The organism is Cellulosimicrobium sp. Marseille-Q8652 (genome assembly GCF_965112045.1).
Genome location: NZ_CBCOPS010000001.1, coordinates 690136 through 1606416 on the forward strand (window position 1 = coordinate 690136; position 916281 = coordinate 1606416).

A 916281-nucleotide genomic window follows, 5' to 3' on the forward strand; every position below is an offset into this window, starting at 1 on the left:
TACATCGCCGGCTTGAGGTACATGCCGGTGCGCTCGCCGTCGGACTCGCCGGGCACGCGCAGCAGCTCCAGGTCGCGTCCCGCGGCGGTGCTCACCGCGCCGAGCTGGTTGGACCACCAGAAGCCCATCGCGCCGGTGTTCGTGCCGAGCAGCGAGCCCTCCGGTCCGGCGGCCTCGATCTCGACGGAGCGCGCGGCGTCCGGCTCGCCGCCGCCTGCCTGCAGGTCGAGGGACGTCTGGAAGAAGTCGGCGACCGTCTCCTCCGAGACGCCCAGCTCGCCGTCCGCGGTGTACAGCGACTCGCCGAGCTGGCGCGCGCGGATCGAGATGCCGGCCTCGTTGAAGCCGTAGTCCTGGGTGCCGTAGACGCCCTCGGACCCGGCCGCGACGGCGTTCGCCGTCTCGACGTAGTCCTCCCACGTCCACGTGGTGTCGTCCGGGATCTCCACGCCCGCGGCCTCGAACGCCTGGGGGTCCGCGAGGACCGTGTAGGCGTTCACGCCCGTCGGGATGCCGTACAGGCCCCCGTCGGTCTCGCCCGTCTTCACGATCGACTCGTCGATCGCCGACGTGTCGATGTCCAGCTCGGCGAGGTCGGCGAGGACCCCGCGGCTCGCGTAGTCGGCGAGGTAGCGCTCCTCCTGGGTCATGACGTCGGGGGCGTCGCCCGCCGCGACGGAGGTCGCCAGCTTGTCCCAGTACCCGCTCCAGTCGGTGAAGTCGGGGACGACCGTGATGTCGGGGTTCTTCTCCTCGAAGAGGTCGATGATCTCCTGCGTGGTCTGGTGGCGCGTGTCCGAGCCCCACCACGCGAAGCGGATCTCGACGGGACCCTCCTCGGCCGTCGACGAGGACTCCTCGTCCTCGGGGAGGGCGCCGCTGTCGCCCGAGCACGCGGTCAGCGTGAGGGCTCCGGCGACGAGGGCGGCCGCGACGGCCGCGCTGCGGCGTGCAGCGGGGCGCCCCGCGCGGGTGGTGAACGTGTTCATGACTCTCCTTCGGTGCGTGACGAGACGTCGTCGTGTCGGTCGCGGTCCGGCCTGGAGCCGGGGCGGAGTCGTGCGGTTCTGCGGGTGAGCTACTTGATGCCCGTCGTGGCGATGCCCTTGACGAGGTACTTCTGGCCGAACAGGAAGACGAGGAACACCGGGACCAGCGACACGATCGACATCGCGAACATCGGTCCCCACGAGCTCTGCCCCGTCGAGTCGACGAAGGTGCGGAGCGCGATCGGGACCGTGTACATGTCCGGCTTGGTGAGGAAGATGAGCTGGCTGAAGAAGTCGTTCCACGTCCAGATGAAGGTGAAGATCGCCGTCGTGGCGAGGGCCGGGAGCGCGAGCGGCATCATGATCCGCGCGTAGATGCGCCCGTGGCCGCACCCGTCCAGACGCGCCGCCTCGTCGAGCTCGCGCGGGATGCCGCGGAAGAACTGGACCATGAGGAAGATGAAGAACGCGTCGGTGGCCAGGAGCTTCGGCACGATGAGCGGCAGGAACGTGTTGATCCAGCTCAACGACGAGAAGAGGATGTACTGCGGCACGATGATCACGTGGATCGGCAGCATGATCGTCATGAGCATGATGGCGAACCAGACCTTGCGGCCACGGAACTCGAGGCGCGCGAACGCGTAGGCCGCGAGCGAGCACGCCACGAGGTTGCCGAGCACGGACCCCAGCACCACGATCGCCGAGTTCATCAGGTAGTGGCTGAACGGGTGGAGCAGCGCGCCCCAGCCCTCGGTGTAGTTGGAGAGGTCGATCTCCGACGGGATGAGCCCGGGCTCGCGGAAGATGAGCGCCGTCGGCTTGAACGAGCTCGCGAGCATCCACAGCAGCGGGTAGAGCATGACGAACCCGAAGGCCACCAGCAGCACGTGCTTGACGCCGGACGCCACGCGGGAGCGCACGCGTCCCTGGCGGCGCACGGGACGCTGGGAGGCCTCGGCCGCGAGCTCGGTGAGGGTGGTGCGGGCGTCGGCGGTGCCCCCGGCGGTCGTGCCGCCGTGCTGCTCGTCGCCGGCCGCGGAGGTGGTGCGCCGCACGGCGCCGGTCGTCGTCTCAGTCATCGTAGAAGACCCAATACTTGGAGGCGAGGAAGTTGACGAGCGTCATGCCGCCGACGATGAGGAGCAGGAACCAGGCCATCGCCGACGCGTAGCCCATCTCGTAGGAGCCGAAGCCCTTCAGGTAGAGATAGAGCGTGTAGAACATCGTCGAGTCCGCCGGGCCGCCGGTCCCGCCGCTGACGACGAAGGCCTGCGTGAAGGACTGGAAGGCGTTGATGAGCTGCAGGACGAGGTTGAAGAAGATGATCGGCGTGAGCATCGGGACGGTGATCGCGAAGAACCGCCGCATTCGCCCGGCGCCGTCGATCGAGGCCGCCTCGTAGTACATCGCCGGGATCTGGCGCAGTCCCGCGAGGAAGATGACCATCGGCGCCCCGAACGTCCAGACGTTGAGGACGACGAGCGTCCCGAGCGCGTAGTCCGGGTGCGACACCCAGCCCTGGCCCTGGATCCCGAAGAAGGCGAGCACCTGGTTGAGGAGCCCGTCGGCGCCGAAGACCTGGCGCCACAGGATCGCGATGGCGACGCTGCCGCCGAGGAGCGACGGCAGGTAGTACACCGATCGGTAGATCGCGAGACCCCGCATGCCCTTGTCCAGCAGGAGCGCGAGACCGAGCGCCGCCGCGAGCTGGAGCGGCACCGACACGAACACGTACGTGAACGTCACGCGCAACGAGTTGTGCAGGCGCGGGTCCTCGAGCATGCGCTCGTAGTTCTCGAGGCCCACCCACGACGGCGCCTGGAGGAGGTCGTAGTCGGTGAACGACAGGTACAGTGACGCGGCCATCGGGATGGCCGTGATCAGCAGGAGGCCGGCGAACCACGGCGCGAGGAACAGCGCCGCCGCCCGGCCGTCACCACGCCTCCTGCGGGCCACGGGCCGGCGTGCCGGCGCGTCGCCGCCCACCTTCGCGGGTTCGGTCACGGTCGCCACGGCACGCCTCCTCCAGGGGGCGCGACGCCTACAGCGTTGCGGGTCATGCCATACCTCCGGTCGACACTGATCGGAACACGGTGCGCATCCGGCGCCTCAGCGGGAAACCGGTTGCACGTGGAGGAACGTACCACACCAGGAACCGGTTTCCCATGGTGTACCGTCATCGCATCGCGACCACCCGGGGGCCGGGCGGTCGACGCCCCTGCGACGGCGCGGGGTGCTCCGGACGCGCGTCCGACGACCCGAGGGAGAACGATGGCCAGCGTGAGCACACGCCGAGACCAGACCACCATCGCCGACGTGGCGACGGCGGCGGGCGTCTCGCGCGCGACGGTGTCGAGGGTCATGAACGGCCGGTCGACCGTCGACCCCGCGATCACCGAGCGCGTGCGGCGCGTCGCCACGGAGCTGAGCTACCGCCCGAGCAACGTCGCCCGGAGCCTGTCCATCGGGCGCACCCACACGATCGCGCTCGTCGTGCCCGACCTCGGCAACCCCGTGTTCCAGCAGATCCTGCGCGGCGTGACGACGGCCGCCGCACCGTCCGGGTACCGCGTGCTCGTCGCGGACAGCGCGGAGGACCCGAGCGAGGAGGCGGCGATCGCGCTCGAGGCACGGCTGCGCTGCGACGCCCTCGTGCTCGTCTCGCCCCGCATGCCCGACGCGCTGCTCGCCGAGCTCGTGCCGCAGGTCGCGCCCGTGGTCCTCGTCAACCGCTCGCTGACGGGCGGGGGCGTGCCGGCGCTCGTCGTCGACTACGCCCACGCCGCCGAGCAGGTGCTCGAGCACCTCGTGAGCCTCGACCACCGCCGCGTCGTCTACCTCGCCGGGCCCCCGGGCAGCACGTCCGACGCGCAGCGCCGTGAAGGGCTGCGCCGGGTGCTCGACCGCCGGCCCGACGTCGAGGTCGTCGAGCTCCTCGGCGGCTCCGACATCGCCGCCGGCCATGCCGCCGTGGACGAGGTGCTCGCCGCCCGCCCGACGGCGGTCGTCGCGTTCAACGACCTCGTCGCCTTCGGTCTCCTCGCGGGCCTCAACGAGGCCGGGGTCGCGGTCCCGGCCGACCTCTCCGTCGCGGGCTTCGACGACATCGACCTCGCGCGGTACGCCACCCCGTCGCTGACCACCGTCGCGGTACCCCAGGCCGAGCTCGGCCGGCACGCATGGAAGGAGCTGTCGGCCTTGATCGACGCGAACCAGGGCGCCTCGCACGCGACGCGCTTCGACCCCTCCCTCGAGGTCCGGGCCAGCACCGGACCCGCGCCCCGCGGCGTGGTGCGGTCGCCCGCAGCCGTGACCGAGGCGCCGGCACCCGAGGCGAGCGGACCGCCCGTGCCCGCTCCCGGGGACGTCGTGCGCTGGGAGACGGACGGCGACGCCGTCGGTCTGCGCTACGGCGACCTGCGCCTCGCGCGCTACCAGCAGGGCGACCGCCTGCCCCAGGTGCACGCCCCCCGCAGCTTCCTGCACCCGGTCCACACGCTGGCCGGCGTGCCGCTCACCGACTCGGGGCCCGTCGACCACCGTCACCACTACGGCGTCTCCGTCGCCGTCCCCGACGTCAACGGCACCTCCTACTGGGGCGGCCGGACGTTCGTCACCGACGTGGGCCCGACGCTCCTGCCGAACCACGGCCGCCAGCTGAGCCGCGCCCTGATCGTCGACCCCGTCGAGCCGCACCTCCTGCACGACCGCGTGCGCTGGCACGACGAGCACGGCGTGCCCCAGCTCGAGGAGGACCGCCGGCTCGACGCCTGGGTGCTCGAGTCGGACGCCTGGGTGCTCGACTGGAGCTCGACGCTGCGTGCCGAGCGCGGCGCCCTCGTCATCGGGTCGCCCGCGACCAACGGGCGGCCCGGGGCCGGCTACGGCGGGCTGTTCTGGCGCCTGCCGATCGCCGGGCGCACCGAGGTCCTCAGCGCCGCCGGGCACGGGGAGGAGCCGGCCCACGGGAGCACGTCCCCGTGGGTGGCGTACGTCCAGGAGCACGGCGACCGCTGGACGACGCTCGTCCTCGTCCAGCCCGGCGAGCCGCTCCCCTGGTTCGTCCGGGCGGCGGAGTACCCGGGCACCGGCCCGGCGCTCGCGTGGGACACGCCACGGACCGTCCCGGCGGGCGGGACGTTCGAGACCGGGCTGCGCGCCGTCCTCGTGGACCGGGCGCTCGACCTCGACGAGGCGGCCTCGTTCGCCGCACGGGTCCGATGAGCGGCGCCACACCGGTCGCGGTCGTCGGCATCCACGGTCACGGCACCTCGCACCTGCGCGCCGTCGCGGACCTGGCCGAGCGCGGTCTCGTGCGGCTCAGCGCGGTCGTCGACCCGCGCCGGCCCGACGACGCCCCCGCGCCCTGGTTCCCGACGCTCGGCGACCTGCTCTCCGCGGCCGATCCCGACGTCCGGCCCGAGGTCGTGGTCCTGTGCACGCCGATCCACACGCACCTCCCGCTCGCGCGCGTCGCGATGGAGGCCGGGCTCGACGTCCTGCTCGAGAAGCCCACGGCGGCGTCCTTGGCGGAGCACGCGGCGATCGTCGAGACGGCCGAGCGCACCGGGCGCCTGTGCCAGGTCGGCTTCCAGTCCTTCGGGTCGCACGCGATCGACGCCGTGACGGAGCTCGTCGCCGACGGCGAGATCGGCGAGGTCGTCGGGTACGGCGCGGTCGGCACGTGGGTGCGGACGGCGGGCTACTGGGGACGCGCCGCCTGGGCCGGCCGGCGCCGCCTCGACGGACGGGACGTCGTCGACGGCGTCGTGACGAACCCGCTCGCGCACGCCGTCGCGACGATGCTGCGCGTCGGCGGGGCGAGGACGTCCGCGGACGTGGCGCACGTCGTCGTGGACCTGTACCGCGCCAACCCGATCGAGTCCGACGACACGTCGTCGCTGCGGGTCGTGACGACGGACGGGACGCGGTGCGGGGCCGGTCTCACGCTGTGCGCGCCGGGGCGGACGCCGGCGCGGGTCCTCGTGCTCGGCACGGACGGCGAGGTCACGCTCGAGTACGAGCACGACCGTGTCACGCTCCGCACGCCCCGCCTCCAGGTCGAGAAGACGTACGGCCGCACGAACCTCCTCGAGGACCTGCTCGCGACGCGCGAGGACCCGCAGCGGCGCCTCGCGTGCGACGTCCGCGACACCGGAGCGTTCATGCGCGTGCTCGAGGCCGTGCGCACCGCACCCGCACCGCGCGCGATCGCCGACGACGGCGTGACCTGGCTCGGTGAGGGCGACGACCGCCACCCCGTGGTCGCCGACGTCGCACGCTGGTGCGAGGAGGCCGCCCGGAGCGCGCGGACGTTCACCGAGCTCGGCGTCCCCTGGGCGCGCTGAGCGGTCCGGGCGGCTGAGCGCGGCTCAGCGGTCCACGAGCCAGTCCACCTCGCGCCGCAGGAGCTCGCGCCGCGACGGCGAGGCGTACGACTCCACGCCGTGACCGAGTCCGTCGTACACGGCCCGGGCCCCGGCGCTCACCCACGCGACCGGGTGGTCGGTGCCCTCGTGCCGTGCCGTGAGCAGCACGCGGGACGACGGCTCGACGACCAGGTCGCAGTAGCGCTCGTCGTCGGCCACGACCGGTCCGAGGCCGGCGACGACGGGGTGGTCGCCCACCGGGGCGAACGTCGCGACGTCCTGGGGCGGGTGCCACGACCGGCCCGGGACCCAGCGACCGCCGAGGAGGGTCGCCCAGTCCGGGGCGTCGGCGAACGCGTTCGCCGCCTGGTGCAGCCCGAGCAGCGCGCCGCCCGCCGCCGCGTACGCCCCGACCGCCTCGTGCGCGGGGGCCCACGCGGCGTCGTCCCCGTCGAACCCCGGGTCGGTCCGGCCCCGGCCCGCGTTGACGACGACGAGGTCGAACGACCCGAGGTCCCCGAACGCGTCCGGGAACGTCGACCGCACGTGGGCGTCGACGCCCTGCTCGCCGAGCAGCCCGGCGACGACGTGCGACGTGGCGGCGTGGTCGTGCCACGGGTCCTCGTGCCGGCCCCGTCCGGCGAGGACGAGGGCGCGCGGCGTCGTGGTCATGCGCGCAACCTACCCGGTCGTGAGGAGCCGTTCGTGACGTTCCGGCTCACAGGTCCGGTCCCCGTGGCAGTCCTCGATGCGAGCGCGCCGCGTCGTCGCCGTCGGACCCCATGGCCCGCGACGGCTTCCGTGTAGCCCAGGCAACGAACCGCGTGATAGTCGGATGCGTCGGGACAGAAGGTCGTCTCCCCGGCGCTCCGGATCGGGCGAGAAGGAGGTGGTTCAGCGCGGAAGCACGCCCGCCGGCTCGAACCGGCGCACAGCGACGGATCGGCGCACGACGCCGCGCAGCGCGGCGAGGTCGCCGTCGAGAAGCCCGACGGCGCGCGCCTGGACGAGCAGGTTGCCCAGCGCCGCGCCCTCGACCGGTCCCGCGACGACCGGCAGCCCGGTCGCCTCGGCGGTCAGCCGGCACAGCAGCGCGTTCTGCGAGCCGCCGCCCACGACGTGCACGACGTCGACCGCACGACCGGACAGCGCCGTCACGCGCTCGACCGCGCGCCGGTAGGCGTCGGCGAGCGAGTCGAGGACGCACCGCACGACCTCGCCGACCGTCGTCGGGACGGGCTGCCCGGAGGCGCGCGCGGCCGCGGCGAGGCGCGCCGGCATGTCGCCGGGCGGGAGGAACGCGTCGTCGTCGAGGTCGACGACCGTGCGAGCCGGCTCGGCCGCCTCGGCCGCGGAGAGGGCGTCGTCGAGGGTCACCGGGTCGCCCGCCTCGCGCCACGTCCGCAGCGTCTCGGACAGCACCCACAGCCCCATGACGTTCTTGAGGTAGCGCACGGTGCCGTCGACACCGAGCTCGTTCGTGACGTTCGCCGCGCGGCTCTCCTCGCCGAGCACCGGGGCGTCCAGCTCAACGCCCACGAGCGACCACGTGCCCGACGAGACGTAGGCAAAGCGCTCGTCCGTCGCGGGCACGCCGACGACCGCCGACGCCGTGTCGTGCGACCCGACCGCGACGACCTGGACCGGCCCGAGCCCCGTCGACTCCTGGACCGCCGCGGTGAGCGGTCCGAGCACCGTCCCCGGCTCGACGACCTCGGCCAGGCGCCCGCGCAGCCCGGCGAGCTCGGGATAGGCGTCCTCGAGCGCGGCGATCGTCGGCGCGGACCAGTCCCGCGTCGTCGCGTCGAGCAGGCCGGTCGTCGACGCGTTGGTCACCTCGCTCACGACCACGCCGGTCAGCCACGACGCGAGGAGGTCCGGCACGAGCCGGACGGAGGCGGCGAGCGGCCACGCGGCGTCGTGCCGGCCGGCCACGAGCTGGAACGACGTGGTGAACGGCAGGACCTGCAGCCCGTCGACCCGGTACTGCTCGGACGCGCCGAGCCGTCCGAGCACGTCGTCGGCCACTCCCGCGAGGCGCGGGTCGCGGTGGTGGCGGGGGTTGCCGAGGAGCGTCCCGTCCGCCGCGACGAGCCCGACGTCGACCGCCCACGAGTCGATGCCGATGCCGGAGAGCCCCAGCGCGAGCGACCGGGCGTGGGCGCCCGCGGCCCGCAGCCCGTCGAGGGTTCCGCGCCACAGGTGCAGGAGGTCCCAGTACAGGCCGGACCCCGCGGCGTCGGGCACCTCGACGGGTCCGTTGGCGAAGCGCGCGACCTCGGTGAGGTCGACGCGCTCCTCCCCCGGCGCACCCCGCACGACCCCCACCACGACGCGGCCGCTCGACGCGCCGAGGTCCACCGCGGCGAAGGCCGCGCGGGCCGCGTCGTCCGGGGGCACCCCGTGCGCACCGTCGTGCGGGGCGGCGCTCACCGCAGGAACGCCGCGGCGACGCCCGAGTCGACGGGCACGTGCAGGCCGGTCGTCTGCGCGAGGTCCGGGCCGGTGAGCGCGAGGACCGCGGCGGCGACGTGCTCGGGGAGCACCTCGCGCTTGAGCAGCGTGCGCTGCGCGTAGAACGCGCCGAGGTCCTTCTCGTCCACGCCGTAGACGGCGGCGCGCTGCGCGCCCCAGCCCGCGGCGAAGATGCCCGAGCCGCGCACGACCCCGTCGGGGTTGATGCCGTTGACGCGGATCTGGTGCTCGCCGAGCTCCGCCGCGAGCAGGCGCACCTGGTGGGCCTGGTCGGCCTTGGTCGCGGAGTAGGCGACGTTGTTCGGCCCGGCGAACACCGCGTTCTTCGACGCGATGTAGACGATGTCACCGCCCATGCCCTGCGCGACCATCGCGCGCGCCGCGTCGCGGGACACGAGGAACGAGCCCTTCGCCATGACGTCGTGCTGGAGGTCCCAGTCCGCCTCGGTGGTCTCGAGCAGCGGCTTGGAGATCGACAGCCCGGCGTTGTTGACGACGAGGTCCACGCCACCGAACGCGAGGGCCGCGGCGTCGACCATCGCGGCGACGTCGCGGGCGGAGGTGACGTCTCCGCCGACGGCGACCGCGACGTCCGGACCGCCGAGCGCGTCCGCGACCTCACGGGCACCGTCGAGGTTGCGGTCCGCGACGACGACGCAGGCTCCCTCGGCCGCGAGCCGCTCGGCGATGGCCTTGCCGATGCCCGACCCGCCGCCGGTGACGAGCGCGACCCGCGTGGCGAGCGTCTTCGGCTTCGGCATCCGCTGGAGCTTGGCCTCCTCGAGCGCCCAGTACTCGATGCGGAACTTCTCCGACTCCTCGATCGGTGCGTACGTGCTGATCGCCTCGGCGCCGCGCATGACGTTGATCGCGTTGACGTAGAACTCCCCCGCGACGCGCGCGGTCTGCTTGTTCCTGCCGAACGAGAACATGCCGACGCCGGGCACGAGCACGATCGCCGGGTCGGCGCCGCGGATCGCCGGGCTGTCCGGTGTCGCGTGCCGGTCGTAGTACGCGCGGTAGGCCTCGCGGTATGCGGCGTGCGCCGCGCGCAGCGCCTCCACGGTCTCCTCGACGGACGCGTCGGTGGGCACGTCGACGACGAGCGGGCTGACCTTCGTGCGCAGGAAGTGGTCCGGGCACGACGTGCCGAGTGCGGCCAGCGGGGCCAGCTTCTCCCGGGCGAGGAAGTCGAGCACGACGTCGGAGTCGGTGAAGTGCCCGACCTGCGGCGCGTCGGTCGACGCGAGGCCGCGGATCGTCGGCGCCAGCGCGGCCGCCTTGGCGCGCCGCTCGTCCTCGGCGAGGGCCTCGCGGCCCGCGCGCACCGCGCCGAACGGGTGCTCGCCGCCGTCGGCGAGCTGCGCCGTCCGGCCGGCGATGAAGTCCTCCGCGCGGCGGACGATCTCGAGCGAGCGCCGCTCGGCCTCCTCCGACGTCTCGCCCCACGCCGTGATGCCGTGTCCCCCGAGCACGCACCCGATCGCCTGCGGGTTCGCGTCCTTGATGGCCGCGATGTCCAGGCCGAGCTGGAAGCCGGGGCGCCGCCACGGCACCCAGACGACCTCGTCGCCGAACACCTCGCGCGTCAGGGCCTCGCCGTCGGCAGCCGTCGCGAGCGCGATGCCCGCGTCGGGGTGCAGGTGGTCCACGTGCGCGGCGTCGACGAGACCGTGCATGGCCGTGTCGATCGACGGCGCGGCGCCGCCCTTGCCGTGCAGGCAGTAGTCGAACGCGGCGACCATCTCGTCCTCGCGCTCCACGCCGGGGTACACGCCGACGAGCGCGCGCAGCCGGTCGAGGCGCAGGACGGCGAGGTTCTTCGCGGTGAGCGTGCCGAGGTCGCCGCCCGAGCCCTTGACCCACAGCAGCTCGACGGGCTCGCCCGTGACCGGGTCGGTCTCGGTGCCCTTGGCGGACGTGTTGCCGCCCGCGTAGTTCGTCACGCGCGGGTCGGACCCCAGGCGGTTGGACCGGGCGACGAGGTCGGCGACGACCGCCGTGGTCGGCTGGTCGACGGGCCGGGTCGCGGCCGGGGTCGTGGTCGTGGTCGTGCCGGTCATCTCAGGCTCCCCATCCGGCCTGGGCGCCACCCACGCGCTCGGCCACGATCGTCTCGGTGTACCCCGACGCCGCGAACGCGGCCATCGGGTCGGGCGCGAGGCCCTGCTCGGTGCGCAGGCCCGCGAGCAGCGGGCGCACGTCCGTGCTGTAGGCGTCCATGAGGGCGCCGTTCGCGGCGAGCACGTCGCCCGCGACCTGGGCCGACTCGAGCGCCTCGGCGTCGACGAGCAGCGCCTTGGCCGTCGCCTCCTGGACGTTCATCACGGACCGGATCTGGCCCGGGATCTTCGCCTCGACGTTGTGGCACTGGTCGAGCATGAAGTTCACGCCGCTGCTCGGGTCGAGCGCCCCCGCCTGGACGATCTCGTGCATGATCCGGAAGAGCTGGAACGGGTCGGCCGCGCCGGCCATGAGGTCGTCGTCCGCGTAGAAGCGCGAGTTGAAGTCGAAGGCGCCGAGCCGTCCCTGACGCAGGAGCTGCATGACGATGACCTCGATGTTCGTCCCCGGGGCGTGGTGGCCCGTGTCGAGCACGACCCTCGCGCGGTCGCCGAGCGCGAGGCAGTGCAGCAGCGACGTGCCCCAGTCCGGGATGTCCGTCGCGTAGAACGCGGGCTCGAAGAACTTGTACTCGAGCACGAGCCGGTTCTCGGGGTGTGCGGCGGTCAGCGCCGCGTAGACCTCGGCCAGCGAGTCCGCGAGCCGGTCCTGCCGGGCGCGGAGCGAGTCCTGACCGGGGTAGTTGATGCCGTCCGGCAGCCACAGCTTGAGCTCGCGCGAGCCCGTCGCCGCCATGACCTCGAGGCACTGGAGGTGGTGGTCGACGGCCTTCTTGCGCACGACGGGGTCGGGGTGCGTGAGCGAGCCGAGCTTGTAGTCGTCGTCCTGGAAGAGGTTCGAGTTGATCATGCCGATCGACACGCCCTGCTCGGCGGCGTGCCGGGCCAGGTCCTCGTAGTCGTCCACGAGGTCCCACGGGATGTGCAGCGACACGCGCGGCGCGACGCCGGTGTACCGGTGCACCTGCGCGGCGTCCGCGATCTTCTCGTAGGGGTCGCGCGGCACGCCCGGCTGGGCGAAGACCTTGAAGCGCGTCCCCGAGTTGCCGAACGCCCACGAGGGGAGCTCGATCGTCTGCTGCCGCAGCGCGGCACGCGCCGCCTCGGTGCGGTCCGTCATGGTCCTTCTCCTCCTCCGCGCAGCCTCGCGCGCCGTCGCGGGCCGCCGTCGGCCCGAGTGTCCGATCCAGGAATGAATCGATTCATCGCGAGCGTACGGGAGCCTCTCTCTCGCGGTCAAGACGCCGACGGCGCGTCCGGCAGGCTCTTGACCGTCTCCCGCCCGGGCTCGGCACGTTGCTCCCACGCCATGCGCGCCTCTGATGATTACCGAGACGATCGCCGCCGCCTCCATGTACCACCAGAGGCTCGACTGGAGGAAGAGCACTGCTCCGCCTGCGTTCCTGGGCTGCGCGGCCGCGGGTTCTGCGGGCCTTGGCGCTGCGGCCCGCAGTCGTGAACCGCTGAGCACTTACCCACCGTCGGTGATCCTCGGCTCTTCGTCGCGAACGAGGGGTGACCGCCGTTTGGGCCACGTCGCGGTACGCCAGCGGCGGGTGTGATGTCTCGGGATTGTGAAGGCCGCTGCTACACCCACATCTGCAATGAGCCCGCAATGATCAACCCTTTGAGACGCTCTCAATCGTGCCGGACGCGAGAGCGAACATCCTGGCAAGCACCGAACGCACTTCAGGATCGCGATCGACTCGCTCGAGGGCCGCATAGGTCTTGGGGTCGACATCGAGCGTTGCCAGCCCTCCGGCAGGGGACCCGACTACTGTCGAGAACAAGACCAGGCAGCGGTATGCGCGAACCTCGCCCGCACGCTCCTCACGCAGGATCGGCTGCAGGATGGACTTGTCCTCCTTGACCTGCAAGCTTAGGGCCTCGACCGAGGACCAACGCGTCGCCCAGCCACGCTCTTCGGCGTACCGTTGCATAGCGACCAATGTCTCGAAGCTGATCTGGGCGACCCGGAAGTCCGGGTCTGTCGAACGGACGAAAGGCATGCTCAATCTCCCTCGAAGACATCGATACGAATCGGCGTGCCAGGTCAATCCTGCCATCGTCCACCCCTATGAGCAGTTCATCCCAGCGGTGGTAATCACCGATAATAGTTCCGCCACGCAATACGACAAACTCCGTCACCATCTGCCGCGTTGTTGATCGAGTCAAGCAACTCGTCATTGCTCAGGTATTCGTGATACCACTGCGAACTCGGGTCACGCGTCATCTGACCTGGAGCAAAACTGCCCTCCAGTTCACCCGCCCTCTCGGAGGCGTTCGCATAGTTCGCGTTGTGCACCAGGACGGGTGTCCCGCCCGCTAGTCACGCTCGTGTCCGCTGGCTCCTACTTCGGGACGGCCACCATGGGCCATGCTTCAGGCTGTGACAGTCATCGATCGTTCGTTTCCGGTCTTACCGCGCTCGACCCGCAGTCTGCGAGTCGGTGACCTCATCGGAGTGCCGTTGGAAGACGGTGCGTGGGCTTGCTTGCAAGTGACGGACTTGCTGCGCTCAGGGCCCGGTTCCGCGTCCTCATTGATTGTCAGTCCGCTGCTGTGGCGGGGATCCAGCCCACCGTCTGGAGCGGACGTCGCAGGGTTGGTACCGACTGAGCACGGGATGACCCACGTCGACTTGTTCACTAAGGCCGGTCTGGTCGTGACGGGTTGGGCGCCGGTCGCCGAGGACTCAGCACCGCCGCGTGGGCCGGGCGCACCGATCGGGACCCACTACCTGGTGTGGGGCTACCGCGCAGCGATTCGGCGGGCCGCCGAGGCGGCCGAGCGGGTCAGGACTGGAACTTGCTCGGTTGAGTGGACTGAGCCCTAGAGCTGTGCGTTTGTGGGAGGGTGACTGCAGGCATTAGTCACGCTCGTCAAAGCGGGGACCGGACCAGTTCACTCCGTGGACGCCGTGCCCTCACTCCAGACGACGGCTGATCTCATGCTTCTCAGTGGCGAGCTGACGGCGAGCGAGCCCAGCCGTACTTTCCATGCGCTTACCGTGGCCCGGCATTGGGAGACACGTCCAGGGCGTAGTAGTTGTGGAGGACCACGGCGGCAGCGTCCTCGAGCTCGCGTTCCCGGGCGCTGAACGCGGCAGTGCGCCGGGCGACCGCACGGCGTGCCTTCTCGACGTCCTCGGCCGCGGCGACTCGCTGCCAGGTGGCCTTGGTCTCGTCGTCCTCGTAGTCGGTGACCTTGGACTCGGCGATACGCAGGACGCCCTCGGCGTCCACGAGGGCGTCGCGTGCGTCGTCGAGCTGGGTCGTCGCGCGCGTGTGCGCCGCCAGCGCGTTCTAGGGCCGGGGCCGACACCGTGGCAAGGTGGCCGGAGCCCTGGCGGTCAGCCGGTCGGCAGGCCGGCGCGCTCGAGCTGGGCCTCGAGGTGGAAGACCTCGTCGAGCACGACGAAGCCCTCGTCGGGGCTGCCGTCGGCGACGAAGAAGTCACCCATCGCCGCCTGCCAGCGCGCGTTGACCGCCGTGCGGGACATCGCGGCCTGGGCCGCGGCGTAGTCGTCGGTCTCGAGGAACCCGACGAGGAGCCCGTCGGGACGCAGGAACAGGTGGTAGTCGCGCCACCCGGAGTCACGCAGGGCCTCGAGCATCTCCGGCCACACGGCCCCGTGGACGGACCGGTACTCGTCGAGCCGTTCCGGGCGGACCTGGGAGGTGAAGCAGACGCGCGTCGCGCGAGATGCGGTCATCGGTACCCTTTCGTGTGCGTGAATCGCTTCATCATGGTGCCTGACCGACGAGAGAAGATCTCATGACCACCGAGCCCCAGCGCCGTCGCGCGTCGGTGAGCGACGTCGCGCGGCGGGCCCAGGTCTCGGTCGGCACCGTGTCGAACGTGCTCAACCGGCCCGACCGCGTCTCCCCCGCGACGCGCGAGCGCGTCCTCGCCGCGATCGACGACCTCTCGTTCGTGCCCAACGGGTCGGCACGCCAGCTCCGTGCGGGGACGATCACCACGGTCGGCGCGATCGTCCTCGACATCGCCAACCCGTTCTTCACCGACGTCGCGCGCGGCATCGAGGACCGCCTCGCGCGCGACGACTACACGCTCATGGTCGCGAGCTCCGAGGAGGACCCGGAGCGCGAGTCGCGCTACCTGCGCCTCTTCGAGGAGCACGGCGTCCGCGGCGTCATGGTCGTCCCGGCGACGGACCGGGTCGACCACCTGCTGGCTCTGCGCGAGCGCGGCGTCGGGGTCGTGCTCCTGGACCGCCCGGCACCGACGCCCGACCTGTCCTCGGTCGCCGTCGACGACGTGCGCGGCGGCGAGCTCGCCGCGCAGCACCTCCTCGACGAGGGTCACACCCGGGTCGCGTTCCTCAACGGGCCCCACTCGATCCGCCAGTGCGCGGACCGCCTGCGCGGCGTCGAGCACGCGCTCGCGGCCGCGGGCCTCGACCCGGCGGAGCACCTCACGGAGATCACCCTCCCGTCGCTCAACGCCGACGGCGGCGAGGCCGCGACGCGCGCCCTGCTCGCGCGCGACGACCGTCCCACCGCCCTGTTCTGCGTCAACGACCTCGCCGCGCTCGGCGCGCTGCGCACGCTGCGCCGCGAGGGGGTCGACGTGCCGGGCGAGGTCGCCGTCGTCGGGTACGACGACGTCGCGTTCGCCGCGGAGCTCGCGACCCCGCTCACGTCGGTGCGCCAACCGACCCACCTGCTCGGCGAGCGCGCCGCCGACCTGCTCCTGCGCGGGCGGGAAGCCCCCGCCGAGCAGGTGGTCTTCCAGCCGGAGCTCGTGGTCCGCGCGTCGAGCGCGGGCGACCGCGCCTGAGGCCCGGTCCGGGGCCCGCCGCCCGTCAGTCGCTCGCGGCGTCGCCGCGGGCGGCGCCCCAGCCGTACCAGCGCTCGACCTCGATCCACGCGGAGACGCGCGGGTTCTCGCGGTTCGCGTACTCGTGACCGGTGTAGTGCGTCGAGATCCGGTCGATGTCGGCGAGGCCCTCGTCGTCGCGCAGCTCGACGACCCGGCCGAGGAGCGTCACGTGGGTGTACCAGTTCTCGTCGAGCACCGTGATCGACACGCGCGGGTCACGACGCAGGTGCTGGAGCCGCACGCGGCTCTCGTCGAGGTTGACGAGCACCCGGCCGTCGTCCTCGAGGACGTACCAGGTCGCGGCGGTGACCGGTGCGCCGTCGGACCGCGTGGTCGCCATCACGGCGGCGTTCGGTCGGCGCAGCAGGTCGACGAGCGAGGACGGCAGCGGGGGTCGGGGCACGACGGCTCCTCAGGTCGGCGGCTTCAGGAGTCTCGACCGTACGGCACGCCGCCCGCGCAGTCACGGGACGGCGCCCGCTCCGGCCGCAGGACGACGCCCGGCCTCACGGCGTGCGGTAGCGGAAGGCGTCCCACGCGCCGAGGAGGTACTGGATCCCCAGCGCGCGGTCGTAGAGGCCGTACCCGGGCCGCGGCTTGTTGGTCGTGTTCTCGTCCCACAGGTGGCGCCCGTGGTCGGGGCGCACGTAACCCTGGTAGTCCGCCTCCGCGTAGGCCCTCATGATGCCCGTCGTGTCGACGCTCCCCTCGCACGCCCGGTGCGCCACCTCGGTGAAGTCGCCGTTCCCCAGGTGCTTGATGTTGCGCACGTGGGTGAAGTGGATGCGGTCCATGAACGTGCGCACGGCGTCGACGGCGTCCGCGTCCGGGTCCGCCGAGAAGCTGCCCAGGCACAAGGTCAGGCCGTGATAGGGGCTGGGGTGGAGGCCGAGCACGGTGGCGAGGTCGTCCTTCGACGAGACCACGCGCGGCCAGCCGAACACGTCGAACGGCGGGTCGTCGGGGTGCACGCCGAGCTTGACGTCCACCTCCTCGCACACGGGGACGACCGCGTCGAGGAAGTACCGGTAGTGCGCATACATGTCCTCGTGCGTCACGCCCTCGTACGCGGCGTTCAGCTCGCCGAAGCTCGCGAGCCGTTCCGGCTCCCAGCCCGGCAGCGTGAGCCCGTGGGTGTTCGCCTCCATGTCCGCGATCAGCCGCTCCGGGGACATCGCGTCCACGACGGCGCGCTCGAAGAACAGCGCGGTCGAGCCGTCGGGCAGCGGATGCCACAGGTCCGTGCGCAGCCAGTCGAAGACCGGCATGAAGTTGTAGCAGACGACCTTCACCCCGGCCCGGCCCAGGCGACGGATCGTCGTGCGGTAGTTCTCGATCGCCTCGTCGCGGCCCATGCCCAGCACGGTCCGACCGAGCTTGATCGACTCGTGGACGTTGACGGACTCGACCACCTCGGCGTCGAACGTCCGCGTGATCCCCCGGGCGCGGGCCTCGCCCGATAGCCCGACGATCTTCGCGACCTCGGCGTCGATCTCCGCCTGCTCCCAGACCTCGCCGGCCTGCTTGTCGTGCAAGCTCCACACGATGGTCTCCACGCCCGGGATCTGCCGGACGTGGTCGAGGGTGACCGTGTCGTTGCCCTCGCCGTACCAGCGGAACCCCATCTTCACGACGCGACCCCACCGGCGGCCGACGCGTCGACGACCGCGTCGACGACCGCGTCGACGAGACGGTCCAGCAGGCCCGTGTCCGCGGCGTCCGGCAGCAGGCCGGGCAGGCGCACCAGCGCACGGGCCGCCGAGGCCTCGCCGTCGGCGGCCTCGACGACCGACCGCAGCTCCTCGGCGCGCGGGTCGTCGACCGCACGTCCGGCCCGCACCTCGGCGACGACGAACGCCGCCCACGCGGCGAGCGCGGCCACGACGCCCTGCGGGAGCTCGCCGGCGGCGAGGCGGTCGGCGAGCGTCCCGCCCCAGCGGAACGGGATCTTCTGCGTGCCGTCCATGGCGACCTGGCGGGTCGTGTGCCCGGTCGCGGGGTTCGCGAAGCGCTCGAGCAGCTCCTCGGAGTACGCGGAGAGGTCGACGCCGTCGGGCGCGTCGAGGGTCGCGATCGCGTCGGCCTGCAGCGCGCGCGCCTGCGCCGCGAGCGCCGGGTCCGCGACGGCCTCGGCGATCGTGGTGTACCCGGCGAGGGAGCCCGCGTACGCGAGGAGCGAGTGGGCGCCGTTGAGCAGGCGCAGCTTGGCGCGCTCGTACGGCGCGACGTCGTCGGTGAAGGTCGCGCCGCCCTGCTCCCACGCGGGCCGCGGACCGGCGAAGCGGTCCTCGATCACCCACTGGAGGAAGGGCTCGGCGACCACGAGGCCCTCGTCGCGGGCGCCGAGCAGCGTCTCGACCGCGTCGCGCTGGGAGTCCGTCGTCGCGGGCACGATCCGGTCGACCATGCTGCACGGGAACGTGACCGAGGCGGCGAGCCACGCCCGCAGGTCGTCGCCCTGGTCGCCGGGCAGGGCCGCGTCCACGGCCTCGACCACGAGCGCGCCCAGCACGCGGCCGTTGTCGGCGAGGTTGTCGCAGCTCAGCACCGTGAGCGGCGCGCCCCCGGCCCGACGGCGCGCGGCGAGCCCGCGCACGAGCAGCCCGACGGCGCTCGTGGCCGTCGCGACCTCGTCGCGGTACCCCGCGGGCTGCTCCTCGCGAGCGAGCGCGTCGAGGTCGCGGCGCACGGCCTCGACGTCGAGGCGGCCGTCGGCCCCGCGGCAGTAGCCCTTCTCCGTGACGGTGAGCGTCACGACGTGGGTCGTCGGTGTGGCGAGAGCGGCGAGGACGCGCGGTGTCTCCTCGGCCGGCCACGCGACGTCGGTCACGGACCCGACCACGCGCGGCGACGCACCGTCGGGACCGACGGTGAGCACCGTGTAGGCCCCGCCCTGCGGGCGCAGCTGGTCGCGGACCGAGGCCGAGCGCTGCGTGACGCCGAGGATCCCCCAGCGCGTGTCGCCCGTGGCGCGCGCCGCGTCCTCCGTGACGACGGCCTGGTGGGCGCGGTGGAACGCCCCGATGCCGAGGTGCACGATCCCGACCTGCGTCGGCCGGACCGGCGCCGGCAGGTCCGAGGGGACCGCGTCGCGGTGCAGGCGCGTGTCGTCGCGGTCGTCCGGCGCTGCGCCCGCGAGGGCGTCGGGGGCCGGCGGCGTCGGGGTGGCGGTCGGGGCGGTCACACGGCCTCCTGCGGTTCGGTGGGGCTCGGGCGCGCCCCGGGGGGCACGGTGGTCGGTGGGACGGTCGTGGAGTCACGCACGACGAGCTCGACGGGGAGCTCGTCCTCGGGCCCGGTCGGTGGCGCGACGGTCGTGCCGGTCGCCGGGACGCGTGCGGCGCGCCGCGCGTCGAGCAGGGCGACGAGCCGGTCGACGGCCCGGGCGCCGAGCAGCGAGAGGTCGGTCCGCACGGTCGTGAGGGGAGGCGTGGTGAGCGTCGCGACGAACGTGTCGTCGAACCCGATCACGCTGAGGTCGTCGGGGACGGACAGGCCGCGCTCCCGGAGCCGGGCCACGAGGCCGAGCGCGACGAGGTCGTTGTAGGCGAGCACCGCCGACGCGCCGGAGGCGACGACGAGGTCGGCCGCGGCCCGCCCGCCCTCGACACGCGGACGGAACGAGCCCACCGCGACCGTCTCGACGTCGGGGAAGCGCGCCTGCGCGAGCTCCAGCCCTGCCCGGCGGCGGCCGTCCGACCAGGACCGCTCGGGGCCGCCGACGTAGGCCACGCGCCGGTGCCCGAGCGCACGCAGGTGCTCGACGGCGAGCACGACCCCGTGCGCGTCGTCGGACGACACGGCGGGGATCCCGTCGATGCGGAGGTTCACCAGGACGACGGGTGTGTCCCGGGCGACCTCGAGGTCTGCCTCGACGGCCCGCGGGGAGCACAGGACCAGGCCGTCGGTCTGCGGGCGCAGGCCTTCGACGAGCTCGGTCTCGAGCCCCGGGTCCTCGCCGGCGTCGACCACGAACACCGCGTGCCCCGTCCGCCGGGCCCGCGCCTGCACCCCTTTGGTGACGGACGCGAAGTACGGGTTCTCGAGGTCCGGCACGACGAGGCCGAGCGCGCCGGTGCGACCGGCCCGCAGGCCGCTCGCGGCCCGGTTCGGCCGGTAGCCGAGCCGGGTGGCGACGGCGACGACCCGGTCCCGCGTCTCGGGAGCGACGCGCTCGGGCTCCGCGAGAGCGCGGGAGACCGTGGAGATCGACACGCCGCTCTCCCGGGCGACGTCGCGGACCGTGACCATGGTTCCCTCCTGACGTCCTCGACTCAACCGGCTGGTGCAAACGATTGTAGCGCCCGCTGGGCGCATGCGGGCGAGTCGCGACACGTTAGCGCTGCGAACGTTTTCACCGCGGCGAGATGCCTCGGAGAGACCGCCTCGCGTCAGGCCGCCGGTGCGCGCGGTGCCGCCAGGTCCGACGGCCTGACCGTCGACCCGGTCGCGGCCGCCTCGTCGATCGCGCACAGCAGCCGGACCGTCTCGACCGCCTCGTCGATCCCGACCGGGACGGGGGTCGAGGTCTCGAGCGCGGTGACGATGCGTGTCCACTGGGCCAGGTGGCCCGCGTGCCCGATCGCGAGCGGGTCCGCCGCCCCGCTCGCCGGGGCGCCCGTCGTCGGTGCCGGGACCCCCGGCACGTCCCACCGGCGCACCTCGCCCTGACCCAGCTCGACGGACCCGCGGGACCCGAACAGCGAGATCGTCGCCGGGAACCCCGGTGGTGCCGCCGTGGTCGTCGTGACGACGCCGAGCGCGCCGGAGGTGAACCGGACCGTCGCGACCGTCGTGTCCTCGGCCTCGATCGCGTGCGCGAGCGTGCCGGACTGGGCCGTCACCGACTCGACCGGCCCGCACAGCCAGCGCAGGAGGTCGACGTTGTGCACGCCCTGGTTCATCAACGACCCCCCGCCCTGTCCGGTCGTGGACCGCCACGACGCCGCACGGTAGTAGTCGTCGTCGCGGAACCAGTGGACATGGGTCGTCGCGAGCCGGAGCTCGCCCAGCGCCCCGTCGTCGACGGCCCTCTTGAGCGCCGCGTGCTCGGTCTCGAACCGACGCTGGGAGATCGTGGACACCGTCAGGCCGCGCTCGCGGGCGGTCGCGGCGACGCGCAGCGCGTCGTCGACGTCCAGCGCGAGCGGCTTCTCGACGACCACGTGCCGACCCGCACCGAGCGCCGCCCGTGCGAGGTCGGCGTGCGTCCCGCTCGGGGAGCAGATCGCCACCACGTCGACGTCGGGGTGCGTGATCACGGCCTCCGGCCCGAGGTGCTCCGCGGGCCAGAGGGCGAGCTCGTCGGCCGTGGCGGCGCGCGCGCCGCTGTACGCGACGAGCCGCACCTGGTCGTCCAGCGCGCGCAGGGCCCGGGCGTGCATCGTGCCGATGCCCCCCATCCCAACGATGCCGACGCCGATGCGCTTCGTGGTCATGGTGGGTCCTCCTGGGTTCTCGTGGTCTGCGTCGAGGGCCGCGGTCCCGGCCGTGCGGGCGAGCCGGCGGCGTCGGTCACTCGGCGACGTGGCTCGCGCCGAGCAGGTCCCGCAGACGCTCGGCAGCCGCCGTGAACCGCGGGTCGGCGAGCGTCGTCGCGTACTCGCGGTGGTCCGGCAGACCGGGTTCGAGCGTCTCGACGATGCGCCCCGGGCGCGGGCTCATCACGACGATCCTGCTGCCGAGGAACACCGCCTCCGGCACCGAGTGGGTGACGAGCACGACGGTCGTGCCGGTCTCGCGCCAGATCCGGTTCATCTCGATGTTCATCTGCTCGCGCGTCAGCGCGTCGAGCGCGCCGAACGGCTCGTCCATGAGCAGGACGCGCGGCTCGTGCAGGAGCGCCCGGCACAGGGCGACCCGTTGCTGCATGCCGCCCGACAGCTCGTGCGGGAGCGCCTTCTCGAAGCCCGAGAGCCCCGTGAGCTCGATGAGGTGGTCGGCGCGCGCCTCCGCACGACGACGGTCCATCCCCCGCATCTCGGCCTGGAGCAGGATGTTCTTCCGCACCCCGCGCCACTCGAGCAGCGCCGACCGCTGGAACGCGAACCCGATCTCGCGCTGGGGCCGGGTGACCCGCTCCCCGTAGAGGCGCACGTCGCCCTCCGAGACGAGGGTCAGCCCCGCGACGATCTTCAGCAGCGTCGACTTGCCGCAGCCCGACGGGCCCGCGATCGTCACGAACTCGCCGGGCATGACGGTCAGCGACACGTCGTCGAGGGCCACGGTCTCGGACCGCTTCGAGCGGAAGCGCATCGTGAGGTGCGAGACCTCGATGATCGGCTCCGCGTCGACCGACCGGGTCGTCGCGACGAGCCCGGCCGTCGCCGTCACAGGTCCTCCCCGAAGGTCTCGTCCCAGTAGTCGGCCGGCACGACCGTGCCCTCGAACTCCGTGTTCTCCGACAGGAACGTCAGCGTGTCCGTCCACTGCTGCTCGGTGTTGACACCGGGAGCAGGTGCGTCCTCGAGGTTCAGGAGGCCGATCGTCGCCTCGAGCTGGGCAGCGAGGACGCCCTCGTCCGGCGCCTGCTCCGCGCCCGCCGCCATCGCGGCGACCGCGGCCTCCGGGTCCTCCGACGCCGCGAGGAAGGACTTCGACGTCGCCCGCAGCATCGCCTGGACGAGCTCGGGGTCGCTCTCGACGGTCGCCTCGTTCACCACGAGCCCCGTGCCGAGCAGGTTCATGCCGAAGTCCGAGAAGGGCAGCGCGGAGACCTCGCGTCCCGTCTGGTTCTCGATCGTCGGAGCCTGGTCGTGGTAGAAGCCCTGGATGGCGTCGACCCGGCCCTCGATCAGCGCGGCGACCTTGCCCGCCGCGTCGACGTTGACCACGGTCACGTCGTCCGGGTCGACGCCGTTGATCTCCAGCCACGCCGGGAACGTGCCGTACATGGCGTCGCCCGGGGTCCCGCCGACCGTCTTCCCGACGAGGTCGGCCGGTTCGGTGATGCCCTGGTCGTCGAAGAACTCCACGGAGCTCGGACCGGTCTGGAGGAAGACGCCGACGCTGCGCACCGGCATGCCGGAGCTGATCCCGTTCGCGAGCGGCGGGGTGTCCGCCCACCCGAAGTCGGTGTTGCGCTGCGCGACCTGCTGGACCGTGTTCCCCGAGCCGTTGCCCGGCTGGATCGTCAGGTCGATGCCCTCCTCCTCGAAGATCCCCTGCTCGACCCCCAGGTAGAACGGCGCGTGCTCCCCGTAGGGCACCCAGTTGAGGGTGACCGTGACCTCCGTCAGCCCGCCGTCCCCCTCCCCGCCACCCGGTCCGGAGGGGTCGGACGACTGCCCGCAGGCCGACGTCCCTGCCACCACGACGCCGGCCACCGCCAGCGAAACTCCCAGCCTGCCACCACGCATGGAATGAGCCCTTCTTCTCGTGCCGTCCTCGCGGACGACGGAAACCGTGGGATCGTGCCTGTCAGGTCGGGGAGCGGTCACGCCGACGCGAGGGCGAGGTTGCCCCGTCGAGAGGCGTGCCAGGGGATGAGGATCCGCTCGAGCAGCTCGACCAGCAGGAACAGGACGACGCCGATCAAGGACATGAGGATGAGGTCGGCGAAGAGCAGCGGGGCGTCGAGGTTGCCGCTCGCGAGCAGGAGCACGTACCCGAGCCCGCGGTCCGCACCGACGAACTCACCGACCACCGCGCCCACGACCGCCAGCGTCACGGCCACCTTCAGGCCGGACATGAGCTGCGGGAGAGACCCCGGGAAGCGGATCTTGCGGAAGGTCTTCCACCGCGAGGCGCCCATGGTCGCCGACAGCTCCAGCAGCTCGGGGTCGACCGAGCGCAGGCCGGCGACGGCGGACACCACGACGGGGAAGAACGCGATGAGGACCGCGAGGACGATCTTCGGCGTCAGCCCGAACCCGAACCAGACCACGAGGATGGGTGCGATGGCGATCTTGGGGATGACCTGCGCGAAGAGGATCAGCGGGTACAGCGCCTTCTCCGCGGTCTTCGAGTAGACGAGGAGGACGGCCGTCGCGACGCCGATCACGGCCGCGAGCACGAAGCCGACGACGGTCTCCACGGTCGTCACCCAGGTGTGCTCGAGCAGCATCGCCCAGTCCGCGACCATGGTGTCCCACACCGCGCCGGGGGCCGGCACGAGGTACGCCGGGACGAGCTCGCGCCACGCGACGAACCACCACACGGCGAACAGGGCCAGGAGGACCAGCGCGGGCCGCCACGCCGCGGAGGCCACCGCGAGCACCCGGCCGCCGAACGACGTCGTGCCGCGGTCCTCGGTACGGGCGCGGCCCGTGGTCGACGGTGCCGCGGGTCGGGCGGGTCGTACGTCCTGGGCAGTCGTCATCGCGCTGTCCTCCATCGTGGTCGTCCTGGTGCTCGGGGGTCCGGCCGGGGTCGGCGCGTCCGTCATCGGAACGGCACCCCCTCGGCGGCGAGGATGCCGCTGAAGGCCTCCCAGGCCTCGGTGAACAGCTCCGGGCCGGAGAAGCCGCCGAGGCGGTGGGCGGTGCCCAGGTGCGGCTCGAGCGAGAAGAACCCGTCGAACCCGTCGTCGCGCAGCGCCCGGACGGTCTCGACGAGCTCGCCGTCGCCGTGACCCGCGGGCACCACCTCCCCCGTCCCGCTCCGCGCGTCCTTCACCTGCACGTACTCCAGGTGCGGGCGCAGCATCGCGTAGCCGTCGGTGTACGGGCGGACGCCGACCTGCACGAAGTTCGCCGAGTCCCACGCGAGCGCGAGGTGCGGCGACCCGACGGACTCCACGAGGTCCAGGCAGCGCTCCGGGACGTCCCCGTAGATGCCCTTCTCGTTCTCGTGGAGCAGCACGACGCCGGCTTCGCGCGCCACGTCCGCGAGCGCCGACATCCGCCGCAGCACGACGTCTCGCCACGCCCCGGGATCCGTCCCGGGCTGCACGAAGAAGGAGAAGACCCGGATGTACGGGGCCCGCAGCCGCTGCGCGACGCGCGCGGCGTGCCGCATCCGCACGAGGTGCGCGTCGAAGTCCTCGTCCACCGCGATCTTGCCGATCGGCGAGCCGATGCTCGACACCCGCAGGTCGTACCGGTCCAGCAGCCGCTCGGCCCGGTCCAGCTGCGCGTCGTCGAGGTCGAGGACGTTCGTGTCCCAGGCGCTGCGGAGCTCGACGAACCGCAGGCCGAGCTCGGTCGCCACCACGCACTGCGTCTGCAGGTCGGGCGAGATCTCGTCCGCGAAGCCCGAGAGCGTCCACACGGTCGTGCCCTCCCTTGGTCGTCGTCCGCCCCGAGGCCGACCCGTGCCGTCGTCGGCAGCCCCGGGAAGGGGTTCGGGTCGGGGTGTCGAGAGCTGCGCGCCGAGCTCGTTCTCGGTGCGTCTGCATGGACAGTAGGGGGCCGTTCCCGACCGGAACAACGAGTTGCCACTTGTTGCACCTGTCCGGGTCCGGCGGGCCCACGAGGTGCTGGCGCGCGCCCGGGGCAGGACCGCACCGGTTGCCACGGGTTGCCACCGGTCAGCCAGGTCCTGCGCCCCCCGGGACGCTCGGTCAGGCCTCGGGAGCGTCCGCGAGCGCGCCGAGGTCGAGCGCGACACGGCGGAACCCCGCCGAGCGGACGGCCCGCAGGACCTCGCCGCGCAGGGGCTCGGCAGCGACGGCGGCCACGTCGGCGTACGGCGCCTCGATCCGGGCGAGCTCGCCGTGGTGGCGGACACGGAGCTCTTCCAGACCCAGCCGGCGCAGCTCGCTCTCGGCGGCCTCGACCTGGACGGCGTCCTCGTCCGCTCGCGACCGGTCCGGCGGCGGCCCGGAGATGCCCGCCGCCACGAGGTCCAGCCCGGCGAGCGCGAGCGGCACGACGACGGGCGGCTCGCCGCCCCCGCGCGCGCCCTCGGGGACGACCGCGGCGGAGAGGCCGAGCGCGCCGACCACCTCGCCGGCCGCTCGCCCGCCCAGGTCGAAGGCCGGCGCACCCAGCCCGTTCGCGGCCTGCACGACGGCGCAGCGCCGGACGGGCGACGCGGCGGCCGGGGGGTCCACGAGGGCGACGACGCGGGAGCGGCCGAGAGCACGGACCGTCAGGCCGAGCAGGACCTGCGAGCTCTCGTCGCCGGAGAAGACGACACCCAGGGAGCCCCCGTCGCCCACCGCGACGATCCGGGCGGTGACCGCACGGACGAGCTCGTCGGCCGTCGTCGTACCGGGGGGCCCCGAGGCCCGTGGCCGACTCGCCGTCGGGACGGGCAGGGGCGCGTCTGCGCGCCTCGTCACGGGTGCCATTGGAGAGCGGCCGTCGGGGCGCGTCAAGCAGTTGCCATCACTTGCCTTGGGCCGCCCGGCCGGGCCGACGCGGCGCAACCGGTTGTTGTCCAGCGCTGTCAGCACCGTTACAGTCCGAGCGCATGACCCCAGCCGGCAATGGTGCCAGCCCGACGATCTACGACGTGGCCAAGGCGGCCGGCGTCGCGCCCTCGACCGTGTCGCGCGCGTTCTCGCGCCCCGGCCGTGTCAACGCGGAGACCGCGGAGCGCATCCGCCAGGTCGCGAGCGAGCTCGGCTACCGGACGAACCCGCTCGCTCGCGGCCTGCCGACGGGCCGGTCCTCGCTCCTCGGGATCGTCGTGGCGGACGTGACCAACCCGTTCTTCTTCGAGATCATCCGCGGAGCGGAGGCGACCGCACGCGACGCCGGGTACACGCTCCTCATGGTCGACGCCCACGAGTCCGACGAGGCCGAGCGCCAGGCGCTCGAGCGCACCCTGCCCCTCGTGGAGGGCATGATCCTGGCGACGTCACGACTGTCGGACTCCTCCATCCGGGTCGCCGCCAAGCAGCGGCCCACCGTCGTCATGAACCGCCTGATGACGGACGTCCCGAGCGTCCTGACGGACAACGCCCAGGGGATGCGCAGCGCCGTCGAGCACCTGGCGGGGCTCGGCCACACGAGCCTCGCCTACCTCGCCGGCCCGGAGGCGTCGTGGGCCGACGGCATGCGCTGGCGAGCCTTCCGCGAGGCGACGCGCGAGAGCGACCTGCAGGCACGCCGGCTCGGCCCCTACGCACCGACCCTCGCCGGCGGCCTCTCGGCAGCCAAGACGCTGGTCAGGCACTCGGCGACCGCCGCCGTCGCGTACAACGACCTCATCGCGATCGGCGCGATGCGCGGCATGGGGCGCCTCGGCGTCGTGGTCCCGCGCGACATGAGCATCGTCGGGTTCGACAACATCTTCGGCTCGGACTTCTGCTCCCCGCCGCTCACGACGGTCGCCGCGCCGTTGCGCCACTTCGGGTCGTACGCGGTCCAGCGGCTCCTGGCCCAGCTGCGCACGGTCCCGGCGCCCGCCGCCGGGCCGACCCTGCTGCCGGCCAAGCTCGTGGAACGTGGTTCGACCGGCCGTCGCACCTGAGGACCGTGGCGGGGCGGCTCCACCGCCCGACAGGTGCAACAAGTGGCAACTCGTTGCCCACGCCCGTCGTGCCCCCGGATAGTGACGAGGCAGCGCACCGATGCGCGCACCCCGTGCACCACCCCGGACACGCAAGGCCCTCGACGGAGAGGCAGGCTGATGGATCTCACCGCGTTCGACGAACGACCCCCAGGCACCCCCCAGCACCGGCGGAGACGACGGACGGTCGTGGCCGCGCTCGTCGCGCTGGCCGTGCCGTTCGGCGTCCTGTCGGCCCAGGCGGCGGTACCGACCGCTGCGCCGACGGCCGCCCAGGCGGACATCCGGCCGCAGGAGCCCGGCGTCACGCTGCGCGTCTTCGACGTCCAGTTCCCGCTCGTGGAGTACTGCACGCTCAAGCCGGGCCAGACCCCCAACGTCGACAAGATCATGCCGACGATCGACTGGACCACGGCCGCGGACTTCGGGCTCGGGGACCAGTTCGTCACCGAGGTCACCGGCTACCTGAACGTCGCGACGGCAGGGACGTACGACTTCCGCATCACGAGCGACGACGGCGCCCGGCTCCTCCTCGACGACGAGCTCGTGGTCGACCACCCGGGCCGGCACGGCGCCACGTCCAAGGACGGGTCGATCGTCCTCGAGCCGGGCTACCACGCGCTGCACATCGACCACTTCGACGGCGCCTTCGACCAGCGGCTCAAGCTGGAGTGGCGGCCGCCGGGCGCGCAGGGCTTCGTCCTCGTGCCGAACGGCGTCCTGAGCACCGACGCCGACGTCACGCGCGTCACGTCGCCCGGCCGCAAGTCCTGCGAGGGCATCACCGAGACCCCGGGCGACGGCCTGCCCCTGACCGAGGTGCACCCGGACTACACGCTGACGAACCTGCGCCCAGAGGGCTTCGAGCCCCAGGTGACGGGCATGGACTGGCTGCCCGACGGCCGCCTGGCCATCTCCTCGTGGGGCGGCGACCGGCTCACGCAGCTCGGCGAGGTCTACCTGGTCGACCACGTGACCGGCGACGGCGGCGCGGACGAGGTGACCTACACGAAGGTCGCCGAGGGCCTCACGGAGCCGATGGGCCTCAAGTACGTCGACGGCACGATCTACGTGTCGGAGAAGGACGGCCTCACGGCGCTGGTCGACGAGGACGGCGACGAGGTCGCCGACGAGCACCGCACGATCGCGACCTGGCCGTTCGGCGGCAACTACCACGAGTTCGCCTTCGGCCTGCTCTACGAGGACGGGTACTTCTACGTCACCACGGGCATCGCGATGGTGCCCGGCGGCAACTCCCTGGACCCGCAGCTCGCCGAGAACCGCGGCTCGGTCATGAAGATCGACAAGGACACCGGCGAGGTGGAGTACGTCGCGGGCGGCCTGCGCACGCCGAACGGGCTCGGCTGGGGCGCCGACGGGGGCATGTACGTCACCGACAACCAAGGGGTCCGCATCCCGACGTCGAAGCTCGTGCGCGTCGAGGAGGGGGCGTTCTACAACCACTTCACCAACCCCGACGGCCCCTACGACGACCAGCCCGTCACCGAGCCGGTCCTGTGGATGCCCCACAGCGAGATCTCCAACTCGCCGAGCAACCCGGTCGTGCTGACCGAGGGCGTGTTCGCGGGCCAGATGGCGATCGGCGACGTGACGTACGGCGGCCTCCAGCGCGCCTACCTCGAGGACGTCGCGGGCCAGGAGCAGGGGGCGGTCTTCCGCATGACGCAGGGCCTCGAGTCGGGGGTCAGCCGGACGAGCGTCGGCCCGGACGGCGCGATCTACGTCGGCGGCATCGGCTGGTCGGGCAACTGGGGCCAGGCGGGCAAGCTCTCGTACGGTCTCCAGAAGCTCACGTACGACGGGAACCACGCGTTCGACATGCTCGAGATGCGTGCCGTCGAGGGCGGCTTCGAGATCGAGTACACGCAGCCCGTGTCCGAGGAGACGGCGCAGGACCTCGCGTCGAGGTACACGGCCGCGCAGTGGCGCTACGTGGCGACCCCGCAGTACGGCGGCCCGAAGGTCGACGAGGAGGACCTCGACGTCACGTCCGCGACGCTGTCGGACGACCGGAAGACGGTGTCGCTCCAGATCGACGGGCTCGAGCCCGGTCGGGTCGTCAAGGTGCACTCCCCGCGCCCGTTCGCGTCGGAGAGCGGCGCCGAGCTGTGGAGCACCGAGGCCTGGTACACGCTCACGCGCCTGCCGGACGGCTCGGTCGCACCGCCGGTGTACGAGGCCGAGGCCGCCGACATCGGCGGCGGAGCCGGCTGGAACAGCAACCACGCCGGCTACTCGGGCTCCGGGTTCGTCGACCGCAACTGGGAGCCGGGCGCGCGCACCACCTTCGCGGTCCGCGCCGAGGAGGCCGGCCTGCACGACCTCGCGATCCGCTACGCCAACGGGCAGAACAGCGACCCGCGGCCGATGCCGAGGAACCTCAGCCTGTACGTCAACGGCGAGAAGCTCAAGCAGGTGTGGTTCGACAGCACGGTGAGCTGGGCGACCTGGGCGACGCAGGTCGAGACCGTGCCCCTGCGCGAGGGAGCGAACACCGTCACCATCCAGCACGACGACGACGACATCGGCCACGTCAACCTCGACAGCCTCACCGTCACGCCGAACGAGCGCATCACGCTGTTCGACGGCACGGACCTCGACGCGTGGGCAGCGGTCAACGGTGGCGGCCCGGCGACGTGGCCCGTCGCGGACGGCTCGTTCGAGTCCCTCGGCGGCGACATCCGGACGAAGGAGAAGTTCGACGACTTCCGGATGCACGTCGAGTGGTACCAGCCCGAGCACGCCCCCACCCAGACCGGCCAGGCCCGCGGGAACAGCGGCGTGTACATCCAGGAGCGCTACGAGGTCCAGGTGCTCGAGTCGTTCGGGATCGACCCGCCGAAGGACAACGACGCCGGGGCCATCTACCTGAAGAAGGCACCGGACGTGAACGCCGCGACACCGATGGGCACGTGGCAGACGTACGACCTCACGTTCCGGGGCGCGCGCTTCGCACCCGACGGCACGAAGACCGAGGACGCACGCATCACGCTCGTGTGGAACGGGCAGCTCGTCCACGACGACGTCGCGGTGGACGGCAAGACCGGCAACGGCAAGGAGGAGGGCCCGACGTCCGGGTACATCAAGCTCCAGGACCACGGCGACCCCGGTCTCAACCCCCGGTTCCGCAACGTCTGGATCGAGCGGCTCCCGAGCCAGGAGGTGCCCGCGCAGGAGGAGGTCGCCATCACCGCGACCGCCGAGGTCCGGTGCCTCGCGGGTACGCCCTACGTCGCGGTCCGTGCCGTCAACGACGACACCGTCGCCCTGGACGTCGCGGTCGACACGCCGTTCGGGTCGAAGACCTTCGCCGACGTCGCTCCCGGCCGGAGCGCCTACCAGGCATTCCCGGTCCGCGGCGCCGAACCGGCGGCAGGCTCCGTGACCGTCACCGCCCGTCCGTCCGACACCTCTGACGAGCGGGAGACCGTCACGGAACCGGAGCACGACCGGCCCGACTGCGGCTGACGCTCCGTGACCGGGCCCGGGTCCGTCCTCGCCCCTGCCGGGGCGGGGGCGGACCCGGGTCCTTCGCCGTGCGAGGGCCCCTGTCTCGCTCCCACACTGCAAACGATTGTCAACCCGTCCTTCTGTCTCCACACCGTCCCGGTGACATAGGATGCAAACGTTCGCATCGACGCTCCAGGAGGATCCCGTGACGAGCACGGCCCACGCTGTCCCGACCACCGCGACGGCGCCGTGGTCCCTGCACCCCGACCGCGCGCTGCCCGCGGACCCCGTCCTGCGCCCCGTCGCCCGCGAGGTCTACGCGGCGACGCGCGACCTGCCGATCGTGTCGATGCACGGCCACGTGGACGTCGCGCTGTTCGCGGACGACACGCCGTTCGGCAACCCGGCGGAGCTGTTCGTCACGCCCGACCACTACCTCGTGCGCATGCTCGTCGCCCAGAGCACGTCGGCGCACGGCGCGCCCGGCGTCCGGGGGATCCAGGACCTCGGCGTCGCCCCGGTCGCGGGCGCGCCCGCCGGGACCGCACCGGCGGAGACCGACCCGCGCGAGATCTGGCGCCGGTTCTGCGCCGGGTGGCACCTGTTCCGGGGCACGCCGACGCGCTACTGGACGGAGCACGCGCTCGTCGAGGTGTTCGACGCGCCCGTGCGTCCGTCGGCCGAGACCGCCGACGCGCTCTACGACCACCTCGTCGACCGTCTCTCCCGCCCGGAGTTCCGACCGCGCGCGCTGTTCGAGCGGTTCGGCCTGGAGCTGCTCGCGACGACCGACCCCGCGCAGTCGCCGCTGGCCGACCACGCGCGTCTCGCCGCGGACGGCTGGGGCGAACGCGTCGTGCCGACGTTCCGCCCCGACCCGCTCCTGCACGTCGACCGCGCGGACTGGCTAGCGCAGGTCGGCGGGCTCGGCGCCGCGGCCGGGACCGACGTCGTCGACTACCGCACGTACCTCGACGCGCTGCGCTCCCGGCGCGCCGCGTTCGTCGCCGCGGGAGCCCGGGCGACCGACCACGGCCACCTCCGCGCCGACACCACGCCCCTCGACGACGCCGACGCCGCACGCATCCTCGACGCCGCGCTGCGCGGCGAGGTCACGGCGGCCGAGGCGGACGCGTTCTCGGCGCACATGCTCTTCCAGATGGCCGCGATGTCCGCCGAGGACGGCCTCGTCATGCAGCTGCACCCGGGCGTGCTGCGCGACCACTGCGAGGGCGTCGCGCGCGCCTACGGCCCGGACAAGGGGTACGACATCCCCGAGCAGACGGAGTACGTGCGCGCGCTGCGCCCCGTGCTCGAGGCCTTCGGCCACCACCCGGGTTTCCGGATGATCGCCTTCACGGTCGACGAGACGTCGTTCTCGCGCGAGCTCGCGCCGCTCGCGGGCGTCTACCCCGCGCTCCGCCTGGGTGCGCCGTGGTGGTTCCTCGACACGCCCGAGGGGATGCGCCGCTTCCGCGAGGCCGCGACGGACACGGCGGGCTTCTACAACACGAGCGGGTTCGTCGACGACACGCGTGCGTTCTGCTCGATCCCGGCCCGCCACGACCTCGCGCGGCGCATCGACGCCGGCCACCTCGCCCGCCTCGTCGCGGAGCACCGGCTCGACCTCGACGAGGCGGTCGAGACGGCCGTCGACCTGGCCTACCACCTGCCGAAGGCGTCCTACCCCGCGCTGCGGGCCTGACCGACCCCTGCGGCGCGACCGTCCTGCGCGTGGCGTCGGACGGTCGCGTCAGGCGGACGGCTCCACGGCGGTCGCCGCGACCTCGACGGGGTCCGCGACGAGGTCGAGCGCCACGACGCGCCCGTCGCGGACCGTGACCGTGAGGACCGACCGCACCGCGCCGCCCGGCGCGTAGACCGCGCCCCACGAGCCGTCGACGAGCGCGACCTGCGTCTGCCGGGCCCGGCCGACGAACGCCTGCGCGACGGCGTGCGCGCCGACGAGCTCGGGCTCGATCGCCGGGGCGCCCTGGGCGAGCGCGGCCCGCGCGGACTCGACGGCGGCGGGGTCGGCCCGCAGGACGACGTCCGGGTCGAGCAGCGTCAGCAGGCGCTCGAACCGGCCCTCGCGCGACGCGGCGAGGAACGCCTCGACCACCTCGCGCTCCCGGGCCGCGTCGGGCTCGGGCTCGCCGCCGCCCTGCACCCGACGACGGGCGCGCGACGCGAGCTGGCGCGTCGCGGGGACCGACCTCCCCACGACGGTCGCGACCTCCTCGAACGGGACCGCGAAGAGGTCGTGCAGGACGAGCGCGAGCCGCTCCGCGGGCGAGAGCGTGTCGAGCACGAGGAGGAGCGCCGCCCCGACGGCGTCCGCCTCCTCGGCCAGCGCCTCGGGTCCCGGACCGGGCGCGGCCCGGTCGGACGCGGGTCGGCCGTCGGACCCCGGCACGTCCCAGGACGTCTCGCGGCGGGTGCCGCGCGAGCGCAGGAGGTCGAGGCAGATGCGCGACACGACGGTCGTGAGCCAGCCCCGCAGGTTCACGACGTCGCTCGTGTCGGAGCGCTGCAGCCGGAGCCACGCCTCCTGGACGGCGTCGTCGGCCTCCGCGGAGCTGCCCAGCACGCGGTACGCGACCGCCCGCAGGTGCGGGCGGGCTTCCTCGAACGCCTCGGTCAGGCGGTCCTCGTCCATGCGTCCATCCTCTCGTCGTCGCTTCTCGTCGGCCCTGCCGACATGACGCGCGGGACGCCGGGACCGTGACACGGGAACGCGCCTCAGCGCGCCGCGCCGCTCGCGCGGTCCACCACCCGCACGGGACCGAACCCGACGCGCGCGCCGTCGGGGACCGGCCCCGTCGAGGCCGCGCCGCCGGCGAACAGCGCGACCTCCGCGCCGATCCAGTGCCCGGCGACCGCCTCGAACGACGAGTCCGCCTCGTGCCAGGCTCCGCCGGGGTCGGCGCGCCACGCGAACGTGACCACCCCCGACTCGTCGGTCTCCAGCCGGAGGTCCACCGGTCCGTGCCCGGCGGGCAGCTCGACCGGCTCCATGAGGTCCGGCTCGGGCGCACGCAGCGAGTCGTCCCCGCGGTGGCGCGCCACGACGCGCGAGCGCCCGCCCGACCTCTCGATCCCCACCCACGCATAGCCACGGCCCAGCACGAGCAGCCCGGCCCGCAGGTCCGCGCCCCCGCCCGCGACGCCCACGTCGAGGCTCGTGACCACGCGGCACGGGTAGCCGGGCAGCTGCTGGCCCAGCACTCCCGCGACGTCGCGCAGGTTGCCGAGGTCGTCGACGGCGACGGCGAGGCGCAGCGTCCCGGCGCCGGTGACCGCGGTCGAGGGGGGCACGTTGCCCTGGAAGTACCACTGCGGTCCGGGCGCGGCGCCGTCGAACTCGTCGGATCGGCGCGGCTCGCCCTCACCCCGGGCGACGTCCGGTCCCGCGGCCCCCGCGGCGTCGGGCACCGCGGCGTCGGGCACCGTGTGCCGCAGGACGGGCTGCCCGCACCGGGGGTCGTCGGGCATCGGCTCGCCGATCACCGGCCAGCCGTCCTCGCCCCAGCTCATCGGCTGCAGGTGGACCACGCGGCCGAACGCGCCGCGGTCCTGGAAGTGCAGGAACCAGTCCTCGCCGCCCGGCGTCGTGACCCAGGCGCCCTGGTGGGGACCGTTCACGGGTGTCGCGCCCTGGCGCAGGACGACCCGGTCCTCGTACGGCCCGAACGGCGAGCCGGCGCGGAACACGGACTGCCATCCCGTCGCGACGCCGCCCGCGGGCGCGAAGATCCAGTACGCGCCGTCGCGCTTGTACATCTTCGGGCCCTCGAGCGTGCGGTACCCCGGCAGCAGGTCGCCGTCGACGACCGTCGCGCGGCGCCCGACGACCCTCGTGAGGCCCTCGTCCACCTCGACGAGCGTGAGCAGGTTCTTCTGTCCGCTGCGGCTCGCCGCCCAGCCGTGCACGAGGTAGGTGCGGCCGTCGTCGTCCCACAGCGGGCACGGGTCGATGAGGCCCCGGCCCTCGAGCAGCACGTGCGGCGCGGACCACGTGCCGAACGGGTCGCGCGTGCGGGTGACGAGGACGCCGTGGTCGGGGTCGGGGAAGACGACGACGTACTCGCCGTCGTGGTGGCGGATGCTCGGTGCCCACACGCCCGAGCCGTGCCGCGGGCGGCGGTATTGGTCGGCGGGCTCGACGCGGGGCGCCGCGTGGCTCGCGATCGTCCACGTGACGAGGTCGGTCGAGTGGAGGACCGGCAGGCCGGGACTGCGGTTGAACGACGACGCGACGAGGAAGTAGTCCGGTCCGACCCGGATCACGTCGGGGTCGGGCCAGTCGGCGTCGAGCACGGGGTTCGTGTAGGTGCGCATGCGTCGGTGAGAGTCCTCGTCGTCGGATCCGTCGGCCGCCTGGTCCACCCGTGGGCGCCTGCCTCCTGGCGGGAAACCGGTTACCCTCACCCTACCCGCCTGCTCCTGCGCGCCGCCGCGCCGTCCCTCCGAGAGGCCCACCGTGCTCGACCTGACGTCCCTCGCCCGCGAGTCCGCCGCGCTCGGCGCGACCCTCCACGCCGTGGAGGTCACCGTCGCCGGCGACCCCGTCCTCGTCGGCGCGACCCCGTTCACCGGACCCGACGTCGCGCACCGCCAGTACTCGGCGAGCAAGACCGTGACCGGCCTCGCCGTCGGCCTGCTGGCCGCCGAGGGACGGCTGCACCTCGACGACCGCGTGAGCACGTACTTCCCCGAGCAGGGAGCCTGCCACCCCTGGGTCGCCCGGACCACGGTCCGCGACCTCCTGACGATGCGCGGGCCGCACGCCGCCACGACCTACGCGCTCTCCGAGGGCTCGTGGCTCTCGTCGTGGTTCACCGTGCCGCCCACGCACCCGCCGGGCACGCTGTTCACCTACGACACGAGCGGTTCGTACGTGCTCGCCGCGCTCGTGGAGCGGCTCGCCGGCGCGACGCTCGCCGAGCACCTGCGCCCACGGCTGCTCGACCCCCTCGGCGTCTCCCCCGGCCTGCGGTTCCTCGCCGGGCCCGACGGCGTGAGCCACGGCGGGTCCGGGCTCGTGTGCCGCCCGCACGACCTCACGCTGCTCGCGCGCCTCCTCCTCGACGACGGCGTGCACGACGGCGCGAGCCTCCTCCCGCGCGACTTCGTCCGCGAGGCGACGACCGCCCGCACCGACACGTCCGGGGTGACGTGGGGAGCGCCGTTCCGCGGTGGCTACGGGTACCAGCTGTGGGTGCCCGAGCGTGGCGGGTTCCTCGCGTTCGGCCTCGGGGGCCAGGTCGTCTACGGGCTGCCGGAGCGCGACCTCACGGTCGTCGTCGCGGCCGACGCGCAGGCGTGCCAGAGCGGTGACCAGCGCGTCCTCGACCTCGTCCTGCGCCACCTCGTCGACCCGTTCCTCGAGCCGCGCACCGACCCCGCGCAGGGCCTCGTCGACGCCGCGTCGGCGCGCCGCCCGACGCCCGACGCGCTCGGCTGGCCGGCACCGCGGCACGACGACGCGCACGCCACCCCCGTGCGCGGCCGGCACGCCGCCGTCGTGCCGGGCACGTGGCCCCACGACCTCGAGCTCGACCTCGGCGCGCGGACGGGCACGATCGGGTCGCCGACGGGTGGCTGGCGCCTGGAGCTCGACGTCGACGCCCCCCGGCAGCAGCGGCTCGGCTCCCTGGGGCGGTCGGTCGTGACGGCGGGCTGGTCGGCGCCGCGCACGCTCGACGTCGAGTGCCGGGTCCTCGACGACGAGCTCGCCGTCGTGCGCCTGCGGCTGGTCGTGGACGACGACGGCACGGTCGCCGTCCGGGGGCAGGGGTTCGGGGAGACCCTCGACCCCCGCTGGTCGTTCGTCGGGGCGTTCAGCCCTTCACCGAACCGATGAGCGCGCCCTTGACGAAGTACTTCTGCAGCACCGGGTAGAGGATCAGCATGGGCAGCGTCGCCACGACGATGACGGCCATCTTGATCGACTGCGCCGGAGGGACCACCTCGACCGCACCGGCGTCGGCGTTCATGCCGCTCGAGACGAGCACGATCTGGCGCAGGAGCACCTGGATCGGCCACAGGTCCGACGAGTTGATGTAGAGGATCGCGCTCTGGTACGTGTTCCAGTAGGACACGGCGTAGAAGAGGCCGATCGTCGCGATCGACGCGAGCGACAGCGGCAGGACGATCCGCAGGAAGACCCCGAGGTCGGAGCACCCGTCGATGCGCGCGGCCTCCTCGAGGCTGTCGGGGATCGCCTGGAAGAAGCTGCGCATGATGACGAAGTTGAACGCGTTGATCGCGACCGGGAGGATCAGCGACCACAGCGAGTCGATGAGCCCGAGCTCCTTGACGACGATGAACGTCGGGATCATGCCGCCGCTGAACAGCATCGTGAACACGACGAGGAAGTTGAGGACGCGCCGGCCGCGCAGGTAGCGCTTGGACAGCCCGTAGGCCATGAGCGACGTCAGGAGCAGGCTGACGAACGTCCCGACGACGGTCACGAGCACCGAGACGCCCATGGCCCGGAAGATCGTCGGCGTCGACAGGATGTACCGGTACGCGTCGAGCGTGAACGCCTCCGGCAGGATGATGAACGGCCGGCGGGTGAGCTCGCCGGGCGTCGCGAACGAGCTGCCGATGATGTTGAGGAACGGCAGCAGGCAGATCGCGGCGAACCCGCCGAGCACCAGCAGGTTGACGACCTGGAACGCCCGCCGTCCGGCGGTCGGTCGGCGGCGCCGTCCCGACCGGCTCGTGACGGTCCGCGTCGGTGTCGTGGTCGTCGTCGTGGTCATCGTCGTGCTCCCCTGCTCTGCGCGGCGCCGCTGCTGGTCTGGACGCTGCTGGTCTGGATGCTCCTGGTCCGGTGGGCGCCGGTGCGACGGTTCCCGCCACCGGCCTCGCCCTTCTCCCGTGGCTCCTCGGGCGGGACCTGCCGCACGACGAACAGCGCGGCGGCGGCGAAGAAGCAGAACGCGACGGGGTAGAGGATCAGCTGGCTCCCGACCAGGCACACGAGGCCCGCGGCGAGGAGCAGCAGGCCCGCCGCGGCCCGGCGGCGCGGTCGGGACCGGGCGACGAGGATGCCCGGCACGGCCGTCGCGAGGACGGCGACGAGCGTGAGGCCGAACCACGCCGCGAGCGTCCGGGCGGCGTCGTAGGCGTCCGCCTCGGCCACGGCGATGCCCGCGGAGGTCAGGGCGGGGTGCACGTCCCGCAGGAACGCCTGCTCGTCCACGCCGTTCACCACCCCGGCGAACCCGCCGAGGAACAGCACGCTCAGCGCGAGACCCAGCGCGGCGAGGACCACCTCGCCCGTCCGGCGCACCGTGGCCCGCTCAGTCGACGTACGCACCGTTGATCCTCACGTCGCGGTAGCGCACGTCGTCGCCGGGCTCGGTGACGACCCCGGGTCCCTCGCACCCGTCCACGCGGACCCCCGAGAGCACGAGGCCCGCGGCGAACGCGACGACGAGGCCGGCCCGCGCGACGTCGTCCACGTCCGCCGCCATCGCCGGTGCGCCCGGTACGGCGCCCGGGGCGAACGAGATCGCGACGTCCTCGAGCGTGACGTCGGCGACGGGCTGCTCGGGCAGGCCGCGCACGTACGCGGCCGCCGCGTGCACGTTGCGGGCCGTGACGTGCGCGAGATGGATGCGGCGGAAGAGCGGCGTCGTGGCGTCGACGGGCTGCGGCGACCGGTCCGCGACGACGGGGTCCGTGCCGCCCGGGCCGCAGAAGTACGCGGTGTTGAGCACGAACGGGCACAGGACGCCGTCCATGACGACGTTCGACACCCGGACGTCCTCGACGACTCCTCCGCGACCGCGCCGCGACTTGACGCGGATGCCGCGGTCGGTGCCCTGGAAGACGCAGCCGGTGATGACGACGTTGCGCACGCCGCCGCTCATCTCGGAGCCGATGACGACGCCGCCGTGACCGTGGACCATCGTGCAGCCGGTGATCGTGATGTTCTCGCAGGGGACGCGCTCGGCCGTGGCCTCGGTCCCGGCCTTGATCGCGATGCAGTCGTCACCGACGTCGATGTGGCAGTCGCTGATCCGCACGTTGCGGCACGACTCCGGGTCGATGCCGTCGGTGTTCGGCGAGTCCGCGGGGTTGAGGATCCGGACGTTCGTGATCGTCACGTCCTCGCACAGGAGCGGGTGCACGGTCCAGCTCGGGGAGTCGCGCAGCGTCACGTCGCGGATCGTCACGCGCCGGCACTCGTGCAGACCCACGAGCGTGGGACGCGGGTGGGCGAGGGAGGCACGGTCGCGGCGGAAGGCGTCCCACCACGGCCGCCCCCCGCCGTCGACCGTGCCGAACCCGGTGATCGCGACGTCCGTCTCGCCGTGCGCGTAGAGGCACGGCGAGTGGATGCGCGCGGGCGCACCCTCCCACCGGGCGTCGACGACCGGGTAGAGGTCCCGGTCGTCGACGAACGCGAGCACCGACCCCGGCTCGAGGTGGAGCTCGACGTGCGAGCGCAACCGCAGCGCGCCCGTCCGCCAGCGACCGGCGGGGACGACCACTCTCCCGCCCCCGGCCGACGCCGCGGCGTCGATCGCGGACTGGACCGCGTCGGTCACGAGGGCCTCCGGCTCGGCGCCGAGGTCTCGGATGTCGTACGTGGACAACGTGGTCTCCTGTCGGTGCTGGTGCTGTCACCGGGAGGGCGCCGTGCGAGGCGCCCTCCCGGCGAGGTCGTGCGGGACCGGTCGGCCGCGGGTCAGCCCTGGGTCTCGGCGTACGCCGCCGTGAGCTCCTCGATCACCGCGTCGACGCCCTGGCCGCGCAGGCCCTCGACGACGGCCTCGAAGCCGGCCATGTCGATCTGCCCGGTGATGTACTGGTTGTAGGCGTCCATGACCTGCTGGTCGATGAGCGACCACTGGGCGTCGTAGGTCTCGGACGTCAGCGACTGCGCCGGGTTCGCGACCATGAACTCGTCGTTCTCCTTCATGAGCTCGTTGGCGAGGTTCGTGTACTCGTTCGAGGACCTGAACGCCTTGACGACCTCGGACGGGCGCGACGAGCCGAACGGCTGCACCTCCTGCTCCCACACGGCCTCGTCGAGGATGTTCACGACGCCGTCGGCGTCGAGCTCGTAGTGGGTGCCCTCGACGCCGTTGGTCATGAGGTCGAACGCCTCCTCGTCCATGAGGTCGTTGATGAAGCCGAGGACGACCCTGAGGTCCGCCTCCGTCTCGACGCTCGACCTCGGGATGGCGAGCCACCCGCCCATGCCGCCGTTGGTGTCGGTGAGGATGCGGCGCGGCACGTCCCCGAACGTCATGTCGTTGACCAGCGCCCACTCCTGCGGGCTGCTGGGGTCGGCGGCGAGAGCGGCCTCCTGGAAGTTCTTCGCCTCGAACAGGCCGCTGACGACGATGCCGCCCTTGCCCTGAGCGATGCCGTCCTTCTGGACCTGCTTCTGGACGGTGACGAACTCCTGGTTCACCCACCCGTTCTCGTAGACGCCGCGGTACCACTCCATGGCGTCCTTGAACTCGTCCGTGGTGAAGCTCGGGACGACCTCGTCGTCCTCGGTGACCGTGAAGTACTGCCCGGCGCCGAAGTAGCCCGCGAGCGAGCGGAACCCGACCGCGTAGGACTCCTCGCGGTCGTAGAAGCCGACCGTGTCGGCGACGCCGTTGCCGTCGGGGTCGTCCTCGGTGAACGCTTTCGCGACGTCGGTGAGGTCCTCGATCGTGTGCGGCACCTCGAGGCCGAGGTTGTCGAGCCAGTCCTGGCGCACGAGGACGCCGTACCGGGCCTGCGGCTTCTGGTACGGCACGCCGTACAGACCGCCGTCGACCCGGGCGACGTCGATCGTCGACCCGGGGATCTCCGCGAGGTTCGGGAAGTCGGCGAGGTACTCCTCGACGTCCCAGAACTGGCCCTGCGACATCGCCTGGCGGACCGTCGTGTTGTTGATGTTCGTGAGCGAGACGATGTCGGCGAGCGAGTCGGACGCGAGGGCCGCGTTGATCTTCTCGTCGCGCGAGGCGTCCGGCACCCACTGGAACTCGACGGAGAGCCCGGTGTGCTCCTCGAGGGCGGTCTCGACGACGCCGTCGCTCTCCGGGGTGCTCGCCGTGTGCAGCATCGTCATCCACGTGACGCTGTCCTTGGTGCTCGCCTCCGCGTCCTGATCCGCCCCGCCGTCGCCGCACGCCGTGAGCGCGAGCGCGATCACCGCGATCGCCGCCGTGGTGGCTCCGAACCTGGTCTTCCTCATGCTGGGTCTTCCTCTCGTGACGGTAGGCGACGTACCACGCGCGCCCTTGCTGCAGTGGTGATGAGGTCGCCGGAGGCCGTCGGGCCTGCCGGCACAGCACCTGGCTCCGGCGCCAGGTGCGTGGTGCGTGCGACGGAGGGCTCCCCGTCGAGGTCCCGGTAGACGGCCCGGGTGACGAACCCGACGACGGCGGCCGGGAGCGCCGCCCCGAGCAGCCCGAGGACGGGGAGGGCGTGCTGGGACAGGACGTAGCCGGTCCCGAGCACCGCGGTGCCGCCGAGGACGGTCCGGTGCAGGGAGCCGAAGCCGAGCATGAGCGACGCCGCGACGGTCTCGCGCACCGTGCGCAGGTCGAGCGCCGCCATGACCGAGAACACGTAGAAGAGCGAGACCGCGTAGACGACGAGCGCGACGACGTTGAGCATCTGGACGTACCAGCTCGTGGCCCCGAAGACGTTCGTGAGGATCACGGTGCCTGCGGCGAGGTAGATCCAGCTCACGACCAGCGACCGCCCGTAGCCCTCGCGCACCGCCGCGAAGAACGCGCGCGTGACGGGCGGCTCCTCGCCGAGACGGAACCACCGGTCCACGTACCGGGCGAGGGCGTAGGACGCGGGACCGACGCCGAGCACCCCGAGGCCGAGCACCGTGGTGACGAGCCAGAGGAGGTTCAGGTAGACGAGCCGGTAGGCGCCCGTCAGGACCGCGTTGACGCGGACGAAGCCCTCGAAGGAGAACACGGCGCTGCCGTTCCACCGACGGCCGGGGCCGTCAGTAGACCCCTTCTTCGCCGAGGCGCTTCGCGAGCTTGTTGGCGGCCACCACGAGCAGGAGCCCGACGAGCCCCTTGAACAGGCCGACGGCGGTCGCGTAGCTGAACTGCCCGTTGACGATGCCCGTCGTGTACACGTAGGTGTCGAAGATGTCGGCGACCTCGCGGTTGAGCGAGTTCATCACGAGGAACATGTGCTCGAAGCCGAGCTCCATGATGTCGCCGATGCTGAGGATGAGCATGACGATGATCGTGGGCCGGATCGCGGGGAGCGTGATGTGCCACGTCTGGCGCAGCCGGCCGGCGCCGTCGAGCTCGGAGGCCTCGTAGAGCTGCTCGTCCACGGCGGTGATGGCCGCGAGGTACACAATGGTGCCCCAGCCCGCCCCGCGCCAGATCTCCTGGAACACGTAGAGCGGGCGGAGCCAGTCCGGGTCGGTGAGGAACGGGACCGGCTCGAGGCCCATCGAGACGATGACGTTGTTGATGCTGCCGCCGTCGATCGTGAGCATCACGTAGAAGATCGACACGATGATGACCCACGACATGAAGTGCGGGAGGTAGACGATCGTCTGCACGCTCTTCTTGAGGAACGTGGTCCGCACCTCGTTGAGGAGCAGGGCCAGCACGATCGGCACGGGGAACGCGAAGAGCAGCAGGAGACCGGAGATGACGAGCGTGTTCCGCAGCAGGACGAGGAACGTGTCCTCGGTGAAGAGGCGGACGAAGTGCTCGAACCCGACCCACTCGCTCCCCGTGAAGCCGAGGAACGGCTGGTAGTTCTGGAAGGCGATGACGAGCCCGCCCATGGGGACGTACTTGAACACGAGGAAGTACAGGACCCCGGGCAGGATCATGAGGTACAGGGCGCGGTGCTTCCAGAACCCGCCGCCCGGGTGCTTGCGCTGCGTCGTCGCGGGCGGGACGGTGCCCGTCCGCTCGGACCGCCCGCGCGGACGCACCGGGGCCACGACGCTCACGCGAGCTCCCCCTCTCGCGGGTGGCGGGCGGTCGTCGGCGAGCGGTGAGCACGGGGCTCACCGGCCGTCGTCACCCTCGTCGTGACCGGCATCGGCATCCTCATCTCTTCCTCGAGCGCGGTGCCCGGCAACCGCGCCGTCGTTGGCGGGTAACCGGTTTCCCGCACGCAAGTTAGCAGCACCGGGCGCCAGGTCCAAACGGCGCCCGGGTCGCCCCGGCGCTCAGGCGTCGGGGTCGACGTCCGCCCAGCCGAGCCACCCGGCGGGCGGGTCCTCGTCGAGGTGCGCGGCGGCGGCGGACCCGATCGCGCCCACCTCGACGAGCCCCGACACGACGAGGCGCGCGACGGCGGCAGCCCCCACCGGGCTCAGGTGCGTGTCGTCGCGGCGGCCGTCGGGCGTGTGGAGGAAGTACCGACGCGTCTCGTCGGGGCCGAGCTCGTGCCACAGCGCGAGGGTGGCCTCCTGCACGTCGACCAGCGGGACGCCCTCACGGCGCGCGAGCTCGCGCATCGCCCCGGGGTACTCGCCGTGGGTCGCGACCGCACGACCCGCTGCGTCGAACGAGCGCCGCTCGACGGACGTGGCGAGCACGGGCCGCGCTCCGCGTCGGCGCGCCACCTCCAGGTGCACCAGCAGCGACTCCTGGTACGTCGACCAGGGCTCGGTGTACCGCACCGGGTCCTCGACCTTCGCGTCGTTGTGGCCGAACTGGACGACGAGAAGGTCCCCCTCGCGCAGCGCCGCCTCGACCCGGTCGAGATGGCCGAGGCTGATGAAGGACGAGCTGCTGCGCCCGTTGCGCGCGTGGTTCACGACGTCGATCCCGGGGACGTAGAACGGCAGGGCCATCCCCCAGCCCGTCTCCGGCGCGGCGGCCACACCCTTCGGCGCGGCCGTCGAGTCGCCCGCGATGTGGAGGGCACGGGCCCGGTCGTCCTTGGTGGTGGTGCTCATGGGCTGCGATGTCCTCTCCCGGCGGGTAAGCGATTTCCGGGAGACTAGACCATCGTCGGCGCCGAGCGCCGCGAGCTCCCCGACGCGGTCCGACGCCGGTGCGGACGCGGTCAGAGCCCTGTCTCGCGGTGGAAGCCCTCGATGTGCTCCCGCACCGCCCGTGCCGCGCCCTCGCCGTCGCCGGCCTCGACGGCCGACAGGACGTCGCGGTGCTCCGCGCGGAGCCGGCGGGCCGTGCGCTCCCACGACGGCAGAGCGGCGCTGCCCTGCGCCACGTACGACTCGATCGCCCCGCGCAGGCCGGTCATGACCGCCTCGACGAGCGCGTTGCCCGCGAGCCGTACGAGCAGCACGTGGAACGACGCGTCGAGCTCGCGGAACGCGGCGGGCGTGAGCGCGTGGTCGTCCATGCGGTCGAGCAGCCCTCGCGCCTCCGCCAGGACCCCCGCGCGGTCGGCGTCGCTCGCGCGGCCCGGCACGGAACCACGGTCGGCCGCCGCGCGCACGGCCCAGGTCTCGAGCAGCACGCGCGTCTCGACGACGTCGCGCACCGCGAGCGTGCCGGACGCGACGTGGAGCCGCACCGCCGCCCCCAGCCCGGCGGCCGGCCGGTCGACGACGGTCGCCCCGGCGTCGGGCCCGGAGCCCACCGCGGTGCGGACGATGCCCATGGCCTCGAGGACGCGGATCGCCTCGCGGACCGACGAGCGCGAGACGCCGAGCTCGTCGGCGAGCGCCCGCTCGGCGGGGAGCCGTTCGCCGAGGCCCCAGCGGCCGGCGGCGAGGTCCGCCTCGATGCTCGCGAGGACGCGTTCGTGGGTGCGCACGAGGTCAGCGTAGGCGAGCGGCGGTCGCCCGGCGGGGCCTGGGCTGGCTGTGGTCGGACCACATGGTCTACGGTGGCGCCCGTGTGGTCCGACCACACGCCTCGTCCCGACCCTCGTCGAGTCCGCGCCGGCTCCCTCGTCGCGCGCCCCGGGTGCCGGGAGACGAGACTGGACCGAACCGCCTCTCCCCCGGGAGCACCGATGCGCATCGCCCTCGCCTCCACCTGCATCGGGGACGTCATGTTCCCGCAGGCGCCCCGCGCCACCGCCCTGCTGCTCGAACGCCTGGGGCACGAGGTCCACGTGCCCGACGGCCAGGCGTGCTGCGGGCAGATGCACGTCAACACCGGCTACATGGCCGAGGCGGTGCCGGTCGTGCGCAACCACGTCGAGGCGTTCTCGCCCGTGCTCGACGGCGAGTGGGACGCGGTCGTCGTGCCGTCCGGGTCGTGCACGGGCTCGATCCGCCACCAGCAGGGCATGGTGTGCCGCCGCGCGGGACTGGACGCGCTCGGGAGGACGGCCGACGCCGTCGCGGCGAAGACCTACGAGCTGTCCGAGCTGCTCGTCGACGTGCTCGGCGTGACCGACGTCGGCGCCTACTTCCCGCACCGCGTCACCTACCACCCCACGTGCCACTCGCTCCGGATGCTGCACGTCGGCGACAAGCCGCTGCGGCTCCTGCGGGCCGTCGAGGGGATCGACCTCGTCGAGCTCCCCGGCGCCGAGTCGTGCTGCGGCTTCGGCGGGACGTTCGCGCTGAAGAACGCCGAGACGTCGACCGCGATGCTCGCCGACAAGATGACGTCGGTGAAGTCCACCGGCGCCGAGGTGCTCACCGCCGGGGACTCGTCGTGCCTCATGCACATCGGCGGAGGGCTCTCGCGCATCCGGGCCGGTGTCCGGACACTGCACCTGGCGGAGATCCTGGCGTCGACGCGTGCCTCCGGGCCACCGGCCACCGGGGCGAGCTCCCGCGCGGGCACGACGGGGGTCGCGCGATGAGCCGCAGCACCTTCCTGGGCCTGCCGGTGCCGCGCCGCGCGGCCGCCGGTGCACGCACCCTGCCCGACGACGCCGCCGGCCCCCGCGGGCACGGCACGTCCGCGGGCGCGGGGGCGGCGTCGGACACGTTCGGCGACGTGCCGCACCCCGACGAACCGCTGCGCTGGGGCGACGACTTCCCCACCGCGGCACGCCAGGCGCTGCAGAACACGCAGCTGCGCCGCAACCTCGCGCACGCGACGTCGACGATCCGCGCCAAGCGCGCCGCCGTCGTCGACGAGGTGCCCGACTGGGAGGCGCTGCGCGACGCCGGGTCGGCGATCAAGACCGACGTCATGGCGCGCCTGCCCGAGCTCCTGGAGGAGCTGGAGCGCAACGTGGTGGCGCGTGGCGGCGTCGTGCACTGGGCCCGCGACGCGGACGAGGCCAACCGGATCGTCGCGGACCTCGTGAAGGCCAAGGGCGTCGACGAGGTCGTCAAGGTGAAGTCGATGGCGACGCAGGAGATCGGGCTCAACGAGGCGCTCGCCGCCGAGGGGATCGCGGCCTACGAGACGGACCTCGCGGAGCTCATCGTGCAGCTCGCCGACGACATGCCGTCGCACATCCTCGTGCCCGCGATCCACCGCAACCGCGCCGAGATCCGCGAGATCTTCCTCGAGCGCATGGGCGACGCCCCGTCGGACCTGTCGGACGTGCCGCGTGAGCTCGCGATGGCCGCGCGCGCCCACCTGCGGCGCAAGTTCCTCTCCGCGAAGGTCGCGATCAGCGGCGCGAACTTCGGCGTCGCGGACACGGGCACGCTGACGGTCGTGGAGTCCGAGGGCAACGGGCGCATGTGCCTCACGCTGCCCGAGACGCTCGTCACGGTCATGGGCATCGAGAAGGTCGTCCCCACGTACACCGACCTCGAGGTGTTCCTCCAGCTCCTCCCGCGCTCCTCGACGGGGGAGCGCATGAACCCGTACACGTCCCTGTGGACGGGCGTGACGCCGGGCGACGGGCCGCAGGAGTTCCACCTCGTGCTGCTCGACAACGGCCGCACCGACGTCCTCGCCGACGAGGTGGGCCGGGCCGCGCTGCACTGCATCCGCTGCTCCGCGTGCCTCAACGTGTGCCCGGTGTACGAGCGCGTGGGCGGGCACGCGTACGGGTCCGTGTACCCCGGGCCGATCGGGGCGATCCTCACGCCGCAGCTCACGAAGTCCACCGGTGGGCTCTCCGGCCATCACGACCCGAACGCCTCGCTCCCCTACGCGTCGACTCTGTGCGGCGCGTGCTACGAGGTGTGCCCGGTGAAGATCGACATCCCCTCGATCCTCGTCGAGCTGCGCGCCCGCGAGGTCGACGCGGACCGCGGCGGCCTGCCCACCGGGTGGGGCGCCGCGATGAAGGCCGCGTCGTTCGTCATGTCCGACGCGCGGCGGTTCGAGCTCGCGGAGAAGGCGGCGGCCGTCGGGCGCGTGGTCGCCGGCCCCAAGGGCCGCATCTCGACGCTCCCGCCGCCCGCGAGCGCCTGGACCCGCTCGCGCGACCTGCCCGCGCCCGCGAGGCAGACGTTCCGCGACTGGTGGCGCACCGAGCACGTCGCCCCGCCGACCGCCGGCTCAGGGTCCACGCCCGTCGAGGAGGGTGAGGGCCGATGAGCGCGCGCGACGACGTCCTCGCCCGCGTGCGCGCCGCCCTGGCGGACCCGACGGCGGGTGGCGGCACCGCGATGAAGACCGCGTCGTCGGGCACCGAGGCCCCGCGGGCGTACCGGGCGCACGGTGAGCACGCCCCGGGCTCGGACGCCGCGGTCGAGGTCCTGGTCGACCGGCTCGTCGACTACCGTGCGCACGTGCACCGCGCGTCCTCCCCGGAGGAGGTCGCCACGGTCGTCGGCGAGCTGCTCGCGCAGGTGCGGTCCGTCGTCGTGCCGCCCGGGCTCGACGACGCGTGGCTCGGTGCGCTGCCGGGCGGGACGAGGCGTGTCGTGGACTCGCGCGAGGACCCGCGCACCGCCGACGAGCTCGACGCCGTGGACGCCGTCGTGACCGCCGCGCGCGTCGCGATCGCCGACACCGGGACGATCGTGCTGGACGGCGAGCCCGACCAGGGTCGTCGGGCGATCACGCTCGTGCCCGACCTGCACGTGTGCGTCGTGCGCACGGACCAGGTGGTGCACACCGTGCCCGAGGGCGTGCGGCTGCTCGCCGCGCACCCCGAGCGTCCGCAGACGTGGATCAGCGGCCCGAGCGCGACGAGCGACATCGAGCTGTCCCGCGTCGAGGGCGTGCACGGCCCCCGCACGCTCCACGTGGTCCTCGCCCCGCCGGGGTCGTACCCCGGAGCGCCGAGGTAGTACCCCGGTCCGCGAGGTAGTGCCCCGGTCCCCGACCGCGGTGCCGCCTCGCAGGCCGGGGTGCTACCCCGCGGCCCGACGGCGGTGGCGCACCTCCGCGAGGACGGTCGCCAGGCGCACGGGGAAGTCGGGCGGCGTGCCCGCCGGCAGGTCGTCGACGGCGAACCAGGCGACGTCCTCGCTCTCGTCGCTCACGACGGTCCCCGCGCTCGGGTCCGCGAACGCGACGAACCCCACGTCCCAGTGCGTGCGGCACGAGCCGAAGGCGGCGGCGAGGTCGTGCCGGTGCACGTCCAGCGGCGCGGCGGGCCCGCCGTCGTCCGGCTCGAACGGTCGCAGGTCCGCGAGGCCGCTCTCCTCGCGCGCCTCCCGGTACGCCGCGCCCGCGAGCGTCAGGTCGGCCGGCTCGGTGTGCCCGCCCACCTGCACCCAGAACTGCCCCTTGCGGTGGAAGCACAGCAGCACGCGGGTCAGGTCCGGGCTGAGCACGAAGCAGCTCGCCGTGAGGTGCTGCGGCCCGCCGTCCCGGCGCACGGCGTCGGGCCGGGCGGCGCCGTCGTCGTCCCGGACGAACGCGACGTACTCCGCCGCGAGCACGGACTGCGCCGGGTCGAGGGGCTGGAAGCGGCCGAGCCGACGGAGCGCGTCGAGCGCGAGGGCGGCGGCGGGGTCGGGTGAGGTCACCCGCGCAGGCTACGTCGCGATCGTCGCGACGCGACCTTCCGGTCCGGCTCCCGGCAGGTCCGGGGTCGAAGGTCACGCCCCGGCGGTGCCCGGCAGCGGGCCCGGCCTGAGAGGATGGATCCCCGTGAGCGACCCTGCCCTGTTCGACCTGCCGCCCGGTTCGCGCGAGGTGCCCACGCGCGTCGTGCTCCTCACGGGAGCGTCCGGCTCCGGCAAGACGTCGCTCACCCGGCGGCTCGGGCTCCCCGTCGTGGCGCTCGACGACTTCTACCTCGACCACGACCATCCCGGCCTCCCGCGGGCGTTCGGGATCGTCGACTGGGACGACCCGCGCAGCTGGGACGCCGACGGCGCGGTCGCCGCGCTCGTCGAGCTCGCGCGCACCGGGCACGCCGACGTGCCGGTCTACGACATCCCGACGTCGCGCCGCACCGGCACGACGCACGTCGACGTCACGGGCTCGCGGGTCGTGCTCGCCGAGGGCATCTTCGCCGCGGAGATCGTCGCGCGGTGCCGCGAGGAGGACGTGCTCGCGGACGCGATCTGCCTGCGCCGCCCGCGCCTCGTGTCGTTCTGGTTCCGGCTGCTGCGCGACCTCGCGGAGATGCGCAAGCCGCCGCTGACCCTCGTGCGGCGCGGCTGGGCGCTGCTGCGCGCGGAGCCCGGGCTCGTGCGGCACTGGGTGTCCCTCGGCTGCCGGGCGCTCACGCCGGCGCAGGCCGAGAAGGAGATCCGGTCGCTGCTCTGACGCACCGGGACCTCAGCGGTCGACGAGGCTGACGACCGCCTCGCGCGGACCGCCGCACTGCTCCCCGTACGGATGCTCCACGACGCGGAACCTCGGCTCGGCGGTCCGCATCTGGACCACCGCACCCGTCCCCGCCTCCGTCACGCGCACCTCGATCTCGTCCACCTCCCCCACGCTCCCGCGCCACACCGGCCCCTCCGGTTCCTCGTCCTCACCGACGGAGCAGTCCTCCACGGCCGGCGGGCAGGACACCTCCACCGCGTACAGGTCGCGCTCGGGCCACCCGTCGAACAACCGCACCTCGAGGACGGACCCGTACCCGACCCCCGGGCAGTCGACCGGTGAGGAGCACGCCGCACCGACGAGCGCCACGGGGAGCAGCACGGCGAGCGCGCGCGCCGGCCTCACGAGAACGTCCTGCCCGACGGGCCCGGTGCGGAGAGCGGACGCGTCCCCACGACGGCCGTCGCGCCGATCTCGTCGTCGCGCACCACGCGGACGGACAGCCCGGCGCTCTCGAGGACCTCGACGGCGCCCGCCGCCTGCGCCTCGCCCGACTCGGTGAGCAGGTGCCCGCCCGGGGCGAGCCACTCCCCCGCGACGGCCGCGACGCGGCGCAGGACGTCGAGCCCGTCCGCCCCGCCGTCGAGCGCGACGCGGTGCTCGTGGTCGCGGGCCTCGGGCGGGAGGTGCGCGATCTCGTCCGTCGGGACGTAGGGCACGTTCGCGAGGAGCACGTCCACCCGGCCGCGCAGCACGGTCGGGACGGGATAGAACAGGTCTCCCCCGTAGGTGACGCCGCCGACGGGCGCGACGTTGCGCGCCGCGCACGCGACGGCGTCCGGGTCGACGTCGGCTGCGTGGAGCTCCACGGGCGTCCCCGCGGCGGCGAGCTCGGTCGCGAGCGCGAGGCCGACCGCGCCGCTGCCGCAGCAGAGGTCGACGACGAGCGGCCTGCCCGGGTCCTGCCCGCCCGGGGCGGCCGACGAGGCCGGGCCGGGCGGCCGCCGTCGGGCCAGGAGCGCGAGCGCCTCCTCCACGAGGAGGCCCGTGCGGCGCCGGGGCACGAAGACGCCGGGCGAGACCTGCACGCGCAGGCCGCGGAACTCGGCCCAGCCGAGCACCTGCTCGAGAGGCTCGCCCGCGACCCGCCGCGAGACCAGGGCGTCGAGCGCGGCGTCCGACGCCGCGGCGTCGAGCAGGAGCGCCGCCTCGTCCTCGGCGAAGACGCAGCCGGCAGCGCGCAGCAGCGCGACGACGTCAGGCCGGTCGGCCGCGTGCGCACCCATGGCCGAGGACCCTACCGGCCTGGCGGGGGCATTGCTCACCCCACGGTGACCCACTCCGACCGCCAGGGCTGCGGCTCGAACGGCTCGGCCCACTGTGCGGTCTCGTGCGCGATCCTCCCGTCGCGCAGCTCGAAGACGAACACCGTCTCGAAGACGGGCCCGTCGTAGTCGAGCCGTGCCATCAGGACGGCCAGGTCGCCCGAGACGAGCACGCGCCACGGCGAGATGGTCGGCAGCTGCGGGAACGCCCCGTAGACGCCCCTTCGGTTCTCGGCGCCGACGACCTTCTCGCCGGACTGCGGCCAGTCCATCACGGCGTCGTCGTGGAACAACTCGTCCATGACGTTCACGTCGCGCGCGTTGATGCACTCGACCAGGCGCCGCACGACGGTGGCGTTCTCTTCCTCGTGGCGGTCCAGCGGTGTCCCGCCCGGACCTGTCGCGTCGACCATGGCCGTCCTCCGTCCCGCGTCTGCCGCGGACGTCGTCCGGACGGCGGCGAGCTGAGCAGGCGCACCTCTCCTCACGGCCATCGTCCTCCCCGGGGCGGGCACCGTCCACAGCACACGGGACGGCACCCGCCACCGGGCCGCACGGTGCGTCGACCGTTGCACGTGCGGTTCCCCGTCAGGCGCGCAGCAGCGGCAGGAGCTGTTCTCCCTGGCGCTCGATCTCGCGCAGGTACGGCGTGTCCGAGAGCACGAAGTGCGTGACGCCCAGGTCCTGGTACCGGCGCAGCGACTTCGCGACGTCCTGCGCCGAGCCGACGAGCCACGTCGTGCCGGCTCCCCCGCCGCCGAACCGCCCGGGCGTCGTCCACAGGTTCTCGTCGAGCACCTCGCCCCGCGCGGCGAGGTCGAGCAGCCGCTGCTGCCCGACGGCGGCCCGCCCGCCGCGGTCGCGCGCGGACCACGCGTCCCCCTGCGCGGCGCGGTCCGCGAGCTGCGCGACCTTGGCCTCGGCGTCGGCCCAGGCCTCCTCGGTCGTGTCGCGCACGAACGTCGTGACGCGCAGCCCGAACTCGAGCGGCGGGTGCTCGCGGCCCAGCTCCGCGCCGACCCTCCTCAGCCGGTCGATCCGCTCGGCGACCCCGTCCAGGGGCTCGCCCCAGAACAGCTGCACGTCCGCCTCGGTCGCGGCGACCCGTTCGGCGGCCTCCGACGCGCCGCCGAAGTAGAGCCGCGGGTGCTTGCGCTCGCCCCGGACCACGGGTCGCGGCCCGAGCCGCGACCCGGTGACGGAGAAGTGCTCCCCCTCGAAGGTGACCTCCTCCTGCGTCCACAGGCGCCGGACGACCTGGAGGAACTCCCGCGTCCGCGCGTACCGGTGCACGGGGTCGGCCTCGTCGTCCCCGTACGCCGCCTGGCCGTCCGACCCGGAGACGATGTTCACGAGGAGCCGGCCGCCGCTCAGGTGGTCGAGCGTCGCCGCGGCGGACGCGAAGTGCGCCGGTCGCCAGTACCCCGGTCGGATCGCGACGAGCGGGCGGAACGTCGTCGTGCGGGCCGCGAGCGCCGTGGCCACGGTGAACGTGTCGGGCCGCCCCCAGCTCGTCCCGAGCAGCGCCCCTCCCCAGCCGTGCCGCTCCAGGGCGTGCGCGTGGTGCGTGAGCGTGTCGAGGCTGTTGTGGTCCTCCACCGCGTCGTCGCCGCGGTGCCCGGGCCGGACCTGGTTGGGGACGTACCAGAGGTGCTCCGACGCGCCGCTCATGCCAGGGATCCAGCGAGATCCGGGATCACGGGCGCGGACACGTCCGTCGTCGGTGCCGACGCCGCCGCGTACCGGTTGGCGGGACGGTCGAGACCGTAGTGCTCGCGCAGCGTCGTGCCCTCGTACTCCTCGCGGAACAGGCCGCGCGCACGCAGCACGGGCAGCACGTGGTCGACGAACTGCTCGAGACCCGAGGGGAGCACGGCGGGCATGATGTTGAACCCGTCGGCGGCCTCGGCGTCGTACCAGTCCTGGATCGCGTCGGCGACCTGCTCGGGCGTGCCCGCGACCGTGCGGTGGCCGCGCCCGCCGCCGAGCCGCCCGATGAGCTCGCGCACGGTGAGCCGCTCGCGGCGCGCGAGCTCGACGACGAGCGTGTACCGGCTCTTCGCGCCCTCGATCTCGTCCTCGCTCGGCAGGTCGGCGGGCAGCTCGCGGTCGAGCGGGAGGTCCTCGGGTGCGAGGCGCAGCGTCCTCGCGAGCTGGGCGCGCGCGTACTCGGGGACGATGAGCTCGTCGAGCTCGCGCTCCGCCGCGAGCGCCTCGGCCTCGGTCGACCCGATGACGGGGACGATCCCCGGCAGGATCTTCACCGTCCCGGGGTCCCGGCCCACCGCCGCCGCCCGCGCCGTGAGGTCGGCGTAGAAGTCCCGGGCGTCGCCGAGCGTCTGGTGCGCCGTGAACACCGCCTCCGCGTACCGCGCCGCGAGGTCCTTGCCGTCCTCGGACGACCCGGCCTGCACGACGAGCGGCCGCGCCTGCGGCGAGCGCGGCGTCGTGAGGGCGCCGTGCACCGAGAAGTGCTCGCCGACGTGCCCCGGCGCGTGGATCTTCGCCGCGTCCGCCCACACGCCCGCCGCCTTGTCGGCGAGCACCGCGTCGTCCTCCCACGAGTCCCAGAGCTTGAACGCGACCTCGAGGAACTCCGCGGCACGCTCGTAGCGCACCGCGTGGGCGGGCTGGTCGTCGAGACCGAAGTTGCGCGCGATGTCCGGACCGGCCGTCGTCACGACGTTCCAGCCCGCGCGCCCGCCCGAGACGTGGTCGATCGACGCGAACCGCCGTGCGAGGTTGTACGGCGAGTTGTACGTCGTCGACGCGGTCGCGATGAGCCCGATGCGCTCGGTCACGGTCGCGATCGCGGTGAGCACGATCAACGGGTCGAGCGAGCCAGACGGGCGGCGGCCCACGTCCGACCGCAGCCCCGGCCCGTCGGCGAAGAAGATCGAGTCGAGCTTGCCCGCCTCGGCGGTCTGCGCGAGCCGCTGGAGGTGCGCGATGTTGGTGGACGTCCAGGCCGGGTCGCTCTCGGGGAGCCGCCACGACGCCTCGTGGTGCCCGGTGCTCATGAGGAACGCGTTGAGGTGCAGGCGTCCGGGGCGGTGTCCGTCGCGGCCGGCGGCGCGCGGGTCGCGGACGTGGCCGGCGATGTCGGTGGTCATGCGGCGTGCTCCTTCGTGTCGGCTCCGCGGTCGACGCCCAGGGCGTCGAGGAGCTCGGTGCGGATGCGGGCGAAGCGCGGGTCGGCGGCGTCGCGTCGCTCCCCGGTGCGGTAGCTCTGGTCGACGCGGCGTTCCCGGGCGATGCGGCCCTCGTCGAGCACGACGACGCGGTCCGCGAGGACGATCGCCTCGTCGACGTCGTGGGTCACGAGCAGTACGGCGGGCCGGTGCCGCGCGCACAGGTCGCGCAGCAGCGCGTGCATGCGGATGCGCGTGAGCGCGTCGAGCGCGCCGAACGGCTCGTCGGCGAGCAGGAGCCGCGGGGAGCGGACGAGCGACCGGGCGAGCGACACGCGCTGCTGCTCGCCGCCCGAGAGCTGGTTCGGCCACGCCCGCTCGCGGCCCGCGAGGCCGACCTCGGCGAGGCTCGCGCGTCCTGCCTCGCGCGCTGCGCTCCGTGACCGGGCCCGCGACGCGCCGTCGAGACCGAGGACGACGTTGTCGAGCACGCGTGCCCACGGCAGGAGCCGGGAGTCCTGGAAGACGACCGACACCTGCTCGGGCACCACGACCTCGCCCGACCCCGCGACGTCGTGGTCGAGCGCCGCGAGCGCGCGCAGGAGCGTGCTCTTGCCCGAGCCGGACCTGCCGAGGATCGCGACGAACTCGCCGTCGTCGACCGTGAGGTCCAGGTCGTCGAGGATGCGCTTCTCGCCGTACGACCGCACGAGCGAGCGGACCTGCACGGCAGGGCCACCCGCCGTCGGGCCGGGTGCCGCGCCCGGGCCGGGTGCCGCGCCGCGCGCCCCGGTCAGTCCTCCAGCGTGCGTCGCCATGACAGCACCTTCCTCTGCAGGAGGCGGACGCCGAGGTCCGCCGAGTAACCCAGGACCCCGTACACGACGAGACCGACGAGGATGATCTCGGTCTGCCCGTACGTGCGCGCGAGCTCCATCATGTAGCCGATCCCGGCGGTCGCGTTGACCTGCTCCACCACGACGAGCGCGAGCATCGACCCGGTGACCGCGAAGCGCAGCCCGAGGAAGAAGCCCGGCAGCGCGCCGGGCAGGATGACGCGGCGCACGAACTGCCGCCGCGAGAGCTGGACCGTCTCCGCGAGCTCGACGTACCGGCTGTCGATCGCCCGCAGGCCGTTGTGCGTGTGCAGGTAGATGGGGATGAAGACGCCGAGCGCGATGGTGATGACCTTCATCTCCTCGCCGATCCCGAACCACAGGATCAGCAGCGGCAGGAGGGCGAGGTTGGGGATCGCGCGCTTGACCTGGATCGGACCGTCGAGGACGGCGTCGCCCACCCGGCTGAGCCCGGCGGCGAGCGCGAGCGCCACGCCCGCGACGACGCCGAACGCGAGGCCGAGCGCGGCGCGCGTGAGCGAGACCGCGAGGTGCCCGCCGAGCCTGCCGTCCACGACCAGCTCGCCGCCCGTCGTCACGACGGTCCACGGCGCGCTGAGCACGCGCGGGTCGATGAGCCCGGTCGCGGACCCGACCGACCAGACCCCGACGATCAGCGCGACCCCGACGAGGGCGGCGAGCGGGATCGGGCGCCCGAGGCCGAGGCGCGTGCCGCGCGGGCGCACGTCCGTCGCGACGGGTGGTGCGTCGGCCCTCGGGACCAGCAGGTCCGCCCGGTCGACGACGGCGGCGCTCACCGGTCGCCCCCGCCGTCCGCCGCGGCGGCCGCGGCCCGGCCGGCGACGGGCCCGAAGCGCTCGTCGAACAGGTCCGCCGCCGGGAAGGGCTCGCGGTCGAGCTCGGCCGCGAGCAGGTCGATCGTCGCCTGTGTCCGCTCGATGCCCTCGGTGAGGTCCTCGGGGACGTCCGGCACCGGCGCGTGGTCGATGAGGTACTGCGCGTCCTCCTCGCTCAGGCCCTGGTCCTCGACGTAGTACCCCTGCTTCCACTCCTCGGGGTGCTCGAAGACCCAGACCCTCGCCGCCGCCCACGTCTCGACGTACTCGCGCAGCGCCGCGGCCTTCGCCGGGTCCTGGACCACCTCCGTCGGCCCGTACAGGTGGGACGCGTCGTCGCGCAGGTGGTGCTTGACGGACGTCGCGCCGTCGGCCTCGTACGTCCCCAGGTACCGGTAGAGCTGCGTGCCGCCCAGCGGGGCGATGTCCACCTCGCCCGCGGCGAGCGCCGTCGAGTACACGTCGCCCGTGCTCGGGAGCTCGACGAGCTCGACGTCGTCCTGCGTGAGACCTGCCTCCTGCAGCGCCTTGAGGACGATGGCGCCCTGCGCCTGGCCCGGGCTGAAGGCGATGCGGTGGCCGCGGAAGTCCTCGAGCGAGTCGAGCTCGACGCCGGGCGCGCCCGCGAACTCGTAGATCGGCACGTCCTCCCAGTTGTCGCGGTAGACCGACGCGTAGATCTGCACGTCCAGGCCGGTCCACGTCGCGTGGATCGGCGGGATCTCGGCGACGGCGCCGATGTCGAGCGAGTCGGCGCGGAACGCCTCCGTCGTCGCGGGGCCGCCGGAGATGTTGGCCCACTCGACCTCGAACGAGAAGTCGCCGTCGAGCTCGTCACCCGCGAGCTCGATCGCCTTCTGGGTCGTCGGGTCGCCGATGCGCAGGACCGTCCCCTCCGGCACCTCGGTCGGCAGCTCGGCGTCCGGGGCGAGCGCGCCGGCCGGGGCGTCGTCGGACGCCTGGGCCGCGCCGCACGCCCCGGTCGCGAGCACCGCGGCGAGGGCGAGGGCGGCGAGCGCGACGGGGCGCGGGCCGCGGGCCGGGGTACGCAGCGGCTCCCTGTTCAGCGGCTCGGGGCCCGGCGGGCTCTGGTGCGGCGGGTCCTGGTCCAGCGGTGCGGAGCGGTGGCGCTCGGTCATGTCAGGTCCTCTCGGTGCGGGTCGGCGGGGGCACGGTGCGCCCGTGGTGGGCGCGCTCGAGAGGGCGACAGCGGGTGGGTGCGACGGTCGGCGTGGTGGTCGTCATGGGCACGACGCTAGGTAAAGACGACTAGATCGGTCCAGATTGTTCTGAGGGATGAGCCGTTGTAACGCTGCGTGAACGGGCCCGGCACGGGAGCGGGTACGACGACGGCCCCGGCCCTCCCGCAGGAGGTCCGGGGCCGTCGTGGTCAGGCCGGGAGGACGAGAGGCGGACCGGCGTGACCGGTCCGCCGTCGCGTCAGGCGAGGCGGGAGCGTGTCACTCCGCGCCGGCCTGCAGCTCGCCGGTCGGCGGGAGGTCGCGCACCGAGACGCCGGTCGGCGCGTCGAGCGCGGCGGCCGCACCCACGCTCACCGGACCGCGGTCGTGCTCGCCCTTGGAGACACCCCGGAAGGTGAACTCCCCGAGCAGGCCCTCGCCCTCCGCGTCGACCAGGACGATCTCGCCGGCCTTGAGCTCGCCGAACAGGATCTTCTCGGACAGGACGTCCTCGATGTCGCGCTGGATCGCGCGGCGCAGCGGACGAGCGCCCAGGACCGGGTCGTAGCCCTTCTCGGCGAGCAGGCGCTTCGCCGCCGGGGTGAGCTCGATGCCCATGTCCTTGTCCCGCAGACGCGAGTCGAGACGCGCGATCATCAGGTCGACGATCTGGATGATCTCGTCCTGCGAGAGCTGCGGGAACACCACCACGTCGTCGACGCGGTTGAGGAACTCGGGCCGGAAGTGCTGCTTGAGCTCGTCGTTGACCTTCGCCTTCATGCGCTCGTACGACGTCACCAGGTCGCCGCCGGCGTTGAAGCCGGTCTGGACGCCCTTGGCGATGTCCCGCGTGCCGAGGTTGGTCGTCATGATGATGACGGTGTTCTTGAAGTCCACGACGCGGCCCTGCGAGTCGGTCAGGCGACCGTCCTCGAGGATCTGCAGGAGCGAGTTGAAGATGTCCGCGTGGGCCTTCTCCACCTCGTCGAACAGGACGACCGAGAACGGCTTGCGCCGCACCTTCTCGGTGAGCTGGCCGCCCTCGTCGTACCCGACGTAGCCGGGGGGTGAGCCGAACAGCCGCGAGACCGTGTGCTTCTCGGAGAACTCCGACATGTCGAGCTGGATGAGCGCGTCCTCGTCCCCGAAGAGGAACTCGGCCAGCGCCTTGGCCAGCTCGGTCTTCCCGACGCCCGTGGGGCCGGCGAAGATGAACGACCCACCGGGGCGCTTCGGGTCCTTGAGGCCGGCACGCGTACGGCGGATGGCCTGCGACAGCGCCTTGATCGCGGCCTCCTGGCCGACGACGCGCTTGTGCAGCTCGTCCTCCATGTGGAGCAGGCGGCTGGACTCCTCCTCGGTGAGCTTGAAGACCGGGATGCCCGTGGCCATGGCCAGGACCTCGGCGATCAGCTCCTCGTCCACCTCCGCGACCGTGTCGAGGTCGCCCGACTTCCAGGCCTTCTCCTTGTCGGCGCGCTTCGCGGTGAGCTGCTTCTCCGTGTCGCGCAGGCCCGCGGCCTTCTCGAAGTCCTGGGCGTCGATCGCGGACTCCTTCTCGCGCCGCGCCTCGGCGATCTCCTCGTCGAGCTCCTTGAGCTCCGGCGGGGCCGTCATGCGGCGGATGCGCAGGCGCGCGCCCGCCTCGTCGATGAGGTCGATCGCCTTGTCGGGCAGGAAGCGGTCGTTGATGTAGCGGTCGGCGAGCGTGGCCGCGGAGACGAGCGCGGAGTCCGTGATGGACACGCGGTGGTGCGCCTCGTAGCGGTCGCGCAGACCCTTGAGGATCTCGATCGCGTGCGTGAGCGACGGCTCGGCGACCTGGATCGGCTGGAAGCGGCGCTCCAGGGCCGGGTCCTTCTCGACGTGCTTGCGGTACTCGTCGAGCGTCGTGGCGCCGATGGTCTGCAGCTCTCCGCGCGCGAGCATCGGCTTGAGGATGCTCGCGGCGTCGATCGCGCCCTCGGCGGCACCGGCACCGACGAGCGTGTGGATCTCGTCGATGAACAGGATGATGTCGCCGCGCGTGCGGATCTCCTTGAGCACCTTCTTGAGGCGCTCCTCGAAGTCGCCGCGGTAGCGCGAGCCGGCCACGAGGGCGCCCAGGTCCAGCGTGTAGAGCTGCTTGTCCTTGAGCGTCTCCGGGACGTCGCCGCGGACGATGTCCTGCGCGAGGCCCTCGACGACGGCGGTCTTGCCGACGCCGGGCTCGCCGATGAGGACGGGGTTGTTCTTGGTGCGGCGGCTCAGCACCTGCATGACGCGCTCGATCTCGAGCGCGCGGCCGATGACCGGGTCGAGCTTGCCCTCGCGCGCGGCCTGGGTCAGGTTGCGCCCGAACTGGTCGAGCACCGCGGACCCCGACGGCTGGCCCTCGGTGGGACCGCCGGCGGCGACGGGCTCCTTGCCCTGGTAGCCCGACAGCAGCTGGATGACCTGCTGGCGCACCTTGTTGAGGTCGGCGCCCATCTTGGTGAGCACCTGGGCGGCGACGCCCTCGCCCTCGCGGATCAGCCCGAGCAGGATGTGCTCGGTCCCGATGTAGTTGTGGCCGAGCTGCAGCGCCTCGCGCAGCGACAGCTCCAGCACCTTCTTGGCACGCGGCGTGAACGGGATGTGCCCGCTCGGGGCCTGCTGGCCCTCGCCGATGATCTCGGTCACCTGGGTGCGGACGCCGTCCAGGGAGATCCCGAGGGACTCCAAGGCCTTGGCCGCGACGCCCTCGCCCTCGTGGATGAGGCCGAGGAGGATGTGCTCGGTGCCGATGTAGTTGTGGTTGAGCATCCGCGCCTCTTCCTGGGCGAGGACGACGACCCGACGGGCTCGGTCTGTGAATCTCTCGAACATGTGCTGCTCCTCACGAGCGGCCTACACCTGCGCACCGACGTCCCTGGCCTCCAGGAATCGCCGAGTACAGCCTGACCGCATTGACTCTATGCGGTCCGAACGAGGCACACCCCCTCCGTATGCCGATGTTCGCCAGGGGCGTGATTGAGGGGTCACGCCGTGACCTGCGGTGCTCCCGGGCACGCACGGCAGGACCCGTCGGACGCCCCGGCGCGCACGACACGCGCGCCGGGCGTTGACCGCGCCCGTCGGCGACGGCAGGCTCGGGGTGCGGCCCCCGCACCGGCAGAAGGGTGGGCGATCATGACGCACGGACCTGACCAGCAGCCCGAGGAGCCGGCCGCGCGCCGCGAGCACGGCGCCGTCGGGCGCCCCGACGGGACCCCGGCGACGTGGGAGCAGGTGGTCGACCGGTTCCACGGCGTCGTCGCCGAGGTCGCCGACCCGCTCACCTGGGGCCTCGACCTCGACGAGGAGACCATCACCGGCGTCGGCGACGGGACCCACGACCCCACGGACGAGCGGTTCCTGCGCTCCTACGTGTCCTTCACCGGGGAGACGCTCGACGTCGAGACGCTGCGCCTCGGCGCCGCCGACGACGAGCAGGCCACCGAGATCCTGCGGACCGCCCTGAGCGGAGCGCTCGCCGCGCCGCTGCACGCGGACTCCGCCGACGACGACTTCCTCGACTCCTACCAGGAGTACCGGGCGGCCATGCGCGCGATCGTCGAGGAGGTCGAGACCGCCCCGCTCACACGCGGGCCCTTCGTGGTCGACGGCGCCGCGCTGCCCGGCCTGCACGCCCGCGTGCGGGACAGCGCCGCGGTGTACGTGGTGGTCGAGGACCGGGCGGTCGTGATCGCCGGGCCGGGGGACCTGCTGGAGCGGGTCGACGTGGTGACCGCTCCCCTGCGCGCGATCCTCCACGGCGAGGACCACGGAGAGCTCTGAACGGTTGCTGGGACACGGAGGTGGCGCGGTGCGCGGTGTGATCGTCGGTGTGGACGGGTCCGAGGGGTCGGACGAGGCGCTCGACTGGGCCCTGCGCGAGGCCGCGACCCGCATCGCGCGCCTCACCGCGGTGCTCGCGTGGGACCCGGGACGCCACGCCGGCCGCGACGACACGGGCGACGACGACGAGCGGGGCGCCCGGCGGCGGGACGCGGTCGCCGGCTGGGTCGAGGCGGCGCGCGAGCGCACGGGGCTCGGAGCGCAGGACGTCGAGGTCGTCGCCACGGAGGTCCGCGGCAACGCCGCGACGTCCCTGCTCGCGCTCGCGGAGGGCGAGAGCGGGCCGGAGGGCGACGTCGACGGTGACGGCGGTGCCGAGGACGGCCCCGCCGACCTGCTCGTGGTCGGTCGCTGCGGACGCGGCCGCGTCAGCCGCATGGTGCTCGGCTCCGTGCCGTCGGCCGTCCTGCAGCACGCGACGGTGCCCGTCGCGGTCGTCCGCGGCACCGCGAACCGGTCAGGACCGGTCGTCGTCGGGGTCGACGGCTCGTCCACGTCCGTGCACGCGCTGCGGCACGGGGCCGACGTCGCGCGCCGGACCGGTGCGACGCTCGAGGCGCTGTTCTGCTGGCAGATCGTCACGCTCGCCCCGCTGCCCGACTCGTGGGGCTGGGCGCCGCCGATCGACGACTACGAGTCCTTCGCCGCCGCGACGCTCGACACCGCGCTCGAGACGGCAGGCATCGACCTGCCCGACGACCGCGTCGTCCGCACGGTCCGGCACGTGCAGGCCGCGAAGGGCGTCATCGAGGCGTCGTCGCACGCGTCCCGTCTCGTGCTCGGCAACCGCGGCGTGGGCGGGTTCGACCGCCTCCTCCTCGGCTCGGTGAGCCGGCACGCCACGGAGTACGCGCACTGCCCCGTCACCGTCGTGCGACCACCCGACGCGACGCACCCGTCGGGCACCACGGAACTCTGAACCCGGCCGGAGCGCTCGTGGCTCTGCCGCCTTGCCGGGCCCTTGACGACGAACCGCGAGAGGACCAGTTCCCGAATTCCTCGACCCGGTCGCTCGCGTCGCCGGGCGCGGTGAGGCGCACCTGACGCCCGACGAACGCCATGCCCCGCCCGAGCTCGAGCATCGTGTCCTGCGGCCGGTCCATCAGCGCGTGCTCGACGTCACGCTCCGCGATGCGCTCGACCAGGCCCAGATGCCCGAGCACGTACGGGTCCTTCACCAGCTGCTGCGCCAGCTCGGGGTCCGGAGCCTCGAGCTCACGCACGCGACCACCCGTGCTCGGCGGCACTCGCGGCGTACCAGTCCCGCTCCTCGCGAGTCCTCAGCCGGCCGAGCAGCACTGTCACGTGGCGCCACGGCAATCGTCCACCAACCTGGTGGAGGAACTCGTCGACCGCGGACGCAGTCTCCGGAGCACCGGCCCCATCCGGCGGCGCCTCGGCCGCACCTCGACAGGACGAGCAGCTCGCACCTGGCGGTGAGTCCGGCGTCAGCGCTGGTCCGCACTGCGCGTGCCGACCGGGCGCCACGGATCGACCGGTGCGTCGAGCCGCCGCCCGTCGAGCACGATGTCGACGTCCTCGTTGAAGAACGCGACGAGCCCGGCGACGCGCTCTCCCTCCGGCAGAGGCTCGGGGAGCGTCCAGGCAAGGTCGCGGACGAGCCGCCCGCCGACCCGGGCGGAGAGGTATGCCGCCCGTCCTTTGTAGGCGCAGGCGGTGCGGGTGTCGCTCGGCTCGAGCTGGACGACGACGTCCTCACGCGGCAGGTAGTAGCGCGTGGGCAGCAGCGTCTCGAAGAGCATCATCACCCGCGACGACTCCGCGAGGAGGTGACCGTCCAGCTCGAGTCGGACGTGACGCGAGCTCGCGCGCACGTCGATCCGGTGGAACGGGTCGTGCGGGTGGGCCGAGATCGCCTCGTCCTCTTCGTACCAGGCGTCGAACGACGTGAAGTCGAGGAGGACGTAGCCGGCCAGGTCCGGGTCGTCGAGCCGCAGCCCAGACCCGTTGCGGCCCTCGCCGATCACGAGAACCGGTTCGCCGTCGGCGGTGTGGGCCGCCCGCCCGTCGCGGTCCTGGGGAGGTGCGGGAGACAGGCCGGTGCGGATGTCCGCTTCGGGCACGGCGTAGGCAGGTACGACCTGGCCGGGCTCCCACACCAGCACGGCCTGGACGCTGTCGACGACGATCGCGCCGGCGAGCGCGGCGCGCACCCGCACGGCGGTCGGCTCGTGCCGTAGCTCGCCGACGACCGCGGTCAGCCGGCCACGGAGAAGGGTGCTCATCGTCCCTCCCGCGCGGCGCCGCGGTCCTGGCGACGCCCCAGCTCGGCCTCGTCCACCAGGGCGAACATCGGCTCGCCCGGGGGGCACAGGCAGGTGACCAGGAACCGCAGCGGGACGTCGTCACGGTTGTTGCCGTCCTGGTAGTGGATGAGGTCGCCGCCCGGCTCCCAGAACGCCTCGCCTGCTCGGACGACCCGCTCGGGCTCACCCTCGAGCTCCATCAGCATCTCGCCCTCGAGCACGACGCCGAAGGCGGGCCCGGGGTGGCGGTGCGGCGGCGCGCCCCCGTCCCCGGGCGGGTACTCGACGACCAGCGTCATCGCGTGCGCACCGTCGGGGATGAACGGTGGCGCGGCGTCCTGCAGCATCGTCTGTGCGGTCTTCCACGCTTCTGACCTGGGCTTTCCCACGATGCTCTCCTCTGCTTCGTCGCGGACCGGCCGAACCGGTCGTCGCGGGTGATCGTGCCGTCGTGAGGCACGGACGGAGGCCACGCCGGCCCGTCATCCGGTTCGACAAGGCGGCCGCCCGGGGTGTGACGTCGCGCGGCGTCGGTCACCCGACGGGGCACGGGCGGGACGCCCATCGGGCCTCAGCGGGCGGTCAGACCACCAGTCCCGACGCAGGGAGCGATCAGTCCCGCTCGCCATCCCCCGCCAGCCGACCAGACTCGCCTGGTCCTCGGCCGTCTGGTCGCAGCCCTTCCGTCAGGAGGGAGAGGAAGAACGGCCAGCGGGCCGGGTCACCCGTCGCCGTCGCGCCCTGGAAGGCGGCCGTCATCAGCCCGACGACGTCGCGACCCGTGAGGTCCGCACGTGCGACGCCCGCCTCCCGGGCGCGGCGCGCCAGGAGCTCGGAGATCTCCTCCAGGCGCTCTCGGCGCTCGCTCAGCTCAGGCATCGTGATCTCCGCCGACGCCGCGACCTGGCAGAACGCACGATCGCTGGCCTGCAGCTCGATCCCGGCGACGACGAACTGGCGCAGCGCGTCGAGCGGGTCAGGCGCGTCGAGCAGTCCCTCGGCTCGCCGAGCGAGGTCGTCCACCAGGCCTGCCACGACCGTCGAGACGAGCTCCTCCTTGGAGGCGAAGTGACGGAAGACCGTGCCCTTGGCGACGCCGGCCTCCTGGGCGATCGCCGCCACGGGCACCTCGAGCCCCGACTCGGCCAGGACCCGCCCAGCCGCCGCGACGAGGGCGTGCCGGTTCCGTACCGCGTCGGACCGCATGGCACCACCTCCAGTGCACGAGACCCTACCAGTGAAAGTGACTTGGCGGTCATCTTCGGTGCTACCCTCGACGCAAGATGACCAGCCGGTCATCTTGTCGCGGATGACGAGGAGCGGGACATGGGCACGGACATGACGGAACGCCGCGCGCTGGTGGTCGGGGCGTCGTCGGGCATCGGGGCGGCGATCGCGGTGGCGTTCGCCGGAGCGGGGGCGCGGGTCGTCGCGGCGGGGCGCCGGTTCGGCCGGCTCCAGGAGGTGGCTGCTCGGGCGGGCGAGCTGTCCGGCACCATCACGCCGGTGGAGCTCGACGTCGCCGAGGAGGCCTCGGCGCGTGCGGGCGTCGCGGCGGCCGTGCAGGAGCTGGGTGGGCTCGACGTCGTCGTGAACAACGCCGGCGTGATGCTCAGCGGCCCGGTACGGACCGCCGACCCGGCCGAGTGGGAGCGCATGACACGCACCAACCTGCTCGGGACGCTGCACGTCTCGCACGCGGCGCTGCCGCACCTGGTGGCGAGCCGGGGCACGCTCGTGCAGACGTCCTCGACGTCGGGGCGGACGGCGTCGGCCGGCTCGGGCGTGTACGCGGCCACCAAGCACGGCGTCAACGCCTTCTCCGAGGCCCTTCGCCAGGAGGTCGCGTCGCAGGGTGTGCGGGTGGTCGTCGTCGAACCGGGGATGGTCGCCACCGAGCTCGCGGACCACATCACCGACCCGGCCATGCGCGAGATGGCCGCCCAGATCTACGGGGGGATCCGGGTGCTGGACCCCGAGGACGTCGCTGACGCCGTGCTGTTCGCGGTGACGCGACCGGCGCACGTGTCGGTCAACGAGATCCTGCTGCGGCCGACGGCTCAGGTGCCATGAGACGTCGGAGCGGCTGTGCCGTCGAGGACCCGAACACGCCGAGATGGCCCCGCTCGGGCCGGCGTCATCCCTCGGCGCCGCGCCGGGCCAGGTCGAGGACGGCGCGCGCGAACGCGTCGGGCGCCTCCGCGGGCAGGTCGTGGCCGGCGTGGGGCACCTGCCGGTGCTCACGCGGGCCGCCGAAGAACCGGGCCGTCGCCGACCCGTCGGTCGCGGGGAAGTTGCCGTCGGCGAGTCCGTCGAGGGTGATGGTCGGGACGTCGATCCGGGGCAGCGCGGCGAGGCGTCGCTCGACGTCCTCGTACGCCGGGTCGCCCGGCGCGAGGCCGAGCCGGTGGCGGTAGGAGTGGATGACGACGTCGACGTGGTCGGGGTTGTCGAAGGCCTCTGCGGCCCGCGCGATCTCGGCGTCGGTGAAGGAGCGCTCGGGCGAGTTGCGCGCCCACAGGACGCGGGCGATCTCGCTGCGGTTCTGGGTGAGCCCGCGCTTCCCGCGCTCGGTCGTGTAGTACCAGAAGTACCAGAACCCGGCTTCCAGGTCGGGACGGATCGGCGTCTGGGCGGCGGCGACGTCCTGCACGAGGTAGCCGTTCACGGAGACGAGGCCGTGGACGCGCCCCGGCCAGAGGGCCGCGACGACGCATGCGGCGCGGCCGCCCCAGTCGTACCCGGCGAGCACGGCCGAGCCGATGCCGAGCGCGTCGAGGAGCGCGACGAGGTCGGAGCCCAGTGCGCCCTGCTGGCCCGAGCGCATCGTGCCGGGGTCGCGGAACGTCGTCGGGCCGTGGCCGCGCAGGTAGGGCACGACGACACGCAGCCCTTCGGCGGCCAGGACGGGCACGACGTCCACGTAGCTGTGCACGTCGTACGGGTAGCCGTGCAGGAGCACCACGGGGGGTCCGGCGGGGTCGCCCGCCTCCACGTACCCGACGGTGAGCGGTCCGGCGTCGACCGTCGAGACCGGTCCGAGCGCGGTGGTGGTGATCATCGTCGCCTCCTCTCGTCCGCGCGCCGTCAGGCTGCGACGGCGCGCGTCGCGGCGAGGGCGTCCAGCACGGTGCGGGCCACCCGTTCCGGGGCGGAGACCGCGACGGCGTGCGACGCGCCCGCCACCTCGTCCACCCCGCGCGCGGCGGAACGCTCGGCCATCCACCGGTGCGCTGCGACCGGGATGTTGCGGTCCTCGGAGCCGAAGACGAACCACGACGGCACGCTCTTCCAGGCCGGCGTGCCGGCGAGCAGCGCCTGGTTGAGCGCGACGTCCGTGACCGGGCGCTGCGTCCGGGCGGCGACGTATGCGGCCTCCTCCGGCACGTCCGCGGCGAACTGCGCGTGATAGGCGTCCGGGCGGATCCAGAGGTCGTCGACGTCGTCGACGAGGGACGTGCTCTCGAGCGCGTCGGCGAGCGTGCTGCCGGGGAACCGCCCGGCGAGGTCGGCTGCGCTCTCGCCGGTGTCCGGGGCGAACGCGGCGACGTAGACGAGGCCCGCGACGTCGCCCAGCCCTTCGGCCGCCGCCTCCGTGACGACCATGCCGGCGTAGGAGTGCCCGACGAGCACGAGCGGACGCCCGGCGTCGCCGACCGCGTCGCGCACGTACTGCGCGTCCGTCACGACGCTGCGCAGGGGGTTCGCGAGGGCGAGGGTGTCGACGTCGTGCGCACGGAGCCGGGCGATCACGCCCGACCAGCTCGCGGACTCGGCGAACGCGCCGTGCAGCAGCACGACGAGCGGGTTCTCGGGCATGGCGCTCTCCTCCGTCGGTCGGCGGACGGGTTCGGGCGGACCGCCCGACGTCCTGACGACCGTTCGACCGAGGAGGGCGCCCGGGCGTGACACCGGCGCGGCCCGGTCCCTGCGCGGCCCACGCTTCCGTGACCCGGTGGGAGCGCACCGCCACGCCCACGAGGGCGCGATCTCGGACGCGGCAGCGGCCGACCGGCGGGAGGGTCCGGTGGCGGGTGGGACCAGCCGCGATCTGCTTGGCGCATGCCCCCCAAGGGCCGCCTGAAACCCGGTGCTCCCGCTCTTACCTCACGACTCGACCGGACCCGTCCGACACGCGTCGTCCTGCTGCACCCGCTCGACCGGGCGCGCGTCCGGCCTGTGACACGACGTGGGCGACGACCGACCGCCGCGCTCACCCCGCTGGCCGAGCAGCGGGGCGACGTGACGATCGCCACGCTGTACCGCGGCGTGACGGACGGGTCGCAGGACAGGGCGAGCTACCGCGAGCTCGAGGACGGCCCGCCCTCACGGCGCGCGCCATGGCGTGGTTCCGGGACCGCCACCTGCCCCGACGTGGAGCGCCGGCCCGAGATCACCGCGTCGCCGTCGCGCGCCTCGCTCTCGCCGGGACGGCCCGCGCTGCGCCCGCGCGTCGTGGTGCGCCACGCGGCAGGATGGGAGTCCCCGACCGGTCGGAGCCCCCATGACGAACGTCGACCTGCTCACCGACGCGCACCTCACGGGCGCGCGGTCCGCCGCGAACGGACGCAGCGCGGAGGTCGTGCTGCACGACGGCCCGCTGCGCCAGACGATCATCGCCCTGCTCGCGGGCGTCGAGCTGGGCGAGCACAACTCGCCGCCCGCCGCGTCGATCCAGGTGCTGCGCGGGAAGGTCCGCGTCACCGCGCTGGGCGAGGGCGACACGGAGCTGGGCGCGGGCGAGCTGCGCGTCCTCACGCACGAGCGTCACGCGGTGTCGGCGCTCGAGGACAGCGCGTTCCTCCTCACGACCGTGACGGGCGTCCCGACGCCCTGACGTCCCGTCACCGGCCCGCCGCACGTCGTCAGCGACGCACGGCCCACGTGGCGAGGGCGACGGCCACGACGTCCTCCGCGACGGCGCCCGGCCAGTCCGGGCGCTTCCCGACGGCGAGCCCGCGCCACGCGGCGCCGCCCCACGTCCCGGCGGCCGCGCCGAGGGCGCCCGCGACGGCGCAGACGACCACGGCCGCTCCCCCGGCGCCCCGGCCGCGCGCGAGGCGCGTGCCGCCGAGCGCTCCGCTCAGCATCCGGAACGCCGGCCCCGGCGGGACGAGGCGGCTGGGCGCACTCGGCTGCTTGTCGCCGACGACCTCGCCCACCACGGCGAGCAAGGCCGCACCCCGGGCGACGGGGCCGTGCCCCGCCGACCCGCCGTCGGGCCGCGCGGCGAGCAGCGGCGCCGCGACGCCGAGCGTCGAGCGGGAGCCCGCCGCGACCCCCAGCGCGAGGGACCTCACGGCGAGCGACCGTCCGGCCGGTGCCGACGGTCGTGGCTGTCCGGGGTGCGTGCGTGCCATGGTCGTCCTCCTCGCTCGGTGCCGTCCGCCCGACCGTAGCGGGGAGGAACCTCACCCGCGCCCTGACCGCGGGCCGCGTCACGCCCCCGGTAGCCTGTGCCCGTGGCCGGACCGACCCTCAGCGAGGTAGCGCGCGCCGCGGGCGTCTCGCTCGCGACCGCCTCGCGCGCCATCAACGGGAGCGCGAACCGCACGGTGGGGGCGGAGCTGCGCGAGCGGGTGCTCGCGACGGCGGCACGCATGGGCTACTCCCCCGACCCGAGCGCCCAGGCGATGGCGCGCGGGCGCACGACGACCGTGGGGCTCGTGGTCCACGACATCGCCGACCCGTACTTCTCCTCCCTGGCCGCGGGCGTGACCGACGCCGCCGACCGCGAGGGTCTCCTCGTCACGCTGACGAGCACGCAGCACAGCTCCGCGCGCGAGCTCGCCTTCGTCGAGCTCATGGACCGGCAGCGCGCACGCGCCCTGGTCCTGGGCGGCGGGCGCCTGTCGGCCGCCGACGACGCCGCCCCCTCCGCGGACGCGCTGCACGACGCGCTCGTGCGGTACCGCGACGGGGGCGGCCTGGTCGCGCTCGTCGGGCAGGCGCTGGGCGACCTGCCGGCGGTCGAGATCGCCAACCGCCAGGGCGCGGCCGAGCTCGCGACGGCGCTGCACGGCCTGGGCTACCGGTCCTTCGGCGTGCTCGCCGGCCCCGTGGGCCACCGCACGGCGCTCGACCGCGCGGCGGGGTTCACCGAGGCGCTCGCCGCGCTCGGCACGGCCGTCGACGCCGGGGCGGTGGTGCCGTGCGAGTTCACGCGCGACGGCGGCTACGCGGGCATGCAGGAGCTCCTCGCGCGCACCGCCCCCGCGGGCGCGCCGCCCCGCGCGGTGCTCGCGGTGAACGACGTGATGGCGGTGGGCGCGATGGCCGCGGTGCGCGACGCCGGGCTGCACGTCCCCCGCGACGTCGCGGTCGCGGGCTTCGACGACATCGTCACGCTGCGCGACGTCGTCCCCGGGCTGACGACCGTGCGCATCCCGCTCGTCGAGGTCGGGCAGGTCGCGCTGCGCCTCGCCCTCGGGCTCCCCGTCGGGCCGGACCTGCCGGGCGTCGTGCACGAGGTGGCCGAGGGCCGGGTCGAGGTGCGTGGCGACGTCGTGCTGCGCGAGTCCACGCCCCCGCTCTGAGCCCCGGACCGGTTCGTTCTCCCACCGTCGGAGAGAGTCCGTGGTTGACGCTGGAAAGCGCATTCCCTATGCTGGGGAGCACCACGCTTCTCTCGCCGACCTCGCCGTCGCGCGACTGACAGGACGGAGTCGTCCCGATGACCACCACCCGCACCCTGCGCATCGCCATGAACGGCGTGACCGGCCGCATGGGCTACCGCCAGCACCTCGTGCGCTCGATCCTGCCGATCCGCGAGCAGGGCGGCGTCGAGCTCCCCGACGGCACGCGCCTGCAGGTGGAGCCGATCCTCGTCGGCCGCAACGAGTCGAAGATCCGCGAGCTCGCCGCCCAGCACGACGTCGAGCACTGGACCACCGACCTCGACGGCGCGATCGCCGACCCGACGGTCGACGTGGTGTTCGACGCCTCGATGACCGCGCTGCGGGCCAAGACCCTCACCAAGGCGATGCAGGCGGGCAAGCACGTCTACACCGAGAAGCCGACGGCCGAGACGCTCGCCGAGGCGGTCGAGCTCGCGCGCCTGCGCGAGGAGACCGGCGTGACCGCGGGCGTCGTGCACGACAAGCTCTACCTGCCGGGCCTCGTCAAGCTGCGCCGCCTCGTCGACGAGGGCTTCTTCGGGCGCATCCTGTCGCTGCGCGGCGAGTTCGGCTACTGGGTGTTCGAGGGCGACCACCAGGCCGCCCAGCGCCCGTCGTGGAACTACCGCAAGGAGGACGGCGGTGGCATGACCACCGACATGTTCTGCCACTGGAACTACGTGCTCGAGGGCATCCTCGGCTCGGTGCGCACGGTCACCGCCCAGACCACGACGCACATCCCGACCCGGTGGGACGAGCAGGGCAAGGAGTACACGGCGACGGCCGACGACGCCGCCTACGGCATCTTCGAGATCGAGACCCCGGGCGGGGACCCGGTCGTCGCGCAGATCAACTCGTCGTGGGCGGTGCGCGTGTACCGCGACGAGCTCGTCGAGTTCCAGGTCGACGGCACGCACGGCTCGGCGGTCGCGGGCCTGCGCCGGTGCGTCGCGCAGCAGCGGGCACACACGCCCAAGCCCGTGTGGAACCCGGACCTGCCGGTCACCGAGCCCTTCCGCGACCAGTGGCTCGAGGTGCCCGCGAACGCCGACCTCGACAACGGCTTCAAGCTGCAGTGGGAGGAGTTCCTCCTCGACGTCCACGCCGGCCGCCCGCACCGCTTCGACCTCCTCTCCGCGGCGCGGGGCGTGCAGCTCGCCGAGCTCGGCCTGCGCTCGTCCGCCGAGGGCCGCCGCCTCGACGTCCCCGAGATCACCCTGTGAGCGCCGCGACCCTCGCGGTCCCCGGTTCGCGCGAGCTGCGCGACCGGGACGGGTCGGGAGCCGTCGTGCACCTGCCCCGCTTCGCCGACGACGGCCGCGTCGCCGGCACCGAGGTGCGCGAGCTGCTCGTCCCGGGGCCGTGGACCCGGCCGACCGCGCCGATCACGTCGCGCGTCGCGTTCGCCGCGGCGCACGTGGTGCCGCAGGTCGGCGCAGAGAACGTGCCGGGCGCGCCCGCCGCCGTCGACTGGGACGCGACGCTCGCCTTCCGGCACCGCATCTGGGAGCACGGGCTCGGTGTCGCGGACGCCATGGACACCGCGCAGCGCGGCACGGGGCTCGACTGGGCCGCGACGCAGGAGCTCGTGCGCCGCTCCGCGGCCGAGGCGCGCTCCGTGGGCGCCCGGATCGCGTGCGGCGCGGGCACCGACCAGCTCGACCCCGCGGTGCTCGCGGGCCGCGCGCCCGGCGACCCGGCGGCGCTCGACGCCGTCGTGACCGCCTACCGCGAGCAGGTCCACATGGTGCAGGACGCCGGCGCGCAGGTCGTCGTCATGGCGTCGCGCGAGCTCGCGCGCGTCGCGCGCTCGCCCGAGGACTACGCGCGCGTCTACGACGCCGTGCTCTCCGAGGCGGACAGGCCCGTGATCCTCCACTGGCTCGGCCCGATGTTCGACCCGGAGCTCGAGGGCTACTGGGGCACGGCGTCGGTCGACGAGGCGACCGACGTCCTGTTCAACCTCGTTCGCGCCCACCAGGGACGGGTCGACGGCGTCAAGGTGTCCCTGCTCGACGCGGACCACGAGAAGGGCCTGCGCTCGCGCCTGGCGCGCCTCGACCCGGGCACCGGGGCCGACGCGCCCGGCCCCGTGCGCCTGTACACGGGCGACGACTTCAACTACCCCGACCTCGTCGTCGGAGACGGGAAGCGGCACTCGGACGCGCTGCTCGGCATCTTCGCCGCGATCTACCCCGCCGCGTCGACCGCGCTCCAGGCGCTCGACGCCGGTCACCCGGACCGCGCGCACGCCGTCCTCGCGGCGACGGAGGCGCTCGGGCGGCACGTGTTCACCGCCCCGACGTCCTCCTACAAGGCCGGGATCGCGTTCCTCGCCTGGCTCAACGGCGCGCAGCCGGGCTTCCAGCTCGTGGACGGCCTCCAGTCGGGCCGGTCCGTCGCGCACCTCGTCGGCCTCGTCCGCCTCGCGGACCGCGCCGGGCTGCTGCTCGACCCGGACCTCGCCGCGCGGCGCACGCGCGCCTTCCTCGAGGTCAACGGGGTGACCCGATGACCGGCCCCGCACCGACGGGCGCTCCGGGCCGGGCGGCGTCGGGCAGCGGTGGCGCAGACCTCTCGCGCTGCTCGCTCAACACCGCGACGATCAAGCACGCGACGCTCGAGGAGGCCGTGACGCTCGCCGCGGAGGCCGGGTACGGCGCCGTCGGCCTGTGGCGCGACCGCGTCCAGGAGATCGGCGCGGACCGTGCCGCCCGCGTCGTCGCGGACGCCGGGCTGCGCGTGTCGTCGCTGTGCCGGGGCGGCTTCCTCACCGCGACAGACGACGCCGGGATCGCCGCCGCGCTCGACGACAACCGGCGCGCCATCGAGGAGGCGGCCACGGTCGGGACGAGCGAGCTCGTGTTCGTCGTCGGCGGCCTGCCCGCCAGCGGCACGCCGGGCCAGGGACCGCGTCCCGACGCCGGGCCCGGGGACCGCGACGTCGTCGCCGCCCGCGCCCGGGTCGCGGACCGGATCGCCGACCTCGTCCCGTTCGCGACGGAGCACGGCGTGCGGATCGTCCTCGAGGCGCTGCACCCGATCTTCGCCGCCGACCGTGCCGTGCTCTCCACGCTCGGCCAGGCGCTCGACCTCGCGGCACCGTTCGACGCCGCGGCCGTGGGCGTCGTCGTCGACACGTATCACGTGTGGTGGGACCCGGCCCTGCGCGAGAGCGTCGCGCGCGCCGGTGCCGAGGGACGCGTCGCGGGCTACCAGGTGTGCGACTGGATCCTGCCGCTCGCGAGCGACCCCCTGCTGTCGCGCGGGTACGTCGGCGACGGGTACGTCGACTTCCCGACGATCACGCGGTGGGTCGCCGAGACGGGGTACTCCGGCGACGTCGAGACCGAGATCTTCCACCAGGAGATCTGGGACGCCGACCCGCGCGAGGTCGTCGCGACCGTCGCGGAGCGTTACGCGCACCACGTGCTGCCCCACCTGTAGGCCTCTCGGCCACACCCTCCGCCGCAGTGCGGCACCTCGAGACCGGCAGTCCGGCCCGAGATCGGCACCCCTCCCTGCCGATCTCGGACCGGGCTGCCGGTCTCGTGGCGTCCCGCCCGTCGCGGCCTGCTCTTGACGAACGCCGTGCGGAGGAGCATCATCGGAGACATATACCCCCCAGGGGTATGAACGGACGCTCAGGAGGAACGATGGGACAGCAGATCGATCCCGGTCACCGGCACGAGGGCCACAGCGGCACGACCGTCGACTCCGCGCCCGGTCGTGCGGCCGGTGCGCACGAAGCGGCCGGGCACGGGACGTCGGAGCACGACACGACGGGGCACGGCGGGCACGACATGACCGGGCACGCCATGACCGGGCACGCCATGACCGGGCACGCCATGACCGGGCACGGCGGCGGACATGGCGGCGGGCACGGCGGGCACGGCGACCACGTGGCGCAGTTCCGCCGCCTGTTCTGGGTCATGCTGGCCCTGGCCGTCCCGACCGTCGCGCTGAGCCCCATGTTCGCGATGCTGCTGGGGTACGAGCTGCCCGACGCCGCCTGGGTGCCGTGGGTCTCCCCCGTGCTCGGCTCGGTGATCTTCCTGTGGGGCGGGCGCCCGTTCCTCTCCGGCGCCGTGAGCGAGCTGCGCGACCGCGCACCCGGGATGATGACGCTCATCTCGCTCGCGATCACCGTCGCGTTCGTCTCGTCCCTCGGGGCCTCCCTCGGGCTGCTCGCGCACGACCTGGACGTGTGGTGGGAGCTCGCGCTGCTGGTCGTCATCATGCTGCTGGGGCACTGGATCGAGATGCGCTCGCTCGCCCAGACGGCGTCCGCGCTCGACTCCCTCGCGGCGCTCCTTCCCGACGAGGCCGAGCGCGTCGCCGACGACGGGACCGTCACGACCGTCGCGCCGACCGACCTCGGCGTGGGCGACGTCGTGATCGTGCGTCCCGGGGGACGGGTCCCTGCCGACGGCGCGGTGACGGACGGCAGCGCCGACGTCGACGAGTCGATGATCACGGGCGAGTCGCGCCCGGTGCGCCGGGCGGTCGGGGACCCGGTCGTCGCGGGCACCGTCGCGACCGACGACGCGCTGCGCGTGCGGATCACCGCGGTCGGTGACGACACGGCGCTCGCCGGCATCCAGCGGCTCGTGGCCGACGCGCAGTCCTCGTCCACGAGGACCCAGCGTCTCGCCGACCGCGCCGCCGGGTGGCTGTTCTGGTACGCGCTCGGCGCCGCGGCGCTCACCGTGGCCCTGTGGCTCGTCCTCGGCACCCCGGAGCAGGCGCTGATCCGCGCGATCACGGTGCTCGTCATCGCGTGCCCCCACGCGCTCGGCCTCGCGATCCCGCTCGTGGTGTCGATCTCGACCGAGCGGGCGGCGAAGGCCGGCGTCCTCGTCAAGGACCGTCTCGCGCTCGAGCGCATGCGCACGGTGGACACCGTGCTCTTCGACAAGACCGGCACGCTCACGGCGGGCGAGCCCGTCGTCACGCACCTCGCCACGACCGGCGACCGGACCGAGGGCGAGCTGCTCGCCCTCGCGGCGGCGGCCGAGGCCGACAGCCAGCACCCCCTCGCGCGGGCCGTCGTCGCCGCGGCGCACGACCGTGGGGCCGAGGCGCCCCGCGCGACCGGCTTCCGGTCGCTCACGGCGGTCGGGGTCGAGGCGACCGTCCCGTGGCGGGGCGGCTCGCGCCGGGTCGCCGTGGGCGGTCCTGCGCTGCTGCGCGAGCGCGGCCTCGAGCCGCTGCCCGACGCCGCGGCGTGGGAGCGCGACGGCGCGACCGTCCTGCACGTGGTCGCCGACGGCGAGGGCCCTGGCGACGACGCGTCGTCGGCCGCCGAGGTGGTCGGGGCGCTCGCGCTCGCGGACGCGGTCCGTCCGGAGTCGCGCGAGGCCGTCGAGGCTCTGCACCGGCGCGGTGTGCGGGTCGTCATGATCACGGGCGACGCCGAGCCCGTCGCGCGGGCGGTGGCCCGCGAGCTCGGCATCGACCAGGTGTTCGCGGGGGTGCGGCCCGAGGACAAGGACGCGAAGGTCGCCGCGCTGCAGCACGAGGGGCGCGTCGTCGCGATGGTCGGCGACGGCGTGAACGACGCTCCCGCGCTCGCGCAGGCGGACGTCGGCATCGCGATCGGTGCGGGGACGGACGTCGCGATCGCGTCCGCGGGGGTGATCCTCGCGAGCTCCGACCCGCGCGCGGTGCTCTCCATCATCGAGCTGTCGCACGCGTCGTACCGCAAGATGCAGCAGAACCTGTGGTGGGCCGCGGGGTACAACATCGCGGCGGTCCCCCTCGCGGCCGGGGTGCTCGCACCGGTCGGGTTCGTCCTGCCCATGGCTGTCGGCGCGATCCTCATGTCCGTCTCGACCGTCGTCGTGGCCGCCAACGCCCAGCTGCTGCGCCGCGTCGACCTCGACCCGGCCCGCCTCGCCGGCCGCTGACCCGCGCCACGCCGCGCCGCGCCGCGCCACGACGCGCCGAACACGATCGCGAGGTCGTTCCGGGCCGTATCGCGACCTCCATGTCGTGCTCGACCGCGAGCGACCTCGTGCTCGGCGTCCGGGCGGCGCGCGGGACCCACCGGACGACCGCTGCGAGACTGGTGCCGTGACCTCGCCCCACGACACGACCGACGCACCCCTGTCCGTGGCGGGCGTGCTGCTCACGCCGGGCGCCGGGGCGAGCCGCGACCACCACGCGCTCGTCGCGATCGAGCACGCCCTCGCCGCGCTGCCCACGCCGGTCCCCGTGCGTCGCGTGGACTTCCCGTACCGCCTCGCCGGCCGCCGGATGCCCGACCGGCCGCCCGTCGCCGTCACGCACCTGCGCGCCGAGGCCGAGGCGTTCGCGGACGAGCTGGGCGCCACGACGGACCGGATCGTGCTCGGCGGCCGGTCCTACGGCGGTCGGATGTGCTCGATGGCCGTGGCCGAGGGGCTGCCCGCGGCGGGCCTCGCCCTCGTCAGCTATCCGCTGCACCCGCCCGGCAAGCCCGAGCGTCTGCGCACCGAGCACTTCCCGGACCTGCGCGTCCCCACGCTCGTCGTGTCGGGACGGACCGACCCGTTCGCGTCCCCCGACGAGCTCACCGAGCACCTCGCCGCGATCCCCGGACCCGTGACGCGCGTCGAGCTGCCGGGTGCGCACGACCTGCGGAACCAGGACGGCGCGGTGTGCGACGCGGTCGTCGCGTGGCTCGGCGGCCTGGACCGCTGACACGGCCGTCCCGGGGAGGCCTCCCGGCTGCGTACGATGTGGCGCGACCGTCCTGCCCGACCCGGAGGTGCCCATGCGCGCCGCAGCAAGAGCTGCCGCGACCGTCCCGCTGACGGCCCTCGTGCTCGCCGGCGTCGCCGGGGTCGCGGCACCGGCCCTCGCGGCGGACCGCGACAGCGGCGGCGAGCTCAGCGTCACGACCGACGGCGTCTCGTTCGACGCCTCGCGGCTCGCCGACGAGCAGGGCTGGCTCAGCTACGCGGTGAGCGCACCGGACGGGTCCCGGACGAGGCTGCTGGGCGACGGGTACTCCGCGGAGGACGCCGCGGACGGCCACCTCGAGCTCGACGTCCCCGGACGCGCGTACCGCGACGGGTGGTGCGTGACCTGGGTGCACGTCACCGGCATCCGCGACCAGTTCGCCGGCTGGGCGGGCGACTCCCCCGTGTGCACGACGGAGCCGGCCGCCACCCCGTCGCCGACGGCCGCTCCCACGGCGCAGCCGTCTGCCGCGCCCGCACCGCCACCCGTCGCGGAGGCCGCCCCGTCCGCGCCCGAGCCCCCGCCCGCGGCACCGGTCGAGCCGGTCACGGCCGAGCCGGAGCCGGAGCCCGCCCCGACGGAGACGCCGACCGAGACCCCCACCGCGTCGCCGACGCCGACCCCCTCCTCGAGCGCAGGGACCGCGACGACGGACCGGCCCGAGCCCGCCCGCACGCCGTTGGTCACCGCGGGCGAGCGCAGCGCGCCGCCGGCACCTGGCAGCGCGTTCCCGACCCTCGTGGTCGCCGGTGTGGGCGGCCTCGTCGCGGCTGCAGCAGGCGGGGCGATCCTCCTGCTGCGACGCGCCGGCTGAGGCGTCAGCGCCCGGGGCGGCACGTGGGCGAGGGGCCGACGCCTCCCCTCGCGCGGCGGGACGTCGTCGTGGCAGGGTGGCGCCATGACATGGACTGCGCGCTTCGTGGGCGGTGACCTCGACGGCCGGGTGGCGACGCTCGACGACGACGTGCTCGACTGGTCCGGCCACTTCGTCCACGACCCGGCCGAGGGCACGACGACGCACATGCTCACCCAGTCCGACCCGCCGCAGCACGTCCAGCGGTACGAGCGCCGGCCGGCGCCGGACGGGGACACCGACTACGTGCTCGCGCTCGTCCCCTGACCACGACGAAGGCCCGGAACCGTGAGGTTCCGGGCCTTCTGCCTGAGCCGCCTATCAGAATCGAACTGATGACCTATTCATTACGAGTGAATCGCTCTACCGACTGAGCTAAGGCGGCGTGCTGCAGTGAGGCTCGCTCGCGCGAACCGCCGCAACGATCGCCTACTGTACCCGGCGATCGGCCCAGACTCCAAAGCGGCTCCGGGCGTCGCACGTCACGGCTGCGGCGAGGCCGCTCCCGACGGGCGGAGGTCAGCAGGTGAGCCCGTCCTCGGGGACCGTCCCGTCGACGAGATAGGCGTCCACGGCGTCGCCGACGCACGCGTTGGAGCGGCCGTAGGCGGTGTGGCCCTCGCCCTCCCACGTGACGAGCACGGCCGAGTCGAGCGCCTTGGCGAGCCCCTCGGCCCAGACGTACGGCGTCGCGGGGTCGTTCGTGGTGCCGATGACGACGATCGGCGCGGCGCCGGTCGCGTGGACGTCGAAGTCCTGCTCGACGACGGGGTGCGGCCAGTCGGCGCACGTGAGCGCACCGTAGGCGAAGAACGACCCCATCGTCGGCGCCTCGACCTCGAGGCGCTCGCGCTGCGCCTCCATGGTCGCGGGGTCGGGGTCCTGCCGGCCGTCGAGGCAGCCGACGGCGCGGAACGCCTCCGTGGAGTTGGTCGCGAACGTCCCGTCGGGGTTGCGGTCGTTGTAGAAGTCGGCGAGGTACAGCAGCTGCGTGCCGGTCCCCTCGTCGATCGCCTCGGTGAGCGCCTGGGTGAGCACGGGCCAGCTGAGGTCGTTGTAGAGCGTCACGGCGATGCCGTAGAAGGCGAGGGTCGACGTGAGCCTGCGGTCGGAGCTCGTCGGCAGCGGGTTCGCCCGGGCGGCGTCGAGCACGGCACGGATCTGCTGCATCCCGTCGTCGACGTCGCCGCCGAGCGGGCACGACGCCCCGGCCTGGCAGTCCGCGACGTAGGCGCGCAGCGCGCTCTCGAACCCGACCGCCTGCTGCTCGCTCGTCTCCTCGGCGGGCAGGGTGACGTCGATCGCTCCGTCGAGCACGAGCCGGCCGACCTTGTCCGGGAACAGGCCCGCGTACGTCGCGCCGAGCTGTGTCCCGTACGAGTAGCCCAGGTACGCGAGCGTCTCGTCGCCCAGCACGGCGCGCAGCATGTCCATGTCGCGCGCCGCGCTCTGCGTGTCGACCTGGCCCAGCAGGTCACCGGTGTTCTCGGCGCACGCCTCGGCCCACTCGCGGTAGGCGGCCCGGCGCTCCTCGAGCCCGGCCTCGCCGTCGGGCACGTCGTACTCGGTGGACAGCGCCTCGTCCTTCGCGGCGTCGTCCAGGCACACGACGGGGTCCGACTGCCCGACACCGCGAGGGTCGAACCCGACGAGGTCGTACGCGGCCTTGACCGGGTCGCCGATGATCTGTGCCGCGTCGCCCACGAAGTCCACGCCGGACGCACCCGGGCCGCCCGGGTTGGTGAGCAGCGACCCGATCCGCTCGCCGCTCGCCGGGAGCCGCTTGAGCGCCAGCTCGATCTCGCCGGCCCCCGCATCCTGCCACGACAGGGGTGCACGCGCCGTGGTGCACTCCCAGCCGCCGTCGCAGTCCTCCCAGGCCAGGCTTTGGCCGTAGAAGTCCTCGAAGCCCTCGGGGCCGCTCTCCCCGGTGCCCTCCGACGCGCCGGAGGTCGCGATCTCGTCGACCGGTGTCTGCACCTTGGGCGGCACGGAGCAGGCCCCGACGACGAGGGCGAGCGCGAGCGACGAGGCGGCCAGAGCGGCGCGGCGGGACTTCACCCCGACACGGTAGCCGCTCCGGTCGGGCCTCCGGGCGGGGGTTCACCCGGACGGCCGTCCTTCCACATGCTCTTCACGGCACCCGCTGGGGGCAGGGCTACGGCGCCTCCACCCATGCCGCCTCGCCGGTCGACCCGTCGACGGCGGGCGGCACGACGACGCTCCCCTGGTCACCGAGGACGGCGGTCACCTCGGCGGAGGCGTCGACGTCGTCGGGGACGGCGACGACCGACGTCGCCGGGACGAGGTCCATCGTGCACACGGCGTCCTGCGGGATCTCGACGAAGGTCACGACGACCTCCGACCCCTGGACGGCGGCGTCCGGCTCCGCGAGGAGGGGGCAGGTGCTCGAGCCGTAGGTGACCACGTACAGCAGCCCCGGCTCGGCGCTCCACGCCGCACCGGCACCGCCGTCCGTCGGGCCGTCGACGCCCGACGGCAGGCCCTTGCCGGTGGCGCCCGCCTCGACGGTCATGGTGGCGGCGTCGGGCGCCATCGACGGCGTGCCCTCCGTGGGCTCGGACGTCGTCTCGCCGCCCGTGCCGTCCGTCGGGGACTCCGACGCCGTCTCGTCCCCGCCGCCGTCCGTGGACGACGCGCACGCGGCGAGCGTCGACGCGGCGAGGGCCAGCCCGACGACCGTCGAGAGGTGGACCGCGCGGCGCGGTGCACGGCGGGTGGTGGTGACCATGATGTCTCCTTCGTCGGGACGGTCCGGCTGACGCGCCCATCCTGGCGCAGGCCGCCCGGTACGGCACGCGCGAGCCGGCCCGCGGGCCGAGCCTGGCCGGGCGTGGCCTCCGGTGGCACGATCGCTCGCATGACCCTCCGACCTGCGGGCGCCCCCCGCTGGGGCCTGCGCACCGACCTCCTCCGTCGCGGGGAAGGAGGTGACTCCAGCCGGGTCGGCTACGTCGAGCTCTTCTTCGACCTCGTCTTCGTCTTCGCCGTCACCCAGCTCTCGCACCTCCTCATCGCGCACCCCGGACCCGAGGCCCTGGTGCACACGCTGGTCCTGGGCCTCGCGGTCTGGTGGGTCTGGGTCGACACGATGTGGGTGACGAACTGGCTGGACCCGGAACGCGTCCCCGTGCGCGCGATGCTCGTCGTGCTCATGCTCCTCGGCCTCGTGATGGCGAGCGCGATCCCGGAGGCGTTCGAGGACAAGGCGCTGCTGTTCGCGGTCTGCCTCGTGACGATGCAGGTGGGCCGCAGCGTGTTCACGGCGCTGGCGATGGCGCGCCACTGGCCCGAGAACGCGGTGAACTTCGTGCGGATCACGACGTGGCTCGCCGTCTCCGGCGGCGTGTGGGTCGCGGGCGCCCTCGTCGAGGAGCACCGGCTCGCCCTCTGGGTCGTCGCCGCGGCCATCGACGTCGTGGGGCCTCGCGCGATGTACTGGGTGCCCGGGCTCGGTGCCTCCGAGGCACGGTCGTGGGTCGTGCGCGGCCAGCACATGGCCGAGCGGGTCAGCCTCTTCGTCATCATCAGCCTCGGCGAGTCGATCATCGTCACGGGCACGGCCTTCGCGGAGCTGCCCCTGGACGCGACGACGTTCTCCGCGTTCGCGTCGGCGTTCGCCAGCACCGTGCTCATGTGGTTGCTGTTCTTCGACCGCTCCGAGCGCCGGGCGACCGAGTTCTTCACCTCCCGCGACGAGACCGGGATGGTCGCGCAGACGGCGTACACGTACGTCCCGTTCGTCATCGTCGCGGGGATCGTCCTCACGGCCGTGGCGGACGAGCTCGTCCTGCTCCACCCGCTGGGCCACGACGGCCACGCCGACGCGTGGACGGCGGGCCTGGTCTGCGGGGCGGCCGCCACCTACCTCGTGGGCAACGCGCTCTTCCGTCGTGCGACGGGCGGCGCGTGGTCGCTCCCGCACCTGGCCGGCGCGGCCCTGCTCGGGCTGCTCTTCCTCGCCCACCGCGAGCTCACGCCCCTGGCCCTGAACTGGCTGTCGGACGCGGTGCTGCTCGCCGTGATCGTCGGCGACGTCGTGCGCGCGCGACGCGGCGGTGAGCCGCTGCGGTCTCACCCGCGCGGACACGGCGGGTCGCCGCGCGCACCGGGGCGCTGATCGCTAGGTTCGGCGCAGCAAGGCCCTGGCGCGGCGACCGTTCGCGCAGGTGACGGCAGGCGTCGAGAAAGGGCGTGACCGTGGACTTCTGGGACTTCTTCTGGTTGCTCGTCTGGAGCTTCTTCTTCATCGCATACCTGATCGTGCTCTTCCAGATCATCGGAGACCTGTTCCGCGACAAGGAGCTCTCCGGCTGGTGGAAGGCGATCTGGATCGTCTTCCTCATCTTCCTGCCCGTCCTCACCTCGCTCGTGTACCTCATCGCGCGGGGCCGGGGGATGGCCGAGAGGCAGATCGCGGCCGTGTCGCAGGCCAAGCAGGACACCGACCAGTACATCCGGCAGGTCGCGGGCACCTCGCCCACCGACCAGATCGCGAGCGCCAAGGCGCTCCTCGACTCGGGCGCCATCACTCCCGAGGAGTTCGCGCACCTCAAGGCCAAGGCTCTCGCCTGAGCCCGCGCTGACCGACGGTCGGCCGACCACCGTCCGACGACTCGGACGACGGCCCGGGTGCCCCGCGTGCGGGTGCGCCCGGGCCGTCCCACGATCGAGGTATGACCCGCTTCGGATACACCCTCATGACCGAGCAGTCCGGCCCCAAGGAGCTCGTGGGCTACGCGGTCGACGCCGAACGCCTCGGCTTCGACTTCGAGGTCTCGAGCGACCACTACTTCCCGTGGCTCGACACGCAGGGCCACTCCGGCTACGCCTGGTCGATGCTCGGAGCGGTCGCGCACGCGACCGAGCGCGTCGACCTCATGACGTACGTGACGTGCCCCACCGTGCGGTACCACCCCGCCCTGGTCGCCCAGAAGGCGGCGACGCTCGGCATCCTGTCCGACGGCCGGTTCACGCTCGGCCTCGGCGCGGGGGAGAACCTCAACGAGCACGTGGTCGGCAAGCGCTGGCCCGCCGTCGACGAACGGCACGAGATGCTCGCCGAGGCGGTCGACATCATCACCGAGCTCTCGACCGGCGACTTCCTCACGTACGTCGGGCACCACTTCCGCGTCGACTCGGCGCGCGTCTGGGACGTCCCCGACGAGCCCGTGAAGATCGGCGTCGCGGTCTCGGGCGAGCAGTCCGTCGGCCAGTTCGCGACGGTGGCCGACCACCTCATCGCGACCGAGCCGAAGGCGGACCTCGTGCAGCAGTGGGACGCGCTGCGCGCCGACGCGTCGCTCGAGCCGTCGCGCAAGATCGGCCAGATCCCCATCTCGTGGGACCCCGACACCGACGCCGCCGTGCAGCGTGCCCACGAGCAGTTCCGCTGGTTCGGCCTCGGCTGGCCCGTGAACGCGAACCTGCCCACCACCGAGGCGTTCACCCGGGCCTCCTCGTTCGTCCGCCCGGAGGACGTCGCGGGGTCGATCCCGTGCGGCCCCGACCTCGACGCCGTCGTGGAGGCCGTGTCCGCCTACTGGGAGGCGGGCTTCACCGACATCGCGATCGTCCAGATCGGCGACGAGAAGCAGCAGCAGTTCCTCGACGAGGCGGCCGGGCCGCTGCTGGAGAAGCTGCGCGCCGCCGCACCCTCGTCCTGACCCGACAGGGAAGAATCGGCCCGTGAGCAGACGAGCCTCGCGGGTCACGGGCAGCTCCCGGCCCTCTCGACCCGGTCGACGGCCTCCCCGTGGACGGCCACCCGGTCGGCGAGCGTCCGGTCGGCGGCGCCCCGACGGTGCCCCGCCGCTGACACCCTGGGGCGGCGTCCTGCTCGCCGCTCTACCAGCGGCGCTCGGCGGGCTCGTCGTGTGGCGGGGCGGGGAGGACCTGGCCTCGGGCGACGCCTCGGCGGTCTTCCCGCTCGCCCTCCTCCTCGGCCTCAGCCTGAGCGGGACCGTCGGCGCCGTCTCCCTGACGCTGCGCGAACCCCACGCGGAGCGCTGGTTCCGCGTCGCGACGTTCCTCGGGCAGGCGACGGTCGTGGCGTTCTTCGGCGGGATGATCGTGCTCGGGCTCGTCGCCCCGGCACTGCTCGCCTCGCCGGGCTCGGGCCGGGCCCCGGACACGCCCGGCGAGGCCCGGGTGGCCGGGCTCCTCGCGCTGGTGGTCGTGCTCGCCGTGGGCGTCCCCGCGGTCCTCGGCCGTCGACGGGCCCGTGCTCAGCGTGCGCGTGGACGGGGCCGCCGGTGACGCCTCACCCGTCGCCGGTCAGCCCTGGGGGCGCAGCGCGACCGTCATGGCCTCGACCGCGAGCAGCGGCGCGACGTTGCCCTCCAGCCGCTCGCGCGCGACGCCGATGGCGTCCATGCGGCGCACCGTCTGCTCCGGCGTCGAGTCCTCGGCGAGCGCGCGGACCGTCTCCGCGAGCCCGGTGTTGACGAGCTCGACCTCGGCGCCGAGCTGGACCACGAGCACGTCGCGGTAGAGGGAGAGCAGGTCGACCATCGCGCGGTCGAGCACGTCGCGCTGGTGCCGGGTGGCGCGACGCTTCTGGTCCGCCTCGAGGTCGCGCAGCTGCGAGCGCAGCCGCGGCGGCAGCGTCTCGCCGTCGGCGACGCCGAGCGCCCGCAGGAGCTCGGCCTTCTCGCCCGCGTCGCGCTCCTCGGTGGCCGCCTTCGCCTCGGCCTGCGCGAGCTCCACGAGCTCCCCGGCGGCGAGCACCGCGTCGCCCACGCCGCGGATCCGGCGGGCGAGGGACAGCACCGAGCTCCGGCGCTCGCGCGCACCGGCGTCACGCGCGAGCCGGCGCGCGAGGCCGATGTGGCTCTGCGCCGCGCGCGCCGACGCCTCGGCGACGGCCGGGTCGACGCCGTCGCGCGCGACGAGGAGCCGCGCCACCGCCTCGACGGGGGGGACCCGCAGCACGACGCCGCGGCAGCGCGACCGGATGGTGACGAGCACGTCCTGCGGGCTCGGGGCGCACAGGACCCAGACGGTGTGCGGCGCGGGCTCCTCGATCGCCTTGAGCAGCACGTTCGTGGTGCGCTCCGCCATGCGGTCCGCGTCCTCGATCACGATGACCCGCCGTCGGCCCTGCGAGGGGCTGCGGCTCGCCACGGTGACGAGGTCGCGCACCTCGTCGATCTTGATCGTCACCAGCTCGGTCGCGACGAGCGTGACGTCGGGGTGGGTGCCGGCGAGCACCGTGCGGCACGCCTGGCACCGGCCGCACCCGCCCTGCTCGCACTGGAGCGCGGCGGCGAACGCCCGCGCGGCGTTGGAGCGGCCCGACCCGGGCGGTCCCGTGAGCAGCCACGCGTGGGTCATCGCCGCAGGGTCGGCCACCGCGGCGCTCAGCGTCGCGACGGCCTGCTCCTGCCCGACGACGTCGTCCCAGACGCTCATCCGTCCACGCCCCGCCGCAGCGCACCGGGCCTCGCACCCGGCTGGTAGCCGAGCGCGCTGTCCGAGTCGTCGAACCCGTCGTCCGGGCGCGCCTCGACCGTGTCCTCGGCCTCCTCGACGACGGGCGTCAGCTCGAGCCGCGCGGCGACGTCGACGCGGATCTGCGCCTGGAGGTCGTCCACGGGGGCCGCGGCGTCGAGCACGACCCAGCGCTCCGGTGCGGCGGCGGCACGCGCGAGGAACGCCTCCCGCGTCCGGCGGTGGAACTCCGCGCCGGCGCGCTCGAGACGGTCGTGCGTGCGGCGGATCCGCGCCGACGCCACGGAGGGGTCGAGGTCGAGCAGGATCGTCACGTCGGGCATGAGGTCCTGCACCGCCCACCGCGAGATGAGCTCGACCTCGTCCGCGCCGAGCTCGCGCCCGCCCGCCTGGTACGCGACCGACGAGTCGAGGTACCGGTCCGTGACGACGATCGCGCCGCGCGCGAGCGCCGGACGCACGAGGCTCGCGACGTGGTGCGCCCGGTCGGCCGCGTAGATGAGGGCCTCGGTGCGCGGGTCCATGTCCTCGCCGTGCAGGACGGCGGCGCGCAGCTCCTTGCCGAGCGCCGTGCCGCCCGGCTCGCGCGTCAGCACGACCTCGCGGCCCGTGAGCTCGCCGAGCCACTGCCCGAGCAGGCGCGACTGCGTGGACTTGCCGACGCCGTCGCCGCCCTCGAACGAGATGAAGTACCCGGGTGCGCTCACGGCGTCCACCCTAGTCGCGGCGTCGGACAGCCACACCGCCCCCCGGAGGGCCGCGCGGCCGCCCCGGCACGTGGGCGTGGTGGCGGGTTAGCCTCGGGACCATGCCCCGTCCTGCCACGACCCCCGCTCCCGGTGCCGCGTTCGCGGACCGCACGTTCGACGCCGTCCTGTTCGACATGGACGGCACGCTCATCGACTCCGTGCCGGCGGTGGACCGCAGCTGGAAGCGCTGGGCGGCCGAGCAGGGTCTCCCGGACCCGGAGGACTTCCAGATCCAGCACGGGACGCCGGCGCGGACGCTCATCGGGACCCTCCTGCCGGCCGACCGCGTGGAGGCTGCCTACGAGCGGATCCACGAGCTCGAGCTCGTCGACAACGAGGGCGTGACGGTCCTCGCGGGCACGCGCGAGGCGCTCACGACGCTCCCTGCGGAGCGGCAGGCGATCGTCACGTCGTGCACGACGCCGCTCGCGGCCGCCCGCATGGCGGCGTCCGGCCTCGTGGCGCCGTCCGTCGTCGTCACCGCCGACGACGTCGAGCGGGGCAAGCCCGACCCGGACCCGTTCCTGCTCGGCGCCGAGCGGCTCGGCGTGGACCCGGCGCGGTGCCTCGTGGTCGAGGACGCCCCCGCGGGCATCGCCGCGGCGCGCGCGGCCGGGTGCGCGGTCCTCGCCGTGACGGGGACGCACTCGGCCGAGGAGCTCGCGGCGTCCGACCCCGCGCCCGACGCCGTGGCGGCGGGCCTGGCGGCCGTCCGCTTCGTCGTCGGGCCGGACGGCGTCCGGGTGACCGACGCCTGACCGCACGGCGGACCGGGGGCGCGACCGGTCAGTACACCCCGGCACGGAGCGCTGCGGCGACGACCTTCGACGCCGCGGCGTGCACCTCGGCGAGCTCGTCCAGGTCCAGGCCCGTCGCGGCGACGATCGCGGGCGGGATCCGCTCCGCGTCCCGACGGCGCGCGCGCCCCGCGGGGGTGAGCGTCACGCGGACCTGGCGGCCGTCGTCGGGCGAGCGCTCGCGCCGGACGTAGCCGAGCGTCTCGAGCCGCTTGAGCAGCGGCGAGAGCGTCCCGGCGTCGAGATGGAGGCGGGTCGCGAGGTCGCCGACCGTCGAGGCCGTGCCGGCGGCGTCGTCCTGCCACAGCGCGAGGAGCACGAGGTACTGCGGGTGGGTGATCCCGAGGGGCTCGAGGAGCGGCCGGTAGAGCGCGACCATGCCCCGTGCCCCGGCCGAGAGCGCGAAGCACACCTGGGCCTCGAGCGCGAGAGGGTCGGCGAAGAGGTCTCCGGCAGCGGGCGGGGCGTCGGTCACGTCGCCAGGGTAGCCCGGTTCGCGCTATCGTGTGGTGCACCAATGATTGGGGCACCACGGAATGGGCGGACGGGCGATGACGAGACGCACCAGGGGCAAGGACGAGCGCACGTTCGGCATGCGGCTCACCGAGCGGTTCCTGCCGATCTTCGGCCCGGCACAGCTGGGCCGCCAGGACGCCGACGGGCGGGGCGTGTCCGACGCCGAGCGCGAGCGCGACCAGGAGCTGCGGACCCGCTTCGAACGGGTCACGGGCCCGGACGGCCGCACCTACGTCGTCGAGCACACCGACTGACGCGTCACTCCCCCGGGTAGACGACCCCCACCTGGCGGCGCACCTCGTCGAGCGTCCGCATGACCTCGAGCGTGCCGTCCCACGACATGCGCGGGCTCTGCGTCTCCCCCGCCACGACGCGCCGTGCGACCTCGGCCGCCTGGTACTGCTTGCCCTCGCCCGAGAAGCCGTCGTAGGACCACGACGTGCCGTCGTTGCGGACCACCCGGAACGACGTCGGCGCGTAGAACGCCCCGTCGACCTCGATGCGCCCCGCCGTCCCCGAGATCACGGCGCCCGTCGCGGTGCGCGACCACAGCGTCGTCGAGAGCGTCGCCTGGGCCCCGCCCTCGTACCCGAGCACGATGCTCACCTGGCCGTCGACGCCCGTCTCGGTGAGCGCGCCCACGGCCGTGACGCTCGACGGCGCGCCGAGCAGGTCGTGCGCGAACGACACCGGGTACACGCCGAGGTCGAGCAGGGCGCCGCCCGCGAGGTCCGGCGCGTAGAGCCGGTGGGACGGGTCGAACGCGAAGAGCTGGCCGTGGTCGGCGCTGACGTTGACGACGTCGCCGATCTCCCCGCGTGCGATGACGCCCCGCAGCGCGGCGACGTGCGGGAGGAAGCGGGTCCACATCGCCTCCATGACGAACACGCCGGCCTCGCGCGCGGCGTCGAGCACGTCGCGCGCCTCCGCCTCGTTCCGCGTGAACGCCTTCTCCACGAGGACGTGCTTGCCCGCACGGATCGCGAGCAGGGCGTGCTCGTGGTGGTGCGAGTGCGGGGTCGCGACGTACACGACGTCCACCTGCGGGTCCTCGACGAGCGCCTCGTAGCCCTCGTGGGTCGTGGGGATGGCGTGCGACGTCGCGAAGCGCTCGGCGCGCACGCGGTCGCGCGAGCCGACCGCGGCCACGCGGCCCTGCGTGTGCTGGCGCACCGCCTCGGCGAACGACGACGCGATCCCGCCCGCGCCGAGGATGCCCCACCGCACGGTCGGCGCCGACCGCGGGTCGGGCACCAGGCCGGACAGCTCGGCCCGCACGTCGGCGGGCAGGTCGTGGGCGGAGGTGAGGGCACGGGGGACGGCGACGTCGCTCATGGCCACACGGTAACCCGGTGGGAGCGGTGCCAGGACGTCGTGACCGCGGTCCGGTCGAGGACGGCCGGCCCGGGGGTCGCGGGCCCCGGGACACGCCCGTCGCATGCGCGATGCCGACCGGCGGGCCACGATGAGGCCATGCCGACAGCCGCGGGCCAGCCCGCCTCGTCCCCCGACCGGCCGCGCTCGCCGGAGCACCCGCCTCCCGGCGCTCCCGAGCCCCGCGCGAGCGCGCGCGGGCTCGTCAAGGTCTACGGCACGGGCGACACCGCGGTCCGGGCGCTCGACGAGGTCGACGTCGACTTCGCGCGCGCCCGGCTCACGGCGATCATGGGGCCGTCCGGGTCCGGGAAGTCGACGCTCATGCACTGCCTCGCCGGCCTCGACTCACCGACGTCGGGCAGCGTGGTCGTCGACGGGCAGGAGATCAGCCGGATGTCCCAGCGCCGGCTCACCGCGCTGCGCCGCACGCGCGTGGGGTTCGTCTTCCAGTCCTACAACCTCGTGCCCACGCTCACGGCGGCCGAGAACATCACGCTCCCGCTCGACATCGCCCGCTCTCCGGTGGACCGCGCGTGGTTCGACGAGGTGGTCGACGCCGTCGGCCTGCGCGACCGGCTGCACCACCGGCCGTCGGAGCTCTCGGGCGGGCAGCAGCAGCGCGTGGCGTGCGCCCGCGCGCTCGTGTCGCGGCCGTCGGTCGTGTTCGCGGACGAGCCCACCGGCAACCTCGACTCGCGCTCCGCCGGGGAGGTGCTCGCGTTCCTGCGCCGCTCCGTCGACGAGCTGGACCAGACGGTCGTCATGGTCACGCACGACCCGCGCGCGGCGTCGTACGCCCACCGGGTGGTCTTCCTCGCGGACGGCAAGATCTCCGGCGAGCTGCACGACCCGACGCAGCAGGACATCCTCGACGCCCTCGCCGGGTCCGTGGACGGGACCGCCGCCGGTGCGCCCGGCCGCCACCTCGCGCCGTCGGACGGGCAGTGATGCTCCGCGTCGCGCTGCGCGGCGTCCGCGCCCACCTCGTGCGGTTCGTGCTGTCGGTGCTCGCCGTGACGCTCGGCGTCGCGTTCGTCGTCGGCACCTTCGCGTTCCGCGGCATGCTCTCGTCGACGTTCGACGACATCATCGCGACGACGCTCGTCGCCGACGTGTACGTGCGGGGCGCGCAGGAGGTCACGGGCGCCCCGCCGCAGGAGGGCGGCGGGGGCGGGGGCGCGCCGGGCACCGGCTTCGGCGCGGAGCGCACGCTCGTCCCCGACGACCTGACGGCGACGATCGAGGACGTCGAGGGCGTCGACCGCGCCGCCGCCGACATCTCCGGGCCCGCGGTGCTCGTCGCCGCCGACGGCACCGCGGTCGTGACGAACGGGCCGCCGAGCGTCGCCCTCGCCGTCGACGGGCAGGACCCGAGCCTCGCCCTCCTCGACGGCGCCTGGCCCGGCGCGGGCGAGATCGTGCTCGAGGAGAGCGCGGCCGAGGCCTCGGACCTCGCCACCGGGGACGAGACGACGATCGTGCTGGGCGACGAGCCACGGCCGGTCACCGTGTCCGGCGTGTTCGGGATCGAGGCCGCGGCCGCCGGAGCCGTGCTCGTCGGCCTCGACGAGGCGACCGCGCGCGAGGCCTTCGCCCCCGACGGCCAGGTCGCCCAGATCGCCGTCTGGGCGTCCGGCGGGGAGTCCGGTGGCGCGTCCGACGACGGGGGCACGACCTCCGCCGACGAGGAGGCGCTCGCCGAGCGCGTCGGCGCGGTGCTGCCCGACGGCGTCGAGGCCGTGTCCGGCACGCAGGCGCGCGAGGAGGCCAGCGAGGCCGTCGAGGAGATCCTCGGGTTCGTCGAGACGTTCCTCCTCGTCTTCGCCGCGATCGCCCTCTTCGTCGGCGCGTTCATCATCGCCAACACCTTCCAGATGTCCGTGCGCGAGCGGCTGCGCGAGCTCGCGCTCCTGCGCGCCCTGGGCGCCTCCCCCGGCCAGGTGTTCTCCTCGGTGCTGACCCAGGCGCTCGCCGTCGGCCTGGTCGGCGGGGCGCTCGGCGTGGCGGGCGGCGCGGCGCTGGTCCGCGTCATCCGCTGGGGCCTCGCGGCGGCGGGGATGGAGTTCTCGGGCCGCGTCCCCCTCGGCGGGACGCAGCTCGCGGCCGCGGTCGGCCTGGGCGCGGTGGTGAGCGTCCTCGCGGCGGTCCTGCCCGCGCGCCGCGCCGCAGCCATCCCGCCGGTCCAGGCCATGCGCGACGACGTCGCCCCCGAGCGTGGCACGCTCGCCCGCGCCGTGGGCGGGATCGTGCTCGTCGTGGCCGGCGCGGGCGTCCTGTGGCTCGCCGCGTCCCTGGGGTCGTCGGTCGCCGAGGACCCCACCGGGTGGGCGTGGGTCGACGACCTGAGCCCGCGCGTGCTGCTCGGTGTGGGCGCGGGGCTCGTGCTCGTCGGCGTCCTCGTCGGTTCGCCCGCGGTGGCCCGCGGCGTCCTCACCGTGCTCGCGTGGCCGCTCGTCGTCGCGCTCCGGCCGCTCGGGCGGCTCGCGCGCGGCAACGTCACGCGCAACCCGCGGCGGACCGCGAGCACGGCGGGCGCCCTGCTCATCGGCATGGCGCTCGTGTCGGTCACGGGCGTCATCGCGGCGTCCACGCAGGCGTCGGTGCGCAGCATCGTGGAGACCGAGGTGCGCGCCGACCTCGTCGTCGACTCCGCGACCCAGACCGTGCCCGGTGGCGCGGTGGACGCGGTGCGCGCGGTGCCGGGTGCCGAGACCGTCGACACCGTGCGGCTCGGCCTGGCGCCCGTCGCGACCGTCGGGTCCTCGGGGGAAGCGGGCGCCGGGACCGACGAGGCGCGCGGGACCGACGTCGCGGGCGTGCCGGCCAGCTTCTTCGAGACCGCGCTCGACCCCGTGGCGATCCAGGGAGACCCGACGTCGACGCTCGAGGACGGGGACGTCGTCGTGCACCGGCGGACCGCGCGCGAGCGCGGCTGGGAGGTCGGCGACACGCTGCGGCTCGGCGGCGAGGCCGGGGGTGGTGCGGCGGGTGACGCGAGCACCGCGGTGGTCGAGGCGCAGGTCGGCGCGATCATCGACAGCCAGCTCGTCGGCACCGGGATCCTCGTGCGGGACGACGTGTTCGACGACGTCGTGCCGCCCGCGCAGGCGAGCGTCCGGATCGTCTACGTGAGCGCCGCCCAGGGGGCGAGCCCTGCGGACGTCGAGTCGCTCCGGGACGGCCTCACGGAGGCCGTCGCGCCGTACCTCGTCCTCACGGTCCTGGACCGCGAGGAGACGGCGTCGGCGTTCGCCGAACAGGTGGACCAGGTCCTCGTGATCCTCTACGCCCTGCTCGCGCTGTCGATCGTCATCGCGCTGCTGGGCATCGTCAACACGCTCGCGCTCTCGGTCATCGAGCGGACGCGCGAGATCGGGCTCCTGCGCGCCGTCGGGCTCGGACGCCTCCAGCTCGCCGGGATCATCGCGATCGAGTCCGTGCTCACGGCGGTGTACGGCACGGTGCTGGGCGTCGCGACGGGCATCGGCATCGGCGCGGCCCTGCCCGGCGTGCTCGCCGACGAGGGCCTGAGCACGCTCGCGATCCCCTGGGGGCAGGTGCTCGCGATCCTCGGGGCGGCGGTGGTCATCGGGCTGGTCGCGAGCGTCTGGCCGGCGATCCGCGCCGCCCGCCTGCCGGTCCTCGACGCGGTGACCGTCGACTGACCACCACCTCGCCGGGCTACTTCGCCGACCTGGCGGCGGGCTTCTTCGCGGCCGGCTTCTTGGCCGCGGGCTTCTTGGCGGGCGTGCGCTTCTTGGCCGGGCCCTGCGCGCGCTTCTCCGCGAGGAGCTCGATCGCGCGCTCGGGCGTGATCGACTCCGGCGTGACGTCGCGCGGCAGCGTGCGGTTGGTCTCGCCGTCCGTCACGTAGGCCCCGAAGCGGCCGTCCTTGACGACGATCGGCTTGCCCGTCGTCGGGTCGTCGCCGAGCTCGCGCAGCGGCGGGGTCGCCGCGCCGCGGCCGCGCCCGCGCTTCGGCTGCTTGTACAGCTCGAGCGCCTCGTCGAGCGTGACGGTGAACATCGCCTCCTCGCTCGGGAGCGTGCGCGAGTCCGTGCCCTTCTTGAGGTACGGGCCGTAGCGGCCGTTCTGCGCCGTGATCTCCTCGCCCGACTCGGGGTCCGTGCCGACGACGCGCGGCAGCGACAGGAGCTGCAGTGCGTCCTCGAGCGTGACGGACTCGAGCGTCTGCGTCTTGAGCAGCGAGCCCGTCCGGGGCTTGGGCTGCGCGGCCTTGGCGCGCTTCTGCGCCGCGGCGGACAGGCTCGTGTCGATCGGCGGCAGGTCGAGCACCTCGGTCACGTACGGGCCGTAGCGCCCGGCCTTCGCGATGATCTGGTTCCCGGACACCGGGTCGGTCCCGAGCACCTTGCCGTCGTCCGCACCGGCGGCGAGCAGCTCGCGCGCCTTGGCGACCGTCAGCTCGTCGGGGGCGACGTCGTCGGGCACCGAGGCGCGCGGCGGGTTCTCGCCCTCCTTGACCTCGGCCGCGAGGTCCTCGACGTAGGGCCCGTAGCGACCGACGCGCAGCTGGAGGCCCTCGCCGATCGGCACGGAGTTGATCCCGCGCGCGTCGATGTCGCCGAGGTTCTCGACGAGCTCGCGCAGGCCCTCGCCCGCCTCTCCCTTCGCGGCGTCGCCGAAGTAGAACTGCGTGAGCCACTCCACGCGGTCCCGGCGCCCGGCGGCGATCTCGTCGAGGTCCGCCTCCATCGCGGCGGTGAAGCGGTAGTCGACGAGCCGGTCGAAGTGCTCCTCGAGGAGGCGCACGACGGCGAACGCGAGCCAGCTCGGCACCATCGCCTGGCCGCGCGTCAGGACGTAGCCGCGGTCCTGGATCGTCGAGATCGTCGACGCGTACGTGGACGGACGGCCGATGCCGAGCTCCTCGAGCGCCTTGACGAGGCTCGCCTCGGTGTAGCGCGGCGGGGCCGACGTCGAGTGCCCCGCGGCCTCGAGGTCCTCGCCGCGCAGGGCGTCGCCCTCCGCCATCCGGGGCAGCCGCGCCTCACCCTCGGTGTCGCCGCCCGCCGTGGCGCCCGCGCCGAGGGCGTCCTCGGCGTACCGGTCGACGTCCGAGCTCTCCTCGTACGCCGCGAGGAACCCGCGGAACGTGATGACCGTGCCCGACGCGGCGAACACCGCGTCGCGCCCGGCGAGCTCGCCCGCCGGCCCGGCCAGCGGTGCGCCGAGCCGCACGGACGCCGTCGAGCCCTTGGCGTCGGCCATCTGCGACGCGACCGTGCGCTTCCACACGAGCTCGTAGAGCTTGAACTGGTCGCCGCTGAGCTCCTTGGCGACCTGCGCCGGCGTGCGGAACGAGTCCCCCGCCGGCCGGATCGCCTCGTGCGCCTCCTGGGCGCCCGCGTTCTTCGACGCGTAGACGCGCGGCTTCTCGGGCACGAAGTCCGCGCCGTAGAGCTCGGCGGCCTGACGCCTCGCGGCACCTGTCGCCTCGCTCGACAGCGACGGCGAGTCGGTGCGCATGTAGGTGATGTACCCGTTCTCGTACAGCGACTGCGCGGTGCGCATCGTCTGCCGCGAGGACATCCGCAGCTTGCGGCTCGCCTCCTGCTGGAGCGTCGAGGTCGTGAACGGCGCGGCCGGACGGCGCGTGTACGGCTTGGTCTCGAGCGAGCGCACGACGAAGTCCGCGTCCGCCAGGCCGGCGACGACCGCCCCGGCCGTCGCCTCGTCGAGCTGCCGCACGCCGTCACGCTGCGCCGCCGGCTTGAGCTGACCACGGTCGTCGAAGTCGCGACCGGACGCGACGCGCGCGTCGCCGACCTGGACGAGCCGCGCGCCGAACGCCTTGCCGGCGTCGTCGGGCGCCGCGGCCGCGGCTTCCCCCGCGAGGCCGAACGTGCCGGTGACGTCCCAGTACTCGGCCGCGACGAACGCCATGCGCTCGCGCTCGCGCTCGACGACGAGGCGCGTCGCGACGGACTGCACGCGTCCCGCGGACAGGCCCTGGCGGACCTTGCGCCACAGCACCGGCGAGACCTCGTAGCCGTAGAGCCGGTCGAGGATGCGGCGCGTCTCCTGCGCGTCGACCAGGCTCGTGTCGAGGTCGCGCGTGTTCTGCAGCGCCCGCTGGATCGCCTCGCGCGTGATCTCGTGGAACACCATGCGCTTCACGGGGACCTTGGGCTTGAGCGCCTCGAGCAGGTGCCAGGCGATGGCCTCGCCCTCGCGGTCCTCGTCCGTCGCGAGGTAGAGCTCGTCGGCGTCCTTGAGCGCGCGCTTGAGCTCGGCGACCTTCTTCTTCTTGTCGGCGTAGACCTCGTAGTAGGGGTCGAACCCGTTGTCGACGTCGACCGCGAACTTCCCGTACGGGCCCTTCTTCATGTCCGCGGGCAGCTCCGACGGCTGGGGCAGGTCCCGGATGTGCCCGACGCTCGCCTCGACCTCGTAGTCGTCGCCGAGGTAGCCCTGGATCTTGCGAGCCTTGGCGGGCGACTCGACGATCACGAGCTTGCGTGGCATCCCATCCTGCTTTCGTCGGTACGAACGTCTGTCCCGGGGGCCGGTCCCTCGCGGCGCCCGGTCGGCGCTCCGTCGGTGCACGTCCCCGGGCCGCGGTGCGGGCAGCCTACGACGTTACGCCATCCGCGCCAGCGGCACCCTATCCGTCGACCGTGGCGGCGTGCGGACGAGCCGTGGCCTGGCGGACGAGGAGGAGCAGCGCGAAGGAGCCGGCCGTCACCGCGGCCACGCCGGCGACGCCGCCGAGGTAGGCGGTCGCCTCCTGGGCCGTGGTCGTGTCCCACGTCGCGGGTGTGACGCGCATGGTCCACAGCGCGACGACGCCCGCCACGGCGGCCCCGACGAGCAGGAGCGCCGCCGTGACCGTCGAGCCCGGCGAGGACCCCGCGCGCGGGTCGAGCGACGAGCGCGGCGTGAAGGCGCACACGAGCGCACCCCACGCGAGCACCACGAGCACCGCCGCGACGACGTCGCTCGGCCGGTGCCACTGGCCGACGAGCGTCGAGACGCCGATCGCCGCCGTGTACGCACCGCCCAGGACGGCCACGAGCGGACGCGCGCGCCGGGGCACGACGAGGACGAGCGCCGCGGCGACGGACGCCGCGACCGTCGTGTGGCCGCTCGGCAGCGAGTTCTCCGCCGTCCACCCGCCGATGAGGTTCTCCCGTCCCAGGAGCACGTGCTTGACCGCCTGCGTCGTCACGTTCGCGCCCACCACGAGGAACCCCACCTGCACCGCGAGCCCCCAGCGCCGCCGCACGACGGCGATCGCCACCGCCGCCGCGAGCCCGCCGACGACGAAGGTCAGGGAGATCGTGTCCAGCACGGGCTCGCCGAGCGTCCACAGCGGGCCCTGGCCGTTCACGGCCCCGTCGAACGCCGCGCGCTCGAGCATCTGGCCCGCGTACGTGTCGACGAAGAACCGCCACACGGCCCAGGCGAGACCCGCCGCGACGACGGCGACCAGACCTGCCGCGACCCGCGGGGCGACCCGCGCCGTCGGGCCGGGAGCTGCCGTCGGGCCGGGACGCGCCGTCGGGCCCGGGCCCGCCGTCGGGCCGGGACGTGCCTGGCCGGACGCGCCGACCGGGCGCCACGGTCCGTCGGGCGGACGGGGCGACGACGCGGCGGGAGACCCGGCGGCGGGTCCCGCGGACGCTGCGGCGGGCAGCGGGCGCGTCCCGGTACCGCCACCGGTCGGCAGCGGTCGGGTCGGCGCGTGGTCGGACGGCATCCTCCCACCGTAGGCGACGTCTGTGGGAGTTCGGGAAAGACGCCGAGCAGGAAGTGGTCCGTGCGCGCCGCAGTATGGTTGCGGGCATGACCGACGTCTCCTCGCGGCCGCTCCCCGCGGACGACGGGGCGCGCGTGCGCCGAGCGCGGCGCTCCCGCCCCGAGACGCTCGCGCGGCGCGAGGAGATCCTGCGCGCCGCCATGAAGGTGTTCGGCTCGCGCGGGTACCACCAGGGGTCGCTGGCCGAGGTGGCGGAGCAGGTCGGCATCACGCACGCGGGCGTGCTGCACCACTTCGGGTCGAAGGACCGGCTGCTCACGGCCGTCCTCGAGTTCCGCGACCGCGAGGACGTCGAGCACCTCGAGGGCCGGCACATCCCCGGCGGTCTCGACCTGTTCCGGCACCTCGTGCTGACCGCCGCGATGAACGCCGAGCGCCCGGGCATCGTCCAGGCCTACACGGTCATCGCGGGCGAGGCCGTGACCGACGGCCACCCCGCGAGCGCGTGGGTCACCGCGCGGTTCGCCGGGCTCCGCGCCGACATCGCGGGCGCGCTGCGCGAGGTCGTCGACGAGCGGCGGGCCGCAGGGACCGACGTGGACCTCGACCTCGACGACGCGGCGCTCGACCGCGCGGCCTCGTCCGTCATCGGCGTCATGGACGGCCTGCAGACGCAGTGGCTCCTCGACCCGGACGCGGTCGACCTCGCCGAAGCGACGGCCTTCGCGATCGAGGCGATCCTCGCGGCCACCCTCGCGGGCGCGCAGCGACCGCGGCCCCTGGACTGACCGCCGAGGCCGCACCGCGGTCCGGCGAGGTACGACCTCACCGGCCCCCCGCACTGCCTGGCGCTACCGGGGTACCACCTCGGCCAGGGCGGAGTCCTGCGCGGCACCGGCGTCGGTGCCGTCGCGGCCGTCCCTGCCGTCACGCCGGTCCCGGTCGTCGCGGCCGTCGCGGTAGGCGTCGATCGAGAGCGTCCGCAGCCGAGACGAGCGCCCCGTGGGGTTGTCCACGAACCCGACCGCGGAGATGTACGGCTCGATGACGTGGATCTTCTGCAGCGGCGTGACGATGAGGAGCTGCAGGCCGAGCCGCCGGAACAGCTCGAGCGCGAACCGTGTCGACTCGTCCGACCCGCGGCCGAACGCCTCGTCGATGACGACGAACCGGAACGCCGTCGAGCGCACCGCGCCCCAGTCGAGCTTGAACTGGTAGGCGAGCGACGCCGCGAGGATCGTGTACGCGAGCTTCTCCTTCTGCCCGCCGGACTTCCCGCCGGAGTCGGAGTAGTGCTCGTGCTCGGAGTCGTCGGCGCGCGACCGCTCCGAGGCCGACAGCACGAACCAGTTGCGCACGTCCGTCACGCGTCGGCGCCACGCGTCGTCGAGGTCCGACACGCCCTCGCGCCCGCGGAACCGCTCGACGAGCGCCTTGACGCGCAGGAAGCGGTCCTCCGAGTACGACAGCGCGCCGTCGGCCGCCGACCCGTCGCCCTCGGCCAGCGCGCGGTCGTCCTCGGCGAGGATCCCGTCGCCGTCCGTGCACGCGCGCAGGTCCTGCTGGAACTCGCGCACCTCGACGTTGGGCGTGCGCGACACCTCGAGCCGGATGTAGCGGCCCGGGTTGTAGTCGATCGCCCGCAGCGAGTCGTTGATCGTGTCGATGCGGTCCCGGATGAGGTCGGCCTGCTTGGCCAGCTCCGCGGCGAACCCGGCGATGTCGCGGATCGCGTTGGTGTTGAGGTACGCCTTGAAGTCGGCCTCGAAGCGCGGCAGGTCGTCCCGCACGAGCCGGTCGTGGATCTCGCGGTAGCCGCCGGCCGAGCGCACGTCGGCGTCGAGCTCCGCGGTCTCCACCGGGTACGCCGAACGGAACGCCGCCATCTGGCCCGCGACGCGCGTGCCGAGGTCCGCGCGCTCGCGCTGGGCCTGCTCGGCCTCGGCCGTGAGGCGTGAGCGGACCGCGTTCTCGACGGCGTCGAGGTCGGCCGTCCGGGCGGGCCCCGACCCCCCGAGCTCGCGGTCGAACTCCTCGGCGAGGGCCGCCGTCGTCTCCTCGTCGAGCGCCTCGCCGGCGCCGTCGAGCACCGCGCGGGCCCGGTCGCGCGCGGAGCGCGCCTCGTCGAGCGCGTGCCGGTCGGCGCCGAGCGTCGCCACGATGCCGTCGCGCTCCGCCTCGAGCGCGCTCCGGCGGCGCGCGGTGGCGGCGAGCGCGCCCGCGATGCGCCCGAGCTCGTCGCTCGCCTGCTCGAGGCGGCGCCTCTCGTCGTCGAGCTCCGCGATGCGCGAGACCTCCGCGTGCCGGTCCAGCTCGTCCCAGTCCCGGTAGACGTCCACGCGGCCCAGGGCTGCCGACCGCTCCTGGAGCTCCGCGCGTCGTGCGGCCGCGGCGTCCCGACGGCGGGCCAGGGCGTCCCGGCGCGCCGTCACCTCGGCCGCCTGCTCGAGCAGCGCGTCGACCTTCGCCTGCGTCGACCAGCCGAGCACGTAGGCGCGGCGGTCGTCCACGGCCCGCACGTCGTTCTTCTCGTGGTGGTCGGGCGAGTGCTTGACCTGGCCGGACCGCGTGACGGCGCGCGGCAGGCGGCGGAACACGTCCAGGTCGTCGGCGCACGCGTGGTCGGCACGCCGCTCGAGCTCGGCCTCGACCCAGGCGGTGAGCGCCGGGGCGTCGTCGAGCGTGCGCACGTCGAGCAGGTCGGCCAGGAGCAGCGCGCCGTCGGGCCGGTCGGCGCGTCGGGGCGCACCGACCCGCTCGGGCACCCGGTGGTAGACGAGCCGCAGCCCGAGGTGCTCGCGGTCGACCCAGGCGGCGACGGCGTCGTAGTGCGCCGCGGGGACGAGCAGCGACAGGGCGAACCCGCGCAGCACGCGCTCGGCCGCGCCCTCCCACGCCTCGTGCTCGGGCCGCACGGCGAGCAGCTCGCCCACGAACGGCAGGTCGCCGGGCGTCACCCCGACGCCGGCGCACAGCCGGTCGCGCACGTCGAGGTGGGTGCGCGGCAGGTTGGAGCGGCGGTCGGCCAGGCTCGCGAGCTCGGCCTTGACCTCCGCGGTCTCCTGCTCGACCGCGCGCAGCAGTCCCCCGACGTCCGCGACCTCCTCCTCGGCCCGGGCGAGGTCGTCGCGCACGCGCGACGCCGCGGCGTCGGCCGCGCGCCGCAGCGCGGCGAACGCCTCGGCGTCGACGAGCGCGTCCGCGAGGGCCCGCACGGCGTCGCCCTCGCCGCCGAGCCCGGGCTCGGCGGCGGCCGCACCCTCGGCCGCGGCAGCGGGGAGCGTGAGCCCGGCCCGGACCGCGTAGCCCGCGAGCTGCGTCGCGCGCCGCTCGCGCGCCGCCCGCTCGACCTCGCGCCGGGCGATCTCGCCCTCGATCGTGGCGAGCCGGTCCCCGCCGTGCCCCGCGCGCTCGAGCTCGAGCCGCGCCCGCTCGGTCCGCGTCTCCTCCAGGGCCGACGACGCGCGGGCACGCCGCGACTCACCGTCCGCCACGCGCTCGTCGAGCGCCGTGATGAGCCCGTCGAGGTCGGCCACCCGTCGCGACGCGGTGAACGCGCGCAGCGCGTCGCGGCGCGCCGTCACCGCCTCCGCGCGCCGCCCGAGCGCGTCGTGGGCGTCGACGTCAGCGAGCAGCGGCGCGAGGCGGTCGATCTGCGCGGTCGCGCGGACCACGGCGTCGTGCGCGGAGGTGAGGTCGTCGAAGTGGGCGACGAGACGGTCGGTCCAGCGGTCGGCGTCGAACGGCTCGAGCATGTGCTCGCGCACGAACTCGCCGAGGTCACCGACCGACTTCATCGACACCGTCTGGTGGAACAGGTCCATCGCCTGCTCGGACGGGATGCCCAGGAGCCGGCGGAAGTCGCGCCCGTACTCGGGGAAGTGGTCGCGCACCTGCGCGCCCGACTCGCGCAGCCGGCGGCGCAGCACCACCACGTCTCCCCCGAACCCGGCGAAGTCCTCGGTGACCGTCAGCGGCCGGTCGGCCGTGACGAAGAAGCGGTCCGGCTGGCCCGACTGCCCCGGCGCGAGCCAGAACACCTGCGCGAGCGTCACCTGCTGGTCGAAGCCGCGGTTCGCGAAGCGCCCGAGCACGACCGAGTACGTGCCCCGCTCGCGCAGGCCCACGTGCCGCGTCGTCCCGGTCGCCTCGTCGCGCTCGGCCTTGTAGTGGCCCGCGACGTACGAGCGCAGCGACCGCTCGCGCGCCCCGGCTCCGGCCGCCTTGTTGTAGGAGATGCGGTGCGACGGCACGAGGAGCGTCGTCACGGCGTCGACGATGGTCGACTTGCCCGACCCGATGTCGCCCGTGAGCAGCGCGTTGCGCCCGTCGAGGTCGAACGCCCACACGCGCTGGTCGAACGTGCCCCAGTTGAGGACCTCGAGGCGCTCGAGGCGGAACCCCGCGCGCGCGTCGAGGTCGGTCGCCGGGTCGTGCAGCTCGACCGGGCTGAACAGGCCCTCCATCACTCCACCGTCACCTTCGTCGGACCGGTCGGGTCCTGGCGGTCGGTGTCGCCCCGGCCGGCGGCCACCTCCAGGTACTGCGCGAGCCGCGCGTCGAGGTCCGCGAGCCACTGCGCGTCGACGAACGCCTTGAGGACGCGGCGGACCTCGTACCGCCGGGCGTCTCCGTCGCCCTCCGCGGGGGGACCGGCCGGGTCGGCGCTCCCCGGTCCCGGCCCCGCGTCGTCGGTCGGCGCCTGACGGCCCGCGGGGCGCAGGAACCCCAGCTCGACGACGCGGCGCACGAGCGCGTCGACGCGGTCCACGAGGCGCGCCTCGTTCGCCGCCGCGCCGGCGTCCTGGGCGAGGAAGACCCGCAGGAGCTCGACGATCTCGGAGCGCGTCAGGACGAGTCGCGTGTCCCCGCCCTCGGAGTCGGACTGCGCGAGCCGCTTGCGCAGCAGCGCGAGGAGCAGGCTCACGTCGAACGGCAGCTCGCGGCGCGGGATGAGCCGCGGCACGCGCTCGTCGCGCTCGTGCTCGGGCTGGGACCGCAGGTACGCGTAGCCGTCGCCCTCGTCGACGACCACCTGGAGGCCGAGCATCGCGACGGCGTCGCGCACCTGCGCCTCGTGCGCGAGCAGGTCGCGCCAGGTCTCCTCGCCCGCCTCGCGGTACACGACGCCCTTGAGCAGCGACGTGACGACGACGGACAGCTCCTGGCCCCGCGCGGGACGGGTCGTGCTCGTCGGTGTGCTCACTGCTCCTCCTCGGGGCGGCGGGTCGTGGCGGGGGCCGCCGGGGCGGCGGGGGCGGCGGGCCGTCCGCCGCGCGAACGTCACGCGCGGCAGGCGCGCGACGCGCAGCACGGGCGCCGGCTCGGGCTCGTCGTCCGGGACGGCGTCCGCGTGCCCGACGGCGGGCGGCGGCTCCCCGTGCCAGCTCACCTCGTCCGTCACCTCGTCGTCGTGCACGACGGCGAAGCGCGGGTCGTCGAGCGACAGGTAGGACACGAGCTCCGCGAGCCCGTGCTCGAGCGGGGCGTCGTGGACCAGCTCGCCGAGGGAGATCTCGGTACGTCCGCCGCGCTCGCCCGTGCCCGACAGCGCGTCGCGCACGGTGCGGGCGAGCCGCTCCGGGTCGACGTGCACCTGCTCGTAGAGCGCCGCGACCTCGAAGTCCTCGTCGCCCTCCTCGACGTGGTCGGAGTCGAGCCGGGCGCTCGGCCGCGGCGTGAACAGCGGGCGCTCGGTCGGGAGCACGACCTCCGGCGCGAGCGCGTCGAGCGCCATCCCCGGCGGGCCGTCGGCGCCGCCGCGCGGGGTGTCCCGCGCGACGTCGCGCGCCGCGAGCGCCTTCGCCTCGACCCCGCGCAGGATGTCCATGACGCGGCGGTTCTCGAGCCAGACCTGGTCGTCGAGGAAGCGCCGCAGCTGCTCCGACAGCGTGCGGACCGTGGCCTGCGTGCGCTCGCCGGCGTCGAGCCAGTCGTAGTGGATGCGCCGCAGGCGGCGGTGCTCGGCGTCGTGCGCGGCGTCGTGCCGGGCACCGCGCGCGCCGTCCCGCCCGGCTCCCGGCGCCGCGTCCAGGGCGATCGCGTCGAGCGCCTGCACCTGGTCGACGAGCGCGGCGAACTCCTCCTGGCGCCGGCGGTCGAGCAGGAAGTCGTAGAACGCGTGGAACGAGCGTCCCTGGTCCGACTCGGCGATCGCCGTGCGCGAGCGCACGACCTCCTCGAGCAGCTCGCCCTTCGCGCCGTCCCACCCCGTGATGCGCTCGCGCAGCGCGCGGTCGAGGGACCGGAAGTTCGCCTCGACCTCGCGGAAGTCGGACAGCAGGTCGGCCGCGGTCTGCGTGAGCTGCTGGTAGCGGTCGCGCTGCGCCGCGGCGTCGAGCACCGCGACGCGGCCCGCGCGGACCTGGGCGATCTCGTCGTCGATCCGGGCGCGCCGCTCCTCGAGCTCCCGCAGCCGCTCGGCCGGGTCGGACTGGGCGCCGACGGTGAGCTGGCGCAGCAGCTCGAACACGGTGTTGAGCCGCGACTCCGTGCCGACGAAGGCACGTCCCCGCAGGGACGCGACCCAGCGCACGGCCTGCTCGACGGCCGGCGTCGCGTCGTAGTGCGGCTGCGTCGACCCCGGCGGGTACCACGCGCGCAACCATCCCTGGTCGGGATGCGCCCAGTGGTCGACGTAGGCCTGAGGGGTGCGCGGGTAGCGCGGCTCCGGGGCGACGCCGGTCTCCGCGCGACGCAACGCCCACAGGTGGTCGTCGAGGCGCGCGACGAGCTCCGTCTCGGGGATGGCCCGCACGTTCTCCTCGACGAAGACCGTGCCGAGGAAGGACAGCACGAGCGGCGCCGTGTCGGCGCGCACGAGCCGCCACGCGGCGTTCGACCGTCGCAGGGCGTCGACGTCGTCGTGCAGCACGCAGGTCCTCTCGGGTCGATCGGTCGGTTCTTCGCGGGCTCCGCGGGCCCGTGCCGCCGGGCTCGCGGGCCAGCCGCACGCCGGGGCGCCCCGTGATCCTAGGCGGCCGGGCCGACCCCGCGCGGCAGCGCCACGGGGCGTCCGCCGGACGAGCGCTGCCCGTCGAGGACGGGACCATGGTCCCTGTCGCCCCGCGACGCCCGCTGCCTACGCTGGAGCCCGGCGCCTGGCCGGCAGCGCGCCCACCCTGCCGGCCGGACGCCGCTCTGCGCTCCGGAGGACCGGCGCGCCACGTCTGCCCGCGGCGCCCCGTCGCGACCGGAGGACCGCCGATGAGCGACCCGACCACCGTCCTCGCCGGCTCGCCCGCGCGCGGCGCACGACCGCCGTCGGCCCGCGGGGCCACGGACGACGCCCCGTTCGACCCGTTCGAGCGTCCCACCGGCTGGTCGCACTCCCGCCCGGTGCTGTTCGGCGAGATGCTCGTCTTCGGTCTCCTCAGCCTCGTCGCGGCGTTCGTGCTCTCCTACGACGCCGTGCTGCTCGCCGCGAACCCGACCGCCACGCTGTCCTGCGACGTCAACACGGTCCTGTCGTGCGGGACGGTCGCGCAGTCGTGGCAGGCGCAGGTGTTCGGCTTCCCCAACGCGTTCCTCGGGATGATCGCCGAGCCTGTCGTCATCACGACGGCGGTCGCGGCCCTCGGCGGGACGCGGTTCCCCCGCTGGTTCCTCTTCTCGGCGCAGTGCGTGTACCTGCTCGGTGTCGTGTTCGCCTACTGGCTCTTCTACCAGTCGATGGTCGTCATCGGGGCGCTGTGCCCGTGGTGCCTGCTCATCACCGTCTCGACGACGCTCGTCTTCGCGTCGCTGCTGCACTGGAACGTCCTGGAGGACAACCTCTACCTCCCGCGACGTGCGCAGGCGCGGCTGCTCGGCTTCGTCCGGTCGGGCGCGTACGGGTACCTCGTCGCCGCGTGGCTCGTGGGCCTCGCGGTCCTCGTGGTCCTGAAGTACGGTCCCGCGCTGTTCGCCTAGGGCGCCCCGGGCAGGAGGAAGCCGTCGCGGACGAGGCCGCGCACCCCCGGCAGGAGCTCGCCGGCCAGGTCGCCGGCCGGGACCTCGAACAGCGCCGCGATCGCGCCCACGAGCTGCCCGAGGCTCAGCTCGCCGTCGCTCGCGCCGACGAGCGCGGCGAGGCCCGTCGAGGCGTGGACCGCGCGGCCGAGACCGCCGCCCTGGCGCAGGAGCAGCACGCTCGGGTCCGCGGCGCCCGGGGTGTGGAACCGCTCCTCGGTGACGTCCGGCGCCACGGTGAGCCGCTCGTCCGCGAGGGCCGCGTCGTCGCGCGCGGCGAGCCAGTCGTGCGCCGCGAGCGACGCCGCGAGGTGGCCGCCGAGCGGCTGGTGGACGGACCCCGTGTGCTCCTCGAGGCGGCGCAGGGTCGGGGCCCCGGACTCCGGGCGCCGCAGGGTGACGATCCCGAACCCGACCGCCTCGACGTCGCGCGCGGCGAAGTCGTCGAGCCACGCGTCGTAGGCGGAGGCCCACGCGCGCGGCTCGCGGTCCGCGGTGGTCCCGCCGTCGCGGATCCACGTCTCGGCGTACTCGGCGGGGTCGAGCACCTCGCGCTGGACCACCCAGCCGTCGAGCCCCGCGGCGTCGAGCCACGCGCCCACGCGCTCGGTCCAGGTTTCGCCCCGACGGTGCTCCCAGTTGCCGAGGAGCTGCGCGACCCCGCCGGGCGCGAGGACCGCTCCGACGCCGGTGACGAGGTCGCGCACGACGTCGTCCCCGGCGCGACCGCCGTCCCGGTACTCGTACTCGGTGACGCCCGCGCCACCGCCCGTCGCCCGCGGCGTGATGACGAACGGCGGGTTGGACACGACGAGGTCGAAGGTCTCCCCCGCGACGGGCTCGAGCATCGACCCCGACCGCAGGTGGATCGCGCCCGCGCCGGTCCCGGGCTCGCCGGGCGTCAGGTCGAGCGCGGCGTTGAAGGCGGTGAACCCGAGCGCGCGTGCGGAGATGTCGGTCGCGACGACGTGGCGCGCGTGCCGGGCCGCGTGCAGCGCCTGGATGCCGCACCCCGTGCCGAGGTCGAGCACCCGGCCGACGGGCGTGCGCATCGTCACCTGGGCGAGCGTCAGCGACGCGCCCCCGGCGCCGAGGACGTGGTCGGCCGCGAGCCGGCGGTCGGTCGCGAGCTCGCCGAGGTCCGACGAGAGCCACCACGAGACGGGGCCCGCGGCGTCCGTCGACGCGTAGGGGCGCAGGTCGACCAGCGCGCGGACCGCGTCGTCGGGCGCTCCCCCGGCCGCCTCGGCGAGGCCGAGGCGCACCGCCCCGTCGGTCCCGGTCCGCTCGAGCGCCGCGTCGAGCTCGCCGCGGGGGACCTCGTCGCCGAGGAGGAACAGCGTCGTGAGCGTGCCCACGGCGTCGTGCGGGCCCGACGCCGCGGTGCGCTCCCGCTCGTCCCGCCCCTCCGGCCCGTGGTCGGCACCCCGCAGAACGCGCCGCGCGGGGACCGCCTGCTCGCGGTGCAGCGCCGCGGCCGCGACCGGACCGAGCCGGTCCTCGACCCCGTCGACCGTGAAGCCGGCGGCACCGAGGTCGGCGCGCAGGTCGTGGACCGCGCCCTTCAGGACGTCCGGGGCCAGGCCCGTCCCGGGCGGGGGCGGGCTGGACGGGGAGTGAGGTGCGGACATGGGTCCATCCTGCGGGATCCGGTCGCGCGCGGCCCGCAGGCGACCGGCCGGGCACGACGGACCCCGGGCCGCGCGGGACGACGGAGGTCGTGCCCGGCGACCCGGGGTCGGGTCGGTCAGGTCAGCAGTTCTGCGTCGCGTAGGTCGCGACGTTCTGCGTCGACGTCTGGAACGACTCGTCGCCCAGGATGCTCGTCATCGCCGACATGTCGGCGCTGGCAGGGTCCTCGACCGCGGCCGTGAGCGTGTCGGTGATCGTGCGGAAGGCGCCGGCGACGTTGTCCCAGTCGTCACTGATCTCCGCGGGCGCGTCGGCGGCCTCGAGCGTCGAGGTGAGGTCCTCGAACGCCGTCACGGCCGCGCTGGGGTCGCTCGGGTCGACGGAGGAGAGCTCGCTCTGGGCGGACATCAGCGTGTCGTACGCGCCGCAGAAGTCGCCGGAGGCGGCGTCGGTGTCCTCGGCGGGCTCCTCCTCCGTCGTCTCCTCGGTGGTCTCCTCCTCCGCGGGGGTCGACTCCTCGGCGGTCGTGGTCTCCTCGGTCGTCGTCTGCTCGTCGCCGCCGGAGCTGCCGCACGCGGCGAGGCCGAGAACGAGGAGGGCGCTCGTCGCGAGCGCGGTCGTGGTCTGGGTGGTCGTCAGTCGGGTGCGCATAGGGACCATGCTGTCGTACGGAGGCCGGGAGGGCGTGCCGGAACGGCGGTTCCGGGGAGTCCTCCCCATGTGGCGGACACCATGGGATGAAATCGTCCGGCAGGGCTTGTCAGGCGGCGCACCCGGACTGCAGGAACTCGGTGACCCGCTGCGACGACCTCGTGAGGGCGCCCGTGTCGATCCGGCGCCCGACGCGGTCGAGCGAGCGCGCGAGCTCGTCCGGGTCGTCGGCCCCCGCGGCCTCGACCGCGTCGGCGATCATCGTGAGGTACGTCGTCACGACGGCCCAGTCCTGCGCGATCGCGGCCGGCGGATCGGCCGCCACGAGGGTGTCGCGCGCGGTGGTGAAACCGGCGACCAGGGTGTCGGGGTGGTCGACGCTGAGGTTCACCTGAGCCTTGGCGGCGTCGCCCCACGCGATCTCGGCGGCGTGGCACGCCGGGTCCGCCGTGGCCACGTCGGGGGTGGCGGCCGGGTCGGTCGTGCCCGCCGGGTCGTCCTCGTCGGCCCCTGCGGTCGGCGCGACGTCGGACCCGGTGCCACCGTCTGCCCCGAGGCCACCGTCGGTGCCGGGAGCGTCGGTCCCGGGTCCGGGGTCCGCGTCGTCGGCGGCACCCCCCGTGGTGGGCGGTGCCGCGGCCGGCGCGGCACCCGGGAGCGAGACGACGTCGAACGAGCCGCTCGCGACCGTCGCGAAGCACAGCACCGCGACGGCGACGAGCACGGCGCCGTGGGCCACGGTGCGCACGGGGGATCGCATGGCCACCATGATGACGCCTCGCGCGCCCGGGACGAACCGCCTGGACCAGGCATTCGTGGCATCTACCCCGTCGGCGCCTCCATACGCCCGTATCGGTCAGCCCTAGGATGTGCTCGTGGAGACCCCGGACACGCCTGCCGAGCCCCCGGCGCGGGCGCTCGTCGGTGCACGCACGACCGTCCAGGACCGCAGCACCCAGCGGCAGCGCGCGATGGTGGACGCCGCCGCCCGCCTGCTCGTCGAGCAGGGGTTCGGCGCGGTGACGCACCGGCAGGTGGCCCGCGCGGCGGGGGTGCCCCAGGGTTCGGCGTCGTACTACTTCCCGACCACGGCGTCGCTCGTCGCCGCGGCCGTCGAGGCCGCCGAGGACTGGCGCGCCACCGCGGCGGAGCAGCGTGCCGGCGGTCTGGCCCGGCGCGCACGCTCGTCCACCGCGACGGCGCGCGAGCTCATCGAGACGCTCTACGCGCCGCACGTGGACGACGCCGTGGTGGACGTGCGCATCGACCCCATGCTCACCGCGATGCGCGACCCTGCGCTGCGCCCGATCATGCGCGCGTCGCGGCCCCGCCTCCTCGCCGCGCTGCGGACGGTCCTCGACGCGTCCGGCTACGCCGACGCCGAGGACGTCGACCTGCTCGCGCACGTCGTCGACGCCGCGCTCGTCGCCGCCGCTGCGGAGGAGGACGGGAAGGTCCTGGACCGCGCCACCGCGACCGTCGCCCGCCTGCTCGACCGCTGGCGCTGACGCCGCGAGGGGTCCGACTCGGAGAAGTCGCCGCGCCACCGGTCCGGCGCGCCGCGTCGAAGCGGTTTACTTACTGACCTGTCAGTCGTCGTCTACGATGGGCCCGTGAGCACGCCGGCGTACCTCGACCCGTCCCTGCCCGTCCCCGAGCGCGTCGAGGACCTCCTCGGTCGCATGACGCTCCCCGAGAAGGTGGGGCAGATGCTCCAGCTCGACGCCCGCGACGGCGTCGGACCGCTGATCGAGGACAAGCACGTCGGCTCGATCCTGCACGCGTCCCCCGAGAACGTGCGCGAGGCGCACACGCTCACCGAGAGCACCCGCCTGCGCATCCCGCTGCTCGTCGCCGAGGACGCGATCCACGGCCACTCCTTCTGGGTCGGCGCGACGATCTTCCCGACCCAGCTCGGCATGGCGGCCACGTGGGACCCGGAGCTCGTCGAGCGCGTCGCGCGCGCGACCGCGGTCGAGGTCGCCGCCACGGGCATCCACTGGACCTTCTCGCCCGTCCTGTGCATCGCGCGCGACCTGCGGTGGGGCCGCGTCGACGAGACGTTCGGCGAGGACCCCTTCCTCATCGGCGAGCTCGCGTCGGCGATGGTCCGCGGCTACCAGGGCGACGGCGAGTCCGACCCGACGGGCGTGCTGGCCACCGCCAAGCACTTCGCGGGCTACTCGGAGACGCAGGGCGGCCGCGACGCGAGCGAGGCCGACATCTCGCGACGCAAGCTGCGCTCGTGGTTCCTCCCACCGTTCGAGCGCGTCGCGCGCGAGGGCGTCGCGACGTTCATGCTCGGCTACCAGTCGATGGACGGCGTCCCGGTGACGGTCAACGGCTGGCTCCTCGACGAGGTGCTGCGCGGCGAGTGGGGCTACACGGGCACGCTCGTCACCGACTGGGACAACGTCGGCCGCATGGTCTGGGAGCAGAAGATCCAGCCCGACCACGTGCACGCGGCCGCCGCGGCGGTCCGGGCCGGCAACGACATGGTCATGACGACGCCGCAGTTCTTCGAGGGTGCGCTGGAGGCGGTCGCGCAGGGTCTCGTCGCCGAGTCCGCGATCGACGACGCGGTGCGCCGCATCCTCACGCTCAAGGTGCGGCTCGGGCTGTTCGAGGACCCCCGCCGGCCCGACGTCGCGCGCCAGCAGGCCGTCATCGCGTCCGGCGAGCACACGGCCGTGAACCTCGACGTCGCCCGACGCTCGCTCGTGCTCCTCACCAACGACGGCACGCTGCCGCTCGGTGGGCGGCTCACGGCCGGTCACGACGGCCGCGCGGTCGCGTCCCCGGGCTCGCCGGCCCGCACGGTCGCCGTCGTGGGGCCGAACGCGGACGACGACCACACGCAGCTCGGCGACTGGGCCGGCGCGTCCGGCCAGGCGGACTGGCTGCCGACGGGGCACCCGCGCGAGATGACGACGACCGTCCTCGACGGCTTCCGGGACCACGCGCCCGCGGGCTGGACCGTGACGCACGCGCGGGGCGCCGACATCCTCACGCTCCGACCCGACCCCGAGGGAGCGTTCTTCCCCGACGGCCAGCCCCGCCCCCAGGTCGTGGTGCCCGCGGAGCCCGACGACGCGCTGATCGCCGAGGCCGTCGCCGCGGCCCGGGACGCCGACCACGTCGTCGCCGTCGTCGGCGACCGGATCGAGCTCGTCGGCGAGGGCCGGTCCACGGCGACGCTCGAGCTCGTCGGCGGCCAGGTCGCGCTCCTCGACGCGCTCGCCGCGACCGGCACGCCGCTGGTCGTCGTCGTGATCGCCTCCAAACCGCTCGTCCTGCCGCCGTCGGCGCGCGACGCCGCCGCGATCGTCTGGGCCGCGAACCCGGGGATGCGCGGCGGGCAGGCCGTCGCCGAGCTCGTGCTGGGGCTGGTCGAGCCGGAGGGCCGCCTCCCGATCTCGTTCGCCGAGCACGCCGGGCAGCAGCCCACCTACTACAACCAGGTGCGCGGCCAGCACGGCGACCGGTACGCCGACCTCACGCAGCGGACCGCGTTCGCGTTCGGCGAGGGCCTGAGCTACACGACCGTCGAGTACGCCGACCTGCGCGTGCTGGAGACGGTCGTCGGCGCCGACGACGCGGTGCGCGCCGAGGTCACGCTCCGCAACACCGGGGAGCGGCCCGTCCGGGAGACGGTCCAGGTGTACGTGAGCGACACCGTGACGTCGGTGACGTGGACCGACACGGAGCTCAAGGCCTACCGCAAGGTGGAGCTCGCCCCGGGCGAGACGGCGGTCGTCGAGCTCGAGGTGCCCGTCGCGGACTGCACGCTCGTCGACGCCGCCGGTCGCCGGGTCGTCGAACCCGGCGACTTCGAGCTGCTGGTCGGGCCGTCGTCGCGCGACGAGTCGCTCCTGCGCGCCGGGTTCGCCGTCAAGGGGTGACGGACCGCCCTCGTCGCCGAGGGAGAGCGTGGGTACGCCTCTCCCTCGGCGACGGGGTGGAGCGTGCCGTCAGGCGCCGCTCGTCACCTGCTCGCGCACGTCGGCGACCTCCTGGCGGTCGACCCGGGCCGCGCGCAGCCGGGACGCGATGACGGCGCCGAACGCGATGCCGGCCGCGACGACGGCGATGCCGATGCGCAGCACCTGGTTCGCGTCCTCCGGCACGCTGAGCAGCACCACCGCCGGGGCGATGAGCACCGACACGAGGTTCATGACCTTGATGAGCGGGTTGATCGCCGGGCCGGCGGTGTCCTTGAAGGGGTCGCCCACGGTGTCGCCGATGACCGTCGCGGCGTGCGCCTCGGAGCCCTTGCCCCCGTACGCGCCGTCCTCGACGATCTTCTTCGCGTTGTCCCACGCGCCGCCCGAGTTCGCGAGGAACACCGCCATGAGCACGCCGGCGCTGATCGCCCCGGCGAGGAAGCCGGCGAGCGGCCCGACACCGAGGCCGAAGCCGACGGCGATCGGGGCGAACGCCGCGAGGAGCCCGGGCGTCGCGAGCTCGCGCAACGAGTCGCGCGTGCAGATGTCGACGACCTTGCCGTACTCCGGGCGCTCGTCGTACGTCATGATCCCGGGGTGCTCCCGGAACTGGCGGCGCACCTCGAAGACGATCGCGCCGGCCGCGCGCGTCACGGCGTCGATCGCGAGGCCCGAGAAGAGGAAGACGGTCGCCGCGCCGAGGATCAGACCGACGAGCGTGACGGGCGAGATGATCTCGTAGTCGAGCATCGACGTGACGAGACCCGTGCCGACGCCCTCGATGTCGCGCAGCGCCTGGTCGACGGCGTCCGCGTAGGAGCCGAAGAGCGCCGTCGCCGCGAGCACGGCCGTCGTGATGGCGATGCCCTTCGTGATCGCCTTCGTCGTGTTCCCGACGGCGTCGAGGTCGGTGAGGATCTGCGCGGCGTCCGACTCGTCCGCCTCCGAGGCCTCGCCGAGCGACATCTCGTAGATGCCCTGCGCGTTGTCGGAGACCGGCCCGAACGTGTCCATCGCGACGATGACGCCGACCGTCGTGAGCAGGCCGCACCCGGCGAGCGCGACGAGGAACAGCGCGAGCCACACCGAGCCGCCTGCGAGCAGGAAGAGCCCGCAGATCGCGGCCGCGATGACGCCCGCCGTGTAGACCGCGGACTCGAACCCCACGCCGATGCCCGACAGGACGACCGTCGCGGCACCGGTGCGCGAGGTGGCGGCCACGTGGAGGGTGGGCTTCGACGTCGTGCCCGTGAAGTAGCCCGTGATCCACAGGATGATCCCCGCGAGGACCACGCCGATGACGACCGCGAGGCTCGCGACGACGCGCGGGTCCGCGGCGATCCCGGAGAGGTCGCCGAGGTCCGCGGTCCCGTCCAGCTCGCCGAACGAGGACGGCAGGTAGACGAACGCGGCGACGGCGGCGAGCACCGCGCCGACGAGGGCCGAGAGGTAGAAGCCGCGGTAGATCGCCTTGAGGCCGCTCTCCTCGCCCCGCACGCGCGTGATGAACACGCCGAGCACGGCGACGAGCGCGCCCATCGCGGTGACGATCAGCGGGAAGACGAGGCCTTCCTCACCCATCGCGGCCTTGCCGAGGATGAGCGCCGCGACGAGCGTCACCGCGTAGGACTCGAACAGGTCGGCGGCCATCCCCGCGCAGTCGCCGACGTTGTCGCCGACGTTGTCCGCGATCGTCGCGGCGTTGCGCGGGTCATCCTCGGGGATGCCCTGCTCGACCTTGCCGACGAGGTCGGCACCCACGTCCGCCGCCTTCGTGAAGATGCCGCCGCCCACGCGCATGAACATCGCCAGCAGCGCCGCCCCGAAGCCGAAGCCCTCCAGCACAGCGGGCGCGTCCCCTCGGTACAGCAGGACGACCCCCGCCGCACCGAGCAGGCCTAAACCCACGACCGACATCCCCACCACGCCGCCGGTGCGGAACGCGATGCGCGCCCCCTCCGACCGGCCGCCCGGGCGGGTCGCGGCGGCGGCGACGCGCACGTTCGCCCGCACGGCGAGCCACATGCCGAGGTAGCCGATCGCGGCCGAGAAGCCCGCGCCGACGAGGAACGCGACGGAGCGTCCGACACGCACCCCTCCCTCGCCGGGCAGGAGGAACAGCAGGCCGAAGACGATCACGGCGAACAGGGCGAGCGTGCGGAACTGCCGGTTGAGGTAGGCGGCCGCACCCTCCTGCACCGCCTGGGCGACGTCGCGCATCGCGTCGTTGCCCTCCCGCGCGGCGAGGACCTGCCTGCGCAGGACGACGGCGAAACCGAGGGCGACGAGCGCGACGAGCGCGATCACCCCGACGATGGTGAGACTTTCGGTACCGAGGGTGGGCATCCGTCCTCCTTGACGACTGCGGCCGGGCCGGTCCCCTACCGGCACGATGGGGAGGAGTCTACGCACGTGTGTCGTACGTCACGACCACTCGTGCGGACCGTCACAAGCACGCCCGTCGCGGCGGCGCCCTCCCCCGGTACCGGTGCGGTGTCAGTCCGCGAGACGGAACGCCAGCTCGTGGTCCCACTGCGCCATGTCGGGCTCCTCGGCCGGGTCGGTGAGGTACGACTCGACCCGCGCGCCCCAGGACCGCTGCTCGTCGTCCGCGTCCCAGACGAGCCCCTGGGCGGCGGCCCAGGAGAGGAGATCGCCCGTGGCACGCTCCAGGTCCCGGGGGTGCCCGTGGTGCCGCACGACCACGTAGCGGCCGGCCGGCAGGACGCCGCCGTGGGGACCCGCCGACGACACGCCCTTCACGTCCTCGGCGCCCAGGTCGGGGAAGGGGTCGAGGGAGTCGACCGGGACGCCCGCCTCCACGACGAGCTCGTGCTCCATGTCGATCTCCCGGTAGCGGAAGAACGGGGCGCCGGCGGGTGCGACGCCGCGCTCGGCGAGCCACGCGAAGAGGTCGGGGAGGCGGTCCGCGACGTCGGGGAAGGTCGTCATGGTCACCGTCCGGGTCAGGCCCACGTAGGGCTGGGCGGCGCGGTCCTGGATCTGGGGGGTCTGCTGCTGCGACATGCGAGGTCGACCGGGCTCGCGCCGCGGACTCATCGCTCAGGGTGAGCGGACCAGCCGCGCGACCTCGTCCGGTCGCGTCAGCGGGAACAGGTGCCCCTGCCTCGCGACCCCGACGCGCGGCAGGTCCAGCCGCTCGGAGAGCTCGCGCTGCTCGCGCAGGAACCGGGCGCTCGCGCGCGTCCCGGTGACGAGCAGGGGACGGGCGGACGCGGGGAGGTGCCGGCCGTCGTCGAGCAGCCCGCGCACGCGGGGCGCCTGCGCCCAGCTCGCCGCCCACTGGTCCGCGATCTCGAGCCACCCGGGACGACCGCCGTAGCGTTCGGTCGCGACGTCGCGGGCGAGGAGGTCGGGCCGGCGCGCGACGGCGCGGACGGCCACCCGGCGCAGCGCCGGTCCGGTCGGCGCGAGGACCTCGGCGACGGCACCGACGACCGCGCGCCCGGCGCGCGTCACCCGGGTCCCCGGGTGCAGCGCGGGGCGGTGCCGCTCGAACGGGCTCGACGGGTCGAGCAGCACGAGGCGGCGCACCTCGCCCGGGTGCAGCAGCGCCCACTCGAGCGCGGCGAGGCCGCCGGCGGAGTGCCCGACGAGCGCGACGTCCTGCGACCCGTCGACACCGAGCGCCGAGCGGAGCGCGTCCGCGGGGTCGGTGACCGGCGTGCGCCACGCGTCGAGGACGCGCACGTCCCCGTCCGGCTCGATCGCCCGGGCGAGGGGCGCGTAGTCCTCCGCCGGGAGCGCGAGACCCGGCAGCACGACCCAGATCATCGCGCTCTCCTCCCGACGCCCGCCACGGTCACGACCGTACGCGGCCGACCTGGGCGCTTCCCGGACGCCGGCCGGGCAACGGCCGGGCGGGCCGGTGCGAGACTGGCACCATGGCCGCACCGACCACCGCCGCGCACGAGCACGCCCTCGACCTCCAGTCCTTCGTCCAGGCCTCCCCGTCGTCGTACCACGCGGCGCACGAGGTGGCACGGCGTCTCGTCGCCGCAGGCTTCACGCGGCTGGCGGAGACGGACGCGTGGCCGTCGCACGCGCCCGCGACCGGGCCCGACCGCGAACCGGTGCGCGTGCCCGACGCGGGCGGGCGGTACGTCGTCGTGCGCGACGGCGCGGTCATCGCCTGGGTGGTCCCGCCGGGCGCCACGGCGACGACGCCGTTCGCGATCCTCGGCGCGCACACGGACTCCCCCGGCTTCAAGCTCAAGCCCCGGCCGAGCGTCGTGCGCGAGGGCTGGTGGCAGGCGGGCGTCGAGGTCTACGGCGGGCCGCTGCTCAACTCGTGGCTCGACCGCGAGCTCGAGCTCGCCGGTCGGGTCGTGACGGGCACCGGGTCGGGTCCCGACGACGTGCACCTCGTGCGCACCGGCCCGCTGCTGCGCATCCCGCAGCTCGCGATCCACCTGGACCGCCAGGTGAACGAGGGCCTCGCGCTCGACAAGCAGCAGCACACCCAGCCGGTCTGGGGGCTGTCGTCCGCGGCGGGCGCCGCCGGGTCCGACCGGGTCGGCCGGAGCCACGACGGTCCCGCGGAGGCGGACGTCCTCGCCGAGCTCGCGCACCACGCGGGCGTGCGCGCGAGCGAGATCACGGGCTACGACGTCGTCGTCGCGGACACGCAGGCACCGCGGGTCTTCGGGGCGCGCGACGCGTTCCTCGCGTCGGGGCGGCTCGACAACCTGATCTCGGTGCACGCCGGGCTGACCGCGCTGCTCGCGGTCGCGGGCGCACCGGGCGAGGGCGCACCGGCCGAGGAGGCCGACGGGCTCACGGCGATCCCCGTGCTCGCCGCGTTCGACCACGAGGAGATCGGGTCGGAGTCGCGCTCCGGGGCGTCCGGGCCGTTCCTCGCCGACGTCCTCGCGCGGGTCGACGCGATGCAGGGCGCAACCGCGGAGGAGCGGCACCGCCGGCTCGCGGCGTCGCTGTGCGTGTCGAGCGACGTCGGGCACTCGGTGCACCCGAACTACCCCGAGCGGCACGACCCGGCGAACCGCCCGCTCGCCGGCGGCGGGCCGATCCTCAAGATCAACGCCAACCAGCGGTACACGACCGACGCGCTCGGCGCCGCGGCGTGGGCGCGGGCCTGCGCGACGGCCGGGGTGCCCAGCCAGGAGTTCGTCTCGCGCAACACCGTGCCGTGCGGCTCGACGATCGGGCCGCTCACCGCGACGCGCCTCGGGATCCGCACCGTCGACGTCGGGGTGCCGATCCTGTCGATGCACTCCGCGCGCGAGCTCACGGCCGTCGTGGACCCGTGGTACCTGACCCGCGCCGTCGTCCAGGTGTTCCGCGGCTGACGGTGGGCGCCGGGTGGGAGACTCGGAGCGTGCCCGACGCCCTCTCCACACCCGTCCTCGCGACGACGAACCCGTTGCTCGACGTGCTCGTCGCGCACGGCCGTCGCGCGGACCGGCTCACGCACGTGCGCGAGCTGCCGGCGCGCGAGGGCACGCACGGCGACTGGCCCGCGTGGTCGGACGCGGCGCTCGTCGCCGGGTACCGCGCGCTGGGCGTCGAGCGGCCGTGGGTGCACCAGACCGTCGCCGCCGACGCCGCGTGGTCGGGCCGGCACGTCGCGCTCGCCACGTCCACCGGGTCCGGCAAGTCGCTCGCGTTCTGGCTCCCGGCGCTGACGTCGGTCCGGGCCGACGTCGCGGCCCGCACGCTCGACCCCGGGCGCATCGAGTCCGTCGCGCGCCGCGGGTCGGTGCTGTACCTCTCCCCGACGAAGGCGCTCGCAGCCGACCAGCTCGCCGGGCTGCAGCGTCTCCTCGACGCCGCCGGGACGCGCGACGTGCGGGTCTCGACGTGCGACGGCGACACCTCGCCCGACGAGCGCCGGTGGGTGCGCGAGCACGCCGACGTCGTGCTGACCAACCCCGACTTCCTGCACTTCGCGCTGCTGCCGAACCACCGGCGCTGGTCGCGGCTCCTGCGCGACCTGCGGTACGTCGTCGTGGACGAGGGGCACGCGTACCGCGGCGTCTTCGGCGCGCACGTCTCGCTCGTCCTGCGGCGGCTGCGGCGCCTCGCAGCGCACTACGCGCGCGAGGGCTCACCCGCGCCGACGTTCGTCGTGGCCTCCGCGACGACGGCTGACCCGGCCGTGAGCGCGGCGCGGCTCGTCGGCGTGGACCCGGCGGACGTCGTGACGGTCGCGGGCGACACGTCGCCGTCGGGGCACCGGACCTTCGTGCTGTGGGAGCCGCCCGTCGTGGCGGGCTTCGACGCCTCGTCCGGACCGTCGGAGCCGCACGACCCGCAGCCCGACCCCCCGCAGCACCCGGACGAGCCCGCCGTCCCGACGACGGAGGCGCCCGAGCACCCGCGACGCAGCGCGACCGCCGAGGCCGCGGACCTGCTCGCCGACCTCGTCCTCGCGGGGGCACGGACCCTCGCGTTCACGCGGTCCCGCCGGGGCGCCGAGTCCGTCGCGACGCAGACGCAGGACTACCTGCGCCCCGTCGACGCCGACCTCGCCCGGCGCGTCGCCGCGTACCGCGGCGGGTACCTGCCCGAGGAGCGCCGCGAGCTCGAGGAGGCCGTCCGCTCCGGCGCGGTCCGGGCGCTCGCGACGACCAACGCGCTCGAGCTCGGGGTCGACATCTCCGGTCTCGACGCCGTGCTCGTCGCGGGCTGGCCGGGCACGCGCATGTCGGTCTGGCAGCAGGCCGGTCGTGCCGGCCGCGCGGGCGCGGACGGGCTCGTGGCCTTCGTCGCGCGCGAGGACCCGCTCGACACGTACCTCGTGCACCACCCGGAGGCGATCTTCGACGCCCCGCTCGAGGCGACGGTCTTCGACCCCGCCAACCCGTACGTCCTCGCACCGCACCTGTGCGCGGCGGCCGCGGAGGTCCCCCTGCGCTCGGAGGACCTCGCCGCGTTCGGCGACCCGGCGGCCGTGACCGACCTGCTCGGCGTGCTCGTCGCGCGCGGCGCCCTGCGCCGGCGGGCGTCGGGCTGGTACTGGACGCACGCGCAGCCCGCCGCGGGGATGACCGACCTGCGCGGGTCCGGCGGCTCCCCGGTCCGCGTCGCCGAGGCGCGCACCGGCCGCCTGCTCGGGACGGTCGACGCGGCGTCGGCCGACGGGACCGTGCACGACGGCGCGGTGTACGTCCACCAGGGCGCCACCTACGTCGTCGAGCACCTCGACCTGACCGAGGGCGTCGCGCTCGTGCGCCGCACCGACGTCGACTTCGGCACGTGGTCGCGCTCGGTCACGTCGATCACGATCGCCGACGAGCCGGGGCCCGGGGACGCGGCCGCCGGGCGCGAGGTCGTCGAGCGGCGCTGGGGCCCGGTCGGCTGGGGGTACGGGCCGGTCGACGTGAGCTCGCAGGTCGTGAGCTTCCAGCGTCGCCGTCTGCCGGACCTCCAGATCCTCGGCACCGAGCCCCTCGACCTGCCGGAGCACACCCTGCCCACCATGGCCGTGTGGTGGACCGTGCCCGAGTCCGTGCTGGAGGAGGCCGGGGTCGACGCCGACACCGCGCCCGGAGCGCTCCACGCCGCCGAGCACGCGTCGATCGGGCTGCTCCCCCTCCTCGCCACGTGCGACCGGTGGGACCTCGGCGGCGTGTCGACGGCGCTGCACGTCGACACCGAGCAGGCGACGGTGTTCGTCTACGACGCCTACCCCGGCGGGGCGGGCTTCGCCGAGCGCGGGTACGAGCTGGGCGCCACGTGGCTGCGCGCGACGCGCGACGCGATCGTGCGCTGCCCGTGCCAGGACGGGTGTCCCGCGTGCGTCCAGTCGCCCAAGTGCGGGTCGTACAACGCGCCGCTCGACAAGGACGCCGCGGTGCGTCTGCTCGACGCCGTGCTCGCGCACGCTCCGGCCTGACCGGGCCGTCGCGCGGCCGGCGCCGACTCCGACGGAACCCCGCGCCGCCGGGTACGCCGGCCGGTCCGAGAGCAGGCCATGCTCCCGCCGTCGTTCGAGGCCGGTGGTCGCACGAGGAGGCGCAGGAGGGACGGCACCTACCGACCGGTGTCCGACCGTTCGGGCGCGACGACGCTCCACGGCACCCGGTGTCCTTCGAGCGCGCCCGAGAGGGCCGCTCGCGCGCACGCACGGCCTTGCTCGCGCAGGGAGGCCGACACGGACCACACCCCCGCGGTGGTGCCTTCTCGCGAGGCGTCCCACCCGGTGATCGTCACCTTCCGCTGCGCGCGGGCCAGCGCCGAGCGGGCCCCGAGCGCCAGCTCGTCGCTCATCGCCAGCACCACCACGGGGCCGGAGCCCTCCAGCGTCTCGAGCAGCGTTGCGGCAGCGTCCTCACCCTGTTCGCGCTGGTTGCGCTCGACGACGGCGATCCGCACGTCGCCCCAGTCGTGACCGGCCCCGGTCAGCGCGTCGCGGTAGCCGGCCAGACGTGCACCGGTCACGGGGAAGGGGACCGCCTGCAGGTCCGTCAGGTCGGGGGGCAGGTCGTCGCCGCGCAGGACGCCGCCGGTGCGGCGCCGGTCCAGGGGAAAGCTGATGACGACGGGGGTGGCCTCGGCCAGCGGCGTGGCCGCCGAGACCGCTGCGGCGGCTGCGCGGTCGTCGGGCCCGATGCAGGCGAGACCGGGGTGGGCGGGTCCGCCTTGGATAGCAGCGGGTCGTCCGCTGGCCGCGACGGCAGCGAGGACCGGGTCGCCGGCCACCGTGGTCCACAGCACGTAGCAGTCCACCGCCGCTGACAGCACCCGGTCGACGTCGGTGGCATCGCCGCGCGTGGGGATCAGCACCATGCCCAGGTCCTCGCTGACGCAGACCTCCGCGATCCCGGCGAGGAACTGCGCAGCCTGCGGATCGTCGAAGAGGTAGGACAGGTGCTCCCCGACCACCACCCCGAGCTGCCGGGCACGGCCCGAGCGCAGGGCACGGGCGGTGCTGTCGGGGTGATAGCCCAGCTGGGCCGCAGCCGCCAGCACTCGGGCGCGGGTGGCCTCGGCCACCCGCGCGGGGTGGTTGAACGTGTACGAGACCGTCATGGGCGCGACCCCCGCCTGCTGGGCGACGTCCTTGACGGTGGGTCGCCGTCGTGCAGGTGCGTTCACACCGACAGCATACGTGTGTAACGTTACGATCATGGCTCGACACATCATCGCCTCCGCGACGCGTCCACCCCTCGACGGTGCTCGCGCGGCGTACGCGCCCTACGCCGCGTTCGCCGCGTTCGGGATCTTCTGGGGCGCGTGGGGCGCCGCGCTGCCCGCGTTGCGCACCCAGGCGGGGGTCAGCGACGGCCAGCTGGGCACCGCCCTGCTCTTCGTCGGTCTGGGAGCGCTGCCGACGATGGCCGTCACCGGACGCGCGGTGGACCGCTTCGGGCTGCGCGTAGCGGCCTGGCTGCTGGCGGCGCTCGCCGGCGCCGGCCTGCTGATCACCGCAGGAGCGGACGGGATGGTTCTGCTGGTGACCGGGATGCTCGTGGTCGGCGCCGCCTCGGGTGCCGCGGACGTCGCCATCAACACGCTGGCCGGGCGCGCGGAGCACGCCACCGCACAGCCTCTGCTCACCCGTTCACACGGGCTGTTCTCCGTGGGCGTGGTCATCGCCAGCCTGTCCACCGGAGCGCTGCTGGGTGGGGGGCTGTCACTGCTGGCGACCTTCGGCGCGGTCGCGGCGGTGATGAGCGTCCTCGCAGCGACTGCCTGGCTGACCAGCGCGTCGCTGCAGATGCCGGATCACCAGGCCCCTGCTGCTGCCCGGCAGGAGTACGAGGCACCGACACGCTCCGGCACGACAGCGCCCCGCGGCGCACCACGCTTCACGGGTCTGTTGCGCCGGGTCGGCCCGACCTCACCGCTGCTGGTCGTGGGACTGGTCGCTGCCTCGGCATACGCCGTCGAGAACGCCCACCAGAGCTGGGGAGCGGTGATGCTCACCGACGTCTTCACCGCCTCGCCCCAGATGGCGGCCGCAGCCCCGGCGACCTTCGCCGCCACCGCCGCGCTGGCGCGCCTGAGCCTGGCCCCGCTCTCTCGCAGCCACCCCACCGCGATGCTCGTCGGTGGCGGCACCCTCGCCACCGCAGGCACCACGGTGCTGGCCACCGCTCCTTCGGTCGCCGTGGCCCTGGTCGGGCTCGTGCTGGCCGCCCTGGGCACCGCGACGCTGTTCCCCACGCTGCTGAGCCGCAGCCTGCGTGGCACGGACCCCGCGCAGCACGGCCGGGCCACCTCCACGGTCGCCGCCACCGCCTATCTGGGCTTTCTGCTCGGTCCGGCCTGCGTGGGCCTGCTGGCCGACCGCAGCGACCTTCGCGGCGCGATGCTCGGCGTGGCCGCGCTCGCCCTGATCTTCACCGTGACCGCAGCGCCGATCAGCGCCTGGGCGGCGAGAAGGAGGTGATGCACCTCGACGTCGCAGGACCCCTGTCCGACGACGGATCGGGTTCGTCCGGACGCGGCTGACGCCGAGGTCCGGGCGGCGCAGGACCCGTGAGCTGACGCGTCGCGGTGGTCCCGCCAGCACGGGGACCTGCTCGAAGGGCTCACCACCCGCGGTCGTCGTGGACACAGCTTCGTGCTGCGGCGCGCCCGACCTCAGCTGCGCGCCCGACCTCAGCTGCGCGCCCGGCCTCAGCTGCGCGCCCGGCCTCAGCTGCGCGCCCGGCCTCAGCCGGGAGCCGGGGCGGGCGCGAGGCGGTCCTCGCGCGTGAGTGCCCGCAGGTCCTGACGTCGACGACAGCCCGCGGCCGCGCGGGGTGGGCCTCGACGACGGCCGCCGGCTGCGGCCGCCGTCGCGCAGGATCGACGTCGACGTCACTCCCGGCGGCGCTGCTCAGTCGTCGAGCGACTGCTGCGCCGTCCACTCCCAGAGGCTGAGGCCCTCCGGCGTGGTCGGGGCGTTGCGTGCCTGGTAGATCCACGACCAGTGCCCGGGGTAGGTCACCCCGTCCCACGTCACGTCGTCGTACAGCGACAGGATCGAGCCGGGCAGCTGCTCGTGCGCCCACACGCTGGTCTCGGCGTACGGGACGGTGGGGTCGTTGCGCGCGTGGACGAACCACGTCGGCGTGCCCGCCAGCGCGGCGATCTCGGCCGCGTCGATGCGGTAGGTGCCGCCCGTGTAGTACGCCGGCGCCGAGACGGCGAGGGACGCGAAGTCGTCCGGGTAGGCGGCCACCAGGCGGGTCGCCATGTACCCGCCGGCCGAGGCGCCGGCGACGTGGATGCGGTCCGCGTCGACCTTGTACCGGTCGGCGATCTCGTCGATCAGGGCGCGCAGCCGCTCCTGGTAGCCCGCGGAGTCCGCGTTGTACCAGGTGTCCGGCACCTGCGGCACCAGCACGTACGCGCCGCCGAGGACCTGCTGCGCCTCCGGCGTCGTGAACCCGAGCGCACCGCGGTTGGCGCGCAGGGGCGGCTCGTTGTCGTAGTAGCCGCCCAGCCCGCCCTCGCCGTTGCCGTGCAGCCAGACGACGAGCGCACGGTCACCGCCGCCGCGCCGGTCCGGTGCGAACAGTCGGTAGTTGAGACCGGTGCCCGACACCCCCGCCCGGAACGCGTCGACCTCCGGGTCGACGAGGTCGCCCTGGACGAAGACGCGGATCGTCACGTCGCGGCCGTTGCGCAGCTCGAGCGGAGCGTTCTGCACGACCGTGTAGGTCAGGTCGAGCAGCACGTTGCGCCCGCCCACCGGCTGGTAGGTGAGCGTGTCCGCGCCGGGCGTGCGGAAGCCGGACGCCAGCTCCAGGTGGATGTCGCCCGAGCGGGTCAGCTCCACGCCGGTCACCGTCCGCTCGACGTCGAAGACCTGCTGCGGCCGACCGCCACGGTCGACGCCGTCCGGGTACGCACCGACGGCCCGCACGGTGAACGTGCCGGTGTCCAGCGACGCCGGGTCGATCTTCCGCAGCCGGTGCGCGTCGATCGTGATGCCCGTGACCTGCTCGCCCGAGTCGAGCACCTCGGCGTCGAGCGTGAAGGTGGTCTCGGCGGCGCGACCCGGTGGGTCGTCGCGGGGCGCGGCCACGCCCGGTGCGGCGATGGCAGCGAGGGCGAGCGTGGCGACGGCGGCCGTCGCGATCCGCCAGCGGTGCGGCAGCATGTGCATGGGGTGCCTCCAGATCATCGTTGACCACGCCCGACAGCGGGCGCGAGGACCCGTCGAACGCTACCGACATCTCCCCGGCTCGCCAGGAGACGGGCCATCCGGGCACGGCACGGGCCGCCGCCCGGGCCGGCCACGGACATCCGGGGCCGGGTACGGCCATCCGGGGCCGGCCACGGGCCGCACCCCACCCGGTCCGCCGCGACCGACCGGCCCTCACGGGCGGGGCGTCCTGGTGATCACCCGGCCACCGAGGTCGCCGGGCCGGCACGCGCCGCCGCCGTGGCCTCGCCGAGCGCGACGCCGAGGACCGAGACCGTCGGCCCCGACACGACGTCGACCCGGACGGAGCCTGCGCCCGTCTCGGCGCACGCGACGACGCGCACGCCGTTGCGTCCCGCCGTCTCCCGGGCGCGGCCGCACGGCTCCCAGCCGTCGCGCAACGCCGTCGCGGCGGCGAGCGCCGCCAGGTCCGCACCGGTCTGCGCCCGACCCCGAGCAGCCTGCGCCTGCGCGAGCCCGCCCAGCGCGACGAGCACGACGACCAGGCCCGCGACGATCCCGAGCACGAGCACGGTGCCCGCGCCGCGCTCACCGGCCGTCCCATGCGCCCCGTGGGACCTGGTGGACCCGCTGAACCTGCTGGACCCGAGCGACCCGTCGGACCCGAGCGACCCGTCGGACCCGAGCGACCCGTCGGACCCGCCGGACCCGTGCGGCCCGTCCGGTCGGTGCGGACGGTGCGGCCGGCCCCACCCGGTCACGGTTCGACGTGGGCGACGGCATGCCCGGACGCGCGCAGCGGCGCCGCGGAGAGCCAGCCGCCGACGACCGGGCTGCTCACCGTCACCTCCACCCAGGGTTCACCGCGCACGACGGTCACCTGCGCGCCGTCGCCCGCGATGTGCTGCGCCGTGGAGCGCACGGCCGCGTCGTCCTCGCCGATCGCCGCCGCCCGGGCCCCCGCCCTCGCCGCGTCCGCGGAGCGCATCTGGGCGCCCGCGGCCGCGGCGAGGGTCAGCACGGCGACGAGGACGAGCACGACCGCCGGCAGCGCGACCGCCAGCTCGGCGGTGACGGCTCCGTGCTCACGGGCCACCGGGCCGCGAGCCCGCCCCCCGCCACGGGTCGTGACCGACCGCCGCGACCGCTCTCGTCGCACGATCAGCCGATCGAGAGCGCGCTGCGGACGATCCCGAGCAGCAGCTCCCGCACCTCGCCGCTCTTGAGCACGACGATCAGCAGCCCGGCGAACCCGGCCGCCGCGACGGTCGCGATCGCGTACTCCGCGGTCGCGAGACCCGCCTCCCGGTCGCGCGCGCCGCCGGTGAGCCGCGCGAGCACGCGACCACCCGGCACCATCACCTCGCGGCCACCCGCCGCCACCACCTCGCGTCCACCCGGCGCCGCCACCTTCCGAGCACCCGGGACCGCCGCCTTCCGGGCCCGCCCCCGTCCCCGCGTGCCCTCACGCACCAGGACACCTCCTGGCGTCATCGTCCGCTCCGACGTCACAGTCCTCGTCATGGCTCTCTCCTCCTCGTGGCCCGCGGTCGCGGGCGGTCCGGCCACTCTGGCGAGAGCGATCGCGACCGTGCCGCCGGCACCGGTCGCCCGGTGGACGGGACACCCGACGGCAGGGCCTGTGGACGGTCAGGACGGGCTCACCTGCGCGCACGGTCACGCCGACGAGAGCGACCGGGTTCCGCCGGGGCGTGTCCGGGATCGGGCGGGGTCCGGCGGGGGTACGGAAGGGTCCGTCAGGGTGAGGCAAGGTCCGTCAGGGTGAGGCAGCGTCGGCAGGGGGAGGCAAGGTCCGTCAGGGTGAGGAAGGACCGCAGGGTTCGCCGGGAGCACCGACGAGCTCTCTGCCACAGTGGTGTCGATCTGCGCCCCGCTCGCGCGTCATGACCACGAGACCTCGACCGAGGTCCCTCGTCCGGGGCCGACCGGGCGGCGGCACGAGCCAGGAGACGACCATGAGCACCGAGTACGTCATCCTCATCCACGACGACGAGAGCGCCTGGGTGGACCCTTCCCCCGAGCTCCGCGCAGCGACGTACGCCCGACACGACGAGTTCGCCCGCCTCGCCGCCGACGCGGGTCACGAGGTCACGGGCGGCGGCGAGCTGCGCAAGACGTCCACCGCGCGCGTCGTCCGGCCCGGGGCGACCCCGGACCAGGCGCTCGTCACCGACGGTCCCTTCGCCGAGCTCGCCGAGCAGGTCGGGGGCTACTACGTCGTCGAGACCGCGGACCTCGACGGCCTGGAGCGCGTCCTCGCCACCGCGTTCGCCGGCAGCCCCGAGTCGTTCGAGATCCGCCGGGTCGTCTCGGAGGAGGAGCACGCGTCCGGTCGGGCCGCGAGCGCCGACGTGGCGAAGGTCGGCACATGAGGTTCGTGCTCCTGCTCCACGAGGACGAGCAGGTGTGGGCGCGTGCGACGCCGGCGGAGCGGGACGACCACGCCCGCCGCCACGACGCCTTCACGGGCTTCGTCCGCGAGCGCGGGGCGGTCGTCGCGGGCGAGGCGCTGAGCACCGTTGCCGCGGCGACGACCGTCCGCCGCGACGGGGACGCGGTCGTCGTGACCGACGGCCCGTACGCCGAGGTCGTCGAGCAGGTCTGCGGCTTCTACGTCGTCGACCTGCCCGATCTCGACGCCGTCGTGGACGCCGTCGCGCTCCTGCCGCGGTCCACCGTCGAGGTCCGGCCCGTCGTCGCCGTCGACGCCCCGTGAACGCGGAGGGGTCGCCGTCCACGGCGGACGAGGCGCTCGCGGCGGCCTGGCGCGAGCACTGGGCGCGGCTCCTCGGCGCCCTCGTGGCCCGCTACCGCCGCCCCGACCTGGCCGAGGACGCGCTCGCCGACGCCTTCGCGGCGGCAGCACGGACGTGGCCGGCGGACGGTGTCCCCTCCAACCCCGCCGGCTGGCTGCGGACCGTGGCCGGCCGGAAGGTCCTCGACCGGCTCCGCGCGGAGGCGGTCGCCCTCCGGAAGGAACCGCTCATGGTCGTGGAGGAACGCGATCGCCCCGGCCCGCCCGACCCGGGCGCCGGTCCCGACGACGGCGCCCACGTCCCCGACGAGCGGCTGCGGCTGGTCTTCGCGTGCTGCCACCCGGCGCTCGCCCCCGAGGCGCGCGCGGCGCTCACGCTCCGGTTCGTCGCCGGGCTCGGCGTGCCCGACCTCGCGCGGCTCTTCCTCGTCCCCGAGGCGACGATGGCGGCGCGCCTCACCCGCGCGAAGAAGCGGCTCGCGGCGTCCGGCATACCGTTCGCGGTGCCCGCACCCGAGCACCTCGCCGAGCGGCTCGACGTCGTCGCGACGGTCCTGTACCTCGCGTTCACCGCGGGCTACGCGCCGGGGACCGGACCCGACCTGCACCGGGCCGAGCTCGCGGGAGAGGCGATCCGCCTCGTCCGCCTCCTCGACGAGCTGCTCCCGGGCCGGCCCGTCGTCCGGGCGCTCCTCGCGCTGCTCGTGCTGCAGCACGCCCGGCGGGACGCGCGGACCGGTCCCGACGGGACCCTCGTCCTGCTCGCGGACCAGGACCGCTCCCGCTGGCACGCCGACGAGACCGCCGTCGGCCTCGCGGTGCTCGCGACCGTGCCCGACGACGCCGCCGGGCTCGCGCGGGACTACCTCTTCCAGGCCCGGGTCGCGGCCGCGCACGCGACGGCGCGGTCCGCGGCGGACACCGACTGGGCGGTGATCGCGGCGACCTACGCCGCGCTGGAGGAGCACACGGGCTCACCCGTCGTCCGGCTCGCGCGTGCCGTCGCCGTCGCCGAGTCGTCCGGACCCGAGGCGGGCCTCTCCCTCCTGGACGGGCTCGACGCCGCGCTGCCTCGTCACCACCGGCTCCCCGCCGTGCGCGGTGAGCTCCTCGCGCGCGCCGGCCGTCGCGACGCGGCGGTCGCCGCGCTCGAGCTCGCGATCGAACGGTGCGCCAACGACGCCGAGCGCGCGCACCTCGAACGTCGTCGCCGGGACGTCGCCGGCGGATGAGGTCGTGGTTCAGCCACCGAGGATCCCCGAGCCCAGCGAGAGCAGCACGGGCAGCACGCCCACGAGGACGAACGCGGGCAGGAAGCACGCACCGAGCGGCAGGACGAGGTGGACGCCGAGCCGGGCGGCAGCGCTCCGCGCGGCCGCCGCGCGGTCCTGTCGCAGCGCGTCCCCCGCCGCCCGCAACGAGCCGACCGGCCCCGCACCGTGCACCCAGGCCGGTCGCAGGGCACGACGCACCACGTCGAGGCGTCGGGGGACGTCGTGCCATGCGCCGTCCCAGTCCGATCCGAGCACGAGAGCGGCGCCCGCCCGCCGCAGGTACTCGCCGTCGGACCCTCCGACCGCGACGCCCACCGCGTCGAGGGCCCGAGGCACCGACGCCCCGGCCCGCACGGCCGCCGCGAGGAGCTCGAGGACCACGCCGGTCTCGACCACCGGCTCGACCCCGAGCCGTCGCCCCGCACCCCGCAGGCCCCCACGGGAGGCCTTGCCGCCCCGTGCCTGCCTGCGCGATCCCTCCGCCAGCCCGGCGACCCGGCGCTCCCTCGCGGACCGGGCGAGCCACCACGGCGACGCCGCGAGGAGGACGCAGGCGGCGACGACCAGCGCGAGCCCTCTCACGGCGCCTCCCCCGCGGCGCGCGCCCGGGCCACGAGCCGAGCGGACCACGCGCGACCGACCACGAGCAGCAGGACGCCGAGGAGCAGGCCGACCGTCCCGATGCCCCCGTCGAGCGCGGTGGCGACCGCGTCCGCACCGAGCACGTAGCCGAGCAGGACACCGACGGCGGGCAGCCAGAGCAGCACGCGCGTCGTCGCGCGGGGCCCCGCGAGCGCCGCGTCCCGGGCGGCGCGCGCCTCGGCCTCGGCGGCGATCGACGTGGCCACCTCGTCGAGCACGGTCGCGAGGGGTGCCCCCACGTCGCCGGCAAGCCGGCACGCCGCCACGACGGCCCGCGCCGTCGACGCGCCACCGACGTGCGCGGCGAGGTCCGCCGCGCGCGGCGTCCCGGCCGCGTCGACCCGAACCCCGGTCGCACGCTCCCACGTCGCGCCCGGCGGCTGACCGGCGCGCAGGAGGGCGCCGACCTGCGTCACGACGAGGCGGACGGCCTCCACCTCGGTGCGGCCGTCCCGACCCCGGCCACGTCCTCTCCCGCGGCGCGCCCGCCCGGGCTCCGCGCCCGCGGAGCCGTCGCCCGCGCCGCTCCCGCGGACGGCGACGGAGGCTCGGCGTCCTCCGGGGTCGAGGACGCACCACGCGGCGAGCGCGACGAGCACGCCGACGACGGACGTCACGGCACGCCGCCCGGGCTCACGGGGACCACCGGCGCACGAGCTCGTCCCAGGCCGGACCCGGTCGGGGATCGTCGCGGCCGCCCCAGGACGCGGCGAGGTCGACGACCAGACCTGCCCTCTCGTCACGTCGGACGAGGCCCACCTGGGCGAGGACCCGCCGGCGCGCGACCTCACCACCACCGCGCCGCAGGTGCAGCACGACGTCGAGGCCGCTCGCCGCTTGCGCGGCCACCGCGACCCGGTCCATCCCCGCGAGCGCCGCGAGGGCCTCCAGCCGCGCGGGGATCACACCGACGTCGTTGGCGTGGATCGTCGCGAGCCCGCCCTCGTGGCCCGTGTTCAGCGCCATGAGGACCTCGCGGACCTCGGCCCCCCGGCACTCGCCCAGCACGATCCGGTCGGGCCGCATGCGCAGCGCCGCCCGCACCAGGTCGGCGAGGTCCACGCCGCCCGCGCCCTCGACGTTCGGGCGGCGCGCGGTGAGCGGCACGACGTGCGGGTGGTCGGGCACGAGCTCGCGGGCCTCCTCGACGCACACCACGCGCTCGTCGTGCGGGACGAGCGCGAGCAGGGCGGCGAGCAGCGTCGTCTTCCCGGTGCCCGTGCCGCCGGAGACGAGGACGGACGCCCGCCGCGCGACGAGCACGCGCAGGAGGGCCTCCCACGCGGGAGGGACGGTCCCCTGTGCGACGAGCTCGCGGAGTCCGAACGCGCTGGGCCGCAGCACGCGCAGCGAGATGACCGCCCCCGCGGCGCACACCGGCGCGACGACGGCGTGCAGGCGCGTGCCGTCCGGCAGCCGCGCGTCGACGACCGGGCTCGCGTCGTCGAGGCGTCCACCCCCCGCCGCGGCCAGCCGGGCCGCGAGGGCGCGCACGTCCTCGGCCCGCCCGAGCGAGACCGGCACCCGCTCGAGGCCGGCGCCGCGGTCGACCCACACGTCGTCGGGGCCGTTGACGAGGACGTCGGTGACACCGGGCTGTTCGAGCAGGTGCTGCAGCGGCCCGGCCCCGTAGAGCTCGGCTCGGGCCGTCCGGGTGAGCTCGCGCAGCGCCGTGGAGCCGATCACGCGGCCGGACGCGCGGAGCGCGTCGACGAGCCGGGCGTCGCCGGGTCGGGCGTCGCCGAGCGCGGTGCCGTCGGCGCCGGGCTCGCGGCCCGCGCGCGCGAGGCGGTCCCGCACGCCGTCGAGCAGCTCGGTCGTCGAGGACGTCATGCGCGCCTCGCCGGCCCGAGGTACCGACCGGCGAGCGCGCGCCCGGCCCGGTCGACGGGCCCGCCCGGAGGGCACGGGCCGTGGCCGCGCTCGATCGCGCCCGCGACCCGGCGGTCCCACCGGACCGTGAGCGCGACCTCGAGGCCCACGGCGTGCGCGACCTCGGCCGGCGACAGCCGTCCGGGCGCGGGATGCCGCAGGACGAGCGCGGCCGGACGACCCACGAGGTGCCGGACGAGGGCCGCCGCACCACCCACGGCGGGGACGTCGAGCGGAGTCACGACGAGCACCTCGTCGCACGCGGCGAGCAGCTCGCCGACGGACGGCCCGAGGGTCTCCCGCCCGACGTCGAGCACGACGAGCCCGCCCCGCGGGACGGCGGACTCGGCGAGGGCGGCGACGACGTCCACGACGCACTCGGGAGCGGCGCCGCCCGCGCTCGTCGCGCTGACCACGGCGACGTCGGCCCAGCGCGGCAGGCGCTCGACGAGGTCGGCGCCGTCGAGCCGGCCGCGCGCGTCGTCGAGGTCGGGCCACCGCACGCCGGGCGCGTCCTCGACCCCGAGCAGGACGTCGAGCCCCGCGCCCGCACCGGCGAGGTCGACGAGGCACGCGGGCGCGCGGCGTCGGGACGCGGCCCTCGCGAGGGCCGCCGCGACGACGCTGGCCCCCGCGCCGCCGCGCGCCGCGACGACCCCGACCACCCCACCCGTGCTGCTCACGTGCCCTCCGTCCGCGCGTCCCACCCGCACACCCTGGGACGCCGCGGACCGGCGCGCGACCCTCCCGGGGCCGCCCTGTGGAGGACTCCCGGCACGCCGGGCCTGTGGACGGCCACGCCGCGCCGCTAGGCTCACCGCGTGACCTCGCCGACGGACCACTCGCCACCGCGCACCGACGGTCGCGTCGCCGCGTTCTTCGACCTGGACAAGACGATCATCGCGACGTCGTCCGCCGCCGCCTTCTCCCGCCCCTTCTTCGCGGGCGGTCTGATCAACCGGGCCGACGTGCTGCGCAGCGCGTACGCGCACTTCCTCTTCATGGTGGGCGGCGCGGACGCCGACCAGACCGAGCGGATGCGTGCCCACCTGTCGAGCCTCGTCACGGGCTGGGACGTCGCGACCGTCTCCCGCATCGTCGAGGAGACCCTGCACGAGCACATCGACCCCGTCGTCTACGCCGAGGCGGTCGAGCTCATCGACTCCCACCACGCGCACGGGCACGACGTCGTCGTGGTGTCCGCGTCCGGGAGCGAGGTGGTCGAGCCGATCGCCGCGGTGCTCGGTGCCGACCACGCCATCTCGTCGCGCATGGCCGTCGAGGACGGCCGCTACACGGGCGGGATCGACTTCTACGCGTACGGCGAGAACAAGGCCGCCGCCATCCGCGAGCTCGCCGAGCGGGAGGGTTACGACCTCGGTGCGAGCTACGCGTACTCCGACTCCGTGACCGACGCACCGATGCTCGCCGAGGTGGGCCACGCGTCCGTCGTGAACCCCGACCGGGCGCTGCGCCGCCTCGCCGCCGAGCAGGGCTGGGGCGTCCTGGCGTTCACCAAGCCCGTCGCGCTGCGCTCGCACCTCGCGCCGACGACGCCGGCGCTCGCCGCGGCGGGCCTCCTCACCGTCGCCGTCGTCGGCCTGCTCGTCTGGCGCGCGGTGCGCCGGCACCGTCGCGCCGGGCGCACGACGGACGGCTGACGCGGGACGTCCCGGACCAACCTCGCGAGGCGGGCTCGAACACGGGTAGAACACGCTGTGAGGGTCTGCCCGCGGGCTTGCGGTCCGCTCCGGCCGGGGCTCTCATGGAGGGACAACAGCATCGCGGAGGTACCCACGCGCAGGTAGTCCACGCGGAGGACTCGCTGACCGGGCGGGACGGCCATGACGGCCCCCCGAAGCCGTTGCAGCGGCTACGAACCGAGCACGCCTTGATAGCCACCGAGATGCTGGCGGGACGGCGCCCGAGAGGGCGCCGTCGTCGTGTCCGGACTCGTCGCCGGCACGATACTGGTGCCCATGACCTCTGCGCCGAGCGTGTCCTCCTCCATCACCGTCCGCCTGCAGGTCGAGGCGCGACCCACCGCCGTGAGCGAGCTGACGACCGCGATCGAGCACACGGGCGGCATCGTCTCAGCGCTCGACGTCACAGCGTCCGGCCACGAGCGCATCACCGTGGACGTGACCGTCGCGACGCGCGGCGAGGAGCACGCGGGCGAGATCGTCGCCGCGCTGCGGGGGCTGCCGGGGGTCGTCGTGGACCGGGTCTCCGACCGCACGTTCCTGCTCCACCTCGGCGGCAAGCTGCAGATCGAGTCGAAGGTGCCGATCCGCAACCGCGACGACCTGTCGATGATCTACACGCCCGGCGTCGCGCGGGTGTGCGAGGCCATCGCCGCCAAGCCCGAGGACGCCCGCCGCCTCACGATCAAGCGCAACACCGTCGCGGTGGTCACCGACGGGTCGGCGGTGCTCGGCCTCGGCGACATCGGCCCGCTCGCGTCGCTGCCCGTCATGGAGGGCAAGGCCGCGCTGTTCAAGCGGTTCGCGGGCATCGACGCGTTCCCCATCGCGCTCGACACGACCGACGTCGACGAGATCGTGCGCACCGTCAAGGCCATCGCGCCCGTGTTCGCGGGCATCAACCTCGAGGACATCTCGGCGCCGCGCTGCTTCGAGATCGAGGCGCGGCTGCGGGCCGAGCTCGACATCCCCGTGTTCCACGACGACCAGCACGGCACCGCGATCGTCGCGCTCGCGGCCCTGACGAACGCGCTCGAGGTCGTGGGCAAGTCGCTGCCCGACGTGCGGATCGTCCTCTCCGGCGCGGGGGCGGCCGGGACCGCGGTGCTCAAGCTCCTCCTCGCCGCCGGGGCCCGCGACGTCGTGGTCGCCGACATCGAGGGCGTCGTCCACCCGGGCCGCCCCGGGCTCTCGCCGTCGCTCGCCTGGACCGCGGTGAACACCAACCCGCGCGGCGTCACGGGCACCCTCAAGGACGCCGTCGTCGACGCCGACGTGTTCGTCGGCGTCTCCGCGCCCGACGTCATCACGGGCGACGACGTCGCGCGCATGGCCCCGGACGCGATCGTCTTCGCGATGGCGAACCCGCGCCCCGAGGTGGACCCCGTCGAGGCGGCGAAGCACGCCGCGATCGTCGGCACCGGGCGGTCGGACTTCGCGAACCAGATCAACAACGTCCTCGCGTTCCCCGGCGTCTTCCGCGGGCTGCTCGACGCGCAGTCGCACGTCATCACCGACCGCATGCTCCTCGCCGCGGCCCGCGCGCTCGCGTCGACGATCCACGAGGACCAGCTCAACCCGACGTACATCGTCCCGAGCGTCTTCAACCCCGAGGTGACCACCCTCGTCGCCGCCGCCGTCGAGCGCGCCGCGCGCGAGGGGGACGGCACCGAGCCGGCGGCCCTGACGGGCGGGGTGCCACGCGTCTCCGCGGCGCCCGCCCCGGGCACGGTCCCCACCACGGCCACGGAGGCCTGACGATGCAGCGCGTCACGACCCGCAACGCCGCCTTCCAGCAGTGGGAGGCGCTGCTCACCAACCGGACCAAGCGGCACCGCGCGGGCGAGCTGGTCGTCCAGGGCGTACGCCCGATCACCGTCGCCGTCGAGTCGGGGTGGACGGTCCGCACGTGGCTCGTCGACGCCGACCGGTCGCTGTCGACCTGGGCGCACACGATGCTCGACCGGGTCCGCGCGCACACCTTCGCGGTGTCGACCCCGCTGATGCGCGAGCTCGGTGGCAAGGACGACGACGCGCCCGAGCTGCTCGCCGTCGTCGAGATGCCGCCGGACGACCTCGCGCGGATCCCGGTCGGCGCGGCCGGCACGGACGGCACGGCCTTCCTCGGCGTCGTGCTCGACCGGCCGACCAGTCCCGGCAACGTCGGGACCGTGGCACGCTCGCTCGACGCGTTCGGCGGGAGGGGCCTCGTCGTCGCGGGCCACGCCGCGGACCCCTACGACCCGCGCGCGCTGCGGGCGAGCACCGGGTCGCTCTTCTCCGTGCCCACGGTCCGCGTCCCCTCCGGCCGCGAGGTGCTCGAGTGGGTCGCGTCGCAGCGCGCCGCGGGGCACCCGCTCACGCTCGTGGGCACCGACGAGGACGGCGACGTCGAGCTCGCCGACCACGACCTCACCGGCCCGACCCTGCTGCTCACGGGGAACGAGACGACCGGCCTCAGCGCCGGCTGGCGCGAGGCGTGCGACGTCATGGTGAGCATCCCCATGGCCGGCTCAGCCAGCTCGCTGAACGCCGCGAGCGCCACGACGGTCGTGCTGTACGAGGCGGTCCGCCAGCGTCGCGCGCACGGTCTGTCCCGTCGACCCGGTCCCGACGCCGCTGCCTAGGCGCTGACGGACGCATTTGTCAGCACCACGGCCGAATATGCCCTGAGGGTGACGGCGGTCACCCGGCCGGGGCTAGACTCGCGGCGGCGGGGCTCGCCCCGCGCACCCTCGGCGCGCTGCTGCGCTCGCGCCGTCGGGCACCGCACCAGAGTCGATGCGCACCGGAGGTCAGCGTGCCAGAGAACGAAACCGACGCCGCGGCAGCGGCTGCCACACCCGGGCTGGAGAACCTCCTCCACGAGACCCGGAGCTTCCCGCCGAGCCCCGAGCTCGCCGCGCAGGCGAACGCGCAGCCGGGGATCTACGAGGAGGCGGCCGCCGACCGGCTCGCGTTCTGGGCGAAGCAGGCGCAGGACCTCGTCACGTGGCGCACCCCGTTCACCGAGACGCTGGACTGGTCGCAGGCGCCCGTCGCGCACTGGTTCGCCGACGGCACGCTCAACGCCGCGTACAACGCGGTCGACCGCCACGTCGAGGCCGGCCTCGGCGACCGCGTCGCGCTCCACTTCGAGGGCGAGCCCGGCGACACGCGCACGGTCACGTACGCGGAGCTGCAGCGCGAGGTGTCGCGTGCCGCGAACGCCCTCGCGGCGCTCGGCGTGACCACGGGTGACCGCGTGGTCCTCTACCTGCCGATGGTCGTCGAGGCCGTCGTCGCGATGCTCGCGTGCGCGCGCCTCGGCGCCCCGCACTCCGTGGTGTTCGGCGGCTTCTCCGCGGACGCGCTGCGCAGCCGCATCGCCGACGCCGAGGCGACGCTCGTCATCACCGCCGACGGCGGCTACCGCCGCGGGTCCGCCTCGGCGCTCAAGCCGGCGGTGGACGAGGCCCTCGCCCCGAAGGAGGGCGCGCCCGCCACGACCGTGCAGCACGTGCTCGTCGTGCGCCGCACCGGGCAGGACACCGCGTGGACCGAGGGCCGCGACGTCTGGTGGCACGACGCTCTCGAGTCCGCCGACACGACGCACGAGCCCGTGTGGGTCGAGGCCGAGCACCCGCTGTTCATCCTCTACACGTCGGGCACCACCGGGAAGCCCAAGGGGATCCTCCACACGACCGGCGGCTACCTCGCGCAGACGGCGTTCACCCACAGGAACGTCTTCGACCTCAAGCCCGAGACCGACGTCTACTGGTGCACCGCCGACATCGGCTGGGTCACCGGGCACTCGTACGTCGTGTACGGGCCGCTGCTCAACGGCGCGACCCAGGTGATCTACGAGGGCACCCCCGACACCCCGCACCAGGGCCGCTGGTGGGAGCTCGTGGAGAAGTACAAGGTGTCCATCCTCTACACCGCGCCCACGGCGATCCGCGCGTGCATGAAGTGGGGCGCGGAGATCCCCGCGCAGTTCGACCTGTCGTCGCTGCGCGTGCTCGGGTCGGTGGGCGAGCCCATCAACCCGGAGGCGTGGATGTGGTACCGCCGGGTCATCGGCGGCGACCGCACCCCCATCGTCGACACGTGGTGGCAGACCGAGACCGGCGCGATCATGATCTCGCCGCTCCCCGGCGTCACGGCCGCGAAGCCGGGCTCCGCGCAGGTGCCGCTGCCCGGGATCTCCGCGACCGTCGTCGACGACGAGGCGCACGAGGTCCCGAACGGTGGCGGCGGCTACCTCGTCCTCTCCGAGCCGTGGCCGTCGATGCTGCGCGGCATCTGGGGCGACCTCGAGCGCTTCAAGGACACGTACTGGTCGCGGTTCCCCGGCATCTACTTCGCCGGTGACGGCGCGAAGAAGGACGAGGACGGCGACATCTGGCTCCTCGGCCGGGTCGACGACGTCATGAACGTCTCCGGCCACCGTCTGTCGACCACGGAGATCGAGTCGGCGCTCGTGTCGAACCCCATGGTCGCGGAGGCCGCCGTCGTGGGCGCGGCCGACGACCTGACCGGCCAGGCCGTCGTCGCGTTCGTCATCCTGCGGGGCGAGCACGCGGCGCGGGCCTCGGACGCGGAGGGCGCCGCGGCCGTGCAGAGCGAGCTGCGCAACCACGTGGCGAAGGAGATCGGCCCGATCGCCAAGCCGAAGAAGATCCTCGTCGTCGCCGAGCTGCCCAAGACCCGGTCGGGCAAGATCATGCGGCGCCTCCTGCGCGACGTCGCGGAGAACCGGGCCGTCGGCGACGCGACGACGCTCGCGGACTCCTCCGTCATGGACCTCATCGCGACGGGCCTGCGGACGCCGCAGTCGTCCGACGACTGACCCGCCCCACCCCGAGCACGACCTGAGGGTCGCCATCCGCCGGATGGCGACCCTCAGGTCGTGCTCGGCAGGGGTGGTGTCGTGCTCACCGCGTGGTTCCACCGGTCCCGGTCCCGCCTAAACGGTTCGGTCCGTGCCCGACGCCGGTCGGTCGGCCCACGATGTCGGGGCACGCCGACCCGGGCGTGCGCCGCCGACAGAGACGAGGACGTCCGATGAGCCGCTCCGCTCCCCTGCCCGCCGCCGACGCCGCCCGCCCGCCGGGGTCGGGGCGGCTCGGGCCCGTCGTCGCGGCCCTCACCACCGCCGCGCTCCTCGCGGCGACCGCCGCCGCGGCGACCGCGACCGCGTGGTCCGCCGCAGCCGCGGAGGCCGACGAGCCGCCCGGCATCCACGTGGTCGACGGGCGGATCGCCGAGGCCGACGGCACCGACCTCGTGCTGCGCGGGGTCAACCACGCGCACACCTGGTACACGCACACCACCGACTCGTTCGCGGACATCAAGGCGGCGGGCGCCAACTCGGTGCGCGTCGTGCTGTCGAGCGGGGACCAGTGGACGCGCAACAGCCCCGAGGACGTCGCGAACGTCGTCGACCTGTGCGAGGAGAACCGCCTCGTGTGCATCCTCGAGGTGCACGACACGACGGGCTACGGCGACCAGTACGCGCCCGCCGCCGGGACGCTCGACCAGGCCGTCGACTACTGGGAGGACCTCTACCCGACGCTCGCCGGCACCGAGGACTTCGTCATGGTCAACATCGGCAACGAGCCGTTCGGCAACGACGCGACGGTCAACCAGCGCTGGGCGTCGGAGACGTCCGACGCGATCCAGCGCCTGCGCACCATCGGCTACGAGCACGCGCTGGTGGTCGACGCCCCGAACTGGGGCCAGGACTGGACCAACGTCATGCGCGCCGAGGCCGCCGGGGTGTTCGCGGCCGACCCCGACGCCAACACGGTCTTCTCCATCCACATGTACGGGGTCTACGCCGACCCGGCGACGGTCACGAGCTACCTCGAGCACTTCGTGGACGCCGGGCTGCCGATCATCGTCGGCGAGTTCGGCTGGCGGCAGACGTCGTCCGACGTGGACGAGGACGTCGTCCTCGCCGAGGCCGCCCGGCTCGACCTGGGCTGGCTCGCGTGGTCGTGGAGCGGCAACACCGACCCGTACCTCGACATGGTCCTGGGCTTCGACCCGGCGAACCCGAGCGCGTGGGGCACGCGCATCATCGACGGGCCGCAGGGCCTGCGGGAGACGGCGGTCGAGGCGTCCTGGTTCGACGGCGACGGCCCGACGGACCCGCCGACCGACCCGACGGACCCGCCGACCGACCCGGGCGAGGACGTGTGCACCGCGACGCTGCGGGTCACGGGCTCGTGGCCCGGCGGCTGGCAGGGCGAGCTCGTCGTGGCGGCCGGCGACGAGGCGATCGGCGACTGGACCGCGGCGTTCACGCTCCCGGCCGGTGTCGGCGTGGCCCAGCTCTGGGGCGGGGTGCACACCACCACCGCCGCCGGCGTCCAGGTGAGGAACGCCGCGTGGAACGGCTCGCTCGCCGCGGGCGGTTCGGCCACGGCCGGGTTCATCGGCTCGGGCACGGCGCCGAGCACGGCACCCGAGGTCGCCTGCACCTCGAGCTGACGCCGCTCGACCCTGCCGAACCCCGGGTTCTGCGCCGATCGGCGTCGTCCGTGACGCACGACCCGGGGTTCGGCGCGTCCGTCGGTGGAGCGACCCGCCGCGTTCGCGCCCACCGACCGGCGAGACCGTCGAGGTCGTCGGGGTCGGACTGGGTCGACGGGGTCGCGGGCTACCCTCACGAGGTGGCCACCTCCGACCGCGCCCTCCTGCTCGAGCAGCTCGACCTGCGCACCGACTGCTCGCGCTGCACGGGGCTGTGCTGCGTCGCGCTGACGCTCACGCGCTCGGCGGACTTCGCGATCGACAAGCCCGCCGGCGAGCCCTGCCCCCACCTGCGACAGGACTTCGGGTGCGCCATCCACGCCCGGCTCCGGTCGTCCGGGTTCCCCGGCTGCACGGCGTACGACTGCCTCGGTGCGGGGCAGCGCGTCACCGCGGCGGTGCGTGCGGAGCACGACGGCGGCACGTGGCGCGACGACCCCGCCGCCGCGCACGACGCGTTCGCCGCGCTCCCGGTCGCGACGCAGGTCCACGAGCTCCTCTGGTACCTCACCGAGGTCCTCACCCGACCCGACGCGGCGCCCGTGCACGACGACGCCCGCGCCGCGCTCGACACGACCTCGGCCCTCGCGACGCTCGCTCCGGCGGGCCTGCTCGCGCTCGACGTCGGTGCGGTGCGCCGCGCGGTGGGCCCGCTGATCGACCGGGCCAGCGCACTGGTGCGCGATGCTGCCGTCGGTCGTCGTGCCGGCGCCCAGCGTGACCGTCCATCGGCCACGCGCGACCGTCCGTCCGACACCGGCGGCGGCACCGGCACGGCCCCTCCGGCGGCGACCCTGCGCCGTCGGCTGCGACCCGGAGCAGACCTCGTCGGCGCGCAGCTCCGGGGCCTCGACCTCGCCGGTACCGACCTGCGGGGCGCCCTGCTGCTCGGCGCCGACCTGCGCGGGGCCACCCTCACCGCCGTCGACCTCCTGGGGGCCGACCTGCGCGGAGCGGACGTCCGCGGTGCCGACCTGTCCGGCGCGCTCTTCCTGCTCCCTGCCCAGGTCGGCGCGGCGCAGGGTGACGCCGCGACCCGGCTCCCGAACGAGCTCGGCCGGCCGTCGCACTGGACGTGAGCGCGACGGATCGGCAGCCGCCGCAGGGATCGGCGGCACGAGCCGCCGACCCGGGCACCGGGCGCCGGGCGTGGCTGGTCCCGCTGAACCGTCGCCGCCTCAGCGCCCGACGTCGCCGGTGCGCGGCAGCCGACCGACCCGTCCCGCGGCGGGCACGGCGACGACGAGGAAGGCCACGAGGAGCGCCGCCGCTCCCCACGCGAGCGCCGCGTACGACCACAGGGCGATCACGCCGCCCGCGAGGAGGCCGCCGACGGCGCCCCCGGCGTTCATCGAGAGGTCCGAGACGCCCTGCACCGCGGTCCGGGACGACGTGGGCGTCGCGTCCACGAGCAGTGCGGAGCCGGCGACGAGACCGCACGACCACCCGATGCCCAGCAGGACGAGCCCGACGGTCAGCCGCGCGGAGTCGTCGCTCGGCGCGCCCGCCACGACGACGGCGGCCGCGAGCAGGACGACGCCCCCGGCCACGAGGACGCGCGCGTGGCCGACCCGGTCGGCGAGCCACCCGATCACCGGGCTGAGCGCGTACATCCCGGCGATGTGCGCGCTGATGACGAGCCCGACGACCTGCAGCGTCGCCCCGCCGTGGTTCATGTGCACGGGCGTCATCGACATGAGCCCGACCATCACGAGGTGGCTCACGACGACCGCCCCGAGCGCGAGCCGCGCCGCGCCCGACGACCGCACCACCGCCCACCCGGCCCGGACGCCGCCCGCGGTGGGCCCGGGGGGCGGCACGGTGCCCGCGGGCGTGCGCGCCTCGGCGGCGACGTGCAGCGGGTCCGGGCGCAGCCACACCCACACGACGAGCGCGGCGGCGACGAACGCGACGGCCGCGAGGACGTAGGGCGCCGCCGTCGGCCCGGCGGCGCCCGTCGTGTCGTGGGCGGCGTGGCCGGTCGGCACGTCGCCGCCCTGTCCCACGCGGTCGGCGAGGCCGCCGAGCGTCGGCCCGAGGACCGAGCCGATCGTCGTGGCCCACACCACGACCGACAGGTCCGTCGCGCGGCGCTCCGGCGTGGCGAGGTCGGTCGCGGCGAACCGTGACGCGAGGCCGGCCGCGGAGCCCGCGCCGAAGAGGACCATCGCGACGACGAGCGCCGGCCACGACCCGACCGTCGTCGCGACCGCGGCCCCGACCGCCCCCACCGCGGCGAGCCCGAAGCCCGTGGTGAGCGAGCGCCGTCGCCCGTGGCGCGAGGCGAGGCGGGCGAGCGGCAGCGCCACGGCCGCCGCGCCCACGACGGCCGCGGTCTGCGTGAGGCCGGCCACGGCGTCGGAGCCGGACAGCTCGGACGCGATGAGCGAGCTCACCGCGATGCCCGTCGCGACCCCGACGCCTGCGAGCACCTGGCTCGCGGCGAGGGTCGCGACGGTCCGGCGCTGCGTGCGGGCGAGGTCGGGGCTGGTCGTCACGTGGCGACACTAGGGGCCGAGCGCCGCGCGTGCGAGCACCGGCCCGGGCCGCCGGCCGGCCCGCTCGTCAGCCCGCCGTCACGTCGTGGTCCGTGAACCGGTCCGTGAAGAGGTCACGGCCCGCGACGTCCCCGAGGTCGGTCCCCTCGGCGGCGAGCACCTCGACGAGGTCCGCGACGAAGCCGTCGACCCGTGCCATGTCGTACGTGCTCACCGACCCGTCGTCCTCCGGGGCGAGCAGACCCTCCTCGACGAGCGTCTCCGCGCTGTACGCGGCCTCGCCGGCCGAGTAGGGCGAGTAGGACCCGTCCTGCTCGACGACGTCCACGATGATCTCGTTCACCGCGTCCGGCGTCGCCGCATAGTCCGCGTTGGCCCGCTGGACCATGGGCACGAGCAGCTCGAGGCACGGTGCGAGCTCGTCGAGGCGGTCGGCGCGGACGGACACGTTGGACGCGTACACGTCGTAGCCGGCGTCCTTGACGTAGGCGAACCCGACCGGCTTCCCCCATGCCGGGGTCTCGTTCTGGTAGGTGTACGGCTCCGAGTTCCCGAAGCCCTGCTGCACGACGGTCGGGTCGCCGACGAACCGCGCGGGGTTGCCGTCGTAGCTCGTGTCGACCTGGTCGGCGTCGAGCAGGCCGTGCGCGACCATCCACGCGGGGTAGATCTGGTCCGCGGACACGACCACCGGAGCCCCGGACGCACGGACGTCCTCGATGTCGGTGAGCCCGGGATGGGACGCGGGGTCCCACATGAGGATCGCCGGGCTGTGCTTGAGCAGCGGCGCGACCCCGACGACGGGCGCCTCGGCCGCGGCCGCGACGAGCTGGTCGCCGTGCACGAGACCCAGGGTGATCGCGTCGTCGACGTACATCTGGGACGGCACCGACTGGAACCCGATCGCCGGACCGCCGGCGCGCAGCGTGAGCGCCACACCGGTGTCCTCGCCGCCGGAGACGAGCGGGCCGGTCACCGCGTGCTGCTCGGCGTCGACCGTCCACCCGTCGCCGAGCAGTCCGAACACGCCGCCCTGGTCGGACTGCGGCTGCCACTGGAGCTGGACGACGACCTCGCTGGGGCACGTCCCGGCGAGGACGCCGTCGCCCGACGCGGCGGCGGACTCGGACGCGTCGGCCGGGGAGCCCGGCTCGGTGGTGTCGCCGCACGCGGACAGGACGAGGAGGCCGGCGACCGCCGCCGGCAGCATGCCGACGCGCGTGCGGGAACGACCTGCGGGAAGGGTGCGGGCGGTGCGGGGCGTGACCATGGTGGCGCTCGCTCTCTGAGGGGGGCGTGACGACGCTCACTCTCCCGCTCGAACGATTACATGCAATGACGGGCAGATTTCGCCCTCGTTAAACCTCCGTCGCATCACGCACCACGGCTTGACGACACCGGGTGGGGCCCGATTACATGACATCACCGTCCAGCGACATCGCCAGGGACCGGACCTCCAGAGGGAGCACCATGACCGACACCTACGCACTCGCCGAGCTGCAGAAGGAGTCGAGGATGGGCGGCGTCGGCACCGAGAACGCCGATCGCACCATCCCGCGCATCGACCTGTCCGACTTCGAGGCGCGGCGCGCCGAGATCACCGAGGAGCTGTGGACCGCCGCGACGGAGATCGGCTTCTTCCAGCTCGTCAACCACGGCATCCCCCAGGACCAGGTGGACCGCGTCTTCGCCGAGGCGGCGCGGTTCTTCTCGCTGCCCGACGACGTCAAGTCTCGTTACCCGCTCCTGCCCGGGACGAACGCCGGGTGGGAGAAGCTCTCGCAGACGCGCCCTTCGGTGGGCACGCCGGACCAGAAGGAGTCCTTCCAGGTCACGCGTCCCTGCATGGAGGGCCTGTGGCCGGACGGCACCGAGCTCGCGGGCTTCCAGGAGTTCGTGCTCGGCTTCGAGGCGCAGTGCTGGGACCTCGCCATGCGCGTCCTGTCCTGCTTCGCCGAGAAGCTCGGGTTCGACCGGGACTTCTTCGCCCGCGCGCACGACCCGGAGTCCGCCGAGTACCAGTCGACCCTGCGGCTCATCCACTACCTGCCCGTCCCCGAGGAGCAGAAGGGCCGCCCCGGCGTCTGGCGCGCGGGCGCGCACACGGACTTCGACTGCCTCACGCTGCTGTTCCAGCGCGACGGCCAGGGCGGGCTGCAGGTGTGCCCGGGCCGTGACGCCGACGCGCAGGAGTGGACGCCCGTGACGCCGTCGGACGACGCGATCACGTGCAACATCGGCGACATGCTCATGCGCTGGAGCGACGACCGTCTCCTCTCCAACTTCCACCGCGTGAAGCTCCCGGGGGAGGGTGACTACACGGGGTCGCGCTTCTCCATCCCGTTCTTCGCACAGGCGAACCGCGACGTCCTCATCGAGCCGCCGCTCGGCACGTACCCGCCCATCACCGCGCACGACTACCTGCAGGAGCGGGTGCGCGCGAACTACCGCAAGGGCTGAGATGCAGGGCGCCGGCCTCGGTTACAGTGCCGCATGACCACCGCCGAGACCGGCGCCCTCCTCGCCGAGTCCGTGTACCGCGCGCTCGTCGACAAGATCTTCGACGGCGAGCTGCCACCCGGCGCACCGCTGAGCGTGCCGGCCCTCGCCGCGAGCCTCGACGTCAGCCGCAGCCCCGTCCGCGAGTCGGTCCAGCGCCTCATCCACGAGGGCCTCGCCGTGCACGTCCCGCACGCCGGGGCGCGCGTCCTGCGGCTCGACGAGGACGCGGTGCGCGACGTCCTCGCGGTCCGCGAGGTGCTCGACGGCCTCGCGGCCCAGGAGGCGGCGCGCCGCGCGTCGGCCGCCGAGGTGAGCGGCCTCGGCGGCCTCGTCGACCGTCAGGCGACGCTCCTCGACGAGCCGGCCGACCCCCTGCGAGACGCCCGTCTCGACGTCGAGCTCCACTCCCGCGTCCGCGAGCTCTCGGGCAACCGCCCGCTCGTCGACGCCCTGCGCCGCCTCGACGCCCAGGCGCACCTGTACACGTCGGGCATGTGGGCCGAGCGGACCAACCGCGCGCACGCCGTCGTCGAGCACCGCCGCATCGTCGAGGCCGTCGCAGCAGGCGACGCCGAGGGCGCCCGCGTCGCCGCGAGCGCCCACGTCGCCGCGATCGGCGTCCGCATGCGCCGCTGGCGCACCGCCCCCGACCCGGCGTCCTGACGCGCTGGCGGACGTCGGCCCCTGCGGAGGACGCCCGGGGCTACGCCGACCGACGCCGCGCCCGGGACGAGACGAGCTCGTCCGCAGAGACCGCGAGCCGGCGCCCGTCGGCGTGGGCCGCGCGCTCGATCCGCTCGGCGAGCTCGGCGTCGGCGCTCCGGGCGAGCGGCGTGGTCGCGCGTCCGTCGCGCGCGACGCACCGGCCGCCCACGTACGTCGCCCGCAGGTTGCGCAGGCCGCACGCGAGCACGTAGGTCGCGACGACGTCCCACACGGGCCCCGTGCTGGGTGAGCGGTGGTCCACGACCACGAAGTCCGCGAGCTTGCCGACCTCGAGGCTGCCGACGCGGTCGGCGACGCCCAGGACCTCGGCGGAGCCGAGCGTGTGCAGGCGCAGGACGTCGCGCGCGGACAGCACTCCCGCGTCCTGGTGCAGCGCGCGCTGCGTGTACAGACCCTGGCGCATGTTGGCCCACGGGTCGGAGATGTCGGTGCAGGACTGGTCGTCGAGGCCGACGCCGACCTGGATGCCGGCGCGGCGGTACCGCACGACGTCGGCGAAGCCCGACCCGAGCCGGCCGTTCGAGGTCGGCTGCCACACGACCGAGCTGCCGGCTGCGGCGACGCGCTCGATCATCGCGTCGGTGGGGTGGACGAAGTGACCGAGGAGGAGGTCCGGCCCGAGCGCACCGGCCTGCTCGTACCAGGCGAACTTCGCACGCTGCACGTCGAGGCCCTCGGCCGTCTCGACGAAGTGCGCCTGGTCCGTGAGGCCGTGCTCACGCATGACGTGCACCTCGAGCTCGGCCGTGCGGGGCGCGCTCGCCCACTGCACGGCGCCCATGACGGACACGCCGAGACGCTGGTCGCGACCCGCGCGCTCGGGGGCGCGCGCGGCGTCGACCATGCGGGCGAACCGCGTGAGCACCTGCTCCTCGGGACCGGCCTCGTCGTCGAGCCGGATGGCGTGGACGGCGCGCAGCCCGGCGTCGACGCTGCCGTCCATCTGGCGTGTCGTGTACTCGTCGGGGTGGACACGGCCGAGGACGTTGCGCGCGGTCGCGGGGTCGTAGAGCCACGTGACGCCGGACTGCATGAAGTTGTACGCGCTCGTCACGCCGTTCGCGAGGAAGTCCATCGACCCGTGGAGCGTCGCCCAGTACATGTCCTCGGCGTCGGTGTGGCGGAAGAGCTCCATCATGGAGCGCACCCAGGGATACAGCGTGGCGTCGGGCGCGATGCCGCGCAGCCCGGACGTGAAGAGGTGCGAGTGCGCGGACACGAAGCCGGGCGCGACGATCGCGCCCTGCGCGTCGAGCACGGGCGACGTCTCCCACCCGGGCGGGGGCTCGCCAGGTCCGGTGCCGGTGATGCGGCCGTCGTCGCCGACCTGGAGCCAGCCGAAGTACCACTCGGGGCCGTCGTCGGAGCCGGGCAGGACCAGCGCGTCGACGACGGTCAGCGCGGGTGCGGGCATGGGGGTCATGGGTGGCGGGCTCCGTCCGTCGCGAGGGTTGCGGTGGTGGGACCGGTCGCAGGGCCGGTCGAGCGCCCGAGGCCGGGAGGCACGACGAAGAGCCCGTGCGGGTCGAGGCGTGCGTGGAGCGCGCGGACGCGCTCCGCCCCGCCCTCGGTCCAGCAACGGACGAGTCGTTCCGGGGTGCGGCGCACGTCGGTCTCGCCCACGTAGTGGCCGGTCGTGAGGTCGGCGAGCGGCGCGAGGGCGCGGGTCGGCCACGCGAGGTTCGCCTCGTCCTCGACGCCCGGCTCCCACGTCGCGTAGGCCGCGACGGTGAGCGTGCCGAGCGGTCGGTGCAAGGGCTGCGACGGCGCGGGCCGGTCGGGCGGGACGGACCGCCGGTACGACGCCGAGCTGACGATCACGCTCGACGTGACCGACGGCGCGTGGCGGAGCCCCGAGGCCAGGCGCGGCAGGACGTCGGCGTACCCGGCGGTCGTCCACGCCTGCTGGGCCACGCAGCCTGGTCGGACCGGCCCGGCCGGCCCGTCCGGCCCCATCGGCACCGTGTCGGCACGCAGGAGACCGGGGATGCTCGTCGCGCTGCGCACGACGGCGGTCGCCGCCGCGGGCAGCGGGCCGTCGAGGGGACCGAGCAGGGCGTCGGCGTGCGCGGCGTCGTGCCCGAACGCGGTGAGGTTCGCGACGACGGCCGGGGTCCCGCCCGCCCCCGGGACGAGCACGAGCGTGAGCTCGGCCTGCGGTGCGACGACGCGCGCGAGCGCGTCCGCCCAGGCGCCGACGTCCGTGAGCCCGGCCCGGCCGTCGTCGCCGGCGCCGCGGGGCCTCAGGTGGACCGTGCGGCGTCGGACCACGGGCTCGGGCCACAGACGCAGCCGGAAGCGCGTCACGACGCCGGGGAAAGCAGGGCCCGCGCCGCGCAGCACCGCGAAGGCCTCGGGGTCGTGCTGCGCGTCGACCTCCACGACGCGCCCGTCGGCGAGCACGACCTGCGCGCCGACGACCGACTCGCACGCGCTCCCCCACTCCCCCTGGTTCCAGCCGTTGCCGCCCGCGAGCAGGAAGCCGCCGAGACCGACGCTCGCCCTGTGGCCGACGGGGAACGCGAACCCGGTCCCGTCGAGCGCGGCGGCGAGCGCGAGGGACGTGGTCCCGGGCCCGACGTCCGCCGTGCCCGACGCCGTGTCGACCGCCACGTGGTCCAGCCGCGAGACGTCGAGGGCGAGGGCCCCGTCGCGCAGCGCGGTGAAGGCCGTGCCGTGGCCGCCCGACCGGACGGTGACGCCGATCCCGCGGCCGCGCGCACGGGCGATCGCGGCCACGACGTCGTCGACGCCGCGCGCCTGCACCACGAGCGACGGCCGGTCCGCGGGGACGACGCCGGAGACCGCCAGCCCACGACGGACCCGTTCGTAGCCGGCGTCGGCCGGCACGACCGTCGGAGGGCCCGGGACGGGAGATACGACAGGCAGGGCAGGTACGGCAGGCACGGTCACGCGGACGCCCCGGGCGGGAGGAGGCGGTGGTACGCGCGGTCGAAGTGGACGAGCGCGCTCACGGCGCCGGCGGCGCCGGACCCGTCCGTCCCGCCGGCCGTGCCGCGGTGGACCTCGGTGACCCGCCCGAGCAGGAGGACGTGGTCGCCCGCGTCGACCTCCTGCCACGTGTCGCACTCGAGCGCGTAACGGGCGTCGGCCGCCAGCACGGGGATGCCGTGCCGCCCGGGCCGCACGTCGAGCCCGGCGAACTTGTCCGCCGCCTTGGAGGCGAACACGGAGGCCGTGCGCTCGCGGTCGTGGTGCAGCACGTGCAGCACGAACGCGCGCGCGTCCCGCAGGGTCCGGAGGGTGCGGCTCGTCCGGCCGACGCCGACCGCGACGAGCGGCGGGTCGAGGCTCACGCTCATCACGGCGGTGGTCGTCAGTCCGGCGGGTTCGCCACCGGCCGTCGTCGTCACCACGCACACCCCGCTCGCCAGCCCGGCCATCGCGTCGCGGAAGCCGTCGGCGACGGCCTCGGGAGGCGATGTTGATGTCATCAACATGCGTCCATCGTCTGCCTCCGATGTTTCGCTCGCGTCACACCGGCGCACGGAGTCTGTTACGGCTCGCACGACCCCGCGCCGGACGCCCTCGACGGGGTCGCGCGCTCCCCTACCATCGAGCCATGGCCGCCACCAGCGACGACGCCCCCGCTGCGCCCGACGGTGCCGGAAGGTCGCCGGACCCCCTCGACCGCTCCGTCGAGCGCCTGGGGCAGAGGATCCGCACGCTGCGCCACGCCCACGGGCTCACGCTCGTCCAGCTCGCGGAGGCGACGGACCTGTCGCACTCGTTCCTCAGCCAGGTGGAGCGCGGCCGCGCGCGGCTGAGCATGTCGTCGCTGTTCCGGGTCGCGACGACGCTCGGCACGACGCAGCAGGTGCTGCTCGCCGAGGCGACGACGCCTGCGGCGGGCGCGTCGCCCGTCCTGCGCCGCACGGACGAGGCGTCGGCGACCGCCGGGGGCGGCACCGTGCGCGCGCTCGCTCCCGCGGGCGACCGGCCGTTCGACCCGCTCGAGTACACGGGGACGTCGCAGGACCCCGGCGAGTACTGGGTGCACGACGAGGACGAGTTCGCCTACGTCGTCGAGGGGCGCGTGCTGCTCGACCTCGACGGCGTCGTCGACCTGCTCGAGCCGGGCGACTCCGTGTTCTACCTCCGTGGGACCGGGCACCGCTGGGCGAGCGCCGACGGCGGCCCGTACCGGCTGCTCGTGGTCAAGCAGCGACTCGCTCGACGCGACGCGTGAGCACGCGAGCGACCTCGCGCTCGTCGGCCGTGACGAGGCGCCCGTCGCGCACGACCACCCGTCCACCGACCACGACGTGCCGCGGTCGGCGACCCGGCGACGCCCACAGCAGCCCGGCGACGGGGTCGGCCACGCCCGCGTCCGCGACGCCGGAGACGTCCCACACGCACAGGTCTGCGGCGGAACCGGGGCGCAGCCGCCCCAGCTCGGGACGACCGAGCCCGTCGGCCGATCCCGCGGTCGCGGCGTCGAGCACCTCGCGCGCCGCGAGCTGACGGCCCGCGAGCGCCGACACCTGCATCGCGAGCCGCGCGTCGGCGAGCAGGTGCCCCGCGTCGTTGGACCCGCCGCCGCTCGTCCCGAGACCGACGCGCACGCCCGCCGCGAGGAGACGCGCGACCGGCGCGACGCCCCAGCCCATCGGCACGTCGCACCCGGGCGCATGGGTCGCGCTCGCGCCGGACGCCGCGACGCGCGCGATCTCGTCCCCGGTCACGTCGCAGAGGTGCGCGACCGTGACGTCGGGCGCGAGCCACCCCCAGTCGGCGAGCAGGTCGAGAGGCCGCCGGCCGTAGCGCTCCAGCGCGACCGCGACGTCCACCTGCTCGTTGGCCTGCGTGCGCCGGCGCAGCCCGCGGCGTGCCGCGACCTCGCCGAGCAGGCGGAAGGTCGTCTCACCGTCGCTGTGCACGCCCGCCGGCCCGACGGCGACCTGGACGCGGCCGTCCGGGCGCACGCCCCCGGGGCTCGCGCCGACGAGCGCGGCGGCGATGGCGTCGGCGCTCAGGGCGGCCCGCTCGGCGTCGTCACCGGCCGTCCCGCGGACGAGCACGAGCCGGGCCCCGACCTCGTCCGCGGCAGCCGCCGCGGCGCGCGCGAGGTCGACGGACCCCTCGACGTCGACGTGCGCGGGCCACGTCAGGTGGTGGTCCGCGACGGTCGTGACGCCGCACAGGAGCGCCTCGGCGAGCCCGGCTCGCGCCGCCGCGCCGACGAGCTCGGCGTCGACGTGCGCGCGCTCGTACGCCGCGGCCATCGCGGGCAGCCAGTCGCGCATCGGCACCCCGCGCGTGCCGGGAAGGGTCCGGAACGCCGTCTGCAGCAGGTGGTGGTGGGCGTTGACGAGCCCGGGCGTGACCACGCACCCCGTCGCGTCGAGCCGCTCCACCGCCGGCCCGGCCGCACCGCCCCGGCCGACGTCGGGCCCGACGTCTCGCGCGGCGTCGGCTCCGACCGCGACCACCCGCCCGGCGGCGTCGACCACGACGTCCCCGCCCGGCTCGGGTCCCGCCCTGCCCGGACCGCCCGGGCCGGTCCGTACGGCGAGCGCGCCGGTGACGACGAGGCTCATGCCCGGTCGCGCGCGACGAGCCCGGCCGCGCCGTCGGCGGGGGTCGTGAAGCGGGACGCCTCGACGAGCGTGCGCGCGAGCTGACCCACGGCGTGCTCGAACATCTCCTTGCCGGCCTCCGCGCTCGCGCCCGTCGGGTCGCCCACGTGGCCGTCGGGGCCGAAGTCGCTGGACAGCCACCCGAACGAGACGGCCTTGCCGAACCCGATCTGCTCGTAGGCGAGCATCTCCTCGGGCACGCGGCGTACGGCGAGCTCCAGGTGCACGAGCTCGGGGCGCAGGTGCAGCATGAGCGACGTCTCGCCGTGGCCGCCGTGCACGCCCAGACCGTGCTCGTCGCCGTGGGCAGGCGCGCCGCCCTGGTCGCGCGGCGTCGCGACGTGCGCGAGGAACGTCCGCAGCCCGAACCGGCGTCGCAGCTCGCGGTTCGCCACCTGGGCCAGTGCCGAGTTCCCGCCGTGGCCGTTCACGAGCACGAGGCGCTCGATGCCCGACGCCGCAAGCGAGCGCCCGACGTCGACCAGCACCCGCATGAGCGTGTCCCAGGACAGCCAGACGGTCCCGGGGAACCCGGCGTGCTCGTCCGACTTCGTGTACGCGAGCCCGTCGAGGAGGACGACCGACGCCTCGCCCGACGCCGTCACCGTCTCGACCGCCGCGGCCGCGGTCTCGCTCGCGGTGACGTAGTCGGTCGAGACGGGCAGGTGCGGCCCGTGCTGCTCGACCGCGCCCAGCGGCAGGACGGCGACCGTGCCCGCCGGGAGGGCCGCGACCTCGGGCCAGGTCATGTCGAGGAACCGGGGTACGCGGGGCGCCATCAGCGAACCCCGATGTTCAGGCGCGTGTCCGCGGGCGGGTCGTCGACGAGCTTGCCCGGGTTGAGCAGGCCCTTCGGGTCGGTCGTGCGCGCGGTCTCGCGCGCGAGCTCCACGTTGCGGTCGACGTACCACTGGTGCGGCGAGTGCACCCCGAGCCCGAGCGCCTCGAGGCGCGGGATCCCGGCGAGCACCTCCTCCTCCGACACGTAGTCCGCCACGACCATCGCGAGGGGCGCGTGCCCCATGAGCTCGACGTGGAGGTGGACGTCGCCGTCGTAGACCGCGCGGACGTCGTCCGGGGCGTCCCAGTGCGCGAGCCCGCCGGTCTCCATGTGGAACCACGAGCGGTCCGGGTGCGCCTTCTGCAGGAAGTAGACCGGGTGGTTGTAGGACATCGACGAGAGCTTGTCGGTCTCCGCGTAGTCCGCGAGGCTCGCGACGACGGCGCCCCCTGCCGCCACGACGGCGGCCTCGACGTCGGTCACGGTCGACGCCTCCGCGATCACGCGCAGGCTGAACCGGTCGGGGTCGAGCGGGACCGACGCCGGGAGGCTGGGCACCAGCGCGGGCGGGTCGGCCGACGCGAGACGTGGCAGGACCGGCAGGTCGAGGAGCGCACGGTGCACGCTCGTCATCGACGCCCAGCCGTCGAACGCCGCGTAGATCGCGACCCAGTCGCGCGCCGGGTCCGTGGCGATCTCGACCTCGACGACGACGCCGGTCACGCCGTACACGTGGACGTAGGGCGCGACGTCGGGACCGCTGACCGTGAAGGTCGTCCCGCTGCCGTCCATGGGGGCGACGGTCAGCGACAGCACGAAGCCGTCCGTCGTCGACCCGTGCTCGATGGTCCCCGTCCCGGCGGAGCCGCCGCCGACGAACCCGCCGATCGTCGACCCCTTGGTCGACGGGTAGATCCAGATGTCGCGGCCCGCGGCCCGTGCGGCCACGTCGATCGCGGTGATCTTCGCGCCCGCGCCAGCAGTGACCGACCCCGAGTCGTTCACCCGGACCGTGTCCAGGCCGCGCAGGTCGAGGACGAGCCCGCCGTCGAACGGCGTCGCCTGCCCGTAGTTGCCGGTGCCCGCCCCGCGCGGGGTCACCGGTACGTCGTGCTCGTACGCGACCCGCAGGACCTGGGCGACCTCGTCGGCGGTCCGGGGCCGCACCACCGCGTCCGGCAGGTAGCGCCCCGCGGGCACCTTCTCCTGGAGGACCGGGGACATGCGCGACCAGTCGGAGGAGGCCTTGAGGAGCAGCTCGGCGTCGGTGGAGACGACGTCCGGGCCGAGCAGCTCCGCGACCTGTGCCGCCGCGAGCGCGGAACGGGCCGCGACGGTGTCCTGGGGAGTGCCGGCGGGGCCGCCGGCGGCGGTGCTCGTCGTGCTCGTCATGTGTGCGCTCCTCAGCTGCCCATCGAGACGGAGTCGTCGATGAACTCGTTCGTGTACAGGGTCTCGGGGTCGATGTCCGCGGACGCGATCTGGCCCGCGTCGACGAGGATCGGGCCGAACGTGTCGACGATCTCGCTCATGCGCTCCGGGTCGATCTGGCCGAACACGCCCGACGCCGGGTCGTCGGTCACGAGCCCGAGGTCCTTCTGCGCCTGGACCGAGAAGTCCGCGACCCCGAGCGAGTACGTCCACCCGGTCTGGTACTGGTCGACGAGGTCCACGATCAGCTCGTTCGCCGCGGCAGGGTCCTCGAGGTAGTCGATCTGCGACTGCTGCATGATCGGGACGAGCTTCGCGAGGCAGTCGGCGTTCTCCTCCAGCGTGTCGGCGCGCACCGTGAGCGCCTCGGGGTAGACCGAGTAGCCCACGTCGGCGAGGAGCTGGTAGCCCACCGGCTTCGCCCACTGCGGGATCTCGTTCTCGTAGATGTACGGCTCGGCCGTCGCGAAGCCCTGCTGCAGGATGCTCGGGTCGGAGACGAACCGCTGCGGCGTCCCCTCGTAGCTCAGGTCGATCTGGGACTCGGTGATGATGCCCTGCGACTCGAGCAGGCGCGGGAACACGTCGCCGGACGACACGAGCGGGTCGCCGCCGGCGGCCGCCTCCTCGATCGTGGTGGCGCCGTCGTGGCTCTCGGGGTCCCACATGACGATCTGCGGGCTGGTCGTGAGCTGCGACGCGACGGCGACCACAGGGTTGTCGGCGAGAGCCGTGATCTGCGCGTCGGTCGTGACCGCGCCCAGCATGATCGAGTCGTCGAGGTACATCAGGGACGGCACGGGCTGGAAGTTGACGTTCGGCCCGCCCGGCCGCACCTCGACGTCCACGCCCGTGTCGACGCCCTGCGCGACGAGCGACCCGGTGACCGACTTGGTGTCCGTGTCCACGGTGTAGTCCGCCCCGACGAGCGCGTACATCGCGCCGTGCTCGGACTCGGGCTGCCAGTCCTGCTGCATGACGACGGTCGCGGGGCACACGTCCGACAGGTCGAGCGGTCCGCCGGCCTCGGCGGCTTCGACGTCGAGCTCGTTCCCGGCGGCGGGGTCGCCGCCGGCGTCGCCGCTGCTGCACGCGGCGAGGGCGACCAGCGGGAGGAGGGACAGCGCGGTGAACGCGGCGCGACGGGGACGCGAGAGGGTCATCGAGTGCTCCAGTGCTGGGAGGGACCGGTGGGAGACGCGGCGGGTGGTGGGGGTGGTGCGGGCGAGACGCGAGGGCGAGGGGGCCGGTCAGCGTCCGGCCGTGCCGTACCAGCGGCCGATGACGGCCCGGTCCAGCGCGGCGAAGACGGAGAACACGACGACGCCGAACAGCGCGGTGAGGATGATCGCCATGAACAGGGCGTCCATGTTCAGCCGCAGCGTGTAGGTGCGCAGGAGACCGCCGATCCCCGGCGACCCCTGCTGGAAGAAGAAGTCGCCGACGATCGCGCCGATGACGCTCAGACCGGCGGCGTTGCGCAGGCCCGTGAAGATCGAGGGCAGGGCGGCGGGGAACTGGAGCTTGAAGAGCCGCTGCGCGCGCGTCGCCTTGTTGAGCGTGAACAGGTCGTGCGCGGCGGCGCCGGCCGACTGCAGCCCGAACAGCGTGTTCGAGATCATCGGGAACAGCGCGATGATCACGCAGACGACGATGCGCGCGCTGAACCCGTACCCCATCCAGATCCCGATGAGCGGGGTGAGCGCGAGGATCGGGATGGTCTGGAGGATGACGGCGTACGGGTAGAGGATCTTCTCCGCCCACCCCGACTGCACCATGACGACCGCGTAGCCGATCCCGAGGACCACGGCGATCGCCAGGCCGCACAGCGCGACACCGACGGTCTGCCACAGCGCGTCGAGCATGGGGCCCATGACGTTCGGGTTCCCGAGCGTGCTCGTGAGCACCTCGTGCACCGGGGGCAGGAGGAACTGGCGTTCCGCGCTCAGCACGACGTAGCTGACGAGGTACCAGACGGCGACGATCCCGCCCAGCGCCGCGAGCACCGGCCCGACCTTTCCGAGCACGGCCGACGTGCGGGACCGTCCGCGCCCCTCGCTCCGAGCAGCCGTCCGTGTCGCCGGAGCCGGGATCCGCGCGCCGGCGGGCCCGTCGGCGGGCGTGGTCGCGGCGGTGGCGGACGGTGGTGCGGACGGCTGCGCGCCGTCGGGCGCCGGGGACGGCGCGGTGCGGCGGGTCGTGCGGACGTGCTCCGACGTGGGCTGTGACGTGGGCATGGTGGCCTCCTGCGGTCCGGTCGCGCGGACCGGCGGGTCAGTGGGCGGGTTCACGGTGGGAGCGCTCACGAGTGCTCCCCGAGGGCGGCGGACACCTCGCCGGTCAGCGCGGCGAACTCCGCCTCGAAGCGCAGCTCGGGCGGGCGGGGGTAGGACCACGGGACGGGGATGTCCGCGACGACACGGCCCGGGCGACCGCTCATCACGAGGACCCGGGTGGAGAGGTAGACGGCCTCGGACACCGAGTGCGTGATGAAGAGCCCGGCGAACTCCTTGAGGGCGAACAGTCGCTGGAGCTCGGTCTGCAGGTGCAGCCGGGTGATCTCGTCGAGCGCGCCGAACGGCTCGTCGAAGAGCGCGAGGTCGGGCTCGGCGACGAGCGCCCGGGCGATCGAGACGCGCATGCGCATGCCGCCCGACAGCTGGCGCGGGTGCTGCTTCTCGAAACCCGTGAGCCCGACGAGGTCGAGCGCCTCCTGCGCGGCGCGTCGCCTGTCCGCCTTCCCGACCCCGCGCAGCTCGCCGACGAGCTCGACGTTGCGCAGCGCGCTGCGCCACTCGAGGAGCGTCGCCTCCTGGAAGACGTAGGAGGTCGAGTGCGCGTTGACCTCGATGCTGCCGCCGGTCACGTCGTCGAGCCCGGACGCGAGCCGCAGCAGCGTGGACTTGCCGCAGCCGGACGGCCCGACGACGGAGACGAACTCCCCCGCCGAGACGCTCAGGCTCACGTCCTCGAGCGCGACGGTGCCGGTGGCGAACTCCTTGGTCACGTCGTCGAGCACGAGCGTGCGCGTCATGGAACGGGGTCGCGTGGTCGTGGTGCTCACTGGTGTCACCTCACGAGCTGGTCGGGGCGGTGGGCCGCGGGCGCGGCGGACCGGGCGTAGGGGTCGAAGGGCCGGGTCCCGGGGTCGTGGAGCGCGACGGTGCGCGTGACGCGCGTGTCCGCGACCACGCGCCCGCCGCTCAGGACGACGCGTGCGTGCTCGCCACCGGCGAGGACCTCCCCGAGCGTGGCGTCGGGGACGAGGACGAGGTCGGCGCGATCCCCCACCGCCACGCCGGCCGACGGCAGGCCGAGCACGGTGCGGGCGCCCGCGGTGACGGCGTCGAGCGCCTCGCGGGCCGTGAGGTGCGCGGTCGTCATGAGGAGGGACGTCGTCTCGAAGGGGTCGCAGGTGCCCACGGGGTTGAAGGGGTCGCGGACGTTGTCGGCCCCGGCGGCCACGGGGACGCCGGCGTCGATCAGCGCACGCACGGCGGTGAGCCCGCGCGGGGCCAGGTGCGTGGCGTCGCGACCCTGGAGGTACAGGTTCGTGATCGGGAGCGTGACGACCCCGAGCCCGGCCCTGGCCACCAGGTCGACGAGCGGGCCGAGCCGTCCGGGCGGCAGCGCACCGAGCCGGACGGCGTGGCTCGCCGTGACGCGCTGCTCGAGGCCGCGGGCGATGACCTGGAGCGCGACGTCCTCGACGTCGAGGAGCCCGCCCTCCGGGAGGGTGGTCTGCTCGTCGGCGTGCAGGTCGACCGGGAGCCCGGTGCGTTCCGCGAGGTCCAGGACACGCCGGATCTCGACCGCCGGGTCGGGCGCGAGGTGGGGGCAGCCGCCCAGGACGTCGACACCGCGAGCCACGGCCTCCGCGTAGACCGCGTCGCTCGTGTGGGAGCCGCCCAGCAGGCAGACCTGGAGCGTGACGGAGCCCGCGAGCTCGTCCCGCAGACCGAGCAGGGCGTCCAGCATGCGCAGCGGGTCCCCGACCGCGGGCGCGTCGACGTGGGTGCGGATCGTCGTGATGCCCCGCGCGACGTAGCGCTCGACGGCGCGCCGCGCCCGGTCGGCCACGTCGGCACCGTCGATGCCGGGTGCGAGCTCGCGCCAGCGCGCGACGGCGCCGACGAGGTCCTCGCCCGCACCGGCGTCGAGCCGAGAGGCGGTGAGGGTCTTGTCGAGGTGCGCGTGCGGCTCGCACGCGGCGGGCAGCGCGAGCCAGCCGCCGGCGTCGAGGCACAGCCCAGGTACAGCGCCCGTGTCCCGGCTCGCGGTGTCCGAGACCGCGACGACGCGGCCGTCGGCGATCCGGACGTCGACCGTGCGGCCGTCCACCGTCCGGACCCCGAGCACGCCGGTGACGTCCGCGCCCGCGAGCGTCGCGGCGCCGTCGGGCGCGCCGACCGGAAGGACTGCTGCCTCGTCGTGGTGCACACCGCCTCCTCTCCGTCCCGTGGACGATCTGGCCGAAAATGTTGATCAGAGGAACATCGAGAACGCTAGGCGCCACCTGTTTCGGACGCGTAACCGTCGCGGCGCGGGTGTGTGAACGCGTCGGGGACGGGCAGGATGGGCAGGTGGAGACCTCGATCCTCTGGCACCCCGGACCCCTGATCGACGACGTCGAGATCACGCAGGTCCACGAGCTCGCCGCCGCGGCCGAGCGCGCGGACGGCGTCGCGCCGCTGTCGGAGCAGCCGCTCCTCAACCTGCGGGAGGCCGACGACGACGTGGTCCACCTGCTCTCCTGGTGGCGCGGGAGCCTCGCGGGCTACGCCCAGGTGGACCGGCGCGGCCCCGTCCCCAGCGCCGAGCTCGTCGTCCGGCCCGAGCACCGGCGCCGTGGGCTCGGGTTCCACCTGCTCGCGAGCGCGACGGCCCGCGCGCAGGAGCGTCGCGACGGCGACGCGGCGGACCAGCAGCACGACGCCCCGCACGACGACCGGGCCGGCGCGCTGCACGTGTGGGCCCACGGCGACCTGCCCGCGGCCCGGGCGCTCGCGGAACGCTCGCGGTTCGTGCCCGTCCGCGAGCTCCTCGTGCTCGCCCGCCCCCTGGACGGACCCGACGAGCACCCGTTCCCCGACGTGCCGCCCGACCTGCGCCTGCGCACGTTCGTCCCCGGGGCCGACGACGAGGCATGGGTCCGCGCGAACGCCCGCGCGTTCGCGCACCACCCCGAGCAGGGACGCCTCACGGTCGCCGACCTGCGGGCGCGCGTGCGCGAGGACTGGTTCGACGCGGCCGGGCTGTACCTGCTCGAGGCCACCGGGTCCGCCGGCGTGGAGAGCGACGGGGCCGTCGTCGGCTTCGTCTGGACGAAGATCCCGACGGACGCCGCTCCCGACCCGGCCGGGCCCGGCGCGCCGACCGCGCCGCCTCCGGAGGGCGAGATCTACGTCGTCGGCGTCGACCCCGACGCCCAGGGGCGCGGCCTCGGGACGCTCCTGACCGCCGTCGGGCTGGCTCACCTGGCCCGCGCGCGCGTGCGGGAGGCGGTCCTCTACGTCGACGGCGACAACGCTCCCGCAGTCCGGACCTACGAGCGCGCGGGCTTCGTGCGGCGCACCGCGGACGTCCAGTACGCCGCGCCACCGAGGACGGGCCGACCGGCCGGCCGGTGACCCGTGTCACGCACCGTTCACCAACTGGTGCCACCATGAACCCATGACCGAGACGTCCACCCAGCGCACGCTCGACCCGGATCTCGCGGCGCACATCGCCGAGCACATCGCCGAGGAGCCGGAGCTCGAGATCGCGCCGGTCGACGACGCGCCGCTGCCCGACGACCGCTTCGCGGACCGGGAGCTGAGCTGGCTCGCGTTCAACCAGCGCGTGCTCGAGCTCGCGGAGGACCCGCGGCAGCCGCTCCTGGAGCGTGTGCGGTTCCTCGCGATCTTCGCGTCGAACCTGGACGAGTTCTTCATGGTGCGCGTCGCCGGCCTGAAGCGCCGCATGGCGACGGGCATCGCGGTCACGGCCGCGTCCGGTCTGTCCCCGCGCCAGGTGCTCGACGCGATCAGCGAGCGCGCGCACGAGCTCATGGCGCGGCACGCGAGCGTCTTCGCCGACGACGTGCAGCCCGCGCTCGCCGCCGAGGGCATCACGCTCGTCCACTGGGACGAGCTGGAGACGCGCGAGCAGGAGCGCCTGCACAAGTACTTCCGCAAGCAGATCTTCCCGGTCCTCACGCCGCTCGCCGTGGACCCGGCGCACCCGTTCCCGTACATCTCGGGCCTGTCCCTCAACCTCGCGGTGGTGGTCGCGAACCCGACGACGGGCAAGGAGCACTTCGCCCGCGTCAAGGTGCCGCCCCTGCTGCCGCGGTTCATCGCGGTCGACGCGCGGGGACGCCCCTCGGCGCCGACGTCGCAGACGGGCGCGTCCGACCGCGGGCCCACGTCGTTCGTGCCGATCGAGGAGGTCATCGCCCAGCACCTCGACCACCTCTTCCCGGGCATGGAGGTGCGCGAGCACCACACGTTCCGCGTGACGCGCAACGAGGACGTCGAGGTCGAGGAGGACGACGCCGAGAACCTCCTGCAGGCCATGGAGAAGGAGCTGCTGCGCCGCCGCTTCGGCCCGCCCGTGCGCCTCGAGCTCACGCACGGCATCAGCCCGCGCATCCGCGCGCTGCTCGTGCGCGAGCTCGGCGTCGTCGAGGAGGAGGTGTACGAGCTCCCCGAGCCGCTGGACCTCACGGGCCTCAACCTCCTCGCCGACCTCGACCGCGCCGACCTGCACTTCCCGCCGTTCGTGCCGACCACGCACCGCGTGCTCGCCGAGGTGGAGAGCGCCTCGCCGACCGACGTGTTCGCCGCGATCCGTGAGCGCGACGTGCTGCTGCACCACCCGTACGACTCGTTCTCGACGTCCGTGCAGACGTTCCTCGAGCAGGCCGCGAACGACCCGAAGGTCCTCGCGATCAAGCAGACGCTGTACCGCACGTCGGGCGACTCCCCCATCGTCGACGCGCTCATCGACGCCGCCGACGCGGGCAAGCAGGTGCTCGCCCTCGTCGAGATCAAGGCGCGCTTCGACGAGGAGGCGAACATCTCGTGGGCGCGCAAGCTCGAGCAGGCGGGCGTGCACGTCGTCTACGGGATCGTCGGGCTCAAGACCCACTGCAAGCTCTCGCTCGTCGTCCGGCAGGAGTCCGACGGCCTGCGCCGGTACTGCCACGTCGGCACGGGCAACTACCACCCGAAGACGGCCCGCCTGTACACCGACCACGGCCTGCTGACGTGCGACCCCGACGTCGGGCAGGACCTCACACGCCTGTTCAACCAGCTCTCGGGGTACGCGCCGCAGTCCCGGTTCCACCGGCTCCTCGTCGCGCCCCGCACCGTGCGCACCGGTCTCGTGGAGCGCATCGAGCGCGAGTCGGCGGCGGCGCGCGCCGGCCGCGACGCCTGGGTGAAGATGAAGGTCAACTCGGTCGTCGACGAGGCGACGATCGACGCCCTGTACCGTGCGTCGCAGGCAGGCGTGAAGGTCGACCTCGTCGTGCGGGGCATCTGCGCCGTCCGGCCCGGCGTGCCGGGCCTCTCGGAGAACATCCGCGTCCGGTCGATCCTCGGGCGGTTCCTCGAGCACTCGCGCATCTTCGCGTTCGCGAACTCGTCGGGGCCCGCCCTCGGGGACGGCCCCGAGAGCGGCCCGGAGGTGTTCATCGGGTCCGCGGACCTCATGCACCGCAACCTCGACCGGCGGGTCGAGGCGCTCGTACGCATCACCGACCCCGACCAGGTCCGCGAGCTGCTCGACCTCCTCGACACCTCGACGGCCGACACGACGGCCTCGTGGCACCTCGACGCGGACGGGACGTGGCACCGGCCGGAGGCCGATCCCGACGGCCGGCCGCTCGTCGACCTGCAGGCGAGCCTCGTGAGCCGCCAGCGCCGTCGTCTCGCCGGGAGGCGGTGAGCCGCGGATGGGAGTCCCGCCCTCCGCGCTGCAACCGGGCGTGCCGTTCCGCCCTGCGCTCGGCCCCACGCACGTCGAGCACGCCCCCGTCATCGAGTCCGCCGGTGCGCTCGTGTGGCGCGTGCAGGGGGGAGACCTGCAGGTCCGCCTCGTGCACCGCCCGCGCTACGACGACTGGTCCTGGCCCAAGGGCAAGCTCGACCCGGGCGAGACGTTCCAGGCCGCGGCGACGCGCGAGGTGGCCGAGGAGACCGGCAAGCCCGTGGTCCTGGGCGTGCCCCTCCCCGGCCTGCAGTACCTGACGCCCGAGGGACGCGTGAAGCGCGTCCACTACTGGGCGGCCCGCCGCGCGTCGCGCACGCGCGACGCCGGCGCGATCGCGGCCCGTGCGCCGGTGCCCCCGGTCTCGCCGCAGGAGATCGACGCGGCCGCGTGGCTCCCCGTGCAGGACGCGGCGCGCCGGCTGACGCGGTACGCCGACCGCACCCCGCTCGAGGCGCTCGTGCGCGAGCGCGACGAGGGCCGCCTCACGACCCACGTCGTCGTCATCGCCCGCCACGGCAAGGCCGTGACGCGCGGCGCGTGGCACGGCGAGGAGCGGGACCGTCCGCTCACGCCCACCGGGCACGCGCAGGCGATGGCGCTCGTCCCCGTGCTCGCGGCGTACGGCGTCGAGGCGGTCGTCACGAGCCGGTGGGACCGGTGCGCGCAGACCATCGCGCCCTACGCCGACGCGGCCCGCCTCGAGACGGTGAGCAGCGAGCACCTCGGCGAGGCGCAGCACGAGCGCTCGCCCGGGAGGGTCGCCCGGACCGTGCGCGAGCTGCTCGAGACGGAGCGGTCGACGGTCCTGTGCACGCACCGGCCGGTCCTGCCGACCGTCCTCGACGTGCTCGGCCAGCACTCGCGCCGCGCCGTCGCGAACGCCCTGCCGACGCAGGACCCGTACCTGGAGCCGGGCGAGGTGATCGTCGCGCACGTGGCGCACACGTCGAAGGGACCGCGCGTCGTCGCGGCGGAGAAGGTCGCGCCGCCCCTGCACTGACCGGGCGGGACGGGCCGCGCCGCGTCAGAGGAGGATCGGGCTGAGGATCCAGTACATGACCGCGGCCACGAGGGCGGCCATGGGGATGGTGAGGACCCACGCCACGCCGATGTTCTTCGCGACGCCCCACCGGACCGCCGAGAGCCGCTTCGTCGCCCCGACGCCCATGATCGCCGACGTGATCGTGTGCGTCGTCGAGACGGGGGCGTGGAAGATGAAGGCGTTGGCGTAGAGCACCAGGGACGCCACGGACTCGGCGACGAAGCCGCGTGCCGGGTCGAGCTCGATGATCTTGCGGCCCAGCGTCCGCATGATGCGCCAGCCACCCGCGTAGGTGCCGAGCGAGATCGCCGTCGCAGCCGAGAGCTTGACCCACAGCGGGATGGTGTTGTCGTCCTGGAACCCTCCGGCGACGAGCGCGAGCACGATGACGCCCATCGTCTTCTGCGCGTCCTGCAGGCCGTGGCCGAGGGCCATCGCCGCGGCCGACGCGGTCTGCGCGATGCGGAAGCGGCGGAACGCCTTCGCGGGCGCCGCGTTCCGGAAGAGCCACAGCACGCCCACCATGAGCGCGAACGCCAGGCCGAACCCGATGAGCGGCGAGAAGATCATGGGCAGCACGACCTTGTCCAGGATCGCGTCCCAGTGGACCGTGATGCCCGACGCGAGCCCGACGCCCGCGAGCCCCCCGATGATGGCGTGCGTCGACGACGACGGCAGGCCGAGCCACCACGTGATGAGGTTCCACGTGATCGCGCCGACGAGGCCGCACAGCACGATGACGAGGCCCTGGTGGGGCGGGACGTCGTTCACCGCCACGATGTCCTCGGCGATGGTCTGCGCCACGGCCGTGCCGAGCAGCGCCCCGATGAGGTTGAAGACCGCCGCCATGATGAGCGCGGCGCGCGGGGTCAGGGCCCGCGTGGACACCGACGTCGCGATCGCGTTCGCCGCGTCGTGGAACCCGTTGGTGTAGTCGAAGGCCAGCGCGAACGCGACGACCACGACGACGAGGACGACCTCGCTCCCCACCGTTCTCAGGACTCCTTGAGCGCGATGGTCTCGACCGTGTTCGCGACCTTCTCGAACGCGTCCGCGGCCTCCTCGAGGATCTCGACGATCTCCTTGAGCTTCATGAGGAGGATCGGGTCCGCGACGTCGTCGAACAGCTCGGCGAGCAGCTTGCGGTGCAGCTTGTCGGCCTGGTTCTCCAGGCGGTTGACCTCGACCCAGTACTCGGCGAGGTCGCTCATGGACCGCAGCCGCGGCATGGCCTCCGCCGTGAGCTCGGACGCCCGCTGCAGCACCTGCACCTGCTCGGAGACCCGCGCCGGCAGCGCCTCGACCTTGTACAGGACGATGAGGTCGGCGGCCTCCTCCATGAAGTCCATGCAGTCGTCGAGCGCGGACGCCAGCGCGTAGATGTCGTCCCGGTCGAACGGTGTGACGAACGTCTGGTTGAGGCGCCGCATGATCGAGTGCGTGGCGTCGTCCGCGAGGTGCTCGGTCTCGCTCAGCTGCTTCGCCAGCACCTTGCGGGTGGGCCGGTCGGCGCCGAGCAGCTCGGCGAGGAGCGTGGAGCCGGTGACGAGGTGCTGCGCCAGGGCGGCGAGGAGATCGAAGAACGAGGTGTCGCGCGGGGTCAGGCGCAGGCGCACGGGGGGCTCCGGAGGTGGGGCGGGGTCGGGTTCGGCGCGGTGTCTCCAGCGCTCTCGTGTCCGTGTCGACGAGGCGCTGTCGGTACTGCGGCGATGAGTCTCGAAGGGTGCTACGGGTGAGGTGCGGGTGAACACGGGTCGAACTCTCGTCAAATGTAGCCGACCGACGGCCGTGGTCCGGCACCCGTGCCCGTGCGTGCGTCACGACGTGCCGCACGGCCCGCGCACGCCGGCCGGAGGTCCCGCCGGGCGGGCGGTGCGGAGCGCTGGGACGCGCAGGGGCGGCACAGGAACGGGTCGGGCTGGTGAGGTGCCGACGCCGCCCGCCTCGTCGCGGGCCGCCCGGCCACGGAGCGACGCCGGACCGGGAGCGCCTCTCGGCGCGTGGCCGCTCGAAGCGGCTGAGTGTGGAGCCCGGGGCTACCGCGGTCCGGCGTCGTCGTCCATGGTACGTGCCGCTGCGCGGCACGGGAACCCGGAGGGCGCCGTGTTCGCGCAGCGCGAGACTCCCCCGGGCCGGGGTGCGAGCGGGCCTCCGGCGTGGGACAGGCTGCCCGGGCCGGCCCGTCGGTCGGGCCGGTCAGCCTGTCGGTCCGGCCGGTCAGTCGAGCCGGTCGGCCCGCCACAGCGTCGCCGCGTGCTCGAGCTCCTCGGCCGTGCGCTGCAGCGACGACGCGCCCCGGGTCGTGCGCAGCGCGCCGTCCGGGTCGGCGACCTCGCGCGCGTCGGCGTCGAACGCCGCCCCGGTCGCGAGGATGCGGCAGAACGACGCCGCGCGCTCCAGCGCGACGGCGAGGTCGCCCGCGAAGACGCCGGACAGGACGGCGTCGGCGAGCTCGCGCAGGTCCTGCGGCTCGGGCGGGCGCGGGACCCCGGCGATCGCCTCGTGGACCGGGGCGACGTCGACCCCCAGCCGGTAGCGCAGCGTCACGGTCTGCGGGTCGCGGCGCACCCACTCGCGCAGCACGTAGAGCCGCCACAGCGCGCCGGGCAGCGAGTTGGGCGGTGCGTCCGCCCACAGCGACGCGACGACGTCGAGCCCCTCCGTCTCGACGAGCCGGACGAGCCGGCCGACGACCTCGGGGTCCTCCGCGTCGCGGGCCTGGTGGACGATCGCGTGCGCGGTCGTGTGCGCGACCTCCTCGCGGAGGGCGGGGTCGAGCTCGCCCGGGAGCTCGTCGGCGTCGCGCGGGTCGAGCATCGCGGGCCGTCGCGGACGCACCGTGCGGTCGGCACGGTCCGAGCCGGCGGCTCCGTCGGCGCGGTCGGCGCGGTCCGGACCGGGACGGCTCCCCGCAGCCGACGGCGACGCGTCGCGGGGCTGTTCGGGCGGGAGGTCTGCGTCGTCGGGCACCGACCCAGTCTGCACCGGGACGTCGACCGGGTGCGCGACGGTCCGGCGGCACGGCCGCACCGGTGTCGCGCAGGCCACGTCCGAGCGCGCTCCTTCGGCGCGCCGGGCCGGAGGGACCGACCTACAGTGACGAAAGGGGTCCCGGCAGGACCCGTGAGCGACCGGAGGGATCCCATGTCCAGCAGCGACACCGCAGGTCACCCGACCGTCACCGCGAAGAGCGCGCACCGCAAGGCCATCGGCCTCGCGTTCGCCGCCGCCGTCGGTGGCTTCCTCTTCGGGTTCGACAGCTCGGTGATCAACGGCGCGGTGGCAGCGATCGAGGGGCAGTTCGACCTCGACGCCGCGGTCACCGGTCTGGTGGTCGCGATCGCGCTCCTCGGGTGCGCGCTCGGCGCGTGGTCCGGCGGCAAGCTGGCCGACCGATGGGGACGCACGCGCGTCATGGTGGTCGGCGCGATCCTGTTCTTCGCGTCGTCGATCCTCTCGGCGATCGCGTGGTCGGCGCTCGACCTGGCGCTCTGGCGGTTCATGGCGGGCGTCGGCATCGGCATCGCGTCGGTGATCGCTCCCGCGTACATCGCCGAGATCGCCCCGGCCCGCCTGCGGGGGCGCCTCGGGTCGCTCCAGCAGCTCGCGATCACGGTCGGCATCTTCGCGGCGCTGCTCTCGGACCAGCTCCTCGCGGAGACCGCCGGCGGTGCCGCCAACGAGCTGTGGCTGGGCTGGGAGGCCTGGCGGTGGATGTTCCTCGTGTGCGTGGTCCCCGCGGCGGTGTACGGCATCCTCGCGCTGCGCATCCCGGAGTCGCCCCGCTACCTCGTGGCGAAGGGTCGCGACGCGGAGGCGAGGGACGTGCTCGAGTCGGTGCTCGGCCCCGACGAGGACGTCGACGACCGCATCGCGCAGATCCACCGCTCGATCGCCGTGGACGAGAAGAACGCCCAGGAGGGCTCGCTCAAGGGCTCGGCCTTCGGGCTCAAGCCGATCGTGTGGGTCGGCATCCTGCTCTCGGTCTTCCAGCAGTTCGTCGGGATCAACGTGATCTTCTACTACTCGACGACGCTGTGGCAGGCCGTCGGGTTCGACGAGAGCCAGTCGTTCCTCGTCTCGACGATCACGTCGATCACGAACGTCGCCGTGACGTTCATCGCGATCGCCCTCGTGGACAAGGTCGGGCGCCGTCCCATCCTGCTCATCGGCTCGGCCGGCATGACCGTCTCGCTCGGCATCATGGCGCTCGCCTTCACGCAGGCGAGCGGGAGCGGCGACAACATCTCGCTGCCGGACCCGTGGGGCCCCATCGCGCTCGTCGCCGCGAACGCCTTCGTCGTCTTCTTCGGCGCGTCGTGGGGGCCGCTCGTCTGGGTCCTGCTCGGCGAGATGTTCCCCAACCGGATCCGCGCCGCGGCGCTGGGCGTCGCCGCGATGGCCCAGTGGCTCGCGAACTTCGCGATCACGCTCTCGTTCCCCCCGATGCTCGACGCGTTCGGCGCGACCATCCCGTACCTCATGTACGCGATCTTCGCGGCGCTGTCGTTCGTCTTCGTGCTCTCGAAGGTCCCGGAGACGAGGGGCATGGAGCTCGAGGACATGGGCAACGAGGCGGCCACCCGCCGCGGCTGACCCTCCTCCACCCCGACGAGCCCGGGGTCGCACGGCATCCGGTCACCACGGAGCCCTGCGGCCCCGGGCTCGTCGCGTCCGGGAATGCGCCGACCCGACCGATGGTTGCTACAAGCAACTGCATGGCGTATGCTTGCCTGCAGCAACCAAGGAGTCATCGTGCCCGTCACCACCCTCGCCCCCGACGACGCAGCCACCGCCAATCCCGACCGCACCCCGACCTCGGGGCTCGTCCGCGCGCTCGACGACCTCGCGCGCGTGCAGCGGGAGAGCGCCGTGCGCATCGCCCGGGACCTCGACATCCCCCGCGCGTCGCTCGGCGTGCTGCGCATGCTCGACCGCTGCGGCCCCGTCCAGCTCGGCGACGTCGCGGCACGCCTGCGCGTCGACCTGTCCGTCGCGAGCCGGCAGGTGAGCCACCTCGTCGACGGCGGCCTCGTCCGGCGCTCGGTCGACGACGAGGACCGCCGGGCCCGGACCGTGGCGCTCACCGACGCCGGGCACGAGGTCGTCCGACGCTCGTTCGCGCTGATCGACGTGATGAGCGCCGAGACCTTCTCCGACTGGTCGCCCGACGAGATCGTCGCCGCGACCGACCAGATCGAACGCGTGACCGAGGCCGTCGCGGCGGCTCATGCCGCCTCCGGCCACGCCACGCCCGCCCCGAACTCCCCCGCATCGCCCGCATCCCCGAGGAGCACCACCGCATGACCAGCCCCGCCACCGACCAGGAGACGCCACCCGCGTCCGCCGGCCAGACCACGATGACCCGCCGCGAGGTCATGGAGTCCCTCTCCGGGATCCTCCTCGGCATGTTCGTCGCGATCCTCGCGAGCTCCATCGTGTCGAGCTCGCTGCCCAAGATCGTCAGCGACCTCGACGGGTCGCAGTCCTCCTACACCTGGGTCGTCACGTCGACCCTCCTCGCGATGTGCATCTCGACGCCCATCTGGGGCAAGCTCGCCGACCTGACGAACCGCAAGGTCCTCATCCAGGTCGCCCTCGTGGTCGCCGTCGTGTCCTCGGCGCTGGCCGGGCTGTCGCAGAACGTCGAGACCCTCATCGCCCTGCGCGCGTTCCAGGGCATCGGCGCCGGCGGCCTCATGGCGCTCGCGACCGTGCTCATCACCGACATCATCTCCCCGCGCGAGCGCGGCAAGTTCATGGGCCTCATGGGCGGCATCATGGCGGTCAGCCAGATCGGCGGCCCGCTGCTGGGCGGCGTGCTCACCGACACCGTGAGCTGGCGCCTGAACTTCTTCGTCGGCCTGCCGTTCGCGATCGCCGCGATCGTCGTGCTGCAGCGCACGCTGCACCTGCCGGCCATGGCGCGCAGGGTCGTCCGCATCGACTACTGGGGCGCGATCCTCGTCAGCGTCGGCGTCGCGACGCTCCTGCTCTGGGTCACGTTCGCGGGCCAGAACTTCGAGTGGCTCTCGTGGCAGACCCTGGTCATGGTCGGTGGCGCGCTCGCCGCGCTCGTCGGCGCCGTGCTCGTCGAGCGCGTCACCCCCGAGCCGATCATCCCGCTGCACCTGTTCAAGAACCGCACCTTCGTCCTCGCGGTCGTGGCGTCGGTCGCCGTCGGTGTCGCGATGTTCGGCACGGCCGTCTTCCTGAGCCAGTACATGCAGGTCGCCCGCGGCAAGACGCCGACCGAGTCCGGTCTGCTGACGATCCCCATGATCATCGGCACGTTCGTCGCGTCGACGCTGTTCGGTCAGCTCATCACCAGGACCGGCCGGTACAAGACGATCATGGTGTCCGGCGCGGCACTCCTCGCCGTGTCCCTGCTCGCGCTCTCGACGATCGACTACCACACGAGCTTCGTGCTGGTGAGCCTCTACCTGTTCCTGCTCGGCACCTCGATGGGCATGCTCATGCAGAACCTGGTCCTCGCGGTCCAGAACACGCTCGCCGTCGAGGAGATGGGCGCCGGGTCGTCCACCGTGGCGTTCTTCCGCACGCTCGGCGGCGCGATCGGCGTGTCCGTGCTCGGTGCCGTCCTCGCGAACACGGTGACGTCGTCGATCCGGTCCGGCCTCACGTCGATGGGCGTCCCGGCCGACTCGATGGGCGGCAGCAGCGCGGTGCCCGACGTCGCGACCCTGCCCGCCCCGATCCGCGACCTCGTCGAGAAGTCGTACGGCGACGGGATCGCCGAGATCTTCCTCGTCGCGGTGCCGCTCGCGCTCGTCGCGCTGATCGCGGTCGCCTTCCTCAAGGAGGTGCCGCTCGGCACCAAGACCGGCCTGCAGGAGCGGCTCGAGCGCGAGGCGGCGGCGTCCGCCGGAGCCGACGACGCGCCCGTGGACGCGACGCCCGGACGGGTCACCCTCGTCGAGGAGGCCGAGTCGACGCTCGTCGACGCCTGGGCACCCGGCGGCCTCCCCGAGGACGACGTGACGGCCCGACCGTCCCGCTGACACCTACCGCGCCGAAGGCGTGAGACATGCGGTCCCGAGACGATCCGGGGCCGCATGTCTCGTGCTCCCGACGTGCTGGCCGGAGTCCGGGCGGGGTGAGGTTTCCCGAACGATCGTGACCTTTCCTCCCCGTTGCCCCCATGATGGGCCTGTGTCCGCCGAGAAGCCCGCCCCCAGCGCCGACCCGACCACCGAGCCCGACGCCGCGTACGTCGACCTCGAGCGCGAGCTGCGCATCCTGCTGCGGCGCGCCGGTGCGGCCGCCGCCGCGATGGCCCGCCGGATCCATCCCGGGCTCGAGGCGAGCGCCTACCCGATCCTCGCGCACATCGCGGACCGGCCCGGCGTCCGCGGCTCCGAGCTCGCCGCGCACTTCGGCGTCGGGCGCGCGACCATCTCGCGACAGCTCAGCAGGATGCACGACCTGGGCCTCGTCGCGCGCGAGGTCGACCCCGACGACTCGCGCGGACAGCTCATCACGCTCACCCCGGACGGCGCCGCCCGGCTCCAGGCCGCCCACCGTGGCCGGGTGCAGTCCATCACGGAGGCTCTCGTCGGGTGGGAGCGGGACGACGTCGCGACCCTCGCCGGGCTCCTGCACCGCTACTCCGAGGACGTCGTCCGCTGGAACGCCACCCGGTGACGCCCGCGCGGCGTCGCGTCGGCCTCGGGGTCGCGCTCGCCGCCGTGGTGCTCGCGGGCCTCGTCGTGGCGACCCGTGCGCCGGACCCGTGGGGCGACGTCGGCGGCGACGTGCTCTACGCGGTGGCGACCTACCTGCTCGTGGCGCTCGTGCTCGCGCGGTCCCGGCCGTCCGTGGTCGGCGGGGTCGCCCTGGCCTGGTGCTGGGCGGTCGAGGCGCTGCAGGCGACCGGTGTCGCCGCGGCCGTGAACGACGAGGTCCCGCCCGCGGCGTGGCTGCTGGGCAGCACGTTCGCGGTGCGGGACCTGGTCTGCTACGCGGTGGGCGTCGTCCTCGCGGCGGGGGGCGACGTCCTCGCGCGGTCGCTCGTCGCGCGCCGCGCGAGGCGGCACGCGACGGCGGACGTCACGCCGTCGGCTCGAACGTCAGGCTGACCGAGTTCATGCAGAAGCGGTCGCCCGTCGGGGTCTGCGGCGCGTCGTCGAACACGTGCCCCAGGTGCGAGCCGCACCGGGCGCAGCGCACCTCGGTGCGCACCATCCCGAGGCTGCTGTCCGTCAGCAGCTCGACACGGTCGCCGGCGAGCGGGCTGAAGAAGCTCGGCCACCCGCAGTGCGAGTCGAACTTCGTGTCCGAGCGGAACAGCTCGTTGCCGCACGCGCGACAGCTGTAGACGCCGACGCGCTTCTCGTCGAGCAGCTCGCCGGTCCACGCGCGCTCGGTGCCCGCGTGGCGCAGGACGGCGTACTCCTGCGGCGTGAGCTCCTCGCGCCACTGCGCGTCGGACTTCGTCACCTCGTAGGTGCCGGTGTCGTGGGTGTTCTCGTGGGTCTTGTCGGTCATGCTCCACCTCCGACCATCCCAACCGTCGGGAGGCGCTCGGTGTTCCTGGCCCGTGGCGCTCGAGCGCCCCACCGGGGAGGATGAACCCCATGGCCGACATGCCGAAGAGCCTGCGTCGCCACGTCCACGCCCGGGCGGCACCCGACCTGCTCTACGGCGCGGTCGTCACGGGGTCCGTGCTCGCGGTGAACAGCGTCCACACCGTCGACGGCGACCGGGTCGCGATCGCCGCCTCGGTGGTCGCGGTCATCTACTGGCTCACCCACGTCTACGTGGACGCGATCGGCGGCCGGTTCTCGGACCCGGACCACTCGTCGGGCCATCGGCTCAACGAGGCGCTGCGGACCAACACCGGCGTCCTCGTCGGCAGCATCCCCCCGATCGTCGTCTTCGTGGTCGGGCGGTTCGCGGGCCTCGACGCCGAGACCGCGTCCTTCGTCGCCCTGTGGTTCACCGTGGTGCTGCTCGCCGCGGCCGGCTGGTACGCCGCGTCCAGAGCGGGCGTCCGCGGCTGGCCGCTCGTCGGGGAGACGTGCGTCGCGGCGGGCTTCGGCGTCGTCGTCATCCTGCTCAAGTACCTGCTGCACTGACAGGAGAGGTTCCGGTGCGCTGGGCGCCGTACGGGACGGGACGGACGGAGGAGACCGTGCACGACGGACCTGCCTGCTGCGCCCCGCGCGCCGGTACGCCCCCCGGTGAGGCCACCGAGGCGGTCCGCGGGCTCCCGCTCGCCGCACCCTCGGCCGGGCCCGCGCGGTCGCCCGGCGCCGAGCGGCCGCACGACCTGGTGCCCCTCGACGGCGGCGAGTTCGTCATGGGGCACGACGGCCCGGACGGCTACCCCGAGGACGGCGAGGGTCCCGCGCACCGTGTGCGCCTGCGCCCGTTCCGGATCGACCGCTGTGCCGTCTCGAACGCGCGCTTCGGTCGCTTCGTCGACGCGACCGGCTACCGCACGGCTGCGGAGGTCTCCGGCTGGTCCTTCGTGTTCGGCGGCCTGCTCCCCGACGACTTCCCGCCGACGCGCGGTGTGTCGTCCGCACCGTGGTGGCGCGTCGTCGAGGGTGCGAGCTGGCGGGCTCCCGAAGGTCCCGGGTCGCACGTGCGCGAGCGGGCGCGCCACCCGGTGGTCCACGTGAGCTGGCACGACGCCGCGGCGTACGCCGACTGGTCCGGCCTGCGCCTCCCCACGGAGGCCGAGTGGGAGCACGCGGCGCGCGCCGGCCTCGCAGGCGTCCACTACCCGTGGGGGGCGGAGCGCGAACCGGGCGGGGTGCACCGCATGAACGTGTGGCAGGGCACCTTTCCCTCCCGCAACACCCGCGACGACGGCTGGTACGGGACCGCGCCGGTCGACGAGTACCCACCGAACGCCTTCGGGCTCCACAACATGACCGGGAACGTCTGGGAGTGGTGCTCCGACCGGTTCGCCGTCGACACCTATCGCCGGTCCCCCGCGCACGACCCGGCCGGACCGGAGACCGGCGACGCGCGGGTGCTCCGCGGCGGGTCCTACCTGTGCCACGCCTCCTACTGCTTCCGGTACCGCGTGGACGCGCGGAGCTCGAGCACGCCCGGCTCGCCCGCGGGCAACGTCGGCTTCCGGTGTGCGGCCGACGGCTGAGCGGTCAGCACGACGGGTCCGCCGACCGTCCGGTCGCCCTGGCACCGCCCGTGTGATAGAGGTCACACTGCGAGCGCCACCGCGGCGCTCGCCGCGTGGCTCCACCGTACGCCGCGCCCGAGGAGGAACCATGCGTCCCGATCAGCACTCCCGGTCGATGCTCCCCATCCCGGACCGCGCGCCTCCCGGTCTCACGACGTACGACGCGCGAGATCCCGACACCGCGTTCCCTCCGATCGAACCGCTCCTGCCGCCCGAGGGGGCGCCGAACGTCGTCGTGATCCTGCTCGACGACGTCGGGTTCGGCGCGTCGAGCGCGTTCGGCGGCCCGTGCCGTACCCCGACGGCCGAGCGGCTCGCCGCGGGCGGTCTGCGCTTCAACCGGTTCCACACCACGGCGCTGTGCGCCCCGACCCGTCAGGCGCTCCTCACGGGCCGCAACCACCACTCGGTCGGCATGGGCAGCATCACGGAGACCGCGACGTCGGCGCCCGGGAACAGCTCCCTGCGCCCCAACACCAAGGCGCCGCTCGCGCTCACGCTCCGGCTCAACGGCTACTCGACGGCGCAGTTCGGCAAGTGCCACGAGGTCCCCGTGTGGCAGACGTCCCCGATGGGCCCGTTCGACGCCTGGCCGTCCGGGGGCGGCGGCTTCGAGACCTTCTACGGCTTCATCGGCGGCGAGAACAACCAGTGGGACCCGGCCCTGTACGACGGCACGACCCCCGTCGAGCCGCCCGCCACGGCGGAGGAGGGCTACCACCTCACCGAGGACCTCGTGGACCACGCCTCGGCGTGGGTGCGCCAGCAGAAGGCGCTCATGCCGGACAAGCCCTTCTTCGTCTACCTCGCACCGGGTGCGACGCACGCGCCGCACCACGTCCCGGCCGAGTGGATCGAACGGTACCGCGGCGCGTTCGACGACGGCTGGGACGTGCAGCGCGAGCGGATCTTCGCGCGGCAGCAGGAGCTCGGGGTCGTGCCCGAGGGCACCGAGCTCACGGCACGGCACGAGGAGATCCCGGCGTGGGACGACATGCCCGACGACCTCAAGCCCGTCCTGTCCCGCCAGATGGAGGTCTACGCGGCGTTCCTCGAGCACACCGACCACCACGTCGGCCGGTTCGTGGACACGCTCGAGGAGCTGGGCGTGCTCGAGGACACGCTCGTGTACTACGTCATCGGGGACAACGGCGCGTCGGCCGAGGGCACGGTGAACGGCGCGTTCAACGAGATGGCGAACTTCAACGGCATGGCGGCGCTCGAGACCCCGGAGTTCATGCGCTCGAAGATGGACGACTTCGGGTCGCCCGCCTCGTACAACCACTACGCCGTCGGGTGGGCGTGGGCCATGAACTCGCCGCTGCAGTGGACCAAGCAGGTCGCGTCGCACTGGGGCGGCACGCGCAACGGGACGATCGTGCACTGGCCCCGGCGCATCGCGGAGCGGGGTGGGCTCCGCTCGCAGTTCACGCACGTGGTCGACGTCGCGCCGACCGTCCTCGAGGCGGCCGGGATCCCGGAGCCCACGATGGTCAACGGCGTGCTGCAGTCACCGATGGAGGGCACGTCGATGCTGTACGCGTTCGAGGACGCCGACGGCCCGGAGCGCCACGACCTCCAGTACTTCGAGATGTTCGGGAACCGCGGGATCTACCACAAGGGCTGGAGCGCGGTCACGAAGCACCGCACCCCGTGGGTCATGGTCGGCGGGGTGGTCCCCGCGTTCGACGACGACACGTGGGAGCTGTACGACGGGTCGACGGACTTCAGCCAGGCCCACGACCTCGCCGCGGAGCACCCGGACAAGCTCGCGAGCCTCCAGCGGCTGTGGCTCATCGAGGCGACGAAGTACAACGTGCTCCCGCTGGACGACCGCACCGCCGAGCGCCTGGAGGCGTCGATGGCCGGTCGGCCGACGCTCCTGCGGGGGACGCGGCAGGTCTTCTACCCCGGCATGGGGCGCCTGTCGGAGAACAGCGTGCTGAGCGTCAAGAACAGGTCGTTCTCCGTCACCGCGCAGGTCGACGTCCGCGACGCCCCCGCGCAGGGCGTGCTCGTCGCGCAGGGCGGCCGGTTCGGCGGATGGAGCCTGTACGTCCACGAGGGCCGGCTCACGTTCCTCTACAACGTGCTCGGCATCCACCACTACGCCGTCCGGGCGGACGTCCCGCTGCCCACCGGCAGCCACCAGGTGCGTGCGGAGCTCGCCTACGACGGCGGAGGGCTCGGCAAGGGCGGCGACGTCACCCTGTTCCACGACGGCGAGCCCGTCGGCACCGGTCGCGTCGACGCGACGCAGCCGATGGTCTTCTCCGCGGACGAGACCACGGACGTCGGCTACGAGTCGGGCACGTGCGTCTCGCCCGACTACACCGCGCGGACGAGCCGGTTCACCGGGCGGCTGCACTGGGTCCAGCTCGACGTGGGCGGCGACACCCACGACCACCTCGTCGACCCCGAGACGGTGCTGCGGATCGCGATGGCACGGCAGTAGCGACGACCGTCCGGCGGGAGCGCTGCCGGACGCGGGTACGACAGCGGGCCGAGGACGGTTCTCCCGTCCTCGGCCCGCTGCCGGTGCTGCGAAGGGCTGAGCCGTGCTGCGCTCAGCGCGCCGACGACGTCGAGTAGACGGTCCCGCCGGCGGGGCGCTGCGCGCGGCCTCGGCCGCCGCGCCGGGCGGAGCCGCCCTGGCCTGCCGACTGCTGACCGCCCTGCTGGCCGCCGCGGGACTGCCCGCCGCGCGACGCGCCCCCGGCCGAGGAGCCACCGGTGCGGCCGGAGCCGCCCCCGGAACGCTGCGCCGTCTGGCGCTGGCCGCCCTGGCCACCGGCGGACTGGCCGCGCGACGAGGCGCCCTGGCCCGAGCCCTGCCCACGGCGCGAGGAGCGCGAGCCGCCGTTGGTCGACGCGGTGCCACGACGCGCCTGCGTCTGCGGCGGCGTGATGTCCGACGGACGCACGTACTCCGCGACGTCGCCGACGAGCGCCTTGAGCGTCGCGTCGCCCGGGTCGACGGGCTTCGGCTGGGCCGTGATCTTCGCCTTGCGGGTCAGGTCGCGCACGTCGCCGCGCTGCTCGGGGAGCATGACGGTGACGACGACGCCCTCCGAGCCCGCGCGCGCCGTGCGGCCGGAGCGGTGCAGGTACGCCTTGTGCTCGGCCGGCGGGTCGACGTGCACGACGAGCTCGACCTCGTCGACGTGGATGCCGCGCGCCGCGATGTCCGTCGCGACGAGCACCTTCACGCTGCCCGACGAGAACGCCTCGAGGTTGCGCTCGCGCGCTCCCTGGCCGAGGTTGCCGTGCAGGTCGACGGCGGGGACGCCCGCGGCGGTGAGCTGCTTCGCGAGCTTCTTCGCCTGGTGCTTCGTCTTCATGAACAGGACGCGGCGACCGGTGCCCGACGCGAGCTCGTGCACGACCTGCTTCTTCGCCTCCGCGTCGCGCACCGCGAGGATGTGGTGCGTCATCTGCGGGGGCGCGGCCGCGGCGTCGTCCACGGAGTGGCGCACCGGGTTGCTGAGGTAGCGCTTGACGAGCTGGTCCACGCCGTTGTCGAGCGTCGCGGAGAACAGCATGCGCTGACCCTTCTTCGGGGTCTTGTCCATGATGCGCTTCACGCCGGGCAGGAACCCGAGGTCGGCCATGTGGTCGGCCTCGTCGAGCACGGTGATCTCGATGCCGTCGAGCGTGAGCAGGCGCTGGTTGAGGAGGTCCTCGAGGCGCCCGGGGCACGCGATGACGATGTCCACGCCCTTGTCGAGCGCGGCGACCTGGCGCGACTGCGCGACGCCGCCGAAGATCGTCGTCGTCGTCAGGCCCAGGACCTTCGCGACGGGCTCCATGGTCGCGTTGATCTGGTTGGCCAGCTCACGCGTGGGGCACAGCACGAGCGCGCGGGGCCGGCGCGGGTGCCGCGAGGTCCTCGCGTGGGCGAGCCGCGAGACGGTCGGGAGCGAGAACGCCAGCGTCTTGCCGGAGCCCGTCCGGCCGCGGCCGAGGACGTCGCGGCCCTTCATCGAGTCGGGCAGCGTGGCGGTCTGGATGGGGAAGGGGGAGTCGATGCCCTGGCGCGAGAGCTCGCGCACGACGGTGGTGGGCAGGCCGAAGTCGGCGAAGGAAGTCACAGGAAGAAAGGCCTCTCGAGGCTGGGGGTCGGGGTCCGCCGCACGCAATCCGGGGGGATCTCCACGACGCTGGGCGCGCGGTTCGCGCTGCCCTCGTCCGACCAGTGTCTCATGCCCGACGCCGTGCGGGCGGGAAGCGTGTGCGGCGTCACGTCGGGCGAGGCGCACCGGCTCGGCGCCGAACACGACCTGACGGTCGATATCGGACGCAGGACGACCGTGAGGTCGTGCTCGACGGCGCACCACGTCGTGCTCGGCGCACCGGGAGTCGCGACGCCCGGGGACGGCCGTCGGCCCGGCGTGGTGGAATGGCGCGCGTGGACGCGCTGACGATGGCTGTGACGACGCTGACCGCCCCGTCCGACGGCGGTGCCACCTCGGGCGGCGACGTCGCGTCGTCCGTGGGAGACGTCGTCGGGCAGATCTGGGACGCCGCGGTCACGGCCGTCGCTCCCCCGGCCCCTGCGGTGGTGATGGCGATGGGCGCCCTCGCGCTCGCCGTCGTGCTCGTCACCCCGGTGTGGCGCGTCGCGCGGCACGTCATCACGATCGCGCACGAGGGCGCGCACGCGCTCGCCGCCGTCCTGACGGGCCGACGGCTGTCGGGCATCCGGCTGCACTCCGACACCTCGGGGCTGACGGTCTCGTCCGGCCGGCCGCGCGGGTTCGGCATGGTGCTCACCGCGTTCATGGGCTACGTCGGGCCTGGCCTGATCGGGCTCGGGGCGGCCGCCCTGCTGCGCCAGGGCTACGCCGTCGGCCTGCTGTGGCTCCTCGTGCTGCTCCTCGCGCTCCTGCTGCTGGAGATCCGGAACTGGTTCGGGCTGTGGTCGGTGCTGGTGAGCGGCGCCGTGCTCGTCGGCGTGTCGTGGTGGGCGACGCCGCCGGTCCAGAGCGCGGTCGCGTACGCCGTCACGTGGTTCCTGCTCCTCGGGTCGGTCCGACCGGTGCTCGAGCTCCAGGCCGAGCGGTCGCGCGGTCGGGCGGCCGCCTCCGACGCCGACATCCTCGCCCACCTCACCCGGGTGCCGGGGCTGCTCTGGGTCGGCGTGTTCCTCGTCGTCACGGTCGGCGCCGCGGTGCTCGGCGGCTGGTGGATCGTCGGGCCGGCGGCCTGACACGCGGCCGGGGAGGCCGCGGACGCAACCGACGCCTCGCTGGTGACGTCGGAGCCGCCGGAAAGCCCTGGCCCGGCGCGCCGCACCCGGCCTAGCCTCACCGCCATGACCCTTCCCCCGCCGGACGTGGCACCCCCCGAGATCCGGCCGGAGGAGCCCGGCGACGCGGCGCTGGTCCGCGACGTCGTCCTGCGGGCGTTCGGGCCCGGCGAGGAGGTCGTCGCCGAGCTCGTCGACGCCCTCCGCGCGTCGAGCGCCCGGCTCGACGCGATGTCCTTCCTCGCGTGGTCCGACGACGGGACCGGCGCCGAGCCCGTCGGTCACGTCCTCCTCACCCGCGGATGGGTCGACGCCCCTGAGCGCCTCGTCGAGGTGCTCGTCCTGTCACCGCTGGGCGTCGTGCCGGAGCGGCAGGGCCGGGGCGTCGGCACCGCGCTCGTGCGGCACGCGCTCGCGGCGGCCGACGCCGCGGGCTGGCCGCTCCTCTTCCTCGAGGGCGATCCCGGCTACTACGTGCGCCACGGGTTCGAGCCCGCGGGCGCGCGCGGGTTCGCCGCGCCGTCGGACCGGATCCCGGCCGCCGCCTTCCAGGTCGTCCGGCTCCGCGCGGACGAGCCGTGGATGCGCGGCCGCCTGGTCTACCCCGACCCGTTCTGGGCGCTCGACTGCGTGGGACTTCGGCCCTGACGTCGTCGTGCCGTCCCGGGCACGACGACGGGCCGCCCGCGATGCGGACGGCCCGTCGGGGTTCGAGGACGCGCCTGGAGGAGGATGGCGCGCCGCCGAAGACTGCGCGGCGTCAGCCCTGAGGGGTCAGGACGAACGACGGACCCTGCGCGTTCGGGTCGGTGTCGAGCGTGAGGTTCGAGAGGGTCTGCACGGTGGTGTTCTCCACGAACACCTTCGCCTCGCCGTTCTCGACGACCGTGTCGTCGGGCTGCGGGGCGGGCACAAGCGCGAGCTCGAAGCTGCCGGCCTGGTCCGCGGACTCGGCGATCCGCAGACCGCCTCCCTCGGGGACACCGGCCTGCGTGGTGAGGTCCTGGACAGCGGTACGGGCGTTGTCGGTCAGGGTAAGCACGAGAGCTCCTCTCGTCGCCGGGCGGGGGCCACGGGACACGTCCGTGCGGCTCACACCTGGGGAGTGTGACCTGCCGTCGGTGCACCCTCCCGCGGGCCCCTCGGTCTCCTCCAACCAAGCAAGTTCCGGCGGTGGCCGCAAGCGCCACGCCCCGATCTCACCGAATTTCTCACGCAGCAAGACCGCGCAGGACAGTCCGGGACGTGCCGCGTACGGTACGCGCCCGCGCGGGCCCGACGCCTCGCGGCCCACCGCTGGACGTGCCGCTGCGCAGACGGTAGGCAGGGGCCATGCCGACGGACCGGGTGCTCGGGGTCGACGCGTGCCGGGCCGGCTGGGTCGGCGTCGTGCTCCACGGGGACGACGTCACCGCGCACGTCGCGGCGTCGATCGACGTGCTCGTCGAGAGCGCGTCCGGGCACGGGCAGCTCGACGCCGTCGCCGTCGACATGCCGATCGGGCTGCCCGACGCCGGACGACGGCGCGCCGACGTCCTCGCGCGGGAGGAGATCGGCCGTCTGCGCTCGTCGGTGTTCATGACGCCGGTCCGCGCGGCGCTCGAGGCGCCGGACCACGCGGCGGCCGTGCGGGTCAACCGCGAGCGCGCCGGCGAGGGCGTCTCGATCCAGGCCTACGGGCTGCGGGCCAAGCTGCTCCCCGTCGACGCCTGGGTCCGCGGCACGGGGGTCCTGGTCGTCGAGGCGCACCCCGAGGTGTGCTTCGCCCGCATGCACGGCTCCCCGCTCGTCTCCCGCAAGGCGACGTGGGCGGGCAGCGAGGTGCGGCGCCGGCTGCTCGCCGAGCAGGGCGTCGTGCTCTCCGGCGAGCTCGGCCTGGGCGGCCTGGACGTCGCCGTGGACGACGTCCTCGACGCGGCGGCGGTCGCGTGGACCGCACGACGCGTCGCCCGTGGCGGCGCGGTGTCGCTGCCGGACCCGCCGGAGGCGTTCGACGACGGGTGGCCGGCAGCGATCTGGGTGTGACGTCCTGGCAGGTACGGCGAGGGCGGCGCGCGGTGGAGCGCGGCTCAGTGGCCGTGCGCGTGCCCGTGGCCGTGCCCGAGGCGCACGGTCCACACCTCCCCGTCGAGCGTGACGACGTAGGCGGTGCGACCGACGATCTCGACCGACGTCGGCCGGTCGAGCCCGACCGCGACGGCCCGCAGGTCGCCGTGCCGACCGACCTCCAGGAGCTGTCCGGTGTCCGGGGCGGCCGGCGATCCCTCGGGGCTCCCCGGCGTGAACGCGCCCTGGGCGAGCGCGAACAGGTCACCGCCCCCACGCTCGACGTCGACGAGCAGCCGACCGCCGGAGGCGACCTCCCGCACGTCCTGCGACCCGGGCCGGAACGCGACGACACGCCCGTCCTCCGGCAGGTGCGGGACCGGGCCGGCCTGCGCGACCAGGACCGTCCGGCCGACGGTCTCGAGACCCGTGGGCACGACGTTGCCGAACGTGAGGACCTCGGTGACCTCGCCTCGCGTCGTCACGCGCAGCACGCGGTTGTGGTGCCCGTCCGTGACGAGGAAGCCGCCCCGGTAGCTCTCGAGCGCGTACTGCACGCCCGACGGCACGAAGAAGTCCGTGTCGGGCGGGTTCGCGATCGACCAGGCCCCGATGTCGGCGACCGAGGTCGCACCGCCGGACCGGTCCACGCGGTAGAGGCCGACGACGGCCGGCTCGACGATGGTCACGAGGACGTAGGCGGTGCGACCGAGGAACGCGACGTCGATCGCGCCGCCCGGTGTCCCGGGCAGCTGCGTCGGCAGGCCGGTCGCGAAGGTCGAGATCTCCCCGGTCCGGCGGTCCACGCGGGAGACCTCGCCCGACCGCGGTTCGGTCACGTAGAGGGAGCCGTCGGGACCGACGGTGCTGCCCGCCCCTCCGGACAGCCCGGTCGCCAGGAGGGTCGGCGCGGAGTGCGAGGGACCCGGTCGTGGCGGTGTCGCCACGGCGGCCGAGGCCGAGGTGGCGAGGAGGAACGCGGAGAGGACGAGAACGGTCAGACGGCGCGGGGTGTGCACGACAGACCCCTTCCATGGTGCGACGGTGCACAGGTACGGGTCGGGCCCGGCACGGCCGGAGGACCGCCGCGTGCCGGGTCGGGACAAAGCGCTGCCCCCTCGCGGTCGACGCTACTCCCGTGCCGCTCGGGCGTCACGGGCCGTCGCACCTGCAGTCCCGGTGCAGGCTCACGGGGAGACCCGTCGGACGTCGCGCACGCCCGCGTAGGCTGTCCTCCGACGAGCGCAGCGCGCCCGTCCCGGGCCTCTAGCTCAACTGGCAGAGCTGCGGACTTTTAATCCGTAGGTTGTGGGTTCGAACCCCACGGGGCCCACACCTGCATCCGGACGTCGCACGACGAAGGGCGGCGCCGGAGGCGACCTCGGAACCTCCGCCGGCATGCACCGACGCGACTGCTCCGCCGAGCGACCCCAGCCGCTCGCCGCATCGCCGGCTCCCGCTCGTGCGGCCGCCTGCCGACGGATCACCGCGGCCACGTCCGTCGACCTCGTGCGCCAGCTTCGCGACGTCGCCACGTTCGACTGCTGGACGGCCCAGGCGGTCACCGTCCTGCCGTCCCTCGTGGTCAGCTCCAGACCCGCGCATCCGGGCCTCACCGACACGATGTCCGTCCACGCCCCGGCGTCGTCCGCGTTCGTGCTGGAGAGGCTCCGGCTCACGAGGGCAGCAGCGAGCCCCGACCGCGGCGGGCGCGGTCGGGGCTCAGCGGCACCGCCGTGACGGCCGGTGCCCCCACCTGCGGGGGGATGGTGAGGGCACCGGCACTGCGTCCACCGTAGGAGGCGAACTGGACAGGCGTCCAGTATCACGAGCGGGTGAACTCTGAGGGAGGGGACGAAGGTCCTGCTTCATTTTTCACGAATCGCTGCAACACTTCGGGTATGGGGCTGAGCTGGGGGGCCACGGCAGACGGCGGGTACGAGGCGCACGCGCCCGAGGGGGTGTACCGCGTCGTGGCGCGCGGTGACGAGTGGTGCTTGGAGAAACCACACCCGCGCCCGGGACGGATCGGCGGGTTCCCCTCGCCCACCGAGGCGATGGCGTGGGGTGGTGACCTCCACCTCGCTGCCGGTCAGCCCCGCGTCCCTCCACCGCCACCGGAGTGGCCGACCGTCGACGAGTTCGCGCGCGTCGTGGACGTCTCACCCAGCGTGCTGCGGTCGTGGCTCGCCGTGCACGCGGGCGGGTCCACGAGCCCGCGCCGTCGCATCGACCCGAGCAACCAACGGCGCATCCAGAGGTTCTACGCCGACGGCGGCCGCTCTCGCACGGACGACGCCGTCTAGGTCGGTCCGCAGGCCTCGACCAGGTCAGCCGTCCGGCGTGGCGCAACCGAGGCCCGGAACCCGCGGAGGCAGGCCGCGTCAGGCGCGCCCGCCCGTCGGGTCGCCCTCCGCCGTCCCGGCGTCCTGGCGGGACGCCCGCTGCACCGCTTCCGCGAACCACCGGTCGAACTCGGCGCCGATGTCGTCGGGGCGCATGCGCAACGTCTCGGCAGGGCTCGTGGCCTCGCGCCCGGCGACGTAGAGCCGGCGCACCATGTCCGTGGTCGGCGTCCAGGGCCTCACGCGCCCCGCCCTCCGCCGCTGGTCGGTGCCTGCCCCACGGCGGTCCCGCCCGGGGTGCTCACACCGTCGTCGTGCGGGCCGTCGACGAGCTCGACCAGCCCTCGTGCGCTGCTCATGTCCAGCAGGTCGAGCACCGGCTGCGGGGCGTCGACGAGCCGCGGACGGCTCGCGGCCGTCACCTTCATGAGGAGCAGGTGCAGCCCCGACGAGTCCATGAAGGTCACGCGCCGGAGGTCGATGGTCTTGGGGAAGCCGTCGATGGTGGAGGCCAGGGCCCGCTTGACCCGGTGGGTCACCGAGAAGTCGATCTCGCCCCACATCACCCACCGCGACCCGCCGTCCTCGATCGCGACGTCGCCCACAACTTCCGCACTCACCGTGATCCGCGCTCCTCTTCGTCAGCGGGTCGACGGTACGCGTTGTCCCGCCCGCTCGCTCAGCGAGCGGGTCAGGGCTCACGCGAGCGACGACAGCTCCTCGAAGGACGCCACGCGCACGAGCCCCTCCGCCGCCCGCGCGAGGTCGGCGTCCTCCGTGACGAATACGTCGGCCTGGAGCCTCGCGACGGCGACGTACTCCGCCGGTGCCGTGTCCGCCCAGCCGAGACGGTCCGCGACCTGCCACGCGGTCGCGCGCGAGACGCGGTCCCCGAGGAGGCGCATCCTCGTGGTCGTGACGCGGTCGAGCAGCTCGCGGCCCTCGTGCTCGCCCAGCTCACCCGAGCGGACCGCGCGGTAGAGGCGCGACAGCACCTCCGACCGCAGGAGGTTGGGCGCCACGAGCTGGTGCTCGGCCGGCACGACCACCTTCTCGCGCGCCAGCCGGATCGCCACGGGCGCGTCGATCGCGTAACGGGTCATGCCGTCATCGTGGCACCGCCCCGACCCGGCGTCGACGGCCCGGACCGCCCGGTCCGGGCTCCCGTCGACGGACTCAGGCCTCGGGCGGCACGATCGGCGTCGGCTCGAGCGACGCCCGCAAGGTGTCCATGACCGCGTTCTCCACGAGCACGGGCACGAAGTCGCGCACGTGCGCGTCCTCGAAGACCTCGAGCTCGGCGTGCACCTGCGCGCGCACGTCGTCCGGGTCCACACCCGGGAAACGGTCCGCGATGCGCTGGACCACGACGTCGATCTCGCGCGTCTCGTCAGCTGTCATGGGGGCACGGTCGCACGCCGCGGTGACCGGGCAGGGAACGGGCGGTGAACACCTGCCCCGTGAACCGGCCCCTCCGACCGGCCCGACGACGGTGGGTCCCGCCCGTAGACTCGAGAGAGTGCAGTGCCACCACTACGACGCCTGGCGGTGCCGGTCGTGCACGCTCCTCGAGCAGCCGTACCCGGCCCAGCTCGTGGACAAGCAGCGGCACTGCACGGACCTCCTGGCTCCCCTCGCTCCCGGTGTGCGGTGGCTCGAGCCCGTGCGCTCGCCCGAGGCCGGGTTCCGGAACAAGGCGAAGATGGTCGTCACGGGGACAGTCGAGGACCCGGTGCTCGGGATCCTCGCGGAGGGCGGCGGCGTCGACCTCACCGACTGCCCGCTCTACCCCCCGGGTCTGCAGGACGCGTTCGCCCCGCTCTCCGAGCTCGTCACGCGCGCACGCCTCGTCCCCTACGACGTGCGCGCCCGCCGCGGGGAGCTGAAGTACGTGCTCGTGACCCTCTCGCCCGACGGCGACCTCATGGCCCGCCTCGTCCTGCGCTCGACCGAGTCGGTCCCGCGGATCCGCAAGCACCTGCCCGCCCTGCTCGACGCGCTCCCCCGGCTGCGCGTCGTCTCCGCGAACATCCACCCCGAGCACAAGGCCGTCGTCGAGGGCGAGACGGAGATCCTGCTCACCGGCACCGAGACGCTGCGCATGACGGTCAACGGCATCGACCTGCACCTGCGCCCGCAGAGCTTCTTCCAGACGAACACCGACGTCGCGGCGGCCCTGTACCGCCAGGGCCGCACGTGGGTGGACGACGCCGCGCCCTCCTCGGTCTGGGACCTCTACTGCGGCGTGGGCGGGTTCGCGCTGCACGTCGCGGGCGGGGACCGCGACGTCGTCGGCGTCGAGACGAGCGTCGAGGCGATCGCCAGCGCACGCCTCACGGCGCAGGACGCCGGGCTGGACCGCGCGACGTTCCTCGCCGACGACGCGACCGCGTTCGCCCTGGCGCAGCCGGCCGCGGCACAACCCGACCTCGTCGTCGTGAACCCGCCGCGCCGCGGCATCGGCGACACGCTGAGCACGTGGCTCGAGGACTCGGACGTCCGCCACGTCGTGTACTCGAGCTGCAACGCGACGTCGCTCGCGCGCGACCTCGCGCTCATGCCGTCGCTGCGCGCCCGCGAGGCGCGCGTGCTCGACATGTTCCCCCACACCGCGCACTACGAGGTCGCGGTCCTCCTCGAGCGCGCCTGACGCCCCGCTACACGGCCTCGCCCGCCCGGCGCGCGGCCTCGACCGCGGCGTCCTCGACACGTCGACGGTAAGCCGCCCACTCCGCGTCGGACTGCTCGGGCACGTCTCCCCGGCCGTTGCCGGCGGCGCCGTCGACGAGCTCGCGCACGATGTCGGCGTGGCCCGCGTGGTGCGCCATCTCGTCGAGCACGTGGACGAGGATCTGGTGCAGCGTCACGACGCGCCGCTCCGGCGGCCACCACGGCACCTCGCCGCGCGCGTCGAGGTCGAGACCGGCGACCCACTCGTCGGAGATCTCGCAGGAGCGGCGGAAGAGCTCGAGGATCTCCTCGCGCGACTCGTCGGCCGTCGCCCACATGTCGGCGTTGACCTCCGCGCCGTCGTCGAACCACGGCATCGCGAGGTCGTGCGTCCCCCCGAAGGTCTCGCACAGGTAGCCGACCTGGACGCTCGCCACGTGCTTGAGCAGGCCGAGCAGGTTGGTGCCCGTGCGGGTGAGGGGCCGGCGCACGTCGTGCTCGCCCAGGCCGTCGGCCTTGGCGAGCAGCACGGCGCGCTCGCGTGCCAGGTAGCGCAGCAGCGTGGCCTTGGGGTCTTCCGGCGACCAGCCGGCGGGCGGGGTCGTGCTCGGTGCGCTCATCCCCCGGACGCTACTCCCCGGCCGCCGGCGACGGTGCCACACTCGGGTCATGGCGACCGTGCACACGGAGATCACCGACCGGATCGCGGCCTTCGCGCTCTCCCAGCCCGTGTTCTTCGTGGGGACCGCGCCCCTCGCCGCGGACGGGCACGTCAACGTCGCCCCGAAGGGCATGGCCGGGACGTTCGCCGTCCTCGGGCCGCACCGCGTCGCGTACCTCGACTACACGGGCTCGGGGGCGGAGACGCCGGCGCACCTGCGCGAGAACGGCCGCGTCGTGATCATGTTCTGCGCGTTCGAGGGGCCGCCGAACATCGTGCGGTTCCACGGCCGCGGCCGGTACGTCGAGGCCGGCACGGAGGAGTTCGACACCCTCCGCCCGCTGTTCGGCAAGCAGGAGACGGCCGGGCAGCGCGGCGCGGTCGTCGTCGACGTCACCCGCGTCTCCGACTCGTGCGGCTTCTCCGTGCCGCGCATGCAGCTCGTCGAGGACCGCGACCTGCTCGACCGCTGGGCCGCGCGCAAGACGCCCGAGCAGCTCGACGACTACCGGCAGCTCAAGAACACGTCGAGCATCGACGGCCTCCCCGCGATCGACGGCGCCGTCAGCCCCCGGCACTGACGCGGGGCGTCACGCCGGGTCGGCGCGCGTGGCCGCGAGGTACGCGGCGCCGCGCGGCGAGATCCGGTAGCCGACGTCGAGGCTCTCGGTGAGGCCGAGCTCCTTGAGCCGCCGCACGCGCACCTTGAACGGGTCCCGCTCCATCCCGATCCCGGCGGCGAGCTCGCGCGCCACGACGCCCGGGTTCGCGGCGACCAGCTCGAGGTAGGCACGCGTCCACGGCTCGTCGGCGGCGCGGTCCGTGCGCGCGAGCCGCGACCGGATCGCCTCGACGGCGGCCTCGTCGAGGTGGTCGTCCGCCCGCAGGGCGACGCGCGGGTCGGCGCCCGCGAACCGCAGCCCCACCTTGTAGAGGTCGCCCTCCCGTCCGGCGCCCCGGGCGAGCACGTGCGCGGGCGAGGCCGTGCCGGCGCGGCGAGCGTCGTCCTCGGACACCAGCGGCGTGCCGTCCGGGCCGAGGGGGACCCGATCGACGGACGTCACCTCCACCACGCCGATGCGCGTGCGCTGCCGGGTCCCGACGCGCACGCGCGGCACGGTCCAGCGCCGGAACGCCAGCGTCACCGTCCCGTCCTGGATGCCCCGCAAGCTCCGCGCGTCGAGCAGCACGGGTCCACCATGCCAGGCGATCGCCCCCGTCGACAGGCCGACGCCGTCGCGCGCGACCGGCGTCGGCGCGGCACGTCGCTCAGGCGAGCTCCGGACGGCGCGCGACGGTCAGCACGTGGGTGTCCGGCCAGTCGACGTGCTCCCCCGTCGTGGCGTCGTGCAGCGTGGCGACGGGCGCGAACGCGTGCTCGACGAGCCACTCGTTGCGCCACGCCCCGCTCCCGGGCTCGAGCGTGAAGCCCGCCTCCTCGAGGAGCGTCGCCCATCCCGGACCCGTGAGGTCGCAGAACCGCTCGTGCGCCTCCGACAGCCAGTTGTCGACGTAGTCCTTGCGCGTGAGGAACTCCATCGCCTCGCGCAGCGTGAGGCGCCAGCGTCCGGCACCGAGCGGCTCGGGTGCGAAGGACGCGCCCGACGAGCGCGGGAAGTCGTGCGCGAACTGCGCGAGCCGCGCGTCGGTCGACAGCCCGCCCACCCACGCCGCGACGTCCTCGCGCGCGAGCCCGTCGAGGTCCGTGCGCGCGCCGAGCGGCCCGTCCCCGGTGGCGGGGGCGCCGTCGTCGGACCGCAGCGCGAGCACGACGACGCGCTCCGGCTCGGCGGGGCCGCACACGTCCGCGTTGACCCAGACGCCGCCCGGCCGGGTGTGGCCGTGCACGCGCCGCGCGAACGTCGCGACGTCGCGCACGCCGTCGCCGTACGACGACACCTCGTGCGTGAGCGCGACGGTCAGCGTGGTGTCGACCGACGCGTCCGGCATGACGGAGCGCGCGAGGATGTTCGCCTGCACGAACCACACGTTGGGGTTCGCGAACACGCCCTGGGCCTTCTTGTGCTCGGCCTCGGCGACGAGGTGCCGCGCGACGTCGACCCCGAACAGGTCGGACTCGTGCAGGCGCGGCTCGCGCGCCGCGTGCTCGAGCAGGCCGCCCGTCGCGCAGCCGATGTCGACGACCCGCCCGGGACGCACGTGCGGCGCGACCTGCGCCCACTTGCGCGCCGACGCCTCCTCGAAGGCGGCCGCATAGGTGCGGTAGTCGCGCGTGGTCGTGAGGTCGCCGTCCCCCGAGACGACGGGGTCGGCGAAGATCTCGCGCACCTGGTCGACGAGACCGTAGCGGGCGTAGAAGTCCGGCACCGCCGGGTGCGCGAGCTCGCGCCAGCGGTCGTCGCCCGCGGCGAGGCGCTCGACGACGTCCCACGGACGCGCCGCGCCGGCGTCCTGCGCGAGGGGCGCGCCGTCGTGGCCGCCCACGTCCTCTGCCGCGTCGAGCTCGACCCCCGCGACGCGGAAGCCGAGCTCGCGGTACGCGGCGATCACGGACGGCGTCGAGCAGGCCACGACCGTGTCGGCGGGCGTGGGCCCGCGGCCCGTGCCCGTCTCGACGCTCGTCACGACGAGGGTCGCGAAGCGCGGGCTCGGCGCGACGTCCGGCACGGGGACGACGACGCTCGGCAGGCCCTCGCGGGCCGCGACGTTCTCGATGAGCGCCTCGCGCCGGTGCCCGGGCAGCGGGTTGCGGCGCGTCCCGGCGTGGTTCGCGGAGGTCACGACCCACACGACCTCGACGTCGGGCGCGCACCGGACGCGCCGCCCGTCCAGGTCCCGGACGAGCCCGGCGCGCAGGGCCCGCAGGTAGTCGACCTGGAACCGCGTGACGAGATGGTGGCGGCCGGGGAAGAGGATGCGGCGGACAGGGCCGTCGGTTCGGTGGGGCACGGGGACAACGGTGCTGGTGGCGACCCGCGCGGCGCAAGCCCGCCGCCCGTCGCGATGCGGTGGGCACCCGACCTGTGGCACGGTGAACGCGATGTTCTGGATCATCGCGGGGGCTGTGCTTGTCGTGTCCGGCCTCGCGATCTCCGCGGCGGCCGTCCGTGCCACGCCCCGGGGCCGGTCGACGGGCGCGAACGGGCTCGCGATCGGCTGCGGTGCGGGGCTCGTCCTCTGGGGCGTGGTCGCGATCGTCCTCACCCTCGCGCTGCGGTCCTGAGACGACGTCGTCCGCGCCGGACCGCGGGATCCGTGCGACGGTGGACGCAGGCTCATCGAGGAGGACGACGATGGACGTGCTCTCCGCCCACGGCGACGCGATCGGAGCATTCGACGCGCGCGTGCGGCCGCTGACCGACGGCGACTGGCCGCGGCGCACCCCCGACGACGACTGGACGGTGCGGGACCTCGTCAACCACCTCACGGCCGAGCAGCTCTGGGCGCCGGAGCTCCTCGCCGGCCGGACCCTCGCCGAGGTGGGCGACGTCCTCGACGGCGACGTCCTCGGCGACGACCCGGTCGACCGGTGGGTCGACGCGTCCGTGCAGGCGCGCGAGGCGTTCCTCGCGCCCGACGCGCTCGACCGGGTCGTGCACCTGTCGTACGGCGACACGTCCGCCGCGGAGTACTGCGCGCAGATGACGTTCGACCTCGTGGTCCACGCGTGGGACCTCGCGCGCGCGACGGGAGGCGACGAGGAGGCCGACCCGGCGCTCGTCGCCTGGGCCCTGCACTACGCGGAGGCCCGCTCCACGCTGCTCGGCCCCGGCCCGCTGTTCCGCGCGCCGCTCGACGTCGGCGACGACGCCGACGACCTCACGCGGCTGCTCGCCCTCACGGGCCGCCGCCGCTGACCGACGGGCCGACGGGCTCAGCTGCTCGCCGTCTCCCCGGCGGCGTCGCACAGCTCCCGGTACTCCGTGAGCCCCTCGCGCGCCGAGGCGACGTCGAGCTCGACCGACTCCTCGGTCCCGGTGTCGAGGTTCTCCTGGAGCTGGAGGAACGGCACGCGCACCTTCTCGACGGCGCCCTCGAGCTCGGAGGGCACCGTCACCGAGAGGCTGCCGAGCTCGATCCCGACCGCGGTCATCGTGCCCACGGTCTCGGTGCCCGCCCCGTCCTCGCTGATGGCGACGAGCGCGTCGACGACGCGGCGCTCGAGCGGCTCGCCCCCGTCGACGTACATCGCCGCGCAGGCCTGCTGCAGCGTGAGGGTCTCGTCCGGGCTCGCGGTGCCGTCCGTCTCGTCGGCGCCCGCGGTGCTCGACGACGAGGCCGACGGCGTGGCCGACGGCGTCGGGTCGGCGGTCTCGTCGGACCCGCCCGAGCAGGCGGTGAGCAGGGCGGCGCACAGCACGCCCGTGACGAGGACGGCAGGTCGGGACGCGGCAGGTCGGGACAGGGCGGGTCGGAGGGCCATGGACAGCATGGAACCACCCGCCCCCGCGAGCGCCCAACCCGGGCCGGCCGGGTGAACGGCGGGGGAAGCGTCGGCGACGGGTGGCCCTGCACCCTGGCGCGTCGGCGGCCGCGTCGCGAGACTGGCGCCATGTCCCTCGACGACGACCTGCCCCGCGTCCTGCTCCCGGCCACGGCCCGCGGGGGGCGACCGGCGGTCGTCGCCCACCGCGGGAGCTCGTCCGTGGCACCGCAGAACACGCTCGCCGCGTTCGAGTCGGCGTGGCGCGCGGGCGCCGACGCGATCGAGCTCGACGTGCGCCTCACGGCGGACCGGCGCGTCGTCGTCCTCCATGACGACACCGTCGACGAGACCACCGACGGCACCGGTCGCGTCGCGGACCTGACCCTCGACGCGGTGCGCGGCCTCGACGCCGGGGCGTCCTTCTCGCGGGCCTACGCCGGGCAGCGCGTCCCGACGTTCGAGGACGTCGCGCGCCTCGTCGCGCAGCGCCCCGGCATCGACCTGCTCGTCGAGCTCAAGGGGATCTGGTCGCCCGACGACGTCCGACTCGTGGCGAAGGAGGTCGACGCCGCCGGGCTCGCGGGCCGCGTCGTGGTGCAGTCGTTCTGGCCGCCGACCGTCGCGGCGCTGCGCGACGCCGCACCGCACCTCGCGCGAGGTCTTCTCCTCGCGCTGCGCCCGGACAGCACGGACGAGCTCGTGCAGGTGTGCGCCGAGCTGGGCGTCGTGGCGTGCAACCCGGAGGTCGCGCTGCTCGAGCGTGAACCGGGGCTCGTGGGCGTCCTCCACGACGCCGGGCTGCGCGTCCTCGTCTGGACGGCGGACGAGCCCGGGGACTGGCTCGGGCTGCTCCGCCGCGGCGTCGACGGCGTCGTCACCGACCGGCCCGACCGGCTCGCGGGCTGGCTCGACGGCCGGCTCGGCACGCCGGACGCGCCGCTCGCCGGGTGAGGCGGCGCCGCGCGCCCTAGCCTCGACGGATGAGCGCGACGTCCCCGGCCCCGACGCCCCCGCCCGAGCCGTCGGTCGCCACCACGGCCTCCGCTCCCCTGGCCGCTCCCCTGGGCGCGCAGGCCACGGCCGCGCCGGTCGAGGCGCGCACGCCCACCGTGTGCGTCCTCGCCCTCACGCCGCTGCTCACGATCGAGATCGAGCCCGCGGGGCCGCACGAGTCGTCGCCCGAGGTGCACGTGCACCCCGGCGGGCAAGGGCTGTGGCTCGGGCGGATGGCGTACTCGCTCGGCGCGCGCGTCGTCGTGTGCGGGCCGTTCGGCGGGGAGACCGGCACGGTCGCCGCGCACCTCGCGCGCGCCGAGAACCTCGAGCTGCGCACGGTCGGCACGGGGGGCAACGGCGCGTTCGTCCACGACCGCCGCAGCGGCGAGCGCACCGAGGTCGTGACGATGGACCCGTACCCGCTCAACCGGCACGAGGTCGACGACCTGTACAGCACGGTCCTCGTGAGCGCGCTCGACGCCGCCGTCACGATCCTCACCGGCTCGGAGACGGCCGTCGGCGTGCCCGCCTCGTTCTTCGGCCGGCTCGCGCGCGACCTGCACGCGTCCGACCGCCAGGTCGTCGCCGACCTGTCCCGCGACCAGGCGCGCGCGGTCTGCGACGCGCCCGGTGTCGTGCTGAAGATGAGCCACGAGGAGCTCGTCGAGGGCGGCTTCAGCGACGACGACACCGAGGGCGCCCTGCTCGCCTCCGCCCGGGACATGGTCGACGCCGGCGTGCGGGCCGTCGTCGTCTCGCGCGCGCACGACCCCACGCTCCTCGTGACGCGCGAGCACACGTACCGGGTCACGACGCCGCGCGTCACGACCGTGGACCACCGCGGTGCCGGCGACTCGATGACGGCCGGGATCGCCGTCGGGCTGGGGCGCGGTCTCGAGCTGCCCGACGCGGTCCGCATCGGGGCCGCCGCAGGCGCGCTCAACGTCACGCGGCGCGGGCTCGGCACCGGCCGCCGCGACCAGATCGAACGCTTCGCGCGACGCGTCACCGTGCGCGAGGCTCCCTGACCGACCGACGACCCACCCGGAGGACGACGTGCACGCACTCGTGACCAACGACGACGGGATCGACTCCCCCGGCCTGGCCGTGCTCGCGGGCGCGGCGCTGGACGCCGGCTACGACGTGACCGTCGCCGCCCCGGCCCGCGAGTCCTCCGGGGCGAGCGCGTCCCTGCTCGGCGCCGAGCACGACGGGCGCCTCGTCGTCGAGCCGCGGGACGCGCCCGGGGTGCCCGACGGCGTGACGGCGTCCTTCGCGGTCCGGGCCGCGCCCGCGCTCATCGCGTTCGTGGCCGCGTACGGCGGCTTCGGCCCGAAGCCCGACCTCGTGCTCTCGGGCGTGAACAAGGGCGCCAACACGGGCAACGCGATCCTGCACTCCGGCACCGTCGGCGCGGCGCTCTCCGCGACGACGCACGGGATCGCGTCGATCGCGGTCTCGGTCGACGCCGCCGAGCCACGGCACTGGGAGACGGCGCGGCGCGTCACGGACCACGTGGTCGGCTGGGTCGGCCGGACCTCCCTGGAGGGGCGCACGCTCAACGTCAACGTCCCCGACTGCCCCCCGGACCAGCTCCGCGGCCTGCGGTCGGCGCCGCTCGCGACGTTCGGCCTCGTGCAGGCGCGCGTGCACGAGGACGGCGACCGCCACCTCATGCTCCAGTACTCGGGGACGGAGCGGCACTCGGAACCCGAGTCGGACACGGGCCTGCTGACACGCGGCTGGGCCACGGCGACCCTCCTGCGCGCACCGTTCGCCGACACGAGCGTGGAGATCCCCGGGCTCGGCTGAGCCGCGGCGCCGTCCGGGCACGGGTCCGCGCCCCCGGACCCGCGCCGGTTCGGTGGTCAGTCCCGCGCCCGGCGGTCGTCGTCCCCGGGGTCGCCGTCCCCGGGGTGGCCGTCCCCGGGGTCGCCGTCCCCGGTGCGGCCCCCCTCGTCGGTGCGGCCCTCGGCGTCGTCCCGCCGTGCGTCCGCCGCGCCGTCGAAGAGCTCCTCCTCCACCCGCGCGTGCTCGGCCGTGCGCTCGCGCTCCTCGATGACGTCCTGCCCCGGGCCTGCGAACGCCTTCGAGCGCTGCTCGCCCTCGGCGCTCCCGCTGAAGAACGCGGACTCGGCCGCCGCGGGCACCTCGTCGTCCCCGTGCCCGACGACGGGCAGCACCCGCGTCTCGCCCGGCGCGCCGCTCCCCGGACCGGGCACGACCCCGACGAGCCGGGTCGGGTCCTCGCTCGGCGCGGCTCCCGCCCTTCCCGCACGACGGATCGTGCCGAGCACGACGGGCGCGTCGGCGCGTCGCGAGCCGCGGTCCGGAGGGAGCCGCGGCGGGCGCGAGGGCGCGACGGGCGGCTCGTCGTCCGCCCGGTCGCCCTCGTCGTCCGGGTGCCCGTCCGTGGGCCCGGGTCCTGGGCCGCCGGCCCGGGCGTCGTCCGGGTGCGCGACGAGCGCGGGCCTCCCAGCGTCGTCGGGCTCGATCGTGGCGGCACCCTCCCAGCGCGTGCGCGGCAGGCCCTGCGGCGCCGCCCGCTGCAGCCAGTCCACGAGGCCCTCGCGGACGAAGCAGCGCAGGTCGAACAGCGTCGGGGCGTCGTGCGCGCTGACGAGCGCCCGCACGCGCACGAGGCCGCCGACCGCGTCCGTCACCTGGAGGATCCCGACGCGCTCGTCCCACAGGTCGGTCAGGGCCAGCAGCCGCTTCAGCTCGGCGCGCATCGCTCCCACGGGCACCTCGAAGTCGAGGTCGAGCTCCACGGTGCCGAGCAGGTCGGCGGCGCGCCGCGTCCAGTTCTGGAACGGCGTCGTCGTGAAGTAGGTCGACGGCAGGATGAGCCGACGGTCGTCCCACAGGTGCACCACGACGTAGGTCATGGTGATCTCCTCGATCCGGCCCCACTCCGCCTCGAGCACGACGACGTCGTCCACGCGGATCGCGTCGGTGAACGCGATCTGCATGCCCGCGAACACGTTCGCGAGCGACGTCTGCGCGGCGAGGCCGGCGACGATCGAGATGAGGCCGGCCGACGCGAGGAGGCTCGCCCCCGCCGCCCGCGCCTCGGGGAACGTGAGCAGCACCCCGGCGATCGCGCACACGACGATGACGGCCACGGTGAGCCGACGCAGCACGGTGATCTGCGTCCGCACGCGGCGCGCGTGCCGGTTGTCCACGGTGTCGATGCGGTAGCGCTGCAGCGCCGAGTCCTCCAGCACGAACGCGAACGCGCCGACCCACCACGCCCCCACGCCGATGAGCGTGATGAGGAGCAGGTGCTCGACGACGGGCAGCCAGGTCGTGGACGCGTCGGTCGTCAGGCGCACCGCGATCCACACCGCGAGGACCATGAGCACGGCGCGGTCCGGTCGGCGCAGGCGCCGCGAGAGGTCGCGCATCAGCTCGCTGCGGCGGCCGAGACGCCGGACGACGGCGGACAGGATCGTGCCGAGCAGGAACGCGACCACGATCCCGGCGGCCGCGGCACCCAGGGTCACGAGGATGTCGGTGGCGTTCTCGATCTCCGGTTCCATCCCCCCAACGTAGGCAGGACCCGCCCCGGGCGCGCGAGCCGGGCGGTGGAGACGATCGTCACGGGCCCGTGGTCGCGACGGGCGCCGCCGTCGTGCCGGGCCTACCGTGGGCGCATGATCTCGTGGGACCTCGCCCTCTCCCTGCGCGACGCCGGGGTGCGATGGTCCCCCGTCTCCGGGGACCGGTTCCGGCTGCTCGCGACCGGTCCCGACGGCGACGTCTTCACGGTGAGCGACATGACGATCGAGCCGCACGAGTTCGACACCGGCGTGGTCCTCGGCTTCAACGGGACCACGGAGTGGGCCCTCGACTCGGTCGCGCTGGAGGACGCGCTCTGGCACCCCCTCGAGAGCCAGCTGCGCGTGCTGCTCGGCGGCACGTTCCGACGCCTGGACCGGACCGGTGAGGAGTACGTCGTGAGCACCGTCCTGCGCGACGACGCCGCGACCTTCTCGGCGGGCGACCCCGCCGACGCGTACGCCCGGGCGCTGCTCGCCCTCGTCACGGCGAGCACCGGGGACGGTCCCTGACGGGGCACGGGAGCACACACCCGGGGACGGGCTGCGCTCGCCGACGCGGCGGTCGCGGTGTCCGGGTCCGCGCTCGCGACGCTCGTCGGCAGCGCATCGCACGGGACGCGAGTCGCGTGACACGTACCCTCTTCACATCCTCAGCACGGGTTCCGCACGCCATTCGCGACGCATCCCCGCGGAAACGGGCACGACTGGACGCCTGCCTAGTTGACGATTGAACGGTCGGTAGGGATCGCCACGCGAGCCCGGGAGCCGACCTCGTGGTGCGAGGGCCGGAGCGTCCCGCCACGACACGCACGCCGTCGTGGTCATCGCGCCCGCCATCCGTCCGGCTGCCCCTGCCCGGGGGCCGCCCGCCGGGCTCCGCCGACCACGACCCGACGATCGGACCCTGGTTTGACTCTGCTCCACCACGACGCCCGCGGTGCCCGCCGGCCGACCCCCGGCGAGGACCGCTAGATGGGCCGCCACTCCGCCCCGCGCACCTCGCTGCGCTCGTCGCTCGGCACCACGGCCCGCCTCGAGGCTCTCGTGCCGCTCCCGGTGACCGGCCCGCGCGCCCGCCGCACCGCCGCCGGGACCGGCGCCGCCCTCGCGGCCGTCGCGCTCACGGCCACCACGGCCGCCGCGGCCTTCGCCCCGGCGGGGACCTCGACGCAGCGCACGGCGACGCCTGCCCCGCAGACGACCTCTCCTCTCACGACGGCTCCCCTCACGACGGCCGGCGCGCCGGTCGTCGTCGCGGACCCCGCGGTGATCGACGCCGCGAGCGACGCGCTCGTGCGCGCGGAGTACGTCACGAGCGAGCAGGCGGGGTCGCTCCCCGCCGCCCAGGCCGCGAAGATCGAGGAGACGCGCACGCGCCTCTCCGAGGCGATCTCCGCGACCGGTGGCCCGGCCGACGCGCTGGACGACGCCACGGCACCGAAGGCCGCAGCCACCGAGGACGCCGCCGTCGAGGACGCGGCGACCGCTGAGCCCGCAGCGGCGGACGACGCGGGCGCCGAGGCGGCCGTGACCGACGAGGCTGCCCAGGCCGGCAAGGCTGACGACGCTGTCGCGACGACCGAGGCCGCGGGTGCCGACGCCGACCGGGACGCCGACCGCGCGAGCCGGAGCAGCGCGCGCACGCGCCTCGACGAGCTCGCCGCACCGCTCACGGGTGGGCTCGTGCCCCCCGCACCGCTCGAGCCCGCCGCGGACGGCGCGGCGGTCGCCGAGCCGTCGGGCGACGCGACGCCGGCCGCGGACGACGCTCCGGACGAGGACGCCCCGGCCGAGCCGGCGACCGACGCCGCGGCCGCGGAGAAGAAGGCGTCCGCCGAGCCGGCCGAGGACGACGCCGCGACGGTCGCGCCCGCGAGCGCCGACGACATCACCGCACTGACGGCCGAGCTGCGCACGCTGCTCGACGCGACCGAGGCGGGGGTCGCCGTCGAGGTCATCCCGGGACCGCCGTCGGCGGCCGAGGTGGCCGCCCAGCTCGACCAGTGGGCGACGTCCACGGCCGGGTACGGCAACGGCCAGATCCCCGCCGAGGCCCTCTGCGAGCTGTCCTTCGCCCCCGGCGAGCTGCTGCGCTGCGACGCGGACCACCAGATCGAGGCGCTCAACATCAAGTACCGCGAGGCGTTCGGCACGGACATGTCCGTCACGGACTCCTACCGCTCGTACGGCTCCCAGGTCTCGGTCAAGGCGTCGCGCGGCTACTACGCCGCGATCCCGGGGACGTCGAACCACGGCTGGGGCCTCGCCCTCGACCTCGGGGGCGGTCTCCAGAGCTACGGCACCGCGCAGTACGAGTGGATGCGCGCCAACGCCCCCGCGCTCGGCTGGGACAACCCGGAGTGGGCGCGCGCCGGCGGCGCCAAGAACGAGCCGTGGCACTGGGAGTACGGCGACCTCTCCTGAGGCGTCCGCGCCTGCTGCTCGTCCCGACGCCCCGCGACCGGTCCCGGTCGCGGGGCGTCGTCGTCGCGGGCCGCGGGCCTGCGGTGCTCCTATCCGGCGAGCGCGGCCGCGATGAGGAGCATCGTCACGAGGAAGCCCGTCACGAGGTTCAGCCCCAGGAACGTGCGCCACCCCGCGTTGGCGCGCTCGCAGTCGGCGTCGCGCACGTCCCGGAAGCGCAGCACGTTCACCACGTACGGGATCGGCAGGAGCGCGGCGAGGACACCGGGCCACGGCAGGAGGGCGAGGACCACCGTCGCGGCGGCGTACGCGCCGGCCGCCCCGAGCACGGTGGCGTGCGCGCCGACGACCGTCGCCACGGAGCCGATGCCCGCCTCCCGGTCGGCACGCACGTCCTGCACGGCCCCGAAGGCGTGCGACGCGACGCCCCACAGGAAGAAGCCGACGAGCACGGGCCAGACGGCGCGCGACCCGAGGTCGGCGCCGACGAGCACGAGCGCGTAGAGCAGCGGCCCGACGAAGTGCATCGACGACGTCGCCGAGTCGAGGAACGGCCGCTCCTTGAACCGCAGGACGGGCGCCGAGTAGGCCACCACGAGGAACACCACGAGCGCGAGCACGAGGCCCGCGGCCACGTCGCCGAGCGCGAGGAGCCAGACGACCAGCGGGAGGTTGGTCAGCGCGCAGGCCCGGAGGATCCGCCGGTGGGTCGAGCGCGCGGTCGCCGGGTCGGCGAGGGCACCCTCGATCCCGCCCTTGCGCGGGTTGCGCAGGTCGCTCTCGTAGTCGAAGACGTCGTTCACGCCGTACATGAGCAGGTTGTACGGGCCGAGGAAGTACAGCGTCCCGACGACGAGCGCGACGTCGACGCGCCCGCCCGTCGCGACGAGGTACCCGGCGGCGAAGGGGTAGGCGGTGTTGATCCACGAGAACGGTCGCGACGCCGCGAGCACCTCCTTCACGACGCCTCCCCTCCGGCGACGTGGTCCGGCCCGGCGGTGTCGCCCGGTACGGCGGTGTCGCCCGGTCCGGCGGTGTCGTCCCGTCCGGCGCCACGACGACGACGGCCCAGGACCGTCCACAGCACCGGCATGCCGATCGCCGCGGCGACGGCGTAGGCGAAGTCCTCGAGCGGGGCGCCCCACAGGTAGACGCCCAGGATCTTCTCCGGGTCATAGACGTACAGGTCGGCGGCGATCATGAGGGTGTCGAACACGAGCGTGAGGACGCACAGCGCGAGGACCGTGAGCGCGAGGGGCCAGGCGCGCAGACGGCGCAGCACGCGCCACGACACCGCGACGAGCACGGCGACGACGAGGGTGTTGAGCACGATGTTCGTCATGCGTCATCGCCCCGGCGGCCGACCCGGGCCCCGTCGCCCGGCGCGCGGCGGCGCATCGCGTGCTCGAGCAGGCGCCACAGGACGAGGGCGACGTAGCAGAGCAGCGTGAGGAAGAAGACCTCCTCGACCGGCAGGTCGGGCGCCAGGAGGATGCCCGTCATCCACGGGCTCTCGCCGCGGGCGAAGATGCCGAGCAGGAGCCCGGCGACGTCCCACAGGAGGAACCCGACGACCCCGACCCCGACGGTGAGCGCCGCGCGACGTGCGTCGTCCCAGAACGCGAGGCGGAACCTGCGGTCGATCAGGGCCATGCCGCCGATCGACACGGCGAGCGCGCCGAGGTAGGCCAGTCCGGTCACCCCCGCGTCACCGCCGGACCGCGACGGGCGCACCCAGGCGCTCGGGCCGCCGGCTCGCGTCGAGGAAGCCGGGCCGCAGCGGCGCGGGCAGCGGGCGCGACGAGGTCTCGCCCAGCAGACGCTTGGCGACGAGCTCGGCGCTGATCAGGCACATCGGGAGTCCCACGCCGGGGATCGTGCCACCTCCCGCGTGGTAGAGCGCGTCGACGCGCGGTGACACCACCCCGGGACGCCACAGAGCGGACTGGCGCAGCGTGTGCTCCATGCCGAGCGCCCCGCCACGCCACGCCGACAGCTCGGTCGCGAAGTGCGCGGGCCCCAGCACGCGTCGCGTCACGACGCGGCCGGGCAGGTCGTCGATCCCCGCCCACGAGCCGACCTGGGCGAGGTAGCGGTCGGCGAGCCCCTCGAGCGCACGCTGCGACGGGGCGTCGGCGCCGAGCGCCGGGTCCGCGGGGAACGGGACGAGGACGAAGAGGTTCTCGTGGCCGGGCGGCGCGGCAGGGTTGCCGGACGACGGCCCGTCCGTCGCGGTCGTGCGCGACACGTACAGGGAGGCCGGCTCGGGCACGCGCAGCCCGGTGACGGTGCTCCCCGCGTCCGTGCCCAGGATCGCCTCGAAGTTCCGGGGCCAGTCCCGCGTGAAGAAGAGCGAGTGGTGCGCGAGCTCGGGCAGCTCGCCACGCACCCCCGCGAGGACCAGCAGCGCCGAGACGCCCGGGCCGTGCGCGTCCCACCACGCCTCGGGCCGCGTCGACCAGCGCCGGTCCAGCAGGCGGGTCTCGGTGTGGTGCAGGTCGGCCGCGCTCACGACGACGTCGGCGGCGACCACCTCGCCCGAGGCGAGGCGCACGCCGGTGGCGCGCCCGCGGCGCCGGGCACCGGGCTCGACCTCGATCGCCTCGACCTCCACGCCCGTGCGGATCTCGACGCCCTCGGCGCGCGCGAGCCCCTCGATCGCCTCGATGACCGTGTACATCCCGCCGCGCGGGTACAGCACGCCGTCCACGAGGTCGAGGTGGCTCATGAGCGAGTAGAGCGCCGGGGCCCGGTACGGCGAGGACCCGAGGAAGACGGCGTGGTACCCGAGCACCTGGCGCAGCCGCGCGTCGTCGACCGTCCCCGCGGCGTGGTCCGCGAGGGTCCGCCCGAGCAGGCGCGCGAGCCGCGGCAGCCGCCGCAGGACGTCGGGCGACAGGGCGCGGTCCGGTCGCTCGAAGGTCGTGTAGAGGAAGTGGTCGAGGGCGAGCCGGTAGGCCTCCGTGGCGTCGTCCGCGTACGCACCCATGCGCGCGCCCGCGCCGGGCTCGAGGGCGTCGAACGCGGCGAGCGTCGCGGCGCGGTCGCGCGTGACCTCGAGCGTGACGCCGTCGGCACCGCCGCCGGACGCCGGGCCCACCGTGCCGTCGCTGCCGTCGCTGCCGTCGCTGCCGTCGGGCTCGAAGAAGACGCGGTAGGCCGGGTCGAGGCGGACGAGGTCGACGTGGTCCTCGACCCGCTCGCCGAGCAGCGCGAAGAAGTGCTCGAACACCTCGGGCATGAAGTACCACGACGGTCCGGTGTCGAAGCGGAACCCGTCCAGCTCGAGCGTCCCGGCGCGGCCTCCGACCGTGTCGTGCCGTTCGAGGAGCGTCACGTGCGCGCCGCCCCGCGCCAGCAGCGCGGCGGTCGCGAGCCCGGCGATGCCGCCCCCGACGACCGCGACGCGCGGGGTCCTCACACGACCGCCCGGTTGCGTGCCACGACGGACCGGCCGCGCGGCACGGCGACCTGGCCGAGGAGCTGCGTGCTCGCCGCCCGCGCCGCGAGCGCGAGCTTCACCGGATCGGCGACCCGCACGCGCACCCGGAGGATCTCCTCCGGCGGGGTCGCGCACAGCCGCGCGAGGAGCCGGTCGTAGACGGCGAGCGTCGCGGCGACCGCGACGCGCGCACGCACGGGGAGCCCCGGGAGCGACGCGCGCGCCGCAGCGAGGTCGGCCTCGACCTCGGCGCAGAACGCCTCCACGTCCCGCCGGCGCAGGCGGTCGGGCACGACGCCGGGCAGGTAGCGGCGGCCGAGGTCCGCGTAGTCGGTGCGCAGGTCGCGCAGGAAGTTGATCTTCTGGAACGCGGCCCCGAGCGCGCGAGCCCCGTGGACGAGGGTCTCGTCGGGACTGGTCAGCGGGTCCCGCGGCCCGCGGTGGGCGTTGAGGAAGACGGCCAGGCACATGAGCCCGACGACCTCCGCCGAGCCGTACACGTACCGCTCATAGCTCTCGCGGTCGTGCACGTGCACGGTCAGGTCGGTGCGCATCGAGGCGAAGAAGGGATCGATCTCGTGGTGCCCGATCCCGCACCGTCGCGCGGTCCGCGCGAACGAGTGCACGACGAGGTTCGTGGACCAGCCACGCTCCAGTGCGCGCGCCGTCTCCGCCTCGAGCTCGTCGAGGACCTCGCCCGCGCCGTCACCGCGCCGCGTGTCCACGACCTCGTCCGCGATGCGCACCAGGCCGTACACCGCGTCGATCCCGTCGCGGGTCGCCCGGTCGAGCAGTCGCGCCCCGAGCCCGAACGAGGTCGAGTAGGACGCGAGCACGACCCTGCTCGTGCGCGCCGCCGTGCGGTCGTACAGGTCGTGCTCGGCGCCCACGCCACCACTCCGTCCAGGGTCGTCGAGGAACCGGGGAGCGCGCGCCCCACCCATTCCTCAGCATGCTGAGGAATGCAATGGTCTCACGGCACGACCGCGTTCACACGTCGGCGGGCACCTCGATCCGGCGGGGACCGGTCTGCCACGCCTCCCACGCCGACGAGATGATCTCGGGCAGACCCTGCGACGCGCGCCAGCCGAGGACCTCGTTGATGCGGCGCGGGTCGCCCACGAGCTGCGGCGGGTCGCCCGCGCGGCGCGGCTCGATCTCGGGCGTCACGTCCAGCCCGCTCACGCGGCCGATCTCGTCGATCACCTCGCGGACGGAGGACCCCTCGCCCGTGCCGACGTTGAACACGTCGAACGGACGCTCGTCGGCGTCGAGGTAGTCGAGGGACGCGAGGTGGGCGCGCGCGAGGTCGAGCACGTGGATGTAGTCGCGCAGGCACGTGCCGTCCGGCGTGGGGTAGTCGTCGCCGAAGATCTTCGGCCGCTCGCCCCGCTCGAGGCGGTCGAGGACCATCGGGACGAGGTTGAGGACCGCCGGGTCGCCGAGCTCCGGCCAGCCCGCGCCCGCGACGTTGAAGTAGCGCAGCGCGACGAACCGCAGGCCCCAGGCGCGACCGGCCGCGCGGCCGAGCCACTCGCCGACGAGCTTGGTCTCGCCGTAGGGGTTGATGGGCTCGGCGTGCAGCTTCTCCTCCACGAGCGACACCGAGGGCATGCCGTAGGTCGCCGCGGACGACGAGAACACGAGCCGGTCGACCCCGGCCGCCTGCATGGCGGTCACCAGGTTCGTGAATCCCCCGACGTTCTGCTGGTAGTACCACGCGGGCCTCTCGACCGACTCGCCGACCTGCTTGCGCGCCGCGAAGTGGATGACGGCGCGCACGTCGTGCTCGGTGAGGGCGCGGGTCAGCACGTCGACCGCCTCCGGCGCCGCGACGTCGACCTGGACGAGCTCCGCGTCGCCGACCCGGTCGGCCCGGCCCGTGCTCAGGTCGTCGACCACGACGACCTTCTCGCCCTTCTCCTGCAGCAGCCGCACCACGTGCGCGCCGATGTACCCCGCTCCGCCGGTCACCAGGATCGTCATGCGGTCAGCCTAACCGCGGGCGCCGTGACTCCTCGGCCCGCCGGGGGCGCGAGCGCGATCCTCAGCGGTGCGCCGACGAGCTCGTGCACCGCATGTCCGGCGGCTCGATCTGGAACGTGCAGTGGTCGACGTCGAAGTGGCCGCTGAGGCACGTCGAGAGCCGGCGCAGGACGTCCGTCCCCTCGCCCCGGTCGAGGCGTTCCGTCTCCACCGCGACGTGCGCGGACAGGACCGGCACGCCGGAGGTGATGGTCCAGGCGTGCAGGTCGTGCACGCCGACGACGCCGGGGACGCCCTCCATGTGCTCGCGGACCACGGCGAGGTCGACGCCCGGCGGCGTCGCCTCGAGGAGGACGTGCGCGACGTCGCGCAGCAGCAGGACGGCGCGCGGCAGGATCATGAGGCCGATCGCTACCGACGCGATCCCGTCGGCGCGCGGGAAGCCCGCCGCGACCGCGACGCCCGCCGCGACGACCGCGACGGAGCCGAGCAGGTCCCCCAGCACCTCGAGGTACGCCCCGCGGACGTTGAGGCTCTCGGCCTGGCCGGCGTGGAGCAGCCGCAGCCCGACGGCGTTGGCGGCGAGGCCCACGAGCGCGACGACGATCATGACGCCCGCCTGGATGTCCGGCTCGGGCGCACGCACGCGCCCGACCCCCTCGACGATCACCGTGACGGCCACGAACCCGAGGATCAGGGCGTTCGCGAGCGCGGCCAGGATCTCGGCGCGCTGCCAGCCGAACGTGCGCCGCGACGTCGCCGGGCGGGCGGCGAGCCAGCTCGCCACGAGGGCGATCGCGATCCCCGAGGCGTCCGTGAGCATGTGCCCCGCGTCCGCGAGCAGGGCGAGCGAGCCGGAGACGAGCGCGCCGACGACCTCGCCCAGCATCACCGTCAGGGTGATGGCCAGCACGACGACGAGACGCCGACGGTGCGCGCCGGTCGCCGTGCCGTGCGCGTGCGCGTGACCGCTCATGATGCCTCCTCGGCCCGCTCACGCGGCGCGAGGGCGACGTGCTCGGCGTCGGCGAGCAGGTGCGCCACCTCGGGACGCAGCAGGCGGTACCACGACGAGCGGCCCTCGCGGCGGACGGCGACGACCCCGGCGTCGCGCAGCATCGTGAGGTGGGCGGACACCGTGGACTGCGCGAGCCCCAGCTCGCGCGTGAGGTCGACGACACGACGCTCGGCACCCGTGAGCAGGTGGACGAGCGCGAGGCGGCTCGGCTCGGCGAGCGCGTGCAGGAGCCGAGCGACGGCCTCGTGGTCGTGCGTCGAACCTTCCATCGTCATACGACGATGTTATCGGTGAACGTCGATGAATACCAGGGTGCGCCGCCTCGTGCGGCACCTACCCCCAGCCGAGCTCGTGCAGGCGCTCGTCGTCGATCCCGAAGTGGTGGGCGATCTCGTGGACCACGGTGATCGCGACCTCCTCGACCACCTCGTCCCGCGTCTCGCACATCGCGAGGGTCGGGTTGCGGTAGACGGTGATGCGGTCGGGCAGCGAGCCCGCGGCCCACATCTCGCCACGCTCGGTGAGCGGCACGCCCTCGTAAAGCCCGAGCAGCTCCGGGTCGTCCGCCGGCGCGTCGTCCTCCACGAGGACGACCACGTTGTCCATCCGGTCCGCCAGGTCGGGGGGCACCAGGTCCAGCCCGTCGCGCACCGCGTCCTCGAACTCCTCGAGCGTCATCTCCACCACGGCACCATCCTCCCCCGCTGTACACTGGCCGACGTCCTCGAGCCCCCATCGTCTAGCGGCCTAGGACCCCGCCCTTTCACGGCGGTAGCACGGGTTCGAATCCCGTTGGGGGTACGCGGGATCGCGCAGGACCGGTGATCACCAGCCGATTTACGGATCGGCTCCTCGGTACGGTACGATCCTCACGGTTCGAAAGCAGCCCGCCGGACGGCGAGACGCAGGAGAACCGCAGCATCACAGCAAGGCCCTGTAGCGCAGTTGGTTAGCGCGCCGCCCTGTCACGGCGGAGGTCGCGGGTTCAAGTCCCGTCAGGGTCGCGCGAGGCGAGAGCCCGGGCCGGTCGACATCGGCCGCCCGGGCTCTCGTGTCAAGGCTCTGTAGCTCAGTTGGTAGAGCGTTCGACTGAAAATCGAAAGGTCACCGGATCGACGCCGGTCGGAGCCACTCACGAAGCCCCCGCCGGGGAGACATCGGCGGGGGCTTTCTCGTCGCCCGGCACGTCCCGGCACGTCTCGTCCCCGTGCTGGCGCGTCGTGGCACGTCACAGGGCACGCGCCCGGCTCCCCCGCTGACGGCCCGGGAGTTGCGGACCGACGTGGCTGCCGGTTGAGTGGGGCGAGGATCATCGGCGAAAGGCGGAGACATGAGCGACTGGGTCGACGGGCGCATCCCGCCCGAGGAGCAGAAGCCGACGGTCGGGCAGCTCGTCGAGCGCCTCTCCGAGCAGGCGACCAGGCTCGTGCGCTCCGAGATCGCGCTCGCCAAGGCGGAGCTCAAGGAAAAGGCGACGCACGCCGGCGTGGGCATCGGGATGCTCGTCGTCGGAGCGGTGCTCGTGCTCTACGGGCTCGGGTTCCTCTTCGCCTCGGGCATGGAGGGCCTCGCCACGGTCATGCCGACGTGGCTGGCCGCGCTGATCGTCGGGCTCGTCCTCGTGCTCGTGGCCGGAGGCCTCGCGTTCGTCGGGGTGAAGCAGCTCCAGCGCGGCGTGCCGCCCACGCCGACCGCGGCGGTCGACAGCATCAAGGAAGACGTCGAGACCATCAAGAAGGGGGTTCGCCCGTGAGCGCCGACAAGGCACCCGCGCCGTCCCAGTCGCAGATCGAGGACGAGATCGCGCGCACGCGCGCCGAGCTGGCCGGGACCATCGACGAGCTCACGACGCGGCTGGACCCCCGGGTCCAGGCCTCTCACGTCGCGCAGCAGGCGAAGCAGGCGGCGTCCGACACCGGTGCCTTCCTGACGGGGGGCGGCCTCCCCGAGGAGGACGCCGACCGGTCCCGCAACGTCAAGGTGCTCCTGGGCGCGGCCGTCGCGGGAGCTGCGCTCGTGGTCGCCGCCATCCTCCGCCGGCGCTCGTAGCCGACCACCGGCCGTCGTGCCGGCGCCAGCCTGATCGCGGTGCTGCGGCACCGGGGCCGCGGTGCCGGCCGATCGTGCGGCGCGTGCCTTGACGGTGCGCGCCGTGCCTGTGGTGACGGGCCGGCGCACCTGCTGCGAGGAGCCGGCACGCCGTCGACTGCCGGGAAGGGCGTCCCCTCCGCCGAGCCAGGCCGGGCGTCCGCTGCCGGTGTCAGCTCTTGTCGGCGCCGTCGGCCGGCTCGCTGGCGGCGCCGAGCAGCGCGCGCACCTCGGACTCGCGGTAGCGCCGGTGACCACCGAGGGTGCGGATCGACGAGAGCTTGCCCGCCTTCGCCCAGCGGGTCACGGTCTTGGGGTCGACCCGGAAGAGACTGGCGACCTCGGCGGGCGTGAGCAGAACCTCGGACTCTCCATGCATGGACATCACGGCACCTCCTCCTGGAACGCGCTGGTCCGGCTGATGCCCCGGATCACGACGACAGCACGACGCCAGTTCCCTTCCATTGTCGCAGCATGCGGATTTCGGGCGACTTGACGGACGGGTGAATTAGGGGCCCTATGGTCGGAAGGGCCGGACAGTCGCTCGTGCGGCTTACGGGCACGATGCGGCCCCGGCCTGCGGACCGGCCGGGACGGCGTCCCGGGCCCCGTTCGTGGAGAGCGTGTGACGGTCCGCACGTCGGCGTAACCGGCGCCTGTCCTGAGTGGATGGAATAGGCCCCGAGCATGTACCGTTGGACTCTGAACAGACGAAACTACACCCCGGGGCCGCACGTCTGAGCACGTTGCCGCTCCGCTTCTACGTTGAGGGGGTCGGAGCCATGGGCCGCGGCCGTCAGAAGGCAAAGCAGACCAAGGTCGCTCGGGCGCTGAAGTACTACAGCCCTGAGACGAACTACAGTGCGCTCGAGCAGGAGCTCACGGGTCACAGCCGTACGGATGTCGTGACGGACTCCCGCTTCGGCGCCGAGCCGTCGGAAGACCTCGAGCGCTACGACCAGCGCTACAACGGCTGGTCCGACGACCGCTGACGGTCGGCGCTCCGCCACCCTCCCTGGCGACGGGGCCCCGCCCGCAGGCGCGATCTCCACGCACGACGGCGCCGCCATCCCTCGGATGACGGCGCCGTCGTCGTGCGCGGACCCGCCGGCGCGCCGACGTCCGGATGCGCCGACGGCCCCGCACGCCGACGGTGCGGCGCACCGAGTGCGCAACACTGCGGCGTCGGCGCCTGGGCGCGCGGGCCCTCAGGCGCGGTAGTCGTTCACGAGCCGGACCGCGCCCGCCTGCACGCCCTTCGTGCCTGCGACGAGGTCGCCGTCGACGCCGTCGGTCACGGACGGGTCGAACGCCTCGACCGAGCCGAGCACCCAGGCGGGAAGCCCGAGCGCCTCGCAGCGCGCGAGGGCGGCGTCCGCACCGTCGGCGCCCACGATCGCGACCATGCCGACACCCAGGTTGAGCGTGCTCTCGAGGTCCGTGCGCGGGACGCCGCCGAGCTCGCGCACCAGCCGGAAGACCGGCGGCACGTCCCAGCTCGCGCGGTCCACGACCCCCACGAGGCCGGCCGGCAGGACCCGGGCGAGGTTCGCCGCGAGCCCCCCGCCGGTGACGTGCGTGAACGCGTGGACCTGCGCGGCGTCGTCCGCCGCGAGGGCGAGGCAGTCGCTCGCGTACACGCGCGTGGGCTCGAGGAGCTCCTCCCCGACCGTCCGGCCCAGCTCGTCCGCGTGACGCTCGAGGCCCCAGCCCGCGTGCCGCAGCACGGCGCGCACGAGCGAGTAGCCGTTCGAGTGCAGGCCCGACGACGCGAGCCCGACGAGCACGTCGCCCTCGCGCACGCGGTCCGGGCCGAGGAGCGCATCGGCCTCCACGACCCCGGTCGCCGCACCCGCGACGTCGTACTCGTCCACCCCGAGCAGCCCCGGGTGCTCCGCGGTCTCGCCGCCGACGAGCGCGGTGCCCGCGACCTCGCACGCCGCCGCGATGCCGCGGACGATGCCGGCGATGCGCTCGGGCACGACCTTGCCGCACGCGATGTAGTCGGTCATGAACAGCGGCTTCGCGCCCACGACGACGATGTCGTCGACGACCATGCCCACGAGGTCGAACCCGATGGTGTCGTGGACGTCCATCGCCTGCGCGATCGCGACCTTCGTGCCGACGCCGTCGGTGGACGTCGCGAGGAGCGGGCGGCGGTAGCGGGTCAGCTCGGCGCCGTCGTAGAGCCCGGCGAAGCCGCCCACGCCCCCGAGGACCTGCGGGCCCTGGGTGCGACGCACGGCGTCCTTCATGAGCTCGACGGCCTTGTCACCCGCCTCGGTGTCGACGCCGGCGGCGGCGTAGGTCAGGCCGGCGGGGGTCTTCGGCACGTCGGCAGTCACGGTCGTCGCTCCAGGTGTCACGGGATGGGAGAGGTGCGGTCGGGTCAGGGGTGCTGGAGCGCCCCGGCGCCGCCGGCGGTCACGGAGAGCGACCGGAGGCCGTCCTCGGGCGCGCCGAGCGGCAGCTCGGCCTGCTCGAGGAGGTGCTTGCCGAGCTGGTCGTCCGGCGGCAGCTCGATCGGGTACTTCCCGGTGAAGCACGCGGTGCACAGCTGGGACGCGGGCTGCTCGGTCGCGGCGATCATGCCCTCGGTGGAGATGTAGCCGAGCGAGTCCGCACCGAGCGACTGCCCGATCTCGTGGGGGGAGAGACCGTTGGCGATGAGCTCGGCGCGCGAGGCGAAGTCGATGCCGTAGAAGCACGGCCACTTCACGGGCGGCGAGCTGATCCGCACGTGCACCTCGGCCGCGCCCGCCTCGCGGAGCATCCGGATGAGGGCGCGCTGGGTGTTGCCGCGCACGATCGAGTCGTCGACGACCACGAGCCGCTTGCCGCGGATGACGTCGCGCAGCGGGTTGAGCTTGAGCCGGATGCCGAGCTGGCGGAGCGTGTCCGACGGCTGGATGAACGTGCGGCCGACGTAGGCGTTCTTCGTGAGCCCCTGCCCGAACGGGATGCCCGACTCCGCGGCGTACCCGACCGCGGCGGGGGTCCCGGACTCGGGGACGGGGATGACGAGGTCGGCGTCGACGGCGTGCTCGCGCGCGAGCTGCCGGCCCATCTCGACGCGCGCGGCGTGCACCGACCGCCCGTTGATCGCCGTGTCGGGGCGCGCGAGGTAGACGTACTCGAAGACGCAGCCCGCGCGCTCGATGGGCGCGAAGCGCTGCGAGCGCAGGCCGTCGGCGTCGATCGCGATGAGCTCGCCCGGCTCGACCTCGCGCACGAACGACGCGCCGACGATGTCGAGGGCCGGGGTCTCGCTCGCGACGACCCAGCCGCGCTCGAGGCGGCCGAGGACGAGCGGACGCACGCCCTGCGGGTCGCGCGCGGCGTACAGCGTGCGCTCGTCCATGAAGACGAGCGAGAACGCCCCGCGGAGACGCGGCAGGACCTCGAGGGCGGTGGCCTCGAGCGTGTGGTCGGCGTCGCCCGCGAAGAGCGCCGTCACCAGCGCGGTGTCCGTCGTGTTGCCGCGCGCGAGCTCGCCGCGGCGCTGGCTGCCGTACCGCTCGGCGACGAGGTTGACGAGCTCGGCGGAGTTCGTGAGGTTGCCGTTGTGGCCGAGCGCGACGGTCCCGGACGCGGTCGCGCCGAGCGTCGGCTGGGCGTTCTCCCACGTGACGCCGCCCGTGGTGGAGTAGCGGCAGTGCCCGACGGCGATGTGCCCCGTCAGGGCGTTGAGCGCCGTCTCGTCGAACACCTGGGAGACGAGTCCCATGTCCTTGTAGACGAGGATCTGCTCGCCGTTGCTGGTCGCGATGCCGGCCGACTCCTGCCCGCGGTGCTGCAGGGCGTAGAGGCCGAAGTAGGCGAGCTTGGCGACCTCCTCGCCGGGCGCCCAGACCCCGAAGACGCCGCAGGCATCCTGGGGGCCCTTCTCGCCGGGCATGAGGTCGTGGTTGAGAAGTCCATCTCCGCGGGGGGCCACGTACCTCAGTGTCTCACGGGGACGCCGCGGGCCGGGGACCGCACCGGTCGCGGCCGGGCGGGGAGGGCGGGCGGCGTGGACGGACGGGGCGCGGTCGTTCACGAAGGCGTTACGTCGTCTCACCAGGCAGTCGCGGGTTCCGCTGCGTGGTCACGACGGGCTTCAATCTGGACTTACCCGACCGCGGCAGTCCAGTTTGCCGCACGACCCGGCCCCCACGGCCCCCATCGAAGGACGAGACCATGCGACGCCACCGGACCACGCTCCCCCTCGCCGCCGCGACCGCGGCCACCCTGCTGGTCCTCACGGCGTGCGCCCCGACCGCGGTCGACGGCTCCGGTGGCGGCGACGGCGACTCGTCGGTCGAGCCGACCACGCTCTCGCTCGTGGGCTTCGCCGTGCCGAAGGCCGCCAACGACGCGGCCCAGGAGCTGTGGGGCGAGACCGAGGACGGCCAGGGCGTCAGCTGGGAGACGTCGTACGGTGCCTCGGGGGACCAGAGCCGCGCCGTCGCCGACGGCCTCGACGCCGACTACGTGCACTTCTCGCTCGAGGGCGACGTGACGCGGCTCGTCGACGCCGGCCTCGTCTCCGAGGACTGGAACGCCGGGGAGAACGAGGGCATCGTGAGCCAGTCCGTCGTGGTGCTCATCGTGCGCGAGGGCAACCCCAAGAACATCCAGGGCTGGGAGGACATCGTCGAGCCGGGCGTCGAGATCGTCACGCCCAACCCCGGCTCGTCCGGCTCCGCCCGGTGGAACATCCTCGCCGGCTGGGGCAGCGTCATCGCGAACGGCGGGACCGAGGAGGACGCGACCGAGTACCTGCGCCAGTTCTTCACCAACGCGGTGGCGCTGCCGGGCAGCGGGCGCGACGCCACGACGACCTTCACGGCCGGGACGGGCGACGTCCTCCTCTCCTACGAGAACGAGGCGATCCTCGCGCGCCAGAACGGCGAGACGTTCGACTACGTCGTCCCCGACGAGACGCTGCTCATCGAGAACCCGGCGGCCGTCACGGTGGACGCCGACCCGAAGGCGCAGAGCTACCTCGACTTCGTCCTCACGCCCGAGGGCCAGGAGGCGTTCGCGGCCAAGGGGTTCCGGCCGCTGGGCGACGAGGTCGACGTCGAGGTCGAGGTCGAGGGCGCGAACGACCCTGCCGACCCGTTCCCCGCCGTGCCCCGGCTCCTCACCATCGCCGACGACTTCGGCGGCTGGTCCGCGACGAACGACAAGTTCTTCGGCGACGAGGGGCTCGTGACGGCGATCCAGACCGAGACCGGGAAGCAGTGACCCGTGTCCTCCACCCTCGCTGAACGACCGGGCCGGGCGGCGCGCGAGCGCCCCCCGGCCCCGGCCGCGCCCGGTAGGTCGCGCCGCCCGACGCTCCGCCGGGCACGCAACGGCCCGTACCGGCTCACGGCCGCCTCCGGCCTCGGGCTCGGGGTCTCCCTCCTCTGGTTCTCCGCGCTCGCGCTCGTCCCGCTCGTGGCGGTGCTCGTCGAGACCTCGGCGGGCGGCTGGCCCGCGTTCGTCGCCGCGATCACGCAGCCCCAGACGGCGGCCGCGCTCACGCTCACCGTGTCCCAGGCGCTCGCCGTCACGGCCGTGAACGTCGTCATGGGCACGCTCATCGCCTGGGTCCTCGTGCGCGACGCCTTCCCGGGCAAGCGCGTCCTCGAGGTGCTCATCGACATCCCGTTCGCCCTCCCGACGATCGTCGCCGGGCTCGTGCTGCTCGCGCTCTACGGACCCTCCGGGTCGCTCGGGGTCGACGTCGCCAACACCCGGGCCGCGGTGTTCCTCGCGTTCCTCTTCGTCACCCTGCCGTTCGTCGTGCGCAGCGTGCAGCCCGTGCTCGCCGAGCTCGACCGGGACGTCGAGGAGGCCGCCGCGTCGCTGGGGGCGACCCGCGCCACGACGTTCCGGCGCGTGATCCTGCCGGCGCTCGCCCCCGCGATCACCGCGGGCGCGGCGCTGTCCTTCGCCCGGGCGATCAGCGAGTACGGCGCGCTCGTCCTGCTCTCGGGCAACCTCCCGATGCGCACCGAGGTCGGTTCCGTCCGCATCCTCAGCTACCTCGAGAACGGCCAGCCCGAGCAGGCCGCGGCCGTCGCGTCCGTCCTGCTGCTCGTCTCGCTGCTGGTCATCGCCACGATCCAGCTCGTCCAGCGAAGGGTGGCCCGCCGTGGCTAGGCCCCGACCCGTGACCGACGGCTCCCCCGGCGTCCGGTACGCGGTGCGCACGGTCGTCGTCGTCTACCTGGTGCTCCTCGTGGGCTGGCCGCTGTCCCTCGTGGTGCGCGGCGCGTTCGCCGACGGCCTCGAGACGCTGCGCACCGCGCTGTCCGACCCGAGCGTCGTCTTCGCGCTCCAGCTCACGGCGTCCGTCGCGGCGCAGGTTGTCGTCATCAACACGATCTTCGGCGTCGGGATCTCGATGCTGCTCGTGCGCTACGACTTCCCCGGCAAGGCGCTGCTCAACGCGCTGCTCGACCTCCCGCTGTCCGTCTCGCCGATCGTCGTCGGCCTGTCGCTCATCCTCGTGTACGGACAGGACGGCTGGTTCGGGCCGACGCTCGAGGACGCGGGGTTCCAGGTGGTCTTCGCGCCGCCCGGCATCGTCATGGCGACGGCGTTCGTGTGCCTCCCGCTCGTCATCCGCGAGGTCGTGCCGGTGCTCACCGAGGTGGGCACCGACGAAGAGCTCGCCGCGACGAGCCTCGGGGCCACGTGGCTCCAGACCTTCCGCCGCATCACGCTGCCCGCGATCCGGTGGGCCGTCGTCTACGGCGTGGTCCTCACGCTCGCCCGTGCGCTCGGCGAGTTCGGCGCGGTCAAGGTCGTCTCCGGCAACTTCGAGGGCCGCACCCAGACGTCGACGCTCCTCGTCGAGCAGCGATACCAGGACTTCGAGCAGGGAACCGCGTACGCCGTCGCCTTCCTCCTCGCATCCGTCTCGGTCGCCTGCATCGTCGCCGTCACCTTCCTGCGCTCCGACACCCACTCCTCCCCGAAGGCCCGCTCATGAGCATCGAGATCCGGAACGTCCGCAAGACCTTCGGCGACTTCGTCGCGCTCGACGACGTCTCCGTCTCCGTCCCGACCGGTCGCCTCACCGCGCTCCTCGGCCCGAGCGGCGGCGGGAAGTCGACCCTGCTGCGCGTCGTCGCGGGCCTCGAGCGGCCCGACTCGGGCACGGTGGAGATCGAGGGCCGGGACGCGACCGACCTGCCCGCCCGACGGCGCAACGTGGGCTTCGTCTTCCAGCACTACGCGGCCTTCAAGCACCTGAGCGTGGCGCGCAACGTCGCCTTCGGGCTGGAGATCCGCCGCACCCCCAAGGCGGAGACCGCCGAGCGCGTCGACGAGCTCCTGCGCCTCGTCCACCTCGAGAGCTTCGCGCACCGGCTGCCGTCCCAGCTCTCCGGCGGGCAGCGCCAGCGCATGGCGCTCGCCCGGGCGCTCGCGATCCGCCCGAGCGTCCTGCTGCTCGACGAGCCGTTCGGCGCGCTGGACGCGAAGGTCCGCAAGGAGCTGCGCGACTGGCTGCGCCGGCTGCACGACGAGATCCCCGTGACGACCGTGTTCGTCACGCACGACCAGGAGGAGGCCCTGGAGGTCGCCGACGAGATCGTCGTCGTCAACGAGGGACGGATCGAGCAGGTCGGCACGCCCGACGACCTGTACGACCGGCCCGCGAACGACTTCGTCCTGGGCTTCCTCGGCCCCGTGACCCGGCTCGGCGGCCGGCTCGTGCGCCCGCACGACATCCACGTCGAGGTCCTGCCCGACGGCGCCCCTCCCGCGGGCGTCGCGGCTCACCCCGTCGACGGCCCGGGCGCCACCGTGACCGGCGTCGTCTCGCGCACCACGCGCGTCGGCTTCGAGGTGCGGGCCGAGGTGACGACCGAGGACGAGGTGGTGAGCGTCGTCGTCACGCGGGCCGAGGCCCGGACGCTCGGCCTGGCGCCCGGGGTCGCGGTGCGCCTCGCTCCGGCCGAGGGGGCGCCGACGTCCCCTGCTCCCGCCGACGTCGTCGGCGTCGCCTGAGCACGGGGGGCCAGGGCATCACGGAGGGCTGACGGGACAAGCCCGGCCGGGGCCGGCCGGAGTCGGCCGGAGTCGGCTCAGCGGCGGCCGCGCAGGCTCCTGCGGTCGGCGACGACGGCCCACACCCCGGCCACCGCGGCGCCGAGCGCCGTGCAGGTCAGCAGGATCACCGAGAAGTACACGCCGGGCTTGAAGACGCCGCGGACGGCGTCGGACTGCAGCCACGCGCCGCCCACGCCGAGACCGACGACGACGCCGAGCACGATCCCCACCGTGAAGAACGCGCGGTAGCGCGGCGCGCGACGCACGGTCGTCGGGTCGACGACGTCCTCGATCTCGACCTCGTCGGCGGGCACGGCCGCTGCGTCGCCGGCGGGCGGCCGCGTGCCGGACGCCGCGTCGGCGGGCCGGTCGGCGGGCAGGCCGTCGGGCCCGTCGTCGGGCCGGTCGTGGGGAGCGGAGGACTGCTGAGGGCTCACGAGGACGACCCTACCCGCGCTGTCTGGGAGCCCCGTGCGCGGGGTGGACGCACCGCGACCCGGGTCCGTCGGACGGAACCCGGGTCGCGGTCTGGACCAGCGCGTCAGGGGTGTGTCACCCGCAGGTGATGCCCTCGAACGTGACCTTGTGCTGCTCGTAGCGCGGCGCGGCGCCCGGGACGTACCCGGCGACCGTCACCGAGCCGTCCTCGAGGGAGGACTGGCGGGTGTTGTACGACTGGTACGCCGCCTTGCCCGGCTGGACCGCGGCGAACCGCTTCTCGCCGAACGGCGTGTAGTGCCGCACGTCGATCGCCACGTCCTCGCCGTTGGTCGCCCGCACCGCGAGGTAGGCCGTGCCCGCGAGGCAGCGCGCCTGGGCCGTCACCTCGAGGTCGACGCCCGTGGGCTGCTCCGCCGCCTCGACCATCACGGGGATCCGCGCGGTGGTGCCGCTCGGCTCCGAGACGACCCACAGGTCGTACGCGCCCTCCGCGGCGTCGGCCGGCACGGTGGCCGTGAGCGTCACCGCGCCGTCGGTCACCGTCGCCGTCCCGACAGGATCGCCCGGGTTCTCCGGGTCGAACGTGCCGTCGGCGGGGACGAGGTAGCCCGTGACCGCCGTGTTCTGCGGCGACCCGAGCGACGTCAGGTCGAGGCGCGACAGCGCGACGCTGACGTCCTCGCCCGCCGTGACCGGACCGGGCAGCGCGTCGACGACCACCCGCGACCGCGCGAACGACGGCGATAGCGGGGAGTTGCCGCTGAGGTAGGCGATCCACGCGTCGCGGTCGACGAGACCGGAGTCGCGCGGGTCGGTGCCCTCGGTGAACACCCGGAAGTTGTCACCGCCGGTCGCGAGGAACGAGAACGTCGCGACTCGGTACTCGCCGTCGGGGTCGATCGGCTCGCCGTCGATGGTCACGGTGAGCACGTTGTCCCCCGGGGCCGCGTTCGGGTCGGCGGTGCTCGCCGTCCAGGAGACGTTGTCCGACAGACCGAGTGCCAGGTACGGGCGCGAGGGGCGGTTGCCGTTCGCGTCCGTCTGCCACTGCTGCTCGAGCATCTCGACGACCTGCTCGCCCGTGAGGGTCACGGTCCACAGGTTGTTGACGAACGGGAGCACCGCGTTGGCCTCGGCGTAGGTGATGACGCCGTCCGCGCCGACGAGCAGGTCGCTGCGCAGGCCGCCCGGGTTGACGACGCCGATGTCGGCGCCGCCACGGGCGGGGTCGGCGAGCGTGTCGCGGAGCGAGTTCGCGACGAGGTTGCCCAGCGTCGACTCCGAGGCACGGTCGTCACGAGCACCGGTCGGTGGGTTCGTGACGGGCGGCGCGACGTACACGCCGTCGACGTACGAGCCTCCGGTCCACGCCGTCGTGATGTCGGCCGTGACCTCGCCGACCGGCTGGGAGCCGATGACCTCGGCCTCCGCCAGCGCCGGGTCGAGCACGTCCTTGACCGCCTGCACGCGCGGGTAGGTCTGGACGAGCTGCTCCCACGGCGTCGACGTCCGCGGCACGTTGACCGCGGCGTGGTCGACGACCTCGCCCGTCTCGGTGTCCACCGTGAGCGTGATGCGCCCGACGAACTCGCCGTAGCTGCCCGTCTGCAGGATGGGGCGGGTCGCGCCCTCCACGCCGGGGACCGGCGCCTCCCACGCGTACTGCTTGTGGGTGTGGCCCGTGAAGAACGCGGCGACCCGCGGGTCCGTGCCCGTGACGATGTCGGCGAAGACGCCGCCCGCGGCGACCTCCTCCTCGAGCGTCGAGCCGTCGGGGGTGCCGGCTCCGGCACCCTCGTGCACGAGGGCCACGACGACGTCGGCCTCGCCGTTCGCGTCGTCGCCGTCCTGGAGCTGGGCGGTGACGCGGTTCAGCGCCTCGACCGGGTCGCCGAAGTCGAGGTCCGCGATGCCCGACGGGGTGACGAGCGACGGCGTCTCCTCGGTGACCACACCGACGAACCCGACCTGCACGCCGTCGATCTCGACGACGTCGTACTCGGGCAGGGCGGGGTTCTGCGTTCCCTTGTCGTAGACGTTCGCCCCGAGGTAGGACCACTCCGCCGCGTCGGCCACGCGACCCGTGAGGTCGTCGAAGCCGCGGTCGAACTCGTGGTTGCCCACCGCGGAGGTGGCGAGGTCGAGCGCGTTGAGCACGTCGATCGTGGGCTGGTCGTCCTGCGAGGACGACGCGAACAGCGAGGCACCGATGTTGTCGCCCGCCGAGACGAAGGCCGTCCCGTCGGGGTTCTCGGCACGCAGCTGCTCGACCGTGCCCGCGAAGGACAGCGTGTTGTTGGTGACGACGCCCGTGGTCCGGTTCGTCACGTACGGCTCGATGCGCCCGTGGAAGTCGTTGATCGCGAGCAGGTCGATCGTCGTCGTGCCCGGCTCGGTGTCGCCACCGAGATCCATCCCGACGAGGACCGGGTCGTGGTCGGACGACCGGAACGGCGTCGTGTCGTAGAGGATCGACGCGTTGTAGTTGTACCGGCTGTACTCGTTCGCGATGGGCTCGACCGAGTTGATGTTCCAGATGTCGGTACCCGTCACGACGTCGGCCGCGGCCGGCGAGGCGAACACGTGGTCGAGCGACCCGACGTAGCCGTCGAAGAGGTAGCTCTGCTCGCCGGTCGTCTCGCCGAGGTCGACGTAGCCCGCGTCCTTGAGGACCTCGAGCGGGTCCTCCATCGAGTAGGAGTTGAAGTCGCCCGCGAGGAGGACCTTGTCCGTCCCCGCGCTCGCCGCGACGTCCTCGGCGAACCCGACGAGCGCCGTGGCCTGCGCGACGCGCGACGCGTTGAACGCGCCCTGCCCGTCGCCCGAGTCCTCGTCGCCCGGGAGGACCGGGTCGCCCGAACCCTTCGACTTGAGGTGGTTCGCGACGACGAGGACGTCGTCCTCGGCCGACTCGGCACCGTCGGCCGGCTGGAACACCTGCGCGAGCGGCTCGCGGGCGTTGACGAAGGCCGGGTCGTCGAGCAGGATCTGCGACGCGCCGACCGGCTCGGCCGCGTCCACCTGGTAGATGTACGCGAGGCGGATGACGTCCTCGTCCGCGGGCAGCGCCGCCGGCGACGGGACGAACGCCCACTCGTCGGCACCCGCGTCCTCGTTGAGGGCGTCGACCAGGTCGGACAGCGCCTGGTCGCGGTCCTTGCCGAACGGCTCCGAGTTCTCGATCTCCATGAGCGCGACCACGTCGGCGTCGAGCGCGTCGATCGCCGCGACGATCTTGGCCTCCTGCCGCTCGAGGTTCTCGTCGTTCGCCGCGCCGCGGGCGTCGCAGCCCCGGTTGACCGTGATCGGGTTGCCCGCGCGGTCCGTGTAGTACGTGCAGCCCGTGAGCTCGTCGCCCGTGGTCGTGAAGTAGTTGAGGACGTTGAACGTCGCGACGCTCAGGGTGCCGCCTACCTCGGCGGGCGCGTCCTCGCGCGTGTTCTCGAACGTCGCCGGCTGGACCTCGGCGGCGTTGCCGCCGTCGCCCGCGCGCAGGTGCGTGAGCGGCTGGAAGGTCCACGCCTCGAAGCGGTAGTCGAGGATCACGGGCGTCGTGAACGTGACGCCCGCGCCGACGCGCGCAGGCGCGCCGCCCGTGAGGTACGGGAGCGGGATCGCCTTGTTGGCGGTGGTGTTGAAGTTCGTCGTCGCGCCGTCGTCGAGCACGACTCCGCGGGCCGCGCGGTCCGCGACCGCGGCGGCCGCCTCGGCGCTGCCCGGGCGTCCGGCCGACGTCGGCTGGAGGAACGGGTCCGTCCCGGCCGCGAGGAGGAACGAGCCGTAGTAGTTCGTGTCGTAGTTGTCGGCGACCGTGTAGTCGCCGGCCGGCTGCACGAGCATGCCCTCGAGCGCCTCGCGCTCGGCGTCCGTCGCGGGGAACGCGACGTCCGCGGCCTTGACCGCCTCGGCGGCCTCGTCGAGGACGGACCAGCCGCCTGCGGCGGGCGTGATCTGCGTGAGCGTGAAGTACTCGGAGACCGTGCCCGTCACCTCGACGTGGTCGCCGACCTCGAGCTGCTCGGCCGCCGCCCTGGAGTAGACGAAGATCGCGTCGGACGCGTCGTGGTCGTCGCCCAGGTCCCCGCCGGTGCCCTCGGTCTGGAGGTACAGGCCGTCGTAGCCACCGGTCGGGTAGGTCGCGGTGACGACGCCGCGCGTCGTGACGGTCTGCCCGACGAGCGGGCTCGTGGCCCCCGTGCCCTGGATGTCGGCGATCGGCACGACCTCGCCCGGCTCCGGGTCGGGGCCGCCGTCGTCGCCGCCGTTCTGCGGCGTGACGGTGCTCGAGAGCGTGAAGTCCTTGCTGTTGTCGTCGGTGTCGACGAACCCCGTGCGGTTGACGGACGCGGGGACGTTGTTCGCCGACGGCGCCGGCCCGACCGCGGTCTCGAACGAGTTCGACGTGCCGTACCCGACCAGGTCGACGACGTTCGCGGCGTCCTTGAGGTCGCCCGTGCCGGGGTTGATGGCGCTCGTGCCGTCCGCGAGGACGAGCGTGCCCGTCGTGCCGGACGGGTTGATCCCGCCGGTCGCGTCGGGGGTGGGCAGCGCGGCACCGTTCGAGCCGTTCGAGCCGCCCTGGACGAGGTAGTAGCCGCCGGGCTCGACGCTGCCGGACAGCGGGGTCACGCCCGTGAAGGCGCCCGTGCCCGTCGCGGAGCGGTACTGGAGCGACATGCCCGACACGTCGATCGCCGCGTCGGTGGGGTTGTACAGCTCGACGAACTTGTTCGTGTACGGCGCGTTGGCGCTGCCGCCGCTCAGGTACGCCTCGTTGATGACGAGGCCGGACCCGTCGACGGCGGTCGGCAGGGAACCCGCCGCGGTGGCGGCGGTCGCCGACAGGGGGACGGCGAGCGCCGCGCTCAGCGTCGCTGCCACCACCTTTCCCCGTCGGATCCCGCGCTGCGGCGGGAGGTGGTGGTGGGACACGCTGACTCCTTCATCTCGTGCGGACGGCCCCGGAGCGCCCGTCCGTGCTGGGCGCGGACGCGACGCCCCTGACGCCAGGGTCATCGCAGCGCACGCGGATGAACGGACGGTTGCTGCCGGATCACCACCGTGAGAACGACACCGCACGTCGTCGTGCCGCGTCGGCCCCGCGAGCGGCGGCCGATCATCCACCGGACGCTAGCCCCACCGGTCCCCGGTCGCCAGATCAACGCCCGGAACGTTACGCACCGGTAACACGCAGGGGCGCGTCAGCGGGGACGTGTCGCCTGGAGCGGGAGCAACCAGGACAGGTCGGCCCGCTCGCCCGACGCCCGGACCCGGCCGTCGGCGACGGCGTCCGCCCACGCGAGCTCGCCCGTCGCGAGGCCGAGCCACGTCTGCGGGTCCGTCTCGACGACGTTGGGCGGCGTACCGCGCGTGTGGCGCGGGCCCTCGACCGCCTGGACGGCACCCGCCGGCGGGACCCTCACCTCGACGGCGTGGCCCGGCGCGACGTCGGCGAGCTCCTCGAGCGTGAACCGCACCGCCGTCGTCACGTCCCGGCGCTCGGCGCGCCCTTCGCGCCACGCGGCCAGGGCGACGCGGCCGGCAGCAGGTTCGGTGCGACGTCGGGCGGGCATGGCACCAGCCTAGGCACCGCTCGGCGCCGCGCGTGCGCGGCGGGCCGACGGGTCAGGCCGACGCGAAGAGCACGCGGCGGTCGGCGACGGACGCCTCGCGCAGCGTGACGCGCACGGGGTCCCCGAGCGGGAGGTCCGCACCATCCACGGGGGCGCGCACCGCCGGGTCGGCGAGCACGACCTGACCGCGGCGCCCCGTACCGGTGTCGGCCCCGCGCTCCCGGCGACGGTCGCGCTCGCGGTCGTCCTCGACGTCGACGACGACGCCGTCGAACACCTCGCCGACGCGTCCGGCGAGCAGCGCGGCCTCGACGACGTCGACGATCGCGCGGTCGTACGCGCTCGCGCGCTGCCCGGTCCGCGCCATCGTGCGCGGCAGCGCGGGCAGCGCGTCGAGCACCCAGCGCGGGACCGGCTCGCCGGCGCACAGCGCGAGGCACACCTCCGTGCCGTACCGGTCGACGAGGCGGCGCAGCGGCGCGGTGACGTGCGCGTACTCGGCGGCGATGGCCGCGTGCGCGGCGTCGTCGGGCACGCCCGGCTCCTGGCCCGTGCCGCCGAACGCCTCGTACGACGCCCCCCGGAACAGGCTCGTCGCCTCGGTGAGGAACGCCGCGTGCCGGGGCTGCGCGGAGTCGAGCGTCGGCACGAGTTCGCCGTACGCGACGTCGGGCGGCCACTCGATGCCGAGGGCCCGGGCCGTGCGGCGCAGGCGCGCGACGTCGCGCGGGTCGGCCTGCGGCAGCGCGCGGAAGATCCCGACGCCGCCGTCGCGCATGATGCGCGCCGCCGCGATGCCCGTGAGGAGCGAGACCTGCGCGTTCCACCCCTCGGCCGGGAGGGTCGCGCGGAACACGAGGCCGAACGAGCCGTCGTGCTGCACGACGATCTCCTGCTCGGGGACCTCGAGCGAGACACCGCCGCGGTCGCGCTCCCGCGCGCGGCGCAGCTCGCCGACGACGCGCAGCAGCGCGAGCGTCCCCGCGGTCTCGTCCGACCCGGCCGGCATGCCGGCCGTCCCCGCGCCCGGTGGGAGCGCGTCGATCCGCGCCTGCGCCTCCTCGTACGTGAGCCGGGCGCGCGACCGGACGACCGCGCGGCGCACGGTCGCGTCGAGGATCTCGCCTGCGGCGTCGAGCACGATCCGCCACGCCGCCGCGCGCCGGTCCTCCCCCGGGAGCAGGCTCGCCGCGCCCTCCGAGAGCGCGGCCGGGTGCAGCGGCGTTCGCACGTCGGGGGCGTAGAACGTGCTGCCGCGCTCGTGCGCCTCGGCGTCGATCGCGCCGCCGGGCTCCACGAACGAGCCGACGTCCGCGATGGCGTAGTGCACGACGTAGGCCGCGCCGCTCGCCCCACCCGGACCGGCCGGCTCGAGGAAGAGCGCCTGGTCGAGGTCCATCGACCCGGGCGGGTCGATCGTCAGGAAGGGCAGGTCGCGCAGGTCGGCCCGGGCCTCGGTGCCGCCCGTGTCGTCGGTGCCCGCACCGGCCGCACGAGCCCCGGCCGCCTCCGCCTCGGCGACGACCTCCGGCGCGAAGGCGTCGGGGACCTCCATCTCGCGGCGCAGCGCGTCGAGCGCCGCCCGGACGTCCCGGGTGGCGTCGGGGACAAGAGCGAGGCGGACCTGGGGACTGGGCACGGACCGACCCTACCGAGCCCCGCGGGGGCGCGCCGGACCGCGCGGGCCGGCCCGTCCCACGGCCCGGCCCGCGCGCCCGCTCAGAGGTCCCGCGTGCCGAACCGGTCGCCGGACCCTCGCGGGGCCACCCCTGCCCCGGCGGCGAGCTCGGCGCGCACCTCCGCGCGCAGGCGTCCCTGGTTCTCGGGGTTGGGCGCCGCCCCGAGCAGGAGCTTCGTGTACTCGTGCTGCGGGTCGAGGATGACCTGGTCGGACGGTCCCCGCTCCACGACGTTCCCGCGGAGCATCACGATGATCTCGTCGGAGAAGTGCCGGGCCGTCGCGAGGTCGTGCGTGATGTAGAGGACGCCGAGGTTCTCCTCCCGCTGCAGCCGCGCGAGGAGGTTGAGCACCCCGAGACGGATCGAGACGTCGAGCATCGACACCGGCTCGTCCGCGACGAGGAACCGCGCGCCGGGAGCGAGCGCGCGGGCGATCGCGACGCGCTGGCGCTGCCCGCCGGACATCTCGTGCGGCTGCTTCGCCGCGTAGACGTCGGCGGGGGTGAGGTTGACGCGCTCGAGCAGGTCGTGGACGCGGCGCTCGACGTCGGCCCTCGACCGCGCGACCCGGTGGATCCGCAGCGGCCGCTCCAGGTGGTGGCCCACCGTGTGGAACGGGTTGAGCGACGCGAACGGGTCCTGGAAGACCATCTGCACGTGGTGCCGGTACGCGTCGAGCGCGCGACCACGGGTCGCTGACGGCTTCCCGTCGAGCAGGACCTCGCCCGAGCTCGGGGTCTCCAGCTTCGCGATCATGCGCGCGACGGTCGACTTGCCCGACCCGGACTCGCCGACGACCGCGATCGTCTTGCCCGGCTCGAGCGTGAACGACACGTCGTTCACCGCGCGCAGGGTCGACCGCCGCAACCCGCTGCGGACGCGGAAGTCCTTGACGAGGTTGCGGACCTCGAGCGTGCTCATGCGTGCCGCCCTTCCTGGTGCTCGCCCGTGCGCACGAACGCGCCGCGGTCGCCCGTGAGGCTCGGGAAGGACCCGAGCAGCTTGCGCGTGTACTCGTGCTGCGGCCGTGCGTAGAGGTTCTCCGCGGTGTCGAGCTCGACGATCTCGCCCCGCAGCATGACCGCGATCCGGTCGCTGATCTCGAGGAGGAGGGGCAGGTCGTGCGTGATGAACACGACGGCGAACCCGAGCTGCTCGCGCAGCCGCATGATCTCGCGCAGGATGCCGCGCTGGACGACGACGTCGAGCGCCGTCGTGGGCTCGTCCATGATCATGACCTGGGGGCTCAGCGCGAGCGCCATCGCGATCATGACGCGCTGGCGCATGCCGCCCGAGAGCTCGTGCGCGTAGGAGTCGAGACGCCCGGGGTCCACGCCCACGAGGTCCAGCAGCTCCGCGGCCCGCGCGGCCTTCTCGCGCTTGCGCATGCCCGGGCGGTGCGTCGTGAGCACGTCGTAGAGCTGGGCCCGCACGCTGATGACCGGGTTGAGCGAGTTCATCGCGCCCTGGAACACCATCGAGACCTTGTCCCAGCGGTAGGACCGCAGGGCGTCTCCCTCGAGCGCGACGACGTCGATGTCGCTGCCGCCCTGGTCGTGGAACGTCACCTCGCCCGACGTGAGCAGGGCCGGCGCCTTGAGCAGCCGGTTGAGCCCGTACGCGAGGGTCGTCTTGCCGCAGCCCGACTCGCCGGCGAGCCCCAGGATCTCGCCCCGGTGCAGCGTGAGGGAGACGCCCTTCACGGCGTGGACGACCGGCGTCACCTCGTAGTCGATCGAGACGTCGTGCGCGGTGAGCACCGGGTCCAGCCCGGCGACGTGGTCGTCGTGCCCGCGCGACGTGAGCGGCCCGGCCGAGGTCGTGGCGGTCATGCTCGCACCCTCTCCTTCTCGTCGTCGGCTCGCTCGGTGCTGCGGGACGGACCGTCGCCGCCCGCCGGACCGTGCCCGGTCGTCGCGACGTCGTCGGCGGCGTCGCCGTCCGTGGCGTCGCCCTGCGCGGCGTCGTCGTGGCCGGTCGCGCCGAGGCCCGCCCTGCGGGCCTTGCGCACGCTCTTCACGGCGGCCGGGGCGTTGCGCAGCTTGGGGTTGATGATCTCGTCGATGGCGAAGTTCACGAGGGAGAGACCGGCGCCGAAGACCGCGATCATGAGGCCCGGCGGGACGAACCACCACCACGCCCCCGCGCTCAGCGCGTTGCCGCCGTAGGCGTCCATGATCATGGTCCCCCACGTGATCGACCCGTTGGGCCCGAGCCCGATGAACGACAGACCCGCCTCGCCGAGGATCGCGAGGATCACCGCGCCGAGGAACTGCGCGGCGAGGAGCGGGAGCAGGTTCGGCATGATCTCCACGAGGACGATCCGGGCCGTTCTCTCCCCCGCGACGCGCGACGCCGCCACGTAGTCGCGCGTGCGCAGCGAGCGGGCCTGGGAGCGCAGGATCACGGCGGAACCGGCCCAGCCCGTGATGCCGAGGATCATCGCGACGAGCCACAGGCTGCGGCTCTCGGCGTAGATGGCGATGACCATCATGAGGGGCAGGCCCGGGATCACCAGCATGACGTTCGTGCCGAGCGACAGGAACTCGTCCGTCCAGCCGCCCACGTACCCGGCGACGATCCCGAAGACGAGCGAGAGCGTGATGGCGATCCCGGCGGCGACGAGCCCGACGAGCAGCGAGCCCTTGGCGCCGTAGGCGAGCTGGGCGAGGACGTCGTAGCCGAGCTTCGTCGTCCCCAGGAGGTGCTCCGCGCTGGGCGGCTGCAGGGCCTCGTTGCCCGAGAAGCGCGGGTCCTGCACGACGTACGGGGCCACGAACGCGAAGAGCGTGATGCCGATCGTGATGACGAGACCGATGGCGAGCTTGACCGAGAACGACGGCAGGAGCTGGCGGAAGCCGCGGCGCGCCGTCTGCTCGGTCGGTGCCGCGGTGCCGACGGCGCTCGCCTCGACGACGGTGCTCTCGACCGGCTGGGCGACGTCCGGCTCGGCGGGCAGGCCGTCGACCGCTGCCTCGTCGAGGGGTACCGCCGGGCCGGCCTTCTTGGCGAGCTCCTGCTCGCGGATGTCGTCAGCCATTGTGCCGCGTCCTCGGGTCGATGAAGCCGTAGACCAGGTCCATGAAGAAGGTCGCCACCAGCACGGTGAGGGTGATGACGAGGAACAGGCCCTGCATGAGCGCGTAGTCGTTGCCCTGGACGGCCGTGATCATGAGCTTGCCGAGCCCCGGGTACGTGAACACCTGCTCCATGACGATCGCGCCCGTGACGACGAACGCGAGCGAGATGCCGAAGCCGGCGATCGAGGGCAGCGCGGCGTTGCGCGTCGCGTACGTGAGGAGGATCCGCGACCTCCGCAGGCCCTTGGCCTCGGCGGTCGTGATGTAGTCCTCCGACAGTGTCGAGACCATCATGTTGCGCATCCCGAGCAGCCACGCCCCGAACGACGAGAGCACGACCGTCAGGGCGGGCAGGAAGCCGTGGTAGATCACCGAGCCGACGAACTCCCAGCTCAGCTCGGGACCGTCGAACGTGAAGACGTCGTACCCGCCGATGCGCGGGAAGACCGGGTTCTGCACGGCGAAGAGGTAGGCCAGCAGGAGCGCGACCCAGAAGTACGGGAGCGACTGGAGCAGCGTCGACGCCGGGATGAGGTTGTCGACCCACGTGCCGCGACGCCAGCCGATCCACGCGCCGCCCGCGATGCCGATGACGAACGAGATGACCGTCGCGAGGCCGAGCAGGCCGATCGACCACGGCAGCGCGGACCCGATGAGCTCGGTGACGGGTGTGGGGAACTTCGTGACGGAGACGCCGAGGTCCCCGCGGAGGATGTTGCCCCAGTACGCGACGTACTGGTCCCACATCGACTGGTCGGTGTCCGCTCCGAGGAGGAGCCGGATGGTCTTCTCGACCCCGGGTGCGACCTCGCCGCTGCGGGCCATCTTGGCCAGCATGATGTCGGCGGGGTCGCCCGGCATCAGCCGGGGGATCAGGAAGTTCAGGGAGATGGCAGCCCACAGGGTGAACGCGTAGAACGCGATCCGCCGGGCGTAGTACTTCATCGGGTGCGTCCCTCGGTCATCACGGCTCCTCCTCGGTGCGGTTCAGCGGTGCGTCACTCGGCGGGCTTCAGGTTGCCGAGGACGTAGCCCGCGGAGACCGAGCCCCACGACGGCGGGAAGGCGTAGAGGTCGTCCTCCGTCGGCCAGCCCGTGTAGTCCGTGTCGTTGAAGAAGGTCTGCGTCGCGTTGATGACGAGGGGGATGTACGGCAGGTCGCGCGTGATCTCCGCCTGGATCGTGGCGTAGGCCTCCTTCTTCGCGGCCTCGTCGTTCGTCGCGGCGGCCGCCTGCACGGCCTCGTCGACGACGGGGTTGGCGTAGCGCGAGAAGTTCCACTCGCCCGGCTCGAGCTGGGTGCCGACGGCCTGCGTGTAGTCGCCGGAGAACCAGTCGCGGTAGATCTGGAACGGGTCGGCGACCGAGGTGCCGATGACGCCGCCCATGATGAGCTGGTAGCTGCCGGACTGGCGCGAGTCGGAGAACTCCTGCCAGCTCACGGTGCTCGCCGTGACGGCGATGCCCGCGGCCCTGGCCTGCTCCTCGATGAGCTTGGCGGCGTCGTTGTAGTCGGTCCAGCCGTCGACGGAGGTCAGCGTCAGCTCGACCTTCTGGCCGTCCTTGGCGTAGATCCCGTCGTCGCCCTTGGCGTAGCCGGCCTCCTCGAGGACCTTGCCGGCGGCCGCGACGTCGGCCGACTGCGGGCTCTCCTTCTCCACGTCCGGCGAGATCCACTGGTCGTCACGGCCGAGGAGCGCGAACGTCGGGGAGATCGTCCCGGCCAGGCCCACGAACGCCTTGTCCGTGATCGTGCCGCGGTCGATGGCGAGGTCGAGCGCCTGGCGCACGGCGACGTCGGTCTGCGGGCCGGTGCAGCCGAGGTCCGCGTTGGCGCACGTGTAGAGCACCGTCGGGTCCTGCGGCGTGTTCACGTAGCCCGTGGGGCCTCCCGAGGAGGCGACGCCCTCGGGGTCCGGGACGAACATGCCCGCCCAGTCGAGGTCGCCCGCCTTGAGCAGGTCCTCGGCGGACTGGTTGGCGTCGATGCCGAGGTAGCGGACCTCCTTGACGGCGGGCTTGCCGTCCTGCCAGTAGTCCTCGTTCGCGACGAGGGAGTAGGCCGCGTCCGAGGTGGTCTTGACGGTGTAGGGGCCGGTGCCGACGGGCTCCTCGTTGGTGAAGGTCGTCATCTCCTCGGCCGACTTCTCCGACCAGACGTGCTCGGGGATCATCCAGGAGGCGCCGAGGAGCGCGAACTCGTTGGTGTACTGGGGGCCGTCGAACGTCAGGACGACGGTCGTCTCGTCGGTCGCCTCGGCGGACGTGAGGTACGCGGGCTTGGACGCCTCGTTGGTGAACGAGAACACCACGTCGTCGACCGTGAAGTCCTCGCCGTCGTTCCACGTCACGCCCTGGCGGATCGTGATCGTGAGCTCGGTGCCGTCCTCGTTCCACTCGAACGACTCGCCGAGCATCGGCGTCGGCTCGCTCGCCTGAGCCTTGTTGTAGACGAAGAGCGTCTCGTACACCGGGCCGAGCGCGCCGTGCAGCACCGTCGGCGCGAAGGGGTTGAAGTTGGCGACGATCGGGGTCTGGGAGCCGGCCCACACGTTGAGCACGCGGCCGGCCGTCGCGCCTTCCTCGCCCTCCCCCTCGCCGCCGCCCGAGCAACCCGTCGCCAGGAGGGTCACGCCGGTCACGAGCGCAACCGCCGTGAGCAGACGCCTGCGCGTCGTGCTTCGAATCATCATCGGTCCTTTCGCATGGACGACGCGTCGTCGCGTCGTTCGTCGTGCGCCCGGAGGCGTGTGCAGGAACACTAACTAATTCCCACCACGCGTCACGCAATACGACAGGAAAGTTACCTAACTGATACACGGCCGCAACGGACGGGGGCTTTCACGCCCTTGGGGCGGCCCGCGTGCCGGTCAGCGCGCGGCGTCGAGCGCCGCCCGGGCCGCGGCAGCGACGGCCGGGTCCGTGACCTCGTAGCCCGCGTCGCCGCCCCCGCCCGGACCCGCGTCGTCGCGCACGACGCCCTTCGCCGACAGGTGGACGGCGTCCACGCCGACGGCGACGAGCGCCGCGACGTCCTCGACCCGCACTCCCCCGCCGGCCATCACCTGGACGGCTCCGCCGAGCGGCCCGTGCGCTCGGGCCGCGAGCTCGCCGAGCCGGTCCGCGCCGTCGACGCTCCGGGCCGCGCCGCCCGAGGTCAGCACGCGGTCGATGCCCAGGGCCGCCAGGACGTCGAGCGCGGCGAGCTGGTCGGCGACGACGTCGAAGGCCCGGTGGAACGTCACCTCGGCGCCGCCGGCCGCCGCGACGAGCGCCCGCACCGCGTCGGCGTCCACGGCGCCCTGCGGGGTGAGCGCCCCGACGACGACGCCGCTCGCGCCCGCCTCCACGGCCGCCCGCACGTCGCGGACCTGCACGTCCACGTCGTCGGCCGAGCACACGAACCCGCCCGGCCGGGGCCGCACGAGGACGTGGACCTGGGGCCCGGGCACGCCGTCGCGGCCGGCGCCGCGGGCGACGTCCAGGGCGGCGGCGAGCAGGCCCGCGCTCGGCGTGAGCCCGCCCGTGGCGCCGAGCCCGACGCAGAGCTCCACCCGGCGCGCGCCCACGGCGGCCGCGACGCGCACGCCCTGGGGGTCCTGGACCGCGAGCTCGAGCGCCACGTCGCGCCCGGCCGCTCGTGCGCCGCCCTCGTTCCCGTTCGTCGTCACCGTGCGCTCCCGTCGTCCCGTCGGCGTGCGGCCGGTCGGGCGCGCGTGCACGCACGCCCCGGCCGCCCGCCAGGGTAGACGACGGTCAGATGACCCCGAGCGCGATCATCGCGTCGGCCACCTTGGTGAACCCGGCGATGTTCGCCCCGAGCACGTAGTTGCCCGGTGCGCCGTACTCGTCGGCCGTCTCGACGCAGCGGTCGTGGATGCCCGCCATGATCTGCGCCAGACGCTCCTCGGTGTGCTCGAACGTCCAGGCGTCGCGCGACGCGTTCTGCTGCATCTCGAGCGCCGACGTCGCGACCCCGCCGGCGTTCGCCGCCTTGCCGGGCGCGAACAGCACGCCGGCGTCCTGCAGGAGCGCGACGGCCTGGGGCGTCGTCGGCATGTTCGCCCCCTCGGCGACGGCGACGACGCCGTGCGCGACGAGCTGCTTCGCGGCCCGCTCGTCGAGCTCGTTCTGCGTCGCGCACGGCAGCGCGACGTCGGTCGGGACGTCCCAGATCGAGCCGTCCGTGACCAGGCGGGCACCCGGCCGGCGGGCCACGTAGTCCGCGACGCGGCCGCGCTCCACCTCCTTCACGTGCCGGAGCAGCGCGAGGTCGACGCCGAGGTCGTCCACGACGTAGCCGGAGGAGTCCGAGAACGCGACGACGTGCCCGCCGAGCTGCTGCGCCTTCTCGATCGCATAGGTCGCGACGTTGCCCGAGCCGGACACCGTGACACGGCGACCGTCCAGGTCGCGCCCGGTCGTGGCGAGCATGCGCTCGGCGAACAGGACCGTGCCGTACCCGGTCGCCTCCGTCCGCACGAGCGACCCGCCCCAGCTGATCCCCTTGCCCGTGAGCACGCCGGACTCGTACCGGTTGGTGATGCGCTTGTACTGGCCGAAGAGGTAGCCGATCTCCCGCCCGCCGACGCCGGTGTCCCCCGCGGGGACGTCGGTGTTCTCGCCGATGTGCCGGTAGAGCTCCGTCATGAAGGACTGGCAGAACCGCATGACCTCCCCCTCGGAGCGGCCGCGCGGGTCGAAGTCGGACCCGCCCTTCCCGCCGCCGATGGGCATCCCGGTGAGCGAGTTCTTGAAGACCTGCTCGAACCCGAGGAACTTCACGATGCCGAGGTACACCGAGGGGTGGAAGCGCAGCCCGCCCTTGTACGGGCCGAGCGCGGAGTTGAACTCGACCCGGAAGCCGCGGTTGATCTGCACGCGCCCCGCGTCGTCGACCCACGGCACGCGGAAGATGATCTGCCGCTCCGGCTCGCAGACCCGCTCGAGCACCGCGGCCTCGACGTAGCGCGGGTGCTTGTGCAGCACGGGGCCCAGCGAGTCGAAGACCTCGCGCACGGCCTGGTGGAACTCGGCCTCGCCGGGGTTGCGGCGCAGGACGTCGTCGAAGACGGACTGCAGGCGGCTGTCCATGGGTGCTCCTCGTCGGACGGGTGGCGGAACCCCCGACGGTACGCCCGTACCGGATTTTCGTGCACGTGCGTCTCACCCCCGGGCCGCCCGTCGCGTCACCGGCGCGACACAACCGTCCACCTCCTGAGAAAACTGGACTGGTCGAGTCGTCTTTCTCGGTTCCGTTGCTATACCCGTTCCCAGGGCAGCCCTGACGGCCCGTGCGGACGACGAGAACTGCGAGGAACGACCCATGACACACCACCTCCCCCCGACCGGCCCGACCACGGTCGTGGCCCTCTCCGGCAACCCGCGACCGGGTTCACGCACGCTCCGCGCGGCAGAGGCGCTCGCCCGACGCGTCGCGGCGCACCTGGACGCACCGGTCTCCGCGACGGCGGCGGACGAGCCCGCCGGCCCCGACGACGCCGTCGAGACGATCGACCTCGCGGCGCTCGCGGGCGAGCTCCTGGCGCCGGAGCACCCCGCCGCCGACGTCGCGCTCGCCCGGCTCGCCGGCGCGCGCGTCGCGGTGGTGGCGACGCCGGTCTACAAGGCGTCGTACACCGGGCTCCTCAAGGCGTTCCTCGACCTGTACGGCCCGGGCGGGCTCGCGGGCGTGGTCGTCGTCCCGCTCGTCGTCTCCGGCAACCCCGCGCACGCGCTCGCCGGAGAGGTCCACCTGCGGCCCGTGCTCGTCGAGCTCGGCGCCGTCGTCCCGACGCGCACGCTCGCACTCACCGAGGACCAGCTCGCCGACCTCGACCCGGTGATCGACGTCTGGCTGGCCGGCGCGGGCGACGCGCTGCGCCACGCCGCAGGCGGCGGTGCGGACGACCGTGCGACAGCAGCCGGCACGGCCCTCGCGGGGGTGGCCCGATGACCGCCGAGCCGACGACCGACCTGTCCCACCTCGAGGTGCTGCTCGCCGAGCAGGACGAGCCGCAGCTCAGCCCGGACGAGTACAAGGCGGTGTTCCGCCAGCACCCTGCCGGCGTCGCCGTCGTCGCGCTCGAGCACGAGGGTCGCCCGGTCGGCTTCACGGCGACCTCCGTCATCTCGGTCTCCGCCGCCCCGCCGCTGCTCGCGTTCTCCCTCGCGTCCACGTCGTCGTCGTGGCCCGCGATCTCCACCGCGCGCACCCTGACGGTCAGCTTCCTCGCCGACCACCAGGACGACGTGTCGGCCCGCTTCGCGACGAGCGGCATCGACCGGTTCGCCGACGGCGGGTGGTCGCGGCTCGGGACCGGGGAGCCCGTGATCGACGGCGCGCTGTCCTGGGTGCGGGGCAGGGTGGTGCAGCGCACCCCGGTCGGCGACAGCTACCTCGTCTCGCTGCGCGCGCTCGCGTCGCGCACCGGTGACGCGGCGCGGCCCGACGCCGCGGAGCCGGCCCGGGCCGCGTCGCCGCTGGTCTACCATGACCGGGCATACCACCGGATCGGTGACCACTCCGCCCTGTGAGCCCCGGACCGGACGAGCGTCAGGGCGTCACCAGCTCCAGCCGCGAGCGCTGAGCTCGAGCTCCTCGCGGAACCGCTCCTCGTCCCCGGCCCGGAACCCGGCCTGCAGGGGCATGTCCTCGACAGGAAGACCGGTGAGCCGGCACGCCTCGCGCAGGAGCGCGTCGTACGCGCCCTGGACCGCGAGGTAGTGGTGCGCGCGCGCGTAGACCTCGGGGTCCGCCTCGATGCGGCGCAGCTCCGCGGCCAGCTCGCTGAGCCGGACCTGGAGGCCCAGGGTCACGAGGGGGTCGGGCGCGGCGGCCCGACGCCGACCGTGGTGCCGGGGCGGTCGGGGCGCGGCCGGGAGCGGCCGCGGGTGCAGCGCGCGGAGCAGCACCCACCACACGGCGGCGAGGGTGCACGCCGCCGAGCACCAGAGCATGAGCTGCCACGTCATCGGAGCCGACCTCGGAGCCCGCCCCGCGGGGGGCCGCGAGGCGTCGTAGGGACGTCCTCAGTCTACGGCGAGGCTCCCTCCGAGAGCCATGCGTGGGTGACCTGCTCCCGCCGACGACAGACCCCTGCCCCCGCTCGTGACCATCGCCCTCCGGGTCGCCGTCCTCCCGGTCGGCCCCCTCCTGGCCGCGTCCCGGCCGGACCTCGGGGGACCGGTCCCGCCACCGCCCGTCGGCCGCCGTCAGCCGCCGAGCAGGTCGGGATGCGGGTGCCGGACGCCCTGCACGGCTCCGCGCGGGATGCTCGCGCCGATCGCCGCGACGTCGTCGGCCGTGAGCTCGACGGACGCCGCCGCGACGTTCTGCTCCAGGTAGGCGAGCCGCTTCGTCCCCGGGATCGGGACGACGTCGTCGTCCTGCGCGAGGAGCCAGGCCAGGGCGAGCTGCGCCGTCGTCACGCCGCGCTCGGCCGCGAGGCCCTCGAGCGTGCGCACGAGACCGCGGTTGTGCTCGAACGCCTCGCCCGCGTACCGCGCGTGCGCGCGGCGCACGTCGTCCTCGGCGAAGGCGTCCGGCGCGTCGACCGTGCCCGTGAGGATGCCGCGCCCGAGCGGGGAGAACGGCACGAACCCGATGCCGAGCTCGCGCAGGGTCGGGAGCACCTCGTCCTCCGGATCCCGCGTCCACAGGGAGTACTCGCTCTGGACCGCCGTCACGGGGTGCACGGCGTGCGCTCGGCGCACGGTGGCCGCGGACGGTTCCGAGAGGCCGATCGCGCGGACCTTGCCGGCCTCGACGAGCCCCGCGAGCGCCCCGACCGTCTCCTCGACCGGGACCTGCGGGTCGACGCGGTGCAGGTAGTACAGGTCGAGCCGGTCGGTCCCGAGCCGCGACAGGCTGCGGTCGACCGCGGCGCGCACGTACTCGGGCCTGCCGTCGACGCGGCGGCCCTCCGGGTGCCCGCCGGCCGGCGGGAGGCCGAACTTCGACGCGAGGACGATCTCGTCGCGGTGCGCGCCGAGCACCCGGCCGATCAGCTCCTCGTTGCGACCGTGCCCGTAGACGTCCGCCGTGTCGACCAGCGTCACCCCGAGCTCGATCGCGCGGCGCAGGACGACCTCCGCCTCCGGCGCGTCGGCCGGGCCGTACGCGTCGGTCACGGACATGCCGCCGAAGCCGAGCGCGGAGACGGTGAGCGCGGCCGGGCCGGTGCCGAGGACGCGGGACGGGAGAGCGGAGGACGCTGCTGCGTGGTCGGTCATGGCGACAGCGGACCACTCGCCGGTTCCCGGTGCAAGCGTCCGCCCGGTCCTCTCACCTGCCGAGAGGACGTGAACGCGGTGCGGTCACCGGGCGAGGTACCGCGTGACGACCTCGTGCAGGGCGGTCGTGGTCAGGCCGAGCGACTCGACGTCCACGCGCTCGTCGTTGCCGTGGAACAGGCTGCGGAACACGCCCGGGTCCCAGCGGTCGCTGAGCAGCCCGAACCCGTAGGCCGGGACGCCGCGGCGGCGGTAGAACCGCCCGTCCGTCCCGCCGGTCCCGAGCGTCGGGAGCGCGCTCGCGCCCGGGACGACGTCGCCCACCGTCTCGTCGATGATCGCGAAGAGCTCGGTGTGCAACGGGGACAAGGACGGCTCGCCGAAGTGGTCGCCCTCGACGTGCACGTGCTCGGCGAGATCGCCGAGCGCGTCGCGTAGCAGGTCGTCGACGTCCTGCGGTCGCGTCCCCGGGAGCACGCGGATGTCGAGCGTGACCTCGGCCTCGCCCGGGATGACGTTGGGCTTGGCGCCGGCGTGCAGGACGGTCGGCGCGACGGTCGTGTGCGTCGTCGCGTGCGCCACGGAGCCCAGGACACCGAGCGCGGGGAGCGCGTCGTCGAGCCGCTCCGGGTCGAGGAGCGCCTCCCGCACCTCCTGCGGGACGTCGAGGGCGGCGGCGTACCGCCGCCACAGGTCGCCCACGACGAGCGGCGCCCGGTGCTCGGCGATCCGGCGCACGGCCTCTGCCGCGAGGACGATCGCGTTGAGCGAGCCGTACGGTCCCGAGCCGTGCCCGGGCCGCCCGACGACGCGGAGCCGTCGCCCCGCGCCGCCCTTCTCGCCCACGGCGACGGTGCGCCGCCCGCCCGTGCCGACCGGGACGCCGCCCGACTCCGTGAGCACCGCGTCGACCCCGACGAGGTCCCAGCGGTGCGTCGTCAGCCAGTCGGCGCCCCACACGCTGCCGTGCTCCTCGTCGGCCACGGCCACGAGCACGAGGTCGCCGCGCAGGCGCCGTCCCGAGGCGGCGAGCGCGCGCGTCACGACGGCGAACGCCGAGGTCAGGCCGAGCATGTCGATCGCCCCGCGACCCCACACCCACCCGTCGACGAGCTCGCCGCCGAACGGGTCGCGGCTCCAGCCCGCGGGCTCGACCGGCACGACGTCCGTGTGCCCGACCAGGCCGAGCGACGGCGCGTCCGGGTCCGTGCCGCGCAGGCGCGCGACGAGCGAGGCCCGGCCGGGCTGCGGCTCGACGACCTCGATCTCGAGGCCGTCCACCCCGTCGAGGAAGTCCAGGAGCGTGCGGACGGTCCGGATCTCCTGGCCCGATCCGACCGAGCCGTCGTTGACGCACGCGTTCCGGACGAGCGCCTGGAGCAGCTCGGTCGTCTGCCCGGCGCGTCGGCGGTGGTCGTCCGGGCTCGCGCCCGGCCACGACGCGGGGGTGGTGGTCGTGGTCATCGGCTCTCCTCCAGACCCGCGAGCGCCCGGCGACCGGGGATGGCGGCGACCAGCTCGCGCGTGTAGGCCTCCTGCGGGTCGAGCAGGATGGCGTCCGCCGGGCCCTGCTCGACGACCCGCCCGGACTGCATGACGCCGACGTGGTCGGACACCTGGCGGACCACGGCGAGGTCGTGCGAGATGAACAGGTACGTCAGCCCGTGCTCGGCCTGGAGCCGCACGAGCAGCTCGAGGATCTGCGCCTGGACCGACACGTCGAGCGCCGACACCGGCTCGTCGAGCACGACGAGGGCGGGGTGCAGCGCGAGCGCCCGCGCGATCGCGACGCGCTGGCGCTGCCCGCCCGACAGCTCGCGCGGGCCGCGGCGCAGGACGTCGGCCGGCAGCGCGACGTCCTCGACGAGCGCACGCGCCCGGTCGGCGCGCTCGGACGCCGACCCGACGCGGTACGCCCGGAGCGGCTCGGTGATGATCTGCTCGACCGTGAACCGCGGGTCGAGGGACGCGTACGGGGACTGGTAGACGACCTGGAACCCGCGTCGCAGCGCGCGCAGCCGCTCCCCGCGCGCCGAGGTGATGTCCTCGCCCTCGAACAGCACCGTCCCGGCCGTCGGACGCTCGAGCCGCAGCGCGAGCCGCGCCGTCGTGCTCTTCCCGGAGCCGGACTCGCCCACGAGCGCGTACGTCCGGCCCCGCTCGACGGCGAGGCTCACGCCGTCGACCGCGACGAGCGTGCGGTGCGCGGAGCCGCGCGGCAGCGTGAACTCCTTGCGCAGGTCCCGGACCTCGAGCACGGGTGCGCAGTCGGCGCGGCCGGTGTCGTCGGGACCCGAGGCGCCCGGTCCGACGACGGACCCCGCCACCGCGGCCCGGTGCGCCCCCGCGCGGTCCCCGGCCACGGCACGCGACGGCTCGGCCGCCGCCACGAGGCGCGCGCTCGCGAGGCTCGGTGCCGCCGCGACGAGCTGCTTCGTGTACGGGTGCTGCGGGTCGTCCAGCACCTGGTCCGCGGTGCCCTCCTCGACGACGGCACCGCGCTCGAGCACGACGATCCGGTCCGCCCGGTCCGCCGCGACGCCGAGGTCGTGCGTGATGAGGAGGACGGCCGTCCCGAGCTCGCGCACGAGCCCGTCGAGGTGGTCGAGGATGCGGCGCTGCACGGTGACGTCGAGCGCGCTCGTGGGCTCGTCCGCGACGAGGAGTCGCGGCCCGGCCGCGACGGCGATCGCGATGAGCACGCGCTGGCGCATGCCGCCCGACAGCTGGGACGGGTACTGGCGCGCACGGGCCTCCGGGTCGTCGATCCCGGCCTGCCGCAGGAGCTCCACCGCGCGCCGGCGGGCTTCCTGGCGCCGTGCGAGGCCGTGGATGACGAGGACCTCGGCGACCTGGTCGCCCACGCGGGTCACGGGGTTGAGCGAGACCGTCGGGTCCTGCGGGACGAGCCCGAGCTCGCGGCCGCGCACCTCCTGCCACTCCTTCTCCGTGAGCGCGCCGAGGTCGCGCCCACCGAGCCGGATCGACCCCGCGGTGACGCTGCCGCCGCGCGGGAGCAGGTGCAGCGCCGCGTGCGCGGTCGTGCTCTTGCCCGAGCCGGACTCGCCGACGAGAGCGACGACCTCGCCGCGACCGACGGTGAGGTCGACGCCGCGCACCGCGCGGTACGTGCCGCCGTCGCGCATGCGGTACGCGACCTCGAGCCCGGCGATCTCCAGCAGCGGTCCGGGGGGCGCGGCGTCCTCGGTGGTGCCGGTGGTGGTGGTCATGACTCGTCTCCCGTCCTCTCCAGGGCCCGCGCTATCCGGTTCGCCGACAGCACGACGGCGACGATCACCAGGCCGGGCAGCGTCGTCAGCCACCACGCCGTGGCGAGGTAGTCACGGCCGCCCGACACGAGCGACCCCCACTCCGGCGCCGGTGGCGGCGTGCCGTAGCCGAGGAAGCTCAGCGCGGAGATCGCGAGCACCGCCGTCCCGAGCTCGAGCGCGACGAGGGCGACGACCGGGCCCGTCGAGTTGGGCAGCACGTGCCGCCACAGCACGCCGTACCAGCGCACGCCCGCACCACGCGCCGCCTCGACGTACACCGACGTCGACGTGCGCAGGACCTCGGCGCGCATGACGCGCGCGAACGTGGCGACGCTCGCGATGCCGACGGCGATCGCGACCTTGATCGTGCCGAACCCGAGCGCCGTGATGATCGCGAGCGAGAGCAGGATGCTGGGGATCGCGAGCAGGACGTCGACGAGGCGGCCGACCACGTCGTCCACCCAGCCGCGCACGAAGCCGGCGAGCAGACCGAGCGCCGACCCCACGACGAGCCCCACCGCGACCGCGACGACCGTCGCGAGCAGCGACACGGACGCACCGTGCACGACGCGCGCGTGCACGTCGCGCCCGAGGTGGTCGGTCCCGAAGAGGTGGGTCGTCGACGGCGGCTGCAGGCGGTCGGCCGGGACGCCCACGAGCGGGTCGTACGCCGTGAAGAGCTGGGGCACCACGGCCCAGGCCGTGACGAGGAGCACGACGACGCCGGCCAGGACGAGCCCCGGACGCCGCACGAGGTAGCGCGCGACGCGGCGTGCGCGGCCCGGCACCGGCGCGCCGCGCACCAGCCCGCGCCGGATGACGGACCGCGCGTCGGCACGGTCCGCGATCTCGATCTCGATCTCCTCCGGACTCCGAGCGGCGGGAGCGCCGGGCGCCACGGGCCGCCCGGTCACCTCGGGCGCGTCCGGCACCTCGGGCGCCTGGACGTCCGGCACCGCCGGGTGCGCGACGCGTGCCGCCGCGGTCGTGTCCGGTGCGGGGTCGCGCAGCACGACCCGCACCCCTGGCCTGCTGCTCATGCCGCCACCACCTTCTGTCGAGCGTCGATCCGCGGATCGAGCAGGGGGTACACGAGGTCGACGAGGAGCGTCACGACCACGAAGACGAGCGCCGAGAACACGACGACCGCCTGCACCACCGGGATGTCCTGGGAGTCCACCGCGGTCACCGTGAGCCGCCCGAGGCCGGTCCGCGAGAACACGGTCTCGGTCACGACGGTGCCGCCCAGGAGGCTGCCCACGAGCACGCCCAGCACCGTGAGCGCCGGGATCGCGGCATTCCGCAGCGCGTGCGCGAAGTGCACGCGCGCGCGGCTCGCGCCCTTGGCCCGCGCCGTCTCGACGTAGGGCTCGGTGAGCGTGCCGCGCAGGCTGCGCGCGAGGATCTGCGCGATCGAGGCGCTCGCGGGGATCGCGAGCGTGACGGTGGGCAGCACGAGGCCGATCGGTCCGTCGTCGCCGATCGCGGGGAACAGGGGCAGCTGGAACGAGAACCACTGCAGGAGCAGCAGGCCCACCCAGAAGGTCGGGAGCGCGACGCCCAGCGGGGGCAGCGAGGAGAGCGCGTGCCGCAGCCACCGCGCCCGGGGGAAGGTGCTGGCGACGGCGAGGCCGCCACCGAGGACGACCGCCAGCACGAGCGCCGACGCCGTGAGCGTGAGCGTCGCCGGGAGCGCCTCGAGCACGAGCCGGCTCGCCGGCGCCCCCGACGTGTACGACGCCCCGAAGTCGAGGCGCAGGGCGTGCCACAGCGCGTCGAGGTACTGCACGACCACGGGGCGGTCGAGCCCGTACTGCGCGCGGAGGTCGTCGAGGAGGGCGGGGTCGACCTGGTCCGCCTCCCCGCCGCCGCTCGCCATGAGCGCCGCAGGGTCGCTCGGCAGCAGGTACAGGACGAAGAACGAGATCGTGAACGCCGCCCAGAGGACGAACAGGCCTTGACCGGCGCGGCGCAGGACGTACCGGCCCATGGGTCGGCCTCCTTCCGTGGTGGTCCGGTCCGCCTGCCCGACGACGCTGCGTCGGGCAGGCGGACCCGGTCGGGTCAGTCCTGGACGACCCAGGCGTCGTAGAAGTCGAGGCGCGAGGACGCCTCGAACGTCAGGCCGTGGACCCTGTCGGACGCCGCGATGGTCGTCGAGAGCTCGTAGACCGGGATCGCGTGCCCGTGCTGGACGAGCAGGCGCGACGCCTCGGTGACGAGCTCCTGTCGTTCCGTCGCGTCGGTCGACGCGGCGGAGCGGTCGAGCAGGTCGTCGACCTCCGCGGCGTCGCGCTGGTTGATGTTGCGCGCGTTCGCCGAGAAGATCGTGCGCAGCACGTCCGGGTCGGAGCGCGTGAGGTTGTAGTAGTCGAAGTCGAAGTCGCCGCTCTCCTTGATGGCCTGCGACTCGGCGACGGTGACGTGCTGGAGCCGGAGGTCGACGCCGATCTGCGCGAGCTGCTGCTGCACGAGCTCGAGCGGCTCGGGAACCTGCCAGAAGGTCACCGTCGTCGAGAGCTTCTGACCGTCCTTCTCGCGCACGCCGTCGGCGCCCTCGACCCAGCCCGCGTCGTCGAGGATCTTCCTCGCACCCTCGGGGTCGTACGCGAGCTCCTCGGCGATGCTCTCGTAGAGCGGCGTCGAGTGGGAGAGCACGCCCGTCGCCGGCTCGTCCTGCTCGCTGAGGACCGTGTCCGCGATCTGCTCGCGGTCGATGCCCTTCGAGATCGCCGTCCGCACGGCCTCGTCGCCCGCGAGCGCGCTCGACTCGTTGGGGAACAGGTTGAAGACGACGCCCGGGTTCGCGCGGTACGACAGCCAGAAGCCGTTGCCGTCGAACTGCGGCAGGTCGACGGTCGAGATCGCCGCGGTCGCGTCGATCTGCCCGGACTGCAAGCTGCCGCTGCGCACGCTCGCCTCGGGGACGACCTTGAACGTCACGGTGTCCAGGTACGCCTCGCCCGTGTGGTCGTTCGCCGCGGAGCCCCACGCGTAGCCCGCGACCTTCTCGAGCACGATCTCCTGGTCCTGCGTGTACGACTGCACGGCGAACGGCCCGGAGCCCACGAACTCGCCGGCGCAGCGGTCCTCGACGCTCAGGTCCGCCGACGACGGCGCGAGCAGGCCGAGCGAGAACGTCGACGTGGCCTGGAGGAACTGCGCGCTCGGCTCGGCGAAGTCGACCGTGACGGTGCTCTCGTCGACGACCGTCGTCCCCTCGTAGCCGACGAGGTACTGCGAGCCGAGCGACGCCGCCGCGCCGAGCGCCACGATCGCGTCGAAGTTGGTCTTCACGGACGCCGCGTCGATCGGTGTGCCGTCGGCGTAGGTCGCGTCGTCGCGCAGGTGGAACGTGTAGCTCGACGCGTTCTCGTCGACCTCCCAGCTCTCCGCGAGCCACGGCAGGATCTCACCGGTCTCCGGGTCCTGGGCCGTGAGCGAGGCGACGGTCTGGCGAGCGGCGGCGATGGCGTCGTTGTTGCCGACCTGCTGCGGGTCGATGCAGTGGGAGTCGACGGTGATCGCGAAGGTCAGGTCGCCGCCCGCGACGGGCTCGGCCGGGGCCGACGCGGCGTCCGCGGTGTCGCCCGTCCCCGTGCCGGCGCCCCCGCAGCCGGCGAGCAGGAGTCCGGCCGCCGCGGCGGCCGCGGTGGCAGCCGTGGTGGCGGTCAGGGGCCGACGGCGGTGGGGTGCGCTGTTCATGGTCGTGCTGTCTCCTCGGGGTGCCGGTGGCCGGCGGTCTGTCGGCACCGGTGGACGTCGCTCCCCGCCCTGGGACGGAGGCGCGGCGGGTCCACGCGGGGGCCGTGCTTACCCCGCAGCGGGAGCTGCGCGGTCAGGTCGTTCCCGGAGCACCCCGTCACGTCGAAGGGTTGCTGGTCAGCGAGCCGGGCCTTCGTGCTGACGCTCGTCACCTGCGGCCTACGGAACCAATCTCGACCGTTCCGGTCAAGTATCGAGACGGACGTCCCGCATGCCGGACGGATGTTTCGCGCGGGACGCTCCCGACGGGGCTCTGGGCGACGGGTCCGTCGTCAGACGGCCGTGAAGCCTGCCGCGCGACGGGCGTCGGCGGGACCCCAGAGATCCGTCGTGACCTCGGCGCGGACCACGGGGACCACCTCCTCGGCGAACCGGCGCAGGACGTCCTCCTGCTGGGTCGCCGGGACGAGGTGGTTGACCGACACGGACTGCAGGTCGTGCCCGTACGACGCGTGGTAGTCGAGGATCTTCTCCGCGACCCGCTCGGGCGAGCCCACGAGCGCCGGCCCGCGCTCCACGGCGTCCTCGACCGTGCGGAAGCTCGGGGCCTTCCCGACGGCGTCGGGCCCGTACCCGCGCCGCGCCGCGGCGGCGACCTGCCCCTCGTAGACGGGCCGGTACTGCTCGACGGCCTCCTCGGTCGTGTCGGCGAGGAAGAGCCCGCCCGAGCCCGACCCGACGAACCCGTACGCCGGGTCGTGCCCGTGCTCCGCGTACCGCTCGCGGTACCGGTCGATGAGCACCTGGTAGTTCTCGCGCGGCTGGAGCGCGTTGGCGCTGACGATCGGGTCGCCGTACCGCGCCGCGAGGTCGACGGCGAACTGCGACGTCGCGGAGCCGTGCCAGACCCGGAACGGCCCCGCGAACGGGCGCGGGAGCGTCGTCGCGTTCTCCAGGGCGTGCCGGTGCCGGCCCGTCCACGACACGTCCTCCTCCGTCAGCAGGAGGCGCAGCAGCTCGTAGTTCTCCTCGAGGTACTCGTACTGCTTCCCGATGTCGAGCCCGAGCAGCGGGTATTGGAGCACCTCGTTGCCCTTGCCGATGACGATCTCGAGCCGCCCTCGCGAGAGCTGGTCGACCGTCGCGAGGTCCTCCGCGACGCGGATCGGGTCGAGCAGGGACAGCACCGTGACACCCGTCGACAGGAGGATGCGCGACGTGCGGCTCGCGATCGCGCCGAGGAGCACCGTCGGTGCCGACGACAGCACCTGGCCCGCGTGCCGCTCCCCCACGGCGAACGAGTCGAAGCCGAGGTTCTCGGCCAGCACGGCCGTGTCGACGACCCGGTTCAGCCGGTCGGCGGGCGCCACCGCCTCCCCGGTCACGGGGTGGGGCGGGTTGAACACGATGTCGAGCACCTGGAAGCGCACGGGAGACGGCTCCTCGCTGAAGGGTCGCCGCGCAGGCAGGGCTCGGGGTCCCCGGCCCCTGCCTGCGCGGTTCGGTGTGGGTGGTCGGGGGGTCAGGCGGCGTCGGCGCGCTGCGCCTCGGCGTCGCGCTTCGCGACCTCCTCGCGCACGAGCGGGATGACGTACCGCCCGAAGTCGACCGCGTCGTCGAGCAGGTCGTAGCCGCGAGCCGAGATCACCCGCACGCCGAGGTCGTAGTACGCGAGGAGCGCCTCGGCGACCTGCTCGGGCGTGCCGACGAGCGCGTTGGAGTTGCCCGCGCCGCCCGTCGCCTTCGCGGTGGCCGTCCACAGGGCCGTGTCGTACCGCTCGCCCTGAGCGGCGATCTCGAGCAGACGCTGCGACCCGGCGTTCTCGGGCCTGTCGATCGGGTGCCGGCGGCTCAGCTGCCCGCCGGCGGCGGCCTTGCGCGCCTCGATGCGGTCGAGCACGCGGCGCGCCTTCTCCCACGCGAGCTCCTCCGTGGGGGCGACGATCGGCCGGAACGCGGCGTGGATGCGCGGGGGCGTCGCACGGCCGGCAGCCTGCGCCTCGGCGTGCACGCGCGCGATCTGCTCGGCCGTGCGGTCGAGCGGCTCGCCCCACACCGCGTAGATGTCCGCCTCGGCGGCGCCGACGCGGAACGCCGCGTCCGACGACCCGCCGAACGAGATCGTCGGCGTGCGTCCCTCGAACGGCTTGGTGTCGAGCACGAAGTCGTCGACGTCGTAGAACGGGCCGTGGTGGTCGAACGGCTCGGCGCTCGACCACGCCTGCTTGACGACCTGGATGTACTCGTGGGTGCGCGCGTACCGCTCGTCCTTCGTGAGCGTGTCGCCCTCGCGCGCCTGCTCGTGGTCGTTGCCGCCCGTGATGAAGTGCACGGAGAGGCGCCCGCCGGAGAGCTGGTCGAGGGTCGCGAACGTCTTGGCCGCGTACGTCGGGTAGGAGACGTTGGGCCGGTGCGCGAGCAGCAGCTCGATCGTCTGCAGGCGCGACGCCGTGTAGGCGGCGAGCGCCGCGGGCTCCGGGCCCGAGGACCCGTAGGCGAACAGGACGCGCGTCCACCCGTTGTCCTCGTGCGCGCGGACGATGCGCTCGAGGTACGCCGGGTCGAACGCGGCGGTGGTGCGCTCGGTGGTCTCCGAGGCGTCGTTGGTCGTGGCGATGCCGAGGAACTCGACGGGCACGGGGGTCTCCTTCGGTCGGGGTGGGTGGTCGTCGGACGGCGCGCGCCGCCCGGGAGGCGGACGTGTCCGCGGGTCGTGGCGGTCCGCTCAGGCCGGTCCGGCGGGCTGCTCCGCCGCGACCGGCGCGGTCGACGGGAGCCCGGCGACGCGCCACGCGGGGAAGCCCCCGGCGACGTGCGACACGTTCGTGTACCCGCGCGCGGCGAGCGCCTCGGCGACGGGGCCGGAGCCGTTCTCGGACCCGCACACGACGACGACGGGCGTGTCGAGGGACACGGCCGGGGCCGACGCCGGACCGAAGAGCGCGTCGAGGTCGGCGCGGTCGGCGAGCGTCGCGCCGGGGATGTCGCCGTGCGACGCGCGCCCGGCGGCCGAGCGGACGTCGACCAGCAGGGCGCCGGCGGCGACCTTCGCGCCGGCGTCGGTGGCGGACTGCAGGGGTGGGACGGTGGTCATGCTTCCTCCTCGAAGGACGGGTGGGGAGTCGGGACGATCTCGGGGTCAGCGGGCGGCGGCGAGCTCCTGGACGCGCGCCGGCGCGAACCAGTGCTCCGCGAGCAGCTCGAAGGACCGGCGGGCGTCGGCCGGGTCGTGGGTCGCGGTCGTCACGAGCAGCTCGTCGGCGCCGGTCGCCCGACGCAGCGTCTCGAGCCGGGAGACGACCGTCTCCGGGTCGCCGACGACGCGCGTGTCGACGCGGTCCGCGACGGTCGCGCGCTCGGCCTCCGGACGGTCCTCCCACGCGGGCGCGACACCCGGGCGGGGATAGGGGATCGCACCGGCGGCGCCGCGGCGGATCGACAGGACCCAGTCGGCGAACGGCGTCGCGAGCGCGCGGGCCCGCTCGATCGTGTCCGCGACGAGCACGTCGGCGGAGACGACGACGTACGGCGCGTCGAGCACCCCCGGCCGGAACGCCGCACGGTAGGCCGCGACCGTCTCGAGGGTGTTCGACGGGCTCACGTGGTAGTTCGCCGCGATCGGCAGGCCGAGCGCCCCGGCGACGCGCGCGCTCTCGCCCGGGCTCGACGCGAGGACCCACAGGTTCCAGTCCGCGCCCTCGACCGGCGGGCTGACGTACGGGTGGCCGTCCGCGTCGCGGTAGGAGCCCGCGCGCAGGCCCAGGACGAGCTCGAGCTCGTCCTGGAAGCTCGCGGGCGTGCGCGCGGCCCCGACGACGCGCTTCTGCGCGAGGAGCCGCTCGCGCAGCACCGAGTCGGTGTGGTCGACCGGCGGCGCGCCCGGGACGTAGAGGCCGTCGACGACGCGCGCCCCGGCGACCGGTCCGGCCACCGGCGCGGGCGGCGCGGCCGGCCCGCTCGCCGCGCGGCCCGTCGGCGGCGTGAACGCGCGGCCGAGCCCGAGGTCGACGCGGCCGGGGTGCAGGGCGGCGATCGTGCCGAACTGCTCGGCCGCGACGAGCGGGCTCGTCGTGCTGAGCAGCACCGCGCCGCTGCCCACCCGGATCCGCTCGGTGCGCGCCGCGACGGCGGCCGCGAGCACCGCCGGAGCCGCCGAGCCGACACCCGGCGACAGGTGGTGCTCCGCGTACCAGACCCGGTGGTAGCCGAACGCGTCGAGGTCGCGCGCCAGCTCGACGGCGCGGCGCACGGCGTCCTGCCCGGTCGACCCCTCCGGGACGATCGCGAGGTCGAGCACGGACAGGGGCACGCGCCCGGCGGTGGCGGTGGTCTCGGTCATCGGTGGTTCCTCTGTGTCGGTGCCGCCTCGCGGGCGGTCGTGCGGTCGTGCGGTCGTGCGGCCCGTGGGTCGCGGGTGCTGCTCAGCGGGACGGGAACCCGAGCGCGGCGAGCGCGCTGCGCAGGTGCGCGCGGCCGCGCAGCGCCCCGGGCACCCGCAGGCGGTCGACGACCCGGTGCCGCCACCCGCCGTCGAGCCCTTCGGCGCGGTAGAACGGCTCGATGCGTTCCTCGTAGGCGGTGACGTGCTCGTGCTGGGCCGCGAGGTCGTACCGCTCGGCGTGGAGCACGGCGCCCTGCGGCAGCCGGGGCTTGACGCGCTCGCCACCGGCCGGGTCGGGGTGCCCGACGACGAGCCCGACGACGGCGACGACCCCCTCGGGGAGCCCGAGCTCCGCCGCGACCTGCGCCGGGTAGTTGCGCAGCGCGCCGATGTAGACGGTGCCGAGCCCGAGGGACTCGGCCGCGACGACGGCGTTCTGGGCGGCGAGGGCCGCGTCGACGAACGCCACGACGGTCGTCTCGAGGTAGTCGGTCGCGTCGAGCCGCACCCCGGCGCGGTCCGCGAGGGCGCGGGCGCGGGCGACGTCGGCGAGCCAGACGAGGAGGAGGGGCGCGGTCCGGACGTGCTCCTGGTCTCCCGCGAGGTCCGCGAGCCGCGCGCGGCGCTCGGGGTCGGTGACTGCGACGACGCTCCAGAGCTGGAGGTTCGACGACGTCGGGGCGGACTGCGCCGCGGCGACGAGGGTCGGCACGACGTCGGCGTCGAGCGGGTCCGTGAGGTAGCGGCGGACGGTCCGGTGCGCGAGCTGTGTCCCGAGCACGGCCGCCGCGCCGTCGGGCAGGTCGGCGAGACCGGTGCGCGCGCCGGGCGCGGCGCCGTCCACCGCGTCGGGGTCGACGCCGTAGCGCGCGGCGAGCGTGGACGGCCCGGGGCCGCGGGACGGTCCGGGCGGCACGGCGGCCGCGCCGACGGGGGCTGCGGGCCCTGGGGTGGCGTCGGCGGAGACGGCGAGCGTCATGAGGCGGTCCTCTCGGGACGGGCGGCGAAGCGGTGGAGGGCGAACCGGGACGCGGCGTCCGAGCGCCCGGTCGCGAGGTCGGCGAGGACGCGCCCGATCGCGGGCGCGAACTTGAACCCGTGACCGGAGGAGCCCGCGCCGACGACGAGGTCACCGCGGCGGTCGAGCACGAAGTCGTGGTCGGGCGTCGTCGTGTAGGTGCAGCTCACGGGGACGAAGGCGTCCGCGTCGAGACCGGGCAGCCACGTGCGCACGTACTCGCGCAGCGCGGCGAGCTGCGCGGGCTCCGGGCGGTAGGTCCGGCGGTCGGGGTCGGTCACGGGCCCGACCCCGTGGAACCCGACCTTGACGCCCTCGCCCGGCGTCGCGAGGCCGTAGACGCCGCTCGGGTACGCCGTGCCGGGGCCGACGTCGTGCGTGAAGGCCGGCCAGTCACCCGACGCCGGGCCGGGACGCACCGCGAAGTGCGCGGGCTGCTCCTGCGTCACGACGAGCGGCAGAGCACCCACGGGCGTGCCGTCGAGCAGGCCTGCGCTCCACGCGCCGACGGCGAGCACGACGACCCCCGCGACCACGTCCCCCGTGTCCGTGACGACCCGGGTCCCGCCGGGGACGCGTTCCAGGTGACGCACGGGCGACTCGTGCCGCACGTGCGCCCCGTGCGCCGTCGCCGCCCCCTGGAGGGCGGCGACCGCGCGATCGGCGTGCAGGCGGCCCGCGGAGGTCTCGTGCAGCACGCGCCCCTCGAACCGCAGGCCCGGCCAGCGCTCCTCGGCCCCGGCGGGGTCGAGCCACTCGTGCCCGATCCCCCGCGCGGAGAACGCCGACGCGATCGCGTCGACCCGACGCTCGGCGGTGGCGTCGCGTCGCCCGTGGCTCACCCCGCCCGTGACGGCGAGGATCTCGAGGCCGCTCTCCGCCTCGAGCTCGCGCCACAGCCCGAGGGCCTCCTGGGCGAGGTCGAGGTACTCGGGCTCGGCGTACGTCGTGCGGTAGATGCGCGACGCGCCGTGCGACGCGCCGTGGACGTGCCCGGGCTCGAAGCGCTCGAGCAGCACCACGTCGCGGCCCTGCCGGGCGAGGTGCCACGCCGTGGCGGAGCCCATGACGCCGCCGCCGACGACGAGGTGGTCGACGTGCTCGGTGCGCTGGGACATCGGACTCACTCGGTCTTGGGCAGGCCGGGCGGGTTGGTCTCGGACCTCTCGATCGCCTCGGACTCCAGCCCCCAGCGCTCGAGGACCTCGAGGTAGGTGCCGTCCTCGATCGCGTGGTTGAGGGCCGCCGTGATCGCCGGCGCGACCTCGCCGCCCTTCTTCGTCGCGACGGCGATCTGCGCGGTGTCCGGCCAGCCGCCGTTGAGCGTCCCGACGACCTTGAAGTCCTGGGGCGAGACGGCCGCCTGGTAGGCGAGCGAGGCGTTCGGGCCGACGTACGTCTCGAGGCGGCCCGACTGGACGGCGAGCAGCACGTCGGAGAACTGCTCGTAGTACTCGGGACCCTGGATCGGCTCGAGGCCGTCCTCCTGGTTGAGGCGGTCCCACTCGAGGACGATCTTCTCCTGGTTGGTCCCCGAGCTGACCCCGACGACCTTGCCCGCGATGTCCTCGCGCTGCGTGATCGACTCGATGTCGGAGTCCGCGGCGACGAGCCAGCCGAGCTCGTCGGTGCGGTACGTGGAGAAGTCGATCGTCTCCTTGCGCTCCTCGGTCACGGTGACGTTGGAGATGACGGCGTCGACGGCGCCCGAGCCCAGCGCGAGCGGCCAGTCGGCCCACGCCTTGACCTCGAGGCGCAGCTCCTTGCCGAGGGCGTCGGCGACGAGCTGGGCGATGTCCGTCTCGTTCCCGATCGGCGTCTCGTCGTCGTCCGCGAGGAAGCCGAGCGGCGGGGCGGCGCCCGCCGAGATCGCGACGACGATCTCGTCCTTGTCCTTCCAGGCGTCCGGCAGCAGCGCGACGGCCTCCGCGGACTCGGTCGTCCGGATGCGGTCCTGCTCGGGGCTCGTGCTCACGTCGAGGGCTTCCGAGACCGACGCCTCGGTGCTGCCCGACCCCCCGCCCGCCTCGTCGGCGGCGGCGGGCGCCTCGGTGCTCACGCCGGCGCACGCCGTGAGCGCGAGCAGGGGCACGGCGGCGAGGGCGGCGAGCGCGCGGGCGGCGCGGGCGCGGGTGGTCGTTGCGGTCACGGGTTGTCCTGCCTTTCGGTGGCGCGTCGGGTGACGCGGGGAGTGCGGTGCGACGGCGGCCGGTCGGCCGGTCGTAGGTCTGACGGTCGTGGTCGTGCGGGTCGTGGTCGTGCGGGTCGTGGTGGCGGTCCGGGTCGGCCGGGTCAGAGGACCTTCTCGAGGAACGCGCGCGTGCGTTCGTGGCGCGGGTGGTCGAGGACCTCGGCAGGCGTGCCCTGCTCGACGACGGCACCGGCGTCCATGAAGACGACGGCGTCGGCGACCTCGCGCGCGAAGCCGATCTCGTGGGTGACGACCACGAGCGTCGTGCCCGTGCTCGCGACGTCCTTGATCACGTCGAGCACCTCGCCGACGAGCTCGGGGTCGAGCGCGGACGTCGGCTCGTCGAAGAGCAGGACCTGGGGCCGGAGCGCGAGGGCCCGCGCGATCGCGACCCGCTGCTGCTGGCCGCCCGACAGCTGGCGCGGCCGCGCGTGGGCCTTGTCCGCGAGACCGACGCGCGCGAGGAGGTCGCGCGCCTCCGCCTCGACCTCGGCCCGGGGGCGGCGCTGCGCGGAGACCGGGGCCTCGACGACGTTCTCGAGCGCGGTGAGGTGCGGGAAGAGGTTGAAGCCCTGGAACACGAACCCGATCCGGGTCCGCTGGGCGAGGATGTCCCGCTCCTTGAGCTCGCGCAGGGTGTCGCCCCGGCGGACGTAGCCGATGAGGTCGCCGTCGAGCGAGATGAACCCCTTGTCGACCTTCTCGAGGTGGTTGATCGCCCGCAGGAGGGTCGACTTCCCCGAGCCGGACGGGCCGAGGATCACCGTGATCGACCCGGGTGCGAGGGTGAGGTCGACGCCGCGCAGCACCTCGAGCGTGCCGTAGCTCTTGTGGACCCCGTGGACCTCGACGAGGCCCGCGGTCCTGTCCTTCACGGTCGTGGTCATGCGATCCCCCCGGATCCGGCGGGCCGGCGCGCCGTGCGGGTGAGGACGCCCACCCGCGCACGTGCCGCGTACCCGGGCGGGACGGAGGGGGGAACGGGCCGGCCCGTGAGGCGGGACGCCCCCACGAGCACCGTCCAGCGCGCCTTCTGCAGCGGGGTCGGCGGGAGGGTGCGCACCGCACCCTTCGCGTAGTGCCGCTCGACGTAGTACTGCACGACCGTGATGAGGGTGGTCAGCACGAGGTACCAGATCGACGCGACGATGAGCAGCGGCACGACGCGGCCGTTGCGCCCGTAGATCACGCTGACGATGTAGAACAGCTCGCCGTAGGCGAGCACGTAGACGATCGACGTGCCCTTGAGCAGGCCGATGACCTCGTTGACCGCCGTCGGGACGATCGAGCGCATCGCCTGCGGGAGGATGATGCGGGTCACCTGACGCCGCTTGGGGATGCCGAGCGACGCGGCCGCCTCCTGCTGGCCCTGGTCGACGGAGAGGATCCCGGCCCGGACGATCTCGGCCGAGTACGCGGCCTGCGAGAGGCCGAGCCCCAGGATCGCGGCCCAGAACTTGTCGATCACCGAGAGCGTGTCGAAGTAGACGAGCTCGGGGCCGAACGGGACGCCGAGGCTCAGGTAGGGGTACAGGTAGGCGAGGTTGTACCAGAGCAGGAGCTGGAGCAGCAGCGGGACCGACCGGAAGACCCACGTGTAGGTCCACGACACCGACTGCAGGAGCGGCGAGCGCGAGAGCCGCATGAGCGCGAGCACCGTCCCGAGCGCGAACCCGACGACCGACGCGACGAGCGTGAGCCGGATGGTCGCCCACGCGCCCTCGAGGACCGACGGCCACGTGAGGTACGTCGCGACGACGCCCCACTCCCAGCGGTCGTTCGTGACGAGCGAGCTGACGACCATCGCGAGCAGCACGGCGACGACGGCCGTCGCGACCCAGCGCCCGGGGTGGCGTGCCCCGACGATGCGCAGCTCCTCGAGACGCAGCCCCGGGCGCACCGGCTCGTCCGGGTGCCGGCCGGGCGGCGGCACGAGCTGGCGCGACTCGTCCTGCGGGAGCGAGACCGTGCTCATGGCGAGACCTCCAGCCACTTCTCGAACGCGAGCGGACCGATCTCCTCCGGCTCGGCCGTGGTGTCGAACAGCGGCGCGTACCCCGTGGCGAGGTAGAGGCCGGCGGCCTCGGGCTGGCGGGGTCCCGTCGTCAGGTAGACGCGCCGGTACCCGCGCTCGCGCGCGCGGCGCTCGAGCTCGTGGAGCACGACGCGCGCGAGGCCGCGACGACGGTGCGCGGAGTGCGTCCAGATGCGCTTGAGCTCGGCGGTGCGCACGGCGGGCGTCCCGTCGGCCCGGCGCGCGCCGGGCCGGGCGAGCCGTGCGGCGTCGCCCAGCTCAGGCTCCGTCCGGCGCCGGAACGCGCCGCCCGCGACCGGCTCGCCGTCCTCGAGGACGAGGACGAGCTCGCCGTGCGGCGCCGCGAAGTCCTGCGCGGGGTAGTGCTCCATCTCCTCGCGGAGCTGTTCCGCCGTGAGGACGCGCTGGTAGCGGGTCCAGTACTCGTGCGCGAGCTCGTCGATGAGCGGCCGCACGAGGGGGTCGGTCATCGCGACCGACCGCACCTCGCGGCGCGCGGTCGAGCCGGTCAGGGTCGTCATCGTGGGGCCCGCTCCCCCGCCGTGACGGCGAACGGCACGTGGTTGCCCGGGACCGGCGCGGGGCACGTGCCGAAGTCCGAGAACGCGTACGGCAGGTTCGTCGTGCGGTTGAGGTCGAGCCGCAGCGTCGCGGGCGCGGACGCCGTCGCGTCGTCGGGCACGTCGACGCTCAGCACGCGCCACGGTGCGACGTCGTCCGCCTCGTCGCTGAACAGGAGCGTCACCGCTCCGCCGGGTCCGGCGGTGAGGACGAGCGTCGCCGTCCGGCCGTCGTGCTCGACGTCGGCCTCGCCGACGGCGCGCACGGTGTGCACGAGACCGGGGCGGGCAGCGCCGACGACGACGGGCCTCGGCTCGTCGTACCAGCGCACCGGCGCGTCGACGACCCAGGCGGGGTCGTGCGCGAACCGCGGGACGCCGGCGAAGCCGGTCCGGGCCGGGGCGAGCGGGTCGCGCAGACGGATCGCGGAGCGCCCGGTCCGCCGCACGACCTCGACGGCGACGCGGACGGTCCCGACGCCACGGTCGTCGCCCCCGTCGGTCGCCCCGCGGCCCGCCGGGAGGTACGTCCCGGCGACGCGCGAACCTCCCTCGTCGACGACGACCGTGCCCACCGGGCTCCCGTCCGGCGCGACGACGGCGGCGTCGTCGGGGAGGTGGTGTGCGCCGTCGCCGTCGGCCCACCAGAGGCCGGGCACCCCGGGGAGCGTCCCGGGCGTGCTCGCGAGCCAGTGGTAGCCCACGAGGCTGAGCCACCCGTGCGGCGTGCTCAGCTCCTCCTCGCGCTGTGCGTGCCAGGCCGCGAGCTCCGCCACGGCGGTCGAGGCGGTCGTGGTGCTGTCGAGCGTGGTCGTCATGAGGTCCTCCGGGGGAGACGGCGATGCGGGGTGGTGGCGGTCAGCCGACGGGCGCGGTGACACCGGTCCGGGCGGTGCTGTGCTCGGCGGGCGACGCTCCCGCCGCCCGTCGGGACGGGTGCACGAGCGCGAGGTGGTCGCGCAGCGTCGAGCCCTCGTACTCGGTCCGGAACGAGCCGCGCTCCTGGAGCAGCGGCACGACCCGGTCGAGGACGTCGTCGAGACCCGTCGGGGTGAGGTGCGGCACGAGGATGAAGCCGTCGGACGCGTCCTCCTGGACGTGGCGGTCGATGTCGTCGGCGACCTGCTGCGCCGTCCCGACGAACCCGCCGCGCGACGTCACCTGGATCACGAGCTCGCGGATCGACCACCCGTTCGCCGCGGCCTGCTCGCGCCACGCGGCCGCGACCGTGCGCGGGTCCTTGACGTGGCGCACGCGCCCGCGCGTGATGGAGACGTTCTCGACGTCGGGCTCGACGTCGGGCAACGGCCCCTCCGGGTCGTACGCCTCGAGGTCGCGCCCCCACACCTGCTCGAGGAACGCGATCGCCGTCGGGCCCGACACCTGCTGGAGCCGGATCTCCCGCGCGCGCTCCTCGGCGTCGGCCGGCGTGTCCCCGACCACGACGACCGTCGCCGGCAGGATCTTCAGCTCGTCCCGGTCCCGCCCGTGCGCGGCGAGGCGGCCCTTGACGTCCTCGTAGAACGCGCGGCCCGCGTCGAACGTCGAGTGCGCGGAGAACACGACGTCGGCGGTCGCGGCGGCGAATTCGCGCCCGTCGCCCGAGTCGCCGGCCTGGAACAGCACGGGGTGGCCCTGGGGACCTCGCGGCGTCGGGAAGAGGCCGACGACGTCCGCGTACGAGCCGTGGTGCGCGACCGGCCGCACGGCACCGGGGCGCAGGAAGTCGCCCGAGAGGCGGTCGGCGAGGACGGCGTCGTCGTCCCACGAGTCCCACAGCGCGCGGGCCACCTCGACGACCTCGGCGGCGCGCGCGTACCGCTCGGGGTACGGCAGGTAGCCGCCGCGGCGGAAGTTCGCACCCGTGAACGCGTCGGGGCTCGTCACGAGGTTCCACGCCGCTCGACCCTCGGACAGGACGTCGAGCGTCGCGAACTGGCGCGCGAGCTCCCACGGCTCGTTGAAGGTCGTGTTGATCGTCCCGGCGAGGCCGAGGCGGTCCGTCACCGCGGCGAGCGCGGCGAGGACGGGCAGGGTGTCGGGCCGCCCGACCACGTCGAGGTCGTGGATCCGGCCCTTGTGCTCGCGCAGGCGCAGACCCTCGGCGAGGAAGAAGAAGTCGAGCCTCGCCTCCTCGGCACGGCGCGCGAGGTGCTCGAACGACGCGAAGTCGATCTGACTGCCGGACCGCGGGTCGCTCCAGACGGTGGTGTTGTTGACGCCCGGGAAGTGGGCGCCGAGGTGGATCTGCTTGCGGGGTCGGGTGCTCATGCCGTGCTCCTGTCTCGTCCGGGCCGCTGTCAGGCGATGGCCGCGTAGCGGTTCGCGGGACGCGCGAGCCCGAGCGTGTCCCGGAGCGTCGTGCCGGGGTACTCGGTGCGGAACAGGCCGGCGCCCTGCAGGAGCGGCACGACGCGGTCCACGACCGCGTCGAGGTCGGTGCTGAGCGACGACGGACGCAGGAGGAAGCCGTCGGCGGCGCCCGCGACGGACCAGCCCTCGACCGTCGCGGCGAGGTCGCGCGCGGTGCCGACGTGGGTGAGGGAGTCGGTGTCCCAGCTCACGCCCTCGAGGTCCTCGAGCAGGTCGAGGCGCGCCTGCGCGCTGGCGCGGTCGGCGCCGATGACCACGTAGGCGTCGACGAGGACGCGCAGGTCGTCGGGGTGGCGGCCGGCGTCGGACGCGGCGCTGCGCAGCTGCTCGCGCACCGCGACGGCCTCGTCGCGGGTGGTCGCCCGCACCCGGGCGACGTCGGCCCGGCGGGCCGCGAGGTCCGCGGACGCGGGCGAGGTCACGCGCACGACGACGGGCGGCTGGCCCTGCGGCGGGCGCGGCGTGATCGACGGGCCCTTGACGGCGAAGCGGATGCCCTCGTGGTCGACATGATGGAGCTTCTCCCGGTCGACGAAGCGTCCCGTCGAGACGTCCCGGATCTCGGCGTCGTCCTCCCAGGAGTCCCAGAGCCGCGTGACGGCCTCGACGACCTCGTCCGCCTCGGCGACGGCGTCCGGCTCGTCCTGCGGGTCCTTGCGCCCGAACGCGGCGGCCTCGGCGGGCGTCGTCGACCAGCCCACCTGCCACCCGGCCCGGCCGTTGCTCACGTGGTCGATCGTCGCGAGGGCCTTGGAGACGTGGAACGGCTCGGTGTGCGTCGTCGTGACGGTCGGGACGAGGCCGATGCCCGCGCTGCGCGGGGCGAGGCGCGACGCGACGAGCGCGGCGTCGAGGCGCCCACGGACGCCACCGCGGCCGGGCTGGAGGGAGAACGCGTCGTCGAGCGTGACGAGGTCGAGCAGCCCGCGCTCGGCGGTGGCGACGAGCTCGACGAGGCGCTTGGCGTCGAAGGGCCGCTGCGCCTGGGAGCCGGTCGTGCGCCACGCGGCAGGGTGGGCGCCCGCGTCGGTGAGGTCGACGCCGAGGTGGACGGGACGGGGACGGGAGGTCGTGCCGGGCATGGGTCATCCGTTCTCGAGGCGCGCGGGGGTGCGCGGCGTTCCGGGAGAGGGCAGGGGTCAGCGCGCCGTGAGTCGTCACGGGGGCGGGGAGAGGTCCGGGACGGACCGGGGACGGGCCGGTCCCGTCGGTGGCGTCGTCGGCGTGGCGACGCCGTCAGCCGGTTAGCGACAACAGCGGAGCAGGAGGGTTCCTCGTGACCGCTCGCCGAGGTGGCCGGCGACGGGTCGACGGGTCGAGGCGCGGTGCGCCGCGCCGCTCGACGGTGCGAGGTCCATCGTCCTTCTCCTTCGTGCCCGTCGCCGGGCGCCGCGTCGTTGTCGCGGACCGCGCCGGCGGGCGGGGTCGCGCGACCTGGTCCTCACCCGGGGCACCCCACCGCGCGGAGGGTTGCCGTCCGACGAGCCGGGGCTTGACGTCGGAGCTCTTGACCATGTCGTCACCGGGACCGTCGTGGCCTCGGTGAGCGGGAACTTACGAGGGGCCCCGAGGGGAGTCAACGCGGGACGCCCGACTTCCCACATACTGGACCATTGTTGTCGACTTTAGCGCTGCACGGCCGTATTTTGCACCGAGTGCAACGATGCATCTAGTGTAGGGAGGTGCTCGCCGACCCTCCCACGCACGACCGCCGCGCCGCGCTGCGACGACGCCACCGGGGCGCCATCGTCGACGCCGCCGCCGCGCTCCTCGAGGAACGGGACGGCTCCCGGTTCACGGTCGACGAGCTCGCCGCGCGGGCCGACGTCGCCCGCCGGACGGTCTTCAACCACTTCTCCTCGGTGGACGACGTCGTGGCCGAGGTCGGCGCGCGCGTGCTCGGCACGGTCGCCGACGACTTCGGCGCCAGCGCCACGGCACCCCGGGACGACGACCGCGACGGCTCGCTCTTCGACGAGCTCGCCGCGGTCCTGCGGGCGACCGACCTCGTCGCACCGATGGCCTACCTGACGCGCGTGCTCGGCAGCGAGGGCTGCGCCGAGCCGTCGCCGCGCGTCACGACGATGGTCGCGCGCACGTTCACCGACCTCAGCGAGAGGCTCGTCGAGGGCCTCTCGCGACGGCATCCCGAGGCCGACCTGCTCGACGTGCAGCTCCTCGTCGCGTCCTTCATGAGCGGCATCATGGTCATCCACCGCCACTGGTGGCAGGCCACGGGCGCCACGGACGACGCCGCGTCCCGCGAGGTCTGGACCGGGCTGCTGGACCACCTCGTCGAACGCGCCCGGCACGGGCACGCCGCGCCGTCGGGCCGCTCCGCCTGACGCACCCGCACGACCTCACGACCTCACGACCTCACGACCGACCTCGGCGAACGCCTCCGCACCGTCCTGACCGCTCCCTCACGAAGGACCCTCATGGCTGAAATCCTCTACCGGCTCGGACGCGCGTGCGCGCGCCGGGCGCGGACCGTCCTCGCGGCCTGGCTCGCGGTGCTCGTCCTCGCGGGGGCGGCGTTCGCCGCGTTCGGGGGCACGCTCGCGAGCAGCTTCTCGATCCCCGGCACCCCGACCTCCGAGGTCACGGAGCGCCTGCAGTCCGAGCTCCCCGAGGCCTCGGGAGGCAGCGGCACGATCGTCTTCCAGACCGAGGACGGCTCGGCGTTCACCGCCGAGCAGGAGGCGGAGATCGGCGACCGCATCGCGACGGCGGGCGAGGTCGACGGCGTCGAGACCGTGATCGACCCGTTCGCGACGCAGTCCGAGCTCGCCGACCAGGCCGCGCAGGTCGAGGACGGCCGCACGCAGATCGCCGACGGGCGGGAGCAGATCGAGGCCGGGCGCACCCAGCTCGCCGACGGCCAGGAGCAGCTCGACGCCGCGCGCGCGCAGCTCGACGCCGGGCAGGCGCAGCTCGACGAGGCCCGCGCACAGGCCGAGGCCGCGGGCATCGCCGACCAGGCGGCGCCCCAGCTGGACGCCCAGCAGGCCGAGCTCGACGCCGGGCGTGCCGAGCTCGACGCGCAGGCCGCGACGATCGAGGAGCAGCAGGCCGCGCTCGAGGAGCAGAGCACGCAGCTCGAGGAGCAGGCCGCCGAGCTCGAGCTCTCGGCCCCGCTGCTCGAGATGGCGTCGGACATCCGCATGGTCTCCGAGGACGGCAGCGCCGCGGTCGCGAGCGTCTCCTTCACCGAGGCCCAGATGAGCATCGAGCAGTCGACCAAGGACGACCTCGTGGCCGTCTTCGCCGACGACCCGGTCGACGGCGTGCAGACCGACTTCTCGTCCGACATCGCCGCCGGCGTCCCGGAGGTCTTCGGCGTGGGCGAGGCGATCGGTCTCGTCGTCGCGGCGGTCGTGCTCGTGATCATGCTCGGCACGCTCGTGGGCGCCGGGCTGCCGCTCGTCACGGCCCTGATCGGCGTCGGCATCGGCGCGCTCACCGCGATGTCGCTGTCCGGCGTCGTCGAGATGTCGTCCGTGACCCCCGTGCTCGGCCTCATGCTCGGTCTCGCCGTCGGGATCGACTACTCGCTGTTCATCATCAACAGGCACCGGCGCCAGCTCAAGCAGGGCGACGAGGTGCTCGAGTCGATCGCCCTCGCCAACGGCACCTCCGGCAACGCAGTCGTGTTCGCGGGGGCCACGGTCCTCATCGCGCTGCTCGCGCTCAACGTCACGGGCATCCCGTTCCTCGGGCTCATGGGCACGGTCGGCGCGCTGTGCGTCGCGATCGCGGTCCTCATCGCGGTGACCCTCACGCCCGCGCTGCTGTCCATGATCGGTACGCGCATCCTCAGCAAGCGCGAGCGGGCGCGGCTCGCCGGGGCGAGCACGGCGACCGGCGAGGCCGCGCCCGCCGCACCGACGAAGCCCGTGCGGCCCATGTCGACGCCGCGCGCCCTCGCGACGGTGGTGCTCAGCATCGCCGCCGTCGCCGTGATCGCGCTCCCGGCGCTCGACCTGCGCACCAACCTGCCCGACGGCTCGTCCGAGGCCCACGACTCCACGCAGTACCGGGCCTACTCGACCGTCGCCGAGAAGTTCGGCGAGGGCACGAACGGACCGCTCCTCGTGGTCGCCGACCTCCCGGGCACGCCCACGGAGGAGGAGGCGCTCGAGTACCAGGTGCGGGTCGCCGAGGAGCTCTTCGCGCAGGACGACGTCGTCGCCGTCGCCCCGATCGGCACGTCGGAGGACCGCACGGTCGCCGCGTTCCAGGTCGTCCCCGCCGAGGGCCCGACGAGCGAGTCGACGGAGGAGCTCGTGCACAGCCTGCGCGACGTCGAGCTGCTCGAGGGCGACGTCACGATCGGCGTCGCAGGGTCCGCGAGCGGGAACATCGACATCTCCGACAAGCTCGCGCAGGCGCTGCCGATCTACCTCGCGGTCGTCGTGGGGCTGTCGCTGATCATCCTCGTGCTCGTGTTCCGGTCGATCTTCGTCCCGGTGGTCGCGACGCTCGGGTTCATCCTGTCGTACTTCGCCGCGCTCGGCGGGGTCGTCGCGATCTACCAGTGGGGCTGGCTGGCCGGGGTCTTCGGGGTCGAGACGCCGGGTCCGGTGCTCAACTTCCTGCCCACGCTGCTCGTCGGCATCCTCTTCGGCCTCGCGATGGACTACCAGCTGTTCCTCGGCTCGGGGATGCGCGAGGCGTACGCCCACGGGGCGCCGGCGCGGATCGCCGTCGTGCAGGGCGTGCGCGCCGGGCGATCCGTCGTGACCGCCGCCGCGATCATCATGATCTCGGTCTTCGGCGGGTTCGTGTTCTCGCACAGCGCGATGATCCGGCCCATCGGCTTCGCGCTCGCGTTCGGCGTGCTCGTCGACGCGTTCCTGGTCCGCATGCTGCTGGTCCCGGCGCTCATGCACCTCGCCGGCGACAAGGCGTGGTGGCTGCCGCGCTGGCTCGACAGGATCCTGCCGGACGTCGACGTCGAGGGCGCCGCGCTCGAGCGCCGGCACCCGCACGAGCACGGTGCCGCCGTGGCGGCCGGGCCGGAGGCGCAGGCCTCGGGCGACGCCACCGAGCCGGAGCCCGCGAAGGGCTGACGCAGCCGGGGTCCGGCACGTCACGGGACGGCAAGGCTCGCGGGACGGTCACGGCTGAGGGACGTGGACCGTCGCGAGGATCGCGCGGTGGTCGCTGTCGGTGATCTGCACCGAGCGGACGTCGGTCACGACGTTCTCCCGGTCCGTCACCACGTGGTCGAGGTCGAGCAGCGCGGGCGTGCCGAGCCGCGCCGACCACGACAGGTTGAGACCCCGGCCCGCGCTGCGCGTCGCGTCGTGGAAGCGGTCGCCGAGCAGGCTCCGGAACGACGCGTGGTCGTAGGTGGCGTTGAAGTCGCCGACGAGCACCTGCGGCAGCGGGTCGTCCTCGACGCGCGCGGTGAGCCGCAGCAGCTCGGCCTTCCACTGGTGCGTGATCTCGGGCAGGGGCGGCACGGGGTGGACGGCCGTGACCCGTACCGGGCGCCCGTCGACCTCGACCGTCGCCGCGGGCATCGCGAACGTCGAGAAGTCCGTCGTGTCGACGTCGTCCAGCGGCAGCGCGCTCCACAGCCCGCTGCCCGGCGAGCCGGTCCCGACCTTCGCGTCCACGTGGTGCGGCAGCACGTCGTCGATGCCCGCGGCGACGAGCCGGTCGCGGAAGTCCGTCGTCAGCTCGACGACGGCGAGGACCTGCACGTCCTCGGCACGGACCAGCTCGACGACCTGCTCCGCGTCGGCCTGCCCGAACCACGCGTTGACGCCCAGCACGCGCAGCGGGGCCGCCCCGGCGGCAGGTGCCGGCTGGTCGGGGACGAAGAACGGCACGAGCCAGATCGCGTGCCCGACGACGCACGCCGCGACGAGCACGGTGAGCAGTCGTCGCCGCGCGACCACCACGACGACGAGGAGCAGCACGGCGAGCGCCGCGACCCACGGCGTCATGCCCACGAGCTGGGCGAACGGCGTCGCGGCGTCGAACGGGACCAGCCGCACGAGCGTCATGGCGGCCACGACGACCGTCAGGGACACGAGGACCGCCCCGAGCACCGGGCCGCCGGGGCGACGGGGCGTCGTGACGCGCGGCCGGTTCGTCGCCGAGGTCCGCCGCCGAGGCCGCGAGGCACTTCCGGCCGTCCTGCCGCGCGGGGTGCGCGCCGGGCTCGCGGCCCGCGGGACGCGGGCCGTGCCCGCCGCCCGCGGGGTGCTCGACGTCCGGGACGCTCCCGTCGCCCGCGGCCTGCGCTGCCCTGTCATGGCACGGGACTCTGGCACCCGGGGCGTCGGGACGCGACGGACGGCACGACGTCGGACCCCGACCTCCACGAAACCCGCGCAGTCGACGCGACGACCGCCGAACCGTGCGGGGCGCACGACGACGCCCCGGCCGCCGACATGCGTGCGGCGACCGGGGCTGTGCCCCGACGGCGGGGCGTCGTCAGCCGAAGATGCGCGGCAGCGTCTCGCGGAACGCGGCGTCCGCCTCGGCCAGCGCGATCGTGAACAGGCCGTCGACCTCGAGCGCCTCGCCCGAGTCGGACGCGACCGACGGCTCGGTGCCCGTCTCGCCGATCTTCACGACGGGCACGCCGCGCGCGACGCACGCGTCGATCAGCTGAGCCTCTTCGCTGCCCCCGTTCGTCTGAGGAACGGCCACGAGCGCGCGCGCCGTCGACTCCGAGAACAGCGCCTCGAACGGCGTCACGCCGTCTCGCTCGGTGATCCCCGCGAGCGACACGGTCGCCCCGACGCCGAACCGCAGCGACGCCTCGAGCAGGGCCTGGGCGAGCCCGCCCTCGGACAGGTCGTGCGCGGCGGAGACGAGGTCGTCGCGGCTCGCGTTGACGAGGACGCCGGCGAGCGCCTTCTCGGCCGCGAGGTCGACGCGCGGGGGGACGCCGCCGAGGTGGCCGTGCTCGACGTCGGCCCAGGCCGACCCGTCGAGCTCTCCGCGCGTGGTGCCCAGCAGGTAGATGCTCTCGCCGGCCTCGCGCCAGCCCGACGGCGTGGCGTGCGCGACGTCGTCCAGCACGCCGAGGACGCCGACGACCGGGGTGGGGTGGATCGAGGAGTCGATCTGGCCGGGCTCGCCCGTGCCGTTGTAGAGCGAGACGTTGCCGCCGGTCACCGGGACGCCGAGCTCGCGGCACGCGTCCGCGAGGCCCTCGATCGCCTCGACGAGCTGCCACATCGAGTCCGGGTCCTCGGGCGAGCCGAAGTTGAGGCAGTCCGTCACCGCGAGCGGGCGGGCGCCCGTCGTCGCGACGTTGCGGTACGCCTCCGCGAGGGCGAGCTGCGCGCCCGTGCGCGGGTCGAGCTTGCCGTAGCGGCCGTTCGCGTCGGTCGCGAGCGCGACACCGAGACCCGTGGACTCGTCGACCCGGACCACGCCGGAGTCGTCGGGCTGCGCGAGCGCGGTGTTGCCCTGGACGAACCGGTCGTACTGGTCCGTCACCCACTCCTTCGACGCGAGGTTCGGCGAGGTCAGCAGGCGCAGCGCGGTGGCGCGCAGCTCGTCGCCGCTCTCCGGGCGCGCGAGCGCGTCGGCCTCGACGGTGCGGGCGTTGAGCCCGTCCTGCCACGACGGGCGCGCGTACGGGCGGTGGTACACCGGGCCCTCGTGCGCGACCGTCCTCGGGTCCACGTCCACGATCCGCTGCCCGTGGTGGTCGATCGTCAGGCGGCCGGAGCCGTTGACCTCGCCGATGACGGCGGTCTCGACGTCCCACTTGCCCGTGATCGCGAGGAACGCGTCGAGCTTGTCGGGCGCGACGACCGCCATCATGCGCTCCTGCGACTCCGACATGAGGATCTCGCCCGCGTTGAGCGTCGGGTCGCGCAGCAGGACGTCGTCGAGCCACACGTGCATGCCGCCGTCGCCGTTGGAGGCGAGCTCCGACGTCGCGCACGAGATGCCCGCGGCGCCGAGGTCCTGGATGCCCTCGACGACCTTCGCCGCGTACAGCTCGAGGCAGCACTCGATGAGGACCTTCTCCATGAACGGGTCGCCCACCTGGACGCTCGGGCGCTTCGCGGGGACGCCGTCCTCGAACGTCTCGGACGCGAGGATCGACGCGCCGCCGATGCCGTCGCCACCGGTGCGCGCACCGAACAGGATGACCTTGTTGCCCGTGCCGGACGCGTTGGCGAGGTGGATGTCCTCGTGGCGCAGCACGCCGAGGCACAGCGCGTTGACGAGCGGGTTGCCCTGGTAGGAGCCGTCGAACACGAGCTCGCCGCCGATGTTCGGCAGGCCGAGCGAGTTGCCGTAGCCGCCGACGCCGCTCACGACGCCGTGCACGACGCGCGCCGTGTCCGGGTGGTCGACGGCGCCGAAGCGGAGCTGGTCCATGACGGCGACGGGGCGCGCACCCATCGAGATGATGTCGCGCACGATGCCGCCGACGCCCGTCGCGGCGCCCTGGTAGGGCTCGACGAACGACGGGTGGTTGTGCGACTCGACCTTGAACGTCACTGCCCAGCCGTCGCCGATGTCGACGACACCCGCGTTCTCGCCGATGCCGACGAGCAGGTGCTTCTTCATCTCGTCCGTCGTGGCCGTGCCGAACTTCGACAGGTGCACCTTGGAGGACTTGTAGGAGCAGTGCTCGGACCACATGACGGAGTACATCGCGAGCTCCGCGGCCGTGGGGCGGCGCCCCAGGATGTCGCGGATGCGCTGGTACTCGTCGGGCTTGAGGCCGAGCTCGGCGTACGGCTGGACCTCGTCGGGGGTCTCGGCGGCGCGCTCGACGGTGTCCAACGTCTGTGCGGCGTCGGGACGCGAGGCGGGGCGTGCAGAAGCCTGGGATGCGGGGGCGGTCATCGGTTCCCTCGGGTGGGCGCTGGCGGGGAGCGCACGACGGCGCGCGCCCAGTCTACCGGCGGGCCACCACGCCGTCGGCGCGGCCGGTCCGCGAGACCCGCCGCGAGCACGGGCCGGGGGAACCGTCGCTCGACGGGCGCCGCTCGTCGTGTAGTCTCACGACATACCGCGCGGTCGGTACGTACCCGGGACGACGACGTCAGGAGGTCGAGCGATGGAGATCGTCGGCGCCGTGCTGGAACGGACGGGTGCCCCGGTGCCCTTCGCCACGTCGCGCCCGCTGCGCGTGACCGCGCTCGAGCTGGACCCGCCCGGCCCGGGCGAGCTCCTCGTGCGCATCGAGGCCGCGGGGCTCTGCCACTCCGACCTGTCCGTCGTGGACGGCAACCGCCCGCGGCCCGTGCCGATGCTGCTCGGCCACGAGGCGGCGGGCGTCGTCGAGGAGACCGGGCCCGAGGTCGTCGACGTCCGGCCCGGCGACCGCGTCGTCATGACGTTCCTCCCGCGCTGCGGCGCGTGCCCCGAGTGCGCGACCGACGGGCGCCTGCCGTGCCGCGCCGGGAGCGCCGCGAACGCCGCCGGCACGCTCGTCGGCGGCGCGCGGCGCCTGCACCGCGACGGCGCGGACGTCCACCACCACCTCGGGGTCTCCGCCTTCGCGACGCACGCCGTCGTGAGCCGCACGTCCGTCGTCCCGTTGGACGACGACGTGCCGCCCGACGTCGCGGCCCTCCTGGGCTGCGCGGTGCTCACCGGGGGTGGGGCGGTCCTCAACGCGGGACGACCGCGACCGGGTGAGCCGGTGCTCGTCGTCGGGCTGGGCGGCGTCGGCATGGCCGCGCTGCTCGTGGCGCGCGCGCTGGGCCACGACGTGATCGGCGTCGACGCGGTCGAGGACAAGCTCGCGACGGCGCGCGCGCTCGGTGCGGCGGCCGTGCACACGCCCGCGTCCCTGGCCGAGGCCGAGGTTCGGGCGCCCGTCGTCGTCGAGGCCGCGGGCAGCGCCCGCGCGTTCGAGACCGCGTTCGCCGCGACCGCGCCCGGAGGCACGACCGTGACCGTGGGCCTGCCCGGCCCGGACGCCCGGTCGTCGGTCTCCGCGCTGACGCTCACCGCCGAGGCGCGCACCGTCGTCGGGAGCTACCTCGGCTCGGCCGTGCCCGCGCGCGACATCCCCCGCTACGTGCAGCTCTGGCGCGACGGCGTGCTCCCGCTGGAGCGCCTCGTGTCCGCGCACGTGGCCCTCGACGACCTCTGCTCCGCGATGGACCGCCTGGCGACCGGCGCGGAGCTGCGCCAGCTCGTCCGACCGAACGAAAGGACACCGTGATGACCGAGACCACCACCGACCGGAGCGCCGGCCGGCCGGCCCGCACCGCGATCGTCACCGGCGGCGCGCGCGGCATCGGCGCCGCGATCGCCCGGCGCCTCGCCGCCGACGGCCTGCACGTCGCCGTCGTGGACCTGCGCGAGGAGCAGGCCGCCGAGACCGCGAAGCGCGTCGAGGACGACGGCGGACGGGCCGTCGCGGTCGGCGCCGACGTCGCGGACGCCACGGCCGTCGAGGCCGCGGTCGCTCGCGTCGTGGACGAGCTGGGCGCGCCCACCGTCCTGGTGAACAACGCCGGCATCCTGCGCGACAACCTGCTGTTCAAGATGTCCGACGACGACTGGGACGCGGTCCTCGGCGTCCACCTGCGCGGCGCGTTCCTCATGAGCCGGGCCGTGCAGCGGCACCAGGTCGAGGCGCGCTGGGGCCGCGTGGTGAACCTGTCCAGCACGTCCGCGCTCGGCAACCGGGGGCAGGCGAACTACGCCGCCGCGAAGGCCGGGATGCAGGGGTTCACCAAGACGCTCGCGATCGAGCTCGGCCCGTTCGGGGTGACGGCGAACGCGATCGCCCCCGGGTTCGTCGCCACGGACATGGTCCGCGAGACGGCCGCGCGCGTCGGGATGGGGTTCGAGGAGTTCTGCGAGCTCGCCGCCCAGGAGATCCCGGTGCGGCGCGTCGGGCAGCCCGAGGACATCGCGGCGCTCGCGTCGTTCCTGTGCTCGGAGGAGGCCGGGTTCGTCTCGGGCCAGGTCGTCTACGCGGCGGGAGGTCCGCGCGCATGAGCACCGCGTCCACCGGCCCGACGCCGGTCCCACTGACCCCGCAGACCACGCAGACCCCGCAGGCCGGCACCGTGATCCGGGTCGCCTCGGTCGCGGACCTACCGTCCGCCGTCGGCCGCTCGGCCACGTCCGAGCGGTGGGTCGTGGTCGACCAGGCGCGCATCGACGCGTTCGCGGACGTCACGGAGGACCACCAGTGGATCCACGTCGACCCGGAGCGCGCGGCGGCCGGCCCGTTCGGCGCGCCCGTGGCGCACGGGTACCTCACGCTCTCGCTCCTGCCGGTCCTCACCGCGGGCCTGCTCGACATGGGCGGCGTCGCGATGCACGTGAACTACGGTCTCGACTCCGTCCGCTTCCTCACCCCGGTCCGCGCCGGGTCGCGCGTGCGCGCGACGTCGACCGTCACGGGGGTGGACGACTCCCCGCGCGGGGCCCGCGTCCGCATCCGCGTGAGCGTCGAGGTCGAGGGTGCGGACAAGCCCGCGCTCGTCGCGGACACGGTCGTCCTCGTCGTCCCGGCCTGACCGGCCCAACGCACGCGCCGAAATACGCTGCGGACAGCCCGCCGGGAGATTCTCGGTGTCCGCAGCCTTGGGTACGGTCGCCCCCATGAGCAAGGGGAAGGCGTCGAACAGGCCGAACGTCGCCGCGAGTCAGCAGCACTTGCCGTTCGACGTCGTCATCGTTCAGGCGCCAGACGGCACCGTGCCGATGGAGGTGTACCTGGAGTCGATCCCCCCGCAGGTCGCCGCACGTATCGTCACTACGGCTGAAGCCGTGGCACGCGCCCCCATACCGGTTCGCCGGAGGCGGGCGGTGGGAGGTCATGCACGGCGACATGACCGGGTGGTACGAGATCCGGGTGCGGTTCGGCTCGATGCACTACCGCGTGTTCTGCCTGCTCGACCAGCAGGCGAAGGGCCGGGGTCCGTTGCTTGTCATGGTCGACGGGCGCACCAAGCCAAACGCGACACTGTTGCCCGACCGTGAGTACACCCGGGTGCGTGAGCTCGGCGAGTTCTACCTCGACACTCAGCCCCGTCCGATCGCGTGACCGGACAGGGCTGAGCGAGCGTGCTCGGCGCAACTAGGCGACGGCGTGCTCGATGTTCTCGCGCAGCTCGGCGAGCTCACGCTGCTCGTCCTCGCTCATCGGGACCAGGGAGATCTTCAAGCCCAGGGCCGCGGCGATCTCCGCAACGGTGCCCAACGAGGGGTTGCGCTGGGAGGACGTCAGAAGCCGCCGTACGACCGAGGGGTCGGCGCCGATGGTGCGCGCGATCTCGGCTTTGGACATTCCTGCTTCCTCGCGCGCCTCGTCAAGGGAGTTGATGAGGTCGTCGATCGCACGCACACGCACGGTCTCGATCGCGTACTCGCGCGCGTACGCGGGATCCTGCATGGAACGGCTGTGGAAGTCTGCGAGACGGCCGGTCAGAGCCATGGGTGGTCACCTCCTGGGGTGACGACGAAGAGACGGTTCGACGTGTAGCGATGTTGACGTTGATGTTGACGGCTGTGTCTACGCGAGCGTTGCATGTGTGCCACGCTCAGGTCAACCTGAACGCGTTGGAGCCGCACTGTGTTCCTCGACGCTGCGCCACCCGTCCGAGGAGACGTGCGTCAGATGCACGAAACCTGGTGTGATCAGCGCAGCAGCGACACGACTCCGCCTGGCGCACGGGCCACCAAGGCGACCCGACAGCATCGTGGCTTGCGGAAACGTGAACTTCGCCTAGAGGTGCGAGCGCCCACCTCGGACGCGACGCACTCTTCGTGGAATCGATAACGACCGTTGCGTCTGGTTCGCTGAGGCCCCGCCACGGGGTGCTACGGGGCGCGCCTCCACCGCCCCCTCGGCGGGCCGGGCTCAGACGCGCTCGAGCACCATCGCCATGCCCTGCCCGCCGCCGACGCACATCGTCTCCAGCCCGTAGCGACCGCCGGCCTCGGCGAGACCGTGGACCAGCGTGGAGGTGATGCGCGCCCCCGTCATGCCGAACGGGTGCCCGACGGCGATCGCGCCGCCGTGGACGTTGAGGCGCTCGACGTCGACGCCCAGCTCCTTCGCGCTCGGCAGCACCTGCGCCGCGAACGCCTCGTTGATCTCCACCAGGTCGACGTCGTCGATCGTCAGCCGGGCGCGCTCGAGCGCCTGGCGGCTCGCCTCGACGGGGCCGAGGCCCATGATCTCGGGCGACAGCCCGCTCACCCCGGTCGAGGCGATGCGGGCGAGCGGCTGGAGCCCGAGCTCGTCGACCACGCGGCTGCTCACCACGACGACCGCCGCGGCCCCGTCGTTGAGCGGGCAGCAGTTGCCCGCCGTCACGGTCCCGTCGGGGCGGAACACCGGGTCCAGCCCCGCGAGCGACTCGACGGTCACGCCCGGGCGAGGGCCGTCGTCGGCCGTCACGCGCGTGCCGTCCGGGAGGGTGACGGGGGTGATGTCGCGCGACCAGAACCCGCTCGCGATGGCCGCCTGCGCGCGCTGCTGGCTCAGCGCGGCGTACTCGTCCTGCTCGCGGCGCGACGTGCCGGTGAGCTGGGCGACGTTCTCCGCCGTCTGGCCCATCGCGACGTACACGTCGGGGAGGTCGCCGGCGAGGCGCGGGTCGGCCCACGGCTCGGCGCCCGCCTCGGCACGGCGTGCGGTGCGCGCGACGGCGGTCGCGAACCGGGGGTTGGTGAGGTCCTCCCCCGGGATGTGGTCGGCCGTGCCCCGCGCGGTGCTGCTCACGGACTCCACGCCCGCCGAGACGAACACGTCGCCCTCGCCCGCGCGGATCGCGTGGAACGCCATGCGCGTGGTCTGCAGGCTCGACGAGCAGTACCGGTTGACGGTGGTCCCGGGGACGCCGTCGAGGCCGAGGAGCACGGCGACGACCCGGGCCATGTTCATGCCCTGCTCCCCGCCCGGCTGCCCGCACCCGAGCAGCAGGTCCTCGACCCGGCCGGGGTCGAGCGTGGGCACCTGCGCGAGGGCGGCCCGGACCATCTCGGCGGCGAGGTCGTCCGGGCGCACCCCCCGCAGCGACCCCTTGAACGCGCGCCCGATGGGCGAGCGGGCGACGGCGACGACGTAGGCCTCCTGCACGGTGGCCTCCTCTCGGTGGCGGATCGGTGGTGGTGGTCGGTCTAGACGAAGGCCTGGACGCCCGTGATCGCGCGGCCGACGATGAGCGTGTTCATGTCCCGCGTGCCCTCGTAGGTGTAGACGGCCTCGGCGTCGGCGAAGTAGCGCGCGACGCCGTGGTCGAGCTGGATCCCGTTGCCGCCGAGGACCTCGCGGCAGCGCGCGACGGTGGCCCGCATGCGCGTGGTCGCGAACGACTTGGCGAGCGCGGCGTGCTCGTCGCGCTGGCGGCCCTGCTCGGCGAGCACCGAGAGCTGGCGGCACAGCGCGATGCTCGCCGTGATGTCGGCGAGCGACTCCGCGAGCTTGTCCTGCACGAGCTGGAACGACCCGAGCGGGCGCCCGAACTGCTCGCGCGCCGCGACGTAGGCGACGGCCGCCTCGTACGCGCCGACGGCGAGCCCGACCGCCTGCCACGCGACCTCCGCGCGCGTGGGCCGCAGGACCGCCGCCACGTCCCGGAACGACGAGACGCGCTGCAGTCGGTCCTCCTCGGCGACCTCGACGCCGTCGAGCTCGATGTCGGCGTTCTGCACGGTGCGCAGCGCCTGCTTGCGCTCGATCTTCGTCACGGTCAGGCCGGGCGTGCCCGTGCGGACGAGGAAGCCCTTGACCTGGTCGTCGGCGACGTCCTTCGCCCACACGACGATCACGTCGGCGAACGTCGCGTTGCCGATCCAGCGCTTGGCCCCGCGCAGGGTCCACGTGTCGCCGTGGCGCTCGGCCGTCGTGCGCAGGCCGCGCGCGGTGTCCGACCCGGAGTACGGCTCCGTGAGCCCGAACGCGCCCATCAGCTCGCCGCGGCCCATCGGCGGGAGCCACCGCTCGCGCTGCTCGGGCGACCCGCCGCCGGCGATCGCGGTCATCGTGAGGCCGGTCTGGACGCCCACGAACGTCGCGATCGACGGGTCGACCCGCGCGAGCTCGAGCGCGACCCAGCCGCGGTAGAGCATCCCGTTCTCGAACCGCGCCGTCTCGGGCAGGTGCGCGCCGAACAGACCGAGGTCGGCGAGCCCGGGGACCAGGTGGTGGGGGAACTCGGCGCGGTCCCAGCAGTCGTCCGCGATCGGGCGCACCTCGCGCTCGAGGAACTCGCGGATGCGCAGGACCCGGTCCTGCTCGTCGGGCGCGAGCTCGGTCTGCACCCCGTAGAAGTCGCTCGCGAGCGTCGTGGGCGGGACCACGGTGGTCGTGGACATGCGTGCCTCCGGTGGATCGTCGGTGATCTCCTCGCGGCCAGTGTGCATCAAAATCCAAAATGTTGCACGCATCGGTCGACGCGGCGGTAGAGTGCCCGGCATGGCAGGTGACGACGACGCGCCCGGCACGACGGCAGGTGGGACCGCGGCAACGACAGCCCCGGCCCCCGGCGTGCCCCGCGCCGACGGCCGGCTCGGGCACGTCGGGACGGCCGCCGCGCCGTCGTGGCTGTCGGAGCGGCTCGTCTCGGGGACGCACGCCGACACGGTCACGGCGTTCCGGCGCGCGCGCGAGACGTTCATCGCGGGCGAGCGGATCGACATGGGTCGGCTCGCGACGTCGCTCGGCGTGGACCGCACGAGCCTGTTCCGGTGGGTCGGCAACCGCGACGCGCTGCTCTCCGAGGTGCTGTGGTCCCTCGCCGTCCCCACGCTCGAGCAGGCCGACGACGCGGCCGCCGGGCTGCGCGGGGCCGAGCGCGTCGCGTCCGTGCTCACGACGTTCGTCCGCGACCTCATCACGGCCGGGTACTTCCGCACGTTCCTGCAGCGCGAGCCCGCCCGCGCCCTGCGCCTGCTGACCACCAAGGAGAGCCAGATCCAGCGGCGCTACGTCGCCGAGGTCGAGGCGCTCGTCGACGCCGAGCTCGCGCCGCGGCCCCTCGGTCGCGACGTCGCCCCGCGCGAGCTGGCCTACCTGCTCGTCCGCATCAGCGAGTCGTTCACGTACGCCGACCTCATCGCGGGCGACGTGCCCAGCGCGGCGCGCGCGCAGACCGCCTTCGAGCTCGTGCTGCACCTCGACCGACCCGACCCCGCCACGTCGTGACGCCCGCCCCGCCGATCTACGGCCACCGCTCGCCGTTCCCCACGCGATGGAACGACGACGACGTGTACGGCCACGTGAACAACACCGTCTACTACGAGGCGATGGACACCGCGATCAACACGTGGCTCGTGCGCGTCGCGGGCCTGGACCGCCTGGCCGGCCCCGTGATCGGGCTGTGCGTGAGCAGCTCGTGCGAGTACCGCGCGTCGGCGTCGTTCCCCGATCCGCTCGAGGTGGGCCTGCGGGCCGGGCGGCTCGGGACGTCGAGCGTCACCTGGGAGCTGGGCATCCTGCACGCGGGCGAGGACGTGCCGATCGCCGCGGGCCGGTTCGTGCACGTCTTCGTGGACCGCGAGACGCGTCGCCCGACCCCCGTCCCGGCGGGCATCCGGGCCGCGATCGAGCGCGACCTCCTCGTCGACACGGCGTGAGTTGAGTCCTGGGTATCTGTCGTGACTGCGCGACCACGACACATGCCCAGCACTCAGCAGTCAACCGGAACGCCGCCATACCGACCGCGCGGTATGATCGTCCGGTGCCGGTCGATCCGGCATCCCGACGACGCGCGACGCAGCGCGGAGAGGTGGTCGACGATGACCCGTCCGACGGCGAGCCCGCCCGGGCTCGACGTGCACCGGCTCGACCAGTGGTTGCGCCGGACGCACCCCGAGCTCGCCACGCAGGACCCGCTGTCCGCGAGCGTGATCGCCGGGGGCCGCAGCAACCTCACGTACCGCGTCGAGGGCGCAGCCGTCCCGCTCGTGCTGCGCCGGCCGCCGCTGGGCCACGTCCTCTCCACGGCGCACGACATGGCGCGCGAGCACCGCGTGATCGCGGCGCTCGCGGGCACGCCCGTGCCGGTACCGCGCGTCGTCGACCTCGTCGACGACCACGACGGCGCCGCCGGGACCGGGACGCCGTTCTTCCTCATGGAGCACGTCGCCGGCGAGGTGCTCGCCGACCCCGCCCAGAACGCCGCGTACACCGCCGCCGAGCTGCGGGCCCTCTCGCTCGAGCTCGCCGAGACCCTGGCCGAGCTGCACCGCGTGGACCCGGCCGCCGTCGGGCTCGCCGACTTCGGCCGACCGGACGGCTACCTGGAGCGCCAGCTGCGCCGGTGGGCCACGCAGCTCGACGCATCGCGCTCGCGCGACGTCCCCGCCCTCGACGCGCTCGGCGCGCTCCTGCGCGAGCACGTCCCGGCGCAGCAGTCCGCGGGGATCGTCCACGGCGACTTCCGGCTCGACAACGCCATCGTGAGCCGCGGCGTCGGGGCGCGGGTCGGCGGGGCCACCGTCGGGGTGCCGGACGGGGTGGCCGACGGGGTCCCGCACGTGGCGGCGATCCTCGACTGGGAGATGGCGACCCTCGGGGACCCGACCGTCGACCTCGGGATGCTCGGGCTCTACTGGGACATCGGCGCGCTCGGCGAGGCCGCCGCGGGCGTCGCCACGAGCGCCGTCGACCCTGGTGCCGGGTACCCCGCGTTCGACGAGCTCGTCGACGCGTACGAGGCCCGCCGCGGGCGGCGCGTCCCCGAGCTCTCCTGGTACCGCGCGTTCGGCGCCTACAAGCTCGGCGTCATCCTCGAGGGCGTCCACTACCGCTTCCGGGCGGGCGACACGGTGGGAGACGGCTTCGACGTGATCGGCGACCTCGTCGAGCCGCTCGCCGACGAAGGGCTCGCGCGCCTCGCGGGCGCACGGAGGGGATGAGCATGGACTTCGAGCACGACGCCACGACGCGCGACGTCGTCGACCGCGCCCAGGCGTTCCTCGACGAGCGGGTGCTCCCGGCCGAGCCCGTCCTCACCCGCCAGGTCGAGGCGACGCCCGACGACTGGTCGTTCCGGCCGGTCGTGCGCGAGCTGCAGGCCGAGGCGCGCGAGCGCGGCCTGTGGAACCTCTTCCTGCCAGGACCGGACGGCGGCGGCCTCACGACGCTCCAGTACGCCCCGGTCGCCGAACTCTCCGGCCGCAGCCCGCGGCTCGCGCCCGTCGCGATGAACTGCGCCGCGCCGGACACCGGCAACATGGAGCTCCTGCACGACTTCGGCACTTCCGAGCAGAAGGAGCGGTGGCTCGCCCCGCTCCTGCGCGGCGAGATCCGCTCGGCCTTCTGCATGACCGAGCCCGACGTCGCGTCCTCGGACGCGAGCCAGATCGCCACGCGGATCCGGCGAGACAGCGACCACTACGTGATCACCGGACGCAAGTGGTGGTCCACCGGGGCGATGAACCCCGACGCGACGATCCTCGTGGTCATGGGCGCGACCGACCCGGAGGCGGATCGGCACAGGCGGCAGAGCATGATCCTCGTGCCGCGCGACACCCCGGGCGTGCGGGTCGTGCGCCCGCTGACCGTGTTCGGCTACGACGACCGGGAGCACGGCGGGCACGCCGAGATCGTGCTCGACGACGTCCGCGTCCCCGCGACGCATCTCGTCGCCGGGGAGGGCGACGGCTTCCGGATCGCCCAGGCGCGCCTGGGCCCTGGGCGCGTGCACCACTGCATGCGCGCACTCGGCATGGCGGGACGGGCGCTCGACCTCGTGCGCGAGCGCGCGACGTCGCGCACCGCGTTCGGACGGACCCTCGCCCAGCAGGGTGTGATCCGGGAGTGGGTCGCGGAGTCGCGCGTCCAGCTCGAGGCGCTGCGCCTGCTCGTGCTCAAGACGGCGTGGCTCATGGACACGGTCGGCAACCGCGCGGCGATGCGCGAGATCCAGGCCATCAAGATCGCCGTGCCGCGCGCCGTGCAGCAGATCCTCGACCGCGCGATCCAGGTGTTCGGCGCGGCCGGTCTCTCCGGCGACCAGCCGCTCGCCGAGATGTTCGCCGCCGCGCGCGCGATGCGGCTCGCCGACGGGCCCGACGAGGTCCACCTCGCCGCGCTCGGCCGGGCCGAGCTCGCCACCCCCGCACCGCCGACGCCGCCCGGGCGCCGGTGACCGTCGCACAACCCGACCCTCCACCCAGCACCGAAGGGACCTCGACCGATGACCGCTCCTGGTGACCTCGACCTCTCCCCCGCCACCGCTCCGGGTGCCGTGCCCGTCTCGGCGGACGACCCGTCGTCGGGCACCGCACCCGACCCCGTGCTCACGGGCCCCGGCTTCGGCACGCTGTCCATCGCCGCGATCCTCGCGGAGACGGCGCACCGCAGGCCCGACGCCACCGCGTTCCTCGTCGGCGACGCGTCCGTGACCTACGGAGACCTGTGGGCGCAGACCCGCGCGTACGCGGGCGCGCTGCTCGCGCGCGGCGTCCGGCCGGGCGACCGCGTCGCGATGCTCGTGCCGAACGTGCCCGACTTCGCGCGCGTCTACTACGCCGCGCTGTCGATCGGCGCCGTCGTGGTGCCGATCCACCTGCTGTTCAAGGCGGCGGAGATCGAGTTCGTGCTGCGCGACGCCGGGGCGAGCCTCCTCGTCGCCGGCGCGCCGTTCCTCGGGGAGGCGGGACCGGCCGCCGCCGCGGCGGGGATCCCCACCGTGACCGTGCTCGTGCCCGACGCGCTGCGCGACCAGGTCCCGTTCCCCCGCCTCGAGGACGAGGCGGCGCAGGCCGAGCCCGTCCGCACGTACGCGTCGGTCAACCCGCTCGCCGCCGCGACGATCCTCTACACCAGCGGGACGACGGGGCGCCCCAAGGGCGCGGTCGGCCCGCACCTCGCGATGATCGAGCAGGTGCACGTCGCGCTGATCGACACGTTCGACCTGCGGTCCGACGACGTCGTGTTCGGCGGCCTGCCGTTCTTCCACACGTTCGGTCAGATGGCGGTGCTCAACATCGCGTTCCGCAAGGGCGCGGCGATCGTGCTGCTGCCCAAGTTCGACCCGGACGAGGCGCTCGCCCTGCTGGTGCGGCACCGCGCGACCGTGTTCACGGCCGTCCCGACGATGTTCGTCGGCATGGTCCAGGCCGCCGAGCGCACGAGCGACCGGCCGCCGCTGCGCTACGCCGTGTCGGGCGGCGCGGCGCTCCCCGTGCCCCTGCTCGAGGCGTTCTCACGCACGTTCGGCGCCGAGGTCCACGAGGGCTACGGGCTCACCGAGACGTCCCCCACCGCCGCGTTCAACCCCGTCGGCGAGCCGATCCGGCCCGGGACGGTCGGGCGCCCGCTCTGGGGCGTCGACGTCGAGATCGCCGACGCGGACGTCGACGACCGGGTCGAGCTGCTCGCGGCGGGCGAGCTCGGCGAGATCGTCGTCCGCGGCCACAACCTGTTCAAGGGCTACCTGGGCAACCCCGAGGCCAACGCGCAGACCGTCGTCGACGGCTGGTTCCGCACGGGCGACCTCGGCACCAAGGACGCCGACGACATCGTGACCATCGTCGACCGCAAGAAGGACATGATCGTCCGCAACGGGTACAACGTGTACCCGAGCGAGGTCGAGGACGTCATGACCGGCCACCCCGCCGTCGCCCAGGCCGCCGTGTTCGGGCTCGCGGACGACACCCACGGCCAGGAGGTCCACGCCGCCGTCGTGCTCATGCCGGGCCGCAGCGCCGACGCCGCGGAGATCGTCGCGTTCACCAAGGAGCGCGTCGCCGCGTACAAGTACCCGCGTCACGTGCACCTCGTCGAGACGCTGCCGCTCGGCGGTTCGGGCAAGGTGCTCAAGCGCGAGCTCGTGGCCTCGTTCGAGGCGGCCCGCTCCCCCGAGGGGGCGTGACCGGGATGCCGCGATCGGCCGGTTGAATGTCGTCGGCCACGAGAACGTCCTCGCCCGAAGACGCGAGAGCGCGACCCAGCGCCTTCCGACGTACGCGCGCCAGAAGATCTCCGCCGGTGGCTGCGGTGACCCTGGCACACGTACGTTCACTGCGACGACTGTCGCAAAAACCCTGGTGGCTGTTCCGCGCCAGCGAGGGTTGTCGGACATGAGTTCTGCGACAACTTTTCGTCGGCGTGTCGCGATGGTCAGCCCGGTGTACGACAAACAGTCGGTTCTGCATCGCAGCAGAACCTCGTCGAGAGAATCATGGTGTTCGCAAAGTTTGGGTGATTGGTCGGAGGCAAGTGCTCCCAGGATGGGCGGGTCGCTGCAAGACTCACACGCATGGAGCGCGAGGCCGACTGGTCGGTCGCAGCGGACGCCTTGTCTGAGCGGCAGGTTGACGGCCACATGCCAGCGCTGAACAGGGACTTGATGAGGTACCGAATGCCTCCAAGAGCCGAGTTCCGCGCGCGCAACGCACGCAGGACCACCGGAACTTTGGTGGCGGTCATCGGCCTTCTCCTCGTCGCGGCACCCGCGCTGCTCGCTTTACTCCTCGGACTCGATTCCAGCAGCGACACGTGCGAGGACGCCTTCGGAGGCCCGTGCGACGGAGCACCACAGTATTTCGCCGCGACGGTGGGCCTGCTTGCAGCTCCCGTGCTTCTGGGGCTCGCGGTTGCACGCCCTCGGCGCGTACGTGCGTGGGTCGTCGCGACCGTCGGCGTCGCGCTCATGCTCTTCGTCGCCCTGCTGCTCGCGACCTGACGCACCTCGCTCCCCACGCTGTCCGGACAGCCAAGCCTGGGCCCTCATGCCGGCCAACGTCCTGGCTGGCGCCTCCTGGGTCACAACCCTCCGTTAGTCGGGCGTCGCAGAACCGTCCTTCGCGACGCCCGATTAACGGTGGCGGTCTCAACCCACCAACGCACCACTGGTTCGTAGGTCGAGCCCATTTCGCCCGTTTAGCTTCGACTTATGTCCGGAGCCCGTGACGCGAGGAGCGCGAGTATCCCGACGACTGAGCTGACGAGGACGACGACTCTGGCGCTGGTCCACCGGGGTGCTAGGACTCCGTCGAGGGTTCCTCGGGAGTGGACGGCCAGCGCGATGAGCATGGTCGTGAGCGTGGCGAGAAAGAGGAACGACCAGGCGCGGGAGACAGCGGGGTCGTCGAACGCCCCGTGTGTCATCAAGAGGAGCCCGAATTCGTTCGAGCTCGTCGTTGGTCGTCGCAGCGAGGCACCCGGGCGTGTCCGGGGAGACTCAAGAGCGCCTCGGTCGGGTGCGTCGGAACTTGCCTCGCTGGCGGACGTCGGCGGTGGAAGGCTGTCGCTATGGATCAGGTGTACGTGTACGCGGTGGAGGATGAGCGTGCGAGTTCCTGGACGGCCGAGCTCGCGGTCCTGGCGGAGAGCCCTGCCAGCGCCTTCCGGATTCTTCGCGACGCTGGTCTGAGGAAGGCGCAATTCCAAGGTTCCACGCGGCCGTCTCGTGCGATGTCTCCGGCCGAGTTCGGAGATGTGGCGTTCGGGTCGCGTGGGATCGCGCGCCGGGCACTCGAAGACGGTGGTTGGGAGCCCTGGGTTCCCGTCGCCGCCGGGTTCACCCTCAACTGGCGCGATACCGGATAAGCCCACCGTCGCGATCCGATCGGTGGCAGCTTGCGGCGAACGACTTGCGATCGAACGACTGGCGGCCCGACCATGTGCGCCAGGTTCCCCTGGGAGCGCGCGGCATGATCGGTAGAGACGGGACGTGTCCGCCCCGCGGAGGGCTGCGTCCGAGACACGCTTCGCGGACTGAGCAACCAGGAGCGACACGGCCTCGGAAGAGGCAGCTGTCTGAGAATCGGCGTTAGTCAGACGTCGCAGAACCTTCTTTCGCGACGCCTGACAAACGGTCGGTTTAGCGGTGTCCGACAACCTTGGTGAGAGCATCGAAAGTGCTTATCTGCGTAGGTGCGCATCTATACGACAATGGATGGATGCTGCGAGCTCTCTCCCATCCGGGCTACCGTCGTCTCCTCGCCGCCCAGGTCGTCGCCCTGGTGGGGACCGGGCTCGCGACGGTCGCGCTCGGGCTGCTCGCCTACGACCTCGCAGGATCGCGAGCGGGCGCGGTGCTGGGTACTGCGTTCGCGATCAAGATGGTGGCCTACGTGTTCGTAGCCCCGGTGGCTGCCGCGCTCGTCGCGCGGCTGCCGCGTCGCACGGTGCTGATCGGTTCCGACGTCGTGCGCCTGGTGGTCGCGGCGTCGTTGCCGTTCGTGGGCGAGGTCTGGCAGGTGTACGTGCTGATCTTCGTCCTGCAGGCCGCGTCCGCGACGTTCACCCCGTCCTTCCAGTCCGTGATCCCGGACGTGCTGGTCGACGAGGACGACTACACGGCCGGGCTGTCGCTATCGCGCCTGGCCTACGACCTCGAGGCGGTGGCGTCCCCGATGCTCGCCGCCGCGCTGCTGCTCTTCATCCCGTCCTCGGCGCTGTTCGCCGGGACCGCGCTCGGGTTCGCCGGCTCCGCGCTACTCGTCGCCGCCACCGCGCTCCCGCACCGCACCCGGACCATCGACGACGACGGCGAGGACGTGCCCGAGCTGCCGTTCGGGCAGCGCGCGCGCCACGGCGCGGTCCTGTTCTGGCGCACGCCGGCACTGCGCCCGGTGCTCGCACTCAACCTCTCCGTCGCAGCCGCAGGAGCGTTCGTCCTCGTCCAGACGGTCGTGATCGCGCGCGGCCTCCTCGAGCGCGGGGACGACACCGTCGCACTCCTCCTCGCCGCCAACGGCGCCGGGTCGATCGCCGCCGCGTTCACCCTGCCCGCGCTCCTGCGACGCTTCCCCGAACGGCGCGTCATGCTCACCGGCGCGACCATGCTCACCGCCGCGACAGCCCTGGTCCCCCTCGCGCTCAGCGCGACGACGTCGGCGGGCGCGCTCGTCGCGATCGCGGCCCTGTGGGTGCTCGTGGGGGTCGGCTGGTCCGCCGTCGAGACACCGGTCGGACGCCTCATCCGCCGCAGCGTCGCCCGGGCCGACCTGCCGGCCGCGTTCGCCGCGCAGCTCTCCCTCTCGCACGCCTGCTGGCTCCTGACCTACCCCCTGGCGGGGTGGCTCGGCCTCTCCGGGCTCAGCGGCGCGGCCCTGTGGCTCGCCGCCATCGCCGCGGCCGCCACCCTCACTGCGGCCCGCGCCTGGCCACGCACCAGCTCCGTCGCGTCATCCGAGGCCGCGCAGCAGAGGGTGGGATCATGACGTTCGTGGCCACCGAGCAGCGCACCACCCCGCCCGACGTCGACCTCGACCACGCCGTCGACGTACTGCGCCTGCTCGCCGACCGCACCCGCCTCGCGATCCTCGCCATGCTCGACGGCACAGAGATGTCCGTCAGCGCGATCGCCGAGGCCCTCGACCGGCCCGGCCCCGCCGTCTCCCAACACCTCGCCAAGCTCCGCACCGGCCACCTCGTCACCGCCCGACGCGACGGCACCACGATCTACTACAGCCAGCCCGACGAACACGTGGCCGCCCTCGTCGCCAACGTCCTGCAGCACACCGAGCACGCGCTCTACGAGACGCCGCCGCACCACCGCTGACCGGGCCTCTGTCCTCCAACAAACGTCACTTGTCAGGCGTCGCAGAACCCTCTTCTGCGACGCCTGACAAACGGTCGGTTGTGGGGTGTCCACCAACCTCGAGCGCCGCACGGGGCCATCAGATGTTTGATTGCTGCATTCCGTCGGGTGGACGTGACCCCGTGTCGGGAAAGAGGTGGGAACGGAGCTCGGCGGGGCCAGCGACGGCGAAGACCCGAGAGGTGAGCCCCGTGCTCTTCTGACGAGAGCCTGATGCTTGCGTCCTATGAGTTGCGGTACCTGCAGTTAGGCGCGACTGTCAGCGAGGGCAGCAGGTCCGATGCGCTTCCCACCGTCGATGCCCGCTTGCGAGGGAGTCACCGTGCCGTACACCCCGAAGGACGCCACCACCACGACCGCCGACGTGAACCGTGACGCCCGGGCGCTCTACGCGCTCGACGACGTCGAGGACTTCGACACCGCCCGGCGGGGGAAGATCGCCGACGTCCCGGACGGCAAGGTCCTGCTCGCGGACGGCCGCGTCGCGTACGACGAGGCGACCTTGTCGTTCCTCGACGACGACTCGGCGCCGCACCCCGACACGGTGAACCCGAGCCTGTGGCGGCAGTCGCAGGTCATCCACGAACCGGGTCTGTACAAGGTCGTCGACCGGCTCTACCAGGTGCGCAACAACGACATCGGCAACCTCACCATCGTCGAGGGCGACGACGGTCTGGTCGTCATCGACTGCACGACCGGCGTCGAGGTCGCGCAGCAGGGGCTCGCGCTGTTCCGCGAGCACGTCGCGGACAAGCCGGTCGTCGCGGTGATCTACACGCACACGCACATCGACCACTACGGCGGCGTGAAGGGCGTCGTCGACGAGGCCGACGTCGCGTCGGGGAAGGTGCCGATCATCGCGCCGGGCACGATCGCGTCGTTCGACAAGTTCGCGATCGGGGAGAACGTCGTCGCGGGCAACGCGATGAGCCGTCGTGCGTCGTATGCGTTCGGGAACCTCCTGGACAACGACCCGCGCCAGATGATCACCAACGGGATCGCGTCCGTCGGTGGTCACGGGATCACCGTGTCGTACATCTCGCCGACCGACTCGATCACCGAGACCGGGACGACCCGGCAGCTCGCCGGGCTGACGTTCGAGTTCCTCTACGCGCCCGACACCGAGGCGCCGGAGGAGATGCACGTCTGGATCCCCGAGCTGAAGGCCCTGACGTGCGCCGAGAACGCGAACCACTCGCTGCACAACATCCAGACGCTGCGCGGCGCGCGCACGCGCGACGCGCGCAACTTCGCCCGCTACCTCGACGAGACCCTGGTCCGGTGGGGCGACGAGGTCGAGGTGCACTTCGGCCCGCACACGTGGCCCGTGTGGGGCAACGCGGAGGTCGTCGCGTTCCTCGAGTCGCAGCGCGACACGTACAAGTACATCCACGACCAGGCGTTGCGTCTGGCGAACAAGGGGTACACGCCGCTCGAGGCCGCCGAGGTCGTCGAGCTCCCCGAGGTGCTGCGGACGAAGTGGTTCAACCGCGGCTACCACGGAACGCTCCACCACAACGTGCGCGCCGTGTTCACCAAGGAGCTCGGCATGTGGGACGGCGACCCCGTGTCGCTGCACCCCCACACCCCGACCGACACCGCGAGCCGCTACGTGACCGCCTTCGGGCGCGACGCGATCCTCGCCGAGGGCCGCCGGGCGTTCGACGCGGGCGACTACCGGTGGGCGGCACAGGTCCTGCACCACATCGTGTTCGCCGACCCGCAGGACCGCGAGGCCACGGACCTCCAGGCGGACGCCTACGAGCAGCTCGGGTACCAGGCCGAGGGACCCCAGTGGCGCGGCATCTACCTCACCGCGGCTCGTGAGCTGCGCGAGGGCGTGATCCCCGCGCGGTTCGCGAGCGGGAGCCCGGACACCATCGCGGGCATGCCGGTCGACATCCTCTTCGACTACGCCGCGGTGCACGTGGACGGCCAGAAGGCGGCCAAGGCCGACGTGCGCTTCGACGTCGAGTTCACCGATCGCGACGAGACCTGGACGGTGTGGGTCGCGAACGGGGTCCTCAACGCCCGACCCGGCGCCTCGGCGGACGCCCCGCTCACGGTCCGCGCACCCAAGGCGCTCGTCGCCGCCGTGCTCCTCCAGCCCGCTGCCGTGGGCCGTCTGGCGGACGCGGGGAAGGTCACCCTCGACGGCGACGCCGCGGTGCTCGACGCGTACGCCTCCGTCCTCGACGAGTTCGACCCGAACTTCGCCATCGTCACGCCGTAGCGCTGGCGAGCCGTCGTCAAGACCCAGCAGTCGCCGGGCACGCAGTGCCGAGGCTGCCTTGCGGTGGCCACCGTGGTCAGGTCGGGTCTTTGTCGCTGACGTGCAGGTCGGCGTCGTGCGCGATGATCGCGGCCTGGATGCGGTTGGACGCCCCGATCTTCTCCAGGGCGTGCCGGAGGTGGACCTTGACCGTCGGCTCCGCGATGTAAAGCCGCCGGGCGATGTCGGCGTTCGCCATGCCCTCCCCCACGCACGCCAGCACGTCCCTCTCCTTGCGGCTGAGCGAGGCAACCTGCGCCTGGGCACGCGCTGTCTGGTCGAGCAGCGAGGGGCCCATCGCGTCGAGCAGGCGGCGGGTCACCGACGGGGACAGCATCGCTTCGCCGTGCGCGGCGGCGCGGATGCCGGCCTGCAGCTCCTCGACGCTGCTGGACTTGAGGAGGTAGCCGGAGGCGCCCATGCGCAGCGCGGGCAGGACGTACCGGTCTGACTGGAAGGCTGTGAGGACGACGACCGCGGTCGTGGGTGCGGACCGCAGGATCTCCTGGGTGGCGCTCAGGCCGTCCATCACGGGCATCTGCATGTCCATCAGCACGACGTCGGGGCGGTGGGCCATGACCTGGGCGACGCCCTGGTGGCCGTCAGCGGCCTCGCCCACGACGGACATGTCCGACGCGGAGTCCACGAGCCGGGTGATGCCCTCCCGGAACAGCTGTTCGTCGTCGACCACGACCACCCGGATCATCGCGTCCCCCTCGGTAGGTGCGCCTCGAGCCGGAAGCCACCGTGCGGCGTCATGCCCGCCTCAAGCGTCCCGCCGACCATGTCGACGCGTTCACGCAGCCCTCGCAGCCCGTTGCCTCCTGCCGGTAGCTCGGGCGTCTCCGGAGAGGATGACGGGTCGTTGGCGATCACGACGTGCAGCGAGCCGTCCGCGTCCTCGATCAAGACTGATGTCGGCGCGCCCGGCGCGTGGCGCACGGCGTTCGTCAAGCCTTCGCGCACGATCCGGACCGCGGTCCTCTCCGCCGCGTCGGGTGGCTCGACGTGCGCTGCGGTGACCACAGCCATGACCGGTTGCCCGACGTCGCGCGCTTCGTTCACCAGCTGGTCGACCTCTCCCAGGGCGTGTTGAGCCAACCCGTCCGCATCGGGGTCTCGCAGCAGTCTCAGGACGTCGTGCAGCTCCTCGATCGCGGCCTGGCCGTCGGCGCGGATGCTTTCGGCGGCCTCTCGGGCCGAAGCGTCCTCGGTCTCGGTCTCGAGCAGGTTCGCACGCAGGACGATCAGGCTGATCCGGTGAGCGACGACGTCGTGCATCTCGCGGGCGAGTCGAGACCGTTCGGTCTGCCGCACGGCGTCGGCCGTCGCGGCGGCGAGCAGCCGTTCCTTCTCGGCGAGGGCAACAGCCGCTTGGTCCGAAGCCCTCAGGCCACGTCCGACGAGCCACGGCAGGACGATCAGCAGGACGAACGCCAAGGGTGAGACGAAACCATCGGAGTACGACGTCGCCCACCTCACCGGGAAGGCCATCGCCACGGCGAAGGCCACGGCGCCCCAGGCCAGCGGTTCCGAGACGACGAACCGCCCCACCGCGTACAGGGCCACGGTGGTCGCCACGACCGGAGAGATCAACGACAGGAGCATGCACACGACGAGCACCAGGACCGGCCGCCCGCGCACCAGCAACGCCGCCGCGCCCAGGAGCTGGGCAGTCAGCTCCCACCACAGCGGGTCGACCGCAATGCCCTGACGGGCTCTCACCGCGACCACCAGGAAGCCGCCGGCGGCGGCGAGCACTACGACCCCCGGCCGGCCGCTCACCAGTTCTACGGCGCGCACGACCCCACGCTAGCGTTCCCCGTGTCCTGGGTACCGATCGACTCGACCGCGTTCGAATGCGGCCCGGGCGCAGTCCTCCCTCGTGAGCGCGACGCATGGCCCCGCGGTCAAGGACCACGAGGCCATGCAGGGCAGGCCGCCGACGCGCGGTCAGGCGCGGGCGCTCCGTCGGCGCAGGGCAAGCACCGCACCGCCGGCACCCACCAGGAAGATGGAGAAGGCGATCAGCGACTCGGTGTCCAGGCCGGTCGTCGCGAGCTGGTCGCTCATCTCCTCGGCCACGACCGGCTCGACCGCCGCGGGGTCGACGACGACGGCCTCGAGTGCGGTGTCGTCGTGCGTCGCCGGCTCGAGCGTCCCTTCGTGAAACGCCATGACCGCGGGGATCGTCCGGTAGACGGGCGCATGGTCGATAGTCTCGGCCGGGTGCTCGATCGTCAGGTAGGTCGCCGGGACGGTCTCCTCGCGGTACGTCGCCGGAACCGTCTCCTCGCGGTAGGTCGCCGGGACGGTCTCCTCGCGGTAGGTCGCCGGAACCGTCTCCTCGCGGTAGGTCGCCGGAACGGTCTCCTCGCGGTAGGTGGCGGGGATGGTGATCGTCTCGGTCCGGGCGTCCTCGATCACGACCGTCTCCGACCAGGACTCCCGGTCGATGACCTCGACCTCTCCGACGCGGTACCAAGCGACCGAGTTCGGGTTGCTCTCGGCGTTCCAGTTCGGGTCGGTCTCCTGGCGCGTCTTGCCGGTGGTCGCGTGCTGGAAGGTCCACTCGGTGTGGGTGGTGGCGGGGTGGACGACCTCCTGCGTCACCGCGGGGTGCTCGACGGTCTCGGTGTGCTCGGGCACGTCGACGACCCGGACCGTGTGCTCGGGCACGTCGACCACCTGGACGGTGTGCTCGGGCACGTCGACCACCTGGACGATGTGCTCGGGCACGTCCACGACCCGGACCGTGTGCTCGGGCACGTCCACCACCCGGACCGTGTGCGCAGGCACATCCACGACCGTCTCGGTCCAGGCCGCCTTCGCGACCTCGACCCAGGCCGCGGTCACGAGCTCGGTCCGGGACGGCACGACGATCTCCGTCCATCCCGATGCCACCTGCGCTGCGGAAGCGACGGCAGCGACCCGATCCGTCGCCTCGGGCGCGGCGGAGACCGCTGCCCCAGCCGGAGCCGCGAGAAGCGTGCCGCCGATCGCGAGCGCGGCCGTGCTCGCTACCGCGGTGCAGACGATCGGGCGGCGGCTGGTGCTCGTCGTGGTCATGATGGGTCTTCTCCTCGGTACGTCGGAATGTGGTAGGACCACACTCCCGCGCGGCGCAGCGGCCCGGCATAGTCCGACGGGATCGCACCCGTATCCCGAGGGATCGGTGCGCCCAGCGCGGCGTCGTCGACCTCGTCGTGGCCGACGCCCGAGGACTTCTCGACCGAGGAGTGAGAAGACCGGTGCACCTGGAGGTCGAGCGCGGCAGCGAGGGGCCCCTTCATCACTCGCGCGAGACCGAGACGCCCGGACGATCAAGCGGCACCGTCCCGGTCGCGGCCCACGACAGACGGACTCGCGGCCGCGACGCCACCAAGTCCCGGCGCAGACGCAGACCCACGGCGCCGTCCCACGCCTGACAACCGACGTCTTCCGGACGTCGCAGAATCTTCTTTCGCGACGCCTGAGAAACGGTCGGTTCTGCGGTGTCCGACAACGTTGGAGGATCTCGACAAGGAGGGCGGCCTACAACTCGGCTGGAGGTTGGCGCGCTCGACGCAGGGAGGCGCGACGACCGTGACCGCCGTCGCACCGTGGTCACACGAGCATCGAGCGACGGGCGGCGTGCCTGGAGCGGCTCGTCGAGGACATCGCGGCGGCGGGCCGCGCTCGGTCGATGCTTGAGAGCGAGCAGGGCGAGGAAGAGCGTGACCGGCGGTTGCGCTATCGGGAGACGGGCCGTCGCGGGTGCCGTGATGCGCTGGCGCACGACCACGCGACCGCGGCGGCTGAGCCGCTGCTCGCGATCCCGGACGCGATCGCCTGGGCCTGGGCCCGCGGCGGTGACGCGCGCCGTCGCGCCGAGCCGCTGGTCGCCGGCGTCGTCCGGCTGTAGAAAGCGCGAAACCCGAGCACCACAACCGTCCGGAACGGTCTCGGGTTCACTTCTCGCCGCTACTGCGGTGAGCTGCCCTCACCTTAGGGACCGCTTGTGCGCGCGTGTGATCGTGACCGACGACCTCGACGGGACCGAGGGCGCCAAGACGTACCAGTTCGCGTGGCAGGACGCCACGTACGAGATCGACCTGACCGACGCCCATCGCGATGAGCTGCGGCGGGCGCATCCCCACCGAGGTGCTCGAGGCATATCGCAGCCCTTGAGCGATGCGGGATCTCACACGTCAAGCTCATGGTGCTCCTTCGCTCGGACGTCCCGACGTCGTGACGCTATCGGGACGGGGCGTCCGCGCGTGGTGCGGTGAGCGCGTCCAGCCGGCGGCGCAGGAGCCGCCGGTCGCCCTCGCGGTCGACGAGGTCGAGCGCGGCGCGCAGGTGCTCGGCCGCCTGGACGGGCCGTCCGGCACGTACGTGGAGCTCCGCACGGACGGCGGGCAGGAGGTGGTAGCCGGCGAGCGCCGGGTCGTCGGCCACCTCCTCGATCGCGGCGAGACCGGCCTCGGCGCCGTGCACCTCCGCGACGGCGACGGCGCGGTTGAGCGCCACGACCGGCGACCCGGTCATGCTCAGGAGCACGTCGTACAGGCCGAGGATCTCCGACCAGTCGACCTCCGCGTCGCTGCCTGCGCTGTCGTGCAGGGCCGCGATCGCGGCCTGCACCTGGTACGGGCCGGGCCGCCCCGCGGCGAGCGCGACGTCGAGCTCGCGCAGCCCTTCGGCGATCTCGTCGTGCCGCCAGCGTGATCGGTCCTGCTCCGCGAGGGTGCGCGCGACGCCGTCGGGCCCGGTCCGCTCGTCGCGCCGGGCGTGCTGGAGCAGCAGCAGCGCGAGCAGGCCCCGGGCTTCCGGCTCGTCGTCGAGCAGGCGCGCGGCCAGCCGCGCGAGGCGGACCGCGTCGTCCGCCAGGGCGCGCCGGTCCGAGGAGCCTGCCGTCTCGTCCGCCGGCTCCGCCCAGGCGTCGTACCCCTCGGTGAAGAGCAGGTACAGGACGGCGAGCACACCGGTGACGCGCTCGGCGCGCAGCTCTGGTGGCGGGACCCGGAACGTGATGCCCGTGGCGCGGATGCGCCGCTTCGCGCGGACCAGGCGCTGCGCCATCGTCGCCTCGGGGACGAGGAACGCGCGCCCCACCTGCGCCGTCGTCATGCCGACGAGCGACCGCAGCGTCAGCGCCACCCGCGACTCGGCGGGCAGCGCGGGGTGGCAGCAGGTGAACAGCAGGCGGAGCAGGTCACCGTCCGGGTCGTCGATCGCCCACGGGTCGTCGTCCAGGGAGAGCGCCACCTCGTCCGGGACCGGGTCCGCGGTGGCCCCGACGGCGCGCGGCCCGGCGTCGACGCGTTCCCCGAGCCGCGCCGCCGCCGCGGTCCGGTCCGTGTCGACACGGCGGCGTCGGAGCACGTCGATGGCGTGGCGCCGCGCGGTGGTCGTCAGCCAGGCGCCGGGGCGCTCGGGGACGCCGTCGCGCCCCCAGGTCCGGAGCGCCGTCGCGAACGCCTCCTGGGCGGACTCCTCGGCGAGGTCGAGGTCGCCCGTGCTGCGCGCGACGGCCCCGAGGACGCGCCCCCACTCGGTGCGGAACGCGTCCTCGACGGCCGAACCGGGACTCATCGCCGGGGACCGCGGCTCAGGCGTCGTCGAGGTTCAGCGGCCAGACCGGCCGCAGCTCGATCGCCCCGCCGCGCGCCATCGGGTGCTCGGACGCGATGGCGATCGCCGTGTCCAGGTCGGGGGCCTCGAGCACGTCGAACCCGCCGATGGCCTCCTTCGTCTCCGAGAACGGACCGTCGGTGACCAGGACCTTGCCGTCGCGGACGCGGACTCCCACCGCGTCCGCGGGCGGCCGCAGCCGGTCGCCCAGGACCGCGGCGCCGCTGCCGTAGTGCCGCTCGACCCACTGCTCGATGGTGGGTCCGCTCTCGGCGTCCTCGGACCGCAGCTCGGGGTCGTCCGGCGTGCTCAGGACCAGCATCAGGTAGCGCATCAGGACTCCTCCGCCCAGGTCGTGGCGGGCCGGCGGAGCACCATCGGCCCGAAGAACGCCACGTCGGCGGCCTCGATGCCGTCGCCGACGCTGCGACGCCCGTCACCGTACAGCGTGGAGCCGTCCCGACCCGGACGGTCGGCCCGCAGGATCGTGTCCAGGAAACTCATCGTGCCTCCTTCTCGTGCACGGCCCGTGCGGCCGTACACCAGGACGACGAAGCCCGGACGCCGGGATCGACACCTCGCGCCGAGGAGTTTTCCGAGCCGGTCCCTCGCGGCGACGGACCGAGCCCCGGTCGACCCGACCGGGGCTCGGTCGCACGCGTCGGGGAGCCGTCAGGGCTGCGGGATGCCCTCGTCCTCGAACGGGACCGCCTCGCCGGTGAAGTCCTCGACCGGGCCGTCGGCGGAGTCGGTCGAGTAGACCGGGCCGACGTAGTCCTGCACGCCGCTCGCGACGACCGTGATCCCGACGCCGTCGTACGCGGAGTGGTCGTCCGCCGAGAACGCGAGCGGCATGATGCCCGCTCCCACGACGTCGCCGGACTCGAGCGCCTCGACGAGGCTCTCGCGCGTCGGGTCCTTCCCGGCACGGGCCAGCGCCTCGGCGAACGTGTACGCGACGGACATGCCGTAGACGGTGTTGCCGTCGAACGGGGCGCCGTCGTTGTACTCGTCGTTGACCTCCCGGAAGTGCGTGGCCCACGGGTCGTCCGGGCTGAACGAGAGGTAGTTCGTCGAGACGAACCCCTCGAGCAGCAGGGGCGCGACGTCCTCGCCGAGGAACCCTGCGAGCGTCGGGTAGTCGCCGCCGGACGACGACGACAGCCACCGCGCCTGGTAGCCGAGCTGCGCCGCGGTGCCGAGCGCGAGCGCCGTGAACCCGTTGACGGTCGCGAGGAAGTTGGTGTCGCACCCCGCGGCCTGCATCGCGCCGATCTGCGCGGTGACGTCCTGGTTCGAGACGGAGTACGTCTGGACGGACGCCAGTCCGTCGGCGCCGAGCACGGCCTCGAGACCCTGCTGGAACTCCTCGCCGAAGTCGTCGTCCTGGCCCAGCACGCAGTACGTGCTGCCGTCGAGCTCCTCCTGCGCGTAGTGGGCCAGCGCCTTGCCCTCGACCACGTAGTCCGCGTTGAACGCGAACGTCCAGGGGTGCTCCTCGGGCTGGTCCCAGCTCGTGCTGCCCGACGCGACGAAGAGGTCGGGCACCCCGTTCTGGTCGAGGTAGTCGAGGACCGCGGAGTGGGTCGGCGTGCCGAGACCGTTGAGGACCGCGAAGACCTCGTCCTCCTGGACGAGCTCGCGCACGACGGTCTGGGTGTTCGCCGGGTTGTAGCCGTCGTCCTTGACGACGTACTCGATGGTGCGGCCGTTGATGCCGCCCTGCTCGTTGAGGTAGTCGAAGTACGCGGTGGCCGCGGCGGAGATCGACGAGTAGCCGGCCGCTGCCGGGCCGGTGAGCGGGGTGTGCGTGCCGACGGTGACGGTGGAGTCGGTGACGCCCGTGGCGTCACCCTCCTCGTCGCCGGACGCGGTGGATCCCGGGACGCTGCAGGCCGTGAGGCCCAGGGCGAGGGCTGGGACGGCGAGGACTGCGGCCGCGCGCAGGCGGCGGGTGGTGAGTGACATCGGCGTCACCTCTCTGTGTCGGCGTGGAGCGGTTCATCGGACGGAGCGCCGGACGGTTCGACCGCCCGGCCCGCGGACGGTTCGGCGGCACGGGCGCCGGCGGCGGCCGACGGCGCACGACGGCGCCGCGACCTCGACCGTGACTGCAGGGCGCCGGTCAGGCCGCCGGGGGCGGCGACCATGACGACGACGAGCAGGACGCCGAACAGCAGGACGGCGAGGTTGCCGTCCAGCCGCTGGGCCAGGTCCCCGGGGACGGGCAGGGCGTCGGCCAGGAGGCCGGCGAGCCACGGCACGAGGACGAGCAGGACGGCGCCGACCACGGCGCCGCGCAGGCTACCGAGACCGCCCAGGACGACCGCGACGAGCAGCAGGAGGGACAGCGCGAGGCCGTAGCCACCGGGGGCGACGGACTGCGTGACGAAGCACAGCACCGCGCCGCCGAGGCCGGCACCGACGGCGCTCGCCGTGAACGTCGCGACCATGACCCGGCCGGCGGGGATGCCGGCGAGGCGCGCGGCGACGGCGTCGTCCCGCACGGCCCGGATGCGCAGACCGAGGCGGCCGTCGCGCAGCAGTGCGAGACCCGTGACGACGACGGCGGCCACGACGACCGCGACCCACGCCTGCCACTGCTCGATCGCGAGCAGGCCCTGCAGCGGCTCGGGCACGCCGTCGAACGCGACCTGGACTCCCTGGTCACCGCCGAGCACCGTGCTCCACGTCGTCGCGAGCGCGGGCAGCGCGAGGACGAGCGCGAGCGTGAGCCCGGCGAGGTACGGGCCGTGCAGGCGGGCGCCCGCGAGACCGAGCAGCAGCCCGAGCGCCCCGGCGACGACTGCGCCCGCGAGCAGCGACGGCACCACCCGGGCCACGCCCTCGACCCCCGCCTCGGTCAGCGCGTTCGCGGTGAGCGCGTACCCGTAGCCGCCCGCCGCCATGAGGGCGGCGTGCCCGAGGGACACCTGCCCGGCGAGCCCGACGACGAGGGTGAGCCCCGCCGTCGCGCACAGGTACACGGCGACGAGCGCGACCTGGTAGCTGCGGAACGGGTCGAGGAAGAGGACGGCGACGAGGACCGCCGGGGTGGCGACCGCGGCGAGCACCAGCGTGCGGCGAGCACCGGTGAGGCGGCTCATGCGCGCCTCGCCTCCCCCACCGCGAGCAGGCCCTGGGGCCGCACGAGCAGCACGACGACGAGGAGCACGAGGACGGCGAGGGGCGCCACGCTCGCGCCGAGGTACCCGGTGACGAGACTGATGAGTACGCCCACCCCGATCCCGCCGACGAGCGCGCCCACCGGTGAGTCGAGCCCGCCGACCACCGCGACGGTGAAGCCGAGGACGAAGAGCATGTCGGTCGCGTGCGGCGTCAGGCCCAGCTCCGTGGGCACGAGCAGGATCGCCGCGAGCGCGGCCACGGCCGACGACAGCGCCCACCCGAGCGTGAGCAGCCGCGACACCCTGATGCCGAGCATGCGCGACACCTCGGGCGCGAACGCCGCCGCCCGCATCTGCAGGCCGAGCCGCGTGCGGGTGAACAGCAGGCCGAGCCCGGCCATGACGACGAGCGCGACCACGAGGACGAACAGGTCGTACGGCGAGAGCAGCGGGACGCCACCGACGCTGATCGGCCGCTCGTCGAACGGCGCCTCGACGGGCAGCGTCCGGCCGCCCACGATGATCCCGAGCGCCGACTGGAGGATCATCACGAGCCCGATCGCCACGATCACCCCCGCGAGCGGCGAGCTGCCCGCGACGCGGCGCATCAGGCCGCGCTCGACCGCCCAGCCGAGCGCCGCGCCGGCGACGAGCGCGGCGACGAGCCCGACGACGAAGCTCCCCGTCGTGCGGGTCACCACGTACGCGACGTAGGTCGCGGTCACGGCCATGGCGCCCTGCGCGAAGTTCACGACGCGGGCGGCGCGCCAGACGAGCACGAGCGAGAGCGCGAAGAGCGCGAGCACGGCGCCCCGGGCGAGCCCGGTGCCGAGGAGAAACACGAGTCGGTCCATCAGAACCCCAGGTAGGCGTGGCGGAGGGTGGTGTCGTGCAGGAGCTCGGTCGCCGGACGGCTCGCGACGACCTCGCCGAGCCCCAGCACGACGCCGTGGTCGGCGACGGACAGGGCGCTCGCGACGTTCTGCTCGGCGAGCAGCACGGTGAGGCCCGTCGCGTCGCACAGGCGCCGCAGGACGGCCATGATCTGGGCGACGACGCGGGGAGCGAGGCCGAGCGACGGCTCGTCGAGCAGCAGGACGCGCGGGGCGGCGGCGAGCGCGCGGGCGAGCGCGAGCATCTGGCGCTCGCCGCCGGAGAGCTGGTGCCCGGCGCTGGTGCGGCGGCGCGCGAGCGGCTCGAAGAGCTCGTAGGCCTCGGCGACCGCCGCGCGCCGGTCCGCCGGGGTGCGCCACAGCGCCCCCAGGCGCAGGTTCTCCTCGACCGTCAGCTCGACGACGACGCCGCGCCCCTCGGGCACGTGCGCGAGCCCCCGGCGCGAACGGTCCTCGACGGACAGGTCGGCGAGGTCGACGCCGTCGAGTCGGACGGTCCCGGTCGTGGCCGGGACGAGCCCGGAGGCCGTGCGCAGGAGCGTCGTCTTCCCGGCGCCGTTCGCGCCGACGAGCGCCACGATGCGCGCGGTCGGGACCTCGAGGTGCACGTCGCGCAGCACGGGAGCACCGCCGTAGCCGACGGTGAGGCCGTCGACCTCCAGCGCGGCGGTCACCGGTCCACCTCCGTGCCCAGGTAGGCCTCCTCGACGGCGGGGTCGTCGCGCACCTCGGCGGGCGTCCCGCACGCGATGACGCGGCCGAAGTCGAGGACGACGACGCGGTCGCACACCTCCATGACGAAGTCCACGTGGTGCTCGACGAGCAGGACGGCGCACCCGCTGCGCGCCACGCGGCGCACGAGCCCGGCGAGGTCGTCGATGTCGGCGGCGCCGAGACCGCCGGCGGGCTCGTCGAGCAGCAGGAGGCCGGGGCGCGACACGAGCGCGCGCGCGAGCGCGACCTTCTTCTGGTCGGGATAGGGCAGGGCCGTGGGGCGGGCGGCGGCGAGGTGGCCGATCCCCAGCCCGTCGAGCTGGGCGAGGGCGCGGTCGACGCCACCGCGCCGGTCGGGGCAGGCCGCCACGACGTTCTCGAGGACCGTCAGGCCGGCGAACAGGCCGAGGCCCTGGAGCGTCCGGGCCACGCCGTGGTGGACGTGGCGGTCCGGTCGGGGCGCTCGGTCTGCTCGCCCGCCCGCGACGGCCACCGTGCCCTCGGTCGGCGGGACCAGCCCGCACACGGCGTTGAACAGCGTCGTCTTGCCGGCCCCGTTCGGGCCGATGAGCCCGACGACCTCGCCGTCGTCGACGTGCAGGGAGACGTCGGCGAGCGCGGTGAGCCCGCCGAACCGCACGGTCAGCCCGTGCACGGCGAGCCGTGGGACCCGCGTCGCGGAGGGAGCAGCGGTGATGGACATCGGCACCTCTTCGTGTCGGTTCCTCTGAACGATACAACAGAGACCGACCGGCCGGTATGTCGGTTCGGCAACGATTCTCGCCGCTCGCGGGCCGACACCGCCGGGACGGTCAGGAGTGCGGGATGCCCGCGATCATGCCGCCGTCGACGACGAGCTCGGTGCCCGTCGTGTACGAGGACTCGTCGCTCGCCAGGTACACGACGGCGCCGGCGACGTCCTCGGGCAGCGCCGGGCGCCCGAGCGGGATGTGGGGCGACTCCGGGTCGAGGCGCTCGGTCATGGGCGTGAGCACGAACCCGGGGTGCACGGAGTTCACGCGGATGTTCTCGGGCCCGAGCTCGACGGCGAGCGACTTGGTGAGACCGCGCACGCCGAACTTCGACGCGACGTAGCCGTGCAGACCCGGGCTGCCGCGCATGCCCTCGACCGAGGACACGTTGACGATCGACCCGCCACCGGCGGCGCGGAGCGCGGGCAGGACCGCCCGGACGCCCAGGTACGTCCCGGTGAGGTTCACCGCGATGACGGCGTCCCACTTCTCCCGCCCGTACCGCTCGATCCGGCCGGCGTTCGCGATGCCCGCGTTGTTGACGAGCACGTCCAGGGCGCCGAACGCCCCGACGGTCGCGTCGACCGCCGCGGCCCAGCTCTCCTCGTCCGTCACGTCGAGCCGGAGCGCGAGGACCCGCTCGCCGAGCTCGTCGGCGAGCGCCCGCGACTCCTCCTCGAGGAGGTCGGCGACGACGACGCGCGCGCCCTCGGCGTGCAGCGCACGCACGTACGCCGCGCCGAGCCCGCGGGCTCCTCCGCTGACGAGCGCGACCTTGCCGTCGAGCCGGGCCATGGCTGCTCCTTCGATCGATGACGTGCGGACAGGGCTGCGGGGGCGGCCGGCGTCAGCCGACGCGGACGACGAGCCGACCCGTCGTCGCGCCGTCCGCGAGGCGCTGCACGGCGTCGGCGGCGCCCTCGAACGGGACGACGTCGCCGACGACGGGACGCACGGACCCCTCGGCGATGAGCCGCGAGATCTCGTCGTGGACCTGGGCCACGAGGTCGGGCCGCTCGCGGGCGTACAGGCCCCAGTGCAGGCCGAGGACGCCGTAGTTCTTCACGAGCGCGTGCTCGGGGCGAACCCTCTGGATGCGTCCGCCGGCGAACCCGACGACCACGATCCGGCCCTCGAACGCGACGCAGCGGACCGAGGCGTCGAACGCGTCCCCGCCGACCGGGTCGACCACGACGTCGGCCCCGCGGCCGCCCGTGGCCTCCTTGACGGCGGAGACGAGGTCGTCGCGCGTGCGGTCGAGCACGACGTGCGCGCCGGCGTCGCGGGCGACCTGCGCCTTCGCCTCGCCGCCGACCACCCCGACCACGCGGGCGCCCGCGGCGACCGCGAGCTGCACGGTCGCCGTCCCGACGCCCCCGGCGGCCGCGTGCACGAGCACGGTCTCGCCCGTCTGCACGGCGGCACGGCGGTGCAGCGCGAACCAGGCGGTCTGGTAGGCGATCGTCAGGGCGGCGGCCTCGGCGTCGTCGAGCGCCTCGGGCGCCGGGAACACCTCGTCCTCCGCGAGGACCGCGACCTGCGCCAGGACGCCGATGCGCGAGCCGACGACACGCTCCCCCACCCGCACGCGCGACACGCCCGATCCGACCGCGACGACGTCCCCGCACAGCTCGATGCCGGGCGTGAACGGGACCTCGGGCCGCACCTGGTACTCGCCGCGCGCGAGCAGCACGTCCGGGAAGTTCACGGCGACCGCGCGGACGCGGACCGCGACCTCCCCGGGACCGGGCTCGGGCTCCGGGACCTGGACGACCCGCAGCGCGTCGCGGGGCTCCCCCAGGCTCGTGACCTGCCACGCCTGCACGCTCATCCGCCGACCCCTGTCGTCGTCGTGGTCCCGGGCAGGACGCTCCGGCCCGCGCTCTCGGCGGAGAGCGCGACGAGGAACATGTCCGTCAGCTGCTCCGCGACCTGCACCTGGGACTCCGGCCCGGTCGGCGAGTACCAGTGGGACAGGTAGTGCACGTCCGAGAAGAAGTGCGCGACGAGCACGCCGACCGGGACGTCGGTCCGGTAGAGGCCCTCGCGCTGCCCGCGCTCGATCAGCCCCGAGAAGGTGTCGTGGTACGCGCGACGGCGCTGGGTCACCTCCTGCTGCCGCGGCGCGGACAGCATGTGCGCGCTACGGAAGAAGACCGTGCCCTCGGCCAGGAAGTCGATCGACGTCTCGATGACGTCGACGCACACGGCGCGCAGCGTCTGCGCCGTGGGCTCGCCGCGCCCGATGATCTCCTCGAGGTGCGACGTCTGGAGCGACAGGATCCGCTCGTAGATCGCGAAGAGGAGGTCGTCCTTGGACTCGAAGTAGTGGTACATCGCGCCCTTGGTCACGCCGGCGGCCTCCACGACCTGGCGGACCGAGGTGTTGGCGAAGCCCTGCGTGGCGAACAGCTCCAGCGCTGCCCGCATGATGTCGTCGACGACGGGTGTCTGCCTCATGCGCCCATCCTCACCCGATCGGGCGGACGCTGCTGCCGCCGTCGATCGTCAGGGTCTGGCCGGTGACCCACGCGGCGTCGTCGGACAGGAGGAACGCCACGGGCCCGGCGACGTCCGCCGGCTCGCCCAGGCGACCGAGCGGGTACCGCGCGACGACCTCCTCCTCGCGCCCCTCGTAGAGGGCGCGCGCGAGCCGCGTCCGCACGATGGCCGGGGCGACCGCGTTGACCCGCACGCCCGGCGCGAGCTCGACCGCGAGCTGCTGCACGAGGTTGACGAGCGCCGCCTTGGAGACGCCGTAGAACGCGATGCCGGGGCTCGCGGCGAGGCCCGACACCGAGGACGTGCACACGACCGACCCGCCCGCACCCAGTCCGGCCGCGACGGCGTCGCGCGTCCACTCGAGCGCCGCGACGACGTTGACCTCGAGGATCTTGCGGATCGCGTCGGGCTCGATCTCGAGCGCCGGCCCGTAGACGGGGTTGACGCCCGCGTTGTTGACGAGGTGGTCGATGCGCCCGAAGCGGTCGAGCGTGGCGGCGAGCGCCTCCGCGCGGTGCGCCGGGTCGTCCGCCTTGCCGGCCACCGTGAGGACGTTGCCGTCGCCGAGCTGCTCGACGAGCTCGGCGAGCGCCTCGGGCTTGCGCGCCGTCGCGACGACGCGAGCGCCCTCGGCGACGAGCCGCTCGACGATCGCGCGGCCGATCCCGCGGCTCGCCCCGGTCACGACCGCGACCCTGCCCTCGAACCTGCGCACGGGTCCCGCCCTCCCGGCCCTCACGGCCTCCTCGCCGACGAACGGACAGACCGACCGTTCGGTATGTTGCGAGACCCTAGCACCCCGTAGCGCCCGGGTCGACCACGTCGTCCGCGGCGGTCAGTCCGTCGACGAGGGCGGACGGAGGAAGGGCTCCGCCACCGCGAGCGCGACCGCGACGGCGCCCATCGCGAGGCCCACGCGGGTGTGCGGCAACCGGACGCCGCGGGCGCGCAGCGCCTCCCCGCGGCGGTACACCCACCTCTCCGCGGCCACGACGAGCGCCACGCTCGCCGCCACCCCGCCGACCGCGCCCAGCGCGAGGACCCCCGGCGGCACGGCAGACCGTGAGCTGCCGACGTCCGCGACGTACGCGTTGTCCTCGCGCCCGGCGTCACCCGCAGGCGAGGCGCCCGGGGCCCCGGGGCCGGCCGTGTCCGAGGTCTCGTCGAGGCCCTTGACCGTGCTGCGGAGCGTCCGCACCGCCTCCCGGGCCTCGCGACCGTCCGCCGTGGACGCCACCGTGAGCACGGCACCCGCGACGCCGACCGCCGTCTTGAGCAGCGCCCTCGTCCACCGCGGCCGCACGAGGTCGGGGACGGCGTACCAGGCGAGGGTCATGGACCCCGCGATCGCCACGGCCGTCGGGTCCACGACTCCTCGGGTGGTCGGCTCGTCGTGCGTCATCGGTCCCCTCCTCGTCGGCGTGCTCACGCCTGGGCAACGGCCCACGGCACCGAGGGGTTCCTCGCCGCCCGCCCGGCGACGGCGTCGAGAGCACGACGGCGTCAGGGTACGACGGCGCGCAGCCGTTCCCGCAGGTACCGCACCGCGGGCGCGTCCGTCATCGTCGCGCGCCAGACGACGCTCACCGGGCGCGTCGGGACGGGCTCGCGCACGGTGACCGCGACGACCTCGGACGGCAGCGGCCCGCGACCGAGCCGCGGCACGAGCGCGACGGCGAGCCCGTGGGCGACGAGCTCGACCTGCGACGCGAACTCCAGGCACCGGTAGTCGATCCGCGGCACGCGCGGCTCGCGGGCGAACATGTGGCAGAACCACTCGTAGCAGATCGTCCCGTCGGGGGTGCAGACCCACGTCTGGTCGAGGAGGTCGGGCGGGGTCAGGGCGTCGCGCTCCGCGAGCGGGCTCGTGCGGTGCACGAGGACGTCCGCCTCGTCGCGGAACAGCTCCTCGCTGCGCAGGCTCGGCGGGAGCGAGATCCCGACGCCCTCCCAGTGGTGCACCAGCGCGAGGTCGAGCGTCCCGGCCGCGACCGCGGCGACCGCGTCCCACGGCTCGGCCTCCTGCACGACGAGCCGCAGGTCGGGCTCGTCCGCGCGCACGGCCGCGGCGAGCGGCGCGACGACCCCGCGCACCGCCGTCGAGAAGGTCCCGAGCCGCACGGTCCCGGTGGGCCGCGCCCCGGCGTCGTGCAGGCGCGACCGCAGCGCCTCGACCTGCTCGCGCAGGACGCGCCCCTCGTCGACGACGCGGCGGCCGGCGGACGTGAGCACGACCCCGCGGCCCTCGCGGTCGAGCAGCCGCACCCCGAGCTCCCGCTCGAGCCGCTTGACCTGCTGCGACACCGCCGACGGCGTGTACCCGAGATCCCGGGCCGCGGCGTGCACGGTGCCCGTGCGCTCGACGGCGACGAGCGCGTCCACGGCAGCGAGGTCGATCATGGCCCCACGCTACCGTGCAGCCCTGCTACCGGGAATGCGTCATGTCTGTGCGCTGGACGTGCACGGACGGAGCGGCCAGGCTGGCTCCATGCCCCTGCGCCCCTCCCTCCTCGCGGTCCTCGTCGCCGTCATCTGGGGAGCGAACTTCGTCGTCATCGACCTCGGTCTCGGCGACCTGCCGCCCACGCTCTTCGTCGCCCTGCGGTTCGTGGCCGTGCTCGTGCCGGCGATCTTCCTCGTCCCGCGGCCCGCCGCCCGCTGGCAGGACGTCCTCCTCGTCGGGTTCTTCATGAGCCTGTGCCAGTTCGGCCTGCTCTACACGGCCCTCGCGCTGGGCATGCCGCCCGGGCTCGCGTCGCTCGTCCTGCAGGCGCAGGTCGGGCTCACCGTGCTGTTCGCGGCGCTCGCGCTCCGCGAGGTGCCGACGCGCTGGCAGCTCGTCGGCGTGGTGGTCGGTGCGGCGGGGCTGGTCGTCGTCGGGCTGGGGCGCAGCGCGTCCACGCCGGCGCTCGCGTTCGTCGTGACGCTCGCAGCGGCGGCGTCGTGGGCGGTCGGCAACGTCGTCCAGCGGCGGTCGGGGAGCCGCGCTGCGGCCGGGCTGGACCGGGGTACGGCCTCGGCGGACCGGGGCACGACCTCGCGGCGACGCCCCGCTCCGGCCTGGGCCGACGGGCTGTCGATGACGGTGTGGTCGGCGCTCGTCGTCCCGGTCCCCCTGCTCGGGCTCGCGCTGTGGACGGACGGGCCGGACGCCGTCGGGCACGCGCTCACGCACCTGACGCTCGCCCCGCTGCTGTCCACCGCGTACACCGCGTGGCTCGCGAGCCTCGTCGGGTACGGGATCTGGAACGGGCTCCTCGCGCGCTACCCCGCGTCGGCGGTCGTGCCGTTCACGATGCTCGTCCCCGTGGTGGGGATGCTCGCCGCGTGGCTCGTCCTCGACGAGGTCCCGAACGTCGCCGAGGCGACGGGCGGCGCCGTGCTGCTGCTCGGCGTCGCGATCACGACGGGCGTCCTGCGCCGGCGACGTCGGGGCGCCGCGCTGCCGGCCCCGCCGGCCGGACCCCCGCCGGCCGGACCCCCGCCTGCGGGTCACCAGCGGCCCGACGTGCCCACGGACCCGGGGCTCGGCGAGGAGAGCGCCGCGACACGCACGCCCGCGCACTGACAAACTCCCCCCGGCGCGGTCGAATGGAGGTCAGGGTCGCCGGGACGCGAGGGAGCCTCTCATGAGCCAGACCGCAGGGCAGACGGAGGCACGGCGCGAGCAGCCGGAGCTGCGACGGGTCATGGGCCCCAAGCTGCTGCTCCTGTTCATCGTCGGCGACATCCTCGGCACGGGCGTGTACGCCCTGACGGGCCAGGTCGCGGGAGAGGTCGGCGGCGCCGCGTGGCTCCCGTTCCTCCTCGCGTTCGTCGTCGCGACGATCACCGCGTTCTCCTACCTGGAGCTCGTCACGAAGTACCCGAGCGCCGCCGGTGCCGCGCTCTACACCCACAAGGCGTTCGGCATCCACCTGCTCACCTTCGTCGTGGCGTTCATGGTGATGAGCTCGGGCATCACGTCGGCGTCGACGGCGTCCAACGCGTTCGCCGGGTTCGTCTCCGACGGCTTCGGGCTGGGCCTGGAGACGGGCGGGGCGGGTCGCCTCTGGATCGCGCTCGGCTTCATGGCGCTCGTCGCGCTGGTCAACTTCCGGGGCGTCGCGGAGAGCGTGCGGACGAACGTCGTGCTGTCGCTCGTCGAGCTCTCGGGGCTGCTGCTCGTCATCTTCGTCGGGCTGTGGGCGACGACGCAGGGCCGCGCCGACTTCTCGCGCGTCGTCGTGTTCGAGAGCGCCGACGACAAGAGCGTCTTCCTCGCGGTGACCGCCGCGACGACGCTCGCGTTCTTCGCGATGGTCGGGTTCGAGGACTCGGTCAACATGGCCGAGGAGTGCAAGAACCCCGTGCGCGACTTCCCCCGCATGATGCTCACCGGCCTGTCGATCACGGGCGTCATCTACGTGCTCGTCGCGATCACCGCGGTCGCGCTCGTCCCGGTGGGGGACCTCGTCGACGAGGCGAAGGGGTCGGCGCTGACCCAGGTCGTCGCGGCCGGCGCGCCGAACCTGCCGTTCGACACGATCTTCCCGTTCATCGGCATGTTCGCCGTGGCCAACTCGGCGCTGATCAACATGCTCATGGCGTCGCGCCTGCTCTACGGGATGTCGAACCAGGGCGTCCTGCCGCGCGCGTTCGGGCGGGTCCTGCCCTTCCGTCGTACCCCGTGGGTGTCGATCCTCGTGACGACGGCCATCGCGTTCGCGCTGATCACGTACGTCGTGCGCGAGTCCGGCACGGAGGACGGGGCGAACGCGATCGCGCTGCTCGGCGGCACGACGTCGCTCCTGCTCCTCGTGGTGTTCACGATCGTCAACGTCGCGCTGCTCGTGCTGCGCCGCAGGCCCGTCGACCACGAGCACTTCCGCACGCGGACGCCGCTCGCGGTCCTGGGCGCCCTGACGTGCGGCTACCTCGCCGGCCCGTGGGCGCGCAGCGCCGAGCAGCAGGAGCAGTACGTCATCGCCGGTGCGCTCGTGGCGCTCGGGGTCGTGCTGTCGTTCGTGACGTGGCTCTACAACCGTGCGGTGCGGCACCGGCAGATCCAGTTCTCCGACGTCTCGCGCCTGGAGGACGACGTCGAGGAGAAGTGAGCCGCCACGGCGGGCGGAGGGCCTATCGTTCGCGCATGGCCCGACGCACGGACGACCCGGCAGCGGGTGCCCCCCGCGCGCGGCACGTCGGCCCCACCGACGTCCTCGCGCTCCTCAGCGAGCTCGCGCTGGTCGTCCTGCTCGCCGTCGCCGGCTGGCGGCTCGGGACCACGACCGGCCTGACCGCACCGCTGCCCGTGCTGCTCGGCGTGCTCCTCGCCCTCGCCCTCCCCGGCGTCGCGATCGTGACCTGGGGCCGCTGGCTCGCTCCGCGCGCCCCGCGCCGGATGTCGCAGCCGTGGCGCCTCGACGCCCAGGTCACGCTGTTCGTCGCAGCCGGCCTCGTCGTCGCCGCCGTCGGGCTCGTGTGGTGGGGCGTGGGGCTCGCCCTGGTCGGCACGACGGCGTTCGCCCTCGCCAGGGACCGCTGAGCCCGCCCACTCCTCGTCGTCGTGCGCTCCCGCGCGCCACCCGGGCAGGATGGGGCCATGAGGACCCGCGTCGCCGCCTACGCCGTGATCGTCCGCGACGACGGCAGGATGCTCCTGCCCCGCTGGAGCGAGGGCGGTCGCAGCGGTTGGACCCTTCCCGGGGGAGGGATCGACCCGGGCGAGCGCCCCGAGGACGCGGCGGTGCGCGAGGTCAGGGAGGAGACGGGGTACGCGGTCGAGCTCGACGGGCTGCTCGGGGTGGACAGCATCGTCGTCGATGCCGCCGACCGGCTGCGGCCCGAGGACCGGGACCACGCGATGCACGGGATCCGGATCGTGTACCGCGCGCACGTCGTCGGTGGCGAGCTGGCCGTCGAGCAGGACGGGAGCACCGACGACGTGGGCTGGTTCGCGCCCGACGAGGTCGACGGGCTCGACCGCGCCGGGCTCGTCGACGTCGCGCGACGGTGGGCGGGCCTCCTCCCCGCCGCGCCGGCAGCCGGTCCCTCGTGACGACACCTGCCGCATGAGCCGGTCGCCCGGCCGTGCCCGACGCGCGGTGCTCGCCCTCGCCGCCGCGCTCGCCCTGGGCGCGACGGGTGCGTGCACGGCGGACGACCCGGCGGCGCCCGCACGCACGACGCAGGCCGGCACCGCCGCGCCCGGCGCCGAGGAGCCCTCCCCGCAGGAGCCGCCGACGTCGACCGTCGACACGGCGCGCGTGACCTCGGACGACGTGGCCGTGGACTTCGAGGTGCCCCGCTCCGCCGAGGCCGCCCCCGACGACGGCGGTCCCGGGCCCGTCGAGGTGGGCGCCGACGCCGACGGCGCGACGACGCTGACCGTCGAGGTCGGCACCGAGCCCGTCGTGCTGGTGCTCGCGACGCCCGGGACGTTCGCCGCGAACGCCGACGGGACGGTGACCGTCCTGGCCGCGGACGGCACGCCCGTCGGCGGGCTGACCCGGCCCGACGGGCCGGGGACCGCGGCGCGCGCCCGGTTCGCCGTGGTCGGGCCGACCCGGGTCGAGCTGACGGTCGACGCGGCGGAGGCTGCGGCGTCGGGCACCCCGGGCGGCACCGTGACGACGACGCTCGGTACCGCCGCCCTGCGCACCGCGGTCTGGGGCGAGCGCGAGGGCGGGCGGTCGCTCGCGGTCGACCCGACCGGCTGGGGACGCACCGGCGGGACGGCGGCGCAGGACGTCCTGTGGACGGCGCTCGTCGCCGCCGAGCCCGAGGCGGACACGCCCGGCATGCACGACCAGCTCGTCTGCCACGCCCTGGGCGCGCCGGACAAGGCGACGTGGAACCTCGAGCCGTGGCGGCCCGACGTCGGGCTCGTCGCCGTGCTCGCGGCCCGCTGCAACCCGACCTGACGCCCTGACGCCCTGACGCCCACGTGACTCCCTCGAGAAGACCCTCACGCGCCGTCGAGCACGACCTGGAGGCCGCCAGAGGCGTCAGGACGACCGTGAGGTCGTGCTCGGCACAGCAGGAGGCCCGGGCGTCGCGACGGCTGGTGGTCGTCACGACGCCCGGGCCGGGCCCCGACCGGCGGTACCGCTCCGCCGTGCGCGTCGGGGCAGGTGGGCGCGCCGGGCACTCGCGTCCGGGTCGACGCGGTGGCCCGGTGGCGCGGCGTCAGTGGCGCGTGGCCACCGACGAACCCTTCGCGGCCTTCTCGGCCTTGCGGAGCGACTTCTCGCTGAGCGGCTGGTCGCCGCTCGCGCGCAGGCGCCGGTAGTAGTCGCGCGCCTCGTCCTGGCGCTCCTTCTCCGCCCCCGACGCGATCTTCGCGCGCAGGTGCTCGGGGCCGTAGCCCCACGCGTCGACGAGGTCCTGCGCGTGGGGGCGCAGGCGGTCGATCAGGCGGTCGAGGTAGCTCGTCACGGTGCGCGCCCGCTGCGACGAGAGGCGGCCGTTGAGGAGGTACCACGCGAGGTGGCGCTCGACGAGGCTGAGCCCGTACAGGTCCCGGACCGTCGTGAGCACGTCGCGCGTGCCCTCGTCCTCGACCGTCGGCAGTGCCTGGGTGAACGCCTCCCAGCGCAGCAGCTCGGCGTGCGCGCGGGCGGCCTCCACGAGCTCCACCTGGTGCGCGTTGAACAGGTTGGCCGCCGTCTCGGGGTCCGCCTTCTGGGCGGGGCGCAGCGCCTGGGCCACCTCGGCGACCATCGTCTCGACGCGGTCGGTGAGGAGCGCGCGCTGCGTCTCCGCGTCGCGCAGGTGCCCGGCCGCGCGACGGGGGTCGCCGACGTCCGCGAGCGCCTGCGCCGCACGCTTGAGCGGCGTGCGGTGCAGCGCCATGTCGCCGGCGCGCTCGACGACGACGCGCGCCATCTGCCCGGGGGTGATGCCCTTGAACTGCCTGCCGTAGTCGGCGAGGAGCCGCTTCGCGACGAGCTGCAGGAGGACGGTGTTGTCGCCCTCGAACGTCGCGTAGACGTCGAGGTCGGCGTGCAGGCTCGTGATGCGGTTCTCGGTGAGGAAGCCGGCACCGCCGCACGCCTCGCGCGTCTCCTGCAGCACGTCGAGCGCGAACCGGGTGCTCGTCGCCTTGAGCGCGGCGGCCGTCGTCTCGAGGTCCTCGCGCTGCTCGGGCGTGTCCTCCTCGCCGGAGAACACCGAGTGGAAGAGGTCGAGGAGCCGGTCGTGCGCGAAGTGCGCGGCGTACGCCTCCGCGATCGGGACGATCAGGCGGCGCTTGTGCGTGCCGTAGTCGAGCAGCACGACCTCGTCGGTCGCGGACGCCCCGGTGAACTGACGCCGCTCGTTCGCGTACCGCACGGCGATCGCGAGGCCGAGCTTGGCCGCGGAGACGGCGGCGCCGTCGAGCGACACGCGCCCCTGCACGAGCGAGCCGAGCATCGTGAAGAAGCGGCGACCGGGGCTGTCGATGGGGCTCGAGTACGTGCCGTCCGCGGCGACGGACCCGTACCGCGCGAGCAGGTCGGCGCGCGGGACGCGGACGTGGTCGAAGTGCAGGCGGCCGTTGTCGATGCCGTTGAGCCCGCCCTTCTGGCCGTCGTCCTCGCCCCCGACGCCGGGCAGGAACGGCAGGCGGCCGAGCTCGTCGCGCTCCCCCTGCGGGTCGCGGATCGGCACGTAGAACGCGTGCACGCCGTGGTCGACGTTCTTCGTGACGAGCTGCGCGAACACGACGGCGGCCGTCGCGTGGACGGCGGCGTTGCCGAGGTAGTCCTTCCACGCCCCGCGGAACGGCGTGTGGATCACGAACTCCTCCGTCGCGGGGTCGTAGGTCGCCGTCGTGCCGATGCTCGCGACGTCGGAGCCGTGGCCAGTCTCCGTCATCGCGAACGCGCCGGGCACCGACAGGTCCATCGCGCCCGGGAGGAGCCGGTCCTGCTGCTCGGGCGTGCCGAGGTGCAGGATCGCGGACCCGAACAGGCCCCACTGGACGCCCGCCTTGATCTGCAGCGACGGGTCCGCCGCCACGAGCTCCTCGAACCCCGCGAGGTTGCCGCCCGGGTCGTCGGCGCCACCGAGGCGCTCCGGGTACCCGCGCCACACCTGCTGCTTGCCGGCGAGGAGGTGCATCTGCTCGAGCACGTGCTCGCGGTGCACCTCCTTGCTCTGGCCCTCGACGCGCCAGAAGGCGGGCTCCCCGGCGGTCGCGCGCGCCGCGGCGCGCAGCTCGGCCCAGCGGCCGAGGAGGAGCCGCTCGAGGCCCGGGACGTCGACGCGCGCGTCCGAGCCGGGGGTGAGGGAGCCGTCCACGGGGCTGAGGGCGGGACGGTCGGACGTGGCGGTCATCGGGACTCCTTGGGTGCTGAGGACGACGTCGCGGGGCGGTGCGTGCCGGGGTTCTGGGAGAGGACGCCGACCGGACCGGCCCACAGCCAGGCGGCGACGCGCTCGGTGAGCTGCTCGCGGTCGGGGGTGCCGGGGCGGTCGCGGTGACCGAGCCACCACTCGCCCGCGCCCCGGACGAAGCCGACGGCGCCGGCCGCCCACGCCGCGGCGTCGGCGGCGGGGACGTCGGTGACCCGGGCGAACGGCTCGGCGACGAGCTCGATGACCGAGTCGAGGAAGGCGGCGAGCGGCGCCTGCGACCCGGTGCCGCCCTGGCCGGCCGCGAGCGCGGCGCCGGCCGTCTCCTCGGTCCCGGCCACGGCGCTCGTCCGCGTGACGAAGTAGTAGACGTTGGGCGAGCTCTCGATCATCTCCAGGTAGACGCCGACCATGGCCCGCAGCGCGCGCCGCGGCGTCTCGGCCGCCTCGGCCGCCTGGGTGAGCGCGTCGTGCATCTGCCCGACGACCGCCGCGCCGAGCGCGACCTGGAGGCCGGTCTTGTCGTCGAAGTAGCGGTAGATGATCGACTTCGACGTGCCGGACGCGGCGGCGATCTCGTCCATCGAGACGCCCGGACCGCCCCGGTGCACGGCCTTGCTGGCGGCCCGGATGAGCTCGGCGCGGCGCGCGGCCCGGTGCTCGTCCCAGCGGGTCGAGCGCCCGTCGGTCGACGGACCGGGCTGGCCCCGTCCGCGGATGCCGGCGGCTGCCCCGGCACCGCCCACGCTTGTGTTCACGCTGTCCTCCGTCGCGACATCGGTGTCGTCTTGGGTCGTCGCGAGCCCTTGTCGGCCGTCACCACCCGTCGCCCGGTCGCGGGCAGGGCGGATCGTGTGACCCGACTCACGATACTGACAGTATCAGGTACTGTAGGTCTTGGACACCCGGCAACGCAGCGCAGCGAGTGCGGACGAGGAAGTGAGACGCAGTGGCCATCAGGAAGACACCGGCGACCAGGTCGACGACGCAGGCGAGCGCGGAGCAGGGCGCGGGCGGCGGGGGTGCACGCGAGACCCCCGGCGTGCGCGACGCCTACGTGCTCGGCGGCAACCGGATCCCGTTCGCCCGGGCGGGCGGCAAGTACTCCCGCGCGAGCAACCAGGAGATGTTCACGGCGGCCCTCGAAGGGCTCGTCGCGCGCTTCGGGCTGCAGGGCGAGCGGATCGGCGAGGTCGTCGGCGGGGCCGTGCTCAAGCACTCGCGCGACTTCAACCTCGTGCGCGAGTCGGTGCTGGGCTCGTCGCTCTCGCCGCAGACCCCCGCCTACGACCTCCAGCAGGCGTGCGCGACCGGGCTCGAGGCGACGATCGCCGTCGCGAACAAGATCCGCCTCGGCCAGGTCGAGTCCGCGATCGCGGGCGGCAGCGACACCGTGTCCGACGCGCCCGTCGCGGTGAGCGAGGGCCTGCGTCGTGCACTCCTCGACGCCTCGCACGCCAAGACCTTCCAGGCGCGGGTCAAGGCGTTCGCGAAGGTCCGTCCGTCCGACCTCGCGCCGCTCACGCCCGCGACCGACGAGCCCCGCACGGGCCTGTCGATGGGCGAGCACCAGGCGATCACGACGGCGCGGTGGGGCATCACGCGCGAGGCGCAGGACGAGCTCGCGCTCGCGAGCCACGAGCACCTCGCCGCGGCGTGGGACGCCGGGTTCTTCGACGACCTCGTCACGCCGTTCCGCGGGCTGGTGCGCGACCAGAACCTGCGCGCCGACTCGTCGCTCGAGAAGCTGGCCGCGCTCAAGCCGGTCTACGGCAAGCGGCTCGAGGGCACCGAGCCCACGATGACGGCGGGGAACTCCACACCGCTCACCGACGGCGCGTCGACCGTCCTCCTCGGCTCGCGGGAGTGGGCCGCCGCGCGCGACCTGCCCCTGCTCGCGCGCGTCGTGGACGCCGAGACCGCGGCCGTCGACTTCGTGCACGGCCACGAGGGCCTGCTCATGGCGCCCGCGCACGCCGTCCCGCGCCTGCTCGCGCGCAACGGCCTCTCGCTCGGCGACTTCGACCTCTACGAGATCCACGAGGCGTTCGCGTCGACCGTCCTCACGACGCTCAAGGCCTGGGAGGACGACGACTACTGCAGCACCGAGCTCGGCCTCGACGGCGCGCTCGGCTCGATCGGCCGCGCCCGGCTCAACGTCAACGGCTCGTCGCTCGCCGCGGGTCACCCGTTCGCCGCGACCGGCGGCCGCATCGTCGCGACGGCGGCCAAGCTGCTCGCGGCGAGGTCCGCCGAGACGGGCCGTCCCGCCCGAGCGCTGATCTCCGTGTGCGCGGCCGGCGGTCTCGGTGTCGCCGCGATCCTCGAGTCCGTCCCCGCCACCGCCTGACCGCCCCGACGACCGAGAGGACCACCCCGTGACCGACTCCTACGTCAAGGCCGTCAACTCCGGCTTCACCAAGACGCTCGCGAAGAAGCTGGGACTGCCCCGCCCCGCGGTCCTGCGCCGCTACCGGGCGGGCGACCCGCTGACCGTCGGGCCCGTCCTCGTCCTCGGCGGGACGCCCGGCGTCCACGACGACGCCGACCGCGTCGCCACCGCGCTGCTCGACGCGTTCGGGCTCGACGTGCGCCAGAACGCCGACGACCAGGTCCGCTGGGGCGCGATCGTCGTCGTGCTCACGCAGGCCGAGCGGCCGCAGGACGTCTCCGGCACCGTCATGGCGCTGTCCGCGAACCTGCGCCGCCTCGCGCCGAACGGCCGGGTCGTGACGATCTCGCGCGCCCCCGCCGACGGTGACTCCCCCGAGCTGGCCGCGACGCGCGAGGGCGTCGAGGGCTTCCTGCGCTCCGTCGCCAAGGAGCTGCGCTACGGCGCGACGGGCAACGGTGTCCAGCTCACCGACGACGTCCCCGTCGACAGCGCGAGCGCCCTCGCGACGCTGCGGTTCTTCCTCTCCGCGAGGTCGGCGTTCGTCGACGGCCAGGTCCTGCGCGTCGGCGCCGCGACCACGGCGGACGAGGGCACGGCCTCGGCCACGGGCGAGTCCGCCTCCGTCGCCGCCTCCCCCGCCGGAGCCCGGACGACCGACCGACCGCTGCAGGGCAAGGTCGCCGTCGTCACGGGCGCGGCGCGGGGCATCGGCGCCGAGGTGGCGCGCACGCTCGCGCGCGACGGCGCGAAGGTCGTGGTCGTGGACGTCCCGGCCGCGGGCGAGTCGCTCGCGAAGGTCGCCAACGAGATCGGGGGCACCGCGCTCCAGCTCGACGTGACCTCCGACGACGCGGGCGCCCGCATCCTCGAGCACGCCCGGGCACGCCACGGTGGTCTCGACGTCCTCGTGCACAACGCCGGCATCCTGCGCGACAAGCTGCTCGCCAACATGTCCGCCGACAAGTGGGACGCCGTGGTCTCCGTGAACCTGGCCGCGCAGGTGCGCATCACGGAGTACCTGCTCGGCGCCAACGGGTTCTCGGGCGAGCCGCGCATCGTGTCGCTCGCGTCGACGAGCGGCATCGCGGGCAACCGCGGTCAGGCGAACTACGCGTTCTCGAAGGCGGGCGTCATCGGGCACACGCGCGCCTTCGCGCGTCTCCTCGAGGGTCCGGCCGGTCCTGGCGGCACCGCGAACGCCGTCGCGCCGGGGTTCATCGAGACGGAGATGACCGCGTCGATCCCGTTCGTCACGCGCGAGGTGGCGCGCCGCGTCTCGTCGCTCCAGCAGGGCGGGCAGCCCGTGGACGTCGCCGAGGCGATCGCGTTCCTCGCCTCCCCCGACGCGGCGGGCGTGAACGGTCAGGTGCTGCGCGTGTGCGGGCAGAGCATGGTGGGCCGGTGACGGCCGCCCCGCAGGAGCGGGTCGAGACGCTGCCCGCGGTCCCCGGTCTCGGCGGTCTCTACGCTCGCGGGGTCGCGGCGTCGGCCCGCCTGGCGGCCGCGCGCCGCCTGCCCCGCCGGGGCCACGACGTCCTCGCCCTGCCCGACGTCGTGCACCGCGTCGCGGGAGTCCCGACGGGCGACGAGGCCGTCCCCGGCGCCGTCGGCAGCGCCGAGCACCTCGCGCGGTACGCCGAGGTCGTGGGCGAGGCGCCGTCCGACGTGCTGCCGGCCGGCTACCTCCACGTGCTGGGCTTCCCGCTCGCGACGGCGCTCATGGTGCGGGGGGACTTCCCGCTGCCGCTGCTCGGCATGGTGCACCTCGCGAACTCGGTGTCCGTCGTGCGCCCGGTACGCCTCGGCGACTCGCTCGAGGTCCGCGCGTGGGCCCGCGACCTGCGCCCGCACCGGCGGGGCGCCCAGGTGGACCTCGTCACCGAGATCTCGGTCGAGCGCACGGACGCGGAACGGGCGGCCGGCTCCGGGCTGCCCGCGACGACGCTCGCGTACCGCGGCGTCTCGACCTACCTGGCGAAGGGCGTGCGTCTCCCCGAGGAGCCGGGCCACGAGGACGCTCCGGCGGCCTCCGGCACCGACACGTTCGTGCCGCCGCTCCCGACGGCGTGCTGGTCGCTCGGGCCAGGGACCGGTCGCGCGTACGCCGCCGTGTCGGGCGACCGCAACCCCATCCACACGTCCGCGCTCGGCGCGAAGGCGTTCGGGTTTCCCCGGGCGATCGCCCACGGCATGTACACGGCAGCGCGCGCGCTCGCCGCTGCGGGCCCGGCGCGGGGCGAGACGTACGACTGGACCGTCACGTTCGCCAGGCCGGTCCTCCTGCCGAGCACGGTCGACGTCGCCGTCCGCCCGACCGCGAGCGTGAGCCCCGAGGTGCGCGACGCCGTCGCGCAGGTCGCGCCGGCCGAGCCCCAGGGCGCGGGCAACCGGGACGCAGGCCTCACCTTCCTGGCCTGGGACCGCACGGGCCGGCTGCACCTGTCGGGCACGGTCGTCCCACGCTGACCACGGCGGACCTCGTCACCGTCGCGACGTCGCACCGGCCACCGCGGTCGTCCACAGGCGTACCCACGACGCGGATCACGCCGCCCACGAGAGGGTCGAGCCGCCGGTCAGGACGCGCGCAGGCGGGCGAGCAGCCCGTCGCGGACCGGCGGCCACTCGTCGAGCAGGATCGAGAAGTACGCCGTGTCCTGGCGCGACCCGTCCGGTGCCACGCGGTGGCTGCGCAGCACGCCCTCCGGCTGCGCGCCGAGCCGGGTGATCGCGCCGATCGACCGGGCGTTGCGGGCGTCGGCGCGCAGCGCGACCCGGGTCACCCCGAGCTCGTCGAACGCGTGCCGCAGCAGCAGGTACTTGCACGCCGGGTTCGTCGCGCCACCCCACCACCGCCGGGCGTAGAACGTCGAGCCGAGCTCGACCCTGCCCTGCGCCGGGACCCACTCGTAGAGCGACGTGCTCCCCCGGACCTGCCACGCGTCGTCGGGTACGCCCGTCCGGGCGTCGGCGTCCGGCGCGGGCCCGAGGACCGCGAACGCGAGCCGGCCCGGCGCCGCGACGGCGTCGCGCACGTACGCGGTCATGGCCTCGTCACCCCGCGGCGTCGGGCTCGACATGCCCGCCCAGATCCCGTCGTCGACGAGGGCGCCGAGCGCGGGCGCGTGGTGCTCGGCGAGCGGGACGAGCCGGACGCCGAAGCCGTCGAGCCGGGTGTCGTGCTGCACGGGGGACATCCCACCACGGACGGTCTCCGTGCGGCACGACGTCTCAGCGCGTGCGGGCACGCGAGAACGTGCCTACGGTCGGGACAACCGACGAGAGGAGATCCCCATGGGACTCGGTGACAAGATCGAGCACGCTGCCGAAGAGGCCAAGGGCAAGATCAAGGAGACCACCGGCAAGGCGAAGGACGACGAGCGCCTCGAGGCGGAGGGCAAGGGCGAGCAGTCCAAGGCCAACGTCAAGCAGGCCGGCGACGACGTCCGCGACGCCTTCAAGTAGTCGGACCCGTGGTCCTCGGACCACAGCTGCGCATCACGAGGGTCCCGCCACGAGGCGGGGCCCTCGTCGCGTCCGGGCCGACGCGTGAGGTCGCCGGGGTCAGGAGCCGGTGAGCGGTCCAGCGCGCTCCGGGGCCAGCGGTTCCCGGCGGAAGCCATCCCCGTGAGGACGACGTCGTGCAGCACGGCGCACATCAGAGCACACGCCGGCCGCCGCGCACAGAGGGTTCGGCGACGTCGTGGACAACGCTCGTCGACGGTCCGGTGAACACGCTCGCGCGAGGACGGCCGGCGCGCCGTCCTCCCGACCCTCAGTCCGCCGGGCCGCACGCCGCGGCGTCGGCGAGGAGGCCGGCCGCGGCGGTCGCGAACAGCCCGTCCAGGCCGGACCCCGACGGCACCGGGCGCGGGTCGTCGACGACGGTCCAGCACCCGTCGACCACCGCGTACGCCACCGTCGGGCCGTCCTCGACGTAGGCGCGGACGGCGGCGACGAGGCGCGCGACCTCCTCCCCGCGCGTCCCCACGCCCACCGACGCGCGGATCGCGCCGCCGTCGTGGCCGAGCCGCGCCAGCAGCGGGTGCGCGCAGAACCGGCCGTCGCGCACGCCGATGCCGTGCTCCGCGGACAGGTAGGCGGCGACGAGCCCCGGGTCGTGGCCCGTCACGGAGAACGTCACGACACCGACCGGGTCGACCGCGTCGGGCCACACGCTCACCACGCGCACGCCGTCGATCCGCGACAGCCCGTCGACGAGCGCGCTCCGCAGCGCGGCCTCGTGCTCGTGCAGGGCGGCCGGGTCGAGGCCCGCGAGCGCGTCGCACGCCGCCGCGAGCGCGACGGCGCCCACGACGTTGGGCGAGCCGGCCTCGTGGCGCGCGGGCGCCGTCTGCCACGCCGTGCCGTCGACGCGCACCTGGCGCACCGCGCCCCCGCCCGCGAGGTACGGCGTGCCCGCGTCGAGCCAGTCCCGGCGCCCGACGAGCGCGCCCGCGCCGAACGGCGCGTAGGTCTTGTGGCCGGAGAAGGCGACGTAGTCGACGCCGGTCCCGGCGAGCGAGAACCCGCGGTGCGGGACGAGCTGGGCGCCGTCGAGCACCACCCGGGCACCGGCGTCGTGCGCGAGCCGGACGACCTGCTCGACCGGCAGGGACTCACCCGTGACGTTCGACGCGCCGGTCACCGCGAGCAGCGCGTAGTCGAAGCGCGCGAGCTCGGCGCGCAGGCCCGACAGCGTCTCGGCGACGCTCACGCCGCCCGCGAGCACGGTCGCGCCGCCCGTGCGCTGCCAGGGCAGGAGGTTCGCGTGGTGCTCGACGTCGAGGACGAGCACGCGACCGGGCGTGCCGTCCGCGTTCGCGGGGACGCAGCCCGCGAGGAGGTTGAGCGAGTCGGTGGTGTTGCGCGTGACGACCGTGACGTCGTCCGTCCGCGCGCCCACGAACGCCCCGATCGTGCGGCGCGCGGCCTCGTAGAGCGCGGTGGAGACCTGCGACAGGTACCCGGCGCCCCGGTGGACGCTCGCGTAGAGCGGCAGCACCTCGGTGACGCGGTCGGCCACGGACCGGAGCGCGGGTGCCGACGCCGCGACGTCGAGGTTCGCGTACGGGACGCTGCGGCCGTCGACGAGCGGGACGAGCGTGTCGGCGCCCACGACGGGGAGCACGGGCGGCAGCGCGGCGACGTCCTGCGCGCGGAGGACCGGGGCGGCCGGCGGACAGGAGAGTTCGGCGAGAGCAGGCATGGCACGGTCCTCCGAGGTCGTGTCGGGGAGGTGCTCCCCGCGCTTGCCGCACGCCGGTCGGCGTGCGGCCCGGTCGTCACCCGGGGCACCCCGCCGCGAGAGGAGGGTTGCCGGCCAGCAAACCGGGGTTTCACGCTGGCACTCATGACCTGTCACCCAGGATGTGGGAGGCGTCGCGACCGTGTCAACCGGTGGGCAGGGGGTCTCGCATCGCGGGACGCCGGTCGTGCACGAGGTGGCTTCCACGGGGCGAGACGGGCGTTCCGGGCGCCGGGCAGGGTGACGTACGATCCGATCAACCATCCGGAGCGGCCGAGTGACGTGGCACGTCGACGCCGCAGCAACCCCCCGGGTCCGCGCCGGCCGGAGCACCACCGGCGGCGCAGGCACGGGCGAGGGTGCTACTGCCACGACCGATGGAGGAGATCCCATGAGCGACCTGACCCCCCGTCCCGCCGCCGGCTACGCCGGCGACATCACGCCCCGGGAGGCGTGGGACCTGCTCGCCGCCGACGAGCGCGCCGTCCTCGTGGACGTCCGCACCGAGGGCGAGTGGCGCACCGTCGGCGTGCCCGACGTCGCGCAGCTCGGCCGCGAGGTCGTCTTCGACGAGTGGGTGACGCCGTCCGGGCCCAACCCCGCGTTCGTGGACCGGCTCGCCGAGGCGGGCCTCGCCCCGGGCGACGAGCGACCCGTCGTGTTCCTGTGCCGCTCCGGCCAGCGCTCGATCGGCGCCGCGCGCGCGGCGACCGCGGCCGGTCTCGGGCCGTCCTACAACGTGCTCGAGGGGTTCGAGGGCGCGCCCGGGTTCAGCGGCGCGCGCGACGCCGAGGGCTGGAAGGTGCGCGGCCTGCCCGTCACCTCGTACTCCGCCGCCGAGGGCGGCACCGCGCGATGAGCGCGGGAGACGGCACCGGGCACGTCGCGGGCGGCTCGGGCCGCAAGCCGCTGCCCGCGAGCGCCCGTCCCGCGACGCTCGCCGTGCGGGGCGGCAACGCGCGCACGGAGTTCCAGGAGACGTCCGAGGCGCTGTTCCTCACGCAGGGCTACACGTACGACCGCGCGTCCGACGCCGAGGCCGCCTTCAAGGGCGAGCTCGACCGGTTCGTGTACTCCCGGTACGGCAACCCGACCGTGCACACGTTCGAGGAGCGGCTGCGCCTCATCGAGGGCGCACAGGCGTGCTACGCGACGGCGTCGGGCATGTCGGCCGTGTTCACCTCGCTCGCGGCGCTCGTGCGGTCCGGGTCGCGGATCGTCGCGGCGCGCGCGCTGTTCGGGTCGAGCGTCGTGATCTTCGACGAGATCTTCGCCAAGTGGGGCGTGCGGACCGACTACGTCGACGGCCACGTGCTGTCGCAGTGGGAGGAGGCGCTCTCGACGCCGGCGGACGTCGTGTTCTTCGAGACGCCGTCCAACCCCATGCAGGACATCGTCGACGCGCGGCGCGTGAGCGAGCTCGCGCACGCCGCGGGCGCGGTCGTGGTGCTCGACAACGTGTTCGCGACGCCCCTCATGCAGAAGCCGCTCGAGCTCGGCGCGGACGTCGTCGTGTACTCCGCGACGAAGCACATCGACGGGCAGGGGCGCGTGCTCGGCGGGGCGATCCTCGGGTCCGAGGAGTACATCGGCGGGCCGGTGCAGACGTTCATCCGCAACACGGGCCCGACCCTCTCGGCCTTCAACGCGTGGGTCCTGCTCAAGGGGCTGGAGACGATGCCGGTACGCGTCGCCGCGCAGAACGCGAGCGCCGAGCGCGTGGCCGAGGCGCTGGAGCAGCTCCCCGGGATCGGCCGCGTGCGCTACCCGTTCCTCGCGTCGCACCCGCAGCGCGAGCTGGCGCGCTCGCAGCAGACGGGTGGCGGGACGGTCGTCACGTTCGACCTCGCCGTGCCCGAGGGGACCGACCCGGAGACCGCCAAGAAGCGTGCGTTCACGTTCCTCGACGCGCTGCAGGTCGTCGACATCTCGAACAACCTGGGCGACGCCAAGTCGTTGATCACCCACCCGGCGACGACGACGCACCGCAAGCTCGGGCCCGAGGGCCGCGCGGCGGTCGGGATCGCGGAGACGACGGTCCGGCTGTCGGTCGGGCTCGAGGACCCGCTCGACGTGATCGAGGACGTCGAGCAGGCGCTCCACGCCTGACCGGCGCCTCCCACCCGGACGTGGCCGACGCGCACATTGCCGTGGACGACGGCAAGCCGTGCGCCTAGCGTCGCGGTCGTGCCCGACGCGATCTTCGACGACCCGACCCTGGCCGCGCTGTACGACCCGCTCGACCCGGACCGCTCCGACCTCGATGCGTACGTGGCGATCGTCGACGAGCTGGGCGCACGGTCGGTCCTGGACGTCGGCTGCGGCACCGGGACGTTCGCGTGCCTGCTCGCGCTGCGCGGGATCGACGTGGTCGGCGTGGACCCGGCGGGCGCGTCGCTCGACGTCGCGCGGGCCAAGCCCGGGGCCGCCGGCGTGCGCTGGCTCCACGGCGACGCAGCCACGCTGCCGACGGTCCCGCCGCTGCAGGTCGACCTCGCGACGATGACGGCGAACGTCGCGCAGGTGTTCCTGACCGACGACGCGTGGACCGCGACGCTGCGCGGCGTGCGCGCGGCCCTCGTCCCGGGCGGTCACGTGGTCCTCGAGACGCGCGTTCCCGCGCGTCGGGCGTGGGAGGGGTGGGTGCGCGACGAGACGTTCGTCCGGGTCGACGTCCCCGGGGTCGGGGTCGTCGAGAGCTGGACCGAGCTGACGGACGTCGCGTTCCCGCTCGTGTCGTTCCACGACACGACCGTCCTGCCCGACGGGCGCGTGCTCCGCTCGGACTCGACGCTGCGGTTCCGTTCCCGCGAGGAGGTCGAGGCGTCGCTCGCCGCGTGCGGGTTCGTCGTCGAGGACGTGCGCGACGCCCCGGACCGCCCCGGCCGGGAGTGGGTCTTCGTCGCGCGCGCGGTCGGCGCGGTGGACGGGAGCGGCACCCGTCCGACGTGAGCGGTGCCTGCTCCTACCATCGTCACCGTGACGTACTCCGGCGACGAGATCCCCGCGCTCTGGGTGCTCGTGCCCTTCCTCATCGTCTCCGTCGTGGCCGTGGTGCGGCTTCTGCGGCGTCGAGGGGCAGCCACACCCGCTCGGTTGGCGACCGGGCTGCTGACGTGCGCGTACGCCGCCGCCGTGCTCGACACCGTGCTGCTGCCGTACCCGGTCGGGCCGAAGCACCCGGACACGGACGTGCCGTGGCACGTGTGGGTCAACCTCGTCCCGTTCGCCTCCGACGACCTGTACGGCATGTGGCTCAACCTGCTGCTGTTCGTGCCGCTCGGGTTCCTCCTGCCGCTGCTGTCCGCCGGCATCTCCGCTCCCCGGGTCGCCGTGGCGGGCTTCCTCGTGAGCCTGTCCGTCGAGGTCGTCCAGCTCGTCGGCGACCTGACCGTCAGCAACGGCCGCGTGTTCGACGTCGACGACCTGCTGCCCAACACGCTCGGGACGGTCGTCGGCTACGCGATCTTCCGCGGGGTGACGCTGATCCCGGTCGTGCGACGACTCCTGGCCGCCTGCACGTGGCCCGCTCGTCCGCGAGTCGGGCGCTGAGCACGGACGCGTCCGCGACGTCCCTGTGGACCGCGGTTCGACGGTGTCGGTCGCACCTCGTAGCCTCCTCGTAGCGCCCGGCGGTCCGGCCGGTGCGACGGCCCACGGTGGCCGGCCGTGGACAGAGTCGAGGGGGCACCTCCGTGCTGCACGTGCACCGCTCCGAGCGTGCCGACGCGCTCGTCGAGCCGCTCGCGCGTCTCCTCGCCGACCCGCTGGACGACCCGTTCGCAACGGACGTCGTCGCCGTCCCCACCCGCGGTGTGGAGCGCTGGCTCGCGCAGCGGCTGTCCCACCACCTCGGCGTGCCGACCGGCGTGGCCGCGGGCGCGCGCGACGGCGCGTCCGGCGTGTGCGCCAACGTCGACTTCCGCGGGCCGCGGCGGCTGGTCGAGCAGGTCGTCGCCGACCTCACCGGGGTGGAGCCCGCCGACGACCCGTGGCGGCCCGAACGTCTCGCGTGGACGGTGCTGGAGGTGCTCGACGCCCATCTCGCCGAGCCGTGGGCGGCGCCCCTCGCGCGCTACGTCGGCGACCCGGGCGACGAGGTGCGGCGCGGCCGTCGGCTGACGCTCGCCCGGCGCGTGGCGGACCTGTTGGTCGACTACGCGCGGCAGCGACCCGACGTCGTGCTCGCGTGGTCGGCAGACGCCGACGCCGCGGCACCCGGGCCGCGCAGGACGCGGGCCGTGGACGTGCCGGGGGACCTCGCGTGGCAGCCCGAGCTGTGGCGGCGCCTGCTCGCCCGCGTGCCCGGGTCGGACCCGGCGCGGCGCGTCGAGGACGCGGTCGCCGCGCTGCACGCCGACCCGACGGTGGTCGACCTCCCGCCGCGGCTGTCCGTCTTCGGGCCCACGCGGCTGCCGGAGGACGAGCTGCGCGTGCTGCGCGCCCTCGCCGAGCACCGTGACGTCCACCTGTGGCTCGTGCACCCGTCCCCCGCCCTGTGGGAGACGGTCGCCGGGCACGACGACGGCGGGACCCTGCGTGCCGACGTGCCGACGTTCGCCCGGCACCCGCTGCTCGCGTCCACCGCTCGCGACGCCGTGGAGCTCCAGCTCCGGCTCGCCGGGGGCGAGGTGGCGCACCACGCCACGACCTCCCCGCCTCCGACCCTGCTCGGCGCCCTGCAGTCTGCCCTGCGCGCGGACTCCCCGGACGGAGCGCACGTCCTCGACGACGCCGACCGCTCGGTGCAGGTGCTGTCGTGCCACGGCCGCGCGCGGCAGGTCGAGGTCCTGCGGGAGACGCTCGTCGGGCTCTTCGCGGCCGACCCCACGCTGCAGGCGCGCGACGTCATCGTGCTCTGCCCCGACGTGGAGACGTTCGCCCCGCTCGTCACCGCGACGTTCGGCGCGGTGCCGGAGCTCGGCGACGACGCGCACCCGGGACAGCGCCTGCGCGTGAGCCTCGCCGACCGGGGCGCGGGGACGACGAACCCGGCCCTGGCGCTGCTCGCGACCCTGCTGCGTCTCGCCGACGGGCGCGTCACGGCCTCGGAGGTGCTCGACCTCGCGGCGAGCGCCCCGGTGCGCCGCCGCTTCCGGTTCTCGGACGACGACGTCGACCGGCTGCGGCAGTGGGCCGTCGAGGCGGGCGTGCACTGGGGCGAGGACGGCGAGCGGCGCGCGCGGTTCGGGATCGACCCGCACGTGCGCCAGGGGACGTGGGACGCCGCGCTCGACCGCGTCCTCCTGGGAGCCGCGATGGCGGACGAGGGCGCCCGGTTCGTCGGGCCCGCGCTGCCGCTCGACGACGTCGGCTCGACCGACGTCGACCTCGCCGGGCGCCTCGCCGAGCTCGTCGCCCGGGTGACCCACGTCCTGGACGGACTCGACGGCGTCCACCCGCTCGGCCACTGGCTCGACACGCTCGACCGGGCGCTGACCCTGCTCGCGGAGGCACCGCCCACGGAGACGTGGCAGATCGGCGCGGCCCGCCGCGCGCTCGGTGACGTGCGCGCCGCGGGGTCGGAGCACGGCGACGTGCCCCTGCGGCTCGCGGACGTGCGTGCGGTGCTCGCCGACCGGCTCGCGGGCCGTCCGACCCGGGCCGGCTTCCGCACGGGAGCGCTCACGGTGTGCTCGCTCGAACCGATGCGCTCCGTCCCGCACCGCGTCGTGTGCCTGCTCGGCCTGGACGACGGCGCGTTCCCCCGCGTCGGCGCCGCCGCGGGCGACGACCTGCTGGCGCGCCACCCCGAGATCGGCGAGCGCGACCCGCGCAGCGAGGACCGGCAGATCTTCCTCGACGCCGTCGCCGCGGCGGGCGACCACCTGGTCGTCGTGCACACCGGCGCCGACGAGCGCACGGGAGCACCCCGGCCGCCCGCCGTCCCGGTCGCGGAGCTCCTCGACGCCCTCGACCGCGTCGCGACGGCGCCGGACGGCCGACCGGTGCGCGAGCACGTCGTGGTCCGGCACCCGCTGCAGACCGTCGACGCGCGCAACTTCACGCCCGGCGCGCTCGGCGTGCCCGGGGCGTTCAGCCACGACCGCGCGGCGTTCGACGGCGCGTGCACCGCGCGGGGGGAGCGTCGGACGGTCGGGGCGCTGGTCAGCGTGCCGCTCGCTCTGCCGTCGGCCGATGCCGGGTCGCCCGGGACCGCGGCACCCGGTGAGCGGGACGTCGAGCTCGACGACCTCGTGCGCCTGCTGGAGAACGCGCCGCGGTGGTTCGCCCAGACGACGCTCGACGTAGGTCTCGTCGTGGACGAGGACGACGTCGACGACCGCCTGCCGCTCGCGCTCACGGGGCTGTCGGGCTGGGGCGTCGGCGACCGCGTGCTGCGTGCCGCGCTGGCCGGCGTCGAACCCGGCCGGGCCATGCAGGCCGAGTGGCGGCGCGGCCAGGTCCCGCCGCGCGAGCTCGGCCGGACCGCGCTGCAGGAGGTGGCCCAGGCCGTCGGCCCGCTGCGGCTCGTCTCGGTCGAGGCCGCGCGCGAGGCGGACACGGCGGCGGGTCGTCCCTCGAGCCCGGACGTGCTGCGCTCCGGCGAGACGGTGGACGTCCGTGCCGTGCTGCCGGGCGGCCGCACGCTCGTCGGGACCGTACCCGGGGTGCACGGCCGCCGCGTGGTCCGCACCGAGTACTCGCGGCTCGGTCCCAAGCACCGCCTGCGGGCCTGGGTGCAGGCCCTCGCCCTCGCGGCGAGCAGCCCCGGTCACGCGTGGGACGCCGTGACGGTCGGTCGGTCGCCCCGCGGTCCCGGCGTCGCCTGGTCCACCCTCACCCCACCGGAGGCGGACGCCGCGGCGACGCTCCTCGGCGACCTCGTCGCCCTGCGCGACGAGGCGGCCCGCGAGCCGCTGCCGCTGCTGCCCGAGGTGTCGTTGAAGTACGCCGAGGAGCGACGCACCACCGACGCACGCGACGCCCTGATGCGCGCCGGCTGGCTGTGGAACAAGGGGTTCGAGCGCAAGGACCCGTACGTCGTCCTCGCGTGGGGCCGCGACCCGCAGCTCGCCGACGTCGCCGGTCAGGCGACGACGGCCGACCTCGGCCGGTTCCCCGACGACCCGTCCCGGCTCGGCGCCCTGTCGCGCCGCGTCTGGGAGCCCCTCCTGGAGAACGAGCTGCGAGGCGCCCGATGAGCAGCCCGACGTCCGCCCCGCTCCCGCCGACGCCTCAGCCCGCCCCGGCCACGACGGCGCCCGGCACCTCGCCGCGACGCTTCGACCCCTACGGCGACCTCCCCGTCGGGACCGTCGTCCTCGAGGCGAGCGCCGGCACCGGCAAGACGCACACCATCGCGACGCTCACGACCCGGTACGTCGCCGAGGGCGTCGCGACGCTGCCCGAGATCATGCTCGTCACGTTCGGCCGCGCCGCGACGTCCGAGCTGCGCGACCGCGTCCGCGAACGCCTCGTCACCACCGAGCGCGCGCTGCGCGGCGCCGACCCCGTGAACCACCCGGAGCCGCTCGTGGCGTTCCTCGCGGCGGTGGACGACCACGAGCTCGACCGGCGCCGGGACCGGCTGCGGGTCGCGCTGTCCCAGCTCGACGCCGCGACCATCACGACCACGCACGGCTTCTGCCAGCAGATGCTGTCGGCGCTCGGCACGGCCGCGGACGTCGACCTCGCCACCGGGTTCCTCCCCGACGTCGCCGACCTCGTCCAGGAGGTCACGGACGACCTGTACGTGCGGCTGTTCGCCGACACGGCGGAGCCGCCGCTCTCCCCGCGGGACGTCGCCGAGGTCGCCCGTGCCGCGGTGAGCGACCACGGTGCGGTGCTCGGCCCCGCCGACGCCCCGGAGGGGTCGGTCGCCGCCGTGCGGTACGAGGTCGCCGTCGCCGCGCGACGCGAGGTCGAGGCGCGCAAGCGCGCGATGCACCTGCTCGACTACGACGACCTGCTCGTGCTGCTGCGCCGCGCCCTCACGGACCCCGAGCACGGCGAGACCGCGGCCGAGCGGGTCCGCAGCCGGTACCGGGTCGTCATGGTCGACGAGTTCCAGGACACCGACCCGGACCAGTGGGAGATCCTGCGGACCGCGTTCCACGGGCACCGCACGCTCGTGCTCATCGGGGACCCGAAGCAGGCGATCTACGCGTTCCGCGGGGCGGACGTCGTGACGTACCTGAGCGCCGTCGAGGACGCGCAGGACACCGCGACCCTGAGCACGAGCTGGCGCAGCGACGGTCCGCTGCTCGCCGGGCTGCACGCGCTGCTCGGCGAGACCGCGCTGGGCGACCCGCGCATCGTCGTGCGCCCCGTCGACGCCGCGAACCCGCGGGCGCGCCTCGCCGGCGGTGCGCCGGTCCGGCTGCGGCAGGTGACGCGCCGGGCGTACCGGCTCGGAGGCTCGTCCGCGCCGTCGGCGCCCGACGCGCGGTCGCTCCTCGCGCAGGACGTGGCCGCCGACGTCGCGGGGCGGCTCGGGACCGCGGCCGGCGGGGACCGCGTGCTCGACGGCGCGGCGGACGGCACGGCGGACGGCGCAGCCGGACCCGAGCGGTGGCGCGGGCTCGAGCCGCGCGACGTCGCGGTGCTCACCCGGACGAACGCCCAGGCGGAGGCCGTGCGGACCGCGCTCGTCGCGCTCGGGGTCCCGGCGGTCGTGTCCGGACCGTCGAGCGTGTTCGGCTCCGCGGCCGCCCAGGACTGGCTGACGCTGCTCGCGGCCCTGGAGCAGCCGGGCCTGCACCGCCGGGCGACGGCGCTCGCGCTCACGCCCTTCGTCGGCTGGGACGCGCAGCGCCTCGCGACGGCGGACGACGCCGACCACGACGAGCTCGGCGACACCGTCCGCGCGTGGGCGCGGCTGCTCGCGGACCGCGGCGTCGCGGCCGTGGCGGAGACCGCAGCGCGGCAGGGCGCGACCGCCCGGGTCATGGCGCGCGCCGACGGCGAGCGGTACCTCACGGACCTGCGGCACGTCACGCAGGCGCTGCACGAGGCCGCCACCGCCGAGGGTCTGGGCACGGCCGCGCTCACCGCGTGGCTCCGGGGCCGCATCGCCGAGGTCGGGACCGTGTTCACCGACGAGCGGACCCGGCGCCTCGAGACGGACGCCGCCGCCGTCCAGGTCGTCACGGTGCACGCCGCGAAGGGCCTGGAGTTCGGGGTCGTCTACGTCCCGTTCGGCTGGGAGCGGTTCGAGCCCGACGACCAGGAGCTCTTCGCGTTCCACGACGACCACGGGCAGCGCGTGCTGCACGTGGGTGGCGTGGGTTCCCCGGGGTTCGTCGACGCCCGCACGCGCTCGCGCGACGAGGAGCTCGGAGAGGACCTGCGCCTGCTGTACGTCGCGCTCACGCGCGCCCGGCACCAGGTCGTCGTGCACTGGACGCCGACGAAGCGCAGCACCTGGTCCGGCCCGCTGACGCGGCTGCTGCTCGCGGACCGCCTGCTCGGTGGCGAGCCCGGTCGCCACGCCCGCCCCGACGCGATGCGTGACGACGCCGTGCGGTCCGCCCTCGAGGCCGTCGCCGCACGCTCGGGCGGGACCGTCGTCGTCGAGCAGGTGGACTCGCGCCCGAAGGGCCTGCCGTGGTCGCCGGCGCGACGCCCCGAGACGGTGCTGGAGGTCGCGACGGCCGGTCACCTGCCCGACCGCGAGTGGCGCCGCGCGTCCTACTCGGCGCTCACCGCCGCCGCGCACCACGGCCCGGTGGGCGGGGTCGAGTCGGAGCCGGAGGACCCGGGAGTGCAGGACGAGCCGGAGGACGTCCCCGAGGACGACGCGCAGGACGCCGGCCCCGCCGCGCGGCCCGACGCCGCGCCGGGTGCCGACGTCCCGTCTCCGTTCGAGGGCCAGCCCGGCGGGACCGCGTTCGGCACGCTCGTGCACGAGATCCTCGAGTACGTGGACACCGCGGCCGACGACCTGGACGCCGAGGTGCTGGCCCGGTGCGCCCAGGCGGCGACCGTCCGGGTTCCCGGCGTCGAGCCCGTCGCGCTCGCCGCGGCGCTCGGGCTCGCCCTCCGCACCCCGCTCGGCCCGCTCGCCGGGGGTCTCGCGCTCGCCGACGTCTCACCGCGCGACCGTCTGCCCGAGCTCGAGTTCGAGCTGCCTCTCGCGGGGGGCGACCTCACCGAGGGCATCCGCCCGTCGACGCTGCGCGACCTCGCCGAGGTCCTGCGCGTCCACCTCGCCCCCGACGACCCGTTCGCCCGGTACCCCGACCTGCTCGCGGCGCTCGCCGACGAGTCCGGGACGGCGTCGGCACCCGGCCGGCGACCCGGCACGGTGTCCGACGGCGTTCCGCTGCGCGGCTACCTCACGGGCTCGATCGACGCGGTGCTCCGAGTGCCGGGACCGGACGGGCGCCGTCGGTACCTCGTCGTCGACTACAAGACGAACCGCGTCGGCCCGCCCGGGCTGCCGCTCACGGTCGGCGACTACCGGCCCGAGGCGACGCGGGACGCGATGCTCGCGTCCCACTACCCGCTGCAGCTCGTGCTCTACCTCGTGGCGCTCCACCGCTACCTGCGCTGGCGGCTGCCCGGCTACGACGCGGACCACGACCTGGCGGGCGGCGCGTACCTCTTCGTGCGCGGCATGGCGGGGCCGGACACGCCGGTCGGTCCCGACGGCGCGCCGTACGGGGTCGTCGCGTGGACGCCACCGCCGGGTCTCGTCGTCGCCGTGTCCGCCCTGCTCGACGGAGGCCGCGCATGACCGCTCCCGGCACGCCCGCGCACCCTCGCTCGGCTCCCCGCGTCGTCCCCCCGACGCCTCAGCCGGCTCCGGCGCCCGCCGCCCCGGTGCGGGACGAGGGAGACCCGCGCCTCGCCGTCGGCGTCCCGTCGTGGCTCGCGCCCTTCAACGCGGCGCGGGTCGTCTCCTCGACGGACCTGCGGGTCGCGCTGCGGCTCGGTCGGCTGACCGGCGAGCAGGACGAGCGCGTGCTGCTCGCGGTCGCCCTGGCGGTCCGCGCGGTGCGCAACGGGTCCGTGTGCGTGCGCCTCGACGACCCGTCCCTCCGCCTGCCCGAGGACGAGGAGCTGGAGGGGACCGGGGCCACGCACCTGCCGTGGCCCGACGACGCGGCCTGGGCCGAGGCGGTCGCGCGCAGCCCGCTCGTCGCGGCCGGGGTGGGCGCACCCGACGACCGCCCGGCGCGCTGGGTCGGCGGGCTGCTCTACCTCGACCGGTACTGGCGCGACGAGCTCGCGGTGCGCCGCGACGTCGACGGCCGGCTGGCCACGGACGACCTCCCCGTGGAGAGCGACCGCCTGGACGCCGCCCTCGCCCGCCTGTTCCCCTCGGAGCGTGACGCCCGCCAGCGCCTCGCGGCCGCCCACGCCGCCCACCGGCGCCTGACCGTCCTCACCGGCGGCCCCGGTACCGGCAAGACGACGACGGTCGCGCGCCTTCTCGCGGTCCTCCACGACGCCGCCGTCCCGGCCGGGCAGCAGGCCGGTGGCCCGGTGGACGGGCCGGTGCGCGGGTCGGTCGAGAGCGCCCGGCTCCGGGTCGCGCTCGCCGCCCCGACGGGCAAGGCCGCCGCGCGCCTGCAGGAGGCGGTGCGCGACGTCGTCGCCCGCTTCGACGACCCGGCCGACCGCGACCGCGTCGGGGCACCCGTCGCCTCGACGCTGCACCGCCTGCTCGGGTTCCGGCCGGGGAGCACGACGCGGTTCCGGCACGACGCGCACCACCACCTCCCGCACGACGTGGTCGTCGTCGACGAGACGTCGATGGTCGCGCTGCCGCTCATGGCGCGGCTCCTCGAGGCGCTGCGGCCCGACGCGCGGCTCGTCCTCGTCGGCGACCCGGACCAGCTCGCGTCCGTCGAGGCGGGAGCGGTGCTCGGTGACCTGGTGAACCGCCCGCCCGTCCCGTCCCCTCCGGCGGCGGCGACGGTCCGCGCCGTCGCGGAGGGCGCCCTCGCCGACGCCCCGCCGCCCACGGACGACGAGGTGGACGACCGCTCGGCGCTGGGCAACGGCGTCGTCCGCCTGCGCACGGTGCACCGGCAGGAGAGCGGCTCGGCGATCCTGCCGCTCGCCGAGGCCATCCGGCGCGGGGAGGCGGACACGGTCCTCGGGCTGCTGCGCGCCGGCGACGACTCCGTCGAGTTCTTCGAGTCCCCCGACGGCGAGCCGGACGACGTCGCGCTCGCCGCGATCCGGGGCGACGCGGTCGCCGCCGGGACGCGGCTGGTCGCCGCCGCGCGGGCGGGTGACCCCACCGGGGCGCTGTCGGCCCTCGCGCAGCACCGCGTGATGGTGGCGCACCGCCGAGGTCCCGCGGGCCGCACCCGCTGGGCGGCCCAGGTCGAGGCGTGGGTCGAGGAGGTCACCGAGCGCCCCGCGACGGACACGCCGTGGGTCGCGGGACGACCGCTGCTCGTCACGACGAACGCACCGGACATCGGCCTCTACAACGGGGACACCGGCGTCCTGGTCGCCGACGGCGACGGGGTCGTGGCGGTCTTCGGCGACCCGGGCGCGCCGGTGCGCGTCCGCACGCACCGCCTGCCGCCGGTCGAGAGCGTGCACGCGATGACGGTCCACCGCGCGCAGGGCAGCCAGTTCCGCCGCGTCACGCTCCTCCTGCCTCCCGAGACCTCTCCGCTGCTCACGCGCGAGCTGCTCTACACGGCGGTCACCCGCGCCCAGGACGCCGTGCGCGTGGTCGGGAGCGAGGCCGCGGTGCGGGCCGCCGTCGGGCACGCGGTGCGGCGCGCGAGCGGGCTGCGCGAGCCGCTCGGGACCGGCTGAGCGCCGAGGAGGGCGTGACGGGCGCGGCCGGCGTGCGACGATGCGACGTCGTCCGCGGACGATCCGTCGCTGCCCCTCGACTCCCGCCCGGAGGTCCCGTGCCCCAGAACGTCACCCTGATCCGTTCGCGCGAGCTGTCCGACGCCGCCGAGTACGCCTACGCCTCCACGGTCTCGGCGGACGCGCGGCTGGTCTTCCTCGCCGGCTCGTGCCCCCTCGATGCGGAGGGGCGCACCGTCGCACCCGGCGACCACGCCGCCCAGGCCGCGCGCTGCGTCGAGAACATGGTCGTCGCCCTCGCCGCGGCCGGCGCCACCCTCGAGGACGTCGTGAGCACGCGGGTCCTCGTCGCGTCGTCGCGCCAGGCCGACCTCGTCGCCGCGTGGGAGGTCGTGCGCGACGCGTTCGGCGACCACGACGTGCCGAGCACGCTGCTCGGCGTCACCGTGCTCGGCTACGACGACCAGCTCGTCGAGGTCGAGGCGGTCGCGGCCGTCCGCGACTGACGCGCCCGCTCGCCCGTCGGGCCCGTCGCCCACCCGGCCCGCCGGGCCACCGGGCGGCGCCGTCGGCGCGCCCCGTCAGGCGAAGCCCGGGTACTCCCACGGCTCGACGTCGAACAGCGCGCGCGACGCCGGGCTGCCCTGGACGAGCGCGTCGACCACGTGCTGGTGCAGCACCTCGGCGCCGCTGCGCGTGAACGACGAGCTGAACAGGCCACCGGGCTCGACGCGCGTGGAGTACATGAGCGGCATGCGTCCCTCGGAGCGGTCGTAGCCCACCCAGCGGGTGAACACCGACCAGCCGGCGACCACGTCGAGGCCGACGACGGACCGGTCGTCCCCGCGCAGCTCGTGCCAGGTCCGCTCGTCGATCGGCATGCCGTCGAAGTCGTAGTACAGCACCACGTCGGCGTGGAAGTTGATGTCGTCGTCCACGGCCGCTCCCCTCGCCCCAGGGTCGTCGTCCCCCCGCTGCGGTCGCCACGTCGTCGCGACCACCGCACCGTCTCGTGCAGCCGATGATGCCGCTCCGGGTCCGATACCGCCATCCGGCGCGCGCTCGACCCGAGGACGGCGGGAATGCGCGTCCGGTGCGCCGGGGTTGTCCCTCGTGATGAGCACCTCGACCGACGCCGCGGCGTCCCCCAGCCCTCGCCTGTCCGTCCTCGACCTCGTGCCCGTGCGCTCGGGTCAGACCAGCGCCCAGGCGGTCCGCGCCTCGCTCGACCTGGTCCGCCTCGCGGACCGGCTCGGGCTCGAGCGGTACTGGTTCGCCGAGCACCACAACATGGCCGCCGTGGCCGCGTCGACACCGCCCGTGATGATCGCGGCGGCGACCTCCGTGACGGAGCGGATCCGCGTCGGCTCGGGCGGCGTCATGCTGCCCAACCACGCGCCGCTCGTCGTCGCGGAGCAGTTCGCGGCGCTCGAGGCGATCGCACCGGGGCGCGTGGACCTCGGCCTCGGACGGGCGCCGGGCTCCGACCCCGTCGTCACCCAGCTCCTGCGGATCACCGGCCCGACCGCCGACGTCGACCGCTTCCCGCAGCACGTGACCGACATCCTCGCGCTCATGAGCCCCCAGGGAGCGCAGCTCCGGCTCACGAGCGGCCAGGTCTACGACGTCCACGCGACCCCGGCCGCCGAGAGCACGCCCACCGTCTGGCTCCTCGGGTCGAGCGACTACTCGGCCCGGCTGGCCGCCGAGCTCGGCCTGCCGTACGTGTTCGCGAACCACTTCTCGGGCCAGGGGATGGACGAGATCCTCGCGCTGTACCGCGAGGGCTACCGCCCGAGCGAGGCGCACCCGGAGCCGCGGACCTTCCTCACGGCGAACGTCGTCGTCGCGGAGACGGCCGAGGAGGCGCACGCCCGCGCGCTCCCGCAGCTGCGGATGATGGCACGGCTGCGGTCCGGGCAGACCCTCGGGCCGCTCGAGACCGTCGAGGACGCGCTCGCGGCGCCGCTCGACGCGCTGTCCGAGCAGACCATCGAGGCCATGCGCTCGCGGTGGGTCGTCGGGACGCCCGACGAGGCCGCGGCCGAGCTCCGCCGGCTCGCCGACCGCCACGGTGTCGACGAGATCATGGTCGTCCCCGTCGCGGCGTCGCGCGCCGACGAGCCGCTCGACGCGACCCCCGGGCGCGCACGCACGCTCGAGCTCCTCGTCGGTGCGCTCGGGTAGCGTCGCCGCCATGACGACGAAGCTCGACGACGCGACCTGGCACTCCGACGGCGAGGGGTTCCCTCCGGAAGCCGGTCCCGAGGCGGGCGCCACGCACATCGGGGTGTTCCTCGCGTGGGCCGTGCTCGGCGGGCACGTCTCCGCCGACCTGGAGGAGGAGTCCGCCGAGGACCTCGCGGCGCTGCGTGCCCGCGAGCTCACCGGCGGTCGGTTCGTGCACGAGTCGTGCGACGGGAAGCTCGTCACGGACGACCTCGACGCCGACGCGGCCGCCTTCGCCCTCGCCTACTACGTGGGCGACGAGGACGACGAGGACGGGGGTGGCCTCTTCCTCGAGGACTACGTCGACGCGGTCAGCCCCGGCGACGGCGAGCCCGAGGACGTCTACCGCGTGCCGGACACGTGGGAGACGTACGACCTCGTCGGACCGCTGATCGACGGGCGGTTCTCGCAGTGGGAGGACGAGGGCCGCCCCGCCGTCCTGCGGCACCGCGCCTGACCGGGCGTCGTCACGCTGCGGGCCTTCCTCGCCGAACACTGATGGACTAACCTGGCTTAGTCCGTCTGGTCCAGGCCGTTCTCGGCGCGGAGGCACCATGAAGACCGTCAACGTCCACGAGGCGAAGACCCATCTCTCCCGCCTGCTCGCGGAGGTCGAAGCGGGCGAGGAGATCGTCATCGCTCGCGCCGGGAAGCCGGTGGCTCGCCTCACGGCGGCCTCGCACGCCACTCCCGCCGAACGGCGGCTCGGTTTCTTCCGCGGCCGCACCACGATCCCTGACGACTTCGACACGTGGGGGCAGGACGAGATCGCCGCGATGTTCGAGGGGACCGAGTGAGGATCCTGCTGGACACGCACCTGCTGCTGTGGGCCGGCGACGAGGTGGACCGCCTGCCACGCGAGGCTCGCGATCTGTTGGCCGACCCGGACGTCGAGCCGTGGTTCAGCGCGGCCAGCATCTGGGAGATCAGCATCAAGCACGCCCGGAGGCGGGCCGACTTCAGCGTCGAGCCCGGCCCTTTCCGTCACGCGCTCCTCGGAGCAGGATTCGTGGAGCTCGCCGTGACGGGGGCCCACGCCGCCGCCGTCGCCGCGCTCCCACCGGTCCACCGCGACCCGTTCGACCGGTTGCTCGTCGCACAGGCGGTCAGCGAGGGCGTCCAGCTCGTGACGCACGACGCCGCCCTCGGTCGCTACCCCGGCCCGATCCGAGTCGTCTGAGATGACCGCACCTCGACGTGTCAGCCTGCTCGCCTCTGTCGTGCGCGCCGACAATCCCGGCCCCATGACGCTCGACGGCACGCGCTCGTACGTCCTGCGCGCGCCCGGTGCCGACGCGTGCGTCGTCGTGGACCCCGGCCCCGACGACTCCGCGCACCTGGGCGCGCTCGCCGCGGCGGGGCCCGTCGCCCTCGTGCTCGTCACGCACCGCCACGCCGACCACACCGCGGGGTCGGCCCGCCTGCACGCCCTCACGGGAGCGCCGGTCCGCGCCGCCGACCCGGCGCACTGCCACGGCGGCCCGCCGCTCGTCGACGGCGAGACGATCGAGGTCGCCGGCGTCCGCCTCGGCGTCCTCGCCACGCCGGGCCACACGGCGGACTCCGTGTGCCTGGTCCTGCCCGACGACGGTCCGGTCGCCACGGGGCCCGACGCACCCGGGCACGACGCGGCCGGGCACGACGCGGCCGGGCACGACGCGCGCGGGGAGGAGACGGCCGAGGCCGGGGAGCCGTCGGTCACGGTGCTCACGGGCGACACGATCCTCGGGCAGGGCACGACCGTGATCGCCGAGCCGGACGGGTCCCTCGGCAGGTACCTCGAGAGCCTGGACCGGATCGAGGCCGCCGTCGGGAACCGGAGGGCGACGGGTCTCCCGGGCCACGGCCCGGTGATCGGCGACCTGGGCGACCGCGTGCGCGCCTACCGCTCGCACCGGCTCGACCGTCTCGCCCAGGTGCGCAGGTCGCTCGTGGCGCTCGGCCTGTCCCCCGGTGACGAGGCCGCCGCCGACGCGGTGACGGGTCAGGTCTACGCGGACGTCGACCCGACGGTGCGCGGCGCGGCGCGGCAGAGCGTCGCGGCGCAGCTCGCGTTCCTCGGCGAGCAGAGCCGGCACGACGGCCCTCCGGACGACGGGCCGCCGGGAGCACGGCAGCGCGACGCCTGAGTGTCCGAGGCTCGCGGCACGATGGATGCATGACGACACCACGGCTCGGCATCGCCTACGTCCCCACCCATGCTCCGGAGACGCTGCGCGCGCTCGCGACCGGCGCGGAGGCCGCGGGTCTCGACGACCTGTGGGTCTGGGAGGACTGCTTCAAGCAGAGCGGGCTCGCGTCGGCGGCGGCGGCACTCGCCTGGACCGGGCGTCTGCGGGTCGGCCTGGGCCTCATGCCCGCGCCGCTGCGCAGCACCGCGATCACGGCGATGGAGGTGGGGAACCTGGGGCGCATGTTCCCCGGTCGGTTCGTCGCGGGCGTCGGGCACGGCGTCCAGGAGTGGATGGGGCAGGCCGGCGTGCGGGTCTCGTCACCGCTGACGCTCCTGCGGGAGCACACCGTCGCGCTGCGGGCGCTGCTCGCGGGCGACGAGGTCACGACGTCGGGCCGGTACGTGACGCTCGACCGCGTGCGCCTCGACTGGCCGCCCACCGAGCCGGTCCCGCTGTGGCTGGGTGGCGTGGGACCGCGGTCGGTCGCCCTCGCGGGCGAGCTCGGCGACGGTCTGATCCTCGCCAACGCGTTCACTCCGGCGGAAGTGCGCGGGACGGTGGACGCCGTGCGGGCGGCGGCGCGCGACGCGGGCCGCACCGAGCCCGACGTGCACGCGACGCTCATCGCCGCGACGGGACCTGCTGCTCAGGAGCGGGTCGACCGGGAGGTCCCCACGTGGGGCAGGGAGGCCGGGATCGGCATCGGCGCGGGCGGCGACGCGCGCGCGATCGCCGACGGGGTGCTCGCCCTCGCGGACGCCGGCGCGACCGCCGTCGCGGTCCAGCCCACCGCCGACGAACCGGACCTCGACGGGTTCGTGCGGTTCCTCGGCGAGGAGGTCCGTCCGCTGGTGGCCGCCGGCTGAGGGCGGCCGGTCTCAGCGCCCGGTCAGGGCCCGCGCCCGCCGCCGCTCGCGCACCCCGTGCGTGACGGCGACCGTCGCGCAGACCAGGGCCACCAGGGCGACGGCGAGGAGGAGCCGCGAGGGGAACGCGGCGTAGAGGTCGGTGACCTCGGCCACCGGGATGCCCCAGTCCGTCGCGATCTCCCGCGCCTCCGCGGCGAGACCACCGACCCGGCCCGGCACCAGCGCGACGGCCCCGAGGACCCAGCCGAGGACCTCCCCGAGCAGTGCGGGCACGGAATAGGCGCTGGTCAGGGAGGGGATCACGCGGGTCACCCTATCGGTTCACCGGTGGACGAACCAGGGCAAAGCTCCGGGCGCCGCGCACGTGCCCGGTCGGGCACGGCTGTCCCCGTCAGCGGCTCAGCGCAGCGGCTTGGCGAAGCACAGCGCGACACCGTTGTCACCGCGGTCGAACGGGGGGTACGGCAGCACGGCGCGGAAGCCCAGGGAGCGATAGAGAGCGATCGCGCCGGGCTGGCGGATGCCGGTCTCCAGGAGGAGCGTCGTCGCGCCGCGCCGACGCGCCTCGTCCTCGAGCGCGGCCGTGAGCGCTCGGGCGACGCCGGCGCCCCGCGCCGCCGGGCGCACGAAGACCTTCTTCACCTCGAGGGCGTCGCCGTGCACCGCGCGCACGGCGGGCGCCACGAGCTGGAGCGACGCGCACCCGACCGGCTCGCCCCGGCGCCGGGCGACGAACGTGGCGACGGACGCGGCGCCCAGGCGCGCGTCCACGGCGTCGAACCCGCCCGCGGCCTCCAGCCCGACGAACAGCTCCGGGTACAGGACCACCGACGACGTCTCGTGCATCTCGCGGCGCAGCGCGGAGGCGTCGGCGTCCTCCCACGCGACCGAGCACACCTCGACCCCGGCGAGCGCACCCTGACCGGCCGCACGCCGGTCGGACGCCTCCCGGTCGAGGTCGAGCGCGAAGCACCGGGACAGCGGGTCGCCGGCGTAGTGGCCGTAGGACTCGATCGGGCGATAGCCGAGGTCGAGGTACAGGTCGATCGACTCCGGCTGCCGCGTGCCGGTCTCGAGCACGAGGCGTCGCAGACCGAGCGCGGCGGCGTGCTCGTGCACCGCACGCACAGCGGTGCGGGCATGCCCGCGGCCCCGGTGCTCGGGCGCGACGAAGAGGCGCTTCACCTCGCCGGTCGACGGCGCGTGGTGGCCGCCGCGGCCGTCCGGCGTCCCGGAGACGTCGCGGAGCGCGACGCACGCCACGGGCTGCGTCCCGTCGCGCACGACGAGCGCCGCGAGGAGCTCCGTGGCGTCGAACGCGCCGCTGTCGGGCTCGCCGTAGCGCTCCGCGAGCTCGGCCTGCTGCCGTGCGAACAGGGCGAGCGCGTCGGCGTCGTCCCCGGGTACGACGACCACGGTGACGCCCGCCGACCCGACGGCCGGCCCGCCGTCGGCCGTGCGAGCGACGACGCTCACGCGTGGACGAGCGCGCTCAGCACCGAGGTGAAGAAGCCGAGCCCGTCCGTGCCCGCGCGCGGGCCGGCTTCCGAGGCCGGGCCGAAGCCGGCCTCCACGGCGTGCTCCGGGTGCGGCATGAGGCCCACCACGTTGCCCGCCGCGTTCGAGATGCCGGCGATGTCGCGGCGCGACCCGTTGGGGTTCCAGCCGTCGTAGCGGAACACCACGCGACCCTCCCCCTCGAGCTCGTCGAGGGTGCGGTCGTCGGCGACGAACTGCCCGTCCTGGTTCTTCAGCGGGATCGTGATGCGCTGGCCGGCGGAGTAGTCGCGGGTCCAGGCCGTCTCGGCGTTCTCGACGACGAGGACCTGCTCCCGGCACAGGAAGTGCAGGTGGTCGTTCTTGATCATCGAGCCCGGCAGCAGGTGCGCCTCGGTGAGCACCTGGAAGCCGTTGCAGATGCCGAGCACCGGCAGCCCGCCCTGCGCCGCGTCGACGAGCGACTCCATGACCGGCGCGAACCGGCTGATGGCACCGGCGCGCAGGTAGTCCCCGTAGGAGAATCCGCCGGGCAGGACGACGGCGTCGACGCCGTGCAGGTCCGCGTCGGCGTGCCACAGCGGGACGGCCTCGCCGCCGGCGAGGCGCACGGCGCGGGCCGCGTCGCGGTCGTCGAGGGTGCCCGGGAACGTGACGACGCCGATCCTGGCCGTCGCGAGCGACGTGGGCGCCCTCATCAGGCGAGGCCCTCGGAGGCGACGGTGCCGGCCGCGTCGGTCACGGCGTCGGCCACGCGGACCACGTCCTCGATGACCGGGTTGGACAGCACCGTCAGGGCGGCCTCCTGCGCGGCCGCGAGGACCTCGGGCGTCACGTCGCCCTCGACCTCGAGCTCGAACCGCTTGCCCTGGCGGACGGACGTGAACTGGGTGAAGCCGAGGCGAGGCAGCGCCCCGACGACGGCCTTGCCCTGCGGGTCCAGGATCTCGGGCTTGGGCATGACCTCGACGACGACGCGTCCCACGGGTGCTCCTTGGCGAAGAGTTCGGGAGGGCCGGGGCTCCGGGATCCCGGTCACGGGCGCGTGCTGCACGTGGCGGCACGTCACGGCGTGAGCGAGCGGGAGCCGACGGCGGGATTCCGCGGCCAGTCTACCCGCGCCCCGCTCGCGTCCCGTCCGTCGTCCACAGCCTGCCGCACGGTGTCCCGCTGCCTGACCCAGCGGCCTGCGTCACGACCCGACGGCGCGCGAGGGGCCGACGGGGATGTTGCCGCCGAGCACGTGCTTGCGCCAGGCGCGCTCGACGTTCCTCTCGCGCCAGACCGCGCCGGCGAGGGCGGAGCCGGCCAGGACCACGAGGACGATCCACGGCGAGAACGTCACGGGGCTCTGCCCGAACAGCCAGCCCTGCAGCGCTGGCACGCCGAACCAGATCGCGAGCACGATCGCCATGTTCAACGCCTTCGTGCGCCACGAGAACAACGTGCCGTGGATGTCGTCCGCCACCCACCACCAGTAGCGGGCGGGAAGCCGCGCGTCGAACATGCGGTAGAGCAGCCACCGCCCGAGTGGCGGGTGCTCGCGCCGGCGCAGACCCCACCCCGCTCGCACCAGCCCCCACGCCTCGCGAGCGCCGATCCCCCTCGCCGTGGACGCGTCGTCGGGAGCGGGCGCGAGGTCGAGCAGCACCCCGAGCGCCTCGTCGCCGTGCGCGTCGCGCCACCGGCGCGGGTAGGCCCTGAGCCAGAACCGCGCGGAGCGCGCGTACCGGCCGCCGTCACCCTCGTGACGACGGGGCTCGTCCCCGCCCTGCTGCGCGCCGGGACGGCCTTCCGGCGTCATGCCGGGCCTCCGGCGGGGGCGGCGCCGTCCACACCGGGCAGCCGGGAGAGCGAGCGTCGCGCCTGCTCGGTGAGCTCGGCCAGGCGCACGGTCTCCGCGCGGGCGGCGCGTCGCCCGTCGTCGGTCGCCCTGTAGTAGCGGCGCAGCCGCCCGTCGACGACCTCCTCCCCCACCGCCTCGACGAGACCGGCAGCGACGAGCCGGTCGAGGTTCCCGTAGAGCGTCCCCGCGCCGAGCCGCGTGCGCCCGTCCGAGAGCTCTCGGACGGCCTGGATGACGGCGTACCCGTGACGCCGCTCCGCGACGAGCGCGAGCAGCACGAGGTACGACTGCTCCGTCATGCGGAACCCGCCGTCCGTCACCCTGGCCATGGGCGATATATATCGCACGACGACCTATGGCGCCAAGAGAGTGGCGCCGGCTGACGCCGTCGCACCACCGCCGGGTTCCGGCGGGACACTGTCAGAGGGTGCAGCTACTATCGAACACGTGTTCGAGACGCACGCTCGACCACGCGTGCGAGGGCGGGGTCCTGCCCCTTCTCCGTCCTCGCACGCTCACCATGCCAGCGGACGGAGACCGGTCTTGGCTGCACCACCCCTCCCCCCGAACACCGACCTCGCGCCGACGGGCCGCCCCTCGGTGCGCACGGTCGCCGCCGTCCTCGCACGGGACGTCACGTGCACGTTCCCGGGGTGCGCCGTGCCGGCGTTCCGGTGCGACCTCGACCACGTGGTCGCGCCCCGGCCGGGCGACGACTCCGCGCACGCCGCGGACAACCTCGTCGCGCTGTGCCGGCACCACCACGTGGTGCGGGCACGCGACGGGTGGCGCCCCGCGCTCCTGCACGACGGCACGGTCCGGTGGACGGCGCCGAGCGGGCACACCTACCTGCGCGCCGGAGCGCGGACCGCCTGACCGTCGGGGACGGACGCGAGGGAGGGCCTCAGGCCAGCGGCGAACCTGTGAGCCGCTCGTAGGCCTCGAGGTACCGGTCGCGCGTGCGCGCCACGACGACCGCGGGCAGCGGCGGGGGCGGCGCGTCGGCCGACCGGTCCCAGCCCGACTCCGGCGAGGTCAGCCAGTCGCGCACGTACTGCTTGTCGAAGCTGGGCTGCGCACGGCCGGGGTCCCACTGGTCCGCGGGCCAGAACCGCGACGAGTCGGGCGTCAGGACCTCGTCCCCGAGGACCGTCGCCCCCGTGGTCGGGTCGACCCCGAACTCCAGCTTGGTGTCCGCGAGGATCACGCCGCGCTCGCGCGCGATCTCGTCGGCCCGCGCGTACACCGCGAGCGTGAGGTCGCGCAGGCGCGTCGCGTCCTCGACGCCGACCTGCTCGGCCACGACCTCGAACGAGACGTTCTCGTCGTGCTCCCCCACGGCCGCCTTCGTCGCGGGCGTGAAGATCGGCGCCGGCAGGCGAGAGCCGTCGACCAGGCCGTCCGGCAGCGGCACGCCGCACACGGCCCCGCCCGCGCGGTACTCGACGAGCCCCGAGCCCGTGAGGTAGCCCCGCGCGACGCACTCGACCGGGAACATGTCCAGCCGTCGGCAGATCATCGCCCGGCCCGCGACGACGTCGGGCACGAGCCCGTCACCGGGCTCGGCCGACACCTCGGTCGACACGACGTGGTTCGGCACGAGGTCGGCGAGCTGCTCGAACCACCACAGGCTGAGCTGCGTGAGCACGACGCCCTTGTCCGGGATGCCGGGCGACAGCACGTGGTCGTACGCGCTGACCCGGTCGCTCGCCACGACGAGGACCACGTCGCCGAGGGGGTGCACCCCGCCGACGGCGGGCAGGTCCGGCTCGTAGAGGTCGCGGACCTTGCCCGAGTAGACGTGGCGCCAGCCCGGCAGCTCCAGCGTGGCGGTGTCGAACGCGTCGGCCTCGCCGAGCGAGAGCGGCGGCGTGTGGTCCCGTGGCGTGTGAGTCACGGGCCCTAGTTTCGCACCATGCCTCTCACGCCCTCCGCCGCGTCCGCGCCCACGTCTGCCGAAGACTTCGCCGACGACGAGCAGACCGCCGACTTCCTGGACAGGTTCTCGACGTTCATGGCCGTCGTGAACGAGCGCAGCCAGCGACAGCAGGCCGGATCGGCTCCCTCGGTCATGGACGTGCTTCGCGAGCACCTCGGTGCCGACCCGCGCGGCCTGGCCGTCGTCTCCGAGACCGTCTCCTCGCTGCGCCAGGTCGACGCGGACGTGGCGCTCGAGGTCGTGATCGCCCGGCACGGCGGCGGACGGCTCCTCGGTGTCGGTGGTGGCGAGCAGCGCATGCACATGTCGTTCTCGGAGATCGTCGAGCACTCGGCCCTGTGGCGGCAGTTCCCGGTCGGGGCGGTGGACTACGCGCGCGCGGCGACGGGACCGGACTCCGACCGACGGACAGTCTCCTTCGGTCTCCACCTCTTCACGCACGCGGGCACACCGGTCGCCGTCCTCCAGCGCGCCGCCAGCCCCCGGCACGGGAACGAGGCCGCCCTGGAAGTGATGTGCCCCGGCGAGGACGCGGCGCTGGACCTGCTCGCCGAGCTGCGTGCCGCCATGGTGGAGCACAGCGTGCTGCGTGGCCAGGTCGTCACCTTCACCACGTCCGACTTCGGCCCCACGGCGGGGGGTCTCACGTTCCTGCGGCGCGACCGTGTCCCCGCGTCGGACGTCGTGCTCCCGGAGGGCACGCTCGGCCGTATCGAGCGCCAGGTCGTCGGGGTCGCCCGTCACCGGGAGGCGCTGCGGGCGGCGGGTCAGCACCTCAAGAGGGGTGTCCTGCTGTACGGGCCGCCCGGCACCGGCAAGACGCACACCGTGCGACACCTCGTCGGCGAGAGCCCGGGCACCACGGTGCTGCTGCTCGCCGGAGGAGCGCTGCAGCTCGTGCGCCTCGCCGCCGAGACCGCGCGCGCGATGCAGCCGGCGATCATCGTGCTCGAGGACTGCGACCTCATCGCGGAGGACAGGTCGTTCCACGGCGGGGCCCAGCCGCTGCTCTTCGAGGTGCTCGACGCGATGGACGGCCTGAGGAACGACGCCGACGTCGCGTTCCTGCTCACCACGAACCGCGCCGACCTCCTCGAGCGCGCCCTCGCGCAACGCCCCGGGCGCGTGGACCTCGCCGTCGAGATCCCGCTCCCGGACCAGGACGCGCGACGACGTCTCTTCGAGCTCTACGGAGGAGGGTTGCCGTTCGCGCCCGCGACCCTCGACGCCGCGGCGGCAGGCGCCGACGGCGTCACCGCCTCGTTCGTCAAGGAGGTGATCCGGCGCGCGGTGCTCCGTGCGGCCGAGGCGGGCCGCGGTCCGACGGACGACGACCTGCTGACCGCCGTCCACGAGATGACCGACGACGCGGAGCGCATCACCCGCTCGCTCCTCGGCTCGTCGCCCGACGCCGACCGGCGGCCCGACGTCGACGAGGGGTGACACCCCTCGGGATCGGCCGTGCGCTCAGACCGCGGTCGCGACGCCACCGGCCGCGGCCTTGGCCGCGATGTCGGTGCGGTGGTGCGAGCCGGGCAGCACGATCCGGTCGACCGCGGTGTACGCGCGGCGTCTCGCCTCGGCGAGGTCGGCACCCCGGGCGACCACCGACAGGACGCGCCCGCCCGAGGCGACCAGCCCGCCGTCGTCGTCGCGGGACGTCCCCGCGTGCAGCACGTGGACGCCCTCGACGTCCTCGGCCGCGTCGATCCCCGAGATCGGGTCACCGCCGCGCACCGTACCGGGGTAGCCGTGGGCGGCGACGACCACGGTGACCGACGCGTCGTCGGACCAGGAGAGCCGGGGCTGCTCGCCGAGCCGGCCCTGCGCGGCGGCGAGCAGGAGCGCGGAGAGCGGCGTGAGGAGCCGCGACAGCACCGACTGGGTCTCCGGGTCGCCGAAGCGCGCGTTGAACTCGACGACCCGCGTGCCGCGGCCGGTCAGCGCGAGGCCGACGTAGAGCACGCCGACGAACGGGGTCCCGCGCCGTGCCATCTCGTCGACCGTCGGCTGGGCGACGCGCGCCACGACCTCGTCCACCAGCCCGTCCGGCGCCCACGGCAGCGGGCTGTACGCGCCCATCCCGCCCGTGTTCGGGCCGGCGTCGCCGTCGAACGCGCGCTTGAAGTCCTGGGCCGGCTGCAGCGGGACGACGGTCGCGCCGTCGGACAGGCAGAACAGCGACACCTCCGGACCGTCGAGGTACTCCTCGACGACGACCCGCGGGTCCTCGGGCGACCCGTCCGCCGCGACGCGCGGGGACGCGAAGCACGCTGCCGCGTGCTCGAGCGCGGCCTGGCGGTCCTCGGTGACCACCACGCCCTTGCCGGCGGCGAGCCCGTCGTCCTTGATGACGTACGGGGGGCCGAACGCGTCGACGGCGGCCGCGACCTCGTCGACGTCGCTGCACACGTGCGCGAGCGCCGTCGGGACGGACGCGGCGGCCATGACCTCCTTGGCGAACGCCTTGGAGCCCTCGAGACGGGCCGCCTCCGCGGACGGGCCGAACACCGGGATGCCCGCCGCGCGGACCGCGTCGCCGACGCCCGCGACCAGCGGGGCCTCCGGGCCCACGACGACGAGCTCCGCCCCGAGCCGCGTCGCGAGCGCGGCGACCGCGGCGCCGTCGAGCTGGTCGACGCGGTGCAGCGTCGCGTGGGCGGCGATCCCCGGGTTGCCGGGCGCCGCGTGGATCTCGTGGGGCTCGGTGCCGAGGCGCTCGGCCTCGCGCGCGAGGGCGTGGACGATGGCGTGCTCGCGGGCACCGGTCCCGACGACGAGGATCTTCACGGGCGTCGAGTCTACCGACGCGCCCCGGCCGGACCGTCGGCGTCTCACCGGCACCGGTGCGACGCCGACGGCACGCGGCTCAGTGGATCAGGTCGTGCCGCGGGATGATCGCGTCGCGGCTCGGGCCGACGCCGATCGCCGAGATCCGGGTCCCCGACATCTCCTCGAGCGCGAGCACGTAGCGCTGCGCGTTGACCGGCAGGTCCTCGAACGTGCGGGCGCCGGAGATGTCCTCCCACCAGCCGTCGAGCTCCTCGTAGATCGGCGTCGCGTGGTGGAACGCCGTCTGGTCGAGCGGCATCTCGTCGTGGCGCACGCCGTCGACGTCGTACGCGACGCACACGGGGACCTTCTCGAACCCGGTGAGGATGTCGAGCTTGGTGAGCACCATGTCCGTGATGCCGTTGACGCGCGTCGCGTAGCGCGCGATGACCGAGTCGTACCAGCCGCAGCGCCGGGCACGGCCCGTCGTCACGCCGTACTCGCCGCCCTGCTTGAGCAGGTACTCGCCGTTCGCGTCGAAGAGCTCGGTGGGGAACGGGCCCTCGCCGACGCGGGTCGTGTACGCCTTGATGACGCCGATGACCGACCCGATGCGCGTCGGCCCGACCCCCGAGCCGGTCAGCGCGCCGCCGGCCGTCGCGTTCGACGACGTGACGAACGGGTAGGTGCCGTGGTCGACGTCGAGCATCGTGGCCTGGCCACCCTCGAAGAGGACGTTCTTGCCCTCGTCGAGCGCCTTGTTCAGCACGAGCGACGTGTCGGCGACCATCGGCTTGATGCGCTCGGCGTACTGCAGGAGCTCGGCGAGCGTCTCGTCCACCGTGATCGCCCGGCGGTTGTAGACCTTGACCAGCAGGTGGTTCTTCTGGTCGAGCGAGCCCTCGATCTTCTCCGCGAGGATCTTCTCGTCGAACAGGTCCCACAGACGGATGCCGACGCGGTTGATCTTGTCCGCGTACGCGGGGCCGATGCCGCGGCCGGTCGTGCCGATGCGACGCTTGCCGAGGAAGCGCTCGCTCACCTTGTCGATCGTGCGGTGGTAGCCCGCGATGACCTGCGCCGACCCGGAGACGAGCAGCTTCGAGACGTCCACGCCGCGCGCGATGAGGTCGTCCAGCTCCTGGAAGAGGACCTCGATGTCCACGACGACGCCGTTCGCGATGACGGGCGTGACGCCGGGCGACAGGATGCCCGACGGGAGCAGGTGCAGCGCGTACTTCTCGTCGCCGATGACGACGGTGTGGCCGGCGTTGTTCCCGCCGTTGAACTTCACCACGTAGTCGACGCGCGACCCGAGGAGGTCGGTCGCCTTGCCCTTGCCTTCGTCGCCCCACTGGGCACCGACGAGCACCACGCCTGGCATGGATTCCCCACTTTCGACTGCCTGTTCCTCGGGCCGGTCATGTCGTGCGCGCGTCGATCGCGCGACAGGTGCCGGTCGTGCCCGACGGCGCGGCTCCCGCGGGGCCCGAGGCGTCCCCCGGGCGGCAGTCACCCGGGGACCGCGACGAGTTTACCGGTCGTTGACCTTCGGGGTCGCAGGACGTCCACGGCGCGCCGCCCGCGGGAGCCGCGCGACCCGGGGAGCGGCACAATGAGCCCATGAGCGACTCCCACCAGAACCTCCTCGACGGACCGGCGCCGGTCCGCCTCCCCGACGACTTCGCCGCCGTGCGCGAGGGCCTCGACGCCGGGGGCGACCCGTACGAGATCGCGGCGCGTGAGCCCGCGTCGTCGCTCGCCTGGGCCTACCTCGCCGAGGACTACCTCCACGAGAACGGCTCCAAGGGCGCCGTGACCGCGTACGCGTTCGCGCGCACGGGCTACCACCGCGGCCTCGACGCGCTGCGACGCGCGGGCTGGCGCGGCCAGGGCCCGATCCCGGCGGACCACGTGCCCAACCAGGGCTTCCTGCGCGCGCTGCTCGCGCTCGCCGAGTGCGCCGCGTACATCGGCGAGGTCGACGAGGCGGAGCGCTGCGAGCAGTTCCTGCGCGCGTCCGGCACCTCCGCCGACGAGGTGCGCGCCCTGCGCTGAGCGGGCGAGCTCGGGCTCGACGGTCGACGCGGCCGCGGGCCGCGGGGTGCAGGTGCTCCGGGCCGCGTCTACAGTCGACAGCATGATCGAGATCGCCACCTCCCCCGCGACGACGACGCTCGTCATCACCGGGGACCTCGATCTCGCCGAGCGTGACCAGTTCCCGGAGATCGCCGCGCGCGTCGTCGGGCTCCGGCGGCAGCTGCTCGTCATCGACATGTGCCGCGTGACGTTCATGGACTCCACCGGCGCGGCGTTCCTCATCTCGCTCGCCGACTCCGGCCGCAAGCGTGGCGGGGCGACGGTCCTGCGGGGCTGCGACGACCGCGACCTCTTCGTCCTGGAGGTCTGCGGCGCGCTCGAGCTGTTCCGCATCGACGCCGACCACCGCTGCGAGCCCGCCACGCCGCCGTCCGGGTTCGCCAAGGTCGAGCCGCAGGCCTAGCCCCTGCGCGTCCCGGAGAGAGGCGCCGTCGCTCGTGGCGACGCGTCCGCCTCCTGCCGGTCAGGCCTGACGCGATCCCGACGGGGGCCGCAGCGTCGCCCAGACGAGCTTGCCGTCGGCCGTCGGCCGCCAGCCCCAGTCCGCGAGCCGCTCGACGATCTGCATGCCGAACCCGCCCATGCGGTTGGCGTGCCCGTCCGTCGGGACGGGCGGCGCGGGGTTCGAGTCCTCGACCTCGACGCGGATGCCGTCGCCCGTGTCGAAGAGCCGCAGCGCGAGGTGCCCCCAGCCGTGGAGGACGCCGTTGGCGACGAGCTCCGACACCACGAGCTCGGCGTTCGCGCTGTCCCGGACGCCCCACGCCTGGCACGTGCGCACGACGGCATGGCGCGCCCGGCCGATCGACGCGGGCTCGCTCGGCAGGAGCCACCGGCGGCTGCGCGGGCTGAGCACGACGGCGGTCGCGTCCCCGACGGGGTCCGGGATCCGCACGACGACGAGGGCGACGTCGTCCTCCGGTGCGTCGGCGAGCCGTGAGAGGAGCTCCTCGCCGACCCCCGCGGCGTCGACGGCGGTGACGGCGGCGGACGCGGCGACGAGCGCGTCGAGGCCGACGCGCAGCGCGCGGTCCCGGCGCTCGATGAGGCCGTCGGTGTAGAAGACGAGCGTGTCCCCCGGCCGCAGCGCTGCCTCGCCCGTCGACCGGCTCCGCCCGCCGAACCCGACGAGCGCACCGCCGGCGTCGTCGAGCTGCGTGACGGTGCCTTCGCGCAGGAGCAGCGGCGGCAGGTGGCCGGCGCGCGAGTACTCGATGCGCCACGCGTCCTCGGGGTCCGTCGCGTCGGGGCGCGTGAGCGCCGCGTAGACGAGGCTCGCGGAGCGGGGTATGCGCATGCCCTGGACGAGCTGGTCGACCCGCTCGAGGACGGGGCCCGGGGTGGTGAGCTCGTAGGCGTAGGACCGCACGACGGACCGCAGCTGGCCCATCGCGGCCGCGGCCTCGACGTCGTGCCCCACGACGTCGCCGATGACGAGCCCCACGACGTCCGGGGTGATCTGCAGGACGTCGTACCAGTCGCCCCCCACCTGGGCGTGCTCGGAGTTCGGCGCGTAGTACGTCCAGACGTCGAGACCCGTGATGTCCGCCTGCTCGGGCAGCATGGCGCGCTGCAGCGTCTCCGCGAGTCGGTGCTCCCGCGCGTAGAGCCGGACGTTGTCGATCGCGGTGCCGGCCCGGCGGGCGATGACCTGGAGCAGCGTGCGGACGCTCTCACGGCCCTCCGCGTCGACGCCGCGGGGGCCGGAGGTGTCCTCGTCCCCGCACGACACGAGCAGACCCAGGATGCGCCGGCGGCCCGGGACGGCCGTGACCGTCACCGCACGGGGACCCCGGGAGACGCGCGAGAGACGGTGCTCGAGGTCGCGCCGGAGCCATCCCGAGGCGGACCACTGGGGGAACTCCGCGGTCAGGTCGAGCTCGACCGGCCCCTCGATCCGGCCGTCCAGCAGGTCCTGCACGCGGTCGGGGACGTCGACGAGACGCGGCCGCGGCGACGACTCGTCGGTCACGGCGGCGTCGCCGAGCGCGTCGGTCTCGGGCATGCCCGGGCGCCCCAGCGCCCCGACCCCCGGCGTGTAGCGACCGTGCCGCTGCCCGCGTCCGCTGGGCGGGGCCGCCGTGTCGACGCCGTCCGCGAAGCGCAGCCCGTCGTCGTTGAGGTAGAAGCCGGCCCAGTCCACGACGTACCCCGCGAGGAGGCTCGTGATGTCGCGCAGCGCGTACGGCTGGTCCAGGTCGGCGAGCAGGTCCGAGCTGCGCGCGACGACGTCGAGCACCGCCCGCTCCCGCCGCTCGAGGGCGAGCGACGCGACCTGGGCCGCGTACCGCTCGAGGTGGGCCGACACGTCGACCTGGACGCCGACCCAGTGGGTCACCTCGCCCTCGGGGCCGAGGATCGGCGAGAGCGTGAGCTGGGCCCACACCGGCTGGCCGTCGCGACGGCGCGCACGCACGGTGTGCGTGATCTCACGTCCGGCGATGATCGCGGCCCGCAGCTCGTCCACCTCGACCGGCTCGACGAGCAGCGCCTCGAGCGCGCGCGGGCTGCGACCGACGACGTCCTGCGCGGCGAACCCCGTGTCGCGCTCGAACGCCCGGTTGACCCAGACGAGAGGCATGCCCGCAGACCGCGGGCCTGTCACGAACATCGCGACACCCGCGCTGTCCATCGCGCGCGTGCACAGCTCGAGGACGTGCGCGGGCAGGTCGGTGCCGAGTCCCGGCGGTCCGCCCATCCTCACCTCCGACGGTCTGCTCTGCGTGGGAGCCCTCGTCAGCCACCGTCGCGCGGATTCGCCTGACGGTCGCATCTGGCTGCACACGCTCCGGTCGCGTTACTGTCCCGACTGGACATTCAACCGTAGATTGGTGCTTCCCGAGACCGGAACGGTCCTGGAGCCGCTGAAAGGAGCGCCGTGCGCGAAGGTACCTCCTCGTCCGCCGACCGGCCGGTCGGCGTCGCCGGTGACCCTGCACGGTCGGGCGACCCGGCGAGCGTGCACGTCATCGTGGGCACCACGCGTGCCCGCATCGTCCTGTCGGGAGAGATCGACGCCGACCTCGGCGCGGACCTCCAGGAGGCGACCGCCGCCGCCGAGGACTCGGGCCTGCCCGTCGAGATCGACGCGCACCACGTGACCTTCATGGACTCGTCCGGCGTCGCGTTCCTCGCCCGTCTGGCGTCCCGCGGACCGCACCGCGTCCGGGTCCTGCGTGCGCCGCCGACCGTGCGGTTCCTCCTCGAGGTGACACGCATCGGCGAGCTGCTCGACATCGTCGACACGGACCCGGGCTTCGACCTCGAGGAGCCCTCGGCCGAGAGGCCGGACGCCCCCGGCTCGTGACAGGTCGCCGACAGGCTGCCGACGACGAAGGCCCCCGGTCCACGGACCGGGGGCCTTCGTCGTGCCGCTCGGCCCCGACGCGGGGCGTCGGGGCGGCAGCGTGCCTCAGCGGAGCTTCTGGCCCGCCGAGCGGAGCTGCTGGGACGCCTCGACGATGCGGGCGGCCATGCCGGCCTCGGCCAGCTTGCCCCACGCGCGCGGGTCGTAGGCCTTCTTGTTGCCCACCTCGCCGTCGATCTTCAGGACGCCGTCGTAGTTGGTGAACATGTGGCCGACGACGGGGCGCGTGAACGCGTACTGCGTGTCGGTGTCGATGTTCATCTTGATGACGCCGTGGTCGACCGCCTCGGAGATCTCCTCGGCCGTGGAGCCCGAGCCGCCGTGGAACACGAGGTCGAACGGGTTCTCCTTGCCGATCTCGGCGCCGACCGTCTTCTGGATCTCGGCGAGGATCGACGGGCGCAGCTTGACGGCACCCGGCTTGTAGACGCCGTGGACGTTGCCGAACGTGAGGGCCGTGAGGTAGCGGCCCTTCTCGCCGGCGCCGAGCGCGCGGACCGTCGCGAGGCCGTCCTCGGCCGTCGTGTAGAGCTTCTCGTTGATCTCGGCCTCGTGGCCGTCCTCCTCGCCACCGACGACGCCGACCTCGATCTCGAGGATCGTGCGGGCCGCCTGCGAGAGCTCGAGGAGCTCCGCGGCGATGACGAGGTTCTCGTCCAGCGGGATGTCCGAGCCGTCGAACATGTGGGACTGGAAGGTCGGCAGACCGCCGTTCCTCACCTGCTCCGCCTCGATCTGCAGGAGCGGGCGGACCCAGGAGTCGAGGTTCTTCTTGACGCAGTGGTCCGTGTGGATGGCGATCTGCACGGGGTAGCTCTTCGCGACCTCGGCCGCGTACGCCGCGAGGGCGAGCGAGCCGGAGATGCGGTCCTTGACCGTCGAGCCCGACGCGTACTCGGCGCCGCCCACCGAGACCTGGATGATGCCGTCGGACTCCGCCTCGGCGAAGCCCTGGAGCGCGGCGGTGACGGTCTGCGACGACGTGATGTTGACGGCCGGGTAGGCGAACTTGCCTGCCTTCGCCCGGTCGATCATGTCGGCGTAGACCTCGGGGGTTGCGATGGGCATGCGGAGCTCCTGGGGAGTCGTGCGGGGTGGTGTTGTCGGTCAAAGTCTGGCACGGATGGCTCCCGGGTCGTCAGGGCCGTTCGACCCGTGGTCCCCCGACGTCCGCGTGCTGCACGACCCACGCGTGCATCGCGATCGCCGCGGCCGCACCCGCGTTGAGCGATCGCGTCGAGCCGAGCTGCGTGATGTGCAGCACGGCCTCGCTCGCCGCGACGGCCTCCGCCGTCAGCCCCGACGACTCCTGGCCGAGCAGCAGGACGCACGCGCGCGGGAGCGCGAGACCCTCGATCGGCACGGAGCCCGGCACGTTGTCGATCCCCAGCACGGGCAACCCTTCGGCACGCGCCCACGCGGCGAGCTCCGCGACCGAGGCGTGGTGGTGCACGTGCAGGTAGCGGTCGGTGACCATCGCGCCGCGCCGGTTCCAGCGCCGTCGGCCGACGACGTGCACGCCCGCCGCGTTGAACGCGTTCGCCGTGCGCACGACCGAGCCGATGTTGAGGTCGTGCGCCCAGTTCTCGATCGCGACGTGCAGGGCACCGCCGGCGCGGCGGCGCCGTCGGTCCAGGTCCGCGACGACCGCGTCCACCGTCCAGTACCGGTACGCGTCGACGACGTTGCGGCGGTCGCCGTGCTCGAGCAGCTCGGGGTCGTACCGCGGGTCGACCGGGTCGCGCGGGTCGGTCGACGGCGCGCCCGCCGCGTCGACGCGCGGCCACACCGACCGCCCGCCCGGCCAGGGCCCGACGCCGACCTCGCGCTCGTCGGCGGGACGCCTCGACGCGTCGTCCGGCGCCGCGGGCGTCCCCGTCACGCGTCCGCGGCCCGGCGCGCGACGCGCGACTCCCAGACCATCGCGCCGGCGACGACGGCCCCGCCGGCGAGAGCCAGGAGGACCGGCACGAGGACGGGACCGGTCGGGGCGAGGAGCGTCCCGTCCTCCTCCTGCCAGGGCCACAGCGCCCGCAGCGACCCGATCATGAGACCAGCGAGCACCGCCATCGTCGCCTGGCGGCGGTGGTGCAGGAGCCACTGCAGCAGCTTGACGAACGAGGCGAGGCCGACGGCCGCCCCGAGCACGAACGCCCCGACGAACGCCAGGTCGCGGTCGGACAGCGCCTGCTGCACGGGCACGTACAGACCCATGGCGAGGAGGACGAACGAGCCGGAGACACCGGGGAGCACGAGCGCGTTGATCGCGACCGCGGCACCGAGGAACACGAACCACAGCGAGGGGTCGTCGACCTGCCCGGGGGGCAGGCTCGTGAGGAGGAAGCCCGCGGCCGCGGCGACGACGAGCAGCACGCCGTCGAGGGCCCGGAAGCGGCCGGGCATGAGGCGCAGCGGGACCGCCACGGAGACGACGATCATGCCGAAGAACACCGACCGGACGGGGACGGGGTGGGACTCGAGCAGCGGCGCGATGAGGCGCAGGGACAGGAGGAGCACGACGAGCATGCCGAGGAGCACCGGGACCAGCAGCGGCCAGTCCACGGCCCGGAGCGCAGCCACCGCCGGGGCGACCCCCCGCCGGCGGACGAGTCCCGTGACGAGCTCGCGCCCGGCGTGGAGCATCTCTCCCGCGGCGTCGATCAGGTCGTCGTAGAGTCCGACGACGAGGGCGACCGTGCCGCCCGAGATGCCGGGCACCGACTCGGCGGCACCGACGAGCCCTCCGCGCACCGCGGACGCGGGCGCCGACCGCCACGACGTCCGTCGACGCGCGAGGTGGGCAGGGTGCTCGTCGTGCGCGACCTGGTCGAGCTGGTCGCTGAGGCGATCGGGTCGGTCGCGGGGCGCTGTCGTCACCCGCGAAGGCTAGCCGGTGGGCGACTAGGCTGGCCGCGGCACCGTCCCGGGCAGAAGGAGCGCAGCGTGACCCATCGGACCATCGAGTCGTGGCTCACGGACATGGACGGCGTCCTCGTCCACGAGGGCCACGCGATCCCGGGCGCGCCCGAGTTCGTGCGGGCGCTGCGGGACAAGGGGCGTCCGTTCCTCATCCTCACGAACAACTCGATCTTCACGGCGCGGGACCTGCGGGCGCGCCTCGCCACCTCGGGCATCGACGTGCCCGAGCAGGCGATCTGGACCTCGGCGCTCGCCACGGCGCAGTTCCTGCACGACCAGGTCCCGGGCGGGAGCGCGTACGCGGTCGGCGAGGCGGGCCTCACGACGGCGCTCTACGAGGCCGGGTACACGCTCACGGAGTCCGACCCGGACTACGTGGTCCTCGGCGAGACGCGCACCTACTCGTTCGAGGCGATCACCAAGGCGATCCGGCTGGTGCTCGGCGGCGCGCGCTTCATCTGCACCAACCCGGACACGACCGGGCCGTCGCAGGAGGGGCCGCTGCCCGCGACCGGCGCCGTCGCGGCGATGATCACGTCCGCGACGGGCCGCAAGCCGTACTTCGTCGGCAAGCCCAACCCGATGATGTTCCGGTCCGCGCTCAACCGCATCGACGCGCACTCCGAGACCACCGCGATGATCGGCGACCGCATGGACACCGACGTCGTCGCGGGCATCGAGGCTGGCCTGTACACCTACCTCGTCATGACCGGCTCGACGCGGATGTCCGAGGTCGACCGCTTCCCGTTCCGTCCGAGCAAGGTCGTCGACTCCGTCGCGGACCTCGTCGACCTGGTCTGACGTCCGCGGCACCGCCCGCACCGCGCTCCCCGCCGCGGGCGGCGGCGCACGAGGCGCGACGCACGACGGCGCCCGGTCACCGGGGTGACCGAGCGCCGTCGTGCCTGCCGTGCCGTCAGGCGGTCGTCCGTGCCCGACGACGCGCGGCTGCTCCCACGAGGACCGTGCCCGTGAGGAGCAGGGCCAGGGCCGTCAGCGCCAGGTCCGCGCCGTCCGAGCCGGTCGCCGCGAGACCCGAGTAGACGTCGCACTCGACGTCGCCGCCGACAGGGAACGAGACCGTCACCGGCGCGAGCGCGGTGCCCGCGTCGTAGAACCCGGCGAACGCCGCCGCGCCGGCAGCCGTGAGCGTCGCGGGTGCGTCGCTCCACGTCACGGTCGAGCCCGACGTCGACCTCGCGCCCGACAGGTTCAGGCTCGCGAACGCGACCCCGCTCGACGAGGAGGTGTTGCCCTCCATGTCGCTGCTGCGGACGTCGACCACGAGCGTGCCCGTCGACCCGTCCACCACGACGCGCGGGTTCGAGATCCGCAGGTCGAGGATGCCGTCGTGGCCCGAGAAGGAGACCGTGCCGCCGTAGCTCGCACGGCCCTTGCCGAGGTCGGTGTTGAAGGACCCCTTGCCGCCGCTCCACGTGAACGTCGTGCCGGCGTCGCGCACGCCGCTCGTGGCGACGGAGCCCTTCGCGATCGGGCCCGTGACGTAGGCGCGGAAGCGGTCGCTCACGCCCCACGTGAGGGTGGCGCCGTTCACGCCCTGCGCGAAGCACTGCTCCTCGGCGGCGCCCGTCGCCCCCGTTCCCGAGCCGGACCCCGTCGTGGCGCTCCCGACGATCGTGATCGGCGCCGTCGCCTCGTGGTCCGCGCCGACGAGCGCGAGCGTGTGCTCACCCGGCGGGGTGTCCACCGGGATCGTGACCGTCGTGCTCGCGGCACCGCCCGCGTTCGCCGCGACCCCGGTCGCGAGCGTCCGCGGCGTCGACCGGATCTCGGACCGGATCCCGGCCTCGCCCGCGCCGAACCCGATCCCGCTGATCGTCACCTCGTCGCCCGGTGCGGCCTGGGAGACCGAGAGCGTCGCCCGCGCCGGGTCGGCCGAGCCGTCCGTCGACCCGTCGCCGGGGGTGCCGATCTGGCCGCCGTCACCGCCGGGCGGCGTCGCGACGGCGCCGACCGTGAACGTGACGTCGTCGAGCGCCGTGCCCGCCGGGTAGAAGCCGGAGAACGCCGTGGAGCCGTCGGCCGTGAGCGTCGCCCTCGCGTCGCGGTACGTGACCGCGCCGTCGGCGCCCGTGGTCGGCGTCCCGAGCGCGAGCGTCGCGAACGCGACGCCGTCGCGGTCGAACGACGAGCCGTCGAGGCCCTTCGAGGTCGCGTCCACGAGGAGACGAGCCGTTCCGGGCCCAGTGACGTCGACGACCGGGTTCGTGAGGACGAGGTCGAGCAGTCCGTCGTGACCGGTGAAGCGGACCGTCCCGGCGTACCCGGCCGTTCCGCGACCGGTGCTCGCCGACCAGGTGCCGCCGTCGGCCTGGCCGAACCGGAAGATGCCGTCGACGACCGTCGCGCCCCTCGTGGCGGTGGCCCCTCCGTGGGCGATCGGCCCGACGATGTAGCTGCGGAACGACTCCTTGACCCCCCACACGAGGCTGCCCGCGGTGCTCGGCGCGGCGGGCCGCGCCGAGACCTTCACGGAGACCGCTGTCGAGGTGGAGCCCAGGAAGACCGCGGCGTCCGCGGGCACGAAGGTCGCGGTCACGGCGTGCGTGCCCACGGACAGGCCCTTCGCGGCGAACGACGCGGTGCCGTCCACGACCCTCGCCGTGCCGAGCACCGAGCCCCCGGCGGCGAACCGGACCGTTCCGGCGGCTCGCGGCGAGACCGTGGCCGTGAGCGTCACCGCGGCGCCCTCGACGACGCTCGCCGCCGACGCCTTGAGCGACGTCGTGGTCGGCTGCGCCGCGGGGACCGGCTGGGCGACCCCCAGCGGAGTGAACGTGTCGAGGCGGCGGTCGGTCGCGGACAGCCCGTGCGCCGCCGACGTCGCGACCACGTACTCCACCTCCGGGTCGAACGACCCGGCCGGCACGGTCAGCGTCGTGGTGAACGCACCGTCCACGATCTGCCGCGGCTGCACCCACGCCAGGTTCAGCCACCCCGACGCCACCAACGGACCCGACCCGTCCCAGATCGACGCGTCACCCAGCACCACGTACGCACCGAACTGCGCCGCCGGGCCCACGAAACCCGTCCCCGACACCGTGAACGTGTTCTCCACCGCCGGGTCCACCGCCGACGACGGCGTGACCGTGACCCGCGGGCCGGCCACGAGCGGCGCCTTCACCGTCAGCGTGGTGCTGCCGGACACGCCGAGCGCCGACGTCACGGTGACCGTGACGTCGCCGTCGGCCGTGCCCGCAGGGACGGACAGGACGATCGTCGAGCCGTCGCGCGTGAACGTGGCCGCGGCGCCGCCGAGCCGGACGTCCTGGACGGAGTCCGACGAGCCGAGGCCGTCGACCGTCAGGGTCGCGGTCGAGCCGGGCTCGACCGTCGACGACGCGGGCGTCACCGTGAGCGGCGCCGGCGCCTCGTAGGAGACCGGGACGTAGAGCTCCTGGTCGGCGTTCGTGACGCCGCCCGCCGGGTAGGTGTACACGCCGTACCGGCCGCCCTCGAGCGCCGCGGGGTTCTTCACCACGATCTCGGCCTCGAACGAGCCGTCCGCGGCGATGTCCGCCCACTGCGCGCGGATCGTCGACTGGAACTGCGCGGGCACCTGGTCGAGGACGGGCTCCGCGAGCGCCCACACCTGGGAGCCGACCTTGCGGCTCGAGGACGCGGCGCCCTCCGACGGGCGCCACCGCTCGGCGAAGCTGCCGAACACCACGTAGGTGCCCTGGGGCAGGGTGGCCGGGATCGGGACGCCGCGGCCGCCGACGTTGGCCGCCGGGTCGAAGCCCGTGCCCTTGACGACGACCGTGTCGCCGACCGACACCTCGGTGTCGCCCAGCGGCGTCGTCCCGTCGGCGGCGTAGACCTCGACGTCCGGCTCCCAGACGGGCGCCGGCGGCTCGGTGGTGAACGTGACCGGTGCGTAGAGCTCCTGGTCGGCGTTGGTCACGCCGCCGGCGCCGTAGGTGTAGACGCCGTAGCGCCCCGCGGCGTCGGACGCGTCGACGGTGAGCGTCGCCTCGAACGTGCCCTCGGGCGTGATCTCCGCCCACTGGTTGCGGATCGTCTGCTGGAACGCCGCGGGGACCTGGTCGAGCACCGGCTCCGCGAGCGCCCACCGCTGCGACACGACCTTGCGCGCCGAGGACGCGGCGCCCTCCGACGGGCGCCACTGCTCGGCGAACTTCCCGAAGACCACGTACGTGCCCTGCGGGAGCGTGGCCGGGATCGGCGCACCGCGGCCGCCGACGTTGGCCGCCGGGTCGAAGCCGGAACCCTTGACGACGATCTCGTCGCCCGCCCGGACGGCGGTGTCCCCGAGGGGCGTCACGCCGTCCGCCGCGTACACCGTGACCGACGGTTCCCAGACCGGCTCCTGCGGCTCCGCGCCCTGCACGGCGACCGGGGTGAACGTGTCCAGGCGGCGGTCGGTCGCGGACAGCCCGTGCGCCGCCGACGTCGCGACCACGTACTCCACCTCCGGGTCGAACGACCCGGCCGGCACGGTCAGCGTCGTGGTGAACGCACCGTCCACGATCTGCCGCGGCTGCACCCACGCCAGGTTCAGCCACCCCGACGCCACCAACGGACCCGACCCGTCCCAGATCGACGCGTCACCCAGCACCACGTACGCACCGAACTGCGCCGCCGGGCCCACGAAACCCGTCCCCGACACCGTGAACGTGTTCTCCACCGCCGGGTCCACCGCCGACGACGGCGTGACCGTCACCCGGGGATCCGCGACCGGCTCCGGCTCGGGCTCCGGTTCGACGGCCGTGACCGCGTGGTTCACGACAGCCGACGTCGAGCCGACGAAGCCCGCCGGGTCCGCCGGCGTGAACACCGCGGACAGCGCGCGGTCGCCCACCGCGAGGTCGCTCTTCTCGAGGCGTGCGACGCCCTGCGCCGTCTCGGCGGTGCCGAGGACCGACCCGCCGTCGCGGAACTCGACCACGCCGGCCGCGGCGGGCGCGACGGTCGCGCTGAGCGTCACGGCCTCGCCCTCGACCGACGTGCCCGACGGCGAGACCGCGAGCGTCGTGGACGTCGCGACCGCCGGCGCAGCGGGCTCCGGCGCCGTGAACGTCGCCGTCAGCGGGGCGATCGCCCGCCCGGAGTACATCGAGAAATAGCTCGACACGCCCGCGAGCGACGCGCCGACCGTCCCGTTCGCCGTGACCGTGACCTCGTCGCCGGCCCGGGTCGCCGCGACCGTCACCTCGGCGACCGTGGCGTCGTCCCCGGCGCCCTCGGTGACCGTGCCCGCGAAGTCGGCGCGGAGCACGCCGGTCGTCGGGCCGGTGAGCTCGAGCGTGAGGTCCGAGATCGTCACGTCGAGGGCGCCGTGGTGGCCCTCGTAGCGGGTGGAGCCGGCGAAGCGCACGGTGCCCGTGCCCGTCGCGCTGTCGTAGGTACCCGACGCGGGTGCGTACACCGATCCCGCGGCCCCGGGCGCCGGCGTGATCGTGCCCTGCGCGATGGGACCGGTGACGTAGCTCGACCACGAGTCCACGAAGTTCCAGGTCGCGGAGCCACCCTCGACGGCGGGTGCTGCCGCGCGGGCGGGGGCCGCGACGCCCCCGACGGTGAGACCGGCGACCAGAGCGCCGGTGAGGAACGTGGCGAGGGCGCGACTGAGGCGTCCTGGCAGGGATGTGCGCACAAGGTCTCCGGTGCTGGGTCTTCGTGGCCGCCTCGGCAGGGCTGCGGGCGGGACGGACGGCGAGGTGGCACGCCGTCGCGTCGTGACCTTATAAGGCAAACCTCACCAAAGCAAGGTAAGCCTTGCCTGCTCCTCATGGACCGGGCCGGGACGCGGCGACGCCCCGCGGCCGGTGACCGCGGGGCGTCGGAGCGGGAGGCTCGCCGGGCTCAGGCCAGACCGAGGTCCGCCAGGCCGAAGAGGAAGTGGTACGGCACGCCGAGGGCCTCGATCTTCTCGCCCGCACCCGTACCGCGGTCGACGATCGTCGCGACGCCCACGACCTCGCCGCCCGCGGCCCGCACGGCCTCGATCGCCGTGATCGGCGAGCCACCCGTCGTCGTCGTGTCCTCGACCACGACGACCTTGCGGCCCGCGACGTCCGGTCCCTCGATCTGGCGCTGCATCCCGTGCACCTTGGCCGCCTTGCGCACGACGAACGCGTCGAGGTCCTGGCCGCGGGACGCGGCGGCGTGCAGGAGCGCCGTCGCGATGGGGTCGGCGCCGAGCGTCAGCCCGCCGACGGCGTCGACCTCGGCCGTCCCCAGGCCCTGCTCCTCGAGGAGATCCAGCATCTGGTGCCCGATGAGCGGGGCCGCGCGGTGGTGCAGCGTGACGCGGCGCAGGTCGACGTAGTAGTCCGCCTCCCTGCCCGAGGAGAGCGTGACCCTGCCGTGCACGACGGCGAGCTCGCGGATGAGGTCGAGCAGCTGCTCGCGCGGGGTCGAGGAGAGGTCGGTAGTCACGACCGCCAGGGTAGCGGCCCCCGCGCCGACCTACCGGTACTTGCCGATCGCCCGGACGGCCGAGCGGGGCATCGCGCGCAGCGCGGCCGACGCGATGCGGTACCGCGTCGACGGCGTCGAGATGACGACACCGCGCCGCACGTCCGCGAGCGCCGTGGCGACGACGCGGTCGGCGTCCAGCCACGCGACGTCGGGCAGCCCGCCCATGTCGAGGCCCGCACGGTCGTGGAACTCGGTGTGCGTGAACCCGGGGCACAGGACGGTCGCGCTCACGCCGGTGCCGGCGAGCTCGACCGCGAGGCCCTCGGTGAACGTCCGCACCCACGCCTTCGCGGCGGCGTACGTCCCGCCCGCGGTGAGCGCGGCGACGGACGCGACGTTGAGGATCGCGCCGCGACCGCGCGCGGTCATCTGCCCGGCGGCGGCGTGCGACAGGACGAGGACGGCGCGCACCATGACGTCCAGGGCGCCGAGCTCGACGTCGAGGTCGCCGCCCACGAAGCGCTGGTGCGTCGCGAAGCCCGCGTTGTTGACGAGGAGACCGACAGGACGCTGCTCGCCGTCGCCCGACGCCGCGAGGCGCTCGGCGACCCGGGCCACGTCGTCGGGCACCGCGAGGTCCGCGGGCAGCACCTGCACGTGCACGCCCGCGGCGGCGCGGATCTGGCCGGCGACCTCCTCCAGGCGCGCCTCGTCGCGCGCGACGAGGACGAGGTCGTGCCGTGCCGTGGCGAGCTGCCACGCGAACTCCAGGCCCAGTCCGGCGCTCGCGCCGGTGATGAGTGCTGTCGCCATGGCCACAGCCTACGGTCGTGGCGGCCGACGAGCGTGCGGGCACGAGCGCGGGGGCGCGCGGACCTACGCTGGTGCCCGTGCGCCTCGCGACCTGGAACATCAACTCCGTCCGTGCCCGCGTCGACCGGGCGGTCGCGTTCCTCGAACGGTCCGGCACGGACGTCCTGGCCCTCCAGGAGACCAAGTGCACCGACGCGCAGTTCCCGGTCGGCCCGTTCGAGGACGCCGGGTACGAGGTGGCGCACGTCGGCGTGAACCAGTGGAACGGCGTCGCGGTCGTCTCGCGCGTCGGCCTGGACGACGTCGCGACCTCCTTCCCGGGCCAGCCCGCCTTCGGGGACCCCGCGCGCGTCGAGGCGAGGGCCCTCGGTGCGACGTGCGGCGGGCTGCGCGTGTGGAGCCTGTACGTGCCGCACGGGCGCGAGGTCGGCGACCCGCACTACGAGTACAAGCTGCGCTGGCTCGACGAGCTGCGCGACCGCGCCTCCGGCTGGCTCGCGGACGACCCCGCGGCGCAGGTCGCCCTGGTGGGGGACTGGAACGTGGCGCCGCTGGACACCGACGTGTGGGACGTCGCGAAGTTCGCCGGCAAGACGCACGTGACGCCCGCGGAGCGCGACGCGTTCGCGGCGTTCGCCGCCGCCGGGTACACCGAGGTCACCCGCGAGGCCATCCCAGCGGAGCACACCTACACGTACTGGGACTACCAGCGCCTGCGGTTCCCCCGCAACGAGGGCATGCGCATCGACTTCGCCTACCTGTCCCCCGCGGCGCGCGCCCGCGCGACCGACGTCCTGATCGACCGGGACGAGCGCAAGGGCAAGGGCGCGTCCGACCACGTGCCCGTCGTCGTCGACCTCGTCGGCTGACCCGCGGCCCACCGCCCTGTGGGCGCCGCCCGCGGCGCACCGCCCGGACCACTTACCGTGTGACCATGACGACGCCGCCCGTCCCGCCGTACGGCTCCCCGGACGACCCTCCGGACCCGTACGCGCCCCGTCGCCCCCAGCAGCAGCCGTGGTCGCCGTACGACCTGTCCTCCGCGGACGACCCGCTCGCCGAGGCCGCTCCGGCAGCCCCACCGGCCGGCGGCGCGGGGACGCACGACGGCGGGTTCGCACCCCCGTCGGGAGCGGTGTCCACGCCGTCGGGACAGGGCTCGCCGTACGGCCCCGACCCCGCGGCTCCCTACGCCACGGCGCCGTACGGGACGCCCCCCGGGGCGTCGCCCTCCTCGGGTCCGGGCGACCCGGCCGCGGGGTACCCTCCCCCGGGCTACCCGCCGGAGGCCTATCCCGCCCCGGGCTATCCGCCGCCGGCCTACGGGCCGACGTACCCCGGCGCGTACGGCCAGCCGTACGCCCCGGTGCCACCGACCAACGGGCTCGCCGTCGCGTCGATGGTGGTCTCGGTCGCGAGCCTCTTCCTGTGCCTCGGCCTCACGGGGATCGTCGGCCTCGTCCTGGGGATCGTCGCGCTGAACCAGGTGATGCGCGACGGCAAGCGCGGCAAGGGCTTCGCGATCGCCGGCATCGCGGCCGGGGCGGTGGGCACGGTCGTCCTCGGGCTCCTGCTCGTCGGGCTCGTCGCGGACGGGGTCTGAGCCGTGGCCGACGACCTCTTCGCGCGGCCCGACGACCGTCCGCACCCACCCGGCCAGGCGGGGCGGTCCGAGCCGTCGGCAGGCCCGCCCGGCGCGCCCGGCCCCGGCGCCGCCGCGACCCCGTCGGCGTCCGGCCCGGTGCCTCCGCCGCCGCCCGGCGGAGGGTTCTCCCCCGGCGGCTTCGCCGCCGAGACGTACTACGCGCCGGGCTGGACGCCGCCGCCCCCGCGCACGGAACCGCTCGCCGTGGCGAGCGTGCCCGCGGGGCTCCTGCTCGGACCGGTCGGCATCGGGCTGGGCGGCGCGGCCCTGTCCCGCGTCCGCGCGCACCGGACCCGCGGGCGCGGGCTCGCGATGACCGGGATGGTCGTCGGTGCGGCGGTGACCCTCGGCTGGGTCGTCGGCGGGTTCGCCTGGTGGCAGGGCGAGCAGGCGCGGACGCCCCTCGCGGGCGACGTGAGCGCGCCCACGACCGTGAGCTCCCGCCAGCTCGTGCTCGGCAGCTGTCTCGACGAGCTGCCGCCCGACGGCGAGGTCTCGCGCGTGCGCGTCGTGCCCTGCGCGGACGAGCACCGCGCGCGCGTCGTGGCGCGCACCGACTTCGGCGCCGACGAGGTGTGGCCGGGGCAGGCTGCCGCCGAGCGGCGCGTCGCGCGCGTGTGCGGGCCGGAGTCGCTGGGCGCCGCGGCGCCCGAAGGTCTCGAGCTCGTCGTCTGGGCGCCGACCGAGGCGTCGTGGCGCGACGGCGACCGGACGGGGCTGTGCCTCGCCGGGAGCGACGAGCCCCTGCCGGCGGACCTCCTCGGCTGAGGGCTGCGCGGTCGCGGCGGCCGTCGGCCGGACCTCAGTCGGTGAGGACCAGCCGGAGGTACGCCCGGAGGTCCGCCGCCATGTCCACGCGTCCCTGCTCGTCGCGGTCGAGCGAGAGCAGCCACTGGACCTGCAGCCCGTCCATGAGGGCGACCACGTGGCGGGCGGCGACGGCGGCGTCGACGCCGTCGCGCAGCCCTCCTGCGCCGGCATAGCGCTGCAGACCCTCCCCGACGGCGGCGACGGTCGTGGCGTACCGCCGGACGAAGTACTCGTGCGCCGGGTGGTCGGGCGACGTCGCCTCCGCGGCGAGCGCCGTGAAGAGCTCGACGACGGGGCGCCGCAGGCTGTTGCGCTCGACGAGCGCGACGAGCGCGTCGACGTAGTCGGTGCCGCGCGCGATCTCCTCGCCGAGGTCCGTCCGGTCGACGACGTCCCGGTGCTCGAGCACGGCCTCGAGCAGCGCCACCTTCGTCGGGAAGTGGTGCAGGAGCCCGGGATGGGACATCCCGACCCGGGAGGCGAGCTCGCGGAGCGACGCCGAGTGGTAGCCGACCTCGCCGAAGAGCTGGATCGCCGCCTGGAGGATCTGCTCGCGCTTCGCCCTCCCCTTGGCGTACCCGCGCTCGGGGTCCGCAGGACCGACCCGGTGGCGCCCCCCGTCCGTCCGGACCGACCCCGTCGTCGCGCTCGTCATCGCCTGCTCCATCCGTTGCCCGTCCTGCGAACCTTACCGACCGGAAAGCGGGCGTCCGGACCGCGCCGGTCGGCTGGGGCGGGGCCACCGTGCCAGATCCACCCCCGGACCGGGCGAAGCGGTTCGAACGGTCGTGCAGCACCAGGCTGCCACAACGGCGCGAGCCGGTACACACCCTGCACGCGTCACGACGGCCTGGTCGCGGGCCGAACCCCTTGCCCCGCCGGACGACGTCCCCTACGGTGACCATCGAAGCGCTTCGACCGCACTGCCGCGGCGAGGCGCCCGAACCGGGGGCGACGGACCTGCCGTCCCCGACGGACCGCTCGCCGGAGAGCATCCCGACGGGCGACGGACCTGCGCGACGAAGGGCATCCCCGTGACTCCATCCCGACCCACCCGACTCCTGGCCATCGCCGCCACCGCCGCGCTCGCGGCGTCCCTCGCGGCCCCCGCGAGCGCGAGCACCGGCACCGACCTCGGGACGAGTCGACCGGCGCCCACCCCGCCGTCGGCAGCCGCGGTCGTCGCCGCGATGCAGCCCGGCTGGAACGTCGGCAACTCCCTCGACGCCGTCGGCGCGGACGAGACGGCCTGGGGGAACCCCGCGATCACCCGGGCACTCCTCGACGAGGTCGAGGACCAGGGATTCGAGAGCGTCCGGATCCCGGTGACGTGGGGCCAGCACCAGGGCCCCGCTCCCGACTTCACGATCGACCCGGCCGTGCTGGACCGGGTCGAGCAGGTCGTGGACTGGGCGGTCGACGAGGACCTCTCGGTGCTCCTCGACGTCCACCACGACTCGTGGATGTGGACGCACCAGATGGGCTCCGACCACGACGCCGTGCTCGCGCAGTTCACCGCGACGTGGGAGCAGCTCGCGGAGCGGTTCCGCGACCAGCCCCGCACGGTGCTCTTCGAGAGCATCAACGAGCCGCAGTTCGCGGGCGTCGACGACGCGACCGCCTACGCGTTGCTCGACGAGCTCAACACCGTGTTCCACGACGTCGTCCGCGCGTCCGGCGGGCGCAACGCCGACCGCGTGCTCGTGCTGCCCACGCTCCACACCAACGCCGACCAGGGTCGGCTGGACGCGCTCGTCGAGACCTTCGACGCGCTCGACGACCCGAACCTCGCGGCGACGTTCCACTACTACGGCTACTGGCCGTTCAGCGTGAACGTCGCGGGCGGCACGCGCTTCGACGACGTGGCCCGGGCCGACATGGACGGGACCTTCGCGCGCGTCCACGACACGTTCGTCGCGCGGGGGGTCCCGGTGATCCTCGGCGAGTACGGGCTCCTCGGGTTCGACCGGCACACCGGCACGATCGAGCAGGGCGAGAAGCTGAAGTTCTTCGAGCGGCTCGGCCACCAGGCCCGGACGACGAGGATCACGACGATGCTCTGGGACAACGGCCAGCACCTCGACCGCACCGCGCTCACGTGGCGCGACCCCGAGCTCTTCGAGCACGTCTCCACGAGCTGGACGAGGCGCTCCGGCACGGCCTCCACGGACCAGGTGTTCGTCCGTGCCGGCGCGGTGGCGGCGCAGACGGTCGTCCTCGAGCCGAACGGCACGCGGTTCCGCGACCTGTACGACGGGAAGAGGAAGCTCAAGCAGGGGCGCGACTACACGCTCGTCGGGGACGACCTGACCCTCTCGGCCGCGCTCCTCGACCGCCTCGCGGGTGACGGGTCGCTCGGCACGCGCACGGAGCTGCGCGTGAAGTACTCCGGCGGGCTCCCGTGGTGGATCGAGGTCGTCGGCGCCGACGTCCCCGTCCTGGGCGACGCGTCCGGCACGACCGACGACTTCGCGGTCCCGACGCAGTTCCGCGGCGACCGCCTCGCGACGATGGAGGCCCGCTACCCCGACGGGACGAACGCCGGCCCGCACGGGTGGACGTCGTTCAAGGAGTTCGACGTGGCGTTCGCGCCGGACGCGGCGGCCGGGGAGATCGTGCTGCGGCCCGCCTTCTTCGCCGAGGTGACCGACGGCGTCCCGGTGACCCTCGCGTTCCACTTCTGGAGCGGCGAGGTCCTCGAGTACACCGTCCGGCGCGACGGCACGACGGTCACCGGCTCCGCGGGCTGACCGACCGGCGGGGCCGGCGGTGGGCGTGGCGTCCGCCGGCCGGTCCCGTCAGGGTCAGCCGACGCCTTCTCCTGCGCCCGGCGGCACGGAGCTCACGGACGGTGCGCCCTCGCCGGTCGTCGCGGAGCCGGGGGAGGCCGGCTCGGTCGGCGTCCCCAGCCCCGGCGGCGGGGACGTGGGGGGCTGCGTGGGCGTCTCCTCGCCTCCGCCCGACTCCTCCGGCGCGGCGGCGAGCGCCGCGCGCGTCTGGGCTCCGGGACGGCCGTCGACCGTGAGGCCGCGCGCCTCCTGGAACGCCCGGAGCGCCGCGACGGTCGGGTCGTCGAGCGTCCCGGTGACCTCGACGTCGACGCCGTGGGCCCGCAGCCGCTCCTGGACCCACGTGGCCGTCGCGTCGTCGGGCTCCGTGGTGGTCTCGGGAGCCGGGGTGTCCGTGGGCGTCGGGGCCGGTTCGGGGGACGCGCTGCCGGTCGGAGCCGGGGCCGGTTCGGTGACGGGCGGGGCAGCCGGCGCCTCCGCCGGGCGCTCGGACGTCGCCGACGGGCGGGGCTCGGGCTCCTCCGCCCCGGGCTCGGTCTCGGGCGGAGGGATCCGGGTCACGACGGGACGCGGCTCGTCCGGGCGCGGCACGACCGTCGGGTCCGTCCCCGCGTCCCGTTCCTCGGCGGCGCTCGCCGGGACGACGACGGGCGGCGAGCCCCCGGTCGCGGCACCCACCATCCCCGCCGCCGCGACGACGAGCGTCACCGCACCGGCTCCCGCGACGACCGCTCCCCAGGGCAGTGCCGGGCGAGACCCCCGACGGGCACCGTGGCGCCTCGTGGAGGGCACGCTGCGGGAGACGTCGGCACGGGCCGGGGGGTCCTCTCGGGACGCGTCGGTCAGGTCGGGACGGCCGTGCACCTCGCCTCCTTCCAGCGCGGTCGGGACCGGCGGACGCGCAGCGCGCAGCCCGCCGAGCGGTCGTGTCGGGCACACCAGACTGCCCCATGCCGGACCGCCCTGTCACGCGCGCGGACGTGACCTGCGACGACGCACGAGGACCGACGCCCGCACGCGCGGTGCGGCCGTCGCCGTCCCCCGCAGGTCGCAACCCGGGTTCCCCCGCGCGGCCCAAGACGCGGCCCGGTCGCGCCCACGAGCCTGGTGGGACCGCACGGAGAGCCCGTGCGGCCCACCGGAAGGGGGACTCCGTGCCCGCTGTCCAGATCACCGGTCTCCGCAAGACCTTCGGCGCGTTCGACGCCGTCCACGACGTGACCTTCGCGGTCGAGCCGGGACGCGTCGTCGGGCTGCTCGGGCCGAACGGCGCCGGCAAGACCACGACCCTGCACGTGCTGCTCGGGCTCGCGGCGGCGACGTCCGGCACCGCGACGGTCCACGGCCGCGCGTACCACGACCTGCCCGACCCGACCCGCACCGTCGGCGCTCTCCTCGACGCCGGGGGCCTGCACCCCGGACGCACCGGACGCGACCACCTGCGGGTCCTCGCCGCCGGGGGACGGCTCCCGGCGCGCCGCGTCGACGAGGTGCTCGCGCTCGTCGGCATGACGCCCGCGGCCGACCGCCGCGTGCGGACCTACTCGCTCGGCATGCGCCAGCGCCTCGGCATCGCGGCGGCGCTGCTCGGCGAACCGCGGGTGCTCGTGCTCGACGAGCCCGCCAACGGCCTCGACCCGGCAGGCATGCGCTGGCTCCGCGACCTGCTGCGCGGGTTCGCCGACGACGGCGGCGCCGTGCTGCTCGCGAGCCACGTGCTGTCCGAGGTGCGCCAGGTCGCCGACGACCTCGTCGTGATCGGCCAGGGGCGCGTCGTCGCCGACGGCCCGCTCGACGTCCTCGTGAGCGACCGCTCGCTCGAGGACTACTACCTCGACCTCACCGCGACGACCGAAGGAGTCCGCTGATGTACCGCGCCGAGATCCTCAAGCTCCGCTCCACGCGCGCCGCGTGGGTGATCGGGGCCGTCGCCCTCCTGGGGATGCTGCTCGTCCAGGGCTTCCTCGTCGCCCTCCCCCGCGTCCTCGGGAGCCTCGGGTCGATGGGCACCACGACGCCCGGCCTGCCGGCCGACCTCGAGCCCGACCTCTCCGCGCTCGCGGACCCCGCGCAGGCCGCGTTCCAGCGGACCGTGCTCGACGTCCTCGCGACCGGGGGCGGGAGCGGCGGGTCCACCGGCATCACCGCCGTCTGCATGCTGCTGCTCGGCGTCCTCGCCGTGACCACGGACTTCCGCACCGGCGGCATCGTCCCCACGGCGCTCGTCCAGCCCTCCCGGGTGCGCGTGCTCGCCGGCAAGGCGGGGGCGACCGCGACCGTCGCGCTCGTCGTGGGGCTCGTGCTCGCCGTCGTCAGCGCGGCCGGCCTCCTGGTCGCCCTCGCGACCACGCCGGGCGCGCGCCTCGAGCTGTCGCCCGCGGAGGTCCTCGGCATCTGGGGCCGGGGCCTCGTCGTCCTCGTGCTGCTCGCATGGTTCGGGCTGGCCGTCGGCACGCTCGTGCGCCACCAGGTCGGGGCGATCGTCACCGTCGGGGCGCTCGCGCTCGTCGAGCCGCTGGTGCAGGCCGTCGTGACGCTGCTGTCGAGCGGGCAGTCCGCAGCGGCGGCGTGGCTCCCGCTCGGCCTCGCCTCGCTCGCCACGACGGGTCAGGGCGCGGCCGAGCTGCTCGGTGGGAGCGCACCGTTCGGCGCAGGGGTGGCGCTCGCGGGCCTGTGCGCCTGGGTCGTCGTGCTGCTCGGCGGCGGAGCCCTGACGTTCCAGCGGCGTGACCTGGTGTGAGCCCACCGCCACCTAGGGTGGGCGCATCGACCTCACCCGCCCGCCGACCCCGGAGACGTCCGTGACCCTGACCCTGCGCCGGTGGCTCGCCGCTCTCGGTGTGCGCACCGAGAGCGGCCGGGACGCCGTCCTCGCCGGCGTGGTCGCGCTCGCGAGCGTCACGCTCTTCCTCGGCGTCGAGCGGGTCGTCGCGTCCGACGCCGGGAGCACGTTCGGGGCCGGACCGGGCGCCGTCGTCGTGACGGCGGGCGAGCGCGCCGCCGTCCTCGCGGTGCTCGTCCTGCAGGCGGCGTGCCTCGTCGTCCGGCGCAGGTACCCGGTCGCGTGCCTCGCCCTCACGGTCGGCGGGCAGGTCGCCCTCCTGGTCCTCCTCCCGTCGTACCTGTCGTTCCAGGCACCGGCGACGCTCGTCGCCGCGTACTCGGCCGGCGCCTACGCGCCGCGGCGGCGGGGGCTCGTCGCCGCGGCCCTCGCGGCCGCCGGTCAGGCGCTGGTCCTGTTCGCGCTCGGCGGGGTGGGCACGCTCGGGACGAGCGGCGCCGCCTATGTCGCGCAGGCGGCCGGCGCGCTGGTCAACGCGCTCGCGACCTACCTCGTCGCGGCGCTCGTCGGGGAGTACGTCGCCACGCGCCGGTCGCTGCTCGCCGAGCTGCACGACCGCGTGCAGCGCGCCGAGCGCGAGCGCGAGGCCCTGGCCGCGAGCGCCGTCCTCGAGGAGCGCGGACGCATGGCGCGCGAGCTGCACGACGTCGCCGCCCACCACCTGTCCGGCATCGTCGTGCAGGCCGCGGCGGCGGAGCGCCTCGTCGACCGGGACCCCGAGCGGGCCAAGGAGTCGATGCGCCGCATCCGCGCGCAGGGCCGCGAGACGCTCGACAACCTCCGCCTCGTCGTCGGCCTCCTGCGCGGGTCCGGCGACGTCGAGCCCGCGCCGCAGCCGACCCTCGACGACGTGCCGGCCCTGCTCGACGACGCGCGGGCGGCGGGTGCGGTCGTGCGCGACGAGGTGCGCGGCGACCCGTGGGAGCTGCCGCCCGCCGCGCAGCTCACCGTGTTCCGCGTGCTCCAGGAGGCCCTGTCGAACGCCCGCCGGCACGGCCCCGGACGGCCCGTCGAGGTGCTCCGGGAGTACGGGGCGACCGACCTCGTCCTCACCGTCCGCAACGCGGTGCCCGCGGGCATCCCCGCGTCGGCGGGCGACCCACCGGGGCACGGTGTCATCGGCATGACGGAGCGGGCGACGATGGTCGGCGGCACGCTCGCGGCGGGCCTCCTGCCCGACGGCGCGTGGCGCGTCCGCCTCACGGTCCCGCGCTCGGCTCCCCCCGACCGCCGTGCGGCACCGGCGCGGCCGTCGGCCGGCGGGGACACGACCGCCACGACCACGACCACGACCACGACCAGCAAGGAGGCCCCGTGACCCGCGTGGTGCTCGTCGACGACCAGGCCGTCGTCCGCGCCGGCTTCACCGTGATCCTCGAGAGCGAGGGCCTGGAGGTCGTCGGCGAGGCGTCCAACGGGGCCGACGCCGTCCGCGTCGCCCGCCGCGAGCGACCGGACGTCGTGTGCATGGACGTGCGCATGCCGGGCGGGGACGGGATCACGGCGACGCGCGCGCTCGCCGGGCCCGACGTCGCCGACCCCGTGCCGGTGCTCGTCGTGAGCACGTTCGACCTCGACGACTACGTGTTCGGTGCGCTCGAGGCGGGCGCGAGCGGGTTCCTGCTCAAGGACGCCGAGCCCGACGTGCTCGTCGAGGCGGTGCGCCGCGTCGCGTCGGGAGACGGGCTGGTGGACCAGTCCCTCACACGCCGCGTCATCGACGAGTTCGCGCGGCGCCGCTCGCCCGCCGCGCGCGACGACGGCGCCGCAGCGCTCCTCACCGCGCGCGAGCACGACATCGTCGCGCTGCTGTGCCGCGGGTCGTCGAACGCGGAGATCGCGACGGCGCTCTTCCTCGAGCCGAGCACCGTGAAGTCGCACCTGAGCCGCATCATGACGAAGACCGGCGCGCGCGACCGCGTGCAGCTGGTCGTGTGGGCGTACGAGCGCGGGATCGTCACCCCCGGGACGTGATCCCCGGGCGTGCGGCGGGCCGCGGGACGCCGAGCCGCGCGTCGACCGGTCGGGCCGCGACGTGGACGAGCGGGGGCCCCGGCGGCAGCGGGAGGCCGAGGCGGTCGAGCGCGTCGGTCGACAGGTGCTCGACGCTCCCGCGCCGCAGGGTCCAGGGCGGGTGCTCGACGGGGATCCGCCACGTCCGCCCGGCGCGCACCGCGTACGCGGCCCAGCGCGCGGTGAGCCACCGCGCGAGGCCGGACGACGCGTCGACCTCCTCGTGCGCCCGCACGCGGGCGTCGAACCGGACGGGCGCGGTTCGCGACGACGCCGCGAACCGGTACCGCAGGACGTCGTCCTCCTCGCCGGTGACGGCAGCGCGGCAGCGGTGGTAGGGCACCCCCGCGAGACGGGTCGCCGCGACGAACGCGGCGCGCTCGCACCACAGCGCGGAGAACCACACGCCCTCGCCCCCCGCGGCGTCCCGCACGTAGACGCGCAGGTTGAGCTCGCCGAACGTCGACCACCCCGGGACCGCCGGCAGCGCTCCGAGCCGCACGTCCTCCATGCGGAACGGCACGAGGCCGACGTACGTCGCACCGTCGTGGGTCTGGACCCGCAGGTCGGGGGGCAGCAGCCGCTGGACGACGGCCGGGTCGACGGTCCAGTGCAGGAACGTCAGCGCCGCCCACCGCTGCGTCGTGACGGGGAACCTGACGGCCGCGTCGGGGGCGGCGGACGTCACGAGCCCCGTGCCGCGTGCCCTGCGGCCTCCGCCGCGACGCGCAGGTCGGAGACGAGCGCGTCGAACGCCTCGTCCCAGCCCGACCGGTCGCGCAGGCGCAGGAGCGCCGAGGGGTGCGTCGTGACGACCACGAGCGGAGCGGCGTCGCCGGTCCGGGTCTCCTCGGCGGGGCCGTCGTCCGGGTCGAGGACGCGCCCCCTCTCCGCGGTGACGCGCACCGGCCGGCCGAGCACCGCGCGGGCGGCCGTGGCGCCGAGCGCGACGACGACGCGCGGGCCGACCGCGGCCACCTCGGCCTCGAGCCAGGGCAGGCACGCGCGCACGTGCGCGACGTCCGGGGTCTTGTGCAGGCGCCGCTTCCCGCGCTGCTCGAAGCGGAAGTGCTTGACCGCGTTCGTGAGGTAGACCCGCTCCGGCCCGATCCCCGCGGCCTCCAGCGCGTCGGCGAGGACACGGCCCGCAGGCCCCACGAACGGCTCGCCCTCCTGGTCCTCGCGGTCGCCGGGCTGCTCGCCCACGAGCACGAGCGGCGCGTCGTCGGGCCCCCGGGAGAAGACGGCCTGCGTCGCGTCGGCCCACAGCTCGCACCCCCGGCAGCCCTGGACGGCACCCGCGAGCGCGTCGAGGTCCCGCGCGGCGGCGCCGTCCGGGACCCATTCCTGCGCGCCGGGACGGCGGGGCGCGGCGGCTGCGCGGGACGGGCTCATCTCCACACCGTGCGACGGACCGGGCGGTCTCGCACGTCGTCGTGGAGGTCGACCCGGGCGGAGGACGTCAGAAGGAGCGGATCAGCACGCCCTGGAGGAGACCCAGCACGACGTTCAGGATCGCCGCCGCCCCGAGCGCCGTGCCCGCGGCCGCGAAGCCGGTCCCGGGCGCACGCCGGCCGAGCACGACCAACCCCGTGATCACGGCGACGAGCGCGAGGACGACGGAGAGGATGCCGTGCCCCGCCTGCAGGACGACGTACGAGGTCGAGGTGAAGCTCATCGACCGGAGCACGACGGGCAGGGCGAGCGTGTAGACGGCGCCCACGACGACCGTCGCGACGCCGGCCCAGAACGACACGAGGGCGAGACCGGACCGGCGCGGCGCAGAGTGCGGTGGCGCGACGAGCGGGACGGCGGGACCGCCGTCGTACGGGTGGGGGGCCGCGCCGTACGGGGACGCGGGTGGTGGGGTCTCCGGGACGCTCATGCCGCCATCCTGCCGGAGATCACGCCGGCGCAGCGGCGACCCGCCGCCCGCGGACGGCGCGCCGCGGTCAGGAGCCCTTCGGCCCGCCCTCGGCGAGGTCCTCGGACTCGTCGGGCTGGTAGACGCAGACCACGAGCGCGTCGGGGCGGACGCTCACGTCGAGACGCTCCGACGGCTCGATGACGTCGCCGTCGAGCTGGCGCGGCTGCTTCCGGTCCGAGACGACGGAGATCTCCCGACCGCGCACGACCTCGCGGCTCGGCACGCGGCTCTTCCCGCGCACCACGCCCCACAGCAGCTGGACCCAGTGCTTGAGGCTGCGCGGCGCGATGATCGCGACCTCGAGCTGCCCGTTGTCCGGCTCCGCGTCGGGAAGGAGGTTCGTCCCGGCCTGGAGCCGGCCCACGTTCCCCACGACGACCGTCCGCGCCCGGCGGCGACGGGCCGTGCCGTCGACCGTCACCTCGACGTGCATCTCGTCGTCGGCGAGGTGCTTGAGCGCGGAGAACACGTACGCGATCGAGCCGGCGCGCGCCTTGAGGGCCGTCGGGGCGTCGTCCATCATCGCGGCGTCGAGACCCATCCCGGCCATGACCGCGAACACCTGGCCGTCGACCTCGCCGACGTCGATGGTCCGGCGCCCGCGCTCGAGGGCGATCCGGATCCCGTCGACGGACCGCGTCGGGATGCCGAGGTTCGCCGCGAGCAGGTTGCCCGTGCCGCCCGGCAGGATCGCGAGCGCCGCGCCCGTGCCGGCGAGACCCTCGATGCACGCGCGCACCGTGCCGTCGCCGCCCGCGACGAAGACGACCTCGGCGCCGTCCGCGACGGCCTGACGCGCCTGGCCCGTCCCCGGGTCCTCCGCCGTGGTGTCGAACCACGCGGGCTCCGGCCAGCCCGCCTCGGCGAGCGCGTCGGCGATCTCCTGGCGGAGCGCGTCGAGCCCCTCCACACGGTTGGGGTTGACGATCACCGCCGAGCGCAGCGGGCGGTCGTCCTCCCGCTGCTCGACGGCGGGCTGGACGGTCTCGGAGGCCTGCGGGTCGTTGGGCACACCTGAGTATGGCGAGGTCGGCGCCTCCGCGCGCTCCCGGCGGGGTCCCGACGTGATTCAGAGGGGCTTTCCGGCGGCGGCCGGCGGGGACCGACGGCGGTCCGCCGGCCCGGACACGGCTCGGCGGCCCGTGCCGGCTCCGGCAGCGCGAGCTGCCGAGGAGCGCGGCCGGGCCGCCGGGCCGTCACCGACCTCAGGCCGTCAGGACCTCCGTCGCGAGGGTCAGGCCGTCCCCGTCGGGGTCGCGGTCCACGCGCACGACGTCGCCGTCGGCGACGTCCCCCGCGAGGAGCTTGCGCGCGAGGCGGTCGCCGATCTCGCGCTGCACGAGGCGGCGCAGCGGGCGCGCGCCGTACGCGGGGTCGAAGCCCTCGAGCGCGAGCCACTCGCGCGCGGCGGGCGACACGTCGAGCGTGATGCGCCGTTCGGCGAGACGGGCCGCGAGACCCTTGACGCTGAGGTCGACGATCCGGCCCAGCTCGTCGAGCGTGAGCGGGTCGAACACGATGACGTCGTCGAGACGGTTGAGGAACTCCGGCTTGAAGCTCGCGCGCACCGCCCCCATGACGGCCTCGCGCTTCGCCGCGTCCTCGAGCGTCGGGTCCACGAGGAACTGCGAGCCCAGGTTCGACGTCAGCACGAGCAGGACGTTGCGGAAGTCGACGGTGCGCCCCTGGCCGTCGGTGAGCCGACCGTCGTCGAGCACCTGGAGCAGGATGTCGAACACCTCGGGGTGCGCCTTCTCGACCTCGTCGAGCAGCACGACGGAGTACGGACGACGGCGCACCGCCTCGGTGAGCTGACCGCCCTCCTCGTACCCGACGTACCCCGGGGGCGCGCCGACCAGGCGGGCGACGCTGTGCTTCTCGGAGTACTCCGACATGTCGATGCGGACCATGGCCCGCTCGTCGTCGAAGAGGAAGTCGGCGAGCGACTTCGCCAGCTCGGTCTTGCCCACGCCGGTCGGGCCCAGGAACAGGAACGACCCCGTGGGACGGTCCGGGTCGGCGACGCCCGCACGCGAGCGCCGCACGGCGTCGGACACCGCGGACACCGCGGCGCGCTGCCCGATGAGGCGCTCCCCGATGACCTCCTCCATGTGGAGGAGCTTCTCGGACTCGCCCTGGAGCATGCGGCCCGCGGGGATGCCGGTCCAGGCGGACACGACCTCGGCGATCTCGTCCGCGCCGACCTTGTCGGCGATCATCGGTGCGGGCTCGGCGCCCGCGACCGCGTCGGCCGCGTCGACGGCGGCCTCGGCGCGCTCGGCCTCGTCGAGCTCGCGCTGCACCTGCGGGATCTCGCCGTACTGCAGGCGTCCGGCGGTCTCGAGATCGCCCTCACGGATGGCGCGCTCGACCTGGACGCGCAGCTCGTCGAGCTTCGCGCGCAGGTCCCCGACGCGGTTGTGGCCGGCCTTCTCGGCCTCCCACCGTGCGGTGAGGGACGACAGCTCCTCCCGACGGTCGGCGAGGTCGGCACGCAGGCGCTCGAGACGCTCGAGGCTCGCCGGGTCGGTGGACTCGGAGAGCACGACCTCCTCCATCTCGAGCCGCGTCACGGCGCGCTGGAGCTCGTCGATCTCGACCGGTGACGAGTCGAGCTCCATGCGCAGGCGCGACGCCGCCTCGTCGACGAGGTCGATGGCCTTGTCGGGGAGCTGGCGTCCGGTGATGTACCGGTCGGACAGCGTCGCGGCGGCGACGAGGGCGGAGTCGGCGATGGTCACCTTGTGGTGCGCCTCGTACCGCTCCTTGAGCCCGCGCAGGATGGCCACCGTGTCCTCGACCGACGGCTCGCCGACGAAGACCTGCTGGAACCGGCGCTCGAGCGCGGGGTCCTTCTCGACGTGCTCGCGGTACTCGTCGAGCGTCGTGGCGCCGACGAGCCGCAGCTCGCCGCGCGCGAGCATGGGCTTGAGCATGTTGCCCGCGTCCATGGCGCCTTCCCCGCCGGCACCCGCGCCCACGACCGTGTGGAGCTCGTCGATGAACGTGACGACCTCGCCGTCGGACGAGCGGATCTCCTCGAGCACCGCCTTGAGCCGCTCCTCGAACTCGCCCCGGTACTTGGCGCCCGCGACCATCGCCGCGAGGTCGAGCGACACGAGCCGCTTGCCCTGCAGCGACGTCGGGACGTCGCCCGCGACGATGCGCTGGGCGAGCCCCTCGACGACGGCCGTCTTGCCGACGCCGGGCTCGCCGATGAGGACCGGGTTGTTCTTCGTGCGGCGCGACAGGACCTGGATCACGCGGCGGATCTCGGAGTCGCGGCCGATGACGGGGTCGAGCCGGCCGTCGGCGGCAGCGGCCGTGAGGTCGGTGCCGTACTGCTCGAGCGCCTTGTAGGTGCCCTCGGGGTTCGGACTCGTCACGCGTGCGCTGCCGCGGACCGCGGGCAGCGCGGAGCGCAGCGCGTCGGCCGGTGCGCCGGCCTGCTGGAGGATCGTCGCGGCCTGGGACGAGCCCGCGGCGAGGCCGATGAGCAGGTGCTCGGTCGAGACGTACTCGTCGCCGAGCCCCTGCGCCTCCTTCGCCGCGTTCTCGAGCACGGCCGACGTGGCGCGGGACGGCTGGGGCTGGGCGACGGCGGAGCCGCTCGCCGTGGGCAGCGCGACGAGCGCGGCGCGCAGCCGCTGGCCGATCGCCTGCTTGTCGGCGCCGACGGCGTCGAGCAGGCCGACGGCCACGCCACCCTCCTGGGCGAGCAGCGCGGCGAGCAGGTGGGTCGGCTCGAGCTGGGGGTTGCCGGCAGCGGTGGCGGTCTGGATCGCGTCGCCGATCGCCTGCTGCGACATCGTCGTGAACTTCGTCTCCATCGGTGCTCCGGTGGTTGATCAGGGAACAGGGTCTGACCAGTGGAACGGTCCTCAAGTTGAGTGTATTCCGCTCAACTTGACTCGCCTACCGCTCGCCTGCTGCTCACCCGGCCCTGCGGGCCGGGAGGGATGAAGTCTCCGGACGTTCGTCTCAAATCGGCATCGACCCTCGCCCCCGTGACGGATCCGCGACATGCTGGACGCGTGAACCCCTCGCCGCTGCGCAGACGACTCGGACTCGGCGCACTCCTCGCCACCCTCGCACTGTTCCTCGCCGGGTGCATGAGGATCGACATGGACCTCACGCTCAACGAGGACGACACGGCCGACGGATCGATCGTCATGGCGATCTCCGACGAGACCGCCGAGGCGCTCGGCCAGGACCCGCAGGCGCTGTGGGACCAGATGGGCTCGGAGATGGAGTCCGACCTCCCGCCCGGGGCCACGCAGGAGCCCTATGCCGAGGACGGCTACACCGGCACCCGCCTGACGTACACCGACCAGCCGATCTCCTCCATGTCGGCAGGCCCGACGGACGACCTCTCCATCACGCGCGAGGGCGACGAGTTCGTCGTGAGCGGGTCGATGGACCTGTCCGACGAGGAGATGGGCATGGACGGCACCGACCCGGAGTCGGACGAGATGACCCGCCAGATGATGGAGGGGTTCGACGTCAGCATCTCCATCACGTTCCCCGGTGAGGTCGCGGAGACCAACGGCGAGGTGGACGGGACCACCGTGACCTGGACCCCCGTGGTCGGCGAGGTCACGGAGATCTCCGCACGCGGCTCGGCCGTGGGTGGCGGAGCGGCCGCCGCCCCGGGCGACGGGAGCACCGACGGGTCCGACGACGGCACGACCGACGACGGCACCACGGACTCGTCCGCCGACTCCGACGCCGACTCGGACGCCGGTTTCCCGTGGTGGATCCTCGGCCTGGTCGGCGGTCTCCTGCTGCTCGCGATCATCGGTCTCGTGCTCTGGCTGGTGCTGCGCAAGAAGCCCGACGCGCAGGACGGCAACGCCGCCTTCGCGCAGGGCGGCTACCCCGGCCAGCCGGGCGCCGCGCAGGCGCAGTATCCCGGCCAGTACCCGGGCCAGCCGGGCGCGCCGCAGGGTCAGTACCCCGGCCAGCCCGGTCAGTACCCGCCCGCCGGCTACCCCGGCCAGCCGGGTCAGCCCTACCAGCAGGGCCAGCCCGGTCAGCAGGGCCAGTACCCGCCGCCGCAGGGCCAGCCGGGCCAGTACCCGCCGCAGGGCGGTCCCGGTGGCCCGTACCCCGGCCAGCAGGGTCAGCCCGGCCAGTACCCGCCGGCCCAGGGCGGCTACCCGGGTCAGCAGCCCGGCCGCCCGGGCGCCCCGCAGGGCCCCTACGCGCCGCCGCAGGGCCAGCAGCCCGGACACCCCGGCGCTCCCGGCCACCCTCAGCAGGCGCCGACCACGCCGTACCAGCAGGGTCCGGCACCCACGCAGCCGCTGCCCCCGCAGCCCGGCCCGGTGCCGGCTGCGCCGACCCAGCCGCTCCCGCCGCAGCCCGGACCCGCGCCGTCGGACCCCGGGCACAGCGGCTCCGGGAACGACGACGGGGACGACGAGATCGACGACGCGACGCGGCTCCGCCCGCCGAGCTGACGAGGTCCCCGTCGAACGGAGTACGGCAGGTCGCGAGGTAGTACGGCAGGCACGACCTGCGGCACTACCTCGTGACCTGCGGTGCTACCTCGGCCGCGGAGCGGCTCATCCGGTCAGCCCCAGAGCGGTTCGGCCGGCTCGTAGGCGAGCGCGACGGCACCCAGCCCGGGGTCGACGTCGGCCAGGGTGGCGGGCGACCACGCGGGGTCGCGGTCCTTGTCCACGACCTGGGCCCGGATGCCCTCGACCAGGTCCGGCTGCGTGTCGACGAACCAGGCGACGAGACGGTACTCCTGCTCGAGGGCGGACCGCAGGTCGGCCAGCCCACGAGCGCTGCGCACAGCCGCGAGCGCGACGGTCACGGCGGTCGGGGACAGCGTCTCGAGCTCGTCCGCCTCGAGCCCCGCGGCCTGGTCTCCCGCGACGGCCTCCGCGCGGAGCGCCGCGACGATCTCCGGGACGGTCGCCGCGTCGTAGCAGCGGTCCACGCGCTCCTGCCGGGCCGCGAGCGCCGACGGCGGTGGCTCGATCGCGTGCCGCAGCGCGACGGCGTGCACCGCCTGCGGGTCGAGCGGGTCGACGCCGGAGGTCGCGAGCGCCACGAGGTCGTCGTGCAGCAGCCCGAGGCGCTCGCTGGGCACGTAGTGGTCCGCGAGGCGCGCGTGGACGGCGTCGGCACCGTCCATCGTCACGGCGCCCACGGCGAGGTGCTCGCCCAGCCGCCCGGGCGCCCGGGCGAGCAGCCACGACCCCCCGACGTCGGGCGTGAAGCCGATGCGGGTCTCGGGCATCGCGACCTGCGAGCGCTCGGTGACGACCCGGACCGTGGCGTGGCCGGCCAGCCCGATCCCCCCGCCCATCGTCACGCCGTCCATGATCGCGACGACGGGGACGGGGCTCTCCGCGAGCGCCGCGTCGACCGCGTACTCGCGGCGGAAGTAGCGCCGGGCGTCGGCCGTGCGACCGGCGACGACCGAGGCGTGCAGCTCCCGGATGTCGCCGCCCGCGCAGAGGCCGCGGTCGCCGGCCCCGTCGAGCAGGAGCACGCGGACGGTCGGGTCGTCGCGCCAGGCGTCGAGGACCTGGGCGATCTCGCCGAGCATGTCGTAGCCGAGCGCGTTGAGCGCACGGGGGCGGTCGAGGGTCAGGTGGCCGACGGCGTCGTCGGCGCGCGCGATGATCTGGCTCGTCATCCGTGTCACGGTACCGTCGGGCATGACTTCCGCGACCGGCGACTGGCGACCCGACGTCCTCGGCGACGACTGGGTCGCCCGTGACCTCCTGCTGCCCGACGACGCGGTGGCCACCCTCGTGCGGCGGGCAGGACCCGTCCTCGGTCGGCAGGGGGAGCCGGCCGACGGCGAGGCGGTCGACCGCCCGGCCGTGCTGTACGTGCACGGGTACATCGACTACTTCTTCCAGACCCACGTCGCCGCGGCGTTCGAGGCCCGCGGCTACCGGTTCTACGCTCTGGACCTGCGCGGGTACGGCCGATCCGTGGGTCGCGGCTCGGGTGCGCCGTCGCGCCCCGACGACGACCCGAACTTCGTCACCGACCTCGCCGTCTACGCGCAGGACCTCGACGTCGCCGCGCGCACGGTCCGGGCCGAGGGCCACGACCGCCTGGTCGTGCTCGGCCACTCGACGGGGGGTCTCGTCGCGAGCCTGTGGGCCGACGCCCGGCCCGGCGTGCTCGACGCCCTCGTGCTCAACAGCCCGTGGTTCGACCTCAACAGGTCGTGGTTCTTCCGCGGCCCGGTGACGTGGGCGATCGACGTCGTCGGGCGGTTCGCGCCGCGGCTCGTCGTCGGCCACCTGGACGAGAGCTGGCCGCGCGCGCTGCACGCCAGCACGGGCGGCGAGTGGGACTTCGACCTCGCCTGGAAGCCGATCGAGGGGTTCCCGGCGCGGGCCGGCTTCGTGCGCAGCGTGCGCCGCTCGCAGTCCCGACTGGCCCGCGGGCTCGCGATCGACTGCCCGGTCCTGGTCCTCGCGTCGGCGCGGAGCGGACCGGCGGCGGGGTGGCACGACGAGCTGCTCACGACGGACTCGGTGCTCGACGTCGCGCACATCGTGGACCGCGCACGTCGGCTGGGCGACGACGTCACCGTGGTGAGCATCGAGGGCGGCGCGCACGACCTGGCGCTCTCGGCCGGCCCCGGCCGCGACGCGTACCTGCGCGAGAGCCTCGACTGGCTCGACGCGCACGTCTGAGCCGGGCCGGTCCCCGCAGGCCGGTGCCGGTCCGGCGCGGCCCGCCGCGCGTCGGCCGCCGTGTCCGAATCCCGCTAGCCAGCGGTCCGCCCGGGGGGCAGGATCGACACGTGACCACGCAGCAGACCGCCCGCCCCTCGACCGCTCCCGCGGCGCCCGGGGCACCCGAGCAGGTGTTCGCCGAGCGCTACCGGGCCATCGCGTCGCGCGACCGCCGGTTCGACGGGCAGTTCATCACGGCCGTCCGCACGACGGGCATCTACTGCCGCCCGTCGTGCCCCGCGCGGACCCCGAAGCCCGAGAACGTGACGTTCTACCGCACGTCCGCGGCCGCGCACGAGGCCGGCTACCGGGCCTGCAAGCGGTGCCTGCCCGAGGCCGTCCCCGGGACGCCGAGCTGGGACCTCGGGCAGGACCTCGCCGCCCGCGCGATGCGGCTCGTCGGCGACGGCGTCGTGGACCGCGAGGGCGTCGACGGCCTCGCGGCGCGGCTCGGCTACTCGCCGCGCCACGTGCACCGCGTCCTGCTCTCCGAGCTCGGCGCAGGCCCGATCGCGCTCGCCCGGGCGCTGCGCGCCCAGACGGCGCGCTCGCTGATCACGGGCACGGACCTGCCGCTGGCCGACGTCGCGTTCGCGGCGGGGTTCGGCAGCATCCGCCAGTTCAACGACACCGTGACCGAGGTGTTCGCGACGACGCCGAGCGAGCTGCGTCGTCGGGCGCGTCCGCACACGGCGCCGACCCGCCGCGCGTCCCCGATCGGCGCGACGACCACCCCGGCGACGCTGACGCTCGTGCTGCCGCTGCGGGAACCGTACGACGCGCGCGGGATCTTCGGGTTCCTCGCGGCCCGCGCGGTGGACGGCGTGGAGGTCGTCGGAGCGCTCGACGCGCCGCACCTGTCCTACGCGCGCACGCTCGCGCTCCCGCACGGTCCCGGCGCGTTCCGCGCGTCGTACGGCCCGGTGCCGGGCGAGGCCCGGTTCCACGTCGAGCTCGAGCTCACGTCCGTGGCCGACCTGCCCGCGGCCATCTCGCGCGTCCGTCGCCTGTTCGACCTCGACGCCGACCCCTCGGCCGTCGACACCGCGCTCGCGACGGACCCGGCGCTGGCCCCGTCGGTCCGCAGCACGCCGGGCGTCCGCGTCCCCGGCGCGGTCGACCCCGTCGAGATCCTCGTGCGCGCGCTCGTCGGCCAGCAGATCTCCGTCGCCGCGGCGCGCACGCACCTGTCCCGCCTCACGGACGCGCTCGGCGCGCCGTTCGCCTCCCGGTTCGGGCCCACGCGCCTCTTCCCGACGGCGGACGCGATCGCCGCGGACGGAGCCCACCACGTGCGCGGTCCCGCACGACGGACCGCCGCGCTCCTCGGCGCCGCCCGCGCCCTGGCCGACGGCGACCTCACGCTGTCCCCCGCGGACGAGCCGGGCGCCATGCGGTCCGCGCTCGAGGCGCTTCCCGGCGTCGGACCCTGGACCTCCGGGTACGTCGCGATGCGCGTCCTGCACGACCCGGACGTCCTCCTCGACGGCGACCTCGCGCTGCGCGCCGGCGCCCGCTCGCTCGGCCTGCCCGACGACCGCCGCGCTCTCGGCGACCGCGCCGAGCGCTGGGCGCCGTGGCGCTCCTACGCGGCGATGCACCTGTGGCGCGCCGCCGCGACGCCGCCTGCCAGACCCACGACTCCCACGCCCCACCACCCGGAGGAGACCCCGTGACCACCGCCACCGCCCGACCCGTCGGAACCCGTACCGCCGCGACGTCCACCGTCGCCACGCCCGACGGACCCTTCACCGTCGTGGCCGCGCCCGACGGCGCCGTCCTGGCGTCGGGGTGGACGGACGACGTCGACGCGCTCGTCGCGCTCGTCCACCCGGACCTGCGGCCCGCCGACATCACGCCCGTGCCGGACGACGCGGCCCCCGTCGCGCCCGCCGTCCTCGCGGTCCGCGCGTACTACGCGGGCGACGTCCGCGCCATCGACGCGGTCCCCGTCCGGCAGGTGTCCGGTCCGTTCCGCGCGCACGCGTGGGACGTGCTGCGCACGGTCGAGCCGGGCGATCCCGTGACCTACACCGGGTACGCCGAGCTGTCGGGCCGGCCCGCCGCCGTCCGCGCCGCGGCGGGCGCGTGCGCCATGAACGCCGCGGCCTTGTTCGTGCCGTGCCACCGCGTGCTGCGGACCGACGGCAGCCTCGGCGGGTACCGCTACGGTCTCGAGATCAAGCGCAGCCTCCTCGACCGGGAGCGTGGCGCCGCAGGGGACGTCGGCGCCCTGGCCGGCTGACGGGGCGGGGCGCCGGGCGGCGCGGAGCGCAATACGGTGTCCTTCCGCGGCGACGGCCCGCAGAATCGGCCCATGAACCAGCTCCGCCCGGTCGACACCCGCTCCTGGCCCCGCCGCGAGCACTTCGAGCACTACCGCCACCGCGTGCCGTGCACCTGGGCCATGACCGTCGACCTCGACGTGACGGCCCTGACCGCGGCGCTCCGGACGTCGGCGCGGAAGAGCTACGTCGCGCACGTGTGGGCGCTCGCGACGGTCGTCAACCGGCACGACGAGTTCCGGATGGGCCTGACGCCGGACGGCGCCCCGGCGGTGTGGGACGTGCTCCACCCGTCGTTCACGGTCCTCAACCCCGAGCGGGAGACGTTCGCGAACGTCTGGACGCCGTTCGACCCCGACTTCGGCCGCTTCCACGAGCGCGCCGCGGAGCTGCTCGCCGAGCACCGTTCCGCGACCACGTTCTTCCCCCAGGGCGGCGCCCCGCCCGACACGTTCGACGTGTCCAGCCTGCCGTGGACGCGCTTCACCGGCTTCACGCTCCAGATCGCCGGCGGGTGGGACCACCTCCTGCCGATCTTCACGCTCGGGCGCTACGAGCGGCGCGGCGACCGGACCGTGCTCCCGCTGGCGCTCCAGGTGCACCACGCGGCCGTGGACGGGTTCCACGCCGGACGGTTCGTGCAGGAGCTCGAGGAGCTCGTCGCGGCTCCCGGCTGGCTCGGCTGAGCGGCCGACGGCTCAGCCGCGACCGAACAGCTGCGTCCAGACGCGGTCGGCGTGCCCGACGCCGATCTCCCGGAGGTCGCAGCTCAGGATGTTCGCGCGGTGCCCGGGCGAGTCCATCCAGGCCCGCACGACCTCCTCCGCCGTGGCCTGACCCCGCGCGATGTTCTCCGCACCCGGGTTCTCGTAGCCCTGCGCCTCCGCGCGGTCCCACGGCGACCGCCCGTCGAGGCTCGTGTGGTCGAAGTAGTCCTGCGCGAGCATGTCCTCGCTGTGGAGCTGCGCCGCGGCGGTGAGCCGCTCGTCGACGACCAGCGGTCCGCACCCCGCGGCCGCGCGCTCCGCGTTCGTCAGCTCGACCACGGCCGCTCCCTCCGCCGAGAGCACGCCCGGGCCGGGTTCCGCGGTGACGGTCGGGGCCGCCTCGGGCGGCGCGCTCTCCCCGGCGGGCTCGGCCGTCCCCGGCGGCGCGCTCGTCTCGCTCGGTACCGCCGGAGCGGGGGCGGGCGCGGCCTCCGGTGCCGAGGAGGGCTCCGGAGCGGGCTCCTCGGCCGGGACCGTGGTGGCGGGCGCGCTCGGCGGCGCGGCGTCCGACGGCTCGGCCGGGCCCGTGGTGCCGACGGCGGCCCGCTCGGGCACGGTCCGGGTGGCGGCGTCGCGCCCGCGCTCCGCGAGCTGCTCGCCCGGCGGCTCCCCGGGCGACCAGGTCAGCGCGGCGACGAGCGGACCGAGGCGACCGGCGTGCTCGGGGCGCACGTCGCCCGTCATGGTGGCCGCGGCGAGCCCGACCGACGGCCCGAGGACCAGCACGGCCGCGACCCCCGTGGTCACGGCCCCCACGGCGGCGGGAGCGGACCGCAGGTGGCGGGCGGGGGCGCCCGGGCGCCGTCGGGCCCGGGACACCGGCACCGGTGCGGGTGCGGGTGCGGGCGGGGGCGTCGGTGCCGAGGAGGAGACGCCCCGGCGGTGCCAAGGCGTGCGGGGCGGGGCCATCGCCCGACCCTAGCGGGATTCGTCCGAGATGTGCACCTGCGCCGCGGAGCTCAGAGCAGCGAGGGCTCCTCCGGCGTCGACACGGTGAACACCGCTCCTGCGATGAACGCCGAGCCGGTCGCCGCCCGTTCGAGCTCGTCGAGGCGACGGGCGACGGACGTCTCGGCCTCGTCACCCGTGAGGTCCACGCTCGCGACGAGGTAGAGCGAGCGCGGTCCGACGTACTCCAGGCGCAGGTACGTGACGCGCTCGACCTGCGGCATCGCCGCGATCGCGCGGAGCACCGCGTCGCGCGTCGCCGGGAGGGCGCCCTCCCCCACGAGGAACCGCCGGTTCCGGTCGATGAGGACCACGGACACGACGGCGAGGACCACGCCGACGACGATCGAGCCGATCGCGTCGGGCACGGGCGAGCCGGTGAGCTGGTGGGCGAGCACGCCGCCGAACGCGACGACGAGACCGACCAGGGCCGCGGCGTCCTCCGCGAAGACGGCGCGCAGCGTCGGGTCGGACGTCACGAGGACGTGGTGGAGCGTGTCGTGCTGCGCGCGGCGAGCCTCCGCGCGCACCTGCCGCCGCGCCTGGAGGAACGAGACGCCCTCGAGGACGAACGCAAGGGCGAGCACCGCGTACGCGACGCCGAAGCTGCCCGCCGGCTCCGGGTGGACGAGCTCCTGGATGCCGTGCGTGATCGAGACGCCCGCGCCGACGGCGAACAGCCCGATCGCCGCGAACATCGACCACACGTAGGCCTCGCGGCCGAAGCCGATGGGGTGCGTCGGGTCGGCCGGGCGGCGTGAGCGCCGGTCCGCGACGAGCAGGAACACCTCGTTCCCGGTGTCGGCCCACGAGTGGACCGCCTCCGCGAGCATCGACGCGGAGCCGGTGACCGCGGCGGCGACGGACTTCGCCACCGCGATGAGGGCGTTCGCGAAGAACGCGATCACCACGGTGAGGGTGCTCTCCCCACCGCCGTCTCCCTGCACGACCCGGGGACTCGTCCCGGGCGACGTGGCAGCAGGACCCGCGGCCGACGTCGGGCGGGCAGGAGGTGGTGGGTCGCTCGCGGGCACGGGTCCGGTCTACCACGCACCCGCGCGCCCGGCACGAGGGCCCGGCACGAGGGCGCGGACCACGGCTCCGGGTCGCTCCGTCACTCCCCGGCGCGGCGGCGGGTCACGGACCGGGCTGTCCCGGCGGGGCGGTCTCCGCCCTCCCGTGGTCGGCGGGGTCACCGGTGTCGGCGATGTCGGCGGTGCCCGCGGCGCCGGGATGCTCGGGCGTCCCGCTGCGCTCCCCGACGTCCTCGCGGTCGGCCGCGGCCTGGTCGCGCGTCAGGTCGTCGACGACGAGGTGGGAGGTGTCGACCTTGCCCGTGCGGTAGCCGGCCCGGCCGACCATGTGCGCCGCCACGGGCGAGGTGAGGAGCTGGAAGACGACGACGAGCGCGAGCGTGGCGACGGCGCCCCAGGACCGCAGGCGCAGGCTCAGCCCGAGCAGCACGAGGATGAGCCCGAGCACCTGCGGCTTCGTCGCGGCGTGCATGCGGGCGAGCAGGTCGGGGAAGCGCGCGACGCCGACGCCAGCCGCGAACGCGAGGAACGCACCCAGCAGCAGGAGCACGGCGGACACGATGTCGGCGACCCCGTCCCAGAACGCGGCGTCCATCAGCGCACCTCCCCCTCGGGCGTCGCGCCGTGGTGGTCGGCGTCGATCGCCGCGTCGCGCTCGTCCTCCTCGGCGGCGCGGCGCTCGGCGTCCTCGCGCGCCACCTCCTCCGGCGTCCGGATGCGGCCCTCGCCCTCCGGCTCGACGGACGCGAACCGGGCGATCGTCACCGACCCGATGAAGCCGACGAGCGAGAGCACGACGAGCAGGGGGATCGTGTCGGTGCGGCGGGAGAACGCGGCCTCGAGCGCGATCGCGCCCACGAGCGTCGTCGTGAACACGTCGAGCGCGATGGTGCGGTCGAGCATCGACGGGCCGCGCTCGGCACGCACGACGGCGAACGTCGCGGCCGCCCCCAGCAGGACCGCCGCCGCGACGACCACGACGAGGTAGACGGTGTCGGTCACGGCTCGCTCCTCTCCCCGGTGGCCGGCGCGCGGGCCGCGCCCGTCTCGTGGCCCGGCCGCCCGCCGCCCTGACCCGGGTCGTCGCCCGCGGGCGTCCCCCCGGGCCCGTGGTACAGCCCGGCCGCGCGCAGGTCCTCGTTCGACGCGAACGCGTGCAGGATGCGCGCCTCGAGCGCGAGCGTGTCGGCACGGACCTGGTCGACGCCGCCCACCTGCTCGACGTCGAGCACGTGCAGGTAGAGCATGCCCGTGAGCCGGTGCGCCTCGACGACGAGCGACCCGGGGACGAGCGAGCTGAGCTCGGCCGTCATCGTCATGTAGAGGTCGGACGGGTTCCGCAGGCGCACCCCGACGACGGCGCCGTGCGGCGTCCGCCGGGGGTCGAGCGCGAGGAGGCTCACCTGGAACGACGCGGTGACGAGGTCCGCGACGAACCGCGCGAGCAGCACGAGGAGCGGCCACGGGCGCACGCGGCCCCGGGTCGCGACCGACGGCAGCGGGAACAGGACGAGGACGACGGCGCCGAGCACCGCTCCCGCGACGACGTTGCCCCAGGACAGGTCGCCCCAGAGCATGACCCACACGAGCGTGAGCCAGACGACCGTGCGCCACTGCGTGGTGACGCGGTGGAACCACCCGGTGGCGAGGGTGCTGCGGCGACGGTGCAGGCTCATGAGCCGTCACCCTCCTCGGCGACGTCGCTCGAGACGCCCTGGCCGCGCTCGGAGCCGCCGACGAACACCGCGTCCACGTAGGTGTGGCCGTCGAGCAGGGTCGCGGCGGCACGTTCCGTGTAGGAGTAGAGCGGGCCCGCCACGACGGTGAGCGCCAGGCCGAACGCCACGAGCGCCGCCGCGGGACCGACCATGCCGCGCGGCATGGTGACGCCCTCGGGGATCTCCACGGGCGGCGTCTGCCAGAACGCCTTGTTCCAGGCCTTGACGATCGCGTAGAGCGTGAGGAGCGACGTCACGACGGACCCGACGACGAGCGCCCACGTGAGCGGCGTGCCCTGCGCGATGCCCTCCTCGAGCAGGCCGAGCTTGCCGAGGAAGCCCGAGAGCGGCGGGATGCCGGCGAGGTTCATCGCCGGGACGAAGAACAGGATCGCAAGCCCTGGCGCGAGCTTCGCGAGCCCGCCGAGGCGGTCGAGCGACGTGGACCCGCCCCGGCGTTCCACGAGGCCGACGACGAGGAACAGGGTCGTCTGGACCGTGATGTGGTGGACGACGTAGAAGATCGCCGCCGCCATGCCCGGCTCGGACGCCAGCGCGATGCCGAAGATCATGAAACCGATGTGGCTCACGAGCGTGAACGACAGCAGTCGCTTGATGTCGTTCTGCGCGACGGCGCCGAGGATGCCGACGACCATCGTCAGCAGGGCGAGCCACAGGAGCAGGTCGTCGACGCGGTCGTCCTGCGGGAAGAGCAGCGTCTGCGTGCGGATGATCGCGTACACGCCCACCTTGGTGAGGAGGCCCGCGAACACCGCCGTCACCGGTGCCGGCGCCGTCGGGTAGGAGTCCGGGAGCCACGACGACAGCGGGAACAGCGCCGCCTTGATGCCGAACGCGAGCAGCAGCAGGAGCTGGATCGTCAGGCGCACCCCGGGGTCGATCTCGGCGAACCGCTCGGAGAGCTGCGCGAGGTTGACGGTCCCGGTGGACGCGTAGGTCAGGGCGATCGCGACGAGGAAGATGATCGACGAGAGCAGCGCGACGACGACGTAGATCGAGCCCGCACGGATCCGCTCTCCCGTCCCGCCGAGCGTGAGGAGCACGTAGCTCGCGGCGAGGAAGATCTCGAACCCGACGTAGAGGTTGAACAGGTCGCCGGACAGGAACGCGTTGAACACGCCCGCCGCGAGCACCATGAACGTCGGGTGGTAGATCGCGACCGGCGCCTCGTCGTCACCGTCGGCGACGCCCTGCGCGAGCGAGTAGAGCAGGACGCACAGCATGACGAAGCTGGACACCGTGAGCATGAGCGCCGAGAGGCGGTCCGCCACGAGGTCGATCCCGACCGGCGCCGCCCACTCGCCGACGTCGACCACGATCGGCCCGCCGTCGGCGGCGACGAGGAGAACGACGGACGTGACGAGGACGAGGGAGAGCGCGGCCGTCGCGATGATGCGCTGGGCGCGCGCGTGGCGCCAGAGCGCGAGCGTGAGCCCGGCCGCGATGAGCGGGAGCACGACGGGGAGGGGGACGACGGTGCGGGCGAGCTCGCTCAGGTCCATCAGCGCTCGTTCCCCTCGTCGTCGTCCGTGCCGTGCCGCCGGGACCGCCTGCGGGCGAGCCGTGCGTCGGTGATCCCGTCGCGGTCCGCGTCGGTCTCGTCGTGCACCTCGGCGGCCTCGTCGTCGAGCGTCTGGCCGCTCTCCTCCGTGTCGAGGTCCGCGAACGCCGGGGCGTTGCGCGCGGCGTGGCGCGCGACCCGGCGGTCCTCGAGGTCGTCCTGGACCTCGTCGTGGCCGTGGAGCTGCCACGACCGGTACGCCATGGCGAGGACGAACGCGGTGAGACCGAGCGTGATGACGATCGCCGTGAGGACCATCGCCTGGACGAGCGGGTCGCTCATCTCGTCGTCGGGCGTGGTCCCGACGATGGGCGCCCCGCCGGCCCGGCCGCCCGCGACGAGGAAGAGCAGGTTCGCGCCGTTGCCCATGAGGATGAACCCGAGCAGCACGCGCGTCAGGCTCCGCTCGAGCAGCAGGTAGACGCCGGCGGTGAAGAGGACGCCGATGGCGAGGACGAGCACGATGCTCGGCGTCATGTCGATGACGTTCATCGCCGACCACCGCCGATCGCGTCCGGCTCCATCGCCTCGAGCGGGCCGGTGTCCTCGCCGGGCTCGCGCCCCGCCGCGGCACGCTCGGTCTGCCGGTCGATCTCCGCACCGAGGGTGCGCAGGATGTCGAGGACGAGACCGACGACGACGAGGAACACGCCGACGTCGAAGAACAGCGTCGTGACGAACTTGACGTCGCCGAACACGGGGACCGTCACCTCGAGGATCGCGCTCTGGAGCACCGACCCTCCGAAGAGGAGCGGGACGAGCCCGGCCCCGGCGGAGAGGAACAGGCCGAGGCCCAGGAGCAGGCCGGGGTGCACGGGAGCGGCCTCCCCGAGCTCGTACCGCCCGCCCGCGAGGTACCGCACGACCAGGGCGATGCCGACGACGAGACCTGCCGCGAAGCCGCCGCCCGGGTTGTTGTGGCCCGAGAACAGCAGGAACAGGGCGAAGACGATCATCGAGTGGAACAGGACGCGCGTCACGACCTCGAAGATCACCGAGCGTCGTTGCGGCGCGAGCGTGCGGCCCGCGTTGAGCCAGACGGACATGCGCGGCTGCGTCGCGTCGTCGTCCACGCCGCGCCGGCGCAGCGCGGCGCCCGGGTCTGGTTCGCCGCCCCAGACGCCCGTGCCCCTGCCGTCGGGCTTGCCCGTGACGAGACGTGCGTTCGCGGTCCGCAGCACCTCACCGCTGCGCGTGCGCAGGAAGACGAGCGACGCGACGCCCGTCGCCGCGGCGAGGAGCACCGAGATCTCGCCCATCGTGTCCCATGCGCGGATGTCGACGAGCGTGACGTTGACGATGTTCTTGCCGCCGCCCCACGCGTACGCCTCCTCGGGGAAGTCCACGGAGACCGGCGTCGCGACGCGTGACAGCGGGACGACGACCGCGAACCCCATCATCACGACGCCCACCGCGACGGCCACGCCCAGGCGCACCCACCGGCTGGACGCGAGCGGGCGGTCGGAGAAGTACGGGGGCAGGCGGCGCAGCACGAGCACCATGACGACGAGCGTGATCGTCTCGACGAGGACCTGCGTGAGCGCGAGGTCGGGCGCACCGTGCAGGAGGAAGAGCACGGCGTTGCCGTAGCCCGCGATGCCGATGAGGATCACGGCCTTGAGCCGGCGACGCGAGCGGGCCGCGAGGACCGACGCCACGCAGATCGCGACGACCGCGGCGAGCTGGGCGGGGCGGTCCCACGCCTTGAGCTGCTCGGGCCAGCTCGTCTGGGCGACCATCACGAGGCCCGGACCGAGGACCAGCACGGTGAGGATGATGCCGAGGTACAGCGGCAGGGAGCCGCGCTGGGTCACGGCGGTCACGTCTGCGGCGACGTCGTCGAGCTTGCGCATGACGCGGCGGTACGTGACGTCCGCCTCGGGCCCGGTCCACAGCGACGCCTGGAACCGCTCGACGCGCGAGCGCTGCCAGAACAGCAGGACGCCGACCCCGAGGACGAGCACGGTGAGCGCGAGCGCGGGCGTGAAGCCGGCCCACAGCACGAGGTGGCCCGGCTCCCCCACCGGGTACGTCTCCGCGTACGGCATGAGCAGGTCCTCGCCGAAGTGCGGCACGAGGGCGGCGGCGAGGCCCAGCACCGCGAGGACGACGGCCGGCACGACGAGCAGCGGCGGCAGGGGCTTGATCCGGGCCGGGTCGATCGGCGCCTCGTCCGCCTCGACGACGGGCCCGCGCCCCGGCGCCCGGAGGTCCAGGTGGTCGTTCGCCCGCGCCGGGGAGCCGTGCTGCTTGCGCGACGAGAACGCGCCCCACCAGAACCGCAGCCCGTAGGCGACGGTGAACATGGAGCCGACGACCACGGACCACAGCACGACGGCGTCGACCCACGCGGGACCCTCGCCGTGCAGCAGGGCCTCGAGCGCCGCCTCCTTCGCGACGTAGCCCGCGAAGGGCGGCAGGCCGATCATCGACGCGGTCGCGAGCGCGCCCGCGAGGGCCGTCCAGGGCAGCCGTCGGCCGACGCCGGTCAGGCGACGCAGGTCGCGCGTGCCCGTGGCGGCGTCGACGGCACCGACGACGAGGAACAGCGACGCCTTGAACATCGCGTGCGCGCCGATCATCGCGAGACCCGCGAGGGCGGCGCCGCGCGTGCCGATCCCGACGAGGAGGATGATCAGGCCGAGCTGGCTGACGGTGCCGAACGCGAGCACGAGCTTGAGGTCGTACTGGCGCAGCGCGCGGTAGCCCCCGACGAGCAGCGTCCCGGCGCCGAGCGCGATGACGAGCGTCCGCCACACGGTGGTGTCGGAGTAGGCGGGCGCGAACCGCGCGACGAGGTAGACGCCGGCCTTGACCATCGCGGCGGCGTGCAGGTACGCGCTCACCGGGGTCGGGGCCGCCATCGCGGCGGGGAGCCAGAAGTGCAGCGGGATGAGGGCCGACTTGCTCACCGCACCGACGAGGACGCACACGACCGCGGCGGTCACCGCGCCGCCGGTGGGCGGGTCGGCGACGATCTCCGACAGGCGGTACGTGCCCGCCTGGACCCCGAGCACGATGAGCCCGACGAGCATCGCGAGGCCGCCCGCCGTCGTCACGACGATGGCCTGCATGGCCGCGCGCCGGCTGGCCTTGCGGTCGGCGTAGTGCCCGATGAGCAGGTAGGAGAAGACGGTCGTGAGCTCCCAGAAGACGAAGAGCAGGAGCACGTCGTCGGCCACGACCAGCCCGACCATCGCGCCCGCGAACGCCGTGAGGACGCCGCCGAACCGGCGCAGCCCCTGGGCCGTGGGCGAGAAGTACGCCGAGCAGTAGACGAGGACCAGCGCCCCGACGCCGCCGACGAGCAGGAGCATGAGCCACGACAACGTGTCCATGCGGAACGCGAGCTCGAGCCCGAGGCCGGGCACCCACTCCACGACCGTCGTCGGGTGCTCGCCGGACATGACGCGACCCGTCCACGCGAGCGCGTAGACGGCGGCCGACGCCGGTGCGAGCGCCAGGACGAGGAAGGCCCGCCGACCGAGCGCGGAGAAGAGCAAGGGCGCGCCCAGTGCCATCGCGAGATGCGCGAGGAGCACGTAGAGCACGGGCCGCTCCGTCCGGGTCGGGGGCGGGTGGGCGGGGCTTGCTGCACTTGTCTGACCTGTCGGTCGCCGCGGCGACGACCCTCGGGCAGGCGCGCACGACGAAGCAGGGCGACGACCCCGCGGGGACGAGGAGTCGGGCCGCCCCTACTTTACCGACTGCCGACGACCGCATGCGGGCTGACGCCGGGATCGTGACCGATTCCTCATCCGCGCAGGCGCCACGGGCCGACCCGCCCGCGGCTCAGAGGTCCTCGGGCTCCACGAGGAAGTCGGAGTCGTCCGCGATCTCCCCGCCCACCGCGCGGTGCAGCGCCGTCGCGACCTGCGCGACGAGCTCGGCCGCGCGCTTGCGCGCGATCCGGTGCTCCATCGACGGCTGCTCCTGCTGCGCCTCGAGCAGGTCGCGGGGCTCCCAGCGGATCCGGTAGCTGACGGCACCTCCCGACGCCCACGGCAGCCCGCGCAGGAGCAGCGGGAGCTGGTCCTCGCCGCCCACCTCGACGGCGACGAGCCCGTCGAGCCCCAGGTCGACGAGCAGGCCGTAGCCGTCCAGCACGGAACCGGTCGTCAAAGCCTTGATGTCGACGTCGTCCGCCGCGGCGTGGATCGCGCGGCGCAGCTCGGGGTCCATCTTCTCGCCGGGGTACAGGGGCATCTCGGTGATGCCCTGCGGCGGGCCCTGGTACGACGCGCCCTCCGTCGCCAGGATCGTGCGCGGGTGCAGCCGCGCGACGAGCGCGAGCGCGGCGTTCGGCTCGAGCCACACGTCGGAGTACAGGCACATGTCGATCGCCGCACCGGGGTCGGGCGTGAGCACGACGCCCGGAGCGGCCGGGTTCCCGACGTCGGTGCGGACCGAGCCGCCGAGCCGGCGGGCCGCCGCGACCAGCCACGCGACGACGCGCTCCTCCTCCCGCACGGGCAGCGCCGCGGGGAAGGCGCGGCCGATCCCGTCGCGGTCGCTGCCCCCGGGCCAGGGCGCCTCGCCGCGCTCGCGGGGGCACACGACGTCGAACACGAGCTCGGTGCCGGGCGCCAGCCCGGCCCCCGTGGGCGCGAACGGGCCGGTGAGGGACGTGTGCCGCGACGTGCGCAGCACGCCCGGCTCGCCGGGGCCTGCGGTGCGCGCGGGCGGGACGAGGGGCTCCGTGCCCGCGGGCGCGACGTCCCACCGGGCGCCGGCGAAGCGCGAGAGCGCGAGCGTCTCGACCTCGTCGACGAGCACGTCCGCCGGCAGCCCGAGCAGGTGGCGCGCCTGGTACCCCTGCGCGGCGCCGGGGCCGCCGGGGTCCGCGAGGAGGGGCAGGGCCGTCATCTGCGCCACCTCACACGTCCGTCCGGTGGAAGTTCTGGAACGACCGCGACGCCGTCGGTCCGCGCTGACCCTGGTACCGCGAGCCGTACTGCTGCGACCCGTACGGGTGCTCGGCGGGCGAGGACAGGCGGAAGAAGCAGAGCTGGCCGATCTTCATGCCCGGCCACAGCGTGATGGGCAGCGTCGCGACGTTGCTCAGCTCGAGCGTCACGTGCCCCGAGAAGCCCGGGTCGATGAAGCCGGCCGTCGAGTGCGTGAGCAGGCCGAGCCGGCCGAGGCTGGACTTGCCCTCGAGGCGCGCCGCGACGTCGTCGGGCAGCGTCACCGCCTCGAACGTCGAGCCGAGGACGAACTCCCCCGGGTGCAGGACGAACGGCTCGGCCGGGTCGACCTCGACGAGGCGCGTGAGGTCCGGCTGGTCCTGCGCCGGGTCGATGAACGGGTACTTGTGGTTGTCGAACAACCGGAAGAACCGGTCCAGCCGGACGTCGATGCTCGACGGCTGGAGCATCGCCGGGTCGTACGGCTCGAGCTGGACGCGGCCCGCGTCGAGCTCGGCCCTGATGTCGCGGTCGGAGAGCAGCACGGGGACACGCTAGCCGACACCGCGGCAGGGCCCTGGCTCGCGCCCACGGCACGTCCCAGCCCGCGCGAGCGGGCACCGCACTGACTAGGTTCGCCTGACCAGCCGAACGAGGAGGAACCCCATGAAGTCGAAGATCGCACTCGTCGTCGGGATCGGGATCGGGTACGTGCTCGGGACCCGCGCCGGCCGCGAGCGGTTCGAGGAGATCAAGGGCAAGGCCAAGGACCTGTGGCAGTCCGAGGACGTCCAGTCGGCGGTCCACACCGCGCAGGACAAGGTGACCACCGTCGCGAAGGAGCAGGGCGCGAAGCTCGCCGACGTCGCCAAGGAGCAGGGCGGCAAGGTCGCCGGGGCGGTCAAGGACCAGGCCTCCGGGCTCGGCCGGCACACGGGCTCCGACGACGCGGCGTCGCCCGACCCGACGGGCCGGGACGACTACCGCATCTAGGCCCTGGCTCAGGCCCGGAGCGGACGGCCCGTCGAGTCCACGGCGTAGGAGCCCTGCTTCGCCGTGAGGTAGAGGATCCCCTCGACGAGGCCCCAGATCGACACCGCCGCGGGTGCGAGGCCGAACGTGGGCAGCGCGCCGATCACGGAGACCAGCAGCATCGTCAGGCCGATGCCGGTGTAGCCCAGGTAGAACCGGTGGATGCCGAGGCTGCCGAGGAAGATGCCGAGCAGGCCCGCCGCGAGCCGCGACTTCGCGGCCGGGTCGAGGTTGGGGTCGTACCGGCCCGGGTAGCCGTAGGGCTGGCCCTGCTGGACCTGCTGCCCCTGGGGCGGGTACCCGTAGGGCTGGCCGGGCGGCGGGTACGCCTGCTGGCCGTAGCCCTGGGCGAGCGGCTCGGTGGGCGGCGTGCCCGACGTCGGCGCCGGGCTCCCGTACACGGGTGCGGCAGGGTCCTGGCTCGCGGCGGGCGGGGCGCCGTAGGGCGCGGCCTGCTGCGGGTCGGGCTGCTGGTGGTACGGGTTCTCGGTCACGACGTCTCCTCGGAGCGGTGCTGGCATCACCGGCGACGTCCGCTATGATCGGGGCGCGCGCTGGTTCGCCGAGGATCCTCCCAGAGGAGCCGGGGCGAGCGCCACCAGCGTCGCGCGGGTGTAGTTCAATGGTAGAACTTCAGCTTCCCAAGCTGATAGCGCGGGTTCGATTCCCGTCACCCGCTCAGCGCACGAGAGCCCCGCACCACGAGGTGCGGGGCTCTCGTCGTCCACGGGTTCGCCGACCCTCGATGTCACCCTCATCAAGAGGAGTGGACCTGGTGAGGGTTGGCGTCACAGGGCCGTCGTGAAGTGGTGGCCCACGATGCTCAGGCGCTCGCGCAGGTAGAAGCGGTGCGCGTCGAACCGCTGCACGCCCGAGTCGAGGTCGAGCACTGAGCACCCTGCGTCGCGCGACGCCGGCACCCTGGCGGTCCACCGGACGCGCCGAATCCCGGGCCGTGGCCCGACCAGCGCTGTGATCGCGGCAGGACCCGGGGTTCGGCAGACCTCGTGACCCAGTACCCGGGGTCCGGCGGAGCGCCTCAGCCCAGGATGCGGCCCGCCGCCTTGGCCGACGCCGCGAGCGAGCCCGTGAGCGGGAGGTCCGGCAGGATCACGGCCTGCGCCGCGTGGTAGACGTCGGGCTTGCCGACCCACGTGACGCCGTCGGGCCGGTTGGCGGTGTCCAGCTCGTGGTGCCACGACCCGCGCTCGTGGTCCACCACGTACCGGTCGATCCACGCCCACCAGCCGGCGGCCGCCTCGGCGAAGCGCGGGTCGCCGGTCACGCGGCCGAGCACGTCCGCCGCGGCGACGGCCTCGGCCGCGACCCAGTGGTACCGGCGCGGCTCGACGGGCACGCCGTCCCACCCGACGGTGTAGACGAACCCGCCGCCGTGCTCACCGTCCCAGCCGTCGGCCACGGCGCGGTCGAACAGCGCGACGGCAGCCTCGGTCCGCGCGCCGGGCGTGCCGGCCGCGACGTCGAGCTGCAGCAGCAGCCGCGCCCACTCGAGCCCGTGGCCCGGCGTCGAGCCGTACGGCTTGAACGGGTCGCGCGGGCGGTCCGCGTTGTACTCGGGCAGCGGCGTCCACGACGCGTCGAAGTGCTCGGGGATGCGCCAGTCGTTCCCGGCCGCCCAGCCCACGACGCGGTCCGCGACCGACGCCGCACGGGCCAGCCACTCGCCGTCGCCCGTCGCGTCGTGCGCGGCGAGCAGCGCCTCGACGGCGTGCATGTTGGCGTTCACGCCGCGGTAGTCGCTCAGCACGGTCCAGTCGCGCGACCACTCGTCGGCGTGCATGCGCGGGCCGGGCTCCCAGAACCGCTCGTCGAGCACGGCGAGCGCCGCGTCGAGCAGCTCGCGCGCGCCGTCGCGGCCCGCGATCGTCCCGGACGCCGCGGCGAGCACGACGAACGCGTGCGCGTAGGCGCTCTTCGTCCCGTCGACGGGCTCCTCGGCGGAGTCCACGACGTCGCCCGGCCGGGGCGCCGGGCCGCGCGACGACACCCACCCGCCGTGCTCGGCGTCCACGAGCACCGCGCGCAGCCCGTGCAGCGCGCGGTCCGCGCGCTCCCCCGCACCCGGGACCCCGAGCAACGAGGCGAGCGCCTCCACGTGCGCGGTGCGGGCCGTGATCCACGTGTGGACGGGGCGCGTGAGGTCGGGGCGACCGTCGTCGTCGAGCCACTGGGCGGCGCCGTCGGCACGCAGCACCGGCTCGCCGAAGCGCAGCAGCGCGGTGAGCTGGTCGCGGCGCCAGGCGGCGAGGTCGGGGATCCGGTCCGCGGCGAGGTCCGTGGCGGGCGTGGGTCGGTCGGTGGTCATGAGGGCCCTTCGGTGTGCGGAGGTGGGCGACGCCTGCGCCCGGAATCCCTCCGGTACGGCGCGGTGCCCCGGGAGGATCATCCCGGGGCACCGACGGTGGTGCGGGCCCGCCTCACGACGTGGACGGTCCTGAGGACTCGTCCGCGGCGCGAGGCGGGCTTCCTGCTGCGAGGCTAGCCGCAGCTGAGCGTGTCGTAGCCGGCCTCGACGCTCGCGGTCACCTCCTCGTCGCCCGACCCGCGGACGGCCTCGACCGTCACGGTCCCGGCCTCCACGGACGTCGCACGGACGGCGAACGACTGGTACGCCGACTGACCCGGCTGCACCGCGGCGAACGCCTTCGTCCCGAACGGCGTGACGAGCCGGATCGCGAGCGGCGCGTCCTCGCCGTTGACGGCGCGGACCGCGACGTACGCCTTCCCGGCGAGGCACCGCGTGCTCGTGGTGACCTCGACGTCGAGCGCCGGGGCGGCGTCGGTCACGGTCACGGGGACCTCGACCACGCTGCTCGTCCACCCGTCGTCGACCACGACGTACGCGGTGTACGTCCCGGCCTCGGCGTAGGCGTGGGCCCCGGACACCGTGGCGCCCTCGCCCTCCGCGGCCACGGCACCGGCCGTGACGTCGGACCCGTCGCCCCACGTGATGGCGGCGCGGAGCTCCGCGCCCTCGCGCCCGCCGGTGACGGTCGCCAGGACGGTGTCGGTCTCCTGCCCGACGGCGAGGCTCACGCCCTCCGCCGCCGTCACCTCGAGCGCGGCCTGCTCGACGAACGTGCCGTCGTGCGCGAACGCGACCACGTGGATGCGGCCGTCGCGCTCGAGCACGCCCGGCTGGTCCGGGAGCGTGATGCTCACGGGCCGCTTGCCCTCGGGGAGCGTGATCGGCGCCGTCGCGAAGAACGCGGCGGGCGTACCGGTCTGCGGGCTGCCGCCGCGCAGGCGGCTGTCCGTGACGGCCACGGGGATGTTCCCGAACACGGGGTTGCGGGCAGCGCCCGACCAGTCGCCGAAGCTCAGGTCGATCGCCTGGGTCGAGCCGTCGTCGAAGGTCAGCGTGCCCGTGGCCTGCTGGTTCTTCTCCGTGCCCGTCCCGATCACCGAGAGCTGCTCCGCGTCCGCGGGGACGTCGAGCTCGATCGTCTGTCCGTCACCGGTCGCGTTGTCCGGCTCGCCCGCGGGGACCGCGGGCACGTCGAACTGCAGGTCGGTGCCGGGGACGGTCCCGCGCTCGCCCTGGACGAAGCCCTTCGCCGCGAGCTGCGTGCGGTCGAAGAAGACGCCCTGGCCGTCGCACGAGCCGACGGTCGTGCCCGGGTCGCCGATGCACACGTTGTCGAACGCCCCGACGAGCGAGCCCTCGCGCAGCAGCTCGACCGACACCGACGAGGTCGCCGTGACGGGCTCCCCGCCCTCCGGCGTCACGGTGACCGTGACCGGGTAGACGCCCGGAGCGGTCCACGTGTGCGCGGCCTGCACCGACCACGACCCGAAGGCGCCCCGGACGAGCGTCCCGGCGACCGGCTCGGAGCCGTCGCCGAACGTGACCGTGGCGTCCAGGCCCTCGGCGTCGTCGACGCCCGTGACCGTGGCGAAGGTCGCGGCGACCTCGCGACCCGTGACGGCGTCGCGGTCCGCCGCGGCGTTGAGCGTGAGCTCGGTGGCCCCGGACTCGGACGGGTCGGCGAGCAGCTCGACCTCGGCGAGCGAGAGCGCCCCCTCCCCGGCCGACGCCGTGACGACGACCCGGTAGTGCGCGTACGCCGCCGGCTCGGCGACGGTGAACGGCCGCGTCTGCAGCGCCCAGCGGAACTGCTCGCCGGAACGCTCGTCGAGCGTCGTCCACGTCTCGCCGTCGTCGGAGCCCTCGAGGGCCCACGCGGACGGCGACGCCGTCCCGCTCGCTCCCGAGGTCAGCGTGTACGTGCCGACGGTCGGCCGGATGCCGTTGCCCGACCACGTGACGGTCGGGGTGGTGCCGGCGAACGTCGTGCGCGTCGCCGACGTGTCGTCCACGAGCGCCGCGGCGCTCGTCGCGGCGTCGCCGTCGGTCACGGTCGTCGTGCCGAGGCCCGACGCCGTCGCGTCCTTCACCGGCTCCGGCGCCTCGTCGCCCTCGGTGAGCGACGGCGGCGCGTCGTCAGCGCCCGTCCCCCACGCGGACGGCTCCGGACCCATGACGAAGTCGAGGGTCGCACCGCCCGAGAGGTCCGCCTGCGAGAGCGACGTCGAGGTGCGGGCCTCGCCGTCGACGGCGAGCGACTGCACGTAGACGTTGTCCACCGAGTTGTTCTCGGCGTTGACCACGAGGTCGCCGCCGGGCAGGTGCACGGTGGCCTTGTCGAACAGCGGCGAGCCGACCGCGTACTGGTCGGAGCCGACCTGCAGCGGGTAGAAGCCGAGGGAGGCGAAGATCCACCACGACGACATCTCGCCGTTGTCCTCGTCACCGGGGTAGCCCTGGCCGATCTCGCTGCCGACGAAGAGGCGGCGCGTGACCTCGCGGACCTTCTCCTGCGTCTTGTGCGGAGCGCCCGCGGCGTCGTAGAGCCACGGGATGTGGTGGGACACCTGGTTGCTCATGCCCCACATGCCCATGCGGACGTCGCGCGCCTCGCGCTGCTCGTGGATGCCGCCGTTGCCCGCGCCCTGCTCCGGGGTGGAGAAGAACTCGTCGAGCTTGGCCTCGAGGCCCTCCTTGCCGCCGTACAGGTTGGCGAGGCCCTGCGGGTCCTGCGGGGCGTGGAACGCGAAGTTCCAGCCGCTCGTCTCCGTGTAGCCGCCGCCCCAGGCCTCGGGGTCGTAGGTCTCCGGGTCGACCGCGAACTCGCCGTCCGCGTGGCGCGGGACGAAGAAGTCGACCTCGGGGTCGAACAGCTCGACGTAGTGCGTCGCGCGCTCGAGGTAGTACGCGGACTCCTCGCGCAGCGTCTCGCGACGCTCGTCCGGCGTGGCCGGGTCCTCGGCGAGGGCCGCGGCCATGTTGCCGATGCCGAAGTCGTTGATCAGGCCCTCCAGGCCCCACGACACGGACTCGTGCGTGGACTCCGGCGTGAACCCGAGGAACGGCGACGTCTGCAGGCCCTTGCGGCCCACGGCGTTGCTCGGCGGGGAGACGGACGCGTTCTTCACCGCGGCGTCGTACGCCTCGAGCGCGACGTCGGTCGGCAGCGACCCCTTGAGGTACGCGTCGGCGAACGCGACGTCCGAGCTCGTGCCGGTCATGAGGTCCGCGTAGCCCGGCGAGGACCAGCGGGCGATCCAGCCGCCGTCGCGGTACTGCTCGACGAAGCCGTCGATCAGCTCGCCCGCGAGCTCCGGGTAGAGGAAGGAGTACGCCGGCCAGGCCGTGCGGTACGTGTCCCAGAACCCGTTGTTGACGTAGATCTTGCCCTCGACGACCTTCGCGTTGGTCGTGGTGTCCGTCGCGCTGCCCGACGTCGGGGACACCGGGCTCGCGTACTTGTGGACGGGGTTCTCGGGAGTGCCCGTGTTCTCGAACTGGGAGTTCGGGTACAGGTTGAGGCGGTAGAGGTTGGAGTAGAGCGTGACGAGCTGGTCCTCGCTCGCGCCCTCGACCTCGACGACCTCCAGGCGGTCGTTCCAGGCGTCGGTCGCCGCGGCCTTGACCTCGGTGAACGACCTCCCGTCGACCTCCTGGGCCAGGTTCTTGCGCGCCTGGTCGAGGCCGATGAACGACGTGGCGACGCGCAGCTCGACGGTGTCGTCGGACGACGTGTCGAACGTGGCGTAGCGCGCGTCCGCGCGGTTCCCCGCGGCGTTCCCGACCGCCGTCGGACTACGGTCGAAGGTGCCGGCGACGAACATGCGGGAGCGGCCCACGGACAGGCCCGAGCCGTTCTCGACCCACCCGGAGAGCGTCCCCGTGGCCTGGTCGAACGAGAGCTTCGAGGTGCCGTCGACCTTGTCGACGAGCACGTGCCCGACGTCGCCCGGGTACGTGAAGCGCAGCACCGCGGCGTGGTCCGCCGGGGCCACCTCGAGGGCGCTGCCGTTGGTGAACGTCACGCCGTAGTAGTCCGGCCGCGCCGTCTCGTCGTCGTGGTCGAACTCGAGCCCGCGCTGCGCGAGCGTGCCGGTCGGCGCACCCGTGGCGGGGCCGGCGGCAGGCAGGAAGGCGAGCTGGTTGCGGTCGCCCATCCACGGGCTCGGCTCGTGCGAGATGCCGAGGCCCTGGAGGACGGGCTTGTTGTTCGCGTTGTTGGCCTTCTGGTACTCGTACAGCCAGCTCTGCGACGACGCGTTCGTCATCGGCACCCAGAAGTTGAAGCCGTTGGGGACCGCGGCCGCGGGGATGTTGTTGCCGCGCGAGAAGCTGCCGCTCGACAGCGTGCCGCGGCGCGTGTCCACGTAGTTCGCGAGGCTCGATCCGTCGACCGTCTCCGGCTGCGCCGTGAGCGCGACGTCGTCGAGCCAGCCCGCGAACCGGGTGCCGGCCTCGCCGCCCGGGTTGTCGTAGCCGAGCAGCACCTGGTCGACCGTCTTGCCCTCCGCCACGTCCCCGAGGTCGACGCGCACGGAGTTCCACTGGTCGGCGTAGAGGATCTTGCCCTCGCCCTGGGCGCGCGCCGTCGCGACGGTCTCGTGCGCGTCGCGCGCCTCGAGGTCGGACAGGTACGTGCCGTCGGTGAAGAGGAGGTCGACCGCGGCGTACGTCGACGGGTACTGCAGGTCGTCGAGGAGCTCGGGGAAGATCGTGTAGCTCAGGCGGGTGTCCGCGCCCACCTCGACGTCGACGTCGTCGTAGAGGACGTTCGTCGCGCTCGCCGGGCCGTCCGCCAGGTGCGAGCCGTCGTAGCGCAGCGACGCGAGGCCGGTGAAGCCGACGCCCGCCTTGTTGGTGAAGTTCACCCGGGGGCCGGTCCCGACCTTCGTGGTCATGGGGGCCGCGCTCGGGCCTGCGCCGAGGTCCGCCGAGAGGTCCCAGCCGGCGAGCTGCACGAGCGGGTCGCCGGAGTTGGCGGTCACGTTGAGGCGCAGGTGCGTGTAGGCCGCGGTCGGTGCGTCGAGCTCGAACACCCGCTGCTGCTGGCGCTGCGGGAAGTCCTCCTCCGCGCGCTGGTCGAGGGGCGTCCACGTCGAGCCGTCGTTCGAGCCCTCGACGGTCCACGTCTTCGGGTCGCGGCCCGCGGCGTCGTCGGCCGAGGTGAGCGCGTACGCGCCGAACGACACGGGCTCGGTGAACTCGTACGCGACCCAACCGGTCGGGGCGAACGCGAGCCACTTGGTGCCCGAGCTGCCGTCGGCGAGGTTCGCCGCGCCCTCGTTGGGCAGGTTCTGGGCGCTCGCGGTGACGGTCTTGACCTTCCCCAGCACGCTGCCGGGCAGCCCGCTCGTGAAGGGGCCGATGTTGGTCTGCCACGGTGCGCCGTCACGCTCCGCGACGGTGGTGGCGAGGGGGGCGGTGTCACCCTGCTCGAACGACGAGGCGAAGTCGCCCGGCTCGGCGGCCGCGGCCGGCAGCGCCGTCGCGGCGCCCAGCGGGACGGCGAGCGGGACGGCCAGGGCGGCGGCGATCACGATCCCGAGGGGTCGCGACCTGCCGGACGTGCGGTGCGCGGCGCGTCCGCGGTGCAGTGGGGTCATGACGAGCGATCTCCTTCGATCGACAGCGCTGTCAGCCTGTGTGGGTGCCCCTGACAGCGCGCAGGGGGTAGCGCTGCCAGGGGCAGGCCGAACCTATGCGCCCGGGGCACCCGTGTCAACGGCAGGAGCGAGACGTCAGCCGTCCGACGACGGCGCCGCGACCTCGCCGGTGCCCCGCACGACGAGCCGCGTCGGCACGACCACGAGCCGCGGCGGCAGGTCGGGGTTCTCGGCGCGCGACACGGCGAGCGCCGCCGCCTTGCGCCCCATCTCGACGACGTCGTAGCCGACGACCGTCACGTCGAGGAGGTCCGCGAGCGCGAAGTCGTCGAAGCCCACGAGCGCGACGGGTGCCGCGGCGCCGTCCGGCCCTGCCGCGTGGTCGCGGAGCGCCTGGAGCGCGCCCACCGTGATCTTGTTGTTCGCGGTGAGCAGCGCCGTCGGGGGCTCGGGCAGCGCGAGCAGCTCGGTGACGAACGTGCGCGCGAGGTCGGCGTCGTGGGCGCCGTCGCGCACGTAGTGCTGCGGCGACTCGACGCCCGCGCCGCGCAGGGTCGCGACGAACTCGTCCCGACGCTCCTGGAACGTCCACAGCCTCGACTCGTCGCCCACGAGCGCGATCCGCCGGTGACCGTGCGCGAGGAGGTGCGTCACGGCGTCGCGCATCCCGCCCCGGTTGTCGATGACCACGGTGTCGGCCTCGACCCCCTGCGCCGGACGGTCGACGAAGACCACGGGCAGGCCGCCGTCGAGCTCTCGCTGGAGGGCCGAGTGGTCGGTCGCGGTGGGCGTCACGACGAGCGCCCCGACGCGGCGCTCGACGAGGGCCTCCGTGAGGCTGCGCTCCCGCGCCGGGTCCTCGTCGGAGCTCGTCGTGATGAGCTGGAGGCCGTGGTGGCGCAGCTCCCGCTCGATCCCGCTCGCGAGCGCCGAGTAGAACGGGTTGGCGAGGTCACCGGTGACGAACCCCACGAGGCGCGACGAGCCGCCGCGCGCCAGGTCGGCCGCGACCGCGTTGCGCCGGAACCCGAGCCGCTGGGCGGCGTCCTGCACCTTCTCCCGCGTGGGTGCGGCGACGTTGGGCTCGTCGTTGAGCACGCGCGACGCGGTCTTGAGGCTCACGCCGGCGAGCTCGGCGACCGAGGCGAGCGTCGGGCGCCTTCCCCCGCGCCCGCCGGGCGCACGCCTCTGGCCGTACGCCGTCGGCGTCGTCGCGTCGGGTTCCCCCTGCAGCACCATCGTCTAGACCTCTCGTCGACCGCGGATGAGCATGTCGACGACGATAGCGAGCAGCAGGACCGCTCCGGTCACGATGTACCGCGTCGCCGTGTCGAGGTTGAGCAGCGTGAGGCCGTTCGCGATCGACTGGATGACGAGCACGCCGAGCAGCGCGGACCACGCGCTGCCCCGCCCGCCGAAGAGGCTCGTGCCGCCGATGACCGCCGCGGCGATGGCCGTGAGGTACGTGTCCGCACCACCGGTGCCCTGGTTCGCCGCGGCCAGCCGGCCGGCCGCGAGGACGCCGCCGAGGGCCGCGAACGTGGAGCACGCGACGAAGCACGAGACGACCGTGCGGCGCACGGCGACGCCCGCGAGCAGCGCCGACCGGCGGTCCCCGCCGACGGCGCGCACCGAGCGTCCCCACCGCGTGCGCCGCAGCAGGACGTCGACCACGACGACGAGCGCGACGAACAGCACGACGGTGTACCCGACACCGCGGGCGGTGCCGAGGTACGCGACGGTCCCGGCGAGCACGACGGCGAGGACGCCGGTCCGCACCGCGATGCGCGCCGCGCCCGGCGCGGGCAGCTCCGCGCGGACCCGGCGCACGTGGTCGACGACCTGGACCGCGAGGTACCCGGCGACCACCACCGCCACGACGGCCCACGCCACGGGCTGCGGCAGGAAGCCCTGCTGGACGGTCCGCACGAGCCACGACTCGAAGGGGAGGTTGATCGACCCGTTGGGCCCGAGGACCCGCAGCTGGACGCCGGCGAGCATGAGCAGGCCCGCGAGGGTGAAGACGAACGACGGCAGCCCGAGGCGCGTCGAGAGCGCCCCGTACCCGAGACCGACGACGACGCCCACCGCGAGCGCCGCGAGGATCGCGAGCGCGACGGGCCACCCGAGGCTCACCGTCCCGACGGCGAGCACGGCCGCGGCCAGACCGCTCACCGAGCCGACGGAGAGGTCGATCTGCCCCACGAGCAGCACGAGCACGACGCCGAGGGCGATCATCCCGGTCGGGGCGCTCTGGAGGGTGAGGTTGACGAGGTTCTCCGCGGAGAGGAACGCGGGGTTGATGACGCCGAGGACGGCCCAGATGACGAGGAGGGCGCCGACGATCGGGAGCATGCCGAGGTGCGCGCCGCGCACGCGCTGCACGACGGACCCCGAGAGCGTGCCGTGCCGGTCGCCCGCGCGGTCGAGTGGGAGGCCCGTCGTGGGGCCGGGGACGCTCATCGCGGCACCGCCCTCGGGCCACCCGGTCGGCCGGGACGGACGGCGCCGGTCATCGCGGCGAGCAGGTCCTCGTACGACGTGTCGCCCGCGAACTCGCCGTGCACGCGCCCGAGCCGCAGGACGAGGATGCGGTCGGCCACGGCCTGCAGCTCGCCCGCCTGGTGGCTCACGAGCACGACGGCGTGGCCGCGCTCGCGCAGCTTCTCGATGAGGTTGAGGACCTCGGCGGTCTGGCGCACGCCGAGCGACGCCGTCGGCTCGTCGAGGACGAGCACGCGCGGGGCCCCCAGGAGGGCGCGCGCCACGGCGACGACCTGGCGCTGCCCGCCGGACAGCGCCCGGACGGGGAGCCGCACCGACGGCACGGTCGCGGCGAGCTGGTCCAGCAGCCCCCACGCCTCGCGCTCCATCGCGACCTCGTCGAGGAACGGTCCGTGGACCGTCTCCTGCCCGAGGAAGAGGTTCTCGACGACGTCGAGGTCGTCGACGAGCGCGAGGTCCTGGAAGACGGCGGCGATCCCCAGCTCGCGGGCCGCCTTCGGCGACGAGATGGCGACGGGCTCGCCGTCGAGCAGGACCTGCCCCGTGTCGGGGCGGAACGCGCCGGCGACGACGCCCGCGAGCGTCGACTTCCCCGCGCCGTTGTCCCCGACGACGGCGAGGACCTCGTGCTCGTGCACGTCGACGTCCACGTCGACGAGCGCGCGCACGCCGCCGAAGCTCTTCGACACGCCGCGCAGCGACAGGACCGGCTGGGGCTCGCTCACGAGGCCGCCTCCAGCAGGCCGACGTCGACGCAGGCCTCGACGTAGTACGGGGTGCAGATCTCGTCGACGGTGTAGACGCCGCCGTCGACGAGGACGCGCTGGACGTCGTCGGGCCCGACGGCGCGCGGCGCGAGCAGGAGGCTCGGCACGCCGTCGATCACGGCCGTGGCGCGGGGGTCCTGCCCCCGCAGCAGCCGGACCGCGAGCTCGGCGGCGGTGCGCGCCTGCTGCGTGGTCGCCTTGTAGACCGTCATGTACTGGTCGCCCGAGACGACCCGCTGGACCGCGGCGAGCTCGCCGTCCTGCCCGGTCGTCGGCGGGACGGGGTCGAGGCCCGCGGCCTTCATCGCGGCGATGGCTCCGCCCGCGATGCCGTCGCTCGCGGCGAAGACGCCGTCGACGCGGCCGGGGTACTGGGTGAGCTGGCCCTCGACCCACTCGGTCGCCTTGTCGGGGCTCCAGTCGGGGGTGTCGTACTCGGCGAGCACGTCGATGTCCTCTCCGTCGAGAGCGCGGTGGGCGCCCGCGGCGAGCGCCGCGGAGTTCGGGTCGGTCGGCGACCCCTGGACGAGCAGCACCCCCGGTCGGCCCTCCGCGGTCGGGTCCTCCTCGGAGCGGGCCTCGACCGCGCCGACCAGGGCCTCCCCCATGAGGTAGCCGATGAGCTCGTTGTCGAACGACACGTAGTAGTTCGCGTCGGCGACGAAGCGATCGTAGGCGATGACGGGCACCCCGAGGCGCTGCGCCTCCGCCACGACGCTCACGGCGGCGACCGTGTCGACGGCGTCGAGCACGAGGACGTCCGCGCCGCGCGCGAGCATCGACTCGGCCTGCTGCTGCTGGTTCGCCGCGTCCTGGGCGGCGTTGGCGTACAGCACCTCGCACGTGGGGCAGCGTCGCTCGACCACGGACACGAACGTCGGGCGGTCCGTCGTCTCGTACCGGGCCGTCTTCGCCTCGGGCAGCAGGAGCCCGATCGTGCCCTCGGACGGTCCGGACTGCTCCGCACCCCGGTCGACGGCGCAGCCCGCGCCCAGCGCGAGCGTCACCGCGGCGAGCGCCGCGAGCGCCCGGGCCCGACGACGCGGTGCGGGCGCCGGGGCCCCGTGCCCGCGGCTCATGCCCCCACCCCCAGCGCACCGCTGACGCGCGCCGTGTCGAGCGCGACGGCGAGCGCGCCCCGGACCTCGGCCGCCGAGCCCAGCGCGGACGCGACGACCGCGACCGGTCCGGCCGTGCTCGGCACGGTGCGCTGCTCGAGGACGGTGCGCAGCGGCCCCAGCAGGATCTCGCCCGCCTCGGCGAGCTGCCCGCCGACGACGACGATCTCGGGGTCGACGAGGTTGCACAGGTTCGCCGCGGCGACGCCGAGGTGCTGCCCGGCGTCGAACAGGACGCGTCGGCAGCCGGGGTCGCCCTCGCGGGCGCGGGCGATGACGTCGCGCAGCGTGAGGTGGCCGCGGCTCTCGGAGAGCATGCCGAGCAGCACGTTCGCGCCCACGAACGTCTCGAGGCAGCCACGGTTGCCGCACCGGCAGATGGGTCCGTTCTCGTCGATCGTCACGTGCCCGATCTCGCCCGCGACCCCGCCGCGCCCGTGGACGAGGCGCCCGCCGAGCACCAGCCCGCCGCCCACGCCGTGCGAGACGCGCAGGTACGCGACCGCGTCGTGGCCCTGCGCCGCACCGAAACGCGTCTCGGCGAGCGCGCCGAGGTTCGCGTCGTTGTCCACGGTCACGGGCGCGCCGACCTCCGCCTCGAGCAGCTCGGGCACCACCACGCCGTCCCAGCCGCGCAGCATCCCCACCGTCGCGATGCGGCCGGTGCGCACGTCCACGGGCGCCGGGACCCCGACCCCGACGGCGAGCAGCTCGCCCGGCGCGGCGTCGACCGAGGCGACCATCTCCTCGACGAGCATCGCGGCGCGCTGGAGGCCGGTGTCGGCACGGTGGTCGGGCGCGAGGGGCATGCGCTGGTCGGCGAGGACCCGCATCGAGGCGTCGGCGAGCGCGACGCGCAGCGAGCGCGTGCCGAAGTGGACGCCGGCGACGAGGCCGAGGTTGCGCGCGAGCGTCACCTGGAGCGCGCGCCGCCCGCTGCGCGTCGACGGCGACGTGTGCAGGACGCCCGCACCCGTGAGCTCCTTGACGATGTTGGAGACGGTGGCCGGGGACAGCCCCGTGACGCCGGCCAGCTCGATCTGCGTGAGGGAGCCACGCTGCTGGACGGCGCTCACGATCCGGGCTCGGTTGGCCTCACGCAGTGAAGTCTGCGAGCCCGGGGTCACCCGGTCAGCGCGCACGAGCGCCAGAATAGCTCCTTGCGTTCATTTCCTGGCCTGAGCTGCGAGCCCGAGGCCCCGGGGTGCGCCGGTCCGACGGTCGGACGACCGGCGCACCCCCGGGGGTCGGTCAGCCGCAGGTCGGAGCGGGGTGCTCCGGCGTGACGACGGTCTCGCGGCCCTCCGCACCGTCCGACGGACGGGCGGTGACCGTCACGGCGTCGGCCTGCGGGGTGGCGCCCCGCACCGCGAAGGACTGGTACGCGCTCGTGCCCGGCGCGACGCCGGTGAACGTCTTCGTCCCGTACGGGGTGGCGATCTCGACGTCCACCGGGACGTCGTCGTCGTTGACCGCGCGGACCGCGAGGTAGGGCTTGCCCGCGAGGCACCGCACGTCGGCGGTCGCGGTGACGGCCACGCCGTCGGCGGCCTCGGGCCGCTCGATGACGCCGTCGACGCCCTGGCCGCCCACCCGCACCGTGATCTCGTCGAGCGAGCCCGCGGCGGAACGGTAGGTGTAGTCGAGCACGCCGCGGCCGTCGGCCGTGACGAACGCGACGTGGTCCAGACCGTCCACGCCCTCCGCGGTCGCCTCGACGACGAGGACCGCACCCGGGGAGAACCCGGAGCCGTCCAGCGTGACCGACTGCGTGTCCGCCGCGAAGCCGACCTCGAACGTCGGCTCGGAGCCGGGGACCACCTCGCGCAGCGCCGCGTGGGAGAAGGACTCCTCCCCGGCCGCGAGGTCCTTCGTCCACGCACCCGCCACCGGTGCGAGCGTGCCGTCCCGCACGAGGAGGTAGGACAGCGACGCAGGCGTGGTGCCCTCCGGCAGCGAGACCGGCAGGTCGCCGTCCTGGTTGCCGTCCTCGGTGTCGAACGTGACCTCGCGGTAGCCGAGCATCCGGTTCGCGTCGTCGTACGCCACGGCGATGCTGCGGATCTTCTCGCCGGTCGGCTCGGTGCTGAGCAGGTAGCCGACCGACGCCGTCGTCCCGCTCACCTCGGAGGTCAGCCGGATCATGTCGACGGGCTCGTCGAGCTCGTCGCCCACGAACGTCACCTGCGGGTCGCCCCACACCCCCTGCGCGGGAACCGTCGCGCCCTCGGCCGGGAGCATCAGCAGTCGCAGCGCCTCGTACGGGTGGCGCTCGCCGTCCTCGCCGACGTAGGTCAGGTCGAGGTCGAACCGGTGCAGGTCGTGCTGGACCTCGAGGTCGCCCGAGTAGTCGGCGTTCGCCAGGACCGGAGAGGTGCCCAGCTCGTCCCAGCCCTCGGTGGGCACGTCGGCGCCCGTCGCCCCGGCGTAGAAGCCGTTCGTGAGCGACGCGGCGTCGCGCGCACCCCACACCGCGAACCGGACGGCCGTGCCGTCGCCGCCGTCGGGCTGCATCGTCCAGTCCACGCCGACGTCCGCCGTGAAGCGCAGCGCGTCCCGGTGGGACACGTCGACGTCGAGCACCTGCGCGGCCCGGCCGGCCAGGCCGTGCTCGTACTCCTCGACCACGGCCCCCGCGCCCTCGCCGCTCTCGCGCAGGCGCAGGGTCGTGTCGCCCCCCGCGCCCTCGCTGCGGTCGAGGTAGACGCCGCCGGAGCTGCTGTAGGCGTACAGCAGGTTGCCGTGCAGCACCGCGGACTGGTCCTCGCCGTCCTCGGCGATCGAGCCGGGGACCGTGACGAGGTCGCCGACGTAGGCCTGCTGGCCCTCCGGGGACCCGGCACGCTCGAACGCGATCTCGTAGGTCTCGGTGCCGACGCGGACCGTCGCGGTGCCCGGTACCTCCGTCGCCTGGGTGACGTGGACGAAGAGACCGCGGTCGTGGTCGACCGAGACCGTCGGCACGTCGGCACCGGACCCGAGCACCAGCGCGTACTCGTGCACCTCGGGGTCGAAGCCGGGCAGGGTCGCACCGTCGAGCGAGATCCCCTGGAGCTGAGGGTCCTCCGGCAGGTCGACGGCGATGCGCGGGTCGCCCCACACACCTTGGTCGTGGCCGTTGTCGCCGTTCGCGTTCATCACGAGGCGCAGCGCCTCGTAGCGGGCGGTCCCGCCGTCCGCCTCGTAGGTCAGGGGCACCTCGTCGAACGCGAAGTCGTTCCGCCCGGACATCACCGGGCTGGCGGCGAGCTTCGTCCAGCCGTCCGTGACGACCGTGCCGGTGCCCGCCGCGCCCGGAGCCATCGGCGCGTAGTAGTCGGCGGTCAGCGCGTCGACGTCCGGGTGGCCCCACACCTCGAAGATCACGCTGGAGCGTGTCGCGCCCGAGCCCGACCACTTCGAGGGGTCGATCCCGCCGGTGCCGGAGAACGTGGTCACCGCGTGGCCGGAGATGTCGAGGTCGACGATCTGGTGCGCGTTGCCCTGGAAGCCCTTCTCGTAGGTGCCGCTCGCCGTCTGGAGGGCCGCGCCCGTCCCGCTGACGTCCTCGAAGATCCGGGAGTAGCCGCTGTACGCGTACAGCAGGTCGCCCACGCCGGGCTGTCCGCCGGTGTAGGCGCCGGACGCCGACACGGTCGGCGGCACGGCGACGAGGTCGGAGACCGCGAGCACGGGCTGCGGCTCGGGGGCCCGCTCGATGTTCACGGTGTAGTCCACCGACGACGCACCGGACGTCACGTGCAGCACGGCCGTCCCGGGGATCTCCGTCGGCTGGTCGATCGTCACCGTCGTGCCCTCGGGAGCGGTCGCCGTGACCTCCGGCAGCAGCGACTCCGGGTAGTACTCGGGGAGCGTGAAGTCGTAGCCGAACGTCTCCGGGGTGAACCCGTCGAGGGGCATGCCGTCGACCGACACGGAGTCCAGCAGCGCGAACGTCGGCGCCGGGTAGATGGCCTTGGACCGCGCCATCGGGTCGGAGCCGGCCTCGAGCGGCGCGAGCGTGTACGTGTAGTCGAGCAGCGCCGCGTCGGTCTTGCGGATCATCGCCGACGGCGGCTCGGAGCCCCAGTCGAGGTTGCCGACGCCCTTCTGGTGCTCGAGCACGCGCAGCACCACGTCGTCCGTCCGCTCGGCCTCGTGCGGGTAGCGCTTCTTGGAGCTGAAGGACGACAGCGACTCCGGCGTGTGGTGCAGCGCGACCGCCTCGAGCGGGTCGCCCGAGTAGCCCTCGCCGTACGTCATCGAGGCGAGCAGGCCGGTGCCGTCGTCGTCGGTGAGCGCCATCCAGCGCACGTCGGTCTTGTTCCCGTTCTCCTGGATGCGCGGGTAGGGCACGAACTGGTCGGTGACCGTGCCGGACCACACGCCGACGTTGTTGCCGGCCTTGCGGTCCCAGTAGGTCTCCGACGGCCCGCGCCCGTACCACTCGACGTTCTCGAAGCGGCTCGGGAGCTGCATCATCATGCCGAACTCGCCGAGCTGGTCGGGTGCCTCGGCGGACGGCACGAGCCGCGCCCCCACGACGACCGTCCCGTCGGCGTACACCGTGTACGTGGTCGTGTACGCGCTGCCGTTGCGCAGCGTCGCGTTGACGACGATCTTCGTCGCACCGCCGTCCCCGCCGAGCGTGTTGACGGAGACTGCCTGCAGGTCCTCGCCCTGGTTCAGCCAGCCCTGGTAGCCCTCCGGCGTCGCGAGGTTGTGCGCGTTGCCGCGGACCGCTCCGTTCTGGTCGGTCTCGGCACGGAAGAACGAGCCCACGGGCGCCTTGGTGACGAGGTCCTCGTCGCCGACGCGGTACGTGTCCAGCAGGCCCGTCGCCGTGTCGACCGCGACCGTGAAGGGCGAGCCCCCGGGGGTCGTGCCCGTGACGGTCACGGCGTCGTCGGAGACGTCCGTGCGCGACGCGGCGAGCGCGTCGAGGTCGACGACCTGGTCGACGCCACGGGCGTCGAGCGCGAACTGGGCGCTGCCCTGGACGTACCCCGCCTCCGCGTAGGGCGTGTCCGCGGCGAGCCGGTACTCGACGAGGAGCTGGTACTCGGCCCCCGGCGTCGGGTCCTCGACGCCGTACGGGAGCGTCACCGTCTTCGTCGAGCCGGCGGCCACGTCGCCCGTGGGCGGCGCGAGGTCCGCCTCGGCGTCGGTCAGCGTGCCGGTCTGGACGGTCGCCCCGTCCTCCTGCAGGGACCACACGATGTCGTAGTAGCTCGCGTTCTTGAACCGGTTGAGGTTCGTGATCGTGACCTGACGCTCCGCGCGCTGCGCGTCCGTCTGGGAGAACTTGAGGTCCTGGTACTGCTTCTTGACCTCGTAGGCGCCGGGCTTCCACGTGCGGTCCGGGAAGAGCACGCCGTTCATGAGGAAGTTGCCGTCCCCGGACACCTGCGGCCAGCTGCCGTCCATGCCGAAGAACAGGTCGTCGCGGGTGACCCCGTCGGACGTGTCGACGCCCTCCTTGAGCGTCAGCGCCGACTGGTCGACGTAGTCCCAGATGAACCCGCCCTGCTGGCGGTGGCTGCTCTCCATGATGTCGACGTAGCGCGACAGCTCGCCGCCCGTGTTCCCCATGAAGTGCTGGTACTCCATCATGATGAACGGCTTCTCCGCCGTCGGGCGGTTCGCGGCGTTGTAGGCCGGGTACATCGCGCCGATCATGTCGACGCGCGGGTTGCCGTTGTCGCCCTGGTAGTGGACCAGCTTCTCGCCGTCGAGCTCCTTGATGACGTCGATCATCGTGTCGAAGTTCGGTCCGGTGCCCGCCTCGTTGCCGAGCGAGTAGATGATCACCGAGGCGTAGCCCTTGTCCCGCTCGACCATGCTGCGCATGCGCTGCTCCATCGAGACCGTGTACCGCGAGTCGTTGCCCGGGAAGTCACGGCTCGTCAGCGACGGGTCGATGGCGTACGGCGTGTTGTTGATGCCGTCGCGCCCGTTGTGCGACTCGACGTTCACCTCGTCCATGACGTACAGGCCGTACTCGTCCGCGAGGTCGAGCAGGTGCGGGTCCGGGGGGAAGTGGCTCGTGCGGATCGCGTTCATGTTGAGCTGCTTGGCGTTGCGCACGTCGGCCACGACGTTCTCGTACGGCACGTGGTGCCCGTACGCGGGGTCGTTCTCGCCGCGGTTGACGCCGTAGAGCTCGATGTTCTGGCCGTTGATGCGCATGTTCGACGTCGAGTCCGACGTGCCCGCGTGCTCCATGAAGAACTCGCGGAAGCCGACGCGCTTGCCGAAGGTCTCGAGCGTCGTCCCCTCCGCGTCGGCCAGCTCGAGGACCAGCGTGTAGAGGTTCGGCAGCTCGGCGGACCAGAGCGCGGGGTTCTCGACGGTGGTGCTGAGGTCGGCGGTGCCCGTCTCGCCGGCACCGACCGTGACGGTGGCGCTCACGGGCTCCCCGACCGGCTCGCCCTGCGCGTCGAAGAGGTGCGCGCGCACGGTGCGCTCCGCGGCCTCCGCCGACGTGTTCGCCACGTCGACCTCGACCTCGAGCTGCGAGGAGGAGTAGTCGTGGTCCGTGAACGTCGTCTCGACGTCGTAGTCGTACACCGCGACCTCGGGCTGGACCGTGAGGTAGACGTCGCGGTGGATCCCGGCGAAGTTCAGCCCGTCCTGGCTCTCCAGGAAGCTGCCCGTGGTCCACCGGTACACCTGGACGGTGATGAGGTTCTCGCCCTCGTGCACGTAGTCGGTGACGTCGAACTCCGACGTGCTGAAGCTGTCCTCGCCGTACCCCACGACGGCGCCGTTCACGGAGAGGTAGAACCCGGACTCGACGCCGAGGAACGACAGGATCAGCCGGTTGTCGGCGATGTCCTGCGCGGTGAGGTCGAGCGTGCGCATGTAGGTGCCGACCGGGTTGAACGCCGTCGGCGCCTGCGCGGCGTCGAAGTCGCCCTGGTTCGGGACGCCCCCGCCGGAGGCCTGGAAGGGGTAGTCCTGGTTGTTGTAGATCGGGAAGTCGGTGCCCAGGGCTCCCGCGTACCGGCCGGCCACCTGCCAGCTCGACGGGACCTCGATGTCCTGGTACCCCTCGTCCGGGATGCTCGTCACGCCGGAGACGTCAGGCTTGTCGGCCGGGGCGTCCACCTGGTTGAACTGCCACGTGCCGTTGAGCAGGCGGACGTTCTCCGACGCGCGCTGCGCCTGGTGGAGGGTCGGGTTGGCCTTGGCCTCGTCGACCGTGTCGAAGGGCACCATGACCGACCGGGCCGGTGTCTGGCCGACCTTCACCGCCGTCGGCGTCGTCCACTCGGAGCCGGTGACGTCAGGGTTGTCGACCGCCGTGGGGACCGCGACCGCACCGGCCGCCGGAGCGACCAGGCCGGAGACGACGAGTCCCGCAGCGGCCGCGGCCGCGACCGCCCATCGGACGGTTCTGCGGTGGACAGGACGTCCGAGGACGTCGCTCGTGCTTCGCATCTCTCTCCTTCGAGGGCGCGGTGCTGCGTGTTGCGGCTGAGCGTCGGCGACGACGCGGGCCGTGGGCTTGCCGGGACGGCGGGTGCGACGCGCGGGCCGCACCGGACGGACGAGCGCTCGGGGACCGGCGCACGGGCAGTCTACGATCACATCTCAACAAAAAACAACACGACCCATCATGACCGGGGTTCGGCCGGCCGCGCGCCCGGGACGAGCTCCGCCTCCTCGGCGCGCTGCGCCTGGCACGTCGGCCGCTCCGTCACGGGCCTCTTGCGTCCAAGTCATGATGGGAACATCACGAAAGAGTCTCGGCTGCGTTCATTTCTTGACATCAACGTCGGGGCGACGTTGTATGGGCCTCGGGTTCGAGGGCGCACCGATGCGCCCGGCCGACGACGAGGACCTCCCCCGTCCTCTCGTGGGCCCCCGACGACCGAAGAAGGCGTAGGGATAGACACGATGCGACTCACTCGCAGGACGAGCGCGACGGTGGCCGGTGCCGCCCTCGTGGGTCTGGCACTCGCCGCGTGCAGCGGCGGCGGTTCCGGTGACGAGAACACCGACGGTGGTAGCAGCGGCGGCGGCAGCGACGAGGTGGAGGTCTTCACCTGGTGGGCGGCCGGCTCCGAGAAGGCGGGCCTCGACGCCCTCGTCGGTGTGTTCGGCGAGCAGCACCCCGACACCGAGTTCATCAACGGCGCGGTCGCCGGCGGCGCCGGCTCGGCCGCGAAGGACCTCCTCCAGTCCCGCCTCCAGGCGCAGGACCCGCCGGACACGTTCCAGGCGCACGCCGGCGCGGAGCTGCAGGACTACATCGACGCCGCGCAGATCGAGGACGTCTCCGACCTGTACGACGAGTTCGGCCTGACGGACGTCTTCCCGCCCGACCTGGTCGACCGCGTCACGGCCGAGGACGGCGCGATCTACTCGATCCCGTCGAACATCCACCGTGCGAACGTGGTCTGGGCCAACCCGACCGTGCTCGAGGACAACGGGATCGACCCCGCCGCGGAGTACGCGGACCTCGACGCCTGGATGGCCGACCTCGAGAAGCTCAAGGCCGCGGGCGTCACGCCGCTGTCGGTCGCGACGACGTGGACCCAGGTCCACCTGCTCGAGACCGTGCTCCTCGCGGAGCTCGGCGCCGAGTCCTACAACGGGCTGTGGGACGGTTCGACCGACTGGGAGGGTGCCGAGGTCACGGGCGCGCTCGAGAAGTTCGAGACGCTCATGGGCTACACCAACACCGACCGTGACGGGCTCGACTGGCCCGAGGCGACCCAGATGGTGATCGACGGCAACGCCGCGTTCAACGTCATGGGCGACTGGGCCGTCGCGGCGTTCGAGGAGCAGGACAAGGCCCTCGGCACCGACTTCATCGCGTTCCCCGTCCCGGGCACCGACGGCGTGTTCGACTTCCTCGCCGACTCGTTCACCCTCCCGGTGGGCGCGCCGCACCCGGACGGCGCCAAGGCGTGGCTCGAGACCGTCGGCTCCCTCGAGGGCCAGGTCGCGTTCAACAAGGCCAAGGGCTCCATCCCGGCCCGCACCGACGCCGACCCGTCGGAGTTCTCGGAGTACCAGCAGACGGCCATCGAGTCGTTCGGCCAGGACACCATCGTGTCCTCGCTCGCGCACGGTGCCGCCGCGCCGGTCGCGACGCTCAACGCGATCTCCGACGCGACGAGCAAGTTCACCTCGGGCGGGTCCGACCTCGCGGCCTTCCAGTCCGAGCTCGCCGCCGCGCAGGGCTGACGCCCTCGGGTGCGGGCCCCGCGCGGGCCCGCACCCGTCGCGCGCGCCGGCCGACCCGACGCACGTCCCCAGACCCGGGAAGTCCAACCATGCTCAAGTCCTTGCGGCGAGCCGGCCCCGCGCTGCTCATGCTCGCCCCCTCGCTGATCCTCGTGGGCATCTTCGTCTACGGGCTCATCGGCGCGAACTTCCAGACCTCGATCACCGACAACCACACGGCCGCCCAGGCGACCGGCCAGAAGCCGTCGGTCGTCGTGTGGTTCCAGAACTACACCGACCTGCTGGGCAGCGAGGCGTTCCAGCACTCGCTGAAGAACCTCGTCCTGTACACCGTGGTGTTCCTCGTCGGCACCATGCTCATGGGCTTCCTGTGGGCGTGGCTCCTCGACAAGCCCCTGCGCGGCGAGGGGATCTTCCGCTCGGTCTACCTGTTCCCGATGGCCGTGTCGTTCGTGGCCTCGGGCGTCGTGTGGCGCTGGCTGCTCAACTCGAACCAGGACGAGGCCGCGAGCGGGCTCAACCGGCTGTTCCAGATGGTCGGCCTGGACTTCCTGCAGAACAACTGGTGGAACAACGTCACCTGGGGCATCACCGCGATCGCCATCCCGGCGATCTGGCAGCTCTCCGGGTACGTCATGGCGCTGTTCCTCGCCGGGTTCCGCGGCATCCCCGAGGAGCTCCGCGAGGCGGCGCGCATGGACGGCGCGAGCGAGTGGAAGCTGTACCGCCACGTGCTGTTCCCGCAGCTCTCGCCCATCGCGCTCTCGGCGCTCATCATCATCGGCCACATGTCGCTCAAGGCGTTCGACCTCATCATGTCGATCTCCAAGCCGGCGAACTACCAGACCAAGGTGCCCGCCGTCGACATGTACGTGTTCAAGTCGAGCTTCGACTACGCGAGCGCCGCGGCCGTCGGGTCGATCCTGCTCGTCATCGTGGCCGTCGTCATCGTGCCCTACCTGGTCCGCACCAACCGTCAGGAGAAGCGATGACCACCACCTCCACACCGGCGGTCCCTGCTCCGGACGTCGTCGGCACGCCCCGCGAGACGCGCCCCCCGCGCGGCCGCGAGCGCTTCTCCGTCGGGCGCACGCTGCGCTACGCGGCCCTGGTCGTCTTCCTCCTCATCGTGCTCATCCCGGTCTACGTGCTCCTCGTGACGAGCTTCAAGGGCGCGGGCGACGCGTCGCCGGCGCGCGCGTGGGCGCTCCCCGAGGTGTGGACGCTCGACAACTGGCGGGCCGCGTGGGACTCGCTCGCCCCCGCCATCTGGCGCACGCTGCAGATGGTCGTCCCGGCGTCGATCATCGCCGCGTTCCTCGGCTCGCTCAACGGGTTCGTGCTGTCGCGCTGGAGCTTCAAGGGAGCGAACCTCGTCTTCACGCTCATCCTGTTCGGGATGTTCATCCCGTACCAGGCCGTGATCATCCCGCTCAACCAGCTCGTGCTGGGGCTGGGCATCCCGAGCGGCGTGCCGACGCTGATCCTGCTGCACGTGGTCTTCGGCATCCCGATCACGACGCTGATCTTCCGCAACTACTACCAGACGATCCCGCACGAGCTCATCGAGGCGGCGCGCGTCGACGGCGCGGGCATGCTGCGGACGTACTGGTCGGTGGTGCTGCCGATCTCCGTCCCCGCGTTCGTCGTCGTGCTCATCTGGCAGTTCACCTCGGCGTGGAACGACTTCCTCTTCGCGGTGTTCTTCTCCTCCAGCCAGAACGGCCCGGTGACCCTGGCGCTGAACAACCTGGCGAACGGCGCGCTGCTCCAGAACTACGGCGTGTCCATGGCAGGAGCGCTCTTCGCGTCCCTGCCCACGCTGGTCGTCTACATCCTCCTCGGCAAGTACTTCGTCGGGGGCCTGATGTCCGGCTCCGTCAAGGGCTGACCCGGACGACCCAGCACCACCCGCGAGGGAGGACCGACAGGTCCTCCCTCGCGTCGCACCACCACCCGGCGCGACGGCGCGCCGATCCTCCCGCACGACCGTGACCGCACACCCCTGCGGCCGCGGCGTCGAGCGGCGTCCTGCCACCCGCAGCGGGACGGCCGCCCACTCCACCGACGACGACGTCCGAAGGAGCTCCCCCGCATGCACGACCCCACCGTCCGTCCTCCGTCCCTCCGCGGCGCCCGATCACGGAACCCGCGCACCTGCCGTCCGGCGGGCGTCGCGCTCGGCCTCGCTCTCGCCCTGCTGGCCCCGGTCACCACCGCGACGCCGGCCCTGGCCGCGCCGACAGCGCTGCCAGCGACCTCCGGTGCGGTGGACACCGCCGCCGTCGCTCAGCTCAGCGGGCACGACGTCGTGTCCCCCGACGGAAGCCTGGACCTCACGGTCGGCGTCGTCGACGGCCGGCTCAGCTACGACGTCGTGCGCGACGGCTCGACGACCGTCGTCGACGCGTCCGGGCTCGGCCTCGTCCTGCGCGGACCCGACGTGGACCTCACGTCCGGCATGGCGATCGAGTCGGTCGAGCGAGCCGAGGTCGACGAGACGTGGACCCCCGCCTGGGGGACGCAGTCCTCCGTCCGCAACCACGCGAACGAGCTCACGGTCCACGCGCGCCACGAGTCGGGCCTGCTCGTCGACGTCGTCGCGCGCGTCTTCGACGACGGCGTCGGCCTGCGCTACGTGTTCCCGCAGCAGCCGGCGCTCGACGCACCGTTCACCGTGACCGCGGAACGCACGGAGTTCGCCCTTCCCGCCGACCTCACGGCCTACTACATCCGGGCCGGGAAGGACTGGAACGCGGACGAGAAGCACTACCTCACGACGGCGGTCGGCAACGTCCCGGACGCGCAGACCCCGATCACGTTCTCGCGCGACGACGGCCTCTTCGTCGCGGTGCACGAGGCCGACCTCACGGACTACGCGAGCATGACGCTCAAGCGCCTCGACGGCGAGCCCGGCACGCTCGTGAGCGAGCTGATCGCCCTGCCGGACGGGACGAAGGCCGTCCTGGACGTGACCGACGCGAGCTTCGCGACACCGTGGCGCACGGTGCAGGTGGGCCGCGAGGCGGGCGACCTCGCCGAGTCGCACCTCGTCCAGAACCTCAACGACCCGTGCGCGGTCTGCGACGTCGACTCGGACGGCGACGGCACGGCCGACACCACGGACTGGATCGAGGCCGGCACGTACACGGGCGTGTGGTGGGAGCTCCAGCGCCGCGACACGACCTGGACCGCGGGCCCTCGGCACGGTGCGACGACCGCGCGCATCAAGGAGTACGTCGACCTCGCGGCCGAGGCGGGCGCGAGGTACGTGCTCGCCGAGGGCTGGAACACGAACGCCGGCGGGTCGTGGACGAACCAGGACTTCACCACCCCGATGCCTGACGTCGACATCGACGAGGTCCTCGCGTACGCCGAGGCGAACGGCGTCTCCTTCGTCGGGCACAACGAGACGCGCGGCTACGTCGACTACTACGACGAGAACCTCGAGCGCATCTTCTCGCAGTACGAGGAGTGGGGGATCCACGCGATCAAGACCGGGTACGCGACCCGCTTCCAGCTCGGCGGCGTGAACCGGAGCCACTACGACCAGGAGGCGGTCCGGCACTACCAGCGGGTGATCGACGCCGCGGCCCGCCACCAGATCTCGATCAACGCGCACGAGGCGATCAAGCCCACCGGCAAGGAGCGCACCTACCCGAACATGATGACCGGCGAGGGGATCGCCGGCATGGAGCAGCAGAACTACATGGGGGCCGGTGGCAACCCGCCGGGGCAGGCGACGATCCTGCCGTTCACGCGCTGGATCGGCGGGCCCGCCGACTACACGCCGGGCGTGCTCGACGTGCTGTGGGACCCGGCGAACCTCGGGACGCGCGTGCAGACGACGACGACGACCCAGCTCGCGCTGTACACGACCTTCTACAGCCCGCTGCAGATGCTCGCCGACACCCCGGAGAACTACGCGAAGCACCCCGAGGCCTTCGAGTACCTGAAGGGCATGCCCGCCACGTGGGACGAGTCGCGCGTCGACGCGGAGATCGGCGACCACGTCACCACCGCGCGGCGCAGCGGGGACGCCTGGTACGTCGGCGTCGTGACCGACGAGAACGACCGCACGCTCGACGTGCCGCTCGACATGCTCGACGCCGGGGTGACCTACGTCGCGGAGGTGTGGGCCGACGCCCAGGACGCGAGCTGGACGGGGAACCCGACCGCGGTCGAGGTGACCCGGTCTCTCGTCACGGCGGACGACGTCCTCAGCGCGTCGCTCGTCGGCGCCGGCGGCCAGGCCGTCCGGTTGCGTCCCGCGACCGACGCGGACCTCGCCACGCTCGCGCCGTACGCGCGTCCGCGCGTCGAGGCGGTCGGCACGCCGACCGCGACGTACGACCCCGTGACGCGCGCGACCGAGGTCACGCTCGAGGCCCGCAACGACGGCACCTCGGTCACCTCCGCGAGCATCCTCGTCGACGGCGAGCCGGTCGACGCCCCGGCCGCACGGGTCGGTGGCGGGCAGACGCACGAGCTGGCGTTCACCGTCGCGGCCGACGACGTCACGTACGGCCCGCAGCACGCGGTCACCGTGGTCTCGGGCGCGGGCGACGCGGGGACCGCGGTCGACGTGGACCTCGTGCCGTTCCCGGACGAGGCCTCGCTGGGCGCGCTCCTCGACGAGGCCCAGGCCGACGGCGACCTCTCGCCGGCGGCGGCACGCGTCGTGCGCGACCGCGTGGCCGACCTGCTCGCCGCAGCCGAGGACGGCGACCTCGCCGGTGTCGAGCAGGCGGCGCAGAGCGTCCGCACCGCGCTCGTGTCGCGCGGACCGGGCCAGGTCGGCGGCGCGGCGCTCGATGCGCTCGACGCGGAGGCGGGACGCTGGCTCGGCGGCCGCGTCGGCATCCCAGCGGTCCTGGCGGACCTCCACGCGGCCGAGGAGTCCGGCGTCGTCGACCCGGCCACCGCCGCACAGGTCCGTGCTCCGCTCGCGGCTGCGCTCCGCGCGGCCGTGCGGGACGACGACGCGGCCGTGGAACGCACGCTCGCGCGCGCGGCGGCCGCGCTCGCCGACGCGCAGGGGGACGCGGCCGCCGCGCTCGCCGCACGCGTCGAGGGACAGCGCACGGAGCTCGTGCTCGAGGCCGAGGACGGCAGGCTCGCCGGTGGCGCGATCACGACGAAGGAGCACCCGGGATACACGGGGACCGGGTTCGTCCGCACGCTGTCGAAGCTCGGCGCGGCGTTCGAGGTCGACGCCGACGTCGTCGCGGGGACGAGCTACGACGTGTCGTTCCGGTACGCGAACGGCATGGTCGTCGCGCCGCTCGACCGGCAGCTCTCCCTGACGGTCGACGGCGAGGTCGCGGGGCAGGTCCCGTTCCCGAACCTCGGCCAGGACGCGGACCGGTGGCGCCGCTGGGGCACGACCGAGCCCGTCCGGGTCACGGCCGGGGGCACGTCCGACGGCACGGTCACGACCGTCGGCCTGCGGTACGAGCCCGGCGACACGGGCAACGTCAACGTCGACCACGTGCGGCTCGTGCCGTCGCGCGGCGTGCTGGTGCGCTCGCCCGCGCACGCGGTCGACGTCACGGTCGAGGCCCAGACCCGCTGCCTCGCAGGCAAGGCCTACGTGGCCGTGCGGGCGGTGAACGCCGAGGACGTCCCCGTGGACCTCGCCCTGACCCTGCGGACCGCCGCCGGCGAGCGGTCGTTCGGGTCGGTCGCGCCGGTGGCCTCCGCCTACCAGTCGTTCGCGACCCGGTCCACGGCCGTCGAGGCGTCCACCGCGACCGTCCTGGTGAGCGGCACGCTCGGCGGGGAGACCCTCGCCGCCGAGATCGCCGTCGACGTCCCGGCGGCCGACTGCGGCTGACCCGTCGCGGCGCCACCGACGCCGAGCCCGGGGTCGGGCGGCACCAGAGGGGTCCGGGGACGCACCACCCCGGGGTCGGGGGTTCCGCCCAGGGCCCGCGCACCGTATGCTGATAGCGCTGTCACCGCCCGCCCCCGGCCGTCTCCCTCAGGTGGCCCCGCCCCGATCTCCGCCCGTCGCCGACGACGGGACCGACGAGAGGATGTCGATGACGACACCGACCACGCGCGCACCGCGCGCACGACGGACGGCCGCGCTGCTCGCCGCCGTCCTGACCGGCACGCTGCTGGTCCCCGCGTCCGCGGCGCACGGCGAGACCAGCGCCGACGCCGCCGTCGACCACGGCGCACCCGACGCGATCGCCGCCGACTACTACGAGGCGCTGCTGCGGCACACCAACTGGGTCGAGACCGTGTGGGACGACGCCGCGGGCGTCTACCAGGCCAAGGACATGAACTTCGCCGTCGTCCTCGGCAACGCGGTGCTTCTCACGCACGGCGAGTACGACGCGGAGATCGCCGGGGTGCCCGAGGCCGAGCTGCGCGCGCAGACGGTCGCGACCATCGAGCACTACGCGGCGACGAACCGCTTCGTCGACCCGGCGGGGACGTGGGGCAAGAAGCTGTTCTGGGACTCGACCTTCCAGTCGTACTTCCTGGCCGCGGGGCGGCTGATGTGGGACGAGCTCGACGAGGCGACGCGGGAGAACCTCTCGACGATCGCCGTCGAGCAGTCGCGCTACACGGCCGACCTCGACTTCGGCAAGGACCCGCTGTCCGGGAGCTGGACCGCGGACTGGCCGACGGGCAAGCACGTCGGCGACACGGCGCAGGAGGAGGCCGGCGTGTACACGCAGGCCCTCGCGCCCGGCCTCGCGTGGGCGCCCGGCGATCCCGACGCCGCGCGGTGGGACGACCAGCTCGGCGACTGGGGGCGCAACGCCGCGGGGCAGCCGACCGCCGACCGCAACAACCCCGCCGTCGTGGCCGGGAAGCCGGTCTCGACCAACACGATGCAGACCGTCTACGACACGTACCTCGTCGAGAACCACGGCTCCTTCGGGCCGCACTACCAGTCGGACATCTGGCGGTCGGGCGCGCGCAACGCGATCCACTTCCTCCTGCACGACGAGCCCCTGCCCGAGATCCTCACGCGGCAGCCCAACTCGGCGGAGCTGTGGGAGTCGATCAAGCTCGTCATGTCCGAGCAGGGCGAGCCGTTCATGCCCATGGTGAACGACCGCGAGTTCCTCTACGGGCGCGACGTGCTGCCCATGGCCTTCCTCGGCCAGGTGCTGCGCGACCCCGACGCCGCGCGCGCGGAGGCCGGCCTGGCCGCCGCGCTCGAGGACTACCAGGGCTACGCGCCCGAGTACCGCCTCACCAAGTTCTCCGGCGAGCCGAAGTACGAGCCCGAGGCGCGCGCCGAGATCGCGATCTCCTACCTGCTGCACGTCGAGGCGGCCGGGTCCCCGGAGGGACCGGTCGAGCCGACGCCGGAGGACGAGTTCTTCGCGGGCCTCGCCGGGGTGCGGGACTTCGGCGCCGGTCCGGGCCTCACGGTCCAGCAGAGCGACACGGCGTGGGCGGCGGCCGGGAGCCGCAAGGGCTTCGTCAAGTTCCCGTGGGTGCCCGGGCACGACTCGTGGCTCTTCCACGTGTCCGGCTCGACCCCGTTCCTCTACCCGACCCCGGGCGCGACGGTCGACGACCGCACCGTCGCGACGTACACGGAGCCGCGCGACGGCTTCGAGGGCACGTCGTCGGTGTTCCGGATCGGCGCCGGCTACGCCGGCCAGGTCACGCTGCCCACGGGCTCGGCGCTCTACGCCTCGACCGGTGCAGGGGCCGACGACGGGAGCCTGTCCGTGCGCAACCTCGACATGGACGGCTACTCCGGTCTCGACGGCTCGCGGACCTACACGACGGCCGAGGGCGAGACGACGGCGTCGCTCCCCGTGACGCGACCGGCCGACCCCGCGGACGCCCGGGCCGCGCGCGTCGACGACCTCACGTTCGAGCCGGTCACCGCGCGCTACGTACGGATGCTCGGGCAGCAGGGCCACCCGCAGTACGGGTACTCAATGCACGCGTTCCACGCCTACGGCGCCGACGACGCGTCCCCGGTCGACCTCGCGGCGGGCCGGCCCGCCACGGCGTCGAGCCAGGACACCGGGAACGGCCGCACGGCCGCCCGCGTGACGGACGGCAACCCGACGACGCGGTGGGCCGTCGCCGTCGGGGAGCGCACCCGTCCCGACTCGTGGATCCAGGTCGACCTCGGCGAGCAGACCACGGTCGGCGGCGTCCGGCTCGCGTGGGAGGCGAGCGCCGGGGCGCGCTACCTCGTCCAGACGTCGACCGACGGCGTCACCTGGACGACGGCGACCGCCTACGGCAAGGCACCCGCCGACGTGAACGTGGCGCGGCTCGACACCGTGGACCTCGTCCCTGCGGGCGCGACGTCGCCGGCCCCGGTGACCGCCCGCTACGTGCGCATGCAGGGCGTGCGGGGCAACCCCGAGTACGGCTACTCGCTCTACCACCTGCGCGCGTTCTCGCCCGCGGGCACGGACGTCGCGGCGGGCCGTCCGGCGAGCGCGTCGAGCGCCGACGGCAGCAACGGCGCGGGTGCCGTCACCGACGGCAGCGCGACGACCCGGTGGGCCGTGTCGCGGGACGACCGCACGCGTCCTGACTCGTGGGTCCAGGTCGACCTCGGCGCGGCCGTGGACGTCGCGCAGGTCCAGCTCGGCTGGGAGTCGGCGGCGGGTCAGGAGTACCGGGTGCAGACGTCGCTCGACGGCACGACGTGGCACGACGCCGCGAGCTTCCGGTACACCGGCGACCAGGTGCTCGAGAGCTCGGGGGACTGGCTGAACGTCGAGGGCACGGCGGGCTTCGTCGTGCGGGGCTCCGAGGCCCCGATCACGGTCTCGCGGGCGACCGCAACCCGCCACGTCGTGCGCCTCGCGGACGGCACGGCCGGGCCCCGGCTCGTCGAGATGCTGCCCGGCGACGCGTCGGCGACCGCCGCGCGGGCCGCCGCGCCGCAGGCCACCGCCGAGGCCGCGGACGTGCTCGTGAGCACGCTCGACGGATACCTCACGGCGTTCAACCTGACCGCGGCCGACGTCACGACCACCGTCACGGTGCCCCACGACGGGGACGAGGTGGCGCTGTACGCCGGGACGCAGGTCGTCGGCGACGGGTCCTCGGCGGTGGAGGTCACCGTGCCGGCGGGATCGGCCGTCGTCCTGCCGCCGCGGGCGGTGCTCGCCGCACCGGACGGAGCACCCGCGGGCGTCACGGCCGTCGTGGACGACGCGCGCACGGTGCGCCTCACGGTCGACGAAGGCACCTCGTCCGTCGACGTCCGGAACGCCGAGACGGGCGAGGTCCGCGCGGCGGACGTCGCGGCGTCGGGCACGACGGTGCGGTTCCCCGGCGCGACGGCGTTCCCGCTGGCCGACCACGCACTGAGCACGCTCACGTTCCCCGCGTCGGTCCTCCCGGAGGGCATGACGTCGCCGTCGCTCGCGGTGGACGGGGACGCGACGACCGCGTGGGTCCCGGGCGTCGACGGCCGGATGGTCACGGACCTCGGCGCCCCGCGCGAGATCGGCTCCGTGACGACGCGGTGGGACGGCGCGGCCGCCCCGGAGGCGGTGGTCTCGGTCAGCGACGACGGCCTGACGTTCACCGACGTGGGCACGGTCGGCGGCGGCACGGAGCGCGGCGCGGTCGAGGTCGGCCGCACCGCGCGGTACGTCGCGCTCAGCACGTCGTGGAGCGCGGGCGACCCGGCGCTGCGGACGCTGCGGGTGCTCGCGCCCGGTGCGGACGACCCCGACGCCCCGGCGCCGGTCGCGGTGACGGCGACGGCCGAGGTGCGCTGCCTCGCCGGGAAGCCGTTCGTCGCCGTGCGCGTCGTGAATGACGACGAGGTCCCGCTGGACGTCGACGTCGCCACCCCGTTCGGAACGAAGGCGTTCGCGGCCGTCGCGCCGGGCCGCAGCGCCTACCAGTCGTTCGCGGTCCGCGCGGCGGACGCACCGGCCGGGACCGTGACCGTCACGGCCCGTCCGAGCGACGACACCGACGAGCGCGAGACCGTCGCGACGCCGTTGTTCGAGGCCCCGACCTGCGGCTGAGCGGTCGGAGCGCACGACGCCGGACCCGGGGTCGTGGGTCACCGGAGCAGTCCGGTGAACCCCGACCCCGGGTCCGGCCCGTCCCGGGACCAGATTTCGCCCGCCCCGCCGGGGTGAAAAGGGTCCGTCGGCAGGCCATTCGGCACTTCGGCGGGCGGGGCGTGCCCTACATTTCTCGGGTCGGGCCACGGTGGCCTGCGTTCGAGAGCTCCGGGAGCCCCCATGGCCCTGCCCCTGCTCGGCGGCGGTGCCACCCGCCGTCGGACCTCCGCAGCAGTGCTCGTCGCAGCACTCGTCCTCACCCCGTTCGCCGCGGTCCCCGCGGCGTCCGCCGCGGACGGCGAGCCCTCCGACGTGGCGTCCTCCGAGCCGGCACCGACCGGTGCCGAGGTCGAGGTCGTGGCGCCGCAGGACCCGCCGACCGTCGAGGGCGACGCAGCCGTGGGAGCGGTGCTCTCGCTGCGGAGCGACCCGTGGGGACCGGACGGCGTCGAGCTCGCCGTCGCCTGGTTCGTCGACGGCGTCGCGATCCCCGGCGCGGACGAGGACGCGCTGGAGCTCGCCCCCGAGCACCTGGGGCACCGGATCCACGCCGAGGTGACGGGCACGCTGCCGGGTGCCTCCCCCGTCACGGTCGCCACGGCGGAGACGGCGCCGGTGCGGGAGGGAGCGCTCGAAGGCGCGTCACCGTCGGTCGTGGGGACCCCCCGGGTGGGGTCGACGCTGACGGCTGCGCCGGGCACGTGGTCACCGACCGTCGCGTTCGCCTACCACTGGCTGCGCGACGGCGTGGCGCTCGCCGAGGCGACCTCGCCCACCTACGTCCTGTCAGCGGCGGATCTCGGCGCGACGCTCTCGGTGCGGGTCACCGGGAGCGCCCCGGGGTACACGTCGTCCTCCGTCACGAGCCTGCCGACGGCCGCTGTCACCACCGGGGCCCTGACCGCGCCGCTGCCGGTCGTCTCGGGCACGCCGCGCGTCGGCTCGAAGCTCACGGCGGTGCCGGGAGCGTGGACGCCCGGGACGGCCCTGGCGTACCAGTGGAAGGTCGCGGGGACGGCCGTCGCCGGGGCGACGTCGCCGACGTTCGTCCCGCGCGCGGGCGACAAGGGCCGGACGGTCACGGTCACCGTGACCGGGACCCTCGCCGGGTACGCGAAGAGGTCGGTGACGAGCGCCGCGAGCGCGTCCGTGGCCGCGGGCGTGCTCACGGCACCCGTGCCGACGATCTCAGGCGCGGTGCACGTCGGGTACACGCTCAGAGCCACGCCCGGGACGTGGTCGCCCGCCGCGACGACCAGCTACCAGTGGAAGCGCGACGGCGTCGCGATCAAGGGCGCGACCTCGGCGACGTACAAGCTCACCTCGGGCGATCACGCGAAGAGGATCACGGTCACGGTCACGGGCAGCCGGACCGGCTATACCACGCGGTCGGTCGCCAGCGCGGCGACCGTGGCCGTGGTCAAGCCGTTCGCCACGACCACCACGCCCCGGGTCACCGGCACCGCCCGGGTCGGGTCGTCGCTCACGGTCACGCCCGGTACGTGGTCGCCGGCAGCGGCGTTCACGTACCAGTGGAAGGCGGACGGTGTGGCCGTCCCGGGCGCGACGCGGTCCTCCTTCACCGTGACCGCGGCCCAGCACGGCAGGACCATGACCGTGACCGTGACCGGCAGGCGCGCGGCCTACGTCACCGCCACGCGGACCAGCGCCGGCACCGCGAAGGTGACGAAGCCGTTCGCCTCCTCGCCGGCACCCACGATCTCGGGCAAGGCCTGGAACGGCGCGTGGCTGCGCGCGAGCACGGCGGCGTGGTCCCCGGCGGCGTCGAGCAGCGCCTACCAGTGGCGCCGGGACGGCAAGGCGATCTCGGGAGCCACGTCGTCCAGCTATCGCCTGACGACCGCGGACGCGGGTCACCGGATCACCGTCACGGTGACGGGCCGGCGCAGCGCGTACGCGACCACGTCGCGGACGAGCGCGCCGACGGCCCCGGTGAACCTCTGCCGGGTGAAGGGCAACGCGGACAGCGGCATCTACCACGTGCTGGGCGTCAGCCGGTACTACACCGCCACGGTCCCCGAGGCGTGCTTCTCGACGGAGGCGGCCGCGAAGGCGGCCGGGTTCCGCCGGGCGAAGGTCTAGGTCGCGCGCCCGGCTCCGAGACGCCTGCGGGCCGCCGGTCCGCGGGTCATCCGCCGGTGAAGACGCTGACCGCCAGCGGAGCGCCGACGTCGTCGCACGCGTCGGCGAGGACGGCTCCGGCGTCGTCCCACTCGGGAGAGCGCACACCGGTCGAGTCCGTGAACGCCCCGGGCGGGACGGCCGGTGCGATCTCCTGCAGCTGACGGATCGACGTCCGCACGGTGCTGTCCCCGGTGGAGGGCAGGCGACCGAGCACGCGGGTCGCCAGCCCGTACCAGCCGTCGTGCTCCTGAGCCTCCGTGCGCCCGTCGGCGAGGCCGAGGTCCGCGTTCTCCACGATCGTCAGCACGTCGCCGAAGGCGACGCAGAGGGCGGCGTCGTCCAGCTCCTCGTCCGCCGCCGAGGTGGCGGGAGAGGACCGAGGGGTCGCGGTACCGCCGTGGGGCGCCTCGGCCTGCGCCGCTCCGGCCCCACCGTCTGCGCTGCAGCCACCCATGACCGCGGCGCTCAGCACCGCTGCCGTGAGCGCCGCCCACCGTTCTGCTCGCATCCGTGCCTTCTCCTGACGTCGACGTCCGAGGGGTGAAACCGGCCGCCGAGAGTCTGCCGCGCGCCTCGCCCCGACGGTGGGAGGCACGACCGGTGCGTCCGGGTGCCCGCTCGTCAGGGTCCCTCGAGCGGCGTCGGTCGGCCGTCGAGGACGGTGGCGAGCAGCAGGCCCGGCACGTCGCCCGGTGCCGGACGGAAGGCGTAGACCGCGACGAGGCGTGCACGAGCGGCGGTGGACCACGCGGGCAGCGCCGCGAGGACGTCGTCGTGGGGCGCGAACCCGTCGACCACCGCGGCCGCCACGGCCCGCGCCCGGGCGGGGACGCACGTTCCCTGGAGCGCCCGGAGCTCCAGGTGCACGAGCAGGTTCGCGAGGTCGAGGGCCGGGTGGGCCGTCGTCGCGAGGTCGAGGTCGAGCAGGCCGACCCGGTCGGGGTCGGCCTCGTCCACGAGGAGCTGCTTGTCGTGCAGGTCGCGGTGCGTCGGCACGGGCGCGGCCGCGACGAGCCCCCGCAGCGCCTCCTCCGCGCGCCCGAGCACGTCGTGGGCGAGCGTCGGCGTCGCCGCCTCGTGCGCGACCGCCCAGGACCACCAGCGTTCCACGACGGCGAGCTCGGCCGCGGCGTCGTGCCGTGCGGGAGGCGCCGAGCCGCGGCGCCGGGGGTCGGCACCGGGGCGGTGCGCCGCCGGGAGGTCGGGCCCCGCCTGGAGACGGCGCAGCCCGCGCCCGACGGCACGACCGGCCCGGACCAGCACCTCGTCGGGGACGGACGGGTCGGCGAGGAGCGCGTGCAGCGTGCGTCCCGGCAGTGCCGACGTCGTCACCGACCCGTCGCCCCGGGACACCACCGCAGGCGTGGCGAACGCGCCGTCGGGCACGACGGGCTCCGGCACGGACCGGCCCGGGCGGACCAGCTTGGTGTACGTCCCCCCGGGGTCCCGCACGACGCCGCGTCGGCCCGGCCGGTGCGCGACGAGCCGCGCGCCCGGACGCCGGACGGCCGCCGCGAGCCCCGGCAGGTGCAGGTCCGCGCCGTCGTGGTGGAGGACGACGGCGCCGCGGTCCGTCGCGACGGACGTCCCGTCCGGGCCGAGCCGGTCGACGACCCGTGCCGCACGACCACGGTCGGCGAACCACTGGCCGGCGAGCACGCGCGGGTCGCCACCGGCTGACGTGGTCGCCGTCGGGATCGCGGAGCCCGCGGTCCCGACGAGCAGCAGGTGCTCCGCGGAGCGCGGGAGCGTCGCGCGCAGCGTGCGGCCGTCCTCCGCGAGGCGGACCGCGATCTCGACCGCGCGCGGCGCGTACCGCACGCGCGAGGAGGCGGGTCGTCCTGACGGGCCCGGGCGCGACGGGTGCTGCGGGCCCGGTCCGGGCGCCCGTGCCGGACCGACGTGCGGCGCGGGGCCGTCCAGGGCCCGCGCGAGCTCGCCGCGGTCGTCGAGCAGCTCGCGGGCCGCGGCGAGCAGCGCGGCGCACGCCCCGTGCCAGCCCGGTTCGAGGCGGCGGAAGGGTTCCGTCGCGCGGCGCAGCAGCTGGGCGGCCGTGGCGTGGCGCAGCGCGACCGGGGTGCTCACGGGACCGCCCGCGGCGCGGTACCCGTCGAGCACGGAACGTGCGGCGCGGGGCGCGCCGGTCGCGTCGTCCCGGACGAGCGACGCGACCAGCGAGCCGAGGTCGTCGACGGCGTCGCCCGGTCCGGCGGCGTCCGCGTCGACGAGCCCGAGTTCGCCGTCCGGCCCGAGCACGACCTGGTCGAGCGACAGGTCGCCGTGGACGAGGACACGCGCGCGTCCCGCCCCGCCGGGCGCGGCCACCTCGAGGCGCCGGGCGAGCCGCCGCGCGTCGTCGGCGAGACCCGGCAGCAGCAGGGCGACGGCCTCCGCCGCGCTCGACACCGCGCCGCGGCGACCGGCACCGGAGACCGCCGCACCACCACCGCCACCGATTCCGGCGGCGCCGCGGGCGTGCAGCGCGGCCACCGTCTCCCCCACCCGGCGGAGCAGCGGGGCCTCGCGCGGCAGCCCGTCGACGGGCGTGCCGTCGAGCCACGCGGTGACCACGAGGCCGAGCGCCTCGTCGACCGCGAGCACGGCCGGCGAGGCGACCGGACCGCCCGCGAGCGCGGCGTACCCCCGGACGACGCGGGCGACGTCGTCGGGCCGGACCGCCCGGACGGTGAGCGCGCCTCCCGGTCCGTCCGCGCGCAGGACGGCACGGCGCTCGGGGTTGTGCCGCACCAGGCGGGGCGTCAGGTCGAACGCCCGGCGCAGCCCTGCGGGGAGCGTCGCCGCCCACGCCGCTCGACGGCGGTCGTCGGTGAGGACGCGCAGGCCCGGGACGTCGCGGTCGGCGCGCCACGTCGTGACGACGAGGCCGGCGTCACGGTCGACGAGCAGGACGTCCGCGGGGTCGGCCTTGCGCACCGTCTTGTCCAGCTTCGGCAGCGCGTGCGGCGCGTACGCCCGCGCGACGACGCCCTGGGGCTCGTGGCCGGCCGCCTCCCAGGTCGCGGCGAGGACGCAGCTCGTGCCGGGCTTGAGCCGCAGGTAGGGCCGCGTGAGCGACCCGGACGTCGCGGTGGCCTCGGAGAGGCGACCGGCGAGGTCGTCGAGGTCCAGGACGTGCGCCGGCGCCGGCGGGGTCGGCGCACCGGCGAGGACGGTGCAGGTGTCAGCCACGGCGCGTCACCTCCCCGTCAGCCGCACCCACGCCGGCCTCGAGGGGCCCGAGGACGTCCGCCGGACGCCCCTGCGCGACGACGCGACCGCACTCGACGCGCGCCACGCGGTCGCACCCGCGCGCGGCGGCGAGGTCGTGCGTGATGACGATCGTCGTGCGCCCGGCCGTCAGGCGGCCCATCGCCTCGACGACCTCGCGCTCCGTGTCCTCGTCGAGACCGGTCATCGCCTCGTCGAGCACGACGATCGGCGCGTCGAGGATCGCGGCGCGCGCGATGGCGATGCGCTGGCGCTGACCGCCCGAGAGCGTGGCCCCCCGCTCCCCCACGACGGTGTCGTACCCGTGCGGCAGCGCGAGGACGAAGTCGTGGGCGCCGGCGAGCCGCGCGGCGCGCTCGACGTCGGCGTCGGTCGCGTCGTCGAGCCCCGTCGCGATGTTCTCGCGCACCGTGCCGCGGAACAGCACGCTCTCCTGCAGCACGACCGCGACCGACGTGCGCACGCTGCGCACCGTGAGCTCGCGCAGGTCGTAGCCGTCGATCCGGACGACGCCGGCGTCGGGGTCGCGCAGGCGGGACAGCAGCGCCACGAGGCTCGACTTCCCCGCGCCCGACGCCCCGACGACGGCGATCCGCTCCCCCGGCCGGACCGTGAGGTCGAGCCCGCGCAGGACCGGGTGTCCCGGGACGTAGGACAGCCACACGCCCTCGAACCGGACCGCGCCGCGGACCCGGGTGAGCGGCCGCGCCCAGGACGCGTCCACGACGTCGGGCCGCTCCTCGAGCACGTCGACGACGCGCTCGCTCGACGCCGCCGCCTGGGCGATGCGGCCGGTGTACTTCGCGATGTCGCGCATGGGCTTGAACGCCGCCTTGAGGTAGGTGAGGAACACGGTGAGCTCGCCCGGCGTGAGGGCGCCGTCGAGCACGCGGCGCGCGCCGACGTAGAGGACGAGCGCCGTCGCGGCGCCGACGAGCACGTCGGTCGAGCGTTCGAGCCCGGCCGACAGGCGCTTCGCCCTCACGCCCTCGCGCAGCGACGAGTCGTTGGAGCGCGCGAACCCGGCGCGCATCCGGTCCTCGAGCGAGTACGCCTGCACGACCTTCACCGCCGACAGCGTCTCCGTCGCGAGCGAGGCGAGGTTCCCCTCGGCCTTGCGCTGGTCGCGCGAGACCGTGCGGATGCGCCGCGTGAGCCGCGTGCTCGTGAGGAGGAAGACCGGCAGCACGACGAGCATCACGAGCGCGAGCTGGAGGTCGAGCACCGCGACCACGACCACCATGCCGACGAGCGTCACGACGTTCCCGAGCATCGGGAGCATGGCCGTCACGGACACCTCCTTGAGGCGCCCGACGTCGCTCGTCACGCGCGTCACGAGGTCGCCCGTCGGCGTCCGGTCGTGGAACGCGAGCGACAGGCGCTGGAGGTGGTCGTAGAGGTCGGCGCGCACGCCCGTGAGCACGCGGTTGCCCGCGAGCGCGAAGCACACGGTGCTCGCGTACGCGGCGGCGGCGCGCAGCACGGCGATCACGAGGAGCGACAGCGCGGCGTAGAGGATGACGAGCCCGAGGTTCGCGGGCGCGGGCCCGGCGACCGTCGACCCGGTCGCCGCGACGATCCCGTCGACGACGAACTTCAGCGGCCACGGCTCGAGGAGGCGCATCGCGACCTCGGCGAACAGCGCGAGCGTCCCGAGGACGAGCAGCCGCCGCTGCGGGCCGACGTGCTCGCGCAGGTGCGGCCACGAGCGGCGGAACGAGCGGCCCGTCCCGCGGAGCGACGACCGGCCCGCGCGCGTGCCCCGGGTCTCAGCCACGGGACACCTCCGCCCGTGCGGCGTCCGGCAGGCCGACGCCCGCCCGCGCGAGCGCGCGCCCGACGACGACCGTCCAGTCGTGCCGCGCGACGGCGGCCTCCCGGGCCCGCGCGCCGAGCGCGGCGCGCCGTGCCGGGTCGTGCGCGAGCCCCACGAGGGCGTCGGCGAGCGCCGCGGCGTCGCCCGGCGGGACGAGCACGCCGAGCGCGGCGCCGTCCAGACCGGCGAGCGCGGCGGGCAGCTCGCCGACCGCGCTCGCGACCACGGGCAGGCCTGCCGCGAGGTACTCGTACGCCTTGAGGGGCGAGAAGTAGAAGTCGTCGAGCGCCGGGTAGGGCGCGACGCCCACGTCCGCGCGGTGCAGGAGGGCGGGGACGTCTGACGGTGCGACGGCGCCCGTGCGCTCGACCGCGTGCTCGACCCCCACGACACGGGCGCGCTCGTCGAGCACGGCCGCCTGCGGCCCGTCCCCGACGACGAGGAGCCGCGCGTGCGGCAGCCGGGGCAGCACCTGCGCGAACGCGTCGAGCAGCACGCCGACGCCGTGCCACGGCTTGAGCGTCCCGACGAACGCGACGGTGAAGCGGTCCACCGGGCGCGGGGCCGGGGTGACGCGCGTCGTGTCGACGCCGTTGGGCAGGACGTGCACCCGCGCCGGGTCGACGGCGCGCTCCGCGGCCCACGCCGCCACCGGCCCGCTCACCGCGACGACGGTCCCGGCGGCGCCGATCGCGGCCCGGGCGCAGCGCTCGGCCCCCTCGGCGTCGACCAGCTCGCGGTGCCGTGCCTGCTCCTGCGGGAGCGGCGCGTTGACCTCGAGCACGCTCGGCGTCCCCGTCCTGCGCGCCCACGCGGTCGCCGCGGTGCCCCACAGCGCGTACCGCTCGTAGACGAGGTCGAGCCCACCGCCGGCGGCGAGGTCGTCGAGCAGCGGTCCGACGAGGGCGTCCGCCTCCTGCAGCGCTCGCTCGCGCGCGGCGGTCGAGCGCGTCGGGGCCACGGGCAGGACGTGCACGACGACGTCGCCCAGGTCGGGCGGCACGTCGTCGCCGGGGCGCGTGGTGACCAGGTGGACGGTGGCGCCGGCGCGCACGAGCACGCGCAGGACGGCCTGGACGTGGACCGACGAGCCCTTGCGCCCGAAGACCGGGACACCGGGGTCGGTGCTGACGTAGGCGATCCTCATGCCGCCCTCCCCTCGGACGCGGTGCTCGTGGGGGCGCCCGCGGTGGAGCCGTGCAGGACGGTCGCGGAGGGAGCCGCGGCGGACCGGAGCAGGTCGAGGAGCGCGGCCGACGTGCGCTCGACGTCGAACTGCGCCTCGACGAGCGCACGGGCCCCGTCGGCGAGCCGGCCCGCGAGCGCCGGGTCGGTGAGGACCCGGTCGAGGGCCGCGGCGAGTGCCGGCACGTCGCGCTCGGGGACGAGCAGGCCCGTCTCGCCGTCGCGCACGGCCTCGGGGATCCCCGTCACGGGCGTCGAGACGACGGGCGTCCCGGCGGCCATGGCCTCCAGCAGCACGGTGGGGAGACCGTCCCGGTTGCCGTCCGCGCCGAGCACGCACGGTGCGGCGAGGACCGCGGCCCGCGCGACGACGTCGCGCACACGGTCCTGGGACAGCGGCCCGTGGAACGTCACGTGCGAGCCGAGGGCCAGCCGGTCGGCCTGCGACCGCAGCGCGTCGCCCTCGGGCCCGGTGCCGACGAGGTCGAGGTGGACGTCGCGGCCCTCGTGCACGAGCAGGGCGACGGCGTCGAGCAGGTCGCCGAAGCCCTTCTTCTCCACGAGGCGCCCGACGGCGGCGACGCGCCCCGGTGTGCGCGGCGTCCGGGAGCGGGCGTGCTCGGCCAGGTCCAGGCCGTTGTACACGCGGCGGACCCGGTCGGCTGCAGGCCCGAACGTCGCGCGCAGGTGAGCGAGGTTGTGGTCGCTGACCGTGACGACGGCCCGCGCGTCGGCGAGCTTGCGGCGCAGGTCCTCGGGGTCCACGTCCTCGTGGAAGATGTCCTTGGCGTGCGCGGTGAACGTGTACCCGACGCCGAGCACCGCGGCCGCGAGGCGGGCGACGGTGGTGGCGACGGACCCGAAGTGGGCGTGCAGGTGCGTGATCCCGGCGGCGGCGGCCGCGAGCGCGACCTCCAGCGCCTGCGTCGCGTCCTCCGGGTCGGCGGCGAGGAGCTCGTCGAGCACCGGGCCCGCGAGCGCGGGGCCGAACCGGGCGCGCGCCGCGGCGAGCGCGCGCCACACGTCCGACGGTCGCGTCGTGCGCGGCACGTAGCGGACCGGCGCGCGCACGGCGGCGAGGGAGGCGTGGAAGCGGGTGTCGACGGGTGCGCGCAGCGAGAAGACCGTGATCTCCACGCCGCGGCGCTCCAGGCCCCGCACCTCGTTGACGACGAACGTCTCCGAGAAGCGCGGGTACATCTTCGTCACGTAGCCCACTCTCAGCTGCGCGGTCGGTCCCGCGGTCGGTCCCGCGGTCGGGGTCTCAGGCGGTCGCACGGTGGTCCTTCTCGGTCGGCGCGGTCGTGGTGGGGGCGGTGATCAGGGGGGCGGGCCGGATGGGCACGTCCGGGGCGGGGCCGGCGTCGGCGGAGCGCGCCCGCGCGACGAGCCGGGCGACGAGGGCGGGGACCCGCGCGAGCCCGTCGAGGTCGACGGCGAGCGCCGGCGCACGGCCCGACCGCTGCGCCGCGTCGCGTCCGACGGCCGCGCGCGCCCATGACGCGAGCCGCCGGGGCGTGGGCACGCCGTCGAGCACGTCGACGAGACCGAGCTCGGCGAGGCGCCGGGCGCGCACGAGCTGCTCGGCGCGGGGACGGGTGCGGGGCACCACGAGCGCCGGGCGGCGGCTCGCGAGCACCTCGCACACCGAGTTGTAGCCGCCCATCGTCACGACGGCGCGCGCCCCGTCGACGAGCGGGACGACGTCGCGCACGAACGCGTGGACGTCGAGGTCGGTCCGCGCGAGGGCGGCGCGGCGCACCACCGCGCGCGTCGCGGCCGGCAGGTAGGGGCCGGTCACGAGGACGCCGCGCACGCCGTCGGGCAGGGCGGCACGGGCGAACGCCGTGGCGAGCTCCGCGCCGTCCTGCCCGCCGCCGACGAGGCACAGCACGTACGGCCCGTCCGGGACGGCCACGGCTCGCGCGGCACGGTGGTCGGCGGGCGACCCCGTCCGGGCCGCCGGGGCCGACCTGCCGTGGCCCAGGTAGCCGGTGAAGACCGTCCGCCGCGCGACGACGTCCGGGAGCGCGTACTCGACGAGCGGGTCGTAGACGCGCGCGTCGCCGTAGACCCAGACCTCGTCGTAGAGCCGGGCCACGACGGACGTGCTGCGCTGGTCGTCCCACTCGCGCACGGCGACCTCCGGGACGTCGAGCACGTCCCGCAGCCCGAGGACGCACGCCGTCCGGCCCCGGGCGCGCAGGCGCTCGAGCGCCGGACGCAGCTCCCCGCCGACGCCGAGCGGGACCTTGTCCACGACGAGCACGTCGGGGTCGAAGGCGGCGAGCGCGCCGTCGAGCACCCCGGCGCGCACGTCGACGACGCCGCCGAGGTCCCCGCCCCACCGGCGCGGGCCGTACCCCGTGGCCGCGTCCTTCGTGATGCCCGGGAGCGTGACGACCTCCGTCCGCTCCGGGAGCGGCAGGCTCGTCGCCTCGGCCGCACCCGAGAGGAGGAGGACGTCGACGTCCGGGTCGGCCTCGACCAGCGCACGCGCGAGGAGCGACGTGCGGCGCACGTGACCCAGGCCCTGCGTGTCGTGCGAGTACAGCGCGATGCGCCGGCGGGTGCGGTGACCGCGACCGGCGAGATGTTCGGGTGCCCCTGTCATGACCGTCACGATGTCGGCGCGCCGTGAGACACCCGTGAACGCGCAGTGAGAGGTCTCTCATGCCCGGGTCCGATCACCGCGCCGGATCGCATGTGAAGGTCTTCACATGGCCTAGGGTGGCGGTGTCCCGTCGCCGGCGGGAGGTGGGCGCCTCATCTCGGCCGGAAGGAAGCGCCCATGGGTCACGTCGACGTCGCGAGCACCGTCTCGGAGTACCTCGACCGGTCGGACTGGCGGGTGAACGCCAACGCCAACCAGGGCTTCTCGCTCGGAGGGCTCGTCCTCAACACGGCCGGCAAGGTCGTGGCGAACTACTGGCTCGACGAGGTGTACGCGCCCGACCTCGCCGCCGCGCACCGCAGCGGCGACCTGCACGTGCACGACCTCGACGTGCTCGGCGGCTACTGCGCCGGCTGGTCGCTGCGCGCACTGCTGGCGGAAGGGCTCGGCGGCGTCCCCGGCGCGGTCGACTCCGCTCCCCCGCGGCACTTCTCCTCGGCGATCGGCCAGGTCGTCAACTTCCTGGGGATCCTCCAGAACGAGTGGGCGGGCGCGCAGGCCTTCAGCTCGTTCGACACGCTCCTGGCCCCGTACGTCCGCACCGACGCGCTGACGTACGAGCAGGTGCGGCAGGGTGTCCAGGAGCTCGTCCACAACCTCAACGTCCCGTCGCGCTGGGGCACGCAGACGCCGTTCACCAACCTCACGTTCGACCTCACGTGCCCGCACGACCTCGCGGACGTGCACCCGGTGGTCGGCGGCACGACCGCCGACTTCACGTACGGCGACCTCGCGGTCGAGGCGGACATGATCAACCGCGCGTACATCGACGTCATGACCGCCGGCGACGCGACCGGGCGGGCCTTCACGTTCCCCATCCCCACGTACAACGTCACCGAGGACTTCGACTGGGACTCGCCGCTCGCGGACGCGCTCTTCGCGATGACGGCGAGGTACGGCACGCCGTACTTCCAGAACTTCGTGAACTCGGACATGGATCCCGGCGACGTCCGGTCCATGTGCTGCCGGCTCCAGCTCGACCTGCGCGAGCTGCTCAAGCGCGGCAACGGCCTGTTCGGCTCGGGCGAGCAGACCGGGTCGATCGGGGTCGTGACGATCAACTGCGCGCGCCTGGGCCACGTCCACCGGGGAGACGTCGACGGGCTGCTCTCCGCGTTCGACCGGTTGCTCGACCTCGCGGTCGAGTCGCTCGAGACGAAGCGCGCGACGGTGCAGCGCCTCCTGGACGACGGCCTCTTCCCGTACACGCGCCGCTACCTCGGCTCGCTCGACGCCCACTTCTCGACCGTCGGGGTCAACGGCGTCAACGAGATGGTCCGCAACCTCACCGGCGACGTCCACGACCTCACGACCGAGGAGGGGCACGCCCTGGCCGTCCGGCTCCTCGACCACGCGCGCGAGCGGCTCGTCGCCGCGCAGGAGGCGACGGGGACCCTGTACAACCTCGAGGCGACACCCGCCGAGGGGACGACGTACCGGTTCGCCAAGGAGGACCGCGCCCGCTACCCCGGCATCCTCCAGGCCGGCACGGCCGACCACCCGTACTACACGAACTCGACCCAGCTCCCGGTCGACTTCACGGAGGACCCGTTCGAGGCGCTCGAGCGGCAGGACGACCTCCAGACCCGGTACACCGGCGGCACGGTCCTGCACCTGTACCTGGGCGAGGCCGTCGCCGGCACGCAGGCGTGCAAGGAGCTCGTGCGCCGCGCGGTCACCCGGTTCCGGCTGCCCTACCTCACCGTGACGCCGACGTTCTCCGTGTGCCCGACGCACGGTTACCTCGTGGGCGAGCACTGGACGTGCCCGGCGTGCGGCGCGGCGGCCGAGGTCTGGACGCGCGTCATGGGCTACTTCCGCCCCGTGTCGTCGTTCAACGTCGGCAAGAAGGGCGAGTACGCCGAGCGCACCCCGTTCCGGGAGGACCGCACGGGGCAGCACCTCGGCCAGCCGTCCGGTCGCGACGTCGGGACGGGCCGCCGTGTCCCGGCCTGACCTCGCCGTCGCGGGCCTGTCCCCGCTGTCGACCGTCGACTGGCCCGGGAGGCTCGTCGCGACGGTCTTCACGCAGGGCTGCCCGTGGCGCTGCGCGTACTGCCACAACCCGGGCCTCGTCCCCGTCCCGGCCCCGGGAGCGCCGGGGTCCCAGGGCGCGCCACGGTGGTCGGAGGTCGTCGCGTTCCTCGAACGACGGCGCGGCCTGCTCGACGGCGTCGTGCTCTCCGGCGGCGAGCCGACGCTCCACCCCGGGCTGCTCGGGGCGATCGACGACGTGCGGTCGCTCGGGTTCGCCGTCGGGCTGCACACGGGCGGGGCGTGGCCCGCACGGCTCGCCCGGCTCCTGCCGTTCGTCGACTGGGTGGGCCTCGACGTCAAGCACCTGCCGTCGCGCTACGCCGCCGTGACGGGCACCGCCGCGTCCGGGCGCCGCGCGTTCGAGGCGCTGGCCGTGCTCCTCCGGTCGGGCGTGGACCACGAGGTCCGCACGACGGTGGACCCGACCGTCCACACCCGGCCCGAGCTGCTCGCCCTCGGCGGCCACCTGCAGCGGCTCGGGGTCCGGCGCTGGGTGCTGCAGGAGGCGCGGCCCGACGGCGCGGACCCCGCCTGGGCGGATGCGCTCGCCGGGCGACGTCTGGCCGACGTGCTCGACGAGACCGACCTGCCCTGGGCCGACCGGCGCACCGCGGCCTGACGCCGGGCACGGGGTGATCCACCGTCTCCGCGCGGGTCCACTGGAGGACCCCGCGCTCGGGGTCCAGAACCGCGCCCTGTGCTACCCCGCCGGACGCACCGGTTGGCGCAGTACGGTGCGCAGCCTCGCCGGGTCGGCCCGGCGCGGGTCGCTGAGGTAGACCTCGTGGTGCGGCCCGGCGAACGTCAGCCCGTGCTCGGGCAGGTACACGTCGTGCAGCTCCGCGAGCACCGGCGCCTCGTCGTCGAACGACCCGACGTGCAAGGTCTGCACCGCACGGCCCTCCGTGATCGTGCGAAGCTCGACGAGGTCGAGCGCCGGCAGGTCCTTCGTCGCGCGGACCGACGAGGTCACGTCGGCCACGAGCACCGGGTCGACCCAGTCGGGTTGCAGGACGAGCATGGTCCACCGCCACGCGTCCTTGTCGCGACGCACGAACGCGCGGGGGTCCTCGGCCGTCCACAGGCCCTCCAGCGGACCGACGACGTAGTCCCTCCCGAGCCCGCGCCTGCTCGCGAACTTCACGGCGTACGACAGCCCGAACAGCGTCTCGACGGCCTCGCGGTACGACGCCGCGGTGTTGGGGTCGCCCTCGCCGTCGACCGCGAGGTACGTGAGCGGGGGGACGTCCACCTCGACGAACCGCCCGCGCGGCGGTGCGTACAGCGCGCGGTGCAGCGTCTTGAGGTCGACCTTGGTCAGGGCGTCGTCGCTGGCGGCCATGCGCGGGACGTTACGCGGCACCGCCGACATCCGCGGTGCGCGCACCGACGGGCGCGAGGTAGTCGACGACGGCGCGCACGACGGTCGCGTCGCGCAGCAGCCGGTGGTGGCCGAGCCCGTCCGTCGCGAGGAGCTCGCCCTCGGGCCACGCCGCCGCGAGCGCGGCCCCGACCTCGAACGGCACCTCCTTGTCGGCGCGGTCGTGGACGACGAGCGCGGGCGGCAGCGGGTGGCTGCGGACGGTGTCGAGCACGTCCAGGTCCGCCAGCGGCCTGCCGGCGACCTCGACGATGCGCTGCCGGAGCAGCGCGCGCGTGCGCGCGGAGAGGCGCAGCACGTCGGCGAACCGGTCCAGCTCGCCGAGCGGGTGGGCGATCGCGGCGACGAGCACGAGTCGTCCGGTCGGCAGGCCGTCACGCGCCGCGAGCGCCGTCGTGGCGGTGCCGAGCGAGTGGGCCACGACGGCGGCGGGCTCCCCGTGGACCCGTGCCACCGCGGCGAGCGACCCCGCCATCTCGGGCACGGTGCTGCGGCGCGGACCGAGGTGGCCCGGGCCCGAGTCTCCGTGGCTGAGGGCGTCGAACGCGACGACGCGGTACCCGGCCGCGCGCAGCGGCTCGACGAACGCCCCGAGCTGGCCCCGCCACCCGCCCCAGCCGTGGACGAGGTAGACCGGGCCGAGGTCGGGGGCCGTCCCGCCCGGCGTCGACCCGGGCGCCGGCGCCCCCGTCTCCGTCGCCGCCGGGGTACCGGTCGCCGGGGACCACGTCTCGACGACGAGGCGGGACCCGCCGTCGGTCGTCACCGTGCCGAGCGCACCGGGCGCGTGCCGGTCGTCGCGGCGACGGCCCGCGCCGTCGGGCGGCGTGCACCACAGGTCGAGAGCGAGCCGTGCGGCGCGGCGCGGCGCGACCCGCTGGAGGACGGCGAGGCGCGTGCGCACGACGGCGAGCTGCGCCGCCGCGCGGCGGCGGCGGCCGGCACGACGTCGCGTCGCGCGACGCCCCTCAGCACGAACGATCGTGCTTTTCTGAACACCTGGCTCCGACATGAGGACCTTCTTCTCGGGTGCGGCTGTGATGAGGGCGAGACGGCATCTGCGGCGTGGTCGCGTCCCGGCTGGGCGGGCCCGGCGGGCGAGCCCGCCGGGCCCGGTCAGCCGACGGGGACGGGGGCGCGCGCGGCGTCGAGCAGGGACTCGAACGCGCTCCGGGCACGACCCTCGGCGGCGGCGTCCCCCATGAACGCGTGCGCGTGGTGGAGCGCGAGCATGATCCCGTAGAGGTCGGAGGCGACCTGCTGCGGGTCGACGTCGCCGCGGAAGCCGTCGTCGACGCACGTGCGGTACACCTGGGCGATCGCGTCGTAGAGGTCCTGGTGGTCGCGCACGAGCTGGTCGCGCACCGGGCCCGCCTGCGCCGCGAGCTCCGTCGCAGCCTTGACGAACAGGCACCCGCCCGGTTGCTGTGCGAGGTCGCACAGCACCCACCGGTCGAACAGCGTGCGGAGGCGCCGCTCGCCCCGCGGCGTACGGAGCGCGGGCAGGACGACGGACTCGACGAACTCGGAGCGCGCCCGTTCCAGCACGGCGAGCTGCAGCGCCTCCTTCGAGCGGAAGTGCGCGTACAGCCCGCTCTTCGACATGCCCGTGCTCCGGGCGAGCTCGCCGATCGTCAGCCCGGACAGCCCGACGCGGTAGGCGGTCTCCACGCCGCGGTGCAGGATCGCCTGCCGGGTCTCGTCGCCCTTGGTCACGCGTGCGACGTTAGCACGACCGTGCTGAAATGCCGAGACCTGGTCCGGTCAGGCCGGCGCGGACTCCTCGGTGACGAGCGGGTACACGCCGTGCTCGTCGTGCACCTCGCGGCCCGTCACCGGCGGGTTGAACACGCACACCGTGCGCATCTCGGTGCGGGGCCGCACGACGTGCCTGTCGTGGTCGTCCAGCAGGTACAGCGATCCCGGCGCGAGCTCGTGGGTCTGCCCCGTGGCGAGGTCCGTGATGCTGCCCTCGCCCTCGACGACGAACACCGCCTCGACGTGGTTCGCGTACCAGAACTCGTTCTCGGCGCCGGCGTAGAGCGTCGTCTCGTGGACGGAGAAGCCGACTCCCTCCTTCGCGAGGACGATGCGCTTGCTGCGCCAGTTCTCGCTCCGCACGTCGGCGTCGGTGTCGGTGATCTCGTCGATGGTGCGCACGATCATGGGTGCTCCTCCGGGGCTGGTTCGGTCGGGTCGGCAGGCGGACGCCTCGCACCCGGCACGGCGGCGTACCGGGTGCGAGGCGGCTCAGGGGAGGACGACGGCGATCGCCTCGTCCAGGATCGCGAGACCGCGGCGCAGCTCCGCCTCGGTGATCGTGAGCGGCGGGAGCAGCTTGACGACCTCGCCCGACGGTCCGGACGTCTCCACGAGCAGGCCCCGGGCGAAGGCGCCCTCGGCCACGCGGGCGGCGAGCTCGCCGTCGGGCATCTGCAGCCCGCGGGCGAGCCCGCGCCCCTTGGACACCAGGCCGTGGCCGGGGTATCGCGCCACGAGCGCGTTGAGGTGGGACTCGACGAGCGCACCCTTCACGAGCGTGGAGCGCTCGAGCACGTCGTCGGACCAGTACGTCCGGATCGCCTCCGCGGCGGTCGCGAACGCCGGGGCGAAGCCACGGAAGGTGCCGTTGTGCTCGCCCGGCTCCCAGATGTCGAGCTCGGGACGCACGAGCGTGAGCGCCATGGGCAGCCCGTAGCCGGAGATCGACTTCGAGAGGCAGACGATGTCCGGGACGATGCCGGCCTCCTCGAAGCTGAAGAAGCCGCCCGTGCGACCGCACCCCATCTGGATGTCGTCGACGATGAGGAGGATCTCGTGGCGACGGCACAGGTCGGCGAGACCGCGCAGCCACTCGGCGCGCGCGGCGTTGATGCCGCCCTCCCCCTGCACGGTCTCGACGATGACGGCCGCCGGCTCGTTGAGGCCGCTGCCACCGTCCTGGAGCAGCCGCTCGAGGTAGACGAAGTCGTCGACGTCGCCGTCGAAGTAGTCGTCGTACGGCATGGGGGTCGCGTGCACGAGCGGGACGCCCGCGCCGCCCCGCTTCATCGAGCTGCCCGTCACGGACAGCGCACCGAGCGTCATGCCGTGGAACGCGTTGGTGAAGTTGATGACGGACTCGCGCCCCGTCACCTTCCGCGCGAGCTTGAGCGCCGCCTCGACGGCGTTCGCGCCACCGGGGCCGGGGAAGACGACCTTGTGGTCGAGGCCGCGGGGCCGGAGGATCGTCGACTCGAACGTCTCCAGGAAGTCGCGCCGGGCCGTCGTCAGCATGTCGAGGCTGTGGACCATGCGGTCGTCCGCGAGGTAGTCGACGAGCACCTTCTTCAGGCGCGGCTCGTTGTGCCCGTAGTTGAGGGAGCCCGCCCCGGCGAAGAAGTCGAGGTACTCGGTGCCGTCCTCGGCGAAGACCGAGGCTCCGCGGGCCCGGTCGAACACGACGGGCCAGGCGCGCGAGTAGCTGCGGACCCCTGACTCGAGCGCGATGAAGCCCGTCGGGTCGTCGGCGGCGTACGCGGCGGTGGTCGGGACGGTCGGGGTTGTCACGAAGGAACACTCCTTGTGCTGGTGCGTGCGGGTGCGGTGCGAGGTCGGGGCTGCGTCGTCACCCGCGCGCCGGACCGGCGCAGCCCGAGATCCGGTGAGGTCAGCGCCCCTGCACGCCGTCGATCACGAGCATCGGCTCGTCGACGTGCGCGTCGGGGAACTGGTCGGCGGTGAACAGCGGCGTGGTGCCGATCGTCGCGCCGCGTCGGGATGCCCAGCGGACGAAGAGCGCTCGTGAGGCGAGGTTGTCCTCGGCGACGGTGGTCTTCACGGTGGTGACGTCCGGGGCGGCGTCGACCAGCGCGTCGAGCAGTCGTCCCGCGATGCCGTTCCCGCGCACCTCGGCGTCGACCGCGACCTGCCACACGAAGAGGTGGGCGACGTCGTCCGGCAGGCGGTAGCCGGAGACGAACCCGACGACCCGGCCGGTGGCGCACGCCGCGTCGGGGACGACCGCGACGCGGCACGTCTCCGCGAAGTGCTGGGCCAGCAGCAGGTACGCGTACGACGCGTTGAGGTCGAGGGCGCCGGAGTCGCGCGCGACGCGCCACATGGCGGCGCCGTCGGCCGCGGCGGGTCGGCGGATCGTGACACCCGGCACCGCACCACCGTGGTCGGCGGGCGGGCCGGAGCTCGCGCTGCGGTTCACGCTCGGGGTCGAAGGGGCTGTGGGCGCGGCGTTCGTCGTCGTGTCCATACCGTCGACGACCCTAGGCACTTCTGCGGCAGATCGACACCCGGAGATGGTGTCCTCATGACTTTTCCCGGGACGTCGAGGGCGCACCGTCCGCATCGTGGTGCCGTTCCCGTGCCTCAGGTATCGATCTGATCACGGAGGTACCGGGCGTCTCTCATGGTGAGATCTTCGTGGCTCAGCCGATCCAGTCGAGGACGGGCGCGGTCACCAGGCGGGCAAGGATCTCGTAGCCGGTCGCGTCCGGGTGGTACCCGTCCCCGGCCACGACGGCGCGCCGCCACCCCGCGTCGCGCGACATCGCGTCGAGCACCCCGACGTACGGGATGCCGAGGCGTCCTGCCTCGCCCGCCAGCGCGGCGTCGAGCCGCGAGAGCCGCGCGTCGTGCCCGGCGTCCGCGACGGAGACGGGCCCGACGACGAGCAGCGGGGCGCCCAGCCCGTCCTGGACCTCCGCCCGGACACGGTCCAGCGCGGCGAGCGTCTCGTCGACGGTGAGCCGCGGAGCGCCGTCCTCGAGGACCGTGTCGTTCACGCCGAACGAGACGACGACGCGCGGTTCCGGCGCCTCGCGCAGGCGCGGGCCGACCTCCCCGGCGACCCGTGCCGCGACGAGCGCCGACGTGTCGCGCCGGACGCCGAGGTTGTAGGCCGTGAGCGGCAGGCCACGCGCCGCGGAGGTGGCGACCACGCGCCCGACCCAGCCGAGCGCGGTCTCGTCACCCACGCCGGCCACGTAGGAGTCGCCGACGAAGCACACCCGCACGTCGCGGTCCGGTCGAGGCACGGCGGCAGTCTAGGCGCCGCCGGGCCGTCCCGTCCGGACGCCGGGTCGCCACGCCCGGACGTCGGAGGGCCCCGCCCGGACGTCGGAAGGCCGCAACGACGAAGCCCCGGGACCGTGACGGTCCCGGGGCTCCTGCTGTGCGCCCGGAGGGATTCGAACCCCCAACCTTCTGATCCGTAGTCAGATGCTCTATCCGTTGAGCTACGGGCGCTGGTCGTGCTCTGCTCTCGCAGAGCCGGTGATCCCTCACCGGCCGTCCAGAAGACTACCGTGTCCCGGCGGTGATCCCAAACCGATACGTGCCGCGCAGGGCCGGAGGTGACGGACGCCACGAGGTGCCTCCCTCCTGGTCCGTCGGAGCCGCGCAGACCGACCGTCCGCCTGGCGCACCACGCCCGGTCCTCCCACGGTCGGACGCGCCCAGCACCAGGTCCCACCCGCAGCCCGACGCCGCGCCGCCCGCTCCCGGCGCAGGATCGAGCCATGACGTCCACGCACCCCGCCCCCGGTGGCTCGCCGCTCGTCGCGAGCGCCCTCACGAAGGTCTACGGCACCGCCCAGGCGACGACCCACGCTCTCGCCGGCGTCAGCCTCACCGTCCACCCCGGCGAGTCGCTCGCGATCATGGGCCCGTCCGGCTCCGGCAAGACGACCCTGCTGCACTGCCTCGCCGGGATCGTCACGCCCACCTCCGGTGCGGTCCTGTGGCGCGGGGAGGACGTCACGACCCTGTCCGACGCGCGCCGCACCGTCCTGCGCCGCAACGACTTCGGCTTCGTCTTCCAGTCGGGCCAGCTCCTGCCCGAGCTCCCCGCGGTCGAGAACGCGGCGCTCCCTCTCATGCTCGCGGGGACGTCGCGCACCGAGGCGACGGCGGTCGCGGCACGGTGGCTCGCCCACCTCGGCCTCGCCGGGATGGAGCAGCGGCGACCGGGAGAGCTCTCGGGCGGCCAGGCCCAGCGCGTCGCCATCGCCCGGGCGCTCGTCGGCTCGCCCGGCGTCGTCTTCGCGGACGAGCCCACCGGCGCGCTCGACCAGACCACGGGCACCGAGGTCCTCGACGTCCTCACGCACGCCACGCGGGCCTCGGGCGCGGCCCTCGTGATCGTCACGCACGACGCCGGCGTGGCCCGGCACTGCTCCCGCACCGTGACGATGCGCGACGGCCGGATCTCGGGCGAGTTCCGCGCTCCCGGGACGCCCCTGCCGACCGCCGGCGCGAGCGGCCTCGCACAGCCCGTCCCGGCACCCCCCGCGACGGGTGCGGAGGGCGTGCGATGAGGACGATCGACCTCTGGTGGCTCCTGCGCCGCCGCAGCGCCGACGACCGCGACCCGCAGCGGCTGACCACCGTCCTCGCCGTCATCGCGTTCGCGACGACGACCGCCGTCCTGCTCGTGGTGGTCGGGGGCTTCGGGGCCTTCCTAACCCGCGGCGACGGCCTCGAGGGCCTGCGCACGGGCATCGCGGACGGGAACGACTACGACACCCAGTACCCGGTCCTCGCGGGGATCGCCATGCTCCTGCTCCTCATCCCGCTCGTCACGCTCGGTGGCGCGGCCGCACGGCTCGCCGTCGCGCGGCGCGACGCGCGCCTCTCCGCGCTGCGCCTCGCCGGCGCCACGACCGGCCAGGTCACCACGCTCACCGTGCTCGACGCCGCGGCACAGGCCGTGGCCGGGGCGCTCGCCGGGATCGTCGGCTACGCGGCGCTCCTGCCGCTCGTCGCACAGCTGCGGTTCCAGGGCCGCACCTTCGGGATCGGCGAGCTGTGGGTCGGGGTGCCCGCGCTGCTCGGCTCGGTCGCGCTCGTTCTCGTCGTCGCGCTCGTCTCCTCGCTGGCCAGCCTGCGCCGCGTCGCGATCACGCCGCTCGGCGTCGCGGCGCGCGTCACGCCGCCCGGGCTCCGGGCCGTGCGCCTGCTGTCGACGGGCGTCGCGTTCGTCGCCCTGATCGTCGTCACCAACATGTCGTTCGGCTCGGCCGCCGTCGTGATCACCGTGCTGACCGTGATCCTGCTCGTCGGGTTCGCGACGCTCAACGTCGTCGGGCCCTTCGTGATCTGGGTGGTCGGGAGGATCACGGCCGGCCGCGCGCGCCGCGTCCCGACGCTGCTCGCGGGACGTCGCATCGTCGACAGCCCCAAGACGGCGTGGCGGTCGGTCGGCGGCGTCGCGCTCGCGACGTTTATCGCCGGTCTGACGAGCATCTTCGCGCTCCTCGACCCGGGGGTCGGCGGCGACCCCGCCGAGGTCCGGTTCCTCACCGACCTCAAGACCGGCGGCTTCCTGACCCTCGCGATCTGCGGGGTGCTCGCCGCCGTCTCGACGGGCGTCATGCAGGCCGGTCGCGTCATCGACCAGCGCGCCGAGTACCGCACGCTCGTGCTCGCCGGCACGGACCTGCGGACGCTCGACCAGGCCCGGTTCCGCGAGACCCTCGTCCCGCTCGCGGTGAGCGTCGGCGTCGCGACGGTGGGGGCGCTGATGTTCATGGTCCCCGTGATCGGGATCAACGCCTTCGCGAACGTGGGCGTCGTGGTCCAGTTCCTGCTGTGCGTGGCCGCGGCGTCGGGCCTCGTGCTGGCGGGAGCCGGCGCGTCCCGGTTCGTCGTGCGGTCCGCGCTCGCGACGTCGGGCACAGCGTAGGCGGCGGGCCCCCGGAGCAGTCGCCGCGACCCGGGGGCCGGCCTGGCACGGTGGCGCGCGACCCTGGGTTCGGCGGGCGACGTCGCGGCGAGGACCTCCGGCGGACCGTGCGCGGGCAACAGAAAAGGCTCCGGGCGCTGGGCTGCCGGAGCCTTCCTGGCGGAGACGGAGGGATTTGAACCCTCGAACGGGTTGCCCCGTTACCACCTTAGCAGGGTGGCGCACTAGACCTGACTATGCGACGTCTCCTCGCGGGACCGGACCGTGCCGGCGGACCGACGACGGTGCTGCACCCGCGTCGCCCAGGGTACCGGGGCGTCGGCGCACGACCAAACCGCGCCGGGCGACTACCGCTCGAACGTCCACTGCCGGTCCGTGAGCATGCGCGCGACGGCCAGCCCGATCGCCAGCGCCACGATGACGAGCCCGGCCTCCACGGCGTAGGCGAGCGCCTGCGTCGTCGCGCCGGTGTTGAACTCGTAGACCGCGCGGTACGCCGTGACGCCGGGGACCATGATGACCACCGCGGGGACCGAGACCGTGATGCGCGGGACCCGCAGGGCGGGGGCGAGCGTCGCGGCGAGGAGCCCGACCAGGAGGGCTGCCGCCGCGGCGGCCGCCTGCGGGACGACCCCCGCGTCGACGAGGAAGAGCCGACCCACGTTCGCGACCGTGCCGATCGACGCCGCGCCGAGCGCCATGGCCCACGGGCTGTTGAACATCAGCGCGAAGCCGAGCACGCCGAGGAAGCTCGCGAGCGTGCGCAGGGCGACGAGGACCGGCTCCGAGAGCCCCGGCGGCGGGACGGGGTCGGGCGCGAGCCCCGCGATCGCGGACACCCCCCACACCGCGAGGGCGGCGGACGCGAGGATCATCAGGGCATAGGTGAGCCGGGCGACGCCCGCGGAGAAGTCGAGCCGGGCGAGGTCCAGCGCCCCGGTGACGAGCGCGAACCCGGGGACGAGGAAGAGCACCGCCGAGACGTAGCCCGCCTCGTGGTTGCCCGTCACCCCGGCGAGGTCGGAGAGCCCGAGGACGAGGACCAGGTACGCGATGCTCGCCACCGCCGCGGCGAGCATCGTCACGCCGAACTGGTTGATCCCCCGGTGCAGCATCGCGCGACGCACGAGCTGGCCGAGCGCCGCCGCGACGAGCACGGCACCGCACTCGACCGCTCCGCCGTTGTTGAGGAACGCGAACGCCGCGCACGCGACACCGGCCCAGACCGCGTTGAGGGCGGCGCCGTACAGCGGCGGCTTGCGCGCGATGCGGTCGAGCTCGGCGTCCACGGTGTCGAGGTCGGCCTCGTCGGGCAGCGCCGAGGAGAAGCGCTCGAGCTCCGAGAGCCGGTCCGCGTTGATCCCGACCGAGCGCACCTCCGTGAGCTCCGTCCGGAAGATCGGACCCCGGTACGACGTCGCGGTGATCTCCGTGAGCGTCACGTGCGCGGAGACCCGGTCGAGGCCGAGCGCCCGTCCGGCACGCCACATGTGGGACTTCACGCGGTAGCTGCCCGTCCCCGCCGACAGCGCGAGCCGGCCGATGCGCAGCACCGTCCCCGACCGTCGGATGAGCTCGACCGGCTCGAGCGAGGCCTCGTCCGAGGAGGGGGCGGGGGGCTGGCGCGTCACCCGGCAATGATCGCGCACGCGTCCGGGCTCAGCCACGCACGGTGACGTGGAGGTGGTCGAAGTGGCCGCCCGTGACGTCCGTGGGGTCGTACATGCCCCCGCCGTCGTACGGGCGCCACCCGGCCCCGCGCCATCGCGACGACCAGATCCCGCCCTGCCAGATGACGTAGTCCACCCCGAGCACCTCGGCGTGCGTCTGCAGCCAGGCCGTCATGGCCCACCCCTGCTCCAGGGCCTCGCCGACCGGCGCCTCGCCGAGCGCGTTGCCGTAGGTCACGTCGCACGCCCGGCCGAGCGGGTGCTCGGACCGGGTCCCGGGCCGCGGCGACCAGCACGACCAGGAGGAGCCGGGGAACTCGGCCAGCGCGAGGTCCATCACCTGGGCCGTGCGCGCGGTGACCTGCCCGTCCGACGTCGGGTCGTCGAGCATCCGGTCCGGGTCGTCCGGCGCCACCACGTCGGGCTGCTCCGCGGCGAGACCGGCCCGGACGCCCGCGACGCACGCGTCGTGGTCGCTCACCTCGCCGGGCCCGCGGGCGACGTCGACGGGGTGCAGGTCGGAGCACAGCTCGACGCTCGGGACGGACGACGGCGCCGCGCACCCCCCGAGCACCAGCACCGCGGCGCACAGCGCGAGGACGGCACGACGGGCCGCCGGTGCGGCGTGCGCGCGGGGCGGGGGCACCGACGGACTGGAACTGCACGTGGTGATGCTCATGGTCGTCGAGCGGAGGGCGAGGGATTCGAACCCCCGGTGCGTTGCCGCACAACGGTTTTCAAGACCGTCACATTAGGCCGCTCTGTCAGCCCTCCTCGGGCCTCGCGGCCCGGCGTGCCATTCTGGCACGTCGTCCCGTCGCACGACGACGGCGGGTCGCCCCGTGGAGGGTGACCCGCCGTCGTCGGTGGTCGAGCCGGTGCGGCGTGCCGTCAGGCGGCGCCGCGGAGCTGGCGCATCGCGAGCTGCACGAGCGCGATGAGCGTCTGCTTGGTGGCGGCGCGCGACCGGGCGTCCGTGTAGAGCATGGGCACGTGGGCCGGGATCTGCAGGGCCTCCCGCACGTCCTCGAGCTTGTGCTTGGCCACGCCGTCGAAGCAGTTGACGCCCACGACGAACGGGATGTTGCGCGACTCGAAGTAGTCGATCGCCGGGAAGCACTGCTCGAGACGGTCGGTGTCGACGAGCACGACGGCACCGATCGCGCCGCGCACGAGGTCGTCCCACATGAACAGGAAGCGGTCCTGGCCCGGCGTGCCGAACAGGTACAGCCACAGGTTCCCCGGCAGCGAGACGCGACCGAAGTCCATGGCGACCGTGGTCGTGGTCTTGCGGTCCGTGACGCCGCCCGCGTCGTCGACCCCGACCGAGTGCTCCGTCATGGCCGCCTCGGTGTTGAGGGGCTCCACGTCGGAGATCGAGCCGATGAACGTCGTCTTGCCGACCGCGAAGCCGCCGGCGACCACGATCTTCACGACGGTCGGCGCCGTGCGGGGCGCCGCCTGCGCGGCGCCGGCCTGCGCGGAGGCCATCGGCTGGGGCGCCGTGCGCGGCTGCTGCGCGACCGGAGCCTGCGCGACGGGGGCCTGGGAGGCCGGCACGTGCGCGGCCTGGGCCACGGGCTGGGCCGGGCTCGGGGCGACGGGTGCCACGGTCGGGCCCTGCGCGGGCTGCGACGCCGTCACGGCCGGGTGCGCGGGAGCCTGTCCCGGTGCGCTCTGCTGCGCGGTGGGCACGCCCTGGACCGGCGCGGCCTGCGCCGGGGCCGCCGGCGCGGGCTGCACGGGGGCCGTGGGCGCGGGCTGCACGGGCGCCCCTCCCCCGCCCACGGGCGTCCACGACGGGCCGCTCGCCCTCGCACCACCGGGGACGGCGGAGATCACACCGGACGGCTGTCCGCCCTGAGGCGCGGCGCCCGAGCCCTCAGAGGGTGGAAATGCCATTGAGAACACTCTCCAAGACGCTCAGGGACAGGCCCGAGTGGTTGCTTCCGTGACCCGTGTGCACGTTGAGCGGGGTCGACGTGTGCACGGTGATGTAGTTGTCCTCCTGCAGGTCCGCGACGAGCACCTTCGTCACGCCGAGGGGGAGCCGCAGGAGGGCTGACAGCTCGGCGATCGAGACGTACGTGTGCGCGGCGTGCTGGAGGATCGAGCGCTTCTCCGGCGGCAGCCCGTGGCTGTTCACGGCGCCCGGCATGACCTCGACGAGTGCCTCGAGAGGCAGGTCCGACGTCGCCGAGCGCACACGTCCGCCCGTCACGGCGTACGGACGCACCGTCGCCGCCTCGTAGCCGTCGGAATGGGCTCCGGCACGGCCGAAAGGTACGTTCGTCATCGATCAGACCTCATCCCACGGGGGCTCGGGTGGCACCGTCAACGGGGAGGCTCCCCCGCATCTCGGAGATCAGCTGCGGGGTCAGCGTAGCCTCCGTGCGCGAGACGAGGAGAGCCATCTCGTAGCCGATGAGGCCGATGTCGCAGGTCGCCTCGGCGACCACCCCGAGCACGGACCCGTTCGACACGTTCATGAGGAACAGGAAGCCGTTGTCCATCTCGACGATGGCCTGCCGGACGTTGCCGCCGTTGAGCTGACGCGCGGCTCCGCGCGTGAGGCTCGACATGCCCGAGACGATGGCCGCCAGCTGGTCACCGCTCGTGCGGTCGAGCTGGTCCGACATCGCCATGAGCAGCCCGTCGGCCGACACCACGAGCGTGTGCCGGCTCCCCGGGACCGTCCGCACGAAGTTGTCGAGCAGCCACCCGAAATTCGTGGCCTCGGTGCTGAGCGCGTTCACACTTCCTCCTCGTCAGTTGCCGCAGCGGGCACGTGATCACCGCGCCTGCGGCGCTGAATCAGGGACATAATCCATGGTCTCCGGGCTCCACGTCGAACCCGGCTCGTCCTGGCCCTCGACACGGCCTCGTGCCGTGGCCGACTGGAAGGCCGACAGCCGCGCCCGGAGCTGCTCCGGGTCACGGTCGATGCGCGCCGTGAAGCGGTCCACGTAGCCCTCGCGGTTCTCGCCGCGGGCACGACGCGTGAGGCCGGCCGGCGGGGCCGACTCCACCTTCAGGGGCTGGTACGTGCCGTCGTTCGGGTCCGCCAACGTCGCTTCCTGGAAGTCGGTGCTGCCCCGCAGCAGGGTGGACATCTCCTCGTACAGGACGGCCGAGGCCATCCAGTCCGAGCGCGCCTCGACCGAGTCGCTCACGTAGCCCGGCTCGAGCGGCTCGATCGCCTCGGGGACCTGGCGGCGGACGAGAGGCGTCGGGGCACCGAAGCCCGAGGCCGGCGCGGTCCCGACCGCGGGCCGCACGGGCTCGACGGCGACGTACGGGGTCGGCGCGGCGGCAGGTGCGGGCGCGAAGCTCTCGGCGGCCTGCGGCGTCGTCGGTGCCGGCTGGGCGAACGCGGAGGTGCGGGCCACGGCGGGTGCGGGCTCGGCCGGCGGCGCGGCGAACGCCGACGTGCGGGTCGGCGCGGGAGCGGGCTCGACGGCGGGCTCGGCAGGCTCTGCGGGCAGGAGCGTCAGCGGTGCCGACGGCGCGGGCTCTGTCGGGGCAGGGCTCGCCGGGCGGGAGGCGAGCGCCTCGGCGGAGGGACCGCCCGGTGCCACGGTCGCCCGCGGCACCGCGGTCGTGCGCGGACGACGCCCGAAGAGACCACGCTTGCGGGCCTGGTTCTCCCGCAACGAGCGGCGGGTCGGCAGGTCGGCCATGAGCTCCTCGAAGCGCGGCAGCGCCTCGAAGGACAGCTCCGCCGGCACGTCCGGCTCCGCCTCGGCCTCGGCGTGCACCACGGGGACGTCGCTCGCCGGGTCCGGGACCCGGGCGGGCTCGACGGCCGGCGCCTGCTCCGCGAGCGGCGCACGAGCCGGCGTCGCGTCGTGGGCGGGCTCGCTCCAGCGCTCGACCGGCTGCGCCGGGACCGCGGGCACGACGCGCGTCGCGTCGGTCGTGTCCCCGACCGGCCTCGTCGCGCCCGGCACCGGCTCGTCCGCCCAGGCCTGCTGCGGCGCCCAGGCGTCCTGCTCGACCGGTGCCTGCGGCGCCCAGGACGTCTGCTCTGCCGGAGCCTGCGACGCCCAGGCGTCCTGCTCGGCCGCCGGTGCCCAGGTGTCCTGCTGCGACGCGGGCTCCTGCGGCGCCCACGCCGACGCGGCGACCGGCTCGACCGCGACGGAGTCCCCGGCGAGCGGGATGTCCGTCGCGGTGACCTCGGGAGCCATCGGGAGATCCACCGGGTTGTCGGTCACCGTGCGGTCGCCGACCGGGCGGAAGCTCGAGAACAGGGCGCTGCGGGTGCTCACGTCGAGGACGGGGATCTCCTGGGAGACCGGCTCGACCGACGGTGCGGCCTGACGTGAACGGCTCGGGAGGGCGTTGCCCGCGGGCGCGACCTCCGCGGGCGGCGTCCAGGCGTCCTCGGCCGAGGGCAGCTCGTCGGGCAGGGCCGGGGTCGCGAGCGGGGGCAGGACGATCGCCCCGGTCTGCGGCCCCGACGCGAACGACGCGCTCGGTGCCGACGCGGCGGGGTCGACGGTGCGGGGACGACGCCGCGGCATGCCGGTCTGCGTCGTGCCGTCCGTCAGGGCGGCGAGGTCGACGGGCACCGCCACGGGAGGCGCCTCGGGCTCGACGGCCGGGGTCGCGGACGTGACCGTCGGGGCGGCGGGAGCCTGCTGGGCCGCGGGCGCGGGGGCCTCCGCGACCGCAGGCATCACGCCGGTGGCGGAGAGCTGCTGGGCGGCGGCCTGCGTCCTCGTCTCCAGCGGGTCGGTCGGCTGCGGGAGCGGCACGTTCGAGTCGGGCACGAACAGCACGCCCGGGAACGACACCGTGACCTCGGTCCCGTTCCCGTCGGACCCCGTCGCGAAGCGCACGCGCGCACCGAGGCGGTCCGCGAGGCGGCCGACCACGAAGAGCCCGAGGCGCTGCGCGCCGACCACGTCGGACGCCGCGTGCGTCGCGACCTTGCGGTTCGCCTCGGCGACCTCCTCCGCGGTCATGCCGAGACCGTGGTCGCGCACGGTGATGTAGACGGAGTGCTCGTCGCGACCCGTCGTCACCTCGACCGGCGTGTGCGGCTCCGAGAACATCGTCGCGTTCTCGAGGAGCTCGGCGAGCAGGTGCGCGGCGTTGAGCGCGTTGTGCCCGAGCATGAGCGGGTCGACGACGAGGTTGAGCCGGACGCGGTCGTAGAGCTCGATCTCGGACGACGCCGTACGGATGACGTCGGACGCCGGCATGGGCTGGCGGACGCGACGGCCCGAGTCGATGCCCGCGAGGACGAGGAGCGACTCCGCGTTGCGGCGCATCCGGGTCGCGAGGTGGTCGAGCCGGAAGAGGTTCGACAGCGTGCCGGGGTCCTCCTCGGAGCGCTCGAGGTCGTCGAGGAACGCGAGCTGGCGGTTGAGGAGCACCTGGTCACGACGGGCGACGTTGACGAACATCTCGGCGATGGAGCCACGCAGCGCGGCCTGCTCGCGCGCGACCTTGACGGTCGTCGAGTTGACGTCGTTGAACGCGGTCGCGAGCTGCCCGACCTCGTCCGTGGACTCCACGGTGATCGGGGTCAGGTCGATGCCCGGTCCCTGGCCGGGGACCGCGACCTGCTCGACGAGCTTCGGGAGCTGGTCGCGCACGTCCTCGGCGGCGTCGGTCAGGCGGCGCAGCGGGTTGACGATCGCGCGGGCGATGAGGCCCGCGACGAGGATCGAGGCGACGACGGCGGCGAGCGTCGCGGCGATGGTCAGGATCGCGCGCGTGGTCGCGGCGGTCGCGAGCGCGGAGGCCTCGTCGATCGTCTCGGACCGCACCGCGTCACGCACAGGTGTGGTCGCCGCGCGGTCCTCCGTGGACAGCCTCTCCCACTCGCTCGCGGCGGTCGCGGTGACCGACGCCGGGCGGGAGCCCGCGACGTTGGCGCGGAGCTGGTTGTAGACCGCGCCCGGCACCGGGAGGGCCTCGTCGAAGTCCGGCAGCAGGCGGATCGCCCGGCGGGCCTCCTGGCTGAGGGTCTCGCCCGAGGTCATGAGGACCGCCGCGCGCTGGTTCGCGGTCTCGTTCTGCTGGCCGACCTGCGCCGCGCCGATCACCGCGCCGGCGACCGGGAGCTCGACGGCCTGCTGCGCGAGCAGCTCGTCCAGGACGACGTAGGCGTCGAGGAACTGCGCGAGCCCACGTTCGACGGAGGTGTCCGCGAGGCTGGCCGGCACGTCGAGCGCGTTGTTGATGAGGTCGGTGTAGAGCTTCGTGCGCTGCTGCTCACCGAGGCTCGACCGGTCGATCCCGCGCCGGATCGAGTCGAGCTCCTGGCGGTCCGCGATGGTCTGCGCGACCGCGTCCTGCACGCGCGGGTCCAGCGCCGACAGGTTCAGCGCCTCGTAGGCCCGGTCCCGCGTGTCGAGCGCGCGGTCCGTCTTCTCGCGCTGCGCGAGCATCTGCTCCTCGGCGCCCTCCGCCCGGTAGGACTCGAGGATCGAGAGCGAGCGCTCCGCCGCGATCTCCGTCCCGGCGAGGTCCTGCTTCTCGAGGGCGTCGACGAGGGCGCTCGTCTGGCTCGCCGTGCGTGCCGACGCGATCGCCTGACCGGAGATCACGGCCGCGGCGATGAACAGCACGAGGACCGGCACCGCGAGAGCCGCAAGGATCTTCCCGCGGACGCTCAACCTGCGGAGCATTCGAACCTGCCTCCATCACCTGGTCCACCCGGATCGGCCCCGTCGACGCGTCCGTCGCGTCCTCTCCCCGGTCGTGCGTACTAACTATCGGTGCACTTCTCCCGGACGCCTAATCCGCCCGCAAGCGCTCCCACGCCTGCGGTCGGCCCCCTCGCCCCCCGCGCTGGACCGGCACCCCCGGCGGCCCACGCGTAGTCTCGACGTCGTGCGAGGCGTCACCATATCCGGCCCCGGCGGCCCTGCGAAACTAACGGTTTCCGAGCTCCCTGACCAGACCCCTGGTCCCGGGGACCTCGTCCTGCACGTCGCTTCCGCTGGCGTGAACCGTGCTGACCTGCTACAACGCGCTGGATCCTACCCTCCGCCACCCGGCGCACCCGACTGGCCGGGGCTCGAGGTCGCGGGCACCGTCGCCCTCGTCGGCGAGGACGTCAGCGGGTGGTCGGTCGGCGACCGCGCCGTCGCGCTGCTCGACGGCGGGGGGTACGCCGAGCAGGTCCGCGTCCGCGCGACGCAGGTCCTGCCGGTCCCCGCGGGGGTCGATCTCGTCGACGCCGCCGCCCTGCCCGAGGCCGCGTGCACGGTCTGGAGCAACGTCGTCGACGTCGGCCGGCTGCGCGCGGACGAGTGGCTGCTCGTGCACGGGGGGTCGGGCGGCGTGGGGACGATCGCGGTGCAGGTCGGGGCGGCGCTCGGCGCCCACGTGGCCGTCACCGCCGGAGGGCGCGAGCGCGCGGACCGGTGCCTCGCGCTGGGGGCGAGCCTCGCCGTCGACCACCGCGAGGAGGACTTCGTCGCGGCGGTGCGCGAGGCGTCGGGCGGACGCGGCGCGGACGTGGTGCTCGACGTCGTGGGCGCCGCGTACCTCGACCGCAACCTGCGGGCGCTCGCGACGGGCGGCCGCCTCGTCGTGATCGGCATGCAGAAGGGCGCGACGGCGGAGCTCGACCTGGGTCGGCTCCTCGCGCGGCGCGCCTCCGTCGCGGGCACGACGCTGCGCGCACGCCCCGCGCACGAGAAGGCACGCATCGTGCACGAGGTGCTGACCCACGTGTGGCCGATGGTCGAGGACGGGCGGGTGCGTCCCGTCGTCCACGCGCGCGTCCCGCTCGACGAGGCGGCCCGTGCGCACGAGCTCCTCGAGTCCGGAGACGTGTTCGGCAAGGTCCTGCTCGTCCCGTAGGGGACGCGCCGCGGACGGTCCGGCCGGTGCCGCCGGGGTGTCGCGGCGCGGCCTGTGCGCGCGGGGGCGGAGCACGCAAGACTGTCCCCATGGCTGACGAGACGCGCGCCCCCCGCCCCGACGAGCCCGCCGAGGACCAGGGGGTGGACGACGCCCGTGACGACGGTCCCGACCGCGTCACCGTCGTCACGCCCGACGGCGTGGGGGTGAGCGTCGTCGAGAGCGACGACTCGACCGACCCCGACCGCAACCCGGCGACGGTGATCGAGGAGCCGGCGAAGGTCATGCGCATCGGCGGCATGATCAAGAAGCTGCTCGACGAGGTGCGGGACGCACCGCTCGACGAGGCCGCACGGTCGCGCCTCGCCGAGATCCACGAGCGGTCGCTGACCGAGCTCGAGGAAGGGCTCTCGCCCGACCTCGTCGACGAGCTCCACCGCATCACGCTGCCCTTCTCGGACGACTCCGTCCCCACGGACGCGGAGCTGCGCGTGGCCCAGGCCCAGCTCGTGGGGTGGCTCGAGGGCCTCTTCCACGGCATCCAGACCGCGCTCGTCGCCCAGCAGATGGCGGCCCAGTCACAGCTCTCCCAGATGCGCCGCGCCCTGCCCCCGGGGGCCCTCCCGATGGGTCCGGGCGGCTCGGGCGCGCCGGGGCACCCGGGCGGCGGTCACGACCCCCACGACGCCCGCCCGTCGCCGGGTCAGTACCTCTGAGCCGCGCCAGCACCTCTGAGCCGCGTCAGCACCTCTGAGCCGCGTCAGCACCTCTGAACCCGGTCAGGCCGGCGGCGGGTCCGCAGGACCGGCGGCGTCCGGCGCCTCGGTCGTCCGGCGCGCCGTCATGGCGATCGCACCGGACACGAGGAGGAGGCCGACGAGCTCGGGCGGCGTGGGGACCTGACGCAGCACGACGGCCCCGATCACGGCGGCGGTCGCCGGCAGCAGCGCGAGGAGCACCGAGAACGTCGCGGCGCTGACCCGTCGGAGGATGACCTGCTCGAGCGCGTACGGCACCACGGACGAGAACAGCGCGATGCCGACCACGGCGAGCGCGTACCGCCAGTCGGCCAGCACGGGGAGCGCCGAGGACGCGAGGAACGGCGCGAACACGAGCGCGCCGAGCGTCATGGCGACCGACAGCGACGTCACGCCCGAGCCGGCGACCGCGACGCGCCGGCCCAGGACGATGTACGCGGCCCAGCACGCCGCGGCGACGCCGATCGCCGCGAGGCCCACGACGACGTCCTCGCGCGGGAGCCCCGACTCGACGGTGACGCCGGCGAGCAGGACGACGCCGAGGGCCGCGACCCCGATGGCGCCGCGCTCGCGCCAGCCACGGCCCGTGACGGCCGCGACGGCCACGGGGCCGCAGAACTCGATCGCGACCGCCGTCCCGAGCGGCAGGTGGTCGATCGCGACGTAGAACGCGAGGTTCATGGTCGCGAGGGCGACGCCGAAGACCGCGACCCACGCGACGTCGTGCCGGGTCCACCGGCTGCGCCACGGGCGCCGCCAGACGACCAGGAGCACGGCGGACGCAGCGACCCGCAGCCACCCGACCTCGACCGCCCCGGCGACCGCGAACAGCCCGACGGCGATCGCGGCGCCGAGGTACTGCGTGAGGCCCGAGACGACGAAGAGGGCGGGCACGGGCACCCGCCCGAGCGCGGCGGCAGGACGGACGGGCACCCGTCGACTCTAGGCGTCCGCCCGGCCGCGCCGGTCCGGCGCGGGCGGGTTGCCGCGCGCCGGACCGGGAGGTCAGCCCTTGACCGACCCCGCGAGGAGGCCCCGGACGAAGTACCGCTGGAGCGCGACGAACACGACGAGCGGCACGATGATCGAGATGAACGCTCCGGCCGTGAGGATGTGCCAGTCCCCGCCGCGCGAGCCCGCCATCTCGGCGATGCGCACCGTCAGCGGGTAGGACTCCGTGTTGGCGAACGTCAGGCCGACGAGCAGGTCGTTCCACACCCAGAGGAACTGGAAGATCGCGAACGACGCGATCGCCGGCACGAGGAGCGGCAGGAGCACCTGGAAGAAGATCTTCACGTGCCCGGCGCCGTCGACCCGGGCCGCCTCGACGAGCGACCGCGGGATGTCCTTCATGAAGTTGTGGAGCAGGAAGATCGCGAGCGGCAGCGCGAAGATCGAGTGCGAGAGCCACACGGTCCAGAAGGTGCCGTTGAGCCCGACGGTCACGTAGTCGCGCAGCAGGGGGACGAGCGCCACCTGGAGCGGGACGACCTGCAGGGCGAAGATCGCGACGAACAGGATCTCGCGCCCCCGGAACTCGATCCACGCGAACGCGTAGGCGGCGAGCAGGGCGATGGTGATCGGGATGAAGACGGCGGGCAGCGTGATGACGAACGAGTTGACGAAGTACGTCGCCAGCGACGACCCGCTGCCGTAGAGCGCCTGCTCGTAGTTGTCGAGCGTGAACTCGGCGTTCCCCGTGAAGACGGTCCACCACCCGCTGCGGCGGATGTCCAGCTCGGGCCGGAACGACGTCACGAGGAGGCCGATCGACGGGACCGTCCACAGGATGGCGATGAGGATCGCGATGAACGACGCCCAGGGCGAGCTGAGCTTGCCCTTCGCCGCGATGGCGCGCTTCTCGAGCCGGCTGATCTTGCGCGGCTCCCGCGGGCCCTCGAGCTCGGCCTCGGTGGTGAGGTCCGTCGTGGAGGCGACCGGGGGGATCGGGGTGCTGGTCATCGGATCTCCTCGGCGAGACGCATCTGGCGGACGTTGTACACGATGATCGGCACGACCAGGATGAAGAGGATCACCGCGAGCGCCGAGCTCAGGCCCTGGTTGTTCTGGCGGAAGGCCTGCGTGTAGAACTCGTTCGCCACGACCTGCGTGCCGAACTGGCCGCCCGTCATCGTGCGGACGATGTCGAAGATCTTGAGGGTCGCCATGGCGATCGTCGTGAGGACCACGACGAGGGCCGGCCGGACGCTCGGGATCGTGATGTAGCGGAACATCCCCCAGCCCTTGAGCCCGTCGAGCCTGGCGGCCTCGACGATGTCGTCGGGGATGGCCTTGATCGCCGCCGAGAGGACCGTCATGGCGAACCCGGTCTGGATCCAGATCATCACCACGATGAGGAAGAACGTGTTCCACGGCTGGCCGATGAGGAACTGCTGCGGCTGGCCGCCGAGCCAGACGATGACCTGGTTGAGCAGCCCGATCTGCTGGACGCCCGGCTGGTCGGGGCGGTACTCGTAGACGAAGCCCCAGATGATCGAGGCGCCCACCATCGAGATGGCCATCGGGAGGAAGACCAGGGCCTTCGCGAGCTTCTCGAACCGGGTGCGGTCGACGAGGACCGCGTAGACGACGCCGATGAGCGTCGAGAGGAGCGGCACGACGACGACCCAGATGGCGGTGTTGCGCAGCACGAGCTGGAACTGGTCCGTCGTGAACGCGGTGACGTAGTTGTCGAGGCCGACGAACTCGTTGCCGCGGCGGTCGAACAGCGAGTTCCACACGGTGATCAGCGCGGGCCGCACGAGGCCCCAGGCGAGCCCGATCACGGCGGGCCCGACGAACGCGAGGACGACCACCCAGCGGGGCACCCGCTTGGGCCGGTCCACCGCCAGCAGGATCGCGCCCATGACGACCACGAACAGCACGATCGCGAGGAACATCAGGCCGAACTTCTCCACGGGAGAGCTCGGGTCGGTCAACCAGTCCATGGTGGCCTCCGGTCTGCTCGCCCACGGCACTGAGGGTCGAGCACGGTCAACGGGTGGAGCCGGCGCGGGGGGTCCGCCGGTGTCGGCGGACCCCCCGTCCGGTCATGCTCTTGTCACGCGCGCGGCGTCGTCAGGACGAGGCCGGCCAGGACGCCTCGATCGTGTCGACGACCTCCTGCGTGTCGGCCCCGGTGAACCAGTTGACCATCCCGGTCCAGAACGTCCCGGCGCCCACCTCGCCCGGCATGAGGTCCGAGCCGTCGAAGCGGATGACCGCGTCGGGGTCGGCGAGGATCTCCGCGGACAGCTTGTCGAAGTCCGTGGCGAGGTTCTCCGGGTCGAGGCCGTTGTTCGCGCTGACCCAGCCGCCCTGGGGCGTCGTGGTCGCCTTGGTGTTCGCCCAGTCCGCCGAGGACAGGTAGGTCTGGAAGGCCGCGACCTCGGGGCGGTCGTCGAACGCCGCGACGAACTCGCCGCCGCCGAGGACCGGCTTGATGTCGGTCTGGTCGGTCGGCAGGTAGAAGGCGTAGACGTCACCGTCCTCGGCGACCTCCGTGCCCTCGGGCCACTGCGTCTGGTAGAAGTTCGCGGCGCGGTGCAGCCAGCACGTGCCGTCGAGGATCGGGTAGCCGGCGTCCGTCCAGGTCGTCGTCGCGATGGAGTCGACCTCGCCGAGGCCCGCGTTGACGAACTCCGGGTTCTTGAGGATCTCCCCGGTGGCTTCGAACGCCTCCACGATCTGCGGGTCGTTGAACGGGATCTCGTGGGTGACCCACTGGTCGTAGACCTCGGGGCCGGCCGTGCGCAGCACGACGTCCTCGATCCAGTCCGTGGCCGGCCAGCCGGTCGCGTCACCGGACTCGACGCCCGCGCACCACGGCATGCCGCCGTCCTCGACGATCTGGTCGCTGAGGTCCAGCATCTCGGACCACGTGGTGGGGACCTCGTAGCCGGCGTCCTCGAACATCGAGGGCGAGTACCAGACGTAGGACTTGACGTTCGAGCCGAGCGGCGCGGAGTAGAACGTGCCGTCGACGGTCCCGTACTCCTTCCACGACTCGCTGAAGAACTCGTCGACGTTGGCGACGGTCTGCTCCGGCGCGGCGACGATCTCGCCGGGGAAGTCGTTGACGATGGTGTTGAGCAGTCCCGGCTGCGGCAGGTACGCGATGTCCGGGGCGTTGCCGGCCTGGATGCGGACGAGCAGCTGCGCCTCGAACTCGCGCGAGCCCTCGTAGTTCACCGTGACGCCGGTGCACTCCTCGAACGGGTCGTAGGACGCCTCCTGCGTCTCCTGCTCGGGCTCCACGATCGACGTGTAGACCGACACCTCGGTGCCCTCGAGGTCGCCGAACTCCTCGTAGGCCGCGCAGTCGATCTCGGGGGTCGCGGTGTCGCCGCCGTCCCCGCCGTCTCCGCCGTCGCCGCCGCCGCTGCACGCGGCGAGGACGAGCGCAAGGCTCGCCCCGCCCGCCGCCACGGCCATCGCGCGCCGGCGTCCGGCGCGGGACATCGTGCTCCTGGTCATGTCTAGCCTCCACCTCGTCGTGAGTGCTGACGCAGCGGACGCCGGCCGGGTCCGGCCTGGCGCGTCGCGACGTCGCGAGCGCGGGGTGCGCTCTCGCCCGAGATCCATGCAAGCGTTTACATCGGGGTTCTGCAAGCACAGGGCAGCGGCCTTTGGGTAACGATTCCGTCACGGGAGCGACGGTCTCGTCACCGGTGGGGTCGTGCTGCGGACACGCTCCCACACCCCACGGCGAGGTGCGCGCCGGAGCGTCGTCAGGACAGGCGCAGCAGACGACCGGGCCGAGGCGGCGCCGTCGAGCCCCGCCGGACGAGCTCCGTCGGGTACGTGAGGCTCGCCGGGACCGGCGCGCCGTTGATCATCTCGAGCAGGAGCGTCGCCGCGTCGGCGCCCTGCTGGTACGCGTCCTGGGCGATGGTCGTCAGCCCGGCCACCTCGCCCAGGTCGTGCCCGTCGACCCCGATGACCGAGAGGTCGTCGGGGACGCGCAGCGCGAGGTCGCGCGCCGCGAGCAGGGCGCCCATCGCCATCTCGTCCGACGCGGCGAAGACGCCCGTGACGTCCGGACGGCGACGCAGCAGGTCCGCCGTCGACGCGCGACCGCCCTGCACGTCGAAGTCGCCGTTCACCTCGAGGTCGGGGTCGTGGGCGACCCCCGCCTCCCGGAGCGCCCGCGCGTAGCCCTGGGACCGCTCGGACGGGGGCGACCACGACGACACGAGGTCCGGGGTCCCCGTCACGTGCCCGACGACGCGGTGACCCAGGTCGAGCAGGTGCCGGGTCGCGGCGTGGCCCGTGGCGACGTCGTCCAGCCGCACCGTGACCTGGTCCGCCGGTCCGGACCCGACGAAGGCGAGCGGGCGGTCGAGCCCGACGAGCGCACGCACCTCGTCGTCGTCGAGCGGCAGGCCCACGACGAGCGTGCCGTCCACCCGGTGCCGCAGGACGCTCGGGTCGACGCGACGCCGCTCCTCGTCCCGGCGCACGACGAACGTGTGCAGCAGGACGTCGTACCCGACGTCGCGCAGCGCGCGCTCCGCGCCCTCGATGACGTTCGCGAAGAACCACCGGCTGACCCAGGGGGTCAGCAGGCCGATGGTCCGCGTGCGCCCCGTCGCGAGCGACGACGCCGACGGGGTGGGGACGTACCCGAGCCGCACGGCCTCGGCGTGGACGCGGCGTCGCGTCGCCTCCGAGACGTTGGGCAGGCCCCGCAGGGCGCGCGAGACCGTCGCCGTGGACACCCCGGCGGCCCTCGCGACGTCGTCGATGCCAGCCACGAGGGGTGATTCTCCCCCCTGCCCGCGCGGCACGCGACATCCCGGCCGCCCCCGCCGCCCGGCACGGCTCCCGGACCGCTCCGGGCCGCGCGCGGACGTCGTCCCGATATCGTGGACCGCGGTCGTGCACCCACGACCGCACCCTGCCCCGGAAGGACACCGATGATCGAGCTGAGGACGCCGCGCGAGATCGAGCAGATGCGGCCCGCCGGACGGTTCGTCGCCGACGTCCTCACCACGGTCCGCGCCGCGGCGAAGGTCGGGACGAACCTGCTCGAGCTCGACGAGGTCGCGCACCGCATGATCCGCGAGCGCGGCGCCGAGTCCTGCTACGTCGACTACCACCCGTCGTTCGGCGCGAGCCCGTTCGGGAAGGTGCTGTGCACGTCGGTCAACGACGCCGTGCTGCACGGGCTCCCCCACGACTACGCGCTGCGCGACGGCGACCTGCTGAGCATCGACTTCGCCGCCTCGGTCGACGGCTGGGTGTCGGACTCGGCGGTCTCGTTCGTCGTCGGGGCACCGCGGGCCGGGGCGCTCGGCGAGGCGGACGCGAAGCTCATCCAGACGACCGAGCGCGCGCTCGAGGCCGGGATCGCGGCCGCGCAGGTGGGCAAGAAGGTCGGCGACATCTCCGCGGCGATCGCGGACGTCGCGCACGCGGCCGGGTACTCGGTGAACACCGACTTCGGCGGCCACGGCGTGGGGCGCACGATGCACGGCGAGCCGCACATCCCGAACGACGGGCGGCGCAAGCGCGGGTTCCCGCTCAAGCCCGGTCTCGTCGTCGCGATCGAGCCCTGGTTCCTCGAGACGACCGACGAGATCTACACCGACCCCGACGGCTGGACCCTGCGCTCGGCCGACGGCTCGCGCGGCGCGCACAGCGAGCACACCGTCGCGATCACCCCGGACGGCCCGATCATCCTCACCGCGCGCGAGCCGCGCGACTGACGCCGGGCGGCACCCCGGTCCGCGCCGCTCGCGGAAGGACGTCGCGGACGACACCCGGGACCGGGGTGCTGCCTCGTGGTCAGGGCAGCAGGGTCCGCAGGAGCTGGACGGCGCCGTCGTCCTCGATCGGCCCCGTCACCTCGTCGGCCGCCTCGCGGACGACCGCGTCGGCGTGGCCCATCGCGACGCCGCGCGCCGCCCAGCGCAGCATCTCGACGTCGTTGCGACCGTCCCCGACGGCGACCGTGCGGTGGGGCTGGACGTGCAGCGACCGCCGCACGAGCTCGAGGGCCGTCGCCTTCGTGACGCCGAGCGGCGCGAGGTCCATCCAGGCGGTCCAGCCGACGGCGTACGTCACGTCGTCGAGGCCGAGGCGCTCGACGAGCTCGTCGAAGTCCGCGCTCGTCGACTCCGGCGCCCGCACGATCACGCGCGTCACCTCGCCGGACCACAGGTCGTCGAAGTCGACGACGCGGTGCTCCCCGTCGAGCTCGCCGTCCGGGAACAGCTCGTTCATCCGGAACCCCACGCCCACGTCCTCGACCGCGTACCGGGCGTTCGGCAGGTGCTCGCGCAGGAGCCGCAGGGCCGGGCCCGGGTCGAACGTCACGACGTCCTCGAGGACGTACCCCTCCGGCGCCCCCGGGTCGAGGCGTGCCGTCACCGAGCCGTTCGACGCGACCATCCACCCGCGGTCGATCCCCAGCACCTCGGCGACCGGCGTCATCGCGAGGAGCGACCGCCCCGACGCGAGCACCACGTGGTGCCCGGCGGCGCGCAGGGCGCCGACGACGTCGCGCACGTCCTCCGACATCTCCTGGTCGTACGACATGAGCGTGCCGTCGACGTCGAGCGCGACGAGCAGCGCGTCATCGTCCGCCATGCTCAGCGGACCGGCTCGAGGACCTCGAGGCCGCCGAGGTAGGGCCGCAGTCCCTCGGGCACGCGGACCGACCCGTCGGCCTGCTGGTGGTTCTCAAGGATGGCGACGATCCAGCGCGTCGTGCCGAGCGTGCCGTTGAGCGTCGCGACGGTCCGCGTCTCCGTCCGGCCGTCGACCTCGACGCGCTCGCGCACGCCGAGGCGGCGCGCCTGGAACGTCGTGCAGTTCGACGTCGAGGTGAGCTCGAGGTAGCGGTTCTGCGTGGGCAGCCACGCCTCGCAGTCGAACTTGCGCGCCGCGCTCGACCCGAGGTCCCCGGCGGCGGTGTCGATCACGCGGTAGGGCAGCTCGGCCTTGCGGAGCATCTCCTCCTCCCAGCCGAGGAGGCGCTGGTGCTCGGCCTCGGCGTCGGCCGGGTCGCACCACGAGAACATCTCGACCTTGTGGAACTGGTGCACGCGGATGATGCCGCGCGTGTCCTTCCCGTACGACCCGGCCTCGCGGCGGTAGCACGCGCTCCAGCCGGCGTAGCGCAGCGGCCCGTCCGACAGGTCGACGATCTCGTTCGCGTGGTACCCCGCGAGCGCGACCTCGCTGGTCCCGACGAGGTAGAGGTCGTCGGCCTCGAGCCGGTAGACCTCGTCGGCGTGCGCGCCGAGGAAGCCGGTGCCCTGCATGACCTCGGGACGCACGAGGGTCGGCGTGATGACGGGCGTGAACCCGGCGGCCGTCGCCTGGTCCATCGCCGCGTTGAGCAGCGCGAGCTCGAGCCGCGCCCCCACGCCCGTGAGGTAGTAGAACCGTGCGCCCGACACCTTGGCGCCACGCTCCGTGTCGATCGCGCGCAGGCCCTCGCCGATGTCGAGGTGGTCGCGCGGCGTGAAGCCCTCCGCGGCGAAGTCGCGGATCGTGCCCTCCTCGCGCAGCACGACGTAGTCGTCCTCGCCGCCGGGAGGCGCTCCCGCGATGACGTTCGAGATGCGGTACTGCAGGCCGCGCAGCTCCTCGGCCGCGGCGTCCGCGTCCGCCTGGCGCGCCTTGACGTCCTGCGCGAGCTGCTTGGTCCGCGTGAGCAGCGCTGCCTTCTCCTCGCCCTGCGCCTGCGCGACCTGCTTGCCGAGGGACTTCTGCTCCGCGCGCAGCTGCTCGAACTCGGTGAGCGACGCGCGGTGCCGGGCGTCGGCGTCGAGGGCGGAGTCGACGAGCGCGGGGTCGTCGCCACGGGCGACCTGGCTGGCTCGGACGAGGTCGGGGTTGTCGCGCAGGAGGCGGAGGTCGATCACCCGTGCAGCCTAACGAACGCGGAGGTCCGCGGGCCGGTCGACGTCGAGGGCCACGTCGAGGGCTACGTCGAGGGCTACGGTGGCGCCCATGAGATGGGAGCTGTGGCTGGCGTTCGCCGCCCTCGCGGTCGCGCTGGTCGCGCTCGTGCTCGTGCTGTCGCTGCGCGCGCAGCAGGAGCGGCAGCGGCGCGCCGCGGAGCGGGCGGCGGGCGGCGCGGCGGGCGGCGCGGAGCCGGAGGACGACCCCCGCGAGCTCGTCGCGTTCGTCGCCAACCCGTCGAAGCCGGGCGTCCCCGCCCTCGAGGCGACGGTGCGCGCGGTCTTCGCCGAGGCCGCGCTCCCCGACCCGCTCTGGCTCGAGACGACGGTCGAGGACCCCGGCGTCGGCCAGACCCGCGCGGCGCTGGCCGGGGGCGCGGACGTCGTCGTCGCCGTGGGCGGCGACGGGACCGTGCGCGCCGTCGCCGAGGCGATGGTGGGCAGCGGACGCCCGATGGGCCTGATCCCCGTCGGCACGGGCAACCTCCTGGCGCGCAACCTCGACCTGCCGGTCGGCGCCCCGCGCGCCGCCCTGCGCGTCGTCATCGCGGGCGCGGACCGCCCGGTGGACGTCGGGTGGGCCCGCGTCCTGCGCTGGGCGGAGGACGACGGCACGGCGTCGCGCGACGAGGACCGCGTCCCCCCGGTCGCTCCCCCGGCCGGCCCCGGCGGGAAGGAGCACATCTTCCTCGTCATCGCGGGCCTCGGGTTCGACGCCGCGATGGTGGCCGACGCGGACGACGTCCTCAAGGCGAAGGTCGGCTGGATGGCGTACTTCGTCGCGGGGATCCGCCACCTGCACGGCCGGCGCATGCGCGCCACCATCCAGCTCGACGACCATCCTCCCGTGGACGCGCGCCTGCGCTCGCTCATGATCGGCAACTGCGGCCGGCTGCCCGGCGGCATCACGCTCCTGCCGGACGCCGTCATCGACGACGGCGTGCTCGACGTCGCCGCGGTCGACACGCGCGGCGGCATCGTGGGGTGGGCCCAGCTGTTCGGCGAGGTCGTCATGCAGGGCTTCGGCGTGCGGAACGAGCTGCCCGCGAAGATCGGCCGCATCGACCACACCCGTGCGCGCCGGGTGCGCGTGCGGGTCGAGGGGGGCGAGCAAGCCCAGGTCGACGGGGACGTGCTCGGCCAGGCCGTCGAGCTGGAGTGCCGGGTAGACCCCGGGGCGCTCGTGGTGCGCACCGCCTGACCCCGCCCGTGGAGAGGGCGTGAGCGTTCCGGTCGGACCCCTCGCGCGGCCCCGCCGGCGTCCGGGCCGCGCGGAACCGCCCCCGCACCCTGGTCCGGTGACGCCCCCGCCCCGTGCCCCGCACCCCTCGCGCCGCGTCCCCGCACGTCGCGGGCCTGCGCGCCGAGGGCCGGCGCGGGGGCTCGGGGTCCGCGCGGTCCTCGTCCTCCTGGCCGCCGTCCTCCTCGCCGGGCCAGGGCTCGCGGCGGCCGGTCCGGCGTCGGCCCGGCCGTCGGCGGCCGGCCTGCCCGTCACCGCCTCCGGCGCGGCGCTCGCCGTCGACGACGAGGACGACGTCACGACCGCACCGTCGCACGACCCCGAGCCGGTCGTCCTCGTCGCCGTCGCGGGCCTCTACTGGAGCGACGTCTCCCCCTCGGCGACGCCGTCCCTGTGGACGATGATCCGGTCCGGGTCCGTCGCGTCGATGAACGTCGGGCGCACGTGCCCCACCGACGCGTGGCTCACGCTCTCCGCCGGGCAGGTGATCTCGACGGCGGAGCCGACCGCCGAGCCCGCCGCCGACGGCACCGGCGGCGACGGGACCACGACCGCCGAGGACACGTCGGCGACCGGGTGCCCTCCGCTCCCCACGCCGGTCGGGACCACCGCGCCCTCCCCCGTCGACGTCCCCGGCTGGTCGACGCTCGTCGCGCCCGCCGCCGAGGCGGACCCGCCGGCGACGACGCAGCACGCGCCCGGGACCCTCGCCGCCCGCCTCGTGCCCACGGGGGTCTGCACGACCGCCGTCGGACCGGGTGCGGCCCTCATGCTGGCCGACGGCTCGGGCCACGTCGCGCGGTACGCGCCGACGCTGGACGCCCTGCCCGACGGCGGGCTCGACGCGTGCGACGTCACGGTCGTCGACCAGGGCGAGCTCGTCGACACCGCCGCGGGCCGCGGGGAGAGCCTCGACGCGCTCGACGAGACCCTCGACCGCGTGATGGGCGAGGTCGGGCGAGGCACCCGGGTCCTCGTCGCGGGCATCTCGGCCGGGCCCGTCGGCGAGCCGGGGCTCCAGGTCGTCGTGGACTGGCGCAAGGGCGAGCCCACGGGCCGCTGGCTGCACTCGCCCAGCACGCAGAAGGACGGCATCGTCCAGCTCGTCGACCTCACGGCGACGGTCGTCGAGGCGGCCGGCGGGAGCTCCGAGGGCCTCGTCGGCGCTCCGCTCGAGCTCGGCGAGACCCGCCGCCTCGACGTCGCGCGCACGGTCGAGAACCGCCAGTACCTCAACGTCCTCACGAGCACGATCCCGACGCACTACCCCGTCCTCGTCGGGCTGCTCGTCGTGACCCTCGTCGCGACGCTCGGCGGCGCGCTGTGGGTGCGCCGCTCGGCCGCCCGGCGCGGCGAGCCGGCGCGTCCCGGCCCGGCCGGGCTGCGCGTCGTCACCGCCGTGCTCATGATCGCGGCGTCGGCGCCGGTCGCGGCCTCGCTCGCGAGCCTGTCCCGGTGGTGGGTCTGGAGCTCGCCCGCGGCGGCCCTCACGCTCGCCCTCGCCGTGAGCGCCGTCGTCGTGGCCCTCGTCGCGTGGGGCGTGTCGCGCCTCCTGCCGCGCGAGCCGTGGGCCCTGCCGACCTCGCTCGCCGGCGTCACCTGGCTCGTCCTCACCGTGGACGGCGCGACCGGCACGACCCTCCAGCAGGCGTCGCTCCTCGGGACGTCGGCCGTCGTCGGCTTCACGCGGTTCTACGGCTTCAACAACGTGACCTTCGCCGTCTACGCCGTCGCGGGCCTCGTCCTCGCGGGCGGCCTCGCGTCGGCGGCGCTCGGCCGCGGGCGGCGACGCCTCGCCGCCTGGTGCGTGGTCGCGGTCGGCCTCGTGACGGTCGTCATCGACGGCTGGCCCGCGTTCGGCGCGGACTTCGGCGGGATCCTCGCGCTCGTCCCGGCGTTCGCGGTCCTGGCGCTGCTCGTCGGGCAGGTCCGCATCACCGGGGCGCGCGTGCTCGTGGTCGCGGCGGTCACGCTGCTCGTCGTCGCGCTCGTGGCCGTCGTCGACTGGCTCCTGCCCGGTGGGTCGTCGCACCTCGGCGGCTTCGTCCAGACCGTCGTCGACGGCGGCGCGCTCGAGGTGGTGTGGCGCAAGGCGCTGGGTGCCTGGGCGACGGTGGCGAACCCGGTCGGGGCGGTCGCGGCCGTGCTCGTCGTCCTCCTCGCCCTCGCGGTGCTGCGGCCGGACCGGGCGCGCCTGCCCGAGGTGGCCCGTGCGTACGAGACGTGGCCGCTGCTGCGCCCGCTCGTCGTGTCCCTCGTGGTCGTGGCGGGCGTCGGCTCCTTCCTCAACGACTCGGGCGTGATCATCGGCGCCATGGTGCTCGTCGTCGGCGCCGCGATGGTCGTCCCGGGGTTCACGGTGCTGCCTCCCGTCACCGCGACGACGACGCCGGCGCAGGGCGCGCCGGGGCTCGCGCTGCCGGAGCCGGGCGTGCGGCGCGTGCCGTCGATGCTGCTCGCCGTCGGCGGCGGCCTCCTGCTCGTGGTCCTGCTCGCCTCGGCCGTGCTGGGGTCGAGCGGCCTGCGCCCCGCGTCGGCCGCGGCGCGAGCAGGCGGCGAGGTCTCGCCCACGCGGGCCGACGCCGTCGCGACCGACCGGCCGCTCGTCGTCGTGGGGACGACCGGCGTCACGTGGGAGGACGTCGCGGAGCTGCGCACGCCCACGCTCAGCGCCCTCCTCACCGACGGTGCCGGTGCCGCGGGCGTCGCGCAGCCGACGGGGGCCGCGAGCCGGTGCGTGGCGGGCGGCTGGCTCGCCCTGTCCGCGGGCCAGCTCACCGAGGTCGCGTCCGGGCGCGCGGCGGACGGCACGTGGGACTGCCCGACGGCGTCCCCCGTCCCGGCCGGCGACGGCGCCCGCGTCGACGGGTGGGACGAGCTCGTCGCGCTCCAGCAGGGATCCGGGTACCAGGCGCGCCTCGGCGTGCTGGGCGACACGTTCGCGGCGGCGGGCCGCGCCGCGTGCGCCACCGCCGTCGGACCGGGAGCCGCCCTCGCGCTCGCCGACGCGGACGGCGACGTCGCGCGCTACCGCGAGCTCGCGGACGCCACGACGGCCGACGGCGACGCGTACGACTGCCCCGTGACGCTCGTCGACGCCGGCGACGCGACCGCTCCCCCCGCCGACCCGGACCTGCCCGCCGCGGAGCGCGCCGCCGTGCGCGAGGCCGCTCGCTCGGAGCGGCTCGCCGCCGTCGACGCGACCGTCGACGCCGTGCTCGACCGCGTGCCCGCGGGCGCGACGGTGCTCGTCGTCGACGTCGCCGGCACCCCGGGCACCCGCCCGGTGCTCGGGACGGCGCTCGTGCGGCCGTCGTCGGACGGACCCCAGCAGGCCCGGTACCTCACGAGCGCGGCGACCCGGACGGACGGCGTCGCCCGCGTGCTCGACGTCCCCGCGACGGTGCTCGACGCCGCCGCGCTCGCCCCGCCGGCGCGCGTGCAGGACACGCCGCTCGCGTGGGGCACCCCGCGCCCCCCGGACGCGGCGACCACCGCGGACGCGCTCGCCGACCTCACGTCGCGCGACCACGTGCGCCGCACCGTGTACACGTACTTCGTCGACGTCCCGTTCTACGCGGGGCTGGCGCTCGCCGGGCTGTGCCTCCTGCTCGCGCCGCGCGCGCGGCGGGCGTCGGGCGACCGTGCGCGGCTGCGCTGGGCCCGCGCGGCGCGCTGGGCCCGCGGCGCGGCGCTCGTCGTCGCGGCGGTGCCCGCCGCGGCGTTCCTCGTCTCGCTCACGGGCTGGTGGCGCTTCGGCGAGCAGACGGTCGCGATGGTCGTCGCGACCGTGCTCTCGACGGCCGTCGTCGCGGGCCTCGGGGCGCTCGCGCCCCGGCGCCCCGTGTGGCTCGGGCCCGGTCTCGTCGCGGGGATCACGTTCGGCGTGCTCACCCTCGACGCGCTCGTGGGCACCCCGCTCAACCGCGCCAGCCCGCTCGGCTCCGCGCCCACCTTCGGCGCGCGGTTCTACGGCTTCGGCAACCCGACGTTCTCCGTGTACGCCGTCGGCGCGCTCGTGCTCGCCGCGGCGCTCGCGCAGTGGCTCGTCCGGCGGCAGCGCCCCCGCACGGCCGCCGTGGTGGTCGCGGGCATCGGCGTGGTGACCATGGTCGTCGACGTGTGGCCGACGCTCGGTGCCGACCTCGGCGGCGGGCTCGTCGTCGTGCCGGCGTTCGCCGTGCTGGGCCTCGCGGCGTCGGGCGCACGCATCACGTGGCAGCGGTTCCTCGTCGTCGCGGCGGCGGGCGTCGCGGTCGTGGCCGCGGTGGGCGTGCTGGACTACCTGCGCCCCGCGGACCAGCGCTCGCACCTCGGCCGCTTCGTCGAGCAGGTCGTCGACGGCTCGGCCTGGGAGACCCTCCTGCGCAAGGCGGGCTACGCGCTCCGGTCCGTGCTGGGCGGCGTGCCCGTCTGGATCACGATCCTCGTGCTCGTCGCCGCGGCGCTGCTCCTCTTCGCGCCGCGCCGGTTCACGCCGCGGTGGTTCGCGCGGACCGAGGCCGCCTGGCCGCTCCTGCGGCCGACGGTCCTCGCCCTGTGGATCGTGTGCGTGGCGGGGTCCGTCGTCAACGACTTCGGGGTGCGGATCGCCCTGATCGCGCTCATCCCGGCGGTGCCGCTGATCACGCTCGCCGCGCTGCACGCCGCCGGCGACGCCGTTGACGGCGCGGAGGGCGGCGTGGTGCCCGACGCCGCGGTGCCCGACGCCGCTGCCCACGACGCCGCGGGCGAGGGTCGGGTCCCGGGCGTGGGCCAGGACGCGGTCCCGGCAGGGCCGGCCGGGCCGGCGCGCTCCGACTGAGCGGGCCGCCCCGCCGACGCGTGGCGCGCGGTGCCGCCGCCGCGGCCGAGACCTAGCTCGTGGCGGTCCGCACCTTGTCGACGGCGTAGCGGACCTTGCGGGCGTTCACGGCGACGAGCACGTCGCGGTACTGGGCCGCCCGGTGGAGCTGGCCCTTGAGGTCGTTGGACGACGCGCGGTGGCGCAGGTCGCACGGCACCTCGACGGCCACGTACCCCTGGCGGAGCAGGTCGATCGTCATGCCGGTCTCGACGCCCCAGCCGCGCGCGAGCGGCGTGGCCGCCTCGAAGGCCTCGCGCGTCAGGCACCGCATGCCCGAGAGCGGCTGGGTGGGCGTCCACCCCGTCATCGACTGGATCGCGCGCCGCGCCGCGCCGACGACGATCCCCCGGCCGCCCGCGCCGGGCTGCGGGGGCAGGAGCGCGATCGCGACGTCGGCGTGCCCCTCCAGGACCGGCGGCACGAGGGGCGCGGTGTTGACCGCGGTCTCCCCGAGGTCGCCGTCGACGAAGAGCAGCAGGCGGGGCGGGCGGTCCGGGGCGTCACGCATCGCCACGACCGCGGCTCCCGTCTCCATGGCCGCCGCCTTGCCGCGGTTGTGGGAGTGCCGCACGACGACGGCCCCGGCCTCCCGCGCGACGTGCTGGGTGTCGTCCTCGCTCCCGTCGTCCACGACGAGCACGAGGTCGACGTGCGGGATCGCCTTGGCGGCGCGGACGGTCGCGGCGATGCGCCGGGACTCGTCCTTCGCCGGGATGATCACCGCGACGCGCTGCCGGGCCGCGCGGCCGCTGCGTCCGCCGTCGTGCGCGGGCCGCGGGGTGCGCGCGCGGGTGCCGGACGCCGAGAGGTAGGTCGGGGGCTGAGGAGACGCTGCCTTCGCGGGCACGCCGCGCCCCGCCTCGCTCCTGGTCTCGGTCGACCGATGGTCCGCGTTCACGCCGCCCAGCCTAGTAGTGCAAAGAGTTGACCGCAGAATCCCCAGGAGTGTCGCCCGAGATCTGCGGCGAACCCTGCACGGTGCGTCACGAGATCTCCCGACGCCGCCCGGGATCCTACTCGACCACGGTCCGCACGGACAGCGCCTGTGCACGGTGGTCCGGCGCCGGAACGGCGCCGGACCCACCGTGCGGGCGGTCGCGGCGGAGGCCGTCGAGCGGGTCAGCGCAGCGTGACCTGGCGCGACACGATGCCCGCACGGGCGCGGCGCTCGTTCGCGTCGAGGGGCTCCGTGACGGCCAGCGCCTCCGCCAGGCGCGCGTCGAGCTCGGCGACCGGGCCCTCGAGCTCGTCGGCCTCCGTGCCGCGCGGGAGCTCCCACACGGGCACGAGGAGCCCGCTCGAGCGGAACGCCCCGACGAACTTGCCGCCGGCGAGGCCCGACTCGCGGCGCGCGTGCAGGCGCGAGATCGCGTCGATGAGCGCGTCCTCCGGCTCCGGGCGCGCCCAGCGCAGGAACTCGCGCGACATGCGGCACCAGTAGGCGGACGGCACGGCGTCGAGCTTGACGGTCGGGACCATCGACCCCGCCGCCTCGTCGAGCGACGCCTGCACGTCGGGCGTGACCTCCTGCGTCGGGTCGAGCCAGTACGCGAAGTCCTCGTGGACGGTCACCTCGAAGGGCACGTCGAGGTCGAGGACGTCCTGGAGCCGCGGCCCCGCGCCGGGCAGCGCACCGAGCTCGACGGAGGTGCCCGGCTCGACGTCGATCGCCTCGAGCAGCGCCGCCGCGAGGTCGCGGCTCGTGTCGCCCGAGCCGGCGAGCGTCTGGACGGCGAGCAGGATCACCCCGTCCTGGCGGTGCAGCGCCGCCCAGCCGGCGGGCAGGACGGTGACGACGAGGACGTCGCGCGCGCCGTGCTCGGCGGTCGTGCGGGCCGTCGCGGTGGCCGACGGCACGACCTCGCGCATCGCGACCCAGTCGGTCTCGCCGGGCAGCCCCTCGAACGGGCGCAGCACGAAGTCGGGCGTGGAGTTCTTGGCCATGCGCGGCAGTCTACCGACGCGGTCGGTGCTCCTGGCAGGCGAGCGACCCCGCCCCGCGGTGCTACCTCGCTGGACGGGTGCGCGGGCGGAGGCGGACGTCGGGGAGCACCGGGGCGGGCAACGGACCGCCGTCGTAGCCGACGACCTGCCCGTACCGGCCCGAGGCCGCACCCTCGGCGTACCGGGTCCCGCCGCGGCGCGGGCTCCGGACCGGCTCTCGCTCCCCGTCCGGGCCGCTGCCCGACGAGACGTCCGGGCCGTCCTCGTCCCCGACCACGAGCTGGGCCTGCCACTCCTCGCGGGCGCGCGCGACGTCGTCGTGCGAGCGGCCCACGAAGTTCCACCACATGACGATGTCCTCGGTGAACGGCTCGCCACCGACGAGGACCGCGCGGGCCGGGCCGTCGGGCCCGGCCTCGACGGTCAGCGTCCGGCGCCCGGGCGCCACGTAGCCCAGGGACGCCACGGGCACGTCCGCCTGCTCGAGCCGCACCGCGCCGTCGTCCACGAGGAGGCCGTGCTCGAAGGCGGGGTCCACGTCGAGCACGACGCGTGCACCCGGCTCGAGGTCGAGCTGGGCGCCGACCAGGGGCGTGAAGGCCGTCGCGGGCGAGCGCAGCTCGGTGCCGGCCACCGTCAGCGCGCCGAGGAACACCTGGACGCGTGCGCCGCCGTCCGTCGCGACGGGCAGGTCGGCGTGGTGCTCGAACGCCGGCGCGTCCGCGAGGCGGTCGCCGGGGAGCGCGACCCAGAGCTGCACGCCGTGCAGGACGGGCGGGCGCTCGCCGCTCGGCGTCTCCTCGGAGTGGGAGATGCCCCGTCCCGCGGTCATGAGGTTCAGCTCGCCCGGTCGGACGGTCTGCAGCGAGCCGACGGAGTCGCGGTGCAGGATCTCCCCCGCGAACAGCCACGAGACCGTCTGCAGGCCCGTGTGCGGGTGCGGCGGGACCTGCATGCCGTCGGTGCCGTCGCCGATCGCGGGCAGCGGGTCGGGCCCGTAGTGGTCGAGGAAGCACCACGCCCCGACGAGCGACCGCGCGCGCTGCGGGATGGTCCGGCGCACCTGCATCGCCCGCGTCCCGCCGAGGGGGACGTCACGGTGCTCCAGGATCTCGACGGCGCCGCGGTCGGCGCCGCCCGGCGCGCCGGCGGTGCACACGCGCTCTTCCGGACGGGTCTCCAGGTTGCTCATGGGTCGAGCGTAGGCATTGTCGCGCGCGCTGGGGCACGCCGGCGGCACGGTGTCCCGCGCCACGCGCGACAGGGGCTGTGGTTGCACGGGGCGACGCGGGAGAATGGCAGCGAGGCCCCTCGGAGCAGGATTCCGAGGGGCCTCGCCGTCGCCGCGCAACCCCGGGGCGGTCGGGCCGGGTGGCCCGTCGGGGCGCCGCTCGCGACGTGGCGGCCCGGTGCCGCCGTGGGGCCGGACGGGTCCGGTCTCCTCGGCGACACCGATCGCGGTCGGTCTTCCGGGTCCGGTCGGAGCCTGCGCCGTCGCGCGCAGCCCGCGACCGAGGTCGCGGGTCGTCCACCGTTCTCCGGTCGACCGTGCCTCGCGTGCGCTCCGTGGTGTCACCTGCCGGTGCCGGCGAGGTCGGGATGACCCCTGCTCTGCGTGCCGGAACACCGTCGTCCACGTGCGCCCGTCCAGGCCGATAGGCACGTTTGTAGTCCTCGGATCGGACGAGGGCAAGGGTTCCCCGGCTTGTCATTTCCGGGTGCGCGTCGACCACAGGTTCGTCCACAGACGCACCCGCGCGAGGGCAACGTCGCCCACAACCCTGTGGACGAATTCTGTGGACAGTCCGTCCGCCGGACACCGCCCGTTCACGCGGCGTCCGGCTGCCGTCCCCCTCAGACCCAGAACTGCGACGTCGAGGCCGGGGTGAGCCGCTCGTCGAGGTCGAGGTCGCGCACGACGAAGCCGCCGTCGTCGACCAGCGCGCCCGCGAGCCGGCCCTGCAGCATCGCGGCGAGCCGTGCGACGAGCACCCGCGCCCGCGAGCGTGCGATGACGTGCAGGCCGGACGGCCGCTCCAGCTCGAGCTCGTAGGCGTCCGCCGGGCTCCACGAGACGCGGTACGCGTACGGTCCGTACTCGCGCCAGTCGAGCGCCCCGAGCGCGAGCGGCACCTCCGGGACGCGCTGCATCCAGAGCCGGACGGCGCCGTCGTACGGGGTGTCGCCCGACGCCGCCACGTCCGACGGCCCGTCGGGACGAGGCTCGACCGCGACGACCTGCGCCGACGGCACCACCGTCCGCAGCACGCCGAGCACGTCCCCCGGCGTCAGCACCTGCGCCGAGTAGAGCGTGAGGTCGACGCCGGACGCCGGGTCCGGGGTGAGGACCGACCGCCCGTCGGCCACGACCGCGCCGCCCACGCGCCGGGCCACCGCGACGGCCCACCCGAGCACCTGGAGCTCGGCGCCCTGCGGCAGCCCGCCGGGGAAGGCGCGGACGAGTCCGTCCCGGTCGTCCGGCACGGGGGCGGCCGCGCCGCGCGGTGGCGGCTGGTCGAGCTCGAGCGCGTAGACGTCGGCGGCCGCGCTCGCGAGGTCGAGCGCCTGCGTCTGCGGAGCGGTCAGCGGGAAGGGCCCGACGGCGCGCGCGCCCTCGACGAGGCCGAGCACCCCGGGCACGACGGCGGCGTCGGGGACCACGCCGCGGAAGCGGGCACCGGCCATGGGCCGGGCTGCGGCGCCGCCCCCCGGCGCGGTGGTCCACGCGGCGTCGGGGAACCAGGCGCGCGCGAGCGCGTCGACGGGCGTCCGTGCCGCCCCGCGGGAGCGGGGCACCGCGAGCAGGTGGGCACCGGCGTGCGGCTCCGGCACGAGACCTGCGACGACGGGGTCCATGACGGGACCGTAGTACGTCCGGAATGCCTGGGTGTTACGGGCGTGTCACGATTTCGGCCGCGACCTCCCGGTGGAGGCAGGTCGTCAGGCCGCGCGCACGTCGTGGAGGTGGTGGACGACGTCGTGCACGAAGTACTGGCCGAGCGTGCGGACCGTGAACACGGACCCGTTGGAGCGCCGCCCCGGCCGCTCCCACTGGTCCGGCACGACGGCGTCGAAGCGGCCGGCGACGCGGTCGCCGGCGATCTCGAGCTCGCGCGCGACGACCGCCGGGTCCTGGTGCGCGTAGTCCTGCTCGACCGCGGTGGCGTCCTGGTCCCAGTTCGCGAAGAGCGGGTCGTCCCCCTCGACCATGGCCTGCAGCCGCACGTCGAAGATCGAGAACACGTCCCGCACGTGCGCGGCGTACTCGAGCGGGGACCAGGTCGTGCCGTCGGGCCGGGTGCGCGCGTCCTCCCGGCGGAGCACCGCGACGTAGCGCGGCACCGCGGCGCGCACGGCCGCCCCGGCCTGGTCCGGCGTCACGTCGCCCGGGACGAACCCGCACTCGGGGCAGGGCCGGTCGAGGACCCACGTCCAGTCCTTGGTGTCGGCGGGGACGGGCGGGTAGTCGGCGGAGGCGTCCTGCACGGGACCTCCCTCGGGCGACGCGGCGGTGTCCATGGCGGAAGTGTGGCAGAGGGCCCGCCCTGCGCCGCCGGGTTTTGCGTTCTGACACCGGGTGCCTATGGTGTCAGCATGCCCAAGATCATCGGAGGTTCCCTCCACGAGCACCGCGCGCAGACCCGGCAGAAGCTGTTCGCGGCGCTCTCGAACCTCATGATGGACCGCGGCTTCGACGCCATCTCGCTCGCCGACATCGCCGCGGCGGCCGGCGTGGGCCGCACGGCGGTCTACAACCACTTCCCCGACAAGGAGGCGCTGCTCCTGGGCTTCATCACCCACGAGACGGAGCAGTACGTCGGCACGCTCGAGCGCGCGCTCGCGGACGTCGACGACCCGGTCGAGCAGCTGCGGACGTACATCCGCCAGCAGGCCCAGCTCATGCGCGTCTTCCACCTGGCCCCGGGCCCGGACCTGCGCTCGGTGCTCTCGCGGACCACGCGACAGCGGCTGCGCGAGCACGCCGAGCTCGTCGAGGCGATCCTGCGCCGCATCGTGCGGTCCGGCATCGACGCCGGCGAGTTCCCGCCGCAGGACATCGACACCACCGTGCAGCTCGTCAACGCGTGCCTGTCCGGCCGGCTCGCGCCGGAGGACCCCGCCGCCCGCGCGCAGGCCGTCGCGGCGACCGAGGCCTTCGTGCTGCGCGCCGTCGGCGCCGACCTCGATGCCCCGGCGCTCGTCCGGGGCTGAGCCGCGCGTCCGGGGCCGGGTCGCGCGTCCGGGGTAGGTGATCCGAGCACCGGTCTCGTACCCTCGCAGCCATGCCCCTCGGACGTCGCGACCGTCGGCCGCGACTGCCGCCGCCGCGCGGTCGTCTGGGGCCGGCGTTCACCAACGTCTTCACGGCGAACCTCAGCTCGAGCCTCGGCGACGGGGTCGCGCGCGTCGCCGCACCGCTGCTCGCCGTCCGCCTCACCGACGACCCGGTCCTCGTCTCGGGGATCGCCGCCGTCGCGCTGCTACCGTGGCTCTTCTTCGCGATCCCGGCCGGGATCCTGCTCGACCGGATCGACCGCCGGCACGCCCTCGCCCTCGCCAACGGCGTGCGGACCCTCCTCGCCCTCGGGCTCGTGGCCCTGTCGTGGACCGGCACGCTGACGATCTGGTCGCTGTACGCCGTCGTCTTCCTCTACGGCGCGTTCGAGACCGTGTACGACGGCGCGATCCGGGCCGTCGTGCCGTCGATCGTGCGACCGGCCGACCTCCCGCGCGGGAACTCGCGCATCGAGGCGGGCGAGATCACGGTCCAGAACTTCCTCTCGGCGCCGCTCACGTCCGCGCTCTTCGCGATCGCCGTCGTGGTGCCCCTGGGCGTCGGCGCCCTCGGCTACGCGGTGGCGTTCGTCCTCGCGTTCTTCCTGCCGGCGGCGGCCGCCGGAGAGCACCGTACGCACGGGTCCGACGACGCGCCCGTGCGCTGGTACCGCCAGGTCGCCGACGGGTTCCGGTACATCTGGGCGCACCCGATGCTCCGGCCGCTGTGGCTGCTGTCGACGGTCGTCGGGCTGTGCTTCTCCGCCGCGACCGCGACCCTCGTGCTCTTCGTGCTCGACCGCCTCGGCGTCCCCGAGGCGTGGTTCGGCGCGTTCATGCTCGTCGGGGCGGTCGGCTCGCTGCTCGGCGCCGCCGCAGCCGCGCCGCTCAAGGAGCGCTTCGGCTCAGGACCCGTCATGGCGGTGGCGAACCTGCTCACGCCCGCGGCGCTCGTCGTCATGGGCCTGGTCCCCGTCGTGCCCGTCGCCGCGGTGCTGCTCGCGCTCTCCTTCGGCGGCACGACGGTGTGGAACATCCACGTCATGTCGCTGCGCCAGGCGGTGATCCCCAGCCGGCTGCTCGGACGCGTGCACGGCACGTGGCGCACGCTCCTGTGGGGCGTCATGCCGCTGGGCGCGTTCCTCGGCGGCCTCCTCGCGCGCCTCGACCTCACCACCCCGCTCGTCGTCGGCGGTGGCCTCGCGGTCGTCGTCGGTCTCGTCGGGTTCCGCTTCCTCGCCCGGCTGCCGAACCCGGAGGACGTCGGCGGCGCACCGACCTCGGCGGTCGAGGATCCAGGTAGGTAGGCATGCCTAACCTCATGCGGTACAGTTCCTGACGCATCGTCATGACGGATCGTCAGGACGACACCTCGACCCGACGCACCGCAGGAGCTCCCGTGACGGCTCTCACGCACGACCTCGCCCCCGCCGACCTCCCCGCGCCGCTCTCCCTGCGGCTGCGCGAGGGGACGCGCCCCGAGCACGAGCAGGCGGAGTCCTCCGGATTCGTCGAGAAGCTCATGTCGGGCGGTCTCGACGTCGCGGCGTACGCCGACCTCGCGGCGCAGCAGTGGGCGATCTACGGGGCGCTGGAAGACGCGAGCGCCGCGGTCCGCGGTGACGCCCAGGGTGCGACGCTCGTCTTCGACGAGCTCACGCGCACGCCCGAGATCGAGAAGGACCTCGCGTTCCTCGTGGGGCCGGACTGGACCGAGCGCATCACGATCCGCCCCGCGACCGAGCGCTACGTCGCGCGCCTCCGCGAGGTCGGCGGCTCGCTCCCCGCGTACGCCGCGCACGCGTACACGCGCTACCTCGGCGACCTCTCGGGCGGCCAGATCATCAAGCGCATGCTCGAGCGCCACTACGGCCTGTCGGTCGAGGGTCTCGCGTTCTACACGTTCGTCGAGATCCCGAAGTCGAAGCCGTTCAAGGACGTCTACCGCGAACGCCTCGACGGCCTCGACCTCTCGCCCGAGCAGGTCGAGGAGACCGTCGCCGAGGCGAGGCTCGCGTTCCGGCTCAACAGCGCCGTCTTCGCCGACCTCGGCGCCGTCCACCGCTGACGACGGGCGCCCGGGTCCGCCGAGGGAGTACCACGGTGGGCCGACGGAGCACCTGCGGGACGCCGTCGGGCCGCAGAGCGGCCCCCAGCGCCCCCGCGAGAGACGTCCTCCGCCTGCCGTCGCACGCTTCGATGTAGGTTAGCCTTATCTCACTTGGCCGACGTCGCGACGGACCACCGGCCGCGCCGGTCCGCGACCTGCTCCTGGAGAACTCCCATGCGTCACCCTGCCCGCACCGCGCTGCGCGCCGCGAGCGCCGTCGTCCTGCTGGGGCTCGCCGCGGCGTGCGCGCCGCTGCCGTACGAGCCGCCCGCAACGCCGGAGGCGAGGGCCACCGCGGACCCGGAGCCGGTCGCCGAGCCGACAGAGGCGACCCCTGCCGCGGCCCCGACGTGCACGACGCTCGAGGAGTCGCGCGCCGCGGGCGGCGGCAGCGACGTCGACCCGGCCACGTTCCCCACCGGCCCCACGACCGCGGCGTTCGCCGAGGACGCGATCCACCCCGTCGCCGAGTCCCCGGCGCCGCAGCTCCCCGTCACGGTGCAGTCCGTCGACGGCCGCGCGGTCGAGATCACCGACGTCAGCCGCATCATCCCCGTGGACCTCTACGGCACGCTCGGGGAGATCGTCTACAGCCTGGGGCTCGGCGACAACGTCGTGGGCCGCGACCTGCCGACCGGGTTCCCCGAGGCCGCGGACGTCCCCGTCGTCACGGGCGCCGGCCACGCGCTCGACGTCGAGGCGATCCTCGGTCTGGACCCGTCGGTCATCCTCACGGACGCGACGATCCTCACCGACGACGTGCGGTCCCAGCTCGACCGGTCCGGCGTCCCCGTCGTGTACCTCGACGAGAGCCGGACGCTGGACGGCGTCGACGACCGCATCCGCGCGGTCGCGACGGCGCTCGGCGTGCCGGCCGAGGGCGAGGCGCTCGTGGAGCGCACCGACCGCCAGATCTGCGCGGCGCTCGACGCCGTCCCCGCGGACACCGGGACGCCTCGCGTCGCGTTCCTGTACCTGCGCGGCGCGAACATCAAGATGCTCTTCGGGCCCGGCTCCGGTGCCGACGACCTCGTGCACGCGATCGGCGGCGAGGACGCGGGCACGGCGATCGGGCTCACGCAGCAGTACGCGCCCGTGACGAGCGAGGCGATCATCAGCGCCGCGCCCGACGCGTACCTCGTCATGACCGACGGCCTCGAGTCGATGGGCGGCCTCGACGCGATGATGGCGATCCCGGGCCTCGCGCAGACGCCCGCGGGCGAGTCGCGGCGCGTCGTCGACATGGACGGCTCGCGCCTCCTGACGTTCGGGCCCCGGACCGGCGCCACGATCGCCTCGCTCGTCGAGGCGTTCTACGGGGTGCCCGCGCCCGAGCTGCCGTCGTCGTGACCGTGCCTCGCGGCCGCGTGCCGCTCGCCCGCGTGCTGCCGGACGTCGGGCGACAGCGCCGCCGGTCGGCCCGCTGGCTCATGACGGGGCTCGCCGTCGCGCTGGCCGTGCTCACCGTCGCGTCGGGGATGACGGGGCAGGTGCCGGTCTCGCCCGCGGAGGTGCTCGGGTCGCTCGCGCACCACGTCGGGCTCGACTGGGGACCGATGCCGTCGCACCCGCAGGGGGAGAACGCGCTGTGGGTCGTGCGGTTCCCGCGCGTCGTCATGGCGATCGTCGTGGGGGCCGCGCTCGCGTGCTCGGGCGCGCTCATGCAGGGCGTGTTCGGCAACCCGCTCGCCGAGCCGGGCGTCATCGGCGTCTCGGCCGGGGCGGCCGTCGGTGCGTGCGCGGTCATCGTCACGGCGGGCGCGCTCGTGCCCGGCACGTGGGTCGCCGGGGCGGCGTTCGTCGGCGGGCTCGTCACGACGTTCGTCGTCTACGCGCTCGCGCGCGCCGGCGGCCGGACCGAGGTCGTCACGCTCGTGCTCACGGGCATCGCGGTGAACGCGTTCGCGGGCGGGCTGCTCGCGTTCTTCACGTTCGTCGCCGACCCCGCCGCGCGCGAGCAGATCGTGTTCTGGCAGCTCGGGTCGCTCGGCGGCTCGACGTGGAGCTCGGTCGCCGTGGTCCTGCCGATCGCCGCCGTGGGGGTCACGGGCGCGATGCTCGTGCGCCGCAGGATGGACCTGCTCGCGCTGGGCGAGCGGGCCGCGCACCATCTCGGCGTGGACGTCGAGCGGCTGCGCCAGCTCGTCATCGTGCTCGTCGCGCTGCTAGTGTCCGCCGGCACGGCGTTCACGGGGATCGTCGCGTTCGTCGGGCTGGTCGTGCCGCACCTCGTGCGCATGGTGTGCGGGCCGAGCCACCGCACGCTCATCCCGGCGTCGGTGCTGGGCGGCGCCGTCGTGCTGCTCGCCGCCGACCTCCTCGCGCGCAGCGCCGTCGCGAACGTCGAGCTGCCGCTCGGCATGATCACGTCGCTCGTCGGCGGGCCGTTCTTCTTCTACCTCCTGCGCCGCACGCGCTCGCGCCAGGGAGGCTGGGCATGACCGACCTGCGCCACGAGGGCTCCTCGTTCCTCGGCTCGCTGCGCACCGCCGTCACCGGCGCCCGACGCCGCACGCGCCTTCCCGCGCCCGTCCCGCCCGGCGACGTGGTCACCTCGGCGCACGCGGTGTCGCTCGCCCTGGGCGGGGCACCGGTCCTGCGCGACGTGTCCGTCGACGTCCGCGCGGGCGAGGTGCGGGCCCTGCTCGGGCCCAACGGCGCGGGCAAGTCGTCGCTCCTCGGCGTCCTCACGGGCGACCTCGCGCCGGCAGCCGGGGACGTCGTCGTGCACGGGCGCGCGCTCGGCGACTGGACGCCGACCGAGCTGGCGATGCGCCGCGCCGTGCTGCTCCAGCAGGTGTCGCTGAGCTTCCCGTTCACGGCCGTGGACGTCGTGCGCATGGGGCGCTCACCCTGGCGCGGGACGCCCTGGGAGGACGAGGACGACGCCGCGGTCGCCGAGGCGCTGGCCGCGACCGACGTCGGCCACCTCGCCGAACGCCACTTCACGTCGCTGTCCGGGGGCGAGAAGGCGCGCGTCGCGCTCTCGCGCGTGCTCGCGCAGCGCACAGCCCTGCTCATGCTCGACGAGCCGACGGCCGCGCTGGACCTCAAGCACCAGGAGCTCGTCCTACGGCTCGCGCGGTCGCACGCGGCCGCGGGCGGGGCCGTGGTCGTCGTCGTGCACGACCTCTCGCTCGCCGCGGCGTACGCGGACCGCGTGACGTTGCTCGCGCACGGTCGTGTCGTCGCGGACGGCGGGCCGCGCGAGGTGCTCACCGAGACGCTGCTCAGCGAGGTCTACGACCACCCGGTCGAGATCGTCGAGCACCCTGGCGGCGGGGCCCCGATCGTCGTGCCGCGCCGCTGACCCCCCGAGGAAGTACCGGGGTCCGCCGAGGCGCCTCCGGAGCCACCTAGGCTGTGCGGTGCGACGGACGGCGGGGGGAGCTGGTAGGCGATGACGCAGCAGCGCGCGTGGACGTCGCTCGTGCTCCTCGGTGGGCTCGGACTGCTCGGGTCCTGGTGGTGGTCGGGACCACGACCGTCCAGCCGCGCGCCCCGGAGCTGGACCTCATGACAGAGCACAGCACCCTCGCGGAGCTCGAGGACGTGGCGAGCGACGTCGTGCTCCTCGAGCCGACGGGCGGCCAGCGCACCGAGCAGATCGCCAGCGCCCCGTTCGTGGTGACGCAGGCGAGGGTCGTCGCGTCGGGAGCAGGGCCGCTCTCCGCGGGGGACGTCGTCGAGATCCGCCAGGAAGGCGACCGCTGGGTGAACGTCGCGCCTGCACTCGAGCCCGACCCGGGAGCGCGCTACCTGGCGTATCTCAGCCCGTGGAGGTTGCTCGACGACGCCGACACCGGCCAGCACGTCGTCGCTGGAGCGCAGGCGGTGTGGCGGATGGAGCGCGGGGGCGGGCGGCTCGTCACGGAAGACAGTCCGCTCCCTCGTCAGGTCGAGGTCACCGGACAGGGTGACGAGCTGGCCGTGACGTCGTAGGCCACCCGCACGCGGCCGACGAGATGGTAGACGCCGTCGTCGGGCTCGCCGTCGGAGCGGCAACGTCTCGCATCTCGCGGGCGGACCGGGGTACTACCTCGCGCGTGCGGGGGCCGGGACACCGCCCGGGAGGGCCTCGTACCGGTCGGGGACGGCGGTGAACGACCCGCGGCCACCCGTGAGGGACCGCAGGTCCAGCACGTAGCGCACGAGCTCGGACTCGGGCACGAGCGCCTCGACGACGACGCGGCCGTCGTCGAGCGAGCCGGTCGCCGTGATGTGCCCGCGCCGTGCGGACAGGTCGCCCATGACGTCGCCCTGCGAGTCGGACGGGACGGTCACGGTCACGGCCGAGACAGGTTCGAGCACGACCGTCCCCGCCGCCGCGATCGCCTCGCGCAGACCCACCGCTCCGGCTGTGCGGAACGCCATGTCGGACGAGTCGACGGAGTGCGCCTTGCCGTCGTAGACCTCGACGCGCACGTCCACGACCGGGTAGCCGTGCGGGCCGCCCGCGGCCATCGCCTCGGCGACGCCGCGCTCCACCGCCGGGAGGTACTGCCGCGGCACGGACCCGCCGACGACCGCGTTGGCGAACTCGAACCCCGCGCCGCGGGGCAGCGGCGAGACGCGCAGCTGCACGACGGCGAACTGGCCGTGCCCGCCCGACTGCTTCTTGAGCCGCCCCTCGGCATCTGCCGGCCGCGCGATCGTCTCGCGGTACGCGACCTGCACCGGCTCGGTCGTCACGTGCACGCCGAACGTGCGCTCGAGCCGTTCGAGCGCGACCGCGAGGTGCGTGTCCCCGAGCCCGCCGAGCACGGCCTGCGTGCCGGTGAGGTCGACGTGCAGCGTCGGGTCCTCTCCGACGAGGCGCGCGAGCGCGGCGGACAGCTTGTCGTCGTCCGACTGCGACACGGGACGCAGCGCGTGCGCGTAGACGGGCGGGCGGCCGGGCAGCGGCCGGGCCGACACCGGCGACCGACGGCTCGCCAGGAGCCCGCCGGTCGACGCCGCCCCGAGCTTCGCCGCGGCGGCGACCTCGCCGGCGCCGACGCGCTCGACCGCCACGTGCTCGCGGCCGCGCAGCCGGAACAGCGCGTGCACGCGGTCCTCGGCGCCCGTCGCGACGTCGACCAGGCGGTCGCCGCTCGCGACGCTGCCCGAGAGCACCTTGAACACCGACACCTGCCCCACGAACGGGTCCACGACCGTCCGGAACACGTGCACGAGGGCGTCGCCCGCCGGGTCCGCCTCGACCTCGGACGTCGCCCGGTCGGCGGGGCCGTCGGACCCCGCGACGTCGGGCAGCAGCACGACCGCCGGCCGGTCGACGGGCGACGGCCCGAGCTCGCACACGAGGTCGAGCGCGCGGTCGACGCCCACGCCCGTGAGCGCCGACGCGAGGAGCACGGGCACGGCCTCGCCGTCGCGGACCTCCTGCGCGAGCGTGCGCTCGAGCTCCGCGACGGCGGGCTCGTCCCCGGCGAGGTACGCCTCGAGCTGGTCGTCGTCGTGCGTGACGATCTCCTCGACCACCTGGTCGTGCAGCGTGTGCTCCTCGGTGCGCACGTCCTCCGGGACGTCCTCGTCGTGGCCGTGCCCCTCGCCGTCGTACTCGCGGGCGCGCTCGGAGAGGACGTCCGCGACGCCGTGCAGCGACTGCTCCTCGCCGAGCGGCAGCTCGAGCGGGACGAACGACGCGGTGAAGGTCGACCGCACGTCGTCGAGCACCGTGCGGAAGTCGGCACGCGCCCGGTCCTCCTGGGAGACGAGGACGAGGCGGGGGATCCCCGCCTCGTCGCACATCCGCCACACCTCCTGGGTCCCGGAGCGGACCCCGTCGACGGCGCTCACCACCACGACCGCGAGGTCGGCCACCGCGAGCGCCGCGTCGACCGCCCCGAGGAAGTCCGGCGAGCCGGGGGTGTCGAGGAGCGTGACGCGGTAGGCCTCGCCGTCGGGCGCGGTCCAGTCCAGGTGCGCGACGCCGAGCCCCACGGAGATCCCTCGCGCGACCTCCTCGGGCTCGTGGTCGCACACGGTCGTGCCCTCGGCGACCGACCCGGGCCGCGGGATCGCCCCCGCCCGGTGGAGGAACGCCTCCGCGAGCGTGGTCTTGCCCGAGCCGCTGTGCCCCACGAGAGCGACGTTGCGGACCCTGCGCGGCCCGGGGGCTGACGACGACGTGCCCATGGCTGCCTCCCTCGGCTGCCTCGCGACGCTGTCTCGCGGCGGGCGACCGCCCGTCGTCCCCCCAGGCTAGTGACGTGACGCTGATCCTGCGCGGGTCGGGGCCCCGGGGACGGCCGGGGCGCCGACCGGTCAGCACTGCGCGCGCACGTACCCCGCGTCGTCGGGTCCCACGAGGTCGCGGTCGCGCAGGACGGTGAGCGGCGCGCGGTCGGTCCGGGCGCACACGCGGTCGAACGGCTCGGGGAGGGCGTCGTCGTACTCGACCTGGAGCACGTGGTCGCCGTAGACGTCCGTGTACGCGGCGCACTCGTCGTAGACGGCGCACTCCTCGGTCACCGCGAAGTCGAACCCGAGGTCGTCGCGTGCCACTGCGGCGATCTCGGCCGCGTTCTTCTGCGCCACGGCCAGGCCCGCGTCGTGCGCGAGGTCGACGTACGCCGTGGCCAGCGCGAGCGCGCCCTCCTCGTCGATGCGACCGGTGTCCGGGTCGTCGAAGCGGGTCCACGTGTCGAGGTTGTCGATCTCCACCGCGTCGAACCCGGCGTCGGCGCAGCCGGTGACGACCGGACCGAGGATCTCCAGGATCCCGTCCCGCTGCACGGCGGTCGACGGGTCGAGGACGTGCTCGTCGGGCCAGTCCGGGTCGACCACGAGCTGCCCCGACGCATCGTGCAGCAGCAGGTCCTCGTGCTCGCGGACCCAGCGGTCCGTCTCGGCCGGCTGGGTCTGGAAGCCGTTGACGTAGCAGACGGAGTACGCGCCGTCGGCAGGCTCGGCCGTCGCGTCGCGCACGACCACGTCCAGCCCGCCCGGGACGTCGTACGCCGCGCCGAGCTGGTAGTCGAACGTGCCCTCGGTCGGCGGCAGGCGGTACGCGGGCGGCGACGGCGCCGCGGAGCAGCCCGCGAGCACGACGGTCGTCGCCCCGGCGACCAGCACCGCGGTGCGCGGCCCGGCGCCGGCGCGCCGCGAGGGAGGGCTCGCGCGGAGCCCTCCCCCGAGGTGTCGCCCGGTCCGCGGACCGGGCAGTCGCGTCACAGGCCGCGGTCGACGTAGACGCGCAGTGCGTCACGCACGAACGTCGCGCCCTCGACACCGCCGTAGTTGAGCGCGAACCGCGGGTCGTTCACGTACATCTCCCCCAGGCCGAGGAGGTAGCCGGCCAGCGGTCCTGCCTCGTGCGCGGGGTTCGCGGGGACGGCCTGCAGCCACGACACGTGGCGACGTGCGAGCTCCTGCGCCTCGTCGGACGCCGGGTCGACACCGGCCTGGGCCGCCGCCGCCCAGTCGTCGTTCAGCCGGGCGGTGCGCTCCTTCCATGCCGACCGCTCATCGTCCGACATCCCGCGCCACCAGGCGTCGCCGCGCGCGTACGCGTCCTTGCCCCAGCGGTCCTCGACCTCTTCGCGGTACTGCGTGTGGTCGAACCCGTCGAACATGTCCGTCGCCATGAGCTCGCCACCTCCTTCCATCGTCGTGATCGTCCGTTCGACCGACGCGATCTGTCGCGCCAGCCGCTGCCGCTCCGCGCGGAGCCAGTCGAGGTGGGTACGCAACGCCCGCACCTCGGACTCCTGCTCGTCGAGCGCCGCCCTGATGGCCGGCAGCCCGAGCCCGAGGTCGCGCAGGAGGAGGATCCGCTGGAGGCGGACCAGCGCGTCGGCGTCGTAGTGGCGGTACCCGTTCGACGCGACGCGGCTCGGCGCGAGCAGCCCGACGGCGTCGTAGTGACGCAGCGTGCGGCTCGTCGTGCCCGCCAGCCGCGCGACCTCCTGGATGGACCAGTCGGCCGTACGGCCCGGTGCCGTGATCCCCATGACGCGCCTCCCTCCGTGTGGTCCCGCACTCGCGGCGCGACAGCGATCAGCACGCTAGGAGTTGACGCTACGTCAAGGTCAAGCGCCTGACGCGCCGGGCTGCTCCCGACGCCCGCGGGTGCGACGTGCCGCGCGGTCCGCCACGACGTCCGGATGGGCAGCCCCCGGTCTCTTCACCTCGAGGTGCAGGCCGAGGCCGTCGCCGGCCGTCGCCGGGACGAGCGTCGACCTGGTGGGCGTCGCGGGTACGGGCGGGCGCCGAGAACGTGGCGCGCGCCCGCCGGCCAGGTGGCGCCGCGCCTTGTCCGCGCGTCCCGCGCGGCGTAGCGTCGACGCCGGGACGCCCGCCCGGGCGCGCGACGACGCGGAGGCCCTCGATGGGCACGAGTGACCGGATCCGACAGCACTACGCGGGGGACGGCATCGCCGACCGCATCCTCGCGGCCGCGAGCGCCGGTGCCGAGAGCGGCGTGGTGCCCGTCGACGCGCTCGCGCCGTACGACGAGCTGCACGCCGGGGGCCTCGACACGACCCTCTACCTGCTCGGCCTGCTCGAGCTCGACGCGGGGACGCCCCTGCTCGACGTCGGCTGCGGTCTCGGCGGTCCGGCGCGGGTCGCCGCGGACCGGCACGCCTGCCCCGTGACGGGCGTGGACCTGAGTCCCGACTTCGTCGCCGCGGCGCAGGTCCTGACGGAGCGCGCCGGGCTGTCGCACCTCGTCCGGTTCGAGACGGGCTCGGCCGAGCGGCTGCCGTGCGACGACTCCTCCCACGAGCGCGCGGCCATGATCCACGTCGGGATGAACCTGCCCGACAAGGCCGCGACCTTCGCCGACGTGCACCGCGTCCTGCGCCCCGGCGGGCTGTTCGGGCTGCACGACCAGATGCGCGTCGGCCCCGGGGACCTGACCTACCCGCAGCCGTGGGCCGTCGACGACGAGACGTCGTTCCTCGACACCCCGTCCGCCTACGTGGACGCGCTCACCGCCGCCGGGTTCGAGGTGGTGCGCGTCGAGGACCGGCGCGCCGCGCTCGCGCCGTCCGCCGGGGAGCCGATGGAGGACCGGGCCGTCGTCTTCGGCCCCTCCTTCGTCGAGCGCGTCACGAACATGGTGGCCGCGACGCGCGCCGGGGTCCTCGCGCCCGTGGTCGTGCTGGCGCGGGCCTGACCACGGCCGGCCGGCTCACCGGTCGAGCAGTGCGCCGACGAGCTCGGCGGGCGTCCGGACGACGGCGACCGCACCCGCCGCCTCGAGCTCGCCCGGCTCGGCGTAGCCCCACGCGACGCCGACGCACGGGATCCCGTGCTCCGCCGCGCCGTGCACGTCGTGCTCGCGGTCTCCGACCATCGCCACGTCGTCGACCGCCAGGTCCGCGAGCGCGGGGTCCGCGCGGAGGCCGTCGAGCGCGTGCGCGACGACGTCGCCCTTCGTTCCCCGCGTGCCGTCGAGGGTGGCGCCGTACACGTCGTCGACGCCGCGCCCGAGGTGCTGGTCGAGACCGAGGTGGGCGACGATCCGGCGCGCGTAGACCTCGGGCTTGGACGTGGCCACGGCGAGCCGCGCACCGTGCGCCCGCAGCGCGGCGAGGGACTGCGGCACACCGGGGAACACGGCGTTGTCGAACATGCCGCCCGCCGCGTACACCGCGCGGTAGGCCGTGATCGCGTCCTCGACGCGGTGCGCGGGGACGCCCAGCGCGGTGAACCCGTCCGCGAGCGGCGGGCCGACGACCCCGCGCACCGCCGCGTCGTCGGGCACGGGCACGCCGATCTCGCGCAGCGCGTGCTGCGCGCACGCGACGATCCCCGGCGCGGAGTCGGCGAGCGTGCCGTCGAGGTCGAGCAGGACGACCCGCGGCGCGCTCACACGGTGCCCGACGACGCGTCGTCGCCCGAGGGCGCGCCGCCCGGCCCGTCTGCGGCCGGCGTCGCACGCCGGCCGCGCCTGCCGAGGACGAAGCCGCTCGCGATCCCGACGAGCAGCGCGCCGGCGGCCGCGAGCAGCGCGGAGAGGCCCGGCGGGTAGGCGCCGACGGGGACGAACGTCGTGTCGGACAGCGGCGCGTACGCGAACCAGCCGGCCGAGGTCGGCCGGCTCGCGAACCACGCCGCGGCGGCGAGGAGCGCGAGGCCGACGACGACGAGCGTGGCCAGCAGGACCGTCACGGTCCGTCGGGAGCGCGGCCGCGGGCGGTCCGCGGAAGGAGATGTCGGGGCCACTACTCCCCCACCGACCCGTCGATCGCCTCGCGGATCAGGTCGGCGTGGCCGTTGTGCCGGGCGTACTCCTCGACCATGTGGACGAGCACCCACCGCAGGTTCCACCGCTCGCCCGTGTGCCGGCTCGCCACGGCCGTGAGCCGGTCGAGGTCACCGTCGGCGAGGACGTCGTCGAGGATCGCGTCGGACGCCGCCACGGCGCGGTCGAACAGCATCCTCAGCTGGCCGGGGCTGTCGTGCGCGGCGCTGTGCCAGTCCCAGTCGCGGTCCGCGGACCAGTCGACCGTGTCGAACGGTGCCATGGGCGACCCGCCGAGGAGGACGACGGAGAACCAGTTCGACTCGACGTACGCGAGGTGCTTGAGCATGCCGCCGAGCGTCATCGTCGACGGGGCGATGCTCGTCGCGAGCTCGGGCGCCCCGAGCCCCGCGGTCTTCCAGCGCATGGTGTCACGGTGGAAGTCGAGGAAGCCGCGGAGGGTCTCGACCTCGCCGGCGGCCGACGGCGGGTCGGCGCGCGAGTCCGCGGCCAGCTCCAGGTGCGGTTCGGTGCTCACCCCGAGACCGTACCGATCCGCGCCCGCGAGGGCGAGGATCAGCCGAGGTCCGCCTCCCACGCGAGCCACTTCCGTCGCACCGCCGCCTCGACGTCGACGTCCTGCGAGCGCGCGAGCAGCAGGAGGTGCGCGAGCACGTCGGCGACCTCGTCCGCGAGGTCCTGCCGGGCGCCGTCGGGCGTGTCCCCGCCGTCGGCGCGGGGCCGCGTGCGGCCCGTCGCCGCGAGGAACGCCTGCGTGAGCTCGCCGACCTCCTCGGTGAGCTTGAGCGCGAACCAGTCGGCGTCCCGGTCGATGCCGAACTTCCGGGCGTAGAGCGCGGAGACCGCCTCGACGCGGTCGGCGAGGTCGGGGAGCGTGAGCGGGAGGGCGGACGGCGCGTCGTCGGGCACCGGTCCAGTGAACCACCGTGCGCGGACGACGCCGCGCGAACCCCTCCGTTCTCAACGTATAGCGCACGGGGGGTCTTGTGGCAAGGCCCCCCTCGGCGCCCAGACTGGCGGCTCACGCCACGACGCAAGGAGCCCCGTGAACCCTCTCGCCACGAGCGCCTTCGACCTTCCCGACCGCCTCGCCCACAAGGCCGACCCGGCGCTCGTCGCCGACGACGAGCGCCGGCTCGCCGACATCGCGGCGACCCTCGAGGATCAGGTCGCCGACCTCACCGAGCGGCTCGACGCCGCGCGCCGCGCCCCGGGCGGCCACGGCCAGGCCGCCCTGGACCGCGACCAGGAGGTCCACCGGCTGAGCACGCGGCTGCGCACGCTGCGCCGCTTCGGGCTCGACCTGTGCCTCGGCCGCACGGTCCCGGCCGACGGCTCGGAACCCGTCTACGTCGGGCGCCTCGGCCTCACCGACGCCACGGACCGCCGGCTGCTCGTCGACTGGCGCTCACCCGTGGCCGAGCCGTTCTTCGGGGCGACGCACGCCGACCCCATGGGCCTCGCGAGCCGCCGCCGCTACCGCTGGACGCGCGGCCGCGTGAGCGACTACTGGGACGAGGTCTTCACGCCCGACGGCCTCGAGGGGAACGTGGCGCTCGACGACCAGTCCGCGTTCGTCGCGAGCCTCGGCGCCAGCCGCTCGCCCCGGATGCGCGACGTGCTCGGCACGATCCAGGCCGACCAGGACGCGATCGTCCGCGCCGGCTCGCGGGGTGCGCTCGTCGTCGACGGCGGCCCCGGCACGGGGAAGACCGTCGTCGCCCTGCACCGCACGGCCTACCTGCTCTACTCCGACCCGCGCCTCGGCCACCGCCGCGGCGGGGTGCTGTTCGTCGGGCCCCACCAGCCCTACCTCGCCTACGTCGCGGACGTCCTGCCCAGCCTCGGTGAGGAGGGCGTGCAGACCTGCACGCTGCGCGACCTCGTCCCCGAGGGCGCGGTCGCGCGGCCCGAGACCGACCCGCACGTCGCCCGGCTCAAGGCCTCCGCCGAGCTCGTGCGCGCGATCGAGCCGGCCGTCGCGTTCTCCGAGCGGCCGCCCGCCGAGGGCATGGAGGTCGGGACGCCGTGGGGCGACGTCTGGGTGAGCACCGCCGACTGGGCGGAGGCGTTCGGCTCGCCCGAGCCCGGCACGCCGCACAACGAGGCGCGCGACGACGTCTGGGACGCGCTCCTCGGGATCCTCGTCGACAAGGTCCGCGAGGACGTCGGCGAGGACGTCCGCGACGAGGTCGGCGACGAGGTCGGCGACATCGGCGACGAGGTGGATGCCGAGCCGGCGGACGGCGGCGGTGTCGCCGCGGAACAGGTCCGCCGGGCGCTGGCGCAGGACCGTGACCTGGGGGCCGCGTTCAACCGGGCGTGGCCGCTCGTCGAGGCGACGGACCTCGTCGCGGACCTGTGGTCCGTCCCCGCGTACCTGCGGCTGTGCGCGCCCTGGCTCTCGGCCGAGGAGGTCCGCTCGCTGCAGCGTGCCGAGCCGCAGGCCTGGACGGTGTCCGACCTGCCACTCCTCGACGCCGCGCGCCGGCGGCTCGGCGACCCCGAGGCGTCGAGGCGTCGGCGTCGGCGCGAGGCGGCCGCCGCGGCGGAGCGCCGGCGCATGGCCGACGTGGTCGACGACCTCGTCGCCGCCGACGACTCCGAGCTGCTCGTCATGTCGATGCTCCGCGGGCAGGACCTGCAGGACGCCCTGGTCGACGGCTCCGCCCCGCCGCCCGACCCCGGCGTCCTCGCCGGCCCGTACGCGCACGTCGTGGTGGACGAGGCGCAGGAGCTGACCGACGCCGAGTGGCGCATGCTGCTGGACCGCTGCCCGTCGCGGAGCCTGACGATCGTCGGCGACCGGGCCCAGGCCCGGCACGGGTTCGCCGGGTCGTGGGAGGAACGACTCGGACGCGTCGGGCTCGACCGCGTCGAGGTCGCGTCGCTGAGCATCAACTACCGCACGCCGGAAGAGGTCATGGCCGAGGCCGCGCCGGTCATCCGCGCCGCGCTCCCCGACGCCAACGTGCCGACGTCGGTCCGGAGCACCGGGACACCCGTCCTGCACGCCCCGGCCGCGGAGCGCGACGCGATCCTCGACGGCTGGCTCGCCGAGCACGCCGAGGGCACCGCGTGCGTGATCGGCGACCCCACGTTCGCCGCCACGCCCCGCGTCCGGTCGCTCACGCCCGAGCTGGCGAAGGGGCTCGAGTTCGACCTCGTGGTCCTCGTGGACCCGGAGGCGTTCGGCGCCGGGATCGAGGGCGCCGTCGACCGCTACGTCGCCATGACGCGCGCGACGCAGCGGCTCGTGGTGCTCACGCGCTGAGACGACCTGCCGACGTGGGACGGCACGACCTCGGCCGGCGTCCGCGAGGGACGCCGGCCGAGGTGCTCGTCACACCGTGCGCCGCGTGCGCCGGATCCCGACCCACAGCCCGACCGCGCACGTCACCGCGGCGGCGACGAAGCCCCACAGCACGTCGGGGTCGGCGAACCGGCCCGCGAGCAGCGCGCGCTCGGCGTCGACGATGTACGTCAGGGGGTTGAACAGCGCGGCCGTGCGCATCCAGGCGGGGCCCGCCTCGAGCGGCAGCATCATCCCGGAGAGGATGAGCAGCGGGAAGAGCAGCGACTGCTGCACGCCCCAGAACAGCCACTCGCGGTTCTTCGCCGCGAGCGCGAGCGCGATGGACAGCGCGCCGACGCCGATGCCGAACAGGCCCAGCAGCGCGAGCCCCACGAGCAGGTGCAGCGGGTAGAGCGTGAAGCCGAACGGCACGCACACGAGCGCGATGAGCAGGCCCTGCACGACGAGCGGGGCGAACTCCTTGAGGGCGCGCCCCACGAGGATCGCGGACCGGTCGAGCGGCGTCGCGAGCACCCGCTCGTACGAGCCGGTCATCATCTCGTAGAGCAGGTTCGACCCGCTCATGGACGTGCCGAACAGCGAGATCATGACGATCACGCCGGGCACGAACCACTGCAGCGTGTCGGCGGTGCTGGCGCCCTCGGCCCCGCCGAACGACCCGCCCACCGCGCCGGTGAGCAGCGGCCCGAACAGCCCGAGGAAGATCAGCGGCTGCAGGAGCGAGAAGATCAGGGTGAACGGGTCGCGCAGCACGAGCAGGATCTCGCGCGTGAACACGGCCCAGGTGTCGCCGAGGAACTTCGCGGCCCCCGACCGCAGGGTGGTGTCGGGGCCGGAGGTCACCCCGGTGGTCCGGGCACCGGACACGTCGGTCCTGGTCGACATCACGCCGCCTCCTCTCGCAGGCTGCGTCCGGTGAGGTTGAGGAACACGTCGTCGAGGCTCGCCTGCCGCAGCTCGGCCGAGCGCACGGCGAACCCGGCGACGCGCAGCGCCTCGATCGCCTCGGGCAGCCGGTCGGCGCCGTGCGCCGTGGAGATCCGCACGGTGGACCCGCCGTCCGCCCCGGGCGTCACGTCCGCCCGCTCCGCGTCCTCGGCGAGGGCCGCGAGCACCCGGGAGGCGTCGTCGGTCCCACCGGTGCCCGACGACGCGGGCGCGCCCTGCCCGAGCGCGTCACCCGGGAACGGCGCCACGGCGAGCGTGATGAGGTCGTCCGCGTGGTCGCGCTTGAGGTCGTCCGGCGTGGCGTCGGCGATGATGTCGCCGTGGTCGATGACGACGACGCGCTCGGCCATGTCGTCGGCCTCGTCGAGGTAGTGGGTCGTGAGGACGATCGTCATGCCGTACCGCTCCCGCATGGCCCGGATGTGCTCCCAGAGGTTGGCGCGGGCGTGCGGGTCCAGTCCCGTCGTCGGCTCGTCGAGGAACAGCAGCGGCGGGTGGTTCATGAGACCGAGCGCGACGTCGAGCCGCCTCCGCTGACCGCCGGACAGCGACTGCACGGTCCGCTTCTCGAGCCCGCCCAGGTCGAGGGCCACGAGGAGGTCGGCCGCTCGCCGCGAGTACTCGGCGGGGGGCAAGCCGTAGAAGCGGCCCTGGTTGTGCAGCTCGTCGAGCACGCGGTAGGAGTAGCCGCCCCCGTTGCCCTGGCCGATGAAGCCGATGCGCGAGCGCACGTGCGCGGGGTCGCGCACGACGTCGAACCCGGCGACCTCGGCCGAGCCGGCGGTCGGTTCGAGGAGGCTCGTGAGCATCCTCAGGGTCGTGGACTTGCCGGCCCCGTTGGGGCCGAGGAAGGCGACGAGCTCGCCCTCGTGGACGTCGACGTCGATCGCCTTGACGGCTTCGACGACCTCCTTCTTGCGGTGGAAGGTCTTGGTCAGGCCACGGGCTCGGATCACCGGAGCCACCCTTTCGTACGCCGTACCGAAAATGATCCGACTACGTTAGCATACGGCGTACGGGAAAAGGCAAGCCCTGCACGCGGACCGGCGTCCCGAGGCGGTCCACGAGAGGACGTCGGGGAGGATGGGCACGTGACGACAGACCGCACCGACGAGCGCACGGGCCCGAGCGCGCCGTCGGCCACCCCGCAGACCCCGCCCGTCGACCCCCCCGCCGACGCGGGGGCCGGCACCTCCGGACCCGACGACGACGGCCGGCCGCGCGGCGTCGTCGCCGCCGCCGAGGCAGGGGTCCCGAACGCGGTCGCCGCCGCGGAGCACGCGCGTGCCGGCGCGACCGACGTCGTGCGGACCCCCGAGGTCACGCGCCGGCTCGCGCTGCTGTGGGACCCGCCCACCCCGGCGACGCGGGGGCGCAAGCCCCGCCTGACGCTCGACGACGTGGTCCGGGCGGGGACCGCCGTCGCGCAGGAGGGCGGGCTCGACGCGCTCTCGATGCGTCGCGTCGCGACCGAGCTCGGGGTCGGGGCGATGTCGTTGTACACGTACGTCCCCGGCCGCACGGAGCTCGTCGACCTCATGATCGACCGCGCCTACTCCGAGCTCGACCTGCCGGCGGCCGGCGACCCGTGGCGGCAAGCGCTCGCGCAGTACGCCCACGAGATGTGGAACCTCTACCTGCGCCACCCGTGGATCCTGCAGACCAACATGTGGCGCGCGCCGCTCGCCCCGCACGTCCTCGACGCCCAGGAGGCGGGGCTGCGCACGATCGTCGACACGGGCCTCGACGAGATCCAGGTCGTGGAGACGCTCTCGCTCCTGGACAACTACGTGCAGGGGCTCGCGCGCGCGACGATCGCCGAGTCGGCCGAGCAGGACGGCAGCGACGAGTACTGGACGACGCTCGGCTCCTTCTGGGAGGACTGGTTCGACGTCGAGCGGTACCCGACCATGACGCGCATCTACGTCGCCGGCGGCTTCGACGCGCCGCAGGGGCCGTTCGACGCGAGCCTCGACCGACTGCTGGACGCCGTGGAGATGGCGATCGACCGCGCGACCTCCACGCGCTGAGCCGAGGGCGCGCTCCCGGCTGACGCGCGCGCCCGACCCCTGGCAGGATCGTCCTCATGGACCCCCGCGCCGGCACCCCCGCCCAGCCCAGCGACCTCATCGACGTCGACGCCGTGGTCGGCGCCTACTACGACCTGACCCCCGACGTCGACGACCCCGCGCAGAAGGTCGTGTTCGGCACGTCGGGCCACCGCGGGTCGAGCCTCGACCACGCGTTCAACGAGGCGCACATCGTCGCGATCACGGCGGCGATCGTGGAGTACCGCCGGTCCCAGGGCACCGACGGCCCGCTGTACATCGGCCGCGACACCCACGCGCTGTCGCTCCCCGCGTGGCAGACGGCGCTCGAGGTCCTCGTCGCCGCGGGCGTGACGACGCTGGTCGACGCGCGGGACTCGTTCACGCCGACGCCGGCCGTGTCGCAGTCGATCCTCCTGCACAACGGCGCCGCGACGTCCGAGGGCGTGCGGACCACCGGGCCCGGTCTCGCGGACGGCATCGTCGTCACGCCGTCGCACAACCCGCCGCGGGACGGCGGCTTCAAGTACAACCCGCCGCACGGCGGGCCGGCCGGCTCCGAGGCGACCGGCTGGATCGCGGACCGCGCGAACGAGATCCTGCGCACCGGCGTGGGCGCCGTCCCGCGCGTCGCGCTGACGCAGGCGCTGGAGTCGGAGCACGTCCACAAGCACGACTACCTCACGACGTACGTCGACGACCTCGCGAACGTCCTCGACCTCGAGGCGATCCGCGCGGCGGGCGTGCGGATCGGCGCGGACCCCCTGGGCGGTGCGTCGGTCGAGTACTGGGGCGAGATCGGCGAGCGCTACGGTCTCGACCTCACCGTCGTCAACCCGCAGGTCGACCCGCGGTGGTCGTTCATGACGCTCGACTGGGACGGCAAGATCCGCATGGACTGCTCGTCGCCGTACGCGATGGCGTCGCTCGTCGCGGGCATGACCGGCGCGGGCGAGGAGGCGCCGTTCGACGTCGCGACCGGGAACGACGCCGACTCCGACCGGCACGGCATCGTCACCCCCGACGCCGGGCTCATGAACCCGAACCACTACCTCGCCGTCGCGATCCAGTACCTGTACTCCGGGGCCCGGGGCGGGTGGCGCGACGACGCGGCGATCGGCAAGACGCTCGTGTCCTCGGCGCTCATCGACCGGGTGGCGGGCGGGCTGGGGCGCCGGCTGATCGAGGTACCGGTGGGGTTCAAGTGGTTCGTGCCCGGTCTGCTCGACGGGTCGGTCGGGTTCGGCGGCGAGGAGTCCGCCGGCGCGTCGTTCCTGCGCAAGGACGGTCGCGTGTGGTCGACCGACAAGGACGGGCTCCTCCTCGCGCTGCTCGCGTCGGAGATCATCGCGACGACCGGGCGGTCGCCGTCCGAGCACCACCGCGACCTCGTCGCGTCGTACGGCGAGTCCTGGTACGCGCGCGTCGACGCCCCGGCGACCCTCGAGGAGAAGGCGACGCTCGGCAGGCTCTCGCCCGAGCAGGTCACCGCGACCGAGCTCGCGGGCGAGGAGATCACCGCGAAGCTCACGAGCGCGCCGGGCAACGACGCCGCGATCGGCGGTCTCAAGGTGACGACCGAGAACGCGTGGTTCGCCGCGCGGCCGTCGGGCACGGAGAACGTGTACAAGATCTACGCCGAGTCGTTCGTGTCCGAAGAGCACCTCGCGCAGGTCCAGGCCGAGGCCAAGGACGTGGTCTCGGCGGCGCTCGGCAGCTGACCCCGCTCGCGAGGTAGAGGCTCCGGTCCTACCTCGGCGAGAGCCGGAGGCCTAGCGCGGCGCCTGGCGGGCCTCCCACGTCTCGGTCGCGACGCGCTGCGCGTCCCGCAGCGCGCGCGCCGGGTCGACGCCCTTCGGGCACACCTGCGTGCACGCGCCGACCTGGATGCACGGCCACGCGCCGTTCTCCGTGTCGAGCACGTCGGCCCGGTCCAGCTCGCCGCCGTCGCGCGAGTCCTCGTCCCAGCGGCGCGCCGTCGCGACGACCGCCGGCCCGAGGAAGTCCGGGGCGGGCTCGAGCTGCGGGCACGCCGCGTAGCAGAGCATGCAGTCGATGCACTGCGCGAAGTCGCGGAACGCCGCGAGCTCGCCCGGCGCCTGGACGCTGCCCGACGACGGCCCGTGCGCCCGCAGCGCGCCGTCGCCCGGGTCCGGGGCGTGCGCGTCCGGGTCCGGGGCGTGCGCGTCCGGGTCCGGGGCGTGCGCGTCCGGGTCCGCGCCCAGGGCGAGCGACTCCCCCGCCGGGCCGGCGAGCGGGAGCCGCGTCGCGCCGTCGGGCACGAGCCACGGTTTCACCGCGGCGAGCTTGCCGAGGAACGTGTCGGTGTCGACGACGAGGTCGCGCAGCACCGCGGCGTGCGCGAGCGGCTCGACGACGAGCCCCGACGTGCGGTAGCCGCGCACGAAGGTCTCGCACCCGAGCACCGGGCGGCCGTTGACCATGACGCCGCACGAGCCGCAGACCGCCATCCTGCAGGACCACCGGAACGTCAGCGTCGGGTCGGCGTGGTCCTTGACCCACTGCAGCGCGTCGAGCACGGACGTGCGGTCGTCGAACGGGACCTCGAACACGTCGCGCCGCGCCGCACCGTCGGGCTCCTGACGCGCCACCTCGAGCCGCACCGTGCTTCCCGCCCCGCTCACGCGCCCGCTCCCTCTGCCGCCGAGAACGACCTGGCGGTCGTTCTCGCGCTCTTCGCGTCCGTCAGGTCGTGCTCGGCGCCGGGTGACGCCGGCCCACCGACCACCGCGTGCGTGATCCGCACCCCGCCGTCGGGGTCGAGCGTCGCGAGCGAGTGGCGCGCGACGTCGTCGGTCGCGGGGAAGTCCAGGCGCTGGTGCGCTCCGCGCGACTCCTCGCGCGCGAGGGCGGCCGCCACCGCCGCGTGCGCGACGAGCAGCGTCGCGCCGAGCTCGACCGTCGTGGCCCAGTCCGTGTTGAGCACCGCGCCCGTGTCGGCGACGCGCACGTCCGCGTACCGCGCCCGCAGGTCCTCGACCGCCGCGAGCGCCCGGCGCAGCCCGTCGGCGTCGCGGTAGATCCCCGCGTCCGCGTCGAGCACGCGGCCCAGCTCCGCACGGATCGCCGCGGGCGGCTCGGTGCCGCGACCGCGCATCGCCAGGTAGCGCTCGGCGACGTCGGCGGCGTGGTCCACCACCTCGCCGCCGACCTCCCCGGGCGCCGCCTGCCGCGACCACGCGAGCGCGCCCTCGCCGGCCGCGCGCCCGACGACGAGCGTCTCGACGAGCGAGTTCGACCCGAGCCGGTTGGCCCCGTGCAGCCCGGTCGACGCGCACTCCCCCGCGGCGAACAGGCCGGCGACCTCGGTCGCACCGCGCGCGTCGGTGCGGATGCCGCCCATCGTGTAGTGCGCCGTCGGGCGGACGGGGACCGGTTCGAGCGCCGGGTCGACGCCCGCGAACTGCTTCGCGAGGCTCGCCACGAGCGGCAGCCGCTCGGCGATGCGCTCGCGGCCGAGGTGGCGCAGGTCGAGCAGCACGACGCCGCCGTCGGACGAGGGGATCGTGCGTCCGTCCCGGTCGGCGTGCCAGAACGCCTGCGACAGCCGGTCGCGCGGTCCGAGCTCCATCGTGCGCGGCACGGGCGACCCGACGGGCGTCTCGGGCCCCAGCCCGTAGTCGGCGAGGTACCGGCGGCCGTCGGCGTCGAGCAGCACCCCGCCCTCGCCGCGCACCGCCTCGGTGAGGAGGATCCCGCTGCCCGGCAGACCGGTCGGGTGGAACTGGAGGAACTCGAGGTCGCGCAGCGGGACGCCCGCGCGCAGCGCCATCGCCGCGCCGTCGCCCGTGACGATCCCCGCGTTCGTGCTCGTCCCCCACGCACGGGCGGCACCGCCGGTCGCGAGGACCACGGCGGGCGCGGCGAGGAACAGCGGCTCGCCACGGTGCTGGTCGTGCACGACGACGCCGCGCACCCGCGCGCCCGGCGGACCGCCCGCGGTGGCCGGGCCACCGCCGTCCGTGCCCCCTCCCGTGCCCCCTCCCGTGACGACGAGGTCGAGGACGTGGTGCTCGTCGTACCGGCGGACCGGTCCCGCGTCGCCCGAGTACCGGAGCGACGTCTGGAAGAGGGTGTGGAGCAGGTGGAACCCGGTGCGGTCGGCCGCGTACCAGGTCCGCGCGCGGCTCATCCCGCCGAACCGGCGGATCGCGACCTCCCCGTCGTCGCCCCGGCTCCACGGCATGCCCCATCGCTCGAGGCGCCACAGCTCGCCCGCGGCGCGCTCGACGACGAACCGCACCGCGTCGTCCTCGCACAGGCCCGCGCCGCCGGCGAGGGTGTCGGCGACGTGCTGCTCCAACGAGTCGTCGGCACCGACGACGCCCGCTGCGCCGCCCTCGGCCGCGACGGTGTGCGAGCGCATCGGGTAGACCTTCGACACGAGCGCGACCACCGGGGGCCGGGCGCTCGCGCCCCCCACGGCCTCGCGCGCGGCCGCCTCGGCGATCGCCAGGGCCGCGCTCAGCCCCGCCGCCCCGCCGCCGACCACGACGACGTCGGCGTGCTCGACCCGCAGCCGCGTCACCGGGTGCTCCCCGCGGCGGTCCCTCGCGGAGCGGGCCGCCGGACGGAGGGCACGGGCGTGACGACGGTCATACCGGAAGGCTCGTCGCTCCCGGGAGCCGGCGCAACAGGCGAAGGTCCCCGGCGTCAGCGCTGCGTGAGGTCCTGGTAGTCGGGGTGCCGGGCGATGTAGGCCTTGATGAACGGGCAGAGCGGCACGACGAGCTCGCCCGACCCGCGGACCTGGTCGAGCGCACCCGCGGCGAGCGCGGACCCGACGCCCTTGCCCTCGAACGCGGGGTCGACCTCGGTGTGCGTGAAGATCACGCGGCCCGGTTCGCGCACGTACGCGGCGAACCCCGCGACGGCGCCGTCCGCGGTGCGCGCCTCGAAGCGGTCGCCCGCGTCGACGACGTCGATGGTCCCGGGGGTTGTGTCCTGGCTCATGGCGCCCATCGTCCACGATCCGGGCACCCGGTGCGACACTGGGACGGTGGTGCAGGATCCCCCGCTCTCCCCGGCCGGACCGGGGGACGACGACCCCAGTGACGAGCGCGGCGTCGCGGCCCCCGAGGCCCCGGCGTCGCGCAACCCCTACCGTGCCGTCCTGACGATCCCCGGCGCGTGGCAGTTCTCCGCCGCGGCGCTCGTCGCGCGCCTGCCGATGTCCATGGTCGGCATCGGCACGATCCTCATGGTCCAGGGCATCTACGGCGAGTACGCGCTCGCCGGCCGCGTCGCGGCGGTGCTCATCGTGGTCCAGGCGATCTTCTCGCCGCAGATCGCGCGGCTCGTCGACCGCGTGGGCCAGCGGAAGGTCATGCTGCCCCTGCTGGCCGCGACGACCGTCGGGCTCGGCGGTCTCATCCTGTGCGCGGTGCTCCGCACGCCCGAGTGGACGCTCTACGTCTTCGCGGCGGTCGCCGGCGGCACGCAGGGCTCCTACGGGTCGATGGTCCGCGCGCGGTGGACGCACGTGCTCGACGACCCGCGGCGCCTGCACACGGCATACTCCCTCGAGTCCGCGCTCGACGAGCTGGTCTTCGTCGTGGGGCCCGTGCTCGCGACGATCCTCGCGACGAGCGTGTCGCCGTCCGCGGGGCTCCTCGTCCCCCTCGTCGCGGCCGTCGTCGGCGGGCTGTGGTTCCTGTCGCAGCGCGGGACCGAGCCGCCGGTCGTCGTGCCGGAGCCGGGGGTCAGCCAGCGGTCGGCGATGCGGTCCACGGGGATGATCGTGCTCGCCGTGATCTTCGTGGCGATGGGCATCGTGTTCGGCGCGACCGACGTGTCGACGATCGCGTTCGCCGAGGAGCAGGGCCAGCAGGGCGCCGCCGGGCTCATCCTCGCGGTGTTCGCGTCGGGCTCGCTGGTGTCCGGGCTCGTCTACGGCGCGCGGCACTGGGTCTCGCCGCTGTGGCGCCGGTTCGTCGTGGGGATCGTCGGCCTCGCCGTCGGCGTCAGCCTGTTCTTCTTCGTGACGTCGCTGCCGGTGCTCGCAGCCGTGATGTTCGTGACCGGCTTCGCCATCGCGCCGACCCTCATCAACGGCAACGGGCTCGTGCAGAACCTCGTCGCGCCGAACCAGCTCACCGAGGGCCTCGCCTGGGTGGGCACGTCGCTCGGCGTCGGGGTCTCGATCGGGTCGTCCGTCGCCGGGACGCGCATCGACGCGGGCGGTGCGCACGCCGGGTTCGAGGTCGTCGTCGCGGCGGGACTGCTCGCCGTCGTGCTGGCGCTCGCGGCGATCAGGTCGCTGCGCCGCAGCGCCGCCCGGGAGGACATCGCGCCGGCGGCATGAAGTGCCGAGCCCCCGGTTCCGATGGATGCCCGACGGCGGTCCGTCAGCCGGTCGGCGGCGTCGCGCCGGGCCGGGCGTCCCGGAGGTGGGCACGCTCGCCGTCGTGGTCGAAGATCGTGAGGATCTCGACCGGGCCGTCGTGCGCGCCGAACGAGTGCGGGACCATCGTCGAGAACTCCGCGGCCTGCCCGGCCTGGACGAGCACGCGCCGCTCGCCGAGGTAGAGGCACGCGGTCCCGGAGAGCACGGTGAACCACTCGTGGCCGGGGTGCACGCGCCGGTGCTCGGGACCGACCGGTCGCTCCGGCGTGATGCGCATCTTCGCGACCGTGCTCCCCGCGCGCTCGCGCGACAGGAGCCACGTCGTGACGCCCTCCTGCCGGCTGGGCTCGGGGCGGATCACGACGTCCTCGTCGTCGACGGGCTCGACGAGCTGGTCGAGCGTCGTGCCGAGCGCGCGGGCGATGGGCACGAGCTGGTCGAGCGCGATGCGGCGCCCGCCCGTCTCGATCCGGCTCAGCGTCGACGGGCTCAGGTAGCACCGGGCCGCGAGCGCGTCGAGCGTCCAGCCGCGCGCCAGGCGCAGCCCGCGGATCCGCTGCCGGACGACCGCGTCGAGGTCCACTTCTTGCGTCATGCGCAAGAGTCTATGTCTCCGGCGCACTGCTGGCCTACCGTGGAGGCATGACGACGCACGCCCACCACGACCACGGGCCGCACCACGGGCCCCCCGGGACCCACGCCGACCCGCACGGAGGTGCCCACGGGGGCGCGCACGGGGGCGCCCACCCCGACGACGACGCGTGCGCCGAGGTCCTCGAGCTCGACGCGGTCGTCTTCGCGGACCTCCTCGCGGACGTCGTCGCCCGTGTCGCGGCCCTGGCCCCGTCGCCCACCCGGACCGTCGTCGACCTCGGCGCGGGCACCGGGACGGGCACGCTCGCGCTCGCGAGAGCCCTGCCCGAGGCGCAGATCGTCGCCGTCGACTCGTCGCCCGTGATGCTCGGCCGGCTGCGCGTCGCGGCCGACGACGCGGGGGTCGGCGACCGGGTCCGCACCGTCGAGGCCGACCTGGACAGCGGGTGGCCCGCGACCGGCGAGGCCGACCTCGTGTGGGCGTCCGCGTCGATGCACCACGTCGCGGACCCGGATCGCGTCCTGCGCGACGCCTGCGCCGCGCTCGCCCCCGGCGGGCTCGTCGCGGTGGTCGAGATGACCGGGACGACGCCCGTCCTGCCGCCGTCCGTCGGGCGCGAAGGCCTCGCCGGGCGCCTCGCCGAGGCGATGACGCACGCCGGGTGGAACCAGTACCCCGACTGGACGCCGCACCTCCAGCGCGCCGGGTTCCGGCTCGTGGAGCGCGTCGAGATCGAGTCGTCACCGGCGACCGGGCCCGACGCGACGCGCTGGGTGCGCACGACCCTCGAACGCCAGCGCGACCACCTGGCTCCGTACCTCCCACCCGAGGACGTCGCTGCGATCGCGGCCTTCCTCGACCGACCTGCCGGAGCGGCGTCGGGCACCGACACCCCCCGCGACGAGCCGACGGCCCGCAGCGGCCGCGTCCTCTGGGCGGCGCGCCGCCCCTCCCGCTGACCCCATCCCCGCTGAGGAGACCCGATGACCACCACCTCCCTCCCCACCTACGACGTCGCGATCGTCGGCGGCGGCCCCGCCGGCCTGTCCGCCGCGGTGACCCTCGCGCGCTCGCTGCGCTCGGTCGTCGTCATCGACGCGGGCGAACCCCGCAACGCGCCCGCGGAGGGCGCGCACAACCTGCTCGGGCGCGAGGGCGTCCCGCCCCGCGAGCTCCTGGCCGCGGGCCGCGCCGAGGCGACGGGCTACGGCGCCGAGGTCCGTGACGCACGCGTCGCGCACGCCTCCGGCGACGCCGACGCGGGCTTCGCGCTCGCCCTCGACGACGGCGCGACCGTCCGCGCGCGGCGCGTCCTGCTCGCCACGGGGCTCGTCGACGAGCTCCCCGACGTCCCCGGCGTGCGCGAGGCCTGGGGCTCGACCGTGCTGCACTGCCCGTTCTGCCACGGGTGGGAGGTGCGCGGGCAGCGCGTCGCCGTCCTCGCGACGGGCCCTGCGGCCGCGCACCAGGTCCTGCTGTTCCGCCAGCTCACGCCGCACGTCACGCTCTTCCAGCACACGGCCCCCGAGCCCGACGACGCGACGTGGGACCAGCTCTCCGCGCTCGGCGTGCGCGTGGTCGAGGGCGAGGTCGAGCGGCTCGAGGTCGACGGTCGCACCGTGCGGGCCGTCGTGCTCGCGGACGGGACGTCGTTCGCGACCGACGCGGTCGTGGTCGGGCCGCAGTTCGTCGCGCGCGGGGAGCTGTTCGAGCAGCTCGGCGGCACGCTCGAGGAGGCTCCTGCGGGATGGTTCGTGCCCGCCGACCCGCGCGGCGCGACGAGCGTCCCGGGCGTGTGGGCGGCGGGGAACTCGAGCGACCTCATGGCCCAGGTCGGGGCGTCGGCCGCGGCCGGCGTGATGGCCGGCGCCGCGATCCACGGCGAGCTCGCGACGACCGACGTCGCAGCGGCGGTCGCGAGCCGTCGGACCCCCTCCGCCGTGCACGCAGCGGGCAGGCGGTAGGGAAGGGGACGCCCTGGGCCTGCGTCCTGCGGTCTGCGGTCTGCGGTCTGCGGTCTGCGCAGACTTCTCGTGAGCGATGCACGGGTCCACCGTGCGGTGCCTCGGCCGAGACTCTCGAGCATGAGCACACCAGCAGATCTCCGCCCCACCGCCCAGAGCGTCTCCGGCCGGAACCGCGGCGTCGGACGCCACCTGACGCAGCGCTGGCCCTCCGTGGTCGGCCTGCTCGCCCTCCTCGTCAACCTCACGGACGGCGCGGACTCCCACGTGACCGCCATGATCATCGTCATCGCCTCGACGTGCTACCTGGCCATCAGCGCGATCGGCTCGCGCCGTGCCGGGTGGCTCGTGGTCGGGGGCGCGGTCGTGGTCGTCACCCTCACGCGGGTCGCCGGGGTCGACCAGACCGCGACCGTGCTCGCCCTGGGCGTGGGGTTCGCCGTCCTCGGCTTCCTGCGCGGCGCCCGCGTCGACCGCCGGGCGCTCGCCACGCAGACCTGGGGGTTCCTGGGGTTCGGCGCCGTCGCGGTCACGGCCATGATGGTCGACCCCGTCGCTGCGCTGTACCTGGCCGCTCTCGCCGCCGTCGGGCACGCCGCGTGGGACGCGGTCCACCTCGTGCGGGACCGGGTCGTGCCGCGGTCCCTCGCCGAGGCGTGCTTCGTCCTCGATCTCGGCCTGGGGATCGCGCTCCTCGTCGTCGCCGCGCAGCTCTAGGAGGACCCGGAGGCCTCCCGGGCGGGCGTGACGCACGAGACGCCGTCTCGTCCTGCGACCGGAGCCCGCCCGACGCACGATGGAGGACGACCCGTCCCCACCCGTGGAGGTACGTCATGCCGTTCGGAATCGGTCGCTCCCCGCAGGACAAGCGCGACCGCACGGTCGCCGACCTGCTCGTCGCGCAGCTCATCGAGGCGGGGGTGCGCCGGATCTACGGCATCGTCGGTGACAGCCTCAACCCCGTCGTCGACGCCGTGCACCGGTCCAACAGCGGCGACAACGCCGGCAAGGGCATCGAGTGGGTGCACGTGCGGCACGAGGAGGCGGCAGCGTTCGCGGCGGCCGCCGAGGCCGAGGTCACCGGCAGCCTCGCGGTGTGCGCGGGCTCGTGCGGCCCCGGCAACCTGCACCTCATCAACGGCCTCTACGACGCCAACCGGTCGCGCGTGCCCGTCCTCGCCATCGCGAGCCACATCCCGAGCAAGCAGATCGGCACCGGGTTCTTCCAGGAGACGCACCCCGACCGGCTCTTCACCGAGTGCTCGGTGTACTCGGAGATGATCTCGAGCGCCGAGCAGGCGCCGCGCGTCATCAACTCCGCGATCCACCACGCGTTCGGCGCGCCGGGCGTTGCGGTGCTCACGCTCCCCGGCGACGTCGCCGACCTCGACGCCCCGGCCGCGGTGCCGGACGTCGCGTGCCGCCCCCCGCGCCCGCGCATCGTCCCGGACCTCGGGTCGGTCCAGCAGCTCGCCGACGCGATCGACGCCGCGAAGAAGGTGACGATCTTCGCCGGCGCGGGCGTGCGGGACGCGCGCGACGACGTCATCGCGCTCGCCGACAAGATCGCCGCGCCCGTCGGCCACTCGCTGCGCGGCAAGGAGTTCATCCAGTACGACAACCCGTTCGACGTCGGCATGTCGGGCCTGCTCGGCTACGGCGCCGCGTTCGACGCGATGCACGACTGCGACCTGCTCCTCCTGCTCGGCACGGACTTCCCGTACGACCAGTTCCTGCCGGCCGAGGTCCGCACCGCGCAGGTCGACGTCGAGCCCACGCGGCTCGGTCGTCGCACGCGGCTCGACCTCGCGGTCGTCGGCGACGTGGGCGAGACCGTGCGGATGCTGCTCCCGCTCGTGAAGACGGCGCGGTCGCGCAAGTTCCTCGACCAGATGGTGGCCAAGCACGAGAAGGCGATGAACGGCGTCGTCGGCGCGTACACGAAGAAGGTCGAGCGCACGACGCCCATCCACCCGGAGTACGTCGCCGACGTCCTCGACCAGGTCGCCGCGGACGACGCCGTCTTCACCGTCGACACGGGCATGTGCAACGTCTGGGCCGCCCGGTACATCACGCCGAACGGCCGCCGCCGCATCGTCGGCTCGTTCCTGCACGGGTCGATGGCCAACGCCCTGCCGCACGCGATCGGCGCCGCGGCCGCGGCGCGCGACGCGGGACACGACCGCCAGGTCGTCGCGATGGCGGGCGACGGCGGCCTCTCCATGCTCCTCGGCGAGCTCGTCACGCTCCGCCAGTACGACCTGCCCGTCAAGGTCGTGCTCTTCGACAACGCGAGCCTCGGGATGGTGCGGCTCGAGATGCTCGTGGACGGCCTGCCGATGTTCGGCACCGAGTCGCCGCAGGTCGACTACGCGGCCGTGGCGAACGCGATCGGGATCCCCGCGGTCCGCGTGGAGCATCCGCGCGACCTGCGGCGCGCCCTGGAGGACGCGCTGCACCGGCCCGGCCCGGCGCTCGTCGACGTCGTCACCGACCCGCGCGCGCTGTCGATCCCGCCGAACATCACCGCCGGCCAGGTGCGCGGGTTCGCCGTCGCCATGAGCAAGGAGGTCCTCGGCGGCGGGATGGGCGAGGTCGTGTCGATGGCGCGGGCGAACCTGCGGAACGTGCCCCGCCCGTGACGGACGGCGCCACGGCGCCGGGCGCGCCGACCCTCGCCGAGGTACGGACCACGGCACGGGAGGTGTTCGGCTGGGACCGGCTGCGGCCGGGCCAGGCCGAGGCGATCTCCGCGCTCCTCGACGGTCACGACGTCCTCCTCGTGCTGCCCACGGGCGCCGGGAAGTCCGCGGTCTACCAGCTGCCGGGCCTCGAGCTGCCCGGGCCGACGCTCGTCGTCTCGCCGCTCATCGCCCTCCAGCAGGACCAGGTGCGCTCGCTGCTCGAGCTCGGGGACGGGGAGGCGGCCGCCGCCGCGGTGAGCTCCGCCGTGCCCGCCGCCGAGCGGCGCGCCGCGCTCGAGGCGGCAGCCGCCGGGGAGCTCGACTTCCTGTTCCTCTCGCCGGAGCAGCTCGCGAACGAGGAGGTCCTGGACGCCGTCCGCGCCGCGCGACCGAGCCTCGTGGCCGTGGACGAGGCGCACTGCGTCTCGGTGTGGGGCCACGACTTCCGGCCGGAGTACCTGCGGCTCGGCGAGCGCATCGACACGCTCGACCCGCGCCCGCGCGTCGTCGCGCTCACGGCGACCGCGGCCCCTCCCGTCCGGGACGACGTCGCCGCGCGCCTCCACCTGCACGACCAGGTGGTGATCGTCCGCGGGTTCGCCCGCCCCGGCATCGCGCTCGAGGTGGTCCGCGCGCTCGATGACGCGGACAAGCGGCGCGCGGTCGTGGAGCGCGTGCGCGAGGAGGCGGAGAAGGGGGTCGGCATCGTGTACGTCGCGACGCGCCGGCACACCACCGAGCTCGCCGACGCCCTCGCCGACCCGAGCACCGGGAAGGCGCTGCGCACCGTCGCCTACCACGGCGGCATGCGCCGGGCCGAGCGCGAGGAGGCGCAGCGCCGGTTCACCGAGGACGAGGTCGACGTGGTCGTCGCGACGTCGGCGTTCGGCATGGGGATCGACAAGCCGGACGTGCGGTTCGTCGTCCACGCCGACGTGCCCGGCTCGCCGGACGGCTACTACCAGGAGGTGGGTCGCGCGGGCCGCGACGGCGAGCCCGCGGTCGCCGTCCTGTTCTACCGGCCGGAGGACCTGGGGCTGCAGCGCTACTTCCGGGTCGGCGTGCCCGACCGCGGCGACCTGCTCGACGTGGCGCGTGCCCTGCGGGGAGCGGACGGAGCTGCCGAGAAGACGAGCGACGACGAGGCGACCGCCGAGGGGGCGGGCGGCGACGGGGCGAGTGGCGACGGGGCGAGCGGCGACGCGGCGAGCGGGGCCGACGGCCCGGCGTCCTCGAGCGGTCGGCTCCCCCGGCGTCTGGCACGCCTGCGCGCGCTCGTGACCGACGCCCGCGCGCTCGTCGGGCCGGAAGCCCGGCCGGCCGCGGTCGCCGACGCGGCGGTCGAGCTCGCCGAGGAGCGACGCCGCATGGACGACTCGCGCCTCGACATGATGCGCGCGTACGCCGAGACCGCGCAGTGCCGGCGCCAGTTCCTCCTCGCCTACCTCGGCGAGGAGCTCGCCGAGCCGTGCGGGCGCTGCGACACGTGCTGGGCGGGCACCGCGACGGAACGGGTCGTGGACGACACGGTGCCGTTCCCCGCGGGCTCGCAGGTGCGTCACGCCGAGTTCGGCGACGGCACGGTCATGGGGTACGACGCCGGCGAGGAGAACGGCGAGGGCGAACGCGTGACCGTGCTCTTCGCCTCGCACGGCTACCGGACCCTCAGCGTCGACGCGGTCCTCGCGCACGGGCTCCTCCAGCCCGCCTGAGCGGCAGGTCGGCGGGTCGGCGCGGGTAGGGCGGCACGCGACGGCCTCGGTAGCATCGCGGCGTGCTCACCAAGACGTCGGTCACCGACGCCCAGGTCGCGGCCCTCGTCCGCCCGCTCGGCACGGCGGTCCGCGTCCGGCCGCTGAGCGGCGGCACGTTCGCGAGCGTCGTCGCGGTCGACCTCGCGGACGGCCCCGACGGGGCGGGTGCGGACGCCCCGCGCCGCGTCGTCGTCAAGATCACCGGCGCCGACACGTCGCGCCTCCTCCGCTACGAGCGCGGGATCCTCGCGACCGAGGCCGCCGCGTACCGCGCCGCCCATGCGGCCGGGCTCCCGGTGCCCCGCGTGCTCCACACCGACTTCTCGCGCGAGCACCTCGACGGCGACGCGCTCGTCGTGACGTTCGTCGGCGGGACGCTGTGGAGCAGGCTCGACCTCGCGCCCGCGCAGGGGGCTGCCGTGCGGCGCGAGCTCGGCGCGCTCATGGCCCGGTGGCACACGATCGAGGGCGACCGCTTCGGCTATCCCGCGCCCGCGTCCGCGCTCGCCGCCGCCACGTGGCCCGAGGCCTACGACCGGATGCTGCGCGCGGTCCTCGCCGACGCCGTCCGCTGGGACGTCGAGCTCCCGGTCGGCCGCGTGCACGACGCCGTCGCGCGCCACCGCGACGCGCTCGCCCGGGTCACCGTCCCCCGCCTCGTCCACGGCGACCTCTGGCCCGGCAACGTCCTCCTGGACGACGCCCACCGCGTCACGGGCCTCCTGGACGCCGAGCGCGCGCTCTGGGGCGACCCTCTCCTCGAGCTCGTGGGCGCCGACCAGCTCGGCGTGGGTGCCGTCGACCCCGACCTCCTCGCCGGGTATCGCGCCACGGGCGGGGAGCCCGGCCTCGGCGACGGCACGCCCGACGACGGCGACCCGGCCGCCTGGGCGCGGCTGCGGCTCTACCGCCTGTACCTCGCGTGCGTCCTGGCGGTCGAGGTCGTGCCCCGGGCGTACGAGGGCGACTGGGTCGCGGGCCATCTGGCGACCGCCCGGGCGAACCTCGACCACCTGCTCGACGAGCTCGGCGCCTAGGACGTGTCTCCTAGACCTGAGCTCAGGCTCGCGGCAGACTCGCAGCCGTGAGTCGTCTTCAGGTGCTGACGGACGCGCAATGGGAGCGGATCGAGCCGTTGCTGCCGAAGAACGCGGGCAAGGTCGATCGCCCGTTCGTGGATCACCGCACCGTGGTGGAGGGCATCGCCTACCGGTACCGGACCGGGATCCCGTGGCGGAATCCGCCCCGCGAGGCGTTCGGGCCGTGGCAGACGGTGTGGAAGCGGCACAAGAAGTTCGCCGCCGACGGCACCTGGGACCGGATCCTGGCGCACTCGATGGCCGAAGCCGACGCCGCGGGCCAGATCGACTGGACCGTTTCGGTGGACTCCACGATCAACCACGCGCACCAGCACGCGACGAACACGACCCGACCGGAGAAGGACACGGGGGCGACGTCGAAGCACAAGAGGCGCCGCGAGAGCGTCGTCCACAGTAAACCTGCAGGTCATGGCCTCGGGCGCTCCCGTGGTGGGTTGACGAGCACGATTCATCACGCGGTTGACGGGCGTGGGCGTCCGCTCGCGGTGATGGTCACGCCTGGGCCGTCGCACGACGGGCGTGCGTTGGAGCTGGTGCTCGGCGACAGTGCCGGGTCTCCGCGTGCGACGTGGGAGCCTCTCCCAGAGGTCAGTCAGTGGCGTCCCGGATCCGCCCGCGTGCTGCGGTGAGTTGCTCGTGGTAGTTCGAGGCCACTACGGCGGTCAGGTTGCTTTCCAGCTGGGCTTCCAGGTCCCACAGCACCCGTTGTTCCGCCTGGTCAGCGAACGGTACTTGCCCGTCTGTGTTCAGGCGCGCGAGAAGCTCGAAGAGGACCAGCGCGTGGTCACTGGAGAGCGTGATCGTGGTCGGTCCGGTCATCGAGGACTCCTTGCCGAACTGGTGGCGGCCGTCGGGTTGATCGTGAGGGCGACGCTGCGTGGCGGTCGCCGTTGGCGCAGGACAGAACGCTATCGGCAGGCGTTGTCCAATAGTCAGGTCAGTTCGGCCCCGTGGGAGGGCCGCGGCGGATGGCGTGCATGACGTCGTCGGGGAGCGAGCTCGAGCCCGCGGGATACGCCGAGCTCCTGGTCGAGCTGAAGGCGCGGGTGCGCGCGACGCAGTTTCGCGCGGCACGCGCGGCGAACACCGAGGTGCTGCGCCTGTACTGGTCCATCGGGCACGACCTGGTCGAGCGCCGTGCCCGCGCGGGCTGAGGAGCGAAGGTCCTCGTCCGGCTCGGGGCGGACCTGCAGCGGGAGTTTCGCGACCAGCGGGGCTGGTCGACACGGAACCTGAAGTACATGCGGGCGATGGCCGAGGCGTGGCCCGATGCGAGTTCATTCGGGCAACAGGCTGTTGCCCAGCTGCCGTGGGGTCATGTCACCGTGCTCCTGAGCCGCCTGCGCACCCGCGAAGAGCGTGACTGGTACGCCGAGCGCGCCGCGGAGGAGGGATGGTCGCGGGCCGTGCTCGATCATCACCTCAAGATGAACCTGCGCCGCGCTCTGGGTGCGGCACCCTCGAACTTCGCCGCCGCACTCGATCGGCCCGACTCCGAGCTGGCGCAGCAGCTGGTCAAGGACCCGTACGTCTTCGAGCACCTTGGTCTGGTGGAACGACGTGCCGAGCGCGACGTCGAGCAGGCGCTGATGGACCGGTTGCAGGACACCATGCTGGAGCTCGGACACGGTCTGGCGTTCGTCGGCCGTCAGGTGCGCCTGACCGTCCCGGACGACGCCACGGACGAGGTCGACGAGTTCTACATCGACCTGCGGTTCTTCCACGTCGAGCAGCTGCGCTACGTCGTCGTCGAGCTCAAGATCGGCAAGTTCGAACCGTCCCACCTCAGGCAGCTCGGCGCCTACGTCGCGATCGTCGACGACCAGTACCGCCGGGCCGAGATCCACGCTCCGACGGTCGGGATCCTGCTGTGCACCGGCAAGACCGGACCGACGGTGCGCTACGCCCTGGCCAGCACCAGCGCGCCCGTCGCCGTCGCCGACTATCAAGGGCTGCCGGCTGAGGCTCGCGGCGTCCTGCCCAGCGCGGCCGAGCTCGAGGCCGTCATCGAGGACGAACTCGACCACCGGTCCTGAGGACCTTCTTGTGCCGCTTCCACACCGTCTGCCACGGCCCGAACGCCTCGCGGGGCAGATTCCGCCACGGGATCCCGGTCCGGTACCGGTAGGCGATGCCCTCCACCACGGTGCGGTGATCCACGAACGGGCGACCGACCTTGCCCGCGTTCTTCGGCAGCAACGGCTCGATCCGCTCCCATTGCGCGTCCGTCAGCACCTGAAGACGACTCACGGCTGCGAGTCTGCCGCGAGCCTGAGCTCAGGTTTAGGAGACACGTCCGAGGCGTCGAGCTCCGGTCGGGTGTAGGGCCAGACGTCCGGTCAGACGTCCCGCCGGCGCACGACGACGCACGCAGCCGCCACCACGACCGCCGTCCAGACCGCGATCGCGAGGGCGCTCCAGGCGAGCGTCGCACCGTCGGCATCGCTCGGGAGCTCCAGCACCGTGCCCTCCGGCCCCGGGAGGGAGCGGGCGAAGCGCCCGACGGCGTCGACCGGGATCACCTGGAGCAGGGCGGGCACCACGTAGAGGAACCCGAGCGTCGCGGCGATACCGCCCGCGCTCGACCGGACGAGGAGGCCGAACGCCAGGCCGATCACGGCGGCGGCCGCCTGGAAGAAGGCCGTGCCCGCGAGCACGCGCAGCACGACCGGGTCGGCGATCCCCCCGGGTGCCCCGTGACCGAGCACGAGCGCCGCGACGAAGAACGACACCACGCCGGAGGCCACCGAGACCACGAGAGCGACCACGGCGACGACCACGACCTTGGCGAGGACGACGGGCACGCGGCGCGGCACGACGGCGAACGTGGTGAGGACCGCGCCGCGCTCGTACTCCGCGGTGCCCACGATCGTCCCGAGGACGACGAGGAGCAGGAGCCCGAGGTAGTTCGTGTCCGTGACCGCGCCGACCGCCTCGGCGAGCGCGGTGTCGGCGTCGGTGACGTCCGACCGCCCGGTGAGCGCGGTGACCAGCGCGACGAGGACCGGCACGAGCAGGGCCAGGGACAGGAGCCACCACGTCGAGCGCAGGCCCCGCGCCTTGAGCGACTCGGACGCGACGAGGCCGCCGAACCCCAGTCGCGGCGTGTCCGCCGGTGATCGGGTGGACGACGTGGCCGGCGACGTCGTCGGGGGCGCGGGCCGTGCGGGCTGTGCGGTCATCGGGGTCCCCCGTCGGTCGTGTACTCGACGGCGTCCTTCGTCAGCTCGAAGAAGGCGTCCTCCAACGAGACGTGCTGCGGGACGAGCTCCGCGAGCACCGTCCCCGTGCGCATCGCGAGGGCGCCGACCTGGTCGCTCGACAGCCCGGCCACCGTCAGCACCCGCTCCTCGGTCGACGTGACCGTGCCGCCGGACGCACGGACCTCCGCGGCCAGCGCGTCGGCGGTCTCCGCGGTCCGGACCCGGACGCTGCCCCCGGACGCGGCGCCGACGATCTCCTCGACCGTCCCGCTGGCGACGAGCCGTCCGCGGCCCAGGACGACGACGTCGTCCGCGGTGAGCGCCATCTCGCTCATGAGATGGCTCGAGACGAGGACGGTCGTGCCCTGCGCCGCGAGCGCGCGCACCAGCTCGCGGACCCAGTGGACCCCGTCGGGGTCGAGGCCGTTCACGGGCTCGTCGAGGATCAGCGTGCGCGGGCGCCCCAGGAGGGCGGCGGCGATCCCCAGGCGCTGCCCCATCCCGAGCGAGAACGTGCCGATGCGGCGACCGGCCACCGCGGCCAGTCCCGTCGTCTCCAGCACCTCGTCCACGCGGGACGCGGGCAGCCGGTGCGTCAGCGCGATGGACCGCAGGTGGGTGCGCGCGGTCCGGCCGGGGTGCACCGCGTGGGCGTCGAGCATGGCGCCGACGGCCGTCAGCGGCGCCGGGTCGTCGACGAACGGCTTCCCGTCGATCCGGACGACCCCGCTCGTCGGCCGGTGCAGGCCGAGGATCATGCGCATCGTCGTCGACTTGCCGGCGCCGTTCGGTCCGAGCAGCCCGGTCACCCGGCCGGTTCGCACCACGAAGCTCAGGTCGTCGACGGCGACCGTCCCGCCGTAGGTCTTGGTGAGGTGCTCGACCTCGATCACAGGAGCATCTCGCGTCGCGCAGGGCCTGATCGCATGGGGGAACTCAAACACCCGTGGTCGCCGCGCGCGAGGCGAACCGGCGCGGGGAGAGGTCCCCATGCCCGGTGGCTGTGGACGGCCGATCTCGCGCGCGCGTCACGGTATGGTGTGCGCACGTTCACGACAACTCCACGCGTCGCTCAAGGGACCACGAATGATCGTCTTCCTCGTCATCGGCATCGCCGCGCTCGCGCTGCTCCTCCTGTCCCTCCTGGTCGGCGAGATCGTCGAGCTGGGCGACGGAGCCCTCTCCGGGACGTCGCTGGGGGTCGGCGGCGTGGTGTTCGGTTCCGTGGGAGTCATCGTCACGGCCAACGGCCTGCCCACGTGGGTCGCGTACGTCGGCTCGCTCGTCGTCGCGGTCGTCGTCGTGCTCGTCGTCCAGCGCCTGGTCACGCACCTGCGGGCGACGGAGGACGGCGCGCCCGTCTCGCTCGTCGGGGTGCAGGGCACCGCGACGACGGCCATCGACCCGTCCCGCGGCGAGGTCTCGCTCGACGCCGCGCACGAGCTCGAGCGCCGGCTCGCCTGGTCGGAGGAACCCATCCCCGAGGGCGCGCGCGTCGTCGTCCTCGAGCAGTCCGGCAGCAAGGTGCGCGTGCGCCGGCACTTCGCGAACGACTGACGTCGTCCCGCACCTGCTGCACCGCCGCCCGGCCCGCCCGCACTGCCGCACGGGCCACCCAGACCTCTGCACGCACCGCACGCCCACCGCCCGAACGGAAGGAGACGCGCCCCGGCGCTGACCATGCTGGACGACACGAACAACCTCATCACGACCCTGGCGATCGTCGCCCTGGTCATCGCCTTCTTCGCGGTGATCATCTTCATCAGCAAGCGCATCCGTCGCGTCCCGCCGAACGAGGCCCTCGTCATCGTGGGTCGCGGCGCGGGCCGCAAGGAGGCCACCGGCAGCGGCCAGAAGGTCATCGTCGGCGGCCGCACGTTCGTCTGGCCGATCCTCCAGCAGGGCTTCCCCATCTCGCTCGAGCAGCGCCAGATCGGGATCACCGTCGAGGGCGTGGACAAGCACCGCATCAAGATCGCCATCAAGGCGTCGATCAACTTCAAGGTCCGCGGCGACGAGGAGGGCGTGCGGCGTGCCGCCCAGCGCTTCCTGTCCCAGCAGGGCACGCTCACCGAGATCATCAAGGAGTCCCTCGAGGGCTCGCTGCGCTCCATCGTCGGCGACATGACGATCGAGCAGATCATCTCGGACCGCAAGGGCCTGTCCGATCGGGTGGTCGAGTCGACGAAGGCCGACCTGTCGGAGCAGGGCCTGCAGGTCGACCTGCTCAACATCTCCGACATCTCGACGCCGGGGTCGGACTACCTCGCCAACCTCGGTCGCGCCGAGAACGCGCGCGCCCGCCAGGTCGCCGAGGTCTCCGAGGCCGAGGCGCAGCGCGCGTCCGAGTTCGCGGTCATCGAGGCGGCGGAGCAGATCGCCGAGCGCCAGAAGGCGCTCGACCTCAAGCGTGCCGTCATCAAGGCCGACACGGACCGCGCGAACGCCGAGGCCGACGCGGCCGGTCAGCTGGCCCGCGCCGAGCAGGACCGCCTCGTCGCGCAGCAGGAGCGCGAGGCGCTCGCCGAGCAGGCCCGCGTGACGCAGGAGCGGCTCGACATCGAGATCCGCAAGCCGGCCGAGGCCAAGGCGTACGCCGAGGTCCAGGAGGCGAACGCGCGTCGTGACGCCGCGAACGCCTCCACGGAGGCCGAGGCCTACAAGCGCACCGTCATCGCCGAGGCGAACAAGACGGCGGCGATCCAGGACGCCGAGGCGTCCGCCGCCGCGGTGCGCCGCGCCGGTGAGGCCGAGCGCGACCGTCAGGTCGCCCTGGCGGCCGGCATCAAGGCCGAGGGTGAGGCGCGCGCGTCGGCGATCGAGGCCGAGGGTCGCGCCGAGGCGGTCGCGACCGACGCCAAGGCCGAGGCGCTCAAGAAGTACGGCGAGGCCGCTCTCGTCCAGGAGCTCATCGAGCGCCTGCCCGAGATCGTGCGTGCCGCGGCCGAGCCGATCGGCAACATCCAGGGCATGACCGTCATCTCCACCGACGGCGCGTCCGCGATCACGAAGAACGTCGCGTCGGTCCTGGGCGAGGGCCAGGGCGTCATCAAGCAGCTCACGGGTGTCGACATCAACCAGCTCATCGCCGGCCTCGCGGGCAGCACGCTGCCCGGCGCGGACAAGGCGTCCGGGTCGAACGGCACGCGCGTCTGACCCCTGTCGCGCACCTCGTCGCGATCCTCGTCGCGATCCTCGTCGTGGCCCGTCCGGTCCTCCGGGCGGGCCACGGTCGTGCGCGGCCGGTCGTCCCTGCGCCACGTCCGCGGTCCCGGGACCTTCGTCCCGACGTCCGCTGCGGAAGGTCACGAGGTCCCGCGGTGCGGGAACGCGGCGCCGTACTGGACAGTTGTCCAGGTTGACCATCCGTAACACCGGCAGGACCAGCGTCGCTTCTCCGGACGACCCCGTGGAGGACGACGTGCCCACCTTCCCGCGAACCCGCCGCGGACGACCCACCACCCTCCGTGCCGTCGCCGCCGCCGCTCTCGCCGGCGTGCTGGCTCTCGGCTCCGCGGCGACCGCCCAGGCGATCCCTGCGACCCCGGAGGCCGCCGTCGCGCCGAGCACCGCGTCGGCGGGCGTCAACCCGTTCGACCTCGCCGGCGGCTTCAGCGTGTACGCGCGCCAGGACGCGACCCTGGCCAACCAGGAGACCGAGGGCAGCATCGCCGTCGGCGGCGAGCTCACCGTCACGCGCAGCGGCGGCGGGACGTACGCGATCCACCACTACGTCGCCGGCACGCCGGACTACGCGATCCCGACCGTCGACGGCGACCCCACCCGGCTCCTCGTCGGCTCGTACTCGACCGGCTCCGGCCTCGTGGAGATCAAGAACTCCGGCTCGGGGGGCGACCCTGCGCTCGCCGGCCATCTCAAGGTCGCGCACGACAGCAGCGACTTCGCCGCCTACGAGCGCGCCGGATGGGTCCGCTGGCGCACGACCGCCGACGACGCCCCCGCCATCGACGCGACGAACCAGCGGTGGCCGGACGACCAGGAGACGGTCCGCACGGAGCGCACGGACGTCGCGAGCTACGTCGAAGCCGGCGCGACGCCGGTCGAGACCGTGCGGCAGTGCCTCGCCGACCTCGGCTCGGACACGGGTGCCGGCCACCGCGTCGGCGTCGCGGGGTCGTGGGGCGAGCGCTTCGTGCTCGAGCCCCTCGCCGCGGACGTCCCGAACGTCGTCGACTACGCCGACGTCGCGGGAGCCGGGCTGCTCCAGCTCTCCGAGGGCAGCGCCGCGCCGGGGCCCGCGAACCCGCTGGTCGTCAGGGTGCCCGCCGGCACGACCGACCTCACGGGGTTCCGGATGGATCCGCAGGGGACGTACTCCCCGTACGTCCTGTGGGACCTCTCGGCCGTCACCGGGCCCGTCTCGCTCACGAGCCCGGTACGGATCGACGGTTCCGTCTACGCGCCCGAGGCCGACCTGACGGTCTCCGCCTCGCCGCTCGACGGCCAGGTCGTCGCGCGCAACCTCGTCCTGGCGGGCGAGGGTGAGGCGCACGCGTTCCTCTTCGCGGGCACGATCCCGTGCGGCGGCGACCCGGTCCCCACACCCACGGGCGGCTACGCGGTCACCAAGGTCGTCGACGACAGGAAGGCCGACGTCGTGCCGGCCGGGACGACGTTCACCGTCGAGCAGACCCTCGACGGTGTCGCCGCCGACCCGCTCACGCTGCGCGCCGACGAGCGGCAGGTCGTCGACGGCCTCCCCGTCGGCACGCAGGTCGAGCTCACCGAGGTCGCTCTGCCGGAGATCGAGGGCGTCCGCTGGGGAGAGCCGCGCTGGACGGGCGACGGCGTGACGGTCGGCCCGGACGGGTCGGCGACCTTCGTCGTCGGCGACGGGAGCACCGTCGAGCTGGTCCTCACCAACACCGCGGACGGGACGCCCGGGCCGCTGGACCCGACCGACCCGACGGACCCCATCGACCCGACGGCCCCCACCGCCCCCACGGACCCGGGCACGACGGACCCCACCGACCCCACGGACCCGGGCACGACAGACCCCACCGACCCGGGTGAGACCGGCCCGACGACCCCGGGGACCGTCGACCCGACCCACCCGGGCTCCTGGGCCGGCACCGGCACCGCCGACCCGACGGACGAGGCACGGCCGTCGACGAGCGGGGCGCTCGCGACGACGGGCGCGGCGGCCGTGGTCCCCGTCGCGGTCGCGGCCGCGCTGGTCCTGGCGGGCGCGCTCGTGCTCGCGCTGCGACGCCGGGCGGGCTGACGCAGGGGTGCGGCGCGGACCCGTGACACGCGGTGTGCCGTGCACGGGTCGGGACGGCGGATCAGCCGTTCCCGGCGCACTCCCCCGTCACGGTGAACACGACCGGCTCGTCCTGGCCCTCGGCGGGCGCGCCGGTGCCCTCGATGTCCACGGTCCCGTCGTCGTCGAGGGTGAACTCCGTCGTCGTCCCCTCGAAGGACGCGTCACCCGTGACGGTGACCTGCCCGACGCCGTCGGTCACCGTGACCCCCACCTCGCTGCCGTCCCCGGTGAACGTGGCCTGGAAGTCGGTGCCGCCGATGCCGGCGCAGTTCTCCGACGGTCCGGTGATCTCGATGCTCCCGTCCTCGGTCGCGAAGGTGAGCTCACCGGGGCCGGACGCCGTGTCCCCGGCCTCGTCGTCGCCACCGGCAGACGTCTGACCGCCGACGGGACCGGTCGGGTCGGGGAGGGTCGCGGTGCCGCTCGGCGCGTCGTCCCCGCAGGCGGTGAGCCCCAGGGCCAGGAGCAGCGCCGCGGCGGCGCCGAGAGGTCGGGTGCGGTGCACGGCGTGCCCCCTTCGCAGGTCGCGGGCGGGCCGCCGACGAGCGGTCCGTCCTCGCACCGTACGAAGCCCCTCCCCCGCACGCAGCCCGGGAGGGCTCAGGTCCAGCCGAGCCGTCCCATGGCATTCAGCGCGAGCAGGACGCCGAGGATCCCGAGGACCCAGCCGGTCATCTCGGCGGCGTTCTTCGTGAGCCACCGGTCGAGCCGGTGCAGCAGCGGGTCGACCGCGCGCGCGGCGACGAGCCGGCCCAGGAGCAGCAGGAGCGCGGGCGCGACCATGACGACGCAGTACGCGGCGAGCACGCCCGCGGAGGCCGGCCATGCGACGTCGGACGTGGTGACGATCCCGATCGCCGCGAGGTAGGGCAGCATCGTGCCGACCTCGATCGCCACGGCGCCGAGCGCGAGGCCCATGAGCGGGAGGACCGACGCACGGGTCCGGACGGTCGTCGCACCCTGCGCACGGCCACCGTCCGCGGCCGACTCGATGCCGAGCGCCCGCTCGCGCCACCGCGACAGCCGGCCCGGCCCGGGTGTCGCGCCCTCCGCCGCCGAGCGCTCGGCCCGGCGCGCGGCGCGCTTGCCGTCGAAGCGGAAGCTGAGCGCGAAGAGCCCGATGCCGAGCAGGAGCTGCACGATCGCCGCGGCCCGCGTGTCCAGCGCGTCCCCGAACCGGTCGAGGAAGGCCCCGGCCCCGAGCATGACGACGATCCCGACGGCGAGGTAGAAGCCCGCCACGGTCGCGAGGTAGGTGAGCACGCGTCCGGCGCGGAGGCGGCCGGGCGCGAGCAGCAGCCACACGGGGATGAGCAGCGTGCCGAAGCTCGTCGAGTCGACGAGGGCGAGCACGACGAGCACGCCGGCCATCGCGGCGAGGCCGAGACCGGCGCCGTCGGCGCCGGCGAGGTCGAGGGGAAGGTCCATGCCCCCACCCTCCCGCGGCACGGGCCGGCGCGTCGTCGGCCGGACGGGCGATCCTCGCGGCCCGCCGCGGCGCGCCACCGCGTCCGCGTACACCCTTCGACCGATCCCGGACGACGCCGCGTGTGCTGGGATGGGGAGCGTGAGGTCAGCCCGCTGGTGGTCCCGCGTCGGCGCCCTGCGCCCGGTGTGGCGGCTCGAGGACTCGCGCAACGACATCGTCACCGCCGTCATGACGTTCGTGCTCGGGTCGGTGCTCATCGAGGTCGGGCTCGTCGACCTCGTCCACGTCGACGGCGCCTTCGGGATCGTGACGCCGGAACCGTGGTGGCGGTACGCGCTGCTCGCGGTGGGCTGCGCCCTCATCCTCGTCAAGCGCCGCCGGCCGATGCTCGCGCTCGCGGGCGGCGTCGTCGTCATGCTCGTGGACCTCACCTGGGGCGGCTCCCTCGCGATCACCTTCGTGCTGTGGGACCTGCTGTACGCGGCGGCGATGTGGGGCAGCCCCCGGGCGCGCGCCTGGCTGTGGGGCGTCACGGTCGCCGTCTCGGTGCTCGCCGCGGTCGCCGCGGGCGAGGCCGAACGCGACGTGCGGGCCTTCGTGTACACGGGCCTCCAGCTCGGCGCGGTGCTGCTGCTGCCCCTGTGGTGGGCGACGAACGTCCGCCAGAAGAGCGAGCTCGCCGACCTGGAGCGCGACCGTGCGGACCTCGCGGCGCGCGACGCCGCGAGCGCCGCCCGCGCCGCGGCGCTCGAGCGCGAGCGCGCGAGCGACCTCGAGCGCATCGCCGAGCTCGACCGGCACGAGGCCGTCCGGGCCGAGCGGGCGGCGATGGCGCGCGACCTGCACGACGTCATCGCGTCCCACCTCTCCGCGATCGCCATCCACTCGGGCGCCGCGCTCCAGCTCCCGCCGGACACGGCCCGCGACCGTGCCGCCCTGGAGCAGGTGCGCGCGAGCGCGGTCACGTCGTTGGAGGAGATGCGGTCGATGATCCTGCTCCTGCGCAGCGAGCGGCGCGGGTCCGAGCCCGTGGTCGCGCCCGGCCGGCTCGCCGAGGTCGGCGCCCTCCTCGACGCGGCGCGCGCGACCGGGACCGAGGTGACCTGGACGGGGGACGCCCACGACGCGGACCTGCCTGCCGCGGTGGACCAGGCGCTGTACCGCATCACGCAGGAGGCGCTCACGAACGCCCTCAAGCACGCGCCGGGAGCACCGGTCGTCGTGCGCCTCGAGCGGTCGGAGGACGCCGTCGTGCTCACCGTCCAGGACGCCGGTGCACCCGTCCGGACGCCGCTCGGCGACCCGGCGCTCAGCGCGGGGACGGGACTCGTCACGATGCGGGAGCGGGCCGAGGGGCTCGGTGGCACGCTCGTGGCCGGCCCCACGGACAGGTCGGCGAGCGGGCCCGCCGGCGGTGGCGGCTGGACGGTCCGCGCGTCGGTGCCCGTGCCGTCGGCACCCGCGGCGCCCGCGGCGTCCGCCCCCGAGGCGTCCCGATGACGCGCCCGGCGGTCCGCGTCCTGCTCGCCGACGACCACGCGGCGATCCGCGCCGGGCTGCGGCTCCTGCTCGACGCGGCGGACGACGTCGAGGTGGTCGGGGAGGCCGCCGACGGCACGGCCGCGATCACGAACGCGCGGGCGCTGCGCCCGGACGTCGTGCTCATGGACTTGCGCATGCCCGGGGTCGACGGGATCGAGGCCACGCGCGTCATCACGACCGAGGGCCTGGCGGACGTCCTGGTCCTCACGACGTTCGACCTCGACGAGTACGTCGACGGCGCGCTGCGGTCGGGCGCGGCGGGCTTCCTCCTCAAGACGGCGGAGCCCGCGGCGCTGCTCGAGGCGATCCGGCGCGTCGCGGACGGTGACGGCGTCCTCGCCCCGGAGGTCACCCGACGCCTGCTCGCCGCGTTCGCGCGCAGCCACGGGCCCGACGCCGACCGCGATCGTGGCGACCCGGGCCCCTCGTCCGGCGGAGGCGACGCGGCGTCGGGCCCCGACCTGTCCCCGGACGAGCCGCGCGACCCGCGGCTCGCCGACCTCACGCCGCGCGAGGTGGACGTCCTGGCGGCGCTGGGACGCGGGCTGTCCAACCAGGGCATCGCGACGGAGCTGTTCATCTCGGAGGCGACGGCCAAGACGCACGTGTCCCGCGTGCTCGCGAAGCTCGGGGTCGCCTCGCGCATGCAGGCCGCGATCGTCGCGCGGGACACGGGCCTCGCGTAGAGCACCCCGACCTGAGAGCGGCACCGGTCGCGCACCTCGGCGGGTGAGCGTCCCGGACCCGTGATGGGGTGACAGGCGTGACGAGCGATCTCAGCCCCTGGTCGGTCCGGGAGTCAGGCCTCGACCTCGACGGCCCGCGGACCGCCGCCTCGGTCCTGTCCCTGTCCAACGGGTACGTCGGCGTGCGCGGGGTGCTCGACGAGACCTCCGCGGAGGCGGACCCGGCGACCCTGCTCGCGTCCGTCGTCGAGGAGTTCGAGCAGACGTACGCCGAGGGCGGCTACGGCTACCCCGAGGTGGAGGAACGCCTCGTCCCGGTCGTCGACGCGTGGCGCGTCGCCTGGTCCGTGGACGGTGCGCCGGTCGACGCCGGGGCCGACCCGTCGGACGGCCCCACCGACGGCGCGTCGGACCGCACCGCGAGCGGGCGGACCGGCCGTGGCGGGTCCGTCGCCGCGCACGACCGGGTCCTCGACCTGCGCGCCGGGGTGCTGGACCGGGAGCTGCGCTGGACCGCCCCGTCGGGCGGGACGGTGACGCTCGTCAACCGGCGCCTCGTGTCCCTGGCGCGACCGGAGGTCGTCGCGTCGCACTGGCACGTGCGCGCGCACGACGACGTCACCGTCACCGTGCGCCCCGCGCCGGCGTGCCCCCACGACGGGCCCGAGGGCCGCGAGCCGGCGGGGCCCGGGCTCGTCACGGTGTCGTGCCGGCACGACGCCGAGGGGTCGTCGGTGCACCAGCGCACCGTCCGCTCGGGACGCGGGCTCGCGGTCGAGACCGCGCACGTGGTGGACGGCTCGGACGGCGTGACGCCCGTGTGGCACCACCGCGCGGGCGCCGCCACCCTCACCGCGGACCTGCGCGCCGGGCAGTGGATGACCGTGCTCGTGCTCGCGGCCCACGCGGGCGGGCAGGACGCCGACGCCCTGCCGGCACGGGCGCACCGGGTGCTCGCCGACGCCCTCGCGGCCGGGTGGGACGAGCTGCAGCACGAGCAGGGCCGGGTCCTCGCCGACGTCTGGGCGCGCGGCGACGTGGAGCTCGACGGCGACGACGAGATGCAGCAGGCCGTGCGCTTCGCCCTGTTCCAGGCGGTGCAGGCGTCGGCCTGCGTCGACGGGGTGGGGGTCCGCGCCAAGGGACTCACGGGCACGGGGTACGGGGGCCACGCGTTCTGGGACTCGGAGACCTTCGTCCTGCCGGTCCTCGACCACGTGCTGCCCGGCGCGGCGGCCGCGCACCTGCGCTGGCGGCACGCGACGCTGCCGCAGGCGCTCGAGCGCGCGGCCGAGCTGGGCCTGCCGGGCGCCGCGTTCCCGTGGCGGACGATCACCGGACGCGAGTCGTCGGGTTACTGGCCCGCCGGCACGGCCGCGTTCCACGTCAGCGCCGCGGTCGCGCTCGCCGCGGTGCGGCACGCCGCGGTCACGGGGGACGACGAGCTCGCCCGCGACGTCGGCGTCGACCTCGTCGTGCAGACGGCGAGGCTGTGGGCGGGCCGCGGGCACCACACGGACGCCGGGTTCCGCATCGACGGCGTGACCGGACCGGACGAGTACACCGCGCTGGTGGACAACAACACCTACACGAACCTCGTGGCGCGCAAGAACCTGCGGGCCGCGGCGGACCTGTGCGACCGGCACCCCGAGCAGGCGGACCGGCTGGGCGTCACCGCCGACGAGCGGGCGGCGTGGCTGCTCGCGGCCGACCGCATGGTCGTGCCGTACCGCGACGACCTGCAGGTCACGGAGCAGTCGCAGGACTTCACGCGGCACGCGCACTGGGACTTCGAGGTGCGGGGCGCGGCCCGGTTCCCCCTCGACGACCACGTGCACTACGTCGAGCTCTACCGGCGTCAGGTGGTCAAGCAGGCCGACCTCGTGCTCGCCCTGCACGTGGCGCGCGAGGAGTTCACGGCCGAGCAGCGGCGCCGCGACTTCGACTACTACGAGCCCCTCACGGTGCGGGACTCGTCGCTGTCCGCGCCCGTCCAGGCGGTCGTCGCCGCGGAGATCGGCTACGTGGACCTCGCCTACGCGTACGCCCGCGAGTGCGCGCTCCTCGACCTGTGCGACCTGCGCGCGTCGACCGACGGCGGGCTGCACGTCGCGTCCCTCGCCGGGGCCTGGTCGGCCCTCGTCGCCGGGCTCGGCGGCCTGCGCCACGACGACGGCGTCCTGCACCTCGCACCCTGCCTGCCGTCCGGTCTCGCCGGGCTCGCGTTCTCGGTGCACGACGCGGAGGCGAGCGCGCGCGTCGAGGTGCGGCGTGACGGCGTGACGTACCGGCTGGTGTCCGGCGAGAAGCTGCTGCTGGTGCACGACGGCGACGAGCTGCGCCTCACGCCGCAGGAGCCGACGCAGGTGCGGCCGGTGCGTCACGCCGAGCAGTGCCCGCCGCCCGCGCAGCCGCCCGGCCGGGCACCCCTCTTCGCCGCGTCCTAGCCCGGCGCGCCGACGACGCCCGCGTCCGACGACCGGGCCCCCGTCCGTCGACGACCCCTCCCGTCCGGCCGACCCCTCAGCGCGGGAGGTACTGGTCGAGCTGGTCGAGGTAGCCGTCGCGGTCGAAGTCCTCGAACAGCCCGGACTGGATGATGCACCCCTGGCACGCGCTGACGAACAGCGGCGCCTGCTCGACGGCGAGCGCGGCCGCCGCGGCCTCGTCGAGGCCGTTCGCGTGCCGGTGCCACAGCGTGAGGTAGTCCTCGAACGTCCGGCGGATGCGCCCGACGACCCCCGCCGCGAGGCCGAGCAGCGCGGGGTCGGTCATCGCCTCGCCCCAGAGCTGGACGAGGATCCGGGGGTCGCGGAGCTCGCGCTGCACGCCCGTCATGAGCACCCGGACGACCTCGGACGGCGCGGGGAGCGGATCCTGGGTCGCGAGCCGCTCGACGTCGAGGACCCGCGCCCCGACGATGCGGGTCGCGGTCGCGTGGACGATCTCCGCCTTGCTCGCGAAGTACCCGTAGATCGCTCCGGCGGACAGGCCCGACTCGGCGATGATGTCGGCCATCGAGGCCGCCTGGAACCCCTTGCGCCGGAACACGCTGAGCGCCGCCTCCGCGATCTCGTCGCGGCGGGCGGCACGGTACTCCTCGGTGACCCTGGGCACCGGCCCAGACTAAACCGAACGATCGTTCTTGACAGACGCCGCGCCACAGGAGGACGCTAAAAAGAACGAACCTTCGTTTTCGAGGAGTCCTCATGAGCACCCTGACAGCACCTGCTGCGACGCCCTGGCACCGCGTCCTCGGGATCGCCCTCGCGCTCGTCACCGTGGTGAGCGTCGTGGTCCTCGCCTTCCTCTGGCCCTCGGTCACGGCCGACGCCCGGGACGTCCCGGTCGCGGTCGCCGGCCCGGCCGAGCAGGTCGCCCGGGTGGAGGCCGGCCTCGCGCAGGGCGCCCCGGGCGTCCTCGACGTCACGGCGGTCACCGACCGCGCCGCCGCCGCCGCCCTCGTCGAGTCGCGCGACGTCTACGGCGCGATCGTGCTCGGCCCCGAGCCCGAGGTCCTCACGGCCTCGGCGGCGAGCCCGGTCGTCGCCCAGCTCCTCGGCGAGCAGGCGACCGCGCTCCAGGCGCAGGTCGACGCCGCGGCCGCCGAGCAGGGCGCACCGGCCGGGAGCGCGCCCACCGTCGTCGTGACGGACCTCGTCCCGCTCTCGCCCGACGACCCGCGCGGCACGACGCTCGCCGCGGCGACGTTCCCGCTGGTCCTCGGGGGGATCGCCGGCGGCGTCGTGGTCGCGCTCGCGGTCCGGGGCACAGGACGACGGCTCGCGGCGCTCGGGACGTACGCGGTCGCCGGCGGGCTCGCGATCGCCGGGGTCCTCCACGGCCTCGGAGGGCTGCACGGCCCGTTCCTCGCCGACTCCGCGGCCGTCGCGGTTACCCTCCTCGGGATCTCGGGCACGATCGTCGGCGCGGCGGCGGTGCTCGGCCGGCCCGGCATCGCCGTCGGGCCGGTGCTGTTCCTGCTGGTCGCGAACCCGCTCTCCGCCGCGGCGGTGCCGGTCGAGATGCTGCTCGCGCCGTGGGGCGCCGTCGGGCAGTGGTTCCCGCCCGGCGCGTCCGCGACGCTCCTGCGCGACCTCTCGTACTTCCCTGCCGCCGACACCGCCTTCCCGTGGCTGGTGCTCACGGGCTGGGCCGTGCTCGGGATCGGGCTCGTGCTCGTCGGCCACCGCCGCCCCACGGCGCCGGGCTCCCCGGCCGCGGCGCGCGCGGGCGACGACGTGCTCGTCGCGTCGGACCGCGCCTGAGACCGGACCCCTCGGGCGCCGGGCCGGGACGGCGTCAGTCCCGGCCGGCGGTCCCGAGCGGCGCGAGGCCAGGGCTTCGCACGACGCGTGCGGCGTGCGCCGCCCCGGCCCGCATCGCCGGATCGACGGCCTCGCCCCGCAGGTGGGCATCGAGGAAGCCCGCGAAGAACGCGTCACCGGCACCGTTCGTGTCGACGACGTCCGCGACGGCCCGCGCCGGCACGTCCACGAAGCCGGCCCCCGTCAGGGCGGTCGCGCCCCGTGCGCCGTGCGTGCACACCACGAGCCGCGCGCCGGCGTCGAGCCGCCCCGCCATGAACGCCCGGTGGTCGGGCAGGCGGTCGGAGCTGAGGAACACGTGCGTGCCCGCGTCGACCCAGGCCCGGTGGAAGTCCGCCGTCCCGTCGTAGTCGTGCAGGTCGACCCAGACGTCGCGGCCTCGGGCGACGGCGACGTCGAGCACGGGCAGGGCCGGGACGGCGAGGTCGACGACGACCGCGCGCGCGGCGTCGAGCGCGGCGACGGCCGCGTCCCAGCCCGCGCCCGACGCCGGGACCTCACCCGGGGCGCGCAGGTACACCGACACGCGTCCGCCGTCGCGGTCCATGAGGTTGAGGTGGCTCTCCGTGCGCCCGTCCGGCGAGGTCTCGGCGAGCACCCGCACGCCGGCGGCCTCGAGGGCCGAGCGCACGTGCGCGGCGTCGGCGTCCGCGCCGAGCACCGTCCGCAGCACGACCGGCCGGCCGAGCGCCGCGAGGTTGAGCGCCTTGCCCGCCGACGTGCCGCCGACGGTGTCGTACGCGGCACGCGCGAAGACGGTGTGCGGGGAGGGGTCCGGCAGCGCGTCGAGCTGCACGATCCGGTTCCACGACGCGGGACCGGCCACGAAGACGCCCTCCCGGTCCTGCGACGTGGTCCCGGCAGAGGTCTCGCGCGGTACGGCGGTCACCCGCGCCACCCTACCGACGCACGGCACGACCCCCGGAGCGCACGTCGACGCCCGCCGTGATCGTCTCGTAGACGGCCGTCCAGCCGTCGCGACCGTGGCCCGCCGCGAGCGCGCGCTCGTAGAGGGAGACGACCGCACGCGGCAGGATGTCGTCGATCCCGGCCTCCTGGCTCGCGCCGAGCACGTGCGCCGCCGACGCGCCCATCATCGTCGTGGTGCTCAGGGCGCCGGGGTGGGCGCCGGTCTCGAACGCCTCGACGGTCTCCTCGTCGCCACCGATCATCGCGGGGACGTCGGCGACGGTCTGCAGGGCGTCCGGGACGAAGACCGCGGGCGGGACACCGGCGGCGTGCGCGAGGGCGGTGGCGTGCGCGAGCGCGGCGAGCGTCGTGAGGAAGACGTCCAGGTGCGCCTGGTACAGGAGCTGGGCGAGCCCCGGGTCCTCGCCGACGTACCGCGGCCGCCCGAGGAGCGCGATCGTCGCCTCGTGCGGACGGAACGCCGCCTCGGGACCGCTCACGTAGAGGTAGGCGTCGGGCGTCCCGACCATCGGCGGCGGCGCCATCACCCCACCGGTGACGTGGCTCGCCCCGTGGTCCTCGGCCCAGCGGGCGGAGGCGCGCGTGGTCGCCGGGGTGTCCGAGCCGAGGTTGAGGATCGTCCTGCCGCGCAGGGACCCGACGACCGGGTCGAGGACGTCGTGCATCGCCGCGTGGTCCGTGAGGCTCAGCACGACGAGCTCGCTCGCCGCCAGGGCGTCGGCCGGGCTCGGGGCGAGGACGGCGCCCTCGGCCACGAGCGGGTCCGCCCGCGACGGCGTGCGGTTCCACACGGTGACCGGGTGGCCCGCGGCGAGCAGCGTGCGGACCATGGCCTGACCCATCGGGCCGAGGCCGATCAGGGTGACGGGGGCGGGCGTGCTCATCGGGCTCCTCCTGCGGTGACGGTCCGGGCGGCGGTGACGGTCCGGGCGGTGCGGGGGTCCCGGATGCTCTCGACGACGCGTGCGAAGCCGTCCGCACCGTGCCCGGCGTCGACCTGGCGGCGGACGAGCGCCCGGACCGCCGCGACCACGTCGGTCGCGAGCCCGGCCTCCTCGCTCGCACGGACGATGTCCGCGGGGTCGGAGAACTCCAGGCTCTGCTGACCGGGACCTGCGTAGTCGCGGCGGTCGATCACGTCCGCGTACTCGGCGAGCCCCGACGTCATCGCGACCAGCCAGGGCGCCGCTCGGCGTGCGAAGTCCGACGCGCTCACGCCGGCCGTCCCGACCATCGCGACGCCGTGGAAGAAGCCGGCGAACATCGAGTACATGCCCGCGAGGAGCGCGAGGTCGTAGAGCGGTGCGAGGCCGGGGTCCTCGCCGAACCACGTGCTCTCGCCCCACGTGTCGAGCGCGGGACGCGCGGCGTCGAACGCGGCCCGCGAGCCGCTGTACAGGACCTCCGAGCCGGGCCCGCCGATCATCGCGGGGACGGCCATGATCCCGCCGTCGAGGTAGTCGATGCCGTGGGACGTCGCCCATGCGGCGAGCCCTCGCGACTCCTCAGGCGTCGTCGTGACGAGGTTGACCAGCGTCCGGCCTGCGAGCGCGTCCACGACGGGATCGAGGGTCTCGTGCACCGACGCCTGGTCGAGCAGGACCGCCACGACGAGCGGCGACGCGCGGACCGCGTCCCGCACGGTGGTCGCCTCGCGGGCGCCGGCGGCGACGAGCGCGTCGGCGCGGCCCGGCGTGCGGTTCCAGACGGTGGTGGTGTGCCCGGCGGCGACGGTCGCGGCGGCGAGCGCGCCGCCCATCGCGCCGAGGCCGAGCACGGTCACGCGGAGCGCGGAGGGCCGTGAGGGCGGTGAGGGAACCGTGGGGGCTGGCTGGTCGGGCATCGTTCCTCCGGGTCGGGTGGGGAGCTCGGGCGGCGTCGTGACGGCGCTCCGTGCCTCGCCGTCCACCCTCACCGACCGACGGCCCTCCGGGAAGAACGCACCTCGAGGTGGGGTTCTCACCTGCAGGTGAGCGTGCAGGCCAGGCGGGTGGACGCCCGGGATCCCTGCGACGGCACCCGTCGACGGCACCGACCCGCCGACCGGAGACGAAGGAGCGAGCGATGACGACGACACCTTCCGTGACCGTGCAGCGCGACGGGTCGACGGCCCTGCCCCCACGCCGCGGTCCCTACGTGTGCGGCCTCGACGCCGCGATGGACGTGGTGAGCGGCAAGTGGAAGTCGCTGATCCTCTGGGAGCTCGAGGACCACGGCGTGCGCCGCTACGCCGAGCTCAAGCGCGGCCTGCCGGGCGTGAGCGACAAGGTGCTCGCGCAGCAGCTGCGCGAGATGGAGGCCGACGGCCTGCTCGTGCGCGAGGTGTTCCCCGAGGTGCCGCCGCGCGTCGAGTACTCGCTCACCGGTCATGGCAGCGCGCTCAACACGGCGCTCGAGTCTCTCGGCGACTGGGGTCGGGAGCGCATCGAACGGCTCGGCGACGCTCAGGGCTCGGGGTGGAGCGCGTCGTAGCGCCAGAACCGGCGCTGCGCGCGGACCACGAGCCACAGCGCGACGACGCACGCGACCCCGCCGGCGACCGCCGCCCACGCCTCCCCCGTCCACGTCGCCTGCGCGCCCAGCACGAGCTCCCCGAGCCGCGGCCCGCCCGCGACGACGACGATGAACACGCCCTGGAGCCGACCGCGCATCTCGTCGGGTGCCGCCGTCTGGAGGATGGTCTGACGGAAGACCGAGCTCACGGCGTCCGACGCCCCGGCGAGCGCGAGCGCGACGCACGCGGCGACGACCCATCCGACGAGCACGGTCGTCGGGGACGTCGCTCCCGCACCGAGCAGCACGAGCCCGAACAGGACGATCGACACGCCGTACGCGGTGATCGCCCACACGATGACCTTGCCCTGCCACCGCACGCGCGAGAGGCCGCCCGAGAACGCGCTCGCGAGCACGGCCCCGACCGCGAACGCGGCGGTGAGCACGCCCGTCGTCGCCTCTCCCCCGCCGAGCCACACGACGCCCGCCGCCGGCAGGAGCACGCGCGGCGACGCGAGCACCATCGCGGCGAGGTCGGCGAGGAACGTCGTGCGGATGTTCGGCTGCGTGCCGAGGTAGCGCAGCCCGTCGACGACGGACCGCCACCCGACCACCCGGCCGCGCCGGCGACGTCGGGCCGGGCCGGGTCCGGAGGCCGCCTCGTCGGCCGCCCCTCCTGACAAGGGCGGGATGTCCGGGAGCCGCCACACCGCCCACAGCGCGGCGGTGAACAGCACCGTGTCGATCGTGTACGCGACCTGGTAGCCCCACAGCGCGACGAGGAGGGCACCGCCGAGCGGCCCGACGGTCAGGGCGACGTTCCAGGCGAGGGTCTGGAGCGCGTTCGCGGCGGGCAGGAGCCGCGATTCGACGAGGCGCGGGATGATCGCCGACCGGGCCGGGTTGTTGATGGCGAACGCCGCGGACTGGGCCGCGACGAGCGCGTAGAGCACCCCCACCGAGTCGAGGTGGAGCCACGCCTGGAGGGCGACGAGGCCCGTGATCACCCACAGCGCGGCCGACGCCGCGAGCGCGACCTTGCGCCGGTCGTACGCGTCGACGAGCGCTCCCCCGTACAGCCCGAGCACGACGAGCGGCACGAGCGCGCAGATGCCGAGGACGCCGACGGCGAGCGACGACCCGGTGAGCGCGTAGACCTGGAGACCCACGGCGACGACGGTGAGCTGGGACCCGAGGTTCGAGATCCCGAGCCCCCACCACAGGCGTCGGAACGGTACGGAGACACGCAGGGGCGTCGTGTCGGCGAGAAGACCGTTGACCCGGGCCACGGTCGACGAGCCTACGCGGCCGGGCGGACGCCGGGCGAGGATGGGGGCATGGACGACGTCGACGACTGGTCATCGGTCGCCGCCGACTGGGCGCGGTTCTGGGCCCCGGTCGCGGAGCCGGCGCAGCGTGCGATGCTCGCCGCGGCCCGTCTCGCCCCGGGGTGGCGCGTGCTCGACGTCGGCTGCGGCTCGGGGGAGCTCCTCGCCCTGCTCGACGACGCCGGCGCCGTCACCGCAGGCTGCGATCCTTCTCCCTCGATGCTCGAGCTCGCCCGCGCGCGGAGCCCGTTCAGCGACCTGCGCGTCGCGGCCGGCGAGGACCTCCCGTGGCCCGACGACGCGTTCGACCTGGTCACGCTCGTGAACGCGCTCGCGTTCACGGACGTCGGGGAGACGCTCGACGAGTGCGCGCGCGTGGGCCGCCGGGTCGCGGTCGCGACCTGGGCGGAGGACGACCGCAACGACCTCACCGTCCTCGAGCGCGCGCTCGCCGGCGACGGCCACGAGCCGAGCGACGAGACCCGTGAGCCCGGATACCTGGGCGAGCTCCTCGCCTCTCACGGCCTGACCGTCGAGGCCGAGCGGCTCACCCCGACGCCGATGGTCCTGCCGGACGCGACGTCGCTCGTGCGCGCGCTGACCGCCGGGGCGGACGCCGAGGACCGCGCCGAGGTCGCGCCCGCGCTGCTCACCGCAGCCGCCCCGTTCCGCCGGGAGGACGGGCGCTACGTGCTGCGCAACGCCTTCCGATGGGCTGTGGCGCGCAGAAGTACCGCTCGGTTTCCTTGACTTTTGAACGACGGGCGCTAAAAGTAGCCGGTACCGCCGTCGTATCACCGCGACGGCGGACACGGCTCTCACTGCTCACCGGCGAGACGAGGAGAAGCACGCATGCATTTGTTCAACGGAAAGACGATCCATCGGGCGGCGGCAGGGCTCGTCGTCGTGCCCCTGGCCGTGACGGGCGTCGCGCTCGCCGCGCCGGCGTCGTCCAGCACCCCGGCCGCGACGGTCGCGGCCGCTGCCGACGACCCCTACAAGATCCTCGTGGTGGGCGAGACCCTCGGGTTCCGGCACTCCCACATCGACGACACGACGCGCACGCTCATCGAGCTCGGCGCGGAGAACGGCTTCACCGTCGACGTGTGGGACCCGCCGAACACCTCGTCCGGCTGGTGGGGCAGCGGCTCGCCGGGCCAGCCCGACCTGACGTTGGACAGCACGCCCTTCACCAGCACCGAGGACCTCCAGCAGTACGCGACGATCGTGTTCGCCTCGCCGGTCGACAACACCAACTCGCTCAACCCGGCGACGCCGCGCCTGCTCGACGACGCCGAGCTCGCCGCGTTCCAGGGGTACATCCGCTCCGGCGGCGGGTTCGTGGGCCTCCACGCCGCGACCGACACGATGCACACCGTGCCCTGGTACAGCGCGCTCACCGGTGGCGGCGCGCGCTTCGCGAGCCACCCGGCGCAGCAGACCGCGACCATGCGCGTCGAGAGCCCGGCGCACCCGTCGACGGAGTTCCTGCCCGCCGCCTGGGAGCGGTTCGACGAGTGGTACAACTACACGACCAACCCCCGTGAGGACGTGCACGTCCTCATCACGCTCGACGAGTCGACGTACTCCCCGGGCAACAACGCGATGGGCGAGGACCACCCGCTCGCGTGGTGCCACAACTTCGAGGGCGGCCGCTCCTGGTACGAGGGCGCGGGCCACACCGACCAGTCGTGGACCGACCCGCTGTTCCGCGAGCACGTCCTCAAGGGCGTCGAGTGGACTGCGGGCGTCGTCGAGGGCGGCGGCAACTGCGTGACCTTCGGCGAGGTCGACGGCATCGTCGAGGAGCTCGACACGTCGAGCCACGGTGACGCGGAGGCCGTCGCGGCCATCACGGCTCACCTCGACGACGCGGAGGCCGCCGCGGACGCCGGCGACCACGCTGCGGCGCTCGCCGCGATCGCCGCGGCCCAGGCGCTCGTCGGGAACCTCTCCGACGCCGCCGGCGACACCGCGCTGCTCGCCACGAAGCTCGCGGACCTCACGGACTGGCAGTCCGCGCTGGTCGGCGGCGACGTGGACCTCGCCTTCTCCGCGGAGGCGCAGCTGCGCACCGTCGGGAGCAAGGACTTCGTCGCGGTGCGGGTCGTCAACGACGAGCAGACGGCGGTCGACGTCACCGTCAGCACGCCGTACGGCACGCGGACGTTCGAGGACGTCGCGCCCGGCAGGTCGGCCTACCAGTCCTTCGCCACGCGCGTCGCGGACGCCCCCGCGGGCGAGGCGACCGTGACCGTCACGGCGGAGCGCGACGGCGAGCAGGTCTCGGAGGAGGCCGTCGTCGCCTACGGCTCGGACTGACACCACCGGCGCTCGGTGCCGGGCTCGCCTCGTCCGACGGGCGAGCCCGGCAGCGCCGGCAGCACCTTCCCGACGCCGCGCCGCCCGACCCCGCGCCGCCCGACGGCGCGCTACCCGACGGCGCTAGCCGACGGAGTGCGGGGTCACCAGGCGTCGAGGTGGCGGTGCGCGTGGCCCGGCGGCGGCTCGTAGGCCGGGTGGGGGTCGGGCGAGAGGTAGGTGCGCGCGAAGAAGAGCGACGCCGCGAGGTCCTCCCTGCGCTCGGCCGCCGTCCGCGCGCGGCGCGTCGCGATCTCCACGACGACGTCGCCCGACCACCCGCGCCGCACGAGCTCGCCGAGCACCTTGTCGCACGGCTGGTCGCCCCGGCCCGGGACGAGGTGCTCGTCCTTGATCGACGACGACCCGTCGGCCAGGTGGACGTGCGCGAGCCGGCCGTCGAACACGTCGAGGAGCATCAGGGCGTCCTGCTGGGCGACCGCCGCGTGCGACAGGTCGAGCGTGACGTGGTCGTACCCGTGCTCGGACGGGTCCCAGCCCGGCAGGTACGCCTGCATCTCGCGCTTGCGCCCGCGCCACGGGTACATGTTCTCGACGGCGATCGTCACGCCCTCGGTCTCGTCGAGCTCGCGGACGAGCTCCTCGAACTCGCGCGCGTACTTGTACTGCCACCGGAACGGCGGGTGCACGACGACCGTGCTCGCCCCGACCTCCTGGGCGAGCTCGACGCTGCGCCGCAGCTTGGGCCCCGGGGGTCGCCCCCACACGCGCTGGCTCACGAGGAGCGTCGGCGCGTGGATGCTGCGGATCGGCATGCCGTGGTCGGTGGAGAGCCGGTGGAGCGCCGCGGCGTCCTGCGTGGTCTCGTCGGACCACACCATGACCTCCATGCCGTCGTAGCCCAGGTCGGCGGCGGCCTCGAAGGCGTAGGCCGCGCGCCGCGGGTAGACGCTGGCGGTGGAGAGGGTGACGTGGATGCGCGGCTCTCCCGGCTCGGCCGGAGGCCGCGGCGTCGTCGCGTCTGACATGCGGGCCACCCTAGACCCGTCGTCGGCGACCCACACCAGCGGACCCTTCCCTCCACGACCGCGGCCCCCTACGATGAGGTGGTCCAGACCACCTGTCGGTTGGAGAGCCCCGTGGAACGTCCCGTCGTCGTCGCCCTCACGGAGGGCCTGCACGCCCGCCCCGCCGCGCTGTTCGTCAAGGCGGCCGCCGCGCAGCCGACGCCCGTGACGATCGCCCGGCGCGGCGGCGAGCCCGTCGAGGCCGCGAGCATCCTCGGCGTCATGACCCTCGGCGTCGACGCGGGCGACGAGGTCGTGCTGGCCACGACGGACGACGGCGACGGGGCCGCCGCGGCGCTCGACGCGCTCGCCGCCTTCCTCGAGCAGACCACCGTCTCCTGACCTAGAGACCCAGCTCCTCGAGCACCGGGAGCCGCGCGCGCACCGCCGCGCGCGCGGCGTCCGCGGTGGGCTGCTGCAGCGCGAGGAACGCGAGCTCCTCGCACAGCCCCGACGACGTCGCGGCCAGCACCGCCGCGACGTCCGCGAGCGCCACGGGCGTCATCGACAGCGAGGTGACGCCGAGGCCCACGAGCACGGGTGCGAGCACGGGGTCGGCGGCGGCCTCGCCGCACACGCCGATCGGCCGGCCGTTCAGCGCGGCACCGGAGCACGCCGCGCCGACGAGGGCCAGCACCGCCGGCTGCCACGCCGTCGCGAGCCGCGCCAGGTCGGACACCTCGCGGTCCGCCGCCATCGTGTACTGCGTGAGGTCGTTGGTGCCGATGCTCGCGAAGGTCGCGCGCGCGAGCGCCCAGCGTGCACCGAGGGCTGCCGACGGTACCTCGATCATCACGCCCGCGCGGTCGAGGCCGTGCGTCGCGCACAGCTCCACGAACGCGTCCGCCTCGTCGGGGGTCGCGATCATCGGCGCCATGACCCACACGTCGGCGGCCTCGGCGGCGGCCGCGCGCGCGATGGCGCGGAGCTGACGGTCCAGCACCTCGGGGTGGCGCCGCGAGGTGCGCAGGCCGCGGACGCCGAGCGCCGGGTTGGGCTCGGTCCCCGGCGTGACGAACGGCAGCGGCTTGTCGGCGCCGGCGTCCAGCGTCCGCACCACGACCTTGCGCCCGCCGAACGCCGAGAGCACCGCCCGGTAGGCCGTGACCTGCTCGTCGACGCCCGGCTCGACGGCCCGCCCCAGGAAGCAGAACTCGGTGCGGAACAGCCCGACCCCCTCCGCACCCGCGGCGGCCGCGGCGCGCGCGTCCTCCCCCGAGGCCACGTTCGCGAGCAGCTCGACGCGGCGCCCGTCGGCGGTCCGGCCCGTGCCGTCGAACGTGCGCCGCTCGCGCCGCCCGGACGCGACGGCCGCGACGGTGGCGGCCGACGGGTCGCGCTCGACGGTCCCGGCCGCGCCGTCGACGACCACGGTCTCGCCGTCGCGCAGGTCGAGCGCCCCGTCGACCGCGACGACGGCGGGGATGCCGAGGGCCCGCGCGAGGATCGCGGTGTGCGACGTCGGCCCTCCGCCGTGGGTGACGACCGCGAGCACCCGCTCGGGGTCGAGCTGCGCGGTGTCGGCGGGTGCGAGGTCGTCGGCGACGAGCACGACGGCGTGACCGGGGTCCGGGACGCCGGGCACGGGGAGCCCGAGCAACGTCGCGACGATCCGGTCCCGGACGTCGCGCACGTCGCGGGCCCGCTCGCCGAGGAGCCCGCCGACCGCCTCGAGCCGCGCCGCGGCGTCGGACCCCGCCTCCCACACCGCGCGCGCCGGGACCGTCCGGCCGTCCTGGACGCGACCGACCGCGTCGCGCGCGAGCGACGGGTCCGCGGCCATCGCCGCGGTCACGGCGAGCACCTCGGCGGCGGTCCCCTCGGCGCGCGCCGAGCGCGCGGTCAGGTCCTCCTGGACCGCGGTGACCGCCGCGAGGACCTGCGTCACCGCGAGCTCGACGTCGGCGCCCTCGGGCAGCCGCTCGTCGTCGGGCTCCGGCACGGGGGCCGGCATCGTCACGACGACGCCGACCACCCGCCCGGGGCTGACGGGCACGCCCGCCAGCCCCGCGGGCGCGCCGGCCGCACGGGCGGCGTCGGCGACCGTCACGCCGCACCCCCGCCGCGGGAGCCGGACGCCGGTCCCGCACCGGAGCCCGCCCGTTCCGGACCCACGACCCCGTCCCGGCGACCCGCCGGGTCGGACGCGTCCGCGACGGAGCGGTCGACCCCCGAGGAGGCAGCGTCGGAGGAGGCGGCGGCGACGGGCGCGTCGGTGGTGGCGTCCGGTGCCGCGAGGCCCGGCTCGTCGTCGTCCTCGCGGCCCGGCGTGCGCAGGTTCCAGCGCGTGATGACGAAGCGGAAGAGGAAGTAGTAGATCACCGCGTACCCGAGGCCGATCGGGATGAGGAGCAGCGGCATCTCGGCGATGCGGAAGTTCAGCAGGTAGTCGATGACGCCCGCGGAGAAGCCGAAGCCGTCCCGGATGCCGAGCGCGTTGACGAGCGCGAGCGACGTGCCCGTGAGGACGGCGTGGATGACGTAGAGCGGGTACGCGACGTAGAGGAACGCGAACTCGAGCGGCTCGGTCACGCCCGTGACGAACGAGACGAGCGCCGCGGATCCCATGATGCCGGCGATGACCTTGCGGTTCTTCGGCTTGGCGGTGTGGACGATCGCGAGCGCCGCGGCGGGCAGCGCGAACATCATGATCGGGAAGAAGCCCGTGAGGAACGTGCCAGCCGTGGGGTCTCCCGCGAGGAACCGGAAGATGTCGCCGTTCGCCACGGTGCCGTCGGCGGTCTCGTAGCTGCCGAACTGGAACCACGGCAGCGAGTTGAGCAGGTGGTGCAGGCCGAGCGGGACGAGCAGGCGGTTGAGCGTGCCGAAGACGAACGCGCCGAGGATCGTGGAGCCGGTGACGAAGCCGCCGATCGTGTCGTTGATGAGCCAGTCGAACGCCGGGTAGATCAGCGCGCCGACGACGGCGATGAGCACGGCCGCACCCGCGGTGACGATGGGGACGAACCGCCGGCCGCCGAAGAAGGCGAGGTACGGGGGCAGCTTGATCCGGTAGTACTTCTGGTAGAGCAGCGCGGCGGTGAGGCCGATGACGATGCCTCCGAGCACGCCGTAGTTGATGAGCTCCTGGGTCTCGCCCTCCGCGGCCTCCCCGAGCACGTACGGGGAGAGCGAGTCGCTCACGCCCGCGAACACGAGGTAGCCGATGAGCGCGGCGAGCCCCGTCGTGCCGTCGGCCTTCTTCGCGTACCCGACCGCGACGCCCAGGGCGAAGATGATCGGCAGGTTGCCGAACAGCGCGTTGCCGGCGGCACCGAGGACGTCGGCGACGGGCTGCATCCACGGCAAGGTGCCCGCGACACCGTCGGCGCCGAGCATGTCGGGCTGGCCCAGCCGCAGGAGCAGCGCTGCTGCGGGCAGGGACGCGATGGGCAGCATGAGGGAGCGCCCGATGCGCTGGAGCTGGGCGAAGCCGGGGATCCCCCGCTTCGTCCTCGTCGGTTCCGCGACGGTGGTCATGGTGTTCTCCTCCGGGGTCACGGCCTGGAGCCAGGCCGGGCAGGCGTCGTGCGGCGGCAGTGGGCGCGACGGTGCGGGCGTCGTTGCCGGTCCAGTTGTCTGGACCACTTGCAGGAAGAGTGGTCTAGACCTCATGATGTGTCAACCCCCGGGAGTGACGGGGGCCACACGGGCGGCGTCCGCAGCCTCCGTCGACTCGTCGGCGGCCGGCGGGAGAATGCGCGGGTGCACGACGAGCAGACGACCGACGGACGAGGGCGACGCGCGACGATGAGCAGAGCACGGGCACAGGGCGGTGAGCACAAGTACCTCGCGGTGCGTGCGTACCTCGCCGACCTCGTGACGACGGAGCTCGACGTCGGCGACGCCATCCCCTCGGAGCGCACGCTCACGGAGACGTTCAACGTCTCGCGCATGACCGTCCGGCAGGCCATCGACGCCCTCGTGACCGAGGGCGTCCTGGAGCGCGCGCAGGGACGGGGGACGTTCGTCGCCCCGCCGCGGACGGACTTCGAGATGCGCCTGACGACGTTCGGCGAGGAGGCCCGACGGCGCGGCATGGAGCCGGGGACGCGCGTCCTCGAGACCGCCGCCGCCCCCGCGCCGGTCTCCGTCGCCGAGGCGCTCGGCCGCCCGCAGGGGTCCGTGATGCACCACGTCGTGCGCCTGCGGTCCGCCGACGGCTCCCCGATGAGCGTCGAGGAGGTGTGGATCCCGTGCGACCTCGCCCCCGACCTGCTCGACGACGGCGTGCCCCCGAGCATGTACGGGGCGCTGCGCGAGCGCGGCCTCGCGCCGACGTGGGGCGAGGACACCATCTCCGCCTCCGAGGCGACCGCGCAGGAGCAGGCGCTGCTCGAGATGCGCGGGACCCGCGCCGTCCTGCGGACCGTGCGGCGGACGTTCGCCGGCGACCAGCCCCTCATGTACTCGCGCTCCTGCTACCGCGGAGACCGCTACAGCATGGTCGTCCCGCTCCGCGAGGCGCGACCCATGCTCGTGCCGCGACCCCGACCCGTACCGCTGGACGACGACGTCCCGCTCGCCACCGTGCCCGCGCCGGCCGACGCCGGCCGTGCCGACTGAAGGGAAGGACCGATGACCCTGTCCGACGCCGAGCGCGCCGCGACCATCCTCGCCGGGCTCGGCGGCGTGGAGAACGTCGACGAGATCGACCCGTGCACCACCCGTCTGAGATCGCTCGTCAAGGACCCGTCCCTCGTCGACCAGGCGGCACTGCGCCGTGCCGGCGCCTTCGGCGTCATGGTCAACGGCCGCGTCGTGCAGGTCGTCGTCGGCCCCCAGGTCGACACGATCGCGTCCGACCTGGCCGACCTCATGTGACGACGCCCCACCACCCAGCCCGGCCCGCCGGGACCCGCAGACCGGCCGTGGCCGGACCGGACCACGAGGAGCACCCCGTGAGCAAGGCAGAACAGATCCTCCGCGCCCTCGGTGGCGACGCGAACGTCCTCGACCTCGAGCCGTGCATCACCCGGCTGCGGGTCGAGGTCGACGACCCGGCGCTCGTCGACGACGCGGCGCTCACCGCGGCGGGCGCGATCGCCGTCGTGCGCTCGGGCGACGCGATCCAGGTGATCGTGGGGCCCGAGGCGGACACGCTGGCCAGCGACATCGAGGACCTCCGCTGATGGGGGCGCCGCTGACGGTCCTCGTGCCCGTGACCGGCACCGTCGTCGACGTGAGCGAGGTCGACGACCCGGTGTTCTCCGCCGGACTCGTCGGCCCGGGGCTCGCCGTCGAGCCGGACGACACCCAGGGCGGCGTCGCCGTCGCCCCCATCACCGGGACGGTCGTCAAGCTGCACCCGCACGCGTTCGTCGTCCAGCACGACGACGGCCGTGCCGTCCTCGTGCACCTCGGCATCGACACGGTGAAGCTCGGCGGCGACGGGTTCACGACGCACGTCGCGCAGGGCGACCACGTCGAGCGCGGGACCGTGCTCGTCTCGTGGGACCCCGCGGCCGTCCGGGCAGGCGGCCGGTCCGCCGTGTGCCCCGTCGTCGCGCTCGAGGCGAAGCCCGACGCCGTGACCCCCCTCGCCGAGACCGGCGCGTGGGCCTCCCACGGCGAGGAGCTGCTCACCTGGGAGTGACGGGCGCCCGGAACCACGGTCGCCACGCGCGCCGAACAGACCGGGGTTCGCCGTCAGCCACGCAGCGGGAGCGCGAGCTCCGGGACGGCTCCCGGCGTGCCGTGCCCGACGACGACCCGCACCGGGACGCCCCAGTCCTGCTGTGCGAGGTGGCACGCGGGGAAGACGTCCGGATCCGGCTCGCCGTCCTGCCCGAGCGGCACGACGTCGCACGACGCCGCGCGTGCGGTCACGTGCAGGACGCCCTCGGTGACGGCGGGGTTGATGGCGAGGTCCCGGCCGAGCTCGGTGCCCGTGCCCGCCCCGGAGAGCAGCAGCTCCGGCGGCGTCGCGCTCACCCGTAGCTCGGTCGACGGCCCGAACCGGTCGTCGAGCTTCTGACCGGGCGCGGGCACGAACGGCACGTCGAGCCGCAGCGCCCCGGCCGTGATCTCGGTGACGGGACGCTGCGTGCGGTGCGCGCCGCCGTCGAGCACCTCGCCCGCCAGACCGGCGGGCAGCGCCACGCGCGTGATCCGGTGGGCGGCGGACTCCACGACGAGCAGGTGCACCTGCGCCGGCCCGTCGGCCTCCTCGACCACCTGCACGACGACGTCGCTCGGCTCCGAGAGTCCCGCTGCCACCGTCGTGACCTCGCCCGCGAGCCGCGTGCCCGCGGCGTCGTCCCCGACGTCGGCGCCCGGCCCCGCGCCGTCGAGCACGACGCGCCGGATGGCGCCGTCGTACGTGTCGGCGACGACGACGCTCCCGTCGGGCAGCACCGCCACGCCGAGCGGGTGCTGGAACAACGCCTGGTCGGTCGGTCCGTCGCGGTGCCCGAAGTCGAACAACCCCTGCCCGACGGCGGTCCGTACCGTCACGCCGTCCGGCACGACCGCGACCCCGCCACGCAGCCCGTCGACACGGCGCAGCGCCGACGTCTCGGCGTCCGCGACCCAGACCGCCCCGTCGGCAGCCACGGCCAACCCGGACGGCTGCGCGAACCACGCAGACTCCCCCGGCCCGTCCTCGAGCCCCTCGTTCATCGTCCCGGCGAGCAGCCCGATCTTCCAGCCCCCGTCGAACGCCCACAGGGTGTGGTTCCCCGCCATCGCGACGACGAACCCGCCCAGCTCGCCGGACCACGCCACGTCCCACGGCGACGACAGCTTCACGTCGAGCGGCTCGTACGTGGCACGGGGATCGAAGGGACCGAGGCGACGCTCGGAGGACAGGGCGGGGACGGTGGTGGTGGCGGGTCGTGGCGGGAGCCGATGATGGAGTCGGGAGGTGCTGCGCGTTGACCGGATGGTCGACCCGCCACCACCGCCGTCCCCGGCCGCCCCGACCACAGCACCCGACGCGATGCCCGACGAGAAGACGACGTTCTCGACCCCCCCGACCATAAACTGCTCACCCGTCCCCGCGACGGTCGTCACGACGCCGTCCGACAACCGCACGCCCCGCAACGCATGGTTCACCGTGTCGGCGACGAGCACGTCGTACCCGAGCGACGACCGCAGCTCGTCGGGCACGAGGCACAACCCGTTCGGCTCGCTGAATCGCGCGACGTCGGACGCGCCGTCGACGAGCCCGCGCTCGCCGGTCCCGATGCGGCGAACGAGCGTCTCGGCGTCGGGCGCGAGCTCGGCGAGCGAGTGGTGGCCGGCGTCGGCGACGAGCAGGTTCCCGCCCGGGAGCGTGATCGCCTTGGCAGGGAACCGCAGCGTGCCCGACGTGGGCGCTGGCGGGACGTACGGACCGGAGCCCCGGTGCAACGTCCCCTTCGCGTCGTGCTCCGCGACGAGCTCATCGACGAGCGCCGCGATCGCCGAGGCGTGGCCTTCCCCCGCCATCTGCGCGACGACGTACCCCTCGGGGTCGATGACGACGAGCGTCGGCCAGGCGCGCGCGGTGTACGCGGACCAGGTGACGAGCTCGGGGTCGTCGAGCACGGGGTGGTGCACCTCGTACCGCTCGACGGCAGCAGCCAGGGCGTCGGGGTCGGCCTCGTGCTCGAACTTCGGCGAGTGCACGCCGATGATCACGAGATCGTCGCGGTGCGCCTCCTCGAGCTCGCGCAGCTCGTCGAGCACGTGGAGGCAGTTGATGCAGCAGAACGTCCAGAAGTCGAGGACCACGACCTTGCCGCGGAGGTCGGCGAGCGTCACGGTGTTGCCACCGGTGTTCAGCCAGCCGCGTCCGACGAGCTCGGAGGCACGGACGCGAGGCGTGCGGGTGGTGGTCGACCGGGGAGCGCGAGACGTCACGCCCCCATTGTCCCCGCTGACCGGGTCGTCACGGCCGCCGCCACCAGCCTCCCAGGACGTTCAGCCTCCCGAGGCGCTCGGCGTCACGGCGCCGACGACGCGGACCTCGACGTCCACGCCGTCCACGGACTGCGGGACGACGACGTCGTGCGACGTCACGTTGACCCGTAGCGCCCAGTCGTCGCCGATCTGCTGCACGCGGCCGTCGGGTCGCGGAGCCTCCGCTCTCCCGACGCGGGTCAGTCCCACACCGGTCACACCGTCCGTGCCCGCGATCTCGTCGCGCAGCATCATCTTGGCGTCGCGTGCTCGTTCGAGGGTCGCCACGAGGCACCACCTCCTCGACCCATTGTGGACCCTGCGGCCCGCGAGGTCACGGGACGGAGGTCCTGCGCCCGGGCCGTCACCCCAGCAGCGTCACGCCCAGCCGCTCGAGCACCGTGTCGATCGCGTTGCAGTACGTCAGGCCGGTCCCGTTCGTCCCGCCCGTCTCGGACCCGGCGAAGAGCAGCCCGAGCGCCACGCCGTCCTCCCGGTACACGAGCGATCCCGAGTCGCCGCCGCGCGAGAACGGGCCGGTGCCCGTGGACTCGACCTCGATCTGGTCGTCGAAGCGCAGCGCGCCGAGCTCGTCGCCGTAGCCGACCACCACGTCGTCGAGCTCGATCGCCGTGACCCGCCCCGCCGTGACGGAGGTGGTGCGCCCGATCTTGCCGACCGCCTCCCCGCCCTCGGCCCGCGCCGTCGTCGTGATGCGCCCGACGGGGTACTCGGGGTCCACCTCCGGCTCGTCGAGCAGCGCGATCGCCGCGTCGACCGTCTGCGTCGCTCCCGCGGACAGCGGCACGAGGCGCGCGAGCGTGCCGACCCGGTCCCGCGGGCCGCCGCCGTCGGCGGGCCCCGGCTGCACGACGACGTCCCCGACCTCCGCGGCCGTCGAGCCCGCCAGCACGTGCCAGTTCGACAGCGCGTAGACGGCGTCCGCGGCGGCGCCCTCGACGGGGGTCGTCGCCCGGACGAACGCACCCAGCGTCCCGGCGGTGACGTCGACGTTCGCGATCGACACGCCGGGACGCAGCGGCCGCGCACGACCGGTCTCGCCCGACGCCTGCGCCGTCACGACCGGCGGGCGCAGACCCGGTGCCGACGGGTCCGCCGCGTCCGGCGCCACGAGCGGTCGGATCCGCCCGGTGCGGCGCACGTCCACCGTGTCTCCCGCCTCCGAGGCGACCTTGCGCGCGATGCTGCGCGCCGCCGGCACGCCGAGCCGGTACCGGACCGCGATGGCGTACCCGCCGCCGTCGCGCGGGGCGAGACCGAGCGCGAGCGTCGGGGCGCGGACCACGTCCACCGCGCCGTCGGGCACCCCGCTCGCCTCGATGACCGCGCCGCTGCGCTCCGCGAGCTCGCGCGCGTAGTCCGCGAGCTGCGTCTTGATCTCCCGTGCCTTCTGCTGGTCCATGTCGCACCGTCCCCTCTCGCCGCCTGCCCGAGAGAGTCTCGCGTCCGCCGCCCACACGGCCGGCGCGACGCGCCGGAGTCAGGCGCGCAGGAGCTGCTCCACGCGCACGGTCCTGCGGCGGGCGACCACGAGGGTCGTCACCGCGACCGACACGAGCCCCCAGATCACCAGCGCCACCACGTCGTCCGCTCCTCCGGTGGCGCCGGGGTCGACGACCGCGGTGAACGCGCCGAGCGCCGACCCGACGGGCAGCAGGTCGCGCAGACCGGTGAGCGCCGCGGGGACCGTCGCGACGATCCCCGTCGCGACGAGCAGCACCGCGACGAGCAGGCTCAGCGCGCGCCCGACGTTGCCCAGCAGCGCCGCGAGCGCCTGGTTGAGCGCGACGAAGACGACCGACGAGAGCGCCCCGAGGGCGAGCAGCCCGAGCCACCCGCCGAGGCTCGCGTCCTCGACGGCGGCCAGCACGCCGCCCACGACGAGACCCGTGGCGACACCGATGCCGGCGGGCAGGGCGAGGGCCCGGAGCGCGAGGCGACCGGCGCCGCGCGTCGACCCGAGGAGCTGCGCCGGCACGGGCGGGAAGGCGACGAACACGGCGAGCGCCCCGAGCCACAGCGCGAGCACCGCGAACAGCGGACCCGTGGAACCGGTGCCGAGACCTTCCGTCCCGGGCGCCTCGACCGGGTTCGCCACGACCGACGCGAGGTGCGTGGCCTCGTCGTCGGTGTACGAGGGCACCTGGTCGACCGCCTCGCCCAAGCCGTCCGCGAGGTCGGAGGACCCGTCGGCGAGCTGCCCGACGCCGCCGGCCAGGTCGGTCGCGCCCGTCGCGAGCCCCTGGGTACCGGTGGCGAGCTGGTCCGCCCCCGTCGAGAGCTCGCCGACGCCCGCCGCGAGCCCGGACGCGCCCGCGTCGAGCTGGTCGAGCCCGGCGGCGAGGTCGTCGGCGCCGGTCGCGAGACCGGACGCCCCGGCCGCCGCCTGGGCCGCGCCGTCGGCGAGCTGCTGGGACGCACCCGTGAGCTGCTGGACGCCCGCCGCGAGGCCGTACAGACCGGTCGACGACGCCGGGTCGCCCGCGAGCGCGGCGTTCCCGTCGGCGACCTGCTGCGCCGCGCCGGCGAGCTGCCGGAGCTCGGCGATCTGGGCGTCGAGCCGCTGGCACACGTCGGAGGTCGGGTCGTCGGCGCAGCCCGCCGCCCGCTTCGCCGCCTCGAGGCCCGTGACGCTCTCCTGCACGAGCCGCCCGACGCCGTCGGACACCTGCTGCGCGCCGTCGGCGAGCTCCGTGGCCTGCGCGGGCAGCGGCGCGACCCCCGTCCCCAGAGCGGCGACGCCCGCGGAGAGCTGCGCGGCGCCGTCGGCCACACCCTGGACCCCGCCGGACAGCGCGCCGGCACCCTCGGCGAGCGCCGCCGCGCCGCCGGCGCTCTGCGACGTCCCGGCCGCGAGCTCGTCCGCCCCGGCGGCGAGCTCGCCGACCCCCGAGGCGAGCTGGTCCGCCCCCGTCGCGACCTGGCCGGCGCCGTCGGCGAGCTGGACAGCGCCGTCGTTCGCGTCGGACGCGCCGTCGGCGAGCTGGGTCGCGCCGTCGGCGGCCTCGCCGAGCTGCTCGTTCAGGGTCGTGAAGCCGACGAGGACGCCGTCGACGTAGTTCTCCGTGAGGGTCTGGCCGAGGACCGTCGTCGCCGTGGTCGTGACGATGCGCGCGAGCGCCTCGTCGACGACGCGTCCGCCGGGCGCGGTCTCGACCGAGAGCGTGGCCTGCGTCGCCGCCGACGGGTCGTCGCCGCCGAACGACGTGGCCGCCGCGGAGAAGTTCTCGGGGATCGTCACGACGGCGGCGTACGTGCCGTCGGCGAGGCCCGCCGACGCGTCCGCCGAGTCGGTGACGACCCAGTCGTAGTTGGTCGTGCCGGCCGCCGGCTGGACCGCTACCGGTCCCGTGTCGGACGACGCGGCCCCACCGCTCACGAGTCCGGCCGTGAGCTGTCGCCCGAGCGGCACGGTCTGCCCGTCGATCTCGACGGGCTCGTCGTGGTTGACGATCGCCGCATGGACGGTGTCGAGCCGCTCCTGCGGGTCCCACAGCGCCCACAGGAGCAGGCCGAGGACGACGAGGGGCAGCGCGACGGCGGCGGCGACGGTCCAGGCCCTGCGGCCGCGGGCGGCGCGCGGGCCGGGGCCCGGGACGGCGGCGCTCATGCGCGGACCTCCTCGAGGTCGGTCGGTGCCTCCGCGGCAAGGGCGGGCGCAGGCGGTTGCAGGTCGAGCACCTGCGACCCCGGTGGGGCCAGGTCGGACGGGAAGGCGCCGACCGACCCGAGGACGACCGCGGACCCCGCGGCGCTCCCCCGCTCGAGCGCCGCCGCGAGCTCGGCGCGCTCCTCGGGCGCGGAGACCGCGTCGGTCCCGAGCACCACGACGACGCGCGGGCGCTCGGCGAGCACGGCCGCGACGGCGGCCGCGGGGTGCGTGCGGTGCGCTGCCGGTGCCGGGGCGTCGCCGGGCAGCGCCGCGGCGTCCGCGGCGAGGTCGACGACGGCGACCCGACGCCGCACGGCCGACGCGCGCTCGGGGAGCACGAGGCCCGTGACCTTGAGCGCTCCGGCCGACGGCCTGAGGCGCCCGGCGAGCGCGAGCGCCACGCCGGTCACCGCGGCGGGCGACGCCCCGTGCACGACCAGCGTGCCGCCGTCGGGCACGCGGACCGTGACGGGCGCGGCGAGCGGCCCCCGCGGACCCGCGACCTCGAGCGCGTGCGCGACCACGGGGTCCGTCGAGCCGGGCTCCGGCCAGTCGCGCAGCTCGAGCTCGCGCGCGAGCCCCTCGCCCTCGACGTCGAACGACGGCAGGACGCGGTCGAGCCGGCGCGGCATCCACCACGCGCGGTCGCCGAGCAGGGCGAGCACCGCGGGCACGAGGGTCATGCGCACGAGGAACGCGTCGACCAGCACGCCGACCGCGAGCCCGAGCGCGATGGGCTTGAGGCTCATGTCCCCCTCGGGCACGAACGCCACGAAGACGGCGAACATGATGATCGCCGCCGCGGTGACGACCTTGGCGGACGCCTGGAAGCCCGTCGAGATCGACCGTCGCGCCTGGCCGGAGTGGACGTAGTCCTCCCGGATGCGCGAGACGAGGAACACCTCGTAGTCCATGGCGAGGCCGAACAGGACGCCCATGAGGACGATCGGCATGAAGCTGATCACCGGGCCCAGCCGCGTGACGTTCAGCGCGTCCGCCAGCACCCCGTGCTCGAACACGAGCGTCACGACGCCGAACGCCGCGCCGACCGAGAACAGGTAGCCGACCGTCGCCTTGATCGGGACCGCGATCGAGCGGAACACCATCGTCAGCAGCACGAGCGACAGCCCCACGACGACGAGCGCGAACGGCAGGAGCGCCGCACCCAGCTTGTCCGACACGTCGATCCCGACGGCCGTGAACCCCGTGACCGACAGGTCGACGCCGTACTCGTCCAGGAAGTGGTCGTGCTGCGAGCGGATCTGCGTGACGAGGTCCTTCGTCTCCTCGGAGTCCGGCGCTCCCGTGGGGATCACCTGGACGATCCCCGTGTCCGCGCTCGGGTTCGGCGTGGCGAGCGGGACGTCGGCGACGCCGGGCAGGTCGCCGATCTCGTCGGCCAGGGCGTCCATCAGGCCGACCGGGTCGGTCGACGTGACGATCGTGCCCGTCACGATGAGCGGCCCGTTGAAGCCCGGCCCGAAGTGCTCCGAGACGAGGTCGTACGTGACGCGCGCCTGGTTGTCCTCGGGCAGCGTCCCCGCGTCCGGCAGCGCGAGCCGCAGGTCCTTGGCGGGCAGGGTCAGCAGCACGAGGCCGGCCAGCACGAGCAGGATCGTCAGCAGCGGGATGCGCGTCACGGTCCGCACCCAGCCCGCGAAGAACCGGTTGCGGTGCTGGACGCCGGTGGACGCCCCGTCCCGCACCGCACCGTCCCGTGCCTCCCCGCCTCGTGCCTCCCCGTCCGGTGCCTCCCTCTCCTGCGCCGACGTGGCCGAGGGCGCCGCCCGGCGGCGACCCCGTCGGCGCGTCCGGGGGGTCTTCGGGCGGAGTCGCTCGCCCGCGAAGCCGAGCATCGCGGGCAGGAGCGTGACGGAGACGAGGACGGCGAGGCCGACACCGACGGCGGCGGCGACACCCATGACGGTGAGGAACGGGATGCCGGCGACCCCGAGGCCGACGAGGGCGATCATCACGGTGAGCCCGGCGAAGATCACGGCGGAGCCGCCCGTCGCGACCGACCGCGCTGCCGCCTCGTCGACCGGGAGGCCGGTGGAGAGCTCGTCGCGGTGGCGGGAGACGATGAACAGCGCGTAGTCGATGCCGACGGCCAGGCCGAGCATCACGGCGAGCATGGGCGTGGTCGAGTTGATCTGGGCGACCGCGGTCGCGGCGAACAGCAGGCCCATCGTGACGCCGACGCCCATGACGGCGTTGAGCAGGGGGAGGCCGGCCGCGACGAACGAGCCGAAGGTGACGACGAGGACCACGAGCGCGACGAGCAGGCCGAGCGCCTCGGTCACGGTGAGGGTGGGGAACTCGGTGCTGAAGAGCTGGCCCCCGAGGGACGCCTGCGCGCCGTCGGGGAGGGCGGCCTCGAGGTCGTCGACCGCGCTGCCGAGCGCGTCCTTCGTCTCGTCGGCGACCGCGCTCTCCCCCTGGTCGAGCTGGACCGTGAGGAGCGCGGCGGTCCCGTCGTCGCTGACGGAGGCGGGCACGGTGTCGTCGTAGGGCGACGTGACGCCGGCGACGTGGTCGACGGCGCCGAGCGCCTCGACGGCGTCCTCGACGGGTCCGCGCACGGCGTCGTCCTCGATGGTCGAGCCGTCGGGCGCGACCACGATGACCTGGGCGCTCGCGCCGCTGACCTGGGGGAAGGTTGCGGCGAGCCGGTCGAGCGCCGCCTGCGACTCGGTGCCCGGGATGGTGACCGCGTCGTCGAGACCCTGCTGGACGAGGCCGGCGAGACCGCCGACGACCACGAGGATCCCGATCCATGCCAGCAGGACGAGGCGGCGGGCGTGGACGGCCCAGCGGCCGAGGGAGTAGAGCGCTGAGGACACCGCGGCCTCCGGACCGTGTCGACGGGATCGCTCCGACGATACGCCGCTCCTCGGCCGGCGCAGCGGCCAGGGGCGCGTGCCGTCCCCGCAGCGTGCGAGCGCGTGCGCTCTCGGCGGACAGCGGACGTCCACCATGCGAGAAGATGTGGCAGCGCTCCCACCGGCACCCCTAGCGTGACGAGCCTCTGGGGGAGGACAGATGAAGACGTCTGCCACGATGCGGGCCGCGGGCATGTCGCGGCGACTGACGGAAGCGCGCGACGTGACGATCGACCCGGGCACGTTCCTGCAACCGCTCGACGTGGACCTGCGGCTCGACGCGCGGTCCGCGCTGCCGAGCCGGAGCATCCCCGGCTACGAGCGGCTCGGCACGGCGGCGGCCGCGGCCCGGCTCGCGGAGGTCTCCGCGCTCGGCCTGCGGGGGGTCGTCGTCCGGCTCCTCGACGACACCGTCACGGAGCTCGGCACCTGGGCGAGACGGCGCGAGACGTGGGTGGGCGCCGTGGCCGGCCTCGCCCGCGCGGCCCGGGACCGCGGGCTCGAGCTGGTCGTCGACCCGTTCAGCATCGCCCTCGACCGGTCAGGTCAGTGGGGGCTCAGCGCGGACGGCCGCCCCGACGGGGCCGCCACGCTGGACCTGCTGCACGACCTGGCGGCCGTCGTGCACCGCTCGGGAGCCACCGGCATCGTCACGCTGGGCCGCGTCGCGCGCGAGGTCGAGGTGACGCGCGCCGTCGCGCAGGACGGCCTGCGCGTCTACTCGTTCTCCACCAACAGCGAGACGAGCGCCGCGTACGCCGGGTCGAGCAGCCACCCGACGACCAACCAGAAGATCTGGCCCGGCAACCTGCGCGACATGCTGCTGTGGACCGTCCTCGACGTCGACGCGGGCACCGACGTCCCCGTGACCAAGCCCGTGGAGAACTTCCACGTCGTCGTGGAGACGCGCCGCCTGCTGGACTCGGCCGACGCGCTCGCCCGGTTCCTCGACGACCCGGCGACAGCGCGCCTCGTCGAGGCGGACGCCGACCTCGTCGCAGCGGTCCGGCGGGTGCGCGGCGACGTGCCGGCCTTCCTCGCCCGGGCGGCGCGCGTCGAGCTGGGCGCGTACACCGTCTCCGGCACCACGAAGCTCCTCGCGCTCCTCGCCCACGACGAGGGCGTCGCCGCGGCCCGGGCGCGGCTCGAGGAGCTGTGGGTGAACGCGATCACCGCCGCCGGGCCCCGCGGGACCGTCCTCATCGACCGAGGGGCGACCGCCTGGTTCCGGGGCGGCGTGCTCGCCTGACCGTCCGTCCACCGCACCCGGCCGAGCGCGAGGACCGCCGGCCGGACCGAGCCGCGAAGGAGCGCCCGTGCGCGTCGTGATCCTGCCCTTCTACCACGGCCTCGGGCACGTGGTCCGTTCCACGCGCATCGCCGCCGAGCTCCAGGCGCGCGGCGTCGAGGTCGTCGTCGGCGCCGCCGCCGCCGCGCTGCGCTGGCCCGCGGCGCGCGGCGTCCCCACCGCGACGCTCTCCGAGCTACCACCGCTCCCCCCGGCACCCGACGGCGCAGGCTCGCCCGGACGAGGCCGGGCGACCCGCCTGCGGCTCGCGGACGAGGACTACCTGCGCGTGGCGCTCGCCGAGGAGCGGGCCCTGATCCGGGAGGTCGGGGCCGACGTCGTGCTCGCCGACTTCCGCGTGACGGGGCCGGTCTCGGCGCGGCTCGAGGGCGTGCGGTCGGCCACGGTCGTCAACACGGGCTTCTTCTCCTTCCCGTTCCCGGACGTGGTGCGCGAGGTGACTCCCGCGCTGCGCCGCCTCGGCGTCCCCGGCGACGTCGCCGACCGGCTCCTCGGCGACGTCGTCTACGTACCGGACCGGTCGGCGTTCGAACCGCTCGCCGGCGTCCGTGACCCGCTGTCGGTCGCGGCGCTGCGGACGGTCGACGAGATCCGGCACGTCGGACCGGTGCTGGCGTCCGACCCGCTCGCGACACCCGACCGCGCGGGCGCCCGCGCCACGCTCGGCCTCGACCCGCGCGCCACGGTCGTCTACGTCTCGCTCGGTGGCACGGCGCAGGGCTACGCCACGCTGCGCACGGTCGCCGGCCTGCTCGACGACGTGCGCGCGCAGACGGTCCTGGTCACCGGCCCGAACGTCGACCCCGCGCTGCTCGGCCACCACCGCGCGGACCGCCTCCTGCAGGTCACCGACGAGTCGATGCTGTGGACGCGGGCCGCCGACCTCGTGGTCACCCACGGCGGGCACACGAGCGTCATGGAGACGCTCGCGCTCGGCCGACCGCTGCTCGCGCTCCCGGGGCAGGACGAGCAGCGGTGGAACGCCGGGCGTGCCGTCGGCCTCGGTGCGGGCGAGATCCTCGACCCGGCCGACGTCGCCGCCCGCTTCGTCCCGACCGTCCGGCGCCTCCTCGCGGACGACGGTCTGCGGCGCCGTGCGGAGGCCGTCGGCGAGGTCCTCGCCGCGCACGACGGCGCGCGCGACCTCGCGGAGCACGTCCTCGGGACCGCGCGGCTCGCAGCGCTGGGGGGCCGCGCATGAGCCCCGCATCAGTGTCGGTCGTGACGATCTGCCGCGACGGGATCCGCGACGCCCGGCGGCTCGTGCGCTCGGTGCAGGAGCAGGTCGTCGACGTGCCGGTCGAGGTCGTCGTGGTCGACGACGGCTCGGAGGAGCCGGTCGCGGACGTCCTGCGCGACCTCGGCGGGCCCGCCGACGTCCACGTCGTGCGCCGCGAGGGGGACGGCAACCGCGCCGCCGCGCGCAACGCGGGCGCCGCCGTCGCGAGCGGCGACCTGCTCGTCCTCGTCGACGCCGACCAGGAGGCGCCGCCCGGCTGGCTCCAGGACCACGTGCGCTGGCACCGCGCGGTCCCCGGGATCCTCCTCAACGGTCACCGGCGCCACCGGTCCCCCGCCGACGGCGCGGCGTGGCGCCCCGAGGTCCGCGAGCGCGTCACGGCGGTCTTCTCGCACAACTACGCCCGCATCGCCGCCGCGTGGTACCTGCAGTTCAGCTGCAACCTCTCCCTCGCGGCGGACGCGTACCGGGCGCTGGCGGGCTTCGACGAGGACTACCGGGGGTGGGGCCTGGAGGACACCGACCTCGGCTACCGCGCCCACCGGGCCGGGCTCGCGATCGCGCACAGCACGCGCGCCTGGACGTGGGACCACCACCACGTGGTCCGGTTCGACCCCGAGCGGGTGCGCGAGTGGCAGCGCAACCGTGCCGTCTTCCTCGTCAAGCACCCCGAGCCGGAGGCCCAGGCGGTCCGCCTCGTCGAGAACTACCCGCGGCGCACGGACGTCCCGCGCGGCCACGCGTGGCTCGACTCGTTCCTCGCGATGGACCGGCACGTCCGGGCGCTGCGCGACGCCGGGCCGCTCGCGTCGCCCCGCACCACGCTCACGGTCCTCGACGCCGCCGACGCCGCGCACGCGCGCACCGAGATCGCCCGAGGCTCGGCGGTGCGCGTCGTCGACGCCGTCTCCGGGTCGGGCCTCGACGTCGACGCGTTCCGCGCGGGCCCGTCGGTCGAGTACGCGCCGCTCGGTCCGCAGGGGGACGCGTGGCGGTCCTGAGCCGGTCGCGACTGGGCCAGGCGTGGTTGCTCGTCGCGGTGACCACCGGCGTGATCACCCCGGGGTACCCGCTCGCGCTGCACGCGGCCGGCTTCACGAAGGCGCAGATCGCGGTCTTCTTCGCGCTGAACTCCGTCGCAGCGTTCGTGTTCTCGGTCGTCGCCGTCCGGCAGCTCAGGCGGGCGTCGCGGCGCGGCGTCCTACCGGCGCTCCTCCTCGGGTCGGCCGCCGGGCTCGTGCTCGCGGCGAGCGGGTCGGACCGTGCGACGGTCCACGTCGGCGGCGTCCTGTCCATGCTCTTCGTCGCAGCCATGCCGGTGACGGTCCGCGCGATCCAGACGAGCGGTCTCGCGGCGTCGACCGACGACGCCGCGCTCTCGGCCCGGGTCCGGTCCCTGTCCGTGCTCGGGTACGTGCTGGGGGTCGCGCTCTACGGCGTCGCCGTCGCGCTGCCCGGACCGCTCGACCCGGTGCTCCTCGGCGCCGCGGCCACGGCGAGCGCCGCGGTGCTGACGTGGACGGTCCGCGCACCGGGCGAGGCCGCGGACCACGCCCTGAAGCCCGCACCGGGCGACCGCGACCCGGCGACCCGGCCCGACCCGACGACCCGGCCCGACCCGGTGGGACGCGGCGGGACCGGGCGCCGCGCCGTCGTGCTGGGACTGGCCGTGGTCGGCCTCGCCCTGGTCCTGCTCAAGGGCGCCGACAGCCTGCGGCTCGTCTACCTCCCCCTCCACGTCGTGTCAGGCGGTCACGCCGGGTCGTGGGTGAGCGCGCTGCTCGTCGTCACGGCGGTGACCGAGCTCGTCGTCCTGCGCCGCGTCGCGACCACCGTCCCGGGCGGCAGCGCGCGCCCCGTGCTGGTCGTCGCGGCGCTCCTCGCCGCCGCCTCGTTCGCGGCGTCCGCCACCTGGGGCGGGGTCGTCGTCCTCGTGCTGTCGCAGGTCGTGTACGCCGGGTTCGCGGCGCTCTTCCAGGCGCTCGGCCCGGTGCTGCTCGGCCGGTGGCTCCCGAGCGGGCTGGCGGGCGGGGTCGGGGTGTTCGGAGCGGTCCTTCAGGTCGGAGCGCTCGTCGGCGTGCTCGCCCCGCTCCTCGTGCCCGGGTACGGCGCCGCGGTGTTCTGGCTCGCGACCGTGCCGTGCGTCGTCGCCGCCCTCCTGCTCGTCGCGCTGCGTCAGCTCGACGAGCCCGCCCGCGAGACCGCGACGGCGCCGTCGGGCGGCTCCCCGACGTCCGCGACCGGCCGCGGCGCGTAGGTCTCGACGGTCACGTCCGCGCGCACGACGCGCGACAGGCGGAACCAGCGGATCCCCTCGCGCAGCCGGCACCACGCGACGAGGTACCACCGGCCGTCGGTGTGCGCGAGGATCACCGGCTCGACGCGGCGCACCGTCTCCCCTCCCCGCCCGTCGCGGTAGCGGATCGCGAGGACGCGCGACGTGCCGAGCGACTGCTCGACGGCGCGCAGCACCCCGAGGTGTGCCCGTGCCCGCCCGACGACGCCCCCGCCCGACCGCGCTCCGGGCGGGTCGTCGGGCGGGTCGGTGGACGGCCGTCGCACCCACACGCGCGCGGCCAGCGCCTCGGCACGTTCTCGGTCCCCCGACCCGAGGGCGTCCCACACCTTGCCGCGCGCGGCGGCGGCGTCGACGGCGAACGGGCTCGCCGGCGGGAGCGTCGCGAGCGCGACCGCGACGGCGACCGCCTGCCCGGGCGTGAAGTTCACGGGCGGCAGGGTCGCGCTGGGGTCGAGCACGTAGCCACCGCCCGGACCGGCCTGGGCCCAGATGGTCAGGCCCGCCTGCTGCAGCGCCGCGACGTCACGCTTGATCGTCCGCTCGCTCACCTCGAGCGTGGCGGCGAGCCGTGGCCCGGTGGTGCCGGTCGGCCCCGCGCGACGCAGCTCCTCCGCGACCGCGTAGAGCCGCTCGGTCCTGTTCACCGCACCCTCCACCACCAGTCGGACGACCTCCGAACAATGGTGACAGACCGGTGTCACCAGGGCGGTGCGAGAGTCGTCCCATGACCGAGACACAGCACGACAAGGAATCGACCGCGACGACGACCGGGGAGCAGGTCCACGTCGTCCTCGTCCCCGGCTTCTGGCTGGGAGGCTGGGCGTGGGACGACGTCGTCCCTCATCTCGAGAGGGCCGGCCTCGTGCCGCACGCGGTGACGCTCCCGGGGCTCGACCCCGCTTCGACCGCGCAGGACCGGGCCGCCATCACGCGCGACGACCACGTCGACGCGGTCACGCGTCTCGTCGCCGGGCTCGACGGGCCGGTCGTGCTCGTCGGCCACAGCGGGGGCGGCCCGGTGGTCCAGCAGGCCGTCGACCGCGACCCGTCCCGTGTGCAGCGCGTCGTGTACGTGGACGCGGGCCCGCTCGTCGACGGCGCCGCGTTGAACCAGGAGCTGCCGGTGGATGTCGCGGAGGTCCCGCTGCCGTCCTGGGACGAGCTCGCGGAGCAGGGGTCGAGCGTCGACGGCCTCGACGACGCCACGCTGGCCCGGTTCCGCGAGCGCGCGGTACCGACGCCCGGCCCCGTCGCGCGCGGCCCGGTCCGGGTGGCCAACGCCGACCGGCTCGCCGTGCCCACCACCGTGATCTGCTCGTCCATCCCCTCGGAGGTGCTGGCCCAGCTCGCGAACCCCGGACCGCCCCTGCACACCGAGCTCGGCGAGGTCCAGGACCTCACCTACGTCGACGTGCCCACCGGCCACTGGCCGATGCTCTCGCGCCCGCGCGAGCTCGCGGAGGCGATCGTCGCCGCCGCTCGGCACACCTCCTGAAAAATCACCACAGAAGTCACGTCACGGACGGCGATCTTCTCCGTCTCCTTCCGGTGGAAGCGGTCGACAGGCCGCGCGACCACCGACGACGAGACGGACCATGCACGACACCCTGCCCTCCGCCCCCGCCCGCCGCGACGTCCGTGCCGCCCTGCTGTGGGCGCTCGAGCACGACCGCGTCGCCCTCCTCGAGCACCGTGAGACGACGCAGCACTGCGCCTGGGAGGCGGCGCGCGGTGCCGCGGACCGGCGGCTCGTCCGGCGCTGGCGCGTCGCGACGACCCGGGCTCCGCAGCCGGTCGCCTGACGCCGGCCCGCACGCCGAGCACGACCTCAGGGTCGCTCTGGGGCTCAGAACGACCCTGAGGTCGTGCTCGGCCGCGGCCGTGACCCGCCGCCGTCAGCCGAGCGTCGTCGGCAGGGCTGCGTCCCCTTCTCCCGGCGTCGCGCCGAGCACGTGCTCCGCGAGGAACGCGAGGACCACCTCGTACCAGACCTTCGCGTGCTGCGGCGTGAGGATCCAGTGGTTCTCGTCCGGGAAGTACAGGAACCGGTGGACGGTGTCGCCGTCGGGGCCGGCCGGCAGCCCGGACGCGGACAGCAGGCTCGTACCAGAGGCGCAGACCCTCGCCGATCGGCACGCGGTAGTCCTTGTCGCCGTGGATGACGAGCATCGGCGTGACGATGTCGCCGACGAACCGGTGCGGGCTGTTCTCGAGCGCCATCTCCGGCGTCATCTCGCGCTGCCAGTAGTAGGAGTGGTCGGTCGTCGGGCCGAACTGGTCCAGCGCCCACAGGCTCGCGTGCGTGACGACGGCCCGGAACCGGTCGGTGTGCCCCGCGACCCAGTTCGCCATGTACCCGCCGAACGAGCCGCCCATCGCGGCGGTCCGGCTCTCGTCCACCTCGGGCAGCGCCTCGACGTGGTCGGTGATCGCGAGGAGGTCGGTGTACGGCGCCTGGCCCCAGCGGCCCCACCCGCGCTGTACGAAGTCCTGGCCGTACCCGGTCGACAGCGCAGGGTCCGGGAGCAGCACCGCGTAACCCCGCGCGACCATCAGCCACGGGTTCCAGCGCCAGGCTCCACGCGTTCCACGAACCGAGCGGTCCACCGTGGATCCACAGGAGCAGCGGCGCCGGGTCGTCGGCGCTCGCGCCGTGCGGCAGCGCGAGCCAGCCGCGCACGCGCACGTCGTCGGACGCCGCCGTCTCGACCTCGACGAGCGTGCCCGGCAGGTCCGGGGCCGCGACGGGGCCCTGCAGCGGCGTCGCGGGGACCGGGGTCCGGGCGCCCGGCGCACCGCCGTCGAGGAACGCGCCCAGGTCGAGGCGCACGGGGTGCGCCGGCTCGAGGTAGGCTCGTCCGCAGCGCGTACGCGGTGCGGCCGTCGGGCGACCTGCACGTCCGTGAAGACGGCGTCGTCGCTCGTGACCCGCTCCGCGGTCCCGTGCTCGCCCTTGCCGTCCGGCGAGAAGGAGACGAGGAAGACCGGCCCGCGGCCGTCGTCGTCGGCCGTGACGAGCAGGCCCGAGCCGTCGGGCAGCCAGCGGGCCGACGTCGGCCAGCGGTCCCAGTGCGGCGCGAGCGTGCGCGGCGTCGCGTGGTTCTCGGCGCGCGTCGTCGGCGCGTCGTCGCGGTCCGCCGATCCCGCCCGGCCGTCGGGCGCGTGCAGCGGCACCACGGCGAGCGTCTCCTCGGGTGCCTGCTGCGGCGTCGTGAGGGTCTCGCGGACGAACGCGACGTACGCGCCGTCGGGCGAGACGCGCGGGCCGTGTACCTGCGCGCCCGGCTCGTCGACGAGCGTGCGACGCTCGCCCGTGGCCGTGTCGATCGCGACGAGCGTGCTGCGCGTCGACGCGCCCGGCCCGGGCACCTGCCACGTCGTGACGAGCGTCGTGCCGTCGGCCGACAGGTCGGCCGAGTGCTCCCAGAGCGCGCGCCCGGGTGTCCCGCCGACGCCGCGGCTCACGTCGCGCAGGTCGAGCAGCCGCGGGTCGTGCGGTGCGTCGTCGTCCGGGTCGTCGTGCCCGGTTCCCGTGCCGCCCGGCGCCGGGAGCGGGCGCGCGGGCTCGTCGGCGAGCGTCGTGAGGTCGGCGACGAACCGGTGCGGCTGGCTCGGGCCCAGGTCGTGGTCCCAGTGCCGGACGGGGTACCCGGTGTGCAGGATCGCGGCGACCTTGGCGTCCTTGCGAGCGGACCGCAGCGCGGCGTCGTGCGCCAGGTCGCGTGCGCTGGGCAGGACGTCGGCGGCGACGGAGACGACCGGGGCGTCGGCCGCGGCGAGCGGCGCGCTGACGCCCGCGGACGTCGTCGCGACCACGCGGGCCTCGCCGCCACCGGCCGGGAGGAGCCAGAGGGCCGACGTCGGGTCGTCGTCGGCCGTGGAGTCGGGGTCCGGGCGGGCGGACGTGAACAGGACGTCGCCCGCGGCCGTGAACGTCGCGCTCGACTCGCCCTTGGCGCTGCGCGTGAGGCGTCGTGCGGGGACGTGCCCGGCCGGGTCGACCTCCCACAGCGCCGTGCGGTACGCGGTGCGCTTCGGGTCGAGCGTCTGGACGGTGGTGACGAGCCGGCTCCCGTCGCGCGACAGCGCGAGCCCGCTCGTGCGCGGGATCGCGACGTACCGGTCGAGGTCGTGGAACGGGGTGGAGGCGGTGGCGTCGGCGGTCGTGGGACGGTCTGGCTCGGGCGCGGCGGCGGCGTTCTCACGAGTACGTCCTATCACCCCCCCCGCGCCCGCCGCCCACCCGGACCGCCCCTCCCCTCGCCCTCCCCGCACCCTCCCGGCGCGCCGAACACGACCTGGAGGTCGTCATCGCGCCGTTCACGACCTTCAGGTCGTGTTCGACGGCGCGTGGTGACGTTCTCGCCGACGCCGGCCGTCGCTCGTGGGCGCGGCATGCGTACCGTCGCCGCGGTCGTCGCCTGTCGACGGCCGAGCGACCCGCGGTCGCCGTCTGTCGGGGACCGGGCGACCGGCGGTCGACGTCCGGGGCGTCCACAGGCCTTCGTCCGTCGAGCACGTCCACAGCCGAGCGCCGGACCGTGGCGACGCCGCCACGTCGTCTGCTCGGATCCGGTCCGTGCGCACGCTGACACCTGTCCCCGCCGAGCTGCTCGTCGTCGCCGACTCCCAGGAAGGGCTCCTCTCCGCGAGCCAGTGCGACGCGCACGGCGTCCGCTCCCACCGCCGAGCGCGGCTCGTCGAGAAGGGGCGGTGGCGCAGGGTCACGCACGCGGTGTTCGACACCGTCGTGGTGCCCGTCGCGCGCCGGACCGGCACGCGCACCCACGACCACACGCGACGCCGCGCGGCGTGGCTGGGCCTGCTCGCCTACGGCCCGGAGGCGATCGCCGTCGGGCCGTGCGCGCTGGTGCTCCTCGGCGTCGAGGGAGTGCGGGTCGACCCGGTCCCCGAGGCGACCCTGCCCGGCGCACGGGCGGCACGGTCGCGCGACGGGATCCACCTGCGCCAGTTCGACGACGGCATGACCGTCACGTCCGTCGAGGGCCGGTGGGTCGCGACGCCGGACTGGGCGCTGGCCCAGGCCGTGCCGGAGATGGGCAGGAGGCGCGCGGTCGCGGCGATGGACAGCGCACGACGCCTCGGGCTGGTGTCGGAGACGGGCCTGGAACGGGCGCACGACCTCGCACGGGGACGACGCGGTGTGGCGCGCACCCACTCCTGGTGGTCCGAGTCGGACGCACGGGCCGAGTCCCCGCTCGAGACGTTCGCCCGGCTCGACTGCGTCGACGCCGGCATCGCTCCCGACGAGCTCCAGGTCGAGGTGTTCGACGCGGACCGCCTCCTCGGTCGGGGTGACCTCGGGTGGCGGCTGCCCGGCGGCCGACTGCTGATCGCGGAGCTGGACGGGCGGGACGTGCACTCGGAGCCCGCGGCGCTGCTCCGTGACCGCGCGCGGCAGAACGACCTCGTCGCGAGCGGGGCTGTGGACCTGCTGCGCTTCACCGGGAGGGACGTGACGCCGCCTAGCGCGTCCCGGCCCGGCCGGCTCGTCGTGGACGTCCGCCGCCACCTGGCACGAGCACGTCACCACTCGCCGTCGAGCACGACCTGGCGGCCGGAATGAGGGCCAGAACGACCTTCAGGTCGTGTTCGGCGGGTCAGTGCGGGTCAGCGCGGGTCAGCGGGGGTCAGCGCGGGTCAGCGCGGCGTGTGCTCGTCGCGCTCGGCCATCTCGGCGAGCCGCGCGTTGTACTCCTGGAGCTCGGCGTCGCCGTCGCGGTCGGCCTGGCGGTCCCGGCGCTTCGCCTCGCGCTCGTCGGACTTCGTCCACATGACGGCGACGACGATCGCCAGGATCAGCGTCGGCAGCTCGCCGATGCCCCACGCGACACCACCGCCGCGCTGCTGGTCCTCGATCGCGCTCGGGCCCCACTCCCGCCCGAGCAGCCCGAACCACTCCGGCACGAAGAGGATCTCGCCGGACGTCAGCGCGACGCCGAAGAACGCGTGGAACGCCATCGTCGCGAAGAGCAGGAGGAGCCGCTGCGGGTACGGCGGCCGGTGGGGGCCCGGGTCGACGCCGACGAGCGCGTTCGCGAACAGGTACCCCGCGAGCGTGAAGTGCAGGAGCATCGCGAGGTGCCCGGCGTACGTCGTGAGGGCGTACTCGAACGCGGGCGTGTAGTAGAAGACGATCATCGAGCCGGCGAAGTTCACCGCGGCGACGATCGGGTTCGCGAAGAACTGCCCGACCCGCGACGTGACGACCGCCAGGACCCACTCGCGCGGCCCGCGCGACCCGTCCTTGCGCGCCGGGACGGCGCGCAGGAGCAGCGTCACGGGGGCCGCGAGGACGAGGAAGATCGGCACGACCATCGCGAGGATCATGTGCTGCACCATGTGCGCGCTGAACAGCACGTGGCCGTACATGGCGGGCCCGCCGGACGTCACCCAGAACAGGACGACGATCCCGATGCACCACGAGACCGTGCGCCCCACGGACCAGCGGTCGCCACGTCGCGCGAGCCGGCGCACCCAGCCGAGGTAGACGACGAGCGCCGCGCCGCACGCGAACGCCGGCAGCAGGTCCCAGCGCCACTCGGTGAACCACAGGGCGAGGGTCGGCTCCGGGGGCAGCGGGTGCCCGGTGACGATCTCGGCGGCCGTCGGGTCGACGAACTCCGTCTGCGGGACGGGCGGCGCCGTCGAACCGAGCGCCACCGCGACGCCGGAGACCGCGCCCATGATCGCGAGCTCGACCGCGACGAGCCGCCAGAACACCCACCGCGTCGCGTCCGCGTCGCGCTGCGGAGCCTTCGCGTCGCGCGAGCCGCCGCCCCGACCGCCCGGACGACCGGTCGTCGTCGGGCCGGCGAGGCGGCGCACGACGAGCTCGCGGTGCGCGAACCCCACGACGCCGAGCACGACGATGAGCGCGACCTTGGTCAGCAGGAGGATGCCGTAGTCGGTGGTGAGGCCGGCGAGCGTGTCGATGCGGATGGTCGCGTTCGCGACCCCCGAGACCGCGACGGCGACGTAGCACCAGAGCGCGATCGCGGAGTAGCGCGAGACCGCGGCGGCGAAGTCCGCGCGCCCGAGCCCGCCCCGCACCCGCACGACGGCCAGCGTCCCGAGCCCGCCGACCCACAGCGCCGCACCCGCGAGGTGCAGGAACATCGACGACACCGCGAGCTCGTGGGACGCGGCGCCCGCGGCGTGCCCCGTGTTGGCCTGCAGCGCGATCGCGAGGAGCGCGACGAGGGCCGTCCACAGCGCCCCGGTCGCGCTGCGCACCGCGAGGGCGAGCGCCGACGTGACCGCGGCGACGACGACCACGGCGAGGTAGTTGCGCCCGAGGCTCACCTGCGAGACGAACAGGCCGAGCTGGTCCCCGAACGTCTCGGCCGTGACGGGGGTGCCGGAGATCGACGAGTACCGCAGGACCACCTGCAGCACGGAGAGCACGGCCCAGGTCGCCGCGGCGACGCCCGACAGGCCGAGCGCGCGACGCACGGCGTCGCCCGCGGGCAGGGCGACCGCCGCGAGCACGAGCGAGCCGAGGGTCAGCGCGACGGACAGCTCGGTGAGCACGGTGACGACGGGCGTCCCGTAGCGCACGACCGCGCCGGGGTCGCTGAACCCGGGGATCGCGGCGAACGCGCCCGAGAAGGCACCGGCGGCGAGCACCGCGAGGACCGCGACGACGACGGCGAACGGACCCGCGAGGACGAGCCACCACGGGTTCGCGGGGCGCGCGAGGGTCGGGGCACGGCGCACGGCGGTCGAGGTCACGCGACCAGGGTAGGCGCGCGGCGGCGTCGGACGGGAACCGCGGCGCCTCACGGTCGGGGCAGGCGCGCCATCCCGTAGACCCGCGTCGCCCGCACGCGCAGCACCTGGCGCCGCTCGGCGACCATCGCGCGGCGGAAGTCGTCCCAGTCCGGGTGCTCGACGCCGGCCGCCGCGCGGAACGTCTCGACGAGCTCGTCGACGGCGGGGTCGTCGGGGTCGGCGGCGACCTCGCCCAGCTCCGCGTCCCCCTCGACGACCGCGTAGCTCCAGAAGTCCTCGGCGCTCACGTGCAGCGAGACGCGCGGGTCCCGCGCCGCGTTGCGCGTCTTCGCCCGGTCCGCGGTCACGGACACGCGCGCGACGTGCTCGTCGGGGTCCCAGGCGTACAGCACGTTGGACAGCTGCGGCCGGCCGTCGCGCTTCAGCGTCGTGAGGACGCCCTGGTGGCGGGCGGCGAGCAGGGCGAGGAGGGCGGGGTCGGCGTCGAGGGCCGCCCGGGTGTCGGTGCTCATGCCCGTCCAACCGCGCGGCTCGCGGCCCGCATTCCCGCGCGCCGGGGCCGCCGCGGCCGTCCCGGCGGCCCGACGACGCCCGCACGGGACGGGGAGCCCTCCCCACCCGGGGCTGTGGACGACACCCGTCGGGCGCCGGGTCCCGCTGGCATACTGGGCCGGGTTCGCCCGGGGGTCGCGACACCTCCGGGCGCACGGATCCGCGCGGCACGCGTGCCGCGCCGAGCACCGACCCCCATCCCGAAGGGCGACCCATGGCCGCAGGGCACGGCAGCATCTCGACGGCGGACCTCGACCGCGCGAGCCACCTCCTCAAGCGCGTGGGCCAGGTGTTCGACCAGCGCGTCGTCGGGCAGGAGGCGCTGCGCACCGCCCTCGTGAGCTCGCTCCTCGCGGGCGGCCACATCCTCCTCGAGTCGGTGCCGGGCCTCGCGAAGACGACCGCCGCGCAGACCCTCGCCGCGGCGATCGACGGCCGCTTCCACCGCATCCAGTGCACGCCGGACCTCATGCCGAACGACATCGTCGGCACGCAGATCTACAACTACGCGACCGGCCAGTTCACGACCCAGCTCGGTCCGGTGCACGCGAACGTCGTGCTGCTCGACGAGATCAACCGGTCGTCCGCGAAGACGCAGTCGGCCATGCTCGAGGCGATGCAGGAGAAGCAGACGTCGATCGGCGGCGAGAACTACCCGCTCCCGGACCCGTTCATGGTCCTCGCGACGCAGAACCCCATCGAGGAGGAGGGCACGTACGTGCTGCCCGAGGCCCAGATGGACCGCTTCCTCATGAAGGAGGTGCTGACGTACCCGACGCCGCAGCAGGAGCTCGAGATCCTCCAGCGCGTCGCGACCGGTCAGATGTCGGAGCCGATCACGGCCCAGCCCGTCTCGCTCGACGACGTCCGCTTCCTGCGCGGGCTCGTCGACGACGTGTACGTGGACGACTCGGTGAAGCGGTACGTCGTCGACCTCATCAACACGACGCGCTTCTCCGGCCCGAGGCCGATCCCCGGCCTCGACCGCCACGTGCGCGTCGGCGCCTCGCCGCGCGGCGGCATCGCGCTCATGCGCGTCGGCCAGGCCCTCGCGATCCTCGCGGGCCGCGCGTTCGTCGTGCCCGACGACATCAAGGCCGTGCGCTACTCGGTCCTGCGCCACCGCCTCGTGCGCACGTTCGACGCGCTCGCGAACAACGTGCCGCCGGAGCAGCTCGTGGACGCCGTGTTCGACGCCGTCCCCACGCCCTGACCGTCCCCGCCCCGAGAGATCCCCCGTGCCCGACGTCTCCCGCCTCGCCCAGGTGCGTGCCCGGCTCGACCTGCCGGTCGCCCGCCGGGCCTCCGGCCTGCTCGAGGGGCGGCACCGGTCGGTCTTCAAGGGTCACGGGCAGGACTTCGACGACCTGCACCTGTACGCGCCGGGCGAGGACGTCGGGGACATCGACTGGAAGTCGTCGGCGCGCGCCGGGATCCCGGTCGTCCGGCGGTTCGTGCGCGAGTCGAACCTCAACCTCGTGCTCGTCGTCGACACCGGCCGCCCCATGGGGGCGACCGCACCGAGCGGCGAGACCAAGGCCGAGGTCGCGAGCTTCTGCTGCGCTCTCGTCGCGTACCTCGCGCGGGACCGCGGCGACCGGGTCGCGCTCGTCGCGGGCGACGCCCGGCGCCTCGTGCAGCTGCCGCCGCGCGCGAGCACGCAGGACCTCGAGGTGCTGCTCAGCACGGTCGAGGGCCTGTGGCGGCCCGACGCCCCGCCCAGCGACCTCTCCCGCCCGCTGGACCGCGCGCTCACGGCGTTCCGGCGGCGCTCGCTCGTGGTCGTCGTGACGGACGAGGCCCGTCCCGCCGCGGAGCACGACCAGCTCCTGCGGTCGCTGCGCGTGCGCCACGAGGTGATGGTCGTGCAGGTCGCCGACCTGTCCCCCGTCGCGCTCGGCGGGCCGGCCGCGAGCCACCGCGAGGTCGAGGACGTCGACGGCGCGCTGCGGCTCCCCGCGTTCCTCCGCGGCCGGGCGGGGCTCGCGCAGGCCGCGGCCGACGCGCGGGCGCAGCGTCGCGCGGAGGTGGCCGAGCGGCTGCGCCAGGTCCAGGTCGAGGCGGTGCTCGTGGACGGCACGGGCGACGTCGTGCAGCGTTTCGTCGAGCTGCTGGGGAGGCAGAAGCGTGCCCGCCGATGAGCTCGTGGACCCCGTGGGCTACCCGGGGTGGTGGACGGCCGTGGGGATCGCCGTGCTGCTCGTCGCGGCGGCGGTCGTGCTCCTCGTCCTCTGGTCCACCCGCGCGCGGGCCGCGGAGAAGGCGGCGTCCGTGCCGCCGCCCCCGTCGCCCGCCGGACCGCTCGACCCGTACGGGGCCCTGCGCGCCGAGTACGAGCGGCGGCTCGACGCCGTCGCGCAGCGCTTCCACGCGGGCGAGCTCGACGAGCGCATGCTGCACCTCGCGCTCTCGGCCGAGGTGCGCGGGTTCGCGACGGGCCGGCTCGGGCAGGACGCGTCGTCCATGACGCTGTCGGAGATCCAGCAGCTCTCGGGCGCGGACGACCTCTCGCGCCTCATCGCGCGCTACTACCGGCCGTCGTTCGCGGACCACGAGAACGACGCGCGGGCCCGGACGACCGACGCCGAGGACTCGATCGCGCGCGCCCGCACCGTGGTGAGGTCCTGGTGACGCCGGGACCGCAGGGGACGTCGATCCTCTGGCCGTGGCTGTGGGCCCTCGCCGTGCTCCTCGTCGTGGTGGCCGGCGCCGCGGCGTGGTGGCTCGCGCGCCGCCGCGGGGCGCGCGACCGGGACCGCGACGTCCTGTGGGTCGCGAACTCGGAGTACCTGGCGCGCGTGCCGGCGTTCGCGGCGTGGGTGCGCCGCTACCGGCTCCTCCAGGGCGCGACGGCGCTCGGCCTCCTCGTCGCGGTCGTCGGCGCAGGCGCCGTCGCGGCGCGGCCCGTGGAGACCGACGTCGTCGTCGACCGGCTCGGCACGCGCGACATCGTCCTGTGCCTCGACGTGTCGGGCTCGATGATCGAGTACGACGGCGCGGTGCTCAAGGTCTTCCAGGAGCTCGTCGACAGCTTCGAGGGCGAGCGGATCGCGCTGTCGATCTTCAACTCGTCGTCGCGCACGGTCTTCCCGCTGACCAACGACTACACGCTCGTGCAGGAGGAGCTCCAGCGCGGCATCGACGCGCTCGACAAGGACCCGGCCGAGCTCGACTACACGGGCGGCTCCGACGACGCCGAGATCCTCGAGTTCGCGGAGTTCACGGCCGGCACGACGGCGAACCTCGCGGGCGCCAGCCTCATCGGCGACGGGCTCGCGACGTGCGCGCTGCAGTTCGACGCCGAGGACTCCGAGCGCTCGCGCTCGATCATCCTCGCGACGGACAACTATGTGTCGGGAGAGCCGATCTACACGCTGCCGCAGGCCGCCGACCTCGTCGCGTCGCGCGACATCACCCTGCACGGCATCTTCGGCGGGTCCCAGCGCTACGAGGGGACGCCGGAGGAGACGGAGTACCGGGAGACGGTCGAGGCCGGCGGCGGCCTGTACTTCCTCGCCGACGACCCGGGCGCCGTCCAGGGCATGGTCGACGACGTGGTCGCCCAGCAGGCCGTCGAGCTCGACGCGACGCCCGAGGTGGTGGTCACGGACCGGCCGACGGGCTGGTTCGTCGTGGCCGTCGCGGGCGTCGGGCTCCTGCTCGTCCTCGCCTGGCGGGTGCGCCAGTGAGCGCGCGGTCGACGGAGGTGCACGGATGAGCCTCCAGCCCCTCGTGCCCGTGTGGGCGCTCGCGCTCGCCGTCGTGCCGCTGCTCGCGCTCACGGTCTGGCAGGCCGTCGTCGCCGGCCGGACCGGGCCCGACGGCGCCGTGCGGCCGGGTGCGCCGCGCGCCGCCTGGGTGCGCCGGACGGGCGCGGTCCTGCTGCTCGCGGTCATCGGTCTCGGCCCGTCGGTCACGTCGACCGACCGCGACACGTCGGTGACGAACGTCGACATGTTCTTCGTCGTCGACCGCACGGGGTCGATGGCCGCCGAGGACTACGGGCCGGCCCGGGACCAGGAGCGCCTCGACGGCGTGCGGCACGACGTCGTGAGCCTCACCGAGGCGATCCCCGGCGCACGCTACTCGGTCATCTCGTTCGACTCGCAGGCCTCGCGCCAGCTCCCGCTCACGACCGACGCCCGGGCGATCACGTCGTGGGCCGAGACGTTCCGCCGCGAGATCACGCGCTACTCGCAGGGCTCGCTCACCGACCGCCCGCTCGACGAGCTGAGGTCGGCGCTCGAGGGGTCCGCCGAGCTGCACCCGGCGAACACGCGCCTCGTCTTCTTCCTGTCCGACGGCGAGCAGACCGCCGAGGGAGAGCCGCGGTCGTTCGCCGACCTCGCACCGCTCGTCGACGGCGGCGCGGTGCTCGGGTACGGCACCGCCGAAGGAGGGCGCATGAAGGAGTACGACCCGGACGTCGACCCCGCCGACGCGGAGTACATCGTCGACTGGTCGCAGCCGAGCGAGGACGGCGAGCCCGTGGCCGCGCTCTCCACGATCGACGAGGAGACGCTCGGCGCCCTCGCGGACCAGCTCGGCGTCCCGTACGTCCACCGCACGGAGCCGACGGAGACCGCGTCGCTCGTGGCGGGGGTCGACCCCGAGCAGGTCGCCGCGGACGGCCGTCGCGACGTGACGTCGTACCGCCCCGTCGTGTGGCCGTTCGCGCTCGCCCTGGTCGTCCTGCTCGGCGTCGAGGCCTGGTTCTGGGCGCGGTCCGCCTCCCGGTCGCTCGTGCGGCCCGGCGACCGGGCGTCGTCGGGCGCGGAGGTGCGCCGATGAGCTGGACGCCGCCCCCGACCCCACCCCGTCCGAGCCGCCGACCCGCCGTGCACCCGGCCGCGGCGATGCGGCGCGCGCGCCTGCGCCGGCGCGCGTGGTGGCTGCTCGGGACGCTGCCGGTGGTGGTCGCGCTGCTCGTGCTCGGCCTCAAGCTGACGTTCCTCGCGCCGATCGCGTCGTTCGCGCACGGCGACTACGACGACGGCGCCTACCACGACGCCGCGGGCACCTACGGGTCCCAGCGCACCATGAACCTCGTCGAGCCGTGGAAGGCGCACTTCAACACCGGGACGGCGAACGCCCGCGCCGGCGACTCCTGGTCGACGTACGACGCCATCACCTCGCTCCACAAGTCCTACGACCTCGCCGAGGACGAGACGCCCGAGGAACGCTGCACGATCCAGACCAACCTCTCGCTCGCGTACGAGATCTCGGGCGACGACGACATGGCCTACGGCGACACCAAGGCGGCCGAGCTCGCCGCGGTCGAGGAGGCGATCGCCGCACGCGACGCCGGCCTCCCCTACGACGAGGACGTGCTCGACCCGTACGGCGACGGCACCGAGCCCGACCCGGACGCGCTGCGGCAGGACGTCCAGGACTGGTACGAGTACGCCGAGCAGTCCTACGGGACGGCCGAGCAGGTGCGCGGCTGGCCCGACTGCGGCGAGTCCGAGCAGACGCCCGAGCAGCAGGAGCAGGCCGAGGCGGCGCAGCAGCGGCTGGAGGACAAGCAGCAGCAGGCGCAGGACTCGCAGCCGGAGAACCAGGGCGGTGGCGACCCGCAGGAGGGCGACGGCTCGCAGGGCGACGAGCAGAGCGACGCGTCGGGGGGTGAGGGGTCCGAGGGCGAGGGCGCGGAGGGCGACCAGCAGAGCCAGGCCGAGCGCGAGGCGCAGCAGCGCCAGGAGCAGCTCGAGGAGCAGAACTCCGAGGCGCGGGACGAGGCCGACCGCGAGGAGCAGGAGTACCGCGACCTGTACGGCGGCGAGCCGGGCGGCGGGTCCGACGGCGGCGACGGCGGGAGCGGCAGCACCAAGAACTGGTGAGCCGTCAGTCGTCGAGGCCGTCGACGAGCAGGGTGCGAGGACCCGGCCCCTCCTCCCCGAGCTCGTCGTGCGGGTTGACGAGCACGCACCGGCGCAGCGACAGGCACCCGCAGCCGATGCAGTCGGTGAGGTGGTCGCGCAGCCGCGTGAGCTGCTCGATCCGGGCGTCGAGGTCGGCGTGCCACGCGACGGAGAGCCGGTGCCAGTCCTTCGCGGTCGGCGTGCGGTCGTCGGGGAGGGTGGCGAGCGCGGCGCGGATGCGGGCGAGCGGGATGCCGACCCGTTGGGAGGCCCGGACGAACGCCACGCGGCGCAGCGTCTCGCGCGGGTAGCGCCGCTGGTTGCCGGGCGTGCGACGGCTCGAGAGCAGCCCCTCGCGCTCGTAGAAGTGCAGCGCGGAGACGGCGACACCGCTGCGCGCGGCGAGCTGACCGACGGTGAGCTCGTCCTCCGGCGACGGCGCGGCGACAGCGGACGGGCCCCTGTCGCGGGGCGAGACGGCGTCGGGCACGGGTGCTCTCTCCGGTCGTCCCTGGAGGCCGTGCCCGCAGGGCTTGACCTCAACGTTCGTTGAGGTTCGAGACTAGCAGCGCGGCCGACCCGGGCCGCAGGGTCCGGCCTGCCGACCGGCCCCCGCGATCGACCGACCCGGCGATCGACCGACCAGACCAGGGAGCACCCGTGGACGCCATCCGCCTGCACGCGTTCGGACCGCCCGAGAACCTCGTCCTCGACGAGGTCCCCGACCCGGTCCCCGGGCCGGGAGAGGTCCGCGTCGCGGTCCGCGCGCACGGCGTCCACCTGCTCGACACGACCCTGCGGCGCGGCGAGCCCGGCGGCCCGCTGCCCCTGCCCGCGCTGCCGACGATCCCCGGTCGCGAGGTCGCCGGCGTCGTGGACGCCGTCGGGCCCGGGGTCGACGCCGCGTGGCGCGGACGCCGCGTCGCCGCCCACCTCGGCGCACGTCCGGACGGCGGCGGGTACGCGCGGCTCGCCGTCGTGCCCGTCGGGTCGCTGCACCGCGTCCCGGACCACGTCACCGCGCCGGACGCGACCGCCATGATCGGCACCGGACGGACGGCCGTCGGGATCCTCGACCTCGCGGAGCTCGCCGCGCAGGACGTCGTGGTCGTCACGGCCGCCGCGGGCGGCCTCGGCACGCTGCTCGTGCAGGCCGCCGTCGCGGCCGGGGCACGCGTCGTCGGGCTCGCGGGCGGAGCGACGAAGGTCGAGCTCGTCCGTTCTCTCGCCACGTCGTCAGGGACGCCGGACGGCGAGCGCGGGACCCTCGCCGCGGTCGACTACCGGCGCGACGGGTGGCTCGACGAGGCCCGCGCCGCCGTCGCACCGCACGGCGCGACCGTGCTGCTCGACGGCGTCGGGGGCGACGCCGGGACGGACGCCGCGTCGCTCGTGCGCGACGGCGGCCGCCTCGTGCTCTTCGGCTGGTCCTCGGGCGCGGCCAACCGCGCAGCCGGCGCGGCGGAGCGCCCGGACGACGGCGGTGAGGTCGGCCACGACGCCCGGAATTCCGGCGGACGCGCGCCCTCCCACGACGTACGGTGGGCCGTGGGACCCCAGGCCCGACCCTGGGGAGACCTGTTCGCCCTGCAGGAGCGCGCCCTCGCGCTCGCGGCGGACGGGACGTGGCGCGTCGTCACCCACCAGGTGCCCCTCGCGGAGGCGGCGCGCGCCCATCGTGAGCTCGAGGAGCGCACGACGACCGGAAAGGTGGTCCTCGTATGACCGCGGAACCGCGCACGCGGCCCGACGCGCAGCCCGGCGCGGGTGCGGGCACCACGGCGCCGCTCACGCCTGCCACGCAGCGCACCGTGCTGTTCGGCATGGTCGCGTTCGTGTTCCTCGGCGCGTTCGAGGCGCTGGCCGTCGCGACGGCGATGCCGACGGTCGCGGTCGAGCTCGACGGACTGACGCTCTACACGCTCGCCTTCGCGGCGTCGCTCGCGTCGAGCGTCGTCGGCATGGTCGCGTCCGGGCGGTGGAGCGACCGCGCCGGCCCGGTGACCCCGCTGTGGACGGGCATCGGCCTGTTCCTCGCGGGGCTGCTCGTCGCCGGTCTCGCGCAGGACATGCTCGTGCTCGTCGCGGGCCGCGTGCTGCAGGGCGTGGGGACGGGTCTGTACATCGTCGCGCTCTACGTGCTCGTGGCCCGGGTGTTCCCCGCGGAGAGCCGCCCTCGGGTCTTCGCGGCGTTCGCCGCGGCGTGGGTGGTCCCGTCGATCGTCGGGCCGGCCATCGCCGGGCTGGTCGTCGAGCACGTCGGGTGGCGATGGGTGTTCCTCGCCGTGCCGGTGCTCGCGGTCCCGGCGCTGGTCCTCATGCGCCCGGGGATGCGCGCCGCCCAGGCCTCGTCCCCCGCGAGCTCCGCGGCCGACGACGCCGAGCCGCCGCTCGACCGCACCGCGCGGCAGGCGTCGCTCGGGTGGGCGGTGGTGGCCGCCGTGGGGATCGGCGCGCTCAACTACGCGGGCCAGCTGCGCGGCGTCGCGCTGGGCGTGCTGCTCGTGCTGTCGCTCGCGGCGGTGGCCGTGGCCGTCCCGCGCCTCCTCCCGCGGGGCACGACGCGCGCCGCGCGGGGCCTCCCGAGCGTCGTCGCGATCCGCGGCCTCGTCGCCGCTGCGTTCACGGGCGCCGAGGTGCTGCTGCCGCTCCTGCTGTCGCACGAGCGCGGCCTGTCCCCGTCGCTCGCCGGCGCGGTGCTGACGTTCGGCGCGGTCGGCTGGTCGACGGGCTCGTGGCTGCGCGGCCGCGCGACGTGGGGCCTCGCGCACGCGGGGTACGTCCGGCTCGGCGGGACGCTCGTCGCGCTCGGCGTGGGAGGCGCGGCGCTGCTCGCGTGGACGGCGGTGCCGCCCGTCGTCGGGATGGTCGCGTGGACCTTCGCCGGCCTGGGCATGGGCATGACCCACCCGACGCTCTCGGTGCTCACGCTCGAGCTGTCGCCCGTCGCGGAGCAGGGCGCGAACAGCTCGGCGCTCCAGGTGTCCGACGCCGTGGCCGCCGCCACCGCGCTCGCCGTCACGGGGTCGCTGCTGTGGGCGCTGCACCCCACGCTCGGCCTCGCGGCGTACGTCGTGTGCTTCGGCGTGACGGTCCTGCTCGCGGCCGGTGTCGCGCTGCTCGCCCCGCGGACCCGCCCGCTCGTCGCCGTGAGGTAGGCCCTGGGCCCGGGTGCTACCCCGCGAGGGTCGCGGCGGCGGCGGCGTAGCGGTCGAGGACGATCTCCGTGAGCCGCGCGTCCGGGGCGAGCGGCGCCGTCACGACGTCGGCGCCCGCCTCGAGCACGCGGTCGTAGAAGAACCCCGGCGCCAGCAGGTACGCCGCGACGACCACGCGCGCCCCGCCCTCCGGCGCGGTGCCCGACGACGCGCCGTCGCCCGAAGCCTCGGGTGCACCCGTGCTCACGGCGAGGGACGCCCGGGCGGCGGCGACCGCGTCGGGGACCGACGGCCTCGCCATCGCCCCGTACCCGACGGTCACCGGACCGGCGTGGCGCTCGCGCAGGCCCGCGGCGAGCTGCTCGACGTCGCGCGCGGCGCCCGGTCGGCTCGACCCTGCCGCCGCGACGACCACCGCGTCCTGCGGCCGCACGCCCGCCTCGGCGAGGCGGTCCGCCAGGAGGTCGACCAGGCGCTCGTCAGGACCGAGCGGCGTCGCCGCCGCGGCCTGCCCGGTCCCCGCACCGCGGTCCGCGACCGACTCGGCGATGTCGACGCCCACGTGGAACCCGCCCGAGAGGAGCAGCGGCACCACCACGGCGTCACCCGGCAGCCCCTGCTCCGGCGCGACGACCGACGTCACGACGTCCGCGACCTCGGGCTGCTGCACGTCGACGAAGGCCTCGCGCACGTCGAGGTCGGGCCGGGCTGCGCGCACGTCGTCGAGCAGCGCGCGGATCACCGCGCGCCCGGAGAGGTCGCCCGTGCCGTGCGAGCAGCCGACGAGCACCGGGCGCGCATCGGGCGCCGCCCCTGCGCCCCCGTCCGACCGCTCCGACGACGCACCGGACGGGAAGGCCAGGATCTCCGCGCTCATGCGAGCTCCAATCGGTATCCGCGCTTGACGACGGTCTTGACGAGGTCGCGACGGCCGGTGGCCTCGCGCAGCCGCGCGACGGCGACCTCGGCGGCGTGGGGGTCGCGCGAGTCGCCGGGCAGCACGTCGAGCACGTCGTCGCGCGTCACGACCTCCCCGCGCCGCGAGGCGAGGAGGCGCAGGACCTCGAGCGAGCTGGGCGACAGGGGCAGCACGGCGCCGTCGAGCACCGCGACGCGCGAGCGGATCTGCAGGACGCCGGCGACGGTCGCCAGGGCGAGCGTCTCGGCGTGCTCGTAGTGCGCGACGAGCGTGCGCACGAGGGCTCCGAGGCGTCCGCGCTCGGGCTGCAGCGGCGTGACGCCACGGTGCTCGAGGGGCTTGGCCGTGACGGGCCCGACGGCGGCCGCGACCATCGACCCGTCCCGGAACCGCGACACGACGAGCCTGCCGACGCCGTGCTCCTCGGCCGCGCCGAGCCACGCCTCGGCGCCCGGTGCCGACGTGAAGACGACGGCGTCGATCTCGCCGACCGCCGCCGCCTCGACGGACGCGCGCACCGCCTCCGGGTCGGGCGACGGGCCCCACCGGTAGACGACGAGGCTCGACACCTCCGCGCCGGCCTCCGCGAACACGACGTCCAGGCCGTCCGCCCCCGCCCCGTGGTGCTGCACGGCGATGCGCAGCCCTGCGACGCCCTCGCCGAGCAGCACGTCGGCGATCTCGGCCGACGTCTCCGACTCCGCGACCCAGTCGGCGGTCAGGCCGGCGGCCTGGATCGCGCCGCGCGCCTTCGGGCCGCGCGCGACGAGCCGCGCGTCGGCGAGCACCTCGAGCAGGGCGTCGGCGAGGCCGTGGGCGTCGGCGGCCTCGACCCACGAGCGGAAGCCGATGCCGGTCGTCACCACGACGACGTCCGGCGGCTGCTCGACGAGCGCGCGCGTCCCCGCGAGGAGCTGCTGGTCGTCGACGTGCGGGATCATGCTCAGCGCGGGCGCGTGGCGCACCTCGGCGCCACGGCGCTGGAGCGCGGCGGCGAGCTCGTTCTTGCGGCGGTCGGCCGTCACGAGCACCGTGCAGCCGGCCATGACCTGCCCGAGCGCCCGCTCGGCCGGGACGACCTCGCCGCTCACGCGACCGTCGCCGGGTCGAGCCGTCCCTCCGCGGCGACGTCCCCCACCACGATGATCGCCGGGGCCCGGACCCCGACCTGGGCGGCGCGCTCCACGACGTCCCCGAGCGACGCCCGCGTCACGCGCTGGCGCGGCGTCGAGCCGTTCTCCACGATCGCGACGGGCAGGCGCGGGTCGGCCCCGGCGTCGAGCGCCTGGGCCGTGATGCGGGAGAGCTGCGAGACACCCATGAGGACCACCAGCGTAGCCGCGCGATCACGCACGCAGGCGAGGGAGGCGTCGTCGAGCCCGTCGTGGCCGCTCACGACGTGGAACGCCGCGACGGTCCCGCGGTGCGTCACGGGGATGCCGGCCAGCGCGGGGACGCTCAGCGCGCTCGAGATGCCCGGGACGACCTCGACGGGGACACCCGCCTCGCGGCACGCCACGACCTCCTCGCCGCCCCTCCCGTAGACGAACGGGTCGCCGCCCTTGAGCCGGACGACGACGCGCCCCCGCTGCGCCTGCTCGACGAGGATCGCGTTGATCTCGTGCTGCGGCACGGGGTGGTTGCCGGGCGTCTTGCCGACGTCGATCACCTCGACCCCGGGCGCGAGCTCCTCGAGCACGTCGACCGGGCCGAGCCGGTCCGCGACCACCACGTCCGCCTCGGCGAGCGCCCGGCGCCCGCGCACGGTCAGCAGGTCGACGGCGCCCGGCCCGCCGCCCACGAGGGTCACCCGGCCGAGCCCGCCCGGCGCGGGCCGGTGCCGTCGCTGGTCGGCGCCACCGGCGCGCAGGTGCTCGGCGACGGCGTCGCGCACCGCACGGACCCGGCGCGGGTCGGCCGAGCGGTGCTCGCCGTCCGCGCTTGCGGCGAGCGGCGCCCTCGCGTCGCTCACGACCCCGACGAGCACGTCGCCGCTGCGGGTCGTCGCGGGCGTGCGGGCGCTCCCCTCGTGCGCGGCGCCCGCGTTGACGCACCACGTGCGGCGCTGCGCGGACCAGTCGGCGACCGTGCGGTTGACCGCGGAGTCGTCCGTGGCGGCGAGCACGAACCACGCGTCGTCGAGGTCGCCCTCCCGCACGTCGCGCGGCACCCAGGTGATGTCCCCGGCGCGCGCGCCCGGAGCGGGCGACGTCGTCGCCTCCCCCGGCCGGATCGTGGTCGAGCCCCCCGTGCCCAGCGAGGCGCAGACGAGGTCGCGGAGGTCCTCGCACAGCTGCGGCGCCACGACGCGGACGTGCGCCCCGTCGTCGAGCATCGTGCGGGCCCGGCGGGCGGCCACCGGTCCGCCGCCCGCCACGAGCACCGTGCGGCCCGAGAGGTCGAGCCCGAGCAGCGTGGTCACGGCCGGGCCCCCACGTGCACGACGCCGTCGCGCACCTCGACCGGCCACGTCGCCAGGTCCTCGGCGAGGCCGTCGACCGGCTCGAAGCCCACCTTGTCGAGGCAGCGGCCGGTCGCGAGGTCGAACACCTGCTTGTACATCGGGCCTGCCACCGTCGGTACACCGCCCCGCGTCCCGACGATCCCGCGGGACATGACGTTCGCGCCGGAGAACGGGTCGCGCTGCTGGACCGCGCGCACCGTGTCGTCGGGGAGGCGGAACAGGGCGACCTGCACCCCGCCGACGAGCGCGGCCGCACCGCGCTCGACGAGGAGGTCGCGCACGAGGCACACCCGCTCCCACGCGGGGGCGCCGGTCTCGGCGGCGGGACCGCCGGCCAGGACGGGGACGGGTTGCGAGACGACGCTCATCGACGGACCTCCAGGGTTGCGCCCGCGATGACGACGGGGCCGGTGAGGACTGCGGGGTCGGTGTCGCCCGCGGTGCGGGCGGCCTCCAGGGCGGCGGCGCGCTCGGCGGCCGTCGCGGGGCGGATCTGGCCGCGCTCGGTGACGTAGGCGAGGTCCGGGTCGGGCTCGGCCGGCGCGTTGACGAACGAGCCGAAGCGGCGCAGCTTCTCCGGGTCCTCGAGGACCGCGCGCCACTCGTCCTCGTAGTCGCCGACGTGCCGGACCATCGCCGCGTCGAGGTCTGCCCCGATGCCCAGCGAGTCCTCGATGATCACCTCGCGGATCGCCTCGAGACCGCCCTCGTAGTCCTCGACCCACGCGGCCGTGCGCTGCAGCCGGTCGGCCGTGCGGATGTAGTACATGAGGAACCGGTCGATCGTGCGGACGAGCTCGTCCGAGGTGAGGTCCTCGGCGAGGAGCTGCGCGTGCCGCGGGGTGAAGCCGCCGTTGCCGCCGACGTACACGTTCCAGCCCTTGTCGGTCGCGATGACGCCGACGTCCTTGCCGCGGGCCTCGGCGCACTCGCGCGCGCAGCCCGAGACGCCGAGCTTGATCTTGTGCGGCGAGCGCAGGCCGCGGTACCGCAGCTCGAGCTCGACGGCCATCCCCACGGAGTCCTGGACGCCGAACCGGCACCACGTCGACCCGACGCACGACTTCACGGTACGCAGCGACTTGCCGTACGCGTGGCCCGACTCGAAGCCGTGCTCGACGAGGCGCCGCCAGATGTGCGGGAGCTGCTCGATGCGGGCGCCGAACATGTCGATGCGCTGGCCGCCCGTGATCTTCGTGTACAGGCCGAAGTCCTTCGCGACCTGGCCGATCACGAGCAGCCCGTCGGGCGTGATCTCCCCGCCGGGGATGCGCGGGACGACCGAGTACGTGCCGTCCTTCTGCATGTTGGCCATGACGTGGTCGTTGGTGTCCTGGAGCGTCGCCTGCTCGCCCTCGAGGATGTGCCCGTTGCCGAGCGACGCGAGGACCGACGCGACGACCGGCTTGCAGATGTCGCACCCGCGGCCGGCGTCGCGGACCAGGCTCGCACCCTCCGTGGCTGTGTTCTCCTCGACGGCCTCCGGCACCCGGCCGAGCCGCCCGATGATCTCGCTGAACGTGTGCAGGTCGGCGACGCGGACCGCGTCGAAGAGCTGGGCTCGGGACAGCTCGAAGTGCTCGCACAGCGCGTTGGACACCTCGACACCGGCCCGGGTGAGCTCCGTCGTCGTGATCTTCTTGACGAGCGGGAGGCACGACCCGCACGACGTCCCGGCCTTCGTGCACGCCTTGACGCTCGCGAGGTCGGTGCACTCGTGCTCCGTGACCGCGCCGCGGATGGTCCCGGCCGAGACGTTGTTGCACGAGCAGACCGTGGCGTCGTCGGGCAGCTCGAGCGCCGGGGCACCGCCGCCCGACCCCTCCGGGAGGAGGAACGCGCCCGGGTCGCCCGGCAGCTCCGCCCCGACCATGGGCCGCAGCGACGCGTACGGCGTCGCGTCGCCGACGAACACGCCGCCGAGGAGCGTGCGCGCGTCGTCGGACAGGACGAGCTTCTTGTACACGCCCGCGACCGGGTCCGCGTAGACGAGCTCCATCGCGCCCTCGGTGCGGCCGAACGCGTCGCCGAAGCTCGCGACGTCGACGCCCTGGAGCTTGAGCTTGGTCGCGGTGTCCGCGCCCGGGAAGGTCGCCTCGCCGCCGAGCAGGCGGTCCGCGACGACCTCCGCCATCGCGTAGCCCGGTGCGACGAGACCGATGCAGCGGCCCTCGATGCACGCGACCTCGCCGACGGCCCACACGTGCTCGTCCTCGGTGCGGCACGCGAGGTCGACGACCGCGCCGCCGCGCTCCCCGACCGCGAGCCCCGCGGCCCGCGCGAGCTCGTCGCGCGGCCGCACGCCCGTGGCGACGACGACCACGTCGACGTCGAGCCGCCCTCCGTCGGCGAAGTCGAGCCGGCCCACGTGGCCGGTCCTGCGGGAGACCTTCATCTCCTTGGTCCCGGTGTTGCAGCGGACCGCGATCCCCATGCCGTTGATGAGGCGCTTGAGGGCCTCGCCGCCACCGAGGTCGATCTGCGCGTCCATCATGTGCGTGCCGAACTGGATGACCGTGGCCTGCGCGCCGAGCGCCTTGAGCGCGCCCGCCGCCTCGAGGCCCAGGAGGCCGCCGCCGATGACCGCGCCGCGCACCGGGCGCTCCCAGCCGCCCTCGGTCGTCGTGCTGCGCCGCTTCTCCTCGACCCAGCCGCGCAGGGCGGCGACGTCGTCGATCGTGCGGTAGACGAACACGCCGGGCAGGTCGTTGCCCGGGATGGGCGGCATCGCGGCGCTGGACCCCGTCGCGAGGACGAGCTCGTCGTAGGCGTGGACCCGGCCGAGCCGGTCGGTCACGGTCCGCGCGTCCCGGTCGATCGCCGTGACGGCGCAGTCGCGGTGCAACGTGACGAGCTCGTCGTCCCACAGCGCCGGGTCGCCGAGCGTCAGCTCCTCGGCGTCGCGCGCCGAGAAGTAGCTCGTGAGGGCGACGCGGTCGTAGGGCTTGCGCGGCTCCTCGGCGAACACCGAGATGCGCCACGCGCCCGCGCCGTCACGGGCGCGCAGCGCCTCGACGAGCCGCTGGGCGACCATGCCGCCACCGACGACGACGAGGTGCCGCGGCGCGGGCGCCGCAGAGCCCGGGGCGGGGGTGGGATCGGTCAGAGGTCCGGTCACGGCGAGCTCCTGAGGGTGAGCGGGGGCGGGCGAGCCACCTCCCCGGCCGCCGCAGGCCTCGAGCGCCGGCCGGGAAGGTACGGACGACGCTACGGAGCAGCGGTTTCACCACCGTGCCCCGGCCGTTGCCCGGCCGTAACGGTCTTCTCACACCGGGAGGGACGCCCGGGTGAGAAGGCGGCCGGCCTAGCGCGACGCCGTCGCCCGGTCCCGGCCGGCCTCGGCCGGCTGGTCGGGGTCCGTCGTCGCGAGCCAGTCGACGAGTCCGCACACGACGTCCTTGCACCCGCCGCAGCCGGTCGTCGCGCGCGTGGCCCGCGCGACGTCGTCGACGCTGCGGGCCCCGTCGTGCCAGCACCCGACGACGTCGCCCTTCGTCACGCCGTTGCACGTGCACACGGTCGTGCGGTCCGGCATGTGCGTCGGGGTCGACGCCGGTGCGGCCACCTGCGCGACGGGCCGCAGCAGGAGGTGGGCGGGGTCGGCCGGGACCGGCACGCGCCGCGTGTACGTGGCGGTGAGGTCGGCCCCGACGTCGGGCGCGCCGACGCACGTCGCGCCCACGAGCAGCCCGTCCGCGACGACGACCTCCACGTGACGCCCCGACGCGGGGTCGCTCAGGGCGACCGTGCGATGACCGGGGTCGTGAGGTCGCCGTACCCCGCACACCCCCATCGTCACGATCTCGAGCCCGGCGGCCTTGACCCGGACGACGTCCGTGCCGACGGCGGCGGACCGTGCGCGGCCGGGACGGGCCGGCTCGCGGACCGGTGACCCTGACGCGGGGTGCCGGTCCTGCGCTCCGTCGGGGCGGCGGCCGGGGATCACGGTGGCCCGGGGCCCCGGCACGACGGGCCTGGCCACGACGCTCATCGCGAGCCGCAGCGCCATGCTCGGACGGTCCTGGTCGCCCCCGAGCCGCACGTGCGGCGACGCCGGGGTCGACGGGCGGACGGCGGCGGCGCTGGAGCCGGCGGTGGCGTTGGCGGTGGCGTTGGCGGTGGCGGTGGCGGTGGCGGTGGCGGCGAGCGCCTCCGCGAGGCGGCGCGACTGGTCCCACCCCTGGGCGACGAGACCCGTCCCGCCCTCGGGCGGCTGCGCGCAGTCGCCGATCGCGAAGACGGCGGGGTCGTCGGGGCTCGCGAGGTCGTCGCCCACGACGACGCCCCGGTCCACCGTCAGCCCGGCGGCGCGTGCGAGCCCGGTCGCCGGGACCGTCCCGCACGCGAGCACGACGAGGTCTGCCTCGACGTCGACGACCCGGGTCGTCCCGGGCGCCCCGGCCGTCCCGGGCGACGAGGCGGGACCGCCGGACGAGGCGGGCCGGGCGTCGTCGGGCACGCGGAGCGCGACGCCGCGCGCGTGACCCGACCCGACGAGCACGCGCTCGGTCCGGGCGCGCGTCCACGTGCGCACGCCGAGCCCCGCGAGGCTGCGCGCGACCACGCCGCCCGCGGCCGCGTCGAGCTGGCGGTCCATGAGGCTCTCCCCGCCGTGCACGAGGCTCACCGCCACGCCCCGGCGCGCGAGGCCGCACGCGATCTCGAGGCCGAGGACGCCCGCTCCCACGACGACGGCGTGCCGCGCGTTGACGGAGGCCGCGACGATCTCCCGGGCGTCGTCGAGCGTGCGCAGGGCGTGCACGCCGCGGGGCAGGTCGGGACCGGTCAGCCCTGCGACGTCGGGCACGCGCGCCGCGGCGCCGGTCGCGAGGACGACCGCGTCGTACGGGTACGCGCCGTCGGCCGTGACGACGCGGCGCGCGGCGCGGTCGATCGCGATGGCCTCCGTGCCGCGGCGCACCGTCACGCGGGGGTCGTCCGCCGCGGGCAGGCCGATCGCGGCGACGTCGACCTTCCCGGCGACGACCTCGCTGAGCAGCACCCGGTTGTACGGCTCGTACTCCTCGGCACCGAGCACCGTCACCTCGACCGGCGCGACGTCCGCGCCGGAGCCGACGCGCGCCACGAGGTCCTGCGCGAACCGCGCGCCGACCATGCCGTGGCCGACGACGACGACGCGTGTCGTCCGCCCGCTCGTCCCGCTCATGCGAGCACCTCCTGCCGGTCGCGGACGGGCGTCGTACGGCCGCCCGCCGGGTCGTCGGGACGGGGTGCGCGGCGCACGTCCACCGCGCACACCTTGAACTCCGGCATCCCGGAGACCGGGTCCGTCGCGTCCGTCGTCACGCGGTTGACGCTCCCGGCGCCGCTCCAGTGGAACGGCATGAAGACCGTGTCGGGCCGGATGCGATCGGTCCAGCGCGCGGCCGCCTCGACGTGGCCGCGGCTCGACGTGAGACGCACTCGGTCACCGTCGGCGACGCCGAGCCGGACGCCCAGGAGCGGGTGCATCTCGACGAACGGGGCGGGGACGACGCGGTCGAGCTCGGGCACGCGGTGCGTCTGCGCGCCCGACTGGTAGTGCTGCAGCACGCGCCCCGTGACGAGGTAGACGGGCGCGTCGGCCCGGACGTCGTCGGTCGGGCCGACGTGGTCCACGGGTACCGCGCGGGCACGGCCGTCGGGCGTGCCGAACCGGTCGAGGAACGGCCGCGGCGTCCCGGGGTGCGGCGTCGCCCGGTCCGGGACCGGCCAGAACAGCCCCGGCCCGCCCTCGGCCTCGTCGGCGTCGAGGCGCGCGTGGCTCAGGCCCGAGTAGTCCGCGACGCCGCCCGCCGAGGCGCGCGCGAGCTCGTCGAACACCTCCGACGGGTCGGTCGGGAACGCGACCGAGGAGCCCAGGCGCCGCGCGACCTCGGCGAGGATCCACAGCTCCGACCGCACCTCGCCGGGGGCGTCGACCGCCCGGCGGCGACGGATGACCCGTCCCTCGAGCGACGTCATGGTGCCCTCCTCCTCGGCCCACTGCGTCACGGGCAGCACGACGTCGGCGAGCAGCGCGGTCTCGGACGGGACGACGTCGCACACCACGAGGAGGTCGAGCGCGCGCAGGCCGTCGACCACCCGGTCGGCGTTCGGAGCGCTCACGACGACGTTCGACCCGTGCACGAGCAGGGCCCGCGGCCGCTCCTCCTCGCCGGAGCCCAGCGAGCGCAGGAGCCGGACCGCGGGCATGCCCGGCCCGGGGATCGTCGCGGGGTCCACGCCCCACACCGCCGCGACGTGCGCGCGTGCCGCGGGGTCGTCGATCTTGCGGTAGCCGGGGAGCTGGTCGGCCTTCTGCCCGTGCTCGCGACCGCCCTGCCCGTTGCCCTGGCCCGTGACCGCCCCGTACCCCGACCCGGCGCGGCCCGGCAGGCCGAGCGCGAGGGCCAGGTTGATCGTCGCGGTCACGGTCGCCGTCCCCTGGGACGACTGCTCGACGCCGCGGCCCGTGAGCAGGTACGCGCCCGCCCCGCCGCGGGCCGGCGACGCCGCCGCGAGCAGCCGGGCGACGTGCCGCAGCCGCTCGGCCGGCACGCCGCACACCGTCTCCGCGCGCTCCGGCCACCACGCCGCGACGGAGCGACGGACGTCGTCGAAGCCGTCCGTGCGGGCCGCGACGTACTCCTCGTCGACGAGGCCCTCTACGACGACCACGTGCAGCAGGGCGAGGAGGACGACGAGGTCCGTGCCCGGCACGGGCTGCAGGTGCAGGCCCTGGTCCCCCACCGGCCCCACGCCCGCCGCCACGCCGTCGCGCGGCTCCGGGCCCCCGGTGAGCGCCGCCGTCGCGCTGCGCCGCGGGTCCACGACGACGAGCCCGCCGCGCGAACGCACCCCCGCGAGGTGCTGCACCGACGGCGGCATGGTCTCGGCGAGGTTGGACCCGAGCAGGAGCACCGCGTCCGCGCCACCGAGGTCCGCGAGCGGGAACGGCAGCCCCCGGTCCACGCCGAACGCGCGGTTCGCACCGGCCGCGGCCGACGCCATGCAGAACCGGCCGTTGTAGTCGATGTTGGCCGTCCGCAGCACGGTGCGCGCGAACTTGCCGAGCGCGTACGCCTTCTCGTTCGTCAGCCCGCCGCCGCCGAACACCGCGACCGCGTCCCGCCCGTGCTGCGCCTGGACCCGCGCGATGCCGGCGGTGACGACGTCGAGCGCGGCGTCCCAGGTCGCGGGGTGCAGCTCGCCGTCCGCCCCGCGCACGAACGGCGTCGTCAGCCGGTCGGTCGCGCGGAGCACCGACGCGCTCGTCCACCCCTTCTGGCACAGCCCGCCCCGGTTCGTCGGGAAGTCCCGGGGAACGACCGTCACGGGCACGGCGCTCCCCGTGGTGCCCGGTGCCGCTCGGTCGAGCGTCATGGCGCACTGGAGCGCGCAGTAGGGGCAGTGCGTGCGGGCCGGCGCCGCGCCGGGGGCCTCGGCCCGCCCCGGCGCGGCGGTCGTGGGGACGGTCGTCATGCGCTCGCCTCGGCCGTCCGTCAGATCCGGGCCGCGGCGAGCGCCGCGCCCTTGCGCAGGTACACGGCCCACGCGACGACCGCCATGACCGCGTAGACCCCGATGAACGTCCACAGGGCGGGCACGAGCGACCCGGCGAGGCTCGTCGACGCCGCGAACCCGCGGGGGATGAGGAACCCGCCGAACGCGCCGATCGCGCCGGCGATGCCGATGCAGCCGGCGGCGGCCTTGCGTGCCCTGGCACGGGTCTCGTCGAGCGCGGCCGCGTCGACCGTGCCCGCGCCGTCGCTCGCGCCGCCCGGGACGGCGCTCGCCTGGAACACCGCCGGGATCATGCGGTAGGTCGAGCCGTTGCCGATCCCGGTGGCGACGAAGAGCAGCAGGAACGAGCCGAAGAACAGGCCGAAGCTGTGCGACTGGAGGGCCTGGATCGCGCCGAACGCGCCCAGCGCCATGACCCCGTAGGAGGCGATGGTGACGCGCGTGCCGCCGACGCGGTCCGCGATGATGCCGCCGAGCGGGCGCGTGACCGAGCCGACGAGCGCGCCGAGGAACGCGATGGACAGCGTGACCTCGGGGAACTGGCCCTTGAGCAGCATCGGGAACGCCCCGGCGTAGCCGATGAACGACCCGAACGTGCCGATGTAGAGGAACGAGATGATCCACGTGTGCTTGTTCTTCGTCGCGGCGGCGAACGAGCGGGGGTCGGCCTTCGCGGTCGACAGGTTGTCCATGAACCGCCACGCGAGGAACGCGGCGAGCACGACGAACGGGATCATCATGAGCCCGGCCCGCTCGAGCGCGATGCCCGCGCCGGCGACGATCACCAGCGGGACGGCGAGCTGGACCGCGGCGGTGCCGAGGTTGCCTCCCGCGGCGTTGAGGCCGAGCGCCTTGCCCTTCTCCTTCTCGGGGTAGAAGAACGAGATGTTGGCCATCGACGACGCGAAGTTGCCGCCGCCGAACCCGGCGAGGGCAGCCGCGCCGAGCATGAGGCCGAACGGCGTCCCGGGGTCCTGCACGACGACAGCCAGGGCGGTGGTCGGCAGGAGGAGCAGCAGCGCGGACACGACCGTCCAGTTCCGGCCGCCGAAGATCGGCACCGCGAACGTGTACGGGATGCGCAGGGTGGCGCCGACGAGGCTCGGCACGGCGATGAGCCAGAACTGCTGGTCGACCGTCAGCGCGAACCCGGCCGCCGGGAGCTGCGGCACGACGATCGACCACAGCGCCCACACGGCGAACCCGAGGAACTCGGCGAAGACGGAGATCCACAGGTTCCGCGACGCGACCTTCCGGCCGCCGTCGCGCCAGAACGTCGGGTCCTCCGGGTCCCAGCGGTCGATCCACCGGCCGGAGCGGCGTCGTGCGGGCGCGTGCCCGACGGCGGCGGTCCCCCCGGGCACGAGCGTCGCGGTCGTGGTCTCGGCCGGCTCGGCGCCGGCGGGACGGTCTGCGGACTGCTCACCCTCGTGGGTGGTGGGGCTCGTGGGCGCGGACATGGCGGCTCCTTCAGCAGGTCCCGGTCAGTACCCAGGACGCTAGGAACCCCGTGTTTCGCCGGTCGGCGCGGGTCGTTAAGCGTGTGTGAGGTCTTCCGCACAGAGCGTGGGGAGGCCGTGAGAGGTGGGCCGGACGGCGCCGTCGTCAGCCCTCGACGCCCGTGGCGTCGTGCGCGTACCCCACGGGCTTGGACTCGGGAGACCCGCGCTCGCGCAGGTAGATCGAGAGCACCACCATGCTGAGGACGGCGAGCATCTCGGACTGCCAGTTCTGCAGCGTGCGGCTCCAGAAGTCGGGCAGGGTGAGGTACTCGGTCCAGGGTGCCGGGTCCTGGAGCTCGCGCATCTGCTCCTCGCTGAACGCCACGGCGCCGGCGGCGGACTGCGCGAGCCACGACCCGAGGAAGATCGCCCCCATGACGAGCGACAGGGACCGCGAGTAGACGGCCAGCCGCCAGCCGCGCACCTTCGCCCAGGCGGGCGAGCTGTCGTCCGCGTGCTCACCGACCTTCTGGTCCTCGTCGGACTCGCGCCCCGCCTTCTCGAGCTTCTTCGACTCGGGCGACCCGCGCTGGACGAACCAGACCGTCGCCGTGATGAACAGCAGGAACTGGAGGAACTCGGACTGCCAGTTCTCGGTCACGTCGACCCAGAAGGCCGACGACGCGACGTACTGGCCGAACGTCACCGGGTCCAGACCGGCCGCCCGCTGGTCGAGGTTGAAGACGGCGACGCCGCTCACGGCCTGGCCGACGAGCGTCGCGACGAACACGAGGGCGAAGAAGATGCTCAGCGAGCTCGCGCGCAGGCCGCCGAGGACACCGCCGGAGGAGGTCGCGGACCCGCGGCTCACCGGTGCACCGCCGCCAGCACGAGCGCCGTCACGAGACCCGCGGCCACGAGCACGAGCGTGGCCCAGAACATGACCCGGGGGACTCTCATGCCTCCACCTCGCAGTCGTAGGGGCGGTCGGGCCGCGCCGTGCACCCGGCCGCGGTCACGACCCAGCCGTCGCCCGAGAGGGCGAGGAACAGGGTGTCCGAGGCGGTCACGACCTGAGCCTGCCGACCGGCGACGTGGACGTCCTCGACGACGGGGTCCCCCGCGGCCTCCACGAGGTCCGCCAGCGGTCCGGACGGGTCGACGACCGCGTCCGCGCACGTCTCGCCCGCGTCGTCGGCTAGCGCCTCGGCCGCGTCGGGCAGGAGCAGGTCGCACGCCGCGTCGCCGTCACCCGCGGCGATCGCGGCGGTGAAGCGCCCCACGACGTCCTGCGCGTCCGCCGCGTCGGGGCCCGCGCACGCCGCGAGGCCCAGGACGGCCAGCGCGAGGACCGGGGCGGCGGCCCGGCGGCGTGCCACCGCCCGGAGGGTGCCCGACACGTCATCGCCTCCTCGAATGCCACCATTGTGATCAAACCGCACGACCATGGTCGTCCTTCTCCGGTCGGTCGCAAGCGGTGGGGCGGCCTCCGGCTCAGGCGACCAGCACGACGACGAGCACGAGCATGACGGCCGCGGACACCAGGCCGGTCGCGAGACGTCCGCGGGGTCCGGAGAGCCACCGGCCGAGGACCGTCCCGCCGCCGGCGAGCACGAGCTGCCAGCTCGCGGACGCCACGAACGCCCCGAGGACGAACAGCGCGCCCGACACGACGTCGGGATCGCCCGCCGTGGCGCGCGCGCCGACGACGACGGTCGCGAAGTAGGCGACGGTCGCCGGGTTGGCCACGGTGAGGGCGAAGAGCCGGGCGTACGCGCGGGTCGGTCCCGGGGGCGGCCCGGCGACCCGTGCGCGGGGACCTCCGGGCAGGTCCTCGGCCGGGACGGAATGCGCGCGGTGCTCCCGGACGGCGACCCACGCGGTCCGCAGGGCGAGCGCGACGAGCACGACCCCGGACGCGAGGCGCAGCCACGGTGCGGCAGGGGCGATCACGCCCGCGAGCGCCGCACCACCGAGCACCGCGACGAGCGCGTACAGGCCGTCGGCCGTCGCGATGCCGAGGCCCGCCGCGGCCCCGACGCGCCACGACGTGCGCGCGGTGAGCGCGACGAGGTACGTGGCGACCGCCCCGACGGGGACGGCGATCGCGTACCCCGCGAGCACACCGGCCCACAGCGAGGGCAGGGCGTCGGTCATGAGCGCGATGGTCGCACGCGTCCGGCAGCCCGGTCAGCCGGTTTCCCGCTCGTCGCGTCACGACGGCAGGTGCGCCCGCGCCCCCTCGGCCCAGTCGGCGAGCTCGTCGAGCCGCCCCTGCGAGGCGGACCCGTGGGCCGCGGCGTGGATCACGACGTGCTGACCCGGCGCGTCCGGGACGGTGAGCGAGTGCACCTCGAGCGTGAGGTGCCCGACGACCGGGTGACGGATCTCGCGGGTCCCGGACGCGTCGCCGGCGACCTCGTGCGCTGCCCATCGCGTGCGGAACTCGGCGCTGTGCGCGCCGAGCTCGCGCACGAGCGCCGCGAGGTGCGCGTCGAGCGGGTCGCGCCCGGAGCCGGTCCGCAGGAGCGACGCCGCGAGGTCCGCGACGACGGGCCAGTCCGACCAGAAGTCGCGCGCGGCGCGGTCGAGGAAGACGAACCGCGCGAGGTTCGTCGGCGCGCCGGGGCCGGCGTAGAGCGGGAGGTACAGCGCCCGCGCGAGGTCGTTGGCGGCGAGGAGGTCGAGCCGGTCGTCGAGCACGCAGCACGGCAGCGCGGTCGCGTCGAGGAGCCGGCGCACGAACGGCAGCACCGCGGCGGGCGCCGGTGCGGCGTGCCCGACCACCGCCCTGCCCCGCGGCCGGCGGAGCAGGTCCGCGAGGTGGTCGCGCTCGGCGCCGTCGAGCTGGAGGGCCCGACCGACGCCGGCCATGACGGACGAGGAGACGGAGGCCACCGCGCCACGCTCCAGCCGGCGGTAGTACCCCGCGCTGATGCCGGCGAGGTCGGCGACCTCCGCGCGGCGCAGCCCGGTCACCCGGCGGGCGAGTGTCGTGGGCGTGTCCGGACCGTGAAGGACCTGCGGAGGTCATCGACGACCTCCGAGGTCGCGGTTCCGTCCTCGAAGGGGAGGGCTCGTCATGGGAGTGGTCGAGAAGCATCGTGCGCGCAGGAGCGGGGTGGGCGTCGTCGCGGCGCTCGCCGCGGCCGCGCTGGTCGTGACGCTCGCGCCGTCGGCGCACGCGGCGACGGCGGACCCGCCGTGGATGAACACCGCGCTGTCACCGGACCAACGGGCGGTCCTGCTGCTGCAGGCGATGACGCTCGAGGAGAAGGTCGAGCTGATGTCCGGCGACCAGGGCGCGGCGCCCGCGGCGTTCTACAACGCCCCGATCGAACGGCTCGGCATCCCCGAGCTGAGCATGGCGGACGCCACCGCCGGCATCGCCTCGCGCGGCTGGGTGCTCCCCGAGACGGGCGACCGCGCGACGGCCATGCCGGCCACCCTGGCGCTCGCCGCGACGTGGGACCCGGAGCGGGTCCGGGACTACGCGGGCGTCGTCGGCGACGAGTCGCGGCAGACGGGTCACGAGGTGCTGCTCGGCCCCAACGCCGACCCGACGCGCAACCCCTTCTGGGGCCGCCAGGCCGAGTCGACCGGCGAGGACCCCGAGCTGAGCTCGTCGATCGTCGTGCCGTTCGTCCAGGAGGTGCAGGAGCGCGGCGTCATCGCGAACCTCAAGCACTACACCGCCTACACGCAGGAGACGTACCGCGGCGGCCTGCAGAACGTGATCGTCGACGAGCGCACGCTGCGCGAGGTCCACACGGCTCCCTACGAGGCCGCGATCCGCGACGCCGACCTGGGCTCCGTCATGTGCTCGTTCAACAAGATCAACGGGGTCTACGCGTGCGAGAGCGAGCTGGCCCTGAACGAGATCCTGCGCGAGCAGCTCGACTTCACCGGGTTCGTCCTCACCGACTTCGGGGCGATCCACTCGACGCTGCCCTCGATCGTCGCGGGCACCGACATGGAGACCGGGACGCGGTCCTTCTACGGTGACACGCTCCTGGCCGCCGTCAACGCGGGCACGGTCCCCGAGGTGCTCGTCGACCGGGCCGTGCTGCGGATCCTGCGCACGATGTTCGCGATCGGCATCTTCGACGGCGACTACACGCCGACGGCGATCCCCGTCGAGGAGCACGGCGCCGTGGCGCGCGAGGTGCAGGAGGACGCGATCACGCTGCTGAAGAACGACGACGCCCTCCCGCTCGACGCCGGGACGTCCGTCGCCGTCGTCGGGGCGGACGCCACCATCCCGTCCGCCCTCGGCGGCTCCGCGTTCGTCCAGCCCACCTACGAGGTCTCGCTGCTCGACGCGATGCGGGACCGCGCGGAGGAGAGCGGCGCCCAGGTCCGCTACGCGCAGGGCAACGACCCCGTGAGCGCGGCGAACATGATCGAGACCCGCGACATGACCGCCGTGCCGTCCTCGGTGCTGCGGCCCGAGCGCGGGATCGGCGACGGGCTCACCGCCCGCTACTTCGCGAACGCGACGTGGACGGGGGCCGTGGGTCTGACGCGCACCGAGGCGCAGGCGTCCTACGACGTCGGGTTCACCGGCGGCGGACCGGCCTTCGCGAGCCTCTACGGCTCCCAGGTCCCGCCGACGCCGACCCTCGCGGGGCTCGAGCCGGCGCAGAACGGTGAGCAGTCGGTCCGCTGGACGGGCGAGCTCGTCGCACCCTCCACCGGGGAGTACGTGCTCGGCGCCACCGGCTGGGGCGACGCGCGCGTCTGGCTGGACGGCGACCTGGTCGTCGACATGACGGGCCAGGACGGCCGGCGGGACGTCCGCTCCGCCGGGCTGGCGCTCGAGGCGGGGCGGGCCTACGACCTGCGCGTCGAGTACTCCCAGACCCGGCCTCTGGTCGGGCTGCAGCCGGGCACGTTCCTGCTGCAGTGGTCCACGCCGGACGACGCCCTGCCGCCGTCCGTCGTCGAGGCGGCGGAGGCGGCCGCGGCGTCCGACGTCGCCGTCGTCTACGTGCGCACGTACGAGACCGAGGAGCGGGACATGGTCTCGCTCAAGCTCCCGCAGAACGCCGAGCAGCTCATCCGCCAGGTCGCGGCCGCGAACCCGCGGACCGTCGTCGTCGTGGCGACCGGCTCCGGCGTCGTCATGCCGTGGGCGGACGCCGTCCCGGCGGTGCTGCAGAACTTCTACGGCGGCCAGGAGGAGGGCAACGCGCTCGCGTCGGTCCTGTTCGGCGACGAGGACCCCTCCGGTCATCTCCCGGTGTCGTACCCGCGCAGCGAGGAGGCGCTGCCGCTCGCCGTCCAGAACCCCTGGCTCGACGACCCGGACGTGGAGTTCTCCGAAGGGCTGAACATCGGCTACCGGGGCTACCTCGCGGCGAACGTCGAGCCGATGTGGGCCTTCGGCCACGGGCTGTCCTACACGGAGTTCACCCTCGACCGGCTGCGGGCCGGCAACACCATCCGGGCGACCGGCGGGAACGACACCGTCGACGTGCGGGCTCGCCTGCGCAACGTCGGTGACCGGACCGGCACCGAGGTCGTCCAGGTGTACCTCGGCCCGCTGCCCGGGGTCCCGTCCCCGGAGCTCAAGCTGGCGGGCTACGCCAAGGTCGAGCTGGAGGCCGGCCGCCGCCAGCAGGTCCGGATCGAGCTGGACCGGCGCGACTTCTCGTACTGGGACGCCGAGGCGGACGAGTGGGTCACCCCCACCGGCCAGGTGGCCGTGTACGTCGGTCGCTCGGCCGTGGACGTCGACCTCGCCGGAGCGGTGCGCGTGCGCCGCTGACACCACCCCGCCCGTGCTGCTCCGCCGAGCGCGGGGCAGCACGGGCGGCGGTCCGTCCGAAGGAGGGCTCGTGGACCGGGTCGACGCCGCGCGCCGCCGGTTCCTCCTCGGCGCCGCGGTCGGGGCGGCGGCCGGCCTCGTCGTCGGCGTCGTGGGCACGGTGCTGGTCGTGGACCGGGCACCGGACGGGCGGCCCGCCGCCGACGACACCACCGCGCCGCTCGGCGTGGTGAGCCCCACCGACCCGGACCTGGGGCCCGGCGTGGTCGTGCTCTCGCCCTCCATGTCCGTGGCGGAGATCCACGCCCTGGTCGACGGCATCACCGCCCGGCAGACCGACGACGAGATGGGCACCGGGCGGTACGCCGTGCTCCTCGAGCCGGGCACGTACGGCACCGAGGCCGAGCCGCTGCAGCTCACCGTCGGCTACTACACCGAGGTCGCCGGGCTCGGGGCGTCCCCGGGCGACGTCGTGGTGGACGGGAAGATCGAGGTGTACAACCGCTGTCTCGCGGACGACGGCACGTCGAACTGCCTCGCGCTCGTGAACTTCTGGCGCACGCTCGGCAACCTCACGATCGACGCCGACGCCGACGTCGCCGGCCAGGACGAGTGCCGGCGGTCGGCCATCACCTGGGCCGTCTCCCAGGCGGTGTCCGTGCGCCGGGTCGACGTCCTCGGCGGCGACGGCCGGCCGCCGCTCTCCCTGACCGACACGTGCTCGGCGGGGCCGCAGTACGGGAGCGGCGGGTTCATCGCCGACTCGCGGGCGGGGGACGTCGTGAACGGCTCCCAGCAGCAGTGGTTCACGCGGAACAGCGTGATCGGGAGCTGGAGCAACGCCGTCTGGAACCAGGTGTTCGCGGGGGTCGAGGGAGCTCCTGACGACTCCTCCTACCCCGACCCCGCGTACACGACGCTCGAGCGGACCCCGCTCAGCCGCGAGAAGCCGTTCCTGTTCGTCGACGACGACGGCGCGTACCAGGTGCGCGTCCCGGCCGCGCAGCGCGACTCGTCCGGCGTGTCCTGGGCGGACGGCCCCACGCCCGGCCGCACCGTCCCGCTCACCGACTTCTTCGTCGCGCGCCCGACGGACCCGGTCGCGGCGATCAACGACGCGCTGGACCGGGGCCGGCACCTCCTGCTCACGCCCGGCGTGTACGACGTCGCGGAGAGCATCGCGGTCGAGCGGCCCGACACGGTCGTCCTCGGGATCGGGCACCCCACGCTCACGGCGGTCGACGGCGCCACGCCCCTCACCGTGGCGGACGTCCCGGGCGTCGTCGTGGCCGGCGTCACGGTCGACGCGGGCGAGGTCCGGTCCCCCGTCCTGGTCCGGGTCGGCTCCGGCTCCGAGGACGCCGAGCGGGCCGGCGACCCGGCGAACCCGACGACGCTGAGCGACGTCTACCTGCGCGTCGGCGGCCCGCACCCCGGCAGCGCCGACGTCGCGCTGGAGATCAACGGCGACCACGTGCTCGTCGACCACGCCTGGGTGTGGCGCGCGGACCACGGCGCGGAGGGCTTCGACGACGGCGAGCGGTGGGTCACCAGCACGGGTCGCCGGGGCGTCGTCGTGCACGGCGACCACGTCACGGCGACCGGCCTGTTCGTCGAGCACTTCCAGGAGCACAACACGTCCTGGGACGGCGAGGACGGCACGACGGTCTTCTACCAGAGCGAGCTCGCGTACGACCCGCCGGACCAGGCGGCCTGGATGAAGGGCGACGTCGAGGGCTGGGCGGGCTACGCCGTCGGCGAGGACGTCCGCCGCCACGTCCTCCACGGGGGCGGCGTCTACGCCGCGAACCTCGAGGACCCCTCGATCCGCACGGCGAACGGGTTCGAGGTGCCGCAGGCCCCGGACGTCCGGCTCCACCACGTCGCGACCGTCAGCCTCGGCGCGGGCACGATCGAGCACGTCGTGAACGGCGTCGGCGAGGCGGTGGACCCGTCGAGGACCGGCCAGCCCTCCTTCGTCGAGAGGTATCCCGGCCCCGACGGGGCCCCGTGACGCCGGCGGGCGGACCGGGTGCGAGGCCCGGTCCGGGCCTGCGGCGTCAGCCCCAGACCAGGCCTCGCGCCGGGTCCTCGAGCACGCGCGCGACGTCGGACAGGAAGCGCGCGCCGAGCGCGCCGTCCACCAGGCGGTGGTCGAAGCTCAGCGCGAGCTGCGTGACCCAGCGCTTGCGGATCTTGCCCTTGTGCACCCACGGCTGCTCGCGGATCGCCCCGAACGCGAGGATCGCGGCCTCGCCCGGGTTGAGGATCGGCGTCCCCGTGTCGATGCCGAACACGCCGACGTTCGTGATGGTGATGGTGCCGTCGGACATCTCGGCCGGGCTCGTGCGTCCCGCGCGGGCGGTCGCCGTGAGGTCGGCGATCTCCGTCGCGAGCCCGTGCAGGTCGAGCCGGTGCGCGTCCTTGATGTTCGGCACGACGAGACCGCGCGGCGTCGAGGCCGCGATGCCCAGGTTCACGTAGTGCTTGTAGACGATCTCCTGCGCGGCGTCGTCCCAGCTCGCGTTGATCTCGGGGTGGCGGCGCACCGCGAGGAGCATCGCCTTCGCCGTCACGAGGAGAGGCGTGACGCGCACGTCCGCGAACTCGCGGTCCTCGCGGAGCGTGCTCACGAGCCGCATCGTGCGCGTCACGTCGACGGTCTGGAACACCGTCACGTGGGGGGCGGTGAACGCGCTCGCGACCATCGCCTCGGCCGTGCGCTTGCGCACCGACTTGACGGGCACGCGGGTCTGGCGGCCGTCCTGCGTGACGGCGCCGGTGGCGAGCCACGGCTGGTCGTCGTCCGCGTACGTCGCGAGGGGCTGCGCCTTCGCCTGCTCGTGGTGGGCGACGACGTCCTCGCGCGTGACGATCCCGCCGGGTCCGGTGCCGGCGACGCTCGCGAGGTCGAGACCGAGGTCCTTCGCGAGCTTGCGCACGGGCGGCTTCGCGAGCACCGGCAGGTGCGCGTGCCCGACGGCGGCGCTCGCCGCCGCGGGGACGCTCGCCGGTGCGGGTGCCGGTGCGGGCGCAGGCGCAGGTGCCGTGGGCGCGGGGGGCGCGGCCGGGGCTGCCGCCGCCGGCGCGGCGCGCCGCGGTCGGCGCGCGCTGCCGGGCTCGACCGTGCCGTACCCCACGAGCACCGAGCCGGAGCCGCCGGCCTCGGGCGACGGCGAGTCCGCGCCGTCGGGCACGGTGGCCGCCGGAGCCGTGGGCTCCGGGGACGCGCCGTCCGGGTCCGTGTCGACCACGACGATCGGCACGCCGACCTCGACCGTCACACCCTCGGGCACCAGGATCTCGCTGACCACGCCCGTGAACGGGGAGGGCAGGTCGACGAGGGACTTCGCGGTCTCGATCTCGACGATCGTCTGGTTCACGGTGACCCGGTCTCCCGCGGCCACGTGCCAGTGCACGATCTCGGCCTCGGTGAGACCCTCGCCCGCGTCGGGGAGCTTGAACTGCTCGTACGTCGGCACTGCTGGTCCTCCTGGTCTCCGGTCTGGTCGTGCCCGCGGCTCGGGTGCGTCAGTACGCGAACGCGCGGTCGACGGCGTCGAGCACGCGGTCGAGGCTCGGGAGGTAGTCGTGCTCGATCTTCGCGACCGGGTACGGCGTGTGGAACCCGCCGACGCGCAGCACCGGCGCCTCGAGCGAGTAGAAGCACTCCTCGGTCACGCGCGCCGCCACCTCGGCACCCGAGCCCAGGTACGTCGGCGCCTCGTGCACGACGACGCAGCGCCCGGTGCGGCGGACCGACTCGACGACGGTCGCGGTGTCGAGCGGGGAGATCGAGCGCAGGTCGACCACCTCGACGCTGCGGCCCTCCTGCTCGGCGGCGGCGGCGACGCGCAGCGCGGTCGCGACCGTCGGGCCGTAGGCGACGAGCGTGAGGTCCGTCCCGGCGCGCAGGACGCGCGCGCGGTCCAGCACGCCCGCGCCCTCCCCCGGGCCGCCGAGCGCGACCTCGCCCTTCTCCCAGTAGCGGCCCTTCGGCTCGAAGAACAGCACCGGGTCCGGGGAGGCGACGGCCTCCTGGATCATCGTGAACGCGTCCTGGGGCGTCGAGGGCGAGACGACCCGCAGCCCGGCCGTGTGCGCGAAGAGCGCCTCCGGGCTCTCGCTGTGGTGCTCGACCGCGCCGATGCCCCCGCCGTACGGCACGCGGACGACGACCGGCACCTGGAGCTTCCCGCCCGAGCGGTAGCGCATCTTCGCGAGCTGAGTCGTGATCTGGTCGTAGGCCGGGAAGATGAACCCGTCGAACTGGATCTCGCACACCGGGCGGTAGCCGCGCAGCGCGAGGCCGATCGCCGTGCCGAGGATGCCCGACTCCGCGAGCGGCGTGTCGACCACGCGGTCCTCGCCGAAGTCCTTCTGCAGACCGTCCGTCACGCGGAACACGCCGCCGAGCGGTCCGATGTCCTCGCCCATGAGCAGGACCTTCGGGTCGGTCTCGAGCGAGCGGCGCAGGCCCTCGTTGATCGCCTTCGCGAGGGTGAGCGTCTTCGTGGTGCCCGTGCTCATCGTGCGACCTCCTGCCGGGCGGCGGACGCGTCGTCCGCCGCGAAGGACCCGTCGTAGTCGGCGAACCACGCCTTCTCGGCCTCGACGACCGCGTGCGGCGTGCCGTACACGTGCTCGAACATGCTCGACGACGCGGGAGCCGTCAGCGCCCGGGTCTCGGTGCGCAGGCGCTCGCCGAGCGCGTCCGCCTCGACGGCGAGGTCGGCGGCGAACGCGTCGTCCCACGCGTCCTCCGCGCGCAGCAGCGCCTCGAGCCGGTCGATGGGGTCGCGGCGTCGCCAGTACTCCTCCTGCGCGCGGGACCGGTACTTCGTGGGGTCGTCAGAGGTCGTGTGCGCGCCCATGCGGTAGGTGAACGCCTCGACGAACGTCGGGCCGCCGCCGGACCGCGCGCGCTCGAGCGCCTCGGCCGTCACCGCGTAGCACGCGAGGACGTCGTTGCCGTCGACGCGCACGCTCGGCACGCCGAAGCCGCCGCCCCGGCGGTAGAGCGGCACGCGCGTCTGCTTCGTCGTGGGCTCGGAGATCGCCCACTGGTTGTTCTGGCAGAACAGGACGATCGGCGCGTTGTTCACGGCCGCGAACACGAGCGCCTCGCTGACGTCGCCCTGCGAGGTCGCGCCGTCGCCGAAGTACGCCACGACGGCGGTGTCGCGCCCGGGGTCGCCCGTGCCGACGAGCCCGTCGCGCTGGACGCCCATCGCGTAGCCCGTGGCGTGCAGCGCGTGCGAGCCGATGACGAGCGTGTAGAGGTGCACGTTGTGGACCGTCGGGTCCCAGCCGCCGTGGTCGACGCCGCGGAACAGCCGCAGCCGGTCGACCGTGTCGATGCCGCGCACGTGCGAGACGCCGTGCTCGCGGTACGAGGGAAAGACGTAGTCCTGCGCAGCGAGGGCCCGGGCGGAGCCGATCTGGGCCGCCTCCTGGCCCTTCGACTGCGCGAAGAGACCGAGCTCGCCCTGGCGCTGCAGCGCCGTCGCCTCGTCGTCGAAGCGGCGCGTGAGGACCATGTCGCGGTACAGGCCGCGCAGCGCGGCGGCGTCGAGGTGCGCGACGCGCTCGCGGTACGGGTCCGTCTCCGGGGTCGTCACCCGGGCGCCGGCCGGGGTGACGAGCTGGATCAGGGGGGCGTCGTCAGGGCCGCCCGCCATGTCGGGAAGGTCGGGGACCGTGCTCGCCGCGTCCCGGGCAGGTGCACTCGCCTCGTGGTCCGTCACGCGAATCTCCTTCGGTGCGGGCCGCCTGGCGGCCGCCCGCTCGGGGGCAGGTGACGCCCTTGCGGGGCGCCGTCGTAACCTACGTCTCCGTAGCCTACGCAAGCGTAGGCTACGACTGCGTAGGTTCCGCTGCCGACGTGTCGCCCAACGTCTGCGGCAGCCGCTTGGAGGGAACCTCCAAACCCCACCGGAGCGCCCCCCGCGCGGGTCGGGCCGGCCCTACCGGGAGTACGCCCCGCCCGCCCGCAGGGCGTCGCGCTCGCGCAGGACCGGCCAGCGCGAGAACGCGAACACCAGGAACATCACGACGTTGAGGATCGGCACCAGGCCGACGAGGACCCACCAGCCCGAGTAGCCGGCCTTCTGGACGATCCGGACGTAGGCGACGAAGAAGATCACCGCCACCGCGACGTAGACCACGAGGGCTGCGCCGCCGAACAGCCAGCCGTAGTCGTCGACGAGCTGGTCGTACTCCACGTCGTCCATGGTCGCGAGTGTTCTCGCGGCGCGGGAGGTCGACAACCGGAGCGACAGGGGTGCAGACCACCACCGCCTGCACCGGCCATGGGGACCCCGAGGATCGGGACGCTACCGCCAGGTGGCGCTCACGCGCAGGAACAGGTCCGTGGCCTCCGGCTCGCCGACGCTGACCCGGAGGCCCTCCCCCGCGAACGGGCGGACGATCGCCCCGGCGGCGCGCGCCTCCTCGGCGCGCTGGACGGTGCGGTCGCCGAGGTCGAACCACACGAAGTTCGCCTGGGTCTCCGGCAGCTCCCAGCCCTGGTCGCGCAGCCCCTCGACGAGGCGCGTGCGGTCCTCGACCAGGTGCTCGACCCGGCCGAGCAGCTCGTCGCTCGCCCGCAGGGACGCCATCGCCGCCCCCTGCGCGACGTGGGAGACGCCGAACGGGGTCGACACCGCCCGGATCCCGGCCGCGAGCCGTGGACGCGCGACCGCGTACCCGACGCGCAGCCCCGCGAGCCCGTAGGCCTTGGAGAACGTGCGCAGGAGCACGACGTTCGGGTGCTTGCCGTACACCGCGAGGCCGTCGGGCGCCTGCGGGTCGCGGACGAACTCCAGGTAGGCCTCGTCCAGCACGACGAGCACGTCCGACGGCACGGCCGCGAGGAAGGCGTCGAGCTCGTCGCGGTGCACGACGGGACCGGTCGGGTTGTTGGGCGTGCACACCAGCACGACGCGCGTGCGCTCGGCGACAGCAGCGGCCATCGCCGGGAGGTCGAGCCGCCCCCGCCCGTCGCCCGTGAGCAACGGGACCTGGACGGACGTGCCGCCCGCGACCGCGACGGCGATCGGGTACGCCTCGAACGAGCGCCACGGGTAGACGACCTCGTCACCCGGCTCGAGCACGGTCTGGAGCACGTGCGCGAGCACGGCCACCGACCCGTTGCCGACGACGACCTCGCCCGGCTCGACGCCGAGCCGGTCCGCGAGCGCCCCGACGAGCTCGGTCGCGTACATGTCGGGGTACCGGTTGACGTCGGCCGCGGCGTCCGCGATGGCGGCGAGCACGGACGGCAGCGGCGGGTACGGGTTCTCGTTCGACGAGAGCTTGAAGGCCGCGGCTCCCGGGGCGACGCGGCCGCCCGGGACGTAGGCCGGGAGGGCGGCGACGGCGGGACGCAGGGCGACGCGGGGTTCGTGGGCCACGGTCCTCGATCATGCCACCCGTACGCGGCCGAGGGTGATATCCGCAGACAGGGCCTGCGCACCCCGTGCGGTGCTCCCTATGATCGTTCCCGGTGATCCGTCCAGGGACGAGGGGGCACGACTCGATGAGCGCGCCCCACGACGAGGACGACGGAGCAGGTCGGCAGGGGTCGCCGGTGCCCGGTGTCGTCGGCCTCGCGCGCCCCCGCCTCCTCGACCGGCTCGACCGGGCGCATCTCGCGCTCGTGGTCGCACCGCAGGGTTCCGGGAAGACGACGCTGCTCGCCCACGCCGCCCGGCGCGCCCCGACGGACGTCGTCTGGGTCCGGTGCGAAGCCGGGGACCCGGGGAGCCCCGACGGGCCGCGCCTGACGCTGCGGACGTCTCCGCGCCTCGCCGGACGGCTCGCGCAGGGCGACGGACCGGGACGGCTGTCCCGCCTGAGCCACGCCGCGCAGGACCCGCTGCTCGTGGTCGTCGACGACGCGCACCACCTCATCGGCAGCTCGCTCGAGGACGAGCTCACGGCTCTCCTCGCGCACGCCCCGCCGCACGTGTCGGTCCTCATCGGCTCGCGCCGCGCACCGCCCCTCAACCTGGCGAGGGTCGAGCTCTCGGCGCCCGTCACGCTGACGGACGTCGCCCTGCGGTTCAGGTCGTGGGAGGTCGAGCGCCTGTACCGGGAGCTGTACGGCGTCCCGCTCGCTCCCGAGGACGTCGCGGCGCTCACGTGGCACACGGACGGCTGGGCGGCCGCGCTCCACCTCTTCCAGCTCTCCGTCGCCGACGACCTGCCCGGCGAGCAGCGGCGCGCGATCCGTCGCCTCGACCACCGCCAGCGGTTCGCGTGGGACTACCTGCACACGCAGGTGCTGCGCCCGCTGCCCGTCGACCTCCAGCGCTTCCTGCACAGCACGTCGACGCTCGACCTGCTCACCCCGCGCCGGTGCGACGCCCTGCTCGGCGTCTCGACGTCCCGCGACACGCTCCAGCGGCTCGACCGCGCGACGTCGCTCGTCCGAGCCGTCGGCGAGGACGGGTACCGCGTGCACCGCGTCCTGCGGCGCCACCTGCTCGCCGCGGCGTCGGACGAGCTGTCGGTCGCGCAGGCGCGGTCGACCCACGCGCGCACCGCCGAGGTCCTCGAGGCCGAGGGCGCGCTGCACGAGGCGCTGCGTTCCCGCGGCCGCGCCCACGACCTCGCGGGGGTCGAGCGCCTCCTGACCCGGGTCGACCCCGGCGCCCACGACCGCGGCGAGCGCGAGTGGGGCTCGGCGTTCCCGGCCGACCTCGTCGAGGCCGACGCGGGCGTCCTGCTGGCCCGGGCGCGCGAGCTCGTCGCCGACGGACGCGTCGCGCAGGCCGAGGTCGTGGTCCGGCACGCCGAGGCGCGGGCGGACACCGACGCGGAGCGCCTCGCCGCCGCGCGCCGGGTCCTCGACGCGCTGAACGGGACTGCCGACAGGGTGTACACGCTCATGGACCCGAAGGGCCCGCGCCGTCCGGACTGGTTCCACCTCGTGATCGCCGCCACCGTGCGCGACCCGGGCGCGGTCGTGGCGCTGGCCCCCGCGACGGCGCGCGGCCGGGCGCTCGTCGAGGGGGTCGCGCGGCTCCTCGCGGGTGACCAGGTGCGGGCGCGCGAGGCGCTGCGGGACGCCGCCAACGACGTCGAGGCCGACGCCAGCATGATGCTGCTGGCCCAGCTCTTCACCGCCGTGTTCGCGCGGGTCCAGGAGGACGCCGGGATCGCCACGGTGCTCGACCGGATCCACTCCGAGGCCGAGCGCCGTGGGCTGGTCTGGCTCGCGCGCATCACGCACGGGGTCGTCCTCGCGTTCGACGACGACCCCGCGGCCCGGGACCAGGTGGCCCGGTGCGTGGCGTACTGCGAGCGCGACGGCGACCGGTGGAGCGCGCTGCTCGTCGCGGGCGCGGAGGTCGTCGCCCGGGCGCGACGCGGGGCCGGGGACCCGGAGGACTGGGAGAGGTTCGCGCAGCGGTGCCACGCGCTCGGGGCGGGGACCCTGGTGGCGTGGGCGCACGGAGCGCTCGCCGTCGCGGCGGTGCGCGCGGGCCTCCCCGACGCGGCCGACCTGGCCGCCCAGGCGGAGAGCCTCGCCCGGTCGGCGGACGTGCCGGGCGCGCTCGCGCTCGCCTACGTCGCGCTCGCCGGGTGCAAGCCCGCGCAGCGCGACGACCTGCTCCGCCTCGCGTCCTCGACCGCGCGGTCCGTCGGCCTGGACGACCCGACCCTCCCCGCTCCTCCCGATCCGGTGGCCGTGCCCGCCCCGGCGGTCCTGCCCCCGCACGCGGCGGAGGACGACGCGGAGGAGACCCGGCCGACCGCCCTGCAGGTCGGCGAGCGCGAGCGCCTGGTGGTCGTGCGGTGCTTCGGGGCCTACGACATCTCCGTCGACGGGCGCGGCGTCGACCTCTCGGGTCTCCGGCCGCGGGCCAGGCGGACCCTGCGCTACCTGTCGATGCGCGCCGGGCGGCCGGTCCACCGCGAACAGCTCGCCCGTGCCCTGTGGGGGGAGCTGGACCTCAGGTCGGCGATGCACAACCTGCACGTCAACGTCTCCGCCGTGCGCCGTGCCCTCGAGCCGCGCGGCGCACCGCGCGACGAGGGACTCGTCCGACGCGACGGCGAGACCTACATGCTCCCCCTGCCGCCGGGGTCGGACTGCGACGTCGCGCGGTTCGAGCAGCGGCTGTCCCGGGCACGACGGCTCGAGCACGAGCACCCGTCGTCCGCGGTGAGCGGCTGGCAGGCCGCCGTCGACGCCTACGGCGGCGAGCTCCTCCCCGAGGAGGGTGCCGCCGACTGGGTGCGGCCGGAGCGCGAGCGGTACGTCCTGCTCGCGGCCGGCGCCGCCGAGTCCCTCGCGGGCGCGTGCCTCCGCGCGGGCGAACCGGACCGGGCCGTGTCCGCCGCGCGGCACAGCATCGAGCTCAACCGGTGGGTCGACGCGCCGTGGCGGCTGCTGGTCGAGGCGCTCACGGCGCTCGGCGACCACGCCGCCGCGCTGCACGCACGCCGCGAGTACGACGCCGTGCTCCAGGAGCTGGGCGTGCACGAGCCCGTCAGCCGCGACCCCGGAACTCGACCTCGGCGATCGCCACCGACGTCTCTGGGGTCGCACGGAACGACGACACGATCGTGAGCCGGACCGCCGCGACGTCGTCCTCGACGACCTCGACGGTCTGCGGGCCGGGGACGTCGTCGAGCTCGACGCGGTGCTGCGCCGTCGAGCCGTCGGCACGGGTGACGGTGACGTCGAGCGAGCGCGGGCTCGAGCCCTGCAGGAACTCCTCCTGCACGGGCGAGGACCCTCCCGTGACGACCAGGTGGACGAGCCGGAAAGGCTGGTCGAACGTCAGGTCGACGGTCTGGCCTGCGCCGTCGCCCGGTTGCGCGGGCGACCACGCCAGGTCGTTCGTCCCGTCGACGAGGTGCGACGCCGGCCGGTCCGGGGCCTCGCTCGACGCGACGACCGTCACGGGGTTGTACACCTCGTCGCCCTGGAGCCGGTCCTGCACGGTGGTGGCACCGCCGCCGATGGTGTCGCGCAGCTGGTAGCCGGCGAACCCGAGGCCGGCCAGGACGAGGAGCGCGACGACCGTCTTCGTCGGGAAGCGGCGCCGTCGCCGCGGTCGGGTCCCCGCCGTCGGGGCCGGGCGGGGATCCGGACGCCACAGCCGGCTCCACCACGACCTCCTCCCCTGCACCCGGGCGTCGGCGAGGCTCGCGCCGCAGCGGCGGCAGAAGTGCCGCGTCGCGACGTTCCCCGCACCGCACGCCCCGCAGACGAGGTCGCCCGCCTCGGGCGGCGGCGCGTCGGGCTCGGGCGCTCGCGGCGCAGGCCGAGCGAGCGGCACCCCGGGCAGCACGGCGGCCGGCTCCCGGCCGGGAGCAGCCTCGGGAGGCGCGCCGCCGGCCGCCGAGGGCGCAGGCGCGGCGGACTCCGGCACCACGGAAGCGGGCACAGCGGAAGCGGGCACGACGGGAGCGGGCACAGCGGAAGCGGGGGGAGGGGCAGCACCGGGCACGCCGCCGGCGGCGGTGCTCGTCGCCACGGCCGGGGCCGGCTGGTGCTCGGTCACCGCCCGGGGCGCCGTCTGCACGGGGGCGGGCACCGGCGCAGCGGCCGGCTCCTCCCACTCCAGGTAGCCGCCGCAGGACCCGCAGAACGAGACACCCTGCTCGTTGGCCTGACCACAGGCCGGGCACGTCATCATCGGTTCTCCACCACCTCGAGCGTGTAGGGGACGTGGACGGGACGACACCGGTCGACGACCTCGTGCACGTGCCGGTCGTCGACCTCCGTGGCGTCGTCGACCAGGACGCGCACGTGGAACGCGGACGCGGCGGTCCCGGGCAGCTCGCCGCCGGGCACGACGGACGACGCCGTGCCGCCCGTGTCGGTGACCTCCACCTCGCCGCCGGTCACGGCGCGGACCGCGTCGGCCACGCCGCGCGCCGTCCCGCGCAGCCGCTGGGTGCGCGCCGCGTCCGCGACGGCCGCGCGCAGCCGCCCGGTCTCCCACCCCGGGTCGGCGTCCACGCCGACCCACCGCCCCACCCACTCGAGGTGGTCGCGCGGCGCGAGCCACGGGTCGACGTAGCACTCGAGGGTGTCGAGCGTGAGGAAGACGGGCGCGAGGGCGTCGTCGAAGGCGCTGACGAACCGCCCGAGCAGGTCGTCGTCGAGGTAGACGCCCGGGAGCATCGAGGTCACCGGGGCCGGGCTCGCGAGCCCGGCCACCGCGCCCCGCCGCGTCGGTCCGCCGGTCATGACGACTCCACCACGCGGACCTGGTGCTGGTAGGAGAACGCGAGGGCGTCCCCCGCCACGTCGACGCGCTGCACCGGTTCCCCGCGGTCGCCCGTGATCGGGTCGGCCGCGAACAGCTTGACGTCCTCGACCGCCTCGACGCCCGGCACGCCCTGGAGCACCGCGAAGATCTCCCCGGCGCGCACGGCCCGGCCGAAGGGCCAGCCCCGCCCGTCGAGGCCTCCACCGAGCGGGTCGACGTACGCGTTGAGGGCGCGCAGCGCGTCGCTCTCGAGCGGCGCCTGCCGGGTCCGGCGCCGGGCCGCGATCCGCGCGACGACGGTGACGCCCTGGTAGAAGGGCGGCTCGACGAGCACCTGCGTCCCGAGCATCCGGCGCGGCTCGAGGTGCTCGACGATGCGGTCGAGGACGTCCGGGTCGGGGACGAGGTCCTCGAAGCGGCGCGTGCCGTCGTCGGCGGCGGGGACGGCGGGGGCGACGAGGACCCGCACCGCCTGCGGCGCACCCGCCACGGGGACGCACCGCACGCGGGCGAGGTGCGGGGCGGCGTCGCGTGCGAGGTGCTCGTAGTCCTCGGCCGTGACGGCCCGGTCCCGCGTCCGCAGCGCGAGCGGTCCCCGCTCGCGCGCCTCGTCGACCGACTCGGCGTCGACGCCGCCGAGGGCCGGCCGGCGGTTCTCCACGCGGTCGACGAACCCGATGGTGCCGCGCAGCACGCGGACGGCCCCGGTCGCGACGTTGCCCGCCGGACCCCCGCCCACCTGGTACTCCGGCAGCCGCAGGAGCGCGCCCGACGGCGGCACCCTCCCGTGCAGCGTCAGCGTCCCGTCGACGTCGCGGACCGCGGGCGGCAGGTGGAGCTCGCCGGCCGCCCGGTCCAGGGTGAACACGGCGTCGTCCGGACCGGCCTCGGCGAACGAGCCGGTCTCGGTCCACGTCTCCCACCCGTCCCCGGTCGCCACCTCGAGCGTCACGGGCGTGGCGCCCGCCACGACCGGGCGGCGCTCGAGCGCGAACGTCTGCCCGGGCATGCCCTCGGACGTCCCCAGCACCTCGCCCGTGACCGTCTCCGCGTGCACCGCGCCGACCGTGCCGCCGACCGTGAACGCCTCGACGTCCTTCACGACGGGGGGCGAGCTGTAGGCGCGGGCCCCCTCCTCGGGCTCGACGACGCGGCACCGGACCCAGCCCGCCCGCAGCCCGTCCTGGACCGACGCCGCGTGGCCCGCGGGCACGTGCAGCACGACGTCCCCCGCGCGGTTGAGCCCGCCGGTCCCGTCGGAGTCGACGTCGCAGCGCACCCAGCGCTCGCCGCCCCACGCCTCCCAGACGAGCGGGGGCCGGCGCGGGTCGACCCCGACGCCCTGGACGTCGCAGTCGAACCGCAGCACGACGGAGCACGCCGGTGCCGCGTCGTCGAGCCCGACGAGCAGGACGTCCCCCGGCGTGGGCGGCTCGCCGAAGCAGGGGAACCGCTGGCCGGTCGTCACCGTCTCGGTGCGACGGACGGGCGGCGCGAGGTCCGCGCGCTGCGTGAGGAGGTGCACCCGGCGGCGCGGCGGCACGACGAGAGGGCCGGTCGTGCGGAACACGACCGCGTCGTCGTGCTCCGTCCGCGGCGTCGAGACCTCGGTCCCCTCCGGGACGACGACGGGCTCCTCCTGCGGCGCGGACAGCCAGAACGAGACGTCGACCGTGGCCGCGGTCGCGGGGTGCAGCGTCACGCCAAGAAGCTCGAGGAACGCGACGTACAGACGGTCGGGCACCCGGTTCAGCCGGTACAGCATCTGGTCGGTCATGAAGGCGAACGTCTCGATGAGGGTCACGCCCGGGTCGGACACGTTGTGGTCGGTCCACTCGGGGCAGCGCGCCTGCACCATCCGCTTCGCGTCGTCGACGAGGTCCTGGAAGCGGCGGTCGTCGAGGTTCGGGGACGGGAGCACGTCACTCGCCCCCCTCGACCGCGGGCACGGTGTCCCGGGGGATCACGTAGAAGGGGAAGACGAGGTTGCGCGGGTCGTTCGTGCCGCGCACCGCGTACCGGACGTCGATGTACAGCACGCCCTGGTCCACGTGGTCGAACCGCACCAGCACGTCGTGCAGCTCGATCCGCGGCTCCCAGCGGTCGAGCGCGACGCGCACGGCGTAGGCGATGTCGCCGGCCGTCCCGGCGTCGGCCGGGGCGAACACGTAGTCGTGGACCGCGCAGCCGAACTCCGGGCGCATCGGCCGCTCCCCGGGTGCGGTGGCGAGGATGAGGCGGATGCTCTCCTCGATCTCCTGCGTCCGGCGCACGAGCGCGATGCGCCCCGTCCGGTCGGTCCGCAGCGGGAACGCCAGACCCGCCCCGATGAACTCCTGCCCCACGGCTCCTCCTCGGCCTCAGTTGATCTTCACGAGCGAGCCCTTGACGGTCGTCACGCCCGACGACGTGACCTGCGCCGTGCCCGTGCCGTCGAGCGTCGCGGTCGCGCCCTGGAGCGCGAGCCGGGCGTCGGCGGTGATCGAGATCCTCGGCGCCGTGAGCTCGATCGCGCTCGTGCCCTCGAGCGCGACCTGCACGCCCTTCACGGTGACCTTCCCCGTCGTCGACGTGCAGGTCACGTCCTGCTGGGCGGTCACCTCCACGGCCTTCTGCGCGGTGAGCCTGACCGGCCCGGACGACGTGATCTCGATCGCGGCCTCCGGCTTCTGGACGAGCACGACCTGCTCCCTGCCGCCCTTGTCCGAGACGACCAGACGCTCCTCGCCGGGCTTCTCGACGAACTCGAGGTGCATCCCGGTGCGCGACGTGATGGTCCGGCGGGTCACCGCCCCGCTGTTCCTGTCGACGTAGGGGACGGCGGACGGCGCCGGCGGCTTGTCCTTCGTGCTGAACAGGCCGCCGAGGACGTACGGCTGGTCGAGCTCCCCCTCGGCGAGGGCGACGAGGACCTCGTCACCCACCTCGGGCAGCACGAAGGTGCCACGCATCGCCCCGGCGCCCGGCTGGACGACGCGCGCCCACCAGCTCTCCAGCGAGTCGTGCAGCACGGGGATCTTGACCTTGACGCGGCCGACGCCCTCGGGGTCGTCGGTCGACGTGACGACCGCGGGCAGGATGCCCGCGCCCCGCGCACCCTCGCGAGGGCGTGACCCGGCGACCGTGCCGTACGTGGAACGGTCGGACGCGTCCGCGACCACCAGGTGCGTCAGGTAGCCGCGCTCGCCCGAGAGCTCGTGGCGGACGCCGCTGACGACGTACTTGCCGTCGAACGGGTCGCCGCACCCGGCGAGCGCGACCGGGCGCCCGACGGCGATCTGCGGGTTGCCGAGCACGGTCGCCTCGATCTCGGCGAACCCGCCGCCGACCCGGTCGGCCACGGACCTCGCGCTCGCGGTGACCTGGCCCTGCGACGCCAGGGACGTGCTCGAGACGAGGAGGGGCGGGGTCGAGAACCGTGCGCCGAGGCGCGCCGGGTCGGTCGTGCCCAGCCGGGCGCTCGGGGTCGACGCCTGCGCACGCCCGACGAGCGCCTGCTTGCGGAGCTGGTCCCAGCCGCGCGCCTCGACCTCGCGCACCTGGGACGCGCTCGTCACGGTCGCGCGCAGCGACAGCAGGTTGACGCCGTGCTCGACGACCGCGGGGTCCTGGCGCGCGCCCGTCGTGCCCGAGGGCGCGCCGCGTGCCTCCACGGGCCGCCGGAAGTCGAGGCGGCCGTCCGTCACGCCGACCACCCGACCGCTCCGTACCGCGAGGCGCTGCAGGAGCTCCCAGTCGCTGATGTTCGGCTGCCACACGTGCTCGAGGACCTCGGTGGTCGCGTCGACCGTGCCGACCGGGAGGCCGGCCACGCCCGCGACCTTGCGGACGACGTCGGACGCCGTCACGTTGACGTACGTGGCGACGCGGCGGGCGTCGACCAGGCGGTGCGCCGTGTCGTAGCCACGCACCGTCGTCTGGCGGCCGCCCGGCCCGATCTCGGTCTCGAGCGAGGTCACCTCCCCTGCGAGGAGCGGCGTGGGACCGCCCGACCCGCTGAGCTGCACGGCCAGGTCGATCTTCGCCCCCACCCGGATCCCCGCCTTGTCCAGCACGGCGCCGTGCTCGTCGGAGAGCCGGAGCACGAACAGCGCCGGCTGGTCGCGCCGGGCGTCGACGAGCACGGACGTGAGCGCGGGCTCGACGTCGGCCGCGAGCTCCCGGCCGTCGACCCGCACGACGACGCGGGCGCTGTGCTCCTCACCGTGCACCGGAGACCACCCGTGCCCGTCGTCCGACCGCCGGGTCCCGCAGGTCCTCGACCGTGGGGAGGAGCACGCGGTCGCCCGCGCGCAGCCGGAACGGGTCGTCGAGCCGGTTGGCCTCCGCGACGTCCCGCCACAGCCCGGGGTCGCCGTACTCGCGGTACGCGATCCCGGCGAGGGTCTCCCCGTGCACGACGACGTGCTCGCGATGGGGCACGAGCCCGCCCGAGGTCGGGTTCTGGCGTGGCGCCTCACCGGCGATCTCCTCCAGCGTCACCGAGCACACCGCCCGGATCGGCAGACCGCCGGACGTGAACAGCGTGTACCGGACCTGGACGCCGCTGACGTAGGCGAGGAACCCCGTCAGGCTCCCCCACCGGAACAGCACCCACGGCGGGGAGTCCTTGCGCTGGTCGTGCGACGCCGTCGTCGGGACGCACGCCGTGAAGAGCTTCTCCACGGCCTTGACCACCGCGTCGTCGTGGTCCTGCGACGCGTCGAAGAACATCTCGAGGGACAACCGCGACGGCTCGGGGCCCTGGAACTGCGGGGGGCTCGAGCGGCGGTTGCCCGGGTTCGTCGGGCGCGTCCACGTGGCGGCCTTCTGCAGGGCCAGCTCGGTGGGGTTGAACTGGAACGCGATGCGCCCGATCTCCGGGCCCGCCTTGGCGAGCGACCCGTCCTTCGACGGCTCGAAGAGCAGGAGGTAGGCGTGCTCCAGCTTGGAGCCCGACCCGGTCCCCCCGGCCGCGGCGGCGTCGAGGCCGACTGCAGAGGCCATCTCAGCTCACCCCGCAGCCTTCGGCGGCACGAACCCGTGGTGCGCGACCTCCACCGACTCGACCACGACCGACGAGTCCGTCGTCGACAGCGTCGGTCCCGACCAGCGCACCGGGACGACCCCCATCAGACCGAACCGGGCCACCTCCGTGCCGTGCGCCGTCATCGCGTCGATCGTCGCCGTCCCGAACTTGTAGCCGCTCGTCACCATGGACGTGAACCACTCGCCGATCTTGGCGCTGTCCCGGTTGAGGGGGCGCGTGAGCGTCACGTTCGGGAACCGCAGCCGGGTGGGGAACTGCCACACCGAGCCGTTGTTCCCGCCCTCCTCGCGCGTCTCGACGGTCACCTCCGCCCCGAGCCCGGAGCACGAGCTGAAGAGCCCGAGGTTCCAGTCGTCGAGGAAGATGCGGTACCGGATCCCGACGGCGAGCGTCGTCTCCTCGTAGATCGTCACAGCTGCCACCCCCGGTCGACGCGCAGACCCAGCCGTTCACGGTCGACGAGGACCTCCTGGCGCAGCCGGCGGAGCAACGGGTCGGTCAGCCGCCGTGCCAGGTCGTCGAGCTCCGCCTCCGTGACGGGGAACCGGCCGGCCGACGGCGGTCGCCCGGCCGGCTCGGAGGAGGCGGCCGCGGTGGTCGACGACGTCGCTACCGGTCGCGCCACCGTCGCCGACGCGGCAGCCGGTCCCGCCGCTGTCGGCGCGACGGCGGTCGGCAGGGTGGTCGGCCCGGTGACCGGCGAAGCGGCGACCGGTGCGAGCGCTGCCGGTGCGAGCGCTGCCGAGGCGAGCGCTGCCGAGGCGAACGTTGCCGGTGCGAGTGCGGGAGCTGCCGGCGCCAGCGCCGCGGGCCCGGGTGCTGCGGTCCTGGGCGCTGCGGACCCGGGTGGCGCGACGGCCGGGGTGCGATGGGTACCGATCGTCCCGCGCGTCCGCCGGGACGGCGGCCACGTGCCCGTCCCGTCGGCGTCGCGCGACACCACCGCTCCGGGGGCCGGAGCGCCGAGCAGAGGTCGCGGCGCGGCGACGAGCGGGCGCGGTCGCGTCGCCCGGGCGCCCGGTTCGACGGCGAGCCGCCCGACGGCGAGAGCCTCGTCGCTCGGGGGCTCGTCCGGCGCCAGGTCGGCGATCCGACGGGAGACGACGGGATGCTCGGCGACCTGACGGGACACGACGCCACGGTCTGCGACCTGACGGGACACGACGCCGACCGCGCTGACGGGGCGATGGGTGACGGCACCGTCGGGCCGAGGGGCGTCGAGGGCCACGGCGGCACGCGGCGCGACCGGCTGGGTCGTGGCGGTCCGCTGGAGGGCGGCTCGCCCTGCGGGGGGCGCCACGACGGTCGGGGCAGGCGCCGCCGACGACATCACGGCCCTCTGCGCCGGCACCGCGCGGACGGCGGGCGGCGACCCCGGCGCGGCAGAGGACCGCGCCGCGGTCGACGGCACGGCGGTCGACGGCACGGTGGTCGACGGCACGGCGGTCGACGGCACGGCGGTGTGGGCTGCGACGGACGGCGTCGACGGCAGCGCCAGGGACTCCGACCGTCTGCCCGACGCCGTCGTCGACGAGCGCACCCGCGGAGCCGGCGCCGAGGGCGAGGGCGCCGGCGTCGTGGAGACCGATCGCGCGATGACCGGGGCCGGGGAGGGCACGGAGGGGGACACGCTCGAGCGGAGGAAGGCCGGCGCGGTGCGCACGGTCTGGGCTGCCGAGGGTGGCGCCGCGCCCGACGCGCTGCCGGCCCCGGAGCCGTCCCGTGCACGGTGCAGAGCCGGTGCGTCCGCCGTCGCCCCGACCGCGCCGCGTGACGGGCCGGTCGGCGTGGGCACGGCGGCGGACGGCGTCTCGTCCGACCGCACGGAGCTCCGCGCGTGGGCAGCACGGGAGACCTGCGCCGGCACCGGCGCGTGCTGCGGTCCTGCGAGGCGCGCTCCGTCGACCGGTGCGGGCGGCGGAGCGCCGTGCGGGACAGCACTCTCGGCTCGGTCCGGCCCAGGCACGACGCCGCCCAGGGTCGGGGCGTCGGCGACCTGTCGCGACACGACCGGTCCCGGCACACCGATCCGGTTCGCCGGCGCCGGGTCCGCGTCCTCGCCCGCTGCGCGTCCGGGTGCGGACGCGGGTACGGGTGCGGACGTGGGTGCGGGTGCGGACGTGGGTGCGGACGTGGGTGCGGGGTCAGGTGCGGGTGCGGGAGCACCCGACGGAGGACCGGGCACGGGTCGCACGACCCCCGTCGCGGACCGTCGGACGAGGACCGCTCCCCGACCGCCCGCCGCCGACCCGGTGCCCGTCTCCGTCGGCGCAGGGCGCGCCGAGGGCGACGAGAGCGGCAGCGGCGTGGACCGCTGTCCCGACGTCCGCGCGTGTGCGACCGTGCCCGTCGCCTGGACCGGTCGTGGAGAGGGTCCCCCGGCGCGCGGGCCCGCTCGGTCCGGCACGAGGGGCACCTCCCCCGGCGAGCCGGGAGGAGCCGCCTCCGGCGAGCGAGCGGGATCGGCCGGCGGCTCCGGCGCCGAGGCTTCGGCGCCCGACGGCGGGGCGTCTCCCGGGAGCACGCCGGACCGTTGCGTCGGGAGCTCTGCGCCGCTCGTGGATCGCCCGACCGGCGTCGTGCGGGTGTCGGGCGCCGGACGTCCGGCACCCGCCCGCGCCGAGTCCGACGTGACGGGGAGGAGCGGTTCGGCACCGACGACCGGGACCTCCGGAACCACCCCGCTGCCGCGGGCCCGCTGGACCCCTGGCGGCAGGGGCGACACCGGCTGCCCGTCGGACGGCGCCGCCGTGCGGGACACGAGACGGCTCACGGCCGGCGACACCGGCGAAGCGGTGGGCACCGGCGAAGCGGCGGGCACCGGCGAAGCAGTCGGCAGCGCGGCAGTCGGCAGCGCGGCAGTCGGCAGCGCGGCAGTCGGCAGAGGTGCCCCGAGACCGAGTCGTTGGACCCGTCGTGGGCCACCGGCGGACCGAGGTGGTGCAGGCGGCACCGCCGTCGTGGTCACCGTCGTCGGGGACGCCGCCGACAGGGGCTCCGCCGTCGTGGGATCCGCGATCGTGGGCTCCGTCGTGGCGGGACCGGCCGGCAGCTGCGCCGCAGCGGAGGGCGGCGTCGTCGCCAGCATGCCGGCGGTCGAACGCTGCGCGGTCGGTGCGGGTCGCACCGGCGCGACGGGCGGCCCGGTCACCGGTGCAGCCACCGGTGCCAAGGACGCGGCGAGGGGCAGGACGGTCCCCGTCCCGTCGGAGAACCCCGCCGTCCCGGTGCCCGCCCCACCTGTCGGCGTGGCCGACGGCGGAAGGTCCGGGACGACGTCGGGCACTGCCGCGCCCTGCTCGGACGCACCCGGTCGCGCAGGCAGGAGCTGACCCGCCGGTGGTGCGAGCGTGGTCGCGGTGCGCGCGACGACGACGGGCCGGCTCGCGGGCAGCCGGTCGGACACCCCCGCGGCGCTCGTGAAGCGGCCGGAGGGGTAGGGCTGCGACCAGCGGGCAGCGGCCGGGACGGGCGTGGGCGCGTCGTCGGGCACGAGGAGCGCGAGCTCGAGGTCGGACGACACCACGCGCTGCACCTGCCGGGCCCCGTCGCCGTCGACGACGCCCGACGGCGCGCGGTGGTCGACCGCGTGCCCCATCGTCCCGAGGAGCCGCGGGCTCGACCACGCGGCGAGCCCGGCGGGGAACTCCGTCGGCGACGTCGTCAGCCGCAGGTCGCCCAGGACGCGCTGCACGGGTGGGACGAACGCCCAGCCCACGGGCGGCGTCGTCCCCTGGCTGCCGGGACCCTCGCCCGCGGCGCGGGCGGCGACCGCGGCCCGGGGGCCGGTCGCGGTCGCCGCCCGCTCGCGGCGCTGCCACGGCCACCGCACGGTCAGCGCCCCTCGGACAGGCGCGTGTTGATCTTCGAGATCTCGCGGGCGAAGCGCTGCCGCACCCCGTGCTCGAGGTCGAGGATGTCGTCCGGCGACCAGTGGAAGTGGTAGGCGACGTACGCGATCTCCTCGTACAGCCGGTCGGTCGCGTACGTCACGATTCCCCCAGGCGGCCGCCCGCGAGGTCGATCGTGAAGCGGTGCGAGCACTCGGGGCACGTCACGGCGGCCTTGGTGTGGCCCTCCGCGTTGACCCGCCGGTAGAAGTCCTGGAGGAACGCGACGTCGGACGCGAACATGTTCTCCACGACGTTCGTCGAGATGCTCGACATCGAGCCGAGCGACGTGATGACGCGACTGAGCAGGACCACCGTCGTGAACGCGGCGTTCTCCTGCACGCGCGAGTCGTACAGCGGCAGCAGCTCGTCGCGGGCGGTCGCCAGACGCATGGTCCCGCGCGTGTGCCGGACGCCGTCGGCGTCGACGTACCCGCGCGGGAGCTCGAAGTCGAACTCCGTGCGCAACGGTGCCGGTGTGCCCGACGACCGCCCGGCGCCGGGCGTCTCCTGCTCGCCCGGCGCGTCGCGGTCCAGGGTCTCCAGCGCTGGACCGCGCTGCATCAGCCGACCGTCATCTCGTCGTAGGCGACCGTGAACTTCTCGGTCGCGGGCTCCGTCGCGCCGGCCTTCATCGCGGAGACCTCGACGCTCGACACCCAGCAGTTCGTGAAGTTGTACGACTGGAGGGTCGCGCCGGTGTAGTCGAGGAAGGCCACCGCCGCGGTCTTGCGCGACCCCTTGACGTCGCCCTGCGCGACGATCTTGAGCCAGTCGGAGATCGTCTTGCTGTCGGTGAGCCCGCGGGTCACGGTGAACTCGCCGGGCTTGGCCCGGCCCATGAGCTGACGGACCACGTACTTGCCGTCCTTGGTCTGCTGCTTGTGCTCGATCTTCTCGACCTCGGACTTGATGCCGCTGACCTCGATGACCTTGGGGACCTGGATCCCGTCGATCGTCACGATGAACCCGTTCGCGGCGGACGAGTCGAGGGGGTCGGCGAGAGGCATGGTGCGCTCCTTCGTGTGCGTGCGGTGTCAGGGGGGTCAGGTGTGCCGGTCGCGCTACTCGGCGACGAGGCTCGTGCCGCCCGAGAACTGGGACAGCTGGAAGATGACGAACTCGGCCGGCTTCACCGGGGCGATCCCGACCTGGCACACCACCTGGCCGGCGTCGATCCCCTCGGCCGGGTTGGTCTCGGCGTCGCACTTGACGAAGAACGCCTCCTCGGGCGTCAGCCCGAACAACGCGCCCTTGCGCCACTCGTTGACGAGGAAGCTCGCGATCGTCCGGCGGATCCGCGCCCACAGGGCGGGGTCGTTCGGCTCGAACACGACCCACTGCGTGCCGACGAGGATCGACTCCTCGAGGTAGTTGAACAGGCGTCGCACGTTGACGTACCGCCACGCCGGGTCGGACGAGAGGGTGCGCGCGCCCCACACGCGGACGCCGCGGCCCGGGAACGCCCGGATGCAGTTGATGCCGACCGGGTTGAGCAGGTCGTTCTCCGCACGCGTGATGTTCGTCTGGAGCGTGATCGCGCCCCGCACGACCTCGTTCGCGGGCGCCTTGTGCACGCCGCGCTCGGCGTCGTTGCGTGCCCACAGGCCGGCCATGTGGCCCGACGGCGGGGCGAACACGTTGGTCCCCGAGAGCGGGTCGAAGATCTTCACGTACGGCCAGTAGAGGGTCGCGTACTTCGAGTCGTAGCCCGCGCCGGAGACGCGCCACTCCTTGACCTGCTGGGCGTTCAGCCCCGGCGGCGGGTCGAGGATCGCCATCCGGTCGCCCATGAGCTCGCAGTGCGCGATCATCGCGAGCTGGACCGCCTGGAACGTCTCCAGGTCGATCGCGTCCTGCTCGAGCGCCGCCACGAGGTCCGGGACCGCGACGATCGTGACGTCGTCCACCGCCTCGAGCCCGCTGAACCCCGTCCGGTCGGCCGCGTCGCCGATGTAGTCCTCGGCGCCCAGGTCCTCCGTCGACGGCGGCTCGGGCTCCGGCTCCGGGGCGACGAGCTCGACGGCGCCCTTGTCCGGCTTCATGAGCGCGCTGCCCTGGGCGACCTCCTCGATCATGATGATCTTCGAGTCCGCCTTGACCTTCGTCGCGACGTTGTCCGCGCCGCGCTTCGTGGTGACGTTGTCGAAGGACTCGGCCTCCTTGCCGTCCACCTTGACCACGAGCTTGAACTGGTCGTCCGGCGCGGAGTCGCCACCGGCGTCGGCCACCTCGATGGTGATCTTCTTCGGCTTGCCCGTCGTCTGGCCGTCGAGCGCGGAGACCCGGTAGCCGCCGAGGGCGGCCACGGGCGGTCCGGCGAGCGCCTTCGGCGCGGCCTTGCCACGGCCCGACGACGCGGGCGCCGCCCCGCCGATGCGCACGACGTAGCAGTTGCCGCCGCCGTTGAGGAAGTAGCCGTACACCGCGTGCGCGAGGTACGAGCCGGGTACGAAGTCACCGAACGTCTGCGAGAACTGGGACCAGTTGGACACGAGCGTCGGCTCGTCCACCGGCCCCTTGGCCGCGAGACCGACGAACGCCGCGACCGACGTGCCGACCCCCTCGATGGGCCGTGAGCCGGCCTCGACCTCTTCCACGTACACGCCGGGCGAGAGATACGTCGTCATGTCGTCGTCGCCTCCTTGGGAACACGCTGATGAGGACCAGAGTGATCCCGCGGCGACCAGGAGTTCAGGGCCGGTCGGCTACCTCCCGGGGCAGACGTCGCTGCCCGATCGGGCGGCACGCGCGCGGATCCCCGGTCCCGGAGAGCACGACGGGCCTCGCGCCCGGCGACGACGCCGCCGGACGCGAGGCCCCGTGGTGCCGGGTCAGCCGCAGGCGAGCGCGTCGTACGCGACGTCGGCGGCGAACGACCGCCCGTCGCCCGACGCCGACACCTGGGCGCCGCCCGCGCCCACCGACGCCGACCGCACCGCGAACGACTGGTACGCGGACCGGCCGGGCTCGACGCCCGTCACGGTCCGGGTGCCGAACGGCGTGGTCAGCGTGATGTCGACCGGGACCGGCTCGTCGTTCGTCGCCCGGACCGCGACGTACGCCCTGCCTGCGAGGCAGCGCGCCTGGGCCTGGGTCGAGACGGCCAGGTCGTGCGCCGCGGTGAGGCCGATGACGCCGCGCACGGCCAGGCTGGCGCGGACGACGCTCGCCCTCGCGCCGGCGTCGTCCACCTGCGTCTCGGCGAGGTCCTGCGCCTGCGCGACCAGTGCCTCGGCCGCGCCCCAGTCGCCCGCGTCTGCGGCGTCCAGCGCCTGGCGCATCAGGTCCTGGACCTGCTCGCCGACCACGGCGTCGACCGTCCCGGCGGCGACGCGGTCGCCCACCAGCTCGACGACGTCCGTGTACCAGGCCGGGTCCGCCGCGACCTCCGCGTCCACGTAGCCGGCCTCGACCGCAGCACGCGTCGAGGCGACGACGGCGTCCGCGTACTCCTGCGGGTCGGGGTACCAGGCGGCGAGGGTGGCGTCGTCGACGGGCGTGGAGCCGCCGTCGAGGAAGCAGAAGCCCGGACCGGCGTTCGCACCCGAGTTGATGCGGAACGGCACGTCCTGCTGGGCGAGGCGGATGCCCCCCAGACCCAGGCCGAGCTCGTCGCGCACGACCGTCCGCGGGTCCTCGGTCAGCTCGATCGGCTCCGCCGACGGAGGGGCCGTGCCGTCGGACACCCAGGCGGCGACGTGGTCGTACACCGTGCCCTGGACCATGTGCTGCGGGACGCGCGACCCCGACGGCTGATCGCAGGTCTGCGGCGTCCCGGGATAGCCGCCGGGTGCGGAGCCGACGTCGCGGATCCGGAGCCGCCCGTAGTCCGTGATGAGCTTCCAGTCGCCGTGCGACGCGCCCGCGACCTCCCACGTGCGCAGCACGTCGGTGTCGGGCTGGCGCTGCGCGGCGCCGAGGAGGTCGATCGCGACGTCGGTCTCGCTGTTGATCTTGAACACGGGCGTCTCGAGGTCGTCCCGCACCACGCCGCCCCCGCCGTGGAGGACGACCGCGTCCACCACGTCCGCGAGCGGGTCGACCGAGTTGACGTAGGACCACAGCCGGCCCGCCGACTGCGAGTGGCCGGTCGCGACGACGCGCTCGGCGTCGAGCGGCCCGAGCGGTGCGGTGCCGGCGGGGTCGCGCACCGCCTGGACCGCCTGGCTGAAGACGTCCCACGAGAGCGTGTCGTCCATGATCGCGCCGCCGTCGGTGAGGTCGAGCGTGCCGTAGCGCTCGGGGCTCCAGGTGCGCAGACCGGTGGCGGAGTGGACGCCCGCGCGCTGCGCGGAGACGCCGACCCAGGCGTAGCCCTCGCGGACGAGGTGCTCGTGCGTCTGGAACCAGTCGACCTCCTGGTCCCACTGGTTCGAGACGTTGTACCACTCGGCGATCACCGTGCCGTTGAACGCGTCCGGGTCGACCGGGCGGCGGACGACGATGCGCGTCCGGTAGTCGTGCCCGGTGCTGAGGACCGTCGCGTCGGTGGCACCGTCGGCCTGGTACCGCGTCGCCTCGCCCTCGAGGAAGAACTCCTCCTCGACGTAGCCGTGCCCGGCGAGGTCGTAGTCGGTGGCGAGGAACGGGTAGCCGTGGGCCGGGTCACCGGGAGCCGACGTCGCGGGTATCGGGCCGACGACCTCGGGATCGGGCGCCGCGTCCGCGGCACCTGCGGGCAGTGCCAGGCCGGTCAGGAGCAGCGTCCCGGAGAGGGCGAGGGCGAGCGGACGTCGGGCGAGGCGTGCAGGCATGGACGACTCCTTCGTCGGGGACCCGACCGCGCCGTCGGGACGCTCAGCAGCCTAAGGACGATCCTGACCTATGTCGACCGGTCGGCAGGTTTTGTAGTCCCAACGCCGGAAGTTCCGTGTGCCGCAACGCCGGCCCGCGCCGCGGAAGCGGACGCGCCCGAACGGGCACCTCGATGTCACTAAGGGGCAGGGTCGCGCCGCGGGCCTGGCCTCGGCTGGTCCACCCCCGACACCATGGACGAAGGAGCGGCGACCCGGGAGGCGCGATGCACCACCACGAGCTCGAGCACGACGTCGAACGGAGATCGGGGCGCGCCCCGGCTGCGGCAGACATGTGCCGCGCAGTCGTCGCCGGTTCCCAGATCCCCGGCGCGCTCCTCGGTCTCCAGCGTCTCGCCGGCAACCGTGCCCTGTCTGCGGCTCTGACCACGCCCGCGGTTTCCCTGCAGCGATTCGACACGTACACCGGCCTCAAGGCGGAGCACGCGCAGAAGGTGCTCAAGAACCATCTCAAGGGTGACCCGCCGTTCAAGCCGATCAAAGGGAACTTCGGCAGGATCTCGTGGTTCGCCGGTACTGGGCGACCGTATGTCGGTGGGCAGGCCCAGAAGTACGACGTGGTCGTCCACGTCACCATTGACGACCCGAAGAAGATGTCCTCGGGTGACGTCCGCGACTTCATCGAGAACTACGGCAGAGCCAACGGGGTGAACCTTCGGAACCCGGCAACTCACCACGACTTCTGGGTGGCCCTCGGGACCTGGCTCGAAGGACGTGGGGCCGTCGAGGTCCCGATCGACGTGTCCAAGGTGAACTGGGAAGAGGCCGGCACGTTCGTCGTCGTCGACACGAGCGCACGTGAACGCGTCCGGCTGCGCGACCCGGCACGGCTCGAGGCAGACCTTGCGCCCGCTGGGCCGACCACTCGTGCGGACGTCGCGGCCAAGGCCGGGGGCGCGGCGTCGTCGTTTTGCGTGACCCTGCGGCTTCCCGTGGCGTCGACGGCGACGCCGGCGGGCGCACTCGCTGCCGCACAGTCGAGGCTGCAGGCCCATCTGCGCACAACCCCAACCACGGCCAGAGCGACCAACAGGACCATAAACCCGCCGCCGACAACCGCGGCAGAGCGCTTGACGGGCGCGACCGCCGACGTGACCGTCGAGCTCGTGTTCGCCGACTACGCAAGGGCGCGGACCCAGGCCAAGCTCATCTCGACAGCGATGGGGGACGGGAAGCTCGACTCTGCCAGGGCCATCATCGCGGGGACCGGTTGGCCCCCCAAGGCGACCAAGTCCTACCGGACCTGATCTCTACGCCACGATGCGCACGGGCCGCGCCCGCAGGGTGGCGCGAGATCACCGGTGCATCGCCCGCTCGGCGTTCGCCGTGGCCTCGCGCTCGAACCGGTCGCCCGGGTCGGAGATGCTGACGCCGTCCCCGGTGGGGGTGCCGGAGACAGGACCGCTGCGCTGCTGCACGACGTGCGTCAGCTCGTGCGCGAGCGTCGTCCTGCCCGCGGTGGACGTGGTGTCGAACCTTCCGGCCCCGAACACGACGTCCCGGCCGACCGTGTAGGCGTGCGCGCCGACGGCTGCGGCGGACGACGCCGCCGTCCCGCCGGTGTGGACGCGCACGTCGGAGAAGTCCGCACCGAGCCGCGACTCCATGTCTTCCCGCACGTCCGGGGCGAGCGGCGACCCGCCACCCCGCCCGACGACGTCGAGCACGGGTGACCGACCCCCGTCGAGCACCCGTTGCAGCGCGTCGTTGCCGATGTGACGTTGCAGCGCCGCGATGTCGTGGATGCCGAGCGCGCCGACGCTCCCAGCGGCGAGGACGGCGGCACCGTTCGCCCGACCCGCGTCCGCGATGGTCTGGGGACGACGTGTGCCACCCGTCGGCCCGGGCGGTCGCTGGCGCGCGACGTGGTGGTCGTCGGGCTTGTGCTCGGCTGTCATTGCGTCGTCTCCTTCGTGCTCGCACCGACCTTCCTGCGGCCCACTCCCCCGGTTCGTCCCAGGATCTCGGCCGGGACGACCTCGTCGATACGGGCCGCGGTGCGGAAGTCGGAGGCGTCCCGGAAGTAGTAGTCGACGAGCGCGGGAGACTTGATTCCCGTCCACGTCATCACCTCGCGGATCTCGGTGACGTTCTTCGGGTAGAAGTCGCCCTCCTTCTCCTTCCTCAAGGCCATGAGCACCAGCACGGTGACAAGCTCCGTCGCTCCTTCGACGAGTCCCGGCCACCCCTTCGCGTCGCCGTCGCCCACGTGCTTGTCCCAGCCCGCGCCCGAGAGGATGTGCAGCGCCTCGTGGATGGCGTGGTGCGGCCGTACGACTCCGGCACGCAGGTTGAGGTGTCGTGGCATGACGTAGCGCTCCGCGAACGCGAGGGCGCGCCAGCTCCCCATGACGACCTGGAGCGTCCGTGCGTCGGTGACCTGGACGGCGGGGATGGCGAGCCACTCGGCCAGTCGCAGCTGCGCGAACTCGGTCGCGCCGACGACCCGGACCCGACCGGCGAGGGCGGACGCGAGCCGGGTCTGCGCGGCCTGTGGTAGCCAGCTCACTGCGCGGAGGTCGTTGATCAGCTCGTCCTCGACCGCCTGGCGGTATGCGCCCGGATCGTTCCTCCGTCGCTCCAGCTCGGTCGCGGCGCCTGCGATCTGTCCCTCGAGCTGGCGGTAGTGCAGGGCGTCCGTGCGCAGCGTGTCCAGATCCTTCGCCGCGTCGAGAACTTCCCGGGCCGTGACCGTCCGGCCGAGCACCTCGGACAGGACGCGGGGGAAGTCGAACAGGATCACGCGCTGGACCTCCTCGGGCAGCGTCTTCACCTCTGTCACCGTCACCGTCCGCTGCACGACGGCGCCCGCGACGGGTCCGAGCACGCGCGACACCTGGGCGTTGCCCACGTCGCGCTGGAACGCGGTCAGGCCGGTGGGGTGGTGCGGGAAGGCGGTCGCGGACGTCGTCGCACCGGGACGCGCCCCACCTCCGGAGACCCGACGCGGCCCAGCCGGGCGGGGGCGATCGTCATGCTCGGTCATCACTCCACCAGCTCCCAGTACGGTCCGAACTCGCCCGGCTGGGTCAGCCGGCCGAGCTTGCGGTGCTCGCGGTGCACCGCGGTGACGAGGTGCCGCATCTCGACCACGCCGTCGTCGGCGGCGGCGAGGTACGCGGCGGTGACGGCCGCGGAGCGGATCCCTCCGCCCGCGAGCTCGAACGCCTTGGCGCAGAAGTCGAGGTCGAGGTCGTCCGCCCGCGGGACCACGCGCCCGAGGCACCGGTCCCACAGGAGGCGGCGCGCGGCGTCGTCGGGCACGGGGAAGTCCACGACGACGTCGAGCCGACGCGTGAACGCCTCGTCGATGTTCGCGCGCAGGTTCGTGGACAGGACGACGAGCCCGTCGAACGTCTCCATGCGCTGCAGCAGGTAGGCGCTCTCGATGTTGGCGTAGCGGTCGTGGGCGTCCTTGACCTCGGAGCGGCGGCCGAACACGGCGTCGGCCTCGTCGAACAGCAGCACCGCGTTCACCCCGGCGGCGCCGGTGAAGATCCGCTCGAGGTTCTTCTCCGTCTCGCCGACGTACTTGTCCACGACGGCCGCGAGGTCGACGACGTAGAGCTCCAGTCCGAGGTCGTGCGCCACGACCTCGGCGGACATCGTCTTGCCCGTCCCGGAGCCGCCCGCGAACAGCGCCGCCACGCCGCGTCCGCGACCGCCGCCGGGGCGCATCCCCCAGTCGCCCAGCACCCGGTCGCGGTGGCGCGCGCGCTGCGACACCTCGCGCAGCGCCCGGAGCGCAGGCGCCGCGAGCACGAGGTCGTCCCACCCGACCGCGGGCGTGACGCGCCGCGCGAGGCGGTCCAGCGCCGTGCCGTTCTCGGCGCGCGCCCCGCGCCGCACGTCCTCGGCCGAGACCCGGCCGTCGGGCCGGAGAACGGCCTGCGCCCCGGCCGACCGCGCCGCCCGGACCACCTGCTCGGGCCGCAGCCGGAAGGGGGCGGTCACGCCCGCGACGTCGACGTCGCCCGCCACGTCCCCCAGCGCCGCGGCCCACAACGCCGCACGCTGAGCCGTCGTCACCTCGTCCGCGTCGACGAGCAGCGGCGTGGCGCGCGACCACTCGGGGTCCCACGCGGCCTCCCCGACGAGCACCGTCACCCCGGAACCCTCCGTCAGCGCCGCCACGACCTCGGGCGACCCGCGCACCGCGTCCACGGGATCGGCCACCAGGCCCGCGTCGCGCATCGACGCCTCCCGCACGGCGGCCCGCGCCACGCCCACCGGGTCCGCTCCGAGGCGGCGCAGGTCGAGCCCGACGACGTCGCGCCCGGTCCCCGCGAGCGCCGCGGCGGCGGCGGACGCGGCCGACCCCGTCACCGGCTGCCGCACGTACAGCAGGCCCACGCCTGCGGCGAGCGCGAGGCGGACGCGGTCGGCGTCGCCGGAGCCGATCGGGACGAGGTCGACGAGGGCGTCGGCGAGCACCGGGTCGGGTGCGTCGTCGCCCAGCAGGTGCCCGACGACGCGGTCCGGGACCCGCAGCGCGCGACCCGGCAGAGGGCGGTCGAGGTCCTCGACGACGACGAGCCCACCACGCACGAGGGGACCGTGCGTGAGCCGGTGGCGGGCGGGCGCCGACGCGAGCGGGACCCCGCACAGCGCGAACGCCGTGGCGACGGACGGCCGGTGCCGCGACACGTCGTCGTTGAGGTAGCCGAAGAGCTGCTCGAACCGGAGGTCCACCTCGCCGGCGAGCGCGACGAGGAAAAGGTCGACGTCGAGGTCCGTGAGGTCGAACGCGCGGGCGAGCGCGCGCAGCCGCACCCGCTCCCCGGAACGCTCCGCGGCGTCCGCGGCCTGCTCCACCACCGCGAGGCGGTCCGCTGCGACCCGCAGGTCCGCGCCGGGCGCGGGACCGGAGAGGAGGTGGTCGACCGCGGCGTCCGTGAGGTAGAGGCCGCGGAAGGGGTCGTCCGCGGTCGGGTCGCCCACGCGCCGTCGGGCCACGACGTCGCGCACGCGCTCCTCCAGGACACCGAGGCGCCCGACGAGATGGACGAGGCTCGCGTCGGTCATGATTGCCTCCGTGTGCGCGGCGCGCGCGTGCCCGACGCCGATGCGGACGCCGCGTCCTCGCCGCCCGTCGCGCGCGTGGCCGGGGCGGGTCGGGGAGCGGCGGCCAGGGCGGGAGGACGGTGGCGGCGGCGCTGCGGGTCCGCGCCGTCGCCGGACGTGTCGCGCGCGGCGAGCAGGAGCTCCTCGCGCACGGGCGGGCCGACCTCGCCGCGCTCCGGGCGCAGCAGGGGCGCGGTCACGGCGACCTCGACCGAGGGCTTGAGCTCTCCGCCGAGCGAGGACCACACGTCGGTGACGCTGCGGTCCTCGGCCGGCGGCATCCCCACGGTCACCGGCACCGGCCCGCCGGCCTCCGCGAGCGGCCCCACGACGTGCTCGGCGGGCAGCGCGTCGAGCCCGATGAGCGCCGCGAGGACACGGTCGAGCAGCCGGTGCTCGTCCTCGGGACGCTGGGTCCAGGCCGTCACGAGGTAGGACAACCGGAAGTGGCGCGGCGGGTCCGTGCGGCCGACCACCGTGCCGTCGGGACCGCGGCGGTCGATCAGCCCGTGCGACCGACGCTTGACGTCCTCGCGGACGTCGTACAGGTACACGTCGACCGTGGGCGCGTTGCGGCGCGCGGCCCAGTCCTTCGTCGGGGCGTCGAACGCGACCTCGACGTCCCCGACCGCCTCGCGCACGAGCGCGCGGAGCGCGTCGTCGACCTCCGTGATCATCGGGTCATCTCCGTTCCTGGGTGTCCGGCACGGCGACGGTCGGGGTGACGACGAGCACGGCGCCGTCGACCTCGCACCACGCCGGGCCCGCCGTGGACGTCTCGGGCGCGGGCTCGGACGAAGGCGGGGTGTCCGGCGGCCCGGGGCACGGCGGCACGGGCTCGGCGGCCGGGTCGGACGCGGACGGGTCGGACGCGGACGGGTCGGACGCGGACGCGTCCACGACCCGGGGCGTCGTCAGGGGCAGCGGGTCCCCGCTCGTGACGCGCAGCCACCGCTCGCCCCGCACGTCGTTGCGCACGACGAGGACGGGGACGCTCAGCCGACCGTCCGGACCGACGCGGTACGGGCCCGACGCGGACGTGATGCCCGTGGACCACGTGAGCACCGCGTCCTCGCCGGGCGGGAAGTCCTCGCCGTAGGCGAGCACGACGTCACCCGGTGCGGCCACGGCGGGCAGGACCCGCAGCCACGGCTGGACCACCTCGAGACCCGCGGACGTCGTCGCCGACGTCGGCACCGGTGACGGCACGGGCGACGTCAGCGGCGCGAACGGGTCCGGCGTGCCGGTACGGCCCGTGACCGTCACGGCCACCGTGCCCTGCTCGGCCGGGCCGACGGGCTCGAGGGCGGACACGACCGTGATCTCGGCCCCGGGTGCCAGGTCGGTGACCGGACAGGTCCCCCACGCGCCCAGGCACTCCGCGCCGCCCGGCAGGCCGGTCGGCCCGGTGTCCGCCGGCGCCTCCGTCGGCACGTCCGTCCGCGCCGTGCCCGACGGCGACATCCCCACGGGGTGCTCCGCCACGAGCACGACGTCCGTCGCCGTCGCCGTGCCCGTGTTGCGCACCGTGACGGTGACGTCCACGGCGTGACCGCCCACCCACGCGCGCGGTGCCGAGACGGCGAGCTCGACGGAGAGGTCGACGTCGCCGCCGGGCACCGGATCGGGGTCGGCGACGGTGAGCGAGACGGTCCGGACGTTGTCCTCGACGTCGATCTCGGGGCCCGGGTTCACCACCGCTCCCACGACGTCGAGCACGCCCGACCTCTCGGCGACCACCGGGACCACGACCCGGGTCTCGGCGCCGGGCCCGAGGCTCCGCGTCCTGCACGTCACGACCGTCGAGCCGGCCCCGGTCCCTGGCTCCGCCACGCAGCCAGGCGGCAGGTCCCCGGGCCGGAGCCCGGGAGGCAGCACCAGCACGACCGTCGGCGCCGCGGCGGTCCGACCGGTGTTCGTGACCGTCGCGGTCACCGTCGTCGCCGTGCCGAGGTCCAGCCGGACCGGGTCGGCCGTAAGCCGCAGCGACAGGTCCCCGACGGGCTGCACGTCCGGCTCCGTGAGGGTGGCGGGCAGGTCGAGGACGGCGCGCAGCCCGGACCCGTCCGGCGCGACCGCGTACAGGTCACGGTCGTCGGGCCGCCCGGCCGGCTGACCGCTGAACACGACCTCCGTGCCGTCGGTCGCCCAGGCGGGCCCGTCGGACAGGGCGACGCGGGCGCGGCTGGGCGTCGGGGCGAGCGTCGGCCCGGGCTCGGGCTCGGCGGAGCCCTCCCGGACGGGCGGCTGCGTCGTGCGGACCAGCGCCGAGTGGTCGAAGCCGGTCAGCGCGCTCAGACCCACGACCACGGGGACGTCGTCCGCGGGGTCCCCGTCGGTCAGGTCGGCGGGCTCGACGTCCAGCACCGAGATGCCGCCCGGCGCGACCTCGACCCCACCGATCCGCAGGTCGACCACCGCCAGGCGTGTCCCGTCCGGCGACCACGCCGGCTCGCGGCCCTGCACCTGCTCCGCGGCGACGTCGCACACGTCGTCCTCGCTGTAGCGCCAGCAGTCGTCGACCACGTCGACGGTCAACGGGGTCCACGTGCGCGACGCGGTCCGGAGCACGCCGAGGTACGGCGTGAGGTCGCCCTCGTCGTCGACCCGTCCGGCCTCGGCGACGAGCCACTCGCCGTCCGGCGACCACGAGGGGTGCAGCGGGGCCCACCGCCCGCTCCCGTCGTCGCGGGTCCAGTCCTCGGTGCCGGTCCCGACGTCCACCCACCCGACGCCGATGCTCTCCTCCGACCCGCTGATGCCCGAGTACGCCACCCGGGACCCGTCCGGCGACCAGTCCGGGTTCGCGAGCCCGTAGAGGCCCCGCGGCACGAGGGTGGAGACGACGCGCGTCGCGGGGTCGACCACCGCGATCTCGCGGGGCGCGGTCTCCCAGCCGTCCGGCGGCGTCCCGGGAAGGAGGGCGCCGAACGCCAGCCGCGACCCGTCGGGCGCGTACGCCGGCCCGGCGTCGTCGAGCCGCGCTGCCGACCCAGGACCCCCGGTCAGCTGCCGCACCCGGGCGTCACCCGTCCCGGAGGACGCGACGGCGGGCGCGTCCGCGACGACCCGCGACGCGGACCGCTCCGTGAACCGGAGGCGTGCGCTGCCGAGCACCATCTCCTCCTCGGAGAAGAACCCGCCCTGCAGGGGCCGGACCGACACCCAGTCGGGGTGCGACGCACCCGCCCCGGGGTCCGGGACGGGCCACGCCCCGTCGACCGCCGGCGCGCCGCCCTGCCCCCGCAGGAGCGCGACCCAGACCGACGTCCTGCCCGAGCCCTCGTCGGTCGCGGTGTAGGCGAGGAGCACCGCGGGACCCGCGTCGTCCAGCCGCACGACGCGCGCCCTGGGCTCGCGCCCGACGGCCGGACCGTCGGCGACCCCGTCGGCGTCGGCCCAGGGGTCGGACACGGCACCCGGCCCCACGGAGCCTCCCGGGCTCCAGAAGTACGGCAGCGAGAACGACGCGACGGAGCCGCCGGGACGGAACCGGGTGGTCGTGAACAGGACGAGCGTGCTGCCCTGCCCGTCCACGACGACGTCCGGCATGGTGTCCGCACCGGGGTCGTCGGTGAGCCGGACCGGTGGTCCCGTCGCCCGGGCGAGGGTCGTCACGGCGTCGGCCGCCCGGGCGGTGGTCCCGCCCTGCTCGACACCGACCGCGTACAGGTCGCCCAGCGGGTCGTCGCGCGTGCTCGAGAAGAACAGGCTCGCGTCGCCCGGGCCCCAGGCCGGCCACAGGTCCTCCGCGTCGGCGTCCGGCACCAGGGCGGTCGCGTCGTCGCCGGCGCACTCCGAGACGGCGTCCGCGACGACGATCTCGGCGTCGCCGGACGCGTCGGTCGAGTAGGCGACGCGGGTCAGGTCCGCCGACAGCACGGGGTGGGTCTCCTGCGCGGCGTCGCACGTCACCCGGATGATGTCCCACCCCGCCTCGGGGAGGTCCTCGGGAGCACCGGCCGGCGGGACGCGGACGTAGACGTCGGGGTCCTGCGTCTCGGCCCGTGTGCTGACGAACGCGTACGCCCGCGGGGCCGCCCCTCCCCCGCCGCCCTGGCCGGCGGACGACGACTCGCCCTCGTGGCGGTGACCGGCCTCGACCTCCACCGAGTCGTCCAGCTCGGCCGCGTCGACGACGTACCCGGCGCTGCCGTTCAGCTCCAGCCCGAACGTCATGTCGGCCGTGGCGAGGCCGTCCGAGCCGAGGGAGAAGGCGACCCGCGGCTCCGCGGCGAGCGCGTCGGGGAGGTCCTCGGCCGCTGCGCGAAGGGCCGAGGGGTCCGCGGCGGCGGCACGCGGCGAGGAGCCCGCCGCGTCGTCGGGCACGAGCACACCGGCGCCCACGACGACTCCGACGACGGCGAGCAGCGTGACGCCCGTGGCGATCTTCCTCACCGCTCACCTCCCCGGCCCGGCGACGTCGACCGTGCGGTCCCGCCCACCGTGGACCGCGACCGGGCGCCGAGGGCACCCGCGCACGTCCCGCGGAACGTGCAGCGCGGTGTGCCCGATCGGGCACCGGGTGCGTCAGATCAGCCCCTCGCGCAGCGCGTACGCGACGGCGTGGACCCGGTTCCGGAGCTGGAGCCGGGACGTGATGTCGTGCAGCACGTTCTTCACCGTGCGCTCCGAGTAGGCCAGGTGCCGCGCGACCTCCGCCGTGTCGAAACCGTCCGCGATGAGGCGCAGGACCTCGACCTCCCGCGTCGCCAGGCCCGCGAACGTGATGCCGCGAGGCTGCAGCACCTGCCGCTGGAGCGAGCCGACCTGGCCGAGCAGCTTGCCCAGCAGGTCCGGGGGCATGCTGCCCTCGCCGCTCGCCGCGCCCCGGATCACGGTGACCAACCGGTCCGGCGTGGCCTCGCCGCGCCGCACCATCCCGACGACCCCGGCCTCCACCGCCGCGACCACGTCCTTCTCGTCGAGCCGGCCCGCCACGAGCACGGCCCGGCCACCCCCGGTGCGCTGGACGGCCCGCACGAGGCGCACCGCCTCCTCGTCCAGCTGGTCCGCGACGACGAGCGCGACCTCCGCGTCGCGCACGTCCTCGTCGTGCCCCAGGACGCGCACCTCGGGTCGTGGGCGCAACGCGCTGACGACGCCTCCCTCCGAGATCGGGTCCTGCGCGCTCACCGACACCGTGATCCGTCCCATCTCCCTGCTCCCCTGCCCGTCGTCGCGCCGCCCTCCGGACCGGCCGTGGCCCGGACGACCCAGTGTCCTCAGGTCGCTCTCCGGGCACTCATCAAGGACTCAACGGGCAGTCCGCGTGCCTCATCGGCCGCCCCTGCGGCGCTGCGCGGCAGCTCCACGCGCCCTACGGTCGGGACCATGGCAACGCTGGCCACCCTCGACGCGACGAGGATCGCGCTGACCCCCGGGGAGGAGGTCACGGTCCCCGTGACGGTGCGCAACACCGGCGCGATCGTCGAGGCGTACCGGATCGAGGTGCTCGGGGTCCCGGGGGACTGGACCGTCGTCGAGCCCGCGGTCATCGAGGGCCTCTACCCCGACACGGCCACGACCGCGACGCTCACGTTCCGCCCGCCGCGCAGCGCCGAGGTGCCCGCCGGAGACCTCCAGTTCGGCGTCCGCGTCGTCCCGCTCGAGCACCCCGACGACACGGTCGTGCCCGAGGGCGTCGTGGAGGTGCTGCCGTTCCTCGACACGACCGCGGAGCTGGTCCCCCGCACGACGCACGGCCGGCGCGGCGCGAAGCACCAGGTGGCGGTGGACAACCGGGGGAACGCTCCGGTCTCGGTGCTCCTGGCCTGCGCCGACGGCACCGACGAGCTCACGTTCCGGGTCAAGGACCCCCTGCTCGTGGTGGCCGCGGGCACCGCCGCGTTCACCGACGTCCGGGTCCGTCCGCGCTCGACGACCTGGCGCGGTCCCGACAAGACGATGCCGTTCGTCGTCCAGGTCGAGGCGGACAGCACCGTGCCCGTCACGCTGGACGGCTCCCACGTCCAGACCGCGGTCCTCCCGAAGTGGTTCCTCAAGGCGCTCCTCGCGCTCCTCGCGCTCCTCGCGCTCCTCGTCGTGCTGTGGTTCACGCTGCTCAAGCCCGCGATCACCTCTGCCGCGCAGGCCGCGGTCGGCGACGACCTCACGCAGGCCCAGGAGGCCGCGGCAGCGGCGCAGGAGGCCGCCCAGGAGGCGGCCGGGGCGGCACAGGAGGCGACGGGCGCGGCGTCGGAGGCGCAGGTGGCCGCGACCGAGGCCGGGACGACGCTCGCCGACACCGAGGAGGCCGTCGCCGAGTTCGTGCCCCCGTCCGGCACGTCGGTGCCCGTCCGGCAGCGTCTCGAGGTCGAGCCCGCCGCCGGGGAGTCCGACGCGGTGCCGTTCGAGGTGCCCGAGGGCTCGACCCTGACGATCGACGACATCATCCTCTCGAACCCGCAGGGCGACTTCGGGCGCCTCACGGTCTCCCAGGACGACGAGGTGTTCCTCGACTTCGCCCTCGAGAACTTCCGGGACCTGGACTACCACTTCCAGGCGCCCCTGACGTTCGAGGCCGGCTCCGTCCTGACGATGGAGGTGACGTGCCGCCAGCCCGGCGCACCGCTCGGCATGGACCCGGCGCCGACCGCGTGCGACACCTCCATGTACGTCGGCGGGACGATGTTCACCCCGGACGCCGCGGCCGCGGAGAGCCCTGCCCCCGAGGCGCAGCCCTGAGATGCCCACCGGACCCGCCGCGTGCGCCGGCGACCAGGTCGTGTGCCCGATGTCCGACGGCCCGAAGCCGCACGTCGGCGGTCCCGTCACGCCGGCCGCCTGCGTACCGACCGTCCTCGTCGGCGGACGACCGGCGGCCGTCGCGAACGGCGCCGGGGTCGTGTGCGCGTCGCCCGCCCCGAACGGGATCGCCATGGGCAGCACGACCGTCCTGGTCGGGGGCCTGCCCGCGGCGCGCGTGGGCGACACCACCGTCCACGGGGGCAAGGTCGTCGGCCCCGGTTGTCCCACGGTGGTCGTCGGCGGCTGACGGCGTGCCCGGTGCCGGTCCCGGCGTCGTGCCGCCTCGTGCGCCGGACGCCCGGGTGGCAGGATGCCGGGTATGAGCTTCGTCGTCCGCGTCCTCGTCACGGGTCTCGCCATCTGGCTCACGAGCCTGTTCATCGACGACCACTTCCAGATCGTCGGCTCCGACACCGCCGGCGGGAAGCTCGTCATCATCCTCGTCGTCGCGCTGCTGTACTCCCTCGTCAACGCGGTCATCAAGCCGATCGTGCAGATCCTGTCGATCCCGCTGTACATCCTCACGCTCGGCCTGTTCTCGCTCGTCGTCAACGCGCTCATGCTCATGCTCACCGCGTGGATCACCGAGCAGACGGACTGGGGCATCCGGATCATCGGCGGGTTCTGGTGGGCGTTGCTCGCGGCCCTGATCATCGGCCTCATCAACTTCGCCGTCTCGGCCGTCGTGCCGAAGGGCAAGGACCGCTGAGCACGTCTCGCGGGCTCGGCCGCACCACGGGCGGCCCGGCGCAGGGCGTCGTCACCGCTCTCCCGCGGCTGGTGGTCCCGCAGCCGGTCGCTCGGTAGCCGGTGGCCCCGCAGCCGGTGGTTCCGCAGCCGGGGTCCCGGGGAGGCGGCCGCGGTCCCACCCGGGTCCGCCCGGGCGGAAGACGTCCGTGAAGGGGTCCCCGAAGGGGCCGGCGAACGGTCCCGCCGATCCCGGCACGGCCTGCGCCACGGTCCTGTCGACCGGCCGCACGAGCCGCGCCTCGTAGAGCACCGGCTCGTCGTGCCGCCCCGACAGCAGGGTCTCGACGTCGGTCAGGTTCTCGGCGAGCCCGCGGTCACCGACCGCGTCCGCCGCCGCGAGCACCGCCTGGTGGAACGCGACGCCGTGCGGGAGCGTCGGCAGACCACCGACCGCGGGGAACCGGCCGGTGACCGTGACGCGGTCCCGCGTCGCCACGTTCTCCGCCCCGTCGAGGTCGGAGACCCCCTCGCCCTGCGTCTCCAGGTGCGTGCCCCGGGTGCCGGGCGGCAGGGGATGCCCCGCGACCGGTGACCCGGCGGTCACGACGTGGCGCACGGAGAACGTGCCCACGGCCGCGGCGGCCACGGTCGACGCGATCATCCCGCCCTGGCTGTGGCCCACGAGGACGACGTCGTCACCCGGACGGATCTGCGCGTCCTCCATCGCGGCGAGGACCGCCCGGACGCCGTCGGCCCGGGCGCGGACCGCGGGGCCGGCGTCCATGAGCGCGAGGTTGGACGTCATGCCGAACACCGTGCGGTCCTGCCCGAGCTGCGTCCCCGGGACGGCCATGAGCCAGGTGGGCGGCAGGCCGTCGCCCTTGTCGATCCTCTGGATGCTCAGCACCGACCCGGGGAGGTGCCCGGTGTCGTACAGGGCGTCCACCGCGTCGAGCGCCGTCCGGACGTCGACCGCGTCGGGAAGCGCCGCGCCGGGGGGCGTGCCACGCCGGGTCACCACGGGCTCCGGCGCCCAGTGCGACCGGGCCGCCCGGTAGGGCAGGCCCAGCACCCAGGCGGCGTTGCCGACCGTGGGCGCCGCGCCGGGTTCGCGGCGCGGGTCGAGCAGCCCGAGCCAGCGGGACAGCCACGTCACGGTCGGGGCGTGCCGGTCCTCGGTCGACGTGAGCAGCCGGGCCGGCGCGATCCCCTCCCCGGAGGCCGCTGCCCCGGCGAACCCGGCGAGGCCACGCCACAGGAGCTCCGCGGAGGTGGCGAGGAGCACGCCCACCGGGCCGCCGCCGAGGCCCCGCGACAGCACGGCCGTCCGTGCTGCGACGTCGATCTCGCCGACGACCGCGGCGGCCGCGGTCTCCGCGTCGTCGTACACGGCGACCGCCTGGAGCATGCGTTCCCCGAGGTCGCGCAGGGCTCGCTCGTGCCGTGCCCCCCGGTCGACGACGTGGTCGAGCTCGTCGAGGAGCGCCTGCCGGGCACGCACGACCTCGGCGGACCACCAGGTGGTCGGGACGGGCGCGTCGCCGAGCGGGGACGGGAACCCCGGCGAGCCGGTCGGACCCGCTGCGACGGTCCACGGGCTCGTGTCCCCGACGGCGACGCGCGCGAGCCGCCATCCCTCGACCGCCGCCGCGACGGCGTCGGCCGCACCGAGCAGGACCCGCGCCTGGGCGGTGACCGTCTCGGTCTCGACCCTGGTCGGGTCCGCCCCGCCCCGGACCACGACCGACGGCGCGCCGCCTGCTCCGGTCGGGTCGCTCACCGCCGGCCCCCGGCGGCGTGCTGCTCGGCGGCGACGGCGAACGCGTCGAGCAGCACGACGCACCGGTCCAGGGTCTGCGCGAGCCCGTCGAGCCCGAGGCGTTCCGCGCGGATCGCGTCGTCGTAGGCGGCGCGAGCGCGGCCCGCCCACGCGAGGTCGGTGCCGTCCAGCCCGAGCACGGCCCGCGTCACGCAGGAAGCGCCTGCGACGAGGCGTGCGCGTGCCTGGGCGAGGGCGAACGGTGCCGCGGTGCACCGCGGTGGGGAGACGGTCGACATGGGCGCGACCGTAGGCGAGCCGCCGGCGGCGCACGCCGGCCCGCCTGCCCGTTGTGGACGGGCCTCTCGGGACACGGGGCTGTGCACGGCCAGCCGTGGCGACCATCCCGCGGGAGGCGCGGACCGCCGTCGGGCACGCGTGGGAGAATCAGGGGCGTGCCCGAGAACCTTGCCGCAGACGCCCCTGCCCGCACGTCCCTCGCGGAGGTCACGCCGCCCATCGCGCTCGGCCCGCTCGACGGCCGCTACCGCGGTGCCGTCGCCCCGCTGGTGGACCACCTCAGCGAGGCCGCGCTCAACCGCGAGCGGGTGCACGTCGAGGTCGAGTGGCTGATCACGCTCTGCAACGGCGTCCCGGGCGTGACCGACGGTCCCGTGGTGCCGGGCGCGCCTCACCTGTCCGACGCCGAGGTCGCCTACCTCCGCACGGTCCCCGCGACGTTCGGCGCGGACGAGGTCGCGGAGCTCGCCGCGATCGAGCGCGAGACGGTCCACGACGTCAAGGCCGTCGAGTACTTCGTCAAGCGTCGTCTGGCCACCGCCCCCGAGTCGCTCGGCGCGGACACGGTGCTGCCGGGCGTCGGCGAGCTCGTCCACTTCGCGTGCACGAGCGAGGACGTCAACAACCTCTCGTACGCGCTCATGGTGCGCGGCGCCGTGGTCGACGTCTGGCTGCCCGCGGCGACCGCGCTCACCGACCAGCTCGCCGACATGGCGCGCGAGCTCGCCGCCGTGCCGCTCCTGAGCCGCACCCACGGCCAGCCCGCGACGCCCTCGACCCTCGGCAAGGAGGTCGCGGTCCTCGCCCACCGCCTCCGTCGCCAGCTCCGCCGCATCGGCACCACCGAGTACCTGGGCAAGCTCAACGGCGCGACCGGCACGTACGGCGCGCACACGGTCGCCGTCCCCGGCGTCGACTGGCCCGCGGTCTCGCGCGCGTTCGTGGAGGGCCTGGGGCTGACCTGGAACCCGTTGACCACGCAGATCGAGTCGCACGACTGGCAGGCCGAGCTGTACGCCGACGTCGCGCGCTTCAACCGCGTCCTCCACAACCTGTCGACGGACGTGTGGACGTACATCTCCCTCGGGTTCTTCACCCAGATCCCCGTCCCGGGCGCGACCGGCTCCTCGACCATGCCGCACAAGGTCAACCCGATCCGGTTCGAGAACGCCGAGGCGAACCTCGAGATCTCGTGCGCGCTGCTCGACACGCTGGGCGCGACGCTCGTCACCTCGCGGCTGCAGCGCGACCTCACGGACTCGACCACGCAGCGCAACATCGGCCCCGCTTTCGGGCACTCGCTGCTCGCGATCGACAACGTGCGCCGCGGTCTCAAGGCCCTCGCCGCGAACGCCGACCTCATGGCGGCAGACCTCGACGAGAACTGGGAGGTGCTCGGCGAGCCGATCCAGTCCGCGATGCGCGCCGCGTCGGTCGCGGGCGTGCCCGGCATGGAGAACCCGTACGAGCGCCTCAAGGACCTCACGCGCGGCCAGCGGGTCGACGCGGCCCGGCTCCGCGAGTTCGTCGCCGGCCTCGGCCTGCCCGACGACGTCGCGCGCCGGCTCTCCGACCTCACCCCCGCGACGTACACGGGCCTCGCGGAGCAGCTGGTCGCCGACTACCTGGCCTGACGGGCCCGGTGCCGAACACGGGCCTCTCGCCGAACACGATCTGAGGGTCGGTATCCGTCGGATAACGACCCTCAGATCGTGTTCGGCAGCGAGCAGAGTCGTGCTCGGCAGCGAGCAGAGTCGTGCTCGGGAGGCCTGACGTCGCACCGCGTGGTCGTGCCCGACGGCGCAGCGTCAGGCGGCGGTCGGCCCGCCCGGGCGCGGGGTGCTCACCCCGTGCGTCGCCGCGAGCAGCGCCCGGTGCGACGCCCGCGCCTCGGAGAGCTCGTCGAGACGGTTGACGACCCAGCGGAGCGCGACGGTCACGGCGCCGGCGGACGCGAGCAGCGCGACGACGTTGCCGAGGTCTGCCGCCTGGACCGTCACGGTCCCCGACCAGAAGAACGTCGAGCGGCTGAGCAGCATCGCGGTGGCGAGACCGCCCAGCACCGGGACCGCCTGGCGCGCCCGCCCCGAGAGGAGGGCGAGACCGAGCACCGCGACGGCAGGGACGACCAGAGCAGGCAACGTCCAGGAGCGCATGGCCGCACCCGACCACCACGGCATGCCGAGGTGGAGGGTCTCGGAGTACGCCGCCGCGACGTAGGCCCCGGTCACCAGCACCATGGCGCACACCGAGCCCACCACGAGACGCAGCGGCTCCCGGCCGACGTGACAGGCCGTCCGGCCGGCGACGGCGGCCGCGTACGCCGCGACGCCGAGCACCCACGGCACGTCGAGGTACGCGGCGTACTCGTCCCCCGTCGCGACGAGCGCGACCAGAGTGCCGACGCCCGCCGCAGCCGCCACGACGGCCAGCACCAGCCCGGTGCGGCGCGCCCCGGCGAGGACCACACCCACCGCCCCGAGCCAGAGCGCCCACATCGGTACCGATGCCAGGGTCGGGAAGAGCGGTGGGTGGCCCTCCGCGCCGAGCATCACCCGGGTCAGCGCCACCGCGAACGCGACGACTCTCATCGCCATGAGGACCAGAGCCGCGGGCAGCAGCACGAACAGCGCTCCCGTCGCGGCACGCCGCTGCGGTGGTGTCGATCCCAGCGGCGCGAGCAGCCACTCGCGCGCGGCGGCGCGGAGCAGGTCCCACCGCTCCGCGCGCGAAGGCCGCGACTGACCCGGACGGGCGCCGTCGAGCACGTGCCCCAGCATCTCCGCCTCGTGCGCACGACGGTACGAGTACGGGAAGAGCCGCAGCAGGCGCCGGTAGTCCCGGACGAGGACCGGGGCGACGGGCAAGGACCCGACGAGAGTCGCCGTCGGGGCCGGAGCAGCGGTGCCCTCGGGGTCGACGCCGCTCATGCCGGCACCGCCCCGCCGTCGACGAGTCCGGCACCACCGAGACGACGGGGACGCGCCGAGGCGCGGGGACCCGCGGGACCGTCCGCGCGACGTCGGGCACCGAGGCGTTCGAGCGCACGCTGCGCCTGGGCCTCGGCGCGCCGCGCCTCCGCGTCGAGGCGGTCGCCGCCCTCGGCGGTGAGGCGGTAGTAGCGCCGGAGGCGCGAGTCCACGACCTCCTCGTGGTCGACCTCGACGAGACCGGCGGCGACGAGCCGGTCGATCGCGCCGTAGAGCGTCCCGGCGCGCAGCGTGATGCGGCCGTCGGAGCTGGACTCGACGTCCTGCGCGATGCCGTACCCGTGCAGCGGCTCGCGCGCCAGCGCGGACAGGATGAGGAACGCCGGTTCCTGGAGGGGCTTCGATACCATGGCCGCGAATATACCCTTGTCACGAACCTATGGACCCTCGACCCGCCGTTGCCCACGACGTCCTCAGGGCTCGCCGAACACGACCTCAGGGCCGGCCGAGCACGACCTGAGGGTCGCCATCCTCTCCATAACGACCTTCAGGTCGTGCTCGGCTGCGGGCCGGACACCGGCCGTCCGGATCCGAAACGTTTCGGCACTGCAGGGCCGCGCGCGGCGTGCCTACGGTGGCGACGTCCCTGACCCCGAGGCGACGGAGCCTTGACCATGAGACCCACCCTTCGCGCGGCCCGCCGCGGCTCGCGCACGACGACCCTCGCGACCGTCGTCGCGACGGTCACCGCGCTCACCGCCACGGCGGCGATCGGCACGACCCTCGCGAGCAGCGCCGCGGCCGCGCCCGGCGCGTGCGCCGTGGACTACCGCGTCACGAGCTCGTGGGGCGGTGGCTTCCAGGCCGCCGTGACGGTGACCAACCTCGGCTCCGCACGCCCCGGCTGGGAGCTCGCGTGGGACGTCCCCGCCGGCGAGGGCATCAGCCAGCTCTGGAACGGCGCGCTCGTGCGGGACGGCGCCCACGTCACGGTCGGCGACGTGGGCTGGAACGGGCAGCTCGCGACCGGCGGCAGCGCGTCCTTCGGCTTCGTGGGCACGGCCGTGTCGGCCCCGGTCGTGCCCACGAACTTCACGCTCGACGGCGTCGCGTGCGGCGACGACGGCCCGCCGCCCGACCCCGACCCCGACCCCGACCCCGACCCCGACCCCACCGAGGAACCGACCGAGGAGCCCACCGAGCAGCCGGGCGACGTCACGTTCCACGTCGACGAGACGTCCCAGGCCTGGGAGGCCTGGCAGTCGGCGTCGGGCGCCGACCGCGACCTGCTGGCGAAGATCGCGCTCACGCCGCAGTCGTCGTGGGTCACGGACCCGGACGCGCAGGTGTCGCGCGCGAAGGTCGCGGCGTACACGGGGGCGGCGGCCGCCGAGGGCGCCACGCCCGTGCTCACGGTGTACGCGATCCCCGGGCGCGACTGCGGCTCGCACTCGGGCGGGGGCACCGCAGAGGCGGCGTACCGGAGCTGGGTCCAGACCGTGGCGTCGGGCATCGTCGGCGAGCCGTGGGTGGTCCTCGAGCCGGACGCGCTCGCGCAGCTCGGCGACTGCTCCGGCCAGGGCGACCGTGTCGGGATGCTGCGCGACGCGGCCCGGATCCTCACCGACGCCGGTGCGCGCGTCTACGTCGACGCCGGCCACTCTGCGTGGCTCAGCGCGTCGGAGACCGCGGCACGGCTGCGGCAGGTCGGCCTGGACGACGCGGTCGGGTTCGCGCTGAACACGTCGAACTACCGCACGACCGCCGAGTCCCGGGCGTACGGCGAGCAGGTCTCGGCGCTGCTCGGGGGTGCGCCGTTCGTCGTGGACACGTCGCGCAACGGCAACGGCAGCAACGGCGAGTGGTGCAACCCGCGCGGCCGGGCGCTCGGCGAGCGGCCCGCGGCCGTCGACGACGCGACCCACCTCGACGCGCTCCTGTGGGTCAAGCTCCCCGGCGAGAGCGACGGGTCGTGCAACGGCGGCCCGCCCGCCGGCCAGTGGTGGCAGGACGTCGCGCTCGAGCTCGCGCGCAACGCGGACTGGTAGGCGCGCCACCGGTCGGGCCGGCTCGCTCGGCGGGCCGGCCCGACCGACCGGGCATGGGCCCGCTGCCTGGCGACTCACAGGTCGGTGCGCGACGCTCGGAGGATGCACCGCAGGACCCGCCACCTCGTCGCCCTCACCGCCACCGCCGCCGCGACGGCGCTCGTCGCGAGCGCCTGCACAGGCGCCGAGGGGGGCCGCGACCCGGCGCCCTCCTCGTCGTCCGCCCCGACGGCGCAGGACACGGCCGCGCAGGAGGCATCGCCCGCGGTGCACCGGTTCCGCTCGACGGACCTCGTCGCCCCGGTGCTCCCCGTGACCCGCGGTCCCGCGGCGCCGGCCGAGGACGCCGACGCGCTGTACGTCCTCGGCCCGAAGAGGAGCGAGGCGCCGAAGAAGGGGCCGCTGCTCGTCGACGCCGAGGGCGAGCCGGTGTGGATCGCCCCGGAGGACACCGCGGCGTACGACGTCCGGGTCCAGGAGCTCGACGGCGAGCCGGTCATCACGTACTACGTCGGGCACTCGGACTTCGTCGGGCACGGTTTCGGGGACATCGTCGTGCTCGACACGTCGTACACGGAGATCGCACGCGTGACGACCGGCGGCGACGTCGGGCCCGGCAACGCCGACATGCACGACGCGACGATCACGCCCGAGGGCACGATGCTCCTGCTGGCCTACGTCGCCGAGCAGACGGACCTCACGCCGGTCGGTGGCGACGAGGACGGCTGGGCGTGGGAGAACGTCGTGCAGGAGGTCGACGTCGAGACCGGCGAGGTCCTGCTCGAGTGGCGCGCGTCCGACCACGTCGAGCTGACCGACACGAAGGCCGACCCCGACGCCGACCTGGACGCGCCGAAGGGCTCGGAGGACGACCCGTTCGACTGGTTCCACGTCAACAGCGCGAACCTCACGCCGGACGGCGACCTCCTGCTCTCGGCGCGCAACACGCACGCCGTCTACCGCGTCGACCGGGAGACGGGGGACGTCGAGTGGGTCCTCGGCGGGACGTCGAGCGACTTCGCCATGGACGGCGACGACGACGGCACGGGCGCGCAGTTCGCGTGGCAGCACGACGCCCGGCTGCACGACGACGGCACGCTCACCGTCTTCGACAACCAGGCGAACCCGCCCGTCGGCGAGCGGTCGCGGGGGTTGCGCCTCGACCTCGACACGGACGCCATGATCGCGACGGTGGCCCAGGAGTGGCTGCCCACCGACCCCGGGCTGCTCGCCGGGAGCCAGGGCAACCTCCAGGTGCTCGGCAACGGGAACGTCGTGATCGGGTGGGGCGACGCGCAGCTCACGAGCGAGTACACCGCCGACGGCACGCTCGTGCGGGAGCTCCCGCTCGAGGCCGGGGAGTCCTACCGCGCGTACCGGTCCGACGGCTGGGTCGGCACGCCCGCCGAGCCGCCGGCCGTGGTCGTCGACGGCGGGACGGCGTACGCGAGCTGGAACGGTGCGACGGAGGTCGCGTCGTGGCGCCTCGTCGCCGGCTCGTCGGAGCAGGACGCCGAGACGGTCGCCGAGGCGCCGCGCGACGGCTTCGAGACCGCGCTGGCCCCGGTGCCCGACGGCGCGGCGTACGTCGCGGTCGAGGCGCTCGGCGCGGACGGGGAGGTGCTGGGCACGGGGGTGGCGCCTACCGGCGAGGAGGGCTGACGGAAACCTTCACAGAGTGCCGTCGTTGTGAAAGTATCTTCCATACAGGCTCGTCCGACCGGAGGATCACAGCAATGACGCTCAACGCCCCCACTCCCGCACCGTCGACCCCGGGACCCGCCGGCGTCGGCCGCCGCCAGTTCCTCACGCTCGCGACCGCCGGCGTGGCGGCGAGCACGCTCTCCGTGACGGTCGGCTCCCTCACCCCGGCCGCCGCGCTCACCGCACCCGCCGGCACGACGCGCGCCGCGGCGTCGGGCACGGTCGCGCCGCGCAAGCGCGAGCTGCGCGCCATGTGGATCTCGAGCGTCGTGAACATCGACTGGCCGTCCGCCGCAGGCCTGCCCGCCGAGCAGCAGAAGGCCGAGCTCCTCCACTGGCTCGACGTCGCGGCCGACTTCCGCCTCAACGCCGTGTTCGTCCAGGTGCGCCCGACCGCCGACGCGTTCTGGCCGAGCCCGCACGAGCCGTGGTCGCAGTACCTCACGGGCACGCAGGGCCAGGACCCCGGCTACGACCCGCTCGCGTTCGTCGTCGAGGAGTGCCACCGGCGCAACCTCGAGATCCATGCCTGGTACAACCCCTACCGCGTCTCGATGCAGGCCGACCCCGCCCGGCTCGTGCCCGACCACCCGGCCCGGCGCCATCCCGAGTGGGTGTGGGCGTACGGCGGCAAGCTCTACTTCGACCCCGGGCTGCCCGCGGCGCAGGAGCACATCAAGACCGCGATCCTGCACAGCGTCGAGCACTACGACATCGACGGCGTCCACTTCGACGACTACTTCTACCCGTACCCCGTCGCGGGCCAGACGATCCCCGACGCCGAGACCTTCGCGACGCACGGCAGCGGGTTCGACCGCGTCGAGGACTGGCGCCGGCACAACGTCGACGAGTTCGTCCGGAGCATCTCCGCGCGCATCAAGCAGACGAAGCCGTGGGTCAAGTTCGGCATCAGCCCGTTCGGGATCTGGCGCAACGCGTCGACCGACCCGCGCGGCTCGGAGACGGGCGGCTCCCAGTCCTACGACATGCAGTTCGCCGACACCCGCAGGTGGGTCCTCGAGGGCTGGCTCGACTACATCAACCCGCAGGTCTACTGGCAGTTCGGGCTCGCCGTCGCCGACTACGCGAAGCTCGTCCCGTGGTGGGCCGACGTCGCGGCGCGGTCCGGCACCCACCTGTACGTCGGCGAGGCCCTGTACAAGGTGACGTCGGGGGTCTTCACGGACCCGGCGGAGCTCTCGAACCACGTCACGTTCTGCCACGAGCAGGACGACCCCGTCCACGGCAACGTGTACTTCTCGGCGAAGCACGTCCCCGCGGACCCGCAGGGGTCCATGTCGCGCGTCCGCGCCGACCACTACCGCCACCCCGCCCTGGTCCCGGCGATGCCGCACCTGCCCGGGACCCGCGTACGCGTTCCCCTGCTCACGGCCGCCCGGCGGGCGGCCGACGGCGTCCGGCTCCACTGGAACGACGCGGGGCCGCGCCGGACGGCGGCGACGTCGTTCGCCGTCTATCGTGTCGAGGGCGACGCGCACGCGATCGACGTGGAGGACCCTGCCAACCTGGTGGCGACCGTCCGCAGCAGCGGGCACGTCGTCCAGGACTGGACGGACGGCTCGGCCGTCGAGGGGACGTCGTACACGTACGCGGTGACCGCGCTCGACCGCCTGTGGAACGAGTCCCGGCCGAGCCGCGTCCGCTCGGTCTGACGAGCTCCGCCCCCGGCCCGCCGGGGGCGGTTCCTCCTCGCCGGAACTGGGGCCGCGCGAGGAGGGCCTCCGACGGCGCGTGGTCGCTGGGTGCACCACGCGCCGTCGGGCAGGGTCAGCGCGGCTTCGTCACGGACAGGTACGCCGTCGAGACGTAGCCCGTCCGCGTCCCCACCGTGACCTTGAGCCAGCCCTTCGAGGCCGTCCCCGCGTGCTTCACCGCCGTCCCCCGGGCGAGCTTCGCGACCACCGCCGAGGACGTCGTCGGCGCGGCCCGCAGGTTGAGCACCGACGCCGTCACGTACGACGTCGCCGCCTTCGGGGGCGCGGGCTTCGGCGCGCTCGCCGCCGGGGCGGTCGTCGTCGTGTACTGCGCCGAGACCCAGCCGGTCCGGCCCGCGGTCGTGACCTTGAGCCAGCCCCCGGACGTCGACAGCACGGAGAGCTTCGTCCCCCTCGCGAGCCGCGCGAGGACCGCGGAGGAGGTCGTCGCCTGCGCCCGCAGGTTGAGCGAGGTCGCCGTGACGTACCGCGTCGCCGCGGGTCGCGACACGGGGGCGGCGGCCGCTGCGGGCTTGTTCGGGCCGACGTACGCCGCCGAGACCCAGCCCGTGCGCGAGCCGTACGTGACCCTGCGCCAGGACCCCGAGCCGTCACCGGGCTTGGCGACCACCTTCGCGGACCGCGGCACCACGGCGAGGACGGCGGCCGACCCGCTCGCCGCGGCCCGGAGGTTGACGTTCGCGTTCGCGTAGTACGTGCACGACGACGGCGTCGTGCGGGTCGCGACGCGCGTCGCGCTCTGCGCGAGGTCGATCCCCCGGGCTCGCAGGAAGGGCAGCGGGTCGGCGTGCGTCGCGCCCGACCCGTAGGTGCCGTTCCACACCTCCAGGTGCAGGTGCGGCGAGGTCGACGTGCCCGTCGACCCGACGTCCGCGATGCGCTGGCCGGCGGCGACCTTCTGGCCGGGGCGCACGTACCGGTCGCCGTCGATCACGTGGCCGTAGACCGTCGACACCGGCTTCCCGGCGATCGTGTGCTTGACGACCACCCACTGCCCGAAGCCGCTCACGGCACCGGCCTTGAGCACGGTCCCGGCCGCGACGGCGTTGATGCGCGTGCCCGACGCGGCCCCCATGTCCTGCCCCAGGTGCCACGTCGAGGCGTTCGCGACCGGCATGCACCGCGGACCGTAGTACGACGACAGCGAGTACGTCCGCGCGCCCAGCGGCGACACGACCGAGCTCGCGGCGCTCGCCGACGGCGCCACGAGGACCGCGCCGAGCCCCGTCGCGAGCGCCACGGCCATCGCGACCCGCACCCTGGCGGACCAGCCCCTGACGATCCTTCCCATACCTGCCCCCTGCTGAGAAATCATGACTCTCCCGGCGTGTCGGATTGACACGCTCTCCAGCACGGTACGTTCGCGGGGGCGGGAGCACCACGTGGACGGGCGTCCAGCACCTCCCGGTACCGGGGTGCCGCGCCGGAGGACGCGTCGTACGGTCGTCCCGTGGACGGGACGGCGTCGTCGGGCGCGCAGGGGTACCTCGCTGCCACGCTGCCCGTGCTCGCGCTCGCCCTGGGCTCGGTCCGCGCCGTGGGCGAGGCCGTCGCGCGGGCGACCGGCACCGCTCCAAGCGCGCCGCCCGACCCCGAGCGCGTCGCCGCGGCGTTCACCAGCGACCGCCTCCTGCGGGTGGACGGGACGCCGGTCGACGGCTTCGCCCCGCTGTCCGGCTTCTTCCGGGCGTCCGACGGCTGGGTGCGCACGCACGCCAACTACCCCCACCACCGCGAGCGCCTGCTGCACCTCCTCGGGCTGCCCGACGACGCGTCGCGCGACGACCTCGCCGACCGCCTCGCGCGGTGGTCGGCCCAGGACGTGGAGGACGCCGCCGCGGACGCCGGGGCCGTCGCGGCACGGGTCCGCACGGAGGCGGAGTGGGGCGCGTGCGCGGGCCGCGGCGCGGGCTCGGCGGTGCCCGTGCGGACGGAGGTCCGGGACGACGCCGGGCAGGGCAACCCGCTCGCGGAAGGTCCGCGCCCGCTCGACGGCGTCCGCGTCCTCGACCTCACGCGCGTGATCGCCGGGCCGGTCGCGACGCGCACGCTCGCGCTCCTCGGCGCCGACGTGCTGCGCGTGGACTCCCCGCGGCTGCCCGAGATCGGTCCGCAGCACGTCGACACCGGGCAGGGCAAGCGGTCGACGCTCCTCGACCTGCGCGACGCGGCCGACCTCGCACGCGCCCAGGGCCTGCTCGACGTCGCCGACGTCCTCGTCACGGGCTATCGCCCCGGCGCGGTCGAGGCGCTCGGGCTCCGGCTGCCCGACGGCGTCGTCCGGGCCCGCGTCGCGGCGTGGGACGACGGGCCGTGGGCACGGCGGCGCGGGTTCGACTCGATCGTCCAGGCGGCGAGCGGGATCGCGCTCGTCGAGGGCTCGCGCGACGGCACGGCGGGGCCGCCGGGCGACGCGACGCCCGGCGCCCTCCCGGCCCAGGCCCTCGACCACGCGACGGGGTACCTCGTCGCGGCGGCCGTCGTGGACGCGCTCGCCGACCGCGCGGCGGACGGGCGCGGTCGTGACGTCGACGGCGCGCTGGCCCGCACCGCGTCGGCGCTGCTCGCGGCTCCCGGGCGCGACCCCGCGCACGACGTGCCGCGCGCGCCCGGGGCGCGGTGCGTCGTCGGGCACCGCGTGCCGCTGGACGACCGTGAGGTCGACGTGGTCACCGCGCGGCCCGCGGTCGGCCCGATCGGTGGCGAGCGGGTCGACGACTACCCCGCACCGGCGCACGCGTGGGGGTCGGACCCGCCGCGCTGGAGGGCCTGAGCGCCGTCAGATGTGGTCGAGCCGTCGCAGGATCGCGCCCTCGCGCAGCGCCCACGGGCAGATCTCCAGCTCGTCGACGCCGAGCGCGCGCATGGTCTCGACCGCGACGACGCCGCCCGCGACGATCTGGGCGGTGCGCTCCGGCGTGACGCCCGGCAGAGCGGTCCGCCCCTCGGCCGTGAGGCGCGCGAGCCGCGGTACCCAGTCGGCGAGCTGCGAGCGCCGCATGCGCCAGCGCTCGTCGGGCCCGACGACCTCGACCTGCATGCCCGCGAGCCGCGCGAGGGACCGGAAGGTCTTCGACGTCGCGACGACGTGGTCGGGCGCGGGCACGGCCGCGAAGGCCGCGACCGTCGGCCGGAGCGCGGCGCGCACGTGCCGGCGCAAGGCGTCGACGTCGGCCGCGGTCGGGGGGTCCGTCGGCAGGTACGCCATCGTCATGCGCCCCGCGCCGAGCGGGACGGACGCCGCGAGGTCCGGCTCCTCGTCGACGCCCGACGCGATCTCGAGCGAGCCGCCGCCGATGTCGAGCACGAGGAGCCGACCCGCGGCCCAGCCGTGCCAGCGGCGCGCGGCGAGGAACGTGATCCGCGCCTCGTCCTCGCCGGACAGCACCTGCACGGGCTGCCCGACCCGCTCGCCGATCGCGGCCAGCACCGCCGGGCCGTTCGTCGCGTCCCGGAGCGCGGACGTCGCCATGGGCAGCATCTCGTCGACGTCGGACTGGCGCGCGAGCACCATCGCGTCGTCGACCGCGGCGAGCATCGCGGCGACGCCCTCGTCCGACAGCGACCCGTCCGGCTGGAGGTAGCGCATGATGCGCACGACCGTCCGTGCCCCCGCCGTGGGGACCGGGCGCGCGCCGGGCGCGGCGTCGACCACGGCGAGGTGCACGGTGTTGGAGCCGATGTCGAGGACGCCGAGGCGTGTCGTCCGGCGGCCGGTCGAGCCCGTGGTCGTCACGAGCACCGAGGCTACTCGCGCCGGACCGCCCGTGGGGGAAGGGCTCGGCGCGCGAGGTCCGTCGCTCTGCGCGACGGTGAGGGGACGAGGATCCCTGCTCACCGAGGGAAGACGACCATGGACCACCGCAGCTCCGTCCGTCCCGGCTCCCGTAGTTCCGGCCACCGCAGTACCGGTCGGGCTCGTCGCGGGGCCCGAGCCCTCGCCGCGGTCGCCGCCGCGACGCTCGTCGCGACGACCGCCGTCGCCGGGAGCGCCTCCGCGACCACCGACGTCGCGGGCGACGACACCGACAGCCGATCGCACCCGGGGTGGCACGGCGGGTGGCATGACCGGCGGGAGAAGGTCCCGACCGCCGTCGGGTACGGGGGTGCCGTCAGCACCGTCGACCCGGAGGCCAGCCGGGTGGGTCTCGACGTGCTGCGTCGCGGCGGAAACGCCGTCGACGCCGCCGTGGCCACCGCGGCCGCCCTCGGCGTCACCGAGCCGTACAGCGCCGGGATCGGGGGCGGCGGCTTCTTCCTGCACTACGACGCGCGGACGGGCGCGGTGTCCACGATCGACGGGCGTGAGACGGCGCCGGCGGACATGCCGCGCGACGCGTTCATCGACCCGGAGACCAACGCGCCCTACCCGTTCACCCCGGAGCTCGTCACCAGCGGCGTCTCTGTCGGGACGCCCGGCACGCCGGCCACCTGGGAGACCGCGCTCGACGAGTGGGGGACGTACTCGCTGGGCAAGGCGCTGCAGCCCGCGACCGTGCTCGCGCTGCGGGGCTTCGTCGTCGACGAGACGTTCCGCCAGCAGACGCTCGACAACGCCGAGCGCTTCGCCGCCTTCCCCGCGTCGGCCGAGCTGTTCCTGCCGCGCGGCGACGCCCCGCGCGTCGGGACCCGGTTCCGCAACGTCGACCTCGCGAAGACGTACTCCCTGCTCGCGCTGCGCGGCACCGACGCCTTCTACGAGGGACGCCTCGCCCGCGAGATGGTCCGCGCCGTGCAGGCCCCGCAGACCAGCCCGGACACCGACCTGCCCGTGCCGCCCGGCTACCTCGACCTCGACGACCTCGACGGCTACGAGGCGCTGGTGCAGGACCCGACCGTCTCCGACTACCGCGGGTACGACGTCTACGGCATGGCGCCACCGTCGAGCGGCGGCTCCACCGTGGGCGAGGCGCTGAACATCCTGGAGACGTTCGACCTCGCCGGCATGTCGGACAGCGCGTACCTGCACCACTACCTCGAGGCCAGCGCCCTCGCGTTCGCCGACCGCGGCGCGTACCTGGGCGACGCGGCGTTCGTCGACGTCCCGCTCGACACCCTGCTCTCCGACGAGTTCGCGGCCTCTCGCGCGTGCCTCGTCGACCCGGAGGCCGCTGCGCCCAAGCCCGTCGCGGCCGGCGACGTCGACGCGTTCGACGCCGCGTGCGGCGAGGCGGACGCTCCGCAGCGCGACGACACGGAGAACGTCTCGACGACGAACCTCACCGTCGTGGACCGGTGGGGAGACGTCGTCGTGTACACGCTGACGATCGAGCAGACCGGCGGGTCCGGGATGGTCGTGCCCGGCCGCGGGTTCCTGCTCAACAACGAGCTCACCGACTTCTCGACCGTGTGGGACGCCGACGACCCGAACCGCATCGAGCCGGGCAAGCGACCGCGCTCGTCGATGGCACCGACGCTCGTCCTGCGCGACGGCGAGCCTGTGCTGGCGCTCGGCTCCCCCGGCGGGTCGACCATCATCACCACGGTGCTGCAGACGCTGACCAACCACCTCGACCGGGGCATGCCGATCGACGAGGCGCTCGCCGCGCCGCGAGCCACCCAGCGCAACACCGCGGCCGTCATCGCCGAGCCGGAGTTCATCCAGGCATACGGCCCGGGGCTCGAGGCGTACGGCCACACGCTCGTGCCGTCCGGCGACTCGTTCACCTCCGCCGCGGAGATCGGTGCGGCGACGGCCGTGCAGATCGGCCCCGACGCGCTGCTGACCGCCGTCGCCGAGCCGCAGCGCCGCGGTGGAGGCTCGGCGCTGGTGCTGAAGCCGGTCAGGAACTGACCCGGGTCCGCACGACGGCTGTCAGCCGACCTCGGCGTCGGCCTCCGCGATGAGGGCCTCGGCGTCGGCGACGACCCCGCGGACGGCGGCACGCGACGCCTCGACCGCCTCCGCGCGCGCGGCGACGATCGCGCGGTGCAGGTCGGCGTGCACCCGGCGGCGGACGCCGCGCGCGATCTCCTCGACCTCGTCCTCGCCCGGGAGGTCGCCGTCGGCGCGGCGCAGCGCGACGACGTCGTCGACCTCGGCGCGGACGCGGCGCTCGGCGTCCTGCAGGAGCGCGACGACCGCGGTGTCCGCCGCCCGGCCGAGCCGCGTCTCCTCGAAGGCGCGCGCGGCGTCGCCGACGATCGCCCGTGCGTGCGCGACGAGGTCGGACGCGACGGCGGGCGAGCGGGCGGCGAGCGTCGCCAGGTCGTACAGCAGCACGCCCTCGACGTCGGCGACGTGCGGGTCGACGTCGCGGTGCAGGGCGAGGTCGAGCACGACCGTGGGCCGCGCGCCCGGCTCGTCACCGGCCGCGACGGCGGCCCGCTCGCGCGCCCGGACGACGGACGCGGCGTCGAGCACGTGCTCGATGGCCTGCTCCCGGCGGGTGCCCGTGGCCTCGGCGACCGCGCGGCCGCGCGCGCCGCTGCACGACACCACGAGGTCGGCGTCCTCGAGGGCGGTGACGAGGTCGTGCACGGGCTCGACGCCGCGCGCCGCGGCGAACTCCTCGGCGCGCCCGGACTGCGAGTAGACGCGCACGTCGTCGCACCCGAGGGCGCGCAGCGCCGCGAGGCTCGCCCCGGCGTAGGAGCCGGTGCCGATGAGGACCGTGCGGACCTGGTGCCACGGCGGCAGCTCGGCCGCGGCGAGCTCGAGCCCCAGCGCGACGACGGAGCGGCCCGCGCCGCCGAGCGCCGTCTCGGTGCTCACGCGCTTCGACGTGCGCGACGCGGTCTGGAACAGCAGCTCGAGGGTGGACGACGTCACGCCGTCGGCGTGCGCGGCCTCGAGAGCGCGCTTGACCTGCCCGGCGATCTCGCGCTCCCCGACGACCATCGAGTCGAGGCCCGCGGCGACCGCGAAGAGGTGCTCGACCACCTCGTTGCCCGCCCGGGCGCGGAACGACGTCGCCGCCTCGACGGCGTCGACCCCGGAGGCCTCGGCGACGAGCCGGGCGACGTGCTCGGTGGCGTGCCGCACGCCCGGGCCGTCGAGCGGGGCGTCGACGTCGAGGTACAGCTCGAACCGGTTGCAGGTCGCCAGGACCACCGCACCGGTGATGACGTCGCAGGCCGAGACCGCGGAACCGCCGATCGACTGGGCCCCGGTCGAGAGACGTTCCAGGGCGTCGAGGTCGAGCTCGTGGTGGCTGGCCGTGAGAGAGAGAAGAGCCACAGTGCCTCCGATTTAATCATTCCCCCAGGAGAGAGGCAGAATCGGTAGCTGTGATTCCTGTCGCGCTTTCCCCCGACCACCCGCTCCTCGACGGCCGCACGGGCAATTCCTCCCTCGTGCGCGCCCTGCGTGCGGGCACGCACGGGGAAAGGCCGGAAATCACACCCGTGTGGTTCATGCGCCAGGCCGGCCGGTCGCTGCCCGAGTACCGCGCGGCCCGCGAGGGCGTGAGCATGCTCGACTCGTGCCTGCGCCCCGACCTCGCGTCGGAGATCACGCTCCAGCCGGTGCGCCGCCACGGCGTCGACGCCGGGATCTTCTTCTCCGACATCGTCGTCCCGCTGCGCCTCGCGGGCGTCGAGGTCGACATCGCGCCGGGCGTCGGCCCGGTGATGGGCCAGGCGTACCGCACGGCCGACGACGTCGCGCGCCTCGTCGAGGCCGAGCTCACGCCCGAGGCGCTCGCCCCGATCACGGAGGCCGTCGGGCTCACGGTCGACGCGCTGGGCGGCACACCGCTCATCGGCTTCGCCGGTGCGCCGTTCACGCTCGCGGCCTACCTCGTCGAGGGCCGCCCGTCGCGCGACCACCTCGCCGCGCGCGCCCTCCTGCGGTCCGACCCGCAGACGTGGCAGCGCCTCGTCGACTGGGCCGCGGACCTCGCGGGCACCTTCCTGCGCGCCCAGGTCCTGGCCGGGGCGAGCGCGGCGCAGCTGTTCGACTCGTGGGCCGGCTCGCTCTCCCTCGCGGACTACCGCCAGGGGGCCGCCGGCGCGTCGACCCGCGCGCTCACGCACGTCGCCGACCTCGGCGTTCCGGTGGTCCACTTCGGCACGGGGACGGGTCATCTCCTCCCCGCGATGCGCGACGCCGTCGCCGCGGCCGGCGTGCAGGACGTCGTCGTGGGCGTGGACTACCGCACGCCGCTCGACGAGGCGTCGCACGCGCTCGGCGGGACCGTCCCGGTGCAGGGCAACATCGACCCCGCGCTGCTCGCCGCGCCGTGGGACGTCCTGGAGGCGCACGTGCGCGACGTCCTGCGGCGGGGCGCCGCGGCGCCCGGCCACGTCGCGAACCTCGGCCACGGCGTCCCGCCCGACACCGACCCGGACGTCCTGACGCGCGTCGTCGAGCTGGTGCACTCCGTGCGCGCCACGGAGGGCGAGGCGTCGTGAGCACCGCGCCGACGACGCCCGGCTCCCCCGGTCCCGCCGGCCCGCACGGGCCGGAGGCGGCGGACGCCGTCGTCGTCGGCGCCGGCGTGGCGGGCCTCACCGCCGCCCGGACCCTGCGCGAGCGCGGGCTGCGCGTCGTCGTGCTCGAGGCGGGCGCGTCGGCGGGCGGGCCCGTGCGCGGCGACCACCTGCCCGGCCTCGACGGGCTGCGGATCGACGTCGGCGCGGAGTCGTTCGCGGCCCGCGGCACGGCCGTCGGCGAGCTCGCCCGCGCACTCGGCCTCACGGTCGTCGAGCCCTCCGACGCCGCGGCCTGGGGCTATGCCGGAGGCCGTGCGTTCCCCCTGCCGCGGGCCGGCGTCCTCGGCATCCCCGCGCACCCGTGGGCTGCCGACGTGCGGCGGGCCGTGGGCGTCGCGGGCTCGCTGCGCGCGAGCCTCGACCGCGTGCTGCCGCGCCGGCTCGCCGAGACCGCGACGCTCGAGTCGTTCGTGCGCTCCCGGATGGGCACGCGCGTCACGGAGCGGCTCGTCGCCCCCGTCGCGACCGGCGTGCACTCGGCACCGCTCGACCGGCTCGACGTCGACGCCGTCGCGCCGGGCCTGCTCCCCGCGTTCGAGCGCGAGGGGTCGCTCGCCCGCGCGGTCGCGTCGCTGCGGGCGCTCGCGCCGGCGGGCTCGGCGGTGCGCGGGGTCGACGGCGGGATGCACCGGCTCGTGGAGTCGCTCGCCGCGGAGGCGGACGTGCGCGTGCGGCACGAGGTGGTGGACCTCGCCCGGCGGGACGACGCCCGCCCGGACGGCGGCTGGGTCGTGCGCGCGACCGGTCCCGACGGCCCCGTCGAGCTCGTCGCGCCACGGCTCGTCGTGACGACGCCGACGGTGGTCGACGCGCTGGGCCCGCTCGTCGGTGGCCCGGCGGACCTCCTGCCCGACCCCGAGCCGGGCGCGGACGTCCGTCTGGTCACCCTCCTGCTGCGGGCGCCCGAGCTCGACGACGCCCCGCGCGGCACCGGGATGCTCGTCGCCCCGCCTCACCGCGACGCGGGCCGAGCGACCCGCCGGCCCGACGTCGAGGCCAAGGCGATGACCCACTCGACCGCGAAGTGGCCCTGGCTGCGGGCGCGGGTCCGGGACGCCGTCGGGCCGGGCCACCACGTGGTGCGGCTCAGCTACGGGCGCCTGGGCGCGACGACGGACCCCGACCTGGACCAGGTCGTCGCCGACGCGTCGCGCCTGTTCGGCGTGGACCTGCACGGGCGCGTGCTCGGTCACCTCGTGACACGGTGGGACGGTGCGCTGCCTCCGCCGACCCCCGCCTACCGGCGCGAGGTCGCGGCGTTCACCGCTCGCGTGGCCGACGTCCCGGGGCTCGGCGTCACGGGCGGGTGGATCGCCGGGACAGGGCTCGCGGCGATCGTCGCGCACGCCCAGGAATGCGCAGGAAATGTGTGAGGCAAACCTCACCAGGAATGCGGGCGCGAGCTCCTAGGTGACACCTTGTCCGCATCGTCGTGACCGGTCGTCAGGACCGCGTCACACCGTCGTCGGGGTGGGCCGGGAATTCTCGTGGCGGCCCGCCGCGCATTTCGAGATCGTCACCGCACGGAGGACACTGGACGCGTGAGCAGCACCCCGACGAGCCCCCCGACGGGCCGCGACGTCATCCGTGTCGGCACCCGCGGCAGCGCGCTCGCGACGACCCAGACGGGCCACGTCGCGCGGCGCCTCGAGGAGCTGACCGGCCGCACCGTCGAGACCGTCCGGATCCGCACCGACGGCGACGTGCTGACCGGCTCGCTCGCGCAGATGGGCGGCACCGGCGTGTTCGTCACCGCCCTCCGCGAGGCCCTCCTCGACGGCCGGTGCGACGTCGCGGTCCACTCGCTCAAGGACCTCCCCACCGCGGCCGCCCCCGGGCTCACGGTCGTGACGCCCGAGCGCGAGGACCCGCGCGACGCGCTGTGCGCGCGCGACGGGCTGACGATCGCCACGCTCCCGCGCGGCGCCCACGTGGGCACCGGGTCGCCGCGCCGCGCCGCCCAGCTGCGGTCGGTCCGCCCCGACCTCGACGTCGTCGACATCCGCGGCAACGTCGACACCCGTCTGCGCCGCGTCCACGGCGACGACGCCGACCTCGACGCCGTGGTGCTCGCCTACGCGGGGCTGTCCCGCCTCGGCCGCCTCGACGCCGTCACCGAGGTGATCGACACGACCGTCATGGCGCCCGCGGCCGGGCAGGGCGCGCTGGCCGTCGAGGTCCGCACGTCCGAGCTCGACGACCCGGTCGTCGCGGAGGCGCTGCACGCCCTCGACCACGAGGCGACGCGCCTCGCCGTCCTCGCGGAGCGGGCGCTGCTCGCGCGCCTCGAGGCCGGCTGCGCGGCGCCCGTCGGTGCGCACGCGCTCGTCGACGGCGTCGAGGTCGTCCTCACCGCGGTCGTCGCGCGCGTCGACGGTGCCGAGCAGCTCACGCACTCGGCGCGGGTCCTCCTGCCGGCGACCGGCAGCGACCTGCGCGCGGCGCGCGACGACGTCGCGCTGCGGCTCGGCGAGCGCGTCGCCGACGCGCTCCTCGCCGACGGCGCCGCGCGCCTCGCTCCCCTCGGCCCGCCGGCCGCCCCGGACGACGTCGCGGCGGCGGCCCTGCCCGACGCCGGCAGCGCCACGCGGGGCACCGCGACGGACACGCCCGACCCGGCGGTCGAGACGGCGCGCGAGCAGCGCTGCGCGACGGCGGCTACCGCGGGGACCCCGCGTGAGCCCCCACCTGCGTGACCCCTCCCGCGGCCCCGCCCCCGTCGTCCCGGTACCGCCCGTCCGTCCCCGGCGCGCGCGCCCTGGCCGGCCGGACCGTCCTCGTGCCGCGGAGCCCCGAGCGTGCCGCCGCCCTCGCGACGGCCTTGCGCGGCGCCGGCGCCCGGGTGCTCGTGAGCCCGGCGATCGAGCGTGCCCGGGTCGACGACACCGTCCCCGTGGACGACGCCGTCGGGCGGCTCGCCGAGGGCGGCTACGGCTGGGTCGTCGTCACGAGCGTCAACGCGGTCGACGAGCTCGTCGCCGCCGCGACCCGGCGGGACACCACCCTCGGCGACGTCGCACGCACGGCCCGCTGGGCCGCCGTCGGCCCCGCGACGCGCCGCGCGCTCGAGTCCGTCGGCGTCGCGGTGGACCTGGAGCCGGCCGAGAACTCCGCGCGCGGTCTCGTCGCCGCGTTCGCAGCCCTCGCCCCGGCCCGCGCGGAGCCGGTGACGACCGTCCTGCTCCCCCAGGGCGACCTCGCGGCGCCGACGGCGGCGGACGGGCTCCGCGACCTCGGCCACGACCCGCACGTCGTCACCGTCTACCGCACGGTCGCCCACGACCTCGCGCCCGACGTGGTCGCCGCGTGGCACGCGGGCGAGGTCGACGCCGTCGTCCTCACCTCGGGGAGCGTCGCGCGCGAGGTCGCGCGGCAGCTCGGCCCGCGCGACGACGTCGCGGCCGTCGCGATCGGCGAGCCGACGGCCCGGGCGGCACGGGCCGTCGGGCTGCGGCTCGACGCGGTCGCCGACCGCCCGACCGACGAGGCGCTCGCCACCGCGCTGACCACCGTCCTGGCGGGGTCGCACGCCGCCGTCACCGCGGCCCCCGCACCCGGCACGACCGGACGCCCCCACGACACAGGAGACCCCTCGTGACCCTCTCCCCCGGACACCACCGGCCCCGACGCCTGCGCGCGACCCCGCGCCTGCGCCGGCTCGTCGGCGAGACGCGCCTGCACCCCGCGGACCTCGTGCTGCCGCTCTTCGTCAAGGAAGGGCTCGACGCACCCCACCCCATCTCGTCGATGCCGGGCGTCGTGCAGCACACCGAGGCGACGCTCGCCGACGCCGTGCGGGACGCGGCGCGCGCGGGGATCGGCGGCGTCATGCTCTTCGGCATCCCCGCCCGGCGCGACGCGACCGGGAGCCAGGCGGACGCCGAGGACGGGATCCTGCAGCGCGCGATCCGGCTGTCCCGCGACGTCGTGCGCGAGGTGGAGTCCACCGGCGGCGGGGGCGGCCCCGCCCCCGTCGTCATGGCGGACACGTGCCTCGACGAGTTCACGGACCACGGCCACTGCGGCGTCCTCGCGACCCGGCACGACGGCACGCGCGAGGTCGCGGTGGTCGACAACGACGCGACGCTGGAGCGGTACGCGTCGATGGCCGTCGCGCAGGCGCGCGCGGGAGCGGACGTCGTGGCGCCGTCGGGCATGATGGACGGCCAGGTCGGCGTGATCCGCGAGGCGCTCGACGCCGCGGGGTACACGGACGTCGGCATCCTCGCCTACTCGGCGAAGTACGCGAGCGCGTTCTACGGGCCGTTCCGCGAGGCCGTGGACTCGGCGCTCCAGGGCGACCGCCGGACGTACCAGATGGACGCGGGCAACGCGCGCGAGGGTCTGCGCGAGGCCGACCTCGACCTCGCCGAGGGCGCGGACATGGTCATGGTCAAGCCCGCGGGGTCGTACCTCGACGTGCTCGCCGCGGTCGCCGAGATGTCGCCGGTGCCGGTCGCGGCGTACCAGGTGTCGGGCGAGTACGCGATGATCGAGGCCGCCGCGGCGAACGGCTGGATCGACCGCCGCGGCGCGGTCACGGAGTCGGTGCTCGGCATCAAGCGCGCCGGCGCGGACGTGATCCTCACCTACTGGGCCACCGAGATCGCCGGCTGGCTGCGCGACGAGACGTTCGGAGGGACGCGCTGATGACGGAGTCGACCGGGTTCGGGGTCGCCGCGGCGGCACACGCGGAGGTCGTCGCGCCGGCGGGCGCGGCGGGGTCCACCGCGACGGACAACCACGCGGCGTTCGTCCGCGCGCAGGCGGTGCTGCCGGGCGGCGTGAGCTCGCCCGTGCGGGCGTACGGGTCGGTGGGCGGCGACCCGCGCTTCCTCGCGTCGGCGCGCGGCGCGTACGTGACCGACGTCGCGGGGCGCGAGTACGTGGACCTCGTGTGCTCGTGGGGACCGGCGCTGCTGGGCCACGCGCACCCCGACGTGGTCGCCGCGGTGCAGGACGCCGCGGCACGCGGCCTGTCCTTCGGCGCGCCGACGCTCGGCGAGGTCGAGCTCGGCGAGGAGATCCGCCGCCGGGTGCCCGCCGCGGAGCGCGTGCGCCTCGTGTCGACGGGCACCGAGGCCACCATGACCGCGATCCGGCTCGCGCGCGGCGTGACCGGGCGGGACGTGATCGTGAAGTTCGCGGGCTGCTACCACGGGCACGTCGACGCGCTGCTCGCCGAGGCGGGCTCCGGCGTCGCGACGCTCGCGCTCCCGGGCTCCGCGGGCGTGACCGAGGCGAGCGCGGCCGAGACGCTCGTGCTGCCCTACAACGACCTCGCGGCGGTCGAGGCCGCGTTCGCCGAGCGCGGCTCGGAGATCGCGGCCGTCATCACGGAGGCGGCGCCCGCGAACATGGGTGTCGTGCCGCCCGCCGAGGGGTTCAACGAGGGGCTGCGGCGCATCACGGCCGCGCACGGGTCGCTGCTCGTCCTCGACGAGGTGCTCACCGGCTTCCGGGTCGGGCCGAGCGGCTGGTGGGGGCTCGAGAACGCCGTGCTGCGCGGTCAGGGGGCCGCGGGCTACACGCCGGACCTGTTCACGTTCGGCAAGGTCGTGGGCGGCGGGATGCCCGTCGCCGCGGTCGGCGGGCCCGCCGCGGTCATGGACCAGCTGGCGCCGCTCGGGCCCGTATACCAGGCGGGCACGCTGTCCGGGAACCCGGTCGCCGTCGCGGCGGGCCTCGCGACGCTGCGCCTGGCCGACGACGCGGTGTACGCGCACGTGGACGGCGTCGCCTCGGTCCTGTCGAAGGCCGTCGGCGACGCGCTCGACGCCGCGGGCGTCGCGCACCGGGTGCAGCGCGCCGGGTCGCTGTTCTCGGTGTTCTTCGGCGACCTCGCCGCGAGCGCGGGCGTGCGCGACTATGCGCAGGCCCAGGCGCAGGAGACCTTCCGGTACCGCGCGTTCTTCCACGCGATGCTCGACCAGGGTGTGAACCTGCCGCCGTCGGTGTTCGAGGCGTGGTTCGTGTCCGCCGCGCACGACGACGCGGCGGTGCAGCGGATCGTCGACGCGTTCCCGGCGGCGGCCCGCGCCGCCGCGATGGCGTCCCCCGCCTGACGAGCCCGCGCGACGCACCGCGTCACCCGTCGTCCGAGCGCCACGCGCCGGGCGCCGGGCGCCGAGCGCCGAGCGCCGAGCGCCGATCGCCGAGAACGACCTGGGGGTCGTCATCCGTCGGATGACGACCCCCAGGTCGTGGTGGGCGGTGCGCCGGGGCGGGCTCGGCGGCCCGGGCGTCAGTAGCCGCGCTGCGCCGCGGTGCCGGCCTGCTTGCCGAGCGAGCGGATCTGGAAGCCGAACGCGATGAGCATGACGCCCCAGAGGATCGCGAAGATGGCGAGGATCCAGACGATGGAGACGAGCCCGGCGGTCACGTTGAACAGCACGAGGACGCCGAAGACGATGCCGAGGAGGCCGGCGAAGACCCCCCAGCCCCAGCCGCTGCCGGAGAACCTGCGCAGGTCGAGGCTCGCCACCGTCTGGAACAGGCCGAAGGCGATGGCCCACAGACCGACGATCCACACGAGGACCTCGGCGGTCTTCCCGGGCCACACGAGCAGCACGATGCCGACGGCGAGGCTGACGATGCCCATCGTCACGAGCAGAGCGGTGCCGTTGCCCGTGCCCCGGCGGCGGATGCCCTCGATGATCTCGACGATGCCGTCGATCACCGTGAAGATGCCGACGACCCAGATGATCGCGGCCGCCGTGATCTCGGGCCAGGCGATCGCGACGATGCCGAAGATGATCGCGAGCACGCCACGCAGCACGGGCCAGTACCAGACCTGCCGTGCCGTGGTGGAGAAGGCGGTGAGGAGCGGGTCCTGCGTCGTCATGGTGCACCTCTCACATGGGTGACAGCGCGGGTTCACTCCCCCGCATGGACCTCATGAAACACCCGGGACCCACCCGTGTCGCGCCGAACCGCGCGTTTCGCCCAGAGCGGCGCGGACGTTCATGCGCGTGCCGGCCGTGGTGCGACGGCCCGGGTCGGCACGTGCCGGCGCCGGGCCGCCCACACGACGAGGACGGACAGCGCGAGGACGCCCCCGAACGCGAGCACCGGGCCGGCGAAGAACGGTCCGATCCGCTTGTCCGCGACGACCGTGTAGGTCGCGGCGTACGCGACGTCGGACGCTGCCGGGGTGAAGACGAAGTCGGAGACGATCTGCTCCGAGGGCTCGGTGAACGCCTGCTCGTGCGCCGTGACGTAGTCGCCCGCGGCCAGCAGCGCGGCGAGCTCGTCGCTCGCCACCGACGCCGGGTCGACGCGGCCGGCGAAGCGGACCTGTGGTGCGGCGAGGTCGGCGGTCGCGTCGGCACGGTCCGTGCGCCCGTCGGCGAGCACGTACGTGCGGGTGCGCTGGGTGTCCTGCGCGGCGGCGGACATCCGCATCGGGTAGACGAGGGAGTCGCTCGGGAACGTCACGCGCAGCGGCTGCAGCGTGCCGTCGAACGAGGCGGCGGCGTCCGGGGCGAGGCGCGCGGCGACGAACGTCCACCCCTCCGCGACGTACGGGGCGATCGCCCCGCGGACCGAGGGCGTGAGCTGGAAGCCGCGCTCGGCGAGCCAGGCGTCGAGCGCCGCGCCGTCGGTGGCGGCGAGCGTCGTGACGTCGAGCGGACCGAGCCGCACCTGGTCCAGCACGTCGACGCCACCCGCCGCGCCCGCGCCGTCGGCCGGGGACCCGAACCCGAGCTCCGGCCACCAGCGGTGGTCCGCGACGACCGCTCGCGGTGCGGTGATCGCGTCGAGCTCGCGGAACACGGCAGGGTCCGCGAGCGACACCTCGGCCGGGGCGGGGGTCGGCAGGATGAGACCGACCTCCGGCGCCGCGGACAGCGTCTCCAGCTCCAGGAGGAGCGTCTCCGTGGTCCCGTCCCACTGGAGGACGGCCGACTCGGACGACACCGTCGTGTCGTAGGCCGGGGACTCGACGAAGCCTCCGCACGCGCACGCCGAGGCGGGCGGTGCGACGACGGCAAGACCTCCGGCGAGCGCGACCGTGACGAGGGTGGCACGTGCCCCCCGCCGCGTCGTCGCGCGTCGCGTCCCCATGCTCGGAGGGTAGGTCCGGGCCACGGAGGACCGCGCGGCAAGTCGCGGATCGTGACCCAGCCGTGACCGCGGCGGTCAGCCGGCGGCCGCCCGGACGCCGAGGTAGGCGATCCCGCCGATGACCACGGCCCACAGCGCGACGGCGACGACGCCCCAGACGAAGACGCGTCCGCGCGGCGCGCCGAAGCCGACCATCGCGGCGGCCGTGACGTGGCTCGGCAGCAGGAGCGGGCCGAGCAGGCTGACGCCCGGCACCCCGTACCGGTCGAAGACGCGACGCATCCGCTGGCGCTTGGGATCCGACCCGACCTCCCGGCCGCGCGTCAGGCCGGAGCGGGCCGCGCCGATGACCCACACGACGACGGCGAGGGCGATCGCGTTGCCGAGCACCGCGACCGGGATCGCGACGACCGGGCTGATCCCGGCCACGACGCCCAGGACCGCGGCGCCCTCGGCCTCGACGTAGGGGATCATCGCGGCGACGAGGACGCCGACCCAGCGGAGCAGGGGCGGCAGCCCGAGCGTGAAGTCCTGCAGCGTGGTGACGATGTCGGTCATGTCCTGCCTCTCGTGTGGTGGTCCCTCCACCGTCGCCCGGGCGGAGCCCGCGCGGCAGTGCGCCCTGTCACCGGCTCGGGTGCGCCGGTCACGGGGTCGCGGTGACACCTGTCACGCCGCTCGCGCTGCGATACCCTCAGGGGGTATGCTCGGGAGTGCCCGGCGACGAGGAGAGACCATGACCGACACCGCAGCGGACCCCGCCGTCCGCGACGACGAGCACACCGACCACGACGGCCCCCACGGCTACGCGTCCGACAAGGAGGCGTACCTCCGGCGCATGCGCCGTATCGAGGGGCAGGTCCGCGGGATCGCCCGCATGATCGACGAGGACGTCTACTGCATCGACATCCTCACGCAGGTCTCGGCGGTCACGAAGGCCCTGCAGGCCGTGAGCATCGGGCTCGTCGAGGACCACCTCGGGCACTGCGTCGTCGACGCCGCCCGGCAGTCCGAGGACGGCGGCGCCGCGAAGGTCAAGGAGGCGGCCGACGCGATCGCCCGCCTCGTCCGCAGCTGAGCCCCACCGGGACCGCACCACCAGGCACCGCACCAAGAGCACCGCACCCCAGTCCGCACCACCAGCACCCCACGACCACCGAGGAGCACCATGAGCACCGTCACCACCCTGGGCGTCACCGGCATGACCTGCGGCCACTGCGTCGCGAGCGTCACCGAGGAGGTCGAGAAGGTCGCCGGCGTCGAGAACGTGAGCGTCGAGCTGCACGACGGCGGCACGAGCGAGGTCAGCGTCTTCTCCGACGAGCCCCTCGACGAGAAGGCGCTGCGCGACGCCGTGGACGAGGCGGGCTACGCCGTCGACTCCGTGGACGTCCAGCAGGACGCCCTCGCCGCGCAGTACGCCGAGCAGGCGCCGGGCAGGCAGGCCGCGCACGACGACGCGTCCGACGCCGCCGCGACGTCGTTCGCGACCCGCACCGCCGACCTGCGCGACCCCTCCGCCTGACCACCGGGCCCGACGGCGGGGCTCGCCTCGCGCGCGACCGTGCGCCCCGCCGTCGGGGAACCGCAGCACCACCCCGCGGACCGCCTGCCGACACGTCGCCCTCCGCGCGACCCAGGCCCTCCGCGCCCGCGCCGCCGCCCCGTCGGGGCGCGCGCCCCGCCGACGACGTCCGCCACCCCGGACCCCGCCGGTGACACCGCCACGAACCCGTCGAGGAGTCACCCCCCATGTCCCCGCAGTCCCCGCAGTCCCCACAGGTCCCGCAGTCCCCTGCCGGGACCGCCACCGCCCCGCGCGCACCGCTCGCCGAGGTCGACCTGGCGATCGAGGGCATGACGTGCGCGTCGTGCGTCGCGCGCGTCGAGAAGCGCCTCAACCGCGTCGACGGCGTCACGGCCACGGTCAACCTGCCGCTCGAGAACGCCCACGTAACCCTCGCGGCCGACGTCCCCGACGCCGACCTCGTCGCGGCCGTCGAGAAGGCGGGCTACACCGCCCGCGTCACGACGCGCCGCCCCCTCACGCCCACGCACCGCGGTACTACCTCGGCGGACCGCGGGATCACCTCGGCAGTCCGCGAGGGCGAGCCGACCGCAGGAGCCGCGCCCGCGCCGTCGGGCACGACGGCCCCGGCCACCACCCGTGGCGAGGCGGTCGCCGAGGCGGTGGGGGCGGCGTCGGAGGCGAAGGGCGTAGGAGCCGCGCGCGGCCACGGACAGCCGGGCGACCACGGCGACGGCGCGGCCAGCCCGAGCCCCGACGCCGCCCCGACCGCCACCCCGACCACGAACCGCGTCGACCCGGTCACGACCACCGCGGAACCGACGCGCGACCGCGGCACGGACCTCCTGCGCCGCCTGCGCGTCGCCTCGGTCCTCACCGTCCCGGTCCTCGCGCTGTCGATGATCCCCGCGCTGCAGTTCCCGGCGTGGCAGTGGGTCGTCGCGGCGCTCGCGCTCCCGGTCGTCACGTGGGCGGCGTGGCCGTTCCACACGGCGGCGTTCCGCGCGGCGCGGCACGGTGCGTCGACGATGGACACGCTCGTGTCGCTCGGCGTGATCGCGGCGACGGTGTGGTCGTTGTGGGCGCTCCTGCTCGGGGGGGCGGGCGAGATCGGGATGCGCATGCAGCCGTCCCTCATCCCGTCGCGCGACGAGATGGGGCCGCCGGAGCTGTACTTCGAGGTGGCCGCGGTCGTGACGACGTTCCTCCTCGCCGGGCGGTACGCGGAGCACCGGTCGCGCCGCCGCGCGGGCGACGCGCTGCGGTCGCTGCTCGAGCTGGGCGCGAAGGACGCCGAGCGCGTCCTCGTCGGCCCGGACGGCACGCCCCGCACGGGCGCCGACGGCGCACGCCTCACCGAGCGGGTGCCCGTCGCGGCGCTCGGGGTCGGGGACGTGTTCGTGGTGCGGCCGGGGGACAAGGTCGCGACGGACGGCGTGGTGCTCGAGGGGTCGAGCGCGGTCGACACGTCGCTCCTCACGGGCGAGCCGGTGCCGGTCGACGTGACGCCGGGCGACGACGTGACGGGGGCGACGGTGAACACGTCGGGCAGCCTGCTCGTGCGCGCGACGCGCGTGGGCGAGGAGACGACGCTCGCGCAGATCGGTCGGCTCGTGTCGCAGGCGCAGACGGGCAAGGCCCCGGTGCAGCGCCTCGCGGACCGCATCTCCGCGGTGTTCGTACCGATCGTGCTGGTCCTCGCGGTGGTGACGCTCGTCGGGTGGTTGCTCGCGGGCGCCGGGACGCAGTTCGCGTTCACGGCGGCTGTCGCCGTGCTGATCATCGCGTGCCCGTGCGCGCTGGGCCTCGCGACCCCGACGGCCCTGCTCGTCGGGACGGGCCGCGGCGCGCAGCTGGGCGTGCTCATCAAGGGCCCGGAGATCCTCGAGTCGACGCGCCGCGTGGACACGGTCGTGCTCGACAAGACGGGCACCGTCACGCAGGGCGCGATGGCGCTCGAGGCCGTGGTCGCGCCGTCGGGCACGCTGACGCTGCACGACGTGCCGGCGGAGGGCCGGTCCACGGCGGGTCCGGGCGCCGACCGGTCGGGCGACGCGGACGCGCTCGACGCGCTGCGCCACGCGGGCGCGGTCGAGGCGCTCAGCGAGCACCCGATCGCCCGCGCGATCGCCACGGCGGCGCGCGACGTGTCCGGGTCGCCGGTGGGCGCGGCCTCGCCGCTCCCGGAGACGGTGGGTGCCGACGGCGTCCGCATCGGCTCGCTGCAGGCGTTCGACTTCCGCAGCACGCCGGGGGGCGGTGTCGAGGCGGTCGTGCGGACGGCGCACTCCGGGCTGTCGCTCGGGTCCGCGCCGGGCGCTGCCGGTCCGGGCGGAGCCGGGTCGCTCAACGCACGGCGCGTGCTCGTGGGGCAGCCGTCGTGGCTCGCCGACCAGGGCGTGACGACGTCGCCGGCGCTCGACGACACGTTCGCCGACGCAGAGCGCACCGGGGCGAGCGCCGTGGTCGTCGCGTGGGACGGCGCGGCCCGCGCGGTGCTCGTGCTGCGCGACCCCGTGAAGCCGACCTCGGCCGAGGCGGTGCGCGAGCTCACGGCACTGGGCCTGCGCCCGTTCCTGCTCACCGGTGACGGCGAGGGTGCGGCGCGCGAGGCGGCGCGCGCCGTCGGGATCGCGGAGACGGACGTGATCGCCCGCGTGCTCCCGGACCAGAAGGTCGACGTCGTGGCGCGCCTCCAGCGCGAGGGCCGGGTCGTCGCGATGGTGGGCGACGGCGTGAACGACGCCGCCGCCCTGGCCACGGCCGACCTCGGGCTCGCGATGGGCACGGGGACGGACGTCGCGATCGAGGCGAGCGACCTCACGCTCGTCCGCGGCGACCTGCGCAGCGCCGCGACGGCGATCCGGCTCTCGCGCCGGACCCTGCGGATCATCCAGCAGAACCTGTTCTGGGCGTTCGCGTACAACGTCGCGGCGATCCCGCTCGCGGCGGCCGGTCTGCTCAACCCGATGATCGCCGGTGCCGCGATGGCCGCGAGCTCGGTGCTCGTCGTCGGCAACTCGCTGCGCCTGCGGTCGGCGGGCTGACGAGGCGCCGGAGGGCGCGCCCTCCCGTCGAGCCCGACACCACCCGCCGCCGAGCACGACCTGAGGGTCGCTATCCACGGGATAGCGACCCTCAGGTCGTGCTCGGCGGGGTCCTAGCGGAAGCGACGCCCCTCGTCGCGGCGGTACGCGCCCACGGCGAGCGCGGCGAACAGCACGGTCCACCCGATGAGCACGGGCCACGCCAGTCCGTAGGCGGGCTCGCCCGTGAGCGCCTGGACGAGCAGGTCGCGGCCGGCGCGCGTCGGTGTCGCCATCGAGATGGCGTCGAGCCACGGCGGGAAGAGGAACGGCGGGAGGAACAGACCGCCGGCGAACGCGAGCGGGAAGAGGATCACCTGCACGACGGGCAGCGCCGCCTTCGCCGACAGCGAGTACCCGATCGCCATGCCGAGCAGCACGAAGGGCACCGAGACGAGCAGGACGGTCCCGACGCCGGCGACCAGCTGCGGCCACGTCACGCTCGCCTCGGTGAACAGCCACGCGATGAGGATCAGCGGCACGACCCCGAACAGCGAGAAGATCCCGCCGTTGAGGATGCGCGCGACCATGCGCGGGGCCGGTCCTGCGGGCAGCGACCGCACGAACGGGTCGAACGGGAGCTGGCGGTCCTCCGCGACGCCGAGCCCGTAGGTGAACAGGCTCGCCGAGCAGATCGCGAACAGCCCGAGCGACGCGACGGCCGTCGTCGCCGCGAGCGGGTCCTGCGCGACGGCCTTCTGCGGCACGACGAAGAAGAACATCGCGAGCGCCGGGAACAGGAGGTTGCCGAGCACCGCGATCGGCACGCGGACCGTCTCGAGGAACTGGTAGCGCAGGTGCAGCCAGGTCAGGCGCACCGGTCCGGGCAGGGCCGCGCGGCCGCCCCTCGTGCCCGCCGCCGGGCCCTCGCCCGGGCGGGCCGTGCTCGCCGTCGTGCTCATCGCCGTCCTCCGTCGGTCGTCGTGGGGGCCGGCACGCCGTCGCGCGCGACCATCTGCTCGAACGCCTCCTCGAGGCTCGCCCCGCGGATCTCGAGGTCGTGGAAGTCCACGCCCGAGGTGACGAGCTCGCGGACGAGCGCGTCGGCGTCGGGCGTGTACAGCTCCTGCCTGCCGTCGCCGGCACGCTCGGCCCGGACCACGCCGGGCCACCCCGCGAGGTCGGTCGTCGATCCCACGACGACGCGGCGCAGCGCGACGCGCCGCAGGATCGCGTCGAGCGAGTCGTCGGCCCGGACCACGCCCTGGTCGATGACGACGACGCGCTCGGCAAGCGCCTGCACCTCCTCGAGGTAGTGGCTCGTGAGGAGGACGGTCCCGCCGTCGGCGTGGTACGCGCGGATCGCGTCCCACAGGGCCTGCCGGGCACCGACGTCGAGGCCGGTCGTGGGCTCGTCGAGCAGGACGACGCGCGGCCGGCCGACGAGCGCGAGCGCCACCGCGAGGCGACGCTTCTGCCCCCCGGACATGGCGCCCGTCTGGCGGCCCGCGAGCTCGGTGAGGCCGAACTGGTCGAGCAGCTCGCCGGTCGCGACGGGGTCGGGGTAGTGCCCGCCCACGAAGTCCACGACCTCGCGCACCTTGAGCGTCGCGGGCAGGCCGGTCTCCTGCGGAGTGATGCCGAGCGACACGCGGCTCCGGGCGTCGCGCGGGTCGCCGCCGAACAGCCGCACCGTGCCGGAGTCGGGCCGGCGCTGCCCGCTGACCAGGGAGAGCAGCGTCGACTTCCCGGCGCCGTTCGGGCCGAGCAGCCCGACGAGCTCGCCGGCACCCACGGTGAGGGACACGTCGTCGAGCGCGACGACCTGCCCGAAGCGGCGCGTCACGTGGTCTGCGGCGACCACCGGTCGGTCGGCCCCGGTGCCCGACGTCGCGGCGCCGGTCCCGGCGTCGGGTCGTGCGGCACGGGTGGCCCCGCGGTGCTGGACGCTCATGCTCCGGCTCCTCTCAGGAGGGTGTTCAGTGCGGTGGTGTAGTCCTCGAACGCGTCGCGCCCGCGCCGGGTGAGGGCGAGGTAGGTGGCCGGCGTGCGGCCCTCGTGGGTCTTGGTGACGCGCACGTAGCCGGCGTCCTCGAGCTTGCGCAGGTGGGTGGACAGGTTGCCGGCCGTCATGTCGAGCAGCTTCTGCAGCTTGGGGAAGGACAGCTCGTCACCGGTGCCGAGCGCGGCGAGCGTCGCGACGACGCGCAGCCGCGCGGGGGCGTGGATGACCGCGTCGAGCTCGGTGTCAGGCATCGACCGCCTCCCCCGTCCCGGGTGCGGCACCCACGCAGCGGGCGGCGACGGCGCGCCGTCGGGCCCGCAGCGCGTGCTCGATCCCGGCCATGACGAGGAAGCCCCCGCCGCCGAGGGTCGCCATGACGAGGTAGGTGAGAGGCAGCCCCGCGAAGGTCGCGACCGCGGCGACGAGCAGGATCCACACGCCGAGCGCGAAGAGCCGCACGTCCTGGAACGCGGCCGCTCCGCCGAGGTACAGGAGACCGACGACGACGCACGCGAACGCGTTGCTCGCGAGCGCCATGACCTCCTCGGAGGCCCCGGCGCGCCCGAGGCCGCCGAGGACGAGCCCGAGCGTGAGGAACCCGAGCATCCACGACCAGCCGTACATCGCGCCGGTGCGCGCGCTGACGCCGCGCGTCCCGGCCGTGCGCGTGACCGAGTGGACGATCGTGAACGCGACGGCCGAGACGATCGCGCCCGAGAAGACGAAGAACGCCCACGGCGCCGCCTGGCCGTCGGCGCCCGCGCTCGCGTACAGGCAGAGGTACCCGACCGCCCACGCGAGACCCCAGGCCAGGAAGAGCAGGCGCCCGTCGGGCTCGGTCGCGGCGCGCGCACGGTCCTGCTGCTCGCGGATGAGGCGGAGGGTGTCGGCCGGGTCGAAGACCTGGTCGGTGTCAGTGCGCGACGACGGGTCGTCGCCCGGTCCGTCGTGGTCGCTCGTCATGGTCGCCGTCCTCGCAGAGTAGTTTGTGCTGCAAACCTGTTTGTAGGTTCGCACACGGCCGACCGGAAGACAACCCCCTGTCGTCGCCGAGAACGACCTGAGGGGCGCCATCGGCCGCGGGGCGACCTTCAGGTCGTGCTCGGCAGCCCTCCGCCCGGCGGACCGCTGGCGTCGCGGCGTCTTAATGTGATATCACTTTGCTATACATCGACGAGCGGCCCGCCGGCCGCGAGAGAGGGCGGACACCGTGACCGAGAGCGCAGCACCCCCGCAGGAGTCCGTGGGCGGCGAGCCCGTGGGCCGCCCGGTGGGCCACGCCGGGACCCGGGTCGACGTCACCGAGCGTTCCGCCTGGTCGCTCGGGGCGGGTGCCGCGGCCGGCCTCATCGCACTCAGCGCCCTGCTCGTCCTCGGTGGCGTCGGCCTCGTCGTCGCAGCTGCCGCCGAGCTCGGCAGCCCCGGGGTCCTCATCACCCTGGGCATCGTCCTCTTCCTCGTCGGGATCCTCCTCCCGACCGGCGTCGCCGTGGTGAACCCCGGCGAGACGCTCGTCGTCCAGTTCTTCGGCCGGTACCTCGGCACGGTGCGCCGCACGGGTCTGGTCGCGACCGTCCCGCTCAGCACGCGCCGACGTGTCTCCGTGCGCGTGCGCAACTTCGAGACGAGCGAGCTCAAGGTCAACGACGCCGACGGCAACCCCATCAACATCGCCGCCATCGTCGTGTGGCAGGTCGCGGACACCGCGAAGGCGAGCTTCGCCGTCGAGGACTACGACGACTTCGTCGTGGTGCAGTCGGAGTCCGCGCTGCGCCACGTCGCGATGTCGCACCCCTACGACGACGCCGACGCCGGCGAGGAGTCGCTGCGCGGCGCGACGGAGCTCGTGTCGGCGGAGATCGCCGCGGAGGTCGCGGAGCGCGTCGTCGTCGCGGGCGTCGAGGTCATCGAGGCCCGCATCTCGAACCTCGCCTACGCCCCGGAGATCGCCCAGGCGATGCTGCAGCGGCAGCAGGCCGGGGCGATCATCGCGGCCCGGTCGCGCATCGTCGAGGGCGCCGTCTCGATGGTCGAGGACGCGCTCTCGCGCCTCGAGGCCGACGACATCGTCACGCTCGACGACGAGCGTCGCGCCACGATGGTGTCGAACCTGCTCGTCGTGCTGTGCGGCGACAGCCGCGTCACCCCGGTCGTCAACACGGGGTCGCTGTACCGGTGACGCCCGCCCCGCCCGAGCGGCCGGACGCGCCCGGCGACGGCGACGAGCCGTCGTCGGGCGGCGCCGTGCCCGCGGACGACGCCGCCGCGGACCGGCCGCGCAGGCCGTCCCGCAAGTCGGTGCTCCTGCGGCTCGACCCGGCCGTGCACGACGCGCTCGCGCGCTGGGCCGCCGACGACCTGCGCAGCGTCAACGCGCAGATCGAGATGCTGCTGCGCCGGGCCCTGTCCGACGCCGACCGTCTGCCCCGCGACGTCCGGCCCGTCCGCCGCCCGGGCCGTCCGCCGCGCGACCCCTGACCCCGGCGGCCAGCCGGCGTCCAGCGGACGTCGAGGTGGCACCCGGGCAGCGGTGCTATAACCGGACGGTGCCCACCCCCGACCCGACCGCGGCGCCGGTCGCGACGGCGACCCCCGTCCCGACGACCGATGCGCCGGCGCGCCCGGACCGCGCGACGCGCCGCCGCATCGGCGCGGAGATCTGGATCGTCCTCGGCCTGAGCCTCGGCAAGTCGGCCGTCTACGCGATCATCAGCATCGTCGCGCGCCTCACCGCGGACACCCCGCTGCGCGACCAGTCGGCGAGCCTCAACGTCAGCCAGTCGGCGCGGCCGTACCTCGACCTCACGTACCAGCTCGTCGGGATCTTCTTCGCGGTGCTGCCCGTCGCGCTCGCGCTCTACCTGCTCAGCGCGCGCGGGCGCTCCGCCGTCCGCGCGATCGGGCTCGACGGCGCGCGGCCCCTGCGCGACGTCGGCTGGGGGTTCGCGCTCGCCGCCGCCATCGGCATCCCGGGCCTCGCGTTCTACCTCGCCGGACGGGCCATGGGCATCACCGTCGAGGTCCAGGCGGCAGCGCTCAACGCCGCGTGGTGGACCGTGCCGGTGCTGGTCCTCGCCGCGCTGCAGAACGGGCTGCTCGAGGAGGTGATCGCCGTCGGCTACCTCTACGAGCGCACGCGCGACCTCGGGTGGGGTCGCGTGAAGTTCGTCGTCGCGAGCTCGCTGCTGCGCGGCGCGTACCACCTGTACCAGGGCATCGGGCCGTTCGTCGGCAACGTCGTCATGGGCGTCGTGTTCTCGTGGTTCTACACGAGCCGGTGGGGGCGGCACCGCGTCATGCCGCTCGTGATCGCGCACACGCTGCTCGACGTCGTCGCGTTCGTCGGGTACGCCGTCCTCCCGCTCGAGTGGAAGCAGTCGCTGGGTCTCGCGTGACCGCGCGGCCGGGGCCGGGCGGCGCGCTCAGTGCGTTCAGTGCGCCGGCATCTCCAGGCACCCGCCGTCCATGATGGGCCCGCCCGCCTCGAGCGTGACGCCGTCGGGTCCCACCGCGCCGTAGACGCACCCGCCGGGCACGCCGACCCCGACCGCGACGTGCGTCGAGGTCTCGGACGAGAGCGTCGAGCCACCGTGCACCTGCACGTTCTCGAACCCCGCCGCGACGAGCGCCGACCTCACCGCGTCCTGGTCGACCGCGTCCCCGGACACGAGCGGCTCCAGCGCCGCCTCGACCTCCGGCAGCGAGAGCGCCGCCTCCGCACGACCCTCGGGCGACCCGACCCGCTCGCGGTACGCCTCGTTCGAGAGGTCGAGGCCCTCCCCGGAGAAGCCCGTCGGGTCGGCCGACGAGCCCGGGTTCGACGTCGAGGAGGGGTTCGACGCCGGGCCCGACGCCGGGCCCGACGCCGGGGCGGACGTGCCGGCAGGCGCCGACGTGTCGTACTGCTCCGCCCAGCCGTTCACGAGCATCTGATACCCGACGACAGCCACGACGAGGACCACGAGCCCGAGCCCGACGACCCCCACGACCACCCCGGTGACGGCGCGCGTGATCCGCTCCGAGCGGTCGGGGGCGCCGTCCTGCGGTGTCGTCACGCGGCGAGTCTCGCGCGTGCCGGCCCGATCCGCGCGCCGCCCGGCACGACCTCACCGACATCTCCACAACCGCGACCGACGCCGGCCGCGAGCAGGCTGCCCGCCGCCGCCGTCACCGCCGGGCCGTCACGCGCCACGCAGCGCCCGCAGCGCCTCCCGCCGCTCGGCCTGCGCCACCGGGTCGGGCACGGGGAGCGACGCCAGCAGCCGGCGCGTGTACTCCTCGCGCGGGTCGCCGAGGACCTCGGCGCCCGTGCCCTCCTCGACGAGCCGGCCGCGGTAGAGCACCGCGATCCGGTCCGAGAGCAGGTCGACGACCGCCAGGTCGTGGGACACGAAGAGGCTCGCGAAGCCGAGCTCGCGCTGGAGCTCCGCGAAGAGCTCGAGCACGCGCGCCTGCACGGACACGTCGAGCGCCGACGTCGGCTCGTCCGCGACGAGCAGCTCGGGGTCGAGCGCGAGCGCACGGGCGAGCGACGCGCGCTGCCGCTGACCGCCCGACAGCTCGTGCGGGAAGCGGTCGCCGTACGAGCGCGGGAGCTGGACGGCCTCCAGCAGCTCGTCGACCCGGGCGCGCGCGTCCTGCGGCGACGCCGCCCGGCCGTGCACGACGAGCGGCTCGGCGACGCAGTCCGCGATCGTCAGGAGCGGGTTGAAGCTCGTCGCCGGGTCCTGGAACACGAACCCGATGCGGGGCCGGACCGGCAGCAGGTCACGCTGCCTCACCCCGAGCATCTCGACGCCGAGGACGCGCAGCGACCCGCCGGTCACCGGCGTCAGGCCCGCGACGGCGCGCGCGAACGTCGTCTTGCCGGACCCGGACTCGCCCACCAGCCCGAGCACCTCGCCCGGCCGGATCGTCAGCGAGACGTCGTCCACCGCGGTGAAGCCCGGCTTGCGCAGCCGACCGGGGTAGGTGACCGTGAGGCCCGTCGCCTCGACCACCGGCTCGGTGCTCGCCCAGCCGGTGTCGCGGGCCGACGCGCGGACCTCCGCCCGCGCGGTGCCCTCACCGACGCGGGGCACGGCGGCGAGCAGCGCCCTCGTGTACTCGGCGCGCGGGTCCGCGAAGAGCTCGCGCGCGGGCGCCTGCTCGACGACCTTGCCCTGGTACATCACCGCGACGCGGTCGGCGAGGTCCGCGACGACGCCCATGTTGTGCGTGATGAGCACGATCGCCGTGCCGAACTCGTCGCGGCAGCGCCGCAGCAGGTCGAGGATCTCGGCCTGGACGGTGACGTCGAGCGCGGTCGTGGGCTCGTCGGCGACGATGAGCCCCGGGTCGAGCACGAGCGCCATCGCGATGACGACGCGCTGCTTCTGGCCGCCGGAGAACTGGTGCGGGTAGTGGTCGACACGCGTCTCCGGGTCGGGGATCCCGACGCGGCGCAGGACGTCGATCGCCCGCTTCCGCGCCTCGCGACGGCCCACCTTCCCGTGGGCCCGGATCCCCTCCGCGATCTGCCAGCCCACGGTGAAGACGGGGTTGAGCGCCGCCGACGGCTCCTGGAACACCATCGCGACGTCACGTCCCCGCACGTCCCGCAGCCGGTCGGCGTCGAGCGTGACGACGTCGTGCTCGTCCGTCCCCGCCTTGTTCGACAGCACGACGGCGCCGCGCGCCGTCGCCGTCGAGGGCAGGAGGCCGAGGATGGTCTTCGCGGTCACGGTCTTGCCCGAGCCCGACTCGCCGACGATCGCGAGCACCTCCCCCGGGGCGACCTCCAGGTCGACGCCGTCGACGGCGCGCACCGACCCGGCGTCGGTCGCGAACGACACCGCGAGGTCACGGATGACGACCGCGGGCCGGTCGGTGCGGTCGGCCGTGCGGGTCGTGGTCTGCGGGGTGGCGGTCATCGCGCGCCCTCCGTCTCGTCGTCGGCGCGGTGCCCGAACGGCCGTTCGAGCGGGTCGAGGTCGTCCTCGGCCGGTCCGCCGTCGGCGCGCGCGCCCCGGCCCTCCAGCCCGTCGAGCCCTCCGGGCCCGGCGGACAGCGTCCCGCCCGGGACGACGGATGTCTCGGCGACCTCCCCGGACACCTCGGCGGCAGCCCGGCGCGAGCGCAGGCGCGGGTCGGCCAGGTCGTTGAGGCTCTCCCCGACCAGCGTGATGCCCAGCACCGCGAGGACGATCGCGAGCCCCGGGAAGAGCGCGGTCCACCAGATGCCGCTCGTCACGTCGGACACGGCCTTGTTGAGGTCGTAGCCCCACTCGGCGGCCGCCGTCGGCTCGATGCCGAAGCCGAGGAAGCCGAGGCCCGCGAGCGTGAGGATGGCCTCGGACGCGTTGAGGGTGACGATGAGCGGCAGCGTGCGCGTCGCGTTGCGCAGCACGTGGCGCAGCATGATGCGGTGGTGCGGCGTGCCCAGCACGCGCGCCGAGTCGACGAACGCCTCGCCCTTGATCCGCACCACCTCGGCGCGGGTCACCCGGAAGTACTGCGGGATGAACACGACCGTGATGGAGAGCGCCGCGGCGAGGATGCCGCCCCACATGCTCGACTGCCCGCCCGAGATGACGATCGCCATGAGGATCGCGAGCAGCAGGGACGGGAAGGCGTAGACGGCGTCGCAGAGCACGACGAGCAGGCGGTCCGCCCAGCCGCCGAAGTACCCGGACACGAGGCCGAGCAGCACCCCGACGACGATCGACGCGAGGATGGCCACGACGATCACGAGGAGCGCGGTCTGCGCGCCCCAGATCACGCGTGACAGGACGTCGTACCCGCCGACCGTCGTGCCGAGCAGGTGCTCGGCCGAGGGCGGCTGCTGCGCGCCGAACGCGCCGTCGGCGGTCCGGAGCTGGCTGTAGCCGTACGGGGCGAGCCACGGCGCGAGCGCCGCGGTGAGCGCGAACAGCGCGGTGACGACGAGCCCCGCGACGAGCATGCCGCGCTGCAGCCCGACGCTCTGCCGGAGCTGGTGGACGACGGGCAGACGCTTCCACCACGGGGCGCGCCCGCGCTCCGGGACGGCCACGGGCGGCGGCCCGGGGGTCGCGCCCGGTGCGGCGGCGCCGGTGGTGAGTCCGGTCTCGGCGACCATGTCAGTACCTCACCCTCGGGTCGATGAGCGCGGCGACGACGTCGACGACGAAGTTCGTCACCGCCACGATGACGGCCATGAGCACGACGATCCCCTGGACGGCGACGAAGTCGCGGGCCTGGAGGTACTCGGCGAGCTGGAAGCCGAGCCCCTTCCACTCGAACGTCGTCTCGGTGAGGACCGCGCCCGCGAGCAGCATGGCGACCTGCAGGCCGATGACGGTGATGATCGGGATGAGCGCGGGGCGCCAGGCGTGCGTGCGCACGAGGCGCGACTCCCGTACGCCGCGCGAGCGCGCCGCGACCACGTAGTCGGTGGAGAGCGTGCCGATGACGTTGGTGCGCACGAGCCGCAGGAACACCCCCGCGGTGAGGAGGCCCAGGGCGATCGAGGGCAGGACCGCGTGGGCGAGGACGTCGCCGACCACCTCGGGGTCGCCCGTGCGGAGCGCGTCGACGAGGTAGAAGCCGCTCGGGTCGTCGAGCATCTGCATCTCGATCTCGGCACCGGTCGAGGCGCGCCCGGAGACGGGCAGCCAGCCGAGCCAGACCGAGAACACCAGCTTGAGCAGCAGGCCCGCGAAGAAGACGGGGGTCGCGTAGGCGAGGATCGCGCCGATGCGCAGCGCGGCGTCGTGCGCACGGTCGCGGAAGTAGCCCGCGACCATGCCGAGCGGGATGCCGACGACGAAGGCGACGAGCAGCGCGTAGAGGGCGAGCTCGAGCGTCGCGCTGCCGTAGGTCGCGAGCACCTCGGTCACCGGCCGGTTGTCGCTGATGGTCGTGCCGAAGTCGCCCCGCACGATCCCGCCGAGGTACTCGAGGTACTGCACGACGACCGGGCGGTCGTAGCCGGCGGCCTGGATGCGCTCGGCGAGCTGGTCGGGCGTGAGGCGGCCGCCGAGCGCTGCGGTGATGGGGTCGCCCGTGGCGCGCATGACCACGAAGACGGTGGTCACGAGGATGAAGACGGTCGGGATGATGAGGAGGGCGCGCACGAGGATGTAGCTCCCGAGCCCGCCCCCGCTGCGGCGTCGGCGGCCGAGGGCGCGGGGTGCCGCCGTCGTGCTCTCACCGGCCTGCTGGTCCGGGGTGGTGGTCGTCATGTCGTCTCTTCGTCGGGGTGCTGGGGGCGACCGCGCGTCCGACCCTCCGCGTGGCGGAGGACCGGACGCGCGTCAGGACGGGTCAGCCCTTGGACAGCGCCGCGTAGCGGAACTTGAAGGACGGGTCGAGCGTGTCCTCGGCGCCCTCGACGTCGGACCCGACGACCGCGACCTGCGCACCCTGGAGGTACGGCAGCGTCGAGAGGTCCCCGGCCACCTTCGTCTGGATCTCCTCGATGAGCGCGGTGCGCTCGTCCGCGTCGGTGGTGACGGCCTGCTGGAGGATCAGGTCGTTGACCTCCTCGTTCGCGTAGTGGTTCACGAGGAAGTTCTCCGTGAGGAAGAACGGCGTGAGGTAGTTGTCCGCGTCGGAGTAGTCCGGGAACCAGCCGAGCTGGTAGGCCGGGTAGACGTCGGCGGTGCGCTCCTCGGCGTACGTGACCCACTCGGTCGTCTGCAGCTCGACCGTGAAGAGGCCGTCCTTCTCGAGCTGGTCCTTGATGAGCGCGTACTCGTCGGCCGACGACGGGCCGTAGTGGTCGTTCGAGTACTGCAGCTTCAGGGTCACGGGGGTCTTGACGCCCGCGTCCGCGAGGAGCTGCTCGGCCGCGGCCGCGTCGGGCGCGCCCGCACCGTCGCCGTACATCTCCTTGAGCGGCTCGATCGCGCCGGTGAGGCCCGCCGGGACGTAGGAGTAGAGCGGCGTGTACGTGCCCTTGTAGACCTGCTCGGAGAGCTCGTCGCGGTCGATGAGCGACGCGGCGGCCTGGCGGACGGCGAGCGCCTTCTCCGGGTCGGCCTCGGGCGTCGCCGCGCCGAACGGCTGCGTGTCGAAGTTGAACGTGATGTAGCGGATCTCGCCGCCGGGGCCGTCGACGACCTTGACGTCGTCGTTGCCGCGCAGGTCCTCGATGTCGGTGGCCGAGAGGCTGCGCCACGCGACGTCGATCTCGCCCTGCTGGATCTCGAGCTTGAGGTTCGAGGCCTCGGCGAAGTACTTGACCGCGACCTTCTCGTTCTTCGCGGCGCCGAGAAGACCCTCGTAGCCGTCGTAGGCCTCGTAGGAGACGAGGTTGTTGAAGTCGTAGCTCGAGATCGTGTACTGACCCGCGAACGCCTTGCCGTCGACGATCTCCTGGTCGGGCGTCAGCGCGTCGGCCGAGAACACGTCCTCGTCGACGATCGGGCCCGCGGGGCTCGACAGGATCTGCGGGAAGACCTGGTCGTCCTCGCTCTTGAGGTGGAAGACGACGGTCGTGTCGTCCGGCGCCTCGACGCTCTCCAGGTTGTACAGCAGCGAGGACGGGCCGTTGGGGTCCGCGATCGCGAGCTGACGGTCGAACGTGAACTTCACGTCGGAGGACGTGAGGTCGTTGCCGTTGGCCCACTTCAGGCCCGGCTTGAGCGTGACCGTGTACTCGGTCGGGGCGGTGAACTCCGCCGACTCGGCGATGTCCGGCTCGACGTCGGGGCTGCCGTACGGCGTGTTCATGAGGAAGGGGAAGACCTGGTTCATCACCGCGAACGAGCCGTTGTCGTACGAGCCCGCGGGGTCGAGGGTCGTCACCTTGTCGGTCGTGCCGATGATCAGCGAGCCGCCCCCTGCGGAGCTGGCGCCGTCGCCGTCGTCGCCGGAGCTGTCGCCGCCGCACGCCGTGAGGGTGAGCGTCAGCGCCGTGATGCCGGCGGCCGCGGCGAGGAGCCGCTTCCTGGACACCGCTGTCATGTGTCTACCTCTTTCTCGGAGATCTCGGGGTACGAGACACAGGTGGTGCGACCGTGCCCGCACCAGGACCCCGGCCTGGTGGCGGAGTGCCGTGATTTCTAGCACAGCACCATGTCACGCAGGTGACAGAAGCGGGCGAAAGCAGGACATCCTGCCGGCGTTGTTACCGGGTCGTAACCCAGAGCCCGGGGCAACCGACGTGACGTGAGACACATCTCCGGCAGGCCTCCGGGCGGTGTACTGTTCCGCCCCCGCCCCCGCCCCCGCCGAGGGCAGGGCGGTCGGAGCACCGCCGTGCCGACGGGCGCTCAGCCGTGCGAGCGAGGCGGCTCGGGAGGCTCGGTGGGGTCACCGTCCGTCCGCTCCGGCGCGGCCGGCTCCGGCGCGGTCGGAGCGGCACCGCCGGCGGTCGCTGCGCCGTCGCTCGGCTCCACGTCGCCCCCCGGTGCGGGGCTCACCGGGGGTGCGGGGCTCGCCGTGGGCGGCGCGACGTCGGGCCGCGCGGCGGCGGCGCCCAGCACGGACCCGCCCGTCACGACGACGCCCGCGGCGACCGCCTGACCGCGCAGGTCGGCGATCTCGCGAGCCACCGCGCGCACGGCGAACCCGGAGACCACGTGGATCGACCCGGCGACGAAGGCGTAGAGCGCGAAGACGACCGTCACGAGGCGGAGCACGTCGAACGCGTCCAGCGGTCGTGTGACGAGCAGGATCCCGAACAGCACCGACACGATCCCGAACGCGAGCATCCACGCCCACCCGAGGTCGCGGTTGCGGGCCAGCGCCGCGGCACCGGCGATCGTCGTGATGCCCAGCACGAGCACCCACACGGCGAGCACGTAGTAGAGGGCGGTCGGCGAGAGGTCCGGCCAGAACGCCACGACCACGCCGAACACGACGTTCACGCCCGCCTGCGCGAGCCACCACGCGGAGCCGACCTGCCGCCGGTGGACGAAGCCCTGCACCGCGACCAGCACGCCGTCGGCCACGAGGAACGCGCCGAGCACGAGCCGCAGCGTCTCGAGCTGCTCGAGCGGCTCGATCATGAGGAGCAGGCCCAGGACCACGAGCAGGACCCCGCGCACCACCGGGAGCCACCAGACCTTGCGGAAGGGGTTGCGCTCCTGCGCCGCCGACTCGGCGGCGGCGACCTCGCCCTCACGGGTGCCCGGCTCCGCGCCGCCGTCCGCCGCCCTGCCGTGTGCCGCCTTCTCGCGTGCCATGCCGACCTCCCGGTCCGAACCCCGCACCGTCGCCCCTGCGGACGCGGGAACGCTCCATGCTAGGGAGGGCTTGCTCACACTCGCGCGCCGACACGGCGCGCCCCGCCCGGCACGTGCCGGACGAAGCGGGTCGAATCACCCGGAGGAATCGGCCAAATACCGCGCCTGCTCGGGCGCCCCGCCCTAGACTCGCAGCCATGCCCGTGACTCCCCACGAGACGCCCGAGGGCCGCCCGGCCACCGGCTCCGTCGTGGAGGTCGGCAGCCTCGTCGACAGCCCGCGCGCCGAGCCCCGGCCGCAGACCGGGGCGTTCGAGGCCCTGCTCGCGCGCCCGGCGCCCGTCGACGAGGGCACGGTCCGCGTCGTCGACACGGCGGAGCAGCGTGTCCGCCACCCGAGCGACCTCGTCAACCTCGTCCTGTGCGCGGTCGGCGTGGCGCTCGTCATGCTCATGTCGGTGTTCGCGCACGGCACGACCGAGGGCGTCGCGGAGGACGTGCAGAACTTCTCCGACATCCTCGCCCGCGTCCTGTTCGTCCCCGTGGCCGTGCTCGAGGGCCTCGTCACGCTGTTCGTCCCCACCGCGGTCCTCATCGAGCTCGGCGTGCGCCGGCTCGGCCGGCAGGTCGTGGAGTCGATCGTGGCCGCGGCGCTCGGGCTGCTGCTCGGCATCCTCGTCACGCTCGCCGTCATGGAGTGGGGGTCCGACGAGCTCGTCCGCGGGCTGTCGATCTTCACGCAGGGCGAGTGGCGGCTGACGATCCCCGGCTACGTCGCCGCGCTCGGCGGGCTGCTCACGGCGGCGGGCACCCGGACGAGGCGCCGGACCGTCGCGTGGTCGTGGAACCTCATCTTCGTCGCCGTCGGGGTCGTGCTCGTCACGGGGCAGGTGTCGCTGCCCGGCATCCTCATCGCGCTCCTGCTGGGGCGCATCGCCGGCCTCGCCGTCCGGTACGTGTCCGGGGTGCGCAGCGAGCGCGCCTACGGCCCCGAGCTCGTCGCCGGCGTGCGCCGCGCCGGCTTCGCCCCCGTCGCGCTCGTCCGCGTGCGCGACGTGACGGACGACGACGAGCTCGCGGAGGCGGCCGACGACCCGATCACGGAGGTCGACGCCGAGGGCCACATCACCTCCGAGGTGCACGTCGGCGTCCTGCGCGCACCGGGCGCCGGGAACGACGCCGGGACGGTCCTCACCGCCGACGCCGCTCTCGCGCGACGCCACCTCGCGGGCACGGCGCCCGCCGAGGAGGCACCGGGCGGGCGCCCGGACGTGGCCGGGGGCCCGGCTCGGGCGCGCGAGGCCGCACCCTCCGACCCGGCGGCGATCGCGCTGACGCGCGCGGGCGACAACCGCGTCTACGCGATGCTCGACGAGGGCGGCGGCCGCCGGGACGTCGTCGTGCTCGACGGCGACCGGCAGGTCGTCGGCTTCCTCACCCGCTTCTGGCGCTCGCTCCGGCTGCGCGGCCTGGAGGGCCGCACCGCGATCTCGCTGCGCGCCGCGGCCGAGCGGACCGCGCTCCTCAACTACGCCGCCCGTGCGGCCGGCATCCGCACCCCGCGTCTCCTGGGCGTCGCCGAGGCGGCCGACTCGATGGTGCTCGTGCAGGAGCACGCCGGGGGCGCCGTGTCCCTGCGCGACCTGCCCGCCGACCGCGTCAGCGACTCGGTGCTCGACGAGGCGTGGCGCCAGCTCACGCTCGCCCACTCCGCGGGCATCGCGCACCGGGCGCTCACGTCCGACGTCGTCCTCGTCTCGCGCGAGCCGGCCACCGGCGCCCCGGAGGTCTGGCTCACGGGGTGGGACCAGGGCGACATCGCGTCGTCACAGCTCGCGCGCCGCATGGACCTCGCGCAGATGGTCGCGCTGCTCGCGCTGCGCGTCGGCGCGCGCCGGGCCGTCGAGTCCGCGGTGAGCGTGCTGCCCGACGAGGACATCGCCGCCATCGGCCCGCTCCTGCAGTCGATCGCGCTGCCCCCGAGCACGCGCGAGGAGATGCGGCAGGACAAGGAGCTGCTCAAGGAGCTGCGCGCCGCGCTCGTCGAGCGGCTCCCCGAGGCCGACGTCGAGCCGCAGCGCATCACACGGTTCGGCGCCCGCACGGTCATCACCCTCGCGCTCGCGGTCGTCGCGGTGACGGTGATCGTCACGAGCATCAACTTCGCCGAGATCACGGAGGCCGTCTCCCAGGCCAACCCCTGGTGGGCGGTCATCTCGTTCGCGCTCGGCGTGCTCACGTGGGTCGGCGCGGCCCTGACGTTCGTCGCCTTCTCCCCCGTCCACCTGCCGATGATCCGGGCGACGCTCACGCAGGCCGCCGGGTCGTTCGTCGCCCTCGCGGCGCCCGCCGGCATCGGCCCGGCGGCGCTCAACCTCCGCATGCTGCAGAAGCGCGGCGTCTCCACGCCGGTCGCCGTCGCGACCGTCGGGCTGGTCCAGGTGTCGCAGTTCGTCGTGACGATCCTGCTGCTCGTCGTCCTGTCGATCTTCACGGGCGACGGCGGCCTCGTGCAGCTCCCGTCGACGACCGTCCTGCTCGCGATCGGCGGCGTCGCCCTCGCGGTCCTCGCGACGCTGCTCGTCCCGGCCGTCCGCAACTGGGTGCTCGCGAAGATCCGCCCCACGCTCCAGCAGGTGTGGCCGCGCCTGTCGGAGCTGCTCGGCCAGCCGGGCCGGCTCGCGATCGGGTTCGGCGGCAACGTCGTCATGACGCTGGGGTACGTGCTCGCGTTCGACGCCGCGCTCGCCGCGTTCGGCCAGGAGCTGTCGCTCGTCGACGTCGCCGTGATCTACCTCGTCGGCAACGCGGCCGGCGCGGCCGTGCCCACCCCGGGCGGCCTCGGCACCATCGAGCTCGCGCTCACCGCCGGGCTCACGGCCGCCGGCGTCCCGGTCGCGCTCGCGACGTCCGCCACCGTGCTGTTCCGCGTCGCCACCTACTGGGGCCGCATCCCGTTCGGCTGGGCGGCGATGCGCTACCTGCAGAAGAAGGGCGACCTGTAGGGCCCGTCCACGGGACGTTCGGCCCGTCCGCCGTGCGCCGCGGACTGGGTAGGCTCGCGGCGCACCGTCGGCAGCGAGGCCGACGGCGTCGGTGATGCTCGGCCGTGCCCGACGATGTGAGGAGCCCGCACGTGAGGATCGGTGTCCCCCGCGAGGTGAGGGACGGGGAACGGCTCGTCGCCGCGACCCCGCGGACGGTGGAGCGCCTGCGCGCGCTCGGGTACGAGGTCGTCGTCGAGCACGACGCCGGGGCGCGGGCCACGTTCGCCGACGCCGCGTACGAGGACGCCGGGGCGTCGGTCGTCGACGCCGCGACGGCGTGGGGCGCCGACGTCGTCGTCGCGGTCAACGCCCCGACCGACGACCAGGTCGCGCTGCTGCACCCGGGCGCGACGCTCGTCGCGATGCTCTACCCGGGCAGCCGGCCCGGGCTCGTCGAGCGCCTCGCCGGCGCCGGGGTCACCGCCCTCGCGCTCGACGCCGTCCCCCGCATCTCGCGCGCCCAGGCGCTGGACGTGCTGAGCACGCTGTCCAACGTCGCGGGCTACCGCGCGGTCGTCGAGGCGGCCCAGGAGTACGGCGGGATGTTCGCCGGGCAGGTCACCGCCGCAGGCAAGACGCCGCCCGCGAAGGTCTTCGTCATCGGCGGCGGCGTCGCCGGGCTCGCGGCCGTGGGCACGGCGTCGAGCCTCGGGGCGCAGGTGCGCGCGTTCGACGTGCGCTCAGAGGCCGCGGAGCAGATCGAGTCGCTCGGCGGGGTCGCCGTGCGCGCGCCCGAGGCGCAGCAGCACATGAACGCCGACGGGTACGCGCGACCGCTCACGCCCGAGCAGGAGCAGCACGCGCTCGAGGTCTACGCGCGCGAGGCGGCCGACGCGGACGTCGTCGTCACGACGGCGCTCGTGCGGGGCGTCGCGCCGCGCACCCTCACGGCGGCGGCGGTCGCAGGCATGCGCCCCGGGAGCGTCGTGGTCGACCTCGCGGCGTCCGGCGGCGGGAACTGTGAGGTCACCGTGCCCGGCGAGCGCGTCGTGACCGACGGCGGCGTCGTCGTCCTCGGCTGGACGGACCTCCCCGGACGTCTCCCGCAGCACACGTCGCAGCTCCTCGGGACGAACGTCGTGCACCTGCTCGAGCTGCTCACGCCCGGGAAGGACGGTGTGACCGCGCTCGACCTCGACGACCCGGTGCAGCGCGGCATGACCGTCGCGCGCGACGGCGAGGTCCTGTGGCCGCCGCCGCCCGTGGCGGTGAGCGCGGCGCCACCACCGCCCGGTGAGCCCGCACCCCCGGAGGACCCTGCCGTCGCCGCGGAGCGGGCTGCCTCCGCCGCGGCCGAGGCGGACCGGCGCCGCGCGCTCCGTGGGCGCCGGCGCCTCGTCGGGGCCGCGCTCGCCGCGGTGCTCGTGACGCTCGCGCTGTCGTTCGCGCCGCCGTCGCTCGTCGGGCACATGACCGTCTTCCTGCTCGCCGTCGTCGTGGGGTACTACGTCATCTCCCACGTGACGCACTCGCTGCACACACCGCTCATGGCCCAGACGAACGCCATCTCCGGGATCATCCTCGTCGGCGCGCTCCTGCAGATCGGCTCGGACGACTGGCTCGTCACGACCCTCGCGTGCGTCGCGGCGGCCGTCGCGAGCATCAACATCTTCGGCGGGTTCCTCGTGGCGAACCGCATGATCCGCATGTTCCGGCGCGGCGCGCCCGCCGGGTCGACCGCGGGCACGACGCCGGGCACCTCCGCCGGCACGAGCGCGGGAGCGGTCCGATGACGCCCACGTCCGTCGCCCAGGCCGTCTACGTCCTCGCGGCGCTCCTGTTCGTCCTCAGCCTCGCGGGCCTGTCCCGCCAGGAGACCGCGCGGCGCGGGAACCTCGCGGGCGCCGTCGGCATGGTCCTCGCGCTCGGCGCGACGATCGTCCTCGCGCTCGACACGAGCCGGCGCCCGGCGGTCGTCACGGCCCTGCTCATCGCGTGCGTGCTCCTCGTCGGGGCGGTCGTCGGCACGTGGCGCGCGCGTCGCGTCGAGATGACGCAGATGCCTGAGCTCATCGCGATCCTCCACAGCTTCGTCGGCCTGGCCGCCGTGCTGGTCGGCTACAACTCCTACCTCACAGAAGGACACGACCCGGCGCACCTCGTCGAGGTCTACCTCGGCGTCCTCGTCGGCTCCGTGACGTTCACGGGCTCCGTCGTGGCCTACCTCAAGCTCTCGGGACGGGCACGGTCCGCGCCGCTGCAGCTGCCCGGGCGCAACCTGCTCAACCTGGTGGCGCTCGTCGCGAGCGTCGGTCTCCTGGTGTGGTTCGTCGGGGCGCCGTCGGTCTGGCCGCTGCTGCTCATGACCGTCGTCGCGCTCGCGCTCGGCTGGCACCTCGTCGCGTCGATCGGCGGCGGCGACATGCCCGTCGTCGTCTCGATGCTCAACTCGTACTCCGGCTGGGCCGCCGCGGCAGCCGGCTTCATGCTCAGCAACGACCTGCTCATCGTCACGGGCGCGCTCGTCGGCTCCTCCGGCGCGATCCTCTCGTACATCATGTGCCGGGCCATGAACAGGTCGTTCCTGTCCGTGATCCTCGGCGGCTTCGGCGCGGAGGAGGGCACTGTCTCGGTGTCCACGGACGAGCACGGCGAGCACCGCGAGACCCACGCCGAGGACGTCGCGCGCCTCCTCGCGGACGCACGCAGCGTCGTCATCACGCCGGGCTACGGCATGGCCGTCGCGAAGGCGCAGTACCCGGTCGCCGAGCTCGTCGAGCTGCTGCGCTCGCGCGGCGTCGACGTGCGGTTCGGCGTGCACCCGGTCGCGGGCCGCCTGCCGGGGCACATGAACGTTCTCCTCGCCGAGGCCCGCGTGCCGTACGACGTCGTGTTCGAGATGGACGAGGTCAACGACCGCTTCCCCGACACCGACGTCGTCCTCGTCATCGGCGCCAACGACACCGTCAACCCCGCCGCGCTCGACGACCCGGGTTCGCCCATCGCGGGCATGCCGGTGCTGCACGTGTGGGAGGCGCGCGACGTCGTCGTCTTCAAGCGGTCGATGGCCACCGGCTACGCGGGCGTGCAGAACCCGCTGTTCTTCCGCGACAACACGTCCATGCTGTTCGGCGACGCGAAGGACCGCGTCGAGGGCATCGTCGCCCACCTCCGGGTGGGCTGACGCGCCGCGGTCAGGTCCAGGGACGCAGCAGCGCCCCGGTGCGCCGAGCAAGGGTCCGCGTCCGGCGGACGCCAGCGGGACGCCGGCGTCCGGTCAGGCGTCACCGAGCGCCGACACCACCTGGTGCTCGAGCACCTCGGGGAGCTGCGCAGCGGCGCCGCGCACGTCGAACCCGTGGTCCTGCGCCTGCTGGAGCAGGACCGCGGCGCGTGCCGGGTCCGGGAGGGTGCCGTCGCCCGTGAGCGTCATGACGCCCGCGGTGAACAGCGCCCGGCCGTTGCCCTGCTCGCCGGCCCGCACGTACAGCGCGAGCGCACGCTGCGGGTCGCGGGGCCGCCCGTCTCCCGTCGCGTGCTGGGCGGCGACGTTGTAGAGCGCGCGCGGGTGCCCGGCCGCGGCCGCGCGCTCGAGGTGGTCGCGCGACCGCTGTGGGTCCGCGGTGGTCCCCTGGCCGGTCGCCGTGAGCACGGAGAGCTCGAACAGCGCGTCCGCGTTGCCGCGCTCCGCCGCCACCTCGTGGTCGCGCACCGATGCCGCGGCGTCCTTCGGGTAGCCGTAGCCGTTGTAGCGCATCCAGCCGCGCAGCACGTGGACCGCGCCGTCCGCGTCGTCGGCGACCAGGCGATCGAGCCGCGCCGCGACGTCGTCCGCCGGGTAGAGCTCGCGGAAGTAGCGCTCACGCGCCCAGGCGAGCGCCGCCTCGCGCGCCAGGTCGTGCCGTCCGGTGCGCGACCCGACCTCGTCGGCCTTCTGGTACGCCAGGAGCATGAGCTGGGCCGCCTGCGGCGGGAGGAGACCGATCAGGTGCTCGTTGCGCACGAAGGCGTCGCGCAGGCCGTGACCGGCGGCCAGCAGCCGCGCGGCGTCCGACGCCGGGTCCCGGACCACCGCGGCGGCCACCTCGAACGCCGTCCCCCCGGTCGCGCGCCGCCCGTCACGCGACGTCGCGGCCCCGGCGCCTCCGTCCACCGCGGCGGGCTGGACGGGTGCCGCCGGCCGGCCCCCGTCACGCACGGCCGCGCCCCCCACGAGCTCCCCGGTGGCGTCCCGGAGCTCTCTCGTCCGGCCGTCCGACCAGACCGCCCGGAAGCCCGCCGGGAGCGACAGGTAGCGCACGAGGTGTGGCGCCCTGCGGTACAGCTCGTGCGCCGGCACGGGCAGGAGTCCGCCGCGCGGCTGCTCGGCGATCGGCTTCACGACCCAGCCCGAGGCCCCGTCCCCGGTCGCGTGCGTCCGCTCGACGTACATCTCCGGGGCGTCGAAGACGCCGTCGTACACCAGCACCGTCTCGGTGAACCGGGTCGGCTGCCAGCCCGTCCGGCAGAGGCTCTCGAGCTCGCGCTGCTGGCGGTGGACCTCGAGCATCGGGCCGACGTCCCACGTGAGGGTCGTGATGCCGTCCTTCGTGAGGTCCGTGGCCGCGACCCGCAGGTCGTCGCCGTCCGGCGAGAGCGCGGCCCACCAGAACCCGTACCAGGTGCCCCGGCCGGCGGCCACGTTCACGGGGTCGGTGGACGCGTACCAGTCGAGGAGGCCCTTCGACCACGGCAGCAGGGCGGGCGTGGTGCGGATCCACACGCGGCGCCCCTGACGCGAGCGCACCTCGGCGGTCACGGTCTCGGGGACCCGCGTCGGTGCGCCGTCGGCCCACCACCGCACGGCGTCCGCCGCGGGCGGCGGCCACTCGGTCCGGGCGTTGGCGATCGAGTCGAACGCGTGGACCTGCTCGCCGTCGAACATCGCGACGTACCAGTGGCCGGGACCGTGCGCCCGGTCGACGCCGACCACCGCGAAGGCACCCTTGCCACGACCGCGCAGGCGCTCGGCGATCTCGTCGGGCGTCGTCTGCTCGAACGCACCACCCATGAGGTCGGCGAGCTCGGCCTCGCTCGGACCCGTCGGCGTCGCCACGCGCGTCTGACCGCCCTGGAGGAACCCGACCATCGAGGCGACGGCCGACGCCGCGTGGTTGACGGGGCGCTCGGCGAGCGTCGTGTCGTTGCGGTGGCCGGCGGTGAACGCCTGGACCATCTGGCCCTGCGAGAAGCACGACTCGCGCACGTACGCCGTGCCGTCGAAGCCGACGACCGCCTGCGCGCCCCCGCGGCCCGGGGTCCACACGTGGAAGCCGCCCGGGACGACCTTGCTGTGCCGCGTCGCGGTCGCGACGTCGACGCCGAGGAGCGTCGCCGCGCGCGCCACGAGGTGGGGGAACCCTTCGGTCCAGTGCTGGGACTGCTGGGCGTGCGGGTTCGCGTCGGTCACGCGGACGAGGCTACGGTCTGGCGACGCCGTCCCGCGCCGACGCCCATGGGGAGCGGTCCCCATGCCTTCGCCGTGGTGCGCTGACCTTCCCGTCAGCGCGGGGCGGCCCGGCGCAGCACGGCCTCCGCGTGGCGCAGCACCGGCCCGTCGACCATGCGGCCCTCGTGCGTGAAGACCGCGTCCGGTCCTGCGGGGTTCGCCGCCGCGGCGGCGAGCAGCGCCCGAGCGGCCGCGAGCTGGTCCGCGGTCGGCGCGTGCGCGGCGCGGATCACCGGGACGTGGCTCGGGTGGATGCACGCCGTCGCGGCGAAGCCGCTCGCGGCGGCGTCCTCGGCCTCCGCGCGCAGACCGTCCAGGTCCGCGATGTCGACGTGCACCGCGTCGATCGCCGCCTTCCCCGCCGCCCCGGCCGCGAGGAGCACGGCCGCGCGGGCGTGCCGCGCGACGTCGCGGTAGGAGCCGTCCGCGCGCCGGCTCGACGTGCCCCCGAGCGACGCGACCAGGTCCTCCGCCCCCCACATGAGGGCGACGACCTCGTCCCGGCGCGCCAGCTCGGGCGCCGCGAGGACCCCCGCCGCGGTCTCGCACAGCGCGACGACGCGCACGCCGGGGAGCGTGCTCGCGAGCGCGGGCAGCGACGCGAGGAGCTCCGGCCCGGCCTTCGCGACCATGACCGTGCGGAGCCGCGTGTCTGCGAGCGCCGCGAGGTCGAGCGCGTGCTCGCGCGTGCCGACGGCGTTCACCCGGAGGACCGTGCGGGCCGGGTCGAGCGTCGCGGACGCCTCGACGACGGCGCGGCGCGCGGCGTCCCTCGCCGCGGGCGCGACCGCGTCCTCGAGGTCGAGGATCACGCCGTCCGCGCGGTCCGCGGCCTTGGCGAACCGCTCGGGCCGGTCCCCGGGGCAGAACAGCAGCGCCGGTCCGAGCGCGAACGGCTCCCGCGCGTCCGCCGGGAGGGTCTCGTCCGCCCCGTGCCCGACGCCGTCGCTCACCACGCGCCCGCCTCGTCGCCGGAGGTGAGGCGCGGCCCGGCGGGCCGCGGCGGACCGGCCGACCCCGCGCCGTCGGGCACGGTGGTGGCCTCGTGGGCCGCGCGCGTCCAGAACAGCGCCGTGCGGACGGCCCGGGCGACGAGCTCGCCGCGCTGGTCGAGGCCCCGGTGCTCGAGCGAGACGACCCCCTGCCCGGGCCGGGACGCGGAGAGCCGCTTCTCGAGGACCTCCGTCTCGGCGTAGAGCGTGTCGCCGTGGAACACGGGCCGCGGGAACTCGACCTCGCGGAACCCGAGGTTCGCGACGATCGTGCCCTGCGTGACCTGCCCGACCGACAGCCCGACGAGCGTCGACAGCGTCATCATCGAGTTCACGAGCCGCTGGCCGAACGGCTGCGTCGCGGCCCACGCGGCGTCGAGGTGGAGCGCCTGGTGGTTCATGGTGAGCGTGGAGAACAGGACGTCGTCCGCCTCGGTGAGCGTGCGGCCGGGTCGGTGGCGGTACACCACGCCCGGCTCGAGCTCGTCGTAGTACAGGCCCCGCTGGACCACCTCGCGCATGCTGCTCCTCCCGCTCCTCCGGCTCCGGCGACGTCCGCCGAGAACGACCCCGCTCGCCGTCGAGCACGACCTGAAGGTCGTCAACCGGTCGATGGCGTCCTTCAGGTCGTGTTCGGCGGGTGACCGCGGTCAGCTCTCCAGGCCCAGGCTCCTCGCGATGACCATGAGCTGCACCTCGGTGGTGCCCTCGCCGACCTCGAGCACCTTCGCGTCACGGTAGTGCCGGGCGACCGGGTTCTCGTTGAGGAACCCGTAGCCGCCGAAGATCTGCGACGCGTCGCGCGCGTTCGCCATCGCGGCCTCGCCGCCCACGAGCTTCGCAACCGACGCCTCGGCCTTGAACGGCTTGCCGTGCACGAGCTTCTGCGCGGCGTCGAGCCACGCGAGCCGCGCGGTGTGGACGCGGGCCTGCATACGGGCGATGGTGAACGCCACGTGCTGGTTCGCGCCGATCTCGCGGCCGAAGACGACCCGCTCCCGCGCGTACCGCAGCGCCTCCTCGAGGCAGCCCTGCGCGGCGCCCGTCGCGAGCGCGGCGAACGCGATGCGGCCCTCGTCGAGCGCGCGCAGGAAGTTGGCGTACCCGCGGCCGCGCTCCCCGAGCAGGTTGCCCGCCGGGACGCGCACGTCGGTGAGCGTGAGCGGGTGCGTGTCGGACGTGTGCCAGCCGACCTTGTCGTACGCCGGACCCACCTCGAACCCCGGCGTGCCGGCGGGGACGACGATGCTCGACAGCTCCTTGCGCACCTCGCCGCCCGGCACACGCGTCTCGCCCGTGACGGCCGTGACCGTCACGAGGCTCGTGATCGGGGTGCCGGAGTTGGTGATGAACTGCTTGGAGCCGTCGAGCACCCACTCCTCGCCGTCGAGGCGCGCCGTCGTCCGGGTGCCGCCCGCGTCGGAGCCCGCCTGCGCCTCCGTGAGGCCGAACGCCGCGAGCGCCCGCCCGGCGAGCAGGTCGGGCAGCCACGTCTCCTTCTGCTCGAGCGTCCCGTGCCGGAAGATCGGCACGATGCCGAGCCCCACGCCCGCCTCCAGCGTCACCGCGATGGACTGGTCGGCGCGCGCGAGGGCCTCCACGGCCAGGCACAGGGACACGTAGTCCTTGCCCTGACCTCCGACGTCGCGCGGGAACGGCAGCCCGAACAGCCCGAGCTCGCCCATCTGCGCGATGATCTCCATCGGCAGCCGCCGCTCGGTGTCGTACCGGTAGGCGGCGGGCGCGACGACGTCGTCGGCGAAGTCCCGCACGACCTGGTACAGCTTCGCCTGCTCGTCGGTGAGCAGGGTGTCGACCTCGATCATGGTGCTCCCTGGGTGTCGGAGGAGGTCGCCGGCGCAGCGGGGTGTGCCACGACGGCGTCGGTCCGGGTGGTGGTCGTGCTGGGGGCCGGGCCGTCGGGGTCGCTCCCGGCGGGTCCGTCCGCGGCGGTCGCCGGTGTCGGCTCGACGACGGCGACCACCTGGTCGCGGCGCACGAGGTCGCCGGGGCGCACGGCGACGCGCACGACGCCGTCGTGCGGCGCCAGGACGGGGTGCTCCATCTTCATGGCCTCGACCGTGACGAGGACCGCGCCCGCGCTGACCGGCTCGCCGTCGGGGGCCGTCGCCACGACGGTCCCGGGCATCGCGGCGCGGCCCTCCGGGGCCGTCGCGGCGGGGGTGCCCCCCCGCGGCCCGACGGCGCTCGGCCCGGCTCCGCGCGGCGCGCTCCGCCCGGTCGGGTGCCGCGAGGGCGACGACCCGGCCGTCGCGGTGGAGCCACACGACCGCAGGTTCGCCGTCCGCGGCGGGTTGCCGCGCGAGCCGCACCCGCTCGCGCGTGCCGTCGACCGTGAGCCACCACGCGTCGTCGTGCCGGGTGTCCGGTTCGAGCGACGCCCGGACGTCGAGGGCCCGGGCACCGCCCGTGCTCGCCCCGTCCGCTCCGTCCGTCGTGCCGTCGGCCGCCGCGTCGACGTGCACGACGGCGCCGCGCGCCGTCCCCCGGACCCGCACCTCGTGCTCTGCCCGCCCGGCCGGCCCGGTCACGTCACGCAGCACGACGACGCGCGCCGCCGCCGGCGCGTTGAGCCGCCACCCGTCCCCGGCCCCCCACGGGTCGCCCTCTCCCCCGCCGAGCACGGGCTCGCCCACCCCATCCGCACGAGAACGGTGGCCGCCCCCGTGGTCGGTAGCCCGGACGACGAACATCGCCGCCGCGACGAGGTCGACCGCTGACACACCGGACGAGGCAAGCCGGTCGGAGCCACGCACGCCGCCGCCGACGGGCGACACACCGGACGAGGCGAGGGGGTCGGAGCCACGCACGCCGCCGTCGACGGGCGACACACCGGACGAGGCGAGGGGGTCGGAGCTGTGCACGCCGCCGTCGACAGGCGACCCACCGGACGAGGTGAGGGGGTCGGGGGTGTGCGCGCCGTCGTGGTCGGGTCTGGCGGGAGCGGGCGAGGAACGAGCCCGCGGAGGGTAGACGGCGCGCGCACCCCCGACCCCCTCGCCGGACCCGACCACGTCACCAGCACCAGCACCAGCACCGAGGAACCTGTCGATCAGGCCGGTGTCGAGCCGCCCTGCCCGGACGTCCTCGTCGGCGAGCAACGACCGCAGGAAGCCGACGTTCGTCTCGACCCCCAGCACGACCGTCCGCGCGAGCAACCCGTCGAGCCGCTCGATCGCCGCCGCGCGCGTCGGCGCCCACGCGACGGCCTTCGCGAGCATCGGGTCGTAGTCCCCGCCGACGACGGTCCCGCTCTCGATCCCGGAGTCGAGGCGCAGCGGCGACGCGCCGGGCCCGGCGTCGACGCCGCCGTCGTCGTACGCGAGCACGGTCCCCGTCGCGGGGAGGAAGCCGCGGTCGGGCGACTCGGCGTAGACGCGCGCCTCGACGGCGTGGCCGCGGAGCACGACCTCGTCCTGACGCAGCGGCAGCCGCTCCCCCGCCGCGACGCGCAGCTGGAGCTCGACGAGGTCGAGGCCCGTGACCATCTCGGTGACGGGGTGCTCGACCTGCAGGCGGGTGTTCATCTCGATGAAGAAGAACTCGTCGGGCGCCGCGGCGGGGACGAGGAACTCGACGGTCCCCGCGCCGACGTAGCCGACGGACCGCGCGACCTCGCACGCGGCCTCGCCCATCCGCGCGCGCCCGGCGACGGAGAGCAGCGGCGAGGGCGCCTCCTCGACGACCTTCTGGTGGCGGCGCTGGAGCGAGCACTCGCGCTCGCCGAGGTGGACGACGTTCCCGTGCGCGTCCGCGAGGACCTGGACCTCGACGTGGCGGGGCGCCTCGACGAGCCGCTCCAGGAGGAGCGTGTCGTCGCCGAACGACGACGACGCGACCCGCCGCGCGGACGCGAGCGCGACCGGCAGGTCGTCCGCCGACCGCACGACGACCATGCCCTTGCCCCCGCCGCCGGCGGACGGCTTGACGAGGAGGGGGAACCCGACGTCGGGCGCGGCGGCGAGCAGCGCGCCGTCGGACATCCCGGGCTCGCCCGCGCCGGGGACGACGGGCACGCCGCGCGCGGCGACGATCAGCTTCGCGGCGAGCTTGTCGGCCATCGCCTCGAGCGCGTCGACACCCGGACCGACGAACGCGATCCCGGCGCGCGCGCACGCGGTCGCGAGGGCGGGGTTCTCCGACAGGAAGCCGTAGCCGGGGTGGACAGCGTCGGCGCCGGTCGCGACGGCTGCGGCGACGACGGCGTCGACGTCGAGGTACGACCGGGTGGCCGCCGCCGGTCCGAGGCGCACCGCGACGTCGGCCTCGCGCACGTGGCGCGCCCCGGCGTCGGCGTCGGAGAACACCGCGACCGACCGGGTGCCGAGGCGGCGCAGCGTGCCGATCACGCGGCACGCGATCTCGCCGCGGTTGGCGACGAGGACGGTGCCGAACGGCCGCGCCGCGGGCGGGCTCGGGGGGACGGGCTGCACGGTCACGGGCGTCACATCCGGAAGAGCCCGAACCGGGCGCTGGTCTGCTCGGCCACGCCGAGGGAGGCGAGCGGCGTGCGCGCGCACACGCCGAGGGCGAGGCCGAGCACGCGACGCGTGTCGGCGGGGTCGACGACGCCGTCGTCCCACAGCCGGGCCGTGGCGTAGTACGGGTTGCCGTGCTCGTCGTAGGAGGCGCGGATGCCGTCGGCGAACGCGGCCTCCTCGTCCGGGTCCCAGCTCTCGCCCCGCGCGGCGAGCTGGTCGCGCTTGACCGTCGAGAGCACCGACGCGGCCTGCGGCCCGCCCATGACGGAGATGCGGCTCGCGGGCCACGACCACAGGAACCGCGGCGAGTACGCGCGTCCGCACATCGAGTAGTTCCCGGCGCCGAACGACCCGCCGACGATCACCGTGAGCTTCGGGACGCGTGTCGTCGCGACGGCCGTGACCATCTTCGCGCCGTCCTTCGCGATGCCCCCCGCCTCGGCGTCCGTGCCCACCATGAAGCCGGAGATGTTCTGCAGGAACAGCAGCGGGATGCCGCGCTGGTCGCACAGCTCGACGAAGTGCGCGCCCTTGAGCGCCGACGCGCCGAACAGCACGCCGCGGTTGGCGAGGATCCCCACGGGGTGCCCGTGGATCCGCGCGAACCCCGTGACGAGGGTGTCGCCGTACTCGCGCTTGAACTCGTGGAAGCGGCTGCCGTCGACGAGGCGCGCGACGATCTCGCGCGGGTCGTACGGGGCCTGGACGTCGGTCGGGACGGCGCCGTACAGGCTCGCGCCCCGTCCGGCCGGGTCGTCGGCGCCGACGACGGGCGGCTCGGTGCGCTCGACGTCCCACGCGGGCTCCGGGTCGGGCGGCAGCGTCGCGACGATGCGGCGCACGGTGTCGAGGGCGTCGTCGTCGTCCTCGGCCAGGTGGTCCACGACGCCGCTGCGCCGCGCGTGCAGCTCGCCGCCCCCGAGCTCCTCGGCCGTGACGACCTCGCCGATCGCGGCCTTCACCAGCGGCGGCCCGCCGAGGAAGATCGTGCCCTGGTCACGGACGATGACGGTCTCGTCGCTCATCGCGGGCACGTACGCGCCGCCCGCGGTGCACGAGCCGAGCACGGCGGAGATCTGCGCGATCCCCGCGGCGGAGAGCCGGGCCTGGTGGAAGAAGATGCGCCCGAAGTGGTCGCGGTCGGGGAACACCTCCGCCTGGCGCGGCAGGAACGCGCCGCCCGAGTCGACGAGGTAGACGCACGGCAGCCGGTTCTCGAGCGCGATCTCCTGCGCGCGCAGGTGCTTCTTCACCGTGAGCGGGTGGTACGTGCCGCCCTTCACCGTCGCGTCGTTGCACACGACCATGACCTGACGGCCGCTCACGAGGCCGACGCCGGCGACGACCCCTGCGGCCGGCCACGCGCCGTCGTCGACGCCGTGGCCCGCGAGGGGCGCGACCTCCAGGAACGGGCTGCCCTCGTCGAGCAGCCGGTCCACGCGGTCGCGCGGGAGGAGCTTGCCGCGCGACACGTGCCGGTCGCGCGCCGACGCCGGACCGCCGAGCGCGGCGGCGGCCGTGCGCTCGCGCAGGTCCTCGGCGAGCGCACGCTGCGCGGCGTCGTTCGCCTGGGCGGCCGGCGAGCCCGGGTCGACGGCGGTCGTCAGGACGGTCACGCGGTCGTCCTCTCCGCGCGGCGAACCCCGGGTCGTGCGTCAGGGTCGCCGTCCGGTGCCGTCGGACCCGGGGTGCGGCGGGTCGGGCCACCCAGGAGCGCGAGGCCGGGGTCCTCGAGCAGCGCCCCCAGGTCCGCGAGGAAGCGGGCGCCCTGCTCGCCGTCCACGACGCGGTGGTCGAACGACAGGCTGAGGGTGGCGACGTCGCGCAGGGCGACCTCGCCCTCGTGCTCCCACGGCTGCCGTCGGACCGCGCCGAGCCCGAGGATCGCCGCCTCGCCCGGCACGAGGATCGGCGTCCCGGCGTCGACGCCGAACACCCCGACGTTCGTGATGGTGATGGTGCCGCCCGTGAGCCGCTCGGGCGGCGTGCGGCCGGCGCGGGCCGTCGCGGTGAGCTCGACGAGCGCGTCCGTGAGCGCCGGCAGGTCGAGCGCGTCGGCGTGCGGGACGTGCGGCACGACGAGCCCGCGGTCCGTCGCGACCGCGATCCCCAGGTGCACGTCGTGGTGCCGCCAGATCTCGGCGGAGCCGTCGGGCAGGTCGTGCCAGGCGCTGTTGAGCGCGGGGTGCCGCGCGAGGCTGACGCACAGCGCGCGGGCGACGAGGGCGAGCACCGTGACGCGGCTGTCCCGCGCGAGCCGGTGCGTGCGCAGGCGGTCGAGCAGCTCGACGCTGCGCGTGACGTCGACCGTGAGGAAGACCGTCGCGTGCGGCGCGGTGAACGCGCTCGCCACCATCGCCGCGGCCGTGTGCTTGCGCACGCCGCGCACGGGGACGCGCTCGACGGCGGTCGCGGGACCGGTCGTCGGGAGGACCGGGCTCGCGCCGACGTACCGGTCCCGGTGCCCGTCCCCGCCGGGCGCCGCGACGTGGCTCGGTGCGACGTCGCGGTGGCAGCTCACCGCCGCGAGCACGTCGGCGCGCGTGATGAGACCCCCGGGGCCCGTTCCCTCGACGCGCTCGAGGTGCACACCGAGCTTCTTCGCGAGCGCGCGCACCGGCGGCGTCGACCGCGGCCGCTCGGTGGCGGCCTGTCCCGAGGGCGCGGTGCTCCGCTCGGGTGACCCCGGGTCCTCGGGCAGTGCCCGGCTGCCGAGGCGACGGCGGCGCGCCGGGCGGCCCGTGCTGTCCGGGCGCGCGCCGTACCCCACGAGGTTCGGCTCCACGACGTCGCGGGCGTCGGCACCGGCCGGACCGACCTCGACGTCACCGGCTCGCTCGTCGTCGCCGAGCCCGGGGTTCAGCGGCACCCGGGCCTCCGGTCGGCGCACGTCCCCGGGTTCGGCGTCGGGCGGTGACGCCGGGCCCGTCGGCGTGCGGTCGCCCGACGCCGCGGGGTCGTCGACCTCGAACGTGACGATCGGGTCCCCGACGTTCACCGTCTGGCCCTCGACGGCGTGCAGCGTCGCGACGACGCCCGCGTACGGCGACGGCAGGTCGACGAGCGCCTTGGCCGTCTCGACCTCGGCGATGACCTGGTTGAGCTCGACGCGGTCGCCCGCGTGGACGTGCCAGATGACGATGTCGGACTCGGTGAGGCCCTCCCCGAGGTCGGGGAGGCGGAACTCGCGTGTCGTCATCACCGCGACACCCCCTCGAGCTCGGACGCCCGTGCGGGCTCGGCGGGGACGGGGACCGCGCCCCCACCCGGCCCCCGGCCGAGCACCCGGTCGACCCCGTCGAGGATGCGGTCGAGGTCCGGCAGGTAGTGGCTCTCGAGCCGCGCCGGCGGGTACGGCATGCCGTGCCCGGTGACGCGCACGGGCGCGGCCTCGAGGTGCTCGAAGCAGCGGTGGGTCATGGTCGCGACGACCTCGGCACCGAGCCCGGCGTGGCTCGGCGCCTCGTGCGCGACCACGAGGTGGCCGGTCCGGCGCACGGACGCGGCGACCGTGTCGTGGTCCATCGGGGACAGGGACCGCAGGTCGACCACCTCGACCGACACCCCCTCGTCCGACGCGGCGACGGCGGCGTCGAGCGCCGTCCCGACGAGCCCGCCCCAGGTGACGAGCGTGACGTCGCGCCCCTCGCGCAGCACGTGCGCGCGGTCCATCGGCGGCGCGAGCGCGAGCGGGATCTCCTCGACCTCGCCCTTGAGGTGGTACCGCCGCTTGGGCTCGAAGAAGATCACCGGGTCGTCGCACGCGACTGCCTGCCGCAGCACCGTGGACGCGTCCTGCGGGGTCGCGACGGACACGACGCGCAGCCCGGCGACGTGCGCGAACAGCGCCTCGGGCGACTCCGAGTGGTGCTCGGCCGCACCGATGCCGCCGCCCACCGGGATGCGGATCGTGATCGGCAGCCGCACCCTCCCGGCGGTGCGCGCGTGCATCTTCGCGAGCTGCGACACGATCTGGTCGAACGCGACGAACACGAAGCCGTCGAACTGGATCTCGCACACCGGCCGGTACCCGCGCATCGCGAGCCCCACCGCCGTGCCGATGATCCCCGACTCCGCGAGCGGCGTGTCGAGCACGCGCCGCGGCCCGAACTCGGCCTGCAGGCCGTCGGTCACCCGGTAGACGCCGCCGAGCCGGCCGACGTCCTCGCCCATGACGACCACGCGGTCGTCGTCGGTCATCGCGCGGCGCAGGCCCGCGCCGAGCGCCTTCGCGAGCGTGAGGGTCGTCGTCATCGTCCCGCCCTCCCGTGCGTCCCCGTGCCCGACGCCGCGGCGGCGCCCGACCCGTCCGTCTTGCCCGCACCGTCGTCGAACGACGCGAGATAGCGCGCGTAGTCGGCGCGCTCGCGCGCGAGGGGCGCGTGCGGCTCGGCGTACACGTGCTCGAAGAGCGACGACGGCGGCGGGTCCTCGAGCGCGACGCACCCGGCGCGCAGCTCGGCGGCGGCCGCGTCGGCGACGTCCTGCACGCGCCCGGCCTCCGCGTCGTCGAGCACCCCGACGCCGCGCAGGTACGCCGCGTAGCGCGCGACCGGGTCGCGCCCCGCCCACAGCTCGAGCTCGGCGGCGTCGCGGTAGCGCTTCGGGTCGTCCGCGGTGGTGTGCGGTCCCATCCGGTACGTGACGGCCTCGACCAGGGTGGGGCCGCCGTCGTGCCGGGCGCGGTCCAGCGCCGCGCGCGTCACGGCGAGCACGGCGAGCACGTCGTTGCCGTCGACGCGCACGCCCGGCATGCCGAACCCCCGGGCACGCTCGACGAGGGGCACGCGCGACTGGAGCTCGACCGGCTCGGAGATGGCCCACTGGTTGTTCTGGCACACGAACACGACGGGCGAGCGGTAGGTCGCGGAGAAGACGAACGCCTCGTTGACGTCGCCCTGGCTCATCGCACCGTCGCCGAAGTACGCGACGCCCACGGGCAGGCCGCCCGCCGGGTCGACGCGGCCGGCGTCGACGTCGAGCTGGACGCCCATCGCCCACCCGGTCGCGTGCAGGGCCTGCGCACCGATGATGACCTGCGGCGACGCCATGCCGATCGCGTACGGGTCCCAGCCGCAGACCGTGACGCCCCGCCACACGCGCACGAGGTCGACCGGCGAGGCGCCCCGCACCGACGCGACGGCGTGCTCGCGGTAGGACGAGAAGACGAAGTCGTCACGCCGCAGCGCGCGCGCCGACCCGATCTGCGCGGCCTCCTGGCCGAGCAGCGGCGGCCACAGGGCCAGCTCGCCCTGGCGCTGGAGCGCCGTCGCCTCGGCGTCGAGACGCCGCGCGACCACCATGTCCTCGTAGAGCCGCAGGAGCACCGACCGGGCGGCGTCCCGGGCCGGGCCGTCGTCCGCGCGGAGATCGAGGTCGGAGAGCCACCGGTCGTGCTCCGCGTCCGGACGGCGCGTGCCGTCGGGGTCGAGGAGGCGCACCGTGCGCGTCTCGTCGTCCTGCTCTGCTCGTGCGTCGCGCGGGGTCTCCGCACGGTGACCGTCGTGCTCCGTCGGCAGGGTCTCCACCGTCGTCGAGCCGGTCCGCACCGCAGGTTCGCTGGCCACCATGCCACCTCGCCTTCGAGTACTGCTGGGAGCCGGACCTCATCGTCGAGGACCGGGTAGGGCGAACGTAACCCCGGTCACGCACATGGCTCCACCGACGTCCGACACGCTGCGCAGAGTGACGGCCGTCACGGTGCTACGTTGAGCAGCATGCACAGCGCCGACGCTGTCGACCTCGACCTCCTCCTCGCTCTCGCCGACGACCCGCGGGCGACGATCGTCGCGCTCGCCGACCGGCTGCGGCTCTCCCGCAACACCGTCGCCGCGCGGCTCGCCCGGCTCGAGGCCGAGGGCGCCTTCCTCGACCTCGACCGGCGCATCGACCCGCACGTGCTCGGCCACCCGCTCGTCGCGTTCGTCGAGGTGCAGCTGCGGCAGAAGGAGCTCGCGCGCATCGTCGAGGACGTTGCGCGCATCCCGGAGGTCGTGCAGGCGCACGGCCGCAGCGGCACCGCCGACCTGCGCGTGACCGTGGCCTGCCGCGACACCGACCACCTGTTCCGCATCGACGCCGCGATCCTCGCGATCGACGGCGTCGAGCGGACCGAGACCTCGCTGTCGATGGGCGAGCTCATCCCCTACCGGCTGCGCCCGCTCATCGAGAAGCAGCGCAGGTCGCGCTGAGCGGTCCTGCACCGCGGGCCCGCCCGGCGAGATCGGGTCGGTTCAGCCCTGGCTCGCCCAGGAGCCGAGGTCCAGCATCGGGGCGCCGCCGTGCGCCGGCACGACACGACGGTCCTCGCCGTCGACCCGGACGCGCACGGGGCGGGCGTCGGGCGCGCGGTCCGCGACGACGTCGTACGAGACGACCCTGCCGTCGCGCCACCGCGCGCTCACCCCGTAGCCGCCACGCGCGCGAAGACCGGCGAAGGAGCCCTCGGCCGACCAGGCGGCGGGCAGGGCGGGGAGCAGATGGAGGAACCCGTCGTGGCTCTGGAGCAGCATCTCCGCGACCGCCCCGGTGATGCCGAGGTTGCCGTCGAGCTGCATCGGCGGGTGCGTCGCGAGCAGGTTCGGCAGCGTGCTGAACCGCAGGAGCCCGCGGACCATGCACAGCGCGCGGTCCGCGTCGCCGAGCCGCGCGAACAGCGCCGCGCGCCAGGGCCACGTCCACGAACGACGGCTGTCCCCCGAGACGGTCGCCTCGTCGAACGGCACGCCGTCCCGCTCGCCGCACCGGGCCTTGAGCGAGACGAGCGCGGCGTCCCGCAGCCCGGGCGTCGCGGCCGTGATCTGCCGCCCGGGGAACACCGCGAACAGGTGCGACGTGTGCCGGTGGAGGTCCTCGGGGTCGTCCCGGTCCTCCTGCCACTCCTGGAGCTGGCCCCACCGCCCGACCCTGTTCGGCGCGAGCCTGCCCAGCAGGCCGGCGACGACGGCGCGGTGGTCCGGGTCGGCGTCGAGCGCCGCGGCGCAGTCCAGGTAGTTCTCGAACAGGTCGCGCACGATCTGCTGGTCGTGCATCACGCCGTCCTCGCGGGGCCCGTGCTCGGGCGACCAGCCGTCCGGGGCGACGAGCGCGCCGTCGGGCCGCTCGACGAGCCGGTCCTCCCAGAACTCGCACACCTCGCGCAGCACGGGGTAGGCCGTGGCCTCGAGGAACGCGCGGTCCTGGGTGAAGGCCCAGTGCTCGTAGAGGTGCTGCGCGTACCAGGCGCTCGCGACGGTGTTCCACTCCCACGCGTTGCCGCCGAAGATGCTCTGCGACGTGCGGGCTGTCCAGCCTCGTGTCGACGCGCCGAACGCGTTCCGGGTCGCGACGCGGCTCGGCACGGCCACCTGCTCGACGAACGCCGCGAGCGCCTCGTGCGTCTCGGGGAGGTCCGTGGTCTCGGCACCCCAGTAGTTCATCTGGACGTTGATGTTGGTGTGGTAGTCGCAGCCCCAGGGCGGCTGGTTCTCGTCGTTCCACAGGCCCTGCAGGTTCGCCGGGAGGCCGCCCGGGCGCGACGACGCGTGCAGCAGGTAGCGCCCGTACGCGAACAGCGTCTGCTCGAGCGACGGGTCCTCGCCGCCGTCGGCGTAGCGCGCGAGCCGGCGGTCCGTCGGCAGCGCGACCACGTCCGGCGCGGACGTCCCCCAGTCGACGTGCACGCGCGACATCGCCTCACCGACGTGGGAGACGTGCTCGGCACGCAGCTCCTCGAACGGCCGCGCCGCCGCCGCGGCGAGCGCCGCGTCGAGCACCGGCACGGGGTCCTCGCCCCGCCAGCCGTGCGCGGCGCTCAGGCGGTAGTCGGTCCGGGCGTCGACGAGCACCGTGAGGCCCGCGGCGCCGACGACGCGGAGCGCGGTCCCGTCCGACGTGACCTCGACCGTGGGCTGGACTCCCTCGTGGCTGCCGTGACCATCGCCGTGACCGCCGTCGTGATCGCCGTCGTGCGTGCCGTCCTGCTCCCCCGTACCGCCCCCCGGCGCGGTGGCGATCACCTGCACGGTGGCCGCGTGGCGCAAGCCGTTGGCGAGCACGCCGCGGAACGCGAGCCGACGAGCCTGCCCGTCGACGACGGTCGGGGCGTCCTCCTGCGCCGAGTCGAGCGTGATCGTGGCGGTCAGGCCCGACGGCGCGTCGGTCGTGCAGCGCAGCACGAGGACGTCCGCGACGTGGCTCGCGAAGGCCTCGCGCCGCACGGTCCCGGCCGGGCCGGGGACCGTCGTGGTGTGGATCCCGACGGCCGGGTCGAGCGCCCGGCGGTAGCCGGTGGGACCTGCGGCTCCCGGGGCACGCCCGGCGCCCGGCCCGTCCTCGGCCGCGCCCACACCCGTGTCCTCGGCGAAGGCAACCCGCAGCACGCCGAACGCGCGATAGGAGCCGAAGCCCGTGACACCGATGTCGAAGGCGTCGTCGGGCACGCCCGCGAGGGCGTTGTCGTAGCCGTTCGTCCCGCCCCACAGGCTGTGCTCGTTGAGCTGGACGACCTCCTCGTCCAGCCCGCCGGACAGCGTCGCCCCGAGACGTCCGTTGCCGAGGGGGAGGAACTCGGAGGACCAGTCGCCCGCGGGCGCGTCGTACCGGAGCGCGACGGCCGAGAGCTCGGTGTCCGGCAGGGCACCGCGGGGGTCGGGCGCGAGAGTCACAGAAGGCTCCGTGTCGTCAGGGGTCGGATGTCTCGCCAGGGGCCTCGATGTCCCGCCGGGCACGTCTGCGCGGTGAGACGCCGGAACGCCCTGCGCGGTGAGACGCCGGAACGCCCTGCGCGGTGCGACGCCCGGAAGGCCCGGCCGCGACCCGACGCCCGGGAGCACGACCGACGTCGGGCTCTGGCGGGTTCATCCTGGCCCATCATCGATCAGATGTGTACGCCCGTCGCCGCTGCTGGCGGCGCCGGAGCTGAGCCGACGCCGCGCGACCGTGGACCACGCGTCTCCGCCGACGCTGCGCAGCTCAGCGCAGCTCAGCGCAGGTCGCGCACGTAGGCGGCGGCGCCGTCGTACGCGGCGATGCGCCGCTCGTAGTAGGTCGCGATGATCAGGAGCAGGCCGCCCGCCGCGGCGAGCGTGAGCATCCACGGCCCGGCCGAGATGCGCGTCCCGAGCTGGGACACGAACACGACGAGGATCTCCACCGGGAGCACCGCGACGCCGAGGAGGAACGGCGCCGCGAGGTGCTTGCGGGTCCCGACGAGCACCGCCGCGAGGGCGATCACCACGACGAGCATCGCGCGCCACGTCCGCGCGTCCGTGTAGGTCGCGAGGACCGACGGACCGAGCGTCGCGAGGATGCCCGGCGCGAGCAGCGCCCACGACCCGACGCGTCCGAGGGGCCATGCCCGACGTCCGGCACCGGTAGCGGCACCCGGCCCGCCGTCCGCGCGGCCGGGGCCCGAGGGTGCGGCGCCCGACGACAGCGCGGGCGTGGACGTCGCCACGAACGCGAGATAGCCGGCGACGAGCAGGCCCGCGCCGAGAGGCAGCGAGAACACCTCGACGCGCAGCTCGCGGGGTGACCACGCGCCGATCGCCGCGACGAGCGCGAGCAGCCACGTGAACCACGCCGGAGGCAGGTCGCCGAGACCGCGCAGCGCTCGCCGGACGCCGACGACGACGAGCACCAGGAGGAGGACCTCGACCGCCCAGACCGCGGCGATCGACCCCCACACGGGTCGCACGTTCGCGACGACGCCCGCCACCGCGAGCACGAGCGCGGGAGCCGCGGCCCAGGCCCGGACCCGGCCGCGCCACGACCGCGGTGCGCCGCGCGCCGCGAGCAGGCCCGCACCCGCCGCGCACGCCCCACCGGCGAGCGCCCACGCGGATCCGAGCACGAACAGCGCTCCCCCGCCCTGCAGGTGCGCCACGTGGAGCGACTCGACGGTCCCGGCGCTCGCCGCGAGGACCGCGAGACCACAGAGCCGGAACACTGCTGGACGCGCCCACGCGGGGGCGGGCCGCCGTCGTGACACCAGGGCGGCGGCTCCGACGACGAGCAGTCCGGCTGCCGCCACGAGGGCGGTCGCGCGCACGTCCCCTGCGCCAGGCCGTGCCACCAGGACGAGGAGCGACGGCGCGACGAGCAGCGCGCCGCCCGCCGTCGCGAGGTCCCAGCCGCGGCGCCCGCGCCGTGCGAGGAGCACGCCGACGACGAGGGCTGCGAGGCCGGGCGGTGCCGTGTACGCCTCGACGAGGCCGACACCCGCGTCCGCGAGCGCCGTCCAGACGGCGACGGTGGACAGGGCGCCCATGAGCCACCAGGTCGCGGTGCGGTCGGGCGTGCGGGCGACGAGCGCCGCACCGACCGCGAGGAGCAGGAGGACCGCCACGGCGACGTCGGGCCCCGCGGCGGGACGCGCGTAGGCGAGCCCGACGGTGATCGCCCCGGTGAGCGCGGCGCTGCCCTCCAGCACCGTCCGGACCCCGTGCGCGTCGCCCGCGCGCGCGACGACCGCGCGGTCGACGCCACGGGCAGCGGCCGCGACCGCGGCGACGAGCGCCGCGACGACGGGCAGCACGACGGGAGAGCCGCTCCCGGGCACCAGCATCGCCCCCGCGCTCACGACGGCGACGGACGCCGTCGGCAGGGCGAGGCCCGCGCCGGCGAGCCGCAGCCCCGGTGCCGTGCCGGCTCGTCGCGTGACGACGAGGACGACCTCGAGCGCGAGCATCGCGACGCACGCGACGACGGACCACCAGCTGCGCTCGGTGGCGACGGTCGCGACGCCCACGACGAACGGCACGGCCGTGACGGCGAGGACCGCCCACCACGTGTCGCGCCCCACGTGCCGGACGAGCGTCGTCGCGAGCGCCACGACCGACGCGACCGCAGACACCGTGCACAGGGCGGCGACGCCGCTCAGACCGGCCCAGCCGAGCGTCACACCGAGGACGACGAGCCCGTACGCGTACGCGGTCGCGACGAGCGCCGCGTGCGTGGAGCGCGGCACCGTCGCCCGCGCGGCGAGCAGGAGCGCACCGACGGCCACGGCACCGACGGTCGCGGTCGGCCGCGACGTCCAGGAGCCGACGAGGAGGAGGCCGGTCGCGGCGAAGACGCCGACGACGCCGACGGTCCGCCACCGGGCGACCTCGCCGCCCGCCGTCGCGACGCGGCGCCGTGTGCACGCCACGAGGAGCAGGGCCGCGACCACGGCGAGCAGCACGAGCGACGACACGCCCGCGAGCCGCGGGTCCAGCACGAGCCCGAGGACGAGCGCCAGGGCGAACCACGGCGCGGTCGCGCGCCCCCCGGTCGTGACAGGACTGTCGGTCCGGACACGTCCCGCTGCCGTGCCGGGGATCGCGGGCGAGCCGGGGGTCGCGGCGGCGAGGACGCTCGGGCTGCCGAGCGCGAGCCGCCCGGCGACGAGCGCGACGACGAGGAGTGCGAGCACGCCGACGTGCACACCGGTGACGAGCGGTCCCGCCCAGGACGTGCTCGCCGCGCCGTCCGCGGACGGCGTCCACCAGGCGTCGCTGCCGAGCGCCGTGGTCCCGAGCCGTGCGACCGGTCCGCCGGCCGCACCTGCGACGACGTCGAGGACGCGGGCGGGCAGCCCGAGCAGCGCGCCCGTGCCGAGCAGCAGGACGGTCGCACCGCCGCCGAGCAGGAGGTCGGACCGGGAACGGGTCGCCAGGGGCGTGCCGCCGCGGAGCGCCGTCGTGACGCGCGGCTCGCTCCCGGCGACGAGAGCGAGCCAGCCGAGGGCCGCGCACGCGGGGACGAGCCCCAGCCGGAGCAGGTCGTCCGACACGCCGAGCAGCCCGGCGGCGAGCACCGCGGTCACGCCCGTCGCGGCGAGCCACGCGCGCTCGTGCGTGACCAGCCGCAAGGCCACCCCGACGAGCGCGCACACCAGCACGAGCCCCGACGCCGTGAGGCGCCCCGGCGTGCCGGGCGTGTCCAGCGCGGTGAGGGAGACCAGCACGGCCAGCGGGAACAAGACCGACCGCACGACCTGGGACAGTCGTCGCTCGGGTGCGAGCGCGGAGCCCAGGCGCGGGCCCGTGCGGCGTGCGACGACACCCGTCGTCGAGGACACGAGGCTCGCCGCGAGCAGCCCGAGCACCCAGGACCAGGCGCTCGGCTCCACGCCGGCGGCGAGGAGGGGCACGACCGGAGCGAGGACGACCGCGCTCGTCACCCAGGCGCGGACACGGGCGCGGTCCCCCACGACGCCGAGCACGACGACGGTGCCGCCGAGCGCCAGGGCGCGGGCGAGCAGCGGGTCGGCGCCGGTGAGGAGCCCTGCCTGGAGCGCGAGCTCCGCGTCGACGAGAGCGAGCACGACCGCGAGCGCCGCGACGGCCTCCGCCGACGACCGCAGCCCCGTGCGGCGGAGCAGGACCGCGGCGGCGAGCGTGAGGACCGTGACCACCCCGGTCGCGACGGCCCGCAGGGCGAGGGCGTCGCCGAACGTGAAGAACACGAAGACGACCACGGACACGGCGAGAAGCCCCGCGCCGGCGGCGGCGAGCACCGGCTGCAGGCCGACGCCCCCCGAAGCACCGGTCCCGCGGGTGGGGGCGGTCGACCTGACCGCGCCCGCGGTCGGGACCACGGGTCGGCCGCGCGACGGCGACGGCGCAGGCCCCGTCCGGGGCGGCAGGGGCGCGGCCCCGCGTCCCGACGGGTCGAGCGGGCGCATCGGGGTCGGCGGCCCCGCGAGGGAGCGGGTCCCGGACCGCGCGGGGCCCGGCGACGACCCGACCTGGTAGACGCCGGGGGGTGCGGCGGCGCGTTGCCGGTCGGCTGCGCGTGCCCACGCCGCGGCGTCGGGCTGAGCGGCCCGCAGCGCGTCGAGGGCGTCCTGGCGCCGTCCGAGCGCGTCGGCGGCCTCGCGCGACGCGCCGTCGACCGCGAACGCGAGCGGCCCGACGAGGTCGAGACGGCAGCGGTCGCAGCGGGTGGAGCGCAGGGGCGCGGCGCACGCGGGGCACGAACGGGTGTCGGGCAGCCGCGCCAGCGCGACGTCGACCCACGGCTCTCTCATGCGGACATCCTGGCGAAACCGCGCGCACCGTGGGGGCCGTGTCCGCGGCGGGAATCGTGGCAGTCCGGTGAAGGCAGTCCTGTCCGAGCGCGCGAGACTACGCCTCACTCGCGACGCACGCACGGTAGATGCATTCCAGTTGCAAGGCCTATCGCGCGTTGAGACGGTCGAAGAGCAATGAGATCCACCTATCCGCAGCACGATTGAGCCAAGGAGTGGTATCACATGGCAAGCCAACGACCCCTGCGACGGGCGCTCGCCGTCGGCGCGAGCGCGGCGCTCGCCGTTACCGGTCTGAGTATCGCCGCTCAGCCCGCGTTCGCCGCACCGAACGAGTGCGGCACGGTCGCCGTCGACAAGGCGTGGCCCTGGGACTACGAGGGGCGGCTCGTGCACAGCTGCTCGGGCGGCACTCAGGTGACCTACACGATCGACTGCCTGTTCAACGACCAGACGGTGACGCACTACTTCGCCACCGGCCAGAGCATCTCCATCCCGGTGACGTGCCACGAGCCGACGAACACGCTCATCGGCGCGACCTTCTCGTTCTGACCCACGCTCCCGACCGACGCCCCGAGAGGGCGGAAGGGTGAATCATGACCTCCAGGAACCTCGTTCGACGCGCCACCGCCGCAGCAGGCGCCGTCGCTCTCGCCACCGCGTTCGCCACCGTGGGCGCGACCGGCGCCCAGGCCGCCGGACAGCCGACCGCAACCAGCCAGGCAGCAGGCCTGAGTTGCGACGCGGCGTGGTCCGAGCCGATCGACGGCTGGGGCATGGTGCGCGTGCACCACAGCTGTTCCGGCTCCGGCCTCGTGAAGTACACCGTCAACTGCTGGATCGGCACGCCCGTGGAGTTCACCGCGCAGTGGAGCCAGTCTCAGAATCGCTGGTGGGACGTGCAGTGCGGCTTCGGCACCAACGGCGTGTGGTCCGTCAACTACGAGATCGTCTGACCGCTCCCGGTCTCGTGGACGGCGTGACGCCACCCGGCGTCACGCCGTCGCGGCGCCCGTCGGCACGCTGGAGGACAGCGCGGCGGGCGACTGCCCGGTGGACGACGACGGGTCGGTCGCCACGGCGCCCGGCACCGCGACCGCCGCGATCGCGGTGGTGACGGGGATCGCGAGGACGAGCCCGATCGACCCGACGAGCGTGCGCACGACCTCCTCCGCGATCTCCCCGGAGGTGAGGCTGGTCGCGAGCGACTGGTCCGACAGGTACACCGCCATGAGCAGCGGCAGCGCCGCCCCGACGTACGCGAAGGCGATCGTGTACACGGTCGAGGCGATGTGGTCGCGGCCGATGCGCATGGCGCGCGTGAAGAGCTCGGCCCGCGTGGCGAGCGGCGCGACCGCGCGCAGCTCCCACACGGCCGACGCCTGGGTGATGGTCACGTCGTTGAGCACGCCCATGCCCGCGAGGACGAGCCCGCACAGGACGACGCCCTGGATGTCGATCGCCGGCGCGTACTGCGGGATCCACAGCGACTCCTCGGACGTCAGCCCCGTGATGTTCGACGCGCCCGACCCCCACGACCCGAGCAGCGCCGTGAGCGCGAGGCCGACGAGCGTGCCGAGCAGCGCCGTCGACGTCCGGGCCGTGAAGCCGTGGGCGACGTACAGGACGACGAACATGACGAGCGACGACGTCACGAGCGCGACGCCGAGGGCGTCCTGGCCGGTGAGGAGCGCGGGGAGCGTGAACCAGCCGATGACGGCGAACGCGCCCGCGAGGCCCGCGAGCGCCGCGAGGCCGCGCCACCGCGCGACGGCCAGCACGACGAGCGCGTACGCCGCCGCGAGGATCCCGATCGGCAGCCCGCGCTCGAAGTCGAGGAACACGAACGGCGTCCCCCCGCCGGCCTCCGCGCCGGAGATGAACAGGACGCGCAGCCGGTCGCCCTCGTCGAAGCCGTAGGCGAGGTACTCGGGCGGCGCCTGCACGGTGATCTCGTCGCCACCGACGTCCTGGCCCCCGGCGCGCGACCCGTCGTCGAGCCGCGCGAGGACCGACGACGTCTCCTCGTCCACCGGCCCTGTGACCGTCGCGCGCAGCACCGAGCTGCCCTCCGCGGCGACGGGGATCCTCGCGGGGACGTCGGAGGCCGCGGGCCAGAGCGCGACGAGCCCGGCGAGGGTCGCGAGCAGGAGCGGGACGAGCAGCGCGGTGAGGGTCACCCGCACGCGCCGGGTCGCGGGAGCGGCGGGCCCGTGGGCGTGCGCGTGGACCGCGCCGGACCCGCCGGGGTGCCCTGTGATGCGCGCCGCGCGGCGGGTGGTCGGTTCGGTCACCGGACGATGCTGCCACGCTCGGCATGCCGCCCGGGCGACCCCGCGCCGTCGGGCCCGTCCGTCACGGCCGGGTGCTCATGGCCGGGAGCCCTGCCGGCGCGTCACTCGGGGAGGCTGACGAGCCCGCGCCGCACGCCCGCGACGAGGCGGCGGGGCACCGCGACCTCCCGCCCGTCGACGACGACCGTCACGAGGGGCACGACCTGCGCCTTCCACTGCGAGCGACGGGCACGGGTGTTGGAGCGGGACAGCTTGCGCTTGGGCACGGCCATGAGGAGGTCCTTCCGGGGTCGGGAGGACGAGTCTACGAGTAGTGATAACGGTTATCAACTGATCCACGGTACGGACCGGTAGCATCCGACCCGCCGCGCGGTTCGCGCGGCTCCGCCCGGGCGCGTCCGCGCGCCCCGCACCCGCCAGGAGCACCGCATGGCCACCGTCGACTACTTCCTCACCGGCGACCGCGACGCCGCCCGTCACCAGCTTGCGACGGCGCTCCACGAGCAGGGCTTCACCGTGACCACGCAGCCCAGCGGCCAGTGGTCGGTCGAGCGCGGGAGCAAGACGAGGACGTTCTGGCTCGGCGCGTTCGCCGGCAAGCAGCAGCACCTCGTGTTCACGGTGGACTTCATGGAGCACGACGGCGTCCTCGTCGCACGCGTCCAGCGGCCCACGGGCCACGGCGCGATGGCCGGCGCGGTGGGCGTCGCGCGGTCGAACAAGGCGTTCTCCGAGGCGGACCAGGCCATCGGGACCCGGCTCACGCAGGCCGGCATCCTCGCGAACGTGGTCCACGCCTGACCGTCCGCCCGGCTCGCTCCCGCCCGGGCGCGCGGCGAGCCGGATCCGGGTGAGCACGACGAAGGCCCGGGCCCCGTGAGGGGCCCGGGCCTTCGTCACGCCGACCGGCCGACGACGGCTCGGTCAGCGGGACGTCACTTGGCGACGGCCTTCTTGAGCAGGCTGCCGGCGCTGATCTTCACGCCGAAGCCGGCCGGGATCGAGATCTCCTCGCCCGTGCGGGGGTTGCGACCCGTGCGGGCGGCACGCTCGACGCGCTCGACGGACAGGAGGCCCGTGACCTTGACGGCCTCGCCCTTGCCCAGCGACTCGATGAGCACCTCCTGGAAGGCGTTGAGGGCCTTCTCCGCGTCCGCCTTCGACAGGTCGGCCTTGCTGGCGATGGCCGAGACGAGCTCGGACTTGTTGAGCGACATGCGAATCCCTTCCTCGGTTCACGACGCGCGGTGGTCACCACGCGTCGTCACGGTCTCAGTGTGCCAGCCGAGGGGCCGTGCACCGGGGACAACACTAGGGAACACGCGGAGTTTCGCGCGACTTCTGGCGCCTCAGCCGGCGTCGGACGCCTCCGCGCGACACGTCGCGCACGTGCCGAAGAGCTCCACGACGTGCTCGATGTCGACGAAGCCGTGCGACGAGCCCACCGTGCGGGCCCAGCTCTCGACGCTCGGGCCGTCGATCTCCTCGGTGCGTCCGCACGAGCGGCAGACGAGGTGGTGGTGGTGCTCGGTCCGTGCGCACCGGCGGTACAGGTTCTCGCCCTCCGCGGTGCGCAGGGTGTCGACGACTCCGGCCTCCGACAGCGCCTGGAGCCCGCGGTAGACGGTCGCGAGACCGACCGCGTCACCCCGGGCGCGCAGGTCCTGGTGGATGTCCTGCGCGCTGCGGAAACCCGCCTGCGCGTCGATCGCCTCGAGCAGCACGGCACGCTGCCGCGTCATCCTCTGCACGACGACCACCTCCTCCGTCCGTGGAACGCCCGAGCATCTCACGGGATTCCGGAGGATCGCCGCCGCGTCAGCCGGCCGCCTCGCACACGAGCCCCTGCTGCAGGGCGCCGAGGTTCGCGCGCATCGTCCCCAGGTAGTCGGCCTCCTCGTCGGTGTGCCCCTCGAGCGGGTCGAGCATCGCGGTGCCCACGCCGAGGTCCGCGGCCAGGGTCTCGGTGACCTTCGGGCTCACGAGCACCTCGAAGAAGAGCGTCTCGACGCCCGCCTCTTCGACGACGCCGCGGACCTCGCGGAGCCGGGCCGGCGACGGCTCGGCCTCCGGGTCGATCCCGGAGATGCCGACCTGGACCAGGTCGTACCGCTCGGCGAGGTAGCCGAAGGCCGCGTGCGAGACGACGAGCGTCGCGCCCGCGCACGCCGCGAGGCCCGTCGCGTACTCCTCGTCGAGCGCGACGAGGTCGGCCTCGAGAGTTTGCGCGTTCGCGGCGTAGTCGTCGGCGTGGTCGGGGTCGATCGCGGAGAGCTCCTCGGCGACCTGGTGGCCGACGGTCGCGAGCCGCGTCGGGTCGAGCCAGAAGTGCGGGTCGAGGGCGGAGCCCTCCGGCGCCGGGGCCGCCGAGCCGTCGGGCCCGGCCTCCAGCCCCGCGGCCTCGGCGGCGTCGAGCACGTTCTCCGGGTCGCGGGCGGCGACCGCCTCGTCGGTCGAGGGCTGCATCCCCGACAGGTAGACGACGAGGTCGGAGCTCCCGATCCGGCGCACCTGGGCGGGCGAGAGCTCGAGGTCGTGCGGCTCGGCCGCGGGCGGGGTGAGGTTGCGGACGGCGACGTGGTCGCCGCCGACACGCTCCGCGACGTACTCCAGCGGGTAGAACGACGCGAGGACCTCGACCCCGTCGTCGGCGTCGGCGCCCGCGGGCGTGCAGGCCGCCGTGAGCGTCAGGGCGAGGATCGCACCGGCAGCGAAGGCGGCGCGGCGTCGCGGGCGGGTGCGGTCGGCGCGGGTGCGGTCGGCGCGGGTGCGGTCGGCGCGAGTGCGGTCGGCGCGAGTGCGAGCGCGCGGGTCAGGGCGGGTCATGGGGTGCTCCGTGGATCGGTGGGCGTCCGGCGAGGGTCGGGCAACGCCTGGGCACGCGGACGGCCGCGGCATCCGGTCGGCGGACCGGGTACCGCGGCCGTGCGGCGCGGGCGCGCGGGGTCGGGCTCAGCCCGCCGGAGTGGTCTCCTCGTCCGCGTGCTCGTGGTCGTGGCCCTCGTCGGAGTGGTCGTGGCCCTCCTCCTCGGAGTGCTCGTGACCCTCCTCGGCGTGCTCCTCCTCCGCGTGCCCGGCCTCGCCGTGCTCGGCCGAACCGGCCTCGACGTCGCCGGAGATGCCGTTGATCTCGTTGGGCTCGACGTCGAGCTCGACCGAGTTCCAGACCTCGCCCGTCTCGACGTCGACCGCGTGGATCGCCTGGTTCGCCGGGTCGGTGACGTACGCGGAGCCGTCGAGCACGAAGATCGCCGGTCGCGGCGACTGCCACTCCTCGGGCTCCTCCCACGCGTCGATCACCGGGATCGAGCGCGCGAGCTCCTTCGTCTCCGGGTCGATGACGTGGATCTGACCGTCGGTGCCGAGCACGAGGGCCTCGCCCTCGGTGCCGCGGGCCAGCGACCGGAAGGTGTAGCTCGACGGCAGGTCGACGAGCGTCAGCTCGCCCGTCGCGGTGTCGGTCAGCGAGACGCGCGTGGGGCGCTCGAGCTCCGCGTCGGGGTCCGACTTGTAGTCGCCGAGGACGACCGTCGACTCCTCGCTGCCCGCCTGGTTGCCGATGCGGCCGTACGCGTCGGGGCTCGCGACCTTGGTGATCTGGCCGTCCTTGTAGACGAGGACGCCGTCCTCGCACCCGATGAGCACGGCCTCGTCGGCGGCGACGGCCTCGCCGTGGACACCGGGGCACTCGTCGGACGCGGCGATCTCGGCGCCCTCGGCGTCGAGCACACGGATGCCGGTGCGCGCGTCCTCGGTGCCCTCGGAGACGACGAGCGTGCCGTCGGACAGCTCGACGGCGACGCCGTGGTGCGCCTCCGTCGTCGCGAGCTCGCGCGCCTCGCGGGACTCGTCCGCGACGTCGCCGGAGTCGAAGACCGCGATCTCGCCGGTGCCGTCGTCGAACAGCGCGGTGCGCCCGGCGTGCACGACGACGTGGCCCGGCTTCTCGGCGCCGAACATCACGTCCGTGAGCTCGGGGTCCGCCGTGTAGTAGTGCGAGTGGTCGCCGTGCGGCTCTGCCCAGGCCCCGCCGTCGAGCACCTGGAAGCCGCCGGTCGTCGAGACGAGGAGGTGGCGGCCGTCGCCCGCGCCGTTGAGGCGGTTGAAGCCGTCGAGCTCGAAGTCCTCCAGGACCTCGAGCGTCTGGGCGTCGAGGACCTGGATCCCGCCGTCGTAGGTGACGGCGAGGCGCGGGGTGCGGGCCGAGGCCTCGCTCGGTTCGTTCGCGGTCTCCTCCGCGGCGGGCGAGCTCGGGGCCTCCTCGGCGGCGGGCTCGCCGGACGAGCAGGCGGCGATCAGCGCGAGCGGGAGCAGCATCCCGAGCGCGGCGAGCGGTCGGGTGCGGTGGCGTGCGGTGAGGGACATGCGTGGGTCGGGCTCCGCGTGGTGGCGTGCGGAACCCACTCCTTTCCGGTGGGTCCGAGGAAGCCGGTCGCCCGGCTCGTCGCCACAGTAACAGTAATCAGAACCGTTCTCATTATCGTCGCCAGGAGATCCCGGAAGCCGGCCGATGCACGAACGGCTCGAGCGATGCACGCAGAGGTGCATCGCTCGAGCCGTGGTGCGTCGCGCGCCCCGGTCAGCCCTGACGGGCCTTCCAGCGCGGGTTCTTCTTGTTGATGACGAACGTCCTGCCATGCCGGCGCACGACGATCGCGCCGGGCTTGTCCTTCAGCGAGCGCAGCGAGGCGCGGACCTTCATCGGGCACCGCCGCCCTGCGCGCGCGCGCCGTAGCGCTGACGGAACCGCTCGACGCGGCCCGCGGTGTCCACGACGCGCTGCGTGCCCGTGTAGAAGGGGTGGCTCGCGCTCGAGATCTCGACGTCGACGACCGGGTAGGTGCTGCCGTCCTCCCAGACGACCGTCTCGCGCGGCACGCCCGGTCCGCCCGGGTGGTCGCCCGCGAGCGTCGACTGCGTGAGGAACGCGAACTCGGCCGACTTGTCGCGGTAGACGACGGGTCCGTACTGGGGGTGGATGTCCTTCTTCATTGCTTGCCTCCGTACTGCTGTCGTGACGGCGGCGGCCGTCACCAGCTCGACTTCGTGACTCCGGGCAGCTCGCCGCGGTGCGCCATCTGACGCATCCGCACGCGCGAGATCCCGAACTTCCGCAGGTAGCCGCGGGGGCGGCCGTCGCCGACGTCGCGGTTGCGCAGGCGCGTCGCGCTCGCGTCGCGCGGCTGACGCTGCAGCTCCGCGGCCGCGGCGGCCTTCTCGTCGGACGTGGCCGTCGGCGAGGCGACGACGCGCTTCAGCTCGGCGCGCCGCTCGGCGTACCGGGCGACGATCACCGCGCGCTGCTCGTTCCGCGCGATCTTCGACGTCTTGGCCATCAGCGCTCCTCGCGGAAGTCGACGTGGCGCCGCGCGACGGGGTCGAACTTGCGCAGCACGAGCCGGTCGGGGTCGTTGCGACGGTTCTTGCGGGTCACGTAGGTGAACCCGGTGCCGGCGGTGGAACGCAGCTTGATCACGGGACGCAGGTCCTGGCGGGTGGCCATCAGAGCTTCTCCCCTCTCGCGAGGATCTCCGCCGCGACGACGTCGATCCCCTTGCGGTCGATGGTCTTGATGCCGCGCGTGCTCACGCGCAGCGTGACGTGGCGCCCGAGCGAGGGCACCCAGTAGCGCTTCTTCTGGACGTTGGGGTCGAAGCGTCGCTTGGTCCGCACGTGGGAGTGCGAGATCGAGTGGCCGAACCCCGGCGAGGTGCCGAGCACCTGGCAGACGGCGGACATGGTGTTCCTTCCTGGACGATGACGAGACGATAGGTACTGAGAATCGTTCTCGTCAAGGTGTAGAGTCCAACACGACCACCCGCCAGGTTGTTCCCGCGCCCAGAACTGGAGCCCCTGCATGACCATCGACCACCCGGACCCGCTCGACCCCCGCCTCCCGCTGAGCGTCGTCGCGACCGTCGACGCCGTCCTGCGCGACTCGGCCGTCTTCGGGCTCGCCGTCGGCGGAGAGAGCACCGTGGTGCTGCGCCACGACATCCTCGCGACCGACGGCGAGCTGCGGCGCGTCGTCGTCGACGCCACCGGCGTGGTGGAGGACGTCCGCGTCCCGCTCGAGCACGCGTGCCTGTCCTGCGCGGTGCGCGAGGACGCCGTCCCCACGCTGCGCCGCCTCGCCGCCGACGGCCGCTGGGACCACGTGGCGCTCGCGCTGCCGGTCGGCGCCGAGTCCCTGCCGGTCGCGAGGGCGCTCGCCGGCACGAGCGCCCCGGGCGGCGAGCTCGAGCGCCTGCGTCTGGCGACCGTGCTGGCCGTCGTGGACGTCGAGGAGGTGGAGCACGACCTGCTCGGCGACGACCTCGTCGACGAGCGGGGGATCGCCCTGACCCCGGACGACGAGCGAGCGATCGGCGAGGTGCTCGCGGCCCAGCTCGAGCACGCCGACCTCGTCGTGACGACGGGATCGCCCGAGGTGGCACCCACCGGCTCCGGCCTCGTCGACCGCCTGCGCGGTGCCGGCACCCGCCGGATCGACGGCCTCCACGCCCTCGACGTCGCGGACCTCGCGAGCGGCGTGCACGACCCCGCCGCCGCCGAGCGGCGCGCGCACCCGCTCGGCGCACGCGGCGCCCGGCGCACCGCGGACGGCACGCGCCGTCCGGGCGACCGGAGCTGGACCCTCGAGCTGCGCTCGGCGCGACCGTTCGACCCGGAGCGCCTACTGCGCCGGATCGAGGACCTCGGGACCGGACCGTTGCGCTCCCGGGGCGTCTTCCACGTCGCCAACCGGCCCGACTCGCTGTGCGCGTGGGACGGGGCCGGCGGCCAGCTCTGCATCGGCGGGCTCGGCACCTGGGACGACGCGAGCACCGCGGAGGGGACGCCCGTCCGCCCGCACACGCGCATCGTCGTCGTGGGCGCCACGGACCCCGACACCGGAGGGGACGACCGCGACCGGCTGCTCGACGCGTTCGGCGAGGTCCTCGCGACCGCGGACGAGCTCGCCGACGGCGGGCTGCGCTGGCTCGGCCGCGAGGACGTCCTCGCGCCGTGGCTCGGCACGCGCAGCGAGGTCTGACCCTGCCGCCCTGCGGGGGACGGACCGGGAAGGACGAACCGGTGGCGGTCCGCCACGTGAGCTCCCCCCAGCGGAGCTCACGTCGCGGACCGCCACCGGTCCGGGTGTCGTCGCGTGACCCGTCGCGACGACGTCCCCCACCTGCGAACGAGGGGTGACGGAGTGGTTCGGGACACCGCACGAGAGTGACCTGCGTCACATCCCGTTCGCGATCAGTGTGTCAGACCCCCTGACGCCGACGCGCGCGGACCGCCCACGCCCCGCCCGCACCGGCGAGCGCGGACGCACCGACGACCCCCGCGACGAGCGGTGCGAGCGGCGTCGGCGGCTCGCTCGCCGGCAGCCGTGACGCGGTCGGGGCACTGAGCGTGGCCGCGGTCGCGACGAACGTGGGAGCCGGGTGCGCTCCGGAGGGGTCGGTGTCGCTCCAGTCGTGAGAAGCCCCGGACGGGCACTCCTGGACCGCCGGGAAGGCGAACGACTGGCCGATCTCGCCCGTGACCCGGACGTCGACGGTGAACGCCGCGCGCTCGCCGTCGGGGACCGGTGCCTCCTCCCCGGACCACGCCACGCCGTCGACGCCCACCTCCGACGTCCAGCCGTCGGGCTGGTCCGCGGCGAGCAGCTCGACGCCCTCGGGCATGGTGACCCGGAGAGCGTCGGTGGGCTCGCCGTCGCACCCGTGGTCGAACGTGAACGTGATCCGCGCGGTCCCGTCGCCGAGCGGCTCGACGGTCTCGAGGAGCACGTGCGCCGCCGCCGGGCTCGACGCGGCGACGACACCGGCCGCGGCGAGGACGAGCGCGGCGGTCGCCCGACGCAGGGGTCGACGGGTCATGACGTCACCTCCAGGGGGATCTCGACGATAGGGGCCTCGTACTTCGAGGTCCGGACCTGCACCGTGACCGTCCACGACCCCGCGAGAGGAAGGTCGAGCGGGGCCTCGTACGTCCCCGGCCCGGTGCGCACGAGCGCGTGGGCGAACGGCCCGAGCGCGGGATCGGCGAGCGTCGTCGTGAGCTCGGGGTCCCCGACGGGCTCGAGCGGTGCCCCGTCGGCGCCCAGCAGGACGAGCTCGAGCGCGTTGACGCCGACGGCGCCCGGCGTGACCCGGGCCTCGAGCGTCCCGTCGCCGAGCGGCCGGGTCTCCTCGACGGCGGCCGGTGCGGCGTCGGTCTCCGCCGGAGCGGTCGCGACCCCGTCTACCGGGCTGCGCGAGACCAGCACGCCGGTCACGGCGAGCACGACGACGAGCAGCCCTGCCTCGAGCGCGACGGTCCGGCCGAGCCGGCGCGAGGCCGGCGCGCCGGTCGCCGCCTCGGTGGTTCCCGCCGTGCGGCTCGTCGTCCCGCGGCCCGACCGTGCGGCGAAGGACGGGACGAGCCGGTAGCGGTTCCACGCCGCGACGCCGACGACGCACAGCGCGACGCCGACCTTGACGAGGAGCGCCTGCCCGTACGCGGTCGAGACGAGCGCCTCGACGGTCCCGACGATCCGCCAGCCCAGCACGACGCCCGTGAGCGCGAGGGCGAGCACGACCCACGCGCCGAGCGCGGAGAAGCGCGTCACGGTCACGGCGGCACGCCGCTCGTCGACCTGGGACGAGCGTGCGAGCACGAGCGCGAGCCCGACGACGCCGCCGATCCACACGGCCCCGGCGACGACGTGCAGGACGTCGGCCGCGACGACGAGCACCGTCGGCCCGAAGGTGCGCGTGTGGCCGACGAGCACGAGGGCGCCGAGCGCGAGCGCCGCCCCGCCGAGCGCGACGCCCGCCGGCCAGACGGCGCGGCTCTCGCGTGCCGCCCGCGGCGCCAGCAGGGCCGCGGCCGCGAGGCCGGCCACGCCGAGCGCGGCCGCGAGGGCGGTGTCGGAGGTCAGGCCCGAGCGCCACGTCGCGACGTCGAGCACGGCGTCCAGCCCGCCGCCCGCCTGCCACGCCGTCGTGAGCGGCACGCTCAGCACGAGCCCCACCACGCCGGTCGCGAGGCCGACGAGCCGGGCACGCTGCAACCGCGACCGCACGCGCGGCATGGCCCCGGGCGTGGCGTGCAGGACGAGGAGCTCGAAGACGACGAGGCCGGCGACGAGGAGCGTGCCGAGGTAGACCGCCGCCTGGTCGGCTGCGCGCACGGCGACGAGCGCACCGGTGGGCTCGGCGACACGGGCCTCGACGGTCGTCGCGCTCGGCGCCCCGACGGAGAAGCTGAACGCCCCGGCGACCGGGTGCGAGTCGAGGGAGATCACGCGCCAGCTCACGACGTACGTCCCGTCGCCGAGCGTCCCGTCGGGCGTGATCACGAGCGCGTCGTCGACCGCGGAGACGTCGACCGCGACGTCGGAACCGTCCGCGGAGAGCACGGTCGTCCCGCCGTCGACGACCCGCACGGGCTCGTTGAAGGTGATGGTGAGGGCGTCGGGCGGGGCGTCGAGCACCGCGCCGTCCCGCGGGTCGGTGCCCACGAGGACGGCGTGCGCCGCGGCCGGGCCGCTCGCGAGGAACACGAGCAGGACCGCGGCCGCGGCACCGACGACCAGCACCACCACCCGGCGCAGCACCGAGAGGTGGGTCGTGCTGGTCATCGTGGTGTCAGCCCTGGGCGCGGCGCGAGCGCGCGAACGCGAGCGCCCCGAGGACCAGGCCCGCAGCCCCGAGCGCGAGGGCGACCCACGAGACGACGGGCGTGGCCGCGTCGTCGGAGGCGGCGTCCGTCGCCGTGCCGTCCTCCGCCGAACCCTCCGCGGCGACCTCCTCCGTCTCCGCCTCGGCGTCGGCCGCCTCGGTGGCCCCGGCCGAGGTCACCTCGAACGACGGAGCCGGCGACTCGAGGTCGTCGCTGCTCTGGCCGTCCGCGGGGATCTCCACCCACGCGGTCTCGCCCTCCTCGCACGTCTGGACGGTGGGGAAGTCGAGCGTCTCCCCCGCGGCGTCGGGCAGCTTGAGGGACAGCTCGAACGCGTCGCGGTACCCGTCCGGGACCGGGGTCTCGGCGGTGTACACGACCTCGGCGACGCGCTCGGTGTACTCGCCGCCGTGACCGTCGTCCACGGGCGTCTCGAGGTCCTCCATGACCTTCTCGACGTCCCACCCGGGGTGGACGGTGGGCGAGACCGCGAGGATCTGCTCGGGCATCTGGATCGCGACCTGGGTGGTCGCCGACTCCCCGCAGCCGTGCCCGAAGGCGAACGTGAGGACGGTGTAGGAGCCGGCGGCGGAGGTGCTCGGGCTCACGGTGACGTGGGCGGACGCGACGGTCGCGCCCGCGACGACGAGACCGGTGGTGAGGGTGGCGGCGCCGAGGGCGCGCAGGGACTTTCGCATGGGAGTGCCTTTCGGGAGAGACGAGGGGTGCGCGCGCGGGCACGACGTCGTGGCCCGCCGGGCGCGCGAGAACGGGACGCCGCGGTGGGCGTCCGGGGTCAGGCGACGGCCGGCGGCGCACGCCCGCCGACCGCCCCCGGGACGGGAGCGCGGCGGGGCGAAGGCAGACGGGCGCTGGTGAGCGGGACGGCCGCACCGACGACGACCGGGCGCGGGCGGCCGGGGATCCGCCGGCCGGACAGCCAGCTCCACAGGCGCCACAGGCACGCGTCGCCGTAGCGGAGCACGACGGCGAGGACCAGCGTGGCGAGGGCGTGCGCGCCGAGCATGCTCAGCACCTGGCCGGGGTCGTCGTGCCCGTGCGGGGCGGGCGCGGCGGTCGGGGACATCGCGGCGCACCGCTCGAACACCAGGTGCAGCACGACCTGGCCCAGGCCGAGCAGCGAGAGGAGCCGCGGGAGCCCGACCTCGCGGCGGGTGAGCGGTCGCACCGCGACCGCGGCGAGCGCGGTGAGGACGACGAGCGGGACCGCTCCGGGCGCGGCGCCGCCCGCGACGTCGTGGGAGACCAGGGACAGCGCGACGACGGCGACCGCGAGCAGGAGCGCGCGGGCGGCGCGGAGGGGCCCGGTCCCGGGCCCTGCTCCCGTGGTCGTCATCGACCCGCTCCTCTCGAGGACGTGGGCGCGTCGTCGCGTCCGGGTGCGCCCCGAACGTACCGACACTTCTGGCGGCGGTCAATCAAAAGTGGCCGCGCTCCGTCGCGGCGGGCCGGGGGCGCGGGAGGCCCCCGGCGCGGCCGTCAGGACCGGGGGTCCTGCGGCGTGCCGCCGCGGCGGCGCAGCACGAGGACCGTGGCGACGCCCGCGACGGCGAGCACCGCGACGGCGCCGACGACGATCGGCAGGGCGGTGCTCCCGGAGCCGTCGGCGACCGCGTCGTCGGCCGTCGCGGAGTCCCCGGCCGCGTCAGGGTCGCCGGCGGTCGCGGAGTCCCCGGGCGTGCTCTCCTCGGGCGTCAGGTCCTCGGAAGGAGTGCTCTCCGACGGCGCGGGCTCGGCCGCAGGCTGCTCCGCCACCCCGAAGGAGAGCGTGCCCTCGATGGGGTGGCCGTCCGACGAGACGACCCGCCACGCGACGGAGTACGTGCCACCCGTGAGGGCGGCGGCGTCGAGGGGCAGCGTCGCGTTCGCACCCTCGATCGTCGGGGCGCCCTGCGCGACGACGGTCCCGGCGGCGTCGGTCACGACGACCTGCGGCTCGACGGCGAGGGGCTCGGTGCTGAAGCTCAGGGTGATCGCGGCGGGCGGGGCGTCGAGCTGCGCGCCGTCGGCGGGGTCGGAGCCGACGAGGCGGTCGTGCGCCTGCGCCGGCAGCGCGGAGGCTGTCGCGAGCACCGCCGTGATGCCGAGCGCCGCGAGCAGCGCGACGATCGCGGTGACGAGTGCCGACACGGGCCGGCGGAGGGCGAGGGTCCGTGCGGCAGGCCGGTGGGCGGTGGTGGTGCGTGCAGGAGACATGGTGAGAGAGCTTTCCGTCCGAGGCGCGGCGGTGCCGCTGGGGTACCCGGTGGTCCGGCGTGCGCCGGCACGGCCTCGTCGGGAGTCGCGCGAGCGCGCGACCGGTGGGTCTAGGCAGGGGTCCCGACGAGCCGGAGCGCGACCGGCGGCCCCCGCGTCGGCGCGGTCGACGGGTGGCGCGTCGCCGGGCGGCGCGTCGACGCGGCGGGCACGGCGATCGCCCGGCGCGACACCGCCACGACGACGGGGACGAGCAGGGACGCGCGCGGCGTCAGCCACGCGCCGAGCCGCTCGAGCGCCCGCTCGCCGCGCGCGAGGACGACCGCGAGGACGAGGGTCGCGACGGCGTGGGCGGCGACCATCCACACGCCGGGGAGCACCGAGGCCGACGACGACGCGAGGTGGGCCGACGACGCGAGCCCCGCCCCGGCGTCGGGCAGGCCCGCGCCCGGGGAGCACACGAGGACCGCACCGTGCCCGGTGTGGCCCGCCCCCGCTGACGGGCCCGCGGGGACGCACGTCGCCACGCCGTGGCCGAGCGTGTCGAGCGCGACGTGGAGCCCGAGCTGGGCGGCACCCAGGACGCCCACGAGGCGCGGGACGGTGAACCCCGCTCGCGCGGCGAGCATCGTGCCCGCGAGCGTGGACGCCGCGAGCGCGGCGAGGACGAGCGGGTCCGGGAGGTGGCCTCCGCCGACCGCGTGGGCCGCGGCGCTCAGGGCGAGCACGAGGGTCGCCACGAGCGCGGCGCGCGTCGCGCGCAGCGGACCGGTGACCGGGGAGAGCACGGGGCCACCCTAGCCGCTCGCGTCAGGCGGGGGCACCGTCCCCGCGGCCCGTGGCCCGGGCGTCGGAGGTGTCCGGCGCGTCGCCCCCGTCCTCCGGCGCGACGCGCGCGTCGTCCCGTGCGCCCGCGACGTCGCGGGGCACCACCGCGCCGGGGTACGACCCGATCAGCGCCCGCGCGGGCAGCAGCCGGTCCAGCCCCACGAGCACGAGCCCGAGCACGAGGAACCCGGCGCCGTAGAGGACGACGTTGACGAGCAGGCCCGTCCAGCCGAGCGCGTCGAGGTCGACGAACCCGTACGGGTACTCGCTCCCGGGGCTGACGAAGCCGCGGATCGTCGTGAAGGCGAAGTACGCGAGGGGGTAGAGGAGCCACTGCGCCGCGGTGAGCCCGCGCAGGCGCCGGTGCGGGGTGAGCAGCAGGAAGTCGGCGACGACGGCGAGCGGGATCACCTCGTGCTCGATCTGCCCGTCCGTCAGCCCGAGGAAGACCGCCGGCGCGCCCGGGTCCTCGGGCGCGAGGACGAACCACGACACGAGCCCCGTGATCGCCGCGAAGAGCGTCACCGCCCCGGTGAACCACGCCGGGGGCTGCGGTCGCCGCAGGAGGGAGGCGAGCCCGGCCCACGCGAACGCGACCGCGACGAGGAAGCAGGTCTGGTTCGTGAAGTAGACGAGTCCCTCGACGTCGCCGTCCCGCCAGATCGCGCGCGTCCCGACGAGCGCGAGGACGACGAGGAAGAGCCGGAAGATCCCGACGACGACGTGCATGCGAGCTCCTTCGCGCGCGGTCCGTTCACGAGCCGGTCCGGCCGCCCGGGGCGACCGTCCCGCACTCCGAGCCTAGTCCCGCGGGGACGCGCCGCGGTGCACCGGCACGGCCACGCTTGCCCGGGGCGACGGGGCCATGATGGACCCATGACGACCTCATCGAGCACCCGGACCACCCCCCGCACCGCGCGCGCGACCGTCGCCGTGACCAACGGCTACGTCGTGCCCGTCGCGTCCCCGCCGATCGAGGGCGGGACGGTCCTCGTCGAGGACGGCGTCATCACGGCCGTCGGCACGGACGTCGCGGTGCCCGACGGCGCCCGCGTCCTCGACGCGCGCGGCCGGTGGGTGCTGCCCGGGTTCGTCGAGGCCCACGCGCACATGGGCGTCATGGAGGAGGCCGAGGGCTGGGCCGGCAACGACACCAACGAGATGACCGACCCGAACGGCTCCGCGCTGCGCGCGATCGACGGGATCAACGTCGAGGACGAAGGCTTCCGCGACGCGCTCGTCGGCGGCGTGACGTCCGCCGTCGTGAAGCCCGGCTCGGGCAACCCGATCGGCGGGCAGACGGTCGCGATCAAGACCTGGGGCGGGCGGACGGTCGACGAGCAGGTGATCCGCGAGGCCGTGTCGGTGAAGTCCGCGCTCGGCGAGAACCCCAAGCGGGTCTACGGCGACCAGAAGAAGACGCCCTCGACGCGCCTGGGCGTCGCGAAGGTCATCCGGGCCGCGTTCGTCGACGCGCAGAACTACGTCGCGAAGCGCGACGCCGCCGCGGCGAAGGGCGACCCGTTCGACCGCGACCTCGGCAAGGAGACGCTCGCGCGCGTGCTCGCCGGCGAGCTGTACTGGGACCAGCACACGCACCGCGCCGACGACATCGCCACGGCCCTGCGCCTCGCCGACGAGTTCGGCTACCGGCTCGTCCTCAACCACGGCACCGACGGCGCGGCGATCGCCGACGTGCTGGCCGAGCGCGACGTCCCGGTGATCTTCGGGCCGATGTTCACGTCGCGCTCCAAGGTGGAGCTGCGCGACCGCGCGATCGCGAACCTCGGCGTGCTCGCCCGCGCGGGCGTGCGCGTCGCGATCACGACCGACCACCCCGTCGTGCCGATCAACTTCCTCGTGCACCAGGCGTCGCTCGCCGTGAAGGAGGGGCTCGACCGCGACGTCGCGCTCCAGGCGCTCACCGTGAACCCCGCGCAGTTCCTCGGCCTCGACGACCGCGTCGGGTCGCTCGCACCGGGGCTCGACGGCGACGTCGTCGTGTGGTCGGGCGACCCGCTCGACGTCACCGCGCGCGCCGAGCACGTGCTCGTCACCGGCACCGAGGTCTACACGTGGGACGCCACGGCGAACGGCGGGCGGGGGGCGGGCCGCGTCGTCGAGCGCGCCGAGCGTTTCGCGCACTGAGCGGCCGACGACGCGCGCCGAGCGCCGCGGCGCCGGTTCGCCTGGCGCCGCGGCGCTCGCGGCGGGACCATCGCAGCATGCGAAGCGCACCACGTGCCGCCCTGCCTCTCGCCGCAGCGAGCGTCGCCGTCGCCCTCGTGAGCGCGTGCAGCGGCTCCGGACCGGGCGAGAAGGACACCACCTACGACTCCGTCGCGGACCTCGAGAGCTCCGCGAAGACCGCCGGGCTGACGTGCCTGTCGTTCACGGAGATCGACTCCGGCTCGCCCGACGTCGAGACCGCGACCTGCGACGACACGGCCCTCCTCGCCGTCTTCGCGGACGACGTCGCGGAGGAGGACTTCGTCTCGATGCTGCCGCCGACGCCCGAGATCGAGGGAGAGGCGGTGCTGGTCGGCCCCAACTGGGCGATCCAGGGCGACGTCGACGACCTCGAGGAGACGCAGGCCGGCATCGGCGGGGAGATGCTCTCCGACCGGTGACCCGGCGAGACGTGCCGTGGGGGTCGCTCCCGCGGTCGTCGCAGCGCGGTCAGGCCGACGTCGCGCACGCGACGCACGTCCGCGCCGTCGGCCGGGCCTCGAGGCGCGCGGCGGGGATCTCGCGCCCGCACGACGCGCACGTCCCGTAGTCGCCGGCCGCGACCCGGGCCAGCGCGGCGTCGACCTCGTCCGCCCGCGCCGCGGCGGACCGCGCGAGGGCGTCGACCTGGGCGCGCTCGAACGCGATCGTCGCGCCGTCCGGGTCGTGCTCGTCGTCCGCGTTCGAGTCCCGCGAGGCCTCGACGATCTCCGCGACCTCGCCGCGCAGGGCACGCAGGCGGGCCAGCGCGTCGGCGCGCTCGGCGAGGAGGCGCTCGCGCACGGCCACGAGGTCCAGGTCCGTCACGTCGTGGGCAACGCCGCGGCGGCCCGCGATCGTCCCGCTACGCCGCGGCGGCGGTCTACGACGTCGCCGCACCCCTCAGTCCGACGTCGTCTGGAGAACCACAGGCACTGCTTCGTGATGCTCGACGAGCTCCACCAGGCCCCGCGGCCACGCTCCGCCGCGGCCCCGCTGCGGGCGAGATCCAGCAGGGGGCGAGTCGTCCAGGCACCGTGCTGCGCCGGGTTCGCCGCGGTGAGACGTGCGTCCAGGGGTCGCCGAGTGCGGCACGCGGTGTCACTCTGAATGCAAGCATCGCCAACGATGGCGTGGTCCGCGCGAGAGAACCTGGCCCATGGGAACGACTTCCTGGCCACAGGGGGAACGCAATGCGACAGGCACAGAGCGTGAGCTGGACCACCTCCAGGAGGCGACACACGGCGTCGGGGCTCACGGCCTCGCTGGCCGTCGCTTCCCTGCTGGTGATCGGTGCGGTGGCCCCTGCGGGAGCGGAACCGGCGCCCGCGGCGGAGCCGAGCAGCACGGGGGCTGCGACAGACCCCACCGCCACGCCGGAGTGGACCGAGTCTCCGACCGACCCAGCAGACCCTGCGGTCCCGGACCTGGCCGGCGAGCCGCCCGCCGCGGAGAGCCCGTCGCCCGGGGACGGACCCGTCACGCCGCCGGCCGAGCCCGCCCCGGCCGAGACGACGGCCGCGCCGGACACGGACGAGGTGCAAGGACCACCCGTGCCGGACGCCGAGGCGACGGAGACGCCGGACGAGGCCGAGGAGCCCGTCAGCACACCGTTCCTGGTTCCCCCGGCGACAGGCAACAACGCTGTCGTCACGGTCAAGGTGGGCGGTGACCGCACCAGCCTGGTCGCGGTCGGGCCGTTGGCCGGGGTCACCCTCCAGCTCTACAACGGCGTCGGCGGGCCCACGACCCCTGTCGCCGACGCATGGGCCACGTGCGTGTCCGACGCCGACGGCGACTGCTCGTTCGTCGTTCCGAACACGCAGGTCGGGGGTGCGAACCGGGACCGCCGGTTCTGGGTGGTCCAGGCGGGGGTGCCGACGGACTGGTACGAGAACCCCGACCTCGGGACCGGGGGCGCCGGCGGCACGGTCACTCCGTACGACTTCCGGACAGGGACCCAGCTCCGGTCCGGCACGACCTATACGTCGCAGGGATCGTTCATGCTCGGCACGGGCAACGCGAACAACGTGGCCTCGGGCGGCATCTGGCAGAGCTCTCGCGTCAACCCGACGTTCCCCGCACAGTGCGGGATCGACGTGGCGCTCGTGCTCGACCTCTCGGGCTCCGTCGCCGGCGACCTGCCGCAGCTCAAGGCCGCGGCGAACCAGTTCGTGGACTCGCTGACCGGCACGCCCTCGAACGTCGGGCTCTTCACGTTCAGCTCGCTCGCGCCGGCGGCCGGCAACCCCAACCTCTCGCTCACACCCGTTTCGACCGCCGCGAGCGCCCAGAACGTGAAGAACCGCATCAACTCCTACACCGCGGGCGGTGGCACCAACTGGGACCGGGGGATCTACCAGGTGGCGGCCGACGCCAACACGTTCGACGTGGCGGTCGTCCTGACCGACGGCAACCCGACCTTCTACGGCAACCAGGAGGGTCCGGGGAGCTTCACGCGCCTGCGCGAGGTCGAGAACGGCGTCTTCAGCGCCAACGCGGTCAAGGCCGACGGGACCCACCTGGTGGCATTCGGTGTCGGGGACGGGATCGAGAACGCGGGGAGCGGCCTGAACCTGCGGGCCATCTCCGGAGAGCTCGCCGGGACGGACTACTTCCAGACCGACGACTACCAGGACGCGGGGAACCAGCTCCGCGAGCTCGCGCTGGGCAACTGCGAGGGATCGGTCTCGATCGTCAAGCAGGTGGTCCCGTCGGGCGCCCCGGCCGGCACGACGGAGGGGGCCGAGCCCGCCGGCGGGTGGGAGTTCATGGCGGAGACCCAGTCCGGGGACGTCACGGTCGACGCTCCGAGCTCCGTGACGACGGCCGCTGAGACAGGTGCGGCGACGTTCGCCCTGTCGTACCCCACGTCGACCTCGTCGGGCGTGATCGGTGTCATGGAGACCCCCCAGAGCGGTTTCACCCTTCAACCGGTGGATGGCGACAACGCGGTCTGCACGAACATCGCGACCGGCGCCCCGGTCACCGTGACGAACAGCGGGGCGGTCGGTTTCACGGTCCCCGTAGACCCGACGACCGCCGTGACGTGCACGGTCTACAACCGGGCCCCGAACCCCGTCGCCTCGCTGACGCTCAGCAAGGAATGGGTCATCAACGGTCAGACCTACGCGGACGGCGACCAGCCGCAAGGGCTCTCGGCGTCGGCGTCGATCGCCGGGACCCCCCAGGGATGGGGCGTGCCGCGCACCGGTCTCCAGGCGGGTCAGACCCCCACGATCGGCGAGCAGACGACGGTGATCCTTACCCAGTGCACGCTCGACGCGACCGAGGTGACGGACTTCAACGGCACCGAGCTCTCGGAGACGCTGCCGTACTCACCTACCCTCGTGGCGGGGAGCAACACCGCCACGGTCACGAACACCGTCACGTGCACCAGCCGCCTCACGCTCGCCAAGCTCGTGCAGGGCGGGGACGGGGACGACGACCCGGCGCCCACGGACTGGACGCTCGACGCGGTCGCCCCCTCGGGGGCGCTCCCGGGTCCCGGCGGTGTCACCGGGTCGCCGGAGGCGACCGCGGAGGTCACGCCCGGCGTGGTCTACCCGCTGAACGAGTCCGGCGGCGACGTCAACTACGCCCAGGCGACCGGGCCCAACGCGGTCCCGATCCCCGGTTCGACCGCGAGCTGGTCGTGCGTCGAGCTCGCCGCGGACGGCGCCACGGTCATCCCGGGATTCGCCGACGGCCTCAACGGCGGCGTCAACGTGCCGTTCGGGCGCTGGATCCGATGCACCGCGGTCAACCAGACTGCGACGCTCGACCTCCGCAAGGTCGTCGAGAACTCCTACGGCGGGACGGCGGAGCCCGAGGACTGGAGCATCACGGCGACGCCCACCGGCACCTTCCCCGCAGGTCTCCAGGCGCAGACCGTCACGGGCTCCACTGCCGGCACCACGATCAACGTGCGCCCCGGCGTGGCGTACCAGATCACGGAGTCGGGGACACCTGTGGGCTATGTGCAGCAGAGCGCCGACTGCGTGAACGACGCGGGCGCGCCGCTCAACGGGACGACGGTCACCCTCCAGGCGCTGGACACGGCGACGTGCACGTTCACCAACGAGGACCTGCCGGCCCGGTTGACGCTCGTCAAGGAGGTCGAGGCCGGGACGACCGGAGCCACCGAGGTCCCTGCGAGCTGGACGCTCACCGCCTCACCGGACGGCATCGTCGGGCAGGCGGAGGTCTCCGGCAACGGCGACCCGACGAGCGCGGGTGGTGTCTCACAGGTCGAGGTCTTCGCCGGGACGTACGACCTCACGGAGTCCGCAGTCGCGGGCTACACGGCGGGGGCCTGGAGCTGCACGGGGGCGACGGTCACCGGTGCCGCCGTGGCGATCGAGTCCGGCGCGGACGTGACGTGCACGATCATCAACCGCGCCCAGCAGTCGACCCTGACGCTCGTCAAGGACGTCGACAACGGGACGACCGGTGGGACGTACGAGCCGTCCGACTGGACACTGACCGCGGCCGGCCCGACGGTCGTCTCGGGTGCGTCGGGGTCGGAGGTCGTGACTTCGGCCCCCGTCGCGATCGGCGACTACGAGCTCTCCGAGGAGGGCCCGGCGGGGTACACGGCCGACCCGTGGACCTGCACAGGGGGGACCTTGGAAGGATCCACCTTGACCGTCCCGCTCGGCGCGGACGTGACGTGCACGATCCTCAACACCGCCCAGCAGCCGTCGCTGACCCTGGTCAAGGAGGTCGTCAACGACGACGGCGGGTCGGCGGAGCCCGCCGACTGGACGCTCGAGGCCGACGGGCCGACGCCGCTCAGCGGCGTCAGCGGTGACCCTGCGGTCACGGGAGCGGACGTCGAGGCCGGCGACTACGCGCTCTCCGAGACGGGCGGCCCGGCCGGATACGAGGCGTACGACTGGACGTGCGAGATCCCCGGCGTCGACGGCGGAGCCGCCACACCCGTGGCCGTGACAGACGGGACGGTCCAGGTCGACGTCGGGCAGACGGTCGTCTGCACCGTCGTGAACGACGACCTCCCAGCGCCGTTCACGGTCGTGAAGTCGAGCGACCCGGGCAGCGGCGCGACGGTCCTGCCGGGCGACGTGATCACGTACACCGTGACCGTGGAGACGGTCGGCGAGGGGTTCGACCCGGACGTCGTCATCACGGACGACCTTGCCGAGGTGCTGAACGACGCGGCCCTGGTCGAGGGCAGCATCGAGCCCTCGACGGGCGGTGCCGTGCTCACGGGGACATCGCTCGTCTGGACCATCGGGAACCTGGTCGACACCGAGACCATCACGTACCAGGTGCGCGTCAACGACGGCGCGTACGGGGTCACCCTGACCAACGTGGTCACGGCACCGGGCGCCGAGCCGTGCGTCGAGCCAGAGCCGCCCGTCGAGCCCGAGGTGGCGCCATCGGCGTCCACCCGCTCCCCGGACGCGACTGCGCTCACGGCCGACGTGGCGGCGGCCGTGGCGCCCGCGCCCGCCGCGCTCGCGGTCGTGGACCCGGCGGAGGCCTGCCGCACGACGTCCCACGTCACGCCCGCGTGGACCCTCGCGAAGACGAGCGACCCGACGACGGGCTCGACGGTCGTGGCGGGCAGCGTCATCACCTACACGCTGACCGTGACGAGCACGACCGACGCCGTGGTCAGCGGGGCCGTCGTGACCGACGACCTGTCTAGGGTCCTGCAGTACGGGACCCTGGTCTCGCAGCCTCTGGGGACCACGCTCTCCGGGACGACGCTCACCTGGACCGTGCCGGACCTCGAGGCCGCGGGAGCGACGACCCAGATCTCTTACCAGGTCCGGCTCTCGCCGCGCGCTCACGGCGTGACGGTCACCAACGTCGCGACGCCGGGCCCAGGCGGCGGGTGCGTCTCGTGCGGCACGACGCACAAGGTCCCGCCCGTGGCCGCGGCACCGCAGCCGGGTCTGCCGGCCACCGGAACCGATGTCGCCGTCGTCCTCACGGCCGCGCTGCTACTGATGCTCCTCGGAGGGTTCCTCGTGACGGTCCGCCGACGCCGGGCGAACCCTTCGCTGTGATGTCCAGCGAGGCTGGTCAGCCCGCTGATCGGTGGCCGGTAGCCGATCGCGCCGTGGAGTCTGCGGTGATCGTCGAGGTCGAGCCGCCCAGGTAGGGCGGCCCCATGGCGGGCGTGGTGAGGTCCTTGCAGCAGCGCGTGAAGGCTCTGCTCGTCGTCCTGCTGCGGCGGCCGGACCGTGACCTGGACGGCGTGCGGGTGGTGGAGGTCGAGCGTCGTGTGCGGCTCCTTCCAGGGGTCTGGCGTCCGGGAGCGCACGGCCGTCTAGGGTGAGGGCCGGCAGAGATCGTCGCGGGAGGGATGTCGGATCGTGCGTGACGGACGCGCTGCGGGTCTTGTCGTCCTCGGCGGCGCCCTCGGCACGTCGGCCCGCGCCGGCCTGGAGGCGGCGTTCCCGCCCACCGTGGGCGGTTGGCCCTGGACGACCTTCGCGATCAACGTCGTCGGCTCCCTCCTCCTCGGGGTGCTCCTCGGGGCCCTCCAGGCATCCGGCCCCGACGACGGGTGGCGGCGCCGGGTGCGCGTGCTCGTCGGGACCGGCGTGGTCGGCGGGTTCACCACGTACAGCACGTTCGCTCTCGAGGTCGACCGCCTGGTCGGGGCGGGCCACGGGGCCCTCGCCGTCGCGTACGCGCTCGTGAGCGTCGTCCTGGGCGTCGTCGCGGCCGGGGCCGGGATCCTCCTCGCCGGCACGCTCGGGCGCGGCCGTGCAGCGGGCCGCGGATGACCGGGCTCCTCGCCGCGCTCCTCGTGGCCGTGTGCGGCGGCCTCGGTGCGGCGGCACGGTTCCTGGTCGACGGTGCCGTCGCGCGCCGCGTCCCGTCCGCGACACCGCTCGGCACGGTCGTCGTGAACGTCAGCGCGTGCCTGCTGCTCGGCCTCGTCACGGGGTGGGTCCTCGCGCACGCCGGTCCGGACGCGCTCGCCGCCGCCGTGGGCGTCGGGTTCCTCGGTGGCTACTCGACGTTCTCGACCGCGAGCGTCGAGGGTGCGCGGCTCCTGCTCGACGGACGGCCCGCGGCGGCGGTCGTGCACGCGCTCGGGATGCTGGGGGCGTGCCTGGGCGCGACGGCGCTCGGTCTCGGCGTCGGAGGTCTCGTCTGAGCGGCCGGTGCGACCGCCGTGACGCCGACCAGGGGTTCCACGCGCCGGATGCGCATGACAGCGGCCCCCCGTGATGGAAGAGTGGCACCGCCCGGCGGAGCCGGGGTCACCAGGGGAGGACCCATGAGCACGACGTCGACCGTCGTCCGCTTCGACGCCTTCGGCGGTCCCGAGGTGCTGCGCGTCGCCGCGGAGGACGCGGCGGAGCCCGGCCCCGACCAGGTCCGTGTCGCCAACCGCGTCGTCGGCGTGAACCCCGCCGACGTCAAGCGGCTCGCCGGTGCGTTCGGCGGGAGGGTTCCCGGGGTCCTCGGGTTCGAGGCGGCCGGCGTGGTGGACGCCGTGGGGGCCGACGTCGAGGGGTTCGCGCCCGGCGACGAGGTCGTGTGGCACGGCACCGGCGCGCAGCGGGAGCTCTCGGTCGTGCGGGCCGACCACGTGCGGCGGCGACCGCCGTCGGTTCCCGCGGAGCAGGCCGCGGTCCTGCCGGTCGCGGCCGCGACGGCGTTCTCGGCGCTCGTGCAGGCCGACGTCGGCGAGGGGGACGTCGTGCTGCTGCACGGCGCGAGCGGCGGCGTCGGCTCCGCCGCCGTCCAGGTCGCGCGCGCGCTCGGCGCGCGGGTCGTCGGCACGGCGTCCGCCGTGAACCACGAGTACGTGCGCAGCCTCGGGGCGACCCCGGTGGCTCACGGCGCGGGACTGGTGGAGGCCGTCCGCGCGCTGCCGGACGGGTTGGCCGAGGTGAGCGTCGTCGTGGACCTCGTCGGGACGCCGGAGACGGTCGCCGCCACCGTCGAGCTGCTCGGCGACGACCTCACGGTGGCCGACCCCGACGAGCCGCCGCGGGCCGTCACGATCGTCGGGTCGGACGCGTCGCGCGCCGCGGGGATCGTCGACAAGGTCGACGCCCGGGGAGCGCTCGACGAGGTGCTCGCCCTGGCGGAGGACGGCCGGCTCCGCGCGGAGATCGCCCACCGGTTCCCGCTCGCCGACGCCGCGGAGGCGTTGCGCGTCGTCGCGGGCGGCCACGTGCGGGGCAAGGTCGTGCTCGAGGTCGCGGCGGACGGCGACCGGGTCGCGGCGGACGGCGAGACCGGGACTGCCGTCCCGGTCCTGTGACGCTGGGCACAAGCGACCGGCGGCTCCCGCAGGATCTCGCGGATCCGCGGCTGCGCGCACGCCAATCTCCTTGCACCGCGAGCCGCAGGCGGTGTCCAATCCTTAGCATGCGTAAGTACCTGGCCGCTACCGCGGCGCTCTCCTGTGCCCTCCTCCTGGCGTCCTGCGCGTCGACGACCGACCCGTCGAGCGACGACGCCACCGCCACCACCGACGAGACCACGACGACCGAGACCGAGGCCCCCGAGCCCACGGTCATCGGCATCGCGCAGTCCTGCGCCGGGTTCTACGACGGCGGCGAGAACTCGCTCGCCACGCGCGTCGACGAGACCCTCCCCCTGACGACCGCCGAGGTCACCGAGGAGAGCGGGGTCGAGCTCGCGACCACGCGCGACAAGATCGCCTCCGTCCAGCGCTTCGCCGACGTGGAGCTGCAGGAGAACCTCAACGGGATCAAGGCACCGTTCGAGGCCGCGCTCACCGGCGCCCCGGTCGAGACCGACGGCGTCCGGCCCGCGCTCGACGGTCTTCGCGAGCAGTGCACCGAGGCCGGGTACGCCTTCGCGTCCTGATCCCTGCACGCCGCGGTCCGAGCGCCCCGTCCCCTCCGGGACGGGGCGCTCTCGCGTCGCCGCCCGTCACCGCCCGGTGAGATGCGACCATCCGGGCCGCTGTCCACCATGAAGGTCCACGGGCCCGCCCGGGCCCTCCGACGGAGGTGACGCACCATGGGGATCGACGACCTGAAGAACAAGGCGTCCGACGCGCTGGACAGCGACAAGGGCGAGAAGGCGTCCGACACGGCGCTCGACAAGGGCGGCGACGCCGCCTCGAAGGCCACGGGCGGCAAGCACGACGAGCAGATCGACCAGGGCACGGACCGCGCCGACAAGGCCGTCGGCCAGGGCTGACGCCGACACCCGAGGCCGACGCCGTCGCGCGCCGGCCGCGCCGGACGGGTCCGGTGGCTGCACAGCCACCGGACCCGTGCCACGATCGGCGCATGCCCGTCGTGGAGTCCTCGCTCGTCGTCCCCGTCGACCCGGAGACGGCGTTCGCCGTCTCGCAGACCACGGGCGACGTCCGGCTGCGCTGGGACCCGTTCATCCGGCACCAGCGGTTCCTCGACGGCGCCACCGCGCCCGCCAAGGGCGTCCGCACGCTCACCCGCCACCGCACGGGACTGACGATGGTCAGCGAGTACGTGTCCTACAACCCGCCGACGAACGTCGGCATGCGCATGGTCCGCGGGTCCTGGTTCTTCGAGAACCTCGCCGGAGGCTGGCGGTTCGCGTCCGACCCGTCGGGCGGCACGCGCGCGACGTGGCGCTACAGCTTCCGCTGCCGCCCGAGGTGGCTCGCCCCCGTCGCGGAGCGGGTCGGGTCGTGGGTGCTCGGGCGCGACATCGACCACCGCATCGCCGGGTTCGCGCGCGGCTGCGCCGACCCGGTCGTGCTCGCAGCGGTGCGCGAGACGAGCTGACCGGCAGTCGCGAGGACGCGGCCGCCCCGGAACCGCGCTCGTCCGGGGCGACCGCGTCGTCGGCGTCAGCGTGCGCCGGCCGCCACGGGCTCCTTGTCGGTCGCGGCGCCCGACGGCGTCGCCTCCACCGCGGTCGCGTCGCCCTCGACCGGGGCGTCGTCGTCCGCGAACAGGTCCTCGGCCGACGCCGACTCGTACTGCTCGACGTCGAGGATGCCCTCGCGCTTGGCGACGATCGTCGGCACGAGCGCCTGGCCCGCGACGTTGACGGCCGTGCGGCCCATGTCGAGGATCGGGTCGATCGCGAGCAGCAGGCCCACGCCCGCGAGCGGCAGGCCGAGCGTCGAGAGCGTCAGCGTGAGCATGACGACCGCGCCGGTGAGGCCGGCGGTCGCGGCCGAGCCGACGACCGAGACGAACGCGATGAGCAGGTAGTCGGTGACCGACAGGTCGACGCCGAAGATCTGCGCGACGAAGATCGCCGAGATCGCGGGGTAGATCGAGGCGCAGCCGTCCATCTTGGTGGTCGCGGCCAGCGGCACGGCGAACGACGCGTACTCGCTCGGCACGCCGAGGTTGCGCTCGGTGACGCGCTGGGTCACGGGGAGCGTGCCGATCGACGACCGCGAGACGAACGCGAGCTGGATCGCGGGCCACGCGCCCTTGAAGTAGCTCGTGATCTTCAGGCCGTTGGTGCGCAGCAGCACCGGGTAGACGACGAACAGCACGACGGCGAGGCCGACGTAGATCGCCGCGGCGAACCAGGCGAGCGAGCTGAGCGAGGTCCAGCCGTACGTGGCGATCGCGTTGCCGATGAGGCCCAGCGTGCCGAGCGGCGCGAGGCGGATGATCCACCAGAGCACCTTCTGGATGATCGCGAGCGCGGAGCGGTTGAACGCGAGGAACGGGTCCGCCTTGGAGCCGGACTTGAGCGCCGCGATGCCGATGACGAGCGCGACGACGAGGATCTGCAGCACGTTGAAGTTGACCGACGTGGTCGCGGTCACCGCGCCGTCGGCCGCGGTCTCGACCTGCGTGCCGGCACCGAGGCCCAGCACGTTGCCCGGGATGAGGCCGGTGAGGAAGTCGAGCCACGTGCCGGTCTTGCCCGGCTCGGCGGCGTCGTCGAGGGAGACCGACGCGTGGTTGCCGGGCTGGAAGAGGAGACCGAGCCCGATGCCGACCGCGACGGAGATGGCCGCGGTGATCGCGAACCACAGGAGCGTCTGGCCGGCGAGGCGCGCGGCGTTCGTGACAGTCCGCAGGTTGGCGATCGACGCGACGATCGCGGTGAAGATGAGCGGCGGGACGATCGCCTTGAGCAGCGTGACGAACGAGCTCCCGATCGTGGAGAGCGTCGTGGTGAGGCCGTTGGGGACCTCGCCGTCGGCGTCCTGCGGGCCCATCGCGAGGGCGATGCCGCCGAGCACGATGCCGAGCGCGAGGCCGATGAGGATCTGGGCGCTGAACGACGGGAAGCGGCGCCTGCGCTTCGCGGGGGCCGGCGCCGAGGGCGTGGCCGACGCGGCGACGTCGTCGCGGCCGGCGGGAGCCTGCGCGGGGGGCTTGGAGGGGGTCGAGGACACGGAGGGACCTTTCGGTGCTCGGTGGCACGGGCGCACGGCGCGACCGCACCCGGAGGAGGGGGCGGGGGACGTCGTCGCGGGCGTTCCGGTGTCAGGCCGAGGACCACCCGGGCGACCCGGGCTCCTGACACGCGTGCGGGCGCGCCCGGAGGTCAGGAGCAGGGGTCACCGGGGTGGCCCGTGGATCTGACGGGTGCGCGGCGCAGCGTCGGCGCGATGGCCGGGGAGCGTCAGCGACGACGACGGGTCAGCGACACAGAGCGCTGGCGACTCGACGGAGGTCGACGTCGCGGCGCTCGGTGAGGTACCAGGTCGGCACGCTGACGGACACGGAGGTGTCTCCCGAGGTTCGGCGGTTCGCGGAGTGCGCTGCGGGCAGATGGTCGCCCGCGGCACCTGATCGTACTCGTCGGTGGGCAACACCTCGCCACGCCGTCTCATTCCCGGGGGTCGCGTGGACGTGACGCCGGCGTGCGGGCGACGGCGTCGGCCCTAAGGTCGGGACCATGCGCAAGAGGGTGACGGGAGCGGCGGTCGCAGCCACCGGCACGTGGACCGACCCCGACGGCGTGCGGATGCCCGCCGGGGAGGTGCACGCCTGGGAGCGTGGCACGAACTCGACCGTGTGCGGTCTGCAGCTCAGCCGCCAGGGGCTGGTCCGCTTCCCGCACGTCACGTGGGCCGACGCCCAGCCGGCGACCGGCCGGGACGCCGACGCCGTCTCGTCCGTGTGCCGCCGCTGCTCGGCCGGCACGGGGGCGCGCCGCGACGACAGGCCGTGGCGCCGGGTCGACCCGCGTCCTTGAGCCGCCGGGCCTGAAGCCCGGCGGCTGGGCCGCCGGTGCTCAGCCCTGGTTCGGCGCGTCGAGGAACGCGCGCATGAGCGGGCCGGCGGTCGCGGAACCGCCCTCGCCGGTCTCGACGAACACGGCCACGGCGAGATCGCCCTGGGTCGCGATCATCCACGCGTGCGACTGGTTCCCGTCGCCGTACTGCGCGGTCCCCGTCTTCGCCCCGACCTCCTCGGGCAGGTCGGCGAGCATGTCCGCGGAACCGTCGGTGACGACGGCGCGCATGAGGCTGCGCAGCGTCGCGGCCTCGTCCTCGGCGAGGTCGCCCGACGGCTGCTCGGCCGACGCGGGCTGCACGTCGGGACGTACGAGGACCGGCGCGACCCGGTGCCCGGCGGCGACGCTCGCCGCGAGCGTCGCCATCCCGAGCGGCGAGGCGAGGATCCGGCCCTGGCCGATCATCGACGCCGCGTGGTCGGTGCCCTCGGCCTCGGCCGGGACGTCGCCCCAGAAGGCAGCCGCCCCGAGCTCCGCCTCGACGCCGAGGCCGAGCGACGCCGCGGCGTCCTGCAGCGCCTGCTGGGTCACGGTGTCGCGCTGGCCGATCATCGCGGTGTTGCACGAGTTGGCGAACGCGGTGCGCAGCGGCACGTCACCGAGGGCGTCGGTCGGGTAGCCGGGCACGTTCTGGAACGTGCGCCCGTCGACCGTGATCTCCGGCGGGCACGACACGACCGAGTCGGGCGTGAGGCCCGCGCGGAGCATCGCGAGCGTCGTCGCGACCTTGAACGTGGAGCCCGGTGCGTACTGCCCGGTCGTCGCGGTGGACAGCCCGTCGCCCGCGGTGCCGCTCGCCGCGGCGAGCACCTCGCCCGTGGACGGCTTGATCGCGACGATCGCGCTGGGCGAGGTCTGCCCGGCGAGGACCTGCTCGGCGGCGACCTGCATCTCGGGCCGGAGCGTGGTGCTGAGCGGCACGCCCGCGACGGGCTCGACGGTGAACGCCTCCGTCGACGCCTCGTCAGGCGTGCTGCCGTCGGGGACGACCGTGATCGAGACCCCGGGCGTCCCGCGCAGCTGCTCGTCGTACTGGCGCTGCAGGCCCGACAGGCCGACGGTGTCCCCCGCGACGACCGCGCCGTCGGACTCCTCGACGATCTCGGCCGTCGCGTCCCCGACACGGCCGAGGATCGGACGGGCGAACTCGCGCGTCGGCGCGAGCGGCATCTCGTCGTCGATGACGGCGACGCCCTCGACGGCGCGTGCCGCGTCCACGTCGATGCCCGCGGTGTCCTCCGTGCGCACCGTGATCGCCTCGACGAACGCCTTCTCCCCGGCCCCCGCCACGCGCTGCGCGTACTCCTCGGGGTCGATCCCGACGACGCCCGCGAGGGCGCGTGCCGCTCCGTCCCACGCGCCGGCGGCGAGACGGGTCTTGTCCACGCCGATCCGGTGCACGGGGCGGTCGGCGACGATGGGGACGTCGTCGAGCCCCAGGATCTGCGCGCGCTCCGCCCGGACGCGGTCGACGGCGAGCCGGTCCCCCTGCGCGAGGCCGGGCACGAGCACGTCGGGCTCCCACGCCGCCTCCCAGCGGCCGGGGCCCTCCTCGCCCTCGGCGGGCTCGGCGAACGTCAGATCGACGTCGGTCGTGTACTCCCACGCGGCGTCGTCCGTGACGGTCCACCGGTACGCGAGGGTCGCCGTCGCACGCTCGTCGGCGTCGGAGCCCTCCTCGTCCACGGCCACGGCGTCGACCTCGACCGTGCGCTCGAACGACGCGACCGGCTCGAGGACGGCGTCGAGGTGCCCCTGCACGTTCTCCGCCTCACCGTTGGAGAAGGCGAGCCCGCTCACGTCGCCCTCCGCGATGCCCGCGGCGAGCGCCGCCGCCGCGTCCTCGGCGGTCGGGCGGTCCTCGGTGCACGCCGCGAGCGGGAGCGCGAGGGCCGGGACGAGCAGCACCGCGGCGACCCTCCGGCGGACCGACCTGGGACGAACGCGTGCAACCGTGCTCACCGGGGCTCCCCTGCGACGACCTGACGGGACGCGAGGGACGCTACCGCACGGCACCCGCGCGGCGGACATCCCGGTCGAACCGGCCCGGATCGTCCTCGTCCTCTCCACACCTCGGCCTCGCCGTGCGCCGGCCATGCGCCGGCGACGGCCCGCCGGACGTGTCAGTCCCCGCCCTCGGCCGGGGGCACGGGGCTGATCGCGTACCAGAGCCGGATCGCCCCGTCCCCGCCCGGTCCGGGCTCGTGGCTGACCTGGACGGACGTCACGACGTCGCCGTTCGAGCCGTTGATCCCCGTGCGCGCCCGCGGCCCGCCCGCCCGCGACTCCGCGAGCGACGCCGGCAGCTCGTCCAGCCAGCGGTCGACCTGGTCCCGCGGGAACCCGAGCACGTCGGCGTCGGCCACGAGCTGGTCGTGCACGGCCTGGCCGCCGGACAGCGAACGGAACACGTTGATCGTGCTGACGTACCCGCGCCGCGGCTGGACGGTCAGCTCCTCCGCCGTCGTCGACCACGTCCCGTCCGGCAGGACGAGCTCGACCTCGGCGCCCCCGCCGGGGACCTCGACGATCGCCATCTGCTCGCCCAGGCCCACGGACTCGGCGGTGATCGGGCTGCTCACGTCCCAGCGCATCGGAGCGCCCTCCTCGATGTCGTCGATCGTCGTCCCGCTCCCGGCGTCTCCCGTGCCCGACGACGTCGAGCCGCCCTGGTCGTCCGGGTCGCCGAACGTCACGCTGCAGGCACCGACCCCCAGCCCGAGGGCCAGCGCGAGGGCGACCGCGGCTGCCGCGCGGGCAGCCGTCACTGGTTCACCTCCACGTCCCACTCGGTCAGTCTGTCAAGGATTCGGCCGATCCGTCCGGGATCCGTGAGCCGGTAGTCGTCGATGCGCTGCGACACGTCCGTCCCGACGATCTGCGCGGCATGCGCCGGGTCCTGCGTGATGAGGTCCTGGTACGCGGGCAGGGTGTCGTTCGCGATGTAGTCCCAGCGCGTGGCCTGGTCCGCGATGTTGCCGCCGGGCAGCGGCGTCTCGACCGAGATGCTCCCCTGCACGGGGTTGTCGAGCGAGATGCCGGTGAACGGGATGCCGATGTTCTCGGGACCGGGGCTCTCGACGTTCACGGTGAACGGGTCGTGCTGCGCGTACGTGCCGGCGCCCGGGATGGACGGCTCCCCGACGAGCGTCATGAGGTACGTGAACGCCTCGCCCGTGCCGGGGTGGTCGCGCATCGTCTGCCAGTCGTCCGCGATGATCTGGTTCTGCTCGCGCCACAGCAGGGCCGTGTTGCCGTCCGCGAGCGCCTGCGCGTCCCCGGCGCGTCCGGCCTCGATGTCCGACCAGGCCTGGTACGCCGCCTCGTCGATGACGCCCGCCTCGAGCAGCCGCTCCATCTCGGGCAGGCCACCGTCCAGGTAGGCCTCGTGCATGACGGCCTGGTCGACGAAGATCTCGCGCTGCATCGACAGGAACTGGTTCTCGTAGAAGGCCAGCTCGGCGTCCGTCATGCCGGCGACCGCGGCGAGCGCCGCGGGCGTGACGCCGGGCGGCAGGTGCGCGGCGCCGTCCTGCACGCCCTGCGCGAGCTGGCGCATCATGTCGAGGTCGAAGAACCCGGCCGCGAACGACGGCCCGATCATCGCCGCCATGCCGGCCCACTGCATCCACGGCTGGTCGAGGTACAGCTCGGCGTAGTAGCTGTAGACGGCCTCGATGGTCTCCCGGTTCGCCCCCGCGCCCGCCGCGGGGTCCCAGTCCGCGAAGTCGAACCCCGCCTCCGCCGCGGCGGTGCGCGTCCAGTGCGCGACGGCGAGGTCCCCGAAGCCCGCGGAGTCCGGGTCGACGCCCTGGGAGACGATCCGCCCGTACAGGGCGGCGACCTGCGCGTCCGTCGCCGACGCGAGCCAGTCGGCGCGCTCGGCGGCGTCCATCGCGAGGTACTCGGCCGGGGTCGGGGTCGGGACCGTCCCGGGAGCCCCGGGAGCCCCGGGAGCGCCCGGCCCGCCGGGAGCGCCCGGCCCGCCGGGAGGCGTCGGTCCGCCCGGGCCGCCGGGCGCCCCGGTGCCCGCGGCGCTCGCGGACTCCTGCTGGTCGGCGTCGCGGCGCAGCGTCCCGGCCGCGCCGTCGAGGAGCGTGGCGGTGGCGGCGACCGCCGGCGCGAGGGTCGACGACCAGTCGGCACGGAACGACGCGGCGTCGGGACCGTCCCACCGGGTCGAGGACTCGACCAGCGAGGCGACCTGGGCCCGGGCGGCGCGCAGCGTGTCGGCACCGGAGAGCATGGCGTCCGCGAGCGCGCGCAGGGCGGCGACGTCGGCACCCCAGGATCCACTCACGACGTGCTCCTCGAGACGTGCGCGGCGCGGGCTCGGCGACGAGGACGGCCACCCGCGACGTCCGCGGGCACGGACGGTCGACGGCGAGGCTACGCCGCACGGCCCGTCGTCGCGATGGGGAGGTCTGCCCATGGGCGTGGTGCCCGGGCGGGCTCGTCCCGGGGGTGCGACCGGTCAGCGCGCGAGCGACTCCCCCATCCGCGCGACGGCCTCGGTGAGCACGTCGACGTTCGTCGCGAGGTTCAGCCGCACGTGCCCCTCACCGCCCGGGCCGAAGCGACGTCCGTCCTCCAGCGCGACGCGCGCGCGGTCGAGGAACCAGCCGCGCGGGTCGTCCCCCGCCGGGGCCGCGAGGCCGCGGCAGTCGAGCCACGCGAGGTAGGTCGCGTCGCCCGGTCGGTACCGCACGCCGGGCAGGTGCTCCGCGAGGAGGTCGGCGAGCAGCCACGCGTTGCGCTCGACGCCGGCGAGGACCGCGTCGAGCCATGCGTCACCGTGGTCGAGCGCCGCGACGTGCGCGAGGACGGCGACGTGGTGGACCCCGTGGCTCGCCTCCTCGGGGATGCGCCGCAGGTCGGCCGCCGCGCCGGGGCCACCGACCGCCGCGGCCGCCTTGATGCCCGGCAGGTTGAACGCCTTGGACGCGGACACGACCACCACCGCGTCGTCGGACCCGGCGACGGTGAGCAGCGGCGTGTGCGTCGTGGCGGACCGTCCCTCCAGACCGGGCCGGGTGAGCGGGGCGTGGATCTCGTCCGCGACGACGCGCACCCCGTACCGCGCGGCGAGCGCGAGCCCGGCGGCGAGCTCGTCGGGCGTGTGCGCGGTACCCGTGGGGTTGTGCGGGTTGCACACGAGCCAGACGGCGCGACGCCCCGAGCCGGGTCCGCCGCCGTGGGCCGCGGCACCGGTCGCCTCGGCGAACGCGCGCTCGAGCGCGTCGAGGTCGAGGCGCAGGTCCGCGCCGAGGGGCGCGGCGACGACCCGCCGGCCCTCGTTCCGCACGAACCCGAAGAACGGCGGGTACACGGGCGGGTTCACGACGACGGCGTCGCCCGGCGCCGTGAGCACCCGCAGCACCTCGACGACCGCGACCATGACGTCGGGCAGCGTGCGCGTCGTCGTCGGGTCGAAGGACCAGCCCCAGCGGCGCTGCGCGAAGCGCGCGTACGCCTCCCCGTACACCGTGCCGTGGTCGTAGCCCGTGTCTCCGGAGCGCATCGCCGCCGTCACGGCCTCCACCACGGGCTCGCACGGCGCGACGTCCATCTCGGCGACGAACAGCGGCAGCACGTCGGGGTCGAACGTGCGCCACTTCACCGACGTCCGACGCCGCAGCTCGTCGAGGGTCGGGCGGTCCAGGGGGGTGCGGAGCGAGGTACCGGTCATGCGTCCCAGGCTAGGAGGCCCGGCCGGGCCGGCACGCTCAGGCGCCGAGGGGTGCCGCCGTGGGCTCCTCGGCCGCGGCGTTGGCCGGGCTCGTCGCGAGCACGACGCACCCGGCGACGGCGAGCACCGTCGCGACGGCGGCGGGCACCGCCCAGCCGTCGCGCACGACGTCGCCGAGCACGAGCAGCCCCACGGCCCCCGGGAGGAGGACCTCCACGACGGAGACCGTCGCCGCGACGGAGCCGACGCTGCCCTTCTCGAGCGCCCGCAGGTAGCCGAGGACGCCCGCCGCACCCGCCGCGACGATCGCGATCGCGAGCGGCTGCAGGGCGGTGTCGAGGAGGTCGCCCGACGCGTGCGCGCCCCGCGCGGCGATCGCCGCGACGGAGTAGCCGAGCCCCCCGAGCACGGCGAGCAGGATCGGGTGCCCGCTGCGGTAGGCCACCGCGACCGCGGCGACCAGCACCAACGAGACGACGATCGCCCAGGTCGTGAAGCCGGCCGGCGGCTCCGCCGCAGGCTGCTCGCCCGCCGCGAGGGCGAGCACGACGAGCGCCACCACGACGATCCCGATCGAGAGGAGGTCCGTGCGCCGCAGCGTCGCGTGGAGCACCACGCGGGCCAGGACCACGACGCCCACCAGCGACGAGGCGATGATCGCCTGGACGACGAAGAGCGGCAGGTGGTCCAGGGCCAGGAGCGACAGGAGGAACGCGGCGCCGTCGAGCGCGAGACCGCCGAGGACGAGCGGGTGCCGCACCGCGGCGAGCCCGTGCGCGCGCCGCGTCGCGACGGCCTGCATGATCGTGCTCACCGCGTAGGCGAGCGCGGCACCGACCGCCGCGGCCACGGACCAGATCACGGTGCCGTCCCGACGCCGCGCAGGAACCGGCCGACGACCGGGATCTCCGTGACCCCCTCGGCCCCGGCGAGCACGAGGGCCTGCGCCGCCGTGTACTCCGCCGAGTCGAGCACCACGTACCGCGGCGTCCACCCCGGGTCGAACTTCTCGTTGAACGCGCCGAGCGTCGCCATCTGGGTCCCCTTCGACAGGCGCCGTAGGACAGGTCGCGCGAGCTGGTCCACGCGACCGTCGCGCTCGCCCTCGAGCACCTCGCGCATGACCGCGAAGTTGAGCCCGAGCCCGCGCATCCCACGGGCTGCGACCTCGCCGATCGTCGCGACGATCGTGGCGTCGATGAGCCCGTTGGGGACGTCGTCCGCGTCGGTGCGCCGGCGCATGACGTCGAGCGACCAGCCGTCGATCGCCGCCGCGGGGACCCACTGGCAGAACGCGTCGACCCGCCCGTCGGCGTTCCGGGTCACGGAGAGCACGAGCCCCGCGTCGTCGGGGTCGAACAGGCGCGAGAGCGTCATGGAGAACCCGCGCTCGTCCTCGCCCTGACGCGACTCGTCGCTCATCGCGAGGATCTGCTCGCGCAGCCCGGGGTCGAGGGTCGCCGGGTCGTGGAACGTCGTCGCGTACCCGCTGCGCGCGACGCGGTTGACCGCCTGCCGCAGCGACTTGTGGTCGTGGCCCGCGAGCGTGAACGTCGTGCAGTCGACCGTCGCCTCGTCCCCGAGGTAGACGTGGCGCAGCCCGCTGCGCTCGTAGACCGGCAGCCAGCCCTCCGCGGCCGCGACGACCGCGATCGACCAGCCCGACGACGCGGCGTGGTCGAGCATCTCGGCCCACACCGTCTCGCGCTCCTCGTCCGGCCCGATCGGGTCCGGGGACACGAGGCACACGCCGCCCCGCACCGAGTGCGCGACGACGCTGCGCCCCACGAAGAACCAGTCCTTGTCGTCGCGCAGCGCGAAGTAGTCGAGCGTCCCGCCCCCGTACCGCTCCACGACGGCGCGCGCCCGCTCGCGCTCCTCGCGGTGCTCCGCGGGCGCGAGGCGGCGCGCCTCGCGCGGCGAGCCGAGCCACCACAGCACGAGCACGAGCACGACGACGTCGACGACCGTCGACACGACCGCGACGGCGGTGACGAGGCCGCCGTCGAGCGCGCCCTCCGGGTCGTCGGCGCGCAGGACCACGACGACGAGGGCGGCGATCGCGAGGACCCACGCCCCCACGAGGAGCAGGAGCAGCAGCCCGGCGCGGCGGACGGCCCGGCGCGTGGGGAGCACGGGGAACGAGCGCCAGCGCGTCGCGAGCCACACCGCCGCGGCGAGGACCACGACGGACGGGACCACGTCGACCCCGCGCGCCGTGTGCGTCCCCGCCGTGAGCCCGAGCACCACGACCGTGACGAGCCAGGCGAGACGGTGCCCGCGGCGCAGCCCGCGCGCCGTGAGCAGCAGCACGACGGAGTCGACGAGGAGCGTCGTCGACGCGGTCCCGGGCAGCAGCCCCGGCACGACGTCGCGATAGAGCGTCAGGTGCGTCCAGAGGCCGCGGACCAGCACGGCGACGACGCCGAGGATACCCAGGGCGAGGACGACACGCGACGCGACGACGCGCACCCGCACACGGTGTCGCTGCTCCTCGAGCGGCGAGCGGACGGCGGGGGACGTGGCCGGGGCCGGGGCGGGTTCCACGCACCGATCATCCGGGACGGGCTCCTGGAGCGCACGACGTCCGGGACCGTCCGCCCTCGACGAGCGGGCCCGCCGGGACGAGCGGACCCCGTCGGTCAGCTCGCGACGTCGTCCTCGGTGTCCGCGGGCGCCCCGCGGCGGCGCGCGTGGGCCGGCCGTTCGTCGTCGTGCCCCCAGCGCCACAGGCGCGTGGAGACGAACCAGACCACGGCGAGCGCGACGGCGGCGATGACGATCTTCTGGAACACGCCGGCGTACTGCTCGACGACGTGCCAGTTCTCGCCGAGGGTGTAGCCCGCGACGACGAACAGCGTGTTCCAGATCGCGCTGCCTGCCGTCGAGAGCGCCGTGAACTTCCACAGGGGCATGCGCTCGACGCCGGCCGGGATGGAGATGAGGCTGCGGAAGATGGGGATGAAGCGGCCGAAGAACACCGTCGCGCCGCCGTGGCGCAGGAAGAACTGCTCGGTGCGGTCGACGTCCTCGCCCTTGACGAGGGGCAGGCGCTCCGCGATCCAGCGGGTGCGCTCCCGCCCGACGAGCGCGCCGACCGCGTACAGGGCGAGCGCGCCGACGACGGACCCGGCGGTCGTCCACAGGATCGCCTCGACCAGCCCGAAGCTGCCCTGGCTCGCGGTGAACCCGGCGAGCGGCAGGATGATCTCGCTCGGCAGCGGCGGGAAGAGGTTCTCGAGCGCGATGGCGATCGCCGCACCGACCGGGCCCAGCGTCTCCATGAGGTTCACGGCCCAGCCGGCGACGCCGTCGAGGGCGGGCTCCTGCGCCGCGGTCGCGGCGCTCGGCAGGGCGGCCGGCAGGGCGGCGAGGAGTCCGGGGCGCATGGTCTCCCAGCCTAGGCGAGGCACCGGAGGCCATGGCGCCGATGAGTTCGAGAGGGTGTGGAGGTCTCGTGGGCAGGTGGCGAGCCGCGCCACGGAGGAGAGGACCGGGCATGCGCATCACGACGACGGTGGAGGCGAGCGGCGGCACGACGACGGGGCTGCCGATCCCCGAGGACGTGGCCCTGTCGTTCGGGCAGGGACGGCGGTTCCCCGTGCGCGTCACGATCGGCGGGCACACCTACCGCACCTCGCTGACGTTCTACCGAGGCCAGTTCGTCATCTCGCTCAGCGCGGCGAGCCGAGAGGCCGCGGGCGTCAGCGCGGGGGACGAGGTCGAGATCGACGTCGAGGTCGACGACGCCCCGCGCACGGTGGACGTGCCGGACGACCTCGCGGCCGCGCTCGACGCGGCCGGCGCTCGGGCTGCCTACGACGCGCTCTCGTACTCACGGCAGCGCGCCGTCGTCGAGCCGCTCGACGCGGCGAAGACCCCCGAGACCCGGCAGCGGCGCATCGAGAAGGCGGTCGCGGCGCTCGGGTGATCCCCCGGGCCGGGCGGCTCAGCCGCGCACGAGCGCGTCGACGAACCGGACCGGTTCCCAGGCCCCACCCTCGAGGTTGGAGACGACGGCGACCGTCACCCCGGGCGCCCCGCCCGGCGGGACGTCCCCTGCCCCGGTCGGCGCCGGGTCCGGGTAGTGGCGCAGCATCGCGCTCGACCCCGTGTTGATGCCCTCCTTGTACGCCGAACGCACGGTGCCGTCGGCGAGGAGCTCGAACTCGATCCCGAACCCGTAGTGCACCGCGGCGGCCCGGTCCCCGGGCGGGAGGTCGGGACCGGTCTTCTCGTCGGTCTCCTCGGTGTCGCCGTCGTCGTGCTTCACCTGCGGCGTGAGGAACGCGTGGGTGAGGTCGGGCGGCAGGAGCTCGCCCTCACGGACGGCCGTGAGGAACCGGGTGAGGTCGCGCGCGGTGACGTGCGCGCCGCCGTCGGGCGAGCCGACGGGCGGGTAGGAGTAGATGTTCTGCCGCCACCCGGTGACGCGGTCGTCGTCGTCGTGCACCGGCTCCCAGCCCTCGGCGACGTCGGGCACGGCCTCGTCCATGCGGAAGAAGCCCGAGGACGTCATGCCGGCGCGGGCGAACACGTGCTCGCGGACGTGGTCGCGGTACGTGGTCCCCGTGACGTTCTCGAGGGCGAGGCCCGCGAGGACGAACCCGACGTTGCAGTAGCGGCAGCCCTCGCCGGGCGTGAAGTTCGGCTCCTTGTGGACGAACCCCGGGAGGAAGTCGGCCGTGCGCGTCACCGAGTAGCTGGGACGCTCCACCCACAGGTCCTCGTAGGACTCGCCGGCCTCCTCGTCGGCGTCGTCCGCGATGCCGGACGAGTGCGTGAGGAGGTGCCGCAGCGTCACCTCGCGGGGGATCGCGGTACCGGCGAGGTCGACGTGGTCGTGGATCCGGTCGTCGAGACCGAGCCGGCCCTCGCCGACGAGCTGGAGCACCGCGACGGCCGTGAAGAGCTTCGTCACCGACGCGACGTCGAACCGCGTCGTCGTGCGGACCGGGACGCCCCAGCGCCGCGACGCGACCCCGTACGCGCGCTCGAAGACCTCCTCGCCGTGGCGTTCGACGCGGACCACCCCCGAGAACTCGTCGGCGGCGGCTGCGGCCCGCAGGTGGTCGTCGAGGGCGGCGAGAGAGTCGGCGTCGAGGGGCATGCTCCCGAGCCTAGGCAGACGCGCCCGGGAGATGCCCGCCCTTTTCGCCGACGGGACGATGAGTCCGCCCGACGCGCGCCGTCTATCCCTCGTCATCAGCGTCACCCCGGCCTCACGAAGGATCCGTCATGACCGTGCAGCTCAGCCCCTACCTGACCTTCGACGGGAACGCCCGCGATGCCGTCGACTTCTACGGGTCCGTGTTCGGCGTGACGCCCGACGTCAGCACCTTCGACTCGGTGGGACCCGTCGACGACCCCGAACAGGCGAAGAAGGTGATGCACTCCCAGCTCGTCATGGAAGGCGTCGGCACCCTCATGGCGTCGGACACGGCACCCGGGATGCCGCCGGCGGTCAGCTCGTCCGTCGCGCTGTTCGGCGAGCAGTCGGACAGCGAGCGCCTCCACGCGTGGTTCACCGCGCTGTCCGACGGCGCGCGCGACGTCATGGCGATCGAGACCGCCCCGTGGGGCGACGAGTTCGGCATGCTCACGGACCGGTTCGGCACGGTGTGGATGGTCAACGTCGTGGGCGCGGGCGCTCCCGCCTGACCGGTTCGTCCCGTACGGTCTCGGCATGCCTGCCGCCACGACGACGGATCCGTCCACGCCGACCCCAGCGCGCCGTCGGCCCGCGCTCGGGGTGATGCTCCCCCGTGCCCTGCCCGCCGACCGCATCGTGCCGTTCGCGCGGCGCGCGGAGGAGGTGGGTCTCGACGAGGTGTGGGTCGTCGAGGACCTCACGTTCCACGGCGGGATCGCGCAGGCCGCGACGATCCTCGCGACGACGGAGCGGATCGGCGTGGGGATCGGCATCCTCCCGGCGGCGACGCGCGCGCCGTCGACGGCCGCGATGGAGGCCGCGACGCTCGCCGCGCTCCACCCGGGCCGCCTCCAGCTCGGGCTCGGGCACGGCATGCCGTCGTGGATGCGGCAGATCGGCGTGTGGCCCGCGAGCCCGCTCGGGCTGCTCGAGGAGACCACGGCGACCGTGCGCGCCCTGCTCCACGGCGAGAGCGTCACGTGCTCCGGTCGCTACGTACAGATCGACGACGTCGCGCTGTACTCCCCGCCTGCCGTCGCTCCCCCCGTGCTCCTCGGCGTCCGCGGTCCGCGCTCGCTCGAGGTCGCGGGGCGCGTCGCCGACGGCACGATCCTCGACATGCCGGTCACGCCCGAGTACCTCGCGGGCGTGCGCGCGTCGGTCGACGCCGGGCGCGCGTCGGCCGGGGACGCCGCGCCGCCGGAGCACCGGGTCGTCGCGTTCGCGCACGGCGTCGTGCACGTCGACGCGGCGCTCGCCCGGTCGCTCGCACGCCCGGGCCTGGCGGTGCTCGCGCTGCCGGACTGGGCCGTGCACGTGGACCCGCTGCCCTTCGCGGACGAGCTCCGCGCGCTCGCCCGCGACGCCGCGTCGCCCGAGGCGTTCGCCGAGGCGGTGCCCGACGCGTGGGTCGACGCGCTCACCGTCACCGGGACGCCGTCGGACGTGCGCGACCGCCTCGCGCTGCTCGGCGAGCACGGTGTGTCGAGCGTCGTCATGGCGCCGGTGAGCCCCGACCCGCAGCGACCGGACGACCCGTTCGCGGCGCTCGACGCGCTCGAGGCGGTCACCGCCGCACCACCTCGCGAGGTAGAGCCCCAGGTCACGAGGTAGAGCCCCGCGGCTTCTCCCTCGCGACCAGAGGTCCTATCTCGCGGCGGCGGCCTCGAGCCCGTGCACGCCCGCGCGCTGCGGGACGGCGCGGAGGTCGTTGGCGCTGCGCAGCACGGAGGCCCTGGTGAGCGCCGCCGGGTCGAGCTCGGCCGCGGTGGTCACCGTGATCGTCGCGGTGCTGCCCGCAGGGAGGCTCAGCAGGGCGTCGTCGGCGACCGCGTCGGGCGCGAGCCGGTCCGCGAGGACCGCGACGTCGCGCACGAGCGAGCGGGCCCGCACGTGCACGCGGTACCCGCCGGCGCAGCGCTCGGCCCGGACCTCGGCGGCGCCGGGGTCGAGACGCAGGTGCACGTCCTCGACGAACGTGTGCACGACGCGCACGGGCCCGAGGTCGACGACGAGCACCGCGTCCGTCGGGTCGGCCGGTCGCACGAGCGTGGCGGGCACCGCGACGAGCAGGACCGACCGCGGCGGCACCGACACGGCGACCGTCCCGCGCACCGGGTCCATCCCGTCGAGCCGTTCGAGCCGCATCGACAGCGCGCCGCGCCAGGGCTCGTCGTGGTCGTTGACGACCGCGACGTGCGGCGACCCGTCGCGGTCGACGACCGCGAGCGACCGCGGCGCGAACGCCCGCCGCATCGCGTACCAGAGCGGCTTGGGCCGCTCCGCGGAGTCGATCGCGGACCAGCTCGTCACGGGCCAGCAGTCGTTGAGCTGCCAGACGATCGCGCCGGCCGTCCGCGGCCACCACGACCGGTAGTGGTCGAGCGCGTGCGCGACGGCGCGGGCCTGGTTGAGCTGCGCGGCCCAGTGCCAGTCCGCGAAGCGCGCAGGCACGCCGAGGTGCGGCGCCATGCCGCGGTCGAGCTTGCCGTTGCCGTCGTCGGCCTTCTGGTGCACGAGCCACACCGGGTCCGCGGTGGGGTCGGGGGCGTCGGCGAGCGGGCCGCCGTCGGCGGCGTGCACCGCGTCGGTGAGCGTGCGCCACGTCGGCGGTCCCTGGAACCCGAACTCGGAGCAGAAGCGCGGCACCTCGTCGCGGTACGCGCGGTAGTCGACGCGGTTCCACACCTCCCACTGGTGGTGCGTGCCGTGGTCGGGGTCGTTGGGGTGCAGGTCGGGGCGGCCGGGGCTGTACGGGCTGTTGTCCGTGTACGGGCGCGTCGGGTCGACCTCCGCGACGACGCGCGGCAGGAGGTCGCGCGCGTACCCCTCGCCCCACGTCAGCCCGCCGAGGCGCTCCTTCCAGCCCCAGTCCTCGTGGCCCCACACGTTCTCGTTCCCGCCGTTCCAGACGACGAGCGACGGGTGCGGCACGAGCCGCGCGACGTGCTCGCGCGCCTCGGCCTCGATCTCGGAGCGCAGCTCGTCGTCCTCGCTGTAGGCCGCGCAGGCGAGGAGGAAGTCCTGCCACACGAGGAGGCCCCGCTCGTCGGCGAGGTCGTAGAAGTCCTCCGACTCGTACACCCCGCCGCCCCACACACGCAGCAGGTTGAGGTTGCCGTCGACGGCCTGGTCGAGCCGCCGGGCCAGCCGCTCGCGCGTGAGGCGCGTGACGAGGTGGTCGTCGGGGATCCAGTTCGCGCCGCGCACGAAGACCGGGCGCTCGTTGACGTGCAGCACGAAGGGCGTGCCGTGCTCGTCGGGCGTCGTGTCGATCCGCACCGTGCGGAACCCGACGCGCCGCTCCCACGCGTCGAGCGCGGCGCCGTCGGGCGTCGCGAGCGTCACCTCGACCCCCACGAGCGGCTGCGCGCCGTACCCGACGGGCCACCACACGGGCACGTCCGCGACGTCGAGCGTCACGGCGGCCGACGTCGCGCCGGCCGCCACCTCGACGCGCACCCGTGGCGCCCGCCCGTCGGCGTGACGCGACCCGGAAAGGTCCAGCGCGACGTCGAGCACGAGCGGTCCGGCCGGGACGAGCGCGGAGCGCTGCACGTCCACGTGGACCTCCAGCCGTCCGGTCCCGGTCGCGCCGTCGGGCGCGAGGTCGGCGACGTGCACGAACGGCCGCACGCGGTCGAGCCGTGCGACGCGCCACCGCTCGACGCGTACGGGCTTCCAGATCCCCGCCGTGCGCAGGTCCGGCCCCCAGTCCCAGCCGTAGGAGCACGCCATCTTCCGGATCGCGTTGAACGTGTTCGGGTACGCCGAGGGCCGCGGCCCGAGCCGCTCGCTCGCCGCGTCCGACCACGCGGTCGCCGAGCCGAGCGCGACGACGAGGCCACGCTCGGCGCCGTCGGCGAACCGGCGCACGTCCACGCGGTGGGACCGGTGCATGTTCCGGCTCGACAGCACCGTCACGTCGCCCAGCCGGACGTCGGCGACGGTGTCGAGGCCGTCGAGCACGAGGTCGACGTGCTCGCCCTCGCCGGCGGGATCGAGGCGCAGCGCGCGGCGGTACTCCCAGTCCGCGCCGTGCACCCACGCGAGCGCCGACTCGTTCGCGTCGACGTACGGGTCGGGGATCAGCCCCGCCGCGAGCAGCGCGGTGTGCGCGTCGCCGGGCACCGGCGCGGGCACGACGGCGGTACGCACCGGTGCGGGCACGTCGCCGGCCGTGGCGCGCAGGGTCCAGCCGTCGGTCAGGTCGACGGTCGTCATGCGGTTTCTCCCTCGGGGTCCAGAGCGGGGGTGAGCGGGGTGGAGCACGCATCCCACCATGCGTGCGCTATCGCCGTGTGACCGGCGTGTGTCGGATGGACACCGTCGGCGGCGACGGCGCGCGGGCCGATCTCGCGGGCGAGGTCGGACATGACGGTGGCGAGCGGGACGAACGCCGCCCCCACGTCGCGTGCGACGCGCGCCACGGCGTCCTGCTTCGGGCCGAGGTCGTCGGCCCACGCCTGCGCGTCGGTGAGCGGCAGCGCGAACGGCTCGACGAGCACGAGGCGGGCACCGCGCGCGTGCCACGGCGCGACGAGCGAGCGCAGGGTCGCCTCGAACGCGTCGACCGGCGTGCGCTCGCCCGAGCCGAGCGCGCGCCAGGTGTCGTTGACCCCGACGTAGAGCGACAGCACGTCGGCGTCGAACGGCAGGACGTCGCGCTCCCAGCGCGCGAGCAGGTCGCTCGCCCGGTCGCCGCCGACCCCCGTGTTGGTGACGGTGGACCCGGCGAGCGGGCCGCGCGCGAGCAGGCCCACGTAGCCGGTGCCGACGTCGTCGGGGTCGGAGCGGTCGCGCCCCCACTCCGTGATCGAGTCGCCCGCGAAGACGACGTGCCGGGGTGCGCCGGCGTCGCGCGTCACGACCTCAGCTCCGCGATCCGGCGCTCGGGGTCGGGGGCGGCCGCCGCGAGCGTGCGCGTGTACTCGTGCTGCGGTCGCAGGATGACGTCGTCGGCCGGGCCTGCCTCCACCACCGTCCCACGGTGCAGCACCATGACCTCGTCCGAGAAGTGCCGGGCGGTCGCGAGGTCGTGCGTGATGTACAGGACCCCCAGGTTCTCCTCGCGCTGCAGCCGCGCGAGCAGGTTGAGGACCCCGAGCCGGATGGACACGTCGAGCATCGACACCGGCTCGTCCGCGACGAGGATGCCGGGTTCGGGCGCGAGCGCCCGCGCGATCGCGATGCGCTGGCGCTGGCCCCCGGAGAGCTCGTGCGGCTTGCGCTCCGCGTACTCCTCGGCCGGGTCGAGCCGCACGCGGCGCAGGAGCTGCAGCACGCGCTCGTGCACCTGCCGCCGGTCGAGGTCCGGGTGGTGCAGCGCGACGGCGCGCGCGAGGTGGTGGCCCGCCGAGTGGTACGGGTTGAGCGACGCGAACGGGTCCTGGAACACCATCTGCACGGCCTTGCGGTACGCGGACCGCGCGCGTCGGCCCCGGCCCACGGGGGCGCCGTCGACCAGGATCTCGCCCGACGACGGGCGTTCGAGCTGCATGAGCAGCTTGGCGATCGTGGACTTTCCCGACCCGGACTGCCCGACGAGCGCGACCGTGCTGCCGGGCTGCAGCGTGAAGCTGACGTGGTCCACGGCACGCAGCCGGGTCGAGCGCAGGCCGCTGCGCAGGCGGTAGTCCTTGACCAGGTCACGGGCCTCGAGCGTGGTCATGCGGTCTCCTCCTGGTCCAGGTCGTCGCCGGTCGTGCCGATGCCGGTCGTGCCGACGTCCTGCGGCGTCTCCTCGAGCTGCTCCTCGCCCAGGTCGGCGTCGCCCGCCCGGACGAAGTCGCCGCGCTCGCCCGTCAGCGACGGGAAGGACGCGAGCAGCCGCCGCGTGTACGGGTGCTGCGGGTCGGTGTACAGCGTCACGGCGTCCGCCTGCTCGACGATCCGGCCGGCGCGCATGACGGCGATCCGGTCGCTGATCTCCAGCAGGAGCGGCAGGTCGTGCGTGATGAACACGACGGCGAACCCCAGCTCTGCCCGCAGGCGCGTGATCTCGCGCAGGATCTCGCGCTGCACGACGACGTCGAGCGCCGTCGTCGGCTCGTCCATGACGAGCACCTGCGGCTCGAGCGCGAGCGCCATGGCGATCATGACGCGCTGGCGCATGCCGCCCGACAGCTCGTGGGGGTAGGCGCCGAGCCGGCTCGCGTCGACCCCGACGCGCTCGAGGAGCTCGCCGCACCGCGCGCGCCGCTCGCGGCGCGAGAGCTGCGGCCGGTGCGTCGTGAAGACGTCCTCGAGCTGCGACCGGATCGTCAGGACCGGGTTGAGCGAGTTCATCGCGCCCTGGAACACCATGGCGACCTTGTCCCAGCGGAACGCCCGCAGGTCCTCGCCGTGCAGCGACGACAGGTCGACGGTGTACCCCTCGCGCGAGTGGAACACCGCCCGGCCGGACGTGATCGCGGCCGGCGGCTTGAGCAGGCGCGTCACGCCGTACGCGAGCGTGGACTTGCCGCACCCGCTCTCGCCCGCGAGCCCGAGGATCTCGCCGCGGCGCAGCACGAGGTCGACGTGCTGCACCGCCGGGACGGGCGGGTCGACCAGGTAGGTGACGGAGAAGTCCTCGATCTCGAGGACGGGGTGGGAGCCGACGACGGCCGCCGGCTGCTCCTGGAGCGTGCCCTCGGTCATGCCGTCACCTCGTCGGCCTCGCGGAGCTGCTCGCGCGACATGCGCCACCGCTTGCGCTGGGAGCGGGTCTGGGCGCGCAGCTTCGGGTTGATGATCTCGTCGATGGAGAAGTTGATGAGCGACAGCGCCGCGCCGAACAGCGCGAGCATGAGGCCCGGCGGCACGAACCACCACCACGCCCCGAGGCGCAGCGCGAGGCCGTTCTGCGCGTAGTAGAGCATCGTGCCCCACGTGAAGGAGTTGGAGGCACCGAGCCCCAGGAACGACAGGCCGGCCTCCCCGAGGATCGCGAAGATGACCGCGAACACGACCTGCGACGCGATGATCGGCACCAGGTTGGGCAGGATCTCGACGGCGAGGATCCGCCAGCTCCGCTCGTCGGCCACGCGCGACGCGAGCACGTAGTCGCGCTCGCGCAGCGACAGCGTGTAGCCGCGCAGCACGCGCGCCGACCCGGCCCAGCTCGTGATCGCGAGGACCAGCGCGACGAGCCACACCGACTTCTGCGGCACGTAGCTCGAGATGACGATGACCAGCGGGAGGCCGGGGAGCACGAGCATGACGTTCGAGAACAGGGAGAACGCCTCGTCGACCCAGCCGCCGACGAACGTGCCGACGACGCCGAAGAACGCCGACAGCACGAGCGTGAGGACACCGACGACGAGACCGATCGTCAGCGACCCGCGCGTCGCGTACGCGAGCTGGGCGAGGACGTCCTGACCGGTCTGCGTCGTGCCGAGCGGGTGCCCGGGACCGGGCGGGGACAGCCCGATGTCGGAGACCGTCGACGGGTTCCCGACGAACAGCGGCCCGAGGAGGCCGAACAGGACGATCGCCCCGGCGACGGTCAGCCCGACGCCGAGCTTGAGCGTCATCGGCGGCAGGACGCGGCGCCGGCGGCGACCGCTGGAGGCCTCGACGGCCTCCTCGGCGGCGAGCGCCGGGTCTTGGGTGGTGATGGCCATACGGACCTCCTAGGACCGGGCCCGCGTGCGCGGGTCGATCACGCCGTACAGGAGGTCGACCAGAAGGTTCGCCCCGAGCACGGACAGGGTGATGACGAGGAACACGCCCTGCATGAGGGCGTAGTCGTTGCTGTTGACCGCCATGAGCAGCGCGGACCCGATGCCGGGGTACGAGAACACCGCCTCGGTGACGATCGACCCGGCGACGACGAAGCCGAGCGAGATGGCGAAGCCGGACAGCGACGGCAGCACGGCGTTGCGCGCGGCGTAGGCGAACCGGATGCGGCGCGGCCGCAGCCCCTTGGCCTCGGCCGTGACGAGGTAGTCCTCGGCGAGGGTCGAGACCATCATGTTGCGCATCCCGAGCATCCAGCCGCCGACCGACGAGATGACGATCGTCAGCGCGGGCAGCGTGCCGTGGTAGAGCACCGACGACACGAACGCCCACGTGGGCTCCGGGCCGGCGAACGTGTAGACGTCGTAGCCGTGGCTCAGCGGGAAGACGGGCCAGACGCTGCCGAGCAGGAACAGCAGGAGCAGCGCGAGCCAGAAGTAGGGGACGGACTGCAGCATGGTCGCGGCCGGCACGAGGTTGTCGACGAAGGACCCACGCCGCCACCCGGCGACCATGCCGAGCCCGACGCCGATCGCGAACGACACGACGGTCGACAGGCCGATGAGGCCGATGGTCCACGGCAGCGTCTGGCCGATCACCTGGGCCACGCCCGCCGGGAAGAACGCGACCGAGGTGCCCAGGTCGCCGTGCGCGAGCGCCTGGAGGTACGTGACGTACTGGCTCCACAGCGACGCGTCGGTGTCGGTGCCGAGCATCGCCTCGATCGCGTCGCGCGTGGCCGGCGTGACCGGGCCCTTCGTCGCGAGCTTGGAGAGCATGATGTCGACGGGGTTGCCCGGCATGAGCCGGGGGATGAGGAAGTTGAGCGTCAGCGCGGCCCACAGGGCCACGACGTAGAAGCCCGCCTTCCGCAGGACGAAGCGCATGGTCGAACCTCCCTGTTCGTTCCGACTGACCGGCTGGGGGTCCCGGCGCCACGGTGGCGCCGGGACCCGTCCAGGACCGGGTCAGTTCTCCACAGGGGTGATGGACTTGAGGACGATCCCGTTGTCCCAGGCCTTCCAGGACGCGGGCATCGCGTACTTGTCGTCGTCGGTCGGCCAGCCGGTCGCGCGCGACGTGTTGAACTCGGTGAGCATCGAGTTCACGTAGATCGGGATGTACGGCAGCTCGTCGGCGATGATCTCCTGGACCTTCGCGTACTCCTCCGTCTGCACGGCCTCGTCGTCGGTCGCGCGCGCGGTCGCGAGCGCCGCGTCCACGTCGGGGTTCGAGAAGCGCGCGAAGTTGCCGGCCGACGCCGTCTCGCCCACCTTCACGGTGTTCGCCGAGTCGTACTTGCCGAAGTAGGTGAAGTACGGGTTCGACGACGCCCCGAGCCCGATCGAGTCGAGGCTGAGCTGGAACGTGCCCGCGGTCTGGGCCTGGTTCCACTCGTTCCACGCCACCTGGCTCGGCACGAGCTCGATCCCGACCTCCGCGGCCTGCTGCTTCATCGCGTCGTTGAGCGAGATGAAGTCGCTCCACCCGGTGACGGTCTGGATGGTCATGGACAGGCGCTGGCCGTCCTTGGTGCGGACGCCGTCGTCGCCCATCGTCCAGCCGGCGTCGTCGAGGATCTGGTTCGCCGTGTCGACGTCGGCCGTCTCGGGCACCGTCAGCAGGTCCTTGTCGGTGATCCACCGCTCGTCACGCTCGGGCAGGAGCAGCGTCGGCGACGCGGTCTCGGCGAACCCGCCGCCCGCGAGGTTGTTGAGCTGGGTCCGGTCGATCGCGTGGTAGAGCGCCTGGCGCACCGCCTTGTCGGTCTGCGGACCCTCGCACCCGAGCTCGGCGTTCGAGCACGTGAAGATCGACGCCGTGAGCGCCGGCGTGTTGACGTACGACAGGTCGGGGTTCGTCGCGATGAGGTCCTCGAGCCCCGGCAGGAACGACGACATCCAGTCGACGTCGCCGGCAGTCAGGGCGGCGCTCGCGGCGTCCGCGGTGTCGAGGGCGATGTAGCGCACCTCGTCGACCTTGGGCAGGCCCTCCTCCCAGTACTCGGGGTTCTTCTCGAGCACGTAGGACTGCGCGGAGAACGACTTCACCGTGAACGGCCCCGTGCCGACGGGGTCGCTGTTGATCTCCGTGACCGGGTCGGCGACGTCCTTCCACACGTGCTCTGGCACGATCGCCTGGTTCCCGAGGACGGCGGGCTCCTGCATGAACGACGTCTCGGGGAACGTGAGCGTCACCGTGGTGTCGTCGGTCGCCTCGGCCGTCGCGGCGAGGCCGCTCGTGTTGAGGGCGGGCGTGTCCTTGATGAGGTTGAACGTGAAGGCGACGTCGGCGGCGGTGAACGGCTCGCCGTCGCTCCACGACACGCCCTCGCGCGTCGTGATGGTGAGGACCGTGCCGTCCTCGTTCCACTCGAAGCCGGTGGCGAGGAGCGGCGTCGGCTCGGCGTCGCTCGCGAGGTTGTACCAGTAGAGCGGCTGGAAGATCACGCCGAGCGTCGGCTGGAGCGCCGTCGTGCTCAGCGGGTTGAAGTTCTCGGTGATGGTGCCGGTCGAGCCGTTGAACACGGTGATCGACGTGCCGTCGCCGGCCGTCGTCGTGCCGTCGCCGGCACCGCCGCTGCAGCCGGCGAGCAGGGCGACCGACGCGACGGCGGCGGCCGCGGCGGTGAGCGTTCGGGTGCGGTGCAGGAACATCAGTGGTCCTCCTCGGGTGGCGACCGGCCGACGGTGGCCGGTTCTGGGCGATGACCGCAGGAGGATTCTTGCCCCACTAAATTTACCGTGTCAAGATATCGCCGCGGCTCGGCACCGGCGTCGGGCACCTCGAACCAGCCAGGAGGTCGACGACGATGTCCCGCAGCGCACCCGGCCGGAGCGCGACCCGCGCGGCCGTGCTCGACCTCGTGCGCTCGACCGGCACCCTGAGCCGCGTCGAGATCGCCGAGCGCACCGGCCTGACGGCCGCGACCATCACCCACGTCGTGCGCGAGCTCGTGGCCGACGGCCTCGTCCGCGAGGTGGGTCGCCAGAAGTCCGGCGGCACCCCGCGCCGCCTGCTCGCCGTCGACCCCGAGGCCTGGTACGCCGTCGGCGTCCAGCTCGACCGCTGCTCGGCGAGCGTCGTGCTGCTCGACTTCGCGGGCCGCACCGTCGCCCGCTCGGCCCTGCGCGGCACCGGGCGCGAAGCCCCCGGGCGCTACCTCGACGTCGTCGCCGCCCGCGTCCGGGACGTGCTCGACGACGCGCGCGTCCCCGCCGCGCGTGTGCTCGGCGTGGGCCTCGCGACGCACGGCCCGCAGGACGAGGAGCGCGGCGTGCTCCTCACGCCCCAGCCGACGCCCGCGTGGCACGGCTACCCGCTCGTCACCGACCTCGCCGGCCGCCTCGGCCTGCCGGTCCGGCTCGAGAACGACGCGACCGCCGCCGCGGTGGGCGAGCAGTGGGCCGGGGAGCAGGTCCGCGGAGGCTCGCCCGCGACGTTCGGGCTCGTGTACTGCAGCAGCGGCCTCGGGGGAGGCGTCGTCGTGGACGGGCTCGCCTACCGCGGGCTGTCGGGCAACGCCGTCGAGCTCGGGCACATCAGCCTCGACCGCGTCGGGCCCCGCTGCCGCTGCGGGAACCGGGGCTGCGTCGAGGTGCTCGCTGGCCCCGAGGCCGTCGTCGCGCGCGCCCTCGCCGAGCCCGGGCTCGACCACCTCGGGCTCACCGGCCGGCCCGACGAGACGCTCGTCGAGCTGGAGCGCGTCGCGCGCGCGGCGCGGGACGGGAGCGTCGCGGCCGCGCGCCTGCTCGGCGACGCCGGGGACGCCCTCGGCCTCGCGGCCGTCACGCTCGCGAACCTCTTCGACCTCGACGTCGTGGTCTTCGCCGGCCCCGCGCTGGGCACGGTCGGCGACGTCGTCGTGCCGCGGGTCCAGCGGTCGCTCGACCGGGCGGCGTACAACCGGGACCTGCGGCCCGTCCGTGCGACGCTGTCCACGCACGGCACGACGGCGGCCGCGGCCGGGGTCTCGACGACCAGGGAGACGCCGTCGCGGCGCAGGATCGTGCGTTGGCCCCCGAGCCCCGCCCCGCGTCCGACGCCGCCGGCCCCGGCCCGCGCGCGGCCTGACGGCGACCGACGACCCACCGGCACGCGCCCCACCCGAGAGGACGAGATGGACCTCGAACGCACGATCCTGCGCCGCGACGGCGTCTCCCTGGTCGTCGAGACCCCGGCCGCGGGGCTGCCCGCGGTGCTGCACTGGGGCGCCGACCTCGGCGACCTCGACGACGCCCTCCTCGACGGGCTCGCGCTTGCCACGACGCGCCAGACGCCGCCCGGGACGCTCGACGCCGCGTGGCGCCTCAGCCTGCTCCCGCAGGACTCCGAGGGCTGGGCCGGGCGGCCGGGGATCCTCCTCGACCGCGGCGGGCGGCCGGTCTTCCCGCGCTGGACCTCCCGGGTCGCGCCGGCGACGAGCAGGGACTCGCTCGTCGTCGAGGCCGACGACGCCGCGGCCGGCCTGCGCCTGACGACCCGCCTCGGGATCGGCACCGGCGGCGTCGTCACGGTGGACCACGCCCTGGCGAACGTCGGCGACGAGCCGCTCACCGTGCACCAGCTCGAGGCGACGCTCCCCGTGCCCACGCGCGCCGACCACCTGACGTCCTTCACCGGGCGGTGGACGCGCGAGAAGTCCCCGCGCACCACGGAGATGCCGCGCGGCTCGACGACGCGCCAGACCCGCCGCGGTCGCGTCGGGCACGACTCGCCGCACGTCGTGCTCGCCTCGGCGGGCGCGCCGCGCGACCGGCGCGGCGACGTCTGGGCGGTGCACCTCGGCTGGAGCGCCGACGTCACGTACCGCGTCGACCGCACGCCCGAGCACCCGACACTCCTGGGCGCGGGCGAGCTGCTGCGCCCGGGCGAGGTCGTCCTCGCACCCGGGGAGGAGCACGTCGCCCCGACGACGTACTTCGCGTGGTCGGCCGACGGGCTCGACGGCGTCGCGGGCCGGTTCCACACGTACCTGCGCGCCCGCCCGCAGCACCCGCGGTCGCCGCGGCCCCTCGTCCTCAACACCTGGGAGGCCGTCTACTTCGACCACGACCCGGCGCGCGTGGAGGCGCTCGCGCGGCGCGCCGCCGAGGTGGGCGTGGAGCGCTTCGTGCTCGACGACGGGTGGTTCCACGACCGCCGCGACGACACGCGCGGCCTCGGGGACTGGTGGGTCGACCGGACGGTGTGGCCCGACGGTCTCGGACCGCTCGCCGACCTCGTGCACGGCCTCGGCATGGAGCTCGGCCTCTGGTTCGAGCCCGAGATGGTCAACCTCGACTCCGACCTCGCGCGCGCCCACCCCGAGTGGCTGCTGCACAGCCCGACGCACCTCGACGCGCCCGCAGGGCTGTCGTGGCGGAGCCAGCACGTCCTCGACCTCGCTCACCCCGACGCGTACGCGCACGTGCGCGACGCGATGAGCGCCGTGATCGGCGAGCTCGGCGTCGACTTCGTCAAGTGGGACCACAACCGCGACCTCGTCGAGACCCTGCACGACGGCCGCCCCGGCACGCACGTCCAGACGCGCGCGGCGTACGCGCTCATGGCCGAGCTCAAGGAACGGCACCCCGGCCTCGAGATCGAGTCGTGCTCGTCCGGGGGCGCACGCACCGACCTGGGCGTCATGGCGGTCGCGGACCGCGTCTGGGCGTCGGACTCCAACGACCCGGTCGAGCGTCAGGACATCCAGCGCTGGACGCAGCTCCTCCTGCCGCCCGAGCTCGTCGGCGGGCACGTCGGTCCGGGCGAGGCGCACTCGTCCGGGCGCACGACCGACCTCTCGTACCGCCTCGCGACGAGCCTCATGGGTTCGGCCGGCTTCGAGTGGGACCTCCTCGGCTGCACGCCCGACGAGGTCGCGACGATCACGGCGTGGGCCGCGCTGTACCGAGAGCTGCGGCACGTGCTCCACACCGGGACCGCCGTGCACGCGGACGTCGTGGACCCGGCGCTGCGCGTCGTCGGTGCCGTGCTCCCGGACCGCTCGGAGGGCGTCTGGACGATCGCCACCGTGGCGACGCTCGAGGACGCCCTGCCGGAGCGGGTCCACCTGCACGGGCTCGACCCCGACCGGCGCTACACGGTCCGGGTGCGCGACGAGATCGGCCTCCCCCGCCACGGCTGGGTCACGCCGCCGTGGCTGACGACGCCGGTCGTCGTCAGCGGGCGCGTCCTCGCCGAGGTCGGGCTGCAGGTCCCCGCGCTGTGGCCCGCGCAGGCGCTCGTCGTGCACGTCACCGCGGCGGCCTGACGCCCGGGGTGCCGACCGTCGTGCGCTCTGCGAGCATCACGTCATGGCAGACGACATCGTCTGGGACGAGCGCGAGGTCGACGTCGCGGGGCACCGGGTGTTCGTCCGGGTGGGGCCCGAGGTCCCGGACAGCGTGCCGATCGTGCACGTGCACGGCTTCGCGGTCTCCGGGACCTACCTGCTCCCGACGGCGTCCCGCCTCGCCCACCGCGCGACGAGCTACGTCCCCGACCTGCCCGGCTACGGCCGGTCCCCCGGGTGGGGCCCGGCGCTCGGCATCCCGAACCTCGCGTGGGCGCTCCTCGGGCTGCTCGACGCCCTCGGGCTCGACCGCGTCGTGCTGCTCGGCAACTCCATGGGCGGCCCGGTCAGCCTCGAGGTCGCCCACCAGGCGCCCGACCGCGTCGCCGGCGTGGTCCTCGCCTCCCCCGCGGGCGGCGTCCACAACCAGCCGTTCGCGCGCGCCCTGGTCCAGCTCGCGCGCGACGCGTCCCGGGAGAGCCCGGCCATGGCGCGGGTCGCGGTGCCCGACTACGTGCGGTTCGGGCCGGTCGCGACCTTCCACCTCTTCAGCGAGCTCGCACGCTTCCCGTCCCTCGAGCGGATGCTGCGCACCCCCGTCCCGACTCTCGCCGTGCTCGGCTCGCGCGACCCGCTGATGCCTCCCCCGCAGCGCGTGCGCGAGGTGGGACGGCTCGCACCCGCACACCTCACGGTCGCGCTCATCGAGGGAGCCGCGCACGCGATGAACTTCAGCCACCCCGGCGAGCTCGCGCACGTCGTGTCGTGCTGGCTCGACGGGCGCGAGATCACCGACGACCCGGACTCGCCCGGGATCGCGCGGGTCCTGCAGATCCGCCGCGACCCCACGATCACCCCTGACGGGTGAGGTCCGGTCGTCGCCGCCACGCCACGGTAGAGGCGGTCACGGGACCCCGTGACCCCGAGACGAGGGGTGCACCGTGGACGACTTCTGGAGCTGGTTCTGGCTCATGGTGTGGTGGTTCTTCTTCATCGCCTACCTGATCGTGCTCTTCCAGATCCTGGGCGACCTGTTCCGGGACAAGCACCTCAGCGGGTGGTGGAAGGCGCTGTGGGTCGTGGCCCTGATCCTCGTGCCCTACCTCAGCGCCCTGGTCTACCTCATCGCGCGGGGACGCGGCATGGCCGAGCGCCACATCGAGGAGGACCGCGCCCGCAGGCAGATCATGGACGACTACGTCCGGGCCACGGCCGGGAGCGGGAAGTCGGCAGCCGGCGAGATCGCGGACGCCAAGGCGCTCTACGACGCGGGGGCCATCGACGCGGCCGAGTTCACCACGCTGAAGGCCAAGGCGCTCGCGTAGCGGCAGGTCGGTGCCCGCGTAGCCCCGGCGACCGGTGGCTACGCGGGCTCCTGCGCCTCCGCGTACCGCTGGAGGAACCGCACCTGGGCCACGACCATGCGCTCGATCTCCCGAGGGTCCACGCTCTCGTCGGACGCATGGATCCGCGCCCCTGCGACGTCCTCGGGCCCCCAGAGGACGAACTCGGCGGCGGGCGCCACGCCCGCGAGGGTGCGCAGGAGCGGGATGGAACCGCCGCTCCCCACGACCCCGGGCTCGACGCCGTAGGCGTCCGCGAGCGCCGCCCGCGCCGCGGCGTACGCCGGCCCGTCGGTGCGGCAGTCGAACGGCGGGGCGGCCTTGGTGCGCTGGACCTCGACGCGGGCGCCCCAGGGGGCGTGGGACTCGAGGTGGGCGACGAGCGCGTCGAGCTCGTGGTCGGGGTCGGCACCCGGGACGATGCGCATCGAGATCTTCGCGGACGCCCGCAGGATGAGCACGTTCGACGACCCGGCGATGCCCGTGGTGTCGACGCCGATCGCGTTGATCGACGGCTTCGTCCAGAGCCGGTCGCCGACGGGGCCGGTCCCCACGAGCCCGACGCCGTCGAGCAGGTCCGCGCTCGCGAGGAACTCCTCGGCGGTGATGCCCTCCCCGTCCCACGCCCCCGAGGTCACCCCGGCGACGGCGACGTCCCCGTCGTCGTCCTGGAGCGTCGCGAGGAGCCGGGCCAGGGCCATCATGGCGTCGGGGGCGGGCCCGCCGAAGATCCCCGAGTGCAGCGGGTGCTGCAGCGTGCTCACGGTCACGACGCACGCGACGTCGCCCCGCAGCGCCGTCGTGAGGACGGGTTCCCCGACCCGGAGGTTGCCCATGTCGCACACGACGAACGCGTCGCACGCGAACAGGTCGGGGTGGGCCAGGACGAAGGCCTCGAGGTTGCTCTCGGTCTCCTCCATGCCCTCCAGGACGATCCGGAGCGTGCACGGGGGCCGGTCGGCGAGGAGGCGCAAGGTGCCGAGGTGGCAGACGATGCCGCCCTTGTCGTCGGCGGCGCCGCGTCCGCTCACGCGGCCGTCGGGACGCGTCGTCGGACGCCACGGGTCCGTCGTCCAGCCCTGCTCGGGGGGCGCGGGCTGGACGTCGTAGTGGGCGTACAGGACGACGACGGGTGAGCCCGGCGGTCCCGGGATCTCGCCGTAGACCGGCGGGTACCCGGACGGCACGTCCATCAGCCGGGCGTCGGTCGCACCGGCCTCGTGGAGCATCCGGAGCGTGGTGCGCGCCATCTCCTCGACCGGCTCCGCCGGGTAGCCGGGGAACGCGACCGAGGGGATCGCCACGAGCTCCGTGAGGGACTCCAGCAGGGACGGCATGAGGGCGGCGGCGCGCGCCGCGACGTCATCGTTCTCCATGGGGTGCTCCCGTCACCGGGGCCGGCCGTCGGCCGGCCGGCCGTCAGAAGAAGATCGCGCCGATGAGCGCGCCCACGACGATCGTCGTGACCGACAGGACGAGCATCGGGACGAAGAAGCTGTGGTCGAGCAGCTTGGTGCCGAGCTTCGTGGTCCCGGAGAGGTCGAAGTTGGCGGCGGCGATCTGGGTGCCGTTGGCCGGGAGCGTGTACACGCCGCCGAGCGCACCGGCCCACATGCCGGTCACCAGCCCCGGCGACAGCCCGGCGGCGAGGCCGATGGGGACGATCGTGCGGGTCGCCGTCGACTGGCTCGTGGTCAGGGCGGCGACGAGGAAGACGGCCAGCGCGAAGATGAACCGCCAGTCGGTCACCCAGGCTCCGATGGTGCTGACGATCAGCTCCTCGTGCGCGGTGATGAACGTCGCCGTGAGCCAGGCGATCCCGAACAGCGCGATCGCCGAGATCATCCCTGCCTTGAAGACCGACTGGTCCGGGACCTCGTCGACCTTCGGCCTGCCCAGGAACAGGATCGCGACGCCGACGACGAACATCACGAGGACGATGGTGGTCGTCATGTCGATCGGCACCATCCCCTCGTCGGGCACCTCGAACGCGGGACGCAGCCCGGGGAAGAGGCCGAGCAGGACGATGGCGAGCACCCCGGCGAGGAAGGCGAGCGCCGAGTTCCGCCCGCGGCTCGTGTACGTCAGGGTCGAGGCGATCGACACCGGCGCGGCCGGCCCGTCGAGGGCGTCCGCCGTCCCACGGGAAGAAGCCGGCACGATCGGCACGGTGGGCGCGTCGCCGCCCGCTCCCACGGCGGCGCGCGCGGGGGGCGTGGCCGCGGGCACCCCGACCGCGGAGGGGGCCTCCAGCTCGCCGGCGGCGATCTTCGCGAGCACCTCGGGGTCCTCGTCGAGCTCCTTGCCGGTCCGGTTCACGACGAGCGCCGTCACCACGATGCCGACGACGCACGCAGGCACGGTGATGGCGAGGATCTGGGTGAGCCCGAGGTCGTACGGCGCGACGTCCGTGAGCGTGAGCATCGCCGCCATCGCGGCCGAGACCGGCGACGCGGCGAGCGCGATGCCCGACTGGACGACCGTGACGGTCAGGGGACGTGACGGGCGGATGTTGTTCCGGTAGGACACGTCGTAGATGACGGGCAGCAGGGGGTAGATGATGTTGCCGGTGCCGGCCCCGACGCAGAACGCGAAGGCCGTGAGCGGTGCGATGACGGTGATCTGGCGGGGGTGGCGCTCGATGATCCGCGCGGCCATGGCGACCATCCAGTCGATGCCGCCGGCCGCCTGCATGAGGGCGGCCGCCGTGACCACCGCGAGGATGATCGCCAGGGCGGCCGCCGGCGGCTCACCGGGCGCCTCCCCGAAGACGAAGACGAGGACGGCGGTACCCAGGCCGCCCCACAGTCCCACCCCGACACCACCCGACCGGGTGCCCATCACGATCGCCCCGAGCACCACCAGGGCCTCGAGCACGAAGGAAACGTCCACGACCCGACCTCCTCGTCGGCCACGCCTGGGTGTCCGGCACGGACGTCAGGAGCTGAGGATGCGTGCCTTCTGCGCGTCGAACTCGGCGGGGGTGAGGACGCCCTGGTCGCGCAGGCCCGCGAGCTCGCGGAGCTGCGCGATCTTCGCGTCCATGTCCTCACCGGCGGGTGCGGCGGGCGGGGGCGCCGCGTACTGCGGCGGTGGCGGTGCGTACTGCGGCTCGGCATACGCCGGCTGCGCGTTCTGGGCGTCCTGCGCGGCCCAGCGACCCTGCTGACGGCGCTGCACGCGCCCGGAGACGGCGCTCGCCGTCCCCGCGACGACGGCCGTCCGGGCGACACCTCGGATCAGTCCCACGGCGTGCTCCTCTTCTCGACTCTCTCGGTACGGGCAGGGCCCGCGGTGGTCAGTCAGCGGCTCTCGACGGCGTCGAGCGCGGCGACGATCGACTGCACGGGGATCCTCCCGCCGGCGACGACCGACCCACCTCCGCGGCGCAGGGCCGAGGCGAAGGGTGCGGCCCACAGGTTCTCGTACACGAGCACGCCCGCGGCGCTGCCCGGCTCCAGGGCGGCCCCGGCCTGCTCGAGGTCGTCGTCGCCGAGCAGGCCCGACGACGCGCCCTCGAACACCGAGACGTCGAAGTCCCCGGTCGCGTCGAGGTCGTGCAGCTCGATGCCCGACACCTCGCCGGCGCTGTTCTTCTCGACGAACGCCAGGTCGAGGACGCGGATGATCCCGCGGTCCACGAGCTCGACGAGGAGCGGCAGCGCCTCGCCGTCGAGCCGGTTCTCGGGGAACTCCACGACGAGGAAGTCGATCGGCCCCATCTCGTCCACGTCTCGCTCCATCGGTTCCACTCCCGTCGTCACGACGCTCTGCGGACCCGGACGGGCCCTCCTGGCACCACGGTCGACGCTGCGGCCGGGCGTGTCCTCACCCTCCGGGGGTGAGGGGAAGCCGTCGACCACGGCGAGCAGGCCGGCGAGGTCCGTGTCGCGCACGCGGTAGGACGTGACCGTGGCGGGCATCGACCGGCTGACCCCGCGCAGCATCTCCTGCACCAGCGCGCCCACCGGCCCGCGCACGACCACCTCGACGTCGGCACGGGCGCCCGCCGCCGCGGTGCGCAGCTCCAGCAGGTCCAGGCCGAGCGACGCGAGCCGCTGGAGCAGCCCGTACAGCGCCGCCTGGTCGCGCACCGTCGCCTCGAGCAGCGTGCAGGCCGTCGCCCGGCGGACGCCGAGCTCGGCGAGGTCCGCGTCGGGCACGTCGACAGCGCCCACCACCGTCAGCTCTACCCACGTCGTCCCCGTCACGTCGCCCTCCCGACCTCGCACGTCGTGCCAGGATCCGTACGCCGCCGGCCCGGCGGATCACCCGACGAGGGTGCCTCGTCCTGACTACCCCCGACGGGTGAGGAGCGCGCGCGCGTGCCTGCCGCACAGTGGAGGGCGCGGCCACCGAGCGCCGCCACCGGGGAGGAGCGCGCATGGACGGCTCGCACGACGGCGGGTCCGTCGAGGAACGGCTCGCCGCGCTGGAGCGCGAGAACGCCGCGCTGCGGCGCCGGCTCGAGACCGCGGAGGTCGCGACCCCGACCGGACGGACCCCGGTCCGCCCGGAGGGCGCACGGCCGCACCGCCTGCGCGCCGTGGCGTGCGTCGTCCTCCTTACGCTCGGCGCCCTCCTCGCCCCCGCCGGCGCCGTCGCGGCGTGGGCCCAGCGCGAGCTCACCGACACCGAGCGGTACGTGGAGACGGTCGGTCCGCTGGCGAGCGACCCCGTCGTGCAGTCGGCGGTCGCCGGCCGCCTCACCGAGGCGGTCATGTCCCGCATCGACGTGAGCGCGCTGCTCGACGACGTCGTCGGCGGCCTCGAGGAGAACGACATCGCGCCCCGCGCGACGCGCGCCCTCAGCGCGCTCGAGGCGCCCCTGACGAGCGGCGTCGAGTCGTTCGTGCGCAGCGCCGCCGACCGGGTCGTCCAGAGCGACGCGTTCGAGGAGGCCTGGGTGCAGGCGAACCGGGTCGCGCACCAGCAGCTCGTCGCCGTCATGCGGGGCGAGGACGGCGAGGTGCTGCAGGTGGGGGCGGACGGGCAGCTCTCGATCCAGCTCTCGGGGATGATCGAGATCCTCAAGCAGCGGCTCGTCGACCGCGGGCTCGACGTCGCCGCGAACATCCCCGAGATCGATGCGAGCTTCACGATCGTCCAGACGTCCCAGCTCGTGCAGGTCCAGAACCGCTACGCCCAGCTCGTGGTGCTCACGACCTGGCTCCCGTGGGTGGCGCTGGGCCTGCTCGCGGCGGGGGTCCTCGTGGCGACCCACCGGCTGCGGGCGCTCGTCGTCGCCGGTCTCGCGCTCGCCGCGGCGATGGTCCTGCTCGGTATCGCGCTCGCCGTCGCCCGCGGGCTCTACCTGAACGCGCTGAGCGGGCAGGTGGCGCGACTGGACGCCGCCGAGATCGTCTTCGACCAGGTGGTGTCGTTCCTCCGCCTGACGCTGCGCACGGTCGGCGTGCTGGGGCTCGTCGTCGCGCTCGCGGCCTACCTGGGCGGGTCGAGCGCCTCCGCGCGCAGCCTGCGCTCGGGTCTCGCCCGCATCGGGGACTCGGGCCGGGACTGGGCGGCGAACCGCGGCGTCACGTCGGGCCCGGTGGGCGACTGGCTCGCCCGGTACAAGACCTTCGTCCGTGTCGTCGTCGTCGCGATCGGCGCGCTGGTCCTCCTGCTCGCCGGCCAGCCGACGCCCGCCCTCGTCGTGGGGACGGCCGTGGTCGCCGGCGTGGTGCTCCTCGTCGTCGAGCTCCTCGCCCGTCCTGCCCCCGCGCAGCCGGCGCAGCCCGTGCAGCCCACGCAACCCGCCTGACCGGCGTGGACGCCGCGCGCTGATCCCACCACGCGCGTAGCCTGCTGCCATGGCCTCGGTCGAGCCACGTGCCGAGCCGGAGGTAGCGCCACGCGTCCCGGTCGCCTCCGGTACGTTGCGTGCGCGCACGACGGTCCCCGTCCTGCCACCGTCCACGGTCCGTCGGCCCGGGCTCGAGGCGCGGCTCGAGGAGGCGGCCTCCCGGCGCCTGACCCTCGTCTCGGCCGGTCCCGGCTGGGGGAAGACGACGACGGTCGCCGCGTGGGCCCGGACCCGGCCGGGTCCTCCCGTCGCCTGGCTGACGCTGGAGCCGTTCGACGACACACCGACCGCCTTCTGGTCCGACGTGCTCGCGGCGCTCCGCGAAGCGGGCGCCGTGCCTCCGGACCATCCGCTCGCGGCGATCACCGTGCCCTCGCGGATGTCGGCCGGCCTCCTCCGCCGCATCCTGCGCGGCATCGAGGAGCTGCCCGGACCCGTCGTCCTCGTCCTGGACGACGTCCACCACCTCGCCACCGCGGACGTGTCGGGCACGGTCGACGACCTGCTGCGCTACCCGCTCCCCCTGCACGTCGTCGTGCTGACCCGCATCGACCCCCTCCTCCACCTGGAACGGCTCCGCGGGCAGGGCGAGGTCGTCGAGCTCGGCGCGTCGGACCTCGCCTTCGACGTGACGGCGGTCGCCGCGCTCGGCGCCCTGCACGGCCGCACGCTCGCACCGCGCGAGGTCGACCGCCTCCTCACCGAGACGGGCGGGTGGGCCGTCGGCGTGCGGCTCCAGGTCGAGGCCGCCCCCGACGCGGCGAGCCGCGCCCGCGCCGAGCGCTCGGCGGCGGAGTTCCTGCTGACCGAGGTGCTCGGGCGGCGGGACCCGGTGGTGCGCCGGTTCCTGCTGCGCACGAGCCTGGCCACCACGCTGTGCGCCGAGCTCGCGGAGGTCCTGGACCCCGGGGCGCCCGCCGGACGCCTGCTGCCCGAGCTGGCTGCCTCGGACGGCTTCGTCACCGCGTTCGGCGAGCAGCGCCGGTGGTATCGCTACCACCCCCTCCTGCGCGAGATGCTGCAGAGCGAGCTCCGTCTCGAGGACCCCGACGCCGTACCCGTCGCCCACCGCGCCGCGGCCCGGTGGCTCGTCCGCCACGGTGACCCGCTGCGCGCGCTCGAGCACGCCGTCGCGGCCGAGGACTGGGAGCTCGCGGGCACGGTCTTCGTGGAGGGCGCCGCGATCCACCTCGTCGGACCGCACCGCCAGGCGGTGGCCGACGTGCTGCGCCGCGTGCCGTTCTCGGACCTCGAGCCGGACGTCGCGCTGCACCTGTGCGCGGGCTCGCTCGCGCTCGTGGACGACCGGTTCGAGGCGGCGAACCACCACGTGGCACGAGCGCGCCGGCTCGTCGGCGGCGGGACCGGCGGGTCCGTCGCTCCCGCCGGGGTCCTGCTCGGCGTCCTCGAAGCCTCCGTCGCCCGCTCGCTGGGGGACGTCCGACGTCAGGCGACGAGCGCGGGAGCGGCCCTGGCCGCCGCCTCCGCCGTCCCCTTCCCCTTCCCCGCGCTCGAGACCTACCGTCGCCTGGCCCTCGCGCAGCGCAAGGCCGCGCTCGCGTGGTGCGCCGTCCCGTCGGACCGTGCCGCCGACCTCGTCCGGGCTCCCGCGGTGGTCTCCACGGACGCCGCGGGAGTCGTCGACGGCGCACGACGGCTCGTCGACCTGGAGGCGCAGGGCGCCGCCGCCCTGCTCGAGGTCGCCCGCAGCCGGCTCGCGGACGGTGAGACGCTCGCGCGCGCAGCGGTGGACACGGCGAGGACGAGCGGCTGGGAGACGCACGTCCAGGCCCGCGCCGCGCACGTGGCACTGGTCTGGGCGCAGTACCTGCGCGCCCACGACGACGGGCTCGACAACGCTCTCGCGCACGCCCTCTCCATCGACGGCGGCGGACGCGAGCCGGCGTCGGAGGCGGCCGCGCAGCTGGTCCGGTCGCTCGTCGCCGCGGCCCGCGGGCACGGCCGTTCCGCCCGGCAGGCGCTCGTGGCCGCCGACCGTGCTCTGGGCGCCGCGCCCGTGCCCACCGTGCTCGCGGACCTCTGGGTGCGCGCCACGACGGAGGTCCGGCTGCTCGAGACGCCGGGCGCCGTCGGACCGACCGAACCGCTCCCACGGTCACGCCCCGATCTCGGGAGCCTCGGGTCGGCCGCGCTGAGGGCGGTCTGCCGCGCACGCCTGCACCTCGCCGCCGGCAGGACCGGCGCGGCGCTCCAGGAGCTCGGCGCCGTGACGGACGAGCAGGGCGTCCAGGACGACCTCGTGCGTGTCGAGGCCGCGCTCGTCGAGGCCTCAGCCCTCGCGCACGCAGGCACGCGCAGGGCCGACGACGCGCTGGCCCGCGCGCTCGGCCTCGCCGCCGGCGAGGGGCTCGTGCGACCGTTCCTCACGGTCGGCTCGCCCGAGCTGCTCCCCGCCCTGGCCCGCGCGGTCGCCCACCGGGACGACGCGCTGTCCGAGCGTCTGCGCGCACACCTGCCGCACGACGACCGTCCCGAGCCCGCGCCCCTGGCCGAGCCGCTCACCGAGCGAGAGCTCTCCATCCTCGCGGTCCTGCCGACGATGGAGAGCAACGTCGAGATCGCCGAGGACTTCTTCGTCTCGGTCAACACCGTCAAGGCGCACCTCAAGGCCCTCTACCGCAAGCTCGGCGTCGGGTCCCGCCGCGAGGCGGTCCGCCGCGGCCGCGAGCTGGGCATCCTGCCCTGAGCCGGGCGGTCCCGCCGGCACGTCCGACCGTCCCGCAGCGCACGGACGCGCGTCAGCCCAGTGTGACCGCGGTCGTCCCCGGTACCGGGTCGGGCAGCCGCCGCATCCGGAACGACTGCGCCACGCCGAGGAGCCCCGCACCGAGCGGCACGAGGAGGGCCACCTGCAGCGCCCGGGCCCGCACGTCGTCGTTGATCCGCAGGATCTCCTCGCGCACGGCCGCCGGCTCGTCGGACAGCAGCTCGACGAGCTGGGCGTCGCTCATCACCTCGGCGTCCTCCTCGAGGACCTGGCTCACCTGCGCCTTGTCCTCGGGCGGCAGCACGAGGCTGTCCTGCGCCTGCGCGGTGAACCCGCGCGCGAGCGACGCGAGCATGACGGCGCCCGCGAGCGCCAGCCCGAGCGACAGCCCGAACGACCCCGCCGCCGAGTTCACGCCCGCCGCCTCCCCCACGCGCTCCTCGGCGATCGGCGAGAGCGTGAAGGCGTTGAGCTGGGAGACGAGGAGCCCGAGCCCGCAGCCCGCGACGACGAGCGGGACCGCGAGGTACCACCCGGACGTCGCGCGCGGGACCACGGGCAGGAGCGCGGCGATCCCGACCACGAGGAGCGAGAAGCCCGCCAGGACGATCGTGGCCGGTCGCCGTCGTCCCGCCCGGCGGCCCGCCAGGATCGCGGCGGCGAACATGCTGAGCGACAGGGGCGCGAGCGACAGCCCGGCGAGCATCGCGTCGTACCCCAGCGCCATCTGGAGGAACACGGGCAGCGCGATCATCGCGCCGCCGAGCGCGACCTGCTGCAGCGTCTGCTGCGACACGCCGAGCCGGAACGGGGGCGAGCGGAACAGGCCGGGGTCGACCAGCGGGGCCGCTCCGCGGCGCTCGCGGCGCAGCACCCAGCGTGCGAGACCGACGAGCCCCAGGACGCCGACCGCGACGAGGATGCCCACCGCCTCGCCGCCCTCCTGCCACACGAGGACGCCGAGGACGACGCCACCCATGCCGAGCACGGACAGCACGGCCCCGACGACGTCGACGGACCGGTCCCCCGTGAACGGCACGTCGTGCACGAGACGGATGCCCGCGAGGACGACGACGATCACCACGGCCTCCAGCCCGAACGCGACCCGCCACGACAGGTAGGTGGTGATGAAGCCGCCGAGGAGCGGGCCGACCGCTGCCGCGACCGACGCGGACGCCCCGACGAGCGCGTAGACCTTCGTCCGCGCGGTGCCCTCGAAGCTCCCGTGCACGAGCGCCTGCATCGACGGCAGGAGGAGCGCGGCGCCGAGCCCGCCGACCACGGACCAGAAGACGACGACGGCGAGAAGGCTCTGCGCGAGCATCATCGCGACCGCACCGACGCCGTAGCCGAGCAGCCCCAGCACGTACGCGCGGCGTCGCCCCACGAGGTCGCCGACCTTGCTGCCGATGAGGATGAACGCCGCGGACACCAGCGCCTCGAGCGCGATGGCCGTCTGGACGCCGCTCACCGACGTCCCGAGGTCGTGGACGACGGCCGAGATCGACACGTTCATGAACGAGGTGTCGACGACGAGCACGAACATCGCCATCGCGAGCAGCACCGCGAGGCGCCGGTCGACCCCCTGCGACGGCTCCGGTCCGGCCGGTGCGCCGCCCCCGGCCCCCTGGTCCGCCACGGTCAGGCCCCCGGCAGACCGGGCGCCGCGACGCGCGCGTCGGCCGACGGCTGCGGCGACACGTGCCGAAGCACGAGCTTGCCGATCTCGACGAGCACGAGGAACGCGAGCGCGACGAGCGCGCACACCCCCCACTGCTCGCCGTCGAGGCTCACCGTGCCGAAGATCCGCTCGAGCCCGTCGAGGGTCGTGACCAGGAACGTCAGCCCGAGCGAGGAGAGCAGGAGCACGACGAACCGGCCGTTGGCGAGCGTGTCGAACGAGAGGATGCTCGCGCGCGGGTCCCGCCACTCGAGCGCCGCGACGACGTGCAGGAGCGACATGGCGGTGAGACCCATCGTCGTCGCGACCGGCAGGTCGTACCGGTCCTCGCCCCACGCCACGGCGACCAGCGTCCCGACGGCGATCAGCACCCCGCCCAGCGCGAGCCGCACGCCGAGGGCCCGGCCGATGACCGGTTGGGAGGGCGGTCGCGGGCGACGGCGCATGAGTCCCGGCGACGCCGCGTCGAAGCCGAGCCCGATCGCGAGCAGCACGTCGATCGCGAAGTTGATCCACAGGATCTGGAGCGGGGTGAGCGGGGTCCCCGCGGCGATCGTGAAGATCCCGGCGCCCACGAAGGTGAGGATGAACCCGATGAGCACCACCATCTGGAACCGGATGTACTTCATGAGGTTGTCGTAGAGCCCGCGACCCCCCTCGACGGCCTTGACGATCGTCGCGAAGTTGTCGTCGGTGAGGATCATCTCCGCGGCGTCCTTGGTGACCTCCGTGCCGGTGATCCCCATCGCCACGCCGATGTCGGCGCGGGCGAGCGCGGGCGCGTCGTTCACGCCGTCGCCCGTCATCGCGACGACCTCGCCCTGGCGCTTGAGCACGTCGACGAGCCGCACCTTGTCCTCGGGCGCCACGCGCGCCACGACGCCGATGCTCGCGACCTCCGCCTCGAGCTGGGCGTCGCTCATGGCGGCGAACTCAGCGCCGGTCAGCGAGCGTCCCTCGATGCCGAGCTGCCCGGCGATCGCGGCCGCCGTCGTCACGTGGTCGCCGGTGATCATCCGCACGCGGATCCCCGCGTCCTTGCACTCGGCGATCGCGTCGCGCGCCTCGCGGCGCGGCGGGTCGACGATGCCGACGAGGGCGAGCAGCTCGAGGTCCTGGGCGAGCCCCAGCAGGTCGCCCTGGAGGTCGGCGTGCGACACGTCGCGCCGCGCGACGGCGAGGACGCGCATGCCCTCTCCGGCGAGCGCGTCGTTCTCGCGGACGACGAGCGCCCGGGCGTCGTCGTCGAGCGGTGCGGTGCTGCCGTCGGCGGTGAGGTACCGGCTCGAGCGCGCCAGGAGGACGTCGGGTGCGCCCTTGACGTACCCGCGCACCGCGCCGTCGATCTCGTGGAACGTCGCCATGAGCTTGTACTCGGTGTCGAACGGCACCTCCGCGACGCGCGGGTGCTCGCGTCGCGTCTCCTCCACGTCGAGCCCCGCCTTGGCGGCGAGGACCACGAGCGCGCCCTCCGTCGGGTCGCCGAGGCACTCGCCGTCGCGCACGACCGCATCGCTCGCGAGCGCCATGGGCAGCGCGACGGGCTCGAGCGGCACCTCCGACGAGCCCGCGGCCGCGAGGATGCGGCCCGTCGTCGAGTAGCCCTCGCCGTCGACGGAGAACCGCCGCCCGGCGAGCACGAGCCGGCGCGCGGTCATCTGGTTGAGCGTGAGCGTGCCGGTCTTGTCCGAGCAGATCGCCGACGTCGAGCCCAGGGTCTCCACGGACTTGAGGCGCTTGACGATCGCGCCCTCGTCGGCGAGCTGCCGCGTGCCGAGCGACAGGAGCATCGTCACGACGGCCGGCAGTCCGGTCGGGATCGCGGCGATCGCGAGGCTGATCCCGACGACGAACAGGCTGTCGAAGTCCTCGCCCCGCGCGAGGCCGAGCACGACGACGACCACGAGGGCGATCGCCGCCATGATCGTGATGATCACGGTGATGCGGTCGAGCTGTCGCGTGAGCGGGGACTTGTCCTGCTCGACGCCGCTGAGCATCCCGGAGATGCGTCCCACCTCGGTCGTCATGCCCGTGGCCGTCACGACCATCTCGCCGCGACCGCGCGTCACCTGCGAGTTCATGTAGGCCATGTCGATGCGGTCGCCGAGCGGTGCGTCGTCGGCCGCGACCGGCTCCACGCCCTTGGCGACCGGCGTGCTCTCCCCCGTGAGCCCTGCCTCCTCGATCTCGAGGGACGCGGCGACGAGCAGGCGCCCGTCGGCGGGGATCTTGCTCCCCGCCTCGAACCCCACGATGTCGCCCGGCACGAGCTCCTCCGCGGGCACCTGCTCCTGGCGGCCGTCGCGGCGCACCGTGGCGGTCATGACGAGCATCTCGCGCAGGGCGGCCACGCTCTGCGCCGCCTTGCCCTCCTGGTGCAGGCCCATGAGGGCGTTGAGCACGGTGAGGGCGAGCACGACGACGCCCGTCGTCACGTCGCCGAGCGCGATGATGCTCACGACCGCAGCCCCGACGAGGACGAGCTGCATGAGGTCGCGGTACTGGCGCAGGAACGCCTGCCACGGTCGTTCCGTGCGCTCCTCGGCCAGGGCGTTCGGCCCGAACCGGGCACGCCGCTCCGCGACCTGGGCCGACGTGAGGCCGACTGCCGGGTCGACGCCCAGCTCGGCGCACACCGCGTCGGCGGGCACGGTGTGCCACGTGCGGGCCTCGGTCGGGGCCTGCTGTCCGGAGACCTGCTGTCCGGAGACGTGCTGTCCGGGGACCTGTTGTCGGGGGGTCTGCGCGGCCGTCATCGCGGGCTCCTCTCAGGGGCTCCGCTCCACGGTCACAGGCGGCGGGCGCCCGGGCCTCACCCGCCGCGGGTGACCGTGGCCCGGGTCATCCTGCGGCGCCGGCGGGGGCGTCGACGGCGTGCTCCGCGGCCCGGCTGACCTCCTCCCACGCCGCCCAGTCGTCCGCGCGCCGGCGCGAGACGTCGTGGGCCAGGTCGTAGACCATGCTGCCGAGGAGGAGTCGCAGCGGCGGGTCGTCGCTGTCGACCAGGGTGAGCATCGCGTCGGCGGCCAGGCGCGGGTCGCTGTCCACCGACCCCTCCGCCCACTGGCGCTCCAGCTCGGCGCGCAGCGGGCCGTAGGCGTCGAGGGGCGTCGTCGACGTCATGCTCGAGTACAGGTCGGTCCAATAGCCGCCGGGCTGGACGATCGTGACCTTGACGCCGAACGGCGCCGCCTCCGAGGCCACGGCCTCGCTCAGGCCCTCGAGCGCGAACTTGCTCGCGCTGTACAGGCCCGTGCTCGCGAAGCCGGCGAGGGCGGCGATGCTCGACACCTGCAGGAGGTGGCCCGACCCCTGACAACGCAGGTGCGGCAGGACGGCCTGGGTGACCCAGAGCGCTCCGAAGAAGTTGACCTCGAGCTGGGCCCTCGCCTCGCCCTCGGTGAACTCCTCGACCATGCCCATGGACAGGGTGCCCGCGTTGTTGACCACGACGTCGAGCCTGCCGAGGTGCTCGACGGCGGCCTCGACGCCGGCGCAGACCGCGTCGCGGTCGGTCACGTCGAGCGGCAGGGCCAGGACGCGTTCACGGTGGGCCGGGTCGAAGGCGTCGACCGTGGCGGTCCGTGAGGCAGCCACCACGCGGTCGCCACGCTCGAGCGCCGCGACGGCGAGCGCACGGCCGAGGCCCCGGCTCGCGCCGGTGATGAACCAGGTACGGGGTGCAGGGGAAGACGGTCGCACGGAGGCTCCTTCGTCAGTGAGACGAGACGGTCCGTCTCGTTGAACCAGACGCTATCCTGGGTCGGACCGACCGTCAAGACGAGACGTTCCGTCTCGTCCGCGTAGGGTGGCGCCATGACGAAGCCGGACCCCGCCCGCCGGAGCGAGACGTCGCGTCGCGCGGTGCTCACCGCCGCGTTCGACCTCCTGCAGGAGATGCCGTATCCCCAGCTCAGCATCGAGCGCATCGCCGCACGGGCGGGTGTGGGGAAGCAGACCATCTACCGATGGTGGCCCTCGAAGGCCGCGGTCCTCCTCGACGCCTTCCTCCTGCTCAGCGAGAGTGCCGAGGGCGCGCCGCCCGAGCTGCCCGACACCGGCGACCTCGACGCCGACCTGCGCCTCGTCCTGCGCGCCACGGTCGCCGAGCTGAACGACCCCCGCCTCGAGCAGCCGATGCGTGCCCTGGCGACCGAGGTCGCGCACGACGCCGCGCTCGCCGACGCGTACCACGAGCGGCTCGACGGGCCGCTGAAGGAGGCCAAGCGGCAACGTCTGCGCAGCGCCCAGGACGCCGGCCAGCTCGCTGAGGACCTCGACCTCGACCTCGCCGTCGACCTGATCTGGGGTCCGGTGCTCAACCGCTGGCTCCAGCGCAGCGGACCTCTGACGGACGAGTACGTCGACCGGCTCGTCGCGACCGCGCTCGGCGGGATGCGCCCTTGAGCAGGGCGTCGGGTCGAGACGCCGTGCTCGGTACCGGGCCACGTCGTCGGGAACGACCGCACCGCACGACGCCGTGGGCGTGTGCGGTGGGGTGGTCGGTGCAGGTGCCGGGAGTCAGCTGACCTTGCGGCGGTAGATGACCACGGCGCCGGCGTAGGCGGCGACGAGGATCCCCACCAGCCACGCGAGGGCGACCCAGATGTCGGTGCCGACCGGTTCCTGGCCGAACAGGGCGCGCAGGGTGTCGACGATGGCGGTGACGGGCTGGTTCTCGGCGAACCAGGCGACGGGGGCGGGCATGGTGTCGGTGGGGACGAACGCCGAGCTGATGAACGGCAGGAAGATCAGGGGGTAGCTGAACGCGCTCGCCCCGTCGACGGTCTTGGCCGAGAGTCCCGCGATGACCGCGAGCCAGGTCAGGGCGAGGGTGAACAGGACGAGGATGGCGACGACGGCGAGCCAGGCGCCGACGGACGCGCTGGTGCGAAAGCCCATGAGGAACGCGACGGCGACGACGATCGCGATCGACGCGAGGTTCGCGACCAGGGACGTGAGCACGTGCGCCCACAGGACGGACGACCGGGCGATCGGCATCGACTGGAACCGCTCGAAGATGCCGCCCTGCATGTCGAGGAACAGCCGGTAGGCGGTGTACGCGACGCCGGACGCGATGGTGATGAGCAGGATGCCGGGGAGCATGTAGTTGACGTAGGACCCGTCGGAGCCCGTGTCGATCGCGCCACCGAGGACGTAGACGAACAGCAGCATGAGCGCGATCGGCGTGACCGCGGTGGTGATGATCGTGTCGGGGCTGCGCGAGATGTGGCGCAGCGAGCGGCCGGTCAGGACGCCGGTGTCGGTCAGGACGTGGGTGGTCATCGTGCTTCCTTGTCTGTGCCGGCCGTGGTGGCGGAGGTGTGCTGGGTGGTGGTGCCGGTCTCGCCGACGAGGGAGAGGAAGACGTCCTCGAGGGAGGGCTGCTTGGCGACGTACTCGACCTCGGCCGCGGGCAGGAGCGCCTTGAGCTCGGCGAGCGTGCCGTTCTGGATGATCGTGCCCTGGTGCAGGATGGCGATCCGGTCGGCGAGCTGCTCGGCCTCGTCGAGGTACTGGGTGGTCAGCAGGACGGTCGTCCCGCCCTGCGCGAGCTGCTTGACGGTGTCCCAGACCTCGATGCGGGCCTGGGGGTCCAGGCCGGTGGTGGGCTCGTCGAGGAAGATCACCGGCGGGTCGCCGATGAGGCTCATCGCGATGTCCAGGCGCCGCCGCATGCCGCCGGAGTAGGTGCCGGCCCGGCGGGACCCGGCGTCGGTGAGGGAGAACCGTGCGAGCAGGTCGTCCGCGATCGCGCCGGGGTCGGGCAGGTGGCGCAGCCGGGCGACGAGCACGAGGTTCTCCCGGCCGGTGAGGATCTCGTCGACCGCGGCGAACTGGCCGGTCAGGCTGATCGACTCGCGCACGTCGCCGGGCCGGGAGGCGACGTCGAAGCCGTGGACCGTGGCGGTACCCGCGTCGGCCGTGAGCAGGGTCGACAGGATCCGCACGAGCGTGGTCTTCCCGGCGCCGTTCGAGCCCAGCAGCGCGAAGATGCTGCCCGCCGCGACGTCCAGGTCGACGCCGCGCAGCACGTGCAGGTCCTGGAAGGACTTCTGGATGCCCTGCACCCTGATCGCGGGTGCGGGGGACTGAGGGGTGGTCATGTCCGGTCTCCGTTCGTGGGGTCGTGTCAGGGCCGGCGGACGACGACGTCGCCGTAGCCGGTGCTCGCGTGGATCTCTGCGGTGGCCTCGTCGTCGACGGGACCCTCGGTGGGGGTCAGCAGGTTGCGGACGGTGCCGTTCTCCGACGAGACGTCGAGGTAGGCGGCGGTGCCTTCGGGCACGCCCACCTCGATCGAGCCGTAGGAGGAGGTGAGCGTGACGGCGCCGGACTCGAGGCTCGTGACGCGGATGCCGGCGTGGGCGGACTTGGCGGTCACCGTGCCGCGCACGCGGTTCACGGCGATGTCGGCGTGGGCACCCTGCACCTCCAGGGAACCGGTGACGGCTCCCACCGTGGTGGTCCCGTTGCTCGCGCGGATCGTGCCGCTGCCGGCGACCTCGTCCACGACGACCGACCCGGCGCTCACCTTGACGTCCAGCGTCCCGGTGACGCGGCCCGCCGCGACCGAGCCGGCGGCGACCTTGAGGTCGAGCCGGTCGACGTCGTCCACCCGGACGTTGCCCGCGGACAGCGTCATGTCGACGGCGTCGAGCGGGCCCTCGGCGTAGAGCGAGCCGGTCTTGCCGCGCAGCCGGGAGCCGGCGGGCACCTCGACGGTGATGTTGGCGGTGCCGGAGGAGAACGGCAGCACGAACTGCTTCCAGGACCCGGGGTACGTGATCGTCACGGCGTCCCCGTCGCGGTCGACCCGCACCTCCTCGGCGACGCGCACGCTGCCGGGCTTGGAGGTGGTCGGCAGCACGGTGACGACGACGTCGTCGCGCTCCCCTGCGACGACGTGCAGGTTGGCGAAGGGCACGTCCACGACGACGGGGACGGGGTGGGGGCGGGGAAAGTGGGCATGACGAAGGCTCCATGGGTGGTGCGGGGTGGTGTCAGGGTGGTGATTCGGCGCGGCGGCGGAGTGCCCCCGCAGGTGTCAGCGCAGGTGTCTGCGCAGGTGTCAGCGCACCCAGCCGGTGACGCGGCCGGTGCCGCGCTGCGGGGAGCTGCTCGCGGCCGCGGGCCGGCCCGAGGTCTGCTCGAGGGCGGCGGCGACCGCACGGACGAGCCAGGTGTTGACCGAGACGCCGTCACGCGCGGCGGCGGTCTCGGCCTGCGTCTTGAGGTGGTCGGGGAGGCGGAGGGTGGTGCGGGTGGTCGCGGCGCCCTCGGTGTCGACGGTCGGCGGCGCGGGTGTCGCGGCCGCGTCGGCGACCGGGGCGAAGGTGGCGGTCGGTGCAGCCGGGGCGGCGGGAGCGCTGACGACGAACTCGGGGGCGCCGCCGCGCAGGCGGACGTCCACGGATCCGGGCGCCAGCTCCGCGGAGATCTCCCCCGCGGCGTCGGAGAGCGCTTCGAGGAGCACGAGGCGGGCGGCCGCGTCGAGCGGTGCGGTCAGCCGGGCGGCGAGCTCACGCACCTCGTCTCCCCCGGCCGCAGCGGCGGTGGAGAGCTGGTGCTGCAGCTCGTCGACATAACGGGTCAGGTCCATGACTCCACTATGACACCACTACGACACCATGGCAAGAAGTTCTGACATCAGAAGTTCAGCACGTGGTGTCGTACGTGACGTCACCGCCCTGCTCACGCCACCATCCTGCGTGTGCGCAGCCGGTGGGTCAGCGGTACTCCCGCGGGGCTAGGCCACGGTGCGCGCGTCGAAGCGGCGCCGGTACTCCGACGGCGACGTGCCGAAAGCGGCGGCGAAGCTCTGCCGCAGAGTCACGGCGCTGCCGAACCCGCACGCGTCGGCGACCCGGTCGACCGACAGGTCCGTCGACTCGAGCAGCCGGCGCGCCTCGTCGAGCCGGCGCGACCGGACCCAGGCGGCCGGCGTCGCGCCGGTCGAGGCGCGGAACGCGCGGACGAAGGTACGCCGGCTCATGTGCGCCACGGCGGCGAGGCGTTCGACCGTCAGCGTCTCGCCGAGGTGCTCGAGCGCCCAGGCGACGACGCGAGAGACCGGGTCGTCGGACGCCTGCGCGGGCACGGGCCGCTCGATGTACTGCGCCTGCCCGCCCTCGCGGTGGGGCGCCACGACGAGGTGGCGCGCCACCTGGTTGGCCGCCGCCGCGCCGAGCCGGCTGCGCACGAGGTGCAGGCACGCGTCGATCGCCGAGGCCGTCCCGGCCGAGGTGAGCACGTCGCCATGGTCGACGTAGAGGACCGACGCGTCCAGGGTGACGTCGGGGTGGCGGCTCGCCAGCATGTCCATCGACTGCCAGTGCGTCACCGCGCCGCGGCCGGAGAGCAGTCCCGCGTCCGCGACGGCGACCGCCCCGAGGCACAGCCCGGCGACCGTGGCGCCGCGGTCGTGGGCCCGCGTCAGCACGCGTCGCAGCGTCGTGCCGGCGGTGCGGCCGTCCTCGAACCAGGACGGGACGACGACGACGTCGGCCTCCGCGGCCGCCGCAGGTCCCTGCACCCCGCCGATCCGGTACCCCTCCGCGGTGCGGACCGACCCGGCGCGGTCGGAGAAGAGCACCGTCTTCCAGGCGCCGAGCCCCTGCCGGGACACCTCGTCGAAGACGATCTGCGGGACGGACAGGTGGAACATCGTGACGCCGTCGAAGGCGTAGACGGCGATGCGCAGCGGCGGTCCGGGGGTTGGCACGGATCCATCGTAACGATGCGCGTGTGCCAATGGCCGAGATCGCTCGGGGTCGGGAGACTCGAGGAGTCGCTCTCGAAGGCGGCGTCCCCGAGCCAAGGAGCACCCCGTCATGACCACCCCGCGCCGCGCCCTCGTCCTCGTCGACGTCCAGCAGGTCTACTTCGGCGGCCCCCTCGAGATCCAGTACCCGCCGCACACGGAGTCGCTGCCCCGGATCGCCGCGGCGATCGACGCCGCCCACGGGGCCGGGATCCCGGTCGCCGCGGTGCAGCACTCGATGGGCGAGGGCGCGCCGGTGTTCGCCCCGAGCACGCCCTCCTTCGAGCTGCACCCTGAGGTCGAGAGCCGCAGGACGGACGCGTGGAAGTCGGTCGTCAAGGAGTACGGCTCGGTCTTCGCGGGCACGGACCTGCTCGAGTGGCTGCGTGACCACCAGGTCGACACCGTCACCCTCGTCGGCTACATGACCAACAACTGCATCATCGCCTCTGCCGCCGAGGCCGAGACGCACGGCCTGGCGGCCGAAGTCCTGTCCGACGCGACCGGGGCGATCAACATCGCCAACGACGCGGGGTTCGCGGATGCCAAGACGGTGCACACGACCCTGCTGACGTTGCTCCACTCCAACTTCGCCGCGGTCGCCGACACCGTGGCCTGGTCCGACGCCGTCACCGTTGGTGAGCCGCTGCCCACGAGCGACCTGGGAACCTCGGCCGTCACGGGCGCGCGGCGCGCCGCCCAGGGCTGACGGAGGTCCCTGCGCTGCGGGCCGGCCCGCGTGACGACCCGTCGCGCGGGCTGCTCGCCCGAGCGATACCCCTGGGGTACGGAGCCTCACTACCCCCGAGCGACGCCAGCGACGCCGGACGCTGCAGATTCGCCAGCGGTCTCAACCCACCAACGCACGACGAGGGTGGATGATGCGTGGTCATGGAGGCCGGGACGGGCGTGGTGACGTCGCTGTCGGCGCCGGTGCAGGACGTCGTGTGGCGAGCGTGATCGAAGGCGAATCTCTACGGCGGATGGCATCGAGAGACTCTGGACGAACGGCCTCGGCAGGTCCTCGTGTGGTCAGCGTCCACGGAACGGCTCCGCGAAGCCGCCGCGGCAGCTCGAGAAGTGCGCCCGACGATGAGCAGATCCGACGCCAGGAGTGCTCGAGCGGTGGTCCGACGAACCGGCGCAGAGCATCCTGGCTCTTCTCGTCGATGCCGACGTCGGCCAGGGCGTGGCGCACGGCGACGGTGACCACGGAACCCGGGTTCGCACACGGTTCCATCGATGTCGAACAGTGCGGTGTCGTGCACGCCCCTCCTCGCGGTCCGGCGCCGTGGTCCCGTTCTAGCCTGACGGCTGCGCAGCTCCCAGGGTGCGCGCGATGTACCGGCCGGTGACGCTCGCCTCGTCCTGGGCGACCTGCTCGGGGGTGCCCGTGGCGACGACGCGACCGCCTGCGGCGCCGCCTCCGGGCCCGAGGTCGATCACGTGGTCGGCGTTGACGATCATGTCGAGGTCGTGCTCGATGACGACGACGGTGGCGCCACGGCGGCGCAGCCGCTCGAGGACGTCGAGCAGCACGCGGACATCGAGGGGGTGCAGGCCGACGCTGGGCTCGTCGAGCACGAACAGCGTCTCGGAGTGGTCGCGGCCCAGCTCGGTGGCGAGTTTGAGTCGTTGGGCCTCGCCGCCCGACAGGGCGGGGGTGTCCTCGCCGAGAGTGAGGTATCCCAGGCCGAGATCGGCGAGGATCTGCAGCTTGCGACGCACACGCGGCAGGTCCGCGACGGTGTCGATGGCCTGCCGGACGGTCAGGGCGAGAAGGCCGGCCAGGGAGGTCGCACCGCCGTCGGGAGCCGGGCGGGTGATCTCGTGCCCGAGGTCGGAGTACCGGGTGCCACGGCAGTCGGGGCACGGGATGTCGACGTCGGGCAGGAACTGCACGTCGAGGACGACCTGCCCCGTGCCCTCGCACCGAGGGCAGCGCAGCGTGCCGGTGTTGTACGAGAAGTCGCCGGCGCCCAGGCCGAGCCGGACGGCGCCGTCGGTGGCGGCGAACGCGCGTCGCAGGTCGTCGAGCACGCCGCTGTAGGTCGCCACCGTGGAGCGGACGTTCGTGCCGATGGGGGTGGCGTCGACGACGTCGACCCGGGAGATGCCCGCCGCGGTCAGGGCGGTCACGTGCGCGGGAGCGCGTGTGCCCGCCCCGTGCGCCTGGAGGGCAGGGACGAGGCTCTCGAGGACGAGCGTCGTCTTGCCGGACCCTGACATCCCCGTCACGGCGGTGAGCCGTCCCTTGGGGATGCGGACGTCCAGGGCGTGGACCGTGTGGATCGGCACCGTGGTGAGGCGGATGGAGCCGTGGTCGAACATCTCCGCGCCGGTGGCGCGCGGGCGCACGACTGCGCCCTCGCGCCCGACCAGGAAGCCGCCGATCAGGGAGTCGGTACGGGCGCCGACCTCCGGGACGGTACCGGTGGTCACGATCGCGCCGCCGTCGGCTCCGGAGCCTGGGCCGATCTCGATGAGCCAGTCGGCCTCACGGAGCACCTGGGTGTCGTGGTCGACCAGGACCACGGAGTTCCCGTCGGACAGAAGGTCTCTCATGACACCGACGAGGCCCTCGACGTTGGCGGGATGCAGACCGATGGAGGGCTCGTCGAGGACGTACAGCACACCGGTGGTCTGGTTGCGGACCGCGCGGGCCAGGTGGACGCGCTGCCGTTCTCCGGTGGACAACGTCGAGCTGGCCCGGTCCAGGGTGAGGTAACCGAGACCGAGCTGGACGAGTCGTCCCGCCATCTCGGTGAGCTGGTCGGTGATCATGTGGGCCATCGCGTGCATGGGCGCGGGCAGGGCAGGGACCACCGACGACGCCCAGGAGACCGCGTCGTCGAGCGTCTTCGCCGTGGCCTGCGCCAGGTCGATGCCGGCGACCTCGGTGCCGCGCGCCCTGGCGCTCAGCCGCGTCCCGCCGCACTCGGGGCACGTCCGGCTCGTGATGAACCTGTTCACCCGAGCGAGGCCCTTCTCGCTTGTCGCGTTGTCCAGGGCCTCCTGCACGGCGAGGTGCGCGTTGCGGTAGGTGATGTTCAGCTCGAAGAGCTTGCCGTTCTTCGACGGCACGGAGATGTGGCGCTTCTCCTCCGGGCCGTGGAGCACGATCTCCCGCTCGTGATCGGTGAGGTCGGCGTACGGCACGTCGGTGCGGACACCGAGCTCGGCCACGACCTGGGGCATCACCGTCAGGCCGAACATCCTCCACGGCGCGACCGCCCCTTCGCCGATGGTCTTCGACGGATCGGGGACGAGGGCGTCGTCATCGATCTCGCGGACGGTGCCGGTTCCCGAGCACGTCGGGCATGCCCCGTCGGAGTTGAAGGCCAGCGCCTCGGCGCCGGGCGGGGAGAACACCGCTCCGCACGCAGGGCACACGAGGTCCAGGTCCGCGGCGACGTCGATCGTCGGCGCCAGGCGGTGGCCGTTCGGGCACAGGTGCGACCCGAGCCGGGAGAACATCAGCCGCAGCACGTTGAGCAGCTCCGTCGAGGTGCCGAACGTCGATCGCACCCCGGGCACCCCCGGCCGCTGCCGCAGGGCCAGAGCGGCCGGTACGTGCTTGACGCTGTCCACCGAGGCGCGCGAGGCATGGGCCATCCTGCGTCGGGTGTAGGTCGACAGGGCCTCGACGTAGCGGCGCGACCCCTCGGCGTAGAGCACCCCGATCGCCAGCGAGGACTTGCCCGACCCGGACACCCCGGCGATCGCCACCAGCTGACGCAGGGGCACGTCGATGTCGAGATCCTTGAGGTTGTGGACCCGGGCCCCGCGCACCTGGATCGCCAGGGGGGCAGGGTCCACCACGGTGGTGCGCTCGGTCTTCACTCGACCCTCCAGGCTGCTGTCGTCGTTCTCGCATGATGCGACGTGCCGGTGCTCAGGTCGAGCGCAACCACGGCCGTGTCACACGCCAAAGGTCCGCGTGCTCGCCCTCGCGATCGCCGCGATCGTGCTTCCCGAGACGTTCCCGGTCTCATGGAGCATCGGCGAGGACGACAGCGCACAGCGACTTCTCGGGCTCACCCCCCGGGCCGTCACGGAGCGGCTCGCCGACCTTCGGGCCCTGACCGACCCACGCCGCTTCCGCCGAGCACGACGACGTGGGCTTCTTCTCGGCTGTCGTGGCGGCGCGTCCCGCCCTGACCGATCCGCGGTGCCAGCCCGTGCTCGCACGGGGCGTGCGGCGCTGATCAGGCCGCCGGCACCGGTCCGGTGCTCCCCCGTTCGACGACGCGCGCAGCGGGGGCGCGCAGCACGTCCGCGACATCGCCGGTCGTGGTCCGCAGCAGCAGCGCGCCGAGCTCCGCGCCCAGACCGCGCACGTCGCGGCTCACCGCGGAGAGCGGCGGGTCGGCGAGGCGGCAGTGCGCCGAGTCGTCCCACGCGAGCAGCGACACGTCGCCGGGCACCGACCGACCCAGCGCACGAGCGACCCGGAGCCCGCCCACCGCCATGAGGTCGTCGTCGTAGACGATCGCGGTCGGCGGGTCGTCCGCGTCCAGGAGCGCACGCGTCGCGACCGCACCGGACGCCGTCCCGTAGCTCCCCACGACGGTCGTGCCGCGCAGACCCCGTGCCGCGACGACCTCGTCGAACGCCACGGTCCGCGCCCGCGTGTGCAGGAGGTGCGAGGGTCCGCTGACCCGGGCCACGTGCCGGTGACCGAGGCCGGCGAGATAGTCGATCGCCCGGCGCATCGCGTCGGCGTCGTCCACCACGACGGCGGGCACGTCGGCCGGCGGGGCCGGGCACAGGGCGTACGCGGGCAGCCCCGCACGCCGGCACGCCGCGACCCGCTCGTCGCCGTCGACGAGGTCCGTGAGCACGACGGCGTCGACGAGCGCCTGGTCCGCCCACCGCCGGTACACCTCGAGCTCCGCGTCGGCCGACTCCTCGAACAGCACGAACACGCTCGCGCCGTGCGCGTCGAGCGTCTCCTCCAGCCCTGCGAGCACGTGGTCGTAGAACGGGTCGAGGTCGTGCGAGTCGGAGGACCGGTGCTGGACGATCCCGGCGCGCAACGTCGAGCGACCGGGAGCTGCAGGCTGCTCCATGGCGCAAGTATGCCGCCCGACAGCCCGCCGGGTACCGTCGTCCCGTGGAGGTCCCTGGGCGTGCGCCCCGAACGGGTGCGCGGACGAGCCGTTCCACGGTGCTCGACACGATCCGGCGCCTCGGCCCCATCAGCCGCGTCGAGGTCGCGGAGACCACGGGTTTCACGCAGGCGACGGTGACGCACGCGGTGCGCGCACTCCTCGACGAAGGCCTCGTCGTCGAGACGGGCGAGCGGGCGTGGACCGGCGGCAAGCCGCGCGTCATGCTCGCCGTGGCCCCGCGGTCGCGCTGCGCCGTGGGGGTCCAGGTCGGCGCCGACTGGGCGGTGGCCGTCGTGGTCGACGCCGCGGGCGCGCTCGTCGCACGCCAACGGGTGCGCGGGGCGCGCGCGGACGACCCGGACGCCGTCGTCGAGCGGCTGTCCGCGCAGGTCCTCGCGCTGCTGCGCGCGGGCGAGGTCGCACCGTCGTCGGTCGTGGGCGTGGGGCTCGTGCTGCCCGGCACGCTCGACCTCGAGCAGGGGTCGCTGCTGCACTCGCGCAGCCTGCCCGGCTGGGTCGGTCACGGCGTGCGCGCCGCGTTCGAGCGCGCGACGGGACTGGACGTCGTCCTCGGCAACGATGCGACCGCGGCCGCCGTGGGCGAGCTCTGGCGCGGGACGGTGGGCGACGCGCGCGCACACTGCACGGTCTACATGGGCGCGTCGATCGGCGCCGGGCTCGTGCTCGACGGCCAGGTGTACCGCGGCGCGAGCGGCAACGTCGGGCCGCTCGGGCGCCTGCACGTGCACCGCGCCGACGGGAAGGCCGGGCCGACGGTCGAGGAGCTCGCCGCCCCCGCAGCCGTCGCCGCCGCTGCGCGCGCCGCCGTCCAGGCCGGGCGCGAGACCGTCGTCGAGCTGAGCGACGACGGCGACCCGTTCACCGACTTCGCCGCCGTCGCGTCCGCGGCCGTCCGCGGCGACGCGCTCGCGACCGCGCTCGTCGAGGAGTCGGCGCACCACCTCGCGGACGCCGTGCTCACGCTCGTGGACCTGCTCGACCTCGACTCGATCGTGCTGGCCGGGCCGTCGTTCACGGTCGCGGGGAGCATCTACCTGTCGGTCCTGCGCGAGCGGCTCGACGCCGAGGCCCTCCCCCGCGCCCGCCACCAGGTCGAGGTCGCGCTCTCGATGCGCGTCGCCGACGCCGCGGCCGTGGGTGCCGCCTCGATGGTGCTGCGGGCCGAGCTGCCGGCCGTCGCGGACGACGCGTCGCGCCGTCGGACCTGACGCAGCGGGCAGGACCCGGACAGCCGCCGCGCGTTCCCCTCGGACGGCACCGCGGGGTAGAACCGCAGGTCGCGAGGTAGAGCTCCTCGAGCTCTACCTCGCGACCGCGGGTCCTACCTCGTGCGTGACGTCAGCCGCACGACGACGCCGCGTACGGCGCCGCGACCTCCGCCGACACCTCCTCGCCGTCGACCGTCGCCGTCGCCGTGACGGTCGCCTCGCCCGCCTCGACCGACGCCGCGCGCACCGCGAACGACTGGTACGCGTTCTTCCCCGGCTGGACGCCGGAGACGGTCTTCGAGCCGAACGGCGTGTCGAGCGTGACGTCCACCGGGACGTCCCCGCCGTTCGTCGCCCGTACCGCGACGTACGCGGTGCCCGCGAGGCAGCGCGGCTCCGCGGTCACGGTGACGTCGAGCGCCGGCTCCTCGTCGTCGCCGGCGTACACGGACGCGACCTCGTCGTCGGACAGCGCGCGGTCGAAGACGCGGACGTCGTCGATCGTGCCCGGCCAGAAGTCGACCGGGTTGCCGCCCCACTGGCCGCGGCCGATGGTCAGCGGGCCGGACGGCGTCGTGCCGCCGCAGACGTCGGACTGCCCGACGAGCTCCCCGTTGACGTACAGCTTCAGCGCCTGGTCGGCCGCGTCGCGGACGCCCACGAGGTGGTACCAGTCGCCGAGCACCGGCTGGACGACGTACTCGGCCCGCGGCTCGCCGTCGTAGGAGAAGGCGAACCGGCCGCCGCCGCCGTACTGGAGGTAGAACGCGCTGGAGCCGGTCGACGAGTCCTGCCCGACGACCGTCGCCCACGCGCCGCCCGGCAGGCGGTCGAGCTGCGCCCACGCGGACACGGTGTACGAGCCGGTGGTGTCGAGCACGGGCCCCTCCGTCGCGAAGGACTGGTTCGTGCCGTTGAGCTTCACGGCGGAGCCCGTGCCGCCCTGCCCGGGCACCCAGGTACCCGTGCCCGACGCCGGGTGGTCGCCCACGGCGTCGGCCGCGGTCGTGCCGGTGCCCTCGTCGAACGACCAGCGTCCCGTGCCGACGAGGCCCGGGGTGCCGGGGTCGACCGGCGCGGAGCCCTGCCTCGCCGCCGCGACGACGCGCTCGTTGACGTCCTTGACGCGCGCCGCGTCCATCTTGAGGACCCGGCGGTCGTAGGTGTAGAAGCCGTTGAGCTCGTTCTCCACGTCGGAGATCTCCGTGTACACGGAGCCGGAGAGGTAGCACTGCGCGGGGCGCACGAGCTTCTCGGTGTTCGCCACGTACGCGTCCGTCAGCGCCTCGCTGTTCGCGACGCCGCCGTACGGGTTGGCGGAGACGCCCGGCCACATGTGCCCCGGGGCGCTCATCGAGAAGCCGCCGTGCTCGCCGTCGATCGACGCGCGGGTCGCGTCCGGCTTGGGCGTCGCCGGGCCCGTGTACAGGTGGTGGTCGATGATGTCGCCCGTCTTCGAGTCGCCCTTCGACGCGCAGCAGTTGTAGCCGGAGTGCGTGTTGAGGATGCGGCTCGGGTCGTAGGCGTCGATCTCGTTCCCGATGCGCGCCGTCTGGGCGAGGTCCCACTCGCCCCAGCCCTCGTTGAAGGTCACCCAGCCGACGATGGACGGCACCGACCGCAGCTGGTCGATGATCTCCTTCATCTCGGACTCCCAGAACGTGCGCGACGCCGGGTCGGTGTCACCGTCGTTGAACCAGCCGCTCGGGATGTCCTGCCAGACCATGAGGCCGAGCGTGTCGGCGTGGTGGTAGAACCGGGCGGGCTCGACCTTGATGTGCTTGCGCAGCGTGTTGAACCCGAGGTCCTTGTGCGCCTGGATGTCGAACACGTACGCCTCGTCGGACGCCGGCGTGTAGATGCCGTCCGGCCAGTAGCCCTGGTCGAGCGTCGACAGGAGGAAGGTGTTCTCGCCGTTGAGGAGGATGCGGTTGACCCCGTCCACCTCCGCGACCTCGATCGAGCGCATGCCCGCGTAGGACTCGACGGTGTCCGTCGTGGCACCGTCACCGGTGCCGTCCGTCAGGGTGACGTCGACGTCGTACAGGTACGGGTCGTCCGGCGTCCACAGGTGGGCGTCGGGGATCTCGACGGCGAGCTGCTCGTCCACCGCGCCGGTGGCGGTGCCGACCTCGGCACCGTCGGCGTCGCGGACGACCGCGGTGACGGTCGCGCCGTCGGACGCGGACGCGGAGCGCACGGTGACGGCGAGGACGCCGGCCTCGATGTCGGGCGTCGTGACGACGTCGTCGATCGCGGCGGCCGGCACGGGCTCCATCCACACCGTCTGCCAGATGCCCGACGTCGGGGTGTAGAAGATGCCGCCCGGGTTGAGCGTCTGCTTGCCGACGGCCTGGTTGCTGCCGTCCGTCGTGTCGACGGCGCGGACCACGATCTCCTGCTCGGTGCCCTCGACGAGCGCGTCGGTCACGTCGAACGAGAAGGCGTCGTACCCGCCGCGGTGCGTGCCGACCTCGGTGCCGTTGACCCACACCGTCGCGGTGTAGTCGACCGCGCCGAAGTTCAGGCGCAGGCGGTCGTCCGTCCCGACGCCCCACTCGTCGGGGACCGTGACGGTACGGCGGTAGAACATGTCGTCCTCGCGCCGCTCGACGCCCGACAGCGCGGACTCGACGGCGTAGGGCACGACGATCTCCTCGTCGAGGTCGCGGCCGGTGGGGACGTCGGTCGCACCACCGGGCGTCGCGGCCGCGGCCGGCTCGAACTGCCAGATCCCGTTGAGGTTCTGCCAGTCGTCGCGCGTGAGCTGCGGACGGGGGTACTCGGGCAGGGGGTTCTCGGGGTCGAACTCGTCGGCCCACGGCGTCTGGATGCGGAACGTGGACGTGTTCTCGACCGGGAGGTTGAGCGAGCCGGCGGGCTCGCCGCCCACGGTGAGGTCGCCCTCGCCGTCGTACACGAGGCGGACGGCGGACGCGCGGTCCACCTGTGCTCCCAGGTCGATGCCGAGCACGTCGCCCTGCGCCTCGACGCCGGCGACGGGCCAGGCGAGCTGGTCCACCTGCACCCGCAGGTGCTCGACGAGGCTCTCGTCGACGCCGGCCGCTGCACCCTCGAAAGCCACGTTGAGGCTCGTGCCGTCGGGCTCGAGCGTGGCCTGCGCCGGGAAGACGACGAAGTCCTCCGGGTAGGTGAAGGCGTCCGTCGGGACGATCTCCCGCTCCTGCGACGGACTCTGCCACCGCAGGCGCAGGTTCGAGCCGCCCGTGTTCTGGAACATCTCCATGCGGAACGCGTACGCCTGGCCGGCCTCGAGCTCGATCGGCGCCGCGGTCTGCTCGACGTCCCAGTCGTCGACCCAGTGGTCGATGACGAGCTCGTCGTCGACCCACAGCCGGAAGCCGTTGTCGCCGATGGCGGAGAACGTGTAGGCCTCGCTGAACTCGGGCGTGATCGTGCCGGTCCAGCGCGCGGACGTGCGCTCGCCGCGGCCGGTGAGCTCGGCGAACGTCGGCACGAGGTTCGGGAACTCGATCCGCGGGTCGGGGATGGTGGCCTTGAGGTCCGTGAGCGGCCAGGCCGGGCCGCCGGAGAGGAAGTACTCGCCCTTGAGGCCGTTGCGCGAGGACTCCGCCTGCGCGGCGGGCTCGTCACCCGTGGGCTCGGCGGGCAGGGTCCCCGCGGTCGCCGACACGGCGGCGAGCGGGATCGTGAGGGCTGCGGCGAGCGCAGCGGCGAGCAGTCGTGACCGCCGTCTCCCCCTGGGCGGTGATACCGCTGTCAGACGATGCATCCGTGGTCCTCCTCGTCGAGAATTCACTGTGGCGCGCGGTGCTGGGACGGACGGCCGTCGTCCGAGGGCGGTGCGACCGTCGTCGGCCGCGATGCGAACACCGCTCCCCAGAATCAAACATCTTCGACCAGGGAAAGACAACAGATACGCGCGAGGTCGTGCGGCTCGAGGCGTGCCGCAGGGACCCACGGACGCGCCGAGGCCCGCAAGCCCGGGTTCGGCGACGGGGAGGCGGCGGGGTCAGCGGTGGACGAGCTCGCGCCAGTTCTGCGGGACGCGCCCGGTCGGACCGGGCGCCGTCTGCTCCGGCGGGTGCGACAACGGGGCCGCGAGGTGCGGCCCCTCGAGCACCTGCTCGGTCCCGTAGTCCCAGTACCAGTCCTCGCCCGGCTCGAACGAGCGCATGACGCGGTGCCCGGTCTCGCGGTAGTGCACGCTCGCGTGCTGGGCGGGCGACGAGTCGCAGCAGCCGACGTGACCGCACGTCGCGCACCGTCGCAGGTGGACCCACCACCCGTCGGACGCGTCGCACTCGGCGCACCCGTGGCCGCTCGGCGGGACGTCCGGCTTCACGGCGGCCCGCAGAGCGGCGACGAGCGCCTCGTCGTCGAGACCGTCCCCGTTGACGCTCGGGGCGCGGTCGGCGGTCATCTCGCCCCTGCGCCGGCCGCCCGGACGACGGGGGCCCACGACTCGGGGTCCAGCTCGGCGGCGGGCTCGGCCTCGGCCCACGCCCGGCAGTCGTCGATCGTCGCGGAGAGCAGGTCCCGGAGGCGCTCGTCGGGGTTCGGGATGCACGCCTCGGCGATGCCCTGGACCGCCGCGGAGATGATGCTCGGCGCGGCGTCGCGGACGAACCGGCTCGGGCGCAGCCGCGCGCCCTCGCAGAACTTCTGCGCCCACCGGGCCGTGCGCGGGCACGTCGCGAGAGCGTCGGCGGACTCGGCGCTCATCGTCCCGGCGGGACGGTGGTCGAGCACGTCGAGCATCTTCTCCGCACCGATGATCGCGACGGCGAGCGTCTGCTGGCGCTCGGCGGGGGCGATCGGCAGCGCCGCCACGGCGGCACGCAGCGCGATGCGCACGTCCCAGTGCGGGTCGTCGCTGGTCAGGCCGATGACGGACGGGATGAGCGGTGCCAGCTTCGGCCGCTCGGGGTCGACCGTCAGGTCGTTCACCGCGCGGGCCAGCATGGCGAGGAGCGGGTGCGTGCACCGTGGATGGTCGCTCCAGCGTTCGCCCGCGAGATAGGACGCGAGCTCCATGAAGCACGCCCCCTTCTTCGGGTTGCGGTGCTTGCCACGGCCCAGCATCGGCAGCATGTCGTAGGTGTCGGTCACGAGGTCACCCCCACACGGTGGGTCCGGTCACCGTCCAGTCTGCGACGGGACCTCGCGCTTGGCAACGGGAAGCGTGACGCGCGCCACACACGGACCCGTGCGCGCTGCGGCCGCCGGCGGTGGAGCGGTCCGGTGGGCGGCACCCCGGGCGGGTAGGACGCCTTAGGGCCCGGTGCCCACCTCAGGCACCTCAGCGCGCGGACAGGCCCCCGCCTAAGGCCCCTCCCGCGCAGCGGTGCCCGGACGCCCGATCCCCGGCGGGGGTGCTCAGGACGAGTGTGGTCGTCAGGCAGGCAGGGAGCCTGCGGGGACGGGGACCATCATGAGCACCATGCAGTTCGGGCCGGCCTTCGAGGCCGAGCTCACCTACCACCAGCAGAAGCTCCGCGAGGACTACCAGCGGGGCGAGCCCGTGCTGCTGCACTGGCTCCGGGAGCGCCGGCACCGGCACACCCGGTGACCGCCGCGACCGGCGCACGCCGGCAGCACGACGACCCCGACGCCGTCGGCGGTGGGACTCCCACCGTCGGCGGCGTCGTCGTGCGGGGCGGTGACCCGTCCCGGGTCGTTCCCGCGCCGGATTACCCTGGCCCGCCGTGGGTGCCCGCTGGAAGGATGGGTGCCGTGCCCCGCCCCTCCACCCGCGCGCCCTTCGTGGCCCGCGCCGACGAGCTCGACGTGCTCGCCGCCGCGGTCGAGCGGGCACGCCGCGGCGAGCCCGGCGTGGTGCTCGTCGGCGCGGACGCCGGCGTCGGCAAGACCCGCCTCCTCACCCGCGCGACCGAGCTCGCCGCCGAGCAGGGCGCGACGGTCGTGTGGAGCCACTGCGTCGACCTCGGCGAGGTCGGGCTCCCGTACCTGCCGTTCACCGAGGCGCTGACCACGCTGCGGTCGGTGCACGACGCCGTGGACGAGACCGTCGCCCAGCGGCCCGCCCTCGCGCGCCTGCTCGACGCCGCGCTCCCCGCCGACGGCGAGCAGAGCCAGGGCGAGCGCCTGCAGCTCTTCGAGAGCATCGCCGCGGCGCTCGCCGCCTCCGGCTCCCCGGACTCCCCGCTCGTCCTCGTCGTGGAGGACCTGCACTGGGCCGACCCGTCGAGCCGGGACGTGCTGCGCTTCGTCGTCGCGCGCCTGCGGGCCGAGCACGTCGTCGTCGTCGCCAGCTACCGCAGCGACGACCTGCACCGCCGGCACCCGCTGCGCCCGGTGCTCGCCGAGCTGCGCCGCCACCCGCGCGTCGAGCACGTGGACCTGCGACCGTTCACCGCCGCCGAGCTGCGGGACTTCACGACGGCGGTCGCGGGCGACCCGCTGCGCGAGGACGCCTTCGAGTCGGTCCGCACCCGGTCGGAGGGCAACGCGTACTTCGCCGAGGAGCTCGTCGAGGCGGGCCCGGGCGAGGAGCTGCCGTGGTCCCTCGCCGACGTCCTGCGCGCGCGGCTGGAGACGCTCGACCCGCCGGTCCAGCACCTCGTGCGCACCGCGTCGGTCTCGGGGCGCCAGGTGTCCGAGCGCCTCCTGCGCGCGGTCCTCGAGCAGGACCCGGAGTTCGCGGCGGGCTCGGGCGCGTTCGACCGCGCGCTGCGCGAGGCGATCGCGCACCACGTCCTGGGCATCGAGGCCGACCCGAGCGGGGACGGCCGGGACACCGTCGTGTTCCGCCACGCCCTCCTCGCCGAGGCCGTCGCATCCGACCTGCTGCCCGGCGAGCGCGTCGGCGTGCACCGCACGTACCTGCGCGCGCTCGACGAGGACCCGACGCTCGGCTCGCCCGCGCTGCGCGCCCACCACGCGCTCGCCGCGCACGACCTCCCGGCGGCGCTCACCGCGTCGCGCGGCGCGGCCCGCAAGGCGTCGCGCGTCCTGGCTCCCGCCGAGGAGCTGCGCCACCTCGAGCAGGTCCTGTCGCTGTGGACCGCCGTGCCCGACGCCGAGGAGCGCCTCGGGGAGGACAGGGTCGCCGTCGCCCTCGCGGCCGCGGGCGCCGCGAGCCGCGCCGGGAACCCCGAGCGCGCGGTCGCCCTCGCCCGGAGGGTCGTCGAGGCGACCGCCGACGACCCGCTGCGCCAGGCCTCGCTGCGCCACGTGCTGTCGCGCTACCTCCTCGGGACCGAGCAGGTCGACGAGGTCCTCACCCACACCGCGGCCGCGCTCGCCGTCCTGCCCACGGAGCCGCCGTCGCTCGACCGCGCCTGGACGCTCGCGATGCGCGCGCGCGCGGCGATGAACGCCGACCAGGACGAGCTCGCGGCCGAGGTCGCGGCCGAGGCCCTCGCGGAGGCGCACCGCGTCGACGCGCCGGACGTCGAGGCCGACGTCCTCACGACGATGGCGGTGCTCGAGGTCGAGGACGAGGACCGCGCGGCGACGCTCCTCGAACGCGCCCGCGAGCGCGCCGTCGAGGCGGGCGACATCCTCACCGAGCTGCGCTGCTGGTACAACATCGGGGCGAACCGCTACTACGCGGGCCGCCTCGCCGAGTCGCTCGACATCGTGCGCGACGGGCTCGACCGAGCCCGGGCGACGGGGCTCGGCTGGAGCGTCTACGGCGTCGAGCTCCGCCTGTTCGAGGACCTCGCGCGGTACGCGACCGGCGACCTCACGCCGACGGACACCGCCGGCGAGACCGTGCCGGAGAGCTGGGTGGCCGCCCTCACCGGCGTGCAGCTCTACGCCGCGGTCGCGCGGGGCGACACGGACGCCGTCGAGCGCGGCGCGGCGCTGCGCCGCGACTGGTACCGCGACGGCCAGGTCGCGCTCATCTCCGGTGGCTGCTGGATCGACGCCCTCACCTGGGCCGGTCGGCACGAGGAGGCGGTCGCGCTCGCCGTCGAGCTCGTGGAGCACCTCGGCCGCACGTGGAGCGACTACTTCCTGGGCCGGATCTGGCTGTCGGCCCTCGCGCTCGCGGCGCTCGCCGACGCCGCCGACACCGCGCGCGTGACGGGCGACGCCGCAGCCGTCGCGGACCTCGTCGCGCGCGGGCGGCCGCTGCTGGACGCCGCCCGCACGACGGCGGAGCGCGGCCGGCCACGCGGCGGGGCGCTGGGCCCCGAGGGGCGGGCGTGGCTCGTGCGCGCGGCCGCCGAGCACTCCCGGCTGACCGGCGAGACCGACACCGCGCTGTGGGAGGAGACGACGCGCGCCTTCGGCTACGGCTACCGCTACGAGGCGGCGCGCTCACGCTTCCGCTGGGCGGAGGCCCTGTGCGCCACGGGCGACCGCAACGCCGCGGAGATCGAGGCCGCGCAGGCGCTCGAGGAGGCCGAGGCGATGGGTGCCGCCCCGCTCGCCGAGGCCGTGCGCGCGCTCGCCCGCCGTGCCCGGCTCGACCTCCCCGGCCTGCGACGCTCGACCACGACGGTCCTCACCGACCGGGAGGAGGAGGTCCTCCTCCTCGTCGCGCAGGGGCTGACCAACCGGCAGATCGGCGAACGGCTCTACATCTCCGGGAAGACCGTCAGCGTGCACGTCTCCAACGTCCTCGCCAAGCTCGGCGCCTCGGGGCGCGCCGAGGCCGTGTCGCTCGCGCACCAGCGCGGGCTCCTGGAGGTCTGACCGGCAGCGGCGCGGGCGGCGTCGTTACGCTGACCGTGTGCCTCGAGAGCCTGCCGGCCCCCCGTCGTCCACCGACTCCCGCTCCGCGCCCGGCGTGCTCGTCCTGCTCCGGCACGGCGAGAGCACGTACAACGCCGACGACCGGTTCACGGGCCTGCTCGACGTCCCGCTCTCGGACCGCGGCGTCGCCGAGGCGCAGCACGCCGCCGCCCTGCTCGCGCACGCCGCGCGCCAGCACGCGGAGCTCACCCCCCGGCGCGTCGTGACGTCGCCGCTCGTCCGCGCGGCCGGGACCGCCACGATCGTCGCCTCAGCCCTGCCCGGACCGCCGCCCCTCGACGTCGACTGGCGGCTCGTCGAGCGGCACTACGGCGCGTTCACGGACACGCCCCGCGCCGAGGTCCGGCAGCGCTACGGCGAGGAGGCGTACTGGCGCTACCGCCGCTCGTACGCGCACCGACCGCCCCCGCTGGGGCCCGACCACCCGGCCCGCGCCGCCGTGGACGACGTCCTGCTCCGCCTGCCCGACGCCGCCCGCGCCGGCCTGCGTGCGGACACCGAGTCGCTCGCCGACGTCGTCGACCGCCTCCGCCCCTTCTGGGCCGAGACCCGTGGCGCGCTGGTCCGCGGCGAGTCGCTGCTCGTCGTGGGACACGGGAACTCGCTGCGCGCGCTCTCGGTCCTCGTCGACGAGCTCGCGCCCGAGGAGGTCGTGGACCTGAACGTCCCGACGGGGCAGCCGCTCGTGCGCCGGTTCGCGCACCGCCCCGGCGGCGGGCTCGAGCCGCTCGTGCGGGGCGGCACCTACCTCGACGCCGACGGCGCCGAGCACGCGCTCACCGCCCTGCGCGCCCGCGGCGGCACGTGACGATTCGATGCTCCTTGCCCGAATTCACCCACCCGTCCCCGTCCGGTTCGCGCCGTTCGCCCTGACGCGCGGGCCCGGTCCTGCCCATACTGAGTCATGACCGAGGCGCAGGCGATCCGCGAGCTCGTCGAGGCGGGCCTCGCCGGACCGACGGCGGACGAGTCGTTCGACCGGTTCGCGCGCCTCGTGCAGCGTCAGCTCGGGGTCCCCACGGCGCTCGTGTCGCTGGTCCTGGAGGACGAGCAGGTCTTCCCCGGCGCTCTGGGTCTGCCGGAGCCCTACCAGTCCCGACGACGCACCCCGTTGACCCACTCGTTCTGCCAGTACGTCGTCGACGACACGCAGCCGCTCGTCGTCGCGGACGCCCGGGACGTCCCGCACCTCGCCGACAACGGCGCGATCCACGACCTGGGCGTCGTGGCCTACGCGGGCTTCCCCATCTTCGACCCGCGGGGACGCGCCGTCGGCTCGCTCTGCGCGATCGACCGGCAGCCGCACACCTGGACGGACGGCGACCTCGCGACGCTCGCCGACCTGGCCGCGGCGTGCACGTCGGAGCTGCGGCTGCGCGTCGCGCGCGAGCGCGCGCGGCGGATGCAGCGGGTCGCGCTCACCGCGAACCGGCGGTCGCGGCTCCTGCTGGACCTCTCGGAGTCGTTCGCCGCGGCGCAGTCGGTGGGCGACGTGGCGGAACGGCTCGCGGCGGTCGGGGCGGGGATCGGTGCGCGCTACGCGGGCCTCGCCACGCTCGACGCAGCAGGCGTCCGGCTCACCTACACGACCCTCGACCACCTGGAACCGGGCGTGCCGCGCGCGTTCCGGCGGCTGCGCCTGGACGAGGCGCGCGGCGCGAGCGTCGCCGCCCGCACGCGCGAGCCCCTCTTCTTCCGGGACCACGCCGCGTACGCCGAGGCGTTCCCCGAGGCGGCCGCGATGATCGGGGCCGACGGCGTCGAGGCGCGCTGCTTCCTCCCCGTCCTGTCGGGCTCGTCGCTGCTCGGCGTGGTGTCGCTCGCGTGGGACACGACGCAGGAGTTCGACGACGACGCGGTGAAGACCCAGACGACCATCGCCACGTACGTGGGCCACGCCCTCGACCGGGTCCGGCTGCTCGAGGAGCGCCACCGCGTGGCGACGACGCTGCAGGCGGCGATGCTCACGGAGCTGCCCGCGATGCGCAGCGTCGAGCTCGCCGCGACGTACGTCTCCGCCACGCGCACGGACCAGGTCGGCGGTGACTGGTACGACGCCGTCGTCATCGACGACGACGCGTGCGTGCTCATGATCGGCGACGTCACCGGGCACGACATGCGTGCCGCCGCCCAGATGGGACAGCTCCGGTCGATGCTGCGCACCTTCGCGTGGTGCCAGGACGAGCCGCCGGCGACGCTGCTGCGCCTGCTCGACCGCGCGAACCGGGGCCTGGCGCTGCACGCGAGCGGCACGGCCGTCGTCGTGCGCCTGGACCGCACCCCCGACGGGTTCGACCTCGTGTGGTCCAACGCGGGCCACCCGATCCCCCTCGTCCTGCGGGCCGACGGCACGGTCGACCCGCTCGACGCGCCGCCCGACCTGATGCTCGGGGTCCTGCCGGGCGCGGCCCGGCACGACCACCGGACGCGGCTCTTCCCGGGCGACACGCTCCTGCTCTACACGGACGGGCTCGTCGAGCGGCGCGGCACGTCGTACGGGGAGCGGCTCGAGAGCCTGCGAGAGGCCCTCGCCGACCAGGTCGGCATCTCGACGACGGCCCTCCCGGACGCGCTCGTGCGCCGCCTCGTCGCCGGTTCCCAGCGCGACGACGTCGCGGTGCTGGCGCTGCGGGTGCGGCACACGGTCCCGCACCCGCCGCGCCCCGGCCGGCCGGCGACGGTGCGGCGCGACGTCCCGTACACGTCGGCCGCGATCGGCCAGTCCCGGCGCTGGGTCGACGACCTGCTGGAGAGCTGCGACGTCGCGCCGTCGGTCCGCCGCGTCGCGATGCTCCTGACGAGCGAGATCCTGACGAACGCCGTCCAGCACGCACGGGAGCCGGTCGAGGCGTCCGTCGAGGTGGGCCACCGGGTCCTGCGGGTGGGTGTCCAGGACGGGTCGTCGGTGCGGCCCCGTCTGCGGTCGCCCGAGCCGCACGAGACGGGCGGTCGCGGCGTGCAGTTCCTCGAGCGGTGCGCCCAGCGCTGGGGCGTCGACGTCGACGAGGAGGCGGAGGGCAAGGTCGTCTGGTTCGAGCTCGCGACGACCGACTGACGACCCCTGTGCCGTGTGGGGGGCGCCGGGTAGCGTGTGGTGTGGGCCACATCCCGTCCCCATCGCTCCCGACCGCTCCGGAGAGGCAGCTCGCCATGACCGACCTCGTCACCCCCGTCGACACGGTGGAGGGTTCCGCTGCGCCACGTCCCGCGAACCCGGTGCCCGAGCGAGAGGACCTCGACGTCGCGCTGGCGGCCTACCGCCGGGAGCTGACCGGCTACTGCTACCGGATGCTCGGCTCGGCCTTCGAGGCCGACGACGCGGTGCAGGAGACGCTGCTGCGCGCCTGGCGCTCCTACGACCGGTTCGAGGGCCGCTCGAGCCTGCGCTCGTGGCTCTACCGGATCGCGACGAACGTCTGCTTCGACGCTCTGGGCGCCCGCAAGCGCCGCGAGCGCCCCATGGGCCTCGGCGGACCGCAGCCCGCCGAGGTCGAGAACCTGGGACAGGTGCTCCCCGAGGAGACGTGGGTCGAGCCCGTGCCCGACGACCGCGTGCTCCCCCACGACGGCGACCCGGCCCAGGTGGCCGTGGGTCGCGAGAGCATCCGCCTCGCGTTCGTCGCCGCGCTGCAGTACCTCCCCCCGAAGCAGCGTGCCGTGCTGCTGCTGCGCGAGGTGCTGCGCTGGCAGGCCAGCGAGGTGGCCGAGCTGCTCGACACGTCCGTCGCGTCCGTCAACAGCGCGCTGCAGCGTGCGCGCGCCACGATGGCCGCCCGGGCGCACTGGAGCAGCGCGGGGGTGGACGACGCCGAGCGCGCGGACGGCGACGGTCCGGCCGCCGGACCGGGTGGCGCCCTCGGGGGTGCGCCCGGCGACGAGCAGAGCCTGGGCGACGAGGAGAAGCGGCTGCTCGAGCGCTACCTGGACGCGTTCGAGCGGTACGACATGGACGCGCTCGTCGCGATCCTCCACGCCGACGCCACGCTCTCCATGCCGCCGTACCCGCTGTGGATGCGCGGCACGGACGACATCGTCCGCTGGATGGTGGGTCCGGGCTGGGAGTGCGAGGGCTCGCGCCTGATCCCCGTGGCGGTGAACGGGACGTTCGGGTTCGGGCAGTACCGCCGTGCCGAGGGCGGCGGGTACGAGCCGTGGGCGCTGCAGGTGATCGAGACCCGGGGCGGCCGCGTCGTGGAGATCAACGCGTTCCTCGACACGGCCGCCTGGTTCCCGCTCTTCGGGCTGCCCGAGCGCCTCGACGCCTGACCGGGAGCGTCGTCCTCAGTCGAAGGTCTCGAGGAGCGTCTGCCGCTCCCCCTCCGTGAGGTTCGTGGCGACGAGCTTCCCGTGCACCCCGTGGAAACGCTCGCCGACGGCGTCGAGGTCGCCGTCCTCTGTGACGACGAACAGCGCGGAGGTCCCCGGCGTGACGCCCTCGCGGATCCGCTCGAGCTGGTCCTTGTCGATGCCGACGGCCGCCATGGCCTTGGACGCCGCGCCGATCGCGGCGCCGGCGGCCGCACCGACCAGCGGGATGAAGAAGAGCGTCCCGAGGAGCAGCCCCCAGAACGCGCCCCAGCCGCCGCCGCGCCACGTGTCCTGGTGGCCGTGCCGCGTCGTGGGCTTGGCCGCGCCCTCGGGCCACGTCACGACCGCGGAGTCGACGAGGCGGATGTGCCCCTCCGACGCGGCGGAGTGCAGGATGCCCGACGCCGTGTCGGCCCCTGCGGGTGTGTCGAAGCTCCAGACGGTGAAGGTTGCCATGATCGTCCTCCGGTCCTCTCGTGCTCGGTCCAGCCTGGGTGGTGAGGAGGGTCAGCCGAGGAGCTTGGCCTTGGCGGCCGCGAACTCGGCGTCGGTGAGCACACCGGAGGCGTGCAGCTGGCCGAGCCGCTCGAGCTGGCCCAGGAGGTCGCTGCCGCCGGAGGCGGCCGGCGCGGGAGCAGGTTGCGCGTACTGGGCCGCGGCCTGCTGGGCGGCCGCCTCGATACGGGCCTGCTCCTCCTGCGCCGCGGCCTGCTGCGCCTCCCAGGACTGCTGCTGGCGGTTCGCCTGACGACGGGAGACCGCGCCGGCGGTGGCCTGGGCGGTGCCGGCGATCACGGCGGTGCGGGCGGCGGTCCCGATGAGTCCGGGACGGCCGATGCGACGGATCGGCATGGTGGTTCTCCTTCGGGGGGTGGCGTGGTGGCCGGGTGGCGACCGTGCCGACGCTCGGGTGGTGGTCAGTCCTCGGCGAGCGCGAGGTCGGCGACCTCGTTGACCACCTCGGCCGGGATGCGCTCGCTGAACAGCACGACGCCGTCCGCGTCGGCGGCCGCGCCGACGACACCGCGGGCCCAGGTGTGCTCCACGACGAGCACGAGCGCCGACGTCCCCGGGGCGAGCCCGGCGGCCACCTCGTCGAGGTCCTCCTCGCCGGCCAGCCCGGCACCCGACAGCTCGATGTCGGTGATCTCGATCTCGTCGCCGAGGTCCGTGAGCTCGAGGAACTCGGCGTCGCCGTTCTCGGACCGGCGCACGACCGCCAGGTCGAGGAGCGTGACGGTGCCCTCCGCCAGGACGTCGGCGACGGCGGTCTGCACGCCGGACGGGACGCGGTCGGACGGGAACGCGATCGCGACGATCTCGACGGGACCGAAGCTGGAGCTGGCCATGGAGTGACTCCCGGGGTCGGAGGGGCGTGCGGCGGTCGGGGCGCCGGCAGCGGACGGGCCGGCGGACGGCGGTCGAGAGCTCGGCGACGCCGGCTCAGCGGGCGGCGCGCTCCGCCTCGTCGCCGTGGACGACGAGCGCCCACAGGACGAAGACGTCGAGCAGGATCGTCACGATCGACCACCACGGCGTGACCTGGAGGGTCGTGAACTGCGCGACGGCGTTGAGGACGACGAGGACGATGGCGACGAAGCGCGCCCAGCCCTTGCCCGCGAGGAGCGCGAACCCGGTCAGGACGAGCAGCAGCCCGATGACGAGATGGATCCACCCCCACGTGGAGACGTCCAGCACGACGACGCCCTGGTCCGTGACGCCGACGAGGCTGTTCGGGGAGAACACCGCGACGAGCCCGCTGATGGCGTTGAACAGACCGAGGGTGATGAGGACGATGCCGGCGAACCAGATCCAGCCGACCCACGCGGACACCTGCGACGAGCGAGCCATACCTTCACCTCGAGGATTCTCGGACCTCTCGACGGGCACCGGCCGGCGGCCGTCGACGTGCGCGGGACGATCGTGGCACCGATGGGGCGGTTCGGCATCCGGTGCGTCGTGCGCGCTCTGCCCGGAGCCCGCCGCTACGTTCGGGGCATGACGATCCCCCCAGCGCCGTCAGCCGAGCCGTCGCCGCCCGACGCGCCGCCCCACGCGCCGTCGGGCGTCCCGTCAGGCGCCGACGGCGACGGCACCCGGCCCGTCCAGCACGACTCCCGACAGCCGCCGCGCTGGGTGCCGCGCGCGCTCGTCATGGGCGTGGTCGCGGTGTTCGTGGCGGTCTTCGCCTGGTACGCCCTCGGGCAGCTCCAGGCGCTGGGCGTGAACATCCTCATCGCGTTCTTCATCGCCCTCGCGCTGGAGCCGATCGTCGTGTGGCTCGTGCGGCACGGGTGGCGTCGCGGTGTGGCGGCCGGCGTGTCGCTCATCGGGTCGATCGTCGTCGTCCTCGTCGTGCTCGCGCTGTTCGGGAACCTCTTCGTCCAGCAGCTCGTGCAGCTCGTGCAGACGATCCCCGCCCTGTACGAGGACGCGCGGGGCTTCCTCGAGGAGCGGTTCGACGTCATCGTCCCCGAGTCGGACGAGCTGCTGCGCGAGGCGTTCGACCAGTTCGGCCAGGACGTGGCCTCCGGCGCGCTGCTCGTGGGGACGACGATCATCGGCGGCATCTTCGCCTCGCTCACCATCCTCCTCGTCACCTACTACCTGCTGGCGGCCGGCCCGAGGTTCCGGGCCGCCGTCTGCCGGTGGCTCACGCCGAACCGTCAGGAGGAGGTGCTGCGCCTGTGGGAGATCACGCAGGTCAAGGTCTCCGACTTCATCAACTCGCGCATCGTGCTGGCGGCGCTGTCGAGCGTCTTCACGCTCGTGTTCCTGCTCATCGTGGGGACGCCGTACGCGCTGCCCCTCGCGGTCTTCACCGGCGTGGTGTCGCAGTTCGTCCCGACGATCGGCACCTACATCGGCGGCGCCCTGCCCGTCGCCGTCGCGCTCACGTCCCAGGGGTTGCCGCAGGCCCTCGCCGTCCTGGCGTTCATCATCGGCTACCAGCAGCTCGAGAACCTCTACTTCTCCCCGAAGGTGTCCGCGCGCGCCCTGGAGATGAACCCCGCGGTGAGCTTCGTCGTCGTGCTCGCGTTCGGCGCCGTGTTCGGGGCGCTCGGCGCGTTCCTCGCGCTCCCGATCGCCGCCACCATCCAGGCGGTCGCGAACACGTACCTGCAGCGCCACGAGCTGATCGACTCGCACCTCCTGCACGACCCGGGCGAGGAGGGCGGCGACGACGCCGCACCGCGCAGGCGGCGCCGCGACGGCGACGGCGGGGTGGCCCACCGTCGCCGGGCGAACCGCCGTGCCGCGGAGGAGGCCGCCCGGACGGTCGACGAGCGCCGGGCGGACGGGATCGAGTAGTCGACCCCGTCCGCCCACGGCCCGTCAGAGAGCGGTGATGCCGTCGCCGATCATCTTCGCGCCGATGACGAGCAGCAGGAGTGCCATCACCACGGCGTTGTTGTGGATCAGCCACGTCTTGAGCCCGTCGAGGAGCGCCGCCGCCCGCTCGCCCATCGACACGTAGATGACCACGGGTGTCGCGACTCCGAGGCTCGCCACGACCGCGAACACGACCGCCGCGGTGACGCTCACCGCGACGTCGCCGCCCGCGGCGGACCCGATCGCCACGCCGCCCGACACCGCGAGCAGCAGGTTCTTCGGGTTGACCGCGCCGAGCAGCACGGCGAGGCCGAGCGCCTTGACGGGGGTGAACGAGTCGATCGCGGCCATCCACCTCGGGGCGGGCGGCTCGACGTCTCCGCGGGGGCGCCCCCGCCACTGTCGCACCGCGACGAGCAGCAGCAGCACGCCGAGCACGATCTTGAGCCACCCGACCCAGTCGGCCGGTCCGGCGGTGGCCGGCGTCCCCGAGCCCGCCAGCAGGGCGACGACGAGCGCGACGGCCCCGACGGCCACGAACCAGCCCAGCAGGAAGGCGAACGCGTTCGCCCTCGCCTTCCCGCTGGTGAGCATGAGGACCACGGCCACGATCGGCAGCGGGCTGATCATCACGCCGACGGCGACCGGCAGCGACTGGCCGATCGCGCCTCCCACGGCGAGCTCCCCGGCCCTGGCCGGCTCAGGCGTTCTCGTCGAAGGCGGCGCGGAGCTTCGCCTCCTCGTCCGCGGAGAGGTTGGTCTGGATCAGCTCCCCGTGGATGCCCTGGGCCTGCAGGCCCTCGTGGACGCGGTCCACGACGGCGCCCGACGTGAGGAGGAACAGCGCCGACGTCCCCGGGGTCACCTTGCTGCGCACCGAGTCGATGAAGTCGTCGTCGATGCCGACGTCGGTCAGCGAGCCGGCGATCGCGCCGGAGGCCGCCCCGATGGCCGCGCCGAGCAGCGGCACGAAGAACAGCAGCCCGAACAGCAGGCCCCAGAACGTCCCGCCCAGCGCACCGACCGCCGTCGTGTTGTTGCCCTGGTGGGTCTTCGGCTTCTTCTTCCCCTCCTCCCAGGACACGGTCGCCGCGTCCTGGACCTGGATGAGCTCCTGCTTCTGCAGCGCGAGGAGCGCGTCCTCGGCGCGCTGCGCGCCGTCGGGGGTGTCGAACTTCCACACGGTCAGAGTTGCCACTTCGTGCCTTCTTCCGTCGATGTCGTCCGGCTGTCGTCGTGCGTCCGCCGCGGGCCCCGGACGTGCCGGTACGCGGCGGGTCGACGCTATGGCGGGGGTGGGGGCACCGCCACCGGAACCGCGCCGCCGCGCGCGGTTCCGGATGCACTGCGTCCGGGCCCGTGGTTCCCTTCCCCTGTGCCGACGGACGCGCCGACGGGTGGGCCGACCGACAGGTCGCAGGACGTGCCGGCGGTTGCGCCGGGCGGGCCCCCCGCGCGCCCGCTCTCCACCCGGCACCTCCTCTCGCTCGTCGTCCCGTCCCTCGTGATCGGTGCCCTGAGCGCGGTCACCCTCGTCGCGCTGTCCTCGCTCGCCACGTGGATCCAGCACCTCGTGTGGGACCGGCTGCCCGACGCCTGGGGCGTCACGACGACGGAGACGTGGTGGACGGTCATGGTCCTCACGCTCACCGGCCTGCTCGTCGGTGCGACGATCCGGTGGGCGCCCGGGCACGCGGGCGTGGACCCGGCCACGGCGGACCTCGTCGCGGCCCCGCTGCCGCTGCGGTCGTTGCCGGGTCTCGCCGTCGCGCTCGTGCTCGGCCTCGCGGGCGGTGTGAGCCTCGGCCCCGAGAACCCGATCATCGCGATCAACGTGGCGCTCGCCGTCTGGCTGCTGTGCCGGCCCCGGCTCGGGGTCCCGGTGAACGGGGCCGTCGGGCTCGCCATGGCGGGCACCATCGGGGCGATGTTCGCGACGCCGCTCGCCGCCGCGCTGGTGCTCACCGAGACGTTCGCCGAGCGCGGCGACCGGTCCGGGCCGCTGTTCGACCGGCTGTTCGCCCCGATCGTCGCGGCCGGCGCGGGCACCATGACCATGGTCGTCTTCGAGACCCCGACCTTCGAGATCGACCTCCCCGCGTACCCCGGGGTCCAGCCGGGGGACCTCGTCGGGGCGACCGTCGTCGGGATCGTCGCGGCCGGGCTCACGCTGCTCGCCGTGCTCGCCTTCCCGGTGGTCCACCGCACGTTCCACCGGATGCGCAGTCCCGTGCTCGCCCTCGGTGCCGGCGGCCTCGTCCTCGGGCTGCTCGGGGTCGTCGGCGGACCGCTCACGCTGTTCAAGGGCCTCGAGGAGATGAAGGAGCTCTCGGCGGAGGCCGACGAGCTCGCCTGGACCGCGATCCTGCTCATGGCGCTCGTCAAGATCGTCGCGCTCGTCGTCGCCGCCGGGGCGGGCTTCCGTGGCGGGCGCATCTTCCCCACGGTCTTCATCGGGGTCGCGATCGGCCTCGCCGCGACGTCGCTGGTTCCGGCGGTGCCGGCCGCCGTCGCCGTCTCGTCCGCGGTGCTCGGCTCCGTCATCGTCGTGAGCCGCGACGGCTGGCTCGCCCTCTTCATGGCGGCCGTCGTCGTGGGCGACGCGCGCCTCCTGCCGGTCCTGTGCCTGGCGATCGTCCCGCTGTGGCTCGCCGCGCGGTCGATGCCCCCGCTGCGCGTCGCACCTCCCGCCGAGGGCGCCGGCGAGTTCCCCGCGCTCGCGCCCCGCCCCTGAGCCGGGCCGTCTATCCCGTCGGCGTCGCGCGCGTCGCGGCGATGGCCGTGTCGACGTCGGGGTAGACGGGCGGCCGGTCGTCGCGCCGGAGGACGGCGCGCAGCTCGTCGCGGACCTGGCCGACGTCGCGCGCGAGCACGAGCGTCGCGCCGGTGCGCGCGAGGTCGGTGCGCAGCGTCACGAGCATCTCGGCCGCCGCGGAGTCGAGGAACGGCACGGTCTCGGTGTCGAGGACGACCGTGCGAGGCCGCTCGGCCTCGGCGAGCCCGCGGACGGCCGCCCGCACGGTGTCGGCGTTGGCGAAGAACAGCCCGGACTCGACCCGCACGACCAGCACCCCGGGGACGTGCTCGCCCGCGGGCCGACCGAGCGCGGCCCGCCGGTCCTCGTCGACCCACACGCCCTCGCCGCTGCGGACCAGACGGGCGACGTGCGGGCGCGATGCCCGCCCCAGCAGCAGGAGCAGCGAGAGCAGGACGCCGATGACGAGGCCCGGCAGGGTGTCGAGCACGAGCACGCCGAGCGCCGTGGCGAGCGCCGCCCAGAAGTCGTGACGCGCGGACCCTCCGTAGAGCTTCCGCGAGAGCGGGGTGGCGTAGCCGTACAGGCGCCGCAGCGACCGCACGTCGACGAGCTCGACCACGGCGGCGATGACCACGGCGGCCAGCGTGGCCTCGGGCAGGGACTCGAAGACGGGCGTGAGGAAGAGGAGCGTGAGGACCACCAGCACGGCGGCGGTGAGCCCGGACAGCTGGCTCCTGGCCCCCGCGCCGCCGTTCACCGCCGTCTTCGACAGGCTGCCGTTGACGACCATCCCGGACGCGAGGCCGGAACCGAGGTTCGCCGCGCCCATGCCGACCAGCTCACGGTTGGGGTCGATGTCGTACCCCTCGCGCGCGGCGTACGTCTTGGCCGCGCCCAGCGCCTCCGCGAAGCCGACGAGCATCACGCCGGCCGACGGACCGATGAGCGCGGTGTAGTCGCCCCAGTCCATGTCGGGGAACCCGAGGGCGGGCAGGCCCGCGTCGATGGGCCCGACGACGTCGACGCCGCGGTCGTCGAGCGACAGGACGAGGATCGCTGCGATGCCCAGCGCGACCGCGACGAGCGAGCCGGGGACCTTCGGCGCCCAGCGCTTGAGCGCCAGGAGGAGCACGAGCGTCCCCAGCCCGAGCACGACCGTGGTCCCGTTCGCGCTGCCGAGCTCGGTCACGACCGCCCAGGCCTTCTCGAAGAAGTTCCCCTCGCCCTTCTCGACGCCGAGCAGCGACGGGAGCTGCCCGACGATGATGGTGAGCGCGACGCCGACGACGAACCCCTTGAGCACGGGCTCGGAGATGAAGGACGCGACGAACCCGAGCCGCGCTATCCCTGCGACCAGGCAGAGCACACCCGTGACGAGCGCGACGCCCGTGGTCAGCGCCGTGAAGAACTGGGCGTCCCCCGGCGCGAAGACGGCGACGACGCCCGCCGAGAGCGCGGCCGTCGCCGACATCGGCCCGACGACGAGGTGCCGCGAGCTGCCGAACACCGCGTAGAGGATCAACGACGGCACGGCCGAGTACAGGCCGACCACCGGCGACACGCCCGCGATCGTCGCGTACGCCAGCGACTCCGGCACGAGCACGGCCCAGACCGTGAGCCCCGCGACCAGGTCGTCCTGGAGCCACGCCTTCTGGTAGCCGCGGAGCGACCCGAGGAGGAGCGGCGCCCGACCGCGGGGGGCAGGTGCGGCTCGTCCGGTCATCGGTCATCCCTCGCCTCGGTCGAACGCTCGGCAGGACCGCCTCGAACGCGCCGGTCGGGACCAAGACAACTCTGCGGACCGGACGCACCGCAACCGCACGCGCCGGGCCCGGCGATCGGAGTGCTCGTCGGCGTCCCGGCCGGGTCGCCCGGAAGGTCGGGACACCGGCCCCTGGGACCCGGGACGCACCCCGCACGACGCTTCCCCCGTCAGCACCGAGGCGCGGAGGGACCGCGCCCGACCAGGGAGGACCTCTCATGCACGACGGACCGCTCACCGCCCCCTCGCCCCTCGCCACCGAGGCCGCACGCCGACCGCGCGGCTCGTCGCCCCGCGCGTGGGCGTGGACCGGGCTGGCCGCCGGGATCCTCGGGCTCGTGTCGATGGAGTCGTCGATGCGGCTCGGCCAGAACTGGGAGGAGACCGCCGGGGACGCCGACGCGATCGTCGCGGACCTCGCCGGCCGCACGGGCACGATGCTCGTCTTCCACACCGCGACGATCGTGTGCGCGCTGCTCGTGCTGGTGTTCGCCGCGGGCCTGCGCCGACGCCTCGACGCCCAGGCACCGGCAGGCTCGCTCCTGCCGACGGTCGCCGGGTGGGGGCTCGTGCTCGTGTCCGTCGCGGGGCTGCTCGGCTCGGGCCTCGACACGCAGTTCATGTTCGGGTTCGCCGAGCCCGACCTCATCGTCCCGGAGTCCGGCGCGTTCTACAGCGACTGGGTCGCGACGATCCCCTGGCTGTGGGTCGGCGCGGGCGTGACCGGCGTGGCCCTGGGCGTCGCGGCGCTGCGGCACGGTGCGGCGCCGCGGTGGATCGGCGTCGTCGGCGTCGTGCTCGGCGGACTCACGCTCCTCGCGGGCGTCTCGCCGCTGCAGTACATGGCCGGGTTCGTCGGGCCGGTCTGGCTCGTCGTCACCGCGCTCGGCTTCGCGCTCGGGGACCGGCGCTGAGCGGCTCGCGCCCGCCCGCGCACGCACCCACGGCCGCCCGACGGCGCACGGTCACCCCGCGCCGTCGGGCACCGGGTGATCTCCCCGCCGAGGTCTGGTCGCCGCGCGTGCCGCGGCCCTACCGTGGGCCCGTGGCCGGTCCCGGGCCCGGCCGCGCCGGGATGCCCCGCACGCGCTGGTTCCTCGGCGGAGCCGTAGGAGCTCTCGCCTGGCTGCTCGGCGGCTCGGCCCTGCTGCTCCAGCTCGCGTCCGGGGTCCCGCTGGTCCTCGGGGACCTGCTGTTCGTCGTCGTCGACGCGACCGTCGCCATCGTCTACGGCACGGTCGCCGCCGTGGTCCTCGCGCGGCGGCCGCACGTCGTCGGGTGGCTCACCGCCCTCGCGGCGCTCGGCGCGGGCGTCGCCGCGCTCGGCGGCGGCTGGCGCAGCTACGCGTCGGCCCACCCGGCGCTCCCCCCGCTCACGCCCCTGGCCGACGCCTACGGCTGGGCGTGGGTGCCGGGGACGGTCGGCCTGTTCGTCCTCGTGCCGTGGTTCGTGCGCTCGGGGCGCCTCGGGGCGGGCGCGTGGTGCGGGGTGGCCGCCGGCGCCGCGTCGATCGGGTTCTTCCTCCTCGCCCCGACGGACGACCCCCGGCCCGCGATCCTGGGCGTCGTCGTCGTCGGGCTCGTCACCGCCGCCGCGACGGCGTGGCGGTGGCGCCGCGGACCGGTCGAGGACCGGCGCGGTCTCGGTCTCCTCGCGCTCGGCACCGCCCTCATGGCGCTGTCCTTCGTCCCCCTGCTGGGCACGTGGGCGGACACGGACGTGATCCTGGCCCTGCCGCTCACGCACCTCGCGTGCCAGGCGCTGTTCCCCGCCGCGATCCTCGTGTGCGTGCTGCGGAACCGGCTCTGGGGCGTCGACCTCGTGCTGTCCCGGGCGACGGTCGCCGCGATGCTCGCCGTCGGTCTCGCGGTCGTCTACGGCGCGGTGGTCGTCGTCGCCGCGACCGTCGTCGACGGCGCGGCGGCCCAGGTCGTCGCGGCGGTGGGCGTCGCGCTCGCGGTCCAGCCCCTGCACGCGTGGCTGCGGCGGCGCGTGCACGTGCTGGTCTACGGGGACGGCGGCGACCCGGGCCGCGCCGCCCTCAGCGTCGGCCGGCGCCTGTCGACCGCGGCGACCGCGGACGAGCTGGTCGCGGGCCTCGCGGTCGGTGTGCGCGAGGCGCTCCGGCTCGAGTCCGTGACGGTCGAGTGGCCGGTCGCGGCGGGCAGCGGTCCCTTTGCCGACGGCGGGGCGCGACGCGCCGACGTCCGGACGATCGAGCACGGCGGGCGCGTGCTCGGACGCGTGCACGTCGTCCCCCGCGCCGGCGAGCGCCTCGACGCCCGCACGGACGACGCGCTCGACCAGCTCCTGCCCGTCCTCGGCGCGGGACTCGCGCTCGCGCAGGGCGCCCGCGAGCTCGAGGCCGCGCGCGACGCGACGACGCGCGCCCGGCTGGCGGAGCGGCGCGTCATCCGGCGCGAGCTGCACGACGGCGTCGGACCGTGGCTCACCGGTCTCCGGCTGGGCCTCCAGGGGGCGCGCAACGTGCTGGGGAGCGACCCGGCCGCCGCGGCGGCGATCCTCGACGCGCTCGGCGCCGAGGCCGGTCAGCGCGTCGAGGACGTCCGCGCCCTGTCGCGGAGCCTCCTCCCGCCGTCGCTCGAGGAGCTCGGGCTCGAGGCCGCGCTGGGCGAGCTCGCCGGCCGCCAGGCGGTCGCGGGCTTCGTCGTCGACGTGCGGTGCGACCCGTGCGCCGGCCTCGACCCGCGAGTCGCCGCGGCCGCGTACGCGATCGCGAGCGAGTCGGTCGTCAACGCGGCGCGCTACGCGGGCGTCGACGAGTGCCGGCTCGAGGTCCGGGTGCGCGACGGGAACCTCGTCGTCACGGTCGAGGACCACGGGGTCGGCGTCGCGCCCGGTGCACGGCCGGGCGTCGGGTCGCGGTCCCTCCGCGAGCGCGCGGACGAGCTCGGCGGCAGCGTCGTGGTCACGACGGCGCGCGCCGGCCGGGACGCGACGGGGCCGGCGGGGCTGACGGAGCCGGCGGGGTCGACCGACGGCGCGGACCGGCCGGGGACGCGCGTGCTCGCCGTCCTGCCGCTGGTGCCGGGAGGAGCGTCCGCCGGAGCGCGCCCCGTGACCGGCGCGGGGGCGCGCGAGGCCGTCCGGTGACGGTCGACGTGGTCGTGGTCGACGACCACCCGGTCTTCCGGCTCGGCCTCGTGGCGCTGCTCGACTCGCTCGACGGCGTGCGCGTCGTCGGGCACGCGGCCGGCGCAGCGGAGGCGCGCGCGGTGCTGGGGCTCAGCGCACCGCCTGGGACGAGCGCCGACGTCGTGCTCATGGACGTGGACCTCGGCGACGGGTCCGGGGTCGAGGTCACGCGCGAGCTCGTCCGCGCCCGGCCCGGCGTCCGCGTGCTCGTCGTGACGATGCACGAGGACGCCGACGTCGTCGTCGCGGCCGTGCGTGCGGGCGCGCGCGGCTACCTCGTGAAGACGGCGAGCCCCACCGAGATCGAGCGTGCCGTGCGCGCCGTCGCCGACGGCGCGATGATCCTCGGCCCGGCCGTGGCCGACCGCGCGATGGCGTACGTCGTCGGCGGTCGGTCGGCCGTGCGCGTGCCGTTCCCGCAGCTCACCGACCGCGAGCGCGAGGTGCTCGACCTCGTCGCGGCCGGTCTCGACAACACCGCGATCTCGCGGCGGCTCGTGCTGAGCCCCAAGACCGTCCGCAACCACGTGACGAACGTGCTCACCAAGCTCGGCGCGCGCGACCGCGCCGCGGCGATCGTCGCGGCGCGCGAGGAAGGGCTCGGTCGGGCCTGACGGCCGGCCCGGTGCGGAGGGTCACGGGTGCGCCACGGTCGCGCGCGTCAGGACCACTGCGCCGTGCAGCGACTGGACCCTGCCCGTGAGGGCCGCGTCGCGCCCCAGCGAGATGTCGCCGTCGGCCAGGAACGTGCCGCGAGCGGTCGCGGTGTCGGAGATGGTGATGCCGGAGGTGCCGGAGGTGCCGCGGAAGAAGACTCGATCCGCGGACGCGCCGTTCCGCAGGACGACGCGCGCGCCGGCGGCGAGCGTGATCGCCGTCGCGGAGAGGACGAAGACGGCACTCGTGTCGCCTCGCGCGTCGAGCGTGAGCGTCTGCGTGATCTGGACTGCACCGGAGCGTCTCCCGACGCCGGGGTAGAACGTGCCGGTCACGGTCGCCGGCAGGTTGACCGTCGTGGCACGGGCGTCGATCGCGGCGGCGAGGGCGAGCGCGTCGGTGCGCGCGTTGCGCGCTGCCACCGTGTTCCGCTCGATGGTGCCGGTGACGTCCCAGGGCCAGAAGCCCGAGACCGTGGAGCCGGGCGCGACCGCCACGTCGCCGGTGATGGAGCTGCCGATACCGAGGAACGCCTGGTTCGCGACGCGTGTGGCGGCGAGGACGGTGTAGGTGGCGGCGCGCCCGAGCCGGAGCGGAGCGGCGGTCGCGACGCGGAACGTGTTGCCCGTGCTGACGGTGCGCGCCGTGAACGCGGCCGTCACCGTCTCCCCCCGCACGCTCGCCACGGCACCGAGCCCGAGCACCCCGAGCGCGGCCAGCGCCGAGCGGCGGCTGGGCCCGCCCGGCGCCGGCGGGGACGACGTCGTGTCCAGGCGGGCGCCGGGTCGTGGGACGCGCTCGGGCCACCACCAGGCGACGACGAGGAACGCCGCGATCGTCACGGCGCCCCACAGCGCCACGAGCCCGAGCCTGCCGTGCGCGATCCACAGGCTCGGCAGGCCCACCCAGGGCACGAGCAGTCGCGCCTGCCCGGTGATCTGGCTCCGGGTGATCTGGGTGCTGTCGACCGTCGGGTTCGCGTCGCCCGCAGTGACCCATCGGCCATCCTCCTCCCCGGACGCGACGATGCGGTGGAGCCGGGACCCGCTCTCCCCGCTCGGCTCGGCGGCTGCGGGCGTGCGGAACTGCACCACGCCGCCGAGCGGGACGGGCGAGTCGGAGGGGAGGTCGGTCAGGAGGACCAGATCCCCTGGGTCGATGTGCGGTCGCATCGACCCGGTCTGGACGACCGACCCGTGCCAGCCGACGGCGAGAGGCACGAGAGAGATCGCCGTGAGGGCGAGCGTCAGGACGAGGAACACCTCGGCCAGGACGCCCAGGCACAGCGCCGCCCAGCCGTCCCGGGAGAAGACCGCCGGGACGGCGGAGCGGACACTGCGGTGCACCGGTCGACGTGGGCTCGGGCTCAGGCCGTGGGCGCCTCGTCGCTCTGCAGCTCCCACACGAGGTCGACGGAGACCTGGGCGCCCTGCAGCGCGTCCACCTGCTGCTGCGTCAGGCCCGTGGTGTCGAAGGTCCACGTCCCGCGGTAGGACATCGACTCGCCGGGGGTCCCCGTCGTCTCCCAGGCGGCGCCACCGGTCGCGAAGTCGTGGTTGTTCGCCACCAGGTCGACGAGAGTGGCCGGCGGCAGCGCGCCGGGGACCGGCTCGAACCCGTCACAGCTCTCGAAGGAGCCGCCCGTGCCCCGCTCGACCTGGAACTCGATGTAGTTCTCCAGGCCCTGCGCGGACGTCGACAGGTTCTCCATGTAGGCGCGGACCTCGCCGGGCACGTTGGACCCGGAGGTCACCACGATGCACCGCTGCCCGGTCTCGCCGGGGACGAGGCCAGACTCGGTGAAGCCGGCGCGACCGGCGTCGTCGTCGGTGAGCACCACCTGTCCGGTGCTCCACGAGTTGCCCGCGTTGCGCGTGGTGGCGGTGAAGGCTGCGGTCGAGCTCTGCCAGACCAGTGCACCGGCCGCGAGGACGGCGACCGGGACGACGGCGAGAGCGGATGCGCGCCGAAGGCGCGACGAAGGAACTGACATGAGAGGCCCCCCTGCTCGAGGTCACCGCCCCCTGCGGCGACCTGTCGGCCCCCACGCTACGTGTCTCCCGACCCGTCACGCATCCTCCGTCCGCCATCCGGCTACGCGTCGTCGTCCTGGATCACGGACAGCACGTTGCCCGCCGGGTCGCGGAACCACGCGATGAGCGGGCCGCCGCCGCGGAAGACGAAGTCGTCGTCCGTCTCGACGGGCGTGCCGGCGTACCGCTCGAACGCGACACCGCGCTCGCGGAGGCTCGCGACGGTGCCGGGCACGTCCCGCACCGGGAAGTTGAGGACCGTGTACGACGCCGGCTCGTGCGCGTCGCCCTTCGGGTACACGAGCACGCCGGTCGTGCCGGGCACGTCGAGCCACAGCAGGTCGTTACCGCGGACGGGCAGGCCGAGCACGTCACCGTAGAACCGCCGGGCCGCGTCGACGTCGTCGACCGAGAACCCGCTGAACGCCTTGTCGAGCATGGTGCCTCCTTGGACGGGCCGGGCTCGGGCGCCTCGGCCTCCTCAGGGTCGACCGTCGGGACGCCGTGCGCTCATCGGCCCGCCGTCGGTGGCGTGCGGCAGGATGGCGCCATGACCGAGAGCGCCGAGGACACCGCCGCACCGGCAGCCGCGGGCGGCGACCTGCTGCTGCTGGACACCGCGAGCCTGTACTTCCGGGCGTTCTTCGGAGTACCCGACTCGGTCAGGGCCCCGGACGGCACACCCGTCAACGCGGTCCGCGGCCTGCTCGACATGATCGCGACGCTCGTCGGCGACCGGCGGCCCGGGCGTCTCGTGGCCTGCTGGGACGACGACTGGCGGCCGGCGTTCCGCGTCGAGGCGATCCCGTCGTACAAGGCGCACCGCGTCGCGCGCGACGAGCCGGGCACGACGGGCGTCGAGGAGGTCCCGGAGAAGCTCCTCGCCCAGGTGCCCGTCATCGTCGAGGTGCTCGCCGCGCTCGGGATCGCCCGCGTCGGCTCTCCCGGCTACGAGGCGGACGACGTCATCGGCACGCTCACCGCGCGCGAGGTCGCGCGCGCCGCGGCGGCGGGCGAGGAGCCCGCGGCGCCGGTCGGCCGCACGGACCGGGCCCGCGTCGAGGTCGTCACGGGAGACCGCGACCTGTTCCAGCTCGTCGACGACGCGGCGGGCGTGCGGATCCTCTACCCGACGAAGGGCGTGCGGAACCTCGACGTGGTCGACCAGGCACGGCTCACGGAGCGCTACGGGCTGCCGTCGGGCGCGGCGTACGCCGACATGGCCGTCCTGCGCGGCGACCCGAGCGACGGCCTCCCGGGCGTCCCGGGCATCGGCGAGAAGACGGCGGTGGCGCTGCTCGACCGCTACGGAGACCTCGCCGGGGTGCTCGCCGCGCGCGACGCGGGCGACGCCGGGCTCACGGCGACGCAGCGGCGACGCCTCACCGAGGCGGCGGACTACCTCGCGGTCGCTCCCGTGGTCGTGCAGGTGGCGCGCGACGCTCCCGTGGGCGACCTCGACGACGCGCTCCCCGCCGCGCCCGCGGACCCCGAGGCTCTCGAGGTGCTCACCGAGCGCTGGGGACTGAGGTCGTCGGTGCAGCGCGTGCTCGACGCCCTCGGCGACGCCACCGGCTGACACTCCACCCCGAGGTGCCCGGCCGCCCTTCACCCGCGCGTCGTGGCACGACCAGGACCCCGCTCCCTCTCTCTCCTCGGTGCGGCCGCGGTGTCACGTCCTGCGCGTCGCGCACGTCAGAGGGGGGTGACGCCCGAACGGCGCCACGAGATCCGTCCAGGAACCGAGGGGAACACCATGCGCGAGAGCACGACGGCCCAGACCTCAGACACCACGAACGACCTCACGCCCGACGCCGTCGCCGGCCTCCGCGAGCGCGTCGCCGGCAGCGTCCTCGTCCGGGGGGACGCGCCCGACGGCGGCCCGACGGCCGCCGAGGCGGTCGCCCCGCACAGCACGCTCGTCGCGCACGACCCGGCCGTGGTGGTCGTCGCTACGACGGAGGACGACGTCGCCGAGGCCGTGCGGTTCGCCTCCTCCCACGACCTCCCGGTCCGCCTGCACGCGACGGGCCACGGTGCCGCGTGGCCCGTCACCGACGGTGTCGTCGTCGCCACCGAGGGCCTGGCGGGAGTCGAGGTGGACCCGGGGACACGGATGGCGCGCATCGGCGCCGGGACGCGCTGGCAGGCCGTGGTCGACGCCGCGGGCGAGCACGGCCTCGCCCCGGTGACGGGCTCGTCGACGCACGTGGGCGTCGTCGGCTACACGCTCGGCGGAGGCTTCGGGCCGCTCGTGCGCAGCCACGGCCTCACCACCGACTGGGTGCGCGGCTTCCGCGTCGTGCTCGCCGACGGGTCGGTCGTCGAGGCGGACGCCGGTTCCGAGCCCGACCTCTACTGGGCGCTGCGCGGCGGCAAGGGCGGCCTGGGGGTCGTCACGCGCGTCGACGTCGAGCTCGTGCCGCTGGCGTCCCTCTACGCGGGCTCGATCATGTTCGACACGGCCCACGTCGACGAGGTCTTCCGCGGCTGGGCGGCCTGGACGGCGACCGCTCCCGACGACGTCTCGACGTCCGTGGTCCTGCTGGCCCTGCCCGACCTCCCGTTCGTCCCCGAGCCGCTGCGGGGGAAGAACGTCCTCACGCTCCGCTTCGCCTACCCGGGCGACGCCACCGAGGGCGAGCGGCTCGCCGCGCCGCTACGGGCGCTCGCTCCCGCGCTGACCGACACGGTCGCGACCATCCCGACGACGGCCGTCGCGTCGATCCACGCCGACCCGGAGGACGCCGGGCCGTCGTGGGTGTCCGGCGCGGCGCTGCGGACGATCGACGACGCGTTCGTGGCGCGGTTCCTCGCCGAGTACGGGCCGGCGAGCTCGTCGCCGTTCGTCGCCGCGGAGGTCCGGCACCTGGGCGGTGCCGCGGCCCGCGACGTGGACGGCGGGTCGGCCGCCGGTGGACGGACCGCGGGCTACCTGGTGAGCCTCGTCGGCGTGAACCCGCCGGCCGTGCCCGACATGGTCGCGAGCGCCGCCGCGCTCGCGCAGTGGTCGGCGCCGTGGGCCGCGAGCGAGACGAACGTCAACTTCCTCCCCGCGCCGTGGACCGACGAGGCCCTGTCCCGCGCGTGGTCGCCGGAGACGGCCGCGCGCCTGCGGTCGGTGCGCGCGGCCTACGACCCGGCGGGGAGGTTCCCGTTCGGCTCCTGACGCCCGGCGCTCAGGACTCGAACAGCGCGGTGAGCCGGGGCAGGCGACGGGCGTTCTCGCCGTCGTCGTCGAAGTCCCAGCTCTCGCCCCACGGCTCGGCACCGGAACCCGCGTGCGACGAGGAGTCGCGCGCCGCGAAGTACGCCTCGTCGTCCTCGCCCGTCACCCGGGACCACGCGTCGCCGACCAGCGCGTCGAGCGACTCGAAGCCGAACCACGCCGAGCCCTCGCCGGCCATCGCGGCGACCGCCGGGTGGTCGGCGAGGGAGTCCGGGTCGGCGACCGCCCGCTCGAACGTCCCCCGGCCGGCGAGGATCAACCCGTCGCGGAAGTCCATGAAGCCGTCGTCGCTGCACCCGCCCTCGACGACGTACGCGGCGCCCCAGACCGTCCACCCGTAGGCCGCGTCCGCCACGTCGTCCGCGGCGGCGGCGAACGCGAGCACCTGGTCGGCGTCGAGCTTCTCGACGAGGAGGTCGGTCAGGGCGTCGGGCAGCGGGTCGTCGTCGGCGCCGCGGTCGTCCGCGCCCGCGCCGGCACGGCCGCGGGCCTCCTCGACGAGCGCCCAGAACGTGTCGTGGTCCATGGCGGGGAAGGTAGCGGGGCCCGCCCACACCGCGCGACGGTCACGGGCGGGCGTGCTCGAAGATCACGGTCGTGCTCGTCCCGGCCACCTCGGGACGGAGGCTCAGCGTGCGGGACACGAGGTCGCGCAGCGCGTCCGAGTCGGCGACCGCGACGTGCAGGAGGAAGTCGCGGTCACCCGTGACGAAGAAGACGCCCTCGACGTGGGGCAGCGTGAGCAGGTAGTCGCGGAACGCCTCGAGACCCTGGCGCGCGCCGGCCTGGAGGCGGATCGCGATGAGTGCCTGGAGACCGCGGCCCACGGCGGCCGGGTCGACGTCGGCGCGGAACCCCCGCACGACGCCCCGGTCGACGAGCGAGCGCACGCGCGCGTGGCACGTCGACGGCGCGATGCCGACCTGGGCGGCGATCGCGGCGTTCGTCGCGCGCGCGTCCGTCGTGAGGACGTCGAGGATGCGGCGGTCGGTCTCGTCGAGCTCGACCGGACCGCGAACGGGTCGAAGATCCTTCGGTGCCACCGTGCCACCCATCGCCCTCTCCCTAACGTCGTTGATCTGAAACCTCACTGTACCGAGGTTCCTTCGGCAGATCTTGCCCGGCACCGAACGATCGACCACCCTGGGACGTGCGCGGCACCACCCCGTCGCGCACCAGCCACACGCCCGCCTCGCGACCCGCGAGGCGGGCGTCGGGCGAAGGAGCCCGACGTGAGCGTGTCGTCCCGCCGTACCCTCAGCACCCGCGCACCCCGTCCCGCCCCGCGGACCGCCGTCGTCGTCGGCGCCGGCATGGTCGGCCTCGCGACGGCCTGGCACCTCCAGGAGCGGGGCGTCCAGGTGACGGTCCTCGACCGCGAGGGCGTCGCCGCGGGATCGTCGTGGGGCAACGCCGGCTGGCTCACGCCCGGCATGGCGATGCCGCTCGCCGACCCGTCGCTGTGGACGTACGGGCCGAGGGCTCTCCTCGACCCCACCGCGCCGCTGCACGTCCCGCTCCGGTTCGACCCACGCCTGTGGACCTTCCTCGCCCGCTTCATGTCCCACGCGACGCTACGCCGCTGGGACGCGGCGATGGCCGCCCTGACGCCGATCGACCGGGTCGCGCTCGACGCGTTCGACGAGCTCGCCGCGGGCGGCGCCGTCGGTCATGCCGTGGGTGCCCGCACGACGCCCGGACCGTTCACGATCGCGTTCGAGCACGAGCGCGAGGCGCGGCCGTTCCTGCGCGAGCTCGAGCACGTCGCCGCGGCGGGCCAGCAGGTGCCGGTCCGCCACCTCGAGGCCGGTGAGCGCGCGCCGCAGCTCACCGACCGGCTGTCGACCGTCCTCGCGCTCGAGGGCCAGCGCTTCCTCGAGCCGGGACCGTTCGTCCACGCGCTCGCCGACTCCGTCCGGGCGCGCGGCGGCCGCGTCGTCGCGGGGACCGACGTCCGCGCCGTGCGTCCCCGCCGCGCCGCCGGGGACGGCGACCGGTCCCGGGTGTCGTTGCGCGTCGTCGGGCCGGAGGGCGAGACGGTGCTGGACACGGACGCCGTCGTCCTCGCCACGGGCGCGTGGCTGCCGCGGCTCGCGGCGCCGCTCGGCGTGCGCACGCGCGTGCAGGCGGGCCGCGGGTACTCGTTCACCGTGAAGACCGACGCGGCCGTCGAGACGCCCGTCTACCTGCCCGCACGCCGGGTGGCGTGCACCCCGTACCAGGGCCGGCTCCGCATCGCGGGCACGATGGAGTTCCGCGGGCCCGACGAGCCCTTCCAGCCGCGGCGCGTCGAGGCGATCGTCGCGTCGGTCCGGCACCTCTTCCAGGGCGTCGACCTCGACGAGCGCCACGACGAGTGGGTCGGGTCCCGACCCGTCACGCCCGACGGCCTGCCGCTCGTGGGCGCGACGCGCGCGCCCGGCGTCTTCGTCGCGGGCGGCCACGGCATGTGGGGGATCGTGCTCGGGCCCGCGACGGGCAGGGCGCTCGCCGAGCAGGTCGTCACGGGTCACGTGCCGGCCGAGATCCGACCGTTCGACCCGCTCCGCTGACCCGCGGCGTCGGGCAGCTCTCGTCGTCCGACCGCCTCGGCGACCTCGATGTAGCGGGCGAGCGCGGCGCGGGACCTGTCCAGCCGGGCCGCCTCGTCCTCCAACCGCTGGAGCCGTGCCCGCATCGCGGCCAGCAGCTCGGGACATCCCTCCAGCTCCGGCTCCTCGCCGACGGCGCAGGGCAGCACGGAGGCGATGTCCTCGGACGACAGGCCCGCACCGAGGAGGTGGCGGATCTGCGTCACCCGCAGCACGGCGTCCTCGCCGTAGTCGCGATAGCCGTTCGCGCTGCGCTCGACGTCCAGCAGGCCCTGTGCCCCGTAGTAGCGCAGCTGGTGGGCGCGAACCCCCGTGCGTCGGCTCAGCTCTCCGATCCGCATGCCGCTCCCCCTTGACCTTCATACCGGTACGAACGTCGACGATCCCCCCATGGACAACACCTCCGGCACCCCGTCGTCATCCACCCTTTCCGTGTCCGTCGTCGGCCTCGGCCTGATGGGGCGGTCGCTCGCCCGGGCGTTCCTGCGGGCCGGGCACCCCGTCACCGTCTGGAACCGCACCTCGTCCAAGGCTGCACAGCTGGTCGCGGAGGGCGCGCGCCTCGCGCCGTCGGCCGGCGACGCCCTCCGCAGCGGCTCCCTCACGGTCCTGTGCCTCACCGACTACGCCGCCGCGCAGGAGGTGCTCGACGGGGTCGGGCTCGACGGCGCCACGGTGGTCAACCTGACCTCGGGCAGCTCGGCCGAAGCCCGGGACGCGGCGCGCGACGCCGAGAGCCGGGGCGCCCGGTACCTCGACGGCGCCATCATGGCGGTCCCGCCCGCGATCGGGACCGTCGACGCGGTCGTGCTGCACAGCGGGCCGCGACCCGACTTCGAGAAGCACGAACCGACCCTCGCAGCGCTGGGCACCGTCGCGCACCTCGGCGAGGACCCCGGCCTTGCGGCGCTGTACGACGCGGCCGGGCTGACCATGATGTGGAGCGTCCTCGACGCCTGGTTGCACGGCACCGCCCTGCTCCGGACGGCGGGGGTCGACGCCGCGACGTACGCGCCGTTCGCGCAGCAGATCGCGACCGAGGTGGCCGGGTGGCTGCCCGCCTACGCCGAGCAGGTCGACCGCGGGTCGTTCCCCGCCGACGTCTCGACCCTGGAGACCGACGTCCGGGCGATGACGCACCTGGTCGACGAGAGCGCGGCGGCCGGCGTGAACGACGAGCTGCCACGGCTGATCAAGGCCATCGCGGACCGATCCGTCGCGGCGGGGCACGGCGCCGAGCAGTACCCCGTGCTGATCGAGGAGTTCTCCAAGCCGGCCCGGACCGTCCCGGCGGAGCGATCCGGGGTCTAGGAGCGCTGGACGGCGCGCCGAACACGACCTGGAGGTCGCTATCCGCCGCATTGCGACCTTCAGGTCGTGCTCGGCGGTGCGCGACGTCGTGCTCTGCGGGTCGGCGGGTCCCTACCCTGGCCCGCATGGACCTCACGCGCTCGATCCCGCTGTTCGTGCTCGCCGCGCTGCTCGAGATCGGCGGCGCGTGGCTCGTGTGGCAGGGCGTGCGCGAGCACCGGGGCTGGTTGTGGATCGGTGCCGGCGTGGTCGCGCTCGGGCTCTACGGCGTCGTCGCCACGCTCCAGCCGGACGCGAGCTTCGGCCGCATCCTCGCGGCGTACGGCGGTGTGTTCGTCGCGGGGTCGCTCGCCTGGGGCATGGTCGTCGACGGCTTCCGGCCCGACCGCTGGGACGTGACCGGGGCGCTCGTGTGCCTCGTCGGCGTCGCGATCATCATGTACGCGCCGAGGCCGGCGTGACCGTCGCGGGCGCGCGGTCCTCCGGACGCAGCGCGAACGGGCGGATGCGCTCGAGGTAGTCGGCGATCGCGTCGCGGTTCTTCACGAGGATGCGGATGCGGTCCTCGAGCCGACCGAGCTCCGTCTCCAGGAGCTCGATCTTGTCCGGGTACGCGTTGTGCAGGTGGATCTCCGGCGCCTGGTCGAGGCACGGCAGGAACTCCTTGATGATCCGCGTGGGGAACCCGACGTCGAGCAGGCCGCGGATCTGCAGGACGCGGTCGACGACGGCCTCGCCGTACTCGCGGTACCCGTTCTCGCCGCGCTGCGGGGTGATGAGGCCCTGCTCCTCGTAGTAGCGGAGCAGCCTCGTCGGCGTCTCCGTCCGGCGCGAGAGCTCACCGATCCGCACGCGTCCCACCTCGCTCTCGACCGCCCCGCCGGAGGCCTTGACCTTCACACTGATGTCAGACATTCAGGGTAGTCCCATGACCGCTCTCAGCACCAGGAGCACCACCGCTCCGACCGGCACCGCACCCGTCCCCGGCCGCGACGGGCTGCCGGTCCTCGCCCTGCTCGCGCTCGCGGCGTCGGGCTTCCTCACCCTCCTCACCGAGATCCTGCCCGCGGGGGTCCTGCCCACGATGGCGGCGGACCTCGGGGTCGGCTCGGGCGCCGCCGGCCAGACCGTGACCGTGTTCGCGATCGGCGCGGTCGTCGCCGCCGTGCCACTCACGCGCGCCACGTCCCGGTGGCCGCGCCGCACGCTCCTCCTCGTGACGATCGGCGGGTTCGTCGTCGCGAACACGGTCACGGCGGTGTCGTCCGCCTTCGCCCTGACCCTCGTCGCGCGGTTCGTCGCCGGACTCGTCGCCGGGCTGACCTGGGCGCTCCTTCCCGGTTACGTGCGCCGCCTCGTGCCGGCGGACCGCGTCGGGCGCGCGACGACGCTCGCGATGGCCGGCGGTCCGCTCGCCCTCACGCTCGGCGTCCCGGCCGGCGCCGTCCTCGGTGACACGCTGGGGTGGCGCTGGACGTTCGGCGTCCTGTCGGTCCTGGGTCTCGGCCTCCTGGTGTGGGTGCGGCTCGGCGTCGCGGACGCCCCGGGGACGTCGCGCGGCGCGCAGCCGGCCTTCCGCGCGGTGCTCGCCCGGCCCGGGGTGCGCCCGGTCCTCGTCGCCACCGGCCTCACCGTGCTCGCGAACACGTCCTTGTACACGTACGTCGCCGTGTACCTCGCGCACGCAGGGCTCGACGACCGGCTCAGCACGCTCCTGCTCGTGCTCGGGGCGGCGTCCGCCGCGGCGCTCGGCCTCGTCGGCGCGCTCATCGACCGCCGGCTGCGCGCGCTCACCATCGTGTCGGTGCTGATGTTCGCCGCCGCGATGCTGGTGCTCGGTGCCGTCCCTGCGCTGCCGGCCCTCGCCGTCGGAGCGACCGTCGCGGTCGCCGTCGGAGCGTGGGGATTCGCGTTCGGCGGTGTCGGGACGCTGTACACGACGGCGGCCGCGCGCGCGGCGGGCGACGGGTCCGACGTCGCGCAGTCGGCGCTCGTCACCGTGTGGAACATGTCGGTCGCGCTGGGCGGCGTGGTCGGCGGGGCAGCGCTCGCCGTCGCCGGCCCGGCCGGCCTGCCGTGGGTCTCGCTGGCCCTCCTGCTCCCCGCGGTGGCGATCGTCGTCGTCGGCCGGCGGCACGCCGTCCGCTGACCGCGGGCGACGGGTGACGTGGACCGTCCGTTCTGCCAGGATCTGCCCGTGACCACGGACGTCCCCACCGGCAGGGAGCCGGCGCACGACGTCGGGGCCGGACCGCTCGAGCCGACGCTGCCGGGCCTCGGCCCGGACCCGGCGCACCCGCCGTACGCGAGCTGGGGCCGCCGGGTCCTCGGCTACCTGCTGGACGCGGCGATCGTGTCCGCGGTGACGTTCCTCGCCGTCGGACCGGGCGGCACACCCGCGCTCCTCCCGGGGTTCTCGACGTCGTCGGGCGTGGACCGGACCGTCGTCGTCACCGACAGCGGCTGGCTCGTGGCGACCGCGCTCGCGCTCGCCCTGCTCCAGGCGTACGCCGGGTGGACGCCGGGCAAGCGCACGGTCGGGATCGTCGTGGTCCGCGACGAGACCGGCCGCCCCGCGGGGCTCGTCACCACGGTGCTGCGTTGGCTGGCCCACGTCCTCGACGCGATCCTGTTCATCGGCTTCCTCCGGCCGCTGTGGAACGCGCAGCGCAAGACGTTCGCCGACTCGCTCCTGCGCACCGTCGTGGTGCTGTCGGCCGACGCACCGGCCCCGCACCCGTGGGTCGCGGCGGTCCGCGCCCGTCTGCGCTCCCCCGCGACCGTGCCCGACGGCGGCCCCCGCCGTGGCGGTCCGACCTCCTCGACCGTCGTCACGGCCGGGGCCACGCTCGTGTGCGTCACGGCGTCGGCGTTCGCGCTCACCCCGGCCACCGTCGAGGGGGGCGACGTCTGGCAGGCCGACTGCACCCCTCTGGTCGAGCCGGGCGCCTCGACGGCACCCCTGAGGTTCGAGCGCGTCGGCATCGTGTCGTGGTCCGTCCCCGTGGCCGAGACCCGGTGGGGCGTGACGCGCACGGCCGCCCCCGCCGTCGCTCCGGCCTTCGCACCGGCCGACGCCGAAGGGCTCGAGGCGACGTACGTCGTCGTCCCGGCGCCGGACGCGGCGGTGGGAGTCCCCGTCGACGCCGACCTCGTGCTCGTCCTGTCGACGGGGGACGGCGACCCGATCCTCGAACGGTCGTCGTCGGTGCGGGTGACACTCCAGGCCGACGGCACGGTCACGTCCGAGCCGTCGTCCGGGTCGTCGGACGGCAGCGACCTCGAGACGGTGCGCGTCGAGGCGCCGACCATCACCGCGCTCGACCCCGCGTGGCGCTGGGACGCGTCGCTCCGGATCGACGGGACGACCATCGCCTCGTGCGGCGGACGCGGGTCGTCCTGAGCCGTCCCGGCTCCGCCGGAGGAACCGCAACACGCACGAAACGCCGGAGACGACCGGGTGAAATGTCGCGGTCGCACCATGGAGGTGCGCCGGGCCGCTGGTCCGGCGCACCAGCCACGGCCGGGCGGCGCGCGAGCGCCGCCCGGCGGCGGCGGTCCACCGTCCCGACGGCCCCGGGAGGCCTCGTGCCCGACCACAGCCCGCTCTTCTCCTCGCCCGGCGCCACCGACGCCCCGGCGACGACGCGCACCACGCACAGGACGCGCGCGTCGGGCACACCTCTCCCCGACCTGGGCCTCAACGTCCAGGGCGAGCCGCGCCGACAGGCGAACCCCGGCGACGAGCTCACGGTCGACCCGACCGACCGCCGACGCCGGGCGCGCGCCGCGCTGCTCGACCTGCGTCGCGACGTGATCCGCCGCGGGGCCCGCGGCTGAGGGCTGTCCGCGTGGGCGCGGCCGCGTAGGTTGTCCCCATGCGGATCGGAGCCCACCTCGACCAGTCGGACGTCATCGCGCAGGCCGCCGGGATCGGCGCGGACGTCGCGCAGATCTTCCTCGGCGACCCCCAGTCGTGGAAGGGGCCGGAGTTCACGTATCCCGGCGGGGCCGACGCCTTGAAGGCCGACGCCGCGGCCGCGGACCTCGAGCTCGTGGTGCACGCGCCGTACGTCATCAACGTCGCGAGCCCCAACAACCGGATCCGCATCCCGAGCCGCAAGCTGCTGCAGCAGATCGTCACCGGCGCGGCGGCGGTCGGGGCGACGGGTGTCGTGGTCCACGGGGGCCACGTCACCGCGGCGGAGGACCCCGCGAAGGGCTTCGACAACTGGCGCAAGGCGATCGACGCGCTGGAGACCGACGTGACGGTGTACATCGAGAACACCGCCGGCGGCGACTTCTCGATGGCGCGCCGGCTCGAGCGCATCGAGGGCCTGTGGGCCGCGGTCCAGCAGGCCGACGGCGCGGACAAGGTCGGCTTCTGCCTCGACACGTGCCACGCGTGGGCCGGCGGGATCGACCTCACCTCCGCGGTCGACGACGTCCGGGCGATCACAGGACGCGTCGACCTCGTGCACCTCAACAACAGCCGGGACACGGCGGGCTCGGGCGCCGACCGCCACGCGAGCCTCACGGCGGGGACGATCGACCCCGAGCTCCTGCTCGGCGTCGCGCGGGCGGCGGGCACGTCCGTCGTGTGCGAGACGCACGCCGACGTCCCCGCCGACGTCGCGTGGCTGCGCGAGCAGCCTGGTCTGAGCGCGATGAGCGTCCACGGCACGCCCGACACCCCGCCCGCCCCCATGGGGTTGCGCAACACGACCGTCGACGCCCGCGACCCTCGCGCGCTCGCCGACTTCTACCGCCGGCTCACGGGCTGGCGGTACACGCCCGGCCAGGAGGCGCCAGACCCCGACGGCGAGGACTGGCTGACCCTCCGGGTCCCGGGCACGGACGGGACGCGGCTCGCGTTCCAGCGCTCCGACGCCGAGGTCCGGCCGTGGCCCGGCGGCGCCCGCGTCCACGTCGACCTCGACGTCCCCGACCTGGAAGCGGCGCACGAGCACGCCCTCGCGTGCGGCGCGACCCCTCTCACGGGGACGCCCGCCGAGGAGGGGCACCCGGACGACCCGTTCCGGGTCTACGCCGACCCGGAGGGCCACCCGTTCTGCCTGTGCGGTCCGCTCGGCTGAGAAGCTCCTCGCACGTCGATCGAACCGGACGGCCTCCCGCTCCGTCTACCGGGTGACAGCGCGTCGCGCTCCGCCGCGACGCACCACGACGGAGGGGAGACGCACGTGCGCACGAGGACGACGGTCCTGCTGGGGGTCGGCGCGGCGGTGGTCGTGCTGGGAGGAGCCGCGGTCGCGTTCGGTCCGGGCCTGTACGCCGACTGGTCGGAGGACCGTGCCGCGGCCGCTCCGACGCTCGACGCCGGCACCGGGTCCACGCTCGACGCCGCCGGTCTCGACGGGACCTGGGACGTGGGCGCCGGGTCGTTCGCCGGGTACCGGCTCGACGAGATCCTGCGGGGCGAGGACGTGACGGTGACGGGTCGCACGGAGGACGTCACGGGCTCCGTGACGCTCGCGGACGGTTCGCTCACGGACGCCGAGGTCGTCGTCGACATGACGACGGTCGCGACGGACGTCGCCAACCGCGACGCATACTTCCGCGACACGGCGATCCAGGTCGCGGAGCACCCGACCGCGACCTTCGTGCTCACGGAGCCCGTCGAGGTCCCCGACGCGGCCGGTGCGGTCGAGCTCGCGGGCGACCTCACGGTCCGGGGCGTCACCCGGCCCGTCACGGTCGACGCGCAGATCGGCGGGGAGGGCGACGACGTCCAGGTCGTCGGCGAGGTGCCGATCACGTTCGCGGACTTCGGCGTCGAGGCGCCGAGCCTCGGGTTCGTCGAGGTCGAGGACACGGGCAGCGTCGAGTTCAGCCTGGCCCTGACCCGGGCGTCCTGAGCGCACCGTGGTCACCGACGACGCACCCGGCACCGCGACCGGGCCCACGGGCCCGGTCGCGGACGAGCTGCTGCGTGCCGTCCACGACGCGCACGGCACGGCGCTGCACCGGTACGTCGCGCGCATGACCGACGACGACGCGCGTGCCCAGGACGTCGTGCAGGAGACGCTGCTGCGCGCGTGGAGCCACCCGGAGGTGCTCGAACGCCCGGAGGGCTCGGTCCGGGCGTGGCTGTTCACCGTGGCGCGCAACCTCGTCGTCGACGACCTGCGGCGCGCGCACCACCGGCGCGAGCTCGCGAGCGCGCACCTGCCCGACCACGGCGAGGCGGACGCGACGCAGTCGGTGCTCGACGCGTGGCTCGTCGCGGACGCGCTCGTCGCGCTCTCGCCGGAGCACCGGGCCGTCGTCGTGGGGGCGTACTACCGCGGTCGGTCGGTCGCCGAGATGGCGGCCGAGCAGGGGGTGCCGCCCGGGACGGTGAAGTCCCGCATGCACTACGCGCTGCGCGCGCTGCGGCTGGCGCTGCAGGAGAAGGGAGTCACGCCATGACCGGTGCACCCGGCACCTCCGGCCCGTTCGGGACGGACCCGTACCGCGAGTGGGACGCCGCCTACGTCCTCGGGGCGCTCGGGCCGCACGACCGCCGTGCGTTCGAACAGCACCTCACGACGTGCGACGCCTGCCGCGGCGCGGTCACGGACCTCGCCGGCATGCCGGGCCTCCTCGGCATGCTCACGCCCGAGCACGCGACGGCGCTCGTCGAGGGCGAGCCGTCCGACCAGGGCTCCGGGGCGCGCCTCGCGCCCGAGGAGGTCGCGGCGTCGCGTCGTGGGCACGACCCCGTACCGATCGCGACGCTCGCCGCCGGGGCCCGCCACCGCCGTGCCCGACGCCGCGGGCTGCTCGTCGCGGCAGGGGTCGCCCTCGTCGTCGCGGGCGGGCTGGCGGGGGTCGGGCTGACCGGCCCGGCGGACGAGGCCTCGCCGGTCGCGGCCCCGACGACGACACCGACGGAGAGCGCGCCGACGGACGCGCCGTCGGACGCGCCGTCGACGACGACTGTCGAGCTCCTCCCGGTCGAGGGCACGGACGTGCACGCCGAGCTCGTGCTGACGCCCGCGGCGTGGGGGACGCGCCTCGACTGGTCGTGCTCCTACCCTGCCGGGGTCGGAGAGAGCGGCGCGACGTACGAGCTCGTCCTCGTGGACGACGCCGGGTCGCGCGAGGTCGTGGCGACGTGGTCGGCGACCGAGGCGGGGCGCTCGGACGGTCTGGGCGCGTCCTCGGCAGTCCCGGTCGACGGCATCGCGCGGCTGGAGCTCGGCGTGGCCGGGTTGGACCGACCGGTCGCCGCCGCGGACGTGGACACCACGGCCTGAGGTCGCCGGGGCCGCCCGGGAACGGGCCTCTCCGCGACGCCCGCCAGCGGTAGTTGAATTCTGAAGCAGATCTTGAGGGAACGTGAGGGGCCACCGGGCCGTCCGTTGAGGTGCGCCGCACAGGATCGTCCTTGTTCGCGAGACCGCTCGAAGACAAGGACCTGCCATGACCGCCACGCTGACGGAGCCCGCCGCCGTTCCCGCACCCTCGGACGAGGTGCTGCAGGGTCTGGTGTTCGGTGCTGAGCTGGATCGGTTCGAGTTCACTCCGGGTGAGCTGGTGGTGGCCGAGCCGGTGCGGCGGGCGACGATCGGTGCGGTGGTGCCGGCGTACAACGAGGCGGGCACGATCAAGGCGGTGCTCAAGGGGCTGCTGCGTCAGACGCGGCTGCCGGACGTGGTGCACGTCGTCGTGAACAACACCAGCGACAAGACGTTCGCGAAGGCGTCCAAGCTCGCGGGCGAGCACACGCTGGTGCGCGGGGGTGTGGAGCAGACCACGCGCGTGTACGTGCACGACCTGGGCCGGTTGGCGGACAAGAAGGTCGGGGCGCTCAACTACGGGTTCCGTCTGGTGGCCGGCGCGGACTACCTGCTCGGGGTGGACGGGGACACGGTCCTGGCCAAGGACGCGGTCGAGCGTCTGGAGCAGGAGATGTCCTCCGACCCGCGCATCGGCGGGATCTCGGCGATCTACACGGTCGACAACACCGATGCCGGGCGCGGGATCCCCCGGTTCCTGCTGACCGGGCAGCGCGCTCAGTTCGCGGCGTTCAACATGCAGAACCTGCTGCGCGGACGCAACATGGCGGTCCTGGGCGGGCAGGCGTCGCTGTTCCGCATGTCCGCGCTGCAGGACGTCATGGTGGCCCACCACCAGCACAACCCGTGGGTGTCGGACTCCGAGGTCGAGGACTCCCTGCTGTCCCTGCAGATCAAGTCCTTGGGCTACTCCACGAAGATCTCCGCGACCGCGCGCGCGACCGTGGGCGGCATGACCACGATGCGGGCCCTGGACGGGCAGCAGGTCAAGTGGAACTACGGCGCGATCGACCTGATGTGGCCCGGCCAGCGCGGCGACACCCAGGGCCAGCCGTTCCACCCCAACTTGCGGCTGCGGTGGATGGAGAACGCGTCCATGGTGATCAACGCCCTGACCCGCATCCTGTTCGGCTTCCTCGTCGCGGCGTCCGTGAGCATCGGCGCGTTCGAGTTCTCCCCGGTCTGGCTCGTGCCGCCCGTGGTGGCCATCGCCCTGAACGTGCGCATCGCCCTGTCCCTGCGCGAACGCAACTGGCGCGACATCCTGTTCGCCGCCACCCTCGTGCCCGCAGAGGCCTACATGTGGATCCGCATCGGGCACTTCGTCCGCGCCTGGACCAAGTTCCTCTCCCAGTCCCGCACCGACAACTGGGCCGCGCAGGCCAAGGCCGAACGCGGCGCCGGCTGGGCCTACCTCAGCCCCCTCGTCGTCGCCGTCGCCGCCCTCGCCGCCACCGCCTGGATGTGGACCACCCTGCCGCTGGTCGCCCAGACCACCCTCCTGAGCATCGGGTGGCCCCTGCTCGGCGTCATCACCGTCCTGCAGACCCTCTTCATGCTCCGCCGCCTCCTGCGCCGCCAGCACGGGTACCAGGCATGAGCGCCGCGAGCGCCCTCGCCCGGCTCGGCCGGGGTGCCCTGGCCGGTCCGGGCCCGCTGCCCGTCGGCCGACCGCCGGCCCGACGGTTCCTCGTGGAGGAGTGGTCGCTGACGACCGTCGCCGAGCTCGCGACGGTCCGCGCGAGGCTCGCGAGCCGCCTCGTCCCGGCGACGTCCACCCGCGTGCCGGGCGAGCCGCGGACCCCTGAGCGGATCGTCCTCGTCGCCTCGGAGCTGGGGACGAACGCTCTGTGCCACGGCCGTGCGCCCGCAGCCGTCCGGCTGCTGCGGGACGCCCGGGCCTGGATCCTCGAGGTGACCGACCAGGCACCCGAGGTCGCCCCGTCCTACGCCGCCGAACGGGCCGCCGGTGCCGGCGGGCTCGGTCTGCACCTGGCGCACCGGCTCGCGCTCGAGCTGGGCTGGTTCACGGACGGGGACACGAAGACCGTCTGGGCGGCGTTCGCCGCGTAGCGGTCCACCTGGTCGGAGCTCTCCGGTCCGTGCCCACCCCCTGCGGTCCGGACCGGGGAGCTCCACCCGTCCTGGCTCAGTCGTCGTCGTCGACGACGGGGCCGCGTCGCAGCTCGAGGTCGATCTGCTCGGCGTCCAGCAGGTCGAGCGCGTGCCGCAGCGCCTGCGAGCTGTAGACGCCCGAGGACCGCGCGGCGAGCAGGGCGGCGCGCTGCGCCGCGATGGCCCGCAGCCGCAGCTCCTTGTACTGCCTGAACACGTCGGCCGAGGTCGCGGCGTCCACGTCGCGCGTCTCGAGCTCGCGCACGACGTCGCGGCGGACCCTGGCCACCACCCCGGGGTCGTAGGCGCGGCCGTCCGAGCGGCGCAGCCCGGGAGCGTCGACGAAGCGGGCGGCGGCGCCGTCGAGCTCCGCGCGGACCGCGCCGCGGTCGTTGTCCGCGGGCGAGGGACCCCCGCTGAGCCCGAGCCGCCTCACGACCCACGGGAGCGTGCTGCCCTGGAGCAGGAGGCTGCCGAGGGCGACACCGAACGCGACGAGCACGAGGAACGACCGGTGCGGCGTGTCGAGGGGCAGGGTCTGCGCCGCCGCGACGGTCACGACGCCGCGCATCCCGGCCCAGACGAGGAGGACCCCCTCGCGCGGACCGAGCGGCTGCGCACGCAGGTAGTCGATGTCCGCCGCACGACGACGCAGCGTGTTGCGGACACGGCCGACGCGCTCCGGCGTCCCGGTGGCCGGTCCGCCCGACCGGCCACGGCGGGAGGCCTCGCCCGACCGGCCCCGGGCGGCGTCGTCCCCACCCGGTGCGGCGAGCGGCCCGTGGGAGACGTGCGGGACGTGCGGCGGGGTCAGGTGCGGGCCCCGGATCGCCTCGAGCTGGGCCGTCACGCCGGTCGCCGCCTCCGCGGCGTCGGGACGCAGCGGTGTCCCGTCCGGGGCGAACTTCGCGTCGAGCGTCTCCTGCATCCCCGCGATGACGCCGCGCACCTTCTCCCCGCGTCGCGCCCGGCGCCCGGCGCCGTGCACGAGCGGCAGCACGTACACCGTGCGCACGAGGAGGACGGCGACGATCGTCAGGGCGGCGATCCCCACCGCCTGCCACAGGTTGCCGCGCGTCGCGGTGACGTCCTCGACGAGCGCGAACAGCTCGAGCCCCATGAGCAGGAAGACCCCGCCCTCCAGCAGGAGCTCGATGGTCCGCCAGTTCGACTCCTCCGACTTCCGGTCCTGCGGTCGCAGGTACTTCGCCGCCCCGTTGCCGGTGACGAGCCCGGCCGTCACGACCGCGACGAGACCCGACGCCCCGAGCAGCTCCGACGGCAGGTACGCCACGAACGGCACGACGAACGACACCGCGACGCTCAGGGACGGGCGGGCCAGCCGCGCCCGCACGAAGAGCCCGACGAGACCCACGACGAAGCCCACCGCGACGGCCACGACGACCGCGAGCACGAAGTCCCCCGCGACCGACCACAACGACACGCTCGCCGCGGTCGCCGCGATGGCGGAGCGCAGCAGGACGAGCGCGGACGCGTCGTTGAGCAGGCTCTCGCCCTCGAGGACGGTCACGACGCGCGGGGACGCCCCGAGTCGCTTGACGATCGACGTCGCGACGGCGTCCGTCGGGCTGACGACCGCGCCGAGCGCGATCCCCACAGACAGCGGGATGCCCGGGACGAGCGCGGTGAACAGGAAGCCGAGCGCGACCGAGCTGACGACGACGAGAGCGACCGACAGCCCGCCGATGGCCGTGAAGTCGCGTCGGAAGTCCATCGTCGGCAGGCTCACCGCCGAGGAGTAGAGCAACGGCGGGAGCACGCCCGCGAGGATCCACTCCGGCTGCACCTCGATCGCCGGGACGACGGGCACGAAGCTGATGCCGATCCCGACGAGCACCAGCACGAGCGGCGCCGCGACGCCGGCCTTCGGCGCGAGGACGTTCACCACGACGATCGCGACCACGACGCTGGCCCCGAGCGCGATGAGGCTCAGGATCTGGTCCTCGGTGAGCTGGAAGGGGAAGTCCATCCGTACCTCCGTGCGGGATGTGCGGTCGGACCGACGGCCCCGGCCGCGTCCAACCTACCGACCGCCCCGCCCGACGGCGTGCCGGGGGCTCCCTGCAGGCGGCCGCTCGCCTCGCCTGCGTCGACGCCTCCATGGTATGTCAAGAAAACTTGACTTCGTGTCTGCACTGCTTTACGTTCGTCATGTCAGAGATCTTTGACATCACCGACGGGGCGGAGCGCGAGATGTCGTACGAGGAGAAGGGCACGTGGGTCTACCTCGTCGTGAGCGTCGTGGTCTACGCGGCCTACGTCGGGGTGATCCTGTCCCGGGCCGACGGCGGTCCGGTCGCGGACGTCGCGTACGTCGCCCCGCTGCTGTGGTCGATCGGGGCCGCGATCGTCGCCGGCATCGTCGTCCGGATCGTGGTCGAGATCGTCCGGCCGAGCGAGAGCTACCGCAGCGACGAGCGCGACCGCGAGCTGGCGCGCCTCGGCGTCACCGTGGGCTGGTGGGGCGTGGTCGGCGGGTCGCTCGCGGCACTCGCCCTGGCGCTGGTCGAGGCCGACCACTTCTGGATCGCGAACGCCGTGTACCTCGGCTTCGTGCTCTCCGCGGTCCTGTCGTCCGTGACGACGATCGTCGCCTACCGCCGGGGAGCCTGAGGTGGGGGGCAGGCCGACGCGGGTCACGAACAGCATCCGGGCCCTGCGGTTCGCGCGCGACGAGATGACGCAGGCCGAGCTCGCGGAGCGCGTCGGCGTCACGCGCCAGACCGTCATCGCGATCGAGCAGGGTCGCTACTCGCCGTCGCTCGAGACGGCGTTCCTCATCGCCCGCGCGCTGCGGGCCCCGCTGGACGAGGTCTTCGGCTTCCCCGAGGACACCCCCGACGACGACGCCTGACGCCGCCGTCCCCTCTAGAGGACACGACCGTGCGCGCAGCAGTCTCCACCACCTACGGACCGCCCGACGTCCTGCACGTCGAGCAGCTCCCCGCTCCGGCGCCCGGACCGCGCGAGATCCTGGTGCGGAACCGCGCGAGCACGGTCGCCGCCGCGCTCGTCGCCGCGCGGTCCGGGACGCCCTGGTTCGCGCGCCTCGCGTTCGGCCTGCGTCGCCCGCGCTACCCGGTGCTCGGCGGCGAGGTCGCCGGGGAGGTGGTGGCGGTCGGGCCGGGGGTGAGCCGGTTCGCGGTCGGGGACCGCGTCGTCGGCCTCACGAAGATGGGCGCGGGGGCGCACGCCGAGCTGGTCCTCCTGCGCGAGGACGGCGTGGTGGACCCGCTCCCCGACGGCCTGCCCGAGGTCGACGCCGCCGTCCTGGCCGCCGGGCCGCTGACCGCCCTGCCCTTCCTCACGGTGCACGCGCGGGTCCGCACCGGGCAGGCGGTTCTCGTGATCGGGGCCTCGGGGTGTGTCGGGACGGCCGCGGTCCAGGTCGCGGTCCACGCCGGGGCCCGCGTCACGGCCGTGTGCGGCCCGCGCGGGCTGGCCCTCGCCCGCGAGCTCGGCGCGGACGACGTCGTGGACCGCACCGCCGAGGACGTCACCGCCACCCGCGAGCGGTACGACGTCGTCCTCGACGTCGCTGGCGCGAGCTCGTACCGCCGGTGCCGCCACCTGCTGACACGCGACGGCGTCTACCTGACGACCGTCCCCTCCCTCCCGATCCTGTGGACGAACCTGTGGACAGGGCGCCGGACGCACGGGCGCCGCGGCGTCGTCGCGTTCACCGGCCTGCGGTCCGCCGAGCACCAGCTCGACACCCTGCGCACGGCCCTCGAGCTCGGCCGGACCGGGGCCCTGCGACCCGTCGTCGACGCGGCGTACCCGCTCGACAAGATCGCCGACGCGCACCGGCACGTCGAGGACGAGCACAAGGCGGGGACCGTCGTCGTCCTGATCGACTGAGCCCACCTGGCCCAGGTCGCGAGGTCGCGCCGGGCCGGGGAGGCTGCGAGGACGACCGAACCGACCGACGAGAGGCGGACCCGTGGACGCACGCGCACTCCTGGACGACCTGTACGGACGCATCGGACCGACGGCGACGCGCGCCGTGGACGGTCTCGACGACGACGCCCTCACGGCGCGCCTCGACCCCGGGGCCAACACGGTCGCGTGGCTCGCGTGGCACCTCGCGCGCGGCCAGGACACCCAGGTCGCGGCCGCAGTCGGGCGGGACGAGGTGTGGGCGCGCGACGGCTGGGCCCGGCGGTTCGACCTCCCGTTCGACGACGACGCCTCGGGCTACGGCCAGTCGCCCGACGAGGTGGGGCAGGTCCGAGCGTCCGGCGACCTCCTGCTCGGCTACCTCCACGCGGTGCAGGTCGAGTCGGCCGACGTGCTGGCGTCGCTCGCCGACGACGACCTCGACCGCGTGGTCGACGACGCGTGGGACCCGCCGGTGACGCTCGGCGTCCGGCTCGTGAGCGTCGCCGTCGACGCCCTGGAGCACGCCGGCCAGGCCGCGTACGTCCGGGGGGTGCTCGAGCGGACGGGCCGCGCCTGAGGTCGACCGACCGACGGCTACCGACCGGGTTCTCCGCGCGGCGGCGGTGCACCCACCGACCGGCGCGAGAGCAGCGCCGCGACGAGGAAGCAGACCGCCCCGAGGAGCGTGCCGGCGTCGTCCCACCAGCTGCTGACGTAGGTCCCGGTCGTCGGCGAGACGTACGCCCCGACCGCCGACGCGCCGAACGCCACCGACCCGAGCAGGTTGAGCCACGTGCCGTGCCACGTGCGGGCGTCCGTGTCCCACAGGTGCCCCCGGTCGCGCGTCGCGACGACCGCGAACGTCGAGGAGACGAGGAACGCGACCGACCCGTACGCGTCCGGCTTCCACCCCGCGCCGAGCAGGGTCGGGTCCGCGACCGCGGCGCCGAGCGCGACGGCGGTGCTCACGTTGAAGCAGAGCGTGCCGACGAGCTGGACCGCCGCCGCCCACCAGTCCCACCGGTCGGCGGGGTGCGTGCCCGCGCGCGGCGGACGTCGGCCGCTGAGGCTGAGCTGGACGAACGCGGCCGCGGTGAAGAACAGCGAGCCGACGAAGAACGTCACGCCGACGGCCACCGCGCCGACGGCGTCGGCGTAGGGCGGCAGGGCACCGACGAGGAAGCACAGCGACCCGACGGCGAACCCCCACGCCTCGCGGCGCAGGCGCCGCGTCGCCCCGGGCCCTGTCGGTGGCGCGCTCGTCGTCGCCCCGGTGTCCGTCACGGTGTCCCTGCCTGCGTCCCCGCCGGTCTCTCTGCCGGCCGCGGTCAGTGGTGGAAACCGGAGCGCTGCCCCTCGGCGGGCATCGGGGACGTCAGTCCGTCGAGCCACGCGGTCTCGGTGCGGATGTCGGCGAGGAGGTCGTCGGCGAGGTCGCGGCTCACCCCGTTGCGCACGACGATGCGCTGCACGGTGACGTCCGCGAGGTCGTCCGGCATCGGGTACGCCGGGACGAGCCAGCCCTTCATCCGCAGCCGGTCGGACAGGTGGTAGAGGTTCCAGTTCTCGGTGTGGCCGGCCTTGAGCCGCCACGCGAAGACGGGGATGTCGGACCCGTCGTTCCACAGGTCGAACGCGCCGACCTCGGAGATGCCCTGCGCGAGGTACTTCGCGACGTCCTGGCACTCCTGCTGGATCGCCGTGTACCCCTCCCGCCCCAGCCGGAGGAACTGGTAGTACTGCAGCAGCACCTGCGCGCCGGGGCGCGAGAAGTTCAGGGCGAGGGTCGGCATGTTGCCGCCGAGATAGCTCACCCGGAAGATCAGCTCCTCGGGCAGCGCGTCGAGGGTGCGCCACACGACCCACCCGACGCCCGGGTAGACGAGGCCGTACTTGTGCCCCGACGTGCTGATCGAGTGCACGCGCTCGAGCCGGAAGTCCCACTCGATCTCCGCCTGGAGGAACGGCGCGATCATCGCGCCCGACGCGCCGTCCACGTGGATCGGCACGTCGTGACCCGTGCGCGCCTGGAGCGCGTCGAGCGTGGCGGCGATCTCCTTCACGGGCTCGTACATCCCCGTGTACGTCACGCCCATGATCGCGACGACGCCGATCGTGTTCTCGTCGACGTACTGCTCGACGTTGCTCCCGTCGAGGCACGGGTGCTCCGCGGTGATGGGCACGTACCGCGCATCGACCTCGAAGTAGTTGCAGAACTTCTCCCAGCACACCTGCACCGCCGAGCTCATGACGAGGTTCGGCCGCTCCGTGGACTTCCCCGCCGCGCGCCGCGCGAGCTGCCACCGGCGCTTGAGGGCGAGGCCCCCCAGCATGCACGCCTCCGACGACCCGACCGTCGACGTGCCGATGCAGTCGTTCACGTCGGGCACGTTCCACAGCGAGCCGAGGATGCGCCAGCAGTTCTCCTCGATCGCGGCCGTCCGCGGGTACTCGTCCTTGTCGACCATGTTCTTGTCGTAGACCTCGGCGTACAGGCGGTCCGCCTCGTCGCCCATCCACGTCGCGACGAACGTCGCGAGGTTGAGCCGGGAGTTGCCGTCGAGCATCACCTCGTCGTGCACGAGCTGGTAGGCGGACGTGGGTTCCATCTCGCCGTCGGGCATCGTGGAGCGGGGGGCGACGTGCCGCACCCCGTCGCGCGTGTACGTCGGCCGCAGGACGTGCTGCTGATCGGTCAAGGCTCCGGTCCTTCCGTGGCGGGCCGTCGACGGCCCGGGCGCGAGACGGTCGGCGCACGCCGTGCGGCGTGCGTCGGGTGACGACCCGGCGTCGGCGTCGGGCCGCGGTGGCGCGCGTGGGTCGGCGCGGCGGAAGGTGCGAGTCCGACGATAGTGCGGCACCCCGAGCACCGCCACGGATCTGCGGGACCTCACCCGGCACGGGGGGGCTATCCTCGGCGCACCGATGACCGCGTGCGCTGCCCAGAGGACTTCGCGCCCCGCCTGGTGGCGGCCTACCAGGAGGCGGGGTCCGTCCACCTCACGATGTCGGTCGACGCCGGCGGCCAGTCGATGCGAGCGGAGGGCTCGATGGTCCTCGGCGAGGCGTCGAGCGACCTCGTGATGGTCACCGAGATCCCCGGACAGGGGAGCGTCGAGATGCGGTACGTCGACGGGGTCGCCTACATGAACCTCGGCGAGACGACGGGTGGCGGCTTCCTCCGCATCGACCCGTCCGACGCGTCGGACCCGATGGCACCGATGGTCGAAGAGCTCGAGGCGCAGGCCGACCCGACGCAGAGCGTGCGGGACCTCGACGGCGCGATCGTCAGCATCGCGAGCACGGGGAGCGAGGAGGTGGACGGCGTCCCGACGACCGTCTACGACGTCGTCGTCGACACCACGAAGGTGACCGGGGCGATGGCCGACCAGGTCGCGCAGGCCCGCGACATGATCCCGGAGCGGGTCACCTACCACTACTGGCTCGACGCGGACGACCGCATGCGCAAGGTGTCCTTCGACATGGCCGGGGGCAGCACCACGCTGCAGATGACCGGCTGGGGCGAGGTCGGCACGATCGAGGCTCCGGCGGAGTCCGAGCTCGTCGACCCGGCCACGCTCGGAGGCTGACAGCGTCCTGGCGACGGGTGCCGCGCCGCAGCCGTGCTCGGCCGCGGCGCGAACCCGGCCCCCCGTTGCCGGACCGCGGTCCTGGGCGTAGCGTTCGGTAAGTGCTGACTTACCGAACGTTGGACGCCCTCGGCGACGCGCGCCGTCGGGCGATCCTCGAGCACCTGCGTTCCGGGCCCGCGTCCGTGGGCCAGATCGCGGACCGCCTCCCCGTGAGCCGCCCCGCCGTCTCGCAGCACCTGCGCGTGCTCGAGGACGCGCGGCTCGTCCGCCACGACGCCGTGGGCACGCGTCGCGTCTACCGTCTCGACCCGACCGGGGCCGACGACGTGCGGCGCTGGCTCGACGACCTGTGGACGACGGCGCTCGGCGCGTACGCGCGCCACGTCGCCACCGCGCCGCAGCCGGCCGCCACCCCACCGACCTCGCCGGCCTGATCGGGTCGGCGACCCGAGCCTCGCACCCGCCACCGACGCCCGAGGAGGACGCCATGAGCACCGCACCGCTCCCCGACCTCGTCAAGACCGTCACCGTCCCGGCCCGCCCCGACCGCGCGTTCGCGGTCTTCGTCGACGAGGTCGGCGCGTGGTGGCCGCTCGCCGGGTTCTCGGTCGGCGGCGCGTCGTCGTCGGTCGCGTTCGAGCGCGACCCCGACGGCCGCGCGACCCGTCTCGTCGAGACCCTCGCCGACGGCGGGAGCACCGACTGGGGCACCGTGACCCGGTGGGACCCGCCCCACGCGCTCGCGTTCACGTGGCACCCGGGCGAGCGCGCCGACGCCGCGACCCGTGTCGAGGTGACGTTCGCGTCGGACGGCGACGCGACCGTCGTCGTCCTCACGCACTCCGGCTGGGAGGCACGCGCCGACGGCGCGGCCGCTCGGACGCACTACGCCACGGGCTGGGAGCTGGTGCTCCAGCCCTTCGTGGAGCACGCCGCCACCACGGCGTAGCGACGCTCCGCAAGGATCAGCCGCGTCGCGACACCGACAGGCATGACCTCCGAGGAGCACCGCGGCACGACGCGAGGGACCGGCGCCCGGCGGGACGCCCGCGAGGAGCACGGTCACCGGCCGGCGCCGGGCCGCCGCGTGGCACGCGCACTCGCCGTCCTCGCGCTCGCTCCGGCGCTCGCCGCGTGCCAGCCGGCGGCCGGGGAGACCTGCGTGTCCTGGGCGGACCTGCCCGACGACGCGGCCCGCGCCGACGCTGCGCGCCTCGTCGTCGACGTGGACGTCCTGGGACCCGACGGGACGCGGGGGATGCTCGGCACGGACGCGCACGTGTGGGAGGTGGAGGTCACCGACGTCGTGCAGGCCGGCGCGGCGACGGTGCGCACGGGCGACCGGCTGGCGGTGGCGTCCACGCCGCAGACGTGCACCGGCGACGACGCCTCTCCCGACGGCGACCCGCTCGACGTCGACGGGCCCGTCCGCCTCTACCTCACGGACGACCACCAGCTCCCGCACGAGGGCGAGGGCTGGTCGCTGATCACCCCGTTCGACGGCGTCGCGCCCGCGCCGTGACGGGCGGCCGGCACCGCCCGACCTACGCGGTCGCGCGCACGACGACGACGGACGGGAACGTCCGTCCGTCACCCCGCCGTCGGCCGAGGAGGTCGGCGGTCGCCGCCGCGGCGATCTGCTCGACGGGATGCGTCGCGGTCGTGAGCGCCACGCCGAGCTCGCGCGCGAGCGGGTGGTCGTCGAACCCGGTGACGGCGACGTCGTCGGGCACGCGGGCACCGTCCTCCGCGAGCGCCCGCACGGCGCCGAACGCGAGCAGGTCGCTCATGGCCACGACGGCGTCCGTCGCGGGCCAGCGACGACGCGCCTCGCGCACCGCAGCGGCGCCGGCGGACGCCGTGAGGTCGGCCGCGACGACGCGCCGGGGCAGCCCGGCCGCGTCCATCGACGCCGCGTAGGCGGCGACGGCGCGACGCGTGCCGGGAAGCCAGCGCGGGCCGGAGAGCATGAGGACGTCGCGCCGCCCGCCGGCGACGACGTGCTCGACGAGCCCGGCGATCCCGGCGCCCGCGTCGACGTCGTACGAGGGCACGCGCCCGTCCGCGGGGCCGATGGCGGCGACGCGCGGCGCGAGTGTCGCCGGGACGACCGCGAGCACGTCGGCCGAGTAGTCGACGAGCAGCACGCCGCCCACGCCGGGGTCGCGCGCCAGCCGGTCGAGCTCCGCCCGGGGGTCGCGGCCGAGCCAGCGCAGCGCGACGCCGACCCCCTCGGTGTCGGCCGTGCGGCTCGACGCCGCGACGACGCGCGCGACGTAGGGGTCGGCGAGGAGCTCCGACGACGGCGAGCCCACCGCCACGACCACGCGCTCGCCCTGCCCGCTGGCGAGCGAGCGGGCGCCGGGGTGCGGGACGTACCCGAGGCGGTCGGCGGCGTCGAGCACCGCCTGGCGCGCCGTCCCGGAGACCGGGCCGTTCCCGCGCAGCACGCGCGAGGCCGTCGAGCGCGACACGCGCGCGGCGGCGGCGACGTCCTCGAGGGTCGTCTGCGACGGCGACATGGGGGACTCCTCAGCCCGGTCGGCGGTGACGGGCGGCACCCGCACGACCCACGCTAACGCCTACCGACCGGTTCGTGGAAGCGTTTCCACGCGGGTCGCGGAGCGGCGGTCCGGACAGGCGCCCGGTCAGCGCACGACGACGTCGCCCGGGTCGTGCAGCTCCGTCCACCGCTCCCGGTCGAGGGCCGAGGGGCCGGTCGGCGCGGGAGCCGACGGGGCGAGCACGTCGGCGGCGGCGAGCGGGCCGAGGTCCAGGCCCGTGAGCGCCTCGACGTCGGCGACCGGCACCTGGAACGTGCGGAACGGGCCGAGCGGCGGGACGTCGCCCGCCGCGAGCGCCCGCGCGTCCGCGGCGCGCAGGTCGACCTCGTCGAGCTGCGGCGTCTGGTCGAGCACGAACGCGGCCGCCGCGAGGGTCGGCGCGTCGGCCGGGCCGTCCGCCCACGCCGCGACCTTCCAGAACAGCCGTGGGATGCCGACGCCGCGGTACACGGGGTCCTCGGGGGCGAGGACGGGCCCCGTGAGCACGACGAGGCGCTCCCGCAGCGCCTCCGCGTGGTCGAGCACGTGGTCCTCGAGACCGTTCCACAGCTCCTTGGACTGGTTGAACTGCGCGGCCTGCGGTGCGGCGTTGGGGTAGGCGAACGTCTCGGCGTTCGCCCGCCGCGCGACCTCGGCGTCGCCCCACACCGGGTCGCGGCGCCGGACGAGGTGGCCGCGGTCGAGGTCGTTGTCCGCGTACAGCTCCGGCCCGGCCTGCTCGGACGCGGGCACGCGGGGGTCGAGGTGCCAGTCGTCGTCGCGGGGGAGGTCGAGGAGCCGCGCACCGTCGACGTCGACCACGGTGGCGGCGGCGAGGCGTCGCGCGGGGTCGAGCTGCACGGTGAAGTGCGTGGAGGGCAGCTCGCGCAGCGGCCGCGCGGCCCGGGGCAGGGGCACGGGGACGACGAGGAAGTTCGGGTCGTGGCCGAGGGTCACGCGCCGAGCCAACCACACGGGCGTCCGGGTGGCAGCCTGTGGGCGGACGGGGGTAGGAACGACCCATGCCGACGACGCCTGGTCAGATCCACGCAGCCCCCCTGCCCGACGACACGACCGGTGGCGGGTGGTGGATCTGCCGCACGTGCGGGGTCGAGCACGCGGAGCGCCCCGACGTCTGCGCGATCTGCGCCGACGAGCGCCAGTGGGTGCCGGCGAGCGGACAGGCGTGGACCACGCTCGCCGAGCTCGCGGCGGGCGGCGAGCGGGTCACGGTGACGGAGCTCGAGCCCGGCCTCCTCGGGCTGTCGAGCGCACCGCGCGTCGGGATCGGCCAGCAGTCCAAGCTCGTGCGGACCGCAGCCGGCAACCTCCTGTGGGACCCGTTGGGCTTCGTGGACGACGACGCGGCGGACGCGGTCCTCGCGCACGGCCCGGTCGTCGCGATCGCCGCGAGCCACCCCCACATGTTCGGCGTGCAGGTCGAGTGGAGCCGCCGGCTCGGGGGCGTGCCGGTGCTCGTCTCCGCGGCGGACGCCGGGTGGGTCGCCCGCCCGGACCCTGCGATCGAGACGTGGTCGGGCGAGCGGGAGGTCCTGCCGGGGGTCGTGCTCTCGCAGCCGGGCGGCCACTTCCCCGGGAGCGCCGTCGTGCACTGGGCCGACGGCGCCGACGGGCGCGGCGTCCTCCTGAGCGGCGACACGATCATGGCGAACCCCGACCGCGTCTCGGTGAGCTTCATGCGGTCCTACCCCAACCGCATCCCGCTGTCGGGCGCGGTCGCGCAGCGCGTCGCCGAGCGCGTCGCACGGCGTCCCTTCGAGCGGCTCTACAACAACTTCGAGGAGGTCGTCCCGGCGGACGCGCGCGGGGTCGTGCTGCGCTCGGCCGAGCGGCACGCCGCGTGGGTGCGCGGGGACTTCGACCACCTGACCTGACGGGCCCGTCAGGCCCCCACGAGCAGCGTCACCCCGATCGCCGCCATGACGACGGCGATGGCACCGTCGAGCACGCGCCAGGCCACGGGCCGCGCGAAGACCGGCGCGAGCAGCCGCGCGCCGAACCCCAGCGCCACGAACCAGACGAGGCTCGCGACGGCCGCGCCCGCACCGAAGAGCCAGCGGACGGCGTCGGGCCCGAGGGCCTCCGCGCCCCCGGCGTGCGCGGCGGCGTAGCCCGCGGCGAGCGTGCCGAGAAGGAGCACGGTGTCGAGGTAGACGTGGGGGTTGAGCCACGTCAGGGCGAGGGACGTGCCGACCGCGGACCGCGCCGTCGTCGCTCCGCCCTCCGCCGCGGGGTCCAGCCCGCCCGGGCGCAGCGCGCGCCGGGCGGCCAGCGCCGCGAGCGCCAGGAGGAAGAGGCCGCCCGCCCACCGCACGCCGGTGAGCAGCGCGGGCGCGCCGGTGACGAGGGCGCCGAGACCGGCCGTCCCGGCGGCGATGAGGACGAGGTCCGACAGCGCGCACACCGCGACGACGGGCAGGACGTGCTCGCGGCGCAGGCCCTGCCGCAGCACGAACGCGTTCTGCGCGCCGATCGCGACGATGAGCGAGAGCCCGGCACCGAGTCCGGCGGCGAGAGGCGGGGCGAGGGCGAGGACGGTCACGGTCCGACGCTAGGCCGCACCGCACCCATCAGTACAGCGAAAGATTCTGGGGGATCGTAAGATCCGCTCATGGTGGATCTCCAGCCCGACCAGCTGCGCGCGCTCGAGGCGATCGCCACGACGGGCACGTTCGACGCCGCGGCGCGCGAGCTCGGCGTCACGCCCTCGGCGGTGAGCCAGCGCATGCGCGCGCTGGAGTCCGCCGTCGGGCAGGTGCTCGTGCGCCGCGGCCGACCGGCGGAGCTCACACCGCCGGGTCAGCTGCTCGTCCGGCACGCCCGGCACCTCGCCCTCCAGCAGGCGGACGTCCTCGCGGAGCTGGGGATCGCCGGCCCTGCGGGCTCCCGGGCCGCCGGACCCGACACCCCGGCGCTCCCCGAGATCACGCTCGTCGTCTCGGGTGACGCGCTGACGACGTGGGCTCTCCCGGCGCTCGTCGAGGCGTCGGCCTGGGCACGGCTCCAGGTGCTGCGGGAGGACGAGGAGCACTCGATCGGCCTGCTGCGCGACGGGACGGCCGTCGCGGCGGTGTCGTCGGTCGCCGAGGCGGTGCCGGGCTGCCGGTCGACGCTCCTCGGCCGCATGCGGTACCGCCCGACGGCGAGCCCGGCGTTCGTCGAGCGCTGGTTCCCCGACGGTCCCACGCGCGCGGCGCTCGCCGTCGCGCCCGTGCTCGCGTTCGACCGCAAGGACGACCTGCAGGAGCGCTACCTGCGGGCGCGGCTCGGCGACGGCGAGCCCGGCCCGCCGCGCCACTACGTCCCGGCGTCGCACGAGTTCCTCCGCGCGATCGAGCACGGCATGGGGTGGGGCATGCTCCCGGACCTGCAGAGCGCCGCGGGCGAGCGGGGCGGGCGGCTCGTCGGGTTCGACGACGCGAGCGCCGTCGACGTGCCGCAGCACTGGCAGCAGTGGCGGCTGCACTCGTCGTCGCTCGACCGGGTCGCCGCCGCCGTCACCCGGGCGGCCCGCGCCGCCCTCGCCTGAGAGGCCCGCGCGGCGGAGACTGGCAGCGGCACGGACGACGAACCGGGAGGACCGCATGACCACGACCACGCGCCACGTCGCCTGGACCGGCTGGGACGACGACGCGGACCGCCTCGAGGCGGCGACCGTCAGGCTGCACGAGAACCGCCTGGACGCGCTCGGCACGTCGCGCGCCACGGGCCACGTCACGGCGTGGGCGCTGACCACCGGGCCCGGCTGGGTCACCGAGCGCCTCGAGATCTCGGCGCGCGGCGTCGGGTGGTCGCGCCACCTGGCGCTGAGCCGGTCGCCCGACGGCGCGTGGCAGGCGGACGTCCAGGCGTCCGGTCGGGCGCCCGCCGGCCTCGCCCCGCCGGGGATCGCCGACCCGGGTGCGCTCGACGGCGCGGTGGACTGCGACATCGCGCTGTGTCCCGTGACGAACACGATGCCGATCCTGCGGCTCGGTCTCCTCGGGGACGACGCCCCGCCGCGCGAGACGCCCTTCGTCATGGCGTGGGTCGACGTCCCGTCGCTCCAGGTGCTGCGCAGCGACCAGCTCTACGCCGCCCGCTCGCCGCTCGACGCGGCGACCGGTCGCGGGGCCGTGACGTACACGAGCGCCACGCGCGACTTCACGGCCGACCTCACGGTCGACGCCGACGGGATCGTCGTCGACTACCCGCAGCTCGCCCGGAGGGCCTGAGCCTCTGCTCAGTCCGCGGGCGGTCGCCGCATCCGCTTGACCCCCGCACGGCGCTTCTTCGCGTCGATGCGCCGCTCGACCGAGCCGCGCGTCGGCCGCGTCGCGCGCCGGCGCGGCCCGGGCGGCGCGAGCGCGTCGGCGACGAGCGCGGCCAGCCGGACCCGCGCGGCGTCCCTGTTCCGCAGCTGCGCGCGGTGCTCCGACGCCGCGACGGTCAGCACTCCCCCGGTCATCCGGCGCCCGAGGCGCTCCTCGATCCGCGCGCGCTGCGCGGCCGAGAGCACCGCCGAGCCCGCGACGTCCCACGACAGCTCGACGCGCGAGTCCGCGGTGTTGACGCCCTGACCGCCCGGGCCCGACGACCGCGAGAAGCGCCAGGACAGCTCGGCCTCCGGGACGACCAGGGCGGGCGTCACGCGCAGACCGGGGCGGGCGTCGTCGGGCACGGGACCATCATGCCCGTGCACCCGCGCCGCCCGCGTGCACGGCCTGTCAGGCGAAGCCCAGCGACCCGAGGAACCCCCGCACGAGCTCCTCCCCGCGCGGGGAGTCCGGCACCCAGAAGAGGAGGTTGTAACCGGGTCCGTCCGCCTCACGCAGCGCGACCTGGACCTGGACGGCGGACGCGCCGTCGGAGGAGAAGGGCTGGCGCTCGACGAGGACGTAGTCCGCACCGGTGACGTCGACCGTCTCGACGGTCGCATCCCACGTCCTCTCCGCCTCGGCCACGTAGGCGTCGTCGGGCACCTCCCACGTGGCGTACCCGGCGGCGAACGAGGCCTCGAGCATCGCGGGCTCGGCCGCGCCGAGGGCGTCCTCCTCCCCGCCGACCCACCTCTGGTATCTCGGGCCGCTCCGCGCGGGATCCGGGTCCGGCGTCCACGACGGCGGCATCGCGTACGTCAGCCCGGCGATCTCCTGCGGCTCCCAGCCGTCGGGGACGCCGGGCACGACGCCCTCCACGCGCGGCAGCGCGGCGGTGAGGACCTCGCCCGGAGGCTCCGGGCCGAGCGGCGACGCGGTCGGGGTGGCCGCCGGCCCCGGGAGCGGCGCACCGTCGAGCCGGTCGGCGACCGAGGAGAAGATCACGACGGCGGCGACGACGACCGCCGCGAGGGCCCCACCGGCCGCCATCCGGCGTGCACGCACAATCCGCACAGCACGGTCGGCCATCGCGTCCGGGTCGAGCTCCGGCACGTCGACCGTCCCGACGACGTCGTGCAGACGGTCGAGGAACGGGTCGGTGCGGGTCATGACGATCCCCTCTCGCTGGCGGGCATCCCTGCGGCCGACGCGGTGATGGTGGGTGAGGTTGCGCCCGGGCCGTCGTCCGGCTCCCCGAGGAGGACCCGCAGCCGCGCGAGCCCGCGCGACGCCTGGGACTTGACGGTCCCCGCCGGGACTCCCAGGGTCTGCGCGGTCTCGGCCTCCCCGAGGTCGAGGAGGAAGCGCAGCACCACGACGCGCCGCTGCTTGACCGGCAGCTCCGCGAGCGCCCGGACGACCCGGTCGCGCTCCCCTACCTGCGTGTCGGGCGCGGGCGCGACCCGTGCTGAGGCACCGGTCGGGCGGCCCTCGTCGGTGAGGTCCACGAGGTCCTGGGGGTCGACCGCGCGCTCGCGGCGGGTCCGCCGCCACGTGTCGACGCGCAGGTTCATGAGGACGGTCCGCGAGTAGGCCAGCGGCGAGCCGTCACGCACCCTGCCCCACGAGCGGTACGTGCGCTCGAGCGTCTGCTGCACGAGGTCCTGCGCACGGTGCTGGTCGCCGCAGAGCATGTAGGCGACGCGGTAGAGGGTCGCGGCGTGCTCGCGGACGAACGCCGTGAACTCGTCGCGGGCCGTCGCGCGTCCACCGCCCGCGACGACGACCACCGGCGGCCCGTCCCCCTCGCTCACCCGACGTCTCCGGATCTCGGTCTCATGACGACGTAGACGCAGCGGGGGGCCGGGAGGTTCCGTCCGCCACCTATCAGCCCGACGGCGGACCGAGGGCGTCCTCGATCTCGGCGACGCGGGCCGCGACGAGGGCGCGCACGACGTCGTCGGGGAGGGGATGGTCCGCGCTGAACCGGATCGTGCCCTTGGCGTGCGACCAGCCGTCGAGGCGCGGGACGACCGCGGCGACCGCGGCCGGGCTGAACGGGTACACCGCGAGGTGCTTCGCCGCGCGGACGGCGCTGAGCAGCGGCCTGCCGCGGTACGTCAGCGCGGGCATGCCGTAGCCGGTGCCCTCCTCGGCGCCAGGCACCGTCTCCCGCGCGAGGGCGACGACGTGCTCGAGGGCTCCGCGCTCCGGCTCGGCGAGGTCGGCGAGGTAGTCGGTGACGGTCCCCATCAGGCCATGCTCGCGCGCCGCCCGCGGGTGCGCGCGTCGAGGGGACCCGGCTCGCAGCGCGCCCGACCTGCGAGATCACACCGCGTCGCGCTTGACCTCAACCGTGGTCGAGGTCCTAGCGTGGCAGGACACCGACGGAAGGAACCTGAGGAACCATGCCTGTCTACACGCTGCCCGAGCTGTCCTACGACTACGGTGCGCTGGAGCCGCACATCTCCGGGCGGATCATGGAGCTGCACCACTCCAAGCACCACCAGGCCTACGTCACCGGCGCCAACACCGCCCTGGACAAGCTCGCCGAGGCCCGCGAGTCCGGCGACTTCGCCGCGATCAACCTCCACGAGAAGAACCTCGCGTTCAACCTCGGCGGCCACGTCAACCACTCCGCCTTCTGGACCAACCTCTCCCCCGAGGGCGGCGGCGAGCCCACCGGCGAGATCGGCGCCGCGATCGACGAGCACTTCGGCTCCTTCGACGCCTTCAAGAAGCAGTTCGCCGCCGTCGCCGCAGGCGTCCAGGGCTCCGGCTGGGCCATCCTCGCCTGGGACTCCATCGGCCAGAAGCTCATTACCGTCCAGCTCTACGACCAGCAGGGCAACATCCCCCTCGGCCTGACCCCGATCGTCCTGCTCGACGTGTGGGAGCACGCCTACTACCTCGACTACCAGAACGTGCGCGCCGACTACGTCACCGCCTGGTGGAACCTCGTCAGCTGGACCGACGCCGAGGCCCGCCTCCAGCGCGCCCGCACCCAGACCGCCGGGCTCATCGTCCCCTGAGCACACCGCCAGGCGACACCGCCTGACGACGAGAACGTCCTGGGGGCCGCTATCCATCGGATAACGGCCCCCAGGACGTTCTCGGCAGCGCTCGCGTGCCCCCCGCGGGTTCAGACCGGACGTTGCGCGAGCCACTGGGCGAAGGTCTCCGTCGCGAGGGTCGCTCCCGGTCCGGGAAGCAGGTCGCCGCGCACCATCGCCCGGCCGAAGCGGCCGGGGAACGGGACCTCCAGCACGCGGCCACCGCGTCGCGCCGCCGCGACGTAGGCCCGGACCATGTCGGCGAGGCGCTCCTCCTGCGGTCCCGCGAGCTCACCGGCGTCCCCCACGGGATCCCCGAGCGCGCGGTCGACGAGCACCACGGCGAGCTCGCGCGTCGAGACCGGCTGCGTGCGCATCCGCGGCACGAGCACGACCGGCCCGATCGCCGTCTGCCGCACGGTCTGCGCGGCGAACTCGTGGAACTGCGTCGCCCGCAGGATGCTCCACGGCACCGAGCCCGCGCGCACCGCGCGCTCCTGCGCGAGCTTGCCGGCGTAGTACCCGCCGGGCGCCGCCTCGATGCCGACGATCGAGAGCACGACGTGGTGCCGCACCCCGTCGCGCAGCCCCGCCGCGAGCAGGGCCCCGGTGGCGGCCTCGAAGAACGCCGTGGACCGGCGCGCGGAGAGCGTCGTGACGTTGCTGACGTCGATCACCGCGTCGACGCCGCGCAGGTCCACGCCCGGGCCTGCGACCAGGTCGACGCCCTCCGCGCGGCTGAGCACCCGCACGTCGTGGCCGAGCTCCTGCAGCCGGGCCACGACGGGACGCCCGACCGTGCCGGTCCCGCCGGCGACCGCGACCGTGGTCATGCCGCCACCTCCCGCGTGCGGGCCGGGCGCCCGGGGAGCATGAGCAGCACGCCCAGCAGGAGGCTCCCGCCGAGCGTCACCACGTTGCCGATCGCGTCGACGGGCCCGAACGAGCCCAGCTCCCCCAGGTGGTAGACGAGGTGCGGGAGCCCGAACACGGCCCACGCGACGCCGACGACGCGCCCGGCGTCGGGCGTCCGGGAGAACGACGCGGCCACGCTCGCTGCGGCGAGGCCGAGGTAGAGCGCGCCGACGTCGCGGACGAGGTGCTCGTTGAAGGGGCCGTCGACCGAGATCCAGATGCGACCGAGCCCTGGGAACGAGTCGTAGAAGGAGACGGGCAGGAAGGCCGCCCACGCTCCGACGACGGCACCGATGAGCGCGGTCGCCAGCAGCAGGACGCGGCGGGTGGTGAGGGTCATGCACGTCTGACGAGACAGGGCCCGCGAACGTGAGGTCGGCGCGGCAGGAGAGGATGTCGGGGTGGATCCCTCCGAGCGCCGGCACCTCTTCGGCGTGGCGTACCGCATGCTCGGCACGGCCGCCGACGCCGAGGACGCCGTCCAGGAGACCTACCTGCGCTACTACCGGCTGAGCGACGACGAGCGCGCCGCGATCCTCGAGCCGCGCGCGTGGCTCACGCGCGTCGCCGGACGGGTCTGCCTCGATCTGCTCGGCTCCGCGCGCCGGCGGCGCGAGAGCTACGTGGGCGAGTGGCTTCCCGAGCCTCTCCCGGCTCACGACCCCGGCTCCCCGGACCCGCTCGAGCAGGTCAGCCTCGACGAGTCGGTGAGCACCGCGCTGCTCGTCGTGCTCGAGACGCTGACGCCCGCGGAGCGCGTCGCCTACGTGCTGCACGAGGTGTTCGCGGTCCCCTACGCCGAGATAGCCGACGTCGTGGGCCGCTCGCCCGACGCGTGCCGGCAGCTCGCCGCGTCGGCGCGGCGCCGCATCCGCTCGGGACGGGCGGTGTCCACCCCGCGGAGCCGGCACGACGAGGTGGTGCGCACCTTCGTCGCCGCGTGCCGCGGGGGCGACCTGGCGGCCCTCCTCGCCGTGCTCGACCCCGCGGTCGAGCTGCGGTCCGACGGCGGCGGCCTGGTCAGCGCCGCGCGCCGTCCGGTGCTCGGTGCGGACCCGGTGGCGCGCTTCCTGCTCGGCGCGATCGCGAAGAGCCACGGGACGACCGTCTCGGAGCGCGCGACCGGCGACGGGACCGGCCTCGTGCTGGAGCGGGACGGCGTCGTTGTCGGGGTGGCGAACCTCGGCGTCGCCGACGGTGTCGTCTCGGACGTCTGGCTGGTGCTGAACCCGGAGAAGCTCGGCGCCTGGGTCCGCTGACCCGCCGCGGCGGCGGTCGGTCCGCCGGCAGCGGCGGTCAGTCCGCCGTGACGAAGAGGTGGCGCGCGACGTCGTCGGGCAGGTCGAGCACGACGTCCGCGCCGTCACCCGACACGGTCACGCCACCGGCCGCGGGCTCGACGACGAGCGTCCGCCGCGGGAAGACCCCCGCCTCGACGAACCGCGCGAGCAGCTCGACGTCGACCTGGATCGGCTCGGCGATGCGCTGCAGGACGACGCGCGCCTGCTGGCCCGACCGCACGCCGTGCGCGGCGAGGTGCGCGGGCAGCGACGAGACGCCGTCGAGGTACTCGACCTCCGGCAGGTCCTCGCCCAGCTCGCGCAGACCCGGGATGGGGTTGCCGTAGGGGTCGTGCGCGGGGTGGTCGAGCAGCCCGATGAGACGCTCCTCGACGAGGTCGCTCATGACGTGCTCCCAGCGGCAGGCCTCGGTGTGCACCTGCTCCCAGTCGAGCTTGATGACGTCAGTGAGCAGCCGCTCGGCGAGGCGGTGCTTGCGCATGACGCGGACGGCGGTCTGGTGGCCGAGCGGCGTGAGCTCGAGCTGGCGGTCGCCGCCGACGACGACGAGCCCGTCGCGCTCCATGCGGGCGACTGTCTGCGACACCGTGGGGCCGGAGTGCCCGAGCCGCTCGGCGATCCGGGCGCGCAGCGGCGGGATGCCCTCCTCCTGCAGCTCGTAGATCGACTTCAGGTACATCTCGGTGGTGTCGATCAGGTCGGTCACGAGGCCTCCCGGGGCGGCGCGCGGCGGTACGAAGAACTCTTCTCTGGAACCGTTCCAGTCTAGCCGCTCGGCGCGGACACGATGTTGTGTCCCTTGCGCATACTGTGTGACGCACACTATGGTGTGACACATGATCGATCCAGAGATCTCCGCAGGACACAGCCAGGAGGTGCGGCGCGGCTCCGTCGTCGTCGCGAGCCTGCTGATGCTGCGCACACCGGGCTACGGGTACGGGCTGCTCGAGTCCCTCGCCGCGGCCGACCTGCCCGTCGACGCCAACACGCTCTACCCCCTCCTGCGGCGGCTCGAGAAGCAGGGCCTGCTCGTCAGCGAGTGGAACACCGACGAGGCCCGGCCGCGCAAGTTCTACCGGACGTCCCCCGACGGCGAGCGGCTCGCGCGCACGCTGCTCGACGAGTGGACGTCCGTCGCCCGTCACCTCCAGACCATCGACACCGAGAAAGGCCGGTCATGACGCTCACCGACCGCTACGTCGCGGCGACCCTGCGCCGCATCCCCGCCGAGCAGCACGGCGACATCGAGGACGAGCTGCGCACGTCCATCGCGGACGCCGTCGACGCCCAGGTCGAGACGGGCGTCGACCCGGAGTCTGCCGAGACGGCGGTGCTCACCGACCTCGGTGACCCCGACCGGCTCGCGGCGGGCCTGGCGGGCCGGCCGCTCCAGCTCATCGGCCCCGGGCTCTACCTCACCTGGTGGCGCCTGCTCACGACGCTCCTGTGGGTGGCCCCGGTCCCGGGCGCCGTCGTCCTCGGGGTCGGGCTGTTCGACGGCGACCCCGTGGGCACCGCGATCTGGTCGGGGATCTGGACGGCCGCCTCCGTGGCGCTGCAGATCGCCTTCTGGACCACGCTCGTCTTCGCGATCCTCGAGCGCACCGGCCACGGCCGCGCCGACGACCTCACCGGCCCGTGGACGGTCGACCGCCTGCCCGACGTGCGCGAGCGCCGCGAGGTGAGCCTCGCCGACACCGTCGCGTCCGTCGGCCTCCTCGCCCTCGTCGTGGCCGCGCTGTTCCTCCAGCGGTCCGTGTCGTGGTTCCACACGGCCGACGGCGCGCCGATCCCCGTGCTCGACCCCGGCCTGTGGCCGGGGTGGGTCGTCCTCTTCCTCGCCGTGGTCGCGGTCGACGCCGTCATCGCGATCGTCACGTACGCACGCGGCCGGTGGACCGTGGGTCTCGCGACGCTCAACACCGTCTCCGCCGTGGTGTTCGCCGTCCCGACGGTCTGGCTCGCGACGAACGACCGGCTCGTCAACCCGGCGTTCCTCGAGGCGTCGGGGGGCGACTCGCTCACCTGGCTCACGCCCGTGATCGTCGCGAGCGTCGTGGTGATCTGCGGGTGGGACGTCGTGGACGGCTGGGTGAAGGCCCTCCGCGCGCGCCGCGCCTAGGCTGTGCCGGTGACCTCGCGCCGCCTCGACCGCGTCCGCGACGGGGTCGAGGCGGCGTCCACGCGCGACGGCTTCACGCTCGACCCCGGTCAGCGCGACGTCCTGGCGCGGCTCCTCCAGGTCGCCGCCGGGCTTCTCCGCCCCGGTCCCCGGCGCCGCACCGCACCGCGCCCGGACCGGCGCGGCCTGTACGTGTGGGGGCCGCCGGGACGGGGCAAGTCGTGGCTCGCCGGGGCGTTCTTCACGGCGCTCTCGGCCGAGCTCGCCGACGGCGGGACCCAGCGCGTCCACGTGTACGTCCTCTTCCGCGAGCTGCACGCCGCGATCCACGCGCGCCGGGCGGCGGCCGCCACGGGGCCGCGCACCGCCGTCGGGCACGACGGCCCGACCCGCGGGTGGCGCACCCGCCCGGCGGACCAGGCGTGGCACGCCCCCGAACCCGACCAGAGCCCCGACCCGCTGCCGAGCGCGGTCGACGCCGCGATCGACGACCTCCTGCGCGGCACGACGCTGCTCTACCTCGACGAGCTCCACCTGCACGACCCCGGTGACGCGACCCTCCTCACCCGGCTCCTGCGCCGGGCGTTCGAGGCGGGCGTCGTGGTGCTCGCGACGTCGAACGACGCGCCCGCCACGCTCCTGCCGAACCCGCTCTGGCACCACCTCGCCGAGCCGGGCATCGCGCTCCTGCGCGAGCACCTCGACGTCGTCGAGCTCGCCGGCCCGACCGACTACCGCTCTCTCGGCGGGCGCGGGCGCACCGGCTTCGCCGCGGGCGCGTGGCTCGCACCGGGCACGACGGCGCAGCTCGCCGCGCGGGGCCTGCACGCCCCTGGTCTCGCAGAGGCGACGCGCCTGCGCTCCGGGTCGCGCACCTTCACGGTGTCCGCCGCACGCGAGGAGCACCACGACGGGCCGGCGGAGCTCTGGGTGACGTTCGAGGACCTGGCGACCCGTGCGACGTCGACCCTCGAGTACCTCGACTGGGCCGCCCGGTTCCCCCGGTGGGTCGTCACCGGCGTCCCGCTCCTCACCGCGGTCGACCGCGAGGCCCAGCAGCGGCTCGTCGCCGTCGTGGACGTGGTGTGCGACGCGGACGTCGAGCTCGTGGTGACGTCGCCGTACGACCGCGGGACGTTCCTCGCCGCGCGCACGGACCGGCCCGACGCGTTCCGCACGGCGAGCCGCCTCCAGCTCCTCGACGCCTGCACGGACCTGGGGGTGGGTGGCGAGGGCTACGATCGGCCCCGACGCGGCACCCACCCCGACCGGAGGTACTCGTGGCACCCAGTGACGGCAGCGGCACGGGCGACGACCGCTCGCGCCGCCCCCGATCCGCCGACACCCTGACCTGCTCGTTCTGCGGGAAGTCGCAGAAGCAGGTCAAGAGGCTGATCGCCGGGCCGGCGGGGGTCTTCATCTGCGACGAGTGCGTCGCGCTGTGCCTGGAGATGGTCGACGAGGACCGCGAGCCGGAGAACCAGGACGTCGTCACGGGCGACGGGCGCCTGCCGACCCCGCACGAGATCTTCGCGCACCTCAGCACCTACGTCGTGGGGCAGGACGGCGCCAAGCGCGCTCTCGCCGTCGCCGTCCACAACCACTACAAGCGGATCCGCGCCGCGGCGGCCGCCGCCGAGGCGGCCGAGGCCGCGGGAGAGGCCGTGGCAGAGCCGGGCGACGGCCTCGACGACGTGGAGCCTGGCGAAGTCGAACATCTTGTTGATCGGTCCGACGGGGACGGGCAAGACGTATCTGGCGCAGACGTTGGCGCGGATGTTGAACGTGCCGTTCGCGATCGCGGACGCGACGGCGCTCACCGAGGCGGGGTATGTCGGTGAGGACGTGGAGAACATCTTGTTGAAAGCCTGGTGCAGGCGGCGGACTTCGACGTGAAGAAGGCCGAGCAGGGGATCATCTACATCGACGAGATCGACAAGGTGGCCAGGAAGGCGGAGAACCCGTCGATCACCCGGGACGTGTCGGGTGAGGGTGTGCAGCAGGCGTTGTTGAAGATCATCGAGGGCACGAGCGCGTCGGTGCCGCCGCAGGGTGGGCGCAAGCACCCGCACCAGGAGTTCATCCAGGTGGACACGTCGAACGTGCTGTTCATCGTGGCGGGGGCGTTCGCGGGGTTGGACGACATCGTGGCGGCGCGGGCGCGCAAGCGTGGGGTGGGGTTCGGTGCGCCGATCGACACGGGGGCGGGGGAGGACCTGTTCGCGCAGGTGCGTCCGGAGGACCTGCACCGGTACGGGTTGATCCCGGAGTTCATCGGGCGTCTTCCGGTGATCGCGTCGGTGGGGGCGTTGGACGCGGAGGCGTTGGTGCGGATCTTGACCCAGCCGAGGAACGCGTTGGTGCGTCAGTACCAGCGGATGTTCGCGATCGACGGGGTGGAGCCTGGAGTTCACCGACACCGCGGTGGAGGCGGTCGCGGAGCAGGCGTTGCTGCGCGGGACGGGGGCGGGGGCTGCGCGCGATCATGGAGGAGGTGCTGCAGCAGGTGATGTTCGACGTGCCGTCGCGCGATGACGTGGAGCGGGTCGTGATCACCCGTGAGGTCGTGCTCGACAACGTCAACCCGACCATCGTGCCGCGCGCCACGACCCGCACCCGCACCCCCGCGAGAAGTCCGCCTAGGTCCACGGGCCGGCGCGCCGGGCCACGTGCCGCCCGCTCAGCCGACGAACAGGCAGAACGGGTGACCCGCGAGGTCCGCGTAGACGCGCAGCGGCTCGTCGGGGTCGTCCGAGCGGTCGTGCAGGAGCCGAGCGCCGAGCGCGAGGGCGCGCTCGTGCTGGCGGTCGAGCTCCGCGACGTCGGGCACCGTGCAGTCGAGGTGGAGCTGCTGCGGCACGTCGGCGTCGGGCCACGTCGACGGGGCGAGCGTCTCGACCTGCTGGAACGCGAGCTGGACGCCGCCGGGCGCGGCCCGCAGCACGAGCCAGTCGGCGCCCGCCGGGTCGGGTTCGCCGGGCGGTGGCGGCTCGTCGCCCGCCCGGTACCCGAGCCCGAACAGCTCGCGGTAGAACTCCGCGAGCGCCCGAGCGTCCGTCGTGTCGAGCACGACCTGGGCGATCCGGGGACGGGCCTCGGCCACGGTGACCACCTCCGACCCCACGGTCCGACGCCGCTCGCGCGCTCGCAAGCACGTCGACACCCTCCGGGGTGAGGATGGGACCCGGGACAGACGCGGAGCGAGCGGGAGGTACGGACGTGACGGACGCGGAGGCACGGCTCGCGCAGCACGTCGCCGAGGCGGCGGACGCGTGGCTGCGCGACCCGCTCGACGCGGGCGTCTACCGCCGGCTCGTGGCCGCCACGGTCGCGTGGCGCTCCCGCACGGTGGACGACGGCGGGCCCTCGCACCGCCCGGTCGACGAGCCTCCGCCGACGGCCGCTGACGAGGCACGCGAGATCGGCGTCCCGCCCGACGACGCGAGGTACCTGCGTCCCGACCGCGCACCGCGTCCGGTCGGCAGCGCGCTCGCGGACGTGGCGAGCATGCTCCGCGCCCGGTCGGACGCCGCCCGGTCGGACGACGCCCGTGCCGACGCCGCACCCCGTGAAGACTGACGGGCTCCGACGGGCCGCTCAGCCCGTGCCGCACGTCGGGGTCGGCGCGACGCCGGCGAGGCGGTCCTCGGTCCAGCGCAGCAGGTCCGGGACGAGCGGCGAGCCCGCCTCGACGAGGCCCACGTGGTCGACCCCGGCGTACCTGCGGTAGTCGACGGGCTGGCCCTGCGTGCAGCGCGTCCCGACGTACGCGTCCTGCATGCCGGGCACGAGCAGCGTGTCCTCCGACCCCTGGGCGATGAGCAGCGGCGCCGGCACGGGCCCGACCGGGACGTTCTCCGCGAGGCGGTCCCCGAACGTCCCGGTCGTCGGGTCGCCCGTCCACAGCGGCTGGTCCATGGCGAGCGTCTCCGCGAGCGAGACGAGCGCGCCCGGTTCCGCGAGGCACCGCGTCGCCATCTCGCGCACGACGATCCGTGCGCCCGGGCGGACGGCGTCGTACGGGTCGGCCTCGGGGTACGCGGCCGCGTAGGCCTGGACGACGTAGGACGCGAAGATGCCGCCGCCCGGCACGGACTCGAGGTGCTCGACGAGCGCCGGCAGGTCGCTCGCCGGGGCGAGCGCCGCGACGCCCGCGAGCGGCACGTCCTCCGCGTACCGCGGCGCGACCTGGCCCGTCCAGAGGGCGGCGTGCCCACCCTGCGAGTGGCCCCAGACCACGGTCTGCTCGCCGAGCGCGACGCCGTCGAGCGCGCGCGCGGCGCGGACCGCGTCGAGCACCGACCGCCCCTCCCCCTCGCCGATCAGGTACGGGTGCGGGGCGTCCGCCCCGAGCCCCGTGTAGTCGGGTGCGACGAGCGCCCAGCCGCGCGCGAGCACCTCGTCGAGCAGGTAGAACGCCCCCGAGCCGAACGGGTCGTCGAGGACCGACGGCGCGCACCCCCGCGCGAACCCTGTCGTGCCGTGGGCCCACGCGATGACGGGGGGCGGGGGGCCGCCGTCGGGCACGTCGGGGAGGACCACGATGCCGCTCGCGACGGCGGGCTCGTCGTCGTCGCGCGTCGTCGTGTAGAGCACGCGCCACGCGGTGGCGCCGTCGGGGACCGCGCGCGAGAACGGCTCGGCACGCACGAGCTCGCCCGGCTCCGACGGGACCGACGGTGGCGGGTCGTAGAACGCGTCGGGTCGCGGTGTCCCGCTCTGGACCACGAGGCTCGCGGCGGCGAGGCCACCTGCGAGGACGACTGCGACGACCGCCCCGGCGAGGCCGGCGCGGCGCGGGCCGCCGGACGGGGGCACGACGTCGGTCCCGGGCTCGGCGCCGAGGTCCCGGGACGGGCGGACCCCGCCGACCACGAGGCGCACGCCGAGCACGACGAGTCGGACGCCGAGGACCACGGCCACGACGAGGACCGTCACGTCCGGCCAGGCGAGCGCGAGCAGCCCGAGGACGGCGCTCGCGACGCCGAGCATGACGAGCGTCCACCGCTCGACCCCGCGCTCGACCATTCCCTCGAGGACGTCGAGCACCCCCGCGGCGAGGAGACCGGCCCCGACCAGGACCGTCACGACGAGCAGCGAGGGACCCGGCCAGAGCGCGACGGCGCCGGCGAGGGCGAAGAACGTCAGAGCGCGCGCGACGCGCAGCCCCGGCCGCCCGGCCGGTGCCTCGGGGTCCTGCGACGCGACCCGGCGGTCGCCGACGAGCTCGGCCACGCCGAGCAGGACCGCCCCCGCGACCACCATCACGACGAGGAGCGCGAGCGAGGCGAACGGACGCAGCACCGCCACGGCACCGACCAGCACGCACGTGGTCCCCAGCACGACGGAGACCCACGGGGGCAGCCGGTACCGGGCGTCGCGCCGGCGAGCGCGCAGCATCGCACCGAAGCGGGTCACGCCGCGAACGTACTGTCCGGGCGGCGGACCCGCGCGGGGACGGCGCCACGGTGGCGCACCCGGCGCTGCGGGCCGGCGCCGGGTCCGGCCCGTCCGTACGCAAGAACTGAACTTCTGCCCGCAAACCGACGACAGACTCTTGTGTGCGACCGCCGCCAGGCCTAGGGTCTGCACGACGACGGCGCGCGGTGGTGCGACCACGCGCCGACCGGCGGGTCAGCGCACCCGCCGGGCGGAACGGAGGCCCGCGCCCGGGCGTCCTCCCCGGCCCCCCCCCGCCCGGCGCCCCCCCCCGCGCGCCCGCCCGCGCGCGCCCCGCCCCGCCCCCCCCCCGCGCGCCGCACCGCCGCGGCCGTCGCCCTCGCGCTCGTGGCCGGCACGGCGTCGGCGGCGATCGGCCAGGGACGGCCCGTCCCGGTACCGACCCCGGTGACGCGCGCCGCCGTCGGCCCCGCGCTCGTCGAGGGCCGTGGTGCGGACGTGCCGTTCGTCGAGCAGGAGGCGGAGAGCGCCGTGACGACGGGGACCGTGATCGGTCCCGGTCGCGACGCGTACACCCTCGAGGCCGAGGCGTCCGGGCGGTCGGCGGTCCGGCTCACCGCGGGCCAGCACGTCGAGTTCACGCTCCCCGCTGCCGCGAACGGCATCACGGTGCGCTACGCGCTGCCCGACGCGCCCGCGGGCGGAGGGATCCGCGCGCCGCTCGACGTCTCGGTGCTGCGCCAGGGGAAGAAGGTCGGCGTCGACCGCCGCATGACGCTCACGTCCGAGTACTCCTACCTGTACAACCAGTACCCGTTCACGAACGACCCGACCGCGGGCCTCCTCCAGCCGGACTGGTGGGTCACGGAGTGCGCGTGCGTCCCGTCGCAGACGACGCCCGTCCCGACGTTCGACACCCCGTTCCGGCCCATGAAGTTCTACGACGAGCAGCGCCTCCTGCTCGGGCGCACCGTCAAGGCCGGGGAGACGGTCCGGTTCACCATGCCCGCCGGCAGCAACGCGGCCTGGACCGTGATCGACCTGCTCGACACGGAGAAGGTCGCCCCGCCGACGATCCGCCTCCGCGCGGCCAGCGCCCTGCTCTTCGGCGCGGACCCCACCGGCCGCCGCGACTCCGCCGACGCGCTCGACCGGGCGATCGCGTGGGCGAAGAAGCGGGACCTCGAGGTCTACGTCCCCCCGGGCGTCTACCGGGTCGACCGGCACGTCATCGTCGACGACGTGACGATCCAGGGCGCTGGCAGCTGGTACACCGTCTTCCGCGGATCCGAGGTCGCGCTGGACGAGCCCGCCGAGGACGGGTCCGTGCACACCGGCGTCGGCTTCTACGGGCGGTACGCCGAGGACGGGGGCAGCCGCGACGTGCACCTGCGCGACTTCGCGATCGTCGGCGACGTGCGCGAGCGCGTGGACACGGACCAGGTCAACGGCGTCGGGGGCGCGCTGAGCGACTCGACGGTCTCCGGCCTGTACGTCCAGCACACCAAGGTGGGCCTGTGGTTCGACGGCCCGATGGAGAACCTCGTCGTCGAGGACAACGTGATCGTCGACCAGATCGCCGACGGTCTGAACTTCCACGGCGGCGTGACCGACTCGGTCGTGCGCGGCAACGTCGTCCGGAACACCGGGGACGACGGGCTCGCGATGTGGTCGGAGAAGCTCGCGAACACGGGCATCGTGTTCGAGCGGAACACGGTCCAGTCGAACACCCTGGCCAACGGCATCGCGGTCTACGGCGGCTCGGACAACACGGTGCGCGGCAACCTCGTCGCCGACCCGGTCCGGGAGGGCAGCGGCCTGCACGTCGGGGCGCGGTTCGGTGCCGAACCGTTCGCGGGCACGCTCGACGTCACCGACAACACCGCGGTGCGTGCCGGGACCTACGAGCTCAACTGGAACATCGGGCTCGGCGCGATCTGGTTCTACGCACTGGACGGCGACATCGACGCCGACGTCCGCGTGACGGGGGACCACTACCTCGACAGCACCTACAACGCGATCATGCTCGTGTCCGACTGGGGAGTGAAGGACCAGGTCTCGATCGAGGGCGTCGCGTTCGAGGACGTGCGCGTGGACGGGACGGGGACGTCCGTGGTCAGCGCCCGCGTCCGGGGCGGCGCGTCGTTCGAGAACGTCGACGCGCGGAACGTCGGCTGGGCGGGCGTGAACAGCTGCGGGTCGTTCAACTTCCCCGCCGGCGGCACCGAGTTCACGCTCACCGACCTCGGCGGGAACGACGGCACGTCGCTCAGCCCGTGGGGGCCCGGGCGGGTGAACTGGCTCGGCCAGTTCGTGCCGAACGCGCCGTCGTGCAGCGACCGGCCACCTGTCGTCGCTCCCCCGGCGCCGTCGCCCTGGGTGCAGCCGGTCGGCTGACCGAGCCTGAGTGCATGAAATAGTCGCGAAGGGACGATTCGACCGCGACTATTTCATGCACTCAGGGGTGGGCGCGTGGGTAGGGTCTCCCGGTGATCGTTCTCGGACCGGACGACGACGTCGTCGCGCACCTCGGCCACGTCCCCCGGCGCCTCACGGTCGCCGGGGTGTCCGGGTCGGGCAAGACGACGCTCGCGGGCCGGATCGCCCAGCGGCTCGGCGTGCCGCACACCGACATCGACGGCCTCCACCACGGCCCCGGCTGGGTGCCTCGACCGGAGTTCCTCGACGACGTGCGCGCCCTGCTCGCGCAGGACGCGTTCGTCACGGAGTGGCAGTTCTCGGGGGCGCGCCCGCTGATCCTCGCGCGGGCCGAGGTGCTGGTGTGGCTCGACCTGCCGACGAGGGTGACCATGCGCCAGGTGGTCGGGCGGACCGTGCGGCGCTCCGTGCGCCGCGAGGTGCTGTGGAACGGCAACGTGGAGCCGCCCGTCTGGCGGTCCGTCTTCCAGCCCCCGGAGGAGAACATCGTCCGATGGTCCTGGGTCACGCGGCACAAGTACCGGGACCTGCCCGAGCGGCTCGCCCTCGAGGCGCCGCACGTCGCGCTCGTGCGGCTGCGGTCGCGGCGCGAGGTCGAGCGGTGGGTCAGACGGCTTCCGACGCGACCTGGCGCGTGAGCTCGTCGACGATGGGCACGTCGCCGTCGAGCCAGTCCACGGTGTGCCACTCCCCCGGCTCGAGCCACGCGAGCTCGTCGTGCTCGACGAGCGGCTGAGGGTCGCCGTCGACGACGCGCGCGAACCACAGGCGCATGACGTGCCGGTCCGTGATCACCCAGGTCCCGTGCTCGGGCCCGACGACCTCGTCGCCGAGCTCCACGTCCACCCCGAGCTCCTCGCGCAGCTCGCGGTGCAGCGCCTCCTCCGGCGTCTCCCCCGGGTCGACCTTGCCGCCCGGGAACTCCCAGCGTCCGGCGAGGTGCGGCGGGCGGGACCGTCGCGCAGCCAGCAGCAGGCGTGGCGCCGCGAGGTCGTCGACGATGGCCGCGGCCACGACGAGTCTGCGCAGAGTCATAGGCGGAGTGTCGCACGTCGGCGTGTCGTGCCGGTGGCACGCACGTCGCGCACGACCTCGCCTCAGCGCAGGCCGGCGGCGCGGGCCCAGGCCACCGCCTCGGCGCGGGTCGAGACGCCGAGCTTGCGGTAGAGGCTGCGCACCTGCGACTTGACGGTGTTGCGGGTGACGAAGAGCTTGGTGGCGATCTGCTCGAGGGTCACGTCCTCGGACAGGTTCGACAGGACGACGCGCTCGCGGCGAGTCAGCGGCGCGATCGGCTGCGACGACGCAGCCAGCGGGAACGCCGACGGGCGGACCAGCTCGATGGTGCTCATGATTCTCCTCCAGATGTCTCCGGTCACGTCACACCCCTGACGGATCCGGTGTGGTGCTACTGGAAGAGATGGGTGACGGTCTCGTTCATGACGCGACTTTTCGCACCTGATTCAGGACGTTCGTCCTGAAGCCTCTCCCAGCCCGGCCCGCGGAGGGCCTGTGGCGGTGTCGTCGCAGGTCAGGACGCGCGACGGTAGGACAGCAGGACGAGCGCGACGGCGACGTGCGACGCACCGGCGTGCCGGTCCTCGGTCACGACGTCGACCGCCAGGTGCTCGACGAGCGGCACCATCCCCTGAGCGAGGTCCTCCTGGAGCGTCCGCTCCAGGGCGTCGCTGAGCGCCGCCATCGCGGCGTCGACCGTCGGGCGCGGGCCGGACGACAGGTAGGTCGGCGTCGGGACCTGCGGACGGGCCGTGACCGTCTCGTCGTCGTGACGGACGTCGTGACCGGCGCCCTGACGCTCGTCGAGCGCCGGGACCGGGTGCGGGCTGGTGCGGAACATGAGTCTCCCCCTGTGGAGCCGTCGGGGGCCGTCCCCCGAGGCACGACCCACGTTCCCCGACCTCCCTCAAGGACCCAGGTCCCGAACCCCAACGAAGGCTCAGGATTGGCTCAGGTTCCTGGTCCGTCGAGCCGGGCGGCCCGTCGCAGCCCGTCCAGGGCGTCGGGGATCTCGGCACCCGGCCCCGCACGGAGCACGTCCTCCAGGTGCCGCGCGGCGTCCGTGAGCGCTGCGTCCCCGAACGTCCCGGCCGAGCCGGCCAGGTCGTGGCACAGGCGTGCGGCCTGCTCGCGCGAGCCGGGGTCCGGTGCCCCTCCGGTGCCGAGCAGCTCCAGCACCCGGCCCGTGCGCTCGACGTTGCGACGCCGGGCGCGCTCGGAGAGCAGGGCGAGCGAGTCGTCGAGCGACGGGATGGGGCCGGGCCGGTCGTCGGCCGTCACCGCACCCACCCGAGGACCTCGGCGAGCCTGCTGGAGAGGGTCAGGGGGTCGAACGGCTTGGTGAGCACGGCCGCCGCGCCGAGCCCGTCGAGCCGGGAGATGTCCTGGGTGCCGACCTTCGCCGTGAGGAACACGACCGGCACGTCGTGCAGCGCCTCGTCCGCCCGGATCCGGGCCAGCACGGCAGGGCCGTCGACCGTCGGCATCATCACGTCGAGGAGGATCACGTCGGGGCGGACCTCTCGCGCGATCGTCATCCCCTCGGCACCGTCACCGGCGGTGTGCACCTCGTGGCCGCCGACCGCCGTGAGCGCGAGCGCCGCGACCTCGCGGATGGACGCGTCGTCGTCGATGACCACCACGCGTCGACCCCCTGGTGCCACGTGTGCCGTCCCCCGTCCGCTCGCCGGTCGCCCCGACGACCGTAACCCAGCGCCGCGCCCGTCGCCGCCGGACGGCGAGCACCGCACCCGTCGCCTACGCTCGTCGCATGCAGGAGGGGCGGCGCGCGGCGGCGCGAGCCAGGGAGAGCTTCGTCCGCTGGTGCTGGGTGGCCGGTGTCGTCGTGCTCGTCCTCCTCGTGCTGCTCGCGAGCCCCCTGGACCAGTCGACGCGCGAGGAGATCTCCCGGTTCTCGATCGCCGCGGCAGGGGTCGTCGCGGCCGTGAGCTGCGGGTGGCGCGCGTCGCGGTCGACGGGGCGCCGACGGCGGGCCTGGGGCCTGCTGTCGCTCGGCGGCGTGGTGGGTCTGCTCGGGAACGTCTACGCCGCGGTGGTCGGCGACCCGTCGACCGGTGACGTCGCCTACATCGCGGCCCTCGCCCTCGGGGTGGTGGGGCTCGCGCTGTTCCCGACCGTGCCTCCCCGCGGGCAGGAGATCGTCCGCATGCTGCTCGACAGCGTGGTGGTGGGCGGGTCGGTCCTCTACATCTCCGTCTTCGCGGTCGTCCTCGAGGGGGAGTCCTGGCAGTCCGCGCCGTCCGCGACCGCCTATGCCCTGCCGGTGGTCGACGCGCTGCTCGCGACGCTCGCCGTGCTCGTCATGACGCGGTCGAGCGCGTCCGAGCGCGTCCCGCTGGTCCTGGTGGGCAGCGGCTTCGTGCTCTACGCCGTGGCCGACGTCGCGTTCGCCCTCCTGTCGGCAGGCGGCGAGTTCACGTTCGGCAGCCCTGTCGACGTCGCCTGGGTGGGCGGCTACCTCGCCATCGCTCTCGCCGCGCGACACCCTGCGGCGTCGGGCAGCCCGGTCGTGGACCGGCGCGCCGACGGGTCCGCCGTCCTCGGCACGGCGGTGACCTTCGTCCTCTTCCTCGCCGCGGCGCTCGTCCGCGTCGCCCAGGCGGGCGGGACGACCCCGGGGATCGCCAACGCCCTGTGGGTCGGGGTGCTCGTGGCCGTGGTCGCGCGCCAGATCCTCGTGGTCGTGGACAACGAGTCGCTCCGGCACGGGCTCGAGCGACGCGTCGAGGAGCGCACGGGGCAGCTGCGCGCGCTCGCGAGCGAGCGCGAGCGCACGCTCGAGTCGGTCGCGGACGGCATCTACGGCGTGGACGCGTCCGGACGGGTCACGTTCGTCAACGCCGCCGGTGCCCGCACCCTCGGGGCGTCGGCCGAGGACCTCGTGGGCCGGGAGGCGCACACGACGTTCCACGCGCCGTCCGAGGACGGCACGCCGTACCCGGTCGAGCGCTGCTACATCACGGAGGCCGTCCGCGACGGCGTCACGGCCACGGCCGAGCTGGACGTGTACCGCCGCCTCGACGGGAAGGACGTCCCCGTCGAGGTGACCGCCAGCCCGCTGCGCGACGACGGGGCGATCCGCGGCGCGGTGGTCGTCTTCCGCGACGTCGCCGAGCGCCGCGAGGTCGAGCGCATCAAGGACGAGTTCGTCTCGGTCGTGAGCCACGAGCTCCGGACGCCGCTCACGTCGATCCGTGGTGCGCTCGGCCTGCTCGAGAGCGGGGTCCTCGACACCGACCCGGCCCAGGCGACGCGCATGGTGCACATCGCCCTCACCAGCAGCGAGCGCCTCAACCGGCTCGTCGACGACATCCTCGACATCGAGCGCATGGACGCGGGCACGACGTCGCTCGAGCTGGCCGACCACCCGGTGGAGGAGCTCGTGGCCGCCGCGCTCGAGCAGGTCGCGATCCTCGCGACCGACGCCGGGGTCGTCCTGGACTCGTCCGGCACCGGACCGGAGGTGGTGCACGCCGACGGCGAGCGCATCGTCCAGACGCTGACCAACCTGCTGAGCAACGCGGTGAAGTTCTCCCCCGGCGGGGGGAGGGTGCGCGTGTCGACGGTCCCGGTCGGCGAGATGGTCGAGCTGCGCGTCGACGACGAGGGGCGCGGCATCCCGGCGGACAAGCTGGAGGCCGTGTTCCGCCGGTTCGAGCAGGTCGACGCGTCGGACGCCCGGGAACGCGGCGGGACCGGGCTGGGCCTCGCGATCGCGCGGAGCATCGTCGAGCGCCACAGCGGACGCATGTGGGCCGTGAGCGACGGCGAGGGCACCGGGTCCAGCTTCCGCCTCACGCTGCCGCGCGTGGCGGTCCCGGCGCCCCGGACCCTGCCCGCCGAGCCGTGGACCGAGCGCGCGGCGAGCGACCGGCCCGGGACGCACGACGAGCCGGCCGACGACCTCGGGCTCCCCACGCCACGGGTCGTCGTCGTCGACGACGACCCGTACGTGGTCGACGTCCTGCGCGAGGTGCTCGAGGCGCGCGGGTACGACGTCGTCGGCGTGACCGACGGCGGCGAGGCGATCGCGCTCGTCGAGGAGGAGCATCCTGCCGCCCTCGTCCTCGACCTCGCCATGCCCGGCACCGACGGGACCGAGGTGCTCGGTCGGCTGCGGCGCACCGCCGCGACCGCGGACGTGCCCGTCGTCGTCGTGTCGGGGACCCGGTCGACGGAGGCGCGCGAGGCCGCGGTCCTCGCGGACGGCTGGCTGGTCAAGCCGGTCGACCCGGCCCGGCTCGCGCAGACGGTCCACGACGTCATCCGGCTGCGTCCCCACCACGGGCGCGTGCTCGTCGTGGAGGACGACGACGACCTGCGCACCGTGCTCGCCACCGTCCTCGAGCGCGGCGGGCTGGTCGTGACACGGGCCCGCTCCGTCGCCGAGGCACGGGACGCCCTGAGCCGCGAGGACGAGCCGGACCTCGTCGTGCTCGACCTCGCCCTGCCCGACGGCTCGGGCCAGGACCTCGTCGCGGACCTCCGCCGCGACGGCAGGCTCCGCAGGCTCCCCGTCGTCGTGTACAGCGGCACCGAGCTCGGTTCCGACGAGCGGGCCGACCTCGGCCCGGGGCCCACCGTCTTCCTGACCAAGGGTCGCGCCGCGCCGGAGGGCATCCTCCGGCCCGTGCTCGACCTCCTCGACGCCGCCTCGGGGCTCGTACCCCGTGAGCACGCCGACGTCCCCCCGACCCCGACCCAGAGAACCCCATGACCAACGCACTGACCATCCGCGTGAGCTCCGGCACCGGTACCGGCCGGACCACCCTCGCCGCCTTCGACGCCGCCCTCATGGCCGCCGGGGTGGCCGACTACAACCTCGTACGGCTCAGCTCGGTGGTCCCGCCGGGCAGCCGGGTGCTGGAGGTCGCCGGCGGCGACCAGCTGGTCGGCGCGCACGGCGACGCGCTGTACTGCGTGTACGCGGAGGCCCACGCGCAGCTGCCCGGGCACGAGGCGTGGGCCGGCGTCGCGTGGTCCCTGCGGGACGACGAGAGCGGTGCCGGGCTGTTCGTCGAGCACGAGGGACCGTCGCACGAGCAGGTCGAGACGGACCTCACCCACAGCCTCGAGGACCTCTCGGCGACCCGGGGCGGGATCTACCACGAGGCCGGCCGGCACCTGGTCGGCATCACGTGCGAGGCGCTCCCGGTGGCGGCCGTCGTCGTGGCGACGTTCCGCCGCGCGGGCTGGGAGGAGGCCGGCGGTGCGCGCTGAGGTGACGTTCGAGACGACGGTCACGGACGACGTCGCGGAGCGGTTCTGGCGCCTGTACCTCGAGGCGTTCGAGCCGCTGCGCACGCGTGCCGCGGCACGGCACGTGCTCCACCACGAGGAGTTCGTGGAGGAGATGGAGGACCCGCGCGTCCTCAAGCTCCTCGCGCACGACGGTCACGGCGAGGCGGTGGGCATGACGACGCTCGCGACGGACCTCGCCGCCGTGCCCTGGGTCAGCCCCGAGTTCTTCGCCGCGCGCTACCCCGAGCACGCCGCTCGCGGTGCGGTCTGGTACATCGGGTTCACGCTCGCGCACCCGGGCCGGCGCGCGACACGGACGTTCATGGACATGATCGACGCGCTGGTGGCGCACCTCGCGGAGCACCGCGTGGTGTGCGCGTACGACGTCTCGCGCTTCAACGACGACTCGCTGCGCTTCGCGGACAACCTCCGTCGCCACCTCGAGCGCCACCAGGACGTCACCGTCGAGACGGTCGACCAGCAGTCGTACTACGCCACGACGTTCCACTGACGGTGCCGCCGACGCCGTGCCGCCGCGGGCGACCTGAGGTCGCCCGCGGCACGGACGCGCGTCACCGCACCGTGACGGTGATCTCCCTGCTCCGCGTCTCCCCCGCGGCGTTGGTCAGCACGGCGACGTAGGCGTAGCGGCCGGGGGCCTGGCCCGTGAGGACGGTCGACGCCGACTGCGCGGCGCCGCCCTCGCCCGGCACGAGCTCCTGCCGGTCGATCTCGACCCCGTCCTCGTACAGCGCGTACCCGGTCGCCTGCGTGCCCCACCACTTGTTCACCGTGACGGTGTAGTCGCCGTCGCGGTCGTGGTTGTCGTGCGACAGGTCCGGCGTGCCGGGGTTCGCGTCCGTCACCCGGACGGTGTGTGAGCCGGCGCACGGGGTGACCCCGGCGGCGTTCTCGAGCTCGCACGTGTAGGTGTACGCACCGTTCGTCCGGCCCGTGACCGGGACGGCGACCCGCTGCGCCCGCGTGCCGCCGTGGACGAGCGGCTGCGTGCTGACCAGCTCGCCGTCCTCGTACAGGCGCAGCGTCGTCGCGTTCTCGCCCCACCACAGGTCGACCATCACGGCGTAGTCCCCGTCGCGCAGGCCCGTGTCCCAGCCGTTGTCGTCGCTGATCCGCGCCTGGCCCGGCTTCCCGGCCGGGACGAGGACGTCGAGCGTCCCGACGACGTCGTTCACCTCGACCGTCAGCGTCGCCCGTCCGGGTACGACGGCCGTGACCTCGTGGGACACCGGGTCCAGCGCGACGACGGTCCCGCGCGGCGCGTCCTGCGCAGCACCGACGAAGACGCCGTCCGTGCCGCTCCAGGCCGCCGAGACAGGCCACGCGACCGGGACCACGCGGTCGTCGTCCTGGACCACGGTCGCGCTCACCGCACCCGACGCGCCGACGGCCAGCTCGGCGGGACCCGCGACCTCCACGGCGTCCGCGCGCGCGTTGACCTCGACGGCGAGCCACCCGGCTCCCGGCTCCCCCGGCACCCCTCCGGACGGGTCGGACCACGTGCCCTGGGCGGGGTCGATCCCGAGCATCGTCCAGCCCGTGAAGCCACCGTCGTCGGGCGTGCTCGCGGGGCTCTTGCCGGAGTTGCCGTTGACGACGTACGGGACGCCGTCCTCGGTCTTCGCGTGGAAGACCCCGACGTGCGAGCCGACGCTCGCGACCGACTTGCCCGACGTCTCGCGGAAGTCCTCGAGCCAACCGCGCACGACGTCCGCCTCGAGCCGGTCGACGAGCTGGCTCGCCTTCGTGGGCAGCGGGTCGTCGACGGGGTGGTGCGCCACGACGACGACGCCCGTCACCGCGTCGTCCTCCGCCGCGGCGTCGAGCTGCTCGCGCAGCATCCGGAGCTGGGCGTGGTCGGCGTTGAGCGTGCCGGCCGCGGTGTTGAGCAGCACGAGGCGGGTGCCGTCGACGTCGAGGTGGCGCGTGGTGTCGCCGAACTCGTCGACGAAGTTCTCGATCGAGCCGCCCATGACCTCGTGGTTGCCCGGGACGTAGTACCAGGGCAGGTCGGTCCCGCCGAGCTCGTCGTCGAGGATCTCGCGCGCGAGGTCGAAGTCGGCGGGCGACGCCTCGTCCACCAGGTCGCCGTTGATGACGAGCACGTCGGGCCCGGACGCGACGATCTCCCGGAGGGTGCGGCGCGCGCCCTCCACCGCCCCCGACTCCGGCGACCGTGCGACGAACTGCGCGTCGGACATCACGGCGACGCGGAGCGGGGACGCGTCGGTGGCGTTCTCCGCGACGACGACGTCGTCCTCCACGCGCCCGGCCTGCGGCGTCTCGACCGCCGGCGGGACGTGCGCCCGCAGGTCGCTGATCGTCATGGCGCCCGTGTACTGCGCCGACGCGCGCGTCTCGAGCACGCGGACGCGCTGCAGGCGCAGCGGGAAGTCCACGCCCGCGGGCACGGCGAAGGTCACCTGCTGCCAGCCCTCCCACGAGACGTTCGGGCCGTCGAGCTGCGTCGTGACGCCGTTGCCCTGCTGGACCTGCAGGCGCAGCCACGCGCCGCTCGCGTCGCCGTCCACCCACATCGTCAGCCGCTGCGGCTGCCCCGCGATCTCGCGGGTGGTCTCCGGGACGACGGCGTACTGGCCGCGCGTCGCGGTGGACTGCGTGAAGTCGTACGAGAGGCGCAGGCCGGGTGCGCCGTCGTGACCCTCGGCGGGAGCGACGCCACCCCCGGGGGCACGGTCGTTCGCCGCCTTCCACGTCGAGGCGTCCGCGAAGTCGGCCACGGGGACCTGCTCGAGGGAGACGGCGACCGCCACCTGGGCCCGGTGCTCACCGACGGCCAGGTCGAGCGTCACGGCCCCCGACGGCGCGGTGCCACGGACCGTGAACGTGCCGGACGTCCCCGGCTCGACCGCGACGACGCCCTCTCCCCCGCTGACGACGACGTCGCGCGCCTCGATCGGGGCGGAGTACCCGTCGGCGTCGTACCCCGTGAGGGTGAGCGTCGCGGTCGACCCGGCGTCGGCGAGGCTGACGACCGGCTCGTCGACGGCCACGCGGACCAGCGGCCCGAGGACCCGGAGCTCGTGGCTGCCGGTCGCCGTGCCGTCGGGGCCGCCGACGGCCGTGACGGTGGCGGTGCCCGGTGCGACGCCGGTCACCGTGCCGTCGGTGGCGTCCGCGACCGCGTCGTCGGTGCTCGCCCAGGCGGACGGCCCGGCCTCGACGGGCGACCCGGCCTCGTCGTACGCCTTCGCCGTCAGCGTCCGGTGCAGCCCGGGGAACACCCGGTCGGCGTCGTCGGCCGTGAGGGCCGGGGCGACGGCGAACGCGCTCGCGACACCCGACCCGCCCGCGACGAACAGCCCCAGGCCGTTCGCGTCGCGGCGCTCGGTGCCGTCGGCCGGGGAGTTGAGGATCGTCGTCGACGCGTCGCCGGGCAGGCGCGCGTTCATCTGGCTCGACCCGCCGCCGTCCAGGTTGATCGCGTCGTCGGCGCCGAGCTGGCCCAGGAGCTCGCCGAGCTCGGGCAGCGTCATGCCGGTGCTGTGCGACTGGCGTCCGTCGACGACCACGAGGTAGGCGGTCGCGCCGTCCTCGCTGAAGCCGATCGCCGTGCGAGGGTGCCGGACCAGCGAGTGCCCGCCCTCCCACGAGGTCGGCTCACCGTCCTCGAGGAGCCAGTCGCCCTGGTCGCCACCGACCGCGACGGCGACGTCGCCCGCGTCCGCCCGCAGCCCGTACTCGAGCGTCACCGGGTCGCCGGGCGCGAGCGCCGCGAGCGCGTCCGCCGCCGCGCCGGGGCGTGCGACGACGGCGCGCACGCCCTCGTCCAGCCGTCCGCTCCCGGGCGTGCCGACGGAGGTCACCGTCCCGTCGGGGCCCACGAGCACCTCGACGCCCGGCTCCCCCGCCGCCAGGACCCGCGTGCGGGTGTGGGCGCCCCACGCGCTGTCGAAGACGGCGACCCCTCCCGTCGGGACGGCCGTGACGTTGAGACCCGCGACCGGGTGCGCCGCCTGCTGCGCGCCGACGCTCACGCTGCCCTCGAGGAACAGCTCGGCCAGGCGCCCGAGCCCGTCGGAGCCGATGACCGCGGAGCGCTCGCGGCCGGACACCGCCGAGGACAGCAGGGCACCGTCGTCCACGGCGGTCCCCAGCGGCGCACCGGAGCTGTTGATGTCGAAGAAGTCGCCGTTCACGGCCGCGACGGCGCCGCGCGACGCGGCCATCTCGCTGACGGTCGCGTTCCCGGCCACCGCGTCCGGGCCGAGGTACCCCACGCGCACGTCGTCCGAGCCCAGCTCGGCGACGAGCACCTCGCCGCTCAGCCAGCCGTCGCGCCCGAGGCGCGTGAAGCTCGTCTGCTCGAGCCCCGGCGCGATCGTGCGCTGCTCCACGTCGGTGACGAGGGCGTCGCCGGCGTCGTCGAGCGCGAGCTCGCGCGGCACCGGCCAGGCGGACGTGGGTGCCGATCGCGCGACGGTCCCCGCGGCCGTCCCGCCGGGAGCTGCCGACGCAGGCGCCGCGAGCCCCGTCGTCACCAGGCCGGCGGCGACGAGCGCCCCGGCGAGCCGCGTCGCCCGGTGCCGGGCCGTTCGGTGGGCGGGTGCCGGTCTCGGCACGGTGTCGAGCGTCATCGCTGAGGTCCTCCGGTCGGTGCCTGTCGTCGTATGGCGAACACTTTCACGCAGAGGGCTCCCTGTGAAGGTTTTCGCCGTGACGTCTCGTGACCGGCCGCGCGGACCGGACCGGACGTCGTCGTCCAGGGTCCGGCACGGACCTGTCCGACAGGGCACCTCCCGGTGAACGCACGGGGCACCCCGGGCGAACTCGCCCGGGGTGCCCCGTCAGGTGCCGTGACCGGTCAGCCGGCGACGAGCGCCTCGTAGGCGTCCGCGGAGAGCAGATCTCCCGTCGCGGTGACGTCGACCTTGAACAGCCAGCCGTCGGTGTACGGGTCGGAGTTCACGACGGCAGGGTCGTCGATCGCGGCCTGGTTGACCTCGGTGACGGTCCCCGTCACGGGCGAGAAGAGCTCCGAGACCGACTTCGTGGACTCGACCTCGCCGACGACGCTGCCGGCCGTGACCTCGGTGCCGACCTCGGGCAGCTCGAGGTAGACGATGTCGCCGAGCGCCTCCGCCGCGGTCGACGTGATGCCGACGACGGCCGGCTCGGACCCGTCGATCCACTCGTGCTCGGCGGTGTACTGCAGGTGCGACGGGAACTGGGCGTCGGTCATGGGGACTCCTTCGGGCGGATGGCGACGGCGGTCAGGACTGCTGAGGACGACGGTAGAACGGCAGCGGCACGACCACCACGGGCTCGGCGCGCCCGCGGACGTCGACCGCGAGCTCGGTGCCCTCGGCCGCGAGCTCCGGGCTCACGTACGCCAGGGCGATCGGGTGGCCGAGCGTGGGCGAGGGCGCCCCCGACGTGACGGTCCCGACCCGGCGGGGCTCTCCCCCGGCCGCGGGCAGCACGACGCCGTACCCGGCACGCGCCGGCCGGCGTCCGAGCCCTTTCAGGCCGACGAGGACGCGCGCCGGTGGCGAGACCTTGCGCGCGGCCAGCGCCGCCCGGCCGACGAACGGCAGCGGCGTGCCGTCGGGTGCCGTCTTGTCGAGCTTCACGACCCGGCCCAGCCCCGCCTCGTACGGCGTCGTCGTCGTGTCGAGCTCGTGCCCGTACAGCGGCATCCCGGCCTCGAGCCGCAGCGAGTCGCGCGCGGACAGCCCGGCCGGCACGAGCCCGTGCGGCGCGCCGGCGGCGAGGACCGTGCGCCACAGCGCGCGGGCACGGTCGGCGGGCACGAAGAGCTCGAAGCCGTCCTCGCCGGTGTAGCCCGTGCGCGCGACGAGGGCCTCGACGACGCCGTCCTCCGTGGTGAGCACCACGGGCGCCGAGGCGTAGTACTTCATCGCACGAACGGTCTGTACAGGATCGCCCTGGCCCTCCGCCCCGGCGGCGTCCGTGTCGACGAGCCCGGCGACGATCTCCTCGGCGCGCGGACCCTGCACCGCGACGAGCGCGGTCTCGCTCCCCCGGTCCGTCACGACCGCGTCGAAGCCCTCGGCACGGGCGACGAGCTCGTGCGCGACGAGCGGCGCGTTGCCCGCGTTGGCGACGACGAGGAACGACTCGTCGTCGAGCCGGTACACGACGAGGTCGTCGAGCACGGAGCCGTCCTCGGCGCAGATCATCGTGTACCGGGCGCGTCCCGGCGCGACGGCGGTGAGGTCGCCGACGAGCGCGTGGTCGAGCGCCGCCGCGGCCTGGGGACCGGCGACCTCGATCTCGCCCATGTGCGACAGGTCGAACAGCCCGGCGGCCGCGCGCACGGCGCGGTGCTCCGCGAGGTCCGAGCTGTAGCGCAACGGCATCTGCCACCCGCCGAAGCTCGTGAGCGCCGCCCCGAGCGCGACGTGCTCGTCGTGCAGCGGGCTGTACCGGTCCTGCTCGCCCTCGGGGGCGTCCGCAGGCGTCTGCCCGGTCGGCTGGTCGGTCATCGTGAGGTCCTTCCTGGGGCGCGTCAGTGCGCGTAGGCGTCGAGGGGCGGGCACGAGCACACGAGGTTGCGGTCCCCGCGCGCGCCGTCGATCCGGCGCACGGGCGGCCAGTACTTCCCGCCGCGCAGGCTCGCGACCGGGTAGGCGGCGAGCTCGCGCGAGTACGGCTTGTCCCACGTGTCCGCGGTGAGCGCCGCGGCGGTGTGCGGCGCCCCGCGCAGCGGAGACTCCTCCACCGACCAGCGTCCCGACGCGACCGCGTCGATCTCCCCGCGGATCGCCACGAGGGCGTCGACGAACCGGTCCAGCTCCGCGAGGTCCTCGCTCTCCGTGGGTTCGACCATGAGGGTCCCCGCGACCGGGAACGACAGCGTCGGGGCGTGGAAGCCGTAGTCCATGAGGCGCTTCGCCACGTCCTCGGCGGTCACGCCCGTCTCGGCGGTGATCCCTCGCAGGTCGAGGATGCACTCGTGCGCGACGAGCCCGTTCGGTCCCGTGTAGAGCACCGGGAAGTGGTCGGCGAGCCGGCTCGCGACGTAGTTCGCGGTGAGGACGGCGGTCTTCGTCGCCTCGGTGAGCCCGTCCGGGCCCATGAGGGCGACGTAGGCGTACGAGATCGGCAGGATGCCCGCCGAGCCGTACCGCGTCGCGGACACCGGCGTGCCGGAGGCCGCGCGCGCCTCCCCCTGCTTCGTGGTCCCCTCGAGGGGGTCGCCCGGGAGGAACGGCACGAGGTGCTCGGCGACCGCGACCGGCCCGACGCCGGGCCCGCCCCCGCCGTGGGGGATGCAGAAGGTCTTGTGCAGGTTCAGGTGCGAGACGTCGCCGCCGAACTCGCCCGGCCGCGCCAGGCCGACGAGCGCGTTGAGGTTCGCCCCGTCGATGTACACCTGACCGCCGGCGTCGTGTACGAGGTCGCAGACCTCTCGCACGTGCTCCTCGAACACGCCGTGCGTCGACGGGTACGTGATCATGATCGCCGCGACGCGCGGCCCGTGGTCCGCGAGCTTCGCCCGCAGGTCGTCGAGCCGGATCTCCCCGTCCGCCGCGGTCGCCACGACCTCGACCTTCATCCCGGCGAGCGCCGCCGACGCCGCGTTGGTCCCGTGCGCCGACGCGGGGATGAGGCACACGTCCCGCTCCGTGTCGCCCCGTGACACGTGGTACTCGCGGATCGCCAGGAGGCCGGCGAACTCGCCCTGCGACCCCGCGTTCGGCTGGACCGACACCCCCGCGTAGCCGGTGATCTCCCCCAGCGCCGCCTCGAGACCGCCGATGAGCTCCGCGTAGCCCTGCGCCTGGTCGAGCGGGACGAACGGGTGGAGGTTGGCGAACCCCGGCCAGGAGATCGCCTCCATCTCGGCGGTCGCGTTGAGCTTCATCGTGCACGAGCCGAGCGGGATCATCGTGCGGTCCAGCGCGAGGTCCTTGTCCGAGAGGCGGCGCAGGTAGCGCAGCATCGAGGTCTCGGAGCGGTGGAGGTGGAAGATCGGGTGCCGCAGGAAGTCGGACGTGCGCGCCGCCCAGTCCGGGAGCGCGTGGCCCCCGCCGACGGCGGGCACCGCGTCCGTGACGCCGAAGGCCGCCAGCACGGTGCTCACCGTGGCGGACGTCGTCGTCTCGTCGCACGCGATCTGTACATGATCCGCATCCGGGTTGTACAGGTTGATGCCCGCGTCCGCGGCAGCCTGGACGACCTGCGCGGCGCGCCCCGGGACGGTCGTGCGCACGGTGTCGAAGAAGACGTCGAGTTCGACGGTGACGCCGCCCGCGCGCAGCGCCTCGGCGAGGGACACGGCGTGGCCGTGGGTGCGCTCGGCGATCGCACGGAGGCCGTCGGGCCCGTGGTAGACCGCGTACATCGAGGCGACGATCGCGAGGAGCGCCTGCGCGGTGCAGATGTTGCTCGTCGCCTTCTCGCGACGGATGTGCTGCTCGCGCGTCTGGAGGGCCAGACGGTAGGCGGTGTCGCCGTCCGCGTCGATCGAGACGCCGACGAGGCGACCGGGCAGCGACCGCTCGAGGCCCTTGCGCACCGCCATGAACGCGGCGTGCGGGCCGCCGTAGAACAGCGGCACGCCGAAGCGCTGCGCCGAGCCGACCGACACGTCGGCGCCGAGCTCGGCGGGCGGGACGAGCACGGTGAGGGCGAGCAGGTCGGCGGCGACGGTGACCAGCGCTCCGCGCTCCTTCGCCTCCGCGACGACGGGCTTCCAGTCCACGACCCGCCCGGACGCACCGCTCTGCTGCACGACGACGCCGACCAGCGACGCGTCGTCGGGCAGACCCGCCGGCACCGCGCCGGCGGCGCGCGCCGCGTCGAGACCCGCCGCGAGCCCGGCCGAGAGGTCGGCGACGACCACCGGCAGGCCGATGGCCCGGGCCCGGCCGAGGGTGACGGCGAGCGTCTGGGGGAACAGGTCGGCGTCGACCACGACGTAGCCGGTCGTCGCGCGCGACGCGCGCCACATGAGCGCCACGGCCTCCGCGACGGCCGTCGCCTCGTCGAGCAGCGACGCGTTCGCGACGTCGAGGCCCGTGAGGTCCTCCACGACCTGCTGGAAGTTCAGGAGCGCCTCGAGCCGGCCCTGCGAGATCTCCGGCTGGTACGGCGTGTAGGCCGTGTACCAGGCGGGGGACTCGAGGACGTTGCGGCGGATCACCGGGGGAGTGGTCGTGCCGTAGTAGCCCAGCCCGATCATCTGCGTCTTGACGACGTTCTTGTCCGCGAGCCCGCGCAGGTGGTCGAGCACCTCGGTCTCGGTGCGCGCCGCCGGCAGGTCGAGCGGACGGTCGGTCCGGATCGACGCGGGCACGGCGGCGTCGACGAGCGCGTCGAGCGACGCGTGGCCGAGCTGGTCGAGCATGGCCTGCACCTCGCGGCCGCGAGGACCGACGTGGCGCGGGGCGAACGCTCCCGTGCTGGCGCCGTGCGGGGCGGCGGGGTCGAACGACTGCTGGGTCACGAGGGACCTCCGGTGGCGGGGGACGACGAGGGGTCCCTCCCCGCTCTGTCATCGGACGCACGCGTCGACCTGAGAGTTTTGCCGGTCCGCCATGCCCTCACGAGGGCCGGGGCGCGCCGGCTTGCACCGTCGGTGGGGGAGCGGCACGCCCGTGGACGACGCCGTTCCCCGCTTTCCAGAGTTGCCTCGCCGCGACGGTACGTGGGCCTGAGAGATTCCCGGGGAGGACTTGCTCCTTCGGCGCCGGCGGTCACGAGGACCGGCCGGACTCTCCCGTCGTGGTTCGGGCGGCACGGCAGGCCTGTCCGTCGACGACGGGCGCAGCGCTACCGCTGAAGCATGAAGTTGTGAGGCCATCGTACCGGCAGCGCCCCCGGCGCAGACCGTCTCGGGTCGCGCGTCTGGCAGGGTGGTCGCCATGCCCTCCGACACGATCGTCGACGTGGTCCTCCTGCTCGTCCTCGCCGGAGCGGGGATCCTGCTCGTCTGGTGCGCCCGGGCGACGGCGAGCGGACGCATCGGACGCAACCAGGTCGCCGGGATCCGCACCGCCACGACCCTCGCGAGCGACGACGCGTGGCGGACGGCGCACCGGGCGGCCCGCCCGCTGAGCGAGGCGGCAGGCTGGGTGCTGGTCGCCGCGGCGCCGGTGCTGTTCCTCGTCGACGGGGAGGGGGCCGAGCTCGTGGCCACCCTCGTCGCCACCACGGTGACCCTGGGGCTCACCGTCGCGGGCGCCGTGGTCGGGACCCGTGCGGTGCGGGCCACCACCGCCGGGACACGTCGGGGCGGGACACGGGCCCGCTGAGCCGAAGCGGCCCCTGCTGAGCCCGCACTGTCCCGTGCGTGGCGTGCGCCGCGCCGCCGGTGCGCGCCGGGCGCAGCCCTCGCGGCCCGTCAGGCGGGCTCGGAGACCAGCTCGCGCTCCGGCGTCGGCCCCGCGACCGGCGCGACGGGCGTGGTCTCCGCTCCGCGGCGGGCCTTCTGCCACCCGTGGGTGTAATAGAGGGGGAGGCCCGTCAGGAGGAGGCCGCCCACGAGGTTGCCGAGCACGGTCGGGATCTCGTTCCAGACCAGGTAGTCCATGATCGTGAACTGCCCGCCGAGCAGCAGGCCGGACGGGAAGAGGAACATGTTGACGATCGAGTGCTCGAACGCCATGAAGAAGAAGAGCATGACCGGCATCCACATGGCGATCGCCTTGCCCGGGACGTCCTTCGCGACCATCGCGCCGATGACGCCCATCGACACCATCCAGTTGCACAGCATCCCGCGCACGAACAGCGTGAGCATGCCCGACGCCCCGTGCTCCGCGTACCCGACGGTCCGCCCCTCGCCGATGTGGCCGATGGCCTGGCCGACCTCGTTCGGCGGCGTGTCGAACCCGTACGTGACGACGATCGCCATCATCACCGCGACGGCGAACGCCCCGAGGAAGTTGCCGACGAAGACCAGTCCCCAGTTGCGCAGCACGCCGCGCAGCGTGACGCCCGGGCGCTTGTCGAGCCACGCGAGCGGGCCGAGCACGAACATGCCCGTGAGCAGGTCGTACCCGAGCAGGTACAGCATGATGAACCCGACGGGGAAGAGGACGGCGCCGAGGATCGCGTGCCCGGTCGTCACCGTCACGGTCACGGCGAACGCGGCGGCGATCGCGAGGATCGCGCCGCCCATCGTGGACCGGATCAGCGTGTCGCGCGTGGACAGCAGGACCTTGCTGGCGCCGGCGTCGACGAGGGTCGGGACGAGCTCGGCGGGCTTGACGTAGGACATGGGGCACGGCTCCGGGGGAGAGGTCGTCGGTGGCCTGCCGCGTCGTGCGGCGCTCCCGACGCTAGGCGCGAGGCGTTTCCCCGGCGTGTCCCCGCCCGCCCGGTCCCGTTACGGTCTTCGCTCAGCCGCGGGCGGCGCCTTGTGAGAACGGCGCCCGCTCCACGACGACGGACCGCACGGTGGCCAGCCGGCCCACCGCCCGCTCGAGCGCGCGCGTGCGGCGCTCCGTGGCGCTGAAGGTGACGTCGATGCGGCCGACCCGACCGCCGTCGTCGGCGGGCCGCGTGGCGAGCGAGTCGAAGCTCACGCCGCGCGTGGAGAAGACGCCGGTGAGCGCGGTGAGCGTCCCGGGCCGGTCGTCGCCGTGCACGGTCGCGAGCCAGTCGACCTCGGCGCCCGCCCGCTCGACCGCCCTCGAGACGGCCTCGTCCGCGGGCCCGTCGGCGCGCTCGGGCGGCTGGCCGGGCTCGGCCGGGCGGTCGGTGACCGCGGCGAGCATCTGCCCGACGCCGTCCGCCGCCTCGGTGAGGCGGCGCGCCTCGTCGTCGGGCAGGGGGTCGAGGAGGACGCGCGTCCAGCCCTCGGGCCCGAGGACCAGCGGGACGCCGAGGACGCCCCGGAACGGCGCGCCGCCCGCGCCGAGGGAGATCTCCCCGTCGAGCGCGACCTGTCCCGCGACGACGATCTCGCGGCCGTCCAGGAGCGTCTCCACGAGGTCGACCGTCGCGCTCGCGGTCCCGACCGGGGTCTTCGCTCCGGACTGGTGCGTCATCCACGGCCGCGTGACGGTCCGCAGGTCTGCGGGCCACGTGTCGATGAGGTCGAACGCCGCGCCGATGTCCTGCGCCGCGACGGCGGCGAGCTCGCGCTTCACCGCGGCGATCTCCGCGGGCAGGACGTCGAGCGTGCGTCCACGCCGCAGGGCGTCGACGGCGCGCCGCCGCTCGTCGAGGTCGAGCCCGCTCACCCGGACGGTGGACCACAGCGGCACCGCGTCCTCGCCGTGCTGCCCGCCCACGAAGCCGCCGACACGGTGGCGCCGGACGCCCAGCTCGAGGGCGATCTCGCGGCGGAACCGCAGCGTGTCGAGCCACGCGCCCATGCCCACGACGCGGTGGCGTCCGAGGCGCTCGGCCATCACGGCGACGCCGAGCTCGACCGGGTTCGTCACGACGAGCACGACCTCCTGCCCCGACCCGTGGCGGGCGATCGCGTCCGCGTGCTCGGCGAGGACCGCGTGGTTCGTCGCGGCGAGCAGACGGCGGTCCGGGTCGGTCCCCGTGCGCGCCGGCGCGGTGAGACCGGCGGCGACGACGATCACGTCGGCCGCGACGTCGTCGGGGGAGTGGGCCACGTCGAGCAGCGGAGCGTGCTCGTCGTAGGCGTCGACGAGGTCGGCGCGCAGCCCGTGCACCGCGCGGGCCGACGCGCCGTCCCGCCGCCCGACGAGCTGGAGCCGCGAGGTCGGCGGCAGGACCTGCCGCTCGACGAGCTGCGTGCACACCTGGCGCCCGACGTCCCCCGTCGCGCCGATCACCGCTACGTCCACCCCGGCAGCGTACGTCCACGACGGACGGCACGGGCCGCCTCGCCTCAGGCGAAGGAGATCTCCGCCGCGGCGTCGACCATCGCGTCGAGGACCGCGCTCACGACCGGCCGGGGCTCGTGCCGAGTGGCACGGTGCCGGGCCACCAGGCGTCGGGAGCCGAGGCCCGGCAGCCCGATGACGGTGACGCCGTCGGGCACCTCGTCCGAGGCACCGCCCTCGACCGCGAGCGCCGGGAGCATCGCGACGCCGAGGCCGACGGCGACGAGCGAGAGCGCGACGTCGAAGTCGTAGTAGACGTGCCGCGTGCGCAGCGTGCCGCCGAGGCCCTGGGAGAGCCGCCGCAGCGCGCGCGCCGCGGCGGTGTCGGGCTGGGGACCGAGCCAGACGGCGTCGCGCACGTCGTCGAGCCGGGCGGGCGTGGGCATCGACGCCGGGACGACGAGCCGCCAGGGCTCCTCGAGCAGCACGACGTCGTGCGTGCCCCGGGGCGCGGGGGCCTCGGCGGCCTCGAAGTCCCGCTCGAGGAGCACGACGTCGAGCTCGCCGGCGCGCAGGAGGCGCAGCGCCTCGGCGGGCTCGCGTTCCTGCACGTCGAGCTCGATCCCGGGCGAGGTCTCGGCGAGACGTGCCGCGACGGGGGCGACGACGGCGCGGATCGCGGACTGGAACGCCCCCACGGCGACGCGACCCGCGACCTCGTCGCCGAGCGCCGCGAGCTCCTTGCGCGCCTCGACGAGCTCGGTCTCGATCCGCTCCGCGACGTCGGCGAGCACGCGCCCGGCCGGCGTGAGCGTGACGCCGCGCGGCCCGCGGTCGAGCACCAGGACGCCCTCCTCGGCCTCGAGCCGCTGGATCTGCTGCGAGACGGCGGACGGGGTGACTCCTAGCAGGTCCGCGGCCGCCAGCACACCTCCACCCCGGTGCACGGCAAGGAGGAAGGCAAGTCTGCGTGGGTCCGTGGCCATGTAGCGATACTAAACGGCTCTTCCAGCGCTGTTCGATTGTGCTGAACGCCGATCGACCCCACACTGGTGCACGGCGCCGATCGGTTTCCTCCTCCTCTACGGGTCGGCGCCAGAGCTTCGCACCACCCGCGCCACCAGCCACGAGCCCGGAGCGCACAGCCACCGCAGCGTCGCGGACGTCCCTCCACCCACCTCCTCGTCGCCGGAGTCTGCTGTGCCCATCACCCTCGACGCCTTCGTCATGTTCCTCGGCTGGATCGGCGCCGCCGCCGGCGTCGTCGCCTACGCCCAGGTCACCCGTGGCCGCTGGGCCGCGTCCTCCGCGCCGTTCCAGCTCACCAACCTCACCGCGGCCGGCCTCATGGGCCTCGTCGCCGCGGCGAACGGGGTGTGGCCGTCCGTCTTCGCGAACCTCGTGTGGATCGTCATCGGTGTCCAGGCCGTCGTGCTCATCGTCCGCGCACGGCGGGCCCGCCACCGCCCGGTCGCCGAGCCGGTCGCCGAGCCTGCCAGCGGGCAGGTCGTCGGGCAGGTCGCCGTCCCCGACGAGGTCGAGCTCGCCGCCTGACGACGGCGCGGTCGAGCGATGCGGCGGTGAACGCATCCCTCGGCACGGGTGGGTCAGACGCCCGCGGGTGCGATGAGGCCGATCAGCAGGCCCATGACCAGCAGCGTCACGAGCTCGTGCGCGACGTTGAGCACGGTGAGCCCGGCGGGCCGCCCCTCGAACGCGTCGTGCGTGACGAACCGCGCCGCCGTGAACCCTGCCCACAGCACGAGCGCCGTGAGCAGCGCGTTGCCGAGGTAGCCGCCGCCGTAGAACGACCACGCCAGGTACGTCGCGCCCGCGAGCACCCATGCGGTCACGAAGCTCACGACGAGCGTGACCACGATCGGCACGACGGCGCCCCGTCCCTCCCCGGACGGCTCCACCTCCGCGACGCGCATCCAGTAGGTGCCGAAGACCTTCGGCGTGTACCAGACCGAGCCGACGAGCATGCTCGACACCGTGGCGGCCAGGACCGCCCAGTAGCTGATCTCCGGAACCATCGGACCGCTCCCTCGCCGTCGACGTCCTTGCTCGGAGCGTAGCGACGGCGTGCGCGCCCGGCGCGTCAGGCGGCCGCGTGCCCGTCGTCGACGACGACGTCCACGACGAGCGCCCGATGGTCCGACAGCCCCGTGTCCACGGCCACCGCGGGACCGACCGGACGAAGGACCGGGCCGCCGCGACCGGTGTCGGCGAGCACGTGGTCGATCTGCCGCACCGGGCGGTCGGCGGGGTGCGTGAGCCCTTCGGCGAGCGGCGTCCACCCGCTGATCTCGACGGGCTCGGGCGCCCGGAGGTTGAGGTCGCCCAGGACCACGAGCGGGCGGGGCAGCCCGTCGCACGCCCGCACGAAGGACCGGAACTGGTCTGCGGTGAACTCCGGCCGGGACGTCGTGTGGGTCGTGACGACGCTCAGCGTGCCCCACGGCGTCCGCACCGCTGCCGCGAGCGCCGCTCGCGGCTCGTCCGGGACGACCCGCACCGGGATCAGGCGGGCGATCCCCGAGGACCGCGAGGCCGAGGACCGGACGCGACGGCGGACCCGGGACCGCCACGGCATGCGCTCGAGCTCGAGCCGCAGCCACCGGTCGACGGGGAACCTGCTCACGAGCCCGATCCCGAACGACGCGACACCGGCTACCCGCCGGGCGCCGCGACCCGGACGGCCCGCCGGTGCCCAGGCGCCGGACACGCCACGCAGCGTGGGGGACAGGTGGTGGTGCTGAGCGCCCAGCGCCTCGGCGGCGACGGCGACCAGGTCGGCCCGGTGGGAGCGTGGCGAGTCGCGCTCGACCTCCTGGAGCGCGAGGACGTCGGCGTCGAGGGACGCGACGGCGCGCGCGAAACACTCGACGTCGACGCTCCCGTCGAGAGCGGCACCGTGCAGGGTGTTGAAGGTCGCGAGGCGGAGCGTGCCAGGTGCGCGCGGGGGCACCGCGGTCGAGCTCGGCGGGGACGTCACCGGTGCAGGGTGGCACGCCACGCGACGACTCGCTCGACGGCCTCGGCGACCGTCGTGGGCGCCGCCGCGAAGGAGAGGCGGACCCAGTCGCGCCCGTTCACGCCGTCGAAGTCGGTGCCGGGCGTCAGCGCGACCCCCGCCTCGGCCAGGAGCCGCTCGCACCACGTCACGGAATCCATGCCGTCGCCGGACACGTCGGCGTAGACGTAGAACGCGCCGTCCGCCGGGGCGACGCGCGACCAGCCGAGGTCGTCGAGCCGGGACAGGACGAGCTCGCGCGACGCCGCGTAGCGTGCGACGTTCTCCTCCGCGGCCGCGTACCCCTCGGGCGAGAAGGCCGCGACCCCCGCGTGCTGCGCGAGGGCGGGCGGCGAGAGCGCCACGTTCCCGGCCAGCGCGTCGACGGGACCGACGAGCTCGTCGGGGAGCACGAGCCAGCCGAGCCGCCAGCCCGTCATCGCCCAGTACTTGGAGAACGAGCTGACGACGACGGCGCCGTCCCGCGTGTACCGGGCTGCGGTCGGCGAGCCGCCCCCGAGGGCCGCCCGTGGCACCCCGCCACGAGCCACCGGAGTCGATGTACGAGAGGAGGAGCCGTCGTCGTACACGATGCCGTGGTAGATCTCGTCGCTCACGAGGCGCACGTCGTGGTCCGTGCACCACGCCGCCACCGCCGCGAGCTCGTCCGGGAGGATCATCGTCCCCGTCGGGTTGGCGGGGCTCGCGAGCACGAGCCCGTCGAGCCCGCCTTCGTAGTAGGCCTCCATGAGCTGCGACACCGTGGGCTGGTAGCGCGTCCCGGGCCCGCAGTCGAGCTCGACCACCTCGCACCCGAGCGCCGCGAGGATGTTCTTGTACGCGGGATAGCCGGGGCGGGCGAGCGCGACGCGGTCTCCGACGTCGAACGCCGCGAGGAACGCGAGGAGGAAGCCGCCCGACGACCCGGTCGTCACCGCGACGCGCGCCGGGTCCACCTCGACGTCGTACCAGCGGCCGTAGTGCTCGGCGATGGCGCGGCGCAGCGCGGGCACGCCGAGCGCCTCCGTGTACCCGAGGTCGCCGCTCTCGAGGAGCTCGATCGCGCGGCGCCGCACGACGTCCGACGCCCCGGTCGCGGGCTCGCCCGCGCACAGGTTGAGCACCGACGCCCCGGCGTCGCGCAGCCGGTTCGCCTCCGCGAGCACCTGCATGACGGCGAACGGCGGCACGTGCGACCGTCGCGAGACCTTCATCGACCCTGCCATGGACCCATCATGCCGCCGACGTCTGCCTAGGCTGGGGACGAGGTGCCACGAGCGATGCGACAGGAGGCGCACCGTGTTCAGCAGACGACAGCGAGTGCCCGACGACGACCCGGTCCGCCGCGCGGCGCAGTACCGGGTCGACCGCGACAGCGAGCGGGAGGCCGTCGAGGGGACGGACGACGACGGCCCGCCGCCCCCCGCGCGGGGAGCCGAGGCAGCCGACGGACCCGAGGGAGCCGACGAGGCCGAGACCGTGCGCACGCCGCGCCGGGTCCGTCCCGAGGACCGTGCGCGCTACGTCGACGTGGTGGTCGACCAGGCGATCCGGCGCGGCGAGTTCGACGACCTGCCGCTCGCGGGCAAGCCCATCCCCGGCCTCACGGGCCGTCACGACCCGGACTGGTGGCTGAAGAGCGTCATCGAGCGCGAGCAGCTCACCGGCCTGGGGCCGCCCGCGATGCTGCTGAAGACGGAGGACCGGGACCTCGACGACCGCCTCGACCAGGAGCTCGACGAGCAGGCGGTCCGCGACATCCTCGAGGACTTCAACGCACGCGTCGTCGACGCCCGGCGCCAGCTCCTCGGCGGCCCGCCGGTCGTCACGCCGACGCGCGACGTCGAGACCGAGGTCGCGCGCTGGCGGGCTCGGCAGGCGCCCGGAGGACGCCGCTCCTAGGGTCGGTCCATGGCCGGCTGGGAGCCCGACGTCCTGGGCGACGACTACGAGCAGCTCACGCTGCCCCTCGCGCCCGACGACGAGGGCGACGTGGTCGCCACGCTCGTGCGGCGCCGTCGGGCCGCGGACGACGAACCCCGCCCACGCCCTGCCGGCGACCCGGAGCCGTACCTCGACGTGCTCTACGTGCACGGCTGGTCCGACTACTTCTTCCAGACCGAGCTCGCCGAGTTCTGGGAGGCCCACGGGGCGCGGTTCCACGCCCTCGACCTGCGCAAGTACGGCCGCTCCCTGCGCCCGGGCCAGACACCCGGGTACGTCACGGACCTCGCCACCTACGACGAGGACCTCGAGGCGGCCCTCGACGTGATCGGGCACGGCACCCGCCGCACGAGCCGGCGCCGGCTCGTCCTCATGGGCCACTCCACGGGCGGGCTGACGCTCAGCCTGTGGGCGGCGCACCACCCGGGGCGGGCGTCGGCCGTCGTGCTGAACAGCCCGTGGCTCGAGTTCCAGACGCGCGAGGTGGGACGGCTGCTGCTCGAGCCCGTGATCGGTGCCCGCGCCCGGCTGACCCCCACCCGCCCGCTGCCCAACGTGGACCTCGGCTTCTACACGCGGACGGTGAGCAAGGACTTCGACGGCGAGTGGACGTACGACCTCGCGTGGCGCCCGCAGCACGGCTTCAGCACGACGCCCGCGTGGCTGACCGCCGTCTTCCACGGCCACCAGGAGGTCGCGCGCGGCCTCGGCATCGGGGTGCCCGTGCTCGTCCTGCTGTCCACGCGCAGCACGCTCGCACCGCGCTGGACCCCGGAGATGGCGCACACCGACACGGCGCTCGACGTGGACGGCGTCGCACTGCGGTCCGTCCGGCTCGGCGACCTCGTGACCATCGCGCGCATCGACGGCGCGCTGCACGACGTCGTGCTCTCCGCCCGCCCGGTGCGGGCGCTCGCGTACGGGCGCCTGGCGCAGTGGCTCACGGCCTACCTCCCGGCCCCGCCCCCGCCGGACGACGACGCCGCTCCGCGACGCCCGAGCCCGGGCGCTGACGCGACCGCGGGCGACCCGTCCGCGAGCCCCCGTCTCCTCCGGGCGCTGCACCTCGGCGCCCGTGCGGTCGGCCGGGCCGCGGGGTACGTCGTCGGGCGGGTGCGTGGAGAGGCGCGCCGGCTCCGGACCCGCCGCGCCTCGAAACCCAGACGCTGACGCTCCGCCCACGACGCCGCGGACCGGGCGAGAGGCGCGGTCACGGCGCGTCCGGACGTGGCGCAGCACCGCCCTGCGCCCGGCCGGCGTCCGTGAACCGGTCGGCGTAGAGCGAGAGGTAGCGCTCGTGCGCCGCGGCCACGGCGTCGCGGTCCCCGGTGGCGAGCTGGTCCAGGAGCAGTCCTCGGACCACCGCGACCCCGAGGCGCGCGTCGACGGCCGCGTGCTCGCCGTCCCCCGTCGCCGCCGCGAACATCGCCGCCAAGGGCTCGAGCCACTCCTCGACCGAGGCCTGGGGCAGGTCGGCCGCCGGGCCCTTGCCCTGGAGGCCCGCCGCGTACAGCTCGAAGAACAGCCGCTCGTGCGGTGCGGCCGCCGGGCCGGCGAGCTCGCGCCACAGCGCCCGTGCCGCCTCGACGGGGTCGGGGTGCTCCGCCGCCAGCCTCGCCCGGCGTTCGCGCTGACGGCGCTCGACCTCCTGGACGACGGCGAGGAGCAGGCCCTCGAGCGACCCGAAGTGGTAGATCACCATGCGGTGGCTCGTGCCGAGGGCCTCCGCCAGGCGGCGCAGGGTCCAGCCGCTGCTGCCCTCGCGGGACATGAGCTCGATCGTGGCGTCGAGTAGGCGTCGGCGTGGACCGGTCGCCTCCGTCACCGCGGCGTCCGCGGCGCCCCCGGCCTCCGTCATGCGTCCGGACCGGACGACTCGTGGCGCAGGTCAGCGGCCGCCTCGCTGGCCTCCCGGAGACCGTCGATCTCCAGGTCGACGTAGCGAGCCGTCCGGCGCATGGTGAGGGCGCCGACGAGCCGGGCCAGCCGCCCGGTCTGGTGGATCTCGAACCAGACGTCCGTGCTCCGGCCGTCCGCGCGGGGGGCGAGACGATGGTCCGCGCGCGTCACGACGCCGCCGCGCGTGGTGGACCACCCGAACCGCTCCCGAGGCACGACCTCGTCGACCGTCCACACCATGGTGGGCAGGCGTGGCTGGCGGATCTCGACCGTCACCCCCTCGGCCAGGCGGTCTCCGTCGAGCAGGTGCACGCTCGTCATCGACGGCGTCCAGGTGGGCATGCGCTCGACGTCCGTGAGGACGTCCCAGACGGTGGCGAGGGGAGCGTCGACGCTCCGTCGCGCGCTGTGACGGGTAGTCATGGGGCGACCTCCGGTGCGGGCGGTGTGACGTGCCCCACGGTCGGCGACGGCCGGCGGCACGGGGTGTACCGTATGGTACACCCATCCCTCCTCCCCGACGAGGTGCTCGCCGTGCTCCCTGACCCGTGGTGGCCCGTGGTGGTGCTGGCCGTCGTCCAGGTCGTCGACGGGCTCCTGTGCGTCCGACCCGTGCAGTTCGTCGCCGACTGCTTCGACGACGTCGGCTTCCCGCGGCGGCTCTGGTGGATCTTCCCGGTGATCAAGCTCGCCGCGGCGGCCGGCCTGCTGCTGGGCCTGTGGGTCCCGTACCTGGCGCTGGCGGCCGACGTGGGCCTCGTCGTGTTCTTCCTCCTGGCGGTCGGCGCCCACGTCCGGGCGCGGGACCTCGGCCGGAACCTCTTCGTCAACGCGACGGGCATGCTCGCCCTGTGCGTCGCCGTCGGCTGGATCTCCTTCGCCTGACCGCGCGACCGCGCACGACCGGCCGACCGCGAGCGCGGGCACGCTACCCGGTCGTGCCGTCCGCGGCCGTCGCCGGCGGTGCCTCCAGCCGTGCCCGCACGTGCTCGACGATGCCGTCGGCCGCGGCCTCGACCTCGGCCAGGCACTCCTCGAAGTCCTGCGCCCCGCCGTACCAGGGGTCGGCGATGTCGAGGACGGACTCGCGCTCGCCCGGCGCGACGAGCGGCGCGGCCGGGTCGAACGACCGGTACATCCGCAGGCGGTCCGCGAGGTCCTCGCTGCCGGTGCGCTGCTCGGGGCCCCGCCGACCGTCGAGGAGGCATCGCAGCGCACGGGCGTGCTGCGCCGTCATCGCGAGGACGAGGTCGCGCGACGCGACGTCCTCGGCCCGGACCTGCCGTGCCCGGTGGGTGCCGTCGACGTCGTACCCGTGCTCGAGGAGGACCGCGCGGGCCCGGCGGTCGATCGGGTTCCCGCGCTCCTCGTCGCTCACCCCGGTCGAGTCGACCACGACCCGGTCGCCGAGCCCTGCCGCCTCGAACCGGTCGCGGAGCACGATCTCGGCCATCGGCGACCGGCAGATGTTGCCGGTGCAGACGGTCATGACACGGTACGGCTCGGACATGCCATCATTCTGCCCGCCGCAGCCGCGTCGCTCCCGGGGACGCCCGGTGGCGCCCGCGCGCCGGAGGAAGCAGGTTGGACCTGCGGGGCGAGCCCGCCGAGCACCGAGGAGACCTGCATGACCGTCGTGAACCCCCCGAGCGACCTGCGGGAGTACATCGAGTACCTGCGCGACCGGGGCTACACGGTCCGGGACGGGCACACGCCCGACCCGGACCTCATCGACCCCGAGGGCAACCCGGTCTACACGTGGCAGGAGGGGTACCCGTACGACGCGCTCATGGACCGGGACGCCTACGAGCTCGAGAAGTACCGGCTCCAGGTCGAGCTGCTCAAGTTCCAGTACTGGCTGGAGGACAACGACCGGCGCGCGATCATCCTCTTCGAGGGACGTGACGCGGCGGGCAAGGGCGGGACGATCAAGCGGTTCACCGAGCACCTCAACCCGCGGACCGCGCGCGTGGTCGCCCTCGCCAAGCCGAGCGACCGCGAGCGCGGCCAGTGGTACTTCCAGCGCTACGTCCAGCACCTGCCGACGGCGGGCGAGATCGTCATGTTCGACCGCTCCTGGTACAACCGCGCCGGCGTCGAGCGCGTGATGGGCTTCTGCTCCGACGAGGAGTACCGGACCTTCATGACGCAGGCGCCCGCGTTCGAGCGGATGCTCGTCGACTCCGGCATCCACGTGACCAAGCTGTGGTTCTCCGTGTCCCGCACGGAGCAGCGCACGCGGTTCGCGATCCGCCAGCTGGACCCGGTGCGGCGGTGGAAGCTGTCCCCCATGGACCTCGCGTCGCTGGACCGCTGGGAGGACTACACGGCGGCCAAGGAGGAGATGTTCCGGAGCACCGACAAGCGGTACGCGCCGTGGACGATCATCCGGTCCAACGACAAGAAGCGCGCACGGATCAACGCGATGCGCTACTTCCTCAGCCGGTTCGACTACGACGGCAAGGACCACGAGGTCGTCGGGACGCCCGACCCGCTCCTCGTCATCCGGCGGAAGAACGAGCCGGCGGACGAGTAGCGGCCGACTCGTCGCGCACCCGCACAGGGACGGACCTACCGTGGACGCATGACGATCAGGGCGGGGCCCGGGCGCATCGCGGTGACCGGCGCCAGCGGGCTGCTGGGCTCCAAGCTCGCGTTCCGGCTCGCCGCAGAGGGCGCGACGCAGCGCCTCGTCGTGCGCGACGCGGCGCGCGCCCCGAGCCTCGGGGACGACCCGCTGCCCGAGTCCGACGTCGCGGTCGTCGCGGACTACACGGACACGCCGGCCATGGTCCGGGCCTTCACGGGCTGCGACACGGTGTTCCTCGTGTCCGCGCGCGAGGACGCCGACCGGGTCGCCACGCACCGCGCCGCCGTCGACGCGGCGGTCGTCGCGGGCGTCGGGCGGCTCGTCTACGTCTCGTTCGTCGGTGCGGCGCCCGACGCCGTGTTCACCTTCGCGCGCGACCACTGGCACACCGAGCAGTACGTCCGCGGCACGGGCCTGCGGCACACGTTCCTGCGCGACAACCTGTACCACCGCGGCCTCGCGCTCATGGTCGGCGACGACGGCGTCATCCGCGGCCCGGCCGGCGACGGGCGCGTGGCCTCGGTGTCGCACGACGACATCGCCGACGTGGCGACCGCCGTCCTCCTCGACGAGCGCCCGCACCGGCACGACGACGCGGTCTACGACCTCACCGGGCCCGAGGCCCTGACGCTCGCCGACGTCGCCGACCTCCTCTCCCGGGCGACCGGTCGGGAGATCACGTACCACCCCGAGACGGTCGAGGAGGCCTACGCGTCGCGCGCGACCTACGGGGCCCCGTCGTTCGAGGTCGACGGGTGGGTCTCGTCGTACACGGCCATCGCCGCGGGCGAGCTCGCGCGCGTCAGCGACACCGTGCGGCGGTTCACCGAGCGGCCGGCGCACTCGTTCGCGAGCTGGCTGGACGACTACCCCGAGGAGTGGGCGCACCTGCGCCCCTGAGGCGCGCGCGGTTGTCCTCCGTGCGCGAAAACCCCTGGCGCGACCCGCTCGGCCGGACGTACCGTCGTCGTACACGCGAAAGGAGGTGATCCGAGAAGTGAAGACTCTTCGGACTCGTGAGGTGGTTGCGCGCTAGTCGTCGCGCAGCCGATTCGACTGACGGACCGGATGCGGTGAGCCCGTGAACCGGGCGGGACCTCCCGAGGGGAGGTTCCCGACGGCGAGCGAGTACCACGCGACCACCGGGGCCCGCGGGTGTCGTGCCATCGTCCAGCACGACAGGGGAGAGATCCCCGGCCCGCGGGCCTTTTCCTGCCCCCGCGCCCCGGGCGCCCAGCCCCGCGGGCGTCCTCAGGACGGCGCGCGCGCGACGACGAGGAACCGCGGCGCCTCGTCGACGAACTCGTGCCCCGCCGCGAAGTGCAGGTGCAGGGCGCGCAGCGGCGCCTCGAACCGCGCGACCGCCTCGGGGGACAGGCTCGCGAGCTCCGGCACGAGCCACGCGACGGCGCGCAGGTACCAGAGCAGGGACCCGAGGTCGCGGAAGCGGCGCAGCCCGTCGTGATCGCGCGCGACGTCGACCACGAGGCCGGCGTCGCGCAGCACCTCGACGGCGCCGTCGACCGTCACCGAGTCGGGGTCCCACGGGAGCTCGACGCCGAGCGCCGCGCACAGCCGGACCCCGTCCCGCGTGTCGACCTGCTGCGTGAGGAACACGCCGCCGGGTGCGAGGACGCGGCGCACCTCGTCGGGGTCGAACTCCTCGTGGCGGTCCAGCACGACGGCGAACTGCCCGTCGAAGAACGGCAGGACCTGGTCCTCGCCACCCTCGACGGCGCGGACCTCGACGCCCAGCGGAGCGAGCCGGCGGCGCGCGACCGGCAGGTTCGGCGCCCAGCCCTCCGTCGCGGCGGACCCTGGGGGCAACGGCCCGAGCGACTCCAGCACCTCCCCGCCCCCGGTGCCGAGGTCGAGCACCGGCCCTCTCCCGCCCGCCACGAGCCTCGCGCGAGCGCCGCGTAGTCCCACGGGAGCGGGTCCTCGACGACGCGGCCCTCCACCGCGGAGAGGTCGGCCCCGACCCCCGGGACGGAGCGCGCCCACGCGACGTGGGCCTCGAAGGACGCGTCGCGGGAGGGTGGGGCGGGGCGCTCGGGGACCGCGGCGGACATGCTGCGATTGTGCCCCGCGCACCTGGGAGGCGCCCGGAGGACCGGGACGCGCCCCGCACCGGTCTCGGTACGGCGCAGGATGGGGACCTCTCCCCGTCGCCACGTCCCGACGCCGCGCGATAGCCTCCCGGAGCGCGTGCCGTCCGGCACGGCGGGGCGAGGGAGGACGGACGCGTGAGCGGATTCTGGGGAGCCGACGTCAACCAGCTGCGCAGTCTCGCGCAGTCGCTGCAGTCCGCGTCGGAGCAGCTGAGCTCGACGACGGCGCAGGTGTCGTCGCTGGTGGAGGCCTCCACGCGCTGGCAGGGTGACGACGCGGCGCAGTTCCGCAGCGAGTGGTCCGGCACGTCGACGGCGCTCCTGCGCGGCGTGAGCCAGACGCTCGCGGACGCGTCGCAGGCGGTGCTCCGCAACGCGCAGCAGCAGCACGACACGAGCACCGAGGGCGGCTCCATCCCGTCGCCCGGGGTGCCTGCCCCTGGCCTGCCGACAGGTCCGGGCGGCGGCCCGCTGGGCGGAGCGCCCGGCCTCCAGGGCTCGATCTGGGACGTCGGCCAGGTCGCGTGGGGCGGCGTGTCGCTCGCGCTCGCCGGGATGAAGGGCTGGAAGGTCGGCACCGCGCTCAACGGCTTCCTCCAGGCGAGCCGCCTCGCGGACGTGTCCGACGCGGCCGCGAGCGCGTCCGTGTTCGCGCGCGGCATGGTGCTCGACGACGCGATGGGCATGCTGGGCGGCCTCGGCACGGCGGGCCGCCTCCTGGGCGGCGTCGGCGGGGCGTTCGGCGTCATCGGCGGCTTCCAGCAGATGTTCGCCTCCGAGTACGACGGGGTGCGCGGCGGCGTCGACCGGGTGATGGGCGGCGTGTCCGTCATCGGCGGTGCGGGGACCATGCTCATGATGGCCGGCATGCTCACCAACCCGGTGGGCATCGGGATCGTCGTCGGGGCGGGCGTCGTGGCCGGCGCGTGGGCGCTCGGCAACCTCGTCGTCGACAACTGGGACTCGATCACGGGCTTCGTGTCGGACCCCGGGCCGTACCTGGCCGCCGGGTGGGACAACGTCACCGACTTCGCGGGCGACGCGGTCGATACCATCGGGGACGTCGCGTCCGACGTCGGGGACGCGGTCGGCGACGGGTTGTCCGCCGCCGGTGACTTCGTCGGAGGGCTCTTCTCGTGACCCAGCAGACCGAGCAGGCTGAGCAGAAGATGCGGTGGTCCACGAGCGACATCGCCGCGGCCGAGCAGACGCTCGCCAGGTCCGCGGGGGGCGAGGTGACGCACGTCGTCACGCTCACCGACGAGGAGGTGACGATCCTCGACGGGCTCCACCACGAGCAGATCGTCGCCCTCCCGTGGCTGGACGCCCAGGAGGGTGCGGACCGCGCGCTCGTGGGCCGCGTCGCGCTGCGCTCGCTCCTCGCGCGCGGTCTCGTCGTCCCGTCGGACGGCGCGGCGGCGCCGGGCGCCGACGGCGAGCCACAGGTGGGCATCGAGGCCGCGCCCGAGGTCACGGGCCCGCTCGTGCTGCGCCGCACCGCGAGCGCGATCCTCTCCGCCGAGCGCACGACGGCGCTCGGCAAGCACTGGGTCTACCTGTACCTGCACGAGGACGACCGCGTGCTCGAGGAGGAGGTCGCGCCCAGCGGGCACCACGCCTTCAGCGTGTACCCGCTCGCCGACCTCGCCGGTCGTCTCGCCGTCTTCCTCGACCCCGCCTCGAAGGCCGTCCTCGACGGGCGGTCCCAGACCTTCACCGTCGAGGAGTTCACGGCGCAGGCCGCGACCCTCCCGGAGATCTCCGACGCCGTGGCGGTCACGACGCTCGCGGGCGTCCGCGCCGGCTCGGACGTGCTCGTGCAGGTGAGCGTCTACGCGACGCCCGACGGCGTGTACGTCGTCCGCGGCGGGGAGCACGGGGCCGACGGCGCGCCCGTGACGCTCACGCTGTCCGAGGTGGGCGCCGCGACGGTCCGCCGCCTCCCGCTCGAGCTGCTCGGCCGATGACCGCCGGACCCGGGCCGGGTGCCGCCCGGTCGACGGGCGACCGTGCGACGGCGAAGGTCCGGCACCTCGCCGCGGCCTCCGGTCTCGGCGAGGTCCGGCACGTGTCCGCCACGACGCTCAACGGTCCCGCCTGGGCCGTGCTCGTGCTGGTCCTCCTGGTCTTCTCGCTGGGGCCGTCGCTCGTGGGCAACGCCGCGCCGTCGTCCGTCGCGGTGCTGCTGCCGGCGTTCGCCGCCCTCGCGGCCCTCGGCCTGTGGTTCCTCGCGTCGGAGAAGCTCGTGGTCCTCGACCACGGGATCCTCGTCGGCTCGTTCGCGCCGTTCCTGCGTCCCGCCGTCCTGCCGTTCACGGCGATCGACGCGCGCACGGTGCGCGCCGTCGTCGCGAACCCGCGCACGACGGGACTGCTGCTCGCGGACCGCGGCGTCTCGGGCGCCTCGCGCACCGTCCTGTGGTCGCGCCGGTGCGTGACCTTCCTCGGCGTCGCCCCCGTGCTCGCGCGGCGTGCCGCCGCGCGCCGCGAGCCCGTGTCGCTCGCGACCGCGCAGAGCGCGGACCTGTGGATGTTCTCGGCGCGCGACCCGCGTCGGCAGGAGGCCCTCGTCCGCGCGCTCGGCGACGCGATGCGTGCGGCCGCCGTGCCCGGGGCGCAGGACGTCGAGCCGCTCGCGCTCCCGCCGCGCCCGGTCGAGGTGTCGCCCGACGGCGCCGACCGGCTCGCGATCCCGGAGGCGATGCGCAGCTCGCGGGTGCGCCGGGCGCCCGCCGCCCGCTAGGAGGTCGGGACGGCGAGCGCGGCGGCGAGCTGCGCCGTCGGGCCGTCGTCCGCCGCTCCCGCGGCGACCGCGGCGCGCAGCGCCTCGATCTGCAGGACCATCCACGGGCTGAAGGCCCACGGCGTCGCGCCCACCGCGCGCACGACGTCGCGCGGGTCGGCCCACGCGAGCTCCATGACCTCGTCGGGGTTCGGCTCGACGGCGCTCGCCGCACGCGCGGTGTAGACGGGGCAGATCTCGTTCTCGACGACGCCCGACGCGTCGACGGCTCGGTAGCGGAAGCCGGGGACGGCGACCGCGAGGTCGGTCACCCGTAGCCCGAGCTCGTGCTGCGCGTGCCGGGTGATCGACTCCTCGGTGGTCTCCGTCCAGCGCGGGTGACCGCAGAACGAGTTGGTCCACACCCCGGGCCACGTGCGCTTCGCGAGGGCGCGGCGCGTGAGCAGGAGGCGGCCGTCGTCGTCGACCACGTAGCAGGAGAACGCCAGGTGCAGCGGGGTCTCCTTCGTGTGGACGGCGGAGCGCTCGAACGTGCCGGTTCGGCGACCCTCGTCGTCCACGGTGACGACGTGGTCGGCGGCGACGGGGACGTGGGGGGTCATGCCGCCACTCTCGCACACCTCGGCAGGGTGGAGACGGGCACGCGACCCTGTCGCCAGGCGGTTTGCCGAGACGGCCCCGGCGTGAAATAAGGTGAGCCTGACCTCAACGCCCCGCGAGGTGCGGGCCGACCTCGTCGGCCCGCGACCCGAGCAGATCCCGAGAGCCGCATGTCCTCGTCCGCCGCCACCAGCACGCCGCGCGACCCCGCGCCGCGCGGGCCGAGGGGCACGGTCGGCACGGGGGGCGTGCGGGGCATGGCGGCGACGGTCGGCGCGGTCCCCGCCGAGGCGCACGGGACGTCGTACGCACCGGACGACCGGCCCGCGCCCGGCGTCGCCCGGACCGGCGCCGCCCGCGGGCTCGGCCTGCTCGTCGCGGTGCTCGCGCTGCTCGTCGCGGTCGTCCTGAGCCTCGTCGTCGGCTCCAAGGCCGTGCCCCCCGCCACCGTGTGGGACGCGCTCACCGCGTACGACGGCTCCGCCGACCACGTCATCGTGCGCGACCTGCGGCTCCCGCGCACGGTCGTCGGGCTGCTCGTCGGCGCGGCGCTCGGCGTCGCGGGCGCGCTCATCCAGGCGCTGACGCGCAACCCCCTCGCCGACCCGGGGATCCTCGGCGTGAACGCCGGCGCCGCGTTCACGGTGGTGCTCGCGGTCGCGGTCCTGGGCGTCACCGACATCTCGTCGTTCGTCTGGTTCGCGTTCCTCGGCGCGATCCTCGCGACGGTCGCCGTGTACGCGATCGGCTCGCAGGGCCGCGGGGGAGCCACCCCGGTGCGGCTCACGCTCGCCGGTGTCGCGCTCGCCGCCGTGCTCGGCGGGATCTCGCAGGGCGTCATGCTCCTCGACCCCGCCGTGTTCGACCGCATGCGGTTCTGGAGCGCGGGGTCGCTCGCGGGCCGGACCCTGGAGATGGCCGGGACCGTCGCGCCGTTCGTCGCCGTCGGCCTGGTGCTCGCGCTCCTCGTCGCGCGACCGCTCAACGCCGTCGCGCTCGGCGACGACCTCGCGAGCTCGCTCGGCGCGCACGTGGGGCGCACGCGCGTGCTGGTCGGCATCTCGGTGACGCTCCTGTGCGGCGCCGCGACCGCCGTGGCGGGGCCCATCGCGTTCGTCGGGCTCATGGTCCCGCACGTCGCCCGCTGGACCGTCGGTCCCGACCAGCGGTGGATCGTCCCGTACTCCGCCGTGCTCGCCGCCGTCCTGCTGCTCGTCTCGGACGTCGTCGGTCGCGTCGTCGCGACCCCCGGCGAGGTCCAGGTCGGCGTCGTCACCGCGTTCGTCGGCGCCCCCGTGCTCATCGCGCTCGTGCGCCGCACGAAGGCGAGCGGGCTGTGAGCGCCCCGGCGAGTGCGCGGGGCGGTCCGCCGGCGGTCCCGCCGGACGACGGCGCGCGCGTCGACTTCGGGCGGCCGACGCGCGTCGTGCGCGGGTTCGGCGGCCGGTTCAGCCACCGCCTCGACCTGCGGACCGTCGGGGTGTGCGTCGTGCTGCTCGTCGTGGCGCTCGGCATCGGCGTCGTCGCCCTGACGACGGGTGACTACCCGCTGACGGTCCCGCAGGTCCTCGGCGCGCTCGCGGGCGCGGAGGACGGCCCGGTGCGCATGGTCGTGGTCGAGTGGCGCCTGCCGCGCGCGCTCCTCGCGCTCGTCCTCGGGGCGTGCCTCGGGGCGAGCGGTGCGATCTTCCAGTCCCTCACGCGCAACCCCCTCGGCAGCCCCGACATCATCGGGTTCGGCACGGGCGCGTACACCGGGGCGCTCGTCGTCATGACCGTGCTGGGCAGCGGCTACGCGTCGGTCACGGGCGGCGCGCTGGTCGGCGGGCTCGCGACCGCGGCGGTGGTCTACGCGCTCTCGTACCGCCGCGGGGTCCAGGGCTTCCGGCTCGTCGTCGTCGGCATCGCGGTGTCGGCGATGCTGGCGTCGGTCAACACGTGGCTCGTCCTCACGGCGGACCTCGAGACCGCCATGGCCGCCGCCGTCTGGGGCGCGGGGTCGCTCAACGGGTCGACGTGGGCGCAGGCCCTCCCCGCGACCGTGGTCGCCGTCGTCGTCGCCGTCCCGCTCGTACAGCTCGCGCCGCGCATGGCGATGCTCGAGCTCGGGGACGACGCCGCGACCGCGCTCGGGCTGCGCCGCGAGCCGGTGCGGCTGGCCCTCGTCCTCGTGGGCGTCGCTCTCATCGCGCTCGCCACGGCCGTGGCCGGGCCCATCGCGTTCGTCGCGCTCGCCGCGCCCCAGCTCGCACGACGCCTCACGGGCAGCGCGGGCGTCCGCATCCTGCCGGCCGCCGTGATGGGCGCGGTCCTGCTCGCCGCGAGCGACCTCGTCGCCCAGCGCGCGTTCGCGCCCACCCAGCTCCCCGTCGGCGTCGTCACCGTGAGCGTCGGCGGTCTGTACCTCGTGTGGCTCCTCGTGCGGGAGGCCCGCCGATGAGTCGTCGACCGCACGACCGCCCGCTCCTCCGACGTGGAAGGACGCCCGTGAGCGCCACGACCTCCCCCGACCTCGCCGACGCCCCGGGCGACGCCGTCCGCGGGCCCCGCGACGCGTCGTCGGGCGCGGAGCGCGCCGGGGACGTCGCGCCGGCCGACCGCCTGCACGCCGACGGGGTCACGCTCGGGTACGACGACCGCGTCATCTCCTCGGGCCTCGACGTGACGATCCCCGACGGGTCGTTCACGGTGATCGTCGGGCCGAACGCGTGCGGCAAGTCGACGCTCCTGCGGGCCCTGTCGCGACTGCTCAAGCCGTCGCGGGGCGAGGTCGTGCTCGACGGCCGGGCGATCTCGTCGATCCCGGCGAAGGAGGTCGCGCGCCGGCTGGGCCTGCTGCCGCAGACGTCGATCGCGCCCGAGGGCATCACCGTCGCGGACCTCGTGGCGCGCGGACGGTACCCGCACCAGAAGCTGCTGCGGCAGTGGTCGCGCGAGGACGAGGCCGCGGTCGTCGAGGCGATGGCCGCCACGGGCGTCACCGAGCTGTCGGGGCGCCTCGTCGACGAGCTCTCCGGCGGGCAGCGCCAGCGCGTGTGGGTCGCGATGGTCCTCGCGCAGGAGACCCCGATCCTGCTGCTCGACGAGCCGACGACGTTCCTCGACATCGCGCACCAGGTCGAGCTGCTCGAGCTGTGCGCGGACCTCAACCGCGACCGCGGCAACACGCTCGTCGCGGTGCTGCACGACCTCAACCACGCGTGCCGCTACGCGACGCACCTCATCGCGATGAAGGACGGCGCCGTCGTCGCGGAGGGGGCGCCGGGCGACGTCGTCACGGCGGCGCTGGTCGAGGAGGTCTTCGGCCTGCCGTGCCGCATCATCGACGACCCGGTCACCGGGACGCCGCTCGTCGTCCCGGAGGTGCGGCCGCGCCGCGCCTGACGACGGTCGCGGCCAGGTCGGACCCCGCGTGCGGGTCCTCGCTCAGACGAAGCCGAAGAGCGGCGGGACGACGAGGACGACGGCGGCCGCCCAGACCGCGTAGACCGGCAGGAACCGCGTCTGCCAGCGCACGAGCGCGTCGAACGGCCGGTGCCGCAGGAACCGGACCATGAGCAGGGCCGACCCCACGAGGTGGACGAGCAGCAGCAGGTTCAGGCCGAGCGCGACGGCCTTGTTCGGGCTCACGCCGAACTCCGCGATGCGCGTGAGCATGGCCGTCAGCGCGATCGCGTCGACCGCGAGCGCCCCCACGACGAGCGCGAGCTGCAGACCGTCGAACAGGGTCGGCGGCGCGAGCGGGTCGCGCGCCGAGACGGAGTACAGCAGCAGGCACACGACGAGGACGAGGATGCCGTCCATGAGGATGAGCAGCTCGCGGTCGACGTCGGCGAGGTTCCCCGACGTGGCGAGCACGGCGAACAGCGCGACGAGCATGACCACCGTCAGCGGCGTGAAGACGCGCGTGAGGACCGGGGCGATGTTCTCGACGACGTTCTGCTTCGCCTCGACGAGCCACGCCGCGACGACGAGCGCCCCGGGCACGCAGAAGGGGAGGATCCAGTCCTCGAGGTACGGCTCCAGGTCGACGTCGGCGAGCGAGAACACGCCCGCCGTGAGCCCGACGAGCACGCCGCCGCCGAGCGCGAGGAGCGTGAAGTACACGGCGAGCTCGCCCGTGAAGCGCGCGAAGTCCATGCGCCGCGCGTCGGAGCGCCACCGCCCGCCGACGTACGCGACCCCGACGAGCGCCCACAGCACGACCGGCGTGTGGACCGCGGCGATGATCTCGGTGGACCCGCCCGGGACGAACGGGTACGCGGTGAGCACGACGGCCAGCACGACGAACGGCACGAGCAGCATCAGCCCGACCTGCCCCGTGAGCCGGCGCTTCCACGCGAAGTAGCCGGCGAGGAACGGGAAGACCAGCAGACCGACGTTGCGCAGGATCGTCCACTCGTCGTCGACGAGCGAGGTGGCCGTCTTGACCGCGATCCCGGCACCCACGGCCAGCGCCAGGACGACGGCGAGCTCCCGCCACGAGCGCGCGCCGTCCGCCGGCGCCTCGCGCACGAGGACGAGCTGCTTCCAGAGCCGGTCGGAGTGCTCGCGCGCGAACTCGCGCGAGACGGCGTCGAGGTCACCCATGCGCTTCACGGCGACGAGGAACGCCTCCTCGTCGTCGAGGCCCGTCGCGCGCAGGTCCTCGACGCGCTCGCGCAGGTGGTCCTCCATCTCGTCGACGTCCGCCGCCGAGATCGCCTCGCGCCGCCGCACGTACCCGCGCCACTGGTCGATCTGGGCCTCCAGCTCGGCGTGCGGCGCGGCGTGCGGCCCGGCCGCCGCGGGCGCCATCAGGCCCACCCCTCCGCGAGACGGGGCGGTCGCGCGGGGCCGGGCTGCGCCGCCTGCCACACCTGCTGGAGCGCGGCGGCGACGACGACCCACTGGTCCTGGCGCTCCGCGAGCGCCTCGCGGCCCGACGCCGTGATCGCGTAGTGCTTGCGGCGACGCCCGACGTCGGACACGCCCCACGACGCCTCCACGTGGCCGAGGCGCTCGAGCCGGTGCAGCAGCGGGTAGAGCATGCCGTCGGTCCACTGCATCCGGCCGTCGGACAGCTCGTCGACCCGCTTGAGGATCGCGTACCCGTACGACTCGCCCTCGGCGAGGATGCCGAGCACGAGCGGGGTGGCCGACGCCGCGACCAGGTCCTTGTCGATGCGCACGGGGCGCCTCCTTGGGTGCTTGCCTCGGTCTGCCAGGGGTTGGAAGCCTAGCAGACCTAGGGGTAGGAGTCCGAGGGATCCTGACTCGCCGAGGGCGTCAGCGGTCGTCCCACCACCGGAGGACGAGCGTCGCGCAGAGGGTCAGCCACCGCGACGGCTCACCGGGCGGGACGTCGACCTCGAACCAGACCCGTCCCGGGTGCCGGTGCTCCTGGAGCCACGTGCCGTCGGGCCGGCGTCGCGCGCGCACGACCCCGACGGCCTCCGCGAGGCGAGGATCGGGCGCGGTCCCGTCGAGGGCGGCTGCGCGCCGGAAGTAGTCGGTCGCGTGGAGCACGCTGTAGTACCACCGGAACGGGTAGGCGAACCGGGTGACCCAGTCGCCCACCTGCTCGCCCGTGGAGAGCCGGCGGAGCAGGTGGCGTCGCAGCAGGTACTCCTCGCCCGTGGCGCGCGCGGCACGCACCGCCTCGTCGCGGCCCGTGATCTCCTCGTACGCGAGGAGGCCGCGGAGCGTGTTGAGCGTCGAGTGGAACGACGACACGGTCGCGCCCTCGACCCACGCGCAGTTCCAGCCGCCGTCGGCCTGGCGGCCGTCGAGGACGCGCCGGCGCAGGCCCTCGACGTCCGCGCCGAGCCACGCGCCGTTGGCGAGCGTGAACGCGTTGATGCACCAGTCGACCTCGCCGTCCCAGTACGGCAGGTCGTCGTACTCCCAGCGGCAGCTCTCGGCCAGGAACTCGGCGGTGCGGCGCGCGCGCAGGACCGCCGGGTCGAGCCCCCACTCGCGCAGCGTGTTGAGCGACCAGGTCGTCGCCGTCCACGGCTGCCCCTCCTCCGCCCGGCCCTCCGCGTCGGTCGCGGCCGCGCCGCCCGGGAAGTAGGCGCCGCCCGCCCACCGCCCGTCGTCGTCCTGGTGCGCGAGCAGCCGCGCCCCGAAGCCCTCGGTCGCGACCCGGGCGCGCGTGGCCTCCCACACGTCCGACGGCGCGTGCAGCAGGTCGCGCTCGACCTGCCAGCGCAGCGCCGGGTCGGCGTCGAGCAGCCAACCGGTCAGGTCGTCGTCGCCCATGAGGTCGATCGTAGGCAGCGGCGGCCGCGACGGACAGGGCGTCAGCCGGCGGCCTCCGGCAGCGTGTAGTCGGCAGGGAGCGCACGGCAGCGGGCCGGGTCCGACGGTGGCGGGTCGAAGCCGTCGGGCCACCAGGTGGTCTCGTCGAACGAGGGCGTGGCCGGGTCGTCGTCCATGTTCCAGCACGTGCCGGTCACGTCCGCACCCTCGAGCGCTGCGCCGACGAGCCACGCCCCCCGGAGGTCGGCGCCGCGGAGGTCCGCGTCCCGGAGGTCCGCGTCGGCGAAGCTCGCGTCGTGGAGGTCGTGGTCCGCCGGGAGCAGGTCCTGCTCCAGCGGGTCGGTCTCGAGCTCCTCGGGCAGGAAGCGCCCTCGGAGCACCGCGCCGCGCAGGTCGGCGCCGGTCAGGTTCGCACCGCTGAGATCGGTGAAGCGCAGCTGCGCCCCGTGCAGGTCGGCCTCGTAGAGGACGGCGGACGTGAGGTCGGCGCCCGTGAGGTCCGCGCCGGACAGGTCGGCCTGCGTGAGGTCCGCGTCCTGCGCGTGCGCCATCCACAGGCTCGCCCCGGGCAACGAGGTCTCGAAGAGGCCCGCCCCGGTGAGGTCGGCACCCGAGAGGTCCGCGTCGTCCAGGGCGGCCCTCGAGAGGTCCGCCCGGGACAGGTCGAGCTCGGAGAGGTGCGCGCTGACGAGGTCGAGACTCGCGAACGGCTTGTCCCCTCCGTCCGCGGCCACGGACTGCTCACGCACGTACCGCAGGTTCTCCAGGCGCAACGCCTGCGTCGCACGCTCGGCCTCGACCTGCTCCGCCCGCCGAGCCCGGGCGTCGTCGAGCGCCTGCTCGCGCGTGGAGCGCCGGTCGTCGAGGAACGCCGCCACGGCGATCGCGAGCACGGCGAGCAGCAGGGCCATGAGGACCTCGCGGACCAGCCACGGCGGCTCGCGGTCGTACCAGGGTCGTCGCGCTCCCGCGCCCGGCCCGAGCTGGTGTGCGTCGATGTTCATCGCGACCTCGATCCGGACGGTCCCTCCTCCCAGGAGGGAGCCGCACGGCGACGGGCCGTGACACCGTCCGAGCGCCGCCGCCGCCCTACGCCCCGGCGACCTCGGTCGCCACGACGACGACGTTGTCGCTGTAGTGCCCGGTCCGGGCGTCGAACACCCCGCCGCACGTCACGAGCACCAGGCGGTGCGGGCCGTCGGCGCGGTAGACCTCGCGCGGCAGGCCGTCCGCCTTGGCGTACGAGCGGCGCTCGGCCACCGCGTAGGTCGCGACGTCCCCGTCGGCGGTGCCGACGCGGACCTCGGTGCCGAGCGGTGCCTCGACGAGCCGCACCATCGGTCCGGCCCCCACGCCCGAGGCGTCGACGTGCGCGGCGAGGACGACGGTGCCCGCCGGCGCCCCCGGCACCGCACCGCTCGACCACCACCCGACGACGCGCGGGTCGGGCGGGACGTCGAGCGCGCCGTCGGGCAGCACGCCCGCCGGCACGACGTCGGCCGAGACGTCGACGGCCGGGACGTCCAGGTGGACGGGCGGCGAGACGGCGACCCCGCTCAGGGTCGACCGCGGCACCGGACCCGGCGAGGGCGCCGACGAGGGCGCCGGAGCGGACGGCGGTGCCGACGGCGCGACCGTCAGCGGCGCCGCCCGGACGACCGGCTCCCCGGTGCCGGCGTCCGGGACGCGCAGCTCGGGAGGCTGCAGGACGAGCGCGACGCCGACCGCGATCGCGCACGCCCCGCCCCCTCCGAGGACGAGCGGTGCCCGTCGGCGACCGGGTCGGCGACGGGCCCGCGTCACGTCGTCCGCCGACGGCGGGTGACGACCAGGCCGGCCGCCACGACGCCGGCAGCGCCGACCGCGAGGAGCGCCAGGCCGATCGCCCGCGGGCCGGTGGCCGCGTCACCGCCCGTGCCGGCGGGCACGGAGGACGGCAGGCCGAGCTCCTGCGCGGTCGCGAGGAGGCCGTCCAGGTGCTTCTGCACGACGGGTGCCGCGGCGGCCGCCGCGTCCTTGACCGACTGCTCGGAGCCCTGCTCGACCTCCTGATCGCCGGCGGCGAGCGTCTGGCGGTGGGCGGTGATCTGCGACTCGACCCACGCCGTGTCGAACGCCTCGCCGGACCGGCTCGTCACGGACTCGAGGGTGGCCTGCTGCTCGGCGGTCGGCGCGTCGGGCAGCGTGACGCCGAGCTCGGACGCCAGCTCCGTGAGGTCGGCGTCGAGCGCGGTGTGGTCGTCGATGAGCATCTGCCCGTGGTGGCGGACGTCCTCCGTGGTCGCCTGGGCGACCGCGGCCTCGCCGGCGGCGATCTCGGCGAGGTTGCCCTGGTGGGCGGAGGCCATCCACTGCTGGTCCTGCTCGGACGGTGCGGCGGCGGCCGGTCCGGCGGCGAGCGCGACGGCTCCGACGGCGGCGGCGATGACGGCGGTGGTGCGACGAAGACGGGTCATGGGGTGCTCCTCGTGCGGCGGGGGTGCGGGGGCCCGCCTGCTCGAGCCGTCGTCCCATGGTGAGAAGCGGTCCGGCGGCACGCACGCGGGGAGGGGTCCTCGCCGGGTTGCGTGCGCTGCCGCTCCCGCCAGGGTGGGGGGACGGCGGGCCACCGGTGCCCGACGCCGAGCAGAGGAGACCAGATGAGCGTGCCGACGAGCGACCCGGGGCCGATCGCCGACGTCTACCCAGGCCTGCGGGTCGTGGACAGCGCCGGCGAGGACGTGGGCACCGTGGAGGACGTCCGCACGGGCGACGCCGTCCTCGACGACAACGCCCCGGAGGACAGGGGCGGTCTCGACGACCTCCTCGGCTCGGTGATGGACGCCGTGACGACCGGTGACGGCATCGCCGAGGCGGACCGCGAGCGCCTCCAGCGCCTGGGCTACGTGCGGATCGACGGCCCGGGGTTCCTCGGCAGCAGCCGGTACGCGGCCGCGGACGACATCGCGGTCGTCGAGGACGGCGTCGTGCGTCTCTCCGTCCCGGGCTCGCACCTCGTCGGCTGATCCCGCCACCGCTCGACATACCGAGCGGTATGCTCCTTCCTCCGCCGCCGGACGAAGGAGTCCCATGACCGAGAACCGCGAGACCGCGCTGCTCGCGACCGTGCCCGACCGCCTGTTCGTCGGGGGCCGCTGGCGCGCCGCCGAGGACGGTGCCGTGCTGGGGGTCGACGACCCCTCGACCGGGGAGCGCCTCAAGGACGTCGCGGACGCGACCGTGGCCGACGGCGTCGCCGCGCTCGACGCCGCGTGCGACGCGTTCCCGACGTGGGCCGCGACCCCCGCGCGCCGGCGCGCCGAGATCCTGCGCGGCGCGTTCGACCTCGTCCAGGAGCGCGCGGACGACCTCGCGCTCCTCATGACGCTCGAGATGGGGAAGCCGCTCGCGGAGGCGCGCGGCGAGGTCGCCTACGGCGGCGAGTTCCTGCGCTGGTTCAGCGAGGAGGCGCCGCGCGTCCAGGGGCGCTACGGCGCGAACCCCGCGGGGACCGGCCGCATGGTCGTCTCCCAGCACCCCGTCGGCCCGTGCTTCCTCATCACGCCGTGGAACTTCCCGCTCGCCATGGCCACGCGCAAGATCGCCCCGGCGCTCGCCGCCGGCTGCACGGTCGTCGTGAAGCCCGCGTCCCTCACCCCGCTGACGACGCTGCTGCTCGCGCGCATCCTCGAGGACGCCGGGCTGCCCGCCGGCGTCGTGAACGTCGTCACGACGTCGCGCACGGGCCCGGTCTCGGAGGCGGTCGTCCGGGACCCGCGCCTGCGCAAGCTGTCCTTCACCGGCTCGACGCCCGTCGGGCGCACGCTCCTCGAGCAGGCCGCGGGCGGGGTGCTGCGCACGTCGATGGAGCTCGGCGGCAACGCGCCCTTCGTCGTCTTCGAGGACGCCGACCTCGACAAGGCCGTCGACGGCGCGATCACGGCGAAGTTCCGGAACATCGGCCAGGCGTGCACCGCGGCCAACCGGTTCGTCGTGCACCGGTCCGTCGCGGAGGAGTTCGCGCGGCGCGTCACGGAACGGGTCGAGGCGTTCCGGACCGGACGGGGGACCGAGGAGGGCGTGACGATCGGACCGCTCGTCGACGACCGCGCCGTCGCGAGGACCGGAGCGCTGGTCGACGACGCCGTCGAGCGCGGCGCCACGCTCCGCACCGGCGGGACCGCGCTCGACCGGCCCGGGTCGTTCTTCGCGGCCACCGTGCTGAGCGACGTCGCGCCCGGGAGCGCGGTCCTGCGCGAGGAGATCTTCGGCCCGGTCCTCGCGATCGCCCCGTTCGACGACGAGGACGAGGCCGTACGCCTGGCGAACGACACGGAGTACGGGCTCGTCTCCTACGTCTGGACGCAGGACCTGGCCCGTGGCCAGCGCATGATCGAGCGCCTGCAGACCGGGATGATGGGGCTCAACGTCGGCGTCGTGTCCGACGCCGCCGCGCCGTTCGGCGGCTGGAAGCAGTCCGGGCTGGGCCGCGAGGGCGGCGCCGAGGGCATCCACGAGTACCTCCAGACGAAGTACACGCTGACGCCCGACCCGTTCGCGGCGCCCTGAGGGCGACGGACGGAGGCGTCCGGCGCACGCTTATACCTCCCGTCAGACATCCACGCACGTCAGACGGCCCGAACGTGTAGATGTCCACCCGGATTCGACGTAGTGTCTGCGGCGTGAACGTGTACCTCGTGCTGTCCCGCAGCCGCACCGTCCTGTCCCGGACGATCGCCCTGGCGACGCGCGACGAGTTCACGCACGCCTCGCTCGCGCTCGACCCGGGCCTCGAGCTCATGTTCAGCTTCGCGCGACGGCGGGCGAACAACCCCTTCGTCGGGTGCTTCAAGCGCGAACGGCTGGACGACGGGCTCTACCGCGGCATGGACGTCGTCCCCGGCCTCGTGCTGGAGATCCCCGTGACCCCGGAGCAGCACGCGGTCGTCTGCGCCCGCATCAGCGAGTTCCTCCTGGACTCGCACGCTTACTCCTACAAGAAGACCGGGCTCGTCAGCGTGCTGACGGGGCGCGGCTCGGAGGACGACACGCGCTTCGTCTGCTCGGAGTTCGTCTACCACGTGCTGCACGGCGCGGGCGTGTGCGACCTGGGCGTCGCACGCTGGCAGGTGCGCCCGCAGATGCTGCTCGACCTCCCCGGCGAGGTGGTCTTCCGCGGTGACCTCAAGGAGTACGCGGCGCGGCACCGGCCCGGCCTCCGGGGGGTCGCGTCGGCACCCGCGCTGACCTTCGCACCGACCCCGGCCCGCGCGCTCGCCTGACCGGTCGGGCGCCGTCGGGCACCGGCGCCTGCGGCAGCGCCCGGCCGGGACGAGCGGAGGGGCGGGGTCGAGGACCGGACGGCCCTCGACCCCGCCCCTCCGCGGGACGACCTGACCGGCTAGCCGCCGTAGGTCTCGAGCTCGGCGATGCGCGGCGTGCCCGACGCGCTCGTGATCACGAGGTTGATCTTCTTCGTCGACGTCGCCGGGAACGTGGCCGTCCCCGCGCCGGAGCCGGTCTTGAGGACCGCCCCCGTGTCGTTGTTCACGAGCCGCCAGGCACCGAGCGTGCCGCCGCCCGAGGCCGTGCGGATGACGACCGACGACACGGTCTTCGACGTGCCCCACTTGACCGAGATCGTGCCCGTGGAGCCGCTCGGCGACCAGTACGTGCTCGCGTCACCGTCGATCGCGTTCCCGTAGCTCGTCCCGCTCGCCTTGCTCGAGCCGTCCGCGCCCGCACCGATGCTCAGGTTCGTGCCCGACGGCGGGTTGGGCTCCGTGGGCTCGGTCGGGTCGGTCGGGTCCGTCGGGTCCGTGGGGTCGGTCGGGTTCGTCGGCTCGCCGCCGAACGTCACGCGCAGCGCGCCGTCGGACGCGAACGACCAGCCGAGCGCGCCGTCGTAGGCGCCGCACGCGGAGCCGTTCGACCCGCTGTAGAACGAGTTGCCGCCGGCATCAGTGCCGACCGTCTTGTCGTTCGCCCCGGAGTCGCAGGACACGTTCCCGCTGTAGCGGTGCGTGCCGGCGTCGAAGCTGAAGTTGCGCTCCTCGTTGCCGACGGCCACGTTCCCGCTCATGGTGATCGAGCCGGGGTTGGAGTTGTAGGTGAAGCCGTGCTTGCCGTTGTTCACGGCGAACGAGCTCCGCACGACGTGGTTCACCTTGATGTCCTCGCCGCCGAGCTTGAACCCGTTGCGGTCGCCGTTGCCGGCCTGGCCGCCGTTGGACAGAGTGCCGTTCTCGAAGGCGAGCGAGCTCTCGATCGTCACCGCGCCGATGGGCCCGGTGTCGGTCTTCGTGTACAGGTCCCAGCCGTCGTCGATGTTGTGGTGCGCGACGGTGTTGCGGAACACGTTGCCCGGGCCCGAGGTGAGCTTGGCCGCGAAGCCGTCCGCGTCCTCGCCGTCGGAGTCGACGTTGTCGTGCGACTCGCTCGACACGATGAGGTTGTTCGACGGCCACTCGCTCGAGGGCGCGCCCGCGACGAGGCGGGAGAGCTGGAGACCGGTGTCCCGGTTGTGGCGCGTCACCACGCGCTCGATGACGTTGTTGTTGCCACCGAGGAGGATCCCGTTGTCACCGGCACGCTCCACGACGATCCCGTAGACGTGCCACCAGTCGCCGCCGATCGCGAGACCGCGGTTGGCGGGGTCCTCGGCCTGCGCCGAGAAGTTCAGCACCGGCTTCTCCCCGGGGTAGGCCGACAGCAGCGTGCGGTTGCCCGACGTGCCGTCGTTGCCCGGCTCGATCGTCACGGTCTGCGACAGGTTGTACGTGCCGCCCCGCAGGAAGATCTCGCCGCCCGAGGCGACGCGGTCGATCGCGACGGGGAGCGTCGTCGGCGCGGCGAGCGTGCCGGCAGCGGTCGCGCTGCCGTTCGGCGCGACGTAGATCGTCTCGGCGCTGGGCGCCGGCGGGTCGGTCGGGTCCGTGGGCTCGGTCGGGTCGGTCGGGTCCGTGGGGTCCGTCGGGTCGGTCGGGTCGGGGGTCTGCGGCGTGCACGACCCGTCGGAGACCTTGAGGCCCTTGTTCGCGCCGGCCGTCTGGTTCACGAGGGCCGGGACGCAGCTCGCGCCGTCCATCGTGTACGCGTAGGGGATCGAGACGCTCGTCGTCGACGTCGGGTTCGGTCCGGCGGGCTGGATGTCGCCGCCGGGGGTGGACCACGTGATGTTGTCGAAGACGTTGCCCGCGACCTGCCACGTGCCCTTCTGGTCCGTGTAGAACGTCCCGAGGACGTCCTTCGAGTCCTCGAAGTAGTTGTTCTCCACCTTCGCCCGCGCCCCGGCGCGCGAGTTGATGCCCGACTCGTTGAGCTTGACGTAGTGGTTGTTGTAGATGTGCGCGATGCCGCCGCGCAGCAGCGGGGTGCGCGAGTCGAGGTTCTCGTACTTGTTGTGGTGGAACGTCACGAAGCCGTTCGAGGTGTCGCTCTCGCTCGAGCCGATGAGGCCACCACGGCCCGAGTTGCGCAGGATGCTGTAGGACAGCGTCACGTACTGGACCCCGGCCTTCATGTCGAAGAGGCCGTCGAAGCCCTCCGACTCGCCGCCCGACGCCTCGAGCGTGACGTGGTCGACCCACACGTTCCGGACGCCGCTCTCCATGCCGATCGCGTCACCGCCGTTGGAGGTCGGTGAGCCCGACTTCTTGACGTTCTTGACCGTGACGTTCTGGATGATGATGTTGCTGGCCTCACGGATGTGGATGCCGAGCTGGTCGAACGTGGCACCGCTCCCCACGCCGACGATCGTCACGTTGCTGATCTGCTTGAGCTCGATGACGCCGGCTGCGGTGTTGCAGCTCTCGCCGGAGACCTTCGCCGTGTTGCCGTGGTTGATCGTGCCCTCGACCTGGATCGTGATCGGGGTGTCGTCGCTGGCCCGGTTGCACAGGGCCGCGTGGATCTGCGTCCCCGTCGTGGCCCGCACGGTCTGGCCGCCGGCGCCGCCGGTGGTCCCCCCGTTCTGGGTCGCGTACCCCGTCGGGCTGCCGGTCACGGCCGCCGTGGCCGTCGTCGCCAGGGCGGTCACGCCCATGGCGGCCGTCAGGGAGATCGCGGCCCCCGCCGCGACGAGTCGTCGTGCGACTGGTCGTCTCATCGTTGCCTCACCTTTCGTCATCGAAATTCGGGCAGTGCTGGTGGAGCTGACGTGCTCCGCCGTCGGGTCTGGCTGACCCGAGCGCGCCGGCGCCGGCGGCGTCCGCTCCGGTGCGGACGGCCGTCGGTCTCGCTCTCACGTCCCCCTCGACGAGCACCGGCCGCCTGGGCGGTGCCCGCTCCGCCGTCGGAGCGGGCACACCCCTGGAGACCCGGAGGAGGACGGGTAACCGGTTTCTCGATCCTAAGAGACCGGTTTCTCAGACGCAACCCCGAGTTTTTTCACCCGATCCGGCACGTTCCGAGAAGTTTGCCGCCCGCGGCGGCTCGCGAGCCGCGGTGGAGGGATGGACCGGGCGCCGGAGGCGTCAGCGCGGGCCGACCGACGACGACGTCCCGTCGCCTCCGGACATCCGGTCGGCCTCGTCCAGCAGAGGCAGCAGGGTGTCCCGGAATGCCGTGTTCACCCCGGTGGACGACGTCACGTCGAGTCCTTCCAGGGCCCGTTCGATGTCCGCCCGGGCCTGCCAGCCGTCGCCCGTCGCGAGGTGGGCGATCGCCCGTGACCGGAGGGACATCCGGACGAGGGTGAGCCCCCGCACCTCCTCCGCGATGGCGATCGCACGGTCCGCCGCGTCGATCGCCTCGGCGGGCCGGTCGAGCGCGACCAGCGCCTCGGACATCCGGTAGTGCAGGGTGCTGACGAGGAGGGTCATCGCCCGCGTGAAGACCGGCGCCCCGGCGTGCACCTGGTCGTACGCGGCGCGGTACTCGTCGAGCGCCAGCTGGTGGTGACCGGTCGCCCGCGCGAGGTCGCCGAGGAGGGACGCGGCGCTCGTCGTGCCCTCGCTGTCACCGGCGAGACCGAACTGCAGCAGCGCGGTGCGACAGGCCTCGAGGCTCCCGTCGAGACCGTTCTCCTTGAGCATCCAGGAGAGGTAGAAGCTCGCCCAGCCCAGCTGCTGGTGGTCCGCCGACGCCTCGGCGGCGGTGACCGCGAGCCGCGCGAGCCGGAGCCCTTCCACGCGGTCCGACGACTCGACGACGGTGGCCCACACGAGGTAGCCCAGGTGCATGGCCTCGAGGCGCTCGTCCCCGAGGGCGCGCGACGAGTCCACCGCGAGGCCGAAGAACTCCGTCCAGTGCCCCCACTCCGCCCAGAGCTCCGAGAACCAGTGCATCGCGTCGGCCACGTCGACCACGAGGGTGTGCTCGCCGGCCCTCGCCGCCGCCTGCATCGCCGGCCACCAGTGGTGCTCCTCGAGGCGGATCCAGGCGTCGGCCGCCTCCGCGTCGGCGAAGGTCACGCCCGCCGGCCCGGCTCCCGCCGGCGACCGCTCCGGCTCGAACCAGGCACCGGCACGCTCCAGGCTCCCGAGCAGCCAGTGCCGCAACCGGTCGCGCCGTGCCTGCGTCGCCTCGGCAGCACCGTCGGCGTCCCCGTCGGACCGGGCAGCGTCGGCGTCGTCGGCGTCGGCAGCGACCCGTCGTGAGCCGGCGAACAGGCGCACGAGGTCGTGGAGGTGGTACCGGTTGCCGCCCCTGGCCTCCAGCAGGCCCAGGTCGGTCAGCTCGTCCAACCAGTCCTCGACCTCCCCGGTGCTCTCAGTGGGCGCGAGGGTCGCGGCGGCGATCCGGGCGTCGAAGGTTCCGGCGTCGAGCACGGAGATCGCGCGGAAGAGGGTCGCGACTTCCGGCTCGAGGTCCTCGTAGGACAGGGTGAACGCTGCCTCCACCGCCAGGTCACCGGCCACCAGCATCCGGAAGCGGTTCTCGGCGGACCTGATCCGCGCCGAGAAGTCGCCCGCGTGGACCGCCGGCGTGCTGGCGATCCGGTTCCCCGCGATCCGCATCGCCAGCGGGACGTGGCTGGAGAGCTCGGCGAGCTCGCGCAGGTCACCGGCGTCACGCTGGTCCGCCGGGATGATCTTCGCGAGGAGCTCGACGCTCTCCTCCGGCCGGAGGGGACCGAGCGTGATCCGGCGCACCCCCTCCAGGCCGGCGAGGGACCGCCGCGACGTGACGACGACCGCGCTGTCGGCGTGCAGCGTGAGGACGGGCCGGACCTGCCGTTCCGAGTCGGCGTTGTCCAGCAGGACGGTCACCGACGTCTCGGCGGTCACGGCACGCCACCTGAGCACCGCGTCGTCGAGGGTTCGCGGCACCGCCTCACCGAGGCCGGGGACCTGGCGCAGCAGCGCCCCGACGACCTGGATCGGGGTCAGGGGGGACGAGCTGAGGCCGTCCAGGTCGAGGAACAGGACCGGACGCAGGGACGGCTCGAGGCGGTGGATCGCCTCCAGCGCGGTCGTCGTCTTGCCGATCCCCGCCAGCCCGGAGATCACGACCGGTGCGACGCGGCCCTCTCCCGACGGCGTGAGGAACGACACGATCTCGGAGATCTCGCGCTCCCGACCGCTGAAGTCCCAGACCCGGTGAGGTGCGACCGCCGACGCGCGCGGCCCCTGCGCAGGGAGGGCTCGTCGGACCCGCGACTCGCGCAGCAGCGCCTCGCGGTCCGCGGACCCGAGCCGGAGACCGCGAGCGAGGGCGTCGACCGTCCGACGGTGGGGCGCGACGCTGACGCCGCGCTCGATGTCGCCGATCGTCCGCACGCTCACCCCCGAGCGTTCGGCGAGAGCCTCGAGGGTGAGGTCGGCGGACGTCCGCAGGCGACGGAGCTGCTCGCCGAGCGTGGGGGGTCGGTTCACCGGAGGTGACTTCCCATTTCTGCCTGCTTTCTGCCTGGTCACCCGGCCGGGCCGACGGTGAGGTGGGGACAGGCGTTCGCCCGCGGCCCCCGCTCGAGCGGGCGCAGGCCCCACGTCCGGCCCGTCAGCCGGGACGACATCACCAGCAGCAGAGGATATTTCATGCCCTACATCACGACGTCCGACGGTACCGAGATCTACTTCACGACCCAGGGCTCGGGCCAGCCGGTCCTGTTCAGCCACGGCTGGCCGCTGAGCTCGGACGCCTGGCAGGTCGAGCTGAAGCTGCTCGCGGACGCCGGCTACCAGGCCATCGCGCACGACCGCCGCGGTCACGGCCGGTCGTCGAAGACCTCCACGGGCCACGACATGGACACCTACGCGCGCGACCTCGCGGAGCTCGTGGAGGCCCTCGACCTGCGCGACCTCGTCGTGGTCGGTCACTCGACCGGTGGGGGCGAGGTGGTGCGCTACGCCGCGCAGCACGGCGCCGGACGCGTCTCCCGCGTCGTCACGGTGGGTGCCGTGCCCCCGCTCATGGTCCGCACGGAGGAGAACCCGGGCGGGCTGCCGATCAACGTGTTCGACGACATCCGTGCGGGCGTGCTGAACGACGCCTCGCAGTTCTACCAGGACCTCGCCGAGCCGTTCTTCGGAGCCAACCGCGAGGGAGCGGACGTGTCGCAGGGCGCGAAGGACGACTTCTGGCGGCAGGGCATGCTGGTGAACCTGTCGGCCGCGTACGACTGCGTGAAGGCCTTCTCCGAGACCGACTTCACCCAGGACCTCGAGGCCCTCGACGTGCCGATCCTCATCGCGCACGGCGACGACGACCAGATCGTGCCGATCGGTGCCGCGGCGCTCCGCTCCGCCGAGCTCGTGAAGCACGGCACCCTGAAGGTCTACCCGGGCGCGCCGCACGGTGTCTACGGCGACTTCCGGAAGGCGCTCGGCGCCGACATCCTCGAGTTCCTGGCCCGCTGATGCCCGACGTGAACGCCCGCCTCGCGGACCTGGGCATCACCGTCCCGCACCGGTCGCCGGCGCCCGCCGGCGCCTACGTTCCCGCGGTCGTCAGCGGCAACCTCGTCCACACGGCCGGCCAGCTCCCTCTCGTCGACGGGACGCTTCCCGTCACCGGGAAGGTCGGCGCCGAGGTCAGCCCCGAGGTCGCCTCCGACTGCGCACGCACCAGCGCGCTCAACGCCCTCTCGGCCGTCGAGGAGGTGCTGGGCACGCTCGACCGCGTCACGCGCGTCGTGAAGGTCGTCGGGTTCGTGGCCTCCGACCCGGCCTTCACCGGCCAGCCCGGCGTGCTCGACGGCGCGTCCGAGGTGCTCGGCGCCGTCTTCGGCGACGCCGGGGTGCACGCACGGAGCGCGGTCGGCGTCGCCGTCCTGCCGCTCGACTCGCCGGTCGAGGTCGAGCTGGTCGTCGAGTTCGCATGACCCCCACCCACGAAGGAGCACGAAGCATGTCCGAGCAGATCACCGTCGTCCTGGTCCACGGCGCGTTCGCCGAGTCGGCCAGCTGGTCCGGGGTGATCCCCCGGCTCACCGCGGCCGGGGTGGCCGCCGTCGCCACGCCGAACCCGCTGCGCAGCGTCACCACCGACGCGGAGAACGTGCGGCGGGCCGTCGAGGGGATCGGTGGACCGGTCCTCCTCGTCGGCCACTCCTACGGCGGCGCGGTCATCACCGAGGCGGCCGTCGACAACCCCGCCGTCGTCGGCCTGGTCTACGTCGCGGCGTTCGCCCCCGACCACGGCGAGACCGCGCTCGAGCTGACCGGCCGGTTCCCCGGGAGCACCCTCGGCGAGACGGTCCGCCCCTACCCGCTGGGTGACGGGACCCACGACCTCGTCGTGGACCGGGACCTGTTCCCCGGCCAGTTCGCCGCCGACGTCCCGGCCGCCGACGCCGCGACCCAGGCCCGCACGCAGCGCCCGATCAGGGACTACGCCCTGGGCGAGCCCCAGCCGGCGCAGACCCCTGCGTGGAAGTCGATCCCGTCGTGGTTCGTCTTCGGCGACGCCGACAAGAACATCCCCGTCGAAGGCCTGCGGTTCATGGCCGAGCGTGCCGGCGCCGTCTCGGTCACGGAGATCCCCGGCGCGTCCCACTCGGTCATGGTGTCGCAGCCCGGAGCGGTGGCCGGCGTCATCACCGAGGCGATCGCCCACCTGTCCGCGTAGTCGTCCCTGCGCAGGACGGGAGGGCTCGCACCGCCACGAGGGGTGCGAGCCCTTCCGTCGTCTCCCTGGGGGCACCCGCCGGTGCGGAGGGTCCGAGCCAGGACCACCCGGCCGTGCGGTGGCCCCGTGCCCGGTGCACGCTCGGGCGCCGAGCGTCAATCGCGCGTGAGCGATTCCCACCTGGTCATCCGAGACCTGAGGTCGACGAGGTCACCGTTGGCCGAGAACGTGCCGTCGCCCCGGTGGTGGAGCTCGGCGCCGGGCTCGACGGCCGGATCGATCCACGCGGCCTCGATCCGCAGCAGCCACAGGTCGTAGTCGTCGACGAGCCGGTCGTCGGCCACGGTGCACTCGACGTTGGCGAAGCACTCCCCGACGAGGGGAGCGCCGACCGTCTCCGCGGGTACCGGGGTCAGGCCGAAGCGCTCCCACTTGTCGACGTCGGCCCCTGACACGTTGCCGATGTCGACGACGGTCTCGAGGATGTCACGGCCCGGGATGCCGACGACGCACTCGCGGGTCTCGCGGAGCGCCGTGTAGGAGTGGTCCCACGGCCCGACGACGAGAGCGAGCGTCGTCGAGTGACGCACGGGCATGTTGAACCCGTTGGTCATGAGGTTCGCTCGCTGCCCGTCGGACGTGGACACGAGCACGACGGGTCCGGGCTCGAGGAGACGATGGACCCTGTCCAGCGGATACCGCGTGAAGTGGCCGGTCACGATGGCTCCTCAGATGATCTGCTGGGTGGGCAGGATCGTGATCTCGGTGAGGTTCACGTGCCGGGGAAGGCCCGTCACGAAAGCGACGGTCTCGGCGACGTCGCGGGACTGGAGCACGTCGATCTGCTCGATCAGGTCCGCCATGAGGGCGCTCGCGTCAGGGTCGGTCACGTGGTCGGGGAGCTCGGTGTCGACCATGCCGGGCTCGATGGTCGTCACACGGACGTTCTTGCGCCCGAGCTCGGTGCGCAGGAGCCGGGTGAGGTGGCTGATGTAGGCCTTGGTCCCCGAGTAGACCTGGAACTTCTCCAGGATCCGCGTGGCGGCGATGGACGATGTCGTCACGAGATCCGCCGTTCGTCCGGCTGCCGCGGCGGTCTCGAGCGCCGGCAGGAACGCCTGGATCGTGTTCATGACCCCCTTGATGTTGAGGTCGATCTGCGCGTCCCAGTCCTCGACCTTCAGGTCGCTAATGGAGGAGATGAGCTGGACGCCGGCGTTCGCGAACACCAGGTCCACGGCGCCGAGCTCGGTCTCGATCCGGTCCGCCGCAGCCCGCACCTGCGCGCGGTCCGTGACGTCGGTGGGCACCGCGAGCGCCCTGCCGCCGTTCTGCCGGATGCGTGCGGCGACGGCGTCCAGACGGTCGGCCCGCCGTGCGAGCAGGGCTACCTCAGCCCCGAGAGCGGCGAACAGCTCCGCGGTCGCCTCGCCGATACCGCTCGAAGCGCCCGTGACGACCGCCACGCGTCCGTCGAGTGCGCCAGGGATGATGATTCCGGTCATGGTGACTCCTCGTCCGACGATTCTTCTGCCCCTCGTTCCGAGGCACGTCCAGCGTCACGCGGGGGTCTCGGTCGAACCAGGTCGCCGGTTTCCTAGCAGTCGCGCAGCCAGTTAGCCGCGCACGACCCGTGTCCGCCGTCGGCGTTCAGCCCGACAGGTGGTCGAGCAGCGGCAGGAGCCGTGACGTCGCGGGCCTCGGGGTGGCGACGCGCAGCAGGTAGCCGTCACGACGAACCGTGCGGCGGTCGAACGTCAGGTCACCGAGGTCAGGGTGGCGGACCGCATACGTGTCGAGCTGTCGCTGTCTCACGCGGCGGCCCTCCCACAGGTCCGCGAAGCGGCGGCTCGTCGCTCGCAGGTCGCTGACGGCGGCCCGTGCAGAGTCGTGGGCGTGCTCGTCACGGAGGCTGTCGAGTAGTGCCGCCACCACGTCGTACTCCTCGTGCTGACGGTCGGCGAAGAACCAGACCGCGGCCGGGTCGCAGAACACCGTCCGACCGAGGTCGTGGGGGAAGGTCAGAGGAAGGTGGAGCGAACGCCATCGCCGGTTCGCGTCGACGACGAGGAGACCGCCGTCCAGGACGACCGCGGGTTCTCGCTCCGGGAGCGCCAGGGACGGCTGGGTGGTCGGTTCAGGCACGCTCGCACGCTAGCCACGTCACGGGCGGCAAGCCTGGCCCTGGTCCTCCTAGGCGCAGGCACCGTCCGGATCAGCCGGTGACCAGGTCGTGGGGAGCCGGTGACGCCGCCGAGATCTCGGCCGACAGCTTGCGGAACGCCGCTTCGCCGGCGCTCGCAGGCTCGGCGCGATACACGACGAGCTGGTGCCCGGGCATGGCGGAGACCTCGAAGGCGTCGAAGTCGATCGAGAACTCCCCGGCGTCGGGGTGTCGGAGAACCTTCTGGTCGTGAGTCTTCGGCTCCACCTCGTGAGCCGCCCACAGCTCGGCGAAGTACGCGCTGCCCGTGGTAAGGCGGTCCAAGAGCTCCTGGCGGCGGGGAGTGCCGGCGTAGAGCCCCGAGGTGGCCCGGAGATTGGCCACGCATCCCTTCGCTGCGCGGTCCCAGTCGACGTAGAAGGAGCTTCCCTCCGGGTCGAGGAACACCATCTCGACGAGGTTCCTCGTCGCGGTGAACGGCCGGAACAGGGCCGTCGCGAGCTGGTTCGTCGCCACGATGTCGAGCAGGGGGTCGAGGACGAAGCAGGCCGCCCCGGGCCAGTCCTCCATCAGCCGCATCAAGGGGGCGTCGACCGGCTCGTCCCTCCCGGGGAGCTCGGGAACCCAGGCGATCTGGGCGAGCCCGTACGCGTAGCGGCGCTCGTGCACAGCGAGGTCGAGAGCGTGGGCCAGCGCGTCCAGCACCTGCGCCGACGGGTTCTTCTCCCGTCCTTGCTCGAGTCGCGTGTAGTAGTCCACGCTGACACCCGCGAGCAGGGCGACCTCGTCTCGGCGTAGTCCTGGCACGCGCCTCCGTCCCGAGGTGGCGAACGGCAGGGTCTCGACAGACGCTCCGGCCCGCTTCGCCCGGAGGAAATCGCCCAGCTCACTCATGATCTGCTCCCATCGGAGGTGCGACGGTCCCGGCGCGTCCTGGACCTCCCCGAGGAAGCCGCCGCACCGGTGGTACCTGCCTGCAGGCCGCTGCCCAGCCTCCTGCAGGCGAGATCGTAAGGGACTGCGGTTGCCGAGGTGTTACGGCCGTGGCCCCGTCCCCCCGAGCACGGAGTCGAGCAGCCCAGGGAAGCGCGCGTCCAGGTCGTGCCGGCGGAGCGTCATCGTGATGAACCGTCCCTCCTTGCTCTGGCGGAGCAGACCGCTCTCGCGCAGGACGCGCCAGTGGTGGCTCGCCGTCGACTTGGGGACGTCAGGGAGCGCGGTCGTGCAGTTGAGGTGCTCGCCCTTCGCGAGCCGCTCGACGACCCCTAGACGGGTCGGGTTGCCGAGCGCAGCGAGGACGTCCACGAGCTGGATCTCGTCGGCGTCAGGGTGGGTGAGCTGCGGCATGGTTCGACTGTAGCCGAATCGTGTACGTTGTCGGTTCGAACTTTCCCGAACGGACAAGGAGCGCCTCCGGTGGCCGCCTACATCAGCATCGACATGACTCCGCACGACCACGACGTCATCGCCGAGTACGAGAGGAACGTCCAGCCCATCCTCGAGCGCTTCGGCGGTCGGGTCATCGCGCGGGACGAGGACCCGATCATCGCCGAGGGCACGCGTAGTCCCCGCCTCGCGGTCCTCATCGAGTTCGTCGACAAGGCAGCGTTCCGCCGGTTCTACGAGTCCGACGAGTACGCACCGTGGAAGGAGCTCCGGCAGAGGAACGCCACCGAGGACGCGATCGTGCTCAGCGGTCCGGACGGCGAGTAGGTCGGGGCACGAGGAACCGAACCGCGGGGCGCGGCAACGCGAGACGGTCCGACCGGGCGCCGCGCGTTCCTGGGTGCGCGGCGGCCTGGTTCTCCCTGTCGACAGTCACGAGCATGAGGCACCGGTCCTGGGCCGGAGCAACGCCTCTGCGGGCCGGGACAACCGGAGCCGCGTCGGGGGGTCCACCGGCTACCTCGGAGCACGGACGACGAGTGGAGTAGACACATGACCATCACCGCCCTCGAACCGGCCCCCGTCGGGACCGGCACCGCGTTGTCCCTCACCGGAGTGACACGCACCCACGGCACCGGAGACACCCGCGTCACAGCCTTGCGCGACGTCTCGCTCGACCTGCGACGCGGCACGTGGACGGCGATCATGGGGCCGTCCGGCTCGGGGAAGTCGACGTTGCTCCAGGTCGCCGCCGGGCTCGACCGCGTCGACGAGGGACGGGTGGTGATCGGCAGCACGGACATCACCCACGCCACCGACCACGAACGCACCGAGCTGCGCCGTGCACGGATCGGATTCGTCTTCCAGAACTTCAACCTCATCGGCTCGCTGACCGCCGAGCAGAACGTCGCCCTGCCCCTGGAGCTGGCCGGGCGACGCCCAGGGCGTGACGCCGTCCGCCAGGCTCTCGGTCTCGTGGGCCTCGGGGAGCGCGCCGGTCACCGACCGCGAGAGCTGTCCGGCGGCCAGCAGCAGCGGGTTGCCATCGCGCGAGCGATGATCACGCGTCCGGAGGTGCTCTTCGCCGACGAGCCGACCGGCGCGCTCGACTCGGGGGCGGCGGGCGTGGTGCTCGGGATGATGCGCGACATGACCCGGACGGGGCAGACGATCCTCATGGTGACGCACGACCCAGCCGCAGCGGCGGCGGCCGACGAGACGGTCTTCCTCCGGGACGGAGGGCTGGTCGACCACCTCGTCGGGGCGGACGCGACCACGATCGCGAACCGGCTCGTGGCCCTCGAGGCCGGACGATGAACCGCCTCGCCGTGGCCGGCTTCGCCGAGCGCTGGCAGACGTACACCGGCGCGCTCGTGACCGTGACCCTGGGCGTCGGTCTCGTCCAGTCCTCTCTCCTGCTGCTCCTGGCCGTCGCAGGGATGGAGCCTCCTGCCGGCGCGGACACCGTGGCGCTGGCCGGCTTCGACAGCGCACGGACCGTCGCCCTCACCGTCGTCTCGGTGACGCTCGGGTTCGGCGCGTTCCTCGCCGTGTTCATCATCGCCTCGACGTTCGCGTTCTCCGTCTCGGAACGACGCCGCGACCTGGCGCTGCTTCGCATCGTCGGTGCCGACGCCGCACAGCTCCGACGGATGCTCCTGTCCGAGGCGGTCGTGCTCGGCTCGCTCGGCGCCGCCGTCGGCATCCCGGTCGGAATCGCCCTGCAGCACCTCCAGACCCGCCTGCTGGCCGCGTCCGAGTTCGTGCCGGCCGCGTTCACCGCGCCCTGGCAGCCGTGGGTCGTCCCCGCGTCGCTCGCGCTGGGCGTGGCCCTCTCCCTCGCCGGCGTGGCTCTCGCCGCCCGACGGGCGGCCCGCATCGACCCGTTGGACGCGCTGCGCGCCACCGGTGCGGCCGAGAAGCCGATGACGCGGGCCCGGTGGGTGGGAGGAGGGACCCTGGTCCTCGCGACGGTCGCACTGGTCGTCACGGCACCTTTCGGCGGGCTTGCAGGCGCGCAGGCGATGGCCATGTCGGCCGGCATCACCGCGGCACTGGCGATGACGGTGCTCGCCCCGGCCCTGGTGCCGGCGGTGGTGTCGCTCGCGCCCCGTCCCGCCTCACCGATCCCGGGGCTCGCCGTCGCCAACCTCCGTGACGCCGCCGCCCGCACGGCGTCCACCGCGGCGCCGCTGATCGTGCTGGTGGCGCTCGTCCTCAGCCAGCCGGTCGCCATGCTGTCGTTCGGCGAGGCGGCGCTCGCCCAGACGGTGCGAGGCACCGAGGCCGACCTGGTGCTCCGCACCGTGGGGCCGCCGGACGAGGACCCTCGCCAGGTCGTCGGCGTGGCGAACGCGTCGACCGAGTGGGTCGTGCCCGTCCGGGTCCATCCGTCCGGCTCGGCGGTCCCCGGCATGTCGGAGGAGATCGCCGGGACGCCGTTGGCGGTGACCACGGAGGCGCTCGTGGTCGACCCGGTCGCGTTCGGTGCCGCCCATCCGGGAGCGGCCGGGGCGGTCGACGCGCTGCAGGACGGCGACGCGGCACCTGGCCCCGGAGCGGCCGGCCTCGGGCTCGGCAGCGGAGGCACGGTCAGCATCGGTGACCGGGACCTTGGAGCGTTCGGCTTCGGTACCGCGGTCCCCGCGGGAAGCAGCAGCCCGGTCGGCGTCGTGCTCCCGCGCGACCTCGTGCCCGAAGAGATCCTCGACACCGTGCCCGCCACGACCTTCGTCACGCTGGACGAGGGAGCCGACAGCGCCGCCGCCGCCCGCGAGCTGGGGCGGTCAGGCCAGGTGTCCGATCTCGAGAGCTGGGCTGCGGACGCAGGCGCGGCGGGCCAGGCCGAGAACGGACGTGTGCTCGTGGTCGTGATGGCGGTCGGTGCGGCGTACGCGGTCATCGGGGTGGTCAACGCGATCGCGATCGCGACCTCGGGCCGCCGCCACGAGCTCGCGGTCGCCCGCGCGAGCGGGATGACCCGCGCTCAGGCGCTCGGGGCAGCCGTCCTGGAGACGATGCTCGTCGGTGCTTCCGCGATCTTCCTCGGTGTCGTCGCGACGTCCACCACGGCGCTCGCCGTCCTCACGTCGACGGCCCACCTCACCGGCGTCGCGACGCTTCAGGTGCCGTGGCTCCTCGGAGCAGCCGTCGTCGGTGGCGGCCTGGTCCTCACCGCCGTCGCCGGCGGGGTCGCGGCTGCTGCGGCGACCCGGCCGGACCCGGCGGGCCTCTTGCTGGCACGGGCCTAGCAAGAGGCCCGACGACGGCCACCTCGCGACCGGCGCGCGCCGGTCGCGGCCCCCCGGGAGGAACCGTCAGACCTGGTGGGTCGGCATCACGACCAGCTCCGCCACGTTCACGTGCGCGGGCAGGGACGCCGCGAACAGGACGGAGTGCGCGACGTCCTCGGGTGTCAGCGGCTGGTTCACGGAGCGCAGACGGTCCAGTCGCTCCCTCGCGGCGTCGTCGTCAATCTCCGACCCGAGCGCGCTCAGCGTGGTGCCCGGTTCCACGTGCCTGACGCGCACGCCCCGTCCGGACAGCTCCGCGCGCAGGGTACGCGACAGGTGTGCGCGTGCCGCCGCAGTGGCGGAGTAGACGCTGAAGTCGGGCAGGAGGATGTGCGAGGCGACCGAGCCGACGAAGACCAGGTCCGTCGGTCGCTCCTCGGCGGCGGCTTCGAGCAGGTCGTCGACGAAGGCGCGTGCCGTGTTGAGCGAGCCGACGATGTTGACGTCGACCATCGACGCCCACTGCTCCTCGGACGACCGCTCGAACGGTCCTCCGTACATCACGCCGGCGTTCGCCACGACGAGGTCGACCCGTCCCAACGAGCGGTGCACCTCCTCGCGGGCGCGGCGCAGGGCCTGCGCGTCGGTGACGTCCGCCACCACGCCGAGCGCGCGGGATCCGGGGGGAGCGACCGTGCGGTCGGTCCGGAGCACGGACTCGCGCGTGTCCAGCGAAGCGACGTTCGCGCCCGCACCCAGCAGCGCACGAGCGACGGCCTGCCCGATGCCGCCGGCGGCGCCGGTCACGACAGCGGTGCGCGAGCGCAGCGGATAGGGGTTGTCCTCCAGTCGGGCTGACTGAACCAGCGACATGGGTCCTCCTCAGGTCCGGATGAGACGGGTGGCAGATGCAGACGTGCTTGCCGACGTGCCGGAGCCGTCGGCGCCCCCCGCGAGCAGGGCGGATCGAAGCTCGTCGACGTCGACAGGGCCGTCGTAACGCAGGCCGTTGACGAAGAAGGCCGGCGGCCCGGGCAGGCGCATGGTCGCTGCGTCGACGGCGTCCTCCGTCACTCGGGCGAGATGGGAGCCGTGGCGCAGCGCGTCGTCGAGCCGGTCCAGGTTCAGGCCCGCCGCGGCGGCACACCGCCGCACCTCGCGGGACGTGAGGCGCCCGCCCGAGGCGGAGAGAGCGTCGTGCATCTCCCAGAACCGACCTTGCACAGCAGCCTCTTCGGCAGCCTGCGCGGCTTCCAGCGCCGCCGGGTCGTCGGTGGGAAGGTGCCGGTACACGAACAGCAGCCGGTCCCCGAGCACGGCTCGCAGCTCGTCGACGGTCTCCACGGCGCGGCCGGCGACCCGGAAGGCGAACGATGCGTAGACCACCAGCTGGGTCGGGGCCTCGGTCCGGCCGCGCAGGTGGTCGCGTCGGCCGTCGACGGCCCGGATCAAGGGCTCCGCCTGGTCCGGCCGATGCCGGTCGGTCCTGGCCACGAGCGCGAAGGCGACCGCGGCCAGCAGCGCTGCCAGCACCGAGGCCGTGAGCACACCGATCCGGGCGTCGGAGCGCAGCGCAGGGTCCGTCAGCGCGAGGTCGATGATGAACAGCGAGATCGTGAACCCGATCCCGGACATCAGGCCACCCGCGACGAGGTGCCGCGGGTGCAGGCCGGGGGAGAGCCTGCCGAGCCGCAGCCCGACGGCCGCGGCCGCGCCGACCGTGGTGCCGACCAGCTTGCCCCCGACCAGGCCGGCGACCACCGCCCAGGTGAGGGGGGACGTCATCGCGGACCTCAGCGTCGGTCCGTCGAGCACCACACCGGCGTTCGCGAGGGCGAAGAGAGGCACCACCAGCAGGTTCACGTACGGCGCGTACAGGTCGTGCAGCCGCTCGTTCACCGACACCGCGCGCGCGATCCGCAGGGAAGCGTCCCTGCCCCTCCTCGGAGTGGGCGTGCGCGAGAAGGCCGCCGCCGCCTTCGCCGCGGCCTCGACCTTGTCACGGTGCGGCGGGTAGACCGGGATCGCCAACCCGATCGCCACTCCGGCAAGGGTGGCGTGAACGCCGGACTCGAGCACCGCGACCCAGATGACGACGCCCAGCAGGAGGTAGACCAGCCCTCGCCACACGCGCAGCCGTCGGAGCGCGGCGATGGCCACGGTGGCCACGGCCGCCACGACGAGCGGACCGAGCCGGAGGTCTCCCGTGTAGGCGACCGCGACGACCGCGAGCGCACCGACGTCGTCGACCACCGCCATCGTCAGGAGGAACAGCCTCAGGGCAGCGGGTGCCCGGCGGCCGACGACCGCCAGCAGGCCGAGCGCGAACGCGGTGTCCGTCGAGATGACGACGCCCCAGGCGCCGACCGCCTCAGAGGGAGCCCCGGCCCAGCCGAGCAGCGCGACGTAGAGCCCGGCGGGGAGGAGCAGCCCCGCGACGGCGGCGACGACGGGAACTCGCGCCCTGCGCCGGTCGCGCAGCTCACCGACGACGAACTCCCGCTTGGCCTCGAGGCTGATGAGGAAGAAGAAGAACGCCATCAGGGCGTCGTTCACCCAGTGCCGAAGATCGAGCTCCAGCACGGTGTCGCCCAGTGTCAGGGCGACCGGGGTGTGCCAGAACGACTCATAGGTCGACCCCGGCAGGTTCGCCCAGACGAGGGCGGCGATCGTGGCGACGAGCAGGACCGAGGCTGCCATGACAGGCGACGTACCGAGCCGGGCGCCGCGGCGACGGTCCTGCACCGGGGGCGTCCGGTCCCGGTTCACCGCAGGCTCCATCGTGGGCGCTCCGGCTCGGGGTCTCCCTGCACCGCCGGCAGGACGGCGTCCTGCCGGGTGGGCAGGACGACCATGTCGGCGACCGTCACGTGCGGCGGCTGGTCGAGGCCGAACGCGATCGCCTCGGCGACGGCGGCCGGGTCGACGGGCGGCACGGACCGGAGGAGCGCCTGCCACTCCTTGCGTGCGCTGCGGTCGCTCATGGTCGAGCCCAGCCGGGTCCCGGTCGCACCGGGCTGGACGTGGTGCACGCGCACTCCGTGCGAGCCGAGCTCGACACGCACGGTGCGCGCGAGCTGCCCGACGGCCGCCTCCACGGCCGAGTACACGGCGAAGCGGGGGAATCCCCACGTGCCGGCGATGGCGCCCACCAGGACGAGGTCGCTGCGCTCTCCCGCCTCGGCCGAGGCCTGCAGGTCGCGCACGAACGTCTGCGCGGTCTGCAGCATCCCGGTGAGGTTGACGCCCACCATGTCCGCCCACTCGCCCGGTACGCCCCTCGCGAACGAGCCGCCCGCCATCAGCCCAGCGGCGGCGATCACCACGTCGGGGGGACCCCCGAGCCGGGCCACCAGGTCGTCGCGCGCCTCCCGCAGGGCGAAGGTGTCGGAGACGTCGACGTCCGCCGACGCCACCCGGCCCGGGGCTCGACGGGCGATGTCGTTCGTCACGTCGCGCAGCGCACGCCCGTCCTGGTCGAGCAGAGCGACCGCGTCGCCGCGATCGACCAGCAGGCGCGCGGAGGCCAGGCCGATCCCGCTGGCGGCGCCCGTGACGACAGCGATCCGACGGGTTCCGGGGGTGCGTTGGCGATCCATGCGCTGGACCTCCTCCTGGTCGGCGGGGCAGGTGGGTCGACGTCGTCCGCGTCGACCACCAGCGAAGCCGACAGCGGCACGAGATGCCTGGCCCCGTCACGGCCTGGTTGCGTGGTCGGCGACCGTCCACGCTCACAGCTGACCGACGAGAGCCCAACGGAGAGGAGCGTGCCCGTGGCCGCTCACCGCGACACGCCGGCCCCGGCGCGCTCCCCGCGCCGCCGGCGTCCGGTCGTCCTCACGCACGCCTCGGTGCGCACGCTGGACGACGTCCACGACGACCTCGAGGACGTCGACGTCGTGCTCGACGGCCCCGTCGTGACGCGGGTCGGACCCGGGCTGCGGGCCGCCACCGCCGACGCCGTCGTCGTGGACTGCACCGGCAGGACCCTCGTCCCCGCCGCAGCCGGCAGCGGTGCTGGCGCCGTCGGGGCTCTCGTGCCGGGGAGCACCGCGACGTTCGGCGTCATCCGGACCCCCCGGCGTGCTCCCTTGGAGCGGCTCGTCTGGTACACCGAGCAGGCCGAGTCGATCTGGGTCGAGGGCGTCGCCCGCGCACCCCACCGACCCTCGGTGCTACCCGCTCCGGACTCGGCGCCCGAGGGGCTGGTCGACCGGAGATACGTCGGGAGCTGGGTCGACGAACGGGCCGACGTCGTCCAGGTCCTCACGGCCGACGGGCGGTACGACGAGACCCGCGGCGGCAGACCGCACGCCTACCAGGGCCGCTTCTGGACGGTGGGCGACCACGTCGTGTACCGCGACGACCTCGGGTTCTGGGCCTACGGCCGACTCCACGAGGGAACGCTCCACCACGCCCACTTCGCCTTCCGGCGACGATGAGGGCCGACCTCGACCGCCCCCTGGTGAGCCGAGCCGCTGTCCGTCACGGCATGCAGAAAGTCCCGGCCAGGATCACCTGACCGGGACTCTCCGAAGGTCCCTCGACTCAGAAGTCGAAACCCTCTTCACGTGCGCGAGGGGGGAGTTGAACCCCCACGCCCTTTCGGGCACACGGACCTGAACCGTGCGCGTCTGCCTATTCCGCCACTCGCGCGTGCCGCAGAAGACTAGCACGGGGCAGCGGTGGGCCCGGAATCCTGCCGTCGCTCCACGGGCCTCAGCGCGCCCGCCCGTCGACGGCGCCTCTCCGCACCGCCGACCACGACATAGAGGTCGCCATGGGCCGGAAGACGGCCCCCAGGTCGTGCTCGTCGCCCGGCCGACGTCGCGGTCGTGCCGGACGTTCACAGCCTCCGCCACGAACGCGCCACATCCGTCCCGGATTCTCCCGACGAAACGGGCCGACGCCGCAGACGTGGTCGATACGATCTAGGTAGTCTGCCTGGACGCAGGTCCGCGTCCACGGCGACCGGCAGGCAAGCAGGGGCGTCACCGAGCGACGAACGGGAGGAGGTGGCATGGGAGTCCTGGACCGCTTCGAGAAGGGCGTGGAGCGCGTCGTGAACAACGCGTTCTCCAAGGTCGGGCGGAGCGAGGTCAAGCCGGTCGAGCTGGCGAGCGCGCTGCGCCGGGAGGTCGACGACCGCGCCGCCGTCGTGGACCGTGAGCGCACCGTCGTGCCCAACGAGTTCACCATCGAGCTGTCGGTGGACGACTTCGGCCAGGTCGAGGGCTGGGGCGCGGAGACGCTCGCCGACGAGCTGGCGTCGAACGTCACGCAGTACGCGGCGTCGCAGCACTACGCGTTCGTCGGCCCGGTGAGCGTGAGCTTCGAGCAGAACGACGTGCTCGAGACGGGCCGCTTCCAGCTCCGGTCGGCGAGCGTGCGCGGCAACGTGGCTCCCGCGACGTCGGCGTCGCCGAGCACGCGGCACCCGCTCGTCGACATCGACGGCCAGCGCTACCTCCTGACGGGCCCCGTGACGGTGATCGGGCGCGGGTCGGAGGCCGACATCGTCGTGGACGACCCGGGCGTCTCGCGCCGGCACCTCGAGATCCGCGTCACGCCGGAGGGCGTCATCGCGTCCGACCTCGGCTCGACGAACGGGCTGTTCGTCGAGGGCCACCAGGTCCCGGCGGCGACGCTGCTCGACGGGAACTCCCTCACCATCGGCCGTACCCGCATCATGTTCTGGACCGGCGCGTCCGACAACGAGGAGTGGTGATCCGGCCCGCATGACCGACCTCACGTTCACCCTGCTCCGGCTGGGCTACCTGGTGCTGCTCTGGGTGTTCGTGCTCTCCGCGATCGGGGTGCTGCGTCGCGACCTGTACGGGACGAAGATCACGCCCCGCCGCGGCAAGAAGTCCGACGCCGGGCCCCGCCCCACCCCGACGCCCGCCGCCGGCGCTCCCGCGGCTCCCGAGCCCGCCCGGCCGTCCGCGCCGGCCGGCCCGTCCCGGCTCGTCGTCACCGCGGGCCCGCTGCGCGGCACGACGGTCCCGCTGACGACGTCGTCGATCCTCATCGGCCGCGCACCGAGCTGCACGCTCGTCCTCGACGACGACTACTCGTCGTCGCGGCACGCCCGGATCTTCCCGCAGCACGGCTCCTGGTTCGTCGAGGACCTGGGGTCGACGAACGGCACGTACGTCGACGACCAGCGCATCACCCAGGTGATGCCGCTCGGACCGGGGACGCGCGTGCGGATCGGTCAGTCCGTCGTCGAGCTGCAGAGGTAGCCCGCAGTGAACATCGCCCTGCGCTACGCCGCGCGCTCCGACGTCGGGCTCGTGCGCTCGAACAACCAGGACTCGGGGTACGCGGGACCGCACCTCCTCGTCGTCGCCGACGGGATGGGCGGCCACGCGGGGGGAGACGTCGCGTCCTCCATCGCGATCGCGGCGCTGGCGCACCTCGACGGCGAGTCGCACGGGTCGGACGACGCGCTGACCGAGCTCGAGCAGTCGATCGACCACGCGCGCCAGGACCTCGTCGAGCGCAGCGTGTCCGACCCGGACCTCGTCGGCATGGGGACCACGGTCACGGCGATCCTGCGCGCCGGCAACAAGCTCGCGATGGCCCACCTCGGCGACTCGCGCGCGTACCTCCTGCGCGAGGGCGAGCTGGCGCAGGTCACGACCGACCACACGTTCGTGCAGCACCTCGTCGACACGGGGCGCATCTCGGCGGACGAGGCGGAGACGCACCCGCAGCGCAACGTCGTCATGCGCGTGCTCGGCGACTTCGACATCGACCTCACACCCGACATGTCGGTGCGCGAGGCGAAGCCGGGGGACCGCTGGCTGCTGTGCTCCGACGGCCTGTCGGGGTTCGTGAGCACCGAGACCCTCGCGCAGACGATGACGGACACCCCCGACGTCGACGAGTGCGCCGACCGGCTGCTGCAGCTCGCGCTGCGCGCGGGCTCGACGGACAACGTGACGGTCGTGGTGGCCGACGTCGTCGACGTCGACGCGCTGCCCGACGGTGGTGCGCCCTCCACGCGCGCCCAGGTCGTGGGTTCCGCCGCGATCGACCGCGACCGCCCCACCTCGGCGGCGGACGGTCCCGCGGCGCGCGCCGCCTCGCTCGTCGCGAGCGCGAAGGCCACCACGCCGCCCGACGGCGAGGAGCCGGACGGCGAGGACCCGGCCCCCGGCGAGGACGACGGTGACGGCACGGACGACGTCCGGCCCGGTCGCGCTCCGCGCCGCTGGGTGACGATCGTGGCGATCGCCCTCGTCGTCGTGGGCCTCGGCGTCGCCGGCTGGGCGGGCTACCGCTGGACGCAGACGCAGTACTACGTGGGCGTCGCCGACGGTCAGGTCGCCGTGTTCCGCGGCATCCCCGAGAGCGCCGGTCCCCTGACCCTGTCGACGCCCGTCGAGCTCACGGGCGCGCGTGTCGCGGACCTGCCCGGGTACGTCGTCGACCGTCTCGAGACGACGATCCCCGCGTCGTCGCTCGAGGACGCGCGCGCCCGCGCGGACCGCCTCGTCGCCGAGGCGACCGCGGACGAGGGGGCGGACGGGGAGAGCGACCCCGGGACCGACGAGGACGCGCCGTCGGGCGACGAGCCGGGCACGACCACTCCCTCACCGACGGACGAGCCCTCGAGCACGCCCGACGTCACCACCAGCAGCGACGCGGGGGCCTGATGGCGACGGTGGAGACCACCGACGTGCGCCCCGGCCGGGGTGCGGAGCTCGGTCTGCTCGTCCTGGCGCTCGCGCTGGGCATCGGGGCGTACGCGATCGTGGGGCTGCAGCTCACGGACGAGCTCCCGGGCCGGTTCTACGTCTACAGCGCGGGGATGATCGTCCTCGCCGGGGCCGCGCACGTGCTGCTGCGGATCAAGGCGCCGTACGCCGACCCGGTGATCCTCCCGGTCGCGGTCGCGCTCAACGGCATCGGCCTCGCGATGATCTTCCGGCTCGACCTGGGCTCGCAGGTCACCGGGGGCAGCCAGGACCTCGCGCCGCGCCAGCTCCAGTGGACGGCGCTCGGGATCCTCTGCGCGTTCCTCGTCATCTGGTTCCTGCGCGACCACCGCACGCTGCGCCGCTACACGTACACCGCGATGATCGCCGGCATCGTGCTCGTCGCGCTCCCGCTGGTCCCCGGTCTCGGCACGCGCATCAACGGCGCGCAGATCTGGATCCAGGTCGGGGGCTTCTCGCTCCAGCCGGCCGAGTTCGCCAAGATCGCCTTCGCGATCTTCTTCGCGGGCTACCTCGTGACGAACCGTGACACGCTCGCGCTCGCCGGGCCGCGGCTGCTCGGCCTGCAGCTCCCGCGCCTGCGCGACCTCGGACCGATCATCATCGTGTGGCTCGTCTCGCTCGCGATCCTCGTGTTCGAGCGCGACCTCGGCACGTCGCTGCTGTTCTTCGGCCTGTTCGTCGCGATGCTCTACATCGCGACCGAGCGCGTGAGCTGGGTCGTCATCGGCCTCCTCCTCTTCGCGGCCGGCGCGGTGCTCGCCGCGACGACGTTCGGCCACGTGCAGGCGCGCGTCGACGTGTGGCTCGACCCGCTCGCGCCGGAGATCTACAACCGCGACCCGGGCGGCTCCGGCCAGCTCGTCGGCGGGCTCTTCGGCATGGCGAACGGCGGGCTCTTCGGCACCGGCTGGGGCGAGGGCTACCCCCGCCTCGTGCCCTACGCGTTCTCCGACTTCATCTACGCGTCGCTCGGCGAGGAGCTCGGCCTCACGGGCCTGCTCGCGATCCTGCTCGCCTACCTCGTGCTCGTCGAGCGCGGCCTGCGCACCGCGATCGGCGTGCGCGACGGCTTCGGCAAGCTCCTCGCCGGCGGCCTCGCGTTCGTCATGGCGTGGCAGCTGTTCGTCGTCGTCGGCGGCATCACGCGCATCATCCCGCTCACGGGCCTGACCATGCCGTTCGTCGCGCAGGGCGGCTCGTCCCTGCTCGCGAACTGGATCGTGGTCGGCCTCCTGCTGCGCATCTCCGACGACGCGCGACGGCCGTCGTCGCTGCCCGTGCGCGGGCTCGTGGCCGCGGGCGGCGTCCGGCAGCGCACCGACAGCGACCCGGTGGAGGTCGTCGGCGGCACCGGCGCGATCCCCGTCGGCGCGGCGCCCGACGACGCCCCGACCACGGTCGGCGCCGCCGCGCACCCGGGCACGGGGCCGGTCCGGGCGGCGACCGGCGTGCAGGCCGCGGTGCCGCGCGCGGACGACCCCGCGGCGTCGGGCCCTGGGCCCGTCCCCGGCGCGGAACGCGACCAGGACGCCGACGACCAGCGCACCGAGGTGGTACGGAGACCGACCGACGCCGACCCGTGGGGAGGATCCCGATGAACGTCCCCCTGCGTCGCGTCGCGAGCGTCGTCCTCGTGATGTTCCTCGCGCTCATGGTGTCGACGACCTACATCCAGGTGTTCCAGGCGGACAGCCTGAACGACGACGGCCGCAACGTCCGCACGGTCTACCGCGAGTACGGCAACTTCCGCGGCCCGATCGTCGTGGCCGGCGAGGCGATCGCGTCGTCCACGCCCGTGGACGACCCGTTCGGCTTCCAGCGCGCCTACACGGACGGGCCGCTGTACGCGCCCGTGTCCGGGTACTTCTCGGTCGTCAACGGCACGTCGGAGATCGAGCGCGCCGAGAACGAGTACCTCAACGGCGAGGCGAGCTCGCTGTGGCTCGACCGGCTCACCGCGCTGTTCACGGGCGAGCAGCCGCAGGGCGCGTCCGTGGAGCTCACCATCGACCCGGCCGCCCAGCAGGCGGCCTGGGACGCGCTCGGCGACCAGCGCGGCGCGGTCGCCGCGATCGAGCCGAAGACGGGCCGGATCCTCGCGCTCGTGTCCAAGCCGAGCTTCGACCCCAACGTGCTCGCCACGCACGACACGGCAGCGGCGAACGCGGCGTTCCAGGAGCTCGCCAACGCCGACGGCGACCCGATGAGCAACCGGGCGATCCGCGGCAAGACGTACCCGCCGGGGTCGACGTTCAAGCTCGTCACGTCGGCCGCCGCGATCGAGAGCGGGCAGTACACGTCCGAGTCGGTCATCCCGGCCCCGGACGTCTACCAGCGCCCGCAGTCGACGTCGACCATGAACAACTTCGGGGGCACCCGCTGCTCGCCGACGGGCGAGATGACGCTCGCCGACGCGCTCCGCATCTCGTGCAACACGGCGTTCGCGGACCTCGGGGTCACGCTCGGCCAGGACGTGCTGCGCGACCAGTCGGAGGAGTTCGGGTTCGACGACGACTCGCTGACCGTCCCGATGGACGTCACGGCGAGCCACTTCCCGACGGAGGACGAGACCACCGCGTCGAACATCGCCGACGCCGCGATCGGGCAGGGCAGCGTGCGCGCCACACCCCTGCAGATCGCCATGATCTCGTCCGCCATCGCGAACGACGGCGTCCAGATGGCGCCCTACTCGGTCGAGACGATCCGCAACCCGGACCTCGAGGTCGTCCAGCAGTCCGAGCCGCGACGCCTGCGCACGTCCGTGTCGCCGACGACCGCCGACCAGCTCACGCAGATGATGCTCGGCGTCGTCCAGAACGGCTCGGGCACCGCGGCGCAGATCCCCGGCGTGCAGGTGGCGGGCAAGACCGGCACCGCGGAGACCGGCGTGCCCGACGCCGCACCGCACGCGTGGTTCACCGGCTTCGCGCCGGCCGACGACCCGCAGGTCGCGGTCGCCGTCCTCGTCGAGAACGGCGGGTCCCTGGGCAGCGAGGCGACGGGTGGCGCTCTCGCGGCCCCCATCGCCCGCGCCGTCATGGAGGCGGTGTTGAACGGATGAAGCCCGTTCGAGGGCTCCACCTCGGCAACCGGTACCGCCTCGTGCGGCGCATCGCCGTCGGCGGCATGGGGGAGGTGTGGGTCGCGGCGGACGACGCGCTCGGCCGCGAGGTCGCGGTCAAGGTGCTGCGCTCGGAGTACGCGGGCAACGAGGACTTCCTCAACCGCCTGCGCACCGAGGCCCGCAACAGCGCCGCCCTGTCGCACCCCAACATCGCGCAGATGTACGACTACGGCGAGCAGGACCGGTCGGGCTACCTCGTCATGGAGCTCGTCGTGGGAGAGCCCATGGCCGACCTCCTCGAGCGCGAGCCCGTGCTCCCTCCCGTGCGGCTCCTGCCGATCCTGTCGCAGACGGCTCGCGCCCTGCACGCCGCGCACGTCGCGGGCGTCGTGCACCGCGACGTGAAGCCGGGGAACATCCTCATCGACCGCTCGGGCACCGTGAAGATCACGGACTTCGGGGTGTCGCTCGCGGCCAACCAGGTACCGATGACGGCCACCGGCATGGTCATGGGCACCGCGCAGTACCTGTCGCCGGAGCAGGCCGTCGGGCAGGCCGCGACCGGCGCCTCCGACGTCTACGCGCTGGGCATCGTCGCGTACGAGTCGGTCGTCGGGAACCGGCCGTTCACGGGCTCCACGCCCGTCGACATCGCCGTCGCGCACGTCAACGAGCCCGTCCCCCCGCTGCCGTCGTCGGTGGACCCGGAGCTGTCCGCGCTCATCATGGCGATGCTCGCGAAGGACCCGTTGGCACGCCCGCGGACGGCGGCGAAGCTCGCCCAGGTCCTCGACGAGATCGCCGCGCGGCTCGCCGCCGACCCGTGGTCGTCGCGCGTGACCGGGCCGTCCACCCGGCGTTCGCGACGCGGCCGCCACGAGCCCGACGACGCGGCGCCGGCGGGCGCCGGGACCACCCCGCCGACGGGTGGGGAGGGCGACCGCGGCGGCGTCTCGCGCGAGGACCTCGCCCCGGTCATCACGCCCATCGTCATCCCCGCGACCGTGCGGGCGCCGCACCCCGACGACCCGCACCCCGGACGACCGGCACCCCGACGACCCGCGCACGGACGTTCCGCCCCCGCCGGCCACCCCCGCCGAGGCGACGCCCGCCGCGCCGGGGCCCGCCCTGCCCTGGGAGCGACCGTCGTCGGCCGTGCCCGGCGCGCCTGGCGACGACGACGCGGCGACCCCTCGTTCCTACCCGCCCCGCCGGGAGATGCACGGCTCCCGGACGCGGCGGCCCGCGCCCGCCGCTGCCCGACCGGGGTCCCCGCGCGCCACGAACCGCAGCACGGGTCCGGCAGGCCGCCCCGACCGTCCGGGCACGGGGGACCGGGCGGCGTCGGGCCCGCCGTCGACACGGGCGGAGATGCGGCGCCAGTCCACGGACGCGCCCGGCCGCACGGCCACCGCGCGCCGGACCTCGACGACGACCGGCCAGCGGATCGGCGGCATCCCGAAGGGGATGACGTGGCCGCTCGTCGCGCTGCTCGGGCTGCTGCTCGTCGTCCTCGTCGCGACGATCGTGACGGGTGGCGACGGTTCCGCGGACGATGCCGCACCTGGCACCACGGCAACGACGAGCGTCGACGCCGCGGCCCCGGAGCTGCTGGACGACCGGGTGACATCGTGACGACATCGTTGTGTTCCCGTCCCTCCGGGACGCCCCCGGGTGGGATGATTGCGCCAGCTGTGCCGTGCGCGGACGCGCCCGCGGCTCCGACGACTCCGAAGGACGAATGAGTGGTGGACAACGCTCCCCGAGTGCTTGCCGGTCGCTACGAGGTCGGTGAGCTCATCGGCCGCGGCGGCATGGCCGAGGTGCACATCGGTCACGACGCCCGGCTCGGACGCACCGTCGCGATCAAGATCCTGCGTTCCGACCTCGCGCGCGACCCGTCGTTCCTCGCCCGCTTCCGCCGCGAGGCGCAGGCGGCCGCGTCGCTGAACCACCCCGCGATCGTCGCCGTGTACGACACGGGCGAGGACGTGCACACCGACACCCAGGGTGCGTCGGTGCACGTCCCGTTCATCGTCATGGAGTACGTCGAGGGCCACACCGTGCGGGACATCCTGCGCGACGGGCAGGCCGTGCCCATCGACGAGGCCGTCGAGATCACGGCCGGCGTCCTGGCCGCGCTCGAGTACTCCCACCACGCCGGCATCGTGCACCGCGACATCAAGCCCGCGAACGTCATGATCACACCGACGGGCGCGGTGAAGGTCATGGACTTCGGCATCGCGCGCGCCGTCGCCGACTCCGCGGCCACCATGACGCAGACCCACGCCGTCATCGGGACCGCGCAGTACCTGTCGCCCGAGCAGGCCCGCGGCGAGACGGTCGACGCGCGCAGCGACC

802 protein-coding genes, 10 tRNA genes, 7 pseudogenes and 4 riboswitches (2 of these 823 cut by a window edge) are annotated in these 916281 nt (G+C 74.5%); of the genes and pseudogenes, 347 read left to right on the top strand and 472 right to left on the bottom strand.

The features are described from left to right. The 3 genes from ACWPWV_RS02960 to ACWPWV_RS02970 form a co-directional block, all read right to left on the bottom strand. Window positions 1-989 carry the 5' portion of an ABC transporter substrate-binding protein gene (locus ACWPWV_RS02960; RefSeq protein ID WP_454041468.1) on the bottom strand. Its footprint begins 355 nt before the window's first position, so 989 of the gene's 1344 nt are visible here — the first part of the coding sequence; the start codon lies at window positions 987-989; its stop codon lies off the left edge, out of view. A gap of 89 nt (window positions 990-1078) precedes the next feature. Then, window positions 1079-2068, bottom strand: coding sequence for a carbohydrate ABC transporter permease (locus ACWPWV_RS02965; protein WP_454041469.1), 990 nt, complete (start codon window positions 2066-2068; stop codon window positions 1079-1081). Beyond that, the gene (locus ACWPWV_RS02970; protein WP_454042800.1) at window positions 2061-2975 is read right to left on the bottom strand and encodes a carbohydrate ABC transporter permease; all 915 of its coding nucleotides are present in this window, start codon (window positions 2973-2975) and stop codon (window positions 2061-2063) included. The genes ACWPWV_RS02965 and ACWPWV_RS02970 overlap by 8 nt, the downstream gene beginning before the upstream one ends. 285 nt (window positions 2976-3260) lie before the next feature. Between ACWPWV_RS02970 and ACWPWV_RS02975 the strand changes: the two genes are divergently transcribed. Next, window positions 3261-5213, top strand: coding sequence for a DUF6807 family protein (locus ACWPWV_RS02975; RefSeq protein ID WP_454041470.1), 1953 nt, complete (start codon window positions 3261-3263; stop codon window positions 5211-5213). Next, window positions 5210-6337, top strand: a complete 1128-nt coding sequence (locus tag ACWPWV_RS02980; protein ID WP_454041471.1) for a Gfo/Idh/MocA family protein — start codon at window positions 5210-5212, stop codon at window positions 6335-6337. Before ACWPWV_RS02975 ends, ACWPWV_RS02980 begins: the two co-directional genes overlap by 4 nt. A 24-nt stretch (window positions 6338-6361) precedes the next feature. Here ACWPWV_RS02980 and ACWPWV_RS02985 read toward each other — a convergent pair whose 3' ends face one another. The 7 genes from ACWPWV_RS02985 to ACWPWV_RS03015 all read right to left on the bottom strand — a co-directional run bounded on the left by ACWPWV_RS02985 (window position 6362) and on the right by ACWPWV_RS03015 (window position 14671). Further along, entirely contained in the window at window positions 6362-7030 is a 669-nt protein-coding gene (locus ACWPWV_RS02985) for a ThuA domain-containing protein (RefSeq protein ID WP_454041472.1), read from the bottom strand. 222 nt (window positions 7031-7252) lie between these two features. Further along, window positions 7253-8758 carry a rhamnulokinase gene (locus ACWPWV_RS02990; RefSeq protein ID WP_454041473.1) on the bottom strand — a complete coding sequence of 502 codons (1506 nt, stop codon included), beginning with the start codon at window positions 8756-8758 and terminating at the stop codon, window positions 7253-7255. A gap of 29 nt (window positions 8759-8787) precedes the next feature. After that, the gene (locus ACWPWV_RS02995) at window positions 8788-10896 is read right to left on the bottom strand and encodes a bifunctional aldolase/short-chain dehydrogenase (protein ID WP_454041474.1); all 2109 of its coding nucleotides are present in this window, start codon (window positions 10894-10896) and stop codon (window positions 8788-8790) included. A gap of 1 nt (window position 10897) precedes the next feature. Next, the gene (gene rhaI, locus ACWPWV_RS03000; protein ID WP_454041475.1) at window positions 10898-12076 is read right to left on the bottom strand and encodes an L-rhamnose isomerase; all 1179 of its coding nucleotides are present in this window, start codon (window positions 12074-12076) and stop codon (window positions 10898-10900) included. 499 nt (window positions 12077-12575) lie between these two features. After that, on the bottom strand, window positions 12576-12965 hold the full coding sequence (locus tag ACWPWV_RS03005) for a hypothetical protein (RefSeq protein WP_454041476.1): 390 nt from the start codon (window positions 12963-12965) through the stop codon (window positions 12576-12578). 996 nt (window positions 12966-13961) lie between these two features. After that, window positions 13962-14201 (bottom strand): hypothetical protein, encoded by a 240-nt coding sequence (locus tag ACWPWV_RS03010; RefSeq protein WP_454041477.1) that lies wholly within the window; start codon window positions 14199-14201, stop codon window positions 13962-13964. A gap of 107 nt (window positions 14202-14308) precedes the next feature. Further along, window positions 14309-14671 (bottom strand): L-rhamnose mutarotase, encoded by a 363-nt coding sequence (locus tag ACWPWV_RS03015; RefSeq protein WP_251152347.1) that lies wholly within the window; start codon window positions 14669-14671, stop codon window positions 14309-14311. Between the two features lie 62 nt (window positions 14672-14733). Between ACWPWV_RS03015 and ACWPWV_RS03020 the strand changes: the two genes are divergently transcribed. Further along, window positions 14734-15759: a LacI family DNA-binding transcriptional regulator gene (locus ACWPWV_RS03020; RefSeq protein WP_454041478.1), complete on the top strand. Its 1026-nt coding sequence runs from the start codon at window positions 14734-14736 to the stop codon at window positions 15757-15759. Window positions 15760-15784: 25 nt separating this feature from the next. Here ACWPWV_RS03020 and ACWPWV_RS03025 read toward each other — a convergent pair whose 3' ends face one another. The 10 genes from ACWPWV_RS03025 to ACWPWV_RS03070 form a co-directional block, all read right to left on the bottom strand. Then, the gene (locus tag ACWPWV_RS03025) at window positions 15785-16204 is read right to left on the bottom strand and encodes a TIGR03618 family F420-dependent PPOX class oxidoreductase (RefSeq protein ID WP_251152349.1); all 420 of its coding nucleotides are present in this window, start codon (window positions 16202-16204) and stop codon (window positions 15785-15787) included. A gap of 103 nt (window positions 16205-16307) precedes the next feature. Then, window positions 16308-17426, bottom strand: coding sequence for a mannonate dehydratase (locus ACWPWV_RS03030; protein ID WP_454042801.1), 1119 nt, complete (start codon window positions 17424-17426; stop codon window positions 16308-16310). 2 nt (window positions 17427-17428) lie between these two features. Then, window positions 17429-18985, bottom strand: a complete 1557-nt coding sequence (locus ACWPWV_RS03035; protein ID WP_454041479.1) for a mannitol dehydrogenase family protein — start codon at window positions 18983-18985, stop codon at window positions 17429-17431. Next, window positions 18982-20052 (bottom strand): LacI family DNA-binding transcriptional regulator, encoded by a 1071-nt coding sequence (locus ACWPWV_RS03040; RefSeq protein WP_454041480.1) that lies wholly within the window; start codon window positions 20050-20052, stop codon window positions 18982-18984. Before ACWPWV_RS03040 ends, ACWPWV_RS03035 begins: the two co-directional genes overlap by 4 nt. Before the next feature lie 140 nt (window positions 20053-20192). After that, entirely contained in the window at window positions 20193-21239 is a 1047-nt protein-coding gene (locus ACWPWV_RS03045; protein ID WP_454041481.1) for a Gfo/Idh/MocA family protein, read from the bottom strand. A gap of 76 nt (window positions 21240-21315) precedes the next feature. Further along, window positions 21316-22134, bottom strand: coding sequence for an ABC transporter ATP-binding protein (locus ACWPWV_RS03050; protein WP_454041482.1), 819 nt, complete (start codon window positions 22132-22134; stop codon window positions 21316-21318). Further along, window positions 22131-23114 carry an ABC transporter substrate-binding protein gene (locus ACWPWV_RS03055; protein ID WP_454041483.1) on the bottom strand — a complete coding sequence of 328 codons (984 nt, stop codon included), beginning with the start codon at window positions 23112-23114 and terminating at the stop codon, window positions 22131-22133. Before ACWPWV_RS03055 ends, ACWPWV_RS03050 begins: the two co-directional genes overlap by 4 nt. 122 nt (window positions 23115-23236) lie before the next feature. Next, entirely contained in the window at window positions 23237-24121 is an 885-nt protein-coding gene (locus ACWPWV_RS03060) for an ABC transporter permease (protein ID WP_454041484.1), read from the bottom strand. Window positions 24122-24183: 62 nt separating this feature from the next. After that, window positions 24184-25011 (bottom strand): sugar phosphate isomerase/epimerase family protein, encoded by an 828-nt coding sequence (locus tag ACWPWV_RS03065; RefSeq protein ID WP_454041485.1) that lies wholly within the window; start codon window positions 25009-25011, stop codon window positions 24184-24186. 292 nt (window positions 25012-25303) lie between these two features. Continuing rightward, window positions 25304-26026 carry a hypothetical protein gene (locus tag ACWPWV_RS03070; RefSeq protein WP_454041486.1) on the bottom strand — a complete coding sequence of 241 codons (723 nt, stop codon included), beginning with the start codon at window positions 26024-26026 and terminating at the stop codon, window positions 25304-25306. A gap of 131 nt (window positions 26027-26157) precedes the next feature. Between ACWPWV_RS03070 and ACWPWV_RS03075 the strand changes: the two genes are divergently transcribed. The 3 genes from ACWPWV_RS03075 (at window position 26158) to uxaC (ending at window position 32377) form a co-directional block, all read left to right on the top strand. After that, a complete protein-coding gene (locus ACWPWV_RS03075; protein ID WP_454041487.1) occupies window positions 26158-27162 on the top strand; it encodes a LacI family DNA-binding transcriptional regulator in 1005 nt (334 codons plus the stop codon). A 228-nt stretch (window positions 27163-27390) separates the two neighbouring features. Beyond that, a complete protein-coding gene (locus ACWPWV_RS03080) occupies window positions 27391-30690 on the top strand; it encodes a family 16 glycoside hydrolase (RefSeq protein ID WP_454041488.1) in 3300 nt (1099 codons plus the stop codon). Between the two features lie 187 nt (window positions 30691-30877). Then, complete coding sequence (gene uxaC, locus ACWPWV_RS03085; RefSeq protein WP_454041489.1) at window positions 30878-32377, top strand: glucuronate isomerase; 1500 nt, start codon at window positions 30878-30880, stop codon at window positions 32375-32377. A gap of 48 nt (window positions 32378-32425) precedes the next feature. Here the strand turns inward: uxaC and ACWPWV_RS03090 are convergent, their stop codons facing one another. After that, entirely contained in the window at window positions 32426-33331 is a 906-nt protein-coding gene (locus ACWPWV_RS03090) for a sigma-70 family RNA polymerase sigma factor (protein ID WP_454041490.1), read from the bottom strand. An 83-nt stretch (window positions 33332-33414) separates the two neighbouring features. Further along, the gene (locus tag ACWPWV_RS03095) at window positions 33415-35013 is read right to left on the bottom strand and encodes a family 43 glycosylhydrolase (protein ID WP_454041491.1); all 1599 of its coding nucleotides are present in this window, start codon (window positions 35011-35013) and stop codon (window positions 33415-33417) included. A 142-nt stretch (window positions 35014-35155) separates the two neighbouring features. Between ACWPWV_RS03095 and ACWPWV_RS03100 the strand changes: the two genes are divergently transcribed. Next, window positions 35156-36538: a serine hydrolase domain-containing protein gene (locus tag ACWPWV_RS03100; protein WP_454041492.1), complete on the top strand. Its 1383-nt coding sequence runs from the start codon at window positions 35156-35158 to the stop codon at window positions 36536-36538. On the opposite strand, the gene ACWPWV_RS03105 is transcribed toward ACWPWV_RS03100, so the two are convergent. From ACWPWV_RS03105 to ACWPWV_RS03140, 8 genes are all read right to left on the bottom strand, one after another. Continuing rightward, the gene (locus tag ACWPWV_RS03105) at window positions 36516-37442 is read right to left on the bottom strand and encodes a carbohydrate ABC transporter permease (RefSeq protein ID WP_454041493.1); all 927 of its coding nucleotides are present in this window, start codon (window positions 37440-37442) and stop codon (window positions 36516-36518) included. The two genes, ACWPWV_RS03100 and ACWPWV_RS03105, sit on opposite strands and share 23 nt — an antisense overlap. Then, window positions 37439-38002 carry a hypothetical protein gene (locus tag ACWPWV_RS03110; protein ID WP_454041494.1) on the bottom strand — a complete coding sequence of 188 codons (564 nt, stop codon included), beginning with the start codon at window positions 38000-38002 and terminating at the stop codon, window positions 37439-37441. The genes ACWPWV_RS03105 and ACWPWV_RS03110 overlap by 4 nt, the downstream gene beginning before the upstream one ends. Beyond that, window positions 37986-39287 (bottom strand): glycoside hydrolase family 28 protein, encoded by a 1302-nt coding sequence (locus ACWPWV_RS03115; protein ID WP_454041495.1) that lies wholly within the window; start codon window positions 39285-39287, stop codon window positions 37986-37988. The genes ACWPWV_RS03110 and ACWPWV_RS03115 overlap by 17 nt, the downstream gene beginning before the upstream one ends. 92 nt (window positions 39288-39379) lie before the next feature. Further along, entirely contained in the window at window positions 39380-40891 is a 1512-nt protein-coding gene (locus ACWPWV_RS03120) for an extracellular solute-binding protein (RefSeq protein WP_454041496.1), read from the bottom strand. Next, the gene (locus ACWPWV_RS03125) at window positions 40888-41631 is read right to left on the bottom strand and encodes a YesL family protein (protein WP_454041497.1); all 744 of its coding nucleotides are present in this window, start codon (window positions 41629-41631) and stop codon (window positions 40888-40890) included. Before ACWPWV_RS03125 ends, ACWPWV_RS03120 begins: the two co-directional genes overlap by 4 nt. 31 nt (window positions 41632-41662) lie before the next feature. Continuing rightward, window positions 41663-42643, bottom strand: coding sequence for an ABC transporter permease (locus ACWPWV_RS03130; RefSeq protein WP_454041498.1), 981 nt, complete (start codon window positions 42641-42643; stop codon window positions 41663-41665). 222 nt (window positions 42644-42865) lie between these two features. Beyond that, window positions 42866-43600 (bottom strand): rhamnogalacturonan acetylesterase, encoded by a 735-nt coding sequence (locus tag ACWPWV_RS03135; protein ID WP_454041499.1) that lies wholly within the window; start codon window positions 43598-43600, stop codon window positions 42866-42868. Window positions 43601-43710: 110 nt separating this feature from the next. Further along, window positions 43711-44427, bottom strand: coding sequence for a FadR/GntR family transcriptional regulator (locus ACWPWV_RS03140; protein ID WP_454041500.1), 717 nt, complete (start codon window positions 44425-44427; stop codon window positions 43711-43713). 201 nt (window positions 44428-44628) lie between these two features. Here ACWPWV_RS03140 and ACWPWV_RS03145 point away from each other — a divergent pair, with 201 nt between their 5' ends. The 3 genes from ACWPWV_RS03145 to ACWPWV_RS03155 are packed head-to-tail and all read left to right on the top strand — an operon-like array spanning window position 44629 to window position 47776. After that, complete coding sequence (locus ACWPWV_RS03145; RefSeq protein ID WP_454041501.1) at window positions 44629-45432, top strand: (Fe-S)-binding protein; 804 nt, start codon at window positions 44629-44631, stop codon at window positions 45430-45432. Beyond that, the gene (locus ACWPWV_RS03150; protein WP_454041502.1) at window positions 45429-47078 is read left to right on the top strand and encodes a LutB/LldF family L-lactate oxidation iron-sulfur protein; all 1650 of its coding nucleotides are present in this window, start codon (window positions 45429-45431) and stop codon (window positions 47076-47078) included. Before ACWPWV_RS03145 ends, ACWPWV_RS03150 begins: the two co-directional genes overlap by 4 nt. Continuing rightward, window positions 47075-47776, top strand: a complete 702-nt coding sequence (locus ACWPWV_RS03155; protein ID WP_454041503.1) for a LutC/YkgG family protein — start codon at window positions 47075-47077, stop codon at window positions 47774-47776. The genes ACWPWV_RS03150 and ACWPWV_RS03155 overlap by 4 nt, the downstream gene beginning before the upstream one ends. 63 nt (window positions 47777-47839) lie before the next feature. Here ACWPWV_RS03155 and ACWPWV_RS03160 read toward each other — a convergent pair whose 3' ends face one another. Continuing rightward, on the bottom strand, window positions 47840-48460 hold the full coding sequence (locus ACWPWV_RS03160) for an NUDIX hydrolase (protein ID WP_454041504.1): 621 nt from the start codon (window positions 48458-48460) through the stop codon (window positions 47840-47842). 124 nt (window positions 48461-48584) lie between these two features. On the opposite strand from ACWPWV_RS03160, the gene ACWPWV_RS03165 reads away from it, so the two are divergent. Beyond that, window positions 48585-49208 carry a uridine kinase family protein gene (locus ACWPWV_RS03165; RefSeq protein WP_454041505.1) on the top strand — a complete coding sequence of 208 codons (624 nt, stop codon included), beginning with the start codon at window positions 48585-48587 and terminating at the stop codon, window positions 49206-49208. Between the two features lie 12 nt (window positions 49209-49220). Here ACWPWV_RS03165 and ACWPWV_RS03170 read toward each other — a convergent pair whose 3' ends face one another. The 9 genes from ACWPWV_RS03170 to ACWPWV_RS03210 all read right to left on the bottom strand — a co-directional run bounded on the left by ACWPWV_RS03170 (window position 49221) and on the right by ACWPWV_RS03210 (window position 59388). Next, the gene (locus ACWPWV_RS03170) at window positions 49221-49616 is read right to left on the bottom strand and encodes a hypothetical protein (protein WP_454041506.1); all 396 of its coding nucleotides are present in this window, start codon (window positions 49614-49616) and stop codon (window positions 49221-49223) included. After that, window positions 49613-50497, bottom strand: a complete 885-nt coding sequence (locus tag ACWPWV_RS03175; RefSeq protein WP_454041507.1) for a putative protein N(5)-glutamine methyltransferase — start codon at window positions 50495-50497, stop codon at window positions 49613-49615. Before ACWPWV_RS03175 ends, ACWPWV_RS03170 begins: the two co-directional genes overlap by 4 nt. Window positions 50498-50532: 35 nt before the next feature. After that, entirely contained in the window at window positions 50533-50949 is a 417-nt protein-coding gene (locus ACWPWV_RS03180; protein ID WP_454041508.1) for a nuclear transport factor 2 family protein, read from the bottom strand. Between the two features lie 175 nt (window positions 50950-51124). Beyond that, entirely contained in the window at window positions 51125-52207 is a 1083-nt protein-coding gene (locus ACWPWV_RS03185) for an LLM class flavin-dependent oxidoreductase (RefSeq protein ID WP_454041509.1), read from the bottom strand. Beyond that, window positions 52204-53649, bottom strand: coding sequence for an LLM class flavin-dependent oxidoreductase (locus tag ACWPWV_RS03190; RefSeq protein WP_454041510.1), 1446 nt, complete (start codon window positions 53647-53649; stop codon window positions 52204-52206). The genes ACWPWV_RS03185 and ACWPWV_RS03190 overlap by 4 nt, the downstream gene beginning before the upstream one ends. Then, window positions 53646-54485 carry an ATP-binding cassette domain-containing protein gene (locus tag ACWPWV_RS03195; protein ID WP_454041511.1) on the bottom strand — a complete coding sequence of 280 codons (840 nt, stop codon included), beginning with the start codon at window positions 54483-54485 and terminating at the stop codon, window positions 53646-53648. Before ACWPWV_RS03195 ends, ACWPWV_RS03190 begins: the two co-directional genes overlap by 4 nt. Beyond that, the gene (locus ACWPWV_RS03200) at window positions 54461-55321 is read right to left on the bottom strand and encodes an ABC transporter permease (RefSeq protein WP_454041512.1); all 861 of its coding nucleotides are present in this window, start codon (window positions 55319-55321) and stop codon (window positions 54461-54463) included. The genes ACWPWV_RS03195 and ACWPWV_RS03200 overlap by 25 nt, the downstream gene beginning before the upstream one ends. Continuing rightward, window positions 55318-56499, bottom strand: a complete 1182-nt coding sequence (locus tag ACWPWV_RS03205) for an ABC transporter substrate-binding protein (protein WP_454041513.1) — start codon at window positions 56497-56499, stop codon at window positions 55318-55320. The genes ACWPWV_RS03200 and ACWPWV_RS03205 overlap by 4 nt, the downstream gene beginning before the upstream one ends. A 321-nt stretch (window positions 56500-56820) precedes the next feature. Further along, complete coding sequence (locus ACWPWV_RS03210; RefSeq protein WP_454041514.1) at window positions 56821-59388, bottom strand: ATP-dependent Clp protease ATP-binding subunit; 2568 nt, start codon at window positions 59386-59388, stop codon at window positions 56821-56823. A gap of 303 nt (window positions 59389-59691) precedes the next feature. Here ACWPWV_RS03210 and ACWPWV_RS03215 point away from each other — a divergent pair, with 303 nt between their 5' ends. Then, complete coding sequence (locus ACWPWV_RS03215) at window positions 59692-60339, top strand: hypothetical protein (RefSeq protein ID WP_454041515.1); 648 nt, start codon at window positions 59692-59694, stop codon at window positions 60337-60339. A gap of 28 nt (window positions 60340-60367) precedes the next feature. Further along, entirely contained in the window at window positions 60368-61318 is a 951-nt protein-coding gene (locus ACWPWV_RS03220; RefSeq protein WP_454041516.1) for a universal stress protein, read from the top strand. Here the strand turns inward: ACWPWV_RS03220 and ACWPWV_RS03225 are convergent. The 4 genes from ACWPWV_RS03225 to ACWPWV_RS03240 form a co-directional block, all read right to left on the bottom strand. Next, the gene (locus ACWPWV_RS03225; protein WP_454041517.1) at window positions 61263-61622 is read right to left on the bottom strand and encodes a PDDEXK nuclease domain-containing protein; all 360 of its coding nucleotides are present in this window, start codon (window positions 61620-61622) and stop codon (window positions 61263-61265) included. The genes ACWPWV_RS03220 and ACWPWV_RS03225 overlap by 56 nt on opposite strands. 225 nt (window positions 61623-61847) lie before the next feature. Beyond that, the gene (locus ACWPWV_RS03230) at window positions 61848-62645 is read right to left on the bottom strand and encodes a DUF427 domain-containing protein (RefSeq protein WP_454041518.1); all 798 of its coding nucleotides are present in this window, start codon (window positions 62643-62645) and stop codon (window positions 61848-61850) included. Then, on the bottom strand, window positions 62642-63055 hold the full coding sequence (locus ACWPWV_RS03235; protein WP_454041519.1) for a cupin domain-containing protein: 414 nt from the start codon (window positions 63053-63055) through the stop codon (window positions 62642-62644). Before ACWPWV_RS03235 ends, ACWPWV_RS03230 begins: the two co-directional genes overlap by 4 nt. A gap of 223 nt (window positions 63056-63278) precedes the next feature. Beyond that, on the bottom strand, window positions 63279-63872 hold the full coding sequence (locus ACWPWV_RS03240) for a TetR/AcrR family transcriptional regulator (protein ID WP_454041520.1): 594 nt from the start codon (window positions 63870-63872) through the stop codon (window positions 63279-63281). A 120-nt stretch (window positions 63873-63992) separates the two neighbouring features. On the opposite strand from ACWPWV_RS03240, the gene ACWPWV_RS03245 reads away from it, so the two are divergent. Continuing rightward, window positions 63993-64739: an SDR family NAD(P)-dependent oxidoreductase gene (locus tag ACWPWV_RS03245; protein WP_454041521.1), complete on the top strand. Its 747-nt coding sequence runs from the start codon at window positions 63993-63995 to the stop codon at window positions 64737-64739. 64 nt (window positions 64740-64803) lie between these two features. Here the strand turns inward: ACWPWV_RS03245 and ACWPWV_RS03250 are convergent, their stop codons facing one another. Continuing rightward, entirely contained in the window at window positions 64804-65727 is a 924-nt protein-coding gene (locus ACWPWV_RS03250; protein ID WP_454041522.1) for an alpha/beta fold hydrolase, read from the bottom strand. A 26-nt stretch (window positions 65728-65753) separates the two neighbouring features. Beyond that, a complete protein-coding gene (locus tag ACWPWV_RS03255) occupies window positions 65754-66485 on the bottom strand; it encodes an alpha/beta fold hydrolase (protein WP_454041523.1) in 732 nt (243 codons plus the stop codon). 685 nt (window positions 66486-67170) lie between these two features. Between ACWPWV_RS03255 and ACWPWV_RS03260 the strand changes: the two genes are divergently transcribed. After that, complete coding sequence (locus ACWPWV_RS03260; RefSeq protein ID WP_454041524.1) at window positions 67171-67503, top strand: cupin; 333 nt, start codon at window positions 67171-67173, stop codon at window positions 67501-67503. 28 nt (window positions 67504-67531) lie between these two features. Here ACWPWV_RS03260 and ACWPWV_RS03265 read toward each other — a convergent pair whose 3' ends face one another. Continuing rightward, the gene (locus ACWPWV_RS03265; protein WP_454041525.1) at window positions 67532-68026 is read right to left on the bottom strand and encodes a hypothetical protein; all 495 of its coding nucleotides are present in this window, start codon (window positions 68024-68026) and stop codon (window positions 67532-67534) included. 102 nt (window positions 68027-68128) lie between these two features. Between ACWPWV_RS03265 and ACWPWV_RS03270 the strand changes: the two genes are divergently transcribed. From ACWPWV_RS03270 to ACWPWV_RS03305, 8 genes are all read left to right on the top strand, one after another. Then, window positions 68129-69202, top strand: coding sequence for a LacI family DNA-binding transcriptional regulator (locus ACWPWV_RS03270; RefSeq protein ID WP_454041526.1), 1074 nt, complete (start codon window positions 68129-68131; stop codon window positions 69200-69202). 137 nt (window positions 69203-69339) lie between these two features. Further along, window positions 69340-70506: a Gfo/Idh/MocA family protein gene (locus tag ACWPWV_RS03275; RefSeq protein ID WP_454041527.1), complete on the top strand. Its 1167-nt coding sequence runs from the start codon at window positions 69340-69342 to the stop codon at window positions 70504-70506. Between the two features lie 71 nt (window positions 70507-70577). Then, on the top strand, window positions 70578-71798 hold the full coding sequence (locus ACWPWV_RS03280; protein ID WP_454042802.1) for a dihydrodipicolinate synthase family protein: 1221 nt from the start codon (window positions 70578-70580) through the stop codon (window positions 71796-71798). Beyond that, window positions 71795-72730, top strand: coding sequence for a sugar phosphate isomerase/epimerase family protein (locus ACWPWV_RS03285; protein ID WP_454041528.1), 936 nt, complete (start codon window positions 71795-71797; stop codon window positions 72728-72730). The genes ACWPWV_RS03280 and ACWPWV_RS03285 overlap by 4 nt, the downstream gene beginning before the upstream one ends. A 209-nt stretch (window positions 72731-72939) precedes the next feature. Further along, the gene (locus tag ACWPWV_RS03290; protein ID WP_454041529.1) at window positions 72940-75192 is read left to right on the top strand and encodes a heavy metal translocating P-type ATPase; all 2253 of its coding nucleotides are present in this window, start codon (window positions 72940-72942) and stop codon (window positions 75190-75192) included. A 166-nt stretch (window positions 75193-75358) separates the two neighbouring features. Next, complete coding sequence (locus ACWPWV_RS03295; RefSeq protein ID WP_454041530.1) at window positions 75359-75967, top strand: alpha/beta hydrolase family protein; 609 nt, start codon at window positions 75359-75361, stop codon at window positions 75965-75967. A gap of 73 nt (window positions 75968-76040) precedes the next feature. Continuing rightward, complete coding sequence (locus ACWPWV_RS03300) at window positions 76041-76823, top strand: hypothetical protein (RefSeq protein ID WP_454041531.1); 783 nt, start codon at window positions 76041-76043, stop codon at window positions 76821-76823. 84 nt (window positions 76824-76907) lie between these two features. Beyond that, on the top strand, window positions 76908-77129 hold the full coding sequence (locus ACWPWV_RS03305) for a hypothetical protein (protein WP_454041532.1): 222 nt from the start codon (window positions 76908-76910) through the stop codon (window positions 77127-77129). A 45-nt stretch (window positions 77130-77174) separates the two neighbouring features. Here ACWPWV_RS03305 and ACWPWV_RS03310 read toward each other — a convergent pair. From ACWPWV_RS03310 to ACWPWV_RS03320, 3 genes are all read right to left on the bottom strand, one after another. Further along, window positions 77175-77247 (bottom strand) — tRNA-Thr (locus ACWPWV_RS03310). 134 nt (window positions 77248-77381) lie between these two features. Beyond that, complete coding sequence (locus tag ACWPWV_RS03315; RefSeq protein ID WP_454041533.1) at window positions 77382-78923, bottom strand: alpha/beta hydrolase; 1542 nt, start codon at window positions 78921-78923, stop codon at window positions 77382-77384. 97 nt (window positions 78924-79020) lie between these two features. Then, entirely contained in the window at window positions 79021-79614 is a 594-nt protein-coding gene (locus ACWPWV_RS03320) for a hypothetical protein (RefSeq protein WP_454041534.1), read from the bottom strand. A 129-nt stretch (window positions 79615-79743) separates the two neighbouring features. On the opposite strand from ACWPWV_RS03320, the gene ACWPWV_RS03325 reads away from it, so the two are divergent. The 4 genes from ACWPWV_RS03325 (at window position 79744) to ACWPWV_RS03340 (ending at window position 83141) form a co-directional block, all read left to right on the top strand. Then, window positions 79744-81003 carry a low temperature requirement protein A gene (locus ACWPWV_RS03325; protein ID WP_454041535.1) on the top strand — a complete coding sequence of 420 codons (1260 nt, stop codon included), beginning with the start codon at window positions 79744-79746 and terminating at the stop codon, window positions 81001-81003. Window positions 81004-81083: 80 nt separating this feature from the next. Next, window positions 81084-81458: an SHOCT domain-containing protein gene (locus ACWPWV_RS03330; protein WP_454042803.1), complete on the top strand. Its 375-nt coding sequence runs from the start codon at window positions 81084-81086 to the stop codon at window positions 81456-81458. Window positions 81459-81559: 101 nt separating this feature from the next. Next, on the top strand, window positions 81560-82549 hold the full coding sequence (locus ACWPWV_RS03335; protein ID WP_454041536.1) for a TIGR03557 family F420-dependent LLM class oxidoreductase: 990 nt from the start codon (window positions 81560-81562) through the stop codon (window positions 82547-82549). A gap of 22 nt (window positions 82550-82571) precedes the next feature. Beyond that, complete coding sequence (locus ACWPWV_RS03340; RefSeq protein WP_454041537.1) at window positions 82572-83141, top strand: hypothetical protein; 570 nt, start codon at window positions 82572-82574, stop codon at window positions 83139-83141. An 18-nt stretch (window positions 83142-83159) separates the two neighbouring features. Here the strand turns inward: ACWPWV_RS03340 and ACWPWV_RS03345 are convergent, their stop codons facing one another. Together ACWPWV_RS03345 and tmk are read right to left on the bottom strand one after the other, a co-directional pair. After that, window positions 83160-84296 (bottom strand): DNA polymerase III subunit delta', encoded by a 1137-nt coding sequence (locus tag ACWPWV_RS03345; protein ID WP_454041538.1) that lies wholly within the window; start codon window positions 84294-84296, stop codon window positions 83160-83162. After that, on the bottom strand, window positions 84293-85042 hold the full coding sequence (tmk, locus tag ACWPWV_RS03350) for a dTMP kinase (RefSeq protein WP_454041539.1): 750 nt from the start codon (window positions 85040-85042) through the stop codon (window positions 84293-84295). The genes ACWPWV_RS03345 and tmk overlap by 4 nt, the downstream gene beginning before the upstream one ends. 101 nt (window positions 85043-85143) lie before the next feature. Here tmk and ACWPWV_RS03355 point away from each other — a divergent pair, with 101 nt between their 5' ends. Beyond that, the gene (locus ACWPWV_RS03355; RefSeq protein WP_454041540.1) at window positions 85144-85842 is read left to right on the top strand and encodes an HAD-IA family hydrolase; all 699 of its coding nucleotides are present in this window, start codon (window positions 85144-85146) and stop codon (window positions 85840-85842) included. A 28-nt stretch (window positions 85843-85870) separates the two neighbouring features. Here ACWPWV_RS03355 and ACWPWV_RS03360 read toward each other — a convergent pair whose 3' ends face one another. Beyond that, a complete protein-coding gene (locus tag ACWPWV_RS03360; protein ID WP_454041541.1) occupies window positions 85871-86356 on the bottom strand; it encodes a MarR family winged helix-turn-helix transcriptional regulator in 486 nt (161 codons plus the stop codon). A gap of 76 nt (window positions 86357-86432) precedes the next feature. On the opposite strand from ACWPWV_RS03360, the gene ACWPWV_RS03365 reads away from it, so the two are divergent. After that, window positions 86433-86651: a hypothetical protein gene (locus ACWPWV_RS03365; protein ID WP_454041542.1), complete on the top strand. Its 219-nt coding sequence runs from the start codon at window positions 86433-86435 to the stop codon at window positions 86649-86651. A 4-nt stretch (window positions 86652-86655) separates the two neighbouring features. Here the strand turns inward: ACWPWV_RS03365 and ACWPWV_RS03370 are convergent, their stop codons facing one another. Beyond that, complete coding sequence (locus ACWPWV_RS03370; protein WP_454041543.1) at window positions 86656-87732, bottom strand: Gfo/Idh/MocA family protein; 1077 nt, start codon at window positions 87730-87732, stop codon at window positions 86656-86658. A 138-nt stretch (window positions 87733-87870) separates the two neighbouring features. Between ACWPWV_RS03370 and ACWPWV_RS03375 the strand changes: the two genes are divergently transcribed. Both ACWPWV_RS03375 and ACWPWV_RS03380 read left to right on the top strand, forming a co-directional pair. Then, the gene (locus ACWPWV_RS03375) at window positions 87871-88722 is read left to right on the top strand and encodes an ABC transporter ATP-binding protein (protein WP_454041544.1); all 852 of its coding nucleotides are present in this window, start codon (window positions 87871-87873) and stop codon (window positions 88720-88722) included. After that, window positions 88722-91439, top strand: coding sequence for an ABC transporter permease (locus ACWPWV_RS03380; protein ID WP_454041545.1), 2718 nt, complete (start codon window positions 88722-88724; stop codon window positions 91437-91439). The genes ACWPWV_RS03375 and ACWPWV_RS03380 overlap by 1 nt, the downstream gene beginning before the upstream one ends. A gap of 16 nt (window positions 91440-91455) precedes the next feature. On the opposite strand, the gene topA is transcribed toward ACWPWV_RS03380, so the two are convergent. Together topA and ACWPWV_RS03390 are read right to left on the bottom strand one after the other, a co-directional pair. After that, entirely contained in the window at window positions 91456-94263 is a 2808-nt protein-coding gene (gene topA, locus ACWPWV_RS03385) for a type I DNA topoisomerase (protein WP_454041546.1), read from the bottom strand. Window positions 94264-94402: 139 nt separating this feature from the next. Next, the gene (locus tag ACWPWV_RS03390; protein ID WP_454041547.1) at window positions 94403-95497 is read right to left on the bottom strand and encodes a phosphatase PAP2 family protein; all 1095 of its coding nucleotides are present in this window, start codon (window positions 95495-95497) and stop codon (window positions 94403-94405) included. 86 nt (window positions 95498-95583) lie between these two features. On the opposite strand from ACWPWV_RS03390, the gene ACWPWV_RS03395 reads away from it, so the two are divergent. Further along, window positions 95584-96285: a TetR/AcrR family transcriptional regulator gene (locus ACWPWV_RS03395; protein WP_454041548.1), complete on the top strand. Its 702-nt coding sequence runs from the start codon at window positions 95584-95586 to the stop codon at window positions 96283-96285. 63 nt (window positions 96286-96348) lie between these two features. On the opposite strand, the gene ACWPWV_RS03400 is transcribed toward ACWPWV_RS03395, so the two are convergent. Beyond that, window positions 96349-99963 carry an ATP-binding protein gene (locus ACWPWV_RS03400; RefSeq protein ID WP_454041549.1) on the bottom strand — a complete coding sequence of 1205 codons (3615 nt, stop codon included), beginning with the start codon at window positions 99961-99963 and terminating at the stop codon, window positions 96349-96351. Beyond that, entirely contained in the window at window positions 99963-102371 is a 2409-nt protein-coding gene (locus ACWPWV_RS03405) for a DUF3375 family protein (RefSeq protein WP_454041550.1), read from the bottom strand. The genes ACWPWV_RS03400 and ACWPWV_RS03405 overlap by 1 nt, the downstream gene beginning before the upstream one ends. 332 nt (window positions 102372-102703) lie before the next feature. Between ACWPWV_RS03405 and ACWPWV_RS03410 the strand changes: the two genes are divergently transcribed. After that, a complete protein-coding gene (locus tag ACWPWV_RS03410; RefSeq protein ID WP_454041551.1) occupies window positions 102704-103408 on the top strand; it encodes a vitamin K epoxide reductase family protein in 705 nt (234 codons plus the stop codon). Here the strand turns inward: ACWPWV_RS03410 and ACWPWV_RS03415 are convergent. The 3 genes from ACWPWV_RS03415 to ACWPWV_RS03425 all read right to left on the bottom strand — a co-directional run bounded on the left by ACWPWV_RS03415 (window position 103405) and on the right by ACWPWV_RS03425 (window position 106490). Next, window positions 103405-105078, bottom strand: coding sequence for a DUF7059 domain-containing protein (locus tag ACWPWV_RS03415; protein WP_454041552.1), 1674 nt, complete (start codon window positions 105076-105078; stop codon window positions 103405-103407). The two genes, ACWPWV_RS03410 and ACWPWV_RS03415, sit on opposite strands and share 4 nt — an antisense overlap. 121 nt (window positions 105079-105199) lie before the next feature. After that, a complete protein-coding gene (locus ACWPWV_RS03420) occupies window positions 105200-105730 on the bottom strand; it encodes a hypothetical protein (RefSeq protein ID WP_454041553.1) in 531 nt (176 codons plus the stop codon). Between the two features lie 109 nt (window positions 105731-105839). After that, the gene (locus tag ACWPWV_RS03425) at window positions 105840-106490 is read right to left on the bottom strand and encodes a hypothetical protein (protein WP_454041554.1); all 651 of its coding nucleotides are present in this window, start codon (window positions 106488-106490) and stop codon (window positions 105840-105842) included. 115 nt (window positions 106491-106605) lie between these two features. Between ACWPWV_RS03425 and ACWPWV_RS03430 the strand changes: the two genes are divergently transcribed. Together ACWPWV_RS03430 and ACWPWV_RS03435 are read left to right on the top strand one after the other, a co-directional pair. Beyond that, entirely contained in the window at window positions 106606-107238 is a 633-nt protein-coding gene (locus ACWPWV_RS03430) for a TetR/AcrR family transcriptional regulator (protein ID WP_454041555.1), read from the top strand. 105 nt (window positions 107239-107343) lie between these two features. Continuing rightward, window positions 107344-109632, top strand: coding sequence for an exo-beta-d-1,3/1,6-glucosidase (locus tag ACWPWV_RS03435; RefSeq protein ID WP_454041556.1), 2289 nt, complete (start codon window positions 107344-107346; stop codon window positions 109630-109632). Between the two features lie 69 nt (window positions 109633-109701). Here the strand turns inward: ACWPWV_RS03435 and ACWPWV_RS03440 are convergent, their stop codons facing one another. The 3 genes from ACWPWV_RS03440 to ACWPWV_RS03450 all read right to left on the bottom strand — a co-directional run bounded on the left by ACWPWV_RS03440 (window position 109702) and on the right by ACWPWV_RS03450 (window position 113469). Next, window positions 109702-112020: a sodium-translocating pyrophosphatase gene (locus tag ACWPWV_RS03440; RefSeq protein ID WP_454041557.1), complete on the bottom strand. Its 2319-nt coding sequence runs from the start codon at window positions 112018-112020 to the stop codon at window positions 109702-109704. Window positions 112021-112170: 150 nt separating this feature from the next. Then, a complete protein-coding gene (locus ACWPWV_RS03445) occupies window positions 112171-112701 on the bottom strand; it encodes a GyrI-like domain-containing protein (RefSeq protein WP_454041558.1) in 531 nt (176 codons plus the stop codon). 36 nt (window positions 112702-112737) lie between these two features. After that, the gene (locus tag ACWPWV_RS03450) at window positions 112738-113469 is read right to left on the bottom strand and encodes an alpha/beta fold hydrolase (RefSeq protein WP_454041559.1); all 732 of its coding nucleotides are present in this window, start codon (window positions 113467-113469) and stop codon (window positions 112738-112740) included. Between the two features lie 110 nt (window positions 113470-113579). On the opposite strand from ACWPWV_RS03450, the gene ACWPWV_RS03455 reads away from it, so the two are divergent. Beyond that, on the top strand, window positions 113580-115004 hold the full coding sequence (locus ACWPWV_RS03455; protein WP_454041560.1) for a M18 family aminopeptidase: 1425 nt from the start codon (window positions 113580-113582) through the stop codon (window positions 115002-115004). Window positions 115005-115033: 29 nt separating this feature from the next. Beyond that, the gene (locus tag ACWPWV_RS03460) at window positions 115034-117553 is read left to right on the top strand and encodes a DEAD/DEAH box helicase (protein WP_454041561.1); all 2520 of its coding nucleotides are present in this window, start codon (window positions 115034-115036) and stop codon (window positions 117551-117553) included. 137 nt (window positions 117554-117690) lie between these two features. Here ACWPWV_RS03460 and ACWPWV_RS03465 read toward each other — a convergent pair whose 3' ends face one another. Beyond that, window positions 117691-118755, bottom strand: a complete 1065-nt coding sequence (locus ACWPWV_RS03465; RefSeq protein ID WP_454041562.1) for a LacI family DNA-binding transcriptional regulator — start codon at window positions 118753-118755, stop codon at window positions 117691-117693. Window positions 118756-118786: 31 nt separating this feature from the next. On the opposite strand from ACWPWV_RS03465, the gene ACWPWV_RS03470 reads away from it, so the two are divergent. Beyond that, the gene (locus tag ACWPWV_RS03470; protein WP_454041563.1) at window positions 118787-120052 is read left to right on the top strand and encodes an MFS transporter; all 1266 of its coding nucleotides are present in this window, start codon (window positions 118787-118789) and stop codon (window positions 120050-120052) included. A 432-nt stretch (window positions 120053-120484) separates the two neighbouring features. On the opposite strand, the gene ACWPWV_RS03475 is transcribed toward ACWPWV_RS03470, so the two are convergent. The 4 genes from ACWPWV_RS03475 to ACWPWV_RS03490 form a co-directional block, all read right to left on the bottom strand. Next, window positions 120485-121777, bottom strand: coding sequence for a prolyl oligopeptidase family serine peptidase (locus tag ACWPWV_RS03475; RefSeq protein WP_454041564.1), 1293 nt, complete (start codon window positions 121775-121777; stop codon window positions 120485-120487). A 218-nt stretch (window positions 121778-121995) separates the two neighbouring features. Further along, window positions 121996-122520: an Rv3654c family TadE-like protein gene (locus ACWPWV_RS03480; RefSeq protein WP_454041565.1), complete on the bottom strand. Its 525-nt coding sequence runs from the start codon at window positions 122518-122520 to the stop codon at window positions 121996-121998. Further along, the gene (locus ACWPWV_RS03485) at window positions 122517-122855 is read right to left on the bottom strand and encodes a TadE family type IV pilus minor pilin (RefSeq protein WP_454041566.1); all 339 of its coding nucleotides are present in this window, start codon (window positions 122853-122855) and stop codon (window positions 122517-122519) included. Before ACWPWV_RS03485 ends, ACWPWV_RS03480 begins: the two co-directional genes overlap by 4 nt. 65 nt (window positions 122856-122920) lie before the next feature. Next, on the bottom strand, window positions 122921-123145 hold the full coding sequence (locus tag ACWPWV_RS03490; protein WP_454041567.1) for a DUF4244 domain-containing protein: 225 nt from the start codon (window positions 123143-123145) through the stop codon (window positions 122921-122923). A gap of 590 nt (window positions 123146-123735) precedes the next feature. Between ACWPWV_RS03490 and ACWPWV_RS03495 the strand changes: the two genes are divergently transcribed. The 3 genes from ACWPWV_RS03495 to ACWPWV_RS03505 are packed head-to-tail and all read left to right on the top strand — an operon-like array spanning window position 123736 to window position 125767. Beyond that, complete coding sequence (locus tag ACWPWV_RS03495; protein WP_454041568.1) at window positions 123736-124152, top strand: YciI family protein; 417 nt, start codon at window positions 123736-123738, stop codon at window positions 124150-124152. Beyond that, complete coding sequence (locus ACWPWV_RS03500; protein WP_454041569.1) at window positions 124149-124496, top strand: YciI family protein; 348 nt, start codon at window positions 124149-124151, stop codon at window positions 124494-124496. Before ACWPWV_RS03495 ends, ACWPWV_RS03500 begins: the two co-directional genes overlap by 4 nt. Beyond that, window positions 124493-125767: an RNA polymerase sigma factor gene (locus tag ACWPWV_RS03505; protein WP_454041570.1), complete on the top strand. Its 1275-nt coding sequence runs from the start codon at window positions 124493-124495 to the stop codon at window positions 125765-125767. The genes ACWPWV_RS03500 and ACWPWV_RS03505 overlap by 4 nt, the downstream gene beginning before the upstream one ends. 9 nt (window positions 125768-125776) lie before the next feature. Here ACWPWV_RS03505 and ACWPWV_RS03510 read toward each other — a convergent pair whose 3' ends face one another. The 4 genes from ACWPWV_RS03510 to ssd are packed head-to-tail and all read right to left on the bottom strand — an operon-like array spanning window position 125777 to window position 129006. After that, complete coding sequence (locus tag ACWPWV_RS03510; protein ID WP_454041571.1) at window positions 125777-126391, bottom strand: type II secretion system F family protein; 615 nt, start codon at window positions 126389-126391, stop codon at window positions 125777-125779. Then, window positions 126388-127068: a hypothetical protein gene (locus ACWPWV_RS03515; RefSeq protein WP_454041572.1), complete on the bottom strand. Its 681-nt coding sequence runs from the start codon at window positions 127066-127068 to the stop codon at window positions 126388-126390. The genes ACWPWV_RS03510 and ACWPWV_RS03515 overlap by 4 nt, the downstream gene beginning before the upstream one ends. A gap of 16 nt (window positions 127069-127084) precedes the next feature. Beyond that, on the bottom strand, window positions 127085-128284 hold the full coding sequence (locus ACWPWV_RS03520) for a TadA family conjugal transfer-associated ATPase (protein WP_454041573.1): 1200 nt from the start codon (window positions 128282-128284) through the stop codon (window positions 127085-127087). Further along, window positions 128281-129006, bottom strand: coding sequence for a septum site-determining protein Ssd (gene ssd, locus ACWPWV_RS03525; RefSeq protein WP_454041574.1), 726 nt, complete (start codon window positions 129004-129006; stop codon window positions 128281-128283). The genes ACWPWV_RS03520 and ssd overlap by 4 nt, the downstream gene beginning before the upstream one ends. 138 nt (window positions 129007-129144) lie before the next feature. Here ssd and ACWPWV_RS03530 point away from each other — a divergent pair, with 138 nt between their 5' ends. The 6 genes from ACWPWV_RS03530 to ACWPWV_RS03555 all read left to right on the top strand — a co-directional run bounded on the left by ACWPWV_RS03530 (window position 129145) and on the right by ACWPWV_RS03555 (window position 137624). Beyond that, complete coding sequence (locus ACWPWV_RS03530; protein WP_454041575.1) at window positions 129145-129984, top strand: HAD family hydrolase; 840 nt, start codon at window positions 129145-129147, stop codon at window positions 129982-129984. A gap of 318 nt (window positions 129985-130302) precedes the next feature. Continuing rightward, a complete protein-coding gene (locus ACWPWV_RS03535; RefSeq protein WP_454041576.1) occupies window positions 130303-131784 on the top strand; it encodes a malic enzyme-like NAD(P)-binding protein in 1482 nt (493 codons plus the stop codon). A gap of 2 nt (window positions 131785-131786) precedes the next feature. Continuing rightward, window positions 131787-132653 carry a TrmH family RNA methyltransferase gene (locus tag ACWPWV_RS03540; RefSeq protein WP_454041577.1) on the top strand — a complete coding sequence of 289 codons (867 nt, stop codon included), beginning with the start codon at window positions 131787-131789 and terminating at the stop codon, window positions 132651-132653. A 173-nt stretch (window positions 132654-132826) separates the two neighbouring features. Then, complete coding sequence (gene acs, locus ACWPWV_RS03545; protein ID WP_454041578.1) at window positions 132827-134857, top strand: acetate--CoA ligase; 2031 nt, start codon at window positions 132827-132829, stop codon at window positions 134855-134857. Between the two features lie 215 nt (window positions 134858-135072). Further along, window positions 135073-136503: a cellulase family glycosylhydrolase gene (locus ACWPWV_RS03550; protein ID WP_454041579.1), complete on the top strand. Its 1431-nt coding sequence runs from the start codon at window positions 135073-135075 to the stop codon at window positions 136501-136503. A gap of 182 nt (window positions 136504-136685) precedes the next feature. Next, window positions 136686-137624, top strand: a complete 939-nt coding sequence (locus ACWPWV_RS03555; protein WP_454041580.1) for a pentapeptide repeat-containing protein — start codon at window positions 136686-136688, stop codon at window positions 137622-137624. A gap of 99 nt (window positions 137625-137723) precedes the next feature. Here the strand turns inward: ACWPWV_RS03555 and ACWPWV_RS03560 are convergent, their stop codons facing one another. Next, window positions 137724-139043 carry an MFS transporter gene (locus ACWPWV_RS03560; protein WP_454041581.1) on the bottom strand — a complete coding sequence of 440 codons (1320 nt, stop codon included), beginning with the start codon at window positions 139041-139043 and terminating at the stop codon, window positions 137724-137726. 67 nt (window positions 139044-139110) lie between these two features. Beyond that, on the bottom strand, window positions 139111-140313 hold the full coding sequence (locus ACWPWV_RS03565; protein ID WP_454041582.1) for a hypothetical protein: 1203 nt from the start codon (window positions 140311-140313) through the stop codon (window positions 139111-139113). Window positions 140314-140513: 200 nt separating this feature from the next. Here ACWPWV_RS03565 and ACWPWV_RS03570 point away from each other — a divergent pair, with 200 nt between their 5' ends. Further along, on the top strand, window positions 140514-141503 hold the full coding sequence (locus ACWPWV_RS03570; RefSeq protein ID WP_454041583.1) for an isopenicillin N synthase family dioxygenase: 990 nt from the start codon (window positions 140514-140516) through the stop codon (window positions 141501-141503). A gap of 33 nt (window positions 141504-141536) precedes the next feature. Then, window positions 141537-142208, top strand: coding sequence for a GntR family transcriptional regulator (locus ACWPWV_RS03575; protein ID WP_454041584.1), 672 nt, complete (start codon window positions 141537-141539; stop codon window positions 142206-142208). A 40-nt stretch (window positions 142209-142248) separates the two neighbouring features. On the opposite strand, the gene ACWPWV_RS03580 is transcribed toward ACWPWV_RS03575, so the two are convergent. The 3 genes from ACWPWV_RS03580 to ACWPWV_RS03590 are packed head-to-tail and all read right to left on the bottom strand — an operon-like array spanning window position 142249 to window position 145726. Further along, on the bottom strand, window positions 142249-143694 hold the full coding sequence (locus ACWPWV_RS03580; protein WP_454041585.1) for an amidohydrolase family protein: 1446 nt from the start codon (window positions 143692-143694) through the stop codon (window positions 142249-142251). Then, complete coding sequence (locus tag ACWPWV_RS03585) at window positions 143691-145121, bottom strand: FAD-binding oxidoreductase (protein ID WP_454041586.1); 1431 nt, start codon at window positions 145119-145121, stop codon at window positions 143691-143693. The genes ACWPWV_RS03580 and ACWPWV_RS03585 overlap by 4 nt, the downstream gene beginning before the upstream one ends. Window positions 145122-145180: 59 nt before the next feature. Further along, window positions 145181-145726, bottom strand: a complete 546-nt coding sequence (locus tag ACWPWV_RS03590; RefSeq protein ID WP_454041587.1) for a flavin reductase family protein — start codon at window positions 145724-145726, stop codon at window positions 145181-145183. A 128-nt stretch (window positions 145727-145854) separates the two neighbouring features. On the opposite strand from ACWPWV_RS03590, the gene ACWPWV_RS03595 reads away from it, so the two are divergent. Then, on the top strand, window positions 145855-146481 hold the full coding sequence (locus tag ACWPWV_RS03595) for a helix-turn-helix domain-containing protein (protein WP_251152456.1): 627 nt from the start codon (window positions 145855-145857) through the stop codon (window positions 146479-146481). On the opposite strand, the gene ACWPWV_RS03600 is transcribed toward ACWPWV_RS03595, so the two are convergent. The 7 genes from ACWPWV_RS03600 to ACWPWV_RS03630 all read right to left on the bottom strand — a co-directional run bounded on the left by ACWPWV_RS03600 (window position 146450) and on the right by ACWPWV_RS03630 (window position 154523). Further along, the gene (locus ACWPWV_RS03600; protein ID WP_454041588.1) at window positions 146450-147832 is read right to left on the bottom strand and encodes an amidohydrolase family protein; all 1383 of its coding nucleotides are present in this window, start codon (window positions 147830-147832) and stop codon (window positions 146450-146452) included. The genes ACWPWV_RS03595 and ACWPWV_RS03600 overlap by 32 nt on opposite strands. After that, window positions 147829-148620 carry a creatininase family protein gene (locus tag ACWPWV_RS03605; RefSeq protein WP_454041589.1) on the bottom strand — a complete coding sequence of 264 codons (792 nt, stop codon included), beginning with the start codon at window positions 148618-148620 and terminating at the stop codon, window positions 147829-147831. Before ACWPWV_RS03605 ends, ACWPWV_RS03600 begins: the two co-directional genes overlap by 4 nt. A 29-nt stretch (window positions 148621-148649) precedes the next feature. Continuing rightward, window positions 148650-150044 (bottom strand): FAD-binding oxidoreductase, encoded by a 1395-nt coding sequence (locus ACWPWV_RS03610; RefSeq protein ID WP_454041590.1) that lies wholly within the window; start codon window positions 150042-150044, stop codon window positions 148650-148652. Between the two features lie 11 nt (window positions 150045-150055). Further along, window positions 150056-151246: a hypothetical protein gene (locus tag ACWPWV_RS03615; RefSeq protein ID WP_454041591.1), complete on the bottom strand. Its 1191-nt coding sequence runs from the start codon at window positions 151244-151246 to the stop codon at window positions 150056-150058. Window positions 151247-151333: 87 nt separating this feature from the next. Then, the gene (locus tag ACWPWV_RS03620) at window positions 151334-152320 is read right to left on the bottom strand and encodes an ABC transporter permease subunit (RefSeq protein ID WP_454041592.1); all 987 of its coding nucleotides are present in this window, start codon (window positions 152318-152320) and stop codon (window positions 151334-151336) included. A 65-nt stretch (window positions 152321-152385) separates the two neighbouring features. Then, window positions 152386-153147, bottom strand: coding sequence for an ABC transporter ATP-binding protein (locus ACWPWV_RS03625; protein ID WP_454041593.1), 762 nt, complete (start codon window positions 153145-153147; stop codon window positions 152386-152388). Window positions 153148-153152: 5 nt separating this feature from the next. Then, window positions 153153-154523: an amidohydrolase family protein gene (locus ACWPWV_RS03630; RefSeq protein WP_454041594.1), complete on the bottom strand. Its 1371-nt coding sequence runs from the start codon at window positions 154521-154523 to the stop codon at window positions 153153-153155. 143 nt (window positions 154524-154666) lie between these two features. On the opposite strand from ACWPWV_RS03630, the gene mshD reads away from it, so the two are divergent. The 3 genes from mshD to ACWPWV_RS03645 are packed head-to-tail and all read left to right on the top strand — an operon-like array spanning window position 154667 to window position 159060. Continuing rightward, on the top strand, window positions 154667-155713 hold the full coding sequence (mshD, locus tag ACWPWV_RS03635) for a mycothiol synthase (RefSeq protein ID WP_454041595.1): 1047 nt from the start codon (window positions 154667-154669) through the stop codon (window positions 155711-155713). A 43-nt stretch (window positions 155714-155756) separates the two neighbouring features. After that, window positions 155757-158015: an RNA degradosome polyphosphate kinase gene (locus tag ACWPWV_RS03640; protein WP_454041596.1), complete on the top strand. Its 2259-nt coding sequence runs from the start codon at window positions 155757-155759 to the stop codon at window positions 158013-158015. Window positions 158016-158022: 7 nt separating this feature from the next. Continuing rightward, a complete protein-coding gene (locus ACWPWV_RS03645) occupies window positions 158023-159060 on the top strand; it encodes an NUDIX hydrolase (RefSeq protein WP_454041597.1) in 1038 nt (345 codons plus the stop codon). Window positions 159061-159084: 24 nt separating this feature from the next. Here the strand turns inward: ACWPWV_RS03645 and ACWPWV_RS03650 are convergent, their stop codons facing one another. The 3 genes from ACWPWV_RS03650 to ACWPWV_RS03660 form a co-directional block, all read right to left on the bottom strand. Further along, a complete protein-coding gene (locus tag ACWPWV_RS03650; RefSeq protein WP_454041598.1) occupies window positions 159085-160092 on the bottom strand; it encodes an anion permease in 1008 nt (335 codons plus the stop codon). A 5-nt stretch (window positions 160093-160097) separates the two neighbouring features. Beyond that, window positions 160098-160718 (bottom strand): DUF47 domain-containing protein, encoded by a 621-nt coding sequence (locus ACWPWV_RS03655; RefSeq protein ID WP_454041599.1) that lies wholly within the window; start codon window positions 160716-160718, stop codon window positions 160098-160100. Between the two features lie 601 nt (window positions 160719-161319). After that, a complete protein-coding gene (locus tag ACWPWV_RS03660) occupies window positions 161320-161919 on the bottom strand; it encodes a hypothetical protein (RefSeq protein ID WP_454042804.1) in 600 nt (199 codons plus the stop codon). A 327-nt stretch (window positions 161920-162246) separates the two neighbouring features. Here ACWPWV_RS03660 and ACWPWV_RS03665 point away from each other — a divergent pair, with 327 nt between their 5' ends. The 5 genes from ACWPWV_RS03665 to ACWPWV_RS03685 all read left to right on the top strand — a co-directional run bounded on the left by ACWPWV_RS03665 (window position 162247) and on the right by ACWPWV_RS03685 (window position 167201). After that, window positions 162247-163698: a sugar porter family MFS transporter gene (locus ACWPWV_RS03665; protein ID WP_454041600.1), complete on the top strand. Its 1452-nt coding sequence runs from the start codon at window positions 162247-162249 to the stop codon at window positions 163696-163698. Window positions 163699-163857: 159 nt separating this feature from the next. Beyond that, complete coding sequence (locus ACWPWV_RS03670; protein WP_454041601.1) at window positions 163858-164409, top strand: MarR family winged helix-turn-helix transcriptional regulator; 552 nt, start codon at window positions 163858-163860, stop codon at window positions 164407-164409. Further along, window positions 164406-166124 carry an MDR family MFS transporter gene (locus ACWPWV_RS03675; protein ID WP_454041602.1) on the top strand — a complete coding sequence of 573 codons (1719 nt, stop codon included), beginning with the start codon at window positions 164406-164408 and terminating at the stop codon, window positions 166122-166124. Before ACWPWV_RS03670 ends, ACWPWV_RS03675 begins: the two co-directional genes overlap by 4 nt. Window positions 166125-166275: 151 nt before the next feature. Further along, window positions 166276-166767: a MarR family winged helix-turn-helix transcriptional regulator gene (locus ACWPWV_RS03680; protein WP_454041603.1), complete on the top strand. Its 492-nt coding sequence runs from the start codon at window positions 166276-166278 to the stop codon at window positions 166765-166767. Next, window positions 166764-167201: a ribosomal maturation YjgA family protein gene (locus ACWPWV_RS03685; protein WP_454041604.1), complete on the top strand. Its 438-nt coding sequence runs from the start codon at window positions 166764-166766 to the stop codon at window positions 167199-167201. The genes ACWPWV_RS03680 and ACWPWV_RS03685 overlap by 4 nt, the downstream gene beginning before the upstream one ends. Here ACWPWV_RS03685 and msrB read toward each other — a convergent pair. Beyond that, complete coding sequence (gene msrB, locus ACWPWV_RS03690; protein WP_454041605.1) at window positions 167173-167610, bottom strand: peptide-methionine (R)-S-oxide reductase MsrB; 438 nt, start codon at window positions 167608-167610, stop codon at window positions 167173-167175. The genes ACWPWV_RS03685 and msrB overlap by 29 nt on opposite strands. A gap of 89 nt (window positions 167611-167699) precedes the next feature. Between msrB and ACWPWV_RS03695 the strand changes: the two genes are divergently transcribed. The 3 genes from ACWPWV_RS03695 (at window position 167700) to ACWPWV_RS03705 (ending at window position 171731) form a co-directional block, all read left to right on the top strand. Next, entirely contained in the window at window positions 167700-168200 is a 501-nt protein-coding gene (locus tag ACWPWV_RS03695; RefSeq protein ID WP_454041606.1) for a hypothetical protein, read from the top strand. A gap of 56 nt (window positions 168201-168256) precedes the next feature. Then, window positions 168257-169234: a formylglycine-generating enzyme family protein gene (locus ACWPWV_RS03700; protein ID WP_454041607.1), complete on the top strand. Its 978-nt coding sequence runs from the start codon at window positions 168257-168259 to the stop codon at window positions 169232-169234. Window positions 169235-169364: 130 nt separating this feature from the next. Continuing rightward, a complete protein-coding gene (locus ACWPWV_RS03705; protein ID WP_454041608.1) occupies window positions 169365-171731 on the top strand; it encodes an arylsulfatase in 2367 nt (788 codons plus the stop codon). Window positions 171732-171843: 112 nt separating this feature from the next. Here ACWPWV_RS03705 and ACWPWV_RS03710 read toward each other — a convergent pair whose 3' ends face one another. After that, the gene (locus ACWPWV_RS03710; protein WP_454041609.1) at window positions 171844-173367 is read right to left on the bottom strand and encodes a DEAD/DEAH box helicase; all 1524 of its coding nucleotides are present in this window, start codon (window positions 173365-173367) and stop codon (window positions 171844-171846) included. A gap of 111 nt (window positions 173368-173478) precedes the next feature. Between ACWPWV_RS03710 and ACWPWV_RS03715 the strand changes: the two genes are divergently transcribed. The 3 genes from ACWPWV_RS03715 to ACWPWV_RS03725 all read left to right on the top strand — a co-directional run bounded on the left by ACWPWV_RS03715 (window position 173479) and on the right by ACWPWV_RS03725 (window position 175172). Beyond that, window positions 173479-173697: a hypothetical protein gene (locus tag ACWPWV_RS03715; protein ID WP_454041610.1), complete on the top strand. Its 219-nt coding sequence runs from the start codon at window positions 173479-173481 to the stop codon at window positions 173695-173697. An 8-nt stretch (window positions 173698-173705) separates the two neighbouring features. Continuing rightward, the gene (locus ACWPWV_RS03720) at window positions 173706-174485 is read left to right on the top strand and encodes a M50 family metallopeptidase (RefSeq protein WP_454041611.1); all 780 of its coding nucleotides are present in this window, start codon (window positions 173706-173708) and stop codon (window positions 174483-174485) included. Window positions 174486-174590: 105 nt separating this feature from the next. Then, a complete protein-coding gene (locus ACWPWV_RS03725; protein ID WP_454041612.1) occupies window positions 174591-175172 on the top strand; it encodes a GNAT family N-acetyltransferase in 582 nt (193 codons plus the stop codon). Between the two features lie 112 nt (window positions 175173-175284). Here ACWPWV_RS03725 and ACWPWV_RS03730 read toward each other — a convergent pair whose 3' ends face one another. Next, on the bottom strand, window positions 175285-175566 hold the full coding sequence (locus tag ACWPWV_RS03730) for a HesB/IscA family protein (RefSeq protein ID WP_454041613.1): 282 nt from the start codon (window positions 175564-175566) through the stop codon (window positions 175285-175287). Between the two features lie 290 nt (window positions 175567-175856). On the opposite strand from ACWPWV_RS03730, the gene ACWPWV_RS03735 reads away from it, so the two are divergent. Beyond that, a complete protein-coding gene (locus ACWPWV_RS03735) occupies window positions 175857-176549 on the top strand; it encodes a DUF429 domain-containing protein (RefSeq protein ID WP_454041614.1) in 693 nt (230 codons plus the stop codon). Between the two features lie 44 nt (window positions 176550-176593). On the opposite strand, the gene ACWPWV_RS03740 is transcribed toward ACWPWV_RS03735, so the two are convergent. Further along, window positions 176594-177589 (bottom strand): ScyD/ScyE family protein, encoded by a 996-nt coding sequence (locus ACWPWV_RS03740; protein WP_454041615.1) that lies wholly within the window; start codon window positions 177587-177589, stop codon window positions 176594-176596. 241 nt (window positions 177590-177830) lie between these two features. Here ACWPWV_RS03740 and ACWPWV_RS03745 point away from each other — a divergent pair. Continuing rightward, window positions 177831-177903: transfer RNA gene (locus ACWPWV_RS03745), tRNA-Lys, on the top strand. 568 nt (window positions 177904-178471) lie between these two features. Beyond that, a complete protein-coding gene (locus tag ACWPWV_RS03750) occupies window positions 178472-178876 on the top strand; it encodes a hypothetical protein (protein WP_454041616.1) in 405 nt (134 codons plus the stop codon). Between the two features lie 78 nt (window positions 178877-178954). Here the strand turns inward: ACWPWV_RS03750 and ACWPWV_RS03755 are convergent, their stop codons facing one another. From ACWPWV_RS03755 to ACWPWV_RS03770, 4 genes are all read right to left on the bottom strand, one after another. Then, window positions 178955-179158: a hypothetical protein gene (locus tag ACWPWV_RS03755; RefSeq protein WP_454041617.1), complete on the bottom strand. Its 204-nt coding sequence runs from the start codon at window positions 179156-179158 to the stop codon at window positions 178955-178957. Further along, window positions 179155-179535 carry an STAS domain-containing protein gene (locus tag ACWPWV_RS03760; protein WP_454041618.1) on the bottom strand — a complete coding sequence of 127 codons (381 nt, stop codon included), beginning with the start codon at window positions 179533-179535 and terminating at the stop codon, window positions 179155-179157. Before ACWPWV_RS03760 ends, ACWPWV_RS03755 begins: the two co-directional genes overlap by 4 nt. 78 nt (window positions 179536-179613) lie before the next feature. Then, on the bottom strand, window positions 179614-180018 hold the full coding sequence (locus ACWPWV_RS03765) for a type II toxin-antitoxin system VapC family toxin (RefSeq protein WP_454041619.1): 405 nt from the start codon (window positions 180016-180018) through the stop codon (window positions 179614-179616). Window positions 180019-180091: 73 nt separating this feature from the next. Continuing rightward, a complete protein-coding gene (locus tag ACWPWV_RS03770) occupies window positions 180092-180316 on the bottom strand; it encodes a three-helix bundle dimerization domain-containing protein (protein WP_454041620.1) in 225 nt (74 codons plus the stop codon). 118 nt (window positions 180317-180434) lie between these two features. Between ACWPWV_RS03770 and rlmC the strand changes: the two genes are divergently transcribed. After that, window positions 180435-181565: a 23S rRNA (uracil(747)-C(5))-methyltransferase RlmC gene (gene rlmC / locus ACWPWV_RS03775; RefSeq protein ID WP_454041621.1), complete on the top strand. Its 1131-nt coding sequence runs from the start codon at window positions 180435-180437 to the stop codon at window positions 181563-181565. A gap of 7 nt (window positions 181566-181572) precedes the next feature. Here the strand turns inward: rlmC and ACWPWV_RS03780 are convergent, their stop codons facing one another. Next, a complete protein-coding gene (locus ACWPWV_RS03780) occupies window positions 181573-182205 on the bottom strand; it encodes a DinB family protein (RefSeq protein WP_454041622.1) in 633 nt (210 codons plus the stop codon). A 49-nt stretch (window positions 182206-182254) separates the two neighbouring features. Here ACWPWV_RS03780 and ACWPWV_RS03785 point away from each other — a divergent pair, with 49 nt between their 5' ends. Continuing rightward, window positions 182255-182827 (top strand): pyridoxamine 5'-phosphate oxidase family protein, encoded by a 573-nt coding sequence (locus ACWPWV_RS03785; protein ID WP_454041623.1) that lies wholly within the window; start codon window positions 182255-182257, stop codon window positions 182825-182827. 9 nt (window positions 182828-182836) lie between these two features. On the opposite strand, the gene ACWPWV_RS03790 is transcribed toward ACWPWV_RS03785, so the two are convergent. After that, window positions 182837-183436: a winged helix-turn-helix domain-containing protein gene (locus ACWPWV_RS03790; RefSeq protein ID WP_454041624.1), complete on the bottom strand. Its 600-nt coding sequence runs from the start codon at window positions 183434-183436 to the stop codon at window positions 182837-182839. A gap of 79 nt (window positions 183437-183515) precedes the next feature. Continuing rightward, window positions 183516-185156, bottom strand: coding sequence for a class I SAM-dependent methyltransferase (locus ACWPWV_RS03795; RefSeq protein ID WP_454041625.1), 1641 nt, complete (start codon window positions 185154-185156; stop codon window positions 183516-183518). Between the two features lie 91 nt (window positions 185157-185247). On the opposite strand from ACWPWV_RS03795, the gene ACWPWV_RS03800 reads away from it, so the two are divergent. Continuing rightward, window positions 185248-185430, top strand: a complete 183-nt coding sequence (locus tag ACWPWV_RS03800; protein ID WP_454041626.1) for a hypothetical protein — start codon at window positions 185248-185250, stop codon at window positions 185428-185430. 70 nt (window positions 185431-185500) lie between these two features. Continuing rightward, window positions 185501-186064: a TIGR03086 family metal-binding protein gene (locus tag ACWPWV_RS03805; protein ID WP_454041627.1), complete on the top strand. Its 564-nt coding sequence runs from the start codon at window positions 185501-185503 to the stop codon at window positions 186062-186064. A gap of 17 nt (window positions 186065-186081) precedes the next feature. Here the strand turns inward: ACWPWV_RS03805 and ACWPWV_RS03810 are convergent, their stop codons facing one another. After that, window positions 186082-186630 (bottom strand): hypothetical protein, encoded by a 549-nt coding sequence (locus tag ACWPWV_RS03810; protein WP_454041628.1) that lies wholly within the window; start codon window positions 186628-186630, stop codon window positions 186082-186084. 129 nt (window positions 186631-186759) lie between these two features. On the opposite strand from ACWPWV_RS03810, the gene ACWPWV_RS03815 reads away from it, so the two are divergent. Genes ACWPWV_RS03815 through surE form a run of 3 tightly spaced genes read left to right on the top strand, consistent with a single transcriptional unit; the run spans window position 186760 to window position 189441 of the window. After that, window positions 186760-187584, top strand: a complete 825-nt coding sequence (locus ACWPWV_RS03815) for a glycerophosphodiester phosphodiesterase (protein WP_454041629.1) — start codon at window positions 186760-186762, stop codon at window positions 187582-187584. Window positions 187585-187613: 29 nt separating this feature from the next. After that, window positions 187614-188657, top strand: a complete 1044-nt coding sequence (locus ACWPWV_RS03820; RefSeq protein WP_454041630.1) for a 1-phosphofructokinase family hexose kinase — start codon at window positions 187614-187616, stop codon at window positions 188655-188657. Window positions 188658-188685: 28 nt separating this feature from the next. Then, window positions 188686-189441: a 5'/3'-nucleotidase SurE gene (gene surE / locus ACWPWV_RS03825; protein ID WP_454041631.1), complete on the top strand. Its 756-nt coding sequence runs from the start codon at window positions 188686-188688 to the stop codon at window positions 189439-189441. A gap of 56 nt (window positions 189442-189497) precedes the next feature. On the opposite strand, the gene ACWPWV_RS03830 is transcribed toward surE, so the two are convergent. Then, entirely contained in the window at window positions 189498-191171 is a 1674-nt protein-coding gene (locus ACWPWV_RS03830; protein ID WP_454041632.1) for a mechanosensitive ion channel domain-containing protein, read from the bottom strand. A 114-nt stretch (window positions 191172-191285) separates the two neighbouring features. Here ACWPWV_RS03830 and ACWPWV_RS03835 point away from each other — a divergent pair, with 114 nt between their 5' ends. Together ACWPWV_RS03835 and ACWPWV_RS03840 are read left to right on the top strand one after the other, a co-directional pair. Beyond that, window positions 191286-191702: a hypothetical protein gene (locus ACWPWV_RS03835; protein WP_454041633.1), complete on the top strand. Its 417-nt coding sequence runs from the start codon at window positions 191286-191288 to the stop codon at window positions 191700-191702. Window positions 191703-192164: 462 nt separating this feature from the next. Further along, window positions 192165-193616, top strand: coding sequence for a M15 family metallopeptidase (locus ACWPWV_RS03840; RefSeq protein WP_454041634.1), 1452 nt, complete (start codon window positions 192165-192167; stop codon window positions 193614-193616). An 89-nt stretch (window positions 193617-193705) separates the two neighbouring features. Here ACWPWV_RS03840 and ACWPWV_RS03845 read toward each other — a convergent pair whose 3' ends face one another. The 9 genes from ACWPWV_RS03845 to ACWPWV_RS03885 form a co-directional block, all read right to left on the bottom strand. Continuing rightward, window positions 193706-194578, bottom strand: a complete 873-nt coding sequence (locus tag ACWPWV_RS03845) for a prenyltransferase (protein WP_454041635.1) — start codon at window positions 194576-194578, stop codon at window positions 193706-193708. Further along, entirely contained in the window at window positions 194575-194958 is a 384-nt protein-coding gene (locus tag ACWPWV_RS03850) for a lycopene cyclase domain-containing protein (RefSeq protein ID WP_454041636.1), read from the bottom strand. The genes ACWPWV_RS03845 and ACWPWV_RS03850 overlap by 4 nt, the downstream gene beginning before the upstream one ends. Next, window positions 194955-195317 carry a lycopene cyclase domain-containing protein gene (locus ACWPWV_RS03855; protein ID WP_454041637.1) on the bottom strand — a complete coding sequence of 121 codons (363 nt, stop codon included), beginning with the start codon at window positions 195315-195317 and terminating at the stop codon, window positions 194955-194957. The genes ACWPWV_RS03850 and ACWPWV_RS03855 overlap by 4 nt, the downstream gene beginning before the upstream one ends. A 7-nt stretch (window positions 195318-195324) precedes the next feature. Further along, window positions 195325-197037: a phytoene desaturase family protein gene (gene crtI / locus ACWPWV_RS03860; RefSeq protein WP_454041638.1), complete on the bottom strand. Its 1713-nt coding sequence runs from the start codon at window positions 197035-197037 to the stop codon at window positions 195325-195327. After that, window positions 197034-197948, bottom strand: a complete 915-nt coding sequence (locus ACWPWV_RS03865) for a phytoene/squalene synthase family protein (protein WP_454041639.1) — start codon at window positions 197946-197948, stop codon at window positions 197034-197036. The genes crtI and ACWPWV_RS03865 overlap by 4 nt, the downstream gene beginning before the upstream one ends. A 100-nt stretch (window positions 197949-198048) precedes the next feature. Further along, window positions 198049-199044 carry a UDP-glucose 4-epimerase GalE gene (gene galE, locus ACWPWV_RS03870; RefSeq protein ID WP_454041640.1) on the bottom strand — a complete coding sequence of 332 codons (996 nt, stop codon included), beginning with the start codon at window positions 199042-199044 and terminating at the stop codon, window positions 198049-198051. Window positions 199045-199105: 61 nt separating this feature from the next. Next, window positions 199106-200020, bottom strand: a complete 915-nt coding sequence (locus ACWPWV_RS03875) for a cation diffusion facilitator family transporter (protein ID WP_454041641.1) — start codon at window positions 200018-200020, stop codon at window positions 199106-199108. Then, complete coding sequence (locus tag ACWPWV_RS03880) at window positions 200017-200337, bottom strand: ArsR/SmtB family transcription factor (protein WP_454041642.1); 321 nt, start codon at window positions 200335-200337, stop codon at window positions 200017-200019. Before ACWPWV_RS03880 ends, ACWPWV_RS03875 begins: the two co-directional genes overlap by 4 nt. Window positions 200338-200395: 58 nt before the next feature. Then, the gene (locus ACWPWV_RS03885) at window positions 200396-200740 is read right to left on the bottom strand and encodes a metallopeptidase family protein (protein ID WP_454042805.1); all 345 of its coding nucleotides are present in this window, start codon (window positions 200738-200740) and stop codon (window positions 200396-200398) included. Window positions 200741-200790: 50 nt separating this feature from the next. Here ACWPWV_RS03885 and ACWPWV_RS03890 point away from each other — a divergent pair. The 5 genes from ACWPWV_RS03890 (at window position 200791) to ACWPWV_RS03910 (ending at window position 202111) form a co-directional block, all read left to right on the top strand. After that, window positions 200791-200863, top strand: a tRNA-Glu gene (locus ACWPWV_RS03890). 129 nt (window positions 200864-200992) lie between these two features. Next, window positions 200993-201066: transfer RNA gene (locus ACWPWV_RS03895), tRNA-Asp, on the top strand. A gap of 54 nt (window positions 201067-201120) precedes the next feature. Beyond that, window positions 201121-201193: transfer RNA gene (locus tag ACWPWV_RS03900), tRNA-Phe, on the top strand. 199 nt (window positions 201194-201392) lie between these two features. Then, a complete protein-coding gene (locus ACWPWV_RS03905; protein WP_454041643.1) occupies window positions 201393-201815 on the top strand; it encodes a phage holin family protein in 423 nt (140 codons plus the stop codon). Next, window positions 201812-202111: a DUF3618 domain-containing protein gene (locus ACWPWV_RS03910; RefSeq protein ID WP_454041644.1), complete on the top strand. Its 300-nt coding sequence runs from the start codon at window positions 201812-201814 to the stop codon at window positions 202109-202111. The genes ACWPWV_RS03905 and ACWPWV_RS03910 overlap by 4 nt, the downstream gene beginning before the upstream one ends. 211 nt (window positions 202112-202322) lie before the next feature. Here ACWPWV_RS03910 and ACWPWV_RS03915 read toward each other — a convergent pair whose 3' ends face one another. Continuing rightward, complete coding sequence (locus ACWPWV_RS03915; protein ID WP_454041645.1) at window positions 202323-202535, bottom strand: BldC family transcriptional regulator; 213 nt, start codon at window positions 202533-202535, stop codon at window positions 202323-202325. 397 nt (window positions 202536-202932) lie between these two features. On the opposite strand from ACWPWV_RS03915, the gene ACWPWV_RS03920 reads away from it, so the two are divergent. Beyond that, window positions 202933-203142 (top strand): DUF3073 domain-containing protein, encoded by a 210-nt coding sequence (locus tag ACWPWV_RS03920; protein WP_454042806.1) that lies wholly within the window; start codon window positions 202933-202935, stop codon window positions 203140-203142. Between the two features lie 216 nt (window positions 203143-203358). On the opposite strand, the gene purM is transcribed toward ACWPWV_RS03920, so the two are convergent. Next, window positions 203359-204483, bottom strand: coding sequence for a phosphoribosylformylglycinamidine cyclo-ligase (purM, locus tag ACWPWV_RS03925; RefSeq protein WP_454041646.1), 1125 nt, complete (start codon window positions 204481-204483; stop codon window positions 203359-203361). A gap of 56 nt (window positions 204484-204539) precedes the next feature. Further along, the gene (purF, locus tag ACWPWV_RS03930) at window positions 204540-206087 is read right to left on the bottom strand and encodes an amidophosphoribosyltransferase (protein ID WP_454041647.1); all 1548 of its coding nucleotides are present in this window, start codon (window positions 206085-206087) and stop codon (window positions 204540-204542) included. A 242-nt stretch (window positions 206088-206329) separates the two neighbouring features. On the opposite strand from purF, the gene ACWPWV_RS03935 reads away from it, so the two are divergent. The 4 genes from ACWPWV_RS03935 to ACWPWV_RS03950 are packed head-to-tail and all read left to right on the top strand — an operon-like array spanning window position 206330 to window position 210142. Continuing rightward, the gene (locus ACWPWV_RS03935; protein WP_454041648.1) at window positions 206330-207382 is read left to right on the top strand and encodes a sulfate ABC transporter substrate-binding protein; all 1053 of its coding nucleotides are present in this window, start codon (window positions 206330-206332) and stop codon (window positions 207380-207382) included. Window positions 207383-207385: 3 nt separating this feature from the next. Then, on the top strand, window positions 207386-208285 hold the full coding sequence (gene cysT / locus ACWPWV_RS03940) for a sulfate ABC transporter permease subunit CysT (protein ID WP_454041649.1): 900 nt from the start codon (window positions 207386-207388) through the stop codon (window positions 208283-208285). Continuing rightward, window positions 208278-209120, top strand: coding sequence for a sulfate ABC transporter permease (locus ACWPWV_RS03945; protein ID WP_454041650.1), 843 nt, complete (start codon window positions 208278-208280; stop codon window positions 209118-209120). Before cysT ends, ACWPWV_RS03945 begins: the two co-directional genes overlap by 8 nt. Further along, complete coding sequence (locus tag ACWPWV_RS03950; RefSeq protein WP_454041651.1) at window positions 209117-210142, top strand: sulfate/molybdate ABC transporter ATP-binding protein; 1026 nt, start codon at window positions 209117-209119, stop codon at window positions 210140-210142. Before ACWPWV_RS03945 ends, ACWPWV_RS03950 begins: the two co-directional genes overlap by 4 nt. A gap of 77 nt (window positions 210143-210219) precedes the next feature. Here ACWPWV_RS03950 and ACWPWV_RS03955 read toward each other — a convergent pair whose 3' ends face one another. The 11 genes from ACWPWV_RS03955 to gdhA all read right to left on the bottom strand — a co-directional run bounded on the left by ACWPWV_RS03955 (window position 210220) and on the right by gdhA (window position 226052). Then, window positions 210220-210621, bottom strand: a complete 402-nt coding sequence (locus ACWPWV_RS03955) for a hypothetical protein (RefSeq protein ID WP_454041652.1) — start codon at window positions 210619-210621, stop codon at window positions 210220-210222. A gap of 115 nt (window positions 210622-210736) precedes the next feature. Beyond that, the gene (locus tag ACWPWV_RS03960) at window positions 210737-215557 is read right to left on the bottom strand and encodes an ExeM/NucH family extracellular endonuclease (protein WP_454041653.1); all 4821 of its coding nucleotides are present in this window, start codon (window positions 215555-215557) and stop codon (window positions 210737-210739) included. A gap of 269 nt (window positions 215558-215826) precedes the next feature. Further along, the gene (locus tag ACWPWV_RS03965) at window positions 215827-216198 is read right to left on the bottom strand and encodes a sterol carrier family protein (RefSeq protein ID WP_454041654.1); all 372 of its coding nucleotides are present in this window, start codon (window positions 216196-216198) and stop codon (window positions 215827-215829) included. A gap of 52 nt (window positions 216199-216250) precedes the next feature. Next, the gene (locus ACWPWV_RS03970; protein ID WP_454041655.1) at window positions 216251-217837 is read right to left on the bottom strand and encodes an RNB domain-containing ribonuclease; all 1587 of its coding nucleotides are present in this window, start codon (window positions 217835-217837) and stop codon (window positions 216251-216253) included. Between the two features lie 80 nt (window positions 217838-217917). Next, window positions 217918-218799 (bottom strand): ABC transporter ATP-binding protein, encoded by an 882-nt coding sequence (locus ACWPWV_RS03975; RefSeq protein WP_454041656.1) that lies wholly within the window; start codon window positions 218797-218799, stop codon window positions 217918-217920. Next, a complete protein-coding gene (locus ACWPWV_RS03980; RefSeq protein WP_454041657.1) occupies window positions 218796-219710 on the bottom strand; it encodes an ABC transporter ATP-binding protein in 915 nt (304 codons plus the stop codon). The genes ACWPWV_RS03975 and ACWPWV_RS03980 overlap by 4 nt, the downstream gene beginning before the upstream one ends. Then, entirely contained in the window at window positions 219707-220918 is a 1212-nt protein-coding gene (locus tag ACWPWV_RS03985; protein WP_454041658.1) for an ABC transporter permease, read from the bottom strand. Before ACWPWV_RS03985 ends, ACWPWV_RS03980 begins: the two co-directional genes overlap by 4 nt. Continuing rightward, a complete protein-coding gene (locus ACWPWV_RS03990; RefSeq protein WP_454041659.1) occupies window positions 220911-221903 on the bottom strand; it encodes an ABC transporter permease in 993 nt (330 codons plus the stop codon). The genes ACWPWV_RS03985 and ACWPWV_RS03990 overlap by 8 nt, the downstream gene beginning before the upstream one ends. Before the next feature lie 53 nt (window positions 221904-221956). Beyond that, a complete protein-coding gene (locus ACWPWV_RS03995; protein WP_454041660.1) occupies window positions 221957-223648 on the bottom strand; it encodes an ABC transporter substrate-binding protein in 1692 nt (563 codons plus the stop codon). Window positions 223649-223828: 180 nt separating this feature from the next. After that, the gene (locus ACWPWV_RS04000; RefSeq protein ID WP_454041661.1) at window positions 223829-224629 is read right to left on the bottom strand and encodes a copper homeostasis protein CutC; all 801 of its coding nucleotides are present in this window, start codon (window positions 224627-224629) and stop codon (window positions 223829-223831) included. Window positions 224630-224714: 85 nt separating this feature from the next. Continuing rightward, window positions 224715-226052 carry an NADP-specific glutamate dehydrogenase gene (gene gdhA, locus ACWPWV_RS04005; protein ID WP_454041662.1) on the bottom strand — a complete coding sequence of 446 codons (1338 nt, stop codon included), beginning with the start codon at window positions 226050-226052 and terminating at the stop codon, window positions 224715-224717. 232 nt (window positions 226053-226284) lie between these two features. Between gdhA and ACWPWV_RS04010 the strand changes: the two genes are divergently transcribed. Together ACWPWV_RS04010 and ACWPWV_RS04015 are read left to right on the top strand one after the other, a co-directional pair. After that, complete coding sequence (locus ACWPWV_RS04010; RefSeq protein ID WP_454041663.1) at window positions 226285-226914, top strand: NADPH-dependent FMN reductase; 630 nt, start codon at window positions 226285-226287, stop codon at window positions 226912-226914. Further along, window positions 226911-227495, top strand: coding sequence for a flavin reductase family protein (locus ACWPWV_RS04015; protein WP_454041664.1), 585 nt, complete (start codon window positions 226911-226913; stop codon window positions 227493-227495). Before ACWPWV_RS04010 ends, ACWPWV_RS04015 begins: the two co-directional genes overlap by 4 nt. A gap of 27 nt (window positions 227496-227522) precedes the next feature. Here the strand turns inward: ACWPWV_RS04015 and ACWPWV_RS04020 are convergent, their stop codons facing one another. The 20 genes from ACWPWV_RS04020 to ACWPWV_RS04115 all read right to left on the bottom strand — a co-directional run bounded on the left by ACWPWV_RS04020 (window position 227523) and on the right by ACWPWV_RS04115 (window position 249810). Continuing rightward, complete coding sequence (locus ACWPWV_RS04020; protein WP_454041665.1) at window positions 227523-227933, bottom strand: hypothetical protein; 411 nt, start codon at window positions 227931-227933, stop codon at window positions 227523-227525. A 240-nt stretch (window positions 227934-228173) separates the two neighbouring features. Then, window positions 228174-229193, bottom strand: a complete 1020-nt coding sequence (locus ACWPWV_RS04025) for an aldo/keto reductase (RefSeq protein WP_454041666.1) — start codon at window positions 229191-229193, stop codon at window positions 228174-228176. A gap of 84 nt (window positions 229194-229277) precedes the next feature. Next, entirely contained in the window at window positions 229278-230657 is a 1380-nt protein-coding gene (locus tag ACWPWV_RS04030) for a M20/M25/M40 family metallo-hydrolase (protein ID WP_454041667.1), read from the bottom strand. Further along, on the bottom strand, window positions 230654-232423 hold the full coding sequence (locus ACWPWV_RS04035; protein WP_454041668.1) for a dipeptide ABC transporter ATP-binding protein: 1770 nt from the start codon (window positions 232421-232423) through the stop codon (window positions 230654-230656). The genes ACWPWV_RS04030 and ACWPWV_RS04035 overlap by 4 nt, the downstream gene beginning before the upstream one ends. Next, window positions 232420-233505, bottom strand: coding sequence for an ABC transporter permease (locus ACWPWV_RS04040; RefSeq protein ID WP_454041669.1), 1086 nt, complete (start codon window positions 233503-233505; stop codon window positions 232420-232422). The genes ACWPWV_RS04035 and ACWPWV_RS04040 overlap by 4 nt, the downstream gene beginning before the upstream one ends. After that, the gene (locus ACWPWV_RS04045; protein WP_454041670.1) at window positions 233502-234455 is read right to left on the bottom strand and encodes an ABC transporter permease; all 954 of its coding nucleotides are present in this window, start codon (window positions 234453-234455) and stop codon (window positions 233502-233504) included. The genes ACWPWV_RS04040 and ACWPWV_RS04045 overlap by 4 nt, the downstream gene beginning before the upstream one ends. A gap of 74 nt (window positions 234456-234529) precedes the next feature. Then, window positions 234530-236170 (bottom strand): ABC transporter substrate-binding protein, encoded by a 1641-nt coding sequence (locus ACWPWV_RS04050; RefSeq protein WP_454041671.1) that lies wholly within the window; start codon window positions 236168-236170, stop codon window positions 234530-234532. 99 nt (window positions 236171-236269) lie between these two features. Then, a riboswitch (SAM riboswitch) is annotated at window positions 236270-236383 on the bottom strand. A gap of 119 nt (window positions 236384-236502) precedes the next feature. Beyond that, window positions 236503-237600, bottom strand: a complete 1098-nt coding sequence (locus ACWPWV_RS04055) for an LLM class flavin-dependent oxidoreductase (protein WP_454041672.1) — start codon at window positions 237598-237600, stop codon at window positions 236503-236505. Window positions 237601-237692: 92 nt separating this feature from the next. Then, on the bottom strand, window positions 237693-238808 hold the full coding sequence (locus tag ACWPWV_RS04060) for an LLM class flavin-dependent oxidoreductase (protein WP_454041673.1): 1116 nt from the start codon (window positions 238806-238808) through the stop codon (window positions 237693-237695). An 87-nt stretch (window positions 238809-238895) separates the two neighbouring features. Then, a complete protein-coding gene (locus tag ACWPWV_RS04065; protein ID WP_454041674.1) occupies window positions 238896-239264 on the bottom strand; it encodes a rhodanese-like domain-containing protein in 369 nt (122 codons plus the stop codon). Window positions 239265-239309: 45 nt separating this feature from the next. Continuing rightward, window positions 239310-240509 (bottom strand): LLM class flavin-dependent oxidoreductase, encoded by a 1200-nt coding sequence (locus ACWPWV_RS04070; RefSeq protein ID WP_454041675.1) that lies wholly within the window; start codon window positions 240507-240509, stop codon window positions 239310-239312. Window positions 240510-240591: 82 nt separating this feature from the next. Beyond that, window positions 240592-241530 (bottom strand): nitroreductase family protein, encoded by a 939-nt coding sequence (locus ACWPWV_RS04075; protein ID WP_454041676.1) that lies wholly within the window; start codon window positions 241528-241530, stop codon window positions 240592-240594. Further along, window positions 241527-242687 carry an FAD-dependent oxidoreductase gene (locus tag ACWPWV_RS04080; RefSeq protein WP_454041677.1) on the bottom strand — a complete coding sequence of 387 codons (1161 nt, stop codon included), beginning with the start codon at window positions 242685-242687 and terminating at the stop codon, window positions 241527-241529. The genes ACWPWV_RS04075 and ACWPWV_RS04080 overlap by 4 nt, the downstream gene beginning before the upstream one ends. 5 nt (window positions 242688-242692) lie before the next feature. Then, window positions 242693-243718 (bottom strand): ABC transporter substrate-binding protein, encoded by a 1026-nt coding sequence (locus ACWPWV_RS04085; protein ID WP_454041678.1) that lies wholly within the window; start codon window positions 243716-243718, stop codon window positions 242693-242695. A gap of 143 nt (window positions 243719-243861) precedes the next feature. Continuing rightward, on the bottom strand, window positions 243862-244647 hold the full coding sequence (locus ACWPWV_RS04090; RefSeq protein WP_454041679.1) for an amino acid ABC transporter ATP-binding protein: 786 nt from the start codon (window positions 244645-244647) through the stop codon (window positions 243862-243864). Then, window positions 244644-245735 (bottom strand): amino acid ABC transporter permease, encoded by a 1092-nt coding sequence (locus tag ACWPWV_RS04095; RefSeq protein WP_454041680.1) that lies wholly within the window; start codon window positions 245733-245735, stop codon window positions 244644-244646. Before ACWPWV_RS04095 ends, ACWPWV_RS04090 begins: the two co-directional genes overlap by 4 nt. Beyond that, on the bottom strand, window positions 245732-246316 hold the full coding sequence (locus tag ACWPWV_RS04100) for a GNAT family N-acetyltransferase (protein WP_454041681.1): 585 nt from the start codon (window positions 246314-246316) through the stop codon (window positions 245732-245734). The genes ACWPWV_RS04095 and ACWPWV_RS04100 overlap by 4 nt, the downstream gene beginning before the upstream one ends. After that, window positions 246313-247173 carry a DUF1684 domain-containing protein gene (locus ACWPWV_RS04105; RefSeq protein ID WP_454041682.1) on the bottom strand — a complete coding sequence of 287 codons (861 nt, stop codon included), beginning with the start codon at window positions 247171-247173 and terminating at the stop codon, window positions 246313-246315. The genes ACWPWV_RS04100 and ACWPWV_RS04105 overlap by 4 nt, the downstream gene beginning before the upstream one ends. Before the next feature lie 40 nt (window positions 247174-247213). Next, window positions 247214-248626, bottom strand: coding sequence for an NtaA/DmoA family FMN-dependent monooxygenase (locus ACWPWV_RS04110; RefSeq protein WP_454041683.1), 1413 nt, complete (start codon window positions 248624-248626; stop codon window positions 247214-247216). Between the two features lie 29 nt (window positions 248627-248655). Continuing rightward, the gene (locus tag ACWPWV_RS04115; protein WP_454041684.1) at window positions 248656-249810 is read right to left on the bottom strand and encodes an LLM class flavin-dependent oxidoreductase; all 1155 of its coding nucleotides are present in this window, start codon (window positions 249808-249810) and stop codon (window positions 248656-248658) included. A 340-nt stretch (window positions 249811-250150) separates the two neighbouring features. After that, window positions 250151-250241: riboswitch (SAM riboswitch) on the bottom strand. A 169-nt stretch (window positions 250242-250410) separates the two neighbouring features. Here ACWPWV_RS04115 and ACWPWV_RS04120 point away from each other — a divergent pair. Together ACWPWV_RS04120 and ACWPWV_RS04125 are read left to right on the top strand one after the other, a co-directional pair. Then, window positions 250411-251073, top strand: coding sequence for a TetR/AcrR family transcriptional regulator (locus tag ACWPWV_RS04120; protein ID WP_454041685.1), 663 nt, complete (start codon window positions 250411-250413; stop codon window positions 251071-251073). Between the two features lie 93 nt (window positions 251074-251166). Continuing rightward, the gene (locus tag ACWPWV_RS04125) at window positions 251167-253800 is read left to right on the top strand and encodes an MMPL family transporter (protein WP_454041686.1); all 2634 of its coding nucleotides are present in this window, start codon (window positions 251167-251169) and stop codon (window positions 253798-253800) included. Window positions 253801-253848: 48 nt separating this feature from the next. Here ACWPWV_RS04125 and ACWPWV_RS04130 read toward each other — a convergent pair whose 3' ends face one another. After that, the gene (locus tag ACWPWV_RS04130) at window positions 253849-254772 is read right to left on the bottom strand and encodes an endonuclease/exonuclease/phosphatase family protein (RefSeq protein WP_454041687.1); all 924 of its coding nucleotides are present in this window, start codon (window positions 254770-254772) and stop codon (window positions 253849-253851) included. 406 nt (window positions 254773-255178) lie between these two features. After that, entirely contained in the window at window positions 255179-257566 is a 2388-nt protein-coding gene (gene purL / locus ACWPWV_RS04135; RefSeq protein ID WP_454041688.1) for a phosphoribosylformylglycinamidine synthase subunit PurL, read from the bottom strand. Between the two features lie 214 nt (window positions 257567-257780). Here purL and ACWPWV_RS04140 point away from each other — a divergent pair, with 214 nt between their 5' ends. The 4 genes from ACWPWV_RS04140 (at window position 257781) to ACWPWV_RS04155 (ending at window position 260738) form a co-directional block, all read left to right on the top strand. Beyond that, window positions 257781-258896 carry an alcohol dehydrogenase catalytic domain-containing protein gene (locus ACWPWV_RS04140; protein ID WP_454041689.1) on the top strand — a complete coding sequence of 372 codons (1116 nt, stop codon included), beginning with the start codon at window positions 257781-257783 and terminating at the stop codon, window positions 258894-258896. Further along, a complete protein-coding gene (fabG, locus tag ACWPWV_RS04145; RefSeq protein WP_454041690.1) occupies window positions 258896-259681 on the top strand; it encodes a 3-oxoacyl-ACP reductase FabG in 786 nt (261 codons plus the stop codon). Before ACWPWV_RS04140 ends, fabG begins: the two co-directional genes overlap by 1 nt. After that, window positions 259678-260208, top strand: coding sequence for a MaoC family dehydratase (locus ACWPWV_RS04150; RefSeq protein ID WP_454041691.1), 531 nt, complete (start codon window positions 259678-259680; stop codon window positions 260206-260208). Before fabG ends, ACWPWV_RS04150 begins: the two co-directional genes overlap by 4 nt. Window positions 260209-260510: 302 nt before the next feature. Further along, window positions 260511-260738: a hypothetical protein gene (locus ACWPWV_RS04155; protein ID WP_454041692.1), complete on the top strand. Its 228-nt coding sequence runs from the start codon at window positions 260511-260513 to the stop codon at window positions 260736-260738. Window positions 260739-260771: 33 nt separating this feature from the next. Here the strand turns inward: ACWPWV_RS04155 and ACWPWV_RS04160 are convergent, their stop codons facing one another. From ACWPWV_RS04160 to ACWPWV_RS04170, 3 genes are all read right to left on the bottom strand, one after another. Then, window positions 260772-261128 (bottom strand): helix-turn-helix domain-containing protein, encoded by a 357-nt coding sequence (locus ACWPWV_RS04160; RefSeq protein WP_454041693.1) that lies wholly within the window; start codon window positions 261126-261128, stop codon window positions 260772-260774. A gap of 426 nt (window positions 261129-261554) precedes the next feature. Next, complete coding sequence (locus ACWPWV_RS04165; RefSeq protein WP_454041694.1) at window positions 261555-262778, bottom strand: acetyl-CoA C-acetyltransferase; 1224 nt, start codon at window positions 262776-262778, stop codon at window positions 261555-261557. 41 nt (window positions 262779-262819) lie between these two features. Then, on the bottom strand, window positions 262820-264016 hold the full coding sequence (locus tag ACWPWV_RS04170; RefSeq protein WP_454041695.1) for an acyl-CoA dehydrogenase family protein: 1197 nt from the start codon (window positions 264014-264016) through the stop codon (window positions 262820-262822). Window positions 264017-264116: 100 nt separating this feature from the next. Between ACWPWV_RS04170 and ACWPWV_RS04175 the strand changes: the two genes are divergently transcribed. The 9 genes from ACWPWV_RS04175 (at window position 264117) to ACWPWV_RS04215 (ending at window position 275434) form a co-directional block, all read left to right on the top strand. Further along, window positions 264117-264845: a QsdR family transcriptional regulator gene (locus ACWPWV_RS04175; RefSeq protein WP_454041696.1), complete on the top strand. Its 729-nt coding sequence runs from the start codon at window positions 264117-264119 to the stop codon at window positions 264843-264845. Continuing rightward, window positions 264842-265276: an acyl-CoA thioesterase gene (locus ACWPWV_RS04180; RefSeq protein WP_454041697.1), complete on the top strand. Its 435-nt coding sequence runs from the start codon at window positions 264842-264844 to the stop codon at window positions 265274-265276. The genes ACWPWV_RS04175 and ACWPWV_RS04180 overlap by 4 nt, the downstream gene beginning before the upstream one ends. A 162-nt stretch (window positions 265277-265438) precedes the next feature. Further along, window positions 265439-266560 (top strand): phosphotransferase family protein, encoded by a 1122-nt coding sequence (locus ACWPWV_RS04185; protein WP_454041698.1) that lies wholly within the window; start codon window positions 265439-265441, stop codon window positions 266558-266560. 2 nt (window positions 266561-266562) lie between these two features. Next, a complete protein-coding gene (locus tag ACWPWV_RS04190) occupies window positions 266563-267795 on the top strand; it encodes an acyl-CoA dehydrogenase family protein (RefSeq protein ID WP_454042807.1) in 1233 nt (410 codons plus the stop codon). Between the two features lie 48 nt (window positions 267796-267843). After that, window positions 267844-269523, top strand: coding sequence for a long-chain-fatty-acid--CoA ligase (locus ACWPWV_RS04195; RefSeq protein WP_454041699.1), 1680 nt, complete (start codon window positions 267844-267846; stop codon window positions 269521-269523). Window positions 269524-269910: 387 nt separating this feature from the next. After that, complete coding sequence (locus ACWPWV_RS04200; RefSeq protein WP_454041700.1) at window positions 269911-270336, top strand: hypothetical protein; 426 nt, start codon at window positions 269911-269913, stop codon at window positions 270334-270336. A gap of 1219 nt (window positions 270337-271555) precedes the next feature. Beyond that, window positions 271556-272821, top strand: a complete 1266-nt coding sequence (locus tag ACWPWV_RS04205; protein ID WP_454041701.1) for an MFS transporter — start codon at window positions 271556-271558, stop codon at window positions 272819-272821. Continuing rightward, window positions 272818-273162 carry an ArsR/SmtB family transcription factor gene (locus tag ACWPWV_RS04210; protein WP_454041702.1) on the top strand — a complete coding sequence of 115 codons (345 nt, stop codon included), beginning with the start codon at window positions 272818-272820 and terminating at the stop codon, window positions 273160-273162. Before ACWPWV_RS04205 ends, ACWPWV_RS04210 begins: the two co-directional genes overlap by 4 nt. Window positions 273163-273523: 361 nt before the next feature. Next, window positions 273524-275434, top strand: coding sequence for an alkyl/aryl-sulfatase (locus tag ACWPWV_RS04215; protein WP_454041703.1), 1911 nt, complete (start codon window positions 273524-273526; stop codon window positions 275432-275434). Between the two features lie 76 nt (window positions 275435-275510). On the opposite strand, the gene ACWPWV_RS04220 is transcribed toward ACWPWV_RS04215, so the two are convergent. The 3 genes from ACWPWV_RS04220 to ACWPWV_RS04230 form a co-directional block, all read right to left on the bottom strand. Next, the gene (locus ACWPWV_RS04220) at window positions 275511-276179 is read right to left on the bottom strand and encodes a response regulator (RefSeq protein WP_454041704.1); all 669 of its coding nucleotides are present in this window, start codon (window positions 276177-276179) and stop codon (window positions 275511-275513) included. Next, entirely contained in the window at window positions 276176-277276 is a 1101-nt protein-coding gene (locus ACWPWV_RS04225; RefSeq protein ID WP_454041705.1) for a sensor histidine kinase, read from the bottom strand. The genes ACWPWV_RS04220 and ACWPWV_RS04225 overlap by 4 nt, the downstream gene beginning before the upstream one ends. A 150-nt stretch (window positions 277277-277426) precedes the next feature. Further along, window positions 277427-278350 (bottom strand): hypothetical protein, encoded by a 924-nt coding sequence (locus ACWPWV_RS04230; RefSeq protein ID WP_454041706.1) that lies wholly within the window; start codon window positions 278348-278350, stop codon window positions 277427-277429. 808 nt (window positions 278351-279158) lie between these two features. On the opposite strand from ACWPWV_RS04230, the gene ACWPWV_RS04235 reads away from it, so the two are divergent. Both ACWPWV_RS04235 and ACWPWV_RS04240 read left to right on the top strand, forming a co-directional pair. After that, entirely contained in the window at window positions 279159-279377 is a 219-nt protein-coding gene (locus tag ACWPWV_RS04235; RefSeq protein WP_454041707.1) for a hypothetical protein, read from the top strand. A 112-nt stretch (window positions 279378-279489) separates the two neighbouring features. Next, window positions 279490-279744: an Lsr2 dimerization domain-containing protein gene (locus ACWPWV_RS04240; RefSeq protein ID WP_454041708.1), complete on the top strand. Its 255-nt coding sequence runs from the start codon at window positions 279490-279492 to the stop codon at window positions 279742-279744. Here ACWPWV_RS04240 and ACWPWV_RS04245 read toward each other — a convergent pair. From ACWPWV_RS04245 to ACWPWV_RS04310, 14 genes are all read right to left on the bottom strand, one after another. Further along, on the bottom strand, window positions 279710-281050 hold the full coding sequence (locus ACWPWV_RS04245; protein ID WP_454041709.1) for an RNA polymerase sigma factor: 1341 nt from the start codon (window positions 281048-281050) through the stop codon (window positions 279710-279712). The genes ACWPWV_RS04240 and ACWPWV_RS04245 overlap by 35 nt on opposite strands. A gap of 16 nt (window positions 281051-281066) precedes the next feature. Next, window positions 281067-281423 (bottom strand): YciI family protein, encoded by a 357-nt coding sequence (locus tag ACWPWV_RS04250; RefSeq protein WP_435738333.1) that lies wholly within the window; start codon window positions 281421-281423, stop codon window positions 281067-281069. Next, window positions 281423-281593 carry a hypothetical protein gene (locus ACWPWV_RS04255; RefSeq protein ID WP_435738332.1) on the bottom strand — a complete coding sequence of 57 codons (171 nt, stop codon included), beginning with the start codon at window positions 281591-281593 and terminating at the stop codon, window positions 281423-281425. Before ACWPWV_RS04255 ends, ACWPWV_RS04250 begins: the two co-directional genes overlap by 1 nt. 168 nt (window positions 281594-281761) lie before the next feature. After that, window positions 281762-283057 carry an ABC transporter substrate-binding protein gene (locus tag ACWPWV_RS04260; protein WP_454041710.1) on the bottom strand — a complete coding sequence of 432 codons (1296 nt, stop codon included), beginning with the start codon at window positions 283055-283057 and terminating at the stop codon, window positions 281762-281764. A gap of 5 nt (window positions 283058-283062) precedes the next feature. Further along, a complete protein-coding gene (locus ACWPWV_RS04265) occupies window positions 283063-284196 on the bottom strand; it encodes an ABC transporter permease subunit (protein WP_454041711.1) in 1134 nt (377 codons plus the stop codon). Then, a complete protein-coding gene (locus tag ACWPWV_RS04270; RefSeq protein WP_454041712.1) occupies window positions 284193-285059 on the bottom strand; it encodes a branched-chain amino acid ABC transporter permease in 867 nt (288 codons plus the stop codon). The genes ACWPWV_RS04265 and ACWPWV_RS04270 overlap by 4 nt, the downstream gene beginning before the upstream one ends. 11 nt (window positions 285060-285070) lie before the next feature. Then, entirely contained in the window at window positions 285071-285784 is a 714-nt protein-coding gene (locus tag ACWPWV_RS04275) for an ABC transporter ATP-binding protein (protein WP_454041713.1), read from the bottom strand. After that, a complete protein-coding gene (locus ACWPWV_RS04280) occupies window positions 285781-286527 on the bottom strand; it encodes an ABC transporter ATP-binding protein (RefSeq protein ID WP_454041714.1) in 747 nt (248 codons plus the stop codon). The genes ACWPWV_RS04275 and ACWPWV_RS04280 overlap by 4 nt, the downstream gene beginning before the upstream one ends. 109 nt (window positions 286528-286636) lie before the next feature. Next, complete coding sequence (locus ACWPWV_RS04285; RefSeq protein WP_454041715.1) at window positions 286637-287371, bottom strand: SDR family NAD(P)-dependent oxidoreductase; 735 nt, start codon at window positions 287369-287371, stop codon at window positions 286637-286639. Between the two features lie 52 nt (window positions 287372-287423). Continuing rightward, entirely contained in the window at window positions 287424-288407 is a 984-nt protein-coding gene (locus ACWPWV_RS04290) for an NADPH:quinone oxidoreductase family protein (protein WP_454041716.1), read from the bottom strand. Continuing rightward, window positions 288404-289036 (bottom strand): TetR/AcrR family transcriptional regulator, encoded by a 633-nt coding sequence (locus ACWPWV_RS04295; protein ID WP_454041717.1) that lies wholly within the window; start codon window positions 289034-289036, stop codon window positions 288404-288406. Before ACWPWV_RS04295 ends, ACWPWV_RS04290 begins: the two co-directional genes overlap by 4 nt. Window positions 289037-289046: 10 nt before the next feature. Further along, entirely contained in the window at window positions 289047-289763 is a 717-nt protein-coding gene (locus ACWPWV_RS04300; protein WP_454041718.1) for an SDR family oxidoreductase, read from the bottom strand. Between the two features lie 150 nt (window positions 289764-289913). Next, the gene (locus ACWPWV_RS04305; RefSeq protein ID WP_454041719.1) at window positions 289914-290480 is read right to left on the bottom strand and encodes a hypothetical protein; all 567 of its coding nucleotides are present in this window, start codon (window positions 290478-290480) and stop codon (window positions 289914-289916) included. 101 nt (window positions 290481-290581) lie between these two features. Next, window positions 290582-291478 carry a LysR family transcriptional regulator gene (locus ACWPWV_RS04310; RefSeq protein WP_454041720.1) on the bottom strand — a complete coding sequence of 299 codons (897 nt, stop codon included), beginning with the start codon at window positions 291476-291478 and terminating at the stop codon, window positions 290582-290584. An 88-nt stretch (window positions 291479-291566) separates the two neighbouring features. On the opposite strand from ACWPWV_RS04310, the gene ACWPWV_RS04315 reads away from it, so the two are divergent. The 5 genes from ACWPWV_RS04315 to ACWPWV_RS04335 all read left to right on the top strand — a co-directional run bounded on the left by ACWPWV_RS04315 (window position 291567) and on the right by ACWPWV_RS04335 (window position 295983). Further along, a complete protein-coding gene (locus ACWPWV_RS04315; protein WP_454041721.1) occupies window positions 291567-292646 on the top strand; it encodes an EamA family transporter in 1080 nt (359 codons plus the stop codon). A 61-nt stretch (window positions 292647-292707) separates the two neighbouring features. Beyond that, a complete protein-coding gene (locus ACWPWV_RS04320) occupies window positions 292708-294174 on the top strand; it encodes an APC family permease (protein ID WP_454041722.1) in 1467 nt (488 codons plus the stop codon). Window positions 294175-294209: 35 nt separating this feature from the next. Continuing rightward, entirely contained in the window at window positions 294210-294605 is a 396-nt protein-coding gene (locus ACWPWV_RS04325) for a DUF2568 domain-containing protein (RefSeq protein ID WP_454041723.1), read from the top strand. Between the two features lie 57 nt (window positions 294606-294662). After that, window positions 294663-295118 (top strand): NUDIX hydrolase, encoded by a 456-nt coding sequence (locus tag ACWPWV_RS04330; protein WP_454041724.1) that lies wholly within the window; start codon window positions 294663-294665, stop codon window positions 295116-295118. A gap of 13 nt (window positions 295119-295131) precedes the next feature. Beyond that, the gene (locus ACWPWV_RS04335) at window positions 295132-295983 is read left to right on the top strand and encodes a DUF2599 domain-containing protein (RefSeq protein ID WP_454041725.1); all 852 of its coding nucleotides are present in this window, start codon (window positions 295132-295134) and stop codon (window positions 295981-295983) included. Window positions 295984-296248: 265 nt separating this feature from the next. Here ACWPWV_RS04335 and ACWPWV_RS04340 read toward each other — a convergent pair whose 3' ends face one another. Continuing rightward, complete coding sequence (locus tag ACWPWV_RS04340) at window positions 296249-298381, bottom strand: acyl-CoA dehydrogenase family protein (protein ID WP_454041726.1); 2133 nt, start codon at window positions 298379-298381, stop codon at window positions 296249-296251. After that, entirely contained in the window at window positions 298378-299157 is a 780-nt protein-coding gene (locus ACWPWV_RS04345) for a TetR family transcriptional regulator (RefSeq protein ID WP_454041727.1), read from the bottom strand. The genes ACWPWV_RS04340 and ACWPWV_RS04345 overlap by 4 nt, the downstream gene beginning before the upstream one ends. 284 nt (window positions 299158-299441) lie before the next feature. Between ACWPWV_RS04345 and ACWPWV_RS04350 the strand changes: the two genes are divergently transcribed. Genes ACWPWV_RS04350 through ACWPWV_RS04360 form a run of 3 tightly spaced genes read left to right on the top strand, consistent with a single transcriptional unit; the run spans window position 299442 to window position 303260 of the window. Further along, window positions 299442-300749: an acetyl-CoA C-acetyltransferase gene (locus ACWPWV_RS04350; RefSeq protein WP_454042808.1), complete on the top strand. Its 1308-nt coding sequence runs from the start codon at window positions 299442-299444 to the stop codon at window positions 300747-300749. A gap of 28 nt (window positions 300750-300777) precedes the next feature. Continuing rightward, window positions 300778-302199 carry a 3-oxoacyl-ACP reductase gene (locus ACWPWV_RS04355; RefSeq protein ID WP_454041728.1) on the top strand — a complete coding sequence of 474 codons (1422 nt, stop codon included), beginning with the start codon at window positions 300778-300780 and terminating at the stop codon, window positions 302197-302199. Beyond that, on the top strand, window positions 302196-303260 hold the full coding sequence (locus ACWPWV_RS04360; RefSeq protein WP_454041729.1) for a MaoC/PaaZ C-terminal domain-containing protein: 1065 nt from the start codon (window positions 302196-302198) through the stop codon (window positions 303258-303260). The genes ACWPWV_RS04355 and ACWPWV_RS04360 overlap by 4 nt, the downstream gene beginning before the upstream one ends. Window positions 303261-303367: 107 nt before the next feature. Here ACWPWV_RS04360 and ACWPWV_RS04365 read toward each other — a convergent pair whose 3' ends face one another. Next, window positions 303368-303988 (bottom strand): GNAT family N-acetyltransferase, encoded by a 621-nt coding sequence (locus ACWPWV_RS04365; protein ID WP_454041730.1) that lies wholly within the window; start codon window positions 303986-303988, stop codon window positions 303368-303370. Window positions 303989-304085: 97 nt separating this feature from the next. On the opposite strand from ACWPWV_RS04365, the gene ACWPWV_RS04370 reads away from it, so the two are divergent. After that, on the top strand, window positions 304086-304256 hold the full coding sequence (locus tag ACWPWV_RS04370; protein WP_435738309.1) for a CsbD family protein: 171 nt from the start codon (window positions 304086-304088) through the stop codon (window positions 304254-304256). A 310-nt stretch (window positions 304257-304566) separates the two neighbouring features. On the opposite strand, the gene ACWPWV_RS04375 is transcribed toward ACWPWV_RS04370, so the two are convergent. Further along, complete coding sequence (locus tag ACWPWV_RS04375; RefSeq protein ID WP_454041731.1) at window positions 304567-306000, bottom strand: aminotransferase class V-fold PLP-dependent enzyme; 1434 nt, start codon at window positions 305998-306000, stop codon at window positions 304567-304569. A gap of 34 nt (window positions 306001-306034) precedes the next feature. After that, a riboswitch (SAM riboswitch) is annotated at window positions 306035-306150 on the bottom strand. A gap of 280 nt (window positions 306151-306430) precedes the next feature. Between ACWPWV_RS04375 and ACWPWV_RS04380 the strand changes: the two genes are divergently transcribed. The 8 genes from ACWPWV_RS04380 (at window position 306431) to ACWPWV_RS04415 (ending at window position 319274) form a co-directional block, all read left to right on the top strand. Then, on the top strand, window positions 306431-306898 hold the full coding sequence (locus ACWPWV_RS04380) for a rhodanese-like domain-containing protein (RefSeq protein WP_454041732.1): 468 nt from the start codon (window positions 306431-306433) through the stop codon (window positions 306896-306898). After that, on the top strand, window positions 306895-308148 hold the full coding sequence (locus tag ACWPWV_RS04385; protein WP_454041733.1) for an O-succinylhomoserine sulfhydrylase: 1254 nt from the start codon (window positions 306895-306897) through the stop codon (window positions 308146-308148). Before ACWPWV_RS04380 ends, ACWPWV_RS04385 begins: the two co-directional genes overlap by 4 nt. A gap of 78 nt (window positions 308149-308226) precedes the next feature. Then, entirely contained in the window at window positions 308227-308991 is a 765-nt protein-coding gene (locus ACWPWV_RS04390; RefSeq protein WP_454041734.1) for a class I SAM-dependent methyltransferase, read from the top strand. A gap of 27 nt (window positions 308992-309018) precedes the next feature. Continuing rightward, window positions 309019-309591 carry a VanZ family protein gene (locus ACWPWV_RS04395; RefSeq protein ID WP_454041735.1) on the top strand — a complete coding sequence of 191 codons (573 nt, stop codon included), beginning with the start codon at window positions 309019-309021 and terminating at the stop codon, window positions 309589-309591. Between the two features lie 143 nt (window positions 309592-309734). Further along, window positions 309735-313184 carry an exodeoxyribonuclease V subunit gamma gene (gene recC / locus ACWPWV_RS04400; RefSeq protein WP_454041736.1) on the top strand — a complete coding sequence of 1150 codons (3450 nt, stop codon included), beginning with the start codon at window positions 309735-309737 and terminating at the stop codon, window positions 313182-313184. Beyond that, window positions 313181-316720, top strand: a complete 3540-nt coding sequence (locus tag ACWPWV_RS04405; protein WP_454041737.1) for a UvrD-helicase domain-containing protein — start codon at window positions 313181-313183, stop codon at window positions 316718-316720. The genes recC and ACWPWV_RS04405 overlap by 4 nt, the downstream gene beginning before the upstream one ends. After that, a complete protein-coding gene (gene recD, locus ACWPWV_RS04410; RefSeq protein WP_454041738.1) occupies window positions 316717-318768 on the top strand; it encodes an exodeoxyribonuclease V subunit alpha in 2052 nt (683 codons plus the stop codon). Before ACWPWV_RS04405 ends, recD begins: the two co-directional genes overlap by 4 nt. Before the next feature lie 98 nt (window positions 318769-318866). After that, a complete protein-coding gene (locus tag ACWPWV_RS04415) occupies window positions 318867-319274 on the top strand; it encodes a RidA family protein (protein ID WP_454041739.1) in 408 nt (135 codons plus the stop codon). A 75-nt stretch (window positions 319275-319349) separates the two neighbouring features. Here the strand turns inward: ACWPWV_RS04415 and ACWPWV_RS04420 are convergent, their stop codons facing one another. Then, window positions 319350-319706, bottom strand: a complete 357-nt coding sequence (locus ACWPWV_RS04420) for a hypothetical protein (RefSeq protein WP_454041740.1) — start codon at window positions 319704-319706, stop codon at window positions 319350-319352. A gap of 178 nt (window positions 319707-319884) precedes the next feature. On the opposite strand from ACWPWV_RS04420, the gene ACWPWV_RS04425 reads away from it, so the two are divergent. The 6 genes from ACWPWV_RS04425 (at window position 319885) to ACWPWV_RS04450 (ending at window position 324037) form a co-directional block, all read left to right on the top strand. Next, complete coding sequence (locus ACWPWV_RS04425) at window positions 319885-320955, top strand: LLM class flavin-dependent oxidoreductase (protein WP_454041741.1); 1071 nt, start codon at window positions 319885-319887, stop codon at window positions 320953-320955. A 10-nt stretch (window positions 320956-320965) separates the two neighbouring features. Beyond that, complete coding sequence (locus tag ACWPWV_RS04430; RefSeq protein ID WP_454041742.1) at window positions 320966-321454, top strand: DUF7832 domain-containing protein; 489 nt, start codon at window positions 320966-320968, stop codon at window positions 321452-321454. A 97-nt stretch (window positions 321455-321551) separates the two neighbouring features. Then, window positions 321552-321794, top strand: a complete 243-nt coding sequence (locus ACWPWV_RS04435; protein ID WP_454041743.1) for a type II toxin-antitoxin system Phd/YefM family antitoxin — start codon at window positions 321552-321554, stop codon at window positions 321792-321794. Beyond that, on the top strand, window positions 321791-322177 hold the full coding sequence (locus ACWPWV_RS04440) for a type II toxin-antitoxin system VapC family toxin (protein ID WP_454041744.1): 387 nt from the start codon (window positions 321791-321793) through the stop codon (window positions 322175-322177). The genes ACWPWV_RS04435 and ACWPWV_RS04440 overlap by 4 nt, the downstream gene beginning before the upstream one ends. Before the next feature lies 1 nt (window position 322178). Beyond that, a complete protein-coding gene (locus ACWPWV_RS04445; RefSeq protein ID WP_454041745.1) occupies window positions 322179-323126 on the top strand; it encodes an MBL fold metallo-hydrolase in 948 nt (315 codons plus the stop codon). A gap of 29 nt (window positions 323127-323155) precedes the next feature. Then, a complete protein-coding gene (locus ACWPWV_RS04450; RefSeq protein WP_454041746.1) occupies window positions 323156-324037 on the top strand; it encodes an LLM class flavin-dependent oxidoreductase in 882 nt (293 codons plus the stop codon). Window positions 324038-324049: 12 nt separating this feature from the next. On the opposite strand, the gene ACWPWV_RS04455 is transcribed toward ACWPWV_RS04450, so the two are convergent. The 6 genes from ACWPWV_RS04455 to ACWPWV_RS04480 form a co-directional block, all read right to left on the bottom strand. Then, complete coding sequence (locus tag ACWPWV_RS04455; protein ID WP_454041747.1) at window positions 324050-324343, bottom strand: hypothetical protein; 294 nt, start codon at window positions 324341-324343, stop codon at window positions 324050-324052. 96 nt (window positions 324344-324439) lie between these two features. Further along, window positions 324440-325516 carry a GNAT family N-acetyltransferase gene (locus tag ACWPWV_RS04460; protein WP_454041748.1) on the bottom strand — a complete coding sequence of 359 codons (1077 nt, stop codon included), beginning with the start codon at window positions 325514-325516 and terminating at the stop codon, window positions 324440-324442. Next, entirely contained in the window at window positions 325513-326235 is a 723-nt protein-coding gene (gene purQ, locus ACWPWV_RS04465) for a phosphoribosylformylglycinamidine synthase subunit PurQ (RefSeq protein WP_454041749.1), read from the bottom strand. The genes ACWPWV_RS04460 and purQ overlap by 4 nt, the downstream gene beginning before the upstream one ends. Further along, window positions 326235-326522 carry a phosphoribosylformylglycinamidine synthase subunit PurS gene (purS, locus tag ACWPWV_RS04470; protein ID WP_454041750.1) on the bottom strand — a complete coding sequence of 96 codons (288 nt, stop codon included), beginning with the start codon at window positions 326520-326522 and terminating at the stop codon, window positions 326235-326237. Before purS ends, purQ begins: the two co-directional genes overlap by 1 nt. Before the next feature lie 207 nt (window positions 326523-326729). After that, window positions 326730-327341 carry a hypothetical protein gene (locus tag ACWPWV_RS04475; RefSeq protein ID WP_454041751.1) on the bottom strand — a complete coding sequence of 204 codons (612 nt, stop codon included), beginning with the start codon at window positions 327339-327341 and terminating at the stop codon, window positions 326730-326732. Next, window positions 327338-327712: a PadR family transcriptional regulator gene (locus ACWPWV_RS04480; protein ID WP_454041752.1), complete on the bottom strand. Its 375-nt coding sequence runs from the start codon at window positions 327710-327712 to the stop codon at window positions 327338-327340. The genes ACWPWV_RS04475 and ACWPWV_RS04480 overlap by 4 nt, the downstream gene beginning before the upstream one ends. 214 nt (window positions 327713-327926) lie before the next feature. Here ACWPWV_RS04480 and ACWPWV_RS04485 point away from each other — a divergent pair, with 214 nt between their 5' ends. Next, window positions 327927-328259: an HNH endonuclease signature motif containing protein gene (locus tag ACWPWV_RS04485; RefSeq protein WP_454041753.1), complete on the top strand. Its 333-nt coding sequence runs from the start codon at window positions 327927-327929 to the stop codon at window positions 328257-328259. Window positions 328260-328287: 28 nt separating this feature from the next. Here ACWPWV_RS04485 and ACWPWV_RS04490 read toward each other — a convergent pair whose 3' ends face one another. After that, window positions 328288-329208, bottom strand: coding sequence for a phosphoribosylaminoimidazolesuccinocarboxamide synthase (locus ACWPWV_RS04490; RefSeq protein WP_454042809.1), 921 nt, complete (start codon window positions 329206-329208; stop codon window positions 328288-328290). A gap of 90 nt (window positions 329209-329298) precedes the next feature. On the opposite strand from ACWPWV_RS04490, the gene ACWPWV_RS04495 reads away from it, so the two are divergent. Beyond that, entirely contained in the window at window positions 329299-330765 is a 1467-nt protein-coding gene (locus ACWPWV_RS04495; RefSeq protein ID WP_454041754.1) for an AAA family ATPase, read from the top strand. A 24-nt stretch (window positions 330766-330789) separates the two neighbouring features. Here the strand turns inward: ACWPWV_RS04495 and purD are convergent, their stop codons facing one another. Both purD and ACWPWV_RS04505 read right to left on the bottom strand, forming a co-directional pair. Beyond that, on the bottom strand, window positions 330790-332112 hold the full coding sequence (gene purD / locus ACWPWV_RS04500; protein WP_454041755.1) for a phosphoribosylamine--glycine ligase: 1323 nt from the start codon (window positions 332110-332112) through the stop codon (window positions 330790-330792). A gap of 79 nt (window positions 332113-332191) precedes the next feature. Then, window positions 332192-333478: an adenylosuccinate synthase gene (locus ACWPWV_RS04505; protein ID WP_454041756.1), complete on the bottom strand. Its 1287-nt coding sequence runs from the start codon at window positions 333476-333478 to the stop codon at window positions 332192-332194. A 239-nt stretch (window positions 333479-333717) separates the two neighbouring features. Between ACWPWV_RS04505 and ACWPWV_RS04510 the strand changes: the two genes are divergently transcribed. Beyond that, window positions 333718-334152 (top strand): DUF3151 domain-containing protein, encoded by a 435-nt coding sequence (locus ACWPWV_RS04510; RefSeq protein ID WP_454041757.1) that lies wholly within the window; start codon window positions 333718-333720, stop codon window positions 334150-334152. An 82-nt stretch (window positions 334153-334234) separates the two neighbouring features. Beyond that, the gene (locus ACWPWV_RS04515; RefSeq protein WP_251152610.1) at window positions 334235-334597 is read left to right on the top strand and encodes an STAS domain-containing protein; all 363 of its coding nucleotides are present in this window, start codon (window positions 334235-334237) and stop codon (window positions 334595-334597) included. Between the two features lie 60 nt (window positions 334598-334657). On the opposite strand, the gene ACWPWV_RS04520 is transcribed toward ACWPWV_RS04515, so the two are convergent. Then, window positions 334658-336892, bottom strand: coding sequence for a SpoIIE family protein phosphatase (locus ACWPWV_RS04520; protein ID WP_454041758.1), 2235 nt, complete (start codon window positions 336890-336892; stop codon window positions 334658-334660). Window positions 336893-337072: 180 nt separating this feature from the next. Between ACWPWV_RS04520 and ACWPWV_RS04525 the strand changes: the two genes are divergently transcribed. Continuing rightward, entirely contained in the window at window positions 337073-337501 is a 429-nt protein-coding gene (locus ACWPWV_RS04525) for an STAS domain-containing protein (RefSeq protein WP_454041759.1), read from the top strand. 105 nt (window positions 337502-337606) lie between these two features. Here the strand turns inward: ACWPWV_RS04525 and fbaA are convergent, their stop codons facing one another. The 3 genes from fbaA to ACWPWV_RS04540 form a co-directional block, all read right to left on the bottom strand. Beyond that, window positions 337607-338629, bottom strand: a complete 1023-nt coding sequence (gene fbaA / locus ACWPWV_RS04530) for a class II fructose-bisphosphate aldolase (protein ID WP_454041760.1) — start codon at window positions 338627-338629, stop codon at window positions 337607-337609. A gap of 70 nt (window positions 338630-338699) precedes the next feature. Further along, complete coding sequence (locus tag ACWPWV_RS04535) at window positions 338700-339443, bottom strand: TrmH family RNA methyltransferase (protein WP_454041761.1); 744 nt, start codon at window positions 339441-339443, stop codon at window positions 338700-338702. Then, window positions 339440-340438, bottom strand: a complete 999-nt coding sequence (locus ACWPWV_RS04540) for a DUF368 domain-containing protein (RefSeq protein ID WP_454041762.1) — start codon at window positions 340436-340438, stop codon at window positions 339440-339442. The genes ACWPWV_RS04535 and ACWPWV_RS04540 overlap by 4 nt, the downstream gene beginning before the upstream one ends. A gap of 102 nt (window positions 340439-340540) precedes the next feature. Here ACWPWV_RS04540 and ACWPWV_RS04545 point away from each other — a divergent pair, with 102 nt between their 5' ends. Then, window positions 340541-341281 (top strand): HAD-IIA family hydrolase, encoded by a 741-nt coding sequence (locus ACWPWV_RS04545; RefSeq protein WP_454042810.1) that lies wholly within the window; start codon window positions 340541-340543, stop codon window positions 341279-341281. Between the two features lie 115 nt (window positions 341282-341396). On the opposite strand, the gene ACWPWV_RS04550 is transcribed toward ACWPWV_RS04545, so the two are convergent. The 3 genes from ACWPWV_RS04550 to ACWPWV_RS04560 all read right to left on the bottom strand — a co-directional run bounded on the left by ACWPWV_RS04550 (window position 341397) and on the right by ACWPWV_RS04560 (window position 347698). Then, window positions 341397-346118: an HtaA domain-containing protein gene (locus ACWPWV_RS04550; RefSeq protein WP_454041763.1), complete on the bottom strand. Its 4722-nt coding sequence runs from the start codon at window positions 346116-346118 to the stop codon at window positions 341397-341399. Between the two features lie 209 nt (window positions 346119-346327). Further along, complete coding sequence (gene pyrE / locus ACWPWV_RS04555; RefSeq protein WP_454041764.1) at window positions 346328-346903, bottom strand: orotate phosphoribosyltransferase; 576 nt, start codon at window positions 346901-346903, stop codon at window positions 346328-346330. A 30-nt stretch (window positions 346904-346933) separates the two neighbouring features. Next, on the bottom strand, window positions 346934-347698 hold the full coding sequence (locus tag ACWPWV_RS04560) for an SDR family NAD(P)-dependent oxidoreductase (RefSeq protein ID WP_454041765.1): 765 nt from the start codon (window positions 347696-347698) through the stop codon (window positions 346934-346936). A gap of 77 nt (window positions 347699-347775) precedes the next feature. Here ACWPWV_RS04560 and ACWPWV_RS04565 point away from each other — a divergent pair, with 77 nt between their 5' ends. From ACWPWV_RS04565 to ACWPWV_RS04575, 3 genes are all read left to right on the top strand, one after another. Next, the gene (locus ACWPWV_RS04565; protein WP_454041766.1) at window positions 347776-348567 is read left to right on the top strand and encodes an exodeoxyribonuclease III; all 792 of its coding nucleotides are present in this window, start codon (window positions 347776-347778) and stop codon (window positions 348565-348567) included. Between the two features lie 65 nt (window positions 348568-348632). Then, on the top strand, window positions 348633-349301 hold the full coding sequence (locus ACWPWV_RS04570; RefSeq protein WP_454041767.1) for a DUF4190 domain-containing protein: 669 nt from the start codon (window positions 348633-348635) through the stop codon (window positions 349299-349301). Between the two features lie 3 nt (window positions 349302-349304). Beyond that, the gene (locus tag ACWPWV_RS04575) at window positions 349305-350111 is read left to right on the top strand and encodes a septum formation family protein (RefSeq protein ID WP_454041768.1); all 807 of its coding nucleotides are present in this window, start codon (window positions 349305-349307) and stop codon (window positions 350109-350111) included. A gap of 34 nt (window positions 350112-350145) precedes the next feature. Here the strand turns inward: ACWPWV_RS04575 and ACWPWV_RS04580 are convergent, their stop codons facing one another. Then, a complete protein-coding gene (locus ACWPWV_RS04580; RefSeq protein WP_454041769.1) occupies window positions 350146-350808 on the bottom strand; it encodes a TetR/AcrR family transcriptional regulator in 663 nt (220 codons plus the stop codon). 379 nt (window positions 350809-351187) lie between these two features. On the opposite strand from ACWPWV_RS04580, the gene ACWPWV_RS04585 reads away from it, so the two are divergent. Then, on the top strand, window positions 351188-352903 hold the full coding sequence (locus ACWPWV_RS04585) for a cellulase family glycosylhydrolase (RefSeq protein ID WP_454041770.1): 1716 nt from the start codon (window positions 351188-351190) through the stop codon (window positions 352901-352903). 54 nt (window positions 352904-352957) lie between these two features. On the opposite strand, the gene ACWPWV_RS04590 is transcribed toward ACWPWV_RS04585, so the two are convergent. Continuing rightward, entirely contained in the window at window positions 352958-353650 is a 693-nt protein-coding gene (locus ACWPWV_RS04590) for a peptidoglycan-binding protein (protein ID WP_454041771.1), read from the bottom strand. 446 nt (window positions 353651-354096) lie between these two features. Between ACWPWV_RS04590 and ACWPWV_RS04595 the strand changes: the two genes are divergently transcribed. From ACWPWV_RS04595 to ACWPWV_RS04610, 4 genes are all read left to right on the top strand, one after another. Beyond that, on the top strand, window positions 354097-354810 hold the full coding sequence (locus ACWPWV_RS04595) for an ABC transporter ATP-binding protein (RefSeq protein WP_454041772.1): 714 nt from the start codon (window positions 354097-354099) through the stop codon (window positions 354808-354810). Beyond that, entirely contained in the window at window positions 354810-355682 is an 873-nt protein-coding gene (locus tag ACWPWV_RS04600; protein ID WP_454041773.1) for a hypothetical protein, read from the top strand. The genes ACWPWV_RS04595 and ACWPWV_RS04600 overlap by 1 nt, the downstream gene beginning before the upstream one ends. Window positions 355683-355743: 61 nt before the next feature. After that, window positions 355744-357102, top strand: a complete 1359-nt coding sequence (locus ACWPWV_RS04605; RefSeq protein ID WP_454041774.1) for a sensor histidine kinase — start codon at window positions 355744-355746, stop codon at window positions 357100-357102. Then, window positions 357099-357758: a response regulator gene (locus ACWPWV_RS04610; protein WP_454041775.1), complete on the top strand. Its 660-nt coding sequence runs from the start codon at window positions 357099-357101 to the stop codon at window positions 357756-357758. The genes ACWPWV_RS04605 and ACWPWV_RS04610 overlap by 4 nt, the downstream gene beginning before the upstream one ends. Here ACWPWV_RS04610 and ACWPWV_RS04615 read toward each other — a convergent pair. From ACWPWV_RS04615 to clpB, 5 genes are all read right to left on the bottom strand, one after another. Next, window positions 357742-358485, bottom strand: coding sequence for a YqjF family protein (locus ACWPWV_RS04615; protein WP_454041776.1), 744 nt, complete (start codon window positions 358483-358485; stop codon window positions 357742-357744). The genes ACWPWV_RS04610 and ACWPWV_RS04615 overlap by 17 nt on opposite strands. Then, window positions 358482-359192 carry a UdgX family uracil-DNA binding protein gene (locus ACWPWV_RS04620; protein WP_454041777.1) on the bottom strand — a complete coding sequence of 237 codons (711 nt, stop codon included), beginning with the start codon at window positions 359190-359192 and terminating at the stop codon, window positions 358482-358484. The genes ACWPWV_RS04615 and ACWPWV_RS04620 overlap by 4 nt, the downstream gene beginning before the upstream one ends. Before the next feature lie 67 nt (window positions 359193-359259). Then, window positions 359260-359682 carry a hypothetical protein gene (locus ACWPWV_RS04625; RefSeq protein ID WP_454041778.1) on the bottom strand — a complete coding sequence of 141 codons (423 nt, stop codon included), beginning with the start codon at window positions 359680-359682 and terminating at the stop codon, window positions 359260-359262. Between the two features lie 67 nt (window positions 359683-359749). Next, window positions 359750-360736, bottom strand: a complete 987-nt coding sequence (locus tag ACWPWV_RS04630) for a diacylglycerol/lipid kinase family protein (protein WP_454041779.1) — start codon at window positions 360734-360736, stop codon at window positions 359750-359752. 193 nt (window positions 360737-360929) lie between these two features. Further along, window positions 360930-363554, bottom strand: a complete 2625-nt coding sequence (clpB, locus tag ACWPWV_RS04635) for an ATP-dependent chaperone ClpB (protein ID WP_454041780.1) — start codon at window positions 363552-363554, stop codon at window positions 360930-360932. Window positions 363555-363758: 204 nt separating this feature from the next. Between clpB and ACWPWV_RS04640 the strand changes: the two genes are divergently transcribed. After that, the gene (locus tag ACWPWV_RS04640) at window positions 363759-365186 is read left to right on the top strand and encodes an LppM family (lipo)protein (RefSeq protein WP_454041781.1); all 1428 of its coding nucleotides are present in this window, start codon (window positions 363759-363761) and stop codon (window positions 365184-365186) included. A gap of 113 nt (window positions 365187-365299) precedes the next feature. Here ACWPWV_RS04640 and ACWPWV_RS04645 read toward each other — a convergent pair whose 3' ends face one another. Beyond that, window positions 365300-366379, bottom strand: coding sequence for an enoyl-CoA hydratase/isomerase family protein (locus ACWPWV_RS04645; protein WP_454041782.1), 1080 nt, complete (start codon window positions 366377-366379; stop codon window positions 365300-365302). Window positions 366380-366401: 22 nt separating this feature from the next. Here ACWPWV_RS04645 and ACWPWV_RS04650 point away from each other — a divergent pair, with 22 nt between their 5' ends. The 4 genes from ACWPWV_RS04650 to ACWPWV_RS04665 all read left to right on the top strand — a co-directional run bounded on the left by ACWPWV_RS04650 (window position 366402) and on the right by ACWPWV_RS04665 (window position 370413). Beyond that, on the top strand, window positions 366402-367400 hold the full coding sequence (locus ACWPWV_RS04650; RefSeq protein WP_454041783.1) for an alpha/beta hydrolase: 999 nt from the start codon (window positions 366402-366404) through the stop codon (window positions 367398-367400). Between the two features lie 110 nt (window positions 367401-367510). Further along, entirely contained in the window at window positions 367511-369118 is a 1608-nt protein-coding gene (locus ACWPWV_RS04655; protein WP_454041784.1) for an AlkA N-terminal domain-containing protein, read from the top strand. Further along, entirely contained in the window at window positions 369115-369687 is a 573-nt protein-coding gene (locus tag ACWPWV_RS04660; RefSeq protein WP_454041785.1) for a methylated-DNA--[protein]-cysteine S-methyltransferase, read from the top strand. Before ACWPWV_RS04655 ends, ACWPWV_RS04660 begins: the two co-directional genes overlap by 4 nt. Window positions 369688-369759: 72 nt before the next feature. Next, window positions 369760-370413, top strand: a complete 654-nt coding sequence (locus ACWPWV_RS04665; protein WP_454041786.1) for a CatA-like O-acetyltransferase — start codon at window positions 369760-369762, stop codon at window positions 370411-370413. A gap of 12 nt (window positions 370414-370425) precedes the next feature. On the opposite strand, the gene ACWPWV_RS04670 is transcribed toward ACWPWV_RS04665, so the two are convergent. The 10 genes from ACWPWV_RS04670 to dcd all read right to left on the bottom strand — a co-directional run bounded on the left by ACWPWV_RS04670 (window position 370426) and on the right by dcd (window position 381228). Further along, on the bottom strand, window positions 370426-371241 hold the full coding sequence (locus ACWPWV_RS04670; protein ID WP_454041787.1) for a CAP domain-containing protein: 816 nt from the start codon (window positions 371239-371241) through the stop codon (window positions 370426-370428). A 212-nt stretch (window positions 371242-371453) separates the two neighbouring features. Next, the gene (locus ACWPWV_RS04675; protein ID WP_454041788.1) at window positions 371454-372350 is read right to left on the bottom strand and encodes a cation diffusion facilitator family transporter; all 897 of its coding nucleotides are present in this window, start codon (window positions 372348-372350) and stop codon (window positions 371454-371456) included. A gap of 229 nt (window positions 372351-372579) precedes the next feature. Then, window positions 372580-373071: a monovalent cation/H(+) antiporter subunit G gene (gene mnhG / locus ACWPWV_RS04680; protein WP_454041789.1), complete on the bottom strand. Its 492-nt coding sequence runs from the start codon at window positions 373069-373071 to the stop codon at window positions 372580-372582. Then, a complete protein-coding gene (locus tag ACWPWV_RS04685; RefSeq protein ID WP_454041790.1) occupies window positions 373071-373478 on the bottom strand; it encodes a monovalent cation/H+ antiporter complex subunit F in 408 nt (135 codons plus the stop codon). Before ACWPWV_RS04685 ends, mnhG begins: the two co-directional genes overlap by 1 nt. After that, window positions 373475-374152: a Na+/H+ antiporter subunit E gene (locus ACWPWV_RS04690; RefSeq protein ID WP_454041791.1), complete on the bottom strand. Its 678-nt coding sequence runs from the start codon at window positions 374150-374152 to the stop codon at window positions 373475-373477. Before ACWPWV_RS04690 ends, ACWPWV_RS04685 begins: the two co-directional genes overlap by 4 nt. After that, the gene (locus ACWPWV_RS04695) at window positions 374149-375717 is read right to left on the bottom strand and encodes a Na+/H+ antiporter subunit D (protein WP_454041792.1); all 1569 of its coding nucleotides are present in this window, start codon (window positions 375715-375717) and stop codon (window positions 374149-374151) included. The genes ACWPWV_RS04690 and ACWPWV_RS04695 overlap by 4 nt, the downstream gene beginning before the upstream one ends. After that, on the bottom strand, window positions 375717-376268 hold the full coding sequence (locus tag ACWPWV_RS04700) for a Na(+)/H(+) antiporter subunit C (protein WP_454041793.1): 552 nt from the start codon (window positions 376266-376268) through the stop codon (window positions 375717-375719). The genes ACWPWV_RS04695 and ACWPWV_RS04700 overlap by 1 nt, the downstream gene beginning before the upstream one ends. Next, window positions 376265-379327 carry a Na+/H+ antiporter subunit A gene (locus ACWPWV_RS04705; protein WP_454041794.1) on the bottom strand — a complete coding sequence of 1021 codons (3063 nt, stop codon included), beginning with the start codon at window positions 379325-379327 and terminating at the stop codon, window positions 376265-376267. Before ACWPWV_RS04705 ends, ACWPWV_RS04700 begins: the two co-directional genes overlap by 4 nt. Window positions 379328-379568: 241 nt before the next feature. Then, on the bottom strand, window positions 379569-380642 hold the full coding sequence (locus tag ACWPWV_RS04710) for a hypothetical protein (protein ID WP_454041795.1): 1074 nt from the start codon (window positions 380640-380642) through the stop codon (window positions 379569-379571). A 10-nt stretch (window positions 380643-380652) separates the two neighbouring features. Then, window positions 380653-381228 carry a dCTP deaminase gene (dcd, locus tag ACWPWV_RS04715; protein ID WP_454041796.1) on the bottom strand — a complete coding sequence of 192 codons (576 nt, stop codon included), beginning with the start codon at window positions 381226-381228 and terminating at the stop codon, window positions 380653-380655. A 121-nt stretch (window positions 381229-381349) separates the two neighbouring features. On the opposite strand from dcd, the gene ACWPWV_RS04720 reads away from it, so the two are divergent. After that, the gene (locus tag ACWPWV_RS04720; RefSeq protein WP_454041797.1) at window positions 381350-381676 is read left to right on the top strand and encodes a YtxH domain-containing protein; all 327 of its coding nucleotides are present in this window, start codon (window positions 381350-381352) and stop codon (window positions 381674-381676) included. Between the two features lie 8 nt (window positions 381677-381684). Here ACWPWV_RS04720 and ACWPWV_RS04725 read toward each other — a convergent pair whose 3' ends face one another. Next, on the bottom strand, window positions 381685-382209 hold the full coding sequence (locus ACWPWV_RS04725) for a TM2 domain-containing protein (protein WP_454041798.1): 525 nt from the start codon (window positions 382207-382209) through the stop codon (window positions 381685-381687). A gap of 114 nt (window positions 382210-382323) precedes the next feature. Here ACWPWV_RS04725 and ACWPWV_RS04730 point away from each other — a divergent pair. Then, window positions 382324-382394: transfer RNA gene (locus ACWPWV_RS04730), tRNA-Gly, on the top strand. Between the two features lie 360 nt (window positions 382395-382754). Here ACWPWV_RS04730 and ACWPWV_RS04735 read toward each other — a convergent pair. From ACWPWV_RS04735 to ACWPWV_RS04770, 8 genes are all read right to left on the bottom strand, one after another. Beyond that, the gene (locus ACWPWV_RS04735) at window positions 382755-384041 is read right to left on the bottom strand and encodes an AGE family epimerase/isomerase (protein WP_454041799.1); all 1287 of its coding nucleotides are present in this window, start codon (window positions 384039-384041) and stop codon (window positions 382755-382757) included. Window positions 384042-384214: 173 nt separating this feature from the next. Beyond that, window positions 384215-389647: a GH92 family glycosyl hydrolase gene (locus tag ACWPWV_RS04740; RefSeq protein ID WP_454041800.1), complete on the bottom strand. Its 5433-nt coding sequence runs from the start codon at window positions 389645-389647 to the stop codon at window positions 384215-384217. A gap of 135 nt (window positions 389648-389782) precedes the next feature. Continuing rightward, window positions 389783-390886, bottom strand: a complete 1104-nt coding sequence (locus tag ACWPWV_RS04745; RefSeq protein ID WP_454041801.1) for a LacI family DNA-binding transcriptional regulator — start codon at window positions 390884-390886, stop codon at window positions 389783-389785. A 3-nt stretch (window positions 390887-390889) separates the two neighbouring features. Then, window positions 390890-392110: an ABC transporter permease subunit gene (locus tag ACWPWV_RS04750; RefSeq protein WP_435738223.1), complete on the bottom strand. Its 1221-nt coding sequence runs from the start codon at window positions 392108-392110 to the stop codon at window positions 390890-390892. After that, a complete protein-coding gene (locus ACWPWV_RS04755; protein WP_435738222.1) occupies window positions 392107-392877 on the bottom strand; it encodes an ATP-binding cassette domain-containing protein in 771 nt (256 codons plus the stop codon). The genes ACWPWV_RS04750 and ACWPWV_RS04755 overlap by 4 nt, the downstream gene beginning before the upstream one ends. After that, on the bottom strand, window positions 392874-393998 hold the full coding sequence (locus tag ACWPWV_RS04760; RefSeq protein ID WP_454041802.1) for a substrate-binding domain-containing protein: 1125 nt from the start codon (window positions 393996-393998) through the stop codon (window positions 392874-392876). The genes ACWPWV_RS04755 and ACWPWV_RS04760 overlap by 4 nt, the downstream gene beginning before the upstream one ends. Next, entirely contained in the window at window positions 393995-395113 is a 1119-nt protein-coding gene (locus ACWPWV_RS04765; protein ID WP_454041803.1) for an ROK family transcriptional regulator, read from the bottom strand. The genes ACWPWV_RS04760 and ACWPWV_RS04765 overlap by 4 nt, the downstream gene beginning before the upstream one ends. 175 nt (window positions 395114-395288) lie before the next feature. Continuing rightward, on the bottom strand, window positions 395289-401459 hold the full coding sequence (locus ACWPWV_RS04770; protein ID WP_454041804.1) for a glycoside hydrolase family 2 TIM barrel-domain containing protein: 6171 nt from the start codon (window positions 401457-401459) through the stop codon (window positions 395289-395291). Window positions 401460-401918: 459 nt separating this feature from the next. On the opposite strand from ACWPWV_RS04770, the gene ACWPWV_RS04775 reads away from it, so the two are divergent. The 6 genes from ACWPWV_RS04775 to ACWPWV_RS04800 all read left to right on the top strand — a co-directional run bounded on the left by ACWPWV_RS04775 (window position 401919) and on the right by ACWPWV_RS04800 (window position 415348). Continuing rightward, entirely contained in the window at window positions 401919-403214 is a 1296-nt protein-coding gene (locus ACWPWV_RS04775; protein WP_454041805.1) for an ABC transporter substrate-binding protein, read from the top strand. An 89-nt stretch (window positions 403215-403303) separates the two neighbouring features. Further along, window positions 403304-404206, top strand: coding sequence for an ABC transporter permease subunit (locus ACWPWV_RS04780; protein WP_435738219.1), 903 nt, complete (start codon window positions 403304-403306; stop codon window positions 404204-404206). Next, window positions 404203-405105 (top strand): ABC transporter permease subunit, encoded by a 903-nt coding sequence (locus tag ACWPWV_RS04785; protein ID WP_435738218.1) that lies wholly within the window; start codon window positions 404203-404205, stop codon window positions 405103-405105. Before ACWPWV_RS04780 ends, ACWPWV_RS04785 begins: the two co-directional genes overlap by 4 nt. A gap of 204 nt (window positions 405106-405309) precedes the next feature. Beyond that, window positions 405310-409050 (top strand): glycoside hydrolase family 97 catalytic domain-containing protein, encoded by a 3741-nt coding sequence (locus tag ACWPWV_RS04790; RefSeq protein WP_454041806.1) that lies wholly within the window; start codon window positions 405310-405312, stop codon window positions 409048-409050. Between the two features lie 208 nt (window positions 409051-409258). Further along, window positions 409259-413203 carry a discoidin domain-containing protein gene (locus ACWPWV_RS04795; RefSeq protein WP_454041807.1) on the top strand — a complete coding sequence of 1315 codons (3945 nt, stop codon included), beginning with the start codon at window positions 409259-409261 and terminating at the stop codon, window positions 413201-413203. Window positions 413204-413425: 222 nt separating this feature from the next. Next, window positions 413426-415348, top strand: a complete 1923-nt coding sequence (locus ACWPWV_RS04800; protein ID WP_454041808.1) for a sunset domain-containing protein — start codon at window positions 413426-413428, stop codon at window positions 415346-415348. Between the two features lie 46 nt (window positions 415349-415394). Here ACWPWV_RS04800 and ACWPWV_RS04805 read toward each other — a convergent pair whose 3' ends face one another. The 6 genes from ACWPWV_RS04805 to ACWPWV_RS04830 form a co-directional block, all read right to left on the bottom strand. After that, window positions 415395-415898 carry a hypothetical protein gene (locus ACWPWV_RS04805; RefSeq protein WP_454041809.1) on the bottom strand — a complete coding sequence of 168 codons (504 nt, stop codon included), beginning with the start codon at window positions 415896-415898 and terminating at the stop codon, window positions 415395-415397. Between the two features lie 113 nt (window positions 415899-416011). Next, window positions 416012-418579 (bottom strand): hypothetical protein, encoded by a 2568-nt coding sequence (locus tag ACWPWV_RS04810; RefSeq protein ID WP_454041810.1) that lies wholly within the window; start codon window positions 418577-418579, stop codon window positions 416012-416014. Further along, complete coding sequence (locus ACWPWV_RS04815; RefSeq protein WP_454041811.1) at window positions 418572-420395, bottom strand: ABC transporter ATP-binding protein; 1824 nt, start codon at window positions 420393-420395, stop codon at window positions 418572-418574. Before ACWPWV_RS04815 ends, ACWPWV_RS04810 begins: the two co-directional genes overlap by 8 nt. Next, window positions 420388-421581 carry a glycosyltransferase family 4 protein gene (locus ACWPWV_RS04820; RefSeq protein WP_454041812.1) on the bottom strand — a complete coding sequence of 398 codons (1194 nt, stop codon included), beginning with the start codon at window positions 421579-421581 and terminating at the stop codon, window positions 420388-420390. The genes ACWPWV_RS04815 and ACWPWV_RS04820 overlap by 8 nt, the downstream gene beginning before the upstream one ends. Then, window positions 421578-422819, bottom strand: a complete 1242-nt coding sequence (locus tag ACWPWV_RS04825) for a glycosyltransferase family 4 protein (protein WP_454042811.1) — start codon at window positions 422817-422819, stop codon at window positions 421578-421580. The genes ACWPWV_RS04820 and ACWPWV_RS04825 overlap by 4 nt, the downstream gene beginning before the upstream one ends. Window positions 422820-422883: 64 nt before the next feature. Next, on the bottom strand, window positions 422884-424233 hold the full coding sequence (locus tag ACWPWV_RS04830; RefSeq protein WP_454041813.1) for a glycosyltransferase family protein: 1350 nt from the start codon (window positions 424231-424233) through the stop codon (window positions 422884-422886). A gap of 177 nt (window positions 424234-424410) precedes the next feature. On the opposite strand from ACWPWV_RS04830, the gene ACWPWV_RS04835 reads away from it, so the two are divergent. Both ACWPWV_RS04835 and ACWPWV_RS04840 read left to right on the top strand, forming a co-directional pair. Further along, complete coding sequence (locus tag ACWPWV_RS04835) at window positions 424411-426249, top strand: ribonucleoside triphosphate reductase (protein WP_454041814.1); 1839 nt, start codon at window positions 424411-424413, stop codon at window positions 426247-426249. Next, on the top strand, window positions 426236-426949 hold the full coding sequence (locus tag ACWPWV_RS04840; protein WP_454041815.1) for an anaerobic ribonucleoside-triphosphate reductase activating protein: 714 nt from the start codon (window positions 426236-426238) through the stop codon (window positions 426947-426949). Before ACWPWV_RS04835 ends, ACWPWV_RS04840 begins: the two co-directional genes overlap by 14 nt. An 81-nt stretch (window positions 426950-427030) precedes the next feature. Here ACWPWV_RS04840 and ACWPWV_RS04845 read toward each other — a convergent pair whose 3' ends face one another. The 8 genes from ACWPWV_RS04845 to ACWPWV_RS04880 all read right to left on the bottom strand — a co-directional run bounded on the left by ACWPWV_RS04845 (window position 427031) and on the right by ACWPWV_RS04880 (window position 432952). Beyond that, entirely contained in the window at window positions 427031-427672 is a 642-nt protein-coding gene (locus ACWPWV_RS04845; protein WP_454041816.1) for a GyrI-like domain-containing protein, read from the bottom strand. Window positions 427673-427682: 10 nt separating this feature from the next. Beyond that, entirely contained in the window at window positions 427683-428615 is a 933-nt protein-coding gene (locus ACWPWV_RS04850) for an alpha/beta fold hydrolase (protein WP_454041817.1), read from the bottom strand. A 212-nt stretch (window positions 428616-428827) separates the two neighbouring features. Beyond that, window positions 428828-429427 carry a TetR/AcrR family transcriptional regulator gene (locus ACWPWV_RS04855; RefSeq protein ID WP_454041818.1) on the bottom strand — a complete coding sequence of 200 codons (600 nt, stop codon included), beginning with the start codon at window positions 429425-429427 and terminating at the stop codon, window positions 428828-428830. A 48-nt stretch (window positions 429428-429475) separates the two neighbouring features. Continuing rightward, window positions 429476-429877 carry an ectoine synthase gene (locus ACWPWV_RS04860; RefSeq protein WP_454041819.1) on the bottom strand — a complete coding sequence of 134 codons (402 nt, stop codon included), beginning with the start codon at window positions 429875-429877 and terminating at the stop codon, window positions 429476-429478. Between the two features lie 84 nt (window positions 429878-429961). Continuing rightward, complete coding sequence (ectB, locus tag ACWPWV_RS04865) at window positions 429962-431260, bottom strand: diaminobutyrate--2-oxoglutarate transaminase (RefSeq protein WP_454041820.1); 1299 nt, start codon at window positions 431258-431260, stop codon at window positions 429962-429964. Window positions 431261-431360: 100 nt separating this feature from the next. Beyond that, complete coding sequence (ectA, locus tag ACWPWV_RS04870) at window positions 431361-431861, bottom strand: diaminobutyrate acetyltransferase (protein WP_454041821.1); 501 nt, start codon at window positions 431859-431861, stop codon at window positions 431361-431363. Window positions 431862-432132: 271 nt separating this feature from the next. Next, entirely contained in the window at window positions 432133-432741 is a 609-nt protein-coding gene (locus ACWPWV_RS04875) for a GDSL-type esterase/lipase family protein (protein WP_454041822.1), read from the bottom strand. Window positions 432742-432879: 138 nt separating this feature from the next. Further along, window positions 432880-432952, bottom strand: a tRNA-Arg gene (locus ACWPWV_RS04880). A gap of 272 nt (window positions 432953-433224) precedes the next feature. On the opposite strand from ACWPWV_RS04880, the gene ACWPWV_RS04885 reads away from it, so the two are divergent. Next, window positions 433225-434022, top strand: a complete 798-nt coding sequence (locus ACWPWV_RS04885; RefSeq protein ID WP_454041823.1) for an ABC transporter ATP-binding protein — start codon at window positions 433225-433227, stop codon at window positions 434020-434022. Beyond that, window positions 434019-435389 (top strand): FtsX-like permease family protein, encoded by a 1371-nt coding sequence (locus tag ACWPWV_RS04890; protein ID WP_454041824.1) that lies wholly within the window; start codon window positions 434019-434021, stop codon window positions 435387-435389. The genes ACWPWV_RS04885 and ACWPWV_RS04890 overlap by 4 nt, the downstream gene beginning before the upstream one ends. A 157-nt stretch (window positions 435390-435546) precedes the next feature. Here the strand turns inward: ACWPWV_RS04890 and ACWPWV_RS04895 are convergent. From ACWPWV_RS04895 to ACWPWV_RS04930, 8 genes are all read right to left on the bottom strand, one after another. Next, window positions 435547-435638, bottom strand: a tRNA-Ser gene (locus ACWPWV_RS04895). A gap of 98 nt (window positions 435639-435736) precedes the next feature. Beyond that, window positions 435737-437020, bottom strand: a complete 1284-nt coding sequence (locus ACWPWV_RS04900) for a threonine/serine ThrE exporter family protein (protein WP_454041825.1) — start codon at window positions 437018-437020, stop codon at window positions 435737-435739. A 28-nt stretch (window positions 437021-437048) separates the two neighbouring features. Continuing rightward, window positions 437049-437705, bottom strand: coding sequence for a hypothetical protein (locus tag ACWPWV_RS04905; RefSeq protein WP_454041826.1), 657 nt, complete (start codon window positions 437703-437705; stop codon window positions 437049-437051). A 43-nt stretch (window positions 437706-437748) separates the two neighbouring features. Next, window positions 437749-437833: transfer RNA gene (locus ACWPWV_RS04910), tRNA-Ser, on the bottom strand. 117 nt (window positions 437834-437950) lie between these two features. Then, on the bottom strand, window positions 437951-438550 hold the full coding sequence (locus ACWPWV_RS04915; RefSeq protein ID WP_454042812.1) for a GTP-binding protein: 600 nt from the start codon (window positions 438548-438550) through the stop codon (window positions 437951-437953). Window positions 438551-438941: 391 nt separating this feature from the next. Beyond that, window positions 438942-439355, bottom strand: a complete 414-nt coding sequence (locus ACWPWV_RS04920; protein ID WP_454041827.1) for a DUF742 domain-containing protein — start codon at window positions 439353-439355, stop codon at window positions 438942-438944. Between the two features lie 10 nt (window positions 439356-439365). Continuing rightward, on the bottom strand, window positions 439366-439815 hold the full coding sequence (locus ACWPWV_RS04925) for a roadblock/LC7 domain-containing protein (RefSeq protein ID WP_251152229.1): 450 nt from the start codon (window positions 439813-439815) through the stop codon (window positions 439366-439368). Between the two features lie 36 nt (window positions 439816-439851). Further along, window positions 439852-443703, bottom strand: a complete 3852-nt coding sequence (locus ACWPWV_RS04930) for an ATP-binding protein (protein ID WP_454041828.1) — start codon at window positions 443701-443703, stop codon at window positions 439852-439854. Window positions 443704-443908: 205 nt separating this feature from the next. Here ACWPWV_RS04930 and ACWPWV_RS04935 point away from each other — a divergent pair, with 205 nt between their 5' ends. Beyond that, window positions 443909-444886, top strand: coding sequence for an NAD(P)H-quinone oxidoreductase (locus tag ACWPWV_RS04935; protein ID WP_454041829.1), 978 nt, complete (start codon window positions 443909-443911; stop codon window positions 444884-444886). A gap of 89 nt (window positions 444887-444975) precedes the next feature. Next, entirely contained in the window at window positions 444976-445602 is a 627-nt protein-coding gene (locus tag ACWPWV_RS04940; protein WP_454041830.1) for a bacterial proteasome activator family protein, read from the top strand. Window positions 445603-445665: 63 nt separating this feature from the next. On the opposite strand, the gene ACWPWV_RS04945 is transcribed toward ACWPWV_RS04940, so the two are convergent. The 5 genes from ACWPWV_RS04945 to ACWPWV_RS04965 all read right to left on the bottom strand — a co-directional run bounded on the left by ACWPWV_RS04945 (window position 445666) and on the right by ACWPWV_RS04965 (window position 451400). Further along, the gene (locus ACWPWV_RS04945; protein WP_454041831.1) at window positions 445666-446577 is read right to left on the bottom strand and encodes an EamA family transporter; all 912 of its coding nucleotides are present in this window, start codon (window positions 446575-446577) and stop codon (window positions 445666-445668) included. Window positions 446578-446649: 72 nt separating this feature from the next. After that, window positions 446650-447606 (bottom strand): carbohydrate ABC transporter permease, encoded by a 957-nt coding sequence (locus tag ACWPWV_RS04950; protein ID WP_454041832.1) that lies wholly within the window; start codon window positions 447604-447606, stop codon window positions 446650-446652. Next, window positions 447603-448592 (bottom strand): carbohydrate ABC transporter permease, encoded by a 990-nt coding sequence (locus ACWPWV_RS04955; protein WP_454041833.1) that lies wholly within the window; start codon window positions 448590-448592, stop codon window positions 447603-447605. Before ACWPWV_RS04955 ends, ACWPWV_RS04950 begins: the two co-directional genes overlap by 4 nt. A gap of 130 nt (window positions 448593-448722) precedes the next feature. After that, window positions 448723-450120 (bottom strand): ABC transporter substrate-binding protein, encoded by a 1398-nt coding sequence (locus ACWPWV_RS04960; RefSeq protein ID WP_454041834.1) that lies wholly within the window; start codon window positions 450118-450120, stop codon window positions 448723-448725. Window positions 450121-450374: 254 nt separating this feature from the next. Beyond that, window positions 450375-451400 carry a LacI family DNA-binding transcriptional regulator gene (locus ACWPWV_RS04965; protein WP_454041835.1) on the bottom strand — a complete coding sequence of 342 codons (1026 nt, stop codon included), beginning with the start codon at window positions 451398-451400 and terminating at the stop codon, window positions 450375-450377. 162 nt (window positions 451401-451562) lie between these two features. On the opposite strand from ACWPWV_RS04965, the gene map reads away from it, so the two are divergent. Continuing rightward, on the top strand, window positions 451563-452354 hold the full coding sequence (gene map / locus ACWPWV_RS04970) for a type I methionyl aminopeptidase (protein WP_454041836.1): 792 nt from the start codon (window positions 451563-451565) through the stop codon (window positions 452352-452354). A 79-nt stretch (window positions 452355-452433) separates the two neighbouring features. Here map and ACWPWV_RS04975 read toward each other — a convergent pair whose 3' ends face one another. Both ACWPWV_RS04975 and serS read right to left on the bottom strand, forming a co-directional pair. Next, window positions 452434-453237 (bottom strand): HAD family hydrolase, encoded by an 804-nt coding sequence (locus ACWPWV_RS04975; protein ID WP_454041837.1) that lies wholly within the window; start codon window positions 453235-453237, stop codon window positions 452434-452436. A gap of 2 nt (window positions 453238-453239) precedes the next feature. Next, window positions 453240-454520: a serine--tRNA ligase gene (gene serS / locus ACWPWV_RS04980; RefSeq protein WP_454041838.1), complete on the bottom strand. Its 1281-nt coding sequence runs from the start codon at window positions 454518-454520 to the stop codon at window positions 453240-453242. 88 nt (window positions 454521-454608) lie between these two features. On the opposite strand from serS, the gene ACWPWV_RS04985 reads away from it, so the two are divergent. Both ACWPWV_RS04985 and ACWPWV_RS04990 read left to right on the top strand, forming a co-directional pair. Further along, window positions 454609-455760, top strand: a complete 1152-nt coding sequence (locus ACWPWV_RS04985) for a diacylglycerol/lipid kinase family protein (RefSeq protein WP_454041839.1) — start codon at window positions 454609-454611, stop codon at window positions 455758-455760. 97 nt (window positions 455761-455857) lie between these two features. Continuing rightward, window positions 455858-460603: a hypothetical protein gene (locus ACWPWV_RS04990; RefSeq protein WP_454041840.1), complete on the top strand. Its 4746-nt coding sequence runs from the start codon at window positions 455858-455860 to the stop codon at window positions 460601-460603. Window positions 460604-460655: 52 nt separating this feature from the next. On the opposite strand, the gene ACWPWV_RS04995 is transcribed toward ACWPWV_RS04990, so the two are convergent. From ACWPWV_RS04995 to ACWPWV_RS05015, 5 genes are all read right to left on the bottom strand, one after another. Then, on the bottom strand, window positions 460656-461492 hold the full coding sequence (locus ACWPWV_RS04995) for a glycosyltransferase family 2 protein (RefSeq protein ID WP_454042813.1): 837 nt from the start codon (window positions 461490-461492) through the stop codon (window positions 460656-460658). Between the two features lie 272 nt (window positions 461493-461764). Then, complete coding sequence (locus tag ACWPWV_RS05000; protein WP_454041841.1) at window positions 461765-462589, bottom strand: DUF5926 family protein; 825 nt, start codon at window positions 462587-462589, stop codon at window positions 461765-461767. 61 nt (window positions 462590-462650) lie between these two features. After that, window positions 462651-463781 carry a pirin family protein gene (locus ACWPWV_RS05005; RefSeq protein ID WP_454041842.1) on the bottom strand — a complete coding sequence of 377 codons (1131 nt, stop codon included), beginning with the start codon at window positions 463779-463781 and terminating at the stop codon, window positions 462651-462653. Window positions 463782-464443: 662 nt separating this feature from the next. Continuing rightward, window positions 464444-465445 (bottom strand): hypothetical protein, encoded by a 1002-nt coding sequence (locus ACWPWV_RS05010; protein ID WP_454041843.1) that lies wholly within the window; start codon window positions 465443-465445, stop codon window positions 464444-464446. An 84-nt stretch (window positions 465446-465529) separates the two neighbouring features. After that, a complete protein-coding gene (locus tag ACWPWV_RS05015) occupies window positions 465530-466108 on the bottom strand; it encodes a DinB family protein (protein WP_454041844.1) in 579 nt (192 codons plus the stop codon). 75 nt (window positions 466109-466183) lie between these two features. On the opposite strand from ACWPWV_RS05015, the gene ACWPWV_RS05020 reads away from it, so the two are divergent. From ACWPWV_RS05020 to ACWPWV_RS05050, 7 genes are all read left to right on the top strand, one after another. Then, the gene (locus ACWPWV_RS05020) at window positions 466184-466801 is read left to right on the top strand and encodes a TetR/AcrR family transcriptional regulator (RefSeq protein ID WP_454041845.1); all 618 of its coding nucleotides are present in this window, start codon (window positions 466184-466186) and stop codon (window positions 466799-466801) included. Between the two features lie 71 nt (window positions 466802-466872). Further along, window positions 466873-468171 carry an MFS transporter gene (locus ACWPWV_RS05025; protein WP_454041846.1) on the top strand — a complete coding sequence of 433 codons (1299 nt, stop codon included), beginning with the start codon at window positions 466873-466875 and terminating at the stop codon, window positions 468169-468171. Between the two features lie 92 nt (window positions 468172-468263). After that, on the top strand, window positions 468264-468932 hold the full coding sequence (locus tag ACWPWV_RS05030; protein WP_454041847.1) for a biliverdin-producing heme oxygenase: 669 nt from the start codon (window positions 468264-468266) through the stop codon (window positions 468930-468932). Window positions 468933-469148: 216 nt separating this feature from the next. After that, window positions 469149-470324, top strand: coding sequence for an ABC transporter substrate-binding protein (locus tag ACWPWV_RS05035; RefSeq protein ID WP_454041848.1), 1176 nt, complete (start codon window positions 469149-469151; stop codon window positions 470322-470324). Continuing rightward, window positions 470321-471415: a FecCD family ABC transporter permease gene (locus tag ACWPWV_RS05040; RefSeq protein WP_454041849.1), complete on the top strand. Its 1095-nt coding sequence runs from the start codon at window positions 470321-470323 to the stop codon at window positions 471413-471415. The genes ACWPWV_RS05035 and ACWPWV_RS05040 overlap by 4 nt, the downstream gene beginning before the upstream one ends. Beyond that, window positions 471412-472284: a heme ABC transporter ATP-binding protein gene (locus tag ACWPWV_RS05045; protein WP_454041850.1), complete on the top strand. Its 873-nt coding sequence runs from the start codon at window positions 471412-471414 to the stop codon at window positions 472282-472284. The genes ACWPWV_RS05040 and ACWPWV_RS05045 overlap by 4 nt, the downstream gene beginning before the upstream one ends. A 206-nt stretch (window positions 472285-472490) precedes the next feature. Further along, window positions 472491-472916 (top strand): hypothetical protein, encoded by a 426-nt coding sequence (locus ACWPWV_RS05050; protein WP_454041851.1) that lies wholly within the window; start codon window positions 472491-472493, stop codon window positions 472914-472916. Between the two features lie 93 nt (window positions 472917-473009). Here ACWPWV_RS05050 and ACWPWV_RS05055 read toward each other — a convergent pair whose 3' ends face one another. From ACWPWV_RS05055 to ACWPWV_RS05065, 3 genes are all read right to left on the bottom strand, one after another. Beyond that, on the bottom strand, window positions 473010-475112 hold the full coding sequence (locus ACWPWV_RS05055) for an elongation factor G (protein ID WP_454041852.1): 2103 nt from the start codon (window positions 475110-475112) through the stop codon (window positions 473010-473012). 129 nt (window positions 475113-475241) lie between these two features. Further along, the gene (locus tag ACWPWV_RS05060; protein WP_454041853.1) at window positions 475242-476150 is read right to left on the bottom strand and encodes an endo alpha-1,4 polygalactosaminidase; all 909 of its coding nucleotides are present in this window, start codon (window positions 476148-476150) and stop codon (window positions 475242-475244) included. Further along, the gene (locus tag ACWPWV_RS05065) at window positions 476147-476929 is read right to left on the bottom strand and encodes a MerR family transcriptional regulator (protein WP_454041854.1); all 783 of its coding nucleotides are present in this window, start codon (window positions 476927-476929) and stop codon (window positions 476147-476149) included. Before ACWPWV_RS05065 ends, ACWPWV_RS05060 begins: the two co-directional genes overlap by 4 nt. Before the next feature lie 377 nt (window positions 476930-477306). On the opposite strand from ACWPWV_RS05065, the gene ACWPWV_RS05070 reads away from it, so the two are divergent. Continuing rightward, window positions 477307-478098 (top strand): SAM-dependent methyltransferase, encoded by a 792-nt coding sequence (locus ACWPWV_RS05070; RefSeq protein WP_454041855.1) that lies wholly within the window; start codon window positions 477307-477309, stop codon window positions 478096-478098. Between the two features lie 15 nt (window positions 478099-478113). Here the strand turns inward: ACWPWV_RS05070 and ACWPWV_RS05075 are convergent, their stop codons facing one another. Genes ACWPWV_RS05075 through ACWPWV_RS05090 form a run of 4 tightly spaced genes read right to left on the bottom strand, consistent with a single transcriptional unit; the run spans window position 478114 to window position 480099 of the window. After that, on the bottom strand, window positions 478114-478797 hold the full coding sequence (locus ACWPWV_RS05075; protein WP_454041856.1) for an HAD hydrolase-like protein: 684 nt from the start codon (window positions 478795-478797) through the stop codon (window positions 478114-478116). Further along, window positions 478794-479096, bottom strand: a complete 303-nt coding sequence (locus ACWPWV_RS05080) for a hypothetical protein (RefSeq protein WP_454041857.1) — start codon at window positions 479094-479096, stop codon at window positions 478794-478796. The genes ACWPWV_RS05075 and ACWPWV_RS05080 overlap by 4 nt, the downstream gene beginning before the upstream one ends. A gap of 53 nt (window positions 479097-479149) precedes the next feature. After that, window positions 479150-479707, bottom strand: coding sequence for a DinB family protein (locus ACWPWV_RS05085; protein WP_454041858.1), 558 nt, complete (start codon window positions 479705-479707; stop codon window positions 479150-479152). A 38-nt stretch (window positions 479708-479745) separates the two neighbouring features. Continuing rightward, window positions 479746-480099, bottom strand: a complete 354-nt coding sequence (locus ACWPWV_RS05090; protein WP_454041859.1) for a MazG nucleotide pyrophosphohydrolase domain-containing protein — start codon at window positions 480097-480099, stop codon at window positions 479746-479748. A gap of 136 nt (window positions 480100-480235) precedes the next feature. Between ACWPWV_RS05090 and helR the strand changes: the two genes are divergently transcribed. Further along, the gene (helR, locus tag ACWPWV_RS05095) at window positions 480236-482464 is read left to right on the top strand and encodes an RNA polymerase recycling motor ATPase HelR (RefSeq protein ID WP_454041860.1); all 2229 of its coding nucleotides are present in this window, start codon (window positions 480236-480238) and stop codon (window positions 482462-482464) included. Window positions 482465-482533: 69 nt separating this feature from the next. Here the strand turns inward: helR and ACWPWV_RS05100 are convergent, their stop codons facing one another. Together ACWPWV_RS05100 and ACWPWV_RS05105 are read right to left on the bottom strand one after the other, a co-directional pair. Beyond that, window positions 482534-483391 (bottom strand): ABC transporter permease, encoded by an 858-nt coding sequence (locus ACWPWV_RS05100; protein ID WP_454041861.1) that lies wholly within the window; start codon window positions 483389-483391, stop codon window positions 482534-482536. Beyond that, window positions 483391-484410, bottom strand: a complete 1020-nt coding sequence (locus ACWPWV_RS05105; protein ID WP_454041862.1) for an ABC transporter ATP-binding protein — start codon at window positions 484408-484410, stop codon at window positions 483391-483393. The genes ACWPWV_RS05100 and ACWPWV_RS05105 overlap by 1 nt, the downstream gene beginning before the upstream one ends. Before the next feature lie 135 nt (window positions 484411-484545). On the opposite strand from ACWPWV_RS05105, the gene ACWPWV_RS05110 reads away from it, so the two are divergent. Together ACWPWV_RS05110 and pgm are read left to right on the top strand one after the other, a co-directional pair. Then, window positions 484546-485484: a TetR/AcrR family transcriptional regulator gene (locus ACWPWV_RS05110; RefSeq protein ID WP_454041863.1), complete on the top strand. Its 939-nt coding sequence runs from the start codon at window positions 484546-484548 to the stop codon at window positions 485482-485484. Window positions 485485-485540: 56 nt separating this feature from the next. Further along, entirely contained in the window at window positions 485541-487223 is a 1683-nt protein-coding gene (pgm, locus tag ACWPWV_RS05115; RefSeq protein ID WP_454041864.1) for a phosphoglucomutase (alpha-D-glucose-1,6-bisphosphate-dependent), read from the top strand. 51 nt (window positions 487224-487274) lie between these two features. On the opposite strand, the gene ACWPWV_RS05120 is transcribed toward pgm, so the two are convergent. From ACWPWV_RS05120 to ACWPWV_RS05130, 3 genes are all read right to left on the bottom strand, one after another. Beyond that, complete coding sequence (locus tag ACWPWV_RS05120) at window positions 487275-488147, bottom strand: 2Fe-2S iron-sulfur cluster-binding protein (protein ID WP_454041865.1); 873 nt, start codon at window positions 488145-488147, stop codon at window positions 487275-487277. After that, window positions 488144-490051, bottom strand: coding sequence for an FAD-binding protein (locus ACWPWV_RS05125; RefSeq protein WP_454041866.1), 1908 nt, complete (start codon window positions 490049-490051; stop codon window positions 488144-488146). The genes ACWPWV_RS05120 and ACWPWV_RS05125 overlap by 4 nt, the downstream gene beginning before the upstream one ends. Before the next feature lie 125 nt (window positions 490052-490176). Beyond that, complete coding sequence (locus tag ACWPWV_RS05130) at window positions 490177-490476, bottom strand: GNAT family N-acetyltransferase (RefSeq protein WP_454041867.1); 300 nt, start codon at window positions 490474-490476, stop codon at window positions 490177-490179. Window positions 490477-490636: 160 nt separating this feature from the next. On the opposite strand from ACWPWV_RS05130, the gene ACWPWV_RS05135 reads away from it, so the two are divergent. After that, complete coding sequence (locus ACWPWV_RS05135; protein WP_454042814.1) at window positions 490637-491827, top strand: MFS transporter; 1191 nt, start codon at window positions 490637-490639, stop codon at window positions 491825-491827. A gap of 43 nt (window positions 491828-491870) precedes the next feature. Here the strand turns inward: ACWPWV_RS05135 and ACWPWV_RS05140 are convergent, their stop codons facing one another. After that, the gene (locus ACWPWV_RS05140) at window positions 491871-492464 is read right to left on the bottom strand and encodes a helix-turn-helix domain-containing protein (RefSeq protein WP_454041868.1); all 594 of its coding nucleotides are present in this window, start codon (window positions 492462-492464) and stop codon (window positions 491871-491873) included. A 47-nt stretch (window positions 492465-492511) separates the two neighbouring features. Here ACWPWV_RS05140 and ACWPWV_RS05145 point away from each other — a divergent pair, with 47 nt between their 5' ends. The 7 genes and pseudogenes from ACWPWV_RS05145 to ACWPWV_RS05175 form a co-directional block, all read left to right on the top strand. Beyond that, window positions 492512-493423, top strand: a complete 912-nt coding sequence (locus ACWPWV_RS05145) for a class I SAM-dependent methyltransferase (RefSeq protein WP_454041869.1) — start codon at window positions 492512-492514, stop codon at window positions 493421-493423. A 24-nt stretch (window positions 493424-493447) separates the two neighbouring features. Further along, window positions 493448-494428, top strand: coding sequence for an NAD(P)/FAD-dependent oxidoreductase (locus tag ACWPWV_RS05150; protein WP_454041870.1), 981 nt, complete (start codon window positions 493448-493450; stop codon window positions 494426-494428). Window positions 494429-494548: 120 nt separating this feature from the next. Beyond that, window positions 494549-495145: a hypothetical protein gene (locus ACWPWV_RS05155; protein ID WP_454041871.1), complete on the top strand. Its 597-nt coding sequence runs from the start codon at window positions 494549-494551 to the stop codon at window positions 495143-495145. Window positions 495146-495261: 116 nt separating this feature from the next. Continuing rightward, window positions 495262-497070: a pyruvate dehydrogenase gene (locus ACWPWV_RS05160; protein WP_454041872.1), complete on the top strand. Its 1809-nt coding sequence runs from the start codon at window positions 495262-495264 to the stop codon at window positions 497068-497070. After that, entirely contained in the window at window positions 497067-498824 is a 1758-nt protein-coding gene (locus tag ACWPWV_RS05165) for a RecQ family ATP-dependent DNA helicase (protein ID WP_454041873.1), read from the top strand. The genes ACWPWV_RS05160 and ACWPWV_RS05165 overlap by 4 nt, the downstream gene beginning before the upstream one ends. A 62-nt stretch (window positions 498825-498886) precedes the next feature. Continuing rightward, window positions 498887-499903, top strand: coding sequence for a phosphotransferase family protein (locus tag ACWPWV_RS05170; RefSeq protein WP_454041874.1), 1017 nt, complete (start codon window positions 498887-498889; stop codon window positions 499901-499903). Between the two features lie 47 nt (window positions 499904-499950). Continuing rightward, window positions 499951-500511, top strand: a pseudogene (locus ACWPWV_RS05175) (IS5 family transposase); the annotation flags it as partial. 43 nt (window positions 500512-500554) lie between these two features. On the opposite strand, the gene ACWPWV_RS05180 reads toward ACWPWV_RS05175, so the two are convergent. Next, window positions 500555-500785 carry a hypothetical protein gene (locus tag ACWPWV_RS05180; RefSeq protein ID WP_454041875.1) on the bottom strand — a complete coding sequence of 77 codons (231 nt, stop codon included), beginning with the start codon at window positions 500783-500785 and terminating at the stop codon, window positions 500555-500557. 158 nt (window positions 500786-500943) lie between these two features. Here ACWPWV_RS05180 and ACWPWV_RS05185 point away from each other — a divergent pair, with 158 nt between their 5' ends. From ACWPWV_RS05185 to ACWPWV_RS05195, 3 genes and pseudogenes are all read left to right on the top strand, one after another. After that, window positions 500944-501120 carry a hypothetical protein gene (locus ACWPWV_RS05185; protein ID WP_454041876.1) on the top strand — a complete coding sequence of 59 codons (177 nt, stop codon included), beginning with the start codon at window positions 500944-500946 and terminating at the stop codon, window positions 501118-501120. Window positions 501121-501132: 12 nt separating this feature from the next. Then, window positions 501133-501390: pseudogene (locus ACWPWV_RS05190) on the top strand (DUF1016 N-terminal domain-containing protein); the annotation flags it as partial. Beyond that, window positions 501373-502002, top strand: coding sequence for a PDDEXK nuclease domain-containing protein (locus ACWPWV_RS05195; protein WP_454042815.1), 630 nt, complete (start codon window positions 501373-501375; stop codon window positions 502000-502002). The pseudogene ACWPWV_RS05190 and the gene ACWPWV_RS05195, both read left to right, overlap by 18 nt. Here ACWPWV_RS05195 and ACWPWV_RS05200 read toward each other — a convergent pair. From ACWPWV_RS05200 to ACWPWV_RS05210, 3 genes and pseudogenes are all read right to left on the bottom strand, one after another. Continuing rightward, window positions 501992-502216, bottom strand: a pseudogene (locus tag ACWPWV_RS05200) (transposase); the annotation flags it as partial. The gene ACWPWV_RS05195 and the pseudogene ACWPWV_RS05200 sit on opposite strands and share 11 nt — an antisense overlap. An 89-nt stretch (window positions 502217-502305) precedes the next feature. Continuing rightward, window positions 502306-503148, bottom strand: coding sequence for an ABC transporter permease (locus tag ACWPWV_RS05205; RefSeq protein WP_454041877.1), 843 nt, complete (start codon window positions 503146-503148; stop codon window positions 502306-502308). Next, the gene (locus ACWPWV_RS05210; protein ID WP_454041878.1) at window positions 503145-504062 is read right to left on the bottom strand and encodes an ABC transporter ATP-binding protein; all 918 of its coding nucleotides are present in this window, start codon (window positions 504060-504062) and stop codon (window positions 503145-503147) included. Before ACWPWV_RS05210 ends, ACWPWV_RS05205 begins: the two co-directional genes overlap by 4 nt. Before the next feature lie 193 nt (window positions 504063-504255). On the opposite strand from ACWPWV_RS05210, the gene ACWPWV_RS05215 reads away from it, so the two are divergent. From ACWPWV_RS05215 to ACWPWV_RS05225, 3 genes are all read left to right on the top strand, one after another. Further along, entirely contained in the window at window positions 504256-504726 is a 471-nt protein-coding gene (locus ACWPWV_RS05215) for an NfeD family protein (RefSeq protein ID WP_454041879.1), read from the top strand. A gap of 123 nt (window positions 504727-504849) precedes the next feature. After that, window positions 504850-506325 carry a flotillin family protein gene (locus tag ACWPWV_RS05220; RefSeq protein ID WP_454041880.1) on the top strand — a complete coding sequence of 492 codons (1476 nt, stop codon included), beginning with the start codon at window positions 504850-504852 and terminating at the stop codon, window positions 506323-506325. Between the two features lie 265 nt (window positions 506326-506590). After that, window positions 506591-508414, top strand: coding sequence for a collagen-binding domain-containing protein (locus ACWPWV_RS05225; protein ID WP_454041881.1), 1824 nt, complete (start codon window positions 506591-506593; stop codon window positions 508412-508414). Window positions 508415-508475: 61 nt separating this feature from the next. Here the strand turns inward: ACWPWV_RS05225 and ACWPWV_RS05230 are convergent, their stop codons facing one another. Together ACWPWV_RS05230 and ACWPWV_RS05235 are read right to left on the bottom strand one after the other, a co-directional pair. Next, window positions 508476-508961 carry a hypothetical protein gene (locus tag ACWPWV_RS05230; RefSeq protein WP_454041882.1) on the bottom strand — a complete coding sequence of 162 codons (486 nt, stop codon included), beginning with the start codon at window positions 508959-508961 and terminating at the stop codon, window positions 508476-508478. A 95-nt stretch (window positions 508962-509056) separates the two neighbouring features. Next, window positions 509057-509884 carry a GAP family protein gene (locus ACWPWV_RS05235; protein ID WP_454041883.1) on the bottom strand — a complete coding sequence of 276 codons (828 nt, stop codon included), beginning with the start codon at window positions 509882-509884 and terminating at the stop codon, window positions 509057-509059. A gap of 139 nt (window positions 509885-510023) precedes the next feature. Here ACWPWV_RS05235 and ACWPWV_RS05240 point away from each other — a divergent pair, with 139 nt between their 5' ends. From ACWPWV_RS05240 to ACWPWV_RS05250, 3 genes are all read left to right on the top strand, one after another. Then, window positions 510024-511385, top strand: coding sequence for a sensor histidine kinase (locus tag ACWPWV_RS05240; protein ID WP_454041884.1), 1362 nt, complete (start codon window positions 510024-510026; stop codon window positions 511383-511385). Continuing rightward, window positions 511382-512113, top strand: coding sequence for a response regulator (locus ACWPWV_RS05245; RefSeq protein ID WP_454041885.1), 732 nt, complete (start codon window positions 511382-511384; stop codon window positions 512111-512113). Before ACWPWV_RS05240 ends, ACWPWV_RS05245 begins: the two co-directional genes overlap by 4 nt. A gap of 77 nt (window positions 512114-512190) precedes the next feature. Next, window positions 512191-514560 carry a glycoside hydrolase family 65 protein gene (locus tag ACWPWV_RS05250; protein ID WP_454041886.1) on the top strand — a complete coding sequence of 790 codons (2370 nt, stop codon included), beginning with the start codon at window positions 512191-512193 and terminating at the stop codon, window positions 514558-514560. Between the two features lie 76 nt (window positions 514561-514636). Here ACWPWV_RS05250 and ACWPWV_RS05255 read toward each other — a convergent pair whose 3' ends face one another. Then, a complete protein-coding gene (locus tag ACWPWV_RS05255) occupies window positions 514637-515230 on the bottom strand; it encodes a TetR/AcrR family transcriptional regulator (RefSeq protein WP_454041887.1) in 594 nt (197 codons plus the stop codon). 92 nt (window positions 515231-515322) lie between these two features. Between ACWPWV_RS05255 and ACWPWV_RS05260 the strand changes: the two genes are divergently transcribed. Further along, the gene (locus ACWPWV_RS05260; RefSeq protein WP_454041888.1) at window positions 515323-516381 is read left to right on the top strand and encodes an ABC transporter permease; all 1059 of its coding nucleotides are present in this window, start codon (window positions 515323-515325) and stop codon (window positions 516379-516381) included. A gap of 34 nt (window positions 516382-516415) precedes the next feature. Here ACWPWV_RS05260 and ACWPWV_RS05265 read toward each other — a convergent pair whose 3' ends face one another. The 3 genes from ACWPWV_RS05265 to ACWPWV_RS05275 are packed head-to-tail and all read right to left on the bottom strand — an operon-like array spanning window position 516416 to window position 519154. Further along, a complete protein-coding gene (locus ACWPWV_RS05265; protein ID WP_454041889.1) occupies window positions 516416-517330 on the bottom strand; it encodes a carbohydrate kinase family protein in 915 nt (304 codons plus the stop codon). A 10-nt stretch (window positions 517331-517340) separates the two neighbouring features. Then, a complete protein-coding gene (locus ACWPWV_RS05270; RefSeq protein ID WP_454041890.1) occupies window positions 517341-518255 on the bottom strand; it encodes an NAD(P)-dependent oxidoreductase in 915 nt (304 codons plus the stop codon). Beyond that, a complete protein-coding gene (locus ACWPWV_RS05275; protein WP_454041891.1) occupies window positions 518252-519154 on the bottom strand; it encodes an NAD(P)-dependent oxidoreductase in 903 nt (300 codons plus the stop codon). Before ACWPWV_RS05275 ends, ACWPWV_RS05270 begins: the two co-directional genes overlap by 4 nt. Window positions 519155-519435: 281 nt before the next feature. Here ACWPWV_RS05275 and ACWPWV_RS05280 point away from each other — a divergent pair, with 281 nt between their 5' ends. After that, on the top strand, window positions 519436-519843 hold the full coding sequence (locus ACWPWV_RS05280) for a winged helix-turn-helix transcriptional regulator (RefSeq protein ID WP_454041892.1): 408 nt from the start codon (window positions 519436-519438) through the stop codon (window positions 519841-519843). Here ACWPWV_RS05280 and ACWPWV_RS05285 read toward each other — a convergent pair. Continuing rightward, the gene (locus ACWPWV_RS05285; RefSeq protein ID WP_454041893.1) at window positions 519816-521153 is read right to left on the bottom strand and encodes an MFS transporter; all 1338 of its coding nucleotides are present in this window, start codon (window positions 521151-521153) and stop codon (window positions 519816-519818) included. The two genes, ACWPWV_RS05280 and ACWPWV_RS05285, sit on opposite strands and share 28 nt — an antisense overlap. A gap of 48 nt (window positions 521154-521201) precedes the next feature. On the opposite strand from ACWPWV_RS05285, the gene ACWPWV_RS05290 reads away from it, so the two are divergent. Together ACWPWV_RS05290 and ACWPWV_RS05295 are read left to right on the top strand one after the other, a co-directional pair. After that, a complete protein-coding gene (locus ACWPWV_RS05290; RefSeq protein ID WP_454041894.1) occupies window positions 521202-521942 on the top strand; it encodes a class I SAM-dependent methyltransferase in 741 nt (246 codons plus the stop codon). 102 nt (window positions 521943-522044) lie between these two features. Beyond that, complete coding sequence (locus ACWPWV_RS05295; RefSeq protein WP_454041895.1) at window positions 522045-523514, top strand: ThuA domain-containing protein; 1470 nt, start codon at window positions 522045-522047, stop codon at window positions 523512-523514. A 143-nt stretch (window positions 523515-523657) separates the two neighbouring features. Here ACWPWV_RS05295 and ACWPWV_RS05300 read toward each other — a convergent pair whose 3' ends face one another. After that, window positions 523658-524542, bottom strand: coding sequence for a sugar phosphate isomerase/epimerase family protein (locus tag ACWPWV_RS05300; protein ID WP_454041896.1), 885 nt, complete (start codon window positions 524540-524542; stop codon window positions 523658-523660). Window positions 524543-524653: 111 nt separating this feature from the next. On the opposite strand from ACWPWV_RS05300, the gene ACWPWV_RS05305 reads away from it, so the two are divergent. Further along, window positions 524654-524923, top strand: coding sequence for an HPr family phosphocarrier protein (locus ACWPWV_RS05305; protein ID WP_454041897.1), 270 nt, complete (start codon window positions 524654-524656; stop codon window positions 524921-524923). A 1-nt stretch (window position 524924) separates the two neighbouring features. Here the strand turns inward: ACWPWV_RS05305 and ptsP are convergent, their stop codons facing one another. Beyond that, window positions 524925-526631, bottom strand: a complete 1707-nt coding sequence (gene ptsP / locus ACWPWV_RS05310) for a phosphoenolpyruvate--protein phosphotransferase (RefSeq protein WP_454041898.1) — start codon at window positions 526629-526631, stop codon at window positions 524925-524927. After that, entirely contained in the window at window positions 526628-528061 is a 1434-nt protein-coding gene (locus tag ACWPWV_RS05315; protein ID WP_454041899.1) for a PTS transporter subunit EIIC, read from the bottom strand. The genes ptsP and ACWPWV_RS05315 overlap by 4 nt, the downstream gene beginning before the upstream one ends. A gap of 225 nt (window positions 528062-528286) precedes the next feature. Here ACWPWV_RS05315 and ACWPWV_RS05320 point away from each other — a divergent pair, with 225 nt between their 5' ends. From ACWPWV_RS05320 to ACWPWV_RS05335, 4 genes are all read left to right on the top strand, one after another. Next, complete coding sequence (locus ACWPWV_RS05320) at window positions 528287-529147, top strand: GntR family transcriptional regulator (protein ID WP_454041900.1); 861 nt, start codon at window positions 528287-528289, stop codon at window positions 529145-529147. A 12-nt stretch (window positions 529148-529159) separates the two neighbouring features. Next, window positions 529160-529405, top strand: coding sequence for a glucose PTS transporter subunit EIIB (locus ACWPWV_RS05325; protein ID WP_251152161.1), 246 nt, complete (start codon window positions 529160-529162; stop codon window positions 529403-529405). A 77-nt stretch (window positions 529406-529482) separates the two neighbouring features. Continuing rightward, complete coding sequence (locus tag ACWPWV_RS05330) at window positions 529483-529713, top strand: glucose PTS transporter subunit EIIB (protein WP_251152160.1); 231 nt, start codon at window positions 529483-529485, stop codon at window positions 529711-529713. Next, window positions 529713-530177 (top strand): PTS sugar transporter subunit IIA, encoded by a 465-nt coding sequence (locus tag ACWPWV_RS05335; protein WP_454041901.1) that lies wholly within the window; start codon window positions 529713-529715, stop codon window positions 530175-530177. Before ACWPWV_RS05330 ends, ACWPWV_RS05335 begins: the two co-directional genes overlap by 1 nt. A 53-nt stretch (window positions 530178-530230) precedes the next feature. Here ACWPWV_RS05335 and ACWPWV_RS05340 read toward each other — a convergent pair whose 3' ends face one another. The 5 genes from ACWPWV_RS05340 to ACWPWV_RS05360 form a co-directional block, all read right to left on the bottom strand. Next, window positions 530231-532426: an NHL domain-containing thioredoxin family protein gene (locus tag ACWPWV_RS05340; protein WP_454041902.1), complete on the bottom strand. Its 2196-nt coding sequence runs from the start codon at window positions 532424-532426 to the stop codon at window positions 530231-530233. 60 nt (window positions 532427-532486) lie between these two features. Then, window positions 532487-532753, bottom strand: a complete 267-nt coding sequence (locus ACWPWV_RS05345) for a hypothetical protein (protein ID WP_454041903.1) — start codon at window positions 532751-532753, stop codon at window positions 532487-532489. 76 nt (window positions 532754-532829) lie between these two features. Continuing rightward, the gene (locus ACWPWV_RS05350) at window positions 532830-533888 is read right to left on the bottom strand and encodes a hypothetical protein (protein ID WP_454041904.1); all 1059 of its coding nucleotides are present in this window, start codon (window positions 533886-533888) and stop codon (window positions 532830-532832) included. 78 nt (window positions 533889-533966) lie between these two features. After that, window positions 533967-536096, bottom strand: coding sequence for a YhgE/Pip family protein (locus ACWPWV_RS05355; RefSeq protein ID WP_454041905.1), 2130 nt, complete (start codon window positions 536094-536096; stop codon window positions 533967-533969). Further along, window positions 536093-538981, bottom strand: coding sequence for an MMPL family transporter (locus ACWPWV_RS05360; RefSeq protein WP_454041906.1), 2889 nt, complete (start codon window positions 538979-538981; stop codon window positions 536093-536095). Before ACWPWV_RS05360 ends, ACWPWV_RS05355 begins: the two co-directional genes overlap by 4 nt. 199 nt (window positions 538982-539180) lie before the next feature. On the opposite strand from ACWPWV_RS05360, the gene ACWPWV_RS05365 reads away from it, so the two are divergent. The 4 genes from ACWPWV_RS05365 to ACWPWV_RS05380 all read left to right on the top strand — a co-directional run bounded on the left by ACWPWV_RS05365 (window position 539181) and on the right by ACWPWV_RS05380 (window position 543826). Beyond that, window positions 539181-540269: a hypothetical protein gene (locus ACWPWV_RS05365; RefSeq protein WP_454041907.1), complete on the top strand. Its 1089-nt coding sequence runs from the start codon at window positions 539181-539183 to the stop codon at window positions 540267-540269. 67 nt (window positions 540270-540336) lie between these two features. Then, window positions 540337-541530: a glycosyltransferase gene (locus tag ACWPWV_RS05370; protein WP_454041908.1), complete on the top strand. Its 1194-nt coding sequence runs from the start codon at window positions 540337-540339 to the stop codon at window positions 541528-541530. Further along, entirely contained in the window at window positions 541527-542570 is a 1044-nt protein-coding gene (locus ACWPWV_RS05375) for a glycosyltransferase family 2 protein (protein ID WP_454041909.1), read from the top strand. Before ACWPWV_RS05370 ends, ACWPWV_RS05375 begins: the two co-directional genes overlap by 4 nt. Further along, window positions 542558-543826: a hypothetical protein gene (locus ACWPWV_RS05380; RefSeq protein WP_454041910.1), complete on the top strand. Its 1269-nt coding sequence runs from the start codon at window positions 542558-542560 to the stop codon at window positions 543824-543826. The genes ACWPWV_RS05375 and ACWPWV_RS05380 overlap by 13 nt, the downstream gene beginning before the upstream one ends. On the opposite strand, the gene ACWPWV_RS05385 is transcribed toward ACWPWV_RS05380, so the two are convergent. Next, window positions 543745-544512 carry a helix-turn-helix transcriptional regulator gene (locus ACWPWV_RS05385; protein ID WP_454041911.1) on the bottom strand — a complete coding sequence of 256 codons (768 nt, stop codon included), beginning with the start codon at window positions 544510-544512 and terminating at the stop codon, window positions 543745-543747. The genes ACWPWV_RS05380 and ACWPWV_RS05385 overlap by 82 nt on opposite strands. An 80-nt stretch (window positions 544513-544592) precedes the next feature. Here ACWPWV_RS05385 and ACWPWV_RS05390 point away from each other — a divergent pair, with 80 nt between their 5' ends. Then, window positions 544593-545363 carry an alpha/beta fold hydrolase gene (locus tag ACWPWV_RS05390; RefSeq protein WP_454041912.1) on the top strand — a complete coding sequence of 257 codons (771 nt, stop codon included), beginning with the start codon at window positions 544593-544595 and terminating at the stop codon, window positions 545361-545363. A 100-nt stretch (window positions 545364-545463) separates the two neighbouring features. Next, entirely contained in the window at window positions 545464-545670 is a 207-nt protein-coding gene (locus ACWPWV_RS05395) for a hypothetical protein (protein ID WP_454041913.1), read from the top strand. A 93-nt stretch (window positions 545671-545763) separates the two neighbouring features. Here ACWPWV_RS05395 and ACWPWV_RS05400 read toward each other — a convergent pair. After that, window positions 545764-548089, bottom strand: a pseudogene (locus tag ACWPWV_RS05400) (prolyl oligopeptidase family serine peptidase). Between the two features lie 358 nt (window positions 548090-548447). On the opposite strand from ACWPWV_RS05400, the gene ACWPWV_RS05405 reads away from it, so the two are divergent. After that, on the top strand, window positions 548448-549455 hold the full coding sequence (locus ACWPWV_RS05405; protein WP_454041914.1) for a type IV toxin-antitoxin system AbiEi family antitoxin domain-containing protein: 1008 nt from the start codon (window positions 548448-548450) through the stop codon (window positions 549453-549455). Window positions 549456-549529: 74 nt separating this feature from the next. Here the strand turns inward: ACWPWV_RS05405 and ACWPWV_RS05410 are convergent, their stop codons facing one another. Further along, on the bottom strand, window positions 549530-551623 hold the full coding sequence (locus tag ACWPWV_RS05410) for a cytochrome c oxidase assembly protein (protein ID WP_454041915.1): 2094 nt from the start codon (window positions 551621-551623) through the stop codon (window positions 549530-549532). Window positions 551624-551670: 47 nt separating this feature from the next. Beyond that, window positions 551671-552135 carry a PPOX class F420-dependent oxidoreductase gene (locus ACWPWV_RS05415; protein ID WP_454041916.1) on the bottom strand — a complete coding sequence of 155 codons (465 nt, stop codon included), beginning with the start codon at window positions 552133-552135 and terminating at the stop codon, window positions 551671-551673. A gap of 254 nt (window positions 552136-552389) precedes the next feature. Between ACWPWV_RS05415 and ACWPWV_RS05420 the strand changes: the two genes are divergently transcribed. Genes ACWPWV_RS05420 through ACWPWV_RS05445 form a run of 6 tightly spaced genes read left to right on the top strand, consistent with a single transcriptional unit; the run spans window position 552390 to window position 558015 of the window. Then, window positions 552390-553388 (top strand): AAA family ATPase, encoded by a 999-nt coding sequence (locus ACWPWV_RS05420; protein ID WP_454041917.1) that lies wholly within the window; start codon window positions 552390-552392, stop codon window positions 553386-553388. Between the two features lie 25 nt (window positions 553389-553413). Then, window positions 553414-554316 carry a DUF58 domain-containing protein gene (locus ACWPWV_RS05425; RefSeq protein ID WP_454041918.1) on the top strand — a complete coding sequence of 301 codons (903 nt, stop codon included), beginning with the start codon at window positions 553414-553416 and terminating at the stop codon, window positions 554314-554316. After that, on the top strand, window positions 554303-554806 hold the full coding sequence (locus ACWPWV_RS05430) for a hypothetical protein (RefSeq protein ID WP_454041919.1): 504 nt from the start codon (window positions 554303-554305) through the stop codon (window positions 554804-554806). Before ACWPWV_RS05425 ends, ACWPWV_RS05430 begins: the two co-directional genes overlap by 14 nt. After that, window positions 554803-555864 carry a vWA domain-containing protein gene (locus ACWPWV_RS05435; RefSeq protein WP_454041920.1) on the top strand — a complete coding sequence of 354 codons (1062 nt, stop codon included), beginning with the start codon at window positions 554803-554805 and terminating at the stop codon, window positions 555862-555864. The genes ACWPWV_RS05430 and ACWPWV_RS05435 overlap by 4 nt, the downstream gene beginning before the upstream one ends. 25 nt (window positions 555865-555889) lie before the next feature. Then, the gene (locus tag ACWPWV_RS05440) at window positions 555890-556966 is read left to right on the top strand and encodes a vWA domain-containing protein (protein ID WP_454041921.1); all 1077 of its coding nucleotides are present in this window, start codon (window positions 555890-555892) and stop codon (window positions 556964-556966) included. Then, window positions 556963-558015, top strand: coding sequence for a hypothetical protein (locus ACWPWV_RS05445; protein ID WP_454041922.1), 1053 nt, complete (start codon window positions 556963-556965; stop codon window positions 558013-558015). The genes ACWPWV_RS05440 and ACWPWV_RS05445 overlap by 4 nt, the downstream gene beginning before the upstream one ends. A gap of 4 nt (window positions 558016-558019) precedes the next feature. Here the strand turns inward: ACWPWV_RS05445 and soxR are convergent, their stop codons facing one another. Continuing rightward, on the bottom strand, window positions 558020-558526 hold the full coding sequence (gene soxR / locus ACWPWV_RS05450; RefSeq protein ID WP_454041923.1) for a redox-sensitive transcriptional activator SoxR: 507 nt from the start codon (window positions 558524-558526) through the stop codon (window positions 558020-558022). Between the two features lie 170 nt (window positions 558527-558696). On the opposite strand from soxR, the gene ACWPWV_RS05455 reads away from it, so the two are divergent. Both ACWPWV_RS05455 and ACWPWV_RS05460 read left to right on the top strand, forming a co-directional pair. Continuing rightward, complete coding sequence (locus ACWPWV_RS05455) at window positions 558697-559761, top strand: alcohol dehydrogenase catalytic domain-containing protein (protein ID WP_454041924.1); 1065 nt, start codon at window positions 558697-558699, stop codon at window positions 559759-559761. Next, a complete protein-coding gene (locus ACWPWV_RS05460; protein ID WP_454041925.1) occupies window positions 559758-561194 on the top strand; it encodes an MFS transporter in 1437 nt (478 codons plus the stop codon). The genes ACWPWV_RS05455 and ACWPWV_RS05460 overlap by 4 nt, the downstream gene beginning before the upstream one ends. A 16-nt stretch (window positions 561195-561210) precedes the next feature. On the opposite strand, the gene ACWPWV_RS05465 is transcribed toward ACWPWV_RS05460, so the two are convergent. The 12 genes from ACWPWV_RS05465 to ACWPWV_RS05520 form a co-directional block, all read right to left on the bottom strand. Beyond that, window positions 561211-562071 carry a sirohydrochlorin chelatase gene (locus tag ACWPWV_RS05465; protein WP_454041926.1) on the bottom strand — a complete coding sequence of 287 codons (861 nt, stop codon included), beginning with the start codon at window positions 562069-562071 and terminating at the stop codon, window positions 561211-561213. Beyond that, complete coding sequence (locus ACWPWV_RS05470; RefSeq protein ID WP_454042816.1) at window positions 562068-563159, bottom strand: uroporphyrinogen-III synthase; 1092 nt, start codon at window positions 563157-563159, stop codon at window positions 562068-562070. The genes ACWPWV_RS05465 and ACWPWV_RS05470 overlap by 4 nt, the downstream gene beginning before the upstream one ends. Window positions 563160-563200: 41 nt before the next feature. After that, entirely contained in the window at window positions 563201-564535 is a 1335-nt protein-coding gene (gene cobA / locus ACWPWV_RS05475) for a uroporphyrinogen-III C-methyltransferase (RefSeq protein ID WP_454041927.1), read from the bottom strand. Further along, entirely contained in the window at window positions 564532-564945 is a 414-nt protein-coding gene (gene nirD, locus ACWPWV_RS05480) for a nitrite reductase small subunit NirD (protein ID WP_454041928.1), read from the bottom strand. The genes cobA and nirD overlap by 4 nt, the downstream gene beginning before the upstream one ends. Then, entirely contained in the window at window positions 564942-567611 is a 2670-nt protein-coding gene (gene nirB / locus ACWPWV_RS05485; RefSeq protein WP_454042817.1) for a nitrite reductase large subunit NirB, read from the bottom strand. The genes nirD and nirB overlap by 4 nt, the downstream gene beginning before the upstream one ends. Before the next feature lie 270 nt (window positions 567612-567881). Next, the gene (locus ACWPWV_RS05490) at window positions 567882-569744 is read right to left on the bottom strand and encodes an FAD-dependent oxidoreductase (RefSeq protein ID WP_454041929.1); all 1863 of its coding nucleotides are present in this window, start codon (window positions 569742-569744) and stop codon (window positions 567882-567884) included. Beyond that, window positions 569741-572041: a molybdopterin oxidoreductase family protein gene (locus ACWPWV_RS05495; RefSeq protein ID WP_454041930.1), complete on the bottom strand. Its 2301-nt coding sequence runs from the start codon at window positions 572039-572041 to the stop codon at window positions 569741-569743. Before ACWPWV_RS05495 ends, ACWPWV_RS05490 begins: the two co-directional genes overlap by 4 nt. Window positions 572042-572061: 20 nt before the next feature. Beyond that, a complete protein-coding gene (locus tag ACWPWV_RS05500) occupies window positions 572062-573543 on the bottom strand; it encodes an MFS transporter (RefSeq protein WP_454041931.1) in 1482 nt (493 codons plus the stop codon). A 145-nt stretch (window positions 573544-573688) separates the two neighbouring features. Then, entirely contained in the window at window positions 573689-574396 is a 708-nt protein-coding gene (locus tag ACWPWV_RS05505; protein WP_454041932.1) for a DUF6766 family protein, read from the bottom strand. An 85-nt stretch (window positions 574397-574481) separates the two neighbouring features. Continuing rightward, window positions 574482-574925 (bottom strand): hypothetical protein, encoded by a 444-nt coding sequence (locus ACWPWV_RS05510; RefSeq protein WP_454041933.1) that lies wholly within the window; start codon window positions 574923-574925, stop codon window positions 574482-574484. A gap of 94 nt (window positions 574926-575019) precedes the next feature. Continuing rightward, complete coding sequence (locus tag ACWPWV_RS05515) at window positions 575020-575682, bottom strand: LysE family transporter (RefSeq protein WP_454041934.1); 663 nt, start codon at window positions 575680-575682, stop codon at window positions 575020-575022. A gap of 57 nt (window positions 575683-575739) precedes the next feature. After that, window positions 575740-576504, bottom strand: coding sequence for a helix-turn-helix transcriptional regulator (locus tag ACWPWV_RS05520; RefSeq protein WP_454041935.1), 765 nt, complete (start codon window positions 576502-576504; stop codon window positions 575740-575742). A 103-nt stretch (window positions 576505-576607) separates the two neighbouring features. Here ACWPWV_RS05520 and ACWPWV_RS05525 point away from each other — a divergent pair, with 103 nt between their 5' ends. Together ACWPWV_RS05525 and ACWPWV_RS05530 are read left to right on the top strand one after the other, a co-directional pair. After that, the gene (locus ACWPWV_RS05525) at window positions 576608-579295 is read left to right on the top strand and encodes a glycoside hydrolase family 3 C-terminal domain-containing protein (RefSeq protein ID WP_454041936.1); all 2688 of its coding nucleotides are present in this window, start codon (window positions 576608-576610) and stop codon (window positions 579293-579295) included. Window positions 579296-579365: 70 nt separating this feature from the next. Then, entirely contained in the window at window positions 579366-581309 is a 1944-nt protein-coding gene (locus tag ACWPWV_RS05530; RefSeq protein WP_454041937.1) for an adenylyl cyclase, read from the top strand. Between the two features lie 46 nt (window positions 581310-581355). Here the strand turns inward: ACWPWV_RS05530 and ACWPWV_RS05535 are convergent, their stop codons facing one another. The 5 genes and pseudogenes from ACWPWV_RS05535 to hisC all read right to left on the bottom strand — a co-directional run bounded on the left by ACWPWV_RS05535 (window position 581356) and on the right by hisC (window position 586710). Next, window positions 581356-582777: a dihydrolipoamide acetyltransferase family protein gene (locus tag ACWPWV_RS05535; protein ID WP_454041938.1), complete on the bottom strand. Its 1422-nt coding sequence runs from the start codon at window positions 582775-582777 to the stop codon at window positions 581356-581358. A 49-nt stretch (window positions 582778-582826) separates the two neighbouring features. Beyond that, complete coding sequence (locus ACWPWV_RS05540; protein ID WP_454041939.1) at window positions 582827-583825, bottom strand: alpha-ketoacid dehydrogenase subunit beta; 999 nt, start codon at window positions 583823-583825, stop codon at window positions 582827-582829. Beyond that, a complete protein-coding gene (gene pdhA, locus ACWPWV_RS05545) occupies window positions 583822-584976 on the bottom strand; it encodes a pyruvate dehydrogenase (acetyl-transferring) E1 component subunit alpha (protein ID WP_454042818.1) in 1155 nt (384 codons plus the stop codon). Before pdhA ends, ACWPWV_RS05540 begins: the two co-directional genes overlap by 4 nt. A 285-nt stretch (window positions 584977-585261) precedes the next feature. Then, window positions 585262-585597 (bottom strand): annotated as a pseudogene (locus tag ACWPWV_RS05550) (DUF805 domain-containing protein); the annotation flags it as partial. A gap of 33 nt (window positions 585598-585630) precedes the next feature. Then, window positions 585631-586710 (bottom strand): histidinol-phosphate transaminase, encoded by a 1080-nt coding sequence (gene hisC, locus ACWPWV_RS05555; RefSeq protein WP_454041940.1) that lies wholly within the window; start codon window positions 586708-586710, stop codon window positions 585631-585633. A gap of 125 nt (window positions 586711-586835) precedes the next feature. On the opposite strand from hisC, the gene ACWPWV_RS05560 reads away from it, so the two are divergent. Continuing rightward, window positions 586836-589877: a BTAD domain-containing putative transcriptional regulator gene (locus ACWPWV_RS05560; RefSeq protein ID WP_454041941.1), complete on the top strand. Its 3042-nt coding sequence runs from the start codon at window positions 586836-586838 to the stop codon at window positions 589875-589877. Here ACWPWV_RS05560 and ACWPWV_RS05565 read toward each other — a convergent pair. The 13 genes from ACWPWV_RS05565 to ACWPWV_RS05625 all read right to left on the bottom strand — a co-directional run bounded on the left by ACWPWV_RS05565 (window position 589798) and on the right by ACWPWV_RS05625 (window position 605207). Then, complete coding sequence (locus tag ACWPWV_RS05565; RefSeq protein WP_454041942.1) at window positions 589798-590700, bottom strand: NADase-type glycan-binding domain-containing protein; 903 nt, start codon at window positions 590698-590700, stop codon at window positions 589798-589800. The genes ACWPWV_RS05560 and ACWPWV_RS05565 overlap by 80 nt on opposite strands. A 248-nt stretch (window positions 590701-590948) precedes the next feature. Next, window positions 590949-591509 (bottom strand): phage tail protein, encoded by a 561-nt coding sequence (locus ACWPWV_RS05570; protein WP_454041943.1) that lies wholly within the window; start codon window positions 591507-591509, stop codon window positions 590949-590951. Then, a complete protein-coding gene (locus ACWPWV_RS05575) occupies window positions 591506-593452 on the bottom strand; it encodes a putative baseplate assembly protein (RefSeq protein WP_454041944.1) in 1947 nt (648 codons plus the stop codon). The genes ACWPWV_RS05570 and ACWPWV_RS05575 overlap by 4 nt, the downstream gene beginning before the upstream one ends. Window position 593453: 1 nt before the next feature. Then, window positions 593454-593876: a GPW/gp25 family protein gene (locus ACWPWV_RS05580; RefSeq protein ID WP_454041945.1), complete on the bottom strand. Its 423-nt coding sequence runs from the start codon at window positions 593874-593876 to the stop codon at window positions 593454-593456. 15 nt (window positions 593877-593891) lie between these two features. After that, window positions 593892-595742, bottom strand: coding sequence for a VgrG-related protein (locus ACWPWV_RS05585; protein ID WP_454041946.1), 1851 nt, complete (start codon window positions 595740-595742; stop codon window positions 593892-593894). Continuing rightward, window positions 595732-596517 (bottom strand): CIS tube protein, encoded by a 786-nt coding sequence (locus tag ACWPWV_RS05590; protein ID WP_454041947.1) that lies wholly within the window; start codon window positions 596515-596517, stop codon window positions 595732-595734. Before ACWPWV_RS05590 ends, ACWPWV_RS05585 begins: the two co-directional genes overlap by 11 nt. A 6-nt stretch (window positions 596518-596523) precedes the next feature. Continuing rightward, window positions 596524-596973: a phage tail protein gene (locus ACWPWV_RS05595; protein ID WP_454041948.1), complete on the bottom strand. Its 450-nt coding sequence runs from the start codon at window positions 596971-596973 to the stop codon at window positions 596524-596526. Beyond that, window positions 596970-597692 carry a hypothetical protein gene (locus tag ACWPWV_RS05600; protein WP_454041949.1) on the bottom strand — a complete coding sequence of 241 codons (723 nt, stop codon included), beginning with the start codon at window positions 597690-597692 and terminating at the stop codon, window positions 596970-596972. The genes ACWPWV_RS05595 and ACWPWV_RS05600 overlap by 4 nt, the downstream gene beginning before the upstream one ends. A 2702-nt stretch (window positions 597693-600394) precedes the next feature. Next, window positions 600395-600553 (bottom strand): DUF6760 family protein, encoded by a 159-nt coding sequence (locus ACWPWV_RS05605; RefSeq protein WP_251152103.1) that lies wholly within the window; start codon window positions 600551-600553, stop codon window positions 600395-600397. Continuing rightward, window positions 600550-601014 (bottom strand): hypothetical protein, encoded by a 465-nt coding sequence (locus ACWPWV_RS05610; protein WP_454041950.1) that lies wholly within the window; start codon window positions 601012-601014, stop codon window positions 600550-600552. The genes ACWPWV_RS05605 and ACWPWV_RS05610 overlap by 4 nt, the downstream gene beginning before the upstream one ends. Further along, entirely contained in the window at window positions 601014-601460 is a 447-nt protein-coding gene (locus ACWPWV_RS05615; RefSeq protein ID WP_435738067.1) for a phage tail protein, read from the bottom strand. The genes ACWPWV_RS05610 and ACWPWV_RS05615 overlap by 1 nt, the downstream gene beginning before the upstream one ends. Window positions 601461-601514: 54 nt before the next feature. Further along, window positions 601515-603080, bottom strand: coding sequence for a phage tail sheath family protein (locus ACWPWV_RS05620; RefSeq protein WP_454041951.1), 1566 nt, complete (start codon window positions 603078-603080; stop codon window positions 601515-601517). A 204-nt stretch (window positions 603081-603284) separates the two neighbouring features. After that, a complete protein-coding gene (locus ACWPWV_RS05625) occupies window positions 603285-605207 on the bottom strand; it encodes an alpha/beta hydrolase domain-containing protein (protein WP_454041952.1) in 1923 nt (640 codons plus the stop codon). Between the two features lie 266 nt (window positions 605208-605473). Between ACWPWV_RS05625 and ACWPWV_RS05630 the strand changes: the two genes are divergently transcribed. Next, window positions 605474-606514 (top strand): hypothetical protein, encoded by a 1041-nt coding sequence (locus tag ACWPWV_RS05630; RefSeq protein ID WP_454041953.1) that lies wholly within the window; start codon window positions 605474-605476, stop codon window positions 606512-606514. 48 nt (window positions 606515-606562) lie between these two features. Here the strand turns inward: ACWPWV_RS05630 and ACWPWV_RS05635 are convergent, their stop codons facing one another. The 6 genes from ACWPWV_RS05635 to ACWPWV_RS05660 all read right to left on the bottom strand — a co-directional run bounded on the left by ACWPWV_RS05635 (window position 606563) and on the right by ACWPWV_RS05660 (window position 615488). Continuing rightward, entirely contained in the window at window positions 606563-607165 is a 603-nt protein-coding gene (locus ACWPWV_RS05635) for an eCIS core domain-containing protein (RefSeq protein ID WP_454041954.1), read from the bottom strand. Then, entirely contained in the window at window positions 607162-608253 is a 1092-nt protein-coding gene (locus tag ACWPWV_RS05640) for a hypothetical protein (protein ID WP_454041955.1), read from the bottom strand. Before ACWPWV_RS05640 ends, ACWPWV_RS05635 begins: the two co-directional genes overlap by 4 nt. After that, window positions 608253-610292 (bottom strand): ATP-binding protein, encoded by a 2040-nt coding sequence (locus tag ACWPWV_RS05645; RefSeq protein WP_454041956.1) that lies wholly within the window; start codon window positions 610290-610292, stop codon window positions 608253-608255. Before ACWPWV_RS05645 ends, ACWPWV_RS05640 begins: the two co-directional genes overlap by 1 nt. Continuing rightward, entirely contained in the window at window positions 610289-611008 is a 720-nt protein-coding gene (locus ACWPWV_RS05650) for a DUF4255 domain-containing protein (protein ID WP_454041957.1), read from the bottom strand. The genes ACWPWV_RS05645 and ACWPWV_RS05650 overlap by 4 nt, the downstream gene beginning before the upstream one ends. Before the next feature lie 4 nt (window positions 611009-611012). Then, a complete protein-coding gene (locus ACWPWV_RS05655) occupies window positions 611013-614729 on the bottom strand; it encodes a hypothetical protein (protein ID WP_454041958.1) in 3717 nt (1238 codons plus the stop codon). Between the two features lie 132 nt (window positions 614730-614861). Beyond that, complete coding sequence (locus tag ACWPWV_RS05660; protein WP_454041959.1) at window positions 614862-615488, bottom strand: LuxR C-terminal-related transcriptional regulator; 627 nt, start codon at window positions 615486-615488, stop codon at window positions 614862-614864. Between the two features lie 177 nt (window positions 615489-615665). On the opposite strand from ACWPWV_RS05660, the gene ACWPWV_RS05665 reads away from it, so the two are divergent. The 3 genes from ACWPWV_RS05665 (at window position 615666) to ACWPWV_RS05675 (ending at window position 617790) form a co-directional block, all read left to right on the top strand. Then, window positions 615666-617018, top strand: a complete 1353-nt coding sequence (locus tag ACWPWV_RS05665; protein WP_454041960.1) for a COG1470 family protein — start codon at window positions 615666-615668, stop codon at window positions 617016-617018. Window position 617019: 1 nt separating this feature from the next. Then, entirely contained in the window at window positions 617020-617328 is a 309-nt protein-coding gene (locus ACWPWV_RS05670) for a PAAR domain-containing protein (protein ID WP_454041961.1), read from the top strand. 72 nt (window positions 617329-617400) lie between these two features. After that, complete coding sequence (locus ACWPWV_RS05675) at window positions 617401-617790, top strand: phage holin family protein (protein ID WP_454041962.1); 390 nt, start codon at window positions 617401-617403, stop codon at window positions 617788-617790. Window positions 617791-617841: 51 nt separating this feature from the next. Here the strand turns inward: ACWPWV_RS05675 and ACWPWV_RS05680 are convergent, their stop codons facing one another. Both ACWPWV_RS05680 and ACWPWV_RS05685 read right to left on the bottom strand, forming a co-directional pair. After that, window positions 617842-619551 (bottom strand): PGAP1-like alpha/beta domain-containing protein, encoded by a 1710-nt coding sequence (locus ACWPWV_RS05680; RefSeq protein ID WP_454041963.1) that lies wholly within the window; start codon window positions 619549-619551, stop codon window positions 617842-617844. Then, complete coding sequence (locus tag ACWPWV_RS05685) at window positions 619548-619829, bottom strand: hypothetical protein (protein WP_454041964.1); 282 nt, start codon at window positions 619827-619829, stop codon at window positions 619548-619550. Before ACWPWV_RS05685 ends, ACWPWV_RS05680 begins: the two co-directional genes overlap by 4 nt. A gap of 156 nt (window positions 619830-619985) precedes the next feature. Here ACWPWV_RS05685 and purB point away from each other — a divergent pair, with 156 nt between their 5' ends. Next, the gene (purB, locus tag ACWPWV_RS05690; RefSeq protein ID WP_454041965.1) at window positions 619986-621464 is read left to right on the top strand and encodes an adenylosuccinate lyase; all 1479 of its coding nucleotides are present in this window, start codon (window positions 619986-619988) and stop codon (window positions 621462-621464) included. A 174-nt stretch (window positions 621465-621638) separates the two neighbouring features. On the opposite strand, the gene ACWPWV_RS05695 is transcribed toward purB, so the two are convergent. Further along, complete coding sequence (locus ACWPWV_RS05695) at window positions 621639-622760, bottom strand: hypothetical protein (protein WP_454041966.1); 1122 nt, start codon at window positions 622758-622760, stop codon at window positions 621639-621641. Beyond that, window positions 622757-623170, bottom strand: a complete 414-nt coding sequence (locus ACWPWV_RS05700) for a PadR family transcriptional regulator (RefSeq protein WP_454041967.1) — start codon at window positions 623168-623170, stop codon at window positions 622757-622759. Before ACWPWV_RS05700 ends, ACWPWV_RS05695 begins: the two co-directional genes overlap by 4 nt. Window positions 623171-623434: 264 nt before the next feature. Between ACWPWV_RS05700 and ACWPWV_RS05705 the strand changes: the two genes are divergently transcribed. The 3 genes from ACWPWV_RS05705 (at window position 623435) to ACWPWV_RS05715 (ending at window position 628185) form a co-directional block, all read left to right on the top strand. Then, window positions 623435-624808 carry a glycoside hydrolase family 6 protein gene (locus ACWPWV_RS05705; protein ID WP_454041968.1) on the top strand — a complete coding sequence of 458 codons (1374 nt, stop codon included), beginning with the start codon at window positions 623435-623437 and terminating at the stop codon, window positions 624806-624808. A 102-nt stretch (window positions 624809-624910) separates the two neighbouring features. After that, window positions 624911-626470, top strand: coding sequence for an arylsulfotransferase family protein (locus tag ACWPWV_RS05710; RefSeq protein ID WP_454041969.1), 1560 nt, complete (start codon window positions 624911-624913; stop codon window positions 626468-626470). A gap of 74 nt (window positions 626471-626544) precedes the next feature. After that, window positions 626545-628185 (top strand): family 10 glycosylhydrolase, encoded by a 1641-nt coding sequence (locus ACWPWV_RS05715; protein ID WP_454041970.1) that lies wholly within the window; start codon window positions 626545-626547, stop codon window positions 628183-628185. A 115-nt stretch (window positions 628186-628300) separates the two neighbouring features. Here the strand turns inward: ACWPWV_RS05715 and ACWPWV_RS05720 are convergent, their stop codons facing one another. Next, window positions 628301-629539: an SH3 domain-containing protein gene (locus ACWPWV_RS05720; protein WP_454041971.1), complete on the bottom strand. Its 1239-nt coding sequence runs from the start codon at window positions 629537-629539 to the stop codon at window positions 628301-628303. Between the two features lie 159 nt (window positions 629540-629698). On the opposite strand from ACWPWV_RS05720, the gene ACWPWV_RS05725 reads away from it, so the two are divergent. Beyond that, window positions 629699-631021, top strand: coding sequence for a CoA transferase (locus ACWPWV_RS05725; protein ID WP_454041972.1), 1323 nt, complete (start codon window positions 629699-629701; stop codon window positions 631019-631021). Window positions 631022-631027: 6 nt separating this feature from the next. Here ACWPWV_RS05725 and ACWPWV_RS05730 read toward each other — a convergent pair whose 3' ends face one another. Further along, window positions 631028-631984: a Ppx/GppA phosphatase family protein gene (locus tag ACWPWV_RS05730; RefSeq protein ID WP_454041973.1), complete on the bottom strand. Its 957-nt coding sequence runs from the start codon at window positions 631982-631984 to the stop codon at window positions 631028-631030. A 117-nt stretch (window positions 631985-632101) separates the two neighbouring features. On the opposite strand from ACWPWV_RS05730, the gene ggt reads away from it, so the two are divergent. After that, window positions 632102-634042: a gamma-glutamyltransferase gene (ggt, locus tag ACWPWV_RS05735; protein ID WP_454041974.1), complete on the top strand. Its 1941-nt coding sequence runs from the start codon at window positions 632102-632104 to the stop codon at window positions 634040-634042. A 21-nt stretch (window positions 634043-634063) separates the two neighbouring features. On the opposite strand, the gene ACWPWV_RS05740 is transcribed toward ggt, so the two are convergent. Beyond that, window positions 634064-635428 carry a glutamyl-tRNA reductase gene (locus ACWPWV_RS05740; protein WP_454041975.1) on the bottom strand — a complete coding sequence of 455 codons (1365 nt, stop codon included), beginning with the start codon at window positions 635426-635428 and terminating at the stop codon, window positions 634064-634066. Between the two features lie 50 nt (window positions 635429-635478). Here ACWPWV_RS05740 and hemE point away from each other — a divergent pair, with 50 nt between their 5' ends. From hemE to hemL, 6 genes are all read left to right on the top strand, one after another. Continuing rightward, the gene (gene hemE / locus ACWPWV_RS05745) at window positions 635479-636603 is read left to right on the top strand and encodes a uroporphyrinogen decarboxylase (protein ID WP_454041976.1); all 1125 of its coding nucleotides are present in this window, start codon (window positions 635479-635481) and stop codon (window positions 636601-636603) included. Further along, window positions 636600-638057, top strand: coding sequence for a protoporphyrinogen/coproporphyrinogen oxidase (locus ACWPWV_RS05750; RefSeq protein ID WP_454041977.1), 1458 nt, complete (start codon window positions 636600-636602; stop codon window positions 638055-638057). The genes hemE and ACWPWV_RS05750 overlap by 4 nt, the downstream gene beginning before the upstream one ends. Before the next feature lie 168 nt (window positions 638058-638225). Next, window positions 638226-639380, top strand: coding sequence for a hydroxymethylbilane synthase (gene hemC, locus ACWPWV_RS05755; protein ID WP_454041978.1), 1155 nt, complete (start codon window positions 638226-638228; stop codon window positions 639378-639380). Continuing rightward, window positions 639377-640282 carry a uroporphyrinogen-III synthase gene (locus tag ACWPWV_RS05760; protein ID WP_454041979.1) on the top strand — a complete coding sequence of 302 codons (906 nt, stop codon included), beginning with the start codon at window positions 639377-639379 and terminating at the stop codon, window positions 640280-640282. The genes hemC and ACWPWV_RS05760 overlap by 4 nt, the downstream gene beginning before the upstream one ends. Next, a complete protein-coding gene (hemB, locus tag ACWPWV_RS05765) occupies window positions 640279-641334 on the top strand; it encodes a porphobilinogen synthase (protein WP_454041980.1) in 1056 nt (351 codons plus the stop codon). Before ACWPWV_RS05760 ends, hemB begins: the two co-directional genes overlap by 4 nt. Further along, window positions 641334-642749: a glutamate-1-semialdehyde 2,1-aminomutase gene (hemL, locus tag ACWPWV_RS05770; protein ID WP_454041981.1), complete on the top strand. Its 1416-nt coding sequence runs from the start codon at window positions 641334-641336 to the stop codon at window positions 642747-642749. The genes hemB and hemL overlap by 1 nt, the downstream gene beginning before the upstream one ends. A gap of 179 nt (window positions 642750-642928) precedes the next feature. Here hemL and ACWPWV_RS05775 read toward each other — a convergent pair whose 3' ends face one another. The 3 genes from ACWPWV_RS05775 to ACWPWV_RS05785 form a co-directional block, all read right to left on the bottom strand. Continuing rightward, window positions 642929-643528, bottom strand: a complete 600-nt coding sequence (locus ACWPWV_RS05775; RefSeq protein WP_454041982.1) for an HdeD family acid-resistance protein — start codon at window positions 643526-643528, stop codon at window positions 642929-642931. 119 nt (window positions 643529-643647) lie between these two features. Beyond that, the gene (locus ACWPWV_RS05780; protein ID WP_454041983.1) at window positions 643648-644751 is read right to left on the bottom strand and encodes a DUF2330 domain-containing protein; all 1104 of its coding nucleotides are present in this window, start codon (window positions 644749-644751) and stop codon (window positions 643648-643650) included. Between the two features lie 75 nt (window positions 644752-644826). Continuing rightward, window positions 644827-645309, bottom strand: a complete 483-nt coding sequence (locus ACWPWV_RS05785) for a hypothetical protein (protein WP_454041984.1) — start codon at window positions 645307-645309, stop codon at window positions 644827-644829. Between the two features lie 178 nt (window positions 645310-645487). Here ACWPWV_RS05785 and ACWPWV_RS05790 point away from each other — a divergent pair, with 178 nt between their 5' ends. From ACWPWV_RS05790 to ACWPWV_RS05800, 3 genes are all read left to right on the top strand, one after another. Continuing rightward, window positions 645488-645829, top strand: coding sequence for a metal-sensitive transcriptional regulator (locus tag ACWPWV_RS05790; RefSeq protein WP_454041985.1), 342 nt, complete (start codon window positions 645488-645490; stop codon window positions 645827-645829). Window positions 645830-645919: 90 nt separating this feature from the next. Continuing rightward, window positions 645920-646276 (top strand): heavy-metal-associated domain-containing protein, encoded by a 357-nt coding sequence (locus tag ACWPWV_RS05795; RefSeq protein ID WP_454041986.1) that lies wholly within the window; start codon window positions 645920-645922, stop codon window positions 646274-646276. A gap of 332 nt (window positions 646277-646608) precedes the next feature. Next, entirely contained in the window at window positions 646609-649326 is a 2718-nt protein-coding gene (locus ACWPWV_RS05800; RefSeq protein ID WP_454042819.1) for a heavy metal translocating P-type ATPase, read from the top strand. A 113-nt stretch (window positions 649327-649439) separates the two neighbouring features. On the opposite strand, the gene ACWPWV_RS05805 is transcribed toward ACWPWV_RS05800, so the two are convergent. The 4 genes from ACWPWV_RS05805 to ACWPWV_RS05820 are packed head-to-tail and all read right to left on the bottom strand — an operon-like array spanning window position 649440 to window position 652273. Then, a complete protein-coding gene (locus ACWPWV_RS05805; RefSeq protein WP_454041987.1) occupies window positions 649440-650267 on the bottom strand; it encodes an ABC transporter permease in 828 nt (275 codons plus the stop codon). Further along, window positions 650264-651259, bottom strand: a complete 996-nt coding sequence (locus tag ACWPWV_RS05810) for an ABC transporter ATP-binding protein (RefSeq protein ID WP_454041988.1) — start codon at window positions 651257-651259, stop codon at window positions 650264-650266. Before ACWPWV_RS05810 ends, ACWPWV_RS05805 begins: the two co-directional genes overlap by 4 nt. Continuing rightward, complete coding sequence (locus ACWPWV_RS05815) at window positions 651256-651561, bottom strand: transcriptional regulator (protein ID WP_454041989.1); 306 nt, start codon at window positions 651559-651561, stop codon at window positions 651256-651258. Before ACWPWV_RS05815 ends, ACWPWV_RS05810 begins: the two co-directional genes overlap by 4 nt. Further along, the gene (locus tag ACWPWV_RS05820) at window positions 651554-652273 is read right to left on the bottom strand and encodes a hypothetical protein (RefSeq protein WP_454041990.1); all 720 of its coding nucleotides are present in this window, start codon (window positions 652271-652273) and stop codon (window positions 651554-651556) included. The genes ACWPWV_RS05815 and ACWPWV_RS05820 overlap by 8 nt, the downstream gene beginning before the upstream one ends. A gap of 247 nt (window positions 652274-652520) precedes the next feature. Between ACWPWV_RS05820 and ACWPWV_RS05825 the strand changes: the two genes are divergently transcribed. From ACWPWV_RS05825 to ACWPWV_RS05835, 3 genes are all read left to right on the top strand, one after another. After that, complete coding sequence (locus ACWPWV_RS05825; protein ID WP_454041991.1) at window positions 652521-653489, top strand: SPFH domain-containing protein; 969 nt, start codon at window positions 652521-652523, stop codon at window positions 653487-653489. Continuing rightward, window positions 653486-653788, top strand: a complete 303-nt coding sequence (locus tag ACWPWV_RS05830; protein WP_454041992.1) for a hypothetical protein — start codon at window positions 653486-653488, stop codon at window positions 653786-653788. The genes ACWPWV_RS05825 and ACWPWV_RS05830 overlap by 4 nt, the downstream gene beginning before the upstream one ends. 68 nt (window positions 653789-653856) lie before the next feature. Further along, entirely contained in the window at window positions 653857-654705 is an 849-nt protein-coding gene (locus ACWPWV_RS05835) for a CPBP family intramembrane glutamic endopeptidase (protein WP_454041993.1), read from the top strand. A 36-nt stretch (window positions 654706-654741) separates the two neighbouring features. Here the strand turns inward: ACWPWV_RS05835 and ACWPWV_RS05840 are convergent, their stop codons facing one another. From ACWPWV_RS05840 to ACWPWV_RS05865, 6 genes are all read right to left on the bottom strand, one after another. After that, complete coding sequence (locus ACWPWV_RS05840; protein WP_454041994.1) at window positions 654742-655365, bottom strand: DUF6993 domain-containing protein; 624 nt, start codon at window positions 655363-655365, stop codon at window positions 654742-654744. 126 nt (window positions 655366-655491) lie between these two features. Then, window positions 655492-657222: a dipeptide ABC transporter ATP-binding protein gene (locus ACWPWV_RS05845; RefSeq protein ID WP_454041995.1), complete on the bottom strand. Its 1731-nt coding sequence runs from the start codon at window positions 657220-657222 to the stop codon at window positions 655492-655494. Next, window positions 657219-658253: an ABC transporter permease gene (locus tag ACWPWV_RS05850; protein ID WP_454042820.1), complete on the bottom strand. Its 1035-nt coding sequence runs from the start codon at window positions 658251-658253 to the stop codon at window positions 657219-657221. Before ACWPWV_RS05850 ends, ACWPWV_RS05845 begins: the two co-directional genes overlap by 4 nt. 157 nt (window positions 658254-658410) lie before the next feature. After that, window positions 658411-659514 (bottom strand): ABC transporter permease, encoded by a 1104-nt coding sequence (locus ACWPWV_RS05855; RefSeq protein WP_454041996.1) that lies wholly within the window; start codon window positions 659512-659514, stop codon window positions 658411-658413. An 82-nt stretch (window positions 659515-659596) separates the two neighbouring features. After that, the gene (locus tag ACWPWV_RS05860; RefSeq protein WP_454041997.1) at window positions 659597-661240 is read right to left on the bottom strand and encodes an ABC transporter substrate-binding protein; all 1644 of its coding nucleotides are present in this window, start codon (window positions 661238-661240) and stop codon (window positions 659597-659599) included. Window positions 661241-661548: 308 nt separating this feature from the next. Further along, window positions 661549-662463: an HdeD family acid-resistance protein gene (locus tag ACWPWV_RS05865; protein WP_454041998.1), complete on the bottom strand. Its 915-nt coding sequence runs from the start codon at window positions 662461-662463 to the stop codon at window positions 661549-661551. Window positions 662464-662660: 197 nt separating this feature from the next. Here ACWPWV_RS05865 and ACWPWV_RS05870 point away from each other — a divergent pair, with 197 nt between their 5' ends. The 3 genes from ACWPWV_RS05870 (at window position 662661) to pntB (ending at window position 668634) form a co-directional block, all read left to right on the top strand. Further along, on the top strand, window positions 662661-665468 hold the full coding sequence (locus tag ACWPWV_RS05870; protein WP_454041999.1) for a flippase-like domain-containing protein: 2808 nt from the start codon (window positions 662661-662663) through the stop codon (window positions 665466-665468). A 131-nt stretch (window positions 665469-665599) separates the two neighbouring features. Continuing rightward, entirely contained in the window at window positions 665600-667243 is a 1644-nt protein-coding gene (locus ACWPWV_RS05875; RefSeq protein ID WP_454042000.1) for a Re/Si-specific NAD(P)(+) transhydrogenase subunit alpha, read from the top strand. Next, window positions 667240-668634 (top strand): Re/Si-specific NAD(P)(+) transhydrogenase subunit beta, encoded by a 1395-nt coding sequence (gene pntB, locus ACWPWV_RS05880; protein ID WP_454042001.1) that lies wholly within the window; start codon window positions 667240-667242, stop codon window positions 668632-668634. The genes ACWPWV_RS05875 and pntB overlap by 4 nt, the downstream gene beginning before the upstream one ends. Before the next feature lie 93 nt (window positions 668635-668727). Here pntB and ACWPWV_RS05885 read toward each other — a convergent pair whose 3' ends face one another. The 10 genes and pseudogenes from ACWPWV_RS05885 to ACWPWV_RS05930 all read right to left on the bottom strand — a co-directional run bounded on the left by ACWPWV_RS05885 (window position 668728) and on the right by ACWPWV_RS05930 (window position 682002). Beyond that, on the bottom strand, window positions 668728-670899 hold the full coding sequence (locus ACWPWV_RS05885; RefSeq protein WP_454042002.1) for a tetratricopeptide repeat protein: 2172 nt from the start codon (window positions 670897-670899) through the stop codon (window positions 668728-668730). 92 nt (window positions 670900-670991) lie between these two features. Then, a complete protein-coding gene (locus tag ACWPWV_RS05890) occupies window positions 670992-671891 on the bottom strand; it encodes an HpcH/HpaI aldolase/citrate lyase family protein (protein ID WP_454042003.1) in 900 nt (299 codons plus the stop codon). Continuing rightward, on the bottom strand, window positions 671888-672451 hold the full coding sequence (locus ACWPWV_RS05895; protein WP_454042004.1) for a MaoC family dehydratase: 564 nt from the start codon (window positions 672449-672451) through the stop codon (window positions 671888-671890). The genes ACWPWV_RS05890 and ACWPWV_RS05895 overlap by 4 nt, the downstream gene beginning before the upstream one ends. A 129-nt stretch (window positions 672452-672580) precedes the next feature. Further along, a complete protein-coding gene (locus tag ACWPWV_RS05900) occupies window positions 672581-673756 on the bottom strand; it encodes an acyl-CoA dehydrogenase family protein (protein ID WP_454042821.1) in 1176 nt (391 codons plus the stop codon). Further along, window positions 673753-674079 carry an acetyl-CoA carboxylase biotin carboxyl carrier protein subunit gene (locus ACWPWV_RS05905; RefSeq protein ID WP_454042822.1) on the bottom strand — a complete coding sequence of 109 codons (327 nt, stop codon included), beginning with the start codon at window positions 674077-674079 and terminating at the stop codon, window positions 673753-673755. The genes ACWPWV_RS05900 and ACWPWV_RS05905 overlap by 4 nt, the downstream gene beginning before the upstream one ends. Before the next feature lie 910 nt (window positions 674080-674989). Beyond that, window positions 674990-676399, bottom strand: a pseudogene (locus ACWPWV_RS05910) (acetyl-CoA carboxylase biotin carboxylase subunit); the annotation flags it as partial. Then, a complete protein-coding gene (locus tag ACWPWV_RS05915; protein WP_454042005.1) occupies window positions 676396-678048 on the bottom strand; it encodes a carboxyl transferase domain-containing protein in 1653 nt (550 codons plus the stop codon). The gene ACWPWV_RS05915 and the pseudogene ACWPWV_RS05910, both read right to left, overlap by 4 nt. Continuing rightward, the gene (locus tag ACWPWV_RS05920) at window positions 678045-679631 is read right to left on the bottom strand and encodes a dihydrolipoamide acetyltransferase family protein (protein WP_454042006.1); all 1587 of its coding nucleotides are present in this window, start codon (window positions 679629-679631) and stop codon (window positions 678045-678047) included. The genes ACWPWV_RS05915 and ACWPWV_RS05920 overlap by 4 nt, the downstream gene beginning before the upstream one ends. After that, window positions 679631-680686, bottom strand: a complete 1056-nt coding sequence (locus tag ACWPWV_RS05925; protein ID WP_454042007.1) for an alpha-ketoacid dehydrogenase subunit beta — start codon at window positions 680684-680686, stop codon at window positions 679631-679633. Before ACWPWV_RS05925 ends, ACWPWV_RS05920 begins: the two co-directional genes overlap by 1 nt. Further along, on the bottom strand, window positions 680683-682002 hold the full coding sequence (locus ACWPWV_RS05930) for a thiamine pyrophosphate-dependent dehydrogenase E1 component subunit alpha (protein ID WP_454042008.1): 1320 nt from the start codon (window positions 682000-682002) through the stop codon (window positions 680683-680685). Before ACWPWV_RS05930 ends, ACWPWV_RS05925 begins: the two co-directional genes overlap by 4 nt. A gap of 147 nt (window positions 682003-682149) precedes the next feature. Here ACWPWV_RS05930 and ACWPWV_RS05935 point away from each other — a divergent pair, with 147 nt between their 5' ends. Continuing rightward, the gene (locus ACWPWV_RS05935; protein ID WP_454042009.1) at window positions 682150-682623 is read left to right on the top strand and encodes an Lrp/AsnC family transcriptional regulator; all 474 of its coding nucleotides are present in this window, start codon (window positions 682150-682152) and stop codon (window positions 682621-682623) included. 42 nt (window positions 682624-682665) lie between these two features. On the opposite strand, the gene ACWPWV_RS05940 is transcribed toward ACWPWV_RS05935, so the two are convergent. Both ACWPWV_RS05940 and ACWPWV_RS05945 read right to left on the bottom strand, forming a co-directional pair. Next, the gene (locus ACWPWV_RS05940; RefSeq protein ID WP_454042010.1) at window positions 682666-685077 is read right to left on the bottom strand and encodes a glycosyl hydrolase family 95 catalytic domain-containing protein; all 2412 of its coding nucleotides are present in this window, start codon (window positions 685075-685077) and stop codon (window positions 682666-682668) included. Window positions 685078-685394: 317 nt separating this feature from the next. Further along, entirely contained in the window at window positions 685395-689426 is a 4032-nt protein-coding gene (locus ACWPWV_RS05945; protein WP_454042011.1) for an SCO7613 C-terminal domain-containing membrane protein, read from the bottom strand. Between the two features lie 225 nt (window positions 689427-689651). On the opposite strand from ACWPWV_RS05945, the gene ACWPWV_RS05950 reads away from it, so the two are divergent. Both ACWPWV_RS05950 and ACWPWV_RS05955 read left to right on the top strand, forming a co-directional pair. After that, window positions 689652-689978, top strand: a complete 327-nt coding sequence (locus ACWPWV_RS05950; RefSeq protein WP_454042012.1) for a hypothetical protein — start codon at window positions 689652-689654, stop codon at window positions 689976-689978. A gap of 44 nt (window positions 689979-690022) precedes the next feature. Then, window positions 690023-690382 (top strand): hypothetical protein, encoded by a 360-nt coding sequence (locus ACWPWV_RS05955; protein ID WP_454042013.1) that lies wholly within the window; start codon window positions 690023-690025, stop codon window positions 690380-690382. 39 nt (window positions 690383-690421) lie between these two features. On the opposite strand, the gene ACWPWV_RS05960 is transcribed toward ACWPWV_RS05955, so the two are convergent. Both ACWPWV_RS05960 and rpmF read right to left on the bottom strand, forming a co-directional pair. Continuing rightward, window positions 690422-691720 carry a YibE/F family protein gene (locus tag ACWPWV_RS05960; RefSeq protein ID WP_454042014.1) on the bottom strand — a complete coding sequence of 433 codons (1299 nt, stop codon included), beginning with the start codon at window positions 691718-691720 and terminating at the stop codon, window positions 690422-690424. Between the two features lie 101 nt (window positions 691721-691821). Further along, window positions 691822-691992: a 50S ribosomal protein L32 gene (gene rpmF / locus ACWPWV_RS05965; protein ID WP_454042015.1), complete on the bottom strand. Its 171-nt coding sequence runs from the start codon at window positions 691990-691992 to the stop codon at window positions 691822-691824. A gap of 157 nt (window positions 691993-692149) precedes the next feature. On the opposite strand from rpmF, the gene ACWPWV_RS05970 reads away from it, so the two are divergent. Beyond that, complete coding sequence (locus tag ACWPWV_RS05970) at window positions 692150-692521, top strand: hypothetical protein (protein WP_454042016.1); 372 nt, start codon at window positions 692150-692152, stop codon at window positions 692519-692521. Between the two features lie 134 nt (window positions 692522-692655). Here ACWPWV_RS05970 and ACWPWV_RS05975 read toward each other — a convergent pair whose 3' ends face one another. The 9 genes from ACWPWV_RS05975 to rpmB form a co-directional block, all read right to left on the bottom strand. Further along, entirely contained in the window at window positions 692656-692937 is a 282-nt protein-coding gene (locus tag ACWPWV_RS05975; protein WP_087470693.1) for an HU family DNA-binding protein, read from the bottom strand. 132 nt (window positions 692938-693069) lie between these two features. Continuing rightward, the gene (locus tag ACWPWV_RS05980; protein ID WP_251152274.1) at window positions 693070-693462 is read right to left on the bottom strand and encodes a Fur family transcriptional regulator; all 393 of its coding nucleotides are present in this window, start codon (window positions 693460-693462) and stop codon (window positions 693070-693072) included. A 76-nt stretch (window positions 693463-693538) separates the two neighbouring features. Further along, window positions 693539-694546: a metal ABC transporter substrate-binding protein gene (locus ACWPWV_RS05985; RefSeq protein WP_454042017.1), complete on the bottom strand. Its 1008-nt coding sequence runs from the start codon at window positions 694544-694546 to the stop codon at window positions 693539-693541. Between the two features lie 126 nt (window positions 694547-694672). Further along, window positions 694673-696085, bottom strand: coding sequence for a zinc metallochaperone AztD (gene aztD, locus ACWPWV_RS05990; protein ID WP_454042018.1), 1413 nt, complete (start codon window positions 696083-696085; stop codon window positions 694673-694675). 214 nt (window positions 696086-696299) lie between these two features. After that, window positions 696300-696422 (bottom strand): type B 50S ribosomal protein L36, encoded by a 123-nt coding sequence (gene ykgO / locus ACWPWV_RS05995; RefSeq protein WP_454042019.1) that lies wholly within the window; start codon window positions 696420-696422, stop codon window positions 696300-696302. Continuing rightward, window positions 696419-696712: a type B 50S ribosomal protein L31 gene (locus ACWPWV_RS06000; protein WP_454042020.1), complete on the bottom strand. Its 294-nt coding sequence runs from the start codon at window positions 696710-696712 to the stop codon at window positions 696419-696421. The genes ykgO and ACWPWV_RS06000 overlap by 4 nt, the downstream gene beginning before the upstream one ends. A 38-nt stretch (window positions 696713-696750) precedes the next feature. Continuing rightward, window positions 696751-697056, bottom strand: coding sequence for a 30S ribosomal protein S14 (rpsN, locus tag ACWPWV_RS06005; RefSeq protein WP_454042021.1), 306 nt, complete (start codon window positions 697054-697056; stop codon window positions 696751-696753). Next, window positions 697056-697223, bottom strand: coding sequence for a 50S ribosomal protein L33 (rpmG, locus tag ACWPWV_RS06010; RefSeq protein ID WP_251152020.1), 168 nt, complete (start codon window positions 697221-697223; stop codon window positions 697056-697058). Before rpmG ends, rpsN begins: the two co-directional genes overlap by 1 nt. Next, entirely contained in the window at window positions 697223-697459 is a 237-nt protein-coding gene (rpmB, locus tag ACWPWV_RS06015; protein ID WP_435737980.1) for a 50S ribosomal protein L28, read from the bottom strand. Before rpmB ends, rpmG begins: the two co-directional genes overlap by 1 nt. 118 nt (window positions 697460-697577) lie before the next feature. On the opposite strand from rpmB, the gene ACWPWV_RS06020 reads away from it, so the two are divergent. Beyond that, window positions 697578-698756 carry a CobW family GTP-binding protein gene (locus ACWPWV_RS06020; protein ID WP_454042022.1) on the top strand — a complete coding sequence of 393 codons (1179 nt, stop codon included), beginning with the start codon at window positions 697578-697580 and terminating at the stop codon, window positions 698754-698756. A gap of 220 nt (window positions 698757-698976) precedes the next feature. Here the strand turns inward: ACWPWV_RS06020 and ACWPWV_RS06025 are convergent, their stop codons facing one another. The 7 genes from ACWPWV_RS06025 to ACWPWV_RS06055 all read right to left on the bottom strand — a co-directional run bounded on the left by ACWPWV_RS06025 (window position 698977) and on the right by ACWPWV_RS06055 (window position 705154). Continuing rightward, the gene (locus ACWPWV_RS06025) at window positions 698977-699594 is read right to left on the bottom strand and encodes a DUF1775 domain-containing protein (RefSeq protein ID WP_454042023.1); all 618 of its coding nucleotides are present in this window, start codon (window positions 699592-699594) and stop codon (window positions 698977-698979) included. Continuing rightward, window positions 699591-701339 carry a copper resistance CopC/CopD family protein gene (locus ACWPWV_RS06030; protein ID WP_454042024.1) on the bottom strand — a complete coding sequence of 583 codons (1749 nt, stop codon included), beginning with the start codon at window positions 701337-701339 and terminating at the stop codon, window positions 699591-699593. Before ACWPWV_RS06030 ends, ACWPWV_RS06025 begins: the two co-directional genes overlap by 4 nt. A gap of 7 nt (window positions 701340-701346) precedes the next feature. Then, window positions 701347-702078, bottom strand: a complete 732-nt coding sequence (locus ACWPWV_RS06035; RefSeq protein WP_454042025.1) for a DUF1775 domain-containing protein — start codon at window positions 702076-702078, stop codon at window positions 701347-701349. A gap of 98 nt (window positions 702079-702176) precedes the next feature. Next, entirely contained in the window at window positions 702177-702737 is a 561-nt protein-coding gene (locus tag ACWPWV_RS06040) for a hypothetical protein (RefSeq protein ID WP_454042026.1), read from the bottom strand. A 143-nt stretch (window positions 702738-702880) separates the two neighbouring features. Further along, entirely contained in the window at window positions 702881-703597 is a 717-nt protein-coding gene (locus ACWPWV_RS06045; protein ID WP_454042027.1) for a copper resistance CopC family protein, read from the bottom strand. Window positions 703598-703707: 110 nt separating this feature from the next. Next, window positions 703708-704385 carry a hypothetical protein gene (locus tag ACWPWV_RS06050; RefSeq protein ID WP_454042028.1) on the bottom strand — a complete coding sequence of 226 codons (678 nt, stop codon included), beginning with the start codon at window positions 704383-704385 and terminating at the stop codon, window positions 703708-703710. Window positions 704386-704407: 22 nt separating this feature from the next. After that, window positions 704408-705154, bottom strand: coding sequence for a Pr6Pr family membrane protein (locus ACWPWV_RS06055; protein ID WP_454042029.1), 747 nt, complete (start codon window positions 705152-705154; stop codon window positions 704408-704410). Window positions 705155-705301: 147 nt separating this feature from the next. Between ACWPWV_RS06055 and ACWPWV_RS06060 the strand changes: the two genes are divergently transcribed. Continuing rightward, window positions 705302-706573 (top strand): amidohydrolase, encoded by a 1272-nt coding sequence (locus ACWPWV_RS06060; protein WP_454042030.1) that lies wholly within the window; start codon window positions 705302-705304, stop codon window positions 706571-706573. A gap of 77 nt (window positions 706574-706650) precedes the next feature. Next, window positions 706651-707055, top strand: coding sequence for a hypothetical protein (locus ACWPWV_RS06065; protein ID WP_454042031.1), 405 nt, complete (start codon window positions 706651-706653; stop codon window positions 707053-707055). A gap of 49 nt (window positions 707056-707104) precedes the next feature. Here ACWPWV_RS06065 and ACWPWV_RS06070 read toward each other — a convergent pair whose 3' ends face one another. Continuing rightward, window positions 707105-707461, bottom strand: coding sequence for a TraR/DksA family transcriptional regulator (locus ACWPWV_RS06070; protein WP_454042032.1), 357 nt, complete (start codon window positions 707459-707461; stop codon window positions 707105-707107). A 725-nt stretch (window positions 707462-708186) separates the two neighbouring features. Here ACWPWV_RS06070 and ACWPWV_RS06075 point away from each other — a divergent pair. The 7 genes from ACWPWV_RS06075 (at window position 708187) to ACWPWV_RS06105 (ending at window position 716376) form a co-directional block, all read left to right on the top strand. Next, window positions 708187-712671, top strand: a complete 4485-nt coding sequence (locus ACWPWV_RS06075; RefSeq protein WP_454042033.1) for a DUF7927 domain-containing protein — start codon at window positions 708187-708189, stop codon at window positions 712669-712671. Window positions 712672-712980: 309 nt separating this feature from the next. Then, on the top strand, window positions 712981-713397 hold the full coding sequence (locus ACWPWV_RS06080; protein ID WP_454042034.1) for a CrcB family protein: 417 nt from the start codon (window positions 712981-712983) through the stop codon (window positions 713395-713397). Next, on the top strand, window positions 713394-713774 hold the full coding sequence (locus ACWPWV_RS06085) for a fluoride efflux transporter FluC (protein ID WP_454042035.1): 381 nt from the start codon (window positions 713394-713396) through the stop codon (window positions 713772-713774). The genes ACWPWV_RS06080 and ACWPWV_RS06085 overlap by 4 nt, the downstream gene beginning before the upstream one ends. Before the next feature lie 123 nt (window positions 713775-713897). After that, on the top strand, window positions 713898-714893 hold the full coding sequence (locus tag ACWPWV_RS06090; protein WP_454042036.1) for a quinone oxidoreductase family protein: 996 nt from the start codon (window positions 713898-713900) through the stop codon (window positions 714891-714893). A gap of 107 nt (window positions 714894-715000) precedes the next feature. Then, window positions 715001-715465: a hypothetical protein gene (locus ACWPWV_RS06095; protein ID WP_454042037.1), complete on the top strand. Its 465-nt coding sequence runs from the start codon at window positions 715001-715003 to the stop codon at window positions 715463-715465. Between the two features lie 156 nt (window positions 715466-715621). Further along, window positions 715622-715804 (top strand): antitoxin, encoded by a 183-nt coding sequence (locus ACWPWV_RS06100; RefSeq protein WP_454042038.1) that lies wholly within the window; start codon window positions 715622-715624, stop codon window positions 715802-715804. A gap of 92 nt (window positions 715805-715896) precedes the next feature. Continuing rightward, complete coding sequence (locus ACWPWV_RS06105) at window positions 715897-716376, top strand: SRPBCC family protein (protein WP_454042039.1); 480 nt, start codon at window positions 715897-715899, stop codon at window positions 716374-716376. A 65-nt stretch (window positions 716377-716441) separates the two neighbouring features. Here the strand turns inward: ACWPWV_RS06105 and ACWPWV_RS06110 are convergent, their stop codons facing one another. After that, window positions 716442-717962: a dicarboxylate/amino acid:cation symporter gene (locus ACWPWV_RS06110; protein WP_454042040.1), complete on the bottom strand. Its 1521-nt coding sequence runs from the start codon at window positions 717960-717962 to the stop codon at window positions 716442-716444. Window positions 717963-718468: 506 nt separating this feature from the next. Between ACWPWV_RS06110 and ACWPWV_RS06115 the strand changes: the two genes are divergently transcribed. After that, entirely contained in the window at window positions 718469-718768 is a 300-nt protein-coding gene (locus ACWPWV_RS06115; RefSeq protein WP_454042041.1) for a hypothetical protein, read from the top strand. Window positions 718769-718807: 39 nt separating this feature from the next. Here the strand turns inward: ACWPWV_RS06115 and ACWPWV_RS06120 are convergent, their stop codons facing one another. The 7 genes from ACWPWV_RS06120 to ACWPWV_RS06150 form a co-directional block, all read right to left on the bottom strand. Beyond that, on the bottom strand, window positions 718808-720718 hold the full coding sequence (locus ACWPWV_RS06120; RefSeq protein ID WP_454042042.1) for a penicillin-binding transpeptidase domain-containing protein: 1911 nt from the start codon (window positions 720716-720718) through the stop codon (window positions 718808-718810). Window positions 720719-720933: 215 nt separating this feature from the next. Continuing rightward, window positions 720934-721578 carry a hypothetical protein gene (locus tag ACWPWV_RS06125; RefSeq protein ID WP_454042043.1) on the bottom strand — a complete coding sequence of 215 codons (645 nt, stop codon included), beginning with the start codon at window positions 721576-721578 and terminating at the stop codon, window positions 720934-720936. After that, a complete protein-coding gene (locus ACWPWV_RS06130) occupies window positions 721575-723110 on the bottom strand; it encodes a WXG100 family type VII secretion target (RefSeq protein WP_454042044.1) in 1536 nt (511 codons plus the stop codon). The genes ACWPWV_RS06125 and ACWPWV_RS06130 overlap by 4 nt, the downstream gene beginning before the upstream one ends. A 174-nt stretch (window positions 723111-723284) precedes the next feature. Then, on the bottom strand, window positions 723285-724499 hold the full coding sequence (locus ACWPWV_RS06135) for a MalY/PatB family protein (RefSeq protein ID WP_454042045.1): 1215 nt from the start codon (window positions 724497-724499) through the stop codon (window positions 723285-723287). 37 nt (window positions 724500-724536) lie between these two features. Further along, window positions 724537-725361, bottom strand: coding sequence for a hypothetical protein (locus ACWPWV_RS06140; RefSeq protein ID WP_454042046.1), 825 nt, complete (start codon window positions 725359-725361; stop codon window positions 724537-724539). Further along, window positions 725358-727046, bottom strand: coding sequence for a bifunctional lysylphosphatidylglycerol flippase/synthetase MprF (locus ACWPWV_RS06145; RefSeq protein ID WP_454042047.1), 1689 nt, complete (start codon window positions 727044-727046; stop codon window positions 725358-725360). The genes ACWPWV_RS06140 and ACWPWV_RS06145 overlap by 4 nt, the downstream gene beginning before the upstream one ends. 95 nt (window positions 727047-727141) lie before the next feature. Then, entirely contained in the window at window positions 727142-727888 is a 747-nt protein-coding gene (locus ACWPWV_RS06150) for a DedA family protein (RefSeq protein WP_454042048.1), read from the bottom strand. A gap of 110 nt (window positions 727889-727998) precedes the next feature. Between ACWPWV_RS06150 and ACWPWV_RS06155 the strand changes: the two genes are divergently transcribed. Beyond that, the gene (locus ACWPWV_RS06155; RefSeq protein WP_454042049.1) at window positions 727999-728430 is read left to right on the top strand and encodes a YdeI/OmpD-associated family protein; all 432 of its coding nucleotides are present in this window, start codon (window positions 727999-728001) and stop codon (window positions 728428-728430) included. Window positions 728431-728448: 18 nt separating this feature from the next. On the opposite strand, the gene ACWPWV_RS06160 is transcribed toward ACWPWV_RS06155, so the two are convergent. Beyond that, window positions 728449-729609: a serine hydrolase domain-containing protein gene (locus ACWPWV_RS06160; RefSeq protein WP_454042050.1), complete on the bottom strand. Its 1161-nt coding sequence runs from the start codon at window positions 729607-729609 to the stop codon at window positions 728449-728451. Window positions 729610-729737: 128 nt separating this feature from the next. Between ACWPWV_RS06160 and ACWPWV_RS06165 the strand changes: the two genes are divergently transcribed. Then, window positions 729738-730160 (top strand): VOC family protein, encoded by a 423-nt coding sequence (locus ACWPWV_RS06165; RefSeq protein ID WP_454042051.1) that lies wholly within the window; start codon window positions 729738-729740, stop codon window positions 730158-730160. A gap of 25 nt (window positions 730161-730185) precedes the next feature. Beyond that, window positions 730186-731265 (top strand): LLM class flavin-dependent oxidoreductase, encoded by a 1080-nt coding sequence (locus ACWPWV_RS06170; protein ID WP_454042052.1) that lies wholly within the window; start codon window positions 730186-730188, stop codon window positions 731263-731265. Between the two features lie 33 nt (window positions 731266-731298). On the opposite strand, the gene ACWPWV_RS06175 is transcribed toward ACWPWV_RS06170, so the two are convergent. The 7 genes from ACWPWV_RS06175 to ACWPWV_RS06205 form a co-directional block, all read right to left on the bottom strand. Further along, window positions 731299-733875: a glycosyl hydrolase 2 galactose-binding domain-containing protein gene (locus ACWPWV_RS06175; RefSeq protein WP_454042053.1), complete on the bottom strand. Its 2577-nt coding sequence runs from the start codon at window positions 733873-733875 to the stop codon at window positions 731299-731301. After that, window positions 733872-734519, bottom strand: a complete 648-nt coding sequence (locus ACWPWV_RS06180) for an SGNH/GDSL hydrolase family protein (protein ID WP_454042054.1) — start codon at window positions 734517-734519, stop codon at window positions 733872-733874. The genes ACWPWV_RS06175 and ACWPWV_RS06180 overlap by 4 nt, the downstream gene beginning before the upstream one ends. Next, the gene (locus tag ACWPWV_RS06185; RefSeq protein ID WP_454042055.1) at window positions 734516-735322 is read right to left on the bottom strand and encodes an ABC transporter ATP-binding protein; all 807 of its coding nucleotides are present in this window, start codon (window positions 735320-735322) and stop codon (window positions 734516-734518) included. Before ACWPWV_RS06185 ends, ACWPWV_RS06180 begins: the two co-directional genes overlap by 4 nt. After that, window positions 735319-736293, bottom strand: coding sequence for an ABC transporter ATP-binding protein (locus ACWPWV_RS06190; protein WP_454042056.1), 975 nt, complete (start codon window positions 736291-736293; stop codon window positions 735319-735321). Before ACWPWV_RS06190 ends, ACWPWV_RS06185 begins: the two co-directional genes overlap by 4 nt. After that, window positions 736290-737258, bottom strand: coding sequence for an ABC transporter permease (locus ACWPWV_RS06195; RefSeq protein WP_251151978.1), 969 nt, complete (start codon window positions 737256-737258; stop codon window positions 736290-736292). The genes ACWPWV_RS06190 and ACWPWV_RS06195 overlap by 4 nt, the downstream gene beginning before the upstream one ends. A gap of 9 nt (window positions 737259-737267) precedes the next feature. Next, window positions 737268-738260 carry an ABC transporter permease gene (locus ACWPWV_RS06200; RefSeq protein WP_454042057.1) on the bottom strand — a complete coding sequence of 331 codons (993 nt, stop codon included), beginning with the start codon at window positions 738258-738260 and terminating at the stop codon, window positions 737268-737270. Window positions 738261-738341: 81 nt separating this feature from the next. Beyond that, on the bottom strand, window positions 738342-740030 hold the full coding sequence (locus ACWPWV_RS06205; RefSeq protein WP_454042058.1) for an ABC transporter substrate-binding protein: 1689 nt from the start codon (window positions 740028-740030) through the stop codon (window positions 738342-738344). A gap of 155 nt (window positions 740031-740185) precedes the next feature. On the opposite strand from ACWPWV_RS06205, the gene ACWPWV_RS06210 reads away from it, so the two are divergent. The 3 genes from ACWPWV_RS06210 to ACWPWV_RS06220 all read left to right on the top strand — a co-directional run bounded on the left by ACWPWV_RS06210 (window position 740186) and on the right by ACWPWV_RS06220 (window position 744975). Beyond that, a complete protein-coding gene (locus ACWPWV_RS06210; protein WP_454042059.1) occupies window positions 740186-743629 on the top strand; it encodes an ROK family protein in 3444 nt (1147 codons plus the stop codon). A gap of 43 nt (window positions 743630-743672) precedes the next feature. Then, window positions 743673-744518: an alpha/beta fold hydrolase gene (locus tag ACWPWV_RS06215; protein ID WP_454042060.1), complete on the top strand. Its 846-nt coding sequence runs from the start codon at window positions 743673-743675 to the stop codon at window positions 744516-744518. A gap of 73 nt (window positions 744519-744591) precedes the next feature. Then, on the top strand, window positions 744592-744975 hold the full coding sequence (locus ACWPWV_RS06220) for an SHOCT domain-containing protein (protein WP_454042061.1): 384 nt from the start codon (window positions 744592-744594) through the stop codon (window positions 744973-744975). A gap of 38 nt (window positions 744976-745013) precedes the next feature. Here the strand turns inward: ACWPWV_RS06220 and ACWPWV_RS06225 are convergent, their stop codons facing one another. From ACWPWV_RS06225 to ACWPWV_RS06240, 4 genes are read right to left on the bottom strand one after another with little or no spacing between them, the layout of a single operon-like run. Continuing rightward, window positions 745014-746369, bottom strand: coding sequence for a M20/M25/M40 family metallo-hydrolase (locus ACWPWV_RS06225; protein WP_454042062.1), 1356 nt, complete (start codon window positions 746367-746369; stop codon window positions 745014-745016). A 43-nt stretch (window positions 746370-746412) separates the two neighbouring features. Continuing rightward, window positions 746413-747885: an anaerobic C4-dicarboxylate transporter family protein gene (locus ACWPWV_RS06230; protein ID WP_454042063.1), complete on the bottom strand. Its 1473-nt coding sequence runs from the start codon at window positions 747883-747885 to the stop codon at window positions 746413-746415. A gap of 45 nt (window positions 747886-747930) precedes the next feature. After that, window positions 747931-748242, bottom strand: a complete 312-nt coding sequence (locus ACWPWV_RS06235) for an SHOCT domain-containing protein (protein WP_454042064.1) — start codon at window positions 748240-748242, stop codon at window positions 747931-747933. Window positions 748243-748295: 53 nt separating this feature from the next. Beyond that, complete coding sequence (locus ACWPWV_RS06240) at window positions 748296-749171, bottom strand: DUF6325 family protein (RefSeq protein ID WP_454042065.1); 876 nt, start codon at window positions 749169-749171, stop codon at window positions 748296-748298. 206 nt (window positions 749172-749377) lie between these two features. On the opposite strand from ACWPWV_RS06240, the gene ACWPWV_RS06245 reads away from it, so the two are divergent. Both ACWPWV_RS06245 and ACWPWV_RS06250 read left to right on the top strand, forming a co-directional pair. Continuing rightward, window positions 749378-750757: a hypothetical protein gene (locus ACWPWV_RS06245; protein WP_454042066.1), complete on the top strand. Its 1380-nt coding sequence runs from the start codon at window positions 749378-749380 to the stop codon at window positions 750755-750757. Between the two features lie 49 nt (window positions 750758-750806). Beyond that, complete coding sequence (locus ACWPWV_RS06250) at window positions 750807-753506, top strand: LuxR C-terminal-related transcriptional regulator (RefSeq protein WP_454042067.1); 2700 nt, start codon at window positions 750807-750809, stop codon at window positions 753504-753506. A 52-nt stretch (window positions 753507-753558) separates the two neighbouring features. On the opposite strand, the gene ACWPWV_RS06255 is transcribed toward ACWPWV_RS06250, so the two are convergent. From ACWPWV_RS06255 to ACWPWV_RS06265, 3 genes are all read right to left on the bottom strand, one after another. Continuing rightward, a complete protein-coding gene (locus ACWPWV_RS06255) occupies window positions 753559-755079 on the bottom strand; it encodes an MFS transporter (protein ID WP_454042823.1) in 1521 nt (506 codons plus the stop codon). Window positions 755080-755168: 89 nt separating this feature from the next. Further along, entirely contained in the window at window positions 755169-757964 is a 2796-nt protein-coding gene (locus tag ACWPWV_RS06260; RefSeq protein ID WP_454042068.1) for a cation-translocating P-type ATPase, read from the bottom strand. 85 nt (window positions 757965-758049) lie between these two features. After that, window positions 758050-758910 (bottom strand): SDR family oxidoreductase, encoded by an 861-nt coding sequence (locus tag ACWPWV_RS06265; RefSeq protein WP_454042069.1) that lies wholly within the window; start codon window positions 758908-758910, stop codon window positions 758050-758052. 114 nt (window positions 758911-759024) lie between these two features. Here ACWPWV_RS06265 and ACWPWV_RS06270 point away from each other — a divergent pair, with 114 nt between their 5' ends. Continuing rightward, window positions 759025-759615, top strand: a complete 591-nt coding sequence (locus ACWPWV_RS06270; RefSeq protein WP_454042070.1) for a TetR/AcrR family transcriptional regulator — start codon at window positions 759025-759027, stop codon at window positions 759613-759615. Between the two features lie 114 nt (window positions 759616-759729). Here ACWPWV_RS06270 and ACWPWV_RS06275 read toward each other — a convergent pair whose 3' ends face one another. The 5 genes from ACWPWV_RS06275 to ACWPWV_RS06295 form a co-directional block, all read right to left on the bottom strand. After that, window positions 759730-760494 carry an ABC transporter permease gene (locus tag ACWPWV_RS06275; protein ID WP_454042071.1) on the bottom strand — a complete coding sequence of 255 codons (765 nt, stop codon included), beginning with the start codon at window positions 760492-760494 and terminating at the stop codon, window positions 759730-759732. Then, a complete protein-coding gene (locus ACWPWV_RS06280) occupies window positions 760491-761315 on the bottom strand; it encodes an ABC transporter ATP-binding protein (RefSeq protein ID WP_454042072.1) in 825 nt (274 codons plus the stop codon). The genes ACWPWV_RS06275 and ACWPWV_RS06280 overlap by 4 nt, the downstream gene beginning before the upstream one ends. A 26-nt stretch (window positions 761316-761341) precedes the next feature. Then, window positions 761342-762136: a DUF4097 family beta strand repeat-containing protein gene (locus ACWPWV_RS06285; protein ID WP_454042073.1), complete on the bottom strand. Its 795-nt coding sequence runs from the start codon at window positions 762134-762136 to the stop codon at window positions 761342-761344. Window positions 762137-762280: 144 nt separating this feature from the next. Continuing rightward, window positions 762281-762811 (bottom strand): histidine kinase, encoded by a 531-nt coding sequence (locus ACWPWV_RS06290; RefSeq protein ID WP_454042074.1) that lies wholly within the window; start codon window positions 762809-762811, stop codon window positions 762281-762283. Between the two features lie 147 nt (window positions 762812-762958). Then, window positions 762959-763933, bottom strand: coding sequence for a GlxA family transcriptional regulator (locus ACWPWV_RS06295; RefSeq protein ID WP_454042075.1), 975 nt, complete (start codon window positions 763931-763933; stop codon window positions 762959-762961). Between the two features lie 109 nt (window positions 763934-764042). Here ACWPWV_RS06295 and ACWPWV_RS06300 point away from each other — a divergent pair, with 109 nt between their 5' ends. Further along, on the top strand, window positions 764043-764681 hold the full coding sequence (locus ACWPWV_RS06300) for an isochorismatase family protein (protein ID WP_454042076.1): 639 nt from the start codon (window positions 764043-764045) through the stop codon (window positions 764679-764681). 593 nt (window positions 764682-765274) lie between these two features. Here ACWPWV_RS06300 and ACWPWV_RS06305 read toward each other — a convergent pair. Both ACWPWV_RS06305 and ACWPWV_RS06310 read right to left on the bottom strand, forming a co-directional pair. Next, window positions 765275-767815 (bottom strand): excinuclease ABC subunit UvrA, encoded by a 2541-nt coding sequence (locus ACWPWV_RS06305; RefSeq protein WP_454042077.1) that lies wholly within the window; start codon window positions 767813-767815, stop codon window positions 765275-765277. 365 nt (window positions 767816-768180) lie between these two features. After that, entirely contained in the window at window positions 768181-769044 is an 864-nt protein-coding gene (locus ACWPWV_RS06310; RefSeq protein ID WP_454042078.1) for a LacI family DNA-binding transcriptional regulator, read from the bottom strand. A 44-nt stretch (window positions 769045-769088) separates the two neighbouring features. Between ACWPWV_RS06310 and ACWPWV_RS06315 the strand changes: the two genes are divergently transcribed. Continuing rightward, a complete protein-coding gene (locus ACWPWV_RS06315; RefSeq protein ID WP_454042079.1) occupies window positions 769089-770315 on the top strand; it encodes an ROK family transcriptional regulator in 1227 nt (408 codons plus the stop codon). Window positions 770316-770445: 130 nt separating this feature from the next. Here ACWPWV_RS06315 and ACWPWV_RS06320 read toward each other — a convergent pair whose 3' ends face one another. From ACWPWV_RS06320 to ACWPWV_RS06330, 3 genes are all read right to left on the bottom strand, one after another. Beyond that, window positions 770446-774069 (bottom strand): LamG-like jellyroll fold domain-containing protein, encoded by a 3624-nt coding sequence (locus ACWPWV_RS06320; RefSeq protein WP_454042080.1) that lies wholly within the window; start codon window positions 774067-774069, stop codon window positions 770446-770448. A 240-nt stretch (window positions 774070-774309) separates the two neighbouring features. Then, complete coding sequence (locus ACWPWV_RS06325; protein WP_454042081.1) at window positions 774310-774720, bottom strand: UBP-type zinc finger domain-containing protein; 411 nt, start codon at window positions 774718-774720, stop codon at window positions 774310-774312. Next, window positions 774717-775409, bottom strand: coding sequence for a hypothetical protein (locus tag ACWPWV_RS06330; RefSeq protein WP_454042082.1), 693 nt, complete (start codon window positions 775407-775409; stop codon window positions 774717-774719). Before ACWPWV_RS06330 ends, ACWPWV_RS06325 begins: the two co-directional genes overlap by 4 nt. Window positions 775410-775731: 322 nt before the next feature. On the opposite strand from ACWPWV_RS06330, the gene ACWPWV_RS06335 reads away from it, so the two are divergent. From ACWPWV_RS06335 to ACWPWV_RS06355, 5 genes are all read left to right on the top strand, one after another. Further along, a complete protein-coding gene (locus ACWPWV_RS06335) occupies window positions 775732-775869 on the top strand; it encodes a hypothetical protein (protein ID WP_454042083.1) in 138 nt (45 codons plus the stop codon). A gap of 164 nt (window positions 775870-776033) precedes the next feature. After that, a complete protein-coding gene (locus tag ACWPWV_RS06340) occupies window positions 776034-778967 on the top strand; it encodes a helix-turn-helix transcriptional regulator (protein WP_454042084.1) in 2934 nt (977 codons plus the stop codon). 37 nt (window positions 778968-779004) lie between these two features. Continuing rightward, the gene (locus tag ACWPWV_RS06345; protein WP_454042085.1) at window positions 779005-779835 is read left to right on the top strand and encodes a 2,3-bisphosphoglycerate-dependent phosphoglycerate mutase; all 831 of its coding nucleotides are present in this window, start codon (window positions 779005-779007) and stop codon (window positions 779833-779835) included. A 96-nt stretch (window positions 779836-779931) separates the two neighbouring features. Further along, a complete protein-coding gene (locus ACWPWV_RS06350; RefSeq protein ID WP_454042086.1) occupies window positions 779932-782082 on the top strand; it encodes a SpoIIE family protein phosphatase in 2151 nt (716 codons plus the stop codon). A gap of 95 nt (window positions 782083-782177) precedes the next feature. Further along, a complete protein-coding gene (locus tag ACWPWV_RS06355) occupies window positions 782178-783293 on the top strand; it encodes a sigma-70 family RNA polymerase sigma factor (protein WP_454042087.1) in 1116 nt (371 codons plus the stop codon). A 15-nt stretch (window positions 783294-783308) separates the two neighbouring features. Here ACWPWV_RS06355 and ACWPWV_RS06360 read toward each other — a convergent pair whose 3' ends face one another. The 4 genes from ACWPWV_RS06360 to ACWPWV_RS06375 all read right to left on the bottom strand — a co-directional run bounded on the left by ACWPWV_RS06360 (window position 783309) and on the right by ACWPWV_RS06375 (window position 785186). Then, window positions 783309-783791, bottom strand: coding sequence for a DUF1269 domain-containing protein (locus tag ACWPWV_RS06360; RefSeq protein ID WP_454042088.1), 483 nt, complete (start codon window positions 783789-783791; stop codon window positions 783309-783311). Between the two features lie 51 nt (window positions 783792-783842). Continuing rightward, on the bottom strand, window positions 783843-784187 hold the full coding sequence (locus tag ACWPWV_RS06365; RefSeq protein WP_454042089.1) for an SHOCT domain-containing protein: 345 nt from the start codon (window positions 784185-784187) through the stop codon (window positions 783843-783845). 65 nt (window positions 784188-784252) lie between these two features. After that, on the bottom strand, window positions 784253-784684 hold the full coding sequence (locus ACWPWV_RS06370; protein WP_454042090.1) for a DUF6325 family protein: 432 nt from the start codon (window positions 784682-784684) through the stop codon (window positions 784253-784255). Window positions 784685-784778: 94 nt separating this feature from the next. Beyond that, the gene (locus ACWPWV_RS06375) at window positions 784779-785186 is read right to left on the bottom strand and encodes a DUF7144 family membrane protein (protein ID WP_454042091.1); all 408 of its coding nucleotides are present in this window, start codon (window positions 785184-785186) and stop codon (window positions 784779-784781) included. A 147-nt stretch (window positions 785187-785333) separates the two neighbouring features. On the opposite strand from ACWPWV_RS06375, the gene ACWPWV_RS06380 reads away from it, so the two are divergent. Continuing rightward, the gene (locus ACWPWV_RS06380; protein WP_454042092.1) at window positions 785334-786647 is read left to right on the top strand and encodes an AI-2E family transporter; all 1314 of its coding nucleotides are present in this window, start codon (window positions 785334-785336) and stop codon (window positions 786645-786647) included. A gap of 24 nt (window positions 786648-786671) precedes the next feature. Here ACWPWV_RS06380 and ACWPWV_RS06385 read toward each other — a convergent pair whose 3' ends face one another. Next, window positions 786672-787343 carry a GAP family protein gene (locus ACWPWV_RS06385; RefSeq protein ID WP_454042093.1) on the bottom strand — a complete coding sequence of 224 codons (672 nt, stop codon included), beginning with the start codon at window positions 787341-787343 and terminating at the stop codon, window positions 786672-786674. 25 nt (window positions 787344-787368) lie between these two features. Beyond that, window positions 787369-787866: a DUF1269 domain-containing protein gene (locus tag ACWPWV_RS06390; RefSeq protein ID WP_454042094.1), complete on the bottom strand. Its 498-nt coding sequence runs from the start codon at window positions 787864-787866 to the stop codon at window positions 787369-787371. Between the two features lie 225 nt (window positions 787867-788091). Here ACWPWV_RS06390 and ACWPWV_RS06395 point away from each other — a divergent pair, with 225 nt between their 5' ends. Further along, window positions 788092-789402: an ion channel protein gene (locus ACWPWV_RS06395; protein WP_454042095.1), complete on the top strand. Its 1311-nt coding sequence runs from the start codon at window positions 788092-788094 to the stop codon at window positions 789400-789402. Between the two features lie 10 nt (window positions 789403-789412). Here the strand turns inward: ACWPWV_RS06395 and ACWPWV_RS06400 are convergent, their stop codons facing one another. Next, window positions 789413-791149, bottom strand: a complete 1737-nt coding sequence (locus ACWPWV_RS06400; RefSeq protein WP_454042096.1) for a SulP family inorganic anion transporter — start codon at window positions 791147-791149, stop codon at window positions 789413-789415. 257 nt (window positions 791150-791406) lie between these two features. Between ACWPWV_RS06400 and ACWPWV_RS06405 the strand changes: the two genes are divergently transcribed. The 3 genes from ACWPWV_RS06405 to ACWPWV_RS06415 all read left to right on the top strand — a co-directional run bounded on the left by ACWPWV_RS06405 (window position 791407) and on the right by ACWPWV_RS06415 (window position 794959). Continuing rightward, window positions 791407-792102, top strand: a complete 696-nt coding sequence (locus ACWPWV_RS06405) for a hypothetical protein (protein WP_454042097.1) — start codon at window positions 791407-791409, stop codon at window positions 792100-792102. Between the two features lie 131 nt (window positions 792103-792233). Next, window positions 792234-794303, top strand: a complete 2070-nt coding sequence (locus ACWPWV_RS06410; RefSeq protein ID WP_454042098.1) for a sensor histidine kinase — start codon at window positions 792234-792236, stop codon at window positions 794301-794303. Then, complete coding sequence (locus tag ACWPWV_RS06415; protein WP_454042099.1) at window positions 794300-794959, top strand: response regulator; 660 nt, start codon at window positions 794300-794302, stop codon at window positions 794957-794959. Before ACWPWV_RS06410 ends, ACWPWV_RS06415 begins: the two co-directional genes overlap by 4 nt. 21 nt (window positions 794960-794980) lie before the next feature. Here ACWPWV_RS06415 and ACWPWV_RS06420 read toward each other — a convergent pair whose 3' ends face one another. The 3 genes from ACWPWV_RS06420 to ACWPWV_RS06430 all read right to left on the bottom strand — a co-directional run bounded on the left by ACWPWV_RS06420 (window position 794981) and on the right by ACWPWV_RS06430 (window position 797474). After that, on the bottom strand, window positions 794981-796348 hold the full coding sequence (locus ACWPWV_RS06420; RefSeq protein WP_454042100.1) for an ice-binding family protein: 1368 nt from the start codon (window positions 796346-796348) through the stop codon (window positions 794981-794983). Between the two features lie 20 nt (window positions 796349-796368). Continuing rightward, window positions 796369-796995 carry a hypothetical protein gene (locus ACWPWV_RS06425; protein ID WP_454042101.1) on the bottom strand — a complete coding sequence of 209 codons (627 nt, stop codon included), beginning with the start codon at window positions 796993-796995 and terminating at the stop codon, window positions 796369-796371. A gap of 101 nt (window positions 796996-797096) precedes the next feature. Next, the gene (locus ACWPWV_RS06430; RefSeq protein WP_454042102.1) at window positions 797097-797474 is read right to left on the bottom strand and encodes a VOC family protein; all 378 of its coding nucleotides are present in this window, start codon (window positions 797472-797474) and stop codon (window positions 797097-797099) included. Window positions 797475-797585: 111 nt separating this feature from the next. Between ACWPWV_RS06430 and ACWPWV_RS06435 the strand changes: the two genes are divergently transcribed. Then, the gene (locus ACWPWV_RS06435) at window positions 797586-798614 is read left to right on the top strand and encodes a 5'-3' exonuclease (protein ID WP_454042103.1); all 1029 of its coding nucleotides are present in this window, start codon (window positions 797586-797588) and stop codon (window positions 798612-798614) included. 177 nt (window positions 798615-798791) lie between these two features. Next, window positions 798792-800204: an FAD-binding oxidoreductase gene (locus ACWPWV_RS06440; RefSeq protein ID WP_454042104.1), complete on the top strand. Its 1413-nt coding sequence runs from the start codon at window positions 798792-798794 to the stop codon at window positions 800202-800204. Between the two features lie 10 nt (window positions 800205-800214). Here the strand turns inward: ACWPWV_RS06440 and ACWPWV_RS06445 are convergent, their stop codons facing one another. Beyond that, window positions 800215-800790, bottom strand: a complete 576-nt coding sequence (locus tag ACWPWV_RS06445; RefSeq protein WP_454042105.1) for a DUF4240 domain-containing protein — start codon at window positions 800788-800790, stop codon at window positions 800215-800217. A 40-nt stretch (window positions 800791-800830) separates the two neighbouring features. Next, a complete protein-coding gene (locus tag ACWPWV_RS06450) occupies window positions 800831-801319 on the bottom strand; it encodes an Lrp/AsnC family transcriptional regulator (protein WP_454042106.1) in 489 nt (162 codons plus the stop codon). Between the two features lie 177 nt (window positions 801320-801496). Between ACWPWV_RS06450 and ACWPWV_RS06455 the strand changes: the two genes are divergently transcribed. Beyond that, window positions 801497-802816 carry an NAD(P)/FAD-dependent oxidoreductase gene (locus ACWPWV_RS06455; protein ID WP_454042107.1) on the top strand — a complete coding sequence of 440 codons (1320 nt, stop codon included), beginning with the start codon at window positions 801497-801499 and terminating at the stop codon, window positions 802814-802816. Here ACWPWV_RS06455 and ACWPWV_RS06460 read toward each other — a convergent pair. Beyond that, entirely contained in the window at window positions 802774-803196 is a 423-nt protein-coding gene (locus tag ACWPWV_RS06460; RefSeq protein WP_454042108.1) for a MerR family transcriptional regulator, read from the bottom strand. The two genes, ACWPWV_RS06455 and ACWPWV_RS06460, sit on opposite strands and share 43 nt — an antisense overlap. Window positions 803197-803245: 49 nt before the next feature. Between ACWPWV_RS06460 and ACWPWV_RS06465 the strand changes: the two genes are divergently transcribed. Then, complete coding sequence (locus tag ACWPWV_RS06465) at window positions 803246-804166, top strand: NAD(P)-dependent oxidoreductase (RefSeq protein WP_454042109.1); 921 nt, start codon at window positions 803246-803248, stop codon at window positions 804164-804166. A 125-nt stretch (window positions 804167-804291) separates the two neighbouring features. After that, window positions 804292-804627 carry a YnfA family protein gene (locus ACWPWV_RS06470; protein WP_454042110.1) on the top strand — a complete coding sequence of 112 codons (336 nt, stop codon included), beginning with the start codon at window positions 804292-804294 and terminating at the stop codon, window positions 804625-804627. Here the strand turns inward: ACWPWV_RS06470 and ACWPWV_RS06475 are convergent. After that, window positions 804602-805081 carry a MerR family transcriptional regulator gene (locus tag ACWPWV_RS06475; protein WP_454042111.1) on the bottom strand — a complete coding sequence of 160 codons (480 nt, stop codon included), beginning with the start codon at window positions 805079-805081 and terminating at the stop codon, window positions 804602-804604. The two genes, ACWPWV_RS06470 and ACWPWV_RS06475, sit on opposite strands and share 26 nt — an antisense overlap. Before the next feature lie 13 nt (window positions 805082-805094). On the opposite strand from ACWPWV_RS06475, the gene ACWPWV_RS06480 reads away from it, so the two are divergent. From ACWPWV_RS06480 to ACWPWV_RS06520, 9 genes are all read left to right on the top strand, one after another. Continuing rightward, on the top strand, window positions 805095-806315 hold the full coding sequence (locus ACWPWV_RS06480; protein ID WP_454042112.1) for an MFS transporter: 1221 nt from the start codon (window positions 805095-805097) through the stop codon (window positions 806313-806315). 48 nt (window positions 806316-806363) lie between these two features. Further along, window positions 806364-807569, top strand: a complete 1206-nt coding sequence (locus tag ACWPWV_RS06485; RefSeq protein WP_454042113.1) for an RDD family protein — start codon at window positions 806364-806366, stop codon at window positions 807567-807569. Window positions 807570-807754: 185 nt separating this feature from the next. Beyond that, a complete protein-coding gene (locus ACWPWV_RS06490) occupies window positions 807755-808006 on the top strand; it encodes a hypothetical protein (protein WP_454042114.1) in 252 nt (83 codons plus the stop codon). A gap of 38 nt (window positions 808007-808044) precedes the next feature. After that, window positions 808045-809262: a deoxyribonuclease IV gene (locus ACWPWV_RS06495; protein WP_454042115.1), complete on the top strand. Its 1218-nt coding sequence runs from the start codon at window positions 808045-808047 to the stop codon at window positions 809260-809262. Window positions 809263-809367: 105 nt separating this feature from the next. Further along, window positions 809368-810042, top strand: a complete 675-nt coding sequence (locus ACWPWV_RS06500) for a YceI family protein (protein WP_454042116.1) — start codon at window positions 809368-809370, stop codon at window positions 810040-810042. Between the two features lie 7 nt (window positions 810043-810049). Beyond that, a complete protein-coding gene (locus tag ACWPWV_RS06505) occupies window positions 810050-810595 on the top strand; it encodes a sigma-70 family RNA polymerase sigma factor (protein ID WP_454042117.1) in 546 nt (181 codons plus the stop codon). Further along, entirely contained in the window at window positions 810592-811425 is an 834-nt protein-coding gene (locus ACWPWV_RS06510) for an anti-sigma factor family protein (RefSeq protein ID WP_454042118.1), read from the top strand. Before ACWPWV_RS06505 ends, ACWPWV_RS06510 begins: the two co-directional genes overlap by 4 nt. Window positions 811426-811591: 166 nt before the next feature. After that, the gene (locus ACWPWV_RS06515; RefSeq protein ID WP_454042119.1) at window positions 811592-813067 is read left to right on the top strand and encodes a glycosyltransferase family 2 protein; all 1476 of its coding nucleotides are present in this window, start codon (window positions 811592-811594) and stop codon (window positions 813065-813067) included. Further along, window positions 813064-813540, top strand: coding sequence for an ATP-binding protein (locus ACWPWV_RS06520; RefSeq protein WP_454042120.1), 477 nt, complete (start codon window positions 813064-813066; stop codon window positions 813538-813540). The genes ACWPWV_RS06515 and ACWPWV_RS06520 overlap by 4 nt, the downstream gene beginning before the upstream one ends. A 76-nt stretch (window positions 813541-813616) precedes the next feature. Here the strand turns inward: ACWPWV_RS06520 and ACWPWV_RS06525 are convergent, their stop codons facing one another. Continuing rightward, complete coding sequence (locus ACWPWV_RS06525; protein WP_454042121.1) at window positions 813617-815572, bottom strand: cation:proton antiporter; 1956 nt, start codon at window positions 815570-815572, stop codon at window positions 813617-813619. Between the two features lie 182 nt (window positions 815573-815754). Here ACWPWV_RS06525 and ACWPWV_RS06530 point away from each other — a divergent pair, with 182 nt between their 5' ends. From ACWPWV_RS06530 to ACWPWV_RS06545, 4 genes are all read left to right on the top strand, one after another. After that, window positions 815755-816216: a hypothetical protein gene (locus ACWPWV_RS06530; RefSeq protein WP_454042122.1), complete on the top strand. Its 462-nt coding sequence runs from the start codon at window positions 815755-815757 to the stop codon at window positions 816214-816216. Between the two features lies 1 nt (window position 816217). Next, window positions 816218-816457, top strand: coding sequence for a helix-turn-helix transcriptional regulator (locus ACWPWV_RS06535; RefSeq protein WP_454042123.1), 240 nt, complete (start codon window positions 816218-816220; stop codon window positions 816455-816457). A 29-nt stretch (window positions 816458-816486) separates the two neighbouring features. After that, window positions 816487-817464, top strand: a complete 978-nt coding sequence (locus ACWPWV_RS06540) for an NAD(P)-dependent alcohol dehydrogenase (protein ID WP_454042124.1) — start codon at window positions 816487-816489, stop codon at window positions 817462-817464. An 82-nt stretch (window positions 817465-817546) separates the two neighbouring features. Further along, on the top strand, window positions 817547-818062 hold the full coding sequence (locus tag ACWPWV_RS06545; protein WP_454042125.1) for a mycothiol transferase: 516 nt from the start codon (window positions 817547-817549) through the stop codon (window positions 818060-818062). Window positions 818063-818079: 17 nt separating this feature from the next. On the opposite strand, the gene ACWPWV_RS06550 is transcribed toward ACWPWV_RS06545, so the two are convergent. Next, a complete protein-coding gene (locus ACWPWV_RS06550) occupies window positions 818080-818769 on the bottom strand; it encodes a hypothetical protein (RefSeq protein WP_454042126.1) in 690 nt (229 codons plus the stop codon). A 44-nt stretch (window positions 818770-818813) separates the two neighbouring features. Continuing rightward, on the bottom strand, window positions 818814-820184 hold the full coding sequence (locus ACWPWV_RS06555) for a glutamate decarboxylase (RefSeq protein ID WP_454042127.1): 1371 nt from the start codon (window positions 820182-820184) through the stop codon (window positions 818814-818816). Window positions 820185-820418: 234 nt separating this feature from the next. Here ACWPWV_RS06555 and ACWPWV_RS06560 point away from each other — a divergent pair, with 234 nt between their 5' ends. The 4 genes from ACWPWV_RS06560 to ACWPWV_RS06575 all read left to right on the top strand — a co-directional run bounded on the left by ACWPWV_RS06560 (window position 820419) and on the right by ACWPWV_RS06575 (window position 822600). Next, window positions 820419-821075 (top strand): hypothetical protein, encoded by a 657-nt coding sequence (locus ACWPWV_RS06560; protein WP_454042128.1) that lies wholly within the window; start codon window positions 820419-820421, stop codon window positions 821073-821075. A gap of 101 nt (window positions 821076-821176) precedes the next feature. Continuing rightward, window positions 821177-821512: an ArsR/SmtB family transcription factor gene (locus tag ACWPWV_RS06565; protein ID WP_454042129.1), complete on the top strand. Its 336-nt coding sequence runs from the start codon at window positions 821177-821179 to the stop codon at window positions 821510-821512. Window positions 821513-821565: 53 nt separating this feature from the next. Continuing rightward, window positions 821566-822027, top strand: a complete 462-nt coding sequence (locus tag ACWPWV_RS06570; RefSeq protein ID WP_454042130.1) for an SRPBCC domain-containing protein — start codon at window positions 821566-821568, stop codon at window positions 822025-822027. Window positions 822028-822069: 42 nt separating this feature from the next. Further along, entirely contained in the window at window positions 822070-822600 is a 531-nt protein-coding gene (locus ACWPWV_RS06575; protein WP_454042131.1) for a hypothetical protein, read from the top strand. A 22-nt stretch (window positions 822601-822622) separates the two neighbouring features. On the opposite strand, the gene ACWPWV_RS06580 is transcribed toward ACWPWV_RS06575, so the two are convergent. Beyond that, a complete protein-coding gene (locus ACWPWV_RS06580; protein WP_454042132.1) occupies window positions 822623-823600 on the bottom strand; it encodes a LacI family DNA-binding transcriptional regulator in 978 nt (325 codons plus the stop codon). A 126-nt stretch (window positions 823601-823726) separates the two neighbouring features. Then, window positions 823727-824578, bottom strand: coding sequence for a DNA/RNA non-specific endonuclease (locus ACWPWV_RS06585; protein WP_454042133.1), 852 nt, complete (start codon window positions 824576-824578; stop codon window positions 823727-823729). A gap of 65 nt (window positions 824579-824643) precedes the next feature. Here ACWPWV_RS06585 and ACWPWV_RS06590 point away from each other — a divergent pair, with 65 nt between their 5' ends. Beyond that, window positions 824644-825516, top strand: coding sequence for a hydrolase (locus ACWPWV_RS06590; RefSeq protein WP_454042134.1), 873 nt, complete (start codon window positions 824644-824646; stop codon window positions 825514-825516). A gap of 8 nt (window positions 825517-825524) precedes the next feature. Here ACWPWV_RS06590 and ACWPWV_RS06595 read toward each other — a convergent pair whose 3' ends face one another. Next, the gene (locus ACWPWV_RS06595) at window positions 825525-826184 is read right to left on the bottom strand and encodes a LysE/ArgO family amino acid transporter (RefSeq protein ID WP_454042135.1); all 660 of its coding nucleotides are present in this window, start codon (window positions 826182-826184) and stop codon (window positions 825525-825527) included. Window positions 826185-826253: 69 nt separating this feature from the next. On the opposite strand from ACWPWV_RS06595, the gene ACWPWV_RS06600 reads away from it, so the two are divergent. Both ACWPWV_RS06600 and ACWPWV_RS06605 read left to right on the top strand, forming a co-directional pair. Further along, window positions 826254-827171 (top strand): ArgP/LysG family DNA-binding transcriptional regulator, encoded by a 918-nt coding sequence (locus tag ACWPWV_RS06600; RefSeq protein WP_454042136.1) that lies wholly within the window; start codon window positions 826254-826256, stop codon window positions 827169-827171. A gap of 55 nt (window positions 827172-827226) precedes the next feature. Beyond that, complete coding sequence (locus ACWPWV_RS06605) at window positions 827227-827856, top strand: putative glycolipid-binding domain-containing protein (RefSeq protein ID WP_454042137.1); 630 nt, start codon at window positions 827227-827229, stop codon at window positions 827854-827856. Between the two features lie 8 nt (window positions 827857-827864). On the opposite strand, the gene arfB is transcribed toward ACWPWV_RS06605, so the two are convergent. The 4 genes from arfB to ACWPWV_RS06625 all read right to left on the bottom strand — a co-directional run bounded on the left by arfB (window position 827865) and on the right by ACWPWV_RS06625 (window position 830193). Beyond that, window positions 827865-828302: an alternative ribosome rescue aminoacyl-tRNA hydrolase ArfB gene (arfB, locus tag ACWPWV_RS06610; protein WP_454042138.1), complete on the bottom strand. Its 438-nt coding sequence runs from the start codon at window positions 828300-828302 to the stop codon at window positions 827865-827867. Between the two features lie 46 nt (window positions 828303-828348). Beyond that, on the bottom strand, window positions 828349-829110 hold the full coding sequence (locus tag ACWPWV_RS06615) for a hypothetical protein (RefSeq protein WP_454042139.1): 762 nt from the start codon (window positions 829108-829110) through the stop codon (window positions 828349-828351). Next, entirely contained in the window at window positions 829107-829754 is a 648-nt protein-coding gene (locus tag ACWPWV_RS06620) for a SigE family RNA polymerase sigma factor (protein ID WP_454042140.1), read from the bottom strand. Before ACWPWV_RS06620 ends, ACWPWV_RS06615 begins: the two co-directional genes overlap by 4 nt. A gap of 73 nt (window positions 829755-829827) precedes the next feature. After that, complete coding sequence (locus tag ACWPWV_RS06625) at window positions 829828-830193, bottom strand: iron chaperone (protein WP_454042141.1); 366 nt, start codon at window positions 830191-830193, stop codon at window positions 829828-829830. 155 nt (window positions 830194-830348) lie between these two features. On the opposite strand from ACWPWV_RS06625, the gene ACWPWV_RS06630 reads away from it, so the two are divergent. After that, window positions 830349-830972: a superoxide dismutase gene (locus ACWPWV_RS06630; protein WP_454042142.1), complete on the top strand. Its 624-nt coding sequence runs from the start codon at window positions 830349-830351 to the stop codon at window positions 830970-830972. Between the two features lie 110 nt (window positions 830973-831082). On the opposite strand, the gene ACWPWV_RS06635 is transcribed toward ACWPWV_RS06630, so the two are convergent. Together ACWPWV_RS06635 and ACWPWV_RS06640 are read right to left on the bottom strand one after the other, a co-directional pair. Further along, window positions 831083-831826, bottom strand: coding sequence for an SDR family oxidoreductase (locus ACWPWV_RS06635; RefSeq protein WP_454042143.1), 744 nt, complete (start codon window positions 831824-831826; stop codon window positions 831083-831085). Beyond that, a complete protein-coding gene (locus ACWPWV_RS06640) occupies window positions 831823-832248 on the bottom strand; it encodes a hypothetical protein (protein WP_454042144.1) in 426 nt (141 codons plus the stop codon). Before ACWPWV_RS06640 ends, ACWPWV_RS06635 begins: the two co-directional genes overlap by 4 nt. Before the next feature lie 61 nt (window positions 832249-832309). On the opposite strand from ACWPWV_RS06640, the gene sigJ reads away from it, so the two are divergent. Further along, the gene (gene sigJ / locus ACWPWV_RS06645; protein ID WP_454042145.1) at window positions 832310-833167 is read left to right on the top strand and encodes an RNA polymerase sigma factor SigJ; all 858 of its coding nucleotides are present in this window, start codon (window positions 832310-832312) and stop codon (window positions 833165-833167) included. Window positions 833168-833204: 37 nt separating this feature from the next. Here the strand turns inward: sigJ and ACWPWV_RS06650 are convergent, their stop codons facing one another. Then, window positions 833205-833915 carry an iron dependent repressor, metal binding and dimerization domain protein gene (locus ACWPWV_RS06650; protein WP_454042146.1) on the bottom strand — a complete coding sequence of 237 codons (711 nt, stop codon included), beginning with the start codon at window positions 833913-833915 and terminating at the stop codon, window positions 833205-833207. A gap of 130 nt (window positions 833916-834045) precedes the next feature. Here ACWPWV_RS06650 and ACWPWV_RS06655 point away from each other — a divergent pair, with 130 nt between their 5' ends. From ACWPWV_RS06655 to clpX, 4 genes and pseudogenes are all read left to right on the top strand, one after another. Next, a complete protein-coding gene (locus ACWPWV_RS06655) occupies window positions 834046-834390 on the top strand; it encodes a PadR family transcriptional regulator (RefSeq protein WP_454042147.1) in 345 nt (114 codons plus the stop codon). Then, a complete protein-coding gene (locus ACWPWV_RS06660) occupies window positions 834387-835331 on the top strand; it encodes a permease prefix domain 1-containing protein (protein WP_454042148.1) in 945 nt (314 codons plus the stop codon). The genes ACWPWV_RS06655 and ACWPWV_RS06660 overlap by 4 nt, the downstream gene beginning before the upstream one ends. 9 nt (window positions 835332-835340) lie before the next feature. After that, entirely contained in the window at window positions 835341-836681 is a 1341-nt protein-coding gene (gene zapE / locus ACWPWV_RS06665; RefSeq protein WP_454042149.1) for a cell division protein ZapE, read from the top strand. After that, a pseudogene (clpX, locus tag ACWPWV_RS06670) lies at window positions 836612-837951 on the top strand (ATP-dependent Clp protease ATP-binding subunit ClpX); the annotation flags it as partial. The gene zapE and the pseudogene clpX, both read left to right, overlap by 70 nt. Before the next feature lie 60 nt (window positions 837952-838011). On the opposite strand, the gene ACWPWV_RS06675 reads toward clpX, so the two are convergent. Beyond that, the gene (locus ACWPWV_RS06675) at window positions 838012-838434 is read right to left on the bottom strand and encodes a VOC family protein (protein ID WP_454042824.1); all 423 of its coding nucleotides are present in this window, start codon (window positions 838432-838434) and stop codon (window positions 838012-838014) included. Between the two features lie 116 nt (window positions 838435-838550). Here ACWPWV_RS06675 and ACWPWV_RS06680 point away from each other — a divergent pair, with 116 nt between their 5' ends. After that, window positions 838551-838910, top strand: a complete 360-nt coding sequence (locus ACWPWV_RS06680; protein WP_454042150.1) for a hypothetical protein — start codon at window positions 838551-838553, stop codon at window positions 838908-838910. Between the two features lie 18 nt (window positions 838911-838928). On the opposite strand, the gene ACWPWV_RS06685 is transcribed toward ACWPWV_RS06680, so the two are convergent. Beyond that, a complete protein-coding gene (locus ACWPWV_RS06685) occupies window positions 838929-840749 on the bottom strand; it encodes a lipase family protein (protein ID WP_454042151.1) in 1821 nt (606 codons plus the stop codon). A gap of 369 nt (window positions 840750-841118) precedes the next feature. Here ACWPWV_RS06685 and ACWPWV_RS06690 point away from each other — a divergent pair, with 369 nt between their 5' ends. Both ACWPWV_RS06690 and ACWPWV_RS06695 read left to right on the top strand, forming a co-directional pair. After that, entirely contained in the window at window positions 841119-843128 is a 2010-nt protein-coding gene (locus tag ACWPWV_RS06690) for a glycosyl hydrolase family 28-related protein (RefSeq protein ID WP_454042152.1), read from the top strand. Between the two features lie 92 nt (window positions 843129-843220). Continuing rightward, window positions 843221-843808 carry an AAA family ATPase gene (locus tag ACWPWV_RS06695; RefSeq protein ID WP_454042153.1) on the top strand — a complete coding sequence of 196 codons (588 nt, stop codon included), beginning with the start codon at window positions 843221-843223 and terminating at the stop codon, window positions 843806-843808. Here the strand turns inward: ACWPWV_RS06695 and ACWPWV_RS06700 are convergent. The 5 genes from ACWPWV_RS06700 to ACWPWV_RS06720 form a co-directional block, all read right to left on the bottom strand. Further along, complete coding sequence (locus ACWPWV_RS06700; RefSeq protein ID WP_454042154.1) at window positions 843777-844205, bottom strand: (deoxy)nucleoside triphosphate pyrophosphohydrolase; 429 nt, start codon at window positions 844203-844205, stop codon at window positions 843777-843779. The two genes, ACWPWV_RS06695 and ACWPWV_RS06700, sit on opposite strands and share 32 nt — an antisense overlap. A 62-nt stretch (window positions 844206-844267) precedes the next feature. Beyond that, the gene (locus tag ACWPWV_RS06705) at window positions 844268-844522 is read right to left on the bottom strand and encodes a LuxR C-terminal-related transcriptional regulator (protein WP_454042155.1); all 255 of its coding nucleotides are present in this window, start codon (window positions 844520-844522) and stop codon (window positions 844268-844270) included. A gap of 179 nt (window positions 844523-844701) precedes the next feature. Further along, a complete protein-coding gene (locus tag ACWPWV_RS06710) occupies window positions 844702-845028 on the bottom strand; it encodes a hypothetical protein (RefSeq protein ID WP_454042156.1) in 327 nt (108 codons plus the stop codon). Between the two features lie 110 nt (window positions 845029-845138). Beyond that, entirely contained in the window at window positions 845139-845468 is a 330-nt protein-coding gene (locus ACWPWV_RS06715; RefSeq protein ID WP_454042157.1) for an Hpt domain-containing protein, read from the bottom strand. Then, complete coding sequence (locus tag ACWPWV_RS06720) at window positions 845465-845830, bottom strand: response regulator (RefSeq protein WP_454042158.1); 366 nt, start codon at window positions 845828-845830, stop codon at window positions 845465-845467. The genes ACWPWV_RS06715 and ACWPWV_RS06720 overlap by 4 nt, the downstream gene beginning before the upstream one ends. Before the next feature lie 128 nt (window positions 845831-845958). On the opposite strand from ACWPWV_RS06720, the gene ACWPWV_RS06725 reads away from it, so the two are divergent. The 3 genes from ACWPWV_RS06725 to ACWPWV_RS06735 are packed head-to-tail and all read left to right on the top strand — an operon-like array spanning window position 845959 to window position 849960. After that, window positions 845959-848925, top strand: coding sequence for a response regulator (locus ACWPWV_RS06725; RefSeq protein WP_454042159.1), 2967 nt, complete (start codon window positions 845959-845961; stop codon window positions 848923-848925). After that, window positions 848922-849428, top strand: coding sequence for a pyruvoyl-dependent arginine decarboxylase (locus ACWPWV_RS06730; protein ID WP_454042160.1), 507 nt, complete (start codon window positions 848922-848924; stop codon window positions 849426-849428). The genes ACWPWV_RS06725 and ACWPWV_RS06730 overlap by 4 nt, the downstream gene beginning before the upstream one ends. After that, on the top strand, window positions 849418-849960 hold the full coding sequence (locus tag ACWPWV_RS06735; protein WP_454042161.1) for a hypothetical protein: 543 nt from the start codon (window positions 849418-849420) through the stop codon (window positions 849958-849960). Before ACWPWV_RS06730 ends, ACWPWV_RS06735 begins: the two co-directional genes overlap by 11 nt. Before the next feature lie 61 nt (window positions 849961-850021). On the opposite strand, the gene ACWPWV_RS06740 is transcribed toward ACWPWV_RS06735, so the two are convergent. The 4 genes from ACWPWV_RS06740 to gcvP all read right to left on the bottom strand — a co-directional run bounded on the left by ACWPWV_RS06740 (window position 850022) and on the right by gcvP (window position 858906). Further along, window positions 850022-854068: a phosphodiester glycosidase family protein gene (locus ACWPWV_RS06740; RefSeq protein WP_454042162.1), complete on the bottom strand. Its 4047-nt coding sequence runs from the start codon at window positions 854066-854068 to the stop codon at window positions 850022-850024. A gap of 227 nt (window positions 854069-854295) precedes the next feature. Beyond that, a complete protein-coding gene (gene gcvH, locus ACWPWV_RS06745) occupies window positions 854296-854673 on the bottom strand; it encodes a glycine cleavage system protein GcvH (RefSeq protein WP_454042163.1) in 378 nt (125 codons plus the stop codon). Between the two features lie 31 nt (window positions 854674-854704). Next, window positions 854705-855940, bottom strand: a complete 1236-nt coding sequence (gene gcvT / locus ACWPWV_RS06750; RefSeq protein ID WP_454042164.1) for a glycine cleavage system aminomethyltransferase GcvT — start codon at window positions 855938-855940, stop codon at window positions 854705-854707. Between the two features lie 23 nt (window positions 855941-855963). Then, entirely contained in the window at window positions 855964-858906 is a 2943-nt protein-coding gene (gcvP, locus tag ACWPWV_RS06755) for an aminomethyl-transferring glycine dehydrogenase (protein WP_454042165.1), read from the bottom strand. Between the two features lie 185 nt (window positions 858907-859091). Then, a riboswitch (glycine riboswitch) is annotated at window positions 859092-859192 on the bottom strand. Window positions 859193-859324: 132 nt separating this feature from the next. Between gcvP and ACWPWV_RS06760 the strand changes: the two genes are divergently transcribed. Next, window positions 859325-859714 (top strand): SdpI family protein, encoded by a 390-nt coding sequence (locus tag ACWPWV_RS06760; protein ID WP_454042166.1) that lies wholly within the window; start codon window positions 859325-859327, stop codon window positions 859712-859714. A gap of 89 nt (window positions 859715-859803) precedes the next feature. Here the strand turns inward: ACWPWV_RS06760 and ACWPWV_RS06765 are convergent, their stop codons facing one another. The 3 genes from ACWPWV_RS06765 to ACWPWV_RS06775 all read right to left on the bottom strand — a co-directional run bounded on the left by ACWPWV_RS06765 (window position 859804) and on the right by ACWPWV_RS06775 (window position 863193). After that, window positions 859804-860679: a formate/nitrite transporter family protein gene (locus ACWPWV_RS06765; protein ID WP_454042167.1), complete on the bottom strand. Its 876-nt coding sequence runs from the start codon at window positions 860677-860679 to the stop codon at window positions 859804-859806. Between the two features lie 121 nt (window positions 860680-860800). Continuing rightward, window positions 860801-862228 (bottom strand): lactate/malate family dehydrogenase, encoded by a 1428-nt coding sequence (locus ACWPWV_RS06770; protein ID WP_454042168.1) that lies wholly within the window; start codon window positions 862226-862228, stop codon window positions 860801-860803. A 44-nt stretch (window positions 862229-862272) separates the two neighbouring features. Beyond that, a complete protein-coding gene (locus ACWPWV_RS06775; protein ID WP_454042169.1) occupies window positions 862273-863193 on the bottom strand; it encodes a LysR family transcriptional regulator in 921 nt (306 codons plus the stop codon). 214 nt (window positions 863194-863407) lie between these two features. Between ACWPWV_RS06775 and ACWPWV_RS06780 the strand changes: the two genes are divergently transcribed. After that, on the top strand, window positions 863408-863761 hold the full coding sequence (locus ACWPWV_RS06780) for a CBU_0592 family membrane protein (protein WP_454042170.1): 354 nt from the start codon (window positions 863408-863410) through the stop codon (window positions 863759-863761). Window positions 863762-863814: 53 nt separating this feature from the next. Here the strand turns inward: ACWPWV_RS06780 and ACWPWV_RS06785 are convergent, their stop codons facing one another. From ACWPWV_RS06785 to ACWPWV_RS06795, 3 genes are all read right to left on the bottom strand, one after another. Continuing rightward, the gene (locus ACWPWV_RS06785) at window positions 863815-864243 is read right to left on the bottom strand and encodes a DUF1761 domain-containing protein (RefSeq protein ID WP_454042171.1); all 429 of its coding nucleotides are present in this window, start codon (window positions 864241-864243) and stop codon (window positions 863815-863817) included. A 65-nt stretch (window positions 864244-864308) separates the two neighbouring features. Next, the gene (locus ACWPWV_RS06790) at window positions 864309-865205 is read right to left on the bottom strand and encodes an endonuclease/exonuclease/phosphatase family protein (protein ID WP_454042172.1); all 897 of its coding nucleotides are present in this window, start codon (window positions 865203-865205) and stop codon (window positions 864309-864311) included. After that, on the bottom strand, window positions 865202-866437 hold the full coding sequence (locus ACWPWV_RS06795; protein ID WP_454042825.1) for a pyridoxal phosphate-dependent aminotransferase: 1236 nt from the start codon (window positions 866435-866437) through the stop codon (window positions 865202-865204). Before ACWPWV_RS06795 ends, ACWPWV_RS06790 begins: the two co-directional genes overlap by 4 nt. A gap of 85 nt (window positions 866438-866522) precedes the next feature. Between ACWPWV_RS06795 and ACWPWV_RS06800 the strand changes: the two genes are divergently transcribed. Continuing rightward, on the top strand, window positions 866523-867125 hold the full coding sequence (locus ACWPWV_RS06800) for a DnaJ family domain-containing protein (RefSeq protein ID WP_454042173.1): 603 nt from the start codon (window positions 866523-866525) through the stop codon (window positions 867123-867125). A 9-nt stretch (window positions 867126-867134) separates the two neighbouring features. After that, window positions 867135-868337 (top strand): alpha/beta hydrolase, encoded by a 1203-nt coding sequence (locus tag ACWPWV_RS06805; RefSeq protein WP_454042174.1) that lies wholly within the window; start codon window positions 867135-867137, stop codon window positions 868335-868337. Window positions 868338-868377: 40 nt separating this feature from the next. On the opposite strand, the gene ACWPWV_RS06810 is transcribed toward ACWPWV_RS06805, so the two are convergent. Both ACWPWV_RS06810 and ACWPWV_RS06815 read right to left on the bottom strand, forming a co-directional pair. Continuing rightward, entirely contained in the window at window positions 868378-869025 is a 648-nt protein-coding gene (locus ACWPWV_RS06810) for a TetR family transcriptional regulator (RefSeq protein ID WP_454042175.1), read from the bottom strand. Beyond that, window positions 869022-869489 carry an SRPBCC family protein gene (locus tag ACWPWV_RS06815; protein ID WP_454042176.1) on the bottom strand — a complete coding sequence of 156 codons (468 nt, stop codon included), beginning with the start codon at window positions 869487-869489 and terminating at the stop codon, window positions 869022-869024. Before ACWPWV_RS06815 ends, ACWPWV_RS06810 begins: the two co-directional genes overlap by 4 nt. A gap of 72 nt (window positions 869490-869561) precedes the next feature. On the opposite strand from ACWPWV_RS06815, the gene ACWPWV_RS06820 reads away from it, so the two are divergent. Beyond that, window positions 869562-869951 carry a DoxX family protein gene (locus tag ACWPWV_RS06820; RefSeq protein WP_454042177.1) on the top strand — a complete coding sequence of 130 codons (390 nt, stop codon included), beginning with the start codon at window positions 869562-869564 and terminating at the stop codon, window positions 869949-869951. Window positions 869952-869994: 43 nt separating this feature from the next. Here ACWPWV_RS06820 and ACWPWV_RS06825 read toward each other — a convergent pair whose 3' ends face one another. Next, complete coding sequence (locus tag ACWPWV_RS06825; protein WP_454042178.1) at window positions 869995-870576, bottom strand: low molecular weight protein-tyrosine-phosphatase; 582 nt, start codon at window positions 870574-870576, stop codon at window positions 869995-869997. A gap of 117 nt (window positions 870577-870693) precedes the next feature. On the opposite strand from ACWPWV_RS06825, the gene ppk2 reads away from it, so the two are divergent. Both ppk2 and ACWPWV_RS06835 read left to right on the top strand, forming a co-directional pair. Further along, window positions 870694-871602 carry a polyphosphate kinase 2 gene (gene ppk2, locus ACWPWV_RS06830; protein WP_454042179.1) on the top strand — a complete coding sequence of 303 codons (909 nt, stop codon included), beginning with the start codon at window positions 870694-870696 and terminating at the stop codon, window positions 871600-871602. Between the two features lie 48 nt (window positions 871603-871650). Further along, window positions 871651-872556 (top strand): SDR family oxidoreductase, encoded by a 906-nt coding sequence (locus ACWPWV_RS06835; protein WP_454042180.1) that lies wholly within the window; start codon window positions 871651-871653, stop codon window positions 872554-872556. A gap of 351 nt (window positions 872557-872907) precedes the next feature. Here ACWPWV_RS06835 and ACWPWV_RS06840 read toward each other — a convergent pair whose 3' ends face one another. Beyond that, window positions 872908-873534 (bottom strand): class I SAM-dependent methyltransferase, encoded by a 627-nt coding sequence (locus ACWPWV_RS06840; RefSeq protein WP_454042181.1) that lies wholly within the window; start codon window positions 873532-873534, stop codon window positions 872908-872910. Window positions 873535-873902: 368 nt separating this feature from the next. Between ACWPWV_RS06840 and ACWPWV_RS06845 the strand changes: the two genes are divergently transcribed. The 3 genes from ACWPWV_RS06845 to ACWPWV_RS06855 are packed head-to-tail and all read left to right on the top strand — an operon-like array spanning window position 873903 to window position 876510. Beyond that, a complete protein-coding gene (locus tag ACWPWV_RS06845) occupies window positions 873903-874907 on the top strand; it encodes a WXG100 family type VII secretion target (protein WP_454042182.1) in 1005 nt (334 codons plus the stop codon). Further along, window positions 874904-875734 carry a hypothetical protein gene (locus ACWPWV_RS06850; RefSeq protein WP_454042183.1) on the top strand — a complete coding sequence of 277 codons (831 nt, stop codon included), beginning with the start codon at window positions 874904-874906 and terminating at the stop codon, window positions 875732-875734. Before ACWPWV_RS06845 ends, ACWPWV_RS06850 begins: the two co-directional genes overlap by 4 nt. Then, complete coding sequence (locus ACWPWV_RS06855; protein ID WP_454042184.1) at window positions 875731-876510, top strand: hypothetical protein; 780 nt, start codon at window positions 875731-875733, stop codon at window positions 876508-876510. Before ACWPWV_RS06850 ends, ACWPWV_RS06855 begins: the two co-directional genes overlap by 4 nt. On the opposite strand, the gene idi is transcribed toward ACWPWV_RS06855, so the two are convergent. Beyond that, window positions 876507-877112, bottom strand: a complete 606-nt coding sequence (gene idi / locus ACWPWV_RS06860; RefSeq protein ID WP_454042185.1) for an isopentenyl-diphosphate Delta-isomerase — start codon at window positions 877110-877112, stop codon at window positions 876507-876509. The two genes, ACWPWV_RS06855 and idi, sit on opposite strands and share 4 nt — an antisense overlap. A 255-nt stretch (window positions 877113-877367) precedes the next feature. Between idi and ACWPWV_RS06865 the strand changes: the two genes are divergently transcribed. The 3 genes from ACWPWV_RS06865 (at window position 877368) to ACWPWV_RS06875 (ending at window position 880494) form a co-directional block, all read left to right on the top strand. Continuing rightward, window positions 877368-878450 (top strand): iron chelate uptake ABC transporter family permease subunit, encoded by a 1083-nt coding sequence (locus tag ACWPWV_RS06865; RefSeq protein WP_454042826.1) that lies wholly within the window; start codon window positions 877368-877370, stop codon window positions 878448-878450. Beyond that, window positions 878447-879550 (top strand): FecCD family ABC transporter permease, encoded by a 1104-nt coding sequence (locus tag ACWPWV_RS06870; RefSeq protein ID WP_454042186.1) that lies wholly within the window; start codon window positions 878447-878449, stop codon window positions 879548-879550. The genes ACWPWV_RS06865 and ACWPWV_RS06870 overlap by 4 nt, the downstream gene beginning before the upstream one ends. Before the next feature lie 161 nt (window positions 879551-879711). Then, window positions 879712-880494, top strand: a complete 783-nt coding sequence (locus ACWPWV_RS06875) for an ABC transporter ATP-binding protein (protein ID WP_454042827.1) — start codon at window positions 879712-879714, stop codon at window positions 880492-880494. A gap of 42 nt (window positions 880495-880536) precedes the next feature. On the opposite strand, the gene ACWPWV_RS06880 is transcribed toward ACWPWV_RS06875, so the two are convergent. From ACWPWV_RS06880 to ACWPWV_RS06905, 6 genes are all read right to left on the bottom strand, one after another. After that, on the bottom strand, window positions 880537-881907 hold the full coding sequence (locus ACWPWV_RS06880; RefSeq protein WP_454042187.1) for a permease prefix domain 1-containing protein: 1371 nt from the start codon (window positions 881905-881907) through the stop codon (window positions 880537-880539). Next, on the bottom strand, window positions 881907-882281 hold the full coding sequence (locus ACWPWV_RS06885; protein ID WP_454042188.1) for a PadR family transcriptional regulator: 375 nt from the start codon (window positions 882279-882281) through the stop codon (window positions 881907-881909). Before ACWPWV_RS06885 ends, ACWPWV_RS06880 begins: the two co-directional genes overlap by 1 nt. A 97-nt stretch (window positions 882282-882378) precedes the next feature. Further along, entirely contained in the window at window positions 882379-883353 is a 975-nt protein-coding gene (locus ACWPWV_RS06890) for a squalene cyclase (RefSeq protein WP_454042189.1), read from the bottom strand. Between the two features lie 41 nt (window positions 883354-883394). Next, complete coding sequence (locus tag ACWPWV_RS06895; RefSeq protein ID WP_454042190.1) at window positions 883395-884357, bottom strand: pentapeptide repeat-containing protein; 963 nt, start codon at window positions 884355-884357, stop codon at window positions 883395-883397. Window positions 884358-884442: 85 nt separating this feature from the next. Then, the gene (locus tag ACWPWV_RS06900; protein ID WP_454042191.1) at window positions 884443-885156 is read right to left on the bottom strand and encodes a class F sortase; all 714 of its coding nucleotides are present in this window, start codon (window positions 885154-885156) and stop codon (window positions 884443-884445) included. Beyond that, a complete protein-coding gene (locus ACWPWV_RS06905; protein WP_454042192.1) occupies window positions 885153-885809 on the bottom strand; it encodes a DUF4142 domain-containing protein in 657 nt (218 codons plus the stop codon). The genes ACWPWV_RS06900 and ACWPWV_RS06905 overlap by 4 nt, the downstream gene beginning before the upstream one ends. A gap of 183 nt (window positions 885810-885992) precedes the next feature. Between ACWPWV_RS06905 and ACWPWV_RS06910 the strand changes: the two genes are divergently transcribed. From ACWPWV_RS06910 to ACWPWV_RS06920, 3 genes are all read left to right on the top strand, one after another. After that, complete coding sequence (locus tag ACWPWV_RS06910; RefSeq protein ID WP_454042193.1) at window positions 885993-886358, top strand: hypothetical protein; 366 nt, start codon at window positions 885993-885995, stop codon at window positions 886356-886358. A gap of 64 nt (window positions 886359-886422) precedes the next feature. Further along, window positions 886423-887901, top strand: coding sequence for an NAD-dependent succinate-semialdehyde dehydrogenase (locus tag ACWPWV_RS06915; RefSeq protein ID WP_454042194.1), 1479 nt, complete (start codon window positions 886423-886425; stop codon window positions 887899-887901). Between the two features lie 113 nt (window positions 887902-888014). After that, window positions 888015-888614 (top strand): hypothetical protein, encoded by a 600-nt coding sequence (locus ACWPWV_RS06920; protein WP_454042195.1) that lies wholly within the window; start codon window positions 888015-888017, stop codon window positions 888612-888614. Window positions 888615-888733: 119 nt separating this feature from the next. Here ACWPWV_RS06920 and ACWPWV_RS06925 read toward each other — a convergent pair whose 3' ends face one another. From ACWPWV_RS06925 to ACWPWV_RS06935, 3 genes are all read right to left on the bottom strand, one after another. Next, a complete protein-coding gene (locus ACWPWV_RS06925; protein ID WP_454042196.1) occupies window positions 888734-891439 on the bottom strand; it encodes a pectate lyase family protein in 2706 nt (901 codons plus the stop codon). 367 nt (window positions 891440-891806) lie between these two features. Then, entirely contained in the window at window positions 891807-894149 is a 2343-nt protein-coding gene (locus tag ACWPWV_RS06930) for a helix-turn-helix domain-containing protein (RefSeq protein WP_454042197.1), read from the bottom strand. 38 nt (window positions 894150-894187) lie between these two features. Continuing rightward, window positions 894188-894313: a hypothetical protein gene (locus ACWPWV_RS06935; protein ID WP_454042198.1), complete on the bottom strand. Its 126-nt coding sequence runs from the start codon at window positions 894311-894313 to the stop codon at window positions 894188-894190. Between ACWPWV_RS06935 and ACWPWV_RS06940 the strand changes: the two genes are divergently transcribed. Genes ACWPWV_RS06940 through ACWPWV_RS06950 form a run of 3 tightly spaced genes read left to right on the top strand, consistent with a single transcriptional unit; the run spans window position 894312 to window position 896343 of the window. Next, a complete protein-coding gene (locus tag ACWPWV_RS06940; RefSeq protein WP_454042199.1) occupies window positions 894312-895133 on the top strand; it encodes an alpha/beta fold hydrolase in 822 nt (273 codons plus the stop codon). The genes ACWPWV_RS06935 and ACWPWV_RS06940 overlap by 2 nt on opposite strands. After that, the gene (locus ACWPWV_RS06945; protein ID WP_454042200.1) at window positions 895133-895597 is read left to right on the top strand and encodes a RidA family protein; all 465 of its coding nucleotides are present in this window, start codon (window positions 895133-895135) and stop codon (window positions 895595-895597) included. The genes ACWPWV_RS06940 and ACWPWV_RS06945 overlap by 1 nt, the downstream gene beginning before the upstream one ends. Window positions 895598-895623: 26 nt before the next feature. Further along, on the top strand, window positions 895624-896343 hold the full coding sequence (locus tag ACWPWV_RS06950) for an alpha/beta fold hydrolase (RefSeq protein ID WP_454042201.1): 720 nt from the start codon (window positions 895624-895626) through the stop codon (window positions 896341-896343). A gap of 155 nt (window positions 896344-896498) precedes the next feature. On the opposite strand, the gene ACWPWV_RS06955 is transcribed toward ACWPWV_RS06950, so the two are convergent. From ACWPWV_RS06955 to ACWPWV_RS06975, 5 genes are all read right to left on the bottom strand, one after another. Beyond that, complete coding sequence (locus ACWPWV_RS06955) at window positions 896499-897062, bottom strand: flavin reductase family protein (protein WP_454042202.1); 564 nt, start codon at window positions 897060-897062, stop codon at window positions 896499-896501. 9 nt (window positions 897063-897071) lie between these two features. Beyond that, complete coding sequence (locus ACWPWV_RS06960; RefSeq protein WP_454042203.1) at window positions 897072-897848, bottom strand: SDR family oxidoreductase; 777 nt, start codon at window positions 897846-897848, stop codon at window positions 897072-897074. 145 nt (window positions 897849-897993) lie between these two features. Next, on the bottom strand, window positions 897994-898488 hold the full coding sequence (locus ACWPWV_RS06965) for an MmyB family transcriptional regulator (RefSeq protein ID WP_454042204.1): 495 nt from the start codon (window positions 898486-898488) through the stop codon (window positions 897994-897996). Window positions 898489-898558: 70 nt separating this feature from the next. Next, on the bottom strand, window positions 898559-899401 hold the full coding sequence (locus ACWPWV_RS06970; protein WP_454042205.1) for a helix-turn-helix domain-containing protein: 843 nt from the start codon (window positions 899399-899401) through the stop codon (window positions 898559-898561). A 141-nt stretch (window positions 899402-899542) separates the two neighbouring features. Next, the gene (locus ACWPWV_RS06975) at window positions 899543-899854 is read right to left on the bottom strand and encodes an ArsR/SmtB family transcription factor (protein WP_454042206.1); all 312 of its coding nucleotides are present in this window, start codon (window positions 899852-899854) and stop codon (window positions 899543-899545) included. Between the two features lie 69 nt (window positions 899855-899923). Between ACWPWV_RS06975 and ACWPWV_RS06980 the strand changes: the two genes are divergently transcribed. From ACWPWV_RS06980 to ACWPWV_RS06990, 3 genes are all read left to right on the top strand, one after another. Further along, a complete protein-coding gene (locus tag ACWPWV_RS06980) occupies window positions 899924-900220 on the top strand; it encodes a DUF1330 domain-containing protein (protein ID WP_454042207.1) in 297 nt (98 codons plus the stop codon). Between the two features lie 225 nt (window positions 900221-900445). Continuing rightward, window positions 900446-901210: an ABC transporter ATP-binding protein gene (locus ACWPWV_RS06985; RefSeq protein ID WP_454042208.1), complete on the top strand. Its 765-nt coding sequence runs from the start codon at window positions 900446-900448 to the stop codon at window positions 901208-901210. After that, entirely contained in the window at window positions 901207-903144 is a 1938-nt protein-coding gene (locus tag ACWPWV_RS06990; RefSeq protein WP_454042209.1) for an FtsX-like permease family protein, read from the top strand. The genes ACWPWV_RS06985 and ACWPWV_RS06990 overlap by 4 nt, the downstream gene beginning before the upstream one ends. A gap of 66 nt (window positions 903145-903210) precedes the next feature. On the opposite strand, the gene ACWPWV_RS06995 is transcribed toward ACWPWV_RS06990, so the two are convergent. From ACWPWV_RS06995 to ACWPWV_RS07005, 3 genes are all read right to left on the bottom strand, one after another. Next, a complete protein-coding gene (locus ACWPWV_RS06995) occupies window positions 903211-903999 on the bottom strand; it encodes an SDR family oxidoreductase (protein ID WP_454042210.1) in 789 nt (262 codons plus the stop codon). 9 nt (window positions 904000-904008) lie between these two features. Beyond that, the gene (gene nhaA / locus ACWPWV_RS07000) at window positions 904009-905826 is read right to left on the bottom strand and encodes a Na+/H+ antiporter NhaA (RefSeq protein ID WP_454042211.1); all 1818 of its coding nucleotides are present in this window, start codon (window positions 905824-905826) and stop codon (window positions 904009-904011) included. Between the two features lie 65 nt (window positions 905827-905891). Beyond that, complete coding sequence (locus ACWPWV_RS07005) at window positions 905892-906725, bottom strand: SDR family oxidoreductase (RefSeq protein WP_454042212.1); 834 nt, start codon at window positions 906723-906725, stop codon at window positions 905892-905894. Window positions 906726-906899: 174 nt separating this feature from the next. Here ACWPWV_RS07005 and ACWPWV_RS07010 point away from each other — a divergent pair, with 174 nt between their 5' ends. Further along, entirely contained in the window at window positions 906900-907568 is a 669-nt protein-coding gene (locus tag ACWPWV_RS07010) for an Atu4866 domain-containing protein (RefSeq protein ID WP_454042213.1), read from the top strand. 130 nt (window positions 907569-907698) lie between these two features. Here the strand turns inward: ACWPWV_RS07010 and ACWPWV_RS07015 are convergent. Beyond that, a tRNA-Leu gene (locus tag ACWPWV_RS07015) sits at window positions 907699-907782 on the bottom strand. Window positions 907783-908146: 364 nt separating this feature from the next. On the opposite strand from ACWPWV_RS07015, the gene ACWPWV_RS07020 reads away from it, so the two are divergent. The 7 genes in view from ACWPWV_RS07020 to pknB are tightly spaced (at most 10 nt apart) and all read left to right on the top strand, a layout consistent with a single transcriptional unit that may run on beyond the window. Continuing rightward, a complete protein-coding gene (locus ACWPWV_RS07020) occupies window positions 908147-908854 on the top strand; it encodes an FhaA domain-containing protein (RefSeq protein ID WP_454042214.1) in 708 nt (235 codons plus the stop codon). Between the two features lie 10 nt (window positions 908855-908864). After that, window positions 908865-909371 (top strand): FHA domain-containing protein FhaB/FipA, encoded by a 507-nt coding sequence (locus tag ACWPWV_RS07025; RefSeq protein ID WP_454042215.1) that lies wholly within the window; start codon window positions 908865-908867, stop codon window positions 909369-909371. Window positions 909372-909377: 6 nt separating this feature from the next. Continuing rightward, window positions 909378-910790: a Stp1/IreP family PP2C-type Ser/Thr phosphatase gene (locus ACWPWV_RS07030; RefSeq protein WP_454042216.1), complete on the top strand. Its 1413-nt coding sequence runs from the start codon at window positions 909378-909380 to the stop codon at window positions 910788-910790. Next, window positions 910790-912454 carry an FtsW/RodA/SpoVE family cell cycle protein gene (locus ACWPWV_RS07035; RefSeq protein WP_454042217.1) on the top strand — a complete coding sequence of 555 codons (1665 nt, stop codon included), beginning with the start codon at window positions 910790-910792 and terminating at the stop codon, window positions 912452-912454. Before ACWPWV_RS07030 ends, ACWPWV_RS07035 begins: the two co-directional genes overlap by 1 nt. After that, the gene (locus tag ACWPWV_RS07040) at window positions 912451-913917 is read left to right on the top strand and encodes a peptidoglycan D,D-transpeptidase FtsI family protein (RefSeq protein ID WP_454042218.1); all 1467 of its coding nucleotides are present in this window, start codon (window positions 912451-912453) and stop codon (window positions 913915-913917) included. The genes ACWPWV_RS07035 and ACWPWV_RS07040 overlap by 4 nt, the downstream gene beginning before the upstream one ends. Further along, the gene (locus ACWPWV_RS07045; RefSeq protein WP_454042219.1) at window positions 913914-915665 is read left to right on the top strand and encodes a protein kinase domain-containing protein; all 1752 of its coding nucleotides are present in this window, start codon (window positions 913914-913916) and stop codon (window positions 915663-915665) included. The genes ACWPWV_RS07040 and ACWPWV_RS07045 overlap by 4 nt, the downstream gene beginning before the upstream one ends. Continuing rightward, window positions 915666-916281, top strand: partial view of a Stk1 family PASTA domain-containing Ser/Thr kinase gene (pknB, locus tag ACWPWV_RS07050; RefSeq protein WP_454042220.1) — the 5' portion only. The gene runs 1457 nt beyond the window's last position; only the first 616 of its 2073 coding nucleotides appear in the window; the start codon lies at window positions 915666-915668; its stop codon lies off the right edge, out of view.

Coding starts and splice junctions, on each gene's coding strand:
- ACWPWV_RS02965 (WP_454041469.1), bottom strand. CDS start 2,068: ATGACTGAGACGACGACCGGCGCCGTGCGGCGCACCACCTCCGCGGCC.
- ACWPWV_RS02975 (WP_454041470.1), top strand. CDS start 3,261: ATGGCCAGCGTGAGCACACGCCGAGACCAGACCACCATCGCCGACGTG.
- ACWPWV_RS02980 (WP_454041471.1), top strand. CDS start 5,210: ATGAGCGGCGCCACACCGGTCGCGGTCGTCGGCATCCACGGTCACGGC.
- ACWPWV_RS02985 (WP_454041472.1), bottom strand. CDS start 7,030: ATGACCACGACGCCGCGCGCCCTCGTCCTCGCCGGACGGGGCCGGCAC.
- ACWPWV_RS02995 (WP_454041474.1), bottom strand. CDS start 10,896: ATGACCGGCACGACCACGACCACGACCCCGGCCGCGACCCGGCCCGTC.
- rhaI (WP_454041475.1), bottom strand. CDS start 12,076: ATGACGGACCGCACCGAGGCGGCGCGTGCCGCGCTGCGGCAGCAGACG.
- ACWPWV_RS03005 (WP_454041476.1), bottom strand. CDS start 12,965: ATGCCTTTCGTCCGTTCGACAGACCCGGACTTCCGGGTCGCCCAGATC.
- ACWPWV_RS03015 (WP_251152347.1), bottom strand. CDS start 14,671: ATGACCGCATCTCGCGCGACGCGCGTCTGCTTCACCTCCCAGGTCCGC.
- ACWPWV_RS03020 (WP_454041478.1), top strand. CDS start 14,734: ATGACCACCGAGCCCCAGCGCCGTCGCGCGTCGGTGAGCGACGTCGCG.
- ACWPWV_RS03030 (WP_454042801.1), bottom strand. CDS start 17,426: ATGGGGTTCCGCTGGTACGGCGAGGGCAACGACACGGTCACCCTCGAC.
- ACWPWV_RS03040 (WP_454041480.1), bottom strand. CDS start 20,052: ATGGTCACGGTCCGCGACGTCGCCCGGGAGAGCGGCGTGTCGATCTCC.
- ACWPWV_RS03045 (WP_454041481.1), bottom strand. CDS start 21,239: ATGACCACGAAGCGCATCGGCGTCGGCATCGTTGGGATGGGGGGCATC.
- ACWPWV_RS03060 (WP_454041484.1), bottom strand. CDS start 24,121: ATGACGACTGCCCAGGACGTACGACCCGCCCGACCCGCGGCACCGTCG.
- ACWPWV_RS03075 (WP_454041487.1), top strand. CDS start 26,158: ATGACCCCAGCCGGCAATGGTGCCAGCCCGACGATCTACGACGTGGCC.
- ACWPWV_RS03090 (WP_454041490.1), bottom strand. CDS start 33,331: ATGGACGAGGACCGCCTGACCGAGGCGTTCGAGGAAGCCCGCCCGCAC.
- ACWPWV_RS03095 (WP_454041491.1), bottom strand. CDS start 35,013: ATGCGCACCTACACGAACCCCGTGCTCGACGCCGACTGGCCCGACCCC.
- ACWPWV_RS03105 (WP_454041493.1), bottom strand. CDS start 37,442: ATGACCACGACGACGACCACGACACCGACGCGGACCGTCACGAGCCGG.
- ACWPWV_RS03120 (WP_454041496.1), bottom strand. CDS start 40,891: ATGAGGAAGACCAGGTTCGGAGCCACCACGGCGGCGATCGCGGTGATC.
- ACWPWV_RS03135 (WP_454041499.1), bottom strand. CDS start 43,600: ATGAGCACCACCACCAAGGACGACCGGGCCCGTGCCCTCCACATCGCG.
- ACWPWV_RS03145 (WP_454041501.1), top strand. CDS start 44,629: ATGCGCATCGCCCTCGCCTCCACCTGCATCGGGGACGTCATGTTCCCG.
- ACWPWV_RS03150 (WP_454041502.1), top strand. CDS start 45,429: ATGAGCCGCAGCACCTTCCTGGGCCTGCCGGTGCCGCGCCGCGCGGCC.
- ACWPWV_RS03155 (WP_454041503.1), top strand. CDS start 47,075: ATGAGCGCGCGCGACGACGTCCTCGCCCGCGTGCGCGCCGCCCTGGCG.
- ACWPWV_RS03175 (WP_454041507.1), bottom strand. CDS start 50,497: ATGGGTGCGCACGCGGCCGACCGGCCTGACGTCGTCGCGCTGCTGCGC.
- ACWPWV_RS03180 (WP_454041508.1), bottom strand. CDS start 50,949: ATGGTCGACGCGACAGGTCCGGGCGGGACACCGCTGGACCGCCACGAG.
- ACWPWV_RS03185 (WP_454041509.1), bottom strand. CDS start 52,207: ATGAGCGGCGCGTCGGAGCACCTCTGGTACGTCCCCAACCAGGTCCGG.
- ACWPWV_RS03190 (WP_454041510.1), bottom strand. CDS start 53,649: ATGACCACCGACATCGCCGGCCACGTCCGCGACCCGCGCGCCGCCGGC.
- ACWPWV_RS03195 (WP_454041511.1), bottom strand. CDS start 54,485: ATGGCGACGCACGCTGGAGGACTGACCGGGGCGCGCGGCGCGGCACCC.
- ACWPWV_RS03205 (WP_454041513.1), bottom strand. CDS start 56,499: ATGACCGAGCGCCACCGCTCCGCACCGCTGGACCAGGACCCGCCGCAC.
- ACWPWV_RS03210 (WP_454041514.1), bottom strand. CDS start 59,388: ATGTTCGAGAGATTCACAGACCGAGCCCGTCGGGTCGTCGTCCTCGCC.
- ACWPWV_RS03215 (WP_454041515.1), top strand. CDS start 59,692: ATGACGCACGGACCTGACCAGCAGCCCGAGGAGCCGGCCGCGCGCCGC.
- ACWPWV_RS03230 (WP_454041518.1), bottom strand. CDS start 62,645: ATGAGCACCCTTCTCCGTGGCCGGCTGACCGCGGTCGTCGGCGAGCTA.
- ACWPWV_RS03240 (WP_454041520.1), bottom strand. CDS start 63,872: ATGCGGTCCGACGCGGTACGGAACCGGCACGCCCTCGTCGCGGCGGCT.
- ACWPWV_RS03245 (WP_454041521.1), top strand. CDS start 63,993: ATGGGCACGGACATGACGGAACGCCGCGCGCTGGTGGTCGGGGCGTCG.
- ACWPWV_RS03250 (WP_454041522.1), bottom strand. CDS start 65,727: ATGATCACCACCACCGCGCTCGGACCGGTCTCGACGGTCGACGCCGGA.
- ACWPWV_RS03255 (WP_454041523.1), bottom strand. CDS start 66,485: ATGCCCGAGAACCCGCTCGTCGTGCTGCTGCACGGCGCGTTCGCCGAG.
- ACWPWV_RS03260 (WP_454041524.1), top strand. CDS start 67,171: ATGACGAACGTCGACCTGCTCACCGACGCGCACCTCACGGGCGCGCGG.
- ACWPWV_RS03265 (WP_454041525.1), bottom strand. CDS start 68,026: ATGGCACGCACGCACCCCGGACAGCCACGACCGTCGGCACCGGCCGGA.
- ACWPWV_RS03275 (WP_454041527.1), top strand. CDS start 69,340: ATGACCACCACCCGCACCCTGCGCATCGCCATGAACGGCGTGACCGGC.
- ACWPWV_RS03285 (WP_454041528.1), top strand. CDS start 71,795: ATGACCGGCCCCGCACCGACGGGCGCTCCGGGCCGGGCGGCGTCGGGC.
- ACWPWV_RS03290 (WP_454041529.1), top strand. CDS start 72,940: ATGGGACAGCAGATCGATCCCGGTCACCGGCACGAGGGCCACAGCGGC.
- ACWPWV_RS03300 (WP_454041531.1), top strand. CDS start 76,041: ATGCGCGCCGCAGCAAGAGCTGCCGCGACCGTCCCGCTGACGGCCCTC.
- ACWPWV_RS03305 (WP_454041532.1), top strand. CDS start 76,908: ATGACATGGACTGCGCGCTTCGTGGGCGGTGACCTCGACGGCCGGGTG.
- ACWPWV_RS03320 (WP_454041534.1), bottom strand. CDS start 79,614: ATGGTCACCACCACCCGCCGTGCACCGCGCCGCGCGGTCCACCTCTCG.
- ACWPWV_RS03325 (WP_454041535.1), top strand. CDS start 79,744: ATGACCCTCCGACCTGCGGGCGCCCCCCGCTGGGGCCTGCGCACCGAC.
- ACWPWV_RS03335 (WP_454041536.1), top strand. CDS start 81,560: ATGACCCGCTTCGGATACACCCTCATGACCGAGCAGTCCGGCCCCAAG.
- ACWPWV_RS03345 (WP_454041538.1), bottom strand. CDS start 84,296: ATGAGCGTCTGGGACGACGTCGTCGGGCAGGAGCAGGCCGTCGCGACG.
- ACWPWV_RS03355 (WP_454041540.1), top strand. CDS start 85,144: ATGCCCCGTCCTGCCACGACCCCCGCTCCCGGTGCCGCGTTCGCGGAC.
- ACWPWV_RS03365 (WP_454041542.1), top strand. CDS start 86,433: ATGACGAGACGCACCAGGGGCAAGGACGAGCGCACGTTCGGCATGCGG.
- ACWPWV_RS03370 (WP_454041543.1), bottom strand. CDS start 87,732: ATGAGCGACGTCGCCGTCCCCCGTGCCCTCACCTCCGCCCACGACCTG.
- ACWPWV_RS03375 (WP_454041544.1), top strand. CDS start 87,871: ATGCCGACAGCCGCGGGCCAGCCCGCCTCGTCCCCCGACCGGCCGCGC.
- ACWPWV_RS03380 (WP_454041545.1), top strand. CDS start 88,722: ATGCTCCGCGTCGCGCTGCGCGGCGTCCGCGCCCACCTCGTGCGGTTC.
- topA (WP_454041546.1), bottom strand. CDS start 94,263: ATGCCACGCAAGCTCGTGATCGTCGAGTCGCCCGCCAAGGCTCGCAAG.
- ACWPWV_RS03390 (WP_454041547.1), bottom strand. CDS start 95,497: ATGCCGTCCGACCACGCGCCGACCCGACCGCTGCCGACCGGTGGCGGT.
- ACWPWV_RS03395 (WP_454041548.1), top strand. CDS start 95,584: ATGACCGACGTCTCCTCGCGGCCGCTCCCCGCGGACGACGGGGCGCGC.
- ACWPWV_RS03400 (WP_454041549.1), bottom strand. CDS start 99,963: ATGGAGGGCCTGTTCAGCCCGGTCGAGCTGCACGACCCGGCGACCGAC.
- ACWPWV_RS03410 (WP_454041551.1), top strand. CDS start 102,704: ATGAGCGACCCGACCACCGTCCTCGCCGGCTCGCCCGCGCGCGGCGCA.
- ACWPWV_RS03415 (WP_454041552.1), bottom strand. CDS start 105,078: ATGTCCGCACCTCACTCCCCGTCCAGCCCGCCCCCGCCCGGGACGGGC.
- ACWPWV_RS03420 (WP_454041553.1), bottom strand. CDS start 105,730: ATGCGCACCCGACTGACGACCACCCAGACCACGACCGCGCTCGCGACG.
- ACWPWV_RS03425 (WP_454041554.1), bottom strand. CDS start 106,490: ATGCGATCCCCCGTGCGCACCGTGGCCCACGGCGCCGTGCTCGTCGCC.
- ACWPWV_RS03440 (WP_454041557.1), bottom strand. CDS start 112,020: ATGCCCACCCTCGGTACCGAAAGTCTCACCATCGTCGGGGTGATCGCG.
- ACWPWV_RS03445 (WP_454041558.1), bottom strand. CDS start 112,701: ATGTCGCAGCAGCAGACCCCCCAGATCCAGGACCGCGCCGCCCAGCCC.
- ACWPWV_RS03450 (WP_454041559.1), bottom strand. CDS start 113,469: ATGATCTGGGTCGTGCTGCCGGGTCTCGCGCTCCCGGCGGAGGACTAC.
- ACWPWV_RS03455 (WP_454041560.1), top strand. CDS start 113,580: ATGGCCGCACCGACCACCGCCGCGCACGAGCACGCCCTCGACCTCCAG.
- ACWPWV_RS03470 (WP_454041563.1), top strand. CDS start 118,787: ATGGCTCGACACATCATCGCCTCCGCGACGCGTCCACCCCTCGACGGT.
- ACWPWV_RS03475 (WP_454041564.1), bottom strand. CDS start 121,777: ATGATCTGGAGGCACCCCATGCACATGCTGCCGCACCGCTGGCGGATC.
- ACWPWV_RS03495 (WP_454041568.1), top strand. CDS start 123,736: ATGAGCACCGAGTACGTCATCCTCATCCACGACGACGAGAGCGCCTGG.
- ACWPWV_RS03500 (WP_454041569.1), top strand. CDS start 124,149: ATGAGGTTCGTGCTCCTGCTCCACGAGGACGAGCAGGTGTGGGCGCGT.
- ACWPWV_RS03520 (WP_454041573.1), bottom strand. CDS start 128,284: ATGACGTCCTCGACGACCGAGCTGCTCGACGGCGTGCGGGACCGCCTC.
- ACWPWV_RS03535 (WP_454041576.1), top strand. CDS start 130,303: ATGACCTCTGCGCCGAGCGTGTCCTCCTCCATCACCGTCCGCCTGCAG.
- ACWPWV_RS03540 (WP_454041577.1), top strand. CDS start 131,787: ATGCAGCGCGTCACGACCCGCAACGCCGCCTTCCAGCAGTGGGAGGCG.
- ACWPWV_RS03550 (WP_454041579.1), top strand. CDS start 135,073: ATGAGCCGCTCCGCTCCCCTGCCCGCCGCCGACGCCGCCCGCCCGCCG.
- ACWPWV_RS03565 (WP_454041582.1), bottom strand. CDS start 140,313: ATGGTCACGCCCCGCACCGCCCGCACCCTTCCCGCAGGTCGTTCCCGC.
- ACWPWV_RS03570 (WP_454041583.1), top strand. CDS start 140,514: ATGACCGACACCTACGCACTCGCCGAGCTGCAGAAGGAGTCGAGGATG.
- ACWPWV_RS03575 (WP_454041584.1), top strand. CDS start 141,537: ATGACCACCGCCGAGACCGGCGCCCTCCTCGCCGAGTCCGTGTACCGC.
- ACWPWV_RS03580 (WP_454041585.1), bottom strand. CDS start 143,694: ATGACCCCCATGCCCGCACCCGCGCTGACCGTCGTCGACGCGCTGGTC.
- ACWPWV_RS03590 (WP_454041587.1), bottom strand. CDS start 145,726: ATGACATCAACATCGCCTCCCGAGGCCGTCGCCGACGGCTTCCGCGAC.
- ACWPWV_RS03595 (WP_251152456.1), top strand. CDS start 145,855: ATGGCCGCCACCAGCGACGACGCCCCCGCTGCGCCCGACGGTGCCGGA.
- ACWPWV_RS03600 (WP_454041588.1), bottom strand. CDS start 147,832: ATGAGCCTCGTCGTCACCGGCGCGCTCGCCGTACGGACCGGCCCGGGC.
- ACWPWV_RS03605 (WP_454041589.1), bottom strand. CDS start 148,620: ATGACCTGGCCCGAGGTCGCGGCCCTCCCGGCGGGCACGGTCGCCGTC.
- ACWPWV_RS03610 (WP_454041590.1), bottom strand. CDS start 150,044: ATGACGAGCACGACGAGCACCGCCGCCGGCGGCCCCGCCGGCACTCCC.
- ACWPWV_RS03615 (WP_454041591.1), bottom strand. CDS start 151,246: ATGACCCTCTCGCGTCCCCGTCGCGCCGCGTTCACCGCGCTGTCCCTC.
- ACWPWV_RS03620 (WP_454041592.1), bottom strand. CDS start 152,320: ATGCCCACGTCACAGCCCACGTCGGAGCACGTCCGCACGACCCGCCGC.
- ACWPWV_RS03640 (WP_454041596.1), top strand. CDS start 155,757: ATGACCGAGACGTCCACCCAGCGCACGCTCGACCCGGATCTCGCGGCG.
- ACWPWV_RS03645 (WP_454041597.1), top strand. CDS start 158,023: ATGGGAGTCCCGCCCTCCGCGCTGCAACCGGGCGTGCCGTTCCGCCCT.
- ACWPWV_RS03660 (WP_454042804.1), bottom strand. CDS start 161,919: ATGCTCGACCCGCGCGACGCCGACGAGCTCCCGGGCGAGCTCGACCCC.
- ACWPWV_RS03665 (WP_454041600.1), top strand. CDS start 162,247: ATGTCCAGCAGCGACACCGCAGGTCACCCGACCGTCACCGCGAAGAGC.
- ACWPWV_RS03675 (WP_454041602.1), top strand. CDS start 164,406: ATGACCAGCCCCGCCACCGACCAGGAGACGCCACCCGCGTCCGCCGGC.
- msrB (WP_454041605.1), bottom strand. CDS start 167,610: ATGACCGACAAGACCCACGAGAACACCCACGACACCGGCACCTACGAG.
- ACWPWV_RS03695 (WP_454041606.1), top strand. CDS start 167,700: ATGGCCGACATGCCGAAGAGCCTGCGTCGCCACGTCCACGCCCGGGCG.
- ACWPWV_RS03705 (WP_454041608.1), top strand. CDS start 169,365: ATGCGTCCCGATCAGCACTCCCGGTCGATGCTCCCCATCCCGGACCGC.
- ACWPWV_RS03715 (WP_454041610.1), top strand. CDS start 173,479: ATGCCCGACGCCGTGCGGGCGGGAAGCGTGTGCGGCGTCACGTCGGGC.
- ACWPWV_RS03725 (WP_454041612.1), top strand. CDS start 174,591: ATGACCCTTCCCCCGCCGGACGTGGCACCCCCCGAGATCCGGCCGGAG.
- ACWPWV_RS03735 (WP_454041614.1), top strand. CDS start 175,857: ATGCCGACGGACCGGGTGCTCGGGGTCGACGCGTGCCGGGCCGGCTGG.
- ACWPWV_RS03750 (WP_454041616.1), top strand. CDS start 178,472: ATGGGGCTGAGCTGGGGGGCCACGGCAGACGGCGGGTACGAGGCGCAC.
- ACWPWV_RS03765 (WP_454041619.1), bottom strand. CDS start 180,018: ATGACCCGTTACGCGATCGACGCGCCCGTGGCGATCCGGCTGGCGCGC.
- ACWPWV_RS03770 (WP_454041620.1), bottom strand. CDS start 180,316: ATGACAGCTGACGAGACGCGCGAGATCGACGTCGTGGTCCAGCGCATC.
- ACWPWV_RS03780 (WP_454041622.1), bottom strand. CDS start 182,205: ATGAGCGCACCGAGCACGACCCCGCCCGCCGGCTGGTCGCCGGAAGAC.
- ACWPWV_RS03785 (WP_454041623.1), top strand. CDS start 182,255: ATGGCGACCGTGCACACGGAGATCACCGACCGGATCGCGGCCTTCGCG.
- ACWPWV_RS03800 (WP_454041626.1), top strand. CDS start 185,248: ATGTTCTGGATCATCGCGGGGGCTGTGCTTGTCGTGTCCGGCCTCGCG.
- ACWPWV_RS03805 (WP_454041627.1), top strand. CDS start 185,501: ATGGACGTGCTCTCCGCCCACGGCGACGCGATCGGAGCATTCGACGCG.
- ACWPWV_RS03810 (WP_454041628.1), bottom strand. CDS start 186,630: ATGGCCCTCCGACCCGCCCTGTCCCGACCTGCCGCGTCCCGACCTGCC.
- ACWPWV_RS03815 (WP_454041629.1), top strand. CDS start 186,760: ATGTCCCTCGACGACGACCTGCCCCGCGTCCTGCTCCCGGCCACGGCC.
- ACWPWV_RS03820 (WP_454041630.1), top strand. CDS start 187,614: ATGAGCGCGACGTCCCCGGCCCCGACGCCCCCGCCCGAGCCGTCGGTC.
- ACWPWV_RS03830 (WP_454041632.1), bottom strand. CDS start 191,171: ATGGAACCGGAGATCGAGAACGCCACCGACATCCTCGTGACCCTGGGT.
- ACWPWV_RS03835 (WP_454041633.1), top strand. CDS start 191,286: ATGATCTCGTGGGACCTCGCCCTCTCCCTGCGCGACGCCGGGGTGCGA.
- ACWPWV_RS03840 (WP_454041634.1), top strand. CDS start 192,165: ATGGGCCGCCACTCCGCCCCGCGCACCTCGCTGCGCTCGTCGCTCGGC.
- ACWPWV_RS03850 (WP_454041636.1), bottom strand. CDS start 194,958: ATGACGAACATCGTGCTCAACACCCTCGTCGTCGCCGTGCTCGTCGCG.
- galE (WP_454041640.1), bottom strand. CDS start 199,044: ATGACGATCCTGGTGACCGGCGGAGCGGGGTACATCGGCGCGCACGTG.
- ACWPWV_RS03875 (WP_454041641.1), bottom strand. CDS start 200,020: ATGAGCGGTCACGCGCACGCGCACGGCACGGCGACCGGCGCGCACCGT.
- ACWPWV_RS03880 (WP_454041642.1), bottom strand. CDS start 200,337: ATGACGATGGAAGGTTCGACGCACGACCACGAGGCCGTCGCTCGGCTC.
- ACWPWV_RS03885 (WP_454042805.1), bottom strand. CDS start 200,740: ATGACGCTCGAGGAGTTCGAGGACGCGGTGCGCGACGGGCTGGACCTG.
- ACWPWV_RS03905 (WP_454041643.1), top strand. CDS start 201,393: ATGAGCGACTGGGTCGACGGGCGCATCCCGCCCGAGGAGCAGAAGCCG.
- ACWPWV_RS03915 (WP_454041645.1), bottom strand. CDS start 202,535: ATGTCCATGCATGGAGAGTCCGAGGTTCTGCTCACGCCCGCCGAGGTC.
- ACWPWV_RS03920 (WP_454042806.1), top strand. CDS start 202,933: ATGGGCCGCGGCCGTCAGAAGGCAAAGCAGACCAAGGTCGCTCGGGCG.
- ACWPWV_RS03935 (WP_454041648.1), top strand. CDS start 206,330: ATGCGACGCCACCGGACCACGCTCCCCCTCGCCGCCGCGACCGCGGCC.
- ACWPWV_RS03950 (WP_454041651.1), top strand. CDS start 209,117: ATGAGCATCGAGATCCGGAACGTCCGCAAGACCTTCGGCGACTTCGTC.
- ACWPWV_RS03965 (WP_454041654.1), bottom strand. CDS start 216,198: ATGCCCGCCCGACGTCGCACCGAACCTGCTGCCGGCCGCGTCGCCCTG.
- ACWPWV_RS03975 (WP_454041656.1), bottom strand. CDS start 218,799: ATGAGCACGCTCGAGGTCCGCAACCTCGTCAAGGACTTCCGCGTCCGC.
- ACWPWV_RS03980 (WP_454041657.1), bottom strand. CDS start 219,710: ATGACCGCCACGACCTCGGCCGGGCCGCTCACGTCGCGCGGGCACGAC.
- ACWPWV_RS03985 (WP_454041658.1), bottom strand. CDS start 220,918: ATGGCTGACGACATCCGCGAGCAGGAGCTCGCCAAGAAGGCCGGCCCG.
- ACWPWV_RS03990 (WP_454041659.1), bottom strand. CDS start 221,903: ATGAAGTACTACGCCCGGCGGATCGCGTTCTACGCGTTCACCCTGTGG.
- ACWPWV_RS03995 (WP_454041660.1), bottom strand. CDS start 223,648: ATGATTCGAAGCACGACGCGCAGGCGTCTGCTCACGGCGGTTGCGCTC.
- gdhA (WP_454041662.1), bottom strand. CDS start 226,052: ATGGACAGCCGCCTGCAGTCCGTCTTCGACGACGTCCTGCGCCGCAAC.
- ACWPWV_RS04010 (WP_454041663.1), top strand. CDS start 226,285: ATGACACACCACCTCCCCCCGACCGGCCCGACCACGGTCGTGGCCCTC.
- ACWPWV_RS04015 (WP_454041664.1), top strand. CDS start 226,911: ATGACCGCCGAGCCGACGACCGACCTGTCCCACCTCGAGGTGCTGCTC.
- ACWPWV_RS04020 (WP_454041665.1), bottom strand. CDS start 227,933: ATGACGTGGCAGCTCATGCTCTGGTGCTCGGCGGCGTGCACCCTCGCC.
- ACWPWV_RS04025 (WP_454041666.1), bottom strand. CDS start 229,193: ATGACCGACCACGCAGCAGCGTCCTCCGCTCTCCCGTCCCGCGTCCTC.
- ACWPWV_RS04030 (WP_454041667.1), bottom strand. CDS start 230,657: ATGACCACGACCACCACCCCCGCGTCGTGGCCGGGCGCGAGCCCGGAC.
- ACWPWV_RS04035 (WP_454041668.1), bottom strand. CDS start 232,423: ATGACCACCACCACCGGCACCACCGAGGACGCCGCGCCCCCCGGACCG.
- ACWPWV_RS04040 (WP_454041669.1), bottom strand. CDS start 233,505: ATGAGCAGCAGGCCAGGGGTGCGGGTCGTGCTGCGCGACCCCGCACCG.
- ACWPWV_RS04045 (WP_454041670.1), bottom strand. CDS start 234,455: ATGGGCCGGTACGTCCTGCGCCGCGCCGGTCAAGGCCTGTTCGTCCTC.
- ACWPWV_RS04050 (WP_454041671.1), bottom strand. CDS start 236,170: ATGAACAGCGCACCCCACCGCCGTCGGCCCCTGACCGCCACCACGGCT.
- ACWPWV_RS04065 (WP_454041674.1), bottom strand. CDS start 239,264: ATGACCACCGTCCCACCCCTGCAGTCCGCCACCGACGCCGGCGCGAAG.
- ACWPWV_RS04070 (WP_454041675.1), bottom strand. CDS start 240,509: ATGACCGAGACCACCGCCACCGCCGGGCGCGTGCCCCTGTCCGTGCTC.
- ACWPWV_RS04075 (WP_454041676.1), bottom strand. CDS start 241,530: ATGACGCTCGCCGTCTCCGCCGACGCCACCCCAGGGCCCGCAGCCCCC.
- ACWPWV_RS04080 (WP_454041677.1), bottom strand. CDS start 242,687: ATGTCCCAGCGCACCGAGCACGTCGACCACCTCGTCGTCGGCGGCGGC.
- ACWPWV_RS04090 (WP_454041679.1), bottom strand. CDS start 244,647: ATGACCACGACCGTGAAGGACAGGACCGCGGGCCTCGTCGAGGTCCAC.
- ACWPWV_RS04095 (WP_454041680.1), bottom strand. CDS start 245,735: ATGAGCACGGTCTCGCTCCCGCAGGACGAGTCGCGCCAGCTCGTGCCG.
- ACWPWV_RS04100 (WP_454041681.1), bottom strand. CDS start 246,316: ATGACGACCCTGACCGGCTCGACCGCGCGCCGCGAGGTGCGGTCGGTC.
- ACWPWV_RS04105 (WP_454041682.1), bottom strand. CDS start 247,173: ATGACGACCACGCTCGACAGCACCACGACCGCCTCGACCGCCGTGGCG.
- ACWPWV_RS04110 (WP_454041683.1), bottom strand. CDS start 248,626: ATGAGCACCCGACCCCGCAAGCAGATCCACCTCGGCGCCCACTTCCCG.
- ACWPWV_RS04115 (WP_454041684.1), bottom strand. CDS start 249,810: ATGCCCGGCACGACCTCCCGTCCCCGTCCCGTCCACCTCGGCGTCGAC.
- ACWPWV_RS04125 (WP_454041686.1), top strand. CDS start 251,167: ATGGCTGAAATCCTCTACCGGCTCGGACGCGCGTGCGCGCGCCGGGCG.
- purL (WP_454041688.1), bottom strand. CDS start 257,566: ATGACCGCCCCCGCATCCCAGGCTTCTGCACGCCCCGCCTCGCGTCCC.
- ACWPWV_RS04140 (WP_454041689.1), top strand. CDS start 257,781: ATGGAGATCGTCGGCGCCGTGCTGGAACGGACGGGTGCCCCGGTGCCC.
- fabG (WP_454041690.1), top strand. CDS start 258,896: ATGACCGAGACCACCACCGACCGGAGCGCCGGCCGGCCGGCCCGCACC.
- ACWPWV_RS04150 (WP_454041691.1), top strand. CDS start 259,678: ATGAGCACCGCGTCCACCGGCCCGACGCCGGTCCCACTGACCCCGCAG.
- ACWPWV_RS04155 (WP_454041692.1), top strand. CDS start 260,511: ATGCACGGCGACATGACCGGGTGGTACGAGATCCGGGTGCGGTTCGGC.
- ACWPWV_RS04160 (WP_454041693.1), bottom strand. CDS start 261,128: ATGGCTCTGACCGGCCGTCTCGCAGACTTCCACAGCCGTTCCATGCAG.
- ACWPWV_RS04170 (WP_454041695.1), bottom strand. CDS start 264,016: ATGTCCACGACCACCGTGGTCCCGCCCACGACGCTCGCGAGCGACTTC.
- ACWPWV_RS04175 (WP_454041696.1), top strand. CDS start 264,117: ATGGCAGGTGACGACGACGCGCCCGGCACGACGGCAGGTGGGACCGCG.
- ACWPWV_RS04185 (WP_454041698.1), top strand. CDS start 265,439: ATGACCCGTCCGACGGCGAGCCCGCCCGGGCTCGACGTGCACCGGCTC.
- ACWPWV_RS04190 (WP_454042807.1), top strand. CDS start 266,563: ATGGACTTCGAGCACGACGCCACGACGCGCGACGTCGTCGACCGCGCC.
- ACWPWV_RS04195 (WP_454041699.1), top strand. CDS start 267,844: ATGACCGCTCCTGGTGACCTCGACCTCTCCCCCGCCACCGCTCCGGGT.
- ACWPWV_RS04200 (WP_454041700.1), top strand. CDS start 269,911: ATGGAGCGCGAGGCCGACTGGTCGGTCGCAGCGGACGCCTTGTCTGAG.
- ACWPWV_RS04205 (WP_454041701.1), top strand. CDS start 271,556: ATGCTGCGAGCTCTCTCCCATCCGGGCTACCGTCGTCTCCTCGCCGCC.
- ACWPWV_RS04210 (WP_454041702.1), top strand. CDS start 272,818: ATGACGTTCGTGGCCACCGAGCAGCGCACCACCCCGCCCGACGTCGAC.
- ACWPWV_RS04220 (WP_454041704.1), bottom strand. CDS start 276,179: ATGATCCGGGTGGTCGTGGTCGACGACGAACAGCTGTTCCGGGAGGGC.
- ACWPWV_RS04235 (WP_454041707.1), top strand. CDS start 279,159: ATGCTTGAGAGCGAGCAGGGCGAGGAAGAGCGTGACCGGCGGTTGCGC.
- ACWPWV_RS04245 (WP_454041709.1), bottom strand. CDS start 281,050: ATGAGTCCCGGTTCGGCCGTCGAGGACGCGTTCCGCACCGAGTGGGGG.
- ACWPWV_RS04250 (WP_435738333.1), bottom strand. CDS start 281,423: ATGCGCTACCTGATGCTGGTCCTGAGCACGCCGGACGACCCCGAGCTG.
- ACWPWV_RS04255 (WP_435738332.1), bottom strand. CDS start 281,593: ATGAGTTTCCTGGACACGATCCTGCGGGCCGACCGTCCGGGTCGGGAC.
- ACWPWV_RS04260 (WP_454041710.1), bottom strand. CDS start 283,057: ATGTCACTCACCACCCGCCGCCTGCGCGCGGCCGCAGTCCTCGCCGTC.
- ACWPWV_RS04265 (WP_454041711.1), bottom strand. CDS start 284,196: ATGAGCCGCCTCACCGGTGCTCGCCGCACGCTGGTGCTCGCCGCGGTC.
- ACWPWV_RS04280 (WP_454041714.1), bottom strand. CDS start 286,527: ATGTCCATCACCGCTGCTCCCTCCGCGACGCGGGTCCCACGGCTCGCC.
- ACWPWV_RS04285 (WP_454041715.1), bottom strand. CDS start 287,371: ATGGCCCGGCTCGACGGCAAGGTCGCGCTCGTCAGCGGAGGAGCCCGC.
- ACWPWV_RS04290 (WP_454041716.1), bottom strand. CDS start 288,407: ATGAGCGTGCAGGCGTGGCAGGTCACGAGCCTGGGGGAGCCCCGCGAC.
- ACWPWV_RS04295 (WP_454041717.1), bottom strand. CDS start 289,036: ATGAGGCAGACACCCGTCGTCGACGACATCATGCGGGCAGCGCTGGAG.
- ACWPWV_RS04305 (WP_454041719.1), bottom strand. CDS start 290,480: ATGACGCACGACGAGCCGACCACCCGAGGAGTCGTGGACCCGACGGCC.
- ACWPWV_RS04310 (WP_454041720.1), bottom strand. CDS start 291,478: ATGATCGACCTCGCTGCCGTGGACGCGCTCGTCGCCGTCGAGCGCACG.
- ACWPWV_RS04315 (WP_454041721.1), top strand. CDS start 291,567: ATGCCCCTGCGCCCCTCCCTCCTCGCGGTCCTCGTCGCCGTCATCTGG.
- ACWPWV_RS04320 (WP_454041722.1), top strand. CDS start 292,708: ATGAGCCAGACCGCAGGGCAGACGGAGGCACGGCGCGAGCAGCCGGAG.
- ACWPWV_RS04325 (WP_454041723.1), top strand. CDS start 294,210: ATGGCCCGACGCACGGACGACCCGGCAGCGGGTGCCCCCCGCGCGCGG.
- ACWPWV_RS04330 (WP_454041724.1), top strand. CDS start 294,663: ATGAGGACCCGCGTCGCCGCCTACGCCGTGATCGTCCGCGACGACGGC.
- ACWPWV_RS04335 (WP_454041725.1), top strand. CDS start 295,132: ATGAGCCGGTCGCCCGGCCGTGCCCGACGCGCGGTGCTCGCCCTCGCC.
- ACWPWV_RS04340 (WP_454041726.1), bottom strand. CDS start 298,381: ATGACCGCCACGTCCGACCGTCCCGCCCTCAGCCCCGTGGACGGCTCC.
- ACWPWV_RS04365 (WP_454041730.1), bottom strand. CDS start 303,988: ATGTCCCCCGTGCAGCACGACACCCGGCTCGACGGCTTCGGCGTCCGG.
- ACWPWV_RS04370 (WP_435738309.1), top strand. CDS start 304,086: ATGGGACTCGGTGACAAGATCGAGCACGCTGCCGAAGAGGCCAAGGGC.
- ACWPWV_RS04375 (WP_454041731.1), bottom strand. CDS start 306,000: ATGCCTGCTCTCGCCGAACTCTCCTGTCCGCCGGCCGCCCCGGTCCTC.
- ACWPWV_RS04380 (WP_454041732.1), top strand. CDS start 306,431: ATGAGCGACCTGACCCCCCGTCCCGCCGCCGGCTACGCCGGCGACATC.
- ACWPWV_RS04385 (WP_454041733.1), top strand. CDS start 306,895: ATGAGCGCGGGAGACGGCACCGGGCACGTCGCGGGCGGCTCGGGCCGC.
- ACWPWV_RS04405 (WP_454041737.1), top strand. CDS start 313,181: ATGAGCAGCCCGACGTCCGCCCCGCTCCCGCCGACGCCTCAGCCCGCC.
- recD (WP_454041738.1), top strand. CDS start 316,717: ATGACCGCTCCCGGCACGCCCGCGCACCCTCGCTCGGCTCCCCGCGTC.
- ACWPWV_RS04425 (WP_454041741.1), top strand. CDS start 319,885: ATGAGCACCTCGACCGACGCCGCGGCGTCCCCCAGCCCTCGCCTGTCC.
- ACWPWV_RS04430 (WP_454041742.1), top strand. CDS start 320,966: ATGACGACGAAGCTCGACGACGCGACCTGGCACTCCGACGGCGAGGGG.
- ACWPWV_RS04435 (WP_454041743.1), top strand. CDS start 321,552: ATGAAGACCGTCAACGTCCACGAGGCGAAGACCCATCTCTCCCGCCTG.
- ACWPWV_RS04445 (WP_454041745.1), top strand. CDS start 322,179: ATGACCGCACCTCGACGTGTCAGCCTGCTCGCCTCTGTCGTGCGCGCC.
- ACWPWV_RS04450 (WP_454041746.1), top strand. CDS start 323,156: ATGACGACACCACGGCTCGGCATCGCCTACGTCCCCACCCATGCTCCG.
- purQ (WP_454041749.1), bottom strand. CDS start 326,235: ATGAGGGCGCCCACGTCGCTCGCGACGGCCAGGATCGGCGTCGTCACG.
- ACWPWV_RS04475 (WP_454041751.1), bottom strand. CDS start 327,341: ATGACGCCGGAAGGCCGTCCCGGCGCGCAGCAGGGCGGGGACGAGCCC.
- ACWPWV_RS04480 (WP_454041752.1), bottom strand. CDS start 327,712: ATGGCCAGGGTGACGGACGGCGGGTTCCGCATGACGGAGCAGTCGTAC.
- ACWPWV_RS04495 (WP_454041754.1), top strand. CDS start 329,299: ATGCCTCTCACGCCCTCCGCCGCGTCCGCGCCCACGTCTGCCGAAGAC.
- ACWPWV_RS04505 (WP_454041756.1), bottom strand. CDS start 333,478: ATGCCAGGCGTGGTGCTCGTCGGTGCCCAGTGGGGCGACGAAGGCAAG.
- ACWPWV_RS04510 (WP_454041757.1), top strand. CDS start 333,718: ATGAGCGACTCCCACCAGAACCTCCTCGACGGACCGGCGCCGGTCCGC.
- ACWPWV_RS04515 (WP_251152610.1), top strand. CDS start 334,235: ATGATCGAGATCGCCACCTCCCCCGCGACGACGACGCTCGTCATCACC.
- ACWPWV_RS04520 (WP_454041758.1), bottom strand. CDS start 336,892: ATGGGCGGACCGCCGGGACTCGGCACCGACCTGCCCGCGCACGTCCTC.
- fbaA (WP_454041760.1), bottom strand. CDS start 338,629: ATGCCCATCGCAACCCCCGAGGTCTACGCCGACATGATCGACCGGGCG.
- ACWPWV_RS04545 (WP_454042810.1), top strand. CDS start 340,541: ATGGACGGCGTCCTCGTCCACGAGGGCCACGCGATCCCGGGCGCGCCC.
- ACWPWV_RS04560 (WP_454041765.1), bottom strand. CDS start 347,698: ATGGCGACAGCACTCATCACCGGCGCGAGCGCCGGACTGGGCCTGGAG.
- ACWPWV_RS04570 (WP_454041767.1), top strand. CDS start 348,633: ATGACGACGCCGCCCGTCCCGCCGTACGGCTCCCCGGACGACCCTCCG.
- ACWPWV_RS04580 (WP_454041769.1), bottom strand. CDS start 350,808: ATGACGAGCGCGACGACGGGGTCGGTCCGGACGGACGGGGGGCGCCAC.
- ACWPWV_RS04600 (WP_454041773.1), top strand. CDS start 354,810: ATGTACCGCGCCGAGATCCTCAAGCTCCGCTCCACGCGCGCCGCGTGG.
- ACWPWV_RS04620 (WP_454041777.1), bottom strand. CDS start 359,192: ATGAGCCCGTCCCGCGCAGCCGCCGCGCCCCGCCGTCCCGGCGCGCAG.
- ACWPWV_RS04625 (WP_454041778.1), bottom strand. CDS start 359,682: ATGAGCGTCCCGGAGACCCCACCACCCGCGTCCCCGTACGGCGCGGCC.
- clpB (WP_454041780.1), bottom strand. CDS start 363,554: ATGGAGACGAAGTTCACGACGATGTCGCAGCAGGCGATCGGCGACGCG.
- ACWPWV_RS04645 (WP_454041782.1), bottom strand. CDS start 366,379: ATGACGAGCCAGATCATCGCGCGCGCCGACGACGCCGTCGGCCACCTG.
- ACWPWV_RS04650 (WP_454041783.1), top strand. CDS start 366,402: ATGACTTCCGCGACCGGCGACTGGCGACCCGACGTCCTCGGCGACGAC.
- ACWPWV_RS04665 (WP_454041786.1), top strand. CDS start 369,760: ATGAACCAGCTCCGCCCGGTCGACACCCGCTCCTGGCCCCGCCGCGAG.
- mnhG (WP_454041789.1), bottom strand. CDS start 373,071: ATGGACGCCGCGTTCTGGGACGGGGTCGCCGACATCGTGTCCGCCGTG.
- ACWPWV_RS04690 (WP_454041791.1), bottom strand. CDS start 374,152: ATGAGCCTGCACCGTCGCCGCAGCACCCTCGCCACCGGGTGGTTCCAC.
- ACWPWV_RS04695 (WP_454041792.1), bottom strand. CDS start 375,717: ATGGACCTGAGCGAGCTCGCCCGCACCGTCGTCCCCCTCCCCGTCGTG.
- ACWPWV_RS04700 (WP_454041793.1), bottom strand. CDS start 376,268: ATGAACGTCATCGACATGACGCCGAGCATCGTGCTCGTCCTCGCCATC.
- ACWPWV_RS04710 (WP_454041795.1), bottom strand. CDS start 380,642: ATGACGGCCCTGCCCCTCCTCGCGGACCCCGGCGGCCCCGGCGCCGCG.
- ACWPWV_RS04720 (WP_454041797.1), top strand. CDS start 381,350: ATGAAGTCGAAGATCGCACTCGTCGTCGGGATCGGGATCGGGTACGTG.
- ACWPWV_RS04735 (WP_454041799.1), bottom strand. CDS start 384,041: ATGACCACCGACCGACCCACGCCCGCCACGGACCTCGCCGCGGACCGG.
- ACWPWV_RS04740 (WP_454041800.1), bottom strand. CDS start 389,647: ATGACCCCACTGCACCGCGGACGCGCCGCGCACCGCACGTCCGGCAGG.
- ACWPWV_RS04745 (WP_454041801.1), bottom strand. CDS start 390,886: ATGGTGCTGCAGGGGGAACCCGACGCGACGACGCCGACGGCGTACGGC.
- ACWPWV_RS04750 (WP_435738223.1), bottom strand. CDS start 392,110: ATGAGCGTCCCCGGCCCCACGACGGGCCTCCCACTCGACCGCGCGGGC.
- ACWPWV_RS04760 (WP_454041802.1), bottom strand. CDS start 393,998: ATGAGCCGCGGGCACGGGGCCCCGGCGCCCGCACCGCGTCGTCGGGCC.
- ACWPWV_RS04770 (WP_454041804.1), bottom strand. CDS start 401,459: ATGCGAAGCACGAGCGACGTCCTCGGACGTCCTGTCCACCGCAGAACC.
- ACWPWV_RS04775 (WP_454041805.1), top strand. CDS start 401,919: ATGCGACTCACTCGCAGGACGAGCGCGACGGTGGCCGGTGCCGCCCTC.
- ACWPWV_RS04780 (WP_435738219.1), top strand. CDS start 403,304: ATGCTCAAGTCCTTGCGGCGAGCCGGCCCCGCGCTGCTCATGCTCGCC.
- ACWPWV_RS04785 (WP_435738218.1), top strand. CDS start 404,203: ATGACCACCACCTCCACACCGGCGGTCCCTGCTCCGGACGTCGTCGGC.
- ACWPWV_RS04790 (WP_454041806.1), top strand. CDS start 405,310: ATGCACGACCCCACCGTCCGTCCTCCGTCCCTCCGCGGCGCCCGATCA.
- ACWPWV_RS04795 (WP_454041807.1), top strand. CDS start 409,259: ATGACGACACCGACCACGCGCGCACCGCGCGCACGACGGACGGCCGCG.
- ACWPWV_RS04800 (WP_454041808.1), top strand. CDS start 413,426: ATGGCCCTGCCCCTGCTCGGCGGCGGTGCCACCCGCCGTCGGACCTCC.
- ACWPWV_RS04805 (WP_454041809.1), bottom strand. CDS start 415,898: ATGCGAGCAGAACGGTGGGCGGCGCTCACGGCAGCGGTGCTGAGCGCC.
- ACWPWV_RS04820 (WP_454041812.1), bottom strand. CDS start 421,581: ATGAGGATCGCCTACGTCAGCACCGACCCCGGTGTCCCGGTCTTCGGG.
- ACWPWV_RS04825 (WP_454042811.1), bottom strand. CDS start 422,819: ATGTACCCGCGCTTCTCGGAGACGTTCGTCGTCAACGAGGTGCGGGGC.
- ACWPWV_RS04830 (WP_454041813.1), bottom strand. CDS start 424,233: ATGACAGGGGCACCCGAACATCTCGCCGGTCGCGGTCACCGCACCCGC.
- ACWPWV_RS04835 (WP_454041814.1), top strand. CDS start 424,411: ATGGGTCACGTCGACGTCGCGAGCACCGTCTCGGAGTACCTCGACCGG.
- ACWPWV_RS04845 (WP_454041816.1), bottom strand. CDS start 427,672: ATGGCCGCCAGCGACGACGCCCTGACCAAGGTCGACCTCAAGACGCTG.
- ACWPWV_RS04860 (WP_454041819.1), bottom strand. CDS start 429,877: ATGATCGTGCGCACCATCGACGAGATCACCGACACCGACGCCGACGTG.
- ACWPWV_RS04885 (WP_454041823.1), top strand. CDS start 433,225: ATGACGTCCACGCACCCCGCCCCCGGTGGCTCGCCGCTCGTCGCGAGC.
- ACWPWV_RS04890 (WP_454041824.1), top strand. CDS start 434,019: ATGAGGACGATCGACCTCTGGTGGCTCCTGCGCCGCCGCAGCGCCGAC.
- ACWPWV_RS04915 (WP_454042812.1), bottom strand. CDS start 438,550: ATGGCCTCCGCGCAGGCCGGCGCCGCGCAGGCGGCGCCCCGCACGGCG.
- ACWPWV_RS04920 (WP_454041827.1), bottom strand. CDS start 439,355: ATGACGAACGTACCTTTCGGCCGTGCCGGAGCCCATTCCGACGGCTAC.
- ACWPWV_RS04930 (WP_454041828.1), bottom strand. CDS start 443,703: ATGCTCCGCAGGTTGAGCGTCCGCGGGAAGATCCTTGCGGCTCTCGCG.
- ACWPWV_RS04940 (WP_454041830.1), top strand. CDS start 444,976: ATGGCTGACGAGACGCGCGCCCCCCGCCCCGACGAGCCCGCCGAGGAC.
- ACWPWV_RS04950 (WP_454041832.1), bottom strand. CDS start 447,606: ATGACCAGCACCCCGATCCCCCCGGTCGCCTCCACGACGGACCTCACC.
- ACWPWV_RS04955 (WP_454041833.1), bottom strand. CDS start 448,592: ATGGACTGGTTGACCGACCCGAGCTCTCCCGTGGAGAAGTTCGGCCTG.
- ACWPWV_RS04960 (WP_454041834.1), bottom strand. CDS start 450,120: ATGACCAGGAGCACGATGTCCCGCGCCGGACGCCGGCGCGCGATGGCC.
- map (WP_454041836.1), top strand. CDS start 451,563: ATGATCGAGCTGAGGACGCCGCGCGAGATCGAGCAGATGCGGCCCGCC.
- ACWPWV_RS04975 (WP_454041837.1), bottom strand. CDS start 453,237: ATGGCGGACGATGACGCGCTGCTCGTCGCGCTCGACGTCGACGGCACG.
- ACWPWV_RS04985 (WP_454041839.1), top strand. CDS start 454,609: ATGAGATGGGAGCTGTGGCTGGCGTTCGCCGCCCTCGCGGTCGCGCTG.
- ACWPWV_RS05000 (WP_454041841.1), bottom strand. CDS start 462,589: ATGGCCAAGAACTCCACGCCCGACTTCGTGCTGCGCCCGTTCGAGGGG.
- ACWPWV_RS05005 (WP_454041842.1), bottom strand. CDS start 463,781: ATGAGCAACCTGGAGACCCGTCCGGAAGAGCGCGTGTGCACCGCCGGC.
- ACWPWV_RS05010 (WP_454041843.1), bottom strand. CDS start 465,445: ATGGACCCCGTCGTCGCAGGTCTCGTGCCGGAGCCGCACGCCGGTGCC.
- ACWPWV_RS05015 (WP_454041844.1), bottom strand. CDS start 466,108: ATGGACACCGCCGCGTCGCCCGAGGGAGGTCCCGTGCAGGACGCCTCC.
- ACWPWV_RS05020 (WP_454041845.1), top strand. CDS start 466,184: ATGCCCAAGATCATCGGAGGTTCCCTCCACGAGCACCGCGCGCAGACC.
- ACWPWV_RS05025 (WP_454041846.1), top strand. CDS start 466,873: ATGCCCCTCGGACGTCGCGACCGTCGGCCGCGACTGCCGCCGCCGCGC.
- ACWPWV_RS05035 (WP_454041848.1), top strand. CDS start 469,149: ATGCGTCACCCTGCCCGCACCGCGCTGCGCGCCGCGAGCGCCGTCGTC.
- ACWPWV_RS05045 (WP_454041850.1), top strand. CDS start 471,412: ATGACCGACCTGCGCCACGAGGGCTCCTCGTTCCTCGGCTCGCTGCGC.
- ACWPWV_RS05050 (WP_454041851.1), top strand. CDS start 472,491: ATGACAGAGCACAGCACCCTCGCGGAGCTCGAGGACGTGGCGAGCGAC.
- ACWPWV_RS05055 (WP_454041852.1), bottom strand. CDS start 475,112: ATGGGCACGTCGTCGTCAGCCCCCGGGCCGCGCAGGGTCCGCAACGTC.
- ACWPWV_RS05065 (WP_454041854.1), bottom strand. CDS start 476,929: ATGGGGATCACGGCACCGGGCCGTACGGCCGACTGGTCCATCCAGGAG.
- ACWPWV_RS05070 (WP_454041855.1), top strand. CDS start 477,307: ATGGGCACGAGTGACCGGATCCGACAGCACTACGCGGGGGACGGCATC.
- ACWPWV_RS05100 (WP_454041861.1), bottom strand. CDS start 483,391: ATGTCGACCAGGACCGACGTGTCCGGTGCCCGGACCACCGGGGTGACC.
- pgm (WP_454041864.1), top strand. CDS start 485,541: ATGGACCCCCGCGCCGGCACCCCCGCCCAGCCCAGCGACCTCATCGAC.
- ACWPWV_RS05130 (WP_454041867.1), bottom strand. CDS start 490,476: ATGAGCCAGGACACAACCCCCGGGACCATCGACGTCGTCGACGCGGGC.
- ACWPWV_RS05140 (WP_454041868.1), bottom strand. CDS start 492,464: ATGACGCAAGAAGTGGACCTCGACGCGGTCGTCCGGCAGCGGATCCGC.
- ACWPWV_RS05145 (WP_454041869.1), top strand. CDS start 492,512: ATGACGACGCACGCCCACCACGACCACGGGCCGCACCACGGGCCCCCC.
- ACWPWV_RS05150 (WP_454041870.1), top strand. CDS start 493,448: ATGACCACCACCTCCCTCCCCACCTACGACGTCGCGATCGTCGGCGGC.
- ACWPWV_RS05155 (WP_454041871.1), top strand. CDS start 494,549: ATGAGCACACCAGCAGATCTCCGCCCCACCGCCCAGAGCGTCTCCGGC.
- ACWPWV_RS05160 (WP_454041872.1), top strand. CDS start 495,262: ATGCCGTTCGGAATCGGTCGCTCCCCGCAGGACAAGCGCGACCGCACG.
- ACWPWV_RS05180 (WP_454041875.1), bottom strand. CDS start 500,785: ATGACCGGACCGACCACGATCACGCTCTCCAGTGACCACGCGCTGGTC.
- ACWPWV_RS05185 (WP_454041876.1), top strand. CDS start 500,944: ATGACGTCGTCGGGGAGCGAGCTCGAGCCCGCGGGATACGCCGAGCTC.
- ACWPWV_RS05205 (WP_454041877.1), bottom strand. CDS start 503,148: ATGACCGCACAGCCCGCACGGCCCGCGCCCCCGACGACGTCGCCGGCC.
- ACWPWV_RS05215 (WP_454041879.1), top strand. CDS start 504,256: ATGATCGTCTTCCTCGTCATCGGCATCGCCGCGCTCGCGCTGCTCCTC.
- ACWPWV_RS05220 (WP_454041880.1), top strand. CDS start 504,850: ATGCTGGACGACACGAACAACCTCATCACGACCCTGGCGATCGTCGCC.
- ACWPWV_RS05235 (WP_454041883.1), bottom strand. CDS start 509,884: ATGGACCTTCCCCTCGACCTCGCCGGCGCCGACGGCGCCGGTCTCGGC.
- ACWPWV_RS05245 (WP_454041885.1), top strand. CDS start 511,382: ATGACGCGCCCGGCGGTCCGCGTCCTGCTCGCCGACGACCACGCGGCG.
- ACWPWV_RS05260 (WP_454041888.1), top strand. CDS start 515,323: ATGAGCACCCTGACAGCACCTGCTGCGACGCCCTGGCACCGCGTCCTC.
- ACWPWV_RS05270 (WP_454041890.1), bottom strand. CDS start 518,255: ATGAGCACGCCCGCCCCCGTCACCCTGATCGGCCTCGGCCCGATGGGT.
- ACWPWV_RS05280 (WP_454041892.1), top strand. CDS start 519,436: ATGACGACGACACCTTCCGTGACCGTGCAGCGCGACGGGTCGACGGCC.
- ACWPWV_RS05290 (WP_454041894.1), top strand. CDS start 521,202: ATGGACGACGTCGACGACTGGTCATCGGTCGCCGCCGACTGGGCGCGG.
- ACWPWV_RS05295 (WP_454041895.1), top strand. CDS start 522,045: ATGCATTTGTTCAACGGAAAGACGATCCATCGGGCGGCGGCAGGGCTC.
- ACWPWV_RS05300 (WP_454041896.1), bottom strand. CDS start 524,542: ATGTCAGACGCGACGACGCCGCGGCCTCCGGCCGAGCCGGGAGAGCCG.
- ACWPWV_RS05315 (WP_454041899.1), bottom strand. CDS start 528,061: ATGACCACCGTCGCGGAACCGACGAGGACGAAGCGGGGGATCCCCGGC.
- ACWPWV_RS05325 (WP_251152161.1), top strand. CDS start 529,160: ATGACCCTGTCCGACGCCGAGCGCGCCGCGACCATCCTCGCCGGGCTC.
- ACWPWV_RS05335 (WP_454041901.1), top strand. CDS start 529,713: ATGGGGGCGCCGCTGACGGTCCTCGTGCCCGTGACCGGCACCGTCGTC.
- ACWPWV_RS05350 (WP_454041904.1), bottom strand. CDS start 533,888: ATGGACCAGCAGAAGGCACGGGAGATCAAGACGCAGCTCGCGGACTAC.
- ACWPWV_RS05355 (WP_454041905.1), bottom strand. CDS start 536,096: ATGAGCGCCGCCGTCCCGGGCCCCGGCCCGCGCGCCGCCCGCGGCCGC.
- ACWPWV_RS05365 (WP_454041907.1), top strand. CDS start 539,181: ATGAAGACGTCTGCCACGATGCGGGCCGCGGGCATGTCGCGGCGACTG.
- ACWPWV_RS05375 (WP_454041909.1), top strand. CDS start 541,527: ATGAGCCCCGCATCAGTGTCGGTCGTGACGATCTGCCGCGACGGGATC.
- ACWPWV_RS05390 (WP_454041912.1), top strand. CDS start 544,593: ATGACCGAGACACAGCACGACAAGGAATCGACCGCGACGACGACCGGG.
- ACWPWV_RS05395 (WP_454041913.1), top strand. CDS start 545,464: ATGCACGACACCCTGCCCTCCGCCCCCGCCCGCCGCGACGTCCGTGCC.
- ACWPWV_RS05415 (WP_454041916.1), bottom strand. CDS start 552,135: ATGAGCACCGACACCCGGGCGGCCCTCGACGCCGACCCCGCCCTCCTC.
- ACWPWV_RS05420 (WP_454041917.1), top strand. CDS start 552,390: ATGGCCGCAGGGCACGGCAGCATCTCGACGGCGGACCTCGACCGCGCG.
- ACWPWV_RS05440 (WP_454041921.1), top strand. CDS start 555,890: ATGAGCCTCCAGCCCCTCGTGCCCGTGTGGGCGCTCGCGCTCGCCGTC.
- ACWPWV_RS05445 (WP_454041922.1), top strand. CDS start 556,963: ATGAGCTGGACGCCGCCCCCGACCCCACCCCGTCCGAGCCGCCGACCC.
- ACWPWV_RS05460 (WP_454041925.1), top strand. CDS start 559,758: ATGACCGCGGAACCGCGCACGCGGCCCGACGCGCAGCCCGGCGCGGGT.
- ACWPWV_RS05465 (WP_454041926.1), bottom strand. CDS start 562,071: ATGAGCGCGGAGATCCTGGCCTTCCCGTCCGGTGCGTCGTCGGAGCGG.
- ACWPWV_RS05470 (WP_454042816.1), bottom strand. CDS start 563,159: ATGGCCGGCTGCACGGTGCTCGTGACGGCCGACCGCCGCAAGAACGAG.
- nirD (WP_454041928.1), bottom strand. CDS start 564,945: ATGAGCGTCGTCTCGCAACCCGTCCCCGTCCTGGCCGGCGGTCCCGCC.
- nirB (WP_454042817.1), bottom strand. CDS start 567,611: ATGGTCGCCCAGCGGCTCGTCGAGGCGCTGCGCGCCCGTGACGGCGCG.
- ACWPWV_RS05490 (WP_454041929.1), bottom strand. CDS start 569,744: ATGAGCGGGACGAGCGGGCGGACGACACGCGTCGTCGTCGTCGGCCAC.
- ACWPWV_RS05495 (WP_454041930.1), bottom strand. CDS start 572,041: ATGACGACCGTCCCCACGACCGCCGCGCCGGGGCGGGCCGAGGCCCCC.
- ACWPWV_RS05500 (WP_454041931.1), bottom strand. CDS start 573,543: ATGTCCGCGCCCACGAGCCCCACCACCCACGAGGGTGAGCAGTCCGCA.
- ACWPWV_RS05515 (WP_454041934.1), bottom strand. CDS start 575,682: ATGACCGACGCCCTGCCCTCGCTGTGGGCCGGTGTGCTCGCGGGGTAC.
- ACWPWV_RS05525 (WP_454041936.1), top strand. CDS start 576,608: ATGGGAGTGGTCGAGAAGCATCGTGCGCGCAGGAGCGGGGTGGGCGTC.
- ACWPWV_RS05540 (WP_454041939.1), bottom strand. CDS start 583,825: ATGAGCACGGGCACCACGAAGACGCTCACCCTCGCGAAGGCGATCAAC.
- pdhA (WP_454042818.1), bottom strand. CDS start 584,976: ATGGCGGGCGGCCCTGACGACGCCCCCCTGATCCAGCTCGTCACCCCG.
- ACWPWV_RS05560 (WP_454041941.1), top strand. CDS start 586,836: ATGAGCGCGCCCCACGACGAGGACGACGGAGCAGGTCGGCAGGGGTCG.
- ACWPWV_RS05570 (WP_454041943.1), bottom strand. CDS start 591,509: ATGACCGGCGGACCGACGCGGCGGGGCGCGGTGGCCGGGCTCGCGAGC.
- ACWPWV_RS05590 (WP_454041947.1), bottom strand. CDS start 596,517: ATGGCCTCTGCAGTCGGCCTCGACGCCGCCGCGGCCGGGGGGACCGGG.
- ACWPWV_RS05610 (WP_454041950.1), bottom strand. CDS start 601,014: ATGCAGCGCGGTCCAGCGCTGGAGACCCTGGACCGCGACGCGCCGGGC.
- ACWPWV_RS05615 (WP_435738067.1), bottom strand. CDS start 601,460: ATGCCTCTCGCCGACCCCCTCGACTCGTCCGCCGCGAACGGGTTCATC.
- ACWPWV_RS05620 (WP_454041951.1), bottom strand. CDS start 603,080: ATGACGACGTATCTCTCGCCCGGCGTGTACGTGGAAGAGGTCGAGGCC.
- ACWPWV_RS05625 (WP_454041952.1), bottom strand. CDS start 605,207: ATGCCTGCACGCCTCGCCCGACGTCCGCTCGCCCTCGCCCTCTCCGGG.
- ACWPWV_RS05630 (WP_454041953.1), top strand. CDS start 605,474: ATGCACCACCACGAGCTCGAGCACGACGTCGAACGGAGATCGGGGCGC.
- ACWPWV_RS05635 (WP_454041954.1), bottom strand. CDS start 607,165: ATGACAGCCGAGCACAAGCCCGACGACCACCACGTCGCGCGCCAGCGA.
- ACWPWV_RS05640 (WP_454041955.1), bottom strand. CDS start 608,253: ATGACCGAGCATGACGATCGCCCCCGCCCGGCTGGGCCGCGTCGGGTC.
- ACWPWV_RS05645 (WP_454041956.1), bottom strand. CDS start 610,292: ATGACCGACGCGAGCCTCGTCCATCTCGTCGGGCGCCTCGGTGTCCTG.
- ACWPWV_RS05650 (WP_454041957.1), bottom strand. CDS start 611,008: ATGATCACGGAGGTCGACGACGCGCTCCGCGCGCTCGTGCGCGAGGCG.
- ACWPWV_RS05660 (WP_454041959.1), bottom strand. CDS start 615,488: ATGGGACGGATCACGGTGTCGGTGAGCGCGCAGGACCCGATCTCGGAG.
- ACWPWV_RS05665 (WP_454041960.1), top strand. CDS start 615,666: ATGGCAACGCTGGCCACCCTCGACGCGACGAGGATCGCGCTGACCCCC.
- ACWPWV_RS05670 (WP_454041961.1), top strand. CDS start 617,020: ATGCCCACCGGACCCGCCGCGTGCGCCGGCGACCAGGTCGTGTGCCCG.
- ACWPWV_RS05675 (WP_454041962.1), top strand. CDS start 617,401: ATGAGCTTCGTCGTCCGCGTCCTCGTCACGGGTCTCGCCATCTGGCTC.
- ACWPWV_RS05685 (WP_454041964.1), bottom strand. CDS start 619,829: ATGTCGACCGTCTCCCCACCGCGGTGCACCGCGGCACCGTTCGCCCTC.
- ACWPWV_RS05695 (WP_454041966.1), bottom strand. CDS start 622,760: ATGAGCGGCGTCGACCCCGAGGGCACCGCTGCTCCGGCCCCGACGGCG.
- ACWPWV_RS05700 (WP_454041967.1), bottom strand. CDS start 623,170: ATGGTATCGAAGCCCCTCCAGGAACCGGCGTTCCTCATCCTGTCCGCG.
- ACWPWV_RS05705 (WP_454041968.1), top strand. CDS start 623,435: ATGAGACCCACCCTTCGCGCGGCCCGCCGCGGCTCGCGCACGACGACC.
- ACWPWV_RS05710 (WP_454041969.1), top strand. CDS start 624,911: ATGCACCGCAGGACCCGCCACCTCGTCGCCCTCACCGCCACCGCCGCC.
- ACWPWV_RS05715 (WP_454041970.1), top strand. CDS start 626,545: ATGACGCTCAACGCCCCCACTCCCGCACCGTCGACCCCGGGACCCGCC.
- ACWPWV_RS05720 (WP_454041971.1), bottom strand. CDS start 629,539: ATGGGAAGGATCGTCAGGGGCTGGTCCGCCAGGGTGCGGGTCGCGATG.
- ggt (WP_454041974.1), top strand. CDS start 632,102: ATGGACCACCGCAGCTCCGTCCGTCCCGGCTCCCGTAGTTCCGGCCAC.
- hemL (WP_454041981.1), top strand. CDS start 641,334: ATGACGGAGTCGACCGGGTTCGGGGTCGCCGCGGCGGCACACGCGGAG.
- ACWPWV_RS05775 (WP_454041982.1), bottom strand. CDS start 643,528: ATGACGACGCAGGACCCGCTCCTCACCGCCTTCTCCACCACGGCACGG.
- ACWPWV_RS05780 (WP_454041983.1), bottom strand. CDS start 644,751: ATGGGGACGCGACGCGCGACGACGCGGCGGGGGGCACGTGCCACCCTC.
- ACWPWV_RS05785 (WP_454041984.1), bottom strand. CDS start 645,309: ATGACCGACATCGTCACCACGCTGCAGGACTTCACGCTCGGGCTGCCG.
- ACWPWV_RS05790 (WP_454041985.1), top strand. CDS start 645,488: ATGACCGACACCGCAGCGGACCCCGCCGTCCGCGACGACGAGCACACC.
- ACWPWV_RS05795 (WP_454041986.1), top strand. CDS start 645,920: ATGAGCACCGTCACCACCCTGGGCGTCACCGGCATGACCTGCGGCCAC.
- ACWPWV_RS05800 (WP_454042819.1), top strand. CDS start 646,609: ATGACGTGCGCGTCGTGCGTCGCGCGCGTCGAGAAGCGCCTCAACCGC.
- ACWPWV_RS05805 (WP_454041987.1), bottom strand. CDS start 650,267: ATGAGCACGACGGCGAGCACGGCCCGCCCGGGCGAGGGCCCGGCGGCG.
- ACWPWV_RS05810 (WP_454041988.1), bottom strand. CDS start 651,259: ATGAGCGTCCAGCACCGCGGGGCCACCCGTGCCGCACGACCCGACGCC.
- ACWPWV_RS05815 (WP_454041989.1), bottom strand. CDS start 651,561: ATGCCTGACACCGAGCTCGACGCGGTCATCCACGCCCCCGCGCGGCTG.
- ACWPWV_RS05820 (WP_454041990.1), bottom strand. CDS start 652,273: ATGACGAGCGACCACGACGGACCGGGCGACGACCCGTCGTCGCGCACT.
- ACWPWV_RS05845 (WP_454041995.1), bottom strand. CDS start 657,222: ATGACCGCCACCCCGCAGACCACGACCCGCACGGCCGACCGCACCGAC.
- ACWPWV_RS05850 (WP_454042820.1), bottom strand. CDS start 658,253: ATGCTCGTCGCGGGGCTCGTCGTCACCGCGCTGTTCGCGCTCACCGCG.
- ACWPWV_RS05855 (WP_454041996.1), bottom strand. CDS start 659,514: ATGACGACCACCACCCCGGACCAGCAGGCCGGTGAGAGCACGACGGCG.
- ACWPWV_RS05860 (WP_454041997.1), bottom strand. CDS start 661,240: ATGACAGCGGTGTCCAGGAAGCGGCTCCTCGCCGCGGCCGCCGGCATC.
- ACWPWV_RS05865 (WP_454041998.1), bottom strand. CDS start 662,463: ATGGCACGCGAGAAGGCGGCACACGGCAGGGCGGCGGACGGCGGCGCG.
- ACWPWV_RS05870 (WP_454041999.1), top strand. CDS start 662,661: ATGCCCGTGACTCCCCACGAGACGCCCGAGGGCCGCCCGGCCACCGGC.
- pntB (WP_454042001.1), top strand. CDS start 667,240: ATGACGCCCACGTCCGTCGCCCAGGCCGTCTACGTCCTCGCGGCGCTC.
- ACWPWV_RS05895 (WP_454042004.1), bottom strand. CDS start 672,451: ATGCGCGAGGTGGTCCAGCGGGGCCTGTACTACGACGAGCTCGAGCCG.
- ACWPWV_RS05900 (WP_454042821.1), bottom strand. CDS start 673,756: ATGATCGAGGTCGACACCCTGCTCACCGACGAGCAGGCGAAGCTGTAC.
- ACWPWV_RS05905 (WP_454042822.1), bottom strand. CDS start 674,079: ATGCCCGGGACCGTCGTGGCGACGGCCCCCGACGGCGAGCCGGTCAGC.
- ACWPWV_RS05920 (WP_454042006.1), bottom strand. CDS start 679,631: ATGACGACACGCGAGTTCCGCCTCCCCGACCTCGGGGAGGGCCTCACC.
- ACWPWV_RS05925 (WP_454042007.1), bottom strand. CDS start 680,686: ATGACGACGACCCTCACGCTCGCGAAGGCGCTCGGCGCGGGCCTGCGC.
- ACWPWV_RS05930 (WP_454042008.1), bottom strand. CDS start 682,002: ATGGTGGCCAGCGAACCTGCGGTGCGGACCGGCTCGACGACGGTGGAG.
- ACWPWV_RS05935 (WP_454042009.1), top strand. CDS start 682,150: ATGCACAGCGCCGACGCTGTCGACCTCGACCTCCTCCTCGCTCTCGCC.
- ACWPWV_RS05945 (WP_454042011.1), bottom strand. CDS start 689,426: ATGAGAGAGCCGTGGGTCGACGTCGCGCTGGCGCGGCTGCCCGACACC.
- ACWPWV_RS05950 (WP_454042012.1), top strand. CDS start 689,652: ATGGCAAGCCAACGACCCCTGCGACGGGCGCTCGCCGTCGGCGCGAGC.
- ACWPWV_RS05955 (WP_454042013.1), top strand. CDS start 690,023: ATGACCTCCAGGAACCTCGTTCGACGCGCCACCGCCGCAGCAGGCGCC.
- rpmF (WP_454042015.1), bottom strand. CDS start 691,992: ATGGCCGTGCCCAAGCGCAAGCTGTCCCGCTCCAACACCCGTGCCCGT.
- ACWPWV_RS05970 (WP_454042016.1), top strand. CDS start 692,150: ATGGCCACCGTCGACTACTTCCTCACCGGCGACCGCGACGCCGCCCGT.
- ACWPWV_RS05975 (WP_087470693.1), bottom strand. CDS start 692,937: ATGTCGCTCAACAAGTCCGAGCTCGTCTCGGCCATCGCCAGCAAGGCC.
- ACWPWV_RS05980 (WP_251152274.1), bottom strand. CDS start 693,462: ATGACGCGGCAGCGTGCCGTGCTGCTCGAGGCGATCGACGCGCAGGCG.
- ACWPWV_RS05985 (WP_454042017.1), bottom strand. CDS start 694,546: ATGACCCGCCCTGACCCGCGCGCTCGCACTCGCGCCGACCGCACTCGC.
- aztD (WP_454042018.1), bottom strand. CDS start 696,085: ATGTCCCTCACCGCACGCCACCGCACCCGACCGCTCGCCGCGCTCGGG.
- ykgO (WP_454042019.1), bottom strand. CDS start 696,422: ATGAAGGTCCGCGCCTCGCTGCGCTCGCTGAAGGACAAGCCCGGCGCG.
- ACWPWV_RS06000 (WP_454042020.1), bottom strand. CDS start 696,712: ATGAAGAAGGACATCCACCCCCAGTACGGACCCGTCGTCTACCGCGAC.
- rpsN (WP_454042021.1), bottom strand. CDS start 697,056: ATGGCCAAGACGTCGAAGATCGCGCGGAACGAGCAGCGCGCGGTGATC.
- rpmG (WP_251152020.1), bottom strand. CDS start 697,223: ATGGCCACCCGCCAGGACCTGCGTCCCGTGATCAAGCTGCGTTCCACC.
- rpmB (WP_435737980.1), bottom strand. CDS start 697,459: ATGTCCGCCGTCTGCCAGGTGCTCGGCACCTCGCCGGGGTTCGGCCAC.
- ACWPWV_RS06020 (WP_454042022.1), top strand. CDS start 697,578: ATGACCATCGACCACCCGGACCCGCTCGACCCCCGCCTCCCGCTGAGC.
- ACWPWV_RS06025 (WP_454042023.1), bottom strand. CDS start 699,594: ATGACCCGTCGACCCCTGCGTCGGGCGACCGCCGCGCTCGTCCTCGCC.
- ACWPWV_RS06030 (WP_454042024.1), bottom strand. CDS start 701,339: ATGACCAGCACGACCCACCTCTCGGTGCTGCGCCGGGTGGTGGTGCTG.
- ACWPWV_RS06035 (WP_454042025.1), bottom strand. CDS start 702,078: ATGCGAAAGTCCCTGCGCGCCCTCGGCGCCGCCACCCTCACCACCGGT.
- ACWPWV_RS06040 (WP_454042026.1), bottom strand. CDS start 702,737: ATGACGACCACGGGAGCAGGGCCCGGGACCGGGCCCCTCCGCGCCGCC.
- ACWPWV_RS06045 (WP_454042027.1), bottom strand. CDS start 703,597: ATGTCTCCTGCACGCACCACCACCGCCCACCGGCCTGCCGCACGGACC.
- ACWPWV_RS06055 (WP_454042029.1), bottom strand. CDS start 705,154: ATGCACGTCGTCGTCGGGATCTTCCGGCTCTTCCTCGTCGTCCTCGCG.
- ACWPWV_RS06060 (WP_454042030.1), top strand. CDS start 705,302: ATGACGACCTCATCGAGCACCCGGACCACCCCCCGCACCGCGCGCGCG.
- ACWPWV_RS06065 (WP_454042031.1), top strand. CDS start 706,651: ATGCGAAGCGCACCACGTGCCGCCCTGCCTCTCGCCGCAGCGAGCGTC.
- ACWPWV_RS06085 (WP_454042035.1), top strand. CDS start 713,394: ATGACCGGGCTCCTCGCCGCGCTCCTCGTGGCCGTGTGCGGCGGCCTC.
- ACWPWV_RS06090 (WP_454042036.1), top strand. CDS start 713,898: ATGAGCACGACGTCGACCGTCGTCCGCTTCGACGCCTTCGGCGGTCCC.
- ACWPWV_RS06095 (WP_454042037.1), top strand. CDS start 715,001: ATGCGTAAGTACCTGGCCGCTACCGCGGCGCTCTCCTGTGCCCTCCTC.
- ACWPWV_RS06100 (WP_454042038.1), top strand. CDS start 715,622: ATGGGGATCGACGACCTGAAGAACAAGGCGTCCGACGCGCTGGACAGC.
- ACWPWV_RS06105 (WP_454042039.1), top strand. CDS start 715,897: ATGCCCGTCGTGGAGTCCTCGCTCGTCGTCCCCGTCGACCCGGAGACG.
- ACWPWV_RS06115 (WP_454042041.1), top strand. CDS start 718,469: ATGCGCAAGAGGGTGACGGGAGCGGCGGTCGCAGCCACCGGCACGTGG.
- ACWPWV_RS06135 (WP_454042045.1), bottom strand. CDS start 724,499: ATGACCGGTACCTCGCTCCGCACCCCCCTGGACCGCCCGACCCTCGAC.
- ACWPWV_RS06150 (WP_454042048.1), bottom strand. CDS start 727,888: ATGCGCCCCGGACTCCTCGCCGCCCTGCCGGCCGCCCTGCCGAGCGCC.
- ACWPWV_RS06155 (WP_454042049.1), top strand. CDS start 727,999: ATGCGCATCACGACGACGGTGGAGGCGAGCGGCGGCACGACGACGGGG.
- ACWPWV_RS06160 (WP_454042050.1), bottom strand. CDS start 729,609: ATGCCCCTCGACGCCGACTCTCTCGCCGCCCTCGACGACCACCTGCGG.
- ACWPWV_RS06165 (WP_454042051.1), top strand. CDS start 729,738: ATGACCGTGCAGCTCAGCCCCTACCTGACCTTCGACGGGAACGCCCGC.
- ACWPWV_RS06170 (WP_454042052.1), top strand. CDS start 730,186: ATGCCTGCCGCCACGACGACGGATCCGTCCACGCCGACCCCAGCGCGC.
- ACWPWV_RS06175 (WP_454042053.1), bottom strand. CDS start 733,875: ATGACGACCGTCGACCTGACCGACGGCTGGACCCTGCGCGCCACGGCC.
- ACWPWV_RS06185 (WP_454042055.1), bottom strand. CDS start 735,322: ATGACCACGCTCGAGGCCCGTGACCTGGTCAAGGACTACCGCCTGCGC.
- ACWPWV_RS06190 (WP_454042056.1), bottom strand. CDS start 736,293: ATGACCGAGGGCACGCTCCAGGAGCAGCCGGCGGCCGTCGTCGGCTCC.
- ACWPWV_RS06195 (WP_251151978.1), bottom strand. CDS start 737,258: ATGGCCATCACCACCCAAGACCCGGCGCTCGCCGCCGAGGAGGCCGTC.
- ACWPWV_RS06200 (WP_454042057.1), bottom strand. CDS start 738,260: ATGCGCTTCGTCCTGCGGAAGGCGGGCTTCTACGTCGTGGCCCTGTGG.
- ACWPWV_RS06205 (WP_454042058.1), bottom strand. CDS start 740,030: ATGTTCCTGCACCGCACCCGAACGCTCACCGCCGCGGCCGCCGCCGTC.
- ACWPWV_RS06210 (WP_454042059.1), top strand. CDS start 740,186: ATGTCCCGCAGCGCACCCGGCCGGAGCGCGACCCGCGCGGCCGTGCTC.
- ACWPWV_RS06215 (WP_454042060.1), top strand. CDS start 743,673: ATGGCAGACGACATCGTCTGGGACGAGCGCGAGGTCGACGTCGCGGGG.
- ACWPWV_RS06225 (WP_454042062.1), bottom strand. CDS start 746,369: ATGGAGAACGATGACGTCGCGGCGCGCGCCGCCGCCCTCATGCCGTCC.
- ACWPWV_RS06245 (WP_454042066.1), top strand. CDS start 749,378: ATGGACGGCTCGCACGACGGCGGGTCCGTCGAGGAACGGCTCGCCGCG.
- ACWPWV_RS06250 (WP_454042067.1), top strand. CDS start 750,807: ATGGCCTCGGTCGAGCCACGTGCCGAGCCGGAGGTAGCGCCACGCGTC.
- ACWPWV_RS06255 (WP_454042823.1), bottom strand. CDS start 755,079: ATGGCGATGTTCGTGCTCGTCGTCGACACCTCGTTCATGAACGTGTCG.
- ACWPWV_RS06260 (WP_454042068.1), bottom strand. CDS start 757,964: ATGACGGCCGCGCAGACCCCCCGACAACAGGTCCCCGGACAGCACGTC.
- ACWPWV_RS06270 (WP_454042070.1), top strand. CDS start 759,025: ATGACGAAGCCGGACCCCGCCCGCCGGAGCGAGACGTCGCGTCGCGCG.
- ACWPWV_RS06275 (WP_454042071.1), bottom strand. CDS start 760,494: ATGACCACCCACGTCCTGACCGACACCGGCGTCCTGACCGGCCGCTCG.
- ACWPWV_RS06280 (WP_454042072.1), bottom strand. CDS start 761,315: ATGACCACCCCTCAGTCCCCCGCACCCGCGATCAGGGTGCAGGGCATC.
- ACWPWV_RS06290 (WP_454042074.1), bottom strand. CDS start 762,811: ATGGACCTGACCCGTTATGTCGACGAGCTGCAGCACCAGCTCTCCACC.
- ACWPWV_RS06300 (WP_454042076.1), top strand. CDS start 764,043: ATGACCACCCCGCGCCGCGCCCTCGTCCTCGTCGACGTCCAGCAGGTC.
- ACWPWV_RS06310 (WP_454042078.1), bottom strand. CDS start 769,044: ATGGAGCAGCCTGCAGCTCCCGGTCGCTCGACGTTGCGCGCCGGGATC.
- ACWPWV_RS06320 (WP_454042080.1), bottom strand. CDS start 774,069: ATGCATCGTCTGACAGCGGTATCACCGCCCAGGGGGAGACGGCGGTCA.
- ACWPWV_RS06325 (WP_454042081.1), bottom strand. CDS start 774,720: ATGACCGCCGACCGCGCCCCGAGCGTCAACGGGGACGGTCTCGACGAC.
- ACWPWV_RS06335 (WP_454042083.1), top strand. CDS start 775,732: ATGAGCACCATGCAGTTCGGGCCGGCCTTCGAGGCCGAGCTCACCTAC.
- ACWPWV_RS06350 (WP_454042086.1), top strand. CDS start 779,932: ATGACCGAGGCGCAGGCGATCCGCGAGCTCGTCGAGGCGGGCCTCGCC.
- ACWPWV_RS06355 (WP_454042087.1), top strand. CDS start 782,178: ATGACCGACCTCGTCACCCCCGTCGACACGGTGGAGGGTTCCGCTGCG.
- ACWPWV_RS06360 (WP_454042088.1), bottom strand. CDS start 783,791: ATGGCAACCTTCACCGTCTGGAGCTTCGACACACCCGCAGGGGCCGAC.
- ACWPWV_RS06365 (WP_454042089.1), bottom strand. CDS start 784,187: ATGCCGATCCGTCGCATCGGCCGTCCCGGACTCATCGGGACCGCCGCC.
- ACWPWV_RS06370 (WP_454042090.1), bottom strand. CDS start 784,684: ATGGCCAGCTCCAGCTTCGGTCCCGTCGAGATCGTCGCGATCGCGTTC.
- ACWPWV_RS06375 (WP_454042091.1), bottom strand. CDS start 785,186: ATGGCTCGCTCGTCGCAGGTGTCCGCGTGGGTCGGCTGGATCTGGTTC.
- ACWPWV_RS06380 (WP_454042092.1), top strand. CDS start 785,334: ATGACGATCCCCCCAGCGCCGTCAGCCGAGCCGTCGCCGCCCGACGCG.
- ACWPWV_RS06400 (WP_454042096.1), bottom strand. CDS start 791,149: ATGACCGGACGAGCCGCACCTGCCCCCCGCGGTCGGGCGCCGCTCCTC.
- ACWPWV_RS06405 (WP_454042097.1), top strand. CDS start 791,407: ATGCACGACGGACCGCTCACCGCCCCCTCGCCCCTCGCCACCGAGGCC.
- ACWPWV_RS06425 (WP_454042101.1), bottom strand. CDS start 796,995: ATGTCAGTTCCTTCGTCGCGCCTTCGGCGCGCATCCGCTCTCGCCGTC.
- ACWPWV_RS06430 (WP_454042102.1), bottom strand. CDS start 797,474: ATGCTCGACAAGGCGTTCAGCGGGTTCTCGGTCGACGACGTCGACGCG.
- ACWPWV_RS06435 (WP_454042103.1), top strand. CDS start 797,586: ATGACCGAGAGCGCCGAGGACACCGCCGCACCGGCAGCCGCGGGCGGC.
- ACWPWV_RS06440 (WP_454042104.1), top strand. CDS start 798,792: ATGCGCGAGAGCACGACGGCCCAGACCTCAGACACCACGAACGACCTC.
- ACWPWV_RS06445 (WP_454042105.1), bottom strand. CDS start 800,790: ATGGACCACGACACGTTCTGGGCGCTCGTCGAGGAGGCCCGCGGCCGT.
- ACWPWV_RS06450 (WP_454042106.1), bottom strand. CDS start 801,319: ATGGGTGGCACGGTGGCACCGAAGGATCTTCGACCCGTTCGCGGTCCG.
- ACWPWV_RS06460 (WP_454042108.1), bottom strand. CDS start 803,196: ATGCGGATCGGAGAGCTGAGCCGACGCACGGGGGTTCGCGCCCACCAG.
- ACWPWV_RS06465 (WP_454042109.1), top strand. CDS start 803,246: ATGGACAACACCTCCGGCACCCCGTCGTCATCCACCCTTTCCGTGTCC.
- ACWPWV_RS06470 (WP_454042110.1), top strand. CDS start 804,292: ATGGACCTCACGCGCTCGATCCCGCTGTTCGTGCTCGCCGCGCTGCTC.
- ACWPWV_RS06475 (WP_454042111.1), bottom strand. CDS start 805,081: ATGTCTGACATCAGTGTGAAGGTCAAGGCCTCCGGCGGGGCGGTCGAG.
- ACWPWV_RS06480 (WP_454042112.1), top strand. CDS start 805,095: ATGACCGCTCTCAGCACCAGGAGCACCACCGCTCCGACCGGCACCGCA.
- ACWPWV_RS06495 (WP_454042115.1), top strand. CDS start 808,045: ATGCGGATCGGAGCCCACCTCGACCAGTCGGACGTCATCGCGCAGGCC.
- ACWPWV_RS06510 (WP_454042118.1), top strand. CDS start 810,592: ATGACCGGTGCACCCGGCACCTCCGGCCCGTTCGGGACGGACCCGTAC.
- ACWPWV_RS06515 (WP_454042119.1), top strand. CDS start 811,592: ATGACCGCCACGCTGACGGAGCCCGCCGCCGTTCCCGCACCCTCGGAC.
- ACWPWV_RS06520 (WP_454042120.1), top strand. CDS start 813,064: ATGAGCGCCGCGAGCGCCCTCGCCCGGCTCGGCCGGGGTGCCCTGGCC.
- ACWPWV_RS06525 (WP_454042121.1), bottom strand. CDS start 815,572: ATGGACTTCCCCTTCCAGCTCACCGAGGACCAGATCCTGAGCCTCATC.
- ACWPWV_RS06530 (WP_454042122.1), top strand. CDS start 815,755: ATGTCAGAGATCTTTGACATCACCGACGGGGCGGAGCGCGAGATGTCG.
- ACWPWV_RS06570 (WP_454042130.1), top strand. CDS start 821,566: ATGAGCACCGCACCGCTCCCCGACCTCGTCAAGACCGTCACCGTCCCG.
- ACWPWV_RS06575 (WP_454042131.1), top strand. CDS start 822,070: ATGACCTCCGAGGAGCACCGCGGCACGACGCGAGGGACCGGCGCCCGG.
- ACWPWV_RS06580 (WP_454042132.1), bottom strand. CDS start 823,600: ATGTCGCCGTCGCAGACGACCCTCGAGGACGTCGCCGCCGCCGCGCGC.
- ACWPWV_RS06590 (WP_454042134.1), top strand. CDS start 824,644: ATGCCGACGACGCCTGGTCAGATCCACGCAGCCCCCCTGCCCGACGAC.
- ACWPWV_RS06600 (WP_454042136.1), top strand. CDS start 826,254: ATGGTGGATCTCCAGCCCGACCAGCTGCGCGCGCTCGAGGCGATCGCC.
- ACWPWV_RS06605 (WP_454042137.1), top strand. CDS start 827,227: ATGACCACGACCACGCGCCACGTCGCCTGGACCGGCTGGGACGACGAC.
- ACWPWV_RS06615 (WP_454042139.1), bottom strand. CDS start 829,110: ATGACCCGCACCGACCCGTTCCTCGACCGTCTGCACGACGTCGTCGGG.
- ACWPWV_RS06625 (WP_454042141.1), bottom strand. CDS start 830,193: ATGGGGACCGTCACCGACTACCTCGCCGACCTCGCCGAGCCGGAGCGC.
- ACWPWV_RS06630 (WP_454042142.1), top strand. CDS start 830,349: ATGCCTGTCTACACGCTGCCCGAGCTGTCCTACGACTACGGTGCGCTG.
- ACWPWV_RS06635 (WP_454042143.1), bottom strand. CDS start 831,826: ATGACCACGGTCGCGGTCGCCGGCGGGACCGGCACGGTCGGGCGTCCC.
- ACWPWV_RS06640 (WP_454042144.1), bottom strand. CDS start 832,248: ATGACCCTCACCACCCGCCGCGTCCTGCTGCTGGCGACCGCGCTCATC.
- ACWPWV_RS06655 (WP_454042147.1), top strand. CDS start 834,046: ATGATCGATCCAGAGATCTCCGCAGGACACAGCCAGGAGGTGCGGCGC.
- ACWPWV_RS06660 (WP_454042148.1), top strand. CDS start 834,387: ATGACGCTCACCGACCGCTACGTCGCGGCGACCCTGCGCCGCATCCCC.
- ACWPWV_RS06700 (WP_454042154.1), bottom strand. CDS start 844,205: ATGACTCTGCGCAGACTCGTCGTGGCCGCGGCCATCGTCGACGACCTC.
- ACWPWV_RS06705 (WP_454042155.1), bottom strand. CDS start 844,522: ATGAGCACCATCGAGCTGGTCCGCCCGTCGGCGTTCCCGCTGGCTGCG.
- ACWPWV_RS06710 (WP_454042156.1), bottom strand. CDS start 845,028: ATGTTCCGCACCAGCCCGCACCCGGTCCCGGCGCTCGACGAGCGTCAG.
- ACWPWV_RS06725 (WP_454042159.1), top strand. CDS start 845,959: ATGCAGGAGGGGCGGCGCGCGGCGGCGCGAGCCAGGGAGAGCTTCGTC.
- ACWPWV_RS06730 (WP_454042160.1), top strand. CDS start 848,922: ATGACCAACGCACTGACCATCCGCGTGAGCTCCGGCACCGGTACCGGC.
- ACWPWV_RS06740 (WP_454042162.1), bottom strand. CDS start 854,068: ATGACGCTCGACACCGTGCCGAGACCGGCACCCGCCCACCGAACGGCC.
- gcvH (WP_454042163.1), bottom strand. CDS start 854,673: ATGACCGACGCCCAGTTCCCGTCGCACCTGCAGTACACCGCCGAGCAC.
- gcvT (WP_454042164.1), bottom strand. CDS start 855,940: ATGACCGACCAGCCGACCGGGCAGACGCCTGCGGACGCCCCCGAGGGC.
- ACWPWV_RS06760 (WP_454042166.1), top strand. CDS start 859,325: ATGCCCTCCGACACGATCGTCGACGTGGTCCTCCTGCTCGTCCTCGCC.
- ACWPWV_RS06765 (WP_454042167.1), bottom strand. CDS start 860,679: ATGTCCTACGTCAAGCCCGCCGAGCTCGTCCCGACCCTCGTCGACGCC.
- ACWPWV_RS06775 (WP_454042169.1), bottom strand. CDS start 863,193: ATGGCCACGGACCCACGCAGACTTGCCTTCCTCCTTGCCGTGCACCGG.
- ACWPWV_RS06785 (WP_454042171.1), bottom strand. CDS start 864,243: ATGGTTCCGGAGATCAGCTACTGGGCGGTCCTGGCCGCCACGGTGTCG.
- ACWPWV_RS06795 (WP_454042825.1), bottom strand. CDS start 866,437: ATGAAGGTCTCGCGACGGTCGCACGTGCCGCCGTTCGCCGTCATGCAG.
- ACWPWV_RS06805 (WP_454042174.1), top strand. CDS start 867,135: ATGGCCGGCTGGGAGCCCGACGTCCTGGGCGACGACTACGAGCAGCTC.
- ACWPWV_RS06810 (WP_454042175.1), bottom strand. CDS start 869,025: ATGACGGAGGCCGGGGGCGCCGCGGACGCCGCGGTGACGGAGGCGACC.
- ACWPWV_RS06815 (WP_454042176.1), bottom strand. CDS start 869,489: ATGACTACCCGTCACAGCGCGCGACGGAGCGTCGACGCTCCCCTCGCC.
- ACWPWV_RS06820 (WP_454042177.1), top strand. CDS start 869,562: ATGGTACACCCATCCCTCCTCCCCGACGAGGTGCTCGCCGTGCTCCCT.
- ACWPWV_RS06825 (WP_454042178.1), bottom strand. CDS start 870,576: ATGTCCGAGCCGTACCGTGTCATGACCGTCTGCACCGGCAACATCTGC.
- ppk2 (WP_454042179.1), top strand. CDS start 870,694: ATGACCGTCGTGAACCCCCCGAGCGACCTGCGGGAGTACATCGAGTAC.
- ACWPWV_RS06835 (WP_454042180.1), top strand. CDS start 871,651: ATGACGATCAGGGCGGGGCCCGGGCGCATCGCGGTGACCGGCGCCAGC.
- ACWPWV_RS06855 (WP_454042184.1), top strand. CDS start 875,731: ATGACCGCCGGACCCGGGCCGGGTGCCGCCCGGTCGACGGGCGACCGT.
- idi (WP_454042185.1), bottom strand. CDS start 877,112: ATGACCCCCCACGTCCCCGTCGCCGCCGACCACGTCGTCACCGTGGAC.
- ACWPWV_RS06865 (WP_454042826.1), top strand. CDS start 877,368: ATGGCGGCGACGGTCGGCGCGGTCCCCGCCGAGGCGCACGGGACGTCG.
- ACWPWV_RS06880 (WP_454042187.1), bottom strand. CDS start 881,907: ATGGCGCCCGCGGCGGCCGGGCCGCACGCCGCGCCGCACGCCGAGCTG.
- ACWPWV_RS06890 (WP_454042189.1), bottom strand. CDS start 883,353: ATGGGCGACGACGACCTGACCGGTTGGCTGCTCGACGCCGACCCGGCG.
- ACWPWV_RS06895 (WP_454042190.1), bottom strand. CDS start 884,357: ATGAACATCGACGCACACCAGCTCGGGCCGGGCGCGGGAGCGCGACGA.
- ACWPWV_RS06905 (WP_454042192.1), bottom strand. CDS start 885,809: ATGACCCGTCTTCGTCGCACCACCGCCGTCATCGCCGCCGCCGTCGGA.
- ACWPWV_RS06910 (WP_454042193.1), top strand. CDS start 885,993: ATGAGCGTGCCGACGAGCGACCCGGGGCCGATCGCCGACGTCTACCCA.
- ACWPWV_RS06915 (WP_454042194.1), top strand. CDS start 886,423: ATGACCGAGAACCGCGAGACCGCGCTGCTCGCGACCGTGCCCGACCGC.
- ACWPWV_RS06925 (WP_454042196.1), bottom strand. CDS start 891,439: ATGAGACGACCAGTCGCACGACGACTCGTCGCGGCGGGGGCCGCGATC.
- ACWPWV_RS06940 (WP_454042199.1), top strand. CDS start 894,312: ATGCCCTACATCACGACGTCCGACGGTACCGAGATCTACTTCACGACC.
- ACWPWV_RS06935 (WP_454042198.1), bottom strand. CDS start 894,313: ATGAAATATCCTCTGCTGCTGGTGATGTCGTCCCGGCTGACGGGCCGG.
- ACWPWV_RS06945 (WP_454042200.1), top strand. CDS start 895,133: ATGCCCGACGTGAACGCCCGCCTCGCGGACCTGGGCATCACCGTCCCG.
- ACWPWV_RS06950 (WP_454042201.1), top strand. CDS start 895,624: ATGTCCGAGCAGATCACCGTCGTCCTGGTCCACGGCGCGTTCGCCGAG.
- ACWPWV_RS06960 (WP_454042203.1), bottom strand. CDS start 897,848: ATGACCGGAATCATCATCCCTGGCGCACTCGACGGACGCGTGGCGGTC.
- ACWPWV_RS06970 (WP_454042205.1), bottom strand. CDS start 899,401: ATGAGTGAGCTGGGCGATTTCCTCCGGGCGAAGCGGGCCGGAGCGTCT.
- ACWPWV_RS06975 (WP_454042206.1), bottom strand. CDS start 899,854: ATGCCGCAGCTCACCCACCCTGACGCCGACGAGATCCAGCTCGTGGAC.
- ACWPWV_RS06985 (WP_454042208.1), top strand. CDS start 900,446: ATGACCATCACCGCCCTCGAACCGGCCCCCGTCGGGACCGGCACCGCG.
- ACWPWV_RS06990 (WP_454042209.1), top strand. CDS start 901,207: ATGAACCGCCTCGCCGTGGCCGGCTTCGCCGAGCGCTGGCAGACGTAC.
- ACWPWV_RS06995 (WP_454042210.1), bottom strand. CDS start 903,999: ATGTCGCTGGTTCAGTCAGCCCGACTGGAGGACAACCCCTATCCGCTG.
- nhaA (WP_454042211.1), bottom strand. CDS start 905,826: ATGGCAGCCTCGGTCCTGCTCGTCGCCACGATCGCCGCCCTCGTCTGG.
- ACWPWV_RS07005 (WP_454042212.1), bottom strand. CDS start 906,725: ATGGATCGCCAACGCACCCCCGGAACCCGTCGGATCGCTGTCGTCACG.
- ACWPWV_RS07020 (WP_454042214.1), top strand. CDS start 908,147: ATGGGAGTCCTGGACCGCTTCGAGAAGGGCGTGGAGCGCGTCGTGAAC.
- ACWPWV_RS07025 (WP_454042215.1), top strand. CDS start 908,865: ATGACCGACCTCACGTTCACCCTGCTCCGGCTGGGCTACCTGGTGCTG.
- ACWPWV_RS07035 (WP_454042217.1), top strand. CDS start 910,790: ATGGCGACGGTGGAGACCACCGACGTGCGCCCCGGCCGGGGTGCGGAG.
- ACWPWV_RS07040 (WP_454042218.1), top strand. CDS start 912,451: ATGAACGTCCCCCTGCGTCGCGTCGCGAGCGTCGTCCTCGTGATGTTC.
- ACWPWV_RS07045 (WP_454042219.1), top strand. CDS start 913,914: ATGAAGCCCGTTCGAGGGCTCCACCTCGGCAACCGGTACCGCCTCGTG.